740 protein-coding genes, 8 tRNA genes, 38 pseudogenes and 1 riboswitch (2 of these 787 cut by a window edge) are annotated in these 922746 nt (G+C 71.2%); of the genes and pseudogenes, 463 read left to right on the plus strand and 323 right to left on the minus strand.

The annotated features are described in order from the left end of the window. The 4 genes from AS97_RS34135 to AS97_RS34150 form a co-directional block, all read left to right on the plus strand. Window positions 1-430, plus strand: partial view of a mycofactocin-coupled SDR family oxidoreductase gene (locus AS97_RS34135; RefSeq protein ID WP_059141822.1) — the 3' portion only. It extends 356 nt beyond the left edge of the window; only the last 430 of its 786 coding nucleotides appear in the window; the start codon falls outside the window, past its left edge; its stop codon occupies window positions 428-430. Between the two features lie 62 nt (window positions 431-492). After that, window positions 493-2085 (plus strand): mycofactocin biosynthesis glycosyltransferase MftF, encoded by a 1593-nt coding sequence (gene mftF / locus AS97_RS34140; RefSeq protein WP_247204572.1) that lies wholly within the window; start codon window positions 493-495, stop codon window positions 2083-2085. A 67-nt stretch (window positions 2086-2152) separates the two neighbouring features. Next, a complete protein-coding gene (acs, locus tag AS97_RS34145; protein ID WP_210566199.1) occupies window positions 2153-4099 on the plus strand; it encodes an acetate--CoA ligase in 1947 nt (648 codons plus the stop codon). Between the two features lie 220 nt (window positions 4100-4319). Next, window positions 4320-4901 (plus strand): adenylate kinase, encoded by a 582-nt coding sequence (locus AS97_RS34150; RefSeq protein ID WP_059141824.1) that lies wholly within the window; start codon window positions 4320-4322, stop codon window positions 4899-4901. 37 nt (window positions 4902-4938) lie between these two features. Here the strand turns inward: AS97_RS34150 and AS97_RS34155 are convergent, their stop codons facing one another. The 3 genes from AS97_RS34155 to AS97_RS34165 form a co-directional block, all read right to left on the minus strand. After that, window positions 4939-7680 carry a SpoIIE family protein phosphatase gene (locus AS97_RS34155; RefSeq protein ID WP_210566200.1) on the minus strand — a complete coding sequence of 914 codons (2742 nt, stop codon included), beginning with the start codon at window positions 7678-7680 and terminating at the stop codon, window positions 4939-4941. 296 nt (window positions 7681-7976) lie between these two features. After that, a complete protein-coding gene (locus tag AS97_RS34160) occupies window positions 7977-9035 on the minus strand; it encodes a 2,3-butanediol dehydrogenase (RefSeq protein ID WP_210566201.1) in 1059 nt (352 codons plus the stop codon). Then, window positions 9032-10198 carry a hypothetical protein gene (locus AS97_RS34165; protein WP_210566202.1) on the minus strand — a complete coding sequence of 389 codons (1167 nt, stop codon included), beginning with the start codon at window positions 10196-10198 and terminating at the stop codon, window positions 9032-9034. Before AS97_RS34165 ends, AS97_RS34160 begins: the two co-directional genes overlap by 4 nt. Before the next feature lie 370 nt (window positions 10199-10568). Here AS97_RS34165 and AS97_RS34170 point away from each other — a divergent pair, with 370 nt between their 5' ends. Together AS97_RS34170 and AS97_RS34175 are read left to right on the plus strand one after the other, a co-directional pair. After that, entirely contained in the window at window positions 10569-11771 is a 1203-nt protein-coding gene (locus AS97_RS34170) for a transcriptional regulator (RefSeq protein WP_210566203.1), read from the plus strand. Window positions 11772-12002: 231 nt separating this feature from the next. Then, the gene (locus AS97_RS34175; protein ID WP_236669559.1) at window positions 12003-13136 is read left to right on the plus strand and encodes a GAF domain-containing protein; all 1134 of its coding nucleotides are present in this window, start codon (window positions 12003-12005) and stop codon (window positions 13134-13136) included. Between the two features lie 88 nt (window positions 13137-13224). On the opposite strand, the pseudogene AS97_RS34180 reads toward AS97_RS34175, so the two are convergent. Together AS97_RS34180 and lipA are read right to left on the minus strand one after the other, a co-directional pair. Continuing rightward, window positions 13225-13471 (minus strand): annotated as a pseudogene (locus AS97_RS34180) (dihydrolipoyl dehydrogenase); the annotation flags it as partial. 49 nt (window positions 13472-13520) lie between these two features. Then, the gene (lipA, locus tag AS97_RS34185; protein ID WP_210566204.1) at window positions 13521-14459 is read right to left on the minus strand and encodes a lipoyl synthase; all 939 of its coding nucleotides are present in this window, start codon (window positions 14457-14459) and stop codon (window positions 13521-13523) included. Window positions 14460-14629: 170 nt separating this feature from the next. On the opposite strand from lipA, the gene AS97_RS34190 reads away from it, so the two are divergent. The 8 genes and pseudogenes from AS97_RS34190 to AS97_RS49095 all read left to right on the plus strand — a co-directional run bounded on the left by AS97_RS34190 (window position 14630) and on the right by AS97_RS49095 (window position 22071). Continuing rightward, window positions 14630-15670, plus strand: coding sequence for an NAD(+)/NADH kinase (locus AS97_RS34190; protein WP_210566205.1), 1041 nt, complete (start codon window positions 14630-14632; stop codon window positions 15668-15670). Between the two features lie 46 nt (window positions 15671-15716). Further along, complete coding sequence (locus AS97_RS34195; RefSeq protein WP_125758648.1) at window positions 15717-16712, plus strand: thiamine pyrophosphate-dependent dehydrogenase E1 component subunit alpha; 996 nt, start codon at window positions 15717-15719, stop codon at window positions 16710-16712. Between the two features lie 21 nt (window positions 16713-16733). Further along, window positions 16734-17747 carry an alpha-ketoacid dehydrogenase subunit beta gene (locus AS97_RS34200; protein WP_086706207.1) on the plus strand — a complete coding sequence of 338 codons (1014 nt, stop codon included), beginning with the start codon at window positions 16734-16736 and terminating at the stop codon, window positions 17745-17747. Between the two features lie 8 nt (window positions 17748-17755). Next, window positions 17756-18877, plus strand: coding sequence for an acetoin dehydrogenase dihydrolipoyllysine-residue acetyltransferase subunit (locus AS97_RS34205; protein ID WP_059141881.1), 1122 nt, complete (start codon window positions 17756-17758; stop codon window positions 18875-18877). 306 nt (window positions 18878-19183) lie between these two features. After that, window positions 19184-19963 carry an acetoin reductase gene (locus tag AS97_RS34210; protein WP_059141831.1) on the plus strand — a complete coding sequence of 260 codons (780 nt, stop codon included), beginning with the start codon at window positions 19184-19186 and terminating at the stop codon, window positions 19961-19963. A 92-nt stretch (window positions 19964-20055) separates the two neighbouring features. Next, window positions 20056-20154: pseudogene (locus tag AS97_RS47805) on the plus strand (3-oxoadipate enol-lactone hydrolase); the annotation flags it as partial. A 637-nt stretch (window positions 20155-20791) separates the two neighbouring features. Further along, window positions 20792-21247, plus strand: a complete 456-nt coding sequence (locus AS97_RS34215) for a GNAT family N-acetyltransferase (RefSeq protein WP_210566206.1) — start codon at window positions 20792-20794, stop codon at window positions 21245-21247. 539 nt (window positions 21248-21786) lie between these two features. After that, on the plus strand, window positions 21787-22071 hold the full coding sequence (locus AS97_RS49095) for an IS3 family transposase (protein ID WP_338069202.1): 285 nt from the start codon (window positions 21787-21789) through the stop codon (window positions 22069-22071). A gap of 491 nt (window positions 22072-22562) precedes the next feature. Here AS97_RS49095 and AS97_RS34225 read toward each other — a convergent pair whose 3' ends face one another. The 5 genes from AS97_RS34225 to AS97_RS34245 are packed head-to-tail and all read right to left on the minus strand — an operon-like array spanning window position 22563 to window position 27355. Further along, window positions 22563-23285, minus strand: a complete 723-nt coding sequence (locus AS97_RS34225) for an SDR family oxidoreductase (RefSeq protein WP_210566207.1) — start codon at window positions 23283-23285, stop codon at window positions 22563-22565. Continuing rightward, window positions 23282-24130, minus strand: a complete 849-nt coding sequence (locus AS97_RS34230; RefSeq protein ID WP_210566208.1) for a polysaccharide deacetylase — start codon at window positions 24128-24130, stop codon at window positions 23282-23284. Before AS97_RS34230 ends, AS97_RS34225 begins: the two co-directional genes overlap by 4 nt. Further along, on the minus strand, window positions 24120-25262 hold the full coding sequence (locus AS97_RS34235; protein ID WP_086706199.1) for a C45 family peptidase: 1143 nt from the start codon (window positions 25260-25262) through the stop codon (window positions 24120-24122). The genes AS97_RS34230 and AS97_RS34235 overlap by 11 nt, the downstream gene beginning before the upstream one ends. A gap of 12 nt (window positions 25263-25274) precedes the next feature. Beyond that, complete coding sequence (locus AS97_RS34240; RefSeq protein WP_236669558.1) at window positions 25275-26576, minus strand: MFS transporter; 1302 nt, start codon at window positions 26574-26576, stop codon at window positions 25275-25277. Between the two features lie 50 nt (window positions 26577-26626). Continuing rightward, window positions 26627-27355 (minus strand): SDR family oxidoreductase, encoded by a 729-nt coding sequence (locus AS97_RS34245; RefSeq protein ID WP_086706195.1) that lies wholly within the window; start codon window positions 27353-27355, stop codon window positions 26627-26629. A gap of 235 nt (window positions 27356-27590) precedes the next feature. Here AS97_RS34245 and AS97_RS34250 point away from each other — a divergent pair, with 235 nt between their 5' ends. After that, window positions 27591-29273 (plus strand): ABC transporter substrate-binding protein, encoded by a 1683-nt coding sequence (locus AS97_RS34250; protein WP_210566209.1) that lies wholly within the window; start codon window positions 27591-27593, stop codon window positions 29271-29273. Window positions 29274-29482: 209 nt separating this feature from the next. Here the strand turns inward: AS97_RS34250 and AS97_RS47810 are convergent, their stop codons facing one another. Continuing rightward, window positions 29483-29929, minus strand: a complete 447-nt coding sequence (locus AS97_RS47810; RefSeq protein ID WP_247204573.1) for a hypothetical protein — start codon at window positions 29927-29929, stop codon at window positions 29483-29485. A gap of 977 nt (window positions 29930-30906) precedes the next feature. On the opposite strand from AS97_RS47810, the gene AS97_RS34260 reads away from it, so the two are divergent. Both AS97_RS34260 and AS97_RS34265 read left to right on the plus strand, forming a co-directional pair. After that, window positions 30907-32799: an amidohydrolase gene (locus tag AS97_RS34260; RefSeq protein WP_210566211.1), complete on the plus strand. Its 1893-nt coding sequence runs from the start codon at window positions 30907-30909 to the stop codon at window positions 32797-32799. Window positions 32800-33221: 422 nt separating this feature from the next. Beyond that, window positions 33222-34646, plus strand: a complete 1425-nt coding sequence (locus AS97_RS34265) for an amino acid permease (protein WP_210566212.1) — start codon at window positions 33222-33224, stop codon at window positions 34644-34646. 119 nt (window positions 34647-34765) lie between these two features. On the opposite strand, the pseudogene AS97_RS34270 reads toward AS97_RS34265, so the two are convergent. After that, window positions 34766-35571, minus strand: a pseudogene (locus tag AS97_RS34270) (IS5 family transposase). Window positions 35572-35686: 115 nt separating this feature from the next. On the opposite strand from AS97_RS34270, the pseudogene AS97_RS34275 reads away from it, so the two are divergent. After that, window positions 35687-36169 (plus strand): annotated as a pseudogene (locus AS97_RS34275) (transposase); the annotation flags it as partial. 203 nt (window positions 36170-36372) lie between these two features. Here AS97_RS34275 and AS97_RS34280 read toward each other — a convergent pair. After that, a complete protein-coding gene (locus tag AS97_RS34280) occupies window positions 36373-36864 on the minus strand; it encodes a helix-turn-helix transcriptional regulator (RefSeq protein ID WP_086706190.1) in 492 nt (163 codons plus the stop codon). 455 nt (window positions 36865-37319) lie between these two features. On the opposite strand from AS97_RS34280, the pseudogene AS97_RS47815 reads away from it, so the two are divergent. After that, window positions 37320-38083, plus strand: a pseudogene (locus AS97_RS47815) (integrase core domain-containing protein); the annotation flags it as partial. Between the two features lie 386 nt (window positions 38084-38469). Then, window positions 38470-39462 (plus strand): helix-turn-helix transcriptional regulator, encoded by a 993-nt coding sequence (locus AS97_RS34290; RefSeq protein WP_236669557.1) that lies wholly within the window; start codon window positions 38470-38472, stop codon window positions 39460-39462. Between the two features lie 17 nt (window positions 39463-39479). Here the strand turns inward: AS97_RS34290 and AS97_RS34295 are convergent, their stop codons facing one another. From AS97_RS34295 to AS97_RS34310, 3 genes are all read right to left on the minus strand, one after another. Next, window positions 39480-40124, minus strand: coding sequence for a response regulator transcription factor (locus tag AS97_RS34295; protein ID WP_086706188.1), 645 nt, complete (start codon window positions 40122-40124; stop codon window positions 39480-39482). A gap of 11 nt (window positions 40125-40135) precedes the next feature. Continuing rightward, entirely contained in the window at window positions 40136-41425 is a 1290-nt protein-coding gene (locus AS97_RS34300; RefSeq protein WP_210566213.1) for a sensor domain-containing protein, read from the minus strand. Between the two features lie 789 nt (window positions 41426-42214). Beyond that, complete coding sequence (locus AS97_RS34310; RefSeq protein WP_086706185.1) at window positions 42215-42991, minus strand: alpha/beta fold hydrolase; 777 nt, start codon at window positions 42989-42991, stop codon at window positions 42215-42217. Window positions 42992-43209: 218 nt separating this feature from the next. Between AS97_RS34310 and AS97_RS34315 the strand changes: the two genes are divergently transcribed. From AS97_RS34315 to AS97_RS34325, 3 genes are all read left to right on the plus strand, one after another. After that, the gene (locus AS97_RS34315; RefSeq protein WP_086706218.1) at window positions 43210-43944 is read left to right on the plus strand and encodes an ABC transporter ATP-binding protein; all 735 of its coding nucleotides are present in this window, start codon (window positions 43210-43212) and stop codon (window positions 43942-43944) included. Then, window positions 43938-46433, plus strand: a complete 2496-nt coding sequence (locus AS97_RS34320) for an ABC transporter permease (RefSeq protein WP_210566214.1) — start codon at window positions 43938-43940, stop codon at window positions 46431-46433. The genes AS97_RS34315 and AS97_RS34320 overlap by 7 nt, the downstream gene beginning before the upstream one ends. A gap of 77 nt (window positions 46434-46510) precedes the next feature. Beyond that, window positions 46511-47182, plus strand: a complete 672-nt coding sequence (locus AS97_RS34325; RefSeq protein WP_201724394.1) for a methyltransferase domain-containing protein — start codon at window positions 46511-46513, stop codon at window positions 47180-47182. Window positions 47183-47262: 80 nt separating this feature from the next. Here AS97_RS34325 and AS97_RS34330 read toward each other — a convergent pair whose 3' ends face one another. The 9 genes from AS97_RS34330 to sbnA form a co-directional block, all read right to left on the minus strand. Next, window positions 47263-48183, minus strand: a complete 921-nt coding sequence (locus AS97_RS34330; RefSeq protein WP_260613004.1) for a TauD/TfdA family dioxygenase — start codon at window positions 48181-48183, stop codon at window positions 47263-47265. Between the two features lie 113 nt (window positions 48184-48296). Continuing rightward, window positions 48297-49238 (minus strand): TauD/TfdA family dioxygenase, encoded by a 942-nt coding sequence (locus tag AS97_RS34335; protein WP_086706182.1) that lies wholly within the window; start codon window positions 49236-49238, stop codon window positions 48297-48299. A 4-nt stretch (window positions 49239-49242) separates the two neighbouring features. Next, window positions 49243-50529: an MFS transporter gene (locus tag AS97_RS34340; protein ID WP_201724393.1), complete on the minus strand. Its 1287-nt coding sequence runs from the start codon at window positions 50527-50529 to the stop codon at window positions 49243-49245. 26 nt (window positions 50530-50555) lie between these two features. Next, window positions 50556-51515, minus strand: a complete 960-nt coding sequence (locus AS97_RS34345) for an ornithine carbamoyltransferase (protein WP_086706215.1) — start codon at window positions 51513-51515, stop codon at window positions 50556-50558. Window positions 51516-51547: 32 nt separating this feature from the next. Then, the gene (locus tag AS97_RS34350) at window positions 51548-62506 is read right to left on the minus strand and encodes a non-ribosomal peptide synthetase (RefSeq protein WP_210566215.1); all 10959 of its coding nucleotides are present in this window, start codon (window positions 62504-62506) and stop codon (window positions 51548-51550) included. Then, window positions 62503-67527: a non-ribosomal peptide synthetase gene (locus AS97_RS34355; RefSeq protein ID WP_247204574.1), complete on the minus strand. Its 5025-nt coding sequence runs from the start codon at window positions 67525-67527 to the stop codon at window positions 62503-62505. Before AS97_RS34355 ends, AS97_RS34350 begins: the two co-directional genes overlap by 4 nt. Window positions 67528-67604: 77 nt before the next feature. Next, window positions 67605-67829: an MbtH family NRPS accessory protein gene (locus AS97_RS34360; protein ID WP_086709734.1), complete on the minus strand. Its 225-nt coding sequence runs from the start codon at window positions 67827-67829 to the stop codon at window positions 67605-67607. 136 nt (window positions 67830-67965) lie between these two features. Then, window positions 67966-68976 (minus strand): 2,3-diaminopropionate biosynthesis protein SbnB, encoded by a 1011-nt coding sequence (gene sbnB / locus AS97_RS34365; RefSeq protein ID WP_247204575.1) that lies wholly within the window; start codon window positions 68974-68976, stop codon window positions 67966-67968. Then, the gene (gene sbnA / locus AS97_RS34370) at window positions 68964-69947 is read right to left on the minus strand and encodes a 2,3-diaminopropionate biosynthesis protein SbnA (RefSeq protein ID WP_086709732.1); all 984 of its coding nucleotides are present in this window, start codon (window positions 69945-69947) and stop codon (window positions 68964-68966) included. Before sbnA ends, sbnB begins: the two co-directional genes overlap by 13 nt. A 244-nt stretch (window positions 69948-70191) precedes the next feature. Between sbnA and AS97_RS34375 the strand changes: the two genes are divergently transcribed. The 5 genes from AS97_RS34375 to AS97_RS34395 all read left to right on the plus strand — a co-directional run bounded on the left by AS97_RS34375 (window position 70192) and on the right by AS97_RS34395 (window position 77316). After that, window positions 70192-72045, plus strand: coding sequence for an acyl-CoA dehydrogenase family protein (locus tag AS97_RS34375; protein ID WP_086709731.1), 1854 nt, complete (start codon window positions 70192-70194; stop codon window positions 72043-72045). After that, on the plus strand, window positions 72042-73763 hold the full coding sequence (locus AS97_RS34380; protein ID WP_086709730.1) for an acyl-CoA dehydrogenase: 1722 nt from the start codon (window positions 72042-72044) through the stop codon (window positions 73761-73763). Before AS97_RS34375 ends, AS97_RS34380 begins: the two co-directional genes overlap by 4 nt. 79 nt (window positions 73764-73842) lie before the next feature. Next, a complete protein-coding gene (locus AS97_RS34385; RefSeq protein WP_086709729.1) occupies window positions 73843-74109 on the plus strand; it encodes an acyl carrier protein in 267 nt (88 codons plus the stop codon). Then, complete coding sequence (locus AS97_RS34390; RefSeq protein WP_119986164.1) at window positions 74109-75494, plus strand: condensation domain-containing protein; 1386 nt, start codon at window positions 74109-74111, stop codon at window positions 75492-75494. The genes AS97_RS34385 and AS97_RS34390 overlap by 1 nt, the downstream gene beginning before the upstream one ends. A gap of 46 nt (window positions 75495-75540) precedes the next feature. Next, window positions 75541-77316 carry a fatty acyl-AMP ligase gene (locus AS97_RS34395; RefSeq protein ID WP_210566216.1) on the plus strand — a complete coding sequence of 592 codons (1776 nt, stop codon included), beginning with the start codon at window positions 75541-75543 and terminating at the stop codon, window positions 77314-77316. Window positions 77317-77439: 123 nt separating this feature from the next. Here the strand turns inward: AS97_RS34395 and AS97_RS34400 are convergent, their stop codons facing one another. Then, window positions 77440-78255 carry an integrase core domain-containing protein gene (locus AS97_RS34400; protein WP_349017616.1) on the minus strand — a complete coding sequence of 272 codons (816 nt, stop codon included), beginning with the start codon at window positions 78253-78255 and terminating at the stop codon, window positions 77440-77442. Here AS97_RS34400 and AS97_RS34405 point away from each other — a divergent pair. The 4 genes from AS97_RS34405 to AS97_RS34420 all read left to right on the plus strand — a co-directional run bounded on the left by AS97_RS34405 (window position 78242) and on the right by AS97_RS34420 (window position 81739). Then, window positions 78242-78727 carry a transposase gene (locus AS97_RS34405; RefSeq protein ID WP_236670027.1) on the plus strand — a complete coding sequence of 162 codons (486 nt, stop codon included), beginning with the start codon at window positions 78242-78244 and terminating at the stop codon, window positions 78725-78727. The two genes, AS97_RS34400 and AS97_RS34405, sit on opposite strands and share 14 nt — an antisense overlap. A gap of 130 nt (window positions 78728-78857) precedes the next feature. Then, window positions 78858-80051, plus strand: coding sequence for a 4-carboxymuconolactone decarboxylase (gene pcaC, locus AS97_RS34410; RefSeq protein ID WP_247204577.1), 1194 nt, complete (start codon window positions 78858-78860; stop codon window positions 80049-80051). Window positions 80052-80235: 184 nt separating this feature from the next. Beyond that, on the plus strand, window positions 80236-80883 hold the full coding sequence (locus AS97_RS34415) for an MBL fold metallo-hydrolase (RefSeq protein WP_059141833.1): 648 nt from the start codon (window positions 80236-80238) through the stop codon (window positions 80881-80883). Between the two features lie 76 nt (window positions 80884-80959). After that, entirely contained in the window at window positions 80960-81739 is a 780-nt protein-coding gene (locus AS97_RS34420) for an exodeoxyribonuclease III (protein ID WP_086708559.1), read from the plus strand. Window positions 81740-81855: 116 nt separating this feature from the next. On the opposite strand, the gene AS97_RS34425 is transcribed toward AS97_RS34420, so the two are convergent. Continuing rightward, a complete protein-coding gene (locus tag AS97_RS34425; protein WP_210566218.1) occupies window positions 81856-83682 on the minus strand; it encodes an SGNH/GDSL hydrolase family protein in 1827 nt (608 codons plus the stop codon). Window positions 83683-84060: 378 nt separating this feature from the next. Here AS97_RS34425 and AS97_RS34430 point away from each other — a divergent pair, with 378 nt between their 5' ends. The 5 genes from AS97_RS34430 (at window position 84061) to AS97_RS34450 (ending at window position 87884) form a co-directional block, all read left to right on the plus strand. After that, window positions 84061-84501, plus strand: coding sequence for a DUF6278 family protein (locus AS97_RS34430; RefSeq protein ID WP_059141836.1), 441 nt, complete (start codon window positions 84061-84063; stop codon window positions 84499-84501). A 184-nt stretch (window positions 84502-84685) separates the two neighbouring features. Continuing rightward, window positions 84686-85432, plus strand: a complete 747-nt coding sequence (locus tag AS97_RS34435) for an amino acid ABC transporter ATP-binding protein (RefSeq protein WP_059141837.1) — start codon at window positions 84686-84688, stop codon at window positions 85430-85432. Window positions 85433-85448: 16 nt separating this feature from the next. Beyond that, the gene (locus tag AS97_RS34440) at window positions 85449-86363 is read left to right on the plus strand and encodes a glutamate ABC transporter substrate-binding protein (RefSeq protein WP_059141882.1); all 915 of its coding nucleotides are present in this window, start codon (window positions 85449-85451) and stop codon (window positions 86361-86363) included. Window positions 86364-86373: 10 nt separating this feature from the next. After that, a complete protein-coding gene (locus tag AS97_RS34445) occupies window positions 86374-87018 on the plus strand; it encodes an amino acid ABC transporter permease (RefSeq protein WP_059141838.1) in 645 nt (214 codons plus the stop codon). Next, window positions 87015-87884 carry an amino acid ABC transporter permease gene (locus tag AS97_RS34450; RefSeq protein WP_059141839.1) on the plus strand — a complete coding sequence of 290 codons (870 nt, stop codon included), beginning with the start codon at window positions 87015-87017 and terminating at the stop codon, window positions 87882-87884. Before AS97_RS34445 ends, AS97_RS34450 begins: the two co-directional genes overlap by 4 nt. 37 nt (window positions 87885-87921) lie before the next feature. Here AS97_RS34450 and AS97_RS34455 read toward each other — a convergent pair whose 3' ends face one another. The 3 genes from AS97_RS34455 to AS97_RS34465 form a co-directional block, all read right to left on the minus strand. Beyond that, the gene (locus AS97_RS34455) at window positions 87922-89538 is read right to left on the minus strand and encodes an alpha/beta fold hydrolase (RefSeq protein ID WP_210567338.1); all 1617 of its coding nucleotides are present in this window, start codon (window positions 89536-89538) and stop codon (window positions 87922-87924) included. Window positions 89539-90203: 665 nt separating this feature from the next. Continuing rightward, window positions 90204-90533 (minus strand): DUF6204 family protein, encoded by a 330-nt coding sequence (locus tag AS97_RS34460; RefSeq protein ID WP_059141840.1) that lies wholly within the window; start codon window positions 90531-90533, stop codon window positions 90204-90206. After that, a complete protein-coding gene (locus AS97_RS34465; RefSeq protein ID WP_086708561.1) occupies window positions 90521-91174 on the minus strand; it encodes a TetR family transcriptional regulator in 654 nt (217 codons plus the stop codon). The genes AS97_RS34460 and AS97_RS34465 overlap by 13 nt, the downstream gene beginning before the upstream one ends. 91 nt (window positions 91175-91265) lie before the next feature. On the opposite strand from AS97_RS34465, the gene AS97_RS34470 reads away from it, so the two are divergent. Continuing rightward, window positions 91266-92045: an ATP-binding cassette domain-containing protein gene (locus tag AS97_RS34470; RefSeq protein WP_059141884.1), complete on the plus strand. Its 780-nt coding sequence runs from the start codon at window positions 91266-91268 to the stop codon at window positions 92043-92045. Window positions 92046-92110: 65 nt separating this feature from the next. Further along, window positions 92111-92863 carry an ABC transporter permease gene (locus AS97_RS34475; RefSeq protein ID WP_210566219.1) on the plus strand — a complete coding sequence of 251 codons (753 nt, stop codon included), beginning with the start codon at window positions 92111-92113 and terminating at the stop codon, window positions 92861-92863. A 20-nt stretch (window positions 92864-92883) separates the two neighbouring features. Here the strand turns inward: AS97_RS34475 and AS97_RS34480 are convergent, their stop codons facing one another. Next, window positions 92884-93639 (minus strand): hypothetical protein, encoded by a 756-nt coding sequence (locus tag AS97_RS34480; RefSeq protein ID WP_125761341.1) that lies wholly within the window; start codon window positions 93637-93639, stop codon window positions 92884-92886. Between the two features lie 276 nt (window positions 93640-93915). On the opposite strand from AS97_RS34480, the gene ggt reads away from it, so the two are divergent. Next, on the plus strand, window positions 93916-95697 hold the full coding sequence (ggt, locus tag AS97_RS34485; protein ID WP_210567339.1) for a gamma-glutamyltransferase: 1782 nt from the start codon (window positions 93916-93918) through the stop codon (window positions 95695-95697). Window positions 95698-95784: 87 nt separating this feature from the next. Here the strand turns inward: ggt and AS97_RS34490 are convergent. The 4 genes and pseudogenes from AS97_RS34490 to AS97_RS49105 form a co-directional block, all read right to left on the minus strand. Beyond that, window positions 95785-95901 (minus strand): annotated as a pseudogene (locus AS97_RS34490) (cysteine hydrolase); the annotation flags it as partial. Between the two features lie 5 nt (window positions 95902-95906). Continuing rightward, a pseudogene (locus AS97_RS34495) lies at window positions 95907-96161 on the minus strand (MFS transporter); the annotation flags it as partial. Then, a complete protein-coding gene (locus AS97_RS49100; protein ID WP_349017617.1) occupies window positions 96158-96319 on the minus strand; it encodes a hypothetical protein in 162 nt (53 codons plus the stop codon). The pseudogene AS97_RS34495 and the gene AS97_RS49100, both read right to left, overlap by 4 nt. Next, on the minus strand, window positions 96288-96710 hold the full coding sequence (locus AS97_RS49105) for a MarR family winged helix-turn-helix transcriptional regulator (protein WP_349017618.1): 423 nt from the start codon (window positions 96708-96710) through the stop codon (window positions 96288-96290). The genes AS97_RS49100 and AS97_RS49105 overlap by 32 nt, the downstream gene beginning before the upstream one ends. 161 nt (window positions 96711-96871) lie before the next feature. Here AS97_RS49105 and AS97_RS34505 point away from each other — a divergent pair, with 161 nt between their 5' ends. From AS97_RS34505 to AS97_RS34550, 10 genes are all read left to right on the plus strand, one after another. Further along, the gene (locus tag AS97_RS34505; RefSeq protein WP_210566220.1) at window positions 96872-98335 is read left to right on the plus strand and encodes a hypothetical protein; all 1464 of its coding nucleotides are present in this window, start codon (window positions 96872-96874) and stop codon (window positions 98333-98335) included. Between the two features lie 709 nt (window positions 98336-99044). Next, window positions 99045-99887, plus strand: a complete 843-nt coding sequence (locus AS97_RS34510) for a nitrilase-related carbon-nitrogen hydrolase (RefSeq protein ID WP_059141845.1) — start codon at window positions 99045-99047, stop codon at window positions 99885-99887. Between the two features lie 53 nt (window positions 99888-99940). Then, complete coding sequence (locus tag AS97_RS34515) at window positions 99941-101290, plus strand: aspartate aminotransferase family protein (protein WP_059141846.1); 1350 nt, start codon at window positions 99941-99943, stop codon at window positions 101288-101290. Then, the gene (gene hydA / locus AS97_RS34520; protein WP_210567340.1) at window positions 101287-102690 is read left to right on the plus strand and encodes a dihydropyrimidinase; all 1404 of its coding nucleotides are present in this window, start codon (window positions 101287-101289) and stop codon (window positions 102688-102690) included. Before AS97_RS34515 ends, hydA begins: the two co-directional genes overlap by 4 nt. A gap of 14 nt (window positions 102691-102704) precedes the next feature. Next, the gene (locus tag AS97_RS34525; protein WP_125759957.1) at window positions 102705-103706 is read left to right on the plus strand and encodes a TIGR03842 family LLM class F420-dependent oxidoreductase; all 1002 of its coding nucleotides are present in this window, start codon (window positions 102705-102707) and stop codon (window positions 103704-103706) included. Window positions 103707-103851: 145 nt separating this feature from the next. Further along, entirely contained in the window at window positions 103852-105402 is a 1551-nt protein-coding gene (locus tag AS97_RS34530) for an NCS1 family nucleobase:cation symporter-1 (RefSeq protein WP_210566221.1), read from the plus strand. An 87-nt stretch (window positions 105403-105489) separates the two neighbouring features. Next, window positions 105490-106527 carry a methyltransferase gene (locus AS97_RS34535; RefSeq protein WP_086710927.1) on the plus strand — a complete coding sequence of 346 codons (1038 nt, stop codon included), beginning with the start codon at window positions 105490-105492 and terminating at the stop codon, window positions 106525-106527. Between the two features lie 103 nt (window positions 106528-106630). Continuing rightward, on the plus strand, window positions 106631-108121 hold the full coding sequence (locus tag AS97_RS34540) for an MFS transporter (protein WP_210566222.1): 1491 nt from the start codon (window positions 106631-106633) through the stop codon (window positions 108119-108121). A gap of 742 nt (window positions 108122-108863) precedes the next feature. Next, entirely contained in the window at window positions 108864-109691 is an 828-nt protein-coding gene (locus AS97_RS34545) for an inositol monophosphatase family protein (protein WP_059141888.1), read from the plus strand. A 45-nt stretch (window positions 109692-109736) separates the two neighbouring features. Beyond that, complete coding sequence (locus tag AS97_RS34550) at window positions 109737-111149, plus strand: NAD(P)/FAD-dependent oxidoreductase (protein ID WP_210566223.1); 1413 nt, start codon at window positions 109737-109739, stop codon at window positions 111147-111149. 53 nt (window positions 111150-111202) lie between these two features. Here the strand turns inward: AS97_RS34550 and hemC are convergent, their stop codons facing one another. The 5 genes from hemC to AS97_RS34575 form a co-directional block, all read right to left on the minus strand. Continuing rightward, a complete protein-coding gene (hemC, locus tag AS97_RS34555) occupies window positions 111203-112135 on the minus strand; it encodes a hydroxymethylbilane synthase (protein WP_059141890.1) in 933 nt (310 codons plus the stop codon). Window positions 112136-112165: 30 nt separating this feature from the next. Continuing rightward, window positions 112166-116782, minus strand: coding sequence for an SAV_2336 N-terminal domain-related protein (locus AS97_RS34560; protein ID WP_282615699.1), 4617 nt, complete (start codon window positions 116780-116782; stop codon window positions 112166-112168). A gap of 6 nt (window positions 116783-116788) precedes the next feature. Beyond that, entirely contained in the window at window positions 116789-117784 is a 996-nt protein-coding gene (locus tag AS97_RS34565; RefSeq protein WP_247204579.1) for a MoxR family ATPase, read from the minus strand. Between the two features lie 100 nt (window positions 117785-117884). Beyond that, window positions 117885-120068, minus strand: coding sequence for a trypsin-like peptidase domain-containing protein (locus tag AS97_RS34570; protein WP_059141892.1), 2184 nt, complete (start codon window positions 120066-120068; stop codon window positions 117885-117887). A 3-nt stretch (window positions 120069-120071) separates the two neighbouring features. Beyond that, window positions 120072-120515, minus strand: coding sequence for a CU044_2847 family protein (locus AS97_RS34575; protein ID WP_269138034.1), 444 nt, complete (start codon window positions 120513-120515; stop codon window positions 120072-120074). 153 nt (window positions 120516-120668) lie between these two features. Between AS97_RS34575 and AS97_RS34580 the strand changes: the two genes are divergently transcribed. Both AS97_RS34580 and AS97_RS34585 read left to right on the plus strand, forming a co-directional pair. Further along, window positions 120669-122144 (plus strand): DNA-3-methyladenine glycosylase 2 family protein, encoded by a 1476-nt coding sequence (locus AS97_RS34580; RefSeq protein ID WP_059141894.1) that lies wholly within the window; start codon window positions 120669-120671, stop codon window positions 122142-122144. 152 nt (window positions 122145-122296) lie between these two features. Next, a complete protein-coding gene (locus tag AS97_RS34585) occupies window positions 122297-122800 on the plus strand; it encodes a methylated-DNA--[protein]-cysteine S-methyltransferase (protein WP_059141895.1) in 504 nt (167 codons plus the stop codon). A gap of 72 nt (window positions 122801-122872) precedes the next feature. Here AS97_RS34585 and AS97_RS34590 read toward each other — a convergent pair whose 3' ends face one another. Then, on the minus strand, window positions 122873-123634 hold the full coding sequence (locus AS97_RS34590; protein ID WP_210566225.1) for a Sir2 family NAD-dependent protein deacetylase: 762 nt from the start codon (window positions 123632-123634) through the stop codon (window positions 122873-122875). Window positions 123635-123740: 106 nt separating this feature from the next. Between AS97_RS34590 and AS97_RS34595 the strand changes: the two genes are divergently transcribed. Next, a complete protein-coding gene (locus tag AS97_RS34595; RefSeq protein ID WP_247204580.1) occupies window positions 123741-124577 on the plus strand; it encodes a hypothetical protein in 837 nt (278 codons plus the stop codon). 44 nt (window positions 124578-124621) lie between these two features. Here the strand turns inward: AS97_RS34595 and AS97_RS34600 are convergent, their stop codons facing one another. Next, entirely contained in the window at window positions 124622-125485 is an 864-nt protein-coding gene (locus AS97_RS34600) for an NAD(P)H-binding protein (protein WP_210566226.1), read from the minus strand. 92 nt (window positions 125486-125577) lie between these two features. Between AS97_RS34600 and AS97_RS34605 the strand changes: the two genes are divergently transcribed. Further along, window positions 125578-126423 (plus strand): TetR/AcrR family transcriptional regulator, encoded by an 846-nt coding sequence (locus tag AS97_RS34605; RefSeq protein WP_210566227.1) that lies wholly within the window; start codon window positions 125578-125580, stop codon window positions 126421-126423. A gap of 6 nt (window positions 126424-126429) precedes the next feature. Here AS97_RS34605 and AS97_RS34610 read toward each other — a convergent pair whose 3' ends face one another. After that, the gene (locus AS97_RS34610) at window positions 126430-127533 is read right to left on the minus strand and encodes an ADP-ribosylglycohydrolase family protein (protein WP_210566228.1); all 1104 of its coding nucleotides are present in this window, start codon (window positions 127531-127533) and stop codon (window positions 126430-126432) included. A gap of 252 nt (window positions 127534-127785) precedes the next feature. On the opposite strand from AS97_RS34610, the gene AS97_RS34615 reads away from it, so the two are divergent. The 3 genes from AS97_RS34615 (at window position 127786) to AS97_RS34625 (ending at window position 129637) form a co-directional block, all read left to right on the plus strand. Then, the gene (locus AS97_RS34615; RefSeq protein WP_210567342.1) at window positions 127786-128919 is read left to right on the plus strand and encodes a glycerate kinase; all 1134 of its coding nucleotides are present in this window, start codon (window positions 127786-127788) and stop codon (window positions 128917-128919) included. 80 nt (window positions 128920-128999) lie between these two features. Then, the gene (locus AS97_RS34620; RefSeq protein WP_210567343.1) at window positions 129000-129257 is read left to right on the plus strand and encodes a hypothetical protein; all 258 of its coding nucleotides are present in this window, start codon (window positions 129000-129002) and stop codon (window positions 129255-129257) included. Then, window positions 129254-129637 carry a hypothetical protein gene (locus tag AS97_RS34625; protein WP_210566229.1) on the plus strand — a complete coding sequence of 128 codons (384 nt, stop codon included), beginning with the start codon at window positions 129254-129256 and terminating at the stop codon, window positions 129635-129637. Before AS97_RS34620 ends, AS97_RS34625 begins: the two co-directional genes overlap by 4 nt. A gap of 91 nt (window positions 129638-129728) precedes the next feature. Here the strand turns inward: AS97_RS34625 and pssA are convergent, their stop codons facing one another. The 10 genes from pssA to AS97_RS34675 all read right to left on the minus strand — a co-directional run bounded on the left by pssA (window position 129729) and on the right by AS97_RS34675 (window position 141280). Further along, a complete protein-coding gene (gene pssA / locus AS97_RS34630) occupies window positions 129729-130589 on the minus strand; it encodes a CDP-diacylglycerol--serine O-phosphatidyltransferase (protein ID WP_185929962.1) in 861 nt (286 codons plus the stop codon). Further along, window positions 130576-131232: a phosphatidylserine decarboxylase gene (locus AS97_RS34635; RefSeq protein WP_059141911.1), complete on the minus strand. Its 657-nt coding sequence runs from the start codon at window positions 131230-131232 to the stop codon at window positions 130576-130578. Before AS97_RS34635 ends, pssA begins: the two co-directional genes overlap by 14 nt. A 180-nt stretch (window positions 131233-131412) precedes the next feature. Continuing rightward, the gene (locus tag AS97_RS34640; protein ID WP_210566230.1) at window positions 131413-132615 is read right to left on the minus strand and encodes an acyl-CoA dehydrogenase family protein; all 1203 of its coding nucleotides are present in this window, start codon (window positions 132613-132615) and stop codon (window positions 131413-131415) included. A 1-nt stretch (window position 132616) separates the two neighbouring features. Then, on the minus strand, window positions 132617-133123 hold the full coding sequence (locus AS97_RS34645; RefSeq protein WP_210566231.1) for a MaoC family dehydratase: 507 nt from the start codon (window positions 133121-133123) through the stop codon (window positions 132617-132619). Between the two features lie 3 nt (window positions 133124-133126). After that, complete coding sequence (locus AS97_RS34650; protein WP_086709781.1) at window positions 133127-134122, minus strand: CoA ester lyase; 996 nt, start codon at window positions 134120-134122, stop codon at window positions 133127-133129. After that, window positions 134119-136137: a protein meaA gene (locus AS97_RS34655; protein ID WP_125759110.1), complete on the minus strand. Its 2019-nt coding sequence runs from the start codon at window positions 136135-136137 to the stop codon at window positions 134119-134121. The genes AS97_RS34650 and AS97_RS34655 overlap by 4 nt, the downstream gene beginning before the upstream one ends. Next, window positions 136137-137546, minus strand: coding sequence for a crotonyl-CoA carboxylase/reductase (gene ccrA, locus AS97_RS34660; protein ID WP_210566232.1), 1410 nt, complete (start codon window positions 137544-137546; stop codon window positions 136137-136139). Before ccrA ends, AS97_RS34655 begins: the two co-directional genes overlap by 1 nt. A gap of 429 nt (window positions 137547-137975) precedes the next feature. Further along, complete coding sequence (locus AS97_RS34665) at window positions 137976-138191, minus strand: hypothetical protein (RefSeq protein ID WP_247204581.1); 216 nt, start codon at window positions 138189-138191, stop codon at window positions 137976-137978. A gap of 310 nt (window positions 138192-138501) precedes the next feature. After that, a complete protein-coding gene (locus tag AS97_RS34670) occupies window positions 138502-139326 on the minus strand; it encodes a TetR family transcriptional regulator (protein WP_059141918.1) in 825 nt (274 codons plus the stop codon). Window positions 139327-139441: 115 nt separating this feature from the next. Continuing rightward, complete coding sequence (locus AS97_RS34675) at window positions 139442-141280, minus strand: 3-hydroxyacyl-CoA dehydrogenase (protein ID WP_059141919.1); 1839 nt, start codon at window positions 141278-141280, stop codon at window positions 139442-139444. Window positions 141281-141674: 394 nt separating this feature from the next. Between AS97_RS34675 and AS97_RS34680 the strand changes: the two genes are divergently transcribed. Then, window positions 141675-142355: a PBS lyase gene (locus tag AS97_RS34680; RefSeq protein ID WP_059141920.1), complete on the plus strand. Its 681-nt coding sequence runs from the start codon at window positions 141675-141677 to the stop codon at window positions 142353-142355. A gap of 73 nt (window positions 142356-142428) precedes the next feature. On the opposite strand, the gene AS97_RS34685 is transcribed toward AS97_RS34680, so the two are convergent. Beyond that, window positions 142429-143472 carry an Rv2578c family radical SAM protein gene (locus tag AS97_RS34685; protein WP_086710695.1) on the minus strand — a complete coding sequence of 348 codons (1044 nt, stop codon included), beginning with the start codon at window positions 143470-143472 and terminating at the stop codon, window positions 142429-142431. Between the two features lie 159 nt (window positions 143473-143631). Between AS97_RS34685 and AS97_RS34690 the strand changes: the two genes are divergently transcribed. The 11 genes from AS97_RS34690 (at window position 143632) to AS97_RS34740 (ending at window position 159043) form a co-directional block, all read left to right on the plus strand. Then, complete coding sequence (locus tag AS97_RS34690) at window positions 143632-144075, plus strand: SRPBCC family protein (RefSeq protein ID WP_059141922.1); 444 nt, start codon at window positions 143632-143634, stop codon at window positions 144073-144075. 209 nt (window positions 144076-144284) lie between these two features. Beyond that, the gene (locus tag AS97_RS34695; RefSeq protein WP_210566233.1) at window positions 144285-146819 is read left to right on the plus strand and encodes an MFS transporter; all 2535 of its coding nucleotides are present in this window, start codon (window positions 144285-144287) and stop codon (window positions 146817-146819) included. Window positions 146820-146984: 165 nt separating this feature from the next. Beyond that, window positions 146985-149471 carry a SpoIIE family protein phosphatase gene (locus AS97_RS34700; RefSeq protein ID WP_210566234.1) on the plus strand — a complete coding sequence of 829 codons (2487 nt, stop codon included), beginning with the start codon at window positions 146985-146987 and terminating at the stop codon, window positions 149469-149471. Continuing rightward, on the plus strand, window positions 149468-150187 hold the full coding sequence (locus tag AS97_RS34705; RefSeq protein ID WP_125760093.1) for a class I SAM-dependent methyltransferase: 720 nt from the start codon (window positions 149468-149470) through the stop codon (window positions 150185-150187). Before AS97_RS34700 ends, AS97_RS34705 begins: the two co-directional genes overlap by 4 nt. A gap of 182 nt (window positions 150188-150369) precedes the next feature. Further along, window positions 150370-151203, plus strand: coding sequence for a M55 family metallopeptidase (locus tag AS97_RS34710; protein WP_093465571.1), 834 nt, complete (start codon window positions 150370-150372; stop codon window positions 151201-151203). After that, complete coding sequence (locus AS97_RS34715; RefSeq protein ID WP_086710692.1) at window positions 151196-152536, plus strand: M20/M25/M40 family metallo-hydrolase; 1341 nt, start codon at window positions 151196-151198, stop codon at window positions 152534-152536. The genes AS97_RS34710 and AS97_RS34715 overlap by 8 nt, the downstream gene beginning before the upstream one ends. Before the next feature lie 15 nt (window positions 152537-152551). Then, window positions 152552-154630, plus strand: a complete 2079-nt coding sequence (locus AS97_RS34720) for a prolyl oligopeptidase family serine peptidase (protein WP_247204582.1) — start codon at window positions 152552-152554, stop codon at window positions 154628-154630. Next, on the plus strand, window positions 154627-155370 hold the full coding sequence (locus AS97_RS34725; RefSeq protein ID WP_125762106.1) for a 4'-phosphopantetheinyl transferase superfamily protein: 744 nt from the start codon (window positions 154627-154629) through the stop codon (window positions 155368-155370). Before AS97_RS34720 ends, AS97_RS34725 begins: the two co-directional genes overlap by 4 nt. Then, entirely contained in the window at window positions 155363-155917 is a 555-nt protein-coding gene (locus tag AS97_RS34730) for a GNAT family N-acetyltransferase (RefSeq protein WP_125762108.1), read from the plus strand. Before AS97_RS34725 ends, AS97_RS34730 begins: the two co-directional genes overlap by 8 nt. Window positions 155918-156034: 117 nt before the next feature. Continuing rightward, a complete protein-coding gene (locus AS97_RS34735; RefSeq protein ID WP_210566235.1) occupies window positions 156035-158272 on the plus strand; it encodes a DUF5107 domain-containing protein in 2238 nt (745 codons plus the stop codon). A gap of 318 nt (window positions 158273-158590) precedes the next feature. Further along, window positions 158591-159043: a DUF5709 domain-containing protein gene (locus tag AS97_RS34740; RefSeq protein WP_059142013.1), complete on the plus strand. Its 453-nt coding sequence runs from the start codon at window positions 158591-158593 to the stop codon at window positions 159041-159043. A gap of 32 nt (window positions 159044-159075) precedes the next feature. Here the strand turns inward: AS97_RS34740 and AS97_RS34745 are convergent, their stop codons facing one another. The 5 genes from AS97_RS34745 to AS97_RS34765 form a co-directional block, all read right to left on the minus strand. After that, window positions 159076-159429, minus strand: a complete 354-nt coding sequence (locus tag AS97_RS34745) for a VOC family protein (RefSeq protein WP_059141931.1) — start codon at window positions 159427-159429, stop codon at window positions 159076-159078. Between the two features lie 23 nt (window positions 159430-159452). Beyond that, complete coding sequence (locus AS97_RS34750; protein ID WP_210566236.1) at window positions 159453-160268, minus strand: class I SAM-dependent methyltransferase; 816 nt, start codon at window positions 160266-160268, stop codon at window positions 159453-159455. A gap of 175 nt (window positions 160269-160443) precedes the next feature. Continuing rightward, a complete protein-coding gene (locus AS97_RS34755; protein WP_349017619.1) occupies window positions 160444-160791 on the minus strand; it encodes a CBS domain-containing protein in 348 nt (115 codons plus the stop codon). A gap of 184 nt (window positions 160792-160975) precedes the next feature. Then, window positions 160976-161359: a DUF2795 domain-containing protein gene (locus tag AS97_RS34760; protein WP_059141934.1), complete on the minus strand. Its 384-nt coding sequence runs from the start codon at window positions 161357-161359 to the stop codon at window positions 160976-160978. 61 nt (window positions 161360-161420) lie between these two features. Beyond that, complete coding sequence (locus AS97_RS34765) at window positions 161421-162617, minus strand: Vms1/Ankzf1 family peptidyl-tRNA hydrolase (RefSeq protein ID WP_210566238.1); 1197 nt, start codon at window positions 162615-162617, stop codon at window positions 161421-161423. A gap of 289 nt (window positions 162618-162906) precedes the next feature. Here AS97_RS34765 and AS97_RS48695 point away from each other — a divergent pair, with 289 nt between their 5' ends. Further along, a complete protein-coding gene (locus tag AS97_RS48695) occupies window positions 162907-163368 on the plus strand; it encodes a phage holin family protein (protein WP_210566239.1) in 462 nt (153 codons plus the stop codon). Window positions 163369-163374: 6 nt separating this feature from the next. Next, on the plus strand, window positions 163375-163950 hold the full coding sequence (locus tag AS97_RS34775; RefSeq protein WP_210566240.1) for a TIGR03086 family metal-binding protein: 576 nt from the start codon (window positions 163375-163377) through the stop codon (window positions 163948-163950). 437 nt (window positions 163951-164387) lie between these two features. Here AS97_RS34775 and AS97_RS34780 read toward each other — a convergent pair whose 3' ends face one another. The 5 genes from AS97_RS34780 to AS97_RS34800 all read right to left on the minus strand — a co-directional run bounded on the left by AS97_RS34780 (window position 164388) and on the right by AS97_RS34800 (window position 171493). Then, on the minus strand, window positions 164388-166487 hold the full coding sequence (locus tag AS97_RS34780) for a catalase (RefSeq protein WP_059141937.1): 2100 nt from the start codon (window positions 166485-166487) through the stop codon (window positions 164388-164390). After that, the gene (locus AS97_RS34785) at window positions 166484-167038 is read right to left on the minus strand and encodes a type 1 glutamine amidotransferase domain-containing protein (RefSeq protein WP_059141938.1); all 555 of its coding nucleotides are present in this window, start codon (window positions 167036-167038) and stop codon (window positions 166484-166486) included. Before AS97_RS34785 ends, AS97_RS34780 begins: the two co-directional genes overlap by 4 nt. A gap of 100 nt (window positions 167039-167138) precedes the next feature. Further along, window positions 167139-168944: a thiamine pyrophosphate-requiring protein gene (locus AS97_RS34790; RefSeq protein WP_125761596.1), complete on the minus strand. Its 1806-nt coding sequence runs from the start codon at window positions 168942-168944 to the stop codon at window positions 167139-167141. Window positions 168945-169052: 108 nt separating this feature from the next. Beyond that, window positions 169053-170018, minus strand: coding sequence for a TIGR03557 family F420-dependent LLM class oxidoreductase (locus AS97_RS34795; protein ID WP_059141940.1), 966 nt, complete (start codon window positions 170016-170018; stop codon window positions 169053-169055). A 278-nt stretch (window positions 170019-170296) separates the two neighbouring features. Then, window positions 170297-171493, minus strand: coding sequence for a PAS domain-containing protein (locus AS97_RS34800; RefSeq protein WP_086709852.1), 1197 nt, complete (start codon window positions 171491-171493; stop codon window positions 170297-170299). Window positions 171494-171639: 146 nt separating this feature from the next. Here AS97_RS34800 and AS97_RS34805 point away from each other — a divergent pair, with 146 nt between their 5' ends. Continuing rightward, a complete protein-coding gene (locus AS97_RS34805; protein ID WP_086709851.1) occupies window positions 171640-172425 on the plus strand; it encodes an ANTAR domain-containing protein in 786 nt (261 codons plus the stop codon). Here the strand turns inward: AS97_RS34805 and AS97_RS34810 are convergent. Beyond that, complete coding sequence (locus AS97_RS34810; protein WP_059141943.1) at window positions 172349-172891, minus strand: hemerythrin domain-containing protein; 543 nt, start codon at window positions 172889-172891, stop codon at window positions 172349-172351. The two genes, AS97_RS34805 and AS97_RS34810, sit on opposite strands and share 77 nt — an antisense overlap. A gap of 103 nt (window positions 172892-172994) precedes the next feature. Here AS97_RS34810 and AS97_RS34815 point away from each other — a divergent pair, with 103 nt between their 5' ends. From AS97_RS34815 to AS97_RS34830, 4 genes are all read left to right on the plus strand, one after another. Then, window positions 172995-174218, plus strand: a complete 1224-nt coding sequence (locus AS97_RS34815; protein WP_086709850.1) for an aminotransferase class I/II-fold pyridoxal phosphate-dependent enzyme — start codon at window positions 172995-172997, stop codon at window positions 174216-174218. A gap of 71 nt (window positions 174219-174289) precedes the next feature. Next, window positions 174290-175567, plus strand: coding sequence for an MBL fold metallo-hydrolase (locus AS97_RS34820; RefSeq protein WP_247204583.1), 1278 nt, complete (start codon window positions 174290-174292; stop codon window positions 175565-175567). Window positions 175568-175651: 84 nt separating this feature from the next. Then, the gene (locus tag AS97_RS34825; RefSeq protein ID WP_086709849.1) at window positions 175652-176728 is read left to right on the plus strand and encodes a right-handed parallel beta-helix repeat-containing protein; all 1077 of its coding nucleotides are present in this window, start codon (window positions 175652-175654) and stop codon (window positions 176726-176728) included. A gap of 11 nt (window positions 176729-176739) precedes the next feature. Then, on the plus strand, window positions 176740-177813 hold the full coding sequence (locus tag AS97_RS34830) for a methyltransferase (protein ID WP_059141946.1): 1074 nt from the start codon (window positions 176740-176742) through the stop codon (window positions 177811-177813). Window positions 177814-177913: 100 nt separating this feature from the next. Here AS97_RS34830 and AS97_RS34835 read toward each other — a convergent pair whose 3' ends face one another. The 9 genes from AS97_RS34835 to AS97_RS34875 all read right to left on the minus strand — a co-directional run bounded on the left by AS97_RS34835 (window position 177914) and on the right by AS97_RS34875 (window position 184932). Further along, a complete protein-coding gene (locus AS97_RS34835) occupies window positions 177914-178639 on the minus strand; it encodes a class F sortase (RefSeq protein WP_059141947.1) in 726 nt (241 codons plus the stop codon). Window positions 178640-178788: 149 nt separating this feature from the next. Beyond that, window positions 178789-179388 carry a hypothetical protein gene (locus AS97_RS34840; protein WP_086707433.1) on the minus strand — a complete coding sequence of 200 codons (600 nt, stop codon included), beginning with the start codon at window positions 179386-179388 and terminating at the stop codon, window positions 178789-178791. Between the two features lie 320 nt (window positions 179389-179708). Further along, the gene (locus tag AS97_RS34845) at window positions 179709-180044 is read right to left on the minus strand and encodes a TcmI family type II polyketide cyclase (RefSeq protein WP_236669744.1); all 336 of its coding nucleotides are present in this window, start codon (window positions 180042-180044) and stop codon (window positions 179709-179711) included. Beyond that, complete coding sequence (locus tag AS97_RS34850; RefSeq protein WP_014055765.1) at window positions 180041-180505, minus strand: SRPBCC family protein; 465 nt, start codon at window positions 180503-180505, stop codon at window positions 180041-180043. Before AS97_RS34850 ends, AS97_RS34845 begins: the two co-directional genes overlap by 4 nt. Window positions 180506-180507: 2 nt before the next feature. Next, entirely contained in the window at window positions 180508-180765 is a 258-nt protein-coding gene (locus AS97_RS34855) for an acyl carrier protein (protein WP_059141949.1), read from the minus strand. Next, window positions 180765-182015: a ketosynthase chain-length factor gene (locus AS97_RS34860; RefSeq protein WP_059141950.1), complete on the minus strand. Its 1251-nt coding sequence runs from the start codon at window positions 182013-182015 to the stop codon at window positions 180765-180767. The genes AS97_RS34855 and AS97_RS34860 overlap by 1 nt, the downstream gene beginning before the upstream one ends. Beyond that, complete coding sequence (locus tag AS97_RS34865; protein ID WP_059141951.1) at window positions 182012-183280, minus strand: beta-ketoacyl-[acyl-carrier-protein] synthase family protein; 1269 nt, start codon at window positions 183278-183280, stop codon at window positions 182012-182014. Before AS97_RS34865 ends, AS97_RS34860 begins: the two co-directional genes overlap by 4 nt. Continuing rightward, on the minus strand, window positions 183277-183684 hold the full coding sequence (locus tag AS97_RS34870) for a cupin domain-containing protein (RefSeq protein WP_086707435.1): 408 nt from the start codon (window positions 183682-183684) through the stop codon (window positions 183277-183279). Before AS97_RS34870 ends, AS97_RS34865 begins: the two co-directional genes overlap by 4 nt. A gap of 69 nt (window positions 183685-183753) precedes the next feature. Next, window positions 183754-184932, minus strand: a complete 1179-nt coding sequence (locus tag AS97_RS34875; protein WP_059141953.1) for a SchA/CurD-like domain-containing protein — start codon at window positions 184930-184932, stop codon at window positions 183754-183756. Between the two features lie 165 nt (window positions 184933-185097). Here AS97_RS34875 and AS97_RS34880 point away from each other — a divergent pair, with 165 nt between their 5' ends. Together AS97_RS34880 and AS97_RS34885 are read left to right on the plus strand one after the other, a co-directional pair. Beyond that, window positions 185098-186741: an FAD-dependent monooxygenase gene (locus tag AS97_RS34880; RefSeq protein WP_125758609.1), complete on the plus strand. Its 1644-nt coding sequence runs from the start codon at window positions 185098-185100 to the stop codon at window positions 186739-186741. Window positions 186742-187435: 694 nt separating this feature from the next. Next, window positions 187436-187702: a hypothetical protein gene (locus tag AS97_RS34885; protein ID WP_125758608.1), complete on the plus strand. Its 267-nt coding sequence runs from the start codon at window positions 187436-187438 to the stop codon at window positions 187700-187702. A gap of 106 nt (window positions 187703-187808) precedes the next feature. Here the strand turns inward: AS97_RS34885 and AS97_RS34890 are convergent, their stop codons facing one another. After that, the gene (locus tag AS97_RS34890; protein WP_086707443.1) at window positions 187809-188471 is read right to left on the minus strand and encodes a VTT domain-containing protein; all 663 of its coding nucleotides are present in this window, start codon (window positions 188469-188471) and stop codon (window positions 187809-187811) included. Continuing rightward, window positions 188471-189253, minus strand: coding sequence for an MBL fold metallo-hydrolase (locus tag AS97_RS34895; protein WP_210566241.1), 783 nt, complete (start codon window positions 189251-189253; stop codon window positions 188471-188473). Before AS97_RS34895 ends, AS97_RS34890 begins: the two co-directional genes overlap by 1 nt. Window positions 189254-189344: 91 nt before the next feature. Here AS97_RS34895 and AS97_RS34900 point away from each other — a divergent pair, with 91 nt between their 5' ends. The 3 genes from AS97_RS34900 (at window position 189345) to AS97_RS34910 (ending at window position 191995) form a co-directional block, all read left to right on the plus strand. Next, window positions 189345-189908: a MarR family winged helix-turn-helix transcriptional regulator gene (locus AS97_RS34900; protein WP_210566242.1), complete on the plus strand. Its 564-nt coding sequence runs from the start codon at window positions 189345-189347 to the stop codon at window positions 189906-189908. After that, window positions 189905-190807 (plus strand): DMT family transporter, encoded by a 903-nt coding sequence (locus AS97_RS34905; protein ID WP_247204584.1) that lies wholly within the window; start codon window positions 189905-189907, stop codon window positions 190805-190807. Before AS97_RS34900 ends, AS97_RS34905 begins: the two co-directional genes overlap by 4 nt. A 162-nt stretch (window positions 190808-190969) precedes the next feature. Next, a complete protein-coding gene (locus AS97_RS34910; RefSeq protein ID WP_086707451.1) occupies window positions 190970-191995 on the plus strand; it encodes a membrane dipeptidase in 1026 nt (341 codons plus the stop codon). 39 nt (window positions 191996-192034) lie between these two features. Here the strand turns inward: AS97_RS34910 and AS97_RS34915 are convergent, their stop codons facing one another. Together AS97_RS34915 and AS97_RS34920 are read right to left on the minus strand one after the other, a co-directional pair. After that, window positions 192035-192790, minus strand: a complete 756-nt coding sequence (locus AS97_RS34915; protein WP_059141961.1) for an alpha/beta hydrolase — start codon at window positions 192788-192790, stop codon at window positions 192035-192037. Beyond that, window positions 192787-193959, minus strand: a complete 1173-nt coding sequence (locus tag AS97_RS34920; RefSeq protein ID WP_210566243.1) for an NAD(P)/FAD-dependent oxidoreductase — start codon at window positions 193957-193959, stop codon at window positions 192787-192789. Before AS97_RS34920 ends, AS97_RS34915 begins: the two co-directional genes overlap by 4 nt. Window positions 193960-194107: 148 nt before the next feature. Here AS97_RS34920 and AS97_RS34925 point away from each other — a divergent pair, with 148 nt between their 5' ends. Then, on the plus strand, window positions 194108-194854 hold the full coding sequence (locus tag AS97_RS34925) for a TetR/AcrR family transcriptional regulator (RefSeq protein ID WP_210566244.1): 747 nt from the start codon (window positions 194108-194110) through the stop codon (window positions 194852-194854). Window positions 194855-195010: 156 nt separating this feature from the next. On the opposite strand, the gene AS97_RS34930 is transcribed toward AS97_RS34925, so the two are convergent. Beyond that, the gene (locus AS97_RS34930; protein ID WP_210566245.1) at window positions 195011-195499 is read right to left on the minus strand and encodes a GNAT family N-acetyltransferase; all 489 of its coding nucleotides are present in this window, start codon (window positions 195497-195499) and stop codon (window positions 195011-195013) included. 247 nt (window positions 195500-195746) lie between these two features. On the opposite strand from AS97_RS34930, the gene AS97_RS34935 reads away from it, so the two are divergent. The 4 genes from AS97_RS34935 to AS97_RS34950 are packed head-to-tail and all read left to right on the plus strand — an operon-like array spanning window position 195747 to window position 201534. Then, window positions 195747-198266, plus strand: coding sequence for a SpoIIE family protein phosphatase (locus AS97_RS34935; protein WP_210566246.1), 2520 nt, complete (start codon window positions 195747-195749; stop codon window positions 198264-198266). Beyond that, window positions 198263-199522 (plus strand): substrate-binding domain-containing protein, encoded by a 1260-nt coding sequence (locus AS97_RS34940; RefSeq protein ID WP_210566247.1) that lies wholly within the window; start codon window positions 198263-198265, stop codon window positions 199520-199522. Before AS97_RS34935 ends, AS97_RS34940 begins: the two co-directional genes overlap by 4 nt. Before the next feature lie 12 nt (window positions 199523-199534). Continuing rightward, a complete protein-coding gene (locus AS97_RS34945) occupies window positions 199535-200317 on the plus strand; it encodes an ATP-binding cassette domain-containing protein (RefSeq protein ID WP_059141966.1) in 783 nt (260 codons plus the stop codon). A 2-nt stretch (window positions 200318-200319) separates the two neighbouring features. Next, window positions 200320-201534, plus strand: coding sequence for an ABC transporter permease (locus tag AS97_RS34950; protein WP_059141967.1), 1215 nt, complete (start codon window positions 200320-200322; stop codon window positions 201532-201534). A gap of 41 nt (window positions 201535-201575) precedes the next feature. Here AS97_RS34950 and AS97_RS34955 read toward each other — a convergent pair whose 3' ends face one another. Both AS97_RS34955 and AS97_RS34960 read right to left on the minus strand, forming a co-directional pair. Next, window positions 201576-201797 carry a DUF397 domain-containing protein gene (locus tag AS97_RS34955; protein ID WP_210566248.1) on the minus strand — a complete coding sequence of 74 codons (222 nt, stop codon included), beginning with the start codon at window positions 201795-201797 and terminating at the stop codon, window positions 201576-201578. A gap of 122 nt (window positions 201798-201919) precedes the next feature. Beyond that, entirely contained in the window at window positions 201920-202633 is a 714-nt protein-coding gene (locus AS97_RS34960; RefSeq protein WP_210566249.1) for an AAA family ATPase, read from the minus strand. Between the two features lie 262 nt (window positions 202634-202895). Between AS97_RS34960 and AS97_RS34965 the strand changes: the two genes are divergently transcribed. From AS97_RS34965 to AS97_RS34980, 4 genes are all read left to right on the plus strand, one after another. Then, entirely contained in the window at window positions 202896-204074 is a 1179-nt protein-coding gene (locus tag AS97_RS34965) for a methyltransferase domain-containing protein (protein ID WP_210566250.1), read from the plus strand. 165 nt (window positions 204075-204239) lie between these two features. Then, window positions 204240-206573: a phage holin family protein gene (locus tag AS97_RS34970; RefSeq protein WP_210566251.1), complete on the plus strand. Its 2334-nt coding sequence runs from the start codon at window positions 204240-204242 to the stop codon at window positions 206571-206573. Window positions 206574-206610: 37 nt separating this feature from the next. Then, window positions 206611-207993 carry an amino acid permease gene (locus AS97_RS34975; protein WP_107420698.1) on the plus strand — a complete coding sequence of 461 codons (1383 nt, stop codon included), beginning with the start codon at window positions 206611-206613 and terminating at the stop codon, window positions 207991-207993. 35 nt (window positions 207994-208028) lie between these two features. Next, window positions 208029-209135 (plus strand): PP2C family protein-serine/threonine phosphatase, encoded by a 1107-nt coding sequence (locus AS97_RS34980; protein WP_210566252.1) that lies wholly within the window; start codon window positions 208029-208031, stop codon window positions 209133-209135. Between the two features lie 19 nt (window positions 209136-209154). Here AS97_RS34980 and AS97_RS34985 read toward each other — a convergent pair whose 3' ends face one another. Genes AS97_RS34985 through AS97_RS34995 form a run of 3 tightly spaced genes read right to left on the minus strand, consistent with a single transcriptional unit; the run spans window position 209155 to window position 211511 of the window. Further along, window positions 209155-210189: a bile acid:sodium symporter family protein gene (locus AS97_RS34985; protein WP_059142017.1), complete on the minus strand. Its 1035-nt coding sequence runs from the start codon at window positions 210187-210189 to the stop codon at window positions 209155-209157. Between the two features lie 4 nt (window positions 210190-210193). Next, window positions 210194-210631, minus strand: a complete 438-nt coding sequence (locus tag AS97_RS34990) for a hypothetical protein (protein ID WP_210566253.1) — start codon at window positions 210629-210631, stop codon at window positions 210194-210196. Between the two features lie 16 nt (window positions 210632-210647). Continuing rightward, complete coding sequence (locus tag AS97_RS34995; RefSeq protein WP_059141973.1) at window positions 210648-211511, minus strand: isocitrate lyase/PEP mutase family protein; 864 nt, start codon at window positions 211509-211511, stop codon at window positions 210648-210650. 252 nt (window positions 211512-211763) lie between these two features. On the opposite strand from AS97_RS34995, the gene proP reads away from it, so the two are divergent. Both proP and AS97_RS35005 read left to right on the plus strand, forming a co-directional pair. Continuing rightward, the gene (gene proP / locus AS97_RS35000; protein WP_059142019.1) at window positions 211764-213227 is read left to right on the plus strand and encodes a glycine betaine/L-proline transporter ProP; all 1464 of its coding nucleotides are present in this window, start codon (window positions 211764-211766) and stop codon (window positions 213225-213227) included. A 167-nt stretch (window positions 213228-213394) separates the two neighbouring features. Continuing rightward, window positions 213395-213766: a nuclear transport factor 2 family protein gene (locus tag AS97_RS35005; RefSeq protein ID WP_210566254.1), complete on the plus strand. Its 372-nt coding sequence runs from the start codon at window positions 213395-213397 to the stop codon at window positions 213764-213766. On the opposite strand, the gene AS97_RS35010 is transcribed toward AS97_RS35005, so the two are convergent. Next, window positions 213753-214556 carry a helix-turn-helix transcriptional regulator gene (locus tag AS97_RS35010; protein ID WP_210566255.1) on the minus strand — a complete coding sequence of 268 codons (804 nt, stop codon included), beginning with the start codon at window positions 214554-214556 and terminating at the stop codon, window positions 213753-213755. The genes AS97_RS35005 and AS97_RS35010 overlap by 14 nt on opposite strands. A gap of 79 nt (window positions 214557-214635) precedes the next feature. Here AS97_RS35010 and AS97_RS35015 point away from each other — a divergent pair, with 79 nt between their 5' ends. Next, the gene (locus AS97_RS35015) at window positions 214636-214947 is read left to right on the plus strand and encodes a 4a-hydroxytetrahydrobiopterin dehydratase (RefSeq protein WP_059141976.1); all 312 of its coding nucleotides are present in this window, start codon (window positions 214636-214638) and stop codon (window positions 214945-214947) included. A gap of 49 nt (window positions 214948-214996) precedes the next feature. Here the strand turns inward: AS97_RS35015 and AS97_RS35020 are convergent, their stop codons facing one another. The 9 genes from AS97_RS35020 to AS97_RS35060 form a co-directional block, all read right to left on the minus strand. Continuing rightward, a complete protein-coding gene (locus AS97_RS35020) occupies window positions 214997-216361 on the minus strand; it encodes a deoxyribodipyrimidine photo-lyase (protein WP_210566256.1) in 1365 nt (454 codons plus the stop codon). Between the two features lie 59 nt (window positions 216362-216420). Then, entirely contained in the window at window positions 216421-217197 is a 777-nt protein-coding gene (locus tag AS97_RS35025; protein WP_125758886.1) for an anti-sigma factor, read from the minus strand. Beyond that, window positions 217194-217778, minus strand: a complete 585-nt coding sequence (locus AS97_RS35030) for a sigma-70 family RNA polymerase sigma factor (RefSeq protein WP_059141979.1) — start codon at window positions 217776-217778, stop codon at window positions 217194-217196. The genes AS97_RS35025 and AS97_RS35030 overlap by 4 nt, the downstream gene beginning before the upstream one ends. A gap of 198 nt (window positions 217779-217976) precedes the next feature. Next, complete coding sequence (locus AS97_RS35035) at window positions 217977-219152, minus strand: S1 family peptidase (RefSeq protein ID WP_210566257.1); 1176 nt, start codon at window positions 219150-219152, stop codon at window positions 217977-217979. Between the two features lie 231 nt (window positions 219153-219383). Then, window positions 219384-220214, minus strand: coding sequence for an aldo/keto reductase (locus AS97_RS35040; RefSeq protein ID WP_282615700.1), 831 nt, complete (start codon window positions 220212-220214; stop codon window positions 219384-219386). An 86-nt stretch (window positions 220215-220300) separates the two neighbouring features. Next, entirely contained in the window at window positions 220301-221116 is an 816-nt protein-coding gene (locus AS97_RS35045) for an effector-associated domain EAD1-containing protein (RefSeq protein WP_210566258.1), read from the minus strand. Window positions 221117-221166: 50 nt separating this feature from the next. Then, window positions 221167-221847, minus strand: coding sequence for a hypothetical protein (locus AS97_RS35050; RefSeq protein ID WP_210566259.1), 681 nt, complete (start codon window positions 221845-221847; stop codon window positions 221167-221169). Between the two features lie 19 nt (window positions 221848-221866). Further along, window positions 221867-223693 (minus strand): AMP-dependent synthetase/ligase, encoded by a 1827-nt coding sequence (locus tag AS97_RS35055; RefSeq protein ID WP_059141984.1) that lies wholly within the window; start codon window positions 223691-223693, stop codon window positions 221867-221869. Between the two features lie 185 nt (window positions 223694-223878). Next, complete coding sequence (locus AS97_RS35060) at window positions 223879-224772, minus strand: LysR substrate-binding domain-containing protein (protein WP_210566260.1); 894 nt, start codon at window positions 224770-224772, stop codon at window positions 223879-223881. A 192-nt stretch (window positions 224773-224964) separates the two neighbouring features. Between AS97_RS35060 and AS97_RS35065 the strand changes: the two genes are divergently transcribed. Further along, window positions 224965-226059, plus strand: coding sequence for a bile acid:sodium symporter family protein (locus AS97_RS35065; protein WP_210566261.1), 1095 nt, complete (start codon window positions 224965-224967; stop codon window positions 226057-226059). A gap of 2 nt (window positions 226060-226061) precedes the next feature. Here AS97_RS35065 and AS97_RS35070 read toward each other — a convergent pair whose 3' ends face one another. Next, entirely contained in the window at window positions 226062-226772 is a 711-nt protein-coding gene (locus AS97_RS35070; protein WP_125760865.1) for a class I SAM-dependent methyltransferase, read from the minus strand. Between the two features lie 93 nt (window positions 226773-226865). Between AS97_RS35070 and AS97_RS35075 the strand changes: the two genes are divergently transcribed. Further along, window positions 226866-227324 (plus strand): VOC family protein, encoded by a 459-nt coding sequence (locus AS97_RS35075; protein ID WP_059141988.1) that lies wholly within the window; start codon window positions 226866-226868, stop codon window positions 227322-227324. A 13-nt stretch (window positions 227325-227337) separates the two neighbouring features. Here the strand turns inward: AS97_RS35075 and AS97_RS35080 are convergent, their stop codons facing one another. The 12 genes and pseudogenes from AS97_RS35080 to AS97_RS35130 form a co-directional block, all read right to left on the minus strand. After that, entirely contained in the window at window positions 227338-229233 is a 1896-nt protein-coding gene (locus AS97_RS35080) for a sialidase family protein (protein ID WP_210566262.1), read from the minus strand. Between the two features lie 388 nt (window positions 229234-229621). Further along, window positions 229622-229733 (minus strand): annotated as a pseudogene (locus AS97_RS35085) (MerR family DNA-binding transcriptional regulator); the annotation flags it as partial. Window positions 229734-229810: 77 nt separating this feature from the next. Beyond that, complete coding sequence (locus tag AS97_RS35090) at window positions 229811-231103, minus strand: serine hydrolase domain-containing protein (RefSeq protein WP_210566263.1); 1293 nt, start codon at window positions 231101-231103, stop codon at window positions 229811-229813. A gap of 217 nt (window positions 231104-231320) precedes the next feature. Then, window positions 231321-231599: pseudogene (locus tag AS97_RS35095) on the minus strand (SDR family NAD(P)-dependent oxidoreductase); the annotation flags it as partial. Next, on the minus strand, window positions 231596-231964 hold the full coding sequence (locus tag AS97_RS35100) for an MFS transporter (protein ID WP_059141991.1): 369 nt from the start codon (window positions 231962-231964) through the stop codon (window positions 231596-231598). The pseudogene AS97_RS35095 and the gene AS97_RS35100, both read right to left, overlap by 4 nt. 213 nt (window positions 231965-232177) lie before the next feature. Then, complete coding sequence (locus AS97_RS35105; protein ID WP_210566264.1) at window positions 232178-232762, minus strand: TetR/AcrR family transcriptional regulator; 585 nt, start codon at window positions 232760-232762, stop codon at window positions 232178-232180. A gap of 177 nt (window positions 232763-232939) precedes the next feature. Further along, the gene (gene fdhD, locus AS97_RS35110; protein ID WP_059141993.1) at window positions 232940-233815 is read right to left on the minus strand and encodes a formate dehydrogenase accessory sulfurtransferase FdhD; all 876 of its coding nucleotides are present in this window, start codon (window positions 233813-233815) and stop codon (window positions 232940-232942) included. A 5-nt stretch (window positions 233816-233820) separates the two neighbouring features. Continuing rightward, entirely contained in the window at window positions 233821-234693 is an 873-nt protein-coding gene (locus tag AS97_RS35115) for a 2Fe-2S iron-sulfur cluster-binding protein (RefSeq protein WP_210566265.1), read from the minus strand. Then, a complete protein-coding gene (locus tag AS97_RS35120; RefSeq protein ID WP_210566266.1) occupies window positions 234690-236528 on the minus strand; it encodes an NADH-ubiquinone oxidoreductase-F iron-sulfur binding region domain-containing protein in 1839 nt (612 codons plus the stop codon). Before AS97_RS35120 ends, AS97_RS35115 begins: the two co-directional genes overlap by 4 nt. A 2-nt stretch (window positions 236529-236530) precedes the next feature. Next, entirely contained in the window at window positions 236531-238480 is a 1950-nt protein-coding gene (locus tag AS97_RS35125) for a molybdopterin-dependent oxidoreductase (RefSeq protein WP_210566267.1), read from the minus strand. 297 nt (window positions 238481-238777) lie between these two features. Continuing rightward, window positions 238778-238900 (minus strand): hypothetical protein, encoded by a 123-nt coding sequence (locus AS97_RS48700; RefSeq protein WP_260613362.1) that lies wholly within the window; start codon window positions 238898-238900, stop codon window positions 238778-238780. After that, window positions 238897-240285, minus strand: coding sequence for an OFA family MFS transporter (locus AS97_RS35130; protein WP_059141997.1), 1389 nt, complete (start codon window positions 240283-240285; stop codon window positions 238897-238899). The genes AS97_RS48700 and AS97_RS35130 overlap by 4 nt, the downstream gene beginning before the upstream one ends. Before the next feature lie 142 nt (window positions 240286-240427). On the opposite strand from AS97_RS35130, the gene AS97_RS35135 reads away from it, so the two are divergent. Next, window positions 240428-241105: a GntR family transcriptional regulator gene (locus AS97_RS35135; protein ID WP_059141998.1), complete on the plus strand. Its 678-nt coding sequence runs from the start codon at window positions 240428-240430 to the stop codon at window positions 241103-241105. A 33-nt stretch (window positions 241106-241138) separates the two neighbouring features. Here AS97_RS35135 and AS97_RS35140 read toward each other — a convergent pair whose 3' ends face one another. Continuing rightward, window positions 241139-241429: a ribosomal protein L7/L12 gene (locus AS97_RS35140; protein ID WP_059141999.1), complete on the minus strand. Its 291-nt coding sequence runs from the start codon at window positions 241427-241429 to the stop codon at window positions 241139-241141. A gap of 231 nt (window positions 241430-241660) precedes the next feature. Here AS97_RS35140 and AS97_RS35145 point away from each other — a divergent pair, with 231 nt between their 5' ends. The 16 genes from AS97_RS35145 (at window position 241661) to AS97_RS35220 (ending at window position 262837) form a co-directional block, all read left to right on the plus strand. After that, the gene (locus tag AS97_RS35145) at window positions 241661-242842 is read left to right on the plus strand and encodes an ROK family transcriptional regulator (protein ID WP_043235769.1); all 1182 of its coding nucleotides are present in this window, start codon (window positions 241661-241663) and stop codon (window positions 242840-242842) included. A 397-nt stretch (window positions 242843-243239) separates the two neighbouring features. Continuing rightward, a complete protein-coding gene (locus AS97_RS35150) occupies window positions 243240-244769 on the plus strand; it encodes a sugar ABC transporter ATP-binding protein (RefSeq protein WP_086710160.1) in 1530 nt (509 codons plus the stop codon). Further along, entirely contained in the window at window positions 244766-245842 is a 1077-nt protein-coding gene (locus tag AS97_RS35155) for an ABC transporter permease (protein WP_086710159.1), read from the plus strand. The genes AS97_RS35150 and AS97_RS35155 overlap by 4 nt, the downstream gene beginning before the upstream one ends. After that, the gene (locus AS97_RS35160) at window positions 245839-246894 is read left to right on the plus strand and encodes a substrate-binding domain-containing protein (protein WP_059142001.1); all 1056 of its coding nucleotides are present in this window, start codon (window positions 245839-245841) and stop codon (window positions 246892-246894) included. Before AS97_RS35155 ends, AS97_RS35160 begins: the two co-directional genes overlap by 4 nt. A gap of 60 nt (window positions 246895-246954) precedes the next feature. Continuing rightward, window positions 246955-248145, plus strand: a complete 1191-nt coding sequence (locus AS97_RS35165; protein ID WP_210566268.1) for a Gfo/Idh/MocA family oxidoreductase — start codon at window positions 246955-246957, stop codon at window positions 248143-248145. 14 nt (window positions 248146-248159) lie between these two features. Then, entirely contained in the window at window positions 248160-249167 is a 1008-nt protein-coding gene (locus tag AS97_RS35170; RefSeq protein ID WP_059142003.1) for a sugar phosphate isomerase/epimerase family protein, read from the plus strand. A 286-nt stretch (window positions 249168-249453) separates the two neighbouring features. Then, complete coding sequence (locus AS97_RS35175) at window positions 249454-251898, plus strand: carbohydrate-binding protein (RefSeq protein WP_059142004.1); 2445 nt, start codon at window positions 249454-249456, stop codon at window positions 251896-251898. 78 nt (window positions 251899-251976) lie between these two features. Beyond that, entirely contained in the window at window positions 251977-253428 is a 1452-nt protein-coding gene (locus AS97_RS35180) for a ThuA domain-containing protein (RefSeq protein ID WP_210566269.1), read from the plus strand. Between the two features lie 522 nt (window positions 253429-253950). After that, window positions 253951-255093 (plus strand): inositol-3-phosphate synthase, encoded by a 1143-nt coding sequence (locus tag AS97_RS35185; protein WP_059149461.1) that lies wholly within the window; start codon window positions 253951-253953, stop codon window positions 255091-255093. Beyond that, window positions 255090-256544, plus strand: coding sequence for an SCO3242 family prenyltransferase (locus AS97_RS35190; protein WP_210566270.1), 1455 nt, complete (start codon window positions 255090-255092; stop codon window positions 256542-256544). The genes AS97_RS35185 and AS97_RS35190 overlap by 4 nt, the downstream gene beginning before the upstream one ends. Continuing rightward, a complete protein-coding gene (locus AS97_RS35195) occupies window positions 256541-257425 on the plus strand; it encodes a sugar phosphate isomerase/epimerase family protein (protein WP_059149463.1) in 885 nt (294 codons plus the stop codon). The genes AS97_RS35190 and AS97_RS35195 overlap by 4 nt, the downstream gene beginning before the upstream one ends. After that, on the plus strand, window positions 257419-258297 hold the full coding sequence (locus tag AS97_RS35200) for an EboA domain-containing protein (protein WP_210566271.1): 879 nt from the start codon (window positions 257419-257421) through the stop codon (window positions 258295-258297). The genes AS97_RS35195 and AS97_RS35200 overlap by 7 nt, the downstream gene beginning before the upstream one ends. Then, window positions 258297-259181: a TatD family hydrolase gene (locus AS97_RS35205; protein WP_210566272.1), complete on the plus strand. Its 885-nt coding sequence runs from the start codon at window positions 258297-258299 to the stop codon at window positions 259179-259181. Before AS97_RS35200 ends, AS97_RS35205 begins: the two co-directional genes overlap by 1 nt. Window positions 259182-259191: 10 nt before the next feature. Then, entirely contained in the window at window positions 259192-260370 is a 1179-nt protein-coding gene (gene eboE / locus AS97_RS35210) for a metabolite traffic protein EboE (RefSeq protein ID WP_210566273.1), read from the plus strand. Next, window positions 260367-261791, plus strand: a complete 1425-nt coding sequence (locus AS97_RS35215; protein WP_210566274.1) for a nucleotide pyrophosphatase/phosphodiesterase family protein — start codon at window positions 260367-260369, stop codon at window positions 261789-261791. Before eboE ends, AS97_RS35215 begins: the two co-directional genes overlap by 4 nt. Next, window positions 261788-262837: a sugar phosphate isomerase/epimerase gene (locus AS97_RS35220; protein WP_086709321.1), complete on the plus strand. Its 1050-nt coding sequence runs from the start codon at window positions 261788-261790 to the stop codon at window positions 262835-262837. The genes AS97_RS35215 and AS97_RS35220 overlap by 4 nt, the downstream gene beginning before the upstream one ends. A 22-nt stretch (window positions 262838-262859) precedes the next feature. On the opposite strand, the gene AS97_RS35225 is transcribed toward AS97_RS35220, so the two are convergent. The 4 genes from AS97_RS35225 to AS97_RS35240 all read right to left on the minus strand — a co-directional run bounded on the left by AS97_RS35225 (window position 262860) and on the right by AS97_RS35240 (window position 269441). Beyond that, on the minus strand, window positions 262860-264251 hold the full coding sequence (locus AS97_RS35225) for an OFA family MFS transporter (RefSeq protein ID WP_210566275.1): 1392 nt from the start codon (window positions 264249-264251) through the stop codon (window positions 262860-262862). A gap of 76 nt (window positions 264252-264327) precedes the next feature. Beyond that, entirely contained in the window at window positions 264328-266463 is a 2136-nt protein-coding gene (locus AS97_RS35230; RefSeq protein WP_059149469.1) for an acetate--CoA ligase family protein, read from the minus strand. Window positions 266464-266465: 2 nt separating this feature from the next. Then, window positions 266466-267713, minus strand: a complete 1248-nt coding sequence (gene frc, locus AS97_RS35235) for a formyl-CoA transferase (RefSeq protein WP_210566276.1) — start codon at window positions 267711-267713, stop codon at window positions 266466-266468. Between the two features lie 12 nt (window positions 267714-267725). Further along, window positions 267726-269441: a thiamine pyrophosphate-binding protein gene (locus AS97_RS35240; RefSeq protein ID WP_059149471.1), complete on the minus strand. Its 1716-nt coding sequence runs from the start codon at window positions 269439-269441 to the stop codon at window positions 267726-267728. Window positions 269442-269617: 176 nt separating this feature from the next. Here AS97_RS35240 and sucC point away from each other — a divergent pair, with 176 nt between their 5' ends. The 3 genes and pseudogenes from sucC to AS97_RS47830 all read left to right on the plus strand — a co-directional run. After that, window positions 269618-270757, plus strand: a complete 1140-nt coding sequence (gene sucC, locus AS97_RS35245; RefSeq protein ID WP_269138037.1) for an ADP-forming succinate--CoA ligase subunit beta — start codon at window positions 269618-269620, stop codon at window positions 270755-270757. Window positions 270758-270769: 12 nt separating this feature from the next. Continuing rightward, complete coding sequence (gene sucD / locus AS97_RS35250) at window positions 270770-271675, plus strand: succinate--CoA ligase subunit alpha (RefSeq protein ID WP_210566277.1); 906 nt, start codon at window positions 270770-270772, stop codon at window positions 271673-271675. A gap of 175 nt (window positions 271676-271850) precedes the next feature. Beyond that, window positions 271851-272132 (plus strand): annotated as a pseudogene (locus AS97_RS47830) (aldehyde dehydrogenase); the annotation flags it as partial. Here the strand turns inward: AS97_RS47830 and AS97_RS35255 are convergent. Beyond that, window positions 272133-272324 (minus strand): annotated as a pseudogene (locus tag AS97_RS35255) (aldehyde dehydrogenase family protein); the annotation flags it as partial. Window positions 272325-272329: 5 nt separating this feature from the next. Between AS97_RS35255 and AS97_RS35260 the strand changes: the two are divergent. Beyond that, window positions 272330-272784: pseudogene (locus AS97_RS35260) on the plus strand (aldehyde dehydrogenase family protein); the annotation flags it as partial. A 145-nt stretch (window positions 272785-272929) separates the two neighbouring features. Beyond that, window positions 272930-273014 (plus strand) — tRNA-Leu (locus AS97_RS35265). Here AS97_RS35265 and AS97_RS35270 read toward each other — a convergent pair. The 3 genes from AS97_RS35270 to AS97_RS35280 form a co-directional block, all read right to left on the minus strand. After that, window positions 272979-274664, minus strand: coding sequence for a recombinase family protein (locus AS97_RS35270; protein WP_210566278.1), 1686 nt, complete (start codon window positions 274662-274664; stop codon window positions 272979-272981). The genes AS97_RS35265 and AS97_RS35270 overlap by 36 nt on opposite strands. Window positions 274665-274997: 333 nt before the next feature. Next, window positions 274998-275939, minus strand: coding sequence for a DNA methyltransferase (locus AS97_RS35275; protein ID WP_210566279.1), 942 nt, complete (start codon window positions 275937-275939; stop codon window positions 274998-275000). A gap of 18 nt (window positions 275940-275957) precedes the next feature. Next, window positions 275958-276626: a hypothetical protein gene (locus AS97_RS35280; protein WP_210566280.1), complete on the minus strand. Its 669-nt coding sequence runs from the start codon at window positions 276624-276626 to the stop codon at window positions 275958-275960. A 470-nt stretch (window positions 276627-277096) separates the two neighbouring features. Here AS97_RS35280 and AS97_RS35285 point away from each other — a divergent pair, with 470 nt between their 5' ends. The 10 genes from AS97_RS35285 to AS97_RS35330 all read left to right on the plus strand — a co-directional run bounded on the left by AS97_RS35285 (window position 277097) and on the right by AS97_RS35330 (window position 289016). Continuing rightward, window positions 277097-277237, plus strand: coding sequence for a hypothetical protein (locus AS97_RS35285; protein WP_167442611.1), 141 nt, complete (start codon window positions 277097-277099; stop codon window positions 277235-277237). Between the two features lie 257 nt (window positions 277238-277494). Continuing rightward, entirely contained in the window at window positions 277495-278271 is a 777-nt protein-coding gene (locus AS97_RS35290) for a hypothetical protein (RefSeq protein WP_210566281.1), read from the plus strand. A 325-nt stretch (window positions 278272-278596) separates the two neighbouring features. Beyond that, the gene (locus tag AS97_RS35295) at window positions 278597-278974 is read left to right on the plus strand and encodes a pilin (protein WP_247204585.1); all 378 of its coding nucleotides are present in this window, start codon (window positions 278597-278599) and stop codon (window positions 278972-278974) included. A 380-nt stretch (window positions 278975-279354) separates the two neighbouring features. After that, on the plus strand, window positions 279355-280914 hold the full coding sequence (locus AS97_RS35300) for a hypothetical protein (RefSeq protein ID WP_210566282.1): 1560 nt from the start codon (window positions 279355-279357) through the stop codon (window positions 280912-280914). 6 nt (window positions 280915-280920) lie between these two features. Then, a complete protein-coding gene (locus AS97_RS35305) occupies window positions 280921-281868 on the plus strand; it encodes a PrgI family protein (protein WP_210566283.1) in 948 nt (315 codons plus the stop codon). Then, the gene (locus tag AS97_RS35310) at window positions 281865-283727 is read left to right on the plus strand and encodes an ATP-binding protein (RefSeq protein ID WP_210566284.1); all 1863 of its coding nucleotides are present in this window, start codon (window positions 281865-281867) and stop codon (window positions 283725-283727) included. The genes AS97_RS35305 and AS97_RS35310 overlap by 4 nt, the downstream gene beginning before the upstream one ends. Beyond that, window positions 283715-286111 carry a type IV secretion system DNA-binding domain-containing protein gene (locus AS97_RS35315; RefSeq protein ID WP_210566285.1) on the plus strand — a complete coding sequence of 799 codons (2397 nt, stop codon included), beginning with the start codon at window positions 283715-283717 and terminating at the stop codon, window positions 286109-286111. The genes AS97_RS35310 and AS97_RS35315 overlap by 13 nt, the downstream gene beginning before the upstream one ends. 75 nt (window positions 286112-286186) lie before the next feature. Continuing rightward, window positions 286187-287200 (plus strand): replication-relaxation family protein, encoded by a 1014-nt coding sequence (locus AS97_RS35320; protein ID WP_210566286.1) that lies wholly within the window; start codon window positions 286187-286189, stop codon window positions 287198-287200. Beyond that, window positions 287197-288132, plus strand: coding sequence for an NlpC/P60 family protein (locus AS97_RS35325; protein WP_210566287.1), 936 nt, complete (start codon window positions 287197-287199; stop codon window positions 288130-288132). Before AS97_RS35320 ends, AS97_RS35325 begins: the two co-directional genes overlap by 4 nt. After that, complete coding sequence (locus AS97_RS35330; RefSeq protein ID WP_247204586.1) at window positions 288129-289016, plus strand: hypothetical protein; 888 nt, start codon at window positions 288129-288131, stop codon at window positions 289014-289016. The genes AS97_RS35325 and AS97_RS35330 overlap by 4 nt, the downstream gene beginning before the upstream one ends. Before the next feature lie 113 nt (window positions 289017-289129). Here AS97_RS35330 and AS97_RS35335 read toward each other — a convergent pair whose 3' ends face one another. The 3 genes from AS97_RS35335 to AS97_RS35345 form a co-directional block, all read right to left on the minus strand. After that, window positions 289130-290335, minus strand: a complete 1206-nt coding sequence (locus tag AS97_RS35335) for a hypothetical protein (protein ID WP_210566288.1) — start codon at window positions 290333-290335, stop codon at window positions 289130-289132. A gap of 339 nt (window positions 290336-290674) precedes the next feature. Further along, complete coding sequence (locus tag AS97_RS35340; RefSeq protein ID WP_210566289.1) at window positions 290675-291016, minus strand: helix-turn-helix transcriptional regulator; 342 nt, start codon at window positions 291014-291016, stop codon at window positions 290675-290677. After that, window positions 291013-292062, minus strand: a complete 1050-nt coding sequence (locus AS97_RS35345; RefSeq protein ID WP_282615701.1) for a site-specific integrase — start codon at window positions 292060-292062, stop codon at window positions 291013-291015. The genes AS97_RS35340 and AS97_RS35345 overlap by 4 nt, the downstream gene beginning before the upstream one ends. Before the next feature lie 283 nt (window positions 292063-292345). On the opposite strand from AS97_RS35345, the gene AS97_RS35350 reads away from it, so the two are divergent. Next, the gene (locus AS97_RS35350; RefSeq protein ID WP_210566291.1) at window positions 292346-293164 is read left to right on the plus strand and encodes a hypothetical protein; all 819 of its coding nucleotides are present in this window, start codon (window positions 292346-292348) and stop codon (window positions 293162-293164) included. Between the two features lie 82 nt (window positions 293165-293246). Then, window positions 293247-293378, plus strand: a pseudogene (locus AS97_RS47835) (aminoglycoside phosphotransferase family protein); the annotation flags it as partial. Window positions 293379-293605: 227 nt separating this feature from the next. On the opposite strand, the gene AS97_RS35355 reads toward AS97_RS47835, so the two are convergent. Next, window positions 293606-294367: a class I SAM-dependent methyltransferase gene (locus AS97_RS35355; protein WP_210566292.1), complete on the minus strand. Its 762-nt coding sequence runs from the start codon at window positions 294365-294367 to the stop codon at window positions 293606-293608. Between the two features lie 239 nt (window positions 294368-294606). Between AS97_RS35355 and AS97_RS48705 the strand changes: the two genes are divergently transcribed. After that, entirely contained in the window at window positions 294607-294735 is a 129-nt protein-coding gene (locus AS97_RS48705) for a hypothetical protein (RefSeq protein WP_282615702.1), read from the plus strand. Between the two features lie 25 nt (window positions 294736-294760). Here AS97_RS48705 and AS97_RS35360 read toward each other — a convergent pair whose 3' ends face one another. The 20 genes from AS97_RS35360 to AS97_RS35455 all read right to left on the minus strand — a co-directional run bounded on the left by AS97_RS35360 (window position 294761) and on the right by AS97_RS35455 (window position 315158). Then, window positions 294761-295321: a GNAT family protein gene (locus tag AS97_RS35360; protein WP_210566293.1), complete on the minus strand. Its 561-nt coding sequence runs from the start codon at window positions 295319-295321 to the stop codon at window positions 294761-294763. Between the two features lie 135 nt (window positions 295322-295456). Beyond that, window positions 295457-296002: a GNAT family N-acetyltransferase gene (locus tag AS97_RS35365; RefSeq protein WP_210566294.1), complete on the minus strand. Its 546-nt coding sequence runs from the start codon at window positions 296000-296002 to the stop codon at window positions 295457-295459. 724 nt (window positions 296003-296726) lie between these two features. Beyond that, window positions 296727-297221 carry a hypothetical protein gene (locus AS97_RS35370; RefSeq protein ID WP_210566295.1) on the minus strand — a complete coding sequence of 165 codons (495 nt, stop codon included), beginning with the start codon at window positions 297219-297221 and terminating at the stop codon, window positions 296727-296729. 207 nt (window positions 297222-297428) lie between these two features. Then, on the minus strand, window positions 297429-297830 hold the full coding sequence (locus AS97_RS35375; protein WP_210566296.1) for a hypothetical protein: 402 nt from the start codon (window positions 297828-297830) through the stop codon (window positions 297429-297431). Window positions 297831-297855: 25 nt separating this feature from the next. Then, window positions 297856-298326 (minus strand): hypothetical protein, encoded by a 471-nt coding sequence (locus AS97_RS35380; RefSeq protein WP_210566297.1) that lies wholly within the window; start codon window positions 298324-298326, stop codon window positions 297856-297858. Window positions 298327-298521: 195 nt separating this feature from the next. Beyond that, the gene (locus AS97_RS35385; RefSeq protein WP_210566298.1) at window positions 298522-299241 is read right to left on the minus strand and encodes a DUF317 domain-containing protein; all 720 of its coding nucleotides are present in this window, start codon (window positions 299239-299241) and stop codon (window positions 298522-298524) included. 707 nt (window positions 299242-299948) lie between these two features. Next, window positions 299949-301757, minus strand: coding sequence for a hypothetical protein (locus AS97_RS35390; RefSeq protein ID WP_210566299.1), 1809 nt, complete (start codon window positions 301755-301757; stop codon window positions 299949-299951). A gap of 69 nt (window positions 301758-301826) precedes the next feature. Continuing rightward, complete coding sequence (locus AS97_RS35395; protein WP_247204848.1) at window positions 301827-302849, minus strand: AAA family ATPase; 1023 nt, start codon at window positions 302847-302849, stop codon at window positions 301827-301829. A gap of 1129 nt (window positions 302850-303978) precedes the next feature. Next, window positions 303979-306702, minus strand: a complete 2724-nt coding sequence (locus AS97_RS35400) for a BTAD domain-containing putative transcriptional regulator (RefSeq protein ID WP_210566300.1) — start codon at window positions 306700-306702, stop codon at window positions 303979-303981. Window positions 306703-306737: 35 nt separating this feature from the next. Further along, complete coding sequence (locus AS97_RS35405) at window positions 306738-307163, minus strand: pilus assembly protein TadG-related protein (RefSeq protein ID WP_247204588.1); 426 nt, start codon at window positions 307161-307163, stop codon at window positions 306738-306740. Window positions 307164-307177: 14 nt separating this feature from the next. Beyond that, on the minus strand, window positions 307178-307612 hold the full coding sequence (locus tag AS97_RS35410) for a TadE/TadG family type IV pilus assembly protein (protein WP_282615703.1): 435 nt from the start codon (window positions 307610-307612) through the stop codon (window positions 307178-307180). Continuing rightward, window positions 307609-308025: a TadE family protein gene (locus tag AS97_RS35415; protein ID WP_210566302.1), complete on the minus strand. Its 417-nt coding sequence runs from the start codon at window positions 308023-308025 to the stop codon at window positions 307609-307611. Before AS97_RS35415 ends, AS97_RS35410 begins: the two co-directional genes overlap by 4 nt. Before the next feature lie 4 nt (window positions 308026-308029). Next, on the minus strand, window positions 308030-308230 hold the full coding sequence (locus tag AS97_RS35420) for a hypothetical protein (RefSeq protein ID WP_014055881.1): 201 nt from the start codon (window positions 308228-308230) through the stop codon (window positions 308030-308032). Between the two features lie 58 nt (window positions 308231-308288). Next, on the minus strand, window positions 308289-309188 hold the full coding sequence (locus tag AS97_RS35425; RefSeq protein WP_210566303.1) for a type II secretion system F family protein: 900 nt from the start codon (window positions 309186-309188) through the stop codon (window positions 308289-308291). Further along, on the minus strand, window positions 309185-309859 hold the full coding sequence (locus tag AS97_RS35430) for a type II secretion system F family protein (RefSeq protein WP_247204589.1): 675 nt from the start codon (window positions 309857-309859) through the stop codon (window positions 309185-309187). The genes AS97_RS35425 and AS97_RS35430 overlap by 4 nt, the downstream gene beginning before the upstream one ends. A gap of 233 nt (window positions 309860-310092) precedes the next feature. After that, complete coding sequence (locus tag AS97_RS35435) at window positions 310093-311436, minus strand: ATPase, T2SS/T4P/T4SS family (RefSeq protein ID WP_210566305.1); 1344 nt, start codon at window positions 311434-311436, stop codon at window positions 310093-310095. Continuing rightward, a complete protein-coding gene (locus AS97_RS35440) occupies window positions 311433-312275 on the minus strand; it encodes a hypothetical protein (protein ID WP_210566306.1) in 843 nt (280 codons plus the stop codon). The genes AS97_RS35435 and AS97_RS35440 overlap by 4 nt, the downstream gene beginning before the upstream one ends. Continuing rightward, the gene (locus tag AS97_RS35445) at window positions 312272-312964 is read right to left on the minus strand and encodes an SAF domain-containing protein (RefSeq protein WP_210566307.1); all 693 of its coding nucleotides are present in this window, start codon (window positions 312962-312964) and stop codon (window positions 312272-312274) included. The genes AS97_RS35440 and AS97_RS35445 overlap by 4 nt, the downstream gene beginning before the upstream one ends. 930 nt (window positions 312965-313894) lie before the next feature. Continuing rightward, the gene (locus AS97_RS35450) at window positions 313895-314197 is read right to left on the minus strand and encodes a hypothetical protein (RefSeq protein ID WP_247204590.1); all 303 of its coding nucleotides are present in this window, start codon (window positions 314195-314197) and stop codon (window positions 313895-313897) included. Window positions 314198-314720: 523 nt separating this feature from the next. Next, window positions 314721-315158 carry an ATP-binding protein gene (locus AS97_RS35455; RefSeq protein ID WP_210566308.1) on the minus strand — a complete coding sequence of 146 codons (438 nt, stop codon included), beginning with the start codon at window positions 315156-315158 and terminating at the stop codon, window positions 314721-314723. Window positions 315159-315794: 636 nt separating this feature from the next. Here AS97_RS35455 and AS97_RS35460 point away from each other — a divergent pair. The 4 genes from AS97_RS35460 (at window position 315795) to AS97_RS35475 (ending at window position 320225) form a co-directional block, all read left to right on the plus strand. Continuing rightward, on the plus strand, window positions 315795-316919 hold the full coding sequence (locus AS97_RS35460) for a helix-turn-helix transcriptional regulator (protein WP_210566309.1): 1125 nt from the start codon (window positions 315795-315797) through the stop codon (window positions 316917-316919). Window positions 316920-317003: 84 nt separating this feature from the next. Further along, on the plus strand, window positions 317004-318245 hold the full coding sequence (locus tag AS97_RS35465; protein WP_210566310.1) for a helix-turn-helix domain-containing protein: 1242 nt from the start codon (window positions 317004-317006) through the stop codon (window positions 318243-318245). 328 nt (window positions 318246-318573) lie between these two features. After that, window positions 318574-319107, plus strand: coding sequence for a GNAT family N-acetyltransferase (locus tag AS97_RS35470; RefSeq protein WP_210567350.1), 534 nt, complete (start codon window positions 318574-318576; stop codon window positions 319105-319107). 704 nt (window positions 319108-319811) lie between these two features. Next, entirely contained in the window at window positions 319812-320225 is a 414-nt protein-coding gene (locus tag AS97_RS35475; RefSeq protein ID WP_210566311.1) for a hypothetical protein, read from the plus strand. 188 nt (window positions 320226-320413) lie between these two features. Here AS97_RS35475 and AS97_RS35480 read toward each other — a convergent pair whose 3' ends face one another. Beyond that, window positions 320414-321514: a hypothetical protein gene (locus AS97_RS35480; protein ID WP_210566312.1), complete on the minus strand. Its 1101-nt coding sequence runs from the start codon at window positions 321512-321514 to the stop codon at window positions 320414-320416. 672 nt (window positions 321515-322186) lie between these two features. Here AS97_RS35480 and AS97_RS35485 point away from each other — a divergent pair. From AS97_RS35485 to AS97_RS35520, 8 genes are all read left to right on the plus strand, one after another. Further along, the gene (locus tag AS97_RS35485) at window positions 322187-322609 is read left to right on the plus strand and encodes an ATP-binding protein (protein WP_210566313.1); all 423 of its coding nucleotides are present in this window, start codon (window positions 322187-322189) and stop codon (window positions 322607-322609) included. Between the two features lie 82 nt (window positions 322610-322691). Beyond that, complete coding sequence (locus tag AS97_RS35490; protein ID WP_210566314.1) at window positions 322692-323756, plus strand: radical SAM protein; 1065 nt, start codon at window positions 322692-322694, stop codon at window positions 323754-323756. A 128-nt stretch (window positions 323757-323884) separates the two neighbouring features. Continuing rightward, window positions 323885-324940 carry an enolase C-terminal domain-like protein gene (locus AS97_RS35495; RefSeq protein WP_247204591.1) on the plus strand — a complete coding sequence of 352 codons (1056 nt, stop codon included), beginning with the start codon at window positions 323885-323887 and terminating at the stop codon, window positions 324938-324940. After that, window positions 324937-325659 (plus strand): HAD family hydrolase, encoded by a 723-nt coding sequence (locus AS97_RS35500; RefSeq protein ID WP_247204592.1) that lies wholly within the window; start codon window positions 324937-324939, stop codon window positions 325657-325659. Before AS97_RS35495 ends, AS97_RS35500 begins: the two co-directional genes overlap by 4 nt. After that, a complete protein-coding gene (locus AS97_RS35505; protein WP_210566316.1) occupies window positions 325659-326813 on the plus strand; it encodes a hypothetical protein in 1155 nt (384 codons plus the stop codon). Before AS97_RS35500 ends, AS97_RS35505 begins: the two co-directional genes overlap by 1 nt. A gap of 3 nt (window positions 326814-326816) precedes the next feature. Next, the gene (locus tag AS97_RS35510; RefSeq protein ID WP_210566317.1) at window positions 326817-328958 is read left to right on the plus strand and encodes a phosphoketolase; all 2142 of its coding nucleotides are present in this window, start codon (window positions 326817-326819) and stop codon (window positions 328956-328958) included. After that, on the plus strand, window positions 328955-329824 hold the full coding sequence (locus AS97_RS35515) for a phytanoyl-CoA dioxygenase family protein (RefSeq protein WP_210566318.1): 870 nt from the start codon (window positions 328955-328957) through the stop codon (window positions 329822-329824). Before AS97_RS35510 ends, AS97_RS35515 begins: the two co-directional genes overlap by 4 nt. A 38-nt stretch (window positions 329825-329862) precedes the next feature. Further along, window positions 329863-330663 (plus strand): class I SAM-dependent methyltransferase, encoded by an 801-nt coding sequence (locus AS97_RS35520; protein ID WP_210566319.1) that lies wholly within the window; start codon window positions 329863-329865, stop codon window positions 330661-330663. 73 nt (window positions 330664-330736) lie between these two features. On the opposite strand, the gene AS97_RS35525 is transcribed toward AS97_RS35520, so the two are convergent. Together AS97_RS35525 and AS97_RS35530 are read right to left on the minus strand one after the other, a co-directional pair. Next, window positions 330737-331246, minus strand: coding sequence for a hypothetical protein (locus AS97_RS35525; RefSeq protein ID WP_210566320.1), 510 nt, complete (start codon window positions 331244-331246; stop codon window positions 330737-330739). A gap of 23 nt (window positions 331247-331269) precedes the next feature. Further along, the gene (locus AS97_RS35530; RefSeq protein WP_210566321.1) at window positions 331270-332340 is read right to left on the minus strand and encodes a MerR family transcriptional regulator; all 1071 of its coding nucleotides are present in this window, start codon (window positions 332338-332340) and stop codon (window positions 331270-331272) included. 181 nt (window positions 332341-332521) lie between these two features. Between AS97_RS35530 and AS97_RS35535 the strand changes: the two genes are divergently transcribed. The 20 genes from AS97_RS35535 (at window position 332522) to AS97_RS35630 (ending at window position 370709) form a co-directional block, all read left to right on the plus strand. Continuing rightward, entirely contained in the window at window positions 332522-333316 is a 795-nt protein-coding gene (locus tag AS97_RS35535) for a class I SAM-dependent methyltransferase (protein WP_210566322.1), read from the plus strand. Then, window positions 333313-336030 carry an SUMF1/EgtB/PvdO family nonheme iron enzyme gene (locus tag AS97_RS35540; protein ID WP_210566323.1) on the plus strand — a complete coding sequence of 906 codons (2718 nt, stop codon included), beginning with the start codon at window positions 333313-333315 and terminating at the stop codon, window positions 336028-336030. The genes AS97_RS35535 and AS97_RS35540 overlap by 4 nt, the downstream gene beginning before the upstream one ends. Then, complete coding sequence (locus AS97_RS35545) at window positions 336027-336320, plus strand: hypothetical protein (protein ID WP_210566324.1); 294 nt, start codon at window positions 336027-336029, stop codon at window positions 336318-336320. The genes AS97_RS35540 and AS97_RS35545 overlap by 4 nt, the downstream gene beginning before the upstream one ends. After that, on the plus strand, window positions 336317-337642 hold the full coding sequence (locus tag AS97_RS35550) for a hypothetical protein (RefSeq protein WP_210566325.1): 1326 nt from the start codon (window positions 336317-336319) through the stop codon (window positions 337640-337642). The genes AS97_RS35545 and AS97_RS35550 overlap by 4 nt, the downstream gene beginning before the upstream one ends. Before the next feature lie 313 nt (window positions 337643-337955). After that, complete coding sequence (locus AS97_RS35555) at window positions 337956-338288, plus strand: hypothetical protein (RefSeq protein ID WP_014055916.1); 333 nt, start codon at window positions 337956-337958, stop codon at window positions 338286-338288. Between the two features lie 11 nt (window positions 338289-338299). Then, window positions 338300-338611 (plus strand): pore-forming ESAT-6 family protein, encoded by a 312-nt coding sequence (locus AS97_RS35560; RefSeq protein ID WP_014055917.1) that lies wholly within the window; start codon window positions 338300-338302, stop codon window positions 338609-338611. 58 nt (window positions 338612-338669) lie between these two features. Continuing rightward, window positions 338670-339059, plus strand: coding sequence for a DUF6507 family protein (locus AS97_RS35565; RefSeq protein ID WP_210566326.1), 390 nt, complete (start codon window positions 338670-338672; stop codon window positions 339057-339059). After that, the gene (locus tag AS97_RS35570) at window positions 339056-341383 is read left to right on the plus strand and encodes a hypothetical protein (protein ID WP_210566327.1); all 2328 of its coding nucleotides are present in this window, start codon (window positions 339056-339058) and stop codon (window positions 341381-341383) included. The genes AS97_RS35565 and AS97_RS35570 overlap by 4 nt, the downstream gene beginning before the upstream one ends. Then, window positions 341380-342399: a hypothetical protein gene (locus AS97_RS35575; RefSeq protein WP_210566328.1), complete on the plus strand. Its 1020-nt coding sequence runs from the start codon at window positions 341380-341382 to the stop codon at window positions 342397-342399. The genes AS97_RS35570 and AS97_RS35575 overlap by 4 nt, the downstream gene beginning before the upstream one ends. 77 nt (window positions 342400-342476) lie before the next feature. After that, entirely contained in the window at window positions 342477-343154 is a 678-nt protein-coding gene (locus tag AS97_RS35580) for a pentapeptide repeat-containing protein (RefSeq protein ID WP_210566329.1), read from the plus strand. Between the two features lie 34 nt (window positions 343155-343188). Continuing rightward, entirely contained in the window at window positions 343189-343458 is a 270-nt protein-coding gene (locus tag AS97_RS35585) for a hypothetical protein (protein WP_210566330.1), read from the plus strand. A gap of 13 nt (window positions 343459-343471) precedes the next feature. Continuing rightward, on the plus strand, window positions 343472-344836 hold the full coding sequence (gene eccD, locus AS97_RS35590; protein WP_210566331.1) for a type VII secretion integral membrane protein EccD: 1365 nt from the start codon (window positions 343472-343474) through the stop codon (window positions 344834-344836). 364 nt (window positions 344837-345200) lie between these two features. Then, complete coding sequence (locus tag AS97_RS35595) at window positions 345201-346001, plus strand: type VII secretion protein (protein ID WP_349017620.1); 801 nt, start codon at window positions 345201-345203, stop codon at window positions 345999-346001. A gap of 7 nt (window positions 346002-346008) precedes the next feature. Further along, window positions 346009-350016 carry a type VII secretion protein EccCb gene (gene eccCb / locus AS97_RS35600; RefSeq protein ID WP_210566333.1) on the plus strand — a complete coding sequence of 1336 codons (4008 nt, stop codon included), beginning with the start codon at window positions 346009-346011 and terminating at the stop codon, window positions 350014-350016. Beyond that, the gene (locus AS97_RS35605) at window positions 350013-351431 is read left to right on the plus strand and encodes a DUF6177 family protein (protein WP_210566334.1); all 1419 of its coding nucleotides are present in this window, start codon (window positions 350013-350015) and stop codon (window positions 351429-351431) included. The genes eccCb and AS97_RS35605 overlap by 4 nt, the downstream gene beginning before the upstream one ends. Before the next feature lie 305 nt (window positions 351432-351736). Further along, window positions 351737-352933 carry a protein kinase gene (locus tag AS97_RS35610; protein ID WP_210566335.1) on the plus strand — a complete coding sequence of 399 codons (1197 nt, stop codon included), beginning with the start codon at window positions 351737-351739 and terminating at the stop codon, window positions 352931-352933. Between the two features lie 121 nt (window positions 352934-353054). After that, a complete protein-coding gene (locus AS97_RS35615; RefSeq protein ID WP_210566336.1) occupies window positions 353055-356231 on the plus strand; it encodes a DEAD/DEAH box helicase in 3177 nt (1058 codons plus the stop codon). Continuing rightward, a complete protein-coding gene (locus AS97_RS35620) occupies window positions 356228-361699 on the plus strand; it encodes a hypothetical protein (RefSeq protein WP_210566337.1) in 5472 nt (1823 codons plus the stop codon). Before AS97_RS35615 ends, AS97_RS35620 begins: the two co-directional genes overlap by 4 nt. Further along, entirely contained in the window at window positions 361696-368403 is a 6708-nt protein-coding gene (locus tag AS97_RS35625; protein ID WP_210566338.1) for a DEAD/DEAH box helicase, read from the plus strand. The genes AS97_RS35620 and AS97_RS35625 overlap by 4 nt, the downstream gene beginning before the upstream one ends. Beyond that, window positions 368400-370709 (plus strand): UvrD-helicase domain-containing protein, encoded by a 2310-nt coding sequence (locus AS97_RS35630; RefSeq protein ID WP_210566339.1) that lies wholly within the window; start codon window positions 368400-368402, stop codon window positions 370707-370709. The genes AS97_RS35625 and AS97_RS35630 overlap by 4 nt, the downstream gene beginning before the upstream one ends. 305 nt (window positions 370710-371014) lie before the next feature. Here AS97_RS35630 and AS97_RS35635 read toward each other — a convergent pair whose 3' ends face one another. The 3 genes from AS97_RS35635 to AS97_RS35645 form a co-directional block, all read right to left on the minus strand. Continuing rightward, window positions 371015-373591 carry a DUF262 domain-containing protein gene (locus AS97_RS35635; RefSeq protein WP_210566340.1) on the minus strand — a complete coding sequence of 859 codons (2577 nt, stop codon included), beginning with the start codon at window positions 373589-373591 and terminating at the stop codon, window positions 371015-371017. Window positions 373592-373780: 189 nt separating this feature from the next. After that, complete coding sequence (locus tag AS97_RS35640; RefSeq protein WP_210566341.1) at window positions 373781-374233, minus strand: ASCH domain-containing protein; 453 nt, start codon at window positions 374231-374233, stop codon at window positions 373781-373783. A gap of 26 nt (window positions 374234-374259) precedes the next feature. Then, on the minus strand, window positions 374260-376305 hold the full coding sequence (locus AS97_RS35645; protein WP_210566342.1) for a GNAT family N-acetyltransferase: 2046 nt from the start codon (window positions 376303-376305) through the stop codon (window positions 374260-374262). 1020 nt (window positions 376306-377325) lie between these two features. On the opposite strand from AS97_RS35645, the gene AS97_RS35650 reads away from it, so the two are divergent. The 4 genes from AS97_RS35650 to AS97_RS35665 are packed head-to-tail and all read left to right on the plus strand — an operon-like array spanning window position 377326 to window position 383554. Beyond that, on the plus strand, window positions 377326-377805 hold the full coding sequence (locus AS97_RS35650) for a hypothetical protein (RefSeq protein ID WP_210566343.1): 480 nt from the start codon (window positions 377326-377328) through the stop codon (window positions 377803-377805). Between the two features lie 26 nt (window positions 377806-377831). Then, window positions 377832-378734: a hypothetical protein gene (locus AS97_RS35655; protein ID WP_210566344.1), complete on the plus strand. Its 903-nt coding sequence runs from the start codon at window positions 377832-377834 to the stop codon at window positions 378732-378734. 54 nt (window positions 378735-378788) lie between these two features. Continuing rightward, entirely contained in the window at window positions 378789-382751 is a 3963-nt protein-coding gene (locus AS97_RS35660; RefSeq protein ID WP_210566345.1) for a GDSL-type esterase/lipase family protein, read from the plus strand. A 14-nt stretch (window positions 382752-382765) separates the two neighbouring features. Beyond that, window positions 382766-383554 carry a hypothetical protein gene (locus AS97_RS35665; protein WP_210566346.1) on the plus strand — a complete coding sequence of 263 codons (789 nt, stop codon included), beginning with the start codon at window positions 382766-382768 and terminating at the stop codon, window positions 383552-383554. 184 nt (window positions 383555-383738) lie between these two features. Here the strand turns inward: AS97_RS35665 and AS97_RS48710 are convergent, their stop codons facing one another. The 3 genes from AS97_RS48710 to AS97_RS47840 all read right to left on the minus strand — a co-directional run bounded on the left by AS97_RS48710 (window position 383739) and on the right by AS97_RS47840 (window position 385090). Next, window positions 383739-383867, minus strand: a complete 129-nt coding sequence (locus tag AS97_RS48710; protein WP_282615704.1) for a hypothetical protein — start codon at window positions 383865-383867, stop codon at window positions 383739-383741. A 30-nt stretch (window positions 383868-383897) separates the two neighbouring features. Further along, window positions 383898-384587, minus strand: a complete 690-nt coding sequence (locus AS97_RS35670) for a zinc ribbon domain-containing protein (RefSeq protein ID WP_210566347.1) — start codon at window positions 384585-384587, stop codon at window positions 383898-383900. Window positions 384588-384667: 80 nt separating this feature from the next. Then, a complete protein-coding gene (locus AS97_RS47840; protein WP_247204593.1) occupies window positions 384668-385090 on the minus strand; it encodes a recombinase family protein in 423 nt (140 codons plus the stop codon). Here AS97_RS47840 and AS97_RS47845 point away from each other — a divergent pair. Further along, the gene (locus AS97_RS47845) at window positions 385043-385174 is read left to right on the plus strand and encodes a hypothetical protein (protein WP_236670279.1); all 132 of its coding nucleotides are present in this window, start codon (window positions 385043-385045) and stop codon (window positions 385172-385174) included. The genes AS97_RS47840 and AS97_RS47845 overlap by 48 nt on opposite strands. Here the strand turns inward: AS97_RS47845 and AS97_RS35680 are convergent. The 7 genes and pseudogenes from AS97_RS35680 to AS97_RS35710 form a co-directional block, all read right to left on the minus strand. Next, complete coding sequence (locus tag AS97_RS35680; RefSeq protein WP_210566349.1) at window positions 385128-386405, minus strand: DUF1266 domain-containing protein; 1278 nt, start codon at window positions 386403-386405, stop codon at window positions 385128-385130. The two genes, AS97_RS47845 and AS97_RS35680, sit on opposite strands and share 47 nt — an antisense overlap. A 37-nt stretch (window positions 386406-386442) precedes the next feature. After that, window positions 386443-386613, minus strand: coding sequence for a hypothetical protein (locus tag AS97_RS35685; RefSeq protein WP_156107863.1), 171 nt, complete (start codon window positions 386611-386613; stop codon window positions 386443-386445). Window positions 386614-387371: 758 nt separating this feature from the next. After that, complete coding sequence (locus AS97_RS35690; protein WP_210566350.1) at window positions 387372-387710, minus strand: hypothetical protein; 339 nt, start codon at window positions 387708-387710, stop codon at window positions 387372-387374. After that, complete coding sequence (locus AS97_RS35695) at window positions 387679-388566, minus strand: aminotransferase class V-fold PLP-dependent enzyme (RefSeq protein ID WP_210567470.1); 888 nt, start codon at window positions 388564-388566, stop codon at window positions 387679-387681. The genes AS97_RS35690 and AS97_RS35695 overlap by 32 nt, the downstream gene beginning before the upstream one ends. Beyond that, entirely contained in the window at window positions 388521-388835 is a 315-nt protein-coding gene (locus AS97_RS35700) for an ATP-binding protein (RefSeq protein WP_197048991.1), read from the minus strand. The genes AS97_RS35695 and AS97_RS35700 overlap by 46 nt, the downstream gene beginning before the upstream one ends. Before the next feature lie 22 nt (window positions 388836-388857). Continuing rightward, window positions 388858-389294, minus strand: a pseudogene (locus tag AS97_RS35705) (transposase family protein); the annotation flags it as partial. Window positions 389295-389609: 315 nt separating this feature from the next. After that, entirely contained in the window at window positions 389610-389945 is a 336-nt protein-coding gene (locus AS97_RS35710) for a winged helix-turn-helix domain-containing protein (RefSeq protein WP_014059368.1), read from the minus strand. 170 nt (window positions 389946-390115) lie between these two features. Here AS97_RS35710 and AS97_RS35715 point away from each other — a divergent pair, with 170 nt between their 5' ends. The 8 genes and pseudogenes from AS97_RS35715 to AS97_RS35750 all read left to right on the plus strand — a co-directional run. Continuing rightward, window positions 390116-391258: an FAD-dependent monooxygenase gene (locus AS97_RS35715; RefSeq protein ID WP_210566351.1), complete on the plus strand. Its 1143-nt coding sequence runs from the start codon at window positions 390116-390118 to the stop codon at window positions 391256-391258. A 99-nt stretch (window positions 391259-391357) separates the two neighbouring features. Further along, window positions 391358-391711, plus strand: a pseudogene (locus AS97_RS35720) (transposase family protein); the annotation flags it as partial. Window positions 391712-391713: 2 nt separating this feature from the next. Further along, on the plus strand, window positions 391714-392268 hold the full coding sequence (locus AS97_RS35725) for a hypothetical protein (protein ID WP_210566352.1): 555 nt from the start codon (window positions 391714-391716) through the stop codon (window positions 392266-392268). After that, window positions 392265-392693, plus strand: coding sequence for a hypothetical protein (locus tag AS97_RS35730; RefSeq protein ID WP_210566353.1), 429 nt, complete (start codon window positions 392265-392267; stop codon window positions 392691-392693). Before AS97_RS35725 ends, AS97_RS35730 begins: the two co-directional genes overlap by 4 nt. A 342-nt stretch (window positions 392694-393035) precedes the next feature. Continuing rightward, window positions 393036-393365 (plus strand): hypothetical protein, encoded by a 330-nt coding sequence (locus tag AS97_RS35735; protein WP_059147262.1) that lies wholly within the window; start codon window positions 393036-393038, stop codon window positions 393363-393365. Window positions 393366-393399: 34 nt separating this feature from the next. Next, window positions 393400-393882, plus strand: a pseudogene (locus tag AS97_RS35740) (transposase); the annotation flags it as partial. A gap of 537 nt (window positions 393883-394419) precedes the next feature. Continuing rightward, window positions 394420-396201, plus strand: coding sequence for a reverse transcriptase/maturase family protein (locus tag AS97_RS35745; protein ID WP_185929671.1), 1782 nt, complete (start codon window positions 394420-394422; stop codon window positions 396199-396201). Window positions 396202-396309: 108 nt separating this feature from the next. Continuing rightward, window positions 396310-396483, plus strand: a pseudogene (locus AS97_RS35750) (IS5/IS1182 family transposase); the annotation flags it as partial. Window positions 396484-396995: 512 nt separating this feature from the next. Here the strand turns inward: AS97_RS35750 and AS97_RS35755 are convergent. Next, a complete protein-coding gene (locus tag AS97_RS35755; RefSeq protein WP_210566354.1) occupies window positions 396996-398306 on the minus strand; it encodes a diaminopimelate decarboxylase in 1311 nt (436 codons plus the stop codon). Between the two features lie 161 nt (window positions 398307-398467). Continuing rightward, on the minus strand, window positions 398468-399211 hold the full coding sequence (locus tag AS97_RS35760; RefSeq protein ID WP_079059379.1) for a gamma-glutamyl-gamma-aminobutyrate hydrolase family protein: 744 nt from the start codon (window positions 399209-399211) through the stop codon (window positions 398468-398470). 393 nt (window positions 399212-399604) lie between these two features. On the opposite strand from AS97_RS35760, the gene AS97_RS35765 reads away from it, so the two are divergent. From AS97_RS35765 to AS97_RS35785, 5 genes are all read left to right on the plus strand, one after another. Further along, window positions 399605-401239: a helix-turn-helix domain-containing protein gene (locus AS97_RS35765; RefSeq protein WP_210566355.1), complete on the plus strand. Its 1635-nt coding sequence runs from the start codon at window positions 399605-399607 to the stop codon at window positions 401237-401239. Between the two features lie 156 nt (window positions 401240-401395). Next, window positions 401396-402988, plus strand: a complete 1593-nt coding sequence (locus tag AS97_RS35770; RefSeq protein WP_247204594.1) for an amidohydrolase family protein — start codon at window positions 401396-401398, stop codon at window positions 402986-402988. A 233-nt stretch (window positions 402989-403221) separates the two neighbouring features. Then, window positions 403222-404493, plus strand: a complete 1272-nt coding sequence (locus AS97_RS35775) for an MFS transporter (RefSeq protein ID WP_059144247.1) — start codon at window positions 403222-403224, stop codon at window positions 404491-404493. A 328-nt stretch (window positions 404494-404821) separates the two neighbouring features. Then, the gene (locus AS97_RS35780) at window positions 404822-405505 is read left to right on the plus strand and encodes a helix-turn-helix domain-containing protein (RefSeq protein WP_247204595.1); all 684 of its coding nucleotides are present in this window, start codon (window positions 404822-404824) and stop codon (window positions 405503-405505) included. Window positions 405506-405604: 99 nt separating this feature from the next. Further along, window positions 405605-406846: a PP2C family protein-serine/threonine phosphatase gene (locus AS97_RS35785; protein WP_210566356.1), complete on the plus strand. Its 1242-nt coding sequence runs from the start codon at window positions 405605-405607 to the stop codon at window positions 406844-406846. A 248-nt stretch (window positions 406847-407094) separates the two neighbouring features. Here the strand turns inward: AS97_RS35785 and AS97_RS35790 are convergent, their stop codons facing one another. From AS97_RS35790 to AS97_RS35805, 4 genes are all read right to left on the minus strand, one after another. Then, window positions 407095-407625, minus strand: a complete 531-nt coding sequence (locus AS97_RS35790) for a hypothetical protein (protein ID WP_059144249.1) — start codon at window positions 407623-407625, stop codon at window positions 407095-407097. 155 nt (window positions 407626-407780) lie between these two features. Further along, window positions 407781-409826 carry a hypothetical protein gene (locus tag AS97_RS35795; protein WP_210566357.1) on the minus strand — a complete coding sequence of 682 codons (2046 nt, stop codon included), beginning with the start codon at window positions 409824-409826 and terminating at the stop codon, window positions 407781-407783. Further along, entirely contained in the window at window positions 409823-411016 is a 1194-nt protein-coding gene (locus AS97_RS35800; protein ID WP_210566358.1) for a 5'-methylthioadenosine/S-adenosylhomocysteine nucleosidase, read from the minus strand. The genes AS97_RS35795 and AS97_RS35800 overlap by 4 nt, the downstream gene beginning before the upstream one ends. A gap of 6 nt (window positions 411017-411022) precedes the next feature. Then, the gene (locus AS97_RS35805; RefSeq protein WP_210566359.1) at window positions 411023-411781 is read right to left on the minus strand and encodes an NUDIX hydrolase; all 759 of its coding nucleotides are present in this window, start codon (window positions 411779-411781) and stop codon (window positions 411023-411025) included. A gap of 908 nt (window positions 411782-412689) precedes the next feature. On the opposite strand from AS97_RS35805, the gene AS97_RS35810 reads away from it, so the two are divergent. Beyond that, complete coding sequence (locus tag AS97_RS35810; protein WP_197049089.1) at window positions 412690-413385, plus strand: FCD domain-containing protein; 696 nt, start codon at window positions 412690-412692, stop codon at window positions 413383-413385. 285 nt (window positions 413386-413670) lie between these two features. On the opposite strand, the gene AS97_RS35815 is transcribed toward AS97_RS35810, so the two are convergent. Together AS97_RS35815 and AS97_RS35820 are read right to left on the minus strand one after the other, a co-directional pair. Then, window positions 413671-414510 carry a fumarylacetoacetate hydrolase family protein gene (locus tag AS97_RS35815; protein ID WP_201724722.1) on the minus strand — a complete coding sequence of 280 codons (840 nt, stop codon included), beginning with the start codon at window positions 414508-414510 and terminating at the stop codon, window positions 413671-413673. 14 nt (window positions 414511-414524) lie between these two features. Next, window positions 414525-415067 (minus strand): nuclear transport factor 2 family protein, encoded by a 543-nt coding sequence (locus AS97_RS35820; protein ID WP_210566360.1) that lies wholly within the window; start codon window positions 415065-415067, stop codon window positions 414525-414527. A gap of 264 nt (window positions 415068-415331) precedes the next feature. Here AS97_RS35820 and AS97_RS35825 point away from each other — a divergent pair, with 264 nt between their 5' ends. Next, window positions 415332-416099 (plus strand): PP2C family protein-serine/threonine phosphatase, encoded by a 768-nt coding sequence (locus AS97_RS35825; protein WP_282615729.1) that lies wholly within the window; start codon window positions 415332-415334, stop codon window positions 416097-416099. A gap of 10 nt (window positions 416100-416109) precedes the next feature. On the opposite strand, the gene AS97_RS35830 is transcribed toward AS97_RS35825, so the two are convergent. From AS97_RS35830 to AS97_RS35865, 9 genes are all read right to left on the minus strand, one after another. After that, entirely contained in the window at window positions 416110-418455 is a 2346-nt protein-coding gene (locus tag AS97_RS35830) for a glycoside hydrolase family 65 protein (protein WP_210566362.1), read from the minus strand. A 96-nt stretch (window positions 418456-418551) separates the two neighbouring features. Further along, a complete protein-coding gene (locus AS97_RS35835; protein ID WP_247204596.1) occupies window positions 418552-419466 on the minus strand; it encodes a DMT family transporter in 915 nt (304 codons plus the stop codon). 193 nt (window positions 419467-419659) lie between these two features. Next, window positions 419660-419899, minus strand: a complete 240-nt coding sequence (locus AS97_RS48715; RefSeq protein ID WP_250846281.1) for an SDR family oxidoreductase — start codon at window positions 419897-419899, stop codon at window positions 419660-419662. Further along, on the minus strand, window positions 419803-420060 hold the full coding sequence (locus AS97_RS48720) for an SDR family oxidoreductase (RefSeq protein WP_282615705.1): 258 nt from the start codon (window positions 420058-420060) through the stop codon (window positions 419803-419805). Before AS97_RS48720 ends, AS97_RS48715 begins: the two co-directional genes overlap by 97 nt. A gap of 166 nt (window positions 420061-420226) precedes the next feature. Beyond that, entirely contained in the window at window positions 420227-421249 is a 1023-nt protein-coding gene (locus tag AS97_RS35845) for a hypothetical protein (protein ID WP_059144258.1), read from the minus strand. A 170-nt stretch (window positions 421250-421419) separates the two neighbouring features. Then, entirely contained in the window at window positions 421420-421647 is a 228-nt protein-coding gene (locus AS97_RS35850) for a CDGSH iron-sulfur domain-containing protein (RefSeq protein ID WP_247204597.1), read from the minus strand. After that, window positions 421628-422281, minus strand: coding sequence for a HemK2/MTQ2 family protein methyltransferase (locus AS97_RS35855; RefSeq protein ID WP_125756003.1), 654 nt, complete (start codon window positions 422279-422281; stop codon window positions 421628-421630). Before AS97_RS35855 ends, AS97_RS35850 begins: the two co-directional genes overlap by 20 nt. 58 nt (window positions 422282-422339) lie before the next feature. Next, complete coding sequence (locus AS97_RS35860; protein ID WP_210566363.1) at window positions 422340-424379, minus strand: CocE/NonD family hydrolase; 2040 nt, start codon at window positions 424377-424379, stop codon at window positions 422340-422342. Between the two features lie 97 nt (window positions 424380-424476). Continuing rightward, entirely contained in the window at window positions 424477-425841 is a 1365-nt protein-coding gene (locus tag AS97_RS35865; protein WP_210566364.1) for an ATP-grasp domain-containing protein, read from the minus strand. Between the two features lie 364 nt (window positions 425842-426205). Here AS97_RS35865 and AS97_RS35870 point away from each other — a divergent pair, with 364 nt between their 5' ends. Then, window positions 426206-426766, plus strand: coding sequence for a GNAT family N-acetyltransferase (locus AS97_RS35870; RefSeq protein ID WP_210566365.1), 561 nt, complete (start codon window positions 426206-426208; stop codon window positions 426764-426766). A 72-nt stretch (window positions 426767-426838) separates the two neighbouring features. On the opposite strand, the gene AS97_RS35875 is transcribed toward AS97_RS35870, so the two are convergent. After that, window positions 426839-427705: a helix-turn-helix transcriptional regulator gene (locus AS97_RS35875; protein ID WP_210566366.1), complete on the minus strand. Its 867-nt coding sequence runs from the start codon at window positions 427703-427705 to the stop codon at window positions 426839-426841. Window positions 427706-427819: 114 nt separating this feature from the next. Here AS97_RS35875 and AS97_RS35880 point away from each other — a divergent pair, with 114 nt between their 5' ends. The 3 genes and pseudogenes from AS97_RS35880 to AS97_RS35890 all read left to right on the plus strand — a co-directional run. Further along, a complete protein-coding gene (locus AS97_RS35880) occupies window positions 427820-428518 on the plus strand; it encodes an SDR family NAD(P)-dependent oxidoreductase (RefSeq protein WP_210566367.1) in 699 nt (232 codons plus the stop codon). Window positions 428519-428676: 158 nt separating this feature from the next. Continuing rightward, window positions 428677-430587: an amidohydrolase gene (locus AS97_RS35885; RefSeq protein ID WP_210566368.1), complete on the plus strand. Its 1911-nt coding sequence runs from the start codon at window positions 428677-428679 to the stop codon at window positions 430585-430587. Window positions 430588-430625: 38 nt separating this feature from the next. Continuing rightward, window positions 430626-431098 (plus strand): annotated as a pseudogene (locus tag AS97_RS35890) (LysR substrate-binding domain-containing protein); the annotation flags it as partial. 41 nt (window positions 431099-431139) lie between these two features. On the opposite strand, the gene AS97_RS35895 reads toward AS97_RS35890, so the two are convergent. Continuing rightward, on the minus strand, window positions 431140-432132 hold the full coding sequence (locus AS97_RS35895) for a LacI family DNA-binding transcriptional regulator (RefSeq protein WP_247204598.1): 993 nt from the start codon (window positions 432130-432132) through the stop codon (window positions 431140-431142). A gap of 119 nt (window positions 432133-432251) precedes the next feature. Here AS97_RS35895 and AS97_RS35900 point away from each other — a divergent pair, with 119 nt between their 5' ends. Genes AS97_RS35900 through AS97_RS35910 form a run of 3 tightly spaced genes read left to right on the plus strand, consistent with a single transcriptional unit; the run spans window position 432252 to window position 434874 of the window. Next, entirely contained in the window at window positions 432252-433142 is an 891-nt protein-coding gene (locus AS97_RS35900; protein ID WP_210566370.1) for a helix-turn-helix transcriptional regulator, read from the plus strand. Further along, window positions 433139-434038 (plus strand): aldo/keto reductase, encoded by a 900-nt coding sequence (locus AS97_RS35905; protein ID WP_210566371.1) that lies wholly within the window; start codon window positions 433139-433141, stop codon window positions 434036-434038. The genes AS97_RS35900 and AS97_RS35905 overlap by 4 nt, the downstream gene beginning before the upstream one ends. A 59-nt stretch (window positions 434039-434097) precedes the next feature. Then, window positions 434098-434874: an alpha/beta hydrolase gene (locus AS97_RS35910; protein WP_210566372.1), complete on the plus strand. Its 777-nt coding sequence runs from the start codon at window positions 434098-434100 to the stop codon at window positions 434872-434874. 85 nt (window positions 434875-434959) lie between these two features. Here AS97_RS35910 and AS97_RS47850 read toward each other — a convergent pair whose 3' ends face one another. Both AS97_RS47850 and AS97_RS35925 read right to left on the minus strand, forming a co-directional pair. Beyond that, window positions 434960-437524 carry an ATP-binding protein gene (locus AS97_RS47850; protein WP_349017643.1) on the minus strand — a complete coding sequence of 855 codons (2565 nt, stop codon included), beginning with the start codon at window positions 437522-437524 and terminating at the stop codon, window positions 434960-434962. Between the two features lie 36 nt (window positions 437525-437560). Next, window positions 437561-438235 carry an HAD family hydrolase gene (locus tag AS97_RS35925; protein ID WP_210566373.1) on the minus strand — a complete coding sequence of 225 codons (675 nt, stop codon included), beginning with the start codon at window positions 438233-438235 and terminating at the stop codon, window positions 437561-437563. A 205-nt stretch (window positions 438236-438440) separates the two neighbouring features. On the opposite strand from AS97_RS35925, the gene AS97_RS35930 reads away from it, so the two are divergent. The 8 genes and pseudogenes from AS97_RS35930 (at window position 438441) to AS97_RS35960 (ending at window position 447781) form a co-directional block, all read left to right on the plus strand. Next, complete coding sequence (locus AS97_RS35930; RefSeq protein ID WP_086707664.1) at window positions 438441-439838, plus strand: FAD-dependent oxidoreductase; 1398 nt, start codon at window positions 438441-438443, stop codon at window positions 439836-439838. A 556-nt stretch (window positions 439839-440394) separates the two neighbouring features. Further along, a complete protein-coding gene (tkt, locus tag AS97_RS35935) occupies window positions 440395-442443 on the plus strand; it encodes a transketolase (RefSeq protein WP_059144272.1) in 2049 nt (682 codons plus the stop codon). Between the two features lie 45 nt (window positions 442444-442488). After that, window positions 442489-443505 carry a phosphogluconate dehydrogenase (NAD(+)-dependent, decarboxylating) gene (gnd, locus tag AS97_RS35940; RefSeq protein WP_210567355.1) on the plus strand — a complete coding sequence of 339 codons (1017 nt, stop codon included), beginning with the start codon at window positions 442489-442491 and terminating at the stop codon, window positions 443503-443505. Then, window positions 443502-444956 (plus strand): glucose-6-phosphate dehydrogenase, encoded by a 1455-nt coding sequence (gene zwf, locus AS97_RS35945; protein ID WP_059144274.1) that lies wholly within the window; start codon window positions 443502-443504, stop codon window positions 444954-444956. Before gnd ends, zwf begins: the two co-directional genes overlap by 4 nt. A gap of 10 nt (window positions 444957-444966) precedes the next feature. Next, window positions 444967-445113: pseudogene (locus AS97_RS47855) on the plus strand (DNA-3-methyladenine glycosylase I); the annotation flags it as partial. 353 nt (window positions 445114-445466) lie between these two features. Then, entirely contained in the window at window positions 445467-446456 is a 990-nt protein-coding gene (locus AS97_RS35955; protein ID WP_059144275.1) for an aldo/keto reductase, read from the plus strand. Between the two features lie 281 nt (window positions 446457-446737). Then, window positions 446738-446869, plus strand: coding sequence for a hypothetical protein (locus AS97_RS48725; RefSeq protein ID WP_260613522.1), 132 nt, complete (start codon window positions 446738-446740; stop codon window positions 446867-446869). 111 nt (window positions 446870-446980) lie between these two features. Then, on the plus strand, window positions 446981-447781 hold the full coding sequence (locus AS97_RS35960; protein WP_086707658.1) for an HD domain-containing protein: 801 nt from the start codon (window positions 446981-446983) through the stop codon (window positions 447779-447781). A gap of 128 nt (window positions 447782-447909) precedes the next feature. Here AS97_RS35960 and AS97_RS35965 read toward each other — a convergent pair whose 3' ends face one another. The 3 genes and pseudogenes from AS97_RS35965 to AS97_RS35975 all read right to left on the minus strand — a co-directional run bounded on the left by AS97_RS35965 (window position 447910) and on the right by AS97_RS35975 (window position 450735). Next, a complete protein-coding gene (locus AS97_RS35965; protein WP_059144277.1) occupies window positions 447910-448674 on the minus strand; it encodes a glucose 1-dehydrogenase in 765 nt (254 codons plus the stop codon). A gap of 253 nt (window positions 448675-448927) precedes the next feature. Beyond that, window positions 448928-449074, minus strand: a pseudogene (locus tag AS97_RS47860) (TetR/AcrR family transcriptional regulator); the annotation flags it as partial. A gap of 755 nt (window positions 449075-449829) precedes the next feature. Next, window positions 449830-450735 carry a MurR/RpiR family transcriptional regulator gene (locus AS97_RS35975; protein WP_125760384.1) on the minus strand — a complete coding sequence of 302 codons (906 nt, stop codon included), beginning with the start codon at window positions 450733-450735 and terminating at the stop codon, window positions 449830-449832. Window positions 450736-450856: 121 nt separating this feature from the next. On the opposite strand from AS97_RS35975, the gene AS97_RS35980 reads away from it, so the two are divergent. From AS97_RS35980 to AS97_RS36015, 8 genes and pseudogenes are all read left to right on the plus strand, one after another. Then, the gene (locus AS97_RS35980) at window positions 450857-452029 is read left to right on the plus strand and encodes a C45 family peptidase (protein WP_059144279.1); all 1173 of its coding nucleotides are present in this window, start codon (window positions 450857-450859) and stop codon (window positions 452027-452029) included. 35 nt (window positions 452030-452064) lie between these two features. Continuing rightward, window positions 452065-453714, plus strand: coding sequence for an ABC transporter substrate-binding protein (locus tag AS97_RS35985; protein ID WP_086709032.1), 1650 nt, complete (start codon window positions 452065-452067; stop codon window positions 453712-453714). 4 nt (window positions 453715-453718) lie between these two features. Then, a complete protein-coding gene (locus tag AS97_RS35990) occupies window positions 453719-454693 on the plus strand; it encodes an ABC transporter permease (RefSeq protein ID WP_059144281.1) in 975 nt (324 codons plus the stop codon). Beyond that, window positions 454690-455541 carry an ABC transporter permease gene (locus AS97_RS35995; RefSeq protein WP_059144282.1) on the plus strand — a complete coding sequence of 284 codons (852 nt, stop codon included), beginning with the start codon at window positions 454690-454692 and terminating at the stop codon, window positions 455539-455541. The genes AS97_RS35990 and AS97_RS35995 overlap by 4 nt, the downstream gene beginning before the upstream one ends. Window positions 455542-455547: 6 nt before the next feature. Next, on the plus strand, window positions 455548-456564 hold the full coding sequence (locus tag AS97_RS36000) for an ABC transporter ATP-binding protein (protein WP_210566374.1): 1017 nt from the start codon (window positions 455548-455550) through the stop codon (window positions 456562-456564). Then, window positions 456561-457418, plus strand: a complete 858-nt coding sequence (locus tag AS97_RS36005; protein ID WP_059144284.1) for an ATP-binding cassette domain-containing protein — start codon at window positions 456561-456563, stop codon at window positions 457416-457418. The genes AS97_RS36000 and AS97_RS36005 overlap by 4 nt, the downstream gene beginning before the upstream one ends. A gap of 2125 nt (window positions 457419-459543) precedes the next feature. Continuing rightward, a complete protein-coding gene (locus AS97_RS49110; protein ID WP_349017621.1) occupies window positions 459544-459927 on the plus strand; it encodes a glycoside hydrolase family 95-like protein in 384 nt (127 codons plus the stop codon). A gap of 102 nt (window positions 459928-460029) precedes the next feature. Further along, a pseudogene (locus AS97_RS36015) lies at window positions 460030-460284 on the plus strand (helix-turn-helix domain-containing protein); the annotation flags it as partial. A 19-nt stretch (window positions 460285-460303) separates the two neighbouring features. Here AS97_RS36015 and AS97_RS36020 read toward each other — a convergent pair. From AS97_RS36020 to ssuE, 3 genes and pseudogenes are all read right to left on the minus strand, one after another. Continuing rightward, the gene (locus AS97_RS36020) at window positions 460304-461467 is read right to left on the minus strand and encodes an LLM class flavin-dependent oxidoreductase (RefSeq protein ID WP_059144286.1); all 1164 of its coding nucleotides are present in this window, start codon (window positions 461465-461467) and stop codon (window positions 460304-460306) included. A 68-nt stretch (window positions 461468-461535) separates the two neighbouring features. Continuing rightward, window positions 461536-461703, minus strand: a pseudogene (locus AS97_RS36025) (SfnB family sulfur acquisition oxidoreductase); the annotation flags it as partial. A 2-nt stretch (window positions 461704-461705) separates the two neighbouring features. Next, window positions 461706-462260 carry an NADPH-dependent FMN reductase gene (ssuE, locus tag AS97_RS36030; RefSeq protein ID WP_059144288.1) on the minus strand — a complete coding sequence of 185 codons (555 nt, stop codon included), beginning with the start codon at window positions 462258-462260 and terminating at the stop codon, window positions 461706-461708. A gap of 661 nt (window positions 462261-462921) precedes the next feature. Between ssuE and AS97_RS36035 the strand changes: the two genes are divergently transcribed. Further along, window positions 462922-463836, plus strand: a complete 915-nt coding sequence (locus AS97_RS36035) for a LysR family transcriptional regulator (RefSeq protein ID WP_059144344.1) — start codon at window positions 462922-462924, stop codon at window positions 463834-463836. Here the strand turns inward: AS97_RS36035 and AS97_RS36040 are convergent. The 3 genes from AS97_RS36040 to AS97_RS36050 all read right to left on the minus strand — a co-directional run bounded on the left by AS97_RS36040 (window position 463823) and on the right by AS97_RS36050 (window position 467246). Beyond that, a complete protein-coding gene (locus tag AS97_RS36040) occupies window positions 463823-464788 on the minus strand; it encodes an LLM class F420-dependent oxidoreductase (RefSeq protein ID WP_086711768.1) in 966 nt (321 codons plus the stop codon). The two genes, AS97_RS36035 and AS97_RS36040, sit on opposite strands and share 14 nt — an antisense overlap. 95 nt (window positions 464789-464883) lie before the next feature. Next, window positions 464884-465324 carry a cytidine deaminase gene (locus AS97_RS36045; protein ID WP_059144290.1) on the minus strand — a complete coding sequence of 147 codons (441 nt, stop codon included), beginning with the start codon at window positions 465322-465324 and terminating at the stop codon, window positions 464884-464886. Continuing rightward, complete coding sequence (locus AS97_RS36050) at window positions 465321-467246, minus strand: GDSL-type esterase/lipase family protein (RefSeq protein ID WP_247204601.1); 1926 nt, start codon at window positions 467244-467246, stop codon at window positions 465321-465323. Before AS97_RS36050 ends, AS97_RS36045 begins: the two co-directional genes overlap by 4 nt. 193 nt (window positions 467247-467439) lie before the next feature. Here AS97_RS36050 and AS97_RS47865 point away from each other — a divergent pair. Next, window positions 467440-467557 (plus strand): annotated as a pseudogene (locus AS97_RS47865) (IclR family transcriptional regulator); the annotation flags it as partial. Window positions 467558-467566: 9 nt separating this feature from the next. Here AS97_RS47865 and AS97_RS36055 read toward each other — a convergent pair. Then, window positions 467567-467971 (minus strand): annotated as a pseudogene (locus tag AS97_RS36055) (GMC oxidoreductase); the annotation flags it as partial. A gap of 170 nt (window positions 467972-468141) precedes the next feature. Next, entirely contained in the window at window positions 468142-469611 is a 1470-nt protein-coding gene (locus AS97_RS36060; protein WP_210566376.1) for an aldehyde dehydrogenase family protein, read from the minus strand. Between the two features lie 259 nt (window positions 469612-469870). On the opposite strand from AS97_RS36060, the gene AS97_RS36065 reads away from it, so the two are divergent. Beyond that, window positions 469871-473470 (plus strand): hypothetical protein, encoded by a 3600-nt coding sequence (locus AS97_RS36065; protein WP_247204602.1) that lies wholly within the window; start codon window positions 469871-469873, stop codon window positions 473468-473470. A gap of 65 nt (window positions 473471-473535) precedes the next feature. Here AS97_RS36065 and AS97_RS47870 read toward each other — a convergent pair whose 3' ends face one another. Beyond that, entirely contained in the window at window positions 473536-475587 is a 2052-nt protein-coding gene (locus tag AS97_RS47870; RefSeq protein ID WP_247204603.1) for a transcriptional regulator, read from the minus strand. Between the two features lie 246 nt (window positions 475588-475833). On the opposite strand from AS97_RS47870, the gene AS97_RS36080 reads away from it, so the two are divergent. Together AS97_RS36080 and AS97_RS36085 are read left to right on the plus strand one after the other, a co-directional pair. Beyond that, window positions 475834-476496, plus strand: a complete 663-nt coding sequence (locus AS97_RS36080; RefSeq protein ID WP_210566377.1) for a hypothetical protein — start codon at window positions 475834-475836, stop codon at window positions 476494-476496. Between the two features lie 838 nt (window positions 476497-477334). Next, window positions 477335-478015, plus strand: a complete 681-nt coding sequence (locus AS97_RS36085; RefSeq protein ID WP_059144297.1) for a GPP34 family phosphoprotein — start codon at window positions 477335-477337, stop codon at window positions 478013-478015. Window positions 478016-478222: 207 nt separating this feature from the next. Here the strand turns inward: AS97_RS36085 and AS97_RS36090 are convergent, their stop codons facing one another. Next, complete coding sequence (locus AS97_RS36090) at window positions 478223-478636, minus strand: SsgA family sporulation/cell division regulator (protein ID WP_210566378.1); 414 nt, start codon at window positions 478634-478636, stop codon at window positions 478223-478225. 228 nt (window positions 478637-478864) lie between these two features. Here AS97_RS36090 and AS97_RS36095 point away from each other — a divergent pair, with 228 nt between their 5' ends. The 3 genes from AS97_RS36095 (at window position 478865) to AS97_RS36100 (ending at window position 480880) form a co-directional block, all read left to right on the plus strand. Then, window positions 478865-480331 carry a hypothetical protein gene (locus tag AS97_RS36095; protein ID WP_210566379.1) on the plus strand — a complete coding sequence of 489 codons (1467 nt, stop codon included), beginning with the start codon at window positions 478865-478867 and terminating at the stop codon, window positions 480329-480331. Between the two features lie 121 nt (window positions 480332-480452). Beyond that, window positions 480453-480704, plus strand: a complete 252-nt coding sequence (locus AS97_RS47875; RefSeq protein ID WP_247204604.1) for a Scr1 family TA system antitoxin-like transcriptional regulator — start codon at window positions 480453-480455, stop codon at window positions 480702-480704. Continuing rightward, window positions 480683-480880, plus strand: coding sequence for a DUF397 domain-containing protein (locus AS97_RS36100; RefSeq protein ID WP_086710333.1), 198 nt, complete (start codon window positions 480683-480685; stop codon window positions 480878-480880). Before AS97_RS47875 ends, AS97_RS36100 begins: the two co-directional genes overlap by 22 nt. Window positions 480881-480895: 15 nt before the next feature. Here AS97_RS36100 and AS97_RS36105 read toward each other — a convergent pair whose 3' ends face one another. After that, on the minus strand, window positions 480896-481192 hold the full coding sequence (locus tag AS97_RS36105; RefSeq protein ID WP_059144302.1) for a YciI family protein: 297 nt from the start codon (window positions 481190-481192) through the stop codon (window positions 480896-480898). 30 nt (window positions 481193-481222) lie between these two features. Between AS97_RS36105 and AS97_RS36110 the strand changes: the two genes are divergently transcribed. Beyond that, complete coding sequence (locus AS97_RS36110; protein WP_210567359.1) at window positions 481223-481945, plus strand: endonuclease V; 723 nt, start codon at window positions 481223-481225, stop codon at window positions 481943-481945. A 117-nt stretch (window positions 481946-482062) separates the two neighbouring features. Here AS97_RS36110 and AS97_RS36115 read toward each other — a convergent pair whose 3' ends face one another. Beyond that, on the minus strand, window positions 482063-482554 hold the full coding sequence (locus AS97_RS36115) for a DUF1203 domain-containing protein (protein ID WP_210566380.1): 492 nt from the start codon (window positions 482552-482554) through the stop codon (window positions 482063-482065). 163 nt (window positions 482555-482717) lie between these two features. Between AS97_RS36115 and AS97_RS36120 the strand changes: the two genes are divergently transcribed. The 5 genes from AS97_RS36120 to AS97_RS36140 all read left to right on the plus strand — a co-directional run bounded on the left by AS97_RS36120 (window position 482718) and on the right by AS97_RS36140 (window position 490234). Next, window positions 482718-483656: a dihydrodipicolinate synthase family protein gene (locus AS97_RS36120; protein ID WP_210566381.1), complete on the plus strand. Its 939-nt coding sequence runs from the start codon at window positions 482718-482720 to the stop codon at window positions 483654-483656. Beyond that, a complete protein-coding gene (locus tag AS97_RS36125; protein WP_210566382.1) occupies window positions 483653-485110 on the plus strand; it encodes a sialate:H+ symport family MFS transporter in 1458 nt (485 codons plus the stop codon). Before AS97_RS36120 ends, AS97_RS36125 begins: the two co-directional genes overlap by 4 nt. Before the next feature lie 173 nt (window positions 485111-485283). Then, window positions 485284-486441: a CaiB/BaiF CoA-transferase family protein gene (locus AS97_RS36130; protein ID WP_282615706.1), complete on the plus strand. Its 1158-nt coding sequence runs from the start codon at window positions 485284-485286 to the stop codon at window positions 486439-486441. 75 nt (window positions 486442-486516) lie between these two features. Further along, complete coding sequence (locus AS97_RS36135) at window positions 486517-487731, plus strand: acetyl-CoA C-acetyltransferase (RefSeq protein ID WP_086711262.1); 1215 nt, start codon at window positions 486517-486519, stop codon at window positions 487729-487731. Window positions 487732-487954: 223 nt separating this feature from the next. After that, complete coding sequence (locus AS97_RS36140; protein ID WP_210566383.1) at window positions 487955-490234, plus strand: 3-hydroxyacyl-CoA dehydrogenase NAD-binding domain-containing protein; 2280 nt, start codon at window positions 487955-487957, stop codon at window positions 490232-490234. A 289-nt stretch (window positions 490235-490523) separates the two neighbouring features. Here AS97_RS36140 and AS97_RS36145 read toward each other — a convergent pair whose 3' ends face one another. Next, window positions 490524-491462 (minus strand): LysR family transcriptional regulator, encoded by a 939-nt coding sequence (locus AS97_RS36145; protein WP_059144309.1) that lies wholly within the window; start codon window positions 491460-491462, stop codon window positions 490524-490526. A gap of 145 nt (window positions 491463-491607) precedes the next feature. On the opposite strand from AS97_RS36145, the gene AS97_RS36150 reads away from it, so the two are divergent. Beyond that, window positions 491608-492474 carry an alpha/beta hydrolase gene (locus AS97_RS36150; RefSeq protein WP_210566384.1) on the plus strand — a complete coding sequence of 289 codons (867 nt, stop codon included), beginning with the start codon at window positions 491608-491610 and terminating at the stop codon, window positions 492472-492474. Between the two features lie 217 nt (window positions 492475-492691). Here AS97_RS36150 and AS97_RS36155 read toward each other — a convergent pair whose 3' ends face one another. After that, window positions 492692-493435, minus strand: coding sequence for a MerR family transcriptional regulator (locus AS97_RS36155; RefSeq protein ID WP_059144311.1), 744 nt, complete (start codon window positions 493433-493435; stop codon window positions 492692-492694). Between the two features lie 157 nt (window positions 493436-493592). Here AS97_RS36155 and AS97_RS36160 point away from each other — a divergent pair, with 157 nt between their 5' ends. Together AS97_RS36160 and AS97_RS36165 are read left to right on the plus strand one after the other, a co-directional pair. Further along, window positions 493593-493811 carry a hypothetical protein gene (locus tag AS97_RS36160; RefSeq protein WP_247204605.1) on the plus strand — a complete coding sequence of 73 codons (219 nt, stop codon included), beginning with the start codon at window positions 493593-493595 and terminating at the stop codon, window positions 493809-493811. Between the two features lie 109 nt (window positions 493812-493920). Continuing rightward, the gene (locus tag AS97_RS36165) at window positions 493921-494781 is read left to right on the plus strand and encodes an oxygenase MpaB family protein (protein WP_125760130.1); all 861 of its coding nucleotides are present in this window, start codon (window positions 493921-493923) and stop codon (window positions 494779-494781) included. A gap of 81 nt (window positions 494782-494862) precedes the next feature. On the opposite strand, the gene AS97_RS36170 is transcribed toward AS97_RS36165, so the two are convergent. After that, a complete protein-coding gene (locus tag AS97_RS36170; protein WP_059144314.1) occupies window positions 494863-496353 on the minus strand; it encodes a M1 family metallopeptidase in 1491 nt (496 codons plus the stop codon). Between the two features lie 266 nt (window positions 496354-496619). On the opposite strand from AS97_RS36170, the gene AS97_RS36175 reads away from it, so the two are divergent. The 4 genes from AS97_RS36175 to AS97_RS36190 all read left to right on the plus strand — a co-directional run bounded on the left by AS97_RS36175 (window position 496620) and on the right by AS97_RS36190 (window position 503178). Continuing rightward, the gene (locus tag AS97_RS36175; protein WP_247204851.1) at window positions 496620-498545 is read left to right on the plus strand and encodes a Xaa-Pro dipeptidyl-peptidase; all 1926 of its coding nucleotides are present in this window, start codon (window positions 496620-496622) and stop codon (window positions 498543-498545) included. Between the two features lie 187 nt (window positions 498546-498732). Next, window positions 498733-500010, plus strand: a complete 1278-nt coding sequence (locus tag AS97_RS36180) for a M14 family metallocarboxypeptidase (protein WP_247204852.1) — start codon at window positions 498733-498735, stop codon at window positions 500008-500010. A 168-nt stretch (window positions 500011-500178) separates the two neighbouring features. Further along, on the plus strand, window positions 500179-501915 hold the full coding sequence (locus AS97_RS36185) for a BCCT family transporter (protein ID WP_059144317.1): 1737 nt from the start codon (window positions 500179-500181) through the stop codon (window positions 501913-501915). Window positions 501916-502134: 219 nt separating this feature from the next. Continuing rightward, the gene (locus AS97_RS36190) at window positions 502135-503178 is read left to right on the plus strand and encodes a hypothetical protein (RefSeq protein WP_059144318.1); all 1044 of its coding nucleotides are present in this window, start codon (window positions 502135-502137) and stop codon (window positions 503176-503178) included. A gap of 251 nt (window positions 503179-503429) precedes the next feature. Here AS97_RS36190 and AS97_RS36195 read toward each other — a convergent pair whose 3' ends face one another. From AS97_RS36195 to AS97_RS36210, 4 genes are all read right to left on the minus strand, one after another. After that, a complete protein-coding gene (locus tag AS97_RS36195; protein WP_086711528.1) occupies window positions 503430-505838 on the minus strand; it encodes a Tex family protein in 2409 nt (802 codons plus the stop codon). A gap of 141 nt (window positions 505839-505979) precedes the next feature. Beyond that, entirely contained in the window at window positions 505980-506120 is a 141-nt protein-coding gene (locus AS97_RS36200) for an LPFR motif small protein (protein ID WP_156107474.1), read from the minus strand. 304 nt (window positions 506121-506424) lie between these two features. Continuing rightward, window positions 506425-507288 carry a hypothetical protein gene (locus AS97_RS36205; protein ID WP_059144319.1) on the minus strand — a complete coding sequence of 288 codons (864 nt, stop codon included), beginning with the start codon at window positions 507286-507288 and terminating at the stop codon, window positions 506425-506427. 147 nt (window positions 507289-507435) lie between these two features. Then, the gene (locus AS97_RS36210) at window positions 507436-508194 is read right to left on the minus strand and encodes an enoyl-CoA hydratase/isomerase family protein (protein WP_059144320.1); all 759 of its coding nucleotides are present in this window, start codon (window positions 508192-508194) and stop codon (window positions 507436-507438) included. A 295-nt stretch (window positions 508195-508489) separates the two neighbouring features. On the opposite strand from AS97_RS36210, the gene AS97_RS36215 reads away from it, so the two are divergent. Next, a complete protein-coding gene (locus AS97_RS36215) occupies window positions 508490-508996 on the plus strand; it encodes an ATP-binding protein (protein ID WP_059144321.1) in 507 nt (168 codons plus the stop codon). On the opposite strand, the gene idi is transcribed toward AS97_RS36215, so the two are convergent. The 3 genes from idi to galE form a co-directional block, all read right to left on the minus strand. Continuing rightward, window positions 508971-509582, minus strand: coding sequence for an isopentenyl-diphosphate Delta-isomerase (idi, locus tag AS97_RS36220; protein WP_059144348.1), 612 nt, complete (start codon window positions 509580-509582; stop codon window positions 508971-508973). The two genes, AS97_RS36215 and idi, sit on opposite strands and share 26 nt — an antisense overlap. A 64-nt stretch (window positions 509583-509646) precedes the next feature. Continuing rightward, the gene (locus AS97_RS36225) at window positions 509647-510570 is read right to left on the minus strand and encodes a cation diffusion facilitator family transporter (RefSeq protein WP_210566386.1); all 924 of its coding nucleotides are present in this window, start codon (window positions 510568-510570) and stop codon (window positions 509647-509649) included. Window positions 510571-510744: 174 nt separating this feature from the next. After that, window positions 510745-511731 carry a UDP-glucose 4-epimerase GalE gene (gene galE / locus AS97_RS36230; RefSeq protein ID WP_210566387.1) on the minus strand — a complete coding sequence of 329 codons (987 nt, stop codon included), beginning with the start codon at window positions 511729-511731 and terminating at the stop codon, window positions 510745-510747. A gap of 268 nt (window positions 511732-511999) precedes the next feature. Between galE and AS97_RS36235 the strand changes: the two genes are divergently transcribed. The 8 genes from AS97_RS36235 (at window position 512000) to AS97_RS36270 (ending at window position 519548) form a co-directional block, all read left to right on the plus strand. Next, window positions 512000-513871 (plus strand): DUF5941 domain-containing protein, encoded by a 1872-nt coding sequence (locus tag AS97_RS36235; protein WP_125758903.1) that lies wholly within the window; start codon window positions 512000-512002, stop codon window positions 513869-513871. Further along, entirely contained in the window at window positions 513868-514620 is a 753-nt protein-coding gene (locus tag AS97_RS36240; RefSeq protein ID WP_059144325.1) for a phosphocholine cytidylyltransferase family protein, read from the plus strand. Before AS97_RS36235 ends, AS97_RS36240 begins: the two co-directional genes overlap by 4 nt. Continuing rightward, on the plus strand, window positions 514608-515681 hold the full coding sequence (locus AS97_RS36245) for an iron-containing alcohol dehydrogenase family protein (RefSeq protein WP_059144326.1): 1074 nt from the start codon (window positions 514608-514610) through the stop codon (window positions 515679-515681). Before AS97_RS36240 ends, AS97_RS36245 begins: the two co-directional genes overlap by 13 nt. After that, a complete protein-coding gene (locus tag AS97_RS36250) occupies window positions 515647-516438 on the plus strand; it encodes a CDP-alcohol phosphatidyltransferase family protein (RefSeq protein WP_059144327.1) in 792 nt (263 codons plus the stop codon). The genes AS97_RS36245 and AS97_RS36250 overlap by 35 nt, the downstream gene beginning before the upstream one ends. An 11-nt stretch (window positions 516439-516449) precedes the next feature. After that, window positions 516450-517322, plus strand: a complete 873-nt coding sequence (locus tag AS97_RS36255; RefSeq protein ID WP_125758905.1) for a glycosyltransferase — start codon at window positions 516450-516452, stop codon at window positions 517320-517322. A 79-nt stretch (window positions 517323-517401) separates the two neighbouring features. Beyond that, window positions 517402-518337, plus strand: coding sequence for an ABC transporter permease (locus tag AS97_RS36260; protein WP_059144328.1), 936 nt, complete (start codon window positions 517402-517404; stop codon window positions 518335-518337). A gap of 31 nt (window positions 518338-518368) precedes the next feature. Further along, on the plus strand, window positions 518369-519163 hold the full coding sequence (locus tag AS97_RS36265) for an ABC transporter ATP-binding protein (RefSeq protein ID WP_086708341.1): 795 nt from the start codon (window positions 518369-518371) through the stop codon (window positions 519161-519163). Window positions 519164-519218: 55 nt separating this feature from the next. Continuing rightward, window positions 519219-519548, plus strand: a complete 330-nt coding sequence (locus AS97_RS36270; protein ID WP_125758907.1) for a hypothetical protein — start codon at window positions 519219-519221, stop codon at window positions 519546-519548. Window positions 519549-519604: 56 nt separating this feature from the next. Here the strand turns inward: AS97_RS36270 and AS97_RS36275 are convergent, their stop codons facing one another. After that, complete coding sequence (locus tag AS97_RS36275; RefSeq protein WP_125758909.1) at window positions 519605-519877, minus strand: hypothetical protein; 273 nt, start codon at window positions 519875-519877, stop codon at window positions 519605-519607. Window positions 519878-520650: 773 nt separating this feature from the next. Between AS97_RS36275 and AS97_RS47880 the strand changes: the two are divergent. The 13 genes and pseudogenes from AS97_RS47880 to AS97_RS36335 form a co-directional block, all read left to right on the plus strand. After that, window positions 520651-521103, plus strand: a pseudogene (locus AS97_RS47880) (IS701 family transposase); the annotation flags it as partial. A 721-nt stretch (window positions 521104-521824) separates the two neighbouring features. Further along, window positions 521825-522565 (plus strand): TetR family transcriptional regulator, encoded by a 741-nt coding sequence (locus tag AS97_RS36280; RefSeq protein ID WP_059144333.1) that lies wholly within the window; start codon window positions 521825-521827, stop codon window positions 522563-522565. Between the two features lie 440 nt (window positions 522566-523005). Continuing rightward, complete coding sequence (hpnC, locus tag AS97_RS36285) at window positions 523006-523869, plus strand: squalene synthase HpnC (protein WP_125758915.1); 864 nt, start codon at window positions 523006-523008, stop codon at window positions 523867-523869. Window positions 523870-523877: 8 nt separating this feature from the next. After that, complete coding sequence (hpnD, locus tag AS97_RS36290; protein ID WP_059144351.1) at window positions 523878-524828, plus strand: presqualene diphosphate synthase HpnD; 951 nt, start codon at window positions 523878-523880, stop codon at window positions 524826-524828. Continuing rightward, window positions 524825-526309: a hydroxysqualene dehydroxylase HpnE gene (gene hpnE / locus AS97_RS36295; protein ID WP_247204606.1), complete on the plus strand. Its 1485-nt coding sequence runs from the start codon at window positions 524825-524827 to the stop codon at window positions 526307-526309. Before hpnD ends, hpnE begins: the two co-directional genes overlap by 4 nt. Further along, window positions 526306-527403 carry a polyprenyl synthetase family protein gene (locus AS97_RS36300; RefSeq protein ID WP_059144335.1) on the plus strand — a complete coding sequence of 366 codons (1098 nt, stop codon included), beginning with the start codon at window positions 526306-526308 and terminating at the stop codon, window positions 527401-527403. The genes hpnE and AS97_RS36300 overlap by 4 nt, the downstream gene beginning before the upstream one ends. Window positions 527404-527507: 104 nt before the next feature. Further along, window positions 527508-529454 carry a squalene--hopene cyclase gene (gene shc, locus AS97_RS36305; RefSeq protein ID WP_059144336.1) on the plus strand — a complete coding sequence of 649 codons (1947 nt, stop codon included), beginning with the start codon at window positions 527508-527510 and terminating at the stop codon, window positions 529452-529454. After that, the gene (locus tag AS97_RS36310) at window positions 529454-530200 is read left to right on the plus strand and encodes a 1-hydroxy-2-methyl-2-butenyl 4-diphosphate reductase (protein ID WP_210566388.1); all 747 of its coding nucleotides are present in this window, start codon (window positions 529454-529456) and stop codon (window positions 530198-530200) included. The genes shc and AS97_RS36310 overlap by 1 nt, the downstream gene beginning before the upstream one ends. Beyond that, window positions 530151-531176 carry an adenosyl-hopene transferase HpnH gene (gene hpnH, locus AS97_RS36315; RefSeq protein ID WP_059144338.1) on the plus strand — a complete coding sequence of 342 codons (1026 nt, stop codon included), beginning with the start codon at window positions 530151-530153 and terminating at the stop codon, window positions 531174-531176. The genes AS97_RS36310 and hpnH overlap by 50 nt, the downstream gene beginning before the upstream one ends. 4 nt (window positions 531177-531180) lie before the next feature. Beyond that, the gene (gene ispG, locus AS97_RS36320; protein WP_210566389.1) at window positions 531181-532347 is read left to right on the plus strand and encodes a flavodoxin-dependent (E)-4-hydroxy-3-methylbut-2-enyl-diphosphate synthase; all 1167 of its coding nucleotides are present in this window, start codon (window positions 531181-531183) and stop codon (window positions 532345-532347) included. A gap of 22 nt (window positions 532348-532369) precedes the next feature. After that, window positions 532370-534319, plus strand: coding sequence for a 1-deoxy-D-xylulose-5-phosphate synthase (gene dxs / locus AS97_RS36325; protein ID WP_210566390.1), 1950 nt, complete (start codon window positions 532370-532372; stop codon window positions 534317-534319). Beyond that, entirely contained in the window at window positions 534316-535722 is a 1407-nt protein-coding gene (locus AS97_RS36330) for an aspartate aminotransferase family protein (RefSeq protein WP_059148041.1), read from the plus strand. Before dxs ends, AS97_RS36330 begins: the two co-directional genes overlap by 4 nt. A 15-nt stretch (window positions 535723-535737) precedes the next feature. After that, window positions 535738-536931 carry a serpin family protein gene (locus AS97_RS36335; protein ID WP_125760295.1) on the plus strand — a complete coding sequence of 398 codons (1194 nt, stop codon included), beginning with the start codon at window positions 535738-535740 and terminating at the stop codon, window positions 536929-536931. 104 nt (window positions 536932-537035) lie between these two features. Here AS97_RS36335 and AS97_RS36340 read toward each other — a convergent pair whose 3' ends face one another. Then, on the minus strand, window positions 537036-537860 hold the full coding sequence (locus tag AS97_RS36340; RefSeq protein WP_086707574.1) for a tyrosine-protein phosphatase: 825 nt from the start codon (window positions 537858-537860) through the stop codon (window positions 537036-537038). Window positions 537861-538030: 170 nt separating this feature from the next. Between AS97_RS36340 and AS97_RS36345 the strand changes: the two are divergent. Together AS97_RS36345 and AS97_RS36350 are read left to right on the plus strand one after the other, a co-directional pair. Further along, window positions 538031-540144 (plus strand): annotated as a pseudogene (locus AS97_RS36345) (alpha-galactosidase). Window positions 540145-540223: 79 nt separating this feature from the next. After that, window positions 540224-541021, plus strand: coding sequence for an SGNH/GDSL hydrolase family protein (locus AS97_RS36350; protein WP_059148037.1), 798 nt, complete (start codon window positions 540224-540226; stop codon window positions 541019-541021). A gap of 279 nt (window positions 541022-541300) precedes the next feature. Here the strand turns inward: AS97_RS36350 and AS97_RS36355 are convergent, their stop codons facing one another. Next, window positions 541301-541744, minus strand: coding sequence for an ATP-binding protein (locus tag AS97_RS36355; RefSeq protein WP_247204607.1), 444 nt, complete (start codon window positions 541742-541744; stop codon window positions 541301-541303). A gap of 136 nt (window positions 541745-541880) precedes the next feature. Between AS97_RS36355 and AS97_RS36360 the strand changes: the two genes are divergently transcribed. Together AS97_RS36360 and AS97_RS36365 are read left to right on the plus strand one after the other, a co-directional pair. Next, window positions 541881-542747 (plus strand): helix-turn-helix transcriptional regulator, encoded by an 867-nt coding sequence (locus tag AS97_RS36360; protein ID WP_059148036.1) that lies wholly within the window; start codon window positions 541881-541883, stop codon window positions 542745-542747. A gap of 3 nt (window positions 542748-542750) precedes the next feature. Further along, a complete protein-coding gene (locus AS97_RS36365) occupies window positions 542751-543002 on the plus strand; it encodes a DUF397 domain-containing protein (protein ID WP_059148035.1) in 252 nt (83 codons plus the stop codon). Here the strand turns inward: AS97_RS36365 and AS97_RS36370 are convergent. Continuing rightward, a pseudogene (locus tag AS97_RS36370) lies at window positions 542956-543528 on the minus strand (radical SAM protein); the annotation flags it as partial. The gene AS97_RS36365 and the pseudogene AS97_RS36370 sit on opposite strands and share 47 nt — an antisense overlap. A 116-nt stretch (window positions 543529-543644) precedes the next feature. Here AS97_RS36370 and AS97_RS36375 point away from each other — a divergent pair. From AS97_RS36375 to AS97_RS36400, 6 genes and pseudogenes are all read left to right on the plus strand, one after another. Further along, window positions 543645-543800, plus strand: a pseudogene (locus AS97_RS36375) (DUF6745 domain-containing protein); the annotation flags it as partial. A gap of 160 nt (window positions 543801-543960) precedes the next feature. Continuing rightward, window positions 543961-544866, plus strand: a complete 906-nt coding sequence (locus AS97_RS36380) for a glycoside hydrolase family 19 protein (RefSeq protein WP_210566391.1) — start codon at window positions 543961-543963, stop codon at window positions 544864-544866. A 92-nt stretch (window positions 544867-544958) separates the two neighbouring features. Beyond that, window positions 544959-545843 (plus strand): GNAT family N-acetyltransferase, encoded by an 885-nt coding sequence (locus tag AS97_RS36385; RefSeq protein ID WP_210566392.1) that lies wholly within the window; start codon window positions 544959-544961, stop codon window positions 545841-545843. 69 nt (window positions 545844-545912) lie between these two features. Further along, on the plus strand, window positions 545913-547190 hold the full coding sequence (locus tag AS97_RS36390; RefSeq protein WP_125760723.1) for an MBL fold metallo-hydrolase: 1278 nt from the start codon (window positions 545913-545915) through the stop codon (window positions 547188-547190). A 207-nt stretch (window positions 547191-547397) separates the two neighbouring features. Then, complete coding sequence (locus AS97_RS36395) at window positions 547398-548264, plus strand: chitosanase (RefSeq protein WP_059148031.1); 867 nt, start codon at window positions 547398-547400, stop codon at window positions 548262-548264. 96 nt (window positions 548265-548360) lie between these two features. Beyond that, window positions 548361-549086 carry an alpha/beta hydrolase gene (locus AS97_RS36400; RefSeq protein WP_079059784.1) on the plus strand — a complete coding sequence of 242 codons (726 nt, stop codon included), beginning with the start codon at window positions 548361-548363 and terminating at the stop codon, window positions 549084-549086. Between the two features lie 57 nt (window positions 549087-549143). Here the strand turns inward: AS97_RS36400 and AS97_RS36405 are convergent, their stop codons facing one another. The 3 genes from AS97_RS36405 to AS97_RS36415 all read right to left on the minus strand — a co-directional run bounded on the left by AS97_RS36405 (window position 549144) and on the right by AS97_RS36415 (window position 552339). Continuing rightward, the gene (locus AS97_RS36405; protein WP_125760727.1) at window positions 549144-549836 is read right to left on the minus strand and encodes a gamma-glutamyl-gamma-aminobutyrate hydrolase family protein; all 693 of its coding nucleotides are present in this window, start codon (window positions 549834-549836) and stop codon (window positions 549144-549146) included. A 53-nt stretch (window positions 549837-549889) separates the two neighbouring features. Beyond that, complete coding sequence (eat, locus tag AS97_RS36410; RefSeq protein ID WP_210566393.1) at window positions 549890-551386, minus strand: ethanolamine permease; 1497 nt, start codon at window positions 551384-551386, stop codon at window positions 549890-549892. 203 nt (window positions 551387-551589) lie between these two features. After that, window positions 551590-552339: an FCD domain-containing protein gene (locus tag AS97_RS36415; RefSeq protein ID WP_210566394.1), complete on the minus strand. Its 750-nt coding sequence runs from the start codon at window positions 552337-552339 to the stop codon at window positions 551590-551592. A 155-nt stretch (window positions 552340-552494) separates the two neighbouring features. Between AS97_RS36415 and AS97_RS36420 the strand changes: the two genes are divergently transcribed. From AS97_RS36420 to AS97_RS36435, 4 genes are all read left to right on the plus strand, one after another. Then, complete coding sequence (locus AS97_RS36420) at window positions 552495-553862, plus strand: glutamine synthetase family protein (RefSeq protein ID WP_059148026.1); 1368 nt, start codon at window positions 552495-552497, stop codon at window positions 553860-553862. A gap of 11 nt (window positions 553863-553873) precedes the next feature. Next, a complete protein-coding gene (locus AS97_RS36425) occupies window positions 553874-555268 on the plus strand; it encodes an aldehyde dehydrogenase family protein (protein ID WP_185930188.1) in 1395 nt (464 codons plus the stop codon). Window position 555269: 1 nt separating this feature from the next. Beyond that, window positions 555270-556052, plus strand: a complete 783-nt coding sequence (locus tag AS97_RS36430) for a 3-oxoacyl-ACP reductase (RefSeq protein WP_210566395.1) — start codon at window positions 555270-555272, stop codon at window positions 556050-556052. A gap of 68 nt (window positions 556053-556120) precedes the next feature. Then, the gene (locus AS97_RS36435) at window positions 556121-557089 is read left to right on the plus strand and encodes a DUF2510 domain-containing protein (RefSeq protein WP_210566396.1); all 969 of its coding nucleotides are present in this window, start codon (window positions 556121-556123) and stop codon (window positions 557087-557089) included. A 126-nt stretch (window positions 557090-557215) separates the two neighbouring features. Here AS97_RS36435 and AS97_RS36440 read toward each other — a convergent pair whose 3' ends face one another. Continuing rightward, the gene (locus AS97_RS36440; protein WP_210566397.1) at window positions 557216-558412 is read right to left on the minus strand and encodes an alanine racemase; all 1197 of its coding nucleotides are present in this window, start codon (window positions 558410-558412) and stop codon (window positions 557216-557218) included. A 212-nt stretch (window positions 558413-558624) separates the two neighbouring features. Between AS97_RS36440 and AS97_RS36445 the strand changes: the two genes are divergently transcribed. Further along, a complete protein-coding gene (locus AS97_RS36445; protein WP_247204608.1) occupies window positions 558625-559665 on the plus strand; it encodes a hypothetical protein in 1041 nt (346 codons plus the stop codon). Beyond that, entirely contained in the window at window positions 559662-560879 is a 1218-nt protein-coding gene (gene mycP, locus AS97_RS36450) for a type VII secretion-associated serine protease mycosin (protein ID WP_059148021.1), read from the plus strand. The genes AS97_RS36445 and mycP overlap by 4 nt, the downstream gene beginning before the upstream one ends. A gap of 505 nt (window positions 560880-561384) precedes the next feature. Here mycP and AS97_RS36455 read toward each other — a convergent pair. After that, a complete protein-coding gene (locus AS97_RS36455) occupies window positions 561385-562140 on the minus strand; it encodes a serine hydrolase (protein WP_059148047.1) in 756 nt (251 codons plus the stop codon). Between the two features lie 70 nt (window positions 562141-562210). Between AS97_RS36455 and AS97_RS36460 the strand changes: the two genes are divergently transcribed. After that, window positions 562211-562945 (plus strand): SseB family protein, encoded by a 735-nt coding sequence (locus AS97_RS36460; protein ID WP_210566398.1) that lies wholly within the window; start codon window positions 562211-562213, stop codon window positions 562943-562945. 129 nt (window positions 562946-563074) lie between these two features. After that, window positions 563075-563875 carry an MIP family channel protein gene (locus AS97_RS36465; protein WP_210566399.1) on the plus strand — a complete coding sequence of 267 codons (801 nt, stop codon included), beginning with the start codon at window positions 563075-563077 and terminating at the stop codon, window positions 563873-563875. Between the two features lie 76 nt (window positions 563876-563951). Here the strand turns inward: AS97_RS36465 and AS97_RS36470 are convergent, their stop codons facing one another. Continuing rightward, the gene (locus AS97_RS36470; RefSeq protein ID WP_059148018.1) at window positions 563952-564317 is read right to left on the minus strand and encodes a DUF1844 domain-containing protein; all 366 of its coding nucleotides are present in this window, start codon (window positions 564315-564317) and stop codon (window positions 563952-563954) included. Between the two features lie 400 nt (window positions 564318-564717). Here AS97_RS36470 and infC point away from each other — a divergent pair, with 400 nt between their 5' ends. The 10 genes from infC to AS97_RS36520 all read left to right on the plus strand — a co-directional run bounded on the left by infC (window position 564718) and on the right by AS97_RS36520 (window position 576761). Next, the gene (gene infC, locus AS97_RS36475; protein WP_079059788.1) at window positions 564718-565422 is read left to right on the plus strand and encodes a translation initiation factor IF-3; all 705 of its coding nucleotides are present in this window, start codon (window positions 564718-564720) and stop codon (window positions 565420-565422) included. 120 nt (window positions 565423-565542) lie between these two features. Beyond that, entirely contained in the window at window positions 565543-565737 is a 195-nt protein-coding gene (gene rpmI / locus AS97_RS36480; protein WP_020867203.1) for a 50S ribosomal protein L35, read from the plus strand. 96 nt (window positions 565738-565833) lie between these two features. Then, a complete protein-coding gene (gene rplT, locus AS97_RS36485) occupies window positions 565834-566217 on the plus strand; it encodes a 50S ribosomal protein L20 (RefSeq protein WP_014056108.1) in 384 nt (127 codons plus the stop codon). A 414-nt stretch (window positions 566218-566631) separates the two neighbouring features. Continuing rightward, a complete protein-coding gene (locus AS97_RS36490) occupies window positions 566632-567465 on the plus strand; it encodes an RNA methyltransferase (RefSeq protein WP_059148016.1) in 834 nt (277 codons plus the stop codon). 44 nt (window positions 567466-567509) lie between these two features. Then, window positions 567510-568706, plus strand: coding sequence for an ATP-binding protein (locus AS97_RS36495; protein WP_210566400.1), 1197 nt, complete (start codon window positions 567510-567512; stop codon window positions 568704-568706). Window positions 568707-568927: 221 nt separating this feature from the next. Further along, window positions 568928-570049 (plus strand): phenylalanine--tRNA ligase subunit alpha, encoded by a 1122-nt coding sequence (gene pheS / locus AS97_RS36500; RefSeq protein WP_086711554.1) that lies wholly within the window; start codon window positions 568928-568930, stop codon window positions 570047-570049. Continuing rightward, a complete protein-coding gene (pheT, locus tag AS97_RS36505) occupies window positions 570049-572604 on the plus strand; it encodes a phenylalanine--tRNA ligase subunit beta (protein WP_125761527.1) in 2556 nt (851 codons plus the stop codon). The genes pheS and pheT overlap by 1 nt, the downstream gene beginning before the upstream one ends. 551 nt (window positions 572605-573155) lie before the next feature. Beyond that, window positions 573156-574373 carry a PP2C family protein-serine/threonine phosphatase gene (locus AS97_RS36510; protein ID WP_247204609.1) on the plus strand — a complete coding sequence of 406 codons (1218 nt, stop codon included), beginning with the start codon at window positions 573156-573158 and terminating at the stop codon, window positions 574371-574373. A 438-nt stretch (window positions 574374-574811) separates the two neighbouring features. Then, window positions 574812-576149 carry a hypothetical protein gene (locus tag AS97_RS36515; protein WP_059148011.1) on the plus strand — a complete coding sequence of 446 codons (1338 nt, stop codon included), beginning with the start codon at window positions 574812-574814 and terminating at the stop codon, window positions 576147-576149. A gap of 48 nt (window positions 576150-576197) precedes the next feature. Further along, window positions 576198-576761, plus strand: coding sequence for an NUDIX hydrolase (locus AS97_RS36520; protein ID WP_086710837.1), 564 nt, complete (start codon window positions 576198-576200; stop codon window positions 576759-576761). Window positions 576762-576785: 24 nt separating this feature from the next. On the opposite strand, the gene AS97_RS36525 is transcribed toward AS97_RS36520, so the two are convergent. Then, window positions 576786-577043: a hypothetical protein gene (locus AS97_RS36525; protein ID WP_059148009.1), complete on the minus strand. Its 258-nt coding sequence runs from the start codon at window positions 577041-577043 to the stop codon at window positions 576786-576788. Between the two features lie 223 nt (window positions 577044-577266). On the opposite strand from AS97_RS36525, the gene AS97_RS36530 reads away from it, so the two are divergent. Further along, window positions 577267-578061 carry an MgtC/SapB family protein gene (locus AS97_RS36530; RefSeq protein ID WP_059148008.1) on the plus strand — a complete coding sequence of 265 codons (795 nt, stop codon included), beginning with the start codon at window positions 577267-577269 and terminating at the stop codon, window positions 578059-578061. 78 nt (window positions 578062-578139) lie between these two features. Here AS97_RS36530 and AS97_RS36535 read toward each other — a convergent pair whose 3' ends face one another. Then, on the minus strand, window positions 578140-578997 hold the full coding sequence (locus tag AS97_RS36535; RefSeq protein WP_059148007.1) for a 3-hydroxybutyryl-CoA dehydrogenase: 858 nt from the start codon (window positions 578995-578997) through the stop codon (window positions 578140-578142). A gap of 153 nt (window positions 578998-579150) precedes the next feature. Next, entirely contained in the window at window positions 579151-581469 is a 2319-nt protein-coding gene (locus tag AS97_RS36540) for a xyloglucanase (protein WP_346161078.1), read from the minus strand. Between the two features lie 439 nt (window positions 581470-581908). On the opposite strand from AS97_RS36540, the gene AS97_RS36545 reads away from it, so the two are divergent. Beyond that, window positions 581909-583141: a family 10 glycosylhydrolase gene (locus tag AS97_RS36545; RefSeq protein ID WP_210566401.1), complete on the plus strand. Its 1233-nt coding sequence runs from the start codon at window positions 581909-581911 to the stop codon at window positions 583139-583141. A gap of 18 nt (window positions 583142-583159) precedes the next feature. Here the strand turns inward: AS97_RS36545 and AS97_RS36550 are convergent, their stop codons facing one another. Together AS97_RS36550 and AS97_RS36555 are read right to left on the minus strand one after the other, a co-directional pair. Then, on the minus strand, window positions 583160-583366 hold the full coding sequence (locus AS97_RS36550) for a DUF1918 domain-containing protein (protein ID WP_014056134.1): 207 nt from the start codon (window positions 583364-583366) through the stop codon (window positions 583160-583162). A gap of 247 nt (window positions 583367-583613) precedes the next feature. Beyond that, window positions 583614-584582 (minus strand): annotated as a pseudogene (locus tag AS97_RS36555) (DMT family transporter); the annotation flags it as partial. Between AS97_RS36555 and AS97_RS36560 the strand changes: the two are divergent. Both AS97_RS36560 and AS97_RS36565 read left to right on the plus strand, forming a co-directional pair. Further along, window positions 584581-586035, plus strand: a complete 1455-nt coding sequence (locus AS97_RS36560; protein ID WP_086710585.1) for a PLP-dependent aminotransferase family protein — start codon at window positions 584581-584583, stop codon at window positions 586033-586035. The pseudogene AS97_RS36555 and the gene AS97_RS36560 overlap by 2 nt on opposite strands. Before the next feature lie 307 nt (window positions 586036-586342). Then, the gene (locus AS97_RS36565) at window positions 586343-586915 is read left to right on the plus strand and encodes a histidine phosphatase family protein (protein ID WP_093466036.1); all 573 of its coding nucleotides are present in this window, start codon (window positions 586343-586345) and stop codon (window positions 586913-586915) included. 34 nt (window positions 586916-586949) lie between these two features. Here the strand turns inward: AS97_RS36565 and AS97_RS36570 are convergent, their stop codons facing one another. Then, window positions 586950-587471 (minus strand): GNAT family protein, encoded by a 522-nt coding sequence (locus AS97_RS36570; RefSeq protein WP_059148003.1) that lies wholly within the window; start codon window positions 587469-587471, stop codon window positions 586950-586952. Between the two features lie 131 nt (window positions 587472-587602). On the opposite strand from AS97_RS36570, the gene AS97_RS36575 reads away from it, so the two are divergent. Both AS97_RS36575 and AS97_RS36580 read left to right on the plus strand, forming a co-directional pair. After that, entirely contained in the window at window positions 587603-589822 is a 2220-nt protein-coding gene (locus AS97_RS36575; protein WP_210566402.1) for an NADP-dependent isocitrate dehydrogenase, read from the plus strand. A 259-nt stretch (window positions 589823-590081) separates the two neighbouring features. Beyond that, window positions 590082-591662 (plus strand): alpha/beta hydrolase, encoded by a 1581-nt coding sequence (locus AS97_RS36580; RefSeq protein WP_086710959.1) that lies wholly within the window; start codon window positions 590082-590084, stop codon window positions 591660-591662. 97 nt (window positions 591663-591759) lie between these two features. Here the strand turns inward: AS97_RS36580 and AS97_RS36585 are convergent, their stop codons facing one another. Next, a complete protein-coding gene (locus tag AS97_RS36585; protein ID WP_059148000.1) occupies window positions 591760-592191 on the minus strand; it encodes a nuclear transport factor 2 family protein in 432 nt (143 codons plus the stop codon). Window positions 592192-592318: 127 nt separating this feature from the next. On the opposite strand from AS97_RS36585, the gene AS97_RS36590 reads away from it, so the two are divergent. Continuing rightward, the gene (locus AS97_RS36590; protein WP_059147999.1) at window positions 592319-592888 is read left to right on the plus strand and encodes a PadR family transcriptional regulator; all 570 of its coding nucleotides are present in this window, start codon (window positions 592319-592321) and stop codon (window positions 592886-592888) included. Then, window positions 592875-593675 carry an SGNH/GDSL hydrolase family protein gene (locus AS97_RS36595; RefSeq protein WP_210566403.1) on the plus strand — a complete coding sequence of 267 codons (801 nt, stop codon included), beginning with the start codon at window positions 592875-592877 and terminating at the stop codon, window positions 593673-593675. Before AS97_RS36590 ends, AS97_RS36595 begins: the two co-directional genes overlap by 14 nt. A gap of 17 nt (window positions 593676-593692) precedes the next feature. Here the strand turns inward: AS97_RS36595 and AS97_RS36600 are convergent, their stop codons facing one another. Continuing rightward, window positions 593693-594385 (minus strand): DUF4232 domain-containing protein, encoded by a 693-nt coding sequence (locus tag AS97_RS36600; protein ID WP_210566404.1) that lies wholly within the window; start codon window positions 594383-594385, stop codon window positions 593693-593695. Window positions 594386-594595: 210 nt separating this feature from the next. Here AS97_RS36600 and argC point away from each other — a divergent pair, with 210 nt between their 5' ends. Genes argC through AS97_RS36625 form a run of 5 tightly spaced genes read left to right on the plus strand, consistent with a single transcriptional unit; the run spans window position 594596 to window position 599499 of the window. Then, window positions 594596-595624 carry an N-acetyl-gamma-glutamyl-phosphate reductase gene (argC, locus tag AS97_RS36605; RefSeq protein ID WP_086711435.1) on the plus strand — a complete coding sequence of 343 codons (1029 nt, stop codon included), beginning with the start codon at window positions 594596-594598 and terminating at the stop codon, window positions 595622-595624. Next, a complete protein-coding gene (gene argJ, locus AS97_RS36610; protein ID WP_210566405.1) occupies window positions 595621-596775 on the plus strand; it encodes a bifunctional glutamate N-acetyltransferase/amino-acid acetyltransferase ArgJ in 1155 nt (384 codons plus the stop codon). Before argC ends, argJ begins: the two co-directional genes overlap by 4 nt. Next, window positions 596772-597740 (plus strand): acetylglutamate kinase, encoded by a 969-nt coding sequence (gene argB, locus AS97_RS36615; RefSeq protein ID WP_125758653.1) that lies wholly within the window; start codon window positions 596772-596774, stop codon window positions 597738-597740. Before argJ ends, argB begins: the two co-directional genes overlap by 4 nt. Beyond that, window positions 597737-598939 (plus strand): acetylornithine transaminase, encoded by a 1203-nt coding sequence (locus tag AS97_RS36620; RefSeq protein WP_059147993.1) that lies wholly within the window; start codon window positions 597737-597739, stop codon window positions 598937-598939. The genes argB and AS97_RS36620 overlap by 4 nt, the downstream gene beginning before the upstream one ends. Window positions 598940-598947: 8 nt before the next feature. Beyond that, window positions 598948-599499, plus strand: a complete 552-nt coding sequence (locus AS97_RS36625; protein WP_059147992.1) for an arginine repressor — start codon at window positions 598948-598950, stop codon at window positions 599497-599499. 160 nt (window positions 599500-599659) lie between these two features. Here AS97_RS36625 and AS97_RS36630 read toward each other — a convergent pair whose 3' ends face one another. Further along, the gene (locus AS97_RS36630; RefSeq protein ID WP_059148045.1) at window positions 599660-600688 is read right to left on the minus strand and encodes a bile acid:sodium symporter family protein; all 1029 of its coding nucleotides are present in this window, start codon (window positions 600686-600688) and stop codon (window positions 599660-599662) included. A gap of 66 nt (window positions 600689-600754) precedes the next feature. Continuing rightward, a complete protein-coding gene (locus AS97_RS36635; RefSeq protein ID WP_086711081.1) occupies window positions 600755-601345 on the minus strand; it encodes a pyridoxamine 5'-phosphate oxidase family protein in 591 nt (196 codons plus the stop codon). Between the two features lie 51 nt (window positions 601346-601396). On the opposite strand from AS97_RS36635, the gene AS97_RS36640 reads away from it, so the two are divergent. After that, on the plus strand, window positions 601397-601801 hold the full coding sequence (locus AS97_RS36640; protein WP_086711080.1) for a DUF488 family protein: 405 nt from the start codon (window positions 601397-601399) through the stop codon (window positions 601799-601801). 63 nt (window positions 601802-601864) lie between these two features. Here the strand turns inward: AS97_RS36640 and AS97_RS36645 are convergent, their stop codons facing one another. The 6 genes from AS97_RS36645 to AS97_RS36670 form a co-directional block, all read right to left on the minus strand. Continuing rightward, window positions 601865-602656: an FAD:protein FMN transferase gene (locus AS97_RS36645; RefSeq protein ID WP_185929929.1), complete on the minus strand. Its 792-nt coding sequence runs from the start codon at window positions 602654-602656 to the stop codon at window positions 601865-601867. Continuing rightward, window positions 602653-603147: an FMN-binding protein gene (locus tag AS97_RS36650; protein WP_210566406.1), complete on the minus strand. Its 495-nt coding sequence runs from the start codon at window positions 603145-603147 to the stop codon at window positions 602653-602655. Before AS97_RS36650 ends, AS97_RS36645 begins: the two co-directional genes overlap by 4 nt. Before the next feature lie 114 nt (window positions 603148-603261). Further along, window positions 603262-604590 (minus strand): ferredoxin reductase family protein, encoded by a 1329-nt coding sequence (locus tag AS97_RS36655; protein ID WP_059147989.1) that lies wholly within the window; start codon window positions 604588-604590, stop codon window positions 603262-603264. 175 nt (window positions 604591-604765) lie between these two features. After that, entirely contained in the window at window positions 604766-605626 is an 861-nt protein-coding gene (locus AS97_RS36660) for an endonuclease/exonuclease/phosphatase family protein (RefSeq protein ID WP_210566407.1), read from the minus strand. A 110-nt stretch (window positions 605627-605736) separates the two neighbouring features. Then, window positions 605737-605979 carry a hypothetical protein gene (locus AS97_RS36665; protein WP_059147979.1) on the minus strand — a complete coding sequence of 81 codons (243 nt, stop codon included), beginning with the start codon at window positions 605977-605979 and terminating at the stop codon, window positions 605737-605739. Then, a complete protein-coding gene (locus AS97_RS36670) occupies window positions 605961-606347 on the minus strand; it encodes a hypothetical protein (RefSeq protein ID WP_125758654.1) in 387 nt (128 codons plus the stop codon). The genes AS97_RS36665 and AS97_RS36670 overlap by 19 nt, the downstream gene beginning before the upstream one ends. Window positions 606348-606484: 137 nt before the next feature. Between AS97_RS36670 and AS97_RS36675 the strand changes: the two genes are divergently transcribed. The 3 genes from AS97_RS36675 to AS97_RS36685 all read left to right on the plus strand — a co-directional run bounded on the left by AS97_RS36675 (window position 606485) and on the right by AS97_RS36685 (window position 610256). Then, window positions 606485-607681, plus strand: coding sequence for an argininosuccinate synthase (locus AS97_RS36675; RefSeq protein ID WP_059147988.1), 1197 nt, complete (start codon window positions 606485-606487; stop codon window positions 607679-607681). 119 nt (window positions 607682-607800) lie between these two features. Continuing rightward, window positions 607801-609231, plus strand: coding sequence for an argininosuccinate lyase (argH, locus tag AS97_RS36680; protein ID WP_125758655.1), 1431 nt, complete (start codon window positions 607801-607803; stop codon window positions 609229-609231). A 35-nt stretch (window positions 609232-609266) separates the two neighbouring features. After that, window positions 609267-610256 (plus strand): aldo/keto reductase, encoded by a 990-nt coding sequence (locus AS97_RS36685; protein ID WP_210566408.1) that lies wholly within the window; start codon window positions 609267-609269, stop codon window positions 610254-610256. Between the two features lie 27 nt (window positions 610257-610283). Here the strand turns inward: AS97_RS36685 and AS97_RS36690 are convergent, their stop codons facing one another. Both AS97_RS36690 and AS97_RS36695 read right to left on the minus strand, forming a co-directional pair. Further along, window positions 610284-611090: an alpha/beta hydrolase gene (locus tag AS97_RS36690; protein ID WP_059147987.1), complete on the minus strand. Its 807-nt coding sequence runs from the start codon at window positions 611088-611090 to the stop codon at window positions 610284-610286. Window positions 611091-611307: 217 nt separating this feature from the next. Further along, window positions 611308-611940, minus strand: a complete 633-nt coding sequence (locus AS97_RS36695; RefSeq protein WP_228054208.1) for a lysophospholipid acyltransferase family protein — start codon at window positions 611938-611940, stop codon at window positions 611308-611310. A gap of 303 nt (window positions 611941-612243) precedes the next feature. Here AS97_RS36695 and AS97_RS36700 point away from each other — a divergent pair, with 303 nt between their 5' ends. From AS97_RS36700 to AS97_RS36710, 3 genes are all read left to right on the plus strand, one after another. Continuing rightward, complete coding sequence (locus AS97_RS36700) at window positions 612244-613413, plus strand: glycerophosphodiester phosphodiesterase (RefSeq protein ID WP_185929930.1); 1170 nt, start codon at window positions 612244-612246, stop codon at window positions 613411-613413. A gap of 127 nt (window positions 613414-613540) precedes the next feature. After that, window positions 613541-614062, plus strand: coding sequence for a sigma-70 family RNA polymerase sigma factor (locus tag AS97_RS36705; protein WP_059147976.1), 522 nt, complete (start codon window positions 613541-613543; stop codon window positions 614060-614062). Between the two features lie 121 nt (window positions 614063-614183). Further along, window positions 614184-614687 (plus strand): GNAT family N-acetyltransferase, encoded by a 504-nt coding sequence (locus AS97_RS36710; RefSeq protein ID WP_093466072.1) that lies wholly within the window; start codon window positions 614184-614186, stop codon window positions 614685-614687. 105 nt (window positions 614688-614792) lie between these two features. Here AS97_RS36710 and AS97_RS36715 read toward each other — a convergent pair whose 3' ends face one another. Further along, the gene (locus tag AS97_RS36715; RefSeq protein WP_059147984.1) at window positions 614793-615260 is read right to left on the minus strand and encodes a hypothetical protein; all 468 of its coding nucleotides are present in this window, start codon (window positions 615258-615260) and stop codon (window positions 614793-614795) included. Between the two features lie 34 nt (window positions 615261-615294). After that, on the minus strand, window positions 615295-615663 hold the full coding sequence (locus tag AS97_RS36720) for a hypothetical protein (protein ID WP_059147974.1): 369 nt from the start codon (window positions 615661-615663) through the stop codon (window positions 615295-615297). A 148-nt stretch (window positions 615664-615811) separates the two neighbouring features. Between AS97_RS36720 and AS97_RS36725 the strand changes: the two genes are divergently transcribed. The 9 genes from AS97_RS36725 to AS97_RS36765 all read left to right on the plus strand — a co-directional run bounded on the left by AS97_RS36725 (window position 615812) and on the right by AS97_RS36765 (window position 628706). Then, complete coding sequence (locus AS97_RS36725) at window positions 615812-616459, plus strand: HAD-IA family hydrolase (RefSeq protein WP_059147973.1); 648 nt, start codon at window positions 615812-615814, stop codon at window positions 616457-616459. Window positions 616460-616860: 401 nt separating this feature from the next. After that, window positions 616861-617916 (plus strand): ATP-binding cassette domain-containing protein, encoded by a 1056-nt coding sequence (locus AS97_RS36730; protein WP_059147983.1) that lies wholly within the window; start codon window positions 616861-616863, stop codon window positions 617914-617916. After that, the gene (locus tag AS97_RS36735; protein ID WP_059147972.1) at window positions 617913-618698 is read left to right on the plus strand and encodes a methionine ABC transporter permease; all 786 of its coding nucleotides are present in this window, start codon (window positions 617913-617915) and stop codon (window positions 618696-618698) included. The genes AS97_RS36730 and AS97_RS36735 overlap by 4 nt, the downstream gene beginning before the upstream one ends. Window positions 618699-618795: 97 nt before the next feature. Continuing rightward, window positions 618796-619617, plus strand: coding sequence for a MetQ/NlpA family ABC transporter substrate-binding protein (locus AS97_RS36740; RefSeq protein ID WP_059147971.1), 822 nt, complete (start codon window positions 618796-618798; stop codon window positions 619615-619617). A gap of 196 nt (window positions 619618-619813) precedes the next feature. Next, window positions 619814-620461, plus strand: a complete 648-nt coding sequence (locus AS97_RS36745) for a GNAT family N-acetyltransferase (protein WP_059147970.1) — start codon at window positions 619814-619816, stop codon at window positions 620459-620461. 291 nt (window positions 620462-620752) lie between these two features. Next, window positions 620753-622006, plus strand: a complete 1254-nt coding sequence (gene cbiE, locus AS97_RS36750; RefSeq protein ID WP_059147969.1) for a precorrin-6y C5,15-methyltransferase (decarboxylating) subunit CbiE — start codon at window positions 620753-620755, stop codon at window positions 622004-622006. A 280-nt stretch (window positions 622007-622286) separates the two neighbouring features. Beyond that, window positions 622287-626450: a nicotinate-nucleotide--dimethylbenzimidazole phosphoribosyltransferase gene (cobT, locus tag AS97_RS36755; protein ID WP_210566409.1), complete on the plus strand. Its 4164-nt coding sequence runs from the start codon at window positions 622287-622289 to the stop codon at window positions 626448-626450. A gap of 136 nt (window positions 626451-626586) precedes the next feature. Further along, window positions 626587-627807: a uroporphyrinogen-III C-methyltransferase gene (gene cobA, locus AS97_RS36760; protein ID WP_059147967.1), complete on the plus strand. Its 1221-nt coding sequence runs from the start codon at window positions 626587-626589 to the stop codon at window positions 627805-627807. 80 nt (window positions 627808-627887) lie between these two features. Continuing rightward, window positions 627888-628706: an RNA methyltransferase gene (locus tag AS97_RS36765; protein ID WP_086711564.1), complete on the plus strand. Its 819-nt coding sequence runs from the start codon at window positions 627888-627890 to the stop codon at window positions 628704-628706. Between the two features lie 3 nt (window positions 628707-628709). Here AS97_RS36765 and AS97_RS36770 read toward each other — a convergent pair whose 3' ends face one another. After that, window positions 628710-630053 (minus strand): serine/threonine-protein kinase, encoded by a 1344-nt coding sequence (locus tag AS97_RS36770; RefSeq protein ID WP_125758405.1) that lies wholly within the window; start codon window positions 630051-630053, stop codon window positions 628710-628712. Between the two features lie 306 nt (window positions 630054-630359). Between AS97_RS36770 and AS97_RS36775 the strand changes: the two genes are divergently transcribed. Both AS97_RS36775 and AS97_RS36780 read left to right on the plus strand, forming a co-directional pair. Continuing rightward, window positions 630360-630596 carry a hypothetical protein gene (locus tag AS97_RS36775; RefSeq protein WP_078639914.1) on the plus strand — a complete coding sequence of 79 codons (237 nt, stop codon included), beginning with the start codon at window positions 630360-630362 and terminating at the stop codon, window positions 630594-630596. Window positions 630597-630882: 286 nt separating this feature from the next. Next, entirely contained in the window at window positions 630883-631101 is a 219-nt protein-coding gene (locus tag AS97_RS36780; RefSeq protein ID WP_059147964.1) for a hypothetical protein, read from the plus strand. 277 nt (window positions 631102-631378) lie between these two features. Here the strand turns inward: AS97_RS36780 and AS97_RS36785 are convergent, their stop codons facing one another. Further along, complete coding sequence (locus AS97_RS36785) at window positions 631379-632611, minus strand: MFS transporter (RefSeq protein ID WP_210566410.1); 1233 nt, start codon at window positions 632609-632611, stop codon at window positions 631379-631381. Window positions 632612-632713: 102 nt separating this feature from the next. On the opposite strand from AS97_RS36785, the gene AS97_RS36790 reads away from it, so the two are divergent. Next, complete coding sequence (locus AS97_RS36790) at window positions 632714-633178, plus strand: helix-turn-helix domain-containing protein (RefSeq protein ID WP_210566411.1); 465 nt, start codon at window positions 632714-632716, stop codon at window positions 633176-633178. Window positions 633179-633221: 43 nt separating this feature from the next. Here the strand turns inward: AS97_RS36790 and AS97_RS36795 are convergent, their stop codons facing one another. Beyond that, entirely contained in the window at window positions 633222-633812 is a 591-nt protein-coding gene (locus AS97_RS36795; RefSeq protein WP_210566412.1) for a TetR family transcriptional regulator, read from the minus strand. 97 nt (window positions 633813-633909) lie between these two features. Continuing rightward, window positions 633910-634809 (minus strand): cyclase family protein, encoded by a 900-nt coding sequence (locus tag AS97_RS36800; protein WP_210566413.1) that lies wholly within the window; start codon window positions 634807-634809, stop codon window positions 633910-633912. A 244-nt stretch (window positions 634810-635053) separates the two neighbouring features. Here AS97_RS36800 and AS97_RS36805 point away from each other — a divergent pair, with 244 nt between their 5' ends. Further along, window positions 635054-636016 carry a phosphotransferase gene (locus AS97_RS36805; protein WP_349017644.1) on the plus strand — a complete coding sequence of 321 codons (963 nt, stop codon included), beginning with the start codon at window positions 635054-635056 and terminating at the stop codon, window positions 636014-636016. A 65-nt stretch (window positions 636017-636081) separates the two neighbouring features. Then, a complete protein-coding gene (locus AS97_RS36810) occupies window positions 636082-636366 on the plus strand; it encodes a zf-TFIIB domain-containing protein (RefSeq protein WP_059147959.1) in 285 nt (94 codons plus the stop codon). Window positions 636367-636437: 71 nt separating this feature from the next. On the opposite strand, the gene AS97_RS36815 is transcribed toward AS97_RS36810, so the two are convergent. From AS97_RS36815 to AS97_RS36835, 5 genes are all read right to left on the minus strand, one after another. Further along, a tRNA-Val gene (locus AS97_RS36815) sits at window positions 636438-636509 on the minus strand. An 11-nt stretch (window positions 636510-636520) separates the two neighbouring features. Further along, window positions 636521-636592 (minus strand) — tRNA-Val (locus AS97_RS36820). Window positions 636593-636615: 23 nt separating this feature from the next. After that, window positions 636616-636687: transfer RNA gene (locus tag AS97_RS36825), tRNA-Val, on the minus strand. 1 nt (window position 636688) lies between these two features. Next, window positions 636689-636759 (minus strand) — tRNA-Cys (locus AS97_RS36830). Between the two features lie 28 nt (window positions 636760-636787). Beyond that, a tRNA-Gly gene (locus AS97_RS36835) sits at window positions 636788-636860 on the minus strand. Window positions 636861-637020: 160 nt separating this feature from the next. On the opposite strand from AS97_RS36835, the gene AS97_RS36840 reads away from it, so the two are divergent. The 3 genes from AS97_RS36840 to AS97_RS36850 all read left to right on the plus strand — a co-directional run bounded on the left by AS97_RS36840 (window position 637021) and on the right by AS97_RS36850 (window position 639815). Continuing rightward, window positions 637021-638076: a chorismate-binding protein gene (locus tag AS97_RS36840; RefSeq protein WP_059147958.1), complete on the plus strand. Its 1056-nt coding sequence runs from the start codon at window positions 637021-637023 to the stop codon at window positions 638074-638076. Next, entirely contained in the window at window positions 638073-638900 is an 828-nt protein-coding gene (locus AS97_RS36845) for an aminodeoxychorismate lyase (protein WP_210566415.1), read from the plus strand. The genes AS97_RS36840 and AS97_RS36845 overlap by 4 nt, the downstream gene beginning before the upstream one ends. A gap of 69 nt (window positions 638901-638969) precedes the next feature. Next, a complete protein-coding gene (locus tag AS97_RS36850) occupies window positions 638970-639815 on the plus strand; it encodes a GNAT family N-acetyltransferase (protein ID WP_210566416.1) in 846 nt (281 codons plus the stop codon). Window positions 639816-639868: 53 nt separating this feature from the next. Here AS97_RS36850 and AS97_RS36855 read toward each other — a convergent pair whose 3' ends face one another. Continuing rightward, window positions 639869-640384 (minus strand): DsbA family protein, encoded by a 516-nt coding sequence (locus AS97_RS36855; protein ID WP_059147955.1) that lies wholly within the window; start codon window positions 640382-640384, stop codon window positions 639869-639871. A 132-nt stretch (window positions 640385-640516) separates the two neighbouring features. On the opposite strand from AS97_RS36855, the gene AS97_RS36860 reads away from it, so the two are divergent. Together AS97_RS36860 and AS97_RS36865 are read left to right on the plus strand one after the other, a co-directional pair. Further along, window positions 640517-640975 (plus strand): hypothetical protein, encoded by a 459-nt coding sequence (locus AS97_RS36860; RefSeq protein WP_059147954.1) that lies wholly within the window; start codon window positions 640517-640519, stop codon window positions 640973-640975. A gap of 68 nt (window positions 640976-641043) precedes the next feature. Then, window positions 641044-641217, plus strand: a complete 174-nt coding sequence (locus AS97_RS36865) for a hypothetical protein (RefSeq protein ID WP_165455915.1) — start codon at window positions 641044-641046, stop codon at window positions 641215-641217. Window positions 641218-641273: 56 nt separating this feature from the next. Here AS97_RS36865 and AS97_RS36870 read toward each other — a convergent pair whose 3' ends face one another. After that, a complete protein-coding gene (locus AS97_RS36870; RefSeq protein WP_059147953.1) occupies window positions 641274-641843 on the minus strand; it encodes a CGNR zinc finger domain-containing protein in 570 nt (189 codons plus the stop codon). Window positions 641844-642156: 313 nt separating this feature from the next. Further along, window positions 642157-642570, minus strand: coding sequence for an SsgA family sporulation/cell division regulator (locus AS97_RS36875; RefSeq protein ID WP_003959770.1), 414 nt, complete (start codon window positions 642568-642570; stop codon window positions 642157-642159). Window positions 642571-642760: 190 nt separating this feature from the next. Here AS97_RS36875 and AS97_RS36880 point away from each other — a divergent pair, with 190 nt between their 5' ends. From AS97_RS36880 to AS97_RS36910, 7 genes are all read left to right on the plus strand, one after another. Next, the gene (locus AS97_RS36880; RefSeq protein WP_059147952.1) at window positions 642761-643216 is read left to right on the plus strand and encodes a TIGR02611 family protein; all 456 of its coding nucleotides are present in this window, start codon (window positions 642761-642763) and stop codon (window positions 643214-643216) included. A gap of 66 nt (window positions 643217-643282) precedes the next feature. After that, window positions 643283-643354, plus strand: a tRNA-Val gene (locus AS97_RS36885). Between the two features lie 272 nt (window positions 643355-643626). Continuing rightward, window positions 643627-644793, plus strand: coding sequence for an extracellular solute-binding protein (locus AS97_RS36890; protein ID WP_247204610.1), 1167 nt, complete (start codon window positions 643627-643629; stop codon window positions 644791-644793). Further along, entirely contained in the window at window positions 644760-644900 is a 141-nt protein-coding gene (locus AS97_RS36895) for a hypothetical protein (protein ID WP_247204611.1), read from the plus strand. Before AS97_RS36890 ends, AS97_RS36895 begins: the two co-directional genes overlap by 34 nt. A gap of 4 nt (window positions 644901-644904) precedes the next feature. Continuing rightward, a complete protein-coding gene (locus AS97_RS36900; protein WP_086706629.1) occupies window positions 644905-645393 on the plus strand; it encodes an SRPBCC family protein in 489 nt (162 codons plus the stop codon). Between the two features lie 67 nt (window positions 645394-645460). Next, a tRNA-Val gene (locus AS97_RS36905) sits at window positions 645461-645535 on the plus strand. Between the two features lie 134 nt (window positions 645536-645669). Continuing rightward, on the plus strand, window positions 645670-646041 hold the full coding sequence (locus AS97_RS36910; protein ID WP_059147950.1) for a VOC family protein: 372 nt from the start codon (window positions 645670-645672) through the stop codon (window positions 646039-646041). A gap of 27 nt (window positions 646042-646068) precedes the next feature. On the opposite strand, the gene AS97_RS36915 is transcribed toward AS97_RS36910, so the two are convergent. Further along, on the minus strand, window positions 646069-646794 hold the full coding sequence (locus AS97_RS36915; RefSeq protein ID WP_059147949.1) for a 3'-5' exonuclease: 726 nt from the start codon (window positions 646792-646794) through the stop codon (window positions 646069-646071). 162 nt (window positions 646795-646956) lie between these two features. Here AS97_RS36915 and AS97_RS36920 point away from each other — a divergent pair, with 162 nt between their 5' ends. The 4 genes from AS97_RS36920 (at window position 646957) to AS97_RS36935 (ending at window position 651507) form a co-directional block, all read left to right on the plus strand. Next, window positions 646957-647535, plus strand: coding sequence for a DUF4365 domain-containing protein (locus AS97_RS36920; RefSeq protein ID WP_059147948.1), 579 nt, complete (start codon window positions 646957-646959; stop codon window positions 647533-647535). Next, a complete protein-coding gene (locus AS97_RS36925) occupies window positions 647535-648737 on the plus strand; it encodes a hypothetical protein (RefSeq protein WP_086706632.1) in 1203 nt (400 codons plus the stop codon). The genes AS97_RS36920 and AS97_RS36925 overlap by 1 nt, the downstream gene beginning before the upstream one ends. 132 nt (window positions 648738-648869) lie before the next feature. Beyond that, the gene (gene thrS / locus AS97_RS36930; protein WP_059147946.1) at window positions 648870-650849 is read left to right on the plus strand and encodes a threonine--tRNA ligase; all 1980 of its coding nucleotides are present in this window, start codon (window positions 648870-648872) and stop codon (window positions 650847-650849) included. 91 nt (window positions 650850-650940) lie between these two features. Next, window positions 650941-651507, plus strand: a complete 567-nt coding sequence (locus AS97_RS36935; RefSeq protein ID WP_059147945.1) for an HIT domain-containing protein — start codon at window positions 650941-650943, stop codon at window positions 651505-651507. A gap of 73 nt (window positions 651508-651580) precedes the next feature. Here the strand turns inward: AS97_RS36935 and AS97_RS36940 are convergent, their stop codons facing one another. Together AS97_RS36940 and AS97_RS36945 are read right to left on the minus strand one after the other, a co-directional pair. Continuing rightward, the gene (locus AS97_RS36940; RefSeq protein WP_210566417.1) at window positions 651581-653239 is read right to left on the minus strand and encodes a hypothetical protein; all 1659 of its coding nucleotides are present in this window, start codon (window positions 653237-653239) and stop codon (window positions 651581-651583) included. A 233-nt stretch (window positions 653240-653472) separates the two neighbouring features. Then, a complete protein-coding gene (locus AS97_RS36945; RefSeq protein ID WP_210566418.1) occupies window positions 653473-655680 on the minus strand; it encodes an elongation factor G-like protein EF-G2 in 2208 nt (735 codons plus the stop codon). 206 nt (window positions 655681-655886) lie between these two features. Between AS97_RS36945 and pgsA the strand changes: the two genes are divergently transcribed. From pgsA to AS97_RS37020, 15 genes are all read left to right on the plus strand, one after another. After that, entirely contained in the window at window positions 655887-656555 is a 669-nt protein-coding gene (gene pgsA, locus AS97_RS36950; protein WP_210566419.1) for a phosphatidylinositol phosphate synthase, read from the plus strand. Beyond that, the gene (locus tag AS97_RS36955; protein WP_059146811.1) at window positions 656552-657487 is read left to right on the plus strand and encodes a phosphatidylinositol mannoside acyltransferase; all 936 of its coding nucleotides are present in this window, start codon (window positions 656552-656554) and stop codon (window positions 657485-657487) included. Before pgsA ends, AS97_RS36955 begins: the two co-directional genes overlap by 4 nt. Continuing rightward, a complete protein-coding gene (locus AS97_RS36960; protein WP_059146810.1) occupies window positions 657484-658644 on the plus strand; it encodes a glycosyltransferase family 4 protein in 1161 nt (386 codons plus the stop codon). Before AS97_RS36955 ends, AS97_RS36960 begins: the two co-directional genes overlap by 4 nt. 163 nt (window positions 658645-658807) lie before the next feature. Further along, complete coding sequence (locus AS97_RS36965; protein ID WP_059146809.1) at window positions 658808-659365, plus strand: hypothetical protein; 558 nt, start codon at window positions 658808-658810, stop codon at window positions 659363-659365. A 248-nt stretch (window positions 659366-659613) separates the two neighbouring features. Beyond that, entirely contained in the window at window positions 659614-660534 is a 921-nt protein-coding gene (pdxS, locus tag AS97_RS36970) for a pyridoxal 5'-phosphate synthase lyase subunit PdxS (RefSeq protein WP_014056223.1), read from the plus strand. Between the two features lie 90 nt (window positions 660535-660624). Next, window positions 660625-661245 (plus strand): pyridoxal 5'-phosphate synthase glutaminase subunit PdxT, encoded by a 621-nt coding sequence (pdxT, locus tag AS97_RS36975; RefSeq protein WP_059146808.1) that lies wholly within the window; start codon window positions 660625-660627, stop codon window positions 661243-661245. A 118-nt stretch (window positions 661246-661363) separates the two neighbouring features. Continuing rightward, the gene (locus tag AS97_RS36980) at window positions 661364-662116 is read left to right on the plus strand and encodes a YebC/PmpR family DNA-binding transcriptional regulator (protein ID WP_059146807.1); all 753 of its coding nucleotides are present in this window, start codon (window positions 661364-661366) and stop codon (window positions 662114-662116) included. A gap of 159 nt (window positions 662117-662275) precedes the next feature. Then, complete coding sequence (gene ruvC / locus AS97_RS36985; RefSeq protein WP_086710813.1) at window positions 662276-662881, plus strand: crossover junction endodeoxyribonuclease RuvC; 606 nt, start codon at window positions 662276-662278, stop codon at window positions 662879-662881. Then, window positions 662878-663498: a Holliday junction branch migration protein RuvA gene (gene ruvA / locus AS97_RS36990; protein WP_086710812.1), complete on the plus strand. Its 621-nt coding sequence runs from the start codon at window positions 662878-662880 to the stop codon at window positions 663496-663498. Before ruvC ends, ruvA begins: the two co-directional genes overlap by 4 nt. Window positions 663499-663565: 67 nt before the next feature. Next, the gene (gene ruvB, locus AS97_RS36995) at window positions 663566-664654 is read left to right on the plus strand and encodes a Holliday junction branch migration DNA helicase RuvB (RefSeq protein WP_059146804.1); all 1089 of its coding nucleotides are present in this window, start codon (window positions 663566-663568) and stop codon (window positions 664652-664654) included. A 223-nt stretch (window positions 664655-664877) separates the two neighbouring features. Next, window positions 664878-665405, plus strand: coding sequence for a preprotein translocase subunit YajC (gene yajC, locus AS97_RS37000; RefSeq protein WP_210566420.1), 528 nt, complete (start codon window positions 664878-664880; stop codon window positions 665403-665405). A gap of 153 nt (window positions 665406-665558) precedes the next feature. Further along, on the plus strand, window positions 665559-667355 hold the full coding sequence (secD, locus tag AS97_RS37005; RefSeq protein ID WP_059146802.1) for a protein translocase subunit SecD: 1797 nt from the start codon (window positions 665559-665561) through the stop codon (window positions 667353-667355). A gap of 1 nt (window position 667356) precedes the next feature. Then, window positions 667357-668478, plus strand: a complete 1122-nt coding sequence (gene secF, locus AS97_RS37010) for a protein translocase subunit SecF (protein WP_059146801.1) — start codon at window positions 667357-667359, stop codon at window positions 668476-668478. Window positions 668479-668494: 16 nt separating this feature from the next. Then, window positions 668495-669103 (plus strand): adenine phosphoribosyltransferase, encoded by a 609-nt coding sequence (locus AS97_RS37015; RefSeq protein ID WP_282615708.1) that lies wholly within the window; start codon window positions 668495-668497, stop codon window positions 669101-669103. Window positions 669104-669298: 195 nt separating this feature from the next. After that, on the plus strand, window positions 669299-671830 hold the full coding sequence (locus AS97_RS37020) for a bifunctional (p)ppGpp synthetase/guanosine-3',5'-bis(diphosphate) 3'-pyrophosphohydrolase (RefSeq protein ID WP_210566421.1): 2532 nt from the start codon (window positions 669299-669301) through the stop codon (window positions 671828-671830). Window positions 671831-671944: 114 nt separating this feature from the next. On the opposite strand, the gene AS97_RS37025 is transcribed toward AS97_RS37020, so the two are convergent. Further along, window positions 671945-673174: a DUF349 domain-containing protein gene (locus AS97_RS37025; RefSeq protein WP_059146799.1), complete on the minus strand. Its 1230-nt coding sequence runs from the start codon at window positions 673172-673174 to the stop codon at window positions 671945-671947. A gap of 208 nt (window positions 673175-673382) precedes the next feature. Further along, window positions 673383-674249, minus strand: a complete 867-nt coding sequence (locus AS97_RS37030; protein ID WP_059146798.1) for a peptidylprolyl isomerase — start codon at window positions 674247-674249, stop codon at window positions 673383-673385. Between the two features lie 152 nt (window positions 674250-674401). Here AS97_RS37030 and AS97_RS37035 point away from each other — a divergent pair, with 152 nt between their 5' ends. After that, a complete protein-coding gene (locus AS97_RS37035) occupies window positions 674402-675118 on the plus strand; it encodes an MBL fold metallo-hydrolase (RefSeq protein WP_059146797.1) in 717 nt (238 codons plus the stop codon). Between the two features lie 13 nt (window positions 675119-675131). Continuing rightward, a complete protein-coding gene (gene hisS / locus AS97_RS37040; RefSeq protein WP_059146796.1) occupies window positions 675132-676394 on the plus strand; it encodes a histidine--tRNA ligase in 1263 nt (420 codons plus the stop codon). A gap of 50 nt (window positions 676395-676444) precedes the next feature. On the opposite strand, the pseudogene AS97_RS37045 reads toward hisS, so the two are convergent. Both AS97_RS37045 and AS97_RS37050 read right to left on the minus strand, forming a co-directional pair. After that, window positions 676445-676743 (minus strand): annotated as a pseudogene (locus AS97_RS37045) (response regulator transcription factor); the annotation flags it as partial. Window positions 676744-676746: 3 nt separating this feature from the next. Beyond that, a pseudogene (locus AS97_RS37050) lies at window positions 676747-677033 on the minus strand (ATP-binding cassette domain-containing protein); the annotation flags it as partial. Between the two features lie 188 nt (window positions 677034-677221). Between AS97_RS37050 and AS97_RS37055 the strand changes: the two are divergent. Together AS97_RS37055 and AS97_RS37060 are read left to right on the plus strand one after the other, a co-directional pair. Next, window positions 677222-677869, plus strand: a complete 648-nt coding sequence (locus AS97_RS37055; RefSeq protein ID WP_079059619.1) for a vitamin K epoxide reductase family protein — start codon at window positions 677222-677224, stop codon at window positions 677867-677869. A 65-nt stretch (window positions 677870-677934) separates the two neighbouring features. Beyond that, window positions 677935-678749 (plus strand): IS5 family transposase gene (locus AS97_RS37060; protein WP_210564151.1). Its coding sequence is split into 2 segments (ribosomal slippage): window positions 677935-678280 and window positions 678280-678749, totalling 816 coding nucleotides; the frame shifts between segments, so codons are not numbered across the junction. A 64-nt stretch (window positions 678750-678813) separates the two neighbouring features. Here the strand turns inward: AS97_RS37060 and AS97_RS37065 are convergent. After that, entirely contained in the window at window positions 678814-679218 is a 405-nt protein-coding gene (locus AS97_RS37065; RefSeq protein ID WP_037652204.1) for a hypothetical protein, read from the minus strand. A 316-nt stretch (window positions 679219-679534) separates the two neighbouring features. Here AS97_RS37065 and AS97_RS37070 point away from each other — a divergent pair, with 316 nt between their 5' ends. Further along, window positions 679535-680923, plus strand: coding sequence for a replication-associated recombination protein A (locus AS97_RS37070; protein ID WP_059146794.1), 1389 nt, complete (start codon window positions 679535-679537; stop codon window positions 680921-680923). A gap of 92 nt (window positions 680924-681015) precedes the next feature. On the opposite strand, the gene AS97_RS37075 is transcribed toward AS97_RS37070, so the two are convergent. Further along, a complete protein-coding gene (locus AS97_RS37075; protein WP_059146793.1) occupies window positions 681016-681780 on the minus strand; it encodes a DUF2470 domain-containing protein in 765 nt (254 codons plus the stop codon). Between the two features lie 192 nt (window positions 681781-681972). Between AS97_RS37075 and rpsD the strand changes: the two genes are divergently transcribed. The 14 genes from rpsD (at window position 681973) to nusB (ending at window position 696382) form a co-directional block, all read left to right on the plus strand. Continuing rightward, window positions 681973-682584, plus strand: coding sequence for a 30S ribosomal protein S4 (gene rpsD, locus AS97_RS37080; protein WP_059146792.1), 612 nt, complete (start codon window positions 681973-681975; stop codon window positions 682582-682584). 278 nt (window positions 682585-682862) lie between these two features. Continuing rightward, window positions 682863-683309 (plus strand): DUF948 domain-containing protein, encoded by a 447-nt coding sequence (locus tag AS97_RS37085; RefSeq protein ID WP_059146791.1) that lies wholly within the window; start codon window positions 682863-682865, stop codon window positions 683307-683309. Window positions 683310-683317: 8 nt separating this feature from the next. After that, a complete protein-coding gene (locus tag AS97_RS37090; protein WP_059146790.1) occupies window positions 683318-683647 on the plus strand; it encodes a DUF6167 family protein in 330 nt (109 codons plus the stop codon). Beyond that, window positions 683647-686316, plus strand: coding sequence for an alanine--tRNA ligase (alaS, locus tag AS97_RS37095; RefSeq protein WP_210566422.1), 2670 nt, complete (start codon window positions 683647-683649; stop codon window positions 686314-686316). Before AS97_RS37090 ends, alaS begins: the two co-directional genes overlap by 1 nt. 5 nt (window positions 686317-686321) lie before the next feature. After that, on the plus strand, window positions 686322-686786 hold the full coding sequence (gene ruvX, locus AS97_RS37100) for a Holliday junction resolvase RuvX (RefSeq protein ID WP_014056249.1): 465 nt from the start codon (window positions 686322-686324) through the stop codon (window positions 686784-686786). Window positions 686787-686877: 91 nt separating this feature from the next. Next, complete coding sequence (gene mltG / locus AS97_RS37105) at window positions 686878-688692, plus strand: endolytic transglycosylase MltG (protein ID WP_210566423.1); 1815 nt, start codon at window positions 686878-686880, stop codon at window positions 688690-688692. A gap of 6 nt (window positions 688693-688698) precedes the next feature. Further along, window positions 688699-689526: a shikimate dehydrogenase gene (locus tag AS97_RS37110; RefSeq protein WP_086705850.1), complete on the plus strand. Its 828-nt coding sequence runs from the start codon at window positions 688699-688701 to the stop codon at window positions 689524-689526. 204 nt (window positions 689527-689730) lie between these two features. Continuing rightward, window positions 689731-690915, plus strand: coding sequence for a chorismate synthase (gene aroC, locus AS97_RS37115; RefSeq protein WP_059146786.1), 1185 nt, complete (start codon window positions 689731-689733; stop codon window positions 690913-690915). 386 nt (window positions 690916-691301) lie between these two features. After that, window positions 691302-691784, plus strand: a complete 483-nt coding sequence (locus AS97_RS47885; protein ID WP_059146815.1) for a shikimate kinase — start codon at window positions 691302-691304, stop codon at window positions 691782-691784. Beyond that, window positions 691781-692938, plus strand: coding sequence for a 3-dehydroquinate synthase (aroB, locus tag AS97_RS37125; RefSeq protein WP_210566424.1), 1158 nt, complete (start codon window positions 691781-691783; stop codon window positions 692936-692938). Before AS97_RS47885 ends, aroB begins: the two co-directional genes overlap by 4 nt. Window positions 692939-693228: 290 nt before the next feature. Beyond that, on the plus strand, window positions 693229-694110 hold the full coding sequence (locus AS97_RS37130) for a Pro-rich N-terminal domain-containing protein (RefSeq protein WP_059146784.1): 882 nt from the start codon (window positions 693229-693231) through the stop codon (window positions 694108-694110). Between the two features lie 62 nt (window positions 694111-694172). Continuing rightward, on the plus strand, window positions 694173-695297 hold the full coding sequence (locus AS97_RS37135; protein WP_059146783.1) for an aminopeptidase P family protein: 1125 nt from the start codon (window positions 694173-694175) through the stop codon (window positions 695295-695297). A 63-nt stretch (window positions 695298-695360) separates the two neighbouring features. After that, window positions 695361-695927, plus strand: a complete 567-nt coding sequence (gene efp, locus AS97_RS37140; protein WP_059146782.1) for an elongation factor P — start codon at window positions 695361-695363, stop codon at window positions 695925-695927. A 2-nt stretch (window positions 695928-695929) separates the two neighbouring features. Next, window positions 695930-696382 carry a transcription antitermination factor NusB gene (nusB, locus tag AS97_RS37145; RefSeq protein WP_059146781.1) on the plus strand — a complete coding sequence of 151 codons (453 nt, stop codon included), beginning with the start codon at window positions 695930-695932 and terminating at the stop codon, window positions 696380-696382. A 170-nt stretch (window positions 696383-696552) separates the two neighbouring features. Here nusB and bldD read toward each other — a convergent pair whose 3' ends face one another. Beyond that, complete coding sequence (bldD, locus tag AS97_RS37150) at window positions 696553-697053, minus strand: transcriptional regulator BldD (protein WP_014056259.1); 501 nt, start codon at window positions 697051-697053, stop codon at window positions 696553-696555. 222 nt (window positions 697054-697275) lie between these two features. Here bldD and pyrR point away from each other — a divergent pair, with 222 nt between their 5' ends. The 14 genes from pyrR to AS97_RS37220 all read left to right on the plus strand — a co-directional run bounded on the left by pyrR (window position 697276) and on the right by AS97_RS37220 (window position 714219). Next, window positions 697276-697857 carry a bifunctional pyr operon transcriptional regulator/uracil phosphoribosyltransferase PyrR gene (pyrR, locus tag AS97_RS37155; RefSeq protein ID WP_059146780.1) on the plus strand — a complete coding sequence of 194 codons (582 nt, stop codon included), beginning with the start codon at window positions 697276-697278 and terminating at the stop codon, window positions 697855-697857. Between the two features lie 138 nt (window positions 697858-697995). Then, on the plus strand, window positions 697996-698976 hold the full coding sequence (locus AS97_RS37160) for an aspartate carbamoyltransferase catalytic subunit (RefSeq protein ID WP_059146779.1): 981 nt from the start codon (window positions 697996-697998) through the stop codon (window positions 698974-698976). Window positions 698977-698978: 2 nt separating this feature from the next. After that, window positions 698979-700274, plus strand: a complete 1296-nt coding sequence (locus tag AS97_RS37165) for a dihydroorotase (protein WP_210566425.1) — start codon at window positions 698979-698981, stop codon at window positions 700272-700274. Beyond that, the gene (locus tag AS97_RS37170; RefSeq protein ID WP_210566426.1) at window positions 700271-700930 is read left to right on the plus strand and encodes a hypothetical protein; all 660 of its coding nucleotides are present in this window, start codon (window positions 700271-700273) and stop codon (window positions 700928-700930) included. Before AS97_RS37165 ends, AS97_RS37170 begins: the two co-directional genes overlap by 4 nt. Further along, the gene (carA, locus tag AS97_RS37175) at window positions 700927-702066 is read left to right on the plus strand and encodes a glutamine-hydrolyzing carbamoyl-phosphate synthase small subunit (protein ID WP_210566427.1); all 1140 of its coding nucleotides are present in this window, start codon (window positions 700927-700929) and stop codon (window positions 702064-702066) included. Before AS97_RS37170 ends, carA begins: the two co-directional genes overlap by 4 nt. Then, window positions 702059-705370 carry a carbamoyl-phosphate synthase large subunit gene (gene carB, locus AS97_RS37180; protein ID WP_086706085.1) on the plus strand — a complete coding sequence of 1104 codons (3312 nt, stop codon included), beginning with the start codon at window positions 702059-702061 and terminating at the stop codon, window positions 705368-705370. The genes carA and carB overlap by 8 nt, the downstream gene beginning before the upstream one ends. Before the next feature lie 119 nt (window positions 705371-705489). After that, the gene (locus AS97_RS37185; protein WP_059146774.1) at window positions 705490-706590 is read left to right on the plus strand and encodes a quinone-dependent dihydroorotate dehydrogenase; all 1101 of its coding nucleotides are present in this window, start codon (window positions 705490-705492) and stop codon (window positions 706588-706590) included. 195 nt (window positions 706591-706785) lie between these two features. Beyond that, a complete protein-coding gene (gene pyrF / locus AS97_RS37190; protein WP_210566428.1) occupies window positions 706786-707649 on the plus strand; it encodes an orotidine-5'-phosphate decarboxylase in 864 nt (287 codons plus the stop codon). A gap of 204 nt (window positions 707650-707853) precedes the next feature. Beyond that, complete coding sequence (locus AS97_RS37195; protein WP_009713618.1) at window positions 707854-708177, plus strand: integration host factor; 324 nt, start codon at window positions 707854-707856, stop codon at window positions 708175-708177. A 48-nt stretch (window positions 708178-708225) separates the two neighbouring features. Next, window positions 708226-708792 (plus strand): guanylate kinase, encoded by a 567-nt coding sequence (gene gmk, locus AS97_RS37200; protein WP_059146772.1) that lies wholly within the window; start codon window positions 708226-708228, stop codon window positions 708790-708792. Window positions 708793-708838: 46 nt separating this feature from the next. Next, the gene (gene rpoZ, locus AS97_RS37205; RefSeq protein ID WP_009713616.1) at window positions 708839-709111 is read left to right on the plus strand and encodes a DNA-directed RNA polymerase subunit omega; all 273 of its coding nucleotides are present in this window, start codon (window positions 708839-708841) and stop codon (window positions 709109-709111) included. Window positions 709112-709239: 128 nt separating this feature from the next. Then, a complete protein-coding gene (coaBC, locus tag AS97_RS37210) occupies window positions 709240-710448 on the plus strand; it encodes a bifunctional phosphopantothenoylcysteine decarboxylase/phosphopantothenate--cysteine ligase CoaBC (protein WP_210566429.1) in 1209 nt (402 codons plus the stop codon). 288 nt (window positions 710449-710736) lie between these two features. After that, complete coding sequence (gene metK / locus AS97_RS37215) at window positions 710737-711945, plus strand: methionine adenosyltransferase (RefSeq protein WP_059146770.1); 1209 nt, start codon at window positions 710737-710739, stop codon at window positions 711943-711945. Window positions 711946-712047: 102 nt separating this feature from the next. Continuing rightward, window positions 712048-714219, plus strand: a complete 2172-nt coding sequence (locus AS97_RS37220) for a primosomal protein N' (RefSeq protein ID WP_059146769.1) — start codon at window positions 712048-712050, stop codon at window positions 714217-714219. A gap of 570 nt (window positions 714220-714789) precedes the next feature. On the opposite strand, the gene AS97_RS37225 is transcribed toward AS97_RS37220, so the two are convergent. Next, on the minus strand, window positions 714790-715302 hold the full coding sequence (locus tag AS97_RS37225; RefSeq protein WP_161559367.1) for a hypothetical protein: 513 nt from the start codon (window positions 715300-715302) through the stop codon (window positions 714790-714792). A 282-nt stretch (window positions 715303-715584) separates the two neighbouring features. Between AS97_RS37225 and fmt the strand changes: the two genes are divergently transcribed. From fmt to AS97_RS37240, 3 genes are all read left to right on the plus strand, one after another. Continuing rightward, the gene (gene fmt, locus AS97_RS37230; protein WP_059145738.1) at window positions 715585-716517 is read left to right on the plus strand and encodes a methionyl-tRNA formyltransferase; all 933 of its coding nucleotides are present in this window, start codon (window positions 715585-715587) and stop codon (window positions 716515-716517) included. Between the two features lie 236 nt (window positions 716518-716753). Continuing rightward, window positions 716754-718739 (plus strand): ABC transporter ATP-binding protein, encoded by a 1986-nt coding sequence (locus tag AS97_RS37235; protein ID WP_059145739.1) that lies wholly within the window; start codon window positions 716754-716756, stop codon window positions 718737-718739. A gap of 44 nt (window positions 718740-718783) precedes the next feature. Next, window positions 718784-720253 carry a transcription antitermination factor NusB gene (locus tag AS97_RS37240; RefSeq protein WP_086710313.1) on the plus strand — a complete coding sequence of 490 codons (1470 nt, stop codon included), beginning with the start codon at window positions 718784-718786 and terminating at the stop codon, window positions 720251-720253. A gap of 129 nt (window positions 720254-720382) precedes the next feature. Here the strand turns inward: AS97_RS37240 and AS97_RS37245 are convergent, their stop codons facing one another. Continuing rightward, entirely contained in the window at window positions 720383-721321 is a 939-nt protein-coding gene (locus AS97_RS37245; RefSeq protein ID WP_210566430.1) for a serine hydrolase, read from the minus strand. A 170-nt stretch (window positions 721322-721491) separates the two neighbouring features. On the opposite strand from AS97_RS37245, the gene rpe reads away from it, so the two are divergent. Then, complete coding sequence (gene rpe, locus AS97_RS37250; protein WP_059145742.1) at window positions 721492-722166, plus strand: ribulose-phosphate 3-epimerase; 675 nt, start codon at window positions 721492-721494, stop codon at window positions 722164-722166. 135 nt (window positions 722167-722301) lie between these two features. Continuing rightward, window positions 722302-723291 carry a sugar-binding domain-containing protein gene (locus AS97_RS37255; RefSeq protein ID WP_185930076.1) on the plus strand — a complete coding sequence of 330 codons (990 nt, stop codon included), beginning with the start codon at window positions 722302-722304 and terminating at the stop codon, window positions 723289-723291. Between the two features lie 116 nt (window positions 723292-723407). On the opposite strand, the gene AS97_RS37260 is transcribed toward AS97_RS37255, so the two are convergent. The 3 genes from AS97_RS37260 to AS97_RS37270 all read right to left on the minus strand — a co-directional run bounded on the left by AS97_RS37260 (window position 723408) and on the right by AS97_RS37270 (window position 728106). After that, on the minus strand, window positions 723408-724712 hold the full coding sequence (locus AS97_RS37260; RefSeq protein WP_125760118.1) for a lanthionine synthetase C family protein: 1305 nt from the start codon (window positions 724710-724712) through the stop codon (window positions 723408-723410). Beyond that, entirely contained in the window at window positions 724709-727846 is a 3138-nt protein-coding gene (locus tag AS97_RS37265; RefSeq protein ID WP_210566431.1) for a lantibiotic dehydratase, read from the minus strand. The genes AS97_RS37260 and AS97_RS37265 overlap by 4 nt, the downstream gene beginning before the upstream one ends. 101 nt (window positions 727847-727947) lie before the next feature. Continuing rightward, window positions 727948-728106 carry an FDLD family class I lanthipeptide gene (locus AS97_RS37270; protein WP_161500536.1) on the minus strand — a complete coding sequence of 53 codons (159 nt, stop codon included), beginning with the start codon at window positions 728104-728106 and terminating at the stop codon, window positions 727948-727950. Window positions 728107-728581: 475 nt separating this feature from the next. On the opposite strand from AS97_RS37270, the gene AS97_RS37275 reads away from it, so the two are divergent. Then, entirely contained in the window at window positions 728582-730045 is a 1464-nt protein-coding gene (locus AS97_RS37275; protein WP_059145746.1) for a GuaB1 family IMP dehydrogenase-related protein, read from the plus strand. A 106-nt stretch (window positions 730046-730151) separates the two neighbouring features. On the opposite strand, the gene AS97_RS37280 is transcribed toward AS97_RS37275, so the two are convergent. Beyond that, window positions 730152-730913, minus strand: coding sequence for a DUF2637 domain-containing protein (locus tag AS97_RS37280; RefSeq protein ID WP_210566432.1), 762 nt, complete (start codon window positions 730911-730913; stop codon window positions 730152-730154). After that, window positions 730910-731116, minus strand: a complete 207-nt coding sequence (locus AS97_RS37285) for a hypothetical protein (protein ID WP_059145806.1) — start codon at window positions 731114-731116, stop codon at window positions 730910-730912. Before AS97_RS37285 ends, AS97_RS37280 begins: the two co-directional genes overlap by 4 nt. Before the next feature lie 300 nt (window positions 731117-731416). Here AS97_RS37285 and AS97_RS37290 point away from each other — a divergent pair, with 300 nt between their 5' ends. The 4 genes from AS97_RS37290 (at window position 731417) to AS97_RS37305 (ending at window position 736278) form a co-directional block, all read left to right on the plus strand. Beyond that, window positions 731417-732889: an amino acid permease gene (locus tag AS97_RS37290; RefSeq protein ID WP_059145748.1), complete on the plus strand. Its 1473-nt coding sequence runs from the start codon at window positions 731417-731419 to the stop codon at window positions 732887-732889. Window positions 732890-732899: 10 nt separating this feature from the next. Beyond that, window positions 732900-733355, plus strand: coding sequence for an Lrp/AsnC family transcriptional regulator (locus AS97_RS37295; protein WP_059145749.1), 456 nt, complete (start codon window positions 732900-732902; stop codon window positions 733353-733355). Window positions 733356-733656: 301 nt separating this feature from the next. Beyond that, the gene (locus AS97_RS37300; RefSeq protein WP_059145750.1) at window positions 733657-734457 is read left to right on the plus strand and encodes a carbon-nitrogen hydrolase family protein; all 801 of its coding nucleotides are present in this window, start codon (window positions 733657-733659) and stop codon (window positions 734455-734457) included. Window positions 734458-734568: 111 nt separating this feature from the next. Continuing rightward, entirely contained in the window at window positions 734569-736278 is a 1710-nt protein-coding gene (locus AS97_RS37305; RefSeq protein ID WP_059145751.1) for an NAD(P)/FAD-dependent oxidoreductase, read from the plus strand. Window positions 736279-736320: 42 nt separating this feature from the next. On the opposite strand, the gene AS97_RS37310 is transcribed toward AS97_RS37305, so the two are convergent. Then, entirely contained in the window at window positions 736321-737052 is a 732-nt protein-coding gene (locus AS97_RS37310; RefSeq protein ID WP_210566433.1) for a DUF5995 family protein, read from the minus strand. An 88-nt stretch (window positions 737053-737140) separates the two neighbouring features. Further along, window positions 737141-738025 carry an NAD(P)-dependent oxidoreductase gene (locus AS97_RS37315; RefSeq protein ID WP_059145808.1) on the minus strand — a complete coding sequence of 295 codons (885 nt, stop codon included), beginning with the start codon at window positions 738023-738025 and terminating at the stop codon, window positions 737141-737143. A gap of 129 nt (window positions 738026-738154) precedes the next feature. Here AS97_RS37315 and AS97_RS37320 point away from each other — a divergent pair, with 129 nt between their 5' ends. Continuing rightward, window positions 738155-739036: a helix-turn-helix transcriptional regulator gene (locus tag AS97_RS37320; RefSeq protein ID WP_059145752.1), complete on the plus strand. Its 882-nt coding sequence runs from the start codon at window positions 738155-738157 to the stop codon at window positions 739034-739036. 12 nt (window positions 739037-739048) lie between these two features. Here AS97_RS37320 and AS97_RS37325 read toward each other — a convergent pair whose 3' ends face one another. From AS97_RS37325 to AS97_RS37335, 3 genes are all read right to left on the minus strand, one after another. Beyond that, window positions 739049-740431: a solute carrier family 23 protein gene (locus AS97_RS37325; RefSeq protein WP_210566434.1), complete on the minus strand. Its 1383-nt coding sequence runs from the start codon at window positions 740429-740431 to the stop codon at window positions 739049-739051. Between the two features lie 69 nt (window positions 740432-740500). After that, complete coding sequence (locus AS97_RS37330; protein ID WP_125760308.1) at window positions 740501-741376, minus strand: isocitrate lyase/phosphoenolpyruvate mutase family protein; 876 nt, start codon at window positions 741374-741376, stop codon at window positions 740501-740503. A gap of 69 nt (window positions 741377-741445) precedes the next feature. Further along, the gene (locus AS97_RS37335) at window positions 741446-742678 is read right to left on the minus strand and encodes an MFS transporter (RefSeq protein WP_125760309.1); all 1233 of its coding nucleotides are present in this window, start codon (window positions 742676-742678) and stop codon (window positions 741446-741448) included. Window positions 742679-742790: 112 nt separating this feature from the next. Here AS97_RS37335 and AS97_RS37340 point away from each other — a divergent pair, with 112 nt between their 5' ends. The 11 genes from AS97_RS37340 (at window position 742791) to AS97_RS37390 (ending at window position 754321) form a co-directional block, all read left to right on the plus strand. Further along, entirely contained in the window at window positions 742791-744017 is a 1227-nt protein-coding gene (locus AS97_RS37340) for an ROK family transcriptional regulator (RefSeq protein WP_059145809.1), read from the plus strand. Window positions 744018-744180: 163 nt separating this feature from the next. Next, window positions 744181-745485, plus strand: a complete 1305-nt coding sequence (locus AS97_RS37345) for an alginate lyase family protein (protein ID WP_125762185.1) — start codon at window positions 744181-744183, stop codon at window positions 745483-745485. Between the two features lie 347 nt (window positions 745486-745832). Next, a riboswitch (FMN riboswitch) is annotated at window positions 745833-745963 on the plus strand. Between the two features lie 154 nt (window positions 745964-746117). Then, window positions 746118-747227: a bifunctional diaminohydroxyphosphoribosylaminopyrimidine deaminase/5-amino-6-(5-phosphoribosylamino)uracil reductase RibD gene (gene ribD / locus AS97_RS37350; protein ID WP_125761735.1), complete on the plus strand. Its 1110-nt coding sequence runs from the start codon at window positions 746118-746120 to the stop codon at window positions 747225-747227. 1 nt (window position 747228) lies between these two features. Further along, the gene (locus tag AS97_RS37355) at window positions 747229-747936 is read left to right on the plus strand and encodes a riboflavin synthase (protein WP_125761732.1); all 708 of its coding nucleotides are present in this window, start codon (window positions 747229-747231) and stop codon (window positions 747934-747936) included. After that, window positions 747933-749264, plus strand: a complete 1332-nt coding sequence (locus AS97_RS37360; RefSeq protein ID WP_236670097.1) for a bifunctional 3,4-dihydroxy-2-butanone-4-phosphate synthase/GTP cyclohydrolase II — start codon at window positions 747933-747935, stop codon at window positions 749262-749264. The genes AS97_RS37355 and AS97_RS37360 overlap by 4 nt, the downstream gene beginning before the upstream one ends. A 54-nt stretch (window positions 749265-749318) precedes the next feature. Next, a complete protein-coding gene (gene ribH, locus AS97_RS37365; protein ID WP_059145759.1) occupies window positions 749319-749804 on the plus strand; it encodes a 6,7-dimethyl-8-ribityllumazine synthase in 486 nt (161 codons plus the stop codon). 24 nt (window positions 749805-749828) lie between these two features. Then, window positions 749829-750113, plus strand: coding sequence for a phosphoribosyl-ATP diphosphatase (locus AS97_RS37370; RefSeq protein ID WP_043235886.1), 285 nt, complete (start codon window positions 749829-749831; stop codon window positions 750111-750113). A 50-nt stretch (window positions 750114-750163) separates the two neighbouring features. Beyond that, window positions 750164-751012, plus strand: coding sequence for an ATP phosphoribosyltransferase (gene hisG, locus AS97_RS37375; protein WP_059145760.1), 849 nt, complete (start codon window positions 750164-750166; stop codon window positions 751010-751012). 58 nt (window positions 751013-751070) lie between these two features. Further along, on the plus strand, window positions 751071-751526 hold the full coding sequence (locus AS97_RS37380; protein WP_059145761.1) for a PH domain-containing protein: 456 nt from the start codon (window positions 751071-751073) through the stop codon (window positions 751524-751526). 315 nt (window positions 751527-751841) lie between these two features. Continuing rightward, on the plus strand, window positions 751842-753215 hold the full coding sequence (locus tag AS97_RS37385; protein ID WP_059145762.1) for a hemolysin family protein: 1374 nt from the start codon (window positions 751842-751844) through the stop codon (window positions 753213-753215). Beyond that, window positions 753212-754321, plus strand: coding sequence for a hemolysin family protein (locus AS97_RS37390; RefSeq protein WP_059145763.1), 1110 nt, complete (start codon window positions 753212-753214; stop codon window positions 754319-754321). Before AS97_RS37385 ends, AS97_RS37390 begins: the two co-directional genes overlap by 4 nt. Window positions 754322-754567: 246 nt before the next feature. On the opposite strand, the gene AS97_RS37395 is transcribed toward AS97_RS37390, so the two are convergent. Both AS97_RS37395 and AS97_RS37400 read right to left on the minus strand, forming a co-directional pair. Beyond that, window positions 754568-756457, minus strand: a complete 1890-nt coding sequence (locus AS97_RS37395) for an AAA family ATPase (protein ID WP_059145764.1) — start codon at window positions 756455-756457, stop codon at window positions 754568-754570. Between the two features lie 399 nt (window positions 756458-756856). After that, on the minus strand, window positions 756857-757486 hold the full coding sequence (locus AS97_RS37400) for a hypothetical protein (protein WP_059145765.1): 630 nt from the start codon (window positions 757484-757486) through the stop codon (window positions 756857-756859). A 172-nt stretch (window positions 757487-757658) separates the two neighbouring features. On the opposite strand from AS97_RS37400, the gene AS97_RS37405 reads away from it, so the two are divergent. Beyond that, a complete protein-coding gene (locus AS97_RS37405) occupies window positions 757659-759080 on the plus strand; it encodes a peptidase C39 family protein (protein ID WP_210566435.1) in 1422 nt (473 codons plus the stop codon). A 57-nt stretch (window positions 759081-759137) separates the two neighbouring features. Here the strand turns inward: AS97_RS37405 and AS97_RS37410 are convergent. Then, window positions 759138-759621 (minus strand): annotated as a pseudogene (locus AS97_RS37410) (GDP-mannose 4,6-dehydratase). Beyond that, a complete protein-coding gene (locus AS97_RS37415; RefSeq protein ID WP_210566436.1) occupies window positions 759618-760874 on the minus strand; it encodes a helix-turn-helix domain-containing protein in 1257 nt (418 codons plus the stop codon). The pseudogene AS97_RS37410 and the gene AS97_RS37415 overlap by 4 nt, the downstream one beginning before the upstream one ends. Before the next feature lie 136 nt (window positions 760875-761010). On the opposite strand from AS97_RS37415, the gene AS97_RS37420 reads away from it, so the two are divergent. From AS97_RS37420 to AS97_RS37445, 6 genes are read left to right on the plus strand one after another with little or no spacing between them, the layout of a single operon-like run. Continuing rightward, window positions 761011-762126, plus strand: coding sequence for a radical SAM protein (locus AS97_RS37420; RefSeq protein ID WP_059145768.1), 1116 nt, complete (start codon window positions 761011-761013; stop codon window positions 762124-762126). Continuing rightward, complete coding sequence (locus tag AS97_RS37425; RefSeq protein WP_210566437.1) at window positions 762119-764206, plus strand: fatty acid--CoA ligase family protein; 2088 nt, start codon at window positions 762119-762121, stop codon at window positions 764204-764206. Before AS97_RS37420 ends, AS97_RS37425 begins: the two co-directional genes overlap by 8 nt. Then, window positions 764203-764919, plus strand: coding sequence for an SDR family oxidoreductase (locus AS97_RS37430; RefSeq protein ID WP_059145770.1), 717 nt, complete (start codon window positions 764203-764205; stop codon window positions 764917-764919). The genes AS97_RS37425 and AS97_RS37430 overlap by 4 nt, the downstream gene beginning before the upstream one ends. A gap of 39 nt (window positions 764920-764958) precedes the next feature. Then, complete coding sequence (locus tag AS97_RS37435; protein ID WP_086708831.1) at window positions 764959-766179, plus strand: DegT/DnrJ/EryC1/StrS family aminotransferase; 1221 nt, start codon at window positions 764959-764961, stop codon at window positions 766177-766179. Then, window positions 766176-767228, plus strand: coding sequence for a Gfo/Idh/MocA family oxidoreductase (locus AS97_RS37440; protein WP_059145772.1), 1053 nt, complete (start codon window positions 766176-766178; stop codon window positions 767226-767228). The genes AS97_RS37435 and AS97_RS37440 overlap by 4 nt, the downstream gene beginning before the upstream one ends. Further along, on the plus strand, window positions 767225-768028 hold the full coding sequence (locus AS97_RS37445) for a glycosyltransferase (protein WP_210566438.1): 804 nt from the start codon (window positions 767225-767227) through the stop codon (window positions 768026-768028). Before AS97_RS37440 ends, AS97_RS37445 begins: the two co-directional genes overlap by 4 nt. On the opposite strand, the gene AS97_RS37450 is transcribed toward AS97_RS37445, so the two are convergent. The 3 genes from AS97_RS37450 to AS97_RS37460 are packed head-to-tail and all read right to left on the minus strand — an operon-like array spanning window position 768004 to window position 769758. Continuing rightward, on the minus strand, window positions 768004-768666 hold the full coding sequence (locus AS97_RS37450; RefSeq protein WP_210566439.1) for a PIG-L family deacetylase: 663 nt from the start codon (window positions 768664-768666) through the stop codon (window positions 768004-768006). The genes AS97_RS37445 and AS97_RS37450 overlap by 25 nt on opposite strands. Then, window positions 768666-769082: a type II 3-dehydroquinate dehydratase gene (locus AS97_RS37455; protein ID WP_210566440.1), complete on the minus strand. Its 417-nt coding sequence runs from the start codon at window positions 769080-769082 to the stop codon at window positions 768666-768668. The genes AS97_RS37450 and AS97_RS37455 overlap by 1 nt, the downstream gene beginning before the upstream one ends. Next, window positions 769075-769758, minus strand: a complete 684-nt coding sequence (locus AS97_RS37460; RefSeq protein WP_063804916.1) for an HAD family hydrolase — start codon at window positions 769756-769758, stop codon at window positions 769075-769077. The genes AS97_RS37455 and AS97_RS37460 overlap by 8 nt, the downstream gene beginning before the upstream one ends. A gap of 107 nt (window positions 769759-769865) precedes the next feature. On the opposite strand from AS97_RS37460, the gene AS97_RS37465 reads away from it, so the two are divergent. The 15 genes from AS97_RS37465 to AS97_RS37540 all read left to right on the plus strand — a co-directional run bounded on the left by AS97_RS37465 (window position 769866) and on the right by AS97_RS37540 (window position 785634). After that, window positions 769866-771407, plus strand: a complete 1542-nt coding sequence (locus AS97_RS37465; RefSeq protein ID WP_210566441.1) for an alkaline phosphatase family protein — start codon at window positions 769866-769868, stop codon at window positions 771405-771407. Between the two features lie 114 nt (window positions 771408-771521). Beyond that, entirely contained in the window at window positions 771522-771788 is a 267-nt protein-coding gene (locus AS97_RS37470) for an acyl carrier protein (RefSeq protein ID WP_059145778.1), read from the plus strand. 15 nt (window positions 771789-771803) lie between these two features. Continuing rightward, window positions 771804-774077, plus strand: a complete 2274-nt coding sequence (locus tag AS97_RS37475; protein WP_210566442.1) for a beta-ketoacyl-[acyl-carrier-protein] synthase family protein — start codon at window positions 771804-771806, stop codon at window positions 774075-774077. Further along, a complete protein-coding gene (locus AS97_RS37480) occupies window positions 774074-775450 on the plus strand; it encodes an alkaline phosphatase family protein (protein ID WP_210566443.1) in 1377 nt (458 codons plus the stop codon). Before AS97_RS37475 ends, AS97_RS37480 begins: the two co-directional genes overlap by 4 nt. After that, complete coding sequence (locus AS97_RS37485) at window positions 775447-776088, plus strand: hypothetical protein (RefSeq protein ID WP_210566444.1); 642 nt, start codon at window positions 775447-775449, stop codon at window positions 776086-776088. Before AS97_RS37480 ends, AS97_RS37485 begins: the two co-directional genes overlap by 4 nt. Then, on the plus strand, window positions 776063-776869 hold the full coding sequence (gene cysD, locus AS97_RS37490) for a sulfate adenylyltransferase subunit CysD (protein ID WP_059145782.1): 807 nt from the start codon (window positions 776063-776065) through the stop codon (window positions 776867-776869). The genes AS97_RS37485 and cysD overlap by 26 nt, the downstream gene beginning before the upstream one ends. A gap of 10 nt (window positions 776870-776879) precedes the next feature. After that, complete coding sequence (locus tag AS97_RS37495) at window positions 776880-778145, plus strand: GTP-binding protein (protein WP_161500482.1); 1266 nt, start codon at window positions 776880-776882, stop codon at window positions 778143-778145. Next, window positions 778142-779485: an alkaline phosphatase family protein gene (locus AS97_RS37500; RefSeq protein WP_059145784.1), complete on the plus strand. Its 1344-nt coding sequence runs from the start codon at window positions 778142-778144 to the stop codon at window positions 779483-779485. Before AS97_RS37495 ends, AS97_RS37500 begins: the two co-directional genes overlap by 4 nt. Next, the gene (locus AS97_RS37505) at window positions 779479-781308 is read left to right on the plus strand and encodes a radical SAM protein (protein WP_059145785.1); all 1830 of its coding nucleotides are present in this window, start codon (window positions 779479-779481) and stop codon (window positions 781306-781308) included. The genes AS97_RS37500 and AS97_RS37505 overlap by 7 nt, the downstream gene beginning before the upstream one ends. Further along, window positions 781302-782177: a hypothetical protein gene (locus AS97_RS37510; RefSeq protein ID WP_210566445.1), complete on the plus strand. Its 876-nt coding sequence runs from the start codon at window positions 781302-781304 to the stop codon at window positions 782175-782177. Before AS97_RS37505 ends, AS97_RS37510 begins: the two co-directional genes overlap by 7 nt. Next, a complete protein-coding gene (locus AS97_RS37515) occupies window positions 782174-783682 on the plus strand; it encodes an MDR family MFS transporter (RefSeq protein ID WP_210566446.1) in 1509 nt (502 codons plus the stop codon). The genes AS97_RS37510 and AS97_RS37515 overlap by 4 nt, the downstream gene beginning before the upstream one ends. Window positions 783683-783693: 11 nt before the next feature. Next, the gene (locus AS97_RS37520; RefSeq protein ID WP_059145788.1) at window positions 783694-783951 is read left to right on the plus strand and encodes a helix-hairpin-helix domain-containing protein; all 258 of its coding nucleotides are present in this window, start codon (window positions 783694-783696) and stop codon (window positions 783949-783951) included. After that, window positions 783948-784772: a class I SAM-dependent methyltransferase gene (locus tag AS97_RS37525; RefSeq protein WP_086705993.1), complete on the plus strand. Its 825-nt coding sequence runs from the start codon at window positions 783948-783950 to the stop codon at window positions 784770-784772. Before AS97_RS37520 ends, AS97_RS37525 begins: the two co-directional genes overlap by 4 nt. 37 nt (window positions 784773-784809) lie before the next feature. Further along, window positions 784810-785157 (plus strand): MmcQ/YjbR family DNA-binding protein, encoded by a 348-nt coding sequence (locus AS97_RS37530; RefSeq protein ID WP_086705992.1) that lies wholly within the window; start codon window positions 784810-784812, stop codon window positions 785155-785157. 189 nt (window positions 785158-785346) lie between these two features. Beyond that, window positions 785347-785634, plus strand: a complete 288-nt coding sequence (locus tag AS97_RS37540; protein WP_247204612.1) for a nucleotide disphospho-sugar-binding domain-containing protein — start codon at window positions 785347-785349, stop codon at window positions 785632-785634. A gap of 53 nt (window positions 785635-785687) precedes the next feature. On the opposite strand, the gene AS97_RS37545 is transcribed toward AS97_RS37540, so the two are convergent. After that, entirely contained in the window at window positions 785688-787031 is a 1344-nt protein-coding gene (locus tag AS97_RS37545; protein ID WP_210566447.1) for a hypothetical protein, read from the minus strand. 332 nt (window positions 787032-787363) lie between these two features. On the opposite strand from AS97_RS37545, the gene AS97_RS37550 reads away from it, so the two are divergent. Continuing rightward, window positions 787364-788572, plus strand: coding sequence for a pyridoxal phosphate-dependent aminotransferase (locus AS97_RS37550; RefSeq protein ID WP_210566448.1), 1209 nt, complete (start codon window positions 787364-787366; stop codon window positions 788570-788572). A gap of 90 nt (window positions 788573-788662) precedes the next feature. Here AS97_RS37550 and AS97_RS37555 read toward each other — a convergent pair whose 3' ends face one another. Next, the gene (locus AS97_RS37555) at window positions 788663-789025 is read right to left on the minus strand and encodes a glyoxalase/bleomycin resistance/extradiol dioxygenase family protein (RefSeq protein ID WP_059145793.1); all 363 of its coding nucleotides are present in this window, start codon (window positions 789023-789025) and stop codon (window positions 788663-788665) included. A 450-nt stretch (window positions 789026-789475) separates the two neighbouring features. On the opposite strand from AS97_RS37555, the gene AS97_RS37560 reads away from it, so the two are divergent. The 3 genes and pseudogenes from AS97_RS37560 to AS97_RS37570 all read left to right on the plus strand — a co-directional run bounded on the left by AS97_RS37560 (window position 789476) and on the right by AS97_RS37570 (window position 791349). Continuing rightward, entirely contained in the window at window positions 789476-790450 is a 975-nt protein-coding gene (locus AS97_RS37560) for a class I SAM-dependent methyltransferase (protein WP_210566449.1), read from the plus strand. Window positions 790451-790455: 5 nt separating this feature from the next. Continuing rightward, window positions 790456-790683, plus strand: coding sequence for a hypothetical protein (locus AS97_RS37565; RefSeq protein ID WP_210566450.1), 228 nt, complete (start codon window positions 790456-790458; stop codon window positions 790681-790683). A gap of 116 nt (window positions 790684-790799) precedes the next feature. After that, window positions 790800-791349: pseudogene (locus tag AS97_RS37570) on the plus strand (sugar phosphate nucleotidyltransferase). Between the two features lie 213 nt (window positions 791350-791562). Here the strand turns inward: AS97_RS37570 and AS97_RS37575 are convergent. Continuing rightward, window positions 791563-792009 (minus strand): helix-turn-helix domain-containing protein, encoded by a 447-nt coding sequence (locus AS97_RS37575; RefSeq protein ID WP_210566451.1) that lies wholly within the window; start codon window positions 792007-792009, stop codon window positions 791563-791565. A 111-nt stretch (window positions 792010-792120) separates the two neighbouring features. On the opposite strand from AS97_RS37575, the gene AS97_RS37580 reads away from it, so the two are divergent. The 5 genes and pseudogenes from AS97_RS37580 to AS97_RS37600 all read left to right on the plus strand — a co-directional run. Next, window positions 792121-792825, plus strand: a complete 705-nt coding sequence (locus tag AS97_RS37580) for a DsbA family oxidoreductase (protein ID WP_236670260.1) — start codon at window positions 792121-792123, stop codon at window positions 792823-792825. Window positions 792826-792864: 39 nt separating this feature from the next. Continuing rightward, window positions 792865-793236 (plus strand): DoxX family protein, encoded by a 372-nt coding sequence (locus AS97_RS37585; protein ID WP_210566452.1) that lies wholly within the window; start codon window positions 792865-792867, stop codon window positions 793234-793236. 69 nt (window positions 793237-793305) lie between these two features. Next, window positions 793306-793968 carry an NAD(P)H-binding protein gene (locus tag AS97_RS37590; protein ID WP_210566453.1) on the plus strand — a complete coding sequence of 221 codons (663 nt, stop codon included), beginning with the start codon at window positions 793306-793308 and terminating at the stop codon, window positions 793966-793968. A 65-nt stretch (window positions 793969-794033) separates the two neighbouring features. Then, a complete protein-coding gene (locus AS97_RS37595; RefSeq protein WP_210566454.1) occupies window positions 794034-794756 on the plus strand; it encodes an SDR family NAD(P)-dependent oxidoreductase in 723 nt (240 codons plus the stop codon). A gap of 183 nt (window positions 794757-794939) precedes the next feature. Further along, window positions 794940-795536, plus strand: a pseudogene (locus tag AS97_RS37600) (transposase family protein); the annotation flags it as partial. Between the two features lie 111 nt (window positions 795537-795647). On the opposite strand, the gene AS97_RS37605 reads toward AS97_RS37600, so the two are convergent. Together AS97_RS37605 and AS97_RS37610 are read right to left on the minus strand one after the other, a co-directional pair. Next, complete coding sequence (locus AS97_RS37605; protein WP_210566455.1) at window positions 795648-796280, minus strand: endonuclease; 633 nt, start codon at window positions 796278-796280, stop codon at window positions 795648-795650. Between the two features lie 81 nt (window positions 796281-796361). Next, window positions 796362-798095, minus strand: a complete 1734-nt coding sequence (locus tag AS97_RS37610) for a helix-turn-helix domain-containing protein (protein WP_210566456.1) — start codon at window positions 798093-798095, stop codon at window positions 796362-796364. A 693-nt stretch (window positions 798096-798788) separates the two neighbouring features. Between AS97_RS37610 and AS97_RS37615 the strand changes: the two genes are divergently transcribed. Continuing rightward, window positions 798789-801008, plus strand: coding sequence for an EAL domain-containing protein (locus tag AS97_RS37615; RefSeq protein ID WP_247204853.1), 2220 nt, complete (start codon window positions 798789-798791; stop codon window positions 801006-801008). Window positions 801009-801083: 75 nt separating this feature from the next. On the opposite strand, the gene AS97_RS37620 is transcribed toward AS97_RS37615, so the two are convergent. After that, window positions 801084-801440 carry a DUF779 domain-containing protein gene (locus AS97_RS37620; RefSeq protein ID WP_107119279.1) on the minus strand — a complete coding sequence of 119 codons (357 nt, stop codon included), beginning with the start codon at window positions 801438-801440 and terminating at the stop codon, window positions 801084-801086. A 144-nt stretch (window positions 801441-801584) separates the two neighbouring features. Continuing rightward, window positions 801585-802298: pseudogene (locus tag AS97_RS37625) on the minus strand (FAD-dependent monooxygenase); the annotation flags it as partial. Here AS97_RS37625 and AS97_RS47890 point away from each other — a divergent pair. Next, window positions 802298-802423: pseudogene (locus AS97_RS47890) on the plus strand (TetR/AcrR family transcriptional regulator); the annotation flags it as partial. The pseudogenes AS97_RS37625 and AS97_RS47890 sit on opposite strands and share 1 nt — an antisense overlap. Before the next feature lie 111 nt (window positions 802424-802534). Next, a complete protein-coding gene (locus tag AS97_RS37630) occupies window positions 802535-802879 on the plus strand; it encodes a transcriptional regulator (protein WP_210566457.1) in 345 nt (114 codons plus the stop codon). Window positions 802880-802888: 9 nt separating this feature from the next. Here the strand turns inward: AS97_RS37630 and AS97_RS37635 are convergent, their stop codons facing one another. The 5 genes from AS97_RS37635 to AS97_RS37655 form a co-directional block, all read right to left on the minus strand. Further along, window positions 802889-803935: a hypothetical protein gene (locus AS97_RS37635; RefSeq protein ID WP_349017622.1), complete on the minus strand. Its 1047-nt coding sequence runs from the start codon at window positions 803933-803935 to the stop codon at window positions 802889-802891. A 156-nt stretch (window positions 803936-804091) separates the two neighbouring features. Continuing rightward, on the minus strand, window positions 804092-804493 hold the full coding sequence (locus AS97_RS37640; protein ID WP_125756254.1) for a M15 family metallopeptidase: 402 nt from the start codon (window positions 804491-804493) through the stop codon (window positions 804092-804094). 7 nt (window positions 804494-804500) lie between these two features. Beyond that, a complete protein-coding gene (locus AS97_RS37645) occupies window positions 804501-805526 on the minus strand; it encodes a hypothetical protein (RefSeq protein ID WP_059142171.1) in 1026 nt (341 codons plus the stop codon). 332 nt (window positions 805527-805858) lie between these two features. Further along, window positions 805859-806809, minus strand: coding sequence for a TauD/TfdA family dioxygenase (locus AS97_RS37650; protein WP_210566458.1), 951 nt, complete (start codon window positions 806807-806809; stop codon window positions 805859-805861). Between the two features lie 51 nt (window positions 806810-806860). Next, window positions 806861-808096, minus strand: a complete 1236-nt coding sequence (locus AS97_RS37655) for a cytochrome P450 (RefSeq protein ID WP_059142167.1) — start codon at window positions 808094-808096, stop codon at window positions 806861-806863. Window positions 808097-808201: 105 nt separating this feature from the next. Here AS97_RS37655 and AS97_RS37660 point away from each other — a divergent pair, with 105 nt between their 5' ends. Then, window positions 808202-809167 carry a hypothetical protein gene (locus AS97_RS37660; RefSeq protein ID WP_059142166.1) on the plus strand — a complete coding sequence of 322 codons (966 nt, stop codon included), beginning with the start codon at window positions 808202-808204 and terminating at the stop codon, window positions 809165-809167. A 92-nt stretch (window positions 809168-809259) separates the two neighbouring features. Here AS97_RS37660 and AS97_RS37665 read toward each other — a convergent pair whose 3' ends face one another. The 5 genes from AS97_RS37665 to AS97_RS37685 form a co-directional block, all read right to left on the minus strand. Beyond that, window positions 809260-810519 (minus strand): cytochrome P450, encoded by a 1260-nt coding sequence (locus tag AS97_RS37665; protein WP_059142165.1) that lies wholly within the window; start codon window positions 810517-810519, stop codon window positions 809260-809262. A 29-nt stretch (window positions 810520-810548) separates the two neighbouring features. Further along, window positions 810549-832934 carry a non-ribosomal peptide synthase/polyketide synthase gene (locus AS97_RS37670; RefSeq protein WP_210566459.1) on the minus strand — a complete coding sequence of 7462 codons (22386 nt, stop codon included), beginning with the start codon at window positions 832932-832934 and terminating at the stop codon, window positions 810549-810551. After that, a complete protein-coding gene (locus AS97_RS37675; protein ID WP_210566460.1) occupies window positions 832931-849907 on the minus strand; it encodes a non-ribosomal peptide synthetase in 16977 nt (5658 codons plus the stop codon). Before AS97_RS37675 ends, AS97_RS37670 begins: the two co-directional genes overlap by 4 nt. A 70-nt stretch (window positions 849908-849977) precedes the next feature. Next, on the minus strand, window positions 849978-850793 hold the full coding sequence (locus tag AS97_RS37680; protein ID WP_125756247.1) for an ABC transporter permease: 816 nt from the start codon (window positions 850791-850793) through the stop codon (window positions 849978-849980). Continuing rightward, window positions 850790-851794 (minus strand): ATP-binding cassette domain-containing protein, encoded by a 1005-nt coding sequence (locus AS97_RS37685; RefSeq protein WP_210566461.1) that lies wholly within the window; start codon window positions 851792-851794, stop codon window positions 850790-850792. The genes AS97_RS37680 and AS97_RS37685 overlap by 4 nt, the downstream gene beginning before the upstream one ends. A 641-nt stretch (window positions 851795-852435) precedes the next feature. On the opposite strand from AS97_RS37685, the gene AS97_RS37690 reads away from it, so the two are divergent. The 4 genes from AS97_RS37690 to AS97_RS37705 all read left to right on the plus strand — a co-directional run bounded on the left by AS97_RS37690 (window position 852436) and on the right by AS97_RS37705 (window position 854120). Further along, entirely contained in the window at window positions 852436-852771 is a 336-nt protein-coding gene (locus tag AS97_RS37690; RefSeq protein WP_059146591.1) for a DsrE family protein, read from the plus strand. After that, a complete protein-coding gene (locus tag AS97_RS37695; RefSeq protein ID WP_014056328.1) occupies window positions 852771-853178 on the plus strand; it encodes a hypothetical protein in 408 nt (135 codons plus the stop codon). Before AS97_RS37690 ends, AS97_RS37695 begins: the two co-directional genes overlap by 1 nt. Window position 853179: 1 nt before the next feature. Then, the gene (locus tag AS97_RS37700; protein ID WP_093466294.1) at window positions 853180-853605 is read left to right on the plus strand and encodes a hypothetical protein; all 426 of its coding nucleotides are present in this window, start codon (window positions 853180-853182) and stop codon (window positions 853603-853605) included. A 125-nt stretch (window positions 853606-853730) separates the two neighbouring features. Further along, on the plus strand, window positions 853731-854120 hold the full coding sequence (locus AS97_RS37705) for a hypothetical protein (RefSeq protein WP_125756241.1): 390 nt from the start codon (window positions 853731-853733) through the stop codon (window positions 854118-854120). A 27-nt stretch (window positions 854121-854147) separates the two neighbouring features. On the opposite strand, the gene AS97_RS37710 is transcribed toward AS97_RS37705, so the two are convergent. Further along, a complete protein-coding gene (locus AS97_RS37710) occupies window positions 854148-854681 on the minus strand; it encodes a TetR/AcrR family transcriptional regulator (protein ID WP_125756260.1) in 534 nt (177 codons plus the stop codon). A 22-nt stretch (window positions 854682-854703) separates the two neighbouring features. Further along, entirely contained in the window at window positions 854704-855540 is an 837-nt protein-coding gene (locus tag AS97_RS37715; RefSeq protein ID WP_210566462.1) for an alpha/beta hydrolase, read from the minus strand. 257 nt (window positions 855541-855797) lie between these two features. On the opposite strand from AS97_RS37715, the gene AS97_RS37720 reads away from it, so the two are divergent. From AS97_RS37720 to AS97_RS47895, 4 genes and pseudogenes are all read left to right on the plus strand, one after another. Then, window positions 855798-856730, plus strand: coding sequence for an endo-beta-N-acetylglucosaminidase H (locus AS97_RS37720; RefSeq protein ID WP_059146586.1), 933 nt, complete (start codon window positions 855798-855800; stop codon window positions 856728-856730). 419 nt (window positions 856731-857149) lie between these two features. Continuing rightward, a complete protein-coding gene (locus AS97_RS37725) occupies window positions 857150-857620 on the plus strand; it encodes a hypothetical protein (protein WP_210566463.1) in 471 nt (156 codons plus the stop codon). A 95-nt stretch (window positions 857621-857715) separates the two neighbouring features. Continuing rightward, a complete protein-coding gene (locus AS97_RS37730) occupies window positions 857716-859314 on the plus strand; it encodes a multicopper oxidase family protein (protein WP_125756233.1) in 1599 nt (532 codons plus the stop codon). 117 nt (window positions 859315-859431) lie between these two features. Next, a pseudogene (locus AS97_RS47895) lies at window positions 859432-859533 on the plus strand (short-chain dehydrogenase); the annotation flags it as partial. A gap of 478 nt (window positions 859534-860011) precedes the next feature. Here AS97_RS47895 and AS97_RS37740 read toward each other — a convergent pair. The 4 genes from AS97_RS37740 to AS97_RS37750 all read right to left on the minus strand — a co-directional run bounded on the left by AS97_RS37740 (window position 860012) and on the right by AS97_RS37750 (window position 864892). Next, on the minus strand, window positions 860012-861535 hold the full coding sequence (locus AS97_RS37740) for an aldehyde dehydrogenase family protein (RefSeq protein WP_059146583.1): 1524 nt from the start codon (window positions 861533-861535) through the stop codon (window positions 860012-860014). A gap of 107 nt (window positions 861536-861642) precedes the next feature. Next, entirely contained in the window at window positions 861643-863025 is a 1383-nt protein-coding gene (locus tag AS97_RS37745; RefSeq protein ID WP_125756232.1) for a GAF domain-containing protein, read from the minus strand. Window positions 863026-863153: 128 nt separating this feature from the next. Further along, window positions 863154-863288 carry a hypothetical protein gene (locus AS97_RS48730; protein WP_260613529.1) on the minus strand — a complete coding sequence of 45 codons (135 nt, stop codon included), beginning with the start codon at window positions 863286-863288 and terminating at the stop codon, window positions 863154-863156. 326 nt (window positions 863289-863614) lie between these two features. Further along, on the minus strand, window positions 863615-864892 hold the full coding sequence (locus AS97_RS37750) for a glycoside hydrolase family 18 protein (protein ID WP_059146581.1): 1278 nt from the start codon (window positions 864890-864892) through the stop codon (window positions 863615-863617). 386 nt (window positions 864893-865278) lie between these two features. On the opposite strand from AS97_RS37750, the gene AS97_RS37755 reads away from it, so the two are divergent. Beyond that, a complete protein-coding gene (locus tag AS97_RS37755; protein ID WP_059146580.1) occupies window positions 865279-866451 on the plus strand; it encodes an acyl-CoA dehydrogenase family protein in 1173 nt (390 codons plus the stop codon). A gap of 46 nt (window positions 866452-866497) precedes the next feature. Here AS97_RS37755 and AS97_RS37760 read toward each other — a convergent pair whose 3' ends face one another. Then, entirely contained in the window at window positions 866498-866863 is a 366-nt protein-coding gene (locus tag AS97_RS37760) for a hypothetical protein (RefSeq protein ID WP_059146579.1), read from the minus strand. Between the two features lie 217 nt (window positions 866864-867080). On the opposite strand from AS97_RS37760, the gene AS97_RS37765 reads away from it, so the two are divergent. The 5 genes from AS97_RS37765 (at window position 867081) to AS97_RS37785 (ending at window position 873053) form a co-directional block, all read left to right on the plus strand. Next, entirely contained in the window at window positions 867081-867521 is a 441-nt protein-coding gene (locus AS97_RS37765; RefSeq protein WP_020866923.1) for an Lrp/AsnC family transcriptional regulator, read from the plus strand. A 66-nt stretch (window positions 867522-867587) separates the two neighbouring features. Continuing rightward, a complete protein-coding gene (locus AS97_RS37770; RefSeq protein ID WP_210566464.1) occupies window positions 867588-869231 on the plus strand; it encodes an amidohydrolase in 1644 nt (547 codons plus the stop codon). 577 nt (window positions 869232-869808) lie between these two features. Next, a complete protein-coding gene (lnt, locus tag AS97_RS37775) occupies window positions 869809-871602 on the plus strand; it encodes an apolipoprotein N-acyltransferase (protein ID WP_210566465.1) in 1794 nt (597 codons plus the stop codon). A gap of 308 nt (window positions 871603-871910) precedes the next feature. Further along, entirely contained in the window at window positions 871911-872699 is a 789-nt protein-coding gene (locus AS97_RS37780) for a polyprenol monophosphomannose synthase (RefSeq protein WP_059146600.1), read from the plus strand. Between the two features lie 165 nt (window positions 872700-872864). Beyond that, window positions 872865-873053 carry a Rho termination factor N-terminal domain-containing protein gene (locus AS97_RS37785; protein WP_059146576.1) on the plus strand — a complete coding sequence of 63 codons (189 nt, stop codon included), beginning with the start codon at window positions 872865-872867 and terminating at the stop codon, window positions 873051-873053. Between the two features lie 25 nt (window positions 873054-873078). Here the strand turns inward: AS97_RS37785 and AS97_RS37790 are convergent, their stop codons facing one another. Genes AS97_RS37790 through AS97_RS37815 form a run of 6 tightly spaced genes read right to left on the minus strand, consistent with a single transcriptional unit; the run spans window position 873079 to window position 876933 of the window. Continuing rightward, entirely contained in the window at window positions 873079-874908 is a 1830-nt protein-coding gene (locus AS97_RS37790) for a complex I subunit 5 family protein (RefSeq protein WP_210566466.1), read from the minus strand. A 4-nt stretch (window positions 874909-874912) separates the two neighbouring features. After that, complete coding sequence (locus tag AS97_RS37795) at window positions 874913-875257, minus strand: sodium:proton antiporter (RefSeq protein WP_059146574.1); 345 nt, start codon at window positions 875255-875257, stop codon at window positions 874913-874915. After that, window positions 875254-876063, minus strand: coding sequence for an MnhB domain-containing protein (locus AS97_RS37800; protein ID WP_210566467.1), 810 nt, complete (start codon window positions 876061-876063; stop codon window positions 875254-875256). Before AS97_RS37800 ends, AS97_RS37795 begins: the two co-directional genes overlap by 4 nt. Further along, on the minus strand, window positions 876060-876341 hold the full coding sequence (locus AS97_RS37805) for a DUF4040 domain-containing protein (protein ID WP_059146572.1): 282 nt from the start codon (window positions 876339-876341) through the stop codon (window positions 876060-876062). The genes AS97_RS37800 and AS97_RS37805 overlap by 4 nt, the downstream gene beginning before the upstream one ends. Continuing rightward, window positions 876338-876772 carry an MrpF/PhaF family protein gene (locus tag AS97_RS37810; RefSeq protein ID WP_059146571.1) on the minus strand — a complete coding sequence of 145 codons (435 nt, stop codon included), beginning with the start codon at window positions 876770-876772 and terminating at the stop codon, window positions 876338-876340. The genes AS97_RS37805 and AS97_RS37810 overlap by 4 nt, the downstream gene beginning before the upstream one ends. Further along, window positions 876769-876933: a hypothetical protein gene (locus AS97_RS37815; RefSeq protein WP_165449204.1), complete on the minus strand. Its 165-nt coding sequence runs from the start codon at window positions 876931-876933 to the stop codon at window positions 876769-876771. Before AS97_RS37815 ends, AS97_RS37810 begins: the two co-directional genes overlap by 4 nt. 241 nt (window positions 876934-877174) lie before the next feature. On the opposite strand from AS97_RS37815, the gene fxsA reads away from it, so the two are divergent. Further along, entirely contained in the window at window positions 877175-877783 is a 609-nt protein-coding gene (fxsA, locus tag AS97_RS37820; protein ID WP_086706370.1) for an FxsA family membrane protein, read from the plus strand. Window positions 877784-877872: 89 nt separating this feature from the next. Here fxsA and AS97_RS37825 read toward each other — a convergent pair whose 3' ends face one another. Beyond that, window positions 877873-878247 (minus strand): RNA polymerase-binding protein RbpA, encoded by a 375-nt coding sequence (locus tag AS97_RS37825; protein ID WP_014056358.1) that lies wholly within the window; start codon window positions 878245-878247, stop codon window positions 877873-877875. 256 nt (window positions 878248-878503) lie between these two features. After that, on the minus strand, window positions 878504-879160 hold the full coding sequence (locus tag AS97_RS37830; RefSeq protein WP_210566468.1) for a hypothetical protein: 657 nt from the start codon (window positions 879158-879160) through the stop codon (window positions 878504-878506). A gap of 96 nt (window positions 879161-879256) precedes the next feature. Between AS97_RS37830 and AS97_RS37835 the strand changes: the two genes are divergently transcribed. After that, window positions 879257-880780: a PLP-dependent aminotransferase family protein gene (locus AS97_RS37835; protein ID WP_125761553.1), complete on the plus strand. Its 1524-nt coding sequence runs from the start codon at window positions 879257-879259 to the stop codon at window positions 880778-880780. Window positions 880781-880851: 71 nt separating this feature from the next. Here AS97_RS37835 and AS97_RS37840 read toward each other — a convergent pair whose 3' ends face one another. Continuing rightward, the gene (locus tag AS97_RS37840; protein ID WP_210566469.1) at window positions 880852-882489 is read right to left on the minus strand and encodes a hypothetical protein; all 1638 of its coding nucleotides are present in this window, start codon (window positions 882487-882489) and stop codon (window positions 880852-880854) included. Window position 882490: 1 nt separating this feature from the next. Further along, window positions 882491-882685: a hypothetical protein gene (locus AS97_RS37845; RefSeq protein WP_059146566.1), complete on the minus strand. Its 195-nt coding sequence runs from the start codon at window positions 882683-882685 to the stop codon at window positions 882491-882493. Between the two features lie 241 nt (window positions 882686-882926). Between AS97_RS37845 and AS97_RS37850 the strand changes: the two genes are divergently transcribed. The 4 genes from AS97_RS37850 to AS97_RS37865 all read left to right on the plus strand — a co-directional run bounded on the left by AS97_RS37850 (window position 882927) and on the right by AS97_RS37865 (window position 887346). After that, on the plus strand, window positions 882927-883349 hold the full coding sequence (locus AS97_RS37850) for an ankyrin repeat domain-containing protein (protein WP_086711422.1): 423 nt from the start codon (window positions 882927-882929) through the stop codon (window positions 883347-883349). 188 nt (window positions 883350-883537) lie between these two features. Continuing rightward, window positions 883538-884791 (plus strand): ROK family transcriptional regulator, encoded by a 1254-nt coding sequence (locus AS97_RS37855; protein WP_086711424.1) that lies wholly within the window; start codon window positions 883538-883540, stop codon window positions 884789-884791. Window positions 884792-884920: 129 nt separating this feature from the next. Then, entirely contained in the window at window positions 884921-886378 is a 1458-nt protein-coding gene (locus AS97_RS37860) for an ROK family transcriptional regulator (protein ID WP_210566470.1), read from the plus strand. A 101-nt stretch (window positions 886379-886479) separates the two neighbouring features. Next, complete coding sequence (locus AS97_RS37865) at window positions 886480-887346, plus strand: glycoside hydrolase family 16 protein (protein WP_059146562.1); 867 nt, start codon at window positions 886480-886482, stop codon at window positions 887344-887346. A gap of 294 nt (window positions 887347-887640) precedes the next feature. On the opposite strand, the gene AS97_RS37870 is transcribed toward AS97_RS37865, so the two are convergent. After that, window positions 887641-888870, minus strand: a complete 1230-nt coding sequence (locus AS97_RS37870; protein WP_247204613.1) for an MFS transporter — start codon at window positions 888868-888870, stop codon at window positions 887641-887643. Between the two features lie 79 nt (window positions 888871-888949). On the opposite strand from AS97_RS37870, the gene AS97_RS37875 reads away from it, so the two are divergent. The 4 genes from AS97_RS37875 to AS97_RS37890 all read left to right on the plus strand — a co-directional run bounded on the left by AS97_RS37875 (window position 888950) and on the right by AS97_RS37890 (window position 892167). After that, window positions 888950-890002: an AraC family transcriptional regulator gene (locus tag AS97_RS37875; protein ID WP_125761643.1), complete on the plus strand. Its 1053-nt coding sequence runs from the start codon at window positions 888950-888952 to the stop codon at window positions 890000-890002. Between the two features lie 27 nt (window positions 890003-890029). Beyond that, window positions 890030-891304 carry an amidase gene (locus AS97_RS37880; RefSeq protein ID WP_086711276.1) on the plus strand — a complete coding sequence of 425 codons (1275 nt, stop codon included), beginning with the start codon at window positions 890030-890032 and terminating at the stop codon, window positions 891302-891304. 36 nt (window positions 891305-891340) lie between these two features. Then, window positions 891341-891649 (plus strand): hypothetical protein, encoded by a 309-nt coding sequence (locus AS97_RS37885; RefSeq protein ID WP_059146559.1) that lies wholly within the window; start codon window positions 891341-891343, stop codon window positions 891647-891649. Window positions 891650-891711: 62 nt separating this feature from the next. After that, a complete protein-coding gene (locus tag AS97_RS37890; protein ID WP_059146558.1) occupies window positions 891712-892167 on the plus strand; it encodes a peroxiredoxin in 456 nt (151 codons plus the stop codon). 289 nt (window positions 892168-892456) lie between these two features. On the opposite strand, the gene AS97_RS37895 is transcribed toward AS97_RS37890, so the two are convergent. The 11 genes from AS97_RS37895 to AS97_RS37945 form a co-directional block, all read right to left on the minus strand. Continuing rightward, window positions 892457-895387 carry a glycoside hydrolase family 2 TIM barrel-domain containing protein gene (locus AS97_RS37895; protein WP_210566472.1) on the minus strand — a complete coding sequence of 977 codons (2931 nt, stop codon included), beginning with the start codon at window positions 895385-895387 and terminating at the stop codon, window positions 892457-892459. A gap of 89 nt (window positions 895388-895476) precedes the next feature. After that, entirely contained in the window at window positions 895477-896748 is a 1272-nt protein-coding gene (locus tag AS97_RS37900; RefSeq protein WP_125761379.1) for an ROK family protein, read from the minus strand. Between the two features lie 237 nt (window positions 896749-896985). Continuing rightward, window positions 896986-898587, minus strand: coding sequence for a penicillin-binding transpeptidase domain-containing protein (locus AS97_RS37905; RefSeq protein ID WP_125761381.1), 1602 nt, complete (start codon window positions 898585-898587; stop codon window positions 896986-896988). A gap of 39 nt (window positions 898588-898626) precedes the next feature. Further along, the gene (locus tag AS97_RS37910; RefSeq protein WP_014056379.1) at window positions 898627-898818 is read right to left on the minus strand and encodes a hypothetical protein; all 192 of its coding nucleotides are present in this window, start codon (window positions 898816-898818) and stop codon (window positions 898627-898629) included. 165 nt (window positions 898819-898983) lie between these two features. After that, the gene (locus tag AS97_RS37915) at window positions 898984-899643 is read right to left on the minus strand and encodes an LUD domain-containing protein (protein ID WP_059146595.1); all 660 of its coding nucleotides are present in this window, start codon (window positions 899641-899643) and stop codon (window positions 898984-898986) included. Window positions 899644-899729: 86 nt separating this feature from the next. Next, the gene (locus AS97_RS37920) at window positions 899730-901199 is read right to left on the minus strand and encodes a lactate utilization protein B (RefSeq protein ID WP_210567371.1); all 1470 of its coding nucleotides are present in this window, start codon (window positions 901197-901199) and stop codon (window positions 899730-899732) included. Between the two features lie 97 nt (window positions 901200-901296). Then, the gene (locus tag AS97_RS37925) at window positions 901297-902049 is read right to left on the minus strand and encodes a (Fe-S)-binding protein (RefSeq protein ID WP_059146555.1); all 753 of its coding nucleotides are present in this window, start codon (window positions 902047-902049) and stop codon (window positions 901297-901299) included. Then, the gene (locus AS97_RS37930) at window positions 902040-903587 is read right to left on the minus strand and encodes a rhamnulokinase family protein (RefSeq protein WP_210566473.1); all 1548 of its coding nucleotides are present in this window, start codon (window positions 903585-903587) and stop codon (window positions 902040-902042) included. Before AS97_RS37930 ends, AS97_RS37925 begins: the two co-directional genes overlap by 10 nt. A gap of 68 nt (window positions 903588-903655) precedes the next feature. After that, window positions 903656-905695 carry a bifunctional aldolase/short-chain dehydrogenase gene (locus tag AS97_RS37935; protein WP_210566474.1) on the minus strand — a complete coding sequence of 680 codons (2040 nt, stop codon included), beginning with the start codon at window positions 905693-905695 and terminating at the stop codon, window positions 903656-903658. A 356-nt stretch (window positions 905696-906051) separates the two neighbouring features. Further along, on the minus strand, window positions 906052-907212 hold the full coding sequence (gene rhaI / locus AS97_RS37940; RefSeq protein ID WP_210566475.1) for an L-rhamnose isomerase: 1161 nt from the start codon (window positions 907210-907212) through the stop codon (window positions 906052-906054). Window positions 907213-907242: 30 nt separating this feature from the next. Further along, window positions 907243-910446, minus strand: coding sequence for an alpha-L-rhamnosidase (locus tag AS97_RS37945; RefSeq protein WP_210566476.1), 3204 nt, complete (start codon window positions 910444-910446; stop codon window positions 907243-907245). Window positions 910447-910722: 276 nt separating this feature from the next. On the opposite strand from AS97_RS37945, the pseudogene AS97_RS37950 reads away from it, so the two are divergent. Continuing rightward, a pseudogene (locus AS97_RS37950) lies at window positions 910723-912222 on the plus strand (sugar ABC transporter ATP-binding protein); the annotation flags it as partial. A gap of 401 nt (window positions 912223-912623) precedes the next feature. Further along, window positions 912624-913667 carry an ABC transporter permease gene (locus AS97_RS37960; protein WP_059143356.1) on the plus strand — a complete coding sequence of 348 codons (1044 nt, stop codon included), beginning with the start codon at window positions 912624-912626 and terminating at the stop codon, window positions 913665-913667. Here the strand turns inward: AS97_RS37960 and AS97_RS37965 are convergent. Further along, entirely contained in the window at window positions 913603-914889 is a 1287-nt protein-coding gene (locus tag AS97_RS37965) for an RNA-guided endonuclease TnpB family protein (protein WP_197049049.1), read from the minus strand. The genes AS97_RS37960 and AS97_RS37965 overlap by 65 nt on opposite strands. 161 nt (window positions 914890-915050) lie before the next feature. On the opposite strand from AS97_RS37965, the gene AS97_RS37970 reads away from it, so the two are divergent. The 5 genes from AS97_RS37970 to AS97_RS37990 all read left to right on the plus strand — a co-directional run bounded on the left by AS97_RS37970 (window position 915051) and on the right by AS97_RS37990 (window position 920144). Next, window positions 915051-916022 (plus strand): ABC transporter permease, encoded by a 972-nt coding sequence (locus AS97_RS37970; protein WP_059143355.1) that lies wholly within the window; start codon window positions 915051-915053, stop codon window positions 916020-916022. 29 nt (window positions 916023-916051) lie between these two features. Further along, window positions 916052-917131 (plus strand): rhamnose ABC transporter substrate-binding protein, encoded by a 1080-nt coding sequence (rhaS, locus tag AS97_RS37975; RefSeq protein WP_210566477.1) that lies wholly within the window; start codon window positions 916052-916054, stop codon window positions 917129-917131. Window positions 917132-917144: 13 nt separating this feature from the next. After that, a complete protein-coding gene (locus AS97_RS37980) occupies window positions 917145-917465 on the plus strand; it encodes an L-rhamnose mutarotase (protein WP_014056391.1) in 321 nt (106 codons plus the stop codon). A 432-nt stretch (window positions 917466-917897) separates the two neighbouring features. Continuing rightward, window positions 917898-918920, plus strand: coding sequence for a LacI family DNA-binding transcriptional regulator (locus tag AS97_RS37985; RefSeq protein WP_210566478.1), 1023 nt, complete (start codon window positions 917898-917900; stop codon window positions 918918-918920). 204 nt (window positions 918921-919124) lie between these two features. Next, the gene (locus AS97_RS37990) at window positions 919125-920144 is read left to right on the plus strand and encodes a LacI family DNA-binding transcriptional regulator (RefSeq protein WP_125760320.1); all 1020 of its coding nucleotides are present in this window, start codon (window positions 919125-919127) and stop codon (window positions 920142-920144) included. Window positions 920145-920204: 60 nt separating this feature from the next. Here the strand turns inward: AS97_RS37990 and AS97_RS37995 are convergent, their stop codons facing one another. Genes AS97_RS37995 through AS97_RS38005 form a run of 3 tightly spaced genes read right to left on the minus strand, consistent with a single transcriptional unit; the run spans window position 920205 to window position 921811 of the window. Then, window positions 920205-920381: a universal stress protein gene (locus tag AS97_RS37995; protein ID WP_247204614.1), complete on the minus strand. Its 177-nt coding sequence runs from the start codon at window positions 920379-920381 to the stop codon at window positions 920205-920207. Between the two features lie 4 nt (window positions 920382-920385). Then, window positions 920386-921492: an NAD(P)-binding domain-containing protein gene (locus AS97_RS38000; protein WP_210566479.1), complete on the minus strand. Its 1107-nt coding sequence runs from the start codon at window positions 921490-921492 to the stop codon at window positions 920386-920388. Window positions 921493-921499: 7 nt separating this feature from the next. Further along, window positions 921500-921811, minus strand: a complete 312-nt coding sequence (locus tag AS97_RS38005; protein WP_210566480.1) for a hypothetical protein — start codon at window positions 921809-921811, stop codon at window positions 921500-921502. 256 nt (window positions 921812-922067) lie between these two features. On the opposite strand from AS97_RS38005, the gene AS97_RS38010 reads away from it, so the two are divergent. Further along, window positions 922068-922746, plus strand: the 5' portion of a protein-coding gene (locus AS97_RS38010) for a helix-turn-helix transcriptional regulator (protein WP_247204615.1). Its footprint extends 152 nt past the window's final position; only the first 679 of its 831 coding nucleotides appear in the window; its start codon is at window positions 922068-922070; the stop codon falls past the right edge of the window.

Consider the following 922746-nt stretch of genomic DNA (forward strand, 5'->3'; position numbering starts at 1 on the left):
TGTGGACGTGCTGGGTGTGGCCAACCTCGCCCGTGCCGCGGTGCCCGCCCTGCTGCGCCGGCCGCGGCCCCGCAGCGGCCGGTTCGTCGCCCTCGCCTCGGCCGCCGCGCACCGCGGACTGTGGGGTCTGGGCGCCTACTGCGCCGCCAAGCACGCCGTGGTCGGTCTGGTCCGCGGCCTCGCCTGTGATCTGCGGGACACGGGGGTGAACGCGGTCGGCGTGTCGCCCGGTTCCACGCGCACCGACATGCTGCGGGCCACGGCCGACCTCTACGAGCTGACGGAGGTCGACAAGCTCGCCGAGCAGCAGCTCTCCGGGCGCCCTCTGGAGCCGGAGGAGGTGGCCGCGGTGGTGGCCTGGGCCTGCTCGGCCGACTCCTTCGCCATCACCGGCTCGGTACTCCACGCCGACGGGGGGTTCACCGCATGACATGGTTCCCGCGGGACGCGGACACGTCCCGTTCCGGATGGCAGGTGAGGACATCCCGGCTCGTGACGCACGCGGGCGGCATCCTGTCCGGCGGGCACGGGCGTACGTCCCGGTTCGCCGGGCACGCGGGGCCGCCACCGCGGCCCGGCACGCTGCCGTCACCGCCGCCGGACCGGCTCCCCGACGGGTTCGCGGTCGAACTCGCCGCCACCACCCACCGGTCCCGCGACGGCCACCTCATGCTCGGCGGCTCCCCTCCGCGGCTGCTGCGTCTCGGCGCTGCCGCCGTCCGGCTGCTGGAGGACGGCGGATTCGTGGTGACGGATGACGCGAGCGCCGCGCTCGCCCGTCGGCTCCTGGACGCGGGCCTGGTCCACCCCCGCCCCCCGCTGTCCCCGGTCCACGACACCACGGTCGCCATTCCGATCCGTGATCGGGCCGACCAGCTCGACGCACTGCTGACCGCCTTGCGCGCCGACCCGTCCACGTCCACCCTGCCGGTCCTGGTGGTGGACGACGGCTCCCAGGACCCGGACGCCCTCGCCCGCGTGGCTCGGCGGCACGGCGCCCGGTTGCTCGCGCACCCGCGCAACCTCGGGCCGGCCGCCGCCCGCAACACCGCACTGCGCGAGGCCGAAACGGCGTACGTGGCGTTCTGCGACTCCGATGTCATACCCGAACCGGGGTGGCTCGCCGCACTGCTGGCGCACTTCGGCGACCCCGCGGTGGCTCTCGCCGCCCCCCGGATCGTCGCCCTGCCCCCCGCCGCCCCCCGGGCGCTCGACCGCTATGAGCAGGTCCGCTCGCCACTGGACATGGGGTCGCGGGAGGGACCGGTCGTACCGGTGTCGATGCTGTCCTACGTGCCGAGCGCGACCATCGTGGTGCGCCGGTCGGCCGTCGGCGCCGGATTCGCCCCCGGCATGCGGGTGGGGGAGGACGTGGACCTGTGCATGCGGCTCCACGAGGCGGGCTGGCGACTGCGCTATGTCCCCTCTGTGCGCGTGGCCCACCGGCACCGCACCGACCTGCGCGGCTGGCTCGCCCAGCGGGCCGGATACGGCACCGGCGCGGCCGACCTGGCCCTGCGCCACCCCGGCCGGGTGCCGCCGCTGTACGCCGCCCCCTGGTCGCTCGCCGCCTGCGCCCTGCTCCTGCGCGGCAGGCCGGCGCCGGCGGCCACGGCGCTGGCCCTGACCGCGCTGACCGCCGTGCGGGTGGCCCGGCGGATGCCGGACGCCGACCACCCCGTACGGGCCGGGACCCTGCTGTCGCTGGCCGCGCTGCGAGGCACCGCCGAGCAACTGCTGCGCTGCGCCACCCGGCACCACTGGCCGGTCGCCGTGGCCGCCGCGGCCGTCAGCCGCCGTGCCCGCTACGCCCTCGCGACGGCGGCCGTTGCCGAGGGGCTGGCCGACCACTACCGCTCCCGCAGCTCTCTCGGCCCGCTCACCCACACGGCGATCCGCCGTCTGGACGACCTCGCCTATGGCTGGGGTGTGTGGCAGGGCGCGCTCCGCCGCCGTACCGCGGCACCGTTGCTGCCACGCCTCGCCCTGCCCGCACGCGGTGGCGCGGCGAAGCGCCCCTGGGAGCCCCGCCCCCTCACGCCAACCTCGCACCAACCCGCCACGGCCACCGTGGAGACCTGGTGACGGGCGTGTCGTCCGGCTCGCCGCGAGCCGCCCGTCACCCACCACCCGCACCTCAGGAGGAACCAGCATGACCCCGCGCTCCGATCTCCGCTCCGCGCCCGGCAGCCCGTTCGCGGGAGCGGAAGGGACTCCGTCCCGCCCACCCGAGCCGGCGGCGGCCGAACGCCTGGCGTTCTGGGCGCGGGAGGCCGGAAACCTGGACTGGGAGACCCCGTGGTCCCAGGTCCTGGACTGGACGGACGCGCCCTTCGCCCGCTGGTTCACCGGCGGGCGTCTGAACGTCGCCCACAACTGCGTCGACCGCCACGTCGAGGCCGGTCACGGCGATCAGGTCGCCTTCCACTGGGAGGGCGAGCCGGGCGACACCCGGACCATCACCTACGCGGATCTGAAGCGCGAGGTGTGCAAGACGGCCAACGCCCTGCTCTCGCTGGGGCTCTCGACCGGTGACCGGGTCGCCATCCAGCTGCCGATGATCCCCGAGGCGGTGTTCGCCATGTTGGCCTGCGCCCGGCTCGGGCTGCCGCACAGCGTGGTCTTCGGCGGCTTCTCGCCGGCCGCCCTGCGGTCACGCATCGAGGACGCCGGGGCCCGCCTCCTGATCACGTCGGACGGCCAGTACCGCCGGGGCCGGGCCGAGCCCCTGAAGGCGAACACCGATGAGGCGACCCGGCACACGCCGAGCGTCGAACACGTCCTGGTGGTCCGCCGCACCGGAACCGAGGTGCCCTGGACCGAGGGCCGCGACCTGTGGTGGCACGACCTGGTCGATGCCCAGCCGGACGAGCACAGGCCGGAGTCCTTCGACGCCGAGCACCCGCTGTTCATCCTCTACACCTCGGGGACGACCGGAAAGCCGAAGGGCATCCTGCACACCTCCGGCGGCTACCTCACCCAGGTCGCGTACACCCACCGCACCGCCTTCGACCTCGCCCCGGACACCGACGTCTACTGGTGCACCGCCGACATCGGATGGATCACCGGTCACTCCTACATCGTCTATGGGCCGCTCGCCAACCGTGCCACGTCAGTGATGTACGAGGGCACGCCCAACACCCCGCACCAGGGACGGCACTTCGAGATCATCGAGCGGTTCGGGGTGTCGGTCTACTACACCGCTCCCACCCTCATCCGCACGTTCATGAAGTGGGGCGAGCACATCCCGGCCCGCTACGACCTGTCGTCGATCCGCGTGCTCGGCAGCGTCGGCGAGCCGATCAACCCCGAGGCGTGGCGCTGGTACCGCACGCACCTCGGCGCCGAGCAGGCGCCGATCGTGGACACGTGGTGGCAGACCGAGACCGGCGCGGTCATGATCGCGCCCGTGCCGGGAGCCGCCCCTGCCAAGCCGGGCTCGGCGCAGCAGCCGGTGCCGGGCATCTCGGCCAAAGTGGTCGACGACCAGGGCGCTGAGGTCGGCCGGGGCGAGCGCGGCTACCTGGTGCTCGATCAGCCCTGGCCGTCCATGCTGCGCGGCGTCTGGGGCGACGACGAGCGGTACCGCGAGACCTACTGGGCCCGCTTCGCTCATCTCGGCTACTACTTCGCCGGCGACGGCGCCCGCTACGACGAGGACGGCGACATCTGGCTGCTGGGGCGCGTGGACGATGTCATGAACGTCTCCGGGCACCGCATCTCCACCGCCGAGGTCGAGTCGGCACTCGTGTCCTACCCCGCGGTCGCCGAGGCCGCGGTGGTGGGGGCGTCGGACACGACGACCGGGCAGGCCATCGTCGCCTTCGTGATCCTGCGCGGCGGCGTGGTCCGTTCCGCGGGGGACGTGACCGCGGCCCTGCGTGAGCACGTGGCCCGGGAGATAGGGCCCATCGCCAAGCCCCGCCAGATCATGGTCGTCCCCGAGCTGCCCAAGACCCGGTCCGGGAAGATCATGCGGCGGCTGCTGCGCGATGTCGCGGAGAAGCGCGAGGTCGGCGACGTCACGACGCTCGCCGACAGCTCGGTGATGGACCTCATCAACGCCGGGCTCGCCGACAGCCGCCCGCAGGCCGACTGACGGCGGACCGTGGCACACCGAGGACCGGCCCCGGTGCTCCGGCGACCCGGGGGCGTACCCGGACCTCGTGCACGGTCCGGTACGCGTACTGACCGATCAGTCCGCAGGACCGCGCTGTGCCGCCCGACCCCCGGGCGAGGCCAACCGACACGGCCCCCGTCCCTCGACGTACTCATCACCCCGCCCCGCACAGGGCGACGACTGGAAGGCGCACCCCCTGATGCGACTCGTCCTCATCGGCCCTCCCGGAGCGGGAAAGGGCACCCAGGCCGCACTTCTCGGCAGCCGGTTCGGCATCCCGCACATCTCCACCGGGGATCTGTTCAGGGAGAACGTGACCCGCGGGACGCGACTGGGGCAGCAGGCCCGGCGATACCTGGACGCGGGCGAACTCGTCCCCGACCACGTCACTGGCGGCATGGTCCGCCGACGCCTGGAGGAACCTGATGCCCGGCGTGGCTTCCTGCTCGACGGCTTCCCCCGCACCATCGAGCAGGCGCGGGTGCTCGCCACCATCCTGGCCCGTACCGGAGCGGACCTGGACGCCGTCCTCGAGTTGGACGCTCCCGAAGACGTCGTGGTGGAACGTCTGCGCGGCCGCGGCCGGTCCGACGACACCGAGGAGATCATCCGGCATCGCCAGCGGGTCTACCGTCGACAGACGGCCTCTCTCCTCGCCCACTACGCGGACATCACGGTGACCGTGCGCGCCGTCGGGACCGTCGAGGAGGTCGCCGACAGGGCCTTGGCGGCTCTCGCGGAGCCGTCCGACCAAGAATCCGAGCTTCCGCAGGGCCTTTGAGGGCCCCGTCGACGGAGTCAGCCCGCTCCATGGCCATTCAGGACGGGATGTCCTGCTCGGCCCAGATGATTTTGCCGTTGGCGGTGTACCGGGTGCCCCAGCGCTGGGCGAGCTGGGCCACCAGGAACAGGCCGCGTCCGCCTTCGTCGGTGGTGGCGGCATGGCGTAGGTGGGGGGAGGTGCTGCTGGCGTCGGAGACTTCGCAGATCAGGCTATCGGCACGGAGCATGCGTACGCGCAGGGGGCCGGTCGCGTAGCGAATGGCGTTGGTGATCAGTTCGCTGAGGATCAGTTCCGTGGTGAACTGCAGCTCTTCCAGGTCCCAGTCGGCCAGTTGCCGGGTGACGGCGGTGCGCGTGGTGGAGACGATTTCCGGGGCGGAAGGCAGCTCCCAGGCTGCGATCTGGCGCGTGTCGAGTCTGCGGGTGCGGGCGACGAGCAGGGTGACATCGTCCTGCGGACGAATGGGGAGCATGGCGTCCATGACTGCCTGACAGGTCGCTTCCGGCGGCCGCTGCGGGTGGGCCAGGGCCTGGCTCAGGCGCTCGACTCCGGCGTCGATGTCACGGCGGTGGTCCTGGAGCAGGCCGTCGCTGTAGAGCACCAGTTGGCTGCCGGTGGGCAGTTCGCGTTCGGCCACTTGGAAGGGCAGCCCGCCAAGGCCCAGAGGCGGTCCGGGGGGCAGTTCGGCGAGAGTGACGTGTCCGTCGGGGGTGACCAGGGCGGGAGGGGGATGGCCGGCGCGGGCCATCCTGCACTGGCCCGAGCTGGGATCGTAGATGGCGTACAGGCAGCTGCTGCCGGTGATGCCGTGGCCGCCGCCGGATGTGAGCGCGTCGTTGTCGAGGCGGATGACCAAGTCGTCGAGCTGGGTGAGCAGTTCGTCCGGGGGCAGGTCCAGGGCGGCGAAGTTGTGGATGGCGGTGCGGAGCCGGCCCATGGTGGCGGCGGCCTGGATGCCGTGGCCGACGACGTCGCCGACGACCAGGGCGACCCGGGCACCGGACAGCGGGATGACGTCGAACCAGTCGCCGCTGACGCCTTCGAGCGCGGGCAGGTAGCGGTACGCGGCCTCCACCGCGCCCTGCTGGGGGAGACCTTGGGGGAGCAGGCTGCGCTGCAGGGCAACGGCCATGGCGTGTTCGCGGGTGTAGCGTCGAGCATTGTCGATGCAGACTGCGGCGTGGGCGACGAGCTCCTCCGCGAGCGACAGGTCGTCGTTCTCGAACGGGTCCGGTTTCTCCGATCGGTAGAACGTGACCAGGCCCAAAACGGTGCCCGAGGACCGAAGAGGGACCGTCATCAGGGAGTGGATGCCCTGCCCGACAAGCAGCTTCTCGCCGCGGACCGGATCCTGGGCCAGCCAGCCGGGGGCGAGGGTGAGGTCCGGTTCGAGGATCGACTGCCCAGTGGTGAGGCATCGCCCCTGGGGAGTCGCCGGCACGAACTCGAACTGTGTGTCCAGGTGGTAGAAGGGGCAGTCGGCCCGGATACTGCCCACGGCCATGCGGCGCAGTGGACCGCCGGCCTTGGCCGCTTCTTCCCAGCTCAGCACCGACTGCAGCAGATCCACTGTGACGAAGTCGGCGAGTTGCGGCACCGCCACGTCAGCCAGTTCCGCAGCGGTTCGAGCGATGTCCAGGGTGGTGCCGATGCGCACGCCGCCTTCGCTCAGCAATTGCAGTCGCCGCCGCGTCTGCATGGCGAATCGACCCACCGTCGGCTCCCCGACGAGAAGCAGATGCCCTGCTTCGCCGCGGCCCGGTCCCGGTGTCTCGGCGGCCTCGGATGACTTGGGCGTTCCGGCGGGCTCGGGTCCGGGGCGCTGTGGACTCCAGAGCGCGGGCTCGGCCGATTCCTGCTCCGCGAGGGGCGGAAGCCGGGTGCTGTGTCCGGATGCGGGAGGCAGGAGTGCCTCGACGGCGGCTCCGCTGATTCCCGAAGGGGTTGTCACCGGCCGGCACAGCAGCATCGCTGTCCGCCCGGTGGACAGGATGACCTCGGCGGTGGCGACCACGCCGAAGGAGAGCAGCTCAGTGGCCTTTTCCCGCAGGATCCCCTGGTCCCGCCGGCTCAGTCCGCTGTCGCCCAGCGCGTCCGCCCCCTCCAAGCCGTCGCCCGTGACCGCGACGGCCGTGCAGCCACGACGCTTGGCCTGCAGGTATGCCTGAAGCACGGCGCGTTCCCGCTGCGAGCAGGTGTCGAGGATCTGCCGCTCGATGGAGTTGCGCGCTTTCTGTATGAAAGTTTCCATCATCGGACGCGCGTCCGACGCCCGGCACGTGAGGTTGACAGCGCCGTCGATGCGGCCGCTGAGCGGGTTGAGCACGGGAGCGGCGAAGCACGCGAACGCCTGCAGGCACTCCGCGAAGTGCTCCGACCCTCGCACGTGATGCAGCCTGCGTTCGGCGAGTGCGGTCCCCAGGCCGCAGGTGCCCGCCAGCCGCTCGGCGTACCGGAAACCAGGGAGGAGCTGGATGTCGTCGAGGAGCTGGTCAAGTGAGCGGTCTCCGGTGCGCCGGACGAGCACCGTTCCGTCACCGTCCGTGATGATCAGGCTCACCTGGGTGTCCAGGAAAGTCGCCTCGACGTGGTCCAGGACGGGCAGGGCCGCACGGACCAGGGGGGACTCCAGATCGAGGTTCGCGTCGTAGGGCAGCTCGAAACGGTCCGGGCGGAGCCCGAGGTCACGGCAGCGCTGCCACGACTGCAAGATCGGCGCCCGCACGCCTTCCTCGACAAGGTCACCCGAGGCGAAGCGCTCGCGCGCCCGTGCCATCGGATCGTTTCGCCGTGCCCAGTACTCGACCACCCCCGACTACCTCCTCGCCGAACCCCCCACAGGCGCCACTGTAACTTTGGTGCGCTTTCTGTGTAAAGAGTACATTTCGCGAGAAATGTGCTGAGGGGGTACCGGGGGGCTCCAGCAGGGCGGCGATCTCTGGCCGGATCGGGCTGCGGGAGGTGGGCGAGCACAACGTGATTACGGCCCCGGATGCGCCCAGCGACCGATTCCCCTGCGACGTGCGTGACGGGGGCACCGGCTCATGGCCTGGGTGCGGATCCGGTCGTCCGTCACCGCGGCTGTACCAGGATCTTGACGTTCTCCTCCTTGTTGTTCACCAGTTCGTCGAAGCCGCTCGTGACGATGTCGTCGAGACCGATTCGGCCGGTGATGAACTGGAACGGGTCGACCCGGCCGCTCGCGACCAACGCGATGGTCGCCGGGTGGTCGTTCGCGTAGGCGAGGCTGCCGAGCACCTTCACCTCGCGGAACACCAGATCGTTCAGTGCGACCCTGGCCTCGTGTCCCCAGATGGCGACGTTCACGCAGGTGCCGCCCGCGCGCGTGGAGAGGATCGCGGATTTGAGGACCGCGTCGATGCCGGCGCACTCGAAGGTCACATCGGCGTTGCGGCCCTCGGTCAGTTCCGACACCGCCGTGGCGATGTCCGTAGTGGTGGGATCGAGCACGTGGTCCGCGCCGGCCGCGACGGCTTTGGTCTTGCGTACGTCCGCCGGCTCCACAACGATGATCGACTCGGTGCCGACCGCGCGCAGAACGGCCGTGGTCACCAGGCCGATCGGTCCCGCGCCGAACACGATGGCAGTGCCGCCCGGGCGGGCGCCGGACAACCGTACGGCGTGGTAGGCGACCGCGAGTGGCTCGATGAGCGCGCCCACATCGGTGCCGAGCTCGCCGAGCGGATGGATCCAGCGCCTCTCCGCGACGACGAACTGTGAGAATCCGCCTCCTCCACCGGAGAGGCCGACGAATCCCAGCGACTGGCAGACGTTGTACATGCCGCGCTGACAGGGGTCGCAGCGACCGCATACGAGGTAGGGCTCGACGACGACCCGGTCTCCTACCCGCAGGTCGTTGACGCCGTCACCAAGTTCCCGGACCACTCCCGCGAACTCGTGACCGAGAGTGATGGGAACGGTCTCGTCCGTGAGGGGGTGTGGCGCGCCTTCGGCCGGTGCGAAGATGGGCCCTTCGAGGTACTCGTGGAGGTCGGTACCGCAGATGCCGCACCATTCGACCTCGACCTTGACGGTCCCCGGCCGTGTCGCCGGTTCCGTGACGTTGTCGATCCGGATATCGCCCGGACCGTAGAAGCGTGCTGCCTTCATTTCTCAGCTCCCTTGCTGGTGGATAGCTCTTGCCGTGGTACAGCGGTGGGCGCCTTTGCGGCGGTAGCCGGGTCAGTCGTTTTCTCAGCCGGTTTCGGCAGGCCATAGGAGTCGAACCCGACGACGTACAGCAGCGTCACGAGGGCGAACCAGTCCATGAACCCGAGCGCATTGCCGTGCAGGTTTCCGGCTACTACCGGTTCGTGCAGCAGCGTGCCCGCCGCGAACCGGTAGTAGGTGATAAAGGTCAAGATGCCAAGCGTCAAGGTGATGGCGAGGCGCGCTGCCAGGTTGGCGGTGCGGCCGAGATGCGTGGGCTTGTTGCCGAAGGCATTGGCCCAAGCGATCATCCACGCGACCCAGCAGACGCCGAGTTGAGCAGGGAATTGATGAATGGCGTCGCCGAGTGCTGCCACCGTGTCGGGCCCGATGATCAGCTTGCAGATTCCCAGGAGCGCGAAATACAAGACACTGCCAAGCCCGACGTTCCCGACGAGGGAGAAGAACGCGGTACGTCCGCGCCCGGTCGCCTGACGCCAGGGCCAGTTCTCCATCGTCAATCCAGTCACGACGACGGCGACAATGATCGAGTAGTACCAGCCGAGGAGTGTATTCAGGCCGAGTATCGGTGCGCCGGGAGTCTTGCTCGACACCGCCGGAAGTCCCAGAACCGAATAGAGGATGACGGTCGGCAGCATGAGGAACGCGATCTCACACAACCCGACGAGGGGCTGCTTCAGGCCCAGGTCTGCCCATGGCCAGTGCGACCAGTTTACCACCGCGAGCACCCAGGTCGAGAAGGCGAAAAGCACGAAGAGTGCGGCGGTGAAGTAGCCGAGACCGCCTTCCCGCGAGGCCGTGAAATCGGCGTTGAGGTGCCCGAAACCCACTGCGAACGCGTAGGTGACCCCCGTCGCGAACGCCGCGGTTGATGCCGTTATCGCTGCTCCCCTGAGCGGCTGGCGGAGTCGATCGAATCCGAAGAACTCGAGGTTGAATCCCGACCAGACGACGAACAGCAACGCCCAGAACAAGGCGGCGTTGAAGGGTAGCGGGTAGAGGTCGAATGGGCTCACATGCGGGTCGGCGAGCAGGTACCAGCCGCCGAACGTGATGACAAGCACGACGGCCAGATTGCCGATGCCGTGCATCAGCCAACTCACGGCTCGTCTGGTGGGAAGGGACTCGGACATGGTCGCACCGAGCTTTCTATGAGCGAAAGAGGAAGGACCCGGTGCGCCGCAAAACTCCCGCCCGAGGGAGTAACAAGAGCTCTTGCGCCCGCTGCCGGCCGTACGCGGGTGCCGTGCCCTCCGAGGGACGCACCTTCATTGCAAAGACCATCGGAATCCTCCGCGGTCGCCTTCGCGGAGTCGCGGATCACCGCGCAGTCGCGCTGATTACACGCCCTGCCGGACAGGCCGGACAGGGTTGCACGCAATTGCATGGAGTTGTCGCACGGCGGTAGCGCTTGGTTCATACGGCGGATACGCTCCCCCCGACTGGCGCGAAGGTGCGGGAGGTGCGGTGGTCATGAGCATGCACAGTGCGATCCCTCAGGGCCGAAGCTTGCCCGATTACGCCCGGGACCTGGTCCGGATGCATGAAGCCGTCATCGGCGGAAGCCGCCCCCCTCTGGCGCCCCGCCCCCTCGTCTCCCGGTCCTGGACGCGCATGCTGGGGATGGGGCTCGCGGTGCAGGGCGGGAACCCGCGCGTTTCGGTGACCGAAGAAGAGATCGCACACCGGCGGAACGCGTCACCCATGCGGAGCGCCGTCCGGGAATTCATACAGATATTCGCGGCGAATCCGGATGCCTCGCACATGCTGCTGGTGGTCGCGGACGCGGATGGCGTCATCCTCTGGCGGGCGGGTGCGTCATCGGCGCGGCGCCGTGCCGACGCGCTCGGTTTCACCGAGGGCGCGGTCTGGACGGAGGCGCAGGTGGGCACCAACGCGATCGGCACCGCGCTCGCCGAGGTCGCACCGGTGGAGTTGCTCTCCGGGGAACACTTCGAGCAGGACCAGCACGCCTGGTACTGCACCGCCTGCCCGGTCCACGACCCCCGCACCGGGGATCTGCTGGGCATCATCGATATCAGCGGCCCTGCCCTCACGCTGCACCCGGCGATCGGTGCGTTGGCCGAAACCGGGCGCCGCCTCATGGAGGTCCAGATCTGGCGGTGTCACCAGGAGCATCTTGAGCGGCTTCGGCAGTCGGCCGAACCACTTCTGGCCGCCACTTCGGGCCCGACACTCGTGGTCGACGATCATGGGTGGGTTGCCCACAGCTCCGGCGTCGCCGTGGGCGCACGGATTCCCGCGCCGGCCGCCCGGCAGACCCTTGCCGTGCCCGGCTATGGTGCCTGCGTGCCCGAGCGTCTGCCGAACGGCTGGCTCGTCCGGCCGTTCGGCCGCGGACGGCAGGTGCTGCTCGAACTCGACCTGTCCAGCACACCGTTGCTGCAGGTGCAAGCCGGTGACACGGGATGGCGCCGGCTCATCACGAAACGGCACGCCGAAATACTCGCGCTCCTGCATCGTGCGGGTCCCGCCGGCATGTCCGCCGAAGCGCTCAGCCAGGCTCTGTTCGGCGATGCGGGTCACCTCGTCGCGGCGCGGGCCGAGGTGTCGCGTCTTCGCCGCCAGCTCGGCGGGATTGTGGCGACCCGGCCCTACCGCCTCACCGACGGCGTCCAACTGACCCTTACCCAGAACGCGCACAGGGGATCGTGACCTCACCGGGGGAGAAACGGCGAGACCCGGACAAACTCCGCGGTCGGGGGCCCAGCGCGATGCGAAGCGGCGCGGACACGCCGTTGTGCGGATGACGGAGCAGTGCGGCGACGGCAGCAGAACAGCGAGGTTCACGTCATGGCACAGGAAAGCGCCCTCCGACGCCAGCGGGCTGCTGTGGAACGAGCCTGGGCCCGGCGAGTGCCGACCCGGGCTTCCGTCCTGTGGGCTGTGGCAGGAGCGCCCGAGCCGCGCGCCGAAGTGGCCCAGTCGTGGATGCGGTCACTGCGCACCGTTGACCCGGCCCAGGACAGCGCGCCCACGGCCAACGACGCTGACGTGCGCGCGCAGTGGTCCACCTCACCGTTGCGGGGGCCAGTGCTGCAACTGGCCGACGAGCTGCGCACCATTGCCGATGACGCCGGCTACGTCGCCGCCGTCACCGACGAATCCGGCACGATCCTGTGGTCGTGCGGCGGGCGGGTGATGCGGCGGCGTGCGGAACGGGTGAACTTCGCGCCCGGCGCCAGGTGGGACGAGCCGCACATGGGCACCAACGCACTGTCGCTCGCACTGCGCAGCGGGCGTCCGAGCACGGTGTTCTCGGCTGAGCATCTGGTCGCCGCACTGCACGGCTGGGTGTGCTACTGCGCACCGATCCACGACCCTCGTGGCCGGCGGCTCGGCGTCCTCGACCTGTCCACCGTCTGGAACCGCGCGCACCCGCTGGCCATGTCCACGGTCCGCACGCTGGCCACCACCATCGAAACGAGGCTGGCCGGTTCGATGCCCACGGCTGCCGCGGGCATCGAACTGAACTGCCTCGGCACGGCGGAAGTGTCGCGTGACGGTCAGCCGGCGCGCATACGCCCCAGGCAGTTGGAGATCCTGACGCTGCTCGCACTGGACCCGAAGGGATTCACCCCCGATCGGTTGCGCGACGCCCTGTACGGGGACCGCCCGGTCAGCGCGGCAACGCTCAAGGCCGAGGTGTCACACCTGCGCAGCGGCATCGGCGGTGGGATCACCAACCGGCGGTACACGCTCAGCAGCCCGATCGCCTGCGACGCGACGGATCTGCAGACCGCCTTGGACGCCGGCGACACGGCCACGGCCGTGCGCCTCTACCGGGGCCCGCTGCTGCCGGAGTCGTGCGCGCCCGGGATCGTGCAGTGGCGACACCACCTGGAGGTGAGCGTGCGCACCGCGGTCCTGGCCAGTGACTGTGCGGATCACGCCTTGCGGTACGGCGAGCACGCACTCCACGACGCCACCGTGCACCAGCACGCGCTGCGGCTCCTGGCACCGGACGATGCGCGCCGCGGGGTCGCGGCAGCACGGCTGCACAGCGCCCTGCTCGACTGACGCAGTCCACAACCGGGGCGGCGCCAGAACAGCGGGGCGGACGCGACGTCCGGCCCCGCTCTCTTCCCGGGCCGAATGGACCGCTGGTTCAGCCGTGTGCGTGCGGCGGTTCACCGGCGAGGGCGAGGTGCGCTTCGCCCAGGGCCTCGGACCGGGTCGGGTGCGCGTGGATGAGCGAGCGGTGTGATCTGTTCGGGCAGGAGCCCCAGGTTGTAGATCAGCTGGGCCTCGCCGACCAGCTTCCCGACACGGTCGCCGACCATGTGCGGGCCGACCACGCGCCCGTCGGGCGCTTTGACCAGCTTGACTGCCCCTGATGTCTTGAGGATCAAGGCCGCGGCGTAGCCGCCTGATCCGCCACCGGGATCACCAGGTCGGCAGTGGTCACGTCGCTTCTCCTGGTCCGGCTTCCTGTGTCTGCCGGTAGAGCCGTCCGGCCCGGTAGGAGGAGCGCACCAGCGGGCCGGCCATCACCCCCGCGAACCCGATCTCAAGTGCGCGGTCGCGGAGTTGATCGAACTCTTCCGGCGGTACCCACCGCGCGACCCGGTGGTGCCGCACCGACGGCCGAAGGTACTGGGTGATGGTCAGCAGGCGGCATCCCGCCGCGTGAAGGTCGCGCAGTGTCTCCACGACCTCTTCGCCGGTTTCGCCCAGCCCCAGGATCAGATTTGATTTGGTCACCAGCCCGGCCTCCCGCGCCCGTGCCAGCACGCCGAGCGAGCGCCGGTAGTCGAAACCGGGACGGACCCGCCGGAAGATCCTCGGCACGGTCTCCACGTTGTGCGCCAGCACCTGTGGACATGTGCCGAATACCTCGTCGAGGACATCCGCTGCGCCGTTGAAGTCCGGGATCAGCACCTCGACCGCGGTGCCCGGGTTGTGCCGGTGGATTTGTCGCACCGTCTCCGCGTACAACCACACACCGCCATCGGGCAGGTCGTCCCGTGCCACGCCGGTGACGGTGGCGTATCGAAGGTTCATCGCGCGTACCGACTCGGCGACGCGCAGCGGCTCCGCAGTGTCCAGGCCGGCCGGTTTCCCCGTGTCGATCTGGCAGAAATCGCACCGGCGGGTGCACCGATCCCCGCCGATCAGGAAGGTGGCCTCCCGATCTTCCCAGCACTCGAAGATGTTCGGACAGGCCGCCTCTTCGCACACGGTGTGCAGTCGCTCGTGACGCACGAGCTCCTGCAGCTTGGTGAATTCCGTTCCCGTCCGTATGCGGGCCCTGATCCAGGGAGGCTTTCGCTCGATCGGGACCGCGCTATTGCGGACTTCCAGCCGCAGGAGCCGTCGACCGTCCGGTTGCACATGTGTCATCGGCCCACGGTCGGATCACCGCGCCACACGCACAAGACGTTGCGCCCGATTGCGTCCACCGCTGTCTGCAATTCTCTGCAACCCTGTCCCGCTGAGCCGTTTCCGCAGTCCCATGACCTCCGTGGCCGGAGGACGCCGGTCGCACATCGGATCGTGAAAGGCGCTGAGGCATGACTGCGGTGGGCATTGTGGCCAACCCTGCCTCCGGCCGGGACATCCGGCGGCTGGTATCCGGCGCGTCGGTTTTCCCGACAGCCGAGAAGGCCAACATGGTGCAGCGCATGCTCACGGCGCTGGGCGCGGTCGGCGTCGAGACGGTGCTGGTATCCGTCGATCTCGGAGGGATCTCCGCGGCCGTACTGAGGGGTGTGCGGAACCGGCCGGCGAAGAGGACGCCATGGCCGCACGTCCGCTTCGTCGATGACGATGCCGTCACCGACAGCGCCCAGGACACGGCCAACGCGGTCCGCCGCATGGTCGAGGCCGGCGCGAAGGTGATCATCTGCCTCGGTGGCGACGGAACCGCGCGGGTGGCCACGGCGGCGTTGCTCGCCGGACCCGGGTACGACGTGCCGTTGTTGTCACTGTCCACCGGTACCAACAACGCCTTCCCTCAGATGCGCGAGGCCACAGTCGCCGGCCTGGCGGCCGGACTGGTGGCCACCGGCGCCGTCGACCACGCCATCGCCACCGGCCGGGCTCACGCACTGGAGGTACGCACCGGGGAGCGGACCGAGCTGGGGCTGGTCGACGTCGCGGTGTCGACCGCGCCCTATGTCGGCTCCCGCGCACTATGGCATCCCGACGCCCTCACCGAGCTGTACTGCGCCTTCGCCGAGCCGGACGCGACCGGCCTGTCCTCCATCGCGGGGCTGCTCTGCCCCACCCCGCGGGACAAGCCCGAGGGCGTCGCGGTGCGTCTGTGCCCGGTGGAGCAAGCACCCACCGTGGTCAACGCGCCGATCGCCCCGGGCCTGGTGCTCCCCGTCGGGGTGGCCGCCTGGCGGCCGCTGCGCACCGGCGAGCGGGTGGAGATCAGCACCACCCGCGGCGTGGTGGCCTTCGACGGCGAGCGCGAACTGGAACTGACCGGCACGACGGGTGCCGAGGTGCGGCTGAGGGCGGACGGGCCGCTCTGTGTCGACGTCACCGCCGTGCTGAGCCAGGCGGCACGAGTCGGCCTGTTCCGCAGCGATCGCACCGAGGTCTGAGGACGACCGGACCGAACAAGAGCCCGTGAAGAAAGGACCGTCAACGATGACACCCACTCAACCGGCCGAGGCCATATCGGGGCTCGACGAGAAGACGCTGCTGGAGGCGTATCGCACCATGCGCACCATCCGCGAATTCGAGGAGCGGCTGCACCTCGAGTTCGCCACTGGCGAGATACCGGGGTTCGTGCACCTGTACGCGGGCGAGGAAGCCTCGGCCACCGCGGTCTGTGCCCACCTCGACGAGCGCGACTCGATCGCCAGCACGCACCGCGGCCACGGGCACTGCATCGCCAAGGGCGTGGACGTCAAGGAGATGATGGCCGAGATCTACGGCCGCGTCACGGGGTCCTGCCGGGGCAAGGGCGGCTCGATGCACATCGCTGACCTGTCCAAGGGGATGCTCGGTGCGAACGGCATCGTCGGCGGCGGGCCGCCCCTGATCTGCGGCACCGCTCTGGCGGCCAAGCAGCAGGGAACCGGTGGCGTAGGAGTGGCCTTCTTCGGTGACGGGGCGAGCAATCAGGGGACCACCCTGGAAGCGCTCAACCTCGCCTCGGTGTGGAACCTGCCCGCGATTTTCGTGGCGGAGAACAACGGCTACGCGGAGGCCACGGCGGCCACCTGGTCGGTGGCCTGCGACAACATCGCCGACCGTGCGGTCGGGTTCGGCATGCCGGGCGTGATCGTGGACGGCTTCGACTTCTTCGCGGTGTACGAGGCCGCGGGTGAGGCGATCGAGCGGGCCCGCGAAGGCGGAGGGCCCACCCTCATCGAGGTCAAGTTCACCCGGTACTACGGCCACTTCGAGGGCGACCAGCAGACCTATCGCGCCGACGAGGTGGCGCGGGCTCGCACGTCACTGGACTGCCTCAAGCAGTTCCGTGAGCGTGTCACCGCTTCCGGTCGGCTCGACGCGGCCGCCCTGGACGGTGTCGACGGGGACGTGGCCGGTCTCATCGAGGCCGCGGTGACGGAGGCCAAGCAGGCCCCGACGCCGACCGCGAACGACCTCACCACCGACGTCTACGTCACCTACTGACCCCGAATCAGGAGCACGGTCATGGCACGCACGATCAGCTATCGCGAGGCGGTCAACGAGGCGCTCAGGCAGGAGATGGAGCGCGACCCGTCCGTCATCATCATGGGCGAGGACAATGCGGGCGGCGCGGGCAGTCCCGGTGAGGACGACGCATGGGGCGGTGTCCTCGGCGTGACCAAGGGGCTGTACGAGCGATTCCCGGGAAGGGTGCTGGACACGCCGATCTCGGAATCGGCGTTCGTCGGCGCCGCGGTCGGCGCCGCGACACGCGGCCTGCGCCCGGTGGCCGAGCTGATGTTCATCGACTTCATGGGCGTCTGTTTCGACCAGATCTTCAACCAGGCCGCCAAGTTCCGCTACATGTTCGGCGGCAAGGCCGTCACGCCGGTGGTGGTGCGGACCATGTACGGCGCCGGTCTCAACGCCGCCGCACAGCACTCCCAGTGCCTTTACCCGGTCTTCACCCACATCCCGGGCCTCAAGGTTGTCCTGCCCTCCAACCCGTACGAGGCCAAGGGCCTGCTCATCCAGGCCATCCGCGACAACGACCCGGTCATCTTCTGCGAGCACAAGGCGCTCTACGACATGACCGGAGAGGTACCCGAGGACAGCTACACCATCCCGTTCGGTGAGGCCAACGTGGTCCGCGACGGCGACGATGTCACCATCGTCGCCCTCGGCCGCATGGTCTCGGTGGCCGAGGAGGCGGCGGCCGAGCTGGCGCGGCAGGGCGTCCAGGCGGAGATCATCGACCCGCGCACCACCAGTCCCCTCGACAGCGACACGATCCTCGAGAGCGTCGAGAACACCGGCCGGCTCGTCGTGGTCGACGAGGCCACCCCGCGCTGCGGCATGGCCACCGACATCTCGGCCCTGGTGGCACAGGAGGCGTTCGGCGCCTTGCGGGCGCCGATCGAGATGGTCACCGCCCCGCACACTCCGGTGCCCTTCGCGCAGCCCCTGGAGCAGCTCTACATCCCGGACGCGCAGAAGGTGGCCAACGCCGTCAAGAAGACAATGGACTGGAAGAGGTGACGGACCCTGTGAGCATCGAAGACGCCATCACGAAGGTCACCATGCCCAAGTGGGGCCTGTCGATGAAAAGTGGCAAGATCACCAGCTGGTTCGTGGCCGAGGGCGACGAGGTCGCCGAGGGCGACGAGCTGGCCGACATCGACACCGACAAGATCGCCGGGGCGCTCGAGTCGCCGGGGCCGGGTGTCGTGCGGCGGATCACCGCCGAGACGGACGAGGACATCCCCGTCGGCGGCACGATCGCGCTGATCGCTCCGGCCGACGTGCCGGAGGAACTGATCGACGAGGCCGCCCGCGCCGCGCGCGAGGAACTGGACTCCGGCGCGGTCGACGAGGTCGCCGGACCCGTCCTCGGGGCCGTGCGGGTGAGCGGCCGTACGATCTCCTACGCGACCCTCGGCACCGCGGAGGAGACCGTGCTGCTCGTACACGGCTACGGCGGCGACAAGAACTCCTGGCTCTTCGTACAGGAACCCCTGTCGGCCCGCGCCACCGTTCACACGATCGACCTGCCCGGCCACGGCGACTCCACCAAGGACGTCGGCGACGGCTCCCTCGACACCCTCGCCGACGCGCTGCTCGGCTTCCTCGAAGAGCGGGGCATCCAACACGTCCACCTGGTCGGACACTCACTCGGCGGAGCCGTGGTCACCGCCGCAGCCGCCCGCGAACCCGGGAAGGTGGCGTCGCTGACCCTCGTCGCACCCGCCGGCTACGGCGACACCATCAACGCCGACTACCTGCGCGGATTCGCCTCCGCCTCGTCACGGCGGGAACTCAGGCCGCACCTGGCCCAGCTGTTCGCCGACCCGGGCCACGTCACCCGCCAACTGGCCGACGACCTGATGAAGTTCAAGCGGCTCGACGGCGTTCAGCAGGCGCTCGACAGCCTGCTCGGCACGCTTCTCGACGGCGACCGTCCCGGGATCGACGCCGCCGGCCTGCTCCAGGAATTCACGGGCCCGGTCAGAGTGGTGTGGGGCCGCGCGGACCAGGTGCTCCCGGCGGCCAACGCGGCCGCACTGGAGGGCCGAGCCCCGGTCACCTATGTCGACGACGCCGGGCACATGGTCCACATGGAACAGCCCTCCGCCGTGGTCGACGCGGTGACCGGGGCCCTGGACGGCTGAGACACGAGTCATCGTCTGCCGGAGGACGACATGCCTCCGGCAGACCGACCCATCGCTCTCGGCCGTCCGCGGCAAGGGAGCTTCGGACATGGCGCACCGCCAAGCGAACACGACCTGGACCGGCGCTCTGCCCTCCGGGTCCCGATGAGACACAACGTCCTGACGGTGCGCGCGAGGGCGCCGGGCGCCCCGTTCCGGTGACATCCACAAGATCGCTGCGCCGGCCACCAGCTGTGCCTGCGCGCCCTCGGCCGTACCCATCCGGAACCGCCGAGACAGCGACGAATGCTCAGGAAAGAGAGAACGATGAGTATCGAAGGCAAGGTCGTTGTCGTGACCGGCGCGGGCCGGGGTATCGGTCGCGCGATCGCGTTGCGACTCGCCGCGGACGGCGCGGACATCGCCGTCAACGATGTCCACGCCGAAAGTGCCCAGGCTGTGGCGGAGGAGATCAAGGCACTCGGGCGCGCAGCCGTCGCACTGCCGGCCGACGTCGGCGACCAGGACGCCGTCGTCCGACTCGTCGAGAACACGGCCGATGCGCTGGGGCGACTGGACGTGATGGTGTCCAACGCGGGAATCGCGCAGGTCAAGCCGCTCGCAGAGGTGACGCCCGACGAACTTGGGGCACTGTTCCGGGTCAATGTCTTCGGCGTCGTCTACTGCCTGCAGGCCGCCGCGGCCCAGATGCGGGCCCAGGGCACGGGCGGGAAAATCATCAACGCGGCGTCGATCGCGGGTCACTCCGGGTTCGACCTGCTCGGCGCCTATTCGGCCACCAAGTTCGGCGTGGTCGGCCTGACCCAGGCCGCCGCGAAGGAACTCGCGCCGCACGGCATCACCGTCAACTCGTATTGCCCTGGCATCGTCGGCACGGACATGTGGGACCTGATCGACGAAAGGCTCGGCGGCCACCTGAACCTGGACAAGGGGCAGGCGCTCGAACAGTACGCCGCCGGGATCCCGCTCGGCCGAGTGCAGACGCCAGAAGACGTTGCCGCGTTCGTGTCCTACCTGGCCGGTCCTGACTCCGATTACATGACCGGACAGTCCGTCCTGATCGATGGGGGGCTCGTGATGCGCTGAAACGCACATCACGTCCGCACTCTGCCACGGTCAAGGGCCGCCGGATTCCCCGGGCCATGTGAGATTTCGTGATACGTGAGAGGGTCCGAGGCGTGAGTGAGAAACCGTCGAACACCCTGCAACACTGCTTTGACGGGCCGGAAGAGGCTCCCGTCTTGATCTTGGGTCCCTCCCTGGGCACCACCTGGCACAGGTTGTAAGAACCGTCCATGAGGGTCTGTGCCAGTCCACTGCGGGCATGAAATTGCAGGTCGGAGCCCCTTGGTCCGAGAGCGTCTGCCCAGTTGGTGATGGCTGTGTGATACGCGGGTGATATGGCGAGGCCCCGCCGAGGTCCGTCCTGGCGGGGTCTCTGCCCGGATCCGTGAGACGTCGAAGCCGCACCGGAGCGCTCCGGTGCGGCTTCGACGTGAGGTCGAACGCGCTGGCGCGCACGATGCGGTCGGTGCCTCTAAGGAGTCCGTGTGCCTGTAACTCTCTCGGATGTCTGATTTGCGATCGCACCTGCTTATCCGTCCGTACCGGGGTGCGTTTTCCTCTCAGCGCGACCGGGACGCGTGAGTGCGGGAGCGGTTACGGCCGGATCGACTGGCTGGCCACCGGCAGCTGAACTGGCCATCTCGGCCTGTGGCCAGGCCACGGCTGCATCGCTGTCGCGTGTGACGTCCATGGGGGCGTCGATCCGTACTCCCGTAACTACTACGAACGCCGCATCGGGGCGAGACAGTCACATGCGTCTCGATTGCTACTTTGCCCGAGAGGCCGGCCACTTGGTCAGGCTCACACGGCCATGATGCCCACTAGAGGCGCAGTCGTAGGCTATGAAGCATGAAGATCAGGGTCCGTGACGCTCATCCAGCCGACGTCAAATGGATGAGCAACAACACCGAGGGCTGGACGGTCACCGTCGAGAAGCAGGAGGGGGCCGCCTCCCTGGCGGAGGCGCTGCACGCCCTGATCGCAGAGGATCCCGACCAAGGCGTGCGTATGGGATGGCTTCACTCCAGTCTGCAGCGCGCGGCAGGCGGCGAGCCTGGCTACGTCAGGCTTTATGAGCTCCACGTTTCTCCCGAATTCCGGCAAAGGGGAGTGGCGCGAGCTTTGGTCGATGAGTTCTTTGCTCGGGTGCCCGATCAAGAGATCATCTTGTCTGCGTGGGACCGGGAGCTGTACGGAATGTGGCTTAAGCTCGGATTTACATACGTCCCTGAACCCGACGAAATGTCAGGGGATTGCAGTTACCCCGGTGACATGGTGCGCCCACCGGTAGAAGCTTCGTCCTGAAAGGATTAGGCATCGTCGTCCAGGACCGCTTCCTCACGAGCCGGCCGTGTCCGCCATGAGCAACAGCGGCAGCCCTCAGTCCGACAGCCGGAAGCGATCAAGCCCTTTTTCCTTCAGGCTGCGCTTCGCGTACGACTCCTCGTAAGAGGAATGCCCGTACCGCTTCAGAATTGCTGCATGCTCTCTGACCTGGGGCGATGCCTGCTGGGCCGATCCGGCGCCATCGGCGCTTGTGCTTGTACGAATGGTCTATCTGATCGCCACGCGGATCTTCACGTGGCTGGTTCTGCTGTCCCGAACCTCCGTGGCCAAGGAGGCCGAGATACTGATCTTGCGGCACGAGGTCGCGGTCCTGCGTCGGCAGGTCGCCGCTCCCAAGCCCACATGGCCCGACCGGGCGCTGCTCGCCGCCCTGGCCCGGCTCCTGCCGCGGGTGTTGGGCCAGCATCGCATCGTCTCGCCGCGCACCCTCCTGGCCTGGCACTCAGCGTCTGATCAAGGACAAGTGGAGGCAGCCCGCCTCGCCGGGACGCCCGCCTATGCCCGAGGAGCTGCGCGACCTGATCATCCGGCTCGGCGCCGAGAACCCACGAGGGGGCTTCCGGCGAGTCCACGGCGAACTCCGTCGCCTGGGACACAGCGTCAGTCAGGCCAGCGTCCGCCGGACCCTGCGTGCCGCTGGCCTCGGCCCAGCCCCGCGGCGGCATCCGGTGCGCGGCGAATGGGCCGCCTTCCTCACAGCTCATCCGCACGATCGCCAGATTGGAGGAAGAATTCGGCATCCAATTGCCGAAATACAATCCTCACTGGCTGACGACCCTTGAGACTGGGGCCGAGCGCATCGCCACGACACTGGAATCCGCACGTTGCCCGCACGGTTAACGGGGCTGAGGAGGAAGCGGAGTCCAGGTAGCCAGCGTGTTCGCCAGCACCACCACCCATACGTCGGGAGCCGTCGAAGGTAACGTCCCTCGCACCAAACTACCCAAAGACAAATGTAGGGCCGGGCCAGCTTCGACTTGCTCAAGGGCCGGATTCTGCTGTCCCCATGATCACCAGTCGGGCACCCGTATCAGTGACAGAGCCCAAGAAATGGATCAGAGAGTCCGTTGAGCGCTCAGCAGCCACCGTGCACACTCCGCCTTCTCCGACGACATGCTCGGCGACCTCACGGTGCAGGACAGCGAGAGTCGCGATCGCGGGGCACCGGCGGGGAGCCTGCTGCGCCGAAGCCGGGCACAGCCGTGGTGGCAGGCTTGCCTTGGGTGACGGGGCCCGCCCGGTCGGCGAAGTTCCGGGCTGGGCATACGGTGCCTCATCGGGTGGTGTGGGGCAGCCAGTTCGCCGTGGCGGAGCCGATGCTGTCACCGCCGTCGACGGGGATGCTCTGCCCGGTGATCCAGGCCGCTTCGTCGCTCAGCAGCCAGGTAATGGCCGGTGCGATGTCGACGGCGCGCGCGACGCGGCCCTGTGGGCTGGCGGCCGATACCGCGGCGACGTACTCCCTCGGCACCGGGTTGAGCGGGGAGGCGACATCGACGAAGCCGGGCGCGACGGCGTTGCAGCGCACGCCGAGCGGTGCGGTTTCCAGGGCGAGGCCCCGTACCACGGCCTCCAGGGCCGCCTTGGACGCGGCGTAGGCGGTGGTGCCGGGGCGCGCTCGGCGGGCGGCGCCGCTGGAGACGAACACCATGGCGCCGCCGCGGCCGTCGGCCGCGCAGAGCCGGGCGAATTCGGCGCCCGCCAGCAGCGCCGAGCGCGTGTTCACCGCGATCAGCCGGTCGAAGACATCCTCACCGGTGTCCAGGGCAGGGTGCGCCGGATACAGCCCGGCGCAGTGCACCAGCGCGTCGAAGCCACCGGCGTCGGTCCAGGCGGTGCGGACGAACGGCGCGATGACGCCGGAGCGGGCGAGGTCGACGTCGTCCCGCCCGGCACCGGTGACGGACGAGCCGAGGGCCTCCAGGCGGTCACGGACAGCTCGGCCGATCCCGCCGTCGGCCCCCAGAAGCAGGGTCCGGGCGGGCACGCCACTCATCGGACCGCCGCCAGAAGAGCGGGCCCGTACTGCCGGGCGACGTCGGCACAGGAGGCGAAGCGGACGCCCAGATCCTGGCAGCCCGAGATGAACTCCTCCAGTGCGAGCATGCGGTCCCCGCGGCCTATGGCCTGCGGGTGCAGGGTGACGGTGAGGACACCGTCCGGCTCGTTGTGGACCATCCAGCGAACGTCACCGAGGAAGCGGGCGAACATCGCGTGCGGGTCCTGCAGCCCCGGCATGACCATGGTGCCCGTGCGGACGAACTCTAGGTGCGGATAGTCGTCCAGCGTCCAGGACACGGGCAGTTCGACGACGCTGCTGGGACGCCCGAAGACGTACGGTCCGTCCGGGGCATGTCGGTCGCCGGTGCGAGCCAGGTAGGGCTGGCTGTCGGTGCCCATGAGCGACGAGTCGTAGGTCACGCCGATCTCCTCCAGGAGACTCACGGTGTGCGGGGTGAAGTCGAAGCTGGGGGTGCGGTGGCCGGAGGGCGGGGCGCCTGTGAGCCGCTCGATGAGGGCGGACGACCGGCGCAGCACGGCCAGTTCGGCTTCCCGGTCCAGGGCGGACACGGGCTCGTGCAGATAGCCGTGGAGGCCGATCTCGTGGCCTGCGGCGTGGACGGTGCGGCACTGCTCGGGGTAGGTCTCGATGGTGTGCCCGGGAATGAAGAACGTGGAGGTGATGTCCTGGGCACTCAGCAGGCGCAGGATGCGGGGTATCGCGTGCGCGCCGAACTCGCCCCGGGAGACGGGCCCGGGGGTGGTGACCCCGCGGGCGGCCCACAGCGAGATGGCGTCGAAGTCGAAGGTCAGGCAGACGGTTCCTCGGTCAGGCGTCAATGGGTACCTCCGGGAGGAAGTCGGCGTTGGGCTCGACGCCGTGGTCGAAGAGCGTGTCGAGGTCCCAGCGGGTGTAGGGATGCTCGCGGGGCGGACCGGGGGCGATCCACAGGGTGCGCGCGTCGAGGTCCATCACCAGGGAGTAGACGGTGCAGATCCGGTCGGCGAGCGGCTCGTCCGGGTCGGGGTAGCGGCAGATGCCGTCGGGGTACGACCAGTCGTCGCGCAGCACCGCGACGATGTCGGCGGGACGGACACCGGAGTCGGCCGCCGCGGGGGCGAGAAGGTGGCGGACTCGGCTGGGGCGGAGCTGGGTGAGCGCGCTGGTGGCGGCCTTGAGGTCGGTGAGCGGCAGGTCGGCGAGGAAGTGGTTCGCGTGGGCGAGGACGCCGTCCTCGGGCAGCAGGGTGCTGAAGACGTCGGGGGCGAGTTCGAAGTCCACAGCTTCTCCTCCGGCGTCGGCGAGCATGACGTTGCCCGAGGAGATCCGCTTCACCGGGAGCAGTTTGCGGTGTGCCTTCGCCATGGTCCGTGCGTTCAGGGCGCCGCGCAGCAGGAAGTGGTAAGGCACGCCGTCACCACCGGTGTCGCGGTCGGAGACCAGCAGGTTGGCGCAGACGCCGAGACCTGCGGAGTTCAGGCCGCTCTTGGCGAGCATGCCGGCCTCGGTGAGCGACAGCACGGTGAACCCGCTGGGGTCGCGGGTGGCGAGCAGGAAGGTGACGTCCGCCTGTTCGGGGTGCCAGTCCCAGTTCTGGGCGAGCAGGGTGTGGCCGTCGGCCGTGTGACCGGGCAGCACGGCGAGCGAGGTGCAGCCCTCGTCGCGGTATCCGGTGCCGTAGAGGAGTTCGGTACGCGCGTTGAGCGCACCGAGGTGGTTCACGCTCTGGCCCGATCCCGCGGCCATGCCCTCCAGCATGGCCGCGATGTCCGGGTCGTATGCGAGGGCCACCTCGTAGTACCGGCGTCCCCAGCGGTCGATGTCCGCGTCCTCAAGGCCGGCCTGGTCCCGGAAACGGGCGCGGTAGGTGTCCAGACTGCGGGCGATCTTGTCTGCGGTGAGCGAGCCGAGCTGCTCACCCATGTCCTTGTGGTCGCCCTCGACAGCGACGAGGGGGGGATGTGTGGTCATGGCCGGGGCCTTTCAGCGCAGTGGGGACCGATACGACTCGGGCATGGTGCAGACGGTGATGAAGGTGACGAGGGCGGCTGCGGCAGGCAGCGCGGCGACCGCGAGGGGGACGCCGGTGGTGGCGACGATGCCGGAGGCGATGAAGGCAGCCGTACCGCCGAACGCCATGACGGAGAAGTTGTAGCCGATGCCCAGCGCCGAGTAGCGCACGGAGGTGGGGAAGAGCTCGGCGAGCGCGGCCGGGCCGGGCCCGGAGAAGCACGCCAGAGTCAGCGCGATGAGGATTTGCCCGGTGTAGACGGCGGCGGTGCTTCCCGTCTCGAACAGCGCCATCACCGGCAGCGACAGGACGACGAAGCCGCCGGACCCGGCCAGCAGGAGCTTCTTGCGGCCGATCCGGTCGGACCACAGACCGAACAGCACGATGGAGACGGTGAGCACTCCCGTGCCGACCAGGTTGGAGGCGTTCACGATGCCTGGGTCGATGTCGGCCTCGGTGCGCAGGTAGGTGGGGAGGTAGGTGAGGAAGAAGAAGTAGGCGACGGTCCAGCCCACGGTGAAGCAGAAGCCCCGGAGCATGGCGGCCTTCTGCTGGTCGAAAGCGGTCCGCAGCGGGTTCTGGCGGGCTTCGGCCTCGTCGTCCGCCACATAGGCCGGTGTTTCCTCCAGGCCCATGCGCATCAGCACGGCGACGGCGGCAGTGACCCCGCCGAGCAGGAACGGCACTCTCCAGCCGTGAGCGAGCATGGCGTCGTCGTCGAACACCGCCGAGTTCACGGCGACCACGGTCGCCGCCAGGAGGAAGCCCGCCGCGGTGCTGACCTGGTTGAAACTGCCGAAGACCCCACGCCGTCCGGGCGGGGCGTACTCGACGAGCATGGCGGCGGAACCGGCCCATTCCCCGGCCACCGCGAAGCCCTGGAACAAACGCATCACGATCAGCAGGACGGGGGCGAGGGCACCGATCGTGTCGTAGGTGGGAAGACAGCCGATCAGGGCGGTGGCCAGCCCCATCACGACGACGCTGAGCACCAGGGCGGGACGGCGGCCGAACCGGTCTCCGATGTGTCCGAAGACGACGGTGCCCAGCGGCCGTGCGAAGAAGCCGACGGCGAAGACCGCGAAGGTGGACAGCACCCCGGTGGTGGTGTTCTCACTGGGGAAGAACAGCGCACCGAGCGTGGTCGCCGAGTACGCGTAGATAAGATTGTCGTACTGCTCCATGAGATTTCCGATGCTGCTCGCGGCGAGCGCGCGGCGGTGCTGGAACAGAGTTGCGGGTGGTGCGTCTGCCTTGGTCGTCGATGCTGACACGACGCCTCCTAAGGGAACGGGACTTACACCTGCGGGGAAGCGGGCAAGGTCTAGGAGGCGGCGAGGTAGCCGCCGTCCACGGGGATGAGGGCGCCGGTGATGAAGGAAGCCCCCGGTCCGGCCAGGAGTGCCACCACAGGACCCAGCTCGGCGGTGTCGCCGGGCCGGCCCAGCGGGGCACCGCCGACGCGGACCTGGAGCTCGTCGGGCGGAAGATCGGCCAGTAGGCCGGTCCGGAACACCCCGGGCAGCACGGCGTTGACCCGCACGCCGCGTGGAGCGAGTTCGACAGCGGCGACCTTGGTGACCTGGTGCACGGCCGCCTTGCTGGCCTGATAGGCGACGGACGAGGGGGACACGTCCGAGACCGGGGCGGTGGTGACTCCGTAGATGGAGCCGACGTTGACCACACAGCCGCCAGTGGCGGTGAGGTCATCGGCGAAGGTCTTGATGCCGCGCCACACCCCCCAGACATTGACGCGCATGACACGGGCGAAGTCTTCGTCGGCGGTGCCGACCACGTCGGTGCGCATGCTGATGCCGGCGTTGTTGACCAGGATGTCCAAGCGACCGGCCTGCTCGCGGACCCGGGCGGCGAAGCGGTCCCAGGAAGCCGCGTCGGCGACATCGAGGGCGACGCGATCCGGCCAGTCGTCGTCGGAGAAGGACCGGTCGGCCCGGATCACGCGGGCCCCGGCCGAACCGAGGTGATCGGCCACAGCCGCCCCCAGCCCGCCGGCAGCCCCCGTGACCACGGCTACCTTGTTCTGCAAACTCACGGTGAACCCTCCTTTCTGTGTGGCTCACCGTAGGCACGGGCCCGAGGGCGGGGATCGGGTATCTGCCCGATGCCCGGCGGCATCCGGGTGTGCATACAGGGGGCGGCTGATTCCTTGAGGGGGCGCCGGGAGTGGCCTAAAATCGATCGCGATCGCTTCAGCAGAACGCGAGACGACGGTGCCGAGGAACGTCTTGGCCCCGTGCCGTCCCCGCCGGACGGGAGAGCACACCATCATGGCCGAGCAGTCGTTTCCCGCCGAGTCTTCTCCCGAGCGCCGGATTCTGGAGATGACCGCAGCCGGTCGCCGGTACGTCTCCGACGCGGGATTCTTCGCCGCCCGGCCCCATCTGGAGGAGATCGCCCAGAGGGCGCTGGCGCGAACCGGGTGCGAGCCGGTGGGGTTCTTGGACGTCCATGGGCCCGCCCTCGTACGGATCACCGTGGAAAGCACCAGCGACCTGCCGCGGACGGTGCGCCTGGAGGCGCGGCCGGCGACGGCGCCGTTCGGGCTGACCGGGCGGGAGCTGCAGGTCGCGACCTGTATGGCAGGGGGACTGACCACGCCCGAGATCGCCGCCGCGCTGGGCTGCTCGCGCCGCACCGCCGCCACGCACGCCGAGCATGTCCTGGGCAAGAGCGGACTGCGGTCCCGGGCGGCCGTCGCCGCGATGATCACGTCCTTGCAGGCGCACACCCTGCCGGTTCCTCCGGAGGACCTGGTGCTGCCGCCGGCCCTGGCCGAGCTGCTCTCGGCGCCGGTGTGGGCTATCCCGGCTCGGTCCCGGCCCGCGATGCAGGCGATCACCGTGGGCCTCGTCTACCCGACGGGTGCGTCGGCCGGCGGGTCGGACCAGCGGCCGATGCGCCAGGGCGCGCAGCTCGCGCTGCGGGAACTGGAGCAGCGCGGTGGGGTGGCCGGGCGCGAAGTGCGGTCCATGGCGGTGGAGGCCACCCCGGAAGTGCTGCCGGAGGCGGTGGGCACCCTGGCCGAAGCGGGGGTGGACGCCGTTCTGCTGGGCAACTTCCACGGCGCGACGGTGCCCGCCGCGGCTGCTCGTGCGGGGGGCGCAGGAGCTCCGGTGGTGCACTCGATGGTCGCGCCAGGACTTGCCGCTGCCGTGGACCGTGATCCGCACGCGTTGGGCCATGTGTTCCAGGCGTGTGCGGATGAGACTGCCTATCTGTACGGTTTTCTACGCACTCTGCGAACTCTGGAGGACTCGGGAGCGTGGTGTCCGCACGGGAGGCGGCTGGCGCTGTTGCTGCGCCGCAGCACGTTCAACGAGATGTCCGCCGCCAGGCTGACCCGAGCGGTGGAGACGGCCGGATGGAACCTGGCGATGGTGGAGAGCGTGGACGAGCAGCACGCCCCGTGGGAGGTGATCGCGCGGCGCCTGGAGGACACCAATCCTGCCGCTGTCTTCCTGTCCATCTTGCCGGAGCAGGCACTGCGGGAGTTTCTCGCCGCGACGGTCGCGCTGCGCACCCGCACGCTGGCGTACACAGCCTGGGCGCCCACCGCGCCGGGTTTCACCGAACGGCTGGGCTCGCTGTCCCAGGGACTGGTGTGGTCCACGGTGGTAGGAGTGCGCGAGACCCCCCAGGCCACCGCGTTCGCACAGCGCTACCGCGCCGCCTACGGCGGTGATCCGGGGCTCGGCGCGGCAGCTGTCCATTACGACTTGGTGCGGGTTCTTGCGGCGGCATGGGCCTCGGTGGATCGGCCGTGGAACCACCGCGCGGTCCAGGAACACCTGCGAACGGTCCCCTACCGGGGAGTGGCGGGCGTCTACTCCTTCTCCGGACCAGGCCAACGGGGCCTGGCCTGTCCGGACGACACCCCGGATCCGTCTACCGCGCACCATCACCTGGCGTACCGCATCAGAGACGGCCGGCACCATCTGATCCACGACTGAGCTGACCGTAGTCCCGGGGGACTTGACCTTGCTCTGTGAGGAGGATGTGGATGGGGGAGCCGGCCCGCCGGGCGGGCGCGACGCAAGGAATGGATCGGCAACCGTGACCGGTCCGGCCGTGTCTGGCGCCCCAGCAAGAATCCGATCAAGGTGGACTGTTACTCCCCCTTTTCGACGGCGACCACTTGCAGGCCGACGGATTCCAATGATCATTGCAACACGCGATCACTCCAGTGTTGTGACGGGCTTAGCGAAGAGGGCGGCCGGGGTTTGCCATCCAAGGGTCTTGCGGGGGCGGTCGTTGAGGTCGGCGGCGACGAAGGCGAGATGGGCAGCGCAGCGAACGCGCCCAGCGCGGTCAGGCCGAGCCGGTTCAACAACGCGGCCAGATGCGGCAGCCCCAGCACCGACACCGAGTCGCCGGCCAGGAACTCCGGCGTGGCCCCGTCCGGCACCAGCAGTCCGCGGCGGGCCGCCAACGCGGCGGCGAACAGGGTGTCGGCGGCCCCCACCCGGCAGCTGAAGCCGGCCTCGGCGACCACCGTGCAGATCTGCTCGGCCAGCTGCTCCTCGCCGCCGAAGAACCGGTCGCGCTCCAGGTGATGCGGCTTGCGGCTCTCGTTGAGGATGCCAGCGATCGGCGACGTGCATCGCATCCGGTGGCCCGGTGCGCTCGCCCTCTGCGCAGGCACCGGCCCGGTTCCGGCAGATCACCTCGACACCTGGGTTGGCCTGCAGCCAGGCGGCGAGCGTGCCGGCGCGGGCGTCGGGCAGGAGGTCGACCGGTCTGCGGCCGGCGATGTCGACCAGGAGCGTGGCGTAGACGCGCCCCTTGCACAGCGCGAACTCGTCGACGTCCAGCACCTTCGGGGTCACGGCCACCGGGTCGGGCAAGGCGCGTATGAGCCGAAGCGGCGTGGACCTGCTGACCCGCAGTGTCATCGCCTGCGCTGGCCGGGCGCCGGCCCGTCCGGCCAGCAGCAAGGCGAGCGTCCGCGGCACGCTCTGCAGTCGGCTGCTGCGGCGCCCGTGGCAGAACGTCAGCCCCGGCGCCTGCTCGACGAAGGTTCGCGTGCACGCATGCCAGGTTGAGGCAACGGAAGCTCCGCACCGTAACTCGACCATCAGCGGTCGGTCGGCGACCGCACCGTCCGCAACACGCCGCACGTACCGACTGTGAAGACGGCGTGTCAGCACCGCCGCGCAGTCCGGACAGGCTCTTCCCGGCACACAGCAACGGGCCCGTACGACCACCAACTCGCCGCTGACGTCAAGTCCTTCGACCACGGCATCGTCCAGTTGCGGGACCCACAGCTCATCCAGCACCCCATCGAGCACGACCGCTCACGCTCACAGATCCGGTGACCCTCCGTCACCGAAGCACGGAAAGTGATCCAGAGCCCACATTCAGTCGTTGCCGACAGGTCAGGTGAACCTCAGGGCTCTACGACCATGTCGAGGGCGGGACGAGAGCGTCCTTGCATGCGCCGGTTAGGACAACAGGCAACGAAAAATTATACATCCTGAAAACTATTCGCCTCGTCTGAGGGCGCCTAGGTTGCGACCACTGACGCACGTGATGCACAGCACAGCGTGCAGCGGAATAGACACAGCCGAGTCGTTCAGGAAGGCAATGATGGACAACGAGATGTCCCGCCGAAAGGTGCTGCACCTAGGCGCTGCGGTTACGGCGGGTGCTTCTGGTGTCGTCGCAAGTGGCGCACTTGGCGGGGCCGCCGCGGCGAGTGACATGGCTGGTGCAGCAACCAGTGCACCGGCCGTAACGGGCAAGAAGCAGGGAAAGGACGACCGCGAGTGGGACACGCCGGACTCGTGGCACAGTCCCGAACCGGTCGATCTGCTGCTGTTCAACGGCAAACTGGTCACGGTCGATGAGCAGTTCTCGATCGAGCAGGCGATGGCGGTGCACAACGGCCTTATCGTCGCTGTCGGATCCGACGAGGTCCTACGGAAGCGCTTCACCGGCAAGCAAGAGATCGACTTGCGTGGGCAGACCGTACTGCCCGGCTTCAACGACGCTCACTCGCACGCCCGCACGTTCAGCCACCGAGCGATCGGTGACCTCCAAGCTGCCACCTCAATCAAGACGATCCGGGAGCTGCTCGCCGCGAAGGCAGGGGACCTCGGCAAGGGTGAATGGATCACAGGGTCTGGTTACGACGAGACAATCTTCGACGAAGGGCGTAAACCCAACAGGCAGGACCTCGACGAGGGGGCGCCTGACAACCCGGTGTACCTGGTTCGCCAAGGGGGCCACAGTGCAGTTGCCAACAGCCGCGCCCTCAAACTCGCCGGTGTGGACAAGGACACGCCCGATCCGAAGGGCGGCCGGATCGAGCGTGACAAGGACGGCGTGCCGACCGGCGTCCTCGTCGAGGCGGCCGCGGACCTGGTCCGTCGGCATGTCCCGAGCCTGACGCCCGAGGAAGATCGGAAGGGGACGATCGCCGGGCTGAAGGCGTACCTGCGCCTGGGCATCACCAGTTTCACACAGGCGGCGGGCAGTGTGGGCGAGTTCAAGAAGTGGCGTGCAATCTACGACGAGGTGGGCACCGACCTGCCTCGCGCCAGCTATTACGTCACCTGTACAACGGATACGCCCGACGGCGTCAAGCCGTTCGAAGGCGATGATCGGTTGCGCGCCGTCGCGCTCAAGGTGTTCGCCGACGGCGGGTTCACCGGCCCCGACGCCCGTCTGACCTTGCCGTACAAGGGGGTGGGTGACGGAGAGTTCCGTGGGAGTCTCCACCTCACTCCTGAGGAATTTCTCCGCATGTTCAGTCGCGCGACGGACGAGGGCTGGACGGTCGGTGTGCACACCGCAGGTGACGGTGGCGAAGGGATCGTCATTGATGCGTTCGCCAAGGTGCTCTCCGAGCGGCCGGGCCTCGACATCCGCCATCACCTCATGCACCTGGAGGTGCCGCTGCCGGACGAGTACTACGACCGCATGGCCCAGTACGGCATCGGTGTTGTCCAGCAGACCAACTTCATTTGGTCTTTGGAGGGGCTGTACGACAACTACCTGTGGCCCGTCGTGCGGGAGAATGTGGCACCGGCCGGCAAGCTGCTTGAGCGCGGCGTCACCTTCGCCAATTCCGCTGACGTCATCCCGACTGGGCCGATGCTCGGGCTCTACACGTCCGTCACGCGGCGCGGCCGCAGCGGCAAGCGCTACGCCTATTCGGAGGAGCGCCTCAGCCTCGAGGATTCGATCCGCGCCTACACGATCGCCGGTGCCTACCAGACCCACCAGGAGGACGTGAAGGGCTCGCTGGAGGCAGGCAAGTACGCGGACTTCCTCGTGCTGTCCCACGACATCTTCAAGGTTCGCCCCGACCATCTGCAGGGCGTGCGGGTCAACGAGACCTACGTGGGCGGCAAGCACGTCTACAGCCGTCCGAAGAAGGAGCGTCCCTCGACCAAGGGACGCGAGGCAACCATGCCGTCCGGCGGGCGAGAAGGCGGTCCGGAGGAATTCCTGCTGACCGGCGAGACGTTCTGAGCCCAACCCCGTTGCCAGCTCGGCCTTCACCTGCACGACCTGCACGTCCGATGGCTTCCGGCCTCCCCGGCGATCCCCGCGAGGCCAATGCCTGGCTGCCACCCTCCGGCCAGGTCCGGCACCACCACATCTGCGAAGACGCGTAGCTCCGGCGCGATCCGTGCCTCCTCTTCGCCCCGTGCGAACCGCTTGGCGTCCCGCCCCTGCTGGACTTCCCTTCCATGCATGTCCCCCCCCCGGGCCGTCAGCCCACAGCTCTGCGCGTGCCGCATGGCACACGGCGTGCCGAACAGCCGAGCTCCACACACCCGACGACGGCCACGCATCTCATAAGGCAACGCGGCACCCAGCCCCTGACTCTGCTCAGCGCGGTGCCGTGCCCCTCTACCACCAGACAAAGAGCTGTAAGGAGCACTTGTTACATGGATACTCGCCAAGATCGACAGACCGGGGCAGTGGCAGGTGAGTCGCCCGGTATCTTGCCGGAGTCCGGCCTGAAGGCCGGGCTGAAGAACCGCCATCTGTCGATGATCGCGATCGGCGGTGTGATCGGTGCTGGCTTGTTCGTCGGTTCCAGCGCCGGGATCGCCAAGGCCGGTCCCGGCATCCTGATCAGCTACGCCCTTGCGGGCCTGCTGGTCGTCCTCGTGATGCGGATGCTCGGGGAGATGGCGGCGGCCAGCCCCGCCTCCGGCTCGTTCTCGGAGTACGCGGACCGGGCCCTGGGCCGCTGGGCCGGCTTCACCATCGGCTGGCTGTACTGGTTCTTCTGGGTCGTGGTCCTCGCCGTCGAGGCGACAGCCGCCGCGCAGATCCTCACCGGCTGGATACCCGCGGTCCCGCAGTGGGCCTGGGCGCTGCTGGTGATGGTGATCCTGACCGTCATCAACCTCGCCTCGGTGGGCTCGTACGGCGAATTCGAGTTCTGGTTCGCGGGCATCAAGGTGGTCGCGATCGGCGCCTTCATCGTCATCGCGGGCCTCGCCGTCCTCGGCCTGCTGCCCGGCACCGACATGGCGGCACCCGGCACGGAGAACCTGACCGGCCAGGGCGGCATCCTGCCCAACGGCCCCGGCGCGATCCTCTCCGGCATGCTGCTGGTGGTCTTCTCCTTCATGGGCAGCGAGATCGTCACGCTCGCCGCGGGGGAGTCGGCGGAGCCGGCCAAGATGGTCAGCCGCGCCACGAACAGCGTCATCTGGCGCATCGGCCTCTTCTACCTGGGTTCGATGGCCCTGGTGGTCACCCTGCTCCCCTGGGACTCCAAGAAGCTGGCGGACCAGGGCTCCTACGTCGCGGCGCTGAACGAGATCGGCATCCCGCACGCCGGCACCATCATGGACGTGATCATCGTCACGGCGGTGCTCTCCTGCCTCAACTCGGGCCTCTACACCGCCTCCCGCATGGCCTTCTCCCTCGGCAAGCGCGGCGACGCGCCGGCGGTTTTCGCCCGTACGAACAAGCGCGGCGTCCCGTCGACGGCGATCTGGGCCTCCGTCGCCTTCGGCTTCGTAGCGGTGATCTTCAACTACACCAACAAGGAGACGGTTTTCACCTTCCTCCTGAACTCCTCCGGCGCGGTCGCCCTCTTCGTCTGGCTGGTGATCTGCTGCTCGCAGCTGCGCATGCGCCGGATCATCGAGCGGGAGATGCCGGAGCGGCACACGGTGAAGATGTGGCTGTTCCCGTATCTGACGTACGCGACGATCGGGCTGATCCTCTTCGTCATCGGCTACATGTTCTACGACAAGGACGGCCGCGAGCAGATGGTCATCTCCGTCGTGGTCGGGGCGCTGGTCCTGGTCCTCGGCCTGGTGCTGCAGCGCCGGCGCCGGAAGACCGCGTAATCGCCCATGGGACGCGTTCCGGGCCGTGCGGCCTCGATGACGAGCTCTGGTCTGTGAGCGCATCGCCAAGCGCCCCACAATGCAGAGATGGAAGAAGCCCTCCTCGCTAAGAGCTTGTCTCACGTGGCGAGTTTTGCGAGCTTTTTATAGCAGGTCAAGGCTGCCGCGAGTCCGAGGAAGGCCAGGAAGTGGCTGCCTTTTCGCTCGTATCGGACGGTCAGGCGGCGGTAGCCGAAGAGCCAGGAGATCGACCGTTCGATCTTCCAGCGGTGCCGTCCGAGACGCTGGCCGGACTCGATGCCGGGCCGGGCGATGCGCGGGATGATGCCACGACTGCGCAGTCAGGCCAGCCGATCGGCGGAGTGGTACGCCTTGTCGGCACGGAGTCTGCCGGGGCGGCGCCTTCGAGAGCCGCGTCGTGAACGGAAGGCGGGGATGCCCAGGACCAGCGGCAGCAGCGCGTGGCTGTCGTGAACGTTGGCACCGGACACGCCGAGCGCAAGAGGTATGCCCTGTGCGTCGGACAGGACGTGGAGTTTGCTGCCCTTCTTGCCCCGGTCGACCGGATTGCGCCCGGTCAGCGATCCCCCTTTTTCGCACGGACGGAGGCCGCGTCCACGATGGCCGAGGTCCAGTCCAGCTCACCACGGGCGCCGAGTTCGTCCAGAACGGCCTGGTGCAGCCGCCGCCACAGCCCGGCTCTGGTCCACGCGGAGAACCGGCGATGCGCGGTGGCCGGCGAGACACCGAATGCCTCGGGCAGGTGCCGCCACGCGCAACCACTGGTCAGCACGTACACCACAGCCGTGAACACGGCCCGCTCGTCAACCGGAGCCGTCCCGCCTCCCTGCGGACGCGACGAGAACGACGGCAGCAAGGGAGCAACCAGAGACCAGAGTGCGTCCGGAACCAACCGCTGCGACAAGCCAACACTCATGGCAAGGAATCATGCCGCATCACCCCGACGCCACGTGAGACAAGCTCTAATACTGCAACGGTGCTTGCCGTGACTGCTGGCCAGCTCAGTCGTTGGTCCGGTTATGGGTGGGGACCTTGCTGATGTCAGGTTGTGGGCCGGAGAACTGAGTGCGGTGCACGAGCGGTTCGTGCACCGGTTCAACCGGGAGGAGCCACGTCAGTCGGCGCTGGCCGATATGCGGGGGCTGATTGCTCCGCTGGAACGGAAGAACGGCTGGACGCTCGCGGAAGAAGCCGGACACACGGGGCCCGACCGCATCCACCGTTTGCTGAACCGGATCGAGTGGGACGCCGACGAGGCCCTGGACGACGTACGTGACTACGTCGTCGAACACCTCGGAGACCGGGATGCCGGTCTGATCGTCGATGACACCGGCTTCCTCAAGAAGGGCATCCGCTCGGCCGGCGTGCAAAGGCAGTATTCCGGCACCGCCGGACGCACCGAGAACAGTCAGATCGGTGTGTTCCTCGCCTACGCAACGAATCGTGGACGCACGCTGATCGACCGCCGCTTGTATCTGCCCACGTCATGGACGGACGACCGCTGTACCGACCGCACGCTGACACGTAACTGCTTGGCGACCGTGACGTTGTCGTGTCCCAGGGCGAATAGTTCAGCTGCCCGTATCCGGATGCGCTCGCGAAACGCCCGTCGCTCCGGGGTCAGCCCGCCCCCTTGCGGATACCTCGTGCAACCGGCCTACCGCAGCAACCACCGCTTGTCAGCCACGACATCACACCAACAAAGTCAGTAAGTGGCCCCATCCGACTCCGACTCGTCGGCGCGGCGCGACGGCATCCGCCCACGGCCGCCGCGCTGGGCCTTCTTGAGGTGCTGAAGTACCGGGACGAGCGACTTCAGTGCGTCTACGGGCAGTTCAGCAGCGGTCTGCACAACGGTCCGCAGCGCCACCTGACGCGCGCCGACCTCTTTGAGGGCTTGGAGCAGGGCAACGTCCTCGCGGACCTTCTCCCCTTTGCCGTCATCCACGAAGTACTTCACCGGCACACCGAAGAATTCGGCAAGCGCAGTCATCTGAGCAAGCGTCGGATTGTCGCTCTTCCCCTTACGAAGATGGCCGATGTAGGTCGGCGAGACGCCGATGGCTCTGGCAACCTCGGCGTTGTTCCACGGACCCCTGTCAGACGGGTGAACGGTTTCGAAGAGGCCGTTCAGCCTGGCGGCAAACGTACCTTCCGCCTTAGCCACCGGCTCGTCCGCACGAGCGGAATCAGCCATCGCCCCGCCACATACTCGCTCTCACGGTGCACCACAAATCAATGAACTGACGATGAATTTTACCAGGGAGGAAATCACTCCCAGTTGACGAACCCGGAAGAGGGGGGCAGAGTGGGCCACGCGCGCACAACGCTCCGTGCCCCAAAGTGACCGCTGAGCCGCAAAGCGCTTCCAGGAGGCAAGTAGCGAAGAGTCCATCATGATCCATGCACGTTCATTAAATCGAACTCGTATTCGGATTTTGGTAGGATGGAAGGGATAGTGACCTTCGATGCCACCCCGCACGACTTCCCAACGCCGGATGGGCAACCGTCGCGATCTGGACAGTCATTGGGGGGAGATCAGCATCGACTTCGCGATCGGGCCGGATGTCTCGCCTCTCGAAGCCATGGAGTGGGTCGGCGCGGTGGTGGCGCTTCCCCCGCTCCGCTTCCTCGAGGGAGTGCCCGGGGCACTGGCGCGAGGTTTTCCCTGTCGCCCCCGGCCCCCTGCTCGACTGGCACCGTAGGTTCATCGCCGCGAAGTGGGACCGCCCCGCGCGTCGGCGCACCGGACGCCAACCCACCCCGGCAGCGGTCACGACGCTCGTTCTGCGGTGGCCAGGGAGAACCTGCGGTGGGGGCACAGGCGGATCCATGGTGAGTTGGCCCGACTCGGGCATCGGATCGCCGCCTCGACCGTCTGGGAGATCCTGCATGCTGCGGTCGTCGACACCGCCTTCGGTAGGCGGCTGTACGGGCTGGTGTTCCTCGAGCATGGCACCCGGCAGCTGCACATCACCGGGGTCACCGCCCGCCCGACATGGGACTGGGCGGCGCAGCAGGCAAGGAATCTCACCGCCGACCTGGGCATACGCATAGGGTCCCTGCGCTTCTTGCTGCGCGACCGCGATGGCAAGTACGGCGAGGCATTCGACGCCGTCTTCCAGGCCGAGGACATGGAGATCCTCAAAAGTGCGCCACAAGCTCCCCGCGTGAACGCGCACTGCGAACGCATCATCGGCAGCATCCGACGCGAAGCCCTGGACCATGTCCTGATCATGACCGAGACCCATGCCCGTCACGTCCTTGCGGCCTACGAACGGCACTAAAACGAGCACCGACCCCACCAACCACCCGACGCTCAAGAACCCGCCGCAGCGCATGACCCCCACACCCACAAAGTCGAGCGCACCCGGATCCTCAGCGCCCTCAGCAACGAGTACGGATATGCGGCATGACGTGCAGCGACGACTTTTCGAGCGGCACACACCCTACGAACCACTGATGCTCCCCGGTAACCGATGCACCTGGGCCCAGAACTGATCGCGTTTCTCTCTCACTCGCACTCGCCGTTCCAGCCGACATCACGTTCATGCAGACAGTCTCCACGGCAGCAGTCATCACAAACGCTCTCCTTGTACATGAATTTCCTCCTTGAATATTTGAGCGAGACAGCTCTCAAGTTACGAACCCCAGGTATTACCCAGGATCATCATCTCTCCTCCACCCCCTCAACCCAGACGAACTCTTTCATTCTCACACAGGACAGCACACAGAGGCCAGCAGGAGAACTGTCACGGCCCTGCTGTGACAGGAAGCTGCCTAGCACGGGAGTTGGATAACCTTGCTCAAGAAAATCGGACTGACCCCAGACGCCAATGACCTTTACCGCGCAATGCTGAAGGCCCCGCGAGCGGATCTCCAAGAGATCGCAAACACCCTTGACTGGGCGCCTGGCCGAGCATCGGCAGCGCTTGAAGAATTAGCCGAACTTGCGCTGGTGCGCCCATCCAGAGAAAGTTTTGGAAACTTGCGCCTGGTAGACCCCGAGGTCAGCCTCAGAATTCTTCTCCAATCCCAGGAAATGAAACTTCAGAAGCTTCAGAAGAACCTATCGGAGGGCAAGCTGGCGGTTGCCCGTCTCATCTCCGACTACCGAGAGGAGGAGGCCAGACAGGGCCCACAGGCCATCAAGATCGTTCATGGCCTGGATGAGATACAGGCATGCATAGAGCGGCATAGCCATGACTGCACCGAGGAGATCGAGGTCTTCGTACCCCACGGCGCGCAGTCGGAGAACAGTCTCCACGCGGCCCGGCCACTCGACCTCATGCTGCTCGAACGCTCGGTCCAGGTCCGGTACATATACTTGGATAGCATCCGGAACGACCGACCGACAACGGAATATGCGGAATGGATCGGAGAAAATGGCGGACAGGTCAGAACCGTCCCCCACTTACCTATGCGGATGATCATATGGGACAGGCGTACCGCAATTATCCCCGCCGACCCCAATGCCGCGGACAGAGACGTTTTCCTGTTGACCAGTTCAGGGCCGGTCGCTGCTCTGCAGTCGCTCTTCGATCTATTGTGGCAGCAGGGTTCCGGATTCGGAAAGCCTCGTTCCCGGAACACCGATGGAGACCTAGGCGATCAGGAAAGTGCGATACTCGGTCTGCTCGCCGGCGGGCTCACCGACGAAGTAATAGCTCGAAAACTCGGTGTCTCTGTTCGTACCTGCCGACGAATCACCGCAGAACTCATGCAACGGCTCGGCGCCCGAAGCCGTTTTCAGCTGGGTGCCCTCGCCTCTCAGCAAGGCTGGCTCAGACCCTGACGAGGCGCGCCCTGAAACTAGCCCCGCAGGTACGCGAGCACCGCCAGAACCCGGCGGTTCGTGGCATCGGTCAGCGAGAGATCCAGCTTCGTCAGAATGCTGCCGAAGTGCTTGCTGACCGTTCCCTCGCTGACGTGCAGCGCCTCGGCGACCGAGGCGTTGGACCGTCCCTCCGCCATGAGCGCGAGCACTTCCTGCTCACGAACGGTGAGCCTCGACAGGGGGTCACGGCGGTGGCGGAGCAGTTGCCGGACCACTTCCGGGTCCACCACCGTGGCTCCCGCGGCGACCCGCTGGACAGCGTCGACGAACTCCTCGACATGTCCGATCCGCTCCTTGAGCAGGTAGCCGACGCTCGTTCCGTCCGAGGAGTCGAGCAGTTCCTCGGCGTAGGAACGCTGGACGTACTGGCTGAGGACGAGGATGGCCAACGCAGGCTCCCGCTGCCGCAGCTCGATCGCGGCCCGCAACCCCTCGTCCGTGAAACCGGGCGGCATGCGCACATCCGTCACCACGATGTCCGGCCGATGCTCCGCGACCGCCTCGGTCAGCTCCTGCGCGTTGCCGGCACCAGCCACGACTTTGTGGCCGAAGCGTTCGAGGAGGCTGACGAGCCCCTCGCGCAACAGCACACTGTCCTCGGCCAACACGATACGTAACATCAGATCCTCGTTCAGGCGGGGGAGCCGACAGAAGTACAGGGGACCCGCAGGCGGAAGATGGTGGGGCCGCCGGGCGGACTGGACATTAGCAGGTGGCCGTCGAGCACCGAGATGCGATCGGCCACGCCCTGGAGGCCGGTGCCGCCCGCCGTGTCCGCACCGCCGACACCGTCGTCCACGACCTCCACGACCAGCGTGCCCGACTCCAGCGTGCCCCGTACGCCCGCGCGGGTCGCTCCGCTGTGCTTGGCCACGTTCGCCAGTGCCTCGCACACCGCGAAGTACACGGCGGTCTCGACCGATTCGTGCAGTCTGCCCGGCAGGTCGAAATCCACCTCCACAGGCACTGCCGACCGGTCGGCCGCATCCTCGACCGCGGCCTGCAGCCCTCGGTCGGTGAGTACCTGGGGGTGGATGCCCCGGATCAGTTCCCTTATCTCCACCAGCGCCGTCCCCGCCTCGTCGTGTGCCTTGGCGAGAAGGCTGTTGAGCGGCTCGCCCGGACTCTCCAGCCGGGCCAGGCCGAGCGTCATCGACAGCGCGACGAGCCGCTGCTGCGCGCCGTCGTGAAGGTCGCGTTCGATCCTGCGGCGCTCGGCCTCGAAGGCGTCCACCAGGCGCATCCGGGAACGGCCGAGCTCCTGTATGCGGGAGTCGAGGCCAGCGTCCCCGCAGTAAAGCAGCTGCCGGGTCAGCACGGCCCGCCCGGCGGCCACAGCGCCCAGTGGATAAGCGAGCAGCGGCAGCAGCACCGCTCCGGCGAACGCCGCACCGAACGCTTCCGGATACGAGTCGGCCATCCAGATCTTGAGAACCCGGGCCTCTTCGCCGCCGCCGGCCATGAACATGACGAACGGGGTGCTCAGCAGGCCGCCGCACACCGTGATCACCGTTCCCACGGCGAGTCCTTCCAGAGGCCACAGCACGCAGGCGAACAGCACCCCGTACCCCAACTCCCGCCAGGTCGACTGCTCCTTGAAGCGGATGCGCGCCCAGGCCATCGGGCCCGTGCCTTCCGGTTCACGGTGCGGGCTGACCAGGACGGTGGAGTCGATGAGCAGCAGTCTCCGGCGTTCGAGAGCGGCCAATGGGATACCCGACAGCGCGAGCATGAGCAACAGCGGAATGCCGATCAACGCCACCGCCAGCAGGCTCCCGGCGACCGCCAGCAGAAGCAGCCAGGTGAAGGCGGTCACGCCGACCGCCACGCTGCTCAGCAGATAGAGCGCCGCTCTCCACGGCCAGCTGCTGAGGACGTAGCGAGGCGACTGGAGCGCCTGCCAGACAGTAGGCGGATGCATGAGCGCACTGTAAGCGGTCCGTACCGAGGGTGACCACCCAGCTAGCTCTACCTATGAGTGGGGGCTGGCTCACCGCAGGAGGCGGCCCAGTTGCAATGCGCCGGCCAGGGCCGATCGAGTCTCCTGAAGACGGGGGCAGACGTCGCCCTCACCGCGTGACGCGGGATCGTCCGTCTGAAGGGACCGCGATGGCCTGGCTCGAAGACGAGTTGTCGGCCATGCCTGTCTGGTGGGCACTGTCCCTGGTGTTTCTTCTGCCCGCGCTGGAACCGGCATTGCCGGTGGTGGGCATGCTTCTCCCCTCCCAGACCGCTCTGGTGACCGGCGGCGTGCTCGCCCACCGTGGGGTGCTGCCGGTCGCCGGCGTGCTCGCCGGGGCGGTGTTCGGCTCCCTGGCGGGGAATCTGCTCGGCTACGCCGTCGGCCGGAAGTGCGGCGCGGGGGTGACGGCCCGGCTGCTCCCGCGTGTGGTGGCCTCGCACCGCTGCGGGACGTTCGCCGGGGTCGTCCGCCGATACAGCGGCAGGGCGGTTGTGCTCGGGCGGTTCAATATGGCCCTCAGGGCGTTCGTCCCGCTCGTGTGCGGCACGGCACATGTTCCGCTGCGCCGCTTCCTGGCCTGGTCGCTCCTCGGCGGCCTTCTCTGGGGCCCGGCCTTCGTGTCGCTCGGCCTGCTGGCGGGGGCCTCGTGGCAGGAATGGGGCGGCCCCGGCATGGCTGCCGGGGCTTCGATACTCGTACTCCTCATCACCACGCTACCGGTGTTCGGCGCGCTGCGACGTGGCAGGCTCACAGGTACCGGGACACGAACTCCACGAGCTCGTTCTCCGCTGGGACCAGGTAGAAGTGGTCTCCCGCGAAGACCTGACACTCGAACTCGGACGTGGTGAGCTCGGCCCAGGACTCCAGTGCGGCGACCGCGCATCCCGGGTCCCGGTCGCCGCCGAGGGCGGTGACCGGTGCCCGCAGCGGGGCCGGGTGTCCGGGCCGGTACCGCTCGATCAGCCGGTAGTCACCACGCAGGGACGGAAGTAGCAACGGCCGGAGATCCGGGTTGTCGTAGGCGGACGACCCCAGATCGCCGAGGCGTCTCGCCGAGGCGATGAGTCGTTCGTCGTCCAGCAGGTGAAGCGCGCCGCCCCGCTCGGTGTGCGGCGCTCCCCGCCCCGACACCAGGACACGGCGCGGCACGCTCCCATGCCGTGCCTCGATGCGTCGGGCCACCTCGTAGGCGACGGCCGCTCCGAGGCTGTGCCCGAACAGGACCAAGGGCCCCGCGAGTTCGGGTTCGAGTGCCTCGGTGATCCGGGTGGCCAGCTCCGCCATGTCCTCTATGCAGGGCTCGGCGAACCGCTCCTGCCGCCCCGGATACTGGACGGCGAGCATCTCGACGTCGTGGGGCAGCCGCTCAGCCCAACCGTGGAACAGGGTCGCCGTGCCTCCGGCGTGGGGAAGACAGACCAGACGAACCCTGCTCGGGCGGCCCGGATACCTCCTGAACCACCGGCTCCTGTAGTTCGCGTCGATGACGGCCACGACACCCGCCCCTCTCCCCTGCGTGCGCATGCTCCCGGAAACATGTTCCTCGGACATGATCCGCCGTGCTCGCGTGCGTATACCGCCCCAGCCCGGGCAGGTCCTGCCGACCGCAGCTTCCTGCCCCTCCCATGCGGCTGTTCGCGGGGTCGGCGCGAGGCGCCCACGACAGGGTGGAGCTATCTCCACCACCAGAATTCCGCTTCGCTGCGATGTGGTTGGCGTTCGCAAGGAGTTGAGTGGTCACCATGAATCAAGCAGCCGTCCGGCTCAGTTCTGTCACTCGGTCCTTCGGAACCGGAGCGGGTGCCGTGACCGCACTGGACAGAGTGAGTCTCACCATTCCCAAGGGCACCTTCACCGCTGTCATGGGCCCCTCCGGCTCCGGCAAGTCGACTCTGCTCCAGTGCACCGCCGGGCTCGACCGGCCCACGAGCGGCGCCGTGATGCTGGGCGACACGGACCTGACAAAGCTCAGCGAAACCAAGCTGACGCTGTTGCGGCGTGGCCGGATCGGCTTCGTGTTCCAGGCGTTCAACCTGTTGCCCTCCCTCACGGCGGAGCAGAACGTGGCGCTCCCGTTGCGCCTCGCAGGCCGCCGCCCGAAGCGGTCGACCGTCCTCGGCGTCCTCGAGCAGGTGGGGCTCCGTGAACGGGCCGGCCACCGGCCCAGCGAGATGTCCGGCGGCCAGCAGCAGCGCGTGGCCCTGGCCAGGGCCATCGTCACCCGCCCGGAGGTGCTCTTCGGCGACGAGCCGACCGGCGCCCTGGATTCCCAGACCAGCCGGGAGGTCCTGGCCCTGCTGCGCGGCATGGTCGACCGGGGCCAGACCGTGATCATGGTGACGCACGATCCGGTCGCCGCCTCGTACGCGGACCGGGTGCTGTTCCTGGCGGACGGCCAGGTGCACGACGAGTTGCACGCCCCGTCCGCCGAGCAGGTTGCCTCGCGCATGACCCAGCTGTCGGTGGTCCCGTGCTGAGCCTCGCCCTCAACGGCATGCGGGCCCGCTGGGTCACGTTCGTCGGATCCTTCGTCGCCCTGGCCCTGGGCGTGGCTCTCATGGCCGCCACCGGCCTCGCGCTGGCGGCCACCTTCCAGGCCCCCGAGCGCGGACCGGAACGCTTCGCCGCGGCTCCGGCAGTGGTCCAGGCGTCGGACACGCTGCGGGTGCGTACGCCGATCGGCGAGCGTACGCAGCGCCTTGCCGACCCCAAGGCCGTTCCGGAAAGCCTGTCCGCCAGGCTCCGAGAACTCGGCCGCACGGTCGAGGACCGCTCGTTCTCCGTCACGGTCGCGGACACCCGGCTGGACGGCGGCGGCGAGGGAACGGTCGGGCACCCGTGGTCGGTCACGGCGGCAACCCCGTACCGGCTCACCGGCGGCCGGGCCCCCGAGGCATCCCAGGAGATCGTCGTCACCGCCGGTCCCGGGGCCGACGTGCGGCTCGGCGACCGCGTCAGGGTCACCACGCCGGACGGACCCAGCAGCCGTACGGTCGTCGGAACGGTGGGGGCCAGGGACTTCGAGACCGCGGCGTTCTTCACCGACTCGGAAGCCGCCAGGCTCTCCCCGCGCGTCGACGCGGTGGTGGCGTACGCGGACGCCGCCGCGGTACGCAAGGCGGTCGGGACCGAGTCCGGGATGGTGGTCCTCACCGGCGACGACCGGCGCCGGGCCGACCCTGATCCCGACCGGGACAGCGAGGCACTGATCTCGGTCAACGCGCTCCTCGGTACGGCCGCGGCTATCACCGGCTTCGTCTCGGTCTTCGTGGTGGCCTCCACGTTCTCCTTCGCCGTGGCCCAGCGCAGGCGCGAGTTCGGCCTGCTCCGCACGGCGGGCGCCACTCCTCGCCAGGTACGGCGGATGGTCTTCGCCGAAGCTCTCGTCATCGGTGTACTGGCCTCGGCAGCCGGCTGCTGGCTGGGGCAGGCCGGGGCACCCCGGCTCACCGCGTGGATGGTCGACGTCGGGATCGCGCCGTCCTGGTTCGCCATCGGCGACCAGACCTGGCCGCTGCACACGGCCTTCTGGCTGGGCCTGGGCGTAGCCATGGCCGGTGTGGTGGTCTCGTCGCACCGGGCGGGGAAGGTCGGGCCCACCGAGGCGCTGCGCGACGCCGCCGTCGACAGCCGGGCCATGCCCCTGAGTCGCTGGCTGCTGGGGGCCGGGGTCCTGCTGACCGGCATTGGGCTGCTGTGCTGGGCGCTCGTCACCGAGCCCGGGGACGTACTCAAGAGAAAGACGTACATCACCCAGCCGATGCTGCTGATCGTCGGATTCGCACTGTTCGCACCCGTGCTGGTGCGGCCGCTCACCCGCCTCATGACCTGGCTGCCCGCCCAGCTTCCCGGCGCCACCGGGATGCTGGCGCGACAGAACGCCGGCACCAGCGTGCGCCGGACGGCCGCCGTGGCCGCCCCCGTCATCATCACGGTCGCACTGGCCGCCTCGCTGATGGGAACGACGGCCACCATCAACGAGGCCAAGGCCACCGAGGCCAGGGCTCAGACGACCGCCGACTACGTGGCGGTCGCGGAGGGCGAGGACGGCTCGCTACCGGCACAGTTCACGCAGCGGGCAGAGGGCATCCCCGGCACCGTGGCCGGCGCCTCCCGTTCCACCGCTGTGAGTGTGCTTGAGGAAGGCGTCGCCCTCGTGAGGTCCGAGGCCAGGGCCGTGGAACCGGCGGACCTCGCCGCCGTGTCCGCGCTGCCGGTGGTTTCGGGCCGGGTGACCGACCTCGACGACCAGAGCATCATCGTCAACGAGGAGTGGCAGACGCGGACCGTCGGACAGCGAGTCGCCGTATGGCTCGGCGACGGCCGCAAGGTGTCGCTGCGCATCGCGGCCGTGCTCCGCGTCGGCACCGGAAGCAACGGCGTGTACGTGACACCGCACAACGCCGCCGGCGCGGCTATCGACCGCGTGGACATCAGGCTCCGCGACGGCGCCGACAGGGCCGCTGTCGAGGCGCGGCTGCGCGAGGCGGGCCGGGCAACGGGTACTCAGGTCCTGACGAAGGACGCCTGGGCGTCGGAGAACTATCCGCGCTCCAGCGAGAACACTCGCCTGGGGCTGCTCATGATCCTCGGGATCGCCCTCGTGTACACGGGTATCGCCCTGGCGAACACGCTGGTGATGGCCACGTCCGACCGGGTCCGCGACCTGGCGGTGCTCCGTCTCACCGGGGCGACCAAACCGCAGGTGCTCCGTCTTGTCGCGGTGGAGGCGCTGGTGGTCGTGGCCGTGGGCAGTGTCCTCGGCGCCGCCGTGTCCGGCCTCAACCTGCTCGGCGTCTGGGGTGCACTGGGGCTGCTCGCCGTCTGGTCACCGCTGGTCGTGCCCTGGGAGGCCATCGGTGCGGTGGCGACCGCGAGTGCCGTGCTGGCCGCGGTGGCCGCCGTCGTGCCGGCGTTCGTGGCACTGCGCACGAGGCCGGTCGAGCTGGCGGGGATGCGTGAGTGACACGCCACCTGCCCCTCCCTTGGCCCCCTGGCCCCACCTCTTTCCCGCCACGACCCAGAGAAGGTCCTCGAGCTGTGATGAGTGACACCAGTACCCTGCTCCGCGAGTTCCTGCGGGCTCCCCTGCGCATCGGGGCCGTAGCACCGAGCTCTCGCAGACTCGCCGTCGCGGTCACCACTCCGATCCCGGAGCTCGGCGATCCGGTGGTGGTGGAACTCGGCCCCGGTACGGGGGCGTTCACTAGCGCCATCCAGGAACTCCTGGGCGGAAGGGGCCATCATCTGGCCGTGGAGATCAACCCCCGTCTCGCTGACACGCTGCGCGGGCGCTTCTCGGGAGTCGATGTGATCAACGCGGATGCCTCGAAACTACCGCAGTTGATCGCGGAGAGAGGCCACGGCAAGGCGGATGTGATCGTCAGCGGCCTGCCCTGGGCGTCGTTCCCGCGCGGTATCCAGCAAGAGACGCTCCTGGCGGTCAGCCAAACCCTGAAGCGGGAGGGCGCGTTCACGACGTTCGGGTACGTCCACGCGATCCGGCTCGCCCCCGCCTTACGGTTCCGCCGGATGCTTGGCGTGACCTTCGAGGAGGTGGTCACCGGCCGCACGGTGTGGGGCAATCTGCCACCGGCACTCGTCTACCACGGCCGACGCCCGCGGGTCATCGCCCCGCTGCGCGCTCCCGCTCCGTCCCGGCGGACGGACCGCGAGTGCTCGTGCTCGGCCGGGGTGCTGAGCGCCGGCCGGTGATCGCACCAGGGTCCGGACACGACCGAGCTCCCCGTACCGAAGGGCACCAGTGCGGGGAGCTCGGGGGCGGGCGGCGCGGGTCAGCCCGCGGAGGGCTCGGCCATCGCCACGGCGATCCGGCGGGGGCCTGTGAACGGCTCCCGGGCATGGGCGGCGAGCATGTTGTCGACCACCAGGATGTCGTCCCGCTGCCAGTCGAAGCGGGTGCTGGCGTCCCGGTAGCACTGCCGCAGATGCGCCACGACGTCATCGGGGATCGGCGCGCCGTCGCCGTAGTAGGAGTTGGTCGGCAGGTCCTCCGGAGCGAAGATCTCCTGAAGTCCCGCACGGACGTCCGGGCCGAGCGTGCTGACGTGGAAGAACGTGATGTGATTGAACCACACCGGCTCTCCCGTCACCGGGTGAACGTGGACGGCGTCCCGGACCGCTGTGGTGCGCAGGCCGCCGTCGGTCCACTCGACGTCTATGCCCTTGCCGCGGCAGTACGCGGCGACGGCGTCCCGGTCGTCGGTGTTGAACGCCTTCTGCCACGGGACACCGAAGTCCGGGTGGAAGTTGCGGACCACCCGCCAGCCCCGGCGCCGGAACTCCTCGCGCACCTCCGGCTCGATGGCCCGGTACACCTGACGAATGTCCGCGAGCGGCGTGGCCCCCAGCGTGGTCGGCGGTTCGATGCAATAGAAGTACAGCGTCTGCGGCCAGACCGCCTGGTACGAGTTCTCGTTGTGCAGGAAGATCTCCTCGTCGGCCGGGTAGTCCGTCGAGGTGTACACCTGCCCCTTGATGGTGCTGCGCGGCGAGGAGCGCTCCGCATACGTCAGGGGCGGCGTCCCGGACAGCGCGTGTACCGAGGCGTCGAAGCCGTCCACGCCCCCCACGGCGAAGCCACGCAGGAGCACGGCTCCCCGCTCAACGAGAGCGGCACGGATCTCCGTGCGGTTGCGGGTGAGGAACTGGCCGACCGGAGCGGCCTGGTCCGGGGCTGTGTAGAGGCGGGGCAGCAGCCCGGTCGCGGCCGCGGTGGAAGGGCTGGTCACGTGCATCGGCTCCTTCCGGAGCGAAGAGGGTCGGGGAAGAGTGGATGGCCGTGGTGGCGGCCCTGCGCGGTCAGGCGTCAGTCGGACATCGCCACCAGCACCCGGCGGGTGCCCGTGAACGGGCGACGGCCGTGCGCCACGAGCATGTTGTCGATGAGCAGCAGGTCACCGGTGCGCCAGTCGACGTCCACCGCCGCCTCCAAAGCCCGGTCTCGCACCTGGATGACGTACTCGTCCGGGATCGACGACCCGTCGGCGAAGGTCACCGACTGGGGCAGCTCCTCCGGCGGAAGGATCTGCGCCAGCGCGGCGGCCGTGTCGCCTCCCAGGCCGACCGGGTGCCACTGGTCTGACTGGTTGAACCACACCTCGGCGCCGGTCACCGGGTGCTTCGCGGTGGCCGGGCGTACCTGGCTGATCCGCAGGGTGCCGTCGGGCCGCCACTCCCACGTCGCACCAGTGCCTTCGAGGAAGGCCTCGGCCTGACCGCGGTCGGTGGTCTCGAACGTGTCCTGCCAGCTCTTGCCCAGTCCGTAGCCGTCGTGGAGGTTCTGCCGGTAACAGACTCCCTGCGCGAAGGCCTCGCGGACCTCGTCGTCGAGGGACTCCAGCCAGAGCGCGGCGTCCGTCACCGGCGTCGCGCCACCGGTCTCCGCGGCCTTCTCGCAGAAGAACAACAGACGCGCCGGCCACTGGTGGGAGTACGACATCTCGTTGTGCATCGAGATGGTGAACTCCTGCGGGTATTCCGTGGACGTGTAGACGTTCTGGCCGACCTTCGTGCGGGGCGAGTTGCCGTGCACGTAGGCGAGCCGCGCGGGCAGCAGTTCGGACATGACGGGCTCGAGCGCCTCCGGGGTCAGGTGAAAGCGCCGGAAGACGAGGGCCTTCTCCGCGATGAGCCGGGCGTCGATGGTGCCACTGTCACCGACGACCTTGAGCAGCCCCTCCGGGGACGCCTCCACGCCGGCGCTCTCCGGGGTGATCTCCAGCGGAGACCAGGTGCTTGCCGTGTTCATGCGTCTACTCCTTCTTCATGGTGGATTCGTGGTGACAAACGGACTTCTCGAAGGGCCCGACGGCGGTTTCGCCCCGCCGGACCGTGGGCGACAGGGCGGCGGTGAGGGCCAGTAGAGCCATCGCCGCGCCCAAGCCCAGGGCCGTGCCGGCGGCTCCGGACGCATCGAGCAGCAGGCCACCGGCCAGCACACCCAGCGAGTTGGCGCCCGAACCGATGAGCTGAAGCACACTGTTGACGCGTCCTTGTAGCGCGTCGGGGGTGATCCGCACCTGGTAGACGCCGCCCGCGACATTGATCGCTCCGCCGGCGAAGTTCACTCCGGCGAGGAGCATGCCGAGGACCAGCGGCGAGCGCGTCAGCGCGAGGCACGGCACCAGCAGGGCCCACCCGGCGAAGCCCAGGCGGACCATCGCGGACAGCCGGAACCGCCGCGCGAACCAGCCCCCGCAGAGCGCTCCGCAGGCTCCGCCCACCCCGCTGACAGCGGCGATCACACCGACCGTCGCGGCGGAGGCGCCCTCCTCGTACAGGACGAGGGCGGGCAGCAGGGTGAGCGCTTGGAAGATCACGTTGCTGCCGGAGATGAGCAGCGTTGTCTGCCGCAGGAAGACCTGCCGCCACAGCCAGCGCACCCCCTCGGCGATCTCAGGGACGAACCGGCGCGGCCGGTCCACCGGTTCGTCCTGGAACGGCTTCCTGATGAGCAGGACGGCGACCAGCGCGCACACGTGCGCCACGGCGGCCACCCCGAACGGCGCCCAGCGCGCCAGCGTGAACGTGCCGCTGCCCACGGGCTGCCCGATGATCCCCGCGGCCCGGCCGCGCGCCTCGTTCCCGGCGAGCGCGGCCGTCAGTTGCCCCGGTGGCACCACATGGCGGACGCCGGCCCGCTCGGCGAGCCGGTAGCAGACCATGAGGGAGCCCTCGACAAAGGCGGCGACCGCCAGGTGGGCCAGCCACACCTGCCCGCACGCCACGGCCACCAGGACGCTCGTCGCGCTCACGGCACAGCCCGCGCTGCAACCGATCATCAGCCGTCTGCGGTCCCAGCGGTCGACCAGCGCTCCGGCGGGCAGCTGGACGAGCAGCTGCGGAAGCTGCGCGGCGAAGCCCGCCACAGCCGCCGCCGACGCGGACCCGGTCGACCAGATCAGCAGCAGCGGGTAGGCCACGGAACCGGCGCGGGCCCCCAGCAGGGTGAGTCCCGCGCCGCTCCACAGCAGCACGAAGTCTCGCTGCCGGCGCAGGGGGACACCGGCCTGTTTCTTCGTGTCCCCCGCGTCCGCCACCGGTCGAGGCGGTTCGCCGGCGATTCTCATCCGTGACCCGCGGGACGAGTACGCCCCGCCCCGCGACACCACTCGAGCACCGCCATCGCGCTGTGTATCTTGTTCTCGGCCTGTTCGAAGGCGATGCTGTGCGGGCCGTCGAGCACCTCAGCGGTGACCTCGTCGCCCCGGTGCGCGGGCAGGTCGTGCATGAACACCGCCTTCGGACTACCGGCCCACAGCTCCTCGGTGACGCGGAAGGGGGTGAAGATCCGCCGCCAGTCCGGGTCCGCCTTCGTCGTTCCCGTCGTCTTCCAGCGCGTCGTATAGACGACGTCCTGGTCACCCGGCAGGTCGGCCATGTCGTGGCGCTCGTGCAGGACCGCGCCGGACCGCTTCGCGTACGCCTCGGCCTGTGCGCGTGTCACCGCGTCGAGCCCGTAGCCGGGCGGGGTCCGCAGCTCCAGCCTCGTGCCCTCGAACCGGGTGAGGGCGAGGGCCAGGGCGGCGGCCGTGTTGTTGCCCTCGCCCACATACAGGATGCGCAGCCCCTCGATCCGGCCGAGCTTCGTCATCATCGTGGTGAGGTCGGTCAGCGCCTGAGTCGGATGCTCGTCGGCGCTCATGGCGTTGATGACGGCCATCCGGTCCTGGCGGGCCCAGGCGCGCATCTCCGCCGGGTCGCCGGCGGTACGGGCGACCAGGACGTCGAGCATCCGGGACAGCACCGCACCGGTGTCCTGCGTGCTCTCCCCGGTGTTGAGCTGGAGGTCACCGGGACCATAGGTGATCAGCGAGGCGCCGAGCCGCAGCGCACCGCTGGAGAAGGCCGTCCGGGTGCGCGTGGAGGTCTTGCTGAAGTAGATCCCCGCCACGGTGTCCTGCAGGGGCCGGGCGCCACGCGTGCCCTCGAGGGCGAAGGACGCCCCGGAAGCGACGATGCCGCGCAGGTCGGAGTCGGTCAGGTCGTTGATGGAGATCAGGTGTCGTGCGGCAGCGTGCTGCATGTCGTCCTCCGGGACGGTGCTGTTCCGTGGTCTCATGCGAGGTCCTCGTCGGTCACCACAGGGGTCAGCAGGGGATGGTTCGCCGGTGCGTCGGCGCCGGTGCCGGCCACCGCCCAGTCCGCCATCAACTTCCCCTGGCCGAAGCTTTGGTGGCGGCGGCTCAGTTCCGCGGTCAGGAACTTGACCACGCCCTTGCCGCTGTCGGAGTTGGTGAGTGCCACCACGCCGACGCCGCTGCGCAGGTGGCTGAGGGCGAGGTTCCAGTAGCCGGCGGGTTCTCCGCCGTGGCCGAACTCCGCGTCCTCGCCGTGCTCGTCGACGATGGTGCCCAGGCCGTAGAAGCTGCCCGGATGAGTGGCCAGCAGTTGCCGGGCGAGGTCCGCCGGGAGCAGGGCGCCGGGCCGGCCGAGCACCGAGCACCGCACCTGGCGGGCGAGCTTGGCGATGTCCTCCGCCGTGGTCCACAGGCCCGCCGCCGCAAGGTGCGCGCGGTTGCGCCACCCGCCGCCGAGGGCAACGCCCCTGGCGTGGTGGCCGAGGGCCACCGGACGGCCCGCGGTGTGCGGGAACGACTGGTCGAAGCTGCTCCCCGTCATCTCCACAGGGCCCAGGACGAGGCGGTGCATCAGCGTCTGGAACGACTCTCCGGTGACGTCCTCGAGGAGCTGCTGGAGGACCCAGTAGTGGGTGCTGCTCTTGCGGAAGGTCGTCCCGGGAACGAGCTGTCTGCTGACCCGGGGGGTGGCGACGGCCTCCGTTCCTTCCAGCAGGTCCAGCAGCGTGGGCAGTTCCTCGTCGGGGCGGAATCCGACGCTGCGGTGCCGGGCGAGGCCCGCGAGGTGACCGAGCAGGTGCCGGATCGTCACCTCGCCGGGCGCCGAGTCCAGGTCGGCCAGCTGCCAGGAGGTCAGATGCCGGTTGATGGAGTCGTCGAGGCCCAAGCGGCCTTCCGCGGCGAGGCGGAGGGTCGCGAACGCGGTGACATGCTTGCTGATCGAGCCGACCTGGAACAGCGTGTCGGGCGTGACCGGCTCGGCTTCCTGCGTCGACAGCACGCCGCACCCGTGGAGTTCGGTGGTGCCGTCGGGTCGCAGCAGAGCGACACTTATGCCGGGCACCTCGTGCTCGGCCATCACCGTCCGCAGTTCGTCCAACGGGAAGTCGCTCTCCCCGGTGGCGGAGGCACCGTCCGCTCGGGCCTTGCCGAGCAGCGCGGCGACCTCGGCGAGCGGGCCCTGCTCCAGCTTGCTCCGATCACCGCCGGCGGCCTGTTCCAGGAGCTCGGCGACCAGGCCCGCCGGCAGGTCGACACGCTCCGGCGACGCCTTGTCGCTCTCGTCGGCCAGTTGCGTGTCCCGTACGGGAGAGGCCGCCGCCGTGTCCTCGTCGATCGCCGCGGCGAGGTCCACCAGCGTCTGGTGCTGGTACATCCGCCAGACGGAAACGGCGAGCCCCTCACGGCGCGCGGCCGCGAGTACCTGGATCATCAGGATCGAGTGACCGCCCAGTTCGAAGAACCGGTCGTGCACACCGATCTCCTCGACGCCGAGCACCTCGGACCAGATCTTGGCGAGCAGCCGTTCCGTCCCGGTCCTGGGCGCCACGTAGGCGTGGTCGGAACGCAGGGACGCGCGGTCCGGGGCCGCCAGAGCGCGCCGGTCGACCTTGCCGTTGGCGTTGAGCGGGAACCGCTCCAGCGCCACGAAGGCCGACGGGACCATGTATTCGGGCAGCCGCAGAGCGCACGCCGCGGCGAGCTCGCTCGCGCCTGGCAGCGTTTCGCCGTCGGCGGGTACGCAGTACGCCACCAGGCGCCTGTCCCTCGGCGTCGGCTCGTGGACGGTGACCACCGCGTCCCGTACGGCCGGGTGAGCGGCGACCACCGCCTGCACCTCGCCGAGTTCGACGCGGTAGCCGCGGATCTTCATCTGGTCGTCCAGTCGGCCCAGGAACTCCACGTCCCCGTCCGCGAGCATCCGCACCCGGTCGCCCGTCCGGTACAGGCGGGCGCCGACCGGACCGTAGGGGTCCGGCACGTACCTCTCCGCCGTCAGGTCCGGCCGGCCCGCGTAGCCACGGGTCACTCCCGTACCGCCGACGTACAGCTCGCCCGGGACGCCGACCGGGACCGGACGCATGGCCGTGTCGAGGACGTACATCGCCATGTTCGGCAGCGGGCGGCCGATCGGCACGACGTCGAGAGAGACGGGTGCCGCCACGGGATGGATCGAGGTGCCCACCGAGGCCTCGGTCGGTCCGTACTCGTTGATCAGCCGTCCCGCGCCCAGGAGTTCGAGCGCGCGGTTGGCGGTGGAGCCGGGCAGCGCCTCGCCCGCGACCACGTACACCTCGCTCAGCCGCTCCACCTGCTCGGGGGTGAGCTGCTCGGACAGGATGTCCAGGTGGGCGGGGGTGAGCTTGACGAAGCTGTACGGTCCGCTCCCGGCGAGCCGGCCGCCCAGATCGGCGGCGGGCGTGTCCTGCGGCAGCACGTGAACGGTCTGTCCGGTCACCAGCGGCGCCCACAGGTTGGGGACGACCAGGTCGAAGGCCACCGAGGAGAACAGCGGAGCCCCTCCCGTGCCCTTCTCCGCGAGTTCGTGCGCGGCCCAGCTGACGTGGTTGGACAGACCCCGGTGGGACACCTGGACGCCCTTCGGCCGTCCGGTGGAGCCAGAGGTGAAGATGACGTACGCGAGACCGTCGGGGTCGTCCACCCGTTCCGGGACCGTGTCCGGCATCCGCCCGGTCGCGGCCTCCTCATGGTCGAGTACGAGCGTCGGCACGCCGGGGAAGCGGCCGGCGTACGCCGACTCCGTGACGACCACGCGGACCGACGCGCTGTCGCACATGTCCGCGACGCGCTCCTCGGGGTACGACGGGTCGACGGGTACGTACGCGCCGCCCGCCTTCCACACGCCGAGCAGTGCCTCGATCAGCCGGGGGCCGCGGTCCAGCAGGACGCCGACCGCCGTCTCGGAGACGGTGCCCGTCTCGCGCAGTCGGTGCGCGATCCGGTTGGCCCGGGCGTCGAGTTCGGCGTACGACACCCTGGTGTCGAGGTGACTCACCGCGGTGGCTTCGGGGGTCCGCGCCGCCTGCTCCTCGAAGAGCCGGAGCACGCTCCGGTCGGGGAACGGCACCTGCGTCGCGTTCTGGTCCAGCTGCCACCGCAGTTCGCCGGCGGACAGGAAGGTGTCCTGCGCGTCGCCGTCGGGGCCGTCGGCCATCGCCTCCAGAATCCGCCGGTACAGGCCGGCGAGCCGGTCCGCGTGGGGACGGCCGAGGGCATGCGTGTGCGTGGTCAGCAGGAGGTAACCGGACACGGCCGAGACCGCGAGGTCGAACTCGGTGCCGCCCTCGCCGCTGCTGGACTCGGAGTCGACCAGTTCGGTGTCGACGTTGTCGAAGTCCTGGTAGCTGAAGCGCACGGTGAGCAGCCGGCCCGTGCCCGCCTCACGCTGGATGACGGGCATGGGGTAGTGCCTGCGGTCCCATACCTCCGCCTCCCGGGCGAAGACCTGCCGGAGCAGCTCGCGCCAGGTTCCGCAGCCCGCGTCGAAGGCGAAGGGCACGGTGTTCAGGTACATGCCGTAGACGCGCTCCGCCCCCGGCGACTCGGGCCGGGCGCTGCACACCAGGCCGCTGTGGAAGGCCTTTTCGTCGGTGATCAGGCTCATCGCCTTCAGGTGGGCGGCGAGCAGCACGCTCTTCAGGGACACCTGGGCCTGGGTGGCCAGGGCGCGAAGACGCGGCTCCAGGTCGTGTACCTGTACGACGGCCCGGTACTTCTCACGGGGTCCGGATGGCTCACCCGCCCAGGGAACGGGGAGCGTGAACGGCGCGTAGCCGTCGATGACGTCCCGCCAGTACTGCCGGTCGTCGGCCGACTCCATGGACGCGAGCTCTGCCGCGATGAAGTCGGCGTAGCGCACCGGCGGCGCCGTGAACGCGGCCGGCGGCCGTCCGTCCCGCAGCTCGCCGTACACCTCCAGCAGCTCCATGAGCAGGGACCGGTGGCTCCATCCCTCGGTGATGGCATGACACACCGTCACCACAAGACGCCAGGAGTCCGCGTCCTCGATCTGGGCGGTCATCCGCAGCAGCGGTGCTGTTTCGAGGTCGAAGGGGACGGATCGCTGCTCGGTCATGATTTCGCGCACCCGGAGTTCACGGTCCGCGGCCGTGCGCAGGTCCTCGACCCGGAGCGGGATGACGGTGTGTGCCCTGACCAGTTGCAGCGGGGCGGTGAAGCTGTCGAGGTGGAAGGAGGTACGGAGCATCTCGTGCCGCTCGGCGACCACCGCCAGTGCCTCGCGCAGCGCCGTCTCATCGAACGGGACGCCGTCCGTGATGCGGAAGGACGCGACATTGAGATAGGTCAGCTTCTCCCTGTCGGCCATCATCTCGACGAGCATGCCGAGCTGCACCTGGGACATCGGATAGGCGTCGACCACGTCGGCGGGCAGCCGTCCCCGGTCCTCGGCCGTCAGCAGCTCGAAAGGCCGCACGAGCGGGGCCATCTCGGCGTGGGCCGGGCGCCCGGTCAGGAACTCGCTGAGCTCGGCCACGGTCCGGTACTCGAATACCTCCCGTACGCCGACGTCGAAACCGGCCGTGCGCAGGGCCCCGACCAGCGCGACCGCGCGGATGGAGTGTCCGCCCAGGTCGAAGAAACCGTCGTGCACACCGACCCGGTCCAGGCCCAGGACCTCGGCCCAGATGCCGGCCACGCGCTGTTCGGTGCGGGTACGAGGCGCCACGTGGGTGGCTCCCGAGCCCGGTGCGTCCTCGTCCGGGGCGGGCAGGGCACGCCGGTCGACCTTGCCGTTGGCGTTCAGCGGGATCTGCTCCAGCGGAACCCACGAGGCCGGAAGCATGTACTCCGGAAGCCGGGCCGCGGCGTGCGCCGTCAGCTCGGCGGCGCTCACCGCGCCGTCCCGGACCGGCACGTAGTAGGCGGCCAACCGCAGCTCGCCCGTGTGGTTCTTGCGGGCCACGACCACCGCGTCCCGCACGTCGGCGTGCTCGGCGAGCACCGCCTGGACCTCGCCCGGCTCGATCCGGTACCCCCGGATCTTCACCTGGTCGTCCAGCCTCCCCAGGAACTCCACTGTCCCGTCGCTCCGCCCGCGCACCAGGTCCCCGGTCCGGTAGAGGCGGCCTCCCGCCTCGCCGAACGGGTCGGGCACGAACCGCTCTGCGGTTAGGTCCGGGCGCCCCGCATAACCGCGCGCCACCCCGGTCCCGCCCACGTACAGCTCACCCGGCACACCGGCCGGTACCGGCTGCATCGCGCCGTCCAGCACGTAAGTCGCCATGTTCGGCAGCGGCCGCCCGATGGGCAGCACCTGCGCCGTCTCGTCCTTCGGCACCGGGTGGACGCACGTGCCCACCGACGCCTCGGTCGGACCGTACTCGTTGATCAGTCGCACACCGGGGGCCAGCCCACGCCAGCGCTCCAGAGTGGCACGCGTGAACGCCTCGCCCGCCACCACCAGCACGGGGGCCAGCGCACGCGCCTGCTCGGAGGTCAACTGCTCGGCCAGCACGTCGAGATGCCCCGGCGTCAGCTTGACGAAGCTGAAGGGGCCCGACTCGGCCAGCAGGCGGCCCAGATCGGCGATGTCGGCATCCTGAGCGACCGTGTGCACCCGCTGGCCCACGACCAGGGGCGCCCACAGGTTGGGCACGACCAGATCGAAGGCCACGGACGAGAACAGCGGCGCACCGTGGCTGCCGGACGAGGCCAGTTCCTCGGCCGCCCAGGCCACATGGTTGGACAGACCGCGGTGCGGTACGCCCACCCCCTTGGGCCGCCCCGTCGAACCGGACGTGAAGATGACGTACGCCAGCCGCTCACCGTCGTCACGACGCCGCGGAGGAGTCGCCGGCCGGGCGTCGATCAGGGCCTGGTCCCTGTCCATGACCAGCAGGTCACCGCCGTCGAAGCGGTCCTCGTACGACGTCTGCGTGACCGCGGTCGTGGCGCCGGCGGCCTCCAACATCGAGGCGACACGGCTCGCCGGCTGGGAGGGGTCGATCGGCACGTACGCCGCCTCCGCCTTCCACACACCCAGCAGGGTGGCGACCAAGTCCGGCCCGCGGTCCAGGAGGACGCCGACCACGGACTCCGCGCCCACGCCCGAGGCCCGCAGCTGATGGGCGATCCGGTTGGCCTGGGCGTCAAGTTGCCCGTAGGTCACGACACCGCCGTCGAAGACGACCGCGGGCGCCTGGGGTGTACGCGACGCCTGCTCCTCGAAGCGCAGGTGCACCGGTGAGTCCGGGTACGCGGTCCGCGGGCCGGCGGCCCGCTCCAGCAGCCCCGTACGCTCGCCGCCGGGCAGGCACGGCCTTTGGGCGTCCCCGTCCGGGTCCGCGGCCATGGCTTCGAGGACCTGCCGCAGCATGTCCGCGAGCCGGTCGACGGCGTTCGCGTCGAGGCTCCCGGCGCTGCCGGTGAGGAACAGATGCCCGAGCCTGGCCGACACGCCGAGGGGGAACTCGGTGGGGCTGTCGTCGATGCTCGCGAGGTAGTCCACCTGGTCGCGGTCGACCATGTCGAAGTCGTGGTAGCTGAACCGCGCGGAGACGAGACGCCCGCCGGCACCCGTCTCGCGCTGGATGTCCGGCATGGGGTATCCCCGGTGCGGCCACAGCTCCACCTCGCGGCCGAAGACCTGGGTCACCAGCTCCCGCCAGATACGCGCCGTCCGGTCGAAGACGAAGGGCACGGTGTTCAGGTGCATGCCGTAGATCAGGTCGGCGCCGAGCATCTCGGGCCGCGCGTTGCACACAAGGCCCGTGAAGAACCGCTCCTCCTCGGTGATCGAGCTCATCACCTTGAGGTATGCCGCGTGCAGCACGCTCTTGAGCGAGGCCCCGGCCTCGGAGGCCAGCGCCCGAAGGCGGTCATCGAGGTCGTGGAACGCCACCTTGGCGCGGTGCGGGGGCGTGCTGGTGACGTCGCCGTTCCCGGCCCAGGCATCGGGGAGTGCGAAGGGCGTGTGCCCGTCGACGGTCGCCTTCCAGTAGGCGGCGGCCTGCCCGGACTTCCGGGACTCGGTCTCGGCCGCAACGGAGTCCGCGAACCGTACCGGCAGAGGCTGCTCGGGGGCCCTCCGCGCACCCGAACGGGCCTGGTGGTACTCCTCGACGATCTCCATGAGCAGGGAGTGGTGACTCCAGCCGTCCAGGATCGCGTGGCACTCGGTGATGGTGAGCCACCAGCTGCCGTCGTCGCAGGCGTGGCCGTACAGGCGCAGCAGCGGCGGGCTCGCCAGGTCGATGAGCCGGGCCCGTTCCTCGCGGGTGAACTTGCGCAGGGCGGCGTCCACCTCGTCGGAGGTGAGGCCGCGCAGGTCCCTCTCCGATTCCGTGACGGGGATGTCCACCGTCGTGTGCACCAGCTGCATGGGCACGGAGAAGGAGTTGAGGTCGAAGGAGGTGCGCAGGACGTCGTGGCGCCCGACCACGGACCGGACGACGTCGCGCAGAACCGTGATGTCGAACGGCCGCTCGTCCGGGATCCGGAAGGAGGTGACGTTATGGTACGGGTGCTGGCCCGTGTCGCTGAGCATCTCGACGACCATGCCGATCTGCACCTGCGTCATCGGGTAGGCGTCGTCGAGTCCCTCGGGCAGCAGCGTGCGGTCCTCGGGCCTCACCAGCTGAAAGGGCCGTACACTCGCCGTCGACACGACCGGTGCCCGGTCGGCGAGCTGCTCGCACAGCAGTGCCACGGTCCGATGCTCGAGGATGTCCCGGACCGTCACGTCGTGGCCGGCCTCCCTCAGCCGGCCGACCAGATTAATGGCGCGCAGCGAGTGCCCGCCCAGGTCGAAGAAGCTGTCGTGGACACCGACCAGGTCCAGCCCCAGTACCTCGCGCCAGATGGCGGCCACGCCGTCCTCCATGGCGGTGCGCGGAGCGACGTAGACCTCGCCGGAGGAGCGCGCCGACGCCGGCTCCGGAGCCGGCAGGGCCTTGGTGTCGAGCTTGCCGTTGACCGTGAGGGGCAGGCTGTCGAGGGTGACGTACGCCTGCGGGATCATGTACTCGGGCAGGTTGCGGGCGAGCGCCGCTCTCAGTTCGCCGCTGTCCGGCGCGGACTCCGCGGACGGTACGACATACGCCACCAGTCGCTTGTCGCCCGGTGTGTCCTCACGGAGCAGGACGACCGCGGCCCGCACTCCGTCGTGCGCCGTCAGGGCCGCGCCGACCTCGCCCAGTTCGACGCGGTACCCGCGGATCTTCACCTGGTGGTCGGCGCGTCCGATGAACTCGAGCGTGCCGTCGGCCAGCCGGCGCGCGATGTCGCCGCTGCGGTAGAGGCGGTTGCCGGGGGCCCCGAACGGGTCCGGGACGAACCGCTCGGCGGTGAGACCGGGGCGGCCGAGATAGCCGCGCGCCACGCCGAGCCCGGCGATATGGATCTCACCCGGCACACCGATCGGGGCCGGGTTGCCCCGTGCGTCGAGGATGTGCACGGCGAGGTCGTCGAGGGGAACGCCGACGGGGTTGCCGACGTCCGGTTCGAGGTCCCGCCACGTCACCTCGTGGTAGGTGGTGTGCACCGTGGTCTCGGTGATGCCGTACATGTTGACCAGCAGGGGGGAGTCGAGCCCGAGCCGGTCCGCCCATGGGCGCAGGTCGGCCGTCTCCAGCTTCTCTCCGGCGAACACCACGGCCCGCAGGGCGAGCCGGCCGATCCGCGGATCACCGTCGGCCGCGGCACCGACCAGGGCGCGGAATCCCGACGGCGTCCTGCTGAGGACCGTCACGCCCTGCTCGACCAGCAGGTCCAGCAGGCTGTCCGGGTCCCTTGCCGTGTCGCTCGGGGCGACGACCAGAGACCCGCCGTACAACAGCGCGCCCCACATCTCCCAGACCGAGACGTCGAAGGCGTAGGAGTGGGACAGCGACCATACGTCGGACGAGGAGAAGGCCAGCCGGTTCTCCGTCACGGTGAACAGCCGCAGCACGTTGGCGTGCGTCAGGCACACGCCCTTGGGGCGTCCGGTCGAGCCGGAGGTGTAGATGACGTAGATCAGGTTGCCGGGCTCGGCCAGCGGCTCCGGGTCGTGGGACGGCTGTCCGCCCAGCAGGTCCTGCTCCCGGTCGAGGACCAGCACCGTCCCGGAGTGGATCCGCCGGACCGTGTCCTCGTGGAGGCTCTGGGTGAGGATGACGCCGGCACCCGCGTCCGCGAGCATGTAGGCGAGCCGGTCGGTCGGCTGCGCGGGGTCGAGCGGCAGGTACGTGCCACCGGACTTCATGACACCGAGCAGCGCCGGAACCAGGTCGATGCCGGGCTCCAGACAGACCCCGACGAGGGCCTCGGGGCCCATACCCAGGCCGCGCAGGTGGTGCGCGACGCGGTTGGCCCGGGTGTTCAGCTCGGCATATGTCAGCTCTTCGCCGTCGTACCGCAGGGCGACCGCGTCAGGGGTCCGCCGCACCTGCTCCTCGAATGCCTGGTGCACGGTGGTGGCGGCGTCTTCGGTGCGTACCGCACCCGCGGTCAGGAGTGCCAGGTCGGCGTCACCGAGGAAGGACAGCTGTGCGACCTTCGTCCGTGGCGTGGTCACCGCGGCGTCCAGGAACCTCACCAGATCCGCGGTCATCCGCTCCGCCGTCGCGCGGTCGAACAGCGCGACGGCGTACTCCAGGTGACCGTGGAGCACGCCGTCCGCGCCCTCCCGCACCTGCAGGTCCAGATCGAACTTCGCGCTGCTCCCGACGGCGGCGAACGGCTCGGCCCGTACACCCGGGAGGTCGAACGCGGTCGTCCGTTCGCCGTGCATGGTGAGCGCCACGTCGAACAGCGGGGTCCGGGAGAGGTCGCGCTCCGGCTGGATTGCGTCGAGGAGCCGCGCGAACGGCACGCCCTGGTGGTCGAAGGCGGCGAGGACGGTGTCGCGGGTCCGGGACAGGAGATCGGCGAACGACGGATCGTCCTGCCATCTCCCGCGCAGCACGAGGCTGTTGATGCCGTAGCCCACCATGCCCTGGAGCTCGGGGCGACCGCGCCCCGACACGACGGTTCCCACCGGGATGTCGGTGGAACCGCTGTAGCGCGACAGCAGCCCGTGGAACGCGGTGAGCATCACCATGAACAGCGTCACGTCGTTCGCCTGGGCGAAGTCACGCAGCCGCTGCGCGAGTTCGGACGGAATTGCAAAGGGCACGGAGGCGCCCGCGGCGTTGCGGACCGCCGGGCGGCGCCGGTCGGTGGGCAGCTCGATCGGGGTGAGCCGGCCCAGTTGCTCCTCCCAGTAGTCGAGGTGGCTCTCCAGGTTGTCGCCCGACATGTCCGCGCGCTGCCAGGCTGCGTAGTCGGCATACTGCACGGCGACCGACGGGAGGTCCGGGGCGGAACCGGAGACCAGCGCGCTGTACAGGGCGCTCAGCTCCCGGCCGATCACCTCGGTGGACCAGGCGTCGCATGCGATGTGGTGGAACACGATGCCGAGTACGTGCTCGTCGGGGGCGACCCGGATGAGCCGCCCTCGTACCGGGAGGTCGTTCTCTAGGTCGAACGGCGTGAACAGTTCAGTGTCGAACACGGTCCGGACCTCGGCGTCGCGCTCGTCGGTCGGCAGACCGGAGACGTCGTCGAGCGGCAGTTCGACGTGCTCGGCGGGGAAAATGATCTGCACCGGCTCCTCACCGTGGAGGCCGTAGCGGGTCCGCAGAATCTCGTGGCGGTCGGTCAGCCGCTGCCAGGCCTCGGACATCGCACCGACGTCGAGGGGGCCCGTGAGCCGCACGATCAGCGGCACGAGGTACTGGGTGCTGTCCGGGTCCAGGCGGCTGAGGAACCACATCTGCTCCTGCCCGTACGACAGCTTCAGCGGGGCGGACCGGTCCGCCTTGGGTATGGCCGGTCTGCGACCGCCGCGCCGTCCGGAGAGACGCAGACGCAGCAACTCCTCCCGGGCGGCCGTGGCGTCGAAGCCGACCGGCGTCGTCTCACTGCTGCTCATGCCTTGAACTCCTTCGCCAGGTCCTGGCCGGTCGACAGTTGTGCGGCGGAGAGCGCGTCGATCTCCGCACGGACGGCCGCTTCCACGGCCTCGGAGATCCGGGCCACCGTCGGGCCCTCGAACACGGTGCGCACCTTGAAGTCGATGCCGAACTCCTCCTGTAGGCGCGATATCAGACGGATCGCCAGGATCGAATTGCCGCCCAACTGGAAGAAGCTCTCCTCCACACCGACGGTCACGTTGAGCAGCTCGGCCCAGATGTCGGCGACGCGCTCTTCGGTCGAGGTGCGCGGCGCGACGTGCGCAGCGCGTGCCTCCGGTTGCGGCTCGTTCGGCGAGGGCAGCCGGCCGCGGTCGGTCTTTCCGTTGGCGTTGAGGGGGATCTCGGCCAGCGGGAGGTAAGTGGCCGGGAGCATGTACTCGGGCAGCCGGGACGCGCAGTGCGCGGCCAGCTCGGCCCCGTCCGCCTCCGCCGGGCCCCGGACCGGCACGTAGTATGCGACCAGCTGCCGTTCACCCGCCGGGGTCTGTCGGGCCACCACGACCGCGTCCCGCACCACCGGGTGCTCGGACAGCACGGCCTGGATCTCACCCGGTTCGATCCGGTAGCCGCGGATCTTCACCTGGTCGTCCAGCCGCCCGAGGAACTCCGCCCTCCCGTCCGCCCGCCACCGCACCTGGTCCCCGGTCCGGTACAGACGGCCGCCCACCTCTCTGAACGGATCGGGCACGAACCGCTCCGCGGTCAGGTCGGGCCGGCCCGCGTAGCCGCGCGCCACACCCGTACCGCCGACGAACAGCTCACCCGGCACTCCCACCGGCACCGGCCGCATCCCGGCGTCGAGGACGTACATCGCCATGTTGGGCAGTGGCCGGCCGATCGGCACCACCTCGGAGGTTTCCTCCAGCGGTACGGGATAGACGCAGGTGCCGACCGACGCCTCCGTCGGACCGTACTCGTTGACCAGCCGCACACCGGGGGCTGGCCCACGCCACCGTTCCACCGTCGCGCGGGTAAGTGCCTCACCCGCCACCACCAGCACCGGCGCCAGCGACCGGGCCTGCTCGGCGGTCAGCTGCTCCGCCAGGACGTCCAGATGGCCGGGCGTCAGCTTCACGAAACTGAACGGCCCCGCCTTTGCCAGCAGTCGCCCCAGGTCCGCGCCGTCGGCGTCCTGGGGAAGCACGTACACGCGCTGGCCCGTGACCAGGGGCGCCCAAAGGTTGGGGACTACCAGGTCGAAGGCCACGGACGAGAACAGCGGCGCACCGCGCCGGCCTGCCGCGGCCAGTTCCTCGGCCGCCCACGACACGTGGTTGGCCAGGCCCCGGTGCGTGACCTGCACGCCCTTCGGCTGCCCGGTGGAGCCGGAGGTGAAGATGACGTACGCGAGCCGGTCGAGGTCGTCCACCCGCTGCGGAGCAGTCCGGGGACGGGCGCCGATCGCGGTGCGGTCGGTGTCGACGAGGACGACGTCGACACCGGTGAAACGGTCCTCGTACGACGCCTGCGTGACAACCGTGGTGGCTCCCGCCGTGCCCAGCATCGAGGCGATGCGGTCAGCGGGGTAGGACGGGTCCAACGGGGCGTACGCCGCCTCGGCCTTCCACACCCCGAGCAGCGTCGCGATCAGGTCCGGGCCACGGTCCAGCAGTACGCCGACCACTGACTCCGCGCCCGCGCCCGCGGCCCGGAGGTGGTGCGCGATCTGGTTCGCCCGCGCCTCCAGCTGCCCGTAGGGCACCGGACAACCGTCGACGACGACCGCCGCCGCGTGCGGGGTCCGCGCGGCCTGCTCCTCGAAACGCCGGTGTACGGCGAGCTCCGGGTACACCGTCCGGGTGGCGTTCCACTCCACGAGCAACCGTTGCTGTTCGGCTGGTGAGAGCATGGACACGGCGGACAGGCGGGTGTCCGGGCGGGCGGTGACCTCTTCGAGGATGCGCAGGAACTGATCCCGCACGCGCACGACCGTCGGTGCGTCGAAGAGAGCCGTGGCGTACTCGAAGACGCCCTCCAGTGCGCCCTCCGCCGACCGGCCGATGAACACGGAGAGGTCCGTCTTGGCGACCGACCACGCCTCGGCGAACGCCCTGAGATCATCGGCGCCGGTGGCCACACTGGTGACGCCTTCGCTGTGCATGTCGAACGCGACCTGGTACAGCGGCGTTCGGGACAGGTCCCGCTCAGGCTGCAGTTCGTCAACCAGGCGGTCGAAGGGCAGTTCCTGGTGTGCGAACGCCGCCGTCGCGGCGGTACGCACCCGGCGCAGAGCCTCCGCGAAGGTCGGGTCGCCCGCCAGGGCACAGCGCACCACAAGGGAGTTGAGGAAGAAACCGACCGTGCCGGCGGTCTCCGGGTGGGCACGGCCCGCGACCGGGGTGCCCACCGGTACGTCCCACTGCCCACTGCACCGGGCCACCACCGTGGCGAAGGCGGTGAGCAGCGTCATGAAGGGCGTCGCTCCATGCTCGCGGCCGAGTTCCTCCACCTTCGCCGCTAGAGCGGGCTCAACCCGGACCGGAACGACGGCACCGCGTGGGTCGCGCTCGGCCGGCCGCGGCCGGTCAGTCGGCAGGGCGAGCGGGCTGATGCCGTCGAGGGCGGCACGCCAGTGCGCCTGCTCCGCCGCCGTGAACTCCTCCGTCAGGCGGGCGTTCTGCCAGGACGCGTAGTCGGCGTACTGGATGCCGACGGGCGGCAGGGACGGCGTGCGGCCCTCCCGCGCCGCGGCGCACAGTTCGCTCAGCTCACGCTCCAGGATGACGGTGGACCAGCCATCGCAGGCGATGTGGTGCATGGTCACGAGAAGGACGTGGTCCTCGCCCGGGATCCGGACCAGGAGCGCCCGCCACAGCGGGCCGCGCGCCAGGTCGAAGCCGCGCGCGAACTGCTCCTCGAAGTGTGCAGGCAGGCCGTCGCGTCCGGTGTCGACTACCCGCAGTTCCACCGGCCCGGCCTCGCCGATCACCTGCCGCGGCTCGCCGCCGATGTCGACGTACCGCGTGCGCAGTGCCTCGTGGCGGGCGCCGAGCGTGCCCAGCGCGGACTCGAGGGCCGTCACCGGGGTGGCGGCCGGGATACGCAGGATCAGCGGCGCGACCCACTCACGGCTGCCTGGATGCAGGCGGTCGAGGAACCACAGCCGGCGCTGTCCCGAGGACAGGGGCAGCGGCTCGGATCTGGACACGACGGGTATGGGCCACGCGTCGTCGGACGGGGCACTCAGCAGCCTGGCCTGGGCCTCGACCGTGGTCGCGTTGAAGAGACCGCGCATCGAGACCGTGCCGCCCGCGGTACGCAGGCGCGCAGCGAGCCGGGTGAGCTGGAGGGAGGTGCCGCCGAGGGCGAAGAAGTCGTCGAGGGCCCCGACCTTCTCGCGGCCCAGGAGCGCTGCCCATACCTCGGCGACTTGTGCTTCGGCCACGTCGCGCGGAGCCACGTAGCCGGTCCGGCCCGCCGCGGCGCCGGTCTCGTCCATGGTGGTGGCGAGAGAGTTCCGATCCACCTTGCCGTTGGGAGTCAGTGGGAAGGCGTCGACGGTGTGGAAGACCGCGGGGATGTGACTGTCCGGGAGCCGCTCGCGCAGGAAGCCACGGAGCACCGCGGGATCCAATGGCTGCCGCGCCAGGAGGCAGGCACCGAGCCGCTTGCCTCCGTTACCCGCCTCGAAGGCCACGACCACGGCACCGTTCACGTCCGGGTGTCCGCCAAGCGCGGCCTCCACCTCCTCCGGTTCGACGCGTACGCCGTTGACCTTGAGCTGGCCGTCGATCCTGCCCTGGTACTCCAGAGCGCCTTCGGCGTTCCACCGCACCAGGTCGCCAGTGCGGTAGAGGCGGCTACCGGCCGGGCCGTACGGGTCGGGGACGAAGCGTTCCGCGGTGAGGTCCGGGCGGCCCAGGTAACCGCGGGCCACGCCCACACCGCCCGCGTACAGCTCTCCCATGGCGCCCTTCGGCACCGGTCTGCCGTCGGGACCCATCACCATCACCCGCATCCCGGTGAGCGGCCGGCCGATCGGTACGGGGCCGGACGCCTGGTCCGAGCCCACCGGATGGGCGGTGACGTCGATGGAGCACTCGGTGGGGCCGTACGTGTTCCACACCGCGACCCGTGTGCCGACCCGCTCCCGTAACCGCTCGACCAGTTCCGCGCTCAGCGGTTCACCCGCCGAGAAGAGCAGCCGCAGCGTGTCGCAGTGCGCCCAGCCGGGTTCCTCGACGAGCAGCCGGAGGACGGAGGGCACCACCTGCAGCACGGTGACTCCGCCGGCGGCGACCGCCCCCAGGAGCCCGGCTGGGTCCCGCTCGGTCCCGTCGGGGGCGGTGACGACGGTTCCCCCGCTGATCAGCGGGGCGAAGATCTCCCAGCCCGCGGCGTCGAATCCGATCGATGTCTTGAGGAGCACCCGGTCGTCGGCTGTGAGGGCGTGCTTGCGCACCGTCCACAACACCCGGTTGGCAATGCCGGCGTGGGTGACGAGGACACCCTTGGGGCGACCCGTCGAGCCCGAGGTGAAGATGGCGTAGGCGACGCCGTCGAGATCGACGGGCCCCCACGCGCCCCCGCCGTCGGCGGATTCGGGCCCGGCCAGAACGTCCTCCGGGGAGAAGACACGGACGCCCGCCGCGGTCACCGCATCGGCCTGCTCCCGTCCGGCCAGGACGAGGTCACTGCCGCACTCCAGCAGCAGCGAGCGGAGCCGCTCCGCCGGATGGCCCGGATCGAGGGGAACGTAGGCGGCCCCCGCCTTCCACACCCCCAGCAGCGCCGTGACGAGGCCGATGCCCCGGGGCAGACACACACCGACCAGGGAGCCGGGGCCCACTCCCCGCGCGCGCAGAAACCGCGCCGTGCGATCGGCAGCCTCGTCCAGCTCCCGATAGGCCAGGGTGCGTGCGCCGTCCTGTACGGCCGCTGCCCGGGGAGTGCGGGCAGCCTGCTCCGTGAAGAGTTCGAGCAGGGTGAGAGAAGCATTTCCGCTCAGGGATGTCCCGGGCAGCTGTGCGGCGTTCAACGGGTACTCCTTAACTGACCTGACGCCAGGTGCGACGCGAAGAGCACGGTGGTGGGGTGCGCGCCCCAGGGGGCTGTTCAGACCGCGGTGTGCTGTCCCTCCATGCGGCGACGCAGGCTCAGCGGACGCATGTCGGTCCAGATGTCGCCGATGCGGGCCAGGCACTCGTCACGGGTGCCCTCCGTGCCCTCGGCGTGCCATCCGGCGGGCAGGTCACGGTGGGCCCACCAGATCGAGTACTGCTCCTCGTCGTTGAGGACCACGCGGTAGACGGTGTTGTCGTCGTTCTGCTCGACGGACATGGTTCTCCTCGGTGAGTGGGTGAGTGGGTGAGTGGGTGAGTGGGTGAGTGGGTGAGTGGGTGAGTGGGTGAGTGGGTGAGTGGGTGAGTGGGTTGAACGGCATTGTCTGGTGCGCTTGTCGGAGCGGGGCAGGTCGTCAGGACAGGAAGTCCGTGATCTCCACGCCCAGGCCCTGCCTCCGCGCCGCGGCGTGCACGTCGACGGCGAGGGCGAGGTCGAGGATCCCGAGGCCGAAGGGCGAGAAGACGGTGACCTTCTCCGGGTCGGGGGTGAACGCGGTTGCGTGGGCCAGGAGTTGACCGATCGACGCGTCGATGAAGGTCCGGCGCCCGGTGGCCTGTTCGGCCAGGTGGAGCGAGGTGTTCTCCCGGCAGACGTGATCCGCGTCGTCCACGATGTTGTGCGCCCCGAGGAGCGTCTCGGGGTCGATGTCGCGCAGCGAGACGTGCAGGACCACGGAGCCGGGCTCGGCCGCGGTGAGATCGGTGTGCGGAACGCCCGCCGACGTGGCGAAGGAAATCAGTCCGTGCGCCGCGAGGGCGTCGTCCAGAGTCTCCGCCCGGGTGATCCGCGCGGCTGGCAGGATTTCGGCGCATTGGCGCGCGAATTCAAGGGCGCGGGGTGCCGAGCTGTCGTGGACCGTCACCGACCGGATACCGGGAACGGCCACCTTGAGATAACGCAGGATTTCCAGGTTGATGACACCGCAGCCGATGAGTGAAACACCCTCTGGACGGCGATCCCGGGTGAGAACATCGGCGGCCAGCGCGGCACTCGCCGCCGTACGGGCCGCTGAAATCAGGGACCCCTCGAGAAGGACCTCGGCACGGCCGGTGCGCAGCGAGTTGAGGATCATGACCGCGCTGGCCCTGGCTATGCCGGTTTCGATGTTCCCAGGGAACGAGGAAATCCACTTGATGCCCGCTGCAGGGTGCTCCCCGCCACGGTACGAGGGAAGCCCGATGATGCGGTTGGCCGGTTGTTCGGGAAAGCGCAGAAAAATGGAGTGGGGGAGGGACGTGACTCCCTGCTCGTGCAGGAGGTAGGCCTCCCGGACCGCCCCAATTTGCTCACGCTCACGCCCATGGAAGAGCTTCTCAACATCGCCTTGACGAATTACCAGCACAGTACTGATCAGTCCTTCCATAAGTGCGAGACCTCACCGAAGGTTTCACGCACCCAGACGTCGGAATAGATGGTCTTGAGGTAGCGGTCTCCCCCGTCTGGAAAGATGAGCGCACAGACGGATTCCGGCGGAATGCGGGGCAGCATCTTGGCGAACGCCGCCAGCGTGGCGCCGGATGATCCACCGGCCAGGATCGCCTCCTGGTCGACCAGCCTCCGGCACTGGACGACGCAGTCGAGATCGGTCACGTGCACGACCTCGTCGGCCGCGTCCGGATCCATGAGCGCCGGGCGCACCGACGCGCCATGGCCCGGAATCAGGCGCCTGGTGGGACGCTGGCCGAAGATCGCGCTGCCGACCGCGTCCACCGCGACGACCTTGGTCCCCAGGCCTGCGTCGCGAATGTAGTCCGAGCAGCCGCGCAATGTGCCGAAAGTGCCGACCGAGCAGAACAGGTAGTCGAGGCGGCCCCCCAGGGCCTCGGCGATCTCGCGCATGGTGCTTTCGTGCGCTCGCGGGTTGAACAGGTTGCCGTACTGGTCAGGTGTGTAGGAGTTCGGGATGCCGTCCAGGAGCTCCCGCACCCGCCGCAGCCTGACCGGCAGAAATTCCCCTGTCTCGGTGTCCCGCTCCTCCACCACGTCCACCTCGGCTCCATAGGCCCGCAGGATGGAGAGGTTCTGCTCGGTGGTCTTGGCGTCGACCACGCAGATGAAACGCAGGCCGAGGTAGCGGCAGGCTTGCGCGAGACCGACCGCCAGGTTTCCCGAACTGGATTCGACGACGACTGAACGCCCTGGAGTTATTTCGCCGTTGCGCAGCGCCTCACGGAGCATGCTGAGGCCGCTTCTGTCCTTCACGCTGCCGCCAGGGTTGAACCTCTCGACCTTGGCCAAGACCTGCGGACGCCCCCCTGGAAACATTTTCTGCAGCTTTACGAGGGGTGTTTTCCCGATGGTTTCCAGAATCCCCGAATGTGGTCTTTCCGGCATGGGTTCCTCTCGCCTGGGCGCTCCACCGAGGAAAGCCCCCGACTCGCCGCTGAACCGGACCTTGACGATGCAATTCGGTGTGCACTGGAGACCCTAGCCGCCGCTCGGCGAGGTTGTGGATTCTGCCCTGGCAGAGATTTGCCACCGCAAGGTCCTGTCAGTCCCGACCTGCGACAGCACTCCCGCCGGTGTCCAAGACTGGGGTGTATTCGGAACTCATGTGTTCTCTGATCCAGGTGGAGTCGTGACGAAACCCCAGTTTGTCCCGGACCAACGGGCTCGCAATACGCCGCACGACCGGGCCGGCTATGCCCCGTACGACCTGGCCGGCCGATTCGACCAACAGCTGGGCGATCCCGGCCGGCGGGATCTGCCCTTCTCCGCAGCCCGTCTCCGCGAACTCGATGCCAGGGAGGAATTCCCCGAGGGCGCGGTGCGTCAGCTCGACGCCCTGCGAATGGCCACGTATTACGTGCCACAGGAGCACGGCGGTGCGCTGCGCAGCTACGAGGACCTGATCCAGCTGGTCCGGGTGGTGGCCCGTCGCGATCTGACCGCGGCGATCGCCCATACGAAGACCTATCTGGGCTCGGTGAGCACCTGGGTGGGGGGCAGCCCGACCCAACAGGCGGATCTGGGTGCCCGGGTGGCGGCCGGGACGGTGGTCGCGTGGGGACTGACCGAAAGGGGGCACGGCAGCGATCTCCTCTCCGGCGGGCTCACCGCCACGCCCACGGCGGACGGCTACCGCCTGGACGGAGAGAAGTGGCTGATCAACAACGCGACGCGCGGCGAGCTGGTCTGCGTCCTGGCCCGCGCCACACCCGAGGGAGGCGCCCGGGGCTTCAGCCTGCTCCTCGTGGACAAGAAGCAGCTCGCGCCGGGCACGTACATGTGTCTGCCCGCCGCCCGTACGCTCGGCATCCGCGGCGCCGACATCAGCGGCATCTCCTTCGACGGCGCCGAGATCCCGGCCGCGGCCCTGATCGGAGCCCCCGGTCAGGGCGTCGAGATCGTGCTGCGGAGCCTGCAGATCACCCGCACACTGTGCACCGCTCTCTCCCTGGGCGCGGTCGACCGGGCGCTGCGGATCGCGGTGCGGTTCGGGTTAGGGCACCAGCTGTACGAGCACAGACTCATCGACCTGCCCCAAGCACGCCGCACCCTCACCGAAACCTACGCCGACCTGCTCGTCATGGAGGCGGTCACGTTGATCGCGAGTCGAGGCGTGCACACGCTCACCGAGGAGATGAGCGTGACCTCGAGTGTGGCCAAGTACCTCGTGCCGAGCACGGGCGACGAGCTCATCCGTGGCCTGGGACAGCTCCTGGGGGCGCGCAGCTACCTCAGCGAGGAGTTCGCACACGGCCTCTTTCCGAAGCTGGAGCGGGACCACCAGATCGTCGGTGTCTTCGACGGCAACACGCTGGTCAACCTGAACGCGCTGATCAATCAGTTCGGCACGCTCGCCAAGGGCTACCGCGCCGGCCGCACCAACGTCGACGGCCTCGCCCGGGCGGCCGAACTCACGGCGGGTCTTCCGGAGTTCGACCCGACCCGGCTCGTCCTGACCTCACGCACCGGCAACAGCGTCACCGCGTCCCTGCCGGACAGCGTCGACGAGCTGCGCAAGGCCGCCGAGAGTGGCGAGGTGCCCCAGTCGCTCCTGGCGCTGGCCGGAGCCGTGCACCGGATCGCCGACGAGACCCATGAACTGATGGCGGCCCATCGCCCCACGCCCCGGGACGTGCCCGCCTTCGCCTTCGATCTCGCTCAGCGCTACACCCTGTGCGCCGCGGCGGCGGCCTGTCTCCAGCTCTGGCTGCGCAACCGGGATTCGGCGCCTCGGGGCACGTCCGCGAGCGATGAACTGTGGCAGAACGGTCTGTGGCTGGAGGCCTGCCTCAGCCGCATCGTCACCCGGCTGCGTCCGGGCGTGCTCGCGGATGCCCCCCACAACGGCGATGCGGCCGGAGGCGAGGATGCCCTGGACCGGCTCATGGCCCCGCTCTTGAGCCAGTACGAGACGGACCACATGTTCTCCCTGTTGCCCTTCCCTCTCTCAGCCGAGTCCGTCGAGTCCCTGGAGGCGTCATGAGCGCGACCGCCCCTGTCCTGCCCATCGCGGCGGCAACGGCTCTGGAGGACGCACTGGGTGACGCCCACGAGCCGGACAATCCGCTGGGCTTCCGAGCCGTACTCTCCGCGGACGAGCGGGGGGAGATGCTCACCGAAGGGGAACAGGCCCTGGACGCCTTTCGGTTCAACGCGGAGTACGTGCCACGCACGCTCGGCGGCCGCCTGAGCCGCATCGACCGCCTGATGCATCTGACCCGCACTGTCTCGCGGCGCGATCCCACCCTGGCCCTCGGCTACGGCTTCACCAACTACATCTCCGCCTCCGCCATGTGGACCTCCGGAAGCGAGCGCCAGCAGCAGCGGATGGCCGAACTCCTGCTGAACGGCTCCAAGACGGCTGCCGGATACAACGAACTGGCCCACGGCAACGACTTCACCCGGACCGATCTCACCGCCGTCAGGGACAAGGACGGGGACCGCCTCCTCATCAACGGCCGCAAGCAGGTCGTGAACAACATCGGCAGGGCCGATGCCGTCGTGCTGCTCGCCCGCACGGACACCGGCTCGGGCACCCGCAGCCACTCCCACCTGTTCGTGGATCTGACGGACGGACCGGCGGGCCGACTGCGCCGTGACTTCCGCTACCCGACCGTCGGGCTGCGGGGTTGCCTGATCGGAGGCGCCGAGTTCACGGGCTACCCGGTTCCGGCCGACGCCTTCATCGGCCCGCCCGGAGGAGCCATGGAAACCGTCCTGCGGGCCTTCCAGACCACGCGGGCGCTCCTGCCGGGCATGATGGTCGGCACCTCGGACACCCAGCTGCGCACCGTCGCCGTCTTCACGCTCGAACGCAGACTCTACGGACGCCGCGTGGCGGACATCCCGCACGCCCGGGCCACACTCGTCGGCGCCTTCCTCGATCTGTTGGCCGCCGACTGCCTGGCCACCGTGGCATGCCGCGGACTGCACGTCGTGCCGGACCAGACCAGTGTCCTGACCGCGGCCGCCAAGTACCTCGCGCCGAAGATCCTCCACCGGACCTCGTACGACCTCGGCACCATCCTCGGCGCGCAGTCGTACCTGCGAGACGGCGCCTACGGCATCTTCCAGAAGTTCGCCCGGGACCTGACCGCCATCACCTTCGCGCACGCCAACGCGTCGGTGTGCCAGGCGACCATGCTCCCCCAGCTCCCCCGCCTCGCCACGAAGAGCTGGCTGCGCGCCACGCCGCCCGCACCCGAACTGTTCCGGCTCGACGCGCCCCTGAGCGATATCGACTACCAGGCCCTCGAGCTCACATCCCGCGGCGTCGACCAGCTCACGGCCGTACTTCACCACCCCGACCCGGACGGCGTCCTGCCCGTGGGCACCCTCGAACTGGTCAATCGCCTGTGCGGAGACCTACGGGAGCTGCGCGAGCGCTGCCTGGCGCTGCCGCCGCGCGAGCACTCCGTCGTCGCGGGCCGGGCTGGCTTCGCCCTCGCGGACCGCTACGCCCATCTCGCGATGGCGGCCACCTGTATCGGCATATGGCAGCACAACCAGCACAGCGAGGACGCCTTCCTGCGCGACCCGCTGTGGCTCACCGGCGTGCTGACCCGGATCGCCGCACGGCTCGGCCACGACGTGGCCCCCCTGCCAGGCGCCTCGGAGGGGCAGCTCTTCGCGGAACTGGTCGCCCGCGTCGAGCGAGGAGAGGGCTTCGACTTCTGCCGGCCGCGGCTCGCCCGCGCCTGAGCCTTCGCTCGCCGGCCACCCCTCGCTTCCCCGTCCCACACTCACCTTCCAACACTTCGAGTCCTCAAGGAGTCTCCGCATGCCCGAGACCAGCACCACGGCAACCACCGGGTCCATCAGCGCCTGGCTCACCGAACGCGTCGCGTACTTCCTCGACATCAACGCGGCCGAGGTGGCGCGGGACGCCAAGCTGGTGGAGATCGGCCTCGACTCCGTCTACGCGCTCACGCTCTGCGGCGATGTCGAGGAGGAGTACGGCTTGGTCGTGGAAGCCACGCTCGCCTGGGACCACCCCACCATCGACGCCCTCACCGCCTACATACACTCCGAACTGGACGCCGCCTGATGCAGGACTCGCGGCCCCTGTCCATCGGCCAGGAGGCGCTCTGGTTCCTGTATCGGATGGCTCCCGACAGCCCCGCCTACAACGTCCAGGGCGCACTGCGCATCCGCGCCCACCTCGACGACGACCGGCTCCGTCAGGCCCTGCGCGCCGTCGTGGACCGTCACGACGTGCTCCGTTCCACCATCGCCGAGACGGCGGCCGGCCCACGGCGCCTCGTCGGGCCCCCGAACACGGTCGCCCTCGCTGTACGGGACGTGCCGGAGGCCGGCGCGGAAGAATTGGTCAAGTGGGTGAGGGAGTTCGGCGAAGCTCCCTTCGATCTTTCCGGCCGGGGCACGTGCCGGGCACTACTGCTGCGCCGGGCGCCGGACGACGTCGTGCTCGCGGTGGCCACGCACCACATCGTCACCGACGCGACCTCGCAGTGGCTGCTGCTCCAGGACCTCCTCGACGCCTACACCGCCCCCGAGGAGGCACAACTGCCGCCACTCAGACGCGGCTACGACGACTACGTGGCCGCGGAGCAGCGGACGCTCTCCGGCCCACGCCGCGAACAACTGCGCTCCTTCTGGGCGGAGTTCTGCGGCGCGGCACCCGCTGGTGAGCTGCCCATGGACCGTCCGCGCCCCCAGGTCCGAGCACTCTTCGACGGCGCCACCTGCGAGCTGCGCGTGCCCGACCGCCTGGTGCCCCGGTTGCGGCACACCGCACAGCAGACGGGCGTCACCACGTTCGCCCTGCTCTTGGGCGTGTTCCAGTCGTTCATCCACCGCTACAGCGGCGAACCCGGCTTCCTGGTGGGCTGCCCCACCACCACCAGAACCGGTCCCGGCATGCGCCAGGTCGTCGGCTACCTGGTGAACACCCTCACTCTGCCCGCCCACTTCGGCCCGGCGACGACCTTCGCCGGGGCGGCGGCCGCAGCACAGCGTCATGTGCTGGCGGCGATGAAGCACGGCGCCTACCCCTATGCCCTCTTGGCAGGGGAAAGCCGGTACACGAGCCGGAATCCCCCCGCGCGCATCGCGTTCACCATGGTCGCCCCGAGTCGTCTGGAACCGCTACTCCAGCTCGTCACCGAGGCCGCCGCCACCGGTGGCGAGGCCGAGTACCGGGGACTACCCCTCTCCCTGGTCGATGTGCCGCAGATGGAAGGGCAGTTCGACATCTCCGTGGAGATGCGACAGAGCGAATCGGCGCTGACCGCGGTGTTCCGCTATGCCACCGACCTGTTCGACGAGGAGACCGTACGGCAGTTCCTCGACCACTACGTGGAACTGCTCGCCGCGGCCGTCGAAGACCCGAACGCGCTGGTCGCGGGCACTTCACTGCTCGACGACGCCGAGCTGGGCGCCCTGCTGGCACTGGGCACAGCCGACGACTGAAATCCGTCACCGCGCACGATCCGCCACCTCATGCACAGGGGACACCATGGCTGTTTCACTCATGCACCATTCCAGCGCCACAGCGCTTATCCGGGAGAACACGCTGACCGCTCCGCACGCCCCGGCGATCATCTTCGTACGAGATCCGTCGATGGAGGGTGGCGACGAGACCTGGTCGTACGGTCGGCTCGATCACGAAGCACGCAAGATCGCCGGCTGGTTGCAGAGGCGGTACGCGCCCGGCACGCGGGTCCTGCTGCTCTACCCCGAGGGCCCGGAGTTCGCCGCTGCCTTCGTGGGCTGCCTGTACGCGAGTATGATCGCCGTCCCTTCTTCACTGCCCGGGCAGTACCAGCACCAACGGCGCCGGGTGGACTCCATCGCCGAGGACGCCTCGGTCGCGGTGGTACTCACCTGCCACGCGGCCTCCGCCTCCGTGGGGGACTGGGCCGTGTCGCAGCCGGCACAGGGGCTGCGCTGGGCGGTGACGGACGGGCCGGAGTTCTCCGACTCCGATGCCGAGGCCTGGCGTCTGCGCGGCATGGACCAGGACACGCTGGCCCTCCTGCAGTACACCTCCGGCTCCACCTCGACTCCCAAGGGAGTCATGGTCAGCCACGGGAACCTGCTGCACAACTCGGAAATCCTCTGTCGGCCCTTCGGCCTCGACCGCACCACCCGCTTCGGGTCGTGGATCCCGCAGTACCACGACATGGGACTGCTGGCAATTCTGCTGCCCCCGCTCCTGCTCGGCGGCACCTGCGTGCTGATGACGCCGACCACCTTCCTGAAACGCCCCCACTGGTGGCTGAAGATGGTTGACAAGTACGACATCACATGGTCCGCCGCTCCCAACTTCGCATACGACCTCTGCGCCCGGCAGGTCACCGAGGAACAACTGGCCGAGTTGGACCTGTCCCGCTGGAGGTTCGCCGCCAACGGCTCCGAGCCCGTCCAGGCGGCCACGCTCACCGCGTTCACCAAGAGGTTCGCACCCGCCGGCTTCCGCAGCGATGCCATGGCCCCCTGCTACGGCATGGCCGAGGCGACCGTCTTCATCTCCGGCACCGGACAGCGCGAGCTGGCTGTCAGCCATGTTGACGACACCCTCCTGGAACACCACACTTTCCGTCCGGTCCCCCTCTCGTCGGGCGGCCGCGACGTGGTCAGTTGCGGCAGCGGGCAGGACTACGACATACGGATCGTCGACCCGAAGACCCGCGAGGTGCTGCAGGAGGGACGGGTCGGCGAGATCTGGCTCAGGGGGCAGAGCGTCGCCCAGGGCTACTGGGGCCGCAAGGACGCCACGCGCGAGACGTTCCAGGCCGTCACGGCGGACGGCGACGGCGGCTATCTCCGGACAGGCGATCTGGGCACTCTCCACAACGGCGAGGTCCACGTCACAGGGCGGTTGAAGGAACTCATCATTCTGCGCGGCCGGAACATCTACCCGCAGGACATCGAGCACTTCCTCCGGGCCCGGCGCCCCGAGCTCGTCGGACTGTTCGGCGCGGCCTTCGTCGTACCCGTCCAGAGCCCGGGCGGCGGCGTCGAAGAACAGCTGATCGTGACGCACGAGGTGCGCGGCGGAATCTCCCAGGACGACCTCGCGACGCTTACGAGGAGCATGCGGGCGGATCTCATCCGGGAGTACAGCATCCGGCCGGGCGCCATCGCTCTGGTTCGCCGGGGCGGGGTCCTCCGCACGACGAGCGGGAAGATTCAGCGGGCGGCGATGCGTGCCACGTTCCTCGAAGGCGGCCTGGAGACCCGCTGGTTGGACGTGAACCGTGAGGTCGGCGGGCTGATCGCCCGCGCTTGACCATCCAAGGCGGAGTCACGAGTCCCTGTCACTGAGCGGACCGCGCCCAGTGACAGCGGATGGCCCTCGGCAGACACTCCCGGCATCAGCCACCATGGGTCCTGAAGGGTGTCATTATTCCGATCAGGCTGCTGAGCTGGGCGTTCTCTGTCGATGGTGAGGCGGTCGGGGCAGCGTGCTGTGGTACTCGTTGAGCAGTCCACCGAGTACCTGTCGGCGCCTGACCGTGCGAGCATGTAGGGGGATGATGTTCGGGTCGTCGTCTGGGGCTCGTAGGTCCAGGCTGCGGTGGGGCCGTCCCGCGTTGTAGCGCTCGGCATACGTGGTGAGGACGGTGCGCAGATGTCGTTCGCCGGTGATGAGGATACGGTCGGTGCATTGGGCGCGGGCTGTGCGTATCCATCGTTCGGCGAACGCGTTTGACAGTGGGCTCTGCGGCGGGGTCGGGATGACGGCTGTGCCGTTGCCGGCGAAGACGGAGTCGAACGCGGCGGTGAACTTGCTGTCCCGGTCGCGGATGAGGAACTGAGGTTCCCCCGCTGTACGGGGGTGGCTGACTAGCTGGTCAGGGCGGGTTGACGTGGTTTCAGGTTCACTTGTTCGGCCGTTGCCTGGTTGGCGTAATGTTTCTCCTCGTACTCGATCGGGCTGAGGTAGCCGAGCCGTTTCTGGATGCGGCGGGGCGGTCGCGCCAAGGCCCGCGCCAAAACGGGTGACGGTCCGGTGCACTGCGCCCGGATGTTCAAACTCGCCAAGGAGTCCGCGGTCAAGGCCCGTACTCAGGCGATCAATCAGCTCAAGGCCGTCTTGGTCATCGCCGACCCGGCGCTGCGGGCTGTCCGGTCTGGGCAACCGCGAGCTGTTCCGCACCTGCGCGCGCCTCGGCCAGCTCGACGGCGAAGACGGCGGGGGCGATGAGGACGCCGTGGCCCAAGCCACTCACATCACTCTGAGCCTGCTGGCCCAGCGCATCGAGCAGCTCACCGCACAGATCGATGAGCTGAATAAGCGCCTGACCCGGCTCGTCGAACGCCACGCCCCGCAGCTGCTCGTGCCGGTGGGCATCGGCCCGGACAGCGCCGTCACGCTCCTGATCACCATGGGAGACAACCCCGAGCGGCTGAACACCGAGGCGTCCTTCGCCGCTCTGTGTGGAGTCAGCCCCGTCGAGTACTCCTCAGGCAGGCGGAGCTCGCGCCGGCTCAACCGTGGCGGCGACCGGCAGGCGAACGCAGCCCTGCACCGCATCGTGTTCACCCGGCTGCGCCACGACCCGCGCACCCAGGCGTACTACGAACGCCGTACCCAGCAGGGCAAGACCCGACGTGAGATCATCCGATGCCTCAAGCGATATGCCGCCCGAGAGGTCTTCAACCTGGTCAGGCCGGCATCCGGCATCCCCTCGTTATAGGGGCGTCCGTGAGACGTGGGAGCGTGTGAGCGTGAGTGAAGCAGACAGGACGACACTGAAATACCAGGTAGATGGGCCAGAGGACGCACCCGTGTTGGTGCTCGGGCCTAGCCTCGGTACAACATGGCACATGTGGGACCGCCAGATACCCGAGCTGTCCCGCCACTGGCGCGTCCTCCGCTTCGACCTCCCCGGCCACGGCGGCGCGCCCGCCCATCCGGCCCCCTCCGTGGCCGAGCTCGCCGCCCGGCTGCTGGCCACCCTCGACCAGCTCGAGGTCGAGCGCTTCGGCTACGCGGGCTGCTCGATCGGCGGGGCCATCGGCGCCGAACTCGCGCTCCGACATCCCCAGAGAGTGGGCTCACTCGCTCTCGTCTCCGCCTCCCCGCGCTTCGGCACCGCCGACTCCTTCCGGCAGCGCGGCGTCGTGGTCCGCACCAACGGCCTCGACCCGATCGCCCGCGCCACCCCCGAGCGCTGGTTCACCCCCGCCTTCGCCGCCTCGCAGCCCGCCATCGTCGACTGGGCCGTCCAGATGGTCCGCACCACCGACCCCGGCTGCTACATCGCCGCCTGCGAGGCCCTCGCCGCCTTCGACATCCGCGCCGAGCTGAGCCGGATCGGCATCCCCACCCTCGTGGTGGTCGGCGCCGACGACCAGGTCACCCCGGCCGCCGACGCCCGCGTCCTGGTCGCCGGCATCGCCGACGCCCGGCTCGCGCTCGTCCCCGGCGCTTCCCATCTCACCCCCGTCGAACAGCCGATGGCCGTCACCGATCTGCTGGTGCGCCACTTCTCCAGCTCCTGGCAGTCCCCGGACCACCCGACCGGGATGACCGCGGTCCCCGCGCCCCCGCTCAAGCCCGTGCTCTCGCCCATGCCGCCGGGCGCCGAGGTCGTCGAGTATGGCCACAACGTGCCCGAGCCGCTGGTGGACGTCCGCTCCGACGCGTACGACCAGGGCATCAAGGTACGCCGCGAAGTGCTCGGCGACGCCCATGTGGACCGCGCGCAGTCCCTGACCGACGAGTTCACCGGCGACTTCCAGGACTTCATCACCCGCTACGCCTGGGGCGAGGTGTGGACCCGGCCCGGAATCGACCGGCGCACCCGCAGCGTGGTCACCCTCACCGCCCTCGCCGCCCGTGGCCACCTCGACGAACTCGCCTTCCACACCCGCGCCGCGCTGCGCAACGGGCTGACCCCCACCGAGATCAAGGAGGTGCTGCTGCACACCGGCGTCTACTGCGGGGTGCCGACCGCGAACTCCGCCTTCGCCGTGGCCCAGCGCGTCATCCGCGAGGAGACAAGCCCGGAGGGCTAGCACTCCGCTGGAAGTGCTGCGATGCGTCGTTGGCCGGCTGCGGCGCCGCCGTGGCTGGTCGCGCCCGGCGGCGGAGCCGATATCGATACAGCCCCGCGCCCCTTCGGGGCGCTGCCGAACCATGGCGGACTTCCTCCGACTTGCCTAGTACGGCCAGGGGGGTCCCGGTAGCACAATGATCTCCATGAAGCTCACCAAGAAGGGCCATGCCTGCGTCCGGATCGAGAAGGACGGGCAGGCGCTCGTCATCGACCCCGGGACCTTCAGCGAAGAGGACGCCGCGGTCGGCGCGGACGCGATCCTGGTCACCCACGAGCACTTCGACCACTTCAACGAGGAGCGGCTGCGCACGGCGCTCGACGCCAACCCCGCCGCCCACATCTGGACGCTCTCCAGCGTCTCCGGCCAGATCTCGGCGGCGTTCCCCGGGCGGGTGCACACCGTCGGGGAGGGCGACACCTTCACCGCCGCCGGATTCGACATCGAGGTGCACGGCCAGCTGCACGCCGTCATCCACCCCGACATCCCGCGGATCACCAATGTGGGCTATCTGGTGGACGGCGCGCTCTTCCACCCCGGCGACGCGCTCACCGTGCCCGCCGGGCGGCGGGTGGACACGCTGATGCTGCCGGTCCACGCCCCCTGGAACAAGCTCGCCGAGGTCCTCGACTACGTCCGCGCGGTCGACCCGCGCCGGGCCGTCGACATCCACGACGCCCTGCTGTCCGACCTCGCGCACATGGTCTACGGCCGCATGCTCGGCCCCGACGGACCGGGCACGGGCGGCGCCGAGCACCTGCGGCTGACACCGGGCGAATCCCTCACCCTCTGAGGGCCGGAGCCCGGTGGGGAGCGGCGCCCTGTGCGGGCCGGGCGGGCTGTCATAGCCGGGATGTAGGTTGTCCCCTATGCGCATCGCGACCTGGAACGTCAATTCGATCACCGCCCGGCTGCCCCGGCTGCTCGCCTGGCTGGAGAGCAGCGGCACGGACGTCCTGTGCGTCCAGGAGACCAAGTGCGCCGAGTCCGCCTTTCCCTACGAGCCGCTGCGCGAGCTCGGCTACGAGGCCGCGGTCAACGCCACCGGGCGGTGGAACGGAGTGGCGCTGATCTCCAAGGCCGGTCTCACGGACGTCACCGTGGGCCTCCCCGGCGGCCCGGACTACGACGGCGGCCAGGAGCCGCGGGCGATAGGCGCCACCTGCGGCCCGGTCCGCCTCTGGTCGGTCTATGTGCCCAACGGCCGGGAGATCGGCCACCCCCACTACGACTACAAGCTCCGCTGGCTGGAGGCGCTGCGCACGACGGTCGCCGGGGACGCGGCCGGTGAGCGCCCCTTCGCGGTCCTCGGCGACTTCAATGTGGCGCCGACCGACGAGGACGTCTGGGACCGGTCCGCCTTCGACGGGCTGACCCATGTGACCGACCTGGAGCGCGAGGCCCTGGCGGCGCTGCGCGAGGCCGGGCTGTCGGACGTGGTGCCGCGGCCGCTGAAGTACGACCGCCCCTTCACCTACTGGGACTACCGGGAGCTGGGCTTCCCCAAGAACCGCGGTATGCGGATCGACCTGGTCTACGGCAACGAGGTGTTCGCCAAGGCGGTCGGCGACGCGTATGTGGACCGCGAGGAGCGCAAGGGCAAGGGCGCCTCCGACCACGCCCCGGTCGTCGTCGACCTGGAGGTGTGACCCGGGGACGTGCCGCACGGGGAGCCCCCTTACACGGGAGCGCCCCCGAGGCGTCCGCTTACGCGGGAGCGCCCCGAGGCGTCCCCTGACACGCGAGCCCCCCCCGAGGCGTCCGCTTACCCCACCAGCTTCCGCAGGTCGATCGACTCCGCCATCGCCCGCAACCCCGCGTCCCCCGGGTGCAGATGGTCCCCGCTGTCGTAGGCGGGCAGGATCCGCGCCGGATGCTCGGGGTCCCGCACCACCGCGTCGAAGTCCAGCACGGCGTCGAACGCCCCGCCGCTGTCCCGGAGGAAGGCGTTGACGGCCGAGCGCCGCGCGTCCGCGTCCGGCGTGCACAGCGACTCGCCCTCGCACGGGGCGATGGTCGCCCCGACCACCCGCAGCCCGCGCTCATGCACGCGCGCCGCGAGCGACCGCATCCCCGCGATCAGCTCCTCGGCCGAGCTGCCCCAGCGCAGATCGTTGATGCCCTGGAAGACGACGACCGTACGGGCCCCGGTCTGGGCGAGCACATCCCGTTCCAGCCGATGCTGTGCGCTGACCCCGCCGGTGTCCGTGGAGACGCCCTCGCCCGGATAGCGGTCGGCGACCACGCGGTTGGCGGAGATGCCCGCGTTGAGCACGCCGTACGCCGGGATCTCGGACTGGCCGCGCAGCCGGCGCGAGAGCACATCGGGCCAGCGGCGGTTGGCGTCATGGGTGGACTTGGTGCCGTCGGTGATCGAGTCGCCGAGCGCCACCACCGAACCCGGCCCGCCCCGCACATCGACCCCGGTCAGAAACGGCCAGGTGGTGAGGGTGCCGGTATAGGACTCGGCGCCCTGTTCACCGGTCCGGTCACCGCTGCCCGCCGCGCTCAGATACGACCGCTGGGTGGCCTGGCTGTGCACCGGCACCGCCGCGACCGGACCCGGCAGATGGATGCTCACCAGCAGATTGGCGTCCGCCGGAACCGGGAAGTCCACCGGATCGCTGAACGCCTGCGCACCCGCGGGGACCGACGCCCCCGGCCGCCCGCCGAAGGTCAGGGGCACCGGTGCGCCCTGCGCCGCCGCGCCGCTCGCCTGGAGCGCGACCGTCGCATGGCCGATCTCCACGGGCGATGCGGCGAAGGTGTTCTCCAGCCGGACCCGGGCCCTCGGCCCGCCCGCGCTGGTGTGCACCACCAGCCGCAGCGTCTGATCGGTCCACGGCCCGGCCTTGGTGTACCCGGCGGTGCTCGCCGCCCAGCTCCCCGTCCAGCCGTCCGCGGGCTGCCGCAGCGACGCGGCGAAGACATGGAGGTCGGCGGCCGGGCCCGGATCCCTCGGCAGCGCCACCGACGCGACATCCCGGCCGCGCTCCAGCGGCACCGCCACCGCGTACAGCCGGGCCGTCTCCTGCCGCTGCCCGGCGGCGGTGTTGAGATGGGGGAGCCCGACGGCCTTGGTGGCGGCGGGGCCCGCCCGCCAGTCCGGCGCGCTCAGCGTGTACGGACGGCTCGACCCGTCCCGGTAGCGCACCGTGCCGACACCGCTCGCCCCGGCGCCGGGCCCGTCCGGTGAACTGCTCGCCACCAGGAAGGTCAGCGCCTCGCCCCGCCCGCGCAGCCGCACCGCCTGTCCGTCGGCGATCACGTTGTCCAGCCGTGCCCCCGCGCTCCTCGGCCAGGTCAGCCGCGCCGCGTCCAGGGCGATGTCACGCCCCGGGGTCCAGCCGGCGGCCCGCAGATCCTGTGCGGAGAGCGAGGAGCCCGCGCCGTCGAAGTCGGCGTCACCCGGCCGGGCGTCATCGCTGACCGCCCGGTTGTCGAAAAGCCGCTCCAGAGGGAGCGGCTTATGGGTCGGCCGGGTCGCCTGGGCCGGCACACTGGCCGGTGCGGCGGAGGAAGGCGCGAGGAGTACGAGAGTGACACCTCCCGCGACGATCCCGGCGGCTGTCCAGGGTCTCGCGACGCGCATAAGTGTCCCCTCTCGCAACCAACCTGACAGCCTCTACGGTGTGGATTGCCTCCGGGGCGCCTATGCCTCCCCCAGCTACCGCTGGGAGATGCCCCTGCCGACGGTCGACCGTGTTCGGCCCCTCGCGCGGCGGTAGCCGCGTATCGATCGCAGTCTCAGGGTCCGCGCACGCTCTCCCTTTCGACAGCACCGCACCCCTTTGGCGATCCGACAGGCGCGGGGAGAACGTAGAAGGACGGTTGGGTGTCGTCAAGACAAGCAACGGGTCACGTCTCGCGCCGCGTCGCGCCGCGTTCATGCCGCCCCCCCAGCATCGGGTCACAGCTCACACCGCGCGCCCTGTGGTGCGCCGGTGGCGCGGATGCCACGCTGAGTCGTATGAACATCTCCTTCTTGGGCAACTGGCGCAAGCGACGCGGCCCCGCCTCGGGCACGGCCCTGATGGGCGCCCAGGAGGAGGATCCCCAGGGTGTCGCCCAACTGCTCTCCGAATGCGAGCTGCTGCGCGCGCGGGCCGCGGCCGCGGGCATCGGACTTGATGACTCGACAGCCTCCCTGGAGGCGCTCGACCAGATGGCGCCGCGCTGGCGCGACGACCCGGACGAGCTCCCCTGGCTCGGTAACGACGCCGGTCTCTATCTCGGCACGGTCATTGTCCGCACTGTCCCCGGGGCCGTCTGGCAGGTGTGGCCCAACGGCCGGCCCGTCGTCCTGCTGGCCTCCGGCCGGGAGGTGGACGTCGTGGAGGCAGGCCAGCAGTGGGCCGCCGACGGCGTCCCCGAACTCTCCCGGCGCTACGCAGAGGTCGCCGAGGCGTAGGGGATATCCAGCCCCTCCGGCGTTTGAGGAGCGGGGTCCGGGGCGGGGCCCCGGCGGGGCCGACACCCCCATAGACCCTGTCGGGCGGTATCCGCCCATCGACGCGTGTCCGTACCTGATACTCCGCGATTGCCCGGATAGCTTGCGCTAACCGGGACACAGCGGAAGGTGGGTGGGGCCGGGTATGGCCGTCGGTGAGCCGTTGATCGAGCTGCACGGCGTCAACAAGCACTTCGGCGCGCTGCACGTTCTGCGGGACATCGGGCTCACCGTCGGGCGCGGCGAAGTGGTCGTGATCATCGGCCCCTCCGGCGGTGGCAAGTCCACCCTGATCCGGACCATCAACCGGCTGGAGACCGTCCAGTCAGGCTCCATCGTCGTCGACGGCCGGCCGCTGCCCGAGGAGGGCAAGGAGCTGGCGCGGCTGCGGGCCGAGGTCGGCATGGTCTTCCAGTCGTTCAACCTTTTCGCCCACCGGACCGTGGTGGCCAATGTGATGCTCGGTCAGACCAAGGTCCGCCGCCGCGGGAAGCAGGACGCCGAGCGGCGCGCCATGGAGCTGCTGGACCGCGTGGGACTCGCCGACCAGGCCGGGAAGTTCCCCGCCCAGCTCTCCGGCGGCCAGCAGCAGCGGGTGGCCATCGCCCGCGCGCTGGCGATGGATCCGCAGGTGATGCTCTTCGACGAGCCGACCTCCGCCCTCGACCCGGAGATGATCAACGAGGTGCTGGAGGTGATGCGCCAGCTCGCCCAGGAAGGGATGACGATGGTCGTCGTCACCCATGAGATGGGCTTCGCCCGCTCCGCCGCGAACCGGGTGGTCTTCATGGCCGACGGCCGGATCGTCGAGGACCGTCCGCCGGAGGAGTTCTTCAGGGCCCCGGAGAGCGAGCGGGCCAAGGACTTCCTGTCCAAGATCCTCAAGCACTGAGCCGGTGATGACGGACATGAGGCGTCTGCGCCGCGCGACCGCCGCTCTCGCAACGGCCCTGGCCCTGCTGCTCATGGCCGGCTGCGGCAAGGAGGGCAGCCCGCCCGCCAAGGGACCCCGGGCCGAGAAGCTGCCCACCTACAAGGTGGCGACCGGCTTCCGGCTGCCCTCCTCGCCCACCTGGCGCCGGGCCGAGCGCCGCGGCCATCTCACCGTCGGGGTCAAGGAGGACCAGCCCTATCTGGGCGAGCGGGACCCGGCCACCGGCCGCTACTCGGGTTTCGACATCGAGATCGCCCGGATGATGTCCGCCTCACTCGGCTTCCCCCCGAAGACCATCCGGTTCCAGACCATCGCCTCCGCCAACCGAGAGACCGCGCTGCAGAGCGGCCAGATCGACTTCTACGTCGGCACCTACACCATCAATCCGCTGCGCAAACGGCTGGTCGGCTTCGCCGGGCCGTACTTCATGGCCGGACAGTCGCTGCTGGTGCGCACCGACGAGGACGACATCCACGGCCCCGCCGACCTCGCGGGCAGAACGGTCTGCTCGGTGGCCGGCTCGACCCCGCTGCAGCGCATCCAGGCCGACTACCCCAAGGCCCGCGCGGTCGCGTACGACACGTACTCGGTGTGCGTGGACAACCTGCTCAGCTTCCAGGTCGACGCGGTGACCACCGACAACACCATCCTGCTCGGCTACGCGGCCAAGGCCCCCGAGGAGCTGAAAGTGGTCGGCCGGCCCTTCTCCAAGGAGCCGTACGGCATCGGCGTGCCCAAGCCGGACAACGCGCTGCGCTTCGCGCTGGACGACGCGATCCAGGTCCATGAGCGCAACGGCAACTGGAGGAAGGCGTACGAGGCGACCCTGGGCCTCTCCGGTGTGCCCGCCCCCAAGCCGCCCCCCATCGACCGCTACCGCACCGGCTGAAGGCCCTCCCATGGACGTGCTCACCCAGAACTTCTCGCTCTACGGCAAGGGCTTCCTCGGCACCGTGGAGCTGACCGTCTATGCCTCGCTGCTCGCCCTCGCCCTCGGCATCCTGATGGCCGCCTTCCGGGTGGCGCCGGTCGCCTCGCTGCGCGCCTTCGGCACCGCCTGGGTGACGGTGCTCCGCAACACCCCGCTGACGCTGCTGTTCTTCGCGGTGATGCTGGGGCTGCCGCGCTTCGGGCTGGTGCTGCCGTTCACCGTCTTCGCAGTGATCGCGCTCGGCTGCTACACCTCGGCGTTCATCTGCGAGGCGGTGCGCGCGGGCATCAACACGGTGCCGGTGGGGCAGGGCGAGGCGGCCCGCAGCCTGGGCATGACGTTCGACCAGACGCTGAGCGCGGTGGTGCTGCCGCAGGCGTTCCGCTCGGTCATCCCGCCGATCGGATCGACCCTGATCGCGCTCGCCAAGAACTCGGCCATCGCCGGGTCGTTCAGCGTCACCGAACTGCTCGGCACCTACAAACCCCTCAATGAGCGGGGCTACAGCATCATCTGGTCCTTCGTCTGGATCGCCGCCGGTTATCTGATCATCACTCTCGCCATCAGCGCGCTCTTCTCCCTGCTGGAGCGGCACTGGGGAGTGCAGCGATGACCGCCCCCTCGACCACCGCCCTCTACGACGTCCCCGGGCCGCACACCCGGCGCCGGCACCGGATCTACGCGCTGGCCGGGACGGCCGCGCTGCTGGTCCTGCTCGGCTGGATCATCTACCTCCTCATCCACACCGGCCAGTTCACCTACCGCAAGTGGATGCCGTTCGAGTACAAGGGCATCCAGGAGCTGCTGCTGAACGGGCTCGCGGGCACCCTCAAGGCGTTCGGGATCGCCGCGGTCCTCTCGCTCGCGCTCGGCGGAGTGCTCGCCGCGGGGCGGCTCTCCGAGCATCGCCCGGTGCGCTGGGTGGCCACGCTGCTGGTGGAGTTCTTCCGGGCGATGCCCGTCCTGGTGATGATCTTCTTCGTCTTCGTGGCGCTGAAGGTCCAGCCGCTGCCCGCCCTCGTCACCGGGCTGACGCTGTACAACGGCTCGGTGCTGGCCGAGGTGTTCCGGGCCGGGGTGAACTCGGTGGACCGGGGCCAGCGCGAGGCGGCGTACTCGCTCGGGCTGCGGAAGACCCAGGTCATGACGTCCGTGCTGGTGCCGCAGGGGGTGCGGGCGATGCTGCCGGCCATCATCAGCCAGCTGGTGGTGGCCCTGAAGGACACCTCGCTCGGCTTCCTCATCACCTATGAGGAGTTTCTGCACGCCGGAAAGCTGATCGCGTCCAATCTCGACTACGACCTGCCGTTCATCCCGGTGGTCATGGTGATCTCGCCCATCTACATCGGGATGTGCATGCTGCTGTCGTGGTTCGCCAACTGGGTGGCCAAGCGGGAGCGGCGCAGTGTGAAGACCCGCCAGGTCGAGGTCGCCGCGGCCGAACCGGCCGCCCCGATGCCGGGGGACACCCGCGGCTGACCGGGGCGGCCGGAGGGCTTGCGTCCCTTGAGCCGCTTCAGTCGCGGACCGGGACCGTGAGGTAGGACGGGTCGGCGGCCGGGGACGAGAAGGTGAGATGGGCGCCGTCGGGGTTGTGCTCGATGTAGAGCGGGTCGACGGTGTCGACGACCAGCGCCAGCCGATGGCCCGCCGGGACGTCGTACGCCGTGGAGAACAGCTCCAGGTCCACTCCGAACGGCGTGCCCGGGGTGCGGTCGTGGAAGGTGACCGGGGCGTTGGTGATGAGCTTGCCGACGCCCAGCGGGCCCACGTCGTAGAGATACGCGACCGCCGTACCGTCCGAGCGGTCGCTGGTCACGGTGGTGTGGAGCTTCACGGTGCCGCGGACGCGCTGCTCGCGTGCGGAGGTTCCGGTCTGCCAGACGGCCGCGCGGGACCGGGGCAGCAGTGGGATCGAGGCCAGCGGCGGGACCTTCAGGAACTGGTCGAGGGCGCCGCCCAGCAGCACCGTTCCGGCGTTGGCACCGGAGTCGTGATTGGCGGTGATCTTCTCGGTGCCGGCGAGCGGGACGCGGCGCTGCTCGGAGGGGACGGCCGACCAACTGGGGTAGCCCTCGTAGTCGTCGCCGCGCGCTGTACGGGACATCAGCCGCACCGGCGCTTGGGTGTCGATGCCGTTGCGCTCGCCCTTGAGGTAGCGGTCCAGCCATTGGCGGGCGTGGCTCCAGGTGGTGTTGGGCAGTCCGAGCAGTCCGGTGAGTTCGGCGGTGGCGTGGTCGCCGGGCCGCAGCTCCAGCCGCTTGGGGCCGGTCAGCTTCTCGAAGAAGTCGGCGTAGCTGTTGGGCGGGAAGATCGAGTCGCCCCAGGAGTTGCCCAGCATGATGGCCGCGCCATTGGCGTTGATCCGGTCGAGCTGGGCGGCCGGGGACCGCTTCTTGCCCCAGGCGATCAGATCCGGTTCCTTGGCGAGGTCGGAGGAGAAGAAGTCGTCCAGGATCTGCCGGAGTTCATCGCTGGGCCGGCCGGTCAGCTCCCCGGCCCCGGCGAGCAGCCCGGCGGCCTGGGCGTGCTGGGTGCGGCCGCTGTAGATCGAGCCGACCAGATCCGCCCAGCCGCTCATGGCCACCACGGCCCTGACCCGCGGGTCGGCACCGGCCGCGAGCAGGCTGATCCCGGCGCCGTAGGAGAGCCCGGCCATGCCGATGTGGTCGGGGTCGGCGGGGGTGTTGGCCAGCGCCCAGTCGATGACCTTGGACGCGTCGGCGATATCGGGCGGCCCGGCCGTCTCGATCCTTCCGCCGGACTGCCAGAAGCCGCGGGAGTTGTAGGTGAGCACCACATAGCCGGCTTCGGCGAGCTTCTTGGCCTGGGCGAGGTATTCGACCTGGGGCAGGGACCAACTGGTGGGCAGGACGACGAGGGGCAGGCGGCGGGAGGCGTCGGCGTCCGCTGGGGCCACGACGTTGGCGGCCAGCTTCACGCCGCCGTCGCCGGGGATGTCGACGAACCGTATGGAGACGCCCGAGGAGGAGGCGGAGGCGGAGTCGGAGGCGGAGGCGGAGTCGGAGGAGGCGGCCATGGCGGTGGTCGGGGCCGGTGCCGCGGCCTGGACGGAGGGGGCGAGGCCGAAGGCCGTGCCGGCCAGGACGGTCACCGAGACGGCGGCGGCCATCGTGGGGCGCAGGGCTTTGCGGGCAGGGGTCACTGTGGCTCCTGGTGGGGGTGCCGTGGGGGCAGGGGAGCACCGGTGCTGGTGACCTGACGGTAACTCGGGTGTTTACCGGCGGTAATAGCGCGGCAAGTTACGCATGGGTAACGATAAAGGTCGTGGTCGGCTGCCGGGGCCGGCCGCGCCCGGGGCGCTATCCGGGGGCCGGATCCGCAAGGGCCCGGCCCCGCCTGTGCGGAATTCCGCGCGAGCGGAAGCCCGCGTCGAGTCCTGGCTCCGCGTCGAGTCCTGGCCCCGGGCTGGGCCATGGGTCCCGCGCTCAGGGGGTGTTCGACGGATCGCGACGCCTGTGGCGGGCTGTTCCCCTCCCCGCCCCTTCCCGCAACTGGGGCTCCGTCCCAGGCCCTGCTCCTCAAGTGCCGGAGGGGCTGGAAGGTGGGGCTCCGTCCTGGGTCCTGCTCCTTAAGCGCCGGAGGGGCTGGAAGGTGGGGCTCCGTCCTGGGTCCTGCTCCTTAAGTGCCGGAGGGGCTGGAAGGCGGGGCTCCGTCCCGGAGCTCGGGGTCCAGGGGTGAAACCCCTGGTAGCGGAAAGGGGCGGGGAGGGGGGGAAGACCCGCCGGACACCCCCGTACCGCCGCTCGCGCGGGATCGCGTGCACCGCCCATCGCGCTACGTGCCGCCCGCCCCGCGGGGGTTGCGTCTTCCGCCCTTGCGGCGGATCTTGATGTCCCGCATGTCCGTCACCCCGACCCGCAGGATCCGATGGGGGTAACCATGCGCGGCCAGCGCCGCGATGGCTCCCTCGGTCGCCTCCCGTTCACCGTCATCCGGCTCCGCCGGAACCTGACAGCGGAAGGTGAACGCCGAAAGGCTCTGGTCGCAGGTGAAGGTGCCCGCCTCGGTGAAGCCCACCTGGAAGGAGTCGACCGCGCTGCGCAGCGCCTCACGATCGTCCTCGCCCAGCTCCTCGAAGGCTCCCCGGATGGTCACTCGGAACACGGTCGCTCCTCCCGTACGGCGTAGTCGATCATCGGCGCGCCGAGCATCTCCTCGATGGCGTCGAGGAGTTCCGTCACGGCCTCGGCGATGGCGTCGGGGCCCTCGCCCGCCGTGACGCGTCGGCCGATTTCGCCGAAGATGAGTGAGTGATAGCCGCTGATCTGGGCGGCCACCACACGCGGCAGCGGATCCTCCGGCGCCCTGCCGGTCTCCTCGGCGAGCACAGCGGCCAGTTCGTCGTTCATCCGGTGGCCGAGCTCCTCCAGCCTGGCGACCAGTGTGGGGGCGGCCCGCATCATCGCGAAGAACGGGCCGAAGCCCTCGGTCAGCCCCAGCGAGCGATCACGGCGCGCGACCTCCTCGCGCAGCCGGTCCAGCACCGCCTGGGCGGCGGACCGGCCGGGCGGGCGCTCGCGCACGATGTCGGCGATCCGCTGGGGGGACGCCTGGTCGGGCGGCAGGACCAGATCCTCCTTGGCCGGGAAGTAGTTGTAGACGGTGTTGACGGACACCTCCGCGGCCGCGGCGACCTCGGCGACCGTGACCCGGTCGAAGCCCCGCTCCAGGAACAGGCCGGTGGCCACGTCCGCGATCCGTCGGCGCGTACGGCGCTTGTGCCGTTCCCGCAGTCCTTCGCTCATGGCCGTCAGTGTAGCCCGCTGCAAACTTGCGCTCCCTTACTAACTTTAAGTCGATTGCAAGTTTGGATCGCGTTGTGCTGTGATCGTGGGCATGTCCTCATCCGTCATCCGCGTTCGCGGCCTCACCCGGACCTTCTCGCTGGGCAGCGGCCCCGTGTACGCCGTCCGTGGCATCGATCTGACCGTCGGCCGCGGCGAGATCCTCGGTTTCCTGGGCCCCAATGGAGCCGGTAAGACCACGACCCTGCGCATGCTCACCACCCTGCTGCCGCCCAGCGGAGGCGAGGCCGAGATCGCCGGGCGCGATCTGCTCCGCGATCCGGCGGGTGTGCGGCGGCGGATCGGCTATGTTGCCCAGTCGGGCGGCCTGGACCCCGCGTGTTCCGTACGCGAGGAGCTGGTCACCCAGGGCCGGTTGCATCTGATGTCCCGGGGCGCGGCGGCCGGGCGCGCTGATGAACTCGCCGGTGAGCTCGGCCTGTCGGGACTCATGGACCGCCCGACCGCCGCCCTTTCCGGCGGTCAGCGCCGCCGGGTGGAGATCGCGCTGGGTCTGGTCAACCGGCCCGAGGTGCTCTTCCTCGACGAGCCCACCACCGGTCTCGACCCCGGCAGCCGGGCCGAGCTGTGGGACCTGGTGCGGCGCGTCCGTGCCGAGCACGGCACCACGGTCTTCCTCACCACCCACTATCTGGACGAGGCCGATGCGCTCGCCGACCGGATCGTGGTCGTGGACGCCGGGCGGATCGTCGCCGAGGGCACCTCCGCCGAACTCAAGAGCCGCTATGCGGGCGATCCGGCCGCCAGCCTCCAGGACGCCTTCCTCGCCATCACCGGCCGGTCCACGGCCGATGAACCCCTCGCCATCTGAGCCATCCGAGCTTTTTGGGCCGTCTGAGCAATCCGACGTCGCCCCCGACCACCCAAGGCCCTCTCATGACTCTTCTCGCCCACACCGGCATCGTCTTCGGCCGCTGTCTGCGCTCGACGCTTCGCTCGAAGACCAATCTCATCTTCGGAATGCTCCAGCCGCTGCTCTTCCTCGCCCTCTTCGGTCCGCTGCTCACCGGACTCGACATGGGCGTCAGCGGATCGTCCTGGCAGACGCTGGTCCCGGGTGTGCTCGTCCAGCTCGCCCTGCTCGGCGGGTCGTATGTCGGCCTCGGACTGCTGATGGACCGCAACCTCGGCGTACTGGACCGGATGCGGGTCACTCCGGTCAGCCCGCTCGCGCTGCTGCTCGGCCGCACCCTGCGCGATGTCGTCCAGCTGGTGGCCCAGTCGGTGCTGCTGGTGCTGCTCGGCCTGGCCTTCGGGCTGCGCGCCCCGCTCCCCGGCGTGCTGATCGGCCTGCTCTTCGTGGCCGTGCTCGCGGCGGCGCTGTCCGCGCTCTCCTACGGGCTGGCCATGAACGTGCGCACACCCCCGGAGTTCGCCGCCATCGCCAACACGGCGGCCATGCCGCTGATGCTGCTCTCCGGCCTGCTGCTGCCGATGACCCTGGCCCCCGGATGGCTGGAGGGCGCCTCGCGCGCGGTGCCGTTCCGCTACACGGTCGACGCGGTGCGCCAGGTGTTCATGGGGCACTACGCCAACACCACGGTCGCCGTCGGGGCGGCCGTCACCCTGGCCCTGGCGGCGCTGTGTCTGTTGGGCGGGGCGCGCCTGTTCGGCCGGGTCCGTGGCTGAGCCGGTGGCTCAGGGCCGGCTCAGTCGTCCTTCGCGGCCGCCTTCGCGGCGGCGCGGGGACCCGCCGAGGTGGTCGCCGGCTTGGTCACATCCGCGACCAGCTCCACCAGATCCGGGCCGTACGCCTGGGAGTTGACCACCTTCAGCAGCAGACAGAAGGAGCCCTGGGCGCCGTACTTCCGGGCCAGCCGGGCGCGGTTGCGGACGAGATGGCGGACGGCGGCGCGATGGGTGACCGGCCGCTGACCTGCCGTCAGGAAGACCGGCCGGCTGTCGTCGCCCGCCGTCAACCGGGCCAGCAGCACATACTCGACCGTGCCCGGCTCCGGGCGGTAGTGCGTACCGGCGATGGTGAACGTCCCCCGGTCCGTGCCGGAGTCGTCCCCCGGGTGCACGGTGACGCCCGGCAGTAGATTGGTCATATGGGCGGCGAGCCTGCGGTGCGCGGTCGGATCGCCGACGCAGAACTCGGTGCGCGCGCCGAAGCCCTGCAGCCCCGTGTCATGCGGGGCGACCTCGGTGTGCGCCCCGCAGTTCTCCACGACCGACGCGAGACCGAGCAGCGCGAGCGCGTCATGGCGGGGGATGCTCCAGTGGGCCGAGGTGCTGTCCCGGTGGGTGACCAGCACGCACTCCGAACCGTCCGGCAGACCGAAGAAGCGCTGCTCGCGGGCGCGCTTGCGGCGCCCGAACGCCGAGTGCACGGCCCAGCCGGCGGCCAGGCCCACGATCAGGGCCGCCGCGGAGGCGATCAGGTCCTGCAGGGTGTCTGTCATGGCCGCGCATCGTAGCGGCCGATCGGGTACGCGTTCGAGCGTACGGGTGAACGAACGCGGGAACGGACACATGTACGGATGGCGGGACGGATCGGCGATCTACCCCTGTCGTGGGCATGAGGCTCGCGGGTAGGCTCCGCTCCCTGTCGTTTCGCTTGGAGGTCACGGATGGGGCACGCCGTACGACCAGCCGCATCGTCAACCACGTCCACCACCCGCGCGTCCGCCGCGGCGGCCGTCCGGCGCCGACTGCCCGCGCTGGCGGCCGCGGCCGGAATGGTCGCGGTGCTGGGCGTCGTCCCGGCCGGCGCCGCCGGGCCGGAACAGGACGACACCGCGAAGCCGGCTCCCGGCAAGACGCCCGTGGCCGTCGGCTATGGCGGCGCGGTCTCCAGCGTGGACGCCGACGCCTCGGCGGCCGGGATCGACGTGCTGCGGCACGGGGGCAACGCGGTGGACGCGGCGGTCGCGACCGCCGCCGCGCTCGGGGTCACCGAGCCGTACTCGGCGGGTGTCGGCGGCGGTGGTTACTTCGTCTACTACAACGCCAAGCGGCACAAGGTCTCCACGCTCGACGGCCGCGAGACCGCGCCCCGCAGCGCGGACTCGAAGCTCTTCCTCGGCAAGGACGGCAAACCGCTGCCGTTCGCCGACGCCGTCACCAGCGGGCTGAGCGTCGGCACCCCCGGCACCCCCGCCACCTGGAACGACGCCCTGAAGGACTGGGGCACCCGCTCGCTGGGGCAGGTGCTCAGGCCCGCCGAGCGGCTGGCCCGCGACGGGTTCACCGTCGACAGCACCTTCCGCCAGCAGACCGCCGACAACCAGGCCCGCTTCAAGGACTTCCCGGCCACCGCCAAGCTCTTCCTGCCCGGCGGCCAGCCCCCGGCGGTCGGCTCGACCTTCCGCAACCCCGACCTCGCCCGTACGTACGCGCTGCTGGCCAAGAAGGGCGTCGGCGCCGTCTACAAGGGCGAGCTGGGCCGCGACATCGTCGACACCGTGCGCAAGCCGCCCGTCGACCCGAAGGCGCAGCGCATGGTGCGCGCGGGCGATCTGACGGCCGAGGACCTGCGGGCCTACGGAACGAAGCGGCAGGCCCCGACCCGGACCGCCTACCGCGGTCTGGACGTGTATGGCATGGCGCCCTCGTCCTCCGGCGGGACCAGCGTCGCCGAGGCGCTCAACATCCTGGAGCGGACCGACCTCTCCAAGCTCAGCGACCTCGACTATCTGCACCGTTATATCGAGGCCAGCCGGATCGCCTTCGCCGACCGGGGCCGCTGGGTCGGCGACCCAGCCGCCGAGGACGTCCCCACCAAGGGGCTCACCTCACAGCGGTTCGCCGACTCCCGGGCCTGCCTGATCAAGGACGACGCAGTGCTCAAGAGCCCCGTACCGCCCGGTGACCCGAACAGCCCGTCCGCGCCCGGCTCCTGCGACACCCGTGGCCACGCCGCCCCGACCACGTACGAGGGCGAGAACACCACGCATCTCACGGTCGCCGACAAGTGGGGCAATGTCGTGGCCTACACCCTCACCATCGAGCAGACCGGCGGCAGCGGGATCACCGTCCCCGGCCGTGGCTTCCTGCTCAACAACGAGTTGACCGACTTCTCCTTCGCGCCCGCCGACCCCGCCGTCCACGACCCGAACCTGCCGGGCCCGGGGAAGCGGCCGCGCTCGTCCATGTCGCCGACGATCGTGCTCGACGGCCACAAGCCGGTGCTGGCGCTGGGCTCCCCGGGCGGGGCGACCATCATCACCACCGTGCTGCAGACCCTGCTGAACCACCTCGACCGGGGCCTGCCGCTGGTCGACGCGATCGCCGCACCGCGCGCCAGCCAGCGCAACGCCGCCCAGACGGAGCTGGAGCCGGGGCTGTGGAACGGCCCGGAGCGCGCCAAGCTGGAGGCGCTCGGCCACTCCTTCAAGCAGAACCCCGAGATCGGGGCGGCCACCGGTGTGCAGCGGCTGTCCGGCGGACGGTGGCTGGCCGCGGCCGAGACGGAACGGCGGGGCGGCGGCTCGGCGATGGTGGTCAGCCCGAAGCGCTGATCCGACGCGGTGGGTCGGCGGGCTCGGGTGCGATCCAGGCGCCCGCCGACCAGGCTCTGGCTCCGCGGCTTCTCAGCCGGCGCCGTGTCAGCCCAGCAGGCCGATGATCGCGTCGGTGGAGTCGGTCTCCCCGAGCCGGGGGAAGATCTTCTCGACGCTGTTGCGGTGCGCCTCGGCGTCCATGTCGGTCATGGCGTCGACTGCCTGGCGAGGTAGAGGGAGGCGACCAGCCAGGCGGTCTGGGCGGCGCCGACACCGAAGTCATGGCCGATGGACACCCGCCCGGTGGCGATCATCGTGGAGTTGACGGGGTTGAGAACCGAACCGATGAGCAGCGGGGTCATCAGCCGGGGGCCGAAGGGGTCGGCGGTGTCGCCGGGGCCGGCTGGTTCGCCCGGGACGGGCCTCGCGCCCGCCGTCCCGGTCCTCGGGGGTATGGCGGGCTTGCCCACGGTGCCGGTCATTCCTGGACCAGCCGCTTGAGCAGATCGGTGGCCTCGCCGAGGGCGCGGCGCTCATCGGCGTCCAGGCGGGTGTCGATCGCGTCGAGCAGCCAGCTCTGCTTGGCCTGCCCTACGGATGTGATCGCCTCATGCCCCCGCTCGGTGATCGAGAAGACCACCTGCCGTCCGTCGGTGGGATGCGGGGTCCCGCTCGACCAGCGTCTGTTCCTCCAGCGCGGCAAGGATCATGCGCATGGACTGCGGCCGCACCAGCTCGGCGCGGGCCAGCGCGGCGGTGGTGGTCGGCCCCTCGGTGTACAGCCTGCTGATGACCGCGCGCTGGGAGGGCGTGAGCGCTCCCTGCGAGGAGGCCGCCCGCATACGGCGCATCAGCTGGCTGACGACCGCGGCGAGGTCGACGGCGATGCGCTCCTCGGCCCGCGGGCCGGGCTCCGGGCGTTGCCCGGACTCTGGCGGGGGCCCGGACTCTGGCCGGGAGGCGGGCTCTGACCGGGGCCCGGACTCTGGCCGGAAGGCGGGCTCGGTGGGCGGGTGATCAGGCGTGGCCATGCCCTCACCTGAGGAGTTCGACAGTTGAACTTGCAAGTTTGCCTGTTGTGTGCGGAGCAGGAAAAGCGCTCGTAGCGCAGCCGTAACCGAATCCGTAACACGCAGGGTGTCGAATGCGTGGCCTTGGGCCGTGCATCGTCCGAGGGGGAGGGGAGGGGGCCATGGCGAGCGGACGACTCCCGGCCGAGGTCGAGGAGTTCGCGAGGTATCTGCGGGCCCTGACGAGGCGGCTGGCCGCCGGGACGGGCTGGTACGGCGTCTTCGCCCTGCGCGACCCCGAGGGACTGCGGGCCTGTCTGGATGGGTCGGAGGTGCCGCCGTGGGACGTCGTCCAGTCCCTGCTGCAGGACCTCTCCACCCAGCGCGGCGCCGACGCCGCCCAGGAGGCGGCGGCCCGCGCTTCGACGCTCTACCGTGCCTCGGTCGCCGCCCACGACACCGGACCCGGCAGCCGCGAGGCGCTCCAGGCCCGTCTGGGCGGCATGCTCCGCGAGCAGCGGAACGCCGCCCTTCGCGAACGCGACCTCCAGGCGGCGATATCCGCCACCGAGGGCGCGGCCGACCGCGAACGCCTCGGCGCGGAGCTGGCCTGGGCCCACGATGACTGGCGTCGCGCGACGGCCCGCATCGAAGAACTCCACGCCCGCCTCACCGCCCTCACGCCCCGCCCCTCCCGGCCCTCGGCCCCGGGGACCGGGCCCCCCGCCGCCGTGGCCCCGACGGCGGGCCCCGAGCCAACCGCGCCCGCCCCGACGGCGGGGCCCAGGCCGCCGGGCACCCTCGTCGGTGCTCTGGGCTCGGGTGCGGAGGCGCCTGTCGAGCCCGTCGTGCAGGGCTTGGGGCCCGCGCGGCCTCGGCCGCGTGGGGCGCGGTTCGCCGGGGCCGGAGGCGGGGGTACGGCGGCGCCGACGCCGGCCTCGCCCGCCCCGCCCTTGGCGGAGAGCGGAACGGAGGTTCCCGCGACTCCGCGCGGTGCTCGGTTCGCCGGGGCGTACGACGGCGAGGGTGGCGGCAAGCGCCGTAAGCGGGACAAGGCGGCGGACGACGGGCAGCGGCTCGCCCGGGAGGCGGCGGAGCGCGCCGCCACGCGACGCGCCGCCCAGGAGGCCGTCGCGCGGCTCGGCCGACTCCGGGCGGCGGGCCGCTCCGGCGAGGCCCATGTCGTGCTCTGCGAGGCCGCCGCCTGGCCCGCTCCACGGCTGCCCGTCCTCGCGGAGGAGCTGGAGCGCGCCGGACTCGGGGCCGACGTGTCCACGCTGCTGTGGGAGATGGCGTGTCTGCCGCCCACACGGCTCGCCGCAGCCGCCGAAGCGCTGGTCACCGCGGACCGCACGGCCGACGGCGAGCGGCTTTTGCGGCAGAGCGTCTCGCGCCCCGCCCCCGAGGTCGCCCACACTGCCCAGGCGCTCCTCGCGGCGGGCGCACCTCGCGGGGCCGCGTTTCTGCTGGAGGCGCTCGTACGGGCCCGTACGCCGGAGGAGGCGGCGCGGGCGGCGGCGGAGGACCCCGCCACGTTGGTGCCCCTGCTGCTCGACGCCGCCGCCGGTGTGTCCTCGAGCAGTCATCACGATCTCGCCCATGCGTTGCGCATGGCGGCGCTGCCGGGCGTACCCGGTCCCGCCTGAGACGGAGACCGAGCCTGAGTCCGAGCGTCGGGTGGCGCTCGTTCGGGCTAGAGGCGGGTGGCTCGGACTGGAGACGGGTGGCTCGGGCTGGTCGGCTTGGTCGGGTGCGGCGCCGTTTCGCGCCTTCGGCGCCGTTGAGCAGCGGCGGCGGTGGGGTGGGCCCGGCGCCGCCGCCGGGTGCCGGGGCGGTGGGTGTGGGCGCCGGTGGCGGCTCCGCTGGTCGGGGGTCGGGGGTCGGCGCCGGACAGCGGGGAGGAGGGTTGGGGTACCCCTTGTGAAATCGTTTGACAAGGTAGTTGCTTCAGATCAAGCGTTTTTTCAGGGGGTGCCCCGAGGGGCACTTAGCCTGGATGGGCCTCAGCTCCGGCCATGGGAGCCGCTTCTGGGTCTGCCTCACCGGCCCGGCGGTCCGGCATCTGTCTCGGCTTCCGGGTGCGGGTGCCGCATCGCCGGCGCTCGCGTCAACCGGCCCGGCGCTCGGCGACGTGGCCCGCGCTCCCCACTCTCGCCGCCGCTGCTCAATGGCACCGAAGGCGCGAGGCGGAAACCCGCACCCACTCGGCCGCCCCCGGCCCCCGCGACCCGACAAAACAGGAAACGTGATCGTCTTCGTTGAGTAACGGCGGCGGTATTGCCAGAGTAGTCAGTGCGCTCTTACGTTCTTCACAGCCGGATTCTACGTGCGTAGACACAGGTTGAGGAGCTGATCATGGCCAACCTCGTACGTGCCGCTCTCGTCCAGGCCACCTGGACCGGCGATACCGAATCGATGATCGCGAAGCATGAGGAGTACGCCCGGCAGGCGGCCGCCCAGGGCGCCAAGGTGATCGGCTTCCAGGAGGTGTTCAACGCGCCCTACTTCTGCCAAGTGCAGGAGGCGGAGCACTACCGGTGGGCGGAGCCGGTGCCGGATGGGCCGACCGTGCAGCGGATGCGGGAGCTGGCGCGGGAGACCGGCATGGTGATCGTGGTGCCGGTCTTCGAGGTCGAGCAGTCGGGCTTCTACTACAACACCGCGGCCGTGATCGACGCGGACGGCAGCTATCTGGGCAAGTACCGCAAGCACCACATCCCGCAGGTCAAGGGGTTCTGGGAGAAGTACTACTTCAAGCCGGGAAACGTGGGCTGGCCGGTGTTCGACACCGCGGTCGGCAGGGTCGGGGTGTACATCTGCTACGACCGCCACTTCCCCGAGGGCTGGCGCGCGCTGGGCCTGGCCGGGGCGCAGCTCGTCTACAACCCCTCGGCCACCTCCCGCGGGCTGTCGGCCTACCTCTGGCAGCTGGAACAGCCCGCCGCGGCCGTCGCCAATGAGTACTTCATCGCCGCGATCAACCGCGTCGGCACCGAGGAGTACGGCGACAACGACTTCTACGGCACCAGCTACTTCGTCGATCCGCGCGGCCAGTTCGTCGGCGATGTGGCCAGTGACAAGGAGGAGGAGCTGATCGTCCGCGACCTCGACTTCGGTCTGATCGACGAGGTGCGGCAGCAGTGGGCGTTCTACCGCGACCGGCGCCCCGACGCCTACGAGGGGCTGGTGAACCCATGAGCAGCGGCAGCGATGCCATGAGCGGCAGCGATGCCATGAGTAGCGGCAGTGCCATGAGCAGCGGCAGTGGTGCCGGGAGCGATGCCGACCGCGGTCCCCACGCGGCTCTCTACGCACGGCACCAAGCCGTGCTCCCCGACTGGCTCGCCGTCTACTACCAGCGCCCCATCGAGATCACCCACGGCGAGGGCCGCCACGTCTGGGACGCCGAGGGCAACCGCTACCTCGACTTCTTCGGCGGCATCCTCACCACCATGACCGCGCACGCCCTCCCCGAGGTCACCAAGGCCATCAGCGAGCAGGCGGGCCGGATCCTGCACACCTCCACGCTCTACCTCGACCGGCCCATGGTCGACCTGGCCGAACGGGTCGCCACGCTGTCCGGCATCCCGGACGCGCGGGTCTTCTTCACCACCTCCGGCACCGAGGCCAATGACGCGGCCCTGCTGCTCGCCACCACCTACCGCCGCTCCAACCAGATCCTGGCGATGCGCAACAGCTACCACGGCCGCTCCTTCTCGGCCGTCGGCATCACCGGCAACCGCGGCTGGTCGCCGACCAGCCTCTCCCCGCTGCAGACGCTGTATGTGCATGGCGGGGTGCGCACCCGGGGGCCGTTCGCCGGGCTGTCCGACGGGGAGTACATCAAGGCGTGCGTCGCCGATCTCGAGGACGTCCTCGGCCAGGCGCACGGCAATGTCGCCGCGCTGATCGCCGAGCCGATCCAGGGCGTCGGCGGCTTCACCTCCCCGCCCGACGGGCTGTTCGCCGCCTTCCGCGAGGTGCTCGACCGGCACGGCATCCTGTGGATCACCGATGAGGTGCAGACCGGCTGGGGCCGCACCGGCGACCACTTCTGGGGCTGGCAGGCACACGACCGCTCCGGGCCGCCTGACATCCTCACCTTCGCCAAGGGCATCGGCAACGGCATGTCGATCGGCGGTGTCGTCGCCCGCGCCGAGGTCATGAACTGCCTGGCGGCCAACTCCATCTCCACCTTCGGCGGCAGCCCCATCACGATGGCGGCCGGTCTGGCCAACCTCACCCACCTGGTCGAACACGATCTGCAGGGCAACGCCCGCCGAGTCGGCGGGCTGCTGATCGAGCGGCTGCGCGCCGCCTGCGCCGGTCTGGACACCGTGCGCGAGGTCCGCGGCCGGGGGCTGATGATCGGCATCGAGCTGGTCGAACCGGGCACCGGCGACCCGCACCCCGAGGGCGCCTCCGCCGTTCTGGAGGCCGCCCGGGAGGGCGGGCTGCTCATCGGCAAGGGCGGCGGGCACAACAGCAGCGTGCTGCGGATCGCCCCGCCGCTCAGCCTCACCGTGGCCGAGGCCGAGGAGGGCGCGGAGATCCTCGAGACCGCTCTGAAGAGCACCCGGTCCGCAAGGAGCGTGAGCTGATGTCCCGTACCGTGATCCGCGGCGGGCTGGTCATCACCGCCGCCGAGGAGACCTTGGCCGATGTGCTGATCGAGGACGGGAAGGTCGCCGCCCTCGCCTCGTCCGACAGCGCGTACGCCCACAGCTGGACCGCCGACCGTACGATCGACGCCACCGGCAAGTACGTCATCCCGGGCGGGGTCGACGGGCACACCCATATGGAGATGCCGTTCGGCGGCACCTTCGCCTCCGACACCTTCGAGACCGGCACCCGGGCGGCGGCCTGGGGCGGCACCACCACCATCGTGGACTTCGCCATCCAGACGGTGGGCCACTCCCTGCGCGAGGGGCTGGACGCCTGGCACCTGAAGGCGCGGGGCAACTGCGCCATCGACTACGGCTTCCACATGATCCTCTCCGATGTGAACGAGAGCGCGCTCAAGGAGATGGATCTCCTGGTGGGGGAGGGCGTGACCAGCTTCAAGCTGTTCATGGCCTACCCGGGGGTCTTCTACAGCGACGACGGGCAGATCCTGCGGGCCATGCAGCGCGCCTCCGCCAACGCGGGGCTGATCATGATGCACGCCGAGAACGGCATCGCCATCGACGTCCTGGTGGAACAGGCCCTGGCCGAGGGCAGGACCGACCCCCGCTACCACGGTGAGGTCCGCAAGGCGCTGCTGGAGTCGGAGGCGACCCATCGCGCCATCCAGCTCGCCCGGGTGGCCGGCGCCCCGCTGTATGTCGTCCATGTATCGGCCCAGGAGGCCCTCGCGGAGCTGACACAGGCGCGTGACCTGGGGCTTCCGGTGTTCGGCGAGACCTGTCCGCAGTATCTGTTCCTGTCCACGGACAACCTCGCGGAACCGGACTTCGAGGGCGCCAAGTACGTCTGCTCCACACCGCTTCGGCCCGTCGAGCACCAGGCCGCGCTGTGGCGGGGGCTGCGGACCAACGACCTCCAGGTGGTCTCCACCGACCACTGCCCGTTCTGCTTCACCGGGCAGAAGGAGCTGGGCCGGGGCGACTTCTCCAAGATCCCCAACGGGATGCCGGGCGTGGAGCACCGGATGGACCTGCTCCACCAGGCCGTGGTGGACGGCCATATCTCCCGCCGCCGCTGGATCGAGATCGCCTGCGCCACCCCGGCCAGGATGTTCGGCCTCTATCCGCGGAAGGGCACCATCGCGCCCGGGACCGACGCCGACATCGTCGTCTACGATCCGGCGGCCCAGCAGACGCTGTCCGCCGAGACCCACCACATGGACGTCGACTACTCGGCGTACGAGGGCAAGCGGATCACCGGGCAGGTCGAGACCGTGCTGTCGCGCGGTGTCCCCGTCATCGACCGGCGGGAATACACCGGGCGTGCCGGGCACGGCCAGTTCCTCATCCGCGACACCTGTCAGTATCTCGGCTGAACCAGGGAGCGAGCATGGACTTCGGACTCGTCCTGCAGACCGATCCACCCGCCTCGGCCGTCGTCGAGCTGATGCGCCGCGCCGAGCGCAACGGCTTCGGCTACGGCTGGACCTTCGACTCCGCCGTGCTGTGGCAGGAGCCGTTCGTCATCTACAGCCAGATCCTGGCCCGCACCGAGCGGCTGATCGTCGGCCCCATGGTCACCAACCCGTCCACCCGCACCTGGGAGGTGACCGCCTCCACCTTCGCCACCCTCAACGAGATGTACGGCAACCGCACCGTCTGCGGTATCGGCCGCGGTGACTCCGCGCTGCGGGTGGCCGGGCGCAAGCCCAACACCCTCGCCCGCCTCGGCGAGGCCATCGACGTCATCCGCGAGCTGGCGGAGGGCAGGGAGGCCGTGGTGGACGGCAGCCCGATGCACATCCCCTGGATCGAGGACAGCAGGCTGCCGGTGTGGATGGCGGCGTACGGCCCCAAGGCGCTCGCGCTGGCCGGGCAGAAGGCCGACGGTTTCATCCTGCAGCTCGCGGACCCCTTCCTGACGGAGTGGATGGTCAAGGCGGTGCGCACCGCCGCCGCCGAGGCCGGGCGCGATCCGGACGCGGTCACCATCTGCGTCGCCGCCCCCGCGTATGTCGGCGACGACCTGGCCCACGCCCGTGAGCAGTGCCGCTGGTTCGGCGGCATGGTCGGCAACCACGTGGCCGACCTGGTCTCCCGCTACGGCGACCACTCCGGCGCCGTGCCCGAGTCCCTGACCGCGTACATCAAGGAGCGGCAGGGGTACGACTACGCACACCACGGCCGCAGCGGCAATCCGGACACGGCCTTCGTCCCCGATGAGATCGTCGACCGGTTCTGCCTGCTCGGCCCGGCCGAGGCGCATATCGAGAAGCTGGAGCGGCTGCGCGCCCTGGGGGTCGACCAGTTCGCGGTCTACGCGATGCACGACGCGAAGGAGCGCACGCTCGACGCGTACGGCGAGCGGGTCATCCCCGCGCTCACCGGCTGACCGTTCAGCCGCGCGCCCACACCCGTACGCCCGGACACCACATCCGCCGGCCGGCCGGCCCACCACCGGCCGGCAGCCGGGCCCCGCACGGCCCTCGTTCGTTCCGCACTCCCCGACACCTTCCGTACGAACGAAGAGGGTCCCCATGACCGCTACCGCACCGCCCCCTGCCGAGCCGGACCCGGTCACCTCCCACCCCGACGGCCGGGTGGAGCTGCCGCCCGGTGTGACCCTGGACGACAACCGTTTCAGCAACGAGGACCTGCGCCCGGTGCCGGTGGCCGAACGCCGCTGGAGCACCTACAACTTCACCGCGCTGTGGGTGGGCATGGCCCACAACATCCCCTCCTGGACGCTGGCCTCCGGTCTGGTCGCGCTCGGCATGGACTGGAAGCAGGCCGTCTTCACCATCGCCGTCGCCAATGTCGTCGTTCTGCTGCCGATGCTGCTCACCGGCCACGCCGGGCCCAAGTACGGCATCCCCTTTCCCGTGCTGGCCCGCGCCTCCTTCGGGTTGCGCGGCGCCAACCTCCCGGCGCTGATCCGCGCCGCCGTGGCCTGTGCCTGGTTCGGCATCCAGACCTGGATCGGCGGGCAGGGCATCTACGTCCTGCTGGGCAAGGTTGTCGGGGGCGGCTGGGAGCGGGCCGGGGAGATCGCCGGCTACCCCTGGACGCTGTGGCTGTGCTTCCTCGTCTTCTGGGTGCTGGAGCTGGCCATCATCTACCGCGGCATGGAGACCCTGCGCCGCTTCGAGAACTGGGCCGCGCCCTTCGTCCTCGTCGGTGCCGTGGTGCTGCTGGTGTGGATCGCGGACAAGGCGGGCGGCTTCGGCTCGCTGCTCGACCAGCCCTCCCGGCTGGGCTGGGGCAGCGACTTCTGGCCGGTCTTCTTCCCCGCCCTCATGGGCATGATCGGCTTCTGGTCCACCCTCTCGCTGAACATCCCCGACTTCACCCGCTTCGGCGCGGGGCAGCGGGCCCAGGTGTGGGGCCAGACGCTGGGCCTGCCCACCACCATGACCGCCTTCGCGCTGCTGTCGGTCTTCGTGACCTCCGGCTCCGAGGCGGTCTACGGGGAGCCGATCTGGGACCCGGTGGCGCTCGCGGGCAAGGCCGACAATGTCTTCGGCCTGCTCTTCGCACTGGTCACCGTGCTGATCGCCACCGTCTCGGTCAATATCGCGGCCAATGTGGTCTCGCCCGCGTATGACCTGGCCAATCTCGCGCCGAAGTTCATCACCTTCCGTACCGGGGCGCTGATCACCGGCATCGTCGGGGTGCTCATCTTCCCCTGGAAGCTCACCTCCACCCCCGAGCTGTACATCTTCACCTGGCTCGGGGTGGTCGGCGGACTGCTCGGCACGGTCGCGGGCGTCCTGATCGCCGACTACTGGATCATTCGCCGTACCGTTCTCGACCTGGCCGATCTGTATCGCCCCAAAGGGCGCTATTGGTATGCATCCGGCTGGAACTGGCGGGCGGTTGTCGCTTTCGTGGTGGGCGGCGTGCTCGCGGTGGGCGGTTCCGCCTCCCAGCCCGGCAAAGGGCCTTTTCCCAAGGAAGGGTTAATTCCGTTTCTGCGGCCGCTCGCCGACTATGGATGGGCGGTCGGACTCGGGGCTTCATTGGTGCTGTATACGGCCCTGATGCTGCCCGTCGGGGCCCGGAGAACAAAAGGAACTCCCACCCCCTGAAACCTTCGAACATGGTTACAATCACCTCGGATTTTGTGCTCTGATGTGCCGTCGGCTGAACGACTCCTTGTCAGAGAAGGGTTGGGCATGACGCAAACCGAGGTACCGATAGACGTGGAGCTCAGAGGGCTCTACAAGGCCCACTATCGGTTTCAGTTCCTGAGCGCGGGATTCCAGTTGGGGCTCTTCGCGCTGGTGGAGAAGGAGCCCGGTCTGGCCGTGCGGGAGATCGCCGCACGGCTGGACCTCAAGGAGCAGCCCACCCGCATCCTCCTTCTCGGCTGTACGGTATTCGGACTTTTGCGCAAGGACGGCGAGGGTTACCACACCACCCCGCTCTCGAAGCCGCTGACCGCAAACTTCGACGAGGCACCCGCCTCCAACATTCCCTGGGAACAGCACGGTATCTACCGGGCGATGGCCTGGTTCTGTGAATCCCTCAAGGAAGACACCAACCTCGGTCTGCGGCGGGAAATTCCGGGAACGGCGCCCACCCTCTATGGGCGGCTCGCCGAAAATCCCGAACTGGAGACCACATTCCACACCATGATGTCGTCGGTGAGCAGGCTCGTGGGCGCCGAGCTGGGGGAGAAGCTGGACCTCTCGGGGTGCGGCCACCTCCTGGACATCGGCGGCGGAACGGCCATCAACGCCGCCAACCTCGCCGACCGCTGGCCGGACCTGCGCATCACCATCGCCGATCTGCCCTCCGTGGCCACCGCCGCCAACGAGAAGATCGGGAAGCTCGGGCTGGCCGACCGGGTGCGGGCGGTGAGCCTCGACGCCTTCCACGACGAGTTCCCGACCGGCTGCGACGGAGTGCTCTTCGCCCACTTCCTGGAGATCTGGTCCTCCGAGCGGATCCGGGAACTGCTCGCCAAGGCCGCCCGCGCCCTCCCGCCCGGCGGCCGGATCTACGTGGTCACCCCGCGCCAGGACGACGACGGCACCGGACCCGAGCGGGCGGCGATGCTGTCCGCCTACTTCCACACCATCGCCTCCGGCGAGGGCATGGTCTACACGGGCGCCGAGTACGAGCAGTGGTTCCGCGCGGTGGGCTTCGAGCCCACCGGACGGCTGCCCCTCGGCGCGGACACCGTCGTGATCACCGGCCGCAAGGCATAGTCCGGAACCCAGGCGAGGCACCCCCGGCGGGCGGACCCTTCGATGCGGAGGTCGCAGTGGTCCGTGCGCCGGGGTATGGCCCGCCCCGACCAGGAGGCGAACCATGGCCGGCTCCATGAGCCAAGCCACCCCGGGCGACGCGGACAGCGAGGGAGACGGTCCGCCGCCGCACCACCGCCACAAGTGGCTGATCCTGGGGATCTGCTGCATCAGCCTGTTCATGGTGGGCCTCGACACCACCATCGTGAATCTCGCCCTGCCGTCCATCCAGAAGGATCTGGACGCCTCGCCCTCGGGACTGCAGTGGACGGTGGACGCCTACACCGTGGTGCTCGCCGGCCTGCTGATGCTCTCCGGCTCCATGGCCGACCGGTTCGGCAGGCGCCGGACCTTCCAGACCGGGCTGCTGCTGTTCAGCCTGGGGTCGCTGCTGTGCGGGCTCGCCACCGACACCGGTTCGCTCATCGCCTTCCGGATGGTGCAGGCCATGGGCGGGGCCATGCTCAACCCCGTCGCGGTCTCGATCATCGCCAACACCTTCACCGACCTCAAGGAGCGGGCCAGGGCGATCGGGCTGTGGGGTGCGGTCGCGGGGGTGAGCATCGCGCTGGGGCCCGTCGTCGGCGGTGCGCTGGTGGACTCGACCGGCTGGCAGGCCGTCTTCTGGGTCAACCTCCCGGTCGCCGCCCTCGCCCTCGTCCTCACCGCGCTGTTCGTCCCCGAGTCCAGGGCCCCGCGGCCGCGCCGGCTCGATCCGGTGGGACAGTTGCTGGTCATCGTGCTGTTCGCGACGCTCACGTTCGGCATCATCGAGGGCCCGGTCCGGGGCTGGGGCTCGGCGCAGATCGTCGGCTGCTTCACCGTCGCTGCCATCGCCACCGCCACCCTCATCGGCTATGAACTGCGCCGCGCCGAACCGCTGCTGGACGTCCGCTTCTTCCGCAGCCCCTCCTTCAGTGGCGCCATCGCCTCGGCGGTGTGCGGTTTCGCCGCGCTGGCCGGGTTCCTCTTCCTCAACGCCCTGTACCTGCAGGACGTACGGGACTTCTCCCCGCTGCACACCGGGCTGCTCACGCTGCCGATGGCGGCCATGACGCTGGTCTCCTCACCGCTCGCGGGCCGTATCGTCGGCGCCCGCGGCCCGCGTATCCCCATGGTGATCGCCGGGGCCGGTACGGCGGGGTGCGGGCTGCTGCTGACCCAGGTGAGCGCGGACACCCCGATCTGGTACCTCGTGATCGCCTATGTGGCGTTCGGCATCGGCTTCGGCATGCTCGACGCCCCGCTCACCTACTCGGCCGTGTCCGGAATGCCGCGCTCCCAGGCGGGGGTGGCCGCCGCGGTCACCTCCACCGGCCGCCAGGTGGGGGCGGCCCTCGGCGTCGCCGTCCTCGGCTCGGTCTCCACCGCCCGGGTGCACGGCCCCTTCGTCTCCGGCTTCCCCGAGGCCAGCCATCTGGGCTGGGCGATCATGGCGGGCTGCGGTCTCGCCATCGTGACCCTGGGCCTGCTCACCACCGGCACCCGGGCCCGCGGCCCGGCGGCGCCCAGCCCCGCACCGGCCACCGGCCGTCCCGCGGAGCGCGTGCGTTGATCCCTGCCCGGCGCCGTGCGCGTTCCTGTGCCGCCCCTGGCGTGCGCGGCGAGTCCGTTCCGGGCCCCGGCACGCAGCGGCGCGGCCCCGTCCGTCCCCGGGCCCCTGGCACGCGCGGCGGCACGCCCGTCCCCGCGCCTGTGGCGCCTGGCTCTGCGCTGGTTCCCGCGTCTGTGGCGTCCGTCCGGCAGGCTGCTCGTTTCCGGGCCTCGGGCGCCTGGCAGCGCTTCCGTTCCGCGCCTGCGGCACCCGGGACTCGGCATCGTGCCTGCGGGGCTCGGCGCCGTGCCTGCGGTATCCGGCACTCGGCACCGCGCCTGCGGGACTGGCCGCCGGGGCACCGCCCCCGCGGCATCCGGCGCCGCGCCCGCGGCACCCGGCACCGCGCCTGCGGGACTGGCCGCCGCGCCTGCAGGCGCCCGCACCGCGCCCGCGGCATCCGGCGCCGCGCCTGCGGCACCCGGGACTCGGCGCCGCGCCTGCGGCACCCGGGACTCGGCACCGCCCCCGCGGCACCCGGCACCGCGCCTGCGGGACTGGCCGCCGCGCCTGCAGGCGCCCGCACCGCGCCCGCGGCGCCCGGCACCGTGCCCGCCGCCGCCCCGCGGCCCCCGCACGTCGGCGGGGTGAACCGGGATGCCGGTCGAAAGGGGATGTGCGGGGGTCGCTCCCTTCACCTCGATGACATCGTCTGGCAGCCGCTATGCCACCTGCCGTCGCTGAGACATGATTCGATGAACGCATGATCGATGAATTTCTCGCCGGTGATCTCGGCGCGGTGGAGAAGGCGATCCGCACGGCGGTCGCCGACGAGGTCATGCCGCGCTACCGGCAGCTCGCCGCCCACGAGATCGTGGAGAAGAAGGGCCCGCACGACCTGGTGACCATCGCCGACCGGCAGGCCGAGGAGCATCTGACCAACGCTCTCACCAAGCTGCTGCCCGGCTCCGTGGTGGTGGGCGAGGAGGCGGTGCACGCCGATCCGGCCGTGCTCACCGCCCTCGGCGGCGACGCACCCGTATGGATCGTCGACCCGGTCGACGGCACCCGGCAGTTCGTCCACGGCGACCCCGGCTTCGCGACGCTGGTCGCCCTCGCGCACGGCGAAGAGCTCCTCGCCTCCTGGACCTACGCCCCGGTGTTCGATCAGATGGCCATCGCCCGCCGTGGCGGGGGCGCCCTGCTGAACGGCGAGCCGATCCACTGCGGCTCCCCGGAGCCCGGCGCGGTCCTCCACGTCGCCGTCTCCCACTACGACTTCACCACCGACGCGGAGAAGCGCGCCCTGTCGGGCCTGGAGGTGCCGGGAGTTGAGGTGCGCCCCTGCGGTTCGGCCGGTCTGGAATATCTGAACGTGGCCCGAGGGCTGCTCGACGCCGTCGCCTTCACCTGGGAGAACGCCTGGGACCACGCCGCCGGTCTGCTGCTGGTCGGCGAGGCGGGCGGGGCACATGCCACGCTCAGCCGCGAGCCGTTCCGGATCACCGGGGGCAATGCCCTTCCTTTCACGGCGGCCAGGGACGAGGCGGCCGTTGCGCATATCCTGGGCTTGCTGGCCGCCGCCGGCTGATCGTTCCACTGATTCCTCAAGGACGAGGGGGCCGAGGTGCCGTCCATGCTCGACGCGGTCGTTGTGGGTGCCGGGCCGAACGGGCTGACCGCAGCCGTCGAACTCGCCCGCCGCGGCTGTGCGGTGGAGATCTTCGAGGCCGCGGACACCATCGGCGGGGGCTCCCGCACCGAAGAGCTGACCCTCCCGGGCTTCCGGCACGACCCCTGTTCCGCCGTACACCCCCTCGCGATCGGCTCCCCGGCCTTCGACCGGATGCCGCTCGCCCGGCACGGCCTGGAGTGGCTCCACCCCGAACTGCCGCTGGCCCACCCCTTCCCGGACGGCTCGGCCGCGGTGCTGGCCCGCTCGGTCGGCGAGACCGCCAGGTCGCTCGGCCCGCGCGACGCCGGTACCTACCGCCGGCTGATCGCGCCCTATCTGGGCAAATGGTCCACCCTCGCCCCCGATATGCTGCGCACCCTCTGGGACGGGGTGCCCCGCGACCCGATCACCTGGGCCCGCTTCGGGCTGCACGCGCTGCAGCCGGTCTCGCTGCTCGCCGGGCCGCTGCGCTTCCGTGACGAGAAGGCGCGCGCCCTGTTCACCGGGCTGGCCGGGCATGCCATCGCGCCGACCAGCGCGCTGGCCACGGGCGGACCCGCCCTGATCTTCGCCGTCGCGGCCCATGAGGTCGGCTGGCCGATTCCGCGCGGCGGCTCCCAGTCGATCGTGGACGCGCTGGGGGCGTATCTGCGGGAGAACGGCGGGACGATCCACGTCTCCACCGAGGTCAAGCGGCTCGACGAGCTGCCGCCCGCCCGCGCGTACATCTTCGACACCTCGCCGCGCGCCCTGGCCCGTATCGCCGGTCTCGGCAACGCCTACCGCCGCTACCGCTACGGGGCCAGCGCCTTCAAGGTCGACTACGCGCTCTCCGGCCCGGTGCCGTGGACCGCGCCCGAGGCCCGGCGCGCGGGCACCGTCCATGTGGGCCCCACCTCGGGCGAGATCGGCGCGGCGCTGCGGGCCGCCGTCGAGGGGCGCGACCCCTCCGTCCCGTTCCTGATCACCGCTCAGCCGACCCTGCTCGACCCCTCACGGGCCCCGGAGGGCAAGCACACCTTCTGGGCGTACGGCCATGTGCCCAGCGGGTGGAAGGGCGACGCCACCGAGGTGATCGAGCGTCAGATCGAGCGCTTCGCCCCCGGTTTCCGCGATCTGGTCCTGGCCCGCGCGGTGGCCGGACCGCCCGAACTCGCCGCGCGCAACGCCAACTACATCGACGGCGACATCGCCTGCGGCGCCTTCGAGGGCATCCAGGCGGCCATCCGGCCCAAGCTCGCCCGTGTCCCGTACGCCACCGCCCACCCGGCGGTCTTCCTGTGCTCCTCCGCCACCCCACCGGGGCCCGGCGTGCACGGCATGTCGGGGCACCACGCGGCGCGGGCGGTCTGGCGGAGGCTGCGGGCGCGGTAGGGCCCTGGAGCCCTAGGGTCCGGGAGGGCCCCCGGGGAGGGGACGCGGCCGCCTCAGTGCGGGATGGTGTCGATGACCTCGCGGGCGCCCTGCCGCAACAGCGCCACCGCGACCGAGGTCCCCAGCGTGGCCGGGTCCAGCGGGCCCGCCCACTCGTGGGCGTCCAGCACCGTCTTGCCGTCCGGGCTGAAGACCCGGGCGCGCAGCGAGAGCCGGCCGTCGCGCTCGGCCTTGGCATAGCCCGCGATGGGGGAGTTGCAGTGCCCCTGCAGCACGTGCAGCAGCATCCGCTCCGCGCTGATTTCCTTCCAGACGTCGGCGTCGCCGAGCCCGGCCACGGCCTCGATCGTCTCGGTGTCGTCCTCGCGGCACTGCAGCCCCAGCACACCGGCCCCGATCGGCGGGCACATGGTGTCCACCGGCAGGATCTCGCTGATCCGGTCCGTACGGCCGATCCGCTCCAGCCCCGAGACGGCCAGCATCAGCGCGTCGCACTCGCCCGCGTCCAGCTTCGCCAGCCGGCGGTTGGCGTTGCCGCGCATCGGCACGCACTCCAGCTCCGGGTGGGTGATGGCCAGCTGGGCGACGCGCCGGACCGAGGAGGTGCCGATCCGGGCCCCCGCGGGCATCTGGTCGAGGGTCAGCCCCTCGGGGTGGATCACGGCGTCGCGGATGTCGTCCCGCTTGAGGTACGCGGCGAAGACCGTGCCCGCGGGCAGCGGGCGGTCGGCGGGCACGTCCTTGATGCAGTGCACCGCGAGGTCCGCCTCGCCCGCCAGCAGCGCGGCGTCCACCTCCTTGGTGAACGCCCCCTTCCCGCCCAGCTTCGCCAGATCGCCCATCCAGCGGTCCCCGGAGGTGGTGACCGGCACGACCTCCGTACGGATGCCCGGCCGCAGCGCGGCCAGCTCGGCGCGGACCCGCTCGACCTGAGCGAGGGCCATGGGGGAGGAGCGGGAGACGATGCGGATCAAATCGGCGGACATGGCGTAGAGGATAGGCCCTCCGCGGCCCGCTCAATCCCCGGCTTCGGGGTAGCCCTCGGCGACCAGCGCCGCGATTTCGAGGTAGGCGTCGAGGGTCCTGGGCGCCAGCCGGTGGAGGTCGATCTCGCCCGGAGCTGCCAGATGCTGGTCGTATGGCACGACGACCACGCCGCGGCAGCGGACCCGGAAGCCCACCGCGAGGCGCTCGGGGTCTGCCGGAGGGTATTCGCGATGTGTGTTGAGCACCACAATGCCGCGCTCGACGAGGTCCCCGCGTCCGCCTTGGATAAGCCGGTCCAGGGTCGTGTGCGCGCTCCTCATGCGTTCCACGGAGGGGCTGGTGACGATGATCAGCTGGTCGGTGAGGTCGAGGAGCTCGGGCACGACGTCGCGGAGCCCACCGGTGTCCGAAGCGGACAGGATGACCGGATAGCGCCGGCGCAGAGCGGTGATGACAGCGCGGTATTCGCGGTTGTTCACCTCGGGTGTGCGGCTCCGCGGAAGGGACGGGCGCGGGTCGCCGACGAGAACCTCGAGCCCACTGGGGGTCTGTGAGGTGAAGCGCCGGACGGAGCTGAAGTCGGTGGTGTCGGAGTCGAGGACGGCCTGGACCACATCCTGGATGGTCGCCTGGCTCTCACGCTGAACGCGACGGCCGAGGGCGTCCCCGCCGGGGATCGCGTCGAGTGCGATGACCTTGCCCCGGTGCGCGCTCGCGAGGACATCGCCGAGCGCGATGGCCGTGGTGGTGCGACCGGCCCCTACCGCGCGGCTGATGATCGCGAGGTGGCAGCTGTCGGTGCGGGGGAGGCGCACCTGCTCCAGCGGGTGCCCCACGTCGGCCTCGGGGGCGCTCCCGCCGCGCTGGAACAGGGACCGCAGGGCTCGGGTGAACGAGGGCCCGGACGGCTTCGGCGGCGGCTCGGGAGCGGTCGTGGGGGCGGGCCCGGGGGCCGCCGGGGACTCGGGCTCGGCATCATCCGGCGTCTCGGCCGCCGGCTGAGGGGTGTCCGAGGTCCCGGCCTCGTACGGCATCTGCATCGGCATCTGCATCGACGTCGACGTCGACATGGTCGTCAGGCACTGGACGAAGACGTCCGCCACCCGCCCCGCCGACGGGCGCCTGCCCGGCCGGTCGTCCAGACAGGCGGAGATGGTCGAGAGCAGTTGGGGGTTGCGCCACAGGCCCATGGTGCGGATGAGCTCCCCGGTCGGCTGCGCGTCGCTCAGGTCGCGGAGGATCTGGCCCAGGGCGTAGACGCTGTCCGCGGCGGTGGCAGCTCCCGGGAGGCGGTCGCCGACGTGCGCATCGCTCCAGCCGATCAGTTTCACCGTGCTGTCGGTGACGAGCACGGTGTCCGCCGTCAGGGGCCCGGGCACGACGCCCTTCAGCGAGCACATGTTCACCGCTTCGGCGATACGGAGGCCGACGGTGGCGGCCCGCTCGGCGCCCAACCAGGGCGAGCCGTCGGGCCTTCGGCCCATGAGCGAGGACAGCGGTGGGGCCGGTGAGCCGTCGGGCAGCCGGACGCATTCCACCACGAGCCCCGGAGGGTTGAGCGAGGAAGCGTCGACGAAGAGCCGAGGGGCATAGTGCCCGGCCATCCGCCGCAGCGCGTCCGCCTCGGCCCGCAGCCGCCGCCCGATCCCCTGGGCGGTGCCGCCAGGGGCGACGCGTATCACCACATCGTTCGACGCGCCCGGCCGACGGGCCAGATAGACGCCGTACCCCTGACTGCCGCCCAGCCTGCGGTAGGCCCGATACGCGTTGATCGACGGCAGGCCGCTCTCGGGCTCCGGGCGGGAGGCGCGAGCGGAGTCGGGTGGCGCCGACGATGGCGGGGTCGTCAAGATATCCGAACCGCAGGTATCGCAGAAGCGGTCGTGCGGGGCAAGCGGACTGCCGCACTGCGCGCAGACGATGGGCCGCTCGGTCCGGGGGCGTCGGGCGCGGGGCTCCGGTGTTCCGGCCTCCGGCCGGAAGTGCATGAGGAACTCCCAGACCTCGTGCGCGCTGTGGCCGTGGGGCCTCTCCCGGCACGACATCACCAGGGTACGGAGCGGCTCCCAACCGGCACTGCTCCAGCGCGGCATGAAATAGAGCCCCGGGGCGGGCCGACGCGTCGGCGCCCCGCCGCCGAGGCTCACCAGGATGTCGCCCAGCGCCCTGACGTTGTCCTCGGGGGTCGGCGGGCGGTCGCCGCCGAGTGCCGGGGACGGCACACCGTCGATGGACGCCGATGACCAGCCGGTCAGGAGGATGTCCGCCCCGGCGACATGCACCGTGCTGATGGTGAGGTCACCGTGCACCATGCCCGCCTCCTCGGACAGCCGTACCGCGTCCGCGACTTGGCGGGCGAGCGCGAGGGCGGTGAGCCCGTCCCACCGCCCGGGGTCGGTACGGGTGGCCTCGTCCAGCCGGTCGTCCCAACGCTCGGCGTCGCCGCGCAGGACGTCCAGCCGGTCGTCCCACCGCTCGGCATCGCCGCGCAGGACGTAGTCCAGCCGGTCCCCGATGAAGGCTTCCTCCGCGAGCCACGGAACGTCGTCGCCCAGCCCCGTGCGCAGCAGACGGCGGGTGTAGCGCCCGTCCATCCGGCGCAGTGCCTCCGCCTCCACGCCCAGCAGGTCGGCGGCCCGCTGTCCGCGCAGATGGCGGGCGATCCGGACGATGGCCACCGCACCGTGGGCGTCCTGGCCCAGAAAGGGATTGACCCGCGCTCCCGGCGGCCCGGCCATCGTCAGCCGGTACGGCCCGAGCACGTATGGGTCACCGGGTTCCGGGCGGCGCCACTCCTGCGCCGCGGTGGGGGTCGCGAACGCCGACGGCAGCGACGGCGCCCCCAGCCGGGCCGCCAGCCGTCGCTCCACCGAGCTGAAGGGCCGGGCGCCGGGCGGGAGCCGGTCGGTGCCGCGCGCGTCGGCCAGCCAGGCCGGGAAGTCGGGGGAGCGGCCCGCCAGTTGCTCAAGACGGTGGCCGATCAGCCGGCTGGTCGCGACCAGTTCGGACAGCGGCACCGCGCCCAGCAGGGCCCGCTGCGCCGCGTCGGCGAAGGCGAAGGGGCGGTGTTCGGGCGGCAGCGGGTCCGGTCCCGCCGAGGCGGGCGGTGCGACGGGGCGCATCAGGCCGCCCAGGAACACCTCGGCGAGACGGCCGGTGTCCGTCCGGCCGTCCACCGCCTTCTGCACCATCCGCATCACCGGCACCGGCAGCGGGGCCACGGCGGCCAGATGGGCCGCCAGCCGGTACGCCTCCGGGGACGCCGCGTCCCGGAAGCGCTGGACACGGCTCAGCTCATCGGCCGGGGCGGGGGTAGCGGCGGTCCCGGGGACGGTGGTGGCCGGGGCGGGGCGGGGGCCGCCGCGCCCCGGGTCCAGCAGCGGCAGGACGGCCGTACCGCTCGCCGAGGCGATCAGCCGGGCCCAGTCGGCCAGCGGCCCGGCGTCCGGTTCCAGCACCGGCACCGGCACCCCCTCGAAACGCGCCAGGGCGGCGGGCAGCACCGGATCCGCGACCGTCCAGTCCGTATTGGCCGAGCCCGGTCTGCGGGTCCGCACCTGCCAGCGCCGCGCCCGGATCCCGGAGCCCTCCCACAGCCGGGGCGGCAGCGCGTGCACCACCGCCGTGGGGCCGACCCCCGCCCAGCGCGCCAGCACCTGGCCCATCCGTCCGTCGCGCCACGCGCCTCCCACCCCGTCGCTCACCACGAGCACCAGCGTGTGCCCGGACGGATCCGAGAGCGCCGTCGTGGGGAGCCTGGGCGCGTCCGGGGCGTAGGGCCGGGCGCGCAGCGCGGGGGCGGCGGTGCCACGCGTGTGCAGCCCGAGGACGCGTACGACGCGGAACGCGCCCGAGCGCTGCAGTACGGTGCGCAGTTCGACGGCGAGCCGCCGCCACAGCAGCATCGACATCCCGTCGTCGATGACGAGCGCGAGATCGAGCCAGCGCTCACGGGCGGGGCGGGTCACCACGTCCGGCAGACCGGTCTCGGCGAGCGCCGTGGCGGTGGCCGCCTCGTCGAACTCCCGCTTGAGCGGATTGGGGCGGTGCTGTTTCAGCGGGCGCAGGGCACGGCCGATGGACAGCTCCTGGCGCAGCGCCTTGTCCTCCGGCACGCGCAGCGGCAGTGCCCGCCGCGCGTCGGACGCCCTTTCCGCATCGGGGCCCTGGCTTGCGCCGTACAGGCCGCGCAGCCGCTGATCGCCATGGGGGCGGGGGCGGGGCTGGTCCGGCGGATCGTCCGGATGCGCCTCGGCGGGGCCGGACGGCTGGGCGCCGGGTGCCAAGTGATCGGCCCGATGCGGGAGAGGGACGGGCGTGGCCGGTTGGGCGGCCGGCTCGGGGGTCCGGTGGGCGGGCGTGGCGGGGGAGGCCGGGACGGCGGAGGAGCGGGTGGATACGGGGGGCTGGGCGGGCAGCGCCGTCCCGCCACCTGTCACCGCGCGGGCCAGGGGCGCCCGCTCCGCATCGTCCTCGGGCAGCCGCCCGGCCAGCCAGAGCGCGTCGAGCAGCTCCTCCCTGGAGAGTTCGAGACCGCTGGAGGCGAGGAGCGCGATGGCCTCATCGAGTCGGCCCAACCGCTCGGCGCCGCCCCGCCCCGCGCCGCCCTGCCCCGCGCCGCCCCGCCCCGCGTCACCCCGGCTCATGCGTCGTTACACCGCCCCGCCCAGCCGGTGCAGCACCGCTTCCAGGAGCCCGTCCGCCGTCACGTCCATGCCGCCCGCCCGCAGGAACACGGCGTTCAGCAGCTGATCGGTCGCCAGCTCGCGGGCCGCGCGCCGACGGAGGAAGGCGTCCAGCAACTGATCGACCTCCTCCAGCGCGTCGTCCCCCAGATGCGCGGTGACGATCGCCCGCAGCCGCCCCTCGTCGGGGGTGGGCAGCTCCAGCCGTACGCAGCGGCGCAGGAAGGCGGGCGGGAAGTCGCGCTCGCCGTTGCTGGTGATCACCACGACCGGGAACTCCTCGCACACCAGCCGGCCCCGACGCACCGTGGCCCGCTCGCCCGCCCGTGCGGTGAGCACCTCCACCACCGACTGGTCCTCCGGTAGCCGGGCCAGCTCGGGAATCTCGAACTCGCCCTCCTCGAAGACGGTCAGCAGGTCGTTCGGCAGGTCGACATCGCCCTTGTCGAGCTCATCGACGAGCAGCACCCGGGGGCGTCCGTTCGGCACCAGCGCGGTGCCCAGCGGCCCGAGCCGTACGAAGCTGCCGATGTCGGGCTCGGTCTCGCCACGGTCGCGCGTCAGGGCCGTCTCGCGCAGCCGCCCGATCGCGTCGTAGCGGTAGAGCGCGTCCTGCACGGTGGAACGGCTGTTGACCGGCCAGCGCAGCACCTCGCCCAGCCCCATCTCATGCGTGATCGCCCGCGCGAGCGAGGACTTGCCGGTCCCCGGGCTGCCGGTGACGAGCAGCGGGCGCCGGAGGTGGAGGGCGGCGTTGACCACGTCGGCGTGTTCGGGCGAGATGAGATACGGCGCCGGGCCGGAGGCGGGCGACCCCTGCGCGTTGTCGGGGGCTCCCGTGTCCGGGGCCGCCTGCTCTCCGCCGCCGAAGCGGCGCCACGGCGGGGCGGGTGGCATCTCCACGCGCCGGGGCACGCCGTCCCCCCGGAACAGCCGCCAGTCGTGCCGTTCCCGTGGATTCATCGGGGAACCTCCCTTTCGGCCCGCCTCAGCGGACATCGCGCGCCTCCTGCCGTCATCACGCCTCGCCGTCCCCGCCCAGCACCGCCACCGCGTCCCACCGTCACTCCGTGGGGTCCGCGAGGTCCAGCCGTGGCAGCGCCCGCCCGGCGTCGGCCCAGGCGAGCACCGGCCGCCCGCTGTACTCCTCGGGTCTCTGCAGTGTTCTCGTGCGGTAGGTCCGTACCGCTTCGGGCAGTTCGCGGGCGCTCACCCCCGCCGCGTGGCGCACGGCCGGGGAACCCTCCTCCCCGCTCCGGTCCCACAGCACCACCGGAATGCCCGCGGCGAGACACATCTGCACCACACCGGTGCGCCGGTGGGCCGCCACATCGATGGTGACCCGGGCGGTGAGCCGCTCCATGACCAGCCCGCACACCGCCTCCGGGTCCGGGGCCGTGGCGTCGTCGATGTGCACGGGCTCCTCGGCGTCCAGCCGGGCCCAGCGCTCCCGCCACTGGTCGAGCATCGTGCCGCCGTTCAGCTCCCGCAGCTCGGGGCAGTTGACGACCAGGGGGTACGGAGTGCCGAGCCGCATGGGGAGCACCGCGCCCGGCCCGGCGGCCCTCCAGCGGTCGACGGGCACCTCCAGGGCGTCCCGGTCCACGATCAGTTCGATGACGGGCCGTGGCCCCGAGGGGTCGGGGCGGCGCAGCGAGCCCACGGCCGCGAAGATCTCCTGGGCCACCTCCTCGGCACCGCGCGGCCGTTCACTGTCGTCCGACACCTGACGCAGCCCGTCCCCGTCGTCGCACCACAGCCGCAGCCGGTACCGCTCCGGCTCCTCGCGCGCCGTCGCCGACGTGCCGCCCGATGGGGCCCCGCAGGGGTCCAGCTTCGCCACGACGCGGGGCGCGGAGCCCTGGGAGGCGCTCTGGGCCCACTGCTCGGCCTCGAGGCGGCGTTCGGTCATGGCGGCGTCATGGACGCCGAGGCGGCGGGCGACCGCCGTGTTCCACCGCCGCAGTGCGATGCGCTGGTCCGCCGGGCAGCACCCGGCGGCCACGAACTCCACGGCGCGCAGCAGGCCCGGCACGGCCAGGACCCCGTCGTCGACCGGCGAGCTGTCGCCGTGCAGCCCTTCCAGATGGGCGATCAGAGCCTCGAACCGACCGGCGGGGCCGGCGCCGTTCCCGTCCTCATCACCGTGGCCGCCGTCGTGGCCGGTGAGCAGCGCCGCGGGCAGGGCCGCCAGTGGCAGCGCCGCCCGTACGGCCCCGGGGACACCGGCCGCGGCGGCCGTGGGCAGGGCGCGCAGCAGGACCAGCAGCCGCTCGTGCTCACCCGGCGAGAGCAGCTTGGGCAGACCGCAACGGCGTCCGATCGCGAGGAGGTCGTCGGCCGCCGCCCCCGCCGTGCCGCGCACCGCCTCGACCAGCGCGGGCAGCGCACGCCCCCGGGTGAGCAGCAGATGGGCGAACTCGTCGGCGGAGGGCACGCCGTCCGCGCGATGGCCGAGGCCGCACTGCCGGGCGACCGTCCGGCAGGAGCGTATCCAGCCCTCGGACAGCGGCAGCGGCCCGTCCAGCAGGGAGACCAGCTCCGCGTAGCCCGGGTGGTCGCGTACGTCCTCCTCGGGCTGACGTGGCAGCAGATGGCCCGCCCCGGCGTCGTGCAGCTCCCGCGCCACGCGCTGCCAGGGGATCCCCCAGGCGCGGCGCAGCGTCCCCTGGATGCGGAGCTTCGCCGTCACGAGGCCGACGACGGCGCCCTCCTCGTTGGACCACAACGGGCCGCCGCTGTAGGCGGGTTCGATGTCCAGGGCGCGCTCGGCGCCGTCGAAGTAGCCGAACCGCCCGTCGCATTCGCTCACTTCGGCATCGGCGAAGACCCCTGGCTCACCGCTGCCGTGCCAGGCCCGTACGAGCTGCCGCTGCGCCATCGGGTGCCAGCGCGGCGGCTCGATCGCGGGCGGCAGAGTGGCCGACAGCCGTAGCACGGCGAGGTCGCCGTTCCACTCGAAGGCGCCCAGGCCGCCGTCGTCGGTCCGGGGAGGTATCCATACCGCCAGCTCGGCCTCGGCCTCGACGGTGTGCTCCGGTCCGTGGAGCCGTACGGGAACGGCGATCGGGCCCGGGTGATCCGGGGCCAGCCGGTCCTTTCCGAGGGCGCTGTTGACCACATGAGCGCAGGTCAGCAGATGGCGGCGGGGCAGCAGGACGCCCGCGCCCGCCGGTCTTCCGTCGGCCTTGGCGAGAATGGATACGGCGGGCCGCGACAGGGACCCGTGCGCGTGGAACCACCCCATGGCTCAGGCCGAGGGGCCGGGCCGGGACGGCTGTGGCGGCTGTGGCATCTGTGGCATCTGCGGCGGCACCGTCGGCTCGGGCTGCTCCGACGGCCTCCAGGTGGCCGAGAGCGTCAAGTTGGCGTTCCCATTGGCACCCACGATGCCCAGTTTGAGGTCCTGGCCGACCTGCACCCCGAACTGCACGGTGAACTCCTGCGGCGGATGGGGAGTCGAGCGGACGGCGTCGTGCACGTCCTCCAGCACTGACCCCAGCCCTTGGAGGATGACGCCCAGACTGGCGTTGGCGAGGGCGGCCGCGGCCTGCGCGCCCCGCGCCACCGGGGTCACGCCGCCGACGCCGCCGTACGCGTCCTCCAGGGAGGCATCCCCCACGGGAGCCAGTTCCAGCCGTACGGTGGTGCCGTTCGCCAGGGGTATCTCACGGTGTTCCGTCACCTTCCTCATCATGCCGATCATCAGGCCCCCGGTCTGCCCCTTCGCACCAAACACCGCCGGAACGGGGACATGGCGCGGGGCGCCGCGGGCGGACGTCGCCCGCTGAGGTCAATGTCGGATTCCCGCGAGAACGCACCCGCCCCGCTGACGGATGCTGGACCCATGCACACCGACACCGACCGCTGCCTCCGCGCCGCCCAGGCGAAGGACGCCCGCTTCGACGGGTGGTTCTTCGTCGCCGTCGTGACCACCGGGATCTACTGCCGGCCGAGCTGTCCGGTCGTCGCGCCCAAGGCCGAGAACATGCGGTTCCACCCCAGCGCCGCGGCCGCCCAGCAGGCGGGCTTCCGGGCCTGCAAGCGGTGCCGTCCGGACGCCAGCCCGGGGTCGCCGCAGTGGAACGAGCGCGCCGACCTCGTCGCGCGGGCCATGCGGCTGATCGCCGACGGCGTGGTGGACCGGGACGGGGTGCCGGGCCTGGCGGCCCGCCTGGGATACAGCACCCGGCAGGTCGAGCGGCAGCTGCTCGCCGAGCTCGGCGCGGGCCCGCTCGCGCTGGCCAGGGCGCAGCGGGCACAGACCGCGCGGCTGCTCATCGAGACCAGCGCGCTCCCGATGGCGGACATCGCCTTCGCGGCCGGGTTCGCCAGCGTCCGCGCGTTCAACGAGACCGTACGGGAGGTCTTCGCGCTCTCCCCGACCGAGCTGCGGCAGCGGGCCGGCCGCGGGCCGCGGGCCGGCGTGCCGGGGGCGCTCACGCTGCGGCTGCCGTTCCGGGCGCCGCTGTGCCCGGACAACCTCTTCGGGCATCTGGCCGCCACCGCCGTCCCCGGGGTCGAGGAGTGGCGCGACGGCGCGTACCGGCGGACGCTGCGGCTGCCGTACGGGCCCGGGGTGGTCACCCTGAGCCCGCGCCCGGATCACATCGCCTGCCAGCTCTCCCTCGCCGACCTCCGCGACCTGGCCGGGGCGATCAGCCGCTGCCGGCGGCTGCTGGACCTCGACGCGGACCCGGCCGCCGTGGACGACCTGCTGCGGACGGACCTTCAGCTGGCGCCGCTGGTCGACAAGGCCCCGGGGCGGCGGGTGCCGCGCGCGGTGGACGCGGACGAGTTCGCGGTGCGCGCCGTGCTCGGCCAGCAGGTGTCCACGGCCGCCGCCCGCACCCACGCCGGGCGCCTGGTCGCGGCGCACGGCGAGCCGGTGGAGGACCCGGCGGGCGGCCTGACCCACCTCTTCCCGTCCGTCCAGGCCCTCGCCGGGCTGGACCCCGAGACGCTGGCCATGCCCCGCACCCGCCGCGCCACCCTCACCGGGCTGGTCGGCGCGCTCGCCGAGGGCCGGGTCGCGCTCGGCGTCGGCAGCGACTGGGACGAAGCCCGCGCGGCCCTGGGCACGCTGCCGGGGCTCGGCCCCTGGACCGTCGAAGTGATCGCGATGCGTGCCCTCGGCGACCCGGACGCCTTCGTCCCGACCGACCTCGGGGTGCGGCGCGCCGCCGCCGAACTGGGGCTGCCCGCCACGCCCGGCGCCCTCACCCGCCACTCGACGCGCTGGCGCCCCTGGCGCGCGTACGCCGTCCAGTACCTCTGGGCAACGGACGCCGCCCACGCCATCAACCGCCTGCCCACGGCCTGACCGTTTGTGGGCAATCGTTCCGCGGGGGCACCTCCCAGCGGTAGCCGGGGGGAGGAACGGCTGGGCACAAACCGGCCACCGGCCCGCACCCGGCAACGAAACGGCAGCCCGTCACCCGGAGAAGCCGCCCAACCCGCACCCGAGAGGACTTCGTGAATCGCACCCACACCGTCGTCGACAGCCCCTACGGCCCGCTCACCCTCGTGGCCACCGGCCCGGAGCTGTCCGGCCTCTACATGGTCGAGCAGCGCCACCGTCCACCCGAGGAGACCTTCGGCGCGCCCGGCGACCCCGACGACGCGCCCTTCGCCGAGACCGTCCGCCAGCTCGCGGCCTACTTCGAGGGCGAGTTGACCGCGTTCGACCTGCCACTGCACCTGGACGGCACGCCGTTCCAGCGGCGCGTCTGGGCCGAGCTGCGGCGGATCCCGTATGGCGAGACGTGGTCGTACGGGCAGCTGGCCGACCACATCGGGCAGCCGACCGCGTCCCGTGCCGTGGGCCTGGCCAACGGCAAGAACCCGGTCGGCATCATCGTTCCCTGCCACCGCGTCGTCGGCTCCAGCGGCAGCCTCACCGGCTACGGCGGCGGGCTGGACCGCAAGCGGCGGCTGCTGGAGTTCGAGGCGCGGCAGCGGCTGCCCGGCCTCTTCTGAACCCTTCGAGCCCGGGAACCCCTTTCGAGCCCGGGACCCCCTTCAAGCCCGAGACCCCTCCGAGCCCGGTGCTCAGCCGCCGGTGCCCCCGTCGCCCGCGGCGATGCGGTCCAGCAGGGCGGGCAGGGTCGTACTGATGGGCTCGCGGACGACCTCGTCCGCGAGCTCGTCGTACGGCGTCGGCTCGGCGTTGACGATGATCAGCCGGGCGCCGTGCTCGGCGGCCAGCCCGGCGAGCGAGGCCGCGGGCTGGACCTGGAGGCTGGTGCCGACCGCGATGAAGATCTCACACGCCTGCGCCACCGCGACCGCCTCGGTCAGCACCTCCGGATCGAGGTTCTCCCCGAACATCACCGTGGCCGACTTCAGGATCCCGCCGCAGTCCTGGCACGTCGGATCCGGCTCGCCCGCAGCGACCCGCTCCAGCGCCTCCTCCATCCCGGACCGCGCCTCGCAGTGGGTGCACAGCACGGCCCGCGCGGTGCCGTGCAGTTCGAGCACCTTGCGCGCGGGCATTCCGGCGATCTGGTGCAGCCCGTCCACGTTCTGGGTGATCACCCGCACCGGCACCCCCGAGCGCTCCAGCCGGGTGACGGCCTCATGCGCCCCGTTGGGCCGTGCGCGCAGCGTCTCGCTGTCGCGCCGCATCTGCCAGGAGCGCCGCCGGATCTCGGGGTCGGTCATGTAGTACTCGTACGTCACGAGCTTCTCGGCCTCGGGGTCGCGCCGCCAAAGCCCCTGCGGGCCGCGGTAGTCGGGGATTCCGGAGTCGGTGGAGATGCCCGCCCCGCTCAGGATCGCCACCAGCGGCCGGTGCGTTGTCTCGCTGCTCATGCGGCGAGCGTACGTACGCCGCGCGGCCGACGGCGAGCGGCTTTCTCCGGACGGGTAGAGTCCGCCCGGCACCGGGACGGACGCGGCGGACGGGGAGAGTGGGGGAATGGCGCGTTTCCTGTGGCTGACCAGCCACGACGCACAGGAGGACGAGGCGCGGGAAGGGCATGCCCAGGAGGGCCACGCCCCGGGAACGCCTGCTCCGGGAACGCCTGCTCCGGAGGCCCACGTCCCGGAGAGCCACGTCCCGGAAGCCTCTGCCCCGGAGGCCCACGCCCCGGAGGGCCACGCCCAGGACGGCGGCGTCCCCTGGGCGATACGGATCTCCGACGGTCCCGCCCGCCGCGGCCGTACCAGCCGCCCGCTGGCCTTCCCCGAGCGGCGGAACCCGCCCGGCGGCGGCCTCCCCGAATACCGTGCCGCCCGTAAGGAGGGCACCCGCGCGTTCACCCTCTGGGCAGATCCCCACCGCGGGCAGGTGTTCGCGCAGGTGGTGACCAAGTCGGCCACCAGGGGCGGCCCGGCGGCCTATGAAGTCCTGGGCGCCGTCGGTGAACCCCTGGCCCTCGTCACCCGCCGCCCGGCGATGAAGGGCGGCCTCCGCACCCGCTGGACCGTCCAGCAGACCGGCTCCCGGCCCGCCGTCGGCTTCAAGGGGCGGCCGATCTGGTGGGGGGTGTGGTGGCTGTTCCTCCCCCTCCAACTGCTGATCGTGATCGGCAGCATCCTCAACGGCGGCGGCGACCCCGCCCGCACCCCGCGCCGCACCCGATGGCGGTTGGACCGCCGGATCGTCCTCGACTTCCACAGCGGCCCCGGAGCCGCCTTCGAGCTCACGGTCGTGGCGGACTGGTGGGACGACCGTGTGGCCGCCTCCCTGGTCGCCCTCCTCGACAGCCACGGCGGCTGGCTGGGCAGTCAATGGGACGCCGCCGAGCGCTGACGCCGGGGGAGGCGGGGCGAGCGGGCCCGGTTTCGTTCGCTACGTCACCGGGGCGGCGTGACAGCCGACTTCAGGTAGTCCTCCAGGCGCACCGTGGGCCGACCGAGCAGGTCGGCGAGCGTGGGGTCGACCGGTGCGAAGTCGCCCCGGCGGCTTGCGGCGAAGAGACCGACGAGCAAGTCGGCCGCCGACGCGGGCGCGCCATGGGTGACCAACTGCGCGCGATAGTCGTCGTCGGAGACGACCACCCGGCGGATCGGGCGGCCCGTCACCCGCGTGAGGATCTCCGCGATACCGGCCATGTCGATCACCTCGGGCCCGGTGAGCGCGGGGCTCAGGCCGTCCAGGACCTCGCCGGTGAGGGCGAGGACCGCCGCGTCGGCGAGGTCGGCATGGGCGGTCCAGGCGACCGGACCGTCCGCGGGCACGGCCAGGACGCCCGTCTCGAGCGAGGCCCTGACCAGCTCCAGCGCCGATGAGGCGTAGAAGCCGTTGCGCAGCGAGGTGAAGGGGACACCGGACCTCCGCAGCGCCTCCTCGGTGGCGGCGTGGTCGGGCATCGGGTGGAAGGGGGAGGACGGGTTCGCGCCCATATGGCTCGTGTAGAGGATCCGCTTGGCCCCGGCCGCCGCCGCGGCGTCGATGGCCGCGCGGTGGCCTCGGACGGCGGCCTCGCCCGTGGTGCCCGTCGAGACGATCAGGACCTGCGAGGCGCCCTCGAAGGCGTGGGGGAGGGTTTCCGGGTCGTCGAAGTCGCCCCGGCGGACGCGTATGCCCTGCGCGCCGAGGTCCCGTGCCGCCTCCACGTCGCGCACGCTGACGCCGATCTCCCCGGCGGGGACGCGCTTCAGCAGCTGCTCGGCGACCATCCGGCCGAGCTGGCCATTGGCTCCGGTAACGATGATCATGGCGATCTCCCCTCGCTGTTTCCAGTGATATCGCTGGCAACGTATCATCGGAAACGAATGACCGCTAACGCGATTCTGTTATCGTCGGAAGCATGGAGAGCGAGGACGTCACCACGGCGGACGGGAGCCGCGCCGGGACCCAGGACGCGCACCGTGATCGCGATGCGCACCGCGACCACGACGCGCACCGCGACCACGACGCCCTCCGTGGCCATGAGGCGCACCGCGATCGTGACGGACACCGCGGTCGCATCGTCGCGGCCGCCGCCCGGCTGCTGTCCGAGGGCGGGCCCGACGCCGTCTCGACCCGGGCGGTGAGCTCCGCCGCCGGGGTGCAGCCGCCGACCATCTACCGGCTCTTCGGCGACAAGCAGGGCCTGCTCGACGCGGTCGTCGCCCACGGCTTCACGGAGTACCTGAGCAGCAAGACCGCCGAGGAACCCACCGAGGACCCGGTCGAGGACCTGCGCGCCGGCTGGGATCTGCACCTCGGCCTCGGCTTGGCCAACCCGGCGCTGTACTCGCTGATGTACGGCGGGCACCGCCCCGGGGTGTCCTCGCCGGCCTCCGTCGCCGCCTTCGAGATGCTCGCCCGGCTCATCCGGCGCATCGCCGAGGCGGGACGGCTCGCCATCCCCGAGGAGCGCGCGGCAGCCCTCGTCCACGCGGCGGGCTGCGGTACGACGCTCACGCTCATCGCCACGCCCGAGGACCGCCGCGATCCGGAGCTGTCCCGCACCGCCCGCGAGGCGGCCATCGCCGCGATCACCACGGACGCCCCCGCGGCCGCCGAACCCGGACCCGTCGCGGCCGCCGTCACCCTCCGCGCCGCACTGCCCCGGACCGACGCCCTGACCGCGTCCGAACGCGGCCTCCTGCGGGAGTGGCTCGACCGGATCGCCGACCCGTCCGGCCCCCACCCTCATCGGGCCGGCTGAGAGCGCCTAGCGCCCCGCCGAGACCGCCAGCCGGTGGGTGCGGGCCGCCAGGTCGCTGATGCGGGCGCCGTCGAAGCCGAAGACGGCGCTGCGCACCCGGTCCTCCAGCGGCTCGGTCCACTGCGGCGGGATGGCGGCCGCGCCGCACAGCACCCCCGCGACCGACCCGGCCGTGGCGCCGTTGGAGTCGGTGTCCAGGCCGCCGCGCACCGTCAGGGCGATCGTCGTCGTGAAGTCGCCCGCGCCGTAGAGCAGCCCCGCCGTGAGAACGGCGGCGTTGGGGACCACATGGATCCAGGGCAGCCCGGCGGTCTCCTGCTCCAGCTGGGCGAGCGCGTCCGCCCACGCCACGCCCGCGGCGTGCAGGGACGCGGCCCGGCGCACCGTACGAGCCAGTCGGCAACGCCCCGGGATCCGGTCCAGGGCGCTCGAGACGGCGGCGCGCGGACCGTCCGCCGTGAACGCGGCCGCGATCAGCGCGGCCGCCCACATCGCCCCGTACACCCCGTTGCCGGTGTGGGAGAGGACGGCGTCCCGGCGGGCCATCGCGGCGGCCCGGTGCGGATCGCCGGGGTTGACCCAGCCGTGGACGTCGGCGCGGATCAGGGCGCCGATCCACTCCTGGTAGGGGTTGTCGAGGGTCGCGCTGAGCGGCGGCTTCACCCCGGCCGTGAGGTTGCGGTAGGCGGCCCGCTCGGCGGCGAAGGTCTGCAGATACGGCAGCCGCAGCAGCCACACCTCGCCGACCTGCTCGGTGGTGAAGCCGGGGCCGTGGGTCTCCAGCAGGTGCAGACCGAGGACGGAGTAGTCCACGTCGTCGTCACGGCAGCTGCCGTGGATCCGGCCGCGGACGCAGCTCTGCCACTCGGGGCGCAACGCGAACTCCACCGGATCGGGCGGCGGCTCCAGCGCGGGGAGGTAGCCGGTCAGCGGCAGGGCGTCGGCGCGGCGCAGATACCGGTCGATGCGGTCGCGGGTCCAGGGGGCACCTCCCAGCGGTAGCTGGGGGAGGTCGCCGTTTTGGATGGGCTTGCCGAGCATGTTCCCGGCGATCCGGCCGAGCCAGCCGCCGTGGATCCGGTCCGCGAGTGCGCTCCCGCTGAGGGCCATGGGTCAGGTGTACCCATATGAGGTGGGTGTACCGGTGAGTCGGCGCCGGATAGGGTCACAGCGGCGCGACCGCCTGTACGAATGCGAGGAGTTACCAAGGTGACGGACGCTTCGACGGAGACTTCGAGCGCCATGCGCGCTACGGGCGCTTCGAAGGCAGAGGCCGCGACAGAGACCAAGACCGAGACGCAGACCGAGACGCAGACCGAGACCAAGACGTGGGCGGAGGGGCAGGCGACGCCTCCGAAGCGGGTGCTGATCGCCGCGGACAAGTTCAAGGGCTCGCTCACGGCGGTGGAGGTCGCCGAGCGCGTCACGGCGGGGCTGCGCCGCGGCGCGCCCCAGGGCGGCGAGGGACTCCGGATCGCGGCGCTGCCCGTCGCCGACGGCGGGGACGGCACGGTGGACGCGGCGGTCGCGGCCGGGTTCGAACGGCGCGAGGCGCGGGTCACCGGGCCGCTGGGCGCGCCGGTGACGGCGGCGTACGCGCTGCGCGGGACCACGGCCGTGGTGGAGATGGCCGAGGCGTCCGGGCTGCGCTATCTGCCGCACGGGGTCTTCGCGCCGCTCACCGCGACCACGTACGGCAGCGGCGAGCTGCTGCGCGCGGCGCTCGACGCGGGCGCTCGCACGATCGTCTTCGGCGTCGGCGGCAGCGCCACGACGGACGGCGGCGCGGGGATGCTCAGCGCGCTCGGCGCGCGCTTCCTGCGCGAGGACGGTACGCCCGTGGGGCCGGGCGGGGGCCCGCTGCGCGACCTCGCCACGGCAGATCTGTCCGGCCTCGACCCGCGCCTGGCCGACACCGAGACCGTCCTGGCCAGCGATGTCGACAACCCCCTGACCGGTCCGAAGGGCGCGGCGGCGGTCTACGGCCCGCAGAAGGGCGCGGGCGAGGACGATGTGGCGGCCCTGGATGCCGCCCTCGCCCACTACGTACGCGTCCTGGAGCGCGCGGTCGGGGCCTCGGCCGCCGAGTACGCCCTCGCGCCCGGCGCGGGCGCGGCGGGCGGCATCGGCTTCGGCGCCCTCGTCGGCCTGGGCGCGGCCTTCCGCCCCGGCATCGAGGTGATGCTCGACGTCCTCGGCTTCCCCGCCGCACTGGAGGGCGCGGACCTGGTGATCACGGGGGAGGGCTCGCTGGACGAGCAGACCCTGCACGGCAAGGCCCCGGCGGGCGTCGCGGCGGCGGCCCGGGCGCGGGGCATCGAGGTGGTCGCGGTCTGCGGCCGCCTGGCCCTCGCCCCGGTGGCCCTGGGCAACGCGGGCATCCGCCGCGCCTATCCCCTCACCGACCTGGAACCGGACCCGGTCCGCTGCATCGCCGAAGCCGGCCCCCTGCTGGAACGCGCGGCAGAACGCCTGGCGGCGGACTTTCTCGGCTGACTTCGGCGTATCTACCGAATTCGGGTACGGGTACGGGTGCGTACCCGTACCCTGGTGTCATGAGTGGAGGGAGCCTTGCCATGGCCGACGCCAACGTCCGCATTCCCACCGAGGCACGAGACCGGCTGGCCGAGATAGCGGCTTCGGAGGGGCTTTCCCTGCGGGCGTATCTGGCCCGCCTCGCCGACACCCTGCTCACCCCGGCCGAGCGGGCCGAGCGGGCTGAGCGGGCTCGCGCCGTGTTGCAGGAGTGGAACGGGTACAACCCCAGCGAAGCCGAAATCGCGGCCCTGGACGCCGACCTGGATCGTCGTCTGGCCGAGGCGGACGCCCGGTGACCGAAGCTCTGCACATCGTGCTGGACGACACCGCCATGGTGGCCGCCGGACGAGGCAATGTCCTGCTCTCCCGTCTGATCCACCGTGCTCACGCCGAGCCGGGCTGGTTCCTCTACGCTCCGGCCTGTGCCCTTGTGGAGGCCGACCGGGCCCGTCCCGGAACGGCGGAGCACATCGCCGCGCTGCCCAGCCTCACCGTCCTCGACCTCGACCTGCCTGCCGCTTTGGCGGTGGCACGCGACGCCGCCGGATGGGCGGCTGCCCACACCGCGTACGTGGCCCAGCCGACCCCTGAGCGCCCTGCCGGGGCGGTGGTCGCGACGGCTGCGGCGGACGAGTGGAAAGGGCGATCGGTGCGCATCCTCGAGGTGGGGCCGTAACCCCGGCCGTAACCAGAAAAAGCCGTGGGGCCCGAGCGGGTAGCTCGGGCCCCACGGCTTTTCCGTCGAAGGACGGGCGGCCTGCCGGCCGCTACGGCAGCTGCGCTGCCCGCGCCTCGCGGCGGTTGTCGCGGAAGGCGTTCACCCGGCGGGCCGTGGCGAAGAGGGGGATCACCGCGCCCATGACGACCTGCAGGGCGCAGGCCGACTGGAGCAGCAGCTCGCCGCCGGGGGCCTCGAAGGCCCAGGCCGCCAGCAGCGCCATGCTGGTGACGATCCAGCCGAGCATGGCCACCGCGAGCCGGCCGCGCGGCTTCGGGTACTCCACCCGGCTCACCATCAGCCAGGCGACGCCGATGATCGCGAGCAGCGTCGGCACGAACGGCAGGCCCAGCAGGACCACCGAGACCACCGTCAGCGCGCCGAAGGGGCTCGGCATGCCCTGGAAGACTCCGTCACGCAGCGTGACACAGGAGAATCTCGCAAGCCGTAGCACCACCGCCAGCAGCACCACGATCGCGCCCACCACCGAGACCCGCTGATACGCGTCGTCGGAGACCATGCCCCAGACGAGGACGAAGTACGCGGGTGCCAGCCCGAAGCTGATCAGGTCGGAGAGGTTGTCCAGCTCCGCGCCCATCGCCGAGCTGCGCAGCTTCCGCGCGACCAGTCCGTCGAAGAGGTCGAAGACGGAGGCGAGCAGCATCAGCATCACGGCGGATGCCGCGCTGTGCCGGGTCATCCCGCCGTCCTCGCTGCCCGTCAGGTGCGGGATGAGGACGCCGGTGGTGGTGAAGTAGACCGCCAGGAAGCCACAGGTGGCGTTGCCCAGGGTCAGCGTGTCGGCTATCGACAGTCGCGTCGACAGCGGCATGTCGTCCGTCTCGTCGACGGCGTCCACCTCGGCCTCGGGGACCCAGGCGGCCTGTGTGTCGGGATCAATCACGGTCAAGGCGTGTCACCCCCGCGGTGGTGGCCTGGCCGACCTCGACCGCGACATCGACACCCTCGGGGAGGTAGATGTCGACCCGCGAGCCGAAGCGGATGAGACCGATCCGCTCACCCTGCTCGACCTTCGTGCCCTGTGGCACATACGGCACGATACGCCGGGCGACCGCACCGGCGATCTGGACCATCTCGATGTCGCCGAGCTCGGTGTCGAAGTGCCAGACGACCCGCTCGTTGTTCTCGCTCTCCTTGTTGAACGCGGGAACGAAGCCGCCGGGGATGTGTTCCACGGAGGTCACGGTGCCGGCCAGCGGGGCGCGGTTGACGTGAACATTGAGCGGGCTCATGAAGATGGCGACGCGGGTGCGCCCGTCCTTCCACGGCATGATGCTCTGCACCACACCGTCGGCGGGCGAGATCACACGGCCTTGCGTGATCTCTCTCTCGGGGTCGCGGAAGAACCACAGCATGCCCGCCGCGAGCGCGGTGGCGGGCACGGCGACCGCCGCCCAGCGTCCGGAGCGGCGGGCCCGAGCAAGACTGACCGCCGCGGTGGCGACGGTCGGGAGGAGCCACGGCGATGCTCCGCGCGCGAGGCGTACACCGAACGGGCTGTCGCGTTGTGCAGAGGATTGGCTGTGGGGCATGGATGACCTTCGTAGCGGAGGATGCCGCGACGCAAGACTGGGGACGGCGGCTTTCCCGGATGGTATCGGTTGCGAGCGGTAACTGGGCAAGCGCCGGGGCCTGTCGGTGGCTGGTCAGTGACCGAAGACCCGCGGCGCGGTGTGACCTTCTTCTCTCGGATACCACCCCAAAAGGGACGTTCAGTCTTGGGTTCGGTATTCCTCCAGGAGTCTCCGTCCAATAATCATTTTCTGGATCTCAGCGGTACCTTCGCCGATGAGAAGCATCGGTGCCTCTCGGTAGAGGCGCTCGATCTCGTATTCCTTGGAGAAGCCGTACCCGCCGTGGATGCGGAAGGCGTCCTCCACGACCTCTTTGCAGTACTCCGACGCGAGGTACTTGGCCATTCCCGCCTCGAGGTCGTTGCGCGCGCCGGAATCCTTCTTCCGGGCCGCATTGACCATCATCGCATGGGCCGCCTCGACCTTTGTTCCCATTTCGGCCAGTTTGAACTGGATGGCCTGGTGCTGCGCGATCGGCTTGCCGAAGGTATGCCGCTGCTGTGCGTAGGCAACGCCCAGCTCGAAAGCGCGCTGTGCCACACCGCAGCCGCGGGCGGCGACATTCACCCGGCCGACCTCGACTCCGTCCATCATTTGGTAAAAACCTCGGTTCGGCATCCCGCCGAGCACTCGATCGGCCGGAATGCGCAGTCCGTCCATGATGAGCTCGGTGGTGTCAACGCCCTTGTAGCCCATCTTGTCGATCTTGCCGGGGATGGTCAGACCGGGCCGGACCTCGCCGAAGCCCGGCTCCTTCTCGATCAGGAAGGTGGTCATCGCCTTGTGCGGCGCGACCCCCTCATGGGCGTCGCCGGTCCGGCACAGAACCGCCACCAGAGTGGAGGTGCCGCCGTTGGTCAGCCACATCTTCTGCCCGTTCAGGACGTACTCGTCGCCGTCCTGAACCGCCTTGCTGGTGATGGCCGACACATCCGAGCCCAGCCCCGGCTCCGACATCGAGAAGGCGCCCCGGATCTCGCCCAGCGCCATCTTGGGAAGGAAATACTCCTTCTGTTCCTCGGTGCCGTGCTGCTTGAGCATGTAGGCCACGATGAAGTGGGTGTTGATGATGCCCGAGACGCTCATCCAGCCGCGTGCGATCTCCTCCACGCACAGTGCGTAAGTGAGCAGTGACTCACCCAGGCCGCCGTATTCCTCCGGGATCGTCAGCCCGAAGACGCCGAGCTCCTTCAGCCCCTCGACGATCGCGGTCGGATATTCATCGCGATGTTCCAGTTCCGTCGCGACCGGCAGGATCTCCTTGTCGACAAAATCCCTGACCGTGGAGAGAATCTCCCGCTGGATGTCGGTCAGGCCCTCGGTCTGCGCCAGGCGGCTCATGTCACTGCTCTCCCAGCTCCGGGCGGCCCGGCTGCTCGCCGCCCCGCTCCTTGATGTACGTGGCGGTCGGCACCATCACCTTGCGCCGGAAGACGCAGACCAGGGTGGAGTCCTGCTTGTAGCCCCTGGTCTCCACATGCACGATGCCCCGGTCCGTCTTGGACTTCGACGGTGTCTTGTCGAGGACTGTCGTCTCGCCGTAGATCGTGTCGCCGTGGAAGGTGGGTGCGACATGCCGTAGCGACTCGACCTCCAGATTGGCGATGGCCTTTCCGGAGACATCGGGGACGGACATCCCCAGGAGCAGTGAGTAGATGTAGTTCCCGACCACCACGTTCTTGCCGAAATCGGTCGTCTTCTCGGCGTAGTTGCTGTCCATGTGCAGTGGGTGGTGGTTCATGGTGAGCAGACAGAAAAGGTGGTCGTCGTACTCGGTGACCGTCTTCCCCGGCCAGTGCCGGTAGACGTCGCCCACCGTGAACTCCTCATAGGTACGGCCGAACTGCATGGCTCATGCCTCCGGGGGCTGGAAGGTGGACGTACGGGTCATCCCGGCCGCGCGGCCCTTGCCCGCGACGACCAGGGCCATCTTGCGGCTGGCCTCGTCGATCATCTCGTCGCCGAGCATCGCCGAGCCCTTCATGCCGCCCTCCGCCGAGGTGCAGTAGTCATAGGCGTCCAGGATCAGCTCGGCGTGGTCGTAGTCCTCCTGGGACGGCGAGAAGACCTCGTTGGCCGCCTCCACCTGGCCGGGGTGCAGCACCCACTTGCCGTCGTAGCCCAGGGCGGCCGCGCGCCCCGCCACCTCGCGGAAGCCGTCCACGTTCCGGATCTGGAGGTAGGGGCCGTCGATCGCCTGGAGGTCATGGGTGCGGGCCGCCATCAGGATCCGCATCAGGATGTAGTGATAGGCGTCCGCCGGATAGCCGGGCGGCTGCTCGCCCACGACCAGCGACTTCATGTTGATGGACGCCATGAAGTCGGCCGGGCCGAAGACGATGGTCTCCAGACGCGACGAGGCGCCCGCGATCTCGTCCACGTTGACCAGGCCCTTGGCGTTCTCGATCTGCGCCTCGATGCCGATCCGCCCGACCTCGAAGCCCATCGTCTTCTCGATCTGGGTGAGCAGCAGGTCCAGCGCGATCACCTGCTGGGCGTCCTGCACCTTGGGCAGCATGATGCAGTCCAGGTTGGGGCCCGCGCCCTCGACGACCGTGATGACGTCCCGGTACGTCCAGTGGGTGGTCCAGTCGTTGACCCGCACCACCCGGGTCTTACCGGTCCAGTCGCCCTCGTTCAGCGCCTTGACGATGGTGTGCCGGGCGTCCTCCTTGGCCAGCGGCGCACAGGCGTCCTCCAGGTCCAGGAAGACCTGGTCGGCCGCGAGCCCCTGGGCCTTCTCCAGGAAGCGCGGATTGGAGCCGGGGACGGCCAGGCAGGAGCGGCGGGGTCGACTGACGGCGGTGGCGGGCGACGGGCGGGAATCTGCGCGGTCGGGGGCGGTCATACGAGAACCTCCAGAGGGGGAAGCGTGTTCGCGGCGCGGATCTCATCGACGATACGGCCGATGATCTCCGTGATGCCGAAGTCCTTGGGGGTGAAAACGGCGGCGACACCCGCGGCGCGCAGCGCGGCCGCGTCCGTGGCCGGGATGATCCCGCCCACGATGACGGGGATCTCCGGGGCACCCGCGTCGCGCAGCCGCTCCAGGACGTCCGGCACCAGCTCGGCATGCGAACCGGACAGGATGGACAGCCCGACGCAGTGCACATCCTCGGCCACGGCCGCCGAGACGATCTGCTCGGGGGTGAGCCGGATCCCCTGGTAGACCACCTCGAAACCGGCGTCCCTGGCCCGTACGGCGATCTGCTCGGCGCCGTTGCTGTGCCCGTCCAGACCGGGCTTGCCGACCAGCAGCCGCAGCCTGCCGCCGCCGAGCTCGACCGCCGTCTTCTCGACCTTCTCGCGGACGGTGGACAGCAGGGAGCCTGCCTCCGTGGCGACCGCCAGGGGCGCGCCGCCGACTCCGGTGGGGGCGCGGTACTCGCCGAAGACATCGCGCAGCGCCCAGGACCACTCCCCGGTGGTCACGCCCGCGCGGGCGCAGCGCAGGGTCGCCGGCATCAGGTTCTCGGTCCCCGCGGCGGCCTTACGGAGGGCGGTGAGGGCCTCCTGGGCGGGGCCCTCGTCGCGCTGCTCGCGCCAGGCGTGCAGGGCCGAGACGACCCGCGCCTCGTTCTCCGGGTCCACCGTCATGATCGCGGTGTCGAGATCGGCGGTGAGCGGATTGGGCTCGGTGGACTCGTAGCAGTTGACGCCGATGATCTTCTCTTCGCCCGCCTCGATCCGCGCCCGGCGCTCGGAGTGGGAGGCCACCAGCTGCGCCTTGAGGTAGCCGGATTCGACGGCGGCCATCGCCCCGCCCATCTTCTCGATCCGCTCGATCTCGGCCTCGGTCGCCTCGACCAGCGCGGCGACCTTGGACTCGATCACATGGGAGCCCTCGAAGATGTCGTCGTACTCCAGCAGATCGCTCTCCAGGGCGAGGACCTGCTGGATGCGCAGCGACCACTGCTGGTCCCAGGGGCGGGGCAGGCCCAGCGCCTCGTTCCAGGCCGGGAGCTGGACGGCGCGGGCGCGGGCGTCCTTGGAGAGGGTGACGGCCAGCATCTCCAGGACGATGCGCTGGACGTTGTTCTCCGGCTGGGCCTCGGTCAGGCCGAGCGAGTTCACCTGGACGCCGTAGCGGAACCGGCGGTGCTTGGGGTTCTCGATGCCGTACCGCTCACGGGTGACCCGGTCCCAGATGCGGCCGAAGGCGCGCATCTTGCACATCTCCTCGATGAAGCGGACGCCCGCGTTCACGAAGAAGGAGATCCGGGCCACCACGTCGCCCTTACGGTCCTCGGGAACCTGGCCGGAGGCGAACACCGCGTCCAGGACGGCGATTGCCGTGGACATCGCGAAGGCGATCTCCTGCACCGGAGTGGCCCCGGCCTCCTGCAGGTGGTAGCTGCAGATGTTGATCGGGTTCCACTTGGGGATGTGGTTCACCGTGTACGCGATCATGTCGGTGGTCAGCCGCAGGCTCGGGCCCGGCGGGAAGACATGCGTACCGCGCGAGAGGTACTCCTTGACGATGTCGTTCTGCGTCGTCCCCTGGAGCTTGCCGATGTCCGCGCCGTGCTCCTCCGCCACGACCTGATACAGCGCCAGCAGCCACATCGCGGTCGCGTTGATGGTCATGGAGGTGTTCATCCGCTCCAGGGGGATCTCCTGGAACAGCCGCCGCATGTCGCCCAGATGGGAGACCGGGACCCCGACCCGGCCCACCTCGCCGCGGGCGAGGATGTGGTCGGGGTCGTAGCCGGTCTGGGTGGGCAGGTCGAAGGCGACCGAGAGCCCGGTCTGGCCCTTGGCCAGGTTGCGCCGGTACAGCTCGTTGGACGCCTCGGCGGTGGAGTGCCCGGCGTAGGTGCGCATCAGCCAGGGCCGGTCCTTGGGGCGGGGTGTGCCACTCATCAGATGTCCCGGCTGTGCTTGGTGGTCCGTTCTGACGAGTCGTCACGGCTGTGCCTGATGGTCCGCTCCGACGAGTCGTCACGGAACAGGTTGATGCCGTCGATGTGCTGCTCGCGCATCGCCTGGTCACGCACGCCCATGCCCTCCTCGGGGGCCAGGCACAGCACACCGACCTTGCCCTGGTGGAGGTTGCGGTGGACGTCGTACGCGGCCTGTCCGGTGTCCTCCAGACGGTAGGTCTTGGACAGCGTCGGGTGGATCTTGCCCTTGGCGATCAGGCGGTTGGCCTCCCACGCCTCGCGGTAGTTGGCGAAGTGCGAGCCGATGATCCGCTTCAGCTGCATCCACAGGTAGCGGTTGTCGTACTCGTGGGTGTAGCCGGAGGTCGAGGCGCACGTGACGATCGTGCCGCCCTTACGGGTGACATAGACGGACGCGCCGAAGGTCTCCCGGCCCGGGTGCTCGAAGACGATGTCCACGTCCTCGCCGCCGGTCAGCTCGCGGATCTTCTTGCCGAACCGCTTCCACTCGCGCGGGTCCTGGGTGCCGTCGTCCTTCCAGAACGCGTAGTCCTCGGCGGTGCGGTCGATGATCGCCTCGGCGCCCATCCGCCGGCAGATCTCGGCCTTCTGCGGCGAGGAGACCACGCAGATCGGGTTGGCCCCGCCGGCCAGCGCGAACTGGGTGGCGTAGGAGCCGAGCCCGCCGCTCGCGCCCCAGATCAGGACGTTGTCGCCCTGCTTCATCCCGGCGCCGTTACGGGAGACGAGCTGCCGGTAGGCGGTGGAGTTGACCAGGCCCGGGGCGGCCGCCTCCTCCCAGCTCAGATGCTTGGGCTTGGGCATCAGCTGGTTGGACTTGACCAGGGCGATCTCGGCGAGCCCGCCGAAGTTGGTCTCGAAGCCCCAGATGCGCTGCTCGGGGTCGAGCATGGTGTCGTTGTGGCCGTCGGAGCTCTCCAGCTCGACCGACAGACAGTGCGCGACCACCTCGGCGCCCGGCTGCCAGGCGTTCACACCGGGGCCGGTGCGCAGCACGACGCCCGCGAGGTCGGAGCCGATGATGTGGTACGGCAGGTCGTGCCGCTTGGCCAGGGGGGAGAGCTTGCCGTACCGCTCCAGGAAACCGAAGGTCGGCAGCGGCTCGAAGATCGAGGTCCACACGGAGTTGTAGTTGACCGAGCTGGCCATCACGGCGACGAGTGCCTCTCCGGGGCCGAGCTCCGGCACCGGCACCTCGTCCACGTGCAACGACTTGCGGGGGTCCTTCTCCCGGGTGGTGAGGCCCGCGAACATCTCGGCCTCGTCCTTGCGCACGGTCACCGCGCGGTACGACTCGGGGATGCGCAGTGCCGCGAAGTCCTCGGGTGCTGTGTCCGACGCCAGGATCGCGTCGAGTATCTCGTTCATCGGTGCCTCCGGCGAGGCGTCCAAGGGGGACGCCTGAGGGAACGCTGGGCTCGTGACGGGTGATGCTGATGCGGTGCCGTCGGTTCGGCGGAGGTGGTGCTCGATGCGGCGCGGGTGGCGCCGGTTGCCTGGTGACGCAGGCGTTGTCCGGGCGCACAAAGCGGTTTGCGGGGACAGCCGGCGCACGAAGGTTGGCAGTGCGCCGGCCGCCCGGACTCCACTCACGGTATGGCACGCTGTGCCACCTCGCAAGACACTGCGTGCCAACAAATTCCCTCAGTTGTCATCTCGGCTGCACACATGAGCAGTGACGGCCGCCCCAGGGATGGGGCGGCCGTCACTGTGGGTGTCGGTGAGGCGCGTCTCGTCAGTCGTTCCTCTCCAGCGAGAGCGCGAAGACATGGGCCCGTGCGGTGCCCGAGGGGGCGGTCAGCGTGATCGCCGACCGTTCCTTGCCGGGTCCAGCTCCCCCACCTGGTGGAAGATCGCGGCCATGGTGCCCAACGGGCCGGTGCGGGTGTGGATCCGGCTGGTCCGCACCGCCTCCGTCTCGCCGTACGCCGGGCCCGGAATCCAGCCCGTGAGCTGGATGGTCAGCGTGCCCGTAGAGCCGTCGGCGTACGTGGCCTCGGCCGGCACGGACACATCGCCGGTGTCGCCCGCGCCCAGCACATGCGGCCGGCGCCGAGCCGGGCCCGAGGCCCGGCGGGGGCGGGACCTGCCTGTGGGGGCGGGCCCCGCCCCTCCGTGTCCGACCCTGGGCCCGCGAGCGGGGGCGGACCCCGCCCCTCCTCCCTGCCGCGACGGCGAGACGGCGAGACGCCCGACGGTGGAGTCCGGCGGTGGAGTCCGGCGGTGCCGAACCGTCCACAGGGGCGGGCACCCCAGCCCATGACGCGGGTCACCCGGCCCGGGAGGCGAGCCCCGGACCGGCGCCTCCGGACGCCTGCCAGAGCTACCGCTTGAGCGCTTCCTTGATCGTGCGCATCACCTCGGCCAGTGGCGCATCCGTCCGCGCCACCATCACCACCACCTCGTCCTCGTCCGTCGCCGACACCGTCGCCGCGGGGCGGCTGCCGGACGGAAGGGGGCGGGCGCCGATGCCGCTCCCGAAGGTTTCGCGGACGATCGCGAAGGCGTGGTCCAGCTGGGTCTCCACATCGCCCTGGCCACCCGCCCGCAGCCAGCGCCGCAGCACATGGTTGTGGGCTGTGACCACGGCCGACGCGGCGACCTCGGCCAGCAGCGGATCGTCGTCGCCGTCGTGGTGGGCGCCCTCGTCGAAGTGGCCCAGCAGATAGCGGGTGAACAGCCGCTCGTAACGGGCCACCGAGGCGATCTCCCGCTCCCGCAGCGCCGGTACCTCACGGGTCAGCCGGTAGCGCTCCACGGAGACGGTCGGCGCGGCCGCGTACATCCGCATGACCTCCTTGATCCCGCGGCACACGGTGTCCAGGGGGTGCTCATGCGGAGGTGCCGCGTCCAGCACCGCCGCCGCCCGCACCAACGTGTCGTCGTGGTCCGGGAAGATCGCCTCTTCCTTGGAGCGGAAGTGCCGGAAGAAGGTGCGGCGGGCCACTCCCGCCCTGGCCGCGATCTCATCGACGGTCGTCGCCTCGTACCCCTGCGTCGCGAACAACTCCATGGCCGCGGCCGCGAGTTTGCGGCGCATGGACAGACGTTGAGCCGCGGCGCGGCGACTTCCCGCGCTCTCACCGCCACCGGATGAGGGGGATCGCTTCGTACGCTCCGTACGTGTGGCCTTCACGGGCTGGGACATGTGGGGAACGTAACACGCTTGTGAGTGCCGGTGCGGGGGCAGACCGACGGAAGGCTCCAGCAGCCCGCCCCACCCGGAACCGGACTCAGACGGTCCGCCCCACCCGGAGCAGAATTCAGACCTTCGCATACTCGCGGAAGCCGCGCCCGGTCTTGCGCCCCAGGCACCCCGCGGCCACCAGATGCTCCAGCAGCGGCGCCGGCGCCAGGCCCGGTTCACGGAACTCCCGGTGCAGCACCCGCTCGATGGCCAGCGACACATCGAGCCCCACGACATCGAGCAGTTCGAAGGGGCCCATCGGATAGCCGCCGCCCAGCTTCATCGCGGCGTCGATGGCGTCCGGAGTGGCGTAGTGCTCCTGCACCATCTTCACGGCGTTGTTGAGGTACGGGAACAGCAGGGCGTTCACGATGAAGCCCGCCCGGTCGCCGCAGTCCACCGGATGCTTGCCCACCGCCGCGCACACCGCGTGCGCGGTCGCGCGCACATCGTCCGCGGTCAGCACGGTGCGCACCACCTCGACCAGCTTCATCGCGGGCGCCGGGTTGAAGAAGTGCAGGCCCACCACGTCCTGCGGGCGGGAGGTCGCGCGTGCGCAGGCCACGACCGGCAGCGAGGAGGTGGTCGTGGCCAGCACCGCACCCGGTTTGCAGACCTTGTCGAGCACCTTGAAGAGCTGCTGCTTGACGACCAGGTCCTCGGCCACCGCCTCCACGGCGAGATCGACCTCGGCGAACGCGTCGAGTGCGTCGGCCGCGGTGATCCGCTCCAGCGCCTGCTCGCGGGCCTGCTTGGTCATCCGCCCCTTGGACACCGACCTTTCCAGGGATTTCCCTATGCGGGCCTTCGCCCGCTCGGCCTTCTCCAGGGTCCGGCCGGCCAGCACCACCTCCAGGCCCGCCTTCGCGAAGACCTCGGCGATCCCGGAGGCCATCGTGCCCGAGCCGGCGACCCCCACGGCGCGCACCGGACGCGCCCCTTCCGTGGAGTGCCGCACCTCGGCCGTCGCGGCGTCCGGAACGACGGCGGCGCTGCCCGGCGCCTCGTACGTGTAGAAGCCGCGGCCCGCCTTACGGCCGGTGAGACCGGCCTCGGAGAGCTGCCCCAGGATCGGCGCGGGCGCGTGCAGCCGGTCGCCGGAGGCGGCGTACATGGCCTCCAGGACGGTGCGGGCGGTGTCGATGCCGATCAGGTCGAGCAGGGCCAGCGGGCCCATCGGCAGCCCGCAGCCGAGCCGCATCGCGGCGTCGATGTCCTCCCGCGCCGCGTACTTGGCCTCGTACATCGCGGCGGCCTGGTTGAGATAGCCGAACAGCAGCCCGTCGGCGACGAATCCGGGCCGGTCGCCGAGTGCCACCGGCTCCTTGCCCAGATCGCGGGCGAGGGCGGTGACCGCCTCGACGGCCGCGGGGGCGGTCAGCACGCTGGAGACGATCTCGACGAGCTTCATCGCGGGCGCCGGATTGAAGAAGTGCAGGCCCAGAACCCGCTCCGGATGGGCGGATTCGGCGGCCAGCCGGGTCACCGACAGCGCGTTGGTGCCGGTCGCGACGATCGCCGTGGGGCTGATGACAGTGTCCAGCTCGGCGAAGACCTCGTGCTTGGTGTCGTAGTCCTCGGGCACCACCTCGATCACCAGCTCCGCGTCGGCGGCGGCGCGCAGGTCGGTGGAGACGCGGAAGCGGCCGAGGATCCCGGCGCGCTCCCGCTCGGTGATCCGCTCGCGGTGCACGGCGCGGGCGGTGGCGACCTCGAGCGCGGTGACGGCTCGGCGGCAGGCGCCTTCGCTGACGTCGATGCCGATCACCTCACGGCCCGCCCGGGCCAGGATTTCGGCGATGCCGGTGCCCATCGTGCCGAGCCCGACGACGGCGACAGTAGTGAGCGGGGCCCGGGAGGGGGAGAGATCAGAGGGGGACGTAGTGCTGACGCCGGTGTGTGGGAGACGGTCCATCGCGGACTCCAGAGGGTGTTCCCCGTAGACGGGGATGAAGTGACGACTGAGGGGAGCTGGTGCCATGCCACTGCTGCCGTTCACGCCACGCATGCGCGGGGGGCTGACGCGGTTGGCACAAATCCCCGGTGGAAGGGCTTGCACGCTCCCTTACGGACAGCGCCGCACGGAGGAAACTGCCCTTGGGAGACACATGGCCGGCCCTGTCCCGGGGCCATGCCGTACTCGCTTTTCTGGAACTGCAGAACCGACGTCACACAAGGCGGCTGCGTCACCAGGCCGCCGGAGCAGGGGTGCTGCTCGTGTCGCCATATTAACTCGCGGGTAATCAAGATGCCAGAGTTCAAAGTGCGGCCGTGCCCGCGCGCGGCCCACCGGGGAGGGGAGACCTCGTATGGACGAAGAATTCCGGACGCTGACGGAGCGGGTACGGGCCTCGCTCTCAACCCCGCGGGAAACGGCGGCCCATGCCTCGCTGCTCGCGCTCGTACGCCAGGGCACCCCCGCCGCGCGCGAACAGCTGGCCCGCATCCTGGTCGCGCCGGAGCAGCCGCTGTGGGCGCGTGAGACGGCCGCCTTCGTGCTCGGCAGCGCAGGAGACCGCCGGGCCTTCGAAACCCTTGTCCTCCTGCTCAACTACCGTGAGCCGGCCCGCTGTGCGACCGCCGCCCGGGTGCTGGCCCGCCTCGGCGATCCGCGCACCGCGCGGGCGGCCGCCGCCCTGGCCACCAACCCGCTGCGCACCGCGTACTCCCTGCACCCCATCCGGCTGCTGGTGGAGCTGCGGGCCGCCGAGTCCGTACCGGCCCTGGTCGCCGCGCTGGAACGGCAGTTGGCGGCCCGTGACCGCCACTGGGCGATCGCCCGCGCCTGCGTCGAGGGCCTGGGCGCGATCGGCGACGAGCGCGCGATCCCGGCGCTGACCGCCGCCGCCCGGCACATACGCCTCAGCGCGGCGGCCGCCGCCGCCCTGGCCCGCATCACCGGCGAGGGCGCCGTCACGGGCGGGGGCGCCCCGGAGCCGGCGGGCAAGGGCGGCGCGGCGGAGAAGGTGGGTGAGGCGCGCGTGCCGTGAGGGACAGTGGGGACACCGTCCGCCGGGAGGTGCGTGTGCTCACGGCGGTGCGCGCATGCTCACACGCGCGTGCTCACAGCAGGGACAGCTGGGCGGGCGCCGGCGGTGAGTCGGCCCGGGCGTCCGGCTCCTCCGGCTCGTCCGGCACATTGCGGTGCGCGCCCGCCGCGTACGGGCCGATGCCGTACTCGGCTGCGAAGTCGTGGACCATCCCGGTGATCCGCCGCTGATACCACTTCGGGGCGTAGGAGCCGCCCTCGTACAGCGCGTCGTACCGCCGCAGCAGCCGGGGGTGGTGGCGGGTGAGCCAGGTGGTGAACCACTCGCGGGCGCCCGGGCGCAGATGGAGCACCAGCGGGGTCACGGAGGTGGCTCCGGCCTGAGCGATCGCCCTTACGGTGGCGCGCAACTGCTCGGGGGAGTCGCCGAGGAAGGGGATCACCGGGGCCATCAGCACGCCGCACGGGATCCCGTGGGAGGACAGCGTCCGTACGACGTCCAGGCGCCGCTCGGGCGAGGGCGTGCCCGGCTCGACGGTGCGCCACAGCTCGCCGTCGGTGAAGCCGACCGAGACCGAGACGCCGATGTCGGTGACGCGTGAGGCCCGCCGCAGCAGCTCCAGATCGCGCAGGATCAGTGTGCCCTTGGTGAGGATCGAGAACGGGTTGGCACGCTCCACGAGCGCCGTAAGGATGCCGGGCATCAGCTGGTACCGGCCCTCGGCGCGCTGGTAGCAGTCCACGTTGGTCCCCATGGCGATGTGCTCACCGGCCCAGCGGCGGGAGGCCAGCTCGTGGCGGAGCAGCTCCGGCGCGTTGGTCTTCACCACGATCTGGGAGTCGAAACCGGTCCCGGTGTCCAGGTCGAGATAGCTGTGCGTCTTGCGCGCGAAGCAGTAGACACACGCGTGAGTGCAGCCCCGGTACGGGTTCACCGTCCACTCGAAGGGCATCCGGGAGGCCCCGGGCACCCGGTTGATGACCGAACGCGCCCGGATCTCGTGGAAGGTGATCCCGCGGAACTCCGGGGTGTCGAAGGTACGGGTGGTCACCGCGTCCGCGGCGAAGAGGGCCGGGGTGGCCGACGTGTCGTCTCGGGTCAGGTTGTCCCAGCGCATCGCAGGCACCTCCGGGTCTCGCTCGTTACCACAATAGAACACATGTTTGATTGGTTTTCGTCAACCCTCGATTTGGGCGGGTGACCTTGAGGTGGTTGGCTTGCGCTCGTCAAGGCGTCACGGGCTGGGGGCGCCACGTCGAGCGCGGAGGGACATGCGATGGGCCAGGTCGAGGCCACTACGGAGCGGATCGTCACGGGTAAGCCCGAGGACGTGTTCGACGCACTCGCCGACTACCGCGAGACCCGCCCCCGGCTGCTTCCGCAGCAGTTCAGCGAGTACGAGGTGCGCGAGGGCGGCGACGGTGAGGGCACCGTCGTGCACTGGAAGCTCCAGGCCACCAGCAAGCGGGTGCGCGACTGCCTGCTGGAGGTCTCCGAGCCGAGCGACGGCCAGCTGATCGAGAAGGACCGCAACTCCTCCATGGTCACCACCTGGACCGTCACCCCGGCGGGTGAGGGCAGGTCGCGGGTCGTCGTCACCTCGACCTGGACCGGTGCGGGCGGCATCGGCGGCTTCTTCGAGCGGACCTTCGCCCCCAAGGGGCTGGCCCGGATCTACGACGAGCTGCTGGCCAAGCTCGCCACCGAGACCGCCCAGTAGCGCTCGGAACGTCCTGATCCCGTCCCCCGGACCGAGCGTCGCACTCACCGGTTCGGGTGGTTTTCTCCGCGGTCCGGCATACCCCCCGCACACACTCCCACCGGGGGGAATGCCGCCTACAGCCCCTCGTCGGTGATTCGTCGCTGTTTGCCCCTGGTTGCGCGTGATGCGAGAAATGGGCGGCGCAGGCGTGACGAGGGGAGAAGGACGTGGGCGGCACCACCGGGGCCACCGTGCCGAAGCGGCGGGAGAGCCACGAGCGGCACGGGGGGTACGAACCGGCGGGCCCTCCCGCCCACGCGACCGACGGCGGAACCGACGGGCCCGGGGGCGCGGGCGCGGCGCCGCCTCCGGCGGAGGGCGCCGTCCCGGCGCCCGCCCCGCTCAGCCCGGCCCGGGTGCGGATGGTCTTCTTCGGGCTGATGCTCGCGCTGCTGCTCGCCGCCCTCGATCAGACCATCGTCGCCACCGCCCTCCCCGAGGTGGTCGGTGAGCTCCACGGCCTGGACAAGATGTCCTGGACCGTCACCTCCTACCTCCTCGCGGTCACCATCGTGCTGCCGGTCTACGGCAAGCTGGGCGACCTCATCGGCCGTAAGAGCGTCTTCGTCTTCGCGATCGTCGTCTTCATCGCCGGATCCGCGCTCGCGGGCTGGTCCCGCACGATGGACGAGCTGATCGCCTTCCGCGCGGTGCAGGGCGTGGGCGCCGGCGGTCTGATGATCGGCGTCCAGGCGATCATGGCCGATATTGTTCCGCCCCGGGAACGCGGCCGCTATATGGGGCTCATCGGCGCCGCGTTCGGCCTCGCCTCGGTGGCCGGGCCGCTGCTCGGCGGGTTCTTCACCGACCATGCCTCCTGGCGCTGGTGCTTCTATGTCAACGTCCCCTTCGGCCTGGTCACCCTCGCCGTCGTGGCCGCCGTCCTCAAGGTGCCGGAGCCGCCGCGGCGGGCGCGCTTCGACTATCTGGGCGCGCTGTTCCTGTCGCTGTTCTCCACCTGCGCGGTGCTGCTGACGAGTTGGGGCGGCACGGAGTACGCATGGGGCTCCCGCGTCGTCCTCGGGCTCGGCCTGGGGGCGGTCGGTTCGGCGATCCTCTTTGTCGTCGTGGAGTGCGTCGTCCCCGAACCGATCATCCCCATGCGGCTGTTCCGCGACTCGGTCTTCTGTGTCAGCGGGCTGATCGGCGCCGTCATCGGCGTCGCCCTCTTCGGCGCCGCCAGCTATCTGCCGACCTTCCTGCAGATGGTCGACGGCGTCTCGGCCACCGAGTCGGGGCTGCTGATGGTGCCCATGATGGGCGGCATGGTGCTGGCCTCGATCGTCTCCGGTCAGCTCATCAGCGCCACCGGCCGCTACAAGGTCTTCCCCATCGTCGGCGGGCTGATCTCCGTCGTCGGCATGTGGCTGCTCTCCCGGCTGGAGGAGGACACCTCCCGCCAGGACTACAGCCTGTGGATGGGCGTCCTCGGGCTCGGCCTCGGGCTCGTCCTGCCGGTGCTCATCCTCGCCGTGCAGAACGCCGTGCCCGCGGCCGACCTCGGCTCGGCCACCAGCGCCAACAACTACTTCCGGCAGATCGGCGGCAGCGTCGGCGCGGCCGTCTTCGGCACGCTCTTCGCCAACCGGCTCGCCGACCGCCTCGAGGTCGACCTGCCGTCCGGGGCGGCGTACGGGCGCGGCAGTGACGGAACCGGTCTGCCCGACCCCGACTCGGTCACCCCGCAGATGGTGCACGCGATGCCGGGCGCCCTGCGGGACGGCTACATCGCGGCGTACGCCCACGCCATGCCGCGGATCTTTCTCTATCTCGTGCCGGTGCTCGTCCTGGGCTTCCTGCTCGCCTTCCTCCTGAAGGAGAAACCTCTGGTGTCCCACACCGACTATGCCGTCCAGCAAGACCTGCAAGACCCCGTGGTGCCGGCCGCGCGCACAGGCGCCCGGCACGCCGCGGCGGCCGCGCCCTCCGCGCCGCCACCCTCCGCGGGCGTCCCGGTCTGCGGCACGGTCCAGCACCACGACGGCACCTCGGTCCCACGAGCGGCTCTGACCCTCATCGACATCGGCGGACGCCAGATCGGGCGCGGTGCCACCGGGGAGGACGGGAGGTACGCGCTGAGCACGCCCGGCGCCGGGTCGTACGTCCTGATCGCGGCGGCCGGCGGGCACCAGCCGCGGGCGGTCAGCGTCACCGTCGGGGACCGGCCGGTCGACCTGGACGTGGTCCTCGGCGGGGCGGGGCGGCTCGCCGGTGCCGTCCTTACGGCGGACGGCACCCCCGTAAGGGAGGCGACCGTCACCCTGACCGATGTGCGCGGCGAGGTCGTCGCGACCACCCGCAGCGGCCGCGAAGGGGGCTATGTGATGGACGAGTTGGTGGCGGGCGAATACACCCTCGCTGCCAGCGCCCCCGCGTTCCGCCCCGCCGCCCTCCCCGTCTCCGTCCAGGCCGCGCGCGAGACCCGGCAGGACATCGAACTGGCCGGTGGCGCGGTGCTGCGCGGGGTCGTCCGGGCCACCGGCGGCCGGGTGGTGGAGGACGCCCGGGTCACGCTGCTGGACGCGGCGGGCAATGTGGTCGACACGGCGACGACGGGCCCGGACGGCGCGTTCCGCTTCATCGACCTGTCGGCGGGCGAGTACACGGTCATCGCGGCCGGCTACCCGCCGGTGGCGACGGTCCTCCAGGTCGCGGGCGGCGGCCGTACGGAGCGCGATCTCCAACTGGGCTACGAGGACTAGGCCCGGAGCCCCGTCGGGAGGCGCCGCGGCGCCTCCCGACGGCGGCCTCCTTCGCACGTACCCGCACATGACACCTATTCGGGTATTGCCTCCCGCGGACGCCCGCGACAGCCGTACCGTGGGTAGCGCTGTCGCAGATCTTGCGTGCGAAGGAGTCTTCCGCCTATGGAGTACGGCACGTCGCGCTGCGACGACGGCCAGGGCGAACCGCCCGCGGTGCCGGAGCAGCGCAGAGGTGTCCACGGAAGGATGCCGCTCGCGGTCGTCGTCATCGACGCAGAGGGGCGCGTCACGCATTGGAGTTCGGGGGCCCGCAGGCTCTTCGGACCCACCCGCGAACAGGCCGTCGGCTGCCCCGCCGTCGATCTGATGCCGGTCTCGGGGGCGTTACGCGGCGCGGAGGTGCGCACCGACGCGACGGGCCACCCGGAACTCGACGATTCGCTGCTCGGCACCATGTACTACCCCACCGCGGGCCGGGCCCGTATGGCCGACCCGGACCATGGCCAGGCGGACGTCCTGTGGTGGGCGTACCCGCTGGTGGGCCCCGGGCCGGAGCGGTTGCTGGTACTGGCGGCGGACGCCGACGGAGTGGGCGGGGACGCGCTGGGGCGGGACGAGCGGATCGCACCCGGATTCGCGCTGCACACCGAGTTCCCCGGCGCCGAGCGGCTGGCCGGCCGGCTGCCGGACATCCTGCCCAACATGGGCCCGGCCACGGCCGGCCGGATCGTCTCCCAGGTGCTGGAACTGGGCTATCCGGTACTGGAGATCAGCCACCATGAGCGCGTCCCGGTGACGCCGGACTGGGGGATGCCGCGCTACCGCGAGCGCCGGGCGCGCCAGGAGGCCGTACCGCGGCGCGCGGTCACGGCGGACGGCGCGCCGGATCGCGGGCACGCCTGCGAGCGGTCGCTGGGCCCCGATGAGGTGGACCTGGAGTACGCGGCGGTCCGGGAGCGGCTGGAGTTCCTCAACGAGGTCAGCGGCCGTATCGGCACCTCCCTGGACCTCGCCCGCACCATCCGCGAGGTGACCAGCGCCGCCGTGCCGCGCTTCGCGGACTTCGCCGGTACCCATCTGCGCGCCCAGGTCCTGGCGGGCGAGGGGTTTCCCGACGGCCCGCCCGACGTCGCCACCGTCTGGCACCGCGTCTGGGTCGAGCACAACGACGAACCGGGCCGCTGGGACGACACCGTGCCGGTCGGGGAGAGCATCGCGTTTCCCGAGCACACCCCGTTCTTCCAGTGCATGGTCACGGGCGAGCCGGTGCTGATCCCCTCCATCAGCGACGAGGCGGGCGACCGGATCGCCGGGCAGTTCGAGAAGCGCGACCTGAGACCGCTGATCAATGGCCGGTCGATCCTGATCGTGCCGCTCAAGGCGCGCGATGTGGTGCTGGGCTTCATGGTGCTGCTGCGGCGCCCCGGGCGTGAGGCGTTCGACGACATGGACCGCACGACCGGCGCCGAACTGGCCGCCCGCGCAGGTCTCGTCCTCGACAACGCCCGGATGTACACCTACCAGGAGAACGTCGCCGAGACGCTCCAGGACAGCATGCTGCCCCAGGCGACCCCGCGCATGGCGGGCTGCGACACCACGACCCGCTGTCTGCCCGGGACCCGGCTCGGCAGGGTCGGCGGAGACTGGTTCGACACCATCAAGCTGCCCGGGTCGCGCACCGCGCTGGTGGTCGGCGACGTCATGGGGCACGGGCTCACCTCGGCGGCGATGATGGGGCAGTTGCGCACCGCCGTGCAGACCATGGCCGCGCTCGACCTGCCGCCCGCCCAGCTGCTGCGCACCCTCGACGACTTGGCCCAGCGGCTCGGCGAGCACTATCTGGCCACCTGTCTGTACGCCGTCTACGACCCCGTCGGCTCCGAGCTGGTGCTCTCCAACGCGGGCCATATCCCGCCCGTGCTGGTGCGGGCCCAGGACGGCCGCAGCGAGCTGCTGGACCTGCCGACCGGGGCGCCGATCGGCGTGGGCGGGGTGCCCTTCGAGACGGTGACGGTGCCGGTGGAGCCCGGGGACCGGCTGGTGCTGTGCGCGGACGGCCTGGTCGAGGTGCGCGGCCAGGACATCGGCGCGGGGATCGCCGCGCTGTGCGAGTCCGCGGCGCATCCGGCGGCGTCCATGGACGATGCGTGCGACACCATCATCCGGGCGCTGGCCGCCGCCTCTTGGGACAAGGACGGCCGTGGCGGCCGTAAGGACGACGTGGCGCTGCTGATGGCCCGGCTGGGCGGCATACCGGCCGAGCATGTCGCCCAGTGGCGGCTGGCGCTGGACCCCAGCGAGGTCGGGCGGGCCCGCCGGCTCGTCCGCGAGCGGCTGCTGCGGTGGGGGCTGCCGGAGTCCGTGGAGACCGCCGAGCTTCTGGTGAGCGAGGCGGTGACCAACGCGATACGGCATGCCCACACCCACCATGTGCGGCTGCGCCTGGTCCGCACCGACGCCCTGCTGTGCGAGGTCACCGACGACGACCACGAACTGCCGGCGCTGCTGAGCGCGGGCCGGGACGACGAGAGCGGGCGCGGGCTGCGGGTGATCAGCAAACTGGCGCGCGAGTGGGGTACGAGTCGCACGGGGCGCGGTAAAACGGTGTGGTTCGAGCAGGCGTTGGCACACTCAGGGGAGCGGCGATGAGCGTCTCGGAGCGCTACCGGCAGGCGTGGGAGAGCTACTGGCAGCAGACCTCGGACGCCCCGGGGGACGCCATCTGGGACGCGGACCCCTCGCTGAGCGCCGCCCCGCATCTGGACCTGCTGGCGCCGTACGCGGACCCCTCGCTGCCGATCGTCGACCTGGGCTGCGGCAACGGCACTCAGACCCGCTATCTGGCCTCCCGCTTCGGGCGGGCGGTGGGTATCGACCTGTCCCGCGCCGCGGTGGAGCACGCGCGGCGCGCCGATCCGGCGGGCGCGGCGGAGTACCGGCAGCTGAGCCTGGCGGACGCGGCCGGGGTGGCGGAGCTGGCCCGGCGGCTCGGCGACGCCAATGTGTATATGCGTGCCGTCATCCACCAGAGCGACTCCGCCGACCGGCGTCCGGTCGCGGAGGCGGTGGCCACGCTGCTGGGGCGGCGCGGGCGGGGATTCGTCGTGGAGCTGACGGCGGAGTCCAAGGCCGTGCTGGGAGAGCTGGCGGCGAGCCCGGGCGGTCCGCCGCTGAAGCTGCGTCGGGTCTTCGACCACGGGCTGCGGCCGGCCGACGCGGCGGACAAGGAGGTGCCGGAGGTGCTGGCGGAGGCCGGGCTGGAGATCCTCGCCGAGGGCCCGACGGCGCTGGCCCAGACGGAGCAGTGGCCGGACGGCTCGCGGGTCGAGCTGCCGGCCCGCTGGTTCGTGGTCTCGCGGGCGTAGGGCCCTTGCCCACGGGTGGCCGGGGCGCATGCCCGCGCGCGGTTGGGGCCCTTGCTCGCGGGTGGTCGGGGCGCGGCGGGTACGCGCCGGACGAGGCGGGCACGGGCCGGGCGCGATAGTGGACTGGACCAGTTATCCACAGGGGTGGTTCGGGTCGGGCGCGGCGCGTAACGTGACGAGGCATGAAGATCCTCATCAGCGCCGACATGGAGGGCGCCACCGGCGTCACCTGGCCGGCTGATGTGCTGCCCGGCACCCCACAGTGGGAGCGCTGCCGCCGTCTGTTCACCTCTGATGTGAGCGCGGCCGTCGCCGGATTCCTCGACGGCGGTGCGGACGAGGTGCTCATCAACGAGGCGCATTGGACCATGCGCAATCTGCTGCTGGAAGAGCTGGACGATCGAGCCCAGATGCTCACCGGCCGGCACAAGAGCCTGAGCATGGTCGAGGGCGTGCAGCACGGTGATGTGGACGGAGTGGCGTTCGTCGGCTATCACACCGGCGCGGGCACCGAGGGCGTCCTCGCCCACACCTACCTCGCCAACTCCATCACCGGAGTTTGGGTCAACGGCGCGCGAGCCAGCGAAGGCCGGCTCAACGCTCTGGTGGCCGCCGAGTACGGAGTGCCGGTGGTGCTGGTGACCGGGGACGACAAGACCTGCGAGGACGCCGGGGACTATGCGCCGGACGCCCGTTCGGTCGCGGTCAAGGACTATGTCTCGCGTTATGCGGCGGTCTGCCGCACCCCCGCCCGCACGGCGGCCGACATCCGGGCGGCGGCGCGGGAGGCGGCGGTGCTGGCGGTGCGCCACGAGCCCGCCCGCGGCGTGCCGTTCACGGTGGAGCTGGAATTCGACGCCGAGCATCTGGTGGGGGCGGCGAGCGTCGTGCCGGGCGTGGAGCGCAGCGGCGAGCGGCGCGTCGCCTACACCTCACCGACCATGTACGAGGGGATCCGCTGCTTCAAGGCCGTCACGACGGTCGTCTCGGCCGCGGTGGAGGAGCAATATGGCTGACACGGACCGTTCTGAGAGCATCGACGCCCAGGCGCTCGACGAGGTGGTGCGGTTCACCTCCGAGCTGATCAGGATCGACACCACCAACCGCGGCGGCGGTGACTGCTCGGAGCGCCCGGCCGCCGAGTATGTGGCGGAGATGCTCGGCGATGTGGAGATCGAGCCCACCTTGCTGGAGCGCTCGCCCGGGCGCACCAATGTCGTGGCCCGGATCGAGGGCACCGATCCGTCGGCGCCCGCGCTGCTGGTCCACGGCCATCTGGACGTGGTGCCCGCCGAGCCCGCCGACTGGACCGTGCACCCCTTCTCCGGGGAGGTGCGCGACGGGGTCGTCTGGGGCCGGGGCGCCATCGACATGAAGAACATGGACGCGATGGTGCTCGCGGTCGTCCGGGCCTGGGCGCGGACGGGCGTGCGACCGCGCCGGGACATCGTGCTGGCCTTCACCGCCGATGAGGAGGACAGCGCCGCCTGGGGCTCCGGTTTCCTCGCCGAGCGCCACGCCGACCTCTTCGAGGGCTGCACCGAGGGCATCAGCGAGTCCGGAGCCTTCACCTTCCACGCCGGGCCCGGGGCGCGTATCTACCCCATCGCGGCGGGGGAGCGCGGCACGGCCTGGCTCAAGCTCACCGCGCACGGCCGCGCCGGACACGGCTCCAAGGTCAATCGGGACAACGCGGTCAGCAGGCTCGCCGCCGCCGTCGCCCGGATCGGGGACCATCGCTGGCCGGTCCGGCTGACGCCCACGGTCAAGGCCGCGCTCACCGAACTGGCCGTGCTCCAGGGCATCCCGGCCGATGTGGACGCCGCGGACTTCGACGTCGACGCACTGCTGGCGAAGCTCGGGCCCGCCGCCGCCCTGATCGAGCCGACCGTGCGCAACAGCGCCAACCCCACGGTGCTGGAGGCCGGTTACAAGGTCAATGTGATCCCGGGCAGCGCCACCGCCTATGTGGACGGGCGGATGCTGCCCGGCGGCGAGGAGGAGTTCCACGACACCCTGGACCGGCTCACCGGGCCGGACGTGGAGTGGGAGTTCCACCACCGGGAGCGCCCGCTGGAGGCGCCGATCGACACCCCCACCTACCGGGCGATGCGCGCCGCCGTCGAGCACTTCGACCCCGGCGCCCACGCCGTGCCGTACTGCATGTCGGGCGGCACTGACGCCAAGCAGTTCTCCCGGCTCGGCATCGCCGGATACGGCTTCTCACCGCTGCGGCTGCCCGAGGGCTTCGACTATCAGGCGCTCTACCACGCCGTGGACGAGCGGGTCCCGGTGGAAGCCCTGCACTTCGGCGTCCGGGTGCTCGACCACTTCCTGCAGAGAGCGTGAAGAACGGTGCGAACGGTGCAGCAAACGGTGCAGCAGCAGACGGCCGTCACGGCCCCCTACGGAGCCTGGAGTTCCCCGGTCGACGCCGCGCTCGTCGCCTCGTACGACGGCCATCCGGAGTATGTGGGCACGGTCGGCGAGGAGGTGTGGTGGACCGCGCCGCGCCCCGGCGAGGGCGGCCGCCGCGCCCTGGTCCGGCGGCGCACCGACGGCGCGGAGGTCACGGTGCTGGCCCCGCCGTGGAATGTGCGCAGCAAGGTGATGGGGTACGGCGGAATGCCCTGGGCCGCGGTGGATCGCGCGAGCGGCGGCCCGCTCGCGGTGTTCGTCCACTTCGCCGACCAGCGGTTGTACCTCCATGAGCCGGATGCCCCGGCCGGGGGCGCGCCGCGCCCGCTGACCCCGCTCTCGGCGGTGGGGGAGGGGCTGCGCTGGGCGGATCCGGTGCTGCACCCGGAGCGCGGCGAGGTGTGGTGTGTGCTGGAGGAGTTCACGGGCGCGGGGCCGACGGATGTGCGGCGGGTGATCGCCGCCGTACCGCTGGACGGTTCGGCCGCCGAGGACCGCGCGGCGGTGCGCGAGCTGACCGACGACCGGCACCGCTTCCTCACCGGACCCCGGCTCTCGCCCGACGGACGGCGGGCCGCCTGGATCGCCTGGGACCACCCCCGGATGCCCTGGGACGGCACGGAGGTGATGCTGGCCGATGTCGCGGAGGACGGCTCCTTCACCGGCGCCCGGGCGGTGCTGGGCGGGCCGGATGAGTCGGTCGCCCAGATCGAGTGGGCCGAGGACGGCGCGCTGCTCGCGGCCACCGACCGCACCGGCTGGTGGAATCTGCACCGTCTGGAGCCGCCGGAGGAGGCGACTGATGGGCGGGAATGGGGACGGGCCGGACGGCCGGTGGCGCTGTGCCCCCGCGAGGAGGAGTTCGGCGGGCCGCTGTGGAAGCTGGGCCACCGCTGGTTCGCCCCGCTGGCCGGCGGGCTGATCGCGGTGCTGCACGGCCGGGGCGCCGCCGCCCTCGGCATCCTCGATCCACGGACCGGCGAGACGGCCGATGTGCCGGGCCCCTGGACCGAGTGGGAGCCGACGCTGGCCGTGAACGGCACGCGCGTGGTCGGCGTCGCGGCGAGCCCGCACAGCGGCCACGAGGTGATGGAGCTGGACGTCTGCACCGGCCGCTCCCGGGCCATCGGCAACGCCCACACCGACCCCGTGGACCCCGCGTACTACCCCCGGCCCCGAGCCCGCACCTTCACCGGACCGGACGGCCGGGAGATCCACGCCCAGCTCTATCCACCGCACCATCCCGGCCACACCGCACCGGACGGAGAGCTTCCGCCGTATGTGATCCGGGCCCACGGCGGGCCCACCGGCCGCGCCCCGCTCGTGCTCGACCTGGAGATCGCCTATTTCACCTCACGCGGCATCGGCGTCGCCGAGGTCAACTACGGGGGCTCCACGGGCTATGGCCGCGCCTACCGCGAGCGGCTGCGCGAGCAGTGGGGCGTGGTCGATGTCGAGGACTGCGCCGCCGTCGCCGGGGCGCTCGCCGACGAAGGCATCGCCGACCGCGCCCGGCTCGCGATCCGCGGCGGCAGCGCGGGCGGCTGGACGGCGGCGGTCTCCCTCACCGCCACGGATCTCTACGCCTGCGCCACCGTCACCTACCCCATCCTCGACCTGGCCTCCTGGGCCACCGGTGGCACCCATGACTTCGAGTCGTGCTACACCGAATCACTGGTCGGCCCGCTCGCGGAGGTGGCGGACCGCTACCGCGAGCGCTCCCCGCTGCACCGGGCCGACCGCATCCGGTCGCCCTTTGTGCTGCTCCAGGGGCTGGACGACACCATCTGCCCGCCCGAGCAGTGCGAGCGGTTCCTGGAGGCGGTCTCCGGGCGCGGTATCCCGCACGCGTACCTCACCTTCGAGGGCGAGGGCCATGGCTTCCGCGGCGCCGATACGATGATCCGCGCCCTGGAGGCCGAACTGTCGCTGTACATCCAGACCTTCGGGCTGATCAGATCCGATGTGCCCACCCTGGAGCTGCTGACATCGGCGGCCCCGATCTCCACTGGAGGAGCGAGTTGACACCCCCATCGGCCCCGCGCATCGTCGGCTCCGAGCCGCTGCCCACCGCCGTCGCCGGTGCCTGGCCGCAGGGCGGCGAGCCGGAGACCTGGCTGCTCAGCGTCTCCCGGTACACCGCGTCCATGGACCCGGGCGCGCCCGGCACGATCCTGGACGCCGGGGAGCGGGAGCGGGCGGGGAAGTTCCTGCGGGCGGAGGACCGCGAGCGCTATACGGCGGCCCATCTGGGGCTGCGCGAGCTGCTCGGCGCCTATCTGGGCATGTCCCCGGCCGACGTTCCGTTCACCCGCGAGGCGTGCCCCGGCTGCGGCGGTCCGCACGGCCGCCCCGCCGTGTCCGGCACCCCGCTGCACTTCAATATGTCGCACGCCGGTGATCTGGTGCTCTTCGCCTTCGCGGGCTCCCCGGTCGGTGTGGACGTGGAGAAGCTGCAGCCCGCCTCGGTGGTCGACCAGGTCGCCGAGAGCCTGCATCCCAAGGAGCGCGCCGAGCTGGACGCGCTGGCGCCGGCCGACCGGCCCGCGGCCTTCGCCCGCTGCTGGACCCGCAAGGAGGCCTATCTCAAGGGCCTGGGCACCGGCCTGTCCCGCGACCCGGCGGTCAACTATGTCGGCACCGGGCTCTCCGCCGTGCCCGTCGGCCCGTGGGCGATGACCGACATCCCCGTGGACGAGGCGATATCCGGTGGCTCCGGCTATGCGGCGGCCATGGCGCTGCTGACATCATTGCCGCATGTCTGACGTCCGGTATGTCACCGAGGGAGCCCGGGTGGCCATCCGCCGCACCACCCGGGCGGATGGCGCGGAGTTCGTCAGGCGCGCCCGGGAGAGCATGGAGTTCCACCGCCCCTGGCTCACCCTCCCCACCACCGAGCGGGCCTATCTGCACTACATCGCCCAGCTGGAGCGCGAGGACCGCGAGGGCTTCCTCGTCTGTGCCCGGGAAACCGGGGAGATGGCCGGGTTCATCAACATCAACAACATGGTGCGCGGCGCCTTCCAGTGCGGCTCGATCGGCTACGGAGCCTTTCCGCCCGCCGCCGGACAGGGCTATATGTCCGAGGCGCTGGGGCTCGTGCTGCGCCATGCCTTCGGGCCGCTGGGGCTGCACCGCGTCGAGGTCAACATCCAGCCGGGCAACAAGGCGTCGTTGGGGCTGGTGAAGCGCCATGGCTTCCGGCTGGAAGGGTTTTCCCCGGACTTCCTGTATATCGAGGGCGCGTGGCGCGACCATGAGCGCTGGGCCATGACCAGCGACATGCTGGACCAGGGGACCGGTCCTGGCTGACGGGGCGCCATGATCGGTCCGAAGCGGCTCTGTTCAGCGGGCCCCGCGACGTTGTTCCATGGTCATCGGACGGTCGCCGCACCGAGGTGACCCAAGGCAGTCGGAGCGAGGCAGCCCGTGGCCACGAGCGTGCGACGTACCACCCTGACCCTTCCCACCGCCCCCGTCGGGCCCGACAACCCCCTGCCCGCGCTGCGCCCCCTCGACGAGGTGCACCGCGTGGACGACCGCGTCCGGGCCACGCTCCCCGCCGACATGGCCCGCCAGGTCGCCCATGCCCCCCTGCGGTCGGTGCTGCCGGTGCGGCTGCGCGACGGCTACGGCCGCGACCGCGCCCCCGCCACACTCGACGCCATCGTCCTGGAGAACGACCGGCTGCGGGCCACGGTGCTGCCCGGGCTTGGCGGCCGGGTCCACTCGCTGATCCACAAGGCCACCGGCGATTCCGCCGACACCGAGCTGCTGTACCGCAACCCGGTGCTCCAGCCCGCCGACTTCGCCCTCAACGGCGCCTGGTTCTCCGGCGGGATCGAGTGGAACATCGGCGCCACCGGCCACACCACCCTGTCCTGCGCACCCCTGCACGCCGCCCGCGTCCCCGCCCCCGACGCCGCCGAAGGGGGCGCGATGGTGCGGCTGTGGGAGTGGGAGCGGCTGCGCGATCTGCCCTTCCAAGTGGATCTGTGGCTGCCCGCCGACTCCGCGTTCCTCTACGTGGGCGTCAGGATCCGCAACCCCCACCACCTCCCCGCCCCCGTCTACTGGTGGTCCAACATCGCCGTCCCCGAGGACGAGCACACCCGCGTCCTCGCCCCCGCCGACGACGCCTGGCACTTCGGCTACGCCCGCACCCTCAGCAGGGTTCCGGTCCCGGAGTGGGACGGCGCCGACCGCACCTATCCGCTGCGCGGCGCCTACCCCGCCGACTACTTCTACGAGGTGCCCGACGGCGCCCGCCGCTGGATCGCCTCCCTCGACGCCGACGGCAGCGGCCTCGTCCAGACCTCGACCGATCTGCTGCGCGGCCGCAAGCTCTTCGTCTGGGGCGCGGGCCCCGGGGGGCGGCGCTGGCAGCAATGGCTGACCGAGCCCGGCACCGGCGGCTACGCCGAGATCCAGGCCGGGCTCGCCCGCACCCAGCTCGAGCACATCCCGCTGGAGGCGGGCGAGGAGTTCGCCTGGCTGGAGGCATACGGTCCGCTGACCGCCGACCCGGCCGCCGTCCACGGCGCGGACTGGGCGGCCGCCCGCCGTGAGACCGAGACCCGGCTGGAGGCGGCGCTGCCGCGCGCCGCGGTCGACGCGGCCTACGCCGCCTGGCGTCCGTACGCCGACACGGAACCGGCGGAGCACCTCGCGACCGGCTCCGGCTGGGGTGCGCTGGAGGCCGAGCGCGGCGGGTTCGAGCTGCCCGGTACGCCGTTCGGCCCGGGCACGCTGGGGGAGGACCAGGAGCCGTGGCGCCGGTTGCTGCGCACCGGCGCCCTCCCCGACTGGGAGCCGGGCCCCTCCCAGGCCGACCCCGGCGCCTCCCTGGTCGCGCCCGCCTGGCGCGACCTCCTCGAAGCGGCCCCCTCGACCGCCGCCGCCGAATACCACCTGGGCGTTGCCCAGTGGCATGCGGGCGACCGCGCACAGGCCGAGCGCAGCTGGGAGCGGTCGCTGCGGTGCGCCGAGACGCCCTGGGCACTGCGCTGTCTGGCCGTCGCCGACACCGCCTCCGGCCATCCGGCGCGCGCGGCGGACCGGCTGCTGCGCGCCGTACAGCTCCTCCTCGCCGCGGGCGCCGTCCCGCCGCGGGAGGCGGACCCGGTGCTCGAAGCGGCTCCGGTGCTCGAAGCGGCTCCGGTGCTCGAAGCGGCGGGCGCGGGGCAGGGGCCGGGAGTTGGAGGGGGCGCGGGGCAGGGGGCGGAGGCGGCCGGAGCGCCGACCGCCGTCTCGCTGGCCGCACCGCCCGCCGCCGCCACCGCCGACCCGGTCGCCCTGGAGGCGGCCGAGGCGGCGCTCGGCCGGGAGGCGATCGTCGCGCTGCTCGCGGACGACCGCGCCGACGACGCACGGGCGGTCCTCGACGCCCTGCGCCCCACCATCCGGTCCCGCGGCCGCTTCCGACTGCTGCGCGCCCAGGTGCTGCTGGCCCAGGGCGACGCCCCGGCCGCCCGCGCCGTCTTCGACGAGGGCTTCGAGGTCTGCGATCTACGCGAGGGCGACGAGGCGTTGAGCGACACCTGGTACGCGATCGTGGAACGGCTGGTGGCGGGGACCGATGAGCCCCTGACCGAGGAAGCACGAGCCCGGGCCAGGACCGAGCACCCACTGCCCGGCCGCTACGAGTTCCGAATGCGCCCCACGTAGCGGACCTACGGCCCGCAGGGGGTCGGCCCGGGTGCGCCCGCGAGCGGCCCGCGTCCCGCGTGGGGCATGCTCGGATTGCGGTGGCGCGTGGCTTGACCGGGTCGCGCCCTCAGGCGGCCGTGCCCGCGAGCGGACGCCCCCGTGCCCGGGGCGCGGGGGCGGGCGGGCGCCCCCTGCACTCGGGCCGCATCCCCATGGATGCCCGCGTGGCCGCGCCCGCGTTCGCGTCGGGCGAGGCGTCCGCATAGGGCTGGGCTATGGGGGCACCCGGTCGCGGATGTCGGCACAGCGCATGAGCGAGCGGAAGGAGCCGTGACCGTGAGGACACCGCATGACCCCGGTGCGGATCCCGAGGACGAGGGGATCCCCGATCTGCAGGACGGTACGCCCGAGCAGCAGCGGGCCGAGGATCCTGAGCAGTTGCCCGTGCCCGGGGATGAGCCGACGATCGCCGCGTACCGGGACACCACGAGCGCGGAGACGCATGAGCGGGAGTCGCTCGAGGAGCGCTTGACCGATGAGGAGCCGGAGACGGGGGAGCCGGTCGGCACCGAGGCGGAACGGGCGGGGCTGCTGTACGACGAGCCGGACCCCGACTTCCCGCGTGAACAGGACGTCTACTCCCAGGAGGGCTCGACCAGCGGGCTGTCCGCCGAGGAGGAGGCGGTCCGGATCAAGAGCGATGAGCTCCGTGACGTGGACGATCTCTACGAGGAGTACGAGGAGTTCGACGACGGGGAGCTCACCGAGGATCCGGGACCGCCCTCCTGACGGGTCTGCCGGACGGTGAGTTCACGAGCGGGTCACGCCATCGGATTCCGGTCGACGTACTCGAAGATCGAGCCGTCGGGGTGGCGCGCCACGAGGGTCCGGCCCACGGGGGCGGGCAGCGGACCGGCCACGATCTGCCCGCCGACCGCCGTGAGATCCGCGATCGCCTCGTCCACGTCCTTCACCGCGATCGTCGCCGTGATCTTGCGAAGAATCGACAGCTCCGACTCCGGACCGCTCATCAGAAAGAAGCAGCCGACCGCCGCGACCGAGACGGGCCCGCGCTGGAAGCGCACCGCCTCGGCTCCCGTCAGCCGTTCGTAGACGGCGATCGCCGCATCCAGATCGTCGACGCACACGCGGAGTGAAGTCCCCAGAATATCCATGCGGGCGAGCCTAGTTGAACTGCTCAGACGCGGCAGAGGATCTCACCGTGCAGGACGGCGAACCAACCGTCCGGGGCCTCGCCCCACGCCCGCCACGCCTCCGCGATCGACCGCAGCTCCTCCTCGGTGGCATGGCCGCCGTCCACCGCGCGCCGGGCGTAGGAGGAGGCGACCGTGCGGTCTGCCCACAGCCCGCTCCACCACGCCCGCTCCTCCTCGGTGGCGTAGCACCACGCCGAGGCGGTCGAGGTGATGCCGATGTCGGTGAACCCCGCCTCCAGCGCCCAGGAGCGCAGCCTGCGACCGGCGTCCGGCTCACCGCCGTTGGCCCGCGCGACCCGGCGGTAGAGATCCAGCCAGCCGTCCAGGCCGGGGACGGACGGATACCAGGTCATGGCGGCGTAGTCGGAGTCGCGCACCGCCACGATGCCGCCCGGCGCGCACACCCGCCGCATCTCGCGCAGCGCCCCCACCGGGTCGCCGACGTGCTGCAGCACCTGATGGGCGTGGACCACACAGAAGGAGTCGTCGGGGTAGTCCAGCGCGTGGACGTCGGCGACCGCGAAGGACACGTTCGCCAGCCCGCGCTCCTCGGCCACCGAGCGGGCCCGCTCCAGGACGGAGCCCGCGGTGTCGACGCCCGTGACCTGCCCCTGGGGGACCAGTTCGGCCAGGTCGGCGGTGATGGTGCCGGGGCCGCAGCCGATATCCAGGATCCGCATATGGGGCCGCAGATGGCCGGTGAGATACGCGGCGGAGTTGGCCGCCGTGCGCCAGGTGTGCGAGCGCAGCACCGACTCATGGTGGCCGTGGGTGTAGACGGCGGCGTCCTTCGGCATGGTGGAACTCCCCCTTCGGGACTGGTGAGCGGGTAGCTCCACGGTAGAAGGCATCTCGCATCACGAGAAGAACCGTCTCACTATGCAAGCAGCGTCGTGAGCGTCATGGCGAAATGGCGAAGGGGCGGCGGGGGAAGACCCTCACCGTCCCTTCGGCGGAACGTGCCGCGGGAATTCAGGGCGGCTCCGTCACATCGCCCAGGCTGATCACGCCCAGCGGACGCCCCGCCTCGACGACCGGAAGCCGCCCCACCGCATGTCTCCGCATCAGCGCGGCCGCCTCGGCCACCTCCTCGTCCGGCCCGATGGTCACCGGGTCCGGTGTGCACACGGCATGGCAGGTGACGGCGAAGGGGTCGATGCCCTCGGCGACAGCGCGGAGGGTGATGTCACGGTCGGTGAGCACACCGAGCAGCTTCCCGTCGCTGGCGACCAGCACATCGCCGATGCCCTGTGCGCGCATCAGCTGAGCGGCCTCCACCAGCGAGGCATCGGGGTGCACCCAGATCACGGGCCGCGTCATGACTTCCCGCACATAGCGAGGTGGGCCCTGGGACATCTGTCCACCTCCCCTTCGTGGGTGATGTGCTCTGCCCGCAGTACCCGCGCGGGGCGGGGGTTATGCGTGCCGGTGTGCGCCGGCCCACCAGGTCTGGCCGTCCCACCATGGCTCGCCGTCGCTCCATCTTCCGCCGTCCCCCCATGTCTTACGAGGCCGGGCGCAGCCCCAGCGCCGAGACCACCTCCTGCACCGTGTGGAACGTCCGGTCCGCGGGCAGTTCCTCGGCCAGAGCGATCAGACCGTCCGGTGTGTGTCGTTCCTCCAGGACGTGCAACAGCTCCTCACGATCGGCGGGGAACGACGTGCGTCCCAGCCGGCGCGCGAACTCGAACCGCACCACCTCGGCCTCACCGGTCGTCCCCCGGGCCGGGATCGGCCCCATGGTCACGTCCGGGTCGTCGTCGGCGGCCGGCTCCGGGTCGTGCCACTCCTCGGCGCGGGTCGGGCGCCCGGAGCGGATCAGCCCCTGGAGCTCGTGCTTCATCTCGTCGTCCTTGTGGACGCTCAGCCGGTCGCTGCCTCGCTGCATCTCGGTCCCCTTCCTCAGCGGGTCCGTATATGTCTCCCGGGTCGGTCGTCTCCCGGGTCGGTCAGTCCGCGCCGCCCTCGTACGGCCAGCGCAGCAGTGCGCCGAGGCCGCCCACCGGAATGTCGGCGCCGTATCGCTCCCCGTCGGCCGACGACACCGTCAGCACCTCGGCGCCGGCGACCGCGACCGAGCGGATCAGCGCGTCGTCGGCGCGGGCCGGGGACGGCCGGGCGTCGCCCAGATACTGGACATCGGTGCGGCGCAAGGCCAGCTGGTCCGGTTCGGTGCCCACCCATACCTCGCGGTAGAGATCGGGCCCGTCGGGGCGTATCAGCAACGAGCCTATGCGGTGTTCGCGCGCCGCGTCGACCAGTGCCGGAACTCCTTCGGCCGCCTCCACGCGCCCGTCCGAGGGCATCCGTCCGGCCCGGAACCGCTCCATCGCCGCCTCGCCGCGCTCCTGCGCATGCCGGGCGCGGGCGTCGTCCACCTCCTGGTCCAGCAGCCGGGCGGCGTGGGTGCCGGGCGAGGCGGAACCGGGGGCACGGCCCCCGCGCGCGGTCTCCACCGCCGCCGAGCGCAGCTCCTTGGGCAGCTGGTCGCGGACGGCGCGCCGCTCGCGCGGGTCCCCGGCCAGCACCACCTCCGCCCGGGTCTCCTCCTGGCAGGCGCGCAGCTCGTCGGCGATCAGCGCGGCGTTGTGCTCCCAGGTGTTCTCCGTCTTGAGCTGGAAGTGGCGCTCCGACCAGTCGGCACCGGCGGTGCGGTGCACCGGCCACTGCCGTCCGTGCACCGAGCCGACCCGGTCGCCACCGTGGCCGTCGCGCAGACCGTGCCCGTTGCGCAGCTCGACGTCCGCGCCGGTGCGGTCGATGTATGCCACCAGGCAGGACGGGTCCTCGCCGGTCAGCTCCAGCAGCGGCCCCACGTGCGGAAGCGCCGACCAACACGGGGCTTCGCCCATCGGCGGCGGGGTCGGCAACGGAGTGTCGACGACCACCTCACCGGCCGTGGCGAAGACGGCCCGCCCAGCCGCCGGCCCGGCACCGGGTGGCGCCGAGGTCAGCCTCTCGTACACCGCACGGCAGGTGGCCCGGTCGGCGCCCTGCCCTTCCAGCCGGCGACCGGCCTCGCGGGCGGCGCGTTCCCGCTCCTGGGCCGCGGACTCGTCGGGGTACGAGGTGGCGAAGTAGACGCTGGCCCAGGGGCCCGGGAGGTCGGGGCGCTCGTAGAGCGGTTGGAGATGTCCGAGTCGCATGTACTCCCTCCAGATTTCGCGTCCCCCACGCGTACCCGTCACGATGGCATCGACACGAGGTTGCCCGGCGCGTTTGAGGACCCCGTGGACGGGGACTCGTCGTGCGGCCGAGTGGCCCGTAGGGAGTGAGGAGCGGCGTCGGACGTGGGAGATCAGGGGCCGCGTTCGACGCCGTGCCCTGCCCAGCGGATGTGCCCGCGTATCCGTGTCCCGGCCGTTTTCCGTCCCCTTCCCCGCCAGTGCTGACTGGCGCTGTTAACGAGGATGGGGCACGGGTACCCGGCGGCGCATGACTGATAAATCGGGCTACCCGAAGGCGGGCATACCCTCGGCCGCGGACTTGGCGGAGCCGGTCGCCCGGGCCGTCCGCGACGAAGTCCGCAGGGAGCTGCGCGAGCAGTCCGGACGGCGCGCGGTCCGCCTCTACGGCGGCGCGGCGGCGGCCGCGCTCTACGCGGGGGGTGCGCTGACGGCGTGCCTGGTGCTGCTTCTCGCCCTCGCGCTTCCGGCGTGGGCGGCGGCGCTGATCGTTTTCGCGCTGTTGCTGGTGGCGGCGGGGTGGCTGAAGAACTCCGCGGCGCAGGCGTCGGGGCCGACCGCGCCTTCGGGTCCTGCCCCGCCTACAGGTCCTTCGGGCCCCTCCGCTCCTTCGGGCCCCACTGGGCCCTCCGCGCCTCCCACGCCCCCGATGCCTCCGGCGCCGGGGTCCGGAGCGCCTCCTCAGCCCCCTCAGCCTCCTCACACGGGGTGATCGCCCATGGCGGAGAATCCGCTGCTGGCCAGGCATGGCGAGGCGCTGGACCTCTTCACCGAACGGGTGCACGAGATCCGGCCCCACCAGTGGGACGACTCGACGCCCTGCACCGAGTGGACCGTACGCGACCTGGTGAACCATCTCGCGGTCGAGCAGATGTGGGTGCCGCCGCTGGTCCGGGAGGGAGCGAGCGTCGCCGACCAGAGCAATGTGCTGGAGGGCGATCTGCTCGGTGACGACCCGGTCGCGACGTGGGACGTGGTGGTCGCCGCGGCGCGGGACGCCTTCCGCGAGCCGGGGGCCCTCGACCGGACGGTCGAGCTCTCGTACGGGGAGAGCCCCGCCACGCATTACTGCGCCCAGATGACGGCTGACGCGGCCGTCCACGCGTGGGACCTGTCGCGGGCCATTGGGGCGGAGGAGCGCATTCCGAAGCCGCTGGTGGACTTTTCGGTGCGGGAAGTCGCGCCGTATGCGGCGGACTTGGAGGAGAGCGGGCTTTTCGCGGCGCCCGTGGAGCCACCGCCCGGGGCGGATGCGCAGGCCCGACTCCTGGCCCTGCTCGGCCGCGAGCCGTAGGGGGGCGGGGCGCGGGCGCCCGTAGGCGGGGCGCGGGTGCCTCCGGCGGAGAGACCCCACCCCGCCCCTTCCCGAAACGGAGGGCTCCGCCCCCCCGTGCCCCCTGCCGGGGCTCCGCCCCGGACCCCGCCCGGACCCCGCCCTGGACCCCGCTCGGACCCCGCTTCTCGGAGGCTCCGCCCCGGACCCTGCTTCTCGGAGGGCTCCGCCCCCCGTGCCCGCTCGCTGCGGGGGCTCCGCCCTGGGCCCCGCTCCCCGGAGGGCTCCGCCCCCCGTGCCCCCTGCCGGGGCTCCGCCCCGTACCCCGCTCCTCCAACCTCCAACCATGGGGCCTCCAACCACGGGGTGGGGGTGTGAGCGGAGGAAACTCCGCTCACACCCCCACCCCATGACCCGCCTACCGCCTACCGCCTACCGCCTACCGCGCGCCGCGGAATTCAGCAGCGGATCCGCGGGCGGTCCCAATGCCGGTGGGCCGCTATCGCTTCGGTGAAGACCCTGGTGAATTCCTCGCTCGCCGTGCCCGTCGTCGTGTCCGTGACCACGCCGTGGTCGGCGCAGACGTGGCCGTGACCGGAGGCGATGTGGAGGCCCTCCGGGTCGAGGGAGGAGAGGACGCCGACGCCCGAGCCGAGGGCGCCGATGGGTTTGCCGTGGCGGTAGGCGTCGCGGACGAAGCGCATGGCCGCGCTGTCGGAGGCCAGGTCGGGGGTGCCGGTGGGGCCGCCGGGGAGGAGGACGGCGTCGTAGAGGACGGAGGCGACCGTGGAGAGGGCGCGGTCGACCGCGTAGCCGTTGCCGTCGGCGCCGACCACCTTGCCGTCGTGCGGGGCGAGGGCCTCGACGACGGCGCCCTGGGCGGTGAGTGCCTCCTGGGCCTGGGTGAGCTGGGCGGTGTCCACCCCGTCCGTGACCAGCACCGCGATCTGGCGGGTGCGGATCGAGCCGTCGCCCTGGAGGTTCTCCTGGCTCAGCGCGGGCGAGGCTTGCGGCTTGTGGTTGTTGGCGCCCGGCTCGGGCATCGCCACGCCGATGCCCTGGGCCACCTGCGAGGCCAGGTCGTAGTCGATCTGGGCCAGCTGCTCGACGGTGCGCTCGCGCACATGCACCGCGGCGACCTTGCCCAGCTCGAAGCGGAAGGCGTCCACGATATGGCGCTTCTCCCAGGCGCTCATGCTGTTCCAGAACAGCGCGGCCTGGCTGTAGAAGTCCTTGAAGGACTCGCTCCGCTTGCGGATCTTGTGGCCCTCGACCCGCTCCGCGTAGTGGGAGAAGGCATAGCCGTCCGCCCCGGCGAGGGCCGGGCAGCCGCCGCCGAGCGAGTTGGGGGAGTAGTTGGTGCCCTTGTGGAGCATGGTCTGGTGGTAGCCGTCCCGGTGGTTGGTGCGGGCCGGGGTGACCGGCCGGTTGACCGGGAGCTGCGAGAAGTTGGGGCCGCCCAGCCGGATGAGCTGGGTGTCAAGATACGAGAAGTTCCGGGCCTGCAGCAGCGGGTCGTTGGTGAAGTCGATACCGGGGACGACGTTCCCGGTGTGGAAGGCCACCTGCTCGGTCTCCGCGAAGAAGTTGTCCGGGTTGCGGTTCAGGACCATGTGGCCGATCGGCCGCACCGGCACCTGCTCCTCCGGGACGATCTTCGTGGCGTCGAGCAGATCGAAGTCGAAGTTGAACTCGTCCTCCTCCGGGATCAGCTGCACCCCCAGCTCGTACTCGGGGTACTGGCCCGCCTCGATCGCCTCCCACAGATCGCGCCGGTTGAAGTCCGGGTCGCGGCCCGCGGCCTCCTGGGCCTCGTCCCACACCAGCGAGTGGACGCCCAGCTTCGGCTTCCAGTGGAACTTCACGAAGGTGCCGCGCCCCTGCGCGTCCACGAAGCGGAAGGTGTGCACCCCGAAGCCCTGCATCATCCGGAAGCTGCGCGGAATCGCCCGGTCCGACATCAGCCACATCATCATGTGCATGGTCTCGGGCTGCAGGGAGACGAAGTCCCACAGGGTGTCATGGGCGGAGGCGCCGGTCGGGATGTCGTTCTGCGGCTCCGGCTTGAGCGCGTGCACGAAGTCGGGGAACTTGATCCCGTCCTGGATGAAGAAGACCGGCATATTGTTGCCGACCAGGTCGTAGTTGCCCTCCGAGGTGTAGAACTTCGTCGCGAAGCCCCGCACGTCCCGCACCGTGTCCGCCGAGCCCCGGGGCCCCTGCACGGTGGAGAACCGTACGAAGACCGGGGTGCGCACGGACGGATCCTGGAGGAAGGCGGCGCGGGTGAACTCCGCGCAGGACTCGTACGGCTCGAAGTAGCCGTACGCGCCCGCGCCCCGCGCGTGCACCACCCGCTCCGGGATGCGCTCATGGTCGAAATGGGTCAGCTTCTCGCGGAAGTGGAAGTCCTCCATCAGCGTCGGGCCGCGTTCGCCCACGGTGAGGGAGTCATCGGTGTGGTCGACCGCCACGCCCTGGTCGGTGGTCAGCGGTCCCTCGGCGGGGTCGGGGGCACGGTAGTGGTCGCGCTGCCGCTCCTTGCGGTCCTCCGTCATGATGCCGATCCCTTCGTCGTCTTCGAGAATTCCTCCAGGAACGCCTCACAGAACGCCTTGAGATCATCGGGCTTGCGGCTGGTGATCAGGGCGCCCGGACCGCTGGTGCAGACCTTGACCTGCTCGTCCACCCAGGTCCCGCCGGCGTTGGTGATGTCGGTGCGCAGACTCGGCCACGAGGTCAGGGTGCGGCCGCGCACCACGTCGGCCTCCACCAGCGTCCAGGGGGCGTGGCAGATCGCGGCCACCGGCTTCCCCGCGTCGAAGAAGCCCTTGGCGAAGGCGACGGCCTTGTTGTCCAGGCGCAGGAAGTCGGGGTTGGCGACCCCGCCGGGCAGCACCAGGGCGTCGTACTCCCCGACCGTGGCGTCCTTCACCACCTGGTCGACCTCGAAGGTGTCCGCCTTGTCGAGGTGGTCGAACGCCTGGATGCGGCCGGGCTTGGTGGACACCAGACGAGGGGTGCCCCCGGCATCCCGGACCGCCTGCCAGGGGTCGGTCAGCTCGACCTGTTCCACGCCTTCCGGGGCGACGAGAAAGGCGACCTTCATTGCTGCTCACGTCCTTCCGGTCCGGGAATCGCGTCCTTCCGGTGCGGCGGGTAGCCAGCGCGGACGGGGTCGAAACGGATACATCAGGGGCGACGGGCGCTCAGGCGTCGTCCGAAGCCCTCTTCCGGTGCGGCAGGTACTCCTGCACCTTCGCCTTCAGGCCCTGGCGGACCATGCCCGCCCGGTCCGAGTCGCCCTTGATGATCGACTCGACCGTGGCCTCCATCTGCTCCCAGGTGGCATGCGGCGGGATCGGCGGTACGGCCGGATCGGTGAGGAACTCCACGACCGCCGGGCCGTCCGCGGCCAGCGCCTCGCGCCACGCCTGCTCGACCTGCTCGGGCTTCTCCACCCGGATGCCGGTCATGCCGAGCGATTCGGCGAACCGCGCGTAGGAGACGTCGGGGAGCTCCTGCGAGGGCAGGAACTGCGGCGCCCCGCCCATCGCCCGCATCTCCCAGGTGACCTGGTTGAGGTCCTGGTTGTTCCAGACGCCGATCACCAGCCGGGGGTCCTCCCACGACTGGCGGTACTTGGCCACCGTGATCAGCTCCGCCATGCCGTTCATCTGCATCGCGCCGTCCCCGACCAGCGCCACCGCCGGCCGGTCCGGATGGGCGAACTTGGCGCCGATCGCGTACGGCACCCCACAGCCCATCGTGGCCAGCGTGCCCGACAGCGAGGCGCGCATCTCGCCGCGCATCCGCAGATGGCGGGCGTACCAGTTGGCGACGGAACCGGAGTCGCAGGTGATGATGGCGTCGGAGGGCAGCAGCGGATCCAGGCAGTGGGCCACATACTCGGGGTTGATCGGATCGGCGGACACCTCCGCGCGCTGGGATGTCACCTCGCGCCAGCGCCGTACCCCCGAGATGATCTCCTCCTGCCAGCCGCGCTCCTTCTTGCGCTCCAGCTGGGGCAGCAGCCGCAGCAGGGTCTCGCGCGCGTCGCCGACCAGATTGACCTCGTACGGGTAGCGCATCCCGATCATGTGCGGATCGAGATCGATCTGGACCCCGCGCGCCTTGCCGAACTCCGGCAGGAACTGGGCGTACGGAAAGCTGGAGCCGATCGTCAGCAGCGTGTCGCAGTCCCGCATCATCTCGTACGAGGGCCGGGTGCCCAGCAGCCCGAGGGACCCGGTGACATAGGGCAGTTCATCGCTGAGCACATCCAGGCCGAGCAGCGCCTTGGCGACACCGGCGTCGAGGGTCTCGGCGATCCGCTGGACCTCCTCGCGCGCCCCGGCGGCGCCCTGGCCGACCATGATCGCCACCCGCTCGCCCGAGTTCAGCACCTCCGCGGCCCGCTCCACCGCGGTGCTGGACGGCACCGCGGACCAGCCGCTGCGGTCCAGGCTGGAGGGCACCATCTTGAACTCATGGGTGGGCGGGGAGTAGTCCAGGTCCTGCACATCCGCCGGGATGATCACGGCGGTGGGGGCGCGGCGGGCGTAGGCGGTGCGGATCGCCCGGTCCAGGACGTTGGGCAGCTGCTCGGGGACGGTGACCGTCTCCAGGAAGTCGGAGGCCACGTCCTTGAAGAGGCTGTGCAGATCCACCTCCTGCTGGTACGAGCCGCCCATCGCGCTGCGGTGGGTCTGGCCGACCAGCGCCACCACCGGCACATGGTCCAGCTTGGCGTCGTACAGCCCGTTCAGCAGGTGGATCGCGCCGGGGCCCGAGGTGGCCGCGCACACCCCGAGGCGGCCGCTGAACTTGGCGTAGCCGACGGCCTCGAAGGCCGCCATCTCCTCGTGCCGGGCCTGGATGAACCGGGGCTCGTTCTCGGCCCGTCCCCATGCGGCGAGCAGGCCGTTGATTCCGTCCCCCGGGTAGCCGAAGACATGCTCGACACCCCACTCGGACAGTCGGGCGAGGATGTAGTCGGCCACTTTCATGGTCATGGCGGGTCATCGCTCCTCTCGGCGGTTCAGCCGTGCTCGTGGTTCGGGGCGAACCGGTCCTGTCGACCGCGCGTGGCGGTTGTCGGCCCCGGCCCCCCGCGGCGGTTCTCAGCGGGCCACCTGCGGCAGCACCTTGGTGCGGTAGAAGTCGAAGAAGCCCCGCTGGTCGGGGCCGATCTGATTGACGTAGACGGTGTCGAATCCGGCCTCGGCGTACGCGTTGAGTGCCCTGACATGGGCCTCCGCGTCATCCCCGCAGACCACCTCTTCGGCCAGCCGCTCGGGGGTGACGAGCTGGGCGGCCTGCTCGAACTGGCTCGGGGTGGCCAGCGTCGACAGCACCGCACCGGGCAGCGCCTCGGTCGGCCACAGCCGGTGGGCGGTGCGCAGCGCCTCGTCGGGGTCCGGGCCGTAGCACACCTTCAGCCCGCCGCGGGCCGGTTTGCTGTTGCCCCCGGCCCCGCTGCCGCGCCGGAACCGCGCCACCAGCTCCGCGTCCGGGACCACGGTGATGAAGCCGTCGCCGACCCGCCCGGCCAGCGCGGCGGCGGCCGATCCGAAGGCCGCGATGTCGATGGGCACCGGTTCGTCGGGCACCGTGTACAGCCGTGCGTTCTCCACCGTGTAGTGCTTGCCGTGATGGGTGACGCGGCGCCCCTCGAACAGCTGGCGCATCACCATCACGGCCTCTTCCAGCATCTCCAGCCGGATCGCCGCGGGCGGCCAGCGGTCGCCCAGCACATGCTCGTTCAGCGCCTCGCCACTGCCCACGCCCAGCCGGAAGCGGCCCTCCAGCAGCACCGAGCTGGTCGCGGCGGCCTGGGCCACGATGGCGGGATGGATACGGATGATGGGGCAGGTCACCGCGGTCTGCACGGGCAGGCTGGTGGCCTGCGCGAGTGCGCCGATCACCGACCAGACGAAGGAACTCTGGCCCTGGGCTTCGTTCCAGGGGTGGTAGTGGTCGGAGATCCACAATGCGTGGAAACCGGCCTGCTCCGCCATCCGGGCCTGCTCGACGAGGTCCGCGGGCCCGTGTTCTTCGGCGGCCAGGAAATAGCCGTACTCGGTCATGGGCCCTCCTCGCGCGCGGAGCCGGCGGGTGTCGGCAGATGCGACGGGTAACCGGCGCCCGGGGAAGGAAACCTCGTTTGATCCGGCGCGGGACGGGCACGTGGTGGTGCGCCGAAGGCATGCGCCCGGCGTCGGAACGGGCAGGCGCCACAGGCCCGCGCCCGGTGTGGGGCCGGGGCGGGCCCGTGCCCGGTGTGGGGCGGGGGTGGGCCCGTGCCCGGTGTGCTGACCAGGGCGCGCCCGGGCTCGGTGCCCTTACGGTTCGCGGCCCCGCCGGGTCACGCCCCCGGCGCCGGGGCGCGTGGCGCCGTGCGCGGCATGGCCAGGGCGACATGGCGGGAGATCCGGTCCGCCACGCCCGCCTCCGCCATCTCGAAGGCACCGCGCCCGCCCGTACGGAAGAGCGTGAGCGCCCCGCGGACCGGCTCCGTGGCGGAGGCGCGCAGGGGTATGCACAGCAGCGAGGTGACCTCCTCCCGCACCAAGATGGGCGCACCCGTCGCGTCCCGGCCGAAGGCGTCGGCGTCGGCCGGGCTCACCCGCAGCGCGGAGACCCCGTCGGACAGCGCGTCCACCACCAGGGGGCAGTCGGCCGGGTCCTGCTCCGCCAGGGAGGCCGTACGGTCGCCCACCGCGTCCCGCGGGCCGAGCGCCACCACCCGGCGCGGGGCGCCGGGACCGCTCTCCGGGGCCAGGTCGGCGATCACCCAGTCCGCGAACCGGCCGTGCAGCACCTCCGCGGTCCTGGCCAGCACGGCCTCCGGACCGCCCCCGGCCAGCGCCACCCTCAGCAGCGCCGTCGCCATGTCGTCGGCCAGGTCCAGCAGCTCGGCATGGCGGGTCACCTCCGCCAGGTCCGGCCGGGACTCCGGGCGCCGCGCCCCGGCCGTCCCCTCGCCCGCCGGACCACCGATCACCCCGGGCTGGAACGCCGCCAGCACCGCCGGATGGGGCTCGCCCGGCGGCCGCAGCGCGGCCAGGGTCACCCGCACCTCACCGTCGGCCGACGGCTGCGACAGCCGCACCGTCAGACTGCGGTCGCCCTCACCGCGCGCGACCGCGGCGACCTGCGAGCGCAGCGCGGCCTGCCCGTCGCGCCGCAGCGAGGCGGCGAGCGGGCGCCCGGTGGCGTACCCGGCGCGGGTGTGGAAGAGCTGGGTGGCGGCGAAGTTCATGCGCCGCACCACGGTGTCGCGGTCCAGCAGGACCGCAGGGACCGGCAGCCGCTGGAACAGCGCCCGCAGCAGTTGCTGTTCCTGCGGGTCGGCCCGGCCCCCGCCGGGGCTCCGGGAGGCCGCCGTCAGCTCGTCGTACCGCGGCCACAGCACGTCGACCACGTGCTGGAGCTCGAAAAGAGCGGCGTCCAGCAAGGACAGCCGCTCCTGCGAGGGCAGCGAGGCCCGCGCGGTCCGCAATTCGTCGACCCGTCTGCGGAAGTCTGTGAGCTCCGCACCAAACTCCTGAGCGCCTGGCATGGGCACACCGTAGCCTGACCGGACGCGGCGGGCGGCATGGGTGCCGTTTTCCGCTCAATGCCGTGGGAAGGCGAAGAAATCGGGGCCCCGGACGGGGACGGGGCCATAAAGCGGATCGCATCGGAGCGAGAGGAGCGGACCCGGCAATGCCCGACCGTACGCACATCCGCACGGCCTGCCAGACCGACGCGCCATCCCTCGGCCGCGGCCTGGCCGAACTGGCCGAGCAGGCCGCCGCGGGCACGCCCGACAGCTGCGGGGCCACCGCCACCGCCGTGCTCGCCGAGGAGTCCTCCGGCGCCGCCGCGGACCGGACCACGGCGGCCACCCACCCCGATCTGTCGGCGCTGGTGTCGGTCCAGATGAGCGCCGGGGAGGGCCCGATCCTCGCGGCGCTCGACACCGGCCGCCCGGCGGGCGCCGACGATCTGCTCCACGACGACCGCTGGCCGAGCTACCGCGCCCGGGCGCTGGACGCGGGCGTACGGTCCACCGCCACCCTGCCCTTCGCCTGCGACGGGCTCACCGTGACCGTCTCGGTCTACGGGCTGCGCCCCGGCCCCCTGAAGAAGGCCGCTCAGGGCACCACCGAGCTGCTCGGCGACCTGGCCACCGAGAGCATGGCCCGGGACCGGCTCTACCGCGCGGCCCTCGTCCAGGTCGACCAGCTGGACACGGCGCTGCGCACCCGGCCGGTGGTCGACCAGGCGTGCGGCATCGTCATGTACGTCCTGGGCTGCGACGCGGAGCAGGCGTTCGACCTGCTGCGCCGGCTCTCCCAGCGGACCAACAAAAAGCTGGCGGAACTCGCCGAGACCGTGGTGCGCACCCGCGGCCGTGGTCTGGAGAAGGAGCTCATCGCGTTCGACCGGTCAGCCGCTCCCGGACCCGGTCGGCCAGCGTCCGGCCCGGACCGGGACCTTCCGGGCTGACCGGGGGCACGCCCTGCGCGGCGGCCGTCGCCTCGCCGACGCGCAGGCCCAGCATCATCCGCTCCTCGGGGGTGAGCCGCTCCCGCAGCTCGGGGAAGACGAGGTCCTCCTCACCGCGGATATGCATGGTCACCACGTCCATCAAATCCCGTACCAGCGGGTCGAACCGCCGGTCCCGGGGGTCCACGGCGTCCAGATCGGACAGGATCCGCTCGGCCTCGGTCAGCTCCTCGATCTCCTCGTCGGCGATCCGGTCGCCGTTCGGCAGCGCCTTGCGGACCGTGGGGTACAGATAGGTCTCCTCGGCCACGGAGTGCCGCACCACCTCCACCGTCATCCGGTCGACGAGCTGCCGCCGCTGGTCGGGGTCGGTGGTGGCGCGGTACCCCTCGAAGAGGTTGCGCACCACGTGGTGGTCCGTGGTGAGGACGTCCACCACATCGTGCTGTTCCGGCATGGCTGTCATGGCGCCCGGGTCCCCCGGCCGCCTTCCGCGAAACGGCGCCGGAGATCTGCGAAGGTGGACATACGCAGGCGGTGACGCGTCCGGCACGGGCGGAGGTGGACGAATGCAGCGGCAGTGGACCGCCCCGGCTCCGGCGGACCGGGACGACGGCGGGCTGCCGGTCCTCCCGGAGCTGCTCGACAGCTTCGTCGCGACGGCCGGCCACACCGCGCCGGAGCCGGTCGGCGGCTCGGCCGGGCTGCGCTCGGCCGCCTGTGGCTACTGGTCGCGGCGCGGGCTGTGGACCGATCCGGAGCATGTCGTGGTCGCCCCCGGCGCCGAGCCGCTGCTGCTGGCGCTGCTCGCCTCGGGCCCCGGCGGCGATGTGCTGCTGCCCCGCCCCTGCGCCGCCTGGTACGCGCCGCTGGTGCGGCTGGTGAACCGGCGCGCCCACCACGCGCCCGTCCCGGCCGAATGCGGCGGGCTGCCCGATCCGTTCGCGCTGCTGGAGATCGTCCGCAGGATCCGCACCGAGGGCGGGGTGCCCCGGGTCCTCCTGCTGTCGGTGGCCGACGACCCCACCGGCACCGTGGCCCCGCCCGAGATGCTGCACGAGGTGTGCGAGGCGGCCGTGGCCGAGGGGCTGCTGATCGTCAGCGACGAGACCTGGCGGGACACCGTCCACCATCCGCATGGCACGGTGCTGCTCAGCCCCGCCGAGATGAGCCCGGAGAACGTGATCGTGCTCTCCGACCTGGGGGGCGCCTTCACCCCGGCGGGCTGGCCCGCCGCGATGGCCCGGTTCCCGGCCACCGAGCGCGGGGTGGAGCTGCGCGGCCGGGTGCTGTCCCTGCTCACCGCCGTACGCTCCGGGCTGCCCGCGTCCATCACCGCGGCCGCCGAGTACGCCCTCGGCGAGCCCGAGCCGGTCCGGGGCCGGATGGCCGCCGCGGCCCGGGCGCACGGGGCCGTGGCCGCGGCGGCCTACCGCGCGCTGACCGCCGTCGGGGCGCTGGCCCGCCCGCCGCAGGCCGGCCGCCATCTCTACGCCGACCTCGACGAGCTGCGCGGGGTGCTCGCCGCCCGTGGCATCACCGACTCGGTGGAGCTGGAGCGCGAGCTGGTGCGGCGGGTGGGCCGGAGCGTGGCCGGCGGCCATCGCTTCGGCGACCCCCCGCACACCCTGCGGCTACGGCTGGCGACCCTGCCGCTGCTGGGGGCGGCGGAGGAGCCGCGGCTACGGGCGCTCCAGGCGCCCGATCCGCTGGAACTGCCCCATGTGGCCGCGGCGTTGGCCGCCTTCGAGACGGCCTTCCGGGACCTGATCGAGGACGGCCCGGCGGCCTGAGCCGCCCGGGACCGCCGCCATATGACGCGCCGGCACGGAAGGGCCGACCAGAGAGGGAAGGGAGTCAGGCCATGACCGACCACGTCGAGCAGGCCGACCCGGCGGAACCGGCCGACCGGCCCCGGCCGGTCCCGACCACGACCGAGTCGGCCGCCCCTGATCCGACCACGACCGAGTCGGCCGCCCCCGAGCCGGCCGCCCCCGAGTCGGCCGCCCCCGAGTCGGCCGCCTCCGATCCGGCGACCTCCGATCCGGCGGCCTCCGGGTCGGCCACCTTCGAGTCAGCCAGACCCGATCCGGCCACAACTTCCGATCCGGCGGTCTCCGAGTCGGCCACCTCCAATCCGGTCGCCTCCGAGTTGGCCACCCCCGAGCCCACCGCCCCCCGTCCGCTGTACGAGGTCCGCCGTTGGCCGCGGTCGTTCGCCGATCGGCTCACCTCTCCGCTGCCCGGGGTGCGGGCGGTGGCCCGGCTGGCGCGGGAGGGGCGGCTCAGGCCGCCCGTGAAGACGCTCCGCCAGATCCCCGAGCTGCCCTTCGCACCGGGGCCGCTGCCGCTCCCCGTCCCCGGCCGGACCGCGGTCACCTGGGCGGGGCACGCCAGTTGGGTGGTGCGGATCGGCGGGCTCACCGTGCTCACCGACCCGGTCTGGGCCCGCAGGATCCTCGGCACCCCGGCCCGGGTCACCCCGGTGGGGGTCCGCTGGGAGGATCTGCCGCCGGTCGACGCGGTCGTCATCAGCCACAACCACTACGACCATCTGGACGCACCCACGGTCAAACGGCTGCCGAGGACGACGCCGGTCTTCGTCCCGGCCGGGCTCGCCGGCTGGTTCCGGACGCGCGGGTTCACCCGGGTGACCGAGTTCGACTGGTGGGAGGCGGCCGAACTGCCCGGTGAGGACGGCCCGGTCCGCTTCGACTTCGTCCCGGCCCACCACTGGAGTAAGCGCACCCTCACCGACACCTGCCGCTCGCTGTGGGGCGGATGGGTCATCACCGCGCCCGGCGGCCGGCGGGTGTACTTCGCCGGGGACACCGGCTACGGCCACTGGTTCCGGCAGATCGGCCGCCGCTACCCGGGCATCGATCTGGCGCTGCTGCCCATTGGCGCCTATGAGCCGCGCTGGATGCTGGGCGGGGTGCACACCGATCCGGAGGACGCCGTACGGGCGCATCAGGACCTGGGGGCGCGGGTGCTGGCGCCCATGCACTGGTCGACCTTCCTGCTCTCGGCCGAGCCACCCCTGGAGCCGCTGCACCGGATCCGCGCCGCCTGGGAGGCCACCGGCCGTCCGCGCGAGGAGCTGTGGGATCTGCCGGTCGGTGCCTCGCGCGTGCTCGAATAGAGGGCCAAGTGGGGGAATAAGGTGCATAGGTGACAGGTAGATCATAAGTGGCGAGTGGTGCGGAGCGCACCTAGCTTCCTGTTCATGCGCACTCCGAAACTTCGTCACCTCGCGGGCCTCACGGCCGTCCTCGTCATCGAACTCGCCCAGCTCCCCGGAGCCCACGCCGCCCCCGTCGACCAGGCCGGGACCCGCCATGTGGTGCAGCCGGGCCAGTCCGTCCAGGCCGCCGTGGACGCCGCCAAGCCCGGCGACACCATCGAGCTCCGGCCCGGCACCTACCGGGAGAACATCCAGATCACCACCGACCGGCTGACCCTGCTCGGCGCGGGCCAGAGCACCGTGCTCTCCCCGGCCGCGAAGCCGTCGGACAACGCCTGTGGCGCGGCCGGCCACGGCATCTGCGTCACCGGGACGGCCCAAGACCCCGTCTCGGATGTACGGATCGGCTCACTGAAGGTCACCGGCTTCGCCAAGAACGGCATCTGGGGTTCCGGCACCGACCGGATGACCGTGCGGGACACCGTCACCGAGGACAACGGCCAGCAGGGCATGGGCCAGGAGATGTCCACTCGCGGCACCTTCGCCGACAACGTCTCGCGGAGCAACAAGCAGTCCGGCATCTTCCTGGCCAACACCATCGACGCCGAGGGCGGCGCCACCGACGCCCTGGGCACCCTGGTCACCGGCAACCAGCTCAGCGGCAACCGGACCGGTGTCGTGGTCCGCCGGCTGCGCGACATGACCGTCGAGCGGAACACCATCACGGCCAACTGCGCCGGGGTGTTCGTCGTCGGCGACGAATCGACCCCGCGCGCGGGGGACCTGAACGTCCGCCACAACTCCGTGTACGCGAACAACGCCTACTGCGCGGCAACCGACCGGCTCCCCTTCATCCAGGGTGCCGGCATCGTGCTCACCGGCACCGAGGGCACCCGGGTGACGGGCAACCAGGTGACCGACAACGTGGGCACCTCGCCCATGTCCGGCGGGATCGTGCTGTTCACCAGCGTCGTGGGCGCCCCCAACGCCAAGAACGCCGTCAGCCGCAATGTGATGAGCGGCAACAAGCCCGCCGACCTGGCCGACCGGGACAAGGGCCCCGACAACACCTTCACCGACAACGTGTGCGAGCTGTCCGTGCCCACGGGCCGGTGCTGAGAGGCGACGTCATGACCACTGTGGACACCACCACCCCCGCGGCCGCGGCACAGCCCCCACCGGCCGCGCTCCCGCCGCCCATGCAGCTGCGGGAGATCGTCTTCGGCGCCGCACGGGCGGCCTCCGTGCGCGCCGCGGTCCGGCTGCGGATCGCCGACGCGCTGGGGGAGCAGCCCGCCTCCATCGGCGAACTGGCCTCCGCCGTGGACGTCGAGCCCGATCCGCTGCGCCGGCTGCTGCGCTCCCTGGCGTGCTGTCAGATCTTCGCCGAGACCGAGGACGGCCACTTCCGGCACACCGAGATGTCCCGGCTGCTGCGCGAGGACACCCCGGGCAGTCTGCGGAACATCGCCCTGTGGTGCACGGAGCCGTGGACCTGGGAGGCGTGGCCGCTGCTGGACCGTGCGGTGCGCGGCGGCGGCTGTGTCGTCAACGAGATCTACGGCAAGGACTTCTTCGCCTATCTCCATGAGGACGCCCCCGAGTCGGCCCGGGTGTTCGACGCCGCGATGACCACCTCCAGCCGGCAGTCCGCCGCCGATGTCGCCGCCTTCCTCGACCTCGACGGAGTCAAGGACGTGGTGGACATCGGCGGCGGCCAGGGCCATGTGCTGGCCAGCCTGCTGGAACGGCACCCGGCGCTGCGGGGCTCGCTGCTGGACCTGCCGCAGGTGGTGGCGAACGCCGATCCGCGGCTGCGGGACGGCGGGCCACTGGCCTCGCGGGCGACGCTGGTGCCCGGCGACTGCCGTCGTGAGGTTCCCGTCGAGGCCGACCTCTATATCATCAAGAACATCCTCGAATGGAACGACGAGAGCACCCGCCGGACGCTCGCCAACGTGGTCGCGGCGGCGCGGCCCGGCGCCAGGGTGGTCGTCATCGAGAACCTCGTCGACAACAGCCCCTCCTCCTTCACCACGGCGATGGACCTGTTCCTGCTGCTCAACGTGGGCGGCCGGAAGCACACCGAGGACAGCATGGTGACGCGGATGACCGAGGCCGGTCTGAACGTGACCGACATCCGGCCGGTCAACGGCGCGCTGCACGCCTTCGACTCCACGGTGCCCGCCACGGGCCGCCGCTAGCCGCACACGCCACGCACGGTGCCCGCGTCGTCCGTCCTCGACGACGCGGGCACCGTGGCGTGTGCTCGGTCTGTCCGTTGTCGGTCCGTCAGCTGTGCCGTCAGCTGTAGCGGTACGAGCTGAGGTGCGCGAACACCACCACATTGGCCGTGTAGTCCTTGGCCGTGTGGTCGTAGGCCCCGCCGCAGGTGATCAGCCGCAGCTGGGCATTGGGGGTGTCCCCGTACACCTTCTGGTCCGGGAAGGCGTTCTTCTTGAAGGTCTTGATCTTGTCGACGACGAAGGTCGCGACGATCCCGTCCTCGCGGGTGATGGCCACCTTGCCCTGCGGCTTGAGCTGGCTGAGGGTGGCGAACACCGCCGGGCCGGTCTTGGTGTCCACATGCCCGGCCACGATGGCGTTGCCGCGTTCACCGGGGGAGGGGCCGCCCTCGTACCAGCCCACCAGGTTCTGCTCGGTGTCCGGGGGCGGCACCAGCACACCCGCCGCGTCCAGCGCGAGGGGGGTGAAGGGCGCGCTCACGCCGATCGAGGGGATGTCCAGATGGGACGCGGGGGAGCGCGGCAGCGCGGGTCCCGGACGGGACTCGGGGGCGCCCGTCGACTCCGAGGAGTCCGCGTAGTCGTCCTCGGCCGAAGTGTCGCTCTCCGGTTCGGAGATGGACGCCGGGGCACTGGCCGTGGTCCGGGCCGACGCCGGGGTGTTCTGGGAGGCGGCGTCGACGGAGTTGTAGATGAGGAATACGCCGATGAGGGCCGACGCGGCGGCCCAGCGGAGGATGCGGGTGTTGCTGTCGGCAGCGCCCTGCTTGGCCGGCTTTCCCATAGGGGTGTTCGCCTTTCTCACAGCGCCTTTCGGTGTCATTCTCGCGGTGCTTTTCTCGCGGCCGCTTTTCCATAGCGCTCGTGGTGCTGCCGTGGCACCACCGCTCGGCGGAGGTGCCACGGCAGCACGGAATTACGAAAGCGTCAGGCTCAGATCGCGGTGCCGGTCGGCTTGCGGCGACGCAGGGCGTAGGCGCCGGCGCCCAGACCACCGAGGAGCAGAACGGAGCCGGCGGCCATGCCGCTGCCCGTGGTGGCCATGCCGCCACCACCGGTGTGGACGCCACCGCGCGGCTTCTCGCCCTTCTCGTGGTCCTTCCAGGAGCCGCCGGACCAGTCGTGGTCGTCCTTCTTGCCGTCCCACTCGTGGTCGCGCTCCCGGCCCTCGTCCTTGCCGTGGTCGAAGTCGCGGCCCTCGTCCTTGCCGTGGTCGAAGTCGCGGCCCTCGTCCTTGCCGTGGTCGAAGTCCCGGCCCTCCTCCTTGCCGTGGTCGAAGTCGCCGCCCTCGTCCTTGCCCTTCATCTCTTCCTTGCCGTGGTCTTCCCGGCCGTCCTCGCGGCCGTGGTCGTCCTTGTCCTTCCAGGAGCTGCCGCCCTGGCCGTAGCCGTCCTCGGAGGACTCCTGGCTGCTCGAGTACCCACCGTGACCGCCCGGGTCCGAGACGTCGGCGGCGAACGCGGCGGCGGGGGCGCCCAGGGTCAGGGTGGCGGCAATCGCCGCCCCGGTGAAGAGTGCGCGAGTAGATCGCATGAGTCATTCCTTCCGGCGCCGTCGCGATACTGACTATTTGCCAGATAAAGGGATCGCATCGGCGTCTTGTCCACCGTCAGCGAAGAGGGCTCCCCCTGCCACTCGGCGCGGCCTGCGATCTGCTCTGTTGTAAGCCCTCTGGGTGTAGATAAGCGCAATGATCACTCATTCGCCGCGCGAATGGACTGACGCTCTTTCACCTTTTCGGCAGACAACATTCCGATGAGCCCAGTAGTGTGAGATTTGCGCTGACGGGGCATAAGGAAAGGGCCGCCGGGAGGTGAACTCCGTCGGCGGCCCCGTGCGGCGGGACGCGTCCGCTAGCCCGCGTCGCGCTCCCAGCGGTAGAACTCATGCGCCATGGCGTCCTTGGGCTCGCGCCAGGTCGCCGGGTCGTACGCCTGCATATACGGCTGGAGGCGGGCGCTGACGTCACGGAACTCCGGGTGCTTGGCGTACTTGGTGACCTCGGTGGCCGGCGGCCGGTCCGCCTCGATCAGATGCAGATACACATCGCCGAACTGGAAGAGGCTGCGGCCGGTGACGCCGATCAGCTTGGGCAGTTCGCCGCGGTCGGAATCCGCGAAGATCTTGGCCACCTGGGGGGCCGCGTCCCGCCGCATCTTGGCGACGATCATGGTGCGGTACACGCTCATGCCCTCACCGTCTCCCGGGCCCGCTGCTCGATCTTGTCCCGGATCAGGTCCATCTGGATACGGGAGTTGCGGTTGATGTGGTCGGTCATCGTGGGGTCGTCGACCGGCGCGTCGGGCCGCATCTCGAAGTCCTGGGTCCAGCGCATGCGGGTGCCCTCGGACTCCTCCTCGTACTCCCAGCGGATGTTCATGTACGCGAAGGGGCCGGGCTCGACGCGGCGGGCCCATACCGTGCGCACATCGCGGGCCGTCTCCCGCTCTGAGACCCAGCTCCAGACCTTGCCGTCCTCATCGGGGTGCATGGTGAGGCGGAAGGTGGTGGTGTCCCCGGTCCGCTGGAGCACCTCGACCGAGGCGTACTCGCTGAAGAGCTGCGGCCAGTTCTCCAGGTCGTTGGTCATGTTCCAGACGAGGTCGAACGGCGCCTTGATCATGACCTCGTTGTCAGTGTGGCCTGCCATCTTCATGCTCCTGAGGTAAGTGAGGTGTTGATGACGTCGAGGAAGTCCCCGGGGGTCTTGCAGCTTTCGGCACCCGGCTCGATCGGGGTGCCGTACCGGTTCTCCAGCTCACCGACGATGGCGAGCAGGCCAAGCGAGTCCAGGCCGTACTCCTCGAAGGTGGAGTCCGGCCGGGTCCGCATCGTGTCCGGATCGACGGTGAGCCCGGCGCAGCGCTTCATGAGCGTGGCCAGTTCCCCATAGGACAGTTGACTGGACATCAGTAATCTCCTTCCGGTCCGCGGAGCACGAGCGCCGCGTTGCAACCCATGAGCCCTCGGCTGAGCACCAGCGCCGTCCGCGGCTCGGCGGGGCGGGAGCTGCGGGTGACCAGGTCGAGCTCATGGCAGACGTCGGTGACGTACGGGGTCGGGGGCACGACGCGGTGCTCCATGGAGAGCAGGGCGGCCACCACGTCGAGCGTGGGGGCCGCGCAGTGCACCCGGCCGAAGCCGGTCTTCGGCGCGGTCACCGGGACCCGGGTGCCGTGCGGCCCGAGGGCGTCGGCGATGGCCAGCGCCTCGGCGCGGTCGGCCTCGGGCACGCCGAGCGCGTCGGCGAAGACCATGTCGATCTCCTCCGGCGCGCACTGGGCGTCCTCCAGGGCGACGCGGATGGCCTGGGCGAGCCCCTCCCGGGACCGCTCCCAGCGGGAGGCGCCGGTGAAGGTCGAGCCGTACCCGGCGATGAAGCCCCGGATCGGCACCCCGCGGCGCCGGGCGGCCCCCTCCTCCTCCACGACCAGCATCGCCCCGCCCTCGCCGGGCGCGAATCCGCAGGCGTCCTCGGTGAACGGCAGATAGGCCCGGCCCGCGTCGCGGGCCCGGCTCAGCTCGTCCCAGCCGAGCATGCAGACGATGGAGTACGGCGCCAGCGACGCCTCGGAGGCGCCGGCCACCATCGCGTCCGCCCCGCGCCGGATGGACCGGCGGGCGTGCGCGAGCGCGTCCAGACCGCCGGCCTCGTCGTTGGCCACCACTCCGCAGGGGCCCTTGAACCCGCCGCGGATGGAGACCTGGCCGGTGCTGGCCGCGTAGAACCACGCGATGGACTGGTACGGGCCCACATAGCGCGGCCCCTTGCCGTAGAGCTGCTGCAGCTCGCGCTGGCCGAACTCACCGCCCCCGGAACCCGAGGCGGTCACCACGCCGATCGCGAACGGCGACATGTCGTCCACCGGCAGCCGGGCGTCGTCGAGCGCGAGATCGGCCGAGGCCATCGCGAAGTGGGTGAAGCGGTCGGTCTGGACGAGGAAGCGCTCCTCGATCATCGACCCCGGATCGAAGCCGCGGACCTGGCCGCCGATCCGGACCGGGAAGTGCCCGCTGCCCTCGCGGGAGATCCGGTCGAGGCAGGGGATCCCCTCCCGGGTCGCCTTCCAGAAGGCGTCGGTGCCCACCCCGTTGGGGGCGATCACACCGATGCCCGTGATGGCCGCGCCCCGGTTCCGGGTGTTCGTCGCCGCGTTCATGCCGCCCTCCCGTCCGTCCGGCCCAGCACCACCGCGGACTGGAAGCCGCCGAACCCGCTGCCGACCGACAGCACATTGCGCAGCGGCAGGGCGCGGGCGGTGCGCGGGACATAGTCGAGGTCGCATTCGGGGTCGGGGGTCTCGTAGTTGGCCGTCGGCGGCACCACGCCATGGGCGAGCGCCATGGCGCAGGCGACCACCTCGATGGCGCCGATCGCCCCCAGCGAATGGCCCACCATGGACTTGATCGAGCTCATGGGGGTCTTGTACGCGTGCTCGCCCAGGGACCGCTTCACGGCCGCCGTCTCATGCCGGTCGTTCTGCTTGGTGCCCGAGCCGTGCGCGTTGACGTAGTCGATCTCGTCGCTGTTGACGCGGGCGTGGCCGAGCGCGTGGTCGATCGCCTCGGACATCTCCAGTCCCTCCCGCGTCAGACCGGTCATGTGGTACGCGTTGCCGTAGGTGGCGAAGCCCCGGAACTCGCAGTAGGCCCGTGCCCCTCGGGCCCGGGCGTGCTCCAGCTCCTCCAGGACCAGCACGGCGGCGCCCTCGCCGAGGACGAAGCCGTCCCGGTGGGCGTCGAACGGCCTCGAGGCGGTGGCCGCGTTGTCGTTGTTCGCCGAGGTGGCCTTGATCGAGTCGAAGCAGGCCACGGTCAGCGGGGTGATCGGCGAGTCCGCGGCCCCGGCGACGCATACATCGGCCCGCCGCTCCTCGATCGCCTGGAAGGCGTATCCGATCGCGTCGAGACCGGAGGTGCAGCCGGTGGAGACGGACTGCACGGGTCCCTGCGCACCGGTCAGCTCCGCCACCCCGGAGGACAGCGCGCTCGGTGAGAACGCGTGCTGCAGGTGCGGACCCGCCTTGCGGTGGTCCACATCCCAGTGCTCCCCGGCATCGCTGACCTTGACGTAGTCCTGCTCCAGCCGGGTGGAGGCGGCGACCGCGCTGCCCAGGGAGACCCCTATCCGCCAGGGGTTGAGCGCCTGGAGGTCCAGCCCGGAGTCCCGGACCGCTTCCTTCGCCGCCACCAGCGCGAACTGCACATAGCGGTCCGAGCGTTCGATCTGCTCGAAGGTCAGACCGCCGGCCAGCGGGTCGAAGTCGCATTCGGCGGCGATCCGGGAGCGGAACCGCTCCGCGTCGAAGAGCGTGATGTTGCGGGTGGCCGTACGGCCCGCGGTGAGCATGTCCCAGAACGCCGGAACGCCCACACCTCCGGGGGCGACGACACCGAGCCCGGTGACCACCACCCGTCGGGTCACGACGTCGCCTCGGCGGGTTCGGCCGACTCCGTGTCCACATGGCCGAGCTCGGGGCGCGGCGCCAGGGGGCCGAGGTGGAAGACCATCCGGGCCTCGGTGCTGCCCACATTGCGGAACCGGTGCCGCACATTGATGGGGATCAGGAGCGCCTGGTCGGGGCGGAGCGGATGCGCCTCGCCGTCCAGGTCCACCTCCATGTCGCCGCTGACGACGTACACGAACTCCTCGGAGTACGGGTGGTAGTGCTCGGTGACCCGTTCACCGGGCCCCACGATGGCCATCCCCATGAAGCCGCTCGTGGCGCCCACCAGCGGCGGTGTGAGCATGGCGCGCACATCGCCACCGCGCCGACGGTTGGGGGCGACCGCGGCGAGGTCGACGACGAGAGGGGACTGCGTGGTCATGAGTTCCTCCAGGTAGCGTTGCGCGGTCCGCGCCACAGGGGGTGGGAAGGTGCGGGGAAGAGGGGCGCGTCAGTGGTCGGCCGCTTGGCGGTCGGTGATCGGGGTCATGTCGCAGTCGGCGAGGAAGCGGCGCAGCCCGTCGTCCATGGACAGGTCGATCACCGCCCCGTCCGCCCCGAGGTCGAGGAGGCGGCCCAGCACCGCGGCCGCCCGCCGCCCGCTCACACCGGCCGCCATGGCGGGGTGCCGGTCCAGCGGCACGCTCAGGTCCACCAGCCGGACCACGATGTCGTCGCGCTGGAAGATGGTGCTGCTCAGCAGGGTCTTGGCGGACTGCTCGGCGGCCATCTCCTTGTTCACCGCCAGCTCGTCCTGCCGGGCCAGCAGACTGGCCACCGCCGGTCCGCACCCGACCTTGACCGGGTAGAGCAGGGCGTGCCGGTGGACGCCCTGGGCGGGGCGCGGGCCGCCGGCCATCATGTGGTGGACCACCGGAAGCGAGGCCCGGGCGAAGAACTCCCGTGCCGAGCTGGGGTCATCGAGGTTGCGGTCCTCCTCCAGATACGGATTGATGGCCTCCTCGACGGCCTTGATCTCCGGCTGCCGGGCCACGAAGCGCAGCGCCGCGGTCAGGTCGCCCTTGACCTCCACGGCCCGTACGACCCGGTTGCCGTTCATGAAGACGGAGGTGCGGGAGAGCCGGGTGGTCTCGTCGACGCGTGCATCCGGTGAGGCGTAGTCGGCGAGGATCTTGGCGACGGTGTCCTCGCTGCCGGGGCTCACCGTGAAGGTCAGCGCCTGCCGTACCAGCCCGTCGCCGACCCGCAGCGCGGCGTCGACACCCCGGGTGGTGACATCGACCGGTGCGGATCCGGCGGTCAGGGTCTCCCGCAGAATGCTGAACCGCAGCGAGCGGGTGTCCTCGACACAGCCGTGGAAGGGCTTGACCATCTCCCGGTGTGCGGGAGAGTCCACCCAGGCCAGGAACGGAGGGGCGCTTTCCCATTCGCTGGTGATGAGCCACTGGGAGGGGTTCTCGATCGACTGGCAGAGCTGGTCGCTGATGTGCCCGGGCACCGCGGCCACCTGCTGGGACAACTGGTCATAGGCACGCAGAAAGCGCTGCTCGGCACCGCTGTTGACCTGCACCAGCAAGACGACGCGCAATCTGGTGTCGGTGAGAGCGGATTCCATGGTGGTCGGTGATGGGCTCACCGTGGACTCCGGAATATCGGACAGGGTGCTCATATTTCGCTCCTTATTTCGCGGATGCGTCCTTCCAGGCATCGAGGACATCCGCCCGTTAGACGATCGTGGGGCGCTCCCACCAATGGCGCGAGATATGTGAGCCATCCGAGCGAACGCCTCGTCAGCGTCCCGGAAGAGCCCGGAAACACCGGGCATAGCAGCACAATGAACCGTCTTGCCGACAATGCTGAGCGTGTGCCCGTCCTCATCGCGGGCGGCTCCCTGGTGGGCCTGTCCGCCTCACTGTTCCTGGGCCGACTGGGGATCGGTCATGTACTGGTCGAAAAACACCCGCGCACCTCGCACCACCCGCGCGGACGGGGGAACAACATCCGGACGATGGAGCTGTTCCGCACCGCCGGAGTGGAGTCCGCGATCCGCGAGGCCGCGTCCGTCCTGGCCGACAACCATGGAATCCTGCAGACCCCGTCGCTGACCGGCACGGAGGGCAACTGGCTCTTCCGGGAGATGGATCCGGGTGGCAAGGCCGCCCGGATCAGCCCTGCCGGATGGTGCCTGTGCAGCCAGAACGACCTGGAGCCGGTGCTGCTGAGCGCGGCCCAGGACCTCGGTGGGGATCTGCGGTTCTCCACCGAGCTGATCTCCTTCGAGCAGGACGCGGACGGGGTCACCGCCGTGCTCCTGGACCGCAGGTCCGAACGGCGCTCCACGGTCCGCGCCGACTACCTCATCGCCGCGGACGGCCCCCGCAGCCCGGTGCGCGAGGCGCTCGGCATCGAGCAGAGCGGACGCGGCGAGCTGTTCCACAACGTGTCCATCACCTTCCGCGCCAAGCGGCTCGCGGACGCGGTCGGGGACCGCCACTTCATCGCCTGCTACCTCACCAATCCGGAGGCGGACGGGGCGCTGCTGCCCGTCGACAACCAGGAGCAGTGGGTCTTCCACGCCCCCTGGCACCCCGAGCGGGGCGAGGCGCTGGAGGAGTTCACCGACGAGCGCTGCGCCCAGCACATCCGTACCGCCGTCGGCATGCCCGACCTGGAGGTCGAGGTCACCGGAAAGGCCCCCTGGCACGCGGCCGAGCGAGTGGCGGACCGCTACTCCGACGGCCGGGTCTTCCTCGCCGGGGACTCCGCGCACGAGATGTCGCCCACCGGTGCCTTCGGCTCCAACACCGGAATCCAGGACGCCCACAACCTGGCATGGAAGATCGCCGCCGTCATGGGCGGCTGGGCGGGCCCCGGGCTGCTGGAGAGCTACGGCGCGGAGCGGCGCCCGGTCGCCCAGGCCACCAGCGCCCGCGCCGCCGCCCGTTCGGCCGAACACAGCCACCCGGGCTATTCGGCGCCCGCCGGCGAGGACCGGGGTCCGCAGAGCAATGTCATGGCCGTCGCCATGGGCTACCGCTATGTGCGCGGCGCGGTCGTCGGCGCCGACGCCGCGGCGCCCGCGGTGCCCGACCACTTCACGGTATCGGCCGAGCCCGGAAGCCGCGCGCCCCATATGTGGGTGCACCGCTGCGGGGTGCGGCTGTCCACCCTCGACCTGTACGAGCGCACCTGTGTGCTGCTCACCGGGCCGGACGGGTCCTCCTGGTACGAGGCGGGCCACCGCGCGGCCGACGCCCTCGGCGTACCGCTGGACTGCTACCGGGTGGGCGACGGGCCGGACCATGAACTCGCCCCCGAACCGGGCGCGGACTGGGCCGAACTGCACGGCACCGCCCCCGACGGTGCCGTCCTGGTCCGCCCCGACGGCTTCGTCGCCTGGCGGGCGGAGCGGTCGGTGCCCAACCCGGAGGCCGCGCTGACGCGTGCGCTGCGCGAGGTACTGAGCCTGGACGGCTGACGCCCCTGCTCCCGGGAGCCCCCGCCTTCCGGGAGCCCCGCCTTTCGGGAGCCCCGCCTTCCGGGCGCCCCGGCTTTCCCGGGTGCCGCTGTCCCGTGCGCCGCCCGTCGGTGGTCGGCGGGACGCCTCCGACCGGGGCGCCCCCGACCGGGGCACGGCGCCCGCGGCGGCGGCGACCCCCGCGACGGCGGCGGCGCCCGGTCGGTGAACCGCCCCGCCGACCGGGGGCGGCGGGCCCCGCGGCAGAGGCGCCCGGGGGACGTGGCTCCAACTCCGATGAGGCGGCATGCCTGTCAAGGTCTTGCCGCCATGAACGGGTAGCGGTGATGCGCCAGGGTGATGGGGGCGGAGATGCGTCGCAGCGGGTCTGCTGGGGCCGGGTTGGTTGTGGTGTTTCTGCTGATGACCGGGTGCGGAAGCGGCGGCGGGAGCGAGACCGGTCCCTCGGTGACCACAGCGCTGGCCAAGGGGGTGAACACGGGCTGCGGTCACTATCTGAAGCCGGAAACGGTCGCCGTGGCGCTCGGCGACAACAAGTTCGCCGACGTCAACGGGCATTTCCAGGACGGCAAGGGGTCGTGCCTGGTCAATATCTCGCTCAGGGAGCCGGGCCGCGGTACGAGCGGGCCGCCCCGCACCTTCGCGAAGCTCTCGCTGGAAATCCTCAGCACCGAGGTGAGGAGGACCCGCCCAGATGGCCGAGTACGTCGGCGGGAAGTGTCACGCCACGTCGGCCGACGGAGTCACCAAGGCATTCAAGGGGCCCAAGGGGGCGTGCGGCACCTACCGGGCCGACCCTCCCGAGGAGTTCCTGGCGGGCGGCAGGGTGGAAGCCTACGCGGGCGAGGGCAGGAAGCTGATCACAGTCACCGTCGGCGGAGTCGACGGCACGCTGGAGCAGGACCGCGAGCACGCCTTCCAACTGCTGGCCGATGCCCGCGCCAAGATCTCCGGAAAGTGAAGCGCGCACGGTCGTGCGAACAACCCTCCGTCCCGGTCAGGACCGCGCTGGGGCCGCGCCCCGAAGGAGCCGCCCAGACCCCGGGGGTCCAGGGGCGGAGGGGGCGTCAGCCCGTGGCTTCGCTCCGCGCGTCGCGGGCGGTACGGCGCCGCAGCCGCCTCCACAGCGCGGGGGTCGTGCTGATCACCACCGTCAGGATCACGGCCGCCGCCACGCCCTCCCACGGTTCGGGGAAGAGCGAGCCGCCCAGGATGCCGATGAGCTGATACGTCACCGCCCAGGCCAGTGCCGCGGGCGCCGCGCCGCGGGCGAATCTGCGCAGGGGCCAGCGGGCCAGCAGGCAGGCCAGCATCACCGGTATCCGCCCGGCCGGTAGCAGCCGGGACAGCACCAGAACCGCCACCCCGTGGTCCTCCAGCCGCGCCTGTGCCTGGTCCAGCCGTTCCGGCGCGGCGTGGTCGTGGATCCGTTCCAGCCACCGCGAGCCGTTCTTCGAAGCCACCCCGCGCCGCCCGAGCCAGTAGAGCATCACGTCCCCCGAGAAGGCCGCCAGCGAGGCCACCCCGAAGACCACCAGCAGGGACAGCGGGGGAGCGGTCTGGTGGATGGCGACCACCGCGGCCGAGGAGACCACCGCACCGGTGGGCACCACCGGCACCAGCGACCCGAACACCACCAGCAGGTACAGCGAGGGATATCCCACCGCCTGCTGGGTCGACTCCGGCGGCACGCTCCGGGCCAGGTCCACCAGATTCGCCAGATCCCCCATCACCTGGCGGGCTCCAGCCGGACGCACTCCCCGTGCCCCAGCCGGTGCACCACCGCGTCGGGGGCCAGCTGCCCGGCGTGGCGCACGAAGTCGTCGCCGGGGGCGTGGAATTCATGCGGACGGATCGCGTCCATCCCGATCGGCCAGTACGTCCCGTAGTGCACCGGTACCGCGCAGCGCGCCCCCAGTCGCGCCAGCGCCTGGGCCGCGCGGCCCGCGTCGAGATGGCCGGGGCCGAGGTAGGGCCCCCAGCCGCCCACCGGAAGGAGCGCCACATCGCATGCCCCCACCGCCTCCGCCATCCGGTCGAACAGCCCGGTGTCGCCCGCGAAGTACGTGGTCGACTCGCCGCGCAGCACATACCCCAGCGAGGGCACCCGGCTCCGCCCGTACGGCAGCCGCCGCCCGTCGTGCTCGGCCGGTACCGCCCGGATCCGCACCTCGCCGACCGTGCACACATCCCCCGGCGCCATCTCGGTCACCCGCAGCCCCCGCGCCGCCACCACCCGCCGCAGTCCGGGCACCGCCCGTCCGGCCCCGCGCGGCACCACCAGCCGGGTGCCGGGCAGCAGCTTGGCCAGCGAGCCGGGGTGCAGATGGTCGGCGTGCAGATGCGAGACCAGCGCCACGTCCGCCACCGCCGCGGCGGCCGGTGGCACGGCCCCCCGGCGGCGCCGTAGATGGGCCAGACGCCGTACGAACAAGGGGTCGGTCAGCACCCGCACCCCGGAGTCCCGCACGGTCGCGGTGGCGTGCCCCCACCAGGTGATCTCCACCGACATCTCCCGCCTCCGTCCCTCGGGCCCGTCCGTCCGATCCTCTCACCCCGCCGGCCGGGGCATGGCATCCGCCCGCGCGGGGCATGCATGAGTCATGCATGATGACAGGGAACGAGTGGCGAATCTGCTGGGGGCCACGGCGCTGGCGATCACGGACGATCTGCTCAGCGCCCCGGCGTCCGCGTCCCGCCTGAGCATGAGCGCGGCCGCCGCGCTGATCGTGCTCCGCGCCGACCCCGGTGTGAGCGTGACCGAGCTCGGCCGCCGGGTGGGGCTGACCCAGTCCGCGGCGGTGCGGATGGTCGACGGGCTGGAGCGGGACGCGCTGGTCGAGCGGCGCCGCACGATCGGCAACTGGACCGGGGTCCACCCCACCGCCAAGGGCCGGCGGACCGCCGGCCAGCTGCTCACCTCGCGGACCTCCCAGCTCACCGGGGTGCTGGACGGCCTCGGCGATACGGAGATCCGCCGCCTCGGCACGCTCCTGGCGAAGCTGCTCGACGGGCTCTACCAGGGCAGTGGCTCGGCCGACCGGATGTGCCGGCTGTGCGACCGGGCCGCCTGCACCCCGGACGGCGTGGAGTGCCCGGTCGGCGCCGCGGACCGGGCGGCCGCTCGGGCGGCGGCCGAGGACGAGGCCCGTACGGACCATGGGTGAGCTGCTCGCCCCTCGCCTCGGCGCTCTGCTTCGGCACCACCCACTTCCTGAGCGGCCTGGTCTCCCGCCGCCGGCACGGGGTGGCGGTCGCGGCCTGGGCACAAACGGCCGGCACGGTGGTCAGCCTGATCCCGGTGCTGCTCACCCAGGGCGCCACCGCCCCGGCCCCGGCCCTGGCCTGGGGTGCGCTCTCGGGGCTCGGCACCGGTGTGGGGGTGGCGTGCCTCTACTGGTCGATGAACAAGGGGCCGATGAGCGTCGTGGTGCCGGTCAGCGATGTCACGGGGGTGGGGCTGCCGGTGCTGGCCGGAATCGCCCTCCTCGGCGACCGGCCCTCGCCCCCGGCGCTCACCGGGATCGCGCTCGGGGTGCCCGCCCTCTGGCTGGTCTCACGCGGCGAGCGCGGCGAGGCTCGTCCGGGCGGCGAGGAGCGTCCGGCGGCGGCACCGGCCGCCGCCCGGGCCGGGCGGGCACAAGGGGCCGACCGGCTGTCCCCGGCCCTGGTCATGGCGCTGGTCGCGGGAGTGGGCCTGGCCGTTCACTTCTTCGCGCTGGCCCGGATACCGGCCACGGCCGGATGGTGGCCGGTGGTGGTCAGCCGGGCCGTGTCGGTGGCCGTCATCCTCGCGCTGTTTCCCGCGACCGGGGCCCGGCTGCGGCTGCCCCGCCGGGAGGTCGCGGTGGCGGCGGTGGCGGGCGTCCTCGGCACGGTGGCGACCGTCCTGTATCTGCTGGCCACCCGACAGGAGTTGCTGTCCGTGGCGGTGGTGCTGTCCGCGCTCTATCCGGCGGTGCCGGTGCTGCTGGCGCTGACCTTCCTGCGGGAGCGGATCACCCGGCCCCAGACCGTCGGGCTGCTCGGCGCGGGAGTGGCCATCGGGCTGATCGCCCTCAACTGACCGCCGACGATGGGCGTCCGACTGCGCGGGACCGGCGCCTGGCCGCGGAGGACCGGCGCCCGGGCGAAAACCCATGGCCCGGTGGGCGGCGCATACGTCACGATGACCGACGTCGCTTCCCGTCCCACGAAAGGACACCGTCGTCCTCATGAGCCGTGCCCTATGAGCCGTGCACTCCACCAGCGCGCCGTCGTCGCCGACGCCCATAACGACCTGCTGATCGCCGTCACCGCCCGCCCACCGCACCGCTGGGCCGGCTACTTCCGGGAGCGCTGGCTGCCGCAGCTCCGCGAGGGCGGAGTGGATGTGCAGGTGCTGCCGGTCTTCATCGACGACCAGTTCCGCCCCGAGGGCGCGCTGCGCGAGACGCTGCGGATGATCGAGTGCGCCCACACCCTCGCCGAGGGCAACGCCGACGAGGTACGGCTGTGCCTGGACGGCGACGACATCGACGCCGCGCTCGCCGACGGCCGGATCGCCCTGGTGCTGGCGCTGGAGAGCGCCCCCGGGCTGGACGCGAACGTCGAACTCCTCCCGACCCTCCACCGCCTCGGGGTGCGCATCGCCTCGCTCGCCCACTGGGGCCGCACCGCACTGGCCGACGGCAGCGGTGAGGACGCCACCGGAAGCCGGCTCACCGAGGCCGGGGTCCTGGCGCTGCGGGAGATGGAGCGCCTTGGCATCCTCTTCGACGTCTCCCACCTCGGCGCCTCCGGGGTCGCCCATGTGCTGGAGCTGGCCACCCGTCCCGTACTGGCCACCCACTCCTCCGCCCGCGCGCTCCTGGACCACCATCGCAACCTCACCGATGAGCAGCTGCGCGGGATCGCCGGGACCGGGGGCGTGGTGTGCGTCAACTTCCTCGGCGAGTTCCTGGCCACCGCCCCGGCCGACCGCACGGTGGACCGGCTGGCCGACCACATCGTCCATATCGCCGAGGTGATCGGCGTCGACCGGGTGGGTCTGGGGCCGGACTTCATCAAGGAGGTCAGCGACGACACCACCCCGCCCTGCTGCGAGGACGTCGAGTACGCCCGGCTGCTGATCCCCGGCCTGGAAGGCCCCCGCGGACTGCCTCTGGTGACCGAGGCGCTGATCCGAAGGGGCCTTCCCGAGGGGGACGTCGAGAAGATCCTCGGCGGCAATGTGCTGGAGCTCTTCCGCAAGGAGCTGGGACGCCCCGCCTGACCGGTGCCTGAGGACCTGACCGGTGCCTGAGGACGGCTGCTACCGCCCGATGGTGGCCGAGAAGGCGTCGATCGCGGCGAACGTGACCTCCGGGGCCTCCCGGGTGGGGATGTGACCCGCGCCCGGGACCAGCTCGAACCGCGCCCCCGGGATAGCCGCGGCGTAGGCACGGCCGAAGTCGGGCGGGACGACGGTGTCCTGCTCCCCCCACACCGCGAGGGCGGGCACGCTCACCCGGGCGAGCCGGTGCAGCAGCTTCGGATCGGACCTCGTCGGGCCCGCGTAGGCCGTCAACGCCTGGAGGGCCGCGGGCGAGGGGCCCCGGCGCGGTGCCGGTGCGCCGGAGCCCTGGCCGGGCGGCGGGCCGGGCGGGGCGGTGGGGAATCGCAGCTCGTGCCCCTCCACGTGCGGGCCGAAGGCGCCCATGATGACCAGCCCGCCGACGCGGCGGGCCCGGTCGCGCACGGTCATCTCGGCGGCGATCCAGCCGCCGAAGGAGACGCCGACGACCAGGACATCGCGCAGATCGCGGTCGTCCAGCAGGTCCAGATAGGTCTCGACGAGGTCGCCCACGTCCGAGAACCACTCGGGGCGCGGGGTGTCCTCCCAGCCCGGATGGGTCGGCGCCAGCACCCGGGAGGTGGCGGCGAAGTGGTCCACGATGTCGGTCACGGAGGCGGGTCCGCCGCCGCCGTGCAGTACGAGCACGGGCCGACCCGCGCCCGCGTCCCGCACCGTCAGGGGAAGGCCGGGGTAGGGCTCGATGGTGAATCCGGTGGTCTGGTGGGTGGTCATCGGGCCTCACCGCCGGAGGTGACCGCGGTGAAGGTGTCGCACGCGATCCGCAGGCCGTCCGGGTGGAAGAAGCCGGTGAGGTTGTCGGCGGATTGCGCGGCCGCCTCTTCGGCGCGCGGGAACATAGGTGTCTCGTAGGCGTTCAGAGCCGTCTCCAGGTCGTCGTGAGTGGCGAGGGCGAGGGCGAGTTCCGCGCCGTCGAGCATGGCGAGGTTGGCGCCCGCCCCCGCGAAGGGGGACATCAGATGGGCGGCATCGCCCAGGAGCGTGACGCCGGGCGTCCGCTCCCAGCGGTGGCCGATGGGCAGGGCGTGGATGGGCCGGGGGACCAGCGGGCCGTCGCTGTCGGCGATCAGGGCACGCAGCCCCTCGTCCCAGTCGGGGAAGAGGTCCAGCAGCCGCTTCCTGGCCGCCGCCGGGTCCGCCGGGTCGATCAGGCCCGAACGGCTCCACTCCTCCGGGGCCTTGACCGCGGCGTAGACGCGGATGCGGTCGCCGCCGTTGCGCTGGGCGATCAGCCCCTTCTCGTCGGCCAGGGCGAACATCGTGCCCCGGCCGACGAGTTCGGCGACGGCGGGGTGCCGGGCGTCGACGTCGTGCAGCAGACAGTCCACGAACGAGATTCCGGAGTAGACCGGGTCGGCGTCGGACACCAGGGGCCGGACCCTGGACCACGCCCCGTCCGCGCCGACCAGCAGATCCGCCGCGACGGTCCGGCCGTCGGACAGGGTGAGCGTGGGCTGCCCCGCCGCGCCGGGGGCGACCGCGCGCACCTTGTGACCCCAGCGAACGGTCGCCTCGGGCAGCGAGCCCAGTAGCAGCTCTCGCAGCGCCCTGCGGTCGATCTCGGGCCGCTCTTCTCCCTCGTCTCCCTGGGCCGGTTCCGGCGCGGGGATGCGGAAGCCGACGGCCGCGTCCTTGTCGAGCAGCCGCAGCTCTCCGTCCTCGGGGCGGCTGAGCGACCGGAACTCCTCCAGCAGGCCGGCGTGCAGCAGCGCCCGCTGACCGGACTCGGGATCCATGTCCAGCGAGCCGCCCTGGTCGCGTGCGGTCGCCGAGGCGTCCAGTTCGTAGACGGTCGAGGCGATGCCGTGGACGTGCAGAACGCGCGCCAGCGTCAGGCCGCCCAGCCCTCCTCCGACGATGGCGATACGGGGTGCTCCGGACATGGCAATGCCTCCCAGGCTCGGCGCCGGTGCGCGGCGGATGAGACGAGCGTAGGGCGACGAACGCGTTCGTGGCAAACACGTTCGTTACGAACGCGTCTGTGGCGAACATGTCTGGGGCGAACGCGTTCGTGCCGGGTACGATGGCGCCATGACAGCGCATCCCACCGCCCCGCGGAGCCGCCGGGAACGTCCCGCGAAACCGGCCCTGACCAGGGAAGGCATCATCGCCACCACGGTCGAACTCATGCGTGCCGAGGGCCTGGAGCGGGTCACGATGCGCCGCCTGGCCAAGGAACTGGACACCGGGCCGGCCTCGCTCTACGTCTACGTCCGCAATATCGCCGAGCTGCACGCGGCGGTCCTGGACGAGCTTCTCGGCGAGGTCGACCTGAGCCCGGCCGGGGTGGGCGGCGACTGGCACGACCGGCTGGTGCGGATCCTCACCTCGTACACCGCGGTGCTGTTCGAGTACCCCGGCCTCGCCCAGTCCGCGCTGGTGGCCCGCCCCTTCGGGAAGCACTATCTGCGGCTGGTGGAGGCGATGCTGACGCTGCTGGACGAGGGGGGCCTGGAGTCCGACCGGGCCGCGTGGCTGATCGACCTGCTGCTGCAGTACGGCACCGCGACCGCGGCCGAGCACGCCCACCGGGTCCCCGGCGACATCCCCCAGGACCAGGCGGACTGGCAGGCGCTCGCCGCGGTGGTGCGGGAGGTCTCACCGCGGACCCATCCGCAAATCGCCGCGCTCGGCCCGCGGCTGCTGTCCGGATCCCCGCAGGACCGGCTGGCCTGGGGGTTCGACGTCCTGATCGCCGGGGCGCGGCACACCCCGGTGCCGGAGGCGCTCTCCCCGTCCCCGGCGGACATCGGGGACCCGGCGGACATCGGGGACTGAGGCGGCGGCGCTCAGGGGACTGAGGCGGCGGCGCTCAGGACGCCGTTCTCGAAGTGGCGGGTCGCCGGGCCCCGGTCGTCGACCGTCAGCACCAGCTTGTCGTCGGCGCAGACCTGGATCTTTCCGGTGCCCGGGTCGGCTGTGGGTCGGCGGGGGTCAACTCCGCCGCAACGCCTTCACCATGACCAGCTCCCTGGTCACACCGTCGGCGAGGAGATCCCCCGGCTCCCGGGTGGCGACGAAACCGTGCCGCTCGTAGAGGGCGATGGCCGGGGCGTTGCCCGGGAGTACCGCGAGCCGCAGCGTCGTGGCGCCCGCCCGTAGGGCCCAGGTCTCGACCGCCGCGATCAGCCGGTCGCCCACGCCGTGACCGCGCGCCTCGGGGCTGACCCAGACGGACCTCAGCTCTGGCGGCCCGCCGTCCCCGGGCAGGCCGCCGGCCATTCCGACGGCCCGGCCGTCCAGCAGGGCGACGATGTGGTGGGCGCCCGGCACCTCCAGCCGGGCGCGCCACCGCTCCTCGCCGCCGCGGTGCCAGTCGGCGAGCCGGGACTTGAAGGCGTGCGGCGCCTCGGCCAGCGCGGCCCGGCGGATGTCCCGCCACAGGGGCCAGTCGTCCATCGTGACCACGCGCAGATCCACCATGCGGCCGAGTCTCCCGCATCGTCGTGCGCCACCGATCGCCGTCGCGTACCGCCGATTCCGAGGGGAGATGGCCGGGTTCGGCCCGCTGTGCCATGCTTTGAGGAGAGGCGCCAACCCTTTCGAGGAGGCGCGGCAGCGAAGGCCCCGCCGGTGGTCGTGACCGGTCGCCGCGCGAAGGCCGATCAAGGGCCCGGGTACGCCCCCACAAGACCGGCGGTCCGCGCACGGAGGCGGGTGCAGGCGTGCTGTGACCGGGCATGTGCTGACGTTCACGGGGACCGCGGTGGTGGCTGTCTATGTGCTGGACGCCGAAGGTGCCGAGCTGCGGTTGGCCGAGACGGTGCGCAGCGCCGGAGGGTCGTACGCGCTGCCGGCACGTTACGGGCTGTCCGGGCGCTCGCCCGTCACCGACGCCTTCCGCGACGGCCGCCCGCTGTGGCTGACCCCCAGTGAACTCGCCGCCTACGGCCCCACGGGCCCCACCACTCCGGAAACCCCCACCACGCCCGGCGTCTCGCTGGGGGTGCTGCCGCTCGGCGGGGACGGCAAGGGGCTGGGCTGTCTGGTGGTCGTGGACGAGTCACCCGGCGGCATCGATGCCGACCGCCGGGGCTTCATCGAGCTCTACGCCCACCATGTGGCCGCCGGGGTCGAGGCGGCCGGGCCGGAGGCGCTCACCCAGCCGCATCCCGACCTCCCCGGCCCCACCCTGGACCGGCTGCGGGTCGGCTCGTTCGTGCTGCACCTCGGCAGCGGGCGGATCACCGCCGACACCCAGGTGCTCGACCTCTTCGGCATCGCGGGGGAGGACTTCGACGGACGGGTGGAGACCCTGCTGTCGGTCACCGTCCCGGACGACGTGCCCGCCCTGATGTCGGTCCTGGAGCCCGATGCGCTGACCTCCGGCACCGCGCAACTGGAGTTCCGGATCCGGCGGCCCAACGGTGAGCTGCGCTGGCTGGGCCTGCGCGCCCAGGTGGAGACGGGGCCGGACGGCACCCCCCGGCGCATGCTCGGCGTGGTCGCGGAGACCTCGTATCTGCGGCCCCGCGCCGACGAGGTGTCCCTGGTGCAGCGGCTGTCCGCCGCCCTGGCCGGGGCCACCACCGTCCGGGACGTGGGCCGGGCGGTGGTCGGCGCGCTGCGCGATCCGCTCGGGGCGGGCCGGGTCGCGGTCGCCGAGGTCCAGGCCGAGCAGCTCGTGGTCGCCGTCCTGGCGCCCGCCGAGCCCGCCGCCTGGCCCGAGCTGTGGCGGTCCGCCTGGCGGTCCGAATGGCCCGAGCCGCCGAGCCATGCCCTGCCCACGCTGGCGGAGGCGCTGCGGGAGGGCCAGGTCAGCATCTGGCCCGAGGGCTCCGCCCTGGAACCCGGGCTCGCCGGTATCGGCCCCGGCGGCCTCGCCGTCCTCCCGCTCCCGGCGGACGGCCGGATCGTCGGCGTGTGCCTGATCGGCTGGGAGCGGCGGCATGAGTTCGGTCCGGAGGAGCGCTCGCTGCTGACCGCGACCGCCGGTCTGGTGGGGCAGGCCCTGGTGCGGGCCCACGCCCTGGACGCCGAGCACGAGCTGGCCACCATGCTCCAGCGCAGCCTGCTGCCGCGGAAGCTGCCGGAGCTGCCCGGAGGGGTGGCCGTCACCCGCTATCTGCCCGCGACGATGGGCCTGGAGGTGGGCGGCGACTGGTACGACGTGATCCCGCTGGCCGACGGCCATGTGGCCCTGGTCATCGGGGATGTGCAGGGCCACAGCGCCGCGGCCGCCACCATCATGGGCCAGATGCGCACCGCCATCCGGGCCTACGCCGTGGAGGGCCATCCGCCCGATGTGGTCGTGGCGCACGCCAACCGCCTGCTCGTCGGCATGGAGACCGACCTCTTCGCCACCTGCTGCTACGCCGACCTCGACATGGAGGAGGGCGAGGCGTGGTTCGTCCGGGCCGGACATATCCAGCCGCTGCTGCGCCACCCGGACGGCACCACCGAGGAGCTCGACGTCGAGGGCGGTCCGCCGCTGGGCGTGGTCGCGGACGCCGAGTTCCCGATGACCGCGGCCGGGCTGTCCTCCGGCACCCTGCTCGCCCTGGTCACCGACGGCCTGGTCGAGTCCGCCCGGCTCGACCTGGACGACGGGGTGCGCCAAGCGCGCCAGGCGCTCGCCCGCGCCGACCCGGCCGACCCCGGAGGCGTGGCGGACGAGCTGCTCGGCGGGCACAGCCGCCGGGACGACGATGTCGCGCTGCTGTTGCTGCGCTACGACGGGATGCGGGTACGGCCCACCCGGGCGAGCTGGACGGTGTGGCGGCTGCCCGACGCCGTAATGCACGCCCGCCGCTTCACCGCGCGCACCCTGCGCAACTGGGGCCTGGCGGACGAGCTGGACGTGGCGCTGCTGGTCACCTCCGAGCTGGTCACCAACGCCCTGGTGCACACCCAGGGCGAGGTGCGGCTGAATCTGACGTTGACCGCGGACCGGCTGCGGATCGCGGTCAACGACCCCTCGCCGCGCACCCCCGTCAAACCGGCGACCGTGGACTGGGAGGCGACCGGCGGGCGGGGGCTGCTGCTCATCGAGGCCATGTCGCAGACCTGGGGCTCGGTGCCGCTCAGCGGGGGCAAGCAGGTCTGGGGCGAGCTGTCCCTGTCGTCCCCGCGGGAGGAGCCCCCGAGCGGGCCGCCCCCGGAGGAACTGCCGGAAGGACCGGCCGGCACAGGCGCCGCACGGCAGCCGGAGGGGGCGAGGGGGAGGAGACGAAGGAGGCCAAGGCGATGATCCGCTCCCGTACGACCGCCCGGACGCATGCCCGGACGCATGCCTGGACGCGCTCTCGTACGACCGCCCGGACGCGCACTTCGCCGCGCTCCCGGACGGCCGCCCCGCCGCGCTCCCGGACGCGTGCGCGCCTCCGCGCGGCCATCGCCGTGACGGCGGGCCTCGTCCTTGCCGCGTCCCTCGCCGCATGCGGTAAGGCGGCCCAGGTCGGCGAGACGGTCGGCGCGGCAGGGACCCACCGCGGACCGCTGCGGATCGGCCTGCTGCTCCCGGAGAACGAGATCGTCCGTTTCGAGCGCTTCGACGCACCCCTGATCCAGCACCGGGTCAAGCAGCTCTGCCCGAGCTGCACGGTGAGCTACTCCAGCGCCCAGCACGATCCGGTATCCCAGCGCAACCAGATCGAAGCCATGATCACGAACGGAGTCGATGTCCTCATCCTGGACGCGGTGGACACCAAGGCCGTCCGTCACTCCGTGGTCCAGGCCCGCCGCGCCAACGTCCCGGTGGTCGCCTACGACCGTCTCGCCGAGGGGCCCATCTCCGGCTATGTCTCCTTCGACGGCGGAAGGGTCGGCAGGCTCCAGGGCGAGGCGCTGCTGAGGGCGCTGGGCCCGAATGCCGCGAACCGCCGGATCGTCATGATGAACGGCTCGTCGACCGACCCCAACGCGGACTGGTTCGAACGCGGCGCGCGGTCCGTCCTCCAGGGCAAGGTCAAGATCGCCAAGTCCTACGAGACCGTCGGCTGGCGGCCGGAGAACGCCAACCGCAACATGTCCGCGGCCATCGCCGCCCTGGGCCCCCAGGCCATCGATGGCGTCCTCGCCGCCAACGACGGCCTGGCCTCGGGCGTCATCACCGCGCTCAAGACGGCCCGGATCCATCCGCTGCCCCCGGTGACCGGCCAGGACGCCGAGGTCGCGGGCATTCAGCGGATCCTCGCGGGCGAGCAGTACATGACCGTCTACAAGCCGTTCGAGCCCGAGGCGTACACCGCCGCGGAGATGGCCATCGCGCTGGGACGCGGCAGATCGCTCAACGGGATCGCCAAGCAGCGGGTCGACAGCGCCACGGCCCGTGACATCCCCGCGGTGCTGCTCACGCCGGTGGCCGTGACCGTGCACAACATCAAGAGCACCGTCATCAAGGACGGTCTGTATCGCGTCGATCAGATATGCACCAAGAAGTATGCGGATGACTGCCGCAGGGCCGGGCTCATCGGCCGGAACGGTTCATCGCACGACGCGGGATGAAGGGAGGAGCGGATGGCCCAACCGTCGGCCCCGCCCCTGCTGGCGCTGCGTGGGGTCTTCAAGCGCTTCGGCGCGGTCGAGGCGCTCAGGGACGTCGATCTGGAGATCCACGCCGGTGAGGTCATCGCCCTGGTGGGCGACAACGGCGCGGGGAAGTCCACCCTGGTCAAGGTGATCGCGGGGGTCGAGCCGGCCGACACGGGCGCCCTCGAATGGCGGGGCCGCCCCGTCCACATCGGCCGCCCGCACGACGCCCAGCATCTGGGGATCGCCACCGTCTACCAGGACCTCTCGCTCTGCGACAACCTCGATGTCGTCGGCAATCTCTTCCTCGGCCGTGAGATCAGCCGGCTCGGCGTCCTGAACGAGGTGGAGATGGAGCGCCGTACCCGCGATCTGCTGGCCACCCTCGCCATCCGCATCCCCGACGTCCGCAGGCCCGTCGCGGTCCTCTCCGGAGGCCAGCGGCAGACCGTCGCCATCTCCCGGGCGCTGCTCGGCGAGCCGCGCCTGGTCATGCTGGACGAGCCCACCGCCGCCCTCGGCATCGAGCAGACCGCCCAGGTCCTCGATCTGGTGGAACGGCTGCGTGAACGCGGCCTCGGGGTGCTGCTGATCAGCCACAACCTGGGCGATGTCAAGGCCGTCGCCGACTATGTCGCGGTGCTGCGCCTGGGTCGCAACAACGGGTTCTTCGACGTCACCACCACCTCCCAGGAGCAGATCGTCTCCTCCATCACCGGCGCCTCCGACAACGCGGTGACGCGGCGGGCGACGCGGGAGGGGGAGTTGTGAGCGTGCCCGGCGGCATCGGCGGACCCAGCGCGCGCGGTGCCGAACGCTTCGCCGACGCGTTCGGGCGCAAACTGGGCGGTGGAGCGCTCGGCTCCGTGCCGGTCGCGCTCGGGCTGCTCGCGATCTGGCTGATCTTCCAGATCCTCAATCCGCACTTCCTCTCGCCGCGCAACCTCTCCAACCTCAGCGTGGACATCGTCGGCACCGGCATGATCGCGGTCGGCGTGATCTTCGTCCTGCTGATCGGCGAGATCGATCTGTCGGTGGGCTCGGTGAGCGGCCTGGCCTCCGCCCTGTTCGCCGTGTTGAACGTCAACTACGGCATGCCCGAGCCACCCGCCATCGTCCTGGGCGCGCTCTGCGGTACGGCGGTCGGCTTCGTCCACGGCTTCTTCACCGCCGTGGTCGGCGTCCCCGCGTTCGTGGTCACCCTCGCCGGCCTGCTGGGGTGGTATGGCCTGATGCTGGCCATCATGGGCGCCTACGGCACCATCAACCTCGACGATCAGGGTCTGGTCGCCAAGCTGACCAACTTCTACTTCTCCGATGTCGCCGCCGCCTACGCCCTGGCGGCGCTCGGCACGGCCGGATACTTCCTGACCGCCTGGCGGGACGGCACCCGCCGCCGCGCCGCCGGAGTGCCCTCCCGCCCCCCGGTCCAGATCGCCCTGCGCACGGGGCTGCTCGCGGTGATCGCCTTCGCCGCCGCGTATGTGCTCAACCAGTTCCAGGGCCTGCCGCTCGCCCTTCTGGTCTTCCTGGTCATCCTCGTCATCCTCGACTACGTCCTGCGCCGTACGACCTACGGTCGGATGATCTTCGCGCTGGGCGGCGGGGCCGAGGCGGCCCGCCGCGCCGGGGTCAATGTGGTCTGGGTGCGGACCTCGGCGTTCATGATGTCGAGCACGATGGCCGCCATCGGCGGCCTGTTCCTGGCCTCCCGGATCAACTCGGTCAGCCAGACATCGGTCTCCACCGACCTGCTGATGAACGCCATCGCCGCGGCCGTCATCGGCGGCACCAGCCTCTTCGGCGGCCGGGGCAGCACCTGGTCCGCCCTGCTGGGCGTGCTGGTCATCCAGTCGATCGCCTCGGGCGTGGCACTCATGGATATCCAGATCGCCGTGCAATTCATGATCACCGGCGGGGTGCTGCTGCTGGCCGTCGTGGTCGACACCCTGTCGCGCCGAGCCCAGCGGGCGCACGGCCGGGCTTAGGTCTTGCCGCCTCCGGCGGGGAGGGGAAAGATCCGCCCGACTCAGCGGGTGGCGAAGGCCAGGAAGTCCGCCCAGGCGGTGGCGGCTGTGCGGAGGCGAGGACCGTCGGGGTTCTTGGAGTCCCGTATGTGGACGGTGGTGGGGGTGGTGGCGACCTCGACGCAGTCGCCGCCGCTGGAGTCGCTGTAGCTCGACTTGTGCCAGTCGTAGGCGACCTCGTTCCGGGCGCGGCGCCGTCTCGCGCCTTCGGCGCAATTGAGCATGGGGCGGGGGTGCCGGGGCGGGGGCCGCGCCCCCACCTGCCGCCCCCATGCTCACATGCGCCGAAGGCGCGGAACGGCGCCGCAGACGACCAACGACCTCAGCCCGGCACGCGCCTCCGGGCTCACCCCAGGACATGCCGCAGATAGCTCCGCGGATCCGCGAGATACCGGCGCCAGTGGTCGACCAGGGCCAGCTCGTTCCAGGCCACCCGCCGCATCCCGTGCTCGCCGACTTCGACGATGTCCGCACCGGGCAGCGCGGTCAGCAGGGGTGAATGCGTCGCGCAGATGACCTGCCCGCCGTTCTTCACCAACTCGTCCAGATGGCCGATGAGTTCAAGGCAGGAGGCGAAGGACAGGGCCGCCTCCGGCTCGTCCATGACGTACAGACCGGGCTGGAGGAACTTATCCCGGAACGCCGCGAGAAACCCCTCGCCGTGGCTGACCGCATGCGGGGCGAAACCTTCCCGGTCCAGCGCGTCCAGCGCGGTCTCGGCCCGCAGGAAGAACCCCTTGCGCGCCGCCCAACTCCCCAGCATCCGCCGCCCGCGCGGCGCCGCGTCGAAGCGGATCCGCTCGCCGAGCGCCGACTTGGGGCGGTGGCTGGCGTAACGCCAATCGTGCGAGCCGCCGTACGAGTCCAGCCCGAACCCCTCCGCGAGGCCCTCGACCAGCGTCGACTTGCCCGACCCGTTCTCCCCGACAAGAAACGTCACGGGCGCGGTGAATCGCAGCCCGTCCGCCTGCAACCCCCGCACACACGGCACGGACCAGGGCCACCCCTCCTCCTCACGCGACCCCGGGTCCATGTGTGCGTACGCACGTTCGATAATCATCGGCCGAGTCTCTCACAGGACTGTGAGGGCAAGGCCGGTCTCGAGCGCGTTTCCAGCGGCTCGCCCTATGGTGATGAGAGCCGGGGCCCGAGTGGGTTGGGCCGCCCGGCTGGACGAAGGGGAGAGCGTTGATGTCGCGGAGCGTCCAGGCCCGAAGCATCGGCGGAAACGGTGACAAGCTGCCCGGCCAGCCCTACCCCGGTCCGCATCCGCCGCCGACTCCCGACGGTGGGCCCGGGGTGCCGAACCCGCCCAAGGTCGCATGACGTTCGAGGGCGCCCGGCCCGGCCGGGCCGCGTTGGGGCGGCTGCTTCTCGACGCGGGGGTGATGGGGGAGGACTGGGCGCAGACCTTCGCCGCTGTCGACCGGGCCGGGTTCCTGCCGGAGCTGATGTGGCCGTTCGACACGCGGACCCAGGGCGCCGTCGCCATCGACAAGGGCGAGCATCCGGACGCCTGGTACGCCGCCGCCGACAGCGATGCGCCCATCGTGACGCAGTGGGACGACGGAGAGCATGTCGGTCCCGCGCCGGGGCGGGTGTCCACCAGCTCATCCTCCATGCCCTCTGTCGTCTACGCATTGCTGCGGGACCTGGCCGTGGACGAGGGCATGGCCGTGCTCGACGTCGGCACCGGCACGGGCGAGACCGCCGGTGCGTTGGCGCATCGCTGTGGCGGCCGTAAGGTCACCACGGTCGAGGTCGATCCCGCCGTGTCGCGTCACGCACGCCAACGGCTGGCCGCAGCGGGGTTGCGGCCGGAGATCGTGGTCGGCGACGGGGCGAAGGGCTGTGCGGGCGGCGCGCCGTACGACCGGGTCCTGGCCACCGTCGGGCTTCGGGAGATCCCCGGGGCATGGATCGAGCAGACGCGGCCCGGGGGCCTGATCGTCGTCCCCTGGGGCACGCACTACACCCCTGCGGACGCCGTGGCCCGGCTGATGGTGCGTGAGGAAGGGACGGCGTCGGGGCGCTTCACCGGCCCCGTCGAGTTCATGAAGCTGCGCGGCCAGCGGCTGTCGCTGCCGCCGCACCATGCCTACGTCCCGGTCGAGGGAGAGGGCGGTGCGGACACCTCGACCACTGGCATCCCCGAGGGGGAGTTCATCACCCCGGCGTACTCCGCCCTCCCCTTCGTGCTGGGGCTCCGGGTACCGCATTGCGTCCAGGCGGTGGCCGCCCCGCACGAGGGCGCGCGGCCCGTGTGGCTCTACGGGCTGACCGACCGTTCCTGGGCGTGTGTCGTGTTCCGCGAGGGGGAGGCGGGGGCGCGCGTTTGGCAGGCGGGGGAGCGGCGGTTGTGGGATGAGGCCGAGGCCGCGTACGGGTGGTGGGTCGGCCAGGGCAGGCCGGACCACACCCGCTTCGGCCTCACGGTCGGCCCGGGCATCGCCGGTCAGCGGGTGTGGCTGGACGATCCGGCCGATTCCTGGTCCCCGTAGAGCGGGGCGTGAGGAGACGCGCTCCCGGCCGACTCATGGGCTGCCGTAAGGGGAATCGATCCGTCCTGGTAACCCGCCGTCCGCCGGGTCGCGGCGGCGCTGTGCCACGCTTGAAGCCGGTTCGCGCGCATGGTGCGGGCCGGTGACGTGAAGTGAGGCCGCGGCGTGCAGAAGCCCCGATGGAAGACGGTGGGGGGAACCCTGTTGCGGGTGACGGCGGTATGGGCGGTGTCCACGCTCACGATGCTGGCGCTCGCCGGGATCCTCCCCGACTTTCGCCTGAAGTCCGATGGCGGTGACAGCGCGACGCGGATCGCGATCACGGCGGCCATCGGCGCCGGAGCCTTCGGCGTGCTCAGCGCGCTGGTGTGGCCGTTGCTCGTACGGGCGTTGCTGCTGATGCCCGCGCTGGTGCTGGGGCTGCTGGTGTTCGTGCTCAACGGCTCGATGCTGCTGATCGCGATCAGCCTGATCCCGGACGGGCGGGGCGCCGTCGAGCCGGAGACCGCCGTCGTGGTCGCCGCCGTGATGTCCGCCGCGTCGTCGGCGACGAGCACCTTTCTGACCGTGCGGGACGACGGGGCCTACCGGCGGCGGCTGGCCCGGCTGGCCGGGCGGCGCAGGCGGCGGCTCGGTGAGGACGGCGGGAGCGAAGAGCCCCCGGGGACGGTGTTTCTGCAGCTCGACGGGGTGGGGCACGCCGTGCTGCGGGAGGCGCTGCGGGAGCGCGACAACCGGCCCCCGGTGATGCCCACCGTCGCGCGCCTGATCCGGAGCACTCACAAGGTCACGCCCTGGCGCACCGACTGGTCCAGCCAGACCGGCGCCAGCCAACTCGGCATCCTGCACGGCTCCAACGAGGATGTGCCCGCCTTCCGCTGGTACGAGAAGAAGAGCGGGGAGGTGATGGTGAGCAACCGGCCGACCAGCGCGGCGGTACTCCAGCGCCGCGCCGCCGCCCGGGCCGGACACGACGGACTCCTCACGGTGGACGGGGCGAGCCGGGGCAACCTCTTCACCGGCGGCGCCGAACAGCTGGCCCTGGTCCTCTCGGTCGCGGCGCGGCGCGGTCCGCACAACCGCTCCCGCTCCGGATACTTCGCCTACTTCGCCGACCCCGCCAACGCGACCCGCACCGCCGTGTCGTTCCTGGCCGAGGTCGTCCGGGAGATCCGCCAGGCCGCGCGCGCCAAGCTGCGCCGTGAGACGCCCCGGGTCAAGCGGGGCGGGCTGTATCCGTTCATCCGCGCGTTCGCCACGGTCGTGGAGCGGGACGTCGTGGTGACGTCGGTGATGGGGGACATCCTCTCGGGCCGTACCGCGATCTACGCCGATCTGGTCGCGTACGACGAGGTGGCCCACCACTCGGGGCCGCGCAGCCGGGACGCCCGGCAGGTGCTCGCCCGGCTCGACCGCTCCATCGCGCTGATCGCCAAGGTCGCCGACCGCGCCCCGCGCGACTACCGGATCGTGCTGCTGTCCGACCACGGGCAGAGCCCCGGCGAGACCTTCGCGGGGGCGTACGGGCTGACGCTTGAAGACCTGGTGCGGGTCGGCTGCGGTCTGCCCGTGTCGCGGCGGGCCGGGCGGACCCCGAGCGGTGCGGAGGCGCGCGAGGCGGGGCGGGCGGCGCTGCACCGGCCGGAGAAGCCCGAGGTGGACGGGGACGGGCGGTGCGCCGGGGTCGGCGACACAGCCGCCGTCGCGGGCGGCGGCGCCCCCGCGTCCGATCCGATCGTGCTCGCGTCCGGAAATCTGGGCCTGGTCTCCTTCCCCGATGTGCCGGGGCGGATGAGCCGCGAGCAGATCGACGCCCGCCATCCCGCGCTGCTGCGCACGCTCGCCGACCACCCCGGGGTGGGCTTCCTGCTCGTACGGTCCGAGGCGCAGGGCGCGGTGGTGCTGGGTGCCGAGGGAGCCGAGCACCGTCTGGACACCGGGGAGGTCTTCGGGACGAGCCCGCTCACGGTCTTCGGGCCCGGCGCCGAGGCCGCCGTACGGCGCACCGCGCACTTCCGGAACACCCCCGACATCATGGTCAACTCCGCCTACGACCCGGCGCGCGGCACGGTGCACGCCTTCGAGGAGCAGATCGGCTCGCACGGCGGGCTCGGCGGGGAGCAGGGGCATCCCTTTCTGCTGTGGCCGGCCGAGCTGACCCCGCCGGTGGCGGCGGGGGAGGAACTGGTCGGGGCGGAGCGGGTGCACCGGGTGCTGCGGCGCTGGCTGGAAGAGGCGGACGGGCCCCAGGTGCCGGAGAAGGAGACAGCGGCCACGGGGGAGGCGTATGCGCCGGGGGCGGAGGCGTTGATGGGAGCGGGTCCGGCGGTAGCGGAGGCCCCGGCCGCGCAGGGTCCGACGGAGGTGGCGGTACCGGTTGACACCGGGCTGCCGAGGGCGTCCGACGTGGCGCGCACGGTGCAGGATTCCCGGTGGGACGGCGCCCCCGCCGCACCATTTACCGTGGTCAGGCCGGTTGTGCCGAACAAAACCCGGTGATTTGGGTGCACCCTACACGCTCGGTGACCATAGTCATATGCACGACCAGCCCCACTCCCGCCGCTTCGGCCTGCCCACGGCGACCGCACTCGTCATGGGAAACATCATCGGCGGCGGCATCTTTCTGCTGCCCGCCTCCGTCGCTCCGTTCGGCACCCTCAGTCTCCTCTCCTTCGTCGTCCTGACGCTGGGCGCCATCGCGCTCGCGCTGGTCTTCGGGCGGCTCGCGGAGCGCGACCCCCGCACCGGCGGGCCGTATGTGCACGCCCGCGCGGCCTTCGGCGACTTCGCCGGCTTCCTGTCGGCCTGGTCGTACTGGACGATGACCTGGGTGAGCAATGCGGCGCTCGCGGTGGCGGCGGTCGGCTATGTGCATGTGCTGGTCCCCGGCCATGACACGAAAGGCATGAACCTGGCCGTGGCGCTGCTGGCACTCTGGCTCCCCGCGCTCGCCAACCTCGCGGGGACGCGCTGGGTGGGCGCGGTGCAGCTGGTCTCCACCGTGCTGAAGTTCATCCCGCTGCTCTTCGTCGCCATCGTCGGCCTCTTCTTCTTCGACCCGCACAACCTCGGCTCGTTCAACGAGAGCGGCGGCAGCGCGCTCGGCGGTGTGTCGGCGGCGGCCGCGATCCTGCTCTACAGCTACGTGGGCGTGGAGTCGGCCTCGATGAGCGCGGGCGAGGTCCGGGACCCGGAGCGCAATGTGGGGCGGGCGAGCGTGCTGGGCACGGTCGGCGCGGCCGTGGTCTATCTGCTCGGCACGGTGTCGGTCTTCGGCACCGTCGCCCACAAGGACCTGGTCGGCTCCACCGCACCCTTCTCGGACGCGGTCGACGCGATGTTCGGCGGGGGCTGGGGCCCCACGCTGATCGCACTGGCCGCCGTGGTGTCCATCGTCGGCGCGCTCAACGGCTGGACCCTGATGAGCGCGCAGGCCCCGTACGCGGCCGCGCGGGACGGGCTCTTCCCGGCCGCGTTCGCCACCAGGCGGCGCGGGGTGCCGACCTTCGGCGTCATCGTCGGCGTGCTCCTGGCGTCCCTGCTCACCGTGGTCAACTACACCTCGGGTTCGAGTGGGCTCTTCGAGATCCTCGTGCTGATCACCACCTTCTCGGCGACGGTCCCGTATCTGCTGGCGGCGGGCGCGCAGCTGTACTTCCTGCTGTCCGGGCGCCGCGAGGAGGTGCGGACCGGGCGCTTCGTCCGGGACCTGGTGCTGGCGCTCGCGGGCTTCGGCTTCTCGTTCTGGCTGGTCGCGGGCGCCGGATACGCGGCGGTATACCAGGGTGTGCTGTTCCTGTTCGCCGGTGTGCTGGTGTACGTGTGGATGGCGGCGCGGCGCACCAGCCGGGCGGAGGGCGCGGAGGCCGCCGACGTCACGGCGGCGGGCCCCGCCGTCACCGCCGACAGCACGGTCTGAACGCACCGCGCCCGTATCAGGTGTAAGCAGGATGTATGCGCGTTTCGCCCGACCTCACCCGCATCGGTGGGGAAACGCGGTCGAGCAGGGCGCTGTTCGTCGTCCCGTTCGCGATCATCCTGGCGGTCACGCTGACCGATCTCACTACGCCGCCCAGCGTCCACCTCGGCCCCTTCCTGATCGCGGCACCCGCGATCACCGCGTCCTTCGCGGGCGCGGGCGGAACCGCTGTCGTCGGAGCCCTCGCCGTGGGGGCTCAGGTCGTCATCGGCGCGTCCCAGGGCGGTCTGATGACCGCCAACCACCAGGCGCAGATCGTCGCCCTGATCGTGATCTCGGGGCTGGTGACGAGCTTCCGCTACGCCACCGACCGGCACCGGCGCCGGCTGAGTCAGGTGCGCTCAGTGGCCGTGGCCGCGCAGGAGGTCCTGCTGCGGCCGTTGCCCGAACGAATCGGGGAGCTGATGATCGCCTCGCTGTATCTCGCGGCCGATGAGGAGGCGCAGATCGGCGGTGACCTGTACGCGGCCGTCCGCACCGAGAGGGCGACCCGGCTGGTCATCGGGGACGTACGGGGAAAAGGGCTGGCCGCGATCGGTGACGCCGCCGTGCTGATCGGGGCCTTCCGGGGCTCCGCCTACCGCAATCTCTCACTGCCGGGCATCGCCGCCCACATGGGCAGCGCCATGTGCTGGAACTGGCGCCATATCGCCGATGACGAGCGGAATTACCTGGAGTCCTTTGTGACCGCCGTGGTGCTGGACGTCTACGACGACGGCCCGGTGACCGGGATGGTGAACTGCGGACACCCCCCACCACTGCTGCTGCACAGGGGCGAGATCGCGACGCTGGACGTGGGCGAGCCCGCGGTGCCGCTGGGCCTGGAGGTGCCGAAGGAACGGGACTACCAGGTCGAGACGTTCCGCTTCGAGTACGGCGACCTTCTGGTGCTGCACACCGACGGCGTCGTCGAGGCCCGGGATGACGTCGGCGCCTTCTATCCGCTCCGGGAACGGCTCGCGGTCTGGAGGGGCGGCGGCCCACAGGCGCTGGTGGACTATCTCCACGCCGATCTGCTCCGGCACACCGGCGGGGTCGTCAACGACGACGCCGCCATCGTGGTGATCGCCCGCTGCCCCTGAGCCGCCGCCCTCGTCCGGTTTACCCCCTCGCCTCCGTGATCTGGACGCGTTCCCCTTGAGTCGGGGCGGCCTCCGGCACCCGGCGGGACCAGCGGCCCGCGATGACGGCGCACACCATCAGTTGCAGCTGATGGAAGAGCATCAGCGGCAGGATCACCGGCCCGGCCGCGTCCCCGAACAGCACCGCGGCCATCGGCAGCCCGGTGGCCAGGGACTTGTTGGAGCCGCAGAAGACGATGGTGACGCGGTCCTCCCGGCTGAAGCCCAGCCGTCGCGCGGTGAACGACGTCGCGGTGAGGGCCAGCCCCAGCACCGCCGCGGCCAGCCCCAGCAGCGCGCACAGCCGGGCCGGGGTGATCTGGTTCCAGATGCCCTCCGCCATGCCCCGGCTGAACGCCGTGTAGACCACGAGCAGGATCGAGCCCCGGTCCAGGAGGGCGAGCACCTTCTTGTGGCGGCCGATGAAAGTCGCGGTCCAGCGGCGCAGCGCCTGCCCGGCGAGGAAGGGGAGCAGCAGCTGGGTGGCGATGGCCAGCAGCCCCTCGGCCGAGAAGCGCACGTCCGAGCCGATCAGCCACGCCGCGAGCAGCGGGGTGGCGATCATGCCGAGCAGGCTGGAGTACGTACCCGCGCAGATGGCGGCCGGGACGTTGCCCCGGGCCGTGGAGGTGAGGGCGACCGAGGACTGGACGGTCGAGGGCACGACACACAGGAAGAGCAGTCCGGTGTAGAGCCGGTCGGTGAGGAGGAACGGGGCGAGGCCGCCCGCGGCCAGCCCCAGCAGCGGGAAGAGCGCGAAGGTGCTCGCGCCCACCACCAGGTGCAGTCTCCACTGCCGCAGGCCGTTCAGCGCCTCGCGGGTGGACAGCCGGGAACCGTAGAGGAAGAAGAGCAGCCCGATCGCGATGTCCGCGGCATCGCCGACGGCCGTGGCCGCCGCCCCGCTCGCGGGCAGCAGCGCCGCCAGCGCGACCGTCCCGAGGAGGGCGGCGACATAGGGGTCGACCGCCCTCCCGAGCCGGCCCGGCCACGACAGCGGCCAGGACTTCCGCATCACATCAATCACCGCTCCCGGCCTGCCAGGGCGGGTGGCCGATCTGCGGCAGCACCGGATCCGCACCGGTGAGGCCGCCGGTCACGACGTCGATGGCGCCGCCGCCCCCGTCGTGGTCGCTGCCCGCCGTGCCACGGCTCAGCAGCAGGGTGTTGAGGGTGCGGTCGACCTCCAGCCAGGAGTCCGCGGCGGAGTTGTCGATGACCACGAGGCCGTTGTGCGGCTCGGTGACCACCGTGGGGGTGTCGTCCGGCCCGCAGTCGTCCCGCGGGGTGCTGCCCGCGGGCACGGGCGTCGCCTTGGCGGAGACCGCGGCGCCCGCGCACAGGACGCCCGCGGTGGCCGCGAGGATGAGCCCGGCCGTGGACGGACGGGACGAGCCGGTGTCTTTTCCGGGCTTACGGCGCCGGCCGGGGCCGCGCCCGAGGAAGGTCGAGGGCATACCGCGCGGCCCCGGCTCAGACCCTGGCGGGCTGACGGTGGCCATGGTGCCTGCTGATGTTCTTCTCCAGCAGTTCCGTGGCGCCCTTGACCCCGATGGCCGCGGCCTCCCGGGGGTCCGGCAGCCGCCCGTCCGCCGTTTTGAGGTCGCTCAGCGCCTCGTCGATCGCCCCATGGGCGGCGAACAGACAAGGGGTGCTGTAAATGGCGACATCCACCCCCAGTTCGGACAGCTCGGACAGTGAGAGCCGCGGCGACTTCCCGCCCGCGATCTGGTTGAACAGCAGGGGCTTGTCGCCGATGACCTTGCGGACCTTGCGGATCCACTCCACGCTGCGCACCCCGTCGACGAGGACGACATCCGCGTCGGTCTCCGCCAGCGCGGCCGCCCGCCGCAGGATCTCGGGCTCCTCGGTGGCGTCCGTGCGCGCCACCACCACCATGTCCTTCCTGCTGCTCAGCACCAGTTGGAGCTTGTCGAGGTACTCCTCGAGCGGCAGGGTCAGCTTGCCGTCCGCGTGGCCGCAGCGGCGCGGGCGCCGCTGGTCCTCCAGGATCACCCCGGAGGCCCCGGTGCGCTCCAGCCGCTGCACCACATGGCAGGCGACCTCGGGATCCACATAGCCGTCGTCGATGTCCACGAGCAGATGGTGCTCGGGGAAGGCGAGACGCAGCCGCTCCACGAAGGCGAGCATGTCGGGCCAGGCGATGAAGCCGATGTCGGGCAGCCCGTAATGCGATGCGGCGAACCCGAATCCGGATACGAAGAAGCCGTTGTAGTGCTGTGCGGCGATGGACGCCGAGTACATGTCGTAGATGCCGATGAGGGGAGTGGTGGGGGAGGAGCTGACAGCCTTTCGGAGGGCATTGCCGTAGAGCATGATGTCCCCTTCAGTTCGGCGCCTTTCGGCGCTGTGTGACGGGTTGTGCGATTGCGTGGATAGGTCTGGCGAAGGCCAAGAATCGGTAAAGCAACCGCCGGGTTCCCTGAAGATGCCCGGCCCTGCTCGGGCCGGGGTCGAACGTTCCTTGAGCGCCGCGGGGCCTCGTCATGGGTGGTCCGCGACACGCCGGGCATGCCACGGCGTTCGCCGGGTATGCGCAACAAGCCTGTCCACTGAAAAGAGTTGCTCGTGCCTGTCCCGACCGATGTTGAAGCCTCCGCGTCCGCGCCCTCCCGGCACCACCTGCTCTGGCGCGCTGTCCAGCGACGCAAGAACCCTCCACTGCGCCGGAGCGACATCACGGTCACCGAAGAGAAGACCGTCCGGAAAGCGGTGAAGGCCGCCGCGCTGGGAAACGCCATGGAATGGTTCGACTTCGGGATCTACAGCTATCTCGCGGTCACCATCGGCAAAGTGTTCTTCCCGTCCGGTAATGGCACGGCCCAGGTGCTCTCCTCCCTCGCGACATTCGCGGTGGCCTTTCTGGTCCGCCCGGTGGGAGGCATGTTCTTCGGGCCTCTGGGTGACCGGATCGGCCGTAAGAAGGTCCTGTCCTTCACCATGATCATGATGGCGTCCAGCACGCTCGCCATCGGGCTGATCCCCGGCTATGCCGCCATCGGCTTCTGGTCGCCGGCTCTGCTCATCCTGTTCCGTATGCTCCAGGGGTTCTCCACCGGCGGGGAATACGGCGGCGCCTCGACCTTCATCGCCGAATACGCGCCCGACAAGCGCCGTGGGTACTACGGCAGCTTTCTGGAGTTCGGCACGCTGATCGGCTACACCGCGGCGGCCGGACTGGTCACCATCCTGACCGTGACGCTCGCCGACTCCTCGATGAATTCCTGGGGCTGGCGCATTCCGTTCCTGGCCGCCGCGCCGATCGGTCTGGTCGGTCTGTATCTGCGGCTGAAGCTGGATGACACCCCCGCCTTCCGGAAGCTGGAGGACGAGGGCGCCACCAGCGCGGGGGAGCGCGAGAGCCTGCCGTTCTGGCAGGTGTTCCGCACCCAGTGGCGTGCGATGGCGCTGTGCATCGCGCTGGTCGCCGCGTACAACATCACCGACTACATGCTGCTGTCCTACATGCCGACCTATCTGTCGGACACCCTCCACTACAGCAGCACCAGCGCCCTGGTCTCGATCATCATCGTGATGCTCGTGCTCATGGCGGCCATCACCTTCGTCGGCCGGTACTCCGACCGCATCGGCCGCAAGCCCGTGCTGATGGCCGGGTCCGTGGGCTTCCTGGTGCTCGCCGTGCCGTGCTTCCTGCTCATCAAGCAGGGCGGGGTGGTCCCGGTCTTCGCCGGGCTGCTGCTCCTGGGGCTGTGTCTGCTGCCGTATGTGAGCGTGATGTCCGCCTCGCTGCCCGCGCTCTTCCCGACGAATGTGCGCTACGGCTCGCTCTCCATCGCCTTCAACATCTCCGTCTCGCTCTTCGGCGGCACCACGCCACTGGTGACCGAGGGTCTGATCAGCAGCACCGGGGACGATCTGATGCCCGCCTACTACACGATGCTCGCCGCCGTCGTCGGCATCATCGCCGCCGCCGTGATGAAGGAGACGGCGCGGAAGCCGCTGGAGGGCTCGCCGCCCGCCGTGGCCACCAAGGAGGAGGCCATCGCGCTCGTGGAGTCCCAGCGCTCCTGAGTTCCCCTTCCCCGTGCGGTGTGCGCCAAGGCTTCCGCACCTCCATTACCTCGGCGGTAATCGACCCCCGCGCGCGACGGCGGCAGGGTGGAGCCATCGGGTTCCGGGCCGGCGCCCTCCGGTCCGGGACCCGGTGCCACCAGGGGATTTCATGGAGGAGTAACCACATGACGCAGTACGAAACCGCCGTCGCCCGCTACTTCGAGGCGTGGAACGCCACCGGCCCCGAGGCCCGCGCCAAGGCCGTCGCCGCCGCCTGGACCGAGGACGGCGGCTACACCGACCCGCTGGCCGAGGCGCGGGGCCATGAGCAGCTGGCCGCCGTCATCGCCGGGGCCCAGGAGCAGTTCCCCGGCCATGAGTTCCGGCTCACCGGCGCCGTGGACGGCCACCACGCCATGGCCCGCTTCAGCTGGGAGCTGGTCGCCACGGCCGACGGCTCGGCCCCGGTCGCCGCGACCGATGTGATCACCCTGGCCGAGGACGGCCGGATCCGCTCCGTCCTCGGCTTCCTGGACCGGGTCCCTACGACCGGCTGAACCGCCCCAGGGCTGCCGCGGTCTCCGGGTCGGCCGGGAGGAACGTCTCGATGGCCAGCTCGGAGACCGTGACATCCATCGGGGTGTTGAAGGTCGCGATCGTGGAGATGAACGACAGCACCCGGCCGCCGTGCTCGATCATCATCGGCAGGGCGAAGGGCGGGGCGTCACCGGCGGTCGCCGTCTCCCGGCTGCCGGTCTCGGGCAGCGGGTAGGCGGCCACCTCGTCGTACAGCGCGCGCAGTGGCGAGGAGCGCATCAGCGCCAGCTGCCGGTCCATCTGGTCCAGCAGATGGCCACGCCATTCGCGGAGGTTGCGGATGCGCGGGGCGAGACCCTCGGGGTGCAGGGTGAGGCGCATCGCGTTCAGCGGCGGCGTCAGCAGATGCTCCGCCACCCCCTCCAGAAGCGCCGCGATGCCCCGGTTGGCCGCCAGCACCCCGTAGGTGCCGTCCACCACGAGCGCCGGATACGGCTCGTAGCCCGTCAGCAGCCGCTCCAGGGATGTACGCAGGGCGCTCATCGAGGGGTCGTCCACCGACCGCTCCGGATAGTGCGGGGCGTAACCGGCGGCGATCAGCAGGGCGTTGCGCTCGCGGACGGGGACCTCGAGATGGTCGGCGAGCCGGAGCACCATCTCCTGGCTGGGCCGCGACCGGCCGGTCTCGATGAAGCTGATGTGGCGGGCGGAGGAGTCGGCACGCAGCGCGAGCTCCAGCTGGCTCAGCCGGCGGCGGTCCCGCCACTCGCGCAGCAGTGTGCCCACCCGGGGCGGCGCGGCAGTCGTCATGAGCTGAAGGTAGCCGACGCCGGGTACTCACATGGCAGGGTGGAAGGGCCACCGGTCACCCGCGACGAAGGGACGTGTCATGGCAGTCCAGCCGCTCACCGACCAGGAGATCCAGCAGCGTCTGGAGCAGCTCCCCGGCTGGTCGTTCGCGGACGACCGGCTCTCGCGGACGTATGTCTTCAAGGGGCATCCGCAGGCGGCCGGGATGGTGGCGGAGATCGCCACCATCCAGGAGGAGCTCGACCACCACTCCGATCTGACCCTCGGCTACAACAAGGTCGGCGTCTCGGTGAACACCCACAGCGCCGGGGGCAAGGTGACCGCGCTCGACGTCGAGCTCGCCGGCCGGATCGAGGAGATCGCCCCGCAGCACGGCGCCCGCGCCGACTGACCGGCCGGGCGCGCGTCGCCGACTGACCGCGACCGGCCTGGACCCGACGTCACTCCCGGGCGTCCCGGAAGCGGGCCAGCCCCTCCTGGAGGTCCACGATCGGGCCGGGGTAGTCCAGCCGGTCCCGCTCGGCCTTCGGCAGCCGCCAGGGCGTATGGACGCCGGAGCCGGTCACCTCGGCCAGCTCCGGCACCCAGCGCCGCACATACGCGCCGTCCGGGTCGAACCGCCGGGCCTGCGCCAGCGGGTTGAGGACCCGGTTGGGACGGGTGTCGGTGCCGGTGCCCGCCGCCCACTGCCAGTTCAGCTGGTTGTTGGCCAGATCCCCGTCCACCAGCAGATCCAGGAAGTGCCGGGCGCCGATCCGCCAGTCCTGGTAGAGCGTCTTGGTGAGGAAACTGGCCACCAGCAGCCGCGCCCGGTTGTGCATCCAGCCCTCGTGGCGCAGCTGCCGCATCCCGGCGTCGACCAGCGGATAGCCGGTGCGCCCCGCCTTCCAGGCCGCGACCTCCGCCTCGTCGTGGCGCCACCGGTCGCCCCGCGGGCGGTAGTCGGCGTGCGCCGCGTCCGGCCGGGCGGCCAGCACCTGATGGTGGAAGTCCCGCCAGGCAAGCTGCCGTACGAAGGCGTCGGCGCCCGCGCCGCCCGCCTCCCGCGCCCGGTGCACCAGCTCCACCGGGGACAGACAGCCGAAGTGCAGATACGGGGAGAGCCGGGAGGTGGCGTCGCCCGCCAGATCGTCCTGCCGGTCGGCGTAGCTACCCAGCCCCGAGCGCCACCAGGAGCGGACGCGGCGGCGGCCCGCCGTCTCCCCGCCCTCGGGCAGCCCGGGGGAGGGGCTGCCCGGGGCGAGCGAGGCGACCGCCGCCACCGGCTCCGAGCGCAGCCCGGACGGCACGCTCACGGTGCGCGGCGCGGTGAGCGTGTTGCGCGGCCCGGCCTGCAGCCAGGCGCGGAAGTACGGGGTGAAGACGGCGAAGTGGTCCTTGCCCGTCGGGGTCACCTCGCCCGGCTCCACGGCCGTCACCACCGCGCCGTGCACCCGCAGCCGCCGTCCGTCCGCCTCCAGCGCCGCGCGCAGCCGCTGCTCGCGGCGGGTGGCGTAGCCGCTCACCCCGCCCGCGATATGTACCTCGTCCGCGTCCGCCTGCCGGGCCGCCCGCAGGACCTCCGCCACCGCGTCGCCCCGGCGGACCACTAGCCGCCCGCCGCGCTCGCGCAGCCCCGCGTCGAGATCGGCCAGGGCGTCCGCGAGGAACGCCACCCGGTTGGGGACGGCGAACCCCGTGCCGGCCAGGCCGCGGTCCACGACGAACAGCGGAACGACCCGCTCGGCGGAGCGCGTCGCGCCACGCAGCACGGGGTTGTCGGACAGCCGCAGATCGGAGGTGAAGACGGAGAGGGACGTGCTCATCCCTCTCCCTTACCCCACGCGGGGCCGCATATCGGCGAATTCCGCCTGATGTCGCCCGGTCACGCCGAGGGGAATGTCAGCAGGACCAGCGGATCGGTCGTCGGGGCCTTCGACCCTCCGGCGGGCTCGACCGTCACCCCCATGGCCGACGCCTTCCCGACCGCACCACTCAGGACCGCCGCCGCGCTCCGGCCCGAGGAGTCCATCGGACCGGCCGGGCGCATGGTGCCGCCGTCGCTGAACCACAGCTGGTAGATCCGCCCCGCGGGCGGCTCGGGCAGCCCCGAGGCCAGGAACACCGCCCTGTTCAGCCCGCGCGAGACCACCACCGTGCCGGTCGAGCCGTCCGTCATCCGGCCGCTGCGGCTGCGCGCGTCGGGCGCGGCCAGCACCTGGGTCACCTCCTCCGCCTGAGCCACCCGCTGCTCGGAGCGGCGGGCCGTGTCGCGGGCGTCGGACGCCTGCCGGTACTGCCACACCGCGGCCCCGCCGAACGCGACGGCCGCGGCCACACAGGCCGCCAGTGCGACGTTCAGCGCCCGCCGCCCGGTGCGCCGCCGGGGGCCGGCGTGGGACTCCCGGGCCTCCCGCGCCGCCACCCGGGGCGGCTCCTGGCGGACCGTGGCGATCCGCCGCATCACATCGTCCTTCATGGTCGGGGGCGGGGTCAGGGCCGTGGCCACCGCCAGCTTCGCCGCCGTCTCGCGCAGCTCCCGCACCTCCTGACGGCAGGCGTCGCAGACCGCCAGATGCCGCTCGAACTCGGTCAACTCCCGCCCCGACAGGGCGTGCACCGCGTACGCCCCGGTCAAGGTGTGCAGATCCGCCCTGGTCATGCGCCGACCCCCATGCAGTCCCGGAGCCGGATGAGCCCGTCCCGGAGTCTGGTCTTCACGGTCCCGAGCGGCAGCGACAGCAGCTCCGCCACCTCACGGTAGGAGCGGCCCCGGTAGTAGGCGAGCGTCACCGACTGCCGCTGCAGCTCGGTCAGCGTCCGCATGCACCGGCGCACCTGCTCGCGTTCCAGCCTGGCCTCCACCTGCTCGGTCACCTCGTCGAACGCCGGGGTACGGGACAGCAGCGCGGCGCGCTCCTCGCGGTCGGAGGCGGCCTGCGCCGAGCGGACCCGGTCCACGGCGCGCCGGTGCGCCACCGTCATGATCCAGGCCATGGCGCTGCCCCGGCCCGGTTCGAACCGCGCCGCGGACCGCCACACCTCGACCAGGACCTCCTGGGTGACCTCCTCGGCCTGCGCCGGGTTGCGCAGCAGACTGCGCGTCAGCCCCAGGACCGGCCCGCTGACGGCGTCGTAGAGGGCTCCGAACGCGTTCTGGTCCCCCCGGGCCACCATCTGGAGCAACTCTTCGAGGTCCGGTCCGCGCGCGGCCGGTCCGCCGATGTACACGGGTTCTCTCACAGGCCGTCCTTCCGGGAACGATGCGGCGCACACGGAGGTGTCGTACCTCATTCGTCGCCCGGAGGGGTGCGGATTGGTCAAGGGTGCTCCGAACACGCGCGAGGACGGGCGTGGGGGCGAGCCTGAGAAGCGGGCCGTGAGCGCACACGCGAGGCCGCCGCCGGTCCGTTCGACCGCGGCGGCCTCGGCACCCCGGCGTCAGCCGGTGGTGAGGGTGAGCCCGTAGGCCGTCAGGATCGGGTTCACCGGCTGGTAGTACGTCGTGCCGCCGACGGTGCAGTTGCCGGAGCCGCCGGAGGTGACGCCCTGCCCCTCACTGCCCGAGATGAACGGGCCGCCGGAGTCGCCCGGTTCGGCGCAGACGGTGGTGCGCGTGACCCCGTTGATCGTGCCCTGCGGGTACCGCACGCTGGTGTCGTGCTGCTGGATGGTGCCGCAGTGCCAGCCGGTCGTCGAGCCGGAGCGGCAGACGGACGAGCCCACCGGCGCTTCCTGGGAGCCGGTGACGCTGACATTGGTGCCCTCGGGGCCGATCACCCACGGCTGCGGAACCCAGTCGGCGTTGGTGGACACCCAGGCGTAGTCATGGCCGGGGAAGCTGGAGCCCTGGAAACTGCCCTGGGCCACCCGGTTGAAGCCGGTGGTGGTGTCGCCCTGGCTGCCGCAGTGGCCGGCGGTGACGAAGCCGTTCCGCTCGCCCTGCGTCACCGGGAAGCCGATCGAGCAGCGGGCGGAGTCATTGATGGAGAACGCCTCGCCGCCCCGCAGGTCGTACAGCGGGCTGGGCCGCTCGGCCGACTCCACGACCCGTACCACCTCGCGGTCCGCGCCGCTGGTGGCGACGAAGGCGGCCGCCTCGCTCGGCTTGGCCGACTGCACCACGACGCTGTTCGTCTTGACGTCGACGTACCAGGCGGAGGCGACATCGGCCGCCGGGGGGCGCTCCGAGGCGGTGCGGTCCAGGGCCTGCTTGGCGTCGGTGAGGGCCTTGAGGCTGTGCTTGACGACCGCGGCCTTGGCGCCGCCGGCCGTGATGGTGCCGCTCTGCCCCTCGTCGGTGGTGGCGACGGTGAGTTCCGCGGTGTTGCCGGTCACCCATGCGCCGCCGTAGCTGCCGCCCAGGCTCTTGCGCAGGCCCGGTTCGGTGGCCCCGGCCCGGTACTCGTTGGATATCCGCATCCGCGCCTCATCGGCCGTCAGGCCCAGGTCGCGCTGCATCGAGGCCAGCATCTCGGGGGGCACCTCCCTCCGGGGGCGGGGGGAGGGTTCACCGGGGTCGGCCACCGCGGGTATGCCGCTCCCCAGGAAGAGGGCGGCTATCGCGACGGTGCAACCGGCGGCCAGCTCGAGGCCGTGACGGCGTCTGCGGGACATCTTCGGTCTCCTCGGCTCGGGAGATGGTCACGCTACGTGCCCATCTGGGCGCCAAGCGTAATTGTCGGGGGCGTGCCTCGCTCGGCGGGCGGATGAGCCCGGATGAGGGGTCATGCGCCCGGGATATGCCACGACACGGGGTGCGGGGAGACGGGGTGCGGGCGGACAAGGGCCCGCCCCGCCGCGGGGGGACGCGACGGGGCGGAGCGCGGAACGGTGGAGTGCCGGGGCTCAGCCGTTGAAGGTCTCGGGGTCGAAGCCCAGCCGGTTGCCGGTCTCCAGGGAGTCGATCGCCGACAGGTCCTCGGAGTCCAGCTGGAAGTCGAAGACGTCGATGTTCTCCTGGATCCGGGACGGGGTCACGGACTTGGGGATCACCACGTTGCCGAGGTCCAGATGCCAGCGCAGCACCACCTGGGCCGGGGACTTCCCGTGCTTCCGGGCGATCGCCGCCAGCTTCGGGTCGTCCAGCAGGCCCTTGCCCTGGCCGAGCGGGGACCACGCCTCGGTGGCGATGTCATGGCGGGCGTTGAAGGCGCGCAGCTCCGCCTGCTGGAGCTGCGGGTGCAGCTCGATCTGGTCGATCACCGGGACGATCGAGGTCTCGGAGAGCAGCCGCTGGGTGTGGGCGGCGTGGAAATTGGACAGGCCGATGGCCTTGGCGCGGCCCTCGGAGTAGATCTTCTCGAACGCCTTCCAGGTGTCCACGTACTTGTCGACCCCGGGCAGCGGCCAGTGGATCAGGTAGAGATCCACATACTCCAGGCCCAGCCTGGTCAGCGAGGCGTCGAAGGCGCGGAGAGTCGAGTCGTAGCCCTGGTCGGCGTTCTGGAGCTTGGTGGTGACGAACAGCTCGTCGCGTGCGATGCCCGACGCGGCGAGCCCCTTCCCCGTGCCCTCCTCGTTGCCGTATATCGCGGCGGTGTCGATGCTGCGGTACCCGGCGTCCAGCGCGGTGCGCACCGCGATCTGCGCCTCGTCGTCCGGGATCTGCCAGACACCGAAGCCGAGCTGCGGCATCCGGACGCCGTTGTTGAGGGTGATGAACGGGACCTTGCTCACGGGCAGTCGATCCTTACGTCGGATGTGGATTGCATGCTTCCGGTAAAACGATCAACGAGCGGCAGGCATTCCCGCCGGGCGCCCGTTCACCAGGGTCGTCCGCGCAGGACCACCACACCGCCTCCGTCCGGCCCGATGCGCTCCGCCGCCCGCCGCGCCGCCTGGGCCAGCGTGGGCACCTCGCCCAGCAGACCGTAGAGCCCGCCCGCGAAGGCCGCCGCGCCGTCCAGCGGTCCGCGATGGGCGACCACCACCTCGGCCGCCCGGGCGAAGAGCGCGGCGAGAGGCGCGCCGTCGGGGCAGCCGAGCACCACACCGGGCAGCGGGGCGCCGGTCAGCCGGCGATAGGCGGTCAGCAGCTCGGCCAGGCGCGCGGCGGGGGTGCGATGCGCCTGGCCGTCGCCGTCCTCGAAGACCAGCGTGCGCCCCTCGCGGCGGCAGACCAGATGCAGCACATCCGGGCGTACGGTGAGGATCCGCCGCAGATCGGTGGCGGTCGCGGCGGGGCACCGGTCCACCGTCAGCATGCCCCGCGCGGCCCGCTGGACCGCGGCTAACTCCCGGGACCCCGGGGCGGCGCCGGTCACCAGCACCCGCCGCAGACCGCCGCCGCCCGGCTGCCGTAAGGCGGCGCGGAACACCGCGTTGTGCGGATAGGTGACGCAGGCGGCGGCCAGGACGCGCAGCCTGCCGTCCGCGATCCGGTCCGCGGCCACCGCGCGGGCCACCGAGGACCAGAACGCCCCGGCGGTGGTGCCGGCCGCCGCCGGGAGGTGCTCGGCGGTCAGGCCCGCCCTGTGCAGCAGTGCCACGGCGGACGGGCCGGGCGGGAAGACCCGCGCCAGCTCCCGGATCTCCTCGGTCGTCAGCGCCGGATGTCCGTCCCCGTCCTGGCCGTCCACCGTTCGTCGCTCCTTGCCTGTGCTCGTACCGCTCGTGCCCCGCCCCGTAGCTACTGAAGCGCGGTGAGGTGCAGCGGTTCCTCGAGCTCCTCGCGGAAGCGGTGCAGGGTGTGCCCCTCACGCACCGTCGCGCCCACCGCGACCGCCGCCCGGCTCACCGCCCCGCGCGGTGCCCGCACCACCATGGCCAGCCGGTAGGTCCCGCCGATGCGCACCGCCGAGGTGTGCCGGATCTCCCAGCCCGGGTCGGAGCGCAGCTCACGCCGCGCCTCCAGGAAGGCCCGCTCGCCGTACGCGGTGTGGAGAACCTCCCGGAAACCCAGCCGCGGGCCGAGAGGGGCCGCGTGCGCCGGTGCCGCGGCCTTCGCCTCCGCGGTGAGCTGGCGCGGGGTCATCGACCAGGCCACCGGCTGGAAGGCCGCGGTGCCCCGCCGCACCGGTTCGGCCGTGAGCGTGACATCGAGATTGACCGAGTGCAGGGCGGGGTCCGGCGCGTCCCGGGCGCAGGTCACCGACAGATGCACCAGGTGATAGACGGCGTTGTCCGCCTCGGTTCGCAGGAAGTCCAGCAGCTCCGGATCCGGTTCGACGAGTTCCGCCGTCACCGGTAAGGCCACCGGCCCGCCCAGGATCACCCGCCCGGCCAGCCTCGGGCCGCTGGGCTGAGGTGTCTCCTCGGACAACAGGGACAGTTCACGTTCGGGAAGTTCGGGGAGAATGACATCGATCATTTCGTGCCCCCTTCGCGGCTCAGGAGTGGTACAGCGCCTCGACCTCGACGGCGTACGCCTGTTCGATGGCCTTTCGCTTCAGTTTCAGCGACGGCGTCAGCAGACCATGCTCCTCGGAGAACTGCGCGGCAAGTATGCGGAAGGTACGAATCGACTCCGCCTGGGAGACGGTGGTGTTCGCCGCCACCACCGCGCGCCGGATCTCGGTCTCCAGATCGGGGTCCCGGACCAGCTCGCCCGGCGGCAGCTCCGGCTTGCCGCGCATCGTCAGCCAGTGCGCGACCGCCTCCGAGTCCAGGGTGACCAGCGCCGCGATATACGGGCGGTCGTTGCCGACCACGATGCACTGGGCGACCAGCGGATGGGCCCGCACCCGCTCCTCCAGGCCCCCGGGGGAGACGGACTTGCCGCTGGAGGTCACCAGGATCTCCTTCTTCCGCCCGGTGATGGTGAGATAGCCGTCTTCGTCCAGCGTGCCCAGGTCGCCGGTGGCGAGCCAGCCGTCGCGCAGCACCGCGTCGGTCGCCTTGGGGTCGCCCAGATAGCCCTGGAAGACCTGACCGCCGCGCACCCACACCTCGCCGTCGTCGGCGAGATGCACCGTGGTGCCGGGGATCGGCACGCCGACCGTGCCGAACCGGGTCTGCTCGGGCGGGTTGGCGGTGGCGGCGGCGGTGGACTCGGTGAGGCCGTAGCCCTCGTAGATGGTGACGCCCGCGCCCGCGAAGAACAGCCCGAGCCGCCGCTCCATCCCGGAACCGCCCGACATCGCGTGCCGGACCCGGCCGCCCATCGCGGCGCGCACCTTGCCGTACACGGCCTTCTCGAAGAACTGGTGCTGCATGCGCAGCGCGGCGCCCGGCCCCGGCCCGGTGCCGAACGCCTTGGCCTCCAGCGCCTCCGCGTACCGCACCGCCACGTCGACAGCCTTCTCGAACACCCCCAGCTTGCCCTCCGCCTCGGCCTTGCGGCGGGCCGCCGCGAACACCTTCTCGAAGATGTACGGCACCGCGAGGATGAAGGTCGGCCGGAAGGTCTTCAGGTCCGGCAGCAGCGCGGCGGCCGAGAGCCTGGGCTGGTGCCCGAGCTTGACCTTGCCGCGGATGGCGGCGACTTCCACCATCCGGCCGAAGACATGGGCGAGCGGGAGGAAGAGCAGGGTGGCGGCCTCGTCGCCGCGCTTGGAGTGGAAGGCTTCCTCGTACCGCTCGACGATGTTGTCGCACTCGGCCATCAGATTGGCGTGGGTGATCACGCAGCCCTTGGGGCGGCCGGTGGTGCCCGAGGTGTAGATGATCGTCGCGGGCTGTGCGGGGGTCACGGCCAGCCGGTGCCGCTCGACCAGATCGTCCTCGACCGACTCCCCGGCCGTCAGCAGCTCCTCCAGCGCCCCCGCGTCCAGCTGCCACAGCCGCCTCAGATGCGGCAGCCGGCCGACCACCGAGCCGACCGTCATCGCGTGGTCCTCATGCTCCACGACGCAGGCGGAGACCCCGGCGTCATGCAGCATCCAGCAGACCTGCTCGGCGGAGGAGGTCGGATACAGCGGGACGCTCTGGGCGCCCAGGGTCCACAGCGCGAAGTCGAAGAGCGTCCATTCGTAGCGGGTGGGGCACATGATCGCGACGCGGTCGCCGAACCGGACGCCCTGGGCCAACAGCCCCTTGGCGAGCGCCGTCACCTCGTCCCGGAACTGGCCCGCGGTCACGTCCTGCCAGCGGTCATCCGCCGTCTTGCGCGCCAGGGCCACCCGGTGGGGATCGGCGTCCGCATGGTCGAAGACGGCATCCGCCAGTCCTCCGGCCTGGGGCGCCGTCGCCATCGGGGGGACGGTGAACTCGCGCAATACCTGCTCCTTGAAGCCGCTGGGCACAGCGCCGCGACCGTACCCGATCCGGCCCCGATGCGGGAGAGGTGTTTTGTGCCCGGAACGCACGGAATGCCGGGCGGCCAGTAAGGTGAAAGAGGGTCAATCAGGCGCCGACGAGGGCAGATTGCGTGGAGTCTGGTCCTATGCGCCGCGTGTGTGGCTCATATGTAACGGCCTTCTGCACGAAATCTCTCCGATCGTGGCACAGGCCCGGCCAGGATCGCGGCGGCGAGTCGCTCCGCCGCGGCGTGCGAGGCATCGTCCTGCCGCCGATTTCCGTACAACAGTACGAAATCCACGGGGCCGAGGTCGGGCAGCCCGGCCCGTTCGGGGACCGGCGCGAGGCCGGGCGGAATCAGGCCATGGGTGTGTGCCATCACCCCGAGCCCGGCGCGCGCCGCCGCGACCAGGCCGTTGAGACTGCCGCTGGTGCAGACGATCCGCCATGACCTGCCGTGTCGCTCCAGCACATCCAGCGCGCGGGCCCGGGTGAGCCCGGGTGGCGGGAAGACGATCAGGGGGAGCGGACGGTCCGGATCCAGCCGCAGCCGCTCGGCGCCGATCCACACCAGCCGGTCCCGCCACACCAGCTGGCCGCCGGGCCTCTCCTCGGACCGCTTGGCCAGCACCAGATCCAGCTTGCCCGCCTCCAGCCGCTCATGCAGTGTGCCCGACAGCTCCACGGTGAGCTCCAGGTCCACCTCGGGGTGATCGCGGCGGAACCCCTCCAGGATCTCCGGCAGCCGGGTCACCACGAAGTCCTCCGAGGCGCCGAAGCGCAGCCGGCCGCGCAGCCGGGTGCCCCGGAACCAGCTCGCCGCCCGCTCGTTCGCCTCCAGGATCGAGCGGGCGAACCCCAGCATCGCCTCGCCGTCCTCGGTCAGCTCCACCCCATGGGTGTCGCGGGCGAAGAGCTGCCGTCCCACGGCCGCCTCCAGCTTGCGCACCTGCTGGCTCACGGTGGACTGACGCACCCCGAGGCGGTCGGCGGCCTGGGTGAAGCTCAGGGTCTGGGACACCGCGAGAAACGTCCGGAGCTGGGCGGGGTCGTACATGGAGCCACTGTATGACGAGACCGCAGGCCCATCACGGAATGCGATGGCAGTCAGAGCGGTATGCAGGATTCCCGATGGCCTTGATCAGGAGCATTATGGACGGGGCCCCGTCCGTGGCCACGCCAGTCCATGCCAGTCCATGCCAGTCCATGCCAGTCCACGTCAGATGAGAAAGAGCGAGAAAGAGAACGAATGCCGCACCGCCCGCACCTCCGCAAGATCGCCCTTCCCTCCTGGCTCCCGTTGGACGGCTTCATCCTCGGACTCATCGGCACCGTGGCGCTCGCCGCGCTGCTCCCGGTCAGCGGCCGGGCCGCCACCGTCACCGACGGGGCCACCACGGTCGCGGTCGCGTTTCTCTTCTTCCTCTACGGCGCCCGGCTCTCCACCCGTGAGGCGCTGGACGGAGTGCGCCACTGGCGGCTCCACCTGACCGTGCTGGTGTGCACCTTCGTCATCTTCCCGGCCCTGGGCCTCGCCGCGCGCGGCCTGGTGCCGTACGTGCTGACGCATCCCCTCTACACCGGGCTGCTCTTCCTGTGCCTGGTGCCCTCCACGGTCCAGTCCTCCATCGCCTTCACCTCGATCGCCCGGGGCAACGTCGCCGCCGCGATCTGCGCGGGCTCCTTCTCCAGCCTGCTCGGTGTGGTCGTCACCCCGGTGCTGGCCGCACTGCTGCTGGGCGGCAGCGGCGGCGGCTTCTCGGCCGATTCGATGGTCAAGATCGGGCTCCAGCTGCTGGCCCCCTTCCTCGCCGGTCAGCTCCTGCGTCGCTGGATCGGCGGCTTCATCTCCCGCCACCGGGCGGTGCTGCGCCTGGTCGACCGAGGCTCGGTGCTGCTCGTGGTCTACGCGGCGTTCAGCGAGGGCATGGCCCGGGGCATCTGGCACCAGGTCACCCCGGCCCGGCTGGCGATCCTCCTGGGCGTCGAGGCGGTCCTGCTCACGGTGATGCTCACGCTCACCTCGTACGGCTCGCGGAAGCTCGGCTTCGTCCGCGAGGACCGGATCACGATCGTGTTCGCGGGGTCGAAGAAGAGCCTGGCCGCCGGGCTGCCGATGGCGAGCGTGCTCTTCGGCGCCCAGGCGAGCCTGGCGGTGCTGCCGCTGATGCTCTTCCACCAGATGCAGCTGATGGTCTGCGCGGTGCTGGCCCGCCGCTATGCGGCGCGGGCGCCGGAGGCGGCGGTGACGGGGGCCGAGACGGGGGCGGAGGCCGCTCGGGCTCGTGCGGACCGCGTGGACAATGAGGACAGCGCGGACGAGGCCGCGCTGACCCGCGTCTGACGTCAGCTTTCGGCCGCCTGGCTTTCGGGGGTTGGGTTTCCGGCGGTCTGGTCGCCGGCCGGCGGCAGCGGCGGCTTGCGGGCGATGAGGGACGCCTGCGGGGTGGGTTCCCAGCGCTCCGGTTCCCGGAAGGTCCGGGCGCGGACCGGCAGTCCGGCCCCGGCCAGCAACTCGGCGATCCGGTCCGGCTGCCACCGGCGGAAGCTCAGCGACACCTCATGGCCGAACGCCTCGGTGTAGTCCCGCTGCTCATCGCCCACCTGGAAGCCCACCAGCGCGTATCCGCCGGGCGCCAGTACCCGGTGGAACTCGGCGAACACATCCGGCAGCCGCTCCTGCGGAATGTGGATCGTCGAGTACCAGGCCACCACGCCGGCGAGGGTGCCGTCCGCGATGTCCAGGGACAGCATCGACCCCTCCTCGAACCGCAGCCCGGGATGCTCCCGGCGGGCCAACTCCACCATCGCCGGCGACAGGTCGATCCCGTACACGGACAGCCCCAGCTCATGGAGGTGCGCGGTCACCCGACCCGGTCCGCTGCCCACATCGGCCACCGGTCCGTCTCCGGCGTTCCGCACCAGCTCAGCGAACCCGGCGAACACCGCCCGCTCCAGCGTCTGGGCCGCCAGTTCGTCGCGATACTGCTGGTCGTAGTCGAGGGCTATGGCGTTGTAGGACGCCCGGGTGGAGGTAAGGAAGTCGGCTTCGGTCACGGCCGCTCACCCTAGCGGGACGCATCCGCGGCGGGTCTCGTTTTCAGACCCCTTCGGAAGGCTGTTGTCAGACCCCTCTGCGACGCTTCGGACATGACGACGCTGACGCTGCAGCTGACCATCGACTGTGCCGAGCCACGCCGGATGGTGGCCTTCTGGTCCGAGGCCCTGGGCTATGTGCCCGAGCCCGCGCCCGGCGGCCATGCCACCTGGCGGGAGTACTGGGCGGACATGGGGGTGCCCGCGGAGGAGCTGCCCCCCGGGGTCGGGGAGACCCCGGAGTCCATCGTGGATCCGGAGGGGCAGGGTCCGAGGGTGTGGTTCCAGCAGGTTCCGGAGTCGAAGGTCACCAAGAACCGGCTGCATCTGGATCTGAAGGTGGGCGGCGGGCGTGATGTGCCCCTGGCGGTCCGCACCGAGCGGGTCACCGCGACCGTGGACCGGCTGAAGGCCGCCGGAGCCACGGTGCGACGGATCATGGACGAGCCGGGGATGGGGCACTACGCGGTGGTGCTCCAGGACCCGGAGGGCAATGAGTTCTGTGTGGTCTAGCCGTGGATGAACGCTAGTCGTGGGGTGACCGCACGCGGTCCAGGGGGAGGTGGACGAGGGCGCCGGAGTGGTGGTCGTCGAGCGGGGCGTTGAACTCGCGGACGTGCCGCAGTTCGGTGTCGGTCAGGGCGCGGCCGTACAGACGGAACTCATCGAGATCGCCGGTCATATGGGCGCGGCCGTCCACGGCCTGGCCGAGGTGGAGGCCGAAGGGCGCGGTGCGGCTCACGGTGCCCGGTGCGTCGGGGGCGGTGACGGCGGTGCCGCCGTCCACGGTGAGGGAGAGCCGTCCGCCGCTGCGGGTCAGGGCGAGGTGATGCCACTGCCCGTCGTTGTACGCGGCGTCGGTGGACACCGAGGCGCTGGTGAAGGTGGAGAAGCCGTTGACCGTCGTCATCAGCGCCCGGATCCGGTTGCTCCCGGGCTCACCGCGCAGCCAGACCTGCGGCTGTTTGGTGCCGATCCCGCCCATCCACAGGAACGGGTGCTGCCCGGAGGCGGCCGAGTAGCGGAACCACAGGCTCACGGTGAAGTCGCGGGTGCCCAGCGGCAGTGCGGTCCGGTACGGGACACGTACCGCGTCGTCCGTGCCGTCGAAGGACATCCCGCCGCCGAACCGGCCGTCGCCGCGCGCCGCCGCGCCGCCGAGCACGGTCGCGGACCGGCCGCCGGGCGCGCGGTCGTCGGTGGTGGGGGCGGGCGCCTGGCGGGGTCCCAGCCAGTCCTCGGTGAAGCGGGCGAAGCGGATCTCGTCACGGGCATCCACCGCACCGCCCTCGTACAGCAGCCCCACCGTGTCGCGGGAGATCGCGACCATGTCGGAGTAGCCGGACCAGTCGGTGGTGACGACCTTGCCGCGCTCGACACCGTCCCAGGTGCGGGCCTCGTCCCAGGAGGAGCGGACCATCATCGTGCGTCGGCGGTCGGGGTCGGAGGGGGCGGAGAAGAGCAGCCGGCCGTGGCCGTCGCGGGCCGGATCGCGCAGCCGCAGGATCGAGCCCTGCACCTGGGGGGTGGGCAGATCGGGGATGGTGCGGAAGGGCCCGGCGAAGCTCTGGCCGCCGTCCCGGCTGATGGCGTAGTCGCGGTGGCCGAGATCGGTGCCGTCCTGCTCCCGCCCGCTGACGTAGATCGATCCGTCGGCGCGCTCCACCAGCGTCATCTCGGACGGCTTCTGACGGAAGGTTCCGTCCGCCGCGAGCGGGAAGGTGTCCATCGCGCCGATGCGCCAGCGGTTGCCGCCGTCGTCGCTGTAGGCGAGCGCGGCATGGTTGTCGGTGATGCGGCCGCCGCTGTAGCTCTCGGTGTTGAGGGTGAAGATCAGCCGGCCCTTGTGCCGGCCGTGCTGGAGCTGGATGCCGTGGACAGGGCCGGTGGCGTACCAGGAGTTCCACTGGGGCGGCATCAGTGAGGAGCTCAGATCGCGCGGGGCCGACCAGGTGGCGCCGTTGTCGTCGCTGTACTGCAGATGCGGGGAGCGGTCACAGGGGACGTCGCAGCTCTGGGAGTCGTCACGGCCGGTGTTGTAGGTGCTGGCGAGCACGATGCGGCCGGTGCGCAGATCCACGATGGGCGCGGGGTTGCCGTGGGTGTCGCCGCCGCCCTCGTTGATCACCTGGAGCGGACCCCAGGTGCGGCCGCCGTCGGTGGAGCGCTTGAGGACCAGATCGATGTCCCCGGCGTCGCCGCAGTTGTCGACCCGGCCCTCGGCGAACGCGAGCAGGGAGCCGTCCTTGGCTTTGACGATCGCCGGGATCCGGAAGCACGAGTAGCCCTGTTCCTGGGCAGACTTGAAGAGGACCTGCTGTTCGAAGCCGGAGTCGGCGCGGGCCGCGGACGCGGAGGAATCCGTGTCCGCGGCCCGTACCGGAAGCGGAATCAGGGCCAGCGCCGCGGCGCTGAGGAGCACGGAGGCGCGGCGCCGCCATGGTCTGGCACGGGGGCGGGGTGGTCTGGTGCGGGGACCTGTGCGGAGAACTGACGCCATGGTCATGGCCTGCCCTTCAGACTGCCTCATGGAGGCATCGGCATCTGGACGTCAAGGCCGTCGGGCATCGCGCCAGGAGGCATCACACCGTCAGGACATCAAGACATCCCATGTCTCACACATGACTGCGGCAGAAAGTGTCTCGTCCTGCGGTCGTCCGGGACAAGGACCGTGCGTCATATCCTCCTGACACTGGGCCAGTTGAGGTGAGGCGGGGCGTGAGAGGGCGGCGCCCGCCCCCGCCCGCGCCCCGCCTCCCGGCCACCCGCTGCTCCGGGCCGCGCCCCGCCTCCCGGTCACATCGGACGCGGTATGCGCGATAGCCGCTGGGCAGCCGCTCGGGCTGGAGGGCCCTGCTGTTCGTAGTAGCGCAGCAGCCGTTCGCTCACCCCGGTACGGCGGGACAGCTCGCCGATCCGCATGGGCCCTCCTCCTCACGCGCCGGAACTCTCCTCACGCGCCGGAACTCTCTTCACGCCCCGAAACTCTCCAACGGATGTCAGAGTTTACGGCTCGGGCGCACGCCATCGCACAGGACGCGATCGGTGAGGCTCTGCAGGGCCGCCTCGGCCCGGAGCAGCTGCTCGTCGTCGTCGGTCTTGCCGCTGGAACTGATGGTCACCGAGCGCCGCCCGCCCTCGGTGAAGCCGGTCCGCACCGTGGCGCCTTCGAGGTCGCCGCCGTGGCCCCAGCGGTAGCCGCCGCAGCTCAGCGGCTGCCGCATCATCCCGAGCCCGTACTGGGCATGGGGGAAGGCCACCTCGAAGTTCGGTCCTACGGGGACGGTCCGGCGCATCTCGGCCAGCTGGGCCGGGGGCAGCAGACGGCCGCCCAGCAGCGCGGTGAAGAACCGGTCCAGATCGCGGTCGGTGCTGATGAGCGAACCGGCCGCACCGCCCCAGGAGACGTTCCGGAGCGTGGTGTCCGTCCAGGTGTTGGAGCCGGGGAAGCGCTGGTACGTATGCGCGTACGGAGCCTTCAGCCGCGGATCGTCCCCGGGCTCGTAGGTCCCGGTCAGGCCCAGCGGACGGATGATGCGGTCGCGGACCTCCTCCGGCCATGCGCGTCCGGTGACCTTCTGGATGATCATTCCGGCGAGGACATAGCCGGGGTTGGAGTAGTTCCAGTCGGGCTCGGGGTCATCGGCCGGGGCGGGAGGGAAGTCGGGTCGGTGCTTCATCGCCCCGGCGACCACTTGCTCGGGGGAGACATGGTCGAACCGGGTCCGATCGAAGTCCGCCGCAGAATCGCCGGTGTCGTCGCTGTAGTCGTAGTTGTGGATGCCGCTGGTGTGCTGCAGCAGATTCCTGACGGTGATCCGGCGGCCGTCGTTGCCGTTGCCGCTCACCACACCCGGCAGCCACTTGTCCACCGGATCGCTCAGCGAGAGCCGCCCCTCGGCGACCAGTTGGAGCACGACCGTGGCCACGAAGGACTTGGTGACGCTCGCGGCCCGGTAGTGCGCCCCGAACGGCACGGGACGGCCGGTGTTCAGCTCCGCCTCGCCCGCGCGGGCGTGGATCCGGCGGTGGCCGTCGCGCACCTCCACGGTCAGTCCGATGAAACCCGCGTCCTCGAGAGTCCGGGCCACCTCGCGGCGCAACTCGTCCTCGGTGAGCCGGTGGTCGGGGGAGCCGGAGCCGTGCGCTACGGGCGCCTCCGGCGCTGTGGGGGCCCCGGGTGCGGAGGTGATGGCGGCGGCCGGGACCGCGGCCGCACCGCCGAGGAGGGCGGCGGTGACGGCGACGGCCGCGGCGAGGCGTAAACGACGGCGCTTCATGGGTGCGTTCATGCCTCACCAGCCTCCGGGTACGGCGGCGCCCCGGCCATGCGGCAAGCCCCCGCGTAAGAGTGGGGGCTGCCCCATGGCCGGAGCCCCTGGCAGGAGCCCCCACGGCCGGAGCCCCTGGCCGGAGCCCATGGCCGGGCTGCTCCGGCCGGTCGCAGGCTCGGGGACCGGCCGATCGCTAAGGGGCGGTCGATCGCCCGGGGCGGTCAGGCGCTCGCATGATCCCGGCGTTGTTGACCGCGATGTCCAGTCCGCCGAAGCGGGTGACGGCCTGGTGCACCAGCTCCCGCAGTTGCCCGGAGTCGGTGACGGCGGCGGGCACGGCGGCGGCCCGGCCATCGGCGGCCTCGATCAGGCGGACCGTCTCGGCCAGGGTGGCCGCGGTGCGCCCCGCGGCCACCACGGAGGCGCCTTCGGCGGCGAAGGCGAGCGCGATGGCACGGCCGAGGCCGGTGCCCGCCCCGGTGACGAGGGCGGTCTTTCCGGTGAAGCGGTTCACTGCATGGTTCCTTGAGGAAGCGAGGAGGGACGGGATGGACGGGGCCGCTGGACGCGGAGGTTCAGGGCGGCGGCGAAGACGATGAGCCCGGCGGTGAGGGCGCGCCGCCCGCCGTAGCGGTCGGAGAGGCGCGCGCCGAAGAGCAGCAGCCCGGCGAAGGTGAGCCCATAGGCGGTGCTGAGCAGGATCAGATCGGCCCGCTCCAGGCCGAAGGCGCGGTCGATCTCGGGCAGGGGCACGGCGAGCGCCGCGAGCGTGAAGATCAGGGTGATCCGGACGGAGCCGAGCAGGGCGAAGGCATGGCGACGGTGCGTCGTACTGGTGGCGGCGGTGCCGGTGCCGCGCGAGGTGTCGGTGACGGTCATCTGTCCCCCAATATTTGACCGATCGTTTTAATATGCGGGTATGCGAATGGGCTCTGTCTCACTCCCGTGATCGTGATGTGGTGCGGCCCGGGCCGAGGCGGGCCCGGCCGGTACGTCAGGCCGCCGAGGTCAGGCCGCCGAGGTCGGGCCGGAGGGGTCGGGCCGGAGGGGTCGGGCCAAAGAGGTCGGGTCGGAGGCGTCAGGCCATGGAGGTCAATCCAGCAGTGCCAGCGCCTGCTCCGCGGCGTCCCGCACCCGGGCCGGGTCGTCCGACGCCTTGCCGACCACTCGCAGCCCCTGTATCAGCACGAACAGCATCCGCGCCAGTGCGCGGGGGTCGCGGTCCTCGGAAAGCTCCCCCTGGGCCTGGGCCCGTATCAGCGCGGAACACAACGGGGTCTCCACGTGGTCCCAGCTCAGCTCCACCCGGCGGGCGGCAGCCGGGTCATGCGGGGCCAGCTCGGCAGCCGTGTTGGTCACCAGGCAGCCGACCAGCCGCTTCTCCGGGGAGGCGGCCTCCTCGGCGAAGCGCCGCACCACCGCGCGCACCGCGGGCAGCGCCGGGCCCGGCTGGGACAGCTCGGTCAGCAGGGACGGGTCGCGCATCTCCGCATAGCGGTCCATGGCCTTCAGGTACAGCTCGTGCTTGCTGCCGAAGGTCGCGTAAATACTGGCGCGGCCGATGCCGAGATAATCGACGAGGTCCGCCATCGAGGTCGCTTCATAGCCGCGCTGCCAGAACAGCTCGAGAGCCGACTGCAGGGCGGCCTCCGGGTCGAATTCCTTCGTTCTGGCCATGACCCAACCGTAGCACCTAACCAGAACGAGCGGTCAAGAACACTTTCGAGTGAAGCCCGGATCTGGAACGCAGGTACGGGATCCGGTGGCGGTGTACGAGCCCGGTAGGGGCCGGCCGACGCAGGGGGCGCTCCTCGCCGGCCGGCCCGCCAACCCGTGCAGCGGGCGGACCGCTTCTCAGGTCCCGCCGACCGCTGTCCGCAGAGCGAGTCGCTGCTCGCCCGCGTACACGTTCATCGAAGTGCCGCGGAGGAAGCCGACCAGGGTCAGCCCCGTCTCCGCCGCCAGATCCACCGCCAGCGAGGAGGGCGCCGACACCGCCGCCAGCACCGGGATCCCCGCCATCACCGCCTTCTGTGCCAGCTCGAAGGAGGCGCGGCCCGAAACCATCAGCACCGACCCCGACAGCGGCAGCAGACCCTGCTGGAGCGCCCGGCCCACCAGCTTGTCCACCGCGTTGTGCCGGCCCACGTCCTCCCGCAGGTCCAGCAGCTCACCGTCCGGGGTGAACAGCCCCGCCGCGTGCAGCCCGCCGGTCCGGTCGAAGACGCGCTGCGCCGCGCGGAGCCGGTCGGGGAGCACGGAGAGCGTCTCCGGCTCGATCCGGACGGGAGGGCTCACGCCGTCCGCCTCGTCTCCGAGGCCATCCGCGAGCGGCCAGCGCGCGGTCGTCCGCACCGCGTCCAGGCTGGCCTTGCCGCACAGCCCGCAGGAGGACGTCGTATAGACGTTGCGCTCCAGGGTGATGTCCGGGACCGGCACGCCCGGTGCGAGCGTCACATCCACCACGTTGTAGGTGTTGGAGCCGTCCTCGGTGGCGCCCGCGCAGTAGACGATGTTCGCCAGCTCGTCGGCCCGGCCGAGGACGCCCTCGCTCACCAGGAACCCGGCGGCGAGGGCGAAGTCGTCGCCCGGTGTGCGCATGGTGATCGCCAGTGGTTTGCCGTTCAGCCGGATCTCCAGCGGCTCCTCCGCCACCAGGGTGTCCGGCCGGGTGCTGACCGCCCCGTCCCGGATGCGGATGACGCGGCGTCGCTCGGTGACCCGTCCCATGTCGATCAGTCCCGGTTCTGTGCGTGGTTCTGTACGTGCTGGTACCCGAAACGGCCCTTGACGCACAGGTTCCCGTGGGTGACGGGATTGTCGTGCGGCGAGGTGACCTTCACGATCTTATTGTCCTGCACATGGAGGGTGAGGTTGCACCCCACACCACAGTAGGCGCACACCGTCGTCGTCTCCGTCTGTGCCGACTCGTCCCACGCCCCGGCCGCCCGCATGTCGAACTCCGTCTTGAAGCTCAGCGCGCCGGTCGGGCACACCTCGATGCAGTTGCCGCAGTAGACACACGCGGAGTCGGTGAGGGGCGCGTCGTGCTCGGTGGAGATACGGGCGTCGAAGCCGCGGCCCGCGACCGCGATGGCGAAGGTGTTCTGCCACTGCTCGCCGCACGCGTCCACGCATTTGTAACAGAGGATGCATTTGTCGTAATCCCGGACGTACAGGTCGTTGTCGACCTTCGGCTCCTCGTCCACCCGGGCGGCATCCGCGCCGAAGCGGTCCGGCTCGGCCCCGTACTCCTCGATCCACTCGGCGGCGCGCGGCGTGGTCGACAGATCGGTCGAGGAGGCCAGCAGCTCCAGGACGACCTTACGGCTGTGCCGGGCCCGCTCGGTGTCCGTGCGCACCTCCATGCCCGGCTCCACCCGGCGGGAACAGGCCGGGGCGAGGGTGCGGGCGCCCTCCACCTCCACCACGCACACCCGGCAGGCGTTCTTCGGGGTGAGCGTGTCGCCCTGGCACAGGGTCGGGACGTCCTTGCCCGCGGCGCGGCACGCGTCCAGCAGAGTGCTGTCCTCCGGGGCGCGGACCGGCTCGCCGTCCAGGGTGAGGTCGACCAGACGGCGCGGGGGTCGCAGCGGTATCGCGGTCACTTGAAGGCTCCCAGGCGGTCGATGGCGGACTCCACGGCGTTCCAGGCGGTCTGGCCCAGACCGCAGATCGAGGCGTCGCGCATGGCCTGGCCGACCTCGCGCAGCAGCGCGATGTCCCCGGCCGCCGCGGCGCCCGTACGGCCCTTGATCCGGTGCAGCGCCTCCTCCTGCCGTACGGTGCCCACCCGGCAGGGGACGCACTGGCCGCAGGACTCGTCGCGGAAGAACTCCGCGATGCGCAGCAGGATGCGGGGCAGGTCGACGCTGTCGTCCAGGACCAGCACCACTCCCGAGCCGAGGGTGGTGCCCGCGGCGCGCGTGCCCTCGAAGGTCAGCGGGACGTCCAGCTCGTCGGGGCGTACGAAGCCGCCCGCCGCGCCGCCGAGCAGCACCGCGCGCAGGGTCTCGGGCGGCCCCGCGAGCTCCAGCAGCTCGCCCAGCGTCGCCCCGAACGGCAGCTCGTAGACGCCGGGCCGGGCGACCGTGCCGGAGACGCAGAACAGCTTGGTGCCGGTGGAGGTGCCGGTACCGGTGCGGGCATACGCCTGTGCGCCCTCGATCAGGATCGGCAACACATTGACCAGCGTCTCCACGTTGTTGACCGCGGTCGGCTTGCCGAACAGCCCCTTCTCGACCGGGAACGGCGGTTTGCTGCGCGGTTCACCGCGCCGCCCCTCGATCGAGTTGAAGATCGCGGTCTCCTCACCGCAGATGTACGCGCCCGCGCCGCGCCGGATCTCGATGTCGAACGCGAACCCCTGCCCCATGACGTCCTCGCCGAGGAAGCCGCGGGCCCGGGCCCGGTCGACGGCGGTGCGCAGTCGGCGCAGCGCACGGGGGTACTCGCCGCGCAGATACAGATAGCCGCGGTGGGCCCCGGTCGCATAGCCCGCGATGGTCATGGCCTCGATCAGGGCGTACGGATCGCCCTCCATCAGGACCCGGTCCTTGAAGGTGCCCGGTTCGCTCTCGTCGGCGTTGCAGACCAGATAGTGCGGATGGTCGGGCTGCTGGGCGGTGGCCGCCCACTTCCGCCCGGTCGGGAACGCGGCCCCGCCCCGACCGACCAGCCCCGCCTCGGTGACCTCCCGGATCACCCCGGCGGGCCCGAGCGTGAACGCGCGCCGCAGGGCGGCGTATCCGCCGTGGGTGCGGTAGTCGTCGAGCGACCCCGGGTCCACCACCCCGACCCGGCGCAGCAGCACCAGGCCGTCGGCGCCGGTCTGGGGGACCGCGGCCGCCGCGGGGGGTTCGGCCGGCGCGTCGTGCGGCGCCGACGCCGCGTCGGCCACCGCCTCGGCCGTGGCGGGGGCGACGACCGCGGCCTGCGGGGCCCCGCCCGCGCGGATCGTCAGGGCCGCCGGGGCGCGCTCGCACAGGCCCAGACACGGGCTGGGCTGCCAGACGGCGCCGGATCCGGCCGAGCCCGCCGGGCCCAGGTCCCGTTCGAGCCCCGTGCACACCCGCGCGGAGCCCCGGGCCGCGCACGCCAGATCCGTGCAGACGTGGACGACGGTCGCCGGACGGGGTTTCACCGCGAACATCGCGTAGAAGGTCGCGACCCCGTAGCCCTCCGCCGGAGGGACCGTCAGCCGGCGGCACAGATAGTCCAGGCCGCCCTCGCTGATCCAGCCCACCCGGTCGTTGAGGGCATGCAGTCCCGGCAACAGCAGCTCGCGCCGCTCACGTGCCTCGCGGCCGCCGCGCGCCCAGCGCAGATCGGTGTCGTTGCGGTCGTCCGCGCCCTCCCAGGCGGATTCGGGCGGGCCGAGCAGGGCGTCGACCGCCGCCCGCTCCTCGTCCGTGGGCTTGCCGGCACCGAAGCGCAGATCCACGGTCAGCTCCTTACGGCGGTCACGGGAATCTTCTCGATCCTTATGGCCGACGCCTTGAACTCCGCCGTCCCCGCGATGGGGCAGTTCGCCTCGATCGTCAGGGAGTTGGTGTCCACCTCGTCGGGGAAGTGCATGGTCATGAAGGCGAGCCCCGGCCGCAGCCCGGGATCGATCCACACCGGCGCCACCACAGAGCCGCGCCGCGAGGTGACCCGCACCCGCTCCTCGGTCTCCACCCGGTAGCGGGCCGCGTCCTCCGGGCACAGCTCGATGTACTCGCCGCGCCGCAGCGGAGAGGCGAAACCCCCGCTCTGCACCCCGGTGTTGTACGAGTCCAGGCGCCGTCCGGTGGTGAGCCGGATCGGATAGGCGTCATCGGTCAGATCCACCGGCGGATCGTGCTTCACGGGGCCGAAGGGGGCGAGGTCGCCGCGCCGCGCCGGATCGTTCGCCCACAGACGGCCGTGCAGATAGGTGGGCTCGAGGCGGTCGGTGCTGGGGCAGGGCCACTGGATGCCCTGGTGCTCCTCCAGCCGCTCGTAGGTCATGCCGAAGTGGTCGGGGGAGACGGCGCGCAGCTCGTTCCACACCTCCTCGGCGCCCTCGAACTTCCAGTCGTGGCCGAGCCGTCGCGCCAGCTCGCAGATGATGTCGATGTCCTCGCGCGCCTCGCCGGGCGGCTCCACGGCCTTGCGCACCCGCTGGACGCGCCGCTCGCTGTTGGTGGTGGTGCCCTCCGTCTCGCACCAGCCGGCGGTCGCCGGGAGCACCACATCGGCCAGCTCGGCGGTCCTGGTGAGGAAGATGTCCTGGACCACCAGGTGTTCCAGCGACTCCAGCCGCCGGACGGCCTGTTCGGTGTCGGCCTCGGACTGGGCCGGGTTCTCGCCGATGCAGTAGACGGCGCGCAGTTCGCCGGCCTCCATGGCCTCGAACATCTCGGTGAGGTTCAGCCCGTAGCGCGGCTGGATGACCACGTCCCAGGCGCGCTCGAACTTGGACCGGGTGGGCGGGTCCAGGATGTCCTGGAAGCCGGGCAGCCGGTTGGGGATGGCGCCCATGTCGCCGCCGCCCTGGACGTTGTTCTGGCCGCGCAGCGGCTGCAGTCCGCAGCCGTACCGGCCGACATGGCCGGTCAGCAGGGACAGATTGATCAGCGCCCGGACGTTGTCGGTGCCGTTGTGGTGCTCGGTGATGCCGAGCGTCCAGCACAGCTGGGCGCGCTCGGCGGTGGCGTAGGCGTGCGCGAGATCGCGGATGGCGTCCGCGGGGACTCCCGTGACCTTCTCCGCGACGCTCAGCGTCCAGGGCTCCACATGGGCCGCGTACTCCTCGAAGCCACTGGTGGCGCGCTCGATGAAGGAGCGGTTGGCGAGCCCCGCGTGGATGATCTCGCGGCCCACGGCGTGGGCGAGCGGGATGTCGGTGCCGACGTTGAGCCCCAGCCAGCTCTCGGCCCATTCGGCGGTCGAGGTGCGGCGCGGATCGACGGCGTACATCCGGGCGCCGTTGCGGATGCCCTTGAGGACGTGCTGGAAGAAGATCGGGTGCGCGAAGCGGGCGTTGGAGCCCCACATCACGATGAGATCGGTGTCCTCGACCTCCGCGTACGACGACGTGCCGCCGCCGGAGCCGAAGACGGCGGACAGCCCCGCGACGCTGGGCGCGTGGCAGGTGCGGTTGCAGGAGTCGACGTTGTTGGTGCCCATCACCACCCGGGCGAACTTCTGGGCCACGTAGTTCATCTCGTTGGTGGCGCGGGCGCAGGAGAACATGCCGAACGCGTCGGGCCCGTGGGCCGCCGTCACGGCCCGGAACCCGGCGGTGGCCCGGCTGAGCGCCTCGTCCCAGGAGGCGCGGCGGAGTTCACCGCTGACCGAGTCCCGCACCAGGGGGTGGGTCAGCCGTGGGTACTGCTTCTGCTGTCGGTTGCGCTGGCGGTTACGGGCCACGACGGGCTCCTTACGGCGGTCACGCCGCAGTGCGACGTGAGGAAACCGAGCGTCCGGGTATCGTCGACAGAATATTGAATACAGTATGCCCGAGGAGGGGGTCAAGGAGTCGAACGACACCTCAACCCCCCTCCCGTCCGCCGGTGATGGGACCCCGGGCGGTGATGGGACGTCGGCCGGTGCAGGGAGCTCACGGGGGAAGCGAGCTCGGCCGGTGAAGCCGGTACCGCGCATGCGGCCGGTGAGGCCGGTGAGGCCGGTAAGGCGAATACGGCCGGTGAGGCCGGTAGGGCGAGCTCAGCCCGTGAAGAGCTGTGTGGCCTTGCGGATGAGCTCGTAGACCCCGTACCCGAAGGGCAGCGCGACCCAGGCCCAGACGGCCACGGTCAGCGCGGTGCGGTTGCTGGCGGGTTCGGTCATCGGTCCGCTCCCTTCTTGGCGGGTGCCGCCTTCGTGTCGGCCGTCGCGGGAGCCGGTTCGTGGAAGCGCGGATGGACCGGCCGTACCAGCTCGTTGGCGATGAAGCCGACGATCAGCAGCGCGATCATGATGGTGAGGGAGAGCGAGTACAGCCCGGGGCCGGTCTTCCCCGCCTCCTCCTGGTGGTCGGCCACCTTGTTGACGATGTATGGGCCGAGGACCCCGGCCACCGACCACGCGGTGAGCAGCCGGCCGTGGATCGCGCCCACCTGATAGGTGCCGAACAGGTCCTTCAGATATGCCGGAACGGTCGAGAAGCCGCCCCCGTAGAAGGAGAGGATCACCAGTGCGCACACCACGAACAGGGGCTTGGAGGAGTCCCCGAGCTGCGCGATGGCCAGATACATCAGCGCGCCCACGCCCAGATAGATCCGGTACATGTTCTTGCGCCCGATGAGGTCGGACGTGGACGACCACACCAGCCGCCCGGCCATGTTGGCCGCCGACAGCAGGGCGACGAAACCGGCCGCCGCGGTGGCGGTCACGGGGGTGTCGGTGTCCTTGAAGTAGTCGCCGATCATGGGGGCGGCCTTCTCCAGGATGCCGATGCCCGCCGTCACGTTCATGCACAGCACCACCCACAGACACCAGAACTGCGGGGTGCGGATGGCATTGCGCGCGGAGACGTCGGCCGCGCTGACCATGTGCCCCTGCTCCTGCGGCGGCTCCCAGCCGGCGGGCCGCCAGCCGTCGGCCGGTACCCGCACCAGCAGCACGCCGAGGGTCATGAAGACCGCGTAGGTCAGGCCGTGCACCAGGAAGGTGGCGGCGATGCCGCTGTTGTCGGTGCCGAAGCGCTCCATCAGCCAGCTCGACCAGGGCGAGGCGATCAGCGCGCCGCCGCCGAAGCCCATGATGGCGATGCCGGTGGCCATGCCGGGCCGGTCGGGGAACCACTTCATGAGCGTGGAGACGGGGGAGATGTATCCGATACCGAGACCGATCCCGCCGATGAAGCCGTAGCCGAGGACGACCAGCCAGTACTGGCTGGTGGCGGCGCCGAGCGAGGCGACGAGGAAACCGGAGGAGAAGCAGACGAGAGAGACGAACATCGCCCAGCGCGGGCCGTTGCGCTCGACGAGCGTCCCGCCGAAGGCGGCGGACAGGCCGAGCATCACGATGCCCAGTTGGAAGGGGAGTGCGCTGGCCGTGCCCGAGAGGTCCATGGAGGACTCCAGGGGCGGCTTGAACACGCTCCAGGCGTACGCCTGGCCGATGGAGAGGTGGACGGCTAGGGCGGCCGGCGGCACCAGCCAGCGGCTCCAGCCCGGTGGGGCCAGAGTGCGCGAGCGGTGCAACGGACCGAGTCGATCATTGGTGGGCATGTGCCCGGACTTTAAGGATTCAACGGGTCAATGACTAGACGTCGAAGCGCCTGGGATGTGTCGACCGCGTGGACGGGGTGGGTAAACTGTAGACAATAACCAATCCGGGGCATCCGGTGAACGGCGAGTCAGAGGGGGCGCGATGCTGTCCAGAGGACTGCCGAACGGCGCGGTACCGAAGCTGGAGCGGCCCGGTCCGCTCCGCGAGCGCGTCTACGAGGCGCTGCTCGAACTCATCACCACCCGCGCCCTCCGCCCCGGCCAGCACCTCGTGGAGAGCGAGCTCGCCGGGCAGCTCGGGGTCTCCCGCCAGCCGGTGCGCGAGGCCCTCCAGCGGCTCAACACCGAAGGCTGGGTCGATCTGCGGCCCGCGCAGGGCGCGTTCGTCCACGAGCCCACCGAGGAGGAGGCCGATCAGCTCCTTACGGTGCGCACCCTCCTGGAGGCCGAGGCCGCCCGGCTGGCCGCCGCGGGAATCGACGCGGCCGGGATCGCCGCGCTGGAGGGCCTGTGCGCGAAGGGCGAGCGCGCGGTGCTGGACGACGATGTGGACGGCGCGGTCGCGGCGAACGCCGAATTCCACGCCAAGGTGATGGAGTTGGCCGGAAACGCGGTCCTGTCCGAGCTGGCCGCCCAGGTGGACCGCAGGGTCCGCTGGTACTACACCCCGGTCGCCCGTCAGCGCGGCAAGCAGTCCTGGATCGAGCACCGCGAGCTGATCGCGGCCATCACCGCCGGTGACGAACACGGGGCCACGGCCGTCATGCGCGCCCACACCGAACACACCCGCCGCACGTACCACGACCGCGAGCGGTCCTGACCCCTCGGTCGGTCCGGCCGTTGCCGGGTGGCGTCATCCCCGAGTGGCGTCGATGCGCTCGACCGCCTCCTTGGCCTCCTTCAAGCCGGCGTCGGTGAGCTGCCGGTAGACCTTGATGGCCTCGACCTTCTTGCCCTCCCGCAGCAGGGCCGTCACCCGCCGCAGGTCGGGCCCGACCACCTCGATGTCCAGGTGGTCGAGGATCAGGTCCAGCTTGTGCTCGATACGGTCCGCCCTGCGCTGGATCTTCTTGATCCTCGACTCCAGCAGCGGATACTGCATAACGAGGACCAAGAGCAAGATGTATGCCGCCGCTATCTCCATGACCGTCGATCGTAGTGGTCGCGGTGGCCGAGCCCTTTCGCCGGTCCCGCGCTCCCGAGCCGCCGCCTCTCCGTGGTGTCCCGAAATCAACTCGGCTTTGTCCTGCGACAGGAGAAAGTCGTAGCCAATTGCGGCGCAAGTTCTTCCCACCCCCGACAACCGCTGCTACGTTCCCCGTGAAAGCCCGGTGACGTGGATGCCGATGACGGCGGGAGGGGCGGCGTGAGGCGCATGACGGCACGACCGGCGAACGCGCATCAGGCGCGACTGCTCCGTCTGCTGCGCGACGGTGGCCCCAACTCCCGTGCTCAGCTGGGCGATCAGATCGACCTCTCGCGTTCGAAGCTCGCCGTGGAGATCGACCGGCTGCTGGAGACCGGGCTGGTGGCCGCGGACGGGCTCGCGGCCTCGCGCGGTGGCCGGCGCTCGCACAACATCCGGCTCGCGCCCGGGCTTCGGCTGCTCGGCGTCGACATCGGCGCCACCTCCGTGGACGTCGCGGTGACCAATGCCGAACTGGAGATTCTCGGCCATCTCAACCAGCCCATGGATGTGCGCGAGGGACCGGTCGCGGTCTTCGAGCAGGTGCTGGACATGGCCGCGAAGCTCCGGGCCTCCGGGGTGGCCGAGGGGTTCGACGGGGCGGGCATAGGAGTGCCCGGCCCCGTGCGGTTCCCCGAGGGCGTGCCGGTGGCGCCGCCGATCATGCCGGGGTGGGACGGCTTCCCCGTACGGGAGGCGCTCAGCCAGGAGCTGGGCTGCCCGGTGATGGTCGACAACGATGTGAACCTCATGGCGATGGGGGAGCAGCACGCCGGAGTCGCCCGTTCCGTCAAGGACTTCCTCTGCGTGAAGATCGGCACCGGTATCGGCTGCGGGATCGTCGTCGGCGGTGAGGTCTACCGCGGTACGACGGGCAGCGCGGGCGACATCGGCCACATCCAGGCCGAACCCGACGGCCGCCCGTGCGCCTGCGGCAACCACGGCTGTCTGGAGGCGTACTTCGGCGGCGCGGCACTGGCCCGCGACGCCGAGGCGGCCGCCCGCGACGGCCGGTCCGCCGAACTCGCCGCCCGGCTGGAGGAGGTGGGCAGCCTCGCCGCCACGGACGTCGCGGCGGCGGCGTCAGCGGGCGACGCGACCGCCCTGGACCTCATCAGGGAGGGCGGCACCCGTACGGGCCAGGTCATCGCCGGGCTCGTCAGTTTCTTCAACCCCGGTCTGGTGGTCATCGGCGGCGGTGTCACCGGGCTCGGCCATACGCTGCTCGCCGCCATACGGACCCAGGTCTACCGCCAGTCCCTGCCCCTGGCCACCGGCAACCTCCCCATCGTGCTGGGCGAACTCGGCCCGGCCGCCGGGGTCACCGGCGCGGCCCGCCTGATCAGCGACCACCTCTTCTCCCCGGCCTGACGGCCTGATCCAGCCCGGCCACGGCCGGTCCGTACCTCGGCACAGCGCAGCAGCACGGCACCCGCACCGCCCCTCGACATACGCCATGTCGAGGCACGAGCCGCACGACCGGCACCACCGAGCCGCACCACCCGGGCACCACCGAGCCGCAACTCCAGGGCACCACCGAGCCGCACCACCCGGGCACCACCGAGCCGCAACCCCAGGGCACCACCGAGCCGCACCACCCGGCACCACCGTGGCGGCGCGCCGTACCCCCGGCGCGCCCCGCGCCCCACCACGGCACCACATCACCGTTCCGCCCAGCCCCACATCACGCCCCGCCGTGCGCCCGCAGCGGCTCCGGCACGCCCAGCGACCCGCACCGCATCGAGCGAACCCGCCGAGGAGGCCAGCCATGGCACCGGCACCACCCGACCCGCGCCCGCTCCTCACCATGTCCGCGATCACCAAGTCCTTCCCCGGCGTACGGGCCCTGGACGGCGTCGACCTCGATGTCGAAGCGGGCGAGGTGCACTGTCTGCTCGGCCAGAACGGGGCGGGCAAGTCCACCCTGATCAAGGTGATCGCCGGGGCGCATCAGCCCGACAGCGGCGAGATCCTCTGGCGGGGCGCACCGGTCACCCTCAAGTCGCCCATCGCCGCCATGCGGCTGGGGATCGCCACCATCTACCAGGAACTCGACCTGGTGGAGGGGCTGTCCGTCGCCGAGAACGTCTTCCTCGGCCATGAGATGGCCACCGCCGGTTTCGTCCGCTCCCGTGCGGCCCGCACCGCCGCCGCCGCGCTCCTGGCCCGGCTCGGGCATCCCGAGATCGACCCGGGACGGCTGGTCGGGGAGCTGTCCGCGGCCGGGCAGCAGATCGTCTCGATGGCCCGCGCGCTCTCCCACGACGTCCAGCTCATCGTGATGGACGAGCCGTCCGCGGCCCTCGACCCCGACGAGGTCGACAACCTCTTCCGCATCGTCGGCGATCTCACCGCCGCCGGGGTCGCCGTCGTGTACATCTCGCACCGGCTGGAGGAGATCCGCCGGATCGGCGACCGGGTCACCGTGCTCAAGGATGGCCGCGCCGCGGCCCGCGGGCTGTCCGCCCGCACCACCCCGACCCGCGAGGTGGTGGCCCTGATGACGGGCCGGGACGTGGAGTACGCGTTCCCGCGCCGCACCACGGCGCCTCCGGCCGCGAGCGCGGAGCCCGTGCTGCGGCTGGAGAACCTCGGCAGGGCGGGGGAGTTCGAGCCGATCGACCTCGAGGTGGCGCCCGGCGAGATCGTCGGGCTCGCCGGGCTCGTCGGCTCCGGGCGGTCCGAGATCCTGGAGACCGTCTACGGCGCCCGCCGTCCCACCTCGGGCCGGGTCCTGGTGGACGGCCGCGCGCTGCGCCCCGGCAGCGTGACCGCCGCCGTGCGCGCTGGGCTTGGGCTCGCCCCCGAGGAGCGCAAGGCGCAGGCCCTGCTGATGCTGGAGTCCGTCACCCGCAATGTCTCGGTCTCCTCGCTGCCCCGCTTCTCCCGCGCCGGGTGGGTGGACCGCGGCGCGGAGCGGGCGGCGGCCCGCCGGTGCGTACGCGACCTCTCGCTGCACCCCGACGACCCGGAGCGGCCGGTGCGCACCCTGTCCGGCGGCAATCAGCAAAAGGCCGTACTGGCCCGCTGGCTGCTGCGCGGCTGCCGGGCGCTGCTGCTGGACGAGCCGACGCGCGGGGTGGACGTCGGCGCCCGCGCCGAGCTGTACGCCGTGATCCGCCGACTCGCCGACGACGGCATGGCCGTCCTTCTCGTCTCCAGCGAACTGCCCGAAGTCCTGGGCCTCGCCGACCGGGTGCTGGTGCTCCGCGAGGGCCGCGTCGTCCATACGGCGCCCGCGCGGGAGCTGGACGAGCACCGCGTCCTCGATCTCGTCATGGAAGGGAGCCCGTCGTGAACTCACCCGGGAGCACGCCGGCGTCCAGCCCCCCGGCCGACCCCGCCCCGGTGCCGGGCGCGGGCGCCACGCTGACGGCCGGCCCGGTTGGCAAACCGCCGGCCGGCCGCACCGGCACCGATCCGCTGAGCAGGCTGCGGCGCCTGGCCGACCTGCGCAACCTCTCCCTCGTCGGGGTGCTGGCGGTGCTGATCGCCGTCGGCGGCTTCACCAAGCCCGATGAGTTCCTCAGCACCGACAACCTCCAGCTCGTGCTCACCCAGGCATCCGTCATCGGCGTCGTCACCGTCGGCATGACCTTCGTCATCACCAGCGGCGGCATCGATCTGTCGGTCGGCGCGATGGTCGCCCTCGCCTCGGTGTGGGCCACCACGATCGCCACCCAGGAGTACGGACTCGGCGGCATTCTGCTCTGCGCGGTCCTGGTGGGGCTCGGCTGCGGACTGGTCAACGGGGTGCTCATCGCGTACGGCGGGATGGTCCCGTTCATCGCCACCCTCGCGATGCTCGCCTCCGCCCGCGGTCTCGCCCTGCAGATCAGCGACGGCAGGACCCAGGTCGTCACCGTCGACCCGGTCCTGGACCTCGGGCTCCCGGACTCCTACGTCCTCGGCATCCCGCCGCTGGTGCTCATCTTCGCCGCCGTCACGGTCCTCGGCTGGCTGGTGCTCAACCGCACGACCTTCGGCCGGCGCACCGTCGCCATCGGCGGCAACGCGGAGGCGGCCCGGCTCGCGGGCATCGACGTCAAGCGCCAGCGGCTGATGCTGTATCTGCTCTCCGGGCTGTGCTGCGGTGTCGCCGCCTTCATGCTGGTCGTCCTCACCGGCTCCGGCCAGAACACCAACGGCAATCTGTACGAACTCGACGCCATCGCCGCCGCGATCATCGGCGGCACGCTGCTCAGCGGCGGCCGCGGCACCATCACCGGCTCCGTCCTCGGCGTCCTCGTCTTCACCACCATCACCAATCTGTTCGCCCTGAACAACCTTCAGAGCGATGTCCAGCAGATCGCCAAGGGCGCGATCATCGTCGCCGCCGTCCTGGTACAGAAGGGTCGTTCGACGCCATGAGGTTCCCACAGAGCTCCTCCCCCACCAGTCGCAGAAACCTGCTCCTGGGCACTGCCGCGGCGGGCGCGCTCTTCGCCGCCGGGTGCACCAGCAACGAGAACAACGACAGCGACGAGAACAGCGAACAGGCCGCGAACACCGCCAATGACAAGCCCGGTAAGGCGGTCACCATCGGCTTCGCCGGGCCCCAGGCCGACCACGGCTGGCTCAACGCCATCAACGAGCAGGCCAAGCGGCGCGCCAAGGAGTACAAGGACGTCACGCTGGAGATCACCGAGGGCTCCAACGACACCGCCCAGCAGATCGGGCAGATCGAGACCCTCATCAACAAGAAGGTCGACGTCCTGGTCATCCTGCCGGCCGACGGCAAGGCGCTGACCCAGGTCGGGCTCAAGGCGATGCGGGCGGGCATCCCGGTCATCAACCTCGACCGCGTCTTCGCCTCGCCGCAGGCGTACCGCTGCTGGATCGGCGGCGACAACTACGGCATGGGCCTCAACGCCGGGCACTACATCGGCGAGCAGCTCAAGGACAAGAAGAACGCCAAGGTCATCGAGTTGGCCGGGATCGACAACCTGGAGCTGACCCGGCAGCGCACCGCGGGCTTCAACGACGCCCTGAAGAACTACCCGAACGTCAAGAAGGTCGGCCGCCAGGCCGCCGAGTTCACCGTCGAGTCGGGCCAGTCGAAGATGGCCCAGCTCCTCCAGGCCCACTCCGACTTCGACGCCCTGTGGAACCACGACGACGACCAGGGCGTCGGTGCCGAGCGCGCCATCAAGCAGGCCGGGCGCGATGACTTCCTCATGGTCGGCGGCGCGGGCGCCAAGCACGCCATGGACGCCATCAAGGCCGACAACACCGTGCTGAAGGCCACCGTGCTCTACCCGCCGACCATGGCCGCCTCCGCCATCGACCTCGCCCGCGCGCTCGGCCAGGGCAAGGGCGTCGGTGGCCTCGCGGAGCTGGAGATCCCGGCCTCCCTCACCCTCTACTCCGCCGTCGTCACCAAGGACAACGTGGACGAATACCTCCCCACGGGATTCAGCTGAGCCCGCTGGAGGGCCAGACCCCCCACCTCGCGTCGGTTTGCGATCGTCAGAAGGAGTCCCATGGAAAGTCCTGAAGCGAAGACGCTCGGCGTCGGCATGGTCGGTTACGCCTTCATGGGCGCCGCACACTCCCAGGGCTGGCGTACCGTCGGCCGTGTCTTCGACCTGCCCACGCGCCCCGTGATGTCCGCCATCTGCGGGCGTGACGCGGACGCCGTGCGGGCCGCCGCGGACCGGCACGGCTGGGCCGCGGCCGAGACCGACTGGCGGTCGATGATCGCCCGGGACGATGTGCAGCTCGTGGACGTCTGCACCCCCGGCGACAGCCATGCCGAGATCGCCATCGCGGCCCTGGAGGCGGGCAAGCACGTGCTGTGCGAGAAGCCGCTCGCCAACTCCGTGACCGAGGCGCAGGCCATGGTGGAGGCGGCGCGGCGGGCGCAGGAGCGCGGACAGGTGGCGATGGTCGGCTTCAACTACCGCCGCGCGCCCGCTATCGCGTACGCCCGCCGGATGGTGGCGCAGGGGCGGCTCGGCGTGCTGCGGCACGTACGGGTCACCTATCTGCAGGACTGGATCGTCGACCCGGAGTTCCCCCTGGTGTGGCGGCTGCGACGGGAGTACGCGGGCTCCGGCGCGCTCGGCGACCTGGGCTCGCACATCGTCGACCTGGCGCAGTATCTGGCGGGGGAGCGGCTGATCGGCGTCTCGGCGCTGACCGAGACGTTCATCCGGGAGCGGCCGCTGCCCGCCGGCGCGGTGGCGGGGCTCGGCGGTTCCGGGGCGGGCGGGGCGGCCCGCGGACCGGTGACGGTCGATGACGCGGCGCTGTTCACCGGGCGGTTCGGCTCCGGCGCGGTGGCCTCGTTCGAGGCCAGCCGGTTCGCCGCAGGCCGTAAGAACTCGCTCAGGATCGAGCTCAACGGCGATCACGGCTCGCTCGCCTTCGATCTGGAACGGCTCAACGAGCTGTCCTTCCACGATCACACCGAGCCCGCCGCCGACTCCGGCTTCCGCCGGATCCTGGTGACCGAGCCCGAGCACCCCTACCTGGACGCGTGGTGGCCGCCGGGCCACGCCCTCGGCTACGAGCACACCTTCGTCCACCAGGCGCGGGACATGGTGCTCGCGGTCGCCGAGGGGACCGGACCCGAGCCGTCCTTCGAGGACGGCCTGCAGGTGCAGCGGGTGCTCGCCGCCGTCGAGGAGAGCGCGGAGAAGAACTGCGTCTACACCCCCGTACCCGTCTGAGACAGGAGGCCGGAATGCCCAGACCCTTCACGCTCTTCACCGGCCAGTGGGCCGACCTTCCCCTGGAGGAGGTCTGCCGGCTGGCCCGCGACTTCGGTTACGACGGCCTGGAACTGGCCTGCTGGGGCGACCACTTCGAGGTGGACCGGGCGCTCGGCGAGCCCGGCTATCTGGACGGTCGCCACAGCCTGCTGGAGAAGTACGGCCTGAAGTGCTTCGCCATCTCCAACCATCTGGTCGGCCAGGCCGTGTGCGACTCGCCCATCGACGAACGCCACAAGGCCATCCTGCCGGGCCGGATCTGGGGCGACGGCGAGGCCGAGGGCGTCCGGCAGCGGGCCGCCGCGGAGATGGCCGACACCGCCCGCGCCGCGGCCGCCTTCGGGGTCCGTACCGTCATCGGCTTCACCGGCTCCTCCATCTGGCATCTGGTGGCGATGTTCCCGCCGGTGGTGCCCGGGATGATCGAGCGGGGCTACGAGGACTTCGCCGAGCGCTGGAACCCGATCCTCGACGTCTTCGACGCCGAGGGCGTGCGCTTCGCCCACGAGGTGCACCCCAGCGAGATCGCCTACGACTACTGGACCACCCACCAGGCCCTGGAGGCGCTCGGCCACCGCCCCGCCTTCGGGCTCAACTTCGACCCCAGCCACTTCGTCTGGCAGGACCTGGACCCGGTCGGCTTCCTGTGGGACTTCCGGGACCGGATCTACCACGTCGACTGCAAGGAGGCCCGCAAGCGGCTGGACGGCCGCAACGGACGCCTCGGCTCCCATCTGCCCTGGGGCGATCCCCGCCGCGGCTGGGACTTCGTCTCGGCGGGCCATGGCGATGTGCCGTGGGAGGACGTGTTCCGGATGCTGCGCTCGATCGGCTACGACGGTCCGGTGTCGGTCGAATGGGAGGACGCCGGGATGGACCGGCTCACTGGCGCCCCGGAGGCGCTGGCCCGGCTGAAGCACTTCGACTTCGACCCGCCGACGGCGTCGTTCGACGCGGCCTTCGGAGGCGGGGAGAAGTAGCCCGGCCCGTCCGGCGATCGAGGACCCGCCCGAAGGGCCCCTGGGTGGGGGACCGCACACCGCGCCCCCACCCAGCTTTGTCCTGCCCGTGGATGAAGCAGGGGTTACTTCGCGTCAAAGGGGTTTCCGGACCGGACAAACACCGCTACGGTCCTTGAGATGTACCGGTCACATAGGGGCCCCTCGCCCCGGACCGGTCATCCCGGCGCGACGGCGCGCGCCTGTGCCAGTCACGGCGGCCTGACGGCCCGCCCGTACACCCCCCCTCTTTCCACGGAGGATCAGCGTGCACAGGAAAAGGCTTCGACTGCGCGGGCCCCTCGCGCTCGTCACGAGCGCCCTGCTCGTCGGCGCGGGGCTCGCGCTCACCGCTCCGCCGGCGGGCGCGGATCAACCAGCCCCGGCCGCCGAGGAGTTCCAGCAGGTCACCCTCGCCAAGGGCGTGGAGGAGACCGGTGAGCCCATGACACTCGCCGTGCTCCCCGACCGCTCCGTGCTGCACACCTCGCGCGACGGCACCCTGTGGCTGACCGATGCCACGGGCGAGACCAAGGTGTCCGGCAAGCTGCCGGTCTACTCGCACGACGAAGAAGGGCTTCAAGGCGTCGGCATCGACCCCGGCTTCGCCGACAACCGCGCCATCTACCTCTACTACGCGCCCCCGCTCGACACCCCCGCAGGGGACGCCCCCACCCAGGGCACGGCCGCCGACTTCGCCAAGTTCGACGGCGTCAACCGCCTCTCCCGGTTCACCCTGAACGCCGACGGCACCCTGAACACCGGCAGCGAGAAGAAGGTCCTGGACGTCCCCGCGAACCGTGGCATCTGCTGCCACGTCGGCGGGGACATCGACTTCGACGCCGACGGCAACCTCTACCTGTCCACCGGCGACGACACCAACCCGTTCGAGTCCGACGGTTTCACCCCCATCGACGAGCGGGACAACCGCAACCCGGCCTTCGACGCCCGGCGCTCCGCGGGCAACTCCAACGACCTGCGCGGCAAGGTCCTGCGCATCAAGGTGGCCGACGACGGCTCGTACACCGTCCCGGACGGCAACCTCTTCGCGCCCGGCACCGAGAAGACCCGGCCCGAGATCTACGCGATGGGCTTCCGCAACCCCTTCCGGATCAGTGTCGACAAGCCGACCGGAACGGTCTACGTCGGTGACTACGGACCGGACGCCGGCGCCGCCAACCCCGAGCGCGGGCCGGGTGGCGCCGTCGAGTTCGCCCGGGTGACCAAGCCCGGCAACTACGGCTGGCCGTACTGCATCGCCGACAACAAGCCGTACCGCGACTACGACTTCGCCACCGGCACCTCCGGCCCGGCCTTCGACTGCGCCGCGCCCGAGAACACCTCGCGGTACAACACCGGGCTCACCGATCTGCCGCCCGCCCAGCCCGCCTGGATCCCGTACGACAACGACTCCGTGCCCGAGTTCGGCTCCGGCTCCGAGTCCCCGATGGCCGGGCCGGTCTACCGTTATGACGCCTCGCTCGACTCACCGGTGAAGTTCCCCGAGTCGTACAACGGGAACTTCTTCGCCGGGGAGTTCGGCCGCCAGTGGATCAAGCGGATCGAGCAGGGCGCCGACGGGGCCGTGCAGAAGATCAACGACTTCCCGTGGTCCGGCACCCAGGTCATGGACTCGGCCTTCGGCCCGGACGGCGCGCTGTACGTCCTCGACTACGGCCTCGGCTACTTCAACGGCGACGAGCACTCCGCGCTCTACCGGATCGAGAACGCCACCGACGGCCACTCGCCCATCGCCGAGGCGAGCGCCGACCGCACCTCCGGCAAGGCGCCCATGAAGGTCGCCTTCTCCTCGGCGGGCACCTCGGACGCCGACGGCGACACCCTCGCCTACAGCTGGGACTTCGGTGACGGCACGACCTCCGCCGCCACCAACCCCACCCACACGTACAAGAAGAACGGCACCTTCACCGCGACCCTCACCGTCAAGGACCCCACCGGTCGCACCGCCAACGCCAATGTCCACCTCACGGTGGGCAACACGGCGCCCAAGGTGACGCTGCAACTGCCCGCCGACGGCCAGCTGTTCAGCTTCGGCGACGAGGTCCCCTTCAAGGTCAAGGTGACCGACCCGGAGGACGGGACCGTCGACTGCGCCAAGGTCAAAGTCACCTACATCCTCGGCCATGACAGCCACGGCCACCCCGTCACCACGGCGAACGGCTGCTCCGGCACCATCAAGACCAACGCGGACGGGGAGCACGACCCCAACGCCAACATCTTCGGGGTCTTCGACGCCGAGTACACCGACGGCGGCGGGGGCGGCCAGCCGCCGCTGACCACCCATGACCAGTCCATCGTCCAGCCCAAGCACCGGCAGGCCGAGCACTACGACGACAGCCAGGGCGTCTCGGTGATCTCCCACACCCCGGCCAACGGCGGCAAGACGGTCGGCAACATCGAGAACGGGGACTGGATCTCCTTCACCCCGTATGCGCTGGGCAACGCCAAGGACTTCACCGCACGGGTCTCCTCGGCGGGCGCCGGTGGCACGCTGGAGATCCACAGCGGCTCCCCGACCGGACGGCTGCTCGGCACCGTCACCGTGCCGGTGACCGGCGACTGGGAGACCTTCCAGGACGTCAAGACGACACTGACGAAGCCCCCGACCGGTACCACCACGCTGTCCCTCGTCTTCAAGGGCGGTGCGGGAGCGCTCTTCGACGTGGACGACTTCACGATCGGCACCGGCTGACGAGTTGACGCCCGAGGCCGGGGGCGGCGGCCGTACGCGGACGCCGCCCCCACCCCGGGAGGAAGGAGCACGACGGATATGCACCCGTACACCTCTCCGCACTCCAGACGCGACTCCCGACCCGACTCCGGACCCGACTCCGGACCCGACTCCGGCACCCGCTTCCGGCGTGGGGCGCGCCTCGCCGCCGTCGGGGCCACGCTGCTGCTCGCCCTGACGGCCCTGCCCGCCGCCGCGTCCGGGGCTGCGACATCGGCTGCCGACGACGACCGGGTCCTGGTCTTCTCCAAGACGGCGGGCTTCCGCCATGACTCGATCCCCGACGGGGTCGCCGCCATCAAGGAACTCGGCGCGGGAAGCGGCTTCGCCGTGGACGCCACCGAGGACGGCGCCGCCTTCACCCCCGACAACCTCGCCCGCTACGACGCCGTCGTCTTCCTCTCCACGACCGGCGACGTCCTGGACGCCGCCCAGCAGTCCGCGTTCGAGGGCTATGTGCGGGCGGGCGGCGGCTACGTCGGCGTCCACGCGGCCGCCGACACCGAATACGACTGGCCCTTCTACGAGGGCCTGGCCGGGGCGTACTTCCAGTCCCACCCCGCGATCCAGCGGGCCACCGTGAACGTCGAGGACCGGGCCAACCCCGCGACCGCGCATCTGGCGCCGACGTGGGAGCGGACGGATGAGTGGTACAACTACCGCACCAACCCGAGGGAACGGGTGCGGGTCCTCGCCACGCTCGACGAATCCTCGTACCAGGGCGGCGCGATGGGCGAGGACCACCCCATCTCGTGGTGCCAGGAGTACCGGGGCGGCCGCGCCTTCTACACCGGCTTCGGCCACACCAAGGAGTCCTACGCCGACCCCGCCTTCCGGCAGCACCTGCTCGGCGGCATCCGCTACGCCACCGGCGCCGCCCACGCCGACTGCCGCCCCGAGCAGGGCTATCGCCCGCTCTTCGACGGCACCTCGACGGACGGCTGGAAGCAGGCGGGCCCCGGGAGCTTCACCCTCGACACCGCGTCCGGGACCCTCACCTCGACGGGTGGCATGGGGATGCTCTGGTACGACGCGCGCGAGCTGCGCTCGTACTCGCTCAAGCTGGACTGGAAGATGGCGGGCGACGACAACTCCGGCGTCTTCGTGGGCTTCCCGGCCTCCGACGACCCCTGGTCGGCGGTCGACAACGGCTACGAGGTGCAGATCGACGCCACGGACACCCCCGATCACACCACCGGCTCGGTCTACGGCTTCCAGTCCGCGGACCTCGCCAAGCGGGACGCGGCGCTGAACCCGCCGGGGGAGTGGAACACGTACGAGATCCGGGTCCAGGGTGAGCGGCTGCGGATCTGGCTCAACGGCGTGCAGATCAACGACTTCACCAACCGGGACCCGGCGCGCAGCCTGCTCCAGGGCTACGTCGGCATCCAGAACCACGGGGAGGGGGACGAGGTCTCCTTCCGCGATATCCGGATCAAGGACCTGCCGGCGAAGGGCGGCGGCCACCACCAGCACCACCACGACGGCTAGGCGCCCCCCGGTTCGCCGTCCCGACGGCCCGAGGGGAGCCGTGGGGCGGCGTGGCGGTGGGCAGGAGTACGCCGCCTCCTTCCCGCCGCCACCTCAACCACCCACCCGGGGGCAGGACGCCGGGGCCCACCGGCCCCGGCTCCGGCCCCCGGGCTGGGGTCTGCCCGGGCCGCCCGTCCCGGTCCCGGCCACCCCGGGGCTCCGGGCCGGGGGCCCGGGCCCGGTGGACCGGTGGCCCCGGGACTTCGCGGGGAGCTGCCGACCGCACGAGGGCTCCGCGCCCCGACCCGCCCGCCCCGACCACCTGGCCTGACCGCCCGCCCCGACCGCCCGCCCCGACCGCCCGGCCTGACCACCTGGCCTGACCACCCGACCTCGACCACCCGACCTCGGCCTCGACCCATCCACCCCCGACTCCCGTACGACACGAGCGAACCGGCGCCGCCCACCACCGCCGCCGCGAACGCCAATGCGCGGCACCCGAACCACATGCACAACCCACGCCCACCCGGGAGGCAGCCAGTGACCACCCGCCCCGACGACATCACCCCACTCCGCGACGCACCCCGTACGGGGGTCTGGCTCATCGGCGCGCGCGGCTCCGTCGCCACCACCGCCGTAGCGGGCTGTGCCGCCGTCGCCGGGGGGTTGCAGCCGGCGACCGGAATGGTCACCGAGACCGCGCCGTTCGTGGACAGCGGCCTTCCCGCGCTCGCCGACCTCGTCTTCGGCGGCCATGACACCGCCACGACCCCGCTGCCCAAGCGGGCCGAGGCGCTGGCCGCCGACGGGGTGCTGCCGTATGGGCTGCCCGCCGCCGTACGCGCGGAACTCGCCGCCGCCGACGCGGCCGTCCGCCCCGGCGGGCCGCAGCCCGGCGACGGCCGCGGTGAGGAGGAACTGATCGCGGCCTTCGCGGCCGACCTCACCGACTTCCTCCGCACGCACGGGCTGGCCCGCGCCGTCGTCGTCAACGTCGCCTCCACCGAAGCGGCCCCGGAGGACCCCGGAACCCTGCCGCCCAGCTCCCTCTACGCCGCCGCCGCGCTGCGCGCCGGATGCCCGTACGTCAACTTCACCCCCTCCACCGGGCTCCACCACCCCCGGTTGCGTGAGCGCGCCGAGCGCTCCGGGCTGCCGTACGCGGGGCGCGACGGCAAGACCGGGCAGACGCTGCTGCGGTCCGTCCTCGCGCCGATGTTCGCGCAGCGGGCGCTGGCCGTACGGAGCTGGTCCGGTACGAACCTCCTCGGCGGCGGCGACGGCGCCGCCCTCGCCGACCCGGGCGCCGCGGCTGCCAAGAACGCCGGGAAGGCGCGGGTCCTCTCCGACACCCTCGGCGAACTCCCCGACGGTGAGCTGCACATCGACAACGTGCCCGCGCTCGGCGACTGGAAGACCGCGTGGGACCACGTCGCCTTCGAGGGCTTCCTCGGCTCCCGGATGGTTCTGCAGACCATCTGGCAGGGCTGCGACTCGGCGCTCGCCGCACCGCTCGTCCTCGACCTGGCCCGGCTGACCGCCCGCGGCCACGAGATCGGCCTGGCCGGGCCGCTCCCCGAACTCGGCTTCTACTTCAAGGACCCGGACGGCGGCCCGGCCGCCCTCGCCGACCAGTACGCGGCGCTGCTCGGCCTCGCCGGACGGCTGCGGGGCCGCTCATGACGCGGGCGGCGGGGGAGCGTGGGGGCTGGGGGAACTGGGGCGACTGGGCCGAACTGCTCCGGGTGTCGGCCCTGTTCACCGTGCCCGGTGACGCCCTGGCGGGCGCGGCCGCGGCCCGGTGCGGCCCCAACCGGGGCACCGCGCTCGCGGTCTGCTCGTCGCTGTGCCTCTACGAGGCGGGCATGGCGCTCAACGACTGGGCGGACCGGGACATCGACGCCGTGGAACGCCCCGGCCGCCCGCTGCCGTCGGGCCGTATCGCCCCGGGCGCCGCGCTGACCGCCGCGACCGGGCTGACCGTCGCCGGGCTGCTCTGCGCCGCCGCCGCGGGCCGCCCGGCCCTCACCACGGCGACGGCCCTGGCGGGCACGGTGTGGGCGTACGACCTGGGGCTGAAGAACACCCCCGCGGGCCCGCCCGCCATGGCCGCCGCCCGCGCGCTGGACCTCCTCCTCGGCGCCACCGCCTCCGCCCCCGCCGCCCTGCGCTCCGCCCTGCCCCCGGCCGCCCTTCTGGGTGCCCACACCCTCGCGGTGACCGCGGTCTCCCGCCGGGAGGCCGTCGGCGGCTCCTCGGCGGCCCCTCTCGGTGCCCTCGCGGTGGGCACGGTGATCGCCTGGGCCGCGACCAGACGCCCGGCCCCCGCCGCAGGCCACCGCGCACCGCTCGCGGCTGCGCATGACACCACCACGCCAGGTGGCCTGGCGGCCGGAGCCGCCACGGCGGCCCTCGCCGGGGAGCTCTCCCGCATGGGGTCGCGCCGCGGTGGTCCGGTTCGGCGACTCGCCAGGGCCCTGTCCGCCCCGGCTTCTTCGGGCCAAGGCAACCGGCTTGGCCGGCGGCGGGTCCCGCGCCGCGCCCCTGCCGTAAGTGCGGCGTTCGGTAGTGGGGCTGCCTCGGGGCGTGGTCCGGTTGTCGGCGGCGCCGTTGGCCGGGCCCCGGCCAACGGGTGGAGCCGGAGCGCGGCGGCCGCGGTCCGGGCGGCCGTCTCGGCCAGGACCGCCGTGCCCAGCCTGGCGGCCGTCGTCCAGGGCACCACGGCCGCCGTTGGCCACGGGCTCGCGCGGGGCAAGGGCGTACGGGCAGGGCGCGGCAGTCCGGCGAGGCGACTCGTTACGGCCACCGGTGGCGGTCCGCCGGGCGGGCCGCGTGCCGGGGCAGGGCTGCCCCTGACCATCGCCTCGCGCGGCGCGGCGGCCAGCCGCTTCGCGGCCGTCGCCGGGGCCGTGCTCGCGGGCGGGTATGTGGCCACGGTCGCCCGGCCGTTGGCGCATGCCGCGCTCAATCCCTCCCCGTACTTCCTCCAGCGCGCCGTCGGCAGCGGCATCCGCGCGATGATCCCGCTTCAGGCCGTGCTCGCCTCCCGCGCCGGGGCGCACCGGACGGCGGCGGGGCTGCTCGCGCTGATGCCCGTCGCCCGACGGCTGTCGAGAAAGGTCAGCGCGACATGAGCCGTCCCCGCCCGGAACCCCTGCGCTTCGCCTACGGCACCAACGGCCTGACCGACCTCCGCCTGACCGATGCCCTCGCCCTCCTCGCCGACCTCGGCTACGACGGCGTCTCGCTGACCCTCGACCATATGCATCTCGACCCGCTCGCCCCGGACCTCGCCTCCCGCACCCGCCGCGTCGCCCGCGACCTCGAGCGGCTCGGCCTCGGCGTCGCGATCGAGACCGGCGCCCGGTACGTTCTCGACGCCCGGCGCAAGCACCACCCCACCTTGCTCGACCCGGACCCCGAGGCCCGCGGCGCCCGTGTCGATCTGCTGCTGCGGGCCGTACGGGTGGCGGCCGACCTGGGGGCACCGGCCGTGCACGGCTTCAGCGGGGTGCTGCCGCCCGGCGAGCCCGAGGAGACGGCGTGGCGGCGGCTCGCGGACGCCCTCGGGCCGGTGGTCGTCGCCGCCGAGGCGGCGGGCGTGGCCCTCGCGATCGAGCCGGAGCCGGGGCATCTCCTCGCCGACCTCGCCGGATTCCACCGGCTGCGCACGGCGCTCGGCGATCCGGCAGCCCTCGGTCTCACTCTCGACATCGGCCACTGCCAGTGCCTGGAGCCCGACCCGCCCGCCGAGTGCGTGCGCGCGGCGGCGCCCTGGGTGCGGCATGTGCAGATCGAGGACATGCGGCGCGGGGTGCACGAGCATCTGCCGTTCGGCGAGGGGGAGATCGACTTCCCGCCGGTCCTGGAGGCGCTGTACGCCGCCGGGTACCGGGGGCTCGTCGGTGTCGAACTGCCCCGTCACTCCCACGCCGGCCCCGAACTGGCCCGCACCTCCCTGCGCTTCCTCCAGGACGCCGAACGGGCCGCGATCGAGGGAGGCGTCCGATGCTGACCCCGACCGAACTGCGCGCCGCCGTGGAGCGGCGACTGGACGAGGCAGGGCGCGCCTGGCTGGACAGGGCCCTGACGGAGGCGGCGAATACCGGGCCCCAGGCGGACGATTCCGGGGGCGGGCCCGGCCCCGCCCGCTGGGAGCTGGACTTCGCCTCCGCGGGCCGCCACGTCCGGACCGCTCGACCCGCGACCGCGCAACCCGCCACCACTCGACCCGCCACCGCACCGACTGCCACCACCGGCCAGTCCGCTGCTACCGGCCACGCCGCCACCGTCCCGCCCGACGCCTCCGCCGCCCCGCCCGCCGCCACTGCCCCGCCCGACGCCCTCGCCGGGGCGGCCACCCCCGCCGAAGACCTCGCCCCCCACGACCTCCCCGACGCCGCCCGCATCCTCATCCTCCACGCCGCCGACGCGGACGCGCCGACCGCCGCGAGGCTGTACGCGCAGGGCACCGCCGCCGAGCGCCGCGCCGTGCTCCTCGCGCTCCCGCACCTCGCCCTCTTCACCGGCCCGGACGCCGTTCCGCTCGTCGAGGACGCCCTGCGGACCAACGACACCCGCCTCGTGGCCGCCGCCGTCGGCCCGTACGCCGCCCGCCACCTCTCGCCGCACAGCTGGCGGCAGGCCGTGCTCAAGTGCCTGTTCACCGGCGTCCCGCTCACCGCCGTCGCCGCATGGGAGCGCCGGGCGCGCGGGGACGCCGAGCTGGCCCGCATGCTCACCGACTACGCCAGGGAGCGCACCGCCGCCGGCCGTCCCGTGCCCGCCGATCTCGACCGCGTACTGGCCCTGGCGTCCCGGACAGCCGCGACGTCCCCGACCGCCACGACGGCCCCCACCCGCGCCCTGACCCGCGAGGAGTCCTGATGCGCATCTTCGACCCGCACATCCATATGACCTCCCGCACCACCGACGACTACGAGGCCATGTACGCCGCGGGGGTGCGCGCCGTCGTCGAGCCGTCCTTCTGGCTCGGACAGCCGCGCACCTCGCCCGCCAGCTTCTACGACTACTTCGACTCCCTGCTCGGCTGGGAGCCGTTCCGGGCCGCCCAGCACGGCATCGCCCACCACTGCACCCTGGCCCTCAACCCCAAGGAGGCCAACGACCCGCGCTGCGCCCCCGTCCTGGACGAGCTGCCGCGCTATCTCGTCAAGGACGGCGTCGTGGCCGTGGGCGAGATCGGCTACGACTCCATGACACCCGCCGAGGACGCCGCCCTCGCCGCCCAGTTGCAGCTCGCCGCCGACCACGGCCTGCCCGCCCTCGTGCACACCCCGCACCGCGACAAGCTGGCCGGACTGCGCCGCACCCTCGACGTCGTCAAGGAGTCCGCGCTGCCCATGGACCACGTCCTGGTCGACCACCTCAACGAGACCACCGTCAAGGAGGCCAAGGACAGCGGCTGCTGGCTGGGCTTCTCCGTCTATCCCGACACCAAGATGGACGAGGAGCGGATGGTCGCGATCCTGCGCGAGTACGGGCCCGCGCGGGTCCTGGTCAACTCCGCCGCCGACTGGGGCAGGAGCGACCCGCTCAAGACCCGCGAGGTCGGCGACCTGATGCGCGCCGAGGGCTTCACCGAGGACGACGTCGACCAGGTGCTGTGGCGCAACCCGGTCGCGTTCTACGGGCTCAGCGGCCGCCTGGACCTCGACCTCGACAGCGAGGAGACCGAGGCCACCGCCACCCACGAGGGCAACTCCATCCTGCGCGGCGGCGGCCCGGCCACCGCGCCGACGGAACGGTGAGGAGGACACCATGCGCTTCCGCCACCCCGACGGCTCCACCGTCCACCTCGCCTACTGCACCAACGTCCACCCCGCCGAAGACCTCGACGGCGTCGTGGAGCAGCTTCGGCTGTACTGCGAACCGGTGCGCCGCCGGCTGGGCCGCGACCGGCTCGGCATCGGCCTGTGGCTGGCCCGCGACGCCGCCCGCACCCTGAGCGCCGACCCCGCCGAACTGCGCAAGCTGCGCACCGCGCTGGACACCCGCGGCCTGGAAGTGGTCACCCTCAACGGCTTCCCGTACGAGGGGTTCGGCGCCCAGGAGGTCAAGTACCGCGTCTACAAGCCCGACTGGACCGATCCCGAGCGGCTGGAGCACACCACCCATCTGGCCCGGCTGCTGGCCGCGCTGCTCCCCGACGACATCGCCGACGGTTCCGTCTCCACCCTGCCGCTGGCCTGGCGCACCCCCTTCGACACCGAACGGGCCCGCGCCGCCCGCCGCCACCTCACCACCCTCGCCCAGCGGCTCGACGCCGTCCAGGAGCTCACCGGCCGCTCCATCCGCATCGGCCTGGAGCCCGAGCCCGGCTGCACCGTCGAGACGACCGGGCAGGCCATCGAGGCGCTCACCGCGCCCGGCGGCCCGCCCCTGGACCGGATCGGCGTCTGCCTGGACACCTGCCATCTGGCGACGCAGTTCGAGGACCCGCACACGGCCACAGGCGCGCTCACCGCCGCCGGGGTCCCGGTCGTCAAGGCGCAGCTGTCCGCCGCGCTGCACGCCGAGGACCCGGCGCAGCCCGGGGTGCGGGAGGCCCTCGCGGCCTTCGCCGAGCCCCGCTTCCTCCACCAGACCCGCACCCGGGCCCCCGAGGGCGGCGTCCACGGCACCGACGACCTCGACGAGGCGCTCGCGGGCGGGCTCGGTGACACCGGGCCCTGGCGGTCCCACTTCCATGTGCCGCTGCACGCCCCGCCCGAGCCCCCGCTCACCTCCACCCTCCCGGTGCTGGCCGACGCCCTCGCCCGGCTCGTCGGCGGGCCCGCCCCGCTGACCCGCCACCTCGAAGTGGAGACCTACACATGGCAGGCGCTCCCGCCCGAGCTGCGCCCGCGCACCCGCGACCGGCTCGCCGACGGCATCGCCGCCGAACTCGCCCTCGCCCGCGACCTGCTGACCGACCTCGGCCTCAAGGAGCTGCCATGAGCGACCTGAGCGGCAGGGGCGGCCCGACCCCCCTCCTCGTCCTCGATGTCGTCGGGCTGACCCCACGGCTGCTGGACCATATGCCGCGCCTGAGGGCCCTCGCCCGGTCCGGCTCCCGTGCCGCGCTGGGCACCGTGCTGCCCGCCGTCACCTGCGCCGCCCAGTCGACGTTCCTCACCGGCACCACCCCCGCCGAACACGGCATCGTCGGCAACGGCTGGTACTTCCGCGAGATGGGCGAGGTGCTGCTGTGGCGGCAGCACAACGGCCTGGTAGGCGGCGACAAGCTGTGGGACGCCGCCCGCCGCGCCCACCCCGGCTACTCGGTGGCCAACATCTGCTGGTGGTACGCGATGGGCTCGGACACTGACATCACCGTCACCCCGCGCCCCGTCTACTACGCCGACGGCCGCAAGGAGCCGGACTGCTACACCCGGCCCCCCGCGCTGCACGACGAACTCACCGCGAAGCTCGGCACCTTCCCGCTCTTCCACTTCTGGGGGCCGGGCGCCGATCTGGTCTCCTCGCAGTGGATCATCGACGCCACCCGCCACATCCTGCGCACCAGCCCCACCGATCTGGTGCTGACCTACCTTCCGCACCTGGACTACGACCTCCAGCGGTACGGCCCCGACGACCCCCGCGCCCACGCCGCCGCCACCGAGCTCGACACCGCCCTCGGCCCGCTGCTCGACGATGCCACCGCCCGCGGCCGCACCGTCGTGGCGCTGTCCGAGTACGGCATCACCCGGGTCTCCCGGCCCGTGGACATCAACCGGGCGCTGCGCCGCGCCGGGCTGCTGGAGGTGCACACCCAGGACGGCATGGAGTATCTGGACCCCGGCGCCTCCAGGGCCTTCGCGGTCGCCGACCACCAGCTCGCCCATGTGTATGTGCGCCGCGCGGAGGACCTGGACGCCACCCGCGCCGCCCTGGCCGGTCTGCCCGGGATCGCCGAACTCCTCGACGACGAGGGGAAGAAGGCCCACGGCCTGGACCATCCCCGCTCCGGGGAGCTGGTGGCGGTGGCCGCGCCGGACGCCTGGTTCACGTACTACTACTGGCTCGACGACGCCCGCGCCCCCGACTTCGCGCAGCTCGTGGAGATCCACCGCAAGCCCGGCTATGACCCGGCCGAGCTGTTCATGGACCCCAAGGACCCCTATGTGCGGGTGCGGGCCGCCACCGCCCTGGCCCGCAAGAAGACCGGGATGCGCTACCGCATGGCCGTCGTCCCGCTCGATCCGTCGCCGGTGCGCGGCAGCCACGGCCGCCTCCCGGACCGCGAGGAGGACGGGCCCGTCCTCCTCTGCTCCCAGCCCGGCGCGGTGAGCGGCCAAGTGGCCGCCACCGACGTCAAAACCCTGCTCCTCCGCCTCGCCGGCCTGACGAACGCAACCACCGAAGGAGACACCCCGTGAAGAGGGCTCAGGAACACCCCGAACTCGCCGAGACGCTCCGCCGCCGCAGATTCCTCGGCGTCGCCGCGGGTGCCACGGCCGCCACCCTGGTCGGCACGGCCACCGCCAACGCCGCCCAGACCGGCACCTCGGCCCGGAGCGACACAACGGCCCAGAAGGGCCGGGGCGGCCCGCTGGTGCCCCGCGGCCACCTCGGCATCCAGCTCTACACCCTCCGCGACCAGGTGCAGTCCATCGGCTTCGCCGGGGTCTTCAAGGAGCTGGCCCGGTACGGCTACGACCAGGTGGAGTTCGCCGGATACACCCAGGGCACCGGCGACATCACTCTCAAGCAGCTCACGCGGCTGATGCGGGACCACGGGCTGCGCGGTATCGGCAGCCACGTCGGCTACTACTCCGACGACCCGAAGGCGTACACCTTCGCCACCAACCTCACCCAGGTGCTGGACGACGCCGAGGCGCTGGGCCTGCCGCATGTGGGCACCGCCTCCGGACCCTGGCGCTACGGCTCCACGGTGGACGGCTGGAAGCGCTGTGCGGAGGAGTTCAACACCTACGGCGCGGCGGCCAAGGCGCGCGGGATGAAGTTCTACCAGCACAACCACGCCGAGGAGTTCTCCTTCGCCACCGACCGGCCGGACGTCCGCCTCTACGACGTGCTGCTCGCCGAGACCGACCCCGAGCTGGTCCATCTGGAGATGGACATCTACTGGGCGTATGTGGGCCAGTACCGCTTCGGCAAGAGGGTGGACGGTTCCCCGGCGCCCTTCGAACCGCTCGACTACGTCCTGCGCGCCCCGCACCGCTATCCGCTCTTCCACGTCAAGGACGGCGAACACGACGAAACCGCCACCGACGGCTACCGGATGGTGGACGTCGGCGACGGTGACATCGACTACCGCCGCTTCCTGACCGCGGTCGGCAGGACCCATGGCGGCCGCCGCCACCACTGGATGGTGGAGCACGACGAGCCCGCCGATTCGCTCACCACCGCCCGCCGCTCCGCCCGCTATCTGCGGTCACTGCGGTGCGGCGGACGGGGCTGAGCGAGGGCCCTTCGGGGCGGAGTTAGACGGCCTCGCGGCTGATCGGCTGCGGGTTCGGGGCGATGCCCCGGACCCGTGGCCGACCCGGTTGCCGCAGCAGCAGGGCCACCGCGGCCGCCAGCATGGAGATGCCTCCGGCGAGCGCGTACGCGCCGTCGTAGCCCCACGAGTCGACCACCATCGAGCCCAACCCGCCGCCGAACAGTCCGCTGATCAGCTTTCCGCTGTACACCAGGCCGTAGTTGCTGGCGTTGTAGTTCTCCCCGAAGTAGTCCGGGGTCAGCGCCGCGAACATCGGGTAGAAGGCGCCGCCGCCGAATCCGGAGAGGAAGGCGAAGAAGAGGAACAGCGCCTCGCTGTGGATGTTGCCGGCCCAGATCACCCCGAACTGGGCGAGGCCGAGGACCACGATGACGAACACCAGGGTCGTCTTGCGTCCCCACAGGTCCGAGAGCCAGCCGACCACACCGCGTCCGACACCGTTGATGACGGACATGATGCCCATGGACGAGGCCGCCACCAGTGGGCCGAAGCCCACCTCCTTGGCGTAGTCGACCTGGAAGGAGATGCCGAAGATGGACACCCCGGCGGTGAGCACCAGGGACACCCACATCAGCGGCAGCATCCCGGTCCTGATCGCCTCCTTGGGCGTGTACTGCCGCGCCGCCGGCGGGTTCTTCGCCAGACTCGCCGCGCTCTTGGCGTCGCCGCTGTAGCTCAGCGGGTCGATGTCGGCGGGCCACCAGTTCTTCGGCGGGTCCCTGAAGAACCAGGCGCAGATCGCCACGACGATCAGCACATAGACCCCGATGAGGTCCAGGACCTCGTCGAAGTTACCCGTGTCGAACCAGTAGTTGAAGATGAAGATGAACGGCAGCGCGCCGTAGGCGAACCCGCCGTTGACGAACCCCGTCTTCGCCCCGCGCCGCTCCGGGAACCACTTGCCCACCATATTGATGCAGGTGGCGTAGATGAATCCGGAGCCGAGCCCGCCGATGACGCCGAAGCCGACGATGGCGGCGAAAACGTTGTCCAGGTGGGCGAGGGCCACGAACCCGATCAGACACAGCCCCGACCCCAGGAACATCGCCGCGCGGGCGGTCAGGATCCCCTTCTCCCGCAGCCACCCGGCCGGGAAGGCGATCCCGGCCTGGAAGAACACCCAGACGCTCAGGATCCAGAAGGTGTTGCTCTGGGTCCAGCCGTGCGCGTCCGAGAGCGTGTCCTCGGCCGAGCCGTAGGCGTACTCGGACACGCTGATGGCCATCATCGCGATCCACGGCAGATAGATCATCAGCTTCCGGCTGTGGCCCAGGATGTCGCGGTCCGTCTCGCCGATGCGATACGTGCGTCCCTTGCTGTCCCGCACTTCACGGAAGGGGAGGGCCCCCTCCGGTCGTTCTGCTGTGCTCATGTCGTCCCCTTGGCTTCGAAGGAACCCGGCCAGCGCCCCCTGTCCAAACTCTTCGTGCTCCGGGAAACGTGGTGGCCTATGTGAGCAGCCCCGCTGACCTGGCCCAGCGGTACTTGGCGCCCAGGACGGCCACCGGCTTCTCGGTGGTGTACGGATACGCCACGACCCCGCGCTCGAAGAGGTAGGCGCACGCCTCCTCGACCTCGGTGTCGCCCGCGAGCGAGGCCACCACCGGTTTGGCGATGCCCCGGGCGCGGAACTCCTCGACGACCCGCGCGGTCAGCTCGGCGAACACCATCGGCGGGGTGACGATGGTGTGCCAGTAGCCCAGGACCAGCGAGTGGATCCGCGGATCCTCCAGCCCCAGCCGGATGGTCGCCTCGTAGGTGGACGGCGGTTCGCCGCCGGTGATGTCCACCGGATTCCCGGCCGCGCCGAACGGCGGGATGAAGCGGCGGAACGCGGCGTCCAGGTCGTCCGGGATCTCCATCAGCGACAGCCCGTTGTCGACGATCGCGTCCGACAGCAGCACCCCCGAGCCCCCGGCGCCGGTGATGATGACGACGTTGTCGCCCTGTGGCGTGGGCAGCACGGGCAGCGCCCGCGCGTACTCCAGCATCTCGTTCAGGCCCGGCGCCCGGATCACCCCGGCCTGCCGCAGGATGTCGTCGTAGACCGCGTCGTCCCCGGCCAGTGCGCCGGTGTGGGAGCCGGCCGCCTTGGCGCCCGCCGCCGTACGGCCCGCCTTGAGCACCACCACGGGCTTACGGGGCACCGTGGCCCGCGCCGCCTCCACGAAGGCCCGGCCGTCCTTGAGGTCCTCCAGATGCATCGCGATGCACTGGGTGCGGTCGTCCTCACCGAACCAGGTGAGCAGATCGTCCTCGTCCACATCGGACTTGTTGCCGAGCCCGACGATCGCCGAGACACCGGTCTTGGTCGTCCGGGCGAAGCCGAGGATCGCCATCCCGATGCCACCGGACTGCGAGGTGAGCGCCACCGGCCCCTTGACGTCGTACGGGGTGCAGAAGGTGGCGCACAGGTCCTGCCAGGTGGAGTAGTAGCCGTAGATGTTGGGCCCCAGCACCCGCACCCCGTACTCCTCGGCGATCTCCACGATCCGCCGCTGCAGCTCGTGTTCACCGGTCTCGGCGAAGCCGGACGGGATCAGCACGGCGTTCGGGATGCCCTTGCGGCCGACCTCCTCCAATGCGGCGGGCACGAACTTCGCGGGGATCGCGAAGACCGCCACATCCACCTCGCCGGGGACGTCCGTGACGCTCTTGTACGCCTTGCGGCCCAGGATGTCGTCGGCCTTGGGGTTCACCGGGTGGATCTCCCCGGGGAAGCCGCCGTCGATGAGATTGCGCATCACCGAGTTGCCGATCTTGCCCTGCTCGTTGGAGGCGCCCACCACCGCCACCGAGCGCGGCTGCATCAGCCGGCGCATCGCGCTCAGGATCTCCTCGCGCGAGTAGCGGCGGCGCTCCTGCGGGGCGGGATCCCCGACCAGCAGCCGTACATCGGCGGCGAGCACCCCGCTCGCGGTGGCGAACACCGGGTTGAGGTCGACCTCCGTGATCTCCGGGAAGTCCGCCACCAGCCGGGAGACCCGCACGATCAGATCGGCGAGCGCCGCGCGGTCCACCGCCGGTCCGCCGCGCACCCCGCGCAGCACCTCGGCGGCGCGGATCCCGTCCAGCATCGACAGCGCCTCGTCCTCGGTCGCCGGGGCCAGCCGGAAGGTGATGTCTTTGAGCACCTCCACCAGCACCCCGCCGAGGCCGAACGCCACGACCTTGCCGAAGGTGGGATCGGTGACCGCGCCGACGATGACCTCCTGCCCGCCGTCCGGGATCATCTGCTGCACCTGGACGCCCTGGATCCGGGCCTTGGGGTCGTAGGAGCGGGCGTTGTCGACGATCGTGGTGAACGCGCCCCGCACTTCGGCGCAGGAGTTCAGCCCCACCCGGACCCCGCCCGCGTCGGTCTTGTGCAGGATGTCCGGGGACACGATCTTGAGGACGACCGGGAAGCCGATCCGGTCGGCCAGCGACACCGCCTCGTCGACGGTCTCCGCCAGCCCCTCGGCCGGGGTCGGGATGCCATAGGCATCGGTGATCCGCTTCCCTTCGGGAGCGGTGAGCGCCGTGCGCCCCTCGGCGCGGGCGGCGTCCAGCACCGCGCGCACGGCATCGTTGTCATTCGTCACCGTCAGATCACTCCGTCCATCTTGAGCAGCCGCACTTCCTCGTCGCCGAGTCCCAGCTCCCCGACGTACACCTCTTCGTTGTGCTCGCCCAGCAGCGGGGAGCGCTCGACCTGGACCGGGGAGTCGGAGAGCTTCAGCGGGGAGCCGACGGTGGTGAAGGAGCCGCGCTCGGGGTGGTCGACCTCGACGATCATCTGGTTGGCCGCGAGCGACGCGTCCTCGACGATCTCCTTGGTGGACAGGATCGGCCCGCACGGGATGTTGTGGGCCGTGAGCTGCTCCAGCACCTCCCACTTGGGCAGGGTGCTCGACCACTCCTCGATCAGCTGGAACATCTTGGCCAGCTTCGGCAGCCGCGACTCGGGCGAGGCCCACTCCGGGTCCTCGGCCAGCTCGGGGCGGCCGATGAGCCGGGTGATGGGCTCCCAGCCGACCGGCTGCACGATGACGTAGACGTAGTCGTTGGGCCCGCCGGGCGCGCATTTGACCGCCCAGCCGGGCTGGCCGCCACCGCTGGCGTTGCCACTGCGCGGCACCTCGTCGCCGAAGTCCTCATTCGGGTATTCGGCGAGCGGACCGTGCGTCAGCCGCTGCTGGTCGCGCAGCTTGACCCGGCACAGGTTGAGCACCGCGTGCTGCATCGCCACATTGACCCGCTGTCCGCGCCCGGTGTGAGTGCGCTGGTAGAGCGCGGCGAGGATGCCCGCCACGCAGTGCACCCCGGTGCCGGAGTCGCCGATCTGGGCGCCGGTCGCCAGCGGCGGGCCGTCCTCGAAGCCGGTCGTCGACATCGACCCGCCCATGGCCTGCGCGACCACCTCGTACGCCTTGAACTTGGTGTACGGGCCCTCGCCGAACCCCTTGATCGAGGCATAGACCAGCCGCGGATTGATCTCCTGGATGCGCTCCCAGGAGAACCCCATGCGGTCCACGGCGCCCGGACCGAAGTTCTCCACCAGCACATCGCTGCGGCGGATCAGCTCGGTCAGGATCTCCTTGCCGCGCTCGGACTTGGTGTTGAGGGTGATGCTCCGCTTGTTGCAGTTGAGCATCGTGAAGTAGAGCGAGTCCACGTCGGGGAGGTCCCGCAACTGCTTGCGGGTGATGTCCCCGGTGGTGTTCTCCAGCTTGATCACATCCGCGCCGAGCCAGGCGAGCAGCTGGGTGGCGGAGGGACCGGACTGCACATGCGTCATGTCGAGGACGCGGATCCCCGTCAGAGCCTGATTGGCCTGGGCAGCCTGGGACATGGTGGGGGCTCCCTACTTGTACATGGTCTGGTTCATGGTTCCGGGGGCGTACGCGTCCGGGTCCACCCAGACGTTGATCAGCGACGGTTTGCCGGACTCCCGAGCGCGCCGCAGCGCCGGGCCGATGTCCGCCGGGTCGCGGACCTCCTCGCCGTGGCCGCCGAGCATCCGCGCGAACTGGTCGTAGGGCACATCGCCGAGGGTGTTGCCGATCCGCTCCCGCTCCTCGCCGTACTTGGCCTTCTGGCCGTAACGGATCTGGTTCATCGAGGAGTTGTTGCCGACGATGCCGACGAACGGCAGGTCGAAGCGGACCAGCGTCTCGAAGTCCCAGCCGGTCAGGGAGAACGCGCCGTCGCCGAAGAGCGCCACCACCTCCTTGTCGGGGCGGGCCTGCTTGGCGGCCATCACGAACGGCACACCGACGCCGAGCGTCCCCAGCGGCCCCGGATCCATCCAGTGGCCGGGCGACTTGGGCTGGACGACCTGGCCGGAGAAGGTGACGATGTCGCCGCCGTCGCCGATGTAGATCGAGTCCTCGGTGAGGAAGTCGTTGATCTCGCTGACCAGGCGGTACGGATGGATGGGGGAGGCATCGGACCGGAGGTTGGGCAGCCGCTTCTCGATCGCCTTCTGCTCGGCGGCGCGCAGCTCGTCCAGCCACTCCTTGCGCTTGCCCGCGCCCCCGTTACTGTGCCTTATGGGGGGTACCCCCCCAAACCCTCCCAGCCCGGAGGCGGCCTGGGTGACGGCCGAGAGCACCAGCCCCGCGTCGCCCACGATGCCGAGGTCGATGTCCCGGTTCTTGCCGACCGTGCGGTAGTCGAGGTCGATCTGAACCACGGTGGCGTCGGGGGAGAGCCGCTTGCCGTAGCCCATCCGGAAGTCGAAGGGCGTGCCGACGATGACGATGAGGTCGGCGTTGGAAAACGCGTAGCGGCGGGAGAGCTGGAAGTGGTGCGGATCGCCGGGCGGCAGTGTGCCGCGCCCCGCGCCGTTCATGTACGCGGGCACATTGAGCGTGCGCACCAGCTCGATGGCGGCGTCGGTGGCGCGGGTGGTCCACACCTGACTGCCCAGCAGGATCGCGGGCCTCTCCGCCTGGACCAGCAGATCGGCCAGCTTCTGGACGGACTCGGGGTCGCCGGCGCTGCGGGTGGAGGCGCGGTAGTGCCCGGCCTGGGGGACACGGGCCGCCTCCACCGGCACCTTCGCGTCCAGCACATCGCGCGGGATCTCCAGGAAGGAGGGGCCGGGGGCGCCGTGGAAGCACTCGCGGAAGGCCATGGAGACCATGTCGGCGGCGCGGGCGGTGTCCGGGACGGTGGCGGCGAACTTGGTGATCGGCGCCATCATGTCGACGTGCGGAAGGTCCTGCAGGGATCCCATCTTGTGCTGGTTGTGGGCGCCCTGGCCGCCGATGAGCAGCATGGGTGACTCGGCGCGGAAGGCGTTGGCGACGCCGGTGACCGCGTCGGTGGTGCCGGGACCGGCGGTGACGACGGCGCAGCCGGGCTTGCCGGTGATCCGGGCGTAGCCGTCGGCGGCGTGGGCGGCGACCTGTTCATGGCGTACGTCGATGACATCGATGCCCTCGTCGACGCAGCCGTCGTAGATGTCGATGATGTGGCCGCCGCAGAGGGTGTAGATGACCTCGACGCCCTCTGCCTTGAGTGCTTTGGCGACCAAGTGCCCGCCGGAGATGACGTCCTGGCTGTCGTCGGGCATGGCGAATCGCGTCCCTTCGTAGGGGGTCGGTGCGTGCCTCGTCGGTGGATCGCTGGATTGCATACAGTCGACGTTATCCTGTATGAACTTTGTTATCCCACCATCGGCCGAGCGATGTCCAGGGGGCGTGCGCCACTCGTTCGATCCAGCGCTGGATCAAGCGCTGTTGACCGGTCATCAGGGAGCAGGCAATGGACCTGTACGAACACCAGGCACGGGAACTCCTCCGAGAAAACGGCGTATTGGTGCCGCGAGCCGAGGTCGCGGACACGGCCGAAGCCGCCCGCGCCGCCGCCGAGCGGCTCGGCGGCCGCGTCGTCATCAAGGCCCAGGTGAAGACCGGCGGCCGGGGCAAGGCGGGCGGGGTGAAACTCGCCGACGACCCGGCGGCGGCCGAGCGGACCGCACGACGGATCCTCGGCATGGACATCAAGGGCCACACCGTCCACCGGGTGATGGTCGCCGAACCGGTCGAGGTGGAACGGGAGATGTACCTCGGCTTCACCCTGGACCGGGCCGCGGGCCGCTTTCTGGCCATCGCCTCCGCCGAGGGCGGTATGGAGATCGAGGAGGTCGCGGCGCGCCGCCCCGAGGCGGTGGCCCGGATCCCGATCGACCCCGCAGAGGGGGTGACCGAGGCGAAGGCCGACGAGATCGCCGTCGCCGGGGGACTGCCGCCGGAGACGGCCGGGACCATCCGCCGGCTGTGGACCGTCCTGACCGCGTACGACGCCCTCCTGGTCGAGATCAACCCGCTGGTGGTGACCCGGAGCGGCACGATCGTGGCTCTGGACGGAAAGGTCACCCTGGACGACAACGCCCGCTTCCGGCAGCCGTCGTGGGACGACTCAGGCGACCGCGACCCGGACCCGCTGGAGGCCCGCGCCGCGGCCGCCGGCCTCGGCTACGTCAAACTGGACGGCCGGGTGGGCGTCATCGGCAACGGCGCGGGCCTGGTGATGTCCACCCTGGACGTCGTCGCGGGCTGCGGCGCCCGCCCCGCCGACTTCCTCGACATCGGCGGCGGCGCCTCGGCGCAGGTGATGGCCGACGGGCTGTCCCTCGTCCTCGGCGACCCCGAGGTGCGCTCCGTCCTGGTCAACGTCTTCGGCGGCATCACCGCCTGCGACGCGGTGGCCGACGGCATCGTGCGCGCCCTGGACACCGTCCCGCTCACCAAGCCACTGGTCGTCCGGCTCGACGGCAACAACGCCGCTCGTGGCCGGGCCATCCTTGGCCAATTGGCTCATCCACTCGTCCACCAGGCCGACACCATGGACGGCGCCGCCGCGCGCGCCGCCGAACTCGCCGCGTAGGGGGCGCACATCATGGCCATCTTCCTCACCAAGGACAGCAAGGTCATCGTCCAGGGCATGACGGGCGCGGAAGGCATGAAGCACACCCGGCGGATGCTCGCCGCCGGCACCGATGTCGTCGGTGGCGTCAATCCGCGCAAAGCAGGGGCCCGGGTCGACATCGGCGGCCGTACGGTGCCCGTCTTCGGTTCCGTACGCGAGGCCATGGACGCCACCGGCGCCGATGTGAGCGTCCTGTTCGTCCCGCCGCCCCACGCCAAGGCCGCCGTCACCGAGGCCGCCGACGCCCGGATCCCGCTCGCCGTCGTCATCACCGAGGGCATCCCGGTCCATGACGCGGTCGCCTTCCAGGCGTACGCCCGGGCCCGCGCCACCAGGATCATCGGCCCCAACTGCCCCGGGCTGATCTCCCCGGGCCAGTCCAACGCCGGCATCATCCCCGCCGACATCACCAAACCGGGCCGGATCGGGCTGGTCTCCAAGTCCGGCACGCTCACCTACCAACTGATGTACGAGCTGCGCGACATCGGCTTCTCCACCTGCGTGGGCATCGGCGGCGACCCGGTCATCGGCACCACCCATATCGACGCGCTGGCCGCCTTCGAGACCGACCCCGACACCGATCTCATCGTGCTGATCGGGGAGATCGGCGGCGACGCGGAGGAGCGCGCCGCGCGGTACATCGCCGACCACGTCACCAAGCCGGTCGTCGGTTACATCGCCGGCTTCACCGCCCCCGAGGGCCGCACCATGGGCCACGCGGGCGCCATCGTCTCCGGCTCCTCGGGCACCGCCGCGGCCAAGAAGACGGCGCTGGAGGCGGCGGGCGTGCGCGTGGGAGCGACCCCCACGGAGACCGCCGGGCTGGTGGTGGCTCTGCTGGGCGATCCGGCCGGAACACCCGGCAACGTCGCGTGAGGTGAGCCGTACCCGCTCCGCGAACCGGTCGCCGTCACGCTCCGTGCCGCCGCCTTCCTCCCCGTAGGGACACCCGCACGCACAGCCACGCCCCGTACGTGGCAGGTGACGTACGGACCGCCACCTCCCCGCCACATCCCGCCCCGCGCCTGTGCAACGAGAGCGGAGATCGCCGATGGCACCCACCCTCACCCTCAAGCCCGGAACCGCCTGGGGCGACGCCTGGCAGCGCTGCCTGGCCGCCGCCCCCGAGGCGTTCCAGGGCGACAGCGTCCTGGGCCTCTGGGACGGCACCTGGCACCGCGACGGCCGGGCCCTCCCCGCCACCACCCCCGTCGACGGCACCCCGATCGCGGGCCCGTCACGGCTCGACGCCACCACCGCCCACCAGGCCGTACGCGCCTCCCTCGACCAGCACCGTGGCTGGCGCCATATCGCCCTCCCCGAGCGCCCAGCCGGCGATGTCGGAGACCGGGCCGGGCAGCGGGGCGCGGCCCTCGGCCATGCGGTCGATCTTGTCGACGTACCAGCGGACGCCGTCGATGGCCCGGTCCACCTCGGCCTGGGCCAGCCGCCAGGGCTTGCCGATCTCCCAGACCAGGAGGAGGGCGAGCAGTCCCCGGTGCTCGCAGAGCGCGTCGAGGGTGGCGGGCCCACGCCCTGCTCGTCCAGGCGCTGGCCGGCAACGCCGTCATCGCCAAGACCCCCACCGACGGCGGGCCGGCCTGCCTCACCCTCGCCTGCGCGCTCGCCGCCCGCGAGGGCATCCCGGTCACCCTCGTCAGCGGCAGCGGCGGTGAGCTGTCCGAGACCCTGGTCCACTCGCCCGAGATCGGCCGCGTCTCCTTCGTCGGCGGCCGCGACACCGGCGCCCGGGTCGCCACCGCCGTCGCCGACTCGCCGACCAGGTGGCCGAGGCCATCGACCGCGGCGCCGTCCCCCTCCACCGCGGTGACCTCGCCGACGGCCACTTCCTCCCCGGCCAGGACCTCTCCGCCTACGCGCAGCCCGTCACCCTCCTCAACCCGCCTTCCACCTCCCCGCTCCACCACGCCGAGCCCGAGCGCCTCCCCGGCGACTTCCCCGACTACCACCTGATGCCCACCTAGTCACTTGCGAGTCACCCTCCGTGCCCATCCCCGCGTCCCCCCAGGTCGGCGCGGGGGTGGGCGCCCGGCATACGCAGGTGAAACGCACTCCGAAACCTTGGTATCGTGGTCCATGTCGCCGCGGCGGGCCGCGGAGACACACCTGGTCCGGGTGGCGGAATGGCAGACGCGCTAGCTTGAGGTGCTAGTGCCCTTTATCGGGCGTGGGGGTTCAAGTCCCCCCTCGGACACGATCTTACGTACACGGATGAAGCGGGTTGTGACTCAACGGTCACGACCCGCTTCTTCATGTCGTAGGTGAGCGTGAGGCCGAAAGCCTGGTAGAGAGGGGCTTTGCGGTCGGCGGGGGCGGCGAGGAGCCGGTCGGTGAGGTCACCGAGGTCTTTGATCACGCCGTGGATCTGTTCGTCGGTGAGGACGGTGCGCCGGGCGGCGCCGGCGGTGATGAGTTGTTGCTGTACGGCGGCTTTGTCGGCCTCGGCCTGGCTGATCCATGCGGCGACGGTTGCGGGGCTGGCTCCGGCGTCGAGTGCCGCGCGGTATTGGCTCAGTCGCCGGTCGCAGTCGGCAATGGTGCGGCGGGCGACCTCGAGGCCGGGCAAGGCGGTGGTTGTCGCCCGTTGGGATTGCTGCATGGCCTGTAGCGTGGTCTTCAGCTGTCCGGGGGCAAAGGCCCGTGCGATCCACCGGTCGAGTTCCGGGAGAATGACGGCCTCCCGGATGTAGACGGTGAGCGGGTGGTCGAGGGGGCTGCTCTTGGCGTATTCGTACGGGTAGCGGCAGCGGTAGTGGGGGTGGCCGTGGTTGAAGGTGCCCTGCATCTTGCGGTCGCACAGAGAGCAGCGGATGAGTCCGCGCAGGGCATAGGTGCGTGGTGTGGTGCGGGGGCTGCGTTCTGCGGGGTGGTGCTGGCGGCGGTCGTGTCTCCTGGCTTGAGCGCGAGCGAAGGTGGTCTTGCTGATCAGGGGTTCGTGGACGGGTTGGGTAGACCAGATCCACTGATCGGGGGTGTTCCAGGTCTGTTGGGTGCGGTGCCCCAGAGTGACATCGTCGATGTCGAGCAGGACTTCCTGCTTGCGTTGTTTGTTCCATACTTCATGCCCGGTGTAGCGGGGGTTGGTGAGGATGGCGCGGACGGCATTCTTGGACCAGGCTCGGCCGTCGCGGTGCGGATTGCGGGCGCGGTCGTGGGCCGAGGGGCAGGGGATGTTGTCGCGGGTCAAGCCTTCGGCGATGGCGTATAGGCCGGTTCCGCGAAGGTACTCGGTGAAGATGCGGACCACGATGGGCGCGGCTTGGGGGTCGGGTTCGAGACGGTGGAGGCGTTTGCCGTCGGCGGCCTTGGCCGGGTTGGGGTGTGGGCCGGCGTCGGCGAGCCGGTAGCCGTATGGGGGTCTGCCGCCGAGGAATCGGCCCTCGATCTTGGCTTGAGAGCCCATGGCGGTGCGTACACGGATCTTGACGCGATTGCGTTCGCCTTTGCTCATGCCGCCGAAGACGGACATGACGAGATCGTGGGCCTCGTTGTCGGGATCGATCGGCCCGCCGATTTCGGGGACCCACAGGGGGACTTTGAAGTGGGTGAACAGGGGGAAGGTATTGCCGAACTGGTTGCCGTAGAAGGTGCGCTGGGGTTCGCCGATCACGACCGCGTCGAAGCCGCGGTGGGGGTCACGCAGGGCTGCGAGGAGGGCGGCGGCCTGAGGGCGGCGTTTCCACGGCAGTGCGCGGGAGTGTCCGGCGTCGAAGTATTCGGCGACGATTTCGCCTCCGGCGGGTTCGATGAGAGCGCGGGCGCGGGTGAGCTGCCAGTTGCGGGAGGTCTCCGGGTCCTGGAGGTCCTCGGTGGAGCAGCGTCCGGCGAAGGCGAAACGGGGCATGGGCCGTCTTCCTTGGGATCGCTTGGTGTGCACGGTGGACGGTGGTCGTCCGTCGTACCTCTGGCTCGGCCCGGAGGGCCAGCCGTCCACCGTGTCTCCGCCCGGTCGTGGGTGGTCAGCCGTTGTGATGAACGGTGCGGCGGTGTTGGTACTCGTCCTGGATGAAGGCCAGTAGCGCTTTGGCAGCATGCGGGGTGAGCGGCACAGGACCGTCCGGGAGGATCACGGTCACCTCGGGTGGCTCATCCGCTTCCTGGGCCTGGCGCACTGCTGCTGGGGAGCTTGGGGTGGTAGCGGCTGGTGTCATGGCTTCCCCGCTTCGTGTGTGCGCGTTCACAGCCTTGTCTTCCGATGGGATCGGGGGTAGCGGCAGCGTTCGGTCCCGGCTTGCCGCTCGTGGCGAGTACACAGCGGCTGGGACATCGCGGAGGGCTTCTCGGGGCGAGTGAAGATGAGGACGTCCTCGTGCTGTACGAGGTGGAGGGGAATTCCTTGGCGGCGGGCGTCGCGGACGTTCTTCAGTTGGAAGAAGGAGGGCCGGGCAATGAGCCGGCCGTCGCGGATGCCGGCGAGGAGAGCGACACAGCGCTCCGTCGGGATGAGTCCGGCGGCTTGTCCGGTGGCCAGGACGGCGGAGGGCAGGTCGATGAGTTCGCCGTGGGTGCGCCAGGGCCGGGTGGTGACGACGACGGTGCCGCCCGGGCGCAGTACCGACCGGCATTGGGTGAGGATTTTGGAGAAGCCGTCCAGGAGCTGGTCGGTGGAGACGTGGGCGAGGTTGTGCGGGTCGCGGCCGTATCGGTAGTCCGTTTTGACCACGCCGCGCTCGCCAGTTTCACTCGTGCAGTGGACCCGGCCATGGGCCGATCGTCCGTATGGCGGTGAGGTGACCACCAGCGCGACCTTGCCGTGAAGGTCGGCGTCGACCAACTGGGTGAGTTGTCGGGCGTCGCCGCACACCACCCGGCCACTGCCTTGCTCAACGTGCCGGATGTTGTGGGCGACGTTGGCCCGGGCGATCCGGGCCCATCGGGACTCGTACTCGACCCCGAGGGCGTGGCGGTGGTGGCGGATGGCCTCGACCAGGGTGGTGCCGATGCCGCACATTGGGTCCAGGACCAGCTCACCGGGTTTGGTGTAGGTGCGGATGGCGTGGGCGGCGATCGCGGGCAGCATCTTGGCGGGGTGCGCGTTCGAGCCGGACACGTAGCGGTCGGCGCGCTGGGCGGGGGCGGAGGTGGGTGCGGTGTTCCACACCGATTCGCGGTCGGACATGGCGTCGTGCCCCTTCGGTCAGGCGCTGTTGATCGCGGACAGCACGAGCAGGTCGGAGTGGATGAGTCCGGGCGGTGCGTCCTCGGGCGGGGTGGGCGTGATGCGGTCGCCGTCGGGGTGTCCGTGGATGATGACGATGTGCTGGAGGTAGCGGAAGCCGGCGGTGCGGGCGGAGGCGATGAGGGATCCGAGCGGGTCGGTCAGGCGTCCGGCGTCGCGGCGCTGTCTGGTGGCAAGCAGCAAGACGCCGTTACGGAAGAGGAGGCGATGGGCTCGGTGGAAGAAACCGGACCAGCCGTTCTCCATCGCGCCCGGCATCTGGTCACAGGCGGGGACCGGTTCGTCGTCGGGGACGGGGAGGGTGTCGGGGTGCAGTTCCGCGAGCAGTACCGGGGCCGTGCGGGCGCTGCTGCTGTCCTCGTGGGCGGCGAGGTAGGTGACGCGGGTCCGGGCGTCCATGCCCGGTTCGGTGTCGCGAATGTGGATCTTGATCAGGCGCGCGGGCGGGTGGCCGGGTCGGTGAGTGAACTCGGCGCGGATCTTGTCCAACGCCCAGCCGGGCAGCACCTCGCCGGGGGCAGAGACCCCGCTCGGGTCATTCAAGGCAGGGGCCCACACGGTGGTCGGCAGAGGGCGGGATGCGCCGGGGCGGCTGGTGGTGGTGCGGTGGTGGTCGGACTTCGTCATCGGCTGGTGGCGCCCGGGTACGGGGATCCGGCCGTCTGGTGCTGACGTGATCAATAGAGATTCAGGCTGCGGGCCTTTGCCACTGCCTACGGTTCAGCTTCTGTCATGCGCCCCAGTCGTTCTGAACGGATCGAACGCGACATGGCCGGACGGTCCGTCTGAATCCGCAGGTGAGCGCGGGTGCGAGCCGGTCGCGAGCCATGAGCGAGCCACCATGGGCGGCCCCGCGCATGGAGGGTCGCTGCTGAAGTTCGAGCGCATGCCAGCGACAGCGGCCCACTACCCGTCGTGCCCATCGGTGGCCAGGACTCGTGCCACTCCCACGTGTCAGGTGTGACGCACAACACACAGGCCCTGTTGTGAACCCGCGTAATGGCTCCGATCCTGCGGCCTCTCTTCCATCACCAAGCGCCGTCGGAAGCGCAGGCGTGCCGTCACCTCGGGAGGGGCCTCTACTCATGCACGGTCAGATGGATGAGCGCATGGCGCTGTTGCTGCTGACGGGCAGCGTCACTGTGTACGTCGCCTTTGAGCATCCTTCGTTCGGTACGGCCCTCTTGGTCGGAGTAGGCGTGATGACGCTGCTGCACCTTCTCCTCAAAGACCGCTGATCCACGCAAGCGACCATGTGCCTGCAGATCCCGAGCACAGACGCCAATTCAAGATTCTTCATGTTCGATTCCTGCTCGCTCTGTACGGGCCTTGGCCCTGCTCACTGCCACCGAGCCGGAGGTGTGCCATCGCACATGGCGGTCCATGGGGCGGTGTGTTGTCCGGTGGTGGTGCGCGGGTGGTGCGGTGGTGGCGCGGTGGAGTGAAAGAGCTGGCGGCGGAAGTTGTCCGAACCTCTTCTCGCAGGAGTCGCGCCATGCATCACCGCCCCGTACGCCGTCCGCACACTGCCCGGCTCTCGCCGCTGGAGGAGCTGGAACAGTCCTTCCTCGCGCTCGCCCGTACCGCCACGCCACTGACCATGCCCGCACACCTGGTGCGTGACGACCCGTCGGAGGAGGCGTGGCCGGTCGACCAGATCCGCGTCCGGCTGGCGCACCCCAGCACCCGGGCCGAGCTGCGGGCACGCACGTGGAGTGAGGTCGTGCGCCGTGCGCACGACCTCGGTGAGCCGTGGCCGGTGGTGGCCGTGGCCATGACGGTTCCGGTGTTGCGCCGGATGCTGTCCCGCCTGGCCTGCCCAGCTCATCTGGAGCGTCAGGAAGTCGAGCAGGAAGCTCTCGCCGCGGTCGCGGTCGCCCTTGCGGGGGTGGATGCGGGTGATCCGGGGGTGGACCGGGAGCTGTTCGCGGCGGCGGACCGCGCGGTTCACCGCCTGGTCTACGCGGCTCGTCGTCGCGGGGAGCGGGAGGCGGGTGAGCCGATGGTCCATCTGGGGCGCCTGCGTGCCCGCGCAACCGTCGAGGACCTGGAGGGCTTGACGGTGTCGGATGAGTACCAGGTATTGGCTCGTGCGGTGCGGGCCCGGGTGGTGGATTTGGCCGAGGCTCAGCTGATCGCCCGCACGCGGCTGCGGGGCGAGTCGATGGGGGCGCTTGCCAGTGAGCGTGGGGTGAGTATGCGTCAGCTGTACCGGCATCGCACCGCCGCCGAACAGCGCCTGGCTTCTCACCTGCGTCATCAGGCCCGGTAGGGAGCCATGCGGGGGACGTCCGGGGCCGGGGCGTCAACGCTCCGGCCCCGGATTCTCTATCGATGGGCAGACGAGGGCTTCTTCTGATTCTCCTGGATCGGCAGGAGCCCTCGGGCCTGGCAGGAGTTGTTTGTGTAGGGCTCCTGCGCTGTCGGGCCGTGTGCTGGGTGGGGTGTGCGCTCCGTCTCGTGCTGACACCCCGAGAGCCATCCGGTAGCCGCCGAAGGAGGCCGGCCCCGGGCGAAGGATCCGGCTCACCCCGCCCATGCCTGTCGTCGTGCGTTTTCTGTCTGTCTGTTCTCGTGTCTGATGGAGGTGCCCTGTCATGCTCAGCCGCTTCCGTCCGCGACCGGCCGCCGCACGTCAGTTGATGCGCTGTGGGCTTCGGCTGGTGTTCACCATCCCTGTGACCGCTGTTTTGCTGTTGGTGGATCCGCCCGTGGTGTGGGCGGTGGCCACGATCCCGGAGGTCATTTCCAATCTGCGGGATGAGGTTGTCGGTCTGCTCGCCGGGCTTGCCACGCTCTTCCTCACCTTCGGTGGCCTGCGCTACCTCATGGCCGGGGGTGACCCGGGCGAGGTTGAAGCTTCCAAGCGAGCGCTGAAGGCCGCGGCGATCGGCTACGGGCTGGCGATCCTCGCCCCGGTACTGGTGGCCTTGTTGAAGCAGATCGTGGGCGTGGACGGCGGCGGCGGGCAATGACCAGCACCCGCCGCCGTCCTCTCTGTGTCCTGCTCCTGACGCCCGCTGCCTTCCTCGTCGGCGCCGGGCCGTTCACCGGGTCGCCCGCGCAGGCAGTCGCGCTCCCCACTGCGGTCTTCCCGGCAGTTGCCGTACCGGCCGATCCAGAACCGCGTCCCCAGCCTGGACCGGCGACAAGCGCTCCCGAGCCCCGAGCGGGGCCCACTCGGCCTGAGGCCACGCCCGGGCCGAGTCCGGCTCCGAGCCGTCCGTCTCCTAAGCCCTCACGGCGGCCGAGGCTGGAACCGGCTCCTGGGCTGACGCCTCCTGCCTGCGAGGTCACCAGCGGTGACTGCTCCCCGGCGGGCTGGGGCCTGGGCGGTTTCCTCGACATCCCGGGGATGATCGTGAACGCGATCACCTCGTTCCTGGGGATGATCGTCGAGCAGATCATGAAGCCCCTGCGGGAGCTGCTCGCCGACACCCTCCTCGCCACGCCCGATGTCACCCGGCACGCGGACCTGAAACGACTGTGGACCGGGTCGATGGGCATCACAGCCGGGATCTACGTGCTGTTCGTGACCGCGGGCGGGATCACGGTGATGGGATACGAGACCGTCCAGACCCGGTATGCGCTCAAACAGATCGCCCCGCGCCTGCTGATCGGGATGATCGCTTCGGCGATGTCGCTGACCGTGATGGGCAAGGCCATCGACCTGGGTAATGCGCTCTCCCATGCGATCGTGGGCATCGGCATGGCTGACGCCGGGCAGGGCCTGGTCGAACGAGCCCTTCCCTTCTCTCTGTTCGGCGCTCCCGGGCTGAAGATCTACCTGCTGATCGTGTCGATCGTCATGATCGTGCTGATCCTGGCCGTGCTGATCGGCTTTGTCGTACGGGTCGCGGTCATGGCTCTGCTTGCCGTCTCCGGTCCCTTGGCGCTGGCCTGCCATGCCCACCCGCTCACCGACCCGGTGGCCCGGCTGTGGTGGCATGGTCTCGCCGGTTGTCTGGTCATTCAGGTCGCGCAGTCGATGACGTTCATCGTCGCGCTCAAGCTGTTCTTCGCCCCCGGCACCACGGCGCTGGGGATTCCGTACTCGGATCAGCTGGGCACGATGCTGGCCGGGCTCGCCTTGTTCTGGGTGCTGTTCAAGATCCCTGGCTGGACGATGCAGGTCGTCTTCCGCGCCACCCCGATCCACAACCCGCATGCCCCCACCGCCGTACGCCTCCTGCGGACTCTGGCTCTGTACCGGCTCATGGACCGTTACCTCCCCGGCACGTCCCTGCTGCGCCGTGGCCGTGGCGGAGGTGGCCGGCCCGGTGGCGGGGGCGGACGTCCCGGCGGTGGCGGCGGAGGTCCGCCGCGGCCGGGATCACGGCCAGGCTCGCCACTGGGCCGCGGGTGGCTCGGCACTGGCCCGGCTGCGGCGGCGGGCAGAGCGCCCGGTTCTGGGCCCGGTACAGCCACTGGCTCTCCTGCGCCCGGCAGCAGCCCTTCGGGGCCTGAAGGTACGGGCGCGGCCCGAGCTGGAGCCCCAGCGGCCAGCTCGGCAACGGCGCCCACGGTCCCAAGGGGACCGGCGGGCCGCCTGAGCACCGGCTCGCGAGTGGCTTCACCTGGTACTTCTCAGCAGAAGGGTCCACACACCGTGGTCCATCCCGCACAGGCACGCCGCAAGCGGCAGCTGACGTTGCCCGTGGCCGCGCAGCGCGTTTCCACCCGTCCGCCGCGGCCGGTCCAGACCTGGTTGCCGATCCGGGCCGAACGCGTCCCGCGACTGCACACCACCACCAGCGGCTCGGCCTCGCTCTCGTCCGCACGACCGTCGGCCAACCGGCCCGTCCCGCGTATGACCTCACGGCAGATGGTGCTGCGGATCCCGGCCGTGCGGGTGCGTGCCCGGCCCGTACGCCCGGTGCAGTTGCGGCTTCCTCTTGAACCGCCCCGGAGGTGAGTGTTCATGACAGATGGATACGACGACGGTGTCGCTACGACCCGGATTCCCGCGGATATCACGCGCCCTGACCGTGTGCTGGGCCCGCTCACCGCGCGGCAGACCGTGATCCTGGCCGGGTGCGTGCTGGTGCTGTACGGCGGGTACTGGCTCGCGCGGCCGTTCATGCCGCCGCTGGCGTATCTGGTGATGGTGGTGCCCGTGGCCGGAGCTGTCACCGCGGTCGCGGTGGGCGCTCGGGAGGGCATCGGCCTGGACCGGTTTCTTCTGGCCGCCCTCGCTCACGCCCGTGTCCCCAAGCGGCGGGTGCATGCTCCGGAAGGCGTGCCCGCGCTGCCTGAGATCGTGAACAAGGCGATGGGCAAGGCAGCCGGGCCGATGCCGGTGCCGGTGCGGATGCCGTATCGCGGTGTCGGCCCGGTGGGCACGGTGGATCTGGCCGGGCAGGGGCAGGCGGCGTTGGGGGTCTGCTCGCCGGTCAACTTCGACCTGCACAGTGGTGCCGAGCAGCAGGGTCTGGTCGCGGGGTTCGGGCGCTGGCTCAACTCGCTGACCGGCCCGACCCAGCTCCTGCTGCGCTGTCACCGCACCGATCTCACGCCTCTGGTGGACCAGCTCCACCACGGTGCCCCGGCTCTGCCGCACCCGGCGCTGGAGCGGGCGGCCCGCGCGCACGCCGATTACCTTGCCCATCTCGCCGGGACCAGGGACCTGCTGACCCGCCAGATCGTCCTTGTCGCACGGGAGGAGACACCGCCGCGCCGAGCCCGGCCTTCTGCCTGTAGCGGACGGGCTGTCCAGCGCCTCCAAGAGGCGACTCGTGGGCTCGCTCCCGCCGGTATCAGCGTCACCCCACTCGACCTTGAGCAGACCACGGCGCTGATCACTACCGCCTGTAACCCCTATCCCCCTACACCGCCGCTCGATACGGAAGCGCAAGGAGTCGAGGCATGATCCGACGTCCCCGAAACCGGCGCCGCGCGGACCATGAGGTCGTCCGGGCCGGGGAGCTGTTGCAGCCTGCGGGTCCGGAGGCGCTTGAGGTGCATGCCCGTACCCTCGCGATCGGGGGCCATCTGGCCTCCACTATGGTCGTGACCGGCTACCCGGCTGAGGTCACCCCGGGCTGGCTGGCGCCCCTCCTCGCCTTCCCCGGGCACTTGGACATCGCGCTCCACATCGAACCGGTCCCCAACCTCGTGGCGGCGGCCGGTCTGAAGAAGCAGCGTGCCCGGCTGGAATCCGGCCGACGGGGCGCATTCGACAAGGGGCACTTGGACAATCCGGAGGTCGAGGCCGCCGCTGCGGACGCGGCCGATCTCGCCTACCGGATCGCCCGTGGCGAGGGAAAGCTTTTCCACGTGGGCCTGTACATGACCATCCACGCCGCGGACGAGGAGACCTTGGCCGAGCAGGTCGCCGCCGTCAAAGCGGTCGCGGAGTCACTTCTGGTGACGGTCGCACCAACGACCTACCGGGCGTTGCCCGGCTGGCTGGCCACCCTGCCCTTGGGCATCGACACGCTGAAGATCCGCCGCACCTTCGACACTGCGGCGCTCGCCGCCTGCTACCCCTTCGCCAGCCCCGAGCTACCCGCTCCCGCCGATGCTGCTGGGGCCGGGGCCGGAGCGGGGTCGCAGGTGCTGTACGGGCTGAACGCCGTCTCCGGCGCGCCGGTGTTGTGGGACCGCTTCGGATGCGACAACTACAACTCGGTCACCCTCGCCCGTTCCGGGGCCGGCAAGTCCTACCTGGCCAAGCTGGAGCTGTTGCGGCTGCTGTTCACCGGGATGACCGCCTCCGTCGTCGACCCGGAAAACGAGTACGTACGCCTGGCCGAGAGTGTCGGCGGCAATGTCGTCGCGCTCGGTGCCGACGGCGTACGCCTGAACCCCTTCGACCTCACTTGTCACGGGGAGGCCGGCGGTGAGGATGTCCTGACGCGACGGGTGCTGTTCCTGCACCGCTTCCTGGCTGTGCTCTTCGGCGCCGAGGTGAAGGGCGCGGAGGAAGCCGTGCTCGACCGGGCGCTCCTGGCCACCTACGCCCGGGTGGGGATCACGGCGGATGCGCGGACCTGGACGCGGACCCCGCCGGTCCTTGCCGACCTCGCGGAGGTTCTTGGCGAGGATGGGAGTGAGGTGGCTGCGGGGCTGGTGGAGCGGCTGGCGCCGTATGTCACCGGTTCGCATGCTTGCGTCTTCAACGGCCGCAGCACGGTGAGCACTGCGGGTCATCTGGTGGTCTTCGCGCTGCGGGAGTTGCCGGAGGAGGTGAAGGCTCCGGCGATGCTGCTGGCGCTGGATGCGATCTGGCGCCAGGTCACCGATGCGGGCCGGGGCGGTAAGCATCTGGTGATCGTGGACGAGGCGTGGCTGCTGATGCGTGACGAGGCCGGGGCGCGTTTTCTGTTCCGGATGGCCAAGGCCGCTCGCAAAAACTGGACGGGGCTGGCCGTCATCACTCAGGACGCAGATGACGTCCTCGCCTCGCCGCTGGGGAGAGCGGTGGTCGCGAACGCGGCGACTCAGATTCTGCTCCGGCAGGCTCCACAAGCGATCGACACCATCAGCGAGTCGTTCCGGCTCTCCCATGGTGAGCGGGAGTTCCTGCTGTCCGCCGGGAGGGGCGAGGCGTTGCTGCTGGCTGGGGAACGCCGCAAGGTCGCGCTGATTTCCGTGACCGCCCCGGGGGAGCACGAGATCATTACCACCGACCCCGGGGAACTCGCCGCCCAGCAGTGGGCCGAGGACACCGCCCCCGACGACTCCTCCCTCGGCCACGAGTTCGGCGGAGAGACGTGGAGCCAGTGACCGTCACCGGCCCGGTACCCCGTGGCCCGGTGGTGGACTTCCTGACCGACCCCGCTGCCTTCTGGACCTCCATCACCCAAACGGTTCTCGGCTGGGCCGCCCCGTACATGCCCGTGCTCGTACCGGTCGCGACGGCGACCGCCGTGTGCGTCACCACCGCCTGCGGCCGGATCCGACGCCGTCGCCAGCGGCGCCTCGCCGACGACGCGCGCTGCGTCGAAATCCTCGCTCCGCCCCAGATCCCTGCCAAAGGGGGTGACGTGTTGTGGGCGCAGCTGGCGGGTCTGTTGCGGCCGTGGTGGCGACGCCTTACCGATGGCCAGCCGCATCTGGGGTTCGAGTACGCGTGGTCGCCGACGGGGCTGGGGATCCGGCTGTGGGTGCCGGGGACGGTGCCGCTGGGGCTGGTGCGGCGGGCGGTGGAGGCGGCCTGGCCCGGGGCCCACACTCGCGTCCAACAACCACCGGAGCTCATCCCAGCCGGCCATGTGGTGACGGCGGGGCGGCTGCGCCCGGCCCGGCCGGAGGTGCTGCCGCTGCGCACCGAGCACGTGGCGGACCCGCTCCGGGCCCTGCTGCAGGCGGCCACCGGTATGAGCGAGGGCGAGACCGCGCTCGTGCAGATCCTCGTCCGCCCGGCAACCGGCGCCGCTGTGCGGCGGGCCCGCCGGTCGGCGCGGCGGTTGAAGGCTGGAGGCTCGGCGCCTCGGCTGCCCGCGCTCGGCGCGCTCCTGCTGCACCGGCCGCAGCCAGTATTGGCCCGGCGGCAGGATATCGAGCACGGTGCCGCGGTCCGTCAGTCCGCCGCCAAACTCACCGGCCCTCAATGGCACGCAGTCATCGCCTACGCGGCCACCTGCACCCGTGAGGAGGAGCGTGCGCGGGATGTGGTGCGGGGGCGTGCGCACGCGCTCGCCTCCGCGTTCGGCCTGTACTCGGAACTCAACTGGCTCGCCCGCACCCGACTCGCCCACCCCGAACGATGGCTGGAACGACGCGTCTTCCCGCAGCGTGCGGCGCTGCTGTCGGTCCCGGAACTGGCGGCCCTGGCCCATCTTCCCGTCGACGCGGACGCCCCCGGCCTGCGGCGTGCGGGAGCCCGCTCAGTCCTCCCACCACCCACGGTCCCGGAGCCGACCCCAGGCGCCGGGGTCAAGCCGCTGGGCCGCTCCGACATGGGCGCCCGCCGCCCGGTCGGTCTCGCGGTCGCGGACGCCCGCCACCACATCCATCTGATGGGAGCCACCGGTTCCGGCAAATCCACCCTGGTCGCCCACCTCGTTCTCGACGATGTCCGCCACCACCGGGGCGCGATCGTCATCGATCCCAAGGGCGACCTCGTCACCGACCTCCTGCACCGCCTGCCCGACACCTGCGCCGACCGCCTGGTCCTCATCGACCCGGATGACTCCCACGCCCCACCGTGCCTGAACGTATTGGACGGGGCGGACATCGACGTGGTCGTCGACAACCTCACCGGCATCTTCCGCCGCATCTTCACCGCCTTCTGGGGGCCCAGGACCGACGACGTCATGCGCGCCGCTTGCCTGACCCTGCTCAAACACCGCGCCCACACAGGTCAGCTCGTCACCCTCGCCGACGTCCCCCGGCTCCTGGGCGAACCCGCCTACCGCCTGCGCCTGATCCCCACCATCAAAGACCCCGTCCTCCGCGGCTTCTGGGCCTGGTACGAGTCCATGTCCGAACCCTCCCGCGCCGCCGTCGTCGGGCCGGTGATGAACAAGCTGCGCGCCTTCCTGCTGCGCGACTTCGCCCGCCGCGCCATCTCCGCCGGCCCCTCCACCTTCGACCTCACCCAGGTCCTCGACGGCGGCATCCTCCTCGCCCGCCTCCCCAAGGGCGCGCTCGGTGAGGAGACCGCACGGCTGCTGGGCTCCTTCATCGTCGCCGGAACCTGGCAAGCGGCCTCCGCCCGCGCCCGCACCCCCGAACACCAGCGCATCGACGCGTCCCTGTACGTGGACGAGGCGCACAACTTCCTCACCCTGCCCTACCCGCTGGAGGACATGCTCGCCGAAGCCCGCGGCTACCGGCTGTCCATGGCACTGGCCCACCAGCACCTAGCCCAGCTCCCACGCGACCTGCGCGAAGGCATCTCCGCCAACGCCCGCAACAAGATCTTCTTCAACACCTCGCCCGAAGACGCTACCGCCCTGGAACGCCATACCCTCCACACCCTCACCGCCCACGACCTCGCTCACCTCGGCCCCTACCAAGCCGCCGCCCACCTGCTCACCGCCGGCGCCGAATCCCCGGCCTTCACCCTCACCACCCGGCCCCTCCCACCGCCCGTTCCCGGCCGCGCAGCCGATCTCCGCACCGCCGCAGCGGCCCCCACCCACACCCGCACCACCCGCCCCTGACCACCGAATCCGCCACGCGCCCCCTCTTCCGCTCACCCGGCCTTCTCCCGACCGATGCCCTGGTGGTGAACCGCCATGCCCGCTCTGCCCCGCCCCGCCTCCGGCCCCGGCTCGCGTTACACCGCGCGCGCCGCACTCACCCGGCCCCGGCCCACACCAGCACGGCACCGCACGGACCCTGCTGCCCTCACCCGCAGCCTCACCGCCCGCGATCTGTGGATCACCGCCATGGTCCACGAACACCGCGTCCTGACCACCCCACAGATCGCCCGCATCGCCTTCACCAGCCAACGCTCCGCCCAACGGCGCCTGCGTGCCCTTCACCACCACGCCGTCCTGGACTCCTTCCGCCCCCTGACCCAGCACGGCTCCGCACCCGAGCACTACACCCTCGGCCCCACCGGCGTCAGCGTCATCGCCGCCCACGCAGGATGCGAACCCGCCGCCCTCGGCTGGCGCCCCACCACCACCGGTCGCATCGCCTACTCGCCATCCCTCGGCCACGACATCGGCGTCAACGAACTCCTCACCCACCTCGCCGCCCCCACCCCACACGCCACCCACGGCCGCCTGACGCTGTGGCTGTCCGAACGGTCCTGCGCCAGACGCTGGGACGACATGATCCGCCCCGACGCCTACGCCCACTGGCACGACCCCACCACCCCCGACGCGAATAACCCGGTCCTGTTGCCGTTCTTCCTCGAATACGACACCGGCTCCCAGCCCCTGCCCCGCGTCGAAGCCAAACTCGCCGGCTACGCCGCCTTCACCACCTCCACCAACACCCGCCCCGCCCTCCTCATCCACACCCGCACCGCCTCCCGCGACCGCGCCCTCCGCCACCGCCTCGCTCAACCCGCTCGCGACCTCGGCCTGTACGTTGCGACCTCTTCCGCGGACTTCACCACCCGCACCCCCTGGGGCCCCTGGTGGGCACCCCTCCACCCCACAGCCCGCCGCACCACCCTCACCGGCCTCACCACCCACTGGCCCCACCTCACCCCGGCCAGCATCGACCCCACCGACGCCGACACCGCCCTCACCCTTCCCATCCCACCCCGGCCGCCCGCAGCACCGGACGGCCGATGAGCCTGCTCGCCAAGACCACCACCGGGATCGGCTGCGCCCTCATCGCCCTTCCCCTGCTCGCCGCCCTCGCGATCGCCGCACTCCTCAGCTCGCTCATCCCCGGCTCCAGCGGTACCACCGCCGCCCCGGGCAGGAACGCGCTGCGGGACATCCCTTCGAGCATGCTGGCGCTGTATCAGCGGGCCGCCCTTGAGTGCCCGGGTCTGTCCTGGACGATCCTCGCTGCCATCGGCAAGGCCGAGACCGACCACGGACGCCACCCCACCATGCGATCCTCCGCAGGAGCCGTGGGCCCCATGCAATTCCTGCCGTCCACGTTCAAGCTCTACGCACATCCGGTACCCGCCGGTGGGCGCAGACCGCCGACGCCGTGGGATCCGGTGGACGCGGTGTTCGCCGCAGCGCGCCTGCTGTGCACACACGGTGCCCGACACAACAAGAACCACATCGAGCGGGCGATCTACGCCTACAACCCCTCCCACGCCTACGTCGCAGACGTTCTACGCATCGCACGCCGCTACGCTGCCGCCCTCCCCACAACCTCCGCTGCCGGCCGGGAGGTGGTGGCCTTCGCCCGCCGCCAGCTCGGCACCCCCTACGTCTGGGGCGGCGACGGCCCCGCCGAAGGCGGCTTCGACTGCTCCGGCCTCACCAAAGCCGCCTACGCCACCATCAACATCAACCTCCCCCGCGTGGCACAGGCCCAGTACAACACCGGCCCCCGCCTCCCCGCCGGAACACCCCTCCTACCAGGCGACCTGCTGTTCTTCGGCACCAATCCGCGGGCTGTCACACACGTCGGCATCTACAGCGGCCACCACCACATGATCGACGCACCCCACCCCGGCGCCGTGGTCAGAGAAACCCGCGTCCAGCTGACCGGCCCCACCTACCAGGGAGCAACCCGCCCGAGCCCGCGCGGTGCACGGTGAGCACGCACCCCACCCCCGCCGAGATCGACACCTTGATGCGCACGCTCGTCCGCATCCTGGCCGGCGTCGCCGCCCTCGCCCTCATCTTCACCGCCGTCAACGTCACCCTCTTCGCCGTCGATCACCACATCCCCTGGCCGATCGCCGTCCTCCTCGACCCGATGGTCGCCCTCACCCTCACCAGCGTCCTCTACGCCGACGCACGACTCGCCGCCTGGGACATCCCCCCACCACGCTGGTCCACCGCCTTGCGCTGGTCCGCCGGCCTGGCCGCCACCGTGATGAACACCTGGACCTCCCTCTGGCCCGACGACCACATCGGCTGGCCCTGCCACGCCGACCCCGCCGGAGTGCTCCTCCACGCAGTACCGCCCCTGCTCCTCATCGGCCTGACCGAAACCGTCGCCGCCTACCGCCGCTGCACCTCCCAGACACACCCGCACCCCACCACCGCACCCCACGACGACCACTCTGAGGAGCACCCCAGGAACACGCCGGGAGCACCCGCACCCCCCGCTCCACTACCATCCGAGCGCACCGACGAGGAAGACGGGGGCCCGACAGCGGCCACCACACGCCACGACAGCCACGAACCCGCCCCCGATGGGCCCGTGGACCAGCCCGATGGACACAGCCGCGCAGACGCCGATGTGTACGCGCGGGCTCTCGCACTGGATCTGGCGGCCCGCCAGCACACCGGTCAGCCGATCAGCATCCGCCAGCTCCGCCGCCACCTGCACCTGGGCCAACACCGCGCCCGAGAGCTCCGCACCCGCCTCGACACCGAGCGCACCCCGGGAGCACCCGCACCTCACCCCGCACCCCAAACCGCACCCGGCGGACCGCTCCAAGAAGCACCCGCGAGGATGACAGGAGCGGCTTGACTAGTCGGCCACCGCAGAGCGTTCATAGTCGTCGCCGCGGTGGGCCGTGGGTTCACGTTTTCTGAAGCCATATGTGTGTGAACCCACGGGTCCAGATGCGTCAGGAGGGAGGTTCAGCCGTGGATTCGGTGTGTGTCGTGGTGACCCATGTCGGCGGTGGGTTCGTGCAGAAGGGCACGGGCGTTGGTCGCGTACTGGATCGCGGCGGTGTCGCTCATCCCGAAGACGGCCATCAGGTGCAGGGGGTCGCCGCCGTGTGCGAGTGCTTCCTCCAGCGTCCGGTTGATGCGGAGTTGTTCGAGGCTCACACCGCTGCCCCGCAGGATCTCCTCCAAGGCGAAGTGCGACATGGGACTGGCTTCGGCTGCCGTGTGCTTGGAGATCAGCAGATGCCGGTTGGGCGAGTGCGGCCAGTGCTCACGCCGGTAGGCAAGCCACGCCCGGACCGCGCGCTCGGTGAGCTCATCGAGGGGACGGCTGTGCCCGTCGATCACGAGTCGCCGGCTGGCGAAGTCGATGTCATCCATCTGGATGTGGCGGATCGCCTTGAGCCGGGCCGCGTGGATTGCCGCCAGCGCCACCACGACCGCCGCACGAGGACTTCCACTGGCCTGAACGGTGCGGATGACGGTGCTGGTTGCCTGCTGGGGCAGGGGCACCTTCAGTGTCCAGGGCGAACGAGTGCGTCGAATGCCCCGCGTGGGGTCTGTGAAGATTGTCCGGGTGCGGCGGCAGTGCCGAAACAGCGAACGCAGCGCCGTCAGCAGGGTCTCGGCTTGCTGACCGTGGTACCCGGCGACGGCTTCGTCGATATCGCCGCGGGTGACTTCACGCAGGTGGCCGATGGTGGCGGACCACGTGGTCAGGACGGGCAGCAGCCGGGCGAGGTAGCGGCGCACGGTGCCCTCCTGCCGGGGACGGGTGCGCTCCTCACCCTCCAGCAGGGTCATGGCCCAGGCCCGCACCGGATCGCGCAGGCCCGACTCGAAGCCGGACGTGACCTCCTCCACCCACCGGACGACAGCGGGAACACGGTCGTCGGCCAGCAAGTCCAGGTGCTCCAGGAGTTCGACGGTGCGCCGCACGCTCAGCCCGCGTCCGCTCAGGATCGGCGCGATCTCCGAGTGCAGGACCATCTCTCCGGGCCGGCGGTGCGCCAGCACCACACCCAGCGCCTGCTTGACGTCGACGACGATGTAGCGGTTCCAGCCGCGCGGCCCGGCCAGCGCGTCGGCCCCCGACCGGGCCCACGCCAGTTCCTCCGCGTGAGCATCCCAGGTGCGTCGTCGCAGATCGCGAGGGTGTACGCACAGCGGCATCTGGCGCCACCCGCGAGCCGGATCGCGGGCCATGACAGGCGGGCGGGACTCCAGAGGTGGTATGGAGGGTCGGCGACCCTGCCGCGCGAGCGCCCTGCGCATCTGCGCGAAGAACAGCTGCTGCCCGCGACCACCGGTCTCGATACGGCACAACCGGCACTGGCCCTCGCGGCAGACCAGGACCCGGCCGCACGAACGGCACGGCTTGGCCGGTCCGGGGGTCTGACGCCGCCACGAGTAACAGGCCCAGCAACGACGGCCGGGCAGAACTCCCCAGGCCAGACAGTCGATACAGCTGCCCGGCCGCCCGTCATGGCTCATCGCGAAGCTCCGGGCCTTTCACAATGGCGGCAGGGAACGGCCACCGCCGCGACGCGGCGCGATCGCCCTGACCGTGCCGGGCCCGTCGCCCGGCACGGCAGCACGCCGCACGCCTTCCCGTTCCGCCTCGACACGCTGGACCCGCTCAGGTTCCGGGACGAGCAGCTCACCGATCTCACAGCCCAGCACGACGCAGATGACATCGAGATCGGCGAGCTTGAGGCTGACCGGTTGCCCGGACCACAGCCCCGACATCTTCCCCGCAGAGATCACCAGCCCGTGCTCGGCCAGCATCCTTTGCAGCTCACTGGCTTTCCAGATGCCCCGGTTCGCCGCTGCCAGCCGAAGATTCCACTTCATCCGAGCAACCCCTCCCAGCGGGACTCGGTCCGGCGGTGGCCCTCCAACCAGGCCCGTTCAATCTCTGCGCGGTGCACATGAACGTAACGCATCGTGGTCGCCACCCAGGAATGGCCGAGCAGTTCCTGCACGGCCAACAGATCCATTCCGCCCCGGTAGAGCTCGGAAGCGCAGTAGTGCCGCAGAACATGCGGCGTCAACTTGCCTCGGTAAGCCGGAAGATGGTCCTGGGCGGCGCGCTTGAGAGCCTGGCGCAGGCAGTCGGACGTGACCCTGGTAGCCCGCCGCTCGGAAGGGAACAGCGGAGCCCCCGGCCGCAGATGGTCCTCATCCAGCAGGCCCCACACATCCTCCGCAAACCACCTCAGCACCCGATCCGCACCATTGATCAACGGCACCAAACGCTCCCTGGGGCCCGACCCCCGCGCCCCCTTGCCCATCCGGACGTGGAGTTTGCCGAACCGGCCCAGATGCCACTTCACATCGTCCCAATCCAGGTGGCGGACCTCGTTCACACGCAGTCCGACGGCAGCCATCACCCGCGCGGCAGCGAAATTACGGGCACTGGGGGCGAACTTGCGGCACTCGGCGAGTTCCCGGCGCCAGCCGGCGAAGAACGCCTCCATCTGTTCGCCGGTCGGTGGGATCCGCAACCGCGCGTCCTTGGCGCCCCGCGGACGGTTCATCTCATCGACCGGGCACTCGATCACCCGCCCCGTCACACGGTGCAACTCCGCCTTGTGCCGCAACTCCAGAAACTCGAAGTACGTAGTCAACGCCCCGGCCCTGGCCAGCCGAGTGCCCTGAGCCGCGTTGCGCAGAACCCTGCCGAAGTACATATCCGCATCCTGCGGCTCCATCTCCCACAGCGGCCGCCCGAACCAGTCCCGCACCTGCTCCAGGTTGATCACGTCGCCACGGATGGTGTCATCACTCAGCCCAGCGGCGGAACGGGCCAGCACGAACTCCGCGAACAAGTCGGTCTCCAGCGCCGCCAGTATCTCCGGATCCGCGGGCCCCCGAACGTCCCGAAGATCACGGACCACCACGAGACTCAACCCGAGCCCCCTCCACTTCACGCCGACACCGGATCCATCGGCTGACATGAGAACGACTCGGGATTCCTGAAGTTACCTCGCCGGCCAACTCCAACGGCCACTCCTCACCAAAGCCCCCGGCCCTCAAGGCCCGACGAGCCCTGCCCGGAAACAGACAGATCCGGAACTCACGGGTTGTCGCACAGACCACCGCGTAGGCCACGCGCCGCGAGCAAACCCCGGCCGGGGCTCTCTCCACAACCACCCACCACCCCACGCGGGAGACCCCACCATGCCAACCACCACCAACGCCGAAAACACCACAACCACCCCCAACCAACCCGACCCCCCTCAGCTATCCGGCGCCACCGCCGACGTATGGGCCGCACTGAACAACCAGCCCGGCACCACCAGCACCACCCTCGCCCAAGCCGCCGGTACCGGCCGCTCCACCACGACCAAGGCCCTCCGCCACTTTGAACAGACCGGCCTCGCCCACCGAGAGAGCGCCGCTCCTGACGGCAGCGGCCGCCCCGCCAACTACTGGTACCCCACACCCACGCCCACACCCGACCCTGACACCAGCACCCCACCGGACACGACGGACGAGCCACCGACCGCTGACAACGACAGCCACGAGTCGCCCACCGAGCACCACGACCACCCCGCACCCACGGCAGAGCCGTCCGCACCCTCGGACGACACATCAGCACACAGCGGCCCTGATGAAGAAAGGGAGCAGGGTTCTGCGAGCGAACCCCCACATGGAGCAGAAAACGACGATGCGCCGGCGCCCGCGTCCGAACCTCCGACACGCGAGGCAGCCTCGGAGGACACAAAGACGGAAGAGATCCAGCCGACCGTCAACCAGAACGGCTACCGGACCCGCCTCGCCCCTGGCGCCCTGCGCCAGATGGTCATCGGCCACCTCACCGCCCACCCCGACGAAGCATTCACCGCCACACGCATCAGCCGAATCATTGAGAAAAGTTCCGGCGCCATCGCCAACGCCCTGGTCACCCTGACCAAGCAAGGCATCACCGAACAGGTCACCGAACGCCCACGCACCTACCGCATCACCACGGCAGCAACCAGGAGCAGCGAGGCATAGACCGGCACGAACGGACCAGCGGCCGGGTACCCGCCACTCAGTTGGGACGGTACCCGGCCCCTCAGCTTGGAGTCATCAGGACCTGAAGATGGACGCCGATCAGGCACGTATCGACGTCGAGGCGATGGCCCTGGCGCCGGTCCCGACTCCGAAGGTCCTGTGGCGCAAGCCGCCCGTGCTTGCGATCGCCGCGGTCCCGGGGACGGCGCTCGGCCCTCAATCCTCGCCGCCCTTGTTTTGGGCAGGTCGTTTGGGAGCCAGTCGGGCAGTGAGATTGAGAGCCACCTTTCACACAGTGGTGTCAGGCTCGTCCGACCGTTCCGGTGCCGTCACGCCCGTCAGCGAGGTAGGCCGAACGGCGGTATCCATCGACGGGCCGGCTTGTTGTCATCACAGCGGCCGCTGGGAAGTGGCTCTCTACCCACGGCGGTGGGTCCGGTGTCAGGCGGGCTTGCGGGCCTCGATGAGGAACCGCGCGGTGTGGGCGACGAACGGACCCTCGCTCTGGATCTGGTCGTGCAGCTGCCGCAGCCGGTCCCGGTACTGGTCGACGGTGAACCCCGGCACCATCCAGATCACCTTCCGCAGGAAGTAGATCACCGCGCCGACGTCGAAGAACTCGGTGCGCAGGGACTCCGAGCGCAGGTCCTCGACCTTCAGCCCGGCCGCCTCGGCCGCCCAACGGGCGTCGTCGGGGTGCCGTTTGCGGCGCACCTCCTCCGGCTGCGGGCCGAGGAAGTACTCGACCAGCTCGAAGACGCTGGCAGGGCCGACCTGCTGGGAGAAGTACGCGCCGCCCGGCCGGAGCACCCGGGCGATCTCCTCCCACCAGACGGTCACTGGGTGTCGGCTGACCACCAGGTCAAATGCCTCGTCGGCGAACGGCAGCGGCGGCTCGTCCTCGTCTGCGACGACCACCACTCCCAGTGGATGCAGCAGCGGGGTGGCCTTGGCGATGTTCGGCTGCCAGGACTCCGTGGCCACCACCAGCGGCGGCAGCTTCGGCACCCCGGCCAGAACCTCCCCGCCACCGGTCTGGATGTCCAACGCGGCCGAGGCCCGTGCCATCCGCTCACCCATCAGACGCTGGTAGCCCCACGACGGGCGCTGTTCGATGGCCCGCCCCTGCAGCCAGGAGAAGTCCCAGCCCTCCACTGGGGCCGACTCCGCCTCCGCCACCAGATCCTCAAACGTTCCTGTCATACCTGAACCGTCCCAGCTCGGCCCGTGGATCGGCGACCGGATATCGCTGTCCCGGCGCATGCGTCGGCTGCTGCCGCACCCGAGACGCTCTCGGAGTCACTAAGGGTTGCTCGAGCACCAGGCTTCCCCTGCACCGCGTCGCTCGAACGAGTGACATCCGGCGTTGCAGGCATCCCGAGAGCTGAGGCTCCAACCGCCAATTCACAAGGGTGCAAGCGGCTCTCATTTCCGTTGCCCGAGTGGCTCTCGTTCACTCTGTCGATAACACCGCCCTCACCGGGACCAGCGTCGACAACGCGATGGACTGGACGAAGTTCGTCAAGCGCAACTGGACCGAGTACATCGCCAGCCGTCGAGACGGCAGCTGATCATGTGCAGACCTGAAAGGTGCCTTCACCCATCAGGCTGTGCGGCCTCCCCTGCCGTCTCCGCGGTGATGGCCCAGCGCTCGTGGTCTCGCCATTCGCCGTTGATGAACTGGAAGGCGGTCGAATAGCCCTCGCGCTCGAAGCCCAGACGCTTGACCAAGGCCAGCGAGGGGGTGTTGTCGGGCTGGATGTTGGCTTCCAGCCGGTGCAAACCCAGCTCGCCGAAGGCATGCTGGATGAGGAGCCCGAGCCCTTCGGCCATGTAGCCGTGGCCGGTCGTAGAGGCGTACGCGGTGTAGCCCAGAGTTCCGCTCTGGAGGGTGCCTCGGACGATGTTGTTGATGTTGACCCCGCCAACAATGGCGCCGGTGCTGCGCAGGCAGATCACGAAGCCTTCATGCGTGGGCTGCTCGAACCGTTGAAGGCGGCTTTCGAACGCTGCCTCCGTGGTGTCCCGGGCGCCCAGCCAGCGCTGGAGCATCTCGGCGCTGTCTTGAGCCAGCACCGTCAGCTCGTCGTTGTCCTGACGGCAGACGTGGCGGATGGCCACCCGCGGTCCTTGCAAAAGGTAGCTGCTGATTGCCATCCAGGGATCTTATGCAGCCGTCCGTCTGAGCTCCCCATCACCGTACGCATCCCCTCCGACGTGTTCCGCGAGGTCCGCGGGCCGAGGTCGACGACCGATCGGTGGCCTCGTAGATCCGCACTGTCGAGCACGAGCTCAGGCGAACGGCGCGGTCGAAGACCACACCCCGAACCACTGCTCGGCGCCGTACGCCTCGAATCGCTCCAGCTCGGTGAACCCGAGCTTCGCCGCGAGGCGCATCGAGCGGACGTTGGCAGTCTGGGTGTAGAGCACCACCGGCTCACCGGGAAGCGCGCCGGCAAACCAGTCGAGTGCCGCTGTGCACGCCTCGGTGGCGTACCCGCGTCCCCACGCCTGCGGCAGGAATAGGTAGCCGAGCTCGGTGTCCCCTGCCTCCAGGCGGTTTCCCGGACGCTCCGGGTCTTGCGGGTCGAGCTGGATTGTGCCGATCGCCGCTCCATCCAGCTCGACCACGAAGAAGCCAGGGCGCCGCCCGGGCACCTCCGGCATCGTGCGTTCAAGCTCGGCACGCGGTCGAGGACCACCGAGGTAGGTGCCCACCTCTGGCGAGGCGTTCAGCTCGATGACCGCTGCGCGGTCCCGGGCCTCGGACTCGCGGAGTACGAGCCGCTCGGTCTTTATCGGGGCAGGAGGCCAGGCGAGGGGTCTGAGGTCAGTCACGCCGGTCAAGCTAGCCAGCGACTCGGCAGCGATCAAGACGGCGACGCGTTGGACCCCACCGACTCAACAGTCCGCTTCAACCCAAGGCATCGCTCAGCGAGCCGAGAATTCACCTGCTCTCTGAGACCAGGCATACGACACCTGCGGAACAACTGCTCTGCGCCGGTACACACCCGGGCGGATGCGCACTTCGAGATGGCCGACGCGGTTCTTGGTGGCTGTTGTGGTTCCGAATCTGAGGGCGGTGTTTTCGCTGTTCAGGCGTAGGGCCGGTGATCTGGAGAAAGTGGTGATCGTGTCGTCGCTCCCCGGGAGGTTGCGGATGCCGTCGGTCGTTGGATTGCTGGAACAGCACGAGCTCGCGGCTCGCCATCGAGTCGCTCGCATGTTGGATCCGCCGTTGGGCCTGTAGTGGTGGCTTGATCGGCATACTGACTGGCTTTACACGCCTGACGCCCCTACAGGGAACTCCGTGCAGCCCTGCTGCGCGACCAAGGTGAGGCGCCCGCAGCGCAGAGCGTTTTGGTCCGCGCGCGGGTTGACGAGCTATTGACGATGCTGGAAGACCCCGAGACCGCTGGGCGCGCCGCGGAAATCCTGGAACAGCTCGTCCAGATCATCCACGGCAAGACCCGACCCGTTGACTCTCCCAATGGCATACATGGAAAGGGCCCTGTCAGCGGTCGTCGTACGGGCCGCTGACAGAGCTCCTCATGTGATCGCGTTACCGGCCACCGCACCCCGCGTGTCCGCAGCCGCCGCAGGAGCCGCCGCTGTTGCACACGCACGGGCAGGGGCCCACACGTCTACGGCTTGCCGTGGGGGCACCGGTGCGCTGCTGGGGCAGGGAGAAGGTGGGTGGCGTAATTGGGCGGTCGGGGTTGGCGCGGTGGGCTGCGGTGTCCAGCAGGCGCAGCCGTGCCGGGTAGGGGCGTTGGTCGAGGCGAGTTAGGTAGTGCGGGAGGGTGGGGTCAGTCAGGCCGGTGAGCTGCCATCCGGCGGCGTTGATCAGGTGGGAGGCGGCTTCTGCTTCGAGCCATGCGGCGTGGTGGGGTGAGATGCGGGTGGCGTGCTTGTTGCAGACGTGTTCGGTTGCGGTGTTCAGCACGCTCGCGAGTGCGGATCGTGCGCTGACGGCGTCGCGCATGAGGAGGCGTTGGCTTTGGGTGAGGATCTTGTGGACCAGGGCGCGGTGGTGGTGGAGGTCAGGCGTCGTCATGGAGGCGGTTCCTTTCATCCGGTGTTCGGCGCTGTCCGGCGGGTGCGCGCAGTAGCACATGGCGGTGGCGTGGGGAATGCGCGCGGCGGGTTGGCACTGTGGTTCCGACAGTCGGAGCGCGGGTGCTCGGCGGACTGTTCGTAGGCCGTGGCGGCTCGAGGTACGGCGGTGCCCTGCGGGAGGCGGCGGGTGCTGGGGAGATGCCGGTTATGCGGCGAGGAGGGCGAGTTTGTAGGCTTCGATGACCTGGTTGAGCTGGTTCATCTGTTGTGCGTAGCGGGTGGCGTTCACGTCGATGGCGCGGCTGGTGTGTTGCAGGAATCCGAGCGGAACGGTCTCGGTCTGGTTCGCGTGGGCTGGGACGTGGCGTAGGTGGTCGCAGGTGTTCCTGGCGTAGTAGCGCAGCTCGCCGTGGAGGTGATCGGCTTCTTGTGCGGTGGTCCAGAGCAGTTCGGCCAGGGGCCCCAGCGCGGTGTCGGTGAGGCGGCGGTGGCGGCGCAGCGTTGCGTAGCCGTCGTTGCCCAAGGCGGTGCGCAGGACGGTTTCGCCGGGACCGGTGTGGGTGGATGGGCTGGTGTGGGACCGTGGGTTGCTGAGGGGACTGTCCATGGGGGGCGCCCTTTCGCTTGGGGGCTCATGCCGCGCCGTAGCGGCAGGTCGGGGCGTGTGCTTCGTCGGTGTCGAAGGTGTCGGGGTAGGTGGCGGGGGTTGGGCCGTTGCTGAGTGGGGCTGGTCCGGTGGTCAGGTGGGTGCCGAGGTCGGCGAGGTGGCGGACGGTGGCCAGCGGTACGGGTGCGGCGCACACGGGACAGGGGCCGAGGAGTTCGAAGGGCTCGTCCTCGTAGAGGGGGTAGCGGGCGAGGAAGGTGTATTGGGTACGGGTGGTCGGGCGGGTGGCGATGGCCAGGAGGGGTTCGCCGGGTGTGGTGCGGCGCTTGCTGTCCGGGGTGATGGTGATGTGGTGGAGGCTGAGGCCGAGGGTGCTGGCGAGGCGTACGGCGGTGCGGGCGTGGTCGAGGCCGCGGTGGGGTCCGTATTCGCTGGCGGCGGCGGTCTGCTGGATGAAGGCGGAGGCTGCCTGGGCTTGTTCGGCGATGGAGGTCATGGGCGGTGTTCTCCTTGTGGGCCGGTGCTGGCGGGGGCGGCTTGGGGAGTTGCCGGGAGGCGGCTCGGGTAGGTGGCGGTCAGGTTGGGCGGATGCGGGTGCGTTCCCTGGCACAGGCCCATGAACTTTCGGAGGTGGTCTGGGCACCGATCGCTCCTCCTGCGTACGCGGAACAGGGCTTGAGCAGGGTGGTGTTCAGGGGCACGGGGTGACGGTCAGTGCGCCGATCTCGGGATCAGGGAGGGTGTGGCGCGGGACCGGGGCCGGGTCGGTGAGGGCGCGGCATAGGGCGGCCATCAGGTGGGTTGGGGTGGCCGGGGAGGCTACGGCGACCCACAGCACCATGGCGTCGGCGGCGCGGCGGGCGGCGCACAGCCAGTTCGCTCCGCCCTTCCCGGTGGCGCCGGGGACGGTGGCGGTGACGACGACGGCCTGCTCGTTGGGGGCGTACCAGGAGTCGTCTTGGCGGCCGATGTCGCGGATCCATCCGGCTGCGGCGAGTGCCTCGGTGGCCTTGTGGGGGGATTGGGGCGGCAGGAGGTAGCTCGGACCGTCCTTCGGCGCGAGCCCGGGGGTGTCGTCGGCTACGGCGGCGGCGAACGCGGCGGTGATTTCGGGTGGGGTGTCGTGGGAGAACCACGCTGTCCAGGTCACACGTGCGGCGGGGCAAGGACTGGCCGTGAACTCCCAGGCCATCAAAGGCTTCCCGGGCTGCTCGGCCCGGCTGCGGAGGTGGCGCGCGTGGCGCTGGCCGCTGGGGTCGCGGTAGTCGGTATGGCACGGCTCGCGGATGGCCTTCCATCCGGCTGCCAGGAGCACGTCGTCGGCTGTGGTCACAGCGGCGGGCTCAGGCCCTGCGAGGTAACGGGGCGCGATCAGATAGAGCGGCGTGCTGGGGCGATTCCGGTCCTGCATGATGAACTCCTGGCGGGGTATCGGGTGGGAGATCCGTGCTGTCGGCGTCGTTTCGGGTGGTGAGGTATTCGCGGTCTCGCCGTTCCGGCCACCGGAATGGCAGTGTTCTCTCCCGATCGCTGGTGGCGGCGACGCGGGAATGTGTCGCGGTATGTGGCGTGTTGGTGATGTGACATGACCTGTCGCTCCTTGTGAATGGAATAGGGAAATCGGGGGCAGTGTGTTGTCATCCGGTCGTCGAGGCGGAGCAGCAGGCCTTCGGTCGGGACCTCTGCCAGGACTGCTGGGCACTTCAGGTGGTACTTAGCCTGCGGCCTCTTTTGCCTGCCTTTGAATCCGAATTCGACCACACTCCTTATCGCCCAGCCTCATGGGCACACGTCTCCCGTAGCAGCTTCTTCCAGTTAATTCTCTGCGAATTTCCGATTCCGGCTATTGCCGGGAATGCGACCAATGTAGCTCGATATCGGGGGTCGGTCGACATTGATGGCGGCTGCGAATTGCTGGAATTATCGCGAATTCACGACCGTATCGGAGGGGTATTCCACGGGTGGGCGACGCATCGTGTCGTGGGGTGTGTGATGGCCTGCGTGTGCCGGGTTCGACGAGGCCAGGCAGCCGACTTGGGGGCTACAGGTGGGGGCGGCGCCCCGGCCCGGTTGGGCCGGGGGTGCGGGGTCTGGTGCGCGGGCGGTGCGGCGGCGCGGCTATCGGGTGGTGGTGAGGGCGGTGGTCGCGGCTTTGACGATCGCGGTGATGGCCTGGGCCGGGTGGGTCACTTCCAGCAGCGTGGCGCCCGGCAGCGGGCACGGGTCGGGGGCGAAGGCGAGCCATAGCACCGCGCACCCGGCGTTCTTCAGGGTGGTGATGCGTTGGGCTGCGCGGGTGGCTTCGTCGGGGTGGTAGTAGCCGTCGGAGGCGATGACCAGCAGGCGGCCCGTTCCGGGCTGGGTGAGGGCGAGCCCGGCGCACAGGGCATCGATGGCCTCGGCGAGGCTGTGTCCCAGCCCTCTGGCCTCGAAGCGGGTGACCCTGGTGGGGGCGTGGCCGGGTACGGTGATGGCGGTCAGGGCCCGGTCGTAGGCCACGGTGGCGGTGCGTGAGTCGGGGTCGGTCAGTGCGGTGGCTTTGGTCAGGATCCAGGCGGCCGAGGCGATCGGGTCTGCTGCGCTGTTCATGGATCCGGACACGTCGACCGCGATCCCCACGCGCAGTGGCGGTGTGGGGTTGGGGCGGCGCTGGGTCCGGGTCCAGGGTGTGGCCGTGGGGGTGGCTCCGGCCGCCTTCTGGGCTTCCCGGGCGAGTGCTTGGCGCATGTTGAGGCGACCGGGTGGGGCGGCTGAGGGGGTGTGGGTGGTGGTGCGTTCGCGGTAGGCGGCGGTTCGCAGGGCCCTGGCGAGCTGTCCGGCGGCGGCCTTCTCGGCTGCGGTCGGCAGCCGGGTGCCGGTCACGGGGGACGAGGTGGCGCGCTTGCGGGGTTTGCCGGGTGTGAACGGTCGTGCTCCGGGCGAGAAGACCCGTTCCGCCGTTTTGGCCGCTTGCCGTTCGTGGGTGGCCTGGGCGGCTTTCGCCTCGGCCCGGGCGGTTCGGGCGGCGGCGACCCGTGCCTGTGCGGCGGCCTGCGTGGCTTCGTTCGCCTGCACCCGTACCGCCACTCTCCCGATGGCCTCGGCGAGTTCGCCCCGTGGGCCGCTGCCGGTGGGTTCGGGTGCGGTGGCTGGTGTGCCGAGGGCTTGGCACCAGGCGTGCGCGTGATCCAGCATGCCGGGCGCGTCGTCGTCGGCGGTGGCGTGGGCCGCTGTCCAGATCTGGGTGAGGGTGTCCAGCAGGTCGGGGCCGAGGATGCTGGTCACGGCCTGTTCGAGGGGTTCGGTTTCGTCCGGGTCGAGGATTCCGGCATCCCTGCGGGCGAGGATCAGACCGGCGGCCCGGGCGGCCTGCCAGCGGTCGCTGGGGGTCTGCGCGGTGATGTCGGCGAGGATGAGGGTTTGGGTGGCCGATCGCAGGAACGGGCGGTCGGCGGGGCGGCGGGTGAGATGAGCGCGTTCGGCGCGGGACTCCTCCAACAGCTGGGCCGCCCTGTCCAGCGCGGTCCCGCGCAGATTGGGCGGGGTGGTCCAGATGCTGTGCGCGGCGTGCGCGGCCTCGTGGACCAGGACTCCCCAGGCGGCCGGGTAGCGTTCCTCATCACCGCGTCGGTCGGGGTTGATGGTGGCCGGTGGCAGCGGGGCGAAGAGGGCGGCATCGATCTCCAGCTCGGCCGTGGTGGGGTAGAAGGCGCCCGGGGCGCCGGAGCGGGTGCCGTCCTGGCAGGTGACGATCACGTCCTTGCGGTCCGCGAGTTCGGGGAGCCGTCCGGTCAGGGCTGCGGCGATCCGGCCCCATTGCCCGGCCCGTGCGGCCGGGCGGGGTTCGAACGGCGGGCCGCCGTCGTCCTCCCACCTCGCCTGGGCCCATTCGGCCTCGGACAGTGCGGGCGGCTGGTGCTGTACGTGGGCGGTGGTCTGCGTGGGCATGGCGGATCGGTCCCTTTCTGCGGGCGTCGGGGGCGGGTGGGGCGGTGGCCGATGGGCCGGAGGTGCGGGTCAGAGTTGGCGGCCCAGGGACAAGGCGGTCACCGGCTTACCCAGCGCTTTGGTGACGATCTCGGCGACGGTGTCGCGGTCTTCGAGCGGGGCGATGCCGACCAGATTGGCGAAGGCCGCCTCGGCGCCCAGGACATCGGCGATCTTCTGAAACGCGATCAACTCGCGTAGTTGCGGCGCCCAGCCGACTTCACCGGCCTGCTGGCAGGTGGCGAGGTTCCTCGCGATCCGTACCGCTGTCCTGTTGATCTTCAAGGCGGTCGCCAGGTCGTAGTCCGACCCCACCTGGATCTGTACCGAGAACCGGCTGGCGAGGGCCTCGGTCAGCACCGCGCCATGAACCCCGGGGTTGTGGCCCGCGATGACATAGAAGCCCTCGGCGGCGGAGATCGTCTCACCCTTGTGCGCCTTGACCTGAATCTGACGCCGCCCGTCAATCGCCGGATACAGCGCTGCCAGCACCTTCGGGGAGATCAGGGTCGCATCGTCCAGCAGCAGAGCCCGCCCCTCCTGCATAGCCGTCACCAACGGCCCGTAGATGAACTCATAACCACCATGCTGATCCTGGGTGTACTCCCCGATCAGGTCACCGACCGTCGTGTCACCGTCCCCGGCAACCGTGATCAGGTCCGGAAAGGCGGCCTCGATCAGAGAGGTCTTACCCGTCCCCGGCGGACCGTAGAGCAACACCGGCACATCCGCCTCGCGCAGCCGCCGCAACGCCTCAACGTCGGGGAGGTTGGCCAGCGCCCTGGGGTGGTACTGCTGCCCGTTCGGGCGGGTCACCGGCCCGGGCCGCCCACCCGGCGGGCCAACGGCGGGCGTCGGCCGAGCGGTGGAGGGCGGGGCCGGGGGCGTACGAGCCGGGGCGGGTGGCCCGGGTGCCGTGGCCTGTGCGGCGGCTGCGGCGGTGGTCGCTGTCGCCCGGTACATACGGGGGTTGAAACCGACTCGCACCGCTTCACCCCGGCGTACGAGGGTTTCACACGCGTTACCGATCGCACCGCCGGAATGCCCCAGCATGTTGACCAGCTCCGTGACACTGAACTGCGCCCCCGGCGGGCCCCCGACCAGGGCCTTCGCGATACGGGCCCGCAACTCGCCCGGACGGGCCTTCCCATTCACCGGGGTTGTGGAGGCCGACGGGCCTGTCGGAGGGTTCGGTGTGGCCGAGTTGGGCGTCGGAGACAACTGAGCGGCACTGGTCATCGCAGTCTTCCCTTTTCGCATCCCTGAGCCTTTCGGGCATACTCCACCTGTAATCCGTATTCAGGCGGACCCTGTTGGCCTGGATTTCTTTCCCGGAATCCCCGGGAACACGACTAATATAGCTCGACTCGCGGGTCGTTTCGACGAGAATTCGGGCTGAGAATTGCTGGAATTCTCGTGAATTCGCGACGGGAATTCATGGCAATTCGCGGGGGCACGACGCTTTGCGTCGTGCACGGCCGGGTGGACGACGCTTCCCCAGGCCACCCGGCGCGGCCACCCGGCGCGGCCACCCGGCGCGGCCACCCGGCGCGGCCACCCGGCGCGGCCACCCGGCGCGGCCACCCGGCGCGGCCACCCGGCGCGGCCACCCGGCGCGGCCACCCGGCGCGGCCACCCGGCGCGGCCACCCGGCGCGGCCACCCGGCGCGGCCACCCGGCGCGGCCACCCGGCGCGGCCACCCGGCGCGGCCACCCGGCGCGGCCACCCGGCGCGGCCACCCGGCGCGGCCACCCTCGGCTACGCCTGGGTGGCCGCGCCTCATCTCGAGGCGTCGGCCGACTGCAACGTGCCGACCGGCGAGGAGCTTATGGGGTTAAGGAATGGAAGGTGGCTGAGGACGGGGCACGCCTTGCGGACAGGTGAGCGGGCAGCCGTTGCAGGGTGAGTTGCGGTGGCCGGGGCCGCCGGGTTCAGGTAGATCGGGATGTGTTTCTGCACCGATATACAGTCGCCCTCGCCGGCGTCCGGCTCGTATACGGCCTGTACTGCGGTGATGCGGTGTGCGGGGGCGTCGCATCCAAGGGCGGCCCCGGAAACGGCCCCCGGAACGACTACGGAAACGACGGGGGAAACGCCAGCGAGCCATGCAGGCACTTCGCTGGTCCATCCGCTGCTGCATGGATGCCTCGGGATTCGCGGGGCATCCAGGGAAGAGTTGGACTATGCCGAGTGGACGGAGCGGCTGCGTGCTGTGAGCAGGGCTCGGGTGGCGGGGTCTGGTTCGAGGCCGAGTTCGTTGAGGTGGCGCGTGAGGAGGGTGAAGGTGTGGCGGGCGGTGTCGTGGCGTCCGGCGGCTTGGTGCAGACGGATGGCGTGCTGGTAGAGCAGTTCGTGGGTGGGGCTGAGGCTGATGGCCTTCTCCAGCAGGGCGAGTGCGGAATCGGCGTCCTGCCGGGTGCCGGTGTGCTCGGCGCGGTGGGCGATGCGGGCGACGGCGTCGGCGGCCTTGCTCGCCAGTGATTCGCGAATGCTGTCACACCAGGGGTAGTCGCCGCCGTGGGCAAAGGGGCCGTGATACAGGTCCGCCGCGAGCCGTAGGGCGGACAGGCGCAAGGCTTCGTCGGTGGCGGTCGCGGCGCGCTGGAGGGTTTGGGTGAAGGCAGCGAGGTCGGTTTCGATCAAGCCAAGATGGAGTTTATGCAATTCTCCATGAAGTTGGATGAATTCCGCTTTGCTGTGCCCGGTGGCTGAGCGGAGCGCGCGCCTTACGGCCCGGCGAAGGTTCTTGAGTTCCTTCGCAGACTGGTCGGAATCCTCGCTGAGGCGGAGGTGACGCGCGATGTCGTCGGCGATCAGCCCGGCTGGATGGGCAGCGAGGAGGGCGAGGAATTCTCGTACTTCATCGCGCAGCCCTAGCCCGACGGGCTCGGGGTTCGGGTGAGCGTAGAGCGTCACCGGTCCCAGAACGTTCAGGCGGACTGGCTTGGCTGGTCCTGGCTCTCGTGGTTTTACGGGCCCTACGGGCTCCGCTCGGACAGCCGGTGGATCGTCTTCCGGCTCCTGCTCGGCATCCTCGCTGTCCGCGTCTTGCGGCAGGTGTGCGGGGGCTCGGGCGCCGGGGACCATGCGCGGGCGCGGTCGCTCATCGTGCGCGGTGAGGAGGACGTCCAGGACTTCGCGGCCGGCCTGCGGGGTGAGGTGGAACAACCGCAGGCCACTGCTCCGATCACCGCTCTCCTTATCCCGGCTGACGGTGCCGTCTGCCGCGACATGCCAGGAGGCAGCGCCGGGCAGATCGCCCAGGGTGAGGACGACGAGGTTGCCATGCGTGGCCCGGGCGGCCAGTGCGGTGAGGCGGCCAGTGTGCGCGGCATCCGGCTCGGCGAGGAAGACCAAGGTGCCTGGGCTGGGCTTCTCGTCCTTGGCGTCAGGGGTTGCCAGGGGCGGTTCGCCTCCGGCTTCTTGCGTATCGTGCCGGTGGCGGGCGTGCGCGAGGAGGTGCTCTTCTCCGCGGCGGACAGCGTGGTCCAGGTCCTCGGCCGTGGTCAGGGCACTGAAGTCGGGCGGGAGACCTGGCAGGAGCCGGTCAGCCAGGTCGTGGGTGAGGACCCCTGTGACGCGTGGTGTGCCAGGACGTTGGCGTTCGGCCGCGTTGAGGATGCCGACCACCAGCGCGCGGGCGGCTGCCTCAGCACCGGGCCCATTCCACGCGCATCCTCCGGCTTCCGCGAGGGCGTCCAGTGGGACTTCAGCGTGACCGGCGGTGCCGATAGTCACCGTGGAGGGAGGCTGGGCTGGTTGAGGCGGGGTGCGGCGTGTGATCAAGCTGTCTGGATCGGCAGTGGTGGTTCGGGGCAAGGCGGCCTCGCGGGCGGCCAGAACCGCTTGTTCGACCACGGGGCTCAACGGCGGGGGCTCCGCATCGAGACCGGGACGACGGGATCTGCTCTGGTAGAAGCGGAAGAAGCGCAGGGCGGCAAGGAGGCCGGCCGCAGTGGTGATGCCGATGGCGCCCGCCGCGCCGATGCTCACCGTGGCCGGTCCTGGCCGCGTGTGGCTCGTGGTGTGCTCGCTGGTGGCTCGGCCGTCGGCGTCATGCTCCATAGCCAAGTCCGGCGTCGGCTCCGTGGTGGGGGTGACAGGCTTACTCGGGGCGGAAGCCTTGGCTTGCGGGGGCGTGGGCTGGGTGGGAGGGCGTGGTGGTGAGGCGGAAGCGGTGATGGGGATGGCGAGTTGCCAGCCGGGCGTGATCACATCGGGGTCGGTCAGTCGCGTACCGTCGGCCTGGACGCGGGTCTTGTTCAGGGCGTAGATCCGCGGCCACTTCAGCGGATCCCCGAGGTGGGTTTCAGCGATGTCCCACAGGGTGTCGCCTTCCACCACGGTGTACTCCACACAGCGGGGCTGGGCGCTGCCTACTGCTCGCGTCCGCGGGCGTCCGTCCTCCACCGGTCCCGGATGGGCAGGAGCCGTCGAGGCGACATCGGCACGCAAGCCCCCAACCGGGGTGTGTTGGTGAGCATGCGCGGCGGAGGGCCGCCAGAGGCTGATCAAGGCGAGTACGAGTGTGCCCACGCACACTGCGGCGAACGCGCGTCGCAGAGGCAGAGTGTCCACATGCGCCGCATGGGCCGTTTGGTCGCGCAGCAGCCTCGGCAGATGAGCCGCGTACCAGGTGGTTTCCTTCAGGATGGAGTAGGCGAACGCAGCCCAACACACCCAGCCCAGCATCGCCAGCAGGTCGACCATCACGAGATCGGTGACGGGCTGCGTCAGCCGGTCACCCAGGTTCCGCCACGAGCCGATACGGTCGGGCCACGGCACTTCGGCCGCCTGCCAGAGGATGTACGGCATGCCGCCCAGGAGGGCGAGGATGATGGCGCTGGTGCCGGTGGCCGTGACGGCGGCGCGTAGCCGCGCCCGCCACGAGGATCGGTAGGCCATACGCGGATTCGCCCCTCTTCAGCTTCACAAGTGCGCTACGGGTTGGCGCGTTCGGCACGCACGGTGGCACGGGCGGTGACGGTCAGCGTGCGTACGCCGATCACCCGCAGGATCTGGGCGGGCTGGTGGTGGGTGACCCACACAGTGACCTCATCGCCGTGAACCGTGGCCCTGCCGGTGTCACCGGTGGCGGCGACGTACGAAGTGGCGGCCCGGGTGGCCTTGCCATTCGAAAGCCGGATGTCATCCGCGCTGCGGAGTCGGCCGACATCGAGCTGCTGGGCACCGGTCCGGGCCGCCTCCTGCGCCACGTCCAGCGCGTGGGCCTTTCCGGCCAGAGCCAGTCCGCCGTCGACGACGATCCCGGCGAACAGCCACAGCGCCGCCACCACGCCGATCACGAACGCGGTGACCTGCCCCCGGTCTCTATTCGTCGCCACCGTCTCGCGGACAACTCTCAAGGACGCTGAGGGTTTCACGGTGCGCTCCGGTGCACGTCCACCGGGGAGGAGGCGGTGCCGCTCACCCTCACCCGGCCCGGCATGCCGGTGTGGGTGAGGTGGTGAAGTGCGACGGTACAGGTGACTTTCGCGGTGACGGTGCCACCCGGCTGGAGTCCGCTGGTGATGAGCGCGACCGTGGGGTGCTCGCATCCGGCCCCCGCGTGATGGAGCGCGGTCTGCGCGGTGCGCCGGGCGCCGGTGCGGGCGGCGGCTTCGGTGCGGGCGAGGGAGGCCGCCCGGGCGGCCTGGTGAGCGGTGTCCGCCACGACGAGTCGGGCGTCGGCCAGACGCCCCAAAGCGACGACCATCATAAGAACGAGCAGGAGCAGCGGGGTGACCAGGACGAGTTCCACGGCAGCCGAACCGCGATCCGCCGAGGACGGGGCAGCGCTCGTTCCCTCGTTCACGCGTGCCCTCCTGCGGGGGTGGTGATGCGCTCGACCGCACCCGAGGCCGTGCCGCTGGCCGTCAGATGCAAGCCCGGCAGAACCGGCATCACCCTCCCCTGCACACGCACCACAGCTTGCGTGGCGGTACGGCGGACCGTTACCGACGGGGCGGTGAGGACACGGCTGCCGAGCTGGGTCAGGCTGCGGACGCCTCGCGCGTGGCCGTCTGCCGCGCTGCCGTGCTGTACCCGTGCGGCGGCCAGGGCGCGTTCGGCCGCGTACTGGGCGATGTGCCGGGCGTGCCAGGCCAGCGCGAACTGGACGATCAGCAACGTGAGCATCAGCAGCGCCGGAACGACGACCACCAGCTGGGTGGTCACGGCGCCGCGGTCGCCCCGGAATCCGCGCGGCACGCGCAACAGATGGTTCACCGGCTTATCCCAGGTCGATGGAGTGGGCCTTGGCGAGGACCTTGGCGACGATGATGCCGACCACGGTGAGGGCGAGGACGGTCAGCAGCGCGGTGACCACGATGGTTTCGGTGGTGTAGCCCGCGTCACCGCGGGCATGGCGGCGTACCAGGGCGGTGTGGTTGCGCAGTGTGGCGGCAATTGCTTGCAGGCGTGGGTGGAGCATCAAGAGCGTTCTCCAAAACGTCCGAAGGCGTACAGCGGGGTGATTGAGGGCATGCTCGTCAGCTCACCGCGAGGACGTGCACGAGGGCGGGATAGCCGATGAGGAGCAGAAACGCGGCGAAGAGAAGCACGACGGGCAGGGACATCTGCTCGGTGGCTGCCTGGGCCGCCCCGTCGGCTTCTGAGAGTCGGCGTCGTCGCATGGCGCGCGCTTTCGCGGCCAGGGAGGCACGGACCTTGGCGCCCTCGGTGCCGGCCAGACTGAGCGTGGCGGCGAGTTCCGTCAGATCACTGACCTGTAGGTGTTGTCCGAGGTCGCCCAGGTGCTGCCAGGGGCTGGTCCGGGTGAGCTGGGCGACACGCAAGGCATGACGCAGTTTGGATGCGGCCCAGCCGTGGGGTGCCTGGACGGCGTCGGTCAGGGCCTGCTGCACGCCGGCTCCGCCGGCCAGGGAGATCACCGTCAGGTCCAGGATCAGGGTGAGCGTGTGCCGCATCTGGCGTCGGCGTTCGGCTGCCGCCTTGCGCATGGTGATGTCCGGGAGGAAGAACAGCACTCCCGCGAACACGAGTGATCCGGCCAGCGGCATCCACCAGCCCGCGTCGGCACCCGTGCCGACCCGGGTCAGGGCGACCGCGATCCACGGTGTGGCCAGACCGGTGGCAGTGCAGGTCGCCTTGCCCGCCAGGTGCTTGTCCACATCCCGCCCGCAGGTGGCAAGATCGGCGCGTAGAGAAGCGGTGGGGAAACCGAGCGCCCGCACCAGCGGTACGGCCCTACGACCGAGGCGTGTTGCCCACTCCGTCTCCTCGTCCGGTGCGATCGCATCGGCCCGCTTCGGGGACATCGCGTCGAGAGCGGCCATCACGTCCGCAAGCGCGGGCCGCGGTGGGCGCAGGCCGTAGGTGAGTGCGACCAGTCCGGCGCCGAACACGCTCCCCAGCACGACGGTGATCATCGTGTCCTCCCCGTGTCGTTCGTGGCTTCGGCGGGGTGGTGGCCGATGAGGCGAACGGGTTCGTGTACACGGCCGATAGCGGACAGCCAGGTGAAGGAGGCCGCGAACAGGGCACCGACGACGGCCAGGACCAGCTGGCCCGTCAGGGTGTTGAAGGGGTCCAGATAGGGTCGGTTGAAGACGGTCAAGCCAACAGCCATGCCGAGGGTGACGGCAACCGTGACGCGGACGCCGGTGCGGATGCTGGCACGGCCCGCGTCGATGCGCTGGCGCATGGCCACCTGTTCGCGCACCGAGTCGGCCAGCTCACCCAGCAGAGCGGCGAGCTGGCTGGCCTGCCGTTCGGCGGCCATCACCAATGCGGCGACCACGACATCGGCGAGCGGGTCGTCCGCGTCGTTAGCGAAGGTCCGCAAGGCAGCGGGCAACGGCCGGCCGGAGCGGACCGATACGGCCAAGGCGCTCAGCTCTCGCCGCAGAGCGGTGGGCGCGATGTCGGCTGTGGTCAGGACAGCCTGCTCCAGCCCTGCCGCCGCGGAGAGGGTGTCGCGCAGCATCTCCGTCCACAACGCGAGCGCTTCCAGCCGCTCCGTCCGCAAAACCGCTGCCCGATCAGGGCCGAGCAGACCGGGGAGGGTCAGAAGTGCCGCAGTGGTCAGTACCGCTGCCACGGGCCATCTCATCAAGGCTCCAACCATCACCCCCGCCACTACGGCGGCGGTAAGGCGGCGTTGGTTCCACCCCGCGGGAAGACGACGGGCCAAACGCTGCCCCCACCCTGCCCTCGATCCTTCGGAGGAGGGTCGACGTAGGGCGCCACAGATGATCAGGAGAAGGCCGGTGCCGAAGGCGACGCCGAGAACGGCGGCGATGGCACTCGCGGTGTCACCCAGCCTCGTTGGCGTCATTGTTCGGCTCCCCACCAGGTGAAGCCCGCCGCTTCGGCATCCAGTCCGGCATAGATCAGGTCCTGGAGTGTCTCAGCCCGCAAAGGTGTCGCCCGGACAGCGCGGCCGTCGGGCCCGGGTCGGTAGATCTCGTTCGAGACCAGTTGTGCCCCGTCGGCGTCGACGACCTCGCGCACAGAACCGATCACGCGTTTCCCCGTCGCGTCCCATCCCAGATGCACGACGAAGTGGACGGCGGAGGCCACCAACAGGTTGGTGGCCTCCAGCGACAGCCTCTCGGGAGCCTGGGCGGCGTACGCGGCGAGCTTGGTGAACACCCCTCGGGAGGTCGAGGCGTGGATGGTGGACAGGGAGCCGTCGTTGCCCTGGCTCATGGCGTTGCACATCGGGATGACCTCGTTGCCGCGAATCTCGCCGACGATCACACGGTCCGGTGACATCCGTAGCCCCCACCGCACCAGTTCCGCCTGGTCAATCGCGCCTTGACCCTCAATGTTCGGTTCCCGTGCCTGCATGGCCACCACATTGGGGTGAGAGGCCGTATCGGTGTTGAGGCCGAGCTCGAAAGTGTCCTCGATGGTGATCAGCCGCTCAGCCGGCGGGATCTGTGAGGCGAGGGCCCTCAGCACGGTGGTCTTCCCGACGTTGGTGCCACCGCCGATGATGATGTTCTTCCGAGCCCGCACAAGCGCCGAGAGGAAACCGGCCATGGACTCATCACACGTTCCAAGGCGCACCAGGTCGTCCATGGACGCGGCAGGGAACCGATGACGGCGTACTGACAACGAAACGCGGCCGGTCACGGCCATCACCGCGAACAGCCGAGACCCGTCGGGGAGCTGGAGATTCAGCCGGGGTACGCCGCGGTCGAAGCGGCGTTCCTCGCCGTCTACGCTCGCGGCCAGGGTGCGTACCAGTTCGATCAGTTCGGTGTCCGAAGCCGCCACTGGAGCACCTGGCTGCCAGGTGCCGTCCGCACGGCGGATCCACACCGCATCACACCCGTTGACACAGATGTTCTCGATCGTCTCATCTGCCAGCAGCCGCTCCAGCGTGCCGCTGCCGAACAGCGCATCCATAACAGCCTGCGCGATACGTTGCTCCGCCGTGCGGCCCATTGCACCACCGCCCCGGGCGAGGGCGACGCGGGCCAGCGATGCGAGCTCCTCGTCCACCAAGCGCCCCACCGTCGCGCGGCGCTGGGACTCGGTCTCCGGCGGCAGCCCCGCGGCTTCTCGCTCATCGGCGTAGTGGGCCAGGCGGGCTACTACGCGCTGGCGCACCTCTGCGGCCAGCTTGTGCTCCTCGCCGCGGCTCTGCTGGACCAGTGTGTTGTTCATGATGCGGACTCCTTCGGCGCCAGGCCCGCCGCTCGACGGAGGTGCCCGCCGGGGGGTGGCACGGCGCCCAGCCCCGCGAGATCACCACTCAGCCCCTTCGTCACCACCTCGTCGGTGCCGCTCAGCTGCCGTGCGGCAGCCCCCGCAGCCGCCATCAACGGCGATGCCCTCCACCCCCTGGCCCGCAGCGCCGAACGAGCGCGGCCGGCCAGAACGTCAGCCGCCTTGGGGTCCCAGGGCAGGAAGATCACGCGGCCCACACCGAGCGTCGCGGTGATCTCCCCTGCCGCGTACGGGCACGGACCCACCACAGCCAGCACGTACCGCTCCATGCGCGGCCCGGCTTCCGAAAGGTGAGCGTATGCATGCGCCAACGCGTCCGCCCCTCCCCGGGACACCAACACCACCGCCTCAGCTGCCCCCACCACACCCGAGGCATCGTCGCCGATGCGGCCCATATCCAGCAGAACTGTTCCCCGGTCGCTCTCATCTCCTCGCAGCACACGCTGACCCGGGCCGGCCACCAAACGCACCGCCTCTCCACACGCCCCGCCACCCGCCGGTGAAGCCACCACACGGACCCCGAACGGCAGGTCCGTAGCCGCGGCCAGGAGCGAACCCGGCTGTTCCTGGCGGGCGGAGGTGGCCACATCCAACAGCCCCGGCGTGTGCGGACACCCGAACCGGACGGCCAGATCCCCACCCGAAACGTCGGCCTCGACCACCACCGGCCGCACCCCGTGATCCGCCCGGTCCGGCCACACAGCCGCCAGCGCCAGAACGGTCGTCGTCACCCCCGGCGCGCCCTTGACCGACCCCACCGTGATCAACCGCCTCACGGCGCCTCCCGCCCCTCGGCGGGGAGCACCACCACACGCGGGTGCTCCAGCCCAGCGGCCCGCCGCACCGCCCCCGTCTCCACCAGGACCGTCACCACTCGCGGACCACCTGGAGAGTCAGCGGTCTTCGCGGCGGTCACCGTCCCCACGACAGGGGCGACATCCTCCTTCTCCTCACCGCCCCTGCCCGCGGGCCCGCCCGGGCCCTCCAGCACCGCGACGCGGTCACCTCGCACCACCTCGGGCGACGCATTGCCCACCTCGATGGCGAAGGCCACCTCCGACTGCCCCCGTGGCGGAAAGGCCCGGGCGCCTCCGAACTGTCCCGGTGCCAACAACGACCCGGCCACCAGCGGAACTTTGGCCCGCTGTCCCAGCACCCTCGCCCGGTCCGCCGCCAACACCACGCCAGTCTCGGATGCCACCTCCGCCTGACGCAGATCATCCGCGGCGAGAACGTGCCCAACCGGCACATCCCGCGCCAGCACCAACACCTTCTCCCGCCCCCCAACCGCTGAAGCGACCATCACGAAACCAACCGCAGAGACAACCACTGTCCCCACGCCTGCCCACACCCATCCCGGTCTGCGCCGCACCCCGCCGGTCGCCGCAACCGGCCGCTGCTGCGGATCAGACCGGCGCGCACCCGGCAGACCGCTACCCGCGCCTCGGGGGCGCGAAGGTGACATAGAGGCACCCACAAATCACTCCGGAAGAGAAAGAAGACGAACTGATTGGCATCGGCATGCATTCCGACAGACCCCATGTACCGCCGTGGCATCAGCGCACGACGACAGCCTGTACCTCATCGACCGCAAGCGGCCTCTCGGTGGCTATCACCAGCCCTGGCACCCGCCCCGTCTGTCCGCCGCCATGCCACTCGACATCCCACAACACCCGGACCGATACCTTGAACGCCCGGCTCGGCTCGTCTGAAGACGATCTCCGGTAGGTATAACCACAATCAGGCGACGGCCGATCTGGCCGGAACTTTCCCGAGTACGCCGTCCCAGGTCCGGTGCACGTGACACTGCCACCCTCACCCATCGACCACGTCGCCTGACGCGGCCGAGCCGTCGCCGTCACCCTCAGACCTGGCACCACAGCGGTCTCCGTCACCGGCCCCCACGTACCGTGCTCCACCCACATCCACGTGGGCACGCCCACCACTTGCACGAAGTCCTCATCCGGACTCGTCCGGATCGCAGGCTTCGGCAGTTGCAAACTCTCCACAGCTCGCCGGGCAACAACCGCTACCGGCACCTTCTGGTGATGCTTCCGCTTGGGTCTTTTCGGCTTTCCACCGTCAAAACGCGGCAAGATCCCCAAGCCGTCACCGAGTCCGTACTCCCACCCGTCCGACGTTACCGTCGGCGACTCGACGGAAGTACTCCGCCTATGCTGCAAGGCACTGCTTCGGGAATGGGCCATGCCCTCCCTGCTCACGCCAACCGTATGTCTGCCACGACTTTCGGCACGCACTTTGCACCCGCCGGCCGCGCAACTCACCCCGCCAAAGATGCCTCGTCCGTCATCAGCTTGCGCGAACGGCCCGGTCACCATGACGTCCAAGACGCCAAGCAGTGAGGCGATGGTCCAAACGCCAACGCGTCGCGCGGTCAACATGTTCCGGCGTCATGCATGTAGAGATACGAGACCTTCCACACAGATCCCTTACGCAGCACCGTAGCGTCAGCCCTGAAGTGGCTGCCCGGAACATCGTTCTTCAGCTTTCCGTCAAGCCTGTACTGAAGCCAATCGGTGCCATCCACACAGTCTCGCAGTTTCACCTGCTGAGCGGCAGCCGTGACGACCTCAGGATTAACGTGCAGCGTTCCCTTGACGACGACCTTCTCTGTCTTGGCCTTCTTCAAGCCGTACTTCATCAGTTCCAGTGCTCCGCCTGTCGCGTGGTCATCCAACAGCGGAGAGCCTGCATCGGATGTGGTCGATGCGGCGGCCAGGTCCCGCCACATCGCACGGTAGGCCGCTCGGGCATCACTCTCGGGCCCATGAGCGATGTGCGAGGAACTGTTCGAGGTCGAGGCTGAGGGCTCATGCGTGGTTGGTGGTGCGCCATCCGAGTCCGTTCCCGAACAACCGGTCGCGCATAAGATGGCAACCACGATGGCTACGGGAAGAATCCAGCGCCTTGTCATATGTTCAAGATTCCGCACAGGCCCCCACCTTCCATTCAACAGCGAAGCAGAGAGTAGCAGGCCGATTGCTCCAGGCTTCGCCGCCGCTGCGCAACTAAGACAATCGCATTGACGCCTGAGGTGATATTGCGGCCGCACTTACGGTTGTGGTTCGCGCTCAAGTAATATGTAGGCGCGGCCGCACGCAGAACTTGATTCTCCACGACCAAGTTCTTCTCGTGAACGCATGCGACCGCGCTTGTCGTTGGATCAGATTGTGAGGGGCCTCTTTCGCCATCGAGGTGCTTCAGTCCTCAGATGCGGTAGAGATTGCCATCCAGGCGACCTTTGTCTCGCTCTCCGACAGGCGGAATCCCCATCGGCCACGAGCAAACGCCTCCACGATCAGCAAACCCCGCCCTCGTTCCGGCAGCTCCGTATCGGCCTTCACTCCGCTGTTGCGGAATGAAGGCAACGCCGGTAGAAACGGATCGCTGTCTTCGATCTCGAAGACAAACGAGGGGCCCTTGCGAAGGAGGCGCATCTCGTACGGGCCGTGCGCGTGTTCCAAAGCGTTGGCTGTGAGCTCCCATGCCGCCATCACCGCGTCCCCGACGGTCTCATCGGGGATCCCTAGCTCATGAAGTGCGCACCACAGCGCAACGCGGGTTTGTGAAGCGACATGGCGGGTTCTATCGTTCCAGCGCCAAATCAATACCTGACCACCGTCTCTCATCTGCGTCATGGCCGCATCCCTCGCGTCTTTCGGGGTGCCCGCAGCAACGGGCTGTGGGTGGCGTTTCTGGACGCAAGTTGTATGGCGCTCGTATCGCTCGACAGGAGTGGTGTGGCGACGAAAAGGATTGCGGCCATGCGGATTCCTCCGATTGGTTCGCGAATGGAGCGTAGCCACGACACCGTGGACCAGCGCTAGAGCGGAATAGCCCCGTGGAGTGAACTCTGCATGTCGCTGACTTGCGACTTAAAATCCTTCTGGCAGAGAAATCGACGCTCTCGCTGGTCGGCTACGAGATCGCTTATCTTTGCTGATACGCCTCTCACGTATATGGCAGGGGCGACCCAAAAATGGTTATCGAGCGCGCTCCGGGCATCCGCGAGTCAAAGGAATTCCTGGTCACCTATGCCAAAGCAAGTCCATGGCGTGACTTCACGCGACGCTGGGCTGAAGGTGCGGAATGCCTGGCCTCGAACGGCTACTGCGATACCGGTGCGCGTGGCCTTGAGCGGTGTGACTAATGTGTCGCGTGACACGCATACGCGACCTCCCATGGGGAAAGCGATCTTCCCATGGATGAGTTGAGCGGGCCTTTGTCCTGGCAGAGGGCAAGTCGTGGTGAGTGGGCATGAGAGCGAACTGGTGATGCGCGAGGTGGACGAGCCGACCGGTGGCGGTCCGATCGGAGCCCGCTTGGCCACGTGGCGCCGTCGCCGAGGACTCACCCCGGATGAGCTTGCTTCCCGCACGGGCCTGGCGCTCGATTACGTCACCGAGCTGGAGGCGGGCCGGAACTGGATGGACCGGCGCGGTCGGCTGGCCGCGCTCGCTGCCGCCTTGCGACTGGATATCGCGGACCTCACGGGCCAGCCCTACACGCCGCGTGGAGAGGACCATGCGGCGGTTCGAGCGACCGCCTTCCACCTGCGGCGCTGCCTGCACCGCCACTACCCGGACACGGCGCCCAGGATGCTGCTGGAGGACCTGGCGGAACGATCCCGCGCCGCCGCACAGGCGGATGCCGCTGGAGATGAGTGCCGACTCGCGCTCGCGCTGCCGGAGCTCATCGAGGTGACGGACCGCGCGGTTGTCATCGCTTCTTCTGCAGCAGAGCGGGAGGAGGCGAACCGGCTGCGGGTGCAGGCGCATCTGCTGAGCTCGGGGCTATTGCGGCGCCTGGGCTACAAGGACCTGGCTTGGGTGTTGCTGCACAGAGCCCGCCTCCGCACCCGCGAATCGCTACCGGTGCTGGTCGAGGAGGTGCGGCTGCTGATCGACCTTGGCTTGCCGGAACATGCGCTGACTCGCGCCGCACGGGCCGGGGACGCCGACACCGGGTGGGAGCTGTCGGCTCTGGGCGCCGTTGCCCAGGCGATGGCCGGACGCCGTTTGGAAGCGGAGAAGTTCCTCGCCACAGCGAGTGCGCGGGCCGCCGATGCCCAGGAGTCGGCCGTGGTGATCACGGCCCGCGCCGCCGTCGCCGCCGAGCTCGGCGATGCCGCCGAGGCCGCCGATCACGCCCGTGCGGCGGATCAGGCCGGGCTTGGCGGCGCCCATCGCACCAGCCTGCTGATAACTGCCGCGACGGCCGAAGCTCGTCAGGGCCGCAGCGATCAGGCAGCAATCCATCTCGCCGAGGCCGATGCGGAGGCACCGCTGCGGCTGCGGCTTGCCCCCTTCGCGCGGGACCTGATCGTCGCACTCACCAACCGCACCACTACCCAGGCCGAAGCCATACGGGACCTGGCCGAGCGAGCCGGACTGCGGTGATACCGCCCGACTCGACGGAAAGTTCCCTGATAGCGGGAGTTCGCCCTACGCTAGGGCTGACGCACGGAAGTTGAGGCGAGGGCTATGGACGATGAGCAGGCCCGGAGGATCGGTGACCGGCTGCGCTCGGCCCGCCGCCAGCGCGGGATGAGCCTACGCACCTTGGCGGGCCTGGCCGGGGTGTCTGTCGGCTACCTGTCGATGGTGGAGAACGGCCGACGGCTGCTGGACCGCTCCAGTCTCATCACCGCTTTCGCCGAGGCGTTGCAGATCGCCCCATCCGAATTGACCGGCCAGCCCTTCGCCCCGGCGGACCCGCGCTCCAGTGAGGCTCACGAGGCGATCCCCGCTTTGCGGCTGGCGCTGATGGGCGTGACCATGCCCCCCCCGCCGGACCGCCGCCCACCGGAGGTTCCGGCGGCGGTGCTGGCCGCGCGCGTAGAGCGGGCCAACCGCCTTTATCACGCGGCGGAGTACGGCGCCCTTGCTGCCAAGCTACCGGCGCTGTTGGCCGATCTGCACGCGGTAGCCGAGACAGCCGACGGCGTCGCACGGCACGAGCTGCTGAAACTGCTGGCGGATGCCTACCACCCGGGCTGCACCTTGCTGCTGAAGAACCTGGGCTACACCGACTTGGCATTCATCGCCGTCACCCGCGCCGCTGAGGCGATCGCCGAATTGGATGACCCGGTCTACTCCGCGCTATCCGGTTTCTTCCACACCCATGTGCTCATGGGGGTGGGCAGCCCCACCGAGGCTCTGGCCCAGGCCACCGCCGCCGTCAACACGCTCCAAGCCCACCTGACGAGTCCGGACGCCTATGCACTGCTCGGCGAGCTCCACTTGATCTCCGCCACCTGCCTGACCCAGGACAGGAAGAGGTCTGGCAAGACCCGTACGGAAGAGGTCCGCGGCCATCTCACCGAGGCTGCCGACCTTGCCGACCGCACGGGGGAGACACGGGCCTGGCACCTGAACTTCGGCCCCACCAACGTCGGCATCCACCACGTCAGCCTCAACACCGACCTTGGCCTGCATGGCGAGGCCGTGCAAGCGAAGGACGGGGTGCGTCCCGAGACCCTTGCGGAGGCTCCTGGGCGGCAGGCCGCGTTCCATGCCGATCTGGGCCGGTCGTTGACACATTTGCGGGGCCGGGAAGCCGAGGCGGTCGCCGCCCTGCTGACCGCCGAACAGATCGCCCCGCAGCGCATCCACGCCAACGTGCCCGTGCGAAACACCGTCGAATATCTCGCTGATCGGCAGTTGCCCACCCGCGCCGCCCGTGACCTGCGGGGGCTGGCCCACCGCATCGGCCTGTCACTCTGACCAGGGGCGCCTTCTGCGGAGGCGGAGTACACAGGCCCGTGCGTACCTGAGCACACCAGTCGCATGCGAGCGGGAAGTCGTGATGGAGCTTCCTGAAAACGGCTCTGACCGCGTTTCCGTGAACGATCTTGGTGCTGTGACAGGCTGCCATCGAATCTCACCTCTCGACCGCGCTGCCGAAGTGGCACGTCATCTGTCCGGCCGTCGGCCCGATGTTTCACCCGTCACGGTGTGCGGTGCAGGCGGCTTGATGCCTTGCGTCCCGGAACGGCGGCACGGGCGGCGCCGGATTACCGATGAGGCCGTTGCCTTCGGCAGGATGGGCGCCATGACCGAGATCCGCACACCTCGCCTCCTCCTCCGTCGCTGGTATGACGCCGACCTCGCGCCGATGGCGGAAATCAACGCGGACCCGCGGGTCATGCGCTGGATTGACGACGGCTCGGTGCGCGACCAGGACCACACAGCAGAGGCCATCGAGCGGTGGGAGGAGGAGTGGGACGAGGAGGGATTCGGACTCTTCGCCGTCGAGCTGCTGGCCTCGGGTGAACTGGCCGGCTTTACGGGTCTGTCCGTGCCCGAGTACCTGCCGGAGGTACTGCCCGGCGTGGCCATCAGCTGGCGGCTCGGCTCACAGTTCTGGGGCCAGGGATACGCATCCGAAGCCGCTCACGCCACGCTGGAGTTCGCGCTCCAGGACCGCGGCCTCGACCGCATCATCAGCATCAGCCGGGTGGGTGACGAGGCCTCCGAGAACGTCATCCGAAAGCTCGGCATGGTGCCCGAGCAAGAGACAGCGCACCCGGTGTACGCCTATCCGCTGCGCGTTCGCACCATCGATCTCACCGAGTTCCAGGCGTGAACCGGCCGCGCTATCGATCATCACCAGACAGCCGACCGCTGTCGATACGTCCCCGACTGATCGCCACGGAGCGGACACCCAGGCGAAGGATGTTACATTTCCGCCGCTGACCTGCGCTTTCACGGAACTGCGGCCAGAGCCCTGAAAACGGGCACAGGCCGCTCGGGGGTGACCTCACACCTGCTCGATGGATCTCCCCACCCGCAGGCCGTCTGACCTGCGGACGGCTACAAGGGAGGAGCCGCCTGATAGCGGTAGTGAGTAGTTGGCGTACAGAAAGTCCCGGTGAGATGATCTTGGGCTTCCGAAGAGGTCGAACCCGCCGGAGCCCGGGTTGACCGGTCGGCCGGAACGGCGAACCACCAGCAGCCAGGACTGGGAGGCTTGCATCAGGGGACATCCTGACACTGTCCCCTGACCAAGAGTGAGCCGGATGCCTCCCACCCGTGCCCTGCTGCTGCCCATCGTGCCGGACGCTCTGGCCAGCCTGTTTGAGCTTCAGGTCCCGTTGTTCCTGACGCTCCGAAACGCGCTGGTCCCAGGCGCCGCGGGTGTGCCGATCCCTGGAGTCGTCGTCGAGGACGTCTTCGAGGCGTACTTGCGGGTGCTCGACGCGTTTCCGGAGGGGACACCGGAGTTCGTGGAGGAGACGGAGGACGAACTGCACGGCGTTCTGCTGCTGGTGGGCCAGGACGGTGGGAACGGTGGCGTACGTGGCCAAGGCCGAGGTAACGGAAGCGGACCTCGCGCTGCTCGGCGCGTTCTCCGGCGCGCTCGGCCACGCGGCCGACCCGCGCCCCGGTCCAGAGTACGAGCCGCTGACGGAGGCGCTGGCCAAGATCGGCCGGGAGTGCGACTACCAGTGGGTGCCCGACGGGGACCCGGCCACCATCGCCGACTGGGCACGGCGGGCGCTGTCGCCGGTCCTGTACTCGCCCTTCGAAGGGCGGCACGGCGCCGCCGACCACGAGCTGCTGTCTGGGCTACTGCGGATCGCCGGAGACTGGGAGAACTACATCAAGGTGGACCAGGACGACGAGGCCGCGGTCGGGCGGATAGAGGTGCACATGCTGCACGCAGCGCTCGGCGACGGGCTCAGGGCGGCGCCGACGGCCTGAGCCCTTCACGGTCTGCGGACGGCTGCAAGGACGGTGCTGGTGACTGTGAGCACCCTCCGGGCCGACCCGCCCCGGTGCCCGTACGTGTATGCCAGGACCGACGGCCACTCGTACTGCCAGCAAGCCGCCGGTCACGCCGGTGACCAGGCGGCATAGCCGCTCGTCCCTGCCACCAACGGCGGCCGCCGTCAGGGCCTGGCGGACTGGATCGCCTCCTGCAGGCTGCTCACGGCCCGCTCGGCGTGCGCGCGTACGCTGTCCCAGGCAGCGGTGAAGTCGCGGACCGGGAAGCGCAGCCCAAGCGCATAGTGAGCAACGGCGAGTTCCGGCCGCGGCTTGGGGTGGACGGCCGAGTTGCGGATGACACGGATCTGGTCCAGGAGCTGCACGGCCTGGTGGACCGCGTCGCGGTCGAGCGCGGGCAGCTTGTCGGCGAGATGTTCCTCTAGGCGCAGCAGGCCCGAGCCCGGGTTGCGGCCGGGCACCTTGAAGTCGCGCAGGATGTCGGTCAGGACTACCAGCCCGGAGTTGTAGGCCGCTTCGTCGTCGACGTCCAGGGCGAGGAGGCTGGAGCGGTCCATGGGCGGCGGGACGACGAGGGCTTCGCCGAAGACCAGCTCGTAGGTGACGTCGAGGAAGTTCAGCGCGCGCAACACGGCGCGCGGCTCGGTGAAGGACAGCGCCTCCGGCGGCGCGGGCGGCGACAGGTGGGCGGCGACGTCGGCGAGGTAGAGGTCGAGGGTGTCGCAGTCGGCGGCCGGCAGCGCGCCGAGCTGGCCGGTGAGGGTCGTCTTGTTGAAGCGGATACCGGGCCACTCGCGGTCGGCGATCTGCGCCATGCGCTCCACGAGGGGACCGGCTCCGTCGATCTCCTTCAGGACGTCGCCGAGGTTCACGTCGACGTTGGGCAGGTCGAAGGGGCTGTCGAGGATCTTGTCCTGCTCCCAGGTCATCTGCTGCATGTACGCCAGCAGGCCGCGGGCAAGGTCGCGGGCCATCTGGTCGTGTTGCAGGTGGTAGAGCCCGGCCATGGTCAGGTACACCGGCCCGTCGGACTGCGGGGTGTAGCCGTGCCCCCACCACCCGACGGCCCGGTAGCCGTTTGAGACCTGGTCGTGGCCGATCACGGGGAAGCTGTAGAGGACCTTCGAGGCGTCGTGGCCGTGCTTGCGCATGCGGTAGGCGACGTGGAAAAAGCTGGGGAAGCGCTCGTGTTCGACGAACGTCGTCCACGCGATGTCGAGGAGGAGCCGTTGCTCCTCGGTGAGCGGGTCTGTCAGGGCGGTCATGGCGTCTATCTCCAGGTGGACAACGGGCCAGGATAGAGGGGCGGCCCAGCTGGGGCACGCGCGTTTCGGGTTCGCGGGCACCGGCCTTGCTCGGCGTGCTGGGGACGCCCGCACGCGTCCTGCAGGGCATCCTGACCGCGCGGTAAGCCGGCGACCAGCAGGAGTAGGAAAGCCGCAGCTAGATCAATCTCACCGGGATTCCCTGCACCTCAACTACTCACACCCGGATAGCCAGCCAGGTACAGGGGCGGGCGAGTTGTCCAGGATGGGCGAAGCCCAGCGCAACGGGCCGCCGAAGGCGTCCTTGACCGCCCCGCACGGCCTGCACACTCCGCAAGCGGGCGGCCCCGGCCGACAGCGCACGCAACGCTCGTTGAAACTCCCCACTCCCTTGAACGACGGAGCGAACGAGGCGACGAGCGGCACTGGCCGATCCCCATCGTCCGCCCCTGTCGACGTCTGAGCGGATGCCGTACGCGACCGGGCGCTGGGCACGCGTACGGGGTCCCCGCTCCCCGGCGGACGTTCGTGGACGTTCCACGAGGGCGAACCGACCCCGGTCCATAGATCGGAAGTCGTGAGTTCACCGTCGTGAACACCCCTGTGTGCTCGGACCCTTACCTTCGGTGACAGTCCGGGTGGCTGCCACCCGGAGAGAGGGTGAGCCCCACGATGTCCAGCACTGTGATGCACCACGAGTTCCAGGTGATCTCCACGGCCGAGCACGTACGGCCGGCCCGCCACGAGACTGCCAAGGTCCTCACTGACTGGGGCATATCCAAGAGGGTCGTGGACACCGCCTGCCTGATCATCAGCGAGCTGGTGACGAATGTGGTGCGGCATGCGGCTGTGCTCTCGCCGACTGCCACGGTCACCCTGGCCGTGGATGATGCCGCACTGCTGCTGAGCGTCGCGGATGCCCATCCACTCAAGCCGAAGCCCCTGCCCGCTGCCCACAGCGTCGGCGGTCGCGGTCTGTTCATGGTCAACGCTCTGGTGGGAGAAGTCCATGGCCGAGCCGAGGTCCTCTCGGAGGCCGGCACAGGTGGCAAACGGATCGTCATCCACCTTCCCCTGGCTCGCGTTGCCACCTGATCCACCGCACGGCACCCGCGTCGGAAAGCGCCCACAGCGACGCTGCCGAACACCATCTCTCCCCACGTGAAAGGGACAGCTCATGCTCGAATCCGTCCGCCACCTTGATCAGGTGGCCCGTGAGTGGAACATCAACGCCGAAGACGTGCTGCTGATCGCGCTGAACGCGTCCGGCGCCCGGTCCCCGCTGACCAAGCCCCGCATGCGCTTCCGGCTGCGGCTGGACTCCCGTCCCGACACCCCGCTGTTCCTGATCCTCTCGCTCGGCCGCCAGGAGTCACCGTTCGAGCTGGACGAGCACGAACTACGTCTGAACGGCGAGAAGGTCGGCGAAGTCGACGGCATCGAGGACGACGACGCGGTGCTGGGCTACTGGCGCAACGGCACGAAGATGCTCACCCTCAATTCCAATGCCCGTAGCCAGTGCACCGGCTGCGTGTTCTGCCCCAACACCCTCGAAGACGCGTCCGACCCGAAGATCAAGGTATTGGACCTGTCCGACTACCTCGGTGCGCTGGCCGTGAACTCCGACATGGAGGATCTGTCGTCAGTGCAGACCGTCACGGTTTGTACGGGCTGCTTCCTCCATGAGCACCTCGCGCTCGACCACCTGGCCGAGGTCCGTACGGCGATGGGCATGAACGGATGCACCGGCACCCTGCACTTCCTGTCCTCCGTGCTGACCAGCGAGAAAGGCATGGACTCCGCCGCCGACCTGGGACCGTTCCACCTCACGCTGACCGCCGAGTGCTTCACCGAACGACGGAAGATCCTCAAGGAGTCCAAGGCCAAGCTCACTCCGGCCGAGATGACCGACGCCCTGGGCCGAGCGAAGCAGCGGGGTATCACCGCCGACTTCACCTACATCGTCGGCCTGGACCCGATCGAGGACGCCATCAGGCACCTCAAGGACTTCGTGCCGGTCACCACCGCCTTCCCCCGGTTCCAGACCTACCAGGCCCACAACGCGTTCATGGACATCTATCGCACGCCCGGGTCGGAGACGATCGAGTGGCACCTGACCATGCGCCAATGCCTGGAAGAGCTCTTCGCTCCTACAGGGCTGCGTCCACAGTGGTGGCAGAACTACCGCAGCCCGTGGTGCTTCACCTTCGCCGGGGAGGAATTGACGGGAGCGAAGGTCTGATGACGCGGCCCACCACTCCCGCGCTCACTGGGATCGGGACGACCGTAGTCCGCGCCGTCCGTGCGTGGCGGCTATCCCCACAGCCCGCCGGGTTCCCTTCCGGTCTTCCTCAGCCGGTCGCCGCCGCCGTGGGTGAGCCGCCAGCGGGCCCTGCCTGGGCCGAGTACCGCACCCGGTTCGCCATCGAGCTGGTCGGTGACGGAGTTTCCGGGTGGCACGCCCCGGTGGGCGAGGCCGTTCTGCGTATCGTCGCGGACGACCTGGCCGCCGGGCTGATCGGGCATGACGCCGCCGCACCGCGTCGCCTCGGCTATCGCAGGAAGGCTGGGCGGCATCGCTGCGGGGCGCACGCCCGACAGGCCACCTCCGCGGTGGAACTGGCCTGCTGGGATCTGCTTTCCCGGGCCACCGGGCTGAGCGTGACCGGCCTGCTGGGTGGCACGATCCGCGACACCGTTCCCGCCTACGCCTCCGCGCTCGGTCTTGACCCGGCGCACGCCGCGGCTCCGGAGGCGGCGGCGTGGATCAGGGAGGCGGGGTTCTGGGGTCAGAAGTGGCCGTTGACCAAGCCGTTGATCCTTGCCGGGCCGAGGGAGGTCGCGAGGACGCTCGGCCCGTTACGGGAGGCGGCGGGCGAGGGACGGTTCATGGTCGACGGTCTGGGCCGCTGCCACTTGGACGAGGCGATGTGGCTGCTGCCGGTGCTGGCCGATCTTCAGGTCACTTTCGCCGAGGAGCTCCTGCCGCCCGGCTCCTGGGGCTGGCATCGACTGCGGGCGGCCGGGACGAGCGTTCCACTGGCGGCGGGCGAGCACGCTGTCGACGAGGCCGAGCAGATCCGCATGTTGTCTGGTGGGCAGGTGGATGTCTGGCAGGTCGATCCGGGCTGGTCGGGCGGGCTGACCCGGTCAATGCACACCACCGAGCTCGCTGCGGACCTGGGCATGGCGACCTTTCCGCACGGCGACGGGTTGTCCGCCGGCCTGGCCCTGGCCGGAGCGTGCTGCCGTGACACGATCCCGGCCGTCGAGTGGCACCTGACGCTGGAGCCGCTGCGGCAGCAGATCTTCTCCGCCCCTGTCCACGTCGAAGACGGGATGCTGCCGGTCCGCACTGCCGCGGGGCTCGCCGATATCCCGACACTGCCGGAGAAGACGGCGGTGCTGGAGGTGACGGGCTCGTGATCGCCCACCACCGGTTGCGCCGGACCTTCTGGGAAGGGGTACGCGGCGTCTGCTTCGACCTGGGCGGCACCTTGGTGCGTACCGAAGCCGAGCCGACCACCGGGCAGGTCGCCCAGGTGCTGGGCATCTCGCTGGATGAAGCCCGAGCGGTGGTGGCACACGAAGCAAAGCGTCGCCGGATCAACCCCGGTGACCTCGCCCGTGATCTGGCCGCCGCCTTCGGCCGCCCTGCCTTGGCCGATCCGCTGACCCACGTGCTGGAACGGGCCCGGCAGCGGGCCGCCGAACCGGAGCTGTTCGAGGATGCCGAACCGGCGCTGACCGCGCTGCGGCAGCGGGGCTTCGCACTGTTCGCCCTGACCAACAGCCTCGGCTCATCCATCCCGACCGAGCCTCCACCAGCCTTCCGGAAACTGCTGGATCAGGTGATCTATTCGGCGGAGACCGGGGCGGTCAAACCCGAGCGCGCGGCCTTCGCCGCCGTCGAAGATGCCTCCGGCTTGGGCCCGAACCGGCTCCTGCACGTCGGGGACTCGCCCCGGGCGGACGTCGCCGGAGCCGCTGCGGCGGGTTGGCACACCGCTTGGCTGGACCGCCGCATGGCCTGTGTGCCGCCGCTGGCCACTCGCACCGTCCGACTCCACACACTCACCACCCTGCCCCTGCTGCTACCCGCCGGGACCGCACCGGCCCGGACGACGACCTCGGAGACCCGCTGATGGACCCGACCCGCAATCCCTGCCCGAAGGCACCAGCCCACGACCCGCTGGCCAGCTCGGTGCCGCTGTTCGACCCCGGACAGCTGCCGCTGCGCGACTGGTGCACCGGCAGCCGTGAGGACGCGGTGACCGGTCTGGTCGCTTTTCCCGACTTCCACAGCCACATCCCCCGCGCCCTCGCGGCCACCTTGACCAGCGGGGGCTTGGTGGGACTGGCGATCGGGGACGTCGACGGGCTCAAGAACCACGTCGAGCAGGCCAACGCCACCGACCCCGGCTCCTACGGACACCTGGCCGGGAACAAGGTGATGGCCCGCCTCGGAGCCGTCACCCGCAGCTGGTTCCGTGCCCAGCCCTGGGAAGCCGGATGCGCGGCCACCTTCGGCGGTGACGAGGTCATCATCGCCGCCGCCCTGGATAACGCGGCTACCTTCCACCGGGCCGTCGCCTGCCTCCGGGACCGGCTCGCCGACGAGCTGCCGGTCCGCGTCTCCTTCGCACTGACCTTCGCCTCCGCCGAGCATCTGCCGGCCGAACGCGGCCCCGACGGCTGGAAGCACGTCTTCACCGACCAGCTGCTGGCAGCGGTGGACCGCTGCTTGTTCACCCACAAGGCCACCCGCCGTGCCGGAGGCGGCGAAGGCGGGATCATCGCCGTCACTCAACCCCCGTCTCCCGACCACATGGCCCCGCTCCAGGATCACCGCCCCCTGGTGCCGCTGCCCGTCGGTGCCGAGACGCTGCACGTTCTCGCCCGGCCTGTCAGCGCCAGGGGCCGCGGCATGCTGCTACTGCCCTGCGCCGGACCGATCGGCCTGCGCGGCAGACGGCTACGGGTGACCTTCCCCGACGGCACGGCACGCACCGGCGTCGCCATCTCGTTGCACGGCCAGGCCGGCATTCCCTACGAGGCCACCGGCATGAAGGGACCCGGCGTCCCGCTCGTCCTCCAGACCGTCCGCGAGAAGTCCGCCCGGGGTATCCCCAATGACCTGGCCGCCGTCCTGGAGCGGACCGGACTGGACTGGTCGGCGCTGCCAGCCCATGAGCAGACCCAGATGCTCCACGTGATCAGCGAATCGGCCACCGCCGACATCCGTACCGCCCGTATCACCGCCGTCATCGACGCGGTCGCCACCCGCGCCCGGAGCTGACCCATGGCCCTGACCCACGCGCGCACCGCCGAGCAAGCTCCGCCCGGCTTCCCCGACTGGAGCCATGCCGCGCGGCAAGCTGCCGAAGCCGTGCCCGACCAAGCCATCGACGCCTTCTGGCGAGCGTTGAACCACGTATCCGCCGCCCAGCTCTACCTTATCGACAACCCCCGTCTCGCCCGCCCGCTCCGGCCCACGGACGTCAAGGAGACCCCCTGCGGACACTGGGGAGTTTGCCCGCCGGTCAACTACATGCTCGCCCACCTCGGGCCACTCACAGCCCGGCGGCCCGCCGGATGCGAGGTGCTGATCCTGCACGGCGCCGGGCACGCCGGGCCCTCGGCGCTGGGCCATGCCTATCTCAACGGCACTCTGTGCCTGACCGGAGACGGGCCCGGCTGGTCGATGCCTGAACTGCGGGCCCTGATCGCCGGTTTTCCTCACCCTGAACGGTTCGGCGGGGAGATCACCCCACTCATCCCCGGCGTCCGGCACACCGGCGGACAGCTCGGCCCCGCCCTCGCTGTCGCCCAAGGCATGGTTTTGGACGCGCCGCACCGACTGGCCGTCCCACTGGTCGGGGACGGCGAGTTGGAGACCGGGGCGACCGCGGCGGCCTGGCTCGCCCGCCGCGCTCTGCACGGCAGCGGAGACCACGGGGCGGTGCTGCCGGTGGTGCTGGCCAACGGAATGAAGATGGGCGGCCCTTCTCTGCTGGCCGACATGAGCGAGGACGAGGTACGCGGCTACTTCACCGGCCTCGGCTACGAACCACTGATCCACAACGGTGCCGACCTGCCTGGTTTGCGCCGACTACTGGCCGAAGCCTTCAGCCGACTGCGGCCACTCGGCGCCACCGGGCGGCAACCGGTGCTCGTGCTGACCATGCCGAAGGGGCACACCGGACCGCAGCAGGTGGCCGGGCGGCAGATCGCTGGAACTCCGGCCGTCCACAAGACTCCGCTGAAAGACCCCCGCCGCGATGAGGCGGAGTTCGAGGCGCTGGAAGCCTGGCTCGCCTCCTACCGACCGGCCGAACTGTTCACCACCCAGGGTCGTCCGACCGACCTGGTCCGCCAGGCTCTGCCCGGTCCGGCCCACGAGCCGGAGAGGACCGGGCCGTCGGCCTCGCCAGACCCCCAGTACTCCCGGCCCTGGCCGGACGCGTCCACGGTCATCCGCGAACGCGCGACGACCGGCGCATTCCGCCTGTTCAGCCCGGACGAGATCACCTCCAACCGACTACATCTGTCGACCGGCGGCTCACTGCCGCCCTGGGCCGTCGAGATCCTGAACGAGGAGATCTGCCACGGCTGGCTCCAGGGCTACACCGAGACCGGCCGGGACGCGCTGCTGGCCACCTACGAAGCCTTCGCCCCGGTCAACACCAGCCTGCTCATCCAGCACCTCAAGCACCGACGCCTGCGCTACCTCACGGGCCAGGGCGGACTGCCGTCGGTCAACTACCTGATCACTTCACTGGGCTGGCGCAACACCTACACCCACCAGAATCCCGGCCTGGTCTCGTCGATACTGGAGAGCGAGGACGGGTTCGTACACGTCTACACCCCAGCCGACGCGACGCGGGCCGCCGCCGTGCTCGCGCTGATGCTCGCCAGCCGCGACCGCGTCAACTTCCTGATCACCGACAAGTATCCCGGCCCCTCGTTCCCGCCCGCCCCGTTCCGCGACGAGCTCTCCGACGGTGCCGCCGTCTGGCCTCACCTGAGCCACCGCGGCCTCCCCGATCTGGTCCTCGCCTCGGCGGGGGATGTCCCTGCACGCGAGTTGTCCACCGCCACGACGCTGCTGCGCCGGTCGCACCCCGACGTCAAAGTCCGCTATCTGCACATCAACGACCTCGCGGTCCTCGGCCCGGCCCCGCGCTGGCCCTACGCCCTAACCAACCAGACCTTCAGCCGCCTGTTCGGCACCGATACCCCTGTCCTGATGGCCGTCCCCACCCGTCCCTCCACGGTCCGCGCGCTGCTGGCCGCCCGCGAGGAGACCAGCCGATTCCACGTCGTCGGCTACCAGGAGCCCGGTCGCCCTACCACGCCCGAGGGCCTGCTCGAACACTGCGGCCTCTCCGCAGCCGCCCTGTCAGCCCGCGCGGCCCTCATGATCAAGGAGCACCGCGGATGACCACCCTCGATACGGCCTCCCCGCCCGACCCGGAAGTCCTGAGCGTCTTCGAGCACGAAGGCTTCGTGGTCCTTCGCGAAGTGATCTCATCCGAGTGGCGGGAGCAGGCCGCGAGCGCGGCGACACGGCTGCTCGCCGACGACCGCACACTCGGGCGGGACCGCAGTGCCGACGGCAAGGACGGCTTCCGTGGCATCGTCGCCATGGACGACACCTTCCTGCCACTGGTCACCAACCCCAAGGTGCTGCCCACCCTCGTCGCGCTACTCAGCCCGAATCTGCATCTGATGTCCAGCAACCTGATCTACATGCCCTCCATACCGTCCGGCGCCACCCGCACCATCCGCGTCCCCGAGCGGCACGGCTGGCACCGCGACATGAGCACCGCCACCCGAGACCTCGGCACCGGCACCGTCCCCCGCCTGTCCGTCAAGGCGGCGTACTTCCTCAGCGAACTCGCCCCCGATGCCGGCGTCACCATGATCCTCCCCGGCAGCCACACGGAAACCGGCCCAGTCACCGTCCCGGCCGGAGCCATCGACCCACCCGGCGCGATCACCCCCGACATCGGACCGCGGGACGTGCTGCTGTTCGAGAACCGCACCTGGCACGCCGGTGGCCTGAACACCTGCGGCCACCCGCGCCTCGCGGTGATGATGCAGTACGGCTACCGCTGGCTCGCCCCTGTCGACGACCCCGCGCCCCAGCTCCTGGGCCGCGAGAACCTGACCGACATCGAGCGGCAACTGCTCGGCCAACCAGACCGCCACCCCAACGGCTCCATCGCACACGAAGGCGCCGGAGGAACCCCCTTGCGCACGTGGTGGCAACACCTGAACCGGACCCCGGCTCGTTCTCCGAGATGACCGCGCCCTCAGCCAATAGAGCAGAAAGGACTGACGAGATGACCCACTACACGCCTGACGAGCTCTTTCCCTCCACCGCCCCCTACTACGCCCGCTACCGGCCCGGCTACGCCCAAGCCTTCTACAACGCACTGGCCGCGCGCTTCGCCCTGGACGGCACCCAGCGCATCCTGGACCTGGGCACCGGCACCGGCGTGCTAGCCCTCCCTCTCGCCAAGCTCGTCGGCCACGTCACCGCCGTAGACCCCGAGCCCGGCATGCTCGAGGAAGGCCGCAAACTCGCCGCCCAGCAGGACATCACCAACATCGACTGGCGACGCGGCGACTCCACCACCCTGCTCAGCATGGGCCTGCAACCGGTACTGCTGACCGTGATGGGCGCCGCCTTCCACTGGATGGACCGCGACCAGACCCTGCGCGACCTGGACCAGCTCATCGAACCGAACGGGGCCGTCGTCCTCGCCTCCGGCGGCGCCCCCGGCGACATCGAGCCCGCCCCCTGGCTCCAGGTCATCACCGGCGTCCGCACCCGCTACCTCGGCCCCGCGCGCCGGGCCGGATCGAGCACCTACACCCACCCCAAAGAACGCCACCAGGACATGCTGGCCCGCTCCCCGTTCTCCACCGTCGAAACCGCCCACTGGGACCGCACCGTCACCCGCACACTGGACGAGGTCGTCGGCCTGCAGTTCTCCTACAGCTACTCCAGCCCCGCCCAGCTCGGCGACCGCAAGGACGCCTTCGAACGCCACCTGCGCCAAGCCCTCACCGACTTCAACCCCGACGGCCGCTTCGAGGAACTCGTACGCACCGAGGCCATCATCGCCACCCGCCCTTGACAACATGCTTGCTGCTACCTGGCCTGTATGAGTCGACGTCTGCCTTCGACGGTGAGCGACGCGTTCTTGCGTCTCATGCAGTGGGGCCCGGGGCGGAGACACGCTGTGTGGTGTCCCGCCGGCTGATGGCTTCGGCGACCTGCTCGATGGCGGTACGGATCGTGTCGCCGTAAGGGCCTTGGGGGAGGTTGGGGGCGTGCTCTTTGGCTGCGTCGATGTGCTCGGTGGCGGTGTCGAAGGTTCCGAGTCGGCGGTAGCTGTCCGCGAGGTTGAGGTGCAGGGAGGGGTAGAAGCCCGCGATATGGAGGCTGGCGTGATGCTCTTGTACGCGTTGCTCGGTCACGGTGTCGGCGGCGTCCAGGGCTCGGATGTCCCAGGCCAAAGCCTGGGCGGGATCTTCGTAGAGGTCTGCCAGGTAGTGCGCGAGGGTGCAGCGGTGCAGTGGGTCGCCGGCGACCCCGATCGTGGTCCACAGACGCAGGAGTTGGTGACGGGCGGAGGCGACGTTGCCGAGGCGGCCTTCGGTGACGGCGTGGCCAATGGCTTCCATGGTCGGGTCGGGGTCGGCGGGAGTGGTGGTCATGGGAGTGGTCCTCGTCGTCTTGCTCAGGCTGAGTGGTCGGGCTTAATGGGCATGGCCAGGGTGGTGAGATCACCGCGGTCGGCCGAGCGGATCGTGACGGGTTGGTCAGGTCCCCGCAGGTCGAGCATCACCTCGGGACCGATGGCGACGCTGACCGCCGGATAGAGCGTGGTCAGCTGGAAGGAGATCTGCAGGTCCGGCCCCGTGACGGCGGCCGGGATCGGCACGTCGGTGTGTGCGTCACCGGTTGGCAGGACGATCACGCCGTGGCGGGCCACGCGCAGCGCGATCCGTTCGCCGGGATGTTCTTCGAGAGCCCGCAGGAACAGATCCTTCGAGACCGTCACACGGGTGGTGACCTCGGGCAGTGACGCGAGCATCAGCCAGTAGTCGGGGAACTCTTCCATCAGCAACCGGCAGTGCTGGTCTTCTCGGTCCGCCAGGCGTAGCCAGATTCCGTGCGGTGTCGCCTCGACACGCACCAGTGCGCTGCGGCGGATCTCGGCGACCGCGGCCCGCAGCTCGTCGCCGTGGAGCGTGGCAGCCCATGTCGAGGTCGCTGGTTCGCCAGGAACCAGGGTTCGTGTGGAGAGCCGGTAACGGTCGGTGGCGGTCAGCGTGACCGCTTCTGGCGTCGCCTCGAGGCGCAGGCCGCCGAGTACCGGCATCCCTGGCTCGCAGGCGGTCGCGGTCAGGACCTGCTCGACCGCGTCAGCCAGCACGGGGCCCTTCAGCGCGGTGATCGGCAGACTCGGCGTGTCGACGAGCGAGGACTTGAGAACGACGGCGGCACGTTGCGCGGCTGCCGCGTCGCCGAGAACTTTGGCGATGTGCTCGTCAATCAGCCGGAACGCCTCGTCAGGCCCCGTGTCGAGAACGGCCTCGACGACGGTGAGGGGCATGGCGATCTCGCGCAACTGACGCAGCGCGGTGGCCCGTGCCACCTGGTCCGCGCTGTAGTAGCGGTAGCCCGAGACCGGGTCGACCTCGGCAGGCCGCAGCAGCCCGGAGTCGGCGTAGAACCGCAAGGCGCTTGAGGTCAGCCCGCTTCGTTGGGCGAAGGCCCCGATCGGCATCAGCTCAGAATTCAGCACCCCGCCATCATTGGGCTTCAACCAACTTGAAGGTCAACGCCGTCCGACCGGGCAGCGCCAACAGCTTTCTCCCTCCTGGTAGTGCGTCGTCATCCCTCGGCATATGCGCCGTTGCTGAGAGTGCTCATTTGGGTAGTCTGGCAAGTCGGGGCAGAGCGAGCTATCAGAGTGGGAGGCGTCGGTGCGGCGTGACATGGGGGAGCACTACCAGAATCTCGCCAGCACGTATGACGACAACTGGGCCTATAGTCCGGACTTCGTGCAGTGGATGTCCGGACAGATCGCCTCGACCCTGCGGCTGTCGGTGAACGACCGTATGGCGGACATCGGCTGTGGCACGGGCCTGTTCGCCGGCGGTATAGCGGAGGCCCTACGCCCACGCCACCCGGTGCTGTGCGTGGACCCTTCGGCGGCGATGCTCGATCAGCTTCCCTCGTCCCCCGCTCTGTCACCGCTCCGCGCCTCGGCCGAGGAGATCGCGGACCAGACGGTGCCCCTGCCCTATGAACGGCTGGACGCGATGTGGCTGAAGGAATCGGTGCACCACGTCACCGACCCTGCCACCACACTCACGGGCCTGGCCCAGCTGCTGGCGCCCGGCGGTCGACTGCTGGTGGCGATGTTGCCGACCACGATCGATTACCCGTTGTTCGCCGAGGCCCTCAAACGGTACGAAGAGCTCCAGCCCGACCCGGCTGTCATCGCCCGGCACCTTACCGATGCGGGGCTCCGGGCCGAGCTGACCTTCGTGGAGCATGAGCTGCGCCTGGACAGGGAGCGCTACTTGTCCATGGTCAGGTCCCGGTATATGTCCGTGCTGTCGACCTTCAGTGATGAGGCGCTCGACGCCGGGATCGAGGAGATCCGGGCCCGCTACCCGGGACCGGAATTCGTCTTCCCCGATCGATTCGCGTTCGTCCTCGGTGTCCGCGACGACTCCACTGGCGCCACCGAGTCCGGCGGAGGTGCGCGGTGAGCGCTCCGGTGGACGAGCGGCTGCGCCGGTTACGGCACGAGCTGGACGATCACGCCCGGGTCGCGGAGCACCTCGGGATCGATCTGGAGCGTCCCTTACGGTCGCTGGACGATGGCTATCCGGAGAACGCCATCGCCCTGGTCGGCAAGATCACCGAGAAGCTGCTCAAGCAGCTGTGGCGCCACCATGAGGTGGCCGGCGATCCGTCCGGCCGCATGCTCAGCGAGCTGATCAAGGGCTGCCGCCCGCACATCCGCAGCACTACGGTCCTCGATGCGCTGACCGACATCCAGCGCCTGCGCAACCGCTCGACCCACGACGGCTACGAGATCGCCGAAGAAGACGGCCTGCTCGCCGTGCGCCGCCTGGTCGATGTGCTGGCCTGGTTCACCAGCACTGCCAGTCCCGCCCTGACCGGGAACGACCCGCGGATGCAACCTGAAGTCGCGCGCCGGGTGGAGTTCCTCGCGGGCCTCTACCTGACGCTGGGCTACCGGGTCTCCAAGCGCTTCGTTCTCTCCACTGAGACGGTCTACCAGCTGTTCTGCCGCGAATCCGGCGTACGTCTGGAATACGTGGAACTTCTGCTGTCCAAGGATGCCGCCGAGCTGCGCAACGTGCTGGAGACCACCGGCGGGGAACTGCTGAAGACCCGGCTGCCCAAGCTCACCCGGTTCGTCATCCTCGACGACGCGGTGGAGCAGCTCCACCCTCTGCTGGGGCACGATTACCGGATCGTGGGCTACGAAGGCTTCATCGACACCGTCGTCGACCTTCAGGCCCACTTGGCCTCCTGCGCCACGGCCGCGCCGGAGATGCCGCGCGAGCGCCAGCCCTTGCCCGGTGCCCTGCTCACCACCGACCCGCACACCGGCGAATCCCGTATCACCGAGACGGAAGACGCCGAACAACTCCTGACCCGGCTCATGCAGGAGTCGGCCAACGTTCTGATCACCGGCAAGCCGGGAAGCGGCAAAAGCACCCTGCTGCGCGCCCTGGTCAACGACACCCCTGCTACGGCCCGCCGTTTCCGTTTCTACTTCGACCTCGGCCTGAAGCCCAAGGACGAGGCCTTCGCCGAATACGTGGCCCGCATGCTGGCACCCTGCGTGCCGGGCGAACGCGCCCGTGCCTTCGACCTGTTCCTGTACCTGATCCGCTCCGGTTCAGCCCTCTGTGTTCTGGACGCCGTCGACGAAGCCGTGGACGAGCCCAGCCCCGAGGGGTTCCTGCGTTTGTTCGCGGACCTGGCCTCGGTGCTATCGGCCGAGTCCTGCGTTGTGCTCAGCTCCCGGGTCTCCTTCCTGGCCGATTCCCCGCAGATCCGGCGCCTGCTCGACTGCTCCAGCGCGATATCCGAGCAACTGGTCGAGCAGATGTACGCCAACGGCGTGGATCCGCAGCGCGTCCCCCGCTTCAGCATGCTGCGCCTGACGGACACACCGGCCGACCGCGAGCCCGCCTCGGACACCGGCGCCGCCGTCCTGCCCACGCCGCTGGCACGACGCCTCCAGAACGCCCTGGATATCGCGGGGACCCCAACGGTCGCCGAGCTGATCGGCACCCACATCGACCACGCCCTCGCCGACGCCGGACTCGCCCACCTCGCCCCAGCCCTCCTTGATACGTGCGGCCGGGCCTTCCTGGAAGACCGCACCGTCTTCCCCCTCCTCGAGCTGCACAATGCGCTCGGACCGCAAGCCTTCGACGGCGGCCGGATCACTCCCGAGGATTTCCGCCTGATCCCGCTGTTCCGCCCCGCCGGCCCCCAGGCACTGGCCTTCATCCACTCCGCCCACCAGGAGCTGCTCGCTGCCCGCTACCTCAGCACCCCGGACGGCCGCGAACAGGCAGCCGAGCTGCCCGGAGCCCCCTACCTCACGGAACAAGTCCGCGCCTTCCTCGCCGCACACCCCACCGCCAACGCACATCCCGCACCAGCCGAGGACTGCGTGCTGCACCCCGGGGTGTACCTCGTCGGTCCAGCCGAACGGCTGCTGCTGCGCCGCGTCCACCACCCGATCCGATTCGACCGCTACCCGGTCACCGTCGCCCGCTACCGCCCCTTCCTCCAGGCCCTGCGCCCCGACGGAACCTCACCGTGGGACCACCCCGACCAGCCGCCCGGCACCACCCACGCGCCCTGGACCGAGCGGCTGCGTGCCCCGGACTACTACGACGACCCCCGCTTTGACGACCACCCGGCCATCTGCGTCAGCTGGTGGGCCGCGTACGCCTTCGCCGCTTTCGAAGGCAAGCGCCTGCCCACCTCCCTGGAATGGGAAGCCGCCGCCCGCGGCACCGACGGCCGCCTCTTCCCCTGGGGCGATACCCCCGACCTCGACGCCGTGAACTGCGCCGATACCTGGGCCGGCCGCCCCCTGGTCACCTACCAGGCATGCAAGGAAGAATTCGACCGTGGCAGCTTGGGCCACGCCTGGGTCACCCCGGTCGACGCCCGTCCCGCCAACCGTTCCCCCTACGGGATCGCCGACATGGTCGGCAACGTCTGGGAGTGGACCTCCACCAGCGTGGGCGATCCGGACGAGGCCGTCATCTGCGGTGGCGCCTTCGACAATCCCCTACGCGCCGTCCAGGCCAGCGCCAAGGGCCTGTTCCGCCGCTCCCGAGCCAGCAACGCCGTCGGATTCCGCTGCGTCACCGAACTGTCTCCCACCATCGGTGACGACGTGAAGGAGGACCCGCAGCCATGACGGCAGACCGCCAACAGAAGTTCGCCTCCGCCGGGGCTCCCCGATTCGGACGCGTCGTCGACCGCCGCCCCCACGGTGGCGGCATCCACGGCCGCGCCAGCAGCTACATCGTCCAGGACGACGAAGACGGCCGCCACTACACCTTCGACTACACCCACATCGTCACCGAAGGATTCCGCACCCTGCACACCGGCGAACGCGTCCGCTTCCACATCGCCGCCAACGACACCTGGCGGGCCGAATTCGTCATCCGGCTCAACCAGCCCTCCCCGGAGGCGTTCTACGAGTGAGGCGCACGCGCACCGCCCCCACCGGCGCACGCCAGATCATCGCCGTCGTCCTGCCCGCACGCCTACCCGCCGACCCACCCTGGCCCGAAGGCCCCCTGCCCTTCACTCACGGCGCCCGGACCACCACCACCGACACCCGTCGTACCTACTTCACTCCGGCCGCCGCCAGCGTCCTCTACGGCACCCCCGACCGCCCCACCCGCTGGCACCGGCAGGTCCGTCACGCCCACGGCTCCGCCACCATCGACGGCATAGAACTCCTGCGCACCCCCACCGAGGACGACCCCGACCGTGCCCTGGCGGTCCTCCACCTGACCATCACCGGCCCGGAACTCCTCGACACCCTCCGCTCCCTCGCCCACCGCCCCGGCACCACACCGCCGTTCGAGATCACTGGCCCCGTCCTCACCGCACTTTTGCAGGACCACGCCCACACCAGGCCGAACCCGCTCCTCGAGGGCTACGCCACCGTCGAGACCGATGCCCTTCCCTACACCGTCACCCTGCTCACCCCCGGCCGACGGCCCCTACCTCGTCTCAACCGCAGCCGAGACCACCGCCGCTGGCCCGCGGCCCAGCAATGGCTCTGGGCACTCGCCTCCCGCACCAACACCGACGACTACCCACCCGACCCCGCCACCGTCCCCCAACTCACCGCCGGTGCCCTGCGCATCTCAGCCGACTGGAGCGCCCTCGTCCTGCGCCAGGGCGCGGCATTCATCGGCCACCGCCGCGACCACGGGCCCGCCGACCCGTTCTACGGCTACGCCGAACTCCACACGCGCAGCATCTACCTCGACGCCCTCCTGTTCGGCATGATCCAGCGCACCCACATCGACCACCTCACCGAAGAGCTCGCCCAGGTCTTCACCGGCCCCGGCGAAGCCAACCGCCTCGCTGGCCTCGAACGCCGAATCGCCCACTTCCGCAGCACCTACTGGCGCCAGCACCTCACCACCCACGGCACCGCCAACGACCTCCTCATGGCCTACCAGCGCCAATACCGCCTCTCTGACCGTTTCACCGAAATCCTCGCCGAGGCAGCCGACCACAACCGGCTCATCCAGACCCAGGAAAACCAGCAGATCAGCGGCGCCCTCGGCATCCTCACCATCCTCGGTCTGCCCCTGGGCACCGCCCTCGGCGCACTCCAAGTCCTCGGCGACCAGAACCCCTGGCACCTCCTCACCGCCACCACCGGCGCCCTCGCCGCCACCGCCGCACTCCTCACCACCCGCTACGGCCGCCTCGTCCTCACCTCACTCCGAGGTCGTCCCCTGACGGATTCGCGACAACTGACTCGCGGTCACCGGGACTGCTGAGTGCCGCGAACTCCTGTTGTCAGAGCTTCGCCATACGCTGGATCCTGCGCAGACGGTGCCGCACGTACAGCATCTTGTGCCGCGGAACGACGCAAGACGGGATGGACGGGTACGTGCTGGCCCAGAGCCCTGCTACGCGTCCCGATCCGACTCGGGCGAAGGGGGCCGGATCGAATCGTGCCACGCCCAACCGCGTTGCGGGCGAAACGCGTTGCACGAGAGGATGTTCGAGGCGCAGGAGACGTCACTGCGACGAGCGCAGATCGCGATAAACGGTTATCAAACGGCACGCGAGGCATCCGGGGGAAGATGCATGAAGTTCGACATGGGAAGCACGACTCTGTCGACTCTCGGGAAGAGCACGACGGGGTCCAGTGACGACCTGGGGGCGCTGATCCGGCTGCTGATCGCCGCCGCGGAGCCACTGGAGGGGAAATTCAACGGCGCCGGCAAGGTGGCGTTCGACTCGTTCAAGCTCCGCGCTGATGAGATCTCGGCCGCGCTGAACGGCTCTCTGCAGTCCATCCTGGGCGGACAGTCGGGCATGGACACCGCGTTCGCCACCGGTGATCAGGAGCAGGAGGACAACGCCCACCAGCACATTGCCGGTGCCAATTTCGAGGCCGCCCGCTTCTCCGGGCGATAGGGGGATTCCCGATGGGGCAGAGCCAGGACCGTAACTCTTACGACGTGGGCGCCTCGGTGGAGGTGCAGGGCAGCCTGCAGGGGATTATCGGCCAACTTGAGCGGGTCCTCGCCGACCGGGACCGCGCGGTGAAGGCCGCGATGGCCGACTTCACCGCTGATGGCGTCTCGGACGAGTACCACGGCAAGGAGGTCCGCTGGAACCGTGCGGCGGCCGAGGTGCGGGAGATCATCCGCCTGGTGCGATCGACGCTGGAGAAGAACGACGGCACCGCTCAGTCGACACTGGCCAAGGCCAAATCCGCTGTGGACAACATCGGTTGATCCGAGCTTTGAGGACGCGGTGAGCAGGTGACGGGGCGGTAGCTGGGGGGATTGGGCAATGTCCAAGTGGGATATCACCCCGTCCGGGGTCGAGTTCGTGACCTCGCTGGTGGGTGACGCGATAGACGACATCGACGCAGGCGTCAGGTCGTACGGGAAGAACATGGAGAGCGCGGCCACCTCGGTCGGCACCATCAGCGAGCCCATGTGCGGGGCGGCCACGACCGGCCCAGTCGCAGCGGCTCTCGCGCTGTTCGTCGAGAAGACCACGCGCGAGGCGCTGTTCATCGGGGCACGGGCGGCCCAGTCGGCGAACGGCGCTCGCGAGGCCACCGCGTACTACGTCGCCGGGAATCACCACATGGCTGCCGACGCGCAGCACAAGGCCCTCGCGGCACCGAAGATCGACTTGCCGGGCGACGACACACGGGGTGGCGGCCACAAGTGAAGATGATCGATCCGGCGAGCATTCCGGAGTTCACCGGCGATCTGGAGCAGCTGGACAAGGACGTCTCCGGGCTGCGCGGCGACGCGATCACCATCCGCGACGGCGGCATGCACGCGCATTCCCGCTTCCAGATGCTGGAGGGCTTCTACACAGCGCCGGAGGCGGGCCAGCTGTTCGCCTCCACATGGCCGGCAGCCGTGAAAGCCGACGCCTTCGCCGGCGACCTGGAGAAGGTGGCTGACGCGCTGGACACGTTCGCCTATGAGATCCGCCCGCTCGTCAAGCGGCTGAAGCAGCTCAAGGCAGACGCTTTCGCGTTCGTCGATAGTGTCGAGGGGGATGACGACTGGACCGAGGACGAAGGCAAGGTCGACCGTCATCAGCAACTGTGGGACGGCGTGAACGCTGCCGTAGCCGCCTTCCAGGAAGCCGAGCGCAAGGCTTCCACCACCATCTCCGGACTCGTGGGCGGTCCGAAATTCCTGGCGGACGACGGCAGCCACACGCAGAACCGCAAGCAGGTGATGTACGGCTACGACCTCGACAGCCTCGAACAGGCCAAGGAACTTCCCTGGGGCAGTCCGGTCAGCCAAACCTACGACGCACTGGACTTCGGCCACCATTTCAAGAGCTTCGTCTGGGACGGCCTGGTCGTCGACAACATCTGGGGCGGACTCAAGGGCCTCAAAACCCTCACCGGACTCGACGGTGGCGACGCGGCCGGCAAGGCCTGGGGGCATCTCGGAGACGTCGTTGGCGGCATCGGCCAGTACACCATCAAGCCCTACGACGCGTTCATGGACTGGGCGTTCGGGGAAGATCAGGACAGCCCCGACGAGGCCCGGCAGAAGCAGGCCGCCAAGGACCTCGGCAAGTCCCTGGTCGCCTGGGACATGTGGAGCGAGAACCCCGCCCGTGCCTCTGCGACGGTGGTTTTCAACGGCCTCACCCTCGGCGCGGTCCCGGCCGCTCGCGTCATCAAGGGAGGCAAGGCAGGGGCGGCAGCACAAGGCGCGGCCAAGATCGGCGAGTATCTCGACCCGCTCTCTGCAACCTTCAAGGTGGGGGGCAAGGCCGCCAGTTCTCTGCCCAAGCTCTCTGAGCTCACGGCCAACACCCGCACCCTCGACAACGTCGCCGGCTCGAACCGCCTCCACAGCCACATTGAACTGTCGGACGGCTCCAGGGTCCGCATCGAGGACGGCGCGTTCATCCGCCTCGATGCCGACGGCAATCCCGTCCACGACACACCACGCCAGGAGCCACGGGCGGACCAGCGGGCGTCCCAGCACGAGGCCGCACCCGCGCAGCGGGAATCTGCGGAGGTCGGCGCAGGTTCCCGCTCGCCCGAAGCGACCGCCCATGTTGGTGATGGCCCCCCGCCGCTGGGACGACACGATCTGCCCAACAGTGCAGACAACCCCGGGCCATCGCGTGGGTCTCAGCGTGACCAGCAGGGGGCATCAGCCTCCGCCCATACGAGCGCGCACGGCGACGCAGGAGCCGACCATCGCGGTGCGGATCACGGAGGTGACGATGGTCACCAGAAGGGCGAGGCCACGCCAGAGGGCGGTTCCTCTACCGCTCACGGGGACGGCGGCGGCCAAAGCGCAGATAGCGCGTCAGAAGTCCCCCAGGGCGCGGTTCGCGACGGGGAGCATGCACCTCTGGTCCGCGGCAGCGAGGTTGAACAGCGCCTTCGCGATGGGCTGAAGGGTATCCCGGGTAAGGAGCGTCCGAAACCGCCAACACTCGAACTTGCCCTCAACAGGCTTGCAGAATATCCACGAGGGCAAGAAGTAGCCGAGATCATCGCTTCGGGCCGTTTCAACAATAGCGAAGGCTTCGGAACAGTCATATCGAGCTTGGGAGCCAAGAAGGAACTAATGTTCCGACCCGGCGCCGATCAGGTCTTGCTCGCTAACGACCTTCACAAGAGTGGTGTACCGGCCGATGCGATTGACTTCGAGATGAAGAACGATATCGGTGGCGACCTCGATGTTCGCATCCGCGACAAGTCAGGCGAGGTTTACGGGTATCAGATGAAGCGGCTCAATGATCCACAAGATCCGGTTAGTGAAATCACAAGGGGCAAGAATCTGCTCCAGTTGAAGAAATCCTCTGCAGATCACCGGATCATGCTTGTTGAGGGCCAGGGTACGATTGCTGACTGGCAGACCAAGGGGGCATACGATGATCTTATGGAGATCCATCAGGGCCGCCGCGGTCCGAAGGGTGAGGGGCTGGTCTTCGTCATCCGCCTCGACGACGGGACGCTCGTGATCCCTCCGGGGAGCAAGACAGACCCTAAGGACATGTTGTGATCACCTCAGAACCCATTGGCGACTGGACGTGGGATGTTCCTCCGAACCCCACGGCGGCGCGTGCCAGTACTCGCGCTTTGGAGCTTGCCGTCGCGGCGTGGAAGGTTCTGGCCAAACACGAATTGGCATTGCCGGTCGGGAAGATCACCTTGTCTGTTCGCGCCGCGGACGACATGAGCAAGACTCTGTTCGGGAGGGAGGGGCTGTCCCTGGAGAAAGACCCTCTGATGCCCGGTTCGGCAGCGTCTGAAGCAGTGGCCCAAGCGGATGCGCTCAAGGGCGACTGCATCACTATCCTGCAGATGCAATGTGCTGGATTCTGGCTTGAATCCGACGGCAAACATCGCGCGGAGAAGTTGTTCACCATTCAGGTCGATTCATGGACGGCGGGACCTGCCACGCTGACCCTGGCGACGTACTCGGACGCATGGCTGACTATCGACCTTCGTGAACGTGAACAGTTCGCAATCCATGCCGAGAATGCCCCCCGCCTCACTGCAGCTCTTCGGGAGATTTCCGAGCTCGTTGGCGGTGCACCAGATCCAGGTGATCCGAACCGCCATGCAACTCCCACGGAAACAGGCTTTGAGGACGTGTCGGAGGAGGGCCCGGCTTACGTTAATTCCTGGGGAACTTTCGAAATCCCGGCGCGGTCCCGCAGGCTTGTTTCCACTCTTCCATCGACGGGGACCGACTACCCCAATGTTACGGATAGCCCGGTACGCTTTCTGAGGGTCCAGCGTAGAGGCGAAACATTGGGATATGTATGGGCCTCCCTTGCTAACGAAGCCGCCGGTTATGAGCCCCGCAACGCCGCTGGCGACGACGCTTTCGAAGCCGGGACCCAATGGCTGCTGCGACTGAGAGAGGCATGCGGTGAGGGGCTGGTGCCACTCGACGCTTTGGGCTGGTTGGCTGAGCTGCCGCCGGATCCGGACACCCAAACTCTGATCGATAGCGCAGTCAGCGAAGCTCCTTCGCTGGACGCTCTCGAGGAACTTTCGGGGCGTTATTGACAGCGTGAAGTCTCATTATGAATAACCGAGAAGCGGCCGACCTGAGAGGAGGCAGTGCACTGAGAGCGCCTGGGGAAGTGGAGAGGCACAGCAAGGACGTTAAGGGCTGGGCTCCAGGCCAACCCCCTGGCGACCCCGAGGCGGCACAACGCCTGCAGGAATGGCTACGGGGCGAGGAAGGTGGACTTGACGTCGCCGGGCTCGACTTCAGCGGCGCCGATCTGTCACAGGGTGATTTCTCCGAGTCCTGGTTCACCGGCTCCAAGTTGGTCAACGTAAAGCTGATCGACGCGGACCTCTACCGTTCGGACGCGCAGGGCGCGGACTTCACCGGGGCAGACCTGACCCGGGTATCCCTCGTACGGGTGAATCTTGACGATGCGGTTCTGCGGAGAGCCATCCTCGACGGGGCAGACCTCGTCAAGGCGTCTCTGTGTGATGTCGACGCCTCACGGGCAAGCTGTCGTGGTACACGATTCATGGGGGCATCGCTACTCTACGTGGACCTTCGCGGCGCAGACTTGACGGATGCAGTGCTGCGGGAGAATTCATTTAAGGTCGCCATGAATCATGCGACCATCCTTCAGGGGGTATCGGGTTCAATTTTTGGTCCTGTGGAAATCTTCGAGCAGGACTCTGTTCGCACGCTGGGAGGCGCCGCCCTGGAGGATTGGATAAGAGAAAAAGGCGGCAACGTCCAGGTCATCTCTGGAACTTGCCCTATGAAATACAGATCACCTAAATCTCCGACGTGACAACCTACACCGCCGTAAGAGGTAGTGAACGACCATGGCAGCACAGGACTATGACAGCCAATTGCTGGAATCGGTGTCGGTGCGGCGTCGGCGATTGCGGGACGCCTTGTTGCTGGGAGCGCAGCGGCAGCGGCGGTCGGTGGATGAGCGGCTGGGGAAGGTCGTTGCCGGGACGGTGATTGCCGGGGTGTTGTGCGCCGGATGCGTGGGCTGGTCGTTCATTTCGCACCGGGTCGCCGGGCAGAGCCCGTATGGGCCTTCGGTGCCGTCGACCGCGCCATCCATGGGGAGTTCGGCCCGATGATAGGTTCGAACGCGTGGTAGCAGCGGGGACGACAAGCGGTACGGAACTGAGTCGGGTCACCCTCGTCGGGGAGCGTCGGCGCATCGATCTCGTCCTTCCTTCTCAGGAACCGATCGGTCGGCTGCTGCCGGAAATTCTGCGACTGCTGGGTGATCAGGTTGCGGCGCGGCCTTCATCTCGGCACCTCGTGACCGCCAGCGGCTCGGCGTTGGCTCAGGACAGCACGTTGCTGTCGGCCGGGGTGCCGGATGGTGCGGTGTTGCGGCTGGTGCGTGTCGAGGACGCGCCGTCGGCGCCGGTGGTGCATGACGTCAGCGATGAGGTGGCGGAGGACCTTGGCCTGCGCGCGTGGCGCTGGCGCCCGGCTGCACGTCGCGTGTCGGCGGGGGTCGCCCTGCTCGTGTGGGTGCTGACCGCCGGGTTGGTTGCTCGTGGCGAGTTCACGTCGTCCTCCGTCATGTCCGTCTTGCTGCTTGCGGCGCTGGTGCTGGCTTCGGCAGGCGCGCTGGCTGGGCGTGCGGGGCACCGTGGGGTGGCCACGGCGTTGATCGTCGCGGCGGGTGCGCTCGGCGTCCTGGGCGCGTGGACGCTGGCTGACGCGCAGGCGTGGTCGGGTGCGGCGCGGCTCGCCGGGACGGCGGGTGCGGTGGCAGCCGCGCTGTTGCTTCTGGGGTGGTTTTCGCCGCTGGGGCGTGGTGGGTTGATGGGAGCCGGGGCGGTCGCGGTCATGGCCCTCGGCTGGCAAGTCGCCTTGGCGCTGCAGGGCGGTGGTGCGACGGCTGTGGAGCAGGCTCGCGTAGGAGCTGTTCTGGCGGTCGTGTCGGTTGTGGTGCTGAGTGTGGTGCCGCGGCTGGCGATGATGGCATCGGGGCTGTCCGCGCTGGACGACCGCCGCTCGGGTGGGACGTCGGTGAGCCGCCACGAAGTGGCTACGGCGTTGACGGCCACGCATCGCGGGCTGGCGCTCGCCACGCTCGTCGTATCCGTCTCGGCAGGCGCGGCCGGGTTCCTCGCACTGCGTTCCCCCACGGTGTGGACGGTCCTGTTGGCCGTGGTCGTGGCTGTGGTGGTGTCGCTGCGCGCCCGGGCTTTCCCGTTGACCGTCGAGATCGTGGGCGTGCTGCTGGCCAGTGTGGTCGTGGTCTTGCGGTTGATCGCGGTGTGGCTGGAGCGTTCCTCGGCCTACGGGCCGCTGGCGGTGCTCGTCGCGCTCGCGGTCATCTCGCTCGGGGCTTTGGCGGTGGAGCCCGCCGAGCATGTTCGGGTGCGTCTGCGGCGTGCGGGGGATCTGGCCGAGTCGGCCGGGGTGTGTGCGTTGCTGCCGCTGTTGATCGGGGTGTTCGGGGTCTACGGGCGCCTGTTGGACACGTTCGCGTAGGGGTGGCGGCATGTCTCAGGGAGACTGGCAGCAGGACGTGTTGCGGGAGCTGGGCCAGAGCCGAGCCGAGGAGACCCCGCAGAGGGGTTCCGCGGCGGTGCCGCCCGCCTCGGCATCGCTCTCGTCTTCGTCCGAACCTCCGGAGAATGCGGGGCCAGACTCCACCCGGACCGATGTCCCGGTTCCGGCGCCCGGATCACGGCCAGCCGACAGCCGGGACCCCCGGGATCCGCAACTGCCTCTACGGACGCCGGAGTCCGCGCCGACCGTAGACCCCCGGCTGGCGGGCGCGTTGGGGCGTCCGCTGCACGGGGACTCAATGGCACGGCGGGCCCGCCGCTCCGTGCGCATGCTGGGGACCTCCGTGGCTCGGGAGGTCACGGAGGGCACTCGGCTGGCGCAGGAGGTGCAGCAGCCGGTGACCACCGGGCGGGTGATCGCCGTAACGTCCATACGCGGTGGCGTGGGGAAGTCCACGGTGACGGCCTTGCTGAGCCGGATCTTCAATCACTACCGGCGTGATCCGGTGCTGGCGTTGGAGGCGGACGCGGCTCTGGGCACGTTGCCGGTGCGACTCGGCGCGGAGTCCGTGCGCTGGTCGTGCTCTGATCTGGCGCAGATTCTCACTCCTTCGATGCAGCTGACGGATGTCATCGGCTACCTGGTGCCGGTGGCTGACGGCGGCTGGCTGTTGCCCGCGAGTCAGGGGCGGGTGGGGGCACCGCTGGATGTCCGCACATACCGCACGGTGACGATGGCGCTGCGCCGGTACTTCGCGGTGACCGTGGTCGATTGCGAGACGCTGCCGGGTGAGGTGGCGCGCACGGCGATGGACACCGCGCACGCCCGCGTGGTCGCCGCGCCGATGACCGCCGAGGGCGTCAACGGCACCCGTGTCGTCCTTGACTGGCTTGCCCAGTTGCCTCACGCGGCACTGGACAGCACGGTGGTGGCGCTCACGGCGAGTTCTCCCGACACGACACTTGATGTGCGGGCGGCGAGCGCGTACTTGCGGGAGACGGGAGCGGCGGTCGTGTCCGTTCCGTACGACCGTCATCTGGGCGGAGGAGGCCCCATTCTGAACGCCATGCTGGGACGGGACACGCGGGAGGCCGCCACCACGCTGGCCGCCGAAGTGATGCGGCGTGCGGTAAGGGTGCGGTGAGGACGGAATGACCCAGCGTGTGATCCACCGGCCCGCCCGCAGCACCCGGCCACTTCCCCCCGCCTCCCCGCGCACCGTAGAGCCACCGCCCAACCTGCCCGAAGGCAAGATCGGCAATGCGGCGACCACGATGCTGCCGCTGGCCGGCGTCATGAGCTCGGTCGTGATGATGACCGTGATCCGCAACAGCCAGTTCGCCGCGCTCGGTGCCATTGTCCTGGTCTTCGCCCTGCTGGGGGCCGTTGCCCTCTTCTGGTCCCAGCGCGGCAAGGCGCAGCGTACGCGCCGCACGCAGCGGGAGCGCTATCTGGAGTATCTGGAGGAGCTGCGCGAGGAGTTCGGGCGGCTGGAACGGGAGCGACGTCAGGGCGCCCGGGTGCTGAATCCGCCGCCAGAGGCGCTGTACGACATCGTGCGGGATCCGGCACGGCTGTGGGAGCGCCGCCGGCTGGACGAGGATTTCCTCCGGGTGCGGGTGGGCGTCGGCGAGGTTCCAGTGCAGGAGCTGACGGTGGGGCAGCACTCGGGCAGCGTTCTGACCCCGCCGGACCCGTTCATGCTGAACGAGGCCCGTGCGCTGCTGGGCCGCTTCGCCACCGCCACCGACTTTCCGCTCACGGTGCCGCTGGACCGGGCGGGCGATGTGTCGATCGTCGGCGACCGTGAGGGCGTACTGCGCGTCGCCCGAGCGCTACTGCTCCAGGCTGCCGTGGCCCACGCACCGGACGATCTCGCCGTGGGACTCGCGTTCCCCGCGGAGCGGGAGGAGGACTGGTCCTTGGGCAAATGGCTGCCCCACGTGCTGGACACCGACGAGGGCGACGGGCCGGTGGCCGCCCGCCGTATCGCGCCCGCCCTGCCACAGCTGGCCAAGCTTCTGCCCACAGAATTGCGACGCCGAGCCTCGTACGCCGCCGAGGTGCGCCGCGGTCTGTCCGACCGGAACGCGCTGCAACTCACCGACCGGCTCCTCGTGATCAGCGACGCGTACGGGGAGGCGGCTTGCGAGCTGCCGCGCCCGGACGAGGCCGTCGCCCTGCGCGACATGGGCATCACCGTGCTGCACCTGCTGGAGCGGCAAGTCCACGAGCCGGACCAGGTGAGCGTGCGCATCACGGTCGACGGTGAGCGGATCGAGGTCGAAGACCTGCGCACGCCGGAACCTACACGTTCCACAGGCACCGTGGACGCCGTCACGCTCCCGGGTACGGAAGGCCTGGTGCGCGAGCTCGCCCCGCTGAGGCTGTCGGCCACATCCACACGCGAGGGCACCCCCGTGTCCGAGCCAGTGGACTTCCCCGAACTGCTCGGCATCGACGACCCGGCCGCCCTGGACCTGGACCGGCTGTGGGCGCCGCGAGGCGAGCGGGCCTTCCTACGCGTGCCGATCGGGCTCAGCGACCGCCACGAGCCCGTGCTCCTCGATGTGAAGGAGTCCTCGGAGCTGGGCATGGGGCCGCACGGCCTGTGCGTGGGGGCCACCGGCTCCGGCAAGAGCGAGCTGCTGCGCACGCTCGTACTCGCCCTCGTCACCACCCACCCGCCCGAGGACCTGGCGCTGGTGCTGGTCGACTACAAGGGCGGCGCCACCTTCGCGCCGTTCGACGATCTGCCGCATGTCGCCGGTGTGATCACGAACCTGGAGAACCAGGCCGGGCTGGTCGAGCGGGTGCACACGAGCCTGGCCGGAGAGGTCAAACGCCGCCAACAGGTACTCAAAGACGCCGGGAACGTCGCCGACATCGGCCACTACGCCGCGCTGCGCGCGACCCGACGGCCGGAGCTGGAGCCGCTTCCGCATCTGTTCGTGGTCATCGACGAGTTCGGCGAACTGCTCACCGCCAAGCCCGACTTCATCGACCTGTTCCTGTCGATCGGCCGCATCGGCCGGTCGATCGGCGTGCACCTGCTGCTGTCCAGCCAGCGCATCGAAGGCGGCAAGCTCAAAGGCCTGGACACCTACCTGTCCTACCGCCTGGGCCTGCGCACCTTCTCCGCCGACGAGAGTCGCACGGTCCTCGACACCACCGACGCCTTCCACCTCCCGCCGCTCCCGGGCTTCGGCTACCTCAAGGTCGACACCTCGACCTACGAGCGCTTCAAAGCGGGCTACGTCTCCGGCGGCTACCGCGGCCCATCCCTGCGCAAGCCCAAGGACGACGAACCACTCGCCCTGCCGTACCCGACCTTCAACACCCATCAAGCCCCGGAGCACGCGGCCGCTCCCGAGCCGGAGAGCACCAAACGGGACACCGGGCCCACCGTGCTGTCGGTGATGGTCGACCAGCTGCGCGGAGCAGCGGAGCCGGTACGCCGCATCTGGCTGCCGCCACTGCCGGACACCATCACACTCGACACCGCGGCCGGACCAGTCCAGGCATCGGACCGCGGCCTGCATCTCACCAGCCGCCCAGACCCCATGCGGGTGCCGCTCGGTGTCCTCGACGACCCGGCCAGGCAGTGGCAGGACCAGTGGCTACTCGACCTGACCGTCGCGGGCGGGCACGCGGCCATCATCGGCGGCCCGCAGACCGGAAAAACCACCCTGCTGCGCACCCTCGCCCTGTCCCTCTCCCTGACCCACACCCCCCGTGAGGTCGCGGTTTACGGACTGGACCTGGCCGGCGGCGGGCTCAGCGCCCTCACCGACCTGCCGCACGTGGGCGGCATAGCCGGGCGCGCCGACCATGAACGGGCCACCCGCGCCGTCGCCGAAGTCCGCGCCATGCTGAACGAGCGCGAACAGCTCTTCCGCGAACACGGCATCGACTCCATCGCCCAACTCCGCGCCCTGCGCGCCCAGGGCCGACTGCCCGGACTCTCCTCCACCGACATCGTGCTGCTCATCGACGGCTTCGGCGCGCTGCGCGACGAATTCGCCGACCTCGAGGACGCCGTCACCGACCTGCTCAAGCGCGGCAGCGGCTACGGCATCCACGTGGTAGCCGGGATGCTGCGCTGGAACGACGTGCGCATCGCCACCCAGTCGATGTTCGGCACCCGCGTCGAACTGCGGCTGAACGACCCCGCCGACTCCAGCATCGACCGCAAACTCTCCGAAACCCTCAGCCCCGACACCCCGGGACGAGTCCTGACCGACGCCAAACTCTTCGCCCAGGTCGCCCTGCCCCGCATCGACGCCCACCCGGCAACGGGCGACCTCGCCGCCGCCCTCGAAGAGGCCGCGCGCACGGTCCGCGCCACCTGGCACGGCGAACTCGCCGCCCCCGTACGCGTCCTGCCCACCCACCTGCCTTTCACAAAGCTCCCCTCGCCCGCCGTCGAGCCATCACGGATCCCCATCGGCCTCGACCAGGACGCCCTCGCCCCCGTACACCTGGACCTCTTCCCCCACGACCAACACCTGCTGATCCTCGGCGACAACGAATGCGGCAAGACCAACCTCCTGCGGCTCATCGCCCGGCAGCTCACCGACCGCTACTCGGACGAGGAACTCGTCTTCGCCGTCTTCGACCCCCGCCGAGGGCTGCGCGGAGTCATCCCCGAGCCCTACCGAGGCGGCTACGCCCACAACGCCAAGCTCTCCACTGCCCTCACCACGGGCATCGCCAAGGAACTCGACAAGCGCCTCCCGGACGAAACGGTCGACCACGACGCACTCGCCGACGAACCCGCATTCAGCGGCCCACGCATCGTCATACTCGTCGACGACTACGACATCCTCACCACCGCAGGCCAACAACCCCTGGTCGGCTTCCTGCCCTACGTCCCCTCCGCCCAGGACATCGGGCTGCACTTCGTCATCGCCCGCCGCACCGCCGGATCCTCCCGGGCCCTGTACGAGCCGCTGCTGACCACCCTGCGCGAGACCGGGACCGCCGCCCTCGTCATGACCGGCGACCGCACCGAGGGCCAGCTCTTCCCCGGCCTCTACGCCTCGGCCCAGCCACCCGGCCGCGGCACCCTCGTCCGCCGCGGCCGCCCCCACCGGCTCATCCAGACCGCCCTCGCCCCCGAGACCAGCCCCGCCACCACCCCGGACGACGCCACGTGACCAAGGACGTCATCGCCCTCACCCCGACCATGCCCGACGTACGCACCCTGCTGGCCGGGCTCTACGCGGGCGGCCCCGACCTCCGCGTACGAACCGCAGCCGACGGCGCCGTCGTCCAACTCTGCGCCCCGGACGGAAACACACTCGTCTCCATCGAAGCCCCCATACTCATCCACACCCCCGGCGAACCAGCCCGCCTCCTCGGCACCAAAACCACCACCCCGGACACCCCCGTCTGGTGGACCGAAGCACGCGCCACCACCGCCCTACCCGAGGCCGGACAGCTCGCAGGCTCCTTCGCCGGACGCCTCGCCACCGTCCTGGGCGGCACCACCTGGCCACCGGAAGCGGCAACCACCGATGTCATCCCCCTCACCACCGACACCACAACAACCCCAGCGAACACCACCCCCCACCCAGCCATCGACGTCCTCACCGACACCACAGCGGTCGTCCTCCAGGACCGTCCCGTCATCCCCATGACCAGCTGGCTCTCCGACGCCCTGCGCACCGCCATCACCAGCGACCGCGCCCTCCACATCGTCACCCCCAACACCGCCCGCCTCACCCTCCCCACCCGCAACGCCCTGGGCGGACACCCCCACCGCTGGGTCGTCCAAGACCCACACGACGGCTACCGCTACTACGACGGCCTCTCCGGCGCCGTACTGCGCTGGCAGAACGGCACCTTCGCCCCCACCCGCACCGCACCCGGCGCAACGCCCGTCGCACCAGCCTTCACCAACACCACCGACACCGGCGAACGCCAACTCATCCTCGCCCTCCGCACCCGCCACCCCGCAGACGAACAACTCATCCTCGGCCGCGCCCTGGAAACCACCTGGCGCCACCTCACCGGCACCCCACCCGCCGGATGGAGCACCGCGGAGCCCATCAATCTGCCCTGGTCCCCCCGCCAACTGACCGACCTCGCCCGCAGGCGCGCGCCCCAGCCCACCTGGCTGATCGCCATCGGCCACCCCGACCGCCCCGCACTCGCCACCATCCGCATCGCCCGCACCCCCGCCGGAGTCGAAGAGGACATCACCCTCTCCCTCGGCTACGGCGAATACGAACCCCCGCCACTGGAAGCGATCCCCAGCCTCGCTGAGGCCCTCACCACCGCGAACCACGGCCTGACCTCGATGCTCACCTCACTGCGCCACGCCCCACGCGACCTCACGATCCCCCCACACATCGCGCCACCCCCCAACCCAGTGGCCCTCACCCTGGGCCCCGACACCGTCCACGACATCGGCCCCCACCACGCCCAGCACCCACCCCTCAACCTCATCCCCACCCAGCTCGGCCCCGCCTCCCGCCCCGCCCTCCACTACGCCCTTGGCGACGCCACCGACGACCAAACCTGGACCACCCTCAAACGCCTCACCCAACACCTGCGCATGGGAACCTGACGGGGCGTATCACGAATTCACTCTGCCGCACATCCGGTGTCGCGGACGGCAATGAGAGCCAGGGGTAGATCTCGCCGGGCAGGGAGCCCGCAGGTCCATATAATGTTACGGTCGGTCGACTGCGATACGGCCCTCGAACGCCTGGCCTGGATCCGCGCCCGTCGCCCTGCCCGACTTCGGGCATAGGCCCGAAAGCTCGATCCAGCCCGATGTGGTCACTTCCTCCTGTGGGACGCCGATCAGTAGGAGCGGACGCATGCGTCGAGCGCGCTAGTGCTGTCGTCGGGGGAGTTAGGGGGTGTGTGGTGAACGGCGCGACTCTGCCGTCGCGTATCGGTCCGTACCTCGTCGAGCGGCAGCTCGGCGCGGGCGGGATGGGGGAGGTATATCTCGCCTACTCGGTCGCGGGTGAACCGGTCGCTGTGAAGGTGATCCGGCCCGACCGCACGGATCCGCACACGCGCGCCCGGTTCGAACGCGAGGCGACGATCGCGCGTACGATCTCGGGCACGGGCCGTGTGGCCCGTTTCATTGAGGCGGACCCCTTCGCCGAGCAGCCCTGGCTGGCCATGGACTACGTTCCCGGCCGCCCGCTCTCCGATGTCGTGCAGGACCAAGGCCCGCTGTCCACGCCCCTCGTGGCGAGCCTTGGCGCGCTGCTGGCCGAGGGCCTTGCCGCCGTGCACGCCGCAGGCCTGGTACACCGCGACCTGAAGGCGCAGAACGTGGTTCTCGGAGACTTCGGTCCGGTGATCATCGATTTCGGCCTCGGTGCGTTTGTCGGGGCGTCCAAGGGGTCGCTCACGCAGGCCGGTTCGGTCATCGGCACGGTCCGCTGCATGCCGCCCGAGCAGGCCCTGGGCGAGCTGGACGTGACACAGGCTGCTGACGTGTACGGCCTGGGTACCGTACTTCTGTACGCAGCGACCGGCCACTACCCGTACGACGGCGCCCGGTGGGAGGCGGTTGCCGCACAGGTGGTCAACCCCGAGATCGGCCCCGATCTGTCCGGGCTGTCCGATGAACTGGCCCCCGTCGTGACGGCCATGCTGGCGCACAACGTGGACGACCGCCCCTCCTTGGAGGAGGTGACCCGGCAGTGTGCCGACCTCATGCGTCTGCTGGGTACGAGTCCGGCCCGTGCACGGCGCGCTCTGATCCAAGAGACGGCGGCGAAGGACCATCCCACGATGGTCCAGCCACAGCCTGATGCGCCGATGCTGGACCGGCTCGACTCACTCGAGAGACTGCTGCGCGAAGAGTCGGCGTCTCCAGTGGAGAACATTCCCGTCCGGCCACCCAGCGGTGAATCCGGTCCGGACACTCCGGCCGAGAGCGACGTCGCGAGCTCGCTCCCGCCCGCGCAGGGGCCCGAACCCGCAGGCGGAAGCCCAGCTGAGCCCGTACCGCAAAGGGGCCGTCCTCCCGCTTCCCGGCAGGTCGCCGAGAAGCTGCGCGAGCGTTACGCGGTGGGGCCGGCGCTCGCCTGGTCGAAGCGCTGAAGCGCTCTTCCACCCATGCGTCGGCGAGGCCGGTCCCGGGGCGGCGCAAAGAGCGAGGGTCGCCCGCCCCGCAACGAGCACATTGCACGTTACGAGCACACAGCCCACAGAGGAGCACCACGTGACCACGGCGATGCAGCCCGAGGTTCCTGAGGCGCGCGACGCGGATGCGGCACAGTCGGCGTTCCCGGCCGGATCCAGGCCGGCCTTCGCCCCCGGCTCCCAGGTGCGCATCCGCGACGAGCAGTGGCTCGTGAAGTCAGTCGCGGAGTCCCGCGACGGGCTCATGGTCGAGGCCAGCGGGGTGTCCTCGTTCGTCCGTGGCACGGACGCGGTGTTCTACTCCGGGTTAGACCAGATCGAGGTCCTCGATCCGCGCAAGACCCGGCTCGTGCCCGACGACACCTCCAAGCACGCCAAGGCCCGCCTCTACCTGGAGGCGGTCATCCGCAAGACCGCACTGCCGCAGACCGAGCACGGCATCGCGCTCGCTGACTCCTTCCTCATGGACCGGCAGGAGCATCAGTTGCGCCCCGCTGAGCTGGCGCTGTCCATGCGCAACCCGCAACCCCGGCTGCTGATAGCCGACGTGGTCGGTCTGGGCAAGACGCTGGAGATCGGCATCACACTCTCGGAGCTGATCCGGCGGGGCCGCGGCGAGCGCATCCTCGTGGTCACGCCCGCGCATGTGCTGGAACAGTTCCAGCGGGAGCTGTGGACCCGCTTCTCCCTGCCGCTGGTGCGTCTGGACTCTACTGGCATCCAGCGCATTCAGCAGGAGATCCCGGCAGGCCGGAACCCGTTCGCCCACTTCAAGCGTGTCATCGTCTCCGTCGACACCCTCAAATCGGCGACGTACGCCCACCACCTGGAGAACATCACCTGGGACGCGGTGGTCATCGACGAGTCGCACAACCTGGTGAACAAGGGCACCCGTAACAACCGTCTCGCTCTCCGCCTCGCCGAGCAGACCGATGCGCTGATCCTGGCCTCCGCCACTCCGCACAACGGCGACGTCGAATCCTTCGCCGAGCTGATCCGGATGCTCGATCCGGCGGCGATCGCCGACCCCAAGAACTACAAGGTCGCCGACCTCGACCACCTCTATATCAGGCGTACCAAGACCGACCGCGAGGTGCGCGACGGCCTCAAGAACAAGCCTTGGGCCGAGCGCGGCGACTCCCTGCCGGTGCCCGCTCCGGCGACGCCGAAGGAGGTCGCCGTCCTGGAGAAGCTCGCGAACGACTGGACTCCGGGGGACCCCAACCGTTCGTCGGTATGCGCCGATCCGCTGATCGGCTACAACTTCCTGAAAGCGTTCCTCTCCTCCCACGTCGCCCTGCGCAATTCGCTGGCCAACCGCCGTGCCTACCTGGACAACCCGAAGAGCGTCACGGCGAAGGGCAAGCCCAAGGCCGCGCCGGACACCCCCGAGCGGCGCGCCGCTCTCGCCGCCGAGAGCAAGGCCCTCGCGGAGCTGGAGGCACTGGTCGCGAACCTAACCGACCAGGACTCCGCCAAGCTCGACGCACTCGTGCGCACGCTGAAAAACGACCTCGGCGTCGGCCCGCACTCCGAGCGCCGCGTAGTGATCTTCTCCGAGCGGGTCCACACCCTGGACTGGCTGGCCCAGGAGGTCCCGGCCCGGCTCGGCTTCAAGATGAAGAACCTGGCCAAGCCCGACAAGACGCGTCCCTGGAAAGCGTACGACGGCGCCGTCGAGGTCATGCACGGCGACACCACCAATGAGCAGCAACAGCGGGAGATCGTCGACCGCTTCGGCCGGCGCGAGGAGCCGGTACGGCTGCTGTTCACCGGTGACATCGCCTCCGAGGGCGTCAACCTGCACCACCAATGCCACGACCTCATCCACTACGACCTGCCCTGGTCCCTCATCCGCATCGAGCAGCGCAACGGACGTATCGACCGTTACGGGCAGGCGGTCAGCCCCGAGTTCCGCGCCCTCACCCTCACCGCCGACGTGCCCTGGCGGCGCGACGAGGAGAGCGGCGAGATGCTCACGCTCGACGACCGGCTCGTCGGCACCCGTCTGCTGCGCCGCGAGGCCCAGGCGCACGAGATCGAGACCGGCGAAGGTAGCGCCGAGGCCGTCACCGGTCTCTACAACGACAAGAAGGAAGAGGACCGCCTCACCCGCGACCTCATCAAGGGCGGCACCGTCGAGCGTTCCATCAAGCAGTCCCAGCAGGAGTCCGGCGGGGTGCTCGCGGGGCTCCTCGCCGGCGCCAACGCCCGGCTCGCCGACCTGACGGCAGCTCCGGCCACACTAGGCAAGGCCCCGGTGCCCGAGGCGGACGTACCGCGTGTGTTCGCACACACCAAGGCGTATTTCCAGGCCGCGGTGGACCTCATCTACCCGCAGGCGGAGCGCGAGGCCCTCGACTGGAAGCCCGAGACGGCCAACGGCCGCATCGAGTTCACTCCGCCCGACGACTTGCAGTACCGCTTCCGGGAGCTGCCGAAGTCGTACCTGGAGCAGGAGAAGATCCTCACGACACCCAGGTACGACGGCACGCTGCGCATCACCTTCGACAAGCAGTACGCCGCCGACCGCCTGGAATCTGCCCGCAACGCCAAGCAGGGCAAGACCGACCAGCCCACCTCCCAGTGGCCCAACGTCTCCTACGTCTCCGACATCCATCCCGTGCTCGACTGGGTGACGGACAAGGTCCTCGCCAAGCTCCGGTACGACGAGGCGTTCGTCCTCGCCTATCGACCAGACGCCGACAAGGCCAAACGGATCGATGCCGCCCTGCCCGTGGCCCTCACCGGCCCGGTCTACCTCCTCCAGGGCGTCTACTCCAACGCGGCGGGCAAGCCGACGGTCGTGGAGTGGATAGCCGTCACCGGCCTCGCCGAGGCCGCTCCTCGCGTATGGCGCATGGACTCGGCGTTCCTCGCCGCCTGCGGCGTGGGCCCCGACATGCCCGGCCGCGCCCAGCCGGTCGACCCCGATCTCCTCCAGACACTCGTCCCCGCGGCGGTCGATGCCGCCGAGACCTACCTGCACGAGCGGCGCGCCGACTACGACAAGCAGGTCGACGCGTACCTGGCCCCGTACGAGGACCGGGTGCAGGTCTGGGAACAGGGCGCCCTGATCGCCGTCGGCAACCAGTGGCAGCGCCGCAAGGAGGTGTACGACACCGCAGCCCGCCGCCGGGACCTCGTACGCCGCCTGCGGACCGACGGTGACCCGATGCTGCGAGTCCTCTGCGTCCTCGAACCCCTCCACCCCACCACCGTGTCCGCCGCGCACACCGAGGAGTCCGCACGATGAGCTACACCTATGACTCCTTCGCCAACCGCGGCGAGTACCTCTCCGCCCACTACTTCAGCGAAGAGCTGGAGAACACCCTCAAGAAGAGCAAGGGGGGCGACGAGGGCCTGTTCACTCTGTGGACCAGCCGCGAGACCGATTCCCACGACCCGCAGCCCACCCCGCGTGAACTCCTGCCCCGGCTCCGGGGCGATTACCTCGCCGCCGTGCGCCCTTTCCTGGCCTCCCGTGCTCAGCGAGAGGAACTCGGCGGCACCTACGACGACCTGACCGGCGAGTGGGCCGAGCACCTCACCACCTGGCACACCGCCGTCCTCATAGCCCTCGGCTACGGCGGTGATCGGCCTGAGCCGATCACCGTGCACAACGCGGGCAGGGAGTACGAACTGCAAGCCGCCTGGCATGGAGATGGCATCGTCGCCCTCGATTGCGGCTGGACCGCCACCCTCGACGGTGCCTTGGACCCCGACGCGGCCGGACGGCTCCTTCACCCCCTCAAGACTGCCGACGGTCTCCTCGAAGTCGGCGAGAAGCTGGCGGGCTGGCTCTTCCAGGGCGAACTGCACGAGCCCGGCGGCGACGCCCCCCGCTTCGTCCTGCTGCTGTGCGGCGGCGTGCTCGTCCTCGCAGACCGCAACGCCTGGGCCGAAGGCCGCTACCTCGCTGCCAACTTAGACGCGGCCCTTGCCCGCAACGACACGGCGAAAGCCGGCGAACTCGCCCTTCTTGCCGCCCTCTTCTCCCACGACATGCTGGCGCCCCGCCCGGACGGCAAGGGTCGACGCATCGACGACCTATTGAAGGCGTCCCGTGACAACGCCGTCGGCGTCAACTCCGAGCTGCGCAAGGGGCTCCAGCACTCGGTCGAGATCATCGCGAACGAGGTGCTGGCCCGTCTGCGCGAGGTGGAGGTCGAGCCGCGGGAGATCGAGGACCTCAAGCAGGGCCCGTTCGCCAAGCAGCTCACCCGCGAATCCCTGCGCTACCTCTACCGCATCCTCTTCCTCCTGTACGCGGAGGCCCGCCCCGAGCTAGGCATCCTGCCCGCCGACGACTCGACCTACCAGACCGGATACTCGATCGCCCGGCTGCGCGAACTGGTGGCGCGCGAACGAAAGCTGGTCGACGAGGACAGCCGAGGGGGCTTCCATCTGTACGCCTCCCTCGACGTCCTCTTCAACAAGGTCAACTACGGCCACCGCCCGCACGGCACCGAACCGGACGACCACAAGCCCGCCGACGAGCGCAGCGAACGGCGTGGCCTGCGCTTCGAGCCTCTCCGCAGCGAGCTGTTCGACCCGAAGGCGATCACCCTCATCGGTAGTCGCGTCTTGGACCCTCGATGGGACGAGGACGGGGACGAGCCTCCGCGCTGGCTGGACCTGCGGCTGCGCAACGAGGCGTTGCACCAGGTGCTGCGTCTGCTCACCATGAAGGAGGCCGGGCAGAAGGGCCGACAGGGCGGCTTCATCTCCTACCGCAACCTCGGCATCAACCAGCTCGGCGCCGTCTACGAGGGGCTGATTTCCTACACCGGCATCATCGCCGATGAAGAACTCGCTGAGGTCGCCAAACCCGGCGCGAAGCAGGGCGACAAGCAGCACGGCGACCCCGAGAAGGGCTCCTGGCTCATACCCGCCGACCGGCTGAGCGAGTACAGGGAGAACATGCACGTCGTGTACTCGGCTCAGGACGCCGAACAGTACGGCTTGCGCGGCCCGAAGAAGTACCCCGGGGGTACGTTCGTGTACCGCCTGGCGGGGCGGGACAGGGAGACATCGGCGTCGTACTACACGCCGGAGTCGCTCACCAAGGTGACGGTCGAGCTGGCGCTCAAGCACCGCATCACCGACGAGACGCGGGCGAGCGAGCTGCTGCGCTACACGATTTGCGAACCGGCCCTGGGGTCGGGTGCGTTCCTCAACGAAGCGATCAACCAGGTCGCGGAGGAGTACCTCAAGCGCCGCCAGGCAGAACTCGGCGTCACCCTGGATACGTCAAAGACGCTCGATGCCAAGCAGAAGGTGAAGGCGTACATCGCCCTCCACAACGCGTACGGGATCGACCTCAACGCGACGGGCGTGGAGCTGGCGGAGGTGTCACTGTGGCTCAACACCATGCACCCCGGCATGCGGGCGCCGTGGTTCGGGCTGCATCTCCGACGGGGCAACTCCCTAATCGGGGCGCGCCGTTCGGTGTACGAGGCCCAGCGCATCAAGAAGGAGCGGACCATCGGCGCACAGACGCCGACGAAGCTGCCATTCCGGGAGAAGGGGAACGGCGCGGAGCAGCCGCTGCCGGACGGCGCCGTGCACCAGTTCCTGCTGCCGACGCCCGGCTGGGGTGCGGTTGCGGGGGCGAGCGGTGATGCCAAGAGGCTTGCCGAGCAGCTTGGCGGGCCGCAGGTTGAGCAGCTGAAGGCATGGAAGAACAGCATCAAGACCAAACCCAAGGCGACCGGCGGCAAGAGAAGCCAGTTGGCCCGACTTCAGGCTGCGGCCAGGAGAGTTGAGTTCCTGTGGCAGCTCGTCGCCAAGCGCATGGAGCTGAGCGAGCGCGAGATCGCTCGTACCATCGACGTGTGGGGCACGGGCCGGGACGAGGACACGGAAGAGTACGCCTTCCTGCGCCGTGACAAGGAGAGCGCTGGGGACAACGACCTACCGCTGACCAAGGAACAGGTCTTCAAAGACCTCTTCGAGGCGGAGGGCTCACCGTATTGGCGCCTCAAGCAGATCATGGACGCGTGGTGTGCGCTGTGGTTCTGGCCACTGGACAAGGTCGGGCTGCTGGATGGCACGGACGCCGAGTACGAGACTGCGCCGGTCGTGTCGATGGACGCTCTGCTGTCGGCAGGAGTCGTCGGTGAGGTCGGGACGACGTCACAGGAGGAGTGCGAACCCGAACCGCGTTTCGTCGAGAACGGGCTGCTGTTCGCCCTCGAAGGTGACCAGATGTCCTTCGGCGACGACTCAAGCGACGACGGCCTTGTCGAGAAGCAGGAGATCGAGAAGAAACGAGTGACGGAGGTCGGGGCGAAGAAGCGCGGGGGACCGACCCAGCGCCGCGACATCGTCCCGCTGGCCGACCTCGATGACTGGCTCGACTTTCTCGAGTCCATGCTCGGCACCAAGGACGTGAAGCAGGGAACCATCGTGTCGTCTGTCGAGTCGCTTGAGAAGCTGAAGGATCTCGAGGACCTGATCCAGACTCAGCCCGAAATGGACATGGACGATGCCCGAAAGGCGGTCGAGAGCCGCTATCCGTGGATGCGTGCCGTGCGCGACATCGCGAAGGAGCAGGGCTTTCTGCACTGGGAGTTGGACTTCGCGGGCGTGTTCGCCAGTGAGGCGGGGGGCTTCGACCTTCAGGTGGGGAATCCACCGTGGGTGCGGCCGCGCTGGAACGAGTCCCTGGTGCTGGCGGAACGCGAGCCGTGGTTCGAGCTGGAAGAGCGTGTCTCCACGTCGGTGAAGGCGGAGCGCCGGGATGACCTCCTGAAGACACCGGCCGCGGCGACCTATGTGCTGGGAGAGATCACGGACAACGCCGGACAGGTCGCGTTCTACGGGGCTCCGCAGGCATATCCGTTATTGGAAGGGACCCAGCCCGATCTGTACCGAGCCTTCATGTGCCAGGTGTGGGACCACGCGTCTGTGCAAGGCACGACCGGATTCCTGCACTCGGACACACACTTCACCGGCGACAAGGAGGGTGCGCTGCGAGGTGCGGCGTATCGGCGACTTCGGATTCACGGGGACTTCGTGAACTCCGGTCAACGCTTCTTCCCTCGCCCCGTGGGCGACACCACGCACTTCGGTGTGCATGTCTACGGTCGCCCTCAGGAGATCGACTTCAGCCACCTCTCCTGGCTGGTCTCGGCCGATGCCTTGCGCTTGTCGGCGAACCATGACGGTTCGGGAGAGGCCCCGGGAATCCGCTATCGGAACGGGGAGTTCGACGAGCGCCCTCACCGGACGCGCGTCGTGCACGTCAATGGGGAGCTGCTCACGGTCTGGAGGCGGCTGTTCGGTGACGCGGGCCCGGTGGAGGAGACACGCCTGCTGTTTCCCGTGAGCACGGCCGAGACGTCCGCTATTGAGGCCCTGGCGAACTATCCACTGCGTCTGGCGGATTTCAAGCCGCAGATCACGCCCGGCTATCACGAGAGCGGTGCCAAGAAGGATCGCCTGATTGACTACAACCGGCCGGACCCGAAGACGGGCGAGCCGTACGAACCCGACCGGTGGCGCCACGTGATCCTCAAGGGCACGCAAATCAGTGTCGCCACACCGGTGTTCAAGCGGCATGACGCCAACTCCAACGCTCCCTTCGGCGCCGACCTGGTCTCGCTGCCTTCGGACTTCGTACCGGACACGGAGTACGTGAGGGTGCCAGGCCGTGCGCAGGAGTACCTCAAGGCTCAGGATCGCTGGATCGACCACCAGGCGCTCGAACGCCTTCGCGTGAACGACAAGGCGGTGGCCCGTGCGCGCGCTCAGGTGGCCGAGGCCACCGGAGCGGCTCCCGGCGACGCCGATACCGAGCAGGTCGACGCGCTGCTTCTTGCTCGGGCGCGACGGCGGTACGCGGCCTTCTATCGGCTTGCATGGCGAAAGATGATTGCCCCGAACACAGAACGGGCGCTCTATAGCGCGTTGGTGCCCCCAGGGGTTACACACATCGATGGTGTGCGTACTGGAATGGCGGCTGGCATTCGCTCCACCTGTCTTGTGGCTGGGTTCTGGAGTGCACTGTCAACCGACTACATGACGCGGATTATTGGGATCAGTAACTTTGACGTCACCCAAGCGCAACGCTTCCCCGCCCCAGCGCCAAACCACCCCCTTGCCCCCGCCCTCCTCCTTCGCACCCTCCGCCTCAACTGCCTCACCACCGCCTACGCCGATCTCTGGCAGGACCTCTACGACCCAACCTGGTCGGCGTACGAACCCTGGGCCCTCACCTGGCCAGGCATGAATACGGAACTCCACTCCGTAACCCCGACCTGGCAGCGCGACACCCCCCTCCGTACCGAGTACGCCCGTCGCGCCGCACTCGTCGAGATCGACGCTTTGGTCGCAGTCTGGCTCGGCATGGATGCGGATGCCCTGATCGCCGCATACAAGGGGCGATTCCCCGTGCTCCAGAAGTATGAGGCGGCAAGTTGGTTCGACGCCGAGGGGCGGAAACTGGCGAGCAATGCCCGAACCATCGGTCAGCGTCAGACCAAGGAGACCTGGACTCAGTTCGAGGCCTACCGCGAAGCGGTCGGTGAGCCGTCTCCCGAAGGTGTGCTCCCCGCCGACCCCAACGCCACACCTCCCGACGGCTACACCGCCCCCTTCTGCAAGGCCAACCGCGAGCGCGAAATGCGTGAAGCTCACGTCTACTTCAAGAAGCGCCTCGACGAGGCCGTAGCGAAGGGTCTGTGGGACCCGGACAAGATGGAGGTCCCGAACCCGTGAGGCCGACCCTCGAAGCACAGGGACTCAAGGAGAGCCTGCTCCAGTACCTGTCCACGACGTACGGCCTCGCGGACGAGGGCGCCCGCAAGGCGCTGCACTCCTTCCTCGGGGACGAGACAACAGGCATGTTCCGCGGACCGTACCTGCGGCTGCGCACGCCTTTCACCCCGGCCGACGACGGCTGGCAGCAGCACCTGGACTGGATGCGTACCGACGGCTGGACGCCGTACGCGCACCAGGCCCGCGCCTTCGCGCGGCTGACCTCGAAGGACGGCCACGCACCTCAGCCCACCCTCGTCACCACGGGCACGGGTTCCGGCAAGACGGAGTCGTTCCTCTACCCCGTACTCGATCACTGCGCCCGCGAGCGCGCGGCCGGGAACAACGGTGTCAAGGCGGTCTTCCTCTACCCGATGAACGCCCTGGCCACCGACCAGGCGGCCCGCATCAACGGATTACTCACCGACTACGAGGAACTGAGCGGCGTACGCGCCGGCCTGTATATCGGGGACAAGGCGGCGACGCACTACGACCGGGTCTACACCCGCCGCCAAGACATGCAGCTGACGCCACCGGACATCTTGATCACCAACTACAAGATGCTCGACCTGCTCCTCCAACGGGCCTCCGACGCACCGCTGTGGGACGGCAGTGACATCCGGTACGTAGCCGTCGACGAGTTCCATACGTACGACGGCGCGCAGGGCACCGACGTGGCCATGCTGCTGCGCCGCCTCGCCATCGCCGTCGACGCCAACCGGCCCGGCAAGCCGCTCGGCACCATCACTCCCGTCGCCACCTCCGCGACCCTCGCCTCCAACACGGACGCCGAAGGAGTACTCCAACTGCTCTCCGTGGCCACCAATGTCTTCGGCACCGAGTTCACCGAGGACGCGATCGTCGGCGAGGACCGGCTGACCGTAGACGAGTTCATGCTCGACGAGTCGATCCCGGACGCAAAATTCCTTCCCGGCCAGGCCACACCTCCCGAGACGCTGACCGCTTTACCGGACCCGGCCTCCGGTCCCGAAGCGCTCGCGGACCTCGCCGAGGCCGTCACCGGAAGCCGTACCACCAATCCCGTCGCCCTCGGTGACGCGCTCAAGCGTAATCGTCTGACGTATGCGGTCCTGAACGCCTTCGACGGCACCGTGCGCACCTACGACGAGGTGCTCGACGTGATGCGCCGTAGTGGGGCGAAGAGCTGGGACAAGGCGATCACGACGCGGCCGCAGATCGCCGCGCTGGCCCTCGCCCGCTTCGTCGCGCTGCTGTCCGTGGCGCGCGATCCGGAGGCGCCGGCCGCGATCAGTCGCCCTCTCGTCCAGGTCGAGGTGCACCAGTGGGCGCGGTCCGTCACGCGCATACTGCGTGGTGTGCTGCCCTGGCCGAAGGCCGAGTTCGCCTGGGACACGGCCGGGGCGCAGAGCCAGCTGCATACGACGCCGAACACCACCACCTCCCGTGACGCCAAGGTCTTTCTGCCCGCGGTGTACTGCCGTGAGTGCGGGCGCTCCGGCTGGTCGGTCCTCGCCCCCGAGTCGGACCTGGAGGAGCTGAACTTCGAGGCCCACAAGATTCGCCGGGCCACCGTCACCGCCGACAAGGCCAAGGTGCGGACCCTGGTGGCGGCCACCGACAACGAGGCGCGCGAGGGCAACGGCCGTACCGCGATGGACCCGGCGGCGCAGAAGTCGCTGACCACCGGTGGCGCGGGTGTGCTCATGGTGCTCGACGGTCTTTCCCGTCGTCTGCGACTGCCCGACCCCCAGGGCGACTACGACGACGAGGGGGACCCGCAGCCCTCCGGCCCGGATTCGGTGTTCGTCCTCGTCCAGCTCGGCGACACCGCGGAACGCGCTGCCAAGGACGACTGGTGCCCGGCCTGCGGTACCCGCAACGCGATCCGCTTCCTCGGTACGGGCGCCGCCGCGCTCGCTGCCGCGTCCGTCACCCAGCTGTTCACCGGCGGGGAGATGGACAAGGAGCAGCGGGAGACGAAGACGCTAATGTTCAACGACTCGGTGCAGGACGCAGCGCACCGGGCCGGTTTCGTCGCCTCCCGCTCGTACACCTTCTCTCTGAGGGCCCTGTTCACCAAGCACCTGAGCGAGCAGCGGCCCAGCGCCCTTAATGACCTCGTCGCCGACGTTGTCGCGGCCACCACGGACCGTGAGACCCTCGCCGCCGTCGTGCCGCCGGATCTGCATGACGACACGGGCGTGGCGCGTCTGCTGTCGGGCAAGGGGCGCGGCGGGGACAAGAAGACCTGGGACCTGATCGGCGAACGGTTCGCGTTCGAGGCCGTCATGGAGTTCGGCCACCGCTCCCGCAACGGCCGCACCCTCGAGCTGACCCGAACCGCGGCCTCCTGGGTGGACATCCGCGACGAGCGGGAGGCCGTGGCACTCGTGCGCGCCGCCCATGAGGAGTCCACTCACCGCGGGCTGACGCTCACAGAACACGACGATGTCCGCTATCTGGCGTTCTTGCGTGGTCTGTTGGAGCGGCTTCGTTTGCGGGGCGCGGTCGGGCACCGGTGGCTGGAGAAGTTTCTCGACGAGGCGGGCACCAGCCGCTACTTCATCTGGGGCGGCCGCCAGCGCGGCATGAAGGCCTTCCCCAAGGGGGTCTCCGCACCGACCTTCCTGCTCGCGCGCCCCAAGCAGGGAAGCGAGTTCGACTTCGCGGCCGGGCGCTTGTCCTGGTACCAGATCTGGGCGCAGCGCTGCCTGGACGTGACCCGTGAGCAGGCCGACGAGTTCTGGGTGCGGCTGCTGCCCCGGCTCACCGACGCCGGGCTGCTCTCAGCCCGGACCCCGCGCGACACAGCCGCCCGACTCTACGGCCTTCAACCGGGCGCGGTCCGCGTGCAGTTAGTGCCCGATACTCAGGTCAATAAGGCGTATGTGCGTTGCCCGAAGTGCTTCTGGGAGCAGACTGTCCACCCCTCGCTGCTGGGGCAGTATCACGGGCAGCCGTGCCAGGCGTACCGCTGCGCGTCCGGACGGCTGGTCGCAGGTGACCGGTGGCTGGAGACCGTCGATCGGCACGACCGGGACCGCGACTACCGCGACGACTACTACCGCAGCCTGTACCGGCGAGCCGGCACTTATCAGGTCATCACCGCCGAGCACACCGGTCTGCTCTCCCGCGCCAAGCGCGAACGCGTCGAGGACGCTTTCCGTAACGGCAACGGGTTCAACGATCCCAACGTGCTGTCCTGCACGCCCACTCTGGAGATGGGCATCGACATCGGCGACCTGTCCGCCGTGGTCCTTGGTGCCCTGCCGCGCCGTCCGGCCAACTACGCCCAGCAGGCGGGTCGAGCCGGGCGGCGTACGGGGAACGCCTTCCTGCTGACCATCCCCGATCGCTCCCGTCGTGACCTGTACTTCCTCGACCGGCCAACTGACATGATCGATGGTCGGATCGTGCCGCCGGGTTCGTATCTGTCGGCCATCGAGATCCTGCGTCGCCAGTACACCGCTCACCTCCTCGATCTCGCGGCGCGTGGCCGGCTGCTGCGCGAGGACGGCAAGCCGCTGGCGGCACTGTCGCGCCGGGTCGACGAACTCTTCGGTCCGTCCGGCTACCTCGCCGACTTCACCGAGGCTGCCCTGGCCCACGGCGATGAGCTCGTCGCGGGCTTCCTCGCGCTCTTCCCGACCGGGGTGAGCGACACCGCCCAGGAGGAACTGAAGAAGTACGCGGCACGCGGCATCCGCAGTGCGATCGAGAAGGCCGAGCGGGAGTGGGAGCGCGAGAACCAGAAGTTGCGCACCCGTATCCGTACGATCCGCTCCGCGATCGACGAGCTCAAGGAAGGCGACGACGAACAGGCGGGTACGAAGGCGGAGCTGGAGGCCGAGCTGGGCGCCATCTCCAAGCAGGGTGCCGCGCGTCAGCGTCAGCCGGCCCAGACCGTGCTGTGCGACCTCGGCCTGCTGCCCAATTACGCCCTCATCGACGCCACGACCACCCTCGACGCCACCGTCTTCTGGCCCGAGGGCACCACGGACGAGGGACGCGACCGCTACAAGTCGAAGTCGTTCTCCTATGGGCGGCCTCGCGGCTTCGCCCTGTCCGAACTCGCCCCCGGCAATACGTTCTATGCCGAGGGCTACAAGCACCGGATCACCGGCATCGACATCGTCACCGGCCGGGACCAGGACTGGCGCCACTGGCGCTTCTGCCCTTCGTGCGGCTACGTTCGCACCGAGAATGCCGAGAACGACATCACGCCCTGCCCACGCTGCGGGGAGGCGGGCATCGCCGACTCCGGCAGCCTGCGGCAGATCGTCCAGCCCAGTGTCGTCACTGCCCGCGACAAACGCGAGGACGCCAGGATCGGCGACGAGAGCGACGACCGCGAGCGCCGCTTCTACACCGTCGTCGACATGGTCGACATCGACCCCGATCACTTCGTCAGGGGCAAGTCGTGGCGGCACACCAAAGAGATCTTCGGCGTCGACTACACCCGCCGCGCCGTCATCCGTCGTATCAACGCCGGGCCGCTCAGCATCGGCGCCCAGGAGAGTGATCAGCTCGCCGGGCACCCTGTACGCATCGCCCCCTTCCATGTGTGCACCGCCTGTGGGGCCGCGAGCGCTGACGGCCGGCCGGTCTTCGACGACGACCGCGACGCCGTCGACAACTCCGCCAACCGCCAGCGAGAACTCAAGCACCACACCCCCTGGTGCCCGCTGCGGCGCGGCAAGAAGGGCATACCCCAAGAACCCGTCCTGCTGGCCCACGAGCTGGAGACCGAAGCGCTCCGTATCTTGTTGCCCGCCGCGACAGTCCTCGTCGAGGAGAAGGTCCACTCCTTCCAGGCGGCCCTGCGCCTGGGCGTGGACGACGCCTTCGGCGGCGACCCGCAGCACCTCGCCACCACCCTCGCCACCATGCCGGACCGCGACACCGCGGAGAAGCGGCACTTCCTGGTCCTGTACGACCGTCTCCCGCACGGCACCGGCTACCTCGACCGGCTCACCGCCCCCGCAGCCTTCCGGCAGGTGCTCGACGGCGCGCGTCGGCTGCTCGTGGAGTGCCCCTGCGACGGAGAGGGCGGGCAAGCCTGCCACCGCTGCCTGTACCGCTACGCCGACGAACAGAACATAGAGCGTGTCTCCCGCCAGGCCGCCTTGGAGATCCTCGACGAACTCCTGGGCACCGACACCGATGCCTGGGACACCAAGCAGGTCGGCAACACCGACCAGATCGGCCTCGACGGACAGGTCGAATCCGACCTCGAGGCACGCTTCCTCAAGGCACTGCGCGGGTGGGCCGGACAGCGCGGCGACGCCGTCCTGGAAGAGAGCGGCGACAACAGCGCCTACCTGCGTCTCGACGAGGTCGGCACCGTGCACGGTTGGCGTCTGACCGCTCAGCGCAACGAGGGTTTCACCCGCACCGACTTCACCTTCGAACGTGTGGACGGGCCCAAGCAGAAGATCACCGTCTACCTCGACGGACACCGCTTCCACGCCACCCGCCGTCACAACCGGCTCGCCGACGATGCCGACAAGCGTAACCGGCTCCGGGCCGAAGGACGCGTCGTCTTCCAACTCACCTGGGATGACCTCGACGCCTTCGAGCGGCAGACGAACACCGCGGAGTCCTCCGCGGGAAGGGAGGCGGCTGAGCCGGTGTGGCCGCCCTATCCGCGCAGTGCCCAGGACGTCGCCAAGCAGCTCTACGCCGACGGTGGTGGCGACGATCTCGCCGCCACCGCCTTCACCGACCCGATGACGATGCTCCTCTCTTACCTGCGCAGTCCGGACGACGCGGCCTGGGGCAGGCGGTCATCGGCTGTGGTCGGCGGACTTCTCGGGACCGACAAGGAGATCCTCGTCGGCAACGGCACCCCCGACCAGACCCGCCAGATGCTCAACCGACTCCTGGACGCCTGGGGCCACACCGACGGCATCGACCCGGCCCCTGTCCAGGGCACGGGCACGCTCAACCTGTTCCAGACCTGCGACCAGTCTGGTCTCCCCGTTGCCTTCCTCGTCGACGGAGCCACCGGCCACTGGTCCGCCCTGGCCTGCCTCGACGACACCGCGCCTGACCAGCTCGGCACGCCCGAACACAAGGCACGCTGGCGCTCCTGGCTCCAGTGGTCCAACATTCTGCAGTTCCTCGCCCACGACGGCGGCGACGGCATTCAGCTGACCACTGCCACCGCAGCAGGGTTCGAGATCTCGGTTCTCCAGGCCTTCGGCGGCCTCGGCGAACTCGAGTCCCTCATCGCGCGGTACGGCACCGGCACGCCCGCAGCGCAGCCCACGCCCATGGAGGCGTTCAATGACACGCCTCTCGAAGCGGCGCTGCGGGATCTGCTGTGGGACCGGGAGATCCTCGAATACCTCGACGAGGACGAACCCGACTCCCCCCTCACCCGCCTCGCGCACGCCTTGGCCGACGGTGGAAAGGAAGCCCCCGATTACGGCTACGAACTCGGCGAACGCCGCTGGCTCGCCGACTTCGCGTGGGACCACGGCGACCAGCGGATCGCCGTCATGGCCGAGCCGTACGACCAGGCGGACGAGGAGAGCGACAAGACCTGGCGCGCCTACCAGGACGCTGGATTCACCGTTCGCTCGGCCGACGACTGGCTCGCCGATCTCGAAGCCCTGCTGACCGCGCTCCCCGACGCCACCGCCCGCTCCGACTCCGAAGAACAGAGTGCCGCACAATGACCGCACGCCTCAGCCTCTACCAGAAGGCCGAAAACGAGCTCTACAAGATGGACTCGTCGGTCAAGACGAAGTTCTACGACTTCTGTCACCAGTTCCGCCTCGACCCCGATCACCCCAGCCTCGATCTCAAGCCCCTCAAGGGCGACAGCCGGATTTACCGCGCCAAGATCGACCGTTCGTACCGGGCACTTCTCGCCCGGGCGGGTGTCGGCGCCGATGGCATCCAGCAGTGGCTGATCGTCGCAGTCCGTCACCGCAAGGACGTCTACGAAGAACTCGCCGTCGCCATCAACCGGATCACCGGCGAGATCGAGTTCGTCGACCTCGGCGTCGTCGGCCAGAGCGTCCTCCAGCGCGCGGGGCTCCAACTCACCCCGGCCCCGGAAGAGCACGCCGCGCCGGCCGAGCCCGCGCCCGCACCCGTCATGGCGCGGCAACCGGCCGCGCCCGCCGAACCGCTCCTGGCCAGCTGCGCCCCCGAGGACCTGCGTCGGCTTGGTGTCGCCGACGCCCTCATCGATCTCGCCCTCACCGTTACGACGGACGAGGAACTCGACCAACTCATCGCCGGCGCTCCGCGCCTGACCGCCGAGGTCCTCACCGGCCTCGGCTCCGGCATGTCCGTCGACGAGGTCGAACGCGAAATCACCCAGCCTGCCTCCACTGAGCTCGAACCGGGCTTCGAAAACGACATGGCGGCGGCCCTCACCCGTACCGCGGTCACCACGGTCGACGACGACATCCGCAACGTCCTGGCCGAGGGCGACTTCCGCGCCTGGAAGGTCTACCTCCACCCCACCCAACGCAAGATCGTCGAGCGGAACTACAGCGGCCCCGCCCGTGTCAGCGGCGGCCCCGGCACTGGCAAGACCATCGTCGCCCTGCACCGCGTCGCCCGCCTCGCCGCCGCCCTGCCACCCGGCCACGGCAAGCCGATCCTGCTGACCACGTACACCAAGAACCTCACTGCCGATCTGCGCTCCAGGCTCACCTCGCTCATGGACCCCGCACTGCTCGGCCGTATCGACATCAAGCACATCGACCAGCTCGCCCAGAGCGTCCTCAATGAGAACACCGCTCCTGGCTCGCAGCGCAGCCTGATCGCCGACGACCGGGCCCTGGACGTACTGTGCGAAGTCCTCTTCGAACACGACGAGCAGCGCTGGGACGCCGAGTTCCTCTTCGACGAATGGGAACAGATCGTCCTCGGCCAGTCCCTCGCCACCCGTCAGGACTACTTCAAGGCCCGCCGCGCCGGCATGGGCCGCGCCCTCAACCGCCCCGAACGCGCGGCTATCTGGAAGCTGCTCGACCAGTTCACCTTGCGTCTCAACGGTCTGGGCCGGGAGACCTGGGCTCAGGCCGCCGAACGAGCGGCTCGCTACGAGATGGAGCGCGCCCGCAAGATCCAGTTCCGGGCCGAGCGCAAGGAGGACATCGGCGGCGGCGACCTGGCTAACCTCGACGACAACAGCTCCGCGATGCGCTACCTGCGTCATCGCTACCAGCACATCGTCGTCGACGAGGCCCAGGACCTCAGCCCCGCCCACTGGAAGATGCTGCGCGCCATGGTCGCGCCCGGCGCGGGCGACCTGTTCATCGCCAGTGACACTCACCAGCGAATCTACGACCGGCAGGTCACGCTTTCCACCGTCGGCATCAACATCCGCGGACGCTCCTCGAAGCTGACGCTCAGCTACCGGACCACCCAGGAGATCCTCGACCAGGCCGCCAAGGTCGTCCGCGGGGCCACCTATGACGACCTCGACGACGGCACCGACACCCTCGACGGCTACCACTCCCTGCTGCACGGCCCAGCCCCCGAGTACGTAGCCTGCGCCGACTGGACCGACGAGATCACCCAGCTCGCCGAGGCTCTTGAGCAGTGGCGCGCGGACATCACCCAGTCTGCCGAGGACGGCACCGTACGCGACCCCAGCGGCACGATGGCCGTCTGCGTCGCCGACGGCGAGATGGCCGGCCGCGTGGCCGCAGACCTGGAGATGAAGCACGGCATCACCACAGCCACCCTCACCAAAGACGGCCCACAGGGCGGCGGGGAGGTCCACATCGGCACGATGCACCGATTCAAGGGGCTCGAATACCAGAAGCTAGCGGTCATCGGCGCGAGCGACGGCGTTCTTCCGCGCACCGCCCTCATCGAGAAGTACGAGACGACCGACCCCAACCGCTACGAACGCGAACTCAAGAAGAGCCGCAACCAGCTCTTCGTCGCCACCACCCGAGCCCGCGACGCATTGCGCATCTCCTGGCACGGCAGGCCGAGCCCCTTCCTTCCCTTGTAGGCCGGGACGGACTCGTACGCGGGGCCACGCCGCGCCCCTTGCGCCTGTGCTCACTCCGGCGACCCTGCGTATCGGATCACGGACACCCGGGATGATCGCCTGCCTGGGCCCACGCCCGGTGTGGACGCGGGCCCGGGCGGGGGCTGCTTGCTCGATACCTCGATCGCCGAGGCATGGGGCTGCGATCCCCACCATTCGGGTGGCAAGACGGTCCGGGCCACATGCGCCCTGCGGGATGTATCAGGTGCGCCAACGGTACGTAGCCCAGAACAATCCCGCCTGGTTTCCCTTGTCCGGCCCGCTTCTCAGGACGTGCGCCCGCTCTCCCAGCGGTCCCGGAACCAGGTCAGGGTCTCGGTGAGCAGGTTGCGGTTGTGGTCCTTCTCCAGCAGGGACAGCCGGAAGCTGGGCCGGAGTTCCAGCTTGCCTTCCGGGATGTCGACGCCCTCCAGTTCGTTGAGGCGCCTGAGGAGCTCGGCTCGCAGGGCGCGGTCGGTGAAGGGCTCGCGCGCCGCGAGGTGCTGGAAGACGACCTCGGCCGTGCCGCCGCGCCCGCTGCCCGGGTACAGCGTCAGTGGCCAGATGCCGTGTCCGGGTCCGCCTGCCTCTCCGAGTACGAGGAATGCGCTGGTGGTGACGTGTCCCGCGCCGTAGCCGATCCAGCCGCCGAGCGCTTCCCAGGCCGGGAGGAGCGTGCGTACTGCCTCCACCGTTTCGGGGGAGTCGTCCGCAGTAAGCTGGCGGATGAACCGGTCGGCGCGTGTCTCCTCGCCCTGGCCGGCTGTCGCGGTGCCCTGTGTGGTGTCCTCGCCGCCCGTCTGGTCCTCGTCGGTTCCGGCGATCAGCAGGGCGAGATCGTCGGAGCTCAGGCGCTGTGCCGGGTCGGCGGCTCCGGAGATGGTGAAGCGGATGCCGTCGGCGGCCAGCCGGGCGCGGATGTCGCCGCCGGTGTCCTGGGGCGCCCAGCGGAAGCCGTCGGAGACCTTTCCGTCTGAGGTGAGCACCCGGTAGGCGTTGGCCACCCCGGGCGTGTTGGCCAGATGGGTGCCAACTGCCTGGGCGCCGGAGCCGAGGAACGCGGCGAGGTCGCCGTAGGACGTCCACGTGCCGTGCGGGAGCGCTGCGAGCACCTGATGGGCCAGATGCCAGTCCCGGCTGCGCTCGGCTCGGCCGACTCCTCGCAGTGGGGACGGCCACAGTCCGATCGCGCGCTCGGCGAGCTCGCCAGCGCGGGTCAGGATCTCCTTGGCTCCCCAGCGCTCGGTGGCGGCGATACGGCGGTTCATCTCCAGGTGGCTGCCCTGGAGCAGGCCCTGCTTGCGTTCGAAGGGGTGGTTGGACAGCTCCGAGTTGACCGCGGTGAGGGTCAGGTTCCCGAGGGTGTGCTGCAGGCGGGCGTGCAGGTCCTCCGCGCTCTCGGAGTCGGCGGCGTCCTCGCGCAGCATCTCCAGCCACTCGTCGCCGGGCGACTGCGGCATGACGTGCTCGATAGTGAGCTGGGCGGCGGCGAAGTCCACCGGTTCGGGGTGCTCGTAGCTCTCCTCCAGCCGCTCCAGGACCATCCTGCGCTGATTCCAGCGCCCGTACTGGTAGAAGGGGGCTGTGCGGGCCTTCTCGCGCAGTTCGTCGTCGTCGGGCCAGAAGCGGTTGTCCGCGGAGAGGAGCTGGTGCAGGCCCTGGTCGACCGGCACGTCGAGCGGGAGCTGACCGGGCATGGCCTGGAAGATCCGGTTGAGGTTGTTCGTCGGCACCCGGCAGATCATCCGGCGGACCAGGAAGCTCTCGATGTACGACATGGCGCGGGCCGTGGCGGGGGAGTCGAGTTCCCCTCGCTCGCGCCGGTCGAGCAGCAGCATCAGCGCGGGGTAGGTGACCTGGGCCTGCCAGGCGTCCAGGCGGCGCAGGTGGGCGCGGACCGATGGGTCAGGCTCCTCCTCGGGGTGGAGCATCCGGTGGAAGAGGGCACCGTGGCGGTGCAGTTCCTTGATGTACGCCTCGATCTCCGGCTCGCCCACCTCCCCGTGCTCGAATCGCTGCTGCTGGGCGGTGTACAGGTCCTGGCGGCGGACCCGGTCGTCCCCGTCGAGCACCAGCTGCAGCCACATCAGCTGTTCCAGCTCGTCGTTGCTCAGGCTGTCCTGTAGCGGCAGCCAGTAGGTCTCGTAGACGTGCTCACCACGGGTGGGCAGCCGCATGAAGAGGTAGTTGCGCAGCAGGTCCGCCTGGCTGAGCTTGAGTCCGGTGTTGTTGAGCGACTCGAAGATGCGGTGCACGTTGTCCCCGCGCTCGGCGGTCACCGCCACCAGCGTGAGCCGGGAGGTGATGGCCTGCTCGAGGCGGAACACGTCCTGCGGGGCCGCAGGATCGTCCGCTTCGACAAGCTTGCGGCGGAAGAAGCCGTAAGCCGCCGCGACGCCGCCGCCGGCGACCTGGTCCGTGACCGCACCGCGGATGTGCGCGGCGAACTGCGGCCGATCGGCCTGGGTCGGCAGCAATCGGAGGTGGTCGTTGCCGCTCTTGCGCTTGTTGATCAGGTATTCCTCGTCGATGCGCTCGGCCTCCTCCGGCTGGGCCTCGGCGATGTGGTCGCGGATCGCGGCGAGGGCGAGGGTGAGCGTGGTCAGCCGCTGCTGACCGTCGACGACGAGCCACCGGGGGAAGGTGGCCTCGTTCTGCGGTGACGGGGCGAGCACGACCGAACCAAGGAAGTGCGTGCTGGCTTTCCCTCCTGTTTCCAGCAGCTCGGCCTGTTCCAGGATGTCGCTCCATAGCTGCTTCAGATGCTTCTCCGTCCAGGAATACGTCCGCTGGTAGAGCGGCACCTGGAACTGCTGGGCGCGTCCCTGCACGAGGTCGGCTAACAGCGTCTCCTTGGCTTGCATAGTGGCCCCCACTGGTACTCGATGCGGTCGAAGAGTGCAGGGAAGACCCTATGACCACGCATCGACAGACGTGGAGTTCGAAGCAGCCAGGCGAGTGCGCGGCGAGAAACCAGGTGCTCAACCGTCGGGTCAGCTCTTGTCCAGACATGCGTACGCCACAGGGTCTCCGGCAGCCGCTCGGGTTCTCGATCAGGCAGAGCCGGAGTCGATGACCCGCTGGAGGAGTTCGGCACCTGCCGCGTCGGCGTTAGCGATGGACTTGAGTTCCTCCACGTTGAGATAGCGGTAACTCTGCGGGACGGTGAAGAACGGGCACGCTCGGCGCAGCGTGGTGAGCGGCACGGGAGCGGGCAGTCTGCTCGGAGCATCGAGGAAGAGGGCCGACATTGCGTCGGCTCCGGCCGCGTACTGGTCGTACTCGCGCCGGGTGATTCCGGCTCGGGTGGCAACGTTTCCCCAGAGGCGGCCTGGTTCGGCGGTGGTGACGGTGGCGATGCGGACCGTACCGACCAGTGCCATCTCGGGCGCGGAGGCATAGAGCACCAAGAACGCTCCCGGAAGGACAGCGACCCGACGCCGTCGCAGCTCGACGGTCTTGGTGCCGTCGAGAATCGCCGAGGCGAAGCGCGGATGGATCGACATCAGGACCACTTGTCTCGATGGCGGTGTCACGGTCTGATGTGCCCTTCCTCGTACACGGCGCGGAACAGTCGCGGGCCGATCCGAAAGATCGACCTCAGGGACAACTTATGCCCCTGCGTCTCGGCGAGGTGTTGGAGACGAGCCAAAGGCACCGCACGCGAGAATATTTGTGTATCGGAGAAGCGGAGGGCCATCGCACGGCCCTCATGGCGGTTCGCGATCTTCCTGACCTGCGTCCGGTCGAAGACTCCGAGGTGGCGGAAGCGGTCATACAACGCGTCCGCTTCGTTGACCACAATCTCGTCGAGACGCGAACAGGCCACTACCGCGGAGATGGCGGTGCTTTTGTCCGTGCTGGCGTACCACAGTAAGCGGGCTGGTGCGGTTTCACCGTGGCGGGTCGGCGCCCGGTAGTAGACGTGCTCCCGGCTGATGCCGAGTTCGTCGGGCCGCGGGATCAGGGACTCTCGGAGGCCGAACAGCAAGTCGGCTGGACCTGGTTTGATCGGGACCAGGAACGATGGGAGGGATGAATCGATCAGTTTGGCCGGCCATAGCGTGCGTTCCACGGAGGCGGCGATGTACGCGGAGACCGGGGCCGGGATGGCCGGTGGGGCTACCGCGATGGTCTGCGCCGCGCGTTCGGCCGCTTCGACAACGTCCGCAGTATCGGCGCACACGTCGATGACCAGGCCGCCCCATTCCTCGTCGCGTCGCGTGAATCCGTCGGAGTCGAGCGCCGAGCGCACCTGGTCGGATACCCCCGGATCCGTAACGCGCACCGCATGGCCGCCGCCGTCCCGGCAGTGTCGGCGGAGGGTGAAGACCAGTTGCCGGGCCAAGGTCGATTCCAGTCGGTGCGCGACGGTGCGTAAGACCTGGACCTCCAGGACTCGCTCGTCCGTGCGCCACGCGTACAGCGCGAGCGGCTGCCCTTCGGCGTCCGCGATGAGTACGCATCGCCCATCGCCGCGCGAGATGGCTGCCCGAAGGCGCGCCGCGAGGTGGGAGTCCACACCGGTGCCTTGCTGAATGCCGAACGAGGTGAGCAGACCGTCCTGCCACGAGGTCATGACCCGGGCCTCCAGAGACGTCCCCAGCAGCCCGGGACTGTATCCCTGAGACTCGCGGAGGTTATGCACATTCGATACCACCGCCGCGGGCGGCAGCACCTGCAGCCGGCACTTTTCCCAGATCTCTTCCGCGAGCGAGGTGAGGATTTCGTCGGTGCTGACCAGGACGTGCGCCCCTGCTGCGGCGGCCTCGGCGGCATACCTGATCCGGTCAGCCGCGGCCCCATCGGGAAGGACGGCCGTGCGACGCTCGGCCACACTGGTCAAGTGCTCCATGTGCTGCCGCACGACTTCGTCGGAGATCGACGGACGGTGATAGCTGTGCGCTGCTCCCAGTGCCCTTTGCCGTTCGCTATCATCTGCGATCTTGTCGATGTCGTGCAGCAAGCGTGGAGTCACCACGATGAGGAGGAGATCGCTCAGCCACTCGGCGTGCAGCGCCTGCGCATCTTTCGCAGCCGCGGATTCAGGAGCGCCATGCATCCTGGTCATCACACCGCAGTCGACGGTCACGATGAGAGGAGCCTCATCAGCCTGCGAGGAGAAAAGATCCGGAAGCCCGTGGTCCTTCCACCACGTGGTGAGCACCGCGTGATCCGAGCCCCTGCCCGGCCGGTCCCTCAGTGGGACGAACCCGAGCTTCTCCCACATGCCATTGAGACCGTAGTCACGGCGGCAATTGAGCTTGATGCCCCGCCGATCGGGGTGCCGACGGGTGATCTCTTCGACGAGCCGCCGGGCTACCTTATGGCCGTTCCACTCCGGAGCGACACACAGGTGCGCCAAGCGGATCTCCTGACGGGGCAATCCGTACAACGCGTACCCAGCCAATTGCCGTCCCGCCATCGCCGCCAGCAGCGTCCCGGCGGCTGCGCTCTCCCGGAAGGCTTCGCGCGGCAAAAGGCCAAGCGTCTTGCGGTGCTGATCACCAAGACCGATGACGGTGTCCAACAACTTGCCGTCGTTTACTCCGACCTGCACCAAGCGCACATGTGCCACGGCTCCCCCTCCGTCGGCTTCTCCCCCTGGTCTTATTCTCCGGTGTCTGTCGCGTTCATCTAGAGACACATCCCGGCCATCTGGCCGGATAGGACCTCACCGAATTGCTTGAACGGCTCAAGGCCGGTGTCCCTTGATTTCGGCAGCAGCGTGCTGCGTGGCCGATAGCCTCGGGCGCGCCACCCGAGTACGGCCAGTTCGGTATGAGGCCGTTCGGTGCTTGTGCGGCGGCCCGGTGAGCTGGATTCCGTGTCGGTGGTACGGCAACCGTTGCTGTGGGTCTCCACGGACGCGCTACGGGCCGAACCGCAACTGCCGGCCACCCTGCCGGGGGCGACGTACTGCGGGAGCGGGCCGCCGTGGTTCCGCTGATCCGGCAGCTGGCGGGGCCAGCCGATTGAGCCGGGAGAGAGGGCCGTGGTCTGGCGAAGACGGGGCGACCGCGTCTCGCCGATGCATTCTTTGAGTGGACCGGGCCCGGCCGGACCCTGCATGCGGCGTGCAATGAAGTCGCCGCGACCCCTCAACGGTTGATGATCAGCGACGCCCTCTCACCTAAACGGCAACGGCGAGGTTAAGAGGCAGGGATGTGGAACTCCTACGCCGCGCGTCACTACCGCAGCAGTGACGCGGCTTCCGGACTTGGACCTCGAGCTGAGATGAGGGGCTTACCGTCGCCGTCACCCCTGCTGCCATCCGAGTAAACGCCACAAGATCACAATACCGCATTGAGTAAAGTTGTTGAAATTCCGACCATCGAGACGCCATTGGACGGGGAACCGGCCATTCCATGCCTGCCCACTTAACGCCCCGTGTGGTAGCTCGCAGCCATCAGTGCAGATCAATCCAGGAGAGCATCCGAACAACGCTTCGGGGTCGCGACAGGGATCCCGCCACCCCAATTCAGGCGACCACTCGCCACGCCAGAAAACCATCTATAGTCACCCCGTCGCAGTGCACGCGCGTTCGAAACTGCGAACGCCATGCAACGCTGCAATCGATCTTCAAGGTTGGAGGAGCATGCGTAAAACGATTGGTGCGCTGAGCAGTGTGGTCGCCGCGCTTCTCGTCTCGGTAGCCGCCGCGCCGAGCGCCCAGGCGAACGGGAACGAGGAGAACATCATGAGCATGGAGGTCTGCAAGGACCCCTATGCCTCTAAATTCAAGCTCCACCTCTACTACAACTCGGGACAGGGTGGAGCCTACAGAAACATCGGATACAGCGTGTACGACTTCAGCGCCGTAAAGATCGGCGGCAGTGACCCCACGGTCCACGTCATGAAATTCTGCTCACTCGGCGTCAGCAACCCATGGCCCGGATCTGGACAACGGCTTAAGAACAATGCTGCCTCCGGTGAGAACGAGCACTACAAGTACATGGCCCGGGTGTATTTCAACAGTGGCTACAAGGGCGCTCAGGACGTGATGGGCGCTGGGCAGCACATAGATCAGTTCAGGCACGTCAAAAACAACAACGCTTCATTCCGCTGGACCTCCTGACGGTGGCGGAAGCAGAGGGGGGAAAGATGAGCGGATCCAAGAGGACCATCGCGAAGGTCGCGGTTCCCGTTGTGGCAGCCGTAACGGTGGGCGTTGTGGCATACGCCGGGAACCTGGCAAGCACGTCACCGATGCATGACAGCACGTCATCGGCCAGTGCGGCGGACAGCGCCCACGCCTCGAAGGCGGAGGCGGGTGACCCGGGAAATCCGGCAACCTGGCGGCTGCCGATCGAGGCGTACCTGCCGGCGAAGGCGGACACCCGGTTCATCGCGGCTACCCGGGACAGTCTGATCGACGAGTGTATGAAAGCCGCGGGCTACGACCAGTGGACGCCGGCCCCCGACCTTCCCGAGATGGGCGGCAAGACGCTCACCGACTGGCGGTACGGGATTCACGATGCCGGGCTGGCGGCCAAGCGCGGTTACCACCCGGACGCGGCGGAGCAGCGGGCATACGACGAGGCCCAGGAGGCCGGCGCGGTCGATGAGTCCGGCGCCGACGACACGACACTCAAGGGGTGCGTTGCGCAGGCCGACGGGAAGGCTCCCTCGGCCCAGCCGGACGCTCTTGCCCAGCAGATCAGCGATGACTCCTACCTTGAGTCGATGAACGCGCCGAGCGTGGTCGACGCGTTCGCCAAATGGTCGTCGTGCATGAAGGCGCGGGGCTACTCGTACGCCAAGCCGATGGATGCAGGCGACGACTCGCGCTTCTCCGATCCGTACAACGTGACGGATGAGGAGATCGCCACGGCGAAGGCGGACGTGTCATGCAGAAGCACATACAACGTCGAGAAGGTCTGGTTCGACGCGGAGGCCGCTCTTCAGCAGACAGCCATCGCCAAGAACCAGGCGGCGCTGGATGAGGCAAGGAAGACCATCAAGTCGGCCGTAGCCAAGGCGAAGTCCGTCAATGCCGTCCAGTAGACCTGCCACCGTGGAGTTGATGTGCGAAGACGATTAAGATCGACGGCCCTCGCCATGATCGCCGCGCTCGCCATGGGCGCGTCGCTCTTACAGACTCAGGCGGCCTGGGCGCAAGGAGGGGAATCCGGCGCCAAGGCTCCTTCGGATCCGCCGCGAGCCGTATCAGAGAAGAATGATCCTGCGTCGGTCTTGCCCGAAGACCGTACCCGCGTCCTCGGCAATGGCTGGCAGAATTCCGCGGACCGGACCTGGACCACCAGTGGTGACGCTGACGGTTTTCACATCCTGACGGCCGAGAAGAAGGACGGCTACGCGTGGCGAACGGCCGCGACCCTCGCCGAGCCGGGGTTCGACGCGGACGCATGGATCGGAAACGCATGTGTGACCGCCTCGGGCAGGCGTGTCGTAGTGGTGTACGCGCCCCGCACTTTTACCAACAAGGCGCAGCTCATGGCCCGCGGCGGCTTCACCGCGATCGTCGATCTGGAGACGGGAGAAGTCTCCAAACTCGGCCTGCAAGCCTCTCTCTCCTACTACAACCCCGGCTGCGGTACCGGGGAGACCGCGGTGCTCACGCAGTCCGGCGGTGAGGACAGGGCGGCGACTCGGCTGGTGCGGGTCGACGCCGTGACTGGCAAGCTGGAGAAGCCTGTTGAGGTACCGGGTCAACTGACCTCGGCCGTACCTGTGCCCGGCGGCAGGATCGCCGCGGCCGCAGCCGGGCAGGTAGTCAGCATCGGTGACCGGGGCAAGCTCACTACCCTCGCCACCACCTCGGCGGTACCCTATCGGCTCACCCCCGATGCCGACGGCGGTGTGGTCTTTCTCGACAAGACCGCCAAGGGCACCGCAACAGTGAAGCGGATCGCCCCTGCACAGACACGCTCACCCGGCACCAGGAACCGCGCCTCTGTGCTCGCAGAAGGACCGTTGACCAAAACGGGTATCACGCGCAGCGCTACGGGGCAGGTGTTCGTCACCGGCGCCACCCGGCAGATGTCCGATCGACTCCCCTCTTCGGTGCGGCGTCTGGCATCAGCCTCCAAAGAGGCACAGGTTTCAACACGCGCCGAGGCCCTGGTGACAAGGACGGCATGGGCCGACGGTAAGAACTCCGGCAATCCGCGTCCCGATACCGCCTCGGCCCGACCGGTTCGCGTAGCCCTCACGGTGCTCGGTACAGGAAAGAAGCCGTCGTTCTCCGTGAACACGGCGAGCACATCCGGTGCGCACGCGGGCGAGGGGAGGCAGCCGTCCCCCGCACTGCGGGCGCCGACCGGCACGACACGGCACGGTCTGCGCGCCGCGTCGCCCAGCGACCCGGTCGAGAGCGAGAGCGAACGGACCTGCTCGGTACCGCGCAACGATCCGCGCAACCAGGCCATGCAGCCCAAGCCGCGGCAGGTCGAGTGGGCCGTTGACCAGCTCATCCAGGACAACCTCGACAACGCCATCCACCGACCGGCGAACTGGAAGAACCTGGGGATGCCGGCCTACTCTCCGGGCGACTACTTCACCCAGAGCGGCTTGGTGGGCGGCGGCCACGTTCCCGCACAGGTGATGCTCGGTGTCACCATGCAAGAGTCCAATATGTGGCAGGCATCCCGGATGGTGGTTCCCGGTGTCACCGGCAATCCGCTCATAGGCAACTTCTACGGAATTTCCTATGCCTCCAATGGCCAGCAGCCTGACCCGTGGGCCATCAACTGGGGTAAGGCCGACTGCGGATACGGCATCACCCAGGCGACCGACCGTATGCGTTTGTCCGGCAAGGAGAAGCCCGGCGAGGGTTCTTCCCTGCGGTACGACGTGCAGCGTGCCGTCGCTCTCGACTACACCGTGAACCTGGCGTACGGCCATCAGATCCTGACCGACAAGTGGAATGACACCCGTCTGGCCGGGCTCACCATCAATAACGGCGACGCCGCACGCCCGGAAAACTGGTTCTTCGCCCTCTGGGCGTACAACTCCGGTTTCCACCCACAGAGCGAGGCGAGTAAGCACGGTGGGGCGTGGGGTGTGGGCTGGGGCAACAACCCGGCCAACCCGGAATGGGATGCAGGGCGCAGCCCGTTCCTGTCCTCAAGCCCCCGTGATGCCGCCCACCCGCAGGACTGGCCGTACGAGGAGAAGGTCCTGGGGTTCGCCGCCTACTCCTTCGACGCCCTGGAGTCGCCCGGGAAGACCGTTGCCGCGTTCAGGCCCGCATGGTGGACGAGCGACGGCTACCGGCAAAGTGTCAAGCCTCCGGAGGACCTGTTCTGCACGGTGGCGGACGACTCCTGTGACCCCTCCAAGATCAACGACGGAGCCGAGAACGAGCCCAACGCGGGGCCCTGCAAGATCGCTACCGGCAGCGATGACATCAAGTTCACCTGCTGGTGGCACAAGAAGGCTCAATGGAAGGACTGTTCCACCAGTTGCGGCAACGAGATCGTACGCTTCAACACCTCGTACCCTGAAGAAGCAGACGGCACCGCCTACCCGCCCAACTGCTCGGTGAACGCGACCGACAGCGGCAACGCGGCCCCGCCGAAGGCGCTTGTCATCGACGACACGGCTGATGGGACTGCTTCGGTCCGACCCAACTGCCCCCAGCCCAAGGCAAACGCCGGAAAGTTCACCTTTGCCTTCGCCGGTGACGGTTCGGGGCTGTATCCCTCGAAGATGGATCTTCATCAGCTGGGAGCCGGTTTCGGTGGCCACTTCTATCTTGGCCACACCAGAACGCCCGGCGACAAGGGCGGAAAGCTGAACGTCTCGGGCACCTGGCAATTGAAGAACGCCCAAACCGGATGGCACCGTATCGCGGTCCATCTCCCCGACCATGGCGCATGGGCGCAACAGGCTCACTACGTCATCAATCTGGGTGACGGGACCGCGAAGGATCGCTATATCAATCAGGGCCGTAAAGCAAACAACTGGGTTTCTCTGGGTGTCTACAAGCTCAATGGTCGAGCCAGCGTGACACTCAGCACCGAAACCGAGGACGGCACCGGGGACGACGACATCGCCTTCGACGCGGTCGCCTTTCAGCCACTCCCGGGAAAACCACGCGACATCGTCGCCGCCCTGGGCGATTCCTATTCCTCGGGTGAAGGCTCCGGTAACTACTACACCGAGACCGACGCTGACTACGGGAAAGACACGTGGAGTGCCTGTCGCCGCGGGAAGAACGCGTGGCCCCGAAAGATGAAGCTTTCCGGGCAATCCACTTCGGCTGGCGAACTCTCCGACGCCTGGTCTGCGGACAGCGAACTCGGGTTCGTCGCCTGCTCGGGAGCGTGGACCACGGATGTCGCGCGGCAAACGAGCGGCTACCTGGGCAGCAACGGAAAGGTGGTGAACCTGGATGGGCAGTTCAGGGAAGCACCGCAAATCGACTCCGGCGTCCTCGATGAGAACACCACGATGGTCACCCTGTCCATCGGAGGAAATGATGCCGGCTTCCCGCAGGTGCTCAAGGAATGTGCGCTGACCGGCTGTCCTCCCGAAGAGGAGATAAAGAAAAAGATCGATGCCGCTCAGTCCGGCGACCCGAACCGTAATATCGTCGGCGTCGGCCCCTTGCTCGAGCTGATCCGCGCCAAGGCGCCGAATGCCAAGATCATGGTCATGGGGTATCCGCAACTCTTCGGCAGCATCGGCCTCACCTGCGTGACCGGCGTGGGTACCACGGGGGCGCAGATCCTCAACCGGATGGCTGTCTACATGCAGCAGGCCGAAATGAAGACCGTGGAAAGCATCGGCGACAAGAACATCGTCTATGTGAACCCCGACCGCAGCTTCGACGGAAAACGGGCCTGTGACGATCCCGAGGGAATCAACAAGCTCGTCAAGGCGCAGAACGGCGATGGGGACTTCAAGTGCCTCTCGACGGACAGTGGGTGCATCAGCAGAGAGAGCTATCACCCCAACAAGACCGGAACTTCCGCGTATGCTGACGCTATGCAGCAGGCGATCGGAAGTCTGCGCGAGGCGAACGACGCCCCGGACAGCAGGAGGCAACGCCCTTGAGGCGTGATCCCGGAATGGGACGCACCGCACCGTGGGCCAAGGCCCTCGGTGCGGTGTGCGTCCTCGCACTCATCGGCATCATCAGCGTGTACATCGGGCATAAAAGGACGGCCCACCACAACAAGCAGACGGCCATCAAGGCATCCACCGACCTGGCCCATGCGTTCGGCCGCGCCATCCGGCAGAGTGGGAACACACCGTTCCCCTCGTCCGCCCACGTTCACTTCACGCTGTGGCAGGTCTCGCGGACCGCAAACCTGGACTCCTACACGGTCCACGACGCCGTAGCCGAGGTCGTGGCCGCCTTCACCTCTCACTACGACGACGGCAACCCGATCGCGGGAGGACGCGGACAGGTCACTCGCTGCTACTCCTACACGATCACCCCCATGCGCGCCCTGGGTGCCTCGGTAATGACGCGCTTGCTGAAGGCTTGCCCCCGCCAGGGGCCAGACCTCAGAGAGCGGGAACGGGACACCGTCTACCGGAAGGCTTTCAAGGCCCGGGAACAGTTGGTGAGCGATGCCGGTGGCGGAGAGTTGACGTCTAGCGAGATAGCACACGCCGTTGGCCCCCACGCCCTGGTTGAACGGCATCGGCGGAGTGTCAGTATCACCCAAAGGTTCACCAACACCCCGCTGGGCGACTCCCCTCATGTCGCTGCATGCCTGCGATTCGACGTAACCCTGGCCCCGGGCCGACCGGGGGTGCTGTCGTCCCACGACGTGTCGGAAGCAGCTTGCCCTCCGCCGCGCAGCCGCCAAGGCGATGGTCTCCATCTCGATCGTGACCGCGACCGTTGACCGGTGTGGCGGCCTGCGCCAGCCTTGCGTCACCCGTGGTTGGAGCCGCCCGAGAGCCGCTGCCATCGATATGGGCAAGGGCCTGGTGTCGGCACGGCCCCCCGAGCTTCTCGTGGAAGAGCTTCACCCAGCTGCGGAACTGGTGAAGCAGCACGAGATCGACGCGGGCCATAGGCCACGTTCCCTAGATCTCGGCCCTGTCCTCGGACCCGGCCTGGCGCACCACGGTGGCCAGGTCCTTGATCGAGCGGACGACCTGGGCGATCTCATCTCCGCCGCGCCGTAGGAGGTGGCGGCGTGTCGCCGATGTCACGGCGCGCCGCCGACGGCTTGAACCCGGGGACTACGGCAGGAGCAGCTCGCCCCGCAAGACGGGCGTGTACGTATGGTGTGTGTCGGTCCTCGGACACTTACCATATGCACATGCATGAGCGGGTTGTGATTCTACGATCACAACCCGCTTTTGCATGTCGAGGGTCAGGGCGAGACCGAAGCTCTCGTACAGGGGGCGTTTGTGCTCGGAGGCAGTGGCGAGGAGCCGGTCGGTCATCGACCCGAGTCCGGAGACCATGTGCTTGATCTGGTCCTCTGTGAGGATCTCGGGCTGGATTGCTGTCGCGGTGAGGAGATCTTGCCGAGCTGAGGCTTTCTCGCTCTGGGCCTGGTTGATCCATTCGGTGGCGAGCTTGGGGTCGGTCCCGGCGACGAGTGCGGCCCGGTACTGGACGATGCGCCGGTCGCATTCGGCCATCGTGCGCCGTGCCGCTGCGGCGGCTGTCGTGGTGGGTGATTCTGCGCTCTGGGCTTGTTGCATGGCTTGGAGAGTGGCCGTCAACTGTCCGGGGGCGAAGGTCTTCGCGATCCATTTGTCCAGTTCAGGGAGGATGGCTTCCTCGCGCACGTAGACGGTGAGCGGGTGGTCGAGTGCGGCGTTCTTGGCGTATTCGGCGTTGTAGCGGCAGCGGTAGTGGGGCTTTCCGTTGTTGAAGGTGCCCTGCATCTTGCGCTGGCAGATGGCGCAGACCAGATCCACTGTTCGGGGGTGTTCCAGGCCATTTTGGTGCGGTGGCCGAGGGTGACATCGTCGATGTCGAGGAGGACTTCGTCCTTGCGCTACTTGCTCCATACTTCGTGGCCGGTGTAACGGGGGTTGACGAGGATGGCGCGCACCGCGCCCTTGCACCAGGCGTGGCCCTCGCGATGCCGGTTACGGTCGCGGTCATAGGCGGAAGGGCAGGGGATACCGTCGCGGGTCAGTCCTTCGGCGATGGCGTAGTACCCCTTCCCCTCGAGGTATTCGGTGAAAATGCGGACCACGACCCAGGCGGTGTCCGGATCGGGTTCGAGGCGGTGGACTCGTTTCCCATCGGCGGCCTTGGCCGGGTTGGGGTGTGGGCCGGCGTCGGTCAGCCGGTAGCCGTAAGGCGGTCTGCCGCCGAGGAAGCGGCCCAGGCGGACTCGGTGATCGGCTTCGGCGGCGGCAGCCCGATGGACACCGCCAAGGCCCTCGCCCTGCTCGGCATCCAGGGCGGTCACATGCGCGACTACAAGGCTCCGCGGGTGGTCACGATGGCTAGGCCCACGGGATGGTCAACCAGGGACTTGCAGGGTCTGTGGTGAGGATTCGATGGGCGTTTAGCATGTCCTGATACCACGTGCCGAACTTTTCGTCGTCGAAGTGCAGGCAGCGGCCGAGGATAAAGGCGGCGGAGAACTCTTCCCAGGACTGATAGGAAGCCTGGCCGGCGGCACTGGCGCGGCTGATCGCCTTCTCCGCTTCCTGCTGGGTGCAGTAGCGAGCGCCCAGTCCCCAGCGGGCCATGCCCGCCGCTCTCCCGTAGTCCCACGCTTCCACTTTATGGACGAATTGGCCATCGGTCAGCAGGCCATCGGCGCGGAATCGCTCCTCGTAGCGAGCGATGCGGCCGATGAGCCGCTGTACTCCGGCTATCTGGCCTTCCATCTGGGAGCTGCTGGGTGGGCTGACCTTGGTGACACCGTCCGGGCTCAGCTGGTACTCGGTTGCCGTAGCGTGATCACGTAGCGCCCGCTCGGCAGCATGCCTCCACTGACCCAGCTCAACCTCACCGCCGTAGTCCCGGGCCAAGGACCGCCGGACATTCAAGGCGAAATTCCACACGCCGCTGATGAAGTCCGCGTTCAGGAGGCTCTCCTGCGTGTGCTGCCATTGCTGACGACTATGGACGTCCCACGAGTCCTTCAGTCGCTTCTTTTCCGTGTAGTAGCCCGTGCCGTGATAGGCGATGGAGTTCCACAGAGTGCCGTTGTTGACGGACAGCAGTGCCACCAGTCCAAGACCGTGTGCCACCGGGCCTGAGGCAGCTCCCCCTGCTTCAAGTGCGCGCAGGTGCATGCGATGGCGGGGATAGCCGCAGTCGCATCGGCTGACGCGGTTGGCGTGCTCAAGCCACAAGCCCTGATGGGGTGGTGTCGCCGGGAGGAAAGCCTCGCATGGGCTGCCTGGGTTGATCACGAGCCAGAGTATGGAGTCGTCGCGCCAACTCTTTGCGAACCACTCCAGGGTCTCGTAGTCAAAGGCTGTGTCCGGGTTCTGATCGGGTGGCGGCAGCATGCCCTCCGTCAGGAGGGGGAGACAGTTGGCCCGGACTTGGGAATACCAGTACGGCGTGCACTTCACCGATCCGGGATGGGCGTCGATCCGGGCAATAGAGTCGGCGAAGAAGAGGTCGGCACTCGCCAGTGTGTCAAAGTACGCCGGCCAGTCACCACACTCCTTTGCCTCGTACAGTTGCCGCTCGACCGCACCAGGCGCCTGCCACGCAGCCTGCGGCCCTGCCTCGCCGGCCGCAATTCCATCCCCGTTCCCCATGGGAGGGAAGTGTATCGAGTGTGCTCCCGTCGATCCTCTACCCTATGACCAGGGACCCGGCGATGAACAGGACAAACGCGGCGGGCAGAAGTGCTACGAGCGCGGCCGGGCGGCGGAGCACCGGCTTCCCGGGGTCCAACCGGGTGCCGACGAGATCGTACCCGGGCTCGTGCAGGAGGTTGATCCTCGAGCGGACCAGCAGATTCAAGATGATCGTGATGGGGTTGAACAGGGCTGCGGACAGAGGCTGCCACCATCCCTGCCATAGCGTCCTGGCAGTCAGCTCACGAAACACCGCCGTCCCGCATATGCGGCAGAACCGCCCTTTCTGTTTCCGGAACAGCATGAAAACGCCAAGGCCCTGGTGGTATCGGAGAGCAACCTTGACGGCCGGGGACCCGCAGCACACCTGGCACGTGGGCTGTTGGGGCGCTGCGTACTGAGGGCTGGCGCGGGTCTCGCTCGACGAGGTTGCAGACGGGCTGGGGCGGAGAGGGTAACCGGGCAACATCTGAACGGGCGCAGACTGCGGCGCCTGGTATCCCCTGCCGGAAACGGCGCCATAGGGATTGTCAGGCAAAGGCGATTGGGGCAGCGACATGGACTTCCTCACGACCGTTCCTCTGCTCTGACGCCGCAGAGGAACGGGTTACTGGGCCAGCGTGTGAAGTGACCATACGCTTTGCCGAGAAGGGGTGTGGACATGCTCGATGCCCGCGGAGTCGAAGTCCGTACGGACGGCCACGCGCCATCCGGTGGCGTCCCCGAGACCGCGATGAAGAGCTACAGCGTCCGTGACACCCTCGCAACCAAGCCGCCACAACCGCGTCCGCACCGGCGGGGTGCGTCATCCCCCTTGCATCGGCGCCCAACCGCCCACCGGTGCAGTTCTGCGCCGCCACGGTGCACGGTCCGCCGCTGCGGGGCATTAGCCACCCTTTAGCGGCGGACCGACTCACAGCCCGCTCAGCTCTGGGCGCCGGTGTTCGCCCTCTTGCGCAGGTAGGCCCGCCAGGTCATGGCCCAGCGTGCGGGGTCCTCCATCGCGTCGTGATCGAGGCGGTGTACCGCCTGGTTGTGAGGCGCGGTCTTGACGATCTCAGGATCGGAGTACGCCTCGTCGGAGATCCGGGCGAGAACCGCGATCCAGGTGTCGAGTGCTTCCTTGCCGTACATCTCGCCGGCCTCGGGCGTGAACGGCTCGGGGATGAGCCATGGTTCGTGGCTGGTCCACATGGCATCCACGCCGAAGTCGGTCATGCGGTTCTGGACGTCATGGACGTCCACCCCGGTTTCCTCCTTCATCTGAGCCAGACTGTAGCGCGTCATTTCCAGGCGCGGGCTGGTCGCGTCGGGGTGCGACCGGGTGACGCCGCGGATGGCGAGCAGGCCCCGCTCCATGTAGTTGTTGGCGAGGACGGAGATGTCGGAGGCCTCGGCCACACCCTCCGCCCCCATGGCGCGGATCGAGGCGTAGGCCTTCAGTACCACGGGCACGTTGCCCCAGATTGTGGAGCATGAACATGCAGGCGTCGAAGCCGATCTCGCGGGCACGGATCTTGCTCATCATGCCGTTGAAGTTGGCGCTGTCGTAGAAGCACAGGCCACCCGCTTCGTGCACCACCCGCACCCACTCGCGCATCTCCGGGTTGTACACACCCATGTCGTCCGGGTTGTTGACCATGAGAGCGGCCGTACGGTCGGACACCGCGGCCTTCAGAGCGTCCAGCGAGGGGTAACCGTTCTCGTCGAGCATCAGGATGATGACCTTGAAGCCCGCGGTGGCGGCGGTCGCAGCGTTCGAAGGGTGGGTCTGGATCGTGGTGATGATCTCGTCGCGCTGCTCCAGTTCGCCGCGGGACGCGTGGTAGGCACGTGTCACGGCGCAGCTGGTGTACGCGGCGTCGGCGCCGCCACCGGCCTGGAAGATGAACTGATCCATGCCGGACAGCTCGCGCAGAATGGCGTCGAACCTGTGCACGATCTCGAGAGTTCCCTGCAGGGTGTCGTCGTCCTGGTAGGGATGTGCCTCGGTGACCTCGGGACGCCATGCGATCGCCTCGTTCACCTGCGGGTTGTACTTCATCGTGCAAGTGCCGAAGAGGCTGACGCCCATCATGCCCAGAGTCTGCTGCGACAGCCGCAGGTAGTGGTAGAGCACCTCCGGCTCCGATACCTCGGGCAGTGACGGCCTGTCATGTCGTCGCAGGGCGAGACCCGCAGGTCCTTTTCGATCGCCGCGTGGGCGAGCGCCTCGGTGAAGTGGGACTTGCCGGTGCCGGAGGGGCCGGCGAGTACGAGGTTCTCGGCCCGGCCGATCCATTCCAGGGTGGTCAGTGTCTGCTGGGTGGGCTCGGGGATGGAGAACTCCTCCGGTCTCCAGGAGGAAAAGGTCTTTCCGATGGGGAAGTTGGCGGTCTTGCGTCGCATCCGGCGGGTGGCCGCGTCGCGGCGCGGGCGAGGCCCACAGCAACCGTCCCGCCGGGTCGGCGATCACCATGCACGTTCATGCCGTGCTTCTTATGTTTCCCGGAGTAGAAGAGTCGGTCGGCGGCGATCCGGTCGATCGGCAGCCGTGCCGTCCAGGATCACGAACGCCTTGCCGGAGGCTGTCCTCACCGCCTCGGCGAGGGTTGGGGCCAGAGCGGCCAGGATGTCGACGGCCTCGGCGATGTACCGGTAGGCGGTGGTGGTGCCCACACCGAATCCGGCGGCGAACTGGGCGTAGGTATGCCCGCATCGTAGATGAGCCAGCACGAGCAGCGCCTGCCGTCCGGCAGCCAGCCGGCGCCATCGTGTCCCTTGTGCAAGACGACGTGCGGTCAACTCACGGGCGAGGAAGCGCAGAGCGGAGGTGGACAGATCGACCCCGGCTGGGTGGACAAGCATGCGGAAAGCTCCTGGCAGGACGGCTCGGACTCGACACGCACCCGTCCAACAGGAGCTTCTACACGCCCGGACCCCGCCCTCACCCCCAGTGGCCCTGCTCCCCACGCAGGTTGAGGAAACCTCAGTGGGTGTTGGCGTGAGGGAGCGTGCGGAAGAGCTCGGCGCCGATCACGAGCGCGGGACGGTGGTCGAAGCGACACCGATCCATTCGTGTCCGCGTCGTGCTCGGCTACCTGCGAGCCGGGCGCGAGCTGGATCCGGTCGAGTTCGCGACTCAGGGCCGACTCGGGCTCCTTCCGATGTGCTCAGCCGTGTTCAGCGAGGGGCAGTACCGCCAGGGGACTCCGCGCCCAGGAGCGTGAGCAGCCCGGGGAATCTCTTCTCGATGTCCGCGCGTCGTAGTCGGATGCCCTTGCGGTTGCCGTAGTCGATCTCGTCAATGAGACCTGCCTCGCGCAGGACCCGGAAGTGGTGGGTCTGGGTCTGCTTCGAGATCGGAAGATTGAACGAGTTGCAGCCCCGCTCGCTGTCGCTGCGGTCGGCGGCCAACTCCGTCATCACCGAACGACGGTGCTCGTCGGCGAGGGCGCGAAATACCGCACCCAGATCGAGCGCATCGGCCTCGGGGCCGACCAGGTTCATCCCGGCCACGCGGCACTCCCTTCAGGTACGACTTGCATCGTACCTCAAGGACGTGCTCCACTGAGGTACGAAATTGATCGTACCTTGACCCGATTGCGCTGCCCGGTGCCGCCGCCCCCTGAGACCCGGCCCGGCACTCGCCGGGTACCTGGTCATCGACACTCCGCGAGGTCATCGTCATGAAGAAGCCCGAGGTGCTGATAGTCGGTGCCGGAATCGCAGGGCCCGCACTCGCATACTGGCTCTCCCAGAATGGATACCGGCCGACGGTCATCGAACACGCCCGGCAGCTGCGCTCCGGTGGTAGTGCGATCGTCGTGAAGGGGCCCGCGATCCCGGTCGCCGACCGCATGGGCATCCTTCCGCAGCTCCGCGGGCTCGCCACCCGCAATCGGTCACTGACCCTGCTCGACCCCGGCGGCAGGCGGATCCTGCAACTCCCGCTCACCTCTGACAAGGCTCCGACGGTCGAGGTGACCCGAGCCGACCTGTCCGAGGTGCTCCACCGGTCGGCGCAGACCGAGGCCGAGTTCTTGTTCGACGACACGGTCACCGCTCTCGACCAGGATGAAGGCGGAGTGGACGTCACCTTCCGGCGGTCCGCGCCACGGCGCTTCGACTTGATAGTCGGTGCCGACGGGATGCACTCCACCGTACGGCGCCTGGTATTCGGACCCGAGCGGCAGTTCGCGAGCGACCTGGGCCTGTACGGCGCGACCGTCCCATTGGAACCCGACGCCATCGAGGATCCGAACGAGATGACGATGCTGACCGCGCCGAACCGGATGCTGGTCCTCCACCCCTCGCGGACCACTCCGCTCGCGATCTTCACCTTCCGGGCCGCACAGCTAGCGCCCCACGACCGCAAGAACATCGCCCTTCACAAGCAGACCGTGGCCGACGCCTACGCCGACGTGCGGTGGCGGGCACCGGAACTCGTGGCGGCGTTCCTCGACCACCCGGCTCCGTTCTTCGACCCCCTGACCACCGTCCGGATGCCCTCGTGGTCCCGCGGACGGGTCGTACTGCTCGGGGACGCGGCGGCGGCGACAGCCCTGCTGGGCGACGGGTCCAGCATGGCGATGGCGGGCGCGTACGCCCTCGCAGAAGAGCTCGCCGCCCATCCCGGTGATCACGCCCGCGCCTTCGCCGCCTACGAGTCGCGGCTCCGCCGTGAGGTAGGCCCGCGGCAGCGACGCGTCGGTCTGCTCTCCAGGCTCATGGTGCCCCGCACCCGGCCGGGCCTCGCGGTGCGCAACGCCGTGGGCCGCGCAGTCGGTCGCACGAACCGGATCGCCTCTCGCGAAGCCGTGAACCGGTAGACCGGGCCCGCACCGACCGGTCACCGGTCGGTGCGCAGCTCCGCGGTAGCTCTCAGCCGTGTCGGCACCGCCATGTCCGACGAGTCCGGCTCGGCGTGGCAGGTCATCGCCGACGCGGCAGGTCGGCTGCTGGCGGCCTCACCCACCATTCCGGGCGCTCGCCACGACATGGGTGCTGCCGGTGGCTACGTCCCCCGCGACGCGGAGGTAAAGTGCTGGGCGGACAAGGCATATCAAGGCGCCGGCGGCACCACCCGGGCGCCCGTCCGCGGCCGGCGTCTCAAACTGCGGCAACGTCGGCACAACAGCACCCACGCCGGAATCCGTTGCCTCGGCGAGCAAGCCATGGCCGCCCTGAAGGGCTGGCGCCTCCCGCGGAAACTCCGCTGTAGCACCAACCGAGTCACCGCCATCGTGAAGACCATCCCCGCCCTTCGTCACGCCTCAACCTGAGGTTGGAAAAGTCGGGAGACGTGGGCGGCTGGGGCGGCGACATCATCACCCTTTACGGGGAGTGGCGGCGGGACAGCGACAGCTACTCTTCCGGCTACACCTACTGCGAGGACAAGTTCGCCAAGATCGGGGTGGACTCGACCTTCGGCTTCAACGACCTTCTCGAAGACGCGGACGGCTATCTGATCTCAGAACGGGTGCGCGGCGGCCAGGACATCGTCACTGCGGTCCGGAACCACTACCGTGGCAGCGGCGGCCTCACCCGGATCGGCGACTTCCTCACCAAACGGTTCAGCGGGCTTGCCAGCACCGCCACCGACATGGCCCGGAACATGCTGACGATGAGCGACGACCCCACCATCGCGCTGGGGCGGGCGAAGCTGATCTACGGCATCGCGGGGTACGACACGCTGCTGCCCGAGATGCTCCCCGCCGACAAGCTCGCTGAATTCTGCCGGGGATTCGCCCACTCGCTGCTGGCCAGGGCCGGACAAGAGGGCCTGAAGAAGGCCACCTACCTCGCCAACCAGAAGAAGAACCTGAGAGATTCGCAATGATTTTCGCCGGGGCTGCCCTGCTGCTGCTCGTCTTCGTCCTCGTGAAGTCCGTGCGCCTGTTGAGGGCGCGGGCCTTCTCCTGGCGTGATCCACGGGCGTGGTCGGCGGCCGCCGCGGTATGCCTCGGCATCACGTTTTTCGTGTACATGTTCGGAGCGCTGTCCGGTTTCACGCAGACGAGCGAGATCTGCGCCGTGAAGTCCGGGCACGGGTCCGGAAAACGGCCCGACTCGGTCACGGAGACCGCGTTCCCGCTGAGTCATGAGTGCCGGTGGAACGACGGCATCACGATCGATCTCGTTCCGGCCTGGGTGAACCCGGTGGTCTTCGTCTTCGCCGCAGGTTTCGTTCTGTGTTCCGCCAAGGCCGTGCATGCGGCGATCACGTCGAGAACCGTCACGTCGAGAACAGGAGCCAGTTCATGAGCGATGCCCTACCCACCGCCTCGCGGTTCGGCCGCCGAGACTTCCTGACCGCCGGGCTCGGCATAGCGGGCGGCCTCACCCTGACCGGCCCGGCCACAGCGGCCGGAACCGAGAGAGCGTTCAGAAGACGCTCGCGAGCATCCCGCTCACTGACGACGAACGCGCTGCTGTCGACGACGGACAGGCCGCCCTCGACCAGCTCCTGGAGCGACTCACCGACGTTCCCACCCCGCCGGACCAACACCACGCAGATCGGCGTCCCAGCCACTGCGACACTTCTACCGATCGACGATCTCAGGGCCAGCGGGCGCCCCTGCTCCAGCAGTGAGACATGCTGAGGTCATGGAACCCAGCCATGACCGCCTCCTCGACGGCGAGGCGCTTCCCTTGCCCGAGCCCTGGATACGGATCCTCGACTCGGGAGTCAGGAACACACTGGAGGCGCAGCTGAAGGTCGAGGTCGGCGAAGAGCACCCGCTCTTCGGGAAGTCGGTGACGGCACTGGCTCGCTGCGGGCGCTGCGATGAAGCACTGTTCGGTGTCGAAGGAGCTCCCACCCACTTCGCGCAGGTGCATCTCACCTGGCGCTCAGCCCCCGATACGCCTCCGTGGCCGTGGACAGAGTTCCTGTCGCCACCGCTGTTCGACAGCCTCGCTGACCATGCTCACTGACCACCGAGATTGACGAATCTGATTCCACAGAACACCCTGGGAAACGGTCTCCGGCTACTTCGCCAAGTGGCAGAAGGAAGGCATCTTTGCCCAGCTCAATGGCTTACTGCGGGAGTTGGTGCGACGCCGGGGCGGCCGGAATGCCGAGCCGTCGGCATGCGTCATCGACGCACAGAACGTCAAGGCATCCACCAGCGTTCCCGCTGCCAGTCAGGGCATCGACGCCGGCAAGAAGATCGTCGGCAGGAGACGCGGCATCATCACCGACACGCTCGGACTGCTTCTCGCCGTGCTGGTCACCGCGGCCGGTGTGCAGGACTCCGTGGCCGGCGCCCACCTGCTCGAGCAGGTCGCCACAGACCATCCCTCGATCCGCAAAGTCTGGGTAGATGGCGGCTATCGCAAACACTTCGTCGAGCACGCCGCCACCCTCGGCATCGACCTCGAAATCACCCAATGTACCCCCGGGACCAGGGGATTCACCCCGATCCCGAAACGCTGGGCAGTCGAGCGGACCTAGTGCGCCACGAGGCGCTCTGTTTGTATCCCCGGCTCAGCTGGGAGGAACTCGGAAGGAGGTTCCTGGGCCGAATGACTTACCTGGATCCGAAAGGTGAAGGGGACAACAGCATGTCAGAAAACCAGTGACCGGGCTCAGTTGTCAGGGACGGTGTGCTGGGCGGCCCGCGTGATATGGCGAAGACTGGATTGTTTGAAGCCCAATCTCCAGAAGATGCAAGTTCTCATCCGCCGGAAAGACGACTGAAACCGGCGCCGTGCTCTGCCCTGGATTCGAAGGTTGTCCGGTGCACTTCCGGAGCTCGGAGCGATGTCCAGCGAGGGCATTCAAGGAGATGAGTGGGACGCCTAAGTAGCGCTAGAACGTGCAGACAGGGACGAACGTGGGATCGCCTACGGGATGCGAGTCCTATGGCGACGGAGGCCCCGTAGTAGTCGCCGGAGTAACGACCGGCCAGGGAGGACGGGAAAGCCGTCCGCATCGGGCGAAGGGGGCCAGGTGATTCGGACACCACAGAGTCGGGAGGTATGCGAAATGCAGAACGCCGAAACGGTGCTGGGTGTCCTGCGTGAACGCGGCAGGTGTGGCCTGCCGTGCAATGAACTGTATCGGCAACTGTTCAACCCGCAGTTGTATCTGCTGGCCTACGGGCGGATCTACGCCAACCATGGTGCGATGACGCCGGGGGTCACGTCGGAAACCGTGGACGGCATGTCACAGCGGAAGATCGACCGGATCATCGAGGCGATGCGTCACGAGCGCTACCGTTTCCATCCGGTCCGGCGTGTCCATATCCCGAAGAAGAACGGGAAGACGCGTCCGCTGGGGCTGCCGACCTGGTCGGACAAGCTCGTCGGTGAAGTGATTCGCCTGTTATTGGAGGCGTATTACGAGCCGATGTTCTCCGACCGCTCCCATGGATTCCGTCCCCGCCGTGGCTGCCATACCGCTCTGCGGGAGGTGGACCACACCTGGACTGGGACGTCCTGGTTCATCGAAGGGGACATCGCCGACTGCTTCGGCAGCCTGGACCATCAGGTGCTGCTGTCGATCCTCGGCGAGAAGATCCATGACCAGCGGTTTCTGAGGCTGGTGCGCAACATGCTGACAGCCGGATACCTGGAGGACTGGAAGTGGGGTGCCACGCTCTCCGGAGCGCCGCAAGGCGGAGTGGCCTCCCCAGTCCTGTCCAACATCTACCTGCACAAGCTGGACGAGTTTGTCGAGACAGTTCTGATTCCGGAGTACACCCGAGGGAAGCGCCGGGCCCGAAACCCGGCCTATCTGGAGGTGCAGAATCTGCTGGCGAAAGCCCGCCGGCGCGGCGACCGGGTCCAGGCCCGTGCGTTACGTCAGCGGATGGTCAGTCTGCCGAGCGCGGATCCCAACGATCCGGCATACCGCAGACTGCGCTACATACGCTATGCGGACGATCATCTCCTTGGTTTCACCGGACCAAAAGCCGAAGCCGAGCAGATCAAACAGCGCCTGGCCCAGTTCCTGCGTGACAAACTCAAACTGGAACTGTCCCAGGAAAAGACGCTGATCACTCATGCCCGCACCGGGGCAGCGAGGTTCCTCGGTTACGAAATCACGACCCAGCACAACGACACGAAGAAGACCGGCCGTTACCGACGGGTCAACGGCCAGATCGCTCTCCGTGTCCCACAGGACGTGGTCAAAGCCAAGTGCGCCCCCTATCTCGCCCGCGGAAACCCCGCGAAGAGGACGGCCCTGATCAACAGCAGCGATCACGCGATCGTGGCGACCTTCGGGACCGTTTACCGGGGCGTTGTCCAGTACTACCTGCTCGCCGGAGATGTCTTCCGGCTGCACCGGCTGCAATGGGTCATGGAAACCTCCATGCTCAAGACCCTAGCGGCCAAGCACCGTTCGTCGGTGTCGAAGATGGCAGCAAAGCACAAGGCCAGAATCGACACACCCAACGGGCCCCGAGTCTGTTTCGAGGCCCGTATCGAGCGGAATAACAGGAAACCACTGGTGGCACGGTTCGGTGGGATTCCCCTCCAGCGGCAGCGAGCGGCGGAACTCGCCGACCGCGAGCCGGTCCGGGTGGACTATCCACAAAAGGAACTCATCGCGAGACTCCTGGCGGACACCTGCGAGATCTGCGGAAGCAAGGGCAACGTGCAAGTGCACCACGTCCGTGCTCTCGCCGACCTCGCACATGCCGGATGGCAGCCACTCGACTGGGCGCGCGTCATGCTCCACCGGCGCCGCAAAACGGTCGTGGCCTGCGACGTTTGCCACGACCGCATCCACTCAGAACAGCCAGCCAGATCACTCACGCCGTAATCACTGGAGAGCCGGATGACTGGGAAACCGTCATGTCCGGTTCGGCGGGAGGCCGCGCGGAACAGGACTCGCCCACGGCGAGCACCTCGCCGCGCGGCCGACCCAACCGGCTGGCTGATGCTCCACCGCTGCCTGGTCCGCGACTACGAAACCCTTCCCGCCCGCTCCGAAGCCATGATCCACCTCGCCATGACCGACCACATGGCCCGCCGCCTCACCGGCGAGAACACCACCTCCTGGCGCGACCCCGCAAAGACCCGCCAACCTCAGATTCCGGGATGAAACAACGGGAGAAAACGACCTCTGAGCGTCCCGGAGATCCGTCACCTGCTCACCGCCGTCTTCATCCCACCGGCCGTGACTGCCGCCAGACTGCTGCACTGGTCCACCTGGCGCAGACGCCACCAGGCCACAGCCCGACGCAGCCACTACCAACGGCGGTCCGCCGACGAACCCGCTGGACAGATCACGAAACCGCACTGGAGTACTAGCCGTTCGGCCGCCCAGGGCGGTCACCCCTGAACCGTCGTCGGGAGAGACGCTGCCGATGCCGGAACCCCAGCCGCGCCGACGGCCTGACGGGGCCGGCACAGCCCAGTCACGCGGTACGTTGAACGCCGCGGCTGCCCTGCGAAAAGCTTTGAGGCTCCACCCCCGGGTACCCCGGGCACAGGGGGCGAGAGCCCGCTCCGGTCTCACGATCGCGCAGTGGGGGAGCCCACTCGCGTCCGAGACGATCTGACGGCGCGGCGGCAAGCCCTCGATACCGCCGGCCCTCGCTTCCACCCCGTCCTTCACAACTGCTGCGCACCGGTTCGGTCAAGAAGCTCCTGGATGCTCTCTGCGCGTCGGACGAGATCGAACTTCAGGTTGCCGTCTGGATCGGTGCGCACGGCGTACACAGCCGGGTCGGGAAGGCTGTTGTAATGGAAAGGAGTGGAAAAGTAGTAGGCGCCCGTATCAAGGAGCGTCACAATGTCTCCGGGTTCGAGAGCGGGAAGCAACCGGGCCTGGGCCACAACATCGCCAGCGAAGCAACACGGTCCCGCAATGTCCTGGGGTGCTGTCGCTCCCTCTTTGAGGTGCCCGGACGGGTTGTGTGCGGTGATCCGGATCGGCCAGGAGTCAGGCATGAAGACTGTCCTTGCGGCGACCTGGGCTCCGGCGTGAGTGATGGCTATGCGACGCCCGCCCGAGGTCTTGGTGTATTCGACATACGCGGCGGTGAATCCGTTCTTGGCAAGCAGGGACCGCCCGAATTCGGTGACGATCTGGTATGCCCCGCTGAACAGCGCAGGGGCGTAGGCACGCAGGCATTCCACGTACTCGTCAAAATTCGGAGCGGTAGCGTCGCTGGTGAAGTTGACGGGCAGTCCGCCGCCTATGTCGATGCCGACGACTTGACGCCGCCCCAGGGATGCGTTGATCTCCTCAGCCAGGGCCACAGTTTTCGCAATACCCTCGGCCATCAGCTCCAGTGGACATCCTTGCGATCCTACGTGGGCGTGGAGCCAGGTAAGCCATGGGCGGTCCTGGAATTCCTGTACGATCCGCCGCCTGTTTCCGTCGTCTTCCAAGGCGATTCCGAACTTGGAGGTCAGGGTGGCGGTGCTCATCGCGGCGATGTCCCCGCTACCGACCTGCGGATTGATCCGTACTCCGATGGGTGAGTCGCTGGCCCGGCCGGCAAGGATGCTGTCCATGCGCTCGAGCTCTTGGAAGTTGTCTGCGTTGACAGCGACGCCCAATTCGAGAGCTTGAGCCAGTTCGGCGCGCGTCTTTGACGGAGAGTCGTAGACGATCCGTTCAGGGGCGAAGCCGGCGGCAAGCGCCTGGGCGAGCTCACCGGGGCTCGCCACTTCGCAGCCCATGCCGTTGCGGGAGAACGCTTCCAGTACGGGAACGAGGCAGTTCGCCTTCGCGGCGACGGTGTGCAGGACGTTCAGGGAGGCCGGGAAGGCGCCGTGGAGGTCCGTGATGCTGGCGAGGACGCCGTCCAGGTCGATGAAGCCGGCGAGCACGGCGTGGTCGGGCTCGAGGAGTCGTTGCTGTACTGCGCTTCGCAGAATGAGCTCGCGCCGCTTCGCCGGCTGTGTTCTGGTCATTGTCCATTCCTGGGGTGGTAGGTGTGAGAGAGGCGGGTGTGGCTGGCGGCAGTCCTTGATGGCAACCGAGTGCGTGGCGTGGTTCCGGTTGCGTCGCATCGGCAACCCGCTTTCTCTCATTGGAGGGTGGCCGAGGCCGCGGAAAGCACGGACTGCGGGCGTCAGGCCGTTCTGCGGCGTTCGCTTGCGAACTCGGAGCAGGCTGAGACGAAGCCGTCGAAAAGGCTGCTGTGTGCCTCGTGGTTGAGGAGTTCTTCCGGGTGATATTGCACGCCGATCATCCATCGTGCTGGGTCCAGGGCCTCGACGGCTTCGGCGAGCCCGTCTTCCGATTGGGCCACCACTCGGAGTGCCGGCGCCGACCTGGAAATCGCCTGGTGGTGCAGGCTGTTCACGCGCAGCAGTTGTGTGCCCGACAGTTTGGCCAGGCGCGAGTCGTCGGCCAGGCGCACCTCGTGTACCTCCGTGGACAACGGCAGGTCGGGGCGGTAATGGTTGATCGTCCCTGGGTCCAGGTGCTGTATCAGGCTGCCGCCCAGGGCGACATTGAGAATCTGGCTTCCCCGGCAGACGCCGAGGATGGGCATACCCATGCTCACGGCACAGGTGATCGCATTCAGTTCCAGGGCATCAAGCTCTTCGTCGATGGTGGTCTCCGGGTGCACCTCTTCGCCGAATGGCCGCGGATGCGGATCGACTCCGCCGGGGAGAAACAGACCGTCGACCTGTTCCATCACCTGGCGGGTGCACGGGCCGCCGACGCCCGGCGGGACGGCGATCGGTGTCGCACCTGCTTTCACCAGTGCCCGCACATAGCTTCTGGGCAGTCGCAGGGTGGCTGGCCGTTCGGGCAGGTCGTGTCCCAGGGTGACGGCGATCAGTGGGCGACGGACAGCAGAAGACATGGTGGCCTTTCATTCGTATGTGAAGGGGTGACGCGGAGCCGCGCATGTCTGAAGCTCGGCGGACGGTGCGGACGGGCTTCGGTGCCCGGCACGTGGCACGGGCGTCGAGCGGACGCGGCACAGCGCCTTACGAGGCCGAGGGACGCCGGTATCGCGCCCGTTGGCCTATCGCCGGCGCACCGTCCCGGGGCCCCGACTCCGGCTTGGGTGGGCGCACACACGACAGCGGTGACGTGCCGCCTGCAGCTTTTCGTCGCCGGTCTGTTCCTGCATGTCCACGTTCACGTCCATGCTCCGTAGCCTGCCGGACCATGTCTTCCGATCTTTTGTCGGGCAGTTCAAAGTTCGCCTCGGCCGTTGGGCCCTGGGGACAAAGTGCAGTACTTTTCGGACATGGAGAACACCCTGACCCTGGAGCGCTTGATAGCGGACATCGGTCAGCCGCTGCTGCGCCTCGCTGTCGATCCCCATGAAGCGGCAGAGCCTCTGACCGGGGTGCTGATCCACGATCCGTCCGACACGGTGGGCTTGGAGGCGGGCTGTCTGGTGCTCTGTGTGGGGCTGGCGTCCGGAAGTGAGCTTGTCAGCCTCGGACGAGAAGCCCGGCGTGCTGGCGTGTGCGGGCTGGCGGTGAAGTCGCCCCTGCCACCTGAGGCGGTCGACTGCCCGGTGCCGGTCGTGGAGGTGAACCGGCACGCTTCCTGGATGCACGTCGCAACGATCACCCGTCAGCGGATCCAGGACTACGCGCGGGCACAGTGGGAACCTGCCGGGGCCACCAGTGATCTTTTCGCAATCGCCAACACGGTGAGCATGGTGATCCACGCCCCGGTCACCATCGAGGACGCTACCTCTGCCGTCCTTGCCTGGTCAGCGGGGCAGGAGAAGGCCGACGAGTCCCGGGTGGAAACAATCCTGGGTCGAGCGGTGCGACCGTGGCGGGTGCGCAAGCTAGCGGACAGCGGCGTCTTCCAGCGGCTCAATGCTTCCACGGCGCCGGTGTATGTCGAACCGTATGAGCCGACGATGCTGCCGCGGGTCGCTGTCGCGGTGCGCGCGGGTTCCGAGGTGCTGGGCTATGTCTGGGCGGTGACCAGTGGGCCCCTGCCCAAGGAGCACGCCCGCTGGCTGGAGCTGTTCACATCGGTTGTCGCCCTGCACCTGGCCAACATGCGCGCGGACAGCTCCCCCTGGGCCCGCCAGCAGCGCCGCGAACTCGCCGCTGCCATGCTCGCGGGCGGCGCGGCCGGGGCCGGCGCAGCACGCGAGGCGGGGCTGGAGAAGGGTCCGTTCTGTGTGCTCGCTGTGGGCCTGCGGCCGCGGAGGACCGCCTCGCCCACAGCGGGTGAAACTGCCTCCCCCGAGGATGCCGCTGCTGCCGCGAACCTGCGCAGGCTCGAGGAGGTACTGACCCTCTATCTCACTGCGGTGCACCCCTCGGCCCTGGCAGTACGGGGCAACGGGGCTGTGTACGTGCTGACCGCCTGGCCCAAGCTCGGCGCGGAAGAAGCCCTGGCGGCGGCCCGGTCCCTGGCGGAGGACTTCCTCGCCCGCTCCCCTGCCGGCCCCGGTCCGGGCTACCTGGCGGCCGTCGCCTGGCCCGCTGCCGCTCCAGGGGACATCCCTGTCGTGCGGCTTCAGGCCGATGCGGTGCTGCGGGCGCTGGGCCAGGCGGAGCCCCCGCGCTCCGTGGCCACCGTAGAGGACATGGCGCTGCCTGTGATGCTCCAGCACCTCGGTGACATCGCACAGTCACTTGATCTTCCGCGGGTTACCGGTCCGCTGCGCCGCCTCGCCGACCATGACGGCCCCAACGGCATCCTCACCAGGACTCTCTCCACCTTTCTGGCCGTGGGGTCGGTGGCCGACGACGCGGCCCTGCGCCTGCGCGTGCACGTCAACACACTGCGCTACCGGCTGCGGCGGATCCGTGAGGTGTCGGGGCTGGATTTCGAGGACGCCGACCAGATGCTCCTGGCTCAGCTGCAGCTGCGGCTGAACGAGGTGGTCTCACAGCCTTTGGTGTGAGCGACAATCGCGACGCGTCCTTTTCGTTGCATGGCAAAAGACACCTTCCCCGGGGGCCCTCAGACTTAGCCACACCTCACGTGACCTGCGAATGACACGTTGCTGTCAGCGGCTGTTCACGTACTTCCATCCGCGCGCACCATGGAGGTGCCAAACATGCAGGCCAGAGACGTGCTGATCAGGGGAGGGACGGTCGCCGACGGAACGGGCGCTGAGCCGGTCCCCGCAGACGTGCTGATACGCGGTGGCCGGATCACAGCTGTCAACGCTCCCGGGAGGATCTCCGTTGATCACGTTCCCGTACTGGACGCGTCCGGGCTCGTGGTGGCACCTGGCTTCATCGACGTTCACTCTCACGCCGACAACGCCCCCTTGCTCGCCGAGGACGACACCAGCAAGATCCTTCAAGGCATCACCACAGAGGTGACCGGCAACTGCGGCTTCTCACTGGCCCCCGTTCGACCCCCTTCCGCTCAGGATTTCGCGTCCTTCACCCGGCGCATCTACCCGCAGATGGACTTCACCTGGTCTGACTGGGAAGAGTTCACCGCCGTCACGGACGCCCGTGGTTACGTCACCAACATGGCCCCGCTCGTCGGCCACGGCACCCTGCGCATCGCCGTCCTCGGCACGGCCGCCATCACCCCGGATGCCGCGCAGATGCGGACGATGTGCCGGGAGCTGGAGCGGGCGCTCGAAGGCGGAGCATTCGGGATGTCCACGGGACTGATCTATCCACCGGCTGTCTTCAGCGAGAGCGACGAGCTGGTGCAACTGGCCCGGTGCCTTGGTCCCGACCGCCCCTACGCCAGCCACATGCGCGGTGAGGGTTCCCTTCTGTTCTCCTCGATCGACGAGACGCTCGGCATCGGTGAGCAGAGCGGCTGCCGTGTGCACATCTCGCACCTGAAGGCCATGGGCCGCCCGCAGTGGGGCCGCATGCCCGAGGCACTCGGGCGTATCCACCACGCCGCCGACCGGGGGGTACGGGTGACCAAGGACATCTACCCCTACGCGGCGAGTTCGACGATGCTCACCGCGCTGCTGCCACCGCCTTTCCTCGCCGACGGCAACGAAGGTGTCCTGGCTCGGCTCGAATCCGCCGCAGAGCGCGAGCGGCTGGCCACCCTCATGACGTCAGGGGTGCCCGGCTGGGAGAGCAACGCAGAGGCGGTCGGCTGGGACGGGATCATGATTGCCCACTCCCGGAGTCATCGGTACGACGGCCGCACTCTCGGGGAGATCGCCCGTGCTGAGGGGTGCAGCCCGCTGGATACCTACGTGCGTATCCTGCGGGAGGAACGCCTTGAGGCCACCATGGTGCTGTTCTCCATGGATGAGGACGACGTTCGTACGGCCTTCGCGGACCGCGACACGATGGTGGGCACCGATGGCCTGCCTCCCGGCACCGGGGGCAAGCCGCACCCTCGGATGTTCGGAACTTTCCCCCGGATCCTCGGCGAGTACGTGCGCGAGCACCACGTGCTTCCACTCGGCGAGGCGATCCGCCGGATGACCTCGCTGCCCTGCACAGTGTTCGGCATCCCTGAACGCGGGCTGATCCGTGCCGGCTACATCGCCGACCTTGTCGCCTTCGACGCCGGCTCCGTCAACCATGAAACCAACTACCGTGACCCGGTGCGCCACCCGAGCGGCATCTCCTGGGTCATGCAGCAGGGACACATGACCGTGGCGGGCAACTCCTACCTCGGTCCGCGGCGTGGACGCCGCCTCACCCCCGCAGCCTGACCTGACCCGGGACGCGCTTCCCGGGGCGGGCCGGCCACCGCTGCAACCGGAATACACCAGAAACCCGCATCACGGCCCCCGGCGCCGACAGGCGGTCGGCACACGGCACGCGTACCACTCCGGCACCGCCGTTCCCGGGGGCCAGGACGCCTGTTTCCGCGCCGGCCGGGGCCCTCAGAAGCGCCAGTGAGCCGCTTCGGTAAATTCACCGCAAGCCATATGGAGAAACGGCCATGTCCGCATCCCCCGCAGTCGCCGCCAGACCATCCCTGAATGCCAAGCGCATCACCACCGTCTCTGTCACGATCCTGTTCGTCGCCTGGATCGTCAATTACGTCGACAGGCTCGCGATCACTACCGCTCTGCCCAGCCTGGCCAAAGAATTCGACCTTGACCACACGCAGCAGGGCCTGATCCTCACGGTCTTCTTCGCCGTATACGCCCTCTTCCAGCTGCCTGGCGGGCTCATGGCAGACCGGATCGGGGCAAAGAAAACCATGATCACTGCGATGGTCGCCTGGTCCCTCTTCACCGGACTGACTGGGCTGGTGTCCTCTTTCGGCATGCTTCTGATAGTGCGGGCACTGTTCGGAGTCACTGAGGGGTTGTACCCCGGAGCCTCTATGAAGGCAGTCGCTGAACGCACCCAACCGCACAACCGGATGACCGCAAACGGAATCGTCACCAGTGCCAATACGCTTGGAGCCGCGCTCGCCCCGCTCATCGCCGCTCCAGTGATCACCGCCGTCGGCTGGAGGCACACCTTCTTCGCCGTGGCCGGAGCCGGGTTCCTCATGGCCGTGGTCATCTGGTGGGCACTGCCCGCCCCACTCCCCGAGCCGACTGTCGCGGAAGGCGACGGTGAGCGTGTCCTGGCGACATCTGCCCCCACGGACGTCAGCACGGCGCAGCTTCTGCGCAGCGGAGCGCTGTGGCGCTTCACCCTCCTGTTCGGTGGCTTCGACCTGGTGGTCTGGGGGCTGCTCTCCTGGGTGCCCAGCTACCTGCAGACGGAACGCGGAGTATCCATCACGGCTTCCGGAGCTCTCGCCTCGATTCCGAACTTCTGCGCGACCATCAGCATGATCGCTGGAGGCGTCCTCTTCGACCGCTACTTCTATGGACGACACCGGCTGCTGATTATTCCGTCCTGCGCGGTCGGCGGCGTGCTGCTGCTGTTCATGGCATACGCGACGTCCGCGACCATGTTCATCGTCTATCAGTCGCTCGCCATGTTCGTCCTCTTCCTGAGTTTCATGCCGATCTTCGGACTGCCGTTGCGGATCCTGCCCCGTAACGTCGTCGGCCGCGCCAGCGCACTCATCAACATGGGCGGCCAGCTCGCCGGTGCTGTCGCACCGTTCATCATGGGCCTGCTGGCGGACCACGTTTCCTTCGCCGCGGCCTTCGCCTTCCTCATCTTCGGCACCGTCGTCGCCATCGCAGCCGTACTCTGGGCACCCCAGCGGCCCGAAGAGCTGCGGACCGACTTCGCGCACACCTGACCCGAGAGCCTCACCTTCCCGCACGGCAGCTCGTGCATCAGCCCCCAGCAGACTTCGCGGACAACGTGACGAAAGGCGCTGGGGGCTGAACAGCGCTGGTCGGCACACTCTGCCGGCGGGGTGGTGCGCGGAGGCGTTGCTCGACGAGCCGGACCGCCGTGCCGATCGGGCCAACGGCCGGGCTGCTCTCCATCGGCTGGGTACGGACGGTCCGGATCGCGGCACAGAACCATCCGGCCGGCGCCGCATGGCCGTACCCGCGGTTACTGAGGTTTTCGGCTTGGTGTCGGGTAGTGACGGTTGGTGATCCCTGCGATGTGCCGGTTGTATGCGGTACGCGCAGGGAGGGGGCCTGAGCGCTGAAGGTCGGGTCTTTCGTGAGGGGATACGGCTGGCGGCCGGCGAGCGGTTCGTGCAGGGTGAGAAGACCGCGGTGATCGCGAAGGATTTACGGGTGAGCGTGCGGTCGGTGGAGCGGTGGCGTCGCGCCTGGCGTGAGGGCGGGTTGCAGGCGCTCGAGTCCGGGGACCCGGCACACCGGCCGAAGCTGACCGGTGAACGGTTCGCCGTGCTGGAGGAGCTACTGGCTCAGGGCCCTGCCGTGCATGGCTGGGCTGACCAGAGATGGACCCTGGCCCGGGTGAAAACTCTGATCGGCAGACGCTTCCATCTGACTGTGTCGGTGGCAGGGATATGGCGCCTGCTGCGGGCAGATCCTTCACGCTGCCGTCGACGGCCCGTTTCACCCATGGCTGTCCGCCCAAGTTGGTCTCGGGGTAGATGCACACGGAGCCGTCGGGGCAGTCGATCCCTGCCGGCCTTGGGGCCGCCGGCGCGGCAGCGGGAGCCGCGGCGGTCAGGAGGGGCCCGGTCAGCGCGGCGGCCGCAGGCCGCGGGAGAGATGGTTCACGCCCACATTGAAAGACCACCGCTCCTCTCGGGCGGGCGCCGGTGGGCGAAACCACACGATCGGGGAACGGTACTTACTCCTGGAAGAGCAGGGATGCAATGAACCGCAGTCGAGCCCTCATGCGTCGACGCCGGGTCACCTGACGTGGCCACCGTTGGCGTAATCGACCGGCTGTGCCGGTGGCTGGGGCACCCTGCGGCTATGGCTGAAGGTGAGTGCGGGCCCGGCAGGGAGATGGTGGACCGGTCGGAGGGATTCGGCGAGCGCCTGCTGGGGGTGCTGCTGGACCGGGCCCACGAGATGCCGCCGCAGCTGATCGCTCCGCTGATCGCGGAAGAGGTGGCCAAAGTCGGTGGCCGTGACGTCTCCATCCTCCTGCAGGACTACGCGCAGCTGGTGCTCGCTCCGCTGCCGGGCCGCCGACTGATGGTCGCCGGAGCCGAGCTGATCAACGACTCCCACGCCGGAGAAGCCTTCCTGACGGCGGCTCCCGTCGAGGTAGCGCTCGAGGGCAGCGTCCGGATGTACCTGCCGTTGCTGGACGGCAGCGACCAGGTCGGGGTGCTGGCCCTCACCCTGGACACCGTCGATGACGACGACCGGCGGCTCCTGCGCAGGCTGGCCAGCCTGATCGCCGACATCCTGGTCACCAAGCACACCTACACCGACCAGTTCTTCCAGGCCCGCCGCCGCGAACCGATGAGCGTGGCCGCCGAGATCCAGTGGTCCCTGCTCCCCCCACTGGCCATGTCCATTCCGCAGGTCACGGTGGCCGGGATCCTCGAACCCGCCTACCGCATCGCCGGCGACAGCTTCGACTACGCCCTCAACGAAAACATCCTGCACGTAGCCATGATCGACGCAATGGGCCACGACCTCGGAGCCGCCGCGATGGCCACCATCGCCATCGGCGCCTACCGCCACGCCAGACGCGCCGACGTCGATTTGACCGAGATCTACGCGTTCATGGACCGGGCGATCGCCGGGCAGTTCGGTCCTGATCGCTTCGTCACCGCGCAGATGATGCGCCTGGACACCACAACGGGCCGCCTGCAATGGGTCAACGCCGGGCACCCGGCACCACTGCTGATCCGCGACAGCCGGGTGCTTCACCCTCTGGAGGGCCCGACCACCCTGCCGGTCGGCTTCGGCGGCGAGCAGCCCCGGATGAGCGAGCACCAGCTCCAACGCGGCGACCGGCTGCTGTGCTACACCGACGGCGTCATTGAGGAGCACGTAGCCGGACAGGAACCGTTCGGCGAGGAACAGCTCATCCGCTGCGTCGACCGCATGATGAACCAGGCCAGCGGGGTACGCGCCGAGGTGCGCTGGCTCTCCAAGAGACTGCTGGAGGAGCGGGGCGGGCTCACCAGCGACGACGCGACCCTGTTCCTGATCGAATGGCGCGGGGGCGATGCCGACCACCTCGCCGTTCCGCTGTAGCCGGCTGCGGGTATTGGCACACGCGCGGCGAGCTTTTGATCGCGAGGCGCTACCGCTTGCCGGCCCCGGCGGTAGCGGCCCCGCAGGGCTGACTCCTCCGCGGAGCACCGTACTGGTCGGGGTGGACGGCCTGGACGCCGGTCTCTTCGTGACGGACGGGAAAGGGAGCAACAGCGGTTCACTCAGCGTCTCTATCTGACACGGGGCGGTTCAGAAAGAATTTTCAGTCCGTAGCGTCGGGCAGCATCTCACCTCTCGGCGTATTGCAGGAACAGCACACCCAGGACGATGAGTCCGGCGGCTTCCAGGATTGAGACCGCGACCAGAAGGGCGCTGTCCGTGCTGTGGCACCAGAAGGTGATGAGTGCGGCAAAGGGAGTGACCAGGAAGGCCACCAGATCGACGACTGTCTGTGTGGTCTTGCGCGAGACCCGTCTGTCGTCGCTGCGATGGTAGGTCTCCCAGCCGAACAGCGGTTCCTCCACGTTTGCGGCCTCTGCGAGCCGGGACGCGAGCTCGGTGCGGACGTAGCGCCCGATGGCTGAGATCTTTTCGTCGTTGACCAGGTGCGTCCATCCGAGCACAAGACACACGACCGGAAGGGCCAGGATCAGCTGCGGGTAGTCCGTCTGCGCGGCGACGGCCGCGACCGCGGTCACGGCCGCGAGCGTCACGTACAGCAGATTGTCCCGAAAGCCGATACGTGCACGCTGCTCGTCCTTGATCTGTGCGTACTCGGCAAGGAGTAGGGCGCTGGTGCTCCGTTCTCTGTCCGTCATGACTGGCTGTCACCCTCGTTTCGCGACACCGTGGCAGGGGGGGGTGGCTCGGTGGTACCCGTACTCGGTCCGTGGTGCCTGGAGGACCTTCAGGGAGCTGCCGTGCTCTCGGCAGCTCCCTGGCCGGCTGGCCTCCGGATCCGGTCCGGGAGGACTCAGTCGGTGCTGTCCGCGGACGGTGGACTGTCGGCGTTGTTCCGCTCGATCCATGCCTTCCCGTCGGCGGCGATGCCCTCCAGGAGACGGAACGTATGGGCGAAGCCCGCCGCGTCGAGGTTGATCTGCGAGAGGTCCCGGGCGTTCTCGTACGGTTCGAGCTGGTGGCTGTCGGCGTCCTTGATCCGGATGGTTCTGGCCGGGCCGTTGGAGAGGAGCAGCGCCATCTCGTAGCCGATGCGGTCGTCCTCGGTGACCTGCACGGAGGAGAAGGCGTTGAAGCGGTAGTTGGTGCGTTGTTCGCCCGGGCGAGTGGCGCGGGCGAAGTCGACTTCGGTGCTGATCTCGCGGATACCGTTCCGTGTGGCCAGGAACAGCCGGAGGGTGTATCGGGAGTAGCGCCAGGGGCCGCCTCGGCGCCGTGCTCGTCTGTAGGGGCGTGCCGGTGTCGTCAGGATCGTGTGGGCGATGATGTCGTACCAGGTGAGCTGGTGGTGACGGAGCACATCGGCGGTGAACAGGATCTTGTCGTGGCTGAGCCACGCCTCCATCTCGGCGTCGGAGGGCCGGATGGCTTCCAGGTGCTCCTGCCAGCGCTGGAACTCCTCCTCACGCGCGTACATCCGCAGGTGGTACTCCTGCGTCTCCTCGGCGAACCGCTGTTCCTCGCTGCGTATGTCCAGCCACACCGACGCTGCCCGGCGCCCGCTCCCGATGGCGCCGAAGAACACGGCGAAGGTGAGGAAGCCGTGGAACGCACTCGCCGAACCTGTCGCGGCGGTGACGGTGGCGGCCAGGGACGTGAGGCCCAAGAGGGCGAGGGCGAGCACGCAGGCGAGTTTCGTCGTCACCGGAGTCCGGTACTGCTGCCGGTGGGCGAACAGCGTGCCGTTGTCATGGCGGTCCTTGGTGTCCCGGGCCAGGTAGCGGATCAGCCAGTTGACCCGGTCGACGCTGATTCTGCTCTCCCGGTAGAGGAACGCGACCTCGGCGGCCAGAACGGCGCGGATGCCAGTGGTGTAGGCGAGCCACTCGGGCCGGTCGCACCCGTGCGGCACGTACGTGCCGAAGTAGTGCTCGAAGGACTCGCGGACGCGGCTGGTGAACCCGTCCGCCGCGGGGGCTCCGCCGCCCGCGGACGCGGGGGAGGGGGCGGCCGGGGAGCGGGCCGGATCCGGTACCGGCTCCTGGTTCGACGCTTGGCCCAGCTCCTGCTCCTTGGCCTGCAACCGATGCGTGTTGTGCCACCATCGCCGGCCGAACCGGGCGGCGAGGAATCCGGTGCCGAGCGCGATCAGCAGCTCGACGATCGCGGTCAGCGGCTCCGCGATCACTGCCGAGATCCCGAGGAATCCCGCGGCGATGACGAACAGGCCGGTCCAGGCCGCCAGGCGAGGACGGTAACGGGAAGCGGTGCTCTCCTCGGGAGGCCGGGTTCGTGCCCCGATGGGATCGGGCTCGAAGTAGTACCGGACCCGCCGGGAACGGTCACCATGGAACTGCCCGGCCTTGGCGAGCTCGCAGATCTCGGCCCACAGGGTGGCTTTTGTCCGGCTGGTGAGCACGAGGTCGAGGTGGTGGACGATAGGGTCACGCTGGGGCGGTGCCAGATCCCTCAGCCGCTTCAGCACGGCGGCGGTCTCACTGTCAGCTTTGCCGGGCAGAGCCAGTAGATCGAAGATGACCTGCAGACCGGGCTTCCAGTCCTTGTCCTCGGCGTAGCCCTGCATGACGTCCCGCGTCCGGTCCAGCTGACGGCGCTCCTCGGCAGTGAGGTCGTGGTGGGCGCGTTTGCTGAGCATGGCGAGCGCCCAGTGGAAGCGGATCTGCGGGCCGTCGTGGTTGTGGGTGATCGCGTCCCAGATCAGTTCCCGCGCCCGGCCGGGTAAGCCTTCTTCCAGACAACGGACCCCGACCTCGTACTTCTTCTGGGGCGAAGCGTCCGGCGGGACGATGTTGATGGTGGAGTCGCGTACCACCGAGGCCTGGACGGCGACGAAGGAATCGTGCGCCTCGTTGTGCGTGGAGGGAAAGCCCTCGCTCATGCCGGGTCACCCGCCGCCGCGATCAGGGCCTCGAGACCGGCGGTCAGTTCCGGGTGGTCGGCGAGCAGGCCGCGTAATTTCCTGAGCGCCATAACTGCTTTCTTCGGAGGCGCCGGGGCGTTCGCGGCGCACTCCTCCGCTGCGCGCCTCGCGATGCTCAGTTCGGTCTGTGCCTCGTGGTGAATGTCTGCGTCGAGGGTCCCGTCGGCGTGGTGTCGTGTCAGGTCTTCACGGAAGCGGTCCAGCGCCGCGACCAGTTCCGTCGGGGTGGACGTCTTCGGAGTTGCCCCGCCGACGTGGACGGTGCTGCCGGTGACCTCTCCGGCCATGATTCCCACCGTGCTGGAAAAGGCCGTGTTGACGACGCTTCCGCCGCCCCTGCCAGTTCTGTCCTTCTGGGCCATGACGATCTGCTCCTCTTCCTCGGCTTTCTCTGCCAGCTCTGCTTCCTTGATCAGTTCCGCAGCCAGCCGTACCGCGAAAGCCGCCGCGTTCGCCGCGGCGCGCGGTTGCCGATCGCGGTCCTCCGCGCCGTTCTTCGTGCCATCCGCCCGGTCACTGATGCCGCGGATGACGCCGACCGACAGGCCACTGAGATGGCCGGCCTGTGCCACGCCTGCGGCTTCCATGTCGATCGCGAACGCGTCGTTGTAGTGCTGCCGGAGCCATGCGGCCTCGGCGGAGTTCCGCGAGTTCTGCAGGACCTCACCGGCGGCTATCGGGCCGAAGTGCACCCGCGGCACTTCCCCGTTCTCCGGTGCGTGGCCGGCCCGGTCCGTCATCCGGGCCAGATGCTGGCCGAGCTGGATGATGGGATGCGCCGCCTCCCACACCCGGGGCCGCGCCTTGAGCCCGTCGTCCTCGCTGGTGGCGCCGTGGTAGGCGTACACATAGGTGGCCATCACCACGTCGCCCAGCGCGATCGAGCTCCGCATGCGCCCGGCGACACCGACGAACAGCACGGCTGCCGGAGAGAAGTGCTCGATCGCGCGCTCCGCCAGTACCGCGGCCGAATGGTTCCCCTTGCTCGTCAGGCCGAGTGCCACACGGCACGAGGTGCCCGGCACGGTCCCGACCTCGAACCGCGTGCCGCTCTTGTGTACGGTCACCTGCGGATCGGCCAGTTTCCGGTGCACGGCCTCGTATTCGAGATTGAGGGCGGTGAGAATCACCACCAGGTCATTTGGCATGTCTCCTCATTCCTTCGCGTGTTCCTCTGTTTGTTCTTCCGCCCGCTGTTCCGGCGGTGCCGGCACGGGCCGGACCAGCGGAGGCGAGAGCACCGTGGTCGGTCCCGCGCGGAACAGGCGTGCGGGGCGCCCCACCGTGGTCCTGCGTCCCGTCCCGGCCGGAACGATGAACCCGTCCACGGCCTGGATTTTTCGGTAGAAATTCCGGGTGTCGAGCGTGACGCCCCACACCGCCTCGTACACCTGCCGCAACTCGGCGATGGTGAAAAGGTCTCCACAGAACGCCGTGGCCAGTGCGGAGAACTCGAGTTTCGTACGGGCGCGTTCAATTCCGTCCGTCACTATCCGATCGTGATCGAAAGCGAGCTTCACCTGTCCGGAAAGGACCGTGTCCGTCGGAATCCATGAGGCATTCGCGGCATCCGTTCCCGCGACCGGCTCAGGAAGGCGGGGTGCGATCGCCAGATGCGCAACCGAGACGACCCGCCCACGCGGATCACGCCCTGGATCCCCATAGGTGGCCAACTGCTCCAGATGAAACTGCCGGGCATCAACAGCGGTCTCCTCGCCCAGCTCGCGGCGAGCGGCCTCCGGGATCGCCTCACCGGCATGGTTGAGGAAGCCGCCGGGCAGCGCCTGCATGCCGGCGAAGGGTTCCTTGCCCCGCTCCACGAGCAGGACACACAGCCGTCCCTCACGCAACGTCAGGATTACAAGGTCAACTGTGAGCAGAACGGATGGCGGCGCCCAGGAATCATCACGCATGGTGCCGACCGTATCGGATTGCTGTCACATTGACAATAAGTGTCCTCGATCCGCGCTCTGCGGCAGATCACCTCCACGACCTGGACGAGCAGGAACCGGGCGAGTGGTGTAACCCCCTGTTGGCGGGCGTCGGTTAGGACTGCTGAGTCTCCCGGGAAGGAACATCATCAAATAAAACGCACATTTGAAGATGTTCGCGGATGAAACGGCAAGGCTGGTGTTTGGCCGGGACCTGGTGGGCGATCTGTCGGTCCGAGCGAAGGCCGACGGGCTTCAACTGGCGTGAGAGGGTGGGCTCCTGGCCCAGCTCACGAACGCAATCGTCGAGGGCGCTCTCATCCGGACCGGGGGCACATGAGTGCCTCCGCCCAACCTGGAGTTTGGGCTCCAGTCGTCGGTCACGAAGAGTGAAGCTCCAGCTGAGCCACGATTGGCGTGAGCCGTGGGGTGTTGGTCCAGATGCCCCTCGGACGCAACCACTGGCGATACGGCGATGAAGGTCTCGACCTTACGGTCGTGGTCCTTGTTGTGTGTTCGTAGCCGATGGCGATGCCCAGAGCTTCGTAGCGCTGGCCTCTCTTGCTGGCGTCGGCCCCAGCCGCTGGCAGGCCCGGCGAAGAACTCTGCCGGTGGGCCGGACCGGCGCCAGGCAGCCAGGCGCACAACCCGTCGAAAAGCTTGCCAGTAGCCCAGCCGGTGATCCCGAGGCGCCGAGGATGAGCAGAACCATTGCCACGCGTGCTACGACTCGTTTCGGCTGACGCGGATCGGAACACAGTGGTCGCCGACAGCCAAGGCCACGGCACCGTCGCCTGCGACAAGGAGAAGGCGCACGTGGTTGCGGCTGGGGTGATACATCGCGTTCTGGTATGTGACCACGACCACGACATGCTCATACAATGCAAACCATGGTGGATGTGGCGCTCTCAGGGATGACGCGGGCTGAGGCGGTTGGCCAGCATGTCCGGCGCCTGATCGCTGAGCGTGGTTTGCGGCCCGGTGAGCTGATCGGCACCAAGACCAATATCCGTGAGTCGGTCGGTGTGGCCAAGGCGACGATGAATGAGGCCGTCCGGTTGCTTGAGTCGCAGGGCGTTGTGGTCGCCCGGCCGGGCCCTGGTGGCGGGTTGTTCGTTGCCCAGCACGATCCGGTGGTCAAGCTCGGCCAGAGTTTGCTGACGGTGGGCGGGGCGCCCGTCTCGGTCGCGGACGCGGTCGTCGTCCGCGAACTGCTCGAGCCCCGGATCATCGTGGATGCCGCCAAGCACCGGACCCAGGACGACATTGCCCTGATCACCACCCAATCAGCGGCATTGACCGACGTGGTCGACGACCCGAACGCGTTCGTACACGCGGTCTGGGAACTGCACAGGACCTTTGCGCGTATAAGCCCGAATCGGATCCTGCGCGAGACCTACCTCTCGATGTTGAGGTTCATCGATGCCGAGACGGTGAGGATCAGCTCGGTCGAGGAGGAAGCCGGCCATCGCCGGTATAAGCAAGGGCGCTTGCGGCTGCACCAGGACATCGCGGAGGCCGTCGTAGCGGGTGACGTGAGCGCAGCCGCCGACCTCGCCCGCCAGCACTCCCTGACGGAGGAATAGCGCAGCCGACGCCCCACCTCACGCCGGCTCGGTCGCGGCCATTCACGCGTGGACGGCACCCGCGTCCGCGTCCTCGGGGTGTGCCTGAGGGCGCAGGGCGTCGCCGGTGTCCGCGGCGGTGAGCACCGCCGCGGACACCGGCGTGCTCGGCCAACACGTTCGCCGCGGTCGTCGAGCGCAGACGCCCACTCGACCGCTGTTGCCCCGCGTATATGGCTCGCCTCCTGCTGATCACGGTCGAGTCGCGTTCCTGCGTCTGGTGGACCGCGCGGTACGCGGTCACGATCAGAGCTCGTGTCGCGCGGCCAGGTCGGCGCGGCTCACGATCGGCGTGCGGAGCACGCCGACGTTCTCGACCTCGACCTCGACGGTGTCGCCGGCGGTCAGATAGACCTGTGGCTTCATGCCGAGTCCTACGCCGGCCGGGGTACCGGTCGCGATCACGTCGCCCGGCTTCAGGGACACCGTGTCCGTGATGTAGGCGATGATCGATGGGATGTCGTGGATCAGATCCCTGGTGTTGCCGAGCTGCATGACCGAGTCGCCGACGCGGGTTCGCAGCGTCAGCGAGTTCGGGTCGCCGATCTCGTCCGCTGTGACCACCACCGGGCCGATCGGCCCGCTGCGATCCGCGTTCTTGCCCAGCGTGAACTGTGCCGTCTCCAACTGCTTCTTGCGCGCACTGAGGTCGTTGAAGGCGGTGTATCCCAGCACATGCTGAGACGCGGTAGCGCGATCAGCCGCCCAGACCGGGTCGGCGATGATCACTGCGAGTTCGACCTCCCAGTCCAGGCCGTCTTCGTTCGGCGGCACCGGCACCGGGTCGCCGTCCACGACGAGGGTGTCGGCCCATCGGCCGAAGATCATCGGAACCTTCGGAGTGTCCAGTCCGGAGTGTTCCCTGGATTCGTCGCCGTGCGCGTGGTAATTGATGCCGACACAGAACACCCGCGCGGTCCGCGGCACCGGCGGTGCCTCGACCAGCTCGGCGCGGACCAGTCGCTCGGTCACCTGATCCGCACTCGCCGTGGCCGCCCGCGGATCGGCGTAAAAAGCGCTCACCTCACCCAGCGGGATGACATGGCTCCCGTCAACGGCGCCGATGTGCCGCGCTCCATCGTCCACGTATCCGATGAGCTTCACTTGTTCGCCCAGTTGCCGTAGTCGGGGCCGTCGGGGAAGTCGGTGACCTCCGCACCATCGGGCACGGCGTCATGGTCGAGCGGTCCGCCGTACGCGCGAGAGATCTCGTAGGCGATCTCGCGCGCGATCTTGCCGTCCTTCATCTCGAAGCAGTGGACCAGACGCATGCTGATCCGCTGGCCGGGCTCGAACGGCAGGTTGGGCATGTCCTTGCCCACCACCGTCACATCGGCGATCTGGTCGTCGAACACGAAGTCCTCGGTGGCGAAGCGCCGCAACGTGGTCGTGCGGTTCCAGTGCACCGTCCTGAAGATGCCCAGGTAGCCTTCCCGGACATCGGCGACGTTGCCGTAGACCATGCCGCGTGCCGGGGCCTCCCACACGATGTCGGGACCGTACACGGCCAGGGCCTTGTCGATGGATTCGGGGTTCTCGTTGTGGAAGTGCGCCTCGACCACACGCAGGTTGTGCGCGATCAGTTCCTCGCGGGTTAACGTGCTGACATCGACATCCGGCACCACGCCATCGTCGCCGAGCACTGCCTGCTCGTTCTGGGGGGCTATCTGATCTCCTCTTCCGCGCGTCGGTCGGCCGGCTGTCGCAAGAAGCTCGTCACAGCGAATCGGACATCGGCGGCCGCCACATGCTCGTATAGCTGAGCGCATTGGACCTAATGGTTAGGGTCAATTTGAGTATGGGTTCGGCGAAGTGCATGTGTCAACGGCGCCGGCGCTCCCAGACCCGTTCGCGGCGCGACGGCATCCTCATGGGATCCGCGCCCTCCTCCCTTGGGTGAACCGGCCGTGTCGCGCGGGCCGTTGGTCGCGGGCCACGCCGCAGGATGGCGCAATGACCGAGGGACTTCTCTCCTCCAGCGGCGGCGGCCGGCTCGCCGCGGTGGGGAGCGGAAGGCGCTGCCCGCGGATGACCCGCTGCGCAGGCAGCCGCTCAGCGCGACGTGCCTGTGCGTGATGTACGACCCGTTCTCCCGTACCTGCGCCATCGCCTCCGCCGGACATCCGCCGCCCACGCTCGCCGGGCCCGAGGAGACCCCCGGCGTTCTCGACCTGGCCGTCGGCGCGGCCCTCGGCGACGGGAGCGGCCTTCCGTTCGTCACCACCACCGTCCCCGTCGCCGACGGTGATGTCCTCGCCCTCTACCCGGCCCCGCTGTCGGCCGCCGACCGGCCCGAGGACGGCGCCGGCGGCCCCCGGCTGCTCCCGCGCGTGCTCGCCGACGTCGACCGGCCCGTGCAAGACCTGTGCGACGACGTCCTCTACCGGCTGCGCGGCGACGCCCTCTCGGGCGATGCCATCCTCCTCCTCGCCCGCATGCACGCCTTCCCCGCCGACCGCGCCGCCGTCTGCGCCTCATCAAAGATCGGACCCTCACCTGCGAGGTCCACGACTCCAGCCACACCGCCCCCCGGCTACGGCACGCCGGGATCGTCGACGAGGGCGGCCGCGGCCTGTTCAGCTGCGCCCAACTCGCCCAGAACTGGGGCATCCGCTACAACCGGCCGGGGGAAGACCGTCTGGACCGAGCAGCCCCTCCCACAGCGGCCCGAGTAGCACCGGCACGTCAGCGCCGTGGTTCGGGGCGTCTGCCCGGGGGTTGGGCGGGCGAGGGCAGGGCGGTCGGTGGCTCGACGGGGCGGGTCTGGGGCGAGCCCTCGGACAGGGTGATGACCTCGCCGCCGTGGCTGATCCGGAGCGGCTCGCCCTCCCTCAAGGTGTAGGTGACCTGCGAGCCCGTGATGTCGACCCGCAGACAGCGCTGCCGGATCAGCACGGAGAAGGCCAGCCGGCTGAGCCGCTCGGGGAGCCGGGGCGCGAAGTACAGGACGTCCCCGTGGTCGCGCATGCCGCCGAAGCCGGCCACCAGTCCCACCCAGGTGCCTGCCAGGGAGGCGATGTGCAGGCCGTCGCGGGTGTTCTTCTCCAGATCCGCCAGGTCCATCAGGGCGGCCTCGCCCAGGTAGTCGAAGGCGAGCCGCACATGGCCCACTTCGGCGGCCATCACACACTGGACACAGGCCGACAGCGAGGAGTCCCGGACCGTCAGCGGCTCGTAGTAGGCGAAGTTGCGCGCCTTCTGGTCCGCTTCGAAGGCATCGCCGCACAGATACATCGCCAGCACCAGGTCCGCCTGTTTGACCACCTGCTTGCGGTACAGGTCGAAATACGGGAAGTGCAGCATCAGCGGGTACAGCTCGCGTGGCGTGTCCGCGAAATCCCATACGTCGAGACCGGTGTAGCCGGCCGACTGCTCGTGCAGGCCGAGTGCGTTCACATACGGCACCGACATCGCCTTGGCCGCGTCACGCCATCCGGCGGCCTCTTCCTCGTCGACGCCCAGTGCCGCGGCCTGCTCCGGGTGGCGTGCGGCCACCTCGGCGGCGGCCCGCAGATTCGCCCCGGCCATGAGGTTGGTGTAGGTGTTGTCGTTCGCGAGCGCGCTGTACTCGTCGGGGCCGGTGACGCCGTCGATGTGAAAGCGGCCCCCGGAGTCGTGATGGCCGAGGGAATGCCACAGTCGGGCGGTCTCCACCAGCAGTTCCACACCGGTGCGCCGTTCGAAGTCGGTGTCGCCGGTGGCCCAGATGTAGCGCACGACGGCGGCGGCGATATCCGCGTTGATGTGGAAGGCCGCGGTTCCGGCCGGCCAGTACCCGGAGCATTCCGCCCCGTCGATCGTGCGCCAGGGGAAGACCGCGCCCCGCAGTCCGAGTTGCCTGGCCCGCGCCCGCGCCGCGGGCAGCGTGTTCTGCCGCCAGTGCAGGGCCTCGGCGACGCAGTTCGGCGAGGCGTAGGTGAGCAGTGGCAGCACGAACGTCTCGGTGTCCCAGAAGGCGTGTCCGTCGTACCCGGAGCCGGTCAGGCCCTTGGCCGGGATCGACCGCTGCTCGGCCCGGCTGCCCGCCTGCAGCACATGGAAGAGGGCGAAGCGGACCGCCTGCTGGATTTCCGCGTCGCCGTCGACCTCGATATCGGCACGGTGCCAGAAGCCGTCGAGATATTCGCGCTGCTGGTCGACCAGGCCCTGCCAGCCGGTGTTGCGCGCACCGGTGAGCGCCGCCTCGACCTGGTCCCGGACGGCCGGCAGCGAGCGGATTCCGGACCAGCCGTAGGAGACGAACTTCTCGATGCGAAGCGTCTCGCCGGGGTCCAGGTCCGCGCTGACGGTGAAGCGCCCCACGTCGTCCGCGCTCTCACTGGAGCTCCGGGTGGATCCGGGGCCCCGCACCTCATGGTCGGCCGCGGCCGCGATCCGCTGATTGCTCGCCGCCGTGTGGTGCACCAGGCGCAACCGCATATCGACCGCGGCGTGTTCCTCGGGCCGAAGGCACGACTTCAGGGCGGCGCCGACCCGGGGATCGCCGCCGAGCGCGGGCAGTTGCTCATTGGCGACGAGCTCCGACTGGACGACCACGCTCGTCCGGGCGTCCACCGCCTCCACTTCGTAGGCGACCGCGGCGATGGCGCGCTGGGTGAAGGAGACCAGCCGGGTGGAGCGCACCCGTACCGTTTTGCCGACCGGCGACGTCCACTCGCAGACGCGGTGGAGCAGGCCGGTGCGCAGATCGAGCACGCGCTCATGTGAACGCAACCGCCCGTAGCGCAAGTCGAACGGTTCGTCGTCGACCAGCAGCCGGATGAGCTTGCCGTTGGTCACGTTGATCATCGTCTGGCCGGACTCGGGGAATCCGTAGCCGGCTTCCGCGTACGGCAGCGGATGCTGCTCGTGCACACCGTTGAGGTAGCTGCCGGGCAGGGCGTGCGGCTCGCCCTCGTCGAGGTTGCCGCGCCAGCCGACATGCCCGTTGGACACGGAGAAAACGGATTCGCTCTGCGCGAGTACGTCCAGGTTGAGCTCGGTCTCGCGCAAGCACCACGGCTCGACGGCGTAGGCATGGTGGCTGATCACTTTCGACCCTCCAACAGCTCGTAGAGGTCGGACGCCACGACGCTCATTTTGTCCGGGAGGCCCAGCTTCGCCGTATTCACGATTCTACTGGTGACGTCATCCGCGCGCCGCCGCAGGCTCCCCGAGGCCGCCGAGCTCATCCCTGCTCCGGTCGACACACTGGGCGAGGCATCGCGTATGGGACAACCCGAAGATTCCGTACAGCAGCACGCTCAGGCCCAGCAGCGCCGGTACGAGCCAGAATCCGGTGCGCGGCTGCTCGCCGTAGAGCGTCACCCCGAGACAGAAGCTCACCGTGGCATCGCCGAGCGTCAAAGCGGGTTGCGAGCCGAGCAGCGGGCCCCCTTGCATGGCGACCCCGAGCAGGAACAGGGAAAAGGCGCCGACAGCCGCGAAGCTGTACGTCTGCCACGCGGTGAAAAAGGCGACGGCACCCTGATCGGCAAGAATGTTCATGGCCGACTTGATCAGCGCGGCGGTGACGGCGTTTCCGATGGCCGCCGCTGCCGCGAGGCAGGCCGCTCGCATCAGACCGGTGGGGCGCCGCAGCCCGGCGAGAACGAGGGCGGCACCGATCCCTCCGGTGACCGCGAGCCCCGGCACCCACCAGATCCCGGGCACCTGGTCGCGCCCTCCGGTGGGGGCCAGGGAGAAGAGGACCAGAGCCAGCCCGCCGACGATGCAGGCCACACACATCCATGCCTTGCGCGTCACGCCGACCCGGAAGACGATCCCTCCGATCACCAGCGCCAGCGGAAGTTCGAGAATGAAGATGGGCTGCACGGTGGCCAGCGATCCGGTGGCGAGCGCGAGGGCCTGAAAAAGGGCGGCGAAGACAACACCGAGCATTCCGCCGAACCAGACCGGAGTGTGCAGAAGGTCGCGGACCAGCCCGAGGCGCAATGATCGTGACGCCGGAACAGTGAGCGCGGCGCGGCGCTGCAACACCGTCCCGAGTGCGTTGCTGCCGGCCGCGAGCAGGGCGAACACGATGGACAGCACGATCGTCATCGTCACCATGGGCACCACTCCTGGGCTCGCGTACTTCTCTCCTGGTGCGCTCCCTGGGCCCTTCCGCCAGGCTACACAGAACGCGCGCGGCGACGGCCTCCGCCGATTGCCGGCGGAGGCCATCAGAGGGACACCGGCCCTGGATCCTCCCGGTGGGCGAGGCCCAGGGCCGTGCGGCGCCGTCCGTGCCGGGTCAGACGGTTACGCGGCCGCCGTCGACCGGCAGCACCGCGCCCTGGACGAAGCTCGCCGCCTCGCTCACCAGGAAGGTGATGCCCTCGGCGATCTCCTCGGGCGCGGCGGGCCGCCCGGTGGGCGCCTGCGCGGCGAGAGCCGTCAGATCCTCACCCGTACCGGCCGTGCCTCCGTGCCGGTCCGCCCCGGCTCGACGGCGTTGAACCGGACCCCGCGCGGGCCGTACTCGGCGGCCCACGACTTGGTGAGCAGGTTCAGCGCCGCCTCGCTCGATCCGTACAGCGCCATCCCCGGCGCCCCGTACTCGGCGACCATGGTGCTCACGTTGATGCCCGCCCCGTGGCCGCGCTCCGCCATCGCCGGGGCGAACTCCGACACCAGGTAGAACGGCGCCTTCACAGTCAGCGCGCAGACGGTGTCGACATCGCTCCGCGGCGTCTGGTCCGTCGGCCCGAACGGGTCGTTCGGCCATCGGAGAAGCCAATGGCGGCCATCATCCGTGGATGGACCGGTCCGGAACCCGTGCCCGATCGGCCGGTCCGGGCGATGCGGCGGCCTCCCGTTCTCATGCGTCGGCCGCCACCGTCTCGATCCCGTGGATCCGCCGGTGGTCGGCGAGGGCCGGGAGCGAGGTGAGTGCCGGGAGAGCGGGAGGCTCGCCTTCGAGGCCGGAGACGTAGTCGAGCAGGACGCCCTCGCGAAGGCCCCACGGGCAGGTGATGAGCCGCTCCACCTCCATGACCTCCATGACGGCCTCCGCGACGATCGCACCGGCCAGGGACTGACGCGCCCTGGAGGCGGAGATGCCGCGCAGTCTCGCTCGCTGCTCGTCCGTCTTGGCCGCGAGTTGGGGCACCCAGGGCCCCAGGTCCTTCCGGCTGAGCATGTGGGGCGCGGGCAGGTGGTTGTGGGGCTGTGGCTTTCCGGCGAGGCGGGCCAGTTGCGTGAAGGTCCTCGAGGTGGCGACGCAGGAGGCGGGCGCGGGCTGGGCGCGCAGCTCGGCCGTGCACTGGCCGAGTACGGAGCGTACGTGCCGGCGCAACGCGCTGACGTCCCGCTTCTTCACCGGTGTGGCATCGGGCAGATGGTGGCGGGTGAGCCGGTCGGCGCCCAGTGGCAGGGAGACGGCGAGGTCGGGGCGACTGCCGCCGCCGCAGGCGATTTCCAGCGAGCCACCGCCGATGTCGAGGAGCAGGATCCGCCCCGCCGACCAGCCGAGCCAGCCGCGTGCCGCCCTGAACGTCAGCCGTGCCTCCTCCTCGCCGGTCATGAAACCCACGCGGATACCGGTGGCGGCCTCGATCTCGCCGAGCACGGCGTCCCGGTTGGTCGCGTCCCGCACCGCCGATGTGGCGAAGGGGATCAGACGGTCGACGTGGTGGGCGAGAGCGGCCGCGGCACTCGCGGTCACGGCGCCGACCAGGGACCGGATCACGTCAGGCCGGATCACCCCCTGGCGATCGGTCGCCTCGGCCACACGGACCGGCTGTTTCCACGATGCCACCGGCTCCGGGGGCCTGCCCGGAGCCAGCTCGGCGATCACGAGGTGGACCGTACGGGATCCGATGTCGATCACTCCACAGCGCATATGCCCTGAGTGCCCCACCCACCGCGAGTTCAGACCTCCGTTGATCGCGCTTCACCTGGAGAACACCTGCGCAGGGGGTTGCGCGATGCTCCCGAGGTGGCGGCGGGGCGACGACGGAGCGACGGGGCGCGGGTGAGGCGGTGGCGCTCTGCTACGTCGCGTCCGATCCGCTATGTCGCGTCCGGTCCGCGCCGCGACCTCGGCGGCCTGCGCCGGTGGCTGGTATCGCACCACGGGTAGCGGGCGCTGCGGCTGCACAGGCACACGGCCACCGTGAAGCGGTCGGAGCGCACCACGCTGCCGTCGGGCAGGGTGATCTCGACCGGCCCCTCGATCAGCATCGGGCCGTCGGTCCCCACCCGCACCCGTACCGCGCGGTCAGGTTCGTCGTTCGGCACGGATCACCACCAGCTCTTCCTCCGTCTCGCCCGGGGCGATCAGCCCCTGGGCCTCCAGCCAACGCGCCTGCGCGCGCAGCACCGGCCCGAACGGGATCGTGCGGCGGTCGGCCACGGCCGCCCGCAGCCCGCTCTCCGTCAACTGCGCCACGGTCCGCTCCGTCCCGCTCAGCGCCGAGTGCACCAGCAGCAGTACGCCGCCGGGGCGCAGCAACGGTGGCGCGTCCCGGCAGATCCGGTCCAGCAGCGCCCGCCCGTCGGTCCCGGCCCGCCAGGCCAGACCGCGGCCCCGGCGGGCCCGCCGCCCCGCCACCGGCACATAGGGCGGGTTGGCGACGATGAGATCGAATCCGCGGCCGGCCACCGGTGTCAGCAGATCGCCGTGGAGGACCCGCACCGGCAGCCCCTTGAGGCGGGCCCGCAGCCAGGTGGCGCCCACGGCGAGCGGCGAGACGTCCACCGCGGTCACCTGGGCCGCACCGCGCGCGGCCGCGACGAGGGCCAGGGCCCCGCTGCCGGTCCCCACGTCCAGGACGGCCGTGCCGGCCGTGATGCGCTCCCGCAGCAACGCCTCGGCCAGCAGCCACGTGTCGTCCTGCGGCGCGTACACACCCGGCGGCGTCTTGAACACCATCAGCGGCGAGTACCCGCACAGGGCCGTGGTGTGCGCGTACGGTGCGGTGGGAGGACGGTCACAGACAGTCGCGGGGCAGTGTCTCGTTCCAGGTGCGCGAGAACACCCGCCGGTCGCCCTCGTAGGCGTCCAGCGTGGCATCGACGAAGAACTCGGTCTCGCTGGAGCGCAGCACCGTGCTCGTCACCACGCGTACGTCCCAGTCGTCGCGGTGGAAGCGCATGGTCCAGGTCGACTCGCCGCCGACCGAGGTGAAGTCGTCCGCGACCGCGGTGTAGCGCTCGTAGGCCCGGCGGCCGACATCCATCCCGATGTCCTCGAAGCGCTGGGTGCCCGCGTCCTTGACGATCTCCAGCTCGGACCGGTAGCCGACCAGGTCGCGCTTGACGTCCCAGCGCTCCTCGCGGGGGGTGAGCGCGGTGGTGGCGACGGGGGGCGTGCCCTCGGGCTCCCCGAACGGGCGCTGGGGCCGATCCTCGCCCGACGACGCCCGGCGCAGCGGCAGCGTGAGGGCGCTGGTGGCCTCGTACACGCTCAGCAATGCGGGCCTCGGCGGGGGCCAGGCGAGCGGCCAGTACGACGTGGACAGCGACAGCCGGATGCGGTGACCGGGCGGAAACGCCTGGGCCACCCCGTTGAGCCGGACACGGGCGCGGTAGCGCCGGCCGGGCTCCAGCGGCTCGGGGTCGCCGATGGTCTCGCGGTGGGCGACATTGAGCAGGCCGTAGGTGACACGGGTGGCGCGGCCGTCCGGAGCCACGTCGGAGAGCCGGGCGGCCACCATGGCCACCGGTTCATTGACCGACAGGTCCAGTTCGACGGAGGGCGAGCCGAGGATCTCCACCCGCTCGGTGAGCGGATCGGTCTCGAACACCAGCGAACCGCCGTCCTCCTCCCGCTGGTCGTACGGCAGGTCCGGAGGCGCGTTGTAGGAGGCCCATTTGCCGGCGAACTGGCCGACGGACAGCGGCGATTGCACGGTCAGCGGCTCGCCCTGCGCCTCCTGCCCGGACGATGTGTCACCGGGGGCGCCGATGCGCCTGCCGGTCAGCGGGTGCACGGCGGGCTCGACGTTGGGGGAGGGCCACCGGGGCTCGGCGATCCAGCGGCCGGGCCGCTCCTCGTAGGCGGTGGACGGCGCCACGCTGTCCTGCATCCACGTCCACAGCATGGGCCCGTCCATGACGCCGTTGTCCACGCCCTTCAGCCAGTGGTCCCACCACCGCACCACCTCCTGGAGATAGCCGATGGCCGGGCCCGGCTCGCCCAGGTGCGGGTACTTGTGCGACCACGGGCCGATCAGCCCCCTGCGCGGTACGTCCAGCTGGCCGAGCAGCCGTGTCACGGCGTTGGAGTAGCCGTCCGCCCAGCCGCTGGAGGCCAGCACGGGGCACTGCACGGCCTGGTAGTCCTCGCATACCGAGGCATGCCGCCAGTAGTCGTCGCGGCGCTGGTGGCGCAGCCACTCCAGCACCCAGGGGCGGGCGTTCTCCAGCCGCTCGTGCCACATCTCGCGCCAGCGCTCGCCGACCACCGCCGGATCCGGCGGACATGTGGCGTAGGCGAACATGGTGCCCGCCTCGGCGAGGTTGTCGGACAGCAGGGCACCGCCCATGTAGTGCATGTCATCGGCGTACCGGTCGTCGGTGAAGGAGGCGATGACGATGGCGCGCAGACTCGGTGGCCGCCGGGCGGCCACCTGCAGGGCGGCGAAGGCACCCCAGGAGATGCCCATCATGCCGGTGGCGCCATCACACCAGGGCTGCTCGGCGAGCCATGCCAGGATCTCCTCGGCGTCCGCCTGCTCCTGTCCCAGGTATTCGTCCGTCAGCACCCCCTCCGACTCCCCGGTGCCCCGCAGATCGACGCGGACACAGGCGTAGCCATGACCGGCGATGTACGGATGGTGGATGGAGTCGCGTACGGAGGTCAGATCCCGTTTCCGGTAGGGGATGTACTCCAGCACCGCGGGCACCGGCTCCTCGTCCGAGGACGTGGGACGCCAGATGCGCGCCGACAGGCGAATGCCGTCGGACATGGGGATCGTGACGTGTTCCTCTTCCTTTGTCGCGCACGGCAGATTGCTCACGAGGCGCATAGGGCCGATCTGCTCCTTCCCTGGTGGCGGGGGTGCACGGGTGCCCACGGACGGCACGGGCACACCGGCCGTGTCCATGGGCGGCCGCAGCCGGGTCTCAGCCCCGCTCCCTCTCCGGCTCGTTCCTCCGCGTCTCTTCCCGCCGGCCGCCGGGGGCGGTGGCGTCGAAGAGGCGGTTCAGGGCGGCGACACAGCGGTCGTACTTCTCGCGCAGGTCCTCCTCGCTGTCCCCGCCGGTGAAGATGTGGGCGAGTTCGAAGCTGTAGCTGTCCTGCTGGTCCATCCGCGACAGCCGCTGCCCCTCCCCGGGCACCACATCGATCCGCACGCCCGGGATCTCGCGCTCGATCCGCTCGATCTCCTCGTCCACGGGGGTGTCGTGGACCACGCCGTCGGCGAACCACCGGTAGTACCACTTGGCGGCCATCCGGTAGGGGCCGGCGCGGTACGGCAGGGCGGGGTCCTCGCCGAGGGCGAGGCTGAGCATGCAGTGGTGATTGGACACCCCGTCGACGTAGGCGAAGAGTTCGGCGTGCGACTGGGAGTGCCGGGGGTTGATCTCCAGGAGGTTGATCTCGTCCGTCCCGGCGTCGTAGAAGTACTCGATGCTGAACGTCGCCCCGTCCATGCCGATCTGCCGCATGACCCGCCGGGAGACGTCATGCAGCCGCTGGATCACGGGCTCCGGCAGGGCCGAGGGGTACTGGTGGCGCAGGAAAGACGGGCTGTCGGGGTAGTCGATGGAGTCCAGCACGCCGTAGACGGTGACCTCGCCGTCGTGGACGTATCCCTCCACGGCGACCTGCACCCCGCTCAGCGATTCCTCCGCGAGGCACACCTGGCCGCCCACACCCTCCATCTCCGGGGGGAGTTCCAGCCGTTCGAGGACGGCCTCGAAGGGCTTGCCGACGCGGCCGATGCCCTCACGGATCTCGCCGACCGCCCTACGGAACTGCTCCTCGTCCTTGACGGAGAAGGCCAGCTCCGAGGAGTAGGCGAGGGCCGGCTTGAGCCACATCGGGAAGCGGACACCCTCCGGTGGCTGTGGGTCCCGCGCCTCCAGATCCACCGGGCCGAACCGTGGGCACTCATCGATCACCTTCTGCTGCTCCAGCCGACTCCAGTACTTGTGCTCGCACTTGACCACCGACTCCAGACTCGTGCTGCGCGTGCCGTAGCGCTCGCCGAGAATCGGTATGAGTGTGCTCACCGGAAAGTCCCAGTAGCCGACGATCGCGTCGATGCTGCCCTCGAAGGCATCCAGCACACCCTCCGCCTTGGCGAGGAGATCCGCCACGGACACCTCGCCGCTCTGCAGATCCTCGATGGTGAGCAGGCGGTGGAACCGGTACCGGTCGGCACCGGGGCCATGCTCCAGAATGGGCTCATTGGCCGCGTCCAGGCCGATCACAAAGATGTTCTTCTCGGCCGCGTTCTTTTCGGCCGTGTTCTTCTCGTCCACTGGGTGGTGCCTCCCCTGGTCCGTCGTTTTTCCGGCGTCCTGAGTACCCCAGCGGGCGGCCAATCCCGATGTGAGGTGGCAGTCCGGATCGACCTCCTGCGGCCTCAAGGGGGAGAGCTGTTATGGGGTGGTGCGTTCGTTTACGCTGTCGCTCGCTCGAACGGTGAGAGACGGGTGACGGGGAGCATGTCCCGATCGGACCATGGCCGACCGGCGATACCGCCTGAGCTGCTGAAGCAGCGGGGCTGGACCGGCTGGACCAAGCTCGAGCGCGTGGACGCGCCACCCGACCGCGGTCGGGCAGCAAGCGGCCCGCCACGGATATCCGGTGGCGGGACCGGCCGCCGGTGATGAGGATCGCGGCATGCATGTCTTCCTGGAGACCGAACGGCTCGTGCTGCGCCCGTTCACCGAGGCCGACGCCGACCACCTCTTCGCGCTGGACAGCGACCCCGACGTCATGCGCTTCCTCAATGGCGGCAAGCCGACGAGCCGCGAGACGGTCCAGGCCCAGATCCTGCCACGCCTTCTCCACGACCACCCGTGCTTCGGCACTCGCGGCTACTGGGCCGCCGAGGAGAAGGCCACCGGAACCTTCCTGGGCTGGTTCGAGTTCCGCCCCCTGGACGACCACAGCCCCGCCGTGGTGGAACTCGGCTACCGGCTGAACAAGGCCGCCTGGGGCAAGGGTTACGCCCCGGAAGGAGCGCGGGCCCTGATCCACAAGGGCTTCACGGACCTCGGGGTGGAACGGGTCACCGCGGACACCATGGCGGTGAACACCCGCTCGCGGCGGGTGATGGAGAAGGCGGGCCTGTCGTTCCTCCGGAACTTCACCGGGGACTGGCCGGAGGCGATCGAAGGCTCCGAGCACGGCGAAGTCGAGTACGAACTCATGCGGGCCGCCTGGGAGCAACGCCGATAGCCGTCAGCTCCGCCGCGCAGATGCGGTCGGTCGGCCGCGCACATGCGGTCGGCCGATCGCGCGCAGGCCGGATCAGCCGCGGGTGGTGGCCGGTGGGCCGGCGATGGTGGTGAGCCGGAGCTTGGTCTCGTCCTCGCTGCCGGGCATGGCCGTCATGATGACGATCTTGAGTTCGGAGTCGCCGTCGGTGAGGGTGTCGCAGTCCACCGTGACCGGGCCCACCGACGGGTGGTCGATCGTCTTGTGGTCCTCGCGGTGCGCGGCCACCTCTCCGGTCGCCCACAGCTCGGCGAACCTCCGGTTGCCCGCGTTCAGCTCGCGGATCAGCGCGGCCAAGCGGCCGTCCTGGGGAAAGCGGCCGGTGGCGCGGCGCAGGTCGGAGACGACGGCGGCGTCGGTGGCGGCGCGGTCCGCCTCGGTCACCGGCCACCGTGCGAGGTGGGCGGGACCGGCGTCCACCGGGAATCTGTCGCGCGCGAAGTTGCGCAGCCGCGGCGGCGAGGCGGAAGGGTCGCCCAGAAGGGCGGCCCACCCGTGGTTCCACCACACCAGTCGCCAGTCCGCCGCGAACACGGCAACCGCCACGTCCCCGAGCCGGGCGAGCACCCGCTGCACACCGGGCGGAAGATGGTCCGAGACCGCGCCGTCCTCCGGCGGGGCGAGCTGGGCCAGCCGGTACAGATGATCCCGCTCGGCGGTGGACAACTGCAGGGCGCGCGCCAAGGACGCCACCACCGACACCGAGGGTGTCGTGGCCCGCCCCTGCTCCAGGCGCACGATGTAGTCGACCGACACCCCGGCCAGATTGGCCAGCTCCTCGCGCCGCAGCCCGGCCGCCCGGCGCCCGCGGGCCACCGGCAGTCCGGCGGCCGACGGAGGCAGCCGGTCCCGCCAGGTGCGGATCATCGCGCCCAGTCCGGTTCCGGGGGTCGTCGGCATGCTCGCCATCCTCCTTCATCCCCGGTCGTGCGGGTCGGCGCGAGGGTGGTACTGGTCTTCCTACCGTCGAAGTCTCCCTGGTCCGCCTCCTCGGTCGGGACCAGTATCGAACGCATGACGATCACCTTCATCACCGGAGCCAACAAGGGTCTCGGCCGTGAGACCGCCCGCCGCCTGATCGAGTGCGGCCACACCGTGCTCGTCGGAGCCCGCGACCGGGAGCGGGGCGAGGAGGCCGCCGCCGCCCTCGGCGCACGCCACGTCCCCATCGACGTGACCGACGACGCGTCCGTGGCCGCCGCGGCCGCGAACGTCGCCGCACACGAGGGAAGGATCGACGTCCTGATCAACAACGCCGGTGTCCACGGCCCCGCCGGCGACCCCGGCGACCTCACCGCCGCCGACGCCCGCGCCGTCCTCGACGTGAATGTCATCGGCGTCATCCGCACCACCACCGCGTTCCTGCCGCTGCTGCGCCGCTCGGACGACCCTGTGATCGTCAACGTCAGCAGCGGCATGGGCTCGCTCGCCCTCACCCACGACCCCGCCCGGGCCGAGTCGCGCGTCGTCGTGCCGCTGTACACCGCTTCCAAGGCGGCGCTGACGATGTTGACCACCCAGTACGCCAAGGGGCTCGAGGGCATCCGCGTCAACGCCGCCGACCCCGGATACACCGCGACCGATCTCAACGGGCACAGCGGCCACCAAACCGTCACCGAGGGCACGGACGCGATCGTCGCCCTCGCCACCGAGGAGCCCGGCGCCGGCACCGGACGCTTCGTCTCCCGCGATGGCGAGATGTCCTGGTCCTGAACCAGCCGTAACCGTGTGCCCGACCGGGCGGACAACGACGGAATCCGTTGCTGATGCCCCCATCCACGGGCCATATCCGCAGCGCCGGGCGGCTGGTGCTTATGCGCTTAATCACGAAGGCTGACGCGTCATCACCTCATCACACTCAGGGAGTGAGCATGGGCTTTGACCTGGCGCGCCGTCGTCTTCTGTCGGCCGTGGGCGCAGCGGGTGTCGCGGGTGCCCTCGGCCTGGGCGCCTCCGACGCGTTCGCGGCCTCCGGACGCCCCTCGTCCGGATCCCGCGGCTCGTCGGGATCCCGCGGCTCGTCGGGATCCCGCCGTTCGGCCGCGACGATCATCCACGGTGGGCGGGTGCTGACCGGACTGCCGTATGTGCCGCAGCAGGAGGCCATCGCCGTGGGGAGGGACGGGAAGATCCTCGCGGTCGGCCCGGCGTCCCTGGTGCGCCGGCTGGCCGGGAGGGACACCGACTTCGTCGACGCCCGCGGTGGCACCGTCATGGCGGGGATCATCGATGCGCATGCGCACTGCCTGGAGGCCGGGTCGCGCACCCTCAACCCGTCCCTGGGCAATGAGACGTTCACCGTCGCCGCACTCCAGGCGAAGCTCACCGAGTTCCTGAACGCGAGCAAGGACCAGGAGCCGGACGGATGGCTGGTGGTGGAGGACTGGAACCCGGTCGGCCTGCCCGCCGGGACCGAGACCCACCACCGCGTCCTGGACGCGCTGCCGACCCGCCGGCCGATAGCACTCAGGGGTTCGGACGCCCACAACACCTGGGTCAACCAGCGCGCCCTGGAGCTGGCGAAGATCACGTCGAGCACCCCGGACCCGGCCGGGGGCCGCATCGTCCACGACTCGGCCGGAGCGCCGTCCGGGTTGCTGAAGGACACCGCGCAGGACATCGTCGAGGGGGTGATTCCGCCGCCCGACCGGGACGAGCTGCTCGCCGCCGAGGCGAAGGCGCTCCGCCAGGCGGCGTCCAGCGGCATCACCACGTACCTGGACGCGGCCACCCAGACCGGAGGACTGGGCACCTACGCCGACCTGGCCGACTCGGACCGGCTGCTCCAGCGGGTCATCCCGGCGCTGCGCCTGGACCTCGACCTCATCCGCGACCCGAAGGCCGCGCTGGCCTACGTCGACGAGCAGCGCGCCCAGTACGCGGAGGTGCCGGGCCTGTGCTTCGGGACCGCGAAGGTCTTCCTCGACGGAGTGATCGAGCACCCCGCACAGTCCGCCGCGCTGCTGGAGCCGTACCTCGACGGCCACGGCAAGCCCACCGACAACCGCGGCGACCTGTACGTCACCTCCACCGAGTACGGTCGCCTGGCGGCCGTACTGGACCGGGCCGGCTGGCAGTTGCACGCGCACGCCATCGGTGACCGCGCGGTGCGCACCGCGCTGGACGGCTACGAGGCGGCGATACGGGCCAACGGCCGCCGTGGCAACCGGCACACCATCGCCCATCTGCAACTGGTGCACCCGGACGACTACCGGCGCTTCGCGCCGCTGGGCGTGGTCGCCTGCATGCAGTTGCAGTGGGCGATGCGCGATGTGTGGACGGTGGACGCCCTCCTGCCCTACATCGGCCCGGACCGCCACCGGCTGATGTATCCGGCGCGCAGCCTGGAACGGCACGGCGCGGCGCTGGCCGGGGGATCGGACTGGCCGGTGGACCCGCTCGACTCCTTCAACCAGATCCGCACCGCCATCGACCGCGACGGCGACGACGGGGCGCTGTACCCGGAGAGGGAGGGCATCAGCCGCGCCACCAGCCTGCGCATGCACACGGCGGGCTCGGCCCATCAGCTCCGTGTCGACCGCGAGACCGGTGTGCTCACCCCGGGCCGGGCCGCCGATGTGATCGTGCTCGACCGGGATGTGACCCGGGTGCCGGTCAAGGACATCACCGGTACGAAGGTGCGTCTGACACTGGCGGGCGGCAGGCGCATCTGGGACGCGGATCAGCCGGGTGCCCCGGCCTCCGCCACCTCGTTCGCGGCCCGGCCCGCCTCCCTCGCCTCCGTGCACGGCCGCCATGCCGCCTGCGGCTGCCAGGGCTGACCGCCTGTCCACCTGGCATACCGCCCTGCCTCGCCGGGGCCCGTCTGGAAAGGGAACTCGGCGCCAGACTCTTCGAGCGCACCAGCCGCCGGGTGCGGCTGACACCGGCCGGTGAGGCGTTCCTCCCGGCCGCCCGTCAGTGTCTGGACGCCACCGAGCGCGCGGCCGCCGAGGTGAGGCCGGGGAATCGGAGGTCGACCTGCGCAGGCTCTCCTCCGAGGTGTTCGTGGACCTTCCGGCCGGAACGGCCGGACGCGCCCCGTCCGACCTGGCCTTCGACGCCGCCGGGCTCGGCCGTGATGTCGCCTTCGAAGTGACCGGCGCGCACTTCCTCGCCCGGCTCGTCGGGCCGGGCCTCGGCGTGGCCATGCACCCCTCCGCCTATGTGCCCCATCTCGCCGGTGTCGTCACCATCGAGGTCGCCGATGCCCCGGCGCGCGTCGAGTACGTCATCTGGAGCCGTTTCAGCCGCACACCGGCGGCCACCGCCTTCCTCGCCGCCCTCGACATCACGGCGACATGCCCGACCTTCGGGGCCCGGGACCTCCGTCCTCACGTGTGCCGGCGGGACCGGCGCGTCGAGGAGGTCCGAACCTCCAGACGGGTCTCGATCACCACGGGCGACGGCGTGTGCGGCGGGTTCTCCACCAGGCTCACCAGTGCGTCGACGGCCGCCGCACCGGCCTGCTCCGGGGCCAGCGACACCGTCGACACGGGCGGGGTGGTGTACCCGTACGCCGGATCCTCGCTGCTGCACACCACCATCAGGTCGTCCGGCACCGAAAGACCGCACCGCGCGGCCGCCTCCAGGACCTGACGGCCGCAGGGGTCATACAGGCCGAACACCGCGTCCGGCCTGCCGTCCCCGGTCAACAGGGCATCCAGCCGCGGCCCCTCGGAGCCGTCCTCGGCGAACGGGACGACACACGGCCGCACACCGGTGCTCGAGCACCACCGCCGGTAGGCCGTCACGCTCGCGCGGGTGTAGTACTCCTGCGTGGGCCCGGCGATCAGCGCGATCCGCTCCGCGCCCTGCCCGGCCAGATGCTCCAGGACGCGGCGGGTCATGGCCTCGTGGTCGGTGTCGACCCAGGTCTCCCGCGCCCGCAGCTCGCCGGGACGGCCGTCGAACACCAACGGCAGACCGCGAGCGCGCAGCAGCCGCACCACGGGGTCGCTGGGCGGACTGTCCACCAGCACCACCCCGGCGGCCGGGAGGGTGCGCCACATGTGCTCGGCGGGCCCCGAGGGCATCGCCATCAGCGCGTAGCCACGCCGATGGGCGGCGATGGTGGCCGCGCTGATGGCCTGGGCGAAGTACGGCACGCTCGCGAAGTCCCACGCACTCTCACCATGAGCGGTCACCGCGAGCCCCAGGGTGCGCGCGCCGCCGCCCGCCGGACCGTAGCCGAGCGCACCGGCCACCGCCTTCACCCGGGCCCGCGTCGGCTCCGAGACCCGGCCCGTGCCGTTGAGCACGTTGGACACCGTCGCCGTCGACACCTCCGCCGCCCGTGCCACGTCCGCGATCGTCACCTTGGACACGCCCGGCAGAATACGCTCCCGCGCCACCCTCGACTGACCTCGGCGCAGGGAGCCGCTGACCTGCGGGTGGGTGCATCGCACCCACCCGTGGCTCCCTTGTCCTGATTAGCCTGGTCGGCGTGGAAAGCGAGAACAAACTCGGTGAGTATCTGCGGGCCCGCCGCGCGATGACCGCACCGCCCGAGGTCGGATTCCCCGACGACCCTTCCCGCCGGGTTCCCGGTCTGCGGCGGGATGAGGTGGCGCTGCTCGCGGGTGTGAGCACGGACTACTACATCCGGCTCGAGCAGGGCCGTGAGCGGCACCCGTCCGAGCAGGTGCTCCAGGCAATCGCCCGGGCGCTGAGGCTCGACGACGCCGCGGCCGCGCATCTGTTCCGGCTCGGCCTGCCCGTCCTCGGACCGTCCGGGTCCTCGGCGGCGACCGTCAGTCCCGAACTGCGGCGGCTGATGGACGGCATGCACGACGTGCCCGCCTTCGTCGTCGGCGCGGCCCAGGACGTCCTCGCCGCGAACGCGATGGCGCGGGAGCTGTACCGCGGCTTCGCCCGGTACGACAACCTGCTCCGGATGATCTTCCTTGATCCCTTCGCCCAGGAGTTCTACGGTGACTGGGAGAAGGCGGCGCAGACCGCGGTGAACAACCTGCGGGCGTCGTCGTCGCGGTTCCCGGGCGATGAGCGCATCGAACGCGTCGTCGGCGAGCTGAGCGTGCGCAGTCCCGCGTTCGCCACTTTGTGGGCCCGCTACGAGGTCCGCCCACGCACCCACGAGGACAAGCACTTCCGGCATCCGCGGGTCGGTGAACTCCATCTGCACTTCGAAGCGCTGGCCGTCACCAGCGCCCCGGGACAGCACCTGTCCGTCTACAGCGCGGAACCCGGCAGCACCAGCGGCGATGGCCTGATCCTGCTGCGCCGGTCGGCCGAGCAGAGCGCCGCTTCCGCCGAGCAGAGCACCGCTTCCGCCGAACGGAGCACCACCACAGAGGAAGGAAAACTCCACTCGTGACCGCATCCCTCGCCCACGCCACCGGCAGTTTCGAGGTCGCCGGGAAGAAGGTCGCCCGTCTGGGCTTCGGCGCCATGCGACTCACCGGGCTCGGCGTATGGGGCGAACCCGACGACCGCGAGGAGTGCCTCCGCGTGGTCCGCCGCGCCGTCGAACTCGGCGTCCAGCTGATCGACACCGCCGACTCCTACGGGCCGCACGTCAGCGAGGAGATCATCCGGGAGGCCATCCACCCCTATCCGGACGACGTCCTCATCGCGACCAAGGCCGGTCTCACCCGCAACGGCCCCGACGTGATCGAGACCGATCAGGGACCGGTGCGCCTGGGCCCCGCGGCATGGCCGCCGGTCGGGCGCCCGGAATACCTGCGCCAGCAGGCCGAGATGAGCCTGCGGCGCCTCGGGCTGGACCACATCGACCTGTTCCAGTTGCATCGCGTCGACCCGAAGGTCCCGCTGGAGGACCAGGTGGGTGAATTGAGGGCGCTCCAGGACGAAGGAAAGATCGTCGCGATCGGCCTGTCCCAGGTGACCGTCGACCAGATCGAGCAGGCCCGGCGGATCGCCGACATCGCCACCGTCCAGAACCGCTACAACCTCACCGACCGCGGCTCCGCCGACGTGCTCGACCACTGCACCCGTCACGGCATCGGTTTCATCCCCTGGGCCCCGGTGGGCGCCGGCCGACTCACCCGGCCCGGCGGACCGGTCGACCGCATCGCCTCCGCACACGGCGTCGCCCCCTCCCAGGTCGCACTCGCCTGGCTGCTGGCCCGCTCCGAGGCCATGCTGCCCATCCCCGGCACCTCCAAGGTGGCCCATCTGGAGGACAACGTGGCCACGGCACAACTGCGCCTGAGCGGCGAAGAGATCGACGAGCTCACCGGCGCCGCATGACGGCCACGCCCGCGAAGCCGGCCTTCCCTTGCGCACCTTCACCGACGAAAGGCCGATCCATGCTGCTGCCCTTTGACGAGGCGGGCCACGGGCGCGCCGTCGTCCTGCTCCACGCCCGGCCCACGGATCGGACCATGTGGCGGGCACACCTTCCGCTGCTCGCCGAGGCCGGCGTCCGGGCGATCGCCCTGGACCTGCCCGGCCACGGTGCGGCGCTCGTGCCCGACGAGCGCGTGGTGGCACCCTGGGCGGACGTCCTCGACACGCTCGACCACCTCGGGGTCGACCGCTTCGTACTGGCCGGGAACTCGCTCGGGGCGCTGGTGGCGCTCCAGGTGGCCGTCACGGCACCCGGCCGAGTGGCGGGCCTGGTCCTGGTGGGCTACCGCCCCCATGACCAACCCCCTTCCCCTCGCCTGCGGTGGGCCTGGGACAGCGAGAGAACGGCACTGGACGCCGGCGACATCGACGCCGCCGTACGGGCGGGGGTCGACGCCTGGACGGCGGCGGACGCACCCCGCGAAGCGCGGGCCCACGCGGCCCGCATGCTGCGCGACCAGTTGCGGTCCCAGCTCACCCATGGTGAACCGGCGCGGGCGGCGGACCCGCTGGACGAGGACCCGGCCGCGTTGCGCACCCTCCGTATCCCGGCCGTGGTGGGCGTCGGCGAGCACGACATGCCCGACTTCTTCCACGGGGGCGAGAGTCTGGCGCGTGACCTGGGCGCGGGTGAAGTGGTGGTCATCCCGGGCGCGGGACATCTCGCACCGCTGGAACAACCCGCGGCCTTCTGCGAACTGCTCGTCAACGTCATGAAGGGTGAGCGGCCGCGATGAAGGGGCGGGCGGCCGCGAAGCTCCATGGCACGGCGGATGGCGGCCGTACGGCCCTGCTCGGGACCGCGCTCGGTGTCCCCGCGGCTCACACCTGGGTTTCGGAGGTGGGCGCCGGCCGGTGGCGGCCGGTCAGCCAGTCCCGGCGCAGGAGCGGCAGGGTGTTCTCCACGTCCCGGACGTCGGTGGCCGGCAGCCGCACCTCGAAGCGTGCCCCGGGCCGTCCGTCGGGCCGGTCCAGCACGGCGATCCGGCCCCGGTGCAGGTCGATCTGCTGGGCGACCAGGGTCAGACCGAGGCCGGAGCCGGGGCTGTCCGGGCCCCGCAGAAACCGCTGGAAGACCTCCTCGCGGCGCTCGGGCGGGATGCCGGGGCCGTGGTCGTCCACGGTGAGCACCGCGGCCGGTTCACGCGGGTCGCGGGACGGGCGGAGGGTGACCTCGATGCGGGCGGTACCGTCGGCGGCGCGGCCGTGGGTCCAGGCGTTGGTCAGCAGGTTGTCCACCGCCGAGCGCAGCCCTTCCTCCCAGCCGTGCACCAGCAGCCCGGTGGTGGTGCGCACGGACACCTCGGCGCCCGCGTGGGTGCGCCGCAGGTCGGAGACCGACGCGTCCACCAGCTCCGCCAGCTCCAGCGACCCGAACGCGTCCGCCTCGACCAGGTCGCCCTGCGCGAGGGCCCTGAGCATCACGAGCAACCCGAGCAGCCGGGCGTGTTCGCGCCCCAGGTCCTCGAGCACCTCCGCCCGGTCGCCGGGATCCAGGCCGGGGTGGTCGGTGAGGATGTCGATGTTGGTGCGCATACTCATCAGCGGGGTGCGCAGCTCGTGGGACGCGGTCGCGGCGAACGCGCGGGCGGTGGCCAGCGCCTCCCCGGTGCGTTCGACCTGCCCGTCGTAGCGGGCGAGCACCGTCTGCAGCGTGTACGCCAGGTCGTCGACCTCGGCGATACGGGTCGGGGTGTGCTCGAGGCGCGCGGCGCTGGCCCTGGGGTCCAGGCCGCTGGTACGCCGCTGCAGCCGCCGCAGCGGCAGGACCGCCCGGGTGGCGATGACCCAGGTGGTGGCCCCGGCCAGGGGCGCGGCGACCAGCGCCCCGAGCACGACCCGCCGGCGCACCAGCGCCAGCTCCTCCTCGGCGGTGTCCGGCGAGAACAGCCACAGATTCGGCGGTGAGCTGCCCTTCTTCGCGGCACCGACACGCAGCGACAGGGCCAGCCAGTCCGTGTCGCCGGAGGTCACGGTGACCGGCTTCGGCGCACTGCGGGGCAGCGAGGGGAACGGATCGGGCTGCGGGCCGGCCGTGATCGTGCCCCCGGGGGCCCCGGGGGCGGTCAGCCGGACGCCCACGTCCCGCGCGGAGTTGACCAGCCGCCGCTGCCGGGCCTGCTCCATGACCGGGCGGTCGCTCCCGGCCACCTCCAGGTACGCCTTGGCGTTCTTGGCGAGGACCGTCGCGCGGGCGCGCAACTGGGAGTCCTGGCGCGCACGCAGGTCATCGGTGACCAGATGCAGCAGCAGCCAGCCGGAGGCCAGCACCAGCAGGGGCACGCTCACGCCGACCGCGAGGGCGATACGGGTGGACAGCTTCACGGCGCCTCCCCGGCAGGCAGGCGCTCGCCGTCCGCGCGGGGCCACGGCCGTATGGCCGCGTCGTCGTCGGGCGTGCGCACTCGCCCGTCCCTGCCTGCCATGCTCACCCCTGTCTCGCGGCGTCCGAACGAGTCCGTCCGAGGAGACCGATGAAATCATCGTCATGACGCGTGTCTCCACACCGAGCGGACCGCCCGGACCGCCGGGAGCGGCGTAGGCGGAGCGCCCGCCCGCGCGACCACCACGCCGCGCCCCTCGCCCGGGCGCGGCCGTCCCCGCGCGATGGACGGAGTAGCGGGGCGGCACCGGCGACTGCCGCTGGAGCAGGGCGATGGCGCCGAGGGCGGTGGCGGCGTGGCCGAGCCGGCCGGACGCACCCTCAGTGGCGGCCACGGCCATTTCGGCGGGCAGCCCGGCGCCGAGCAGCCCACTCCGGTACTGCTCGACGGGGAGGTCGTGGCAGACGACCCCCTGGTCCGAGGCGGTGGACAGCGCGGCGGCCAGCTCCGCGAGGGTGAAGGCGGTGTCCCCGCCCAGTTCGTACACGGAGCCGGCGTGGCCTTCGGAGGTCAGGACGGTGGCCGCGGCCTCCGCGTAGTCGCGTCGCGATGCGGCGCTGACCCGGCCGGTACCGGCACTGCCGGCCACGGCTCCGGTCTGCAGATAGAGCGGGACCCGGGACGTGTAGTTGTCCAGGTACCAGCCGTTGCGCAGCACGACCCAGGGCACGCCGCTGTCGCGCAGATACCGCTCGGTCTTCGAGTGGGCGTCGGCGAGGATCATGTTCGCGGAGTGCGCGTTGAGCGTGCTGGTGGAGGCGATCCGTTGGGCACCGGCCCGCTTGGCCGCGTCGATGGCACGGGTGTGGTTGTCGAACCGCTCGACGACGGTGGTCGTCGACACGAGCAGGACCTTCCGCGCACCCTTGAACGCCTCGTGGAGACCGGCGGAGTCGGCGAAGTCGGCCTGCCGCACCTGGACGCCCGGCTCGGCCAGATCGGCCAGCCGGTCGGTGTCCCGCCCGGTGGCGATGGCGGCGGGCTGAGCCGGGGGCAGGGGCAGGGGCGGGGGTCGGTGGTCGGCCCGCTCGTTCCCGGCTCAGATGTGCGGGAACGGTTCGGTCAGCGAGGCGAGCACGTGGTCGGCCTCGGCGGCCCGCAGCTCCTCGGCGGTGTAGTGGCCGCTGGCGACCCCGACCGCGGTCGCGTTCGCCGCGCGCGCGGCCTCGATGTCACGCGGGGTGTCCCCGACCACGTAGACGTCGGACCGGGCCAGCTCGTGTCCGTGCAGCCGGGCGGCCTTGGCCATCGCCAGGCGGGTGATCTCCGCCCGGTCCGGGGAGTCCGAGCCGTAGGCGCCGAAGACGAAATAGCGGCCCAGTTGGCCCGGTTCCATCTTGATCCTGGCCGCGCCCTCCATCGCGCCGGAGATCAGCCCGAGGATGATCCCCGCGTCCGTGATCCGCCGCAAGGTGTCCTCGACACCGTCCAGGACGCGATACCCCTCCGACGCCCGGATGTCCTCCGACAGATGCCACAGATACGCGGCGTAGAGGCGGGCCATCTCATCGTGACTGGGCTCGCGGCCGAGCACGGCCCGGAAGGTCTTCCGGCCGACCTGCGGATCCGTTTCCCCGGCCGACGTGTGGTCCCCGATATCGGCGGCCACACCGTGCAACCGGTCGAACGCCCAGGCCCAACTCCGTTTTCCCGAGCCTCCGGTGTGCACCAGCGTTTCGTCGATGTCGAAGAGCGCTGCTATCGGTCCGGCCATGGCATTCTCCTCCGGCTCAGCCTGCCTCCAGGGTGCGTGACGGCGCCGGAGGCGGCCAGTTGCGGGGCCGAAGTATTGGTGGTGCCGTGGAAATGACGGAGGCAGCGCCCCCGGAGCGCCCCCGATCCGATTCCGGATCGACCCCGACCCGACCCCGACCCGATCCCGAAGCGATTCCATCTCTCTGCCGAGAAGGGGAGCGACCATGGGCACCACGAACCGAAGCCTTCAAGCCGACCTGCTCGTGATCGGTTTTGGCAAGGGCGGCAAGACGGTGGCCGCGACGCTGGGCAAGCTCGGCCGGCGCGTGGTGATGGTCGAGCGATCGGCGAAGATGTACGGCGGCACCTGCCCGAACGTCGGCTGTGTGCCGACCAAGGCACTGGTCCACCACTCCCGCAAGCGCCGCCCGGAGGACGCCCCACAGGAGTGGTACGAGCGCTCCATCGCCGAGGTGCAGGCGCTGACCAAGGCGTTCCGCGGCGAGAACTACGACGCGCTGGACGGCATGGACACCGTCACGGTGCTCACCGGAGCCGCGGCGTTCACCGATCCGCACACCGTACGGGTCGAGTGCGCCGACGGACCCGTGACGATCACCGCCGAGACGATCCTGATCAACACCGGATCGGAGCCGATCGTTCTCGACATCCCCGGCCTGCGGTCCAGCCAGTACACCGTGACCAGCACCGACCTGATCGACACGACCATCCTCCCGGGACGGCTGGCGATCATCGGCGGAGGCTACCTCGGGATGGAATTCGCCTCCATCTACCGGCGGTTCGGATCCCAGGTCACCGTGCTCGAGGCGGCCCCGAAGGTCTTCGGCCTGGTGGACGAGGACGTTGCCGCCGTCGCCGAGAGCATCCTGGTGGACGAGGGCATCGAGATCGTGACCGGGGCGAACACCACGGAAGTCCGGGACGGCGAAAGCTCGGCGACCGTCGTCTACGAAAAGGACGGCCGACAGCACACTCTGGAGGCCGACGCGGTCCTGGCCGCCACCGGCCGCGCACCGGTCATCGGCGATCTGGCGCTGGAGGCCGCCGGTGTGCGCACCACCGAGCGCGGGGCGGTCGAGGTCGATGAACACCTGCGCACCAGCCGGCCGCATATCTTCGCCCTCGGAGACGTCAACGGCGGGCCGGAGTTCACCTATGTCTCCCTCGACGACAGCCGTATCGTCCTCGACCAGCTCCTCGGCGAAGGCAAGCGCTCCACCGACGACCGGGTCGCCATCCCGCACACCGTCTTCATCACCCCGCCACTGGCCACCGTAGGGCTCACCGAGAAACAGGCCCGGGCCGCGGGGCACCAGGTGAGGATCGCGAGCCAGCCGGTCGCCGAGATCGTCGCCATGCCGCGTGCGTACATCGTCGAGGACACCCGCGGGATGATGAAGTTCGTGCTCGATGCCGAGACCGACGAGATCCTCGGCGCCGCCCTGCTCAGCGTGGACGCGCAGGAAATCATCAACACCGTCGCGCTCGCCATGCGGCACGGCATCAGGGCGGCCGAGCTCCGCAACGCCGTCTACACCCACCCCACCTCCACCGAAGCCTTCAACGACGTCCTCGCGACCATCGTCCGATCCGACACCTGACCGGGCTGCCGGCGTCTATCGGCGGGCCGCGGGGCGAGTTCGGCACAGGGCTCGCGACCGGCCGCCACATCGAGGCACCGAGACGTGACCTCGGCGCGGCGGACGCAGAGGGAGGAACCGTGAGGGACCCGAGCGGAATCACCACAGGCGCATACGGAGCCGCGGCGGCGATCGGAACGTTCTGGACCGCGGCCCGCATCGACGCCGTCCAGCGCCTCCAAGCCGTGCTCCTGGGGCCCGCACGAGCGGCCTCGGAGCAGTGCCTGCCCGTTCGTGGCTCACCGGACACGTCCGCGGACACGTCCGCGGACACACCGGAGCCCCGGCGGCCGAAGTTGAGAGTGGGTACGGGCGAGCCTAGGCTGGTGGAAGTGGGCGAACGAGATGGCCCACACTCGGCCGAACGCCCCACCATCGTGTCTGGCACGGCGGTCCCTCCCCAACCGGACCCGCCCCATCGCACGGCCGCAGCTCGGCTCCGGCCCCTGTCGGCCAGCCCCGTGGACGCAGTGCGCAGGCGCGGACATCCATCGAGCGCACGGAGGGCGGCGTAGCCATGACCGACCTGGACACGCTGTCGGTGAACACGATCCGCGGACTGTGCATGGACGCGGTGCAGAAGGCGAATTCGGGGCACCCCGGAACGCCGATGGGGATGGCGCCCGTCGCGTACACCCTGTGGCAGCGGTTTCTGCGCTTCGACCCCGCCGATCCGATCTGGCCGAACCGCGACCGCTTCGTGCTCTCCGAGGGCCACGCCTCCGCCCTCCTCTGGTCGCTCCTGTACCTGACCGGTGTCCGCACGGTCGACCCCGAGTACGAGGTGCTGGGCCGTCCGGCGGTGACCCTCGACGACCTCAAGTCCTTCCGGCAGCTCGACTCGCGCTGCCCAGGACACCCCGAGTACCGATGGACGAGCGGCGTCGAGACGACCACCGGCCCGCTCGGCCAGGGAGTCGCCACCTCCGTGGGCATGGCGATCGCCGGCCGGTGGCTGGGGGCGAGGTTCAACCGCCCGGACTTCCCGCTCTTCGACTTCGATGTGTACGCGCTCGCCGGGGACGGCTGCATGATGGAGGGCGTCGCCTCCGAGGCGGCCTCGCTGGCCGGACACCTGCGGCTGTCCAACCTGTGCTGGATCTACGACTCCAACCGGGTCACCATCGAGGGCCACACCGACATCACCTTCACCGAGGACGTCGCCGCCCGCTTCCTGGCCTACGGCTGGAACGTGACCACCATCGCCGACGCCAACGACCTCGACCGGATCAGCCGCGCCTTCCACACCTTCCGGGCCGAGACCGCGCGCCCGACCCTGATCCTCGTCCACAGCCACATCGGCTACGGCTCCCCGGTCGAGGACTCACCGAAGGCACACGGAGCGCCGTTCGGGCCGGAGGGGGTCAAAGCCACCAAGCGCGCCCTCGGCCTGCCACCCGACGCCGACTTCCACCTACCCGACGGTGTGTCCGACTGGTTCGCACGGGGTATCGGCGCCCGGGGTGCCGAGTTGCGCACCGGCTGGGAGAAGATGTTCGACGCCTACCGGGGTGCGTACCCCGATTCCGCGGACGAGTTGGAGCGCATCCAGCGCCGTGAGCTCCCGGACGGCTGGGAGAGCGCGCTGCCCACCTTCCCGGCCGATCCCAAGGGCCTGGCCAGCCGCGACTCGTCGGGCCAGGTGCTGAACGCCGTGGCCAAGGCGGTGCCCTGGGTCCTCGGCGGCTCCGCCGACCTCACCCCGTCGACCAAGACCCGGCTGACCTTCGGGGGAACGGGCGACTTCCAGCCCGGGGCCCGGTCCGGACGCAATCTGCACTTCGGCGTCCGGGAGCACGCGTCCGCCGCCGTCGCCAACGGAATGGCGCTGACGAAGCTCCGTCCGTACTGGTCCGGGTTCCTGATCTTCTCCGACTACGCCAAGGCGGCCATCCGCCTCTCCGCGCTGATGGAGATCCCCACCGTGCACATCTTCACCCACGACTCCATCGGGGTCGGCGAGGACGGCCCCACCCACCAGCCCGTCGAGCAGCTCGCGGGACTGCGCGCAACGCCCGGCCTGCTGGTCTTCCGTCCCGCCGACGCGAACGAGGTCGTCGAAACCTGGCGGGTGGTCGCCGCCCTCCGCCGGGAGCCGGCCGCGCTGGTCCTCTCCCGCCAGCCCCTGCCCACCCTGGACCGCGATCGGCTCGCGGCGGCCAGTGGGCTCGCCTGGGGTGCCTATGTGCTGGCGGACGCGCCTTCGGGCGAGCCCGAGGTGATCCTGCTCGCCACCGGCTCCGAGGTGGCGCTCGCCCTGGCCGCGCACGAGGAACTCACCGCCGAGGGCATCGCCTCCCGGGTGGTGAGCATGCCGTGCTGGGAGCTGTTCGACCGTCAGCCGCAGGAGTACCGCCACCAGGTGCTGCCACCCGCGGTGACACGAAGGGTCGCGGTGGAAGAGGGCTCCACCTTCGGCTGGGACCGGTACGTCGGTGACGGCGGGGTCATCGTCGGAATGCACACCTTCGGCGCCTCCGCACCCCTCAGACAACTGCTCACGAAGTTCGGATTCACCCCCGAGCGCGTCGCGCACGTGGCGCGCGAGCTGGTGGCTTCGGGCTGAGCGGGCCATGACGTGACAGGAGAGCACATGGCTACCGACACCCCCATGCAGCTCGGCATGATCGGGCTCGGCCGGATGGGCGCGAACCTCGTACGCCGGCTGACGCGCGACGGCCACCACTGTGTGGTCTATGACGTCAACGAGAGCGCGGTGAGGGAACTGGAGGGCGAGGGCGCCGTCGCCGCCCACTCGCTCGGCGACCTGGTGACGAAGCTGGAGCGGCCACGGGCCGTCTGGCTGATGCTGCCCGCCGCCGTCGTACAGTCCACCCTCGATCAGCTCACCGACCTCCTCGACCCGGACGACGCGGTCATCGACGGTGGCAACTCCTACTACCGCGACGACATCACCCGCGCGACACAGCTCACTCCGCACCGGCTGCACTATCTGGACTGCGGAACATCGGGCGGGGTCTGGGGACTTGAACGCGGCTACTGCCTCATGATCGGCGGCGAGCGGGAGCCCGTCACCCGGCTCGACCCCATCTTCCGCACCATCGCGCCCGGCACCGGCACGGCCGAGCCCACACCGAGCAGACACGCCAACGGGTCGGCGCCGGAAGGCTATCTGCACTGCGGTCCCAGCGGGGCAGGCCACTTCGTGAAGATGGTCCACAACGGGGTCGAGTACGGAATGATGGCCGCGATCGCCGAGGGGCTCAGCATCATCGAGCACGCGGACGCCGGGCTCCGCAAGCGCTCCGTGGACGCGGAGACCACCCCGCTGCGCGAGCCGGAGGCGTACCAGTACGAGATCGACGTCGGCGAGGTCGCCGAAGTGTGGCGCCGCGGCTCGGTCGTGGGCTCCTGGCTCGTCGACCTCACCGCGGACGCACTGGCCCGGTCACCGAAGCTGGACGACTTCACCGGGCGCGTCTCGGACTCCGGTGAAGGGCGATGGACGGTACGGGCCGCGGTCGACGAGGGCGTACCCGCCGCGGTGATCACCACGGCGCTCACCGACCGGTTCGCGTCCCGGGGCCTCGGCGAGTTCGCCGACCGGGTGCTGTCCGCCATGCGCAGTGAGTTCGGTGGGCACGCCGAGCAGCGGAGTGGGCGATGAGCGGGCCGGACGACCATGTGATCGTGCTCTTCGGCGCCACGGGGGACCTCGCCAAGCGCAAACTCCTGCCCGGGCTGTTCCACCTCGCCACGGCGGGCCTCCTCCCCGACGGCTACCGCATCGTGGGCTCGACACCGGCTCGCTCGGCCATGAGCGACGACGCGTTCCGCGCCCTCGCGCACGACGCCGTGGCCACCTTCGGGCGGTCCAAGCCCACCGGGCCGGTGTGGAAGACCTTCGAGGAGTCGCTGTCCTTCGGCGCGGCCGACCCCCAGGACCCGGGCCCGCTGCTCGCGGCCGTACGGGCGGCCGAGGAGTCCCTCGGCGGGGCGTCACGCAGACTGTTCCACCTGGCCATCCCGCCCTCGGCGTTCGCGTCCATCATCGGCCTGCTCGGCGACACGGACCTGGCAAAGAACGCGAAGGTGATCGTGGAGAAGCCCTTCGGCACCGATCTCGCGTCGGCACAAGCGCTCAACGAGACCATCCACACCGTGTTCGACGAATCCCAGGTCTTCCGCATCGATCACTTCCTCGGCAAGGAGTCGGTGGACAACATCCTCGCCCTCCGCTTCGCCAACGGGATGTTCGAACCCATCTGGAACCGCGACCACATCAGCTATGTGCAGGTCGACGTGCCTGAGACGCTCGGACTCGAAGGCCGTGCCCACTTCTACGAAGGCACCGGGGCCTTCCGCGACATGATCGTCACGCATCTGATCCAGGTGCTCGGCATCGTGGCGATGGACCCACCGGTCTCGCTCGCCGCCCGGCCGTTGCGCGACGAGAAGGACAAGGTCTTCGAGGCGTTGCGCCCCATCGAACCCGCACATGTCGTGCGCGGCCAGTACGAGGGCTACCGCGACGAACCGGGGGTCGCCCCCGATTCGTCGACCGAGACGTTCACCGCGCTGCGGATGGAGGTGGACAACTGGCGGTGGGTCGGAGTCCCGTTCTACCTGCGCTCCGGCAAGAGCCTCGCACAGCGCCGCCAGGTGATCACCCTCGGACTGCGCGAGCCGCCCCTGCGGATGTTCGCCACCGAACTCACCGATCAGCGGCAGGACTGCGGCAACAAGATCGTGATCGACTTCGGGGACCCCGGGTGGATCGCCGCCGCCTTCCTCGCCAAGGAACCCGGCCCCGCCATGCGGCTCGAACCGGCGACGATGACCTTCGGCTACGCCGGCTCCTTCTGCGAGGAAAACGGGCTCGAAGGCTACGAACGCCTGATTCTGGACGCCATGCTGGGCGACCAGTCGCTGTTCACCCGGTCCGACGGCATCGAACACATCTGGCGGGCGTCCACGCCCCTCCTGGAGAACCCACCGCCGGTCCAGCCGTACGCCCCCGGCTCATGGGGCCCCGAACCGGCCATCAGCGAGCTGATCGCTCCCCACCCGTGGCATCTGCCGGAAGCCGTCCAGATGTTCCCCGGAACCGGTACCTGACCGACCGCCGCTGCGCGTGGGCGCTGAGCTTCGACGCGAAGCGGCCCACCACGACACGGAGTGGGGCCGTCCCGCGCACGACGACCGGCACTTGTTCGAAATGCTGCTCCTGGAAGGGGCCCAGGCGGGGCTGTCCTGGTCGACCGTGCTGACCAAGATCCAGGAAGCCTTCGGCTCTTTCGACACCTGTCTATGGGACTGGGTGAAGGGCGCCCCCAGCGTGAACCACCCGGCGCCCGGCGATCCGCTGCCCCGGTCGCGGGTGCCGCTGTGGAAGTGAGGCCCTCGTGGGCGTGCCGCCCGCGCAGGAGGCCGCACGGACCAGAATGCTGTCCGGGGCCCGCCGGGGCCCGCCGGGGCGGCGCCGGCCGGGGCGTGTGGTTCGCCTGCCCCGTCGGCGGGGGCCGGTCCTCCGGCTTGACTTCGAGCGCGCTCCAAATCCTAGTGTCGAAGGCATTCGTCAGCCCTCGAGGTACCGCCCGGTCCGCCGGGCAGGAGGAGTATCCGCGCATGATCACCCGAACCGCGCTCGGTTCGCCCGGTCTCACCGTCAGCGCGATGGGCCTGGGGTGCATGGGGATGAGCGAGAGCTACGGCGCCGCCGACTGGGACGGCGGCCTGGCCACCATCAACCGGGCCCTGGAGCTGGGCATCACGTTCCTGGACACCGCCGACGCCTACGGCACCGGGCACAACGAGGTGCTGGTGGGCCGGGCCATCCACGGCCGCCGGGACCAGGTGCAGCTGGCCACCAAGTTCGGCATCGACCGCAGCGCCGGTGACCGGGCACGCCGCATCCGCGGTGCCCGGGACTACGTGCTGCGCGCCTGCGACGCTTCGCTGCTGCGGCTGGGCGTCGAGGTGATCGACCTGTACTACGCCCACCGCCCGCCCCAGGACGTGGAGATCGAGGAGACCGTCGGGGCGATGGCCGAGCTGGTCGAGGCGGGCAAGGTCCGCCATCTGGGACTGTCCGAGGTCGACGGCGAGTTGCTGCGCCGGGCGCATGCGGTGCACCCGATCACCGCGGTGCAGAGCGAGTACTCGCTGTGGACCCGCGACGTCGAGGCGGTCACCCCGGTGATGGCCGAGCTGGGGGTCGGGTTGGTGCCGTACTCGCCGCTGGGGCGGGGGTTCCTGACCGGCGCCCTGGACCGCTCCACGCTGGGCGAGAAGGACTTCCGGCGCGCCAACCCCCGCTTCGCCGGCGAGGCGGGCGAGGCCAACGAGAAGATCGCGCAGACCGTGCGCGAGGTGGCCGACCGGCTGGGTGCCACCCCGGCCCAGGTGGCGCTGGCCTGGGTGTACGCCCAGGCCGAGCGGCTCGGGGTGGCGGTGGCGACCATTCCGGGCACCCGCAGCCCGGCCCGGCTGGAGCAGAACGCGGCCGCGCTGGAGCTCACCCTGGACGCCGAGGCGCTGGCCGCGCTGAACCCGCTGAGCGACCAGGTGATGGGCGAGCGCTACCTACCCGCGCACACCGCTGAGATCCCTCGGTGACCTCGCCGATCACGACCAGCCGGGGCCGGGCCAGCGGCGCCTCGTCCTGCTCGACGGCGAGGATCGCGCCCCGGTTGTCGGAGCCCGGGGCGATCTCGCCGTAGGAGACCAGCGCCCGGTACCCGTCCGCGTCCACCGCGAGCACGCCGACGCGCGGCTATGTCGGCCTCGGGACTGGCGGCTCGCAGGTTGAGGTGTCGCGTATTCCTCGTTGAGGTCGGTCCTGGTGTCACCGTGTGTGGTCGCCAGGGGCGTATCGGCTCCAGGTTCCTCCGGCTTCCGTGACCAGGCGGGTGGCGGTCGCCGACGTCATCGCCTTCCCGGCCAGTGCCGATGCCCGGTTCGTCAATGGCGTCCAGCTCCCGGTCGACGGTGGACTCCGGGCCTCCTCGGGCCGGCCCCGCATGTTCTGAGCACCCCGGGTGGCGAGAATCGGGAGCTGTTTGGCATTCTCGCCGCTGTTTGACTCGACGGCGCATTCGTAGGCTCTCGGTAAATCAACCGCCGATGAGAGAGCCCCTCAGATGACCGACGAGAACAAGAGCGCAAAGAAATTCGCCCGGCGTACGATGCTGCAACACGGCGCCGGTATCGCCGCGGTGGGAGCGATATCCGCGCTCGCCACCACGGCATCCACCGCGCCTGCCGCCGCACGCACCACGGGGGCGAAGTCGACCCCGGGCACCCTGCCCTCGACCGTGGCCGGGGTCCGCATTCCCGACAGCGGGCTGGCCCGGGAAGCCGTGACCTACGCACAAAAAGTGTGCTCCGCAACAATCTTCAATCATTCCCTGCGGACGTATCTCTTCGGCGCTCTGATATTCGACCGACGCGGCGTCACCTACGACCGGGAACTCGTATTCGTCGCGGCGGTTTTGCATGACCTCGGACTGGTCGAGGCGTTCCGGACCCCGACCGAGCGCTTCGAGGTCGACGGCGCCGACGCCGCACGGAGATTCCTGACGGAACGACATGTGCCGGCCGAACGGGCGGAACTGGTCTGGGACGCGATCGCCCTCCACACCAACGTCGGCATCGCGACGCGGAAGAGGCCGGAGATCGCCATGATCTCCGTCGGCTCCGGTATGGATTTCGCCGGAAACGACCTCGAGCAGCTCCCGTCCGACGCTCTCGAGGACGTGCTCACCACCTTCCCCAGGGAGGGGTTCAAGAAGAACGCGATCGACACGATCCTCTCGCTGTGCCGCACCAAGCCCATGGCGGAGCTCATGCACCCCTTCGCCGAGGTCGGCCGGCGTCATATCCCCGACTTCTCGGTGCCCACCGTGGAGGATCTGGTGCTCGCCGCGCCCTTCACGGAGTGATGGAACGTCGTGGTGAACGGACCGAAGCCCATCTGGGGCGCCCAGAACACATACAGCGGAATCGGCAGCGTCCCACCCAGAGCACCGGCGGGTGCGCGAGGCGCTGGCGGACCGCGACCGCGCGGCCGCTACGCCGCGATGACGGCCGCCGTGGTGCGACCGCCGTCGACGTCCAGCACGATGCCGTGGACGAACGCGGCCTCGTCACCGGCGAGGTAGACCGCGGCGTGTGCGATGGCCTGCGGACTTCCGAGGCCCCCGGCCGGGGTGCCGTTCATCATGACGTCGCCCGGGTGCACCTCGCCGGGTACGGGTGTGTGGACCACTCCGGGAGAGATCGCGTTCACCCGCACGCCGCGCGGGCCGAACTCGGCCGCCCAGGCGCGCGTCAGGGTCTCCACCGCGCCCTTGGTGGAGCTGTAGAGCGCGCCGATTGGGATGCCCAGCCGCGCGATCCAGGACCCCAGATTGATGATCGCCCCGCCACCGGCCTCGGCCATGGCCGGAGCGACCGCGGCGGTCAGGAAGAACGGTGCCTTCACATTCACCGCGTAGACCCGGTCGAAGGCCGTCTCATCGGTGTCCACGGTGCTGTCGCCGGGGTAGACGCCGGCGTTGTTGACCAGGATGTCGATGCCTCCGCCCAGAGCCGACGTCGCCGCCTCGGCCAGGGCGCGGGACGCCGCGGCGCTCCCGTCCAGATCCGCCGGTACGAAGTCGGCCCGGCCGCCCCGCGCGCGGATGGCGCCGACGACCTCCGCGCCCCGCTCGGCGCTGCGCCCGGACACGATCACGTGCGCACCCTCGGCGGCGAACCTCTCCGCGACCGCCCGTCCGATGTTGCTGGTCGCACCGGTTACCAGAGCCCTTTTGCCCTGCAGTCGTCCACTCATCACGTGCTCCTGCCACGCTCGTTATCCGCACCATCGATGTCCCGCGGGGCACGACCTCGATCTCGGTGAGGTCGGACGCGCGGGCACCGCCCGGATCCGCCCGGGGGCCATGCCACTGTGCGAAGAAAAAAATGGACTTGCAAGTCCATTCGCCGCCGTCGGTGCGGGGGTGGCCTGCCCGTCCGCCGCCACCCCGATCAGGCCGCGGCGCGCCGCAGATCCCCGATCCCCTGATCGAGCGCGGCCCGCAGATGAAGAGCTGGCTCTTGCTGGTGCGGGTGCGCGCCATGACGTCATCGAGGGTGGCGATCGACACGTCCTTCTCGCGCAGCACCGCGGCCGCGCCCTCGATGATCCGGTTCCGGGTGGCCTTCCCCTTCGCCGTCAGCTCCTTGTGCATGACGTCCCCCCTCGACTGGACTGACTGTTCCGGTCTACTGGGTGAGGTTCCGGGTCAGGATCGCGGCGATCCCTTGGTGGCCGCCGGGATGCCTGGTGTCGGCCACAGCGCCCGGGCGGCGGCGGGCAGGCCGTCGACCGCGTCGGGGCCGAGCGTGGCCCCGGGGGCGGGGGCGGGGGCGGGGGCGCCGCGGCGGCGATCTCATGGCCGGCGGCGGCGATCCGCCGGACCGCGCCGGGTTGGCGCAGGGCGGTGTGCTCGGGGACGAACCAGGCGGCCGGCAGCGTGTACGCGTCCAGCAGCTCCAGCAGCCGCGGAACGCCCCGGCGGATCCCGTACGTCCCGGCGAGAGGGTCTTGGGCCGGTGCCTGGCTGACGGGTGCGGCCGGAGCCAGGACAGCTCGGCGTCCAGGGTGAGGGTCGGCGCCACCGCGCAGCGGGCGCCCTCCGGCCGCCGCGGGCGTGGTTGCCGCCGCCGGGCACCGGTGCCGCCGGTGCCGCCGGTCCCGGCGGTGCCGCCGCTGCCGGGGTGGGCGGGTCCGTCCTCGTCATGCCACGCTCCTCGGGGGCCGCGCCTGCGATCGCCACCAGCCGGCGATCTGGGCGCCCGGGGCGAACCACACGTCGCCCGTGCGCCCGATGTGGTCGAAGCTGAGCATGACGGCGCCAGCGGGCCCCGTCCGGCCAGACGGGCGGCGGTTCGCGGTGCATGGCGTCCTTTGATCCTCGAGGGTCGCGGGGTCCGGCCCGGGCGGTCAGCTCTTGCGTGGCCGGGGCTCGGACCGGTCGATCAACTGGCCGCGCAGCACGGTCAGTTGATGGGAGGCTTCGACGGCCCGGGGCTCGTCCAGGGAGGCGAGGGCCAGGACGAGGGTGTCCATGACGACGATGCCGGCCAGCGATTCGGCGGTGATGCCGGTGGGCGTGTGCGGAGCGCTGATCACCACATCGGCATGGGTGGCCAGCGGGCCCGTGGGGACGTCGGTGACCAGTACGACGCCCGCGCCGACGGCCCGCGCCCGGTCGGTGAGCACGGTGAACTCCCGCAGCCGGCGGCCGGGATGGAGGATCACCACCGCGTCGCCGCGGCCGAGCCCCAGCAGTTCGTCGGCCATGGTGAAGCCGGTGGCGCCGACGAAGCGCGCCCGGCGGCCGGCCCGGCGCAGCTTCAGCACCAGATGCCGGGCGGCGAGTTCCGAGGCGCCGACGCCGTAGGCGACCACCTCGTGCGCGTCCGCCAGCATGTGCACCGCTTCCTTGAGCACATCCGTCTCCAACAGGCGGCGGCACTGGTCGAGACGCTCCGCGGCCTCGTCGAAGACCCGGTCCTTGACCTGGTCCAGATCGTGGCGGCCGACGCGGGCGATGCGCTGCTTGAGCCGCTCCTCGGGGGCGGTCGCGGAGGTGAAACCGGCGGCCAGCTCCCGCTTGAGCGCGGGCAGCCCGGCGTAGCCGAGGCGCTGCAGCGCGCGGACGACGGTGGCGTTGCTGGTGCCGCTGGCCGCGCCCAGCTCCTGTGCGCTCGCGAAGAGCAGATTCTCCGGTGGGGCGCTCACCAGGTACTGGGCCACCACCCGCTCGGAAGCGGACAGCTCACCCCACATATCCCGGACCGCGGAGGCCAGCCGTGTCGCCCCGGTAACGTTGTTCGGTTCGCTCATTACAGCTATTGACTTCCCTGTTACGGACATTACTATCTGGGTTCATCGTTCCAAGAACGCTGATTTCTGAAACAAACATTACAGCCCCTCGTGGGTCCGGGCCTCAGAACACAGGAGCGCCATGACAGCCGCCACCCTCCCCATCGTCGAGATCTCCGGCCCGCCGGCCGAGCGCGGCCGCCAGTACGGCGAGGCGGCGCGCGGAAGAGTCGGAGCGGCGCTCGCCTACTACGAGCAGGCGTTCGGCGAATCGTCCGGGCTGACCTGGGACCAGGTCACCGCGCGCGCCGAGCGCTGGCTGGAGCCGGTGCGCGCCTACGCCCCCGAACTCGTCGAGGAGATGAGCGGGATCGCCGACGGGGCGGGGGTCGGGCTCCTGGACGTGCTGGCGCTGAACGCCCGCGGCGAGATCATCTACGACCAGACCTTCGCCCGGATGCGCGCCCGGGCGGACGCCCCGGCGGACGTCACCGACGACCGGGAGGTGACCGACGGCTGCACATCCTTCGCCGTGCTGGGGGAGGCGAGCGGCGACGGCCACGTCTACTGCGGCCAGAACTGGGACTGGCGGGCGGGTGTCGCGGACACCGTCATGATGCTCCGGATCGTCCAGCCCCCGCGCCCCACCGTGATCATGCAGGTGGAGGCCGGGCAGATCGGCCGCCAGGGCGCCAACTCCGCGGGCGTCGCCCTCAACGCCAATGGTCTCGGCGGCCGTTTCGACGATGCCATCGGGCTGCCCCAGACCGTGATCCGCCGCCGTGTCCTGGACAGCGAGTCGATCAGCGGGGCGGTCGACGTGCTGTGCCGCACCCGCGGCCACATCGCCAGCAACGCCCTGCTGACCTGCCGCGAAGGCTTCGCCCTCGACCTGGAGACCACGCCGGGCGCACACGGCTGGATGTATCCCACCGAGGGCCTGCTCGTCCACGGCAACCACTACCAGACCACCGTCCCCGTCCAGCTCGCCGCCCGCTACCGCCCCGAGTCCTCCGATTCGCTGATCCGGGTGCCCCGGGCCGAGGCCGGTCTGCGCCGGCTCCGCGAGGCCACCGCGCCGGACGAGTCCCGCAAGCTGATCCACCAGGCCATGTCCGACCACCTCGGCCACCCCGAGGGGCTGTGCACCCACCCCGACACCCGGCAGCCCGAGGTCAAGTGGTGGGCGACGCTGCTGTCCTCCTGCGTGGACCTGACCACCGGCGACTACCACGTGACCCCGGGCACCCCCTGCGACCACGAATACCAGCACCTGCCCTGGAACCTCTACGACGGTCCGCACGCCCCCAACTGACGCGTCTTCACGTCCGAACGACCAGAGAGCCTGCCATGAGAACCAAGCTCTGTACCACCGCAGTCGGCCTCGCGGGAGCCCTGCTGTTCACCGCCGGGTGCTCCGGGGCGACCTCCGGGTCCGGCGGCGCGACCGTGGATCCCGCCAAGCTCAAGCTCACCGACACGACTTCCAAGGCGTCCGGCGCGGCCACCACGGTGAACTGGATCGTGGAACAGGAGCCCGCCTCCCTGGACATGGACGCCCAGGGCGGCAGCAGCACCCGCACCGTGATGGCCAACATCTGCGAGCGGCTGCTCCTGCTCCGGCCCGATATGACCACCACACCGCGGCTGGCGAAGAAGGCCGAGTACACCGGCGACAAGAAGCTCGTCCTCACCCTCCGCGACGACGTCACCTTCCACGACGGCGCCACGATGACCGCCGACGACGTGGTGTGGAGCCTCAAGCGGCACGCCCGGCCGGAGATGAACGAGTCGGACGAGTACGAGGACGTCGACACGATCGCCAAGACCGGCCCGTCCGAGGTCACCATCACCTTCGAGAGGCCGAGCGCCCTGTTCACCAAGGCCCTGGCCGGTGATGCCGGGATCATCATGGAACGCAAGGCGGTCGAGAAGCAGGGCGATGACTTCGGCACCCCCGGCCACCCCGACGCGTGCACCGGACCGTACAAGCTGAAGAGCTGGGACTCCGGCTCCGCCCTCACCATCGAGCGCTACGCGGACTACTGGGACGACGGCGTCCGCCCGCTGACGAAGGAGGTCGTCTTCCGCTGGGCCTCCGGCAGCGCACTGGTCAACTCCATCTCCACGGGTGCCGCCGACGGCGCCTATCTGACGGCCACCGGCCCCGCCGCCGTCCTGTCCAAGAAGAAGGGCATCCGCGCCTACTACGGACAGAGCACCACCGCCTGGTCGCTCAGCCCCACCAAGAGCGGTGCGCTGAAGGACGCCCGGCTGCGCAAGGCGCTGTCGCTGGCCATGGACCGTAAGGGCATCGCCACGTCCGGCTTCAACGGCCTCGCCGAGCCCTGGGCCACCCCCGTGGGCCCCGGGGCGTGGGGCTATGAGAAGGCCGCCTTCCAGAAGGCGCAGAAGGACCTGGAGCACAACGGCGCCTACACCGCCTCGCCCTCGTCGGACGACATCGAGCGGGCGAAGAGGCTGGTCGAGCAGGCCGGGGCGCCCGGCGAGCCGATCGTCGTCTCCAGCGACGGCAGCGAGAGCCAGACCGTCATCACCAACGCGGTGCGCGGCGCGGCCCAGAAGATCGGGCTGAAGGTGACCGTCAAGACGATCGCCTCCAGCCGCTACGACGAGTTCTTCTCCGACCCGAAGTCCCGCGACGGCTTCGACCTGATCCCGGTCGACTGGTACATCTCCAAGGCCGACCCGGCGGGCTTCTACGACAACGGCATCACCGGCAATGCCAACAACTGGCTCGGCTACTCGGACCAGGGCTATGACGCCCTCGTCGGCAAGGCCCAGCAGACCATCGACGACCGCGAGCGCGCCGAGCTCGTCATCGACGCGCAGGCCAAGTTCGCCGACGACGCGGTGTGGATCCCGCTGGTGCAGGTGCCCTCGGTGATGGTGCTCGGCGACAAGTACACCGGCCCGCCGGCGTCCATGGTGTCGATGTACTACCCGTGGGCCGCCGACCTCGGCACGAAGAAGGGCTGACACCATGATCCGCGGACTGCCGCGACGGATCGCCGGCCTGCTCGCCACGCTGCTCGCCGCCTCGTTCGTCATCTTCGCCGCCGTCTACGCGGCCCCCGGGGACCCCGCCGTCCTCCTCTCCGGCAGCAGACAGGAACTCACCCCGGAGAAGCTCGCGGCGGTCCGCGCGCAGCACCACCTCGACGATCCGCTCGTCGTCCAGTACGGCCGATGGCTGTGGGACGGCCTCCAGGGCGACCTGGGCCGGTCGTTCCAGTACCGCGACCACGTGGCCGACCTGATCGGCGCCCGGCTGCCGACCACCCTGGAACTCGTCGCCTACGCCACGGTGTTCTTCGTGGTGCTGGGCGTCGGCTCCGGGGTGCTGGCGGCGCTGCGCCGCGGCTGGGTGGACTCGGCGGTCGTCGGCGGCACCACGCTCGCCGCCTCCGTCCCCGCCTTCGTCGCGGCCATCGCGCTGGTCTCCCTGTTCGGGGTGCGGCTGGGCTGGTTCCCGGTGACCGGCCAGGGCGAGGGGTTCACCGGCCGGCTGCACCATCTGACGCTGCCCGCCTTCGCGCTGGCCCTCAGCGCGCTCGCCGTGATCAGCCGGGTCACCCGGCAGGCGATGGCCGAGGCGTACGCCTCCGACCATGTGGAGGCCGCCCGCGCCTCCGGACAGACGGAGCGCCAGATCGTCGCCCGCCATGTGCTGCGCAACGCGCTCGGCCCGATCGTCACCATGTGCGGGCTCGTGATGGCGGGCATGCTCGCCGGAACGGTGGTGGTCGAGACCGCCTTCGGCCTCAGCGGCGTCGGCTCACTGCTGGTGAGCGCCATCACCACCCACGACTTCCCGGTCACCCAGGCGGTGCTGCTGCTGATGGTCATCGGCTACGTCGTGGTGACCACCCTGGTCGACCTGGTCCATCCGCTGATCGACCCCCGGGTCGCGCCGGGCGGGACGCCGGGACGCAAGCCGGAAGGAAAGACCGCATGACGACGGTGACTGCCGGGGCCCTGATCCCGGTGCGGGTACGGACCCGACGGCCGGTACAAGTGATGCTCGCGGGCGGCTTCCTCGCCCTGGTCGTGGTGGCGGCGGTGTGCGCTCCCCTGATCGCCCCGCACGCGCCCGACGCGGTCGACCTGTCCGCCTCGCTCGCGGGGACCACCTCCGAGCATCCGCTGGGCACCGACGCCTCGGGACAGGACCTGCTCTCCCGGGTCCTGTACGGCGCCCGCTCCAGCCTGCTGGCACCCCTGGCCCTGCTCGCGCTGGCCGCGCTGCTCGGCGTCACCATAGGGACGGTCGCGGCGTGGCGCGGCGGCTGGGTGGACACCCTGCTCTCGCGGGTGACCGACGTGATGTACGCCTTCCCGGGCCTGCTCTTCGTCGTCCTGGTGATCGCGGTCTTCGGCGACGGCCTCACCACGTCGATCGTCGCCCTGGGGCTCGCCTACGCGCCGACCATCGCGCGCTACACCCGCAGTCTCGCCCTCGCCGAGCGGTCCCAGCCGTACATCGACGCCTACCGGGTCCAGGGCATGAGCGGGACCCGGATCTGCGTACGCCACCTCGTGCCCAATCTGGCCGGTGCCCTCGTCGGCTATCTCGTGGTGCTCTTCGGCGAGGGGCTGATGAGCCTGGCCACCCTCAGCTATCTGGGCTTCGGTGCCGGATCGCCCTCGATCGACTGGGGGCTGATGGTGCAGGAGGGGCAGGACGCCGTGGTGCAGGAGGCGCTGCTGCCGGCCCTCGTACCGGGCGCGGCCATCGCCGTCGTCGTGGTGGCCTTCAACATCGTCGGGGTCTGGGTCTCGGACCGGCTGGGCAAGGGGAGGTAGGCGGCCATGCTGCTGGACATCGAGGATCTCACCATCCGGCTGCCCGAAGGCGCCGCCGCCCGGCCGATGCTCGCCGAGGTGTCGCTCAGGGTCGGCAGGGGTGAAGTGGTCGGCCTGGTCGGCGAGTCCGGCTCCGGCAAGTCCACGACGGCCCGGGCGGTGCTGCGCATGCTCCCCGAGGGGGCGCGGACCTCCGGCTCCGTACGGGTCGACGGCGAGGACGTCCTCTCCATGGACCCGGCCCGGCTGCGCCGGCACCGGTCCCGCACCGTCTCCATGATCTTCCAGGACCCGCGCTCGGCGATGAACCCGGTCCGCCGGATCGGCGACTTCCTCACCGATCCGCTCACCCGGGTCCTCGGCCTGTCCCGCCGCGCCGCGGTGGCGAAGGCGATAGAGCTGCTGGCCTCGGTGGGCCTGCCCGACCCCGAGCGCCGGATGCGCCAGCGCCCGCATGAGCTGTCCGGCGGCATGCTGCAACGGGTCGTGATCGCCGCGGCCCTGTCCACCGGCCCCGACCTGCTCCTCGCCGACGAGGCGACGAGCGCGTTGGACGCGACCACCCAGGCGGAGGTCCTGGCCCTGCTGCGGGGCATCCAGGAGGAGCGGCGGCAGGACGGCAGCGGCCTCGGCACGCTCTTCATCACCCACGATCTGCCGCTCGCGGCGGCCTACTGCGACCGCGTGTATGTGATGTACGCGGGCCGCGTGGTGGAACACCAGCCCGCCCACGGTCTCTTCGCCGACCCCAGGCATCCCTACACCCGCGGTCTGCTGGACTGCTCGCCCACCCTGGAGGACGACCGCGAACCGCGCCCCATCCCCGGCCGCCCGCCGTCCCTGTCCGACGCCTTCACCGGCTGCCCCTTCCTCCCGCGCTGCGCACGGGCCGAGGCGGAGTGCGAGAGCTGGGCGCCGGTGGCGGTTCCGCTCGGCGGCGGTGACGGCGACGGCGGCGGACCGGAGCAGGGCGGCTCCGCGGCCTGCCGCCGACTGGAACTCGTATCGAGGAGCAGCGCATGACCGAGCCCGCACTCGTCGTACAGGGGCTGCGCAAGAGCTATGCGCTCCCGGGCGGTGGCCGGACGGCGGCCGTGGACGATGTCTCCTTCTCCGTGCCGGCCGGCGGCTCGCTGGGCATCGTCGGCGAGTCCGGCTCCGGCAAGACCACGGTGGCCCGGATCCTGGTGGACCTGGTGCGCCCCGACGCGGGGACGATCACGGTGAACGGGCGGGAGCGCACGCCCGGGCGGAGCGGCGGCCGCATGCCGCTCGGACCGGGCGCGCGCAGGGCGGCCCGGCTGGGCCGCGCCCGCGAGATCCAGATCGTCTTCCAGGACCCGTACGTATCGCTCGACCCGCGCCTGACCGCGCGTCAGTGCCTGCGCACCGCCCTGCGGCTGCACGGCCGGTACGAGGAGCGGGCCGCCACCGACCGGATCGCCGAGCTGCTCGACCAGGTGGGCCTGGGCAGGCGGGAGGGCGACGCCCGCCCGCGGGGCCTGTCGGGCGGGCAGCGCCAGCGGCTGGCCATCGCCCGCGCGCTCGCCGTGGAACCGGAGGTGCTGGTCCTGGACGAGGCGGTGGCGGCGCTGGACGTGTCCATCCAGGCGCAGATCCTCCGGCTGCTCGCCGACATCCGCCGGGAGACCGGCGTGGCCCTGGTCTTCGTCAGCCATGACCTGGCCGTCGTACGGCACATCACGGACGACACGCTGGTGATGCGGCGCGGCCGCGCGGTGGAGACGGGCCCGACGGCCCGGGTGCTGGACACCCCGGCCGATCCGTACACCCGGCTGCTGTTGTCGTCGGTGCCGCACGACGGCTGGGATCCGGCGGAGACGGTACGGCTGCGGGCGGAGCTCGCCGAGCTGTGACCGCGACCGCCGATGGCGAGACATCGGCTCACTCTGGCCCTCGATGGCTCAGTATGAGGAGCTGAGCCCGCCTCACCTGCGAATACGTAATCCGTCGAATTTCTATACGTCGGAGGTATTCCCAGGTACCCCTGTGCCCTGCACCATGCCGGTAGTTCACCACCGGATAGGGGAGGCACATACGTGACCGCGCCAACAGGGGACGGGATCTCTCGCAGAGGTGTGATCGGCACGGCCGCCGCGGTCGGCGCCGGCGGCTGGCCGGCCGGATCGGGCACCGCCTGGGCCGCTCCCCAGGTGTCCGGCGGAGCGGCGGCCCTGCCCGAACGGATGGTCAGGGCGGCCGCCCCGCGGTGGCGGCGGATGCCCGGCGACTGGAAGGACGGCCCCTTCCTGGCCAACGGCCTGCTCGGCGCGGTGGTGTACAAGGGGGCGACGCCCAACTCCGTGAAGGTCATGCTCAGCCACACCCAGGTGCAGGACCAGCGCCCCCAGTGGCGCGCCCCGTACGGCTTCTCCCGCCTGCCCATCGGCCACTTCGACCTCACCCTCGCCGGAGAGGTGACCGGTATCGACTGGATGCTCGACCTCTGGGACGCCGAGCTGCGCGGCACCGTCACCACCACCCGGGGCAGCGTCCGTTTCACGATGCTGGTGCACAACGCCCGCAGCGCGCTGCTGATCTCCACCCGGCCCAGCGCCGGTGAGGAGGCCGCGGCCTGGTCGTTCACCTGGATGCCCGCGGCCTCACCCCGGACCAAGGACAAGCCCGCCGACTACACGGGCAACCCCGACCCCCGCACCGGCTCCGCGGGCGACACCCACTACGTCGAACAACCGCTGATCGCGGGCGGCGGATGGACCACCGCCTGGCGGGAACGGCGCGTGGGCACCGGCAGGCTGCTGGCCGCCCATATCGTCTACCGCCACCCCGAGGACCTGTCGCACACCACCCAACTGGCCGTCGCCGAGGTGGCCAGGACCCTGGCCACCGACCCCGACGACCTGGTGCGCTCCCACCGTGCCTGGTGGCACCGCTTCTACCAGCACAGCCTGGTCTCCGTACCCGACAAGCGGCTGCAGAGCTTCTACTGGATCCAGCTCTACAAGGTCGCCTGCGCCACCCGCGCCGACGGGCCCTCGATGTCCGAATGGGGGCCGTGGTACCCGGAGACCGGCGGGAGCTGGACCGCGGTCTGGTGGAATCTCAACGTCCAGATCGCCACCTGGCTGGTCCAGGGCTCCAACCACCTCGAACTCGACTCCGTCACCTCCACCTTCAAGGAGTTCGAGAAGAATCTGCCGCTGTCCGTCCCGCCGGAGTACCGCGACGGCGACACCTACGCCCTCGCCCACCCCTCCGACTGGCTGCTGCGCCCCGGCGACAAGACCGTCGGCGTCCCCGGCACCGCCACCAAGACCGACAACAACGGCAATCTCATCTGGGCCATGCACAACGTCTGGCTCAGCTACCGCCACACCATGGACATCCGCATCGTGCGCGACGTCCTCTACCCGATCCTCGCCAAGGCGGTGAACTTCTACGACCACTTCCTCCACGAGGGCGGCGACGGAAAGCTGCATCTGCCGCTGACCCGCTCACCGGAGTGGGCGGACGCCGAGGACTGCACCTACGACCTCTCGCTGCTCCGCTGGGGCTGCGCCACCCTCCTGGACTGCCTGCGCATCCTCCGGACCGACCACCCCCGAGCCCGGCGCTGGCGCGAGATCCTCAACCGCCTCGTGGCCTACCCCCCGCGATGCCACCGGCATCATGATCGGCGCCGACAAGCCGCTCACCGAGTCCCACCGCCACTTCTCCCATATGCTCTGGCTCTACCCGCTGCACGAGCTGGACTGGGACCGCCCGGCCGACCGGGACATCATGCGGACCACCTTCGACCACTGGGTCAAGGACCGCAGCCTGTGGGCCGGTTACAGCTACGCCGTCGCCTCCTCCATGGCCTCGCGCATGGAACGGGCAGAGGAGGCCCTCGACTTCCTCACCTTCCTCACGGACGGCAACCTGATCAAGAACGCCTGGATCACCCCGAACACCATGTACGTCGAGGGCGGCAACCTCGCCACCGAAAGCCCCCTGACCGCGGCCCAGTCGATCCTCGAAATGGCCGTCCAGAGCCACAACGGCGTCCTGCGGGTCTTCCCCTCCGTCTCCCGCCGCTGGCCCGACCTCTCGGTCCACTCGCTGCGCACCCAGGGCGCCTTCCTCGTGGACGCCGACCGCTCGGCCGGGCGCACCCGCTGGATACGCGTCCACAGCGAGGCCGGTGCCCCGCTCGTCCTGCACCATGGCATCCCCGGCCCGATCGACGTCCGTGACACCCGCGGCCGCCCCCTCCGCTACCGCCGCACCGGCCCCGGCCGCATCGAGATCCCCCTCGCCCGCGACGCGACGGCCCTCATCACCCCCCGGGGCCACCGCCCGGACCCGGCCCCGCGCGATGTCCCGGCCGTCGGCGACGCCAAGCTGTGGGGACTGCCGGACTGAATCGAGGCCGCCCGGACAAGCGGCCGCCCGGACAAGGCGATGAGCGCACCCCTGTCGAGCAGGGGTGCGCCCTGGAAAAGGTCCTCGACAGCCGGGGCCGCCCAGGCCCTTCGCGAACACGCGGGCCTCACGCGGGCTCAGTTCGGGGAGCTGGTCCGATTCTCGAAGCACACCGTGGCGTCGGTGGAGCTGGGGCGGCGCATGCCGGACGAGTCGTTCGTGGAACGGGCGGAGGAGGCCCTGGGCAACACGGGCGCGCTGCGGAGGGCGGCCCGATTCCTTGCGCGTGGTGAACCGGGGCTCGCGGTGTGGTTCCGGCGGTGGGCGCGGCTGGAGCGGGTGGCGGTGAGCCTGTGCGACCGACGTCACCGGGTCATCAGGAGCTGCCCGCCGCCGCGAACGGGACCTGGGCGGAGGGCTGTTCGGCGGTGGCGGGGGAGTGGAAGGGGTGGGACCACAGGCCCTGCCGCCGTAGCAGGGGCAGGACGCCCTCGCCGAACCAGTACGCCTCCTCCAGATGCGGATAGCCGGACAGGATGAACTCGTCGATGCCGAGGCGGTGGTATTCGGCGATCCGCTCGGCGACCTCGGCGTGGCTGCCCACCAGGGCCGTGCCCGCGCCGCCGCGGACCAGGCCCACACCGGCCCAGAGATTGGGGTAGATCTCGAGGTTGTCCAGGCGGCCGCCGTGCAGGGCGAGCATGCGCTGCTGGCCCTCGGACTCGCTGCGGCCGAGGCCGGCCTGGATGGAGCGCACGGTCTCGGGGTCGAAACCGTCGAGCAGTCGGCGGGCCTCGGCCCACGCCTGCTCGGCGGTGTCGCGGGTGATGACGTGCAGCCGGATGCCGAAGCGGATCGTACGGCCCTGTTCGGCGGCGAGGGCGCGGATCCAGGCGATCTTCCGGGCGACCTCGGCCGGGGGCTCGCCCCAGGTGAGGTAGACATCGCAATGGCGGGCGGCGACCTGGCCCGCGGCGGCGGAGGAGCCGCCGAAGTACACCTGCGGGAGCGGGTCGGGGAGCCGGGCCAGCTTGGCGCCCTCGACGTGGAGGTGTTCGCCGGCGGCATCGACGGTCTTGCCGTCCCACAGGTCGCGGACGATGCCCAGGAACTCGCCGGTGCGGGCGTAGCGGGCGTCCTTGTCCAGGAAGTCGCCGTAGCCGCGCTGCTCCTGGCTCTCGCCGCCGGTGACCACGTTGAGCATCAGCCGGCCGCCGGTCTGCCGCTGGTACGTGGAGGCCATCTGGGCGGCGAAGGTGGGCGAGAGGAAGCCGGGCCGGAAGGCCACCAGGAACTTCAGCCGTTCGGTGTGCTGGCTGACCATCGCGGTGGTCAGCCAGGCGTCCTCGCACCAGGCGCCGGTCGGGGTGAGAGCGCCTTCGAAGCCGAGGTGTTCGGCGGCGCGGGCGATCTGGGAGAGATAGCCGACGGACGGCGGGCGGTCCCCTCCGGCCGAGGTGACGGGGGTGCCATGGCCCCCGCCGACGACATGGCGGCTGTCGCCGTTGGTGGGCAGGAACCAGTGGAAGGTGAGGGACATGGTGCGGCTCCGTTCAGGGGTCAGCGGGGGTGGGGCGGGGGCTGGAGGAGGCCGTGGCGGGGTGGTTCCGCCGGCAGTCCGGACGTGGACAGCCGGTCCAGTCGGGCACGCGGCAGCCTGCGCCGCGCATCGCGCTCGGCGGCGCCGGTACGGAACTCCTCGGCCGGCGCCGCGGCCACCTTCAGCTTCTCGGTGTCATCGGCGATGACATGGGCGGGCTCGGGCAGGGACGACACGGTCAGCTCGCCGCGGCCAGGACGGTGGTGTGGCCGAGCGCCGCCGAGAACTGGTCGACGACCTGCTCCAGCGCTTCGGCGGCCCCCGCCGCCACGCTCACCCCGCCGTCCGGCTCCACCGTGATGTCCTTGTCCAGGGTGAACCAGCCCTGGACGATATGGGCCGCGCCCATGGAGGAGAGCACCGGCCGCAGCGCGTAGTCGATGGCCAGCACATGGGCGGTGGTGCCACCGGTGGCCAGCGGCAGCACGGTCTTGCCCGCGAGCGCGTACTGCGGCAGCAGATCCAGCAGGGACTTCAGCAGCCCGGAGTAGGCGGCCTTGTAGACCGGTGTTCCCACGACGAGCCCGTCCGCCTGCTCGACCAGCGCCTTGGCCCGGACGATGGCCGGGTGCGAGAAGTCCGCGCCGAGCAGCGCGGCGGCGGGGAGGGTGCGGACATCGAGCGGCACCACCTGATGGCCCTGGGCGGTCAGCCGGGCGTCCAGATGGCGCAGCAGCCGGGCGGTGCGGGAGGTGGCGGAGGGGGAGCCGGAGAGGGACAGGACGGTGGCCATGAGTAACCCTTCGTGATGCGGTCGAGGCGGTGGGATCGGGAGCCGGTGGGAACGGCGGTGGGAACGCCGGCGGCGGTCAGGGCAGCGCGGGCACGGGCTCCGGCAGCTCCCAATAGGCGAAACGGAGGGGTTCTGCGGGCATGGGGAACTCCCGGTGGAGCGAATACGGGCACGGCGAATCGGCGCCCTGGCGTCGCACGGAATTCATCCGGGGCGGGGCGCGGAAAGACCGGGCAGCGCGAATGGGCGCAAAGGCGGGACAGTGTGGCCGCATTTTCTCGGTGGCGGCGGCTAAAAGCCTTTCCCGATCATGGGAGGCGGCGGGGAGCGAAGCGGAGGCGATCCCTCAGGGCTCGCTCGGACCCGACGTCAGGTCAAGCCCGACAGCAACAGGACGCGCTGGAGACACGCGCGAGGTCGACGTGGCGTCGCCGCGTGAGGTCCTGTCGCTTCATGTCACCGATCCAACCAGGGGGAAGTCCTGCCGGTCAAGAAGGCCCGGGGTCCATTCCATATCCCGGACGCATGGGCCGGGCCGCGGAATTCCGCGGCGCCCGCTTCGAGATTACCCGGAACGCGGGCCGGGGAGTGAGTCGGTATTCATGAGACCGTGACAGGGCTTCCCTTGAAGCAGGCGCACCGGGCGGGCATCGTGCGGCGTGTGCGAATTGAACAGCTCGAATACATCGCCGCGGTCACCCGCCTCGGCTCACTCCGCCGCGCCGCCGAGGAACTGCATCTGTCCCAGCCGGCGCTGAGTGAGACCGTGCGCAATCTCGAACGCGAACTCGGCGTGGATCTGCTGGAGCGCAAGCGCTCCGGCGCCACGATCAGCGCGGAGGGACGGGAGTTGCTGCCGCATATCGCCACCGTCATCGAGGCCGTCGACCGGCTGCGCGACGCCGCCGGTGACCAGCACCGCGTCAGCCGGATGATCCGGCTGGGCACGGTCAACACCGCGACGGTCCCGCTGCTGATCCCGGCCGTCCGGGAGTTCCGCGCCACCCACCCGGTGACCCAGGTCGAGGTGGTGGGCGCACAGCAGACCGAGATCCACCGGGCGCTGCTGGAGGGCAGCGTCGATCTGGGCCTGGTCAACTACCTCCGGGGGGACGACGTCCCGCCCGACCTCGAGACCACCGAGCTGCTGCGCGGCCACCCGGTGGTCTGTCTGCGCCCCGACAGCCCGCTGGCCGCCCGGCCGACGGTGAGCGCGGCGGATCTGGTGGACGGGCGCGAGCCGCTGATCGTCATGCGCTCCGGCTATCTCATGCACCGCTTCATCCACCGGCTGCTGGCCGGGCGCACCCCGTCCTTCTCGTACTCCACCGACGGCGCCGAGATGGGCAAGCTGATGGTGGCCGAGGGGCTGGGCGTCACCGTGCTCCCCGACTTCAGCGTCATCGGCGACCCCCTGGAGCGCGGTGGCGCGATCACCCATCGGCCGCTCGCGGACGGCGAGGACACCGAGGTGCTGCTGGTGATCCAGCGCCGCCGCTCTGGCTCCGTCCCGCGCGCCGTACGCGATCTGCATCAGCTCTTCGTACGGCGCGCGGGGACCCCTACAGCTCCCTGAGCGCGGGCAGCAGCCGCTTCTCGGCCCAGTCCAGGAACGGCCGCTGGTGGTCACCGCCGATCTGGACGAGGGCGACGTCCGTGAAGCCCGCGTCGGCGAAGGGCCGGATCAGCTCCGTGAACTCCTCGACGTCATCGCCGCACGGAATGGACGCGGCCACGTCAGCGGGCCGGACGAACTGGGTCGCGCCCGCGAAGGAGGCGGGCCCCGGCAGCTCGGAGTTGACCTTCCAGCCGCTCCCGAACCAGCGGAACTGGTCATGGGCGCGCGCGATCGCCGCGTCCCGGTCGGGGTCGTAACACACCGGGATCTGGCCGATCCGGGGCTTCCCGCCACCGCCGTTGCGCTCGAAGTCCCCCACCAGCTCCGGCTTGGGCTCCGTGGCGATCAGGATGTCGGCCAGCCGCCCGGCCAGCCGGCACGACTGCGGCCCGGAGACGGCCACGCCGATGGGCGGCGGCTGGTCCGGCAGATCCCACAGCTTGGCCGAGTCGACGTCGTAGTGGGTGCCGTGGTGGGTGACATAGCCACCGCCGAACAGCGCCCGGATGATCTCGATCGCCTCTTCCAGCATCTCGTGCCGCACATCGGCCGACGGCCAGCCCTGCCCGATCACGTGCTCGTTCAGGTTCTCACCGGACCCGAGCCCCAGCCGGAACCGCCCCTCGGACAGCTGCTGGAGCGTCGCCGCCTTCTGCGCGACCACCGCCGGGTGATAGCGCACGGTAGGGCAGGTGACATACGTCGTCAGCGGGATCGAGGACGTGGCCTGCGCGGCGGCGCCCAGCACGCTCCAGGCGTACGGGGCGTGCCCCTGGGAGTCCAGCCACGGGGCGTAGTGGTCGGAGGTCACCGAGAAGTCGAACCCGACCTGCTCGGCCCGGACCACGTCGCCGACGAGCTGACGTGGTCCGGCCTGCTCGGTCATCATCGTGTATCCCCATCGAACCATGGCTCCCGAGTACCGCCCCCTCCGGCGTCCAAACGAGCCGAACGGCTGGTCACCGTGGGTCGTAGCGGCTCACGTGCGGTAGACGCGGGACGCGGTCACGGCGTGGTGGTCCGGCCGTCGTGCTCCTGCTGGTCGTCGTCGTGCTCCTGGTGGTCCTGCCAGCGGTAGCTCTCGGGGAGCAGCTCGGCGACGGGCACGGCGCGCGGGCGCCCGCCCGCGCCGACGATGACGCGCAGGTCCGGGAAGTAGTCGAGCATCACCTGGCGACAGCGGCCGCAGGGAGGGATCACCCCGCGGCCGCCCACGGCGACCATGGTCACCAGGTCGTACGCGCCCTGGGCGGCCGCCGCGCCGATGACGACGAGTTCGGCGCAGGGGCCGCCGGTGAAGTGGTACGCGTTCATCGCGGTGATGATGCGCCCGTCCCGGTCGCGGGCCGCCGCCGCCACGGTGTGGTTGTCGCCGCGGCTGCGCGCGGCCGCCACCTGAGTCGCGGCCTGGATGAGGTCATGGTCGACGGAATGAGGCGTGGTCATGTCCGGAGCTTGGCAGAAATGACCGGCGCCAGGCGGTCGGTGATGGTCCGGTGGCCCTTGTCGTTGGGGTGGACCGAGTCCGAGAGGTCGTCGGGGGCGAGCCAGCCGGTGGTGTCGATGTAGGACGACCTCGCATCGCCGAAGGCGGTCACCGCGGTCTTGGTCTCGGTGCCGAAGCGGCCGCTGAAGGTGCGCAGGGCGAAGATCCAGGCGTTCGGATAGGCGGTGCGGACCTTACGGAGAAGGCTGGTGTACGAGGTCTGGAACTGCGCCGAGCTCACCCCGCGCCCCACATCGTTGGTGCCCAGGTTGATGACGACGGCATGCGCCTGGTAGCGGGAGAAGTCCCAGTCGGGGGTGGCGGCGTTCGGGTTCAGCTTGGTGAACTGCCGCTCCAGGCTCATCCGGTCGTCCGCCGTGTCGACGAGGGCGGCGCCGCCCTGGGCGATCTGGGTGTGGTCGGCGCCGAGTCGTTCGCCGATGAGCCAGCCGTAGGCGGTGCGGGCGTTCTGCGAGGTGGTGGTGCCGACGGTGATGGAGTCGCCGACGAATTCGATCAGCTTCTCCGGAGTGGGCGGGGTGAAGGTGGTGGCGCCGCTGTCGAGGGTCAGGCCCTGGAAGACCGCGTCACCGTGATAACTGCCCGCGACCACTTGGTAGTTGACCTGAAGTGTGTGGTTTCCGGCGGCGAGCGGGGCGGGGGTGAGGTTCACCGTGCCCTTGGCCTCGTCGTAGAAGGTGGCGGGACCGCCGTCGATGCTGGCCCACAGGTCGATCGCACCCCGCTGCTCGAGCTTGACCGTGCGGCCGGTGAAGCCGGTGCGGAAGTAGGCGCCCGCCCAGTAGGGGGTGTAGGCGGTAGTGGAACTCTTGGTGTCCCAGCGGCCGCCGAACGTGATGTGGGGGTCGCCCGGCCGTCCGGGTGCGGCGGCCTCGAGGGGTGCGGAGTTGAGTTTCGCGGCGATGACCGGGGCCAGGCGGTTCGCGAACTTGGTGTGGCCCGCCTCGTTGGGGTGGCCGTTGCCGTCCTCGTAGTCCGTGCCGTCGGTGAGCCAGCCGCTGGTGTCGACGTAGGACACCTTCGCGTCCCCCGCGCCGTTGCGCGCGCCCACGGCCGCCTTGGTCTCCGCCACATAGCGCTTCTTGAGGGTCTGAACGGCGAAGAGGGCCGCGTTCGGGTATTTCGCGCGGATGTCGCGCAGGAGGGTGGTGTACGCCGACTGGAACTCGGTGCCGGTGACGCCGTGCCCGATGTCGTTGGTGCCCAGGTTGATGACCACCGCGCTCGCCTGGTAGCGGGAGAAGTCCCAGTTCTGGTCGCCGGTGGAGGCCGTCTTGAAGAACTGGGAGGCGAGGCCCACGCAGCCGCCCTTGCCGACCAGGCAGTAGCCCGAGCGGGCGATCTGGGTGTGCCGCATGCCGAGCTGTTCGCCGGTCTTCCAGCCGTATGAGTCCAGCGCCAGCCGGTCGGTGAGGGCGCCCGCGGTGATGGAGTCGCCCACGAACTCGATGAGCCCGGACGGGACGCGGGGGGCCACCGTGCCCGCGCCCGAGTCGAGGACCAGGCCCTGGAAGACGGTGTCACCGGAGCGGTAGGAGACACGGAGGGTGTGGTTGCCCTGGGGGAGTGGCGTCGGGGTGAGATTGACGGTGCCCCTGACACCCGCGTAGAAGACATCGGCGCCGCCGTCGACGCTGGCGTAGAAGTTCACCGCCTCCCGGGCCTTGATCTTCACCGTGGTGCCGGTGAACGCCGTCTGGAGGTAGCCGCCGGTCCAGTTGGGGACGGCGGCGGTGGCGGAGCCGAGGTCCCAGCGGCCGGTGTAGGCGATGTTGGGGTCGGTCACCGAGCCGTTCCCCAGGGCCGCTGCCCGTGCGGTGGTGCTGATGCTCAGCCCCAGCGCACAAAGCGACGCGGTCATGACAATCAGCAGAAGTCTGCGTAAGACGTGCGGGATCGAGGGCATGGGGGTCCTCTCGGGGAGAGTGCGGGGGTGGGGCCTGGGAGCGCTCCCAGGCTGGGTTGCCTCACGATGGAAGCGATGAATCGGTTCAACGTCAAGGTGTGCGGCCACGGTTACGATGTGCGCCGCGGCGGAAACCGGTGGGGTGCGCGAGGTGGATCCACGGGTGCGGGCGGCGCGGCCGTATCTGGACGAGGCGTCCGACGCGCTGGGCGAGACCATTCACCTCGCCCGGCTGGGACGGCGATGTCGTCCATCTCGCCACGCGACACCGCTGGTCAGGGATGCCCTCGCTTGATCATGTCCGCGCACTTCTCGCCGATCATCATCGTCGTGATGCACGGATTGACGGCGGTGAGGTGCGGCATGGCCGACCCGTCCGCGACCCGCAGCCCCGTCACGCCCTTGACCCTCAGCCGCGGATCGAGCGGGGCGTCCGGGGCGTCGGGCGCGCCCATCGGCACGGTGCACGCCGGGTGGTAGACGGTGTTGTGGGTCTCGCGGATGTAGGCGGCCAGCTCGTCGTTGCTGTGCACATCGGGCCCGGGGGCCAGTTCGGCGCCCGCCCACAGGGCCAGCGCGGGCCGGGCGGTGATCTTGCGGGCGAGCAGCAGACCGCGGGTCATGATGTCGATGTCGTAGGGGTCGGTGAAGTAGCGGGGGTCGACGCGCGCCTTGGCGCGGGCGTGGCGCAGAAAGCTGTTGCCCTTCTCCTGCGGTTCGACCGGGTAGTCCCAGTCGTGGCCGGAGCCCAGCAGCCCCAGCCAGCGGTTCAGCCGCAGGATGTTGTCGTCCCCGACGTCGGACGGGCCCGCCTCCAGCAGGCAGACGCTCCCGGACGACTCGCTCGCCGTCATTCGAACCACCGCTGCGGACGTGGCGCGGTGTTGCGCCAGATGTGCTTGAGCTCCTGGTACTCGTGCAGCCCCGACGGGCCCAGCTCTCGGCCGATACCGGACTGCTTCATCCCGCCCCACTCGGCCTGCGGGACATACGGATGGAAGTCGTTGATCCATACGGTCCCGGCCCGCAGCCGGGACGCCACCCGCTGCGCCTTCTCCGCGTCCTGCGTCCACACCCCGCCCGCCAGGCCGTATACCGTGTCATTGCCGAGCGCCACCGCCTCGTCCTCGTCCCGGAACCGCTCCACGGTGAGCACCGGGCCGAAGGACTCCTCCTGCACCACGGACATGTCCGGGGTGCAGTCGTCCAGGACGGTCGGCAGGAAGTAGTAGCCCTTCTCCAGGTCAGGATCGTCGGGCGGGGTCCCGCCGCAGCGCAGCACCGCGCCCTCGTCGATCCCCGCCGCCACATAGTCGATGATCTTCTGGCGGTGCTCGGCGGAGATCAGCGGCCCGGTGCGGGCGTTCTCGTCGAACGGCCCGCCCAGCCGGATGTTCCGGGCGCGATGAACGATCTCGTCGACGAACGCGTCATGCAGCTGCTCCTGGACCAGCAGCCGGGCGCCGGCCGAGCAGACCTGTCCGGAGTGCAGGAAGACCGCCGTGAGCGCGTAGTCGACCGCGGTGTCGAAATCGCAGTCGGTGAAGACGATATTGGGGTTCTTGCCGCCCAGTTCCAGGGCCAGCTTCTTCACCGTCGGCGCGACGGCCGACATGATCCAGCGCCCGGTGGCCACTCCGCCGGTGAAGGACACCATGTCCACCCGTTCGTCCGTGACCAGCGGCGCGCCCGCGGTGGCCCCCGGACCCAGGATCAGATTGCCGGCGCCACCGGGCAGCCCGGCCTCCGTCAGCAGCCGCATCAGATGGATCGCGGTGTGCGGGGTCAGCTCACTGGGCTTGAGGACGAAGGTGTTCCCGGCGGCCAGCGCGGGCGCCACCTTCCAGGCCGTCTGCAGCAGCGGGTAGTTCCACGGCGTGATCAGCACACAGACCCCGACCGGTTCGTGCACCACCCGGCTGTCGATCTCCGCGCTGCCCACCTCCATCACGCGGCCGGCGCCGGCGGAGGAGGCGAGGTTGCCGAAGTAGCGGAAGCAGTTCGCGATGTCGTCGAGGTCGTACTCGCTCTCGACCATCCGCTTCCCGGTGTCCAGCGACTCGGCGCGGGCGAGCGTCGCCTTCTCGCGCTCCAGCAGATCGGCCACCCGCAGCAGCAGCCCGCCCCGGTCGGCGGCCGGGGTACCCGGCCACGATCCACGGTCGAAGGCGTCCCGGGCGGCCGCCACCGCGGTGGCGGCGTCGCCCGGCCCCGCCTCGTCGACCACGGCGACCAGCGAGCCGTCCGCCGGACAGCGGATCTCGCGGCTGTGTCCGTCGAGGGCGGTCGTCCAGTGGCCGCCGATGAACAGCTCCGGCATGGGCTCCTCCGGGCTCGGACGACAGGGCCGCGGTCCCGAGGTGGATCCGTCGACGCACCCGGCCGGTCCACACACTGAGCGTAAGTGGCACGGGTCACGCTCGCACGGCGTGGGGGGCGGCGGGGGCGGCGGGGAGGTGAGCGGGTGCCTCGGTGGTCTGGGTGGTTTCGGTGCGCCTGGTGGTCCCGGTGGTCTGGGTCCGGGAAACCATATTCCGGCGAGACGTGTGACCGGACGTGTGAGCGGCACAATCCCTGGCATGGTCAACGCGTCCGAAGCCCACCGCGGCCCCGAAGCCGACAGTGGGCCCGAAGCCCACCTCGGCCCCGAGCCCCACCCTGGGCCCGAAGTCCACCGTGGCTCCGAAGCCCACCGTGGTCCCGAAGCCCAGGCGGGCTCCGAAGTCCACCATGGCCCCGAATCCTCCGGCGCCCTCGCCGACGAGTTGCTCACCGTCCTCGATCCGTTGCCCTTTCCGCGGCGGATGCGGGAGCTGGCCGGGCGGGCGAGGGCGGCCAGTGCCGAGGGGCGGTTGGGTGCGCTGATCGAGGAGCTGGAGCGGCGCGGGACGTACGAGCGGCGGCTGGCGGCCGTGGCCGCGGCCGCCGGCGGGCGGACCGGCCATCTCGCGGCGCGGCTCGCGGACCCGGACCCCGTGGTGCGGCACCGCGCCCTCGACACCGCCCGCCGCGGCGGCCCCGGGGCCATCGCGGACGACGCGCTGGAGGCGGCCTTCGCGGACGCGCCCGCCACCATACGGCGCGAACTGGTGCGCACCGTCGTGGCCGGGCGGCGCACCGCGCTCGCGGACCGGCTGATCGAGCCGTACCGGGAGCGCTGGGGCGACGGCGAGGCCGCCCGGCTGCTCCCCGGATGCGGGGCGGATACCGTGGCGCGGCTGCTGCCCGGGCTGTTCCACGCCGTCCGCGCCTGGCGGCCCCTCGTCTCCCGCCATCCGGTGGCCGTCCTGGACCAGGCGGCGCGCCAACTCACCGCGCTGCCCGCACCGCTGCGCACCGACTGGTGGACCCGTTACGCGCCCTGTGTCGCGCTCGCCGCGCCCGTAGAGCCGCAGCGAGTGCTGGAGCTGCTGGAGGACCACTGCCACGGCCCGCTGCCCGCCTCCGTACGGGCCCGGCTGTCCACGCTGGTGGCCGCCGAGCCCGGCGCCACGCTGCGGCTGCTGCTCGCCCCCGAGCACAGCGGCACCCGGCGTCGGCTGGACCGGGCCGTGCTGCGCCGGATCGTCCGCGCCGACCCGCCCGAGCTGGCCGAACTGGGCCGGGCACTGCGGCACGACGCCGACGCAGACGCCCTTGCCCGGCTGTTGGCCGCGCTGCCGCCCGCCCGCCGCGCCGCGTTCTACGACGCGGCCACCGACGGACGCGACCCCGCCCACGCCGTCGTCGAACCCGCCGTACTCGAAGTCCTGCCGCGCCCCCGCCGCCAGGCCGAGGCCCGCCGGATGGCCGCCCAGGCGCGCGAGCGCGGCGCGCCCTGGACCACCGTGCTGGAGTCGGTGGCCCATCTGCCGGTCGAGGAGGCGCGCGAGGAACTGCTGGCCGCCGTGCGCCGCTCGTCGGCCGAGGACCGCGCCCTGGCCTATCCGCTGCTGATCCAGTGCGTCGCCCGCTCCGGCGACCCGGACGCCCTCACCGACCTGCTGCAGCTGCTGGAGCGGCTGCGCAACGAACAGGACCCGGTGCGCTCCGCCGCGCTCGGCGCGCTCGCTCGCGCCCACCCCGCGCTGTTCACCGACGACGCCGCCGAGCATCTGGACCGTATCGCCGCCGAGGCGATCTCCGCCCGCGACTCCTCCTCCGCCACCCGCCAGGCGCTGCGCCACCTCGCCGTGGCGCTGCTGCGCGAACACGCCGTCACCGGGCGGCGGCAGCTCCTGGGCTGGGCGCTGCGCACCCTCACCCGGCTCGCGGGCAGCGTCGGCGCCGCCGACCTGGGCCGTCTCGACCACCAGTTGCGGCGCGGCCAGGAGCAGGCGGTGTTCGAGGCGCTGCGGCCGTGGCTGGAGGCGGGCGCCGAACGGGTCGACCACGAGCTGACCTTCGCCCTCGCCCGCGCCCTCGGCCGGCGCGCCCACACCCTGCCCGAGCTGCAGGAACTCCTGTGGCAGGCCATCTCGTTCGGCAGCGACGCGACGGTCCGCACCGCCATCGGGCTGTGGCTGGAACCACCGGCGGAGCGGGACGACCGCGTGGCCGAGCTGCTGATCCACGAGCCCTCCGCGGCCGTGCTGCCGCCCGTCCTGGCCGTGCTGACCCGCCGTCGCACCGATCTGCTCGACCTCGTCCTCGACGACACCCCGCCGTACGGGCGCTTTCTGACGTCCGGCACCCACTGGACCCCGCCCACCGGCCGGGACACCGGCCGCTGGCTGCCCCGCCAACAGGCCGCCGCCGCCCGCCTCCTGGACCGCGCCGCCGCCGACACCTCCCTGCGGCCGCGGCAGCGGGCGGCGGCCGTCGCCGATGCCGCGCTGATCCCCGGCACCGGCGCGGCCACCGTCCGGACCTGGGCCGACGCCCCGGATGCGGTCCTGGCCGATGCCTCAGATGTGGTCCTGGCCGAGGCCGCGCTCGCCGCCCTCGCCCGGTCCGACCGCCCCGCGGACGCCCTGCCCGCCCTGCTCGCCCACGCGGGCGGCGACCGGGCCCGGGTGGCGGTGTACGCGGCCACCAGAGCGGCCCGGTACGCCGAGCCGTCACGGCTGGGGCGGCTGGTGCGCGGGGTGCTCGCGCCGGACGGGGTGGCCACGGCCGTACCGCCCGTCCCGGCGAAGGTCACCAGCCGTAAGGAGGCCGTCCGGCTCGCCGCCACCCTGCTCCCGGTGACCGACGCCGCCGCGCTGCTCGCCGACGCCTTCGAACTGCCCGGCCAGCACCCCGATGTGCAGGCCGCCTGCGTCGCCTTCGCCACCGGGCCGCTCGACGCCGAACGCTCCTGGGAGCTGCTGACCGCCGCCGCGAGCGGACGGCGCGAACTGCGCCACGCCGTGCTGCGCATCCGCCCGCTGGACCTCCCCGAGGCGCACCGCGGCCGCTACGCCCAGCTCATACGCGTCGTCTGCGACACCGACGACCCCGAGGTGGCGGCGGCCGGATACGGGGCGCTGGCCGGGTGGTCACCGTGGGCGCCGGACGCGGCGGCCGTGCTGGTCGCGGCCGTCACCGACCTGGGCAACCGGGCGAGCTGGCGGCCCGCTGCCGACGCCCTGCTGGACCTGATGGCCGCGGCCCCCGACGGGTCACCCGGCGACAACCCGCTGGCCTGGGCGCTCGCCGCGCTCGTCACCGCCGACGCCCGGCCCGGCGGCCCCGACGCCGAACCCGACCGCGACCGCCCCGCCCGCCGCCGCATCCAGCACCTCGCCGACCGGCTCGCCACCCGGGCCCGGATGCGGCCCCGCCTGACCCGGCGCACCGCGCGGGCCGCCGGTGAACTCCTCGCCGGATACGAGACGTTCGTCCAGGAGGCCGCCCATGTGCTGGTGAACGCCCTCGACCTGGACGCCCGCCCCGGCCCACTGTCCGCCGGGCTGGCCCGCCTCGCCCGGCTGCACACCACCCGCCCCGCGCTCGCCGTCCGTACCGCCGACGCCCTGCGCCGACGGCTGAACACCGCGCTGCGGCCGGGCTCCGACGCCGGTCTGCTGCGCGCCGCGGGACAGCTCGACGAGGACGGAGGCCACGCCTCCGGGCTGTTCGCCGCGACCCTCACCGAGGTGGGCGGGGCGCGTACGGAGTGGGCGGAGCCCTGGCGGGAGCGGGTGCGCTCGCTGCGCGGACATCCGCACGCGGACGTCCGGGACGCGGCGCTGCGGCTGGCGACGACGGTGGAGTGAGGAGGGTGTTGCTGGTGGGATGAGACGGCGCCGCCGGTGGGGTGAGGCAGCGGCGCCGGCCGTGCTCACTCGCTCGTGTGCCAGGAGCCGTCGGTGTAGTCGTAGGCGTACTGCGGGCGTCCCTTGATGCCGCTGGTGCGGAACGGCGAGCCGTGGTCGTCGATCCGCAGCGTCCCCGAGCGGCCGCCGCTCGACCAGTCCAGCTCCAGGTACCAGCTGCAGTCGCAGCCGGCCGTCCGGGCGTTGACGAGCAGCACCTCCGGGTCGGAGGCCGAGACGCGGTAGGGGAAGTGGACGGCGGGGATCGGCTTGCCCGCGTCGTTGCCCTCGGTGGGGCGGGCCAGCGGACGGGCGGCGTCCAGATTCACCGAGAAGGCACGCGGGGTGAGAGAGCCCCCGCAGCCGTTGTCCATGGCGAACGACGACCACGCGAGCGGGGTGCGGCGGCCCACGACCCGTACGTGCAGGGCTTGCAGGACGACGGCCGACGAGGCCCGGCCCTGCACCGTGACCTCGACATTGGTGGTCCTGCCGTGCACCGCGCCATGGGCGGCGGCCCAGGTCGGGGCGTCCTGCTCGGTGGGTGGCGGGGCGACCTGGGACGGGGACCGGTCGATGAGATAGCGGTGGCCGCAGCCGTTCTCCCAGACATGGGAACGGGTGGAGAGGGTGAGCGGGACCTGGGTGGAGCCGCCGCCGTCCGGGTCCTTGGAGCCGCCCGGTCCGGGGGAGCCGGAGGCGCCCCCATCGGCTCTCCGCCCCTTGCCGCGCTCGCCCTTACCGTCCTTGTCTTTGTCGTCGTCGCGCGGTGCGCCGGACGCGTCGTCGCCGTCCGTCCTCTGACGGTCCAGATGCCCGCGGGCGGTCGGCCCGGCGTGCGGCGTGGACGAGGGGGCGGCGGAGGGGCGTGAGGCCGCCGCGTCCTTACGGTCGCCGTCGCCGGGCGGCCGTACCTCGACCGCTGTGACGGCGAGCACGACAACGGCGGCGGCCCCGGCCAATAACGCCCACGGCCGCCGCGCGCGTGAGACGACGGCGGTGTCGCGGTCGCTCCCCGACACGGCCCGCAACCGCCTCCGCGCGGTGGCGGCGGATCCGGCGTTGCCCGTGGGCGCGGTCTTGTCCGCGGGCGCGGCGTGGGGCTCGGCCTGCCCGGCGGCCGCGGACGGCGCCAGGGCGCCGTCCGCGCGCTCGGTGGTGTCCCCGGTGTCCCCGGTGTCCCCGGTGTCGCCGCGTTGGTGCGGGTGCCTCGGGTCTCCGTCCTGGTGCGCGGCCCCGCCACGGCGTGCGGGGCCATGGCTGCGCGATGAGTGGTCGGTCGCGGCGGCGGTGCGGTGTGCGGCCGGGACGCCGGACGTCGGCGTGGCCCCCGAAGCGTCGGCCGGGGTGGCGGTGCGCTGTCGTTCATCGGCGGTGCTGTGCGGCTCGTCGCCGGTGCGCTGTCGTTCATCGGCGGTGTCTTGGCGCGCATCGGCTGCCGGGTACGGCTGAGCGTCGCGGGAGCGCCCACCCGCTTCCGGCCCGGTGCCGTCTCCGGCCGGGCCGGTCGGAGCGGCCGCGCCCCGGGGAGTGTCTGTCACCGGGCCCGGGCCGGAGGCGGCGAGGTGCTCCCGGTGGCGGTCGGCGTCCGGGCCGGCGCCGGGCGTGGCGGTGGTGGTCCCAGAGTTGTCCGACGGGTCGTCGTCGCCTTCTCGTGCGTCGGCTGACAGGCGCGGCTCACCGTCACCGCGCCGCGCGTCCGCCTCGGGTGCGGGCGCGGTGCCGTCCACGGCCCGGCGGTCGGCCCCGCCCCGGCGCGGGGCCGACGCCGTGCCGTCGGCCGCCGGGCGGCCGCCCGCGCCCTCGCGGTCGGCTTCGCGTGCGCGGTGTCTGGAGGCGTCCGCGAGGATCCAGCGGCGGTGGAGGGCGAGCAGTTCCTCCGGGGTGGCGCCGCACAGCCGGGCGAAGCGCTCGACGGAGGCGTACTCCGCCGGGACCGCGTCGCCGTTGCAGTAGCGGTGCAGCGTGGACGTGCTGACGTGCAGACGTGTGGCCAGCGAGCCGTAGCTGCGGCCCGAGCGCTCCTTCAGCGCCCGCAGTCTCTCGGCGAAGTCGTCAACCTCTTTGGCGTTCCCCACGCCCACCACCCCCCAGATCGTCCCCGGCCCGCGACCTTCGTCCCGTGGGCGTTCCACGGGCGCGTTCCAGGGTGTTGTCATACCCCCAAGTCAGCGTACGTGCAGGCATTCCAGCGTCCCGCATGCCCCGCCGGTCGTAGCGGTCACGGCCAGGTGGCGCACACGCTTGTCCTGCCGCCGCGACCTGCCGGTACGACGGCAGACATGAAGAAATCCTGAGTTCGGGAAGAGACGGGGAAACACCTCATGCACAAGCCCACGCACTCACTCCGCGGCGCCGCGCTCGGCGCCGTGGCCGTGGCCGCGGCCGCCGTCGTGGCCGGGACCGGGCCGGCCCAGGCCCATGCACCGTCGGCCCGGGCGGAGGCGCAGGCGGCCGTACCCCAGGGCACCCCCCGCCACCTGGTGCCGAGGGAGCTTCCGCCGCATCCGAGTTCGGACTGGTACGCGAGTGATGTCACTCGGGGCCTGCCCGAGACCCCTCCGTTCTGCGTGGAGAAGACCCTGCCGTCGGCCGGGGCGACCCATCGCACGTTCTGGACCGAATACGACACCAGCGCCACCCAGATCGTGGTCAGGACCGGCACGGTGGAGGCGGCCCGCAAGCTCGCCGCCGCGGCCGAGAAGAAGATCCAGAACTGTGCCGCGGACTGGGTGCGCGACTATCCGGAGGGCACCGCCTCAGGGCGGGACTACGGCGCGCTGACGGCCGAGGACGGCGCCCATGTCTACGGCGTCCACACCTCGTACCCGGACTCGGAGCCCGGCATCCACCTCTTCGGGGTGGGCCGCGACGGCCGGACCGTCACCGTCGTGTCGTGGGGCGAGATGGGCGGCTTCGACCAGGCGCCGGTGGCCGACTTCAAGCGGACCACCACGACCGCGGTGGTGAAGCTGTACCACCCGTGAGCGGGTCCTGACGGGGCTGTGACGGGTCCTGACGGGGCTGTGGCGGGCTGTGACGGGTCCTGGACGGTGACGGGTCCTGACGGGGCTCTGACGGGGGCGGCGCGGGGGCCAACGGGCTGACGGGGGTGACGGGCCCGAGGGGCGGACGGGGGCGACGCGGCCTGAGGGCGCCGGGGGTTACCCGCCAAAGGGAGCCGACGGGGGACACGGCCAGACGGAGGCCGACGGGGGACGCGGCCTGAGGCGACTGGGACGCGGCCTGAGGCGGCTGACGGGGCGTGAGGCGGCCCGAGGGGGCCGACGCAGGACCCGGCCAAACGGGGGTCGACGGGGGACGTGGCACAAGGAGGGCCGACGGGGGGTGACACGGTCCGAGGGGGCCAATAGGGGGACGCGGCCCAAGAGGGCGGACGAGGGACGGCTCCAGGGGCCGACAGGGGTCACATGGCCCGACGGGCCCACGGGGGTGACAGGCCCGAGCGAGGCCGACGGGGAATGGGACCGGTGGCGGTCACGCGTACACACGGGGGTACGCGTGGCCGCCATCTCCGCGTGCCCCGGGCGTTGCCGCTTCCTGTTCGGGGGCAACGGTTCCGGGATGGCCGGGGTCCGGGCGTTGCCGCATCCCGTACGTGGGCAATGGGCCCCGGGACGGCCGGGACCCAGGGCGGGGCCTGCCGCATCCCGGGCGGAGACCACGGGCCGTCGGCCGAGCCCATGGGAAGGCGACGCGTCCGGCCCCGCCGGAACCTCGTGGCGGAGGGTCGATCATGGGGGCACGTGGCCGATATGGTCGAGGTACGCCGCCCCACCGGACGCCCGACCGTCGGAGGTTCCCATGCCGAACGGCTCGCTCTCCCTCGCCGCCTCCCTCTACCTGCTCTCCTACGATCCCGAGACCGGCCGGCCCGCCGGTGCTCACACCGCCCTCCTCGTCCGCGCCGCCGCCCTTACCGAGCTCGTTCAGCGGGGCATGCTCACCGACACCGACGGCAGCCCGTGCCCGGTTGCCGACGCCGCCACGGGAGACCGGGCGCTCGACGGGTTGCTGGAGCTGATCGGCGAATCCCGGCCGCGCAGCTGGCAGATCTGGGTGGGACATCAGCCACGGCTGACCGAGCACGCGGTCCGCGACCAGATGGTGGCGGCCGGGTATGTGCGGGCGAAGGGGAGGCGGGTGCTGGGGCTGTTCCCGGCCAAGGAGTACACGCTGGAACGGCCCGATCAGGTGGCCGGAATGCGGGATGACGCGGTGCGCGTGCTGCACGGCGAGGAGCCGGCGGCCGAAGTGTCCGAACGGGACGCGGCGTTGGTCACCCTTGCGGCGGCGGGCGAGCTGAGGGCCGTGGTCACGGCTACGGACGCCAAGGTCCGCAAGCACCGGATCCTCGAACTGGGGGAGCGCTGCGGGGGCATGGGCCCGGTACTCGAGAAGGTGATCGCCCAGGTGCGGACGGCGCTCGCCGCCGCCGTCGCCACGGCCATGCTGGCGGCGACCACGACCGCGACCGCCACCTGACCCCCTCACCGTAAGGGCGGGCTCAAGCGCCGTACGGGCTCACGGGTGTCCGCCGTACGGGCTCGCGGGTGTCCGTAAGGGCGGCGGGCTCACAGGTGTCCATACGGACGGGCTCCAGGTGTCCGTACGGGCGGTCTCACGGGTGTCCGTACGGACAGGCTCACTCGTCCGGACGGGCGGGCTCACAGGACAGGTGTCCGTACCGGCTCAGGCGTCTCTCAGCAGCGACGCCAGCCCCTGGTCCAGGTCGAGCTCCCCGGCCTCGCTGCCCTCGGGGACGATGGCGTACGAGCGGCCGAGGAATCTGTGGAGATCCGCGGTGTCGAACTGGACCATGGCCATGCCCTCGGGGGCATGGAACTCCAGGACCGTCCGCCGCGGTCCGCACGGCCACATCTGCACATCCCCGCTCCCCGCCGGGCCGCGCAGCCCGGCCGAGAGCAGCTCCCGCCCGAACGTCCACTCCACCGTGGAGCCGTCGAGGGACGCGGAGGGCGGGAAGGAGACGCGGACGGCGAACGGGTCGTCCCGCTCATAGCGCAGGCACGCCGGAATCGCGCGTGACTCGGGCGTCGACGCGATGAGCTGTGCCTGGACGGCTTGATCGATGACAGTGGTCACGTCGGCTCCCTTGCGATAGGTGCGGGGCGCGTCGCCCTTTCGAGGGTTAAGACGTTTGGGCGATCAGGGCAGTGCACCCGCTTTCGACGTGACGTGCGTCACGAGTGTTTTTTCGAGGGGACATAGGGCATTTAGGCTTGCCAAACCATGCAAGGTCTCGGGGCGCCGTGCGGAGCTGTTACAGAACGGCGGCAGTGACGAGGCACCCACCCCAGGGGTTGTTCCACCATGACCGAAGGTCACGCGGCGCTCGACGCGGCCGCCTACGCGAGAATCTACGAAGCCGAATATCCGCGTTTGTGCGGATATGCCCGAACTCTCACCGGTAACCCCTGGGTTGCGGGCGATCTGGTCGCCGAGGCGCACTACAGCGTGTGGCGCCGGCTGCGCGCCGGGCACCCGCTCGGCGCCGACGCCATCCCGGACGAGCTGACGAGCGCCGTAAGGGCGCTCTCGGCCGGGGCGGGGGGCTGGGGCCCGGCGCAGCAGGCGTCGTACCTCGAACCGCTGGTGCGGGTTCTCGATGAGCTGCCGCAGCGCTGGATCAAGGTGCTGTGGCTCGCCGAGGTGGACGGTCTCCCGCCGGAGGAGGTGGCGCGGCGGGCCGGGATGACCGACGACGACGCGGCGGCCCTGGTGGAGCGGGTCCGGGAGAGCGTGCGCCAGGAGTTCCTGCGCGCCCAGCCCGGCTATCCGGCGAGCGCCGCGTGCGGTGCGCACTGGGAGCGACTGCCCGACCATGTGCGGGGCGCGGACTCCCCGCACCAGGCCGAGGAGATCGCCGTGCACATCGACGGCTGCCGGGACTGCCGGGGCCGCATGGAGCAGCTGGTGGCGGCCGACGACCGGCTGCCCGCGCTGGTCGGCCCGGCGCTGCTGGACCTGTACGACCGGGGCATGGCGCGCTTCCTGGCGCCGCTGGTGGCCGCCGGTGGGGCGGGTGCCATGGCGGCCGCCGGAGCGGGCGCCGTGACATCCGGCGGTGCGCATGCGGCTCCTTCGAACGGGCCGCTGGTCTCGTCCCGCCGCTCCATGCGGCACCTCGTCCGGGGACGGGTGCGCCAGGCGGGGCCGGTGGCGGTGGCGGCGGCCGCGGGTGGGGTGCTGCTGGTCGCGGGGGCGGCGGTCATGACGGGGCTCGCGCTGACGGACGGCGGCTCGGCGGAGGCCCAGCAGCCGGCGACGGCGTCGACTCCGTCCATATCGGACACATCCGCCTCTTCCTCCGCTTCTTCCGGCTCCGCGTCGGCTTCGGGCACGTCCGGGGCGTCGCGCCACTCGGACGGGCCGCGGGCGGGCGTTCCGGGGGAGGCGTCCCGGAACCGGCCGTCCACGTCGAGCGTGCCCACGGGGCACTCACCGGCGGATGTGCCGTCCAGCGCCGTATCGCCCTCGCGGAAGACGCCGTCGTCCTCTTCCTCCGCCTCGCCCTCGTCACGTCCGTCTTCGCCTTCCTCGTCCGCTTCCTCCTCCGCGTCGAGCGGCCCGTCGCACCGGCCGACCGGTGAGCCAACCGGCGAACCGACGGGGAAGCCGACGGGCGGCGGGACGGCGGACCCCGGAAACACCCCGAGCGGGCAGCCGGCGCAGCGGCCCACGGCCAAGCCGACCGACTCCGGCTCTGCCTCCGGCTCCGGCTCCGGCGACTCTCGGGACTGTGTCTCGCTCGTGGTGCGGCTCTGCGTGTCCCGCTAGGGCGGGTGGGGGTGCCCGCCGGGTCCTGACGCCTGCGGCGGGCTTTTCCCCTCCCCGCCCCTTCCCGAACCGGGGCTCCGCCCCGGGCCCCGCGCTGCTGGACCGCCCCAAGCCGCCGCGCATGCCCTTCACGGCTGGCGAGCACGCGGAGACCGGGAGTTCTCTGACTCTCTTCACGGTCCCCCATGGGGCGTTGGTGGTGTATGACGAGAGCAGCCAGTCCGGGACCATCATCGAGGACCAGGAGACTGTTGCGCGGCGCAGGGAGAACTGCGATCTGCTCAGGGCCATGGCCCTCTCGCCCCGCGACTCCGGGGCGATGATTCGAGCCGTGATGAAGGACTGGAGCCCATGCCAACCACCCCGGGCCTGAGTGTTGCTACGTGGCGCAAGAGCAGCTACAGCAATGACGACGGTGGCAACTGCGTCGAGGTCGCCGACAACCTCCCGGGTGTCGTCCCGGTCCGTGACTCCAAGAACGCCGACGGTCCCGCCATCCCGTTCCCCACCCAATCGTGGGCCGCGTTCATAGCCTCGCTCACGGCGTAAGCCGAAACGGGCTCCTTACGGCCGCTGCTGGCGGTAATCGGCGAGCGCGGGGGCCGTGCGGGTGGCCAGGAACTCGGTGATGGTGTATTCGCCGACGCCCGCGACGATGAAGGGGTCGCTCGCCACCATCTCCTCGATCTTGGCCCGGTCGTCGCCGAGCGCCAGGATCACCCCGCCGTCGCGGGGATTCTTTGGGCCCGAGGCGAGGAAGGTGCCGTTGGCGAAGTGGTCGTCCACCCAGACGAGGTGTTCGGGGAGGGCGGCCTCGACGCGGTCGGCCGAGGCGGTGTACGTGATCTCCAGTACGAACATGCCAGGCAGACTAGTAACGTGAGTCGCACGATGACCAGCGCCGTCGATCCACGATATGAACTGCCCCGCGACTGGCCCACGACCGAGGCCGAGGCCATCGCCGTCCAGGAGCGGACGCGGGCGTCCGTGGTCGTCGGCGGGGAGCTGCCCGAGCCGGGCACCGGCATCGGCGCGCTCGTCGGGGTGGACGTGGCGTACGACGACGAGCGCGACCTGGTCGCGGCCGCCGCCGTGGCCCTGGACGCCCGTGGCCTCGCCGTCGTCGCGGAGGCGACCGCGGTCGGCCGGGTCACCTTCCCGTACGTCCCCGGGCTGCTGGCGTTCCGTGAGATTCCGGCCGTCCTCGACGCGCTCGGCGACCTCGACCGGCGGCTCGGCCGCCGCCCCGACCTGGTGGTGTGCGATGGCTACGGCCTCGCCCACCCCCGCCGGTTCGGGCTGGCCAGCCATCTGGGGGTGCTCACCGGGCTGCCCACCATCGGTGTCGCCAAGAATCCCTTCGGCTTCCGCCACACCGGCCCGGGGCCGCGCCGCGGCGACTGGTCGCCCCTGCTCGACGGGGACGAGGAGGTCGGCCGCGCGCTGCGCACCCGCGATGCGGTGAAGCCGCTCTTCGTCTCCGTCGGCCATCGGGTGGCCATCGCGGACGCTTGCGCGTACACCCTGCACCTGGCCCGCGACTTCCGGCAGCCCGAGACGACACGGCGCGCGGACGCGCTGTGCCGCCGGGCCCTGCAAGCCGCCACGCGCTGAACGAGGTGTGGTGACCCGACCTCCGAACGTGGCGGCTGTGCGCGTGGTACTCCGGGCGCGGCGCCGGGCGAACCCCTGTACCCCCCGGCGTCGCCCACCCCCGGGGTGCCGGATGCCTCAGGCCCGCCGGGTCTCGGCCAGGAAGCAGCCGAACTCGACGGCGCGCACATGCACCGCCGCCACCTGCGGGTCCGCGTACAGCTCGGCCAGCCCCTCCTCGATCGTCGGTTCGCCGTCGTTCAGCAGTCGGCCGCCGAGGATGTTGCCCTCGGCGGAGTACGCCCGCAGCACCCGCCGCTCGCCCGGGATGTCGTCCGCGATCCCGGGGCCGCTCCAGCCGTCGCACTCCTCGGGGTGGATGAAGACCGGGCCGACCTCGTCGTACGGGCCGGGCCTGGCCCCCGTCTCCTGCGCCCAGCGGCGCAGCGGGGCGTAGGAGACGAGCGCGATGGTCTCGTACGGCCGGCTCCGGCCCAGGCAGCAGCGCATCGGGCTGCCGCCCTCCTCGTCGTCCACCACCACGCGCGGCGGGTTTCCCGCGTCGTCCGTGATCCGCAACTGCTTCAGCACCTCGGGCGCGATGGCGCGCATCTCGTAGTTCTCGCTCATGCGTTCCAGACTGGCCGGTGGGCTCCTGGAGTGCTGGCGGGATTCGGACGGGGCGCTGAGGCGGGAATGTACTTGACAGGGCGGTGGCACTCCGTCAGATTCGGCCCCGAACGTAGGACGTCCCACGTCCTGATTGCCCTGCTATCCAGAAAGCTGGGTGTCGATGAGTCTTCCGGCTCCCCTTACCGGTGTCGTTCCGCCCCTGTGCACCCCGCTCACGCCCGCGGGCGAGGTCGACACCTCTTCCCTCGCCGCGCTCGCCGAGCGGCTGATCGACGCGGGGGTGAGCGCGCTGTTCGCGCTCGGCTCCAGCGGCGAGGCCGCCTATCTGAGCGACCGAAGCCGCCGTACGGCCCTTGAGGCGGTCATCGAGACCGTGGACGGCCGGGTGCCCGTCCTCGCGGGGGCGATCGACATGACGACCGCGCGGGTCCTCGATCACGCCCGTACGGCGGCCGAGTTGGGCGCGGACGCCGTCGTGGCCACCGCGCCCTTCTACACCCGCACCCATCCCCTGGAGATCGCCGACCACTTCCGGCGGCTGCGCGACGGTGTGGACGTGCCGCTGTTCGCGTATGACATCCCGGTCTCCGTCCACTCCAAGCTGACGCCCTCGATCCTGCTTCCGCTGGCCGCCGACGCCACCCTGGCGGGGGTCAAGGACAGCAGCGGAGACGACGGGGCGCTGCGGCGCATGCTCGTCGAGGTCCACCGTCGCGGCCTCAACGACTCCTTCACCGTGCTCACCGGCTCCGAATTGTCGGTGGACGGCGCCCTGCTGGCGGGAGCCCATGGCGTTGTCCCGGGGCTGGCCAACGTCGACCCGGCCGGGTTCGTCCGGCTGTACGAGCACGCGCGGGCGGGCCGCTGGGAGCAGGCGGCCGCCGAACAGGACCGGCTGGCCGCGCTCTTCGCCATCACCGACGCCGGGGACCCGGCGCTGATGGGCGGCAGTTCGGCGGGGCTGGGCGGTTTCAAGGCCGCGCTGCGGCTGCTGGGTGTGATCGAGTGCGCGGACACCGCCGCGCCCCAGGTGCCGCTGGGCGAGGCAGCCGTCAAGACCGTACGTCAACTCCTGGAGGAGGGAGGACTGCTGCCGTGACCGGAGCCACCACGGTGCCCTGGTACCGAGAGGTCTCGCGGGGTCAGTGGAAGTCCATGTTCGCCGCCTGGATCGGCTATCTGCTCGATGGTTTCGACTTTGTGCTGATCACGCTCGTCCTGACCGAGATAGCCGACGAATTCGACCTGAGCACGGCGTCGGCGGCGAGCCTGGTCTCGGGCGCCTTCATCACCCGCTGGCTCGGAGGGGCGGTGCTGGGCGCGCTGGGGGACCGCTACGGCCGTAAGGCCGCCATGATCGTCAGCATTCTGCTCTACTCGCTCGGCACCTTCGCCTGTGGGTTCGCCTGGAACTACATCAGCATGTTCACGGCCCGCCTCGTGATTGGCATGGGCATGGCTGGTGAGTACAGCGCCAGTGCCACCTATGTCCTCGAGAGCTGGCCCGCGCGGCTGCGCAACCGGGCCTCCGGCTTCCTCATCTCGGGCTACTCGGGCGGCACCATCCTCGCCTCCGAGCTCTACAAGTGGGTGGTGCCCCACTGGGGCTGGCGCTGGATGTTCTGGATCGGCGTGCTGCCGGTGCTGGTCGCGCTGTGGGTGCGGCGCGCGCTTCCGGAGGCCGGGGACTGGCACGAGGAGGTGGCGACGGCGAAGGCGCGGCCGAACGCCTTCCGGCCGCTGTTCGCCGGACGCTCCCGCGCGAGCGTCAACACGGCGCTGGCCGTGGCCGCGAGCGTCGCGCTGTTCCTGGTCTTCACCCCGCTGGGCGCGGGCTGGCGCCGGCCGCTGTCACTCCTGGCGGCGGGGTGTCTGGTCGCCTTCGCGGCCCAGCTCGGCGGACGGCGCCGCTGGCCGCTGTATGTGGCCCTGACGTGCACGGTCTTCTGCGCGTTCCTCTACAGCTGGCCGATCCAGGCGCTGCTGCCCACCTATCTGAAGGAGCAGCTCGGGTACACCCCGTCCGAGGTCACCGATGTGATGTTCTACGCCGGGTTCGGGACGATGGCCGGCTGCTGGCTGGCGGGATTCGCGGGCGACCGGCTCGGCACCCGGCGTGCCTACGTCTACACCCTGCTCGCCTCACTGGCCTTCGTCTTCCCGGTGTTCGCGGTGCAGGACACCCTGGTCGGGCTCGGCGTGCTGCTGTTCTTCCTGCTCGCGCTGAGCCAGGGGATCTCGGGCATCCTGCCGAAGTACATCGCGGGTCACTTCCCCACTCGGACGCGGGCCGCCTCGCTCGGCTTCGTCTACAACACCGGGGCGCTCGGCGGCGCGGTGGCGCCGGTGCTCGGCGCCCATCTGGCCGAGGGCATGTCCCTCGGACGGGCGCTGGCGGTGCTCACCTTCGGGCTGACGCTGGTGGTGATCGTGCTGGTCGGCTCCGATCTGCCGCGCCGGCTGGGCAGGCTGACCGATCCGGCGGGCGACGAGGACCATCTCGTGCCCGAACGGCCGCTGTCGATGACGGGGCCGGATATGGAGAAGACCTGACCCGCAAGCGGCCGGCGCCACACCCGGCCCGCCGTGCTGCCGCAGGGACCAAACCCGCTTGCCGGGCAAGGGGCTTGGTTGTCCACAGGCCCAGGAGAGGGCTTGTGGAATGCGGGACGCGTTCTTAGCATCGGCGGTGTTACAGCAGTGGTGTCACATGATGGGGGAACGGCATGACGGTGGCGGCGGAGGACGGGGTGACGGCGGCCGGTCCGCTGGCCGGGGTGCGAGTGGTGGAGCTGGCGGGGATCGGGCCGGGCCCGTTCGCCGCCATGGTCCTCGCCGACCTCGGCGCCGATGTCGTCCGCGTCGACCGCCCCGGAGGCGCCGGCCTGCGGATCGATCCCGACTACGACCTCGCCAACCGCAACAAGCGCTCGGTGCTCCTCGACCTGAAGGCCGAGGGGAGCGTGGCCGCCGTGCTCGATCTCGTGGAGCGCGCCGACATCCTCATCGAGGGCTACCGCCCCGGGGTCACCGAGAAGCTGGGCCTCGGCCCGGAGGACTGCCTGGCGCGTAACCCCCGGCTGGTCTACGGCCGGATGACCGGCTGGGGGCAGGAGGGCCCGCTCGCCCGGACCGCCGGCCATGACATCGGCTATATCGCCGTCACCGGCGCCCTCAGCATGATCGGCGCCGCCGACGGCCCGCCCATCGCCCCCGCCAACCTCCTGGGGGACTACGCGGGAGGCTCGCTCTATCTCGTCATCGGCGTCCTGGCGGCCCTGCAGCACGCCCGCGCGGGCGGCCCCGGCCAGGTCGTGGACGCCGCGATCGTCGACGGCACCGCGCATCTGACCTCCGCCATCCACGGCATGATGGCCGCCGGGGGCTGGCGCGACCAGCGCGGAACCAATCTCCTCGACGGCGGCTGCCCCTTCTACGGCACCTATGAGACCGCCGACGGCGGCTATATGGCGGTCGGGCCCCTGGAGCGCAAGTTCTACGCGGAGTTCATCGAGCTGCTGGGCATCGCCGACCAGGCCCCGGCCCGCGATGACTTCGACAACTGGGCCGCGCTGCGCACCGCCATCGCCGACCGCTTCAAGCAGCGCGGCCGCGAGGAGTGGACCGCCGTCTTCAGCGCCTCGGACGCCTGCGTCGCCCCCGTGCTGTCGCTGCGGGAGGCCCCGGCCCATCCGCACCTCGCCGCCCGCTCCACCTTCGTCGACCACGGCGGGATCACCCAGCCCGCGCCCGCCCCGCGCTTCTCCGCCACCCCGGGCGCGGTGCGCCGCGCGCCCGTCCGGCCCGGGGCGGACACCGCCGAAGTGGCCCGCGACTGGGGAGTCACCTCGCTCGTCGAGGGAAACCCGTCAGGAACGTCTTGAGCGTCATGAACCCCCGTCCGCTTCCCGGCCCCCTGAGCCGTCCCCGCCTGACCCCTCCCCTGAAAGGCCGCTGACGTGAGCACCGAAGCGTATGTGTACGACGCCATTCGCACCCCGCGCGGGCGCGGTAAGGCCGACGGCGCCCTGCACGGCACCAAGCCCGTCGATCTGGTGGTCGGCCTGATCCATGAGATGCGGCGGCGGTTCCCCGAGCTGGACCCGGCGGCCATCGACGACGTGGTCCTCGGCGTCGTCAGCCCGCTCGGCGACCAGGGCTCGGACATCGCCAAGATCGCGGCCATCGCGGCCGGGCTCCCGGACACGGTCGCGGGCGTCCAGGAGAACCGCTTCTGTGCCTCGGGCCTGGAGGCCGTCAACCTGGCCGCGGCCAAGATCCGTTCCGGCTGGGAGGACCTGGTGCTCGCGGGCGGTGTCGAGTCGATGTCGCGGGTGAAGATGGGCTCCGACGGCGGCGCCTGGTCCGCGGACCCGATGACCAACTACGAGACCGGTTTCGTACCGCAGGGCATCGGGGCCGACCTCATCGCCACCACCGGCGGCTACAGCCGCCATGACGTGGACAGCTTCGCCGCGCTCTCCCAGGAGCGGGCCGCGCGGGCCTGGAAGGAGGGGTACTTCGACCGCTCCGTGATCCCGGTCCGCGACCGCAGCGGGCTGACCGTCCTCGACCGGGACGAGCACATCCGCCCCGGCACCACCGCCGAGACCCTGGCGGGCCTGAAGCCGTCGTTCGCCACCATCGGCGAGGCGGGCGGCTTCGACGCGGTGGCGCTGCAGAAGTACCACTGGATCGAGGCGATCGACCATGTCCACCACGCCGGCAACTCATCGGGCATGGTGGACGGCGCCGCCCTGGTCGCCGTCGGCAACCGCGAGGTCGGCGAGCGCTTCGGGCTGACCCCGCGGGCCCGGATCGTCTCCGCCGCCGTCTCCGGCGCCGACCCCACCATCATGCTCACCGGCCCGGCTCCCGCCACCCGTAAGGCGCTCACCAAGGCCGGGCTGACCATCGACGACATCGATCTGGTCGAGATCAACGAGGCGTTCGCGGCGGTGGTGCTGCGCTTCGTGGACGACATGGGGCTGAGCCTGGACAAGGTCAACGTCAACGGCGGCGCGATCGCGATGGGCCATCCGCTGGGCGCGACCGGCGCGATGATCCTCGGCACGGTGATCGACGAGCTGGAGCGGCGCGACGGACGGTTCGGGCTGGTGACGCTGTGCGTGGGAGGCGGGATGGGCATCGCGACGGTGGTCGAGCGGCTCTAAGGTGCCCGACGGATCGTGACGCCCGCGGCGGGCTGTTCGCCTCCCGCCCCTTCCCGACACCTGACGATATGCGGCTCCGCCGACTGCGGGGCGCCGCCCCAGGCCCCGGGGTCCTGAGATCCGCCGGACGCCCCCGTGGAGCCGAGCGGCTCTCGGTGCGCCGCCGTTCCCCTTCCTTCCCGGCCCCTCCCCGCGCCCTTCCCCTTTGCCCTGGAGACCTCAGATGAGCCACCCCACCGCCGCCTCGACCATCCGCTGGGAGCAGGACGACGCGGGCGTCGTCACCCTGGTGCTCGACGACCCCGGCCAGTCCGCCAACACCATGAACGCCGCGTTCATCGACTCCCTCGACGCCATCGCCGACCGCGTCGAGGCCGAGCGGGACACCATCCGCGGCATCATCGTCACCTCCGCCAAGAAGACCTTCTTCGCCGGCGGCGACCTCAACGACCTCCTTCGGGTCGGGCCCGACCAGGCCCAGGAGATCTACGAGAAGAACCTCCGCATCAAGCGCGGGCTGCGCCGGATCGAGACCCTCGGCAAGCCCGTGGTCGCCGCGATCAACGGCGCGGCGCTCGGCGGCGGGCTGGAGATCGCGCTCTCCTGCCACCACCGCATCGCCCTCGACGCCCCCGGCTCCCGCATCGGCTTCCCCGAGGTCACCCTGGGCCTGCTCCCGGGCAGCGGGGGCGTCGCCCGTACCGTACGGCTGCTCGGCGTCACCGACGCGCTGCTCAAGTGGCTGCTCCAGGGGGCCCGGTACAGCCCCCGGCGCGCCCAGGAGGCGGGGCTGGTGCACGAGGTCGTGGCCACCCCTGAGGAGATGCTGGCCCAGGCGCGGGCGTTCATCGACGCCCACCCCGAGTCGGCACAGCCCTGGGAGGACAAGGACTACCGGATCCCGGGCGGCACCCCGGCGCAGCCGAAGTTCGCCGTCAATCTGCCCGCCTTCCCCGCCAATCTGCGCAAGCAGCTGGGCGGCGCGCCCTACCCGGCGCAGCGCAATATCCTGGCCGCCGCCGTCGAGGGGTCCCAGGTGGACTTCGAGACCGCGCAGACCATCGAGGCCCGGTACTTCACCGAGCTGGTCGTCGGCCAGACCGCCAAGAACATGATCCAGGCGTTCTTCTTCGATCTGCAGGCGGTCAACTCCGGGGCCAACCGGCCCCAGGGGATCGAGCCCGGTCAGGTCCGTAAGGTCGCGGTGCTGGGCGCCGGGATGATGGGCGCGGGCATCGCGTACGCATGCGCCAAGGCGGGCATCGAGGTCGTCCTCAAGGACGTGTCCGTGGAGGTCGCCGCCAAGGGCAAGGCGTATGCCGAGGGGCTGCTGGCCAAGGCGCTCACCAAGGGCCGGACCACCGAGGCCAAGCGGGACGAGCTGCTGGCCCGGATCACCCCGACCGGTGATCTGAGCGACCTCCAGGGGTGTGACGCGGTCATCGAGGCGGTCTTCGAGGACCTGGCGCTCAAGCACAAGGTGTTCCAGGAGATCGAGGGCGTCGTCGCCCCGGACGCTCCCCCAAACTCCGTCCGGGGGTACCCCCTGCTGTGCTCCAACACCTCCACCCTCCCCATCACCCTGCTCGCCGAGGGGGTGCAGCGCGCCGACGACTTCATCGGACTGCACTTCTTCTCGCCCGTAGACAAGATGCCGCTGGTCGAGATCATCAAGGGCGAGCGCACCGGCGACAAGGCGCTGGCCCGCGCCTTCGATCTGGTGCGGCAGATCAACAAGACCCCGATCGTGGTCAATGACTCCCGCGGCTTCTTCACCTCCCGCGTCATCGGCCAGTTCCTCAACGAGGGCGTGGCGATGGTGGGGGAGGGCCTCGACCCAGCCTCCGTGGAACAGGCCGCGGCGCAGGCCGGATATCCGGCCAAGGTGCTCTCCCTGATGGACGAGCTGACCCTGACCCTGACGCGCAAGATCCGCGAGGAGACGCGCCGGGCGACCGAGGAGGCGGGCGGCGCGTGGCGGCCGCATCCCGCAGACGCGGTGATCGATCGGATGGTGGAGGAGTTCGGGCGCCCCGGCCGCAGCGGCGGCGCGGGCTTCTACGACTACGACGAGACGACCGGCAAGCGGATCCGGCTGTGGCCGGGGCTGCGGGAGCACTTCGCGCGGGGCGGGTCGGGCGGTGCCGGTGGGTCTGACGGGTCTGGCGGTTCCGGTGGGTCCGGTGGGTCCGGTGGTGAGGGCAACCGCATCCCCCTCGAGGACATGATGGAGCGGATGCTCTTCTGCGAGGCCATCGACACGGTGCGGCTGCTGGAGGAGGGCGTGCTGACCTCCGTCGCCGACGCCAACATCGGCTCCATCCTCGGCATCGGCTTCCCCGGCTGGACGGGCGGAGTGCTGCAGTACATCAACGGCTACGAGGGCGGCGTGGCCGGTTTCGTGGCTCGTGCGCGGGAGCTGGAGGCGGCGTACGGGGAGCGGTTCGCCCCGACCGCGCTGCTGCTGGAGAAGGCGGAGCGGGGGGAGCGCTTCACGGACTAGGGGGTACGGCGGGCCACGCGGCGGATCCGCATGTCGATGCTTTCCCCGCCCCGCCCCGCCCCGCCCCGCCCCGCCCCGCCCCGCAACCGGGACCGGGACCGGGCCACGGCCCCCGCCCCTGGCCCCCGCTCCTCAAGCGCCGGAGGGGCTGGGTTGCGTTGCCTGGGGCTTCGGCTCCTGGCCCCGGTCGGGGCTGGGCCGCTGGGTCCTGCTCCTCAAGCGCCGGAGGGACTGGGCTGCAGGCGCGGGAGCGGTTGGATTGACGGGCCGGTCGGTCGGGGCCGGCCCGTCAGCGCGCGCCCAGATGGCGTTCGAGGCGCTCGCCCACCCCGGGGCACCGCTCCCGGGTGATGTCCAGGAAGGCCGCCAGCACGGGGGAGCGGTCCTGGGCGCGGAAGGACATCACCAGCTCCGGCAGTTCCACCCGCGGGCTCACCTCGCACACCCGGACGTCCGGCCGCGCCGCCACCCGCAGACATGCCGGGCCGAGCCCCACCCCGACCCCGCACGAGGCCAGCCCGATGATGGTGTGCGCATCCCACGCCTCGGTGACCCCACCGGCCCGCGCGGGCGCCTCGGTGCCCTCGTCCAGCAGCGCGGTCAGCCAGGCGGCGACCACCGGCTCCTCGTCCGCGGGCGCCACGATCAGATGCTGGCCCCTGAGCTGCTCGACGCTCACCCTTGACTGCCCGGCGAACGGATGGGCGGCGCCGACGACGGCCACCAGATGGTCCCGGCCGACCGTGACCGAGACCAGATCCTCGGCACCCGCGCCCCGGGGCGCACCGCGTCCGATGGAGATGTCCAGCTCGCCCGCGAGCAGCGCGGCCGTGGACCGGCGTGTCGACATCTCCCGCAGCCCCAGACGCACCTCAGGGCGTTCCCGGATGAATTGACCCAGGACGGATGGCAGCAGCTCCAGCAGCGCCGAGCCGATGAAGCCGAGCCGCAACTGCCCCGTCTCGCCCCGGGCGGCCCGGCCCGCGTCCGATACGGCGGCCGACATCTCGGCCAGCGCCCGGCGCGCCCTGGCCAGGAACGCCTCTCCCGCGGCGGTCGGGAACACCCCACGCGCCGTCCGATCGAAGAGGCGGGCGCCCAGCTCCCGCTCCAGCGCCGCGATCTGCTGGGACAGCGGGGGCTGGGCGATCCCGAGAGCGGCGGCCGCCCGTCCGAAGTGCTGATGCTCGGCCACCGCCAGGGCGTACCGCAGATGTCGTGACTCCATCGGACGGAGGATATCCGAGTCGATATCCAGGAGATATCGGCGGAGGGGTTGTCAGATATGGCGGTGGATAATGCCGAGCCGTGCCGGTGGACTGTTCTCCATGAGCGCCATGAGCCCCAGAACGCCGTCGAGCGATTCCCACCCCGTGAGCGATATCCATCCCGTCTCCGCCCCCTCCGGCACCGTGTTCGTGCTGGTCCACGGCGCCTGGCACGCCTCCTGGCAGTGGGCGCCCACCCAGCGCGCCCTGGCCCGGCGCAGTGCGGCGAGCCTCGCCGTCGACCTGCCTGGGCACGGCTTCGAGGCACCGCTGCCCTCGGGCCACCACCTCCCCGGCCAGCCGGGTTTCGCCACCGAGAAGTCGGCGCTGGCCGGGCTGACCCTCGAGGAGTGTGCCGAGGCGGTCGTCGCCGCGCTGCGATCCGTGCGCCGCCACCAGAAGGTCGCCCTGGTCTCGCACAGCGCCGGTGGCGCCTCGGCGTCCCTGGCCGCGGAGCGGGCCCCCGAGCTCGTCGACGAGCTGATCCATCTCTCGTCCTTCGTCCCCGCCGGGCGCCCCCGCTTCGCCGACTATCTGGCGGCCCCCGAGCAGACCGCGACCGCACGGGGGCAGGGGCTGATGCTGGGCGACCCGGAGGCCATCGGCGCGTTCCGGATCAATCCGTTCTCCGCCGATCCGGCTTATGTGGAGGAGCTGCGGCTGACCTACTACCACGACGTCCCGGCCGAGTCCTTCGCCCGCTGGTACCACGCCCTGAGCCCCGACCTGCCCTTCGCGGTGCCGACCACCCCGATCGACCTGACCCGGGAGCGGTGGGGCCGGATCCCGCGCACCTTCATCCGGTGCGCCGAGGACTGGGCGTGCACCCCCGCGCTGCAGGATCTGATGATCGCGGAGACCGACGCGGCCATGCCGGACCGGCCCTTCACCGTGCGGTCGCTGCCGGGCAGCCATTCGCCTTTCGCAGCCCGCCCCGACGAGCTGGCCGCCGCGCTCACCGGCGGCGAATGACCACCGCCGGTGCCCCGGGGCGGTCGGTCGGCCGCCGCGCCGCCCGGGCCCGCTCGGCCCGCGTCACCGCCTGCGGCTCAGCCCGCTTGACAGCCCGTGTCCGCTCCCCGCGCCCGCACCTCGCGCCCGCACCTCGCGCCCGCACCTCGCGTCCGTTCCCCGTGTCCGTTCCCCGCGCCCACTCCCCGCGCCCGCACCTCGCGTCACAGCCCCCTGCTCAGTCCGCGTCCTGCCCGTACCAGGCCCGCAGCTCATGCTTCATCGACCGCTGGAAGGCGATCACCAGCGCCTCCACCACCAGCGGCTGCATATGGGCCGACAGCGACTTCTTCGCCTGCATCCGCTCCGGTCCGCTCCCGGACTCGTGATCGCGCTCGGGCCCCCACACCTCGTCCCGGAACAGCCGGCTCAGCTCGCGCGCCGCGGAGCGGGTGTGTTCCAGGACGACCGCATGGGCGGTGCGTATCGTCTCCATCTCGATCGGCACGTCCAGCAGCCGCAGCCCCAGGTGGAGCACCTTGGGGTCGATCCGGAAGCGATCCGGGTCGTCGGTGCGCTCCAAGGCGTCCAGTGCGGCCAGCCGGTCGATGTCCTCCTCCGTGAGCTCCCGCCCGGCCCGCCGGTCCAGCTGTTCGCGGGTCGTCTCCTCGGGGGCGTCCGGGCCCCAGGAGGCGACCAGGGCCCGGTGGAGCGCCAGATCGTCCTCGCTCAGATCCGGTGGCAATTGGCTCAGATAGCGCTCGATGGCGGACAGGGTCATGCCGTGGCGCTGCAGCTGTTCGATCAGCGCGAGCCGGGAGAGGTGCTCGGGGCCGTAGTGGCCGACCCGGCGTGGGCCGATCGCCGGCGGCGGAAGCAGTCCGCGGGTGCTGTAGAAGCGCACGGTGCGCACGGTCACCCCGGCGCGGGCCGCCAGTTCATCGACGGTGAGGGTGGGTTCCTCGGTGCCGGGGGTGGTCATCGGCCGTGCCTCGCTCTCTGCGTCGTCCTGCTCCGCCGGACTGCTGCCCGATCGGGTTCATCAGTATTGCTGTCGCAGCACCGCTGTGAAACCTTCCGCCGCCACTGGCTCAACGCCTGGATCAGCGGGACCCGTTGGCGGTCTCTTTTCTATGCGCGTGGCGGGCCGCGAACTGCTCCGCTCCGGCCCCGAACTGGACGCCTGGCGCGCCCCGATCAGCAATGAGCGCTCCGACCGGGGCACCGCCGAGGGCAAGCGCTGGCGGTCCCTGGGTCTTGACCGGCTGCGCACCACCGTCGACAGGGTCGAGACGGCCCCCGGCCGGTCACCGGCGCCGGCGACACCCCCAACCCGGTGCGCGACCAGTACCGGGTGAAGGCCGACAGCGCCTACGACTACACGCTCACCCTGCGCCCGCCCGCTCGGCGGCGGCGCGGGGGCGCACACTGGAACAGGAGGGAAGTAACCGCACCACCGATGGTCCGATGAGCACGCAGCGCCCCCGCCGCCCCACCGAAGGCCACGACCCGCCGCCCGCCGGCGGCATCCTGTGGGCCGTGGCGGGGGAGCTGCGCAGCCTGCTCGCCCTGCCGGCCGCGATGACCATGCAGGTGGCGCATCCGGCCGTCGGGGCGGGCGTGGACCAGTACTCCGTCTTCCGCACCGACCCCTGGGGGCGCGGCGAGCGCTCGCTGCGATCGGTGCAGCTGTGGGTGTACGGCGGGGCGCAGGCCGAGGCGGAGGGCCGCCGGCTGCGCAAGCTCCACGCGTCCATCCGGGGCGTCGACGCACACGGCCGCCCGTACCGCGCGCTGGACCCGCCCGTCTACGCCTGGGTGCACGCCACCGGCTATCCGGTCTATCTGCGCGCGCAGCGCTATCTGGGCACCCGCCCCTTCACCGCCGCCGAGGAGCGGCAGCTGTACGGGGAATGGCTGCGGATCGGACGGGTGCTGGGCATCGACGACCGCGAGATGCCGGGATCCGTCGAGGAGTTCTGGCTCTACTACCGCACGATGGTGCGCGAACGGCTGGAACCGACCGCCGTCGCCCGTGAACTGACCGCGCCCGACGCGTCCGTCCCTCCACCGGGCCCGCTGCCGCCCCGGCTGCTGTGGCCGCTGCTGCGCCCGCTGTTCACCCGCTTCCGCGCGTTCCTCACCGTCGGGCTGATGCCGCCGGACGCCCGGGAGGCGATCGAGCTGGGGTGGACGCGGGGGCAGGAGCGGCGGCTGCGGTGGTTCGGGAGGGTCGTCCGGGTCGTGGTCCCGCTGCTGCCCGAGCGGCTGCGCTATCTGCCCGTCGCGCGTGAGGCCCGCCGACGCGCCCGCGCCGGACGGTCGTGACCAGGGGATACGCCGAGCGCCAGCGCATCACGGCGACGCCAGGCCCCGGCCGGGGTGGGGGACCAGGCCGGGGCTTCGGGCTCAGCGGCCGTGGGTGCGGTGCGTGTCCTGGATCCGCTGCCACGACTTCGGGCGCACCGGCGCCTTGGCCGGGCTCAGCTCCGCCGCCCGCGCCTGCGTGGCGGCAGGCTTCGACGGGGTGAACAGCCAGGTGTCGAAGAGCGTGGCCAGGGGCTTGCCGGACACCTTCTCCGCGTAGGTCACGAAGTCCTTGACCGAGGCGTTTCCGTACCGGTTCTCAGTCGTCCAGCCCTTGAGGATCGCGAAGAAGTCCTTGTCGCCGATGTGGTTCCGCAGCGCCTGGAGGGCCAGCGCGCCCCGGTCGTACACCGCGTCATGGAACTGGTTCTCCGGCCCCGGGTTGCCCGGCTCGACCTTCCAGAAGGGGTCGTCGGCCGGGTAGGCGGCGTAGGTGTAGTCCGCCAGTTCCTGCGCGGTGCCCTCGCCCTCCTTCTCCGACCACAGCCACTGGGCGTAGCTGGCGAAGCCCTCGTTGACCCAGATGTCGCGCCAGTCCTTCAGCGAGACGCTGTCGCCGAACCACTGATGGGCCAGCTCATGCACGATCAGCGAGGTGTTCGCGCCCTTGGCGAACCCCTTCGGGCTGTAGAACGGCCGGGTCTGGGTCTCCAGTGCGTAGCCCGTGGGCACATTGGGCACATAGCCGCCCAGCGCGTCGAAGGGGTACGGGCCGAAGACGGTGGACTCCCAGTCCACGATCTCCGCCGACCGCTCCACGCTCGCCCGCGCCGCCCCCGCGTTGTCCCCGAGGTCCTTGCTGTAGGCGTTGATCACCGGCAGACCGTTCGCGGTCGTGTCCGTCGTGATGTCGAACTTGCCGACCGCCAGCGTGGTCAGATAGGTGGCCTGCGGCTTGCCGGAGCGCCAGTTGTAGCGGGTCCAGCCCAGTTGGGAGCTGGTCGACCGCAGGGTGCCGTTGCTGATCGCCTGCGTTCCGTCCGGCACCGCCACCGACACGTCATAGGTGGCCTTGTCGAGCGGATGGTCATTGCTCGGGAACCACCACCACGCCGATTCCGGCTCGTTGGCCGCGATCCCGCCGTCCGGGGTGCGCAGCCATGAGGTGAACCCGCTCGCCACCACCTTCGAGGGGGTACCGCTGTAGCGCACGACCACGGTGAAGGGGCGGCCTGAGGTCAGCGGCGCGACCGGGGTGATCTCCAGCTCATGGTCGCCGGTCTTGGTGAAGGCGGCCTTCTTCCCGCCCACCAGCACCTCGCTCACATCGAGCGCGAAGTCCAGGTTGAACCGGGACAGATCCTGCCGGGCGTCGGCCACGATCGTCGCCGTGCCCTCCAGCCGGTCGGTCTTCGGCTGGTACTTCAGCCGAAGGTCGTAATGGGAGACGTCGTACCCGCCGTTTCCGTACGAGGGGTAGTAGGAGTCCCCGATGCCGGGGGCGCCCGGTGTGGCATCGGCCGCCGACGCCGGGATCGCCAGCAGCAGGCAGGCCGCGGCCGCACCCGGGACGAGAAGTCTGTGGTGACGCACGAGTCCTCCAACTCGTAGGGGAGAACGATCACTCGTGACCTTATGTACTCCTCACACGCATCTCACGTCCATCACGCCGCTCGACATCCAATCGACATCCGGACGCAACGCGAATCGACTCGGACACGATCGCGACACGTATCGCCCTCTTCTGTACGGGAGTTGACTCGCGCTACGGTCCGGCCGTGCTGCTACAGACGCGGACACCCCGCATCCCCTGGACCACACTCGTGCTGTCGGCGGTCACCGCGCTGGTCGCGGCGGCCATGTCCTTGCTGCCACCGCTCGGCGCCCCGGCCGCCCACGCCGCCTCCGCCGCACCGAGCGCACCGGACAGCAGATCCGGGAGCAGACCCGTCTACTCCTACGAGAACGCCATCCGGGAATCGGTATGGGTGGACACCACGATCGACGGCGACGCGGACGGAGAGACCGACCGGGTCGCCGTCGACATCGTGCGGCCGCGCGAACCCGCGGCGCAGGGCCGCCGCGTCCCCGTCATCATGGACGCCAGTCCGTACTACTCCTGCTGCGGACGCGGCAACGAGAGCCAGACCAAGACCTATGACGCCGCCGGGAATCCGGTCCTCTTCCCGCTCTTCTACGACAACTACTTCGTCCCGCGCGGCTACGCCACCGTCCTTGTCGACCTCGCCGGAACCAACCGTTCCGACGGCTGTGTGGATGTCGGCGGCCGCTCCGACATCCTGTCCGCCAAGGCCGTGGTCGACTGGCTGAACGGCCGCGCCACCGCGTACTCCACCCGCACCGGCGGGCAGCCGGTCAAGGCGAGCTGGTCCAACGGAGCCACCGGCATGATCGGCAAGAGCTACGACGGCACCGTGGCCAACGGCGTCGCCGCCACCGGCGTCAAGGGGCTCAAGACCATCGTGCCCATCGGTGCCATCTCCTCCTGGTACGACTACTACTTCGCCAAGGGTGCCGCGCTCTACGACTCCGGCCCCGACGGACTCTCGGACGTCGTCGAGAGCGATGCCGCCCACGCCCACTGCGCCGCCGTACAGAAACGTCTCGTCGAGGGCGCCCCGCGCAGCGGCGACTGGACCGGTCTGTGGAGCGAGCGCGACTATGTGCCGGCCGCGGACGAGGTGCGGGCCAGCGTCTTCGCCGTCCACGGCGCGCAGGACCTCAACGTCCGCACCAAGCACCTCGGACAGTGGTGGAACGCGCTCGCCGACGCGGGCGTCGAGCGCAAGATCTGGCTCTCGCAGACCGGGCATGTCGACCCGTTCGACTTCCGGCGCGGAGAGTGGGTGCGCACCCTGCACCGCTGGTTCGACCACTACCTGCTCGGCATAGACAACGGCATCGAGCGCGAGCCGATGGCCGATGTCGAGCGCGCTCCCGACCAGTGGTCCACCGACCGGGTCTGGCCCCCGTCCGGCACCCGGCAGACCACGCTGCGTCCGCGCGGCGGCGCCACGGCCGGAGTGGGCGTGCTCGGCACCGAGCGGGCCGAGCCCGGCGCCACGGAGGCCTTCACCGACGACCCCGCGCTGAGCGAGGCCGACTGGTCCGCGGCGATCGACACCTCGACACCCGGCAAGGCGGGCTTCACCACCGGTCCGCTGAAGAAGGACCTGCGGCTGTCCGGCTCCGGCACGGTCACCGTCACCGCCACGCCCTCCACCGCGAGCGCCCATCTCTCCGCGGTCCTGGTCGATCTCGGACCGGCCACCATCCGGAACTACACGGGCAGCGGCGAGGGCATCACCACCCTCGACCGGCGCAGCTGCTGGGGCAGCAGCACGGCGGACGACAGCGCCTGCTTCAAGGAGACCGCCGCGGACCGGGCCAACGTCGACTACACGGTCTTCAGCCGGGGTTGGGCCGACCTCGGCAACTTCGCGGACGACGGCAAGGGCCGCCCGCTGACCCCCGGCAAGGCGTACACCATCACCCTGGACCTCGCGGCCACCGACCATGTCGTCCCGGCCGGCCACCGCCTCGGCCTGATCATCGCCGGCACCGACGCGGGCCTTCTCGAACCGCCGTCCACCACGCCGCGGCTGACCCTGGACCTGCGCCGCACCTCGGCCCGGCTGCCGCTGGCCGGCGGCGCCCCCGAGGCCGCGGCCGCCCCCTCGCGCACGGCGGCCACACCGCCGCTGAAGGGTGTACGGGCGCCGCAGCACCGCACCCTGCTTCCGTTCATGTCCACCCACGACTGATCCGCGCCGGTGGGCCCCGCCGCCGCGCGGGGCCCACCGGCGGCGGGCCCGGCAGGACGCCATCACCCAGATCGCCCCCGCATCCCCTCACCCCTGTCACCCCTGTCACCCCTGTCACCCCCGTCACCCCAGGAGGTCCTTCGTGTTCTCGCGGTCACCCCTCTTCCGCAGCGCCGCCTGCGGCGCGATCGGTGCGCTGCTGACCGGGTCGTTCCTCAGCGCACCCGCGCGGGCCGAGCAGCGTCCGCCGCGTACGGGGTTCGAGATCAGCCATGGCGCACGGTGGACCACCCAGGCCGAGGAGGCGGACTTCCTCGCGGCCGTCGACACGTCCGCCCCGCGCGTGGCCGTCGACCGGATCGGCGCCACCGCGCAGGGGCGGCCGCTGCGGCTGGTGCGGATCGGCGCCCCGGCCGCACCAGCCGACCCGGACGAAGCGGCGCGCGGCAACGTCCTGCTGCTGATCTGCTCCCAGCACGGCGACGAGCCCTCCGGCCGCGAGGCGTGTCTGTCCACCGTCCGCGACCTCGCCTACGCCAAGGACCGCCGGACGCGACGCTTCCTGGAGCGCACCCAGGTGCTCGTCGTCCCGACCGCCAACCCCGACGGCCGCGCCGCCGACACCCGCGGCAACTCCGACGGTGTGGACATCAACCGGGACCATGTCGCGCTCGCCACCGCCGAATCCCGCGCGATGGCGGGCGTCATCCGCGACTGGCGCCCGGACACCGTCTACGACCTGCATGAGTATGGGGCGACCGTCCCGTACTACATGAGGGACCTGCTGGCGCTGTGGCCGCGCAACCTCAACACCCAGGACCAGGTGCACCACGAGGCGCGGACCCTGTCGGACACCTATGTGCGCCCCAGCGTCGAGGCCGCGGGCCACACCACCGGCGTCTACGGCATCTGGACCGACCCCGAGACCGGGGAGCCGGTCAAGCAGGTGGCGGGCGACGGACAGGAGCGGATCCTGCGGAACACCGCGGGCGTCAAGCACTCCGTGGGGCTGCTGGTCGAGACCCGGGTCGACCCGCTCACCGATGCCGAGAAGGCCGATCCGGCCGTCAACAACCGCCGCCGGGTGGGCTCCCATCTGGCCGCCCTGAACGGCGCCTTCGACTTCATTGCCGAGCGGCGCGGCCGGATCGAGGCGGCCACGACGGCGGCGCGGCTGGCCGGCTACGCGGACCGGGGCCCGGTCTACCTCGGCGGCGCGGACAACGAACCGCCGGAGGAGGGCACGGTCCTGCAGGATCCGCCGTGCGGCTACCGGCTGGACGCCGCCCAATACGGCGAGGTGCGGGACGAACTGGCCCTGCACGGGGTGACGGCCCGGCCCGCCAAGGGCGACGGAGGTGCCTTCGTACCGCTGCGCCAGTCGGCCCGCGCGCTCGTGCCGCTGCTGCTGGACGGCCGCGCCGCGTACCACCTCACTGCCGGGCAGCCGGTGGACACATGCTGACCTGACGCATTGATGGCACGCCAAAACACCGACCACGTGGCCGGTTGGCATGCATCTCAGAGTCCTGGGTAGCCGAAAATTCGTCAGTCAAACCCCCAGTGAAAGGTTTTGTGCGTGCCGCAGACAGGTACAAGCGCGGGGGACGTCGGCGGCGATCCTCCGGCCATCGTGGATAATCCCGGCGCCGACTCCGCCGGGCCCCATGCGGCCCCCCGGACGGACCGCGTGGTGTTCGGCGTCTCCGCCGCGCTCACGCTGGCTTTCGTCATCTGGGGGTCCGTTGCCAGCGACACCCTGGAAAGAGTCTCGGACAGCATGCTCTCCGGGCTCATACACAACGGCGGATGGGCCTTCGTCCTGGCCGCTTCGGGATTTGTCATCTTCGCCCTGTGGCTGGCCATGAGCCGCTACGGCAAGATCACCCTCGGAAAGGAGGGCGAGGAACCCGAATTCCGCACCGTCTCATGGGTCGCGATGATGTTCAGCGCGGGCATGGGCATCGGTCTGATGTTCTACGGCGTGAGTGAGCCACTGTCGCACTTCGTCTCCCCGCCGCCCGGGACCGACCCCAGCAGCGCGGCCGAGAAGATGCAGACCGCGATGTCCACCACGCTCTTCCACTGGACACTGCACCCCTGGGCCATCTACGCGGTCGTCGGCCTGGCCATCGCGTACAGCACCTTCCGCCGTGGCCGCCGGCAGACGATCAGCGCGGTCTTCACACCGCTCATCGGCTCGAAGAACGCCAACGGCTGGGCCGGCCGGGTCATCGACATCCTGGCCATCTTCGCCACGCTCTTCGGCTCCGCCGCGTCGCTCGGCCTCGGCGCGCTGCAGATCGGCAGTGGTATCGAGGTGCTGGGCTGGAAGAGCGACGTGGGCACCGGGCTGCTGGTCGCCGTCATCGCGATCCTGACCGTCGCCTTCATCGCGTCCGCCGTCTCGGGTGTCGCCAAGGGCATCCAGTGGCTGTCCAACATCAATATGGTGCTGGCGCTCTTCCTCGCGGTCTTCGTCTTCGTGGCCGGCCCGACGATCATCATCCTCGACCTGCTGCCGACCTCGATCGGCTCGTACATCGGCGATCTGCCGCAGCTGGTGGGCCGCACCGAGGCCACCGGCGGCAAGTCGGTCGCGGACTGGCTGAGCAGCTGGACGGTCTTCTACTGGGCCTGGTGGATCTCCTGGACGCCGTTCGTGGGCATGTTCATCGCCCGGATCAGCCGCGGCCGCACCATCCGGCAGTTCGTGGGTGGCGTGATCCTGGTGCCCAGCACCGTCAGCCTGCTCTGGTTCGCCATCTTCGGTGGTTCGTCGATGAAGCTCCAGGCCGCGGGCCGGCTGGGGAAGGAATCCACCCCCGAGGGGCAGCTGTTCGGGGTGCTGGACCAGTACCCGATCGCCGGCGTGATGAGCGTCCTGGTGATGATCCTGGTCGGCATCTTCTTCGTCTCCGGCGCCGACGCGGCGTCCATCGTGATGGGCACGCTCTCACAGAAGGGCGCCTTCGAGCCGACCCGCTTCGTCGTCATCTTCTGGGGTGTGATCACGGGCGCGGTGGCGGCCGTGATGCTGCTGATCGGCGGTGGCGGGGGCGATGCCCTCACCGGCTTGCAGAACCTGACGATCCTGGTGGCCGCGCCGTTCACGCTGGTGATGGTGGGGCTGTGCTGGGCGCTGCTGAAGGACCTGCGCCGTGACCCGCTGATCGTGCGGGGCGAACGGGGCGAGGAGGCCGTCGAGATGGCGGTCATCGCCGGTCATGAGAAGTACGACGGCGAGTTCGAGATCCGCATCGGCCCGGCGACCCCGCCCGACGCCGGCTCCGACGCCTCGTCCGGGGACGAGGACGGGGACGGCGCGGACGGATCGGACGATCGCGCCGCAGTGGCCGAGCGTCGTTAGCCGCTCTGGCCGCCCCCGCAGGGCGCGGCCGTGACCTGCCGCCCGGACCGATCGGTCCGGGCGGCGCGTCGTGTCGGCATGGTGTGCCGGTCCGGGCAGTGGGCCGTGTCGGCCCGGGCAATGGGTCATGGCGTCCTCCATGGCGTAAGCGGCGACCCGGGCCGCCCGGCGCACCGCCGGTTTCCCCCTGATACGCCCCGTAACGGGAATACTTGGGGCATGACCTCCGAGTACGTGACGTTCGGGCTGGCGCCGGCGATGCGCGCGGGCGGTGTGCTGGCCGATGGCGCGTACCAAACCCACCGCGACTTCCTGGACTTCGTGGTGGACGGCAGGCCGCTGCTGGCGCGCCTCGCCGACCTCGACGCGGTCTCACCGCTCGCGGCCGACATCGGGCCCTCCGCCCTCGCCGAGCAGGTGCGGAGGCTGCTGCTGGAGGCGGAGGCGCCACTGGAGGGAAGCCGGTGCGTCATCTACGGCTGCCCGGAGTGCGAGGGGCTGGAGTGCGGGGCCGTCACCGCCGTCATCGAGCGGGACGGGCCGGACGTCGTCTGGCGTGACTTCGTCTGGCAGACCGGCGACACCCCGGACGTCGAGCGCGACGGCTACCACGGCATCGGTCCCTACCGCTTCCGCGGCGAGCAGTACCGGGCCGCGCTGAAGCGGCTGCTGACCGCCGACGGCGCGCCAGCGCCCGGCGTCCCGACGGGCCCGAGAGCGCTGCTGATCGGACAGCGCGCCGCCGTCCTCGCCAAGCTGGCCGCCGCGCTGCGCACCATCGGCATCGGCGCCGAGATCACCCTGGACGCGGTGCGCGCCCACGCGGATGAGCTGCGCAAATACGGTGCGGTGGTCTTCGGCCGGACGGTGGGCCCGGGCGAGCGTGACGCGGTCCGGGACGCCTTCGCGGCGGCGCGCTCCGACGCGGTGTGCGTCACCGCGCTCGCCCCGATCGTCCCCCTGCTCGTCGCCCAGGTCGAACAGGCCCTGGACCGCACCCCGCACGACCGCCGCCGCCTCCTCGGCCTGACGGCGGTGGCGGGCGGCGCCGAGGCGGTGGTCGAGGTCGCGTCCGCCTGCCGGGTGAGACTGGCGGCCCACCGCCTCGACCGGCTGTCCCGGCCCCATGCGCACGAACTCTTCGACACCGTCCTGGCCCCGGGCACCCACCGCCTCCCCCTGGACCCCCGCGCCGTCCGCGGCCGGTCCTTCCTGACGGCCCGCACGAGCGACGCGGTACGGGTCACGCCCGTGGAACGGTAGCGGCGCGCGCCGACCCCACGCGCTCCCACGGCCCGGCCGGATGCCCTTCGGGCGGGTCCTCAATCGCCGGACGGGCTGAAGATCAGCCCGTCCGGCGGTTGAGGACCGGGGTCCGGGGCGGAGCCCCACGCGCGGCGAGCCGCATATCGACAGGAGCCGGGAAGGGGCGGGTAGGGGGAAAGCAACCGCCGCCCGGCCCCGCCGTCATGGCGGGGCCGGGCGGCGGGACGAACCCGGAGTCGCCCGGAGGGCTAGCGCTTCTTCGGGTCGAGCAGGCCCGCCCGCCGCAGGGCGTCGGCCATCGCGCCGTTCACCGGGGCCGCGTCGCGGCCGCCGCCGCCACGCTGGCCACGGCCGCCGCCGCCCTGGCGCTGCTGAGGCGCACCGCCCTGGCGCTGCTGGGGCGCGCCACGGCGGCCCCCGCCGCGCTGGCCGCGGGTGTCCTCGGAGCGGTTGCGGTCCCGGCCGCCGCCGGACGCGGCGCCCGCCTCGTCGTCGAGCCGGAGCGTCAGCGAGATCCGCTTGCGCGGGATGTCGACGTCGAGGACCTTCACCCGGACGATGTCACCGGGCTTGACCACATCCCGCGGGTCCTTGACGAACGTCTTGGACATCGCGGAGACGTGCACCAGGCCGTCCTGGTGCACCCCGACGTCGACGAACGCCCCGAACGCCGCCACATTGGTCACGACGCCCTCCAGGATCATCCCGGCCGACAGGTCGCCGATCTTCTCGACGCCCTCCTTGAAGGTCGCGGTCTTGAAGGCGGGACGCGGGTCGCGGCCCGGCTTCTCCAGCTCCTTGAGGATGTCGGTGACCGTGGGCAGACCGAAGGCGTCGTCCACGAAGTCGTCCGGCCGCAGGCCCCGCAGGACCGTCGTGTTCCCGATGAGGGTGGACACGTCGCCGCCCGCCTTGGTAACCATCCGGCGCACCACCGGATACGCCTCGGGGTGCACGCTCGACCCGTCCAGCGGGTCGTCGCCGCCCCGGATGCGCAGGAAGCCCGCGCACTGCTCGTACGCCTTGGGGCCGAGCCGGGCCACGTCCTTGAGCGCCTTGCGGTTGACGAACGGGCCATTGGCGTCGCGATGGGAGACGATGTTCTCCGCGAGGCCGGTGCCGATGCCCGAAACCCGGCTGAGCAGCGGGGCGGAGGCCGTGTTGACGTCCACCCCGACACCGTTCACACAGTCCTCGACGACCGCGTCGAGCGAACGGGAGAGCTTCACCTCGGACAGGTCGTGCTGGTACTGGCCGACGCCGATCGACTTCGGATCGATCTTGACCAGCTCGGCCAGCGGGTCCTGGAGCCGGCGCGCGATGGAGACGGCGCCGCGCAGCGAGACATCGAGGTCCGGCAGCTCCTGCGAGGCGAAGGCGGAGGCCGAGTACACCGAGGCGCCCGCCTCCGAGACCATCACCTTGGTGAGCTTCAGCTCGGGGTGCCTGCCGCACAGCTCGCCCGCCAGCTTGTCGGTCTCGCGGGACGCCGTGCCGTTCCCGATCGCGATGAGCTCCACGTTGTGCTCACGCGCCAGCGCGGCCAGCTTGTCGAGGGCCTGGTCCCACTGGTTGCGGGGGACATGCGGGTAGATCGTGTCCGTGGCGGCCACCTTGCCGGTCGCGTCGACCACGGCCACCTTCACCCCCGTACGGAAGCCGGGGTCCAGGCCCATCGTGGCACGCGTGCCCGCCGGGGCGGCGAGCAGCAGATCGCGGAGGTTGGCGGCGAAGACCCGGACGGCCTCGTCCTCGGCGGCCTGCCGCAGCCGCAGCCGCAGATCGATGCCGAGGTGGACCAGGACGCGGGTGCGCCAGGCCCAGCGCACCGTGTCGACCAGCCACTTGTCGGCGGGGCGGCCGCGGTCCGCGATGTCGAAGCGGTGGGCGATGGAGCGCTCGTAGGAGGTGGGGCCGGTCTCCTCGGAGGGCTCCTCCGGCTCCAGGGTGAGGTCGAGGACCTCCTCCTTCTCCCCGCGGAACATCGCCAGCACCCGGTGCGAGGGCAGCTCGGTGAACGGCTCGGCGAAGTCGAAGTAGTCGGCGAACTTGGCGCCCGCCTCCTCCTTGCCCTCGCGCACCTTGGTGGCCGCCCGGCCGCGCTCCCACATGCGCTCGCGCAGCTCACCGATGAGGTCCGCGTCCTCGCTGAACCGCTCGGTGAGGATGGCGCGCGCCCCGTCCAGCGCGGCGGCGGCGTCCGCGACGCCCTTCTCGGCGTCCACGAAGGCCGCCGCGGCGGCCGTGGGCTCCACGGTCGGGTCGCCCAGCAGCCCGTCCGCGAGCGGCTCGAGCCCGGCCTCGCGGGCGATCTGCGCCTTGGTGCGCCGCTTGGGCTTGTAGGGGAGGTAGATGTCCTCCAGCCGGGCCTTGGAGTCCGCGGCGAGGATCTGCGCCTCCAGCGCCTCGTCCAGCTTGCCCTGGGAGCGGATCGACTCGAGGATCGCGGCGCGCCGCTCCTCCAGCTCCCGCAGATAGCGCAGCCGCTCCTCCAGGGAGCGCAACTGCGCGTCGTCGAGCATTTCCGTCGCTTCCTTGCGGTAGCGCGCGATGAACGGCACGGTGGAGCCGCCGTCGAGCAGCTCGACGGCGGCTTTGACCTGCCGTTCCCGTACGCCGAGTTCCTCGGCGATCCTGCCTTCGATGGACGTCGTCACGATCACGCTCCGCTTTCGGTCTGCACTGCTCCTGCATTGTGGCAGGTGGCACTGACGAAGCGGTCGCGGCCGACGCTTTCGGCGGGCCGGGAGGGTCGGGGTGCGGGTCGGGCGGACACCGGTATCAGCCGGAAACGGTCATCACACCCGCCTGCGGCGCGGTCCGCTCACCGCGTCGGAGGCACCGCCGAAGAGGCGGGCAACGGCGCGGAAGGGGAGCGTCACCACGGTCGCGATGGCGGCACCGATGGCACGGAGCACGTCGGCGATGGCACGGAACACGGGGATACCTCCTGTCGGTCGGTGGCGGCTCGGCGGCGGCCGCCGGGCACCGTTCGCTACGCGGCGCACGGGCTGGTGCCGGCGTACGCGGCGCGCGGTGTGGGCGCCCGGTTGTCGGACGGCCGATCGCGCACGACAAGCGGGTATCCCGATGTGCTCCTGCCAAACTCCGCCCGACACGGGCGGTCCCGTGCCGGGCCGATGGCCGGACGGGTCGCGCCCGTGCCGCGTCTCCCGGGAGAGGCTTCCAGGGAAACGCGGCACGGGCGCGTGGCGGGCCGGTCGGGGGCCCGTCGGCCGGCCGTCAGCTCTTGCCGCGGAGGTCCGCCGGGAAGGCGCCGTTCTCGCGGGCGGTGGTGGAGAAGGCGGTGGCCAGCTCGGTCAGCCGGGCCACGCCCTCGGCGCCCAGGTGCTCGTACGGCGCCGCGTCCAGGCGGTCGGTCTCCTTCTCGAGGTGCTGGCGCAGCCGCTCACCGGCCTCCGTCAGCTCGTTGTCGGCGGTGAGCAGCCCCCGGTCGCGCAGCCGCTGCCGGCCCGCCTCCCACTCCTCGGCGCTCCAGCCGCGGGTGCGCAGGATCCACTTGGTGGACATGCCCTGCCCGGTCGCGGTGTGGGAGGCCAGCGCCTCGACCGCGTCGAGCTCGGCGCTGACCAGGGTCATCAGATGGCCGTCGCCGCGGTGTTCGCGCAGCAGCGAGGCGGCGTGCCACAGCGCCAGATGCGGGGCGTCCGGGACGGGCAGGTCGGCGTGGGCGGCGTACAGGGGGCGCGCCAGGCGGGAACACGCCTCCGTGGCGCGCAGCGCCAGCTCCGCTGCCTCGGCCATCTCCTTGGAGGCGATGACGTCCTCGCCCAGCACCCGCCGCAGCACCGAATCGGCGGCCCGCAGCCGGGCGTCCAGGGCGGCCTCGGGGGAGACCACGTCCCACGCGGCCGGTATGTGGCGGGCGATCAGGTCATGGCTGAAATTGAAGAAGGTCGCGGTGATGGTGCCCGCGCCCGCCCGGCCCATCGGCGCCGCCCGCCCGACGAAGTAGGCGGCCGCGCTGTCCTCCAGGCCCAGCTTGGCAAGCTCCTTGCCGAAGTCGGGGGCGAAGTAGATGGCGGAGTGAAGCGGGTTGACGACGCGGTAACAGCGCCGGGCGGCAAGCTCGGGAAGTGTGGTCATGGCCGCACGCTACCGACAGGTAGTGACCCCCGGTAGCCCGGGTATCCCCAAGATCCATCGGGCCCGCGGGATCCGACCGCCCTTACGCCGTCGCGATCCCTTCCAAACCCCGTCAGCCCGCTTGATCCGGCCATCTTCCGGCCGTGGTCATCCGACCGGTGGAGTCCAGCGGAAGCGCGGGGTGCGGCGTTCCAGGAAGGCGGCGATGCCCTCGCCGGCCTCCTCGCTGTGCCGCGTCTGCTCCCGCCAGTACGCCGCCCGGTCCGGCTCGACGGGCCCGGCCGCGAACTCCTTGACCGCCGCCTGGGTGAGCTGTGACCGGGAGACCAGCGACCGCGTGAACTCCGCCACCCGCTTGTCGAGTCCGCCCGTCGGCAGCACCTCGTCCACCAGACCGGTGCGCAGCGCCCGTTCGGCGCCGATCAGTTCGCCCGAGAACAGCAGGAACTTGGCGGTGGCCGGTCCCACCAGCTCGACCAGCCGGCGGGTCGAGCTGGGGGCGTAGACGATGCCCAGCTTGGCCGGGGTGATCCCGAAGCGGGCGCCCTCCTCGGCGAACCGCAGATCGCAGGCGGCCGCGAGCTGGCAGCCGCCGCCCACGCAGTAGCCGCGCACCGCGGCCAGGGTCGGCTTGGGGAAGGCGGCCAGCGCCTCCTCGGCGGGCAGCGCGAGCCCGGTGGACTTCTCGTACGTGGCGCTCAGCGAGCCGATGTCGGCGCCCGCGCAGAAGGTGTCGCCCTCGCCGGTGAGCACCAGCGCCCGTACGGCGGGGTCGGCGGCGAGCCGGGTCAGCAGCGGGGGCAGCGCGCGCCACATCCCGGGGGTCATCGCGTTGCGCTTGGTGGGGTTGCGGATGACGACGGTCGCTATGCCGTCGGCGACCTCGTGCTCCAGAGAGGGCTCCATGTGACGGATCGTATCCGGGCCGCGTGGGGCCCCTTCGACAGCATCCGGACCGGGGCAGGGCTGGGGCAGGGCCGGGGCTGGACAGGAGCGGGGCCGGGGCACTCGGGCCGGTCGCGGCAGAGTCACCATGGTCGGAACCCTGGCGAGCAGGAACAGTCGAGCGTGTGACCCTGGCATACGCCAACGATCAAAAACGCTCGATAAGCGTCAAATTGTGCGTACTCCATCGGTCCGTACCAGACCTTCTCAACACTCGGTACGAGTGGTCGGGCGCGGCGAGGGGTGGGTATCGGACATGGAGATCCTCGGGAGAGTCCCCTCCGAAGCGGGACACGCCCCGCCCCCGGCCCCGCCACCGGTCGCCTACGAGGGGACGTGGCGGTTCACCGCACCGGCCCTGGACTCCTCCGTGCCCCAGTCCCGGCACGCGGTGCGCGAACTGCTGGCCCATCAGCGCGTGCCGGTCGACGACGAACTGGTGGAGAGCCTGCTTCTGATCGTCTCCGAGCTGGTCACCAACGCCGTACGGCATGCCGCGCTGCTCTCCCCCGAGATCGCCGTCGAGGTCGCCCTGAGCCGGGACTGGGTCCGGATCGCCGTCGAGGACAACCACCCCTACCGGCCCGTCGCGCTGATGGCGGACCAGGGCGGGACGGGCGGGCGTGGACTGCTGCTGGTGACGGCGATCACGGAGGCGGCGGGCGGGGTCTACGACGTCGACCACACGGCGAGCGGCGGCAAGATCGTCTGGGCCGCCCTGCCGCTGCCCGGGGCGGCTACCAGCCCGCCGCCGTCCCGGTGAGTTCCCGGACCGCCGGGCGGGCCGCGTCCAGCACGGTCATGAACCACGCCGAGAACGGTCCCTCGTCGCGCAGCTTCTCCAGCTCATCGGGGGTGACGAAGGCGATCTCGCCGATCTCCTCCGGATCCGGGCGGGGGGTCGCCCGCACCAGCCCGGCGAAGAGGTGGTTGTACTCCTGCTCCACCAGGCCCGAGGCGGGGTCGGGGTGGTTGTAGCGGACGGTGCCCGCCTCCCGCAGCAGCGCGGGCGCCACGCCCAGCTCCTCACCGGTGCGCCGGGCGGCGGCCACGAACGGCGGCTCACCGGGGTAGGGGTGGCCGCAGCAGGTGTTGGACCAGACCCCGGGGGAGTGGTATTTGCCCAGCGCACGGCGCTGCAGCAGCAGCCGCCCCCGGTCGTCGAAGAGGAAGACGGAGAACGCCCGGTGCAGCTTGCCGGGCGCGAGATGTGCGGAGAGCTTCTCCGCGGTGCCGATCGTCGTACCGTCCTCGTCGACCAGCTCGAGCATGATCGGGTCTGCGGAACCGCTCGGCGCGGAGGGCGCGGCGGTCTCGGCGGAGGCGCCGTTGGCAGGTGTGATCGGCATGACCATCCTCATAGTTCCGACTCGTGAACAGACAAGTCTGCCGCACATGTGCCCCCTGTCTGTGTCAGTGGCACAGCTTGGCTTCGTGATCAGCATGCCCACCCGGTTCCAGCTGGAACGTGCAGTGCCCGACGTCGAAGTGCTCCCCCAGACATCCCTGCAAGGCGTGCAGCATCCGCTCGTGGCCCATCGCGTCCAGAGCCCCGGGAGCGATCACCACATGCGCGGAGAGCACCGGCATTCCCGAGGTGATGGTCCACACGTGGAGATCGTGCAGTCCCTCGACCCCGGGCAGGCCGAGGATGTGGGCGCGTACGGCCGCCATATCGACATTTCGCGGCGCCGCCTCCAGGAGCACGTTCAGCGTCTCGCGCAGCAGCTTGTACGTCCGCGGGACGATCATGAGGCCGATCACCAGGGAGGCGATGGGGTCGGCGGCCTGCCAGCCGGTCGTGAGGATGATCCCGGCTGACACCAGCACCGCGACCGAGCCCAGCGCGTCCGCCGCGACCTCCAGGAAGGCGCCCCGGACGTTCAGGCTCGTGCGCTGGCCGCCCCTGAGCAGGGCCAGCGACACCAGGTTCGCCGCCAGGCCGACGGCGCCGAAGACGATGGTCAGCCCGCCCTCGGTGGCGGCCGGGGTGAGGAACCGCAGCACCGCCTCGGCGAGGATGTAGCCGCCGACGCCGAACAGCAACAGGCAGTTGCCGAGGGCCGCCAGGATCTCGGCGCGGGCATAGCCGTAGGTGCGGTGCGGGCTCGAGGGACGGCCCGCGAAGTGGATCGCCAGCAGCGCCATCGCGAGCCCGAGCGCGTCCGTCGCCATATGGCCGGCGTCCGCGAGCAGGGCGAGGGAGCCGGCGAGCAGGCCGCCGATGATCTCCACGGTCATCACCGTGAGCGTGATGGCCAGGGCGATCCGCAGCCGCCACCGGTGGGCGGCGCCGGCGGTGGTGTGGCCGCGCGCGTGGTCATGACCTGCGCCCATGTGCGTAGGGCCCTCCTCCCGGCGGCGCGGTCCCCTGCTCACCAGTGAACTACGAGGCCGAGGCGCGGCCCGGTCAGCCGCGCCGGTGCCCGGTCAGCCGCGGCCGGTGCCCGGTCAGCCGCGCGGACGCCCCGGCAGCGGCACCAGCGCCCGGCTCGGCGCCGCCCGTGCCCCTCAGCCGCGCCGGGCCTCGGGGTGGTGCAGGCACCAGCCCTCCCAGGCCGACTCCACCATCGCGCGCACATCGTGCCGGGCGCTCCAGCCCAGCTCCTTGGCGATCAGTTCGGTGGATCCGACGACCCGGGCAGGGTCGCCCGCCCGGCGCGGCCCGACCACCGGGGTGAGGTCCGGGCGGCCGGTGACCTCCCCGATCAGATCGGACATCTCGCGCACCGAGACGCCCTGGCCGGTGCCGACGTTCACGGTGAGGTCGCCCGGCTGCCGCTGCGTGGCCAGCCGGCGGGCCACGGCCAGATGGGCCGAGGCCAGATCCTCGACATGGATGTAGTCGCGGACACAGGTGCCGTCGGGGGTGTCGTAGTCCTCACCGAAGATCCGGGGCGGCTCTCCCTCGGTGATCCGCTCGAACATCATCGGGATGATGTTGAACACTCCGGTGTCGGCCAGCTCGGGGCGCGTGGCACCCGCCACATTGAAGTAGCGCAGACAGGCCGTGGAGAGGGAGTGGGCCGCGCCCGCCGCCCTGACCAGCCATTCTCCGGCCAGCTTGGTCTCCCCGTACGGATTGATCGGCAGGCACGGGGTGCCCTCGGTGACGAGTTCCACATCGGGCATGCCGTAGACGGCCGCGGAGGAGGAGAAGAGGAAGCGGCTGACACCGGCCGCGACGGCCGCCTCCAGCAGCACCGTGAGCCCGTGCACATTTTCGCGGTAGTAGCGCAGCGGCTGCTCCACGGACTCCCCGACCTGCTTCTTCGCCGCGAGATGCACCACACCGGTGACCCGCAGGTCAGCGAGGGTGCGGTTCAGCAGCTCACGGTCGAGGAGGGAGCCGCTCACCAGCGGTACGCCCTCGGGCAGCCGCGCCCGGACCCCGCTGGACAGGTCGTCGAGCACGGCCACGGTCTCGCCCGCCTCGGCCATGGCCCGCACGACATGCGACCCGATATATCCGGCACCACCTGTGATCAGCCATGTCATGCCCCGCACCCTATCCGTGGCGGGGCGGTCGCCGTTTGTGGAGGACAGCAGCCATCCACCATGATGATCCGCGGCGCGCGGAAGTGGTCGTTCCCCCGATCGTGTGGTGAATGTGCGGTGAACGGCGGCTTCCTTCAATCCGATAGCCTCTGCCGGACGTGCCGCCAGCCCCGCCGGGTCAGGGCGTGCGATGCCCATGGCCCGGAGGGCCCAGGCCAGTGCCATCAGTGGCGCGGCCACCATGTCAGCTGCCAAGGAGTGAGTTCGTCTGTCGACCGCGATTCTCACCGGTGCGCCGGTCGCCGGCTCGTCCCTCGAGGACGGCCTGCGATCGCTGGGCTTCGACGTGCGTACGGCGACCGATGCCGCCGCGGTCACGGCGGAGCTCGCCACGGTCCCGGCGCATGAGCGGGTGGCCCTTGTGGACCCCCGCTTCATCGGCCATGTCCATGCCCTGCGACTGGCCCTCACCGACCCCCGCTTCCCCGCGGCCGCGGTGCGCGGCGCGCTCAGCGTCCAGGCGGAGGCTCGTACGGCGCTGGTCCGCGCGGTGACGGCCGCCGAGCGCACCGGAACGACGGCCCCCAGCGGCTCCACCCCGCAGCCGCGGTCGGTGGCCGTCGCCGAGACGACCGCCACGGACGGAACGGCCACCGCCCACTCCCGCGTGGACGATCTCGCCGCCGCCCTCGACGCCGAAGGCGTCGCCGTTCACCGCCCCGAGCTCGGTGTGCTCGTGGCCGACGTGCCCGCGGACGCCGAGGCACAGGCCGCGGCGCGCGACGCGGTGGCCGCGGTGGACGACGAGCGGGTGCGGCTGCGGTCCGCCGTGAAGGCGCGGGACGGCTTCTTCACGACGTTCTGCATCAGCCCGTACTCCCGCTATATCGCCCGCTGGTGCGCCCGGCGCGGGCTGACCCCCAATCAGGTCACCACCGCCTCCCTCCTCACCGCCCTCATCGCGGCGGCCTGTGCCGCCACCGGCACCCGGCCCGGGTTCGTCTCGGCCGGTGTGCTGCTGCTCGCCTCGTTCGTGCTCGACTGCACCGACGGACAGCTCGCCCGCTACTCGCTGCAGTACTCCACGCTCGGCGCCTGGCTGGACGCCACCTTCGACCGGGCCAAGGAGTACGCCTACTACGCGGGCCTCGCCCTCGGCGCCGCCCGCGGCGGTGACGATGTATGGGCGCTCGCGCTCGGCGCGATGGTGCTCCAGACCTGCCGCCATGTCGTGGACTTCGCCTTCAACGAGGCCAACCACGACGCCACCGGCAACAGCAGCCCCACCGCCGCCCTCTCCGGCCGCCTCGACAGCGTCGGCTGGACGGTCTGGGTGCGCCGCATGATCGTGCTGCCGATCGGTGAGCGCTGGGCGATGATCGCCGTGCTGACGGCGTTCACCACGCCCCGCATCACCTTCTACGTGCTGCTCATCGGCTGTGCGCTGGCCGCCTGCTACACCACCGCCGGCCGGGTGCTGCGCTCGCTGACCCGCCGCGCGGAGCGCACGGACCGGGCCGCCCGCGCCCTCGCCGAGCTGGCCGACTCCGGTCCGCCGGCCGAGCTGGTCGCCAAGGCCGCCCCGCGCAAGGCGAGTTCGTACCTCGCCCCGCTCTCGGCCGCCCTCGGTGCCGCGGCCGTCCTGGCCGGTACCGCGGCCGCCGGTTTCGGCTCCTGGGTGCCCGTCGGATGCGCCGTGCTCTACGCGGTCCTCGCGGGCGTCGCCGTCGCCGCGCCCCTCAAGGGCCCCCTGGACTGGCTGGTGCCGCCACTCTTCCGCGCCGCCGAATACGGGACCATCCTGATCCTGGCGGCCTACGCGGAGATGAACGGTGCCTTGCCCGCTGCTTTCGGGCTGGTTGCGGCGGTCGCCTACCATCACTACGACACGGTGTACCGCATCCGCGGCGGCACGGGGGCGCCCCCGCGCCGGCTGGTGCGGGCGATCGGCGGGCACGAGGGGCGGACGGTCGTGGTCACGGCCGCCGCTGCCCTGCTGCACGACCAGAACCAAGGTTTCACCATCGCGTTGACCGCTTTGGCGGCGGTCATCGCGCTGGCGGTGCTCATCGAGAGCATCCGCTTCTGGGTGTCCTCAGGAGCACCCGCCGTACACGACGAAACAGGAGAACCCGCATGATCGGCCTCGTGCTCGCGGCCGGCGCCGGACGGCGTCTGCGCCCTTACACCGACACGCTTCCCAAGGCCCTGGTGCCCGTGGGACCCGAGGGGAAGGAAGGCGAGCCCACCGTCCTGGACCTGACCCTCGGCAACTTCGCGGAGATCGGTCTGACCGAGGTCGCCATCGTCGTCGGCTACCGCAAGGAGGCCGTGTACGAGCGCAAGGAGGCCCTGGAGCAGAAGTACGGCCTCAAGCTCACGCTGATCGACAACGACAAGGCCGAGGAGTGGAACAACGCCTACTCCCTCTGGTGCGCCCGTGATGCGATCCAGCACACCGTGATCCTCGCCAACGGCGACACCGTGCACCCGGTCTCCGTCGAGAAGACCCTGCTGGCCGCGCGGGGCAACGGCCAGAAGATCATCCTGGCCCTGGACACGGTCAAGCAGCTCGCCGACGAGGAGATGAAGGTCGTCGCCGACCCCGACAAGGGCGTCCAGAAGATCACCAAGCTGATGGACCCGGCCGAGGCGACCGGTGAGTACATCGGCGTCACCCTCATCGAGGGCGAGGCCGCCGCCGATCTCGCGGACGCGCTGAAGGCCACCTTCGAGCGCGACCCCGACCTCTACTACGAGGACGGCTACCAGGAGCTGGTCAACCGCGGCTTCAAGATCGACGTGGCCCCGATCGGCGACGTCAAGTGGGTCGAGATCGACAACCACGACGATCTGGCGAAGGGCCGTGACATCGCGTGCCAGTACTGACGAGGCTCATCCCCTCGCCGCTCGTCGTCGACATCCGCGCGGGCGCCCTGGACGATCTCGCGGGGGTCCTCGCCGACCAGCGGATCTCCTCCTCCGGCAAGCTGGCCATCGCCATCAGCGGCGGCTCCGGTGCTCTGCTGCGCGAGCGGCTGTCACCGGCGCTGCCGGGCGCGAGCTGGTACGAGGTCGGCGGCGGCACGCTGGATGACGCGATCAAGCTCGCCGACGCCATGAAGTCGGGGCACTACGACGCGGTCGTGGGGCTGGGCGGCGGAAAGATCATCGACTGTGCGAAGTTCGCCGCGGCGCGCATCGGCCTTCCGCTGGTCGCCGTCGCCACCAACCTCTCGCACGACGGTCTGTGCTCCCCGGTCGCGACCCTGGACAACGACGCCGGACGCGGCTCGTACGGGGTGCCCAACCCGATCGCCGTGGTCATCGACCTCGATGTGATCCGTGAGGCGCCGGTCCGCTTCGTCCGCTCCGGTATCGGCGACGCCCTGTCCAATATCTCCGCGGTCGCCGACTGGGAGCTGTCCCACCGCGAGACCGGCGAGCAGATCGACGGCCTCGCGGCCGCGATGGCGCGCCAGGCGGGCGAGGCCGTGCTGCGCCACCCCGGCGGGGTCGGCGACGACGGCTTCCTCCAGGTGCTGGCCGAGGGACTGGTGCTCACCGGCATCTCCATGTCGGTCGCGGGGGACTCCCGCCCGGCCTCCGGTGCCTGCCACGAGATCAACCACGCCTTCGACCTCCTCTTCCCCAAGCGCGCAGCCAGCCACGGCGAGCAGTGCGGCCTGGCCGCCGCCTTCGCGATGCGGCTGCGCGGGGCGCATGCGGAGTCGGATCACATGGCCGAGGTGCTGCACCGGCACGGTCTGCCCGTGCTGCCCGAGGAGATCGGCTTCACGGTGGACGAGTTCGTCCAGATCGTGGAGTTCGCTCCGAAGACGCGCCCTGGCCGCTACACGATCCTCGAGCACCTCGACCTCTCAACCGACGCGATCAGGGACGCATACGCCGACTATGCCAAAGCAGTCAGTCAAGCCATCAGTGGCTGAACTCCGCCCGGTCGTCCACCCCGCGGGGGTCAAGGACCGGCGGAGCGGTGAGCACTGGGCCGGGCGCCTCTACATGCGCGAGATCTCGCTGCGCATCGACCGGCACCTGGTGAACACGCGGGTCACGCCCAACCAGCTGACGTACCTGATGACCGTCTTCGGCGCCCTCGCCGCCCCGGCCCTGCTGGTGCCGGGGATCGCGGGTGCCGTGCTCGGCGTGCTGATGGTCCAGCTCTACCTGCTGCTGGACTGCGTCGACGGCGAGATAGCCCGCTGGAAGAAGCAGTTCTCGCTGGGCGGCGTCTATCTGGACCGGGTCGGCGCCTACCTGTGCGACGCCGCGGTGCTCGTCGGCTTCGGTCTGCGCGCCGCCGACCTGTGGGGCTCCGGACGGATCGACTGGCTGTGGGCGTTCCTCGGCACCCTCGCCGCGCTCGGTGCCATCCTGATCAAGGCCGAGACCGACCTCGTCGGGGTCGCCCGGCACCAGGGCGGTCTGCCGCCGGTCAAGGAGGCGGCCGCCGAGCCGCGCTCGTCCGGTGTGGCGCTGGCCCGCAGGGCGGCCGCGGCGCTGAAGTTCCACCGGCTGGTCCTCGGGGTCGAGGCGTCGCTGCTCATCCTCGTGCTGGCGATCGTGGACCAGGTGCGCGGGGACCTGTTCTTCACCCGGCTGGGCGTTGCCGTACTGGCCGGTATCGCCCTGCTGCAAACCCTGCTTCACCTCGTGTCCATCCTCGCGTCGAGCAGGCTCAAGTGAGCATGAGCGTCATGAAGGTCGGAGCGGTCGTCCTCACGATGGGCAATCGCCCCGAGGAGCTGCGCGAACTCCTCGACTCGGTCGCCAAGCAGGACGGCGACCCGGTCGAGGTGGTCGTCGTGGGCAACGGCTCACCGCTGCCCGCGCTCCCCGAGGACGTACGGAGCATCGAGCTGCCCGAGAACGTGGGCATCCCGGCGGGCCGCAACGTGGGCATCGAGGCGTTCGGACCCGGCGGGTCGGACGTCGACGTACTGCTCTTCCTCGACGACGACGGGTTGCTGCCGGGCACCGACACGGCCGAGCTGTGCCGCCGGGCGTTCGCCGATGATCCGGAGCTGGGCATCATCTCGTTCCGCATCGCCGACCCCGACACCGGCGTCACCCAGCGTCGCCATGTGCCCCGGCTGCGTGCCTCCGACCCCCTGCGCTCCTCCCGGGTGACCACCTTCCTGGGCGGTGCCAACGCGGTCCGTACCACGGTGTTCCAGCAGGTCGGAGGGTTGCCGGACGACTTCTTCTACGCGCATGAGGAGACCGATCTGGCCTGGCGGGCGCTGGATGCCGGCTGGATGATCGATTACCGGTCGGACATGGTGCTGCACCATCCGACCACCGCACCGAGCAGGCACGCGGTCTACCACCGGATGGTGGCCCGCAACCGGGTCTGGCTGGCCCGGCGTAACCTTCCTGCGCTGCTCGTGCCCGTCTATCTGGGCGTCTGGCTGCTGCTCACACTGGCCAGGCGTCCGTCGAAAACCGCACTTCGGGCCTGGTTCGGAGGGTTCCGCGAAGGCTGGAAGACACCGTGTGGTCCACGCCACCCCATGAAGTGGCGTACGGTATGGCGCCTGACCCGACTGGGCCGACCTCCTGTCATCTGACAAGCTCGTATCGAAGAGCATCGGGCGTGACCCGGGGCGCGGCCCCGCTCAGCGCACCCTGAAGACGAAAGTGTCAACTGTGAGCGAGACTACGCACGACGGTGCGGTAGCCGTGAGTGGCCCGCCATCAGCCGACGACGGACTGTCCCCGTCCGAACTGGCGCGGAAGTACGAGCTGTCGGTGAGCGGCGCCCGGGTGGGCCTCGGCGAGTACATCCGCCAGATGTGGGGCCGGCGTCACTTCATCATGGCCTTCTCGTCGGCCAAGCTCACTGCCCAGTACAGCCAGGCCAAGCTGGGCCAGGTGTGGCAGGTGGCGACCCCGCTGCTCAACGCGGCGGTGTACTTCTTCATCTTCGGCATGCTGCTGAAGAGCAGCCGCGGTATGGCGAACGACATGTACATCCCGTTCCTGGTGACGGGTGTGTTCGTCTTCACCTTCACCCAGGCGTCCGCCATGGCGGGCGTACGAGCGATCTCCGGGAATCTCGGGCTGGTGCGGGCCCTGCACTTCCCGCGCGCCTCGCTCCCCATCTCGTTCGCGCTCCAGCAGCTCCAGCAGCTGCTGTTCTCGATGATCGTGCTGGTCATCGTGTTGCTGGGCTTCGGTCACTTCCCGTCGTTCGCGTGGCTGCTGATCGTTCCCACACTGGCGCTCCAGTTCGTCTTCAACACCGGGCTTTCGCTGATCATGGCCCGGCTGGGAGCCAAGACCCCGGACCTCGCTCAGCTGCTGCCCTTCATCCTCCGTACGTGGATGTACGCGTCCGGCGTGATGTTCCCGCTGGCCCGCACCCTCGAACACGCGGGGGCGAGCAAGTGGATCTCGGACGCCATGCTGGGGAATCCGGCGGCGGTCTACATGGACCTGATGCGGTACGCGCTGATCGACGACTACACCGGGGCCAATCTGCCGCCGCATGTGTGGGCGCTGGCCGTGGGCTGGGCGGTTCTCTTCGGTGCCGGGGGATTCGTGTACTTCTGGAAGGCAGAGGAGCAGTACGGCCGTGGCTGAGCAAACCCTCGACAAAGGTGCCCAGACGGAGCTGGCCGGCCAGGCCGCTCAGGCGGCTTCCGGGCGGGCGCGGGTGCCCACCGTCATCGCCGACGACGTCCATATCGTCTACCGGGTCAACGGCGGCCCCAAGGGGAAGGGCAGTGCCACCGCCGCCCTGAGCCGTTTGCTGGGGCGGAAGAACGCGCCGGGCATGCGTGAGGTGCACGCGGTGCGCGGGGTCACCTTCGTGGCGTACAAGGGCGAGTCGGTCGGTCTGATCGGGTCCAATGGCTCGGGGAAGTCGACTCTGCTGAAGGCGGTGGCGGGGCTGCTGCCCACCGAGCGGGGCAAGGTGTACACCAACGGCCAGCCGTCGCTGCTGGGGGTGAACGCGGCGCTGATGAACGACCTGACCGGTGAGCGGAATGTGATCCTCGGTGGTCTGGCCATGGGGATGTCGCGGGAGCAGGTCCGGGAGCGCTACCAGGACATCGTGGACTTCTCGGGCATCAACGAGAAGGGCGACTTCATCACCCTGCCGATGCGCACGTACTCCTCCGGTATGGCGGCCCGGCTGCGCTTCTCCATCGCCGCGGCCAAGGACCACGATGTGCTGATGATCGACGAGGCGCTGGCCACCGGCGACAGGAAGTTCCAGAAGCGCTCCGAGGCCCGTATCCGCGAGCTCCGCCAGGAGGCCGGCACGGTCTTCCTCGTCAGCCACAACAACAAGTCGATCCGGGACACCTGTGACCGGGTGCTGTGGCTGGAGAAGGGCGAGCTGCTGATGGACGGCCCGACCGACGAGGTCATCAAGGCATACGAGAAGGAGACCGGCAAGTAGCCGGTCGGCGAACGCCACTTGTAGAGCATCAGGCCCCGCCGGGCAACTCGCGTACGTGGACGAGCCGCTCGGCGGCGTCGGGGCGGGGCGTGGGGAACGGGCCGCGCACGAGATCCTGTTGTGCGGTGTGCCCGTGCCCGAACACGCCCGTTACCTGGGCGCGGCCGGTGGTCTCGCCGTCCTCAAGGCGCTGCACCGGCCGGCCGGGACCGTGGAGGTCGCCACCGACGAGAGCGAGGGCGCCGCCGGGGCCCGGCTCCGGCTCACCATCCCGGGTGACGGCCGGGAGCCCGGCGGCACGCGGTTCGAGGGCCGGGATTCCCGGCCCACTGGAAGGCGACGACGACAGTCCGTCCCGCATCCGTCGCCCAGCCGCCGGCCCTGACACAAGGCACTGTCCGGGCGACGCATGCACAGCGGTCAAGCGCCCGCTCGCACGCCTCAGCCCCGACGAACTGCTGCGTCAGGTCGGCGTGCGGCACGGCGACGTGCCCACCACGACAGCGGCGGCGCGGTAGCGGCGTTGACGGCCCGGCCGAAGGTCGCCAGGGCCGCTTCCATACGCATGGTGTCCTCCACGTCCGACAGGGGGTTCAACAGCTGCTCGGTGGCGGTGACGACGGCCGGGTCGGAGCAGCGCATGAGCGGGGCGGCCGCAGTGGCGGCCCGGGTGAGCGGCTCCCGCACGGCGGCCACGGTCTGCTTGCTCGCCACCCGCTCCCGGCACAGTGCCTGACGCTGTCGGGTTCTTGGCTTCCGCTGTGTACGTGCATTGCGCGTAGTGGGATGTTGGAGGGTCGGCGCCGGTCGGGCCGGCTGGCCGTTAAGGTCTTCCGGCTGTACGCCTACAGGGGCGGGCAGTACAGCCGTCGGCTTTTCCATCTGAGCACGGAACCGCGCGGTGCACTGAGTGTCCTCGCCGAACGCTCGCGAATGCCGTCCCCCAGGTGCGGGCACGTCTTCTTCCGGGCGGCTGCGGCCGGCCTGCCCAGTGATCATGGACACTTGACGGGCTGAGGCCATGCCCGAGGAACTGACCGGCGTGTCGTTCCCGCAGCCACTGCGATCCGCGACCACCGCCCGGCAGAGGCCACCACACACCGGTGGTGGGCCTGTTGCGCTGCGCCGCAAAGTCGCAGTCGGCGGCACGGAGGTCAGGGTGGAGCTGCCGTGCTCAGGGGCTCACCTCCTCGATCTGGTCATCCGAGAGAGCGGCCAGTCATTCCTGCTGCCGGCCGTTGCCTTCAAAGCGGTCTCCAGAACGCAGAAGGCTGTGCATGCTCGCGCCGCCGGGGACAGGAGCGCGGCGCGACGCGGGACGTACGAATGGCGCTTCTGGGGCGGGTCGAAGGGGACGATGACCGGGTGGCAGGGCGAGCACCAAGTCCTGCTCGGTGACGAGTCACGGACTTCCTCCGGGCGCTCGGCCGAGGTGAGCGTTCCTGGACCGAGAATGGGGCCCGCTGCCGGTCCGCCGGGATACGCACCTGCGAGGCGAGCTGGAGAGACGCGAGATCGGCTACGTACTCGCCTTCGCCTGCGACCACCAGATCACCACCGCCCGCGCGGGCAAGTTCCGCGCCGACGCACTGGTCAAGAAGCCGCCCAAGTGGGCCCGGCAGAAGCTCTCCGCCGGCGCGGGCGCCAAGGGCACCGCTTCTACGACTGGGCCCTGGCCGATATCGCCGACGACCGGCCCGGCCACCACCAGCTCCTCGTCCGCCGCGATCGACGCACCCGTGAACTGGCCTTCTACCGCTGCTACTCAGCCACCCAGGTGCCACTGTCCACCCTGGTGCGAGTCGCCGGACGCGGATGGACCGTTCCGAGGAGACTTCCAGTCCGGCAAGGGCCTGGCCGGACTCGATGAGCACCAAGTCAGAAGCTGGACGTCCTGGCTCCGCTGGGTCACCCTCGCCATGCTCGCCCACGCCTTTCTCACCGAAAGCGGAATCGGAGTTCCGGGCCGGGCGGCGCCGTCGTCTTTCCCGATTTCGCCCGCGCGGCCCGGTCCGGGATACCCGGTACGCCGTCAGAAGCGGCGGATCGCGACAGCGGGGCGTTATCCACGGGACGCGGTTACTTTTCGAGGGAAAGGCGTCCCGTGGCGATGGCCACGAGAATGCGGAAGACCTGCCGTGCGCCCCGAAGGGCAAGGCCCGTACCGACCGCACGGCCGCGCTCCGGCGCCGGGTGACGTCTTCCGGCGAGTCGCGGAAGCCGTCTACCGGGCCGAGCCGGAAATCCACCGATCCGACCGGTCGGTTTTCTCGACGCTCCTGGTGGAAGGGGTGGGCGGAGCCCAATCCCCAGGAGCCCCCGGGCGGGTGAGAACGTCTTTTCACGATCGTTACGGCCGTTTACCCCAAGGTGGTGCCGAGTGTGGCCGTCCACCCTGCCCCGGCCGCGTCCGAGAGCACTCGCACGCGATGACCCCGAATAAATTTCCGACGCATGTACGGACGCTCCCGCGCCCCCGGGTGACCCGGACGGTGGTCGCTGAGCCATCCGGCGGGGCAACCCCGCGGATCTGTGGCAGGGTCGGGGGACTAGCAGTTGAACCAGAGCCGCTGTCACCACCGCTGTTCACTAAACGGAGGCGCTGTATCGTGTGCGTGTACGCCGGGTTGTCGAGCGGCGCAGCATCAGGGAGGGGGACGCGTGTCGCCAGGGGAAGCGCACGTCGCACCGTACTCACGGCGCGAGCGCCTGCGCATCGCGACCATCCGTGAAATCAAGGACGTCGCCCGGACGCTCCTGGTTCAGGAGGGCCCGGAAAATGTGACCATCCGCGCCATCGCGCGTGAGATGGGCATGACCGCGCCGGCCGTCTACCGCTACTTCAGTAGTCGGGATGCGCTGATCCTTCAGTTACGCGTGGACATTTTCGAGGAGATGGCCCGCTTCATGCGCGGGGTCCTCGGTCAGCATCCCGAGGAGGAGCCGGGCCGCCGGTGGATCAGCGGTGCCCGGGCGCTGCGCGTCTGGGCGATCAAGCACCCCCATGAGTTCGGGCTCATCCTCGGCCCGTGGGCCCCGGGGCTCGGCCGTGAGGAGACCAAGCCCGAGCGCCATATGAGCTGGGTCTTCGGCTCCGTCTTCTCCGATCTGGTCGCCGATCTGTGGCGGGTGCGCGGTTTCCCCGCCCCGGAGGTCGAGGAACTCGACCCCGGGCTCGCGCGCACCCTGACCGCGCTCAGCGAGGACCAGGACGTCGACATGCCCCCCGGCGCCATCGCCGTGATGCTCCGCTGCTGGGTGCGGCTGTACGGGGTGATCTCCATGGAGGCGCTCGGCCATATGTCCTTCGCGCTCTCCGAGGGCCAGCACTTCTTCGAGTTCGAGCTCCGCGATCTGTGCCGTGTGCTGGACATCGCCGAGTTCTACGAAGAGGTCGTCTGAGGCCACGCGCCGGCCCCCCGGAGACCGGCCCGGGGGCGTTCGCCGGTCACCCGCCCGGCGCCACATCGGAGGTCACATCGGGGTATCGCCCCGTATACCTGTACACCGAGAGGCGTAAGCTGTGGCAGTCACCGTCCGGATCATGCCGGAGCCGGGCCGTTGTCCCCTGTTCGGGGGCCAGGGGCCGGAGCCCGTTGACAAGACGGAGCGGCGTGTCCGGATCGTGCCGACCCTGGTAACCGGTGTAGAACGGGGGATGTGACGGCATTGGCTAGACGGCCCATCTCCAGCGCTCCCGCGGGGCCCGGTCGCCGGGGTCCACGTGGCGTCCTGGGTCTCGCCCGTACGCCTGGCTGTCCACGGTGACCGTCGAGGACGAGCGCAGCGGGTCCCATACCACGTCGAGCAGCCGCAGCGGCGGGCAGGAAGCCGCTCGTGCCGTGCTCGACAAGGCCGCCCACGAGAACTTCCCGGTGGCCCCCTTCTTCCTGCCCCGCGCCTGGCGCACCGATCTGATGGCCGTCTACGGCTACGCCCGGCTGGTCGACGACATCGGCGACGGCGATCTGGCCCCCGGCGGCGCCGACGCCGAGCTGCTCGGGCTGGACCGCGACCAGGCGGGCGACGCGCTCGCGATGCTGGACGCGTTCGAGGCCGACCTCCACCGGGTCTTCCAGCCCTTCGGGGAGCCGCGCCATCCGCTGCTGGCGGCCCTGCGCCCCACCGTCCACCGCCACGGGCTCACCCCCGAGCCCTTCCGCGGCCTGATCGAGGCCAACCGCCAGGACCAGCGGATCCGGCGGTACGCCACCTACCAGGAGCTTCTCGACTACTGCGAGCTGTCCGCCAACCCGGTCGGACGGCTCGTCCTCGGCATCACCGGCACCGCGAGCCCCGAGCGGATCCGCCACTCGGACGCCATCTGCACCGCCCTGCAGATCATCGAGCATCTGCAGGACGTGGCCGAGGACCTCCGCAGGGACCGCGTCTATCTGCCCGCCGAGGACATGAAACGCTTCGGTGTGACCGAGGTCGACCTCGCCGTCCCCAGCGGCGGCGCACGGTTGCGCGCGCTGGTCGCGAAGGAGGCGGAACGCGCCGCTGCCCTGCTGAATGAAGGCACCCCCCTGGTGGGTAGCGTCCACGGCAGGCTCAAGGTGCTGCTCGCCGGATTCGTGGCCGGGGGGCGGGCCGCTTTGCGGGCGGTCGCGGCCGCGGGACATGACGTACTCCCTGGACCGCCCAGGCCCACCAAGCTCAGCCTGCTGCGCGAGGTGGGGGCGACACTGCGAAGAGAGGGGTGAGCCGGACCGTGGAGGGATCTCCGCACGCGTCCGCGCCAGTGCTCGCGGCGTACCGCTATTGCGAGGCCGTGACCGGGCACCAGGCCCGCAACTTCGCCTACGGCATCAGGCTGCTGCCGACGGAGAAGCGCCATGCGATGTCGGCCCTGTACGCCTTCTCCCGACGGGTGGACGACATCGGCGACGGCCCCCTCGACCCGGAGGCCAAGCGGGCCCGGCTGGCGGACACCCGCGCCCTGCTGGACCGGATGCGGGGCGGCGGGATCGAGGAGGACGACACCGACCCCGTCGCCGTCGCCCTCGCCCATGCCGCACACCGCTTCCCGATCCCGCTCGACGCGCTGGACGAGCTGATCGACGGCGTGCTGATGGACGTGGCCGGGCAGACCTACGAGACCTGGGACGACCTCAAGGTCTACTGCCGCTGTGTGGCGGGTGCCATCGGACGGCTGTCGCTCGGCGTCTTCGGGACCGCCCCCGGCACCGGCCACAGCGAGGACGAGCTCGAGCGCGCCCCGTACTACGCCGACACCCTCGGGCTGGCCCTGCAGCTGACCAACATCCTCCGGGACGTCCGCGAGGACGCCGCCACCGGGCGCACCTATCTGCCCGCCGACGACCTGGCCAAATTCGGCTGCGCCGACGCGTTCCGCGGCTCGACCGCACCGCCGGACGCCGACTTCACCGGCCTGGTCCACTTCGAGGTGCGCCGGGCCAGGGCGCTCTTCGCCGAGGGCTTCCGGCTGCTGCCGCTGCTGGACCGGCGCAGCGGGGCGTGTGTGTCCGCGATGGCGGGCATCTACCGCAGACTCCTGGACCGGATCGCCAAGGATCCCGCGGCCGTCCTGCGCGGCCGCGTCTCGCTGCCGGGGCACGAGAAGGCGTACGTGGCGGTGCGCGGGCTGGCCGGTCTTGACGCCCGCGCGGTCGGGCGCCGCGGCACCGGGAGGCCGGTGTGACCCACTCGACCCTGGGCCCCGCCCCGGCCGCCAGACGCAGCCCCGCCGGGCGGAGCGCGCTGGTGATCGGCGGCGGGCTCGCCGGTACGGCGGCGGCGCTCGAGCTGGCCGACGCCGGGCTGCGGGTCACCCTGGTCGAGGGCCGCCCCCGGCTGGGCGGCCTCGCCTTCTCCTTCCACCGCTCCTCCCCGGCGGGCGAGCTGACCGTCGACAACGGCCAGCATGTCCACCTGCGCTGCTGCACCGCCTACCAGTGGTTCCTGGACCGGGTCGGCGCCGCCCGACTCGCCCCGCTCCAGGGCCGGTTGGACATTCCCGTCCTCGACGCCCAGGGGCGGAGCGGGCGGCGGCTCGGCCGGCTGCGCCGCACCGCCCTGCCGGTGCCGCTCCATCTGTCCAAGAGCCTGGCCACCTACCCCCATCTCTCCCTCGCCGAGCGCGCCCAGGTGGGCCGCGCCGCGCTCGCCCTGGGCCGGCTCGACCCCCAGGACCCGGCGCTGGACGGGGTGGACTTCGCCGGCTGGCTGCGCCGCCACGGCCAGTCGCCGCGCGCCGTCGAGGCGCTGTGGGACCTGGTCGGCGTGGCCACGCTCAACGCCACCGCGCGGAACGCCTCGCTGGGCCTTGCCGCGATGGTCTTCAAGACCGGGCTGCTCTCCCGGCCCGACGCCGCCGACATCGGCTGGGCCCGCGCCCCGCTCGGCGAGCTGCACCACACCCACGCCCACCGCGCCCTGGACGCGGCGGGCGTGACGACCGAGCTGCGCACCCGGGTCACCGCCGTGGCCCGCACCCCCGAGGGCCGCTGGAGCGTGGCCATGGCCGGGCGGCCGGAGGACGAGCCGCCGGCCGAGGCGGACGTGCTGGTTCTGGCGGTCCCGCAGCGTGAGGCGCACGCCCTGCTGCCCGACGGCGCCCTGAAGGACCCCGGGAAGCTGCTGCGCATCGGCACCGCGCCGATCCTCAATCTGCATGTGATCTACGACCGCACGGTGCTGCGCCGCCCGTTCTTCGCCGCGATCGGCTCCCCCGTCCAGTGGGTCTTCGACCGTACGGACGCCTCGGGGCTCAGGGACGCGCCCGGGGCCGGGGACAGCCAGTATCTGGCGGTGTCGCAGTCCGCCGCGTACGACGACATCGACCGCCCGGTGGCCGAGCTGCGCGACCGCTATCTGCCCGAGCTGGAGCGGCTGCTTCCGGTCGCCCGCGGGGCAGAGGTGCGCGACTTCTTCGTCACCCGGGAGCGCACCGCCACCTTCGCCCCCGTTCCCGGCGTCGGCCTTCTGCGGCCGTCCGCCCCGACCGACGCGCCCGGCCTCTACCTGGCCGGTGCGTGGACCGCCACCGGCTGGCCCGCGACCATGGAGGGCGCCGTGCGCAGCGGTCTTTCCGCCGCCCGGGCGGCCCTCAGCCACCTCGGCCGCTCGCATGTGAACTCTCTCCCCGCCCCGGGCGGGGAGACGCCCAAGGAGGCGGCATGAGCACCACCACCAAGAACAGAGGAGAGACCGTGACCCCGGCGACCCCAGCTGTCGACACCGCAGGAGTCATGGCGCTGCTGGAACGCGGCCGCACGCTCGCCACGCCGGTGCTGCGCGCCGCCGTGGACCGGCTGGCCCCGCCCATGGACACCGTCGCCGCGTACCACTTCGGCTGGATCGACGCCGAGGGCAACCCGGCGGAGGGCGACGGCGGCAAGGCCGTGCGCCCCGCGCTCGCCCTGCTGTCGGCCGAGGCGGCGGGCGCCGCGCCCGAGGCCGGGGTGCCCGGCGCGGTCGCGGTCGAGCTGGTGCACAACTTCTCGTTGCTCCACGACGACCTGATGGACGGGGACGAGCAGCGCCGCCACCGCGACACCGTCTGGAAGGTGCACGGTCCGGCCCAGGCCATCCTGGTCGGTGACGCCCTGTTCGCCCTGGCCAACGAAATACTGCTGGAGCTCGGCACCGCGGACGCCGGGCGGGCCACCCGCCGGCTCACCGCCGCCACCCGCAAACTCATCGACGGCCAGGCCCAGGACATCTCCTACGAGCACCGCGAGCGGGTCACCGTCGAGGAGTGCCTGGAGATGGAGGGCAACAAGACCGGCGCCCTGCTCGCCTGCGCCGCCTCCATCGGCGCCGTGCTCGGCGGCGCCGACGAGCACACCGCCGACACCCTGGAGCGCTACGGCTACCACCTGGGCCTCGCCTTCCAGGCCGTCGACGACCTGCTCGGCATCTGGGGCGACCCGGAGGCGACCGGCAAGCGGACCTGGAGCGATCTGCGTCAGCGCAAGAAGTCCCTGCCCGTGGTCGCCGCGCTCGCCGCCGGCGGCCCGGACTCCGAGCGGCTCGCCCAGATCCTCGCGGCCGACGCGCACAAGCCCGAAAAGGAGTTCGCCGACTTCTCGGAGGAGGAGTTCGCCGTCCGCGCCGCGCTGATCGAACAGTCAGGTGGCCGGGACTGGACCTCCCAGGAGGCCCGCCGACAGCATGCGACCGCCATGGAGGCGCTGGACTCGGTGGACATGCCCGCCGAGATCCGGGCCCGGTTCGTGGCGCTCGCCGATTTCGTCGTCGTACGAGAGAGATGATCGCCATGGACCGCTAGTTCGCAGTCGCCGGCCGGCATCCAGCCGCGGTGCCGGCCGACGGAAGCCCCAAAGACGGCAGATGAGCACACTGCAGAGGGGAAGCCATGACAGCGACACCGACCGTCCAACCCTCCGAGTCATCCGAGTCCAAGACCTTAAGTGTCGCCCGTGAGGCGACGGCCCGTGCGGTGGAGCACCTGCTGTCCCGCCAGGACGAGCGGGGCTGGTGGAAGGGCGACCTGGAGACCAACGTCACCATGGACGCCGAGGATCTGATGCTCCGGCAGTTCCTCGGTATCCAGGACCCCGACACCCTCGACGCCGCGGCCCGTTTTCTCCGTTCCCAGCAGGGCGCCGACGGCACCTGGGCCTCCTTCCACGGCGGTCCGCCCGAGCTCTCCACCACCATCGAGGCGTATGTCGCCCTGCGGCTGGCCGGGGACGAGCCGGACGCGCCCCATATGGCCGCCGCCTCCGCCTGGGTGCGCTCCCGGGGCGGCATCGCGGCCGGCAGGGTGTTCACCCGGATCTGGCTGGCCCTCTTCGGCTGGTGGCGCTGGGAGGACCTGCCCGAGCTGCCACCGGAGATCATCTACTTCCCGAAGTGGCTGCCGCTCAACATCTACGACTTCGGCTGCTGGGCCCGGCAGACCATCGTGCCGCTGACGATCGTCTCGGCTAAACGCCCGGTGCGCCCGGCCCCCTTCCCCCTCGACGAGCTCCACACCGACCCCCGCAGACCCAATCCGCCCCGCCCGCCGGCCCCCATCGCCTCCTGGGACGGCGCCTTCCAGCGGCTGGACCGGGCCCTGCACGCCTACCACAAGGTCGCCTTCCGCCCGCTGCGCCGGGCCGCGCTGCGCTCCTGCGCCCGCTGGATCGTGGAGCGGCAGGAGAACGACGGCTGCTGGGGCGGCATCCAGCCACCCGCGGTCTACTCCGTCATCGCCCTCCATCTGCTCGGCTACGACCTCGACCACCCGGTGATGCGCGCCGGTCTGGAGTCGCTGGACCGCTTCGCGGTGTGGCGCGAGGACGGCAGCCGGATGATCGAAGCCTGCCAGTCCCCGGTCTGGGACACCTGCCTGGCCGCCATCGCGCTCGCCGACGCCGGGCTCGCCCCGGACCACCCGGCGCTGGTCAAGGCCGCCGACTGGATGCTGGCCGAGCAGATCGACCGGCCCGGCGACTGGTCGGTGCGGCGGCCCGGCCTCCCCTCCGGCGGCTGGGCGTTCGAATTCCACAACGACAACTACCCCGACATCGACGACACCGCCGAGGTCGTCCTGGCGCTGCGCCGGGTCGACCACCCCGAGCCCGAGCGGATCGAGGCGGCCGTGCGGCGCGCCATGCGCTGGACCCTGGGCATGCAGTCCAAGAACGGGGCGTGGGGCGCGTTCGACGTCGACAACACCAGCCCGCTGCCCAACAAGCTGCCGTTCTGCGACTTCGGTGAGGTCGTCGACCCGCCGTCGGCCGATGTCACCGCGCATGTCGTCGAGATGCTCGCCCACGAAGGGAGGACGTACGACGCCCGCACCCGGCGCGGTATCGCCTGGCTGCTGTCCGAGCAGGAGCCGAGCGGCGCCTGGTTCGGCCGCTGGGGCACCAACTACGTCTACGGCACCGGCTCCGTCGTCCCCGCGCTGATCGCCGCGGGCGTCCCCGCCTCCCATCCGGCGGTCCGCCGGGCCGTCCGCTGGCTGGAGAGCGTCCAGAACGAGGACGGCGGCTGGGGCGAGGACCAGCGCTCCTACCTCGACGCCGAGTGGATGGGCCGGGGCGCCTCCACCGCCTCGCAGACGGCGTGGGCGCTGCTCGCGCTGCTGGCGGCGGGGGAGCGGGACGGTGCGGCCGTCGAGCGCGGGGTCACCTGGCTCGCCGAGACCCAGCGGGAGGACGGCTCCTGGGACGAGCCGTACTTCACCGGTACCGGCTTCCCCTGGGACTTCTCCATCAACTACCACCTGTACCGGCAGGTCTTCCCGGTCACGGCACTCGGCCGATATGTCCACGGCGAGCCCACCGGGGCGCGACCGCGGAGCGGCTGATGTCCGCCGACCCGGCCCCGGAGGCCGGCGGTGCTCCGCTGCTGATCGCCTGTGCGCTCGGCATCGAGCGGTTCGCCCTGCGCGGCGCCGGACCCGGCGCCGCCGCCGGGCCCGTGACCGTGCTGCGCACGGGCATGGGGCCGCAGTCGGCCGAGCGCGCCGTGGGCCGGGCGCTGACCGGAGGGTCCGGTGAGCCCGGAGAGCCGGCGGTGTGCGGAGTGCCGCGCACCGCCGTCATCGCCACCGGCTTCTGTGCCGGACTGGCCCCCGGGATGCACCCCGGGGACATCGTTGTCGCCGACGAGACCCGCGATCCGGCGGGCCGCACCGTATGCACCGGCACCCGGATCCTCGCCGACGCCCTGTCATGTCCGCTCTCCGGCGGTCCCCGCTGGAGAGTTCACGTCGGCCCGGTCGTGGGCTCCGACCATGTGGTGCGCGGCGCGGAGCGGGCCGCACTGCACAGCACCGGCGCCATCGCGGTGGACATGGAGTCCGCCGCGACCCTGCGCACCGCCGTCAGCCACGGCGTCCGTCCGGTTGCGGCCGTCCGGGTGGTCGTGGACGCTCCAGAACATGAACTCGTCCGTATCGGCACGCTGCGCGGTGGAATATCAGCTTTCCGGGTATTGCGGACCGTTCTTCCCGCTTTCTTTCACTGGCACCGTTCTTCGCTGCTCCCAGGAGGTGAGCTAGATGGCCATGCCTCTCCGCCAGACCATCCGGGTCGCGACGTATCTCTTTGAACAGAAGATGATCAAGCGGCGGGACAAGTTCCCGCTGATCGTCGAGCTCGAGCCGCTGTTCGCGTGCAATCTCAAGTGCGAGGGCTGCGGAAAGATCCAGCATCCGGCAGGGGTCCTCAAACAGCGCATGCCCGTCGCCCAGGCGGTCGGCGCGGTGCTGGAGTCGGGTGCGCCGATGGTGTCCATCGCGGGCGGCGAGCCCCTGATGCACCCGCAGATCGATGAGATCGCACGGCAGCTGGTGCAGCGGAAGAAGTACGTCTTCCTGTGCACCAACGCGATGCTGCTGCGGAAGAAGATGCATCTGTTCACCCCCTCCCCGTACTTCGCCTTCGCGGTGCACATCGACGGGCTGCGGGAACGGCACGACGAATCGGTGGCGAAGGAGGGGGTGTTCGACGAGGCGGTGGAGGCCATCAAGGAGGCCAAGCGGCGCGGCTTCCGGGTCACCACCAATTCCACGTTCTTCAATACCGACACCCCGCAGACCGTCGTCGACGTGCTCGACTTCCTCAATGACGAGCTCCAGGTGGACGAGATGATGATCTCGCCCGCCTACGCCTATGAGAAGGCGCCCGACCAGGAGCACTTCCTGGGCGTCGAGCAGACCCGCGAGCTGTTCCGCAAGGCGTTCGCCGGAGGCAACCGGCGCCGCTGGCGGCTCAACCACAGCCCGCTCTTCCTCGATTTCCTCGAGGGCAAGGCGGACTTCCCGTGCACCGCGTGGGGCATCCCCAACTACTCGCTCTTCGGCTGGCAGCGCCCCTGCTATCTGATGAGCGACGGCTATGTCCCGACCTACCGCCAACTGGTCGAGGAGACCGACTGGGACAAGTACGGCCGCGGCAAGGATCCGCGCTGCGACAACTGCATGGCCCACTGCGGCTATGAGCCCACCGCGGTCCTGGCGACCATGGGCTCCCTCAAGGAGTCGCTGCGCGCCGCCCGGGAGACCGCCGGCGGAAACCACGGGTGACGCCATGAGTTCAGCAGAACCGGTCGCACTCGGCCTGCCCGCCATGCCGGGCAGGCCGCTCGCCCCACGCCGGGTCTCGCGCCGCCTCCAGGTCGGTCCGGTGGCCGTGGGCGGCGATGCTCCGATCTCGGTGCAGTCGATGACGACGACGGTGACGGCGGATATCGGGGCGACGCTGCAGCAGATCGCGGAGCTGACGGCGTCGGGCTGTCAGATCGTGCGGGTGGCGTGTCCGTCGCAGGATGACGCGGAGGCGTTGCCGGTGATCGCGAAGAAGTCGCAGATTCCGGTGATCGCGGACATTCATTTCCAGCCGAAGTATGTGTTCGCGGCGATCGATGCCGGGTGTGCGGCGGTGCGGGTGAATCCGGGGAATATCCGGCAGTTCGACGACAAGGTCAAGGAGATCGCGAGGGCGGCGTCGGACGCGGGTGTGCCGATCCGTATCGGGGTGAACGCGGGGTCGCTGGACAGGCGGCTGCTGGAGAAGTATGGCAAGGCCACGCCGGAGGCGTTGGTGGAGTCGGCGTTGTGGGAGTGTTCGCTGTTCGAGGAGCACGGTTTCCGGGATATCAAGATCTCGGTGAAGCACAACGATCCGGTGGTGATGGTCAATGCCTATCGTCAGCTGGCGGCGCGGTGTGACTATCCGCTGCATCTTGGGGTGACGGAGGCGGGTCCGGCGTTCCAGGGGACGATCAAGTCGGCGGTGGCGTTCGGTGCGCTGTTGAGTGAGGGGATCGGGGACACGATCCGGGTTTCGCTGTCGGCGCCTCCGGCGGAGGAGGTCAAGGTGGGGATCCAGATTCTGGAGTCGCTGAATCTGCGGCAGCGGCGGTTGGAGATCGTTTCGTGTCCGTCGTGTGGGCGGGCGCAGGTGGATGTGTACAAGCTGGCGGATGAGGTGACGGCCGGGCTGGAGGGCATGGAGGTTCCGCTGCGGGTCGCGGTGATGGGGTGTGTGGTGAACGGCCCCGGTGAGGCGCGTGAGGCGGATCTGGGTGTCGCTTCGGGCAATGGCAAGGGGCAGATCTTCGTGAAGGGTGAGGTCATCAAGACCGTGCCGGAGTCGAAGATCGTGGAGACCTTGATCGACGAGGCCATGAACATCGCGCGGCGCATGGAGGACGAGGGGGTCCCGTCGGGCACCCCGGACGTCACCGTGGGCTGATACACGAGGAGGGGAACCGACCATGCCGTTGCTGGAGAACATCCGGGGCCCGCACGACCTCAAGGCGCTGACCGGTGAGGAACTGGACGTGCTCGCCCAGGAGATCAGGGAGTTCCTGATCGACGCGGTGGCCAGGACCGGAGGCCATCTGGGACCGAATCTCGGCGTGGTCGAGCTGTCCATAGCCCTGCACCGCGTCTTCGACTCGCCCGCCGATCGCATCCTGTGGGACACCGGCCACCAGTCCTACGTCCACAAACTGCTCACCGGCCGCCAGGACTTCTCCAAGCTCCGCCACAAGGGCGGACTGTCCGGCTATCCGTCACGGGCCGAATCCGAGCACGACGTCATCGAGAACAGCCATGCCTCCACCGTGCTGGGCTGGGCCGACGGCCTCGCCAAGGCCAATGAGGTGCGCGGCGCCACCGACCATGTCGTCGCCGTCATCGGGGACGGGGCGCTGACCGGCGGGATGGCCTGGGAGGCGCTCAACAACATCGCCGCCGCCCGGGACCGCCCGCTGGTCATCGTCGTCAACGACAACGAGCGCTCCTACGCGCCGACCATCGGCGGGCTCGCCAACCACCTCGCCACCCTCCGCACCACCGACGGCTACGAGCGCTTCCTGGCCTGGGGCAAGGAGGTGCTGCGGCGCACCCCCCTGGTCGGCCAGCCGCTGTACGGCTCGCTGCACGGCGCCAAGAAGGGGTTCAAGGACGCCTTCGCCCCGCAGGGCATGTTCGAGGACCTCGGGCTGAAGTACGTCGGCCCCATCGACGGCCATGACACCGAGGCGGTCGAGTCGGCCCTGCGCCGCGCCAAGCGGTTCCACGGACCGGTCCTCGTCCACTGCCTCACCGAGAAGGGGCGCGGCTACCGGCCCGCGTTGGAGGACGAGGCGGATCGTTTCCACACCGTCGCCGCGATGGACCCGCTCACCTGCGCGCCCCTCATCCCCTCCGGCGGCCGCTCATGGACGTCGGTGTTCGGGGAGGAGATGGTGCGGATCGGCGCCGAGCGGCCCGATGTGGTCGCCCTCACCGCCGCGATGCTGCACCCCGTGGGCCTCGCCGGCTTCGCCGAGGCGTATCCCGAGCGGGTGTGGGACGTCGGCATCGCCGAGCAGCACGGGGCGGTCTCGGCGGCCGGGCTCGCCACCGGCGGACTCCACCCGGTCTTCGCCGTCTACGCCACCTTCCTCAACCGCGCCTTCGACCAGCTGCTCATGGATATCGCCCTGCACCGCTGCGGGGTGACCTTCGTCCTGGACCGGGCCGGTGTCACCGGCACCGACGGGCCGAGCCACAACGGCATGTGGGACATGTCCGTTCTCCAGGTGGTGCCGGGGCTGCGGATCGCCGCCCCGCGCGACGCCGACCAACTGCGCGCCCAGCTGCGCGAGGCGATCGACGTGGACGACGCGCCGACCGTCATCCGCTTCCCCAAGGAGTCGGTGGGGCAGCCCATCGCGGCCATCGACCGCGTCGGCGGGATGGACGTGCTGCGCCGGGGCGAGGACGTCCTCCTCGTCGCGGCCGGGGTCATGGCCACCGTCGCGCTGCGCGCCGCCGAGCTGCTGGCCGAGCGCGGCATCGGCTGCACGGTCGTCGATCCGCGCTGGGTCAAGCCCGTCGACCCCGAGCTGCCCGGACTCGCGGCGCGCCACCGGCTGGTGGCCGTCGTCGAGGACAATGTGCGCACCGGCGGGGTGGGCGCGGCGGTCGCCCAGACGCTGGGGGACGCCGAAGTCGACCTGCCGGTGCGGACGTTCGGCATCCCCGAGGCGTTCCTGCCCCATGCCAAGCGCGGTGAGGTGCTCGCCGACATCGGGCTCACCCCCGCCGAGATCGCGGGCCGGATCGGGGCGGCCCTGACCCGTATCGCGGTCCGCCCGGAGCGCGCGAGCACCGCCGCCGGGGCCCGTAGCGCCACCCGGGCCCGTACCGTCGCCGCCAAGGAGAGCCAGGCATGACAGCAGCCGAGCAGCAGCGGCGTTCGGGCTTCGACCTCGGGAAGCTGCTGGCCGAGCGCGCCTCGGAGCGGTACGACCTGCACACCCGGCACCTCAACCACCAACTGCCCCGGATGCTGCAGACCATCGGATTCGACAAGGTCTACGAACGGGGCGAGGGCGCGTACTTCTGGGACGACGAGGGCCAGGACTACCTCGATATGCTCGCCGGCTTCGGGGTGATGGGCCTGGGCCGCCACCACCCCGTGGTCCGCAAGGCGCTGCACGACGTCCTGGACGCCGACCTGGCCGATCTGACCCGCTTCGACTGCCAGCCGCTGCCCGGTCTGCTGGCCGAGCGGTTGCTGGCCCACGCCCCGCATCTGGACCGGGTCTTCTTCGGCAACAGCGGCACCGAGGCCGTCGAGACGGCTCTGAAGTTCGCCCGCTACGCCACCCGTAAACCGCGCATCCTCTACTGCGCCCACGCCTTCCACGGGCTGACCACCGGCTCGCTGTCGGTCAACGGCGAGGACGGCTTCCGCGAGGGGTTCGCCCCGCTGCTGCCCGACACCGCCATCGAGATGGGCGATCTCGACGCGCTGGAGCGGGAGCTGGCGCGCGGGGACGTGGCGGCGTTCGTGGTGGAGCCCATCCAGGGCAAGGGGGTGCACGAGACCCCGCCCGGCTTTCTGCGTGCCGCGCAGGAGCTGCTCCACCGCCACAAGGCGCTGCTCATCGCGGACGAGGTGCAGACCGGCCTCGGCCGCACCGGAGACTTCTTCGCCTACAGCCACGAGGACGGTGTCGAACCGGATCTGGTGTGCGTGGCCAAGGCCCTCTCTGGCGGCTATGTGCCGGTCGGCGCGACCCTCGGCAAGGACTGGATCTTCCGGAAGGTCTACTCCTCGATGGACCGGGTGCTGGTCCACTCGGCCAGCTTCGGCGCCAACGCCCAGGCCATGGCGGCCGGGCTCGCCGTCCTCGCCGTCATGGAGGACGAGCAGATCGTGGCCAACGCCCGCCGCACCGGCGATCTGCTGCGCGAGCGCCTCACCGCGCTCGTGGACCGCTACGAGCTGCTGCACGACGTCCGCGGCCGGGGGCTGATGATCGGCATCGAGTTCGGCAGGCCCAGCTCACTGGGGCTGCGCGGCCGGTGGGCGATGCTGCAGACGGCGCGCAAGGGGCTGTTCGCGCAGATGGTCGTCGTCCCGCTGCTGCGGCGCCATCGCATCCTCACCCAGGTGTCCGGGGACCATCTGGAGGTCATTAAGCTGATTCCGCCACTGATCATCGGTGAGCGGGAAGTGGACCGGTTCGTCGAGGCGTTCACCGCGGTCATGGACGACGCACACCAGGGCGGCGGCCTGATGTGGGAGTTCGGCCGGACTCTCGTCAAGCAGGCGGTGGCCAACCGCTGACCGAGGGGGCCCGGCATGATCGACGCGACCGCCGTACAGGCCGTCAACACGATGACGGCGAGGTGGGCGCGGGCCGCCGTGGCGGACGAGGGCACGGTCTTCGCCGCCACCGGGGTCTGGCCGCTGCTCGCCCTGCTCGCCGGCGGTGCCGGCGGCCCGGCCCGCCAGGAGCTGGAGGACGCGCTGGGCGTCGGCGCCGACCGGGCGACGGCGCTCGGCGGCGAGCTGCTCGGGGCACTGGACGGCATGGACGGTGTCGACGCCGCCACCGGGCTGTGGACCCGTCAGGACCTGCCGATCCGGTCCGAGTGGGAGGCCGCGCTGCCGCCGGGCGTACGGGGCGCGCTCACCGGGGACAGCGAGCACGACCGCAAGGAGCTGGACGCCTGGGCGTCCCGGTGCACCCGAGGCGCCATCGCCGAGATGCCGGTGCCGCTCAGCCCCGCCACCCAACTGGTGCTGGCCGGGGCGCTCACGGTGCGGACGGCCTGGCCGCAGCCGTTCCGGCCGGGCTGGCTGATGCCCAAGAGCGGCCCGTGGCGGGACCGGTCGCTGGCCGGGCTCACCCGGTCCGTGGACGACCTCGACGGGGTGCTGCGGGTCGTCCCCGACACCCCGGCCGGTCCGCTGACCCTCTCCGGGGTCGCGGGCGGCAACGGGCTGGATGTGCATCTGGTCCTCGGCGCCGAGGACGCACCGGGCGGCGAGGTGCTGGAGGCCGGGATCGGAGCGGTGGCCGGGCGGTACGCGGGATGGCCCGGCTCGGCGCTGCCACCGGGCGCGGCCGGGCCCGGAGTCCAGGTCATGGAGGTCGAGAGCTGGGACCCCACGCCCCGGGTGACGCTGACCACTCCGGCCTTCACCGTGAAGGCCCGGCACGATCTGCTGCGCCGGGCCGAGCTGTTCGGGCTGCGTACCGCCCAGGACACCGCGCGCGGCCACTTCCCGGGGATCAGCCCGGCCGCGCTGGCGCTGTCCTCCGGAGAGCAGTCCATAACCGCCTCGTTCAGCGCCGAGGGCTTCTGGGCGGCGGCGGTGACCGCGTTCTCCATGGCGCCCGGTTCGGCGCCGCCGCGGCGGAAGGTGAAGCTGATCAGCGTGCGGTACGACCGGCCGTTCGGCTTCCTGGCCGTGCACCGCGCCACCGGTCTGGTGCTGACGGCGGGCTGGATCACCGAGCCCGAGGCCGGGGCCGACACGATGTGGTGAGCCCTGAGCCCTGAGCCCTGAGCCCTGAGCCCTGAGCCCTGAGCCCTGAGCCCTGAGCCCCGGGGCGGGCGCGGGTCGGCGCTGTCGGCCCCGGGGCGGTGCCGTCAGGCGGTGAGCAGTCGCTCGCGGAGCCGCTCGCGCCGCTCGGGGGTGAGGCCGAGCCCCTCGGCGAGATAGCGGTCGGTGCCGCCCCAGGTCTCCTCGATGGTGGCGAAGGCCGCCGCCAGATATTCGGCGCGCGCGTCGAAGAGCGGCAGCAGCAGCGCCATGACCTCGGGGGACATCGGGTCGGAGTCGTCCCCGGGATCGCCCTTGCGCCAGATCTTGTAGCGCCGGTGGGCGGCGGCCGACGCGAGGTAGTCGGCCTCGATGGCCTCCCGCTCGACGCCGAGGGCCAGCAGGGTCACCGCGATGGACAGCCCCGCCCGGTCCTTGCCGGCCGAACAGTGCATCAGCACCGGTGAGCTGTCCTCCGCCAGGTCGCTGAGGATCCGGCCGTGCTCGACGATCCGGGTGGTGATGATCCCCCGGTAGGAGCCGATCATGCGCTTCTCGGCCCGGCCCTCGGCGAGCAGCTTGCGCAGGGTGTCCAGATCGCCTTCGCGCACCATCGTCCAGAACCCGGCGCCGTCGGCCGGGTCGGACAGCGGCAGATTGACGTTCCGGACCCCGCTGAGCGTGACGTCCGGGCCCTCCAGCTTGATGTCGGCGGCGTTGCGGAAGTCGAAGACGGTGTGCAGGCCGAGCCCGTCGAGGAAGGCCGCGTCCGCCTCGGTGGCATGGGCGAGATGGCCGCTGCGGAACAGTACGCCGGGCCGCACACGGCGGCCGTCGGCAGCCGGCAGTCCGCCGAGATCACGGAAGTTGCGTACCCCCACCAGCTGAGTTTCGGCCTGGGGGACCTGCGGCGACTGCGACTGCTGCGTCACGGGCTCTCCTTCACCATCGGCCGCCGACGCGGCTCGTCGACGAGGCGGGCTGAGCCGACCATACGACATGAGTGCAGCGGGCAATCGGTCTCCTGCCGGTGCGAAGGCATTGCCGCACCGGCCCGCCCTCCCCGATCATGTTGAGACCTGTGGAGAATTGGGGGAGCGCGATGATCGAAACCGGTGGAAGCGGTCGGCTCTGGGTGCTCTCGGGGCGGCACAGCAGCTATGCCCTGCGGGTCCCACCGACCGTGATGAACTGCTCCATCTCCACTGGGGCCCGGGCATCGCGGTCGAGGACGCCGAGGCCCTCGCCGCCGAGCCGGGGCCGCCGGAGCGGCCGTTCGAATCACCGCTGGACGGGCGCGAGGAGTATCCCGTGGAGGGCGGCCCGCGTTTCGTCCGCCCCGCCCTGTCCGTACACGCCGGAGGTGTGCGCGGCACCGAGTGGCGCTTCAGCAGCGGCACCGTCCTGGACCCCGGCACCGGCCAGGAGCTGCGGCTGCGCTTCCACGACCCGCTGCACCACCTCGACATCACCCTCCATTACCGGATGCGGGACGACGGCGATGTCATCGAGCGCTGGACCACCCTCACCCACACCGGCAACACCGGCCAGGAGCCCGTGGAGCTGCTGCGCGCCGACTCCGCCGCCTGGTCGCTCCCGGCGCGCGACCGCTGGCGGCTGTCCCATCTGCACGGCCGCTGGGCCGCCGAGAGCCGGCTGGCCCGCACCGAGCTCACCCCCGGCGAGAAGGTGATCGGCAGCCGCCGGGGCCACACCAGCCACCACCACCTGCCCTGGATCGCCCTGGACGGCGGGGAGGCCACCGAGGACAGCGGCGAGGTGCACAGCTGCGCGCTCGCCTGGTCCGGGGCCTGGCGGATCGCCGTCCAGCGACTGGCCGACGGCGCCGTCCAGGCGGTCGGCGGGGTCGGCCACGACGACGCGGGCCAGCTGCTCCTGGCGCCCGGCGAGTCGTTCACCACCCCCGTCTTCGCGGGGCTGTGGACCGACGGCGGCTTCGGGGCCGCGAGCCGCGCCTGGCACGCCTGGCAGCTCGCGCGGGTGGTCCCCGGCGCCGACCGGTCCCGGCCGGTGCTCTACAACTCCTGGGAGGCCACCGAGTTCGAGGTGAGCGAGGAGCAGCAGCGCTCGCTCGCGCGGCTCGCCGCCACCATGGGCGTCGAGCTGTTCGTCGTCGACGACGGGTGGTTCGGGGCGCGCACCAGCGACCGGGCCGGGCTCGGCGACTGGACGGCCAACCCGGACCGCTTTCCGCACGGGCTGAAGCCGCTCGCCGACGAGGTGCACGCCCTGGGGATGCAGTTCGGCATCTGGGTCGAGCCGGAGATGGTCAACCCCGACAGCGACCTCTACCGCGCCCACCCCGACTGGGTGCAGCACCACTCCGGCCGGGCCCGCGCCGAATTCCGCAACCAGCTCGTGCTCAACCTGGCCCGCCCCGAGGTGCGCGAGTATCTGTGGGAGCGGCTGGACACCCTGCTGAGCGGTGCGCCCATCGACTATGTGAAATGGGACTTCAACCGCTCCTTCTCGGACGCCGGCTGGCCCGGTGACGCCTACCCACGGCGGCTGTGGATCGACCACGTACGCGGGCTGTACGAGCTGCTGGAGCGGCTGCGCGCGGCACACCCCCAGGTCGCCTTCGAATCCTGCTCGGGCGGCGGCGGCCGGATCGACCTGGGCGTCCTGGGCCGCACCGACCAGGTGTGGACCTCGGACAACACCGACCCGCTGGACCGGCTCGCCATCCAGCACGGCTTCAGCCAGCTCCACCCGGCCCGGGTGATGGCCGCCTGGGTCACCGACAGCCCCAACGCCATGGGCAACGCACGCGTCAGTTCGCTGCGCTTGCGCTTCGTCAGCGCGATGGCCGGGGTGCTGGGCGTCGGCGGCGATCTGACCCGCTGGAGCGAGGCGGAACTGGCCGAGGCCCGCGACTGGGTGGCGCTCTACAAGCGGGTGCGCCCGGTCGTCCAGCACGGTGAGCTGTACCGGCTGCGGCCGCCGGAGGGCGACGGGCTCAGCGCGGTGCAGTACGTCCGGGGCGAGGAGACCGTGGTGCTGGCCTGGATCCAGGCGCAGCACTACGGCGACGCGCAGCCCCCGCTGCGGCTGCGCGGGCTCGACCCGGCGGCCGGCTACCGGGACCTGGAGACCGGGGAGGTGCACCGGGGAGCGGTGCTCGCGCACCGGGGCCTGCGCACCGGGCTGGGCGGCGACCTCGACGCCGCCGTATTCCACCTTCGCCGAAACTGACCAGGTGGGATAGATCACCCCACGTCAAGCCCTGGTTACGATGGCGTAAGTCACGCCGTCGGGTGAATGATGTCCCGACGTGGCAGACGATAAGGAGAGATTCAGCAACGGTTCCATCGGGTCGTACGCAGCCGTCGGCGACAGCTTCACCGAGGGAGTCGGCGACCCCGGTCCTGATGGGGTCTTCGTCGGATGGGCCGACCGGCTCGCGGTCCTGCTGTCCGACCAACGACCTCACGACGATTTCCGCTACGCCAATTTGGCCGTACGCGGTCGACTCCTTGACCAGATTGTCGCGGAGCAGGTGGCGCGCGCCATCGAACTCGGCCCCGATCTGGTCACCTTCTGTGCGGGGGGCAATGACATCCTGCGCCCCGGCAGCGATCCCGACGATGTCGCCGAGCGCTACGAGGCGGCCGTCGCCGACCTCAAGGCGCGGGTGGGCACGGTGCTGCTGTGCACGGGCTTCGACACCAGAGGGGTGCCGGTGCTGCGTCATCTGCGGGGCAAGATCGCCACGTATACGGCGCATGTGCGGGCGATCGCCGACCGCTACGACTGCCCGGTGCTCGACCTGTGGTCGCTGCGCTCGGTGCAGGACCGCCGGGCCTGGGACGCCGACCGGCTGCATCTGTCGCCGGACGGGCACACCCGGGTCGCGCTGAGGGCCGGTCAGGTGCTCGGGCTCGACGTCCCCGCCGACCCCGATCAGCCCTGGCCCCCGGAGGGGCAGCGCACCGCCGCCGAGGTGCGCCGGGACAACATCCACTGGGCGCGCGAATATCTGGTGCCCTGGATCGGCCGACGACTGCGCGGTGAGTCGTCGGGTGACCATGTGGAGCCCAAGCGGCCGGATCTGCTGCCGCTGCGGCCCTGAACGATCCGTGACCCGAAGCGGTCCCGGAGGAATAGGGGCAGACCCCCGTTGGCGCCCCGAGGCCGACCGCCTCGTGCGCTGTCGCTGCCCCTATTCCCTCGGCACCGCTCGATCCGAGCCCCTGTGCTCGCGCCGCTCCGGCCGCCGAACGTCGCGTCGCGCCGTGCCTGCTCGTACATAGGTCGTGCGTGCGTCGTGCCTGGATCGTGCGTGGGTCGTACTCGTGCGTGAGTCGTACTCGTCCGTGCCTGGTCGTACGGTCGTCTCGTCGCGGAGCCGCTACGTCGCCAGATAGGCCCAGACGGCGCGGCCCGCGCCCGCCTGGTTCGGCCTGACCCCCCAGGCCTCCGAGAGGGCCTCCACCAGCATCAGCCCGCGGCCGCCCTCCTGATCCGCGGTCACCGACCTGGCCTCCGGCACGGTGCGGGCGCAGCCCTGGTCGGCCACCTCGAGCCGCAGCCGGGTCCCTATGAGCTGCAGTGAGCAGCGGACCTCCTCGCTGGAGGTGTGGCGCACCGCGTTGGTGAACAGCTCGGAGACGATCAACTCCGCGCTGTCCCGGGTGTCCTGGTCGATGCCCCATGAGCGCAGCCGCCGGACGACATGCCTTCTCGCCTCGGCGACGGACGTGCTCAGCGCCGGCAGACGAAACACGTCGTGGCGGGGCGGAGCGACCACGGTGCCGCCGCGCCCTAACCGGAGAGCCTCATAGGAAGGAGCCACGCCGACACTATGCTCTGTCACGCTCGCGTATGGCAAGGTTCAATCTGTAAATTACAGAATCGCAAGCGCAGGCTGTTCGGAATGCTGAGCCCATGCCAGACTGCTGTGTCGTGAAGGTACTTGGAGGGGAACGGTAGTGGCGGATGCGCGGGCGGGCGGAGCCCCGACCGTCCTGCGAGTCGTGCTCGGAAAACGGCTCCAGGACCTTCGGGAGAAGGCCGGGCTGTCGTTCGAACAGGCCGGGTGCGCCCTGGACGTCACGCATGCCACGATCCGCCGGATGGAGAAGGCCGAGGTCGGCCTGAAGCTCCCGTACGTCGAGAAGCTGCTGCGGACGTACGGCGTCACCGACCCCGAGGAGGTCGAGGGGTTCCTCTCCCTCGCGCGCGAGGCCAACAAGGCCGGCTGGTGGCACCGGTTCCGCGACGTCCTGCCGGAGTGGTTCAACACCTTCGTCAGCCTGGAGGTCGAGGCCAATCTGATCCGGGCCTACGAGCCGCATTACATTCCCGGGCTGCTGCAGACCGAGGACTATGCCCGCGCGGTGCTCCGCGCGGGCATGCCGCATGCGCCCGAGTCGGAGATCGAGCGCAATGTCGCCCTTCGCATGGAACGTCAGGCCCTGCTGACCCGGGACAACCCGCCGATGCTGTGGGTGGTCATGGACGAAACGGTGGTGCGCCGCCCCATCGGCGGTTCCGAGACCACGCGTGCCCAGATCGCGCGGTTGATCGAGGAGGCGGAGGCCCCTCATGTCCGGCTGCAGATCATGCCGTTCGACGCCGGCCCGCACCCGGCGATGTACGGCCCCTTCCATATCTTCCGGTTCCCGATCCCGGAGCTGCCGGATATCGCGTATACGGAGTCGCTGGTCAGCGGCTCCTACTTCGACCAGCGCGATGACGTATCGGCATTCCTGGAGGCCCTGGACCGGATGTGCGCGCAGGCCGCGCCTGCACAGACGACTCAGGCCATTCTGAGTCGCATTCGCAAGGAGATCTGAACGATGGATCGCATATGCGGGAGCCGCGTCTACAGCGGCATGCCGGCAAGGGACCTCGGCAGCGAGGGCTGGTACAAGCCTTGGAGTGGCGGCAACGGGGGAAGCTGCGTCGAGGCGATGAGGCTGAAGGACGGGAGGGTGGCGCTGCGCCAGTCGACCGATCCGGACGGACCGGCACTGATCTACACCCCGATGGAGATGAAACGCTTCATCCAAGGGGCGAAGGCCGGGGAAGCGGACTTTCTGTTCCTGTGACGTGCGGTTCCGCGACGCTCGTCATGACCAGGGGGATCGAGGGGGAAACAGTGTGACCGACCGACCACGAACCGACCGGCGGGGGCGGCGCCGGGACGCGTTCCCGCACACCGCCCGCGAACACGTCGTACAGGGGGAGCGACTCCAGGTGCACATAGCCGATATGGCAGTCGCAGACGGCTAGCGGGCAGGGCCGGGGCCGCAGCGCCGCGCGATACGACCCGTCGTAGAGATTGCCCAGTTCCGCAGCGACGAAATGGCAGCGGCGCACCGTGCCGTCGCCGTCCACCGAGATCACCGAGGCGCCGGTCCGGCATGGCGGACCGGCGCCTCGGTGCGGATGGCGGCTGTAGCCGAAGAGCGGGTCCAGCGCGGTCCACTCGGCCGCCTCGGCGTCCGTGTAGGTATGGCCCTCGGCCGCGTTCACCCACAGGTGCACCTGGCTCGGGAGATCGGCGCGCAGTTGGCGGGCCCGGTCCAGATGGGCGGGCAGCCCCACGACGCCGACGCTGTGGCGCCGCCCGCGGTGCGGGAGGCCGTGCGCACCCATCCCTGGGCGCGCGCCCGGCAGCGGCTCCATGACGACCTGGGCCCGGCCGGCTGGGCCGGGCGGTGGGCGCTCTCGGCGGCCCCGCTGTGGCGGTGGTGATGGTCGAGGTGGTCAACTCCACGCCGGAGCCCGCCGGTACGCACCGCACCTACTGGCCGCGCGTGCCACCCCGGATCCGGACACCCGAGGGAGTCGCCTGGACCCTCGGAGTGGACGCCGACACCTACCGCCCCGAGCGCGAGACCTGATCGCGCATCAGATCCCGCCGCGGCCACCGGGCTTGCTCTGCGGGACGTCCCTTCGCTCATTCCGGCACAAAGGTTTGGTCTATACCTTGACTGGTATAGACCAAGGCGCTTGAGTGTCCCTCAGCATTGCAGGGCCCCCCACGCGAAGGAGATCGGCCCCATGTGGAGACGACGTGTTCTGGCGCCGCTCGCGGCGACCGCGGCGGTGTGTGCGAGTGTGCTTGTCATGCCCATGGCCTCGTCCGCCTCGGCGGCGGGCACGACCGCCCAAGCGGCCTGCGACTACCCGAACTGGGCCGCGGGCAGGGCGTACGTCACCGGCGACATCGTCCGGTACACCGACGGCAAGTACTACCGCGCGGAGCACGACAACCCGGGCTATGACCCGGTGATCAGCACCTGGTACTGGGAGCCCTACAACTGCGGCGGCGAGGGCCAGAACCCGAGCGGCTTCGTGGTGAGCGAGGCACAGTTCAACCAGATGTTCCCGAACCGGAACTCCTTCTACACCTACCAGGGCCTGACCGCCGCCCTGAGCGCCTACCCCGGCTTCGCCAACACGGGCAGCGACACCGTCAAGAAGCAGGAGGCGGCCGCCTTCCTGGCCAACGTCAACCACGAGACCGGCGGCCTGGTCCACATCGTGGAGCAGAACACCTCCAACTACCCGCACTACTGCGACGGGAACCAGCCCTACGGCTGCCCCGCGGGCCAGGCGGCCTACTACGGCCGCGGACCGATCCAGCTCAGCTGGAACTTCAACTACAAGGCCGCGGGCGACGCGCTCGGCATCGACCTGCTCGGCAACCCGTGGCTGGTGGAGCGGGACGCCGCGGTGTCCTGGAAGACCGCCCTGTGGTTCTGGAACACCCAGACCGGGGCCGGCTCGATGACCCCGCACGACGCCATGGTCAACCAGCGCGGCTTCGGCGAGACCATCCGCGCCATCAACGGCAGCCTGGAGTGCAACGGCGGCAACCCCGGCCAGGTGCAGAGCCGGATCGACGCCTACCAGCGGTTCGTCCAGATACTCGGCACCACTCCCGGCTCCAACCTGAGCTGCTGAGTGGCCGCTGACCGGGCCGCCGAGCGGTCATCCGGTCAGAAGAGAGGAAATTGAGGTGCGCCGCTCCGCCGCTCCGCGCCAGCCTGGAGCACATGGCGTGGACGGTGACGTACGACCTCGATGAGTTCCGGGCCGCGGCGGGCGACTTTCTGGGCGCCCGCCCGGCCCGGCACACCACTTTGCTCACCGTGGTCTCCTCCCTGGTGGCCGCGGGCAGCGGCAGATACGGCGACCAGCCGCCGGTCTACGGATGGTGGACGGAGCAGGGCTCGGTGGAGGGCGCGTTTCTGTGCACCCCGCCCTACCCTCCGCTGCTCTCCCCCGTGTCCGACGAGGCGGCTCGGGCGCTCGCCCGCACCCTCGCGGGGAACGGCGAGCGGCAGATCACCGGAGTCAACGCCGGGCGTGAGACCGCCGAGACCTTTGCCACCGCCTGGAGGGGCCTCACCGGTGCGATGAGCAGCGTCGAGCAGAACCACCGGCTCTACCGGCTCTCCACCCTCACCCCGCCCGATCCCGCGCCCCCGGGGCGCCCCCGGACCGCCACCGCCGCCGACCGCGATCTGCTGGTCACCTGGTACGAGGGGTTCGTCCGCGAGACCCAGGTGCTGTTGAACGATGTCGCCGCCCAGGTGGACGACAAGCTCAGCCACGACGGGATCACCCTGTGGGAGCTGGACGGCCGGCCGGTGGCCTGTGCCGGAATCAGCCGTACGGTCGCGGGCATGGCCCGGGTCGCCCTCGTCTACACCCCGCCTGAGCAGCGCGGACGCGGCTACGCGGGCGCCGCCACGGCCGCCGTGAGCCGGGCCGCGCGGGCCGCCGGGGTGCGGGAGGTCCTGCTCTTCGCCGATCTCGACAACCCCACCAGCAACGCCCTCTACCAGCGTCTCGGCTACCGCCCGCTGGAGGACCATCTGGTGGTGTCGTTCACCTCGGCCGAGCGCACCGTTCCGGAACAAGGTCACCCCTCGTAAGAGTTGTGTGATTGCCGCCCAACGGCACCGTGCGTTGGAGTGCCCCCGCCCGCTCACCCTGGAGGATCCGTGACCGGCTCCCATCCGACACGTTCCCGGCTCACCGCCGCCCTGCGCCCCGCCGCCTTCGGGGCGGATCCCGCTGGGGAGCGGATGGAGCGCATCCGACGGTCGCCGAACTTCGCGAACGGTGTGTTCGTGAACCCGGTGGGCGCCCGCACCGCTCCGTCCGGCTCGATGCTGAAGTTCGCGTCCACCTACTTCCGCAAGGAGGAGCGCGTCCGCAGGGCCCCGGCCGGGACCGTGCCGGTGCACCCCACCACCGTCGCCGATCTGGCCACCCCGCCCGCCTCCGGGCTGCGGCTGACCTGGATGGGGCACTCCAGCGTGCTCGTGGAGATCGACGGGCGGCGGGTGCTGTTCGACCCCGTATGGGGGCAGCGCTGTTCGCCCTTCTCGATGGTGGGGCCCAAGCGGCTGCACCCGGTGCCGGTGGCGCTGCGGGAGCTGGCGCCGGTGGACGCGGTGGTCATCTCCCACGACCACTACGACCATCTGGACATGCCCACGATCCGGGCGCTGGTGCGGAGCCACGCCATGTTCGTCGTCCCGCTCGGGGTCGGCGCCCATCTGGAGCGCTGGGGCGTCCCGGCCGACCGGATGACCGAGCTGGACTGGCGTGAGTCCACCGAGGTCGCCGGGCTCACGCTCACCGCCACGCCGGCCCGCCACTTCTGCGGGCGCGGGCTGCGCAACACCCAGCACACCCTGTGGGCCTCCTGGGTGGTGGCCGGTCCCGAGCACCGGGTCTACCACAGCGGGGACACCGGCTACTTCCCCGGTTTCGCGGAGATCGGCGCCGCCTACGGGCCGTTCGACGCCACCATGGTGCAGATCGGCGCGTACTCCGACTACTGGCCGGACATCCATATGACCCCCGAGGAGGGCATGCGGGCCCACCTCGATCTGCAGGGCGGGGACCCGGCGAAGGGGATCATGCTGCCGATCCACTGGGGCACCTTCAACCTCGCCCCGCACCCGTGGGAGGAGCCCGCGGAGGGAACGGTGTCGGCGGCGGGGGAGGCCGGGGCGAATGTGGCCGTTCCGCGTCCGGGGCAGCCGTTCGAGCCGGGACAGGGGCTGCCGCTGGAGCCGTGGTGGCGGGCGGTCGCGGCACGGCCGGTGGCCAAGACGCCGGCCGGGGCCGAGGGTGCGGCCGAGCCGACGGGCCTCACCGGCACGTCCGGGACGACGGGCTTGTCCGGGACGACGGGCGCGTCCGGAGCGACGGGCGGGTCCGGGGTGGCTGGTGGCGCGGATCCGGCGATGCCCATACCCCAGTCGTAGCAGGGAAGTTGGCGCCGCCTCCCGGAGGCGGGCCGGCGCAGGGCTTCTTTGTCGAATGGTGTCGAAACCCTTGTGGTGGACACGACGTGCTCGCTTGAATGGTTAGGAAAGGTTCCTAACGGATCGTCCCAGGACCCGGGGTTGCCCCGGTGCGTCCTGGGGCGGCCGAGCGCACTTCCCCCACAGTCGACAAGGAACGGAGTCCCCATGTCCCCCATGTCCCGGAGGATCGGCCTCGCGGCGGTGGCCGTCACCGTACCGGCCGCGCTCATCTTCACCGGTGTCGGAGTCGGGCAGGCGTCCGACCACCTGCCGTCTTCGGCGGACGTGCACCGCCACTCGGCCCACAAGGCCGCCGCGGCGAGCAACCTGGACGACCCGGCGAAGAAGGAAATCGCCATGAAGCTGGTCTCCAGCGCCGAGAACTCCTCGCTCGACTGGCGCGCCCAGTTCCAGTACATCGAGGACATTGGCGACGGCCGCGGCTACACGGCGGGCATCATCGGATTCTGCTCCGGCACCGGCGACATGCTGGAACTCGTCGAGTACTACACCCAGCAGAAGCCCGGCAACGTCCTGGCCAAGTACCTCCCCGCGCTGCGTGAGGTCGACGGCACCGACTCCCACGACGGCCTGGACCCGAACTTCACCAAGGACTGGAAGAAGGCCGCCGCCGACAAGGTCTTCCAGGACGCCCAGGAGCACGAGCGCGACCGCGTCTACTTCAACCCGGCCGTCCAGCGGGGCAAGGGCGACGGCCTGGGCGCGCTCGGCCAGTTCATCTACTACGACGCGATCGTGATGCACGGCCCCGGCGACAGCGAGTACAGCTTCGGCGGCATCCGTAAGACCGCCCTGTCCAAGGCCAAGCCCCCGGCGCAGGGCGGCAACGAGACCACGTACCTCAACGCCTTCCTCGACGCCCGCAAGGAGGCCATGAAGAGCGAGGAGGCGCACAGCGACACCAGTCGCGTCGACACCGAGCAGCGGAAGTTCCTCAACGAGAAGAACTTCGATCTGACGCCTCCGCTTCGGTGGGCGGTCTACGGCGAACCGTTCGAGATCAACTCCTGACCGCCGCACCGGTCCCCGCTTGCTAAGCGGGACGCTGTCCCATATTTTTAAACGGGACAGCGTCCCGTTTATTTTTGATGCAGATGGAGTGGAAATATGTCGACATATGTACTGGTGCACGGCGCTTGGCACAGTGGAGAGTGCTGGGAGCGGGTGGTTCCGTTGCTGGCGGCGGCCGGACACCGGGTGGTCGCGCCGACGCTGACCGGCTACGGCGACACGGCGCATCTGCTGGGCCCCGAGGTGGGGCTCGAGACGCATGTCGACGACATCGTCGGGTTGATCACCGAGGAAGACCTCACCGACGTGGTGCTCGTCGGGCACAGCTACGCCGGGCTGGTCATCTCGTCCACGGCCAACCAGCTCCCGGACCGGATCGCGCAGCTGGTCTACCTCGACGCGATGGTCCCGGAGGACGGCGAGACCGCGGCCGATGTCATGCCCTTCACCCAGGCCATGATCGACCAGGCACTGGCGTCCGAGAGCGGCTGGCGGATTCCGCCTCTGGTCGGGACGGACCCGTCCTGGGGTCTGTTCGGGGTCACCGATCCGGCGGACGTGGCGTGGCTGCGCTCGATGATGTCGGATCAGTCGGTGCGCTGCCTGCAGCAACCGGTCCGGCTGGACAACCCGGCCGTGAACGCGATCCCGCGGACGCATATCCACTGCGTCGCCAATGTGCCGCCGGGCATGACCCGGCGGCCCGTCCCCGCGATCCAGCCCAACGGCTCCCCGGCGCAGGTGTGGGAGTTGGAGACCGGCCACGACTGCATGATCACCATGCCGGGCGAACTCGCCGAGCTGCTGCTCAAGCTCGGCTGAACCGGGCCCGCCCGGGCCCGGCTCGCCTCCGTCGGATCCGCCTGGGCGCGATGCGCCTCAGCCCGCCGCCGCCTCCACCAGGGCGCGCATGATCCGTACGTCGTCGCCCGCCTCCGGATGCCACTGGACGCCCAGCACGAACCCCTCCACGTCCGGCAGTTCCACCGCCTCCACCGTTCCGTCGTCCGCGGAGTAGGCCGAGGGCACCAGGCCCTCGCCCAGCCGGGCCACGGCCTGGTGGTGGAAGGTGGGGACGGACAGCGGGTCCGGGAGGATCTCGGCCAGGAGCGTGTCCGGGACCGGCTTCACCTCGTGGTGGCCGAAGACGCCGGGCCGGCCCGCGTGGCCGTCCAGGTGCTGGACGAGGGTGCCGCCGAGGAAGACGTTCAGCAGCTGGTGGCCGCGGCAGATGCCCAGCAGGGGAGTGCCCGACGCCAGGGCCGCGTCGATCAGAGCCAGCTCCCAGGCGTCCCGCTCCCGCGCGGGCGGCCCGGTGCGCGGGTCCACCGCGGCCCCGTACCGCACGGGCTCCACATCCGGGCCGCCGGAGATGACGAGCCCGTCGAGGCGGGAGACGATCCGTGCGGCGGCGGCCGGGTCCTCGTCGGGCGGCAGCATCGCCGCCAGGCCGCCCGCGCGCTGGACGAGCCGGTGGTAGCCCGCGGGCAGCAGCGCGGCGGGGAGGTTCCAGACGCCCCAGCTCGCCGAGGGCTCGAGGTAGGTGCTGACGCCGATCAGGGGCTTGGACACCGGGGACTCCGATCTTCGAAGAACTGTGCACTCAAAGTGTGCTCGCGGTGCACTCAATCGCGGGACAGTTCCGCCTCGGCCTCCGCCAGCGCCGCGAACTCCTCCTCCGGCGCGGCCGCGACCAGGCGATGGCGGCTGTAGAAGGCGAAGTAGGCCAGCGCCACCGCGTAGACGCCGAGCGCGATGAAGGCCGCGTCCTTGTCCACCAGGAAGGTGGCCACCAGCGCGGAGCAGGCCAGGACGAAGGCGATGGACGACGTTACCGTGCCGCCGGGGGTGCGGTAAGGGCGGTCCAGCCCCGGCTCGCGGCGGCGCAGGACGATATGGGAGAGCGACATCAGGGCGTACGAGATGGTGGCGCCGAAGACCGCGGTGTTGAGCATCCGGGCGCCGTCACCGGTCCAGGCCGCGAGGGCGAAGCCGATGGCACCCGGGACCAGCAGACCCAGGAACGGGGCCTTGCGCCTGCTGGTCAGGGAGAGGAAGCGGGGCAGATAACCGGCCCGCGAGAGGGCGAAGAGCTGGCGCGAACCGGCGAAGATCAGGGAGAAGAAGGAGGCGACGAGCCCGGCGAGGCCCGCGTAGTTGACGATGCGGGACAGCACGGTCGCCTTGCCGTCCGGCTGCAGCGCCTCGACCAGCGGGTTGCCCGCTTCCTGTATGGCGCCGGAGCCGCGCGCCCCGGTGGCCGCGAGGAAGGTGAGCAGGGCGAGGAGCAGCAGGATGCCCATGGACCAGGCCATGGCCTTCGGCAGCGTACGGGCCGGGTCCCGGGTCTCCTCCGCGGCGAGCGGCACCCCCTCCACCCCCAGGAAGAACCACATACCGAAGGGGAACGCCGACCAGATGCCGAGCAGCCCGAACGGCAGCCAGGACGTGGCACCGGCGGCCGAATGGTCCACCGGAATGTCGTTGAGCGAGCCCGCGTCGAAGTCGGTGAGGGCGCCGACGGCGAAGACCAGCAGCGCGGCGACGGCGATGGCGGTCACGACCAGGCTGAACCGCAGGGCCTCGCCCACGCCCCACAGATGGATGCCGATGAAGAGGATGAAGCACGCCAGATAGACCGGCCAGCCCGACTCCAGGCCGAAGAGCCCGAGCGACTCGACGTAGTCGCCGATGAAGATGGAGATGGCGGCGGGGGCCAGGACGTACTCGATGAGGATCGCCGTACCGGTGAGAAAACCGCCCCAGGGGCCGAGGGCGCGGCGCGCGAAGCCGTAGCCGCCGCCCGCCGTGGGGAGGATCGCGGCCAGCTCGGCCAGGGCGAACACCATGCAGGCGTACATCAGGCCCATCAGCAGGGCGGCGATGGCGAGCCCGCCGAAGCCGCCCTCGGACAGGCCGAAGTTCCACCCCGAGAAGTCGCCGGAGACGACATAGGCGACGCCGAGGCCGGTCAGCAGCAGCGGGCCCGCGCTGCCGCGCCGCAGGGTGCGGCGCTCCAGATACGCGTCCTCGGGGGTCGGCGCCTGGGCACCGCCCGGCGGGGCACCGCCGACGGGGGCGCGGGCGGATTCGGTGCGGGCGGACTCGGTTCCGTCGGCCATGGGGGACTCCTGCTCCACGCGAGGGGCGATGGCAAAGGTGTGGGGCCATACCTTTGTCTGCCGGTCAGCGATGCGCAAGACCTCTGCGTAAAACCGTGGTTAAGGGCCGGTGCTCTCCAGCCCACGCGCTCCGGCGGACGGCCCAGGCGCGGACGGTCCAGGCGCGGAGGGGCCAGGCGCGGAGGGGCCGGCGTCCGGCCGGGTCAGACCAGGAAGCCGCGCAGCAGCGCCGCCGTGCCCTCGCAGTGCTCCCGCATCACCTCGCGCGCCCCGTCCGCGTCCCCGTCCAGCACCGCCTCGATCAGCGCTCCGTGCTGGGCCTGGGAGTGTTCGAGGTTCTTCACCAGCAGCGGGATGCAGTCCAGCAGGTCGTTGACCGTCGCGCGGACGGCCGCGTACTGGGCGGCCAGCGACGGTGACCCCGCCAGCTCCGCGAGCGTGAGATGGAGCATGGTGTCCAGGCGGCGGTAGTCGGCCAGCGGGGCGTCCCGGGTCGCGTCCACAGCCGCCCGCAGCCGCCGTACCTGCCCCTCCCCGAGCCCGTGCGCGGCGCACAGCCCCGCCGCGCCCACCTCCAGGACCTCGCGGAACCGAAGGGTGTCCTCGACGTCGACCGCCGCCACCCGGCGCCGCAGCTCGTCCTCGCGGCCCTGGGCGGGCTCGGGCCTGGCCCGGACGAAGGTGCCGCCGTAGCGGCCGCGGCGGCTCTCCACCAGCCCCTGGTCCTGCAGCACCTTCAGCACCTCGCGCAGGGTCACCCGGCTGATCCGCAGCCGGTCGGCCAGCTCCCGCTCGGCCGGGAGCCGGCCGCCGTCGGGGACCAGCCCCAGCCGCAGCACCTGGAGTATCTGCTCCAGCGCCTCCTCGAAGCCGTTCCCCGCTCGCACCGGGCGCAGCACCGGCGCCAGCCGGTCGCCCGCCGCGCTCCCGCGCTCACTCCCGCTCTCGCTCATCGAACCGACCGCACCTACTTCCCAATCAATGGTCTGCAGTATTACCTTAAGGCCACCCCGCGCCCCCGGCCCCTCTCCGATTCCCCGAATTCCCCGAATTCCCCGATTCCCCGAATTCCCAGACTCCCCGCACTCTCCGACGCAGGAGGCCCACCGTGGCAGACCGCACGCCCCCGCTCTCGGTCGACGAGCTGACCAGACTGGTCGCTGCCGGGGAGATCGACACCGTTGTCCTGGCCTTCACCGATATGCAGGGGAGGCTGCAGGGCAAGCGGTTCGCCGCCCGCTTCTTCCTCGACGACGTCCTGGCACACGGCACCGAGGGCTGCAACTACCTCCTCGCCGTCGACACCGAGATGAACACCGTCGACGGCTACGCCATGTCCTCCTGGGAGCGCGGCTACGGCGACTTCGCCATGCACGGCGACACCGCCACCCTGCGCCGCACCCCCTGGAACCCCGGCACCGCCCTCCTCACCGCGGACCTCGCCTGGCATGACGGCAGCCCCGTGGTCGCCTCCCCGCGCCAGATCCTGCGCCGTCAGCTCGACCGGCTCGCCGAGCGCGGCTGGACCGCGTACACCGGCACCGAGCTGGAGTTCATGGTCTTCCGGGACAGCTATGAGCAGGCGTGGAACGCCGGCTACCGCGGGATGACCCCCGCCAACCAGTACAACGTCGACTACTCCGTCCTCGGCACCGGCCGGGTCGAGCCCCTGCTGCGCCGCATCCGCAATGAGATGGGTGCCGCCGGGATGACCGTCGAGTCGGCCAAGGGGGAGTGCAACCTCGGCCAGCACGAGATCGCCTTCCGCTACGACGACGCCCTGACCACCTGCGACCAGCACGTCGTCTACAAGACCGGCGCCAAGGAGATCGCGGCCCAGGAGGGCATGGCGCTCACCTTCATGGCCAAGTACGACGAGCGCGAGGGCAACTCCTGCCATATCCACCTCTCGCTGCGCGACGAGGCCGGGCACCCCGTGCTCGCCGACGACGACGGCCCGTACGGCATGTCGAAGACCATGCGCCACTTCCTCGCCGGACAGATCGCGGCGATGCGCGACTTCACCCTGCTCTACGCGCCGAACATCAACTCCTACAAGCGGTTCCGCCCCGGCTCCTTCGCGCCCACCGCCGTCGCCTGGGGCCCGGACAACCGCACCTGCGCGCTGCGCGTCATCGGCCACGGCCCCTCCCACCGGCTGGAGAACCGGCTCCCGGGCGGCGATGTCAATCCGTACCTGGCCGTGGCCGCAATGGTGGCCGCCGGGCTCCACGGCGTCGAGCAGGAGCTGGAACTCCCCGAGGTCTGTACCGGCAACGCCTACAACGGAGATGCCGAGCACGTCCCGACCTCGCTGCGCGACGCCGCCGAGCTGTGGCGGAACAGCTCCATAGCGCGGGCCGCCTTCGGCGACGAGGTGGTCGAGCACTACCTCAACATGGCGCGCGTCGAGCAGGACGCCTACGACACCGCCGTCACGGACTGGGAGCGCTTCCGGTCCTTCGAGCGCATGTGAGGAACCACCCAGTGAGCAACGAACCCTCCCGCCAGCACCCCCACGAACACCGGATCCTCAACCCGGCCACCGAGGAGGTCATCGCCACCGTCCCCGCCGCCACCCCGGGGGATGTGGCCGCCGCCGTCGCCCGCGCCACCGAGGCGCAGCGCGGCTGGGCCGGGCTCGCGCCCGCCGACCGCGCCCGGCTGCTGCGCCGCTTCGCCGCCGTCGTGGACGACCACATCGAGGAACTCGCGGCGCTGGAGGTCCGCGAGGCGGGCCACCCGATCGGCAATGCCCGCTGGGAGGCGGGCAATGTGCGCGATCTGCTCGACTACGCGGCCGGGGGAGCGGAGCGGCTGAGCGGCGCCCAGATCCCCGTGGCCGGCGGGCTGAACGTCACCTTCCATGAGCCGCTCGGCGTGGTCGCGGTCATCGCACCGTGGAACTTCCCCATGCCGATCGCCGCCTGGGGCACCGCGCCCGCCCTGGCCGCCGGGAACGCCGTGGTCCTCAAACCGGCCGAGACCACCCCGCTCACCGCGCTCCGGCTGGCCGAACTCGCCCTGGAGGCGGGGCTTCCCGAGGGGCTCTTCCAGGTGCTGCCCGGGGCCGGGCCGGTCGCGGGCGCCGCGCTGGTCGAGCACCCCGGCGTCGCCAAGGTCGTCTTCACCGGCTCCACGGCCGTCGGCAAGGGGATCATGGCCACATGCGCGGAGGGGGTGAAGCGGGTGACTCTCGAACTCGGCGGCAAGAGCCCGAACATCGTCTTCGCCGACGCCGACATCGAGCGCGCGGCGGCCGCGGCCCCCGGCTCCTTCCTGGACAACACCGGCCAGGACTGCTGCGCCCGCAGCCGCATCCTGGTCCAGCGCGGCGTCTACGACCGGTTCATGGAGCTGCTGGCGCCCGCCGTGACCTCCTTCGCGGTCGGCGACCCGGCCGACCCCGCCACCGCCATGGGGCCGCTGATCTCGGCCGCCCAGCGGGAGCGCGTACGGTCCTACGTACCCGAGGACGCGCCCGCCGCGATCCGTGGCGAGGCCCCGAAGGGCAAGGGATTCTGGTACCCGGCCACCGTGCTGGAGGCCACCGGCGCCGGGGACCGCGCCGCCGTGGAGGAGATCTTCGGCCCCGTCGCCGTCGTCCTGCCCTTCGAGGACGAGGCCGACGCCGTACGGCTGGCCAACGCCACCGACTACGGCCTGTCCGGTTCGATCTGGACCCGCGACGTGGGCCGCGCGGTCCGGGTCTCGCGCGCCGTCGCCGCCGGGAACCTGTCCGTCAACTCGCACAGCAGCGTGCGGTACGCCACCCCCTTCGGCGGCTACAAGCAGTCCGGCCTGGGCCGGGAGCTGGGCCCCGACGCCCTTACCGCCTTCACCGAGACCAAGAACGTCTTCATCAGCACCGAGGAGCAGTGACGTGACCGAGACCCCCGTGTGCCGCCGTCTGGTGGGCCGTGCCGCCGTCGTCACCGGAGCGGGCAGCGGCATCGGCCTGGCCACCGCGCGCCGCCTGGCCTCCGAGGGCGCGCAGGTCGTCTGCGCCGATATCGACGAGAGCGCGGGCAAGGCCGCGGCCGACGAGGTCGGCGGGCTCTTCGTCCGGGTGGATGTGACCGACCCCGAGGAGGTCGAGGCGCTTTTCAAGACCGCCTTCGACACCTACGGTTCGGTGGACATCGCCTTCAACAACGCCGGTATCTCGCCGCCCGACGACGACTCGATCCTCACCACCGGTCTCGATGCCTGGAAGCGCGTCCAGGAGGTCAACCTCACCTCCGTCTATCTGTGCTGCAAGGCCGCGCTGCCCTATATGCGGCGGCAGGGCAGGGGCTCCATCATCAACACCGCCTCCTTCGTGGCCGTGATGGGCGCCGCCACCTCGCAGATCAGCTACACCGCCTCCAAGGGCGGGGTGCTCGCCATGTCCCGCGAACTGGGCGTGCAGTTCGCCCGCGAGGGCATCCGGGTCAACGCGCTGTGCCCGGGGCCGGTCAACACCCCGCTGCTGAAGGAGCTGTTCGCCAAGGACCCGGAGCGGGCCCAGCGCCGGCTGGTCCACGTGCCGGTGGGCCGGTTCGCCGAACCGGAGGAGATCGCCTCCGCCGTGGCCTTCCTGGCCAGCGATGACGCCTCGTTCGTCAACGCCGCCGAGTTCCTCGTGGACGGCGGGATCGCCGGGGCATATGTCACCCCGTTGTAGTCCTGTGCGCAGTCCGGCCATCCGCGGTGTACGGACCGCACCCCTGGCCATAGGCTGACCGTGTGACCATGAACACGCCCCCCGGCTGGTACCCCGATCCCGGCTACGCAGGTAACGGCCCCGCCATGGAACGGTGGTGGGACGGTTCCGCCTGGACCGAGTACACCCGCGATGCCTCGGGTGCCACGGACCCGGCCTTCGGCCCGCCGCCGATGCCGCCCTACCTGCCGGGGCGGCAGGGTGGCCACGGCCGGGGGCGCGGCCCGAGGATCGCGGCGGTGGCGGTCGCCGCCGGCGTCGTGGTCGCCGCGATCGTCGGTGGCATCGTGCTGCTGGGCGACGGCGGCGACGGCGGTGGTGGCAACGCCCAGACCGGGCCCGCCGCCCCCAGCGACTCGGCCCCGCCGGACAGCGGCGATCCGGCCCCGGACCTCCCCGCCCCGGACAGCCCCTCGGACGGGCCCACCGGCGCTCCCACCGCACCGCCCAGCTACGACCCGGACACCGCCCCGGACCCCGGCAACGGCATCAGCCTGCCGGTGCTCACCGGCTGGCAGGCGGGGCGCAGCAGCTCCGGCGGCGCGGGCGTCACCACCTCCCGCTACCCCTGCCCGGGCGACCCGTCCACCGAATGTGTGCGCGGCGGCGCCTTCTCCCGGACCGCCCAGGGCTACAAGGCCACCTCCGCCAAGGGCATAGCCAAGGAGGACATCGCGCAGAACGCCGAGGAGTCCTACGGCACCGACGGGGACAGCGACCGTAAGGCGTACGGCGGGATCACCTCCCACAAGGAGCTGAAGGAGTCGACGGTCGAGGTCGCGGGCGGCAAGGGCTATCTGGTCCGCTGGAAGGTGGTGACGAAGAAGGGCGACGACGGCATCGTCCAGTCGCTGGCCTTCCCGTCGCCCACCGTGCCGAACACGATGGTCGTGGTGCGCTTCGGGTTCGACCAGAGCGACAAGGCGCCGCCGCTCAGCGACATGGACAAGATCGTCAAGGGTATCGAGGCGCTGGCGGGCGACGGCCGGTCCGTCTAGGCGCTCGCCGGTCCATCTCGGCGCGTCGCCGGTCCGGCCAGGCCGAAGTCGGCGGTCGGCCCAGGCGCGTTGCCGGTCCGGCCAGGCCGAAGTCGGCGGTCCGTCCGGGCCAAAGGAGCCTGCCGGTCAGAGGAACGTTCTGCCCTCGCCCCGATACGTCGGCACGTCGGCCACCACCCGGTCGCCTTCGATCAGCCGCAGCGTGTCGAACCGCTCGCACAGCTCACCGGCCTTGGCGTGCCGGAACCAGACCTTGTCGCCGATCAGCAGATCGTCGGCGGCCGTGCCCAGCAGCGGGGTCTGCACCTCGCCCGGGCCCTCCATCGAGTCGTACACCAGCCCCTCCGGCAGATACGGCACCGGCAGCCGGTCCCGGCCCGGCGCGCCCGACGCCGGATAGCCGCCGCCGAGCACCGTCACCACGCCCACCCCGGGCCGGCGCACCACCGGCTGGGCGAACAGGGCCGCCGGGCGGCCGTGGAAGGAGGTGTAGTGATCGAAGAGACGCGGCTGGTAGAGCCCGGACCCGGCGGCGATCTCGGTCACCGCGTCCTCCGCGGCGGTGTGCTGCACACTGCCCGTACCGCCGCCGTTGACGAACTCCAGGTCCGCCACCGCCCGCACCGCCCGCACGACCGCGGCCCGGCGCGCCGCGAGCTCCCGGCGGGCCACGGACTGCATCAGCCGCACCGCGCGCGAGCGCAGCGGGCTGCCCGGCACCGCGTCGCCCACGCCCGCCACATGCCCCTCGTACGCCATCAGCCCGACCAGCCGGAAGCCGGGGCGGCGGTCGATCGCCCGCGCCAGCTCGGCCAGTTGCTCGGGTTCGCGCAGCGGTGAGCGCAGCGCCCCGACCCGCACCCGCCCGCCGAGCATCCGCAGCGAAGTGTCCAATTCCAGGCAGACCCGGACCTCTTCGGTCCCGGCGCGAACGCTGTCGATCAGATCGAGCTGGGTGAGGTCGTCCACCATGACCGTCACGGCCTCGGCCAGCTTGGGGTCGCTGGTCAGGGTGGCGAAGCCGTCCCGATCGGTGGAGGGATAGGCGAGCAGGACGTCGTCGAACCCCTCGCGCGCCAGCCACAGCGACTCCGGCAGCGTGAAGCTCATGATCCCCGCGAAGCCGTCCCGGGCCAGCACCCGTTCCAACAGCGCCCGGCAGCGCATCGATTTGCTGGCGACGCGGATCGGTTTGCCTCCCGCCCGGTGGACCAGATCCCGGGCGTTGTCGTCGAAGGCTCCCAGGTCGACAATCGCCACGGGCGCTTCGAGATGGGCGGTGGCCCGGTCGTACCGGGCCCGGTCAGCGGCGGCAGCGGACATGGACGCAGCTTGCCAGACCGCCATTACCACTGGGTAGAGGGCAGCCGGTGCGCAGGGCGCCCGGCTGCCCGTAGAGTGTCGCGCACGCCACGACCGGCAGGTCAGCGGCGTGTTGTCCGTATACGGGCCCGCCTGCCCGAAAGGCGGTGGGTGGTGCGGCGAACCGGACGGAGCCAGGTGAAACAGGTGTCGACGGCTGCGAGGGGGTGCAGGTGAGCACCGACGCGGAACCGGCGCACTCACCCCGCAGCACGCCCCCACCACGCCCCGCACATCCCCCGCGCACGGCGCCCGCGCAGCCTTCCGCGCCCCCGCCGCGCCCCACCGCCCCGCCCGGCTTCACCCCGGACCCGGACACCCCCATCCTCGGCGTACGGGCCAAGGTCCCGTTCCCCAGGAGCACCGCCGGGGCGTCCGGCACCCGGGTGCCCCCACGCCCCTTGGCACCGCCGCGCACCGAAGGGCTCTTCGCGGACGGCGGTCGGCGCGGCCGGCGCCGTCCGCCCAGCCGTACGGCGGCCGCCGCCGCGACTCTCGTCCTCGGCCTCGGGCTGCTCGGCGGCGCGGCGGCCGGGAGCTGGCTGGGCGGGGACCCCGACGCCCCGCCGTCCACCGCCGACACCTACGTCCACGCCCGCTCCGTCTGGCACAGCGTCCCCGTGAACGACCTCTTCCCGCGCAGCCTGCGGGGCAAGGGCGAAGGCCCCGGCGGCGCCGACCGCCTCTGGAGCCGAATAGCCGTCGCCCCGGACAGCAGCTGCGGCGGCGGATTCGATCCCCTGCTCGCCAAGGCGCTGGCCCCGGTGGGCTGCAAGCGCCTGGTGCGCGCCACGTACACCGACGCCACCAGCACCAGCGTCACCACCGTCGGGTTGCTGGTCACCACCTCCGGGCCCACCGGGATGCGGGCGCTGCACCAGCGCTTCATGACCGAGAAGCTGGACGAGCGCACCGATCTGATGCCCCGCGCGTACGCCGCCAAGGGCACCGCGGCGGCCGGGTTCGGCGACGACCAGCGCGCGAGCTGGCGCATCCGGATCCTCACCGACGCCCCCGTCGTCCTCTACACCGTCAGCGGTTTCGCCGACGGCCGTAAGGTCACCGACCCGCAGTCGGCGGGCGAGGCGACCCAGCGGGGCGCCACCTCGGCCCCCGCGCAATCGGGCCTCGGCAACGACGCCCGAAGCATCGCCGACGCGATCGAGGCCATATTCCGCCGGGCCCTGTCCACCGTCACGGAGACCACGTCATGACCGGGATCGGCCGGCGCCTCGCGGTGGCCTTCGCAGCCGCCGGGCTGTCCCTGGTGACCGCCGCGCCCGCGGACGCCGACGGCATACAGGCCCAGGAGTGGGCGCTGGACACCCTCCACGTCCAGGAGGCATGGCAGACGACCAAGGGCTCCGGGGTCACCGTCGCCGTCCTCGACACCGGCGTCGACGACAGCCACCCCGACCTCGAAGGCCAAGTGCTGCCCGGTAAGGACCTCATCGGCTTCGGCGCCCGGCGCGGCGAACGCGCCTGGGCCCGCCACGGCACCGCCATGGCCGGGATCATCGCGGGTCACGGCCACGGCGCGGCTGGCGGCGAGGGCGTCCTGGGCGTCGCGCCGAAGGCGCGGATCCTGCCGGTGCGGGTGATCCTCGAGGACTCCGACGCCGCCCGTAAGAAGGCCCGTTCGTCCCGTGGCGGCGCGCTCGCCGCCGGTATCCGCTGGGCCGCCGACCACGGCGCCGACGTCATCAACCTCTCGCTGGGCGACGACAGCGCCTCCGCCCACCCCGAGGCCGCCGAGGACGCCGCCGTGCAGTACGCGCTGCGCAAGGGCGTGGCCGTGGTCGCCTCCGCGGGCAACGGCGGCGAGAAGGGCGACCGCGTCTCCTACCCGGCCGCCTACCCCGGCGTGATCGCCGTGACCGCCGTGGACCGCTACGGCTCGCGCGCCGCCTTCTCCACCCGCCGCTGGTACGCCACCGTCTGCGCACCCGGCGTCGACGTGGTCATCGCCGACCCCGACAAGCGCTACTACGAGGGCTGGGGGACCAGCGCGGCCGCCGCCTTCGTCTCCGGCTCCGTCGCCCTCGTCCGTGCCGCCCACCCCGAGCTGAGCCCGCGCCAGATCCGGGAACTCCTCACCCGGACCGCCCAGGACGTCCCGGAGGGCGGCCACAGCGACGCCCTCGGCGCGGGCCTGGTGGACCCGGCGGCGGCGATCGCCGCGGGCGGCAAGATGAAGCCGGAGGCCCAGCGGCCCGCCGTGGCCTCGTCCCCGGAGCGCTTCTTCGGCAACGGTCCCGGCCACGCCCAGGGCGCGCACGACGAGTCCGGCCCCAACGAGATGGCGCTGCTCGCCGGAATCGCCGGCGCGGCCCTGGTGGTCGCCGCAGTCGCCCTGTGGCGTGGCTCGGGCCCCCTACGGGTGCCACCGAGGCTGCGCGCTCTGCTCACGGGGATCCGCGGGCGCTGAGGCGCGTCCCCGCCGCGTCGTCGGCTCGGGCCCGGCGCTCATCGCGCTTGCGCGCGGTGCTTCTGGCGATCCGCGCGCTGAGGACGGGCGTCGGCCTGGGGCGTGTCGGTGCCGGGGTGGCCGGCCGGGACCCGCTCCGAGGGCGCCGCTGACGAGGTACCGCCCGCGCTGAGCCGCGTCGGGGCCCGCTGGTCGGCCGAGAACCGCTGTGAGCGCCGCTCCCGGCCGTTCGTTCGCGCTGAGCGAGGTTGGCCCGACTCGCGTCGGGGCGGGTGGCCGGTTGGGACCCGTGGCAGCGCTGTCGACGGGCTTGCGTGCGCTGAGCGGCCCCCGGGCGCCGCGTCGTCGGCTCGGGCGTGCCGCGCGTGCTCGGGCGTGCCGCGCGTTGCGGCACGGCGGCCGCCGCCGGTCTGGGCCTGCGGTGGGGACCGCTCACCGGGTTGGGCAGGGCGTCGGGCCGGGGCTCCGCGGGCGAGTCGTCGGATCGGGACCGTTCCGGCGCCGCCTACCGGGATCGGTAGGTGCGGGCCGTCGCCACGGCCGTCCGTGCCGCCCTCTCGACCAGCGCCACCCCGCTGTCCATGTCCGCGCTGCCCTCGGACAGCACCGCGACCAGATAGGCGCGCCCGTCCGCCGGCACCTCGCCGATGCTGTTGACGACCCACAGCCCGGTGGCATCGCGGGGCATCCAGCCGTTCTTCAGCCGAGTCCCGGAGCCGTCCCCGTCGGCGGCGGCGGAGACTCCCCAGCTCTGGCGGTCGACGACGCGCCCCATCAGCGCCCGTAGATACGTCCGCGCGCGACCGTTCAGCGCCGAGTCGTCCGAGAAGATCGCGCGCAGCAGGGTCAGCTGATCGACGGCGGTGGTCAGGGTGACCCCCCAGCTCCCTCCGCTTCCGGCACGCGTCGCGGTCAGGCCGAGCCGCTGGTGCGCGGCGTCGAGCCCGGCGGCACCGCCGATCGTCCGCCACAGCGCGGTCGCCGCGTCGTTGTCGCTCTGCTCGACCATCACGGCCGCATGCGACCGCTCCTGGGCGGTCAGCGGTCGCCCCTCGTCCTCCGCCCTCAGCAGCAGCGCCGCGAGGATGCCCACCTTGACGATGCTCGCCGTGGCATACGAGCCGTCGCCGTGGACCCCGCTCGTCCGCGAACGGGTGTCCAGGACGGCGACGGAGAAGTCCGCGCCGGAGCCCTGGGCGACGGGGCCGAGCGCGTCGGCGAGTGCCGCGCTCAGGCCCTGCTCCGTCACGTCGTCCGCCATCCGCTCCACGCCGCCTCCCTCTCCGCCGCCCGCCGCGTCCGGTTCTCCCTGCCCTCGATACCCTCATGGCGTGGCGCTCAAGAACATTCCCGACCCTGGCTTCTCCGGCGACGACGGCTCCGCCGATCCCCGGCTGACCGCGGCGCTCGCCGCCTGGGCGGATGACCGCTCGGCCGAGCCCGAGGTGCTCGCCGCGCTCACCGACGCACGCCTCCTGGTCCCCGTGGTGGCGATCCTCGGCGAGGTCGAGGAGGGGCCCGAGGGGCTGCGCCGCGACAAGAGCAGCGACATGGCGGTGCCCACGCTGCAGGCCCCCGGCGGGCGGCGCGCCCTGCCCGCCTTCACCTCGCTCGAGACGCTGGCCCGCTGGCGCCCGGACGCCCGGCCCGTGGCCGTACCGCTGCGCCAGGCGCTGGAGGCCGCCGCCCATGAGAAGGCGGACACGCTGGTCCTGGACCTCGCGGGCCCGGTGCCGTACCAGCTGACCGGCTCCGCGCTGCTGGCCCTCGCCGAGGGGCGGACCAGCGCCGATCCGCTCGCCGACCCGGCCGTGACCGAGGCCGTGCGCACCGTACTGGCCGCCGAGCCGGAGGTGCTCCGGGCCCATCTGGCCCTGGCGGCGGACGCCGACGGGATGCTCGCGCTCGCCCTCGCGCCGGAGGCGCCCGCGCGGGAGACGGCGCACCGGGTGGCGGGCGCCCTGGCGGCCGACGAGGTGCTGCGGGCACGGCTGGTGCGCGGGCTGACCCTGGCGCTGCTGCCGCCGGACGCGAAGGTCCCCGGCGAACCGCTCTTCAGCCGCTGAGGGAGCAGGGCCCGGTCCGCCGCGGGAGCGGGGCCCGGCCCTCCCCATTCGGACCAACAGGCGAATCGCCTCAATTCCCCCCACAATGCTTAGGCGACTGGCGGTCGGAATCTGCGTGAGGAGAGCGCCATGGAGACGAGAACGGTCGTAGCGGAGTTCATCGGGACCGCGATGCTGGTCCTCTTCGGAGTCGGTTCGCTGGTCCTGGCGGGCGACTACATCAACGCCCTCGGGATCTCGCTCGCCTTTGGCTTCACGCTGATCGCGATCGCCTACGCGTTCGGACACATCTCGGGCTGCCACATCAACCCGGCGGTGACCCTCGGCGTGCTGCTGGCCAAGCGCATCGACATCCGTACGGCCGTCCAGTACTGGGTCGCGCAGTTCGTCGGCGCGATCGTGGGCGCGGCCGTGCTCTTCCTGCTCGCCAACCAGGTGCCCAGGCTCCAGACGGCCGATGCCTTCGGCAGCAACGGCTACGGCGGCCGCTCACCGGTGGGCATGGGCGCGGGCGGGGCCTTCCTCGCCGAGGTGCTGCTGACCTTCCTGCTGGTCTTCGTCTTCCTGGCGGTGACCCACTCGGTGGCCCTGGTCGGCGGCGAACCGATCCCGGTGGGCCTCGCCCTCGCCGCGGTCAATCTGATCGGCATCCCGCTGACCTGGGCCTCGGTCAATCCGGCGCGCAGCTTCGGCCCCGCGATCTTCGCGGGCGGCGATGCGCTCGGCCAGCTGTGGCTGTTCATCGTCGCGCCGCTGGTCGGCGGGGTGCTCGCCGCCGTGGTGCACCGGTTCACCCACCTCCATCCGGCGGGGCAGGCCGACAAGGAGGAGGCCCATCCGCCCCCGGCGACCGGACCGTGGGGGCGGCTGCGCGGCGGCCACCGCCCCGAGGTGGGCGGTCAGGAGACCAAGGGCCCGGAGGCGGCCTGAGGGCTCCGAGTGCGGGCGTGCGGGCTCCCGAGGAGGCACGGGCTCCCGTGGGGGCACGGCCCCCAGGGGCCGGCCGTCAGCCGAAGACCGGGCCGGTGAACTTCTCGCCCGGCCCCTGTCCCGGCTCGTCCGGCACCACCGACGCCTCACGGAAGGCGAGCTGCAGGGACTTCAGGCCGTCCCGCAGGGGAGCGGCGTGGAAGGAGCTGATCTCCGTGGCGCCGGCCGTGACGAGCCCCGCCAGGGCGTTGATCAGCTTCCGCGCCTCGTCCAGATCCTTGTGCTGGGGGCCCTCCTCGGCCAGGCCCAGGTTGACCGCGGCGGCGCTCATCAGGTGCACCGCGACCGTGGTGATCACCTCGACCGCGGGCACATCCGCGATGTCCCGGGTCATCCGGTCGAAGTCGGGGGCCGGCGGCTGCCCGGCGTTGGCGTCGCTCATGGTGGTCGGGGCTCACTTCCTGAGGGATGGTGGGCCCCAGCCTAGGCGGCCACCCGGCGCCGTACGCACGGGGCGGGTGAGTTCACGGGAACGCCGGGGAGCGTCGGGGAACGCCAGGGAGCGCCGGGCAACGCCGGGGGAAAGGGGGGCACGGTGGATGCCGGGGACGCACCGGGTGAGCATCCCGGGCCAGTCCTGGTATCGTGGATAAACGACCGGCCGGTCACGTGCGTGTCCGGCCCGCAAGTGGAGGCTCCCCAGCTCCCACCTCCCGACCCCCCGGGTCGGCAGGTCATCGGTCAGGCTGCGCCCCGCGGTGATATCGCGGCGGTGCTCCCGGTCAATGAGGAGCCCCGCCTGTGTACCCGTCGGGGCGTTTTGTGCTTACGGCGCGGTGGTCATACGAAACAGACGTTACGCGGCAGTCCGCCAGACGGTCGCGTGGTGCAACCGAGGAGGATCCATCAGCGCCGAGCCCCGCATCAACGACCGGATTCGCGTCCCCGAGGTGCGACTCGTCGGTCCCAGTGGCGAGCAGGTCGGCATTGTGCCGCTTGCCAAGGCCCTGGAGCTTGCGCAGGAGTACGACCTCGACCTCGTCGAGGTGGCGGCGACCGCTCGCCCGCCGGTCTGCAAGCTCATGGACTACGGAAAGTTCAAGTACGAGTCGGCCATGAAGGCCCGTGAGGCGCGCAAGAACCAGGCGCACACGGTCATCAAGGAGATGAAGCTCCGGCCGAAGATCGACCCGCACGACTATGACACCAAGAAGGGTCACGTCGTCCGGTTCCTCAAGCAGGGCGACAAGGTCAAGATCACGATCATGTTCCGCGGCCGTGAGCAGTCCCGGCCCGAACTCGGCTACCGGCTGTTGCAGCGGCTCGCCGAGGACGTCCAGGAGCTGGGCTTCGTGGAGTCCAACCCGAAGCAGGACGGCCGAAACATGATCATGGTTCTCGGTCCGCACAAGAAGAAGACCGAGGCGATGGCCGAAGCCCGCGAGGCGCAGGCTGCCCGCAAGGCGGAGCGCCAGGGAATTCCTCACCTGGACCAGTCCCCGGACGCGTCCGCCGAGGAGCCTGCCGAGGAGCCCGCCGAGGCGTGATCGAGAGGCGCGAGCCTCCACCGCCCACCCGGGGCCGAACGGCTCCGGACAGCAACCGAAACACATGACGCTTCCGTGTGCCGAACCGCGGAGGCGTCCCGACGAGGAGAGTACGGCGACATGCCGAAGAACAAGACGCACAGCGGTGCCAGCAAGCGCTTCAAGCTCACCGGCTCCGGCAAGGTGGTGCGCCAGCGCGCCGGTCGCCGCCACCTTCTCGAGCACAAGCCGTCCACGCTGACGCGCCGCCTGGCCGGAAAGGTCGAGATGGCCCCCGCCGACGCCAAGAAGATCAAGAAGCTTCTCGGCAAGTGACGCCCCGCCCCGCTTCGGCGGGGCGAGCGCCAGACCGGGACCTATTCGTTTCCGGGCCGCGTGAGTCACCTGCGGCCCCGTACAAGGAGTTAACAAGTGGCACGCGTCAAGCGGGCAGTCAACGCCCACAAGAAGCGCCGGGCGATCCTCGAGCAGGCCAGCGGCTACCGGGGTCAGCGCTCCCGCCTGTACCGCAAGGCCAAGGAGCAGGTCACCCACTCTCTGGTCTACAACTACAACGACCGCAAGAAGCGCAAGGGCGACTTCCGGCAGCTGTGGATCCAGCGCATCAACGCCGCTGCCCGCGCCAACGGCATGACGTACAACCGCTTCATCCAGGGTCTGAAGGCCGCCAACATCGAGGTGGACCGCAAGATCCTGGCCGACCTCGCCGTGAACGACGCCGGTGCGTTCGCCGCGCTGGTCGAGGCGGCGCAGAAGGCGCTGCCGAGCGACATCAACGCGCCGAAGGCCGCGTAAGCGCCGCGCTGAGCTGTACGCCACGGACCCGCAGGTGAACGCGTACCTGCGGGTCCGCGCATGTGGGTGCCCTCGCGCTGTGCCCCCTGGCGTTTCGTTGCGGGGTGCGGCCCGGTGGCCGGGTTGTGCCTACCGGGTTCCGCCTCGCGGATCGCCTGGGGCGGGCACGGGCGTCGGCTCTTGGCGTTTCGTTGCGGGGTGCGGCCCGGTGGCCGGGTTGTGCCCGCCCGTTCCTCCCCCGGCTACCGCTGGGAGGTGCCCCCTGGCGGAACGATTGCCCACAACCGGGCTCCGCGTCGGCCGCCGTTCCCCCGGGGGCCCGGGGGCCTGTCCCCGGTTTCGGGGAGGGGCGGGGTGGGGGAAATCCGCCCCGCGTCACGACCACACACCGCACGAGAAAGCGCATCGCACCCCATGGCGACCCCCGAGTTGACGTCCCTGCGATCGCCGCGTGTCACCGCCGCCCGGCGGCTGGCCAAGCGCGGCTTCCGCGGGAAGGAGCGGCGGTTCATCGTCGAGGGGCCGCAGGCCGTACGGGAGGCCATCGCGCATCTCGTGGAGGTGTACGCCACCCCCGAGGCCGCCGAGCGCCACGCGGACATCCTCGCCGCCGCCCGCGCCGCGAACCTTCCCGTGCTCACCGCGTCCGACGAGGTCATCGCGGAGATGTCGGACACCGTCACGCCCCAGGGCGTCGTCGGGCTGTGCCGCTTCCTCGACTCGCCGTTCGAGGAGATCCTGCGCGCCCGCCCGAGGCTCGTCGCCGTCCTCGCCAACGTCCGCGACCCCGGCAACGCCGGGACCGTGCTGCGGTGCGCCGACGCCGCCGGGGCGGACGCCGTGGTGCTGACGGACGCCTCCGTGGACCCCTACAACCCCAAGGCCGTACGCGCATCCGTCGGTTCCCTCTTCCATCTCCCCGTCGCTGTCGGGGTGCCCGTCGAGCGTGCGGTGAGCGGGCTGCGGGAGGCCGGGGCGCGGGTGCTGGCCGCGGACGGGGCGGGGGAGCGGGACCTGGACTCCGAGCTGGACGACGGGCTGCTGGGCGCCCCCACCGCCTGGATCTTCGGCAATGAGGCATGGGGCCTGCCGGAGGCTACCCGCGCACTCGCGGACGAGGTGGTGCGCGTTCCGATTCACGGCAGGGCCGAGAGCCTCAATCTCGCCACGGCCGCCGCCGTGTGCCTCTATGCCTCCGCTCGTGCGCAGCGCGCTCCCGCAGGGTGCCGCTCCGTCACATCGACCTAGTAGGGTTGCCCCCTCTGGGAGGGGACCCGAGAGGGGGTGTGGGGATGGACGTCAGGACTTCCGGCGCCAGGGCGGCCGACGCCCATGCGCCCGGAGCGGGGCCGCCCGGCGGGGGGCGCGACCTCTCGTCCGCCGGGCCGGGCCCGGGCCTGCCCGGCGGCGCGCCGGACGGATTCGCGCCGCACCCCGACGATCTGCCCGACGGCCTGGTGGTGGCCGATGAGACCGGTCTGGTCACGTGCTTCAACGCGGCGGCGGCCCGGATCACCGCCACCGACCCCGCGGACGCGATCGGCCGCCGGCTCGAGGTGGCCCTGCCGTTAGAGGACCTGGACGGCCGGCGCTGGTGGGCGCTGACCGATCCCTATGGCGGGCTGGCCATCCGCGCCGGCCAGCCCGAGCGGAATCTGCTGCTGCCGGGCGGGCGCGAGGTGCTGGTCTCGGCCCGCTATGTGCGCGAGCGGCCGACCGGGCCGGTGCGCCGGGTGGTCGTCTGTCTGCGTGGCACCGAGGCCCGCCGCCGCACCGAGCGCAGCCATGCCGAGCTGATCGCGACCGTCGCCCATGAGCTGCGCTCGCCGCTGACGTCCGTCAAGGGGTTCACGGCCACGCTGCTGGCCAAGTGGGAGCGGTTCACCGACGACCAGAAGCGGCTGATGCTGGAGACCGTCGACGCCGACGCCAACCGGGTCACCCGGCTGATCGCCGAGCTGCTGGACATCTCCCGGATCGACTCCGGCCGGCTGGAGGTGCGCCGCCAGCCGGTCGACCTCGCCGCCGCCGTCCGCCGCCATGTGCAGGCGCTCACCGCGGCCGGGCACACCGCCGAGCGGTTCCTGATCCGGGCCAGGGGACCGCTGCCCAGGCTGTGGGCCGATCCGGACAAGATCGATCAGGTGCTGGGCAATCTGCTGGAAAACGCGGTGCGCCACGGCGAGGGAACGGTCACCATTGACATAGCGCCCGCGACACCGGCCAAGCCGGCCGTGGAAGGCCCCCCTGTCGAAAGGACCGCCGTCACCGTGAGCGACGAAGGCCCCGGTATCCCGGAGGAGTCGATGAGCCGCGTCTTCACCCGCTTCTGGCGGGGCAGCAAGCGCGGCGGCACCGGCCTCGGGCTCTACATCGTCAAGGGCATCGTCGAGGCGCACGGCGGGACGATCACCGTCGACCGGGCCCGCGGCGGCGGCGCGGAGTTCCGATTTATCCTGCCCGTGGGCACCCCGGCCTATCTGGCCTGAGCCACCCGCGGGCTTCTCCAGCACGGGGCGGACCCTCGCGCGGCGGCCGCCGCGCGGTGTCCCCCGCAACAGCACCCCTCCCGTGCCCCTTAGACTCGGGCTTTGGCACCTTTGGCGTCCCTTGCAGGGGGCGCAGCGGTCGCAGCCAGTCGAGCCGGGGTCGCGCAGCCGGGGGGCACCTCCCAGCGGTAGCTGGGGGACAATCGGAAGTACGGGAAGAGATGTCGGCACCCAATAAGTCGTACGACCCTGTCGAGGTCGAGGCACTGAAACCGGAAGAGATCGCCCGCAGGCGGGACGAGGCGCTCGCCGCCATCGCCGCCGCCGGTGACCTCGAGGCGCTGCGCGAGGTGAAGGTCGCCCACACCGGCGACCGCTCGCCGCTCGCGCTCGCCAACCGCGAGATCGGCGCCCTGCCACCGCACGCCAAGGCGGACGCGGGCAAGCGCGTCGGCCAGGCCCGCGGCCAGGTCAACCAGGCGCTGAAGGCCCGGCAGGAGGAGCTGGAGGCGGAGCGTGACGCCCGGGTGCTGGTCGAGGAGGCGGTGGATGTCACGCTGCCGTACGACCGCACCCCGGCCGGCGCCCGCCACCCGATCACCACCCTCTCCGAGCGCATCGAGGACGTCTTCGTCGCGATGGGCTACGAGGTCGCCGAGGGCCCTGAGGTGGAGGCCGAGTGGTTCAACTTCGACGCGCTCAACTTTCCGCCCGACCACCCCGCCCGCGAGATGCAGGACACCTTCTTCGTGCGCGGCGCGAAGGACGGCGAGTCGTCCGGTGTGGTGCTGCGCACCCACACCTCGCCGGTGCAGATCCGGTCGATGATCGACCGCGAACCGCCCATCTACGTGATCTGCCCGGGCCGCACCTTCCGCACCGATGAGCTGGACGCCACCCACACCCCCGTCTTCCACCAGGTCGAGCTGCTCGCCATCGACGAGGGCCTGACCATGGCCGACCTCAAGGGCACGCTGGACCATATGGTGCGGGCGCTGTTCGGCGAGGGCATGTCCACCCGGCTGCGGCCGAACTTCTTCCCGTTCACCGAGCCGTCCGCCGAGATGGACATGCTGTGCTACGTGTGCCGGGGCGAGTCCGTGGGCAACCCGGACCGGCCCTGCCGCACCTGCTCCAGCGAGGGCTGGATCGAGCTGGGCGGCTGCGGGATGGTCAACCCGCGGGTGCTCATCGCCTGCGGTGTCGACCCGGAGAAGTACAGCGGGTTCGCCTTCGGCTTCGGCATCGAGCGGATGCTGATGTTCCGGCACAACGTGGAAGACATGCGAGACATGGTCGAGGGTGATGTGCGCTTCACCCGGCCCTTCGGGATGGAGATCTGATGCGGGTCCCGCTTTCTTGGCTGCGGGAGTACGTCGACCTGCCCGCCGGTGAGACCGGCCGTGACGTACAGGCCAAACTCGTCTCGGCCGGGCTCGAGGTCGAGACGGTCGAGCAGCTCGGCGCCGGCCTCAAGGGCCCCCTGGTCGTCGGGCAGGTGCTGGCCATCGAGGAGCTGGAGGGGTTCAAGAAGCCCATCCGCTACTGCCAGGTGGACGTCGGGCAGGCGGGGGGTACCTCCCAGGCCGAAGGCTCTGGGGGAGGGACCGGTGAGCCGCAGAACATCGTCTGCGGCGCCCGGAACTTCCGCGAGGGCGACAAGGTCGTGGTCGTGCTGCCCGGCGCCGAACTGCCCGGCGGCTTCGCGATCTCCGCGCGCAAGACCTACGGCAAGACCTCCGAGGGCATGATCTGCTCCGCCAGCGAGCTGGGCATGTCCGACGACCACGACGGCATCATCGTCCTGCCGCCGGAGTACGAGGTCGGCACCGACGCCATCGAGCTGCTGGAGCTGGTCGACGAGGTCCTCGACATCGCCGTCACCCCGGACCGGGGCTACTGCCTGTCGATGCGCGGTGTCGCCCGCGAGACCGCGACCGCCTACGAGCTGCCGCTGCGCGACCCGGCCCTGATCGACGTGCCCGCGCCCAACAGCCACGGCCACCCGGTCAAGGTCGCCGACCCGATCGGCTGCGACCGCTTCACCGCCCGCACCGTCACCGGGCTCGACCCCGAGGCGCACTCCCCGATCTGGCTCAAGCGCCGGCTGCAGAAGGCCGGGATGCGCCCGGTCTCGCTCGCGGTCGACATCACCAACTACGTGATGCTCGAAATCGGCCAGCCGTTGCACGCCTACGACCGCACCCGGATCAATGGGGCGATCGGCGTGCGCCGCGCGGAGCCGGGCGAGAAGCTCACCACTCTCGATGGCAGCCAGCGCGTCCTGGACGCCGAGGACCTCGTCATCACCGACGAGAGCGGGCCCATCGGCCTCGCCGGTGTGATGGGCGGCGCCAACACCGAGATCGCGGACACCACCGCCGACGCCGAGACCGGCCAGGCGGCGGGCACCACCGAGGTCGTCATCGAGGCGGCCCACTTCGCCCAAGTCCCGGTCGCCCGGACCGCCCGTCGCCACAAGCTGTCCTCCGAGGCGTCCCGCCGGTTCGAGCGCGGCGTCGACCCCGAGGCCACCTCGGCGGCGGCGCAGCGCGCCGTCGACCTGCTGGTGCTGCTCGCGGGCGGCACCGCCGAGGTGGGCGTCACCGAGATCATCGCGCCCAGCGCCCCGCACACCATCACGCTGCCCGCCGACCACCCGGACAAGGTCGCGGGCGTGTCCTACGGCCGCGAGACCGTGGTGCGCCGGCTGCAGCAGATCGGCTGCGATGTCTACGGCGCCGACGACCTCACCGTCACCGTCCCCAGCTGGCGGCCCGACCTCACCGACCCCAACGACCTCGCCGAGGAGGTCATCCGGCTCGAGGGGTACGAGAACCTCCCCTCGACCCTGCCCCGGCCCCCCGCCGGGCGCGGGCTGACCGAGCGTCAGCGGCTGCACCGCCGGGTCGGCCGGGCGCTGGCCGGGGCCGGCTACGTCGAGGCGCTGAACTACCCGTTCCTCGGCGAGGAGGTGCTCGACCAGTTCGGGCTGGCCGCCGACGACCCGCGGCGCGGTCTGCTCCGGCTGGTCAACCCGCTGTCGGACGCCGAGCCCGCGCTCCGTACGACGCTGCTGCCCGGACTGCTCGGCGCGCTGCGGCGCAACGCCGGGCGCGGCGAGCACGACCTCGCGCTCTTCGAGACGGGCCTGGTCTTCCGCGCCACCGGCCACGAGCCGGCCGCGGCCATCCCCCCCGTCGACCGCCGCCCCACCGACGAGGAGATCGCCGGGCTCAACGCCGCGCTGCCGCACCAGCCGCGCCGCGTCGCCGTCGTCCTCGCGGGCGACCGTGAGCAGGCCGGCTGGTGGGGCAAGGGCACCCCGGTGAGCTGGGCCGACGCCGTCGAAGCGGGCCGGATCGTGGCCCGCGAGGCGGGGGTCGAGCTGATCGTCCGCCAGGATCAGCAGGACCCCTGGCACCCGGGCCGCTGCGCCGCGCTGCTGGCCGTCGTCGACGGCGAGGAGATCCTCGTCGGCAACGCCGGTGAACTCCACCCGCGGGTCACCAAGGCCTTGGGCCTGGCCGAGCGCACCTGCGCGATGGAGATCGAGCTCGACCGCCTGGAGCAGGCCGGCACCGGCGTCGTGGAGGCCCCCCACGTCTCCACCTTCCCGGTGGCCGCCCAGGACGTCGCGCTGATCGTGGACACCTCGGTCGCCGCGGCCGATGTGGAGACGGCGCTGCGCGAGGGCGCGGGCGAACTGCTCGAATCCCTCCGCCTGTTCGACGTCTTCACCGGTGAGCAGCTCGGCGAGGGCAGGAAGTCGCTGGCCTACGCGCTGCGCTTCCGCGCCCCGGACCGCACGCTGACCGCCGAGGAGATCGCGGCATCCCGCGACGCCGCGGTGGCGGCAGCCACCAACCGCACGGGCGCCACCCTCCGCGGAGCCTGACGCCAACCGGCTCCCGCCGGCCGCCACGAACACGGCGATGGGGCGCACCCCACAACGGGGCGCGCCCCATCGCCGCGTCCGGGCCCGGGACGACGGCCCAGGTGCTTGCCGGCCGGCGCCGGTCGCAGCAGGGGCGACCGATGGGGCTACGGCCCCCGACCCGGGTCGTAGCCCCATCGCCGTTGTCGGGTGGCTCGGTGCGTGGTCGCTTGCCGCTCGCTCGTGCGGGGCGCTGTCGCCGGGTTCGCGGGGTGGCTGTCGTCGGCGATTCCGGCGGGGGAGGGGCTGTGGCCCGGCGGCGCGGGGCTCGGGGGCGTGGTTGGGTGCCGCGTCGTTCTGGTGAGCGGCGGACAGCCGAGGCCGCGTTCGCGGGGCGGTGGGGTGTTCGGGTGGCTGCCTGGGGCGTGGTCACCCGATCAGGTGAGATCCGGAAGGGGCTGGTCCAATTGGCAGGAGCTGTCGCCAGAATCGTGCCGGTCGCACGGCCCGCGCGGGATCGACCGTCCAGGGACCGGGCCGACCGCCTCATTGGCCGGCGTTGGGGGCGACACATGATCGGGACATCGGCAGTCGGCGGCGTGTTCGTACGGAAGGCACGGAGTCTGCGGGAGGTCACCCGCGTGATCCCCTGTCTGTGGGTGCTCGGCGCCCTCTGCTGGGCCCTGCTGACCCCGCATCACGCCGAGGTCGTCACGCTCCTCGCCGCGGCACCCGCCATCGCCTGCGCGAGCAGCGGCCGCCGCAGATGCAGCGTGCTGCTCGGCGGCGCCGGCCTGCTGTTGGCCCTCGCGCCTCCGGCCGCCCTGGAGCCCGACGGCGACGGGAAGGAGCCGCACGCCACCCTGGTCACCTGCTGCGCCATCCTCGGTGTGGCCGTCGCCTGCTATCTCACAGCGGGCCGCAAGCTGCGGCTGGTGCGCGAACTGGAACAGCTCCGGGCGGTGGCCACCGCCGCGCAGGACGTGGTGCTGCGGCCGCTCCCGGCCCGGCTGGAGGGCATCGAGCTGGCCGGCGGCCATCTCTCGGCCAGCCGGGGCGCCGCCGTCGGCGGCGATCTCTACGAGGCGCTGGCCACCCCGTACGGCGTCCGCGTCATCATCGGCGATGTGCGCGGGCACGGCCTCGCCGCGATCGGCACCGTCGCCGCCGTCCTCGGCAGCTTCCGCGAGGCCGCCCATGAGGAATCCCGGCTCGGCGGCGTGCTGCGCCGGCTCGACCGCGCCCTGGAGCGCCATCTGCGGGCACGCGCGAGCGGGGAGTGCCCGCTGGACAGCCATGTGGACGAGGAATTCGTGACCGTCCTGCTGCTGGAGGTGGGCGCGGACGGCGAGGTCACCGCGCTCAACTGCGGCCACCCCTGGCCGTACCGCCTCTACGAACAGCCGGTTGGCCCGGCCATGGCCCGGCAGACCGCGCCCGGCGAGGTGCTGCCGCCGCTCGGCCTCTTCCCGTTGCCCGCCGAGCTTCCCTCCGGCCGCTGGAGCACCCTGGGCGTCGGCGACACACTGGTGCTGCACACCGACGGCGCCGAGGACGTGCGTGACGCCCACGGCACGTTCTTCCCCCTGCGCCGCGCCCTGTCCGAGGCCGCGGGCTCCGGGCCGCTCGTCCCCGCGGCGGTCGTGGCGGGGGTGCGCTCGGCGCTGCTGCGCCACACCGGGGGCCGGCTCGCCGACGACGTCGCGCTGCTCGCGCTGCGCTTCGACCGCTGCCCGCTGTCCGCCACCACGGCCCTCACCCGCCCGGTCGCCGACGCCCACCGGGGCTAGGGGCTGTCCGCCGGGCCTTGACGCCTGCGGCGGGCTGTTCTCCTACCCGCCGCTTCCCGCGGTGTCGATATGCGGTTCCGCCGCGTGGTGGGGTGCCGCTCCGGCTCCCGGGGTCTGGGGGTGAGGTCTCTGGCAACGGGTGCGGGTGGGGAGGGCCGCTTCCCTCCCTGTTCCTGCGCCGACCAGGGTGCCGCCCCGGCTCCCGGGGTCTGGGGGTGAGGTCTCTGGCAACGGGCGGGGGTGGGGAGGCCGCTTCCCTCCCCGACCCCTCCCCAACCGGGGTTTCGCCCCAGCCTTCGGGGTCCAGGGGCGGGGCCCCTGGTATCGGGAAGGGGCGGGTGGGGGAAAGGCCAACACCCCACCCCACCCCGCCCGTTCACACCCCGTGCGAATCCCCCTCCACTACGCTGGCGCCACCGAGCGTTTCGGGAGGGCGAGATGGAGCCCAACACACTGCTCGACTCCGTGCTCGACGAAGCCGGAGTCTCCCACGCCGGACTGGCCGCGCATGTCAACGAGGCAGGCCGGGCCCGGGGGATGAAGCTGCGGTACGAACACACCGCGGTGGCCCGGTGGCTGAAGGGTCAGCGGCCGCGCGGCCAGGTGCCGGACCTCATCTGCGAGGTGCTGGGCGAGCGGCTGCACCGCGCCCTCACCCTGGACGACATCGGCCTCGGCACCCCCAGCAGCCGCCGGGGGCCCGCCACCCCGCTCTCCGGATTCGTCGAGCGTGCCACCGCGCTGTGGCGCTCCGACGAACAGCAGCGCCCGCATGTCGTCGAGGCCCCGGCGGTCACCGGCACCCCGGCCGTCATCCCGGTGTGGGAGTGGGAGAACCCTCCCGAGGACTCCGATGTCTCCCGGCGCGGTCTGACCCGGGTCAGCATGACCGACATCGAGACGCTGCGCGCCGCCCGCGCCCACTACGAGCAGATGTACCGCAAGGCCGGCGGTGTCGCGACCCGGACCCGGGTGGTGGGATTCCTCAACTCCGAGGCCGCACCGCTGCTGCGCGGCAGCTACGCCGATGACACCGGCCGCCAGCTGCACCGGGCGACCGGCGGCCTGGTGGCCATCGCCGGGATCTGCGCGTACGACTCCAATACGCACGGCCTGGCCCAGCGCTACTTCCACCAGGCGCTGCGGCTCGCCAAGGCCAGTGGCGACCGGGGTCTGGGCGCCTATGTCATAGCGCTGCTGGTCAACCAGTCCCTCTTCATGAAGGAGTACCGGCAGGCGGTCGCCTTCGCCGAATCGGCGCTGCGCGCCGCGGGCTCCCAGATCACCCCCGCGCTCGCCGCCGACCTCTACGCCATGCAGGCCAAGGCGTACGCCCGGCTCGGCGACGGCGCCGGGGCGCTGTCCTGCATCCGGCGTGCCGAGACCGCCGCCGACCGGATCAGACCGGGTCAGGAGCCCGACGAGACCGGCTATGTCCAGCCGGGTCTGGTGAACGTTCAGGTGGCCGAGGCACTGCTGAGCCTCGGCGACCTCGGCGGCGCCCGCGAGCACGCCACCGCCGCGGTCGGCACCCCCGCGCACGACCGGGGCCGGGTGCACCGGCTCGCCATGCTCACCCATATCGAGCTGCGTCAGGGCGACGTGGACCGGGCGGGCGCCACGGCGGTGGAGATGACCGAGCGCGCGCGGGGCATGGAGTCCCAGCGGTTACGCGACCGGTTGCGGGCGGTGCGGGAGCACCTCGCGGCCAGCGGAAGCGCCGCGACAGCCGAGGCCGCCGCGCTCATCGACGGGGCACTGCGCGTCCCTCTGTGACCAGCGGTTCCGCTCGCGGTCCGCACTCTCGTCAGCGGGTGGCCCACGATGGCCTCCCGTTTCGACGAAAGGTGGCTGACAGTGCGATGGAAGAACCTCAGGGAGCGGACCGTGTACGAGAACCGATGGTTCCGGGTCAACCTCGCCGATGTCCGGCTCCCCGACGGGCGCCATCTGGACCACTATCTGATCCGGCTCCGTCCCGTGGCCGTGGCCACGGTGGTGAACGCGGCCAACGAGGTGCTGCTGCTGTGGCGTCACCGGTTCATCACCGACGCCTGGGGCTGGGAGCTGGCCGCGGGCGTCGTCGAGGACGGTGAGGACATCGCCGACGCCGCGGCCCGGGAGATGGAGGAGGAGACCGGCTGGCGGCCCGGCCCGCTGCGCCATCTGCTCTCCGTCGAGCCGTCCAACGGGCTCACCGACGCACGGCACCACATCTACTGGGCCGAGGAGGCATCGTACGTCGGGCACCCGGAGGACGACTTCGAGTCGGACCGCCGCGAGTGGGTGCCGCTGAAGATGGTGCCCGACCTGGTCGCACGCGGTGAGGTGCCCGCGGCCAACATGGCGGCCGCGCTGCTGCTGCTCCACCACATCAGGCTCGGGTAGGCCGGGCCGCCGTCCGCGCCGGCGCTAGTGTCCCGCTGCCTGCCATATCGCCAGGGCCAGGGCGGTCACCCCGGTCAGGGCGGCGATGGAGGGCAGCGGCCAGCGTCCGTGCTCCAGTATCCGCATCCGTCCGCCCAGTTGGTTCACGTCCTCCTCAGCCTGCTCTCCTCGGTGGTCGAGCAGGGCGAGCCGGCCGTCGACGCGGGTGAAGCCCACTTCGACGGTCCGGCGCAGTTCCGTGAGCTCCACGGCTAACGCGGCTTGCTCGGGCTCGGTGGTCACGGGTTGATCCCCTTCCGGATGTAACGTCCGTGCAGTGGTGACGCTCCGAGTCAAGCGCATGCCCAGGTGGTGCGGGAGCGTGTGTGGGGGTGGTGTGTGAGTCACCGGCGCACACCCCGTGCGAAAGGCCGTACTCAGCGGGTACTCAGGGGGGACGGCGGCCGAAGGGAGGGACCGCGAGGGGCGGACAGACCTGATGGATCGGATGGACCGGACAGAAGGGATGGATGTGCGACTGATCGCCGCTCCGATGTGGGAATTCGGTATCGACCAGGGAGTCCGGCAGTTCGCCGAGCTCGGCATCGCGCTGGTGCTGTCCACCCTGATCGGGCTCGAGAGGGCGGTGCAGCAGAAGAGCGCCGGGCTGCGCACCCACACCCTGGTGGGCGTGGGCAGCGCGCTGTTCATGCAGGTCTCCCAGTACGGCTTCACCGATGTGCTGTTGCGCGACCACGTCGGCCTGGACCCCTCACGGGTGGCGGCGCAGGTCGTCTCCGGTATCGGCTTCATCGGCGGTGGCCTGATCTTCGTCCGGCGCGATGCCGTCCACGGGCTGACCACCGCGGCGACCGTCTGGCTCACCTGTGCGGTGGGCATGGCCTGCGGCGGTGGTCTGGCCCTGCTGGCCACCGCGGTCACCGCGGTGCACTTCCTGGTGATCCGCGGCTATCCGCTGCTCACCCGTCGGCTGCCGGCCCTCTGGTCGGCCGAACGGGTGGAGTTGCAGCTGTCCTACCGGGTGGGCGCCGGGCTGCTGCCACGCGTCCTGGAGCTGTGTACGGCCGCCGGGTACCGGGTGCTGCGGGTCCGGGTGGACCGGGCGCCGTGGAAGGGCCGGGACCGCACCACCCGGATCGTCCGGGCCGAGGAGGAGGCCCGGCCCGCCGATACCGGCGTCGCCGAGGTGCAGCTCGCACTCGAGGGTGCCGGGGACGTCCTCCGGCTGGTCGGGGCGATCTCCGAGCTGGACGGCGTCCTCGGCGCCGACGCGGGCCGCGACCTCGACGATTCGGAGTGACCCCGACGACCCAAAGTGACGAGGGCGAGGCGATGGCGCCGGTGCGACCCCGGTCCGTGGCCGGCTCCCGGTCCGCGCTCAGTACGTGTAGAAGCCCGAGCCCGACTTGCGTCCCATCCGGCCCGCGTCCACCATCCGCAGCAGCAGCGGGGGAGCGGCGTACAGCGGCTCCTTGTACTCGCCGTACATCGAGTCGGCGATCGCCGCGATCGTGTCCAGGCCGATCAGATCGGACAGCTTCAGCGGGCCCATCGGATGGGCGCAGCCCATCTCCATGCCGTTGTCGATGTCCTCGCGGCTGGCGATCCCGGACTCGAACATCCGGATGGCGGAGAGCAGATACGGGATGAGCAGCGCGTTGACCACGAACCCCGCGCGGTCCTGGGCGCGGATGGCGTGTTTGTCCAGGACGTCGTGGACCAGCGCCTCGGTCCGCTTGATGGTCTCCTCACCGGTGGTGAGCGCCGGGATCAGCTCCACCAGTGCCTGCACCGGCGCCGGGTTGAAGAAGTGGATGCCGATCACCTGATCCGGCCGGGAGGTGGCGACGGCCAGCTTGACCAGCGGGATGGAGGAGGTGTTGGAGGCGAGGATCGCGTCCGGGCGGGTCACCACCTGGTCGAGGACCTGGAAGATCTCCGTCTTGACCTGCTCGTTCTCGACGACCGCCTCGATCACGAGGTCACGGTCGGCGAATTCCCCCAGGTCGGTGGTGAAGCTCAGCCGGTCCAGCGTCGCGTCGCGCTGCTCCTCGGTGATCTTGCCGCGCTCCGCGGCCTTGCCGAGGGAGTTGGTCAGCCGGGTGCGCCCTATCTCCAGGGCCTCGCCCGTGGTCTCCGCGACCATGACGTCCAGGCCGGAGCGGGCGCACACCTCCGCGATGCCCGCACCCATCTGGCCACAGCCCACCACTCCGACGCGTTCGATGTCGGTCACATCGTGCCTTTCGCTGGTCCAACTGTCCGTTGTGTCGTCCCCCTGTCGCCCCAGACGTTACCCTCCGGTTATCGGCGAGGGGCGGGCCGGGGCCGGATTCCCGGCCCCGGCCCGCCCCGTCCCCGCCTTGCGCACGGGGCTCTCACACCACCGTCACGAGGCGTCGCCGCGCAGGATGCCGCGGCCGTTGGTGGCCACGTAGACCCGTCCGTAGACCCGTGGGTCGCCGGTGATCGCGCCGCCCGTCCAGCCCCACTGGTGGGCGTCGTCGTTGATCCGGGTCCAGCTCGCCCCGGCGTCGGTGGAGCGGAAGATGCCGCGCACCCCGCCGATCTTCGCGCTGGTGTAGAGCGCCTGGTACGAGGCGCCCGGCGCCGCCTTGCCGAAGCCGATGGTGTCCGCCTGCTGGACGCCGCCCAGTTTGGTGAAGGTCGCGCCGGAGTCCGTGGAGTGCCACAGCCCGTAGGCCCCGGCCGTGCTGCCGCCCGCGAGCCAGATGTCGCCCTCGGCGCCCGGCAGCGCCTTGAACCGCACCGGGCCGTCGGCCGGCAGCCCGGAGGACGGCCTGGCGGTGAAGGTGGCGCCGCCGTCGGTGGAGACGTAGAAGATGCCCGCCTTGAAGCCGTAGAACGTCTTCGGGTTCTTGCGGTCGGACTCCACGACGGCCCCGGCCGGGATACCGCTCGACGCCGCCCAGGAGTTGCCGAAACCGGTGGTGTGGTAGACGGCCGAGGTGCCCTCCGGGGCCCAGACGAAGCCGCTGCCGTCGGCCGCCGCGGCCACCGTGCCGCCGCCGGTGACCCCGGCCGGCTCGCTGCCCTGGAACCAGTTGGCGCCGTTGTCGGTCGAGAAGGCGATCCGCGGGGCGGAGTCGTTGTTGCCCACCCGGACCACGGTGTTCGCGTTGGTCTCGGCGTAGTCCAGGCTGGTGGTCGTGGTGAACGTCGGCGAGGTGTACATCCTCGCGGGCACCGCGTCGAGGTCGGTGTGGCGGAAGCCCCCGATGTCACCGAGCGCGCTGAGCAGCGGGGCGCCGGTGGGCGGGCTGGCCAGGTCGTTGACCGCCGTCTCCTCCAGGCCCTTGACCATGGGCGTGATGGTGATGGTGCCGCCCGTGTCCCAGTTCGCGAGGTTCTCGGTGCCGTAGACCGTCGCACCGGTGCCGTACATCATCCGGCGGGAGTCGAACGGGTCGATCTCCAGAGCCTCGGTCATCCAGCCCAGCTTCGGGGTCACTTCGGGCGGGGAGGGGTTGGCGCCGAAGGTCAGCCAGGGGACGGCACTGACGTCCTGGGTGTAGCGGAAGGACCGGTTGGGGTAGCTGGTGAAGTCCCAGGCCCGGGTCCAGGTGGCGCCGGAGTCGGTGGAGCGGAAGATCTGGGTGTCCGGCCACCAGGAGCTGTAGCCGGTCACCATCAGCGTGCCGGGCTTCTGCCGGTCCACCGTGAGCCCGCTGTAGCCGAAGTAGGTGTCGGCGTCCGTCATGGGGCTGATGTTCTTCCACTCCCCGGTGGCCGTGGCATACCGCCACACCTGGCCCTTCTCCCCGTCGTACGGGCCGCCCTTGTCGCTGGTGGTGAGGTACAGATAGCCGTTCTCGGTATCGAGGACGCCCTTGTGGGAGAGATAGCCGGTCGGCTGCCCGGCCACCCGCGACCAGGTGGCGCCCGCGTCCGTCGAGCGGTAGACGGTGTTGTTCTTGTCGGCCACGCCCACGTAGACGGTCTTCGTCGCGCTGCCGGAAGAACCGGTGCGCTCGTCGAAGGTCACCCACACCACGCCCTGGTTGTCGCTCAGATAGCCGCTGGTGTCGCTCGCGTCCTGGACGTAGGTGCCGGGGTTGGGGAAGGACGTCACCTTCGACCAGGTGACCCCGGAGTCGGTGGAGCGCCACAGCCCGTTGCCGCTCGGCGCGCCGAGGTAGAGCACGCTGTTCTTGTGGGGGTCGACCGCCAGCCGTTCCCCCATGCCGCGGCCGGGCATATTGCCGCCCAGCTTGAAGGGGAGGGTGGTGGACTGCCAGCTGGCGCCCCGGTTGGACGAGCGCAGGATGGCGCCGTTGCCCGGGTCCCAGCTGTTGGTGTACGTACCGGCCGCCACGTAGACCTTGTCGGGATCCACGGAGTCGCTGGCCAGGCTCACCACCCCGGTCCAGCCCCAGTGGTCCCAGTCGAGCGAGTCCAGCAGCGGCACCCACCGCTTGCCGGACTGGTCCCAGCGGTAGGCGCCGCCGATGTCGGTGCGGGCGTAGGCGAGGTTCTTCTCCTTGCGGTTGAAGACGATGCCGGGGACGAAGCCGCCGCCGTCCACGCGGACGTTCTTCCAGGTGGAGGCGTCGGCCTGGGCGGTGCCCCGGGCGGGGGCCGGTTCGGGGCGGGCCGCCGCGGGGGAGGCGGCGGCGGTGAGTAAGCCGCCGACGAGTGCCAGCGCGGCCATGAGCGCGCCGAGCGGTCTGCTGCCTTTGCTGCGCACGGGAACTTCCTCTCCGGACGTGGAGGTAGTGAGGGGTGCTGGCCCTGCGGGTGAGGTATTTGGGAGCGCTCCCATGCGTGCGTCATCCGATGCTAGCGGCCGGATGGCCGTGCGAGAAGGGTGAAGTCAAGCGGTACTCGAGGGGTGTTGGGCTTCCGCGGCCAGGATTGGCGATAAGCATTGCCGGGCGCCCACAAGGGCCCCATCATCAGCGGGAGTTGCCTCCGCGCCGGCCGTATGGCCAGATCGCCCCGGGCGCGCGACGCCGCCGCACGGGCCGCCCGGTCACCGCCGGGTGGCGCCCCTGGCGCGTAGGCGTTGCCCTCCGGAGCGATGCTCGCCCGGGGCCGGAAGGGAGACGGCCTCCTGAGGCCGCGGCCCCGGCCGGTGGCGGGCGGCGGCGCTACGTTGGCGACACGACCGAGGCGAGGAGTTGGGCATGGGTCCGATCACGCGCAGAAGTCTGACGGTGGCGGCCGCCGGAGCCCTGGCCGCCCCCGTCACGGCGGGCGACGCGCTGGCGCAGGGGCGGGGCGATGAGCACCGGCCCGAGTTCCGCGGGATGTGGCTGGCCACCGTCGCCAACCGCGACTGGCCGTCCAAACCCGGTCTCACCGCGGACCGGCAGCGGGCCGAGCTGCTGAGCTTCCTGGACACCGCCGTGCGCCGCCGGCTCAACGCGGTGGTCTTCCAGGTGCGGCCGACGGCGGACGCGCTGTGGCCCTCACCGTACGAGCCGTGGGCGGAGTGCCTCACCGGCGTCCAGGGCCGGGACCCGGGCTGGGATCCGCTGGGCACCGCCGTGCGCGAGGCGCACCGGCGCGGTCTCGAGCTGCACGCCTGGTTCAACCCGTACCGGATCGCTGGCCACACCGACCCCTCCCGGCTGATCCCCACCCATCCGGCCCGGGTGCACCCCGAGTGGGTCGTGCCGTACGGCGGGAAGCTCTACTACAACCCCGGGCTGCCCGAGGTCCGCCGCTTCGTCCAGGACGCCATGCTGGACGCGGTCGCGCGCTATGACATCGACGCCGTCCACTGGGACGACTACTTCTACCCCTATCCGGTGGCCGGTCAGGTCTTCGACGACGACGCCGCCTACGCGCGCTACGGCGCGGGCTTCCCGGACCGGGCGGCCTGGCGGCGGAACAACATCGACCGGCTGGTGTACGAGACCGCCGTGCGCGTCAAGCGGCTGAAGCGGCGGGTGCGGTTCGGCATCAGCCCCTTCGGCGTCTGGCGCAACCGGGCCACCGACCCGCTGGGGTCCGCCACCACGGCAGGCGTGCAGACCTACGACGACCTCTACGCGGACACCCGCGCCTGGGTGCGGCGGGGATGGCTGGACTACATCGTCCCGCAGGTCTACTGGAACATCGGCTTCGCCGCCGCCGACTACGCCGCGCTCGTCCCCTGGTGGTCGGAGGTGGTCCGGGGCACCGGGGTGAACCTCTACATCGGCGAGGCGCTCTACAAGGCGGGCGACCCTGCCCAACCCGCACCCTGGCAGGACCCGGCGGAGCTGTCCCGGCACCTCACCTTCGACCAGGGCTTCCCACAGGTGCGCGGCAATGTGTACTTCTCGGCCAAGGAAGTGGCCGCCGACCGCAACGGCGCCATGGCGCGTGTGGTCGCCGACCACTATCCCCATCGTGTCCGTCCGCCCCGCTGAGCCGGGACCGCGAGCCGGCTAACGCTGCCCGGGTCCGGCGGCCAGATGGCGGACGACCGAGTCGGGCCCGGGGGAGAACAGGCACTCGTGTCCGTCGTCCTCGTAACGCACGCGGTAGGGCGGTTCCCCGTCGGTCCCGAGCACTTCGATGATCTCCGCTACACGATCGTGAATCCCGACAACCCTGCCGTGCACCAGCAGCTTGTCGCCTACGGTCGCCTCCATGTGCGTGACCTCCTGTCCGCTGGAGGGCAATGCGATCCCTGAGGCCAGTCTATGGCTGGTTGTCCTGGTTTGCCCCTGCCGGGGGGTGATTCCGGTCCCCCGCTTCGGGGACTCGGCCCGCCGCTTCGGGGATCCGGTCCGCCCCTTCGGGGGCCCCGCCGGTCGCTCCGGTTGCCCGCTCCGCGGCCGTGAGCCCCTGCGCCCGGCCCGCCGCCGGGGTCCGTACGGCCCTCGTCGCCGGGACCCGCGCCCGCTGCGTCACCCCGATGCACACCAGCACCGCCACGGCGGCGATCGGGGCGGCGGGGGTCAGCTTCTCGCCGAGGAGCAGTACCGACCACACCAATGTGAGCAGCGGCTGGGCCAGTTGGAGCTGGCTGGCCCGCGTCACCCCGATGGCGGCCATCCCCCGGTACCAGACCACCATGCCCACGAACTGCGAGCCCACCGCCAGCCACAGCAGCCCGGCCACCGCGCGGCCGCCGAGGTGGACGTCCTCGGCCGACAGCGCGAGCACCGCGCCCAGCACCGACAGCGGCAGACAGCCCACCAGCGCCCAGCCGATCACCTGCCAGCCGGGCATATGGCCGGCCAGCCGTCCGCCCTCGGCATAGCCCGCCGCGCACACCGGCAGCGCGGCGAACAGATACAGATCGCCGACGGTGGGCGCGCCGCCGCTCTGCTGCAGCGCGAAGGCGATCACGACCACGGCCCCGGCCAGCGCCGCCGCCCAGAACGTCCGCGAGGGCCGCACCCCGGTGCGTACGGCGGAGAGGGCGGCGGTGGTGAGCGGCAGCAGGCCGACCACCACCGCCGCGTGCGCCGTGGTGGAGGTCTGCAGGGCGAGCGTGGTCAGCAGCGGGAAGCCCACGACGACCCCGGCCGCCACGACCAGCAGTCCCGGCCAGTGGCGGCGGGCGGGGACCGGCACCCGCAGGGCGGCCAGTGCGCCGCCCGCGATCAGCGCGGCGAGCACTACCCGGCAGGTGGTCACCGTCCAGGGGCCGAGGCCGGTGAGCGCCCAGGCGGTGCCGGGGAAGGTCAGGGAGAAGGCGGCCACGCCGAGCATGGCGAGCACCGTGCCGGTGCGGGCGGCGGACGGCGAGGGGGTGGCGTCCCGGCCCCGGGCGGTGCCGTCCCCGGTGGTGTGGCCCCCGGTGGGGCCGCCGCTCACCGCTATCGCACTGTCATCAGTAGCGCTATCCTGTGCTGTCATGGAACAGCGTAGCAGTGTGGCCGAACTCGCGAAATCGCTGCGTGAGGAGCTGGACCGCTACTCACCCGGAGAGAAGCTGCCGTCCAGTCGTGCCCTGGTCGAACGCCACCGGGTGAGCCCGGTCACCGTCTCCCGCGCCCTCGCCGCCCTCGCCGCCGAAGGGCTGGTGGTCACCCGCCCCGGCGCCGGTGCCTTCCGCGCCGACCGCCCCGGGGCCGGGGCGCCCCTGCCGGGTGACACCTCCTGGCAGGAGGTCGCGCTGAGCGTGGAGACGGCCGGCGAGCCGGTGCGGCGCTCGGTGGACGCCTCCGGTGTCCTGGCCACGCTCGCCGCCCCACCGCCCGGGATCCTGGAGTTCAACAACGGCTATCTGCACTCCTCGCTCCAGCCGGAGCGGGCGCTGTCCGCCGCGCTGGCCCGCGCCGGACGGCGGCCCGGGGCATGGGGCCGCCCGCCGGTGGAGGGGCTCCCCGAGCTGCGCGCCTGGTTCGCCCGCGAGATCGGCGGCCCGGGCGGAACCCTCGGCGCCGCCGACGTACTGATCACCGCGGGCGGCCAGTCCGCGCTCACCTGCGCGCTGCGCGCCCTCGCCCCGCCCGGCGCGCCCGTCCTCGTCGAATCCCCGACCTACCCCGGGGTGCTCGCCGCCGCCCGCGCCTCCGGGCTGCGGCCCGTCCCGGTGCCGGTGGACGCCGAGGGGGTCCGGCCCGAGCTGCTCGCCGAGGCGCTGCGGGCGACCGGCGCCCGGGTCTTCGTCTGCCAGCCGCTGTTCCAGAACCCCACCGGGGCGATGCTCGCTCCCGAGCGGCGCCGCGAGGTGATCCGGATCGCCCGTGAGGCGGGCGCGTTCGTGGTCGAGGACGACTTCGCCCGCCGGCTCGTCCACGAGGACGCGCCCCCGCTGTCCGCCACGCTCGCCGCCGACGACCCCGACGGGGTGGTGGTCCATGTGTGCTCGCTCACCAAGGCCACCTCGCCGAGTCTGCGGGTGGGTGCGCTCGCCGCCCGCGGCCCCGCGCTGGGGCGGCTGCGCGCGATCCAGGTCGTCGACAGCTTCTTCGTGCCCCGCCCGCTCCAGGAGGCCGCCCTGGAACTGGTCGGCGCCCCCTCCTGGCCCCGCCATCTGCGCAACGTGGCCGCCGAGCTGCGCACCCGTCGCGAGGCGCTGGTCACCGCCGTACGGCGCGAGCTGCCCGCCCTGGAGCTGCGGTATGTCCCGCCCGGCGGCTACCACCTGTGGCTGCGGCTGCCCCAGGGCGCCGACGAGACCGCGCTGGACTCCGCCGCGCTGCGTGCCGGGGTCGCCGTGGCCCCCGGTGGCCCGTACTTCTGCGCCGAACCGCCCGCGCCGCATGTGCGGCTGAGCTTCGCTTCGGTGGCGGGCGTCGGCGAACTGGCCGAGGGCGTACGGCGGTTGCGCACCGCGTGGGGCGAGGTGCTCGGGAGGGCGTAGCGGGTGCCCGACGGGCTTGCCGCCCCGCCTGCGGCGGGCGGTTCCCCTCCCCGCCCCTTCCCGCGACGGGGGCTCCGCACCGGACCCCGGCGTCAAGGGGCAAAGCCCCCGCGCCGCGGCGGAGCCGCACATCGGCGCGGCCCCGCGCCCCTTCAGGGCGTCCGCATCCTGCCCGCCACCCACGATGCGCACGGTGTTCACGAGACGGCCGCTTCGAGCCGCCCGGTGACCCGGCGCGCACCGAAAGGGCCTGCTCTTCTCCTGGTTACGGGCCCTGGAACCGTGGCCGTGACCGTACGATGCCGGGATGACGTTTCGGCTGACGCTGGTCGCCGCCGGCCGCAGCTCCTCCCGGCTGGGGGAGCGCTTCGGTGACGACCGGCCGCTGGACCCGGAGGGCCGGCTCGCCGCCGAGCGCGCGGCCCCCGCGCTCGTACCGCTGGCCGCGGCGGAGCTGCGCTACTGCTCGCCGTCGGCCCGCAGCCGGGAGACCGGCGATGCGCTGGGCTTCACCCCGCTGGTCCAACTCGCCCTGCGCGACTGCGACATGGGCCGCTGGGCGGGCCGCTCCCTCGCCGATGTGATGGCGCGCGAACCGGGCGAGGTGGACGCCTGGCTCGGCGATCCGCGCTCGGTACCGCACGGCGGGGAGTCGCTGCACGCGTTCATCATGCGGATCGGCGGCTGGCTGGACACCCGCCCGGCCGAGGACCACGCCAAGATGGTGGCAGTCGCCGATCCCGGGGTGGTCCGCGCCGCCCTGATGTACGCGATCAAGGCGCCGCCGCACTGCTACTGGAACGTCGACATACGCCCGCTCTCCACGGTCACCCTCACCGGCCGGGCGGGCGAGTGGCGGCTGCGCGTGGACGGGGTGTGACGGCCGCGCGTGGACGGGGGTGTGACAGCGGCGCTCACGGAGCCTCCGTGATCTCCTCGGCCAGCAGATCCATCAGCAGTCCGTCGTGCCACCTGCCGTCGGGACCGCGCTCGTAGGACCGCATGAGGCCGACGGGCCGGAAGCCGACCTTGCCGTAACAGCGGATCGCGGCGGCGTTGTCCGCCGCCGGGTCGATCACGATCCGGTGGTGGCCGTGGTCGGTGATCAGATGGCGGGCCAGGGTGCGTACGGCGTCGGTGCCCAGCCCCCGCCCGTGTACCGCCGGGTCCAGATAGATGTCGATGCTCGCGTGCCGGTAGTCCGGCTCGGTCTCGGCCGCCCACTGGATCATGCCGATCACCGCGCCCCCGTACTCGATGCTCAGGTGCTCGGCGCCGGAGTCGGCCAGATCCTCGCGCACCGCCGCCACCAGGTCCTCGCCGCCCCGCCAGCGCGCGTAGACCTCGGGCTTCGCGCGGATCGCGGCCAGGACGGGGACATCGGAGGGGGCGGTGGGGCGCAGCACCACCTGTGCGCCCCGCAAGGTCGTCGGCATGGACGGGACGATCCCAGGAAGCGCGGGCGGTGACCAGGGCGCGTCGTTCTGCCCAGGGCCCTTTCGGGAAAGCGCCCGGCACCGGATATCTTGATGTCGAGCAATGTTGCAGACGTGGAGCGGAGCACCCGGTGACTGACTCGACCATCATCTATACGCACACGGACGAGGCCCCTGCCCTCGCGACGTACTCGTTCCTGCCGGTGATCGAGGCATACGCCTCGACGGCCGGGGTCACCGTGGAGAGCCGGGACATCTCTCTGGCGGGGCGCATCATCGCCCAGTTCCCGGAGCACCTCGAAGAGGGCCAGCGCATCCCCGACGCCCTCACCGAGCTGGGTGACCTTGCCAAGACCCCCGAGGCCAACATCATCAAGCTGCCGAACATCTCGGCCTCGATCCCGCAGCTGAAGGCCGCGGTCGCCGAGCTGCAGGAGCAGGGCTACGCGCTGCCGGACTACCCGGACGACCCGAAGACCGACGAGGAGCGGGAGATCCGCGCCCGTTACGACAAGGTCAAGGGCTCCGCCGTGAACCCGGTGCTGCGCGAGGGCAACTCCGACCGCCGCGCCCCCGCCTCGGTGAAGAACTACGCCAAGGCGAACCCGCACCGCATGGGCGCCTGGACGGCCGATTCCAAGACCAATGTGGCCCACATGGACACCGACGACTTCCGCTCCACCGAGAAGTCCGTGGTGATCCCGGAGGACGGCTCGCTGCGCATCGAGCTGGCGGGCGACGACGGCTCCACCACCGTGCTGCGCGAGTCCGTACCGGTGCTGGCGGGTGAGGTCGTGGACGCCTCCGTGATGCGCGTCGCGGCGCTGCGCGAGTTCCTCTCGGCGCAGGTGGCCCGGGCCAAGGCGGAGGGCGTGCTGTTCTCGCTGCACCTGAAGGCCACGATGATGAAGGTCTCCGACCCGATCGTCTTCGGCCACGGCGTACGCGCCTTCTTCCCCAAGACCTTCGCCGAGCACGGTGAGACCCTCGCCGCCGCCGGTCTGACCCCGAACGACGGTCTGGGCGGCATCCTCAAGGGCCTGGAGGCCCTGCCCGAGGGCGCGGCGATCAAGGCGTCCTTCGACGCCGAGCTGGCCGAGGGCCCGGAGCTGGCCATGGTCGACTCCGACCGCGGCATCACCAACCTGCATGTGCCGTCCGACGTCATCGTCGACGCCTCCATGCCGGCCATGATCCGCACCTCCGGCCACATGTGGGGCCCGGACGGCGAGGAGCACGACACCCTCGCGGTGATCCCGGACAGCAGCTACGCCGGGATCTACCAGGCCGTCCTCGACGACTGCCGCGCCAACGGCGCCTTCGACCCGGCCACGATGGGCTCGGTGCCCAACGTCGGCCTGATGGCGCAGAAGGCCGAGGAGTACGGCAGCCACGACAAGACCTTCGAGATCCCCACCACGGGCACCGTCCGCGTCCTGGACGAGGCGGGCAACGCGGTCATCGAGCAGGTCGTCGGCGCCGGTGACATCTTCCGGATGTGCCAGACCAAGGACGTGCCGATCAAGGACTGGGTCAAGCTGGCCGTCTCCCGCGCCCGCGCCACCGGCGACCCGGCCGTCTTCTGGCTCGACGAGGGCCGGGCGCACGACGCCAACCTCATCGAGAAGGTCAAGGCGTACCTGCCCGAGCACGACACCGAGGGCCTGGACATCAAGATCCTCTCGCCGGTCGACGCGATCAAGCTCTCGCTCGAGCGGATCCGCCGCGGCGAGAACACGATCTCGGCCACCGGCAACGTCCTGCGTGACTACCTGACCGACCTGTTCCCGATCCTGGAACTGGGCACCAGCGCCAAGATGCTCTCGGTCGTCCCGCTGATCAACGGCGGCGGGCTGTTCGAGACCGGCGCGGGCGGCTCGGCGCCCAAGCACGTCCAGCAGCTCGTCAAGGAGAACTACCTGCGCTGGGACAGCCTGGGCGAGTTCCTCGCCCTCGCGGTCAGCTTCGAGCACCTCGCGCAGAAGACGGGCAACGCGCGGGCCCAGGTCCTCGCCGACACTCTCGACCGGGCGACCGGCACCTTCCTCGCCGAGAACAAGTCGCCCAGCCGCCGCGTCGGCGGGATCGACAACCGCGGCAGCCACTTCTACCTGGCCCTGTACTGGGCCCAGGAGCTGGCCCGGCAGACCGACGACGCGGCCCTGGCCAAGGCGTTCGCCCAGCTCGCCGAGGTGCTCACCGCCCAGGAGCAGACGATCGTCGACGAGCTGCTCGCCGTCCAGGGCTCCCCGGCCGACATCGGAGGCTACTACCAGCCCAACACGGCCAAGGCCGCGGCGGTCATGCGCCCGTCCGCGACCTTCAACCAGGCCCTCGCCACCCTCGGCTGACGCCCCGGCGCACCGCGGCGCCCCGGCCGGACCTCCGGCCGGGGCGCCGCGTTTTCTCCGCCACGGCCCCTGTCCGCGGGCGACCACCGCGGAAGCCATCGCGCGTGGGGCCGATGGCGTACGACTTCAGAGCCATATGCCCGCCGGTGCGTACCTCCAGCGGCGTAGGGCATCCCATCCCAGCGAGGGTTTCTCCCCAACTGCCCCATGAGAAAGGGTGATTGCGTCACCACACAGACTGCCCATAAGGACTCCCCACGTGCGAACCAGACCATTCGTCCATGTCCTGGCGGCGAGCACCCTCGCGGCCCTGGTGCCGGCCCTCGCCCCGGCCACCGCCTCCGCCGCCGGCAACCCCCTGGAGCCGTACCTCGGTCAGAAGCCGGCCTGGCACCGCTGCGCCGACGACACTCCGGCCTCCTACCGGTGCGCCACCATCAAGGTCCCGCTGGACTACAGCCGCCCCGACGGCAAGAAGACCGATGTCGCGATATCGCGGATGAAGACCAGCACCGCGGCGGAGCGCCGCGGTGTGCTGCTGCTCAACCCCGGCGGCCCGGGCGGTCCGGGCATCGGCATGCCGCTCTCGCTGGCCACCGAGCTGCCGAAGTCGGTGACGGAGAAGTACGACCTCGTCGGCTTCGACCCCCGGGGGGTGGGCCGGAGTTCCCCCGTCACCTGTGGTCTGACCGGCGTCGAGGAGAGCTGGGAACGCCCCTACCGGGACGAGACGCTCGCCCGGGACGTGAAGTGGGCGCGTACCGTCGCCGAGAAGTGCGACACCGAACAAGGCGACAAGCTGCGCCACATCACCACCCGGAACACGGCTCGCGACATGGATGTCATCCGTGCCGTGCTGGGCGAGAAGAAGATCTCCTACCTCGGGTACTCGTACGGCACCTACCTCGGCGCCGTCTACACGCAGATGTTCCCCCGGCGTGCCGACCGATTCGTCCTCGACAGCTCCGTGGACCCGGCACGGATATGGCGCGGCATGATCCAGATCTGGGCCGAGGGCGCCGAACCCGCCTTCACGCGGTGGAGCGAGTGGACCGCCCAGCGGCACAGCACCTACAAACTGGGCAAGACCCCCGAGGCCGTTCGCACGACCTTCTGGGACCTCGTCGCCCAGGCCGACCGTGAGCCGATCGAGCTCGACGGCCAGAAGCTGACCGGCGACGACATCCGCGGCGGCAGCCGGGCCTCGTTCTTCACGGTGCGCGAGGGCGCGGAGGCCATCGCCAGGCTGAAGAAGGCGGCCGACGGGGCTCCGGCCCGCACCAGCGAGTCCAGGGCGCCCAGCCGTCCCAGCCGGCCGGCCTTCGGCAGCGCCGCGGCCCCGGACAACGGCACCGCCGCCTTCTGGTCCGTCGTCTGCGCCGACACCCGCAACTGGCCGCGCGACCCCGAGCAGTACCGCCGCGACGCGCTGCGGGCGAAGGCGAAGTATCCGCTGTACGGGGACTTCGGCTCCACCATCAAGCCGTGCGCCTTCTGGAAGAGGGACGGCAGCGAGCCCGCCACCAAGGTCGACAACAAGGTCGGCGCGCTGATCCTGCAGAACGAGTGGGACTCGCAGACGCCGCTCGCCAGCGGTCGCGGTATGCACCGGGCCATGAAGGGCTCGCGGATGGTCACCGTCGCCGGAGGCGAGGGCCACGGTATCTACGGCTACACCACGTCGTGCGCGGACAAGCCGGCCACCGGCTATCTGTCCACCGGCCGTCTCCCGGCGAAGGATCTGACGTGCCGTACGCCCGCGGCGCAGCGCGAGCAGGGCTTCAAGAAGTTGCCCATTCCCACGCCTCCGGCGCTCCCGGGGATGGCGGACGGCTCCTGACCCGTCCCGCCGGACGATGAGGTGAGGTGGGGCTCCAGCACGCTGGGGCCCCACGTCGCGTGCTGTCCGTGTGGCCTCGGTGGCGACGGACGTGCGTCTACTGGCCCGCGGGCGCCGGTGCGAGGCCGTCCTCGACCAGCCCGGCGAGGACCGCTTCGCCGAGGGCGTGGACGGCGGACTGGGGCCGGACCATGACGGTGAACTCCTTGATCCGGCCGTCGTCGTCGAGATGCAGCAGGTCGATGCCGTGGATCTCCTTGTCGCCCACCCGGGCGCGGAAGAGCAGCACCGCCGACGGGGCGGAGGTGCCGTCGGCGCTGGTCTGCGCGGTGCCGGTGTAGTCGCCGACGTAGCGGAAGTCCTCGAACGTGCGCAGCAGGACCCCGAAGAGGCCGAGCACCATCGGCTTGCCCTCGAAGGGGGTGAACTTGACGGGGCTGTAGAAGCGGATGTCCTCGGTGAACAGGTCGTCCAGGGCGGTCAGGTCCTTGTTGTCGACGGCGGCACGGAAACGGTCGGCGGCGTTCATCGCGGCCCCACCTTCGCTAGTCATGGATGTGATTAGTCATTTTCATGACTACCATGGTTCCGCGTCCGGCGGCAGAGGCATTCGGGCGGCAGAGGCATGAAGGCAGCGGCATGAAGGAGGCGATCCCATGGCCCTGCGGCACGCCGTGCTGGCAGCGCTGCTCGACGGGGAGCTGAGCGGATACCAGCTGACCAAGGCGTTCGACATCGGCGTGGCGAACTTCTGGCACGCCCAGCCACAGCAGCTCTACGCCGAGCTGACCCGCCTGGAGAAGGACGGGCTCATCGCGGGCCGGGAGGTGGCCCAGGAGACCCGCCCCACCAAGCGCCTGTTCCAGGTGACCGACGCCGGGCTGGCGGAGCTGGAGGAGTTCACGGCCGCCTTCGCGAAGCCCTCCTTCATCCGCGACGACCTGCTCGTCAAGGTCCAGGCCGCCGACCACGTCGACACCGAGACCCTGATCGACCAGCTCACCGAGCGGGCCGCCTTCGCCCGGGCCAAGATCGACCTCTTCGGCAAGCTGCTGCGGAAGATCCGCGGTGACCTTGCGGAGGAGGAGTTCCTTCGCCACGGCCGCCCCATCGGCCCGTACTTGACCTGCCTGCGCGGCCTGGCCCTCGAAGAGGGCAACCGCGACTGGTGCGAGCGCACGATCACGGTCCTGCGACAGAGGGAGCACACCCATGCCCGGCACTGACGCGCCCTACCGTCGCTACGTCGCGCTGGGCGACAGCCAGACCGAGGGCCTGGGCGACGGCGACGAGGCCACCGGTCTGCGCGGCTTCGCCGACCGCCTCGCCGAACACCTCGCCCACCACAACCCCGGCCTCTCCTACGCCAACCTCGCCGTACGGGGCCGCCTCGCCGCGCAGGTCCACGCCGAGCAGCTGGCACCCGCCCTGTCCCTCCGCCCCGATCTGGCCACTGTCGTCGCCGGGGTCAACGACCTGCTGCGCCCCCGCTTCGACGCCGACCATGTCGCCCACCACCTGGAGGCGATGTTCGCCGCGCTCACCGCCCAGGGCGCCCGCGTGGCCACGCTCACCTTCCCCGACCCCGCCCGTATCACCCCGCTGGCGCGCCCCCTCGCCCCGCGCGCCGTCGCCCTGAACCAGCGCATCCGCGAAGCCGCCGGGCGCCACGGCGTCACCGTCGCCGAGACCAGCCGGCACCCCGTCGTCGCCGACCCCCGGCTGTGGAGCACCGACCGCCTGCACGCCAGCCCCCTCGGCCACCAGCGCATCGCCGCCGCACTCGCCCACGCCCTCGGCCTCCCCGGCACCGACGACGCCTGGACCCACCCGCTGCCCCCGCCGGCGACGCCCGTGCTCACCGGATGGCGCGCCGCCCCCGCCGAGCTGCGCTGGACCGCCACCTTCCTCGGCCCCTGGCTCACCCGGCGCCTGCGGGGTCGCTCCTCCGGCGACGGCCACACCGCCAAGCGCCCGGACCTGGGCCCGGTGGACGCGAGGCGTCCGGGCTGAGCGGAGCGATGTGACCGTCAGAAGTCGTACGGCTTCTCGGTGCTCCAGTTCAGCACGTCGGCCTCGTTCCAGCTGAACTGCGGCTTGTCGCCCTTGCCGGCGACGGAGTAGAAGGGGCCGTCCTGACCGTCCGCGCCGCGCAGTGCGATGGCGAACGACTGCGCCGTCTGGTTGTCCGAGCCGTAGTCGAAGAGGTTCACCGCGCTGTATGCCGTGCTGCCGGGCTGGAGCGTGATGCGCTTGTCGCCGCCCGCGTTGTCCTTCTTGGAGAGCGGCAGTACGGAGTCGTCGTCGCCCAGCTTCACGGACGGGTACGAGGTGACCCAGCACGGCTTGTCGCCCTCGTTCGACGCGGTGATCAGCAGGTGGTCGCCCTGCTGGTCGGCGAGCTGGTGCACCGCGGTGACCAGCATCTCGTCGCCGCGGCACTGCTGGGCGGCCGTTGTGGCCTTGTTCGCGACCTCGTCCGACCCGCCCGAGGCGGTCGTCGAGCGCTCGCCCGTCTTGGTGTCACCGCCGCTCTTGGCCTGCTCCGCGGCGCCCTTGGTGGCGTCCCCGTTGGACGCGGACCGGCTCTGCGAGGTACCGGCGCCCTTGTCGCCGCCCGTCGCCTTCGAGTCGCCGTCGGCGCCGCCGCAGGCGGTCAGGCCCAGCGCGAGCGCGGCGGTGACGGTGGCCAGGGCGGCGGTACGAATCCGGGAAGTACGCATGATCAGGTTCTCCTGCGTTTCGTGCGGGAGTCCTCTTCGACGTTTCCCGCGGTGTGAACACCACTTTTCCCGGGGCCACTGACGTGTCGGAAACGCTTCACTTACGTCTCACTCACGTCGCGCGAACGCACCGCCGGCCGCAGAACGGGCTTTGCATAAAGCTGCGATCAATCGTATAGTCATGCCATCGCGTGAGGGAGGAAGAGGGTAATGGCCATACGTGCTGCGGTGGCGGGCGCGAGCGGATACGCGGGCGGAGAACTGCTGCGCCTGCTGCTCGCCCACCCCGAGGTGGAGATCGGCACCCTGACCGGCAACTCCAACGCCGGGCAGCCCCTCGCCGGGCTGCAGCCCCATCTGCTTCCGCTGGCCGGGCGGGTGCTGGAGCCCACCACCGCGGAGGCGCTGGCCGGGCATGACGTGGTCTTCCTGGCGCTGCCGCACGGGCAGTCCGCCGCCGTCGCCGAGCAGCTCGGCGACCAGGTGCTGGTCATCGACTGCGGGGCCGACTTCCGGCTGAAGGACGCGGCGGACTGGGAGCGGTTCTACGGTTCGCCGCACGCCGGGACCTGGCCCTACGGCCTGCCCGAGCTGCCCGGCGCCCGCGCCGCGCTGGAGGGCACCAAGCGCATCGCGGTGCCGGGCTGCTACCCCACCGCCGTCTCCCTCGCCCTCTTCCCGGCGTACGCCGCGGGGCTGCTGGAGCCCGAGGCGGTCATCGTCGCCGCCTCCGGGACCTCCGGCGCGGGCAAGGCGCCCAAGCCCCATCTGCTGGGCAGCGAGGTCATGGGCTCCATGAGCCCGTACGGTGTCGGCGGCGGCCACCGGCACACCCCCGAGATGATCCAGAACCTGTCGGCCGCGGCGGGGGAGCGGGTCTCGGTCTCCTTCACCCCGACCCTCGCCCCGATGCCCCGCGGCATCCTCGCCACCTGCAGCGCCACGGCCCGGCCCGGGGTGACCGGGGAGAGCCTGCGGGCCGCGTACGAGAAGGCGCTGCGGGACGAGCCGTTCGTCACCCTCCTCCCCGAGGGCCAGTGGCCCTCCACCGCCGCCGTCCACGGATCCAACGCCGCGCTGCTCCAGGTCGCCCATGACGAGGCGGCCGGCCGCGCCATCGTGATCAGCGCCATCGACAACCTCACCAAGGGCACCGCCGGTGGCGCGGTGCAGAGCATGAACATCGCCCTCGGCCTCCCCGAGGAGCTGGGACTTTCCACGATCGGAGTCGCTCCATGAGCGTTACGGCAGCCCAGGGCTTCACGGCCTCCGGCGTCGCGGCAGGCATCAAGGAGAACGGAAACCCCGACCTCGCACTCGTCGTGAACACCGGCCCGCGCCTCTCCGCCGCGGCCGTCTTCACCTCCAACCGCGTCAAGGCCGCCCCCGTCCTGTGGTCCGAGCAGGTCCTCAAGGGCGGCCAGGTCTCGGCCGTCGTCCTCAACTCCGGCGGCGCCAACGCCTGCACCGGCCCGCTGGGCTTCCAGGACACCCACGCCACCGCCGAGAAGGTCGCGGACGTCCTCGGCCACAGCGCGGGCGAGGTCGCCGTCGCCTCGACCGGGCTCATCGGCGTCCGGCTGCCGATGGACGCGGTGCTGTCCGGGGTCGAGACGGCCGCCGCCGCCCTGAGCGAGCACGGCGGCGAGAAGGCCGCCATCGCCATCAAGACCACCGACACCGTCCACAAGACGGCCGTCGCGCAGAGCCCCGCCGGCTGGACCGTCGGCGGTATGGCCAAGGGCGCCGGGATGCTGGCCCCGGGCCTGGCCACCATGCTCGTCGTCCTCACCACCGACGCCGACGTGGACACCGCCGGGCTGGACACCGCACTGCGCGCCGCCACCCGCACCACCTTCGACCGGATCGACTCCGACGGCTGCATGTCCACCAACGACATGGTGCTGCTGATGGCCTCCGGCGCCTCCGGCGTCACGCCCGGGGCCGCCGAGTTCGCCGAGGCGGTCCGCGAGGTCTGCGCCGATCTCGCCCGCCAGCTGATCGGGGATGCCGAGGGCGCCTCCAAGGACATCCGGATCGAGGTCGTGGGCGCGGCCACCGAGGACGACGCCGTGGAGGTGGGCCGCTCCATCGCCCGTAACAACCTCTTCAAGTGCGCCGTCCACGGCGAGGACCCCAACTGGGGCCGGGTGCTCTCCGCGATCGGCACCACCTCGGCCGACTTCGAACCGGACCAGCTCAACGTCGCGATCAACGACGTCTGGGTATGCAAGAACGGCTCGGTGGGCGAGGACCGCGAACTGGTCGACATGCGCTACCGCGAGGTCCGCATCACCGCCGACCTGTCCGCGGGCAGCGCCTCGGCGGTCATCTGGGCCAACGACCTGACCGCCGACTACGTCCACGAGAACAGCGCGTATTCCTCATGAGCGAGCCGACCGCCCGTAAACACACCGCGCTGCCCAAGGCCCGCATCCTCATCGAGGCGCTGCCCTGGCTGACCCGGCACCACGGCAAGACCGTGGTGATCAAATTCGGCGGCAACGCCATGGTCGACGACGAGCTGAAGGCCGCCTTCGCCCAGGACGTCGTCTTCCTGCGCCACGCGGGACTGCGCCCCGTCGTCGTCCACGGCGGCGGCCCCCAGATCAGCGCGCAGCTCGACCGGCACGGTCTGGTGAGCGAGTTCAAGGCCGGGCTGCGGGTCACCACCGACGACGCCATGGATGTCGTACGGATGGTGCTGGCCGGGCAGGTCCAGCGCGAACTGGTCGGGCTGCTCAACCGGCACGGCCCGCTCGCCGTCGGCATGACCGGCGAGGACGCCCATCTGATGTCCGCCACCAAGCACTACGCCGAGATCGACGGCGAGCAGGTGGACATCGGCCGGGTCGGCCAGATCACCGAGATCGACACCGGCGCGGTCCAGGCCCTGCTGGACGACGGCCGGATCCCGGTCGTCTCCTCCATCGCCCGCAGCGCCGACGACGGCCATGTCTACAACGTCAACGCCGATACGGCCGCCGCCGCGCTCGCCGTCGCGCTGGGCGCCGAGACGCTGGTGGTGCTCACCGATGTCGAGGGCCTCTACGCCGACTGGCCCAACAGCGACGACGTGATCAGCAAGCTCACCGCGAGCCGGCTGGAGAAGCTGCTGCCGGAGCTGGCCAGCGGCATGGTGCCGAAGATGGAGGGCTGTCTGTACGCCGTGCGCCACGGGGTCACCACCGCCCGGGTGCTGGACGGACGCGTACCGCACGCCATCCTGCTGGAGATCTTCACCGACGAGGGCATCGGCACGATGGTCCTGCCGGACGGGGCCGTGATCGACCAGCAGGACAAGGGCGGCAAGGGACACCAGGACAACCAGGGCGACAAGGGGGAGGACCAGTGAGCAACGCGGAGCTGAGGCAGCGCTGGCAGGGGGCGCTCATGGACAACTACGGCACCCCCCGCCTCCCGCTCACCCACGGCAAGGGCACCAAGGTCTGGGACGCGGACGGCACGGAATACCTCGACTTCGTCGGCGGTATCGCCGTCAACTCCCTCGGCCATGCCCACCCCGCCGTCGTCCGGGCCGTATCGGACCAGATCGCCACCCTCGGCCATGTCTCCAACCTCTTCGTCGCCGAGCCCCCGGTGGCGCTCGCCGAGCGGCTGCTCCAGCTCTTCGGCCGCTCCGGGCGCGTGTACTTCTCCAACTCCGGCGCGGAGGCGGTCGAGGCAGCCGTCAAGATCGGGCGGCGCACCGGGCGCACCCATATGGTGGCCGCCAGCGGCGGCTTCCACGGCCGCACCATGGGCGCCCTCGCGCTGACCGGACAGCCCGCCAAGCAGGAACCGTTCCTTCCGCTGCCCGGCGATGTCACGCATGTGCCGTACGGGGACGTGGCGGCGCTGCGCGCGGCCGTCACCACCGAGACCGCCCTCGTCATCGTGGAACCCATCCAGGGCGAGAACGGCGTCATCGTGCCGCCGGCCGGCTATCTGGCGGCGGCGCGGGAGATCACCCGGGCCACCGGCACCCTGCTGGTGCTCGACGAGATCCAGACCGGCATCGGGCGGACCGGACACTGGTTCGAGCACCAGGCGCAGGGCGTCGAGCCCGATGTCGTCACCCTCGCCAAGGGGCTCGGCGCCGGGCTGCCCATCGGCGCCACCCTCGCCTTCGGGCCCGCGGCCGGCCTGCTGACCCCGGGTCAGCACGGATCCACCTTCGGCGGAAACCCGGTCGCCTGCGCCGCCGCCCTCGCCGTCCTCGACACGATCGCCGCCGACGGCATCCTTGACCGGGTCAAGCGGGCGGGGGAGCGGCTGCGTAACGGGATCGAATCGCTCGACCACTCTCTGGTAGCCCGGGTCCGCGGCGCCGGGCTGCTGCTCGGTATCGTGCTCACAGAGTCCCTCGCACCGCAGGTGCAGCAGGCGGCTCAGGACGCGGGACTCCTGGTGAACGCGGTCGCGCCGGATGTGGTCCGGCTCGCCCCGCCGCTCGTCATCGCCGACGAGGAGGTGGACACCTTCCTCCGGGAGCTGCCCGCCGTTCTGGATGCCGCACGCGAGGGTGACGGGGAACGACGAGCCGGAGACTGACGACACCGATGACCGAGGCGCAGCACACCGACGCGCAGGACGCCAACCACGGCGGACCGGCCGTGCCGCAGACCCGCACCGCACGCCACCGCCGGATCGTGGACATCCTGAACCGGCAGGCCGTGCGCTCCCAGAGTCAGCTCGCCAAGCTGCTCGCCGACGACGGGCTCTCCGTCACCCAGGCGACGCTCTCCCGGGACCTGGACGAGCTGGGCGCGGTGAAGATCCGCAACACCGGCGGTGAGCTGATCTACGCGGTGCCGAGCGAGGGCGGCGACCGCACGCCCCGCGCCCCGCTCGGCGAGTCGGCGAGCGAGGCGCGGATGGCCCGGCTGGCGGCCGAGCTGCTGATCTCGGCGGAGGCTTCGGCCAACCTCGTGGTGCTGCGCACTCCGCCGGGCGCTGCCCAGTTCCTGGCCTCGGCCATCGACTCGGCGGAGCTGCACGACATCCTCGGCACCATCGCGGGCGACGACACCCTCATGCTGATCAGCCGCGACCCGGTGGGCGGCCAGCAGCTCGCCGACCATCTGCTGCGCCTGGCCCAGAAGGAGCGCTAGGCGGGCTCGTTTTGGTCCGGTGAGGTTTCGGTTGCGCCCCGAAGGGGCGCGGGGCTGTGTCGATGTGCGGCTCCGCCGCGTGGGCGCGACCAGCCACGACGGCGCCGCGGACGTTCGACGGCAGGTCAGGGCACTCCCACCGGACACCGGAGCGCTCAGCTCAGCCGTTGGCCGCCCGCTGCTCCGCCCCGCGGGCTCGGTACGACATCCAGGCCGCCACCACCGCGCCCGAGACGTTGTGCCAGACGGAGAAGACGGCGGCCGGGAGCGCGGCCAGCGGGCTGAAGTGGGCGGCGGCCAGGGAGGCGGCGAGCCCGGAGTTCTGCATGCCGACCTCGAAGGCCATGGCCCGGCTGGCGGGCGCGCCCAGCCGGGCCACCTTCCCGGCTCCGTAGCCCAGCGCCAGGCCGAGCCCGTTGTGGAGCACCACGGCGAGCAGCACCAGCGCCGCCGCCGACTTGATGGCGTCCGCGCTGGCCGCCACCACGACCGCGACGATCACGCCGATGGTGACGGCCGACAGCCAGGGCAGCAGCCCCAGCACCCGGTGGATGTACCGCCCGGCGACCAGCCGCACCACCAGCCCCCCGATCACCGGCAGCAGCACGGTCTTGAGGATGTCGGTGACCATCGACCCCGCGTCCACCGGCAGGAACTCCCCGGCCAGCAGCAGCGTCAGCGGCGGGGTGACCAGGGGTGCGAGCACCGTGGAGACGGTGGCGACCGAGACCGACAGGGCCACATCGCCGCGTGCCAGATAGGTCACCACATTCGAGGCCGTTCCGCTCGGCGCACAGCCGACCAGGATGACGCCGGCCGCCAACTGGGGGGAGAGACCGAGGGCGTTGGCGATCAGCCACCCCAGCCCCGGCATGATCACATAGTGCGCGACCAGCCCGAGGGCCACCGCCCACGGCCGTTTGACCACACCCGAGAAGTCCTGCGGGGTCATGGTCAGGCCCATGCAGAACATGATCACGCCGAGCAGATAGGGCACATTCGGCGCCCACCCGCTGAAGGTGCCGGGCGTGGCGAGGCCCGCCGCCCCGGCGGCGAGGACCAGGACGGGGAAGACGGTGACGGCCCGCCGGGCCGCCCGGTCGGTGGAGGTGGACTCCGGCGAGGGCGAGGGCGGCTGAGCCGCCCTCGCCGAGGGGTCCGCGGCGGAGTTCTTCGATTCGGATCGCACCGCGTGATCGAACGCTTCCGGAGGTGCCGTCCGCAACACCGTCTCGTTATGTGGTCACTACACCCACTATGGCGAGCCGAGAGGCGGCAGCGGCAGCGGCAGCCCCGGCAGCCCGTCGATGCTGCTGGCGATGTGCTCCTTCTTGTGGAAGTAGCGGTCCAGCGACGCGTCGTCCTCCCGCCGGAACCGGTCGCCGTGCAGCGTGCGCTCCTCGCGATAGTCCATGAAGGGGACCGCGAAGCCACAGGTGTCCCGGATCAGCTCGGCCGTCACCACGATGACCGCCCGCAGCCCGTGGGCGTCCACGTCGATGCCCGGGAAGTGCTGCAGCAGCGCGCCGAACCGCGGATCGTCACGGAACACCGGCTCGCCCCGGCCATGGACGCGCACGATGTTCGGCGGGCCGGTGAAGGCGCACCACATCAGGGTGATCCTGCCGTTCTCCCGCAGATGGGCGATGGTCTCCGCGTTGCTCCCCGCGAAGTCCAGGTAGGCCACGGTCAGTTCGTCGAGTACGGCGAAGGAGCCGGCCAGTCCCTTCGGGGAGAGGTTCACCGTGCCGTCCCCGTCCAGCGGTGCGGTGGCGGTGAAGAAGATCTTCTGCTCTTCGATGAAGGTGCGGAGTCTGCCGTCGATGCGTTCGTACACCTTTCCCATGTGGCGCATTATCCCTGCGTGTGGCCGCCGGGGCGATGCTTCCATGGGCGTATGGCAGCCAAGAAAGCCTCCGCGCGAGCGTCCGCGACCGGGCCCGCGATCCGCATCCGCCGGGTGTACGACACCCCTGGCCCGGACGACGGCACCCGTGTCCTGGTCGACCGCGTCTGGCCCCGTGGCCTCGCCAAGGCCGACGCCCACCTGGACGAATGGGCGAAGGACGCCGCCCCCTCCACCGAACTGCGCCGCTGGTACGGCCATGAACCGGACCGCTTCCCCGAATTCACCCGCCGCTACCGCGCCGAACTCACCACCCCGGAGCGCCAGGAGGCCGTCGACCACCTCCATGCCCTGGCCGCCTCCGGCCCGCTGACCCTCCTCACGGCGGTGAAGGACCTCGACCTCGGCCATGTCCAGGTCCTGGCCGAGGCGATCCGCGAGCACGACGGGGGCTGAGCGCTGCTCTGGGGCAGCCCTGGCCGCTCAGGGGCCGTCTCGTACGCACAGCCCCGCCGCGTCCTATACGCACAGCTCCGCCGAATAGCGGGCGAAGCCGCTGGTGTGCCAGGTGGAGCCGTCGGCGGTGATGAGATGAGCCTCGGCGTCGGGGAGCCGTCCCAGCCAGGAGCGGGCTCGGCCTGCGCCCATCGCGCAGGCCGCCGTGGCCCAGGCGTCCGCGTCGGCCAGGCTGGTGGCGATCACGGTGACCGAGACCAGGCCCTGCGCCGGGGGGCGTCCGGTGTGCGGGTCCAGGATGTGGCAGCCGCGCTCGGCGGGGCCGGAGGTGGCCACGGCCAGTTCGCCGCGCGCCTCCACGATCGCCGCCAGCTCGCCCCGGCGCAGCGGATCGGCGATCCCCACCCGCCACGGGCCGCCGTGCACCTGGACGTCGCCGCCGCCGTTCACACACACCGACCCGGCGCCGGAGGAGACCAGCATCCGGGCGGCGCGCTCCACGGCCCAGCCCTTGACCAGGCCGGTCGGGTCGGGCCGGCCACCGGCGTAGCGGGCGCTGAACCAGCCGCCGCTGCGGTGCTCGGCCTCCTCGCACATCCGCAGCACGTCCCGGACCTCCGGGTCGCACCGCGACGGCGTCAGCTCACCGCGCCCCAGGCGGCTGATCTGGCTGTCCGGGCGATAGGTGGAGAACAGCTCGTCCACCCGGTGCAGCCCCACCACGGCCCCGTCCAGCGCGGCCTGCACCCGGGGCCGGTCGGCGGCCGCGACCTCGCGTACGTCGAAGGAGAAGACCGTGCCCATGACGTGCTCGACATGGCGCAGCGGCCCGGGTCCGTCCGTCTGGTACGTCATCGGGCACCCGCCTTGTCGAGAGCGCTCTGCAAGGACTTGGCATAGCCCTCGCTCGTATAGGTGGCACCGGAGACCGTATCCACCTTCGCCGCGGCCACCGCCTGCCGATTGAGCTTCGGGATGGAGTCCTTGGCGATCTGGTCGCTCTGCGGCCCGGAGTTCGGGGTCTTGACCGCCTGTGCTCCGGTGATCTTCCCGCCGCTGACGGTGAGGCTCACCTGGACCGGGCCGTACTGGGTCTGCGCGACGTCGCCGGTGACCGTACGGGCGCCGCCCGCGCCCGCCCCGGCCCCCGCGCCCGCCCCGGCCCCCGCGTCGCCCCCGCCCGGCTGTGCCGTGGCCGCGACCGGGGGCGCCTGCCCCGGCTGGTTCTGGGCGACGGTCTCACCGCCCCCGGAACCGGGCTGCTTCAATGCGAGCAGCAGCACCACACCGGAGACGGTGGCGGCCGTGCCCAGGACGATGCGGCGCAGCGGATGCTTCCTCTTCATGGCTTCCCCTCGGTCACAGCTCGAACGACTGGGTCACGGCTCGGATGTCCGGGTCACGGCGTGAACGGCTCGGTCACGGGCTCGGACGGCTCGGTCACGGCTCGGACGTGGCGGTCACAGCTCGAAGGATTCGTGGTGGATCCGGCGATCCGGAACGCCCGCCTCACGCAGCGCTCCGTACGCGTGCTCGGCCAGGCCCGGCGGGCCGCACAGATAGACGTCGTGGTCCTCGATATCGGGGAGCAGCTGGCCCAGCCGCTCCGCGGTGATCTCCGGCCGGGCGCCGTCCGGGCCGTTCACGGCGTACAGCAGCCGGGCTCCGCGCTCGGTCGCGATCTGCTTCAGCTCGTTCCACAGCGCCAGATCCTCGACGCTGCGGGCCCGGTACAGCAGGGTGAGGTCGCTGCCCTTGCCCGGCAGCGTCTCGAACAGCGCCCGGATCGGGGTGATCCCGGCCCCGCCCGCGATCATGAGCACCTTGCCGCGGCTGCGCCGCGCCGCGGTCATCGCGCCGTACGGCCCCTCCGCCCACACCCGGGTCCCCGGCCGCAGCGAGGCCAGCCCGGTGCTGTGGCCGCCCACCGCCTTCACCGTGATCCGCAGCAGCTCCGGCCGGGGCGGCGCGGAGAGCGAGTACGGATGGGAGCCCCAGCGCATGCCCGGCGCGAGGAACCGCCACCGGAAGAACTGCCCGGCCTGCGCCCCGATCCGGTGCAGCTTGCGCCCCTTGATCAGCACCGACACCACCCCGGGTGCCTCCGGCACGACGGCCTCCACCCGCATCCGGTGCCGCAGATTCAGCCGCAGCGGCACCAGTAGCCGGTACCAGACCGCCAGCGCGGTGACCGTGCCGTACAGCGCGTACCAGGCGGTTTCCGCGGTCTCGTTCCCGACGAACTCGGCACCGGTCGCGAGCTGGTGCCAGAACGTCAGGAAGACCGCGGCGTAGGTGAGCAGATGCAGGTAGTACCAGACCTCGTACGGCATCCGGCGGCGCACCATCCCCGCCGAGATCAGCCCGATCACCACCAGCATCGCGGTGCCGACCGTCGCCTTGACCATGTCGGGGTAGTCCGTGACCACGGTCACCGACTGGTCGACGAAGCCGGTGCCGGCCTGCTCCGCGTATCCCGCGATGATCAGCCCGACATGCGCCACGATCAGGCACAGCGCGTACCGCCCGCTCATCGCGTGCCACCGCGCCACCCGGTCCGACCCCACCCGCCGCTCCAGCGCCGGAACGCGCGCCATCTGCAGGACGACGAGGGCGAGAACATAGCCGCCGAGCAGCCCACTGAGCCGCCCGGCGTGAGTCAGCCACTGCGCGGTGCCCTCGACGTTCGGAGTGTTCTGCCACCACAGCGACAGCACCGCCGCCGCGCCCGCCCAGCTGAGCAGGATCAACGGCACGGCCGGCGAACGGCGAGGCCGGATGCGGCGCATGGCCTGCCGCCGCCCGGCCCGGCTGTTCAAAAGCGTCGTCACGGCCTGTCCCCTTCCCTTGGGCTCCGGCGCAAGGGAATACGGCCGCGAGCGCGGGATGACTCAAAGGCCGATGGGATTCACGGGTTTCGGTCGGGGTTCACAGGTTCGGGCCCGGAATCACAGGTTCCGGGATTCACCGGCGGTGGCGGCGTACGGGCATCTCCAGGTCGCTCACCACCGGCAGATGGTCGGACGCCTCCGGGTCCGCCGTGACCACCTGGGCGGTGAGCGGGCGCAGGTCGCGGGAGGCGAGGTGGAAGTCGATCCGGGCGTGCGGGTCGAGGGCGTCGTAGGTGAAGCCGTCGCCGCTGCCGGCCCGCGGCCACACATCGTCGAGCGCGCCGGTCAGGATCCCGATCTCCGGGGTCTCTGGCGTGGCGTTCAGGTCACCGACCAGGACGGTGCGTTCGGGGGAGGACCCCAGAAGCTCGACGATCCGGGCGGCCTGCCGCTCGCGCTCCATGTTGTCGTCGTGCTGCAGATGCGTGACGGCGAAGTCGACGCAGCCGCCGCGCACCTCCAGGGTGGCCCGGAGCAGGCCGCGCTGCTCATGGCCGGGGACGAGTGGGAGGTGGGCGTTGGTCCACGACCGGATCGGCTCGCGGGAGAGCACCGCGGTGCCGTACTGACGGCGCGGCCGCCCGGGCTCCTCCGGGTCCAAGTCGAGGTTGGCGCCGAAGGCGTGACGCATCCCCAGCCGCTCGCCCAGCCAGGCGGGCTGGTCCACGAAGCCGCTGCGCTTCCAGAACCGGTCGACCTCCTGCAGGCCGACGACGTCCACCCGCAGGTCCTGGATCACCCGGGCGACGCGTTCCAGGTCCAGTACGTCGGCGGGGCTCGCGCCGTGGTGGATGTTGAACGTGGCCACGCGCAGCCGCCGCGGACCCGGGGCGGCGGCCGCCACCCCGGACGTCCCGGCGGCGGCCGTGGCGCCGAGGCCGGCCGCCACGGCGAGGAATCGGCGTCGACCGGGGGCAGTATTCAGGTGATTCATGGCGGTCAGCGTGCGTTCCGGTTCCGAACGTCGTCCCACGGCGCCATGAACGGCCCTGGGCGGGCGGGAGTCGCCACCGGGTTCCATCTGCCGGGGAGCCGCGATCGTTCTCAGCGACGGTCGAATTTGATCGGGTAGGACACCGTAGAGCGCGGTTTGGGCTGCTTCTTGGCGCCCTTCCCGTTCTTGGTGCCCTCCCCGTCGTCCTTCTTCTTCTCGAAGTGGACCGGGTACCGGGCCGTCTGACGCGGATTCGGCGACTTGCCGTCGCGGGTGTTGCCGTCACCATGGTTGTTGATCACCATCACCCCCACCACGATCGCGCCGAGCACCATCATCTGCTTCTTCTCCACGGGCCCTGACTCCCCTTCGGTCCGCAGCGGTGTCTCCCCAGCACCGACCATGGTGACATCACCCCGTCGGCAGGACGAGCGGTCCGCGAGCCCGGTCGGATGGAGATGACCTCAAGGCCGCTCTCCAGGCCCGTGAAGTCGCCCGGGTTCCGTGTGCAGAGCGGCAGTCCGAGCGCGGCGGCGGTGGCAGCGATCATGAGGGCCATGCGGCGCGGGCGAGGATCGCGGTTGGCCTTGAGGGTCAGGGCGACCATGGTGCCGTACCGGCGGGCGGCTTCCCGGTCGAAGGGGACGGTGGAGAAACGCGCCTCGATGTCGGCCACGCGCTGCGCTCGGGTGAGCGTCTCCACCGGATCAGTGCATCGCATCGTGTCGCGCTGTAATGCGGAGGCTCGCGGCCACGCGCCGCGGCTCGCGTCGCCTCTCGCTTTGACGAACCATGCGGTGGAGTGCATACTTATGCCTAAGCACGCATGGATCGTCAATGGACCGTAAGGAGGCACCCGTGGCCGAGCGCGTCGTACTCGCCTACTCGGGCGGCTTGGACACGTCCGTCGCCATCGGCTGGATCGCCGAGGAGACGGGTGCCGAGGTCATCGCCGTCGCCGTGGACGTCGGCCAGGGCGGGGAGGACCTGGACGTCATTCGCAAGCGCGCGCTCGCCTGCGGGGCGGTCGAGGCGGAGGTCGCGGACGCGAAGGACGAGTTCGCCGAGGAGTACTGCCTTCCGGCGATCAAGGCCAACGCGCTGTACATGGACCGCTACCCGCTGGTGTCCGCGCTGTCCCGGCCGACGATCGTGAAGCACCTGGTCGCCGCCGCCCGTAAGCACGGCGCCGGGACCGTCGCCCACGGCTGCACCGGCAAGGGGAACGACCAGGTGCGGTTCGAGGCGGGCATCTCCTCCCTCGCACCCGATCTGACCTGCATCGCGCCGGTCCGGGACTACGCGATGACCCGGGACAGGGCGATTGCCTTCTGCGAGGCCAAGGGCCTGCCGATCGCGACCACCAAGAAGTCCCCGTACTCGATCGACCAGAACGTCTTCGGGCGGGCCGTGGAGACCGGCTTCCTGGAGGACATCTGGAACGCGCCGATCGAGGACGTGTACGAGTACACCGCCGACCCGGCCACCCCGCGCGAGGCCGACGAGGTGATCATCACCTTCGACAAGGGCGTCCCCGTCGCGATCGACGGCGAGCCGGTCACCGTGCTGCGGGCCATCCAGCGGCTCAACGAGCGGGCGGGCGCCCAGGGCGTCGGCCGGATCGACATGGTCGAGGACCGGCTGGTGGGGATCAAGTCGCGGGAGGTCTACGAGGCGCCCGGCGCCATCGCGCTGATCACCGCCCACCAGGAGCTGGAGGCCGTCACCGTCGAGCGCGAGCTGGCCCGCTACAAGCGGCAGGTCGAGCAGCGCTGGGGCGAGCTGGTCTACGACGGTCTGTGGTTCTCGCCGCTCAAGCGGGCCCTGGACGGATTCATCGCCGAGGCGAACGAGCAGGTCTCCGGCGAGATCCGGATGACCCTGCACGGCGGCCGGGCCGTCGTCACCGGGCGGAAGTCGCAGGCGTCGCTCTACGACTTCAACCTGGCGACCTACGACTCCGGCGACACCTTCGACCAGTCGCTGTCCAAGGGCTTCATCGAGATCTTCGGGATGTCCAGCAAGATCGCCGCGAAGCGGGATCTGCAGCAGTAGCCTGCGTAACCAGCCATACGGAAACATACGGAAGCCGCCTTCCCGCCGCCGCGCGGGGAGGCGGTCGTACAACCCAGCACCGCCCGCCCAGCACCATCCACAGTCTGAGGAGCAACAGCGTGAGCAACGGCAACAGCGGCGACGTCCGGCTCTGGGGCGGCCGCTTCGCCGACGGCCCGTCCGAGGCACTGGAGAAGCTCAGCGCCTCCGTGCACTTCGACTGGCGCCTGGCGCCGTACGACATCGCCGGATCCCGCGCCCACGCCCGGGTGCTGCACACGGCGGGGCTGCTTGACCCCGATGAGCTGGAGCGGATGCTGGCGGGCCTGGACCGGCTGGAGGCCGATGTCGCCTCCGGCGACTTCACCGGCACCGTCGCCGACGAGGACGTGCACACCGCGCTGGAGCGCGGGCTGCTGGAGCGGCTCGGCCCGGACCTCGGCGGCAAGCTGCGGGCCGGACGGTCCCGCAACGACCAGATCGCCACCCTCTTCCGGATGTATCTGCGGGACCACGCCCGGATCATCGGCGGGCTGATCGCCGATCTCCAGCAGGCCCTGGTGGGGCTCGCGGAGGCGCACCCCGATGTCGCGATGCCCGGCCGCACCCACCTCCAGCACGCCCAGCCCGTGCTCTTCGCCCACCATGTACTCGCCCATGCCCAGGCGCTGTCGCGGGACGCGGAGCGGCTGCGGCAGTGGGACGAGCGCACCGCCGTCTCGCCGTACGGCTCGGGCGCGCTGGCCGGGTCCTCGCTGGGGCTCGACCCGCAGGCGGTCGCGGCCGACCTCGGCTTCGAGCGGGGCTCGTCCGCCAACTCGCTCGACGGCACGGCCTCCCGTGACTTCGTCGCCGAGTTCGCGTTCATCACCGCGATGATCGGCGTCGATCTGTCGCGGATCGCGGAGGAGATCATCCTCTGGAACACGAAGGAGTTCTCCTTCGTCACCCTCCACGACGCCTTCTCCACCGGTTCCTCGATCATGCCGCAGAAGAAGAACCCGGACATCGCGGAGCTCGCGCGCGGCAAGTCCGGCCGGCTGATCGGCAACCTCACCGGGCTGCTGGCCACGCTCAAGGCCCTGCCGCTCGCGTACAACCGCGACCTCCAGGAGGACAAGGAGCCGGTCTTCGACTCCTGCGATCAGCTGGAGGTGCTGCTCCCGGCCTTCACCGGGATGATGGCGACGCTGACCGTCAACCGCGAGCGCATGGAGGAGCTGGCCCCGGCCGGGTTCTCGCTGGCCACCGACATCGCCGAATGGCTGGTGCGGCAGGGCGTGCCGTTCCGGGTGGCACACGAGGTCGCGGGGGAATGCGTCAAGGAGTGCGAGCTGACGGGCATCGAGCTCGACCAGCTCACCGACGAGCAGTTCGCCAAGATCTCCCCGCATCTGACGCCCGAGGTCCGCGGCGTTCTCAATGTGCCGGGCGCGCTGGCCGCGCGCGACGGCCGCGGCGGCACCGCCCCCGTGGCGGTGCGGGCCCAGCTCGCGGAGGTCAAGGAGGACCTCGCCGCGCAGTACGCATGGGCGGGCGCCAAGCGCTGAACATCAGCTCATCAGAGAGAGGTGGGGACCAAGCCATGGGTTTCGAACGACTCGCGAAGATCGCGACCCCCGGGGCGGGGGCGGCCCGGATCGGGCTCGGCCTGGCCGCGGTCGGCCGCCCCGCCTATATCAACCTCGGCCGGGACCGGGACCTCCCGGCCGAGCGTCCGGTCGAGGTGATGCGGCGGCGCAGCCATGAGCTGCTGGACGCCGCCTACGCCGCCGGGGTGCGCTATCTGGACGCGGCGCGCTCCTACGGCCGGGCCGAGGAGTTCCTCGCCGGCTGGCTGCGCGACCGCCCGGACGCCGCGCGGCACGTGGTGGTCGGCTCCAAGTGGGGCTATACGTATGTCGCGGACTGGCGTACGGACGCCGAGACGCATGAGGTCAAGGACCATGGCGTCGCGACATTCGAGCGCCAGCGCGCGCTGACCGACGCACTGCTCGGCGACCGGCTGGACCTCTACCAGATCCACTCGGTGACCCCCGACAGCCCCGCCCTCACCGACCGCGAACTGCGGACGCGGCTGGCGGAGCTGGCCGGCGAGGGCGTGACGGTCGGCATCTCCACCAGCGGTCCGCGCCAGGCCGAGGCGATCCGCGCCGCACTGGCCGTGGAGGCCGACGGGCGCCCGCTGTTCCGTACCGTCCAGTCCACCTACAACCTGCTGGAGCCCTCGGCCGGGGCGGCGCTGGCCGAGGCCCATGCCGCGGGCCGTGCGGTCATCGTCAAGGAAGCCGTGGCCAACGGCCGGCTCACCGAGGCGGCCGAGCGGCCTCCGGCGGCCCTGCGCCAGGTGGCCGAGGAGACGGGCGCGACTTTGGACGCCGTCGCGCTGGCCGCGGTCCTGCACCGACCCTGGGTGGACGTTGTCCTCTCCGGCGCCGCCACCACGGCCCAGCTGCGCTCCAACCTGGCCGCGGCCGACCTCCGCCTGGACGAGCGTCAGCTCACCGAACTGGAGCGGCTGGCCGAAACCCCGGAGAGCTACTGGCACCACCGCTCCGAGCTGCCCTGGTCCTGACGGATCGGGGCGGTTCGGGCCGCGGGGCTACAGCGCGCTCAGAAACGAACGGACCGCGCGGGCGTACGGCCGGGGCGCGTCATCGTGGATCCAGTGACCGCACCCGGCGAATTCGCGGAGCCTCGTGTTGGGGCGGCGGGTGGCCATCTCGTGGGCGTGGCCCGGCGGCAGCAGCGAGCTGTGCTCGCCGCGCATCAGCAGCGCGGGGCAGGAGGAGCCCAGCCAGTCGTCCCAGAAGTCACCGCACATGGCCTGCTGGGACGCCATCATATGGCTGGGCTCGAACAGCAGCCGCCAGCCGCCCGATTGGGGGTCCCGTTCGGCGCTGTCGAGAAAGTACGAGGCGTCCGGAATCCCCCGGGACTCGATGTCGGCGCGCAGCTTCTCCCGGTCCACGGCCCAGGTCGGCCATCCCGAGACATCGAGCACCGGATGGCTGACCACCGGACGGTCCGTCACCGCGCCGATGTCCTCGACGACGAGCGCGCTCACCAGGTCCGGATGGCGGGCGGCCAGGGCGTACGCGCCGACCCCGCCGGTGGAGTGGGCGATGACCGGGACCGGGCCCAGGCGCAGCTCCCGCAGCAGCGCGGCGGCATCGGCCACGTACTCGTCCAGCGTGAACGGACCACCGCCGCCGGTCAGCCCGTGGCCCCGCTGATCGAGGGCGATCACCCGCCGTTCGGGGGCGAGGGCGGCGGCCAGGGGCGCGTACATCCTGCCCCGGCCGAAGTGGCCGTGCAGGGCCAGGACCGGGTCGCCCGGTCCGCCGAAATCGGTCAGGGCGAACCGCCGACCGCGCAGCGTCACGAAGTCGGGGGAGGGCACGGTCATCGTGGTCACCCGCGGCACCATAGTGGCCGTGCCCGGTGGTGACCAGCGGGTAGCGGAATCAGGTCTTCCGCAAAACTGGCGACCCGTGACGTCGGCCGGAGTCAGCTCGCCGGAGCGCGAGGCGGCGTTTTCGGCCAAACCTGGTCCGGACACACAAGTGCGACGGCCCGGAAACCCCGGACCGCCGCGGTTCGCCCGAAACGTCAGACGTCAGCCGTCATGCGGCCGCCTTCGCCTTCGTGGCGTAGATGTCCACGTACTCCTGACCCGACAGCCGCATCACGTGGCTCATCACCTCGTCGGTCACGGCCCGCAGCACATAGCGGTCGCGGTCCATGCCCTCGTAGCGGGTGAATTCCAGGGGCTCGCCGAAGCGGACCTGCACCCGGCCCGGCCGCGGCAGCCCCTTGCCGCCCGGCTGGATCCGGTCGGTCCCGATCATCGCGAACGGCACCACGGGCGCCCCGGTCATCAGCGCGAGGCGGGCGATACCGGTACGGCCGCGGTAGAGGCGGCCGTCGGGGGAGCGGGTGCCCTCGGGGTAGATGCCGAAGACCCGGCCCTCCTCCAGCACCCGGCGCCCCGTCATCAGTGCCGCCACGCCGCCGCGTCCACCGTCCCGGTCCACCGGGATCATGCCGACGCCGGTGAAGAACCAGGCCATCAGCCGGCCCTTGAGGCCCTTGCCCGTGACGTACTCGTCCTTGCCGATGAAGAAGACCTGACGGTCACAGACCAGCGGCAGGATCATCGAGTCGATGAAGGTGAGATGGTTTCCGGCGAGGATCACCGGGCCCGAGCCCGGAATGCCCTCGGCCCCCTCGACCCGTGGGCGGAACATCAGGCGCATCAGCGGACCGAGTACTGCCTTCAGAAACGCGAATCGGGACACGGGCCCTCCGGTCGGGGTCAAGGTCTGGAACGCACCGTTGTACGGTCCGTCAACCTCGTACCGCACCGGAGCGCCGATGAGGACGATACTCGCCGGTCGCGCCCCGGCGCACACCAGGTTCACCCACCTGGTACGCAGTGTTGATCCCCGTTCCCCCCGCGTTTCGTCCGATGTCTCCCGCAGGAAAGCCACCCACGCCTACCATCAGCCCATCTTCTGACTGGATTTGACAGGTGTTGAACACCACATCAAGGAGTGCTGATGGAGCGGGAGCAACAGCCCGGACGGCGCGCCCTCCTGGGGGCCGCGGCCCTCGGTGCGGGAGCGGTGGCGCTGAGCGGTGCGGGCACGGCGACGGCCGCGGGCACGCGGACGGCGCCGGGCGCCGCCGCCGCCGCGGAGACGTCCGGCCGGGGCCATGAGCTGCCGGTTCCCACCGTGATCGGCCACCGCGGCGCCAGCGGCTACCGGCCCGAGCACACCCTCGGCTCCTACCAGCTCGCCCTGGACATGGGCGCGGACATCGTCGAGCAGGACCTGGTCCCCACCAAGGACGGCCATCTGGTCTGCCGCCACGAGAACGACATCACGGCCACCACGGACGTCTCGGCGCACCCGGAGTTCGCCGACCGCAAGACCACCAAGACGGTCGACGGCACCAAGCTCACCGGCTGGTTCACCGAGGACTTCACCCTCGCCGAGCTCAAGACGCTGCGCGCCAAGGAGCGCATCCCGGGCAACCGCCAGCGCAACACCCTCTACGACGGCCGCTGGGAGGTGCCCACCTTCGAAGAGGTGCTCCAGTGGGCCGAGCGCGAGGGCCGCAGGCGCGGCCGCCGCGTGTGGCTGTACGTGGAGACCAAGCACCCCACCTACTTCCGCAAGCTGGGCCTCGGCATCGAGGAGCCGCTGGCCAAGCTGCTGCGCCGGTACGGCCGCCATAAGAAGGACGCGGCGCTGTTCCTCCAGTCCTTCGAGCCGAGCAGCATCCAGCGGCTGCGCAAGCTGGTCGGCACCCCGTCCGTCGTGCTGCTGTCCACCATCGACAGCCGGCCCTGGGACTTCGTCGAGGCGAACGACCCGCGTACGGTCGCGGACCTGGTCAAGCCCGAGGGGCTCAAGTGGATCGCGAGCTACGCCCAGGGCATCGGCCCGGATCTGTCGGTCATCATCCCCCGGACGCCGGACGGCAAGCTGGGCACGCCGACCAGTGTGGTGAAGGACGCGCATGCGGCGGGGTTGATCCTGCACCCGTACACCATGCGCAACGAGAACACCTTCCTCCCGGCCGACTTCCGCCGCGGCACCGATCCCAATGCCTACGGTGACGCTTTCGGGGCGTTCAAGGCATACTTCGCGACCGGAATTGACGGAATCTTCTCCGACAACGCGGACACCGCCCTCCTCGCGGCGGCGGACTTCCGCAAGTAGTTCCGCACGTACGGGTGGGTGACGGCGGGGCCGCGCGAGCGTCAAGGCGCGGCCCCGCCCTGCCCCGGTCGGGTGAGACCACCGTCACCCGGCAACCACCCCACGACCCGGTCTCGTCCCGCCCGGCATGGACCTTGTGAAGCAACTGGGCCCGCTGCTGGCCGCCGAAGCGGCGGCCGAGGCATACGGCGTCGGCGTCGAGCCCGCCGAACTCGAACAGGCCGTCTGGCTGCGGCTGCTGGAACGCACCCGGGACACCGGGCCGCCGCCGCACCCCGCCCGCTGGCTGCGCTGTGCCGTACGGGCCGAGGTGCGCGGGGCCAGGCGCCGGGCGCGCCGCGAGGTGCCGTACGACCCGATGGCCGGCGGCCCGCCCAGCGGCCCCGAGTCCCACCCCGCCGAACACGCCGTACTGACCGCGGAGACCCGCCGGACGCTGCGCGCGGCGGTGCGGCGGCTGCCCGGCCGCTGCCCCGCGCTGCTCGCGGCGATGCTCTCCCGCTCCGACCTCACGTACCGCGAGATCGCGCGCCAGTTGGGAATGTCACAGGGCAGTCTGGGCCCGGTACGTTCCCGATGTCTGGCTTGCCTGCGCAGAATGCTCACGGCGGAGGTTGCGGCTCCTGAACCTTGGGGAAAGGAGCGATAGACAACCGGCGCCTCGGAGGCGGACGCCCACCATGCGGCGCCTCCACCCAGGCCATGAACCCCCGGTCGCACTCCTACCCTCACCGCGACCGGGGGACTGAGAATAGGGGAGGCATGCGCACATGGGCATGAGCGTGACCATCTCCGCGGCGACCGCGGACGACGCCGAGCAGATCCTGAAGCTGCAGTATCTGTGCTACCAGGGCGAGGCGGAGCTCTACGGCGACTACTCGATCGAACCGCTGACGCAGTCGCTCGACGACCTGCGCGCCGAACTGAGCGGGGGCTGCGTGCTCGTCGCCCGGCTCGGCGCGGAGGTCGTCGGCTCGGTCCGCGGAGTCGTCGACGACAAGGGGACCGCCGCCATCGGCAAGCTGATCGTCCACCCGCGGATGCAGCGGCACGGCCTGGGCGGACGGCTGCTCGCGGCCATCGAGGAGCGGCTGACCGAGGAGCGGGCCGCCAAGCGGTACCGGCTGTTCACCGGCCACCGCAGCGAGGGCAATCTGCGGTTGTACCGCCGCTACGGCTACGCCCAGGTGGGCACCGAGGAGGTCAACCGCCGGCTGAGCCTGGTGACCCTGGAGAAGGACGCCACGGCCGCCGCGTACGCCGCCAGCGCTTAGGCCGTGGCCTGAGGTCGCCGGTCGTCGGCCGGGCTGGACTGCCGGCCCGGCCGGCGACCGAGGGCCGGGATCAGGGGCGGAGCCTGGGCAGGCCCTCGACGGCGGTCAGGCCCGAGGCGCCGCATCCGGTGCGCCCCGGCGGGCCTTGCGCAGCCACAGCAGGCCCGTGACCGGCAGGAAGATCGGGATGAACAGATAACCCATCCCGTAGTCGGACCACACCGTCTGGTCGGGGAAGGCCGAGGGGTCGGCAAGGGTCCAGGTCCCCACCGTCAGCACCCCCACCAGCTCCGCCGCACAGCAGACCATCGCCGCCTTGCGCGCGCCCTCGCCGCCGCGCACCAGCGAGACCGTGATGAACGCGTACACCACGGCGGAGACCGCCGAGAGGATGTAGGCGAGCGGGGCCTCCTGGTACTGGGCGATGAGCTGGTAGATCGAGCGGGACGCGGCGGCCACGGTGAAGACCCCGTAGAGCAGCACCAGCAGCCGCCCGGGGCCCTGCCCCAGCCCGGTGCGCGCGGCCGGTTCCGGCTTTGCGGCCGTCGTCCCGGCCGCCGATTCCTCGGTCACCGACGCCTCCCGTGTCTCCCGCGCCTCCCGTGCATCAGCCACCGACGCCTCCCCAGATGTCGTACAGCCGCACCTCGAGCACGGCCAGCACCACGGCCGCCGCGGAGACCGTCGCCGATCCCCAGCGGGTCCGCTCCGTGAGCGACATGAACGCCGCGACCGGCACGGCGAGCGCCGAGCCGATGAGATACGCCACGAAGATGGCCACCCCCTGCTGCGGGTCGGCGCCGCCCGCCAGCCGCACCACCCCGATGACCAGCTGCACGATCGCCAGCAGTGCCACCACGGCCATGCCGATGAAGTGCCAGTCCTTGGTCGGCTGGTCCCGGTAGGCGGCGAAGCCGCACCACGCGGCGAGGAGGAGCGCGGTCACACCGAGCGCGACCGTCAGCGCGTCGATCAACGGGACCTCCGCGCGGTGCGGCGGCGCACCCGTAGGCGGCGCACACAGGGAGTGACAACCATGGGACGAGGGTAATCGGCCCGCCCGCCCGCGCTGCGCTCGGCCCCGCGCCCGAGGGTCTCCGTGACCCCCACGTACGCTGCGGCTCATGAAGATCTCCGCTGACGCGCTGTTGTTCGACAACGACGGAACCCTCGTCTCCTCCCTCGACTCGGTGCATCGCTGCTGGACCCGCTGGGCCGAGGAGCAGGGGATTCCGGCGGAGGACTTCGCCCGGGTCGAGCTGCACGGCCGCCCGGCCGACGACATCATCGCCGATCTGCTCCCCGCCGACCGCGCCCCGCGGGCCCGGGCGCGCATCGACGAGCTGGAGCTGGAGGACGTACCGGGCGGGGTGAAGCTGCTCCCCGGCACCGCCGAGCTGCTGGCGGGGCTGCCCGCCGCGCGCTGGGCCGTGGTGACCTCCGCCAACCGCCCGCTGGCCGAGGCCCGCCTGGCCGAGGTGGCGATACGTCCCGGAACGCTGATCACCTCCGACGACATCACCCGCGGCAAGCCCGACCCGGAGCCGTTCCTGCTGGCGGCCGAGCGGCTGGGAGTCGACCCGGCACGCTGTGTGGTCTTCGAGGACGCCCCGGCCGGGCTCGCGGCGGGCCGCGCGGCCGGGATGCGGACCGTGGCGTTGACCACAACGACCGCCCGCGAAGAGCTGGTCGCCGACATCGTGGTCGAGGACCTGTCGGCCGTGTCCGCACGGCTCCTCGACGGGGGCGTGGAGATCACCTGCCGGGACTGAGCGAGTCCCGGCCACTCCTCCCCCCGTCCACGGACCGGTCAAGGACGTCCGCAATGCGGACATGCCGGACGGGCCCGTACACGTGTCTGCTTTACTTGCAGCCATGACCACGACGAGCTGCCGCATCCCTGCGACCGAGGCGAACCCCACGCCCGGTGCTCGTTGTCGGTGTCGAATGTGTGACTGCTGAGGGCCCCCGCCTGAGCCTCGCGCCCCGAAGCGAGACCGGCTGAGCCGGACCCGTGCGCCCAGCGCGCCGGACCGCGCCGCCCCGCGTCACCGGAACCCGAACCGCGCCCACACATCGCGCATCTCCTCGGGTCCGCCCTGCCGCGTTCCGAAATGAACGAGCCGTGCCCGGCGGCACCCACCGCCGTGCACTCAACAGTGACGGAAACCCTGTGATCACCACCACGGACCTGACCAAGGTCTACCGCTCACGAGGCCGCGAGGTCACCGCCCTCGACGGCGTCGATCTGCATGTCCGCGAGGGTGAGGTGTACGGCGTCGTCGGCCAGAGCGGCGCCGGGAAGTCCACCCTCATCCGCTGCGTCAACCTCCTGGAACGCCCCACCTCCGGCACGGTCACCGTGGCCGGCCAGGACCTGACCGCACTCGCCGGGCGCCGCCAGAGCGCCGGCCCCGCGCTGCGCCAGGCCCGCAGCCGTATCGGCATGGTGTTCCAGCACTTCAACCTGCTCTCCTCGCGCACCGTGCGGGACAACGTCGAGCTGCCGCTGGAGATCCTCGGCGTCTCCGGCAAGGAGCGCACCCGCAAGGCCCTGGAGCTGCTGGAGCTGGTGGGCCTCGGCGACAAGGCCAGGGCGTACCCCGCGCAGCTCTCCGGTGGCCAGAAGCAGCGCGTCGGCATCGCCCGCGCGCTCGCCGGCGACCCCAAGGTGCTGCTCTCGGACGAGGCGACCTCCGCGCTCGACCCCGAGACCACCCGCTCGATCCTCCAACTGCTGCGCGACCTCAAGGAGCAGCTCGGCCTGACCGTGCTGCTCATCACACACGAGATGGACGTCGTCAAGACGATCTGTGACTCGGCCGCGCTGATGCGCGACGGCCGGATCGTGGAGTCCGGCAAGGTCAGCGAGCTGCTGGCGACGCCCGGCTCCGAACTGGCCCAGGAGCTCTTCCCGGTCGGCGGGGTGGCCTCGAGCGAGGACCGTACGGTCGTGGACGTCACCTTCCAGGGCGAGGCGGCCACCAAGCCGGTCATCTCCCAGCTGTCCCGTACGTACAACATCGACATCTCGATCCTGGGCGCCGCGATGGACACCGTCGGCGGCCACCAGGTCGGCCGGATGCGGATCGAGCTGCCCGGCCGGTTCGAGGAGAACGTCGTTCCGATCGGCTTCCTGCGGGAGCAGGGCCTGCAGGTCGATGTCGCGGCCATCGCCGACGGCCCGCGCGCGACCCCGACCCCGCTGCTCAAGGAGGGTGCCAAGTGACCTGGTCCGAGATGGAGCCCCTGCTGGAGCAGGCATGTTGGGACACCCTCTACATGGTGGGCTGGTCGGCGGTGATCGCCGTCGTCGGCGGACTGCCGCTCGGCGTGCTGCTGGTCCTCACCGACCGCGGCGGAGTGCTGCAGAACGTCGTGGTGAACAAGGTCATCGGGCAGATCGTCAACATCGCCCGGTCGATGCCGTTCATCATCCTGATGGTCGCCCTGATCTCCTTCACCCGCGCGATCGTGGGCACCACCATCGGCCCCGAGGCCGCGATCGTGCCCCTGGCCATCGGCGCCATCCCCTTCTACGCCCGGCTCGTGGAGACCTCGGTGCGCGAGGTGGACGGCGGGCTGGTCGAGGCCGTGCAGGCGATGGGCGGCTCCACCTGGACGGTCGTCCGCAAGGTGCTGCTGCCCGAGTCGCTGCCCGCGCTGATCTCCAGCGCGACCACCACGATCGTCGCGCTCATCGGCTACTCCGCGATGGCCGGCACGGTCGGCGCCGGTGGCCTCGGTGACCTGGCGGTCCGCTACGGCTATCTGCGGTTCGAGACCAAGCTGATGTGGATCACCGTCGCCATCCTCGCGGTGGTCATCGCCATCATCCAGTTCGCGGGCGACCTCGCCGCCCGCGGCCTGTCGCACCGCGGCCGCTCCTCGGCCGCCCCGCGGCTGATACCGCGCGGCGGGCCGTCCCGGGCCGGGAAGCCCGCGTCGGCCCCGGAGCCGGAAGCCGCGCCCGCCGAGATCGAGTTGGTGGAGCCGACCAAGGTCCCCTGAGCCCCACCCGCCTCCCGTCCCCTCCCGTACCGCCCGCCCGTCATTCCGCTTCCGCACCCGCGGCGGATACGTGCGTCCCCGAAGAAAGGCACTTTTCGTGCGTAACACCACCAAGACCCTCACCACCGTCCTCGCCGCCGGCGCGCTCGCCCTCGGTGCCGCCGCTTGCAGCCCCTCGTCCTCCAACGACAAGAACGGCGCGCTGGTCGTCGCCGCCAGCCCGGTCCCGCACGCGGAGATACTCAACTACGTCAAGGACCATCTGGCCGACAAGGCGGGCCTCAAGCTGGAGGTCCGGGAGTTCACCGACTACAACACGCCGAACCTCTCCACCCAGGACGGCTCGGTCGGCGCCAACTACTTCCAGAACCAGCCGTTCCTGGACGACTTCAACAAGAAGAAGGGCACCGACATCGTGCCCGTCGTCACCGTGCACCTCGAGCCGCTCGGCCTCTACTCGCACAAGGTGAAGAAGGCCGGCGAACTCAAGAAGGGCGCCACCGTGGCCGTTCCGAGCGACACGGTCAACGAGGCCCGCGCGCTGAAGCTGCTGGACGCCAATGGGGTCATCAAGCTCAAGAGCGGTGTCGGCAACGAGGCCACCCCCAAGGACATCGTCACCAACCCCAAGGGCCTGAAGTTCAAGGAGCTGGAGGCCGCCCAGCTCCCGCGGTCGCTCGACGACGTGGACGCCGCGGTCGTCAACGGCAACTACGCCATCGAGGCGCACCTCAAGCCCGCCAAGGACGCCATCCTCATCGAATCGCCCAAGAACAACCCGTACGCCAACTTCCTGGCCGTGAAGAAGGGCAACGAGGACGACCCGCGCGTCAAGAAGCTGGCCAAGCTCCTCACCTCCCCCGAGGTGAAGAAGTACATCAAGGACCAGTACCAGGGCTCCGTGCTGCCGTCCTTCTGATCCGCGGCGCACCGCGGCACCACCGCAACGATCGCGCCAACCTTCCCGCCCACCGGCGAACCCCAGGGCTCCGCATCCGGACCACAACCGGATGCGGAGCCTTCCGATTCACCCCCCGTGCTGCATTTCTCCTGCGTGATGCTGCATGCTGGGCCTCTCTACGGCCCTGAAACGAACCCCGGTTACGGAGCGGCGCATGACATCCACCTTCCCGGACATCTCCATCAGCACGGAACGGCTGGTGCTGCGCCCGTTCGAGGAAGCGGACATACCCGCGCTCGCGGACATGATGAACGACGAACACATCATCGCCTGGACCCGGGCGCCCCATCCGTACGGCCCCGCCGACGCCCGCGACCAGGCGCTGCGGCTCGCCCCGGCGGAACGGACCACGGGCCGGGGCATCGTCTTCGCGGTCGCGGAATTCCTCACCCAGCGGCTGGTCGGCATCGTGCATCTGAGCCATACCGACTGGAGACTGCTGGCCACCGAGGCCAGCTATATCGTCGCGCCCTGGGCGCGCGGTGAGGGCTATGCCTCGGAGGCCGTACTGGCCGTGGCCCGCTGGCTGTTCCAGGACCAGAAGTTCGAGCGCCTGGAGCTGCGCACCGCCGCCGGCAACACCGCCGCCCAGCAGGTCGCCCAGAAGGTCGGCTGCATCAGCGAGGGTGTGTTGCGCAACGCCTGGATAGCGCGTACCCAGACGGAGGACGGCGGCTGGACCGATATGCGCACCGACCTCATCGTCTGGAGCCTGCTCGCCGAGGACCTCGACGGAGCCCCCGACCGGATCTCCGAGCCCGAGGGCTTCGGCGTCTATCCCACCTATTCCGACTGGGGCTGACGCCTCACCGCGCCCCGGCCGGGCCGGAGATCCGGCGCATTCACGCCGCCCGCGCCCCCGGCGCACCACCCCCACGCCCGCCCCCGCTCCAGCGGTCCGGACCGGCCGGGGTACTCTTCGTCCGCGCCGAGCACCCGCGCCTTGGCCGCATCCGGGACCGTGCTTCGCGCATCCGCGGCACACCGGCCGCGACCCGCCCGCGAACCCTCACAGGCACACCACGCGACGCACGCGGCCCACCGACGCACCCGACAGACCCGAACCCGCCACACATAGGGGAGAACAAGGACGATGGCCGACCGCGTCACGGTGATCGGTTGGGACGGCACCCCGCTGACGGACGCGGCCCGCTCCGCCCTCGCGGCGGCCACCCTGGTGGCCGGCGCCGCCCACCACCTGGCGCTGCCCGAAGTCCCGCCAGGCGCCGAACGGATCCGGCTCGGCAGCGTGGACCTCGCGGCCCGCAGGATCGCCCAGCACCGCGGCTCCGCCGTGGTCCTGGCCGACGGCGACCCCGGCTTCTTCGGCGTCGTCCGCGCCCTGCGCGCCCCCGAGCACGGACTCGAGGTCGAGGTCGTCCCCGCCGTCTCCTCCGTCGCCGCCGCCTTCGCCCGGGCGGGGATGCCCTGGGACGACGCCCAGGTCGTCGTCGCCCACAGCCGCGATCTGCGCCGCGCGGTCAACGTCTGCCGCGCCCACACCAAGGTCGCCGTCCTCACCTCGCCCGGCGCCGGTCCCGCCGAACTCGCACTGCTGCTCGGCCCGGTGCACCGCACCTTCGTCATCTGCGAGGCGCTGGGCACAGAACGCGAGCAGGTCACCGTCCTGACCTCCGACAAGGCCGCCGACCATGCCTGGCGCGACCCCAACGTCGTCATCGTCATCGGCGGCTCCGGCATAACTCCCGTCCGCGGCGGCCCGGCGGCCGCTGCCGCCCGCGGCGCGCTGCAGAGCGGCGGCTGGATCGCCGGACGCGACCCCGGCTACCCGGGCGCCGTCCGCGGCTGGGCGCTGCCCGGCCCCGCGTACGGGACCGTGCTGGGCGAGAGCGAGTCCCCACAGCTGCGCGCCCTTCAACTCGCCCGCATCGGCCCCCGCCTGGGCGACCTGGTCTGGGACATCGGAGCGGGCAGCGGCGCGGCGGCCGTCGAGACCGCCGGGTTCGGCGCCGCCGTCATCACCGTCGACCGCGACCCGGACGCCTGCGAGCGCACCGACACCCTGGCCCGCCGCTTCGGCGTACAGCTCCAGGTCGTCCAGGGCGTCGCCCCCGAGGTGCTGGAGGACTTGCCGGAGCCGGACGTGGTGCGGATCGGCGGAGGGGGCGCACCCGTCGTCGCCGCGTGCGCCGCGCGCCGCCCCGAGCGCATCGTCACCCACGCCGCGACCCGCGACGAGGCGGAGGCCATCGGCCAGGCGCTGGAGGACGGCGGCTACGCCGTCGAATGCGTGCTGCTGCAGTCCGTCGAGTTGGACACGCGGGGCTGGACCGAACGGGAGCGCGCGGTCGCCTTCATGGTCTGCGGTCACCGCCCGCACCAGTGATTTTGCCCTTGTGACGTTCGCCCCGAGCTTCGCCCCGGTGACCTGCCCGGGGCACCGCGCGGGGTAGGCTGGCGGATCGTTGTACTGCCTGTACCGCTGCCCGGCGTTCGGCGCTTTATTGGCCAAAGGCCGGAAAATGCCCCTTCCTTCGAGGGGCGGCGGTAGGTAAGCCTCGGGCGTGTCTACGTGCCGCGCACGGCGCATGCTCGTTCTTGCTCAGGGGGCTTGCTCTCGGCGGTAGGCGGTTGGAAGGAGCACTAGCGATGGGCGAGGGGTACGCATGACCGACACCGGCCAGGTCCCGGGTGAGGGACTGCCGGAGAACGCGGGCGGACGACTCGGACATCCGCACCCGGCGGATGTCCATGCCCCGCCTGCCGACGCCGGTTACATCGAACAGCCGCATCCCGGTGTCCCTCCCGGCGCCGCCTACACCTTCCTCGACGGGCCCGAACACGTCGGCGAGGAGGACGATCTGCTGCTGATGCCGGGCGCCCAGGGCGCCTGGAGCGAGCAGCAGGCCCAGTACCAGACCGGGACGTACGAGGCGGGCGTGCTCGACCCCGGCGCCGCCGCGTACGCCGAGACCCAGATGCCCGAGCCGCAGCCCGTGGCGGAGCAGTCCGTACCGCAGTCGGCCCCCGCCCAGGCCGCTTACGCGGCACCCGCCGCCCCCGCCCGGCGGCCGCTTCACATGGGCCCGCCGGTGCCCGACACCTCCAACGGCGTGGTGCGTTCGCTCGCCGACCGTGGCCCGGCCGCGGGCCGGCACGCCGCGCCCGCACGCCAGCCCGAGCCCGAGCCGCAGGCCGAGCCGGAGCCGGAGGCCGTGCCGGAGCCGCAGCCGCAGCCGCAGGTGCCGCATCAGGCCGGGGTCCAGCCCGAGTACGGGGCGGGGCAGCAGCAGGGCGTTCCGGCGCCTGAGCAGGGCGGGATGGCGGAGCAGCAGTTCGCCGGGCCCGAGCACTTTGCCGAGCCCGAGCAGCGGTTCGCCGAGGGCGAGCAGTTCGTGGGGCCCGAGCAGCAGCTTGCCGCGCCTGAGCAGTTCACCGGGCCTGAGCAGCAGTTCGCCGCGCCTGAGCAGTTCGCCGGGCCTGAGCAGCAGTTCGCGGGGCCCGAACAGTTCCTCGTTCCCGAGCAGCCGATCATGCTCGAGCAGCCGCTGGCGGCCGACTACTCCAGCGCGCCCCAGTACGCCGCCGGGCCGCAGTACTTCACCCCGCAGCCCGACGACCTGAGTCGGCTCCCCGGGCCCCAGCTCGCGGACCTCCCGCAGATGGTCGACGCCCCGCAGCCGGGGGACGCCTGGGACTCCACGCCGCCTGCGCAGCAGGCCGCGCAGGCCGCCGCGCCCGCTCCCGCGCCCGCGCCCGCGGAGATGGCCGGTACGGCCGAGGAACCTCAGGTCGCGGAGGGGCCCGAAGCGGAGCCCGCTCCCCAGCCGTTCGTCCAGCCCGAGGCGATGGCGCCGGAGGAGCAGCCGGTCGCGATGGACCAGGCGTACGGGGACCCGGTGGTCCCGGACCCGCACCCGATGGGCGCGACCATCCCGGCCCAGGCCGGGGAGCCGGTCATGGAGCCCGCCCCGGAGGCCGCCGTGGCCGAGGAGCAGGTCGTCGACATCCCGGCCCAGGCGCAGACCGAGCCCGTCACCGAACAGGTCGAGGCCCAGCCTGCCGCCGCCCCGGTCGCGGAGGCCACACCCGAGATCCCGGCGCAGTTGGCCCATGAGCCGGTCACGGCCGAGGAGCCGTACGCTCCCACCGCCGAGGCCCCAGCCCAGGAGGCCCCTCAGGAACTCCCGGATCAGCCCGCCGAATCGGTGGAGCAGGCAGCCGTGGACCCGGCTCTTTCGATAGTGGCCGCAGAGGAGCCTCAGCCCGAGGAGCCCGCCGCCGAGGAGTCGACGGCGGCCGAGACGCCTCAGCAGGAGGCACCCGCCGAACCGGAGGCCGAGGCCGCGCCCGAGGCGGAGGTCGTCCCGGAGGCGGAGGCAGCGATGCCGGAGGCGCCCGCCGAGACACCTGAGCAGGCGACGGCCGAGCCGGAGCCCGAGGCGGGGAGCCCGGAGACCGTGGTCGAGGCTGAGGAGCAGTCCCCGGAGGAGCAGGCTCCCGAAGCCGAAGCGGCGGACACCCCGGACGTCCCGGAGGCCGAGGCCACCGAGAGCGAAGCCGCTGAGGCGGAGGCGCCCGTGACCGCCGCGCCGGACGCGGAAGCGGCGGCCGAGGCAGCGCCGGAGGCCGGACCCGAAGCCACCGAGCCCACGGCGGAGCCCGAGGCAGCAGCAGAGGCGGAGGCCCAGCCCACCGAGCCCGAGGCCACGACGCCCGGAACGGCACCCGAAGCCGAAGCGGAAGCCACCGAGCAGGAGGCCACGGAGCCGCAGGCCACCGAGCAGGAGGCCACGGTGTCGCAGACCGGTACCCCCGAGGCCGATAGCCCGGAAGCCGCCGAGCCCGAGGCCGCCGAGCCCGAGGCCGGGATCGCCGAACCGGAGCCCACGGACCCGGAAGCCGCCGAGCCCGCGGCCACGGACGACCCCGAGGCGCACGCCCCCGAGCCGGAGCCCGAACCCCAGACGGAACCCGAAACGGCTCCCGAACCCGCGGCGGACGCCACGCCTGAAGAGGCCCAGGAATCCACACCGGAGCCCGAGACCGACACGGACCCCGAGCCCGACCCCGAGCTGATCCCCCTCCCCCTCGGACCCCGCGCCGAGGGGTACGACGAGGCCGAGCGTGCCGCCGTCCACCGCGTGATGCGCGAGCGCCGGGACATCCGTAACGGCTTCCGGTCCGACCCCATCCCGCACGAGGTGCTGCTGCGCGTTCTCGAAGCCGCGCACACGGCGCCCAGCGTGGGGCACTCCCAGCCGTGGGACTTCGTCGTCATCCGCTCGGCGGAGACCCGCCGCGCCATGCATGAGCTGGCCATGCGCCAGCGGGACGCGTACGCCAAGTCCCTCCCCAAAGGCCGGGCCAAGCAGTTCAAGGAACTGAAGATCGAGGCCATCCTCGAGACCCCGGTCAACATCGTCGTCACCGCCGACCCCACCCGCGGCGGCCGCCACACCCTCGGCCGGCACACCCAGCCGCAGATGGCGCCGTACTCCTCCGCGCTCGCGGTGGAGAACCTCTGGCTCGCCGCCCGCGCCGAGGGCCTCGGCGTCGGCTGGGTCAGCTTCTTCGACGAGCGCGAGATGGTGCGGGAGCTCGGGCTGCCCGACCATCTGGAGGTCGTGGCGTATCTGTGCGTCGGCTACGTCGACGAGTTCCCGCAGGAGCCGGAGCTGATGAAGGCCGGGTGGTCCAAGCGCCGCCCGCTGTCCTGGGTCGTCCACGAGGAGACGTACGGCCGCCGCACCCTGCCCGGCGGCGACCCGCACAATCTGCTCCAGGAGACCCTGCGCGGCATCCGCCCGCTGGACGCCAAGGCGCTCGGTGAGGCGTGGGAGCGGCAGAAGCGGATGACCAAGCCGTCCGGTGCGCTCGGCATGCTGGAGATCATCTCCGCCCAGCTGAGCGGGCTGTCCCGGCAGTGCCCGCCGCCGATCCCGGAGCCCGCGGCCGTCGCCATCTTCGCGGGCGACCACGGGGTGCACGCCCAGGGTGTCACCGCCTGGCCGCAGGAGGTCACCAGCCAGATGGTGGCCAACTTCCTGGGCGGCGGCGCGGTCTGCAACGCCTTCGCCGCCCAGGTGGGGGCTGAGGTGTGCGTGGTGGACGTCGGGGTGGCGAGCGATCTGCCCAGCACCCCCGGGCTGCTGCCGCGCAAGGTGCGGGCGGGCACCGGCGACTTCACCGTCGGCCCCGCGCTCACCCGCGAGGAGGTGCTGCGCGCCATCGAGGTGGGCATCGAGACGGCCCGCGATCTGGTCGCTGCCGGGAACAAGGCGCTGCTGACCGGAGAGATGGGGATCGCCAACACCACCGTGTCGGCCGCCCTGGTCTCCATCTACACCGGCGCCGACCCGGCCGAGGTGACCGGGCGCGGCACGGGCATCAACGACGAGATGCACGCCCGCAAGATCGATGTCGTACGGCGCGGTCTCGAGCTGCACCAGCCCGATCCGGCCGACCCCATCGGCGTTCTGTCGGCGATCGGCGGCCTGGAGCACGCCGCGATCACCGGGCTGCTGCTGGGCGGCGCTTCGCTGCGTACGCCCGTGATCCTGGACGGGGTGAGCGCGGGTGCCGCGGCGCTGGTCGCCCGGGCCATCGCACCCGAGGTGCTGGCGGCCTGCATCGCGGGTCACCGCAGCGCCGAGCCGGGCCATGTGGCGGCCCTGAACAAGCTGGGCCTGCGCCCCCTGGTCGACCTGGATCTGCGGCTCGGCGAGGGCACCGGGGCGCTGCTGGCCCTTCCGGTGGTGCAGAGCGCCGCACGGGCGATGCACGAGGTGGCCACTTTCGACTCCGCAGGGGTCACGGAGAAGAACTGACGCGCGCCCCCGCCGCGTAGGGTGTCGGCGGGGGCTCCGCCCCAGAGCCGATCACGCTCCAGTCGATCAAGCCCAGTCGATCAGCCGCTCCAGTGCCGCAGCGGCCGCGCATACGCACGAGGAGAGCCGCACCGCCATGTCCGAACACTTCGCGTACCCCGTCGGACTGCGCCTTTCCGGGCGGCGTGTGGTCGTCCTCGGGGCGGGCCAGGTCGCCCAGCGCCGGCTGCCCGCGCTGATAGCGGCCGGTGCGGACATCCTGCTGATCTCGCCGTCCGCCACCGCCTCCGTCGAGGCCATGGCCGAGGCGGGGGAGGTGCGCTGGGAGCGCCGCCGCTACCAGGAGGGCGACTTCGAGGGCGCCTGGTACGTCCTGATCACCACGGACGACCCGGAGGCCAACGCCACCGCGTCCGCCGAGGCCGAGGCGCGCCGCATCTGGTGCGTCCGCAGCGACGACGCCGAGGCCGCCTCCGCCTGGACCCCGGCCACCGGGCGGAGCGAGGGCGTCACCGTCGCCGTGCTCACCGGGCAGGACCCGCGCCGCTCCGCCGCCGTCCGGGACGCCGTGGTGGAGGGGCTGCGCGACGGCACCCTCGCCGCGCCCCGCCACCGCAGCCGCGGCCCGCGGGTGGCGCTGGTGGGCGGCGGGCCGGGCGACCCTGACCTGATCACCGTGCGCGGCCGCCGGCTCCTCGCCGAGGCGGACGTGGTGGTGGCCGACCGGCTCGGCCCGCGCGATCTGCTCGATGAACTTCCGCCGCATGTCGAGGTGATCGACGCGGCGAAGATCCCGTACGGCCGTTTCATGGCCCAGGAGGCGATCAACAACGCGCTGATCGAGCACGCCAAGGCGGGCAAGTCGGTCGTCCGCCTCAAGGGCGGCGACCCCTTCGTCTTCGGGCGCGGCATGGAGGAGGCCGAGGCGCTCGCCGAGGCCGGTATCCCGTGCACCGTCGTGCCCGGCATCTCCAGCTCCATCAGCGTCCCGGGCGCGGCCGGGATCCCGGTGACCCACCGGGGCGTCGCGCATGAGTTCACGGTGGTCAGCGGCCATGTCGCCCCTGACGACCCCAGCTCCCTGGTGGACTGGGCGGCGCTGGCCCGGCTGCGCGGCACGCTGGTGCTGCTCATGGCCGTGGAGAAGATCGGCGCCATCGCCGCGACGCTCGTCGCCCATGGCCGGGCCGCCGACACCCCCGTCGCCGTGGTCCAGGAGGGCACCACCCCGGCCCAGCGGCGGGTGGACGCGACCCTCGCCACCGTCGGGGAGAAGGTCGCGGCCGAGGGCGTACGGCCCCCGGCGGTCGTGGTGATCGGCGATGTCGTCGCCCTCTCGCCCCGTGACCACCGCTGACGTAAGCGGACGTAACCGCCGGTAACTTATTCGCGTCGGGCTCATTGGCACCGCCTCCAGGACAAGGCAGTATCACTTAAGTGGCTGATCTCATCACCGTCGATGATCCGGACGACCCGCGGCTGCGCGACTACACGGGTCTGACCGATGTGGAGCTACGACGCAAGCGGGAGCCGGCCGAGGGCCTGTTCATCGCCGAAGGCGAGAAGGTGATCCGGCGTGCCCGCCTCGCCGGCTACGAGATGCGCTCGATGCTGCTGTCGTCCAAGTGGGTCGATGTGATGCGGGACGTCATCGAGGACGTCCCCGCCCCCGTCTACGCCGTCAGCCCCGAACTGGCCGAACGCGTCACCGGCTACCACGTCCACCGCGGCGCCCTCGCCTCCATGCAGCGCAAGCCGCTGCCGGACGCGGAATCGGTGCTTCAGGGCGCCCGCCGCGTCGCCATCATGGAGTCCGTCAACGACCACACCAACACCGGCGCCATCTTCCGCAGCGCGGCGGCCCTCGGCATGGACGCCGTGCTCCTCTCCCCGGACTGCGCCGACCCCCTCTACCGGCGCTCGGTCAAGGTCTCCATGGGCGCCGTCTTCTCCGTGCCGTACGCCCGCCTGGAGAGCTGGCCGCGCGGACTGGAGGCGGTCCGGGACGCCGGGTTCAAGATCCTCGCCCTGACCCCCGACGAGAAGGCCACCACCATCGACGACGCGGCCCCGCACCGCCTGGAGCGGGTCGCGCTGATGCTGGGTGCGGAGGGCGACGGACTCTCCACCCAGGCGCTGATGGCCGCGGACGAGTGGGTCCGGATCCCGATGGCCCACGGTGTGGACTCCCTCAACGTGGGCGCGGCGGCGGCGGTCGCCTTCTACGCGGTCACCTCGGGCCGACCGGGGCTCTGACCCCTACCGGCCGTCCGGCCCGGCCGCCGCCTCCGCCGACTGCGGGGTCTGCGCCGAGTGCGGGGCCGCCGACGAGACCGACCCCGTCGGCCCGTGCGGTGCGCCCAGGCCGTTCGCCGGGCCCTGACAGCCCTGCGCCGCCGCGATCCCCAGCGCCACCAGCAGCGTCACCACGACGAACACGGTCAGCCGCTGCCGCAGCAACCGGCGGTTGGGCCCGCTGGGGCGGCGTCCGCCCGGCGAGGTGCGGACGGTGTTGGCCGGACGCCCCGGGCGGTCCGCACGCGCGGGCGGCCGCGGGCCCCGGCGCTGCGCCTGCTGCGGCCGCGCCGGGGTGTTCCGCCCCGTGGGACGGCCCGAGGCCCCGCCCGTACTGGCTCCCGGCCGAGGCGACGGGGACCCGTTGCGCGGCGTCGGCGTACCGCCCGGGCGCCGCTCCGTGTGCTGATCGGCATACGCCTCGGGGCGCCGCGCCGGGGGGCGGCCCGGCCCGCCGCCGTAGCCCCCGGCACCGTGCCCCTGCCCATGCGCCTCGCGCGCCGCGATCTCCTTCAGCCGCAGGGACAGTTGCAGGGTGCTCGGCCGGTCCTCCGGATCCTTCGCGAGGCAGGCGTGGAGCAGCGGCGCCAGGGCGTCGGGGACGCCCAGCAACTGCGGCTCCTCGTGCACCACCCGGTACAGCATCACCTCGGAACTGCCGTGCCCGAACGGCGAGTCCGCCGTCGAGGCGTACGCGAGCGTCGCGCCCAGCGCGAAGACATCGGTCGCCGGGGTCACCGCCGCGCCCCGCACCTGCTCGGGCGCGAGGAAGCCGGGCGAGCCGACCGCCGTGCCGACGTGGGTGAGAGTGCTGGCCCCGGTCGCCCAGGCGATACCGAAGTCGATGATGCGCGGGCCCTTGGGGGAGAGCAGGATGTTCGAGGGCTTGAGGTCGCGGTGGACGACACCCGCCTCATGCACCGCCAACAGCCCCTCCGCCAGCGCCGACCCGATCGACGCGACCTGGGCGGCGGGGAGCGGGCCCTCCTCGTTCACCTTGTCGTGGAGGGAGGGGCCCGGTACGTACTGGGTGGCGAACCAGGGGCGGTCGGCCTCCAGGTCGGCGGCCACCAGCCGGGCCGTACAGCCGCCGCGGATCCGCCGCGCGGCGGACACCTCCCGGGCGAACCGGGACCGGAACTCCCGGTCCTCGGCGAGATCCGGCCGGATCACCTTCAGGGCCACCCGCTGGCCGCGCCGGTCGGAGCCGAGGTAGACCACCCCCATGCCGCCCGCGCCGAGCCGCCGGTGCAGCCGGAAGGAACCGACGACACGCGGGTCCTCGCGCCGGAGCCGCATCATCGCCATGTCCGTCCCCTACCTCCGGTGCGGAGCCCCTCCCTTAACCCCTGGTGGGGAGCCCCATCCGCTGCCGTCTGCTTGCCGTTTGCCGCTGATCTGCCGTCAGTCCGCCGCTGTTGTCCGTCGCTGTCCGTCTGACGTGCACAGCTTACGGATTGACGGCCCCGCGCGCTGAGAGGCCGCGCATGCGTCGGCCGATCGATTGTCAGTGGTGCCTGAGATCCTGGAGAAGTGGGCCGGAATCGTGGCAATCCACGCCCGGCTCCGTGCTGCGTGATCTCAAGGGGCCGTCTCAGAAGGGGGATTGAGACCGTGAAGGGTGATCGTGTGGAGATAGTCGTGGACGCGGGGGACACGACGCGGACGTATGAAGTGGTGGCCAGCAGGGCGGGCCGGAGGGTCGAGACAGCGGTCCGGCGGGGGGTGGTGGAAGTGAGCGAAGTCACCCGTAATGGCTCCGTGGTGCGGACGGCCCGCTTCATGGCCAACCGCGTCCTGGCACTGGTGGAGCAGCCGGTGCCGCGGGGCGAGGAGGGAGACGGTGAGTAGAGCTCGCACGCGCTCGGAGGGGCACACTCCGGGGGCACCGGAAGGGCTCCGGAAGGATCGATTCCCCGGACCCCTCCGGGAAGACCCCAAGGCGTGAGGGCGCATCTCCACCCAGGGGAGTAGTCGACGCCTCCCGGGGTCATCCTCCGGGAGGCCCGGCAATCGGTACGAAGGCATGACGCCGAGGACCGGGGTGCGCGCCTAATGTTGTGCTCAAGCGGCGGGCGCAGCACTCGTCCCCCGAGGTCAGACGCTCGCCGCCCCCAGATGTGACGGAGGAGGGACGATGGCGGACACGGCTGGACGCACGGTCATCCACACGCGTCGTCGCAGGTCCATTCGCGCGGCGGCCGACGCCTTCGGCGGTCCGCGGACCGGCACCCGCCACCCTCTGGTCGCGGCGGCGATGGTGCTGCCGATGGCCATCCTCCTGACCATCACCTTCGGCGGCTGGGATGCCGTCGTCACACAAGCGTCGTCCGTGGCGGGAATGCTGGGGCGCTGAGCGCCCCAGGCCCGGGAGAGCGGCCCGGGCCGGGGACTTCCGGCCATTAACCCCGTGGGGACGGGGGTGCGGCGGACGGCACGAATGCCCGGACAGCTGGGGAGCTGTCCGGGCATCGCGCCGTCCAGGCGCGGCTGGGGCCGACGCGGCCGGCCGTAGGGGCCCTCAGCGGGAGGCGGTGCGCCGGGGTTGCCGTTCCTCCTGGCGGGGGGCGACGTGGGTTCGGTTCGTTTGTCGGTATCGCATGTGACGCTTGGCCGCGGTGGGGTTCAGGGCGTCACCCCACTGAGTCCAGGCGCCGGGTCGTCGCCCACAGCAGCAGGGCTGCGCCGCTGAATGCCGCTCCCAGGGCGGACACGGCTGTCCACCCGGCCGCCGCGTACGCCGCGGAGGAGCCCATGGCGCCGAGGGCGCTGTCGGCCGAGTAGAAGACCATGTAGCCGCCGATGATTCTGCTTCCCGCGTCCGGGTGGACGGCGTAGATGAGGGACTGGTTGGTGACGTGCACGGCCTGGACGGCGAAGTCCAGGAGGATCGCTCCGAGGGCCAGGGCCCAGAGCGACTGCCGGGTGAAGGCCAGGGGGAGCCACGACGCGGTGAGCAGGACCAGTGCGGTACCCGTGGTCCGCTGGGCGAGGCCGCGGTCGTTCCATCGGCCGGCGGCTCCCGCGGCCGCGGCTCCGGCCGCTCCGGCGAGCCCGAACGCGCCGATCGCGGTGTGCGTCAGCGACCAGGGCGGACTGCTGAGCGGCTGGACGACGCTGCTCCACAGCGTGCTGAAGGCCGCGAAGACCAGCAGCGCCAGCATGCCCCGGACCCGGAGCAGAGGGTGGCGGGCGAACAGGACGACGGTCGACGCCAGCAGACGCCGGTACGGCATGGTGACGGCATGCGGCCGGTCGGTCGGCAGGGCCAGGCGCAGAAGCACGGCGAGCGTCGCGGTCACCACGGCCGAGAAGAGGTAGACGGCGCGCCACCCGGCCAGGTCGGCCACGACGCCTGCCACCGTGCGGGCCAGCAGAATGCCGGTGATCACCCCGCTGGTGACCGCTCCGACGACCCGCCCCCGAAACGCGGGGGCGGTCAGATGGGCCGCTGCGGCGACCATGGTCTGGGCGACGACGGCGAGCGCACCGACCGCCGCGAGGGCGGTGAGCAGCGCAGCGGTCCCGGGTGCCAGACCCGCGAGCAGCAGCGCGGCGGCGAGCAGGCCGAGCTGGAGTGGGATCAGCCTGCGCCTGTCGACGAGGTCGCCGAGCGGGACGAGCAGGAACAGACCCGCGGCGTAACCGAGTTGGGTGATCGCGACGATGGCGCCGAGCAGGCCGGGGCCGAGTGCGAACCGCTCGCCGAGCGTGACCAGCAGGGGCTGGGCGAAATAGACGTTGGCCACCGCGCTGCCGCAGGCCACGGCGAAGAGCAGGATCAGGCGCGTGGATGGCGGCCCGGGCGGAGCGAGTGCGGTGTTCATGGCCGTCCGACCGTCGGCCGTCGAGCAGTCGCTCGGCATACGGCGCCTCCCCCTCGTCGATGGTTGCAACTTGCTACCTGACCGGACCTTAAGCCAGGAGGTAGCATGTTGCAACCAGATGTGTTGCGAGGAGGAAGTGCGATGGTCGCCCGCACGCGATTCGACGCCGAACCGTGTCCCGTTGCCCGGTCGGTCGATGCCATCGGCGACTGGTGGTCCCTGCTGATCGTGCGCGACGCGTTCGACGGCAGTCGCCGCTTCGGCCAGTTCCAGCGAAGCCTGGGCATCGCCAAGAACATCCTCACCAGCCGGCTGCGCACCCTCGAGCGGACCGGAGTGATGACAACCGTGCCCGCCTCCGACGGCAGCCACTACCAGGAATACGTACTCACGGAAAAGGGCCGCGGACTCTTCCCCGTCATCGTGGCGCTGCGCCAGTGGGGCGAGACGCACTGCTTCGGCCCGGGGGAGGAGCATTCGCGACTCCTCGACCGTCGGAACGGGCACCCGCTGAGCCCGCTGGAGATCCGCTCCAGCGACGGGCGCTCCGTCGGCCCGGACGAGACCCTCGTCGAAAAGCTCAGCAGTGCGGACGAGGCGGGCTGACCCGGCCTGCGGCCATGGCGCGGCCCGCCCCTGCGCGGACGGATCAGCGGAAGCGCAGGCCGTTGACGAGCAGGGCGCAGACGGCCTCCAAGGCCGCCTCGGTGCCCGGGGCCTGCCACTCGGGGGCGTGCGCGGGGTGGTGGTAGGCCATCGTGGCGTCGAAGACGGTCCGGGCCGTCGCGGCGGGGTCGGCACAGGTGAAGTCACCGGCGGTGACGCCGTCGGCGATGATGACGCGCAGCTGCTCGAGCAGGTCGGTCACATGGTCGGCGGCAGCGTCACTGTGCTCGGCCGCCAGGACCCGGTAGGTGGCGAACAGCTCCGGGTCCTCGGACAGCAGCTTCCGCTTGGCGGCGAACAGCGTGGTGAGCCAGGTGCGCAGTCGCTCGGGCGGGGCCTGCCGGGTGTCGGCCGCGACCGCCGCGATGTCCTCGCGCGCCCGGCCGAGCCAGCGCCGGGTGACGGCTTCGCGCAGCGCCGCCTTGGACGGGAAGTGCCGGTAGACGCTGGCGTGGCTGACCCTCAGGGCCCGCGCCACGTCGAGCACGGTGGCCTTGGCCGGTCCATGGCGGCGCAGTACGTCCTCGGTGGCGGTCAGGATGGTCTCGGCGTCGAGCGCCGGGCCCGAACGCATCAGCGCTCACCGTTCCGTACGAACCGCACCGCGCGGCTCCCGGCCCCGGCGGCGGGCACCGGCTGCTCCCTCACTGCCAGTTCCTCCTACGGGCCCGTCAGAAGACCGCGAGCGGGTTGACGGGCACCCCGGTCAGCCCGTGGATACGTGGCGGCGCCACCGTGAGCAGAAAAGCATAGCGGCCCAGCTCCGCGCAGACGGCGGCGAGCTCGTCCACCTCGGCGGCGTCGATCAGCGGCAGGCCCATCATCGGCAGAGCGACCCTGTGCAGCGGCAAGGGGCAGGCGGGGTCCAGGTCCGGGTGCGCGTCGCCGATGTCGCCCGCGTAGAGCGACACGCCGCGCCGGTGCATCCAGCGCACGGCGTCCAGGCTCATCCCCGGCATCGGCCGCTCGGGGTCGGGCGTCATGGGCCATCCGCAGCGCACCACCAGGGCGTCCCCGGACTCCAGCCGCACGCGCTGACGTTCCTCGGCCGCCTCGAGGTCCCGCGCGGTGACCGCGTGGCCACTGGGCAACGGGCCGTCGGCCGCCAGGTCGAGCAGGATCCCCCGGGTGGCGAGCCCGGCGGCGAACGCCGTCGTGGAGCCGTGCCGGGCGCCGGCCGGTGTCACGGCCTCGTCCACGGGCCGCCCCGGATAGACCCGCCCGTCGCGGATCGCGTGCCCCAGCGCGTCGAGGTGCGTCGAGCGCGGGTGGTGATTGGTCACCAGCATCACGTCCGCCATCGCCGGTGCGGGGGAGCCGACGTACACCATCATCTGCTGTACGGGCGAGGCGTCTTGGGCGGACGGCGCGAAGGGGCCGCTGATGACCGGCGCCGGCTGGACCGGAACCGCGAGGGACACCGTCCGCCCCGTTCGGGCCTCCGCGGCGCCCCTGGCCCGGGCCTCGCCGGTGATGAGGTTGAGCGTGCCGAGCTGGTCGTCCTCACCCCACCGGCCCCAATTGCTCGGCACATCCTCTGAGTTGCTCGTTCCCGTATGCGATGTGTCCATGGCGCCGAACCGTATCGGGTTGAGGTTACAGAATCCAAACTCTGTAACCATGGAGCGTGGCGTCGCATGCGTCCACGGCCCGCACTCGGGTGAGCGCCCGACATCAGGAGGGGCGGAGCACCGGTGCCCCGCCCGTCAGGGGCTACGATCCCGGGGCAGCCGATGACATGGGGGAGCCGTGAGCCAAACCGCGGCGCAGCTCGTCGCCGCCCTTCGCCGGGGCAGGCGTGACGCCACCGCCGAGGTGACCGTCCTGGCCGACCGGCCCGACGCCACCGTCGTGCGGTGCGGCCAGGTCGTCGCCAAGGCGCACCCGCCCGGCACGGATCCGGCCGAGCTGGCCGTCCGGCTCGGGATCGCGGCCCACCCCCGGTGCGCGGGGATACTCCTGCCGCCGGTCGACGACGGCATGACCGCGCTGCCCGACGGCCGGCGGGTCACCCTCTGGCCGTACGGCGAACCCGTGGCGCCCGACGCGCCGGACGCCGCCCCGTGGGTCGAGGCGGGGAAGCTGCTGGCCCGGCTGCACGCCGTGCCGGTCGCCGAACTGCCCGGCCCCCTCCCGGCGATGCGCGGCCCGGTCAAGGCGGCCCGCGCCATCGCCCGGCTGCGCGCGGCGGCACTCCCCGACAGCGTGGCCATCCGGGCCGTGTCGCACGCCTGGGCCGGTCTGCCGGACTGGGCGCGGGGCGTGGACCGTACGGACCGTGTGGACCTGGACCGAACAGACCGCCGGGACCGCGCGGACCGCCGGGACCGCACGGACCGCCGGGACCACAGGGGCCGCACCGATCACCGGGATCGCGCGGACCGGCAAGAGGCCGACAGGCTCTGCCACGGCGATCTCCACCTCGGTCAGCTCATCCGCCGCCGTGCCACCGACTGGCGGCTCATCGACATCGACGACCTCGGCCTCGGCGACCCGGCCTGGGACCTCGCGCGTCCCGCCGCCTGGTACGCGGCCGGGCTGCTCGCCCCCGAGGACTGGGACCGGTTTCTGGGGGCGTACCGGGCGGCGGGCGGTCCCGCCGCGGGGCAGGGCGACCCCTGGCCGCGGCTGGACGTGCCCGCCCGCGCACTCACCGTGCAGACCGCCGCGCTCGCGCTGGCCAAAGCGGCGGCCGCCGGAAGGGCGTTGGACGAGGCCGAGGAGGCGATGGTGGAGGCGGCTGTCCGCATCGCCCGGTACATGGAGGCCGTAGGGTGAAGTCCACGCGGTCGGAGGCATGTTCCGGCGCGTTGTTGTCCGAAGCATGAGGAGTTGAGCGGACCATGCAGTGTCCCAAGTGCCATGCGCCGATGCACACGTATAACCGCAATGGCGTGCAGATAGAGCAGTGCAGCGGCTGCCGGGGGATCTTCCTGGACTACGGGGAGCTGGAGGCGCTGACCCGCCTTGAGACGCAGTGGACCCAGCAGGTGCCGCCCGCCGCGCCCGGCCCGCAGGGATACCCGGCCGCGCCCGCGCCCGCGTGGGGCGCGCCGCAGCACGGGCACCACGGTGGTCACCACGGCCACCACAAGCGGGGCTTCGGGCACATGCTCTTCTCGTCCTGAGAACTGAGGATTGAGAGCCGAGAAACGTCAGAGGGCCGGAGCTCTTCGCTCCGGCCCTCCGCCGATCAGTGTGGACGATACTGGGATTGAACCAGTGACCTCTTCCGTGTCAGGGAAGCGCTCTCCCGCTGAGCTAATCGTCCGCGGGACTGCGTGCGCGATACTGGGATTGAACCAGTGACCTCTTCCGTGTCAGGGAAGCGCTCTCCCGCTGAGCTAATCGCGCAGGTGGATCCGCGAGGATCCGAGTGGACGATACTGGGATTGAACCAGTGACCTCTTCCGTGTCAGGGAAGCGCTCTCCCGCTGAGCTAATCGTCCGAGGTGGAGACGGGATTTGAACCCGTGTAGACGGCTTTGCAGGCCGTTGCCTCGCCTCTCGGCCACTCCACCAACCGTGGAGGTCGAAACCCCCACTCCGAGCGGACGACGAGATTCGAACTCGCGACCCTCACCTTGGCAAGGTGATGCTCTACCAACTGAGCCACGTCCGCAGGTGTCGTATGTCCGGGGCGCTTCCGCGTCCCGGCGACGTGTTGAACTCTAGCGGATTCCCCGGCCAGCTCAAATTCCGTTTCCGCAGCGTGCTGCCCTGCTCGGGTGCCACACGCCCTCCCGAGGCCGCCCTGACCTGGGCACCATAGACTCGCGACCGTGCACGATCTGCCCCCGCTCGCCCGCTTCGGCGGCCTGCTCGCCACCGAGCTACGCGATGTGACCAGCGACCCGTCGGCCCTGGACACCCAGGGTTTCTGGGCCGTTGTCGCGGACTTCGAGGGCCGTCTGGTCTGCGCACGCTTCGGGGACGTACGGACCGAGCCCGTGCCGCCCCCCGCGCCCGGTGGCTGGTACGGCCCCGCGGCCGGGGACTGGACCTCGTCCCTGGACCGGGCCGCCTACACCGCCGGGGTGCGCGGCATCCGGCGGCGCATCGCGGCCGGCGAGGTCTACCAGGCCAATCTCTGCCGGGTGCTGACCGCGCCGCTGCCCGATCCGGCCGCGGCCGATGTGGACGCGCTGACCGCGCTGCTGGCCCTGGGCAACCCCGCCCCGTACGCGGGCACCGTAAGGCTGCCCGCCCATGGGGTGGAGGTCGCCACGGCCTCGCCCGAACTGTTCCTGCGACGCACCGGACACATCGTGGAGTCCGGCCCCATCAAGGGCACCGGCCGCGGCCCCGAAGACCTGCTGGAGAAGGACCACGCCGAGAACGTGATGATCGTGGACCTGGTCCGCAACGACCTGGGCCGGGTCTGCGCCACCGGCTCGGTGACCGTCCCGGCCCTCTGCGCGGTCGAACCGCATCCGGGACTGGTCCACCTCGTCTCCACGGTGCGGGGCGAACTCGCCCCCGGCACCGGCTGGCCGGAACTGCTCGCGGCCACCTTCCCGCCCGGATCGGTCACCGGCGCGCCCAAGTCCAGCGCGCTGCGCGTCATCGAGGCGCTGGAGACCGCGCCCCGCGGCCCGTACTGCGGCGGCATCGGCTGGGTCGACGCCGACCGCGGCACCGGTGAGCTGGCGGTCGGGATACGCACCTTCTGGATCGACCGCGGCCCGGCCGGGGCCGTGCTGCGGTTCGGCACCGGGGCGGGCATCACCTGGGGCTCCGATCCGGAGCGCGAATGGGACGAAACGGAACTCAAGGCCGCCCGGCTGCTCGCGGTAGCGTCGGGCGTACAGCAGCCGACGGGAAGGGCGACACGATGAAACCGGCCATCTGGCTCGATGGATCCCTCCGCGACGCGGACAGCGCCAGGGTGTCCGTCTTCGACCATGGGCTCACGGTCGGCGACGGTGTCTTCGAGACCGTCAAGGCCACCGATGGACGGCCCTTCGCCCTCACCCGCCATCTGCGGCGGCTGGCCCGCTCCGCCGAGGGCCTGGGGCTTCCCGAGCCGGACCTGGACGAGGTGCGGCGGGGCTGCGAGGAGGTGCTCAAGGCCCACCCCGTGCCGTTCGGGCGGCTCAGGATCACCTACACCGGCGGGCTCTCGCCGCTCGGCTCCGACCGGGGCACGGCCGGGCCCACCCTGGTGGTCGCGCTGGCCGAGGCGTCCCGCCGACCCGACGCCACCGCCGTGATCACCGTCCCGTGGGCGCGCAACGAGCGCGGGGCGCTCACCGGCCTGAAGACCACCTCGTACGGCGAGAACGTGGTCGCGCTGGCCCGCGCCCGTGAGCACGACGCCTCCGAGGCCCTCTTCGGCAATACGGTCGGGGCGCTCTGCGAGGGCACCGGCACCAACGTCTTCGTGGTCCTCGACGGCGAGCTGCACACCCCGCCGCTCTCCTCCGGCTGCCTCGCCGGGATCACCCGCGCCCTGGTGCTGGAGTGGGTGGGCGCCAAGGAGACCGAACTGCCGCTGGGGGCGCTGAGCCGGGCCGAGGAGGTCTTCCTGACCTCCACGACCCGCGACGTACAGGGCGTGCACCGGGTGGACACCCGCACCCTGCGCGGCGCCCCCGGGCCGGTCACCGCCGAGGCCCTGCGGATCTTCACCGAGCGGGCCGCCGCGGACATCGACCCCTGACCGGCTCGTCGCGGCGGATCCGCGCCGAAAACGGGTGACGTCGGCCCGGCGGACCGGTAGAACACCCTCGTGACCACCACTCTGCGGCCCATCGCGCCCGAACAGCCCACCGAAGGCGGCGGGCGTGCCCGCTCGTACGAGGTGTGCGTCAACAGCCGCCCCGTCGGCTCCGTCCAGCTCACCACCGACGCCCGCCTGGGCCCGGCGGCCGGGCGCATCGAGCGGCTCCACATCGACGAGGGCGAGCGGCACCGGGGCCGCGGCACGGTCGCCGCGCTCGCCGCCGAGGAGGTGCTGCGCGGCTGGGGCTGCACCCAGCTGGTGGTGAGGGTCCCCGCACCGGCCACGACCGCCCTCGCGCTCGCGGCCGCGCTCGGCTACCGCGAGCGCGGCCGCAATATGCTCAAGCGGCTCACGGAGCCGCCCGCACTGCCCGGGGACAGCGCGATACGCCCCATGACGGAGGCCGAATACCCGGCGTGGCGCGCCCGCGAGCGGGCCGGATACATCGCCGACCTGCTGGAGCGCGGAGTCACCCGGCAGCAGGCCGAGACCAAGGCGGACACCGACTACGCCACGCTGCTGCCGCAGGGCCCGGACACCCCCGGGGCCCTGTTGCGGGTCCTCGCCCACGGCGGTACGGACGTGGGCACCCTCTGGGTCACGCTGCGCGAGGGGGAGCCCGATACGGCCGAGAGCGGGGAGGCGTACGTCTTCGCCGTCGAGGTCGCCGAGGAGCACCGTGGCCGCGGACACGGCCGCACCCTGATGCTGGCCGCCGAGCGCGCGAGCCTGGAGCACGGGGCGCGCAGCCTGGGCCTGCATGTCTTCGGCGGCAACACCCCGGCGCTGCGGCTGTACGAGTCGCTGGGCTACGAGCCGACCGAGTACCAGCTCTACAAGCCGCTGCTCTGAGGGCCGGTTCCGAGGGCCTGCTCCAAGGGCCTGCCGGGGCCCTGCCAGGGGCCTTACGGCCGCTCGGAGATGAGGCGGGCGGCGATCTCCTCGACGCGCTCCCGCAGCCCTTCCTGGCTCTTGCCGCCGTCGAGCCGCTCGCCGCCGATCACATACGTGGGGGTGCCGGTGACCCCGATCGCCTTGCCCTCGGCCTGGTCCGCGTCCACGATCAGGATGTGCCGGCCGTCGACCAGCGCGGTGTCCATCTCCTCGGCGTCCAGCCCCAGTTCCCGGGCCACCTCCACCAGCAGCGGCTCACCGCGGGTGCCGAGCTCCTCGGTGCGCTCCAGGACGGCTTCGACATATGGCCAGCCGCGCCCCTGCGCGATGGCCTCCTCGGCCGCCTGGGCCGCCGCGTGGGCGTGCCGGTGGCGCTCCAGCGGGAAGTGGCGCAGCCGGATGTCCAGGGCGTCCTGGAAGCGGTCGCGCAGCGCGCGCAGATCGCCCAGGGCGGTACGGCAGTCGGGGCACTGCAGCTCGCACCAGACGTCGAGCACGGGGCGAGGGGAGGGGTCGGTGTGGCTCATGGGGCCAGTCTTCCAGCCCCTGGTCCGCGCTCCGTACCCGGAGATGTCCCTGATCCCGGGCCGGGGCCATGGCCCCGGCAGCCTTACGGGGTGCACGATGGACATACCGGAACGCCAGTCGCGGGAGGAACGATGCTGACCGACACCATCTGTGCCGCGCTGTCCGCGGCCGGTCTGGGCATCGCCGGGGTGACCGCCTACCGCAAGCGGTTCCTGGCCGCGACCCGGATCGCCGCCTACGCCCTGGTCCCGCTGGGCCTGGCGATGACCGGCATCCTCGACTGGGTGGCCGACCTGGTCTTCAAGCCGACCGTCTGGCTGGGCTTCGGGGTGCTCGGCCTCTCCTGGGTGCTGTTCATGATCAGCCGGGCGGTCGAGCGCCGCTCCGGCGGCACCCGTAAGGAGCGCAAGGCGGCGGCCGCGGCCGAACGGGCCGGGGTGTCCGCGGGCGCCTCGGAGCCCGCGCTGGGGCCCGGCCGAGCAGCCGCAGGAGCGAAGGCGGCGGGGAGGCCGAAGGCCAAGGGCGGAACGAGCTCTGGCACAGATGACTTCTCCGACATCGAGGCCATACTCAAAAAGCACGGGATCTGACAACCGACCGGTCAAAAAACGATCACCGGTCGCAGGCGGGGTGAGGGCTGGGTCATGATCTTCGCGAGATGTTGCAATCACCGCCCGGGGAGCAATCCCCCATCGAAGGACCCCCTGTTCCGCCGAGCGACGAGACCCGTGGCTGTCTCTTCGCCCTCTCGCAGCCGCCGCTGATGCTATTCCTGGCGTTCATCGGCACCCTGCTCTTCGTGACCGCCGTTCACGACCTCCACCGGTGGTGAGGCGGCGCCCCGCTCGTTCCCCCTCCGCCCGGCCGCCGACCGCCGGGCGCGGGCGGTCAGCTCGCGGCCTCGCGGCGCCGGGCGCGGTACGCGGCGACATGCAGCCGGTTGCCGCAGGTGCGGCTGTCGCAGTAGCGCCGGGAGCGGTTGCGGGACAGGTCCACGAAGGCGTGGCGGCAGTCCGGGGCCTCACAGCGGCGCAGCCGCTCCCGCTCGCCCGCCACCACGAGGAACGCCAGCGCCATGCCGCAGTCGGCGGCGAGGTGGTCGGCCAGCGACGCCCCGGGCGCGAAGTAGTGCACATGCCAGTCGAAGCCGTCGTGGTCGGTGAGCCGGGGCGTGGTGCCGGCCGCGGCGATCATCGCGTTGAGCAGCTCGGCGGAGCGGCGGGTGGCGGCCTCGTTCCCGGCCGCCGAGAAGACCTCGGCGAACCGGTCCCGTACGGCCCGGACGGCGGTGAGGTCGCGCTCCCCGAGCGTGCCGATGTCGCTGATGTCATTGCGCTCGACGAACCGGCGCAGGGCGGCGACATCGGCGAGGTCATCCTGGTCCGCACCCTCGGGCGCGGTGTTCACCAGATCGACGACCGCGTCGAGCGCGCACCGGGTGTCGTGGTTGATCAGCACGATTGGCTCCCTGGCCGGCTGGGTCGGCGGCTGCCCCTGGGCTGCCCTCGATCTGCCCGACTCTAGCCCTGCCGGGCGCCGGGCGGTCACCGGACGGTCCCGGGCGGGCACGCGACGGGGCCGCGCCGACACGCGGCGGTGCCGTCGCCGCGGGGGGTGCCGCGGCGACGGCACCGTCGCCTGCCTCTGCCGTTGTCGGGTTGCCGTGGTCGGGATGGTCGGTACTGAAAGGTTGCGCATGTCGCGTAGATCGCGCCCAGGCTTGCGCCGTCTCCCCGAGTCGGACGGCCGAGCGCTCAGCTCTCGCCGGGTCTCAGCTCTCCGCCAGGATGTGGGAGAGCTCTGTGTCGAGGTCGAAATGGCGGTGTTCGGTACCGGGTGGCACCGCCGCGTCGGTTCGCTTCAGGAACGACTCCAGGGCCCGCGCCGGGGCTTCGAGCAGTGCCTCCCCCTCCGGGGAGCTCAGGGCGATGCAGACGACTCCCTGGCCGTGGCTGCGGGACGGCCACACACGGACGTCGCCGGTGCCGGTGGGCCGGTGCAGGCCCTCGGCGAGAAGATCGCGGGCAAACACCCATTCGACCGTCTCTTCGGCTCCGGTGTGGAAGGTGGCGTGCACGGCGTAAGGGTCGGCCGTGTCATACCGCAGGCCCGCGGGTACAGGCAGTGAGGATTCGCTCGACACAACGAGGCGCAGGTGCAGCTCGCAGCTGACCGTGGTGTTCATAAGCGCCAGGGCCTTTCGCTCAGTGTGCGCTCGGGGATTCGCACGTCGGCGAAATCGACATGCCACCTACGGTGCCGTTGTAAACCCCTCTGACCGTTTTGCGGCGCTTCCGGTAGCTCTTGCGGCCCAGCTCCGACATGAGTACTACCGCCGTTCCGGTGACTTCAAATGATCAGGTAGGTTGGGTCACATGAATGCGGAGAGTGACGGGCGGCGGGGGGCTGCCGAAACGGCGCCCCAGGCCGCGACGGGGGGCGATGCGCCGAAGCGGGAGCCGGTATGGGGTTCCCGGGCGCCGCAGTTCATCAAGCGGTCGCGCCCGCTCCACCTGAGCTGGCAGGTCGGCGTCTTCATCGTCGGCCTCGGGGTCGTGGGTCTGGGCGTTGTCCTGCTGCCCCTGCCCGGTCCGGGATGGCTGGTGATCTTCGCCGGAATGGCGATCTGGGCGACCGAGTTCGTCTGGGCCCAGCTGGTGCTGGCGTGGACCAAGCGCAAGGTCACCGAGGCGGCGCACCGCGCCCTGGATCCGAGGGTGCGCCGGCGCAATCTCATACTGACCACGATCGCGGTGGTGATCTGCGCCGCGGCGGTGACGGTCTACGTGTGGAAGTTCGGCATCGTGATGCCGTGGAAGATCGAGCAGTGACCGGTCCGGGGTCGTAGGACTGGTCATGAGCACGGTCCGGCATGCGCTAATGTTGGCCGTGCGCCAGGGCGATTAGCTCAGTGGGAGAGCGCTTCGTTCACACCGAAGAGGTCACTGGTTCGAACCCAGTATCGCCCACCCCGGACCGAGGGCCCGGAAGGCATCTGCCTTCCGGGCCCTCGGCGTTCTCGCATGTCCGAAGCCGTCCGGCGGCTGTCCGAAGGTGTCCGGCGACGGGGGGCGTCGGTGCCGTCCCCGGCGGGCTTGTCGAAGCGCTTCGCCTCAATCCTGATCGATCCCTGTCCGAACCGTTGACGTACGCGTCGCTGGTCCTTGACTTGTCCCGGCAAGCGCTTGCCTAAAACGTTTCAACCAACGAGGGCAGTCGGACGGCCTGCCCGGGGAGGGGCGTGTCATGGGTGCTCGGCGATGGGCGGCAGGGGCGAGCCGCGGGCGGAAACGCCCCGGACGTCTTCCAGAACTCCTACGCCTTCCTGCGCAAATACGGCGACAAGAACCTGCTGCTGGATCTGAATGGTCAGGCCAAGGCCGGAAATCTCAGCCTGAAGGGTTTTCGTAACGGGCTGGAGAAGGCCGGGGATATCGACGGCAAGCTCCTGGGAGTGCCGGTCGGCGCCAATACCTTCGCCCTCTTCTACAACCCGGACGTGTTCAAGAAAGCCGGGGTGACCGTCGAGGACGGATGGACCTGGAACGACTTCTTCGCGGCCGCCAAGAAGGTGCGCAAGAGCGACGGCACGCTCTGCGGCGCCAGCGACAACGCCATTGTGATGTATCTCTACGACCTGTATCTGCGGCAGAACGGCAAGGCGTTCTTCACCAAGGACAGCAAGCTCGGCTTCACCGAGGACGACCTCACCGAGTGGTGGGGCCGGTGGCAGCGGCACGCCAAGACCGACGAGCTGGTGCCGGGCAAGAAGTCCGAGCAGGCCAAGCCCAAGGCGTCGATCAGCGCCGATCTGTCGGCCTCCGAGTTCACCTGGGACAACTTCCTGGTCCGCTTCGCCGCCGAGACCAAGACCACCCTCGACCTGGGGCCGATCCCGACCACGGACGGCAAGCGGACCGGTCAGTACCTCTCCTCGCTGATGCTCAGCGGCTCCGCCCGCGCCCAGCACCCCAAGGAAGTCGCCCAGTTCATCGACTTCATGACCCATGACCCCGAGGTGGGCGAGGTCATGGGCTACAACCGCGGCATCCCGGCCACCAACTCCCAGTACGACGCCTACAGGCCGCAGGGCGTCGACGCCAAGATCGCCGCGTATGAGAAGAGCGTGAGCGCCGAGCTGGAGCCGATCACCCCGCATCCGGCCGGTGCCGACAACACCGGCGGACCGGGCGACTCCCTGCTGGCAGATGCTGCCGCTGATCGCCCCGGCGGCGGGCGCCCTCGCGGGCTGTGCGGTCGCGGTGGAGCGCCGGGCCCACGTCTGACCCGGGTGCCGCCCGCTCCCGGCGCCATGGGCGACGGCTGCCCCGACGCCACCACCAGCTGGAAGAGGTCGAGCTCGAAGGTCCGCAGGTGTTGGGGCCCGGCGTCGAGGCGGCCTGGGTGAGCACCAACACCACCGCCCAGTACGGCCTCGCCGCGATCCAGAACCTCGCGCTCGTCGGCGACAAGCTGCCGGGCTGGCCACGCGGTCACGGTTCCGACGACACTTGAGGGCATGGACTGGTGCCGTTACCGCTTCCGCAGCCGATGGGACCTCGACGCCGCCCCCGCCGCCGTCTTCGCGGCGCTGGCGAACGGCGATGACTATCCGCGGTGGTGGCCCCAGGTCCGTGAGGTCCGGCGGATCGACGAGCGCAGCGGCGCCGCCCGCTTCCGCTCCCTGGTCCCGTACGACCTGCGGGTGATCGTCAGTGAGGCACGCCAGGACCCGGCGGACGGCGTGCTGGAGATCGGCTTCTCGGGCGATCTGGAGGGATGGGCGCGCTGGACGGTGTCGCCCCACGGGACCGGCACCCGCGCCCTCTTCGAACAGGAGGTGGTGGCCCGCAAGCCGCTGCTGCGCCGCCTCGCGCTCCCCGGCCGTCCCGTCTTCCGGGCCAACCACGCCCTGATGATGCGCTCCGGACGGCGGGGGCTGCGGGCGCATCTGGCCGCGCGGGCCGCCGGTCCGGCCTCCCCGCCCTCCGGCGGACATACGGTTTGAACCAGACCCGCCGCGACCTGTATTGTTCAGGTCGTTCCGCCGGGGGAGACCCCGATGAGGACAACCCGGGCGATTAGCTCAGTGGGAGAGCGCTTCGTTCACACCGAAGAGGTCACTGGTTCGAACCCAGTATCGCCCACCACTCCATGAGGCCGGGCCGCCAGCAGGCGGCCCGGCCTCAGGTCTGTCCGCCGGTAGGCCGGTCCGTGTGCTTGTCCGGCCAAGAGCTGGGTATCCGGATAAAACTTCCGTGGGTGACGATATGGAGGGGAACTCATGGCCGTAGCCAGCGCAGCCGTCCTGACCCTGGACTGTGCCGAACCCGAAGAACTCGCCGACTTCTACGCCCGGGTGCTCGGCGCCGAGATCCAGCCGATGACCGCCCCCGACCGGATCGAGATCGTCGCACCCGGCGGGTCGCGGATGGCGTTCCTGCGGGACCACGGCTTCGCCCCGCCGAGCTGGCCGCGGCCGGACGACTCCCAGCAGGCCCATCTGGACCTGCTGGTGGAGGACATCGACGCCGCGGAGCGCCAGGTCATCGACCTGGGCGCCCGCCCGCTGGACACCAAGAACAACGGCGGCCTGCGCGACACCCGGATCTACTCCGACCCGGCGGGTCATCCCTTCTCGCTCCGCCGCACCTGAGCCTCCTCGCGCCGCCGCCCCCGAGTGTCAGGCCGCGGCCGCGAGGTCGGGACGCAGCGGCCAGGCCGGATCGCAGACCTCGTCCGAGCCGTTGAGCGCGAACCACGCCTGCAGCCCCCGGGCCTGCGCCGCGTACCAGATCGTCTGGCGGGCGTGCAGCTCGGCGGGTGTGAGCGTCTCCAGACGCGAGGCGAACCGGCGGCCCACCGCCCGCACCACATGCAGGGAGGCCGCCGCGTCCGCCGCCGCGTCATGCGCGCCGGTCAGCTCCACTCCGTAGTGCGCACACAGATCGAGCAGGGTGCGGCGGCCCTTGCGATAGCGGTCCAGATGCTTGTCCAGCACCCGCGGATCCAGCACGCTCATCGAGCGCAGCGAAAGATAGCCCGCCAGGCTGGAGTTGCGATGCCGCTTCAACTCCCGGTCCAGCAGGGTCAGATCGAACGGCGCGTTCATCACCACCAGCGGGGTGCCCCGCGCGGTCTGCTCGGCTATCGCCCGCGCCATCTCGTCCATCACCGGCGCCGGCCATCTGCCGTGACGCTGCAGATGGGCATCGGTCAGACCGTGTATCTCGGTGGCGGCCGGCGGCACCGGCACCCCCGGACTCACCAGCCAGCGCCGGATCTCCGGCAGACTTCCGGTCCCGCGCTGTACCACCAGCGCCGCCGACACGATCCGGTCATGCTCGACATCGACACCCGTGGTCTCCGTGTCAAAGGCGGCAAGCGGCCCCTCGAACCAGGACGGCATGGCCCCAACTCCTCGTGCTTTTCCCGTCGATGACTCCTGCATCCCGCCCCGACCAGGTGATACCCGGAGCGGGCACCTCGAACCGCCGCTGTTTGCCGAGGTCCTGACGCGGAGACAACACAGATGTACGTATGCCGGCGACGACCGGGAGGCGTCACGGACATGACGCTCGCGAAACCCGACCCGGCCCCGACGGTGAGCGGCCTTGCCCTGAGCGGAACAGCCCCCGTGCGTGGCCAGATCGCCACCACCGCCTGCATGGAGACCCTTCAAGTGGGGTATCTGCACGCGGTCGCCGCCGCCGCGGGCTGCTCACTGGCCCAGCCCTTTCCCGACCACGGCATCGACTGGCATGTCAGCCACAGCGCCCCCGGCCACGCCGTGGACGACGAGGTCACCATCAAGGTGCAGCTCAAGGCCACGTACCAGATCGCACCGGACCCCCCGGCCCCGACCTTCGCCTTCACCCTCGACAACGACCACCTGATCAAGCTGGCCCGCAGCCCGGTCTCCGTGCACAAGATCCTCGTGGTGATGATCGTGCCGCGCAGCCAGGAGGACTGGCTGCGCGCCGGGCATGACCGACTGTCCCTGCGCCACTGCTGCTACTGGATCAATCTGGCCGGCCACCCGATCACGGGCCGCCGCCGGACCACCGTGCGGATCCCGACCTCGCGGGTCTTCGACGACCGCGCGCTCTGCGAGATCATGACCCGGGTCGGGGCGGGAGGGAGACCGTGATGGACCGACCGTGGCCCCAGGACGACCCGGCACCCCCGGCGGTCCCGCACCCCGACGAGACCGATCCGGCCGTCCTCGGCGCCCTGCTCGCCCGGCACGGCTGGCGCCGCCGCGGCGGCACCCCGGGGCGCTACGCCCGCTGGACGCCGCCGGGCCGGGCCGCGGGCGCCACCAGCCTGCTGGTGCCCGAGAGCCGGGACTTCCCCGACAGCGGCGATCTGCTCGGCGAGGCGCTGATGGCGCTCAGCCGCAGCGCCGCCCCCTCCGCCCGCGAGGTGCTCACCGGCCTCGCCGTGCCCAGCGATGAGATCCGCTGGCGGCGCGAGGTGCCCGAATCCCCCGGCGGCACCTCCGCCTGGACCGCGCAGGAGCGGCTGCGCGCCGCCGCCCGCGACACCCTGCTGGCCGCGGCGCTCGCCGCCCGCGGCCGGGCGGGCTACTACGGCGCCCGGCACCGCCGCGCCGCCGAGGCGTCCCTGGAGCGGGTGCTGACCGGGCCCCCGGGCGCGGAGTCCGGCGGCCGTGAGCTGACCGTCTTCGTGCCCGTCGAGGAGGACGGCCGCGCCACCGCGGTCACCCTGCTGCGCGCGCTGTACGCCCTCCGTGACGCCGCCGACTACCACCGGACGACCGGCGGCATGGAGGTGTACGACGCGGCGGTCGCGGCGGGGGCCTGCCGGGAGCTGACCGAGGCGGTGGTCGCGCTGGTCCAGGGCACGGAGGGGGCGCGGGTGGCGCTGGAGTGGTCACCAGCCGCCGGTCCGCCGCCGGGGTTCGCGGCCCGGCCCGATCCGGTGGACTTCTCGCCCGGCGATCTGCCGGGACTGCGGGAGGCGGGCGCCCGCTATGTCCGGGACGAGCCGTCCGTGCCCGTATGCCTCACCGGTGCGGTGGTGCGGCTGCGCCGTACCGGCCCCGGCGGTCCGGGGACGGTGCGGCTGCGGGTGCTCTCCGGGGCGGATGTCCCACAGGTGCGGATCACCCTGGAGGAGGAGGACTACCGGATCGCCGGCCACGCCCATCTGGTGGGGCTGCCGATCCGGGTGCGGGGGCGGCTGGAGAGCCGCGGCGGCTTCCGGCGGCTCAGCGGGGCCACCGGCGTCACCCCGGTCCAGGTGGACGAGGCCGAGCGGGACCGGCTGGTCAAATCGCTCCAGGAGAACCTGGACTTCTTCGAGGAGGCATGCGGCGGCGGCCCCTGACCGCCGCCCCGGCGCGTGACGGCGCCCGGCGGCGGCGTGCCCAACCGTTTCGCGGTCCCACCCGTGGGCTCGGTACGATTCACGCTGCGCCGCATTCGCCGCGGTGAGCCATCCATCAGTCAGGAGAGACCGGTGTCAGACGTCCGTGTGATCATCCAACGCGATTCCGAGCGGGAAGAACGCGTGGTGGCCACGGGCACTACGACGGCGGACCTCTTCTCCGGCGACCGCTCGGTCGTCGCCGTGCGCGTGGGCGGACAGCTCAAGGACTTGGCGTACCGGCCGGCCGAGGGCGACGAGATCGAGCCCGTGGAGATCACCAGCAAGGACGGCCTGGACATCCTGCGCCACTCCACCGCGCATGTCATGGCCCAGGCGGTGCAGGAGCTGTTCCCCGAGGCGAAGCTGGGCATCGGCCCGCCGATCAAGGACGGCTTCTACTACGACTTCGACGTCGAGACCCCGTTCCACCCGGACGATCTCAAGCGCATCGAGAAGAAGATGCAGGAGATCCAGAAGAGGGGGCAGCGGTTCTCCCGCCGCGTGGTCACCGACGACGAGGCGCGCGAGGAGCTGTCCGCCGAGCCGTACAAGCTGGAGCTGATCGGGCTCAAGGGATCGGCCGCGGACGCCGCCGAGGGCGCGTCGGCCGAAGTGGGCGCGGGCGAGCTGACCATCTACGACAACCTCGACGCCAAGTCCGGCGAGCTGTGCTGGAAGGACCTGTGCCGCGGTCCGCACCTGCCGACCACACGGAACATCCCGGCCTTCAAGCTGATGCGCAGCGCCGCCGCGTACTGGCGGGGCAGTGAGAAGAATCCCCAGCTCCAGCGGATCTACGGCACCGCCTGGCCGACCAAGGACGAGCTGAAGGCGTACCTGGACTTCCTCGCCGAGGCCGAGAAGCGCGACCACCGCAAGCTGGGCGCCGAGCTGGACCTGTTCTCCTTCCCCGACGAGCTGGGCTCGGGCCTCGCGGTGTTCCACCCCAAGGGCGGGGTGATCCGCAAGGAGATGGAGGAGTACTCGCGGAAGCGGCACGAGGAGTCGGGGTACGAGTTCGTCAACACCCCGCACATCACCAAGGCCAAGCTCTTCGAGACCTCCGGCCATCTGCCGCACTACATGGACGGCATGTTCCCGCCCATGGAGTTCGAGGGCCAGGACTACTACCTCAAGGCCATGAACTGCCCGATGCACAACCTGATCTTCAGGGCGCGCGGGCGGTCGTATCGCGAGTTGCCGCTGCGGCTGTTCGAGTTCGGCACGGTCTACCGGTACGAGAAGTCCGGCGTCGTCCACGGCCTGACCCGGGCCCGGGGCTTCACCCAGGACGACTCGCACATCTACTGCACCAAGGAGCAGATGGCCGATGAGCTGGACAATCTGCTCACCTTCGTGCTGAACCTGCTGCGCGACTACGGTCTGAGCGACTTCTACCTGGAGCTGTCCACCCGGGACGACTCCGACAAGTTCATCGGTGGGCCGGAGCAGTGGGAAGAGGCCACCGAGGAGCTGCGCAAGGCGGCCGAGAAGCAGGGCCTGGAGCTGGTCATGGACCCGGGCGGCGCCGCCTTCTACGGCCCCAAGATCTCGGTCCAGGCCCGGGACGCGATCGGCCGTACCTGGCAGATGTCGACCATCCAGGTCGACTTCAACCAGCCGGAGCGGTTCGAGCTGGAGTACACCGCGGCCGACGGCTCGCGTCAGCAGCCCGTCATGATCCACCGGGCGCTCTTCGGCTCGATCGAGCGCTTCTTCGCGGTCCTGCTGGAGCACTACGCGGGCGCCTTCCCGGTGTGGCTCGCCCCGGTCCAGGCGGTCGGCATCCCGATCGGCGACACCCATGTCCCGTACCTGGAGGAGTTCGCCGCGCAGGCCAAGGCGAAGGGCCTGCGGATGGAGGTCGACTCGTCCTCGGACCGGATGCAGAAGAAGATCCGCAACGCCCAGAAGTCCAAGATCCCGTTCATGGTGATCGTCGGTGACGAGGACGTGGCCGGCAACGCCGTGAGCTTCCGCTACCGCGACGGTTCGCAGAAGAACGGCATCCCGATCGACGAGGCGCTGGCCGAGATCGCCGACGCCGTGGAGCGCCGGATCCAGGTCTGATCCACCACGGTCTCCCACGGAGGCCGGGATTCCGAGGGGCGGCCCTGACCAGGGCCGCCCCTCGGCTCTTCCTCCCCGCGGCCGGGCGAATATGCTGGCCCGCATGACGAGTGAGCCGGAACAGCAGATCGGAGTGGGGACGCCTGACGCGTTCCAGCGCCTGTGGACGCCCCATCGGATGGCCTACATCCAGGGGGAGAACAAGCCGACCGGCCCGGGCGCGGGCGATGGCTGTCCGTTCTGCTCCATTCCGGAGAAGTCGGACGAGGATGGCTTGATCATCGCTCGAGGCGCCTCCGTGTACGCGGTGCTCAATTTGTACCCGTACACCGGCGGCCATCTCATGGTCGTCCCGTTCCGGCATATCGCCGACTACACCGAGCTCACCGCCGAGGAGACGATCGAGCTGGCGGAATACACCAAGGCCGCCATGACCGCGCTCCGTACCGCCTCGGGTGCGCACGGTTTCAACATCGGCATGAACCAGGGCACCGTCGCCGGAGCCGGGATCGCGGCGCATCTGCATCAGCATGTGGTGCCGCGCTGGGGCGGGGACACCAACTTCATGCCCGTCATCGGCCGGACCAAGGTGCTGCCGCAACTCCTCGCCGACACCCGCCAGTTGCTGGCCGACGCCTGGCCGAAGGCCCAGGCATAGCCAAGCCGCATGCCGCATGAGGAAGGCCCCGGCCATGCGGCCGGGGCCTTCCTCATGCGGTGCGTACGGCGGCTTACGCGTCGTACAGGTCGGCCTTCTTCGGGGCCGCCTCCTGGATCTGGCCGCTGAGCGCCAGCGAGCGGTTGCCGAAGCGCTCGGTGTCCACGCCGTGGTGCTTGAGCACCCCGAGGGCCGCCTCATGGACCACCCGCAGCACCGGTGTGGCGGTGCGCAGCGCGTCGTCCGCCATGAAGCGGTGCCGCCAGGGCTTGTCCGCCCAGGCGTGCCGCAGACCGAACGGCTCGGGCAGGACCAGCTTGCCCCCGAGGTGGTCCAGTATCGGCGGATACCAGGTGAAGGGGGCGCGCGCGGTCAGCCGCACGACCTCCTTCGCGTTCACCAGCGGCAGCGGGATGGACTTGGTCTCCCAGAAGCGGAAGGTCTTGGCGACCGTCTTGCTGGGGGCCGACGGCTTGTTGTGGAACAGCGGATGGATCGGGCCCAGCGCATGCCCGGTGACCTCGATCCGCAGCGTCTTGTGCAGCAGGGTCACCGTGATCATCAGGGTGATCACCAACTGGCCGTCCCAGAGCACGAACTGCACACCCAGATAGTGCCGGTCTCCGGAGCCGAACTGCTGCTTGTCGCAGATCCGCTGCAGCTCGACGCCCTTTATCTGGAAGCCCTCCTCCTCGGAGGTGCCGCCGCGCTCGATCGACTTGGCTCCCTCGCCGATCGGTGAGACCACCCAGTGGCGCACGGAGGGCGTGGGGAAGCCGCCGGTGTGCAGCGGGGTGCGCTCCAGCATGCGGAGCTGGTCATGGATCGCGCGTATGACGTCCCAGCTGCGGAAGGGGTCGATCTCCTTGTCGGGGTCGGCCGAGACCAGGTCCTCGGCCAGCTGCCAGCTGCCCCAGCGGGTGCCCATGCCCAATATGCCCTTGGGGCCGGCGTAGAAGACCACATTGCTGTGCTGCTCGGCGGTGAGCTTGTGGAGTGCCTTGCGCAACTCCTCGGCGGCGGTCTGGCCCGGGTGGTTGGGCACCGTCTCGGGCACCTTGGCGCCGACGCCGACGCCGCCGCCCGAGACCAGCCCGCCCCAGGAGTCCCGGAGCTCCTTGGCGGTGCGCTCGCAGATCTGCTTGGCGATGTACCAGCCGATCACGGGGGCGACCACGACGCCGCGCAGATATATCCCCCAGAAGCCGCCGAAGGGCAGCTTGATCAGGAAGATGACGACCATCACGCCGAGCGCCAGCAGCAGCGCCGTGCCGAGTGCCCCCATCCGCTTGTCCTGCGCTCCGGCGACCGAGCGGCGCAGCTGGAAGACGCCGAGCCAGAGCAGCGTCCCGGGCAGGAACAGCAGCCCGAAGATCACCATGACGGCGGTGAGCCGGGCGTCGCGGTTCTTGCGGATGCGGTTGGCGGCCAGACAGTGCTCGACGACCGTCTGCGGCTCTATGCCGAAGGACTGCACCACCTGGCCCCGGCCGCCGCCGAGCATTCTCGTCTGGACGGCGCGCGCGAACGCCTCGCCCAGATTCGGCTCGAAGAGCGACATTCTCGGCGCCTTGACCTCGGAGACCGTCCACTCCGAGTTGGCGTCGAGCAACTTTGCCACGGGGTCGTCGCGGTAGGCGGCCGAGGCGAGTGCCTGGGTCGCTGCCGTCTGTCCCGCCGCTCCCGAGAGGGGAACCTGCGCCCCGGGACTGAAGTCGAATCCGTCCGTCACCAACGCCCCCAATACGGCACGCTCTTGCGCTGCGACCTCAGCGTATCCGGGGTGTGCGCCGCCTGTCGCCAGTGCGTGTGCGGCCTGTGGAAAACCCTGGTGTCGCGGGCCCCCCGCGGACCCGCCGCTGGACGGCGGATGGCGAAGGCCCGCCGCCCTGGTGCGGTGGGGGCGGGCGGGCCGTGAAATACGCCCTGGACCGAGCGTGGGATACGCCACGGGCGGGCCGCGAACTACGCCTCGGCGGCGACCTGTTCGCGCATCCGCTCGGCCAGCTGATGGGGCATCGCCTCATGCCGGGCGTAGCAGCGGTTGAACCGTCCCGTGCCGTGCGACAGCGAGCGCAGATCGACCGCGTACCGGCCAATCTCGATCTCCGGCACATCCGCCTTGATCAGAGTCTGTCCGCCGCCCGACTGTTCGGTGCCGACGACCCGGCCGCGCCGGCCGGACAGATCGCTCATGACGGCGCCGACATAGTCGTCCGAGACCAGTACGCCCAGCTCCACCACCGGTTCCAGCAGGTCGATCCGGGCGTCGGCGGCCGCCTCGCGCAGCGCGAGCGCTCCCGCCGTCTGGAAGGCGGCGTCGGAGGAGTCCACCGAATGCGCCTTGCCGTCGAGCAGCGTGACGCGCACGTCGACCAGGGGGTAGCCGGCCGCGACGCCGCGCGCCGCCTGGCCGCGCACGCCCTTCTCGACGGACGGGATGAACTGCCGGGGCACCGCGCCGCCGACGACCTTGTCCACGAATTCGATGCCCGAGCCCTCCGGCAGCGGCTCCACCTCGATCTCGCAGATCGCGTACTGCCCATGGCCTCCGGACTGTTTGACATGGCGGCCGCGCCCGGCCGACTTCCCCGCGAAGGTCTCGCGCAGCGAGACCTTGTACGGCACCGCGTCCACCTGGACTCCGTACCGGCTGCGCAGCCGTTCCAGCGCGACGTCCATATGCGCCTCGCCCAGGCACCACAGCACCACCTGGTGGGTGTCCGGGTTCTGCTCCAGGCGCATCGTCGGGTCCTCGGCGACCAGCCGCGACAGACCCAGCGACAGCTTGTCCTCGTCCGGTTTGCTGTGCGCCCGGATGGCCACGGGCAGCAGCGGATCGGGCATCTGCCAGGGCTCCATGAGGAGCGGCTCGTCCTTGGCCGAGAGCGTGTCCCCGGTCTCGGCGCGGGTCAGCTTGGCCACGCACGCCAGATCGCCCGCGATGGCCTGGGCGAGGGTGCGCTGCTGCTTGCCGAAGGGCGCGGACAGGGCGCCCACCCGCTCGTCCACGTCGTGGTCCTCATGGCCGCGGTCCTCCATACCGTGGCCGGAGACATGGACGGTCTCGTCGGGGCGGAGCGTGCCGGAGAAGACCCGCACCAGGGAGATCCGGCCGACATACGGATCGGAGGAGGTCTTGACCACCTCGGCGGCCAGCGGCCCTTCCGGATCGCAGCTCAGCGGCGGGCGTGCGGCGCCCTGCGGGGTGGTGACGGCGGGCGTCTCGCGCTCCAGTGGGCAGGGGAAGCCGCCGGTCACCAGGTCCAGCAGTTCGACGGTGCCCAGGCCCTGCTTGGACCCCTCCGCGGCGGGCGCCGCCGCCAGTACGGGGTGGAAGCTGCCGCGTGCGACGGCCTTCTCCAAGTCCTCGATCAGCGTCTTGACGTCGATCTCCGCACCGCCGAGATAGCGGTCCATGAGGGTCTCGTCCTCGCTCTCGGCGATGATCCCCTCGATGAGCCGGCCGCGGGCCTCCTCGACCAGCGGCAGCTGGTCCTCCCGGGGCGGCGATTCGGTGCGCACCCCCGAGGAGTAGTCGAAGACCCGCTGGGTGAGCAGACCGATGAGCCCGGTCACCGGGGCGTGCCCGTCGGGCCCCGGTACGCCCCGCAGCGGCAGGTAGAGCGGCAGGACGGCGTCGGGGTCGTCGCCGCCGAAGCTCTCCCGGCACAGCTCGGTCATCTCCTCGAAGCTGGCGCGCGCCGCTTCCAGGTGGGTGATCACGATGGCGCGCGGCATTCCGACCGCGGCGCACTCGTCCCAGATCATGCGGGTGGCCCCGGTGATGCCCAGGGCGTCCTGCGCGGCCGAGACAACGAAAAGGGCCGCGTCCGCCGCTCGCAGACCGGCCCTGAGTTCCCCGACGAAATCGGCGTAGCCCGGGGTGTCCAGGAGATTGATCTTCATCCCGCCCCATTCGACGGGGACCAGGGACAGCTGAATCGAACGTTGCTGCCGGTGCTCGATTTCGTCGTAGTCGGAGAGGCAGCCGCCGTTCTCGACTCTGCCCGCCCGGTTGACCGCGCCCGTCGCCAGTGCGAGAGCCTCCACCAGCGTCGTCTTTCCCGTCCCACTGTGGCCGACCAGAACCACATTCCGCAGGGAGCTGGGCCGGTCGGCCGCCGCTGCCCTTCCGGCGGCCCCTGGGTGTGTACTCGTCTTGTCGCCCATGTGTCTCGCCTCCCGGTCGACACCTTGCGATACTTCGAGCTTTCCACCGCTGTAACGGTGCGTCCATACGTCACACACGCGGCCGTGGCGCGCGTGGGGCCATGGAGCTGTCCGACAGGTGCACGGCGCCCCTCCGGGGCGTGGCTACGATGGGCGCGCCGGTGGCCTCTTGACCACCCGGCCCGTATCGACCCCCCGGGAAGGCCATGCTGAACAAGTACGCGCGTGCATTCTTCACGCGTGTTCTCACACCGTTCGCCGCCCTGCTCATCCGTCTCGGGATCAGCCCCGACGCGGTGACCCTTACCGGCACCGCCGGCGTGTGCGCGGGCGCACTGGTCTTCTACCCCCAGGGGGAGTTCTTCTGGGGAACGGTCGTCATCACGCTGTTCGTCTTCTCCGACCTGGTCGACGGCAATATGGCGCGGCAGCTGGGGCGCTCCAGCCGCTGGGGCGTGTTCCTCGACTCCACGCTGGACCGGGTGGCCGACGGCGCGATCTTCGGCGGTCTGGCGTTGTGGTACGCGGGCAGCGGGAACGACAATGTGCTGTGTGCGGTGACGATCTTCTGCCTCGCCAGCGGCCAGGTGGTCTCGTACACCAAGGCGCGCGGTGAGAGCATCGGGCTGCCGGTGAACGTCAACGGGCTGGTGGAGCGCGCCGAGCGGCTGGTGATCTCCCTGGTGGCCTGCGGCTTCTCGGGTCTGCACAAGTTCGGCGTGCCGCATATCGACATCCTGCTCCCGATCGCGCTGTGGATCGTGGCCGTCGGCAGCGCGGTGACCCTCGTCCAGCGGGTGGTGACCGTGCGCCGGGAGGCCGCCGAGGCGGACGCCGAGGAGCAGGCGGTGCCCCAGGGGGGCGAGACGCGGTGAAGGACAGGCTGACCGACGCGCTGTACGGGCTCGGCTGGAGCGCGGTCAAGAAGCTCCCGGAGCCGGTCGCCGTGCGCCTCGGGCAGCGCATCGCCGACGAGACGTGGAAGCGGCGCGGTAAGGGCGTGCTGCGGCTGGAGGCCAATCTGGCGCGGGTGGTCCCGGACGCCCCGCCGCGGCGGCTGGCCGAGCTGTCGCGGACGGGCATGCGCTCGTATCTGCGCTACTGGATGGAGTCCTTCCGGCTTCCGGCCTGGAGCCCCGAGCGCATACAGGGCGGCTTCGACGTCAAGGACCTGCACTATCTGGTGGACGGTCTCGCCGAGGGCCGGGGCGTGGTCCTGGCGCTGCCCCATATGGGCAACTACGACCTCGCCGGGGCCTGGGTGACGACACATCTGGGGGTGCCCTTCACCACGGTCGCGGAGCGGCTGAAGCCGGAGTCGCTGTACGACCGGTTCGTGGCCTACCGCGAGGGGCTGGGCATGGAGGTGCTGCCGCACCAGGGCGGGAGCGCCTTCGGGACGCTGTCGCGGCGGCTGCGCTCGGGCGGTCTGGTGTGCCTGGTCGCCGATCGCGATCTGTCGGCCTCGGGCGTGGAGGTGTCGTTCTTCGGCGAGCGGGCGAAGATGCCGGCCGGGCCCGCCGCGCTCGCCCTGCAGACCGGTGCCCTGCTGCTGCCGGTGACCCTCTGGTACGACGAGTCGCCGGTGATGCGCGGGCGGGTGCATCCGCCGGTCGAGGTGCCCGGGGACGGGAACCGCGCGGAGCGGACCGCCGTCATGACCCAGGAGATGGCCGACGCCTTCGCCTCGGGGATCGCCGAGCACCCGGAGGACTGGCACATGCTGCAGCGCTTGTGGCTCGCGGATCTGGATCACGGTCCCGGAAGTCCTGGAAGTCCCGGAAGTTCCGGAATGGAGAAGCCTTGAGGATCGGGATCGTCTGCCCGTACTCCTGGGATGTCCCAGGCGGCGTCCAGTTCCACATCCGCGATCTGGCCGACCATCTGATCCGGCGCGGCCACCAGGTCTCCGTGCTGGCCCCGGCGGACGACGAGACGCCGCTGCCGCCGTACGTGGTCTCGGCCGGGCGCGCCGTGCCGGTGCCGTACAACGGCTCGGTGGCCCGGCTGAACTTCGGCTTCCTGTCGGCCGCGCGGGTGCGCCGCTGGCTGCACGACGGCGGCTTCGACGTCATCCACATCCACGAGCCGACCTCGCCCTCGCTGGGGTTGCTGGCCTGCTGGGCGGCCCAGGGGCCGATCGTCGCGACGTTCCACACCTCCAATCCGCGCTCCCGGGCCATGATCGCGGCGTATCCGATCCTGCAGCCGGCGCTGGAGAAGATCAGCGCGCGCATCGCGGTGAGCGAGTACGCGCGCCGGACGCTGGTGGAGCACCTCGGCGGTGACGCGGTCGTCATCCCCAACGGTGTCGACGTGGACTTCTTCGCCGATGCCGAGCCGAAGGAGGAGTGGCGGGGGGAGACGATCGGCTTCATCGGCCGGATCGATGAGCCCCGTAAGGGGCTGCCGGTGCTGATGCGCGCCCTGCCGAAGATCTTCGAGGCCCGGCCGGGGGCGCGGCTGCTGATCGCCGGGCGCGGCGACGAGAAGGAGGCCGTGGCCGCTCTGCCGGCGCCGCTGCGGGAGCGCGTCGAGTTCCTGGGGATGGTCAGCGACGAGGACAAGGCGCGGCTGCTGCGCAGCGTCGATGTCTATGTCGCGCCCAATACGGGCGGCGAGAGCTTCGGCATCATCCTCGTCGAGGCCATGTCGGCGGGCGCCGCGGTCCTCGCCAGCGATCTGGACGCGTTCGCCCAGGTGCTGGACGGGGGAGCGGCGGGTGAGCTGTTCGCCAACGAGGACGCCGACGCCCTGGCGGCGGCCGCGGTGCGGCTGCTGGGCGACGACAAGCGGCTGACCGAGCTGCGGGAGCGGGGCAGCCGGCACGTACGGCGCTTCGACTGGTCGACGGTGGGCGCGGACATCCTCGCGGTCTACGAGACGGTGACGGACGGGGCGGCGTCCGTGGCCGCGGACGACCGTACGCGGCTGTGGGCGCGTCTGGGGCTCGCCAGGCCCTAGCGGGCCCCGGGGATGGCCCAGCGGGCCCCAGGGGTGGCCCAGCGGGCCCCAGGGGTGGCCCGGGGAGGGGCGTGCGGCGCCGTACACGGCCGTTCCGGGCGTCTCCGGCGTTGAGGGCGCGAGCCCCGGACTCCCGGGGCGGCAGGCGGTAGCGTGGCGGGCCGTGAGCACCTTGATCTGGATCGCGGTCGCGCTGGTCGTCATCGCCGTCTACCTGAGCTGGACCGCCGGACGCCTCGACCGGCTGCACAGCCGGCTGGACGCGGCGCGGGCCGCACTCGACGCGCAGCTGCTGCGGCGTGCCTCCGTCGCGCAGGAGCTGGCCACCGCCGGAGTGCTCGACCCCGCCGCGTCGATCGTGCTGTACCAGGCCGCGCACGCCGCCCGGCAGTCCGAGGAGGAGCACCGCGAGGTGGCCGAGAGCGAGCTGAGCCAGGCGTTGCGGGCCGTCTTCCAGGACAGCGTCCAGGCCGAGGCGGTACGGGAGGCGTCGGGCGGCGAGGACGCGCTGGGGGAGCTCACGGAGACGGTACGGCGGGTGCCGATGGCCCGGCGGTTCCACAACGACGCGGTACGCGCGGCGCGGGCGCTGCGCCGCCATCGCACGGTGCGCTGGTTCCGGCTGGCGGGTCACGCCCCGTTTCCGCTCGCCTTCGAGATGGACGACGAGCCTCCGGCGGCGCTCGGGCGGGTGCCGGGGGCCGAGGAGGCCGAGCGCTGAGGGAAGCCGTGCGGTGCGCCCCGGGCGGAAGAGCCCGCGCCCTGACGCCTCCCGCGCACTGAGGATTCACTGGCTGTTTCGAGCCACCGGCCTTCGATTGGCCCTTGCCGTGCCCCGCCCCGAGCCGGTTTTGTCATTCGTGTAGCACACACGCTCGTGACCTGGACCAGATGGCCGGGTCATGTTCCGGTATCGAACGGCCCTACGATGGGCTCATCGCACTTTTCATTATCGAGTGAGGTCAAACCGTGTCCATCACGCCCGCCAGCACGCCCAACTCCGACGCCCCCGCGACCGGCACCGCCCGCGTCAAGCGCGGTATGGCCGAGCAGCTCAAGGGTGGCGTGATCATGGACGTCGTCACCCCCGAGCAGGCCAAGGTCGCCGAGGACGCCGGTGCCGTCGCGGTCATGGCACTCGAGCGGGTGCCTGCCGACATCCGTAAGGACGGCGGCGTGGCCCGGATGTCCGACCCGGACATGATCGAGGGCATCATCGGCGCCGTCTCCATCCCGGTCATGGCCAAGTCGCGGATCGGCCACTTCGTCGAGGCGCAGGTACTGCAGTCGCTCGGCGTCGACTACATCGACGAGTCCGAGGTCCTGACCCCGGCCGACGAGGTCAACCACAGCGACAAGTGGTCCTTCACCACCCCGTTCGTCTGCGGAGCCACCAACCTGGGCGAGGCCCTGCGCCGGATCGCCGAGGGTGCGGCCATGATCCGTTCCAAGGGCGAGGCCGGCACCGGCAACGTCGTCGAGGCGGTCCGCCACCTGCGTCAGATCAAGGGCGAGATCGCCCGCCTGCGCGGCCTGGACAACCACGAGCTCTACGCGGCCGCCAAGGAGATCCGCGCTCCGTACGAGCTGGTCGCCGAGATCGCGCAGACCGGCAAGCTGCCGGTGGTGCTGTTCTCCGCCGGTGGTGTCGCCACCCCGGCCGACGCCGCGCTGATGCGCCAGCTGGGCGCCGAGGGCGTCTTCGTGGGCTCCGGCATCTTCAAGTCGGGCGACCCGGCCAAGCGCGCCGCCGCGATCGTGAAGGCCACCACGTTCTACGACGACCCCAAGGTCATTGCGGACGCGTCCCGGGACCTCGGCGAGGCCATGGTCGGCATCAACTGCGACACCCTCCCCGAGTCCGAGCGCTACGCCAGCCGCGGCTGGTAACCGGCGCCCGCACGGCACCACATGGCACCACGCGCCCGGCGTCCCGGCCCGGCGCGTGGTGCTCCTGACGTTCGAGAGGTCTTCGCTTCCGTGACTACGTCGTCCACTTCGTCCACCTCCACCCCCGGCGCGCCCGTGATCGGCGTGCTCGCCCTCCAGGGCGATGTCCGCGAGCATTTCGCCGCGCTCACCGCGGCCGGGGCCACGCCCCGGCAGGTCCGCCGTCCCGAGGAGCTCGCCGAGGTCGAGGCCCTGGTGATCCCGGGGGGCGAGTCGACCACCATGTCCAAGCTGGCGGTCATCTTCGGGCTGCTGGAGCCCCTGCGCGAGCGGGTCCGGGCCGGAATGCCCGTGTACGGTACGTGCGCGGGCATGATCATGCTCGCGGACAAGATCCTCGACGGCCGGGACGACCAGGAGACCATCGGCGGCATCGACATGATCGTGCGCCGCAACGCCTTCGGCCGTCAGAACGAGTCCTTCGAGGCCCGGGTCGACATCGAGGGCATCGACGGCGGTCCGGTCGAGGGGGTCTTCATCCGCGCGCCGTGGGTCGAGTCCGTGGGCGGCGGTGCCGAGGTGCTCGCGACGTTCGACGGGCACACCGTCGCCGTCCGGCAGGGCAATGTCCTGGCGACCTCGTTCCACCCCGAGCTGACGGGTGACCACCGGGTGCACAAGCTCTTTGTGGAAATGGTGCGGCCCGCGTAGCGCTCGGTTGAGGGTGGTGGGGGGAGACGGGAGGGCTGGTCCACGCCGCGGGCCGAGCCGATCCCGGTAGGATCTCAGGCGTTCGTACAGCAATGGGTTACGCGAAGGAGACAGGCGGATGTCCGGCCACTCTAAATGGGCTACGACGAAGCACAAGAAGGCCGTGATCGATGCCAAGCGCGGCAAGCTCTTCGCGAAGCTGATCAAGAACATCGAGGTTGCGGCCCGGATGGGCGGTTCCGACCCGGAGGGCAACCCGACGCTCTTCGACGCCATCCAGAAGGCGAAGAAGCAGTCGGTTCCGAACAAGAACATCGACAGCGCGGTCAAGCGCGGTGCCGGTCTCGAGGCCGGTGGCGCCGAGTACGAGACGATCATGTACGAGGGCTACGGCCCCAACGGCGTGGCCGTGCTCATCGAGTGCCTGACCGACAACCGCAACCGCGCGGCCTCCGACGTCCGCGTCGCGATGACGCGCAACGGCGGCTCGATGGCCGACCCGGGCTCCGTGTCGTACCTGTTCAACCGTAAGGGCGTCGTCATCGTCCCCAAGGGCGAGCTCGGCGAGGACGACGTGCTGGGCGCGGTCCTGGACGCGGGCGCCGAGGAGGTCAACGACCTCGGTGAGTCCTTCGAGGTGATCAGCGAGGCCACCGACCTGGTCGCGGTCCGTACCGCCCTCCAGGAGGCGGACATCGACTACGACTCGGCCGAGGCCAACTTCGTGCCCACGATGCAGGTCGAGCTCGAAGAGGACGCCGCGCGCAAGATCTTCAAGCTGATCGACGCTCTCGAGGACAGCGACGACGTGCAGAACGTCTTCGCCAACTTCGACGTCTCCGACGAGGTCATGGCCAAGGTGGACGCCTGACGGCGGATCGGCGCGGCGGTCAACGCCTTCGGCCAACGCCGACGGGCCGGCGGGGCATCACCCCACCGGCCCGTTGGCGTTGTCCGCGCCGGTGTTGTCGGCGGCAGCCGCTAGCCTGCAGGAACAGGTGACCGAAGCAGCGGTGAGGGGAGGGGCGCGGTGCGCGTGCTGGGCGTGGACCCGGGGCTGACCCGGTGCGGTGTCGGCGTGGTCGAGGGGGTCGCGGGGCGCCCGCTGCGGATGCTCGGCGTCGGCGTCATCCGGACCGGGGCGGACCTCGCGATCGGCGACCGGCTCGTCCTTGTCGAGCGCGGCATGGAGGAGTGGCTGGACGCCCACCGGCCCGAATTCGTCGCCGTGGAGCGGGTGTTCAGCCAGCACAATGTGCGCACCGTCATGGGCACCGCCCAGGCCAGCGCCGTCGCGATGCTGTGCGCGGCCCGCCGCGGGCTGCCGGTCGCGCTGCACACCCCCAGCGAGGTCAAGGCGGCCGTGACCGGATCCGGGCGCGCCGACAAGGCGCAGGTCGGCTCGATGGTGACCCGGCTGCTGAAGCTGGACGCACCACCCAAGCCGGCCGATGCGGCGGACGCCCTGGCGCTCGCCATCTGCCATATCTGGCGGGCCCCCGCGACCAACCGCCTCCAGCAGGCCGTCGCCGCCCACCGCAGCACGAACCGCGCTCGCACCACGAATAACCCCAGCGCCGCGAGTACCGCCCGCCCCACGAGCGCCGCGCGCACCACGAAAGGCCGTATCTCATGATCGCGTTCGTCTCCGGTCCGGTGGCGGCCGTCGCCCCGGACACCGCCGTGATCGAGGTCGGCGGGATCGGGATGGCGCTCCAGTGCACCCCCGCCACCCTGGCCGGGCTGCGCGTCGGCCAGCAGGCCCGGCTGGCCACCTCCCTCGTCGTCCGTGAGGACTCGCTGACCCTCTACGGCTTCGCCGACGACGACGAGCGCCAGGTCTTCGAGCTGCTCCAGACCGCCAGCGGGGTCGGCCCCCGGCTGGCCCAGGCCATGCTGGCGGTGCACTCCCCGGACGCGCTGCGGCTCGCGGTGTCCACCGGGGACGAGAAGGCGCTCACCGCCGTCCCCGGCATCGGCAAGAAGGGGGCGCAGCGGCTGCTGCTGGAGCTCAAGGACCGGCTCGGCGAGCCGCTCGGCTCCGCCGTGCCCGGCGCCCGCACCGCGGCCGCCCCCGGCTGGAGCGACCAGCTGCACACCGCGCTGGTCGGCCTCGGCTACGCCACCCGGGAGGCCGACGAGGCGGTGGCCGCCGTCACCCCGCAGGCCGAGGAGGCGGTGGCCGCGGGCGGCAAGCCCCAGGTGGCTCAGCTGCTGCGGGCCGCCCTGCAGACCCTGAACCGCACCCGGTGAGCCACCGCGGCCGCGGCAGGCCGCGACCGGCGGCACCACTCCAGACGACATCGCGAGGCGAAACGCAGTGAACTGGGACGAGACCCCATCGGCCACCGCCGACGACGCCCCGCCCGGCCCGGGCGGCAGGCTGGTGGGCGCCGACGCCGACGGCGACGACCAGGCGGTGGAGGCCGCGCTGCGCCCGAAGGACCTCGGCGAGTTCGTCGGGCAGGAGCGAGTGCGCGAGCAGCTGGATCTGGTGCTCAAGGCGGCCCGGCAGCGCGGTGGCACCGCCGACCATGTGCTGCTCTCCGGCGCGCCCGGACTGGGCAAGACCACCCTCTCCATGATCATCGCCGCTGAGATGGCCGCCCCGATCCGGATCACCTCCGGCCCCGCCATCCAGCACGCCGGCGATCTGGCCGCGATCCTCTCCTCCCTCGCCGAGGGCGAGGTGCTCTTCCTGGACGAGATCCACCGGATGTCCCGGCCCGCCGAGGAAATGCTGTACATGGCGATGGAGGACTTCCGCGTCGACGTCATCGTCGGCAAGGGGCCCGGGGCCACCGCCATCCCGCTGGAGCTGCCGCCGTTCACGCTGGTCGGGGCCACCACCCGGGCCGGGCTGCTGCCGCCCCCGCTGCGCGACCGCTTCGGCTTCACCGGCCATATGGAGTTCTACGCCCCGGCCGAGCTGGAGCGGGTCATCCACCGCTCCGCCGGGCTGCTCGATGTGACCATCGACGCCGAGGGCGCCTCCGAGATCGCGGGCCGCTCCCGCGGCACCCCCCGGATCGCCAACCGGCTGCTGCGCCGGGTGCGGGACTACGCCCAGGTCAAGGCCGACGGCGTGATCACGCGCGAGATCGCCGCCAGCGCCCTCGCCGTGTACGACGTGGACGAGCGCGGCCTGGACCGGCTGGACCGGGCGGTGCTCAGCGCGCTGCTCAAGTTGTTCGGCGGCGGCCCGGTGGGCCTGTCGACCCTGGCGGTCGCGGTGGGGGAGGAGCGCGAGACGGTCGAGGAGGTCGCCGAGCCCTTCCTGGTCCGGGAGGGGCTGCTGGCCCGTACGCCCCGGGGGCGGATCGGCACCCCGGCGGCCTGGGCCCATCTGGGGCTGACCCCGCCGCCGCAGACCGCCGGCGGCGGCCAGGCGGGGCTCTTCGAGGCATGACGGGCCGTCCCGAGGCATAAGCGCGCGCTTACCCGGCATCATGGCGTAGAGGACCAATAATGGCGGGGTCTGGAACCCCGGTACCGCGCCGGGCGTTGTTCCATTGGCGTGGGCTCGCTTAGACTCCGCCGATGCCGTCCGTATGCCGTCCGCTCACCGTGCGGTATACCCACCCCCGTAGACCAGGCCGCTCCCCGCGGTCGTGCGAAGGAATTTCCGTCCCGTGAATATCGTGACTCTCCTGCCGTTCATCGTGCTCATCGGGGCCATGTTCCTGATGACGCGATCGGCCAAGAACAAGCAGCGCCAGGCCCAGCAGATGCGCAATGACATGCACCCGGGCACCGGCGTGCGGACCATTGGTGGCATGTACGCGACGGTCAAGGAGGTCCACGACGACACGGTCCTCCTCGAGGTGGCCCCCGGCGTGCACGCGATCTACGCGAAGAACGCGGTGGGAGCCGTCCTGGACGACGCCGAGTACAACCGCATCGTGCACGGCATCGACCCCGACGAGGACGCCGACGAGACCCCTGTCGTTCCCGACGACGCCTCCTCGCTGACCGAGGCCGCCGAGGCCGCCGACACCGGTGATGGCGACTCCTCCGCCGACAAGGCCGACGCGGCCGACGAGGCGGACGAGAAGGCCGGAAAGACGGACGTCAAGAAGATCGACCTCGGCAAGGACGAAGCCGCCGCGGCGAGCACCTCCGAGGACGAGAAGCGGGACGGCGGCACCGACGCGAAGTAAGTCCGACATCCGGGAAACCGCGGCGCGCCCCCGCTTGGTGCGCCGCGGTTCCCTGAACGGTCTAGGCTCCGGCGGGGGCTCGTCCCCACAAGACTTCGTGGCCGCTCCGCGCACACCCCGATGCGGGGCGGTTGGACAGGGAGATACGAGAAGGTGGCAGCACCGAAGAAGGGCCGCAGGTCCTCCGGGTCACAGGGCAGGCCCGGGCGCGCCTTGGCCGTCATCCTGATCGCCATCGTGGCGCTGACCGGAGGCATGTTCGTCTCCGGTCACACCACGCCGCGACTGGGTATCGATCTCGCGGGCGGCACCAGCTTCACGCTGGAGGCAAAGAACCAACCGGGCAAGCCCAACGCGATCAACACGGACAACATGAACACCGCCGTGAGCATCATCGAGCGGCGGGTCAACGGTCTGGGTGTGTCCGAGGCCGAGGTCCAGACGCAGGGCGAGAAGCACATCATCGTGAACATCCCCAAGGGGACGAACGCGAAGCAGGCCCGGCAGCAGGTCGGCACCACCGCCCAGCTCTACTTCCGGCCGGTGACCACGACCACCAGCGGCCAGAAGACCCCTGAGCAGCCCAGCTCCACCCCCAGCCCGTCCGGCAGCGCCAGCGGCAAGGGCAATGACAAGGGCGACGACAAGGGCGGCAAGCCGTCCGGCACACCCTCGGCCTCCTCGTCGGCTTCCTCATCCTCCTCCGCCAGCCCCAGCACCCAGGGGCGGGCCCTCTCCGAGGGGCTGAAGGCCGACAAGAAGCCCAGCGAGACCGCCTCGCCGTCGAACACCTCGAAGCCCGACCCGTCCAAGAGCCCCAAGGGCTCCACCAGCCAGGAGGACCTGGCCAAGCAGTTCGCGGCCCTGGACTGCACCAAGCCGGCCGCACGGGCCGCGGCCGCCGACAAGGCGGCCAACGCCAAGCCGAGCGACCCCGTGCTGGCCTGCAGCGAGAAGGGCGACGCCAAGTTCGTCCTCGGCCCCTCCGAGGTCGAGGGCACCGACGTGGACGACGCCTCCGCGGTCTTCGAGAGCCAGAACGGAGCGGGCTGGATCGTCCAGCTCGACTTCAACGGCAAGGGCTCCAAGAAGTTCGCCAAGACCACCGGCGAGCTCACCACCAAGCAGTCCCCGCAGAACCGCTTCGCGATCGTCCTGGACGGCGAGGTCGTCTCCGACCCCGAGGTCACCCAGGGCGCCATCACCGGCGGCCGGGCCACCATCTCCGGCGGTTTCACCCAGCAGAGCTCCGAGGACCTGGCCAACGTGCTGTCCTACGGTGCCCTCCCGCTGTCCTTCGACATCGCGGACGAGACCACCGTCTCCGCCGCGCTCGGCGGTGAGCAGCTGGACGCCGGTCTGGTCGCCGGTGCCATCGGCCTCGCGCTCGTCGTGATCTACCTGGTCGTCTACTACCGCGGTCTCGCCCTCGTGGCCATGGCCAGCCTCGGTGTCTCCGCGATCCTGACGTACACGATCATGGTGCTGCTCGGCCCGGGTATCGGCTTCGCGCTGAACCTGCCGGCGGTCTGCGGTGCGATCGTGGCCATCGGTATCACCGCGGACTCGTTCATCGTCTACTTCGAACGGATCCGCGACGAGATCCGGGAGGGCCGCTCGCTGCGCCCCGCCGTCGAGCGCGGCTGGCCGCGGGCCCGGCGCACCATCCTGGTGTCGGACTTCGTGTCGTTCCTGGCCGCCGCGGTGCTCTACATCGTCACCGTCGGCAAGGTGCAGGGCTTCGCCTTCACCCTGGGGCTCACCACGCTGCTCGACGTCGCCGTGGTGTTCCTCTTCACCAAGCCGCTGATGACGATCCTCGCCCGCCGCCCGTTCTTCGGCAACGGCCATTCGTGGTCCGGACTGGACCCCAAGCGTCTCGGGGTCACGCCGCCGCTGCGCCGTCGCCGTCCCGCCGCCCCCGGCCCCGCCGACACGAAGGAGGCGTGAGATGTCGCGACTCGGCACTCTCGGCGCCAGGCTCTACCGAGGCGAGGTCGGCTACGACTTCGTCGGCAAGCGGAAGATCTGGTACGGCATCTCGATACTGATCACCATCACGGCCATCGTGGGCCTGGCGGTGCGCGGCCTGAACATGGGCATCGAGTTCTCCGGCGGCGCGGTCTTCACCACCCCGAACACCAAGGTCTCGGCCTCCGACCTGCGCCAGACGGCGGAGGACGCGTCCGGCGGCCACACCGTCGTGGTCCAGGAGCTCGGCCGGGGCGGCCTGCGCATCCAGATCAGCGAGCTGGGCACCAAGGAAGCCCTGCCGGTCCAGGAGAACCTCGCCAAGAAGCTGGGCGTCGAGACCGGCAAGATCGACACTCAGCTGGTCGGCCCGAGCTGGGGCGAGCAGATCGCCAGCAAGGCATGGCAGGGTCTGGCGATCTTCATGGTGCTGGTGGTGATCTATCTCGCCATCGCCTTCGAGTGGCGGATGGCAGTGGCCGCCCTGATCGCCCTGATCCACGACCTCACCATCACCGTCGGTGTCTACGCACTGGTCGGCTTCGAGGTCACCCCGGGCACCGTGATCGGTCTGCTGACGATCCTCGGCTATTCGCTCTACGACACCGTCGTGGTCTTCGACGGTCTCAAGGAAGCGTCGAAGGACCTCACCAAGCAGACCCGCTTCACCTACAGCGAAATCGCCAACCGCAGCCTCAACTCGACCCTGGTGCGGTCCATCAACACCACGATCGTGGCGCTGCTGCCGGTCGGCGCACTGCTGTTCATCGGTGGCGGTCTGCTCGGCGCCGGCATGCTCAACGACATCTCCCTGGCGCTCTTCGTCGGCCTCGCCGCCGGTGCGTACTCCTCGATCTTCATCGCGACCCCGCTGGTCGCCGATCTGAAGGAGCGCGACCCGAAGATGAAGGCGCTCGCCAAGCGGGTCAAGGCCAAGCGCGCCGCGACCGCCAAGGCCGAGGCCGCCGACTCGGCGTCCGACGAGGAGGGGGCCCCCGACCTTGAGGACGCCGCCGCGGCCCCCGCCGGGGTCGTCGGCCAGCGCCGCCAGCCCGCCTCCCGTAACCGGGGGCGCGGCCGGCCGTCCGGCAAGCGGCGATGAGCGGGGGAGCCCGAGGATGACCGAGACGACGAAGACCGCGGCAGATAGTCCCGACGGCAGGCCCGACGGATCCGGCGCGGCCGCCGCCGAGGAGCTGCGCACGCTGCTCCTCAGCCGGATCCAGGACGTGCCGGACCACCCCAGGCCGGGCGTGATGTTCAAGGACATCACCCCGCTGCTCGCCGACGCCGCCGCCTTCGGCGCGCTCACCGAGGCGCTCGCCGAGCTGTGCGTCCGGCACCGGGCGGACAAGGTGGTGGGCCTGGAGGCCCGCGGCTTCATCCTCGCCGCCCCGGCCGCCGTCCGCGCCGGAATCGGCTTCGTACCGGTCCGCAAGGCCGGCAAGCTCCCCGGGGCGACCCTCGGCCAGGCGTACGAGCTGGAGTACGGCACCGCCGAGATCGAGATACACGCCGACGCGCTGGAGCCCGGAGACCGGGTCCTGGTGATCGACGACGTACTGGCCACCGGCGGCACCGCCGAGGCGTCCCTGCGGCTCATCCGGCGGGCCGGCGCCCAGATCGCCGGGGTCGCCGTGCTGCTGGAGCTCGGCTTCCTCGACGGCCGCGGCCGTCTGCTGGCCGCGCTCGACAGCGCCCCGCTGGAGGCCCTGATCACGGTCTGAGCCGGGTCACGGGCCCGCACACCGGGCCGAGAGACCGCCGGAGGGCGGGGACCGCGCACCGCCGGTCCCCGCCCTCCGTCATGCCGCCACATGCCCCCGTCATGCCCGGCTTGGCGGTCGGCAGGCAAGCGGAGTGGCGGGATCGATACCATGGCAGCCTGACCTTTCGAGGTCCGGACCGCTTGAGGAGTGCTCTTGCCAGACGAGGCCCAGCCGCTCTCGCCCAAAGTCCGTCCGGGCGGAACCCCCTCCGCACAGCCGGACGCGCCCACCGCCGCCGAACCGACGGCGGCCTCCGGCGTGCCCAAGAACAGCGGCGACAGCCCGGTCCGGCGCGGCCCCGAGCAGACGAGCCCGAAGCCCCCCACGGGCCGCTCCAGCAACCTGCCCGCCACCACGCCCCCCGCGCGCCCCGTACAGAGCCCCGCGCCCCGCTCCGGCTCGTCCAACCGCGTCCGGGCCCGCCTGGCGCGCCTCGGCGTCCAGCGCTCCAGCCCGTACAACCCGGTGCTGGAGCCGCTGCTGCGGATCGTGCGCGCCAACGACCCCAAGGCGGAAGCCTCGACGCTGCGCCAGATCGAGCGCGCGTACCAGGTGGCCGAGCGCTGGCACCGCGGCCAGAAGCGCAAGAGCGGCGATCCGTACATCACCCACCCCCTCGCGGTGACCACGATCCTGGCCGAGCTGGGTATGGATCCGGCCACTTTGATGGCCGGGCTGCTGCATGACACCGTCGAGGACACCGAGTACGGCCTGGACACCCTGCGCCGGGACTTCGGCGACCAGGTCGCCCTGCTCGTCGACGGCGTCACCAAGCTGGACAAGGTCAAGTTCGGCGAGGCGGCCCAGGCCGAGACCGTGCGCAAGATGGTCGTCGCCATGGCCCGGGACCCCCGGGTGCTGGTCATCAAGCTGGCCGACCGGCTGCACAACATGCGCACCATGCGCTACCTCAAGCGGGAGAAGCAGGAGAAGAAGGCCCGCGAGACCCTCGAGATCTACGCCCCGCTCGCCCACCGCCTGGGTATGAACACCATCAAATGGGAGCTGGAGGACCTCGCCTTCGCGATCCTCTACCCCAAGATGTACGACGAGATCGTGCGGCTGGTCGCCGAGCGGGCCCCCAAGCGCGACGAGTACCTGGCCGTCGTCACCGACCAGGTCCAGGGCGATCTGCGGGCGGCGCGGATCAAGGCGACCGTCACCGGCCGACCGAAGCACTACTACTCCGTCTACCAGAAGATGATCGTGCGCGGCCGCGACTTCGCCGAGATCTACGACCTGGTGGGCATCCGGGTGCTCGTCGACACCGTCCGCGACTGCTACGCGGCGCTCGGGACCATCCACGCGCGGTGGAACCCGGTGCCCGGGCGGTTCAAGGACTACATCGCGATGCCCAAGTTCAACATGTACCAGTCGCTGCACACGACGGTCATCGGGCCCAGCGGCAAACCGGTCGAGCTGCAGATCCGCACCTTCGACATGCACCGCCGCGCCGAGTACGGCATCGCCGCGCACTGGAAGTACAAGCAGGAAGCGGTGGCCGGCGCCTCCAAGGTGCGCACCGATGTGCCCCGTAAGGCGGGCAAGGACGACGCCATCAACGACATGGCGTGGCTGCGGCAGCTCCTGGACTGGCAGAAGGAGACCGAGGACCCGGGCGAGTTCCTGGAGTCCCTGCGCTTCGACCTGTCCCGCAACGAGGTCTTCGTCTTCACGCCCAAGGGCGACGTCATAGCGCTTCCGGCCGGGGCCACCCCGGTCGACTTCGCCTACGCCGTGCACACCGAGGTCGGCCACCGCACCATCGGGGCGCGGGTCAACGGGCGGCTGGTGCCGCTGGAGTCCACCCTCGACAACGGCGATCTGGTGGAGGTCTTCACCTCCAAGGCGGCGGGCGCCGGGCCGTCCCGCGACTGGCTGGGCTTCGTCAAGTCGCCCCGCGCCCGTAACAAGATCCGCGCCTGGTTCTCCAAGGAGCGCCGCGACGAGGCCATCGAACAGGGCAAGGACGCGATCGTCCGGGCGATGCGCAAGCAGAACCTGCCCATCCAGCGGATCCTGACCGGGGACTCACTGGTCACCCTCGCCCATGAGATGCGCTACCCGGACATCTCCGCGCTCTACGCCGCCATCGGCGAGGGCCATGTCTCCGCGCAGAACGTGGTGCAAAAGCTCGTCCAGGCGCTCGGCGGCGAGGAGGCGGCCAACGAGGACATCGCCGAGACCGCCCCGCCCATCCGCCGCACCAAGCGGCGCTCCAGCGCCGATCCGGGCGTCGTGGTCAAGGGCGTCGAGGATGTGTGGGTCAAGCTGGCCCGCTGCTGCACGCCGGTCCCCGGCGACCCCATCATCGGCTTCGTCACCCGCGGCAGCGGCGTCTCCGTGCACCGCGCCGACTGCGTCAACGTGGACTCGCTCTCCCAGCAGCCCGAGCGCATCCTCGACGTCGAATGGGCGCCCACCCAGTCGTCGGTCTTCCTGGTCGCCATCCAGGTCGAGGCGCTGGACCGGTCCCGGCTGCTGTCGGACGTCACCCGCGTGCTGTCCGACCAGCACGTCAACATCCTCTCGGCGGCCGTGCAGACCTCCCGCGACCGGGTGGCCACCTCGCGCTTCACCTTCGAGATGGGCGACCCCAAGCACCTGGGCCACGTCCTGAAGGCCGTACGGGGCGTCGAGGGCGTCTACGACGTCTACCGGGTCACCTCGGCCCGCGCCCGCTGAAACAGCTGAAACAGCTGAAACAGCTGAAACAGCTGAACATACGACGGCGGCGGCCCCCGGCGCCTCAGCACCGGGGGCCGCCGCCGTCGTATCGGCCGGATCAGCGGATCGACATCAGCCGCCGAACTCCTGAAGACCCTTCAGCGCCTGGTCCAGCAGCGCCTGCCGGCCCTCGAGCTCCTTGGAGAGCTTGTCGGCCTTCGCGTGGTTCCCCGCCGCGCGGGCCGCGTCGATCTGGGTACGCAGCTTGTCGACGGCGTCCTGCAGCTGACCGGTGAGCCCCTGGGCGCGCGCCCGCGCCTCGGGGTTGGTCCGCCGCCACTCCGCCTCCTCGGCCTCCTGGATGGCGCGCTCCACCGCGTGGATCCGGCCCTCGATCCCGGCCCGGGCGTCCCTCGGCACATGGCCGATGGCCTCCCACCGCTCGTTGACCGACCGGAAGGCCGCGCGGGCCGCCTTCAGGTCCGAGATCGGCAGCAGCTTCTCGGCCTCGACGACGAGCTCCTCCTTACGGGTGAGATTCTCCCGCTGCTCGGCGTCGCGCTCCGCGAAGACCTCGCTGCGCCCCTGGAAGAAGATGTCCTGCGCACCGCGGAAGCGGTTCCACAGGTCCTCCTCGGCCTCGCGCTGTGCACGGCCCGCGGCCTTCCAGTCCGCCATCAGCTCCCGGTACCGGGCCGCGGTCGGACCCCAGTCGGTGGAGCCGGAGAGCGCCTCGGCCTCGGCGACCAGCTTCTCCTTGGTCTGCCGGGCCTCCTCGCGCTGCGCGTCCAGGGCCGCGAAATGCGCCTTGCGGCGCTTGGAGAACGCCGAGCGGGCGTGCGAGAAGCGGTGCCACAGCTCGTCGTCCGTCTTGCGGTCCAGGCGCGGCAGACCCTTCCAGGTATCCACCAGTGCGCGCAGCCGCTCCCCGGCCGCCCGCCACTGCTCGCTGGCCGCCAGCTGCTCGGCCTCGGCGACCAGGTCCTCCTTGGCCCTGCGGGCCTCGTCGGCCTGGACCGCCTTGGCCGCCTTGCGCTGCTCGCGGCGCGCCTCGACGTCCCCGGCGAGCTTGTCGAGCCGCTTCCTCAGCGCGTCCAGATCGCCGACCACGTGATGCTCGTCGACCTGGTGCCGGATGTGGTCGATGGCCGCCGTCGCGTCCTTGGCCGACAGATCGGTGGTCTTGACCCGGCGCTCGAGGAGACCGATCTCGACGACCAGACCGTCGTACTTGCGCTCGAAGTAGGCGAGGGCCTCTTCCGGCGATCCCGCCTGCCACGATCCGACGACCTGCTCACCGTCGGCCGTCCGCACGTATACGGTCCCCGCCTCGTCGACGCGGCCCCAAGGCTCGCTGCTCACAGCGCCTCCTCCACATGATGCCGGGGCGGGCGCGCGGCCCGCCGGCATCGTCCACAGTTTCTTCCGGCCGGGATGCGCCCTGGCCGGTCTCACGGCAGGGCGGCGGCCTCCGGGGCAGGCACCCTGCACAACGCCAACATAGGCGACCGGTGCCCCGGCTGTCCGTATCCTGCGCGACCGAAATTTCGCAGTACGCGCGTCGGCGACCTCAGGACTTGCCGACCGTCGCCTTGTTGATCACGACGCTGGCGTTGGGGGCGGTGTTCATCGTCTGGTCCGGGGCTCCGGCCCCGGCGTCGGCGATCTTCTTCAGGACCTTCATCCCGGCCTTGTCCACGGTGCCGAAGGGCGTGTAGTACGGCGGGAGCTGGCTCTCCTTGTAGACCAGGAAGAACTGGCTGCCGCCGGTGTTCTTGCCCTGCTTGGTCTGCGGGTTGTACTGGTTGGCCATGGCGACGGTCCCGGCCGGGTACTTGCCGCCCTTGATCGAGGGGTCCTTCAGGTTCTCGTCCGGCAGGGTGTAGCCGGGGCCGCCCGCGCCGGTGCCCTGCGGGTCACCGCACTGCAGTACGAAGATCCCCGAGTTCACCAGCCGGTGGCACTTGGTGTGGTCGAAGTAGCCCTTGCCCGCCAGGAAGCCGAAGGAGTTGACCGTGTGCGGCGCCTTCCCGGCGTCCATGGCCACGGAGATGTCCCCGCAGGTCGTCTCCAGCTTCATCGTGTAGGAGGCCGACTTGTCGACCGTGAGCGCCGGCTCCTTCTTCCACGACAGCTTCTTCGGCTTCTTGTCCGCGACCGCCTTCGCCTCCTTGGCACAGGGGTCCGGCGCCTTGCTGGTGGGGGCGGCCGAGGGGGTGCCGGACGCGGCGGCGTCGTCCTTCGTCTTGTCCTTGTCGCTCCCGGACAGCGCGCCCGTCGCCGCGATGGCACCGCCACCGGCCAGGACCACGGCCAGTACGGCGGCGATCACGACATTGCGCTGGCGCGTCTTGTGCCGGGCGGATTCGCGCCGCTGCTGCTGGCGAAGGTACTTCTCCCGGGCGAGTTGCCGCCGCCGCTGCTCGTTACTGACCACCGGGTCGTCTCCTCAAGGCGTGTGCCGTCAGTGTCCTGCTGTTGTGCGTGAGGGCTCGGCCGTACCGTATACGGGTTCGCTGTGGTGGGGGCGCCGCCGGTAGGCTCTGAAGCCGCTGACAATCTTCCACCGGACGACTTCTAAGGACGATCGTGCTCATTGCCGGGTTCCCCGCCGGGGCCTGGGGGACCAATTGCTATCTGGTCGCCCCCGCCGCCGGTGAGGAGTGCGTGATCATCGACCCGGGCCATCAGGCGGCCCAAGGCGTCGAGGAGGCGGTCGCCAAGCACCGGCTCAAGCCCGTCGCCGTCGTCCTCACCCACGGCCATATCGACCATGTCGCCTCGGTCGTCCCGGTCTGCGGCGCACATGACGTACCGGCCTGGATCCACCCGTCCGACCGCTTCATGATGAGCGACCCCGAGAAGGCCCTCGGACGCTCCATCGGCATGCCGCTGATGGGCGAACTCACCGTGGGCGAGCCGGACGACGTCAAGGAGCTGGCCGACGGCGCCGAGCTGCGGCTGGCCGGTCTCGAGCTCACCGTCGCGCACGCCCCGGGCCATACCAAGGGGTCGGTGACCTTCCGGATGCCCGAGCAGGCGGACGTCCCGTCCGTCTTCTTCTCGGGCGATCTGCTCTTCGCCGGCTCCATCGGACGCACCGATCTGCCCGGCGGCGATCACGCCGAGATGCTCGAGTCGCTGGCCCGTGTGGTCCTGCCGCTCGACGACTCGACCGTGGTGCTGTCCGGCCATGGCCCCCAGACCAGCATCGGCCGTGAGCGCGCCACCAACCCGTATCTGCGCGAGGTGGCCGCCGGCCTCGGAGACGGCGCGCAGCGCCCGGCTCCGCGACGAGGAATGTGACGAGAGACTTCCGTTGAGCACCTTCAAGGCCCCCCGGGGCACGTATGACCTGATCCCGCCGGCCTCCGCGGCGTACCTGGCGGTGCGCGAGGCGATTGCCGCACCGCTCAAGCGCTCCGGCTACGGCTACATCGAGACCCCCGGTTTCGAGAACGTGGAGCTCTTCGCGCGCGGCGTCGGCGAGTCCACCGACATCGTGACCAAGGAGATGTACACCCTCACCACCAAGGGCGGCGACGAGCTCGCGCTGCGCCCCGAGGGCACCGCCTCGGTGCTGCGCGCCGCCCTGGAGGCCAACCTGCACAAGGCCGGATCCCTGCCGGTCAAGCTCTGGTACTCGGGCTCGTACTACCGCTACGAGCGGCCGCAGAAGGGCCGCTACCGCCACTTCTCGCAGGTCGGCGCGGAGGCGATCGGCGCCGAGGACCCGGCCCTGGACGCCGAGCTGATCATCCTGGCCCACGACGCGTACCGCTCGCTGGGGCTGCGGAACTTCCGCATCCTGCTGAACTCGCTGGGCGACGCCACCTGCCGCCCCGTCTACCGGACCGCCCTCCAGGACTTCCTGCGCGGCCTCGACCTGGACGAGGACACCCGGGCGCGCGTCGAGATCAACCCGCTGCGGGTGCTGGACGACAAGCGCGAGGCGGTGCGCGAGCAGCTGACCGGCGCCCCGCTGCTGCGCGACTACCTGTGCGAGGAGTGCAAGGCGTACCACGCGGAGGTCCGCGAGCTGATCACCGCGCGGGGCGTGACCTTCGAGGACGACGCGAAGCTGGTGCGCGGCCTGGACTACTACACCCGCACCACCTTCGAGTTCGTCCACGACGGGCTGGGCTCGCAGTCCGCGGTCGGCGGCGGCGGCCGCTACGACGGGCTGTCCGAGATGATCGGCGGCCCGGCGCTGCCCTCGGTGGGCTGGGCGCTCGGAGTCGACCGTACGGTGCTGGCGCTCGAGGCCGAGGGCATCGAGCTGAACCTGCCCGACGCCGTCAGCGTCTTCGCGGTGCCGCTGGGGGAGGAGGCCCGGAAGGTCCTCTTCGGCGTGGTCGGCCAGCTCCGCACGGCGGGAGTCGCCACGGACTTCGCCTATGGCGGCAAGGGCCTCAAGGCCGCGATGAAGGCGGCCAACCGCAGCGGCGCGCGCTACGCGATCGTGGCGGGCGAGCGCGATCTCGCGCAGGACGTGGTCCAGCTCAAGGACATGGAGTCCGGCGAGCAGGCGCCGGTTCCCCTGGCCGAGGTGGTCGAGGCAATCCGCTCGCGCCTCGCCTGAGCGACGCCCGAAGAGGGGCCCGGGGATTCCCCGGGCCCCTTTCGCGGCCCCTACAGCAGCCCCAGCCGCATCGCGCTGGTGACCGCCGCGGTGCGGTCGGCCACGCCCAACTTGCCGAAGGCCCGCAGCAGATGGGTCTTCACCGTCGATTCGCCGATGAACAGACGACGTCCGATCTCCGCGTTGGTGCGCCCCTGCGCGACCAGCCGCAGCACGGCCGTCTCCCGCTCGGAGAGGCGGGGCGCTCGGGCCGGTCGCACAGCTGGTCCATGAGCCGGGCGGCGACGGACGGGGCCAGGACCGTCTCGCCGCGAGCGGCGGAGCGTACGGCCTCGGCCAGTTCGGCGCGGGCCGTCAACTCGGCCGGGGTGGATTCATCCTGCCAAACGATGCCGATCCGGGAACGCCATTCCCGTCCCCCGGAGGCGGGGTCCCGGCCCAGCACCGTGACCTCCCCCGCGTCCCGGCTCCGATGGCCCTGGAGGATCTCCACCGTGGTGCTCTTGCCCGCCCCGTTGGCCCCAGGACGCCGAACACCTCACCCTGCCGGATGCCCAGGTCAACGCCGTCCAGCGCGGTCACCGCGCCATAGCGCTTGCGCAATCCGCGCACCCGTATCGCTTCGTCTGCCATATCCATGAGCGTGACGGTGCCGCCCTGGACAGGGGGACGACCGGGAAGCCCGTCTTATGTCCTCCGAACGGGGGACAGGGCACCATGGCATGGCCTGGATAGGCGGGCCGTACGACGGGGCGGGTGCGGCACAATGGCCGTGCCCGAGGGGGCTGGACACGGTGGAGAGCGACGGACGGCGAGTGACGGCGAGTATGGCGACGACAGTGATGGACGACGTGGAGTCCGGTGAGGCGCGGGAGGGCGTGCGGACCGGGACGGGGGGCAGCCGCGCCTTCGCCCTTCTGCTCGTGATCACCGGTGCGCTCGGGCTCCTCGCCGCCTGGGTCATCACGATCGACAAGAACAAGATCCTCGAGTACAAGGCCGACGGTAAGGTCTTCACCCCCGGCTGCAGCCTCAACCCCGTCGTCTCCTGCGGCAACATCATGGAGAGCGACCAGGCGCACGCGTTCGGCTTCCCGAACCCGATGCTCGGCCTGGTCGCCTACTCCATCGTGATCTGCGTCGGCATGTCCCTGCTGACCGGGGCCCGCTTCCCGCGCTGGTACTGGCTGACCTTCAACGCGGGCACGCTCTTCGGCGTCGGCTTCGTGACCTGGCTGCAGTACGAGTCGCTGTACGTCATCGGCTCGCTGTGCCTGTGGTGCTGCCTCGCCTGGGTCGCCACCATCGTGATGTTCTGCTACGTCACCGGCCACAACCTCAAGCATGGATACCTTCCCGCCCCCGACGGGCTGCGGCGCGGGCTCATGGAGTTCCACTGGGTGGTCCCGGTGATGTGGATCGGGGTCATCGGAATGCTGATCCTCACCCGCTGGTGGGACTTCTGGACTGCTTAGAACTCCTAACAAAATGATCTTTAAGGTGGTTGGATCACTCCGGGACCGTGATCCGGGGGTGCTGGGTGGCTCGGCCGAAGCAGTGGGAAGTCGACGACGAGCTGTGGGCGGTGATCGAGCCGCTGCTGCCCAAGGTCGAACGTCGGATGCGGCACCCCGGCCGCAAACGGCATCCAGACCGCTTGGTGTTCCAGGGCATCCTGTTCGTCCTGCACACCGGGATCGCCTGGGAACACCTGCCGCAAGAACTCGGCTTCGGCTCGGGCATGACTTGCTGGCGCCGCCTGGCCGAGTGGACCGAAGCCGATGTCTGGCCCCGGCTGCACGAGGTCCTCCTCGCCAAGCTCCGCACTGCGAACGCCCTGGACTTCTCCCGCGCTGCCGTCGACGGCTCCCACATCCGCGCGTTAAAGGGGGTTCCAAGACTGGACGAAGCCCCGTCGACCGGGGCAGGACGGGCAGTAAACACCACCTGATCACCGACGCCACCGGCATCCCCCTCGCCGTCACCCTGACCGGGGGCAACCGCAACGACGTCACTCAGCTCATCCCGCTCCTCCAAGCCGTGCCGTCCGTGCGCGGCAAGCGCGGTCGGCCCAGGCGCCGCCCAGACGTGGTGCTGGCCGACCGCGGATACGACCACGACAAGTACCGCCGGCTGGTCCGGGACCTCGGCGTGAAACCGCTGATAGCCCGCCGCGGCATCGATCACGGTTCCGGACTCGGCACCCAACGCTGGGTCGTGGAGCGCGCGTTCGCTCACCTGCACTGGTTCCGTCGCCTGCGGATCCGCTGGGAGATCCGCGACGACATCCATGAAGCCTTCCTCACCCTCGCATGCGCGCTCATCTGCTGGAGGCGCTTGAAATCAGCGCGATAGGAGTCCCTAGAACTTCAACAAAGTGACAGGCTGATCAGTCGGCTGACCCGAACGAGGCCAGGAATCAGGTTCCAGCGATCGTTCGGCCTGGCATCGGCTCTGCGAGCGCGGCTCGCCAGGGCGGCGCTCCGAAGGGGTCGGCGAAGTACTGTGTTTCGTGCACCACGTGCTGGTCAGCGAATTCCATGATGCTCACCGAGTACGAAGGCACACCGTCGTAGGTGATCACGCATTCGCTCACCCACAGATTGGCGTGGCCGGTGATCCGCTGGACGGTGAAGTGTCGGTCGGCCGGGTGTCCGCCGCGTTGCGCCGAAATCGTCGCGCGGCCCCGGAACCGCTCACCTGACTGCGGGTAGTCCAGGATCGCGTCCGTGGCGTAGATGGCGTGCTCGACATCGGTGTTCCCGCGTTCCGAGGCCCGCCAATGCTCCTCGATCGCGGCCCTGGTCCGGGAGTCCTCATCCATGGCACCGCCCTTCCGTAGCGGTGACAGCCTAGGCGCCCCGGGCCACAGCCGGCCCCCGGTCGGGCAGACATGGGCTGCCAAGTCCTCCCTTTGGGCGGATCCCAGGCGACAGCCGTCCACCGTGGCAACGGCTTCGAGAGATCGTCACCCGGCTCACCCCACCTTCGATCCATTCTGTTAGGAGTTTTTAGTCCGATGCGGCCGGTGCGGCTCGAGCCGAGGATACCCCGGAGCAATGGGCTGAGCCCGACGGCTGAACCCCGAGCCCGGCGGCGGTCCGGCGGCGTTGTCAGAGGGGTGGCATAGGCTTCCCGTCGTGGAGCCAGACCTGTTCACCGCCGCCGCAGAAGACCGCCAGGAGAAGGATCCGGCCAGCAGCCCGCTGGCCGTGCGGATGCGTCCGCGCACCCTCGACGAGGTCGTGGGCCAGCAGCATCTGCTGCGCCCCGGATCGCCGCTGCGCCGGCTCGTGGGCGAGGGCGGCGGCGGTCCGGCCGGGCCGTCGTCGGTGATCCTCTGGGGCCCGCCGGGCATCGGCAAGACGACACTGGCGTATGTGGTCAGCCAGGCCACCCAGAAGCGCTTCGTCGAGCTGTCGGCCATCACCGCGGGGGTCAAGGAGGTCCGGGCCGTCATCGACGGCGCGCGCCGCTCCTCCGGGGCGTACGGGCGGGACACCGTCCTCTTCCTGGACGAGATCCACCGCTTCAGCAAGGCACAGCAGGACTCGCTGCTGCCCGCCGTGGAGAACCGCTGGGTGACGCTGATCGCGGCCACCACCGAGAATCCGTACTTCTCCGTGATCTCCCCGCTGCTCTCCCGCTCGCTGCTGCTCACCCTGGAGCCCCTGACCGACGACGATCTGCGCGGGCTGCTGCGGCGCGCGCTCACCGATGAGCGCGGGCTCGGCGGAGCCGTCACCCTCCCCGAGGACGCCGAGGCGCATCTGCTGCGCATAGCGGGCGGCGACGCCCGGCGTGCGCTCACCGCGCTGGAGGCGGGCGCCGGGGCGGCCCTGGACAAGGGCGAGCCCGAGGTCACCCTCACCTCGCTGGAGGAGGCGGTCGACCGGGCCGCGGTGAAGTACGACCGCGCGGGCGACCAGCACTACGACGTGGCCAGCGCCCTCATCAAATCCATCCGCGGCTCGGATGTGGACGCGGCGCTGCACTATCTGGCCCGGATGATCGAGGCGGGGGAGGACCCGCGGTTCATCGCCCGCCGGCTGATGATCTCGGCCAGCGAGGACATCGGCCTCGCCGATCCGACCGCCCTGCCCACCGCCGTGGCGGCGGCGCAGGCGGTCGCCCTGATCGGCTTCCCGGAGGCCGCGCTCACCCTGAGCCATGCCACGATCGCCCTGGCGCTCGCGCCCAAGTCCAACGCCGCGACCACGGCGATCGGCGCGGCGCTGGCGGATGTGCGGGCGGGCCTGGCCGGGCCGGTGCCGTCGCATCTGCGCGACGGCCACTATCAAGGCGCCAAGAAGCTCGGCCACGCCCAGGGCTATCTCTACCCGCACGATCTGCCGGGCGGGATCGCGGCGCAGCAGTACGCACCGGACAAGATCCACGGCAAGCGGTACTACGAGCCCACGCGGTACGGCGCCGAGGCGCGGTACGCGGATGTGGTGGAGCGGGTGCGGGCGCGGCTGCGCGGCGACCCGCCGCCGTCCGCCGACGGTCCGGCCCCGGCCTCGTCGTAACGGTCCGCCCGGCCCCGCCGCAGTCGCTCACCCCGCCGGTCGCCTCACGCGCGGCGCCGCACCCGCGGACCCCGATCACCCGGCGTACCGGCTCAGGCCGTCGCCGCGTCGAACAGGGCGTGCATCGCGTACCGCAGCTCGGTCACGTTCCGCACCGGCTCCGGGAAGTCGAAGCGCGCGTCGAACGGCCGGTCCGCCTCGTCCGTGAAGCGCACCCGCAGACCGAAGCGGTCCAGCGCCACCGGGGTGGCCGCGCCCCGCGTGCAGACCACGTCGGAGCGGTCGCCGAGCAGTGCGCACAGCCCGCGCACCTGCTCGCTGTGGGCGGCGTGCAGATGCTGGAGCAGATCGGCCTCGTGCCGCACGAGCGGATCGGGGCCGGCGGTCGTGAAGTCGTCCGGCTCGACGCCGTCCGCACCCCACAGGTCGTCCACGCACGCCTCCCCGACCTCCAGCCGCAGCAGCGTCCAGGCGGCTCTCCCGGCGGGCTCCACACCGGCGGCCGACCCACCGGACCGCGGGGGCCGCGGCGCCTGGTCGAGGCCGAGCAGCTCGCCCACCGGATGCCGCTCGGCCAGCAGCGCCGCCGCGGCGCGGGTGCGCTCACCGCAGGGGACGGGTGTGAGCCAGCCGGCCACCCAGGCGCGGCCGCGGATCCGCTGGGGCATGGCGACGGGGGCGACGTCGGTGATCTCCATCACGCAGGTCAGCTCGTCGTCCTGGGCGTGTGCGGCGGCCCGGGCCGCCGGGGAGCCGCTGGGGACCAGCAGCAGCACATCTCCGTCCGGGGCGACCGTCCGGGCGGCCGGACAGTCGGCCCCCAGGTCGTCCAGGGCCTCGATTCCGGGAATCGTCAACGAAGCCGTAGCCTTGGATTCCACGAGGTACGTACGCGCTCTGCCGGCGATGGCCGCAGGGCGTCTTCCACGGGACGCGGCTGACCCTCCTCGGGGCTCTGATCAGTGCTGGGCAGGGGGATCCCAGGTCGAAACATGCGCTCTCCTCGGCTAAGGTAAGGCTCACCTAACTTACATGGAGGTTCGTTCCCCGTGAACCAGTCGCGTCCCAAGGTCAAGAAGTCGCGGGCGCTGGGCATCGCTCTGACCCCGAAGGCCGTCAAGTACTTCGAGGCCCGCCCGTACCCGCCGGGCGAGCACGGCCGTGGCCGCAAGCAGACCAGTGACTACAAGGTCCGGCTGCTGGAGAAGCAGCGTCTGCGCGCCCAGTACGACATCAGCGAGCGCCAGATGGCGCGTGCCTACGACCGCGCCCGGAAGGCCGGCGGCAAGACGGGCGAGGCTCTGGTCATCGAGCTCGAGCGCCGTCTGGACGCGCTCGTGCTGCGCTCGGGCATCGCCCGCACCATCTACCAGGCCCGCCAGATGGTCACCCACGGCCACATCGAGGTCAACGGCCGCAAGGTCGACAAGCCGTCCTTCCGGGTCCGCCCGGACGACGTGGTGATGGTCCGCGAGCGCAGCCGCGACAAGCACCCCTTCCAGGTGGCGCGCGAGGGTGGTTACGCCCCCGACGGCGAGACCCCGCGCTACCTCCAGGTCAACCTGATGGCGCTCGCCTTCCGCCTCGACCGGGACCCCAACCGCAAGGAGATTCCGGTCATCTGCGACGAGCAGCTCGTTGTCGAGTACTACGCCCGCTGATACAGCGGAGCGGACAGTACCCAGCCAAGCCCGCGGGTTCCCCTCGACATCGGTCGACGGGGAACCCGCGGGCTTGTCCGGTGGAGGTCCGGGAGCGCGTCCGGCGGCCGTTATCCGTTTCGGGTGCGCGTCCGTGGCGCGATAAGGTCGATACCTGCCGCCCGCGCCCGGATACCGCCCGAGAGCGGCGGGCGACGAACGACCCGAACGACGAGCGATCACGACGAGCACGACCAACACGAACAACGACGACGAGCGGCGACAGGGAGCGGTGCGACGTGTCCGGTGGAGAGGTGGCCGGGATCCTCGTGGCCGTCTTCTGGGCGATCCTGGTGTCCTTCCTCGCGCTGGCGCTGGTGAGGCTGGCCCAGACGCTCAAGGCGGCCACCAGGCTGCTGGCGGAGGTCACCGACCAGGCGGTCCCGCTGCTCAGCGAGGCGTCCGCGACCGTGCGCGAGGCGAACACCCAGCTCGCCCGGGTGGATTCGATCGCCTCCGACGTCCAGGAGGTCACCTCCAACGCCTCCGCGCTCTCCTCGACCGTCTCCACCGCCTTCGGCGGTCCGCTGGTCAAGGTGGCCGCGTTCGGCTACGGCGTCCGGCGGGCGATCGGCCGCAAGGGGCGAGCGCAGGACGAGCCCGCGCCCGCGCGCACCGTCGTCATCGGCAAGACCCTGCCGTCCGCCCGCTGGGGCGGCCGCCGCAACCGTGGATCGAAGGGCTGACAGACCGGATGTTCCGCCGCACATTCTGGTTCACCACCGGCGTCGCCGCCGGGGTGTGGGCCACCACCAAGGTCAACCGCAAGCTCAACCAGCTCACCCCGGAGAGTCTGGCGGCGCAGGCCGCCGACCGCGCGGTGCTGGCGGGCCGGCGGATCAAGGTCTTCGCCCTCGACGTACGGGACGGCATGGCCGACCGCGAGGCCGCGCTCAAGGACGCGCTCGGGCTCTCGGCGCCACCGCCGGACGACCGCAAGCAGCTCCCGGCCCAGCGGGGCCGGGTCCAGCTCACCCACACCACTCCCCACAAGCTCCACAAAGCCGGAAATGAGGACCACTGATGGAGTCGGCTGAAATCCGCCGCCGCTGGCTGCGCTTCTTCGAGGAGCGCGGGCACACCGTCGTGCCGTCGGCGTCGCTCATCGCGGACGACCCGACGCTGCTGCTGGTCCCCGCGGGCATGGTCCCCTTCAAGCCGTACTTCCTCGGCGAGGTCAAGCCGCCCTTCGACCGCGCCGTCAGCGTGCAGAAGTGCGTGCGCACCCCGGACATCGAAGAGGTCGGCAAGACCACCCGCCATGGCACCTTCTTCCAGATGTGCGGGAACTTCTCGTTCGGCGACTACTTCAAGGAAGGCGCCATCAAGTACGCCTGGGAGCTGCTGACCGGCTCCCAGGAGGAGGGCGGCTACGGCCTCGACCCCGAGCGGCTGTGGATCACCGTCTACGAGCAGGACGACGAGGCCGAGCGCATCTGGCGCGAGGTGATCGGCGTCCCCGCCGAGCGCATCCAGCGCCTGGGCATGGGCCCGAACTACTGGTCCATGGGCGTCCCCGGCCCCTGCGGCCCCTGCTCCGAGATCAACTACGACCGTGGTCCGGAGTTCGGCGAGGAGGGCGGCCCGGCCGTCAACGACGAGCGCTACGTGGAGATCTGGAATCTGGTCTTCATGCAGTACGAGCGCGGTCCGGGCGAGGGCAAGGAGAACTTCCCGATCCTCGGCGAGCTGCCCAGCAAGAATATCGACACCGGCCTCGGTCTCGAGCGCCTCGCGATGATCCTGCAGGGCGTGCGGAACATGTACGAGACCGACACCCTGCGCGTCGTCATGGACAAGGCCACCGAGCTGACCGGCGTCGCCTACGGCGCCGCCCATGACACCGACGTCGCGCTGCGCGTGGTCGCCGACCACATGCGCACCTCCGCCATGCTCATCGGCGACGGCGTCTCCCCCGGCAACGAGGGCCGCGGCTATGTGCTGCGCCGCATCATGCGCCGCGCCATCCGTAACATGCGCCTCCTCGGCGCCACCGAGCCGGTCGTCGGCGAGCTGGTCGACGTCGTCCTCAAGACGATGGGCCAGCAGTACCCGGAGCTGCTGACCGACCGCAAGCGCATCGAGACCGTCGCCCTCGCCGAGGAGTCGGCCTTCCTCAAGACGCTCAAGGCCGGCACCAACATCCTTGACACCGCCGTCACCGACACCAAGGCCGCCGGTGGCAGCGTGCTCGCCGGCGACAAGGCGTTCCTGCTCCACGACACCTGGGGCTTCCCGATCGACCTCACCCTCGAGATGGCCGCCGAACAGGGCCTCTCGGTGGACGAGGCGGGCTTCCGCCGGCTGATGAAGGAGCAGCGGGAGCGTGCCAAGGCCGACGCCAAGGCCAAGAAGACCGGCCACGCCGACCTGTCCGCCTACCGCGAGGTGGCCGACAGCTCCGGCCTGACCGAGTTCACCGGTTACAGCCACACCGAGGGCGAGTCCACCATCGTCGGCCTGCTGGTCGACGGGGTGTCCTCGCCCGCCGCCACCGAGGGCGACGAGGTCGAGGTCGTCCTGGACCGCACCCCGTTCTACGCCGAGGGCGGCGGCCAGCTCGCCGACACCGGCCGGATCAAGCTGGACACCGGAGCCGTGGTGGAGGTCCGGGACGTCCAGCAGCCGGTGCCCGGCGTCAGCGTGCACAAGGGCGTCGTCCAGGTCGGCGAGGTGACGGTCGGCGCCGGTGTCCACGCCCGGATCGACGTCACGCGCCGCCGCGCCATCGCCCGCGCCCACAGCGCCACCCACCTCACCCACCAGGCGCTGCGCGACGCCCTGGGCCCGACCGCCGCCCAGGCCGGTTCGGAGAACTCGCCCGGCCGCTTCCGCTTCGACTTCGGCTCGCCGGCCGCTGTGCCCGGCGGGGTCCTGATGGACGTCGAGCAGAAGATCAACGAAGTGCTCTCGCGGGAACTCGACGTCTCCGCCGAGGTGATGAGCATGGACGAGGCCAAGAAGCAGGGTGCCATCGCCGAGTTCGGCGAGAAGTACGGCGACCGGGTGCGCGTGGTGACCATCGGCGACTTCTCCAAGGAGCTGTGCGGTGGCACGCATGTGCACAACACCGCCCAGCTGGGTCTGGTGAAGCTGCTCGGCGAATCCTCCATCGGCTCCGGTGTGCGCCGGGTCGAGGCCCTGGTGGGCGTGGACGCCTACAACTTCCTCGCCCGTGAGCACACGGTCGTCTCCCAGCTCACCGACCTGGTCAAGGGCCGCCCCGAGGAGCTCCCGGAGAAGATCTCCGGCATGCTGGGCAAGCTCAAGGAGGCCGAGAAGGAGATCGAGCGGTTCCGCGCCGAGAAGGTGCTGCAGGCCGCCGCCGGTCTCGCCCAGGGCGCCAAGGACGTCCGGGGCACGGCCCTGGTCGCCGCCAAGGTGCCGGACGGCACCTCCGCCGACGATCTGCGCAAGCTGGTCCTGGACGTGCGCGGACGCATCCCGGGTGACCGCCCCGCCGTCGTCGCCCTCTTCACCGTGGCGGGCGGCCGTCCGCTGACCGTGATCGCCACCAATGAGGCCGCCCGTGAGCGCGGTCTGAAGGCCGGTGACCTGGTCCGCACCGCCGCCAAGACGCTCGGCGGCGGAGGCGGCGGCAAACCGGACGTGGCCCAGGGCGGCGGCCAGAACCCGGACGCCGTCGGCGAGGCCATCGAGGCCGTCGAGCGGCTTGTCCAGGAATCGGCCTGATCGCCGTGCGACGCGGCAGGCGGATCGCCATCGACGTCGGGGACGCCCGGATCGGGGTCGCCTCGTGCGACCCCGACGGGATCCTCGCCACCCCCGTGGAGACCGTGCCGGGACGTGACATCCCGGCCGCCCACAAGCGGCTCGCGGCGCTCGTCGAGGAGTACGAACCGCTCGAGGTGGTGGTCGGCCTGCCGCGCTCGCTCAGCGGTCGCGAAGGGCCGGCCGCGGCCAAAGTGCGCACCTTCGCACGGGAGTTGGCGCGTCGGGTCGCCCCGGTGCCGGTACGGCTCGTCGACGAGCGTATGACCACTGTCACAGCGTCCCAAGGGCTGCGCGCCTCCGGGGTGACGTCGAAGAAGGGCCGCTCGGTCGTTGACCAGGCGGCGGCCGTGGTGATCCTGCAGAGCGCGCTGGAGACCGAGCGGGTCTCGGGCAGGGCCCCCGGAGAAGCCGTCGAAGTGGTCATCTGATCGCGGTACGGTAACGTTCCGCGCGACATGGCCGCCGCCACCCGTGCCACGAACACGCCGAGCGGTGACCACCTCCGTCGCTAGGGGATCGATGACTGAGTACGGCCGGGGACCCGGCTCCCAACCGTGGCACCCCGAGGACCCGCTGTACGGGGACCGGGAGTGGAGCAGCCAGCCCACGGTGGCCGGTCAGGATCCCTATGCGCAGGCCCCCTACGCTCAGGAGCCGTACGCGCAGGACCCTTATGCGCAGGAGGGCTACGGCCAGGATCCGTACGGTCAGGGCTCCTACGGGCAGGACGCGTACGCCCAGGATCCCTACGGGCACCAGCAGTATCCGCACGGATATCAGCAGGATCCCCAGCACCAGCAGCACCAGCACCAGCAGCATCAGCAGCCCCAGTGGGACGGCCAGGGCGGCGGCTACCCGCATCAGCGGCACCCGCAGGAGTACCCCGGCCACGGTGTTCCGTACCCGCCCCAGGACGGCTCGTACGGGGGCATGGACCCGCAGGATCCCTACGGGGGCCAGGGCGCTTCCTACCCGGCCCAGGACGCCTACCAGGGACAACAGCGGTCACCGCAGGCCCCGTCGGGACCTCAGGGCGCCCATGTGCCCCCGCAGACACAGCAGATGCCCATGGTGTCCGCGGAGCACCACGTGCCGCGCCAGCGTGAGTCCCCCGAGGAGCCGTCCGCCCGCGCGGACGCCGAGGACGACCACCCGTTCTTCACGGACGGCGGCGGCCGGGGCCTGGACGACGCGGCGGACGATCACGATGACGACGACGAGCCCGGCGCGCGCGGCGGCAAGAAGGGCAAGGGCAAGCCCAAGAAGCGACGCAGCGGCGTGGCCTGCCTCTTTGTCACCGTCGTCCTGGTGGGCGCGGTCGGCGGAGGCGGCTACTACGCCTACGACTTCTGGCAGACCCGTTTCGGCCCCGCACCCGACTACTCGGGCGACGGCACCGGCCGGATCGAGGTGGAGGTTCCCTCCGGCTCCGGCAATGCCGAGATCGGCTCGATCCTCGCCGACAAGGGCGTGGTCAAGAGCAGTGGTGCCTTCGTCGAGGCGGTGGAGGACAGCGGCAAGTTCGTCCAGCCGGGCACCTACAGCCTGCGCAAGGAGATGTCCGGTGCGGCGGCGGTCAAGCTGATGCTCGACCCCACCAGCAGCAACGCCCTGATCGTCACCGAGGGCATGCGCGACGCCACGATCTACGCGGCGATCGACAAGAAGATCGGCCTCAAGGCGGGGACCACCGCGGGCGTCGCCAAGAAGGAGGCCAAGAACCTCGGACTGCCCTCCTGGGCCGACGACAACAGCAAGATCAAGGATCCGCTGGAGGGATTCCTCTACCCGTCCCGCTACAGCGTGGGCAAGGGCGCCAAGCCCGCTGACGTGCTGCGGAAGATGGTCGCCGAGGCCAACCGGAACTACGGCAGCCAGGACCTGGAGGGCAAGGCGAAGGAGCTGGGCCTCAAGTCGCCGCTCCAGCTGATCACCGTGGCCAGCCTGGTCCAGGCGGAGGGCGTCACCCACGACGACTTCCGGAAGATGGCCGAGGTCATCTACAACCGGCTCAAGCTCACGAATCCCGAGACGTACGGCAAGCTGGAATTCGACTCCACGTACAACTACATCAAGAATCAGAGCAAGCTGGATATCCCGATCAGTGAGATCAAGGGATACGACAATCCGTACAACACCTACTTCTACAAGGGGCTCCCGCCGGGGCCGATCGGTAATCCGGGTGCGGACGCGCTGAAGGCGTCGCTGAACCCGACCTCCGACGGGTGGTACTACTTCGTCGCGGTCAGCGGCAAGAGCCAGTTCTCCAAGACCTACGCGGATCACCAGAAGTGGGTCGACAAGTTCAATAAGCAGCGCACGAACAACGGCTGAGGAAAGATGTCGGAAAACCGCAGGGCAGCGGTGCTCGGTTCGCCGATCGCCCACTCCCTGTCACCGGTGCTGCACCGCGCGGCGTACCGGAAGCTGGGCCTGAGCGGCTGGACGTACGACCGCTTCGAGGTGGAGGAGACCGCGTTGCCGGACTTCTTCAAGCACCTCGGCGAGGACGGGGGACCGGCCTGGGCCGGGCTGTCCCTGACCATGCCGCTCAAGCGCGCCGTCATCCCGCTGCTGGATGAGATCACCGACACCGCGGCATCGGTGGAGGCCGTCAACACGGTCGTCTTCACCGACGACGGCCGCAGGCACGGGGACAACACCGATATCCCGGGCATGCTGGCGGCGCTGCGGGAGCGCGGTGTCGGGCGCGTGGCGCGGGCCGCCGTGCTGGGCGCCGGCGCGACGGCCTCCTCGGCGCTGGCCGCGCTCTCCCGGATCTGCGACGGCGAGGTCACCGCGTACGTCCGCAGCGAGGCCCGCGCCGCCGAGATGCGGCAGTGGGGCGAGCGGCTGGGCGTCCCGGTGCGCACCGCGGACTGGGACGACGCGGCCGAGGCGCTCGGCGCGCCGCTGGTGATCGCCACCACCCCCGCGGGCACCACCGACGCGCTCGCCGCGTCGGTACCGGACCGCCCCGGCGCACTCTTCGACGTCCTCTACGAGCCCTGGCCGACCCCGCTCGCCGCCGCCTGGGCGGCCCGCGACGGCTCGGTCGTCAGCGGCCTGGACCTCCTGGTCCACCAGGCGGTGCTGCAAGTCGAGCAGATGACGGGCCGCGCCCCGGCGCCCCTGGACGCGATGCGCGCGGCGCTGGCGGCCCGCTGACCCGCCTCATGGGCCCCTCGTCGGCCCCTGCCCGGCCCGCCGCGACCGTCCCCACGGCGCGTCCCCGGCCCGCCGCGACCGTCCACCCCATGGACCACGCACCGACGGGACTCCCGGGTCGTGGGAGGATCGGAGGTGCGGGCCGGAGTCGCGCGGACCGGGTCGCGCCGCACGACGTCGAGGCACGCGCATGAGGGAGCACCGTTGAGCAGGTTGCGCTGGCTGACCGCGGGGGAGTCGCACGGCCCCGCACTCGTGGCGACGCTGGAGGGGCTGCCCGCCGGGGTGCCGATCACCACCGACATGGTGGCGGACGCCCTGGCCCGACGGCGGCTCGGCTATGGCCGCGGTGCCCGGATGAAGTTCGAGCGTGACGAGGTCACCTTCATCGGCGGCGTACGGCACGGACTGACCCTCGGCTCCCCGGTCGCGATCATGGTCGGCAACACGGAGTGGCCGAAGTGGGAGCAGGTCATGGCCGCCGACCCGGTGGACCCCGAGATCCTCGAGGGACTCGCCCGTAACGCCCCGCTCACCCGCCCCCGCCCCGGCCACGCGGACCTGGCCGGTATGCAGAAGTACGGCTTCGACGAGGCCCGGCCGATCCTGGAGCGCGCCAGCGCCCGGGAGACGGCCGCCCGGGTGGCGCTGGGCACCGTCGCCCGCTCCTACCTCAAGGAGACGGCCGGGATCGAGATCGTCTCGCATGTGGTGGAGCTGGCCGCCGCGAGGGCGCCGTACGGCGTCTACCCCAAGCCCTCCGACGTCGAGAGGCTGGACGCCGACCCGGTGCGCTGCCTGGACGCCGACGCGAGCAAGGCGATGGTGGCCGAGATCGACCAGGCCCACAAGGACGGCGACACCCTCGGCGGTGTCGTCGAGGTGCTCGCGTACGGCGTGCCGGTGGGCCTCGGCTCCCATGTGCACTGGGACCGCCGGCTCGACGCGCGGCTGGCCGGTGCGCTGATGGGCATCCAGGCCATCAAGGGCGTCGAGGTCGGCGACGGCTTCGACCTCGCGCGGGTGCCCGGCTCCAAGGCCCATGACGAGATCGTCTCCACGGACGAGGGCATCCGGCGCTCCTCGGGCCGCTCGGGTGGCACCGAGGGCGGGCTGACCACCGGCGAGCTGTTGCGCGTCCGGGCCGCGATGAAGCCGATCGCGACCGTGCCGAAGGCGCTGGCCACCATCGATGTGACCACCGGCGAGCCGACCAAGGCCCACCACCAGCGCTCCGACGTCTGTGCCGTCCCGGCGGCCGGGATCGTCGCCGAGGCGATGGTCGCGCTGGTCCTGGCGGACGCGGTCGCGGAGAAGTTCGGCGGCGACTCGGTCGCCGAGACGCGGCGTAACGTTCAGAGCTTCCTCGAGAACCTGGCCATTCGGTGAGCGACGCACACGAGGCCGCCGGGCGGCAGACGGACGACGAGGCGTGCCTTCGCCGAGCGGGCGACGGTAACACTTGCCGCTGCCGCGGCGGGGCGAACGATTCGGGGGGGCTGAGCGACGCACACGAGGCCGCCGGGCGGCAGACGGACGACGAGGCGTGCCTTCGCCGAGCGGGCGGAGAAGCGAACGATTCGGGGGGGCTGAGCGACGCACACGAGGCCGCCGGGCGGCAGACGGACGACGACGCGCGCCCTCGCCGGGCGGGCGACGGTGCCCGCGGCCAAGCCGCCGATGTGACGAGCAGCCGCTGCCGCGGCGGGGCGGACAGTGCGGCGGGGCTGACGGGGCAGGCCGGTGGGGGTCCGGTCGTCGTGCTGGTCGGGCCCATGGGCGTCGGGAAGACCACCGTCGGGCAGGTGCTCGCGCAGCGGCTCGGCACCACCTTCCGCGACAGCGACACCGACATCGTCGCGACGGCGGGCAAGGAGATCTCGGAGATCTTCATCGACGAGGGCGAGCCGCACTTCCGTGAGCTGGAGCGGCAGGCCGTACGGACCGCCGTCGCCGAGCATCGGGGTGTGCTCGCGCTGGGCGGCGGCGCCGTCCTCGACGAGAGCACTCGTGAGCTGCTCGTCGGCCTCCCCGTCGTCTTCCTGGAGATGGGCGTCGCCGAGGCCGTCAAGCGCACCGGGCTGGACGCCCCGCGCCCGCTGCTCACGGTCAACCCGCGCCAGCGCTGGCGTGAGCTGATGGAGCAGCGCCGCCCGCTGTACACCGAGGTCGCCCGCGCGGCCGTGTCGACCGAGGACCGCACCCCCGAGGACGTCGCCGAGGCCGTCCTGGACGTACTGGAGCTGAAGAACGCATGACACCCCCCGTGGCCGATACTCCTACGCGCATCCAGGTCGGAGGCACCGCGGGCACCGCGCCGTACGAGGTGCTGATCGGCCGGCAGCTGCTCGGCGAGCTCCCCGGGCTGATCGGCGCCGGCGCCCGCCCGTCTCCCACCACCACCCTCAACGGAGGCGCTCCGCGCCGCGGCCATGTCCAACGCGTCGCCGTCCTGCACCCCGAGGCGCTGGCCGAGACCGGTGAGGCCATCCGCCAGGACCTCGCCGAGCAGGGGTACGACGCCGTCGCGATCCAGCTGCCCAACGGTGAGGAGGCCAAGACCGCCGAGGTCGCCGCGTACTGCTGGAAGGCGCTCGGGCAGACCGGCTTCACCCGCACCGATGTGATCGTCGGCGTCGGCGGCGGCGCGACCACCGATGTCGCCGGATTCGTCGCCGCGACCTGGCTGCGCGGCGTGCGCTGGATCGCCGTTCCCACGACCGTGCTCGCCATGGTCGACGCCGCCGTCGGCGGCAAGACCGGGATCAACACCGCCGAGGGCAAGAACCTCGTCGGCGCCTTCCACCCCCCGGCCGGGGTGCTGTGCGATCTGGCCGCGCTGGACTCGCTGCCGGTCAACGACTACATCAGCGGGCTCGCCGAGATCATCAAGGCGGGCTTCATCGCCGACCCGGAGATCCTGGAGCTGATCGAGCGGGACCCGGCCGCGGCCCGCACCCCCGCCGGTCCGCACACCGCCGAGCTCATCGAGCGCTCCATCCGGGTCAAGGCCGAGGTCGTCTCCAGCGACCTCAAGGAGTCCGGGCTGCGGGAGATCCTCAACTACGGGCATACGCTCGCCCACGCCATCGAGAAGAACGAGCGCTACAACTGGCGCCATGGCGCGGCCGTTTCCGTGGGCATGGTCTTCGCCGCCGAGCTGGGGCGGCTGGCGGGCCGTCTGGACGACGCCACGGCCGACCGCCACCGCGCCGTCCTGGAGTCTGTGGGCCTGCCGCTCACCTACCGTGGCGACCAGTGGCCCAAGTTGCTGGAGACCATGAGGGTCGACAAGAAGTCCCGCGGTGACCTGCTGCGCTTCATCGTCCTGGACGGTCTCGCCAAGCCCACCGTCCTGGAGGGTCCGGACCCGGCGGTGCTGCTCGCCGCGTACGCCGAGATCTCCCGCTGACCCGGGACGTATCCGTCGTCGGCGTAGTCGCCGCGTCACAACGTGGTCATCGCCCTCGAAGCCCGCGGCATCGCCGCGGGCTTTCGAACAGCTTCCCAACCCCTCGCAGTTGCGGCTCTTGCCGGACGAATTGCCTGGCCGGCAAGGGATGGCGGGCACACAACGGGTTTGCGGGGCGTTCACACAGCGACGCTCTGGGCAGGTACCGTTCGGTAGGAGCGGCCTCACCGCCGTATCACACGTGACAGTTGTCGGATGAGAACTGCCTGTACGAGACGGAGTGCCACCGGATGCAGCATGCAGTGGGAGCTCCGCTGCCACCGCCCCACCAGCCGGGGCCGGTGCCCGGTCCGCAGGGTGCGGGCTGGGCCCAGGGCGCGAGTGCGAACCATCACCCGGGACCTCACCCCAATCCCCCCGCCCCGCCCGCGCCTCCGGTGCCCGGGCACCCCGCACCGCCCGCACAACATCCGGTGTCGCCTCCGCCGGCCCCGCCCGCGCACCCCGGGGCGCCGCTGGAGACGGTGAACACCACCGGCCATGTCCAGCTGCCGCCCGGCGGTCCGGTGCCGCTGCCGCACCCCCCGGCCGACCCGTCGCTCGCCGATGTCTCGCAGGCGGCGGTGGCGGTGCTGCTGATCGGGCCGGCCGGGGCGGGCAAGACGACGGTCGCGCGCCACTGGGCCGACCGCCGCCGGGTGCCGACCGCGCACATCAGCCTGGACGATGTGCGGGAGTGGGTCCGGTCCGGTTTCGCCAACCCCCAGTCGGGGTGGAACGAGAACTCCGAGGCGCAGTATCGTCTCGCCCGCCGCACCTGCGGCTTCGCCGCCCGTAACTTCCTCGCCAACGGGATCTCCTGCATCCTCGACGACGCCGTCTTCCCCGACCGCCCGGTCGTCGGCCTCGGCGGCTGGAAGCGCCATGTGGGCCCCGGTCTGCTGCCGGTGGTGGTCCTTCCGGGCCTGGAGATCGTCCTGGAGCGGAACGCGGCCCGCACCGGCAACCGCCGCCTCAGCGACGAGGAGGTGGCGCGGATCCACGGCCGGATGGCCGGGTGGTACGGCTCCGGCCTGCCGATCATCGACAACTCCGCGCATGACGTGGAGACCACGGCCCGCATGCTCGACGAGGTCGTCACCCGCTCCATCGCGAGCCCGCCCAGCTGGTAGCACGACCCCATCCGGACCCGTTCGACCGGCCGTCCTCCCCGAGCGTGCGTAGGCTCGGGGACATGTCCGAGGTGTACGCGGCCCGACGTGCCCGTCTGCACGATCAGTGCACCGCGGCCGGGAGCGCGGCGGCGCTGGTGTCCCGGCCCGCCAATGTGCGCTATCTGTGCGGCGCCGTGCCGCCCGGGGCCGTGCTGTTGCTCGGCCCCGTCCAGGATGTGGTGGTGGCCACCGAGGTCCCGTCCGCCCCACCGCTCTCCCCATACCTCTCCTCGGGACCGACGCGTTCGGAGGAGCCCCGGCTGCTCGTCATGCCCGGCGCGGACGGCGATCCGGCGGTGGCGGCCGCCGATCTGGCCGCGGCGGACGGCGCCGACTCGCTGGCCGTCGAGGAGCACGATCTGACCGTCGCCCGCCATCGGGCGCTCGGCGCCGCGGCCCCCCGGCTCCGTCTGGCCGATCTGGACCGTGCCGTCGAGCAGTTGCGGCTCGTCAAGGACGACGAGGAGATCTCCTGTATGCGGATCGCGGGGGAGCTGGCCGACCAGGCGCTCGGCGAGCTGCTGGAGTCGATCCTGGTGGGCCGCACCGAGCGTCATCTGGCGCTGGAGCTGGAGCGCCGGCTGGTGGACCACGGCGCGGACGGCCCGGCCTTCCCCACCGTCGTCGCGGCGGGGCCCCACGCGGGGCGCCCGGGCCATCTGCCCACCGACCGGCGGGTCGAGGAGGGCGACTTCCTCACCATCTGCCTCGGCGCCGAATACCGCGGCTACCGCTGCCAGGTGGGCCGCACCTTCGTCATCGGACCCTCGCCCGCGGACTGGCAGGTCGAGCTGTACGATGCCGTCTTCGCCGCGCAGCGGGCCGGGCGGGAGGCGCTGTTGCCGGGCCGGGCCTACTGCGATGTGGACCGGGTGACCCGCCAGGTGCTGACCGCGGCGGGCTACGGAGACGCCCTCGAACCGTGCACCGGACACGGTGTGGGCCTGGAAATCGACGAGGACCCTCGGCTCACACCGTCCGCCATGGGTAAACTGGACGCTTGTGTGCCGGTCACCGTCGAGCCGGGGGTCCACCTCCCGGGACGGGGCGGTGTCCGGATCGATGACACGCTCGTCGTCCGCCCCGAGGCGGACGGCGGACCCGAGCTACTCACCATCACGACCAAAGAGCTGCTCGCACTCTGAAGAACAGGGCGCGTCGGCGGCTTTCTGGTCTCCGCCAGCTGTAGTCCAGGAGAACCCGCAACCGTGGCATCCACGAACGACCTCAAGAACGGCTTGGTGCTCAAGCTCGAAGGCGGCCAGCTGTGGTCCGTCGTCGAGTTCCAGCACGTCAAGCCCGGCAAGGGCCCCGCCTTCGTGCGTACCAAGCTCAAGAACGTGCTGTCCGGCAAGGTGGTCGACAAGACCTTCAACGCCGGCGTGAAGGTCGAGACGGCCAATGTCGACAAGCGCGGCATGCAGTTCTCGTACAAGGACGGCGAGAGCTTTGTGTTCATGGACATGGACACTTTCGACCAGATCTACATCACCCCCGAGGTCGTGGGCGACAACGCCCGCTATCTGCTGGAGGGCTTCGAGGCCGTCGTGGCGATGTACGAGGGCAACCCGCTGTACGTCGAGCTCCCCGCCGCGGTCGAGCTGGTGATCGAGTACACCGAGCCGGGCGTCCAGGGCGACCGCTCCACCGGTGGCACCAAGCCCGCCAAGCTGGAGACCGGCTACGAGATCGGCGTCCCGCTGTTCATCACCACCGGTGAGAAGATCAAGGTCGACACCCGCTCCGGCGAGTACCTCGGTCGGGTGAACAACTAACCGTGGCTGCCCGCAACAAGGCCCGTAAGCGTGCCTTTCAGATCCTTTTCGAGGCCGATCAGCGCGGCACCACCGTGCAGATCGTGCTCGCGGACTGGATCCGGCTCGCCCGGACCGACGACCGGCAGCCGCCGGTCAGCGAATACACGATGCAGCTCGTCGAGGGATACGCGCGGCACATCGACCGGATCGACGAACTGATCGCCACCTACGCGGTGGGCTGGACGCTGGACCGGATGCCGGTCGTCGACCGGAATATCCTGCGGCTGGGCGCGTATGAGCTGGTGTGGGAGGACGAGACCCCGGACGCGGTGGTGATCGACGAGGCGGTGCAGCTCGCCAAGGAGTTCTCCACCGACGACTCGCCGGCCTTTGTCAACGGTCTGCTGGGCCGTATCAAGGAGCTGAAGCCGAGTCTGCGTCGCGATCAGGAACACCCGGAGCACCGGGCATAACCGCGACGGGGCCGTCACGCCGGACCACGAGCCGGACCGCCGGGCCACACGACCGACGCCGCACAGGCGCGTCATACGACAAAGCCGCCGGGGGCGGTGGAGGACCCAGAAGGGCTCCACCGCCCCCGGCGGCACGTTTCTGCTGGTGAAGAGGGAAAGGGGACGGAGACTCAGACGTCTTCGTGCTGGACCGCGCGGCGGGCGTCGGCGCCCAGCACGCCCCAGCTGATCAGCTGTTCGGTCAGCACGGACGGCGACTGGTCGTAGATAACGGCGAGGGTGCGCAGGTCGTCCTGGCGGATCGAGAGCACCTTGCCGTTGTAATCGCCACGCTGGCTCTGGATCGTCGCGGCATACCGCTGCAGCGGGCCTGCCTTCTCGACCGGCACATGGGCCAGTCGCTCAAGGTCCAGTACCAGCTTCGGCGGCGGCTCGGCGGCCCCGGCCGGGCTCGTGCCCGGAAGCAGCTCCTGCACCGGGACGCCGTAGAAGTCGGCCAGCTCGGCGAGACGCTGCACGGTCACGGCGCGGTCGCCGCGCTCGTACGATCCCACCACCACGGCCTTCCAGCGGCCCTGGGACTTCTCCTCGACACCGTGGAGGGAGAGGCCCTGCTGGGTGCGGATGGCGCGGAGCTTGGCCCCGAGCTGTTTGGCGTATTCGCTGGACATAAAGCTCCCCGGACGCTGTATCGACGTGCGGCTGTGCCGCGCGGCTGGTCACTCACTGTGAGGTTACGCAGCGTAATTTCCATTCGTCAAGCCGAACGGAGCGGAGGGGCTCCGGCCAGGGGTGATGGCAGGAGCACCCGGGACCCCTGCTAGTGTGAATGGCGCAAATCCGACCGTCCTTTAAGGTCCGTCCCGTGAGGCGGAGAAGGAGGTCCGTTTCGTATGGACGCCCGAACCTCGGACGCCGCGCGTTCCGTGCTGGAAGCACCGGATATCGCGCGCGTTCTCACCCGCATCGCCCACGAGATCGTCGAGCGCGCCAAAGGCGCCGATGACGTGGTGCTGCTCGGCATTCCCACCCGTGGTGTCTTTCTCGCCCGGCGGCTGGCCGCCCGGCTCGAAGAGATCACCGGCAAGCCCGGCCGGATCCCGGTCGGCTCGCTCGACATCACGATGTACCGCGACGACCTGAGGCTGCGACCGGCCCGCGCACTCGCCCGTACCGAGATCCCCGACGACGGCATCGACGGCCGTCTGGTGGTCCTCGTCGACGATGTGCTCTTCTCCGGCCGCACCATCCGCGCCGCGCTCGACGCCCTCGGTGACATCGGGCGGCCCCGCGCGGTCCAGCTCGCGGTCCTCGTCGACCGTGGTCACCGTGAACTGCCCATCCGCGCCGACTATGTCGGTAAAAACCTCCCCACGTCGCTGCGGGAGACGGTCAAGGTCCAGCTCACCGAGGAGGACGGCCGCGACAGCGTGCTCCTCGGGCTGCGCGGGACCGCCCCCGCGGACGGGAAGTAGCGCCCCTCACCGACGGCGAGTGCCGCCCCGGCGACCCCGGGGGACCCGCCCGACGGACCACCGGTGCCGCCATGACACCGGTCCCCGCGCCTGCCCGCCCGCACGCCCGCACACCTCCTTCACCCACGGAGCAACCGGATGAAGCGCCACCTCATCTCGGCCGCCGACCTCTCGCGCGACGATGCCGTCCTGATCCTCGACACCGCCGAGGAACTGGCCCGGCTCGCCGACCGGCCGATCAAGAAACTGCCGACCCTGCGCGGCCGTACCGTCGTCAACCTCTTCTTCGAGGACTCCACCCGCACCCGCATCTCCTTCGAGGCAGCCGCCAAGCGGCTGTCCGCCGACGTCATCAACTTCTCCGCCAAGGGCTCCTCGGTCTCCAAGGGCGAGTCCCTGAAGGACACCGCGCTCACCCTGGAGGCGATGGGCGCCGACGCCGTCGTGATCCGCCACCACGCCTCCGGCGCCCCGCACCGGCTCGCCACCTCCGGCTGGATCAACGGCGCCGTGGTGAACGCGGGCGACGGCACCCATGAGCACCCCACCCAGGCGCTGCTCGACGCCTTCACCATGCGCCGCCATCTGATCCCGGACGCCTCCGGCGTCGGACAGGACCTGGCCGGGCGCCGGGTCACGATCGTCGGCGACATCCTGCACAGCCGGGTGGCCCGCTCCAACGTCCATCTGCTGGCCACCCTCGGCGCCGAGGTCACCCTGGTCGCCCCGCCGACGCTGGTCCCCTTCGGCGTGGAGAGCTGGCCCTGCGAGGTCGCCTACGACCTGGACGCGGTGGTCGGCAAGACCGACGCCGTGATGATGCTGCGCGTCCAGCGCGAGCGGATGAACGCCGCGTTCTTCCCCACCGAGCGGGAGTACGCCCGCCGCTACGGCCTGGACGGCGACCGCATGGCGCGGATGCCGGAGCACGCCATCGTGATGCACCCCGGCCCCATGAACCGCGGTATGGAGATCACCGCGGAGGTCGCGGACTCCGACCGCTGCACCGCCGTCGAGCAGGTCGCCAACGGCGTCTCGATCCGCATGGCCGTCCTGTATCTGCTGCTCGGCGGGAACGAGTCCGCCGTCGCCACCGCCCGCACCGAGGAGAGCAAGTAACCATGAGCGACACCCACAAGACGCTGCTTCGCGGGGCGAAGGTGCTCGGCGGTGAGCCGCGGGACGTGCTGATCGAGGGGGAGCGCATCGCCGCGGTCGGCACCGGGCTGGACGCGGACGGCGCCACCGTGATCGACGTCGTCGGGCAGATCCTGCTGCCGGGCCTGGTCGACCTCCACACCCATCTGCGCGAGCCCGGCCGGGAGGATTCCGAGACGGTCCTCACCGGCACCCGGGCCGCCGCGGTCGGCGGCTTCACCGCCGTCCACGCCATGGCCAACACCTTCCCGGTCGCGGACACCGCGGGCGTCGTGGAGCAGGTGTGGCGGCTGGGCAGGGAGTCCGGCTACTGCGACGTCCAGCCGGTGGGCGCGGTGACCGTGGGCCTGGAGGGCAAGAAGCTCGCCGAGCTGGGCGCGATGCACGACTCCGCCGCCGGGGTGCGGGTCTTCTCCGACGACGGCAAATGCGTGGACGACGCGGTGATCATGCGCCGCGCGCTGGAGTATGTGAAGGCGTTCGACGGCGTCATCGCCCAGCACGCCCAGGAGCCCCGGCTCACCGAGGGCGCCCAGATGAACGAGGGCATCGTCTCCGCCGAGCTGGGCCTGGGCGGCTGGCCGGCCGTCGCCGAGGAGTCGATCATCGCCCGCGATGTGCTGCTCGCCGCGCACGTCGGCTCCCGGGTGCACATCTGCCATCTGTCCACCGCGGGCTCGGTCGAGATCGTCCGCTGGGCCAAGTCCAAGGGCTGGAACGTCACCGCCGAGGTCACCCCGCACCATCTGCTGCTCACCGACGAGCTCGTACGCTCCTACGACCCCGTCTACAAGGTGAACCCGCCGCTGCGCACCGAGGCCGATGTGATGGCGCTGCGCGAGGCGCTCGCCGACGGCACCATCGACTGCGTGGCCACCGACCACGCCCCGCATCCGCATGAGGACAAGGACTGCGAGTGGGGCGCCGCGGCCATGGGCATGGTCGGTTTGGAGACCGCGCTGTCCGTGGTCCAGCACACCATGGTCGACACCGGGCTGCTGGACTGGACGGGCGTCGCCGACCGGATGTCGGTGCGGCCCTCGGCCATCGGCCGCCTGACCGGCCACGGCCGCCCCATCGCCGCCGGGGAGCCCGCCAACCTCACCCTGCTCGACTCCGCTTACCGTGGTGTGGTGAACCCCGCGGGCTTCGCCTCCCGCAGCCGCAACACCCCCTACGAGGGCCGCGAACTGCCGGGCCGCGTGACGTACACCTTCCTGCGGGGCCGGGCGACGGTTGTGGACGGGAAGCTGGCGTGACATCTGTGAACCATCCGGTGGCGGGCCTCGCGGGATTCGCGGGCCTCGCGGCCGAGCAGAAATCGCAGGACGTGACGGACTGGGCCGCCCGGATCGGCTGGGTCGTCGGGCTGCTGCTGGTCATCGCGCTGGTCTACTGGCTGATGCGCGAGGGCTGGAAGTGGCGCGGCACCCTCCAGGGCGACCTCCCCGAGCTGCCCCAGGCCCCGTCCGAGCCCGGTGACCCGCGGCTGGCCCACCCGTCGCCCGCCACCACCCTCAAAGGAAATGAGCCCCTTAGGCTCAGCGGCCGCTACCACGGCTCCACCACCGCCGGGCAGTGGCTGGACCGGATCGTCGCCCACGGCCTCGGCACCCGCAGCCGGGTCGAGCTCACCCTCACCGACCAGGGCGTGAGCGTCGTCCGGCCGGGCGCCCAGGACTTCTTCATCCCCGCCGCCCAGCTGCGCGGCGCCCGGCTCGACAAGGGCATCGCCGGCAAGGTCCTCGCCGAGGGCGGACTGCTGGTGATCACCTGGCAGCTCGGCGAGAAGCTGATCGACTCGGGCTTCCGCTCCGACCACGCGGCCGACCACCCGGCCTGGGTCGACGCCCTCACCACCTCCGACAGCGACCAGAACAACCCCAGCAACCAGACGGAAGGCGCCGAACGATGACGACCTCCACCCGGGGCACCAGCGCCCCTGCCGTACTCGTCCTGGAGGACGGCCGCACCTTCCGCGGCCGGGCCTACGGGGCCGTGGGGGAGACCTTCGGCGAGGCCGTGTTCTCCACCGGAATGACCGGCTACCAGGAGACCCTGACCGACCCCTCCTACCACCGCCAGGTCGTCGTGATGACCGCCCCGCACATCGGGAACACCGGCGTCAACGACGAGGACCCGGAGTCCAAGCGCATCTGGGTCTCCGGCTATGTGGTGCGCGACCCGGCCCGTACGCCCTCCAACTGGCGCTCCCGCCGCTCGCTCGACGAGGAGCTCACCGCCCAGGGCGTCGTCGGCATCAGCGGGATCGACACCCGCGCCCTCACCCGCCATCTGCGCGAGCGCGGCGCCATGCGCGTGGGCATCTTCTCCGGCGCGGCTGTCGCCGACGAGGCCACGCTGCTCGCGAAGGTGCAGGCCGCCCCGCAGATGAAGGGCGCCGACCTCAGCGGCGAGGTGGCCACCGCCGAGACCTACGTCGTCCCGGCGATCGGCACCAAGAAGTTCACCGTCGCCGCGATCGACCTGGGCATCAAGGGCATGACCCCGCACCGGATGGCCGAGCGCGGCATCGAAGTGCACGTGCTGCCCGCGACCGCCACCGCCGAGGACGTCTACGCGGTGGGCCCGGACGGGGTCTTCTTCTCCAACGGCCCCGGCGACCCGGCCACCGCCGACCACCCCGTCGCCCTGATGCGGGCCGTGCTGGAGCGCTCCACACCGCTGTTCGGCATCTGCTTCGGCAACCAGATCCTCGGCCGCGCGCTCGGCTTCGGCACCTTCAAGCTGAAGTACGGCCACCGCGGGATCAACCAGCCGGTGCAGGACCGCACCACCGGAAAGGTGGAGGTCACCGCCCACAACCACGGCTTCGCCGTGGACGCCCCGCTCGACGCGCCGTCCGACACCCCCTTCGGCCGCGCCGAGGTCTCCCATGTCTGCCTCAACGACAACGTGGTCGAGGGGCTTCGGCTGCTCGACCGCCCCGCGTTCAGCGTCCAGTACCACCCCGAAGCCGCCGCAGGTCCGCATGACGCCGCGTACCTTTTCGACCGCTTCGTGTCCCTGATGGAGGGCCAGCGTGCCTAAGCGCACCGACATCCAGTCCGTCCTGGTCATCGGCTCCGGCCCGATCGTCATCGGCCAGGCCGCCGAGTTCGACTACTCCGGCACCCAGGCCTGCCGGGTGCTGAAGTCCGAGGGCCTGCGGGTCATCCTGGTCAACTCCAACCCGGCCACGATCATGACCGACCCGGAGATCGCCGACGCCACCTACGTGGAGCCGATCACCCCGGAGTACGTCGAGAAGATCATCGCCAAGGAGCGCCCCGACGCGCTGCTGCCCACCCTCGGCGGCCAGACCGCGCTCAACACCGCCATCTCCCTGCACCAGGCGGGAACCCTCGACGAGTACGGCGTCGAGCTGATCGGCGCCAATGTCGAGGCGATCCACAAGGGCGAGGACCGCGACCAGTTCAAGACGGTCGTCGAGGCCGTCCACGCCAAGATCGGCCACGGTGAGTCCGCCCGCTCGGTCATCTGTCACTCCATGGACGACGTCCTCGCGGGCGTCGAGGACCTCGGCGGCTACCCCGTCGTGGTCCGCCCCTCCTTCACCATGGGCGGTGCGGGCTCCGGCTTCGCCCACGACGAGGACGAGCTGCGCCGTATCGCCGGCCAGGGCCTGGCCCTCTCGCCGACCACCGAGGTGCTCCTGGAGGAGTCCATCCTCGGCTGGAAGGAGTACGAGCTGGAGCTGATGCGCGACCGCAACGACAATGTCGTGGTCGTCTGCTCCATCGAGAACTTCGACCCCATGGGCGTGCACACCGGCGACTCGATCACCGTCGCCCCGGCGATGACGCTCACCGACCGCGAGTACCAGATCCTGCGGGACATCGGCATCGCCGTCATCCGCGAGGTCGGCGTCGACACCGGCGGCTGCAACATCCAGTTCGCGGTCAACCCCGAGGACGGCCGGGTCATCGTCATCGAGATGAACCCGCGCGTCTCCCGCTCCTCGGCGCTCGCCTCCAAGGCCACCGGCTTCCCCATCGCCAAGATCGCCGCCCGGCTGGCCGTCGGCTACACCCTCGACGAGATCCCCAACGACATCACCGAGCAGACCCCGGCGTCCTTCGAGCCCACGCTCGACTACGTCGTGGTCAAGGTGCCGCGCTTCGCCTTCGAGAAGTTCCCGGCCGCCGACGCCCGGCTCACCACCACCATGAAGTCGGTCGGCGAGGCCATGGCCATCGGCCGTAACTTCACCGAGGCGCTGCAGAAGGCGCTGCGCTCGCTGGAGAAGAAGGGCAGCCAGTTCGACTTCACCGGGGAGCCCGGGGACAAGGCCGAGCTGCTGGCCAAGGCCACCGCCCCGACCGACGGGCGGATCAACACCGTCATGGAGGCGATCCGCGCCGGGGCCACCCAGCAGGAGGTCTTCGACGCCACCCGCATCGACCCGTGGTTCGTGGACCAGCTCTTCCTGATCAACGAGATCGCGGACGAGGTCGCCGCCGCCGACAAGCTCGTCCCCGAGCTGCTCGCCGAGGCCAAGCGGCACGGCTTCTCCGACGCCCAGATCGCGGGAATCCGCTCGCTGCGCGAGGACGTGGTCCGTGAGGTGCGGCACGCGCTGGGCATCCGGCCCGTCTACAAGACGGTCGACACCTGCGCCGCCGAGTTCGCCGCCAGGACCCCGTACTTCTACTCCTCCTACGACGAGGAGTCCGAGGTCGCCCCGCGCGAGACCCCCGCGGTGATCATCCTCGGCTCGGGCCCCAACCGCATCGGCCAGGGCATCGAGTTCGACTACTCCTGCGTCCACGCCTCCTTCGCGCTGCATGAAGCGGGCTATGAGACCGTCATGGTCAACTGCAACCCGGAGACCGTCTCCACCGACTACGACACCTCCGACCGGCTCTACTTCGAGCCGCTCACCCTGGAGGACGTGCTGGAGATCGTCCACGCCGAGCAGCAGGCGGGCCCGGTCGCCGGTGTGATCGTCCAGCTCGGCGGCCAGACCCCGCTGGGCCTCGCCCAGGCGCTCAAGGACAACGGTGTGCCGATCGTCGGCACCTCGCCCGAGGCGATCAACCTCGCCGAGGAGCGCGGCGCCTTCGGCCGGGTGCTCACCGAGGCCGGGCTGCCCGCGCCCAAGTACGGCACCGCCTTCTCCTTCGCGCAGGCCAAGGGCATCGCCGCCGAGATCGGCTACCCGGTCATGGTCCGCCCCTCCTACGTCCTCGGCGGCCGCGGCATGGAGATCGTCTACGACGAGCCCTCGCTCGCCGCGTACCTGGAGCGGCACGCCGGGCTGATCTCCGAGCACCCCGTGCTCATCGACCGCTTCCTCGACGACGCCATAGAGATCGACGTGGACGCGCTCTACGACGGCGAGGAGCTCTACCTCGGCGGCGTCATGGAGCACATCGAGGAGGCCGGGATCCACTCCGGCGACTCGGCCTGCGCCCTGCCCCCGATCACCCTCGGCGGCTTCGACATCAAGCGGCTGCGCGCCTCGACCGAGGCCATCGCGCGCGGGGTGGGCGTCCGCGGACTGATCAACATCCAGTTCGCGCTGGCCGGGGACATTCTGTACGTATTGGAGGCGAACCCGCGCGCCTCGCGTACCGTCCCCTTCACCTCCAAGGCCACCGCCGTACCGCTGGCCAAGGCCGCCGCCCGGATCTCGCTGGGCGCCACCATCGCCGAGCTGCGCGCCGAGGGGCTGCTGCCCTCCAGCGGCGACGGCGGCACGCTGCCGCTGGACGCGCCGATCTCCGTCAAGGAGGCCGTGATGCCGTGGTCGCGGTTCCGGGACGCCTCCGGGCGCGGGGTGGACACCATTCTCGGCCCGGAGATGCGCTCGACCGGTGAGGTCATGGGCATCGACTCGGTCTTCGGTGCGGCCTACGCCAAGTCGCAGGCCGGGGCGTACGGCGCGCTGCCGACCAAGGGGCGCGCGTTCGTCTCCGTCGCCAACCGCGACAAGCGTTCGATGATCTTCCCGGCCCGGGAGCTGGTCGGCCTCGGCTTCGAACTGCTGGCCACCTCGGGCACGGCGGAGGTGCTCAAGCGCAACGGGATCAACGCGACCGTGGTGCGCAAGCACAGCGAGGGCGAGGGCCCGAACGGCGAGAAGACCATCGTCCAGCTCATCCACGAGGGCGAGGTCGACCTGATCGTCAACACCCCGTACGGGACCGGGGGGCGGCTGGACGGCTACGACATCCGTACGGCGTCCGTCGCCCGCGGGGTGCCCTGCCTGACCACCGTCCAGGCGCTCGCGGCCGCCGTCCAGGGCATCGAGGCGCTGGGCCGGGGCGCGGTCGGCGTCCGATCGCTCCAGGAACACGCGGAACATCTGACCGCCGCCCGCGAGGAGTGAGGCGAGGGAGGGGGACACCGGCCGGTGTCCCCCTCTTCATGAGCCCACCCTTCTCTTGAGCCCTTGAGCCCTTGAGCCCCAATGAGCCCACCCCTTCGCTTCCGCGCAGAAAGCCCCTCATGTACGCGCTCCTGTTCAACCTGATCTTCCGGCGCATGGACCCGGAGAAGGCCCATCACCTGGCCTTCTCGTGGATCCGGCTGGCCGCCCGCGTCCCCGTCCTGCGGACGTTCGTCGCCGCCGTCCTCGCCCCCCGCCACAAGGCGCTGCGCACCGAGGCGCTGGGCCTGCGGATGCACGGGCCCTTCGGGCTCGCCGCCGGATTCGACAAGAACGCCACCGGAATCGACGGCATGGCCATGCTGGGCTTCGACCATGTCGAGATCGGCACGGTCACCGCCCAGCCGCAGCCCGGCAACCCCAAGCGGCGGCTCTTCCGGCTGGTCGCCGACCGGGCCCTGATCAACCGGATGGGCTTCAACAACGAGGGCTCGGCGGCGGTCGCGGCCCGCCTCGCCGCCCGGCGCCCGGCCTTCGCCACGACGGTCGGCGTCAACATCGGCAAGACCAAGGTCGTCCCGGAGGCGGAGGCCGTCGCCGACTATGTGACCTCCACCGAGCGGCTCGCCGCCCACGCCGACTACCTCGTCGTCAACGTCTCCTCGCCCAATACCCCCGGACTGCGGAATCTCCAGGCCGTGGACCATCTGCGGCCGCTGCTGACCGCGGTCCGCGAGGCCGCGGACCGTACGGTCACCGATCGCCGGGTGCCACTTCTGGTCAAAATCGCGCCGGATCTCGCCGACGAGGACGTGGACGCGGTCGCCGATCTGGCGGTCGAGCTCGGCCTGGACGGCATCATCGCCACGAACACGACCATCGCGCGCGAGGGCCTCGGCCTCACCTCCGGTTCCCGGCTCACCGCCGAGACCGGCGGCCTGTCCGGCGCCCCGCTCAAGGCGCGCTCCCTGGAGGTGCTGCGCCGCCTGTACGCCCGTGTGGGGGACCGGCTGACCCTCGTCGGGGTCGGCGGGATCGAAACCGCCGACGATGCCTGGGAGCGGGTTCTGGCCGGTGCCACGCTGGTGCAGGGCTACAGCGCCTTCATCTACCGGGGCCCGTTCTGGTCCCGTGAGATCCACCGCGGCCTCGCGGACCGTCTGGCCGCGAGCCCGTACGCCACCCTCGCCGAGGCCGTCGGTGCCGAGACCTCCGCGTAACGCCTCCGGTGGCGTTGTTCCCCACCCCGTCCCTTCCCGAACCGGGGGCGAGCCCCCGGGCCCACGCCGGGGCTCCGCCCCGGACCCCGCTCCTCAAACGCCGGAGGGGCTGGGAGGCTGCCCCTTCGGTCGCCGGAGGGGCCGGGGGGTGCTCCCTCGATCGCCGGAGGGGCTGAATTTCCTGAGGAGAGACCAATGACGACCCCTGCCCCCACCCCCTTCGGCACGCGGCTGCGCGCCGCCATGGACGCCCGCGGCCCGCTGTGCGTCGGCATCGACCCGCACGCCTCCCTGCTCGCCGACTGGGGCCTGGGGGACGATGTCGCGGGGCTCGAGCGGTTCACGAGGACCGTCGTGGACGCCCTCGCCGAGCGGGTCGCCGTCCTCAAGCCGCAGTCGGCCTTCTTCGAGCGGTTCGGCTCCCGCGGCATCGCGGTGCTGGAGCGGGCCGTCGCCGACGCCCGGGCCGCCGGGGCGCTGGTGCTGATGGACGCCAAGCGCGGCGACATCGGATCGACCATGGCCGCGTACGCCTCCGCCTATCTGGATCCGGCCGGCCCGCTGTTCTCGGACGCGGTCACCGTCAGCCCCTATCTCGGCTTCGGCTCGCTGCGCCCGGCGCTGGACGCGGCGCGGGTGGCGGGGGCGGGCGTCTTCGTGCTGGCGCTGACCTCCAACCCGGAGGGCACCGAGGTGCAGCACGCGGTACGGCCCGACGGTTCGACCGTCGCGGCCACCGTGCTGAAGTCGCTCAAGGCCGAGAACGCGGCCGAGGCCGCCGAGGGCCGCCTCGGCTCGTACGGCGCGGTCGTCGGCGCGACGCTGGGCCGGGCGCCGCAGGAGGCGTGCGTCGAGCTGACGATCGACGGGCCGCTGCTGGCCCCCGGCATCGGTGCCCAGGGCGCGACCCCCGCCGATCTTCCGGCGGTCTTCGGCCCGGCGATCAAAAATGTCGTTCCGAGCGTCAGCAGGGGGGTGCTCCGGCACGGTCCGGACGCCGCGTCGCTGGTCGCGGCGGCCTCTCGAATGGCTGAGGAAGTGCGTGCCGTGGCCGAATAACCTGGCTATTTTGTCCGCAAATGTCTGAGTCGAGCGAGTCTGACCAGGACTTTTCGTCTGTTCTCGCTGACTGGAGCGGGATCGGCCGCTAGTCTCCGACGAGAGCGAACGCGCTGCTGCGTTGCGCGTTGCTCCCCAGGTGAGGGGCGACTAGGTTCCTCACCGGTCCATATCCGACAGTTCGACATCCGAGGTGACGTAGGCGTGGCTCTTCCGCCCCTTACCCCTGAACAGCGCGCAGCCGCGCTCGAAAAGGCCGCCGCGGCTCGCCGGGAGCGCGCCGAGGTCAAGAATCGACTCAAGCACTCCGGCGCGTCCCTGCACGAGGTCATCAAGCAGGGCCAGGAGAACGACGTCATCGGCAAGATGAAGGTGTCCGCTCTCCTGGAGTCCCTGCCCGGCGTCGGCAAGGTCCGCGCCAAGCAGATCATGGAGCGGCTCGGCATCTCCGAGAGCCGTCGTGTGCGGGGTCTGGGCTCCAACCAGATCGCGTCGCTCGAGCGTGAGTTCGGCGGCGCCGCAGGCTGACGAGGCCCGGCGTTTCCAGGCACTCCCGGGAACCTGGATAATCGCTCCATGGCAGCACACTCCGCACGACCGCGACTGACCGTGCTCTCCGGCCCCTCAGGGGTCGGTAAGAGCACGGTCGTCGCTCATATGCGCAAAGAACATCCCGGGGTCTGGCTCTCGGTCTCCGCCACGACCCGCCGACCGCGCCCCGGCGAGCGGGACGGCGTCCACTATTTCTTCGTGGACGACGGGGAGTTCGACAAGCTCATAGCCAATGGTGAGCTGCTGGAGTGGGCCGAATTCGCGGGCAACCGCTACGGCACCCCGCGCGAGGCGGTCATGGAGCGCCTCGGCGGGGGCGAGCCGGTGCTGCTGGAGATCGATCTGCAGGGCGCACGACAGATCCGCGAGTCCATGCCGGAGGCGCAGCTGGTCTTCCTCGCGCCGCCGAGCTGGGAGGAGCTGGTGCGCCGGCTCACCGGCCGGGGCACCGAGGCGCCCGAGGTCATCGAGCGGCGCCTGGAGGCCGCTCGGACCGAGCTGGCGGCCGAGTCCGAGTTCGATACGACCTTGGTCAATACCTCCGTCGAGGACGTGGCACGTGAGCTGCTAGCCTTGATGCGAGTGGCTTGATCTTCGATTCACTCTTGCCATGAGGCGTTATAAGGAAGGCTAGAGAGTGTCCTCTCCCATGACCGCGCCCGAGGGGATCATCAACCCTCCGATTGATGAGCTGCTCGAGGCCACCGACTCCAAGTACAGCCTGGTGATCTACGCGGCCAAGCGCGCGCGGCAGATCAACGCGTACTACTCCCAGCTTGGTGAGGGCCTGCTCGAGTACGTCGGTCCCCTCGTGGACACCCACGTCCACGAGAAGCCCCTCTCGATCGCGCTCCGCGAGATCAACGCGGGCCTGCTGACCTCCGAGGCCATCGAGGGCCCGGCCCAGTAGGTTTCGATCGCTTCACCCACGGCCCGGCAGTCACTGCCGGGCTCGTGGTGTGTCATGGGTACGTGACACGACCCGGCGTACCGTGACTGGACGTACGACAGACGACGTACCCGGTGGGGAGCCGAGCGATGGACAAGCCCAAAGTGGTCCTGGGCGTCAGTGGCGGGATCGCCGCCTACAAGGCGTGTGAGCTGCTGCGCCGCCTCACCGAGTCCGGCCATGACGTACGCGTCGTGCCGACCGCCTCGGCGTTGCACTTCGTCGGCGAGGCGACCTGGTCGGCGCTGTCCGGACATCCGGCGGCGACCGAGGTGTGGGACTCCGTCCACGAGGTGCCGCACGTCCGCATCGGCCAGTCCGCCGATCTGCTCGTGATCGCCCCCGCCACCACCGATCTGCTCGCCAAGGCCGCCCATGGCCTGGCGGACGATCTGCTCACCAATACGCTGCTCACCGCGCGCTGCCCGGTCGTCTTCGCGCCCGCGATGCACACCGAGATGTGGGAGCACCCCGCCACCCAGGAGAACGTGGCGACGCTGCGCCGCCGCGGCGCGATCGTCATCGAGCCCGCCGTGGGGCGGCTCACCGGTGTGGACACCGGCAAGGGGCGGCTGCCGGACCCCGGGGAGATCTTCGAGGTCTGCCGCCGGGTGCTGGCCCGTGGCGCCGAGGCGCAGACCACCGATCTGGCCGGCCGCCATGTCGTGGTCAGCGCCGGCGGCACCCGTGAGCCGCTGGACCCGGTGCGCTTCCTCGGCAACCGCTCCACCGGACGGCAGGGGTACGCCCTGGCCCGTGCCGCCGTCGCCCGGGGCGCGCGCGTGACTCTTGTCTCGGCCAACAGCGAGCTGCCCGACCTGGCCGGCGCCGATGTGGTGCGCGCGGGCACCGCCGCACAGCTGCGGGAGGCCGTGCTCAAGGCCGTCGCGGACGCCGACGCCGTGGTCATGGCCGCGGCCGTCGCCGACTTCCGCCCCGCGCATTACGCCGAGGGGAAGATCAAGAAGCGCGACGGCCAGGAGCCCGAGCCGATCGCCCTGGTACGGAATCCGGACGTCCTCGCCGAGATTTCCGCGGAGCGCGCCCGCCCCGGCCAGATCGTGGTCGGCTTCGCCGCCGAAACCGACGACGTGCTCGCCAACGGCCGAGCCAAGCTGGCCCGCAAGGGCTGCGATCTGCTGGTGGTGAACGAGGTCGGGGAGCACAAGACCTTCGGCGCCGAGACCAACGAGGCCGTGGTGCTCGGCGCCGACGGTACCGAGACGCCCGTGCCGTACGGACCCAAGGGCGCGCTCGCCGACACCGTCTGGGACCTGGTGGCCCGCCGCCTGGGATGAGCCCGGCCCGGGCGTCCGTCGGGCCTCACGGCGAGCCCGGCGGACGCCCTCTGCGGGGGCCGAACTGCGGCCGATCCGGCTCATGACACGTTCCTGCCACGGCGGGGTGGGGCTGTATTTCGGCTTGAGGCAAGGTATGTTCCCGGTCACGGGCCTGCCCGTTCTGTGGGACGGGGATGCTTGACCGGTGGACTTGCCGGATAAACTGGCCCAGGAACCGCACCGGGCGCAGCTCCCGAGCGGTCCGACCATGATCAGCCAGCAGCCGCTGCAACCCCAGGGAGCGATGTGTCCCGCCGCCTGTTCACCTCGGAATCCGTGACCGAGGGTCACCCCGACAAGATCGCTGACCAGATCAGCGACACCATCCTCGACGCCCTCCTCAAGGAGGACCCGACCTCCCGGGTCGCCGTCGAGACGTTGATCACCACCGGCCTGGTCCACGTGGCCGGCGAGGTGACCACCAAGGCGTACGCCCCGATCGCGACGCTCGTGCGGAACAAGATCCTCGACATCGGCTACGACTCGTCGAAGAAGGGCTTCGACGGCGCCTCCTGCGGCGTCTCGGTGTCGATCGGCTCACAGTCCCCCGACATCGCCCAGGGTGTGGACTCCGCCTACGAGCTCCGGGTCGAGGGCGATGAGGACGAGCTGGACAAGCAGGGCGCGGGCGACCAGGGCCTGATGTTCGGGTACGCCTGCGACGAGACGCCCGAGCTGATGCCGCTGCCGATCAACCTGGCGCACCGGCTCTCCCGCCGGCTGTCCGACGTCCGCAAGAACGGGACCATCCCCTACCTGCGCCCCGACGGCAAGACCCAGGTCACCATCGAGTACGACGGCCACAAGGCGGTCCGCCTGGACACCGTCGTCGTCTCCTCGCAGCACGCCTCCGACATCGACCTGGACTCGCTGCTGGCGCCCGACATCCGGGAATTCGTGGTCGAGCACGTGCTCAACGAGCTGGTCGAGGACGGCATCAAGCTCGACACCGAGGGCTACCGCCTGCTGGTCAACCCGACCGGGCGCTTCGAGATCGGCGGCCCGATGGGCGACGCCGGCCTCACCGGCCGCAAGATCATCATCGACACCTACGGCGGCATGTCCCGCCACGGTGGCGGCGCCTTCTCGGGCAAGGACCCCTCCAAGGTCGACCGCTCCGCCGCCTACGCCATGCGCTGGGTCGCCAAGAACGTGGTGGCCGCCGGCCTCGCCCAGCGCTGCGAGGTGCAGGTCGCGTACGCCATCGGCAAGGCCGAGCCGGTCGGCCTCTTCGTCGAGACCTTCGGCACCGCCGCGGTCGACGCCGAGAAGATCGAGAAGGCCATCTCCGAGGTCTTCGACCTCCGCCCGGCCGCGATCATCCGCGACCTCGACCTGCTGCGCCCGATCTACGCCCAGACCGCGGCGTACGGCCACTTCGGCCGTGAGATCCCCGACTTCACCTGGGAGCGCACCGACCGCGTCGACGCCCTCCGCGCGGCGGCGGGCCTGTAGGACCCCCGCTTCGGTCACGGTTTCGGCGAAGGCCCGGAACGCCCCTCGGCGTCCGGGCCTTCGCGTGCGTCGCTGTCCGTGCGGTCTGCTAAGACTTGATCTGTGAGCAGGGACAACGAGCGGCCGAAGGATCCGGCGGAGGCGTCGGAGGGGGAGCAGCTCGCGCTCATTCGGGAGACCGTGCGCAAGGCCAAGGGGGAGCGGGCCAGGCCGCGGACCTGGCGGGGGGCCAAGCTGGCCGGGGAGCTGCCCGTGGCGCGGGTGCTGGTCGACAAGGGGCCGGTCCACCTCGACAAGCTGTGGGATTACGCGGTGCCGGCTGAGATGGACGCCGAGGCCCGGCCCGGGGTGCGGGTGCGGGTGCGGTTCGGGGCCGGGACGGGGAAGGTGCGCGAGGGGCGGCGCGAGGGTGGCGGGCTGCTCGACGGGTACATCGTCGAGCGCGTCGCCGAGTCCGACTACCGGGGCCCGCTGGCCGCCCTCGCGCAGGTGGTCTCCCCGGAGCCGGTGCTGGGGCCCGGGCTGCTGGCGCTGTGCCGGCGGGTCGCCGACCGGTACGCCGGATCGCTCGCCGATGTGCTGCAGCTGGCCATGCCCAAGCGCAACGCCCGCGCCGAGGGCGAGCCGTCGCCGCCGCCGCTGCCCCCGCCGGAGCCGCCCACGCCCGGGAGCTGGGCGCGCTATCCGGCCGGGCCCGGGTTCCTGGAGGCGCTTGCCCGCGGTGATCGGCCGCGGGCCGTATGGACCGCGCTGCCGGGACCGCACTGGCCCCGGGAGTGGGCCACCGCCGTGGCCGCCACGCTCGCGTCCGGGCGCGGGGCGCTCGTCGTCGTCCCCGACGGGCGGACCGCCGAGCGGGTGGACGCGGCGCTGGCGGAGGTGCTCGGCGGCCCGGGGCGGCATGTGCTGCTCACCGCCGACCTCGGGCCCGAGGAGCGCTACCGCCGCTGGCTGGCGGTCGGCCGGGGCTCGGTCCGGGCCGTGGTGGGCACCCGGGCGGCGATGTTCGCACCGGTCCGGGACCTCGGGCTGGTGGGGATCTGGGACGACGGGGACCGCAGCCACAGCGACGAGCGGCTGCCGCAGCCGCACGCCCGCGATGTGCTGCTGCTGCGCGCCGTCCATGAGAAGACGGGCTTTCTGCTGGGCGACCTCGGCCGCACCGTCGAGGCCGCCCAGCTGGTGGAGAACGGCTGGGCCCGGCCGCTCGAAGCCGACCGCGAGCAGGTCCGCGCGGCCGCCCCGCTGATCCGTACGGTCGACGAGGGCGAGGTGGCCCGGGACGCGGAGGCCCGTGCCGCCCGGCTGCCCACACTCGCCTGGCAGACCGTACGGGAGGCGCTGACCCGGGGCCCGGTGCTGGTGCAGGTGCCGCGCCGGGGCTATGTGCCGAAGCTGGCCTGCGAGCGCTGCCGGGAGCCCGCGCGCTGTGCGCACTGCTCGGGGCCGTTGGAGGCGCGGGACGCGGAGCATCTGGTGTGCGGATGGTGCGGGCGGGACGAACCCGCCTGGCACTGCCGTGAATGCGGGGGCGTCCGGCTGCGGGCGTCCATAGTCGGCGCCCGGCGCACCGCCGAGGAGCTGGGCCGCGCCTTTCCGGCCGTGCCCGTGCGCACCTCCGGCCGCGACCATGTGCTGACGTCCGTCCCCGACCGCCCGGCGCTCGTCGTGAGCACGCCGGGCGCCGAACCGGTCGCGGAGGGCGGTTACGCCGCGGCGCTGCTGCTCGACGGCTGGGCCCTGCTCGGCCGCCCCGATCTGCGCGCCGGTGAGGACGCGCTCCGCCACTGGCTGGAGGCGGCCTCGCTGGTCCGTGGCCACGGTGACGGGGCCGAGGGGGGCGGCGGCCGGGGCGGCACCGTGGTGATCATGGCCGAGCCGACGCAGCGGCCCGTTCAGGCGCTGGTGCGCTGGGACCCGGCCGGTTATGCGGCGCGTGAGCTGGCCGAGCGGTCCCAGCTGGGCTTTCCGCCGATCTCACGGATGGCGGCGGTGACCGGCCCCGCGGAGGCGGTGGCCGAGCTGATCGCCTCGGCCGGGCTGCCCGAGGGGGCCGAGACCCTGGGCCCGGTCCCGCTGCCCCCGGCGCCTCCCGGACGTCCGCGCCGCCCCGGAGACCCGCCCCCGGGCGAGGTCTGGGAGCGCGCGCTGCTGCGGGTACGCCCCGGCCAGGGCAGCGCCCTCGCGGCGGCCCTCAAGGAGGCGAAGGCGGGCCGTTTGGCGAGGGGGGAGAAGGACCCTGCGGTGCGGGTGGACCCCTTGGATATTGGCTGACCTGGTGACCTGGGCGGCCCCTGGTTTGGGCATCGGCCGACCTCGGCCCTGGCCCCGGTCTGGCGTTGGCCGGCCCTGGTTTGGGCGTTGGCCGGCCCTGGCTCGGGTCTGGCGTTGGCCGGCCCCGGCTGTTCCCGGCTGGAGCGCGCACCGGTGGCGCGGGGTGTCCGGGGGCCGCAGGGCCTCCGGGGGCTGGGGCTTGCCGACCGGGGGCTGGGGCTTGCCGACCGAGGGCGCCTCTCCGGAGTGACCGGCTAAGCCGCAGGGTGCCGTAGCGCCTCCGGGTACCGCAGGCCGGGTGCTGGGGTCTTCTGGCCCGCCGAGCGCGCCTCCCAGCGGCGCTGGGGACAGCCGCAGGGCGCCGTAGAGCCTCCGGAGGCTCTACGGCCTACCGGACTGGGGCGGCCCCAGGGTGATCGGGTAAGCCTGAGGGCGCCGTATGGCTTTCGGGTGCTTGGGCTGACCGGCCGGGGGCACCTCCCAGCGGTGGCTGGGGGAGGCTGAGGCGCCCCGGAGGCGAACCGAGCCTTCAAAAAGGGGAGGCGGGTCTCAAGAAAGGGGAGGCGGGTCTCAGCCGTGGCGGGGGCTGGGGAAGGGGCTGGGGCGGGGGTCCTCGCGGAGTGAGGGCGTCGACTGCGGCGGGACCGTGCGCGCGGCGGGCACCGAGGGTACGGCCGCGGGCTCGGCCGGGCGGCCCGGGGTCGGTTCGCCGCCCTCGGGGGCGTTCTGTGCGGCGGCCCGGCGGGAGCCGTAACGGCGGTGCACTGCCTGCTTGGTGACGCCGAGCGCGGAGCCCACCGCGTCCCAGGAGAAGCCCAACGAGCGGTCGAAGTCGACGGCGGCGGTGACCAGCGTCTCGACGCTGTCGCGCAGCTCCTGGGCGAGCCGCACGGTGGGGGCCGGAGCGCGTCCGTAGACCACGAAACCGGCGGACGGGCCGGTGCGCCGGGGGCGGTAGACATTGCCGAGCTGGGCGGTGAGCGTGCGCAGCGCGTCCACCTGCCGGCGGACCCGCTCGATGTCCCGGACCAGGAGGTGCAGGCTGGCCCGTGCCTGGGCGTCATGAGTTGCGTGGTCGGCCATGGAGAAGCCTCTCGAACGGGCGTTGACGGGGGATGGGGGTCAGGGGATGGAGGGGGCTGATGCTGGGTCGGGGAAGTCGAGCGGGCGGCGGGAAACGCATCGGGCCGCGGCAGCGGCCCGATGCGGTCAATCTGCCTTGACCAACGCGGCACCCGCCCGTCGGTCACGGTCCGGGGCGTGCGGGAGTCCGCCCGTACGCCCCCTCGGCCGGCGGACCATAGACTTCGGAGCTGTTCGCGACGTTCCCGCCGTATCCGCTGTGTGAGAGGTAGTTCGCCACCTATGAGGCTCGTCTTCGCCGGTACCCCCGAAGTCGCCCTGCCCGCTCTGGACGCGCTGATCGCGTCGGAGAAGCACGAGGTGGTGGCCGTGGTGACGCGTCCCGACGCGCCCGCCGGGCGCGGTCGCCGGATGGTGGCCAGCCCGGTCGCCGAGCGAGCCGAGGAGGCGGGTATCGAGGTGCTCAAGCCCGCCAAGCCGCGCGATCCGGAGTTCCTCGCCCGGCTCGGTGAGATCGCACCCGACTGCTGCCCGGTGGTGGCCTACGGCGCGCTGCTGCCCAAGGCCGCGCTGGAGATCCCGGCCCACGGCTGGGTCAATCTGCACTTCTCGCTGCTCCCCGCGTGGCGGGGCGCGGCTCCCGTGCAGCACTCCGTGCTCGCGGGCGACGAGATGACCGGCGCCTCGACCTTCCAGATCGAGGAAGGGCTGGACTCCGGGCCGGTGTTCGGGGTGGTGACGGAGGAGGTGCGGGCCACCGACACCAGCGGCGATCTGCTGACCCGGCTCGCCTTCGCCGGTGCGGGGCTGCTCGAGGCGACGATGGACGGCATCGAGAACGGCACCCTCCTCCCCGTGCCGCAGCCGGCCGAGGGCATCTCGCTCGCCCCGAAGATCACCGTCGAGGACGCGGAGATCGACTGGACGGCGCCCGCGCTGCGCGTCGACCGGCTGGTGCGGGCGTGCACCCCCGCTCCCGGTGCGTGGACCACCTTCCGTGAGGAGCGGCTGAAGGTCGTCTCGGCGCGACCGGTGGCGGACCGTACGGATCTGGAGCCCGGGCGGCTGGCGGCGACGAAGAAGGCCGTGTACGTGGGCACCGGCAGCCATGCCGTGGAGCTGACCTGGGTGCGGCCGCAGGGCAAGAAGCCGATGCTCGCGGCGGATTGGGCGCGCGGGGTGCGGATCGCGGAGGGCGAGCGGCTGGGAGCCTGAGCGGCGCTATGGGGCTGAAGCCGCTCCAGCGGTACACGCCACGGGGCCGAGGCCGACCCAGCGGCACGGCGATCCTGAGCAGGCCCCCAGGGCAGCAGCCCGAGCGGGTCCACGGGGCCGGCACCCGAGCAGGTCCACAGAGCTGACAGGCGGCCGTCGGGCGCGCCGGGGCGGCGGATGTTGACTTCAACCTCTGTTGAAGTCCTACGTTCCTCACGAGACCTCGGAGGTACGTGATGGACATCGAAGTGACCGCCTGGCATTCCCTGTATCAGGCGTCCAATGCCAGCGACGACCGGCGGCCCTTCTCCCGCGAGACACTGCGCCGCATCGGCGCCTTTGCCCGTCCGCACCGCCGTCAGCTGCAGCTGTTCCTGGTACTGAGCACGGTCACGGCGGTGCTCGCGGTGGCGACGCCGCTGCTGGCCGGTCGGGTGGTGGACGCGATCGTCCACCATTCGGGACAGGACACGGTGCTCGGGCTGGCCGGGCTCATCGCCGCGATCGCCGTGGCGGAGGCGGCCATCGGGCTGCTGACCCGCTGGCTGTCGGCGAATATCGGTGAGGGGCTGATCCTCGATCTGCGCACCTCCGTCTTCGACCACGTCCAGCGGATGCCGGTGGCGTTCTTCACCCGGACCCGCACCGGTGCGCTGGTCAGCCGGCTCAACAACGACGTCATCGGCGCGCAGCGGGCGTTCAGCGACACCCTCTCCGGTGTCGTCGGCAATCTGGTGACGCTGCTGCTCACCCTGGTCGTCATGATCGGGATCTCGTGGCAGATCACCCTGCTGACGCTGGTGCTCCTGCCCCTCTTCCTGCTGCCCGCGCGCCGGGTGGGCGGACGGCTGGCGAAGCTGCGCCGCGAGGCGGCCGCGCACAACGCCGCCATGAGCACCCAGATGACCGAGCGCTTCTCCGCGCCCGGGGCCACCCTGGTCAAGCTCTTCGGGCGGCCCGCCGACGAGTCGGCCGAGTTCGCCGCGCGGACCCGGCGGGTGCGGGACATCGGCGTGCGGACCGCGATGGTCCAGGTCTCCTTCGTGACCGCCCTGACCCTCGTCTCCGCCCTGGCCCTCGCGCTGGTCTACGGCCTCGGCGGCTGGTTCGCGCTGCACGGGCGGCTCGACCCCGGCGCCGTCGTCACGCTCGCGCTGCTCCTCACCCGGCTGTACGCGCCGCTGACCGCGCTGGCCGGGGCGCGGGTCGAGGTGATGAGCGCGCTCGTCAGCTTCGAGCGGGTCTTCGAGGTGCTCGACCTCGAGCCGCTGATCAAGGAGAAGCCGGACGCCCGGGAGGTGCCCGACGGGCCCGTGTCCGTCGAGTTCGACCGCGTCGACTTCGGCTACCCGGCCGCGGACAAGGTCTCCCTCGCCTCCCTGGAGGAGGTCGCCACCCTGGACACCCGCGGTGGCGTCGAGGTCCTCCACCAGCTCTCCTTCCGCGCCGAACCGGGCCAGATGGTCGCGCTGGTGGGGTCCTCCGGCGCAGGCAAGTCGACCATCGCGCAGCTCCTGCCGAGGCTTTACGACGCCGATGGCGGCGCCGTACGGCTCTCCGGCGTGGACGTCCGCGATCTGACCGCCGATTCCATCCGCGCCACCCTCGGCATGGTCACGCAGGACGGCCACCTCTTCCATGACTCGATTCGCGCCAATCTGCTGCTGGCCCGGCCGGAGGCCACCGACGAGGAGCTGTGGGAGGTGCTGCGCCGGGCCCGGCTGGAGGGGCTGATCGCGTCCCTGCCGGACGGCCTTGAGACCGTCGTGGGCGAGCGTGGCTACCGGCTCTCCGGCGGTGAGCGCCAGCGGCTGACCATCGCCCGGCTGCTGCTGGCCCGGCCCCGGGTGGTGATCCTCGACGAGGCCACCGCGCATCTGGACTCCACCTCGGAGGCGGATGTGCAGGAGGCGCTCGGCGAGGCGCTGGAGGGACGCACCGCGGTGGTGATCGCCCACCGGCTGTCCACAGTCCGGGCGGCGGATCTCATTCTCGTCGTCGAGGACGGCCGGATCGTGGAGCGCGGTACGCACACCGCGCTGCTGGCGGCCGGAGGCCGCTACGAGGAGCTGTACCGCACCCAGTTCGAGCAGCCGGACGCGACGGGCGACGGATGCGCCGTGGACGGAGCGAGCGCAACCGGCATGGCCGCGAAGGTGGCGGCCGCGGACGGAGCGGCCCTGGACGGCGGCCCCACGGCCGCCGGGGCCCCGGCGACGTAGGCTGGTCCCTTCACGCCCGATCCGTCCCCCGGAGCACATTTCCCGTGACCGACCAGCCCCGTCGTCGCCGTCCCCACGCCCCGAACCGGCCAGGCAAGCCGTACCGCCGCCCGCAGAAGGACCCCGTGCGGATCCTCGCCTTCGAGGCGCTGCGGGCGGTCGACGAACGGGACGCGTACGCCAACCTCGTTCTCCCGCCCCTGCTGCGCAAGGCGCGGGAGAGCGCGGAGGCCGGCGGGCCGCGGTTCGACGCCCGGGACGCGGCGCTCGCCACCGAGCTGGTCTACGGCACCCTGCGCCATCAGGGCACCTACGACGCGATCATCGCGGAGTGCGTGGACCGCCCGCTGCGCGAGGTGGATCCGCCCGTGCTCGACGTGCTGAACCTCGGCGCCCATCAGCTGCTGGGGACCCGTATCCCCACCCACGCCGCCGTCTCGGCGAGCGTCGAGCTGGCCCGGGTGGTGCTCGGCGACGGACGCGCCAAGTTCGTGAACGCCGTGCTGCGCAGGATCGCCGCCCATGACCTCGACGGCTGGCTGGAGCGGGTCGCCCCGCCCTACGACGAGGACCCCGAGGAGCATCTGGGCGTCCGCCACTCGCATCCGCGCTGGGTCGTCTCCGCCCTGTGGGACGCGCTCGGCGGCGGCAGCTCCGGGATCGAGGAACTGCTGGCCGCGGACAACGAACGGCCCGAGGTCACCCTCGTCGCCCGGCCCGGCCGGTCCACGGCCGGGGAGCTGCTGGACGCGGTCGGCGAGGGGTCCGCGGTGCCGGGCCGCTGGTCCCCGTACGCGGTGAAGCTCACCGAGGGCGGCGAGCCCGGGGCGCTGGAGGCGGTGCGCGAGGGGCGCGCCGGGGTGCAGGACGAGGGCAGCCAACTCGTGGCCCTCGCGCTGGCGAACGCGCCGCTGGAGGGGGAGGACCGGCGCTGGCTGGACGGCTGCGCGGGCCCCGGCGGCAAGGCCGCGCTGCTCGCCGCGCTCGCCGCGGAGCGCGGCGCCGCGCTGCTCGCCGCGGAGAAGCAGCCGCACCGGGCCCGGCTGGTGGCCAGGGCCCTGGCCGGCAACCCCGGCCCGTACCAGGTGATCGCCGCGGACGGCACCCGCCCGCCGTGGCGGCCGGGCGCCTTCGACCGGGTGCTGGTGGATGTGCCGTGCACCGGGCTCGGTGCGCTGCGGCGCCGCCCCGAGGCGCGCTGGCGGCGCCGCCCCGAGGACCTCGACGGCTTCGCCCCGCTGCAGCGCGGGCTGCTGCGGGAGGCCCTGGCCTCGGCGCGGATCGGCGGCGTGGTCGGCTATGCGACCTGTTCCCCGCATCCGGCCGAGACCAGGGCCGTGGTCGAGGACGTCCTCAAGGGGCGTGGCGGCCCGGCCGTCGCCGCGGAGTGGATCGACGCCCGTCCGCTGCTGCCCGGGGTGCCCGAGCTGGGTGATGGCCCGGACATCCAGCTGTGGCCGCACCGGCACGGTACGGACGCCATGTATCTGGCCCTGCTGCGCCGCACCGGCTGACCGCGCCCGTTCGCGCCGCACCGGCTGACCGCGCCCCTTCACGCCGCACCGGCTGACCGCGCCCGTTCTTCTCGCGGGTTCCCGAGTGCCCGGCTCCAAGGCATCGCACGGCCGCGGTGAGCGGCGGCGTCAGTCCTTCGGCACCGCCGGAAGCGCTTCCTGCGGCCGGTCGGTCGGGGCGTAGACGGTGGCCGCGGGGGCGGCGGGGTTGAGGTCCTTGTGCACCGCGCGCGCCACCGCCTCGATGGTGGCCACACCCGCCTTCATGGTGCGGTTGTCCTGGGTGAGCACGGTGAGGGTGTAGTCGTGGCCGCCGCCGGTGAAGGCGCCGATGCTGTGCACCCGCCAGCCGTGCGTGGACCGCTCCAGCCAGCCGTTCTTCACCTGGATCCGCACCCCGCCCGGGGCACCGGCAGGGGTGCCCCAGCGCTGCTCGCGGATGACCTTGCCCATGAGCCAGAGGATGTAGCGGCGGGAGGCGTCGCTCAGCACCGTGTTCGGGTGGGTGATCAGGTCCAGGAGCCGCTCCTGGTCGTTCGCGGTGATCCGGGTGAGGCCCCAGTAGCCGTTCTTGCCGGGCACGGTGGCGTCCATGCCCGCCGCCCGCAGGAACGCCTTGACCCGGGTGGCCTCGAGCTTCTTCCACAGCTTGCTGGTCGAGGCGTTGTCCGACTTGGTGATCATGGCCTTGGCGAGGGTCTTCTCGCCCTTCGTCAGCGGCCGGTGGTGGCGCTGCGCGTCCCACAGCAGCGTCCCCAGGACCGTCGCCTTCACCACGCTCGCGGAGTCGAACCGCTGGTTCGCGCGCAGGGTGCAGCGGGTGTGGGTGGCGTGGTCGCGGAGGCTGATCGCGATGCTGCCGGACCGGCCGCGCAGCGCCTTGGCGATGTCCTTGGACAGCTTGCCGGCCAGCCCGGACTGGTGCGAGACGCAGACCGGCCGCGGTGCCGCGGCCGCGGCGGAGGCGGATCCGGCCCCGGCTCCGGCGACCGGCGATACGACGACGGCCGCTGTGAGCGCCGCGCACACCGCGGTGCGGGGACGCCGGGGTATTCGCTCTCTCGTCATGGTGGGTTGCCTGTGTGCACATGAGGTCCGGGGGTCATTCGACTTCTTCATGGTCCTGGCTCCGGCGCCGTGCGTCGATCGGAGCGGATACCCGAGTGATCACGGCGGTGCGGGCCGTCGTGATGATCCCGGCTCCATGGAGCGGTGCGGGCCGTGGGAGGCTTGGTGGCATGGCCTTGCAGATCAACCCCAGCATCCTGTCCGCAGACTTCTCCCGCCTCGCGGATGAGGCGAAGGCGGTCGAGGGCGCCGACTGGCTCCACGTCGACGTCATGGACAACCACTTCGTCCCCAACCTCACCCTCGGGGTCCCGGTGGTCGAGTCGCTGGGCAAGGCCACGGAAACCCCGCTGGACTGCCATCTCATGATCGACGACCCGGACCGCTGGGCGCCGCAGTACATCGAGGCGGGGGCCGGTTCGGTCACCTTCCATGTGGAGGCCGCGGCCGCGCCGGTGCGGCTGGCGCGCGAGATCCGGGCCAAGGGCGCACGGGCCTCGATGGCGCTCAAGCCGGCCACGCCCATCGAGCCGTACGAGGATCTGCTGCCCGAGCTGGACATGCTGCTGGTGATGACCGTGGAACCGGGCTTCGGCGGCCAGGCGTTCCTGGACATCATGCTGCCGAAGATCCGCCGCACCCGGCAGCTGATCGACAAGCATGGGCTTCAGATGTGGCTCCAGGTGGACGGCGGGGTCTCGGCCGCCACCATCGAGCGGTGCGCCGAGGCGGGCGCCGATGTGTTCGTGGCGGGCTCGGCCGTCTATGGCGCCGACGACCCGGCCAAGGCCGTACAGGCACTGCGTCAGCTCGCCGAGAAGGCGACCGGGACCCCCGGAACATGAGGCGACGTAGCTACCGGTCGGTGAACTCAAGGGTGAAGGGCGAACCAACTCCGCCGTTTCTGACAGGATGAACGGTGAGTCCGGACAGTGAATAGTGAGGAGACCGCGGTGTCGACGGGCCGTTCAGCCACGCGGATGGGACCCGCCGAACTGGTGCAGGCGGCGGCCATGGCGCGCCGCTTCTACCTCGAGGGCAAGTCCAAGATCCAGATCGCCGAGGAGTTCGGCGTCAGCCGCTTCAAGGTCGCGCGGGTGCTGGAAACGGCGCTGGAGCGCGATCTGGTGCGCATCGAAATCCGGGTTCCCGCCGAGCTCGACGCGGAGCGCTCCGACGCCCTGCGCGCCCGCTACGGGCTGCGCCACGCGGTCGTCGTGGAGTCGCCGGCCGACGCCGAGGCGGACACCCCGGACCCGGAGAACCTCGGCGAGGTCGCCGCGGACCTGCTGGGCGAGCTGGTGACCGAGGGGGATGTGCTGGGGCTGGCCTGGGGGCGGTCCACGATCCACATGGCGGCCGCGCTGCACCGGCTGCCCCCGTGCACCGTCGTCCAGCTCACCGGCGTGTACGACGCGGGCACGGCCGAGCGCGGCTCGGTCGAGGCGGTGCGCCGTGCCGCCGCCGTCTCGGGCGGTGAGGCGCACCCCATCTACGCGCCGATGCTGCTGCCGGACACGGCCACCGCGGACGCCCTGCGCGGCCAGACCGGTATCGCCCGCGCCTTCGAGTACTTCGACAAGGTCACCGTGGCCTGCGTCTCCATCGGCTCCTGGGAGGCCGGGATCTCCACGGTCTACGACATGCTGACGGAGAAGGAGCGGGCCCACTACGAGAGCCTGGGCGCCGCCGCCGAGATGTCGGCCCATCTCTTCGACGCCGAGGGCCGCCGTATCGGTCGCGACCTGGGCGAGCGCTGCATCACCGTGGAGGCCGACCGGCTGCGCCGGATCCCCGAGGTGGTGGCCATCGCCGGTGGCCGCCGCAAGGCCGAGGCGATCGGGGCGGTGCTGAGGTCCGGCCTGGTCACCAGCCTGGTGACGGACACCGCCGCCGCGGACTATCTGCTCGCCGAAACCACCCCCGCCGCCCACCCCGCGCTGGACCGCGCCGACCCGGACGGCGCGTAGCGGGCCGGCCGCCGCGGGCTGGGTCCTTTCCGCCACGGAGATCCGTCAGCAGGAGCCGGGGAAGGACCGAGGGAAGGACCCTGGGAAGGACTCTGGGCGGGAAACGGCCCGCCGGATCACGCCAGGAGCAGGGCGGCGTCCCATGGCACATCACCGTCGGCGGTTCCGGCGGGCGGCCTGCTCCGGCCGAGCAGGACGAGGGCGACGCCCGCCGCGCCCTCCAGGAACGTGGGCGCGTCCAGCGGCTCCGGCCGGTGCGATGGCACCGGCGCGGTGGGAAAGCCGAAGGCCGTGCCGGGGTCGAAGCGGGCGCACAGCCGCTCGGCGATCTCGTCCGCCCGTGCGGACAGCGACGGATCGTCCAGCTCGTCGGCCATGCGCCCGGTGATCCGGGCCAGTCCGGCGAGGCCGTGGCAGAGTCCGGGGTCGTCCAGCCCCCGCAGCCCTTCGGGGTGGGCGAAGACCGCTCTCATCGCCTCCGCCGCGGTGTGCACCCACGCGTCCTCGCCCAGCGCGACTCCGGCGAGGTGGAGGGCGCGGGCGATGCCCGGAGCGCCGTAGCACCAGCTCGCGCGCATGGGCTCCAGGGTCGGCCGGGTGGGGGCCAGTTCCTGGTCGGCGGAGACCGTACCGGGCCATCCGGGGCCCGCGTCCGGGTCCTCCTGGCGCCAGCTCATCAGCCACCGAGCGATACGGCGGATGGCCGTGTCGTGGCCGGGGACGCGCAGTCCGCGCGTCCAGCACAGGGACAGCAGCGCGAGCGGCCCGGCGATGCCGTGCGCGAGGCCCAGGTCGAGCACCCACTCCCGCCGCCCCGGGTCCAGCGCGGCGGGCCACGGGGGGCTGAACCAGCCGGGCAGCGGCCCGGCCCCGGCCTTGACGGCCCCGGCCTCGACGGGCTCGGTGAGGGCGACGAGATACCGCAGCACGTCGTGGACCGCTTCGGGGTCGGACGGCCCGGTGAGGAAGTACCGGCCGAGGCCGGTCACACCGGAGACGACGTCGAAGTGTCCCCGGTCCGCCCCGGGGACACCGGATTCCATCCGGTCGTACTCGGCGTCGAGGACTTGTCCCAGACGATGCCGCAGGGTCGCGTCCACCTGGCTGCGCACGGCGGCGTAATCCCGGGGCGAGCGGGCGGCGTGCTTGGTGGCGAAGCCCAGCCCGGCCAGGCCCGTGATCAGCCCGGAACCCTTGGCACCGGCGAACCCGGCCCCCGCCGCCAGCAGGGCGTGGACGGTCGTGCGCAGGCTTGGGTCGCCCTTGCTCAGCTCGCTGAGCAACAGCGCCGCCCCCGAGGCACCCATGCTGAGCCCGGCGGCGGTGAAGTCCCCGGTGCCGGTGGCGCGGTCGCTGATGCGGGCGGCGATCTCGGCCGCCACCGTGTCGGCGTCCCACCGTCGGGCTGGTGCCGCCGTCATCCGAGGTGCCTCCGCCGTCCGTGTTCGGCCTGGGCGAGGCCGCGCGCCACCGCCAGCGAACGGCTTTCGGAGGTGCGTGAGGTGCCGATGAGCCGGTTGTGGTGCATATGCAACACGCTCGCCAGCACCGATCCGTCGGCGGCTACGGAGGCGTAGGCACGCATGGCGGCCGCCCTGGCGTCGAGGGCGGCGAGCGCGGCGGCAGCGCCCTCGGCGGGGAACGCGGCCCGGAGCCCGCCGTCCAGCAGGCGAAGTGCCGCCGCGCGGCCTTCCCGGAAGTAGGCGTGGTGCTCCTCGTCCCGCGGGTTCGCCAGCCACCAGTCGGGCCACCGGTCGCCGTGGACCTGGCGGGCGAGATCGAGGTAGTTGGCGGCGGCGAGCAGTTGTGGCGGGGCGGTGACCGCGCCGATCGCCCGGAGGCGTAGCTGTTCGAGGGCGGCCACGCTGTCGTGGTGGAAGACCGTCTCAGCGGCGTCGAGGGCCTCGTGGCCACCGTAGCGGTGGGTTTCGGGTTCATAGCCGTCGATGATGAACGCCCCGGCCAGACGCAGGTCGCGCAGCTGCTCCACCCAGTCCAGGACGCCCGGCAGCAGCTCGCCGTGGAGCGTGGCGGGGTCGCCGTGGAACCGCAGCCGCAGATGTGCGCCGGCCGGATCGGCGTAGCGGATGAAGAACCAGCGGTCCACCGCGGGCGGCAGGGCCGCCAGCAGCCGGGGCAGGTGCTCGGTCAGCACCTCGTCCTGGCGGTTGGCGTAGGTGTAGAGCTTGCCGTAGAGCCACGCGCGGCTGTGCCGCGGGGCGGGCGGACCGACCGGGCGGATCCGCGGTGCCGGAGCCCGGACGGCCGGGGCCTCGCCGGGCGCCGGTCGGGCGGGCAGCAGCGGAAGCACCAGTTCGCTGCTGAACGCCCCCGAGTCGGTGGCGAGCCAGCCGCCGCCCGCCCCCGCGTCCTCGGGGGTCTCGTACGCCGTCACGTCCTTGCTCCGGCCGAGCTCGCGGCGCAGCACCATGCGGTGGAGCGGGGCGGTCAGGTCGATCTCCACCCGGTGGTCGCCCGCGCCGACGGCGACCCGGTCGGGCACGTTCCAGCGCGCCCGCCAGCCGTCCAGGCGGCGCTCCCACTCCGCGTCGGAGAGGGACGAGTCGAACAGGCCGGGGTCGGTCAGCCGCCATCGGGCGGGGACGAGGACCGTCCTGCCGAACCGGACGCGGGGCAGATGGGGAAGTGTGGACAGGCGCCCCCAGATCCACACGCACGAGGGCCAGCTCCCCATCGTCGGTATCTCGCGCAGCAGCCGGACGGCCGCGGGGGCGCGCCGCTGGTCGAGCATGGTCGGAACCCGGGGGTTGATCTCCTGCCCGGTCGAGGCGTCCACCAGATACAGCCGGTCCAGATCGGCGGCCAGTGCGAGATCGTCCATGCCCCGTACGGCGGGCGAGGCGCGGTCCGCGAAGCAGCCCACCGCGACCCGTTCGGTCCAGAACGGCCGAACGCGGGCCACATTGGTGTCGCGCCCGCTCGGGGGCAGGAAGTCCAGGTGCGCCTGGAGCGCGCCGTCCCGGGCCGAGCCGGCTGCGGAGCGGCGCGCCAACTCGCCTACCTCCTCCACATCGTCGAGGAGGTAGGCGAACCGGCCGAAGAGCGCGCCCGGTGCCGGGGATCCCGTCGCCGGGGAGAGCACGAGCGCGAAGTCGCCCTCTTCGAGGGATCGCCGCGAGGGGGCGGTCAGATGGGCGCAGAGCTCCATCGCGGCCGGGGGCGGTGCTCCGGAGCCGCGCAGCCGGTCGAGCGCCGCGTCGTCGAGCACCACCTCGCGGTCGCCCGACGCGATTGCCGTGAGGGCCAGCTCGGCCAGGAACTCGTCCCGGGCCCGGTCGCGTTCGCTTCGCTCACCGCGTTCCGCCGTGCGCCGCTCGCTTCTGGGATGGTCGTAGCCGGCGGGCGGGCCCAGGCCGGTGTGCGGGTCGAGGACATCGGCGAGCGGCACGGCGCGGCCGGTGCCGTAGCGTTCGACGAACGCGTCACGGTACTCCCGGAGCTCCGGCGTCGGCTGTGTGTCGGGTGCGGCGAGACACAGCGCCATGGCCGCGCGTTCCGCCTCCCGCAACACCTCCCGGTCCAGGGTGACGTCGGCGTCCAGCCGCATGTCGACCTGGACCGGCCGGTCATCGGCGCGCAGACGGCTCATCGCGTCCAGGGCCGTTTGCCAGCGGCCGAGCCCCGCGCCGAGGTGTTCCGCGGCGTACTCCGCCAGCAGGTCGCCGACGGCGGCCAGTTCGCGTGCCTTGTCGGCCCGGCCCACGGCCTTGAGGACGTCCACCGCGTACCGCAGCGGGTCGGTCTCGCCGAGCGGGGGGCGCAGTTCGGTGAGGAGGAAGCCCTGGCGGACGAGCGCGAGGAGAAGCCCCTCCTTGGCGGACCCGGGGACGTTCGGGTACGCCTCGTCGAGGACCTTCAGCAGGTCCCCGGTCGGGCAGGGGCGCCGGGCGGCGGCGAGGGTGGACTTCACGGCGGCCGTGTGGCGTACGGAGATCTCCTGGGCGCTCCGCCCCTCGTTTCGCCGTTCGTCGGCGGCCGGCTCCTCGGGGGCGGCGGGGTCCTTCGCGTCGTACCCGCAGGGGAGCACCCAGCGCTGCCCGCGTGCGAAGCCCAGGTCGTTCGCCACGACGCGCAGCGCCCGCAGCACCTCGAGGTCGCCCTCCCAGGCGGTGAGGACGCCGGTCAGCCAGCCGCCGTCCGGGCGCACCGCCTTGCGGTGCCGAGTGCCCAGCCGGACCTGGTGGCCCTCGCCGAAGGACACCGGGGCGACACCCGCGAGGAGCCCGAAGGGGGTGGCGCGGCTGGCCCCCCGCAGGACGTAGCGCGTCGCCGAGAGCGTGAGCTTGCGCAGGGCACCGGCCTTCATCGGCGCGCCCGCGCGCAGCGCCTCCACGGCCCGGCGCAGTGAGGGGCTGGAGACGGCGAGAGCTTCCTCGACCCGTCCGTCGGAGAGGAGCGCGTCGAGGTACCGGCGGACCTGTTCGCGGTCGCGCGGGTCGAGGTGTGCGCGGGTCTCGGTGGCCGAGCGGGGAAGGAGGGGGACGCGGAGCATCCCGGTGGGCTCCGCGTGGAACATCGCGTGGTCTCCGGACATGGTGTCGTCTCTCCCGTTCACGCTCGGCACCGCCGTGCATTCCGCTGTCGGCGGGCCGCACGGGGCCCGGGCTCGGCCCAGGCCCCGCGCGGTCCTGGCTGCTAACAGGCCGGCGCGACCACGGTGCACCAGATGATGGACGCCGCGGGCGTGCCGGTGGAGGCGCTGTGTGCGGCCGTCGGCTCGTCGAGCTCGACACGCACGTCCAGGTCGAACTCCGACATCTCCTTGGCCGACTCGGCCGGTACGGCAACAGACATGGTCAACTCCTTCGATAGAGGGGGCGACGGCAGCCGTTCGCACCCAGTGCCGCTCGCACACACCTCAGCGGATGGGCATGTGCGGCTCCCGTTCGCGGTTGGCACGCGGGCACTCGTGTCGAACGCCCCGCACCTCCTGTGTATGTGCACCACCAGTGATTTCCGAACTTCGGAGAGCGAGAACTAAGGCTTGCCTCAGAAAGTCGCGGGCGGTGGAACGAACGGAGTCATCGCGCCCTCCTGTGGCTCCTGGCCGGGCCCCGACCGCTCGCGGACGCGCCCAGCGGTGCTCCGCCGCATGGGGTCACTCGCCCTCGGGCGGGTGCTCGGGTAGCGTTTCGATGTAAGGCAGGTTGCCTGTCGGCACCGGAGCAGCCCCCGCAGCGCCTCTTTGGAGGACTCTACGAATGCGGGGGTCTTTTGTTGTGTCGCTGTGGGAGTGACCTGCGTCGTTTCGCGTGAAAATGTGAGGCTCATGCGTTTCCTCGAGCCCGGTACGGGGCGCCACGTGGAATCTTCCCCGGTTCCCTACGACCTGACGTACGACGATGTGTTCATGGTGCCGAGCCGCTCCGCGGTCGGCTCCCGCCAGGGGGTGGACCTGGCCTCACCCGACGGCACCGGCACCACCATTCCGCTCGTCGTCGCCAACATGACCGCGATCGCCGGCCGCCGCATGGCCGAGACGGTCGCCCGTCGCGGTGGCCTCGTGGTCATTCCGCAGGACATCCCGATCGACGTCGTCACCGATGTGATCCGCTGGGTCAAGAGCCGCGATCTGGTGCTGGACACCCCGATCGTCCTCGCCCCGACCGGCACCGTCGCCGACGCGCTGTCGCTGCTGCCCAAGCGGGCACACGGCGCGGGCGTGGTGGTCGAGGACGGGCGTCCGGTGGGCGTGGTGACCGAGTCCGACCTGGCCGGGGTGGACCGCTTCACCCAGCTGTCCGAGGTGATGTCGCGCGAGCTGATGGTGCTCGACGCCGACATGGACCCCCAGGAGGCGTTCAACCGCCTCGACGCCGCGCACCGCAAGCTGGCCCCCGCCGTCGACGCGGACGGGAAGCTGGCGGGCATCCTGACCCGCAAGGGCGCGCTGCGCGCGACGCTCTACAAGCCCGCCGTTGACGCGGGCGGCCGGCTGCGGATCGCGGCCGCCGTCGGGGTCAACGGCGATGTGGAGGGCCGTACGAAGGCGCTCCTGGACGCCGGGGTGGACGCCCTCGTCGTGGACACCGCCCACGGCCACCAGGAGTCGATGATCAGCACGCTCAAGGCGGTCCGGGGCCTGGGCCCGCGGGTGCCGGTGGTGGCGGGCAACGTGGTCGCCGCCGAGGGCGTGCGCGACCTCATCGAGGCCGGTGCCGACATCGTCAAGGTCGGCGTCGGGCCGGGCGCGATGTGCACCACCCGCATGATGACCGGTGTGGGCCGGCCGCAGTTCTCCGCGGTGCTGGAATGCGCCGCCGAGGCGCGGAAGTTCGGCAAGCACATCTGGGCCGACGGTGGCATCCGGCACCCCCGCGACGTCGCCATGGCGCTCGCGGCCGGGGCGTCCAACGTGATGGTCGGCTCCTGGTTCGCGGGGACGTACGAGTCGCCCGGCGACCTCCAGCACACCGCCGACGGCCGGCCGTACAAGGAGAGCTTCGGCATGGCCTCGGCACGCGCGGTGCGCAACCGCACCAGCGACGAGTCGGCGTACGAGCGGGCCCGCAAGGGGCTGTTCGAGGAGGGCATCTCCACCTCGCGGATGTTCCTGGACCCGGCCCGGCCGGGAGTCGAGGACCTGATCGACTCGATCATCGCGGGTGTGCGCAGTTCCTGCACCTACGCGGGCGCCGGGTCGCTGGAGGAGTTCCACGAGCGGGCCGTGGTGGGCGTGCAGAGCGCCGCGGGCTACGCGGAGGGCAAGCCGCTCCACGCGAGCTGGGACTGAGGCTCAGGAGTTCGGCCCGCTCCGGAGGCGGCCCGAGCCCCCAAACACCACAGCCCCCACTCGGCTCGGGTGAGTGGGGGCTGTGGTGGTGTGTCGTGACGCGGCCTCACCTCGCCAGTCCGCGCTCACCCCGGGTGCGGGGCAGCGCGTGGCGCGGCGGGCTGGTGAGGGTGATCTGCCGGACCAGCTGGTGGAACGAGACCAGCGCGGCGACCGGGGGAAGACCGGCCACGGCCATGCTGGGCGCGTTCCTCGGGGCGTGTGCGACGCACAGGAACACCGCGATGGTGGAGAAGAGCACCACCACGGCCCATGAGTGCGCCGCGCCCCGGCGGTGCAGGGCGGCCCGCAGGACCGACAGCGAGGCGACCAGCCAGGGTCCGTAGACCAGCAGGGGCCACCAGGCCGCCATGGACTCCGAGGTGCTCGGGGAGGCCAGATAGCGCAGCGGGCGGTAGGAGATCATTCCGCCGAGCACGCTCAGCATGGCGACGATGACCGTGGTGACCGCCGCGAAGATCAGGCTGATCACATGCAGCCACGGCAGCGTCGGCAGCCGGAAGCGGACCCTGCGGCGCTTGCCGCGCCCCCGCACATGCGTGGGGGAGGGGGCGGGGAGGGGGGCCACCGGTCCGATGGGGCCGGTGGTGTGCACCGACTCCTCGGGGGAGGTCGTCTGCAGCAGCCGGGCCAGGTCTCCCTCCAGGTCCCAGCGGCCCTCGATGGTCTCCGGGTCGGGCAGGGGGAAAGGATTCATCTCATAATCGGCTGCCGCCTCGTACCGCTCCCCGGGAGGGGGCGCGGAGGCGTGCCGGTGGCCGGTGGGTGGGGGCCCGTAGCCGCCCGGCCTCGGCTCGGTGTACGTCATGCCTTGACGCCCGGTTCCGGCGTATCGGACCGCTGGAGGAAGTCCGCCTCGATCCGGCCCAGCGCCCGGATGAAGTCCTCCCAGACTCTCGCGCAGTATTCGAGCGGGTAGCGCTCGCTGTCACCCCCCTGGTCTCGGGGCCGGAACACGGGTTCGGCACTGAGGCGGGAGTGATCGGGTGGTTGCAGGCTGTCAGTGGTCACGTCCCCACCAACGACCGCTAAAATGGTGCAGTATCGCGGCATTCGGGTGAAACGAGCGCTGACTCGCGCAGTGTCTCGCAACGATTCCCCGCCGCGCGCCCCCGCGCGCAACGTTGCCACGGGTATGCGCAACCATGGTGCATTACGGCCGTCGGCGGACGGCTCATAGGGTCTTGCGCTGACGTGGAGTGGCGGGGACCGACTGCTCGGCGATTCCCACCTGCGGGTTTGCTCTTCGGGCACCCGTATGTCCGCAGTCGGTCGCCACCACCAGATGGCAGCGATTAAGGAGCCACCCCTGTGTTGGAGCACGGCGCAGCACCGCCCGCCACCCATCAACCGGAACCAGACCCTCCGGTCGGCGGACTGGGCGCCCGGCTGATGCGGCGCAAGCCCGTGGAGCGGCTGGTCGCCGAGGGCGGCCAGGGCGAGGGCGGCAGTCTGCGGCGCTCGATGGGCATGTGGCAGCTCACCATGATCAGCATCGGGGCCACCCTGGGCACCGGCATCTTCGTGGTGCTCGGCGAGGCCGTGCCCGACGCCGGTCCCGCGGTCATCGTGTCCTTCGTCATCGCCGGGCTCACCGCGCTGTTCTCCGCGCTGTCGTACGCCGAGCTGGCGGGCACCATCCCCGTCTCCGGTTCCTCCTACTCCTACGCCTACGCCACGATGGGCGAGCTGATCGCCTGGATCTGCGGCTGGTGTCTGATCCTCGAGTACGGCGTCTCGGTGGCGGCCGTCGCCGTCGGCTGGGGCGAGTACCTCAACGAACTGCTCGACGGCACCCTCGGCGTCACCATCCCCGACGCCCTGGCCGCCCCGCCCGGGGACGGCGGGATCTTCAATCTGCCCGCCCTGCTCGTGGTGCTGCTGGCCATGGCGTTCCTGCTGGGCGGCGCCAAGGAGAGCGCCCGCGCCAACGCGGTCATGGTGGCGGTGAAGATGGCGGCGCTGATCCTCTTCTGCGCCGTCGCCTTCACCGGCATCCGGGCGGGCAACTACACCCCGTTCATGCCGCTGGGCATGGCGGGCGTCAGCGCCGCCGGCGCCACCCTCTTCTTCTCCTACATCGGCTTCGACGCCGCCTCCACGGCCGGTGAGGAGGCCAAGAACCCTCAACGCGACCTGCCCCGCGCGATCATGCTCTCGCTGATCATCGTCACCGCGCTGTACTGCCTGGTCGCCGCCGTCGCGGTGGGCGCCCTGCCGTGGAGGAAGTTCTCGGGCTCCGAGGCCGCGCTCGCCTCGATCATGAAGGATGTCACCGGACAGGACGCCTGGGCCGTGCTGCTGGCCGCCGGAGCGGTCGTCGCGATCGCCTCCGTGGTGCTGACCGTGCTCTACGGCCAGACCCGCATCCTCTTCGCGATGTCCCGGGACGGGCTGGTGCCCAAGGTCTTCTCCACGGTCCACGCCAGGACCGGAGTGCCCCGCGCCAACACCGTGATCGTCTCGCTCTTCTGCGGGGTCCTGGCCGCCGCGATCCCGCTCGGCCAGCTCGCCGACGCCACCAGCATCGGCACCCTCTTCGCCTTCGCACTGGTCAACATCGCCGTGATCGTGCTGCGCCGGACCCGGCCCGATATGACCCGCACCTTCCGGGTGCCGCTGTCCCCGCTCTTCCCGGTGATCGGCTTCGCGCTGTGTCTGTGGATGATGGGCAGCCTGCAGCTCGTGACCTGGGTGGTGTTCGGCTGCTGGATGGCCGTCGGCCTTGTGCTGTACTTCGCATACGGCTTGCGCCGATCCCGACTGGCCACAGCAGAGAAGTGATTGCCCCCCAGTGCGACTGAATGATCTCGACGAACGCATCGTCCACGCCCTCGCCGAGGACGCCCGCCGCTCCTACGCCGACATCGGCGAGCTGGTAGGACTGTCCGCGCCCGCCGTCAAACGGCGGGTGGACCGGCTGCGCGCGGAGGGGGCCATCACCGGCTTCACGGTGCGGGTCGACCCGGTGGCGCTGGGATGGGAGACCGAGGGCTTCATCGAGCTCTACTGCCGCCACAACACCTCGCCGGACGCCATCCGCCGGGGCCTGTCGCGCTATCCCGAGGTGGTGTCCGCGTCGACCGTCACCGGCGACGCGGACGCCGTCGTCCAGGTCTTCGCCTCCGATATGCGCCACTTCGAGCGGGTGCTGGAGCGGATCGCGGGGGAGGCGTTCGTGGAGCGCACCAAGTCCGTACTGGTGCTGTCGCCCCTGCTGCGGCGGTTCAGCTCGGGTGCGCCCACGTAGGCGCTCCGCTGGGTGCGCGGGTTCTTCGGTGACCTGTTGCCGGTCGGCTGCGGCGTCACGCCCGGGGCGTCTGCCCTGAGCTGCCGTCGGTCGGCTGCGGCGCGGTCGTGGCTGGTCGCGGCCACACGGCGGAGCCGCACCTCGACACGGCCCCGCGCCCCTCGGGGCGTGCGCAATGAATCGACGCGGACCGATCCCCACGCGTCATGAATCGACGCCGGACGCAACGAAGCCGTCTTGTTGGGCGATCCGGAGGCAACGTACTGTTTTTATACCCGTACTCCTCCTCCCAAGGTCTGCCATGTCGCCGCTGCGCACAGCTCTGCTCCAGAACTCCGGTCACCCCGGCGATCCCGCCGGGAACCTCAAGGTCCTCGACGAAGCCGCCGCCGGTGCCGCCGCCGACGGGGCCGGGCTGCTGGTCACCGCGGAGATGTTCCTCACGGGCTACGCGATCGGCGACCGCGGCGTACGGGAGCTGGCCGAGCCCGCCGACGGGCCGAGCGGCCGGGCCGTGGCCGAGATCGCCGCGACACACGGTCTCGCCATCCTCTACGGCTACCCCGAGAGCCACGCGGGCGCGGTGTACAACTCGGCACGGCTCGTGGGGGCGGACGGCGCCGAGCTGGCCAACTACCGCAAGTCCCATCTCTACGGCTGCTTCGAGCGGGCGTCGTTCACCCCCGGCGAGACCCCCGTCGTCCAGGCCACCATCGGCGAGCTGACCGTCGGCATCCTGATCTGCTACGACGTGGAGTTCCCGGAGAACGTACGGGCCCATGCCCTGGCCGGGACCGATCTGCTGCTGGTGCCCACCGCGCAGATGCACCCCTTCGAGTTCGTCGCCGAATCCGTGATTCCGGTGCGGGCCTTCGAGAGCCAGATGTACATCGCGTACGTCAACCGCAGCGGTGTCGAGGGCGAGTTCGACTTCGTGGGCCTGAGCTGTCTGGCGGGGCCCGACGGCGCCACCTGTCTGCGCGCCGGCCGCGGTGAGGAACTCCTCCTCGGCGATGTCGCCCCCAAGCTGCTGACCACCTCGCGCCGGATCAACCCGTATCTGCGCGACCGCCGCCCCGGTCTGTACTCCTCCCTCAGCTGATCAGACTTCAGCTGAGGCGTCCTCAGCTGATCCGTCCTCGGCTGATCCGTCCGGACCCCGCCGCGCCCGAAACACCCCTTTGAGCACCAACCAGCAAGGAATCCGTACCCCATGACGTCCACGGTGCCCACCGCCGTCCATGACGAGCAGGAAACGCGGGCCCACCAGGCCCTTCCGCCCATGACCATGTTCGGCCCGGACTTCCCCTACGCCTACGACGACTTCCTCGCCCACCCGGCGGGCCTGGGCCAGATACCCGCGACCGAGCACGGCAACGAAGTCGCGGTCATCGGCGGCGGTCTCTCCGGCCTCGTCACCGCGTACGAGCTGATGAAGATGGGCCTGCGGCCCGTGGTCTACGAGGCCGACCGGATCGGCGGACGGCTGCGCACCGTCGGCTTCGACGGCTGTGACGACGCGCTGACCGCCGAGATGGGGGCGATGCGCTTCCCGCCGTCCTCCACCGCCCTCCAGCACTACATCGACCTGGTGGGCCTGAAGACCCGGCCGTTCCCCAACCCGCTGGCCCCCGACACCCCCTCGACCGTCGTCGACCTCAAGGGCGAGTCCCACTACGCCCGCACCATCGACGATCTGCCGCCGGTCTACCGCGAGGTGGCCGACGCCTGGAACGCCTGCCTGGAGGAGGGCGCGGACTTCTCCGACATGAACCGCGCCATCCGCGAGCGGGACGTGCCCCGGATCCGGGAGATCTGGGCGCGGCTGGTCGAGAAGCTGGACAACCAGACCTTCTACGGCTTCCTCTGCGACTCCTCGGCCTTCGCCTCCTTCCGCCACCGGGAGATCTTCGGCCAGGTCGGCTTCGGTACCGGCGGCTGGGACACCGACTTCCCCAACTCCATCCTGGAGATCCTGCGGGTCGTCTACACCGAGGCCGACGACCACCACCGCGGCATCGTCGGCGGCAGCCAGCAGCTTCCGCTGCGGCTGTGGGAGCGCGAGCCCGAGAAGATCGTCCACTGGCCCCAGGGCACCTCGCTGTCCTCGCTGCACGGCGGTGACCCCCGCCCGGCCGTGACCCGGCTGCACCGGGCAGCGGGCGACCGCGTCGTGGTGACGGACGCGAGCGGTGACATCCGCTCGTACCGGGCGGTTGTCTTCACCGCGCAGTCCTGGATGCTGCTCTCCAAGATCGACTGCGATGACTCGCTCTTCCCGATCGACCACTGGACGGCGATCGAGCGCACCCACTACATGGAGTCCAGCAAGCTCTTCGTGCCGGTGGACCGGCCGTTCTGGCTGGACAAGGACGAGATCACCGGCCGGGACACGATGAGCATGACGCTCACCGACCGGATGACCCGCGGCACCTATCTGCTGGACGACGGCCCGGACCGGCCCGCCGTCATCTGCCTCTCCTACACCTGGTGCGACGACAGCCTCAAGTGGCTGCCGCTGTCGGCGAACGAGCGGATGGAGGTCATGCTCAAGTCGCTCTCGGAGATCTATCGACACGTTGACATCCGCAAGCACATCATCGGCAGCCCGGTCACCGTGTCCTGGGAGAACGAGCCCTACTTCATGGGCGCGTTCAAGGCCAATCTGCCCGGCCATTACCGCTATCAGCGCCGGCTGTTCACCCACTTCATGCAGGACCGGCTGCCCGCCGACAAGCGCGGCATCTTCCTCGCGGGCGACGACATCTCCTGGACGGCGGGCTGGGCCGAGGGCGCCATCCAGACCGCGCTCAACGCCGTGTGGGGTGTGATGCACCGCTTCGGCGGCGCCACCGACCCGAAGAACCCCGGGCCGGGCGATCTGTACGACGAGATCGCGCCCGTCGAGCTCCCCGAGGACTGAGCCGGTCCCGGAGCCGTTACGCCGCGACGGCGGGCCGCTACGTCAGGGGCGGGCCGTGGCGTCGTCGGCGGGTCGTCGCGCCGATGGCAGAGGAGTGAGCAGAAAGCGCCCGACCAGACCCACGGTCGCATCGACGCGCTCCGCGAACTCCTCCGCCAGTTCCGGCACCCCGCGCAGCCCCCACAGCGCTCGGAACGCCGCCCATGCGGCGTCCCTCGCCTTCTCCAGGCTCCAGGAGCCCACGAGATGGGTGAGCGGATCGGCCACGTCCAGCAGGTCGGGGCCGGGCATCAGCTCCTCCCGGATCCGCTCCTCCATCCCCGTGAGCAGCGCGCCGATCCGGTCGAAGTCGTCCTCCAGGACGTCCGGTTCGAGGTCCCGGGCCCGGCAGGTGTCCAGCAGCGCGAGCGCCAGGTCATGGCCGATATGGGCGTTGATCCCGGCGAGTGCGAACTGCACCGGCCGCACCCCCGGATGGCGCCGCAGCTGGAACAGCGGCCGCCAGCAGGCGGGTGGCCGCCCGCCCGTGGTCACCGCGTCCACCGCCGCCAGATAGCGCTCGGCGAACCGCACGTCCAGCTCCTGGGTGGCGGACGGGTCGTGGAAGTACCCGTCCGTGAGCCGGCGGCCGACCTCCTCGGTGACCGACAGATACACCCCGTTGAAGACCGCCACCCCGTCCCCGGGCGGCAGCGCCGCGCCGAGCGCGCTCATGCGCGCCACGACGCTCTGCACGGTGCGCGGGGCGAGCCGCGCCTGCGTGGGCATCGTCATGGACGCCAGGGTGGCAGGCGGGACCGGTGCGGTCCTGCCGTACGCCGCCGCTTCCCCTGGACGGCCTAACGCCCCGTCAACCGCCGTATCACAGCACCCCCGCGTCGCGGGCCGTCCAGATCGACGGATACAGCGGCCGCCAGCCCAGCTCATCGCGGAGCCGGAGGTTGGAGGTGATCCCGGACCAGGGGTCGTCGTCCGTCCGCCCGGTCATGCCCTCGGGCAGCGGCGCGCCCATGAGCTGGTGGATTTCGACGACGGTCGCCGGGGCGTCGTCGACGATGTTGTACTTGCGGCCCGACACCGAGCCACCGGCCGTGCCGCCCGGGGCGCGCAGCAGCCGCAGCAGCGCCGATGTCGCGTCGGCGTGGTGGACCATGGCGAGCCGCCGGCTCCCGGCCCAGTCCCGCGAGTGCGGCAGAAAGTTCGCCACATGCGGATCGCCGTCCCCGTACACGAAGGCCAGGCTGCCGATCCGCAGATCGAGGCCGTGCTCGCGGTACAGCGCCAGCAGCTCCGCCTCCGCCTCCGCCTTCGAGGCCGGGTAGGCGCCCCACAGCAGACCGCCGGGCACGCTCTCGTCGTCCTCCGTGAACGGCCGGCCGCGCGAGGCGCCGTACACCAGATTGGTGCTGACCTGGAGGAACCGGCTCGTCCCGGCCTCGACCGCGGCTCGTCCGAGCGCGACCGCCGCGTCCCGGTTGACCGCCCACGCCTCCTCGTCCGGTACCCCGCGGAAGGCCGCCGCGATGTTGACCACCGCATGCACCCCCTCCATGGCCCTCCGCAGATCCTTCTCCTCGCGCAGATCGCCCACCGTGAGCCGCGCGCCCTGGGCCGCGAAGGGCGCACCGCGCTCCTCGTCGCGCACCAGCACCCGTACCTCGGTACCGGCCGCGGGCCGCTCCAGCAGCCGCTTGGTGAACCGCCGTCCCACCTGGCCGGTCGCACCCGTCACCAGAATCAAGGGCATCAGCATCCGCCTTTCGTCTCGATCGCTCGGCCTCAGCCTGCGACGGCCTCGGCGGGGCCGGGAGAGACCTGCCCATCCAGGGATCGGCAGACCCTGGATACCCGGCGCGGGCGCGGCGACCATGGGAGCGTGCATCGATCGGAACTCGCCGACTTCCTGCGCCGCTGCCGCGCCCGCCTCGGCCCCGCCGAGGTGGGGCTGACGCCCGGCCCCCGACGCCGTACGCCCGGGCTGCGCCGGGAGGAGGTGGCCCAGCTCGCGGGCATGTCACCGGACTACTACACCCGGCTGGAGCAGGCCCGCGGCCCGCGCCCGTCCCGCCAGATGCTGACCGCGCTGGCCCGGGCGCTGCGGCTCACCGACGACGAGCGCGACTATCTCTTCCACTTGGTGGGGGAGGAACCGCCGCGCGACCGCAGCACCTCGGGGCATGTGCGGCCCGGCCTGCTCAGGGTGCTGGACCGGCTGTTCGACACCCCGGCCCAGGTGATCACCGACTGGGGCGAGGTGCTGGCGCAGAACGCGATGGCGGCGGCGCTGGTCGGCGACATCACGGCGCGGCCGCCCGGCGACCGCAATATCGTCCGGAGCTTCTTCACCCGGCCCGGCGACGGCTCCGGCGCCCCCGGGATCTTCCCGAGCGAGGAGATCGAGGAGCATGCCCGGCTGCATGTGGCCAACCTCCGCGCCGTGCTCGCGGCCCGCCCCGACGACCCGGGCCCGGCGACCCTGGTGGCCGAACTGCTGTCGGTGAGCGCCGAGTTCGCGGCGCTGTGGGAGGCCCATGAGGTGGCCGTACGGCACTCCTCGGTCAAGCGGTTCATCCACCCGGTGGTGGGCACGATGGAGCTGGACTGCGAGGTCCTGCTCAGCTCCGAACACGCCCAGCGGCTGATCGTCCACACCGCCCGGCCCGGCAGCGAGTCCGCCGAGCGACTCGAACTGCTCCGGGTGCTGGGCCTGCAGGACCTCGCCCCGCGGGGAGGGCAGGACCTCGCCCCGCGGGGATGAGTGCTCCAGCGGTCAGGCCGGCCGGTCGTCGTCGTATTCGCTGGTCCCCGCGTCCAGCAGGGGCTCCTGCGGTTTGAGATGGGCCGGGGCCAGGGTGCGCAGCACGTGGTAGCCGAGCAGCACCACGATCGTGCCGAGGGCGATCCCGCCCAGCTCGAAGTTCTCGCCGACCTTCAGGCTGACGCCGCCGACGCCGATGATGACGCCCGCCGCGACCGGCACCAGATTGAGCGGATTGCGCAGGTCCACCTTGTTGTGCACCCAGATCTGCGCACCCAGCAGCCCGATCATGCCGTAGAGGATGACGGTGATCCCGCCCAGCACCCCGCCCGGCACTGCCGCCACCACCGCGCCGAACTTGGGGCAGAGCCCGAAGAGCAGCGCGAAGCCCGCGGCCGCCCAGTACGCGGCGGTGGAGTAGACCCGGGTGGCCGCCATGACCCCGATGTTCTCGGAGTACGTCGTATTGGCCGGGCCGCCGACCGATGTGGAGATCATGGTCGCCGCGCCGTCCGCGGCGATCGCCGTGCCCAGCTGGTCGTCGAGCGGATCGCCGATCATCTCGCCGACCGCCTTCACATGCCCGGCGTTCTCGGCGATCAGCGCGATCACGACCGGCAGCGCCACCAGCACGGCCGACCAGTGGAAGCTGGGCGCGTGCAGCGACGGCAGACCGATCCAGTCCGCCTTGGCCACACCGGACAGGTCCAGCCGCCAGTGGTCGGTGACCCGTCCGCTGCCGTCGATCGAGTGGATCCTGCCGAAGACGCGGTCGAGGACCCAGGAGACCGCATAGCCGAAGACCAGCCCCAGGAAGATCGCGATACGCGACCAGAAGCCCCGCAGACAGACCACCGCCGCCCCGGTGACCAGCATCGTCAGCAGCGCGGTCCACTGATCGGCGGGCCAGTACGTACCGGCGGTCACCGGTGCGAGATTGAACCCGATCAGCATGACCACCGCACCGGTCACCACCGGCGGCATCGCCGTGTGGATGATCCGGGCGCCGAATTTCCGTACCGCCAGACCGCTCAGCAGCAGCACCCCGCCGACCACCAGGATCGCCCCGGTGACGGCGGCGCTGCCGCCGCCCTGCGCCCTGATCGCGGCGGCCACTCCGACGAAGGACAGGCTGCACCCCAGATAGCTGGGGATCCGGCCGCGGGTCGCCAGCAGGAAGAGGATGGTCGCGACGCCGGACATCATGATCGCGAGGTTGGGGTCGAGCCCCATCAGCACCGGGGCGACAAAGCTGGCCCCGAACATGGCCACGACATGCTGTGCGCCGAGCCCCGCCGTCCTCGGCCATGACAGCCGCTCATCCGGCTTGACGACGGCGCCCGGGGCGGGGGTGCGCCCGTCGCCGTGCAGGGTCCAGCGCACGCCGAGGCCCATGACTGCTCCACTTCATCGCTACGGGGAATTCGCAGCAATGTTAGTTGGCCGAAATTATGCGCCATGCAGCTATGTGGGGATGCCCTCGGTGACGTCCTGGGTGAAGTCCTCGGCCAGTGACTGGGCCTCGCCGTAGGAGAGCAGGTCGGCGGCCTGATGGGCAGGGGCAGGCGCGTCGGGGTGGGCGATCGTCCAGGCCAGCTCGACGGCGCGGTCCAGGGCGGCCCGGAAGAGCAGCGAACCGCAACTGATCCGCCGCACCCCCAGCTCCGCGAGCCGCTCGTAGGTGTGGCGGCCGGGGGTGAAGAGGATGTTCAGCGGGGTTTCGCCGAGGTCGTCGGCCAGTGCGCCGATGTCGTGCTCATCGGTGAGCGCGGGCACGAAGATCCCGTCCGCGCCCGCCCGCACATACGCCTCGATGCGTTCGGCGGCGGCGGACAGCGAGGGCGGGGTGCCGCCCCCGATCGCGGCGAGCCAGTGGGTGTCGGTCCGCGCGTTCACGAACAGCCGGGGCGCCCGCTCCTTGACGGCCGCGAGCACCGCGCACTGGTGGGCCAGGGGCGCGAGGGTGCCGTCGGGGCGGCCGTCCTCGATGTTCACACCGGCCACCCCGGCCCGGTCCAGCTCGGCCGCGAGCGCCGCGACCTCCTCGGGCCGCTCGCTGAACCCGCCCTCGATGTCGACGCTCACCAGCGCCGGGAGCCGGGCGATGCCGCGGGCGAGGGCGAGGGTCTCGTCGCGGGCGGCGCCCGTCGCGTCCGGCAGCCCGGCCGCCGCGGCCACGCCGAGGCTGGTGGTGCCGATGGCGGGGAAGCCGCGCCGGACCAGGGCGGCGGCGGAGGCGTGGTCCCAGGCGTTGGGCAGCAGCAGCGGCCGTTCGCCGTGGTGGAGCCGGCGGAAGGCGGTGTGGCGGTCGGGCGCCGGGGCGCCGCTCTTGTCGCTCATATCACCGACCGTAGGGCCGGAACACTTCGGCGCTCACCGAACAGTGGCCCTGGCCCCACCCCCGCCCCGTCAGGGAAGCATGGTCCGGGAGGCGGACGGGTCGGGGTGCGAGGCGGGGGCCGCGGCGTCCGTCTCCACCGGGGTCCGCAGCACCCCCGCCCCCGCCACCAGCCCCAGCGTCAACGTCGTGACCAGGCAGAACGAGATCGTCAGCGAGGTCAGGTCCGCGATCGAGCCCATGGCCGCCGGAGCGATCAGACCCGAGGTGTACGTGATCGTGGCGACGCCCGCGATGGCCTGGCTCGGGGCCGGGCCGCTGCGCCCGGCGGCGGCGAAGGCCAGCGGCACCGCGACCGCGATGCCCAGTCCGATGAGGCCGAATCCGACGATGGCGAGGGCGGCGCCGGGGGCGGTGACCACGAGGACGCCGCCGGCGGTGGCGAGGAGGCCGCCGGTCCGTACGGTCCGCACCGGCCCGAAGCGGCTCACCACCACGTCCCCGATGAGCCGGGCGCCGGCCATCATGCAGGAGAAGGCGGTGGTGCAGGCGGCGGCGACACCGGGGGAGGAGTCCATGACATCGTGCAGATAGACCGCCGACCAGTCCAGGCTCGCCCCCTCGGCGAAGACCGCGCAGAATCCCACCGTGCCGATGATCAGCGCGGAGCGGGGCGGGAGCGCGAACCGGGGCGGCGGGTGCTCCTCCGGGGCGCTGCGCAGGTCGAGGACCCAGTGGCAGGCCACCGCGCCGAGCACCGTGAGGACCCCGGCGGCGATGCCGAGGTGGAGCCGGGCGTCGGCCTCGGCGTGCGCGGCGATCGTGCCCGCCGCCGAGCCGGTGAGCGCTCCCGCACTCCACATGCCGTGCAGTCCGGACATGATCGAATGGCCGAGGCGGTTCTCGACCTCCACACCGAGGGCGTTCATGGCGACGTCGGACGTCCCGGCGGTCGCCCCAAAGACGAAGAGCGCACCGCACAGCCAGACAAGACCGGGCGCCAGCGGGGGCATCACCAGCCAGGCGGTCCACAGGGCGAGCGGTCCGCGCAGCGCCGCGCGGGCGCCGAAACGATGGCTGATCCGCCCGGCCAGGGGCATCGCGACCGAGGCCCCGATGGCGGGAAAGGCGAGCGCGAGGCCGAGTTGACCGGCGCTGAGGTCCAGCCGCTCCTGGATCCAGGGGATACGGGTGGCGAAGTTGCCCGTCACCGCGCCGTGCACGGCGAACACGGCCGCCACGGCGATCCGTGCCCGCCGTACGGGGCGCATCTCGGACGCCCCGGCTCCCTTGAGCCTGCCCATACCTGTCGCACCCTCCCCGTAGCGCCGGCCCGTGCCGTGGTCCACGGGAAACTATCAGGAAGGGTCCCTGATAGATAGGGCTTTTCCCGTGGCCTTCTGGAAGGATCCCGGCATGACGTCGACGAGCGTGTCCGTGGCGGGCCGCACCGCCTCACCGAGTACGGCGCGGGCCATCAACGACCGCCTCGCCCTGAATCTGCTCAAGGACGAGGGGCCGTTGACCGCGGGTCAGCTCAAGTCGCTGACCGGGCTGTCCCGTCCCACCATCGCGGACCTGGTCGAGCGGCTGCGGCAGACCGGGCTGGTGGCGGTCGTGGGGGAGACGGGGGCGGAGCGCCGGGGGCCCAACGCGCGGGTGTACGGGATCGTCGCCGACAGCGCGCATGTGGCCGGGGTCGACGTCCGTACGGACAGCGTGGCCGTATGCGTGGCCGATCTGCTGGGCCGGACCAAGGCGGAGGAGTCGCTTCCGGTGGCCCCGGAGGGGGATCCGGCGCACACCGTGGCGGCCGCGGTGGCCCTGGTGGAGCGGGCCGTCGAGCGGGCCGGGGCGGCGCGGCTGCACCACATCGGCATCGGGGTGCCCGGTCTCATCGACCCCGCCACCGGGGAGCTCAACTCCACCGGCGGACTGCCCTCCTGGCACCGTGAGCTGGCCACCGCGCTCCACCGCGACCTCGCGGCGCCGGTGCTGCTGGAGAACGAGGTCAATCTCGCGGCCGTCGCCGAACAGCGGATGGGCACGGTGCGCGACCGCGACACCTTCGTGCTGCTGTGGCTCGGCCACGGCATCGGCGCGGCCGTGGTGCTCGACCGGGTGCTGCGGCGCGGTGCGTCCGGCGGCACCGGGGAGATCGGCTTTCTGCCGGTGCCGGGGACCGCGGGACTGCCCTCCGCCACCGGCTGCGACGGTGGGTTCCACTCCCTGGTGAGCAGCGGCGCGGTCTGCGAACTCGCGCGGGAGCACGGTCTGGAGGCCACGGCGGCCGGCGAACGCGGGGTGGGCACGGAGGGCTCCGGCGCGGCGGAGGCAGCGATCCGCGCGGCCCTCGACTCGGGGGAGCGCGGCGAGGCGTTCCTGGACACGCTGGCGGCCCGTATCGCGCTGGGCGTCGCGGCGATCTGCGCGGTGCTCGACCCGGGGTGCGCGGTGCTCGGCGGTGAGGTCGGCCGGGCCGGGGGCGATGGGCTCGCGCGGCGGGTGGAGGACCACGTCGCCCGGCTGTCGCCGCTGCGGACGCGGGTGCGGGCGGGGGTCGTGGGGGGTGGCGGGGTGTTGCGGGGCGCCGTGCTGACGGCGCTGGACGCGGCGCAGAACGAGCTGTTCGGCGCGCCGTAGCGCGCGCCGTAGCCGTCGGTCACCCGCCCTTCTGGGGCGAGGGCATTCGCCTTCCTGGGGTGCGGGCATTCCTGTGCGGTCTCTTGTCGTGCCCATGGGGCCGCCTTACCCTGAGCCCAATCTCAAGTCTGAATGGCGTTCAGATGTTTGAATGGAGTGCTCAATGGGTGCACCTCCAGCGGGACGCGGGCGGTTCGCCCGGGCGATCGTCACCGCCTCCGCCCTCCTGTCCGTCCTGGCGATCCCCGCCGCCCCCTCCGCGCAGGGCGCCGAGCCCGCGCGGCCTTCCGGCTCGGTGCCCCGGACGGTGGTGCTCGATGGGCCCCGACTGTCCCTCACCAAGCTGAAACTGCAGCTGGGAGACCGGAATCTGCGGCGGACCGTACGCGATCTGACCGCCCGGGCCGACCAGTGGATGGACCAGGGCCCCTGGACGGTCACCGACAAGGACCAGGTGCCGCCCAGCGGCGACAAACACGACTACTTCAGCCAGGCCCCCTATTGGTGGCCGAGCCGGCCCAAGACCGACGACAATCCGTACGGCTGCCCTTACGTTCAGAAGGATGGCCAACGGAACCCCGACGTGGACAAGATGACGGACCGTCCCGAGGTCGGCAAGGTCTTCGAATCCGCCTACGAGCTCTCCCTGGCCTGGTACTACACCGGTAAGCGGGTTTATGCCGAGCACGCCGCCGACATCCTGCGCACCTGGTTCGTCACCCCCGCGACCCGGATGAACCCGAGCCTGAACCACGCCCAGTTCATCCCCTGCGTGTACGACGGCCGCTCGATCGGGATCATCGACTTCTCCCAGGGCTTCACCAGCCTCCTGGACGCCGCCGCCCTCCTCGACACCGGCGCCCCCGGCTGGTCCAAGAGCGACCACGAGGGCTTCCGCACCTGGAACAAGCAGTTCCTGGACTGGCTGGTGAACAGCGACTTCGGCAAGGAGGAAGGCGCCGCCGAGAACAACCACGGCACCTTCTACGACATGCAGGTCGCCGCCATCGCCACCGCCGTGGGCGACCGGGACCGCGCCCGCCAGGTGCTTCGCGACGCCCGCACCAAGCGCATCGACACCCAGATCGCGGCCGACGGCACGCAGCCCCAGGAGCTCGAGCGCACCCGCAGCTTCCACTACTCGACGTTCAACCTCGTCGCGTACACCCGGATGGCCGCCATCGGCAAGCACGTCGGCGTGGACCTGTGGCACTACACCGGGCCCGGTGGCGCGAACCTCTTCAAGGCGGTCGACATTCTGCTCCCGGCGGCCACCGGCGCCGCGCCCTGGCCGTACCCGGAACTCGACCTCCGCGCCTACGCGGCGAGTGACATCGTCCACGCGGCGGCCGACGCCGGGGACCGCAAGGCCCGCGCGGCGGTGGACAAGCTCCAGGCCCCGCCCGGCGGCGACCTGTGGGCCCTGCGGCCGGCGGTGGAGCAACTGGACAGCATCGCGCAGGGGTAGCGGGGCAGCGGGTCTTCCTTCCCCACCCCGCCCCTCCCCGAAACCGAGGGCAAGCCCCCGGGCCCCGCTCCCGGTTCGGGGCTGACGCAGATGCGGCGGAGTCTGCCGAGGCCCGGGCGCCCCGCGGGCGGCCGGGACAGGTGTGGGCCCGCGCCCGGCGACCGCCGCGGCCGTCGCGGCCGCCGGTGGTCGGTGTGCCGGGGGTCGGGGGCTTGCCCCCGGTTTCGGGAAGGGGCGGGGTGGGGGATCCGGCCCGGCCCGAGGCCGGGCGGGTGAGGGAGGCCACACCGGCCTCGCCTCCCACCTGCGCTGATGGCCATGGCACACTAGGGGCGTACCAGTGACGTCAGCGCACTCCGGGGTCGGTGAAAATCCGAACCGGCGGTTACAGTCCGCGACCCGTCCGCCGCCAGCGGTCGGTTGACCAGGTGAAATTCCTGGACCGACGGTGAGAGTCCGGATGGGAGGCAGTGCGCGGCGGTAGCGACATCACCGGTGCGCCGCCTCGGCGGTCCGTCCCTGCGTAGGCAGGGCGGGCGCTCTGCCGAACCTGGCGTGCCGGAGACGGCGTTCCCGTTCCTTTGTCATCTCGACAGCCCCGGAGTCCGTGCCCGAAGAGGCAGGAGGACCCGGTGGCCACCGCAGCCGAAGCCCAAGCGATGCGCCATGCCGTCGCGCTCGCCGCCCGCGGCCTCGGCCACACCAGCCCCAACCCCGTCGTCGGCTGCGTCATTCTCGACGCCGGCGGCCGCGTGGTCGGTGAGGGCTGGCACCAGCGGGCCGGCGGTCCGCATGCCGAGGTTCACGCGCTGCGCGCGGCGGGGGAGCGGGCCCGTGGCGGCACCGCCCTCGTCACCCTCGAACCGTGTGACCACACCGGACGCACCGGCCCCTGCTCCCAGGCCCTGATCGCCGCCGGGATCACCCGCGTCCACTACGCCGTCGGCGACCCCACCGCACAGGCCCGGGGCGGCGCCGCCACCCTCGCCGCGGCCGGGGTCGAGGTCGAGTCCGGGCTGCTGGCCGAGGAGGCCGAGGCGGTCAACGAGCCCTGGCTGACCGCGATGCGCCGCGGCCGCCCCTTCGTACTGTGGAAGTTCGCCGCGACGCTGGACGGCCGCAGCGCCGCCGCCGACGGCACCAGCCGGTGGATCACCTCACCCGAGTCCCGCGCCGATGTGCACCGGCTGCGCGCGGAGGCCGACGCCGTCGTCGTCGGCTCCGGCACCCTGCGCGCCGACGACCCCCACCTGGCCGTACGGGACCGGGAGGGAGTCACCCAGCCGCTGCGGGTCGTCGTGGACCCGGGCGCGACCATCAAGTCCGGCGCCCGGGTCCTGGACGACGCCGCGCCCACACTGCTCGCCGTCGCCGAGGACGCCAGTACCGCCCATCTGCCCCGGCGGCCGGGCGTGGAGACCGTAAGGCTGCCACGCGCGGACGGCGGCCTCGCGATCCCCGCGCTCCTGGCCGCGCTGCACGAGCGCGGAGTGCGCTCCGTCCTGCTGGAGGGCGGCCCCACCCTCGCCGGCGCGTTCCTCGCCGCGGGCGCCGTCGACAAGGTCGTCGGCTATCTCGCTCCCGTCCTGCTCGGCGCGGGCCCCGCCGCCCTCGCCGACGCCGGAATCACCACCATCGGGCAGGCGTTGCGCCTCGAGACGGCCGACGTCACCCGGCTCGGTCCCGATCTGCGCGTCACCGCCGTTCCCGTCGCCCCCGCCCCCCTCGCCGAGGAGAACTGAAGTGTTCACCGGAATTGTCGAAGAACTGGGTGAGATCGTCGCCATCGAGCACCTGGGCGACGCGTCCCGCTTCCAGGTGCGCGGCCCCGTCGTGACCGAGGGGGCGAAGCACGGCGACTCCATCGCCGTCAACGGGGTCTGTCTCACCGTCGTGGACCTCATCGAGGACGCGGAGGGCACCCGGTTCAGCGCCGACGTCATGGCCGAGACCCTGGACCGCTCCAGCCTCGGCGCGCTCGACGTCGGCTCCCGGGTCAATCTGGAGCGCCCCATGGCGCTGGGCGGACGGCTCGGCGGCCACATCGTGCAGGGCCATGTGGACGGCACCGGCGCCATCGTGGACCGCAAGCTCTCCGAGCACTGGGAGATCGTGAAGATCTCGCTGCCCGCGGAGCTGAGCGGCTATGTCGTCGAGAAGGGCTCCATCACGGTCGACGGCATCAGCCTGACCGTCGTCGACGCGGGCTTCGACTACTTCACCGTCAGCCTCATCCCGACGACCCTCGCGCTCACCACGCTCGGCGTCAAACAGGCCGGGGACCCGGTCAACCTCGAGGTGGACGTGCTCGCCAAGTACGTCGAGCGGCTGCTGGGACGGGACAACGCCCCGCGGGGCAACGGCTCGCGGAGCAACGGCACGCAGGTCGACGCCCTGCGGAACAACGGCTTGCTGGACAACGGCACGCAGGACAAGGAGGCCACAGCATGAGCGAGGCATACGCGGTCACCGAACCGCTTCCGGGCGGCCCGGCCGCTCCCCTGCGAGCCGCGCACTGGCCCGACGAACTGGCCCTGGACCCCATCGAGCGGGCCATCGCCGACATCGCCGCGGGCCGCCCCGTCGTCGTCGTGGACGACGAGGACCGGGAGAACGAGGGCGACCTCGTCGCCGCCGCCGAGATGATCACCCCGGAGATCGTCGCGTTCATGATGAACGAGTGCCGGGGACTCATCTGCGCGCCCATGGAGGGCGCCGACCTCGACCGGCTCCGGCTTCCCCAGATGGTCGAAGAGAACACCGAGTCCATGCGGACCGCCTTCACGGTCTCGGTCGACGCCACCGCCGAACACGGCGTCAGCACCGGGATCTCCGCCGCCGACCGGGCCACCACCCTGCGGCTGCTGGCCGACCCGGCCACCGTCCCCGGTGACCTCGTGCGCCCCGGCCATATCTTCCCGCTGCGCGCCCGCCCCGGCGGCGTGCTCGCCCGCGACGGCCACACCGAGGCCGGGGTCGACCTGGCCCGGCTGGCCGGACTGCGCCCGGCGGCCGTGATCTGCGAGATCGCGGGCGAGGACGGCGTGATGCTGCGCCTGCCCGACCTGGTCGCCTTCGCCCGCAAGCACGACCTGGCGATCGTCTCCATCGCCGATCTGATCGCGTACCGCAAGCCCGCCGAGCCGCTCGTGCGGCGCGAGGCCGAGACCCGGCTGCCCACCGCCTTCGGCGACTTCCGGGCGTTCGGCTACCGCGCGTCCGACGGCGTGGAGCACATCGCGCTGGTCCAGGGCGAGATCGGGGACGGTGAGGACGTGCTGGTCCGCGTCCACTCCGAATGCCTCACCGGCGATGTCTTCCACTCGCTGCGCTGCGACTGCGGCCCCCAGCTGCACGCCGCGCTGGAGCGGGTCACCGCAGAGGGCCGTGGCATCGTGCTGTATCTGCGCGGCCACGAGGGACGCGGTATCGGGCTGCTGTCCAAGCTGCGCGCGTACGAGCTGCAGGAGCTGGGCCGGGACACCCTGGACGCCAATCTGGAGCTCGGCCTGCCCGCCGACGCGCGGGACTACGCCGCGGGCGCGGAGATCCTCGCCGACCTCGGCGTGCGCTCGCTGCGGCTGATGACCAACAACCCGGACAAGACCTCGGGGCTGGTCCGGCACGGGCTGCGGGTCACCGGCCGGGAGCCGATGCCCGTCCAGGCCGGCGAGCACAACCTCCGCTATCTGCGGACGAAGCGGGACCGGATGGGGCACGACCTGCCCTGGCTGGACGGCGACCGCGCCGAGCCCGTTTCCGCCTGCGGCAACCAGTGACCACCTCAAGTACCCCCATACGCCAGCACATCAGAGAAAGCACCGAGGAGAGACGTGAGCGGTAAGGGCGCCCCCGAACTGTCCGTGAAGAACTGCGGGGACCTGCGCGTCGCCGTCATCGCCGCACAGTGGCACGAGAAGGTGATGGACGGGCTGCTCGACGGCGCCCTGCGCGCCCTGGGAGAGCTGGGCATCGACGAGCCCACCGTGCTGCGGGTGCCGGGCAGCTTCGAGCTGCCGGTGGTCGCGAAGGTGCTCGCCGGCCGCGGCTATGACGCGATCGTGGCCCTGGGCGTCGTCATCCGCGGCGGCACCCCGCACTTCGACTATGTGTGCCAGGGCGTCACCCAGGGGCTGACCCAGGTCAGCGTGGACACCGGCGTGCCCATCGGCTTCGGCGTGCTGACCTGCGACACCGAGGAGCAGGCCCTGGACCGGGCCGGGATCGCGGGCTCCAGCGAGGACAAGGGCCATGAGGCGGTGACCGCGGCCGTCGCCACCGCCACCACCCTGCGCTCGGTCGCCGAACCCTGGCGCTGAGGGGTGTCGGACGGCCCAAGTAGGATGACGGACACCATGCCCAAGAAGACGTTCGAGGAGCTCTTCACCGAGCTCCAGCAGAAGGCCGCCACGGCCGACCCCGCCACCTCCCGCACCGCCGAACTGGTCCACTCCGGTGTGCACGCCATCGGCAAGAAGGTCGTGGAGGAGGCCGCCGAGGTGTGGATGGCCGCCGAGTACGAAAGCGACGAGGCGACCGCCGAGGAGATCTCTCAGCTCCTGTACCACCTTCAGGTGATGATGGTCGCCAAGGGGCTGACCCTCGACGACGTCTACGCCCACCTCTGACACCCCCCCCGCCCACACCCTCACCCTCGCAACCGAAGGAAAGAGCACTCATGCTGCGCATCGCCGTCCCCAACAAGGGTTCACTGTCCGAGCCTGCGTCGGCGATGCTCCATGAGGCGGGCTACCGGCAGCGCAAGGACCGCCGGGAGCTGGTCCTCGTCGACGCGGAGAACGAGGTGGAGTTCTTCTTCCTCCGCCCCCGCGACATCGCCGTCTACGTGGGCTCCGGCCGGCTCGACATCGGCATCACCGGCCGCGATCTGCTGCTGGACTCCGGCTCCCAGGCCGAGGAGATCATGCAGCTCGGCTTCGCCGGGTCCACCTTCCGCTACGCCACCCGTCCCGGCACGGCCACGGACGTCAGCGAGTTCGGCGGGATGACCGTGGCCACCTCCTTCGCCGGACTGGTCACCAAGCACCTCGCCGACCACGGCGTGGACGCCGCCGTGGTCCACCTCGACGGCGCCGTCGAGACCGCCATCCAGCTCGGTGTCGCCGAGATCATCGCGGATGTGGTCGAGACCGGCACCACCCTGCGCAACGCCGGGCTGGAGATCATCGGCGAGCCCATCCTGGAGTCCGAGGCGGTCGTCATCCGCCGCACCGGCGACCCCAGCGACGACCCCAAGGTCCAGCAGTTCCTCCGCCGGATGCAGGGCGTCCTGGTCGCCCGGCGGTACGTGATGATGGACTACGACATCCGGGTGGAGCAGGTGGAGCGTGCCGTCGCGCTCACCCCGGGCCTGGAGTCGCCCACCGTCTCCCCGCTGCACCACGAGGGCTGGGTCGCGGTCCGCTCGATGGTCCCCGCGAAGGACGCCCAGCGGATCATGGACGAGCTCTACGACCTGGGGGCCCGGGCCATCCTCACCACGGGCATCCACGCCTGCCGCCTCTGACGGCACGCCCCGCCCCGCCTTCCCTCCCGTTCCCTCCTCATCCGAGAGGCCGGCCCACGTGTCCGCCGCCACGCCCCCGCCCGCCCTGCCCGTCACCTTCCGGCCGACCAGGACCCGCGCCGTCCTGATGACCGTGGGCATCGCCGTCCTGGTCGTCCTCACGGTGGTCGCCCTGCTGCTGGAGCGGCTGGGGCCGGGGGAGAAGGCCAGCTTCATCATCACCGGACTGCTGTTCTTCGGGGTGCTGACGCTGCTCAGCCGCCCCAAGGTGATAGCCGAGGAGGGCGGTGTGACCGTCGTCAACCTCACCACCAAGCGGCGGCTGGAGTGGGCGGAGGTGCTCCGGGTCAATCTGCGCCCCGGCGACCCGTGGGTCTATCTGGACCTCGCGGACGGCACCAGCCTGCCCGCGATGGGGATCCAGCCGGGCATCGCCAAGGCGCGGGCCATCAGCGACGCGCGGGCCCTGCGCGCCCTCGCCGAGCAACACGGCACGGGTCGTGCCGTGGACTGAGCCGCCCGGCCGGTCCGCCCGGCCCCAGCAGTGCCGAGCTGCCCCTTTCCGCCCGTTTCCGCCCCTGTCGGGCGGTTCCCCCGGAACCTGTCGGCATAGTGATCGGCACTCCAACGGCGTGAGGGGCCTGCCCGTCACACCCCATCCTTGATTACCCTGTTGCCGGGGCCGAACGGTGCCCCGCCCCGCCTCTCCCTGTGCGCACGCACCCCGTGCGCCCTGGCGGGCTCCCCTGCGACCCGAGGAGTGACTCCCTCCGCAGATGGACGGATCGTCCTGTAGTACCTGCGCCGCCGCCGGCCACAAGGCGGCGGCATGAGCACCACCCTGTCCCTCCTGCTGCTCTCCGCGGCACTTGTCCTGATCCTCGCCAACGGCTTCTTCGTGGCCGCCGAGTTCGGCCTGGTCACCGTCGAGCGGCCGGACGCCGAGCGAGCCGCCGACGAGGGCGACAAGCGCGCCCGTACCGTCGTCGAGGCGCTGCGCGAGCTGTCCTTCCAGCTCTCCGGCACCCAGCTCGGCATCACCATCACCTCGCTGATCGTCGGCATGCTCGCCGAGCCCGCGCTCGGCCATCTGCTGACCGCGCCGCTGGAAGCGGTCGGACTGCCGCACGGCGCCGTCTCCGGTGTCGCCGTCGTCCTCGGCATGCTGCTGGCCTCCGCGGTCCAGATGGTCATCGGTGAGCTGGTGCCCAAGAACTGGGCGATCTCCCGGCCGCTGCAGGTCGCCCGCTTCGTCGCGGGCCCGCAGTACGCCTTCGCCCGCTTCTTCCGGCCCGTGATCGCCCTGCTCAACACCATGGCCAACCGGCTGGTGCGGGCGCTGGGCGTCGAGCCCACCGAGGAGCTGGCCTCCGCCCGCACCCCCGGTGAGCTGGTCTCGCTGGCCCGCCACTCGGCGCGGGCCGGCGCGATCGAGCAGGACACGGCGGATCTGTTCGTCCGCACGCTGTCCCTGGGCGAGCTGACCACCCAGCATGTGATGACCCCGCGGGTGCGGGTCAGCGCGCTGCACTCCTCGGCGACCGCCGTGGATGTGCTCAACCTCACCCGGGCCACCGGGCTGTCCCGCTTCCCCGTCTACCGCCACCGGCTGGACGAGGTCATCGGGATGGTGCACCTCAAGGACGCCCTCGCGGTCCCCGCGGAGGACCGGCTGCGGACCTCCGTCAGCCGGATCGCCCAGCCCCCGCTGCTGGTTCCCGAGACGCTGCCGGTCCAGCCGCTGCTGGAGCGGCTGCGCAGCGAACAGCCGATAGCCGTGGTCGTCGACGAATACGGCGGCACCGCCGGGGTGGTCACCCTGGAGGACATCGTCGAGGAGCTGGTCGGCGAGGTGCGCGACGAGCACGACGACGAGGCGTCGGAGACCCCGGACCTGGTGCAGGCCCTCACCGAGGACGGCCGCACCGCCTGGGACGCCGACGGCGGCTGCCGCGTCGACACCCTGCGCCGGATCGGCCTCCACGCGCCCGACGGGCCGTACGAGACCGTGGCCGGGCTGGTGGCCGATCTGCTGGCGCGGATCCCCGTCCCCGGCGACACCGCCGAGCTGCCCGGCTGGAAGCTGGCCGTCCGGCAGGTCGGCCACCACCGGGCGGAGCTGGTGCGCATCGTCCGTACGAAGCCGGGTACGCCGCTGAAGGTGACTGCCGGCGCCGTGGCCGGGGAGGGGACCGGACGATGAGTGTCGTACAGCTTCTCTTCGCCGCCCTGCTGGTCCTGGCCAACGGCTTCTTCGTGGGTGCCGAGTTCGCCCTGGTCTCGGTGCGCCGCAGCCAGATCGAACCGCGCGCGGCCGAGGGCTCCGGGCGCGCCCGTACGGTCCTGACCGGCCTGGAGAACCTGCCGCAGATGATGGCCGCCGCGCAGTTCGGCATCACCATCTGCTCGCTGACGCTCGGCGCGGTCGCCGAGCCGACCGTCGCCCAGCTGCTGGAGCCGGTCTTCCACACCGTCCATCTGCCCGAGCAGCTGGTGCACCCCCTCGGCTACGCCATCGCGCTCGCCGTGGTCGTCTGCCTCCATCTGCTCATCGGCGAGATGGTGCCGAAGAACCTGGCCATGGCGGCACCGGCCAAGACCGCGCTGTGGCTCGGTCCCGGGCTGGTCGGCTTCGCGCGGCTGTGCCGGCCGGTCACCGCGCTGCTGGGGGCGTGCGCCCGGCTGGTGCTGCGGCTGTTCCGGGTGGAGCCCAAGGACGAGGTCGAGGCCGTCTTCACCAGTGAGCAGCTGACCCATCTGGTCGAGGACTCCCGGCAGGCCGGGCTGCTCGACCCCGGTGAGCACGAGCGGCTCGCGGACGCCCTGGAGCTGGGCAGCCGCCCGATCACCGACGTCCTCCTGGACCCGGCGGGTCTGGTCACCGTCGATCCCTCGGTCACCCCCCGGGAGATCGAGGAGCTGACCGTGCGCACCGGCTACTCGCGCTTTCCGGTGCGCGGCCCCGGCGGCGCCTTCATGGGCTATCTGCATGTGAAGGACGTCCTGGAGCTGGAGTTCCCGGAGCGGGCCGTGCCGCAGCGGGTCTGGCATCCGATCGAGACGCTCCGGGCGGAGCTGCCGCTGGACGACGCCCTGACCGCGATGCGCCGGGCCGCCTCCCATCTGGCGGCGGTCGCCGATGGGTCCGGCACGGTGCTGGGGCTGGTGGCCCTGGAGGACGTCCTGGAGAAGCTGGTGGGCGAGGTCCATGACCCCGCGCACCGCGGTGGGGCCCGGGACCGGGTGGCCGAGCCCAGAGGCGAGGCGGCGGCCTCCCTCTCCAAGGAGGAGCGGGCGATGGCCGGCTGACCGCGGCCGTTGCGCCTGCGGCGGGCTTTCTCCTATCCGCCCCTTCCCGAACCATGGGACTCCGCCCCCTGGACCCTGGACGTCCTTCGGGCGTGTCCTCAATCGCCGGAGGGGCTGGAATCAGCCCCTCCGGCGATTGAGGAGCGGGGTCCGGGGCGGAGCCCCGGTTGTGGGAAGGGGCGGGCAGGGGGAAAGCCCGCCGCAGGCGCGGCTGCCCCAAGGCGGGGCCCGGGGTGCGCGGGCGCGCTACCCCAGGGGCGGGTCCTGGGGGTCGCGGTACATGGGACCGCGACCGGACAGGACCTCCCCGTACGCCTGCATCAGATCCGGCAGCCGCAACGTGGCCAGGTCATCGCGCGTCGGAGTGCCACTCCACCCGGAGAGCCGCAAATCCCGGTAGGCACAGCTCTTCTCGTACAGCGTGCGAAGGAACCGCCCGTTCCCCAGCTCGTCGATCCAGCCCTGGTCCACCACATGGCCGCTGATGCTGCGCAGCTCCTCCACGGCCTCCTCGTCCCACACATCCCCGTTCTCCGCCGCCAGCACCTCACCGATGCGGGTGAGCTCCAGCGGGCGGTAGCTGGGGAAGTCGACGCGGGTGGTGAAGCGGGAGCCGAGGCCGGGGTTGGCGGCCAGCAGCCGGTCCATGCCCTCGGGGTAGCCGGCGAGGATCACCACGAGCCGGTCGCGGTTGTCCTCGGCGCGCTTGAGCAGCACCTGAAGCGCCTCGTCGCCGTATGCGTCGCCCTTGCTGTAGCCCGAGTTGGACAGGGAGTACGCCTCGTCGACGAAGAGCACTCCGCCGAGCGCCGAGTCGATCAGCTCATTGGCCTTCACCGCCGTCTGGCCCAGGTACTCGCCGACCAGATCGGCGCGCCCGGCCTCCACCAGATGGTCGCCGCCGAGCAGCCCGAGGGCGTAGAAGACCCGGCCGAGGATGCGGGCCACAGTGGTCTTGCCGGTGCCGGAGGGGCCGGAGAAGACGAAGTGCCGCTTGGGCGGCTGGACCGGCAGGCCCTGCCCGGCACGCAGCCGCGCCATGTGGAGCTGCGCCGACAGCGCCCGCACCTGCCGCTTGACCGGCTCCAGGCCGACCATGCGCTCCAGCTCCTGCAGCGCGCTCTCCAGCAGCACCGGATCCGAGGGGCCGGGCTGGGACGGCAGACCGGCCCGCGCGCGGGTGCCGCCCGCGCCCACCACGGCCGGGCCCATCAGCGGCGGGCCCTCGGGCCCCTCGGCCGCGGCCCGCGGATCGCGGCCGTCGGCGGGCAGCGTATCGGCGGGGTCGGTGGTGGTGTCCCGGCCGTCCGTGGCGTCCTGGCCGCCGGCCCCGGCCAGTGAGACGGCGGCCAGATCCGCGGGCTCGTCCAGCCCGTCGGACTCGGCTATCGCCGCGAGCCGCGCCGAGGTGTCCATGAAGGTGGAGTCGATGCGGTGCACCGCGCGGTAGAGGGGGAGCGCGGCGGCGCTGCGCCCGGTGCCCTCATGCGCGCGGGCGAGCCAGTAGCGCAGCTCCTTGCGCTGGGGCTGTTCGCTGCGGCAGCGCATTAAGGCGGCGGAGAGCAGCGGTTCGGCCTGGCTGTACATCTCCAGCCGGACCCGCGCCATCCCGGCGAACAGACCCGCCTCGATACCGAGGAACGGATCGTCCAGCAGCGGCTCGGTGTGGCGCACCAGCTGCTCCCAGTCCTTGACCAGATAGGCGCGGCAGGCGTGCAGAAAGCGGGCCTGCGGATCGGCCTCCACCGGCGGGCAGCCGGCCAGCGCCCGGTCCAGCTCGGGCACATGGCGGCCGTCGAGCCAGTGCGAGGCGTGGGCCAGCAGCAGGTCCCGGCTGGTCTCCAGCACCGGCTGGACCCACCAGCCCAGCCAGTACCAGGAGTTGAGGGTGCGGCGGTGGCGGGCGCGCTGCTCGCCGAAGCGGTCGCGGTGCCGGTACATCCGCAGCAGCGCGGCCGCGGTGTCGGCCCGCAGCGCGTGCAGTCCGAGCCAGGCGTCGGCCATTCCGGGATCGAGCCGCGTGGCGGCCCGGAACTCCTCCTCGGCCTGTGCGTACGCGCCCATCGTGTAGGCGTCGACGGCCCGCAGCCAGGCGAGGTCGGCCGGGGCGTGCGAACCTTGCGTGCCGAAATCCATCACGTCCCCCACAACCCCAGCCCCCGTGGATGCCGCAGGGGCGAATGCCCCTTTCGCATCGTACCTGCGCAGTCCGCATGGGCCGAGGGTGCCGCACTGTTGTTCGTCGCAATCACACAAGGTCGGATAGGTGTGCGCGGGGGCGTGTAAGGGGCGCACAGGGCCTGGGGCGGATCGTCACCCAGAGTGAGGGAGTGGCGGCGCAAAGCAGTGGAAAACCGGCGCCAGACAGGACGAAGCCCCCGATCACGGGGGAACAATCGGGGGCTTCGCGTTGTGGGACGACTCGTACGAGTCGCACATTGAGAACGTAAGACCTGTATGGGCCCCAGGTCAAGCCGAGTTGGGGTACGCCTCATGCGCCGGGTGCGGGCGTCGGACCCGGTCGGAAGCACCGGTTCACGCTGTGTGAGGCCAGGGGGCGTTTCCGTCGTTCGCCGCAGGTCCCGGTAGCACCTCATACCCCTCCTCTCGCTGCAGAACCAGCGTTCCGGCGTACGGGCGGGAGGGGTCGGCGGCGAAATGCGCACGCTCGGCGGGCAGCCATCCGTCCCAGAATGCGGACAGCTCCGGACCGTCCCGCAGCTGTCCGCGCCGCCAGGAGTCCCGCTCCGGCAGATCCATCCACAACAGCCGCGCCAGCCGCGGGCGCACCGCGCGGCGGCCGCTGCCCACGCCCTCCAGCAGCACGACCGGCGCGGGATCCAGCCGCCGCCGGGTGGTGGCGAAGCGGCGCTCCACCCAGTCGTACGGGGCGTAGCGCGCGGCCGTACCCCGGGCCAGCGGGGCCAGGACCTCGCTCCGCAGCCGCCCGGCCCAGCCGAAGAGTTCCTCATGGGTGGCGAAGTCGTCGGTGTGCAGGACGGGGGCACCACCGAGCGCCTCGGCGAGCCGCCCGGCGAAGGTGGTCTTCCCGGAGCCGGCGTGACCGTCGACCGCGACCAGCCGGACCGGCCCGCAGGACGGCGGCAGCGCACGCAGGCGCCGCGCCAGCGCGTCCAGGCAGCCAACCGGTGGGTATGTTCGCATCGGGGACCACCATACGGCCCTTCCGGCTCGTTCACTCCATTGGTTCACACCAATATTGATGGAGCGGGTACCGGGGGAATCACTGGCCTGAGACCACTCGCAGCGGCCATAGTTGTGCGACTGTCGCGCACGCGCCGCCCACTGGGCTGGACGACGACTGGGGGAACCCCGCATGACCAGATCTGGATCCACGCCTCGCCGCTCCGTGCTCGCCGCCGCCCTCGGCGTCGCGGGCGCCGCCGCCGTCACCACGACAGCCGCGACCGCCGGGACGGCCCGTCCGGCCGCCGCCGCGACACCGAGCTCGGGGACCCCCGGGGCCGCCGCGGCCCCTGCGGGCTCGAAGGCCGCCCGGGTCGCGGAGTACCACGGCTGGAGCGGCCACGCCGACTGGCTGGCCGGTGCCGCCAAGGGCGTCCGCGCCGAGGGCGGCGCCCGCCCCGGCATCGTGATCTCCCGCCCGCTGGGCAGCGTGGACTACACCGATCCGCACACCGGCACCAAGGCCGCCTGGGAGTACGCCACCTGGACCTCCCCGGTGCGCACGCTCTCCGTGCCCGCGACCGAGGCCATCGTCTCCTGGAACGCCCGCACCCCCGCCGGTACCTGGATCCAGATCGAGCTCAAGGGCACCTACACGGACGGCTCCGCGACTCCCTGGTATGTGATGGGCCGCTGGGCCTCCGACGACGGCGCCTCCTCCATCCGGCGCACCTCGGTGGACGACCAGAGCGACGACAAGAGCTCGGTGTGGACCGACACCTTCTCCATCGACGACCCGGCGAGCGGGCTGCGGCTGGCGAAGTACCAGGTGCGGCTCACCCTCTACCGCAAGCCCGGCTCCAAGCTCACCCCCACGGTGTGGCGGGTCGGCGCGATGGGCTCGGACGTCCCCGACCGATTCGAGGTGCCCGCCTCCACGCCGAGCCTGCCCAAGGGGCGCGAACTGGGCGTACCGCGCTACTCGCAGGAGATCCACAAGGGCCAGTACCCGGAGTACGACAACGGCGGCGAGGCATGGTGCAGCCCCACCTCCTCGCAGATGATCATCGAGTACTGGGGCCGTAAGCCCTCCGCCGCGGACCTGTCCTGGGTCAACCCGGACTACGCCGATCCGCAGGTCTGCCACGCCGCCCGGGCCACCTTCGACTACCAGTACGACGGCTGCGGCAACTGGCCGTTCAACGCCGCCTACGCCGCCACCTACCGCGATCTGCAGGGCGTGGTCACCCGGCTCGGCTCGCTCACCGACGCCGAGAAGCTGATCGGCGCGGGCATTCCGGTGATCACCTCGCAGTCCTTCCTCAAGACCGAGCTGGACGGCGCGGGATACGGCACCTCGGGCCATCTGATGACCGTCATCGGCTTCACGGCGGACGGCGACGTCATCGCCAACGACCCGGCCTCGCCCAGCAACGACGCGGTCCGCCACATCTACAAGCGGCGCCAGTGGGAGAACATCTGGCTCCGCACGAAGCGGTACAACGCCGACGGCAAGGTGGTCTCGGGCACCGGAGGCGTCTGCTACCTCTACTTCCCGGCCAATCCCAGCTCCGCCCAGCGCCGGGTGCTGGGCGAACTCGGCATCCGCTGATCGGGTGCTCGCCGAAGGGGTCGCGTGCCGCCTGCCGCCGGGCGGCACGCGACCCGCTCACCGCATCAGGGCGGGTTTCTTCTTCAGCGGTTCCCACCAGGCGCGGTTGTCCCCGTACCACCGCACCGTCGCGGCCGGACCGTCCGCGAACGAGATCCGCACCCGCTGTTGGAGCAGCGGGTGACCACCACATCCAGGCCGTGGGTGCGGTGGTAGGACAGGGTCGGCAGATCCGAGCCGGCCTTGGAGGCGGCGTAGGGCGAGTTGGGGGCCGGCGGGCGGTCCTCGGGCCATGATCCATCGGTGATGGAGCCGTACGCCTCGTCCGTGGACACGTTCGGCGTCACGGATGTCGCCCTGGACGAAGCGGTAGCCGGGGTGGCCGGCCACGGGGGCGGGATTGGCGAGGTTCCCCGCGTGGGTGAGCTTGTCGAACACGGTCACCGAGGCGCCCCCGGAGACCGCCGGCTCCCCCCGCGAGCAGGGCCCGTACGAACTGGGAACCGATGAAGCCGGCGCCCCCGGTGACGAATATCCTCATGAGCGAAGCGTGTCGATGCGCTTCCAGACACGGACGGCCAGTTCATAGGCGGTCAGTTCGTCGCAGAGGGCCGCGGTCCGGCGCAGCAACGCCTGGGCCTCCTCGGTACGGCCCAAGTCGGCCAGCGCCTCGGCCTGGATGAGGTTGGCGCGGACCAGGTCGGGGCCGGTCAGCGGCGCGGAGCCCTCGATGAGCCGGGGGTAGACCTCGACGACCTGGGCGGCGGCGCCCACGGTCAGTTCGTAACGGGCGCGCAGCGCGACGATCCGGGTGGTCTCGTCGGGGGCGTTGACCATGGGGCCGACCTGCTCGGCGGCCTGCAGCCACGGCAGCGCCGCGCCGGGGTCGCCGTCGTCCAGCAGGACATTGCCGGCCGACCGCATGAACCGCAGCCAGTCGCGCACCGGAGTGTCGGGCGTGGTGAGCTGGGCGCGGGCCAGGTCCAGATGGTGGCGGGCGGCGGTGGCCATGCCGAGCTGGGAGTAGGCGATGCTGGAGACCCAGTGGGCCCGGCCGCGCACGGGCGGCCGGTGGCCCTCGGCGAGCGCGAGCATCTCCTTGAGCAGCAGCTCGACCTGGCCGAGGTCGTTGAGCTCGCAGAGCACCGAGATCAGGATGCCGAGCAGCCGGACATGCTCGAACGCGCCGGTGAGCTTGGCCGGGCCGATCTCGCCCAGCGCCGTATAGGCCGACTTGCGCGCGTCCGTCAGCCGCCCGGTGTCGCGCTGTGCGGTGGCCAGCTCGGTGAACAGGACGACGCGCAGATGCGGATCGGTCTTGGCCCACTCCTGATCGGCGAGGCGCTCCAGCAGCGTCAGCCGGTCGGGCTGCCGCCCGGCCGACCGCAGCTCCTCCTGCAGCGCCAGGCCGAGGTCGAGCTGGAGGGCGGTCGTGCCGCGCTCTGCCGCGGTGGTGTAGGCGGCCGCGAGCAGCTCGGCCGCGCGGGCGTGGTCGCCCAGCTCGGCGGCGCCGCGGGCGGCGGAGCGCGCGATGACCAGGTCGAGGCCGCCGGGCTCGGTGGAGGCGGCGGAAGACCTGTCACGGCCGGTCAGCTCCTCCAGCGGCATCTGGAGCACCTCGGAGAGGTGGAGCACGAGGTCGAGTGTGGGGGAGCGCTGACCGGACTCCAGGAGGGAGATATAGCTGGCGGTCACGATGTCGCCAGCGAGTCGGCGTTGGGAGAAGCCCAACTCCTCGCGTCGCCGCCGGACACGCTGACCGAACTCTGGCTGCTGACTGTGTTCGGCTCTCATGGCTGTGACTATTGTAGCCGGGAACTCGCCTCCTGACCATCCTGTGACCTGCGGATGATGGAGGCAGTTCGGCGTATTGACGATAGTCACCAACTAAAGTTAGCGTTTGGGGCGTCCGCTGCCGGAAGGACGCGCCGTGATCGACACACTCCTCGGAAACGACCTGGTCATCAATGAGGACTCGTGCAATCTCAGCTGCACGTACTGCCTCACCGGCCAGAGCAACCTCAAGCAGTCGCACCACGCACAGTTGATATTCGGGCCGCCCACCCGGGACCGCTACGCCGAGGGCAGCCTCCTCGGGCGCCGCCTCCCGCTCATCGCCGGGCGCATCGACGACACATTCCGCGCGCCGATGCTCAAGGTCACCGGCGGGGAGATCTTCCTGGTCGCCGGGATCATGGACTATCTGCGCGAGCAGGCCGCCCAGCACGAGGTGCTGATCGTCCAGACCAACGGGGTGCTGGTCCGCGAGGAGCACCTCGAGGAACTGCGCGGCTGGAAGAACGTGGTCCTTCAGGTCTCGCTGGACAGCCATCTGTTCTCCGGCAACTCACACCGGGTGCAGACCGAATCGCTGCACGGCAAGGTGCTGCGCCGGATCGAGACGATCCTCGACAGCGGCCTGCCGGTGGAGATCTACGGCGTGCTGAACGACCGCAGCGCCCCCGAGGCGCCGGCGTTCGCCCGCTGGCTCGCGGACCGGGAGCGCCCGCCGACCTTCTTCCCGTTCCCGGTGCGGGGCCCCGACTCCGAGCGGTTCGCGATGCGGCCGGACCAGATCGTCCATATCGAGGAGCTGGTCGACCGCTACGAGGAGTTGGCCGCGGTGCTGCCGCCCCGCCCCTACTTCGACCGGCTCTTGTCGTTCCTGCGGGAGGGCGAGCGGACCTTCCGCTGCCATCTGCCGCGCCTGGTCATCTCGACCTTCAGCGACGGCATGGTGACCCCGTGCCCGAACATCTGGTTCTCCAATATGGGCAATCTGCTGGAGGACGACCACGCCGAGTCGTTGCGGCGGGTCGGCGAGACCGGCCTGTACACCGCGCTGCTGGCCGAGCGGCCCCGGCTCAACGCGTGCAAGGGCTGCTTCACGCCCTGGGACACGCTGTCGATGTACTTCGAGGACGAGATCACCCTCGATGAGCTGTGCCAGGCCCCCACCTACGCCCCGCCGGTGATCCGGGAGTTGATCGCCGAGCGCAAGCGCCTCTACAAGGAGGGGCGCGACGGGGTGAGCTGCGGTGGCTGACCTGGCGATCACCACGGGCGGGCTCGACGGGCTCGATGGCCTGGACGGCGTCGATCCCGCGACGACCGTCGCGCTCGCCGGAGCGAACGGTGGTCCCTGGCTCGCGGCCTACCGGACGCTGGTCGACGCCGGGGCCGTGGTGCTGCTGCTCGACCGCGACGCGCCGCCCGCCGAGCACCGCAGGCTCCTGGACGCGGCCGGAGGCGGACGCCTCGTGGTCGTGGACGGCGGCCGCGTCACGGTCACCGGCGACCCCGTGCCCTCGAGCCACCCGCCGGGCACCGTACTGCTGCCCAGCTCGGGAACCACCGGCGCGCCCAAGCTGGTCGCGCGTTCGACGGATTCCCTGCGCGCCGAGGGACGCCGGCACGCGCGGTACGCGGGCCTGGGCGCCGATGACACGCTGCTGGTACCGCTGCATCTGTGGCACGCCTACGCGCTGGGCTGGGCGCATGCCGCCTTCGAGGCCGAGTGCACGATCGCCGCGGTCCCGCCGAACGCGCTCGGCCGCTGCGCGGAGCACATCGCCGCCGGGGCCACCGTGCTCGCACTCGTCCCGACCGTCGCGCGCCTGCTCGCGCAGCGCACCGGCAGAGCGGTGCCGGACAACGCGCTGCGCCTGGCCATGGTCGGTGCCGGGCCGGTCGACGCGGCGCTGGAGGAGCGGTTCACCGCCGCGTTCGGCATCGGCCTGGCGCGCAACTACGGCTCCACCGAGACCGGGGCGCTGTTCAGCGGCGCGCCCGGCAGCCCGCCCGGCTGCGTCGGATTCCCGCTGGAGGGCGTGGAATTCCGCGTCGTCGCCCCGGACGGGGCCGATATGCGGCCCGGTGCGCAGGGCGAGTTGCTGGTGCGGGTGGACGGCGAGGCGTGGCACCCCATGGGCGACCTGGCCGCCTACGACCCCGCCGCGGGACTGCGGCTGCTGGGGCGCCGCACGCGTGCCATCCGGCGCGGGGACCGGTGGATCGCGCCGGAGGAGATCGAGGCCGCGCTGTGCCGCCACCCCGACATCGCCGACGCCCGCGTCTACCCCGTCCGGCACGGCACCTCGGTCGCGCTGCAGGCCGAGGTGGTGCATGTGCGCGGACCGGGCGCGGACGTCTCCGGCCTCGGCGGGCACGCGAAGGCGCTGCTCGGCCCGCAGAAGGTCCCCGACCGCGTCCGGTGCGTCGGCGAGGTGCCGCGCGGCCGGGTCGGCAAACCCCTTCCGCCGCGTGCGCTCGCCCTGGCGGGCCGGGACGCCCTGGTCGCCGCCGCCACCGCCTACAAGCGCAGTGAACTGCTCTTCGCCCTGGTGGACCTCGGGATCGTCGAGGCGCTCGGCGAAGGAGCGGGGACCGCGCCGGAACTGGCCGTGCGGCTGGGCCTGGACGAGGCGGCCTGCGCCGAGTTGCTGCGCGCCGCCGAGGACGCCGGGCTGCTGCGCCCCGAGGACCCCGTCCCCACCACCGGCGAGGGAACCGGCGGCGTGGATACGGCGCTGGTCGCGCTGGAGGCGGAGCTGTCGCGGTCGTGGGTGACCCGCGAGGCCCTGGCGGAGGTCGTCCGGTCCGGGGCCGCGCGGCGCCCGTTCGACCGGGAGGGGCCCTCCGAGCGGCTGCGCGAGGTCTACGAGACGGCCCTGCACGGGGAGGCCGCGCACCGCCGCGCCCGCAGCGGCCTGGCGCTGGCCCGCTTCGCCGCGGGCCACAGCCTCCTGGAGGTGTCCGCCGGGCCCGGTGTCTACCACCGGGTCGCAGGTGGCGGCACCTACGCCGGGCGGGGGCCGCTCCCCGACGGCGTCTTCGACCTGGTGGTGCTCGCCAACGCGATCCACGGCCCGGCGGCCGACCTGCGTGCCGTCGCCGAGCGGCTGGCCCCCGGCGGGCGGCTGCTGGTGGACGACGTGTTCCTGGACGCGCCCGAGGGCGTTCCGCCGGAGACCCGGCTGGACTGGCTCACCCACGGCGGTACCGCCTGGCCCACCGAGGCGGCGGCGGCCGCGGGGCTGGCCGCCGCCGGGCTGACCGTCCGGCGGACGCTGCACCTCGGCCGCCCCGCCTGCACGCTGCTGCTCGCCGCCCGGGAGCGGCCGTGACCGGTCCGCGCGTGGCGCTGGTGACCGGCGCGAGCGGCCTGCTCGGTGCCGCGATCTGCCACGCCCTGGCCGACGCGGGCATGACCGTCCTGCCCGTGTGCCACCAGGGCGTGGAGCGGGCGGCCGAACTCTCCGCGAAGATCGGCGCGCTCGAACCCGTCCAGGCCGACCTGACCGACCCGGCCGCCGCGATGGGCCGGATCAGGGAGCGCGGCGTCGTGCCCGGCGTCCTGGTCTGCGCCCATGGCAGGACGCTGCGGCGCTCCGTCCTGACGCCCGGTGACGACGACGGCCTGTGGGACCTCAACGTCCACTCGGTGACCCGGCTGGCCGGGCTCGTCGGCAAGGGGATGCTGCGGCAGCGGGGCGGCCGGATCGTGCTGGTCGGATCCCGCGCCGGAAGCGTCGGGATGCCCGGCCAGGCCGAGTACGCGGCCACCAAGGCCGCGCTGTCGGCGTGGGCGGCGTCGGCCGCCTGGGACTTCGGCCGCTTCGGCGTCACCGTCAACGTCGTGGCGCCCGGCGCCGTCCAGCCCGGCCCCGGCTCCTCGCTCTACACGGAGGAGGAGAACCGCGCGGTCACCGAGCGCATCGCGCTGCGCCGCCTCGCCGCGCCGGAGGAGGTCGCCGACGCGGTGGCCTTCCTGGCCGGGCCACGCTCCGGCTACATCACCGGGCAGACGCTGCTGGTGGACGGAGCCGCGCGATGGTGACGCCCGGCGGCAGCACCCCTGCGACGAAAGGACTCTGACATGTCCCTCGACCCGACAGCCGCGCCCCCGGCCCCCGTCCGCCGGATCGACCCCGACGACCTGCCGCCGTGGCCCCAGCACGACCACACCGAGCGCGCCGCGCTGGAGCGTGTCCTGGCCCAGGGTCAGTGGTGGCGGGCGGCGGGCACCGAGAACGAGGACTTCGAGCGCGAGTTCGCCGCGTACAACGGCGCACCGCGCGCGCTCGCGGTGACCAACGGCACCGCCGCGCTCGAACTGGCCCTGCGGCTCAACGGCATCGGGCCCGGCGACGAGGTCGTGGTGCCCGCGTTCACCTTCATCAGCACCTCGCTGGCCGTGCAGAACGTCGGAGCGATCCCCGTCCCGGCCGACGTGGACCCCGAAACCTACTGCCTGACGCCCGAAGCCGTCCGCGCCGCGCTGACCCCGGCGACCCGCGCGGTCATCCCCGTCCATATGGCCGGCCACCTCGCCGATATGCACGGGCTGGGGGACCTGGCCGCCGAGCACGGCCTGGCGCTCATCCAGGACGCCGCGCACGCCCAGGGCGGGGTGTGGGACGGGACGCCGGTCGGCGCGTTCCCCACGGTCGCCTGCTACAGCTTCCAGAACGGCAAGCTGATGACCGCCGGGGAGGGCGGGGCGCTGACCCTGCCCGACGAGAAGACGTACGAGCAGGCGTACTTGATGCACACCTGCGGGCGGCCCCGCGGCGACACCACCTACCAGCACGAGACGGGCGGCTCCAACTACCGCGTCAGCGAGTTCACGGCGGCGATCCTGCGCGCCCAGCTCGCCCGCCTGGCCGGGCAGACGCGGATCCGGGAGCAGCGCACCGCCCTGCTCGACGCGCTGCTGGCCGAGGTGCCCGGGCTGCGCCTGCAGGCCCGCGACCCGCGGATGGACGTCAACCCGCACTACATGTACCTGGTGGCCCTCGACCCGTCGGCGGGCCGGGCGGCGCGCGACGCGCTGGTGGCGGGGCTGAAGGCGGCGGGCGTCCCGGCGTGCGTCAACTTCCCGCCCGTCTACCGCACCGGGTCCTTCCAGGCGGGCCCGGTGCCCACGACGCCCGTGCCGGAGCTGGCCGAGCGATGCGCGGTGGCCGAGGACCTGGGCGCCCACGGCCTGTGGATCCACCACCGGGTGCTGCTCGCCGAACCCCGCGTGGTGGAGCGCGTGGCCACCGTGGTCGCCGCACTGGCCGCGCGGGCCGGCGACCCCGTGGTGACACGGTGACCGCTGCGCTGCGGGTGGGCCTGCTCGGCTACGGCTGGGTCAACCGGACGGTCTGGCTGCCGCGGATCCGCCGCCATCCGCGCCTGGATCTGGCGGCCGTGCACGACCCGGAGGCCGCCGGTGTCCCGGCGGCCATGTCCTGGACCGGTTTCCTGGACGCCCGTCCCGACGTGGTCGTGATCGGCACCCCCAACCACACCCACGCCGCACTGGCCTCCGCCGTGCTGGAGCGCGGAATACCCGTGGTGGTGGAGAAGCCGCTGTGCCTGAGCCGCGCGGAGTTCGACACGCTGGCCGAGCGGGCGCGCGGAGTCGGGCTGTTGGTCAGCCGGGCCGCCGTGCGCCGCGAGGACGTACGGCGCCTGGCCGGTGCTCTGCCGCCCGGGCCGCTGACCGTACGGGCGAGCTGGCTGCGCGCGGGCGGGGTGCCGCGCCCCGGCTCGTGGTTCACCGGCCGCGCCACGGCGGGTGGTGGAGCGCTGCTCGATCTCGGCTGGCATCTGGCCGACGTGGCGCTCGGGCTGCTGGGCCGGCCCCGGCTCGTCACGGTGGCGGCCGAACTGCGCACGCCGGGCGGCGAGTACGCCGGTGGGCACACCGCCGGGCGCGCCGCCTGGCGTGGCGACACGGCCGGCACGGGTCCGGTGGACGTGGAGGTGGACGGCACGGTGCGCGCCGAGTTCGAGGGCGGGGCGCGGCTGGTGCTGCGGGCGGCCTGGGAGAGCGAAGTGGCCACCGACCGCACGCGCTTCGTCGTCGAGGGCGGCGCCGAGCGCCGGGTGCTGACCGGCACGTTCGGGTTCAGCCCGAACCGGGTGGCCGAGCCGGCGCTGACCGCCTGGGGCCCCGGCTCCTACCGCCGCGTCACCCTGCCGGACCCGGTCGGGCGGGAGTACGACGCGCAGGTGGAGGCCATCGCCGACTTCGCCTCCGGGACCCTGGACTGGGAGGCGGAGCTGGCCGAGTCCGCCGCCGTGGTGGACCTGCTGGAGGCCGCCTACCGGGCGTCGGGCCGTCCGCCGGCCCTGCCGGAGAGCACGGCCGTATGAGCGGGCTGAGCGTCGTCATCCCGACGAAGGACAAGCCGGAGTCGCTGCGTGCCACGCTGGCGTGTCTGCTGGCCGACGGACCGCCCTCGGCGGAGATCGTCGTCGTCAGCGACGGTGAGGGGCCTGTGGAGGTCCCGGCGGACGCGCCGGTCCGGGTCGTCGAGGGGCCGCGCCTGGGCCGTGCCGCCGCCCGCAACACCGGTGCGCGCGCGGCCGGTGGCACCCGCCTGCTGTTCGTGGACGACGACATCCTCACCGGCCCCGGCTTTCTGTCCGCGCACGCCGCCCACGGCACCGGGCCCGGCTTCGTCCACGGTCCCCTGATGGAATTCCCCGTCGCCCGCCGCTGGCTGGCGGCCCATGGCCCCGACCCGGTCGCGGCGGCGGCCGTGCTGAACGGAGGCGAGCGGCTGGTCCGCAACAACCTGGAGGCGGCCGTGCTGGCCGTGGCCGCCGGGACGGCCCCGGCCCGGCTGGGCTGGCTGGCCTGTGTGGGCGCCAACCTGTCGCTGTCGCGGGCGGCGTTCGACCAGGCGGGCGGGTTCGACGAGGGCTTCGGCACCCGCTGGGGCTGTGAGGACCTGGAACTGGGGGTGCGGCTGCTGGCGGCGGGGCACCGGCCCACGGTGGACCAGGGCGCGCCCGGCGTCCACCTCACCCACGCCCGCCCCGACCGCTGGGAGCAGCACGAAGCCACCCACCAGCGGTTCGCCTCGCTCCACGACACCGCCGACGTCCGCGCCCTGCCGCTGCTGCTGACGGGGAGTTTGGCCGCCTACTTCGCGGCCGCGGAGTCCTGAGCGGCCAGGCGGTGCTCCCGCCACACCGCGGGGGTGCGGGCGTGCCCGGCCAGCGCCCGGCCGAACCGCAGCGGTCCGCCGAACATCTCCGTCACCTGGGAGCGGTAGGCCAGAGCACCGCGCAGCCAGGCGGAGAAGTCGGCCCGGTGCTCGGTGACCTCCATACCGGGCCCGCCCGGTAAGGGCGGCCGATAGGGGAACTCGGCGTAGTACGCGACCTGGACCGCGGTCCCGGCCGCCGCGTGCTCGGCGGCCGAACGCGCGATGACATGGTCCACATGGGTGCGTCCGGCCAGCGGAAGCAGCAGCAGGTCTCCCTCGCGCAGATACGGGGCCAGCGCGGCCGCGACCGCCTCGGCCGTCCCCGCGTCGTCGGGGTGCACGGCGCGGCGGCGCGACAGCGGCCCCGGGTAACGGTCCTCTCGGTGCACGGCGTCGGGGAAGCCGAGGCCGACCGCCCGGACCGGCCAAGCGGCCAGCGCGGCGGCGTCCTCGGCGCGGCGGACGGCGGCCGCGGGACCGCCGTCGAAGACCGTGACCACGGTGAGACCGTCGGGGCCGGCCGCCCATGCGCCGAACATCCCGCCGCAGGACCACACGGCGTCATCGGGATGCGGGCTCACCACGACGCGGCGCATCAGCCCTCGATCTTGGCCGGCGGCGCCGGCGCCGCGACCCGGTACCCAGCGGCGCCCAGGCCCGCGATGACGCCCGAGGCCGGCGGCGAGAGCGCCGAGTGATGCCGGAAGTCCTCGCGGGCCCCCACATTCGACAGGTGGACCTCGATCCACGGGGCGGGGAAGCTCTCCAGCGCGTCGCGCAGGCTCCGCCCGGCCATCATCGGCGCACCCGGGTCGACGATGGCGCCCGCGCGGTCGCCGGCGGCGCGCACCAGCGCCCCCTCGCATGCGTCCCGCACGGCCCGCACGGTGTGGCCGGGGACGGCTTTGACGGCCATCTCCTCGATTCCGGCGAGTGTCGTGGTGCCGTAGATCTCCGGGCGGCGCCGGCCCGGTCGCGCCAGGTTCGGGCCGTTGAGCAGCGGCTCAGCCATCGTGGGCTCCCGGAGACGTCTCCCGCACGGGGGAGGGCAGCCCGAACACGGCGAGCAGGTCGAGGGCGGTCCCCGCGTAGTGGTCGGGGCCTTCGGCGCGCAGCGTCTCCGGGGCGGTCTGCCCCCAGCCCGCCGCGACCACGGTGGCGCCCGCGGCCCGGCCGGAGCGCATGTCCAGCACGCTGTCGCCGACGAAGAACGCCCGTGCCGCGCCAGGGGCGTCGGGCAGTGCGGCGAGCGCGGTCAGCACGATCTCCGGATCGGGCTTGGGCCGCGTCACCTGGTCGCTGCCGATCACGACGTCCAGACCGTGGGCGATCCCGGCCGCGGTGAGCGCCTGCAGGGCGCGCTCGTGGGTCTTGCCGGTCGCGACGGCGGTCGGCACCCCGGCCGAGGCGAGCGAGGCCAGCACCACCGGGATGCCCGGGTGCGCGGTGACCAGCTCGATATGGCGGGTGCTCTCGGCCGCGTAGACCGCCGCCAACTCGGTGGGCAGGCCCAGGGCATCGAGGATCCGGGGCAGCGGTGCGCCCATATGGGCCAGGAACGTGGTGAACGGCGGATCGCCCGGCCGCCCGGCGGCCCGCCAGGTGGCGGCGAAGGCACGGCGCATGTTCTCGGTGGTGTCGAGCAGGACGCCGTCCAGGTCGAAGACGACAGCGGAGGTAGCGCTCATGACCTCGATGATTGCGAGCGTGATGACCAAAGTCAATGAGGATGTTTGACTTTAGTTGTCAGGCTGCATACCGTGGCTCCACAAGCGGTGAGCAGGGGGGACCGACCATGCCGCATACCGCACCACCCAAGGCCGTCGTGCTCGGCATCGACGGGGGCAGTCTCGAGCTGATCGAGCCGCTGGTCGCCGAGGGCGCGCTGCCGGTGCTCGGGAAGCTGCTCGCCGACAGCGCACACGGCCCGACCACCACCACATGGCCGGCGCACACCGCGCCCGGCTGGAGCACGTTCGTCACCGCGCGCCGCCCCGGCGGCCACGGCATCTACCAATTCTTCGACACCCAGGACCCGGTCTACGGGGACCGCCTGGTCGGCACCGGCGACTACGGCTGCGACACCGCCTGGGAGTGGTTCGCCCGGCAGGGCTGGAGCGTCGGGCTCGTCAATGTGCCGATGTCCCACCCGCCCCGCGAAGTCCCCGGCTACCAGCTCACCTGGCCGCTGGCGCGGACCCTGCGCTACAGCGAACCGCCGGGGCTGCTGGGGGAGCTGGCCCGGGCGGGCGCGGGCTTCAAGGCCGACATCGCCGCGATGTTCCAAGGTGATCTGTCCTACGCGGAGGCCGCCGTCGAGCACGTCAGGGCGCGCGGCCGGACGATCCAGTACGTGCTGCGGGAGCGCCCGGTCGACGTCTTCATGGCGGTCATCACCGAGATCGACCGCATCTGCCACCACTACTGGCACTTCGCCGACGCCTGCCACGACCGCCACACCGCCCCCGACCGCCAGGAGTGGGCCGACGCGATCCGCGCCACCTACCTCGCGATCGACGAGGTGTTCGGCGAGATCCTCGACGTGGTGGGCGACGAGACGCCCGTACTGCTGCTGTCGGACCACGGGTTCGGGCCGGGCCGCTACAACGTCGCCGTCAACGCCGTCCTCGCCGAGGCCGGGCTGCTGGCCACCCGGCCCGCCGCCGCATCGCCTGCCGAGGGCGACGGCCTCGCCGACTGGTTCCGGGCCGAAGGACGCGAGGTGGACTTCACCCGTACCCGCGCCTATATGCCCACGCCCGGCTGCTACGCGGTCAACGTCAACCTCGCGGGCCGCCAGCGCGACGGCACGGTGACCGACCCGGGCCCCGTCCTGGCCGAGGTCGCCGAGCTGCTGCTGGGGCTGCGCGCCCCCGACACCGGCGCACCGGTCTTCGCCGCCGCGCTGCCGCGCGAGGACGCCTACCCGGGCCCGATGACCCACGCGGCCCCCGATCTGCTGCTCATCCCCGCCGACGAGGGCGTGCTGGCGAGCCCGGCGATCGGCGGCCCGCTGTGGCGGCCCAGCGAGCAGACCGGCATGCACCGCTACCTGGGGATGTGGGCGCTGCGCGGGACGAGCCTTGCGCCCGGCCGCCGCACCGCGCCCGTGGCGCTGGCCGATCTGATGCCCACGCTGCTGGAGGAGGCCGGCCTGACGTTCCCGGCCGCCGTCCACGGCCGCCCGCTCCAGTGGGGCGGCGCGGAGGGTGGACGGGCCTTCCTCGCCCCCGGGGAGACCGCCTCCGCGGTGGCGTCCGGGAGAGCCGGGGAAACGGCGCGGCTGAGCGAAGAGGATCTGACCGCCAAGGCGCTGGGCGCCATGGGCTACCTGTGAAACGGCGACCGATCCGGTGAAAGCCACCCATCCGGCGACCGTGGCCACTCCGGCGAGCCACGACTGGCACAACATCCGGCCCTCCCGGGCCGCCCGACAACGTACGGAGGTCTGATGAACGACACCAAGGACCGTCTGCGCCGCGTGCTGGTGGAATCACTGCGGCTGGATCTCGCCCCCCAGGCGGTGCCCGACACGGGCCTGCGCGAGGCGGTCGGCATCGACTCGGTGATGGGGCTGGAGTTCCTCATCTGGGTGGAGAACGAGTTCGGCATACAGATCCAGGACGAGGACCTCAGCGTCGAGCTGGTCGACTCGCTCGACACGCTCGCCGCCTACGTGGACGAGCGCGCGGCGCAGACCGCCGCCGCCCGGGATTGACGGGGGGCGACGAGCGTGAGCTTCCCGGTGGTCATCACGGGCATGGGCGCGGTCACCGTATTCGGTGACGGCTGCACCGCGCTGTTCGAGGCGCTGCGCAAGGGCGAGTCGGGCCTGCACGAGCTGCGCGGCATCGCGGTCGCGCGCGGCAAGAACCGCTCGGCCCAGATCGAGGACCCACGCCGGACGGGCCCCTGGCGACTGTCGGACATGGCCGTGGACGCCGCCCGCGAGGCGCTCGCGCAGGCGGGCGGGCCCGCACCGGGCGTCACCGGCCTGTACGTGGGCACGACCGGCGGTGACAACCGGGCGCTGGAGGACCGCTGGGACGACTTCCTGGCCGCCCGCCGGGCGCTGGCGGCCGGGGCCGACCCGCAGGTGGACGACGAGCTGGCCGAGGCGATGGTGCGCTTCCCGATCGGGGTGCTCGCCGATGTGCTGGCGCACCGGCTCGGCGTCGAGGGGCCCCGCTACGCGGTGACGAACGCGTGCGCGTCCGGTACCACCGCGACCGCGATGGCGCTGCTGGCGCTGCGTCAGGGCACCGTGGACCGGGCCGTGGTGGTCGGCGCCGACCACCTCAAGGCCACCTCCTACTGGGGAGCCGAGCGCGCCGGATTCGTCGGCCACGACCTGCGCCCCTTCCATGCCGACCGGGACGGCAGCGTCCTCGGGGACGGGGCCGGGGCGCTGATCCTGGAGCGCGCCGCCGACGTGGCCGCCCGCGGCGGCACCCCGCTGGCCGGGCTCGCGGGCTGGGCCATCACCTGCGACGACAACCCGCACGCGATCATCCCGCCGGAGGACGGCGCGTCCAACGCCGAGGCGATCCGGCTGGCCCTGGCCGACGCCGGGCTGTCGCCGGAGGACATCGACTACTTCAACGCGCATGGCACCGGGACCCCGTTGATCGACCGGCTGGAGACCGCCTCGGCGAAGCTGGTCTTCGGCGACCGGGCAGGCCAGGTCGCGATCAGCAGCACCAAGTCGATCGTCGGGCACCTGGCCGCCGCGTCCCCGGTCATCGAGGCGATCGCGACCGTGTACTGCCTCACCGAGCAGTGGGTGCACCCCACGGCCAAGCTCGACCGGATCGACCCCGCGCTCACCTTGGACTACGTCCCGCTGCGCGGCCGCCCGCAGCGGATCCGCGCGGCGGTTTCCAACTCGCTGGGCGGTGGCGGCACCAACGCCGTCCTGGCGTTCCGCCCACGGGACTCCGCCTCCGCCGCGCAGGACGCGTTCGAGCCCGTCCCCGACGTGGTGGTGACCGGGACCGGCGCGGTGAGCCGGCTCGGCGACGGCCCGGACGCCCTGGAGGCCGCCTACGGGCCCAACGCCGCACCCGAGCGGACCCGGCCGTTCTCCGTGCTGGACCACATCGACGCGGCGGCCGGCTACCAGTACCTCAGCCGCTCGGCGCAGCTCGGGTTCGGCGCGGCGGCGCAGGCGATGGCCGACGCGGGCCTGCCGGTACCCCTGCCCGCCGAAGGGCCGCTCGCCGGCCGCCGGGTGGCGGTGGTCATGGGCACGGCCGTCGGGGGCTTGAGCGCGATGGCCGAGACGCTGTGCCCGCACCTGTCCGCCGATCCGACGCGGATCACCCCGTCGATGTCCCTGGACCACGGGCCGCAGCTCGCCGCGACTCTGGTGTGCCGGGCCGCCGGTGCCACCGGCCCGATGGTCACCCTGATCAGCGGACCGGCCGCCGGTCTGCAGGCGGTGGAGGTCGGCCGGGCCCTGCTGGCGGCCGGGGCCTGCGACATCGTGATCGCGGGCGGCGGCGACGCGGGCGACGCCCCGACCCGCGACGCGGCGCGGCTGCTGGCGCGCCGTCAGGGCCGTGCCGTGGAGGAGCCGACGGACAGCGCGGCATGCGTGGTGCTGGAGCGCGCCGACGGCGCGCGTGAGCGCGGCGCGCCGGCGCGCGCGGTCGTCACGGGGTGCGCGAGCTGGTCGGAGCCCCAGCCGCCGGACCGGACCGAGGCGGCGGGCGCGCTGACCCGCGCTCTGACGGCGGTCGGCGCGGACGGCGCCGACCGGCCGCACCTCTCGTACCACGTGGGCAAGGGCAATCTGTCCGACACCGGCGAGGTCAAGCTGCTCGCCTCCGGCTTCCAGCCCGAGGCGCTCGGCGGCGCGCTGGCCGCCGGGCCGCTGCTGGCCCTCGTCGCGGCGGTCGCGCGGGTCGCCGTCGAGCCCGGCGCGGCCGCGATCGTGTCCACCGTCGCACCGGGCGGCTCGGCCGCCGCGCTGCGGCTGGCCGGGCCGGACGGGGGACGCGGATGAGCGCCCGGGCACGGGCCATCGTCCTGATCACCGAGGGGGCGTGCCCGGAACTGATCGACCGGTGGGGCCCGGAGCGGCTGCCGCATCTGCACCGGTTGCGCGCGCTCGGCGCGAGCGGGCCGCTGCGATCGGACTTCGTCCCCTACGAGGCGCCCGGGCTGTTCAGCGCGTTCACCGGATTCGCGCCCGATGAGCACGGGTGCTTCTCCTACTGGGACGTACACGCCCCCGACTACCGGCCGGCCGTGCTCGACGGCTCCGCCGCCCGCCGCCCGTTCCTGTGGCGGCGGCCGGAGCTGACGGGCCGCCGGGTCGCGCTGGTGAACCTGTTCGGCACCCATCCGGTGGAGCCGGTCGACGGGTACTGCCTCAGCTATCCGATGCGCGCCACCGTGCGGGCCTGCCATCCGCGGAATCTGCCGGTGCTGCTGGCCCGCGAGGGCGTGCGGCCGGTGCACGATGTCACCGTCTGGTTCACCGGCGGCCCCAAGGACCCGTTCGTCGGCGGTGTTCTGAACGCCGACCGGCAGCGCGCCGACGCGGCCCTGGCGATGCTGGACGGCCGGGTCGGTGACCGCCCCGACCTGACCGTCCTCAACCTCACCGCCATCGACCGGCTCTCGCATGTGTACTGGCAGGAGACCGAGCCGGGCAGCCCGGTCCCCGAGGCCGACCAGGCGGTGCTGCGCGCCTACCGGCTGGCCGACCGGGTGCTCGGCCAACTGCTGGAGCGGCTCGACGACCACACCAGCCTGCTGGCGTTCTCCGAGATCGGGTTCGGGCCCCTGCGCTCCTACCGGTCGGTCAACGACGCGCTGGCGGCGGCCGGGCTGCTCACCCTCGGCCCGGACGGCACGCCCGACTGGTCGCGGACGACCGCGTTCGAGGCGGTGCAGGGCGCGCAGGGCGTCAACCTCAACCTCACGGGCCGCTACCGGGACGGCACCGTCCGCCCCGCGGACCGCGCCCGGGTGCTGGCCGATGTCGCCGCCGTCCTGGAGGAGCACATCAACCCGGCGACCGGCACGCGGTTTCTCACCCGCGCCGTCCCGCGCGAGGAGCTGCACGGCGGCCCGGCCGCCGACGCCGCGCCCGACCTCGTACTCGACCCGGCCGACTGGCGGTATCTGCCGCTGGGCGACCCGTTCTGGTCCGGCCGCACCAACCGGATGCTGCAGAGCGGCTGGCACCGGCGCGACTCCTACTGGGCCGGGGCGGGCGCGGCGTTCACCGCCGGGCGCGGCGGCCCGGCGCGGCCGCTGGACGTCGCGCCGACGCTGCTGGCGATGCTCGGCCTGGACCCCGCCGCCGACCTGCCCGGCACGGCACTGACCGCCCCCGCGCTCCGACCGGCCCCGGCGGGTGCCTCATGACCGGCACCCTCCTGCCCCTGGCGGTGACGCTCGACGCGGACGGCGGCGCCTGCGTCGCGGGCCTCGACCTGGACGGCCGCTGGATCCGCCCCGAGCCCGTCACCGCGGGGCAGGTGGGCCCCGAGGGTCCGTACGCGTTCTTCCATCCCGTCCGGATCGGCCTCGGCCCGAGCACCGAGCCAAACGCCCGGCCCGAGGACCGGGCCGTCATCGCGCCTCCCCGGCCCGCCGGCCCGGCCCTCGACCCCGCGATGCGCGAGCGGCTGCTGAAGGACACCGCCGACGCGACCGTGGAGAAGGCGTTCGCGGGCGGGCGCAGCGCAGGTCTGGTGCCGGCCGACGTCCGCCGGATCTACGGGCGGCGCTCCACCGGCGGCCGCTCCTTCCTGCGGCTGGAGTTCACCGACGGGTCGGGTGCGGAGCACGACTGGATCGTGCGCGACGCGCGACTGGTCCGCGCCTTCCCGGCGCCGCTGGAGGGGCCGCTGCCCGACCTGGCGGGGCCCTGCTTTCTGTCCATCGGCCTGACCAGGCCGAACGGCCGGTTCCCCGGGCGGTTCCGGGGCTGTCATCCCCTCGTGGTGGGGGTTCTTTCCGAAAGGGGTGACGTGAGTGCCTTCGGCGCTGCGCGACCTTGAGAACGACACGGTGCAGGTGCTGCGCGAGGTGCGCGGCCGGTTCGCCAACCCGGCCCTGCTGTGGTCGATGGGCAAGGACTCGACCACGCTTCTGTGGCTGGTCCGCAAGGCGTTCTTCGGGGACGTGCCCTTCCCCGTCATCCACATCGACACCTCCTACAAGTTCCGGCAGATGTACGAGTTCCGCGACCGCTGGTCGCGGGAGTGGGGCCTGGACCTGCGGGTGCATCGCAATGAGAAGGCGCTGGCCGCGGGGATGGGCCCGACCGCCGCGACCAAGCTCGCATGCTGCACGGCCCTGAAGACCAACGCCCTCCAAGAGGCCCTGGAGACCGGCGGACACGACGCCGTGCTGCTCGGCATCCGCGGTGATGAGCACGGGGTGCGCGCCAAGGAGCGGGTCTTCAGTCCCAGGGACCGGTCCTTCGGCTGGGACTACCGCAACCAGCCGGCCGAATTCTGGGACCTGCGGCAGGCCGCGGTGGACGAGGGCGGCCATATGCGCGTCCACCCGATGCTCTCCTGGCGGGAGATCGACATCTGGGAGTACGTGCGGCAGGAGGGCATCCCCGTCCCCGATCTGTACTTCGCGAACGACGGGAACCGCTACCGGTCGATCGGCTGCGAGTGCTGCTGCTCCCCGGTGCGCAGCGACGCCGGGACGGTCACCGACGTGGTCATCGAGGTCCGCCGCTCCCGCGAGGGTGAGCGCGCGGGCCGGGCGCAGGACAAGGAAGACGCGGCGGCGATGGAGAAGCTCCGCGCCCTCGGATACATGTGAGGCGGCATCAGTGACGACACCCGTACTGCCCGAGGGGGGACCGACCCCCGCAGCCACCGCCCGTGACGCCGACACCCTGCGCGTGGCGTTCGTGGGGGAGGTGGACCACGGCAAGTCCACCTTGCTCGGCCGGCTCCTGCTGGACACCGGCAGCGTCACGACCGACCGGCTGGACGTGCCCGTCGAGGACGGCGGGCTGGCGTTCCTGCTCGACGGGCTGACCGAGGAGCGCGCCGACCTGTTCACCCTCGACACCGCCAGCGCGGTCCTGGAGACCGGAAGCCGCCGGTATGTGCTGATCGACGTGCCCGGCCACGCCGAACTGCTCGTCAACATGGCGACCGGGGCGTCCCGCGCGGAGGCCGCCGTCATCGTGGTCGACTGCCGCGAGCGCGCCGCCGAGCAGACCCGGCGCCATATGCGGGTCCTGGCGATGATGGGCGTCACCGCCGTCGTCTGCGCCATCACCAAGATGGATCTGGCCGGCTGGGCGGAAGCGGAGTTCCACACCGCCGCCCGGCAGGTGGCCACGCTCGCCGACGAGATCGGCCTGACGCTGGTGGCCGCCGTCCCGGTCAGCGCGATGACCGGCGACAACGTCACCGCCGCCAGTGCACGCCTGCCCTGGTACGCGGGCCGTCCCCTGCTCGACACCCTCGCCGACCTGACCCCCTGGGGCGACGGCGGCGCGCCGCTGCGGGTCGAGGCCCAGGACGTCGTCGAGGGCCGGGTGCTGGCCCGTGTGCTCAGCGGTGAACTGCGCATCGGGGACCGCCTCGTCGCACCCGGCGAGGACGCCCGCACCGCCCTGCGCATCGAGCGCTTCGGCGAGCCGCCCCAGGAGTCGGCCACCACGGGCGACAACATCGGGCTGGTGCTGTCCGGGCCGCCGTGTGCGCCGGGCACCCTGCTGGCCCCCTCCGACCGGCGGCCGCTGCGCGGCGACCGGTGGCGGGTCCGCGTGCTGTGCACCGCCGAGGACGGGTTCGCCGAGGGCGCCCGCTGCACCCTGCGCCGGGCCGGCGCCGACCTGTCCGGCCGCATCGCCCGGGTGGAGCGCCACTGGGACAGCGCCCGGCGCGCCCCGGACGCGACCGACCGGGGCCCGGTGCGGTTCAGCGAGGTCGCCGAGCTGACCGTGATGCTCGACCGGCCCGCCGACGGCGACGACGTACGGGTGTGCGCGCCGCTGGGCCGCTTCATGCTCACCGACGGCGCCGTCCGCATCCTCGGCCTGGGCATCGTGGACGAGATCGCGGGGGAGGACCGGCGATGAGCGCGATGGTGATCGGGCTGGACGGCGTCCCGTACTGGCTGCTGCGCGACCTGGCCGACCAGGGCGTCATGCCGAGGACCGCGGGCCTGCTTCCGCAGGGGAGCCTGCGCGCGATGAGCGCGCCCGTCCCCGAGATCAGCTCCACGTCCTGGGCCAGCTTCCTCACCGGGACCGACCCGGGCACCCACGGCATCTACGGATTCGTGGACCTGCGGCCCGGCACCTACCGCACCTACTTCCCCAACTACGGCCAGCTGAAGGCCCCGCCGCTGTGGGAGGCGGTCGATCGCGCCGGCGGCCGCAGCGTGATCATGAACGTGCCGAGCACCTACCCCGCGCCGCCGCTGCGCGGCACGCTGGTGTCCGGGTTCGTGGCCCCCGACTTCGACCGGGCCGTGTACCCGCCCGAGCTGCGCGGACCGCTGCGCGCGCTGGACTACCAGCTCGATGTCGAGGTCGGCGAGGTGACAGCCGACCCGGACGGGTTCCTGGACCGGGTGGAGGCCGCCCTCGCCGCCCGCCGCGCCGCCTTCGCCCATGTCCTGTCCGGCGGCTGGGACCTGGCGGTGTGCGTGCTCACCGAAACCGACCGCGTCCACCACTTCCTGTGGAGTTCGCTCACCGACCCCGCCGCCCGGCTCCACGGGCGCGTCCTCGACTTCTATCGAAGGGTGGACGAGGCCGTGGCGGAGCTGGCCGACCGTGCCGGGGACGGCGCGCTGTTCCTCGCCAGCGACCACGGCTTCGGCCCGGCGCATACGCAGTTCTATCTGAACGCCTGGCTGCGGCGGGCCGGGTATCTCGCGCTGCCGCCCGGCGCCGAGTCCCTGGAGGAGATCGACGAGCGCACCCGGGCGTTCGCGCTCGACCCCGGCCGTATCCACCTCAACACCGCCGACCGCTTCCCCCGCGGCGGACCGCCCACCGACCCCGGCGAGCTGACCGCGCGGCTGCTCGCTCTGCGGCTCACCGAGGACGGCCGGATCGCCGAGGGCGGCGCCGGCACCCCGGTCGTCTCCGAGGTGCTCTCCGGGCCGAAGACCTACGCCGGGCCGTACGCGGACGACGCCCCCGACCTGGTCGTGATGCCCGCGCCCGGCGTACAGATCCGGGGCGCGTGGGCCACCGACCGGATCATCGGGGACGCCCCGCTGACCGGCACCCACACCCGCCCGGACGCCACCTTCTGGTGCCGGGGCGACCAGGGCACCGACCCCCTGCACATGCGAGACGTGGCGCCGACCGTCCTGGCCTCCCTGGGCATCGACCCGCCACCCGGAACCGAGGGCACCGACGTGCGGGTCATGCGGCCGCGGAACGAGGAGGACAACCGATGCTGACGTCTGGGAAAGAGCTCGGGCTCGCACCCCGGGAGAAGCCGGGACACTTCGAGATAGCGCTCGACGCGCGGATCACCGACCCGGCCGCGTTCCGGGTGAGCTTCGTGATCCTGCTGGATGGCGACCTGGTGATGTCCCCCGAGCACCTCGGCGTCGCCTATATGGCCGCGACGCTGCGCGCGGCGGGCTTCTCCTGCGAGATCCGCGAGGCCGAGCACGGCCACCACCAGGAGGTCGTGGACGCCATCGCCGCCTACGCCCCCGGCCTGGTGTGCTTCACGCTGATGAGCCTGAACGTGCCCAGCTGCGTGGAGTTCTGCGCGGCCCTGCGCAAGGAGATGCCCGAGGTGGTCATCGCCTGCGGCGGCCCCGCCGGGACGTTCACCGGCACCGATGTGCTGCGGGTCAACCCGCACGCCGACATCGTCGCGGTCGGCGAGGGCGAGCCCATCATCCTGGACCTCGCCCAGCGGCTCGCCCTCGGCGAGGCCATCGCCGACTGCCCCGGCATCGGCTACCGGGACGAGGACGGCGGATACCGGCAGAACCCGGCCCGCCCGCTCGTCCACAACCTGGAGGTGCTGCCGTACCCGGTCCGCGATCAGCTCATCGCCCACGGCAACAAGCTCGAATACGTCCGGGTCAGCACCAGCCGCGGCTGCGTCGCCCGCTGCACCTTCTGCTCGGCCCCCAACCTCGGCAACCGCGTCCAGGCGGGCAAGGCATGGCGCGGGGTCGGCCCCGACTACGTCCTGGACGAGGTGGAGCAGCTCGTCCGCGACCACCGGTTCCGCACGTTCGACTTCATCGACTCCACCTTCGAGGACCCCGACGGCGGCCGGGTCGGCAAAAAACGTGTCCGCGCCATCGCCGAGGGCATCCTCGACCGCGGTCTCGACATCTACTACAACGTCTGCATGCGCGCCGAGAACTGGTCCGACTGCGCCGAGGACCACGACCTGCTCGACCTGCTCGTCCGCAGCGGCCTGGAGAAGGTCAACGTCGGCATCGAATCCGGCGTCCCCGAAGAGCTGCTGCTGTGGGAGAAGCGCGCCACCGTCGAGGACAACATCAGCATCATCCGGCTGCTGCGCGAGCACGGCATCTATCTGGCCATGGGGTTCATTCCGTTCCACCCCTACGCCACGGTGGAGACCCTCACCCAGAACGCCGACTTCCTGCGCGAGCACGCCGGGCACAACCTGCGCCGTCTCACCGAGCGGCTGGAGGTCTACCCGGGCACGTCCATCGCCCGCAAGCTGGCGGACGACGGCCTTCTCGGCCCCGGTTACGAGGACAATCTCGACCCCTACGACTACCGCCACAGCGATGAGCGCGTCGAGCGGCTCGCCGTCCACTTCGCCTCGCTCTACAACGACGAGGACTACCACAAGCGCGGCGTCATCACCGATCAGTCGGCGGTGTTCGAGTTCGAGACGTTCAACGTCGTCGTGCAGACCTTCGTCTCCCGGCTCTACCGCCGCTTTCACGCCCTTCCGGGAGCGATGGAGGTCCTGGAGCGGTTCAAGGACTTCCTGCACGAGACCCGCCAGGACATGGGGCGGCAGAACCACGAGTTCTTCATGGAGAACCTCGACGACGTCCTCACCGACCGCCTGGACCCCGCCAAGCGCCGCCGCCAACTGGAGCAGATCGAGGCCCGTTTCCGCACCTGCATCGACCGCATCCGCGCCGAGCAGCTGCGCGTCGGGATGCGGCTGCACCGGTTCGGCGCGGACGTCACCGCCATCAGCTCCAGCCTCCCGCCCGTGACCCCCGGCGGCGCGCCCCGCTCGTACAACGGGGGTGCCCCCACGTGGTGAACCACCGGCCCGCCGACGTCGCGGTCTGCACGCTGCGCACGCATACGCTGCCCGCGCGGCTGACCGGACATCCCCGGGTGGCGGTCGCGGCCCCGCTGGCCACCGCCAACCTGGGGATCGAGGAACTCGTCAGGGGCGCCCTCGCCCGTCCGGCGGTCCGGCATCTGGTGGTGTGCGGGCACGACTCCCGGGTGTTCCACCCCGGTCAGAGCCTGCTGGCGCTGGCCGCGCACGGCACCGCGCCCGACGGCACCATCATCGGCGCACACGGCCACCGGGCCCATCTCCCCAATCTGCGGCCGCCCGTCGTCGCCGCCTTCCGCCGCCGGATCGCCGTCCATGACCTGCGCGGCCAGGACGACCCGGCCGCCGTGCTGGCCGCCGTCGACGCCCTGCCCCGCCACACCGACGGTGCGGACGGGGCGGGCGATGTGAACGGCGATGACGGCGTGGCCGGTGTCCTGGGGGAGGAACTGGCGGCCAGCATGCCCCGGTTGGTGCCGCTGGCCGCGGTCGGCCGGGTCCGTCCGATCGCCTCGGCCGGCGGCGGCTGCTTCGTCATCTCCCTCGACCGCCCGGCCGGCCGGATCGTGCTGCGGCACTATGGCGACGACCTGGCGAGCGGGCACGAACTGCGCAGCCGCAGCGCGACGGCCCTCACCCTCGCGGCGGTGGCCCACGGGCTCACCGACGACCCCGCCCACGCGGGCTACCTGGGCGGTGAACTGGCCAAAGCCGAGACCGCGCTGCGGCTGGGCCTCGCCTATGTCCAGGACCGTCCGCTCGACTCCCGGTCCGCCGATCCGGTCCCTTCCCTCCACTGGGCCGGCCCGGCGACCGCCGAACCCCCCAAGGGAGTAGCTCTGTGACCGCTGAAACGACGGCGCCCGCCCCGGCGGCGGCCCCCCCAAGCCTCAGCCGTCGGCTGTGGGTCTTCGGCGGCATCCTGCTCGGGATGCTGCTGTCCACCCTGGACCAGTCCGTGGTCGCCGCGGCCCTGCCGAGCGTCGTGCACGACGTGGGCGGGCTCGAACACTTCGCCTGGGTGTTCACCGGGTACGGGCTCACGCTCAGCATCACCACCATCGTCGGCGGCAAGCTCGGCGACCTGTTCGGCCACCGCCTGGTGTACCTCGGCGGCGTCGTGGTGTTCATCGCCGGGTCGATGCTGTGCGGACTGGCCGGGAACATGAGCCAGTTGATCGCCTTCCGGGTGATCCAGGGCATCGGCGGCGGCGCGCTGGTGGTCGCCTCCTTCTCCCTCATCGGCCAGCTCTTCGAGCCCGCCGAGCGCGCCAAGTACGCCGGGTACTCCACCAGCGTGTTCGCCGTGGCCAGCGTCGCGGGACCGCTGGTCGGCGGCGCCGTCACCGACGCGATCGGCTGGCGCTGGGTGTTCTACGTCAATCTGCCGCTCGGCCTGCTCACCCTCGCCGTGGTGGCGTTCCTGCTGCCGACCGCGGCCACCCGAGGCCGACCGAAGATCGACTACACGGGCGCCGCGCTGCTGGCGGCCCTGTCGGTCTGCGTGGCGCTGCTGGCGGGGCGCGTCGGCAGCCTGGACGCGGTGCTGTCCACGCGCGGTATCGCGCTGATCGTCGCCATCGTCGTGCTCATCCCGGCGTGGATCGTGGTGGAGCGGCGCGCGGCCGAACCGATGATCCCGCTCAGCCTGTTCGGCAACTCCACCTTCGTGCTGTCGAACACGATCACCATGCTGGCCGGATTCGCGATCCTGGCCACCGTCAACTTCCTGCCGCTCTTCCTTCAGGCCGCCTCGGGCGCCTCGGCCGTCACCTCCGGCCTGCTGCTGATCCCGATGATGTTCGGCCTGCTCGTCGCCTCCACCCTGGTCGGCCGCCGGATCGCCGAGACCAAGAAATACCGCTGGTTCCCGGTGGCCAGCATGGCCGTCGCGGCGCTGGCGTCGTATCTGCTGTCCACCATGGACGCCGACACGCCCTGGCCGCTCGTGGTGGTCTATTCGGTGCTGCTCGGCGTCGGCTCCGGCCTGTCGATGCAGGTGTTCATGGTGGCCGTACAGGGCTGCGCGCCGCCCGCCCAGATCGGTGCGGTGACCGCGGCGGTCACCTACGCGCGGCTGGTCGGGGCCTCCTTCGGGATCTCGGCGTTCGGCGCGGTGTTCTCGGCGCGGCTGGCCACCGAACTGCCCCGGCACGTGCCCGGCGACGGTGCCCAGTCCATGACCAATCTGACCGCCGACGCGCTCGACAAGCTCCCCGAGAACCTGCGGCAGGGCTTCACCGAGGCCTACGCCGACTCGCTGGGCACGGTCTTCTTCGTCGCGGTGCCCGTCCTGCTGCTCGCTCTCGTACTGTCGCTCGCGATGCGCGACCGCGCGTTGGGAGAGTGAGGAGCACGCGCATGGAGAGCGACCTGAGGCAGATCCCCGGCGTCGGCAAGGCCGTCGAGGGCGACCTGCACGGCATGGGCATCCACCGCGTCGAGGAACTCGTCGGTCAGGACCCCGAGGAACTGTACGACCGGCTGATGCTCGAACAAGGGGCCTATGTGGACCGCTGCATGCTCTACGTCTTCCGGTGCGCCGTGTACTACGCCGAGGGCGGCAGGGAGCCGGAAAAGCTGCGTTGGTGGAACTGGAAGGACTCGAAGACACCATGACCGTCATATCCGCCGTGCCCACCCTCCCGGTGGGCGCGCTGTTCAGTCAGACCCGCCGCGAGTTCGCCTCCTGGTATTCGCGGCTGTGGGGGCCGCTGGGGGCGCTCGCCACGGGCGTCTCCCGGCCCCGCGTGGGGGAGAGGGTCCTGGACGCCTGCTGCGGCTCCGGCGCGTCGGCCCTGCCCGCCGCCCGCGCCGTCGGTGCCACGGGCCACGTCGACGCCGTCGACATGGCCGGTGCCCTGCTGGACCAGGGCCGGGCCGAGGCGGACCGGCAAGGTCTCGCCCATCTGCGGTTCCACCGCGGCGACGTCACCGCATGGCGCGCGGACGCGCCCTACGACCTCGTCCAGTGCTGCTACGGCGTGTTCTTCTTCCCCGACATGGAAGCCGGCACCCGCCACCTGGTGGACCTGCTGCGCCCCGGCGGCCGGATAGCCCTGAGCACCTGGGTCGGCGGCGGGATGGACACCATGGTCCGCCGCGCACGCGAGGCCGCCTCCGCGGTCCGCCCGCTGCCCGCACCGCCGGCCGCCCCCGACCCGCGCACCCGAGTGGACTCGGCCGACGGGCTCGCCGCCTGGCTGCGCTCCTTGGGGCTCGTGGACGTCGCGGTGCACCGGGTCGACTACCGCGTTCCCCTGCTCGGCGACGACGCCTGGATGTTCCTGCTCGGCGCGGCGCCGCGCCGCTTTGTGCTCGGTATGGACGAACAACAGCTCGGCCGCGTCCGGGACCGGCTGCAGGCCGACATGGCGGCCGCCGGCCACTCCCACCTGGACGCCAGCAGCCTCATCGCCGTCGGCGTCCGGCCGCGATAGCCGTCCGGGTGCCACCGCCCGTGGATAGGCTCGCACCGTGAAACCCGACGACGTCACCGCGCACTGCCTCGCCCTGCCCGGCGCGGCCGAGGACTTCCCCTTCGGCGATTCGCCGGCCGTCTACCGCGTCGGCGGCAAGATCTTCGCCCTTCTCAGCGAGGGCGCCGTACCGCCTCGTGTCAGCCTGAAGCTGCCGCCCGACGAGGTCCTCGCGATGCGCGCCCAGCACCCGGACACGGTGCTGCCCGGCTACCACCTCAACAAGCGGCACTGGGTCACCGTGCTGCTGAGCGGCGGCCTCGAAGCTGAAGAGGTGCGCGAACTGCTCGGGCAGTCCTACGAGATCGTGGTGGCGTCGCTGCCCCGCCGGCTGCGCCCCGCCTGACCACCCGCTCGCCCCGCCCGGCGCTTCGGGCTCACGCGCCCCACTTCGGATAGATCACCGGTTGCTCGCGGAACGGGAGCTGCCGCAGCGTCATATGGTCCAGGCCCAGGGTCTCGCGGATCGCGGCGGTCACCCCGGGCCACCGGATATCGGCCCATCGAGGAGCTGCTCCCCGAAAGCTCTGTCCTGGTGCCGCTCGGCGGTCATGGCACCTTCGTACGGGGCCTGGCCTTCGGGGTCCCCGTGCTGGTGCTCCCCTTCGAGCAGGACGCGTTCAACAACGCCCGCCGGGCCGCCGATCTGGGCGCGGGCCGTCACCTTCGACTCGATGCGTCCGTGGCCGCTCTCCGAGCGGAACTCCGGCGGCTGCTCACGGATGACCGCTACCGGCGGGCCGCGAAAGACGTCGCCGGGCGGCTTCGCCGCGAATACCGGCCGGAGGCCGCCGCCCGGATCATCGCGGAACTGGTCGCCTGAGCCGAACTGGTCGCCTGAGCGGAACTGCTATCCGAGCGGAATGCGTCGCCTGATCAGTTCAGGAAGCAGCTCTGTGAGAGCGCGGTGTCGGGCGCCGGGCGGTTCACCCCGTCCGACGCCGCGCTCGTGCCGTCCGGCGCGGGCACCCCGGATGCCCGGTAGCTGCCGTAGTCGCCCGGCCCGTAGAGGAACAGCAGGGGCGCCTTGGCGGGATCGGCGTTCTGCACCCTCATCCGGATGCGCTCCAGCTCACCCGCGATGATTTCCTCGCGGCGGCGCGGTGAGGACGACCGCTGGATCCGTGCCCTGAGGCCGGCCAGGAAACCCTGCCGCGCCAGGGTGTCGGGGGCGGAGCCGATGGCCGCGGAGGTCTCGCCGTCCGTCACCGAGGCCCAGTGCACCAGGGGCCGGCGCGCCCAGGAATCCGGCCGCAGATAGGGCAGCAACGCCGTGACCAGTTCGCCCGCCGACCAGCTCATCCGGTGGATCTTGTGGTTTCCCGGGTCGCGGGTGTTGAGGACGCTGAGCGTGAGGACGCCACCGCCGTCCGCGGGGGCAGGGGCGTGGGCGAGCATCGCCAGCAGCCGCCCGATCGCGGTCACCTCACATATATAGGCGCCGTTCTCATTGGTCAGCGGAACGGCCTCCGGGCCGGTCTGGATGCGGCCGCGCCCGTCGAGCGGCGAGAGGTCGGCCAGGTGCTGACCGACCGAGAGCGTATTCGGCGTCGCGCAGAGCACCTGGCCCATTCCGGGGGTGGGCTGCGAGGCGTCCACGCGGCGGAGCGGGACACAGCCCGTCCCGAGGAACAGATCGATCAGCCGCCCCGTGGGCACGGACGGAATGACCGGACGCACCTCGCCGCGCAGCCGATCCACGAAACGGTCGCCGAGCTTGCGGTAGTTGAGGGAGAAGTCGAACGCGAGCCGCCCGCCCACCGCGTGGTACAGCGCCAGCGCGGCGGGAGGCAGGAACTCCTCGGGGTCTGCGGTGATGTTGGAGTGCATGCGCCGCGCCGCCGCGCGCCCGATGCCGTGGACCATCTTGCCGTCGAAGATCGAGAGCGAGAAGGTCACCGACCCCGGCCCGGCTGTCCGCAGCGCCTGCAGCCGCTCGGCAACGGCCTGCGCGAAGCGCAGATCGGACTCTCCCTCCGCGCTGAGTCCCTCGGGCGGCGTGAGCAGCGTGCGCTCGCTGAAGGGGTCGTAAATCCCCGACCCGAACCAGGCGTTGGTCCCATCCGAGCAGAGCGGGACACCCACGGTAACGACGCAGGACCAGCCGGCGGAGACCGCGTCCGCGAGCGCCGCGGCGGTCGCCTCGGGGTCTCGCTCCGAGCCGATTGAGGGGAACGGACCGACCGAAGCGGCCTCCGCCCCCGATTCCTGTTCCGACACGCCCGCATCCCCCCTGCACCTTGGCGGACATCGAGAGGCCGCCTTCCGGAACACCGACGACGCTGGCAGGCGGATGTGGCGACTCTAGGCCCCTCGATTAACTAAAGTCAAGGTGCCTGAGGGATGGCCGGTCTGGCCCGGGACCCCTCCTGGGCGGTCCCGGATAATCTTCCGAGCAAACCGAACAAACGTTGACAATCACTATAGTCATCGAATCTGATGGACTGAGTCGGGCCGGGTGGCAGCCGCCCGGCCGGCGGTGTCGGGAGCCGCAGGCGACCCGCGGCGCTCCGCACCCGCATCCGGTCATCGCCCACCGCCGAGAGGTCAGCATGAAGGCCCTGTCCCGCCACGCCACAGCCATCCGTCCGTCGCCCACCCTGTCGCTGAACGCACGGCTCAACGAACGCGTCCGCGCGGGCGAGCGAGTGCTGAACCTGTGCGTCGGAGAGCCCGACTTCGCCATGCCGGAGGGCGGCCGCACCGCCGCGCTGCGCGCCCTCGCGGCGGGTGTCGACCGCTATACCGACGTCGCCGGGCTGCCCGAGTTGCGCGCCCGGGTCCAGCGCAAGCTCCACGAGGAGAACGGCCTGGACGTCGGGCCGGACCAGATCGTGGTGTCGGCCGGGGCCAAGCACGCGCTGTACAACGCGTTCTTCGTGCTGTGCGAGGAGGGCGACGAGGTGATCGTCCCGGCTCCCTACTGGGTGACCTACCCCGAGCAGGTGCGGGCGGTGGGCGCGACTCCCGTGATCGTGCCCACCCACGCCGACACCGGGTACAAGCTCACCGCCGCACGGCTCGAGGAGGCCGTCACCGCGCGCACCAAGGCCGTCGTCCTCAACAGCCCCGGCAACCCGACCGGCGCGGCCTACACCGAGCGGGAACTGGCCGAACTCGCCGCGGTCGTCGAGCGGTACGACCTGTATGTGGTCGAGGACCTCATCTACGAGCACTTCTTCTACGAGGAGGGCACCGCGCCCAGCATGACGGCGTTCCCCGCCCTCCGGGAGCGGACCGTGCTGGTCAACGGGGTGTCCAAGGCATGCGCCATGACGGGCTGGCGGGTCGGCTACACGGTGGCGTCCCCCGCGATCAGCGCCCTCGTCCGGCGCATCCAGAGCCAGTCCACCTCGAACGTGGCCGCCGTCGCGCAGCATGCGGCGCTCGGCGCGCTCGACGACGTACCGTGGCGGCGGCTGGCCGGGTATCGCGAGCGGCGCGACAGCGCCCACGCCCAACTGACCGCGATCGATGGCATCACATGCCTGCTGCCGACCGGGGCGTTCTACCTCTTCCCCGAGATCTCCCGCCTCCTCGGCGGCGACCACGGCGGACGGCCACTGGCCACGGCCGACGACTTCTGCGACCGGCTCCTGGAGACCACCGGCGTGGGCCTCGTCCCCGGGACCGCCTTCGGCGCGCCCGGACACGTCCGCATCACCTACGCGACGGCCCCGGCGGTGGTCGCGGAGGGGCTGGAGCGGCTGGGGGCGTTCGCCCGCGAGATCCGTCGTACGGCCGTCAGTTCGCGGGTCTGACCCACCGACCCGGGCCGTGCGACGCCGGGGCCGGGCGGCGCGGCACCGGCCGCCCGGCCACCCGCGGCTGACGCCCGGCCCGGGGTGTGGTCACGCGGCCTGGAAGTGCGGGTTGTAGATGAGGCCGATCAGATCGCCGGTGGGGTTGCGCACGACCGCGACCTCGATGCCGCCGCCGACCTCGCGGCAGGACGAGCGGGACTCGCAGCCCGCGGCGAGCAACTGCGCCTCGGCGTCGGACACGTCGTCCACGCCCCAGTAGACGATCGGGCCTTCGTCGGGGTCGCCGTCGGGGTCGAGCGCGAGTTCGTAGCCACCGACGTCGTAGCCGACATAGAACGGCTCGTCGAAGTAGGGCTCATGACCGAGGGTCGAGTTCCACCAGAGCTTGGCGGCCTCCAGGTCGCGCGCCGGATAGACAACCGTTCGAAGACCCAGAAACTTCACACTCACCGGAATACTCCTTCGATCGATTCGGCCAGTCAATGTTCTGGCGGAGCGACGATAGCGTAAAACCGTTGGGGATCGGTACCGGAGAAAGCGTGGTCATCGCCCGATGGTGGCGTTACCCGCGATCTCGGCCTGCCGTAAATCGAGGTATTGCCGAGCGCCGTGGCCCCGGCTTTCCAAAGATTTGAACCTTCTTTCGGAATCGGAACTTTCGATTCCACTAGGGTGCTGAGCAGGGCGGCAACCCGGGTAAGCCCTTTCTTGTCGGAGCACAGACATAACGCTGGAACGGCCCGGTCGGATGCCGATCTTCTGTCGATCTCCAGTCGACATCCAAGACCTTGACATGGATTTTTATGTGATACAGACTCTGCCCTGTAGTTACGGGGGACTACGGGGGAGGCTGGCATTCACGCTCTGGATGAGTTGGTCCGTGCCAGAAAGATTCTGGCCATGATCGAAGCTGCGGACGAGCTGGGGTTGCTCACGGAACTCGCGAGAGAACCTCTGACTCCGGCCGAGATCGCCGACCGGGCCAAGATTGACCGGACCATGGCATATAATTTCCTCACCGTTCTGGTATGGAATGGAATTCTCACTCGGAATGGTGATCACTTCGCGCTCGACGAGGCCCTTCAGGCCGAGGTGACGAGCGGGGCGCTGCCCCTGCTGCGCATCGAGGGATGGGCCACCCGAGACCATCTGAACGGCACCGGGATCGTCGCCGCGCTGCGCGGGCGCCGGCGCCCGCCGGAGATCGACGACCGCTATGTGGGCGCGCTGGCCGAGGCCATGCTGCGCGGCGCCCGGGCCAGCGCACCGCACCTGGCCCGGCTGCCGCTGTGGCGCGACCGCGCCCACCTGGCCGATTTGGCGGGCGGCAGCGGTGGTTACGCCATTCTGCTGTGCCGGATGTACCCGCGTCTCAGAGTCACGGTGTACGACCGCCGGGAGATGCTGGAGCACACCGCCCGCGCGGTGGCGGATGCCGGGCTGGACGACCGGATCGCCCTGGAGCCATGGGAGTTGCGCGGCGACCCCGTCCCGGCGGGGCACGACTGCGCGCTGCTGTCACACGTCCTGCACCTGCTCGACGCCTCGGCGCGGGCGGAGCTGCTGGGCCGGGTCCGGGCGGCGTTGGCGGAGGGCGACCCGGTCGTGGTGCACGACTTCCTGCCCGGTACGGCAGCGGGTGCGCCGTCGCCGGAGGAGGCCGCCTCCGCGATCGACTGGCTGGCGAACGGCTCGGGCTTCCTGCCGGGCCCGGACGAGTTCGGCGCGGAGATGGCGACCGCCGGAATGTCCGTGCGCAGTGTCACGCCGATCGCCGCCACCCGTACGGCCCTTGTGTCCGCGGCCTGCACGCCTGGCCTTCCGGGCCGCCATTCGCGCCCCAGCGGCTCCGCGGAACGGAAGGCCCGACGTTGAGCGACGTGACGAAAGAACTGGACGCCTCCAGAGAACTGGACGCCTCCAGAGCGCTGGAGGCCGCCGAGGAAGCGGACGCCTCCTGGGCCGGCCCGGACGCCGCTTGGGACAGCCCGGCCGCCGCCGAGTCCCCGGACGACTATCTGGAGAGGCTGCTCCGCAGCCTGGATGACCGCCGATCCGAGCCGAGCCAGTGCGACGGCTTCGCCCTCTGCGGCGATTGGCCCTGGTAGCCCCTGGTAGCGGAGACGGGGGCGTGAGGAAACACTCACGCCCCCGTCGCAGCACCGCGAGTCCGACCCGGCTCGGATGCGATCAAGAGCCCGGCGATCATGAGTAGTGGCACTCCATGCGCGGCATCATTCTCGCCGGTGGTACCCGCTCACGGCTCTGGCCGATCACTAAAGCAGTGTCCAAGCAACTCATGCCCGTCTATGACGGGCCGGTGATCTATTATCCGCTGTCGACACTGGGGACTCGAGCTCGCTTATGCGTCCCAGTCCAAGCCCGAAGGGCTGGCGCAGGCGTTCATTCTCGGCGAGGAATTCATGGGAGAGCGGTTCGTGGCCCTGATCCTGGGCGACAATATTTTTCATGGCAGCGGACTGGGAACGCGGCTACGGAACCATACCTGCGTCCAGGCTGCCCGGGGGCTCGCCTATCCGGTTTCCGACCCCAGAGCATATGGCGTGGTCGGCTTGGATGACGAGGGCAAGGTCCGTTCCATCGAGGAGAAACCGGCCCAACCCAAGTCCCGTTACGCCGTTCCGGGGCCGCATTCCTACGACAATCGAGTCGCGAAGATCGCCAAGGAATTGAAGCCCAGTGTCCGTGGTGAGCTGGAAATCACCGGAGTGAATTCAGCCCATCTGGACCACAGGGCGGCGTCGTTCAGGTGATGTGTCCGTCTTGATGCCGGTTCAGGCAGCTGACGTGGCCGTGGGGTTCGCGGATCGGGCTGGAACGGAGGCAGGCACGGCCTCCGAGTGATCATGAGGTGTCGAGTCCCTGATCACCATGTCGGTGGCCAGTGGGAATCCTCCACCCGCGGCCACCGATGCGGAGTCGGGTGGCCGCGTGTTTCGCTACCGTCGGTGACGGTCTCCGGTAGCTCAGGCGCGTGCAGTCGTACTCGGCTGCGCTGAGGTCGTGCGGGCCCGGTTCTCACGGATCTCGTCGTGGCGGGCGGCGGCCCAGCCGACCAGGGACGTGGCGATCTCGTGGAGGCCGCGGCCGAGCGGGGTCAGGGTGTATTCGACGCGCGGGGGCACTTCGGCGTAGGCGGTGCGGGAGATCAGGCCGTCCTGCTGGAGTTGGCGCAGGGTGAGGGTGAGCATGCGCTGGGAGATCCCGGGGACTTGGCGCTGCAGGTCGGTGTAGCGCAGCGGGCCCGGCTCCAGGACGGCGATCAGCAGCAGGCTCCATTTGTCGCCGACGCGGTCCAGGACCTCGCGGATGAAGGCCATGTGCTCGGCGGGGATCGCCGCGCACGGCCCGATCGCCGCCGCCCCGACCGCCTTCGCTTCACCGGTCGTCGCCACTTCGCTTGCCCGTTCCATCACGCACATTCCTCTCCGGCACGCACACGGATGTGCCTTTTGTACCTCCTTCCATACTGGTTCACCATGGCGTTACGAACAAGTCGTAAGAATTGGAGGTGCGCGGTGAAGGTGGACATCTGGTCCGAGGTGACATGCCCCTGGTGCGGGCTGGGCCATCACCGCCTGGAGCAGGCCGTGGAGCGGTTCGAGCACGCCGGCGAGGTGGAGGTGGTCCACCACTCGTTCCCGCTCAGCAGCCACTTCCCCGAGGACCGCACCTTCTCCGTCCGCGAGGCTCTGCTGCGACGGCACGGTGTCGGCGGCAGTCAGGCCGAGACGTCGACCCGGCGGATCGAGGCACTGGCCGCGGCCGAGGGACTGAGCCCCTACCGGGTGCTGGACAACCAGGTCGGCAACACCGACCTGGCCCACGAGTTCCTCGCCCACGCCTCCGCCCAGGGCAAGAACCGCGAAGCGTGGGACGCGATCTTCGACACCTACTTCGGCAAGGCCGAGCCCGTCTTCTCCCCGGACGACCTGCTCGCCCTCGCCGACACCCTGGGCCTGGACCGCGAGCAGACCCGACAGGCCCTCGCCCAGCGCCGCTACCGCGAACAGGTCCGCGACGACGCGACCCACGCTCAGCGCCTCGGCGCGACCGGTGCCCCGTTCATCGTCGTCGACGGCCGCTACGGCGTCCGCGGTGCCCAGGACAGCGACACCCTGCTCGACCTGCTCCGCACCGCTTGGGACGACACCCACCCCCTCACCCCCGTCGCCGGTGACGCCCCGGGCTGCGGCTCGGACGGCTGTGCCGTCCCCGCACACGGCTGAATCCCCCCATAGCCCCGTGATCCAGAACCGAGGAGTCCGATGAACGTCCTGCTGTGGGTCCTGCAGGGACTGCTGGCCGCGGTGTTCGCGATGGCCGGCGTCATGAAGACGACCCAGCCGATCCACAAGCTCGCCGGCACTCTTCCCTACGCCAAGGACCTCGCGCCGGGCACGGTCCGGCTGATCGGCGCGGTCGAACTGGCCGCCGTGCTCGGCCTCGTCCTGCCCGCCGCCACCGGCGTCGCGGTGGTCCTCACCCCGCTCGCCGCCGTCGGCCTCGCGGTGGTGATGGTGCTGGCCGGCACCTTCCACGTCCGCCGCCGGGAGTACAGCGCGATCGGTATGAACGCCGTGCTGCTGGCCCTGGCCGTCGTGGTGGCCTGGGGCCCCTTCGGCCCGTACTCCTTCTGATCCTTCCGAATCCGTCCCCGGCCGGCTCCCGCCGCCCGGCCCTCCGCCCATGAAAGGCGATGACTTCCCATGACCGACCTGCTCGTCCTTGGCGGCAGTGGCCGCACCGGCACCCACGTCCTGGCGCAGGCCGCCGAACGCGGCCACCGCGTCCGCGCCCTCGTCCGCGACCCCTCCGCCGTCCACGCCCCGACCGGTGTCGAGCTGATCCAGGGCACGCCCGCGAACATCGACGACATCCGCAAGGCCGCCCACGGCACCCGGGGGGTGATCAGCGTGCTGAACAACGCCCGCGCCTCCGGCAACCCTTGGGCCAAGCCGGTCAGCCCGCCGATGTTCATGACCGACGCCGCCCGCAACACCCTGACCGTGATGGCCGAACAGGGCATCCGCCGGATCGTCCTGACCTCCTCACAGGGCGCCGGCGACGACTGGGCCCGTCTCAACCCGCTGGTGAAGGCATTCATCAACCTGTCGAACATCAAGGTCGGCTTCACCGACCACACCGGCGTCGACCAGGTCGTGCGCGCCTCCGACACCGACTGGACCCTCGCCCGCGCCGTCGCCCTCAGCGACAGGCCCGCCACCGGCCCCCTGCGCGCTGGCGATGCCAACGTCACCACGCCCGGACGCTGGATCAACCGGGCCGACCTCGCCCGCTTCCTCCTCGACTCCGTCGACGAGGAGACCTGGATCCGCCGCGCCCCGCTGGTGTGGAACGCCCGCGGCTGACCCACCCCACCTCGAACCCCTGCTGAACAGCCAGAACACCCCAAAAAGCCCGAGGAGACATCCCCATGCCCGACACGTCCAAGGTCATCGCCGTCTTCGGAGCCGGCACCGGGCTCGGCGCCTCCGTCGCCCGCCGCTTCGCCCGCGAAGGCTTCCGCGTCGCCCTCGTCGCCCGCCGCAGGGACCGTCTCGACGCACTCGTCGAACAGCTCATCGGCGAGGGCATCGACGCGGCCGGATTCACCGCCGACCTCTCCAAGCCCGCCGAGGTACCCGCCCTCATCGACGTCATCCGCGGACGGTTCGGCCGGATCGACGTCATCGAGTACGGGCCGATCAGCGGTGAGCAGAGCTTCGCCCCCGCCACCAAGCTGGACGCCGTCACCCTGCAGAAGGACAGCCCTCTTCTCCTGTTCACGCCGGTCGAGGTGGTCCGCGCGGTGCTGCCCGAATGGGCCGAGCGCGGCGACGGCGCGTTCCTGATGACCACCGGCCACACCGCCGTGGCGCCGCGGCCCTACATGAGCGGCGTGGGCCCGCTGATGTCCGCCGCCCGCAACTGGCTGCACTCCCTCAACGGCGAACTCGCCGACATCGGCGCCTACGCCGGCACCCTGTCCATCGCGGCGTTCATCGCCCGCAGCGAGATGGGAGAGATCGCCGCCGCATCCCTGCCGGAAGGCGTCGGCCCGCTCGTCGACCCCGACGACCTCGCCGAGCACTACTGGGACCTGTACACCAAGCGCGACCGCATCGAGCAGATCCACCCCGAGCCGACCGCCGGGTAACCCCAGCCCGGGCCCCTCGCCACCACGGCCCGGGTCATCCCTCGGCGACGATCACCCTGCGTACAGGCCAGTCCTCCGGTGGGGAGTCCAACCGGCCGTCCGCGGGGACCGCCCGCCAGCGGGGAACCCGCGGCCGTACGCGGGGAAAGGATCTCGGCCGCTGTCATCACAAGGCGGAAGACCGTGCCTGCCCGATCATCATCGCCCATTCCCGCCGGCCTGGGCCGGCTCGCCACCGGCCGCCCTGCCGAGCCCGGGGAACACCCGCAGCTGCTGGACCGCCTCGCGACCGTTCCCGATCCACGTAGAGCCAAGGGGCGCCGCCACCCCCTCGCCTTCGTCCTCGCACTCGCCGCGTGCGCGGTACTGGCCGGCGCGAAATCCCTGACCGCGATCGCGGAATGGGCAGCCGACGCCCCGGCCGCCGTGCTCACCGCCCTCGGCGGCCCGAGCCGCGAACCCGCCGGGCCCACCGCCCCGGCCGAAGCCACCGTGCGCCGAATCCTGCAGCGCGTGGACGGCGACGCCTTCGACGCGGCGATCGGCGCCTGGCTCGCCGCCCGCGACCCCGACCGCCCGCCACCCGACCATGACCTGGGCAGACGCGCCCGCCGCTCGCTGGCCGTGGACGGCAAGACCGTTCGCGGCGCGCGCCGCGTCGACGGCACCCAGGTCCACCTTCTGGCCGCGATGACCGGGACCGGCCTGGTCGCAGCCCAGCGTGAGGTCGGCGCCAAGACCAACGAGATCACCGTCTTCCGGCCGATGCTCGTCGACCTCGACCTGGCCGACACCGTGGTCACCTTCGACGCCCTGCACTCCCAGACAGCCCATGCCCGCCGCTGGACGCGTTGCGCGGAGGCTGGACGCGTTACGTGGCGCCTCGACGCGTTACGCGGCGGCGCGCACCTCGCGAGCGGCGTCCGCGTGGAGCGCGACGCGGACCAGGGCCGCGGCCAGCCGGGGAAGATCCTTCTCGGCCACCAGCCGCCCCAGCGCCCCCGCGCTCTTCGGCAGCCCGACGCGCTCGGCGCCCTCCAGTGCCTTGCGGTCGAAGTACGGGGCGAACTCGGGCCACACGCCCTGCACCTCGCGCAGGAAGATGTTCACCCCGGCGGGCCCGATGCCTTTGATCTCCGGCAGCAGCTTCTTCGGGTCCCCAGCCTCGCGCATCCTCCGCAGATCGCCTCCGTACTCGCGGTTCACCAGCTCGGCCGCCTCGCCGAGCTGGGTGGCGGTCCGCTCGTCGTAACGCCGGTAGCCGCCCTCGCCCAGCGCGTCGACCCGCTGCTGCCAGGTGGCCTCCGCCATCCGCCGCGGGTCCCGCATCCCGGCGTCGAAGAGGGCGCGGGCGGCGGCGACGGCGATATCGGAGCTGATCCGCGCGGACAGCAGATGCGCGAGGACCAGTAGCTGGTAGAGCGGGCCGGGGGTGTCGCGGAGCTTGATCCCGGCCTGGGTGGCGAAGGTCGTGCCCTGCTGGTCGAGCAGGGTGCGTGCCACGCTCTCGTGCTTGTCGCTCATCGCCCATCCCGCCTTGTCGTGTCGTGCCGTCGTGTCGTGTCGTGTCGTTGCGTCGGTCACGGGTGCCCGGTGGCGCACCGCTCACTCGGGGCCGCTGCGCATGACCTTCCAAATGCGGGTGGCGACCTGGAGGTTGAGCCTGCTGTCCACGTCCGCGAGATCGATTCCGCTGATCTCGCGGATGCGCTGCAGCCGGTAGCGCAGGGTCGAGCGGTGGATCACCAGCGCCGCGGCCGTCTCGCTGTAGTTGCCGCCGCGGTCGAAGTACTGGGAGAGGGTCTCCACCAGGTCCGTGTGGTGCAGGGCGTCGTAGCCCATCAGCGGGCCCAGCCACTCCTGGACGAACCCCTCCACCTCCCGGTGGTCGCTCCCGGTGCGCAGGATCCGGTACAGCCCCAGGTCGTCGTAGAACGTCATGCCGCTCGCGCTGTTGGAACGGCGGCGCACCTCCAGCGCCCGCAGCGCCTCCTGGTACGAGCGGTGCACCTCGTGCGGGGTGTCGCAGGAGGCGCCCACCCCGATCGCCCCGCTGTCCGTGCCGAGCTCACGGCTCAGCGCCGAGTGCAGCGACCGCTCGCCCGGTGCGCTCTGGGCCACCAGGACCGCCGCCTCCGAGCGCAGGGCGGGCAGGATCCGCAGGCCCGTGCCCGTGGCCGCCCGGCTCACGGACTTCAGGAACACATCGTCGGCCGGGCGGTCGCTCCAGCGCACCACGATCACATGGTGCGGACCGTGCAGATCGTGGCCGACCGCCTCCGCGCGGGCGTACGCACTGGTGTCGTCCGCGCCCGAGAGCAGATCGTCGACCAGCTCCCGCCGCAGCCGCAGCTCCACCTCGGCCAGCTCGCGCAGATGGGCCAGCTCCAGGCCCAGCGAGGTCGCGGCGTGGTCCAGCGCCCGAACGGCCCGCTCATCGGCCCGGCCGTCCGGGTCCACCAGGCACAGCACGCCCAGCACCTCGCCGCGCGGATCCGCCACCGCGGTCAGCCGGTCCCGCACCCGCACCGGACGCGGCCTGCGGGCGGTCTCTCGCAGCAGCTCCTCGCGCTGCGGCGGATCGGGCTTGGGGTAGGGGTCCGGGCGGCCGGGGCCCGCCCAGGCCAGGAGGTTGCCGAACCGGTCCTCGGCGGCTGCCGCCAGCCCGGTGATCCGGTACAGCGTGCGGACGATCCCGTCCTCGCCGTCGCCGTGGGCGGCCGAGCGGGCGAGGGCGTCATGCACTTCCCGCAGCTGGGAGAGATCGGCCAGCGAGGAGTCCAGCCGCCGCCGTATCGCCTCCCGCTCGTCCCACGCCCGCCGCAGCTCCAGGGCCTGGGCGCGCTCACGGTGGTGCGCGGCGGCGGCGGACAGGGCCGCGGCGGTCTGCCGTACGAGCAGGGTGAGCAGCAGCCGTTCGTCCTCGCCGGGCCGGTCGCGGTAGCTCACGACCAGGGCGCCGTGCAGGCCGTCCGGCGCATGGGGCCCGCCTGGCTCGCACGGCCCATCCGGTTCGCGCGGCCCCTCTGGTGCGCGCAGCCCGAAGGCCCAGCCCCAGGCCCGTCGGGGGAGCCGCACCGGCCCGTCCCGTCCGGCCAGCTCCCTCACCTGCGCGTCCAGGGCCTCGGTGGCTCGCTGACCGTCGTGCGGACAGCGGACCAGGCCCTCGCCGAGCCGCAGGTATCCCGCCTCGGCGTGGCCGGTTCCGACCGCACTGACCTGGGCCATCGCCCGGCGCAGTATCTCCGCCCCGTCCTGGCCGTCGATCCCGTCGAAGCCGGTGAACAGGGTCAGACAGCGGTGCAGCAGCAGATCGTGGGCGGCACCTGGTGGGGCCATTGGGGTCACTCCGTGCGTCCTCATGTGTCCTGTGCGTCCTCATGCCTTCTCGAGATGGCATCTCGAGGGATCCGCGATCCGACTGCCCGAGTACCCACTTCATGGCAATTCACGCATGAGGGAGAAAATGGTGCGGGAGCTTCGATCTCCTGGGCGCAGCGGACGGCCCGGAGGGGGAGCGGACGGGACGTGTGTCCCGTCTCCTCGCCCGGTGTGGCGGCCGGGCGCGCGGACGTGAGGGATTTCCCAATTCGTCTGTCCATGGAGAAGATTGGCGGCTCGTCAGCAGGCGGATCCTGACGGGTTCAGCGGAGCCGCTTTCAATGGCCCACCCTCTGGAGGGTCGAGGTCAGCGCGGGGATCGCGCCGCTGGCAGATGCCCGTGGCAGGTGCTCGACATCCTCCTGCGGCGCACGTCTCCATGATCAGATCCGGATTGAAGTTTTCCGTTTTTCCTTTCCCCATCGAACGGTTGATCAGTAATCTCGCCTCAGCAGCGGGTTGCCGTGCCGCTCTCCGTCGTGCTCAACTTCCCCGAGGACGCGGACGACCCGAGGGCGGCCCCCGAAGCCGGAAGAGGGCGAAGGAAGTGCAGGACGTGGACTGGCGGCCGGAGGGCATCGACGCCACAGGCGAGGACGCGGCATGCGACAGGGAGTCAGCCCATGGCGGCTGCCCGGGGGAGTGCGCGATATGACCTCCGAATCGGGCGGGCCGAGATGTGACCGCGGCGCCGGGGACACCGCCGGGCACCCCGCCCCCACGGAGAACGATCAGCTGAGGCGGTTCGCGGGCATCTGGTGCCGGGCCGTCCACCCGCTGGCGGCCACGACGATGACGCCCGACGAGTTCGAGGTCTATCTGCTGCCGCTGGCCCACCGGTTGAGCGCCGCTCTGCGCGGCTCTCCCTTCGACACCGAGGCGGCGTACGCGGTCGGGGCGGCGCTGGTGAACGCCCAGTGCACCGAGCCCGAGGCGCTGCCCGCCATCCTGGGCGCCATCGACGCGCACCTGGTGTCCTGCTCGTCGTCCGCCGAGCTGCCCGACGCGCCCGGCCACGAGCCCCTGGCCGAGGAGGACGCGCGCGCCCGCTGTGTGCGGCTGCAGCACGCCCTCGCCGCCGGGTTCGTCCGCGAGCTGCGCAAGTGCGAGCGCGATGAGCAGGAGGCCATCTCGCGGGCCGCGCTGGCCGCCCGGACCGAGGCCGAGAAGGCGCTGCACGCGAGCGAGGCAAAGTTCCAGGCCGTCTTCGAGGGCGCGGTCATCGGCGTGGGCATCGCCGGACTCGACGGCGAGGTGCTCGTCGTCAACGACGCCATGGCCCGGATGTTCGGCGGGATGGACTTCTTCCGCCCCGGCCGTAACGTCACCGAGTTCGTCCACCCGGACGACGTACCGGGCGCCCATGAGCTCTACCGCGAGCTGGTCAGCGGGGAGCGCGACCACTTCCGCATCGAGAAGCCGCACTACCGCGACGACGGCAGCGAGCTGTGGACCAACCTGACGGTCACCCTGCTGCGCGACTCCAGCGGCGCCCCGCAGTACCAGCTCGCCCTCGCCGAGGACATCACCGAGCACCGGCAGCTGCGGGAGCGGCTGCGGTACGAGGCCACCCACGACGAACTGACCGGACTGCCCAACCGCACCCTGTTCCTGGAGCGGCTGGACCAGGTGCTGGCCGCGGGCGCCGACGCCGAGCGGTTCGGCGTGTGCTACCTGGACCTGGACGGCTTCAAGGCCGTCAACGACAGCCTCGGGCACGTCGTCGGCGACCGGATGCTCAAGGCCGTGGCCGAACGCCTCCAGCGCTGTGTGAAGGCTCCCGACGAGCTGCTCGCCCGGGTCGGCGGCGATGAGTTCCTCGCCTTGGTCACCGGCCCCGCGGCGCAGGCCGACGGCGCCGGGCTGGCCCGCCGGATGCTCGCCGCGCTCGCCGAACCCGTCCGGATCGAGGGCCGTGAGCTGCGGGTACGGGCCAGTATCGGCGTGGTCGACGGCCGGGCCGGGGAGATCGGCCGGGCCGAGGTGCTGCGCAGCGCCGACATCACGATGTACCGGGCCAAGGCCGCGGGCGGCAATCGCTACGAGATCGCCGACGCCGACTCCAACGCCCGGGTGATCGCCCGCCACAGCCTCACCAACGGGCTGCCCTCCGCCCTGGAGAAGGGCGAGTTCTTCATCGAGTACCAGCCGCTGGTACGGCTCACCGACGGCACCGTGCGCGGTGCGGAGGCGCTCGTACGCTGGCTGCATCCGGTGCACGGCGTGCTCGGCCCCGACCAGTTCATCCCGCTCGCCGAGGACACCGGGCTGATCGTCCCGCTCGGCCGCTGGGTGCTGGAGCAGGCCGCCCGGCAGGCCCGGGAGTGGCGCGACGCCGCCGATGACGAAGGCGAGCCGCTGCGCGTCAACGTCAATCTCTCGCCGTGCCAGCTGAGCCACCCCACACTGGTCTCCGACACGGTGGCGGTTCTGGAGAGCGCCGGGCTGTGCCCCAGCGCGCTGTGCCTGGAGGTCACCGAGAACGACCTCATCGGCGCCGACGAGAGCGCCCTGCGGCCGCTGCGGCAACTCGCCGACCTCGGCGTGGACATCGCCCTGGACGACTTCGGCACCGGCTACTCCAACCTGTCGTACCTGCGCCGGCTGCCGGTCTCCCAGCTCAAACTGGACCGTTCGTTCACCCGGGGCATGCAGCGGGCCCCGGCCGATCCGGTCGACGTCAAGATCGTCGAGGGGATCGTCTCGCTCGCCCACACGCTGGACCTCGCGGTGACGGTCGAGGGCGTGGAGACGGCCGTACAGGCCGAGCATCTGCGGGGGCTGGGCTGTGACACCGCCCAGGGCTGGTACTACGCCCGCCCGGGCCCGCCCGAGCGACTGCACACCCTGGCACTGGCCGACGCCAGCTGAGGCCGAGTGAACGCGGTGCGCCGCGCAGGCCACGCGCCTGGTAAACGCCGCGCCCCGGTAAACGCCGCGCCGCGCTCAGCTCGCCGCGTCGTCCAGCAGCCGTGAGCGGATCAGGAAGCGCACACCCTCCGGCGCCTCCAGGGAGAAGCCGCTGCCGCGCCCGGGCACCACGTCCACCGTGAGATGCGTATGCGCCCACCGCTCGAACTGCGAGGCCGACATCCAGAAGCCCACCGGCTCCTCGACCCCGTCCACCTCCAGCTCCGCGAGCAGCACATCCGACCCGCCCGTACGGAACTCGCCGAGCGGATAACACATCGGTGCGCTGCCGTCACAGCAGCCGCCCGACTGGTGGAACATCAACGGGCCGTGCTCCGCTCGCAGTTGGCGGATCAGCTCGGCCGCGGCCGGGGTCAGCGCGATGCGCTCCATGGGCGATCCCTCTCCGATCATGCTCACCGAGCGGTCAGGGGCCAGGCCCAGCGAACCCCCCGCCACGTTGCGAGAAGGTTGCCCGCACGGTGTCCCGCAACCAGGCCCGTCCGCGACGGGTTCGCCGGCCGAACGACAGCGGGCTCACCCCACCAGCCCCACCGGCTCGTGCTCGGGTGAGGACGTCGGCGCGCCGGTCCATCGGCGCAAGGCGGCTTCGAGGCCGGTGACGGTGGCGAGGCCGGTGGTGTCGGAGGCCCAGGCGACCACCCCGTCCGGGCGTACCAACACCCCGGTCGGCGTCGCGTGGCCGTCGGCCACGCTGCGCACCCGCCCGGCCCAGGCCGCGGCGAGGCGGGCGAACGCGCCGTCCGGAGAGCGATCGAGCAGCAGGAAGCCACCCCCGTGTCCGTGGTCGGCCAGCCGGGAGCCGTCCCTCAGCCGCAGGTCGGGGACGTACCGGCCGATCAGCGGATGGTCGCCGGGCAGGTCGACGCGCTGTGTGACACCGGAGATCTTCTTGACCGCGTAGGTCGTGCCCTCCCGGGTGCTCAGCAGATCGGCGACGACCTCCCGGAGCGCGGCCGACGTGGCGTCCCCGCGCATCACCCCGATCTGGGCCCGCGTCCAGTCCAGCACCCAGGCGCCGAGGGGACGACGCTCGGCGTCGTAGGTGCCGAGCAGCCCCTCGGGTGCCCATCCGGCGATCACGGCACCGAGCTTCCACCCGAGGTTCATCGCGTCGCCGACCCCGAGATTGAGCCCCTGACCGCCGAACGGCGAGTGCACATGCGCGGCGTCGCCGGCCAGCAGCACCCGCCCCGCCCCATAAGTGGCGGCCTGGCGGGCGTTGTCGGTCCGCGCTGCCTGCCGAGACCTTCCCCCACACCACCCGCCATGCCGCCGAGCTCACCGCGGGTGAGGGGCACGACCGGTTCGACTTCACGCTCGCCCTGATGGTCGACGGACTGGCGCGCCGCTAGCGCTCTGACCACCTGTGTTCACCGACTTGGGCAACCGCGCCCCGCCACATGGGGGGCGGTGATCTCCGGGCTCGGCCGGATGTTCCGCCGGGCAGTCGAAGGGTGGGGGTCATGGGGGTGGCGCGGCAGGTCAGCACGGGCTCGAGGGCGGAGACGGGCTCGGGGGCGGGGCCGGGCTCGGCGTCAAAGAGAGATCCGCGTCTGCTGCCGGTCCTTGGGGTCGCCTTCCTCGAGGACCGGCTGGCGATGTCCGACTCGGCACTGTCCAAGCAGCTCGCGACACGCGAAGAGGCCGGGTATGTCGCCACGGCACGCCGCCCCAGCGGCAGCCGCCGCAAGGTACGCGCTCGGCTGGCCCCCACCGGCCGGGACGCCTTCAACGGCCATGTCGCCGCACTGCGGGAAATCGTCGCCGACGCCGCGAACCCGGCCGACGGGCCGGCGACTCGCTCGTGACATGGGCGGCTATCCGCTGATCCCGGGATTGCTCGCCATGATGTCCTCGGCGGTCTGCCAGAGGCTGGGCAGGAACCGGGTGACTTCCTCGGCGCGGCGGAAGATGTCCTCGGTCGAGCTGATACCGAGGTCGCTGACGGCCGCGTGGAACGCGGGGGCGAAGGCGCGGTGCAGCTCGGGGGCGTCCGCGGCCAGGATGGTGTGACAGCGGGCGAAGGTCGCGATGATCCAGAAGACGGCTTCGTGGTGGTCGCCGCGGTCGATGAGTTCCTGGCTGCCGTCGATCGCGACCGGCCGTGCGGGTGGAGTGATGTCGCTGCTGAAGGGGAACGGGGTCCTCGCCACCTCGGCGGTGGCGTCGAACACTTGGGTGAGTTCACGCAGATGGTGCCGGATGCGCCGGGCGGGCAGATCCCGGCAGCCGAGGAGATCCAGCAGCTCCGGGTAGCGGCCGAGCTGTCCGTAGTCGGCGAGGACCTCGCGAGCGGCCAGGTACCGCAGACGCACGGTGGGGTTGCGCAGGGCGGCGACCAGAAGCACATGGGTGGTCACGCCGGTGGGGAACAGCCAGGACAGCACCTGTTCATGGAACGGCGCCGAGGCGTCGATCGCCGCGAGCCGGGTTTCGATCCGGCGGCGGGCGTCCTGGCATCGGCGGCGCACCCAGGGCCGCGCCGCGAAGTGGCCCGCGACGTATGCCTGCAATGTGCGCAGGTGCCCGGTGGGATCGTCGATGATCGTGTCGGTGCGGAAGCTGCCGGCCAAGTGATAGGAGGCGAGGACGTCGTCGGCGCAGATGAGCTGTGACCAGGGCAGATAGCTGACTTCCAGCAGTGTGCCCCGGTAGTGGAGCTTGCCCGGCTTGGCGGGCGGGTCGTCCGTGGCGGTGATGACGACGATGTCGACATCAGAGGAGGGCGCCAGCTCGGCGTCGTCCGGGAGCCCGACCGTCGAGCCGCTGACATACGCCCCGCGAAACCCCGCATCGGAGCTGGAGCGGGCATACCGGGCGACCCATTCCGCCCCGATGGCACGTGCCGCCCCCAGCTTCACCACGCATCCCCCTTGCCGCGACGAGCGTATGGACTCCATTGTCCCAGTGCGCCGCGGCCGCGCCCGACAGGCGCGAGGCGCGGCGAGGTGACTTTCGGGGTCGCCGCGTTGGTATCCCCACCCTGCCCCACCGTAGGCCGGCCTGTGTGAAGTCCGAGGTCAGTCCAGGACCATGGGCCCGTAGCGGGCGACTGCCGCTCCAGTTTGCAGGGCCCAGTAGCGGTCTCCATATGACCAGTGCCACCACTCCGTTGGGTAGTTGACCAGGCCGGCAGCGGTGAGCGCGGTGCCCAAGATGTCCCGATGGGAGCGAGCCTGGGATGGCGGGCGGTATCCCTCGACGAACAGCAGCCGCATCCCCGGAGGCAGCTGTGCCTGAGCTTTGTGGAGTCGGCCGAGCGCTCCTTCCCGCAGGTGTGCGAAAGCGCCGGCGGAGTCCTGCCACTTCCGCTCGTCGACCAACAGGCGGCTGTCCCGCCGCACATCCACGAGTCGTTCACCGCACTCCTGAACAGGTACGGCCGCGACCTTCGGGTCGGACATCAGGACGATCTCAGTCATGACGCGATCATCTCGCGGACCTGTTCCCGGGTGTCGCGTCCGTGGCAGCGGCGATCGCGCAGACCGGGCGGGTGCGGGCGGCGTAGGAGCGGGCCGCGGCGATCAGGCCGAAGCCCAGGCCGCCGAAGGCGAGCCCGCCGAAGAGCACCATCCAGGTGATTCCGGCGCTGGAGGTGAACGCCCCGTCCGGTTTGATCCGCGGCAGTACATTCGCGGCACTGAGCGGGGCGTAGATCACGAGGACGACGCCGTAGACGGACAGGCCGATCGCTGAGAGCCATGCCGGGAGGAGGGGCAGGAGGCGGGGCACCCGTCGCCCGGTGAGGAGGAGTGTCCAGCGGGGGAACACCTGGCCCCAGGGGTACATCAACCCCAGCAGCAGAAAGATCCCGGCCAGCGCGGCCAGGACGGTGACGTCGACGCCCACTGAGGCGAGTGCCTTGGCCGCGCCCGAGCCGCCCGCGTTCTCCTCGCGCCACTTCTCCGCCGTGACGCTCAGCGCGTCGCCGCCGAGCGTCCAGATGGTCTTGACGACCGCCCACGGCAGCAGTCCGCACATCAGCAGGTACACCTGGATCCGGGTCCGCCGGGACGCCACGGAGGCGGGCGGGTGGACCAGCGGTCCGCTGCCGTCGCCGGTGTGCTCGGCCCCGCACCGCGGACACCGGCCCCGCAGCCGCCGTCGGTGGGAGACGACGACCAGCAGCAGCAGGGCCAGGCCCACGGTGTTCAGCAGGACATGGGCGAAGCCGGTGGCGCTCTCCACGCCCGATAACGACGCCAACGTGACGACGTACGCGGGCAGGCTCGCCATGCCCATCGCGAAGACGGGGACCGCCACGGCCAGCACCGCCGTCACTGCCACCCGGCCGCGTCGGGCCAACGGCCGGGGGGTGGCCAGGCAGGCCCCGGCGGCCAGCAGGGCCAGTGCGGCCAGCGCGAGCTGGACGCCGGATGCGTAGGCCACATGCGGCGACCAGGGCACGGTGGCGCCCGCCGCGGCCCAGACCACCTGGACGGCGGCGTACACCACGCCCCACGCCACGGCGGCGTGGGGCGCCCATCGAGGCCACCGTCGCGGCCACACCCGCCACCCGGGCTCCGGGGACGGAAGCCCGGGGCGGGCCGGGGTTCGCGCGGGAACAGTCACCGTGACCTCCGGTTTCGCGGTGCCGATACTCAAGCCTGTCCGGTAGCGGCGGCGGGTGCATCCGTCCCGGGGGCGACGCCCTCCACCACGCGGGGGAGGGCGGATGAGCCTCGCGGATGACACTCCGCCCCTCCCCGCACGACCCGCGGGGCCGGGCGGAGCAGAAGGCGATCAGAAGCGGACCAGGAGCGGACCAGGAGCGGACCAGGAGCGGATCAGAACAGGACGTTTCCGTTGCCGGACCGGTGGGCCCGGGTACGGCGGTGGTCCAGATGGATGAAGGTGCGCTGCAGCCACCGGTCGTAGCCGTCGTACTTGGGCTGGTACGCGGTGCGCCCGTGGATGGCGATGCGGTTGTCCACCACGGCCATCTCGCCCGGCCGCAGGACCAGCGTCCGCGCCCCGTCGAGGAACGCGCCCCGCAGGGCCTCCAACGCCACCTTCGCCTCGTCGTCATTGGCGGTCGTCGCGTGGAAGTCCACCTTCACGTCGGGATCGTCCGGGTCTCCCCTGAGCACCGCGTGCGCGGGGCCGGGGCCGCCGCCGCGGAAGGACGGCGGCGGGGCGGTGGTGAAGCGCTCCTCCCGCAGGACACGCAGCGTCCCGGGGCTCAGCAGCTCCAGGGCGGCGCGGATCGACGACACCATCGTGCCCGCGTTCAGGGGCTCGTCGTTGCGCAGACAGAGCAGGCTGACGTAGTCGGGGCAGTGCGGATGGAACGCGTTCTCCACGTGCAGCTCCAGCGGGGTGGAGCCGGCGTTGCTCTGCGACCCCTCGCGGCCGGGCACGGGCACCACGTTCTGGACGAGTGCACCGGACTTCTCGTCCCGGTACGCCGCTATCTCGCCGATCTGCAGGGTGACCATCACGGCGACGGCAGCGGGCACGGTGGCGGTGAGTTCCACCGACTCGGGCACGGTGGGAGTCAGGGGCAGCTCCGCCTCGTCCACCGGCAGGTTGCGCACGATCAGAACGCCGTCACGGCCGGGGTCGTGGCGATACAGGCGGGTGGCCTCCCGCAGCCGCAGCGGAAGACGGCAGGACATTCTTCGGGCTTCGGCCACCCAGTGCGGATCGTCGATGAGGCCGGGAGCGGTGGCGGCCAGTTCGGCCGCCAGGGCGCCCGTCTCCCGGCGGTCCTGGGCGGACAGGTACACAGTGGTCATGTCTGGTCTCTCCTAGAGGTCCTCAGGGCCGGCCTGTGACGCCGGCACAGGTCAGCGCGACGGGGTCGCGAGGCGGGTGAGGGTGACGGGCAGCGAGGTGAAGCCCCAGATGAGGTTGGACCGCATGCGCCGCGGCGCGCCGCGTGGCGCGACCTGGCCCACCCGCGCCAGGAACTCCTCGAAGAAGATGGTCAGTTCGCTGGTGGCGAGTGCGGAGCCGAGGCAGAAGTGCGTGCCGGTGGCGAAGGTGAGGTGGCGGTTGGGGCTACGGGCGATGTCGAAGCGGTCGGGATCGGCGAACACGGCCTCGTCACGGTTGGCCGCGGGCAGCCACACCGCCACCTGGTCGCCGGGCCGGATCCGGTGGCCGCCGAGGTCCACCTCGCGCCGCGCGGTGCGCAGCACATGCAGTGCGGGGCTGGTGAAGCGCAGGATCTCCTGGACGGCGGACGGCAGCAGCTCGGGCTCGGCGCGCAGCCGGGCCCACTGGTCGGGTGCCCGGAGGAAGGCCAGCAGCCCGCCGATGGTGGCGTGGCGGGTGGTCTCGTTGCCACCGGAGATGAGCCCGTTGCAGTTGAGCAGGACCTCCTCGTCCGTCAGGGGCGCACCGTCGACGGTGCCGTGGGCGAGGGCGCTGACGATGTCCTCCTGCGGGTCGCGCCGCCGCCGGGCCAGCAGGTTGTCGTAGTAGACGAGGAGTTCGGTGTGCGCCTCGGCGATCCGCTGGGGGTCGGTGCCGGCGTTCTCGTCCGCCCCGAAGGCGATCATGGTGAGCTTGAGCATGAGGTCCCAGTCGGCTCGCGGCACGCCGAGCATGTCGGAGATGACCGAGACCGGGAGGCGTGCGGCGACCTGCGCGAAGTCGACGTCGCCCTGGTCCAGCGCGGCCTCGATGACCTCGGCCGCGGTCTGCCGGATGGTGTCGTTGAGCCGTCCCACCATGCGCGGGGTGAACGCGGAGTTGATGACGCGGCGGATGCCGCCGTGCCGGGGCGGGTCGGTGACGATGAGCATCTTCCCGGCCGCTGCCGCGTTGGACACCGGGTCGGCGTCCAGGCGCATGCCGCCGGTGGACGAGAAGGCGGCGGCGTCCTTGAGCACCCGGGCCGCCGGATCGTGGCCGAGGACGGACCAGTAGTCGTCGGCGTGGGGCCGCCGGGTGAGGAAGACGGGGTGGGTGGCGCGCAGCCGCCGCCAGACCTCCTCGATGCCGTCCTCGGTGTAGCGGCGCGGGTCGGACAGGTCGGGTGGTGCGGTGAAGAGCAGGGGGTCGGTGATCTGGGACATGGGATATGCCGATTCTCGATTCTTGGAAGCCGACTGCCCTGTCGCACGGGCGCGTTCGTACGGTGTGCTTCGGCAAGCGGCGAACGGATGGACGGGAGAGCTGACATGGCGTCAACACAACGACGGGGACGGGTCCGGGCGGCGTGGGCGGTCGCGGGGTGCGCCGCCACGTTTGCCGCGACCGCCCTCGCCCGCCGCCGTGAGCGGGAGCCGTTCCCCGGCGAGCGGCTGCTGAAGGGCGCCTCCGCCGCGGGTGGCCTGGCGCTGGCGGCGCTCACGGCCGTACCGCCGGCCCGGCACCGGCCGCGCGGGGCCGCGGAGCTGGTGGCGCGCGGCGCGGCCGCGGGACTGGTCCAGGGCGGGAGCCACCTCCTGTTCGACGCGCTGGCCGTGGCCCTGCGCCGTACGGCCGGAACGGCGGACGCGGACGCCGCCGAAGTGGACCCGGGCCGGGTGGCGGCCCGCTGTCTCGCCCTCGGCTCGGCCGCGCTGACGCTCGTGGCCGCCCGGTGGCAGGCGCGGGAGGGAGCGGGGACCTGCCCGCGGTGCGGGCGCCGGCCGCGCCCGGCCGCACCGCGGGCCCTGGCGTGGAGTGGCTACGCGGCGTGCGCGCTGTCCCTGCCGTACCCGGTGGTGAAGCTGGCCTGGGAGTGCGGCAGCGACATCGGTATCACCCGGCCCGAGGTGATCCACGCGGTCCCCGGCGGCTGGCTGCCGGTCGTGCCCGCCCTCGCCGGATCGCTCCTGTCGCTGGCGCTGGTACGGCCCTGGGGCCGGACGTTCCCGCGCTGGGTCCCGGCCGTCGGGGGTTCGCGGGTGCCACGGCCGCTGGTGCTGGTGCCGAGCTGCTTCGGCCTCGCGGTGCTGGCCGAGGTGGCCCCGGCGGCGCTGGTGGCGGGGGTGCGGTACGTCAACGACCCGGCCACGCCGCCGGTCGAGGAGATAGGGCTGCGCCCGTGGGTTCCGCTCACGTTCTATGCCTCCTGGGTGTTGTGGGGCGTCGCGCTGGCGGGGGCGGCCTGGGAATACCACCGCACCACTGCGGGCTGCCCCGCCTGTGCACGGTCGTGAGGCTCCGGCCCGGCCGGGGCAAGGGCCGGGCCGGAGACGCTCGCGGGGCCCGCGGGGTGGATCCTGGATCCGGGGACCCACCCCGCGGGATGTCAGACGAGCAGCACGGACAGCTTCAGCGGGGTGCGGGAGATGGGATTGGGGATGAACGGCACGTCCCCGTCGCCGGCCGGCCGCAGCCGCGGGAAGCGCTCCAGCAGCCGCCCGATGGCGATAGCCCCCTCCATCCGGGCGAGCGGGGCGCCCAGGCAGTGGTGGATGCCGTAGCCGAACGTCAGATGGCCGCCCGCATGGCGGGTGACGTCCAGCCGGTCGGCGTCCGGGAACTGCTCGGGGTCCCGGTTCGCGGCGCCCAGGGACAGCAGGACCGGCTGGCCCTTGCGGATGGTGACCCCGGCGACAGTGGTCGGGGCGCCGGAGATCCGGACGTTGGTGAGGAACAGCGACGGGTCGAACCGCAGGAACTCCTCGACCGCGCCCGGCATCAGTGACGGGTCCCTCTCCACCAGCGCCCGTTGCTCGGGATCGCGCAGCAACGCGTGCACGCCGTTGCCGATGAGGCCCACGCTGGTCTCGAACCCGGCGAGCAGCACGATGAACGCGGTCGAGATCAGCTCGATCTCGCTGAGCCTGCCCTCGTCGGCGTCCCGGGCCTGCACCATCTGGCCCAGCAGGTCCTCGGTGGGATGGGCACGCCGCTCGGCGATGAGTTCCTTGATGACGTCGATGATCCGGTAGGCGATCTCCTCCCGGCCCTCGTGGGTGTCGCCGCCGGTGAAGTCGCGCGCGTTCCGCGACCAGTCGTGGAACACCTGGCGACGGTCCTCGGGGACGCCCAGCAGCTCGCAGATCAGGACCAGCGGCAGTTGCCAGGCGTAATGCTCCATCAGGTCCACGGGGCTGCCGTCCGCGCCCTCCTCGGCCAGACGGTCCAGCAGCTCGGCGGCGGTCGCTTCGACCCGCGGCCGCATCCGCTCGGTCTGCCGCCCGGTGAACGCACCGCTGAGCAGCTTGCGCAGCCGCGTGTGCTTGGGCGGGTCGGTCACCACCGGGTGCTCGTTGTAGATCCGCCAGATGCCGCCCTCCTCGTCGGAGACCGGGTCGTCCTCCGGGTCCGGCTTCTGCCGCAGCACCGGGTCCAGGTGGGCCAGCCGGATGTCCTCGTAGCGGGTGGGCACCAGCCACCGGGAACCGTCCGGCAGCTCCGCCCACCACACGCGCGACTTCTCCCGCAGCCGGGCGAAGAAGCCGTACTGGTCGCGCACCAGCTCCGGGTCCATCAGCTGGAAGACGGGGACGCCGTCACCGGACGGGCCCGCCGGGTCCTGGCGCGCGTCGGTCGCTTGTCGCATCGGATGTGCTCCTTCGGTGGAGAGGTCCGTCAACGGTCGGACGGGGTCGGGGTGGTGCGCGCGTCGCGCAGGGACCGGGCGAGCACCGGGCCGATCACGGCCCAGGCGGCGGCCTTGGTGATGTCGTTGTGGGCGCAGGCCACGTCGTGCCGGACCACGCGCCCGTCGACGTACGGGTCCCACAACTCGGGGGTGTAGGCCGAGCCCTCCTTGCCCTGCGCGGCGTGGAAGACCAGCACCTCGCCGCGGAACCGGTCCAGGCGGAAGTCCGCGGTGATGCGGGAGATGTTGGTGCCCACCCGCGCCAGGGCTTCGATGTGCCGTTCCTCCAGCCCGGCGATGGCGCTGTCGCCGTCGTCGAGCAGGGCGCGGGCCCGTGCGTGGTCCAGCGGGCCGTCGCCCAGTTCCGCCGGGTCGTGGCCGAGGTATGCCAGCAGTTGCCGCAGAACGTCCTCGGGCCGCTCCTCGACCGCCTCGTGGGCGTTGACGACGGGGTAGGCGTCGAGAATGGCCAGCGTCGCGACGTGTTCCCCGGCGGCCTGCAGCCGGGTGGCGATCAGATGTCCCAGGACACCGCCGAGCGACCAGCCCAGCAGATGGTAGGGGCCGTGCGGCTGGATGGCCCGGATTCGCTCCAGGTAGTCCTCGGCCATGGCCGCCACCGACTCCGGCAGCGGCTCATCGCGGGCCAGGCCGCGCGCCTGGAGCGCGTACACCGGGTGCTCGGGGTCGATGTGGCGCAGCAACCCCGCGTACGTCCAGCTCAGCCCGCCCGCCGGCGGCAGGCAGAACACCGGCTCGGCGCCGCCGCTGCCCCGCAGCGGCAGCACCACGTCCAGCGGGTCGCCCTCGTCGCCGGCGGTCAGCCGCTCGGCGAGGCCCTCGACGGTGGGGCTGTCGAACACCGCGGTGATGCTCACCGCGGTGCCGAAGGCGAGGTTCACCCTGCTGACCAGCCCAGCCGCGGTCAGTGAATCGCCGCCGAGGTCGAAGAAGTTGTCCTCGATCCCGATCCGGCCGACTCCCAGCGCCTCGGCGAACAGCCCGCACAGGACCTCCTCGCGCGGTGTCCTGGGCGCGCCGCCGCCGGTGCTGCCCGCGGTGTCCGGCGCGGGCAGGGCCGCTCGGTCCAGCTTGCCGTGCGGGGTGACCGGCAGGGTGTCCAGGGCGACGAACGCCGCGGGCACCATGTAGTCGGGCACCTGGCCCGCGAGGTGTTTGCGCAACACCATCGGGTCGAGCCGGCCCCCGTCGTGCGGCACCACGTACGCCGTGAGGCGGCGCCCGGCGGGGCCGGACTCCCGCAGCACGACGGCGGCCTGGGCCACGTCCGGGTGGCCGAGCAGCACCGATTCGATCTCGCCGGGCTCGATCCGGAAGCCGCGTACCTTCAGCTGCTCGTCGGCCCGGCCGACGAAGGTGAGCTGCCCGTCGTGGCTCCAGCGGACCAGGTCGCCGGTGCGGTACATGCGCCCCCCGGGCGTGCCGAACGGGTCGGCGACGAACCGCTCCGCCGTCAGCGCGCCGCGGTTCAGGTAGCCGCGCGCCAGGCCGGGCCCGCTGACGTAGAGCTCGCCTGCCACCCCGGGGGGCACCGGCCGCAACCGCGCGTCCAGCACGTAGGCGGAGGTGCCGGCGATGGGCCGGCCGATGGGGACCGCGGCGCCCGCGGTGAGCGGATCGCTCATCGTGGCGCACACGGTCAGCTCGGTCGGCCCGTAGGCGTTGATCATGCGCAGCCGCGGCGCCCACTGCTCCACCTGATGGGGCGGGCAGGGCTCGCCCGCGACCACCAGGGTGCGCAGCCCGGGCAGCCCGTCGGGTGCCACCGCGGCCAGGGCGGTGGGCGGGATGGTGGCGTGGGTGACCCCGTGCCGGGCGACCACCTCGGCCAGCGCCGGGCCCGGCATCAGCTCGGCCGCCGGGGCAAGCACCAAGGTGGCGCCCGCCGTAAGGGCGGTGACGATCTCCGAGACCGCCGCGTCGAAGCTGGGCGAGGCGAACTGCAGCACGCTGCTGTCCGCCTGGATCGCGAACCGCTCGGTCTGGGCCGCGGCCAGATTGCCGATGCCGCGGTGGGTGACCACGACGCCCTTGGGGCGTCCGGTCGTGCCCGAGGTGTAGATGACGTACGCGGCCTCGTCGGGTGAGGCGGGCCCGGCCGGGACCGGAGGTGCGTCGCTGTGGGCCGCCCACGCGGCCCGTACCGCCGGGTCGTCCAGCACGAGCGCCGGCCGGTTCCCGCCGGCCTCCTCCAGCAGGCGGACCGTGTCCGTGGTCGCCACCATCAGGGCCGGGCGCGCGTCGTCCAGGATGAACGCGCACCGCTCGGCCGGATAGCGCGGATCCACCGGCAGGTACGCCGCGCCCGCCCGGGCGACGGCCAGCACGGCCACCGCCGTATCGGGCGTGCGCTCCAGCACCAGGGCGACCAGTGAGCCCTTCCCCGCGCCGCGCCCGGTCAGCAGCCGTGCGAGCTGGTTCGCGCGCCGGTCCAGCTCCGCGTAACTCAGCCGCTCCTGTCCGCAGGCCACGGCGGTGCGCCGCGGGGCCCGCCGGGCCTGCTGGGCGACCAGCTCGGACCAGCGCGACGACGGGACGGCGCGGGCGGTGTCGTTGAACCGCCGCAGCACCTGGTCGCGCTGGCCCGGGCCGAGCAGGTCGACCTCGCCGGCCGGCTGGTCCGGGTCGGTGGCCAGCGCCCGCAGCCAGCGCATCAGCTGGTCCACGAGCCCCGCCGCGGTCGGCGCGTCGACCACATCGGGCCGGTGGTCCAGCCGCAGCCGCAGTGTCGCCCCGCGCATGGACGCGCACAGGGCCAGCGGATAGTGGGTGGCCTCGCGCGTCTCGTCGCCGCTGACGTCCACCTCGCCCGGCTCGGTGTCCAGGCCCGGCGGTGGGGCCGGGTAGTTCTCGAACACCGTGGCCGAATCGAAGAGTTCGCCGAGGCCCGCCAGCCGCTGCACATCGGACAGGCGCAGATACGGATAGGGCATCAGCGCGGACTGCTGCCGCTGGATCCGCTCCAGCAGCGCCGACAGGGGCTCCGACTGGTCCAGGCGGACCCGGACCGGCAGGGTGTTGATGAACAGCCCGACCATCGTCTCGATGCCCGGCACCTCCGGGGGCCGCCCGGAGACGGTGGCGCCGAACACCACGTCGTCCCGGCCGGCGAGCCGGCCCAGCAGGGTGGCCCAGGCGCCCTGCACGACCGTGTTGAGGGTCAGCCCGTGACGGCGTGCCAGCTCGGCCAGCGCCGCGCTCAGTTCCGGGTCCAGCTCCACGACCCGGCGCGACGGCACGGCCGTGACCTGGGCGCCGGCCCGCGGCGCGAGCAGCAGCGGCTCCTGCAGCCCGGCCAGCGCCTCGCGCCAGGCGTCCTCGGCCTCGCCCCGGTCCTGCCGGGCGAGCCAGGTGAGGTACGCGCGGTGGTCCGCCGGGACGGGCAGCGCCCGGTCGTCGCCCGCCGCCCCGTACAGGGCGGCCAGTTCGCCCAGGAGGATCGGCATGGACCAGCCGTCGAGCAGGATGTGGTGGTTGGTGAACAGGAAGCGGTACGCGTCCTCGGCCACCCGGATCAGGGTGAAGCGGATCAACGGTGGCCGGCCCGGGTCGAAGCGGCGCGCCCGGTCCTCCGCGACGATGCGCTCCACCTCGCGGTCGAGCGCCTCGCCGCCGAAGGTTCGCAGATCGTGCTCGTACCAGGGCAGCGCCAGGTCGTCGACCACCACCTGCACCGGACGGTCCAGGTCGTCCTGGCGGAAGGCCACCCGCAGGTTGGGGTGGCGCCGAAGCAGTGTGCGCGCCGCGGCCCGTAGCGCGTCCCGGTCCACCTGACCGTCCAGCGTCCACAGGAACTGGACGGTGTACGGGTCATGGCCGGCGTCGTCAAAGCGCGCGTGGAAGAGCAGCCCCTCCTGCAGCGGGGTGAGCGGCAGCACGTCCGCCAGACCCGGCAGATCGGCTTCGAGCCGCTCGATCTGGCGCTGGGTGAGCTGGACGAGCGGCAGATCGGAGGGGGTGCGCCCGCCGGCGCCCGGCCGGCGCCCCAGATCGGCCAGCGCCTGGAGCGCCTCGACCCAGCCCGCGCACAGCTCGAGGACCTCCTCGTCGGTGAACAGCCCGTCCGGCCAGCTCCACACGCAGCTCAGGGACGGGCCGTCGGCCGTGTCGTCCGCGCGCGCGTTGATCTCCAGGGCATGGCCGAACGGTCGCTGCCCGTCGGTGTCGCCGTCATAGCGGCCGGTCTCGTACACCGGCTCGGCAGCGGTCGGCGGCAGCGGGGCGCCGGGCGTCGCGAACCGGCCGAAGTAGTTGAACGCGACCTGCGGTTCGGCGCCGCCCGCGAGGCGGGCGGAGGACTCCGGGTCGAGGTAACGCAGCAGCCCGTAGCCGATCCCGTGGTCGGGGACCCGCCGCAACTGCTCCTTCACCGCCTTCGCGGCCCGTTCGGCGGCCGCCCCGCCCACCCGCACGGGGCCGAGACCGGACAGGTCGATCCGCACCGGGTACATCGCGGTGAACCAGCCGACGGTCCGCGTCAGGTCGACACCGTCCACGATGTCGTGCCGGCCGTGGCTCTCCACCGCCACCAGGACGTCGTCGCGGGCGTCGCCGCGGCGCGCGGCGCGCCACCGGGTCAGGGTCAGCGACAGCGCGGTGAGCAGGATGTCGTCCACCCCGCCGTGGATGGCGCGCGGTACGTCCGTCAGCAGCGCGGTGCTCAGCTCCACGGGCAGCCGGACGTGGGTGAACCGGGTCGAGGCGACGGTATCGCGGGCCGGGTCGAGCGGGCGGAGGCCCAGCGTCGGCTCGGGTGCGCGCACCACCTCCTCCCAGAACCCGGTCTCGGCACGCCGCTCGGCCGTCAGCCGGTGCAGCCGGGTGGCCCAGCCGCGCAGCGAGGTGCCCACCGGCTGGAGGGCGATCTCCCGGTCCTGGGCCGCCGCCTCGTACGCCTCGGCCAGGTCGGGCACCAGCACCCGCCACGACACTCCGTCGACGGCCAGGTGGTGCACCAGGAGCAGCAGGTGCCCGCCATGGTCCGGGCCCGGGTCGAACCACACGGCCCGCACCATCACCCCGTCGTCCGGGGCGAGTTGGGCCGCCGCCGTCTCGCGGTGCGCGGTGACCGCGGCCTCCAGCGCCGCCTCGTCCAGGCCCGCCACGTCCACGCGCTCCAGCAGCTCCTCCGCGCCGGCCGCCGGGAGTCGCGGGATCTCCAGGCGCCACCGCTCCTCGTCCCGGTGCAGCCGCATGCGCAGCGCCGCATGGTGCTCCAGCAGCGCCTCCAGCGCCCGCACCAGCGGCTCGCGGGTGGCCCCCGCGGGCAGCGGGACGACGCGGGACTGGTGGAAGCCCTCGATGGGGCCGCCCCGCTCGCGCAGCCAGTGCACGATGGGCAGCAGCGGCACCTCACCGGTGTCCGGCTCGTCGGCCCCGTCCGCGGCGTCGTCGTCGAGGCGGACCACCCCGGCCAGCTCCGCGACGGTCGGGTGCTGGAACACATCGCGCGTGCCGATCAGCAGCCCGGCCCGCCGGGCGCGGCTGACCAGCTGGATCGACATGATGCTGTCGCCGCCCAGGTCGAAGAAGTTGTCGTCGATGCCGATGGAGGGCAGGGCCAGCACCTCGGCCATCACCGCGCACAGCCGCGCCTCCCGCTCGGTGCGCGGCGCCCGCGAGGCGGCCGCGCCGGAGAAGTCGGGCGCGGGCAGGGCGCGTCGGTCGAGCTTGCCGTTGACGGTGGTCGGCAGGGCGTCGAGGGGGACGATCGCCGCGGGCACCATGTACGCGGGCAGCCGCTGCTCGGCGTAGCCGCGCAGCTCGGCCACCAGGGTGCCCAACTGCCGTGACCCGAGCGGGTTGTTGACGTGGACCGCGGGCTCCAGGCGGGTGGCGGGAAGATACACGTCGGTCAGAAGGGGCCCGTCGGCGCCGAAGACCGCGTCCAGCCGCCCGGGTGCGCCCGGGGCGTACGTGACGAGCACGGCCAGCCCGAGGCGGTCGCCCAGGGCATACAGCGCCTCCGGGTCGATGCCCGGCTCGGCCGGGCGGTGGAGGGCGTCCACGGCCTCGGCGACCTCCCGTCCCTCGGCGAGGGCCTGGAGGGCGGCCTGTTCCCCGGCCAGCCGGGCGTCCGGGATGCCCGTCACGCGCACCGGCCCGCCGCCGCGCCCGGCCAGCACGCGCTCCATGTCGGCCAGGTCGGTGAGGTCCACGCCGTGGCGCAGCCGTTCGATGGCGCCGAGGTCGTGTGCGTCCACCGGGCCGGTGCGCAGCACCACGTCGAAGCGGTGGCGGGTCAGCTCGTTGTCGCCGTGGCCGCGCTTGACCCGGACGTCCACGGCCGTGTAGGCGGGGATGTCGCGGGCGACGGCGGCGAAGTACTCGGGGTCGACCAGGAGTTCCTTCTCCATCAGGATCGTCTGCTCGACGGCCCGGGACAGCTCCGCCGCGCCCTGCTGTCCGGTCCACCCGTGCAGCCGCGCCGCGGTCTGGAAGGCGCGCTGGGTGCGCAGGTTGCGCTGGTCGCCGAGGAACACCGCACCCCCGGGGACCACGAGGTCCGCCAGTGACTCCAGCAGGTCGGTGAGGTAGGCGGCGTGGGGGAAGTACTGGGCGACGGAGTTGATGACCACGGTGTCGAAGAAGCCGGTGGGCAGCCCCTCCAGCTCATGCGCGGCGCGCAGCTTCAGCTCGACCCGATCGGCCAGTTCGGGCCGGGCCGCTACCTGGGCGCGCAGTACGGCGATGGCCTCGGCGGAGAAGTCCAGGCCCCAGTAGGTCTCGCAGTTGCCGGCGAGTTTGGCCAGCAGGAGTCCACTGCCGACGCCGATTTCCAGCACCCGGCGGGGCCGCAGGGCACGGATCCGCTCCACGGTGGCGTCCCGCCACTCGCGCATCTCCTCGATCGGGATGTCCTCGCCGGTGTAGCTGCTGGCCCAGCCGCTGAAGTCCTCGCCGAACTCCTCCGGCCGCTCCGCGCCGTACATCTGCGCGTACAGCTGCTGCCACTGGTCGATCTGCTCCTCGGCGGAGCCGGTCTCCTCCGCGGTGCCGTCGGCGCCCGGCACCACGTACGCCACCAGCTGGTGGTCGCCGGGGCGGTCCTCGCGCACCACGACGGCCGCCTGGGCGACGTCCGGATGGCCGGCGAGCGTCGCTTCGATCTCGCCCGGTTCGATCCGGAAGCCGCGGATCTTGACCTGGTCGTCGGCGCGGCTGAGGAACTCCACCGCGCCCTGGGCGTTCCACCGCACCAGGTCGCCCGTCCGGTACATCCGGCCGCCCGCCGGGCCGTACGGATCGGCCACGAACCGCTCGGAGGTCAGCTCCGGCCGTTCCAGGTAGCCGCGTGCCAGTCCGGCGCCCGCGATGTAGAGCTCGCCCGGGACGCCGGGCGGGACCGGGCACAGCCCGTCGTCCAGAACGTGGACGCGCATGTTGTCCAGCGGCCGTCCGATGGGGATCTGGGCGGGGACGTCATCGGGGTCCGGCATGCGGAAGCGGGTGGCGAAGGTGGTGGTCTCGGTCGGGCCGTAGCCGTCCACGACCACGGTCCCCGGGCAGGCCGCCATGACCCGCCGCACCGCCTCCGCGGGCACCACGTCGCCGCCGGTCCACACCTCGGCCACGCCCGCGAAACAGGACGGGGCCTCCTCGGCGGTGAGCCGGAACAGCCCGGCGGTCATCCACAGCCCGGTGACCGCGTGCTCGGCGACGACCCGCTCCAGGGTCGGAAGGTCCAGGTCACCCGGCGGGGCCAGCACCACCTGGCCGCCGTTCAGCAGCGGCACCCACAGCTCGTAGGTGGCCGCGTCGAACGCCTGCGGCGAGTGCAGCAGCACCCGGCGGTGCGCGCCCGAGGCGAACGCCCGGTCCGCCGCGAGTGCCGTGACGTCGGCGTGCGTGATCGCCACGCCCTTGGGCACCCCGGTCGAACCGGAGGTGTACATCACGTACGCCAGCTGCTCGGGGCGCACGGCCACTGGGAGAGGCACGTCCTGCCCGCCGGCCGGCGCCGGGGCGTCCACCACGAGGACGGTGGCGTCGTGCGCGCACTCCGGCGCGGGCGAGGCCAGGTCGGTGAGCAGCACCGAGACCTGGCTGTCCGCCATGATGTGGCCGCGCCGGGAGGCCGGGTAGCGCGGATCGATCGGCACATACGCGGCGCCGGACTTGAGCACCGCGAGGATCGACACCACGAGCCCGGGCGAGCGCTCCTGGAACAGGGCGACCCGGTCCTCGGGGGCGACCCCGAGTGCGACCAGGCGCCGCGCGAGGCGGTCGGACGCCTCGTCCAGCTCCCGGTAGGTCAGCTGCCGCTCGCCCGCGGCGACGGCCACCGCGTCCGGCGTGCGCGCCACCTGGGCGGCGAACCGCCCGGTCACACTGTCCGGCACGGCGTTGGTGGCGGTGTCGTTCCACCGCCGCACCACGGTCTCCCGCTCCTCCTCGCCCAGCAGATCGATCGAGGAGACCGGACGCCCCGGATCCGCGGTCACGGCGGTCAACAGCCGCTCGAGGCGCTCCAGCAGCCCGGCGACCGTGGCGGCGTCGAACAGGTCGGTGCTGTACTCGACGAACCCGTCCATGCCCTCCGGCGCGCCGCTGTCGTCGTCGAACTGCTCGGCGAAGCTGAAGAACAGGTCGAAGCGGGAGGCGCCGGTGAAGCCGTCCGCGGCCGTGACGGTGAGCCCGGGCAGCTCGAGGTCCGCGGCCGCCGTGGCGTTCTGCAGGGCCAGCATCACCTGGAACAGCGGCTGGTGTGCCGCGGAGCGGTCCGGCCGCAACACCTCCACCAGGTGGTCGAACGGCACGTCCTGGTGGGCGTACGCGGCCAGCGCCGTCTCCCGGGCGCGGCCGACCAGCTCGGCGAACGAGGGGTTGCCACTGAGGTCGTTGCGCAGCACCAGGGTGTTGACGAAGAAGCCGACCAGCTTGTCCAGCGCCTCGTCGGTGCGGCCCGCGATGGGGCTGCCCAGCGGAATGTCCGTGCCCGCGCCGAGCTTGTTCAGCAGCGCCGCCACCGCGGCCTGCATCACCATGAAGGTGCTCGCACCCTGCTGCCGGGCCAGCGCCCGGATCGCGGTGTGCAGCCGCGCGGGCAGCCGGATGCCCAGCCGTCCGCCCTCGAAGCCGGCCACCGCCCGGCGCGGCCGGTCGGTGGGCAGGTTCAGCTGGTCGGGCAGGTCCGCCAGGGCCCGCTCCCAGTGGCCGACCTGCGTCGCGAACAGGCTGTCCGGATCGGACTCCTCGCCCAGCAGCTCCCGCTGCCACAGCGCGTAGTCCGCGTAACTCACCGGCAGCGGCTCCCAGTCGGGTGCCCGCCCGGCGCAGCGGGCCGCGTACGCCCGGGCCACGTCCCCGGCCAGCGGGCCGATCGACCAGCCGTCGCCCGCGATGTGGTGGACGACCAGCACGAAGACGTGCTCGGTGGGCGACAGGGAGAGCAGGGACGCCGCCACCGGCAGGTCGGCGGTCAGGTCGAACCGGACCCGGACCGCCTCGGCCGTCGCGGCCTCCACCTCGGACGGCGTCACCCGGCGCACGGCGATCTCCACCCGGGCGTCGTCCCCGGTCAGGATCTGCTGACTGGGCACGCCGTCGACCTCGGGGAAGCGGGTGCGCAGGCTCTCGTGCCGGTCGAGGACGTCGTCCAGCGCGGTCCGCAGCGCGTCCCGGTCCAGGTCGCCGGAGAGCCGCACCACGAACGGCATGTTGTACGTCGGGCTCGGCCCCTCCAGACGGTGCAGCAGCCACATCCGGCGCTGGGCGAACGACAGCGGCAGCACCTCCGGGCGGGGCAGCGGGCGCAGCGCGGGGCGCGCCTGGTCGGCGCCGTCGAGCCGGCCGACCAGCCCGGCCGCGGTGGGGTGCTCGAACAGGGCGCGGATCGGCAGTTCGACGCCGAAGACCGTGCGCACCCGGCTCATCAGCCGCGTCGCCAGCAGCGAATGGCCACCGGACTCGAAGAAGCTGTCATGGACCGGGAAGGCGTCCATGCCGAGGGTCTGGGCGAACAGCCCGCACATGATCTCCTCGCGCGGGGAGCGCGGGGCACCGCCCGGGGCACCTTGGCCCGTGGCCGCCGGTTCCGGCAGGGCCCGCCGGTCGAGCTTGCCGTTGGGCGTCATGGGCAGCGCGTCGAGCGCGACGAGTGCCGAGGGGACCATGTACTCGGGCACAGACGCCGCGAGATGCGCGCGCAGCGCCCCGGTGTCGGCCGCCCGGCCGGGCGCCGGCACGACGTATCCGACGAGCCGCCGGTCGCCCGGTCTGTCCTCGCGCAACAGCACCGCCGCCCGGGCGACGTCCTGATGGCGGGTCAGCGCCGCCTCGATCTCGCCGGGTTCGATGCGGAACCCGCGCAGCTTCACCTGGTGGTCGACCCGGCCCAGGTACTCCAGGCACCCGTCGGAGCCCCACCGGGCGAGGTCCCCGGTGCGGTACATCCGGGTGCCCGCCGGGCCGTACGGGTCGGCCACGAAGCGTTCCGCCGACAGGCCGGGCCGCCCCAGATAGCCGTGGGCCAGGCCCGAGCCGCCGATGTACAGCTCGCCCGCGACCCCGGCCGGGACCGGCCGCAGCCGCCCGTCGAGGACCTGGACGGTGGTGTTGGCGATCGGGGCGCCGATGGCCGGGGCGCCCGGGCGGGCGCCGAGCGCCGCGGTCGTGGACCAGATGGTGGTCTCCGTCGGCCCGTACAGGTTGGTCAGCTCCGCGCCGGCCCCGGTGATCCGGTCCGCCAGTTCGCGCGGCAGCGCCTCACCGCCGGCCAGGGCGCGCAGGCCCCGCGGCGCGTCCGGGGCGTGCGCGACCAGGGCCTGCCACAGGGACGGCGTCCCCTGCAGAACGGTCGCGCCCGCCTCGCCGGCCAGCCCCAGCAGCGCCGCCGGGTCGCGCACCGTGTCGCGGTCGGCGATGACCACCGCGGCACCGCTCACCAGCGGGAGGTACAACTCCAGCGCGGCGATGTCGAACGACACCGTGGTGACGGCCAGCAGCCGGTCGGCGGACCCCAGCGGGAACCGCTCGGCCATGTCGCCCAGGAAGTTGGCCAGCGCGCGCCGCGGCACCACCACCCCCTTGGGCCGTCCGGTCGATCCCGAGGTGTGGATGACGTACGCGGGGTGCTCCGGATGCACCGGCGCGGCCCGCTCGCCGTCGGCCCACGGCCGCGCCGGCGCATCCGGTCCGCGGTGCGGCCCGGCGTCGTCCAGCAGCTCCAGGCTCGTGCCCTCGGGCAGGGCCGCGGCGGTGGTGCGGGTGGCGAGGGCGAGCAGCGGACGTGCGTCGGCGAGGGTGGCGGCCAACCGCTCCGCGGGGTGCGCGGGGTCCAGCGGCAGATACGCCGCGCCCGAGCGCAGGACCGCCAGGAGCGCCACCAGCATGCCGGTGCCGCGCGGCAGGGCCACGGCGATCAGGCTGCCGGGCGCCGCGCCGCGCTCGATCAGGCGCCGGGCCAGCCGGGTCACGGCGGCGTCCAGTTCGCCGTAGGTCAGCGACCTGTCGGGGCCGCGCACCGCGAGGGCGCCGGGGGCGGCCGCGGCGCGCCGGGCGAGCAGCGCGTCGACGCCGTCGGCGGGGACCGTGCGCCGTGGCCCGGTGCCCGCCGTGCGCAGCGCCGACCGCTCTTCGGGATCGAGCAGCTCCAGCTCCCCGACCGCCTCGTCGGGCGCGGTGACGGCCGCGGAGAGCAGCCGCACCAGGCGGGCCGTCAGACCGGCCACCCGCTCGCCGTCGAACAGGTCGACGGCGTAGCCGGCCGTGCCGGTGATACCGGCCGGTGTGCCATCCGCGGCGTGGTGCTCCGTGAAGGTGAAGGACAGGTCGAACTTCTCCGTCTCCAGCGTGAAGCCCTCCGGCTCGACCGTCAGCCCCGGCAGGCCCAGGCTCCAGTCCGCCCGCGCGGCGTTCTGCAGGTTGAGCGCCACCTGGAACAGCGGGTGGCGGGCCATCGAGCGGCCCGGGTTGACCGCCTCCACCAGGCGCTCGAACGGAAGGTCCTGGTGGGCGTAGGCGGCCAGGTCGGTCGCGCGTACCCGGTCCAGCAGCTCGGCGAAGGTCGGCTCGCCGGAGGTGTCGGTGCGCAGCACCAGGGTGTTGACAAAGAATCCGACCAGGTCCTCCAGGGCCTCGTCGGTGCGTCCGGCGATCAGGCTGCCGATCGGGATGTCCGTGCCGCAGCCCAGGCGCGAGAGCAGCGCCGCCAGGCCCGTCTGCAACACCATGTAGACGCTCGCCTGCCGGGACCGGGCCAGCTCGCCGATCCGCTGGTGCAGCTCGGCGGGGATCTCCACCGGGACGTGCGCGCCCCGGTAGCTCGCCACGGCCGGGCGGGAGCGGTCGGTGGGCAGGGACAGCTCGTCGGGCAGCCCGGCCAGCGTCTCCTCCCAGTAGCGCAGCTGCCGGGTGATGGGGCTGTCCGGTTCGGCCTCGTCGCCGAGCACCGCGCGCTGCCACAGCGCGTAGTCGGCGTACTGCACGGGCAGCGGCTGCCAGCCGGGCTCGCGGCCGGTGGCCCGCGCCCGGTAGGCGGTCGCCAGGTCGGCCATGAGCGGGGCGAGCGACCAGCCGTCGGCCGCGATGTGGTGCATCGTCAGGGTGAGCACATGGGTATCCGCGGCCGGCGCGAACAGCCGGGCCCGGAGCGGGGGCTCGACGGTCAGATCGAAGCCGCCGCGCATCTCGGCCGCCAGCAGCCCGGGCAGCTGCTCCTCGGTGGTCTCGGTGACGTCCGGCCGCGGCGCGGCCTCGTCCACGCGGAGCACCCGCTGGACGGGGACACCGGCGGACTCGGGGAAGACGGTGCGGAACACCTCGTGCCGCGCCACCAGGTCACCCAGCGCCGCGGTGAGCGCGTCCCGGTCGAGCGCACCGGTCATCCGCAGGGCGATCGGCAGGTTGTACGCGGAGTCGGCCGCGTCGTCGAAGCGGTTGAGGAACCACAGCCGCCGCTGGGCGAACGACAGCGGTACTTCGGCCGGGCGCGGCATCGGCGCGAGCGCGCGGCGGCCCGCCCCGGCCTGGGTGAGGTGCGCGGTCAGCCGGGCCACCGTGGGCGCCTCGAAGACGGCGCGGATCGGCAGCTCCAGCCCGAAGACCGAGCGGATCCTGCTGACCAGCCGGGTGGCGAGCAGCGAATGCCCGCCCAGATCGAAGAAGTTGTCGTGCACGCCGACGTCCGGCACCCCGAGCATGTCCGCGAACAGGTGGCACAGCAGCTCTTCCTGCGGGGTGCGCGCACCGGCCGCGCCCGGCCCGTCCCGCCGGTCCGCCACCGGCGCGGGGAGCGCCGCGCGGTCCACCTTGCCGTGCGCGGTCAGCGGCAGCTCGTCCACCGTCAGATATGCCTGCGGCACCATGTACTCCGGCAGCCGCCCGGCCAGATGCCCCGCCAGGTCGGCGGGCGCGCAGGGCGCGGCGCCGGGCGCCGGGACGAGATAGGCCACCAGACGCTGGTCGCCCGGCCGGTCCTCGCGCACGATCACCGTCGCGCCGGCGACGGCCGGATGCGCGGCGAGCGCCACCTCGATCTCGCCCAGCTCGATCCGGAAGCCCCGCAGCTTGACCTGGTCGTCGCCGCGGCCCACGTACACCAGCTCCCCGGCCCGGTTCCACTTGGCCAGGTCGCCGCTGCGGTACATCCGGGCGCCGGGCGGGCCGTACGGGTCGGCCACGAACCGCTCAGCGGTCAGCGCCGGCGCGTGCAGATAGCCGCGCGCCAGCCCCTCACCGGCCAGATACAGCTCCCCGGTCACGCCTTCGGGCACCGGTTCGAGCCCCGCGTCCAGCACATACAGCCGGGCGTTGGCCTGCGGCCGCCCGATCGGCACCGGCCCGTCCGGCAGCGGCGCCCCGGGGGCGAGGCGGTACTCGGCGCAGTTCACGGTGGCCTCGGTCGGCCCGTACACGTTGCGCACCGTCACGTCCGGGTGCCGCTCACGCCATTCGCGCAGGCTGGTGCCGAGCAGCGGCTCGCCGCCGAGCAGCAGGTCGCCGGAGGGCGAGTAGCCGTCGGGCAGCGCGCTGAGCAGCGGCAGATGGCTCGGGGTGGCCTTGAGGAAGGTGGCGGGCGCCGCGGCCAGCCCGGCCTCCTCCGGCGGCGCGGGTTCGCTGAGCGAGGCGAGGTTGACGCAGCCGCCGACCAGCAGCGGTGTGTACAGGCCGGTGACGGTCAGGTCGAACGAGACGGGCGAGTGCACCAGCGCCACCCCGCGCGCCGACGCGTACTCGGCGGTGGTGTGCGCCAGGTAGTCGGCGAGCGAGTGGTGCTCGACCACCACGCCCTTGGGCCGCCCGGTGGAGCCGGAGGTGTAGATGACGTAGGCCGCGTCCCGCATGGACAACGGGCGGGTGCGCTCCGCGTCGGCCACCGGTCCGCCCTCGGCCGCCGCCAGGACCGCCGCCGTCTCCGGCGCGTCCAGCAGGACCACGGGCGCGGCGCACTCCGGGAGCCGGGCCGCGGTGGCGGTGTCGGTGAGCACCAGTGCGGGCGCCGCGTCGCCGAGCACGAAGGCGATGCGGTCGGCCGGGTTGCCGGGGTCGATCGGCAGATACGCGGCACCGGATGTCACCACCCCGAGCAGGGCGGTGACCAGCAGCGGTGTCCTGGGCAGCGCGACCGCGACCAGCGCGCCGGGTCCGGCGCCGGCCGCCCTCAGGTGGCGGGCGAGCCGGCCTGCGGCGGCCGCCAGCTCCGCGTACGTCAGCGTGAGCGGGCCGCGCACCACCGCGGGCGCGTCCGGGGTGCGCGCCGCCTGGGCGGCGAACAGCTCCGGCAGGGGCGCCGCGGGCACCTGCCCGGCGGGGCCCGCCGCGTACCCCGACACCAGCCGGTCGCGTCGGTCGGCGGGCAGCATCGCCAGGTGGTCGACGGTCCGGTCCGGGTCGTCCACGGCGGACCGCAGCACCCGGCCCAGACAGGCGGCGAAGTCCTCCGCCGTGGCCTGGTCGAACAGGTCGACGCTGTACTGGATGTCGCCCTGGAGCCCGGCCGGGGCGCCGTCGGCGCCGTACTCCTCGGAGAAGCCGAAGGCCAGGTCGAACCGGGCCGCGCCGAGGTTGACCACGTACGAGGTCACCTCCAGGCCGCGCATCTCGCTGGCGTAGTCCGGGAGGTTCTGCAGGTTCAGCAGCACCTGGAACAGCGGGTGCCGGGCCAGTGAACGAGGCGGGTTGACGGCCTCCACCAGCCGCTCGAACGGCACGTCCTGGTTGCCGTAGGCACTCAGGTCGGTCTCCCGCACCCGGTCCACCAGCTGACGGAAGGTCGGGCGTCCGGAGGTGTCGGTGCGCAGCACCAGCATGTTGGTGAGGAACCCGACCATGTCGTCGAGTGCCTCGTCGGTGCGGTTGGCGATCACGCTGCCGATCGGGATGTCGGTGCCCGCACCGACCCGGTGCAGCATCGTGGCGAGCCCGGCCTGCAACACCATGTACAGGCTCGCGCCCGTCTCCTGGGAGAGCGCCAGCAGCTTCCCGTGCAGCTCCGCGTCGAGCCGGTAGTACACGGGCATGCCGCGGTGGCTCGCGACCGCCGGGCGCGGACGGTCCACCGGGAGCGCCAGCTCCTGCGGCAGCGCGGCGAGTTGCTCCTGCCAGTAGCGCAGCTGCCCGGAGAAGACGCTGTCCGGGTCGTCCTCGTCGCCCAGCACCTGCTGCTGCCACAGCGCGTAGTCGGCGTTCTGCACCGGCAGTGGCTCCCACCGCGGCGCCACCCCGTCGCAGCGCGCGGCGTAGGCGGTGGCCAGGTCGGTCGCCAGCGGCCGCATCGACCAGCCGTCACCGGCGATGTGGTGCAGCACGAACAGCAGGACGTGGTCCTCCTCCGCCAGGCGGAACAGCGACACCCGCAGCGGCACCTGGACTGTCAGGTCGATACCGCGGCGGACCTCGGCCTCCAGCCGCTCGTCCACGTCCCCGGGGCCGGCCTCCACCACCGTCAGGTCGGGGCGGGCCTCTTGCGCGGGCAGGATCCGCTGGTAGGGCACGCCGTCCCGCTCGGGGTACACCGTCCGCAGGCTCTCGTGCCGGCCGACGAGATCGCCGAGCGCGTCGGCGAGCGCGGCCTGGTCGAGCGGGCCCCGCAGCCGGATCGAGATCGGCATGTTGTACGTGGCGCTCTGGCCGTCGAACCGGTTGATGAACCACAGCCGCCGCTGGGCGAACGACAGCGGGATGTGCTCCGGCCGCTCCATGGCCCGCAGCGCGCTGCGCCCGGCGCGGGCGTCGTCCAGCCGGGCGGCGAGCGCCTCGGCCGTCGGCGCGTCGAACACCGCCCGGATGGGCAGCTCCACACCGAAGGCGGCACGGACCCGGCTGACCAGACGGGTGGCGAGCAGCGAGTCGCCGCCCAGGGCGAAGAAGCTGTCGTCGACGCCCACGTCCGGCCGCCCCAGGAGGTCGGCGAACAACCGCACCAGCTGCTCCTCGCGCGGGGTGCGGGCGGCCCGGCCGGAGACGGCGACCTCGGGCGCGGGCAGCGCCGCGCGGTCGACCTTCCCATGGGCGGTGAGCGGAAGCCGGTCCAGGGTGACCACGGCGGAGGGCACCATGTAGTCCGGCAACTCGTCGGCCAGCCGGCGGCGCACCGCCTCGGCGTCCAGGGCCGCGCCGTCGGCGGGCACGAGGTAGGCGATGAGCCGCTGCGGGCCGTCGGCGGCGCGGCGTGCGATCACCGCGGCCTGGGCCACCCGCGGCAGCCGGGAGACGGCCGCCTCCACCTCGCCCGGCTCGATGCGGAACCCGCGGATCTTGACCTGGTCGTCGGCGCGGCCCGCGAACAGCAGGCTGCCCTCGGGTGTCCACCGCACCAGGTCGCCGACCCGGTACATGCGGGAGCCCGGCGGGCCGAACGGGTCGGCCACGAAGGACGCGGCGGTCAGCCCCGGCCGGTCCCAGTAGCCGCGTGCGAGCCCCTCACCGGCGATGTACAGCTCGCCGGTGACCCCGGCCGGCACCGGCCGCATCATGCCGTCCAGCACATAGACGCGCATATTGTCCATCGGGCCGCCGATCGGCACGGTGCCGACGGGTGGGGTGGCGGCGTCCATCCGGTGGAAGGTGGCGAAGCTGGTGGTCTCGGTCGGACCGTAGGTGTCCTTGAACACCATGCCGGGGAAGCGGTCCAGCAGCCGGGCGACCGAGGCGGCGGGCACCACGTCGCCGCCCGCGAGCAGTTCGCGTACCGGCGCCAGGCACTCCAGGTCCTCGTCCACCACCAGCCGGAACAGCCCTGCCGTCAGGTGCAGCGCCGTCACCCGGTACTCGCTCAGGAGCCGCCCGAGGGACGCCACGTTAAGGTCCTCCGGCGGAGCGAGCACCACCTGACGGCCCCTCAGCAGCGGCATCCACAGCTCGTAGTTGGAGGCGTCGAAGGCGTGCGGGGCGTGCAGCAGCACCCGATGGTGGGCGTCCCCGGCGAAGCAGCGGTCGAGCGCGAACGCCAGCAGGTCACGGTGGGTGACGGCGACACCCTTGGCGCGACCGGTGGAGCCGGAGGTGTACATGATGTACGCGAGCTGCTGCGGATGGCCCGCGACGTGTGGGTCCTCGGCCGGCTGTTCGGCCAGCCGCGGCTCGTCGTCCACGACGATGACCGGACCGCCGGCCGGGGGTGCCTCGGAGACCGACGCGGTGTCGGTCAGCACCACCGAGGCGCCCGTCTCGGCGACGATGAGGGTCGTGCGGGCCAGCGGTGCCCGTGCGTCCAGCGGTACGTAGGTCCCTCCGGCCTTCAGCACGGCCAGCAGCGACACGACCAGATCCGGCGAGCGGCGCTGCAGCACGGCAACCCGGGAGCCCGCGGTCACGCCCGAGGCGCGCAGCAGATGGGCCAGCCGGTTGGCGGCCGTGTCCAGCTCCTGGTACGTCAGCTGCCCGCCCTGCCACAGCAGGGCCGGCTCGTCCGGCACCCGCGCGGCCTGTTCGGCGAAACGGCGCTGCACGGTGTCCACCAGGGCGGGCACCTCGATGGCAGTGTCGTTCCAGTCGGCCAGCAGCCGCGCGTGCTCGGCCCCGGTCAGCAGCCGCAGCCGCGACAGCCGCCCGCCGGGCGCGTCGGCGAGCTGGGTGAGCACCGATGTCATGCGCTCCCACAGCCGCGCTACGGACTCCGCGTCGAACAGCGACGAGCGGTAGTGCAGCCGCCCGGTCAGCTCCTGGCCGCCGGGCTCCTCGGCCAGGACCACCGCCAGGTCGAACTTCTCCACACCCAGGGCCGCGTCGTCCGGGCGCACCACCAGATGCGGCCACCGCGCGGTGCCCCCACCGCTCCGTACGGTCAGGGCGACCTGCGCCAGCGGATGGCGCGAGGCGATCAGATCCGGCTCCAGACGGCGCAGCAGCCGCTCGAACGGGACCGGGTGGCGCCGGGCCTCCGCCGCCGCCTTGCCGGCGCGGGTGAGCAGCTCGGCCACCGTCGGATCCCCGGAGGTGTCGACGCGCAGCACGGACAGATGCGCCCCGAAGACCGCGGAGCCGGTCTCCCCGGCGGGGTGGGACAGGGTGGCGACGGGCACGTCATGGCCGGCCCCGAGGCCGCCGAGCACCAGGGCGAACGCGGCGCGCAGCACCGTCTCCAGGTCGGTGCCGGCCCGCTCGGCGAGCGCGCCGAGGCGCTCGCGTGCCGCGGCGCCCAGCCGGACGGGCACGGCGTGCGAGGGCCGGGCGTCCACGGCCGGGCGCGGCCGGTCGGTGGCCAGCGGCAGCTCCTCGGGCGCGCCCGCCAGGTGTCCGGCCCACCAGGCGAGGGCCTCCTCGTCCCGGGCCCGGTCCGGCTCCGGCTCCGCCTCCCAGCGCACCGGTTCGCCGCCGGTCCGGGCCCGGTAGGCGGACGCCAGGTCGCGCAGCAGCCGTCCGCCCGCCCAGTCGTCGCCGGCGATCCGGTGCACCACCGTCACCAGGACGGCCTCGCCGTCGTTGACGCGGAACAGCGCGAACCGCACCGGCAGCCGGGTGGCCAGGTCGAATCCGCCGGCCACCTCGGCGGCCAGCGCCGCCTCGTCGAAGTCGGTCACCGTGAGCGGGACGCGCACGCCCGACGGCGGCAGCACCGCACCGCTCGGCTCGCCGTCCCGCTCGGGGAAGACCGTACGCAGCGCCTCGTGCCGGGCCAGCACATCGTGCAGCGCGCCGCGCAGCGCCTCCTGGTCGAGGTCGCCGGTCAGCCGCACGGCGAACGGAACGTTGTGGGTGGCGGCCCGGTGCTCCTCGAAGCGGTTGATGAACCACAGCCGGCGGTCCGCGCGGGAGACCTCCACCGTGCGGGCCCCGGCCGCGGACGCCGCATCGCCCTGGGGCAGCGCGGCCGTGATCCGGGCGGTCAGCGCCTCGACCGAGGGTGCCTCGAAGATGACGCGGATCGGCACGTCCACCCCGAAGGCCGAGCGGATCCGCCCGGCCAGCCGGATCGCGAGCAGCGAATGCCCGCCCAGCTGGAAGAAGTCGTCGTCGGCACCGACCTCGGGTGCGCCGAGGACATCGGCGTACAGGCCGCAGACGATCTCCTGCTCAGGGGTCGAGGGCGCGCGCCGGGTGCCCTGCGCCGCCGGTGCCGGCAGCGCGGCCTTGGCCACCTTGCCGTTGCGGGTCAGCGGAAGCTCGTCGAGGACGACGAAGGCGGCGGGCACCATATAGCCGGGCAGCCGCTCCGCGACGTGCTCGCGCACCTCGTCCGCACCGGCCCCCTCCACCACCACGTACGCCACCAGACGGCGGTCGCCGGGGCGGTCCTCGCGGACGGTGACGACCGCCTGCCGCACCGCGGCGTGGCCACGCAGGGCGGCCTCGATCTCACCGGTCTCGATGCGGAAGCCACGGATCTTGACCTGGTCGTCGGCCCGCCCGGCGAACGTCAGCTCCCCGGAGTCGGTCCAGGCCACCAGGTCGCCGGTGCGGTACATGCGCTGCCCGGCCGCGCCGAACGGATCGGCCACGAACCGCTCCGCGGTCAGCGCCGCCCGCCCCAGATAGCCGCGGGCGAGCCCCACCCCGCTCAGATACAGCTCGCCCACCGCGCCCACCGGCACCGGCCGCAGCGCCTGGTCCAGCACATAGGCACGCACGTTGTCCAGCGGTGCGCCGATGGACGGGGCGGCGCCCCGCGGCGTGAGCCCGTCGGTCATGGTGGCGGCGACCGTGGCCTCGGTCGGCCCGTACGCGTTGACCATGTGGCGTCCGGGCGCCCAGGCGGAGACCAGTTCGGCCGAGCACGCCTCGCCGCCCACCATCAGCCCGCGCACCGTGCCGAGGCTGCCGGCCGGCATCATCGACAGCGGCGACGGGGGGATCATCAGATGGGTGATCCGCCGCTCGTCGAGCAGCGCGGCCAGGTCGGGGCCCGGCGCGAGGCGCTCCTCGGGCGCGCACACCAGGGTGGCGCCGGTGAACAGGGCCTTGGACAGCTCCCAGAACGAGGCGTCGAAGCTGGGGGAGACGAACTGCAGTACCCGGTCGCCCGGCCCCACCCGGTGCTTACGGCGCTGTACCGCGACGGCGTTGGCCAGACCCAGATGGCTCACCACGACGCCCTTCGGGCGCCCGGTGGAGCCGGAGGTGTAGATGACGTAGGCCGGGTGCAGCGGGTGCGCGGGAGCGGTGCGCTCCTGGTCGGTCAGCGGGGTGCGCGCGGTGTCCGCCAGCGCGGCGCCCAGCCGCGGGTCGTCCAGCGGCAGCACCTCGGCGGCGCCGGTGGCGGGCAGCAACCGGGTGGCGTCGTTGGTGGTGAGCACCGCCGCGGGCCGCGCGTCGTCGAGGAGGAAGGCGATGCGTTCGCGCGGGTAGCGCAGATCGACCGGCAGGTACGCGGCCCCGGCCTTGGCCACCGCGAGCACCGACAGCACGAACGCGATACCGCGCGGCAGCGCCAGCGCCACGACCCGCTCCGGCCCGATGCCGCGGCCGGCCAGCTGGCGGGCCAGTTGATTGGCCCGCGCGTCCAGCTCCCCGTAGGTGACGGTGGTCGACTCGTACTCGACGGCGACGGCCTCCGGCGCGCGGGCGGCCTGGGCCTCGAAGAGCTGGGCGAGGGTGGCCGGTTCGACGGGGCGGCCGGTGTCGTTGAACCGCACCAGCAGCCGCTGCCGCTCGGCCGCGTCCAGCAGGTCGAGGCGCCCGACCGGCTGCTCCGGCTCGGCCACCAGGGTCTCCAGCAGCCGCCGCGCCCGGTCCAGCAGGGCCGCCGTCTCCTCGGCGCCGAACAGGTCGGGCTGGTAGCTCAGCCGCAGATGCAGCCGCTCCCCGGGCAGCACCATCAGCGCGATCGGATAGTGGCTGTAGTCGGTGCCCTCGGATTCCACCACGCGCAGTCCGGTGCCGGGCAGGCTTTCGGCGTTGTGGTCGACGGGGAAGCTCTCGAACACCGTCATGGTGTCGAACAGCTCGGCCCCGCCCGCCAGCCGCTGGATCGCGGCGAGCCCCAGGTGCTGGTGCGGCAGCAGCTCCGTCTGCTCGGCCTGGATCCGTACCAGCATGTCCAGGACGGACTCGCCGGGATCGACGCGCACCCGCACCGGCAGGGTGTTGAGGAACAGGCCGACCATGTTCTCCACACCCGGCAGCTCCGGCGGGCGGCCGGAGACGGTGGTGCCGAAGACCACGTCACGGCGCCCGGTGAGCTGGCTCAACAGCAGCGACCACATCCCCTGGACGACCGTGTTGAGGGTGAGCGAATGGCGCCGGGCCAGTGCGGTCAGCGCGGTGGTCAGCGAACGGCTCAGGTCGAGGGTGGCCCGCTCGGGCAGCACCGCCATGCGGTCCGGTGCCACCGGCCGCACCACCATCGGCTCGGCCAGGCCGTCGAGCGCCTTCGCCCACGCCTGTTCGGCCGCCGGCCGGTCCTGCCCGGCCAGCCAGACGAGGTAGTCGCGGAACGGCGGGACCGGCGGCAGTTTGCTGTCATTGGTGCCGCCGCGCGCGTACAGCGCGAACAACTCGCTGAGCAGCAGCGGGATGGACCAGCCGTCCAGCAGGATGTGGTGGTGGGTGAAGAGCAGCCGGCAGCGCTCGGCACCCAGGCGGATCAGGGTGAACCGCAGCAGCGGCGGGCGCGCGAGGTCGAACCGGCGGGTGCGGTCCTCTTCCGTCAGCCGCGCCACCTCGGCCGCGCGCTCCTCCTCGGTCAGCCCGCCGAGGTCATGCTCGGTCCAGGGGACCGGCACCTCCCGGATCACCAGCTGCACGGGCTGGGCGGAGCTGCGGTGCTGGAAGGACGTCCGGAGGTTGGCGTGGCGGCGCAGCACGGTGGCCGCGGCCGCCCGGAGGGCGTCGGCGTCCAGCCGGCCCTCCAGCTCGACGCTCAGCTGCGAGGTGTAGAGGTCCACGCTGCGGTCGTCGTACAGGCTGTGGAAGAGCAGCCCCTCCTGCAGCGGGGTGAGCGGCAGGATCGCTTCAACTGCCGATGTGCTCATTCCGGCAACCTCCAGTCAGATTCGAGCAGTGAGAGTTCGTCGTCCGAGAGCGACACCAGGGACCGGTCGACCGTCCCGTCGTCGGGCGGCGGTGGCGCGCTCGGCGCCGGGTCCGGTGTGATGCCGGTGGGTGTGTCGGCGACGGCCGCCATGTCCGCCGCCGTCTTGTGCCGGAACACATCACGGGCGGTGAGGACCACACCGGCGGCCCGCAGTCGGCTGACGAGCTGGATGGAGATGATGCTGTCGCCGCCCAGGTCGAAGAAGTTGTCGTCGATGCCGATCGTGGGCAGGGCCAGGACCTCCGCCATCACGGCGCAGACCAGGGCCTCCAGCTCGGTGCGCGGCGCCCGTGACGTGGTGCCGCCGGTGAACTCCGGCGCGGGCAGCGCCCGGCGGTCGAGCTTGCCGTTCACCGTCATGGGCAGCTCGTCGAGCGGGACGAACGCGGCGGGCACCATGTACTCGGGCAGCTGCCGCTCGGCGTGGGCGCGCAGGTCGGCCACGAGGGTGCCCAGCCGGCGTGAGCCGAGGGGGTTGTTGACGTATGCGCCGGGCTCCAGCCGGGTGGCCGGAAGGTACACGTCGGTCAGGGCCGGCCCGTCGGCGCCGAAGACGGCGTCGAGCCGCCCCGGGGCGCCGGAGGCGTAGGTGACCAGGACGGGCAGCCCGTGCCGCTCGGCCAGGGAGTGAAGTGTCTCCGGATCGATCCCCGGTTCGTCGGGGTGGCCCAGAGCCTCCAGGACCTCGGCGACCTGGCGCCCCTCGGTGAGGGTGTGCAGGGCGGCCTGTTCCCCGGCCAGCCGGGCGTCGGGGATGCCGGTGACCCGGATCGGCTCACCGCCGCGCCCGGCCAGCACGCGCTCCATGTCGGCCAGGTCGGTGAGGTCCACGCCGTAGCGCAGGCGCTCGATGGCGCCGAGGTCGTGTGCGTCCACCGGGCCGGTGCGCAGCACCACGTCGAAGCGGTGGCGGGTCAGCTCGTTGTCGCCGTGGCCGCGCTTGACCCGGACGTCCACGGCCGTGTAGGCGGGGATGTCGCGGGCGACGGCCGCGAAGTACTCGGGGTCGACCAGGAGTTCCTTCTCCATCATGATCGCCTGCTCGACCGCCCGGGACACCGCGGCCTCGTCCTGGTGCTCGGCGCGCTGCCGCAGCCGGATCGCGGTCTGGAAGGCGCGCTGGGTGCGCAGGTTGCGCTGGTCGCCGAGGAACACCGCACCCCCGGGGACCACCAGCTCCGCCAGTGACCCCAGCAGGTCGGTGAGGTAGGCGGCGTGGGGGAAGTACTGGGCGACGGAGTTGATGACCACGGTGTCGAAGAAGCCGGTGGGCAGCCCCTCCAGCTCCTGCGCCGCGCTCACCCGCAGCCGCACCCGCTCCGCCAGTTCGGGCCGGGCGGCGACCTGACGGCGCAGTACGGCGATGGCCTCGGCGGAGAAGTCCAGGCCCCAGTAGGTCTCGCAGTCGCCGGCGAGTTTGGCCAGCAGGAGTCCACTGCCGACGCCGATTTCCAGCACCCGGCGGGGCCGCAGGGCACGGATCCGCTCCACGGTGGCGTCCCGCCACTCGCGCATCTCCTCGATCGGGATGTCCTCGCCGGTGTAGCTGCTGGCCCAGCCGCTGAAGTCCTCGCCGAACTCCTCCGGCCGCTCGGCCCCGTACATCAGGTCGTACACCTGCTGCCACTGGTCGATCTGCTCCTCGGCGGAGCCGGTCTCCTCCCGGGAACCGTCCAGCGCGGGCACGACGTACGCCACCAGTTGCGGATCCCCCGGATGGTCCTCCCGCACCGTCACCACGGCCTCGTCCACTTCGGGGTGGTCCCGCAGGCTGCGCTCGATCTCGTCGGTCTCGATGCGGTAGCCGCGCACCTTGACCTGGTTGTCGACCCGGCCGACGAACTCCTGCCGGCCGTCGGGGAGCCAGCGCACCAGGTCGCCGGTGCGGTACATCCGCTCGCCGGGGGTGCCGAACGGGTCGGCGACGAACCGCTCGGCCGTCAGCGCGGCCCGGTACAGATAGCCGCGGGCCAGCAGCCCGCCGGCGATGTACAGCTCGCCGGGGACACCCACCGGAACCGGCCGCAGCCGCGCGTCCAGCACATACATCCGGGTGTTCCACGCGGGGCCGCCGAGGGTCACGACGCCGGGGCGCACCTCGTCGCCCGGCGCGATCCGGTGGACGCTGCAGCCGACCGTGGTCTCGGTGGGGCCGTACTCGTTGTGCACGGTGGTCCGCGGGTTGCGGGCGCGCCAGGTGGCGAGCGCGGCGTCGGTCAGCGCCTCGCCGCCGATCACCAGGTCGTCGGCGGGGGAGAACTCCGGCGGCAGCGCGTCGAGCAGCCGCAGGTGGGTGGGCGTCACCTTCAGGAACGACAGCGGGGTGGCGGCAAGCGCCTCGACGGTCTGCCGGTCCTCCTCCATCCCGGCCATGTGCAGGAGGCCACCGGAGAGCAGCGGCCCGAACAGCGCGGTCACCGTCAGGTCGAAGGAGATCGGCGAGTGCAGCAGCGCGGTGCCGCGCAGCGCCGGATAGATGTCCAGGGCCCAGTCCAGGTATTGCAGGACGGAGGCGTGGGCCACGGCCACGCCCTTGGGGCGACCGGTCGAGCCGGAGGTGTAGATGACGTACGCGACATTGCTCCGGTGCAGCGGACGGCGCCGCTCCGCGTCGTCGAGGGCATGGCCGGGACGCGCCGCGAGCTTTGCCCGGGTATCCGGGGCGTCGAGGTACAGCCGGGGCCGGGTATCGTCCGCGGGCAGCTGGGAGGCGCCCTGCGCGGTGCACAGCAGCAGCGTGGGCCGGGCGTCGTCGAGCATGAACCGGACGCGCTCGACGGGGTGGCGCGGATCGAGCGGCAGATAGCCCGCGCCCGCCTTGAGCACCGCGAACACCGCGACGAGTTGCTCGACCGACGCCGGGAGCGCGATCGCCACCAGCGTCTCGGGGCCGGCGCCGCGCTCCACCAGCAGCCGGGCGAGCCGGTTGGCCTCCTGGTCGAGCGTGGCATAGTCCAGCGTGCGGTCGCCGCCGAGCAGCGCGGGGGCCGCCGGGGTGCGGGCCACCTGCTCCTCGAAGCGGCTGACCAGAGTGCCGGTGGGGGCGGGGCGCGCGGTGTCGTTCCAGTCGACCAGTATGCGGCGGCGCTCCTCCTCATCCATGATCGCGAGCGCGTCCAAGCCGCGGTCCGGGTCCTGGACCGCACTGCGCAGCAGCCGGATGAGCCGCCGGACGAAGCCTTCGACCGTCTCCGCGTCGAACAGGTCGGTGGCGTACTCCACGGACCCGTTCATGCCGGCGGGCAGACCGTCGGCGTCATGCGTCTCCGTGAAGCCGAACATGAGGTCGAAGCGGGCGACCTTCATGCCCACGAACTCCTCCTCGCCCCGCACCTCGGGCAGGTCCACCACGGGTGTGGCGTCGTTCTGCAGCCCGAAGGCGACCTGGAACAAGGGGTTGCGGGAGGGATCACGCTCGGGCTTGAGGGCGTCCACCAGCCGCTCGAACGGCATGTCCTGGTGCGCGTAGGCGGCCAGGTCGGTCGAGCGCACCCGGTCCAGCAGCTCCCGGAAGCCGGGGTTGCCCGAGGTGTCGGTGCGCAGCACCAGGGTGTTGACGAAGAACCCGACCAGGTCCTCTACGGCCTCGTCGGTGCGGCCCGCGATGGGGCTGCCCAGTGGGATGTCCGTCCCCGCCCCGAGCCGGGTCAGCAGGGTCGCGAGCCCGGCCTGGAGCACCATGAACACCGTCACCCCGCACTGGCGGGCGAGTTCGGTGAGCCCGGTGTGCGTCTCGGCGTCCACCTGGAAGACCACATCGTCGCCGCGGTAGCTGGGCACGGCCGGGCGCGGGCGGTCGGTGGGCAGGGCCAGCTGCTCGGCCGCGCCCTCCAGGGTCTCGGTCCAGAACCGCAGTTGGCGGGCGAACGGGCTGTCCGGCCCGGCCTCCTCGTCCAGCAGCTCGCTCTGCCACAGGGTGTAGTCGCCGTACTGGACCGGAAGCGGCTCCCAGTCCGGGGCCTGGCCGTGCAGCCGCGCCGCGTAGGCGGTGCTGATGTCCCGGCACAGCGGGTCCATCGACCAGCCGTCACCGGCGATGTGGTGCACGACCACCAGCAGCACATGCGTCCGCTCGTCCAGCCGCAGCAACTCCACGCGCAGCGGCGGGTCCACCGCCAGATCGAAGGGGCGGCGGGCTGCCTCGGTCAGCGCCTCCGCGACCCCGTCGGCGGCCACCGTGGTCACCGGCAGGTCGATCCGCAGTCCTGCGGGGTCCAGAACGCACTGCCAGGGGACGCCGGCCTCGTCGGGGAAGACCGTGCGCAGTGCCTCGTGACGGGCCATGACATCGGCCACCGCCGCGCGCAGCGCGCCGGCGTCCAGCGGACCGTGGAGCCGCATCGCGATCGGCATGTTGTACGTGGCGCTGGCGCCCTCGTACCGGTCGATGAACCACAACCGCCGCTGGGCGTGGGACAGCGGCAGCCGGTCCGGGTGGGGCATCGGGCGCAGCGCGGGGCGCAGCGCCGCCGTCTCCCGGCCGAACCAGGCCGCGACCCCGCCGACCGTCGGGTTCTCGAACAGGGTCCGCACCGGCACCTCGGCCCCGAGCGTGGACCGGATGCGGCCGGCCAGCCGGCTGGCGAGCAGGGAATGCCCGCCGAGGTGGAAGAAGTCGTCGTCCACGCCGACCGCGGGCAGCGTGAGCACCTCGGCGAAGAGGGTGCTCAGCACCTGCTCCAGCACGGTGCGCGCGGGCCGGCCGGCCGCGGCCGGCGCCTGCGGTGCGGGGAGTGCGGCTCGGTCCAGCTTGTCGTTGGGCGTCCGCGGCCACTCGGACATCGGCACGAACACCCGCGGCACCATGTGGTCCGGAAGTGCCGCGGCGGCGGTGGCGGCGACCACGTCCGCGTCGGGGCCGGGGCCGTCCTCGGCCAGCAGATAGGCGACCAGGCGCGGTTCGCCCGGCTGGTCCTCCCGTACCGTCACGACCGCCTCGGCCACGCCCGGCGCTCCGGACAGGACGGCCTCGATCTCGGCGGGTTCGATCCGGAAGCCGCGCAGTTTCACCTGGTGGTCGGCCCGGCCGAGGAAGTCCAGTTCCCCGTCGGGGAGCCAGCGCACCAGGTCGCCGGTGCGGTACATGCGAGCTCCGGGCGGACCGAAGGGGTCGGCCACGAACCGGTCGGCGGTCAGGTCCGGACGGCCCCAGTAGCCGCGGGCCAGCGGCAGGCCCGCGATGTACAGCTCGCCGGTGACACCGGCCGGGGCCGGGGCCAGCGTGCTGTCCAGGACCCGCACCCGGGCGTACGGGATGGGGCGGCCGATGGAGGGGCGGCCGCCGGTCAGCGGGCCGCTGACGGTCGCGCAGACCGTGGTTTCGGTGGGCCCGTACGCGTTGATCATGGTGCGGCCCGGGGCCCAGCGGGCGACGAGATCGGCGCCGGTGGCCTCGCCCGCCACCACCAGGGCGGTCAGGCTGGGCAGATCCTCCTCGCCCACCGCCCCGAGCGGGGTCGGCGGGATGGTGGCGTGGGTGACCCGGTGCTCGGCGATCAGTTCGAGGAGCGCCGGACCCGGCAGCAGCCGGTGCTTGGGGGCGAGCACCAGGGTGGCGCCCGTCAGCAGCGCCATGCACACCTCCCACACGGAGGCGTCGAAGCTCGGCGAGGCGAACTGCAGCACCCGGCTGCCGGGACCCGCGCCGAGCCGGCGGGTGTGCAGATCGGCGAGTGCGGCCAGCGCGGCGTGGGTGACGACGACGCCCTTGGGGCGACCGGTGGACCCCGAGGTGTAGATCATGTAGGCGGCGTTGGCGGTGGCCAGGGCGCCGGCCCGGTCGTCGTCGCCGAGGTCGGTGTCGGACGCCGCGGCGAGCGCGTCCGCGACCGCCGGGTCGTCCAGGCACAGCCGCGGCAGCACATCGGCGGGCGGCAGCGGGTCCTGGACGGTGTCGGCGGTGATGACGAGGACCGGACGCGCGTCGTCGAGCATGAAGGCGATGCGCTCATGCGGGTAGTCGGTGTCGACCGGCAGGTACGCGGCCCCGGCCTTCGCCACCGCCAGTACCGCGGTGATCCAGGCGACGGACCGGGGCAGGGCCACCGCCACGAACCGCTCGGGCCCGGCGCCCATCGCCACCAGGCGCCGGGCGAGCCGGTTGGCGTGCCGGTTCAGCTCGTCATAGCTCAGCTCCTGGTCCTCCCAGCGGACCGCGCACGCCTGGGGCGCCCGGGCGGCCACCCGCTCGAACAGCGCGGCCAGATGGCCGTCCGCCACCGGCTCGTTCGGACCGCTGCCGGCCGAGAGCAGCGCCTGGCGCTCGCCGTCGGCGAGCAGGTCCAGCCGTCCCACCCGGGCCTCGGGCCGGGTGGCGAACGCGGACACCGCCCGGGCCAGCCGGTCCAGCATGGTCCGGGCCCCCGCCGCATCCAGCACATCGGGCTGATAGGTGATGCGCAGCTCCAGCCGCTCCCCGGGGAAGGCGTGGAAGACGAACGGGTAGTGGCTGGCGTCGGTGCTCTCCGCGGACGTCACCTCGAGACCGGTCGCGCCGAGGTCGGGCAGCGCCCGCTGCAGCGGGAAGTTCTGGAACGAGATGACGGTGTCGAACAACTCGCGCCGCCCCGCGGCCCGCTGGATGTCGGCCAGCCCCAGGTGATGGTGGTCCAGCAACCGCACCTGCCGCTCCTGGAGCAGCTTGGCCGTCTCCACCAGGGTCTGCTCGGGGCGCACCGCCGCCCGCACCGGAATGGTGTTGATGAACATGCCCAGCATGTCCTCCACACCGGGCAACTGCGCCGGACGGCCGGAGACGGTCGTGCCGAACACCACGTCGCTCTGCCCGGTGGCCCGTGCGATCAGCACGGCGAGCGCCGACTGCACCACCGTGTTCAGGGTCAGGCCGAACGTGCGGGCGGTGGCGGTCAGCGCGGCCGTCGTCTCCTCGGGCAGCTCGGCGGTGAGCCGCTCCGGGACCACGACCGCGCCGGACCGCTCCCCGGGCGCCAGTACCGTGGCGTCCCCCAGACCGGCCAGTTCCTCGCTCCAGGCGCGCTCGGCCGACGCCCGGTCCTGCCGGCCCAGCCAGTCCAGATAGTCCCGGTAGGCGAACGGCGGCCGCAGGGCGTTGTCACCGCCGTACAGCGCGAACAGCTCGGCGAACAGCATCGGCATCGACCAGCCGTCCACCAGCATGTGGTGGTTGGTGAACAGCAGCGCGCGGCGGTCGGGGCCCAGGGTCACGACCGTGAAGCGCAGCAGTGGTGCGTTGCCCAGGTCGAAGCGGTGGCCGCGCTCCCGCTCCACCAGCCCCGCCAGCCGGCTCTCGCGTTCGGTTGGCGCGCAGCCGGACAGATCCACCTCCGTCCACGGCAGCTCGACCGCGTCCACGACCACGCCGACGGTCTCCCGCAGCCCGTCCTGCTGGAACTCGGTGCGCAGCAGCGGATGGCGGCGGATCAGCTCGTCCCACGCGGTGCGCAGCCGCGCCGTGTCCAGCGGGCCGCGCACCTCCAGGGTGAGCAGCGAGGTGTACAGGTCGACCTGGCCCTCGCTCAGCTGACTCTGGAACATCAGGCCCTGCTGCAGCGGGGCGAGCGGCACCACGTCCACCAGCGTGGGCCTGGCGGCCTCCAGCCGCTCCACCTCGTGCTGGGACAGCGACACCAGCGGGAAATCGGACGGGGTGCGGCCGCCCGCGCCGGGCCGGGCGGCGTAGGCGGCGAGCGCTTCCACCGACCGCAGCCAGACCTGCGACAGCTCCCGCACGTCCGCTTCGGACAGCAGCTCGCCCGCCCAGGTCCAGGTGGCCACCAGCGTGGCGCCCTCCGGCTGGTCCTGGGTGACCAGGGTGAGGTCGAGGGCGTGCTCCAGCGGCATCTGCGGATCGGCCCCGCCGAGCGGCCCGGCCGCGCCCACCGGCGCCCAGTCCTCGTCCGTGCGCCCGGCGGTGAACCGGCCCAGATAGTTGAAGCCCCAGCCGGCGCGCGGCAGTTCGGCCAGCGTCGCGGCGGTGCGCGCATTGAGGTACCGCAGCAGGCCGTACCCGGCGCCGTCGCCGGGGACGGCCCGGATCTGCTCCTTGATCCGCTTGACCGCCTGGCCGAGGGAGGGGCCGCCGGCCGTGGCGTCCGCCCAGTCCAGCGGGCCGGGGTCGAGCCGCACCGGGTGCTGCTCGGTGAACCAGCCGACCGTACGGGACAGATCGGCGCCCTCCAGCAGGTCGTGCCGGCCGTGGCTCTCCACGTCCACCAGCGGACCGTCCGGGTGCTGGCCCCGCCGTCGCCGCCAGTCGGCGACGGCGACCGCGAACCCGGCCAGCAGCACCTCGTTCACCCCGGTGGCGAAGGCGGTGGGCAGCGTGGTGAGCAGCGGCGCGGTGTGCGCGGCGGACACGGTCACGGTCAGGGTGCGGGCCGTGGCGGCCACGTCCCGGGCCGGGTCCAGCGGACGGTCGGCCACCGGCAGGTCCGGGGTGCGCAGCAGCCCCGTCCACACCTCCAGCTCCCGCTCCACCTCCGGGGTGTGCGCCAGCGCGGCCAGGCCGGTGGCCCAGGTCCGCAGCGAGGTGGTGGCCGGCGGCAGCTGGGCCCGTCGGCCGGCGGCCCGCGCCTGCCAGGCCAGGGCCAGATCCTCCAGCAGGATCCGCCAGGACACCCCGTCGACGGCCAGGTGGTGCACGCTCAGCAGCAGCCGCCCGGCACGCTCGGGGCCGGCGTCGAACCACACGGCGTCCAGGACGGTACCCGCCGCCGGGTCCAGCCGGGCCCGCGCCTGCGGCAGCTCCGTGCGCAGCGCGGTGGCGAAGGCATCCTCGTACGGATCGGCGCCTCCGTCCGCTCCGGCCGCCGTGACCTCGACCGCGGTCAGCAGCGGAGCGGCGGACACCCGGCCGGGTTCGCGTACGGTCAGCCGCCAGTCGCCGTCCCCGGTGTCCAGCCGCAGTCGCAGCGCGTCATGGTGGTCCACGAGAGCCTGCAGGACCTCGGTGAGCGCCTCCGCGGTGGAGCCCGCGGGCACCGTCACCACGAACGCCTGGTGGAAGCCGTCGACGGGGCCGCCGAGTTCGCGCTGCGCCGCGACGATCGGGGTGAGCGGCAGCTCACCCGAGGCCGACGGACCAGGGGTGTCGGCCGTCTCGTCCGCGGTCACCGGTGTGGCCGCGGCCGCGAGGGCCGCCACGGTGCGGCGGGTGAAGACATCGCGCGGGCTCAAGCCCAGCCCGGCCCGGCGGGCCCGGCTGACCAGCTGGATGGAGATGATGCTGTCGCCGCCGAGGGCGAAGAAGTCGTCATCGGCACCGACCGCGGGCAACCCCAGCACCTCGGCGAACAGTGCGCACAGCGTGTGCTCGGCCGGGGTGGCCGCGGGCCGCGAGGACGCCGCGGCGGCGAAGTCGGGCGCCGGCAGGGCGCCGGTGTCCAGTTTGCCGTTTGCGGTCAGCGGCAGCTCGGCCAGCGGTACCACCGCGGCCGGAACCATGTACTCCGGCAGTGTCCGGGCGAGATGCCCGCGCAGCTCCGCCGGGTCGCAGCGGCCCGCGGCGGCGACGGCGTACGCCACCAGCCGGGTCACGCCCGGCGTGTCGCCACGGGCCACCACGGCGGCCCGGGCCACCGAGGGGTGACCGGCGAGCGCCGCCTCGATCTCACCGAGCTCGATGCGGTGCCCGCGGACCTTGACCTGCGCGTCCGCGCGGCCGAGGAACTCGATCTGGCTCTCGGCCGACCAGCGCACCACATCGCCGGTCCGGTACATCCGGCCGCCCGGGGCGAACGGGTCGGCGACGAACCGGTCCGCCGTGAGCGCCGGCCGCCCGGCATAGCCGCGCGCCAGCTGCGGCCCGGAAAGATACAGCTCCCCGGGGGCGCCCGGGGGCACCGGCCGCAGCGCGTCGTCCAGGACGTACGCCCGCGCACCGCGCAGCGGCCGCCCGACCACGGGGTGTCCCGCGGCCGCCAGCGGAGCCGACAGGGCGTCGATCGTGAACTCGGTGGGACCGTAGAAGTTGTGCGCGGCGGTCGCCGGGGCCGCCGCGCGCAGCCGGCCCCACAGGTCCGGACCGAGCGCCTCGCCGCCGAGCATCAGCACCGCGGGCGCGGCGTCGGCCGCCAGCAGGCCCGCGTCCAGCAGCCGCGCGGCGTAGGAGGGGGTGATGTCGAGGAAGTCGACACGGTGCTCGGCGACGTACGCCACCAGGGCCCGTGGATCGCGGCGCGTGTCGTCGTCCACCACGTGCAGTTCATGACCCGCGAGCATCCACAGCACCCCGTCGAAGGAGGTGTCGAACGACAGCGACGCGGTCATCGCGGCCCGGAAGCGGCGTCCCTTCGCGGCCGCCACCGCGGGCTCGATCAGGTCGCGCCGGTGGGCCGCGAACAGGCTGACCAGGTTGCGGTGTTCGACCCCCACGCCCTTGGGCACACCGGTGGAGCCGGAGGTGTGGATGAGGTAGGCCAGGTTCTCCGGCCGCACCGGGCCGCCGCGCTCCTCGTCGGCCAGGGCCCGCCCGGGCAGCGCGGACAGTTCGGCCGCGGTCCGCGGGTCGTCGAGGACGACCAGGGGCGCGCCGGTGAGGGCCGGGGCCAGTCCGGTCGCGGTCACGACCGCGGCCGGGGCGGTGTCCTCGATCACGAAGCGGATCCGCTCGGCCGGAAGCCCGGGGTCGATGGGGATGTACGCGGCGCCCGCCTTGAGCACCGCGAACATGGCGACGATCGCGTCCACGCCGCGGGGCAGCAGCAGCCCGACCGTGTGCTCGGGCCCGGCGCCCCGGGTGGCCAGGAGCCGGGCGAGCCGGTTGGCCCGCTCGTCGAGCTGGGCGTAGGTCAGCGTGCCGCCCTCGCCGACCAGCGCCGTGCGGTCCGGGGTGCGGGCGGCGGCATCCTCCAGCAGCCCGCCGACGGTGCCGGCCGCCGCCGAGGCGGCCGCGCCCCGGCCCCAGCCGAGGACGGTGCGCTGCGCGGCGGGGTCCAGCAGCCGCACCCGGCCCACCGGCTGCTCCAGGTCGTCGGCGAGGCGCGCCAGGACGTGGTGCAGGCAGGACGCGACGGTGCGTACCTGGTCGGCGGTGAACACATCGGTGCGGTGGCCCAGGCGCAGCCGCAGCGCGTCGCCCGTCATCACCGCGATGCTCAGCGGGTAGTGGGTGTCGTCGCGGCCGTCGATGCCCGCCACGTGCCAGGCGCCGTCGGCCGTCCGCAGCGATTCGGGCGGGAACGGATAGTTCTCGATCACCAGCAGGGTGTCGAACAGCTCGCCCACCCCGCCCAGACGCTGGACCCGCTCCAGCGGCAGATGGTGATGGGCGGTCAGCTCCGCCTGCTCCCGCTGCAGCCGCTCCAGCAGGGCGCGTACGGGCTCGTCCGGGCGGAACCTCGCCCGCACCGGGAGGGTGTTGATGAACAGGCCCACCATCGACTCGACGCCGTCGACCTCCGCGGGCCGCCCGGCGACGGTGCCGCCGAAGACCACGTCCCGCGACCCGGTCAGGGCGCCCAGGACGATCGCCCACGCACCCTGCACCACGGTGCCCAGGGTGATGCCGTGGCGGCGGCCCGCGGCCTCCAGGGCAGCGGTGAGCGGTGCGCCGAGGTCCACGGCCAGCTCCTCGACGGCTCCGCCGGCGGGCGGGGCGTCCGCCGGGGCGAGCCGCGTCGGCCCCGGCAGGTCCGCCAGCGCCGCCCGCCAGGCCGCCTCGGCCGCCCCCCGGTCCTGGCCGCGCAGCCAGTCGAGATACCGGTGGTAGGGCACGGCCGGGGGCGTGGCCGAGCCGGCCTCCGCCCCTTCCGCGGCGTACGCGGAGAGGATGTCGCGCAGCAGCAGCGGCACCGACCAGCCGTCCAGCAGCAGGTGGTGATGGCGGAAGACCAGGACGTGCCGGTCCTCGCCGGTGCGCGCCAGCAGGAACTGGAACAGCGGCGGCCGGTCCGGGGCGAACCGCGGCTGCTCGGCAGACACCCGCTCCAGCTCCGCCACCCGCGCCCGCTCGTCCAGATGGCGCAGGTCGATCCGGTGCCAGGGAACCGTGAACGCCCGGGGCACGAACTGCACCGGCACTCCGGACCCGTCGTCCCAGAAGCCCGCGCGCAGCTGGGGGTGGCGGCGCAGCGTGGCCTCCACCGCCCGCCGCAGCCGCTCCGGGCCGACCGTGCCCTCGAGGGTGAAGCGGAACTGGACGGTGTACGCGTCGGGCTGCTCGGTGTCGTAGGCGGCGTGGAACAGCAGGCCCCGCTGGAGCGGGGCGAGCGGCAGCACGTCGGCGAGCGGACCCGACTCGGCCGCCAGCGTGTCCAGCTGGTCCTGCGTCAGCCCGGCCAGGGGGACGTCGGCGGGTAGGAGGCCGCCGTTGCCTGGGCGGGCGGCATGGGCGGCCAGGCCGTCCAGCGCCCGGCGCCACCTCCGGGCGAGCGCCTCCAGCGCCGCCTCGTCCAGGACGCCGTCGGGCCAGGACAGCACCGCGGTGAGCGCGGGCCCGCCGGCCCCGTCCTGGGCCACCACGTCGACCTGCAGGGCGTGCGAGACCGGCATCGCCGGGTCGTCGCCCCCGCCGAACCCCTCCGGGCCGGGCAGCGGCGTCCAGGGCCGCCCGGGGTCGGCCGCACCGAACCGGCCCAGGTAGTTGAAGAGGATCTGCGGGCGGGCCCCGTCGTCCGGCAGGGTGCCCGACGGGGCCAGATAGCGCAGTACGCCGTAGCCGACGCCGCCGTCCGGGACCTCCCGCAGCCGCTCCTTGACCTCCCGCAGTGCCCGGCCGGCGGCCGCGCCACCCGCGGCGAGCTCAGCGAAGTCCAGGGCGCCCAGGCCGAGGCGGACCGGGAAGAGGGCCGTCAGCCAGCCCACCGTGCGGGTCAGGTCGGCCCTGTCGGCCAGCGCGTCGCGGCCGTGGCCCTCCAGGTCCAGCAGCACCTCCGGCGCCGCGCCGCCGTGCTCCCGGCGCCAGTCGGCGACCGCGGCGGCGAACCCGGCCAGCAGCACCTCACGCGCCCCGGTGTGGAACGCGGCCGGGACCGTGGTCAGCACGGACTCGGCCAGCCCGGCGGGCAGCGTGACCGTCAGCTGCCGCCGCGCCCCGGCCACGTCGGCCGCCGGGTCCAGCGGCCGGGCCCCCAGGGTCGGCTCCTCGGCGGCGGCCAGCACCGCCCGCCAGTACGCCGCCTCCCCGTCCCGGGCGCCGGTCGCCGCCTGCTCGGCCAGCAGCCCGGCGAAGCGGCGCAGCGAGGTGCCCGCGGGTGCGGGCCGCGGGTCGCGGCCCTCGCGGACCGCGGTGAAGGCGGCGGCCAGATCGGGCAGCAGGACGCGCCAGGAGACGCCGTCGATCACCAGGTGGTGGACGGCCAGCACCATCCGCCCGGGCCGGTCGTCCCCCGCGTCGCACCACACCGCCTGCAGCATCGCCGCGGCGCGCGGGGCCAGCCCGTCCACCGCGGCGCGCACCGCGTGCGCGGTCGCCTCGGCCGGTGCGTCGCCGTCGGCGAGCGGCACCCGCCGCAGCCGGTCGGCGGCCCGTACAGCGCCGGGTGGGGCGACGGCCAGCCGCCACGGGCCGTCGCCCTCGTCCAGCAGCCGGGCGCGCAGCGCGTCATGGCCGTCGAGGAGCGCCTGCAGGGCCGCGGTCAGCTCCTCGTGGCGCGCTCCGGGCGGGGTGGTGAACGTCATCACCTGGTGGTAGCGGTCGATGGCGCCGCCCCGCTCCTGGAGCCAGCGGATCACCGGGGTCGCGGGCAGCTCCCCGGTGCCGTCGTCGCCGTCACCGCCCTGGGCCGCGCCGCGTTCGGCCACCGCGGCCAGCGCCTCGACCGTGCGGCACCGGAACACCTCACGCGTGGTGAACCGCAGCCCCGCGCGGCGAGCCGCGCCGACCAGCTGGATCGAGACGATGCTGTCGCCGCCCAGGGTGAAGAAGTCGTCGTCGATGCCGACCCGCTCCAGATGCAGCAGCTCGGCGACGAGGTCGCAGAGCACGGTCTCCTCTTCGGTGCGCGGCTGCCGCCCCGACACCCCGGCACCCGGGTCGGGTGCGGGCAGCGCGGCGCGGTCGACCTTGCCGTTGACGGTCAGCGGAAGCGCCGGCAGGGTCACGAACGCGCCGGGGACCATGTAGTCCGGCAGCGCCGCCGCGGCCCCCGCGCGCAACGCCGACACCTCCGGCCGCGCACCGGAGGCGGGCACCACATAGGCCACCAGCGTGGTCTGTCCGGGCCGGTCCGTCCGGGGCACCACGGCGGCCTGCGCGACATCCGGCAGATCCGCGAGGACGGCGGCGATCTCGCCGGGTTCGACGCGGAACCCGCGGATCTGGACCTGGTCGTCGGCCCGGCCCAGGTACGCGAGCGAACCGTCCGCGCCCCGCCGGGCGAGGTCGCCGGTGCGGTACATCCGCTCGCCCGGGCGTCCGAAGGGCGCGGCCACGAAGCGGCTCGCCGTCATCCCGCGGCGGCCCAGATAGCCGCGGGCGAGGCCGGGACCGGTCACGTACATCTCGCCCACCGCGCCGTCGGGCACGGGCCGCAGCGCCTGGTCGAGCACGAGCACCCGAAGGTCGCCGAGCGGGCCGCCGATGAGGCTGCCGGTCGCGCGGGCCGCCGTGGCGCGGTCGAGCCCGAGGTGGGTGACATGGACCGTGGTCTCGGTGATGCCGTACATGTTGGACAGCACCGGCGTGTCCTCGGCGCGGTGGTCGTACCAGCTCTCGAGCCGCCCCAGGTCGAGCGCTTCGCCGCCGAACACCACATGGCGCAGGGCCAAGTGGCGCCCGGGCCGCTCCCGGTCGGCCTGGACGAGCGAGTAGAAGGCCGACGGAGTCTGGTTCAGGACCGTGACCTGCTGCTCGGCCAGCAGGTCCAGGAAGTCCTCGGGGGAGCGGGAGACGTCGAACGGAACGACCACCAGCCGCCCGCCGTGCAGCAGCGGACCCCACATCTCCCACACGGAGAAGTCGAAGGCGAACGAGTGGAACATGGTCCACACGTCCTGCGGGCCGAACGCGAAGTGCCCGGCGGCGGCGAACAGCCGGGTGACGTTGTGATGGGTGGCCACGACGCCCTTGGGCCGCCCGGTCGAACCGGAGGTGTAGATGACATACGCCGGGCAGTCCGGCCGCAGCGCGGCCACGACCGGGTCGGTCGCGGGCTCCTGGGCCATGGCCGTACGGACCTGGGGCGCGTCGACGACCAGCCGCGGCACCGTGTCCCCGGCGTGCGCGCCGACCGCGGCGTCCACCTCGGCGGCGGTCACCAGGAGCGCGGGGCGGGCGTCGCCGAGGATGAGGGCCAGCCGCTCGGCCGGGGCCGCGGGATCCAGCGGCACATACGCCGCGCCCGCCTTCAACACGGCGAGGATCGCGACGATTTGGTCGAGCGAGCGCGGCAGCGCGATGGCCACCAGCCGCTCCGGGCCCGCGCCGTGCCCGATCAGGCGGTGCGCCAGCTGATTGGCCCGGGCGTTCAGTTCGCCGTAGGTCAGCGTGGTGTCGCCGTAGGTCAGCGCGGCGGCGTAGGGCGTACGCCGGGCCTGGTGCGCGAACAGGCCGGACAGCGTGGCCCGCGCCTCGGGCGACGCCGCAGGGGGGAGGGGCGCGGCCGCCGGAAGGGCGCGGGTGCGCTCGGCGGGCGTGGTGATGTCCAGCAGGCCGAGCGGAGTGTCCACATCGGCCCGGGCCAGCCGCTCCAGAAGGTGTCCCAGCCGCTGCTGGTGCGCGGCGACATCGGCCTCGTCATAGCGGTCGGCGTTGCCGTCCAGCTCGATCCTCAGCCCGGTGCCGCCGGGGTGGACGGAGACGACGACCGAGAAGTCGTCGGTGGGCCCGATGGACAGATTGTGAACGGTGACCGGGGCGCCGTCGAATGTCAGTTCGGCGGCGAAGGACATGATGTTGACCTGCGGGCCGAACAGGGGTGTGAGGGCGTCAGGGCCGCCGTGCTCGCGGCGCAGATCCTCGTAGCGGTACCGCTGGTGCCGCAGGACCGCGCGCAGCCGCCGGGACACCTGGCGCAGCGCCTCGCCGACGGTCAAGCCTGGGCCCAGATCGAGCCGTAGCGGCAGCAGATTGGACATCATGCCCGGAGTCCGCTGCGGCGCGTGGCCGATCCGGGACGCGACCGGCACGCCGAGGGTGACCTCGCCGGCCCCGGACATCCGCTGCACATAGACGGCCACCGCCGTGAGCACCGCGATCGGCCAGGGCAGCGCGGCCTCCCGCGCCACGTCCCGCAGCCGCTCCAGCTGGGGCGCCGCCAAGCTCATCCCGCGCCGCACCTTCTCCCGCGGCGGCGCGGGCGGGCGGGCACTGAGCGACGCCGGTGCCGGTGCGTCCGCGAGCTCCCGCGCCCAGAACGCGCGGTCGGCCGCGAACTGCTCCGAGGCACGGTATGCGGCGTCCGCCTCGACCAGCCCCGCCAGCGGGGGGAACGGTGTGCCCGCGGCCACACCCTCGGTGCCCGCCACGGTGTACAGCTCCGCGACCCGACGGGCCACCGCGGCCACCGTGAACCCGTCGCCCACCAGATGGTGGTAGTGGTGGAACCAGAGGAAACGGTCCGGCGCGACGGCGAACAGCACACACCCGAAGAGCGGTTCCCCGCCCGGGTCGAGCGGGGTGCGCAGCCGCTCCCACATCGCCCGCTCGGCCACCGCCCGCGGATCAGGCTCGTGGCGCAGATCCACCACCGGCAAGGCCCAGTCGCCCAGGGGCGTGATGACCTGCCGGGGCCCGTCGGGTCCGTCCACCACCCGCACCCGCAGCGTCTCGGCCTCCTCCAGCGTCCGCCGGACCGCCGCCTCCAGCCGCGCGGCGTCCACCGGGCCCGCGACCTCCAGGTACTCCCCGCCCTGGTAGGCGGTGCTGAGCGGGGCGAGCTGCTGCGCATGCCAAATGCCCAGCTGCGCGGCGGTCAGCGGCAGTTCCCGCCGCTCGCGGCCGTCCGCTCCCTCACGCTCATTCGTGGCGCGCCCCGAGGTCTCGCTAAACACGTCGACGTCCCCTTCTGCAGTGACTCGGACCTGGCTGATCCGGAAGAACGAAATGGTGTGGAACGGCCGGTTACAGGCGGCGGGTGAAGGCGCGGATGGCCAGCGGTACGAAGAGGGCGAGGATCACCGCGGAGGCCAGCAGCGTGCTGCCGAGAGCCGAACCGGAATCCGAGGCCGGCCCGGTGAGCAGGGCCCGTACGGCATCGGTCAGATGTGTCACCGGATTGACCTTCGCCCAGGCTTGGAGCCATCCGGGAAGGGTGTCGGTCGCGACCATCGTGTTGCTGCCGAACGCCATCGGGAACAGCAGGATCATCACGAGCATGTTGACCGACTCGGGCTTGTCCGCGATCAGCCCTATCGTCAGGGCGATCCAGGAGAACGCGAACGACACCAACAGCACCAACGCCACGGCCAGCACCGCCGAGAGCGGGTCGGTGTGGACGCGGAAGCCGATGCAGAAGCCGAAGGCGAGCAGCGTCAGCGTGGTGGCGGCCTGGCGCGGCAGGTCCCCGAGGATGTGCGCGATGAGGGGTGCGGGCCGGGCGATGGGCAGGCTCCGGAACCGGTCGAAGATCCCCTTGTCGATATCGCTGTTGATGGCCTGGCCCACGGTGGTGACCATGAACGCCGCGTTCTGCGCGAGCATCCCCGGCAGCAGGAACTGCAGATAGGCCGACTGGCTCCCGGACACCGCCCCGGCGAACAGCACCATGAAGAGCAGCATCATGATGAGCGGCTGCAACACGCTGAACACCACGATCTGCGGCGAGGCGCGCAACTTGGTCAGATGGCGTCCGGCGAGGATCAGCGTATGGCTGACCAGGGCCCCGCGGCCCGGGTCGACGGGGAGCTGGGCCGGGGTGCCGTGCGGGGCGCTGCTCATCGCGGTTTCCTTTCGGCGGGCCCGGCCGTGACCGGTGCCGGATCGGGTTCCTGGACGGGGTCGGCGGGCTGGGCGGTACGGCCGGTCAGCGCGAAGAACACCTCATCGAGGGTGGCCTGACGCAGCCCCAGCTCGACGAAGCCGATCCCCTCCGCCTCCAGCCGCGCTGCCACCCGCCGCAGCGCCGTCACATCCGCGACGGCGGCGTCGATCAGGCCGGTGTCCGCGTCGACGGCCGGCTCCACCCCCGTCGCCTCGGCGACGTACGCGGCGGCCTGCGCGCCCTGGGCCGGATCCGCCACCCGCATCTGCAGGGCGAGGCCGCCGACCCGGGCCTTGAGTTCGGTGGGGGTGCCGGTGGCCACCACGCGCCCCTGGTCGAGTACCACCAGATCGTTCGCCAGGTGGTCCGCCTCCTCCAGGTACTGCGTGGTGAGCAGGACCGTCACGCCGTCCGCCACCAGCTCGCGCACCAGCGTCCAGACCTCGGTGCGGCTGCGCGGGTCCAGCCCGGTCGTCGGCTCGTCCAGGAACAGCACCCGAGGCCGCCCGACGAGGCTCGCCGCCACGTCCAGTCGGCGCCGCATGCCACCGGAGTACGTCTTCGTCAGCCGGCCCGCGGCGTCCTCCAGCCGGAACCGCTCGATCAACTCGGTGGCCCGGCCGCGCGCCGCCCCCCGGGACAGGCCCAGCAGCCTGCCGATCAGCTCCAGGTTGTGCTGCCCCGACAACTCGTCGTCCACCGCCGCGTACTGGCCCGTCAGACCGATCGCCGCCCGCACCAGGTGCGGCTGCGCCATGACGTCCTGTCCGTCGATCCAGGCCCGCCCGCTGTCCGCGCGGATCAGGGTGGACAGAATGCGCACCGTGGTGGTCTTGCCGGATCCATTCGGGCCCAGCAGCCCCAGAACGCTCCCGGCCCGAGCCGTGAATCCGACCTCGGACAGCGCCTGGGTCTTCGCATAGGACTTGCTCAGTTCTTCGACACGGATGGTCTCCACCACAGGGCCTCTCGGGTATCGATGTCCGCCGGCCACACGCGGTGGACAGCGGCGGCAGAATCAGCAATTCCACGGTTGGGATCAGTGCGCCGTCCGGCTGAGCCTCATCCTGGGCAGCGGGACAACTCCTGGACACCCCGCATCGAATAATCAATTGCGTAACGGATGATTCCGTAGAGGCGAAATGAAGAATTCCGCCGACCGTGCGGGGTACTGCACGGCAGGCGTGAACAGGGATTTCGGTATGATCGGAGGGGGCGTCCGGATGAGGGGGCGGGGCCGGATGGATTCGCCTCCTGACCGCCAAGGGAATCGCGTAATCCGGAGTTCCGGATCATGCGTAATTCTTGATTCCGGTGTGTGTATCGGCCAGCAATCAGAGGTTGTGCCACCTCGGATTCCCGCTGGCGCCGGCTGCCAACTTCTTGCCCGGGGGTTGCACTTTCGGGGCCGGCACGGATAAATGTGAGAAGCTCGCAGACCTCCCCGTATGTTCGTCATGCTCGGGGACCGGTCGTCGGCGGCTTTTCATCGGGGTATTGCCCGGGAATTCATCGGGCGGTTTCCGTGCCCCGCGGGCGGCTGCGGAAGATCCACCATCACGGTCTGCCGCATTCTCGACTTGAGGGGGAGCGCAATCGATGACCACAGTGCGTGAAGGGTTCCTGCTGATCGAGAGTCAGGCGGCGGCCGTGCCGGGCGGGGTGGGATTCCCGCGGGACGCGGTGACCCAGGCACGGCTCGGCCATCCGGTGGTGCTGTTCCTCATTCAGGACGCCGTGGCCCTGGCCGTCCCGGGCCGTTCACCGGAACTGGAGGACTTCATCGGGGCCGGCGGCCGGGTCTGGGTGGACGACTTCTCGCTCGCCCAGCGGGGCCTCGCGAACGCCGGACTCCTGCCCGCGGCCCACCGCACCGATATGGGCGCGGTGGCCGAGGCGGTACTCAACCCGGCGGTGAAAGTGGTGTGGCACTGATGGGCCGTCCCGTTCCGTACACCGACGTCATGGTGATCCTCATGGGCGCACCGCATGAGTCCGACCAGACCACCAGCGTGCTGCGGCTGGTCCAGGCGATGCTGGAGCGCGGTGGCCGGGTGCAGGTGTGGACCTGCGGCCACGCCACCCATCTCACCCGGCAGGCGCTCGGCGCGGCCAAGCAGCGCAACATCGCCTCCTGGACCACCTCCTATCCGACGACCGCCACGCTCGTCCAGGACATGCTCGCGGCCTTCCCCGACCAGCTCTACTGGTACGGCTGCCAGTTCTGCAGCGAGGACCGGGGCGTCCACGACCATGTGCCCGAGGTCGTGCTGCGCCGGCCCTCCACGTTCGCCGCGAACAGCGCCGCGACCGGCAAGACGCTGATGGTCGGGGTGATGTGAGATGCACGACCGTCCCGACCTGCCCTCGGCCGCACCGCAGCGGCCCCAGGTGCTGGCCATCGTGGAGCGCGCCTACCGCGGCGCCGTGGAGAAGCAGTTCGCGGACGCCCTGTACCTGGCGCTCGAACTGCACCGCCAGCTCGGCGGGATCGACATCCTGCTGCGCGGCCAGGCCGTGACGTACGCGGCGCGCGACGCCCATGTGCCACCGCTGCGGCTCGGCAACCGAGTGATCGAAACGCTCACCGATCCGCGCGGCGACGTGCTGCGGCTGCTGGACGCCGGGGTGCGGGTGTACGCCGAGGAGCCTGGCCTGGCCGCCTACGGACTGGACGGCGAGGGGCGCCTCCTGGACCGGGTACGGCCGATGCCCGCGGACGAGGCCGCGGCGCGGTGGTCCACCTACCGGATGGTGTGCTTCATGTAGCGGCGTCGCCATGACGTCGGATCGGACGGCCCACCGCGAGCGCGATCGCCGGTCCACCGGCCACCCGGGGATATGAGTACGGCAGCGGATACCGGCGGGTTGGCCGGTTCCGTAGCGTCCCTCGCATGGAGAACACCAAAACCGCTGCTGATGGTGCGGCTTGTGAGGGTGCGGCCGGACCGGACCGCTGTGGCGTCCCTCGTCGGCGCACCGCTGTCGGCTGGGCAGGGCTGGTCGTCCTCGCGGTGGGAGTGCTGCTCCTCGGAGTCTTCGTGGGGCTGGTGGGGCCCCTCTTCGCCATCGCCTGCGATTCCTGCCCGGACGGTGTCCGGGGCCCGCGGCGTTTCGGCGATGCCCTGATAGCCATCACGCGGTACGCGGTGCCGTTGGCGACGCTGGGGACGATCATGGGGATGTTCCACCCTCGAGGTGGCGCCCGCGTGGCCGGCATCGGGCTGGGGGCACTGGTCGTGCTGCTGATCCTGATGGTGGCCCTCGGCCAGTCCACTGCCTGACGGCGGCCCTCCACCCCGGCAGCGCCCTCACCTGGCGCGCAGGCCCCGGTCGGCGAAGGCGATCAGCCACTCGAAGCTCTCGTCGATGTCGGTGCTCCACTGGAAGCCGCCCGCCGCCTGCAACGTGGCGAAGCCGTGGCAGAAACTGCGGAGCGTGCGCAGGGCGTGGTGCACGTCGGACTCCGCGATGTCGTAGCCGCGCAGGACCGCCGTGAACGCGTCGAGCAGCCGCTGACTCGCGATGGCCAGCGGGTCGTCCGGGCCGGAGGGTTCCAGCCCGACCGTCGCGGCGTACCGGCCGGGGTGCTCCAGGACGAAGGCGCGGAAGGCGCGCGCCGCGGCCGCCAGGGCGTCGCGGCCCGCGTACCCCTGGACCGCGCCGCCGACGGCGTCCGCGGCCTCGCTCAACGCCAGGGCCGCGATCCGCCGGTTGAGGTCCTCCTGGCCGGCCACATGCTTGTACAGGGAGGGGGTGCGCACGCCCACCCGCTCGGCCAGCAGACCCATCGTCAGCTGGGCGAGGCCCACCTCGTCGGCGAGGGCGGCACCGGCCGCGACCACGGCCGTCGGGTCCAGTCCGGCCCTAGGCATGAGCGGCGTCCGAGCGGAAGAAGGCGAGCATCAGCGAAACCACCTGGTCGGGGAACTGGTCGTGCGGGTAGTGCCCGGCGCCCTCGATCATCTCAAGGCGGCCGAGGCCGGACGGCAGGGCATCGACGATCGCCGAGCCCTCGGCGTGCGGGTCGGCCCAGTCGGGGTCGAGTGTGCCCATCACGACCAGGACCGGGCAGCGGACGTTGCCGAGCTGCGCGTCGGCGTCGGTCGGGGCGCTGCGGCCCATGCCCTGCAGGGCCTTCATCCGGCCCGGCTCGCGCAGCAGGGAGTCGATGCGGCCGAGCCGCTCGGCCCAGTCGGCCGGCTTCACGCCGGGGGAGGCCACGTCGAGGTACGAGCGCCAGAGCGGCACACTGCCCAACACGCCCGTGCCGAGCAGCCGCAGCATGCCCTGCCGGAAGCGCTTGACCCGCAGGTCGCCGAGGCGGATCGACTGCTTGCGGGTGAACGGCGCCAACTCGACCACCGCGGTGACCAGCGAAGGCTCCCGCGCCGCGGCGATGGTGGCGGCGCCGCCGGAGATCGAGTGGCCGACGAGCAGGGCCGGGCCGCCCAGGTGGCGGATCACGGCCAGCAGGTCGCCGGCGATGGCGGTGCGGCTCCAGGCCGGCCAGCCGGCGCTGGACTCGCCGCAGCCGCGCAGATCGACCGCGGCGACCCGATGGCCCGCCGCCACCAGCGGCGGGATCACGGCACGGTAGGCGGCGCGGCTGTCGCCCATGCCGTGGGCGAGAACGATCAGCGGGCCGGAACCCGCCACCTCATAAGCGATCGTGCCGCCGTCGACGGCAAGGTACTCGGTCATGACACCCCTCAGCTCTGGCTAACTAAGTTAGCTAAAAGCTAATGTGTTTAGCCGAGCCTGTCAATGACGAAGTCCCTCGGCGCGGCCAGGAGTGCGCGGTGCTCGCGGAGTCGCCCGTGGTGGGCGGTGCGTGGGAGTCGTGAAGAATCCACGCGCGATTCCCGGGATTCGGTGACGGGGGCGGAAGACTTGGGGGGCTCACTCGGCGCTTCCGAACAGGTCGGGCGCCGACCCATGCGAGGGGAGACCGGTCAACGATGTTCAGTCTGGTACGGAGCAGAATACGGACGGCCGCGTTCGCGCTCACAGCGGTCGCGGCCCTCGCCTTAGCCGGGACCGCCGCGACCGCCACGACCAGCGCGGCGGCGGCCCCCGCTCCCGCTCCCGCGAAACAGGGGCCGACCTCGGTGGCGTACGTCGAGGTGAACAACAACAGCATGCGGAACGTCGGCAAGTACACCCTCGCGGGCGGCGGCGGCAACGTCTTCGACGTCGCCGTGATCTTCGCGGCGAACATCAACTACGACACCGGCACGAAGGCGGCGTATCTGCACTTCAACGAGAACGTGCAGCGCGTCCTCGACAACGCCGCGACCGAGATACGGCCGTTGCAGCAAAAGGGCATCAAGGTCGTCCTCTCGGTGCTCGGCAACCATGAGGGAGCGGGCTTCGCCAACTTCCCCTCCCAGCAGGCGGCTTCGGCGTTCGCGAAACAACTGTCGGACACCGTGGCCAAGTACGGCCTCGACGGCATCGACTTCGACGACGAGTACGCCGATTACGGCAACAACGGCACGGGCCAGCCCAACGACAGCTCGTTCGTGCACCTGGTGACGGCGTTGCGGGCGAACATGCCGGACAAGATCATCAGCCTCTACAACATCGGCCCGGCCGCGTCGCGCCTGTCCTACGGTGGCGTCAACATCTCGTCCAAGTTCGACTACGCCTGGAACCCGTACTACGGCTCCTGGCAGGTGCCCGGCCTGGCACTGCCCAAGTCGAAGCTGTCGCCGGCGGCTGTCGAGATCGGCCGGACCTCGCAGAGCACGGCCGCCGACCTCGCCCGCCGCACCGTCAGCGAGGGGTACGGCGTCTATCTGACGTACAACCTCGACGGCGCCAATCGCAGCGCCGATGTCTCCGCGTTCACCAGGGAACTGTACGGCAGCGACGCCGTCTACACGCCGTAAGGCGACCGCACGCCCCGGCGCGCGGACGGCGATCCACCGCCCGCGGCTCGTCGTAGAGGACGGTGACGCGTAGCTGGTCGGTGGGGAACGGCAGGCGCGGGCCCGCCTCCGGATCCGACGGAGGCGGGCCTCGCGGTTCGCCGCGGGTCGCGAAGATCGCCTTGGAGACTCTGCCGCGGTCTCGCTGCCTAGAGGAAACCCCGGCCACCAGCGCGACGACCGCCGCTACGGACCAGCTCGGAGTCTCCATCGTTGCCTTCCCGTGTCGCCTGGGTGCGGCCCCGGTTCGTCGTGCGGCATCGGCTACTGAGTCCCTGAGTCCCTGAGTCCCTGAGTACGTAGTAGTTTAGTAGAGCGTACATTCTTACCCCCACCGGGTATATTGGCGGAGTCGCCCACCGAGAGCAGGGACGGGAGCCATGACCACAGCCGGGGCCGGACGGGACCGTGCCCGTGGTGGCGCCGGACGCCGGGCGTGGGGCGCGGTCCTCGCACTGTTCGCCGCGTTCGCCGTGCTCCTCCACCACGAGACCAATGCGGCCGTCTCGCCCTCGGTGCGTGCCACCGACATGAGCGGGATGGCGCATAGGGTCCACGCGCCCCCGGCGGCGATGTCGGGCCACGGGGGGATGGCGGCGCACCAGGGTGGGCATGACGACACCGCACGGGCTTCCGCCCCGGTCGCGCTCGGTGACGATGGACCCTGTTCCGGCATGGGCGTACAGCACTGCTCGGCTGCCGGTATCGATGTCGTCACACACCTGCCGCCGAGCGAGCCCTGGGTCGGCCGTGAGGGCGATGTGCACGCCATCCCGGCCGGTCGCCCCGTTCCCGGCACGGTGAGCCGGGCGCCGCCCGACCTGTCCGTGCTCTCTCGATTGCTTCTGTAGGCCGCCCCCACGGCATCTTCGCGTCCGCGTATGCGATCAGCCGTGCCCGCGTGCGACCGAACACACGGCATATCGAGAAGAGGAACACCGTCATCATGAACAGCATCAACCGCCGCTCTGTCCTGCTGGCCGGGCTCGGCGCCGCGGGCGGGGGCGCGCTCGCCGCCTGCGGCGGCTCCAGCGGCGACGCCGACCGCACCACCGCCCTGGTCAAGCCGTCCGACCCGGCCGTGGCCGCCGCGGAGAAGAAGCGCGCCAGCACCGGCAAGGTGCACAAGCTGACCCTGACCGCCGCGCCCGCCATGCTGGAGCTCGGCGGCGGCGTCATGGCCAAGAGCTGGGCCTTCGGCGGGCAGGCCCCTGGCAAGGAGCTGCGGGTGTCGGCCGGTGACACCGTGGCCGCCGAACTCTCCAATCAACTGCCGCACAAGACGGCCACGTCCATCCATTGGCACGGTCTCGCCCTGCGCAATGACATGGACGGCGTTCCCCCCGCCACGCAGACCGCGGTACGGGCCGGATCCACCTTCACCTACCGTTTCATCGCCGACACCCCCGGCACCTACTTCTTCCACCCGCACGTCGGGGTCCAGCTCGACCGCGGGCTGTACGCGCCGCTGATCGTCGAGGATCCGAAGGAACCGCTGTCCTACGACGACGAGTGGGTGGTCGTCCTGGACGACTGGGTCGACGGTGTCACCGGCACACCCGACGAGGTCTTCGCCGAGCTGCGGCACGGCATGGGCGGGATGGACATGGGTGGCCACGATATGACTGGTATGGGCGGCATGGACATGGGCGGAGACGAGGGCGGGGCGAGCGCCTCACCGTCTTCTTCCGGCGACGGCATGTCGATGAAGTTCATGCTGATGGGCGCCGACAGCGAACTGCTCGGCGGTGACGCGGGCGACGTGAAGTACGCGTACCACCTGATCAACGGCCGTGTCCCGGCCGACCCGGATGTCTACACCGGCAAGCCCGGCAGGCGGGTCCGGCTACGGATCATCAACGCCGGTGGCGACACCGCCTACCGGGTCGCGCTCGGTGGCCACAGGATGACCATCACCCATACCGACGGCTTCCCCGTCGAGCACCAGCGGACCGATGCCCTGCTGATCGGCATGGGCGAGCGCTACGACGTGCTGGTCACGCTCGCGGATGGCGTCTTCCCGCTCGTCGCACTCGCCGAGGGGAAGAACGCCACCGGTCTGGCCCTGGTCCGTACCGGTTCGGGCCGGGCACCGAAAGCCACCGTCCGCCCCAAGGAACTGGACGGCACGATCGTGACGGCCCCGAAGCTCCGTGCGGCGGACGACGTCGGGTTGTCGCCGAAGAAGGCGGACCGGGCGCTCCGCGTGGAGCTGACCGGCGGCATGACGAAGTACGACTGGGCCATCAACGGCAAGGCGTTCGACATGAGCGACCCGACGGCCGCCCCGCTCATGGTCGAGGAAGGGCAACGGGTCCGGCTGGACTTCGTCAACCGCACGGGCATGTGGCACCCGATGCATCTGCACGGCCACACCTACCAACTCGGCAGTTCCGGGCCCCGCAAGGACACCGCGATCGTGCTGCCGAAGAAGAAGCTGTCCGTGGTCTTCGACGCCGACAACCCCGGCCAGTGGATGCTGCACTGCCACAACGCCTACCACGGTGAGGCCGGGATGATGGCGCTGGTGGCCTATCGAGCCTGATCGCGCCAGGGCTCCCGTCACCTGGTGGGGCTCCACCAGGTGACGGGAGCCTCCTGCTCCGCGCTCCGGACGGCTCGCTCGAAGAGAAAAGAAGAGACGAGGCGGCGAACCGCGGTCGTGACCGGCGCCGCGACAGGCATCGGGGCCGCGATCACCGAGCGGTTGGCCGGGCAGGGTATGCGCCTGGTCCTGGTCGCACGGGACGGCGCCCGCCTTGCGCGGCCGGGGCCCGGCGGTCGTCGACGGCCGCCTCAACATTCTCCAGGCTTTCGTCTTCGGTCGCCTGCTGCCCGCGTCAGCGGCTGCCCGGATCGCGGAGCGATCCCTGCGCAAGGCGGCGCTCGAGAACTGAAGTTCCGCGCCCCTCCCGGACCTGTGACGCCTCACCGGGAAGCGGCGCAGGGGCGGCGGCCACCCCTGCCACCAGCACGCTGAGCCACGCTCCGACGCAAGCTGACAACAGGTGTGCCCCTGTGACACTTATCGCGCCTCGGCTCCTCACGCCTCCGGCTCGTCGCCACCTGAAACAACCTCTTAGCAGGGTCTTGACCCGGAAATGCCCCGGAACAGCTGGTCAGAGCTGGGATACCCGTGGGAGGAACCGGGACTGAGGCCGTGTTTCGACTCGCGGTCCACATCGTGCGCCGACAGGGCGCCTGATGGGCATCTTCCCTGGTCAGGCGCCCTGTTGCGGTGCTCAGAAGAAGCCGAGCTTTTTCGGCGAGTACGACACCAGCAGGTTCTTCGTCTGCTGGTAGTGATCCAGCATCATCTTGTGAGTCTCGCGGCCGATCCCGGACTGCTTGTAGCCGCCGAAGGCGGCATGCGCCGGGTAGGCGTGGTAGCAGTTGGTCCACACCCGGCCCGCCTGGATGGCGCGCCCGGCGCGGTACGCGGTGGTGCCGTCGCGGGTCCACACCCCCGCGCCCAGCCCGTAGAGCGTGTCGTTGGCGATGCCGATCGCGTCCTCGAAGTCGGTGAACCGCGCCACCGCGACCACCGGCCCGAAGATCTCCTCCTGGAAGACCCGCATATGGTTGCCGCCCTCGAAGATCGTGGGCTGGACGTAGTAGCCGCCCTCCAGCTCGCCGCCGAGTTCGGCGCGGCTGCCGCCGGTGAGGACGCGGGCGCCCTCCTGGCGGCCGATGTCCAGATACGACAGGATCTTCTCGAGCTGGTCGTTGGACGCCTGGGCGCCGATCATGGTGTCGGTGTCCAGCGGATGGCCCTGCGCCACCTTCTCCGTACGGGCCACGGCCGCGTCCATGAACGCCTGGTAGTGGCCGCCTTGGACCAGGGCCCGCGAGGGACAGGTGCACACCTCGCCCTGGTTCAGGGCGAACATGGTGAACCCTTCCAGCGCCTTGTCCAGGAAGTCGTCGTCGGCGGCCGAGACATCGTCGAAGAAGACGTTCGGGCTCTTGCCGCCGAGTTCCAGGGTGACCGGGATCAGGTTCTCGCTCGCGTACTGCATGATCAGCCGGCCGGTGGTGGTCTCCCCGGTGAAGGCGACCTTGGCCACCCGGGAGTTGGACGCCAGCGGCTTTCCGGCCTCCACGCCGAAGCCGTTGACGATGTTGACCACCCCCGGGGGCAGCAGATCGGCCACCAGGCTCATCCACAGGTGGATCGAGGCGGGCGTCTGCTCGGCGGGCTTCAGCACCACCGCGTTGCCCGCGGCCAGCGCCGGGGCCAGCTTCCACGTGGCCATCAGGATGGGGAAGTTCCACGGGATGATCTGGGCGACCACGCCCAGCGGCTCGTGGAAGTGGTACGCGACCGTGTCGTGGTCGAGCTCGGAGAGGCTGCCCTCCTGAGCCCGGATCACCCCCGCGAAATAGCGGAAGTGGTCGATGGCCAGCGGGATATCGGCGGCCAGCGTCTCCCGCACCGGCTTGCCGTTCTCCCAGCTCTCCGCGACAGCGAGCGCCTCCAGATTCTGTTCCATCCGGTCGGCGATCTTCAGCAGCACCGAGGAGCGCTCGGCGGGTGCCGTGCGGCCCCAGGCGGGCGCGGCCGCGTGGGCGGCGTCCAGGGCCCGCTCGACGTCCTCGGCGGTGCCCCGGGCGATCTCGGTGAACGGCTGCCCGTTCACGGGGGTCGGGTTCTCGAAATAGCGGCCCCGGGCCGGCGGGACGTACTCGCCGCCGATCCAGTGGTCATAGCGCGGCTGGTAGCTGACGACCGAGCCCTCGGAGCCGGGGTTTGCGAAACGCGTCATGGGGCGGCCTCCCGGGGTGTACGCGTGATGGTGTCCCGTTGTCGGACGCGTCGTGCGTGTGCGTCCCGGCCCCGCCCGCGCCGACACGGGCGGAGCCGACGGGGAGGCTAGCCGCGGCCACGTTGCGGGGACGTTGCGTCCCGGTGGCCGCTCCCTTGCCGTTCAGCGCCGTCTTCGGGGCCAGGGCCGCCTCCGTTGCGGGCGCCGCTTCCGTGCTGGACCACGCCCGCCAGCCCGTACAGCTCCCGCAGCCGCCGTACTCGCGCCGCCGGAACGGCCCGGCCCGGCGCATGGGCCGGAAGCGCGGTCAGCAGCGCCTCCGCGACCTCCAGATCGTCCTCGCCCCACGGTGTCTGCGCCCAGCGCCGCAGCAGCTCCGGATCGCCGTGGGAGAGCACGGCGCGCCGCAGCCCGTCCTCCAGCACCCGCCGCATCCGGCACACCCCCGGCGCCTCCGACAGCGGCAGCAGCGGCCCCGTATACGCCCGCAGCGCCGTATGAGCGTCGCCGGAGGCCAACGCCTCGGCGGCGTCGGCCAGATCGGTGCTCACGGGCGCGCAGAGCCGGTACGGACGCGAGCCCAGCAGCGGGCCCACCAGGCGGCGCAGCCGCGACAGCTCGGCCCGCAGCGTCACCGGGGAGCGATCGTCGGCCCGGGGCCCGTACAGCTCCAGCGTCAGCCGGTCGCCGGACAGCCCCTCCGGATGACCCGCCAGCAGCACCATGATCTCGCTGTGCCGCCGCCCGAGCCGCAGCCGCCGTCCGTCGACGACCAGCAGCGCCTCGTCCCGGCCCAGCGCGGTCAGGGAGATCCGCGGTCCGCGCGCCCGCGGCTCCCCGGCGCCCAGCTGGGCCTCGGCGGCGCGGGCCGTCGCCTGGACCAGGGCCAGGCTGTGCGGGGCGGCCAGATGGTCCCCGCCGGTGATGTCCACCGCGCCCAGCAGGCGTCCGGTGTGCGGATCGTGGACGGGGGCGGCGGCGCAGGTCCACGGCTGCACACTGCGGTTGAAATGCTCGGTGGCGAAGATCTGCACCGCGTGGTCGACGGTGAGCGCCGTCCCGGGCGCGTTGGTGCCCGCATGGCTCTCGTCCCAGCGGGCCCCGGCCACGAAGTTCATCCGCTCGGCCTGGTTCCGTACGCCCGCGTGCCCCTCCACCCACAGCAGCCGGCCCTGTTCGTCGCAGACCGCGAGCAGATGGGCGCCGTCGTGGGCGATGGTGCCCAGCAGCTCGCGGAACAGCGGCATCACCCGGGCCAGCGGATGGTCCGCGCGATAGGTGTCCAGCGCGTCGTCCGCCAGGTCGATCGGCGCGTTGCGCTCCTGGGCGACCCGCGCGTCGGCCGAGCGCCGCCAGGACTCCGCCACCACCGGCCGCACGGCCGAGCTGAGTGCCCCCTCGGTCAGAAACGCCTCATGGGCGCGGCGCACGGCACGGGTGCGCTCGGCGGGGTCGGTGCCGGACGCCATCGCCAGCCAGGGATTGACCATGGTGCCTCGCTCAGCGGTACGGGGGGCGGAATGTTCAGAGGTCCAGGGTCCCAGGGTTTCGGGGATTGGGTGCTTCAGGGATACGAGGAGACGGTACTAAGGGGCGGGCGGCGCAGGGGAGTCGGCCGTCAGCTTTGGGCGGGCAGCGACGGGGCGGGCACGGCCCCGGGCGGGGAGGCATAGCCGCAGGAGTGGCAGATCTTCCACCCGTCCTGGTTCACGGCGAGTTGGCCACCACAGCTCGGGCACTGCTCGGAGCTCATGATCGTTCCTTTGGTTCATGCGCACGAGGCGGTGCGGGCCACCCGTGCGCTCAGATTTCCTTGTGGGGCGGATGCCCCGTAGCAGTCGGAACAAGCCGTGTTCAGGTAGGGCACCGATGGAGTGCGTTCACACCGGGCGTGCGGCGTTGCCGGGACCTCCCTCTACGCTTCCCGCGCTCCCTCGCGCGCCGCTTGAACGCTGGAGGACCGGTCGACCACTGGTCGGGCCCGGGTCGGTCGCCGGTCGGGCCCGCCGCACACGACAACGCGGGCGGGGAGCCGGTGAAGGCTCCCCGCCCGCGCCATCAGGGGGGTTCGTACGAGGGTCAGCTGATGGACTTGATCAGCTCACCGTTCGTGGTGTCGCCACTGAGCTCCCAGAAGAAGGTGCCGCCCAGGCCCTGCTGCTGCTTGTAGTTCATCTTGCCGGCGATGGTGGCGGGGGTGTCATAGCTCCACCACTGGTTGCCGCAGTGCGCGTAGGCCGTCCCCGCGACCGTGCCGGTCGCCGGGCAGGAGTTCTTGAGCACCTTGTAGTCCTCGATGCCCGCCTCGTAGGTGCCGGGCGCGGCGCCGGTCGCCGTGCCGCCGGGGGCGTCCTGGGTGACGCCGCTCCAGCCGCGTCCGTAGAAGCCGATGCCCAGCAGGAGCTTCGAGGCGGGGATGCCGGCGCCCTTGAGCTTGCTGATGGCGGCGTCGGTGTTGAAGCCCTGCTGGGGAATGCCGTTGTAGGAGTTGAGCGGGGAGTGCGGGGCGGTGGGGCCCTGTGCGGCCCATGCGCCGAAGAAGTCGTACGTCATCGGGTTGTACCAGTCGACGTAACGCGCGGCGCCCGCGTAGTCGGCGGCCTCGATCTTGCCGCCGGAGGAGGCGTCGGCCGTGATCGCCGCGGTCACCAGATTGGACGAACCGAACTTGGCGCGCATCGCGGCCATCAGGTTCTTGAAGGCGTCCTTACCACTGGTGTCACAGGTGAGCCCGCAGGCGTTGGGGTACTCCCAGTCGATGTCGATGCCGTCGAAGACATCCGCCCAGCGCGGGTCCTCGACCAGGTCGTAGCAGGACTGGGCGAAGGCCGCGGGGTTCTTGGCGGCCTCGGCGAACCCGGAGGACCAGGTCCAGCCGCCGAAGGACCACAGCACCTTCAGGCCGGGGTGGAGCTTCTTGAGCTTGCGCAGCTGGTTGAAGTTGCCGCGCAGGGCGCCCGCGTCCCAGGTGTCGGCCTTGCCGTCGACGCTGCTCGCCGCGTCGTACGCCTTGTCGTAGTCGGCGTAGGAGTCGCCGATGGCGCACTTGCCGCCGGTGACATTGCCGAAGGCGTAGTTGATGTGGGTGAGCTTGGCGGCCGAGCCCGAGGTCTCGACGTTCTTGACGTGGTAGTTGCGCTGGTAGATGCCCCATTCGGTGAAGTAGCCGACGACCTTGTCACCGGCGGCCTTCGTGGCGGGGGCTTCGGCGGCCTTCGGCGCGGCCTTGGGCGTGGCCTTGGCCATGCCGGCGCTTTGGGGTTCACCGGCCGTGGCCGAGCCCGCGAGCAGAGTGGCGGTCAGGACCGCCGTACAGAGGGCCGCGAGCGCGGCCGACAGTCTGCCTGGTCTGAGCATGGAATCTCCTCGGTGGGGGGTGAGGGGAGAGTGAACTGCCCGACGACCTGCCCATAGCTTGACATGAACGCGCAGGACAGGGTGGGGAAAAGGTAGAAGGACTAGACCAGTGGGGTCAATGGTCTGGGCCAATTTGCTCCGCGGGTGCGCCGTTGGCGGGAATGCGCGTAAGAAGGTGGTGGGCGTTACGTGTGCGAAGTTGGTCGAAGATCGGGCAACCGGTGGCGGAACGCCCGGGATCGGGCATACTCCAACCGCCGCGGTACCGGTCACCACCCCTCGCGATCCGAACGGGCGGGCCGGCCGGCGGCAGCACCACCGGCGGCGCCGCCACACCCCGGCGCACGTCGCCGCAGCGCCTGAACAGGGGAGAGGAGAGCGCCGCCATGACCGACCACGGCCCGCAGCCGGTGGAACGCGAGCTGCCCACCGAGGAGGCCCGCGACCTGATTTCGCTCGTCCGCGAGCTGATCGAACGGGAGATCAAACCCCGGGCCGCCGAGGAGGAGGCCGCCGGGCACTTCCCCCGCGAGCTGTTCACCCTGCTGTCCGAGTCCGGACTGCTGGGGCTGGTCCAGCCCGAGGAGTTCGGCGGCGGCGACCAGCCGTACGAGGTCTATCTGCAGGTTCTGGAGGAGCTCGCGGCGGCCCGGCTGACCGTCGGCCTCGGTGTCAGCGTCCACACCCTGGCCTGCCACGCCCTCGCCCGCTACGGCAGCAAGGAGCAGCTGGCCGAGCACCTCCCCGCGATGCTGGGCGGCGGTCTGCTCGGCGCGTACTGCCTCTCCGAGCCCTCCTCCGGCTCCGACGCGGCCGGGCTCACCACCCGGGCCACCCGCGACGGGGACACCTGGACGCTTCAGGGCACCAAGGCGTGGATCACCCACGGCGGTATCGCCGACTTCTACACCGTGCTCGCCCGCACCGGCCCCGAGCGCACCCGGGGCATCAGCGCCTTCCTCGTCCCGGCCGACACCCCGGGGCTCTCGGCGGCCGCACCCGAGCACAAGATGGGCATGGCCGGTTCACCGACGGCCCAGATCCATCTCGACGGGGTGCGGGTTCCCGACGCCCGGCGCATCGGCGAGGAGGGTCAGGGGTTCGCGATCGCCCTGTCCGCCCTCGACGCGGGCCGTCTTGGCATCGCGGCCTGCGCCGTCGGTGTCGCCCAGGCAGCGCTGGACGAGGCGCTCGCGTACACCGCGCAGCGGCGGCAGTTCGGCCGGCCGATAGCCGACTTCCAGGGGCTGCGCTTCATGCTCGCCGACATGGCCACCCAGATCGAGGCCGGGCGCGCCCTGTACCTGTCGGCGGCACGGCTGCGGGACGCGGGGCGGCCGTTCTCCAAGCAGGCGGCGATGGCCAAGCTGTTCTGTACGGACGCCGCGATGCGGATCACCACCGACGCCGTCCAACTGCTCGGCGGATACGGCTACACGGTGGACTTCCCGGTCGAGCGCTATATGCGAGAGGCGAAGGTCCTGCAGATCGTGGAGGGCACCAACCAGATCCAGCGGGTGGTCATCGCCCGCGCTCTCGCGGGACCTGAGACCGGCTGAGCCGGGTGTTTCGGTGGGGGGCGCGGTATGCGCCCCCGCCGTTCGCCTACCGCCGCGTCACCGGGAAGCGGACCGGCTGCGAGCCGGGGCCGCCGAGGTGCGAGAACGGCTGCGTCCGCCAGTCCAGGCCGGCCGGAAGCGTCAGCAGCAGCGCGGCATCCCGCTCCCGCGCCTCCAGTGACGCGTCGGCGGGGGCGGCGTCGGCCGCCCGGCGGCCGGTGCCGGCGCAGACCGTGAGCCCGAACGGGTCCCACGGGGAGGAGCACAGCGCGTGCTCGGGAAGAACGTCCTCGTCGGCGAGGAGCGCGATGGGGCGCGCGCAGTCCGGGCAGATCACCCGGAACATCTCATAGGTGTCGTTGTGCTCGTCGGTATCGATGTCGCCTGCGTCGAGGCGCTCGAGATGAGGCATGTGTTTCCCCCTCGGGTGGGCTGGTCGGGCGCGTCGGCCTCGACCACAGCAAGCATTTCCCTCGCGGCCGCATAGGTAATCGCGGGAACTCATAGGACACCCATGAGGAGATGTGGTGTTCGTCACATGCCCGGTGCGGGTGCGGCGTACGGGCGTCCGTGTCCGCTGTGCCCACCCGTTGTGCCGGACCCCTCCCGACCACATAAGGTGATCGGCTGTGGAGGAGTTGGACAGACAGATCGTGGAGCTGCTCGTCAAGGACGGCCGGATGAGCTACACGGACCTGGGCAAGGCCACTGGCCTGTCCACATCGGCCGTGCACCAGCGGGTTCGCCGTCTCGAACAGCGGGGCGTGATCCGCGGCTATGCCGCCGTCGTGGACCCCGAGGCCGTCGGGCTCCCCCTCACCGCGTTCATCTCGGTCAAACCCTTCGACCCCAGCGCGCCCGACGACATCTCCGAGCGGCTCGCCGAGGTGCCCGAGATCGAGGCGTGCCACAGCGTCGCGGGCGATGAGAACTACATCCTCAAGGTGCGCGTGGCCACCCCGCTGGAGCTGGAGCACCTGCTCAGCCGGATCCGCTCGCTGGCCGGGGTCTCCACCCGCACCACCGTGGTCCTCTCCACGCCCTACGAGGCGCGCCCGCCGCGCGTCTGAAACGCCCGGCCCCTCTTGCCGGGCCCCTTCCGATCCCCACATCTGATACCCCCGAGGCAGCCCGCCGTGAACGACCCGACCCTCGCCCAGGCCCCCGAAGGCCATACCGTCCTGCTGCGCGGAGGTGAGGTCCACAGCCCCGCCGATCCGTTCGCGACCGCGATGGTCGTCGAGCGAGGCACCATCGCCTGGGTCGGCTCCGAAGGGGCCGCGGACAGCTTCGCGGACGGTGTGGACGAGATCATCCAGCTGGACGGGGCACTGGTCACCCCGGCGTTCACCGATGCGCATGTGCACACGACCGCGACCGGGCTCGCCCTCACCGGACTCGATCTCACCGGCGCCCGTACGCTCGCCGACGCGCTGGAGCGGGTGCGCGCCTTCGCCGCCGCCCACCCCGCCGACCGGGTGCTGCTCGGCCACGGCTGGGATGCCGCCCGCTGGCCCGAGGGACGGCCGCCGTCGCGGGCCGAACTCGACGAGGCGACCGGCGGCCGCCCCCTCTATCTCACCCGCATCGATGTGCACTCCGCCGTCGTCACCACCGCCCTCCTGGACCGCGTCCCCGGCGTGTCCGGCCTGGCCGGCCACCACGCCGACGCCCCCCTGACCGGCGCCGCCCACCACGCCGTCCGGGCCGCCGCCCACGTGGCCGTCACCGAGCGGCAGCGCACCGACGCCCAGCGGGCCGCCCTCGCCCGCGCCGCCTCGCTCGGCATCGGCTCCCTCCACGAATGCGCCGGGCCCGACATCTCCTCCGAGGACGACCTCACCGGGCTGCTGAAGCTGGCCGCCGGGGAGCCGGGACCGCGGGTCCACGGCTACTGGGCCGAGGCCGCGAGCAGCGCCGCCGACCTGGACAAGGTGCGCGAACTCGGCGCCATCGGCGCGGCGGGCGACCTCTTCGCCGACGGGGCGCTCGGCTCGCACACGGCGTGTCTCCACCAGCCGTACGCCGACACGCCGCACAGTGGCACCGCCTATCTGGACGCGGCGGCCATCGCCGCCCACGTCATCGCCTGCACCGAGGCCGGGATCCAGGCCGGATTCCACGCCATCGGCGACGCCGCCGTCACGGCCGTCGTCGAGGGCGTACGGGCCGCCGCCGACAAGGCCGGGCTCGCCCGCGTCCGCGCCGCCCGCCACCGCGTCGAACACGCCGAAATGCTCACCCCCGAGACCATCGCGGCCTTCGCCGACCTCGGCCTCACCGCCTCCGTGCAGCCCGCCTTCGACGCCCTGTGGGGCGGCGAGGACGGCATGTACGCCCAGCGGCTCGGCCCCGAGCGGGCCCGCACCCTCAACCCGTACGCGGCGCTGCTGCGCGCCGGTGTGCCCCTGGCGCTCGGCTCCGACAGCCCCGTCACCCCGCTCGACCCCTGGGGCACCGTGCGCGCCGCCGCCTTCCACCGCACCCCGGAGCACCGGATCTCCGTCCGCGCCGCCTTCACCGCCCACACCCGTGGCGGCTGGCGGGCCATCGGGCGGGACGACGCCGGCGTCCTGGTGCCCGGCGCGCCCGCCGACTACGCGATCTGGCGCACCGGTGAACTCGTCGTGCAGGTGCCCGACACGCGGGTCGCCGGATGGTCGACCGACCCCCGCTCCGGCACTCCCGGCCTGCCCGACCTCACCCCCGGCGGTCAACTGCCCGTCTGCCTGCGCACGGTGGTGGGCGGACGCACCGTCCACCTCCGGCCGGACGAGTGACGCGCGGGTGCCCCGTACCGCCGAACGATGAGCCCGCGGCCTGTCGTGGCATCTGAACATCGTCCGTACTGACCTGGTCATTTGAGGAAACGGCGCAGGTCATGTGGCTGTTGACAGGGTGCGGTCGGTGGCCGGTAGGTTCGGCCTCGTCCACCACTGGACGCCCGACCGGGGAATCTTCACGCAGTCGTCGAACGCCGCTGGGCCAGAGGGAGACGCGCCGCCGTGGTGCGCCGCCACTGGGAGCCAGGTCCAGCGCACGGGGGCGAGGGAGGGATCGCCGGGTCGGCAGGTGCGACCCGGGAGGGGCCCGGACGCTCAGTAGACAACGGCTCTCGGTCGATCCGCAGCCAGCGGGTCCCAGGTCGGCCCGAAGGGCGTCGGGCCCCCACTCCGCACGCGCACACCGGCGGACCGCCCCCCGACGCGGGGGCGGGGCCGCCGCCGGGCGAGGAACCCCCGCCATGGCCGAAGCGTTCTCATAGCCCGAGGTCACAATCCGCACCTCGGGACAACTTCTGGGCGCCCGCGTTATACGGTCACTTCACCACAGCACGACCTGTAGGAAGGCCGCACCGTGCCATCGGGTTCCGACACCACCGCCGAAACCGCCCCCACCGGGCCGGACGCAGACCGTCCGGGCCGGCGGACCGGCTCCGCCGTCACGCCGCCCACCGGCGGCGCCGTCGAGGGCGGCGAGACCCCCGGTGAGGGCGGTGCGGGCGGCGAGAGCGGGCCCGCGGCGGCCGCGGACGCGACCGCGTCCGAGCCGTCCACCGGGGAGCGGCGGCCCGGCCGGCTGCGCCGTCTGGGCCTGCTCGCCCGCCGCGAGGCGCGGCGCAGCGCGCTCGCGGCGGTCAGCGGGCTCGCGCTCGGCCTCGCCTTCCCGCCGTTCGGGGTGTGGCCGCTGTCCCTGGTGGCCGTCGCCGCCCTGGCCCTGCTCACCCACGGCCGGACCGCCCGCCAGGGCGCCTGGACGGGCTTCGCCTTCGGGGTGCCGTTCTTCCTCCTGCTGCTGAAGTGGCTCAGCGTGGTGGGCTGGGACGCGGTGATCGGCCTGTCGATCATCCAGGCGGCCTTCCTCGCGCTGATGGGGACCGGCCTGGCCCTGGTCTCCCGGCTGCCGGTACCGGCCCTGTGGCCGCTGTGGACGGCCTGTCTGTGGATCGCCGAGGAGTGGGCCCGCGACCGGGTGCCCTTCGGCGGCTTCCCCTGGGGTCGGCTGGCCTTCGCCAACACCGGCTCGCCCTACACCCCGCTCGCCGCGCTGGGCGGCGCCCCGCTGGTCACCTTCGGTGTCGCGGTGACGGGCGGGGCGCTCGCCTCCGCCGCGCTGGTCCTGTGGCGGCTGAAGCGCGCCGGGGGCCTCTCGCCGCGCGGTGCCCTGCCCGCCGCCGGGGCCGTGGCCGTCGCCGCCGCCGTGACGGCGGCCGGATTCGCGGTGCCCATCCCCACGGCCGCCGCCGACTCGGTCGACATCGCCGTCGTCCAGGGCAATGTGCAGCAGCCCGGTATGGACTTCCTGGGCCGCCCCATGATGATCCTCGACAACCATGTGAAGGCGACCCTGAACCTGGCGAAGGACGTCAAGGCCGGCCGGATCGCCAAGCCCGATCTCGTCATTTGGCCGGAAAACGCCTCCGACCTCGATCCCTTCCAGTATCGGGAGGCATACGCCCGGATCGACGAGGCCGTGAAGGCGATCGGCGTTCCGGTGCTGGTCGGCGCCCTGGTGGACCATCCGACCAAACAGGGCTATGTGGAGAACCAGGGCATCGTCTGGGACCCGAAGAGCGGCCCCGGCGCCTCGTACACCAAGCAGCATCCGGTGCCCTTCGGTGAGTACGTCCCGTTCCGCCAGGAGCTCAGCAAGATCATCACCCGGCTCCAGCGGGTGCCCCGCGACTTCTACCCCGGCGATCACACCGGCGTGCTCAAGGTCGGCCCCGCCCGGCTCGGCGATGTGATCTGCTTCGAGGTCGCCTACGACGAGATCGTCCGCGACACGGTCAACGCGGGGGCCCGGGCGATCGTCGTCCAGACCAACAACGCCACCTACGGGCGCAGCGGTCAGCCCGAGCAGCAGCTGGTCATGTCCAAGCTGAGGGCGATCGAACACGGTCGGCCGGTGATCACCGCGGCCACGAGCGGGATCAGCGCCGTGGTCTCCCCGGATGGCACGATCGAGCAGCGGACGAAAGAATTCACGCAAGATGTGCTCACCGCGCGCATCCCGCTGCGTGACGGCAAGACCCTGGCCGACCGCGTCGGTGCGATCCCCGAGTGGGTGCTCGCTATGGTGGGCGTTCTGTCCTGCGCGGCCGCGATCACGATCGGCCGTCGGGGACGTACGGACGAGAAGGGGCAGTAGCCGTGAGCGACGCACGCGAGGCCGAGGAGCCGCGCCGGAGCAACGACCGTGACGATGCGTCTCACGGGCGGAGAAGCGACCAATCCGACGCCGTGAGCGACGCACGCGAGGCCGGCGAGCCGGGCGAGAAGGCCGCGGAGCCGCCGGCCGGAGCCGGTGAGCCGAGCGCGCAGGCCGAGGCGCCGGGCACCGGAGCCGACGAGCCCGGCGCGAAGGCCGAGGCGCCGCGTACCGATGCCGCGGAGCCGCCGGCCGGAGCCGGTGAGCCGCGTATCGAAGGCGACGAGCCGCTCACCGACGGCGCGGACGTGGAGCCGCGCCGCGCGCAGCAGGACGAGGGTGGCCGGCGGAAGTACGGTCCGCTCGGAACGACCTTGGTGATCATCCCCACCTATAACGAGGCGGAGAACATCAAGCCGATCGTCGAGCGGGTCCTGGAGTCGGTTCCGGACGCGCACATCCTCGTCGCGGACGACAACAGCCCGGACGGCACCGGCAAGGTCGCCGATGAGCTGGCCGCCGAGGACGACCGTGTCAAGGTGCTGCACCGCAAGGGCAAGGAGGGCCTCGGCGCCGCCTATCTGGCCGGGTTCCGCTGGGGCATCGAGCACGGCTACGGCGTGCTGGTGGAGATGGACGCCGACGGCTCCCACCAGCCCGAGGAGCTGCCCCGGCTGCTCACCGCGCTCAAGGGCGCGGATCTGGTGATCGGTTCCCGCTGGGTGCCCGGCGGCCGCATCGTCAACTGGCCCAAGTCCCGCGAGTTCATCTCCCGGGGCGGCAGCACATACTCCCGCCTCCTCCTCGATGTGCCGATCCGCGACATGACGGCCGGCTATCGCGCGTTCCGCAGGGAGACGCTCGAGGGCATCGGCATGGACGAGGTCGCCTCCCAGGGCTACTGCTTCCAGATCGACCTGGCCTGGCGGGCCATCAAGGCGGGCTTCCACGTCATCGAGGTGCCGGTCACCTTCATCGAACGCGAGCGCGGCGAGAGCAAGATGAGCCGCGACATCGTCACGGAGGCGGCCTGGCGGGTCATGTCCTGGGGCGTGGGTTCACGGGTCAACAAGATGCTGGGCCGCAAGGAGCCGTAAGCCCGGACCCGGACCCGGACCCGGCCCCGGCCCCGGGGCCGCGGCCGGGTCCGGGCTTACGGCCCTTCGGGCCCGAGCCTCCGGTCCTTCGCCGTCGCGCTCGGAGTAGTTCCGCGGGCGTCCTTCCGCCCCGTACCGGACACTTGAGGCGGAAGGAGGCGGAACATGGCTAAAGCGACCACGAAGAGCGGGAAGTCGACAGCGCGCGGCATGGCGGCCCGAGGGAGCGCCAAGTCGGGCAGCATGGAGATGCGGACCAAGGAGGATCTGTACCGCGAGGCCCAGAAGGCGGGCATCGAGGGCAGATCGCAGATGTCCAAGAGTCAGCTGATCTCGGCACTGCGCCACCGCTGACCACGAGGCCGAGCGCGCCTCGGTCTCAGCGGACTCCCGGGACGGTCAGCACCGTGAGCAGCGCCGTCCCGGCGACCAGCCAGGCGACGTAGTCGCCGATATGCCCGGACTGCAGCCGCCGTACGGGCGCGAGTAGCGCGGCCGTCCCGGTGCGGACCGGCCGCCGTACCGCCAGTGTGGCCAGGGTGATGGCGAGGGCCGTGGAGAGCAGCCCGAGCACGATCCCGGTCGCCTGCCAGTGCGGTGGCACGGACGCCGGGACGGCCGCGGCGCGTCCGTCGAGCACCGACCGCCGGTAGCCGCCGGTGTCGGTGAACAGCGCCCCGGCCCGGTCCACCGCGGACGCGACGGCCGGGACCACCCCGACCGCCAGCGACCCGGCCAGCAGCGCGGCGGGCACCGCCAGCAGCGGCACCGGGATGCGCCCGAGGCGGCGGCCGGTCTCGGGCTCCTCCTCGCCGGTGGTCTCCGGACCGCTCTCCTGCCCGTTCCGGGGCCGCCGTCCCACTCCGGCGAAGATCCGCAGCCCGGCGCGCAGCACCGCGCCCCCGGTCACCGCCGACACCAGGACGTAGAGTGCGGGCAGCCATGCGACGGTGTGCCCCGCGGCCTCCTCGGCGACGGCCTTGCCGAGCCCGGAGCCGAACGGCGGCAGCCCGCACAGCGCCAGACCGGCCACCGCGAACAGGGCCCCGACCTCCGGCAGCTCCCGGGCCCGGCCGAACAACTCGTGCTCGTCCACCGACGCGTACCGGTCCAGCAGCACCCCGGCGCAGGCGAAGAGGGCCGCCTTCACTCCCGCGTGGCCGAGCACGTACAGCGCCGTGCCCGAGATCCCCTCGGGGGTCAGCACGGCGACGCCGATCAGGAACAGCCCGGTGTGGGACACGGTCGAGAACGCCAGCAGCCGTTTGAGGTGGCGCTGCTGCCAGCACATCACCGCGCCCAACAGCGCGGTGAGGACGCCCAGCACCAGCAGGGCGCGGGTGAAGTCGGGGTGGGCGAGACCGCCGGGCCCGGCGAAGACCGTCCAGTAGACCCGGGCGACCCCGTAGACCCCCAGCTCCACCATCACCCCGGACAGCAGCATGCACACGGGCGTCGGGGCGACCGCATGCGCGTCGGGCAGCCAGAAGTGGAACGGGACGGCGGCCGCCTTCACCAGCAGCCCCGTCGTCACCAGGACGAACGCGGCGAGCACCAGCCCATCCGGCTCGCCCGCGTCCAGCGTCCGCCCAATGTGGGCGAACCCCAGCTCCCCGGTGCGCGCGTACAGCAGCGTGATGCCCAGCAAGGTGACGTAGGCGCCGAGGGAGTTCACCACCCCGAAGGCCAGCGCGCCCTGCAGCGGTTTGGGCTCCTCGACCCGGAAGCCGGTCAGTGTGTAGGCGACCACGCCCATCAGCTCGAAGAAGACGAAGGCGTTGAACAGATCGCCGGTCAGCGCGAAACCGCACATGCCCGCCTGGAACACCAGGATCAGCGCGGGGAAGGAGCCGGTGTGGCGGCGCGGCGGCTCCTCGAAGTAGCGCCAGGAGTAGACGAGGACGGCGACGACGAGCAGCGAGGCCAGCGCCGCGAGCCCGGCGCCCAGCGGATCGCCGACCAGGACGATGCCCACCCCGCTGCCGCCCACCGGCCGCCAGCCGCCCACCCACTCCACCGGATACGCCTCCGGCCCGGGATGACCGGCCCGGAACAGCACCAGGAGCGCCAGTACGGTGGCGGCGGTCGCGAAGGCGCAGCCCAGAACGTCGGAGGCGAGCCGGGGCAGCCGCCGTCCGGTGGCCACCAGCACCGCCGCGCCGAACAGCGGCGCCGCCACCACCAGCGGCAGCAGTCGCGCGGTGTCCACCCGGTCAGCCCTTCAGCTCGGACAGGGCGTCCGGGTCGACCGTGCCATGGCGTTTGCGGAGCTGGACGACGAGCGCGAGCAGCAGCGCGGTCACGGTCGCGCCGACCACGATGTCGGTGAGGGCGAGCGCCTGGACGACCGGGTCGACCACCCGGCTGTCGGTGGGCGCGTCGGCGAAGACCGGGGCGGTGCCGCCGTTGCGGTAGCCGACGGCGAGCAGCAGCACATAGGTGGAGGACTGGGTGACCGCCAGGCACCCCACGGCATGGATCAGGTCCCGGCTGGTCACCAGCCCGTACACACCGATCAGAAAGATCCATCCGGCGACCAGGTACGGCAGGACCGTCACGCTCGCTCCCTCTCGTCGTCTTTGTCGTCTCCGTCGTCCGGGCCGTCCCCTGCGCCGCGCGGGTTCCCGTCGTCCTCCCCGGGCTCCTCGATCTCCACGGCCTGGTCCAGGAAGCGGGCCAGCAGGACCACGACCCCGCTGACGACCTCCAGGCCGACGGCCGCGTTGAGCACCGGCACCGTGCCGCCCGAGGACAGGGTCGCGAAGGTGCCGAACGGCAGGACGTTGGCGAGGAACGCCGACCCGGCGAGGACGGCCGCGAGCCCGGTGATGACATAGGCCACCTCGCCCGCGGCCTCCCCGATCTCGTAGAGGGTCAGCGGCCGGACCCGCTCCAGGGCCCGGTAGTCGGCCGCGATGTAGAGCAGGTGCAGCGCGGTGGCGGCGACCACCCCGCCCTGGAAGCCGCCGCCCGGGCTGACCTGACCGTGCGCGATCACATACAGGCCCACCAGCAGGGCGAGCGGCAGCATCAGCAGTGCGAACCGGCGTACCCGGGGGTGGACCACGGCGGGCTCGGGATCCTTGCGGTGCTCGTCCCGGGCCTGGCGCAGCAGCACCACGGTGCCGAGGACGGCGGAGAAGAGGATGGTCTCCTCGCCGAGCGTGTCGAAGGCGCGCAGATCGAAGTTGACGGACGCGATGACATTGGCCGTGTGATGGCTCAAGGAGGCGTGCACGGCCCGGACGCCGTACGGGTGGTGGGCGGTGCCGAACGCCGGCAGGCCGAAGCAGGCGACGGCGAACAGCACGGCGAACCCGGCGGCGCCCACCAGGAAGACCCACAGCCGGACCCGGGCGCTCATCGCTCACGGCCCGCCCGCTTGTCCGCGCCGTCGCCGTCCCCCGGGCGGCGCCGCACCTTGCGCACGGTCAGCAGGATCATCAGGGGCGTCACCGCGGAGCCGACGGCGAGCTGCGAGAGCGCGACGTCCGGCGCCTGGAGGAAGGTGAACAGCAGGGCCAGCGCGAGGCCGAGGAAGGACAGCACCAGCGCCTGCCGCACCGGGTCCCGGTTGAGCACGGCGGCGGTGGCGGCGCCCGCGACCAGCAGCAGGGCGATGACGATCAGCACATCGGTCATGTCGTGATGCCCCCCTTTCCGCTGCGGGCGCCGGTCACCACGCTGCCCGCGATCAGCAGTGCGCCGATCAGCAGCAGCTTCACCATGGCCCGGCCGGGCCCGGTCGCCACGCACAGCGGCAGCACGGTGACGGGCACCCCCACCAGCGCCGTCCACCGCACCAGCCGCGAGTCGGGCAGGACGCCCAGAAAGCGGGCGTAGATCAGGGTTCCGGTCGGGCCGAGCACGCTGACCACCAGCGCCACATCGGTGTACGAGGTCCGGTGGAAACCCCGGGCGGCCAGCAGCAGCGCCAGCCCGGCCAGCAGCGAGGTGAGGTTCTGGCCGATCAGCCGGTCCTTCGGCGAGCCGTAGGCGATCCGCCACAGCACCGGTACCAGCGCGAGCAGCGGCACCAGCGCCGCCGCCAGCCAGCCGTCGGAGGTGCTCACCGGTCCGTCACCGCCCGGCGCCCGGCGCGGGCGAGCAGGGCGCCGGCCAGTGCGGCGGCCGTCCCGACCAGGATCTCCAGGGGGTCGACGGTGCCGATCAGCACCAGCCAGATCCCGGTCAGCGCCGCCCACCACACCAGGACCTCCAGGACACCCGTCATTCGACACCTCCGCCGACAGCGGGTACCCGGACCGCCACCGCCGATTCCCCGCGGATTCCGTCCGGTCTCCTCGGGACTTCTCCTCGGACTCCGCTTCGAGCCCTTCTGCGGACTCCGCTTCGGACTGCTGGAGCCTCTGGGACACCTCGCACGTTGGAACCCATGAGATCCCCTCGATCCCCTTGGCCACGCGGCCCCGGGCTCCGCATCGCGCACGGGCCCGGGCACACTTGGAGGCATGATGACCGGCGCATCGCAGCAGAGCGACCCGACCCGCCCGAAGCGCTCGCGCGCCCGCACCTTCGTGCCGCTGGGGATCGCCGCCTGGCTGGTTCTGGAGATCTGGCTGCTGACATTGGTGGCGGACCTGGCCGGTGGGCTGACCGTCTTCCTGCTGCTGGTCGCGGGCGTGGTGGTGGGCGGGGCCGTGGTCAAGCGCGGTGGCCGCCGGGCGTGGCAGAGCCTGGCCGCGTCGATGCGGCCGGGCGGCGAGGAGGAGCCCGCGGCGCGGCCCGGAAGCTCCTTCACCATGCTCGGCGGGCTGCTGCTCATGGTGCCGGGGCTGATATCGGACGTGGCCGCGCTGGTGTGCCTGTTCCCGCCGACCCGGGCGCTGCTGCGGCGCCGCGCGGAGAGCGCGCTGTCGCGCCGGATGGGCTTCGTCCCCGGATCGCCGTCCGACCCCTTCCTCCAAGCCCGTGAGGAGTGGGAGCGCCGGGGCGCGCAGGCGCGCGCGGAGCAGGGCACGGTGATCCAGGGCGAGGTGCTCAAGGACGGGGACGGCCACGGCCAGGACCGGGACGGCGATGGAGAGCCGGGCCCCGGACTGCGGCCGCGCGACCGGGGCTGAGCCACCGGGATCGCGCCAACGCGCACAAGGGCCGGGGCCACTGCTCAGCAGTGGCCCCGGCCCTTGTTATCTCAAGTCTGCCGCTCGGATCAGGCAGACTTACGTGTGTCCCGCGGATGCACGGCGATGTTCATGGCACCGGAGCGCAGGACCGCCAGCCGCTCGGCCAGCACCTCCTCGAGTTCCTCGCGGGTGCGCCGCTCCATGAGCATGTCCCAGTGCGTGCGCGCAGGCTTGCCCTTTTTCTCCTCAGGTCCGTCGCCGTCCACCAGGAGTGCCATGGCGCCGCACGCCTTGCACTCCCACTCCGGCGGGATCTCCGCCTCTACCGAGAACGGCATCTCAAATCGATGGCCGTTCTGGCATGCGTACTCCACCGCCTGGCGCGGGGCCAGATCGATGCCGCGGTCGGTCTCGTAGCTGGTCACCACGAGTCGCGTGCCGCGGAGAGCTCGCTCACTCATGAATCGTGCCTCCCGGGCTTGTCGCCCACAGGACAGGTGTCGCTGTCGTCGTCATCCGGTCAACGTCCGGTCGGCGGTGAAGATTCCCGTGTTGGGACATGCGTCGCCCGTCGTGCCGCCCCGTTGTTCTACCCACAGGCGCCCGGTTTGTCACATCTGGCAGCAGATGTCACCCAGCGTTTCTGGTACTTTAGCGCGCAGTAACGGTCCGCCTGGTAGGCCAAGGGCGTACACTACCGCTCCGATCGCGCCAGCCCTAAATCAGGTCCCGGACCTGCGGCTCGGCGCCGCCGCGCGCCACGATCCCGGGGGCCGGCGTCCCGGCGGGCGCGGGAATCGCGAAGACGCGCAGGAAGAACTGCGACAGCGGCCCGATGGTCAGCGCGAACAGCACCGTACCCAGCCCCACCGACCCGCCCAGAGCGAAACCGGTGGCCAGCACCGCCAGCTCGATCCCGGTCCGCACCAGCCGGAGCGACCACCCGGTGCGCCGGTGCAGCCCCGTCATCAGCCCGTCCCGCGGGCCCGCCCCGAACCGCGCCGAGATATAGAGCCCGGTGGCCGCGCCGCACAGCACGATCGCGAAGAGCAGCATCGGGATCCGCACCGCCAGCGCCTTCTGCTCCGGTATCAGCCACAAGGTGGCGTCCACCACCGGCCCGATCACCATCACATTCGACACCGTGCCCAGTCCGGGCCGCTCGCGCAGCGGGATCCACGGCAGCAGCGCGGCGAGGCCGACGACGACCGTCACCGTGCCGATCGACAGCGAGGTGTGCTCGGCGACGCCCTGGTGGAAGGCGTCCCAGGGGTCGAGACCGACGGCGGCACGCAACTGGAGCCCCATGGACGCGCCGTACAGGACGAGCCCCACGTAGAGCTGGACAAGGCGGCGTGGAAGGCGATCGGACAATGCGAGCTCCTGGTGTGAGTGGCCTGCGGCATGTCACTCTGTGGCCTGGAAGCAGTCCAGTTCTACGGCCAATTTTTGAAAGGTGGACCGCATTCGATGAGTCCATGGACGTCCGCGGTCGGCGCACCCCAACTGGCCCGGCTGCTCGGATCGCAGCACACCCGTGACGGTGTGGCCGCCGGGACCGCGGCCTCCCTGACCGGGGGGCGCCGCGTCCCCGCCTACCGCTCCCTCGCCGACGGCGTACGGCTGCTCATCCTGGAGGGCCGGGTTCCGGTCGCGGCACGCCTCCCCGCCGAGCGTGAGCTCGCCGCGGCGCTCGCGGTCAGCCGTACCACCGTCGCCGCCGCCTACGAGGCGCTGCGCGGCGAGGGGTTCCTGGAGTCCCGGCGCGGCGCCGGGAGCTGGACCGCCATGCCCGCCGGAAGCCCGCTGCCCACCCGGGGGCTCGATCCGCTCCCGCCCGAGGCCGCGGCCTCCGTCATCGACCTCGGCTGTGCCGCGCTGCCCGCCCCCGAACCGTGGCTCACCCGCGCCATGCACGGCGCCCTGGACGAACTGCCGCCCTACGCCCGCACCCACGGCGACTATCCCGCCGGACTGCCCGCCCTGCGCCAGGCGCTCGCCGACCGCTACACCGCAAGCGGCATACCGACCATGCCCGAGCAGATCATGGTCACCACCGGCGCCATGGGCGCGGTCGCCGCCGCCAGTCGGCTGATGGTCCGGCCCGGGGAGCGGGTCGCCGTCGAATCGCCCAGCTACGCCAACATCCTCCAGCTGATGCGGGAGGCGGGCGCCCGGCTCGTGCCCGTCGCCGTGGCCGGCCAACTCGGGGGCTGGGACATCCCGGCCTGGCGCCAGGTCCTCAGCGCCGCCGCGCCCCGGCTGGCCTATGTCATCGCCGACTTCCACAACCCCACCGGCGCCCTGGCCACCGAGGAGCAGCGCCGGCAGCTCGTCGATGCCGCCCGCGCCGCTGGAACCATCCTGATCGCCGACGAGACCATGACCGAGCTGCGCCTGGACGACGAGGTGGCGCTGCCCCGCCCGGTCTGCGCCTTCGACCCGGGCGGCAGCACCGTGATCACCGTCGGCTCGGCGAGCAAGTCCTTCTGGGCGGGGATGCGCATCGGCTGGGTGCGCGCCGCGCCCGATGTCATCCGCAGCCTGGTCGCCGCCCGCGCCTACGCGGACCTGGGCACCCCCGTCATCGAACAGCTCGCCGTCGCCTGGCTGCTGAACACCGGCGGCTGGGAGGAGGCCATCGAGGTGCGCCGGGCGCTCGCCCGTGACAACCGGGACGCGCTCGTCGACGCCGTCCGACGCCATCTGCCCGACTGGGAGTTCACCGTCCCGCACGGCGGCCTCACCCTCTGGGCCCGCACCGGCGGCCTCTCCGGCTCGCGCATCGCGGAGGCGGGCGCCCGGCTGGGGGTACGGGTGCCGTCGGGGCCTCGCTTCGGAGTGGACGGCGCGTTCGAGGGGTACGTACGGCTTCCGTTCACCGTCGGGGGTGCGGTCGCCGAGAAGGCCGCCACCCGGCTGGCCGCGGCCGCCGAACTGGTGGCCTCGGGCGCCACGCTCGAGGCCGAATCGCCCCGTACGTACGTGGCCTGACCTGCCGGGAGGTGACCCGCCGGGATGTGCCCCGGCGGGTCACCTCGTCATCGTCAGGGCGCTCCGCCGGGTCATCCGCCGACGGGCGCCGGGGCCTGGGGCGCGGCGGGGTCCGGGGCGGGGAGCAGCCGGAGCACCGCCTGCCGCTCGGCCTCACTCACCGCCTCGTCGTACGGATCGGGCGTGGCCGGCACCTGGAGGCGGTGCACCGGGCCCGCGCCGAGGCGGGCATAGCCGCGGCCCGGCGGCACCTCGGGCGTCGGCGTGGTGTGCGGCGGCGCCCCGAGGACGGCCGTGACCTGCTCGGAGGAGACCGGGCCCAGCACCACCCGGGCCCGGGTGTGGCGCCGCACGGCGTCGCTCAGCGCCTCGGCCGCATCCAGCTGATCGGCCACCACGACCCGTACGTTCGCCGCCCGTCCGTGCCGCAGCGGCACCGCCAGCAGCTCCTGCGGGTCGGTGCGGCCGTCGGCCGCCGCGAGATGGCTCATCGCCGACGGCCGGTCCAGCAGGATCCACAGCGGGCGCTGGATGTCGTCCGGCGGCGCATGCCCGAGCTGGCGGGCACGGTTGGCGCCGATCAGCCGGCGCTCCGTCTCATGGCCCGCCCACTCCAGCGTGGCCAGCATCCCGGCCAGCCCGGACTCCACCGCGAGCACCCCCGTACGCCCGCCCAGACACGCGTATTCGCCGGTGCCGCCGCCGTCCACCACCAGCACCTCGCCATGAGGCAGCGCCTGCAGCGCGATGGAGCGCAGCAGGGTCGTGGTGCCGCTGCCGGGCTGGCCGAGCGCGAGCAGATGCGGTTCGGTCGAGCGGGGGCCGGTGCGCCAGACCACCGGCGGTACGTCATGGGTCTCCGGTCCGTCCCCCGTCGCCCTCTCGACCCCCGTGCCGACCGCGTCCACCGCGTCCCCCGCGCTCTCCTCGCAGCTCTCCGGCGCCGCCAGCACCGGCAGCGTCCGCTGCACCGAGGACGGATCGGTGAAGCCCAGCACCGTCTCACCGGGCGCGGTGACGAAGCGCTGGGCGTGGATCGCGGTGGACAGGGCGGGCAGCACGGTCAGGCTGAGGCCGTTGGCCTCCTCGTCCCACTCGAACAGGTATTCACGGCCGCGTCCCGACTTCGCGTACAGCAACTGCTCGATCCGGGTGCGGGCCGCGGGCTCGCCGTCGGTGAAGTAGGCGGGGTAGCGGAGCCGCAGTCGGGTGAGCCGTCCGCCGTCATCGAAGGCGAAGGAGTCGAAGACCGTGGACCAGTCGCCGCCGTGGCTGTAGAGCGGGCTGGGGTCCTCGGAGGCGGAGAAGTACGGCACCAGGGCTTCGTAGAGCGTGCGCAGCCGCTCCGCCCCGTCCGTGCCGGGTGTCCCCGAGTCGGCGGGGGCGCGCCCCCGCCCGGCCCAGCCCGCGGCGCCGATCAGACTGATCGCCGCCGCCAGTGGCCCGTACGGCAGAAGGAAGAGAACGAAGCCGCAGGCGGCCACGAGGGTGAACACCGGCCCACGGCGGTCGCCCGGCAGCTCCACCCACTTGCGCCGCCCGGTGGCGGCGAGCAGGCGCAGCCCCCGGGAGAGCGCGACCAGGGGGTGGAGGACATCGGCGACGCCGTCGGCCGCGGTGCGGGCGAACGCGCGGCCGCGGAGGAACGGGATGAGCGGGGTGCCTTCGGCGCCGCCGAGGCGGAGGCGGGGGAGCGGTCTCCGGGCCACGTCAGATCTTGATCCCGCCCAGGAGGCTGGCGAGGCTCGCACCGCCCGCCTTGATGCTCGGCGCGATTGCGGTGGAGGCGAGATAGAAGCCGAAGAGCGCGCAGATGATGGCGTGCGACCCCTTCAGCCCGTCCTTGCGGAAGAAGATGAAGACGACGATGCCGAGCAGTACGACGCCGGAAATGGACAGGATCATCACGGTCTCCTGGCTGATGGGGGACGGTCAGTCACCATGAGTGGTTCCAGGATCACAGCATGTGGGGGCCGGGCAAAAGGTGCAATTGGGTGGATTATCGGTGTAATCATCACCATGGAGCCGTGGCGCTCCGAGTCGGCCGCCTCCTCCCGCGGGGGTGACCGCCTCCTCGGACGACTCGGTCGCCGTCCTTAGGGTGGGTGATCACACACCGAGGTAGCGAAGCCGGAGGCGACAGGCCATGACCCCATCGAACCCCGAGAGCGAGCCCGCCCACGACCCGGAGGTGCTGCAGCTGGCGTCCAAGGTCTTCGACCTGGCCCGGCAGGGGGAAACCGATACGCTCGCCGCCTACGTGGACGCGGGCGTCCCGGCCAACCTCACCAACGACAAGGGTGATTCCCTGCTCATGCTGGCGGCCTACTACGGCCACCCCGCGACGGTGTCGGCCCTGCTGGAGCGCGGCGCCGACCCCAATCGGGTGAACGAACGGGGCCAGACGCCCATCGCCGGGGCCGCCTTCAAGGGCGAGGAGGAGGTGCTGAGGGTGCTGCTGGCCAAGGGCGCCGACCCTCGCTCCGGATCGCCCTCGGCCGTCGAGACGGCGCGGATGTTCGGGCGGGAGGATCTGCTCGCGCTGTTCCAGGCGCCGGGCGCGGAGTAGCGGGGCCGCGTGGCGGGCGGCCGGGGGCGGCTTTGGCCGGCCGGTCGGCTGCCCTTGGCGAATCGGACGCCATTGACCGTTCAAAAGGTGAAGCGCGAGGCTTCATTCAGACCGTGAGTTAAGCGATGAAACCAGTCGGCGTCAAGAGCGGCCGCGTCAGGTAGGTTCGGGCCGGGGGAAGGAGCCCGATGGGTCAGATGAACCGACGGACCGTCCGCGACCTGCGGCGCGGCAACCGCTCGACGCTGCTGCGCCAGTTGTACTTCCAGGGTCCGGTGAGCCGTCAGGAACTGGGGGCGCTCACCGGGCTCAGCTCCGGTTCGGTCAGCAACGTCGTCGGCGAACTGCTCGCCGACGCGCTGGTGGAGGATGCCGGGTCCGTCGAGTCCGACGGCGGCCGCCCCCGCACGCTGCTGCGGGTCGCGCCGGGCAGCGGCCATCTCATCGGGGTCGACGTCGGCGAGACCCATGTGCGGGTGGAGCTGTTCGACCTCATGCTCACCGAACTGGCCCGGTGGGAGCATCCGCTGACGCCCGGCGGGCTGGAGAGGGACCCGGAGCCGGTCGTCGGCCACATCCTGACCGGCCTCGAAGCGGTCGTCGCCAAGAGCGGCACGGAGCCGGAGACGGTCATCGGCGTCGGGGTCGGTGTCCCCGGCGTCGTCGAACAGGGCGACGAGGTCCTCGTCCACGGTCCGACCGCCGGCCGGGACGCGGTGCCGCTGGAGCGGCTGCTGCGCACCGGCACCGATCTGCCGCTGTTCATCGACAACGGCGCCACCGCGCAGGGGCAGGCCGAGATGTGGTTCGGGGCGGGCCGCGGCGCGGACAACGCGGTGATCGCGCTGATCGGCTCCGGCGTCGGCGCGGCCATCGTGACCGCCGGGGCGCCGTACCGGGGCGCGACCAGCAGCGCGGGGGAGTGGGGGCACACGGTCGTCCAGGTCGGCGGGCGCGCCTGCCGGTGCGGTGCGGTCGGCTGTCTGGAGGCGTACGTCGGGGCGCAGGCGGTGCTCGACCGCTACGGGCGCGCGGCGCCCGGTGACCGCCCGGGGGAACGCGGCACGGACGGTGTCGGGGAGGGCGGCGCGGAGGGCGCCGGTGAGGACCAGCAGACCGCGTTCGCCGCGATCGTGGCGGCCGCCGGGACCGAGACGCGGGCGCGCGAGGTGCTGGAGGAGACCGCCGCCTATCTCGGCGCCGGTATCGCCGATCTGATCAACCTCTTCAACCCCGAGCGGATCATCCTCGGCGGCTGGGCCGGACTGCTCCTCGGCGGCCGGGTCCTCCCCAGGATCCGGGCCGCCACCGCCTCCTACGCACTGCACCGGCCGTATGCGCAGACCGAGATCGGGCTGGCCGAACTGGGGCCCGACGCCGTGGCATTGGGCGCGGCCACCCTTCCGCTGGCGCACTTCCTCGCCACCGGCGGAGCGCGCTGAGGGTTCGACTTCTGTCGGTTCAGGGGGAGTTGGGTCGGAGTCCGCCTCAAATTCTTTGAGACAGGAAGGTCCAGACCTATTGACATGACTCGAACAGGGCTGGACATTGTGTCTCCCCGGAGGTGACCGATGACGGCCCAGGCGCAGGCAGCCCAGCCCTCGCTGCGCACCACCGTGCGCGATCCGCGGCACGGCAGCCGCGCCGCACTGCTGTGGACGTTGTACTTCCACGCCCCGCTCACCCGGCAGGAGCTCGTCCGCCGTACGGGGCTCAGCGCCACCACCGTGCGCACGGTCATCGGCAAGCTGATCGCCGAAGGCGTCGTCACCGAAGGGGCCGTCACCAACGGCCTCATCGCCCCGAACGCCATCGCCCCGGACGCCGGCACCCAGAACACCATCGCCAACGGCACCGTCGTCAAAGACGCCGCCACCAGGGGTGCCGCCACCAAGGGCATCGCCACCGAAGGCGTCGGCACCGAGGCGGGAGCGGCCCCCGTCGCGGCGGGCCGCAGGGCCGCCGCCCGGCTGCGGCTGGTCCCCGAGCACCGGTACGTCATCGGCGTCGAGGTCGCCGACACCAGGGTCCGCGTCGGGCTGTTCGACCTCACCCTCACCCAACGGGCCGGTGTCGTCCACCCGTTAGCCCCCGAAGAGCGCGACGCCAAAGCCGTCGTCGGCCACATCCTGACCGGTCTCGACGCCGTCGTCGAGGAGGCCGGGACCTCCAAGGGCCACATCCTCGGCGTAGGCATCGGCGTATCGGCCACCGGCTGGAACGCCCTCCCCCTGGAGCGGTTGCTGAGCACCGGCACCGCGCTGCCCCTGCACATCGACAACGGCGCCGAGGCCATGGGCCGGGCCGAGATGTGGTTCGGCGCCGGACGCGGCGTCCAGCACGCGGTCGTCGCGGTCATCGGCTCCGGCGTCAGCGCGAGCGTCATCACCCACGGCACCCCCTACCGGGGCTCCACCAACAGCGCGGGTGAGTGGGGCCACACCACCGTCCAGGCCGGCGGCCGTCGCTGCCGGTGCGGCGCCCGCGGCTGCCTGGAGGCGTACGTCGGCGCCGAGGCGGTCCTGGAGCGCTTTCGGCAGGCCCGGCGCGGTCGCACCACCCCCGGCGCCGACCACGAGTCCACGTTCGCCGCGCTGCTCGCGGCCGCCGACACCTCATCGGCCGCACAGCGCGTCCTGGAGGAGGCGGCGGTGTATCTGGGCGCCGGGATCGCCAACCTGGTCAACCTCTTCAACCCGCAGCGGATCATCCTCGGCGGCTGGGCCGGCCTGCTGTTCGGTGCCCGCATGCTGCCCCGGATCCGCGAGACGGTCGCCGCGCAGGCGCTGCGCCGGCCGTACGCCCACACCACCATCGGGCTGTGCCGGCTCGGCCCTCACGCCGTGGCGCTCGGCGCCGCCACCGTCCCCGTCGGCCGCTTCCTCACCGAGGACGCGCACCGGCCCGCCCGTCGCCCGGCCACCACTCCCCGACGAGCGCTGACGGGCACCCCTCCCGACCGTCCCCCGACCGCCACCCCCCGACGAGCGCTGATGGGCACCCCTCCCACCCGCACGCCCGTGCCCTAGCGCCGCGGAACCCCGGCCCCCAACCGCCGGACGCACACCTTCCCCCCACCGGACCGGCACCCACCGGTCCCATCCCCCACACAGGAAGGCACCACCGCTCCATGAGAAAAACCGTGCGCAACACCGTGATCGGTCTGCTCTCCGCGACCGCGCTCGCCGCCACCCCCTGGCTCACCGCCCCGGCCACGGCCACCCCCACGACCGCCCACCAGGCCACCAACAAGGCCGCCGCCGAGTTCACCGACAACTTCGACGGCCCGGCGGGCAGCGGAGTCGACGGCTCCAAGTGGGGCGTGGAGACCGGCGACAACGTCAACAACCACGAGCGGCAGTACTACACCGACGGCAACAAGAACGCGGCGCTGGACGGCAACGGCAACCTTGTCATCACCGCCCGCAAGGAGAACCCGGCCGACTACAACTGCTGGTACGGCCGGTGCGAGTACACCTCCGCCCGCCTCAACACCTCGCAGAAGTTCACCACCGCCTCCGGCCATGTCGAGGCCCGGATGAAGCTGCCGCAGGGTCAGGGCATGTGGCCCGCCTTCTGGATGCTCGGCGATGACATCGGCAGCGCCGGCTGGCCCAACTGCGGCGAGATAGACATCATGGAGAACGTGGGCTTCGAGCCCAGCACCGTCCACGGCACTCTCCACGGCCCCGGCTACTCCGGCTCGGGCGGCATCGGCGCCGGCTACACCCTGCCGAACGGCGGCAAGTTCTCCGACGACTTCCACACCTTCGCCATCGACTGGTCGCCCAACAAGATCACCTGGTCCGTCGACGGCAACGTCTACCAGACCCGCACCCCCGCCGATCTCAACGGCAACCGCTGGGCCTTCGACCACCCCTTCTACATCATTCTCAACCTGGCCGTCGGCGGCTACTGGCCCGGCGACCCGGACGGCAACACCTCCTTCCCGCAGCAGTTGGTCGTCGACTACGTCAAGGTGACGGGCGGCAGCTGACGGAGACAGCCGATGTGGAGGCCCACTGAGCGGTGGCCTCGGTCGTCATCCGGGGCGGACCGCTTCCGAGACCGCCACGATGAGGGCTTCCACATCGGCTCCCCAGCGTGAGACCAGCGTGAGGTCACGGGCCGGGCCCACCCACAAGAGGTGGTTGCCGCCGTTGCCCCGGGCGCAGCGCCCGGGGCAACGGGGCCTGTGGCCACACCACGCGGCCGTCGTTGAGCCCACTCACCGGGCCGTCGTCCGGGCAATGCCTCATGTGATCAACCACTCGCACCTCTGTGGTTGATGTCAGTTCCTTACGAGGCGCCGGGGCGCCTTGACCCGCAGGAGGATCAGCGACGCGGAGGCGAGCAACACGACGCCGGAGACGGTGAATACGGTGACGACGCCGCCGATGCCGAAGATCAGACCGCCCGCGGCGGCCCCGCCGGCGATGGCGGACTGCACGCCCACCACCACGAGCCCGCCCGCGCTTTCCGCCTGGTCGGGCACCATCCGAGTCGCCCAGTTCGACCACGCCACCGACACGCCGCCAAAGGCCAGACCCCAGAGGACCACCAGAAATACGTACCCGGCTTGCCCGGCGGGAAGGAGCGCCACGCCCAGTGCCGCGACACCCATCAGCGCCGGCGTCAGCGTCAACGTCAGGCGCAGGCTGATCTCCAGAAGCCATCCGGACACCAGTGTGCCCACGAGGTTCGCCACTCCGAAGACGAAGAGCAGCAGCGCCAACGCATCGACGTCGACCTTCACCACGTTTTCCAGCGCGGGCCGGATATAGGTGAACAGCGCGTAGTGCCCAATGTGCACCAGCAGCATTCCTACGATGCCCACCCCGAAGCCCGGGCGGCGCAGCACCTCCCACAGCGTGCCCAGCCGTGCCGTGCCATGGGGCGCCATCCGGGGCAGCGTGAACAGCTGGAACAGCAACGTCACGACCCCGAGTCCGGCCGCCGCCAGGAAGGTGCTGCGCCAGCCGGCCAGGTCGCCGAGGTAGCTGCCGAGCGGCACCGCCACGATGGTCGCCACCGCGATGCCACTGAAGATGACCGATACCGCACGTGGCACCAGAGCCGCGGGCACCAGACGCATCGCCACCGCCGCGGCCATGCTCCAGAAGCCACCGAGCGCGACACCCAGCAGGATCCGCATCAGCATCAGCACGGCCATATTGGTGGCCACGGCCACCAGCACATTGGATATGATCAATAGGACGGTGAAGCCGAGCAGCACTATCCGTCGGTCGATTCTCCGGGTCAGGCTCGCGGTCAGCAATCCGGACATCATCGCGGCTGCCGCCGTTACCGTCACCGCCTGCCCCGCCACAGCTTCCGATACTCCTAGGTCGGCGGCCATCGGAGTCAACAAGCTGGTCGGCAGATATTCTGCCGTAAGCAATCCGAATACACCCATCGCCAGCGAGAACACCGCCGCCCAGGACGGTGAGACCGGTTCGGCCGGTACCCATTCCTCATCGGCCGTTTCGCCAGGCTTGGCATCGGGCACGGTGGTGCGCACATCACTACTCAACTGTTGCTTCTTCCTGAATCGCGTGAGAGCTTCGAGTCAAGGCTAGGCACGAATTTCAGGATGAGCTATGACAGAACGTCTGCAATATTTGACCGAGAGTCCGGGCGGGGTGTCTGTGGACGGGGTGTCTGCGGGGGGAGGGCCCGCGGGGCAGTTCGCCCTGTCGTCCGACCTCATCAGCGAGCTGCTGACCAGCATGCGGCTGCGCGGTGTCCGGTATCGTCGTGTCCACGCCGGTCCGAGGTTCGGCCTGAATTTCGATGCCAAGCCCGGACGCGCCTATTTCCATTTCCTCGCCGTCGGCTCCGCCGTCCTGCGCACCGAGGACGGAACTGTCCATGAGCTTTCGGCCGGCAACACCGTATTCATGCCCCATGGCGAATCCCATCAGCTGCTCTCCGGTACGGATATGCCGGTCCGGGGCATAGACAGTTTCGATGCGGTCCCGCTCAGTAATGCGGTGAGCGATGTGGATGCCTGCCCGAGTACCAATCCGAATCCCAGCGCGATATTCTTCAACGGCTTCATGGATTTCGACCTCGGGGGAATGCAGGGCCTCAGCCGGCTGATGCCCGAGGTCATGCTGGTCGATGCCGAGGGGAAGCGTTACCCCGGGCTCATGCCGATCCTCACGTCCATGAGGCGTGAAGTCTGCGCCGGACGTGTGGGCTTCGCCGGCATCCTCGCCCGGCTGGCCGAAGTGGCGGCGGCCATGATCGTGCGGGGCTGGATCGAATGCGGATGCGACAACACCTCCGGCCTCGTGGCCGCGTTGCGCGACCCCCGCCTGGCCCGCGCCATCCTGGCCCTGCACCGGCAGCCCGGGCATCACTGGACCGTGGCCGAGCTGGCGGCGGAATGCAATGTCTCCCGGTCTGTCTTCGCGGACCGATTCCAAACGACGATCGGCATGCCGCCCCTGCGCTACGCCACGGAGCTGCGGATGCTCCTCGCCAGCCAGTGGCTGGCCCAGGACACCGCGCCGATCCAGTCCGTGGCGCAGCGTCTCGGCTACACCTCTCAGGCCGCCTTCAGCCGTGCCTTCAAGCGCGTCACCGGCCGGCCGCCCGGCGCCAGCAGGGACATCCCACGGGCAAGGGCGGCTGAGGAGGTGGGCTGACGCGGGGGCGGCGTAGCCTCGGGGTTCATGGACACCTCCTGTGCCACCGCGGCCGCGCATGTCTGTGACCGGATCGAGGCCGCCGACGGGGAGATTCGGGCCTTCGTCCCCGAACCCGGCCGCCGTGAGCGGCTGTCGCATGAGGCGCGGGCGGCCGATGAGCGGTGGGACGGTCCGGGCGGGCGGCCGGCGCTGTTCGGCGTGCCGGTGGGCGTCAAGGACATCGTGCACGTCGACGGGTTGCCCACGCGAGCCGGTTCGGACGTTCCGGCCGAGGCGCTGGCCGGGCCGCAGGCGTCGCTCGTCGATCGGCTGCGGGCGGCGGGGGCGCTGGTGGCGGGAAAGACCGTCACCGCCGAGTTCGCCGTGACCGCTCCCGGTCCCACCCGCAATCCGCACCATCTCGGCCACACTCCGGGCGGCTCCAGCAGCGGTTCGGCCGCGGCCGTGGCGGCGGGGATGGTGCCGCTGGCGGTCGGGACCCAGACGATCGGTTCGATGATCCGCCCGGCCGCCTACTGCGGGGTCGTCGGCTTCAAGCCGACCCACGGCCGCATCCCCTCCGACGGCGTGATCGCCAACGCCCCGACCTTCGACACCGTGGGCCTCTTCGCCCCCGACATGGCGACCCTCGCCCCGGCGGCCGCCGTGCTGTGCGACGGCTGGCGGCCGTGCGGCGACGGCGGGGCGGCGGCGGGGCGGCGGCCGGTGCTCGGCATCCCGCTCGGCTCGTACCTCGACCGCGCCGACGCCGAGGCCAGAAGCTCCTTCGAGGAGCGGGCTGGGCGCCTGGAGGCGGCCGGATTCACGGTCCGCCGCATGCCCTTCCCGGACGACTTCGACCGGGTCGTGGCGGAACGGCTGGTGATCGGCCGCTACGAGTTGGCGCGGACCCACGCCGTATGGTTTCCGCGCTACGCGGAGCGGTACCGCGCGCAGACCGCCGAGGCGATCCGGCAGGGCCAGCGGATCGGTGACGACGCGTACGCCGCGGCCCTGCGCGAGCGTGCCGCCTTCCGCGACCGGCTGGTGGCCGCCATGGACCGGGACGGCATCGACCTGTGGATCACCCCGGCCGCCACGGGTCCCGCGCCGTTCGGCCTGAAGAGCACCGGCGACTCCGTGATGAGCCTCCCCTGGAGCTACGCGGGAGTCCCCGCCCTGGCCCTGCCCGCGGGGCGGGCGGCGGACTCCCTTCCGCTGGGGATGCAGTGCGTGGCCAGGCCGGGGGCGGATGAGCGATTGCTGGGATGGGCCCTCGATATGGAGTCGACCCTCGCCGGGTCTTCGGCACCCGTATGATGGGCATCCACTCCCATGTACGGAGTTGGGGACGAGATGAGTGCCACATGGTGGCTTATGCAAGGTGAGGCCGCGGTCGGCGAGTTGCGCCAGTACGGGGTCGACCAGCCGGTTTTTCTGTGCCACTTCACGCCGGGACCGGCCTGGGAAGCCGTCCGGGCGCATTTCGAGGCATGGTCCGCGCTGCGCGGACCGGATCCCGACGGAAGCCGTACCGCCCAGGTCATCCGGTCCATCATGGACCTCGGGCTGCGGCTGGTCCCCACCGACGACAGCCCGTCGATGACGCTGTTCACCGAGTGCATCCTGCGCATCGACGGCCATACCGCCCGGCTGCGCTGCTGACTCGCCGCTGAGCACGTCCGTTTCCCCCGCCGCTCCGGGCGGGTGGCGGGTAGCGTGCCCCCATGAACATCGGTGATGTGGTCGAGGACTTCGAGCTGCCGGACGAGAACGGCGCCGCCCGTTCGCTCAGTGGGCTGCTGGCGGACGGTCCGGTGGTGCTGTTCTTCTATCCGGCGGCCTTCACCCCCGGCTGTACCAAACAGGCGTGCCACTTCCGGGACATCGCGGCGGAGTTCAAGGAGCTCGGCGCCCAGCCGGTCGGGGTCAGCGCCGATTCGGTCGAGAAGCAGGCGGAGTTCGCCCATGCGTACTCCTTCGGCTATCCGCTGCTGTCGGATCCGGAGGGGACGGTTCGGGAGCGGTTCGGGGTGAAGCGCGGGATCGCGGCGGTGCCGACCAAGCGGGTCACCTTTGTCATTGACACCGACCGCAAGGTGCTGGAGATCGTCAAGAGCGAGTTCCGGATGAGCGTGCACGCGGACCGTGCGCTCGAGGCGCTGCGCGGCAGGAGCGCCTAAGGCCGCCCGGGCGGCCGCGTACGGCAGGCCGACAACACGTGAGGGCGGGGGTGTTGGCGTCAGGCGCGGGGGCTCTTCCCCCACCCCGCCCCTTCCCGAACCGGGGCGCTGCCCGGCCCCCGCTGGGCTACGCACCAGACCCGTTCCGGGGGCTCCGCCCCCGAACCCCGGCGGAGGCAGCCCCTTGGACTGCCCCCGCACTCTTCTGACCAGCGGGCGGGGTGCGGGTGGCGCAGGCGCCTACGGTCGGGGCCGGTCGCCGCGGCCCGCCCCGACCGGTACGTGACCGTCAGCCCAGCCGCGAGAACGTGAACGAGAACTCGGCCGGTGCCACGTCCAGGCGATGCTCGTCCAGCACCCCCGGGCCGCAGGACTGGGTGCCGATGCCCTGCTGGCCGTGGTCCAGGTTCACCCACACCGTCTCGTTCGACGCTTCGAGATCCGGTGTGTGCTCGGCCGCGTCGAGCTGCTCGGTGGTCCAGCGGCGCGCGGTGAACCAGAAGGCCGGATCGCCCTCGATCCGCACCCCCGAGCCGTCGGGCGCGGTCAGCCGCACCCAGCGGACGTCGATGCGGGCGCCGTTCTCCTGCGGGCGCACGTACGGCGTCTGGAGCTCGTCGACCGACAGCGCCCACCGCCCGACCCGCGCGGCGGCCCGCGTGTCCGGGTACGCCTCGCCCGGGCCGCCGCCGAACCACTCGGCCTCGCCCAGCGCGGCCGGGACCCCGAGCCGCAGGCCCAGGCGCGGCAGCGGGCAGGTCCACTCGCCCAGCGGGGTGACGGAGACCGCCAGGCTCAGCCGTCCGTCCTCATCGGCGGTCCAGCGGTAGACCGTCTCCAGACCGAAGTCGACGGCCGCGGGCGCGACGCGGGTACGGACGGTCAGCGCACCGTCCGGCGTCGTCTCCACCGCGTCGGTCCGGTGCCGCACCCGGTGCAGCCCGAACCGGCGCCAGATCAGGCCCCAGCGCTCGTCCGGCTGCCAGGACGCGCCGTTGTCGTTGTCGGTGGGCGCGCGCCAGATGTCCAGCCGGGGCGGTTCGGTGACGGGCAGTCCGCCGAGTGACGTCAGGGCGCCGGTGGCCGCGTCGAAGACGCCCGGGCCGAGCACGATCCGGTCGCCGTCGCGACGCGGCGCCTCCCCCGAGGCGAGGGCGCGCGCCCGGCCGGTGCCGGGAGCGGTGGCGGGGAACTGCGCCCAGGCCACCGTATGGCCCGCCTCGGCCCATGCCGTCGCGGCCGCGAGCCGCGCCTCGACGGTCCACCGGGTCTCCGCTCCCGCCTCGGCGGCGGGCGGTGCCGGGAGCTTCAGCTCGGCGGACTCGCCCGGGGGCAGCGGCGGCACCGCCAGCTCACCCGAGCCGATCGCCTCGCCCTGCGCCTCGTAGCTCCAGGAGAAGACGAGAGAGGACAGATCGGCGAAGTCATGGCCGTTGGTGATCCGGACCGTGCCGTCGGCCCCGTCGCCCTCGATCCGCACCGGCTCGATGACCTTCTTGTACTCGATCAGCCCCGGGGAGGGGGTGCGGTCGGGGAAGACCAGCCCGTCGCAGACGAAGTTCCCGTCGTGCAGTTCCTCGCCGAAGTCCCCGCCGTACACGTGGTAGAAGCGGCCGTCGGGGGCCCGCCGGGTGAAGCCGTGGTCGATCCACTCCCAGACGAAACCGCCCTGGCAGCGCTCATGCGCCTCGAACAGCCGCTGGTACTCGCCCAGTCCGCCCGGCCCGTTGCCCATGGCGTGCGCGTACTCGCACTGGATGAACGGCAGCGCCCGGCGCTTCGCGTCCAGCTCCGGATCGCCCCACGGCGCCTCGGCGCGCCGGCCGATCTGGTCGACCTCCTCGTGCGGCGCGTACATCCGCGAGTAGACGTCGGTATCGGCGCAGGACAGATCGCCCTCGTAGTGGATCACCCGGGACGGGTCGCGCTCCCGGATCCAGTCGGCCATGGCGGACAGCCCGCGTCCGGTGCCGCACTCATTGCCCAGCGACCACATCACGATGGACGGGTGGTTCTTGTCGCGCTCGACCATGCGCTCGGCGCGGTCGAGCAGCGCCGGGGTCCAGCGGTCGTCGTCCACCGGGTTGTTCCGCCAGTCCAGGACGCCGAAGCCATGGGTCTCCAGATCGCATTCGTCGATCACCCACAGCCCCAGCTCGTCGCAGAGCCCGAGGAAGGCCGGATGCGGCGGATAGTGGCTGGTGCGCACGGCGTTGATGTTGTGCCGCTTCATCAGCACCAGGTCGCGGCGCATGGTCGCGAGGTCCACGACCCGCCCGTTCTCGGGGTGGAACTCATGCCGGTTGACGCCGCGGAAGAGCACCCGCCGCCCGTTGACCTTGAGCAGCCCGTCCTCGACCACCACGGTGCGGAAGCCCACGTGCAGCGAGACGCTCTCGCCCACGGTGGTCAGCCGCGCCTGGTACAGCCGCGGTGTCTCCGCCGTCCACGGCTCGACGGGGACGGTGGCGCTCTCCCCGGTGGCCAGGTCGAGGCCCAGCTCGGGGACGGTGACCCGGCCGCCGGGGTCGGAGTCGATCCGCAGCGTGCCCTCGCCGGTGGTGTGGTCGTACGAGGCGTGGACGAAGTAGTCGGCGAGCGCGCCCTCGGGGCGGTGCTCCAGCGTCACCTCGCGGAAGATGCCGGGCAGCCACCACTGGTCCTGGTCCTCGAGATAGCTTCCGGAGGACCACTGGTGGACGCGGACGGCCAGTACGTTCCCCGACGGCTCGAGCAGGCCGCCGACCTCGAACTCATGCGGCAGCCGACTGCCCTTGAAGGTGCCGAGCTCCTCGCCGTTGAGCCAGACCCGGGCGCATGACTCGACGCCCTCGAAGCGCAGCACCGCCTCCCCGCCCACCGGCCAGTCGCCGGGCAGGTCGAAGACGCGCAGATGGTCGCCGGTCGGGTTCTCGGCGGGGACGTGCGGCGGGTCCACCGGGAACGGATAGAGCACATTGGTGTAGATCGGCGCCCCGTGGCCGTGCAGCACCCAGTGGCCGGGCACCGGGAGCTCGTCCCAGCCGCGGGCGTCGTAGCCGGGACGGGCGAAGGAGTCGTCCTCGGCGGTGGCGGTCGGCGACAGCCGGAAGGACCACATCCCGTTCAGGCTCAGCCGCGCGGCGTCGGAGGATGGGGTCCAGGGGCGCGGCGGCAGCGCTCCCGCGCCGGGGGAGACGTCCTCGTAGTAGGGCAGTGGTGTGTGCTGCGTGGAGCTCATCGTTCTCCTCGGTCAGCCCTTGATACCGGTCTTCTGTGCGGTCATATGGGAGGACAGCGCGACCTGAACGGCCGTGCGCGACTCCGTTGTCACGAGGGTGTGGTGCGGTCCCTTGGCGGGGTGCGGTTCCTTGGCGTGGCGCGGTCCCCTGGCGTGGTGCGGCGGTTTTTCCGTCCCACCGACGCGAGCGAGCCCTCCAGGGCGAAGGTCGCCGCGCCGAGGCTAACGGGGTTGGACGGGATCGGGCACAGCACGATCTCGGTGTTCGCCAGCGGGCGGCGCAGCGCGCGCCCCGCCACCGCCGCGCGCACCTCGGCGAGCAGCGGCTCCCCGAGGGCGGCCGCGACCCAACTGCTGAGCACGATCACTTCCGGGTTGAGCAGATTGATCAGATCGGCGAGGGCGGCGCCGAGATAGCGCGCCGTGGTGTGCACGACCTTCACGGCCACCGGATCGCCTTCCATGAGGCCCCGGCCGAGCGCCTCGATGGTGGCCGTCTGGTCGTCCGGGTGCAGCAGCGGGCTGTCCGGGCTCAGCTCGCGCAGGTTCCGCATGATGCCGGGGGCGCCGACATAGGTCTCCACACACCCCTGGTTACCGCAGTGGCACTGCCGTCCGTCCAGGACGAGGGTGGTGTGCCCCCACTCCCCGGCGCTGTTGCTGACCCCTCGGTGCAGGGTGCTGCCGAGCGCCAGCCCGGCCCCCACGCCCGTACCGAGGTTGACCACCACGGCGTCGTTCCGCCCGCGCGCCGCCCCGAACCACTGCTCGGCCACGGTGCAGGCGCGCAACGGATTGTCGAGGTGCAGGGGGTAGGGGATGTGCTCGGCCAGCAGCCGCAGCAGCGGGACGTCATGCCAGTCCCAGTTGGCGGCGAAGACCGAGACCCCGCCCTCGCGGTCCACCTGCCCCGGCATGCTGACGCCCACGCCCAGCACCCGGTCCGCGGCCACGCCCGCCTGCTCGACCACCGAGGACACGGCGTCCGCGATATGCGCGACCACCTTGCCCGGGTCGTTCTCCCTCGGGCGCAACTCCTCGTCCGCGCGGGCCAGGACGGTCAGCGCCAGATCGAACAGCTCGACATGGATATACGTCTCGGCCACATCCACGCCGATCAGCGCGGCGCCCGAGGAGTTGACCGCGACCAGACCGCGCGGCCGGCCGCCGTCGGAGTCCTCGTAGCCGACCTCGACCAGCATCCCGAGGTCGAGCAGCTCACCGACGAGATTCGCCACGGTCGCCGGGCTCAGCTCCGTCGCGGCGGCCACCTCCTGCCGGGAGACGGGGGATTGGGCGACGACATGGCGCAGCACCCCGTAGCGGTTGGCGGTGCGTATGTCGCGGGACGTGCGCTTCACGCCGGAATCCCCTCTGCGCGGGCAGACGCGGTGCCGTGCCGTGCTGTGCTGTGTCGTGCCGTAGCCGTGCCGTGCTCTGTCGGCTGCCGCGCCAGGCTAGAGCGTGGGTCGGACCATGAACAACCCCTTAGCCCAACCCCTGTACGAAGTGGCGGGGCAGCGGGGGAGGTCAGGGGGTAGCGGCTTTTGAGTACCGCGCGTCAGCCGGCATTGAGTACCGGTTTCGTGTACCGCGCGTCAGCCGGTTTCGAGTACCGCGCGGACGACGGGCCCGGCGGCTTCCCCGCCGTGGCCGCCGCCGGTGACCACGGCGGCGGCCGCCACATCGTTCCGGTAGGCGGTGAACCAGGCGTTGGTCTTGGGCTGGCCGTCGATCTCGGCCGAGCCCGTCTTGGCCCCGATGTCGCCGGTGAGCCCGGACATCGCCCGGGCGGCGGTGCCGCTCGTCGCGGTCAGCCGCATCATGGCCCTGAGCTGCGACCTGGTGGCCGGGCTGAGGCCGCGGTCGCTGGTGGCGATCTCCCGGTGGTCGACCGAGCGCGGCACGATCACGGGCTGCTTGAAGGTGCCGGTCTGGGCGGTGGCCGCGACGGAGGCGATGGTGAGCGGGTTCATCTGGACCGTGCCCTGGCCGATCATGGCGGCGGCCTTGTCGTCGCCGCTTCCGCTCGGCACCTCGCCGTCGAAGGTGGTGATGCCCACCCGCCAGTTCAGCCCGAGGCCGAAGACGGTCCGCGCCTCCTGGGCCACCGCGCCGTCGGGCACGGCTCCGGCGAGCGAGACGAACGCGGTGTTGCAGGACGCCGCGAAGTCCTGCGCGAAGGTGGCGCCGGGGTTCTCGCTGTCCTCGACGTTGTGGAACGTCATGCCCTGTGCGTACGCCGCCGTCTTCGGGCACGGCACCAGGTGGCCCGGGCTGACCTTGCCCGCCTCCAGCAGGGTGGCCGCGGTGACTATCTTGAACGTCGACCCCGGCGCCGTCTGCCCCTGCAGCGCGGCGTTGAACTCGGCCCGGTCGGAGTTGGCCACCGCCAGGATCTCCCCGGTGCTGGGCCTCAGCGCCACCACGGAGGCGCCGTCGCGAGTGGCCACCGCCTTCTCCGCGCGCTTCTGCGCTCCGGCGTCGAGGGTGGTGCGCAGGGTGCCCGGCGTGCCCTTCTTCACCACATGAAGCGTCGTTCCGGCCGTCCCGTCGGCCTTGATCGCCGACACCTCCACCCGCGCCGTGCCCCCGGCGTCCGCCCCGTATCTCGCCCGCAGGGCGATCAGTACCGGGTCGAGCGAGGGGTAGCGGCCCTGCCGCAGCTCCTTGCCGTCGTGGTCCAGCACCCGCACCGGCGGATTGTCCGCCAGATCCGTCCGCACGGACTCATCGGCCGCGAGCTTGGGATGGAGGACCGAGGGTCTCCAGTCGACCAGGGGCTTCTTGGTGGTCCGGCCGCGCACCACGGTCAGCCGCGATGCGTACGTCCAGTTCGAACGGGTCTTGTCGAAGACCACTTCGGCCTTGACGGTGAACGGCACCGTGGTGCCCCGGGCCGTGCCCGGGGTGACCGTCACCTTCTCCACATGGCCGTCGTCGCGATAGCCGCTCAGCGCGCCGATGGCCGCCTCGGCGTCGTTGGTCAGCCCGGCGGCCAGCATGTCGTTGCCGTCCGCCCATGCGTCCAGGAATTCCCGCGCGGTCTGCCGGGTCTCGTCCGCGGTCACCGGGCCGTCATGGGGCGCGGTGGTATCGCCGCCGGTCACGCCCGTGTAGAGGTTGTATCCGCCGTACCCGGCGACGCCCAGAAGCCCCGCCGTCACCGCTCCGAAGACGACCTTGCCCACAGCCCCCATGGCGTCCCCCGCTTTTCAGATGTGGTCGGCTCGCGCAGCTCAGGCGGCCTTCTCCACCTCGCCGCGCAGCGCCCGGGTGTAAACCTTCAGCAACCGGCTGTACTCGGCCCGCTCCGAAGGCCGCAGTGCCCGGCCTGCCCGGGCCCGCAGAAAGACGCGAATCGCCTCATTGGCCTGGTCGGTGGAGGAGGTGGTCAGTAAGGCAGGTTGGTGAGTAGGAGTCGGACGCATGCCATAAGAGTAGAGGCCCCTACCGACAACGGCATCGGAGTAAACCGCCCAACTGCGGTGTTACCGGGGGTATGTGAGGAAGACCGCATTGCCCGCACGGGTGTTCCGTCGCCTGCCCCTATGGCATATGCCCCGCCGTGGCCAGGGTGTGCGTCCCCTGCCTCGTCAGCTCTGACCAGCGGTTTCCGGCCCGGCCGGCGGCCCGGTGAGGATCACTTCGAGGGTGCGGGGGCCGTGGACGCCTTCGACGCGATCGAGTTCGATGTCACTTGTCGCGGACGGGCCCGAGATCCAGGTCAACGGGCGGGCCGGATCCAGGCGTTCAAGGCCCTCCGGGACGGAGTCCACGACCTGGTCGGGCACTCGGATGACGCAGATGTGATGGTCGGGGACGAGGGTGATGCGGCGGCGGCCCTGGTCGGGGGCGGCGTCCAGGACCACGGTGCCGGTTTCGGCGATGGCCACCGCGCAGGCCGTCACCACGCTGGAGACCGCGTCCAGGTCGTGCGGGGTCAGCCCCTCCGTGTCCGGGACCCGGCGCACCGCGTCGGGGACGGCGGACAGCCAGGAGTCGGGGAGGCCGGGGGGTAGGGCCACGCTGGTCGCGCCGCGGTCGGCGAGGAGGCGGGCGATCAGGGCGGGGAGGGCGGGGGCGTCGGTGCGGTGGACGATCGCGCGGTAGTCGGCCAGGTGCTCGGCGAGGAGGTCCACGGTCTCGCTGGGGGTGCGGTCGCCATGGACGCGGTGGTAGGTGCGCTCGACCGGCACCGCGTCGGGCGTCTCGGCGCGCGGCACATCGGCCAGGGCCCGGCGGATGCGGGCCATGACCAGGGCGCGGGAGCCGGGGCTCTGGGCGCCGGGGCCCTGGGTGCTTTGGATTCCGGGGTTCCGGGAGCCGGGGGCTTGCGGGGTCATGTGGTCTTCCTTCCCTCCGTGCCGCTCTCGCCGCGGGTGCGTCGCCACCAGTCGCGGAACGACTCCTCCGGCACCTTCGGCAGCTCCCGCGTATCGCTCCACGCCCGCCCCGGACCGGGCAGCCGGCGCGGATGGAAGCGGCGGGTGCGGGAGGCCAGGCGCTGGCCGGTGCGCAGCACCCGGGGGTGGTCCAGGGCCCAGCGGGCGGCGCGCATCGCGGCGCGCTCGGCGGCGTGGCCCTTGGCGGGCTTGATGACGGTACGGGTACCGCTGACGGAGACGGGCCCGCCCTCGACCACACGCTCACGGAGGTGGACCAGGATCTCCGGGATGTCGATGGCGACCGGGCACACCTCGTAACACGCCCCGCACAGGGAGGAGGCGTACGGGAGGGAAGCGTCCAGCTCGCTCTGGACACCGCGCAGTTGGGGGGTGAGGATCGCGCCGATCGGGCCCGGGTACGCCGATCCGTAGGCATGGCCGCCCGCCCGTTCGTACACCGGGCACACATTGAGACACGCCGAGCAGCGGATGCAGCGCAGCGCCTGGCGGCCCACGGTGTCGGCGAGGGTGTCGGTGCGGCCGTTGTCGAGGAGGACCAGGTGGAAGGTGCGGGGCCCGTCCGCGTCCGTGGTGCCGGTCCAGGTGGAGGTGTACGGGTTCATCCGCTCGGCGGTCGAGGAGCGGGGCAGGACCTGAAGGAAGACCTCCAGGTCCTGGAAGGTGGGGACGATCTTCTCGATGCCGACGACGGAGATCAGCGTCTCGGGGAGGGTCAGGCACATCCGGCCGTTGCCCTCGGACTCCACGACCACGAGCGTGCCGGTCTCCGCGATCATGAAGTTGGCGCCGGAGATGCCCACCTTGGCGTTCAGGAACTTCTCCCGCAGGTGCAGCCGCGCGGCCTCCGCCAAGTCGGCGGGCGCGTCGGTCAGCCGCTCCGGGGCCGGGCGGCCCCACTGGGCCATCTTCTCCGCGAAGATGTCGCGGATCTCGCCCCGGTTGCGGTGGATCGCCGGGACCAGGATGTGCGACGGGAGGTCGTCGCCGAGCTGCACGATCAGCTCGGCGAGATCGGTCTCGTACGCCGTGATCCCGGCGGTGGCGAGCGCGCCGTTCAGGCCGATCTCCTGCGTGGCCATCGACTTGACCTTGACGACCTCGCGCTCGCCCGTCGCCTGCACCAGCTCGGTGACGATCCGGTTCGCCTCGTCCGCGTCCGCAGCCCAGTGGACGTGGCCGCCGGCCGCCGTGACCGCGCTCTCCAACTGCTCCAGATAGTGGTCGAGATGGCGCAGCGTACGGTCCTTGATGGCCGCGCCCGCGGCGCGCAGCGACGACCAGTCGTCCAGTTCGGCCACCGCCGTGGCGCGCTTGGCGCGGATGGTGTGGGTGGCGTGGCGGAGGTTGGCGCGCAGCCGGGTGTTCCGGGTCGAGGCGTCGGCCGCCGCCGGGAAAGCGGGCATCCCCAGGTAGGTGGCTTGGTGGGTTCCGCTCACCAGTCGTGTCCTTCCCTCTGGGGTTCGCTCACCTGATGGTGTCCGCTCGCCTGGCGGTGTCGGTTCACCAGACGTTTCCTTCCGTACTGGCCAGGATCTCGGCGATGTGGACGGGGCGGACCGTGGAGCCCTGGCGGGCGAGTGTGCCGCCGATGTGCATCTGGCAGGAGTTGTCCACCGTGCACACGGCCTCGGCGCCGGTCGCCGTGATGTTGCGCGCCTTGTCCGCCCCCATGGCCGCCGAGACGGCCGCGTTCTTGACGGCGAACGTACCGCCGAAGCCGCAGCACTCATCGGCGCCCGGCAGCTCCACCAGGTTCAGCCCCTTCACGGCGGCGAGGAGCGAACGCGGGCGGTCGCCGAGCCCCAGCATCCGCAGCCCGTGGCAGGTGGGGTGGTAGGTCACGGTGTGCGGGTAGTACGCGCCGACGTCGGTGACCTTCAGGACGTCGGTGAGGAATTCGGTCAGCTCGTACGTCTTGGGGACCGCCTCGGCCGCCGCGTCCGCGAGCTCCTGGCCACGCCCCTCCGCGGCCGCCTTGGCGCCGATCCGGGGGTAGTTGTCCCGCACCATCGCCGCGCAGGACCCCGAGGGGGCCACCACGTAGTCGTAGTCGTGGAACGCGGCGGCGTAGCGGCGCACCAGCGGTTCGGTCTCGTGGCGGTAGCCGGTGTTGAACTGCGGCTGGCCGCAGCAGCTCTGCGCCTCCGGGAAGCCGACCTCCACGCCCAGCCGTTCGAGGAGCGTGACCACGGCCTGGCCGGTGTGTGGGTAGAGGGTGTCGTTGACGCAGGTGATGAAGAGCGCTACGCGCACGGTTCCTCCTCGTCGCCCAGGCCGGTGGCGGCCCTTGTGACCTGCGCGTCCCCCAGCCGGGCGGCTGCCCGGTCCCACGCCGAATGATCACCTGTGGGCTCATACTGCCTCAGTGGCTGGGTGCTGTGAAGCAGCGCGCGCAATTCGGACAGCCCGCCGGTGATCACTCCGGCCGCCCTGGCCTGGACCAGTACGTTTCCGAGGGCCGCCGCCTCGGCCGGGCCCGCGATCACGGGGAGCCCGCAGGCATCGGCGGTGAGCTGGCACAACAGCGCGTTGTGCACACCGCCGCCGACGATATGCACGGTGCGGACCGTACGGCCGGACAGCCGCGCGGCGTCGTCGATCGCGCGGCGGTGGGCCAGGGCGAGGGAGTCCAGGACGCAGCGGGTGGTCTCGGCCGGGGTACGGGGGACGGGCTGGCCGGTGCGGCGGCAGGCGTCGGCGATGCGGTCGGGCATGTGGTGCGGGGCGATGAAGGCGGGGTCGCCGGCGTCGACCACGGAGCGGAGGGGGGTGGCTCGGGCTGCCGCTTGGAGGAGTGCGGTGAGGTCGGTGTCGGTGGCTTGGGCGGCTGTGGTGCCCCGGGTTTCCCAGGCGCGGACGCACTCCTGGAGCATCCACAGCCCCATGATGTTGCGCAGATAGCGGACCGTGCCGTCCACGCCCAGCTCATTGGTGAAGTTGGCCGCGCGGCTCGCCTCCGTGAGCACCGGCGCGTCCAGCTCGAGCCCGGCGAGGGACCACGTGCCGGTGGCGATGTACGCGAAGTCGGGCGTGGTGGCCGGGACGCCGACGACGGCGGACGCGGTGTCGTGCGAGCCGACGGCGGTCACGGGGACGGGGGTGGCGAGGCCCGTCTCGGCGAGGACCTCGGGGCGCAGGGTTCCGGCCGGGTCGCCCGGGTGGCGCAGGGGCGGGAAGAGCGACAGATCGATGCCCAGGGCCTGCGCCACGGGGGTGGCCCAGTCGCGGGTGAGGGGGTCGATGAGCTGGGTGGTGGAGGCGTTCGTCAGCTCGGTGCCGGGCTCGCCGGTGAGCCAGTACGAGATGAGGTCGGGGATGAGGAGGAGGCGGTGGGCGGCGGTGAGGGCGGGGGTGCCCCGGGCCGAGATGAGCTGGTAGATGGTGTTGAAGGGGAGGTGCTGGATGCCGGTGGCGGCGTAGAGGGCCTGGGGCGAGAGTGTTTCCGCGACCTTTTCGGCGGCGCCGTTGGTGCGGGTGTCGCGGTAGTGCACGGGGTTGGCCAGGAGGGTGCCGTCGGCGGCCAGGAGGCCGTAGTCGACGGCCCAGGTGTCGATGCCGATGCCGGCCAGGGGATGGGTGGTGTTTCTCGCCGCTGCCTTCAGGCCGTTCAGGACGCCCTGGTAGAGGGACAGGATGTCCCAGTGCAGGGTGCCCAGGACGCGGGTGGGCCGGTTGGGGAAGCGGTGTGCCTCGTGGAGGGTCAGCCGTTCGGGGGCGACCTCACCGACGATGACGCGGCCGCTGGACGCACCGAGGTCTACGGCGGCGAAGCGGTGCTCTTTGGTGGACACGTGGACCTCGTGGTGGGTGGGGTGCGTGGGCGGTTGCTGTGGTGCGTACGGGGCCCCTCACGCGCCTGTCAGCGCAGGAACGCCGCCGCGACCCCGGCGTCGACGGGGATGTGCAGACCCGTGGTGTGGGTCAGGTCGCCGCCTACGAGCGTGAAGACCGCGTTCGCCACGTGGGTCGGGAGTACTTCGCGCTTCAGGAGGGTGCGTCGGGCGTAGAACTCGCCCAGCTTCTCCTCGGGGACGCCGTATACGGCCGCGCGTTGTGCGCCCCAGCCGCTTGCGAAGATGCCGGAACCCTGGACTACGCCGTCGGGGTTCACTCCGTTGACCCGGATGCCGTGCTCGCCCAACTCTGCTGCGAGGAGGCGGACTTGGTGAGCCTGGTCGGCCTTGGTCGCGGAGTACGCGATGTTGTTCGGGCCCGCGAAGACGGCGTTCTTGGAGGCGATGTACACGATGTCGCCGCCCATGTTCTGGGCGATGAAGGTCCGTGCCGCTTCGCGGGAGGCCAGGAAGCTGCCTCGGGCCATGATGGTGTGCTGGAGGTCCCAGTCCTGGGTGGTTGTGTCGAGGAGGGGCTTGGAGATGCTGATCCCGGCGTTGTTGACCAGGATGTCCACCCCGCCGAAGTGCAGGGTTGCCTGGGCGAATGCCGCCTTGATCTGCTCTTCGGAGGTGACGTCGGCGGTGACGGCGGTGGCCTTGTCCGGGCCGCCCAGCTCCTGTGCGACGGCCGTGGCCGAGTCCGCGTTGATATCCGCCACCACGACGCATGCGCCCTCGGCCACCAGGCGATGGGCGATGGCCTTGCCGATGCCCGAGCCGGCGCCGGTCACCAGGGCGATACGGGTCGCGAGGGGCTTGGGCTTCGGCATGCGCTGGAGCTTGGCCTCTTCGAGCGCCCAGTACTCGATGCGGAACTTCTCCGACTCCTCGATGGGGGAGTAGGTGGAGACGGCTTCCGCGCCGCGCATGACGTTGATCGCGTTGACGTAGAACTCGCCTGCCACACGGGCCGTTTGCCTGTCCTTGCCGTAGCTGAACATCCCGACGCCGGGGATGAGCACGATGGCGGGATCCGCGCCGCGCATGGGAGGGGAGTCGGGGGTGGCGTGGTTGTTGTAGTAGGCCGCGTAGTCGGTGCGGTACTCGGCGTGGAGTTCCCTGAGGCGGGTGATCGTCTCGTCGAGGGGGGTGTCGGGCGGGAGGTCCAGGACCAGGGGGCGGACCTTCGTACGGAGGAAGTGGTCCGGGCAGGAGGTGCCGAGGGCCGAGAGGCGTGGGTGTTCGGCGCGGGAGACGAAGTCCAGGACGGTGTCGTTGTCCGTGAAGTGGCCCACCTGGGGGCGGTCCGTGGAGGCCAGGCCGCGGATCACGGGCGCCAGGGCGGCCGCGCGGGCGCGGCGCTCGGCGTCGGGGAGGGTGGGGTGGACGACGGGGCCGAACGGGTCGGCCTTGCCGCGTGCGGTGAGGAACTCCTCGGCGGTACGGATGATGCGGAGGGAGTTGGCCTCGCACGCGGCGGAGGTGTCGCCCCAGGCGGTGATGCCGTGGCCACCGAGAATGCAGCCGATGGCCTGGGGGTTGGCCTTCTTGACGGCGGCGATGTCCAGGCCCAGTTGGAAGCCGGGCCGACGCCAGGGCACCCAGACGACCTGGTTGCCGAAACACTCTTTGGTCAGCGCCTCGCCATCGGCCGCGCAGGCGAGGGCGATGCCGGAGTCGGGGTGGAGGTGGTCGACGTGGGCGGCGTCGACCAGGCCGTGCATCGCGGTATCGATGGACGGCGCGGCCCCGCCCTTGCCATGCAGGCAGTAGTCGAAGGCCGCGACCATCTCGTCCTCGCGATCCACCCCTGGATAGACCTCGGTGAGCGCGCGAAGCCGGTCCAGACGGAGCGCGGCGAGCCCGGAGTGGGCGAGCGTGCCCAGATCGCCACCGGAGCCCTTGACCCACATCAGCTCGACATCCTGGCCCGTGACCGGGTCGGTCGCGGTGCCCTTGGCGGAGGTGTTTCCGCCCGCGTAGTTGGTATTGCGGGGGTCGGCACCGAGACGATGCGAGCGCTCCAGGAGCGCGGCCGCCTCGGGGTGGAGTGCTGCGGTCATGACGTCCTCTGTGTGTGAACCGGGCCGGTCTCGGTGGGTTTCGGTGACAGCGGGAGGCGTGTCCCGCGGGGGCGGGTTTGAGGGCCAGTAGTGGTCGGGGGCGGCGCCAAGGGGTTCGCGGCGAAGCCCCGCGTGTTTGGGGCGGCTGGCTGGGGTGTTCGGGCGGAGCCCCGGCGGGTTCGGTGCAGCGCCTCTGGGGTTCGGTGGGGAGTCCCAGAGGTCTGGGGTAGTGCCCGGGGGTTTGGGGCGGAGCCCCAGGAGGGGCTCGGGGTGGAGCCCCAGGGGGCCCGGGGGCTTGCCCCCGGGTTCGGGGAGGGGCGGGGTGGGGTGGGGTGGGGAAGGGCCCGTCGCAGGCGCTACGCCCCCCACCCCGCCTGCTGCCCACCCACCCGCTCCGAAACGATCCGCTCCGCCCACCCCGAGCCCCGGTACGCGCCCATCGGGTCGGCATCGATGCCCAGTTCCTCACGGACCTCGGCGAGCAGCGGCCGTACGTCCGTGTTGTAGGCGTCCATCAGCACCGCGTTGGCGCCCAGCACGTCGCCCGTGCGCTGGGCGGCGGCCAGCGCGTCCCCGTCGACCAGGAGGGCCTTGGCCGTGGCCTCCTGGACGTTCATGACGGAACGGATGATCGCCGGGATCTTGGGCTCGATGTTGTGGCACTGGTCGAGCATGAAGGCGACCCCCGAGGCCAGCCCCCCGCCGCGGACCACCTCGTACATGATCCGGAAGAGCTGGAAGGGGTCGGCGGCGCCCACCATCAGGTCGTCGTCCGCGTAGAAGCGGGAGTTGAAGTCGAAGGCGCCGAGCTTCTTCTCGCGCAGGAGGAGGGCGACGATGAACTCGATGTTGGTGCCGGGGGCGTGGTGGCCGGTGTCGACGCAGACCTGGGCCTTGGGGCCGAGCTTCAGGCAGTGGGCGTAGGCGGTGCCCCAGTCCGGGACGTCCGTGGTGTAGAAGGCGGGCTCGAAGAACTTGTACTCCAGCAGCATGCGCTGGTCGTCGCCGAGACGGTCGTAGACGGCGGTCAGGGCCTCGCCGAGGCGGTCCTGGCGGGCCGCGATGTCGTCCTGGCCGGGATAGTTGGTGCCGTCGGAGAACCAGAGCTTGAGGTCACGGGAGCCCGTGGCGTCCATGATGTCGACGCACTCCAGGAGGTGGTCCAGCGCCTTGCGGCGGACCGCCGGGTCGGGGTGGGTGACCGAACCCAGCTTGTAGTCGTCGTCCTGGAAGACGTTGGAGTTGATGGCGCCCAGTTTCAGGCCGCGTTCCTCCGCGTATGTGGCGAGCGCCCCGTAGTCCTCGACCCGGTCCCAGGGGATGTGGAGGGCGACGGTGGGCGCCACTGCGGTCAAGGCGTGCACCTGGGCGGCGTCGTCCAGCTTCTCCTGGGGGGAGCGCGGGACACCGGGCTGGGCGAAGACCTTGAACCGGGTTCCGGAGTTGCCGTACGCCCATGACGGCGTCTCGACCGCCTGGCTCTTGAGGGCCGCCTTCACGGCTGGAACGTCAGACATGAATCTCCTTCATGAAACGATTCAAGAAACCTAGTCGCGCGGTCCGCCACGCGTCAAGAAGTGGTGGGTTCCCGAGCCCACGGCGAACACCGCGCAGCCGTCCGCCATCCGCAGCAGCCGGCCGCCGCGACGGGTCACGTCCGATGCGCGGCGGGCGGGGACCCAGATCTGTGCGGTGGTGTTGACGGGGATGGACACCGTGAGGGTGAAGTCCTCGCCCTGGGACCAGCGGGTGGTGACCGGGCCGTAGAGGGAGTCGTAGCGGCCCTCGGCGGAGCGCACCTCGCCGCCCGGGCGGGGCCGGATGAGGATCTCGCGGAAGCCGGGGGCGGCGGGGACGATCCCGGTGATGTTCTGGTACATCCACTCGCCGACCGAGCCGTAGGCGTAGTGGTTGAACGAGTTCATCCCGACGTCCTGGAAGCTCCCGTCCGGCTTGATGGAGTCCCAGCGCTCCCACATCGTGGTCGCGCCCCGGTCGATCTGGTACCCCCAGGAGGGGAAGGTGCGCTGGTGGAGCAGGCGGTAGGCGACGTCGGTGTGACCGGTCTCGGTGAGGGTGGGGAGCAGCCGGGGGGTGCCGAGGAAACCGGTGGACAGATGCCAGTCGCGGTCCTGGACGAGGGCCACGAGCCGGTCGGCGGCGGGCTTGCGGAGGGCGGCGGGGAGCAGGTCCATGGAGAGCGCCAGGACGTACGCGGTCTGGGTGTCGCCCTTGATCCTGCCGTCGGGGGAGACGTAGGCGCGGTGGAAGGCCGCCTTGATGCGGGTCAGGAGGTCTTCGTACGGGGCCGGGTCCTCGTCCAGGACGTGTGCCGTGCGGGCGACGAGGTCGGTGGCGTGGGCGAAGTAGGCGGTGGCGATGACGTCCTTGGGGGTGTCCGCCTCGACACTGAGCCAGTCGCCGTAGCCCTCGGCGGGCCGCAGCAGACCGGTGCTGTGCTTTTCCAGGTAGGTGATCCAGCGGCGCATGGCCGGCCAGTTGTCGCGCAGCACCTGAGTGTCGCCGTACGCCTGATAGAGGTTCCAGGGCACGGTCACTCCGGCGTCGCCCCAGCCCGCGACGCCGTCGCCGACGTCGCCGAGGTTGGGTGCCACGTTGGGGAAGGAGCCGTCGTCGGTCTGGCCGTCGCGCATGTCCTGGAGCCATTTGGTGAGGAAGCGGGCGGACTCCATGGCGTACGCGGCGGTGCTGGAGAACACGTTGATGTCACCGGTCCAGCCGAGCCGTTCGTCCCGCGCCGGGGTGTCGGTGGGGATGGACAGGAAGTTGCCGCGCAGGCCCCAGGTGATGTTGGAGTGGAGCTGGTTGAGCATCGCCGAGTCGGTGTGGAAGGACAGGGTGAACGGGGCGGCGGTGTGCATGACCCGGCCCGTGACGGCGTCGAGGGAGGGCTTTCCGGGGTAGCCCGTGACCTCGACGTAGCGGAAGCCGTGGAAGGTGAAGCGCGGCTCGTAGGTCTCGGGGCCGCCGCCCTTGAGGGTGTACGTGTCGACGGGGCGGGCGGTGCGCAGGTTGGCCGTATAGGGGGTGCCGTCGGGGCCCAGCACCTCGGCGTGGCGGATCCGGATCTTTCGGCCGGCCGGGCCGGAGACCGTGAGGCGGACGCTGCCGACCATGTTCTGGCCCAGGTCGAAGAGGTGGACGCCGGGGGCGGGTTCGGTGACCTCGACGGGCTTGATCTCGCGTTCCACGCGGGTCGGGGCGTCGGTCTGGGCCACGACCTCGGCGGTGATGTCCGTGGCCGTGACGGCGGGCCGCCAGCCGGTGTCGTCGAAGCCCGGTGAGGACCAGCCCGGGGTCTCCTTACGGGCGTCGTACTCCTCGCCCATCAGCACGTCGGCCGTCAGCAGCGGGCCGGTGGCCGCGCGCCACTGCTGGTCGGTGGTGATGCGCTCGGTGCTGCCGTCGGTGTAGACGACCTCCAACTGGGCGAGCAGGGCGGGGTGGTCGCCGTACTGGGCCTGGCCGAGCCAGGCGATGTTCCCGGCGTACCAGCCGGGGGCGAGGGTCACACCGAGGGCGTTGGCCCCGGGGCGGAGAGCGTCGGTGACGTCGTAGGTCTGGTACGCCACCCGCTTGCGGTAGTCGGTCCAGCCGGGCGCCAGTTGGTCGCGGCCGACGCGGACGCCGTTGAGGTGCGCTTCGTAGAGACCCAGTGCCGTGGAGTAGAGCCGGGCGCGCGCGATGGGCTTGGTGAGCCGGAAGGTGCGGCGCAGCTGGGCGGGGGACTGGAGCGGGAACACCCTGCCCCAGGGCCCACTGCCCCAGGCGGCCAGCTTCTTGGCGGTGGCCCAGCCGCTGTCGTCGAAGTCCCGGTCCGGCCAGGCGGCGGGGGGTTTCGCGTCGGTCGTGCGCCACGTGGCGTCCGTGTGGTGGTGGGTGGTGGTGCCGTCGTCGGTGGTGAGCTCCAGGGTGGCCAGCAGCCCCGCCGGGCCCTGCTCGGCGTTGGTGGCCGAGAGGGCGAGAGTGGCGGCGCCCTGCTGCAGGAATTCGGTGACGTCGACGGTGGCCGGATGGCTCCATGCCTTGAGCACACCCAGTGCCTCGCGGGAGGCGACCTCGGTGCCGTTCACATGGGCGGTGAAGCCGTCGTCGGCGGCCACCACCAGCCGGGCGCGGCGGACGGTGCCCGTGGCCCGGACCGAGGTGCGGAACCACCGGGTGGCCGCCGGGGCCTCGGTGGCCGGATCCCCCTCCGGGAACCAGATCCAGGAGGCGCCGTCCAGGGCAGGCGGCGCGGTCAGCGCGGCGGGTGCGGTGATCCAGCGCGCCTGCCACTGCCCGTCGCCCAGCAGCCCGGTCTCCCACCAGGCGGGGGCGGACCACGGGCAGGGGCGGCCGTGGTCGTCCCAGACCCGTACCGACCAGTGGTACCGGGTGCGCGGCCGCAGGGCCGGACCGTCGTAGGGCACCAGGACCGATTGGCGTGACTTCTGTTTGCCGCTGTCCCAGACATCGGGGTCGCCGAGCCGGTCGGGGGAGGTGGCGACCCTGATGTGGTACGCGCTCTGCAACTGGTCGCGGGCGTCCGAGTCGAGGATCCAGCTCAGCCGGGGGCGGGAGGTGTCGAGGCCGAGCGGATGGGGCGCGTACTCCACCGTCGTGCTCCGGACCCGCAGCCCGGCGGCGGGGCGGTCCTCGGCGGTGGCGGACGGGGTGAGAGCGGGCAGACCCGTGAGGGCCGTACCGGTGGCAGCGGTGGTGGCGAGCAGGTGACGTCTGGTGATCACGGTCTTCCTCCAGGAACAGCTGGCAGGAACGACGGGCAGGAACGGGCGGGAACGGGCGGGAACGGGCGGGAACGGGCGGGAACGATGGGATGAAAACGATTCAACCCAAGGCGCCTGGACCGTAGGGCCGGTGCTCTGGGCGCGTCAAGGGGGCTGAATCGATGTGGGTATATCCCGTGCACACCCCCTTGACGGCCGCAAAGTGCGGGGCTAGCTTCCCGGAATCCAGCATTGAAACATTTCATTTCCCGCCCTGGGTATGCGTCAGGAGACTCCGTGAGCCAGCCTGCTTCGACCGGTGTGCCGGTCCTCGCCCTCGAGGGGGTGAACAAATCCTTCGGCGCCGTACGGGCCCTTCGCGATGTCTCGCTCGAGCTCTTCGCCGGTGAGGCCCATGCCCTGGCCGGTGAGAACGGGGCGGGCAAATCGACGCTGATCAAAGCCCTCGCCGGGGTGCACCGGCCCGACTCCGGCCGGGTGCTGCTGGACGGCGAACCGGTGGTCTTCCACGGCCCCGCCGACGCGCGCGACGTCGGCATCGCCGTCATCTACCAGGAGCCCACGCTCTTCCCCGATCTGTCCATCGCCGAGAACATCTTCATGGGCCGTCAGCCCCGCCGGGCCCTCGGCCGGATCGACCACAAGGCCGTACGGACCTCCACCGCCGCCCTGATGGCGCGGCTCGGCGTCGAACTCGACCCGGACCGGCCCGCCCGGGGCCTGTCCATCGCCGATCAGCAGATCGTCGAGATCGCCAAGGCGCTCTCCTTCGACGCCCGGGTGCTGATCATGGACGAGCCGACGGCAGCGCTGACCGGAAGCGAGACCGCCCGGCTCTTCTCGGTCGTCGAAACGCTGCGCGCCGAGGGCGCCGCCGTGCTGTTCATCTCCCACCGCCTGGAGGAGATCTTCGAGCTGTGCCAACGGGTCACCATCCTGCGGGACGGCCGGTGGGTGGCCTCCGAGCCGCTGACGGGGCTGACCCAGGACGATCTGGTCCGCCGCATGGTCGGCCGGGACCTGGCCGAGCTCTACCCCAAGCAGGACAGCCGAGTGGGCGAAACCGCGCTGTCAGTGCGGCGGCTGACCCAAGAGGGCGTCTTCCGGGACGTCTCCTTCGAGGTGCGGCGCGGTGAGATCGTCGCGCTCGCCGGGCTGGTCGGCGCCGGGCGCACCGAGGTCGCCCAGGCCGTCTTCGGTGTGGACCGGGCGGACGCGGGCGAGGTGCGGGTGGACGGGACGGTGCTGCGGCCCGGTTCGCCGACCGCCGCCATGGACGCCGGGCTCGCGCTCGTCCCCGAGGACCGGCGCCAGCGGGGCCTGGTGATGGAGATGTCCATCGAACGGAACATCGGGCTGACCGGCCTCGCCCGGCTGGGCCGCGCGGGACTGGTGCAACGGACGCTGGAGCGCGGCCGCGCGGCCGACTGGGCGGTCCGGCTCCAGCTGAAGTACGGCAGCCTCGCCGACCACGTCGGGGTGCTCTCCGGCGGCAATCAGCAGAAGGTCGTGCTCGCCAAGTGGCTGGCGACCGAGCCCACGGTGCTCATCGTCGACGAGCCCACGCGCGGGATCGACGTCGGCACCAAGGCCGAGGTGCACCGGCTGCTGTCGTCGCTGGCCGCCGACGGCCTCGCGGTGCTGATGATCTCCTCCGATCTGCCCGAGGTGCTGGGCATGGCCGACCGGGTCCTGGTGATGCACGAGGGCCGGCTGGTGGCCGAGATCCCGCGCGCCGAGGCCACCGAGGAGTCCGTGATGGCCGCCGCGACCGGGCTCACGGATGGCGCCGGTGGCGCCGGTGTTCCCGGTGTCGCTGGTGGCGCCGATGGCCCCGGTGTTCCCGGTGGCGCTGGTGAGGCCGCCGCGACCGGGATCCCCCGCGACGCCGACGCGAGCGGGCCCACCGATGGCACCGCAGCGAGCGGGCGCACCGGCGTCACCGGGCGCACCGACGCCACGGGCGCGAGCGGGCGCACCGGTGCCACCGGCGCGAGCGTGCACCCCCACGCCACTGGTGCCACGGGCGCGAGCGGGCCCACTGGTGCCACGGGCGTCACCGGGCGCACCGGCGCCACCGGCGTGACCGGGCCCACCGGTGCCACGGGCGCCACTGGGCCCACCGGCGCCACCGGGCCCACCGGCGCCACCGGCGCCACCGCAGAAGGGACCCGCACGTGAGCGTGACCGTCGAGAAGCCCGGGAAGCCCGCCGCCGCGCCGGAGACGGCGCGCTCGTCGCGCTCGCTCGTCGACGCCGTCTTCCGCGCGCGGGAGATCAGCATCGCCGGCGCCCTCCTGCTGCTGGTGCTGTTCACCTGGATCGCCGAGCCGCGCTTCCTCAACGACCAGGGCATCAAGGACCTGTTGCTCAACGCCGCGATCCTGGTGCTGCTCGCGGTCGGGCAGTCGGTGGTGGTCATCACCCGCAACATCGATCTGTCGGTCGGCTCTGTGGTCGGCCTGTCCGCCTTCGCCTGCGGGAAGTTCGTCTCCGGCACCGACCACGGGGTGCTGACGGTCCTGCTGCTGGGCCTGCTCGTCGGCGCGGGCTGCGGCATCGTCAGCGGCGCGCTGGTGAGCTTCGGACGGGTGCCCGCGCTGGTGGTGACCCTCGGGATGCTCTACATCATCCAGGGCGTCGACTACTGGTGGGCGCAGGGCGAGCAGATCAACGCGGCCGATGTGCCGCAGCCCGTGCTGGACCTCGGCAGCGGCAGTGTGCTGGGCATCCCGTATCTCCCGCTGATCGCCTTCGCGGTGCTCGCCGGGACCGCGTACGTCCTGCGCACCTACCGCGCCGGCCGTGAGCTGTACGCCATCGGCTCCAGCCCGGAGGCCGCCCGGCTGGCCGGGGTGCCGATCCGGCGGCGCGTGCTCGGCGCGTATCTGTTCTCCGGCGCCGTCTCGGGCTTCGCGGGCGCGCTGTGGCTGGCCCGCTTCGGCACCGTCGTCGCCGACAACGCCCACGGCTGGGAGCTGACCGTGGTCAGCGCGGTGGTGGTCGGTGGCGTCGCCATCGTCGGCGGCACCGGCACGGTGTGGGGAGCGGCGCTGGGCGCGCTGCTGCTCACCACCATCGGCAGCGCCCTGGCCGTGCTGAAGGTCGACTCCTTCTGGCAGGACGCCATCGCCGGTGCGCTGCTGCTGGCGGCCATCAGCGTGGACCGGATCGTGAGGGTGCGCATGACCCGTGCGCTGAGGAAGAGGAGCGCACGTTGACTTCCTTCCCCGCCTGAAGGCGGGGGATTCCAGCGGTCGCCCGCTGGGTTTCCTGCTTCACCGACGACCGCCCCGTCCGGGAGGACTCCCGTTGAGGTCTTACACCGTCTCCACAGGCAGACGCCGCCAGCCCGGCGGCCAGGATGTTGCGTGCCGCGTTCACGTCGCGGTCATGCACGGTGCCGCAGTCGCACGTCCACTCGCGGACGTTCAGCGGCAGCTTCTCGCGGACCGTCCCGCACGCCCCGCACAGCTTGCTGGACGGGAACCAGCGGTCGATCACGACGAGTTCGCGCCCGTACCAGGCGCACTTGTACTCCAGCATCATGCGCAGGTCCGTCCAGGCCGCATCCGAGATGGTACGCGCGAGCTTGCCGTTCTTCAGCAGGTTGCGGACGGTAAGGTCCTCGATCACGACCGTTTGGTTCTCACGGACGAGACGAGCCGACAGCTTGTGCAGGAAGTCGCGGCGTCGGTCGGTGATCCTCGCGTGCACACGGGCGACCTTCCGGCGCGCCTTCTCCCGGTTCGCGGACCCCTTGGCCTTGCGGGACAGCTCCCGCTGGGCCTTGGCCAGGCGGGCTCGGTCGCGGCGTTCGTGCCGGGGGTTGGCGATCTTCTCCCCGGTGGACAGGGTGACCAGGGAGGTGATCCCGGCGTCCAGGCCGACCGCCGCACTCGTGGCAGGGGCAGGGGCGATGGTGTCCTCGACGAGCATCGCCACGAACCAGCGGCCCGCGCTGTCGCGGGACACAGTCACCGTCGTCGGCTCCGCACCCTCCGGCAGGGGACGGGACCAGCGGATGTCAAGCGGCTCGGCCATCTTCGCCAGCGTCAGGCGCCCGTCGCGCCACGTGAAGGCGCTGCGGGTGTACTCGGCCGACGCGCGGGACTTCTTCCGCGACTTGTACCGCGGGTACTTCGCACGCTTGGCGAAGAAGTTCCCGAACGCCGTCTGAAGGTGGCGCAGCGCCTGCTGGAGGGGAACGGACGACACCTCCGAGAGGAAGGCGAGTTCCGCCGTCTTCTTCCACTCCGTCAGCGCGGCGGAGGACTGCACGTAGGAGATGCGGCGCTGCTCGCCGTACCAGGCCCTCGTGCGCTCCTCCAGCGCCTTGTTGTACACGAGGCGGACACAGCCGAACGTGCGCGACAGCTCCGCCGCCTGCTCGTCCGTGGGGTAAAAGCGGTACCTGAACGCCCGCTTGACCTGCTGCGTCACGCCTCACAATCTATCAGCTCCCTTGTGAGGGGCGGGTGTCGGCCGAATTCTGGTGGACGCCGGATCACCCTGACGGCGATTCGGCTTTCCCTGCCCTGCTCCGCGGGAGCTTCGTTTCCTCCCCCGGCTGAGGCCGGGGGTATCCACGAAGGAGAACCCCGATGAAGCTCAGGTGGGACACCGCCGTCGGGGTGCTGCTGGTGGCCGTCTTCCTCACCGGCCTCGGCACCACGGACGGCTTCGCGAGCCGCGACAACCTCGCCTTCGCCTTCAACGACATCGCCGAGGTGGCGCTGATGGCGCTGCCGATGACACTGCTGGTGGTGGCCGGGCAGGTGGATCTGTCGGTGGCCTCGATGCTCGGCCTGGGCAGCGCGCTCACCGGCCAACTGTGGGACGCGGGCTGGGCGTTCGAAACCATCGTGCCGATCGTGCTGCTGGTCGGGGTGGTCGGAGGGCTGATCAACGGCTGGCTGGTCACCCGGGTCGGGCTGCCCTCGCTCGCCGTCACCATCGGCACGCTCGCCCTCTACCGGGGGCTGGCCTCGGTGGTGCTCGGCACGGGCGCCATCACGGACTTCCCCGAGACGTACGCCAAGTGGGCCGTGGACACCACCACCGTGCCCGGCACCTTCCTCACCTATCCGGTGGTGCTGTTCATCGTGCTGGCCGCCATCGCCGCCGTGGTGCTGCACGCCACGGGCCTGGGCCGGTCGCTGTTCGCCATCGGCGCCCAGGAGGACGCCGCCTACTTCGCGGGCATCCGCGTCAAGCGCGTCAAGCTGCTGCTGTTCGTCGTCAGCGGGCTGATCTCGGCCTTCGCGGGGGTCGTGTTCACCCTGCGGTACGGCAGCGCGCGGGCCGACAACGGCCAGGGCTTCGAAATGCTCGTCATCGCCTCCGTCCTGCTGGGCGGTGTCGACTTCGACGGCGGGAAGGGCACACTGTTCGGCGCCGTCGCCGGGGTGCTGCTCATCGGCGTCCTGAAGAATTTGCTGACCCTCAATGACGTGGCCAACGAGGTCCAGGTGATCGTCACCGGACTGCTGCTGGTGGCCTCCGTCCTCACCCCCCGCCTGATCACCACCGTGAGCGCCTGGCGTCACCGGCGCGCCGCCGCCTCGACCAGCTGATCCACCCACGCACCGCGAAAGGTCTCCCCATGAAGAGCTCTCCCGCGCGCCGCCGCGCCGCCGCCACCGCCGCCGCGGTCTGTGCCCTGGCCGTGGCCCTGGCCGGCTGCGGCGGCACCACCAAGAAGGACAACGACAACAGCGGCCCCGCCAAGACCGACGCCAAGGCCGACCCCGGCGCACCGCTGAAGAAGGGCCTCAAGCTGGCCTTTCTGCCCAAGCAGATCAACAACCCGTACGAGAAGCTCATCGACCAGGCGGGGATCACGGCCGCCGGGGAGTTCGGCGGCAAGGGCAAGGAGGTGGGCCCGTCCGACGCCAGCGCCTCCTCCCAGGTGTCGTACATCAACACCCTGGTCCAGCAGCGCCAGGACGCCATCCTGATCGCGGCCAACGACCCCAACGCGGTCTGCGGCCCGCTCAAGCAGGCCATGAAGAAGGACATCAAGGTGGTGGCGTACGACTCCGACACCGCCCCGGCCTGCCGTCAGCTCTTCATCAACCAGGCCGGCTCCGAGGAGATCGGCCGCAGCCAGGTCCAGCACCTCGCCAAGCAGCTCGACTACAGGGGCGAGATCGCGATCCTGTCCGCCACCCAGAACGCCACCAACCAGAACACCTGGATCCGCTTCATGAAGGACGAGCTGAGCAAGCCCGTCTACAAGAACATGAAGCTGGTCAAGACCGTGTACGGGGACGACGACGACCAGAAGTCCTTCCAGGAGACCCAGGGCCTGCTCAAGGCGTATCCCAAGCTCAAGGGCATCATCGCGCCCACCACGGTCGGCATCGCCGCGGCCGCCCGCTACATCAGCGGCTCCTCGTACGAGGGCAAGGTCGTGCTGAACGGACTCGGCACGCCCAACCAGATGCGTAAGTACGTCAAGGACGGCACCGTCGAGCAGTTCTCGCTCTGGGACCCCAAGAAGCTCGGCTACCTCGGTTCGTATGCCGCGGCAGCGCTCGCCTCCGGGCAGATCACCGGGGCCGAGGGGGAGAAGTTCAAGGCCGGGAAGCTGGGCGAGTACACGGTCGGCAGGAACGGGGAGATCATCCTCGGCCCGCCCACCGTCTTCGACAAGGCCAACATCGACAAGTTCGACTTCTGAGGGCGGTTCGGCGATGCGGCGGGTGTGCTTTCTGCTGAAGGTCCGCCAGGACCGGATCGAGGAGTACCGCGAGCGGCACGAGGCCGTCTGGCCCGAGATGCGGGCGGCGCTCGCGGAGACCGGCTGGCACAACTACTCGCTCTTCCTGCGCGAGGACGGGCTGCTGGTGGGTTATCTGGAGACCGAGGACTTCGAGGCCGCCCAGGCCGCGATGGCCGCCACCGAGGTCAACGCCCGCTGGCAGGCCGAGATGGCGCCCTTCTTCGAAGCGCTCGACGGCGCGCGGCCGGACGAGGCGATGAAGCCGCTCACGGAGGTCTTCCACCTCGCGTAAACGCTCCGCTGAAGGTGCCACGATCCGTCGTCGGCCATCCGCGGCGCCCTCGTGGCTGGTCGCCCACGCGGCGGAGCCGCACATGGACACAGCCGCGGCGGAGCCGCACATGGACACAGCCCCGCGCCCCTTCGGGGCGCTGCCGGACCATAGCGGGCTCCGGCCTCCGGCCTCGTCCTGGCCCCGGGGGCCGGGGATGCCCCCGGCATTCGCGGGGTCCAGGGGCGGAGCCCCTCCACGCGGCGGAGCCGCAGATCGATGCTGTGGGGAGGGGCGGGGTGGGGACAGAAGCTCGCTCCGCCCCCCCACAAGCGCACCAGGAAAGGAACGGACATGAGACCACTGGCCATCACCGCACTGGCCACCGCCCTGCTCGGCGGCACCGCGCCCTCCGCCCTCCGCGTCGTCGACGTCACGCTCCCCTCCTGACGGATGGCACCCGGGGTGGGCATCAAAGAGGTGGCGCGCGAGGCCGGGGTCTCGGTCGGCACGGTCTCCAACGTCATCAACCGCCCGGAGTCGGTGTCCGAGGAGACCCGGGCCAGGGTGCTGTCCACGATCGAGCGCTTGGGCTATGTACGCCAGGAGTCCGCGCGTCAACTGCGGGCCGGCCGCAGCCGCATCATCGCGCTGCTGGTGCTGGACATGGCGAACCCGTTCTTCGTGGACGTGGCGAGCGGTGCGGAGCGTGCGGCGCGGGAGGCGGGGCTGGGGGTGATGGTGTGCAACAGCGCCCAGAGCCCCGAGGAGGAGGCCGACTACCTCGGACTCTTCGCCGAACAGCGCGTGCGCGGGGTGCTGATGACCCCGGCCGATATGACCGGGCGCAACCTCGCCTCCTTCCGGCGGCAGCCCATCCCGTTCGTCCTCGTCGACCGGGTGCTGCCCAGCGCCGAGGGGTGTTCGGTGTCGGTCGACGATGTCACCGGCGGCGAACTCGCCGCCCGCCACCTGCTGGACCTGGGTCATCGCGGTGTGGCCTATGTGAGCGGGCCGATGCGGCTGGCCCAGTGCCGCGACCGCCGCGAGGGCGCGCTGCGGACCCTGCGCGAGCGGGGGCTCGGCGAGTCCGCGCTGCGCCATGTCGAGGTGGAGCGGCTGGATGTGACGTCCGGGCGGGACGCGGGGGCGCGGCTGCTGGGCATGTCACCGCGGCCGACGGCGGTGTTCTGCGCCAATGACCTGCTGGCGCTGGGGGTGCTGCAGTCGCTGTACGGGGCGGGGGTGTCGGTGCCGGGGGAGGTGGCGCTGGTGGGGTACGACGACATCGAGTTCGCGGCGGCGGCCGCGGTGCCGCTGACGTCGGTGCGCCAGCCGGCGTTCCGGATGGGGCGGATGGCGGCCGAGCTGCTGATCGAGGAGACGGGGGAGCGGGCAGCGGACCACCGCCACCAGCGGATCGTCCTCCAGCCCGAACTCGTCGTCCGCGGGTCGAGCCTGGTCCGCTCCCGCTGAAAAGGGTCCCGCGGTGGCCCGGACCGACCCGGACCGACCCGGACCGACCCGGACCGGCCCGGAGCGGCCCGGAGCGGCCCCGAGCGGCCCGGCGGAGCCCGCGGCGGGCGGCCCGGTCCTGCCCGACCGGTCGAACAGAGCACTACCATGTTCCCGCGACCGCGGTGGGTCGCGGGAAGACGGAGGCTCCGGGTCGTGGGACGCATGGTGGGGATCAAGGACGTCGCGCGGCAGGCGGGAGTGTCCGTCGGCACCGTCTCGAACGTGATCAACCGGCCCGAGATGGTCGCCGAGGCCACGCGCGACCGGGTGCTGTCCACGATCGAGCGCCTGGGCTATGTACGCCAGGAGTCCGCGCGTCAACTGCGCGCGGGGCGCAGCCGCATCATCGCGCTGCTGGTGCTGGACATGGCGAACCCGTTCTTCGTGGACGTGGCGAGCGGTGCGGAGCGTGCGGCGCGGGAGGCGGGGCTGGGGGTGATGGTGTGCAACAGCGCCCAGAGCCCCGAGGAGGAGGCCGACTACCTCGGACTCTTCGCCGAGCACCGGGTGCGTGGGGTCCTGGTCACCCCGGCCGATGTCACCGGTGCCAACCTGGAGAGCTTCCGGCGCCACGACATCCCGTTCGTCTTCGTGGACCGGGAGGTGCCCAGCGCCGACGGCTGCTCGGTGTCGGTCGACGACATCGAGGGCGGGGCGCTCGCCGGCCGCCACCTCATCGCCCAGGGACACCGCTCCGTGGTCTACGTCAGCGGTCCGATGCTGCTCCCGCAGTGCCAGGACCGGCGCGCCGGGCTGCTCAGCGCGTTCGCGGAGGAGGGGCCGGCGGCGGAGACGATGGTGCACATCGAGGCCGAGCGGCTGGACGTGGCCTCGGGCCGGGACGCGGGCGCGCGGCTGCTGGGCATCTCGCCGCGCCCGACGGCGGTGTTCTGCGCCAACGACCTGCTGGCGCTCGGAGTGCTGCAGGCCCTCTTCGCGGCCGGGGTGTCGGTGCCGGGGGAGGTGGCGCTGGTGGGGTACGACGACATCGAGTTCGCGGCGGCGGCTGCGGTGCCGCTGACGTCGGTGCGCCAGCCGGCGTTCCGGATGGGGCGGACGGCGGCCGAGCTGCTGATCGAGGAGACCGGCGACGAGGCCGCCGCCCACCAGCACCGGCGGATCGTGCTCCAGCCGGAGCTGGTGGTGCGGGACTCCACATTCGCGTCCCGACCGGGCGCCTGACCCGGGGTTCGCCGATCTCGGCGGCCCCGGTGCGGACGTCGGCCCGTTACGTCGCCACGGTCAGGCCGGGGGCTTGACCGCGACGACGGGGACGGGGCTCTCCAGCAGCAGCCGCCGGCTCACACTGCCCAGCAGCGCCTTGCCCACCGGCGAGCGCCGTCGGATGCCGACGACCAGCCGGTCCACATCGGGCCGGGCCTCGATCTCGTCCCGGGGCAGTACCGGCCCGCCCCGCACCCGGTCAACGCCCGGCGGCGGCCTTCTCCGGTGACCTCTGGCTGTCGTCAGGGGCACCCAGCAGCGCCTGGATCTCGTGTACGGCCGCACGGCCCGCCCGGTTGGCGCCGACCGTGCTGGCCGACGGCCCGTAGCCGACCAGATGCACTCGTGGATCCCGGACCGCCTGGGTCCCCTCGACGGCGATCCCGCCACCCCGCTCACGCAGCCGCAGCGGGGCGAGATGGTCGATCGCGGCGCGGAAACCGGTGGCCCAGAGGATCGTGTCCGCCGCGACATGGCGCCCATCCGCCCAGGCCACCCCGTCCGGGGTGATCCGCTCGAACATCGGCAGCCGGTCGAGTATCCCCTGCTCCCGGGCGCGCAGCACCGGCTCCGTCAGGGCCAGTCCGGTCACGGACACCACGCTCTGCGGCGGCAGCCCCCGCCGCACCCGCTCCTCGACCATCGCCACCGCCTCCCGCCCCCGCACCTCGCCGAACGGCCCCTCGCGGAACACCGGCGGGCGCCGGGTCACCCAGGTCGTCTCGGCGGCCACCTCCGCGATCTCCAGCAGATGCTGCACCCCGGAGGCGCCGCCCCCGACGACGATCACCCGCCGCCCCGCGAACGCCTCGGGCCCGGGGTACTGCGCGGTGTGCAACTGCCGCCCCCGGAAGGTCTCCTGCCCGGGGTAGCGGGGCCAGAACGGCCGGTCCCAGGTCCCGGTCGCGTTGATCAGTGCCCGCGCGGACCAGGTCCCGGCCGAGGTCTCGACCAGCAGCCGCCCGTCGTCCCCGTCCCGTACGGCGTCGACGTGCACGGGGCGGACCACCCGCAGATCGAAGGCGCGCTCATAGCGTGTGAAGTACGCGGGGATCACCTCGGACGAGGGCCGTTCGGCATCCGCCTCGTCGGTGGTCAGTCGCATGCCGGGCAGGTCGTACATCCCGTGGACCTTGCCGTACGTCAGCGAGGGCCACCGGAACTGCCACGCCCCGCCGGGCGCGGGCGCGTGGTCGAGCACCACGAAGCCGGTGCCGGGCTCGTAACCGGCCCGCCGCAGGTGATAGGCCCCGGACAACCCCGCCTGCCCGGCACCGATGACCACGACGTCCACGCTGTTGTTCATGCTTCTACTAACTCTGCTCGGGTGCGGTCTCTTCCCGGTCCTCCAGCCGCCGCCCCCGGCTCTCGGCCACCCGCAGCGCGTCATGCAGCGCCTCGGCGAGCCGATGACCCACGAAGCGCAGCTCACAGGCGTCGGCCTTGCGGTCCCGGAGCAGCGGCCTGGCATGCCCGAGAAGGTCGGCCCCGGTCCGTAGCTGTACGGCCTCCATCTCGTCGGCCAGCCGGGAGAGGTAGCTGGTGCCGGTGTTGTCGGTGACGAGGAAGCAGGGCTGCCCGTTCAGTCCGGGCCAGGGCAGCAGACGGGGGCGTGATGAAGGCATGAGGGCTCCATGGCGTTCCGAGGTTTCCGCTACCGCGAGTGATGAGGCGGTGGCGGAAACAGCTTCGTGTGCGCGGAAGCTGGCACGCAAGATGACAGCTAATTTCCGCTTCAGATGGCATATGTGACCGAGTGGGCAAATGGCCTGATGTGGCGGGCTGTCCTTGCCAGACTCAGAACTCGCACGGCGGCATGGCAGGCTCGACCCAACGGGAGGCATACTCGTGGCAGCACCAACGGGACCGACGGTCCGTCGCATGCAACTCGGCTGGGAGCTCAAGAGGTTGCGGGACAAGGCCGGATTCACCCTGGCGGAGGCCGTGGACGGGTTGACGTTTTCCACCACGAAACTGTTCCGCGTCGAGAACGGTCTCGCGGCCCTGCCCAAGGCCGCGGACCTGAAGGCCCTCTTGGACCGATATGGCGTCGAGGACGAGGAAGACGCGGACTTCCTCCTACAGATCCATCGCGACTCCCTCAACCGGGGCTGGTGGTCCATCTATCGCAGTGTGCTGCCGTCGGGCATGGGGATGTACATCGGCTTGGAAAGCGGAGCCCGCACCAGCCGTACGTGGCAGCCCCATGTCATCTTCGGCCTGCTGCAAACGGAGCGCTACACCCGGGAGATGTTCCTGGCCGCCAAGCCGGTCGAAGAAACCAACACCGAGTTCGTCGAGCGCCACATCCAGATCCGTGGTGAGCGGAAACGGGCCCTGAGGCGCAGAGACAGCCCCTTGGAACTCTGGGTCATCCAGGACGAGGCGTCGCTGAGACGAGTGGTGGGCAGCCCGGAGATCATGCGCGAACAGTACGAGGAGATTCAGACCCTGGCCCGGCTCGACAATGTGACGGTCCAGATCCTTCCCATGGCCACGGCCACGTACAGGACCGGCGCCAACTTCAATCTGTGGGAGTTCGGCAGTCCGTTGCCGACAG

The organism is Streptomyces sp. AgN23 (assembly GCF_001598115.1).
Classification (GTDB): Bacteria; Actinomycetota; Actinomycetes; order Streptomycetales; family Streptomycetaceae; genus Streptomyces; species Streptomyces antimycoticus.

What these genes read in the sequence shown, in the direction of transcription:
- acs (WP_210566199.1), top strand. Translation starts at nt 2,153, where the DNA reads ATGACCCCGCGCTCCGATCTCCGCTCCGCGCCCGGCAGCCCGTTCGCG.
- AS97_RS34150 (WP_059141824.1), top strand. Translation starts at nt 4,320, where the DNA reads ATGCGACTCGTCCTCATCGGCCCTCCCGGAGCGGGAAAGGGCACCCAG.
- AS97_RS34155 (WP_210566200.1), bottom strand. Translation starts at nt 7,680, where the DNA reads ATGGCACGGGCGCGCGAGCGCTTCGCCTCGGGTGACCTTGTCGAGGAA.
- AS97_RS34160 (WP_210566201.1), bottom strand. Translation starts at nt 9,035, where the DNA reads ATGAAGGCAGCACGCTTCTACGGTCCGGGCGATATCCGGATCGACAAC.
- AS97_RS34170 (WP_210566203.1), top strand. Translation starts at nt 10,569, where the DNA reads ATGAGCATGCACAGTGCGATCCCTCAGGGCCGAAGCTTGCCCGATTAC.
- lipA (WP_210566204.1), bottom strand. Translation starts at nt 14,459, where the DNA reads ATGACACATGTGCAACCGGACGGTCGACGGCTCCTGCGGCTGGAAGTC.
- AS97_RS34190 (WP_210566205.1), top strand. Translation starts at nt 14,630, where the DNA reads ATGACTGCGGTGGGCATTGTGGCCAACCCTGCCTCCGGCCGGGACATC.
- AS97_RS34195 (WP_125758648.1), top strand. Translation starts at nt 15,717, where the DNA reads ATGACACCCACTCAACCGGCCGAGGCCATATCGGGGCTCGACGAGAAG.
- AS97_RS34200 (WP_086706207.1), top strand. Translation starts at nt 16,734, where the DNA reads ATGGCACGCACGATCAGCTATCGCGAGGCGGTCAACGAGGCGCTCAGG.
- AS97_RS34210 (WP_059141831.1), top strand. Translation starts at nt 19,184, where the DNA reads ATGAGTATCGAAGGCAAGGTCGTTGTCGTGACCGGCGCGGGCCGGGGT.
- AS97_RS34215 (WP_210566206.1), top strand. Translation starts at nt 20,792, where the DNA reads ATGAAGATCAGGGTCCGTGACGCTCATCCAGCCGACGTCAAATGGATG.
- AS97_RS49095 (WP_338069202.1), top strand. Translation starts at nt 21,787, where the DNA reads ATGCCCGAGGAGCTGCGCGACCTGATCATCCGGCTCGGCGCCGAGAAC.
- AS97_RS34225 (WP_210566207.1), bottom strand. Translation starts at nt 23,285, where the DNA reads ATGAGTGGCGTGCCCGCCCGGACCCTGCTTCTGGGGGCCGACGGCGGG.
- AS97_RS34235 (WP_086706199.1), bottom strand. Translation starts at nt 25,262, where the DNA reads ATGACCACACATCCCCCCCTCGTCGCTGTCGAGGGCGACCACAAGGAC.
- AS97_RS34250 (WP_210566209.1), top strand. Translation starts at nt 27,591, where the DNA reads ATGGCCGAGCAGTCGTTTCCCGCCGAGTCTTCTCCCGAGCGCCGGATT.
- AS97_RS47810 (WP_247204573.1), bottom strand. Translation starts at nt 29,929, where the DNA reads ATGCGATGCACGTCGCCGATCGCTGGCATCCTCAACGAGAGCCGCAAG.
- AS97_RS34260 (WP_210566211.1), top strand. Translation starts at nt 30,907, where the DNA reads ATGATGGACAACGAGATGTCCCGCCGAAAGGTGCTGCACCTAGGCGCT.
- AS97_RS34265 (WP_210566212.1), top strand. Translation starts at nt 33,222, where the DNA reads ATGGATACTCGCCAAGATCGACAGACCGGGGCAGTGGCAGGTGAGTCG.
- AS97_RS34280 (WP_086706190.1), bottom strand. Translation starts at nt 36,864, where the DNA reads ATGGCTGATTCCGCTCGTGCGGACGAGCCGGTGGCTAAGGCGGAAGGT.
- AS97_RS34295 (WP_086706188.1), bottom strand. Translation starts at nt 40,124, where the DNA reads ATGTTACGTATCGTGTTGGCCGAGGACAGTGTGCTGTTGCGCGAGGGG.
- AS97_RS34300 (WP_210566213.1), bottom strand. Translation starts at nt 41,425, where the DNA reads ATGCATCCGCCTACTGTCTGGCAGGCGCTCCAGTCGCCTCGCTACGTC.
- AS97_RS34310 (WP_086706185.1), bottom strand. Translation starts at nt 42,991, where the DNA reads ATGCGCACGCAGGGGAGAGGGGCGGGTGTCGTGGCCGTCATCGACGCG.
- AS97_RS34315 (WP_086706218.1), top strand. Translation starts at nt 43,210, where the DNA reads ATGAATCAAGCAGCCGTCCGGCTCAGTTCTGTCACTCGGTCCTTCGGA.
- AS97_RS34325 (WP_201724394.1), top strand. Translation starts at nt 46,511, where the DNA reads ATGAGTGACACCAGTACCCTGCTCCGCGAGTTCCTGCGGGCTCCCCTG.
- AS97_RS34335 (WP_086706182.1), bottom strand. Translation starts at nt 49,238, where the DNA reads ATGAACACGGCAAGCACCTGGTCTCCGCTGGAGATCACCCCGGAGAGC.
- AS97_RS34345 (WP_086706215.1), bottom strand. Translation starts at nt 51,515, where the DNA reads ATGCAGCACGCTGCCGCACGACACCTGATCTCCATCAACGACCTGACC.
- AS97_RS34350 (WP_210566215.1), bottom strand. Translation starts at nt 62,506, where the DNA reads ATGAGCAGCAGTGAGACGACGCCGGTCGGCTTCGACGCCACGGCCGCC.
- AS97_RS34360 (WP_086709734.1), bottom strand. Translation starts at nt 67,829, where the DNA reads ATGTCCGTCGAGCAGAACGACGACAACACCGTCTACCGCGTGGTCCTC.
- sbnB (WP_247204575.1), bottom strand. Translation starts at nt 68,976, where the DNA reads ATGGAAGGACTGATCAGTACTGTGCTGGTAATTCGTCAAGGCGATGTT.
- sbnA (WP_086709732.1), bottom strand. Translation starts at nt 69,947, where the DNA reads ATGCCGGAAAGACCACATTCGGGGATTCTGGAAACCATCGGGAAAACA.
- AS97_RS34380 (WP_086709730.1), top strand. Translation starts at nt 72,042, where the DNA reads ATGAGCGCGACCGCCCCTGTCCTGCCCATCGCGGCGGCAACGGCTCTG.
- AS97_RS34385 (WP_086709729.1), top strand. Translation starts at nt 73,843, where the DNA reads ATGCCCGAGACCAGCACCACGGCAACCACCGGGTCCATCAGCGCCTGG.
- AS97_RS34390 (WP_119986164.1), top strand. Translation starts at nt 74,109, where the DNA reads ATGCAGGACTCGCGGCCCCTGTCCATCGGCCAGGAGGCGCTCTGGTTC.
- AS97_RS34395 (WP_210566216.1), top strand. Translation starts at nt 75,541, where the DNA reads ATGGCTGTTTCACTCATGCACCATTCCAGCGCCACAGCGCTTATCCGG.
- pcaC (WP_247204577.1), top strand. Translation starts at nt 78,858, where the DNA reads ATGTGGGACCGCCAGATACCCGAGCTGTCCCGCCACTGGCGCGTCCTC.
- AS97_RS34415 (WP_059141833.1), top strand. Translation starts at nt 80,236, where the DNA reads ATGAAGCTCACCAAGAAGGGCCATGCCTGCGTCCGGATCGAGAAGGAC.
- AS97_RS34420 (WP_086708559.1), top strand. Translation starts at nt 80,960, where the DNA reads ATGCGCATCGCGACCTGGAACGTCAATTCGATCACCGCCCGGCTGCCC.
- AS97_RS34425 (WP_210566218.1), bottom strand. Translation starts at nt 83,682, where the DNA reads ATGCGCGTCGCGAGACCCTGGACAGCCGCCGGGATCGTCGCGGGAGGT.
- AS97_RS34430 (WP_059141836.1), top strand. Translation starts at nt 84,061, where the DNA reads ATGAACATCTCCTTCTTGGGCAACTGGCGCAAGCGACGCGGCCCCGCC.
- AS97_RS34435 (WP_059141837.1), top strand. Translation starts at nt 84,686, where the DNA reads ATGGCCGTCGGTGAGCCGTTGATCGAGCTGCACGGCGTCAACAAGCAC.
- AS97_RS34440 (WP_059141882.1), top strand. Translation starts at nt 85,449, where the DNA reads ATGAGGCGTCTGCGCCGCGCGACCGCCGCTCTCGCAACGGCCCTGGCC.
- AS97_RS34445 (WP_059141838.1), top strand. Translation starts at nt 86,374, where the DNA reads ATGGACGTGCTCACCCAGAACTTCTCGCTCTACGGCAAGGGCTTCCTC.
- AS97_RS34450 (WP_059141839.1), top strand. Translation starts at nt 87,015, where the DNA reads ATGACCGCCCCCTCGACCACCGCCCTCTACGACGTCCCCGGGCCGCAC.
- AS97_RS34455 (WP_210567338.1), bottom strand. Translation starts at nt 89,538, where the DNA reads ATGGCCGCCGCCGTCTCGGTGACCGTCCTGGCCGGCACGGCCTTCGGC.
- AS97_RS34465 (WP_086708561.1), bottom strand. Translation starts at nt 91,174, where the DNA reads ATGAGCGAAGGACTGCGGGAACGGCACAAGCGCCGTACGCGCCGACGG.
- AS97_RS34470 (WP_059141884.1), top strand. Translation starts at nt 91,266, where the DNA reads ATGTCCTCATCCGTCATCCGCGTTCGCGGCCTCACCCGGACCTTCTCG.
- AS97_RS34475 (WP_210566219.1), top strand. Translation starts at nt 92,111, where the DNA reads ATGACTCTTCTCGCCCACACCGGCATCGTCTTCGGCCGCTGTCTGCGC.
- AS97_RS34480 (WP_125761341.1), bottom strand. Translation starts at nt 93,639, where the DNA reads ATGACAGACACCCTGCAGGACCTGATCGCCTCCGCGGCGGCCCTGATC.
- ggt (WP_210567339.1), top strand. Translation starts at nt 93,916, where the DNA reads ATGGTCGCGGTGCTGGGCGTCGTCCCGGCCGGCGCCGCCGGGCCGGAA.
- AS97_RS49105 (WP_349017618.1), bottom strand. Translation starts at nt 96,710, where the DNA reads ATGGCCACGCCTGATCACCCGCCCACCGAGCCCGCCTTCCGGCCAGAG.
- AS97_RS34505 (WP_210566220.1), top strand. Translation starts at nt 96,872, where the DNA reads ATGGCGAGCGGACGACTCCCGGCCGAGGTCGAGGAGTTCGCGAGGTAT.
- AS97_RS34510 (WP_059141845.1), top strand. Translation starts at nt 99,045, where the DNA reads ATGGCCAACCTCGTACGTGCCGCTCTCGTCCAGGCCACCTGGACCGGC.
- AS97_RS34515 (WP_059141846.1), top strand. Translation starts at nt 99,941, where the DNA reads ATGAGCAGCGGCAGTGGTGCCGGGAGCGATGCCGACCGCGGTCCCCAC.
- AS97_RS34525 (WP_125759957.1), top strand. Translation starts at nt 102,705, where the DNA reads ATGGACTTCGGACTCGTCCTGCAGACCGATCCACCCGCCTCGGCCGTC.
- AS97_RS34530 (WP_210566221.1), top strand. Translation starts at nt 103,852, where the DNA reads ATGACCGCTACCGCACCGCCCCCTGCCGAGCCGGACCCGGTCACCTCC.
- AS97_RS34535 (WP_086710927.1), top strand. Translation starts at nt 105,490, where the DNA reads ATGACGCAAACCGAGGTACCGATAGACGTGGAGCTCAGAGGGCTCTAC.
- AS97_RS34540 (WP_210566222.1), top strand. Translation starts at nt 106,631, where the DNA reads ATGGCCGGCTCCATGAGCCAAGCCACCCCGGGCGACGCGGACAGCGAG.
- AS97_RS34545 (WP_059141888.1), top strand. Translation starts at nt 108,864, where the DNA reads ATGATCGATGAATTTCTCGCCGGTGATCTCGGCGCGGTGGAGAAGGCG.
- AS97_RS34550 (WP_210566223.1), top strand. Translation starts at nt 109,737, where the DNA reads ATGCTCGACGCGGTCGTTGTGGGTGCCGGGCCGAACGGGCTGACCGCA.
- hemC (WP_059141890.1), bottom strand. Translation starts at nt 112,135, where the DNA reads ATGTCCGCCGATTTGATCCGCATCGTCTCCCGCTCCTCCCCCATGGCC.
- AS97_RS34560 (WP_282615699.1), bottom strand. Translation starts at nt 116,782, where the DNA reads ATGAGCCGGGGTGACGCGGGGCGGGGCGGCGCGGGGCAGGGCGGCGCG.
- AS97_RS34565 (WP_247204579.1), bottom strand. Translation starts at nt 117,784, where the DNA reads ATGAATCCACGGGAACGGCACGACTGGCGGCTGTTCCGGGGGGACGGC.
- AS97_RS34570 (WP_059141892.1), bottom strand. Translation starts at nt 120,068, where the DNA reads ATGGGGTGGTTCCACGCGCACGGGTCCCTGTCGCGGCCCGCCGTATCC.
- AS97_RS34575 (WP_269138034.1), bottom strand. Translation starts at nt 120,515, where the DNA reads ATGAGGAAGGTGACGGAACACCGTGAGATACCCCTGGCGAACGGCACC.
- AS97_RS34580 (WP_059141894.1), top strand. Translation starts at nt 120,669, where the DNA reads ATGCACACCGACACCGACCGCTGCCTCCGCGCCGCCCAGGCGAAGGAC.
- AS97_RS34590 (WP_210566225.1), bottom strand. Translation starts at nt 123,634, where the DNA reads ATGAGCAGCGAGACAACGCACCGGCCGCTGGTGGCGATCCTGAGCGGG.
- AS97_RS34595 (WP_247204580.1), top strand. Translation starts at nt 123,741, where the DNA reads ATGGCGCGTTTCCTGTGGCTGACCAGCCACGACGCACAGGAGGACGAG.
- AS97_RS34600 (WP_210566226.1), bottom strand. Translation starts at nt 125,485, where the DNA reads ATGATCATCGTTACCGGAGCCAATGGCCAGCTCGGCCGGATGGTCGCC.
- AS97_RS34605 (WP_210566227.1), top strand. Translation starts at nt 125,578, where the DNA reads ATGGAGAGCGAGGACGTCACCACGGCGGACGGGAGCCGCGCCGGGACC.
- AS97_RS34610 (WP_210566228.1), bottom strand. Translation starts at nt 127,533, where the DNA reads ATGGCCCTCAGCGGGAGCGCACTCGCGGACCGGATCCACGGCGGCTGG.
- AS97_RS34620 (WP_210567343.1), top strand. Translation starts at nt 129,000, where the DNA reads ATGGCCGACGCCAACGTCCGCATTCCCACCGAGGCACGAGACCGGCTG.
- AS97_RS34635 (WP_059141911.1), bottom strand. Translation starts at nt 131,232, where the DNA reads ATGCCCCACAGCCAATCCTCTGCACAACGCGACAGCCCGTTCGGTGTA.
- AS97_RS34640 (WP_210566230.1), bottom strand. Translation starts at nt 132,615, where the DNA reads ATGAGCCGCCTGGCGCAGACCGAGGGCCTGACCGACATCCAGCGGGAG.
- AS97_RS34645 (WP_210566231.1), bottom strand. Translation starts at nt 133,123, where the DNA reads ATGCAGTTCGGCCGTACCTATGAGGAGTTCACGGTGGGCGACGTCTAC.
- AS97_RS34650 (WP_086709781.1), bottom strand. Translation starts at nt 134,122, where the DNA reads ATGACCGCCCCCGACCGCGCAGATTCCCGCCCGTCGCCCGCCACCGCC.
- AS97_RS34655 (WP_125759110.1), bottom strand. Translation starts at nt 136,137, where the DNA reads ATGAGTGGCACACCCCGCCCCAAGGACCGGCCCTGGCTGATGCGCACC.
- ccrA (WP_210566232.1), bottom strand. Translation starts at nt 137,546, where the DNA reads ATGAACGAGATACTCGACGCGATCCTGGCGTCGGACACAGCACCCGAG.
- AS97_RS34670 (WP_059141918.1), bottom strand. Translation starts at nt 139,326, where the DNA reads ATGTCCCAGCCCGTGAAGGCCACACGTACGGAGCGTACGAAGCGATCC.
- AS97_RS34675 (WP_059141919.1), bottom strand. Translation starts at nt 141,280, where the DNA reads ATGGACCGTCTCCCACACACCGGCGTCAGCACTACGTCCCCCTCTGAT.
- AS97_RS34680 (WP_059141920.1), top strand. Translation starts at nt 141,675, where the DNA reads ATGGACGAAGAATTCCGGACGCTGACGGAGCGGGTACGGGCCTCGCTC.
- AS97_RS34685 (WP_086710695.1), bottom strand. Translation starts at nt 143,472, where the DNA reads ATGCGCTGGGACAACCTGACCCGAGACGACACGTCGGCCACCCCGGCC.
- AS97_RS34690 (WP_059141922.1), top strand. Translation starts at nt 143,632, where the DNA reads ATGGGCCAGGTCGAGGCCACTACGGAGCGGATCGTCACGGGTAAGCCC.
- AS97_RS34700 (WP_210566234.1), top strand. Translation starts at nt 146,985, where the DNA reads ATGGAGTACGGCACGTCGCGCTGCGACGACGGCCAGGGCGAACCGCCC.
- AS97_RS34705 (WP_125760093.1), top strand. Translation starts at nt 149,468, where the DNA reads ATGAGCGTCTCGGAGCGCTACCGGCAGGCGTGGGAGAGCTACTGGCAG.
- AS97_RS34710 (WP_093465571.1), top strand. Translation starts at nt 150,370, where the DNA reads ATGAAGATCCTCATCAGCGCCGACATGGAGGGCGCCACCGGCGTCACC.
- AS97_RS34715 (WP_086710692.1), top strand. Translation starts at nt 151,196, where the DNA reads ATGGCTGACACGGACCGTTCTGAGAGCATCGACGCCCAGGCGCTCGAC.
- AS97_RS34730 (WP_125762108.1), top strand. Translation starts at nt 155,363, where the DNA reads ATGTCTGACGTCCGGTATGTCACCGAGGGAGCCCGGGTGGCCATCCGC.
- AS97_RS34745 (WP_059141931.1), bottom strand. Translation starts at nt 159,429, where the DNA reads ATGGATATTCTGGGGACTTCACTCCGCGTGTGCGTCGACGATCTGGAT.
- AS97_RS34750 (WP_210566236.1), bottom strand. Translation starts at nt 160,268, where the DNA reads ATGCCGAAGGACGCCGCCGTCTACACCCACGGCCACCATGAGTCGGTG.
- AS97_RS34755 (WP_349017619.1), bottom strand. Translation starts at nt 160,791, where the DNA reads ATGACGCGGCCCGTGATCTGGGTGCACCCCGATGCCTCGCTGGTGGAG.
- AS97_RS34760 (WP_059141934.1), bottom strand. Translation starts at nt 161,359, where the DNA reads ATGCAGCGAGGCAGCGACCGGCTGAGCGTCCACAAGGACGACGAGATG.
- AS97_RS34765 (WP_210566238.1), bottom strand. Translation starts at nt 162,617, where the DNA reads ATGCGACTCGGACATCTCCAACCGCTCTACGAGCGCCCCGACCTCCCG.
- AS97_RS48695 (WP_210566239.1), top strand. Translation starts at nt 162,907, where the DNA reads ATGACTGATAAATCGGGCTACCCGAAGGCGGGCATACCCTCGGCCGCG.
- AS97_RS34775 (WP_210566240.1), top strand. Translation starts at nt 163,375, where the DNA reads ATGGCGGAGAATCCGCTGCTGGCCAGGCATGGCGAGGCGCTGGACCTC.
- AS97_RS34780 (WP_059141937.1), bottom strand. Translation starts at nt 166,487, where the DNA reads ATGACGGAGGACCGCAAGGAGCGGCAGCGCGACCACTACCGTGCCCCC.
- AS97_RS34785 (WP_059141938.1), bottom strand. Translation starts at nt 167,038, where the DNA reads ATGAAGGTCGCCTTTCTCGTCGCCCCGGAAGGCGTGGAACAGGTCGAG.
- AS97_RS34790 (WP_125761596.1), bottom strand. Translation starts at nt 168,944, where the DNA reads ATGACCATGAAAGTGGCCGACTACATCCTCGCCCGACTGTCCGAGTGG.
- AS97_RS34795 (WP_059141940.1), bottom strand. Translation starts at nt 170,018, where the DNA reads ATGACCGAGTACGGCTATTTCCTGGCCGCCGAAGAACACGGGCCCGCG.
- AS97_RS34800 (WP_086709852.1), bottom strand. Translation starts at nt 171,493, where the DNA reads ATGCCAGGCGCTCAGGAGTTTGGTGCGGAGCTCACAGACTTCCGCAGA.
- AS97_RS34805 (WP_086709851.1), top strand. Translation starts at nt 171,640, where the DNA reads ATGCCCGACCGTACGCACATCCGCACGGCCTGCCAGACCGACGCGCCA.
- AS97_RS34810 (WP_059141943.1), bottom strand. Translation starts at nt 172,891, where the DNA reads ATGACAGCCATGCCGGAACAGCACGATGTGGTGGACGTCCTCACCACG.
- AS97_RS34815 (WP_086709850.1), top strand. Translation starts at nt 172,995, where the DNA reads ATGCAGCGGCAGTGGACCGCCCCGGCTCCGGCGGACCGGGACGACGGC.
- AS97_RS34820 (WP_247204583.1), top strand. Translation starts at nt 174,290, where the DNA reads ATGACCGACCACGTCGAGCAGGCCGACCCGGCGGAACCGGCCGACCGG.
- AS97_RS34825 (WP_086709849.1), top strand. Translation starts at nt 175,652, where the DNA reads ATGCGCACTCCGAAACTTCGTCACCTCGCGGGCCTCACGGCCGTCCTC.
- AS97_RS34830 (WP_059141946.1), top strand. Translation starts at nt 176,740, where the DNA reads ATGACCACTGTGGACACCACCACCCCCGCGGCCGCGGCACAGCCCCCA.
- AS97_RS34835 (WP_059141947.1), bottom strand. Translation starts at nt 178,639, where the DNA reads ATGGGAAAGCCGGCCAAGCAGGGCGCTGCCGACAGCAACACCCGCATC.
- AS97_RS34840 (WP_086707433.1), bottom strand. Translation starts at nt 179,388, where the DNA reads ATGCGATCTACTCGCGCACTCTTCACCGGGGCGGCGATTGCCGCCACC.
- AS97_RS34845 (WP_236669744.1), bottom strand. Translation starts at nt 180,044, where the DNA reads ATGAGCGTGTACCGCACCATGATCGTCGCCAAGATGCGGCGGGACGCG.
- AS97_RS34850 (WP_014055765.1), bottom strand. Translation starts at nt 180,505, where the DNA reads ATGGCAGGCCACACTGACAACGAGGTCATGATCAAGGCGCCGTTCGAC.
- AS97_RS34855 (WP_059141949.1), bottom strand. Translation starts at nt 180,765, where the DNA reads ATGTCCAGTCAACTGTCCTATGGGGAACTGGCCACGCTCATGAAGCGC.
- AS97_RS34860 (WP_059141950.1), bottom strand. Translation starts at nt 182,015, where the DNA reads ATGAACGCGGCGACGAACACCCGGAACCGGGGCGCGGCCATCACGGGC.
- AS97_RS34870 (WP_086707435.1), bottom strand. Translation starts at nt 183,684, where the DNA reads ATGACCACGCAGTCCCCTCTCGTCGTCGACCTCGCCGCGGTCGCCCCC.
- AS97_RS34875 (WP_059141953.1), bottom strand. Translation starts at nt 184,932, where the DNA reads ATGAGCACCCTGTCCGATATTCCGGAGTCCACGGTGAGCCCATCACCG.
- AS97_RS34880 (WP_125758609.1), top strand. Translation starts at nt 185,098, where the DNA reads ATGAACCGTCTTGCCGACAATGCTGAGCGTGTGCCCGTCCTCATCGCG.
- AS97_RS34885 (WP_125758608.1), top strand. Translation starts at nt 187,436, where the DNA reads ATGGCCGAGTACGTCGGCGGGAAGTGTCACGCCACGTCGGCCGACGGA.
- AS97_RS34890 (WP_086707443.1), bottom strand. Translation starts at nt 188,471, where the DNA reads ATGGGGGATCTGGCGAATCTGGTGGACCTGGCCCGGAGCGTGCCGCCG.
- AS97_RS34895 (WP_210566241.1), bottom strand. Translation starts at nt 189,253, where the DNA reads ATGTCGGTGGAGATCACCTGGTGGGGGCACGCCACCGCGACCGTGCGG.
- AS97_RS34900 (WP_210566242.1), top strand. Translation starts at nt 189,345, where the DNA reads ATGCATGATGACAGGGAACGAGTGGCGAATCTGCTGGGGGCCACGGCG.
- AS97_RS34910 (WP_086707451.1), top strand. Translation starts at nt 190,970, where the DNA reads ATGAGCCGTGCACTCCACCAGCGCGCCGTCGTCGCCGACGCCCATAAC.
- AS97_RS34915 (WP_059141961.1), bottom strand. Translation starts at nt 192,790, where the DNA reads ATGACCACCCACCAGACCACCGGATTCACCATCGAGCCCTACCCCGGC.
- AS97_RS34920 (WP_210566243.1), bottom strand. Translation starts at nt 193,959, where the DNA reads ATGTCCGGAGCACCCCGTATCGCCATCGTCGGAGGAGGGCTGGGCGGC.
- AS97_RS34925 (WP_210566244.1), top strand. Translation starts at nt 194,108, where the DNA reads ATGACAGCGCATCCCACCGCCCCGCGGAGCCGCCGGGAACGTCCCGCG.
- AS97_RS34930 (WP_210566245.1), bottom strand. Translation starts at nt 195,499, where the DNA reads ATGGTGGATCTGCGCGTGGTCACGATGGACGACTGGCCCCTGTGGCGG.
- AS97_RS34940 (WP_210566247.1), top strand. Translation starts at nt 198,263, where the DNA reads ATGATCCGCTCCCGTACGACCGCCCGGACGCATGCCCGGACGCATGCC.
- AS97_RS34945 (WP_059141966.1), top strand. Translation starts at nt 199,535, where the DNA reads ATGGCCCAACCGTCGGCCCCGCCCCTGCTGGCGCTGCGTGGGGTCTTC.
- AS97_RS34955 (WP_210566248.1), bottom strand. Translation starts at nt 201,797, where the DNA reads ATGCTCAATTGCGCCGAAGGCGCGAGACGGCGCCGCGCCCGGAACGAG.
- AS97_RS34960 (WP_210566249.1), bottom strand. Translation starts at nt 202,633, where the DNA reads ATGATTATCGAACGTGCGTACGCACACATGGACCCGGGGTCGCGTGAG.
- AS97_RS34965 (WP_210566250.1), top strand. Translation starts at nt 202,896, where the DNA reads ATGACGTTCGAGGGCGCCCGGCCCGGCCGGGCCGCGTTGGGGCGGCTG.
- AS97_RS34975 (WP_107420698.1), top strand. Translation starts at nt 206,611, where the DNA reads ATGCACGACCAGCCCCACTCCCGCCGCTTCGGCCTGCCCACGGCGACC.
- AS97_RS34980 (WP_210566252.1), top strand. Translation starts at nt 208,029, where the DNA reads ATGCGCGTTTCGCCCGACCTCACCCGCATCGGTGGGGAAACGCGGTCG.
- AS97_RS34985 (WP_059142017.1), bottom strand. Translation starts at nt 210,189, where the DNA reads ATGCGGAAGTCCTGGCCGCTGTCGTGGCCGGGCCGGCTCGGGAGGGCG.
- AS97_RS34990 (WP_210566253.1), bottom strand. Translation starts at nt 210,631, where the DNA reads ATGCCCTCGACCTTCCTCGGGCGCGGCCCCGGCCGGCGCCGTAAGCCC.
- AS97_RS34995 (WP_059141973.1), bottom strand. Translation starts at nt 211,511, where the DNA reads ATGCTCTACGGCAATGCCCTCCGAAAGGCTGTCAGCTCCTCCCCCACC.
- AS97_RS35005 (WP_210566254.1), top strand. Translation starts at nt 213,395, where the DNA reads ATGACGCAGTACGAAACCGCCGTCGCCCGCTACTTCGAGGCGTGGAAC.
- AS97_RS35010 (WP_210566255.1), bottom strand. Translation starts at nt 214,556, where the DNA reads ATGACGACTGCCGCGCCGCCCCGGGTGGGCACACTGCTGCGCGAGTGG.
- AS97_RS35015 (WP_059141976.1), top strand. Translation starts at nt 214,636, where the DNA reads ATGGCAGTCCAGCCGCTCACCGACCAGGAGATCCAGCAGCGTCTGGAG.
- AS97_RS35020 (WP_210566256.1), bottom strand. Translation starts at nt 216,361, where the DNA reads ATGAGCACGTCCCTCTCCGTCTTCACCTCCGATCTGCGGCTGTCCGAC.
- AS97_RS35025 (WP_125758886.1), bottom strand. Translation starts at nt 217,197, where the DNA reads ATGACCAGGGCGGATCTGCACACCTTGACCGGGGCGTACGCGGTGCAC.
- AS97_RS35035 (WP_210566257.1), bottom strand. Translation starts at nt 219,152, where the DNA reads ATGTCCCGCAGACGCCGTCACGGCCTCGAGCTGGCCGCCGGTTGCACC.
- AS97_RS35050 (WP_210566259.1), bottom strand. Translation starts at nt 221,847, where the DNA reads ATGATCGATGTCATTCTCCCCGAACTTCCCGAACGTGAACTGTCCCTG.
- AS97_RS35060 (WP_210566260.1), bottom strand. Translation starts at nt 224,772, where the DNA reads ATGTACGACCCCGCCCAGCTCCGGACGTTTCTCGCGGTGTCCCAGACC.
- AS97_RS35065 (WP_210566261.1), top strand. Translation starts at nt 224,965, where the DNA reads ATGCCGCACCGCCCGCACCTCCGCAAGATCGCCCTTCCCTCCTGGCTC.
- AS97_RS35075 (WP_059141988.1), top strand. Translation starts at nt 226,866, where the DNA reads ATGACGACGCTGACGCTGCAGCTGACCATCGACTGTGCCGAGCCACGC.
- AS97_RS35090 (WP_210566263.1), bottom strand. Translation starts at nt 231,103, where the DNA reads ATGAACGCACCCATGAAGCGCCGTCGTTTACGCCTCGCCGCGGCCGTC.
- AS97_RS35100 (WP_059141991.1), bottom strand. Translation starts at nt 231,964, where the DNA reads ATGACCGTCACCGACACCTCGCGCGGCACCGGCACCGCCGCCACCAGT.
- AS97_RS35105 (WP_210566264.1), bottom strand. Translation starts at nt 232,762, where the DNA reads ATGGCCAGAACGAAGGAATTCGACCCGGAGGCCGCCCTGCAGTCGGCT.
- fdhD (WP_059141993.1), bottom strand. Translation starts at nt 233,815, where the DNA reads ATGGGACGGGTCACCGAGCGACGCCGCGTCATCCGCATCCGGGACGGG.
- AS97_RS48700 (WP_260613362.1), bottom strand. Translation starts at nt 238,900, where the DNA reads ATGACCGAACCCGCCAGCAACCGCACCGCGCTGACCGTGGCCGTCTGG.
- AS97_RS35130 (WP_059141997.1), bottom strand. Translation starts at nt 240,285, where the DNA reads ATGCCCACCAATGATCGACTCGGTCCGTTGCACCGCTCGCGCACTCTG.
- AS97_RS35135 (WP_059141998.1), top strand. Translation starts at nt 240,428, where the DNA reads ATGCTGTCCAGAGGACTGCCGAACGGCGCGGTACCGAAGCTGGAGCGG.
- AS97_RS35140 (WP_059141999.1), bottom strand. Translation starts at nt 241,429, where the DNA reads ATGGAGATAGCGGCGGCATACATCTTGCTCTTGGTCCTCGTTATGCAG.
- AS97_RS35145 (WP_043235769.1), top strand. Translation starts at nt 241,661, where the DNA reads ATGACGGCACGACCGGCGAACGCGCATCAGGCGCGACTGCTCCGTCTG.
- AS97_RS35150 (WP_086710160.1), top strand. Translation starts at nt 243,240, where the DNA reads ATGGCACCGGCACCACCCGACCCGCGCCCGCTCCTCACCATGTCCGCG.
- AS97_RS35160 (WP_059142001.1), top strand. Translation starts at nt 245,839, where the DNA reads ATGAGGTTCCCACAGAGCTCCTCCCCCACCAGTCGCAGAAACCTGCTC.
- AS97_RS35165 (WP_210566268.1), top strand. Translation starts at nt 246,955, where the DNA reads ATGGAAAGTCCTGAAGCGAAGACGCTCGGCGTCGGCATGGTCGGTTAC.
- AS97_RS35170 (WP_059142003.1), top strand. Translation starts at nt 248,160, where the DNA reads ATGCCCAGACCCTTCACGCTCTTCACCGGCCAGTGGGCCGACCTTCCC.
- AS97_RS35180 (WP_210566269.1), top strand. Translation starts at nt 251,977, where the DNA reads ATGCACCCGTACACCTCTCCGCACTCCAGACGCGACTCCCGACCCGAC.
- AS97_RS35190 (WP_210566270.1), top strand. Translation starts at nt 255,090, where the DNA reads ATGACGCGGGCGGCGGGGGAGCGTGGGGGCTGGGGGAACTGGGGCGAC.
- AS97_RS35195 (WP_059149463.1), top strand. Translation starts at nt 256,541, where the DNA reads ATGAGCCGTCCCCGCCCGGAACCCCTGCGCTTCGCCTACGGCACCAAC.
- AS97_RS35200 (WP_210566271.1), top strand. Translation starts at nt 257,419, where the DNA reads ATGCTGACCCCGACCGAACTGCGCGCCGCCGTGGAGCGGCGACTGGAC.
- AS97_RS35205 (WP_210566272.1), top strand. Translation starts at nt 258,297, where the DNA reads ATGCGCATCTTCGACCCGCACATCCATATGACCTCCCGCACCACCGAC.
- eboE (WP_210566273.1), top strand. Translation starts at nt 259,192, where the DNA reads ATGCGCTTCCGCCACCCCGACGGCTCCACCGTCCACCTCGCCTACTGC.
- AS97_RS35215 (WP_210566274.1), top strand. Translation starts at nt 260,367, where the DNA reads ATGAGCGACCTGAGCGGCAGGGGCGGCCCGACCCCCCTCCTCGTCCTC.
- AS97_RS35225 (WP_210566275.1), bottom strand. Translation starts at nt 264,251, where the DNA reads ATGAGCACAGCAGAACGACCGGAGGGGGCCCTCCCCTTCCGTGAAGTG.
- frc (WP_210566276.1), bottom strand. Translation starts at nt 267,713, where the DNA reads ATGTCCCAGGCTGCCCAGGCCAATCAGGCTCTGACGGGGATCCGCGTC.
- AS97_RS35240 (WP_059149471.1), bottom strand. Translation starts at nt 269,441, where the DNA reads ATGCCCGACGACAGCCAGGACGTCATCTCCGGCGGGCACTTGGTCGCC.
- sucD (WP_210566277.1), top strand. Translation starts at nt 270,770, where the DNA reads ATGGCCATCTTCCTCACCAAGGACAGCAAGGTCATCGTCCAGGGCATG.
- AS97_RS35270 (WP_210566278.1), bottom strand. Translation starts at nt 274,664, where the DNA reads ATGCCCCGTTTCGCCTTCGCCGGACGCTGCTCCACCGAGGACCTCCAG.
- AS97_RS35275 (WP_210566279.1), bottom strand. Translation starts at nt 275,939, where the DNA reads ATGTCCGACCGCGAATCGGTGTGGAACACCGCACCCACCTCCGCCCCC.
- AS97_RS35280 (WP_210566280.1), bottom strand. Translation starts at nt 276,626, where the DNA reads ATGACGAAGTCCGACCACCACCGCACCACCACCAGCCGCCCCGGCGCA.
- AS97_RS35285 (WP_167442611.1), top strand. Translation starts at nt 277,097, where the DNA reads ATGGATGAGCGCATGGCGCTGTTGCTGCTGACGGGCAGCGTCACTGTG.
- AS97_RS35290 (WP_210566281.1), top strand. Translation starts at nt 277,495, where the DNA reads ATGCATCACCGCCCCGTACGCCGTCCGCACACTGCCCGGCTCTCGCCG.
- AS97_RS35295 (WP_247204585.1), top strand. Translation starts at nt 278,597, where the DNA reads ATGCTCAGCCGCTTCCGTCCGCGACCGGCCGCCGCACGTCAGTTGATG.
- AS97_RS35300 (WP_210566282.1), top strand. Translation starts at nt 279,355, where the DNA reads ATGATCGTGAACGCGATCACCTCGTTCCTGGGGATGATCGTCGAGCAG.
- AS97_RS35305 (WP_210566283.1), top strand. Translation starts at nt 280,921, where the DNA reads ATGACAGATGGATACGACGACGGTGTCGCTACGACCCGGATTCCCGCG.
- AS97_RS35310 (WP_210566284.1), top strand. Translation starts at nt 281,865, where the DNA reads ATGATCCGACGTCCCCGAAACCGGCGCCGCGCGGACCATGAGGTCGTC.
- AS97_RS35320 (WP_210566286.1), top strand. Translation starts at nt 286,187, where the DNA reads ATGCCCGCTCTGCCCCGCCCCGCCTCCGGCCCCGGCTCGCGTTACACC.
- AS97_RS35325 (WP_210566287.1), top strand. Translation starts at nt 287,197, where the DNA reads ATGAGCCTGCTCGCCAAGACCACCACCGGGATCGGCTGCGCCCTCATC.
- AS97_RS35335 (WP_210566288.1), bottom strand. Translation starts at nt 290,335, where the DNA reads ATGCCGCTGTGCGTACACCCTCGCGATCTGCGACGACGCACCTGGGAT.
- AS97_RS35340 (WP_210566289.1), bottom strand. Translation starts at nt 291,016, where the DNA reads ATGAAGTGGAATCTTCGGCTGGCAGCGGCGAACCGGGGCATCTGGAAA.
- AS97_RS35350 (WP_210566291.1), top strand. Translation starts at nt 292,346, where the DNA reads ATGCCAACCACCACCAACGCCGAAAACACCACAACCACCCCCAACCAA.
- AS97_RS35355 (WP_210566292.1), bottom strand. Translation starts at nt 294,367, where the DNA reads ATGACAGGAACGTTTGAGGATCTGGTGGCGGAGGCGGAGTCGGCCCCA.
- AS97_RS35360 (WP_210566293.1), bottom strand. Translation starts at nt 295,321, where the DNA reads ATGGCAATCAGCAGCTACCTTTTGCAAGGACCGCGGGTGGCCATCCGC.
- AS97_RS35370 (WP_210566295.1), bottom strand. Translation starts at nt 297,221, where the DNA reads ATGACGACGCCTGACCTCCACCACCACCGCGCCCTGGTCCACAAGATC.
- AS97_RS35375 (WP_210566296.1), bottom strand. Translation starts at nt 297,830, where the DNA reads ATGGACAGTCCCCTCAGCAACCCACGGTCCCACACCAGCCCATCCACC.
- AS97_RS35380 (WP_210566297.1), bottom strand. Translation starts at nt 298,326, where the DNA reads ATGACCTCCATCGCCGAACAAGCCCAGGCAGCCTCCGCCTTCATCCAG.
- AS97_RS35385 (WP_210566298.1), bottom strand. Translation starts at nt 299,241, where the DNA reads ATGCAGGACCGGAATCGCCCCAGCACGCCGCTCTATCTGATCGCGCCC.
- AS97_RS35390 (WP_210566299.1), bottom strand. Translation starts at nt 301,757, where the DNA reads ATGCCCACGCAGACCACCGCCCACGTACAGCACCAGCCGCCCGCACTG.
- AS97_RS35395 (WP_247204848.1), bottom strand. Translation starts at nt 302,849, where the DNA reads ATGCTGGGGCATTCCGGCGGTGCGATCGGTAACGCGTGTGAAACCCTC.
- AS97_RS35400 (WP_210566300.1), bottom strand. Translation starts at nt 306,702, where the DNA reads ATGGCCTACCGATCCTCGTGGCGGGCGCGGCTACGCGCCGCCGTCACG.
- AS97_RS35420 (WP_014055881.1), bottom strand. Translation starts at nt 308,230, where the DNA reads ATGCTCCACCCACGCCTGCAAGCAATTGCCGCCACACTGCGCAACCAC.
- AS97_RS35425 (WP_210566303.1), bottom strand. Translation starts at nt 309,188, where the DNA reads ATGATCACCGTCGTGCTGGGGAGCGTGTTCGGCGCCGGACTGGTCGCA.
- AS97_RS35435 (WP_210566305.1), bottom strand. Translation starts at nt 311,436, where the DNA reads ATGAACAACACACTGGTCCAGCAGAGCCGCGGCGAGGAGCACAAGCTG.
- AS97_RS35445 (WP_210566307.1), bottom strand. Translation starts at nt 312,964, where the DNA reads ATGTCACCTTCGCGCCCCCGAGGCGCGGGTAGCGGTCTGCCGGGTGCG.
- AS97_RS35455 (WP_210566308.1), bottom strand. Translation starts at nt 315,158, where the DNA reads ATGACGCAGATGAGAGACGGTGGTCAGGTATTGATTTGGCGCTGGAAC.
- AS97_RS35460 (WP_210566309.1), top strand. Translation starts at nt 315,795, where the DNA reads ATGCGCGAGGTGGACGAGCCGACCGGTGGCGGTCCGATCGGAGCCCGC.
- AS97_RS35465 (WP_210566310.1), top strand. Translation starts at nt 317,004, where the DNA reads ATGGACGATGAGCAGGCCCGGAGGATCGGTGACCGGCTGCGCTCGGCC.
- AS97_RS35470 (WP_210567350.1), top strand. Translation starts at nt 318,574, where the DNA reads ATGACCGAGATCCGCACACCTCGCCTCCTCCTCCGTCGCTGGTATGAC.
- AS97_RS35480 (WP_210566312.1), bottom strand. Translation starts at nt 321,514, where the DNA reads ATGACCGCCCTGACAGACCCGCTCACCGAGGAGCAACGGCTCCTCCTC.
- AS97_RS35485 (WP_210566313.1), top strand. Translation starts at nt 322,187, where the DNA reads ATGTCCAGCACTGTGATGCACCACGAGTTCCAGGTGATCTCCACGGCC.
- AS97_RS35490 (WP_210566314.1), top strand. Translation starts at nt 322,692, where the DNA reads ATGCTCGAATCCGTCCGCCACCTTGATCAGGTGGCCCGTGAGTGGAAC.
- AS97_RS35505 (WP_210566316.1), top strand. Translation starts at nt 325,659, where the DNA reads ATGGACCCGACCCGCAATCCCTGCCCGAAGGCACCAGCCCACGACCCG.
- AS97_RS35510 (WP_210566317.1), top strand. Translation starts at nt 326,817, where the DNA reads ATGGCCCTGACCCACGCGCGCACCGCCGAGCAAGCTCCGCCCGGCTTC.
- AS97_RS35515 (WP_210566318.1), top strand. Translation starts at nt 328,955, where the DNA reads ATGACCACCCTCGATACGGCCTCCCCGCCCGACCCGGAAGTCCTGAGC.
- AS97_RS35520 (WP_210566319.1), top strand. Translation starts at nt 329,863, where the DNA reads ATGACCCACTACACGCCTGACGAGCTCTTTCCCTCCACCGCCCCCTAC.
- AS97_RS35525 (WP_210566320.1), bottom strand. Translation starts at nt 331,246, where the DNA reads ATGACCACCACTCCCGCCGACCCCGACCCGACCATGGAAGCCATTGGC.
- AS97_RS35545 (WP_210566324.1), top strand. Translation starts at nt 336,027, where the DNA reads ATGACGGCAGACCGCCAACAGAAGTTCGCCTCCGCCGGGGCTCCCCGA.
- AS97_RS35555 (WP_014055916.1), top strand. Translation starts at nt 337,956, where the DNA reads ATGAAGTTCGACATGGGAAGCACGACTCTGTCGACTCTCGGGAAGAGC.
- AS97_RS35560 (WP_014055917.1), top strand. Translation starts at nt 338,300, where the DNA reads ATGGGGCAGAGCCAGGACCGTAACTCTTACGACGTGGGCGCCTCGGTG.
- AS97_RS35565 (WP_210566326.1), top strand. Translation starts at nt 338,670, where the DNA reads ATGTCCAAGTGGGATATCACCCCGTCCGGGGTCGAGTTCGTGACCTCG.
- AS97_RS35585 (WP_210566330.1), top strand. Translation starts at nt 343,189, where the DNA reads ATGGCAGCACAGGACTATGACAGCCAATTGCTGGAATCGGTGTCGGTG.
- eccCb (WP_210566333.1), top strand. Translation starts at nt 346,009, where the DNA reads ATGACCCAGCGTGTGATCCACCGGCCCGCCCGCAGCACCCGGCCACTT.
- AS97_RS35620 (WP_210566337.1), top strand. Translation starts at nt 356,228, where the DNA reads ATGAGCTACACCTATGACTCCTTCGCCAACCGCGGCGAGTACCTCTCC.
- AS97_RS35630 (WP_210566339.1), top strand. Translation starts at nt 368,400, where the DNA reads ATGACCGCACGCCTCAGCCTCTACCAGAAGGCCGAAAACGAGCTCTAC.
- AS97_RS35635 (WP_210566340.1), bottom strand. Translation starts at nt 373,591, where the DNA reads ATGCAAGCCAAGGAGACGCTGTTAGCCGACCTCGTGCAGGGACGCGCC.
- AS97_RS35640 (WP_210566341.1), bottom strand. Translation starts at nt 374,233, where the DNA reads ATGTCGATCCATCCGCGCTTCGCCTCGGCGATTCTCGACGGCACCAAG.
- AS97_RS35650 (WP_210566343.1), top strand. Translation starts at nt 377,326, where the DNA reads ATGCGTAAAACGATTGGTGCGCTGAGCAGTGTGGTCGCCGCGCTTCTC.
- AS97_RS35655 (WP_210566344.1), top strand. Translation starts at nt 377,832, where the DNA reads ATGAGCGGATCCAAGAGGACCATCGCGAAGGTCGCGGTTCCCGTTGTG.
- AS97_RS35660 (WP_210566345.1), top strand. Translation starts at nt 378,789, where the DNA reads ATGATCGCCGCGCTCGCCATGGGCGCGTCGCTCTTACAGACTCAGGCG.
- AS97_RS35665 (WP_210566346.1), top strand. Translation starts at nt 382,766, where the DNA reads ATGGGACGCACCGCACCGTGGGCCAAGGCCCTCGGTGCGGTGTGCGTC.
- AS97_RS47845 (WP_236670279.1), top strand. Translation starts at nt 385,043, where the DNA reads ATGGACACCGCCAAGGCCCTCGCCCTGCTCGGCATCCAGGGCGGTCAC.
- AS97_RS35680 (WP_210566349.1), bottom strand. Translation starts at nt 386,405, where the DNA reads ATGGGGAACGGGGATGGAATTGCGGCCGGCGAGGCAGGGCCGCAGGCT.
- AS97_RS35690 (WP_210566350.1), bottom strand. Translation starts at nt 387,710, where the DNA reads ATGAAGGAGGAAACCGGGGTGGACGTCCATGACGTCCAGAACCGCATG.
- AS97_RS35700 (WP_197048991.1), bottom strand. Translation starts at nt 388,835, where the DNA reads ATGCGACGCAAGACCGCCAACTTCCCCATCGGAAAGACCTTTTCCTCC.
- AS97_RS35715 (WP_210566351.1), top strand. Translation starts at nt 390,116, where the DNA reads ATGAAGAAGCCCGAGGTGCTGATAGTCGGTGCCGGAATCGCAGGGCCC.
- AS97_RS35730 (WP_210566353.1), top strand. Translation starts at nt 392,265, where the DNA reads ATGATTTTCGCCGGGGCTGCCCTGCTGCTGCTCGTCTTCGTCCTCGTG.
- AS97_RS35735 (WP_059147262.1), top strand. Translation starts at nt 393,036, where the DNA reads ATGGAACCCAGCCATGACCGCCTCCTCGACGGCGAGGCGCTTCCCTTG.
- AS97_RS35745 (WP_185929671.1), top strand. Translation starts at nt 394,420, where the DNA reads ATGCAGAACGCCGAAACGGTGCTGGGTGTCCTGCGTGAACGCGGCAGG.
- AS97_RS35755 (WP_210566354.1), bottom strand. Translation starts at nt 398,306, where the DNA reads ATGACCAGAACACAGCCGGCGAAGCGGCGCGAGCTCATTCTGCGAAGC.
- AS97_RS35760 (WP_079059379.1), bottom strand. Translation starts at nt 399,211, where the DNA reads ATGTCTTCTGCTGTCCGTCGCCCACTGATCGCCGTCACCCTGGGACAC.
- AS97_RS35765 (WP_210566355.1), top strand. Translation starts at nt 399,605, where the DNA reads ATGGAGAACACCCTGACCCTGGAGCGCTTGATAGCGGACATCGGTCAG.
- AS97_RS35770 (WP_247204594.1), top strand. Translation starts at nt 401,396, where the DNA reads ATGCAGGCCAGAGACGTGCTGATCAGGGGAGGGACGGTCGCCGACGGA.
- AS97_RS35775 (WP_059144247.1), top strand. Translation starts at nt 403,222, where the DNA reads ATGTCCGCATCCCCCGCAGTCGCCGCCAGACCATCCCTGAATGCCAAG.
- AS97_RS35780 (WP_247204595.1), top strand. Translation starts at nt 404,822, where the DNA reads ATGCGGTACGCGCAGGGAGGGGGCCTGAGCGCTGAAGGTCGGGTCTTT.
- AS97_RS35785 (WP_210566356.1), top strand. Translation starts at nt 405,605, where the DNA reads ATGGCTGAAGGTGAGTGCGGGCCCGGCAGGGAGATGGTGGACCGGTCG.
- AS97_RS35790 (WP_059144249.1), bottom strand. Translation starts at nt 407,625, where the DNA reads ATGACGGACAGAGAACGGAGCACCAGCGCCCTACTCCTTGCCGAGTAC.
- AS97_RS35795 (WP_210566357.1), bottom strand. Translation starts at nt 409,826, where the DNA reads ATGAGCGAGGGCTTTCCCTCCACGCACAACGAGGCGCACGATTCCTTC.
- AS97_RS35800 (WP_210566358.1), bottom strand. Translation starts at nt 411,016, where the DNA reads ATGCCAAATGACCTGGTGGTGATTCTCACCGCCCTCAATCTCGAATAC.
- AS97_RS35805 (WP_210566359.1), bottom strand. Translation starts at nt 411,781, where the DNA reads ATGCGTGATGATTCCTGGGCGCCGCCATCCGTTCTGCTCACAGTTGAC.
- AS97_RS35810 (WP_197049089.1), top strand. Translation starts at nt 412,690, where the DNA reads ATGGTGGATGTGGCGCTCTCAGGGATGACGCGGGCTGAGGCGGTTGGC.
- AS97_RS35835 (WP_247204596.1), bottom strand. Translation starts at nt 419,466, where the DNA reads ATGACGATCGTGCTGTCCATCGTGTTCGCCCTGCTCGCGGCCGGCAGC.
- AS97_RS35845 (WP_059144258.1), bottom strand. Translation starts at nt 421,249, where the DNA reads ATGCGCTGTGGAGTGATCGACATCGGATCCCGTACGGTCCACCTCGTG.
- AS97_RS35855 (WP_125756003.1), bottom strand. Translation starts at nt 422,281, where the DNA reads ATGGTGTTCAAGACGCCGCCGGGTGTGTACGCGCCGCAGGACGACACG.
- AS97_RS35860 (WP_210566363.1), bottom strand. Translation starts at nt 424,379, where the DNA reads ATGCGCCTCGTGAGCAATCTGCCGTGCGCGACAAAGGAAGAGGAACAC.
- AS97_RS35870 (WP_210566365.1), top strand. Translation starts at nt 426,206, where the DNA reads ATGCATGTCTTCCTGGAGACCGAACGGCTCGTGCTGCGCCCGTTCACC.
- AS97_RS35875 (WP_210566366.1), bottom strand. Translation starts at nt 427,705, where the DNA reads ATGCCGACGACCCCCGGAACCGGACTGGGCGCGATGATCCGCACCTGG.
- AS97_RS35880 (WP_210566367.1), top strand. Translation starts at nt 427,820, where the DNA reads ATGACGATCACCTTCATCACCGGAGCCAACAAGGGTCTCGGCCGTGAG.
- AS97_RS35885 (WP_210566368.1), top strand. Translation starts at nt 428,677, where the DNA reads ATGGGCTTTGACCTGGCGCGCCGTCGTCTTCTGTCGGCCGTGGGCGCA.
- AS97_RS35910 (WP_210566372.1), top strand. Translation starts at nt 434,098, where the DNA reads ATGCTGCTGCCCTTTGACGAGGCGGGCCACGGGCGCGCCGTCGTCCTG.
- AS97_RS35925 (WP_210566373.1), bottom strand. Translation starts at nt 438,235, where the DNA reads ATGGCCGGACCGATAGCAGCGCTCTTCGACATCGACGAAACGCTGGTG.
- AS97_RS35930 (WP_086707664.1), top strand. Translation starts at nt 438,441, where the DNA reads ATGGGCACCACGAACCGAAGCCTTCAAGCCGACCTGCTCGTGATCGGT.
- tkt (WP_059144272.1), top strand. Translation starts at nt 440,395, where the DNA reads ATGACCGACCTGGACACGCTGTCGGTGAACACGATCCGCGGACTGTGC.
- gnd (WP_210567355.1), top strand. Translation starts at nt 442,489, where the DNA reads ATGCAGCTCGGCATGATCGGGCTCGGCCGGATGGGCGCGAACCTCGTA.
- zwf (WP_059144274.1), top strand. Translation starts at nt 443,502, where the DNA reads ATGAGCGGGCCGGACGACCATGTGATCGTGCTCTTCGGCGCCACGGGG.
- AS97_RS35955 (WP_059144275.1), top strand. Translation starts at nt 445,467, where the DNA reads ATGATCACCCGAACCGCGCTCGGTTCGCCCGGTCTCACCGTCAGCGCG.
- AS97_RS35960 (WP_086707658.1), top strand. Translation starts at nt 446,981, where the DNA reads ATGACCGACGAGAACAAGAGCGCAAAGAAATTCGCCCGGCGTACGATG.
- AS97_RS35965 (WP_059144277.1), bottom strand. Translation starts at nt 448,674, where the DNA reads ATGAGTGGACGACTGCAGGGCAAAAGGGCTCTGGTAACCGGTGCGACC.
- AS97_RS35975 (WP_125760384.1), bottom strand. Translation starts at nt 450,735, where the DNA reads ATGAGCGAACCGAACAACGTTACCGGGGCGACACGGCTGGCCTCCGCG.
- AS97_RS35980 (WP_059144279.1), top strand. Translation starts at nt 450,857, where the DNA reads ATGACAGCCGCCACCCTCCCCATCGTCGAGATCTCCGGCCCGCCGGCC.
- AS97_RS35985 (WP_086709032.1), top strand. Translation starts at nt 452,065, where the DNA reads ATGAGAACCAAGCTCTGTACCACCGCAGTCGGCCTCGCGGGAGCCCTG.
- AS97_RS35990 (WP_059144281.1), top strand. Translation starts at nt 453,719, where the DNA reads ATGATCCGCGGACTGCCGCGACGGATCGCCGGCCTGCTCGCCACGCTG.
- AS97_RS35995 (WP_059144282.1), top strand. Translation starts at nt 454,690, where the DNA reads ATGACGACGGTGACTGCCGGGGCCCTGATCCCGGTGCGGGTACGGACC.
- AS97_RS36000 (WP_210566374.1), top strand. Translation starts at nt 455,548, where the DNA reads ATGCTGCTGGACATCGAGGATCTCACCATCCGGCTGCCCGAAGGCGCC.
- AS97_RS36005 (WP_059144284.1), top strand. Translation starts at nt 456,561, where the DNA reads ATGACCGAGCCCGCACTCGTCGTACAGGGGCTGCGCAAGAGCTATGCG.
- AS97_RS49110 (WP_349017621.1), top strand. Translation starts at nt 459,544, where the DNA reads ATGGCCGTCCAGAGCCACAACGGCGTCCTGCGGGTCTTCCCCTCCGTC.
- AS97_RS36020 (WP_059144286.1), bottom strand. Translation starts at nt 461,467, where the DNA reads ATGTCCCTCACCTTCCACTGGTTCCTGCCCACCAACGGCGACAGCCGC.
- ssuE (WP_059144288.1), bottom strand. Translation starts at nt 462,260, where the DNA reads ATGGCCACCGTCCTGTCCCTCTCCGGCTCCCCCTCCGCCACCTCCCGC.
- AS97_RS36040 (WP_086711768.1), bottom strand. Translation starts at nt 464,788, where the DNA reads ATGGTTCGATGGGGATACACGATGATGACCGAGCAGGCCGGACCACGT.
- AS97_RS36045 (WP_059144290.1), bottom strand. Translation starts at nt 465,324, where the DNA reads ATGACCACGCCTCATTCCGTCGACCATGACCTCATCCAGGCCGCGACT.
- AS97_RS36050 (WP_247204601.1), bottom strand. Translation starts at nt 467,246, where the DNA reads ATGACCGCGTCGCTTTGTGCGCTGGGGCTGAGCATCAGCACCACCGCA.
- AS97_RS36060 (WP_210566376.1), bottom strand. Translation starts at nt 469,611, where the DNA reads ATGCCGGAGCTGTTCATCGGCGGCCACTGGACGACCGCCCTCGACGGA.
- AS97_RS36065 (WP_247204602.1), top strand. Translation starts at nt 469,871, where the DNA reads ATGGTCAACGCGTCCGAAGCCCACCGCGGCCCCGAAGCCGACAGTGGG.
- AS97_RS36080 (WP_210566377.1), top strand. Translation starts at nt 475,834, where the DNA reads ATGCACAAGCCCACGCACTCACTCCGCGGCGCCGCGCTCGGCGCCGTG.
- AS97_RS36085 (WP_059144297.1), top strand. Translation starts at nt 477,335, where the DNA reads ATGCCGAACGGCTCGCTCTCCCTCGCCGCCTCCCTCTACCTGCTCTCC.
- AS97_RS36095 (WP_210566379.1), top strand. Translation starts at nt 478,865, where the DNA reads ATGACCGAAGGTCACGCGGCGCTCGACGCGGCCGCCTACGCGAGAATC.
- AS97_RS47875 (WP_247204604.1), top strand. Translation starts at nt 480,453, where the DNA reads ATGCCCTTCACGGCTGGCGAGCACGCGGAGACCGGGAGTTCTCTGACT.
- AS97_RS36100 (WP_086710333.1), top strand. Translation starts at nt 480,683, where the DNA reads ATGCCAACCACCCCGGGCCTGAGTGTTGCTACGTGGCGCAAGAGCAGC.
- AS97_RS36105 (WP_059144302.1), bottom strand. Translation starts at nt 481,192, where the DNA reads ATGTTCGTACTGGAGATCACGTACACCGCCTCGGCCGACCGCGTCGAG.
- AS97_RS36110 (WP_210567359.1), top strand. Translation starts at nt 481,223, where the DNA reads ATGACCAGCGCCGTCGATCCACGATATGAACTGCCCCGCGACTGGCCC.
- AS97_RS36115 (WP_210566380.1), bottom strand. Translation starts at nt 482,554, where the DNA reads ATGAGCGAGAACTACGAGATGCGCGCCATCGCGCCCGAGGTGCTGAAG.
- AS97_RS36120 (WP_210566381.1), top strand. Translation starts at nt 482,718, where the DNA reads ATGAGTCTTCCGGCTCCCCTTACCGGTGTCGTTCCGCCCCTGTGCACC.
- AS97_RS36130 (WP_282615706.1), top strand. Translation starts at nt 485,284, where the DNA reads ATGACGGTGGCGGCGGAGGACGGGGTGACGGCGGCCGGTCCGCTGGCC.
- AS97_RS36140 (WP_210566383.1), top strand. Translation starts at nt 487,955, where the DNA reads ATGAGCCACCCCACCGCCGCCTCGACCATCCGCTGGGAGCAGGACGAC.
- AS97_RS36145 (WP_059144309.1), bottom strand. Translation starts at nt 491,462, where the DNA reads ATGGAGTCACGACATCTGCGGTACGCCCTGGCGGTGGCCGAGCATCAG.
- AS97_RS36155 (WP_059144311.1), bottom strand. Translation starts at nt 493,435, where the DNA reads ATGACCACCCCCGGCACCGAGGAACCCACCCTCACCGTCGATGAACTG.
- AS97_RS36165 (WP_125760130.1), top strand. Translation starts at nt 493,921, where the DNA reads ATGAGCACGCAGCGCCCCCGCCGCCCCACCGAAGGCCACGACCCGCCG.
- AS97_RS36175 (WP_247204851.1), top strand. Translation starts at nt 496,620, where the DNA reads ATGTCCTTGCTGCCACCGCTCGGCGCCCCGGCCGCCCACGCCGCCTCC.
- AS97_RS36190 (WP_059144318.1), top strand. Translation starts at nt 502,135, where the DNA reads ATGACCTCCGAGTACGTGACGTTCGGGCTGGCGCCGGCGATGCGCGCG.
- AS97_RS36205 (WP_059144319.1), bottom strand. Translation starts at nt 507,288, where the DNA reads ATGACCACACTTCCCGAGCTTGCCGCCCGGCGCTGTTACCGCGTCGTC.
- AS97_RS36210 (WP_059144320.1), bottom strand. Translation starts at nt 508,194, where the DNA reads ATGGAGCCCTCTCTGGAGCACGAGGTCGCCGACGGCATAGCGACCGTC.
- AS97_RS36215 (WP_059144321.1), top strand. Translation starts at nt 508,490, where the DNA reads ATGGAGATCCTCGGGAGAGTCCCCTCCGAAGCGGGACACGCCCCGCCC.
- idi (WP_059144348.1), bottom strand. Translation starts at nt 509,582, where the DNA reads ATGCCGATCACACCTGCCAACGGCGCCTCCGCCGAGACCGCCGCGCCC.
- AS97_RS36225 (WP_210566386.1), bottom strand. Translation starts at nt 510,570, where the DNA reads ATGGGCGCAGGTCATGACCACGCGCGCGGCCACACCACCGCCGGCGCC.
- galE (WP_210566387.1), bottom strand. Translation starts at nt 511,731, where the DNA reads ATGACATGGCTGATCACAGGTGGTGCCGGATATATCGGGTCGCATGTC.
- AS97_RS36240 (WP_059144325.1), top strand. Translation starts at nt 513,868, where the DNA reads ATGATCGGCCTCGTGCTCGCGGCCGGCGCCGGACGGCGTCTGCGCCCT.
- AS97_RS36250 (WP_059144327.1), top strand. Translation starts at nt 515,647, where the DNA reads ATGCCAAAGCAGTCAGTCAAGCCATCAGTGGCTGAACTCCGCCCGGTC.
- AS97_RS36255 (WP_125758905.1), top strand. Translation starts at nt 516,450, where the DNA reads ATGAAGGTCGGAGCGGTCGTCCTCACGATGGGCAATCGCCCCGAGGAG.
- AS97_RS36300 (WP_059144335.1), top strand. Translation starts at nt 526,306, where the DNA reads ATGAGCACCACCACCAAGAACAGAGGAGAGACCGTGACCCCGGCGACC.
- shc (WP_059144336.1), top strand. Translation starts at nt 527,508, where the DNA reads ATGACAGCGACACCGACCGTCCAACCCTCCGAGTCATCCGAGTCCAAG.
- AS97_RS36310 (WP_210566388.1), top strand. Translation starts at nt 529,454, where the DNA reads ATGTCCGCCGACCCGGCCCCGGAGGCCGGCGGTGCTCCGCTGCTGATC.
- hpnH (WP_059144338.1), top strand. Translation starts at nt 530,151, where the DNA reads ATGGCCATGCCTCTCCGCCAGACCATCCGGGTCGCGACGTATCTCTTT.
- ispG (WP_210566389.1), top strand. Translation starts at nt 531,181, where the DNA reads ATGAGTTCAGCAGAACCGGTCGCACTCGGCCTGCCCGCCATGCCGGGC.
- dxs (WP_210566390.1), top strand. Translation starts at nt 532,370, where the DNA reads ATGCCGTTGCTGGAGAACATCCGGGGCCCGCACGACCTCAAGGCGCTG.
- AS97_RS36330 (WP_059148041.1), top strand. Translation starts at nt 534,316, where the DNA reads ATGACAGCAGCCGAGCAGCAGCGGCGTTCGGGCTTCGACCTCGGGAAG.
- AS97_RS36335 (WP_125760295.1), top strand. Translation starts at nt 535,738, where the DNA reads ATGATCGACGCGACCGCCGTACAGGCCGTCAACACGATGACGGCGAGG.
- AS97_RS36365 (WP_059148035.1), top strand. Translation starts at nt 542,751, where the DNA reads ATGGATCGCATATGCGGGAGCCGCGTCTACAGCGGCATGCCGGCAAGG.
- AS97_RS36380 (WP_210566391.1), top strand. Translation starts at nt 543,961, where the DNA reads ATGTGGAGACGACGTGTTCTGGCGCCGCTCGCGGCGACCGCGGCGGTG.
- AS97_RS36385 (WP_210566392.1), top strand. Translation starts at nt 544,959, where the DNA reads ATGGCGTGGACGGTGACGTACGACCTCGATGAGTTCCGGGCCGCGGCG.
- AS97_RS36395 (WP_059148031.1), top strand. Translation starts at nt 547,398, where the DNA reads ATGTCCCCCATGTCCCGGAGGATCGGCCTCGCGGCGGTGGCCGTCACC.
- AS97_RS36400 (WP_079059784.1), top strand. Translation starts at nt 548,361, where the DNA reads ATGTCGACATATGTACTGGTGCACGGCGCTTGGCACAGTGGAGAGTGC.
- eat (WP_210566393.1), bottom strand. Translation starts at nt 551,386, where the DNA reads ATGGCCGACGGAACCGAGTCCGCCCGCACCGAATCCGCCCGCGCCCCC.
- AS97_RS36415 (WP_210566394.1), bottom strand. Translation starts at nt 552,339, where the DNA reads ATGAGCGAGAGCGGGAGTGAGCGCGGGAGCGCGGCGGGCGACCGGCTG.
- AS97_RS36435 (WP_210566396.1), top strand. Translation starts at nt 556,121, where the DNA reads ATGAACACGCCCCCCGGCTGGTACCCCGATCCCGGCTACGCAGGTAAC.
- AS97_RS36440 (WP_210566397.1), bottom strand. Translation starts at nt 558,412, where the DNA reads ATGTCCGCTGCCGCCGCTGACCGGGCCCGGTACGACCGGGCCACCGCC.
- mycP (WP_059148021.1), top strand. Translation starts at nt 559,662, where the DNA reads ATGACCGGGATCGGCCGGCGCCTCGCGGTGGCCTTCGCAGCCGCCGGG.
- AS97_RS36455 (WP_059148047.1), bottom strand. Translation starts at nt 562,140, where the DNA reads ATGGCGGACGACGTGACGGAGCAGGGCCTGAGCGCGGCACTCGCCGAC.
- AS97_RS36465 (WP_210566399.1), top strand. Translation starts at nt 563,075, where the DNA reads ATGGAGACGAGAACGGTCGTAGCGGAGTTCATCGGGACCGCGATGCTG.
- AS97_RS36470 (WP_059148018.1), bottom strand. Translation starts at nt 564,317, where the DNA reads ATGAGCGACGCCAACGCCGGGCAGCCGCCGGCCCCCGACTTCGACCGG.
- rpmI (WP_020867203.1), top strand. Translation starts at nt 565,543, where the DNA reads ATGCCGAAGAACAAGACGCACAGCGGTGCCAGCAAGCGCTTCAAGCTC.
- AS97_RS36490 (WP_059148016.1), top strand. Translation starts at nt 566,632, where the DNA reads ATGGCGACCCCCGAGTTGACGTCCCTGCGATCGCCGCGTGTCACCGCC.
- AS97_RS36495 (WP_210566400.1), top strand. Translation starts at nt 567,510, where the DNA reads ATGGACGTCAGGACTTCCGGCGCCAGGGCGGCCGACGCCCATGCGCCC.
- pheS (WP_086711554.1), top strand. Translation starts at nt 568,928, where the DNA reads ATGTCGGCACCCAATAAGTCGTACGACCCTGTCGAGGTCGAGGCACTG.
- pheT (WP_125761527.1), top strand. Translation starts at nt 570,049, where the DNA reads ATGCGGGTCCCGCTTTCTTGGCTGCGGGAGTACGTCGACCTGCCCGCC.
- AS97_RS36510 (WP_247204609.1), top strand. Translation starts at nt 573,156, where the DNA reads ATGATCGGGACATCGGCAGTCGGCGGCGTGTTCGTACGGAAGGCACGG.
- AS97_RS36515 (WP_059148011.1), top strand. Translation starts at nt 574,812, where the DNA reads ATGGAGCCCAACACACTGCTCGACTCCGTGCTCGACGAAGCCGGAGTC.
- AS97_RS36520 (WP_086710837.1), top strand. Translation starts at nt 576,198, where the DNA reads ATGGCCTCCCGTTTCGACGAAAGGTGGCTGACAGTGCGATGGAAGAAC.
- AS97_RS36530 (WP_059148008.1), top strand. Translation starts at nt 577,267, where the DNA reads ATGGATGTGCGACTGATCGCCGCTCCGATGTGGGAATTCGGTATCGAC.
- AS97_RS36545 (WP_210566401.1), top strand. Translation starts at nt 581,909, where the DNA reads ATGGGTCCGATCACGCGCAGAAGTCTGACGGTGGCGGCCGCCGGAGCC.
- AS97_RS36550 (WP_014056134.1), bottom strand. Translation starts at nt 583,366, where the DNA reads ATGGAGGCGACCGTAGGCGACAAGCTGCTGGTGCACGGCAGGGTTGTC.
- AS97_RS36560 (WP_086710585.1), top strand. Translation starts at nt 584,581, where the DNA reads ATGGAACAGCGTAGCAGTGTGGCCGAACTCGCGAAATCGCTGCGTGAG.
- AS97_RS36565 (WP_093466036.1), top strand. Translation starts at nt 586,343, where the DNA reads ATGACGTTTCGGCTGACGCTGGTCGCCGCCGGCCGCAGCTCCTCCCGG.
- AS97_RS36570 (WP_059148003.1), bottom strand. Translation starts at nt 587,471, where the DNA reads ATGCCGACGACCTTGCGGGGCGCACAGGTGGTGCTGCGCCCCACCGCC.
- AS97_RS36585 (WP_059148000.1), bottom strand. Translation starts at nt 592,191, where the DNA reads ATGAACGCCGCCGACCGTTTCCGTGCCGCCGTCGACAACAAGGACCTG.
- AS97_RS36590 (WP_059147999.1), top strand. Translation starts at nt 592,319, where the DNA reads ATGGCCCTGCGGCACGCCGTGCTGGCAGCGCTGCTCGACGGGGAGCTG.
- AS97_RS36595 (WP_210566403.1), top strand. Translation starts at nt 592,875, where the DNA reads ATGCCCGGCACTGACGCGCCCTACCGTCGCTACGTCGCGCTGGGCGAC.
- AS97_RS36600 (WP_210566404.1), bottom strand. Translation starts at nt 594,385, where the DNA reads ATGCGTACTTCCCGGATTCGTACCGCCGCCCTGGCCACCGTCACCGCC.
- argC (WP_086711435.1), top strand. Translation starts at nt 594,596, where the DNA reads ATGGCCATACGTGCTGCGGTGGCGGGCGCGAGCGGATACGCGGGCGGA.
- argJ (WP_210566405.1), top strand. Translation starts at nt 595,621, where the DNA reads ATGAGCGTTACGGCAGCCCAGGGCTTCACGGCCTCCGGCGTCGCGGCA.
- argB (WP_125758653.1), top strand. Translation starts at nt 596,772, where the DNA reads ATGAGCGAGCCGACCGCCCGTAAACACACCGCGCTGCCCAAGGCCCGC.
- AS97_RS36625 (WP_059147992.1), top strand. Translation starts at nt 598,948, where the DNA reads ATGACCGAGGCGCAGCACACCGACGCGCAGGACGCCAACCACGGCGGA.
- AS97_RS36635 (WP_086711081.1), bottom strand. Translation starts at nt 601,345, where the DNA reads ATGGGAAAGGTGTACGAACGCATCGACGGCAGACTCCGCACCTTCATC.
- AS97_RS36640 (WP_086711080.1), top strand. Translation starts at nt 601,397, where the DNA reads ATGGCAGCCAAGAAAGCCTCCGCGCGAGCGTCCGCGACCGGGCCCGCG.
- AS97_RS36645 (WP_185929929.1), bottom strand. Translation starts at nt 602,656, where the DNA reads ATGACGTACCAGACGGACGGACCCGGGCCGCTGCGCCATGTCGAGCAC.
- AS97_RS36650 (WP_210566406.1), bottom strand. Translation starts at nt 603,147, where the DNA reads ATGAAGAGGAAGCATCCGCTGCGCCGCATCGTCCTGGGCACGGCCGCC.
- AS97_RS36655 (WP_059147989.1), bottom strand. Translation starts at nt 604,590, where the DNA reads ATGCGCCGCATCCGGCCTCGCCGTTCGCCGGCCGTGCCGTTGATCCTG.
- AS97_RS36660 (WP_210566407.1), bottom strand. Translation starts at nt 605,626, where the DNA reads ATGAATCACCTGAATACTGCCCCCGGTCGACGCCGATTCCTCGCCGTG.
- AS97_RS36670 (WP_125758654.1), bottom strand. Translation starts at nt 606,347, where the DNA reads ATGCGATGCACTGATCCGGTGGAGACGCTCACCCGAGCGCAGCGCGTG.
- AS97_RS36685 (WP_210566408.1), top strand. Translation starts at nt 609,267, where the DNA reads ATGGGTTTCGAACGACTCGCGAAGATCGCGACCCCCGGGGCGGGGGCG.
- AS97_RS36690 (WP_059147987.1), bottom strand. Translation starts at nt 611,090, where the DNA reads ATGACCGTGCCCTCCCCCGACTTCGTGACGCTGCGCGGTCGGCGGTTC.
- AS97_RS36695 (WP_228054208.1), bottom strand. Translation starts at nt 611,940, where the DNA reads ATGCGCCTGATGTTCCGCCCACGGGTCGAGGGGGCCGAGGGCATTCCG.
- AS97_RS36700 (WP_185929930.1), top strand. Translation starts at nt 612,244, where the DNA reads ATGGAGCGGGAGCAACAGCCCGGACGGCGCGCCCTCCTGGGGGCCGCG.
- AS97_RS36705 (WP_059147976.1), top strand. Translation starts at nt 613,541, where the DNA reads ATGGACCTTGTGAAGCAACTGGGCCCGCTGCTGGCCGCCGAAGCGGCG.
- AS97_RS36710 (WP_093466072.1), top strand. Translation starts at nt 614,184, where the DNA reads ATGGGCATGAGCGTGACCATCTCCGCGGCGACCGCGGACGACGCCGAG.
- AS97_RS36725 (WP_059147973.1), top strand. Translation starts at nt 615,812, where the DNA reads ATGAAGATCTCCGCTGACGCGCTGTTGTTCGACAACGACGGAACCCTC.
- AS97_RS36745 (WP_059147970.1), top strand. Translation starts at nt 619,814, where the DNA reads ATGACATCCACCTTCCCGGACATCTCCATCAGCACGGAACGGCTGGTG.
- cbiE (WP_059147969.1), top strand. Translation starts at nt 620,753, where the DNA reads ATGGCCGACCGCGTCACGGTGATCGGTTGGGACGGCACCCCGCTGACG.
- cobT (WP_210566409.1), top strand. Translation starts at nt 622,287, where the DNA reads ATGACCGACACCGGCCAGGTCCCGGGTGAGGGACTGCCGGAGAACGCG.
- cobA (WP_059147967.1), top strand. Translation starts at nt 626,587, where the DNA reads ATGTCCGAACACTTCGCGTACCCCGTCGGACTGCGCCTTTCCGGGCGG.
- AS97_RS36770 (WP_125758405.1), bottom strand. Translation starts at nt 630,053, where the DNA reads ATGGCGATGATGCGGCTCCGGCGCGAGGACCCGCGTGTCGTCGGTTCC.
- AS97_RS36780 (WP_059147964.1), top strand. Translation starts at nt 630,883, where the DNA reads ATGGCGGACACGGCTGGACGCACGGTCATCCACACGCGTCGTCGCAGG.
- AS97_RS36785 (WP_210566410.1), bottom strand. Translation starts at nt 632,611, where the DNA reads ATGCCGAGCGACTGCTCGACGGCCGACGGTCGGACGGCCATGAACACC.
- AS97_RS36790 (WP_210566411.1), top strand. Translation starts at nt 632,714, where the DNA reads ATGGTCGCCCGCACGCGATTCGACGCCGAACCGTGTCCCGTTGCCCGG.
- AS97_RS36795 (WP_210566412.1), bottom strand. Translation starts at nt 633,812, where the DNA reads ATGCGTTCGGGCCCGGCGCTCGACGCCGAGACCATCCTGACCGCCACC.
- AS97_RS36800 (WP_210566413.1), bottom strand. Translation starts at nt 634,809, where the DNA reads ATGGACACATCGCATACGGGAACGAGCAACTCAGAGGATGTGCCGAGC.
- AS97_RS36810 (WP_059147959.1), top strand. Translation starts at nt 636,082, where the DNA reads ATGCAGTGTCCCAAGTGCCATGCGCCGATGCACACGTATAACCGCAAT.
- AS97_RS36845 (WP_210566415.1), top strand. Translation starts at nt 638,073, where the DNA reads ATGAAACCGGCCATCTGGCTCGATGGATCCCTCCGCGACGCGGACAGC.
- AS97_RS36855 (WP_059147955.1), bottom strand. Translation starts at nt 640,384, where the DNA reads ATGAGCCACACCGACCCCTCCCCTCGCCCCGTGCTCGACGTCTGGTGC.
- AS97_RS36860 (WP_059147954.1), top strand. Translation starts at nt 640,517, where the DNA reads ATGCTGACCGACACCATCTGTGCCGCGCTGTCCGCGGCCGGTCTGGGC.
- AS97_RS36865 (WP_165455915.1), top strand. Translation starts at nt 641,044, where the DNA reads ATGTTGCAATCACCGCCCGGGGAGCAATCCCCCATCGAAGGACCCCCT.
- AS97_RS36875 (WP_003959770.1), bottom strand. Translation starts at nt 642,570, where the DNA reads ATGAACACCACGGTCAGCTGCGAGCTGCACCTGCGCCTCGTTGTGTCG.
- AS97_RS36880 (WP_059147952.1), top strand. Translation starts at nt 642,761, where the DNA reads ATGAATGCGGAGAGTGACGGGCGGCGGGGGGCTGCCGAAACGGCGCCC.
- AS97_RS36900 (WP_086706629.1), top strand. Translation starts at nt 644,905, where the DNA reads ATGGACTGGTGCCGTTACCGCTTCCGCAGCCGATGGGACCTCGACGCC.
- AS97_RS36910 (WP_059147950.1), top strand. Translation starts at nt 645,670, where the DNA reads ATGGCCGTAGCCAGCGCAGCCGTCCTGACCCTGGACTGTGCCGAACCC.
- AS97_RS36915 (WP_059147949.1), bottom strand. Translation starts at nt 646,794, where the DNA reads ATGCCGTCCTGGTTCGAGGGGCCGCTTGCCGCCTTTGACACGGAGACC.
- AS97_RS36920 (WP_059147948.1), top strand. Translation starts at nt 646,957, where the DNA reads ATGACGCTCGCGAAACCCGACCCGGCCCCGACGGTGAGCGGCCTTGCC.
- AS97_RS36925 (WP_086706632.1), top strand. Translation starts at nt 647,535, where the DNA reads ATGGACCGACCGTGGCCCCAGGACGACCCGGCACCCCCGGCGGTCCCG.
- AS97_RS36935 (WP_059147945.1), top strand. Translation starts at nt 650,941, where the DNA reads ATGCTGGCCCGCATGACGAGTGAGCCGGAACAGCAGATCGGAGTGGGG.
- AS97_RS36945 (WP_210566418.1), bottom strand. Translation starts at nt 655,680, where the DNA reads ATGGGCGACAAGACGAGTACACACCCAGGGGCCGCCGGAAGGGCAGCG.
- pgsA (WP_210566419.1), top strand. Translation starts at nt 655,887, where the DNA reads ATGCTGAACAAGTACGCGCGTGCATTCTTCACGCGTGTTCTCACACCG.
- AS97_RS36980 (WP_059146807.1), top strand. Translation starts at nt 661,364, where the DNA reads ATGTCCGGCCACTCTAAATGGGCTACGACGAAGCACAAGAAGGCCGTG.
- ruvA (WP_086710812.1), top strand. Translation starts at nt 662,878, where the DNA reads ATGATCGCGTTCGTCTCCGGTCCGGTGGCGGCCGTCGCCCCGGACACC.
- secF (WP_059146801.1), top strand. Translation starts at nt 667,357, where the DNA reads ATGTCGCGACTCGGCACTCTCGGCGCCAGGCTCTACCGAGGCGAGGTC.
- AS97_RS37015 (WP_282615708.1), top strand. Translation starts at nt 668,495, where the DNA reads ATGACCGAGACGACGAAGACCGCGGCAGATAGTCCCGACGGCAGGCCC.
- AS97_RS37055 (WP_079059619.1), top strand. Translation starts at nt 677,222, where the DNA reads ATGGCGACGACAGTGATGGACGACGTGGAGTCCGGTGAGGCGCGGGAG.
- AS97_RS37065 (WP_037652204.1), bottom strand. Translation starts at nt 679,218, where the DNA reads ATGGATGAGGACTCCCGGACCAGGGCCGCGATCGAGGAGCATTGGCGG.
- AS97_RS37090 (WP_059146790.1), top strand. Translation starts at nt 683,318, where the DNA reads ATGTTCCGCCGCACATTCTGGTTCACCACCGGCGTCGCCGCCGGGGTG.
- alaS (WP_210566422.1), top strand. Translation starts at nt 683,647, where the DNA reads ATGGAGTCGGCTGAAATCCGCCGCCGCTGGCTGCGCTTCTTCGAGGAG.
- mltG (WP_210566423.1), top strand. Translation starts at nt 686,878, where the DNA reads ATGACTGAGTACGGCCGGGGACCCGGCTCCCAACCGTGGCACCCCGAG.
- AS97_RS37110 (WP_086705850.1), top strand. Translation starts at nt 688,699, where the DNA reads ATGTCGGAAAACCGCAGGGCAGCGGTGCTCGGTTCGCCGATCGCCCAC.
- AS97_RS47885 (WP_059146815.1), top strand. Translation starts at nt 691,302, where the DNA reads ATGGGCGTCGGGAAGACCACCGTCGGGCAGGTGCTCGCGCAGCGGCTC.
- aroB (WP_210566424.1), top strand. Translation starts at nt 691,781, where the DNA reads ATGACACCCCCCGTGGCCGATACTCCTACGCGCATCCAGGTCGGAGGC.
- AS97_RS37130 (WP_059146784.1), top strand. Translation starts at nt 693,229, where the DNA reads ATGCAGCATGCAGTGGGAGCTCCGCTGCCACCGCCCCACCAGCCGGGG.
- AS97_RS37135 (WP_059146783.1), top strand. Translation starts at nt 694,173, where the DNA reads ATGTCCGAGGTGTACGCGGCCCGACGTGCCCGTCTGCACGATCAGTGC.
- bldD (WP_014056259.1), bottom strand. Translation starts at nt 697,053, where the DNA reads ATGTCCAGCGAATACGCCAAACAGCTCGGGGCCAAGCTCCGCGCCATC.
- pyrR (WP_059146780.1), top strand. Translation starts at nt 697,276, where the DNA reads ATGGACGCCCGAACCTCGGACGCCGCGCGTTCCGTGCTGGAAGCACCG.
- AS97_RS37160 (WP_059146779.1), top strand. Translation starts at nt 697,996, where the DNA reads ATGAAGCGCCACCTCATCTCGGCCGCCGACCTCTCGCGCGACGATGCC.
- AS97_RS37165 (WP_210566425.1), top strand. Translation starts at nt 698,979, where the DNA reads ATGAGCGACACCCACAAGACGCTGCTTCGCGGGGCGAAGGTGCTCGGC.
- carA (WP_210566427.1), top strand. Translation starts at nt 700,927, where the DNA reads ATGACGACCTCCACCCGGGGCACCAGCGCCCCTGCCGTACTCGTCCTG.
- AS97_RS37185 (WP_059146774.1), top strand. Translation starts at nt 705,490, where the DNA reads ATGTACGCGCTCCTGTTCAACCTGATCTTCCGGCGCATGGACCCGGAG.
- pyrF (WP_210566428.1), top strand. Translation starts at nt 706,786, where the DNA reads ATGACGACCCCTGCCCCCACCCCCTTCGGCACGCGGCTGCGCGCCGCC.
- gmk (WP_059146772.1), top strand. Translation starts at nt 708,226, where the DNA reads ATGGCAGCACACTCCGCACGACCGCGACTGACCGTGCTCTCCGGCCCC.
- coaBC (WP_210566429.1), top strand. Translation starts at nt 709,240, where the DNA reads ATGGACAAGCCCAAAGTGGTCCTGGGCGTCAGTGGCGGGATCGCCGCC.
- AS97_RS37225 (WP_161559367.1), bottom strand. Translation starts at nt 715,302, where the DNA reads ATGGCCGACCACGCAACTCATGACGCCCAGGCACGGGCCAGCCTGCAC.
- fmt (WP_059145738.1), top strand. Translation starts at nt 715,585, where the DNA reads ATGAGGCTCGTCTTCGCCGGTACCCCCGAAGTCGCCCTGCCCGCTCTG.
- AS97_RS37235 (WP_059145739.1), top strand. Translation starts at nt 716,754, where the DNA reads ATGGACATCGAAGTGACCGCCTGGCATTCCCTGTATCAGGCGTCCAAT.
- AS97_RS37245 (WP_210566430.1), bottom strand. Translation starts at nt 721,321, where the DNA reads ATGACGAGAGAGCGAATACCCCGGCGTCCCCGCACCGCGGTGTGCGCG.
- rpe (WP_059145742.1), top strand. Translation starts at nt 721,492, where the DNA reads ATGGCCTTGCAGATCAACCCCAGCATCCTGTCCGCAGACTTCTCCCGC.
- AS97_RS37255 (WP_185930076.1), top strand. Translation starts at nt 722,302, where the DNA reads ATGGGACCCGCCGAACTGGTGCAGGCGGCGGCCATGGCGCGCCGCTTC.
- AS97_RS37260 (WP_125760118.1), bottom strand. Translation starts at nt 724,712, where the DNA reads ATGACGGCGGCACCAGCCCGACGGTGGGACGCCGACACGGTGGCGGCC.
- AS97_RS37265 (WP_210566431.1), bottom strand. Translation starts at nt 727,846, where the DNA reads ATGTCCGGAGACCACGCGATGTTCCACGCGGAGCCCACCGGGATGCTC.
- AS97_RS37270 (WP_161500536.1), bottom strand. Translation starts at nt 728,106, where the DNA reads ATGTCTGTTGCCGTACCGGCCGAGTCGGCCAAGGAGATGTCGGAGTTC.
- AS97_RS37275 (WP_059145746.1), top strand. Translation starts at nt 728,582, where the DNA reads ATGCGTTTCCTCGAGCCCGGTACGGGGCGCCACGTGGAATCTTCCCCG.
- AS97_RS37280 (WP_210566432.1), bottom strand. Translation starts at nt 730,913, where the DNA reads ATGACGTACACCGAGCCGAGGCCGGGCGGCTACGGGCCCCCACCCACC.
- AS97_RS37300 (WP_059145750.1), top strand. Translation starts at nt 733,657, where the DNA reads ATGTCGCCGCTGCGCACAGCTCTGCTCCAGAACTCCGGTCACCCCGGC.
- AS97_RS37305 (WP_059145751.1), top strand. Translation starts at nt 734,569, where the DNA reads ATGACGTCCACGGTGCCCACCGCCGTCCATGACGAGCAGGAAACGCGG.
- AS97_RS37310 (WP_210566433.1), bottom strand. Translation starts at nt 737,052, where the DNA reads ATGACGATGCCCACGCAGGCGCGGCTCGCCCCGCGCACCGTGCAGAGC.
- AS97_RS37315 (WP_059145808.1), bottom strand. Translation starts at nt 738,025, where the DNA reads ATGCCCTTGATTCTGGTGACGGGTGCGACCGGCCAGGTGGGACGGCGG.
- AS97_RS37325 (WP_210566434.1), bottom strand. Translation starts at nt 740,431, where the DNA reads ATGGGCCTCGGCGTGCGCTGGACCCTGCACGGCGACGGGCGCACCCCC.
- AS97_RS37330 (WP_125760308.1), bottom strand. Translation starts at nt 741,376, where the DNA reads ATGAGCGACAAGAGCGGCGCCCCGGCGCCCGACCGCCACACCGCCTTC.
- AS97_RS37335 (WP_125760309.1), bottom strand. Translation starts at nt 742,678, where the DNA reads ATGGGCAGGCTCAAGGGAGCCGGGGCGTCCGAGATGCGCCCCGTACGG.
- AS97_RS37340 (WP_059145809.1), top strand. Translation starts at nt 742,791, where the DNA reads ATGACGTCGACGAGCGTGTCCGTGGCGGGCCGCACCGCCTCACCGAGT.
- AS97_RS37345 (WP_125762185.1), top strand. Translation starts at nt 744,181, where the DNA reads ATGGGTGCACCTCCAGCGGGACGCGGGCGGTTCGCCCGGGCGATCGTC.
- AS97_RS37360 (WP_236670097.1), top strand. Translation starts at nt 747,933, where the DNA reads ATGAGCGAGGCATACGCGGTCACCGAACCGCTTCCGGGCGGCCCGGCC.
- AS97_RS37370 (WP_043235886.1), top strand. Translation starts at nt 749,829, where the DNA reads ATGACGGACACCATGCCCAAGAAGACGTTCGAGGAGCTCTTCACCGAG.
- hisG (WP_059145760.1), top strand. Translation starts at nt 750,164, where the DNA reads ATGCTGCGCATCGCCGTCCCCAACAAGGGTTCACTGTCCGAGCCTGCG.
- AS97_RS37385 (WP_059145762.1), top strand. Translation starts at nt 751,842, where the DNA reads ATGAGCACCACCCTGTCCCTCCTGCTGCTCTCCGCGGCACTTGTCCTG.
- AS97_RS37390 (WP_059145763.1), top strand. Translation starts at nt 753,212, where the DNA reads ATGAGTGTCGTACAGCTTCTCTTCGCCGCCCTGCTGGTCCTGGCCAAC.
- AS97_RS37395 (WP_059145764.1), bottom strand. Translation starts at nt 756,457, where the DNA reads ATGGATTTCGGCACGCAAGGTTCGCACGCCCCGGCCGACCTCGCCTGG.
- AS97_RS37400 (WP_059145765.1), bottom strand. Translation starts at nt 757,486, where the DNA reads ATGCGAACATACCCACCGGTTGGCTGCCTGGACGCGCTGGCGCGGCGC.
- AS97_RS37405 (WP_210566435.1), top strand. Translation starts at nt 757,659, where the DNA reads ATGACCAGATCTGGATCCACGCCTCGCCGCTCCGTGCTCGCCGCCGCC.
- AS97_RS37415 (WP_210566436.1), bottom strand. Translation starts at nt 760,874, where the DNA reads ATGAGAGCCGAACACAGTCAGCAGCCAGAGTTCGGTCAGCGTGTCCGG.
- AS97_RS37435 (WP_086708831.1), top strand. Translation starts at nt 764,959, where the DNA reads ATGTCCCTCGACCCGACAGCCGCGCCCCCGGCCCCCGTCCGCCGGATC.
- AS97_RS37445 (WP_210566438.1), top strand. Translation starts at nt 767,225, where the DNA reads ATGAGCGGGCTGAGCGTCGTCATCCCGACGAAGGACAAGCCGGAGTCG.
- AS97_RS37450 (WP_210566439.1), bottom strand. Translation starts at nt 768,666, where the DNA reads ATGCGCCGCGTCGTGGTGAGCCCGCATCCCGATGACGCCGTGTGGTCC.
- AS97_RS37455 (WP_210566440.1), bottom strand. Translation starts at nt 769,082, where the DNA reads ATGGCTGAGCCGCTGCTCAACGGCCCGAACCTGGCGCGACCGGGCCGG.
- AS97_RS37460 (WP_063804916.1), bottom strand. Translation starts at nt 769,758, where the DNA reads ATGAGCGCTACCTCCGCTGTCGTCTTCGACCTGGACGGCGTCCTGCTC.
- AS97_RS37465 (WP_210566441.1), top strand. Translation starts at nt 769,866, where the DNA reads ATGCCGCATACCGCACCACCCAAGGCCGTCGTGCTCGGCATCGACGGG.
- AS97_RS37470 (WP_059145778.1), top strand. Translation starts at nt 771,522, where the DNA reads ATGAACGACACCAAGGACCGTCTGCGCCGCGTGCTGGTGGAATCACTG.
- AS97_RS37480 (WP_210566443.1), top strand. Translation starts at nt 774,074, where the DNA reads ATGAGCGCCCGGGCACGGGCCATCGTCCTGATCACCGAGGGGGCGTGC.
- AS97_RS37485 (WP_210566444.1), top strand. Translation starts at nt 775,447, where the DNA reads ATGACCGGCACCCTCCTGCCCCTGGCGGTGACGCTCGACGCGGACGGC.
- AS97_RS37500 (WP_059145784.1), top strand. Translation starts at nt 778,142, where the DNA reads ATGAGCGCGATGGTGATCGGGCTGGACGGCGTCCCGTACTGGCTGCTG.
- AS97_RS37505 (WP_059145785.1), top strand. Translation starts at nt 779,479, where the DNA reads ATGCTGACGTCTGGGAAAGAGCTCGGGCTCGCACCCCGGGAGAAGCCG.
- AS97_RS37520 (WP_059145788.1), top strand. Translation starts at nt 783,694, where the DNA reads ATGGAGAGCGACCTGAGGCAGATCCCCGGCGTCGGCAAGGCCGTCGAG.
- AS97_RS37525 (WP_086705993.1), top strand. Translation starts at nt 783,948, where the DNA reads ATGACCGTCATATCCGCCGTGCCCACCCTCCCGGTGGGCGCGCTGTTC.
- AS97_RS37550 (WP_210566448.1), top strand. Translation starts at nt 787,364, where the DNA reads ATGAAGGCCCTGTCCCGCCACGCCACAGCCATCCGTCCGTCGCCCACC.
- AS97_RS37560 (WP_210566449.1), top strand. Translation starts at nt 789,476, where the DNA reads ATGATCGAAGCTGCGGACGAGCTGGGGTTGCTCACGGAACTCGCGAGA.
- AS97_RS37575 (WP_210566451.1), bottom strand. Translation starts at nt 792,009, where the DNA reads ATGGAACGGGCAAGCGAAGTGGCGACGACCGGTGAAGCGAAGGCGGTC.
- AS97_RS37585 (WP_210566452.1), top strand. Translation starts at nt 792,865, where the DNA reads ATGAACGTCCTGCTGTGGGTCCTGCAGGGACTGCTGGCCGCGGTGTTC.
- AS97_RS37590 (WP_210566453.1), top strand. Translation starts at nt 793,306, where the DNA reads ATGACCGACCTGCTCGTCCTTGGCGGCAGTGGCCGCACCGGCACCCAC.
- AS97_RS37595 (WP_210566454.1), top strand. Translation starts at nt 794,034, where the DNA reads ATGCCCGACACGTCCAAGGTCATCGCCGTCTTCGGAGCCGGCACCGGG.
- AS97_RS37605 (WP_210566455.1), bottom strand. Translation starts at nt 796,280, where the DNA reads ATGAGCGACAAGCACGAGAGCGTGGCACGCACCCTGCTCGACCAGCAG.
- AS97_RS37610 (WP_210566456.1), bottom strand. Translation starts at nt 798,095, where the DNA reads ATGGCCCCACCAGGTGCCGCCCACGATCTGCTGCTGCACCGCTGTCTG.
- AS97_RS37615 (WP_247204853.1), top strand. Translation starts at nt 798,789, where the DNA reads ATGACCTCCGAATCGGGCGGGCCGAGATGTGACCGCGGCGCCGGGGAC.
- AS97_RS37620 (WP_107119279.1), bottom strand. Translation starts at nt 801,440, where the DNA reads ATGGAGCGCATCGCGCTGACCCCGGCCGCGGCCGAGCTGATCCGCCAA.
- AS97_RS37630 (WP_210566457.1), top strand. Translation starts at nt 802,535, where the DNA reads ATGGGGGTGGCGCGGCAGGTCAGCACGGGCTCGAGGGCGGAGACGGGC.
- AS97_RS37640 (WP_125756254.1), bottom strand. Translation starts at nt 804,493, where the DNA reads ATGACTGAGATCGTCCTGATGTCCGACCCGAAGGTCGCGGCCGTACCT.
- AS97_RS37650 (WP_210566458.1), bottom strand. Translation starts at nt 806,809, where the DNA reads ATGACCACTGTGTACCTGTCCGCCCAGGACCGCCGGGAGACGGGCGCC.
- AS97_RS37655 (WP_059142167.1), bottom strand. Translation starts at nt 808,096, where the DNA reads ATGTCCCAGATCACCGACCCCCTGCTCTTCACCGCACCACCCGACCTG.
- AS97_RS37660 (WP_059142166.1), top strand. Translation starts at nt 808,202, where the DNA reads ATGGCGTCAACACAACGACGGGGACGGGTCCGGGCGGCGTGGGCGGTC.
- AS97_RS37665 (WP_059142165.1), bottom strand. Translation starts at nt 810,519, where the DNA reads ATGCGACAAGCGACCGACGCGCGCCAGGACCCGGCGGGCCCGTCCGGT.
- AS97_RS37670 (WP_210566459.1), bottom strand. Translation starts at nt 832,934, where the DNA reads ATGAGCACATCGGCAGTTGAAGCGATCCTGCCGCTCACCCCGCTGCAG.
- AS97_RS37680 (WP_125756247.1), bottom strand. Translation starts at nt 850,793, where the DNA reads ATGAGCAGCGCCCCGCACGGCACCCCGGCCCAGCTCCCCGTCGACCCG.
- AS97_RS37690 (WP_059146591.1), top strand. Translation starts at nt 852,436, where the DNA reads ATGACCACAGTGCGTGAAGGGTTCCTGCTGATCGAGAGTCAGGCGGCG.
- AS97_RS37695 (WP_014056328.1), top strand. Translation starts at nt 852,771, where the DNA reads ATGGGCCGTCCCGTTCCGTACACCGACGTCATGGTGATCCTCATGGGC.
- AS97_RS37700 (WP_093466294.1), top strand. Translation starts at nt 853,180, where the DNA reads ATGCACGACCGTCCCGACCTGCCCTCGGCCGCACCGCAGCGGCCCCAG.
- AS97_RS37705 (WP_125756241.1), top strand. Translation starts at nt 853,731, where the DNA reads ATGGAGAACACCAAAACCGCTGCTGATGGTGCGGCTTGTGAGGGTGCG.
- AS97_RS37715 (WP_210566462.1), bottom strand. Translation starts at nt 855,540, where the DNA reads ATGACCGAGTACCTTGCCGTCGACGGCGGCACGATCGCTTATGAGGTG.
- AS97_RS37720 (WP_059146586.1), top strand. Translation starts at nt 855,798, where the DNA reads ATGTTCAGTCTGGTACGGAGCAGAATACGGACGGCCGCGTTCGCGCTC.
- AS97_RS37725 (WP_210566463.1), top strand. Translation starts at nt 857,150, where the DNA reads ATGACCACAGCCGGGGCCGGACGGGACCGTGCCCGTGGTGGCGCCGGA.
- AS97_RS37730 (WP_125756233.1), top strand. Translation starts at nt 857,716, where the DNA reads ATGAACAGCATCAACCGCCGCTCTGTCCTGCTGGCCGGGCTCGGCGCC.
- AS97_RS37740 (WP_059146583.1), bottom strand. Translation starts at nt 861,535, where the DNA reads ATGACGCGTTTCGCAAACCCCGGCTCCGAGGGCTCGGTCGTCAGCTAC.
- AS97_RS37745 (WP_125756232.1), bottom strand. Translation starts at nt 863,025, where the DNA reads ATGGTCAATCCCTGGCTGGCGATGGCGTCCGGCACCGACCCCGCCGAG.
- AS97_RS48730 (WP_260613529.1), bottom strand. Translation starts at nt 863,288, where the DNA reads ATGAGCTCCGAGCAGTGCCCGAGCTGTGGTGGCCAACTCGCCGTGAAC.
- AS97_RS37750 (WP_059146581.1), bottom strand. Translation starts at nt 864,892, where the DNA reads ATGCTCAGACCAGGCAGACTGTCGGCCGCGCTCGCGGCCCTCTGTACG.
- AS97_RS37755 (WP_059146580.1), top strand. Translation starts at nt 865,279, where the DNA reads ATGACCGACCACGGCCCGCAGCCGGTGGAACGCGAGCTGCCCACCGAG.
- AS97_RS37760 (WP_059146579.1), bottom strand. Translation starts at nt 866,863, where the DNA reads ATGCCTCATCTCGAGCGCCTCGACGCAGGCGACATCGATACCGACGAG.
- AS97_RS37785 (WP_059146576.1), top strand. Translation starts at nt 872,865, where the DNA reads ATGGCTAAAGCGACCACGAAGAGCGGGAAGTCGACAGCGCGCGGCATG.
- AS97_RS37800 (WP_210566467.1), bottom strand. Translation starts at nt 876,063, where the DNA reads ATGAGCGCCCGGGTCCGGCTGTGGGTCTTCCTGGTGGGCGCCGCCGGG.
- AS97_RS37805 (WP_059146572.1), bottom strand. Translation starts at nt 876,341, where the DNA reads ATGACCGATGTGCTGATCGTCATCGCCCTGCTGCTGGTCGCGGGCGCC.
- AS97_RS37815 (WP_165449204.1), bottom strand. Translation starts at nt 876,933, where the DNA reads ATGACGGGTGTCCTGGAGGTCCTGGTGTGGTGGGCGGCGCTGACCGGG.
- fxsA (WP_086706370.1), top strand. Translation starts at nt 877,175, where the DNA reads ATGACCGGCGCATCGCAGCAGAGCGACCCGACCCGCCCGAAGCGCTCG.
- AS97_RS37825 (WP_014056358.1), bottom strand. Translation starts at nt 878,247, where the DNA reads ATGAGTGAGCGAGCTCTCCGCGGCACGCGACTCGTGGTGACCAGCTAC.
- AS97_RS37835 (WP_125761553.1), top strand. Translation starts at nt 879,257, where the DNA reads ATGAGTCCATGGACGTCCGCGGTCGGCGCACCCCAACTGGCCCGGCTG.
- AS97_RS37845 (WP_059146566.1), bottom strand. Translation starts at nt 882,685, where the DNA reads ATGATCCTGTCCATTTCCGGCGTCGTACTGCTCGGCATCGTCGTCTTC.
- AS97_RS37850 (WP_086711422.1), top strand. Translation starts at nt 882,927, where the DNA reads ATGACCCCATCGAACCCCGAGAGCGAGCCCGCCCACGACCCGGAGGTG.
- AS97_RS37855 (WP_086711424.1), top strand. Translation starts at nt 883,538, where the DNA reads ATGGGTCAGATGAACCGACGGACCGTCCGCGACCTGCGGCGCGGCAAC.
- AS97_RS37860 (WP_210566470.1), top strand. Translation starts at nt 884,921, where the DNA reads ATGACGGCCCAGGCGCAGGCAGCCCAGCCCTCGCTGCGCACCACCGTG.
- AS97_RS37865 (WP_059146562.1), top strand. Translation starts at nt 886,480, where the DNA reads ATGAGAAAAACCGTGCGCAACACCGTGATCGGTCTGCTCTCCGCGACC.
- AS97_RS37875 (WP_125761643.1), top strand. Translation starts at nt 888,950, where the DNA reads ATGACAGAACGTCTGCAATATTTGACCGAGAGTCCGGGCGGGGTGTCT.
- AS97_RS37880 (WP_086711276.1), top strand. Translation starts at nt 890,030, where the DNA reads ATGGACACCTCCTGTGCCACCGCGGCCGCGCATGTCTGTGACCGGATC.
- AS97_RS37885 (WP_059146559.1), top strand. Translation starts at nt 891,341, where the DNA reads ATGAGTGCCACATGGTGGCTTATGCAAGGTGAGGCCGCGGTCGGCGAG.
- AS97_RS37890 (WP_059146558.1), top strand. Translation starts at nt 891,712, where the DNA reads ATGAACATCGGTGATGTGGTCGAGGACTTCGAGCTGCCGGACGAGAAC.
- AS97_RS37895 (WP_210566472.1), bottom strand. Translation starts at nt 895,387, where the DNA reads ATGAGCTCCACGCAGCACACACCACTGCCCTACTACGAGGACGTCTCC.
- AS97_RS37905 (WP_125761381.1), bottom strand. Translation starts at nt 898,587, where the DNA reads ATGGGGGCTGTGGGCAAGGTCGTCTTCGGAGCGGTGACGGCGGGGCTT.
- AS97_RS37910 (WP_014056379.1), bottom strand. Translation starts at nt 898,818, where the DNA reads ATGCGTCCGACTCCTACTCACCAACCTGCCTTACTGACCACCTCCTCC.
- AS97_RS37915 (WP_059146595.1), bottom strand. Translation starts at nt 899,643, where the DNA reads ATGGCCCGCATCCGCCGGGCCCTGGCCGATGTGCCGCGCGCCGAGACG.
- AS97_RS37920 (WP_210567371.1), bottom strand. Translation starts at nt 901,199, where the DNA reads ATGCCCGCTTTCCCGGCGGCGGCCGACGCCTCGACCCGGAACACCCGG.
- AS97_RS37935 (WP_210566474.1), bottom strand. Translation starts at nt 905,695, where the DNA reads ATGACCGCAGCACTCCACCCCGAGGCGGCCGCGCTCCTGGAGCGCTCG.
- rhaI (WP_210566475.1), bottom strand. Translation starts at nt 907,212, where the DNA reads ATGTCTGACGTTCCAGCCGTGAAGGCGGCCCTCAAGAGCCAGGCGGTC.
- AS97_RS37970 (WP_059143355.1), top strand. Translation starts at nt 915,051, where the DNA reads ATGAAGCTCAGGTGGGACACCGCCGTCGGGGTGCTGCTGGTGGCCGTC.
- rhaS (WP_210566477.1), top strand. Translation starts at nt 916,052, where the DNA reads ATGAAGAGCTCTCCCGCGCGCCGCCGCGCCGCCGCCACCGCCGCCGCG.
- AS97_RS37980 (WP_014056391.1), top strand. Translation starts at nt 917,145, where the DNA reads ATGCGGCGGGTGTGCTTTCTGCTGAAGGTCCGCCAGGACCGGATCGAG.
- AS97_RS37985 (WP_210566478.1), top strand. Translation starts at nt 917,898, where the DNA reads ATGGCACCCGGGGTGGGCATCAAAGAGGTGGCGCGCGAGGCCGGGGTC.
- AS97_RS37990 (WP_125760320.1), top strand. Translation starts at nt 919,125, where the DNA reads ATGGTGGGGATCAAGGACGTCGCGCGGCAGGCGGGAGTGTCCGTCGGC.
- AS97_RS38000 (WP_210566479.1), bottom strand. Translation starts at nt 921,492, where the DNA reads ATGAACAACAGCGTGGACGTCGTGGTCATCGGTGCCGGGCAGGCGGGG.
- AS97_RS38005 (WP_210566480.1), bottom strand. Translation starts at nt 921,811, where the DNA reads ATGCCTTCATCACGCCCCCGTCTGCTGCCCTGGCCCGGACTGAACGGG.